The 860,753-nt window shown below is 72.5% G+C and carries 741 protein-coding genes, 9 tRNA genes, 5 rRNA genes, 7 pseudogenes and 2 riboswitches (2 of these 764 running past the window's edge); of the genes and pseudogenes, 304 read left to right on the plus strand and 458 right to left on the minus strand.

The annotated features are described in order from the left end of the window. Together BSL84_RS03960 and BSL84_RS03965 are read left to right on the plus strand one after the other, a co-directional pair. Positions 1–783: the 3' portion of an FAD-dependent oxidoreductase gene (locus tag BSL84_RS03960; protein WP_075969814.1), read on the plus strand. It extends 582 nt beyond the left edge of the window; the window shows 783 of its 1,365 coding nt (coding positions 583–1,365); its start codon lies beyond the left edge, outside the window; the stop codon is at positions 781–783. 60 nt (positions 784–843) lie between these two features. After that, positions 844–2,298, plus strand: coding sequence for an SDR family NAD(P)-dependent oxidoreductase (locus tag BSL84_RS03965; protein WP_234363404.1), 1,455 nt, complete (start codon positions 844–846; stop codon positions 2,296–2,298). A gap of 42 nt (positions 2,299–2,340) precedes the next feature. On the opposite strand, the gene BSL84_RS03970 is transcribed toward BSL84_RS03965, so the two are convergent. The 3 genes from BSL84_RS03970 to BSL84_RS03980 form a co-directional block, all read right to left on the minus strand. Then, positions 2,341–2,688: an ArsR/SmtB family transcription factor gene (locus BSL84_RS03970; protein WP_030031481.1), complete on the minus strand. Its 348-nt coding sequence runs from the start codon at positions 2,686–2,688 to the stop codon at positions 2,341–2,343. Positions 2,689–2,818: 130 nt separating this feature from the next. Further along, positions 2,819–3,928 (minus strand): NADH:flavin oxidoreductase/NADH oxidase, encoded by a 1,110-nt coding sequence (locus BSL84_RS03975; RefSeq protein ID WP_030031480.1) that lies wholly within the window; start codon positions 3,926–3,928, stop codon positions 2,819–2,821. A 79-nt stretch (positions 3,929–4,007) separates the two neighbouring features. Then, entirely contained in the window at positions 4,008–5,348 is a 1,341-nt protein-coding gene (locus BSL84_RS03980; RefSeq protein WP_075969816.1) for a wax ester/triacylglycerol synthase family O-acyltransferase, read from the minus strand. A gap of 225 nt (positions 5,349–5,573) precedes the next feature. Here BSL84_RS03980 and BSL84_RS03985 point away from each other — a divergent pair, with 225 nt between their 5' ends. The 3 genes from BSL84_RS03985 to BSL84_RS03995 all read left to right on the plus strand — a co-directional run bounded on the left by BSL84_RS03985 (position 5,574) and on the right by BSL84_RS03995 (position 8,374). Then, complete coding sequence (locus BSL84_RS03985) at positions 5,574–6,665, plus strand: WD40/YVTN/BNR-like repeat-containing protein (protein ID WP_045323896.1); 1,092 nt, start codon at positions 5,574–5,576, stop codon at positions 6,663–6,665. Positions 6,666–6,676: 11 nt separating this feature from the next. Continuing rightward, positions 6,677–7,363 carry a uracil-DNA glycosylase gene (locus tag BSL84_RS03990; RefSeq protein ID WP_075969817.1) on the plus strand — a complete coding sequence of 229 codons (687 nt, stop codon included), beginning with the start codon at positions 6,677–6,679 and terminating at the stop codon, positions 7,361–7,363. Between the two features lie 96 nt (positions 7,364–7,459). Beyond that, positions 7,460–8,374, plus strand: coding sequence for a sirohydrochlorin chelatase (locus tag BSL84_RS03995; RefSeq protein WP_030031314.1), 915 nt, complete (start codon positions 7,460–7,462; stop codon positions 8,372–8,374). A 287-nt stretch (positions 8,375–8,661) separates the two neighbouring features. On the opposite strand, the gene BSL84_RS04000 is transcribed toward BSL84_RS03995, so the two are convergent. The 3 genes from BSL84_RS04000 to BSL84_RS04010 form a co-directional block, all read right to left on the minus strand. Continuing rightward, the gene (locus tag BSL84_RS04000) at positions 8,662–9,729 is read right to left on the minus strand and encodes a lactonase family protein (protein WP_045323571.1); all 1,068 of its coding nucleotides are present in this window, start codon (positions 9,727–9,729) and stop codon (positions 8,662–8,664) included. Between the two features lie 55 nt (positions 9,730–9,784). Then, positions 9,785–10,921 carry a nitric oxide synthase oxygenase gene (locus tag BSL84_RS04005; RefSeq protein ID WP_030030617.1) on the minus strand — a complete coding sequence of 379 codons (1,137 nt, stop codon included), beginning with the start codon at positions 10,919–10,921 and terminating at the stop codon, positions 9,785–9,787. A gap of 275 nt (positions 10,922–11,196) precedes the next feature. Continuing rightward, positions 11,197–11,784, minus strand: a complete 588-nt coding sequence (locus tag BSL84_RS04010; protein ID WP_075969818.1) for a GNAT family N-acetyltransferase — start codon at positions 11,782–11,784, stop codon at positions 11,197–11,199. Positions 11,785–11,923: 139 nt separating this feature from the next. Here BSL84_RS04010 and BSL84_RS04015 point away from each other — a divergent pair, with 139 nt between their 5' ends. Further along, on the plus strand, positions 11,924–14,221 hold the full coding sequence (locus BSL84_RS04015) for a HelD family protein (RefSeq protein WP_075969819.1): 2,298 nt from the start codon (positions 11,924–11,926) through the stop codon (positions 14,219–14,221). Here the strand turns inward: BSL84_RS04015 and BSL84_RS04020 are convergent. Continuing rightward, positions 14,211–15,713 carry an FUSC family protein gene (locus BSL84_RS04020; RefSeq protein WP_045323569.1) on the minus strand — a complete coding sequence of 501 codons (1,503 nt, stop codon included), beginning with the start codon at positions 15,711–15,713 and terminating at the stop codon, positions 14,211–14,213. The two genes, BSL84_RS04015 and BSL84_RS04020, sit on opposite strands and share 11 nt — an antisense overlap. 369 nt (positions 15,714–16,082) lie before the next feature. Here BSL84_RS04020 and BSL84_RS36405 point away from each other — a divergent pair, with 369 nt between their 5' ends. Together BSL84_RS36405 and BSL84_RS04030 are read left to right on the plus strand one after the other, a co-directional pair. Further along, positions 16,083–16,553 (plus strand): MarR family winged helix-turn-helix transcriptional regulator, encoded by a 471-nt coding sequence (locus BSL84_RS36405; RefSeq protein WP_030030716.1) that lies wholly within the window; start codon positions 16,083–16,085, stop codon positions 16,551–16,553. A gap of 138 nt (positions 16,554–16,691) precedes the next feature. Then, positions 16,692–19,742, plus strand: coding sequence for an AfsR/SARP family transcriptional regulator (locus BSL84_RS04030; protein ID WP_078849194.1), 3,051 nt, complete (start codon positions 16,692–16,694; stop codon positions 19,740–19,742). Between the two features lie 135 nt (positions 19,743–19,877). Here BSL84_RS04030 and BSL84_RS35975 read toward each other — a convergent pair whose 3' ends face one another. Beyond that, entirely contained in the window at positions 19,878–20,084 is a 207-nt protein-coding gene (locus BSL84_RS35975; protein WP_158880138.1) for a hypothetical protein, read from the minus strand. A gap of 199 nt (positions 20,085–20,283) precedes the next feature. On the opposite strand from BSL84_RS35975, the gene BSL84_RS04035 reads away from it, so the two are divergent. The 6 genes from BSL84_RS04035 to BSL84_RS04060 all read left to right on the plus strand — a co-directional run bounded on the left by BSL84_RS04035 (position 20,284) and on the right by BSL84_RS04060 (position 29,354). Beyond that, positions 20,284–22,158 (plus strand): AfsR/SARP family transcriptional regulator, encoded by a 1,875-nt coding sequence (locus tag BSL84_RS04035; RefSeq protein ID WP_078849193.1) that lies wholly within the window; start codon positions 20,284–20,286, stop codon positions 22,156–22,158. A gap of 89 nt (positions 22,159–22,247) precedes the next feature. After that, positions 22,248–25,538, plus strand: coding sequence for a non-ribosomal peptide synthetase (locus BSL84_RS04040; protein ID WP_075969822.1), 3,291 nt, complete (start codon positions 22,248–22,250; stop codon positions 25,536–25,538). A 54-nt stretch (positions 25,539–25,592) separates the two neighbouring features. After that, entirely contained in the window at positions 25,593–26,993 is a 1,401-nt protein-coding gene (glyA, locus tag BSL84_RS04045) for a serine hydroxymethyltransferase (protein WP_078849191.1), read from the plus strand. Next, the gene (locus tag BSL84_RS04050) at positions 26,990–27,679 is read left to right on the plus strand and encodes a DUF2461 domain-containing protein (protein WP_075969823.1); all 690 of its coding nucleotides are present in this window, start codon (positions 26,990–26,992) and stop codon (positions 27,677–27,679) included. The genes glyA and BSL84_RS04050 overlap by 4 nt, the downstream gene beginning before the upstream one ends. After that, positions 27,676–28,722, plus strand: coding sequence for a threonine aldolase family protein (locus BSL84_RS04055; RefSeq protein ID WP_045323566.1), 1,047 nt, complete (start codon positions 27,676–27,678; stop codon positions 28,720–28,722). The genes BSL84_RS04050 and BSL84_RS04055 overlap by 4 nt, the downstream gene beginning before the upstream one ends. 50 nt (positions 28,723–28,772) lie before the next feature. Further along, positions 28,773–29,354, plus strand: a complete 582-nt coding sequence (locus BSL84_RS04060) for a GNAT family N-acetyltransferase (protein ID WP_030032450.1) — start codon at positions 28,773–28,775, stop codon at positions 29,352–29,354. A gap of 77 nt (positions 29,355–29,431) precedes the next feature. Here BSL84_RS04060 and BSL84_RS04065 read toward each other — a convergent pair whose 3' ends face one another. The 15 genes from BSL84_RS04065 to BSL84_RS04135 all read right to left on the minus strand — a co-directional run bounded on the left by BSL84_RS04065 (position 29,432) and on the right by BSL84_RS04135 (position 54,579). Then, positions 29,432–30,577 (minus strand): acyl-CoA dehydrogenase family protein, encoded by a 1,146-nt coding sequence (locus BSL84_RS04065; protein ID WP_075969824.1) that lies wholly within the window; start codon positions 30,575–30,577, stop codon positions 29,432–29,434. Then, positions 30,574–31,764, minus strand: a complete 1,191-nt coding sequence (locus tag BSL84_RS04070) for an acyl-CoA dehydrogenase family protein (protein WP_052680684.1) — start codon at positions 31,762–31,764, stop codon at positions 30,574–30,576. The genes BSL84_RS04065 and BSL84_RS04070 overlap by 4 nt, the downstream gene beginning before the upstream one ends. 112 nt (positions 31,765–31,876) lie before the next feature. Then, positions 31,877–33,283, minus strand: coding sequence for a condensation domain-containing protein (locus BSL84_RS04075; protein ID WP_045322509.1), 1,407 nt, complete (start codon positions 33,281–33,283; stop codon positions 31,877–31,879). Further along, positions 33,283–36,639, minus strand: coding sequence for a non-ribosomal peptide synthetase (locus BSL84_RS04080; RefSeq protein ID WP_075969825.1), 3,357 nt, complete (start codon positions 36,637–36,639; stop codon positions 33,283–33,285). The genes BSL84_RS04075 and BSL84_RS04080 overlap by 1 nt, the downstream gene beginning before the upstream one ends. Beyond that, complete coding sequence (locus BSL84_RS04085; protein WP_075969826.1) at positions 36,632–40,717, minus strand: non-ribosomal peptide synthetase; 4,086 nt, start codon at positions 40,715–40,717, stop codon at positions 36,632–36,634. The genes BSL84_RS04080 and BSL84_RS04085 overlap by 8 nt, the downstream gene beginning before the upstream one ends. Before the next feature lie 166 nt (positions 40,718–40,883). Further along, positions 40,884–42,161: an MFS transporter gene (locus BSL84_RS04090; RefSeq protein ID WP_030030311.1), complete on the minus strand. Its 1,278-nt coding sequence runs from the start codon at positions 42,159–42,161 to the stop codon at positions 40,884–40,886. A 119-nt stretch (positions 42,162–42,280) separates the two neighbouring features. Then, positions 42,281–43,312, minus strand: coding sequence for a winged helix DNA-binding domain-containing protein (locus BSL84_RS04095; protein ID WP_045322510.1), 1,032 nt, complete (start codon positions 43,310–43,312; stop codon positions 42,281–42,283). A 12-nt stretch (positions 43,313–43,324) separates the two neighbouring features. Beyond that, positions 43,325–43,969 (minus strand): 4'-phosphopantetheinyl transferase family protein, encoded by a 645-nt coding sequence (locus tag BSL84_RS04100; protein ID WP_075969827.1) that lies wholly within the window; start codon positions 43,967–43,969, stop codon positions 43,325–43,327. After that, positions 43,969–47,907 (minus strand): non-ribosomal peptide synthetase, encoded by a 3,939-nt coding sequence (locus BSL84_RS04105; RefSeq protein ID WP_075969828.1) that lies wholly within the window; start codon positions 47,905–47,907, stop codon positions 43,969–43,971. Before BSL84_RS04105 ends, BSL84_RS04100 begins: the two co-directional genes overlap by 1 nt. A 15-nt stretch (positions 47,908–47,922) precedes the next feature. Further along, on the minus strand, positions 47,923–49,137 hold the full coding sequence (locus tag BSL84_RS04110) for a cytochrome P450 (RefSeq protein ID WP_030029268.1): 1,215 nt from the start codon (positions 49,135–49,137) through the stop codon (positions 47,923–47,925). A 1-nt stretch (position 49,138) separates the two neighbouring features. Then, positions 49,139–49,318 (minus strand): MbtH family protein, encoded by a 180-nt coding sequence (locus BSL84_RS35980; protein WP_030657510.1) that lies wholly within the window; start codon positions 49,316–49,318, stop codon positions 49,139–49,141. Between the two features lie 44 nt (positions 49,319–49,362). After that, a complete protein-coding gene (locus tag BSL84_RS04120) occupies positions 49,363–50,109 on the minus strand; it encodes a thioesterase II family protein (RefSeq protein ID WP_075969829.1) in 747 nt (248 codons plus the stop codon). Between the two features lie 3 nt (positions 50,110–50,112). After that, positions 50,113–51,939, minus strand: coding sequence for a non-ribosomal peptide synthetase (locus BSL84_RS04125; protein WP_078849036.1), 1,827 nt, complete (start codon positions 51,937–51,939; stop codon positions 50,113–50,115). Next, complete coding sequence (locus BSL84_RS04130; RefSeq protein WP_075971963.1) at positions 51,936–53,447, minus strand: aldehyde dehydrogenase family protein; 1,512 nt, start codon at positions 53,445–53,447, stop codon at positions 51,936–51,938. The genes BSL84_RS04125 and BSL84_RS04130 overlap by 4 nt, the downstream gene beginning before the upstream one ends. A 127-nt stretch (positions 53,448–53,574) precedes the next feature. After that, positions 53,575–54,579 (minus strand): AfsR/SARP family transcriptional regulator, encoded by a 1,005-nt coding sequence (locus BSL84_RS04135; RefSeq protein ID WP_075969830.1) that lies wholly within the window; start codon positions 54,577–54,579, stop codon positions 53,575–53,577. Between the two features lie 176 nt (positions 54,580–54,755). On the opposite strand from BSL84_RS04135, the gene BSL84_RS04140 reads away from it, so the two are divergent. The 3 genes from BSL84_RS04140 to BSL84_RS04150 all read left to right on the plus strand — a co-directional run bounded on the left by BSL84_RS04140 (position 54,756) and on the right by BSL84_RS04150 (position 58,326). Beyond that, positions 54,756–56,357, plus strand: a complete 1,602-nt coding sequence (locus BSL84_RS04140) for a tryptophan halogenase family protein (protein ID WP_030027511.1) — start codon at positions 54,756–54,758, stop codon at positions 56,355–56,357. An 84-nt stretch (positions 56,358–56,441) separates the two neighbouring features. After that, on the plus strand, positions 56,442–57,062 hold the full coding sequence (locus BSL84_RS04145; RefSeq protein ID WP_234308449.1) for a flavin reductase family protein: 621 nt from the start codon (positions 56,442–56,444) through the stop codon (positions 57,060–57,062). Then, complete coding sequence (locus BSL84_RS04150) at positions 57,049–58,326, plus strand: cation:proton antiporter (RefSeq protein ID WP_030027509.1); 1,278 nt, start codon at positions 57,049–57,051, stop codon at positions 58,324–58,326. Before BSL84_RS04145 ends, BSL84_RS04150 begins: the two co-directional genes overlap by 14 nt. A 35-nt stretch (positions 58,327–58,361) precedes the next feature. Here the strand turns inward: BSL84_RS04150 and BSL84_RS04155 are convergent, their stop codons facing one another. From BSL84_RS04155 to BSL84_RS04170, 4 genes are all read right to left on the minus strand, one after another. Further along, positions 58,362–58,889: a GNAT family N-acetyltransferase gene (locus tag BSL84_RS04155; RefSeq protein WP_030027508.1), complete on the minus strand. Its 528-nt coding sequence runs from the start codon at positions 58,887–58,889 to the stop codon at positions 58,362–58,364. A gap of 39 nt (positions 58,890–58,928) precedes the next feature. Further along, positions 58,929–59,357 (minus strand): universal stress protein, encoded by a 429-nt coding sequence (locus BSL84_RS04160; protein ID WP_075969831.1) that lies wholly within the window; start codon positions 59,355–59,357, stop codon positions 58,929–58,931. Positions 59,358–59,373: 16 nt separating this feature from the next. After that, complete coding sequence (locus tag BSL84_RS04165; RefSeq protein ID WP_030027506.1) at positions 59,374–60,882, minus strand: APC family permease; 1,509 nt, start codon at positions 60,880–60,882, stop codon at positions 59,374–59,376. A gap of 98 nt (positions 60,883–60,980) precedes the next feature. Beyond that, positions 60,981–61,574 carry a histidine phosphatase family protein gene (locus BSL84_RS04170; RefSeq protein ID WP_030027505.1) on the minus strand — a complete coding sequence of 198 codons (594 nt, stop codon included), beginning with the start codon at positions 61,572–61,574 and terminating at the stop codon, positions 60,981–60,983. A 24-nt stretch (positions 61,575–61,598) separates the two neighbouring features. Here BSL84_RS04170 and BSL84_RS04175 point away from each other — a divergent pair, with 24 nt between their 5' ends. The 5 genes and pseudogenes from BSL84_RS04175 (at position 61,599) to BSL84_RS04195 (ending at position 65,446) form a co-directional block, all read left to right on the plus strand. Then, positions 61,599–62,390, plus strand: a complete 792-nt coding sequence (locus tag BSL84_RS04175; RefSeq protein ID WP_234363405.1) for a YoaK family protein — start codon at positions 61,599–61,601, stop codon at positions 62,388–62,390. A 37-nt stretch (positions 62,391–62,427) separates the two neighbouring features. Next, on the plus strand, positions 62,428–62,907 hold the full coding sequence (locus BSL84_RS04180; RefSeq protein WP_030027502.1) for an Lrp/AsnC family transcriptional regulator: 480 nt from the start codon (positions 62,428–62,430) through the stop codon (positions 62,905–62,907). 55 nt (positions 62,908–62,962) lie between these two features. Beyond that, positions 62,963–63,658 (plus strand): HAD family hydrolase, encoded by a 696-nt coding sequence (locus tag BSL84_RS04185; protein ID WP_078849037.1) that lies wholly within the window; start codon positions 62,963–62,965, stop codon positions 63,656–63,658. A 33-nt stretch (positions 63,659–63,691) separates the two neighbouring features. Beyond that, a pseudogene (locus BSL84_RS34595) lies at positions 63,692–64,314 on the plus strand (cytochrome P450); the annotation flags it as partial. A gap of 52 nt (positions 64,315–64,366) precedes the next feature. Beyond that, positions 64,367–65,446, plus strand: a complete 1,080-nt coding sequence (locus BSL84_RS04195) for an NAD(P)-binding domain-containing protein (protein WP_075971965.1) — start codon at positions 64,367–64,369, stop codon at positions 65,444–65,446. Between the two features lie 17 nt (positions 65,447–65,463). Here BSL84_RS04195 and mltG (BSL84_RS04200) read toward each other — a convergent pair whose 3' ends face one another. Continuing rightward, on the minus strand, positions 65,464–66,351 hold the full coding sequence (gene mltG, locus BSL84_RS04200) for an endolytic transglycosylase MltG (protein ID WP_075969833.1): 888 nt from the start codon (positions 66,349–66,351) through the stop codon (positions 65,464–65,466). Between the two features lie 63 nt (positions 66,352–66,414). After that, positions 66,415–68,277: an ABC transporter ATP-binding protein gene (locus BSL84_RS04205; protein ID WP_045322518.1), complete on the minus strand. Its 1,863-nt coding sequence runs from the start codon at positions 68,275–68,277 to the stop codon at positions 66,415–66,417. A 133-nt stretch (positions 68,278–68,410) separates the two neighbouring features. Between BSL84_RS04205 and BSL84_RS04210 the strand changes: the two genes are divergently transcribed. The 4 genes from BSL84_RS04210 (at position 68,411) to BSL84_RS04225 (ending at position 75,677) form a co-directional block, all read left to right on the plus strand. Beyond that, positions 68,411–68,863 (plus strand): MarR family winged helix-turn-helix transcriptional regulator, encoded by a 453-nt coding sequence (locus BSL84_RS04210; RefSeq protein ID WP_030030409.1) that lies wholly within the window; start codon positions 68,411–68,413, stop codon positions 68,861–68,863. 40 nt (positions 68,864–68,903) lie between these two features. Further along, complete coding sequence (locus BSL84_RS04215) at positions 68,904–71,837, plus strand: FAD-binding and (Fe-S)-binding domain-containing protein (protein ID WP_075969834.1); 2,934 nt, start codon at positions 68,904–68,906, stop codon at positions 71,835–71,837. 160 nt (positions 71,838–71,997) lie between these two features. Then, on the plus strand, positions 71,998–73,899 hold the full coding sequence (locus BSL84_RS04220) for an ABC transporter ATP-binding protein (RefSeq protein ID WP_075969835.1): 1,902 nt from the start codon (positions 71,998–72,000) through the stop codon (positions 73,897–73,899). Continuing rightward, the gene (locus tag BSL84_RS04225) at positions 73,896–75,677 is read left to right on the plus strand and encodes an ABC transporter ATP-binding protein (protein ID WP_030027522.1); all 1,782 of its coding nucleotides are present in this window, start codon (positions 73,896–73,898) and stop codon (positions 75,675–75,677) included. The genes BSL84_RS04220 and BSL84_RS04225 overlap by 4 nt, the downstream gene beginning before the upstream one ends. A 21-nt stretch (positions 75,678–75,698) precedes the next feature. Here the strand turns inward: BSL84_RS04225 and BSL84_RS04230 are convergent, their stop codons facing one another. Both BSL84_RS04230 and BSL84_RS04235 read right to left on the minus strand, forming a co-directional pair. Further along, entirely contained in the window at positions 75,699–76,484 is a 786-nt protein-coding gene (locus tag BSL84_RS04230) for a hypothetical protein (protein WP_075969836.1), read from the minus strand. Between the two features lie 34 nt (positions 76,485–76,518). Next, on the minus strand, positions 76,519–77,310 hold the full coding sequence (locus BSL84_RS04235) for a metal-dependent hydrolase (RefSeq protein ID WP_030027520.1): 792 nt from the start codon (positions 77,308–77,310) through the stop codon (positions 76,519–76,521). A gap of 142 nt (positions 77,311–77,452) precedes the next feature. Between BSL84_RS04235 and BSL84_RS04240 the strand changes: the two genes are divergently transcribed. The 3 genes from BSL84_RS04240 (at position 77,453) to BSL84_RS04250 (ending at position 81,397) form a co-directional block, all read left to right on the plus strand. After that, positions 77,453–79,975, plus strand: a complete 2,523-nt coding sequence (locus BSL84_RS04240) for a DEAD/DEAH box helicase (protein WP_075969837.1) — start codon at positions 77,453–77,455, stop codon at positions 79,973–79,975. Positions 79,976–80,063: 88 nt separating this feature from the next. Continuing rightward, a complete protein-coding gene (locus BSL84_RS04245) occupies positions 80,064–80,987 on the plus strand; it encodes an acyl-CoA thioesterase (RefSeq protein WP_045322534.1) in 924 nt (307 codons plus the stop codon). Positions 80,988–80,995: 8 nt separating this feature from the next. Further along, a complete protein-coding gene (locus BSL84_RS04250) occupies positions 80,996–81,397 on the plus strand; it encodes a YchJ family protein (RefSeq protein WP_030027517.1) in 402 nt (133 codons plus the stop codon). On the opposite strand, the gene BSL84_RS04255 is transcribed toward BSL84_RS04250, so the two are convergent. Together BSL84_RS04255 and BSL84_RS04260 are read right to left on the minus strand one after the other, a co-directional pair. Further along, a complete protein-coding gene (locus tag BSL84_RS04255; RefSeq protein WP_052680590.1) occupies positions 81,361–82,239 on the minus strand; it encodes a DUF6397 family protein in 879 nt (292 codons plus the stop codon). The genes BSL84_RS04250 and BSL84_RS04255 overlap by 37 nt on opposite strands. Before the next feature lie 164 nt (positions 82,240–82,403). Further along, entirely contained in the window at positions 82,404–82,802 is a 399-nt protein-coding gene (locus BSL84_RS04260; RefSeq protein WP_030031683.1) for a roadblock/LC7 domain-containing protein, read from the minus strand. Positions 82,803–82,908: 106 nt separating this feature from the next. On the opposite strand from BSL84_RS04260, the gene BSL84_RS04265 reads away from it, so the two are divergent. Continuing rightward, complete coding sequence (locus BSL84_RS04265; protein WP_030031682.1) at positions 82,909–83,346, plus strand: PPOX class F420-dependent oxidoreductase; 438 nt, start codon at positions 82,909–82,911, stop codon at positions 83,344–83,346. 23 nt (positions 83,347–83,369) lie between these two features. Here the strand turns inward: BSL84_RS04265 and BSL84_RS04270 are convergent, their stop codons facing one another. The 5 genes from BSL84_RS04270 to BSL84_RS04290 all read right to left on the minus strand — a co-directional run bounded on the left by BSL84_RS04270 (position 83,370) and on the right by BSL84_RS04290 (position 88,569). Next, on the minus strand, positions 83,370–84,134 hold the full coding sequence (locus tag BSL84_RS04270) for a GTP-binding protein (RefSeq protein WP_324616518.1): 765 nt from the start codon (positions 84,132–84,134) through the stop codon (positions 83,370–83,372). Continuing rightward, the gene (locus BSL84_RS04275) at positions 84,134–84,517 is read right to left on the minus strand and encodes a DUF742 domain-containing protein (protein ID WP_075969838.1); all 384 of its coding nucleotides are present in this window, start codon (positions 84,515–84,517) and stop codon (positions 84,134–84,136) included. The genes BSL84_RS04270 and BSL84_RS04275 overlap by 1 nt, the downstream gene beginning before the upstream one ends. A 16-nt stretch (positions 84,518–84,533) precedes the next feature. Then, positions 84,534–84,980, minus strand: coding sequence for a roadblock/LC7 domain-containing protein (locus BSL84_RS04280; RefSeq protein ID WP_075969839.1), 447 nt, complete (start codon positions 84,978–84,980; stop codon positions 84,534–84,536). After that, positions 84,980–87,637: an ATP-binding protein gene (locus BSL84_RS04285; RefSeq protein ID WP_075969840.1), complete on the minus strand. Its 2,658-nt coding sequence runs from the start codon at positions 87,635–87,637 to the stop codon at positions 84,980–84,982. The genes BSL84_RS04280 and BSL84_RS04285 overlap by 1 nt, the downstream gene beginning before the upstream one ends. A gap of 152 nt (positions 87,638–87,789) precedes the next feature. Then, positions 87,790–88,569: an MHYT domain-containing protein gene (locus BSL84_RS04290; RefSeq protein WP_030033516.1), complete on the minus strand. Its 780-nt coding sequence runs from the start codon at positions 88,567–88,569 to the stop codon at positions 87,790–87,792. 177 nt (positions 88,570–88,746) lie between these two features. On the opposite strand from BSL84_RS04290, the gene BSL84_RS04295 reads away from it, so the two are divergent. Next, the gene (locus tag BSL84_RS04295; protein WP_075969841.1) at positions 88,747–89,346 is read left to right on the plus strand and encodes a class I SAM-dependent methyltransferase; all 600 of its coding nucleotides are present in this window, start codon (positions 88,747–88,749) and stop codon (positions 89,344–89,346) included. Between the two features lie 105 nt (positions 89,347–89,451). Here the strand turns inward: BSL84_RS04295 and BSL84_RS04300 are convergent, their stop codons facing one another. Then, positions 89,452–90,366, minus strand: coding sequence for an oxygenase MpaB family protein (locus BSL84_RS04300; protein ID WP_030032811.1), 915 nt, complete (start codon positions 90,364–90,366; stop codon positions 89,452–89,454). A gap of 134 nt (positions 90,367–90,500) precedes the next feature. On the opposite strand from BSL84_RS04300, the gene BSL84_RS04305 reads away from it, so the two are divergent. The 3 genes from BSL84_RS04305 to BSL84_RS04315 all read left to right on the plus strand — a co-directional run bounded on the left by BSL84_RS04305 (position 90,501) and on the right by BSL84_RS04315 (position 93,039). Then, the gene (locus BSL84_RS04305; protein WP_045322537.1) at positions 90,501–91,280 is read left to right on the plus strand and encodes a hypothetical protein; all 780 of its coding nucleotides are present in this window, start codon (positions 90,501–90,503) and stop codon (positions 91,278–91,280) included. A gap of 113 nt (positions 91,281–91,393) precedes the next feature. Beyond that, positions 91,394–91,849, plus strand: coding sequence for an SAM-dependent methyltransferase (locus BSL84_RS04310; protein ID WP_075971966.1), 456 nt, complete (start codon positions 91,394–91,396; stop codon positions 91,847–91,849). Positions 91,850–92,040: 191 nt separating this feature from the next. Next, positions 92,041–93,039, plus strand: a complete 999-nt coding sequence (locus BSL84_RS04315) for a polyprenyl synthetase family protein (protein ID WP_045322538.1) — start codon at positions 92,041–92,043, stop codon at positions 93,037–93,039. A gap of 127 nt (positions 93,040–93,166) precedes the next feature. Here the strand turns inward: BSL84_RS04315 and BSL84_RS04320 are convergent, their stop codons facing one another. After that, a complete protein-coding gene (locus BSL84_RS04320; protein ID WP_030031594.1) occupies positions 93,167–93,349 on the minus strand; it encodes a hypothetical protein in 183 nt (60 codons plus the stop codon). A gap of 147 nt (positions 93,350–93,496) precedes the next feature. Between BSL84_RS04320 and BSL84_RS04325 the strand changes: the two genes are divergently transcribed. Both BSL84_RS04325 and BSL84_RS04330 read left to right on the plus strand, forming a co-directional pair. Beyond that, positions 93,497–96,448: a DEAD/DEAH box helicase gene (locus tag BSL84_RS04325; RefSeq protein ID WP_075969842.1), complete on the plus strand. Its 2,952-nt coding sequence runs from the start codon at positions 93,497–93,499 to the stop codon at positions 96,446–96,448. Next, positions 96,445–97,725 (plus strand): SWF or SNF family helicase, encoded by a 1,281-nt coding sequence (locus BSL84_RS04330; protein ID WP_075969843.1) that lies wholly within the window; start codon positions 96,445–96,447, stop codon positions 97,723–97,725. Before BSL84_RS04325 ends, BSL84_RS04330 begins: the two co-directional genes overlap by 4 nt. Before the next feature lie 222 nt (positions 97,726–97,947). Here the strand turns inward: BSL84_RS04330 and BSL84_RS04335 are convergent, their stop codons facing one another. From BSL84_RS04335 to BSL84_RS04345, 3 genes are all read right to left on the minus strand, one after another. Then, positions 97,948–98,262, minus strand: a complete 315-nt coding sequence (locus tag BSL84_RS04335) for an FG-GAP-like repeat-containing protein (protein WP_075969844.1) — start codon at positions 98,260–98,262, stop codon at positions 97,948–97,950. 269 nt (positions 98,263–98,531) lie between these two features. Beyond that, positions 98,532–100,955: a trypsin-like serine protease gene (locus BSL84_RS04340; RefSeq protein ID WP_075969845.1), complete on the minus strand. Its 2,424-nt coding sequence runs from the start codon at positions 100,953–100,955 to the stop codon at positions 98,532–98,534. Between the two features lie 334 nt (positions 100,956–101,289). Continuing rightward, on the minus strand, positions 101,290–101,688 hold the full coding sequence (locus BSL84_RS04345; RefSeq protein WP_376498875.1) for a hypothetical protein: 399 nt from the start codon (positions 101,686–101,688) through the stop codon (positions 101,290–101,292). Between the two features lie 707 nt (positions 101,689–102,395). Between BSL84_RS04345 and BSL84_RS04350 the strand changes: the two genes are divergently transcribed. The 3 genes from BSL84_RS04350 to BSL84_RS04360 all read left to right on the plus strand — a co-directional run bounded on the left by BSL84_RS04350 (position 102,396) and on the right by BSL84_RS04360 (position 106,971). Then, positions 102,396–105,761, plus strand: a complete 3,366-nt coding sequence (locus BSL84_RS04350) for an ALF repeat-containing protein (RefSeq protein WP_107484741.1) — start codon at positions 102,396–102,398, stop codon at positions 105,759–105,761. A 159-nt stretch (positions 105,762–105,920) separates the two neighbouring features. Next, a complete protein-coding gene (locus tag BSL84_RS04355; protein WP_075969847.1) occupies positions 105,921–106,448 on the plus strand; it encodes a hypothetical protein in 528 nt (175 codons plus the stop codon). Positions 106,449–106,560: 112 nt separating this feature from the next. Then, on the plus strand, positions 106,561–106,971 hold the full coding sequence (locus BSL84_RS04360) for an FKBP-type peptidyl-prolyl cis-trans isomerase (protein WP_075969848.1): 411 nt from the start codon (positions 106,561–106,563) through the stop codon (positions 106,969–106,971). A 39-nt stretch (positions 106,972–107,010) separates the two neighbouring features. Here BSL84_RS04360 and BSL84_RS04365 read toward each other — a convergent pair whose 3' ends face one another. Further along, a complete protein-coding gene (locus tag BSL84_RS04365) occupies positions 107,011–108,432 on the minus strand; it encodes a glycosyltransferase 87 family protein (protein ID WP_079273118.1) in 1,422 nt (473 codons plus the stop codon). Positions 108,433–108,545: 113 nt separating this feature from the next. Between BSL84_RS04365 and BSL84_RS04370 the strand changes: the two genes are divergently transcribed. Together BSL84_RS04370 and BSL84_RS35285 are read left to right on the plus strand one after the other, a co-directional pair. Next, a complete protein-coding gene (locus tag BSL84_RS04370) occupies positions 108,546–109,745 on the plus strand; it encodes a molybdopterin-dependent oxidoreductase (protein ID WP_079273119.1) in 1,200 nt (399 codons plus the stop codon). Continuing rightward, positions 109,742–110,149, plus strand: a complete 408-nt coding sequence (locus BSL84_RS35285; RefSeq protein ID WP_234363406.1) for a hypothetical protein — start codon at positions 109,742–109,744, stop codon at positions 110,147–110,149. The genes BSL84_RS04370 and BSL84_RS35285 overlap by 4 nt, the downstream gene beginning before the upstream one ends. Here BSL84_RS35285 and BSL84_RS35290 read toward each other — a convergent pair. The 3 genes from BSL84_RS35290 to BSL84_RS04390 are packed head-to-tail and all read right to left on the minus strand — an operon-like array spanning position 110,085 to position 112,143. Further along, positions 110,085–110,801, minus strand: a complete 717-nt coding sequence (locus tag BSL84_RS35290) for a class I SAM-dependent methyltransferase (protein WP_234363407.1) — start codon at positions 110,799–110,801, stop codon at positions 110,085–110,087. The genes BSL84_RS35285 and BSL84_RS35290 overlap by 65 nt on opposite strands. Then, positions 110,798–111,427 (minus strand): TIGR04282 family arsenosugar biosynthesis glycosyltransferase, encoded by a 630-nt coding sequence (locus BSL84_RS04385; protein WP_075969849.1) that lies wholly within the window; start codon positions 111,425–111,427, stop codon positions 110,798–110,800. Before BSL84_RS04385 ends, BSL84_RS35290 begins: the two co-directional genes overlap by 4 nt. Continuing rightward, a complete protein-coding gene (locus BSL84_RS04390) occupies positions 111,424–112,143 on the minus strand; it encodes a glycosyltransferase family 2 protein (RefSeq protein ID WP_107069542.1) in 720 nt (239 codons plus the stop codon). The genes BSL84_RS04385 and BSL84_RS04390 overlap by 4 nt, the downstream gene beginning before the upstream one ends. Before the next feature lie 125 nt (positions 112,144–112,268). Here BSL84_RS04390 and BSL84_RS04395 point away from each other — a divergent pair, with 125 nt between their 5' ends. Then, positions 112,269–113,063, plus strand: coding sequence for a response regulator transcription factor (locus BSL84_RS04395; protein WP_107069543.1), 795 nt, complete (start codon positions 112,269–112,271; stop codon positions 113,061–113,063). Further along, positions 113,060–114,166 carry a sensor histidine kinase gene (locus tag BSL84_RS04400; RefSeq protein WP_075969850.1) on the plus strand — a complete coding sequence of 369 codons (1,107 nt, stop codon included), beginning with the start codon at positions 113,060–113,062 and terminating at the stop codon, positions 114,164–114,166. Before BSL84_RS04395 ends, BSL84_RS04400 begins: the two co-directional genes overlap by 4 nt. Before the next feature lie 118 nt (positions 114,167–114,284). Here the strand turns inward: BSL84_RS04400 and BSL84_RS04405 are convergent, their stop codons facing one another. From BSL84_RS04405 to BSL84_RS04425, 5 genes are all read right to left on the minus strand, one after another. Beyond that, positions 114,285–115,355 carry an NAD-dependent epimerase/dehydratase family protein gene (locus tag BSL84_RS04405; protein WP_030028977.1) on the minus strand — a complete coding sequence of 357 codons (1,071 nt, stop codon included), beginning with the start codon at positions 115,353–115,355 and terminating at the stop codon, positions 114,285–114,287. A gap of 88 nt (positions 115,356–115,443) precedes the next feature. Continuing rightward, complete coding sequence (locus tag BSL84_RS04410; protein ID WP_234363408.1) at positions 115,444–117,198, minus strand: methyltransferase; 1,755 nt, start codon at positions 117,196–117,198, stop codon at positions 115,444–115,446. A gap of 104 nt (positions 117,199–117,302) precedes the next feature. Continuing rightward, entirely contained in the window at positions 117,303–118,514 is a 1,212-nt protein-coding gene (locus BSL84_RS04415; protein WP_234363409.1) for a 4-hydroxybenzoate 3-monooxygenase, read from the minus strand. Positions 118,515–118,619: 105 nt separating this feature from the next. After that, complete coding sequence (locus tag BSL84_RS04420) at positions 118,620–120,281, minus strand: alpha/beta hydrolase (RefSeq protein WP_075969851.1); 1,662 nt, start codon at positions 120,279–120,281, stop codon at positions 118,620–118,622. 12 nt (positions 120,282–120,293) lie between these two features. After that, positions 120,294–121,883, minus strand: a complete 1,590-nt coding sequence (locus BSL84_RS04425) for an alpha/beta fold hydrolase (RefSeq protein WP_075969852.1) — start codon at positions 121,881–121,883, stop codon at positions 120,294–120,296. Between the two features lie 299 nt (positions 121,884–122,182). On the opposite strand from BSL84_RS04425, the gene BSL84_RS04430 reads away from it, so the two are divergent. Beyond that, positions 122,183–123,172: a polyphosphate kinase 2 family protein gene (locus BSL84_RS04430; protein ID WP_075969853.1), complete on the plus strand. Its 990-nt coding sequence runs from the start codon at positions 122,183–122,185 to the stop codon at positions 123,170–123,172. Between the two features lie 93 nt (positions 123,173–123,265). Here the strand turns inward: BSL84_RS04430 and BSL84_RS04435 are convergent, their stop codons facing one another. The 3 genes from BSL84_RS04435 to BSL84_RS04445 form a co-directional block, all read right to left on the minus strand. Then, positions 123,266–124,465 (minus strand): S8 family peptidase, encoded by a 1,200-nt coding sequence (locus tag BSL84_RS04435; protein WP_030029583.1) that lies wholly within the window; start codon positions 124,463–124,465, stop codon positions 123,266–123,268. 470 nt (positions 124,466–124,935) lie between these two features. Continuing rightward, complete coding sequence (gene gdhA, locus BSL84_RS04440) at positions 124,936–126,291, minus strand: NADP-specific glutamate dehydrogenase (protein WP_030029584.1); 1,356 nt, start codon at positions 126,289–126,291, stop codon at positions 124,936–124,938. Between the two features lie 186 nt (positions 126,292–126,477). Beyond that, positions 126,478–127,122, minus strand: coding sequence for a dihydrofolate reductase family protein (locus BSL84_RS04445; protein ID WP_030029585.1), 645 nt, complete (start codon positions 127,120–127,122; stop codon positions 126,478–126,480). Between the two features lie 268 nt (positions 127,123–127,390). Here BSL84_RS04445 and BSL84_RS04450 point away from each other — a divergent pair, with 268 nt between their 5' ends. After that, on the plus strand, positions 127,391–128,434 hold the full coding sequence (locus BSL84_RS04450; RefSeq protein WP_159393501.1) for an FUSC family protein: 1,044 nt from the start codon (positions 127,391–127,393) through the stop codon (positions 128,432–128,434). Here BSL84_RS04450 and BSL84_RS04455 read toward each other — a convergent pair. Next, on the minus strand, positions 128,406–129,659 hold the full coding sequence (locus BSL84_RS04455; protein ID WP_075969855.1) for an MFS transporter: 1,254 nt from the start codon (positions 129,657–129,659) through the stop codon (positions 128,406–128,408). The two genes, BSL84_RS04450 and BSL84_RS04455, sit on opposite strands and share 29 nt — an antisense overlap. Before the next feature lie 160 nt (positions 129,660–129,819). Between BSL84_RS04455 and BSL84_RS04460 the strand changes: the two genes are divergently transcribed. Further along, positions 129,820–130,263, plus strand: a complete 444-nt coding sequence (locus BSL84_RS04460) for a VOC family protein (RefSeq protein ID WP_030031003.1) — start codon at positions 129,820–129,822, stop codon at positions 130,261–130,263. A 111-nt stretch (positions 130,264–130,374) separates the two neighbouring features. Then, complete coding sequence (locus BSL84_RS04465) at positions 130,375–130,746, plus strand: VOC family protein (RefSeq protein ID WP_075969856.1); 372 nt, start codon at positions 130,375–130,377, stop codon at positions 130,744–130,746. A gap of 112 nt (positions 130,747–130,858) precedes the next feature. Here BSL84_RS04465 and BSL84_RS04470 read toward each other — a convergent pair whose 3' ends face one another. Further along, positions 130,859–132,247, minus strand: a complete 1,389-nt coding sequence (locus BSL84_RS04470) for a S41 family peptidase (protein WP_075969857.1) — start codon at positions 132,245–132,247, stop codon at positions 130,859–130,861. Positions 132,248–132,724: 477 nt separating this feature from the next. Between BSL84_RS04470 and BSL84_RS04475 the strand changes: the two genes are divergently transcribed. From BSL84_RS04475 to BSL84_RS04520, 9 genes are all read left to right on the plus strand, one after another. Beyond that, a complete protein-coding gene (locus BSL84_RS04475) occupies positions 132,725–133,591 on the plus strand; it encodes a CAP domain-containing protein (protein ID WP_075969858.1) in 867 nt (288 codons plus the stop codon). Between the two features lie 178 nt (positions 133,592–133,769). Next, complete coding sequence (locus BSL84_RS36870; protein ID WP_234308298.1) at positions 133,770–134,327, plus strand: hypothetical protein; 558 nt, start codon at positions 133,770–133,772, stop codon at positions 134,325–134,327. Between the two features lie 303 nt (positions 134,328–134,630). Next, entirely contained in the window at positions 134,631–135,434 is an 804-nt protein-coding gene (locus tag BSL84_RS04490; protein WP_075969859.1) for a thioredoxin family protein, read from the plus strand. Continuing rightward, a complete protein-coding gene (locus tag BSL84_RS04495; RefSeq protein WP_075971973.1) occupies positions 135,431–136,045 on the plus strand; it encodes a TlpA family protein disulfide reductase in 615 nt (204 codons plus the stop codon). Before BSL84_RS04490 ends, BSL84_RS04495 begins: the two co-directional genes overlap by 4 nt. Then, positions 136,042–136,824, plus strand: coding sequence for a cytochrome c biogenesis CcdA family protein (locus tag BSL84_RS04500; protein ID WP_030032737.1), 783 nt, complete (start codon positions 136,042–136,044; stop codon positions 136,822–136,824). The genes BSL84_RS04495 and BSL84_RS04500 overlap by 4 nt, the downstream gene beginning before the upstream one ends. 65 nt (positions 136,825–136,889) lie before the next feature. Then, a complete protein-coding gene (locus BSL84_RS04505; protein ID WP_159393502.1) occupies positions 136,890–137,468 on the plus strand; it encodes a hypothetical protein in 579 nt (192 codons plus the stop codon). Between the two features lie 245 nt (positions 137,469–137,713). Further along, complete coding sequence (locus BSL84_RS04510) at positions 137,714–138,295, plus strand: HPP family protein (RefSeq protein ID WP_234363410.1); 582 nt, start codon at positions 137,714–137,716, stop codon at positions 138,293–138,295. Positions 138,296–138,339: 44 nt separating this feature from the next. Continuing rightward, positions 138,340–139,065, plus strand: a complete 726-nt coding sequence (locus BSL84_RS04515) for a response regulator transcription factor (RefSeq protein ID WP_045320934.1) — start codon at positions 138,340–138,342, stop codon at positions 139,063–139,065. Beyond that, on the plus strand, positions 139,062–140,477 hold the full coding sequence (locus BSL84_RS04520; protein ID WP_075969861.1) for a HAMP domain-containing sensor histidine kinase: 1,416 nt from the start codon (positions 139,062–139,064) through the stop codon (positions 140,475–140,477). Before BSL84_RS04515 ends, BSL84_RS04520 begins: the two co-directional genes overlap by 4 nt. 14 nt (positions 140,478–140,491) lie before the next feature. On the opposite strand, the gene BSL84_RS04525 is transcribed toward BSL84_RS04520, so the two are convergent. Continuing rightward, on the minus strand, positions 140,492–140,956 hold the full coding sequence (locus BSL84_RS04525) for a MarR family winged helix-turn-helix transcriptional regulator (RefSeq protein ID WP_075969862.1): 465 nt from the start codon (positions 140,954–140,956) through the stop codon (positions 140,492–140,494). A gap of 88 nt (positions 140,957–141,044) precedes the next feature. Between BSL84_RS04525 and BSL84_RS04530 the strand changes: the two genes are divergently transcribed. Next, positions 141,045–141,932, plus strand: a complete 888-nt coding sequence (locus BSL84_RS04530; RefSeq protein ID WP_075969863.1) for an SDR family oxidoreductase — start codon at positions 141,045–141,047, stop codon at positions 141,930–141,932. A gap of 300 nt (positions 141,933–142,232) precedes the next feature. Here BSL84_RS04530 and BSL84_RS04535 read toward each other — a convergent pair whose 3' ends face one another. The 3 genes from BSL84_RS04535 to BSL84_RS04545 form a co-directional block, all read right to left on the minus strand. Further along, positions 142,233–143,000 carry an NPP1 family protein gene (locus BSL84_RS04535; protein WP_030029253.1) on the minus strand — a complete coding sequence of 256 codons (768 nt, stop codon included), beginning with the start codon at positions 142,998–143,000 and terminating at the stop codon, positions 142,233–142,235. 210 nt (positions 143,001–143,210) lie between these two features. Continuing rightward, the gene (locus tag BSL84_RS04540) at positions 143,211–145,280 is read right to left on the minus strand and encodes a SpoIIE family protein phosphatase (protein WP_051873222.1); all 2,070 of its coding nucleotides are present in this window, start codon (positions 145,278–145,280) and stop codon (positions 143,211–143,213) included. 187 nt (positions 145,281–145,467) lie between these two features. Further along, positions 145,468–146,046, minus strand: a complete 579-nt coding sequence (locus BSL84_RS04545; protein WP_030032491.1) for a type 1 glutamine amidotransferase domain-containing protein — start codon at positions 146,044–146,046, stop codon at positions 145,468–145,470. Between the two features lie 178 nt (positions 146,047–146,224). Here BSL84_RS04545 and galT point away from each other — a divergent pair, with 178 nt between their 5' ends. Together galT and galK are read left to right on the plus strand one after the other, a co-directional pair. Next, positions 146,225–147,256, plus strand: a complete 1,032-nt coding sequence (gene galT / locus BSL84_RS04550; RefSeq protein WP_045320937.1) for a galactose-1-phosphate uridylyltransferase — start codon at positions 146,225–146,227, stop codon at positions 147,254–147,256. Further along, a complete protein-coding gene (galK, locus tag BSL84_RS04555) occupies positions 147,253–148,416 on the plus strand; it encodes a galactokinase (protein ID WP_075969864.1) in 1,164 nt (387 codons plus the stop codon). The genes galT and galK overlap by 4 nt, the downstream gene beginning before the upstream one ends. Positions 148,417–148,451: 35 nt before the next feature. On the opposite strand, the pseudogene BSL84_RS04560 reads toward galK, so the two are convergent. Continuing rightward, positions 148,452–149,645, minus strand: a pseudogene (locus tag BSL84_RS04560) (MFS transporter); the annotation flags it as partial. A 99-nt stretch (positions 149,646–149,744) separates the two neighbouring features. Here BSL84_RS04560 and BSL84_RS04565 point away from each other — a divergent pair. Further along, positions 149,745–150,830 (plus strand): helix-turn-helix domain-containing protein, encoded by a 1,086-nt coding sequence (locus BSL84_RS04565; protein WP_030031653.1) that lies wholly within the window; start codon positions 149,745–149,747, stop codon positions 150,828–150,830. A gap of 123 nt (positions 150,831–150,953) precedes the next feature. Then, positions 150,954–152,168 (plus strand): NAD(P)/FAD-dependent oxidoreductase, encoded by a 1,215-nt coding sequence (locus BSL84_RS04570; RefSeq protein WP_075969865.1) that lies wholly within the window; start codon positions 150,954–150,956, stop codon positions 152,166–152,168. Between the two features lie 64 nt (positions 152,169–152,232). Here BSL84_RS04570 and BSL84_RS04575 read toward each other — a convergent pair whose 3' ends face one another. Next, positions 152,233–152,490, minus strand: a complete 258-nt coding sequence (locus tag BSL84_RS04575; RefSeq protein ID WP_075969866.1) for a hypothetical protein — start codon at positions 152,488–152,490, stop codon at positions 152,233–152,235. Between the two features lie 309 nt (positions 152,491–152,799). Between BSL84_RS04575 and BSL84_RS04580 the strand changes: the two genes are divergently transcribed. From BSL84_RS04580 to BSL84_RS04595, 4 genes are all read left to right on the plus strand, one after another. Then, on the plus strand, positions 152,800–155,268 hold the full coding sequence (locus BSL84_RS04580) for an MMPL family transporter (protein ID WP_075969867.1): 2,469 nt from the start codon (positions 152,800–152,802) through the stop codon (positions 155,266–155,268). Then, positions 155,265–160,091, plus strand: a complete 4,827-nt coding sequence (locus BSL84_RS04585; RefSeq protein ID WP_075969868.1) for a type I polyketide synthase — start codon at positions 155,265–155,267, stop codon at positions 160,089–160,091. Before BSL84_RS04580 ends, BSL84_RS04585 begins: the two co-directional genes overlap by 4 nt. Next, positions 160,088–160,804 (plus strand): 4'-phosphopantetheinyl transferase family protein, encoded by a 717-nt coding sequence (locus tag BSL84_RS04590; RefSeq protein ID WP_075969869.1) that lies wholly within the window; start codon positions 160,088–160,090, stop codon positions 160,802–160,804. Before BSL84_RS04585 ends, BSL84_RS04590 begins: the two co-directional genes overlap by 4 nt. Positions 160,805–160,883: 79 nt before the next feature. Further along, the gene (locus tag BSL84_RS04595; protein WP_075969870.1) at positions 160,884–163,325 is read left to right on the plus strand and encodes a SpoIIE family protein phosphatase; all 2,442 of its coding nucleotides are present in this window, start codon (positions 160,884–160,886) and stop codon (positions 163,323–163,325) included. 40 nt (positions 163,326–163,365) lie between these two features. Here the strand turns inward: BSL84_RS04595 and BSL84_RS04600 are convergent, their stop codons facing one another. From BSL84_RS04600 to BSL84_RS04620, 5 genes are all read right to left on the minus strand, one after another. Further along, positions 163,366–164,355 (minus strand): serine/threonine-protein kinase, encoded by a 990-nt coding sequence (locus BSL84_RS04600; RefSeq protein ID WP_075969871.1) that lies wholly within the window; start codon positions 164,353–164,355, stop codon positions 163,366–163,368. A 487-nt stretch (positions 164,356–164,842) separates the two neighbouring features. Next, complete coding sequence (locus BSL84_RS04605; protein WP_030029397.1) at positions 164,843–166,108, minus strand: cation:proton antiporter; 1,266 nt, start codon at positions 166,106–166,108, stop codon at positions 164,843–164,845. A 104-nt stretch (positions 166,109–166,212) separates the two neighbouring features. Next, positions 166,213–169,341, minus strand: a complete 3,129-nt coding sequence (locus BSL84_RS04610; RefSeq protein ID WP_079273122.1) for a helix-turn-helix transcriptional regulator — start codon at positions 169,339–169,341, stop codon at positions 166,213–166,215. 104 nt (positions 169,342–169,445) lie between these two features. Next, the gene (locus BSL84_RS04615; protein WP_045320943.1) at positions 169,446–170,105 is read right to left on the minus strand and encodes a response regulator; all 660 of its coding nucleotides are present in this window, start codon (positions 170,103–170,105) and stop codon (positions 169,446–169,448) included. Continuing rightward, a complete protein-coding gene (locus BSL84_RS04620) occupies positions 170,093–171,256 on the minus strand; it encodes a sensor histidine kinase (RefSeq protein ID WP_051873259.1) in 1,164 nt (387 codons plus the stop codon). The genes BSL84_RS04615 and BSL84_RS04620 overlap by 13 nt, the downstream gene beginning before the upstream one ends. Positions 171,257–171,540: 284 nt before the next feature. Here BSL84_RS04620 and BSL84_RS04625 point away from each other — a divergent pair, with 284 nt between their 5' ends. The 3 genes from BSL84_RS04625 to BSL84_RS04635 all read left to right on the plus strand — a co-directional run bounded on the left by BSL84_RS04625 (position 171,541) and on the right by BSL84_RS04635 (position 176,287). Beyond that, positions 171,541–173,166 (plus strand): alpha/beta hydrolase, encoded by a 1,626-nt coding sequence (locus tag BSL84_RS04625; protein ID WP_078848786.1) that lies wholly within the window; start codon positions 171,541–171,543, stop codon positions 173,164–173,166. Positions 173,167–173,243: 77 nt separating this feature from the next. Continuing rightward, positions 173,244–175,532 carry an MMPL family transporter gene (locus BSL84_RS04630; RefSeq protein ID WP_075969872.1) on the plus strand — a complete coding sequence of 763 codons (2,289 nt, stop codon included), beginning with the start codon at positions 173,244–173,246 and terminating at the stop codon, positions 175,530–175,532. 8 nt (positions 175,533–175,540) lie between these two features. Continuing rightward, a complete protein-coding gene (locus BSL84_RS04635; RefSeq protein WP_079273123.1) occupies positions 175,541–176,287 on the plus strand; it encodes a DUF2993 domain-containing protein in 747 nt (248 codons plus the stop codon). A 35-nt stretch (positions 176,288–176,322) separates the two neighbouring features. On the opposite strand, the gene BSL84_RS04640 is transcribed toward BSL84_RS04635, so the two are convergent. Further along, positions 176,323–176,958 carry a TetR/AcrR family transcriptional regulator gene (locus tag BSL84_RS04640; protein ID WP_075969873.1) on the minus strand — a complete coding sequence of 212 codons (636 nt, stop codon included), beginning with the start codon at positions 176,956–176,958 and terminating at the stop codon, positions 176,323–176,325. Positions 176,959–177,027: 69 nt separating this feature from the next. Then, a complete protein-coding gene (locus tag BSL84_RS04645; protein ID WP_045320944.1) occupies positions 177,028–177,627 on the minus strand; it encodes a sigma-70 family RNA polymerase sigma factor in 600 nt (199 codons plus the stop codon). Between the two features lie 152 nt (positions 177,628–177,779). Here BSL84_RS04645 and BSL84_RS04650 point away from each other — a divergent pair, with 152 nt between their 5' ends. Beyond that, on the plus strand, positions 177,780–178,838 hold the full coding sequence (locus BSL84_RS04650; protein WP_045320945.1) for a MerR family transcriptional regulator: 1,059 nt from the start codon (positions 177,780–177,782) through the stop codon (positions 178,836–178,838). On the opposite strand, the gene BSL84_RS04655 is transcribed toward BSL84_RS04650, so the two are convergent. Then, positions 178,769–180,145 carry a cryptochrome/photolyase family protein gene (locus tag BSL84_RS04655; RefSeq protein WP_075969874.1) on the minus strand — a complete coding sequence of 459 codons (1,377 nt, stop codon included), beginning with the start codon at positions 180,143–180,145 and terminating at the stop codon, positions 178,769–178,771. The genes BSL84_RS04650 and BSL84_RS04655 overlap by 70 nt on opposite strands. Beyond that, the gene (locus BSL84_RS04660; RefSeq protein WP_075969875.1) at positions 180,142–181,692 is read right to left on the minus strand and encodes an SDR family oxidoreductase; all 1,551 of its coding nucleotides are present in this window, start codon (positions 181,690–181,692) and stop codon (positions 180,142–180,144) included. Before BSL84_RS04660 ends, BSL84_RS04655 begins: the two co-directional genes overlap by 4 nt. Positions 181,693–181,978: 286 nt before the next feature. On the opposite strand from BSL84_RS04660, the gene BSL84_RS04665 reads away from it, so the two are divergent. Continuing rightward, complete coding sequence (locus tag BSL84_RS04665) at positions 181,979–183,142, plus strand: SLC13 family permease (protein ID WP_075971977.1); 1,164 nt, start codon at positions 181,979–181,981, stop codon at positions 183,140–183,142. Positions 183,143–183,235: 93 nt separating this feature from the next. Here the strand turns inward: BSL84_RS04665 and BSL84_RS04670 are convergent, their stop codons facing one another. Continuing rightward, positions 183,236–183,589 carry a zinc ribbon domain-containing protein YjdM gene (locus BSL84_RS04670; protein WP_045320948.1) on the minus strand — a complete coding sequence of 118 codons (354 nt, stop codon included), beginning with the start codon at positions 183,587–183,589 and terminating at the stop codon, positions 183,236–183,238. A gap of 335 nt (positions 183,590–183,924) precedes the next feature. Between BSL84_RS04670 and BSL84_RS04675 the strand changes: the two genes are divergently transcribed. Beyond that, positions 183,925–185,133, plus strand: coding sequence for a serine hydrolase domain-containing protein (locus BSL84_RS04675; protein ID WP_075969876.1), 1,209 nt, complete (start codon positions 183,925–183,927; stop codon positions 185,131–185,133). A gap of 46 nt (positions 185,134–185,179) precedes the next feature. Here the strand turns inward: BSL84_RS04675 and BSL84_RS04680 are convergent, their stop codons facing one another. Continuing rightward, on the minus strand, positions 185,180–185,479 hold the full coding sequence (locus BSL84_RS04680) for a hypothetical protein (RefSeq protein ID WP_045320950.1): 300 nt from the start codon (positions 185,477–185,479) through the stop codon (positions 185,180–185,182). A gap of 239 nt (positions 185,480–185,718) precedes the next feature. Here BSL84_RS04680 and BSL84_RS04685 point away from each other — a divergent pair, with 239 nt between their 5' ends. Both BSL84_RS04685 and BSL84_RS04690 read left to right on the plus strand, forming a co-directional pair. Beyond that, positions 185,719–187,782 (plus strand): discoidin domain-containing protein, encoded by a 2,064-nt coding sequence (locus BSL84_RS04685; protein ID WP_030031087.1) that lies wholly within the window; start codon positions 185,719–185,721, stop codon positions 187,780–187,782. A gap of 153 nt (positions 187,783–187,935) precedes the next feature. Further along, the gene (locus tag BSL84_RS04690) at positions 187,936–188,541 is read left to right on the plus strand and encodes a TetR/AcrR family transcriptional regulator (RefSeq protein WP_030031086.1); all 606 of its coding nucleotides are present in this window, start codon (positions 187,936–187,938) and stop codon (positions 188,539–188,541) included. Between the two features lie 46 nt (positions 188,542–188,587). On the opposite strand, the gene BSL84_RS04695 is transcribed toward BSL84_RS04690, so the two are convergent. Further along, positions 188,588–190,258, minus strand: coding sequence for an FAD-dependent oxidoreductase (locus BSL84_RS04695; protein ID WP_075969877.1), 1,671 nt, complete (start codon positions 190,256–190,258; stop codon positions 188,588–188,590). A gap of 147 nt (positions 190,259–190,405) precedes the next feature. Between BSL84_RS04695 and BSL84_RS04700 the strand changes: the two genes are divergently transcribed. Next, the gene (locus BSL84_RS04700; protein ID WP_030037371.1) at positions 190,406–191,602 is read left to right on the plus strand and encodes a SchA/CurD-like domain-containing protein; all 1,197 of its coding nucleotides are present in this window, start codon (positions 190,406–190,408) and stop codon (positions 191,600–191,602) included. Positions 191,603–191,615: 13 nt separating this feature from the next. Continuing rightward, positions 191,616–191,873, plus strand: a complete 258-nt coding sequence (locus BSL84_RS04705; RefSeq protein ID WP_030037370.1) for an acyl carrier protein — start codon at positions 191,616–191,618, stop codon at positions 191,871–191,873. A gap of 105 nt (positions 191,874–191,978) precedes the next feature. Here the strand turns inward: BSL84_RS04705 and BSL84_RS04710 are convergent, their stop codons facing one another. Both BSL84_RS04710 and BSL84_RS04715 read right to left on the minus strand, forming a co-directional pair. Further along, complete coding sequence (locus BSL84_RS04710) at positions 191,979–193,067, minus strand: methyltransferase (RefSeq protein ID WP_075969878.1); 1,089 nt, start codon at positions 193,065–193,067, stop codon at positions 191,979–191,981. Positions 193,068–193,101: 34 nt separating this feature from the next. Further along, entirely contained in the window at positions 193,102–194,187 is a 1,086-nt protein-coding gene (locus tag BSL84_RS04715) for a right-handed parallel beta-helix repeat-containing protein (protein ID WP_420711109.1), read from the minus strand. A 290-nt stretch (positions 194,188–194,477) separates the two neighbouring features. On the opposite strand from BSL84_RS04715, the gene BSL84_RS04720 reads away from it, so the two are divergent. From BSL84_RS04720 to BSL84_RS04735, 4 genes are all read left to right on the plus strand, one after another. After that, complete coding sequence (locus BSL84_RS04720; protein ID WP_030031007.1) at positions 194,478–194,840, plus strand: hypothetical protein; 363 nt, start codon at positions 194,478–194,480, stop codon at positions 194,838–194,840. A 146-nt stretch (positions 194,841–194,986) separates the two neighbouring features. Beyond that, the gene (locus BSL84_RS04725) at positions 194,987–198,853 is read left to right on the plus strand and encodes an NACHT and WD repeat domain-containing protein (RefSeq protein ID WP_079273126.1); all 3,867 of its coding nucleotides are present in this window, start codon (positions 194,987–194,989) and stop codon (positions 198,851–198,853) included. A gap of 304 nt (positions 198,854–199,157) precedes the next feature. Then, positions 199,158–199,709 (plus strand): streptavidin, encoded by a 552-nt coding sequence (locus BSL84_RS04730; RefSeq protein WP_030030699.1) that lies wholly within the window; start codon positions 199,158–199,160, stop codon positions 199,707–199,709. A gap of 211 nt (positions 199,710–199,920) precedes the next feature. Next, complete coding sequence (locus BSL84_RS04735; RefSeq protein WP_079273127.1) at positions 199,921–201,165, plus strand: cytochrome P450; 1,245 nt, start codon at positions 199,921–199,923, stop codon at positions 201,163–201,165. Positions 201,166–201,241: 76 nt separating this feature from the next. On the opposite strand, the gene BSL84_RS04740 is transcribed toward BSL84_RS04735, so the two are convergent. Genes BSL84_RS04740 through BSL84_RS04755 form a run of 4 tightly spaced genes read right to left on the minus strand, consistent with a single transcriptional unit; the run spans position 201,242 to position 205,132 of the window. Beyond that, positions 201,242–202,405 (minus strand): 8-amino-7-oxononanoate synthase, encoded by a 1,164-nt coding sequence (locus BSL84_RS04740; protein WP_045320976.1) that lies wholly within the window; start codon positions 202,403–202,405, stop codon positions 201,242–201,244. Between the two features lie 16 nt (positions 202,406–202,421). After that, positions 202,422–203,603 carry a beta-ketoacyl-[acyl-carrier-protein] synthase family protein gene (locus BSL84_RS04745; protein ID WP_030028929.1) on the minus strand — a complete coding sequence of 394 codons (1,182 nt, stop codon included), beginning with the start codon at positions 203,601–203,603 and terminating at the stop codon, positions 202,422–202,424. Continuing rightward, positions 203,603–203,845 (minus strand): acyl carrier protein, encoded by a 243-nt coding sequence (gene acpP, locus BSL84_RS04750; RefSeq protein WP_030028928.1) that lies wholly within the window; start codon positions 203,843–203,845, stop codon positions 203,603–203,605. The genes BSL84_RS04745 and acpP overlap by 1 nt, the downstream gene beginning before the upstream one ends. A gap of 54 nt (positions 203,846–203,899) precedes the next feature. Continuing rightward, positions 203,900–205,132, minus strand: coding sequence for an MFS transporter (locus BSL84_RS04755; protein WP_079273128.1), 1,233 nt, complete (start codon positions 205,130–205,132; stop codon positions 203,900–203,902). Positions 205,133–205,886: 754 nt separating this feature from the next. Here BSL84_RS04755 and pabB point away from each other — a divergent pair. From pabB to BSL84_RS04825, 14 genes are all read left to right on the plus strand, one after another. Beyond that, complete coding sequence (pabB, locus tag BSL84_RS04760; protein WP_234363411.1) at positions 205,887–207,896, plus strand: aminodeoxychorismate synthase component I; 2,010 nt, start codon at positions 205,887–205,889, stop codon at positions 207,894–207,896. Further along, positions 207,893–208,393: a GNAT family N-acetyltransferase gene (locus BSL84_RS04765; RefSeq protein ID WP_052680436.1), complete on the plus strand. Its 501-nt coding sequence runs from the start codon at positions 207,893–207,895 to the stop codon at positions 208,391–208,393. The genes pabB and BSL84_RS04765 overlap by 4 nt, the downstream gene beginning before the upstream one ends. Continuing rightward, positions 208,390–209,328, plus strand: a complete 939-nt coding sequence (locus tag BSL84_RS04770) for a hypothetical protein (protein ID WP_075969880.1) — start codon at positions 208,390–208,392, stop codon at positions 209,326–209,328. Before BSL84_RS04765 ends, BSL84_RS04770 begins: the two co-directional genes overlap by 4 nt. Then, positions 209,325–209,645, plus strand: a complete 321-nt coding sequence (locus BSL84_RS04775; RefSeq protein ID WP_045320977.1) for a chorismate mutase — start codon at positions 209,325–209,327, stop codon at positions 209,643–209,645. The genes BSL84_RS04770 and BSL84_RS04775 overlap by 4 nt, the downstream gene beginning before the upstream one ends. Further along, positions 209,642–210,229 (plus strand): hypothetical protein, encoded by a 588-nt coding sequence (locus BSL84_RS04780; protein WP_030031041.1) that lies wholly within the window; start codon positions 209,642–209,644, stop codon positions 210,227–210,229. Before BSL84_RS04775 ends, BSL84_RS04780 begins: the two co-directional genes overlap by 4 nt. Further along, positions 210,226–211,386 carry a LeuA family protein gene (locus BSL84_RS04785; RefSeq protein ID WP_075969881.1) on the plus strand — a complete coding sequence of 387 codons (1,161 nt, stop codon included), beginning with the start codon at positions 210,226–210,228 and terminating at the stop codon, positions 211,384–211,386. Before BSL84_RS04780 ends, BSL84_RS04785 begins: the two co-directional genes overlap by 4 nt. Then, on the plus strand, positions 211,383–212,159 hold the full coding sequence (locus tag BSL84_RS04790) for a class I SAM-dependent methyltransferase (protein WP_030031039.1): 777 nt from the start codon (positions 211,383–211,385) through the stop codon (positions 212,157–212,159). Before BSL84_RS04785 ends, BSL84_RS04790 begins: the two co-directional genes overlap by 4 nt. Continuing rightward, positions 212,149–213,396: a GNAT family N-acetyltransferase gene (locus tag BSL84_RS04795; protein ID WP_075969882.1), complete on the plus strand. Its 1,248-nt coding sequence runs from the start codon at positions 212,149–212,151 to the stop codon at positions 213,394–213,396. Before BSL84_RS04790 ends, BSL84_RS04795 begins: the two co-directional genes overlap by 11 nt. After that, positions 213,393–215,441 (plus strand): aconitase family protein, encoded by a 2,049-nt coding sequence (locus tag BSL84_RS04800; protein WP_052680439.1) that lies wholly within the window; start codon positions 213,393–213,395, stop codon positions 215,439–215,441. Before BSL84_RS04795 ends, BSL84_RS04800 begins: the two co-directional genes overlap by 4 nt. Continuing rightward, on the plus strand, positions 215,438–216,505 hold the full coding sequence (locus BSL84_RS04805; RefSeq protein WP_030028129.1) for an isocitrate/isopropylmalate dehydrogenase family protein: 1,068 nt from the start codon (positions 215,438–215,440) through the stop codon (positions 216,503–216,505). The genes BSL84_RS04800 and BSL84_RS04805 overlap by 4 nt, the downstream gene beginning before the upstream one ends. A gap of 5 nt (positions 216,506–216,510) precedes the next feature. Continuing rightward, positions 216,511–217,419 (plus strand): aminotransferase class IV, encoded by a 909-nt coding sequence (locus BSL84_RS04810; protein WP_051873149.1) that lies wholly within the window; start codon positions 216,511–216,513, stop codon positions 217,417–217,419. Beyond that, positions 217,416–218,801, plus strand: coding sequence for a hypothetical protein (locus BSL84_RS04815; RefSeq protein ID WP_159393503.1), 1,386 nt, complete (start codon positions 217,416–217,418; stop codon positions 218,799–218,801). The genes BSL84_RS04810 and BSL84_RS04815 overlap by 4 nt, the downstream gene beginning before the upstream one ends. Continuing rightward, complete coding sequence (locus BSL84_RS04820) at positions 218,798–220,069, plus strand: MFS transporter (protein ID WP_037661714.1); 1,272 nt, start codon at positions 218,798–218,800, stop codon at positions 220,067–220,069. The genes BSL84_RS04815 and BSL84_RS04820 overlap by 4 nt, the downstream gene beginning before the upstream one ends. Positions 220,070–220,142: 73 nt before the next feature. Then, positions 220,143–221,360, plus strand: a complete 1,218-nt coding sequence (locus tag BSL84_RS04825; RefSeq protein WP_079273129.1) for a 3-deoxy-7-phosphoheptulonate synthase — start codon at positions 220,143–220,145, stop codon at positions 221,358–221,360. A 65-nt stretch (positions 221,361–221,425) separates the two neighbouring features. On the opposite strand, the gene BSL84_RS04830 is transcribed toward BSL84_RS04825, so the two are convergent. After that, positions 221,426–222,133, minus strand: a complete 708-nt coding sequence (locus BSL84_RS04830; protein ID WP_045320980.1) for a 4'-phosphopantetheinyl transferase family protein — start codon at positions 222,131–222,133, stop codon at positions 221,426–221,428. A gap of 131 nt (positions 222,134–222,264) precedes the next feature. Between BSL84_RS04830 and BSL84_RS04835 the strand changes: the two genes are divergently transcribed. Beyond that, positions 222,265–223,620: a cytochrome P450 gene (locus BSL84_RS04835; protein WP_030028135.1), complete on the plus strand. Its 1,356-nt coding sequence runs from the start codon at positions 222,265–222,267 to the stop codon at positions 223,618–223,620. A gap of 78 nt (positions 223,621–223,698) precedes the next feature. On the opposite strand, the gene BSL84_RS04840 is transcribed toward BSL84_RS04835, so the two are convergent. From BSL84_RS04840 to BSL84_RS04885, 10 genes are all read right to left on the minus strand, one after another. Beyond that, the gene (locus BSL84_RS04840; RefSeq protein WP_079273130.1) at positions 223,699–225,408 is read right to left on the minus strand and encodes an AMP-binding protein; all 1,710 of its coding nucleotides are present in this window, start codon (positions 225,406–225,408) and stop codon (positions 223,699–223,701) included. Next, complete coding sequence (locus BSL84_RS04845) at positions 225,405–230,135, minus strand: non-ribosomal peptide synthetase (protein ID WP_075969885.1); 4,731 nt, start codon at positions 230,133–230,135, stop codon at positions 225,405–225,407. The genes BSL84_RS04840 and BSL84_RS04845 overlap by 4 nt, the downstream gene beginning before the upstream one ends. Positions 230,136–230,160: 25 nt before the next feature. Continuing rightward, positions 230,161–231,003 (minus strand): SDR family NAD(P)-dependent oxidoreductase, encoded by an 843-nt coding sequence (locus tag BSL84_RS04850; protein WP_030028680.1) that lies wholly within the window; start codon positions 231,001–231,003, stop codon positions 230,161–230,163. A gap of 31 nt (positions 231,004–231,034) precedes the next feature. Next, positions 231,035–232,186 carry an MFS transporter gene (locus tag BSL84_RS04855; RefSeq protein WP_045320994.1) on the minus strand — a complete coding sequence of 384 codons (1,152 nt, stop codon included), beginning with the start codon at positions 232,184–232,186 and terminating at the stop codon, positions 231,035–231,037. 227 nt (positions 232,187–232,413) lie between these two features. Next, positions 232,414–232,986, minus strand: coding sequence for a streptavidin (locus BSL84_RS04860; protein ID WP_075969886.1), 573 nt, complete (start codon positions 232,984–232,986; stop codon positions 232,414–232,416). Positions 232,987–233,274: 288 nt separating this feature from the next. Continuing rightward, positions 233,275–233,934, minus strand: a complete 660-nt coding sequence (locus BSL84_RS04865) for an ABC transporter ATP-binding protein (RefSeq protein WP_045320982.1) — start codon at positions 233,932–233,934, stop codon at positions 233,275–233,277. Beyond that, positions 233,927–234,865 (minus strand): ABC transporter ATP-binding protein, encoded by a 939-nt coding sequence (locus BSL84_RS04870; protein ID WP_045320995.1) that lies wholly within the window; start codon positions 234,863–234,865, stop codon positions 233,927–233,929. The genes BSL84_RS04865 and BSL84_RS04870 overlap by 8 nt, the downstream gene beginning before the upstream one ends. 59 nt (positions 234,866–234,924) lie before the next feature. Continuing rightward, positions 234,925–235,791: an ABC transporter permease gene (locus BSL84_RS04875; RefSeq protein ID WP_075969888.1), complete on the minus strand. Its 867-nt coding sequence runs from the start codon at positions 235,789–235,791 to the stop codon at positions 234,925–234,927. Continuing rightward, positions 235,784–236,749, minus strand: coding sequence for an ABC transporter permease (locus BSL84_RS04880; protein ID WP_030030766.1), 966 nt, complete (start codon positions 236,747–236,749; stop codon positions 235,784–235,786). The genes BSL84_RS04875 and BSL84_RS04880 overlap by 8 nt, the downstream gene beginning before the upstream one ends. Before the next feature lie 46 nt (positions 236,750–236,795). Then, positions 236,796–238,400 carry an ABC transporter substrate-binding protein gene (locus BSL84_RS04885; protein ID WP_030030765.1) on the minus strand — a complete coding sequence of 535 codons (1,605 nt, stop codon included), beginning with the start codon at positions 238,398–238,400 and terminating at the stop codon, positions 236,796–236,798. Between the two features lie 184 nt (positions 238,401–238,584). On the opposite strand from BSL84_RS04885, the gene BSL84_RS04890 reads away from it, so the two are divergent. Together BSL84_RS04890 and BSL84_RS04895 are read left to right on the plus strand one after the other, a co-directional pair. Further along, positions 238,585–239,595, plus strand: a complete 1,011-nt coding sequence (locus tag BSL84_RS04890; RefSeq protein WP_267894035.1) for a fibronectin type III domain-containing protein — start codon at positions 238,585–238,587, stop codon at positions 239,593–239,595. Positions 239,596–239,658: 63 nt separating this feature from the next. After that, positions 239,659–241,755 carry an ATP-binding protein gene (locus BSL84_RS04895; RefSeq protein ID WP_079273132.1) on the plus strand — a complete coding sequence of 699 codons (2,097 nt, stop codon included), beginning with the start codon at positions 239,659–239,661 and terminating at the stop codon, positions 241,753–241,755. 146 nt (positions 241,756–241,901) lie between these two features. On the opposite strand, the gene BSL84_RS04900 is transcribed toward BSL84_RS04895, so the two are convergent. Next, on the minus strand, positions 241,902–242,087 hold the full coding sequence (locus tag BSL84_RS04900; protein WP_030029181.1) for a DUF5999 family protein: 186 nt from the start codon (positions 242,085–242,087) through the stop codon (positions 241,902–241,904). 155 nt (positions 242,088–242,242) lie between these two features. Here BSL84_RS04900 and BSL84_RS04905 point away from each other — a divergent pair, with 155 nt between their 5' ends. After that, complete coding sequence (locus tag BSL84_RS04905; protein WP_075969889.1) at positions 242,243–242,680, plus strand: SRPBCC family protein; 438 nt, start codon at positions 242,243–242,245, stop codon at positions 242,678–242,680. Between the two features lie 63 nt (positions 242,681–242,743). After that, positions 242,744–243,472 carry an LppU/SCO3897 family protein gene (locus BSL84_RS04910; protein WP_075969890.1) on the plus strand — a complete coding sequence of 243 codons (729 nt, stop codon included), beginning with the start codon at positions 242,744–242,746 and terminating at the stop codon, positions 243,470–243,472. A gap of 74 nt (positions 243,473–243,546) precedes the next feature. Here BSL84_RS04910 and BSL84_RS04915 read toward each other — a convergent pair whose 3' ends face one another. After that, positions 243,547–244,776 carry an acyl-CoA dehydrogenase family protein gene (locus BSL84_RS04915; RefSeq protein ID WP_030029175.1) on the minus strand — a complete coding sequence of 410 codons (1,230 nt, stop codon included), beginning with the start codon at positions 244,774–244,776 and terminating at the stop codon, positions 243,547–243,549. 211 nt (positions 244,777–244,987) lie between these two features. Between BSL84_RS04915 and BSL84_RS04920 the strand changes: the two genes are divergently transcribed. Further along, positions 244,988–245,632 (plus strand): TetR family transcriptional regulator, encoded by a 645-nt coding sequence (locus BSL84_RS04920; RefSeq protein ID WP_045320983.1) that lies wholly within the window; start codon positions 244,988–244,990, stop codon positions 245,630–245,632. 318 nt (positions 245,633–245,950) lie between these two features. Here the strand turns inward: BSL84_RS04920 and def are convergent, their stop codons facing one another. Then, positions 245,951–246,496 carry a peptide deformylase gene (def, locus tag BSL84_RS04925; protein ID WP_075969891.1) on the minus strand — a complete coding sequence of 182 codons (546 nt, stop codon included), beginning with the start codon at positions 246,494–246,496 and terminating at the stop codon, positions 245,951–245,953. Positions 246,497–246,620: 124 nt separating this feature from the next. Here def and BSL84_RS04930 point away from each other — a divergent pair, with 124 nt between their 5' ends. The 6 genes from BSL84_RS04930 to BSL84_RS04950 all read left to right on the plus strand — a co-directional run bounded on the left by BSL84_RS04930 (position 246,621) and on the right by BSL84_RS04950 (position 251,912). Then, positions 246,621–247,859, plus strand: coding sequence for a MurT ligase domain-containing protein (locus BSL84_RS04930; protein WP_030029096.1), 1,239 nt, complete (start codon positions 246,621–246,623; stop codon positions 247,857–247,859). A gap of 27 nt (positions 247,860–247,886) precedes the next feature. Continuing rightward, positions 247,887–248,615 carry a type 1 glutamine amidotransferase gene (locus BSL84_RS04935; protein WP_045320998.1) on the plus strand — a complete coding sequence of 243 codons (729 nt, stop codon included), beginning with the start codon at positions 247,887–247,889 and terminating at the stop codon, positions 248,613–248,615. A gap of 227 nt (positions 248,616–248,842) precedes the next feature. Beyond that, positions 248,843–249,868: a 6-phosphofructokinase gene (locus BSL84_RS04940; protein WP_030029094.1), complete on the plus strand. Its 1,026-nt coding sequence runs from the start codon at positions 248,843–248,845 to the stop codon at positions 249,866–249,868. A gap of 101 nt (positions 249,869–249,969) precedes the next feature. Then, positions 249,970–250,926, plus strand: a complete 957-nt coding sequence (locus tag BSL84_RS04945; RefSeq protein WP_030029093.1) for a cytochrome c oxidase assembly protein — start codon at positions 249,970–249,972, stop codon at positions 250,924–250,926. A 32-nt stretch (positions 250,927–250,958) separates the two neighbouring features. After that, positions 250,959–251,117: a hypothetical protein gene (locus BSL84_RS36410; protein ID WP_030029092.1), complete on the plus strand. Its 159-nt coding sequence runs from the start codon at positions 250,959–250,961 to the stop codon at positions 251,115–251,117. A gap of 84 nt (positions 251,118–251,201) precedes the next feature. Continuing rightward, positions 251,202–251,912, plus strand: a complete 711-nt coding sequence (locus BSL84_RS04950) for a lysophospholipid acyltransferase family protein (protein WP_075969892.1) — start codon at positions 251,202–251,204, stop codon at positions 251,910–251,912. 163 nt (positions 251,913–252,075) lie between these two features. Here BSL84_RS04950 and BSL84_RS04955 read toward each other — a convergent pair whose 3' ends face one another. The 7 genes from BSL84_RS04955 to BSL84_RS04985 form a co-directional block, all read right to left on the minus strand. Then, the gene (locus BSL84_RS04955) at positions 252,076–252,864 is read right to left on the minus strand and encodes an urease accessory protein UreD (RefSeq protein ID WP_075969893.1); all 789 of its coding nucleotides are present in this window, start codon (positions 252,862–252,864) and stop codon (positions 252,076–252,078) included. Next, positions 252,861–253,556, minus strand: coding sequence for an urease accessory protein UreG (gene ureG, locus BSL84_RS04960; RefSeq protein ID WP_030034046.1), 696 nt, complete (start codon positions 253,554–253,556; stop codon positions 252,861–252,863). The genes BSL84_RS04955 and ureG overlap by 4 nt, the downstream gene beginning before the upstream one ends. 30 nt (positions 253,557–253,586) lie before the next feature. Beyond that, complete coding sequence (locus tag BSL84_RS04965) at positions 253,587–254,261, minus strand: urease accessory protein UreF (RefSeq protein WP_075969894.1); 675 nt, start codon at positions 254,259–254,261, stop codon at positions 253,587–253,589. A gap of 13 nt (positions 254,262–254,274) precedes the next feature. Beyond that, on the minus strand, positions 254,275–255,996 hold the full coding sequence (locus tag BSL84_RS04970; RefSeq protein WP_075969895.1) for an urease subunit alpha: 1,722 nt from the start codon (positions 255,994–255,996) through the stop codon (positions 254,275–254,277). Then, positions 255,989–256,300, minus strand: coding sequence for an urease subunit beta (locus tag BSL84_RS04975; protein ID WP_030028851.1), 312 nt, complete (start codon positions 256,298–256,300; stop codon positions 255,989–255,991). Before BSL84_RS04975 ends, BSL84_RS04970 begins: the two co-directional genes overlap by 8 nt. A gap of 15 nt (positions 256,301–256,315) precedes the next feature. Further along, positions 256,316–256,618, minus strand: a complete 303-nt coding sequence (locus tag BSL84_RS04980) for an urease subunit gamma (protein ID WP_030028850.1) — start codon at positions 256,616–256,618, stop codon at positions 256,316–256,318. 303 nt (positions 256,619–256,921) lie between these two features. Further along, the gene (locus BSL84_RS04985) at positions 256,922–257,371 is read right to left on the minus strand and encodes an ATP-binding protein (RefSeq protein ID WP_030028848.1); all 450 of its coding nucleotides are present in this window, start codon (positions 257,369–257,371) and stop codon (positions 256,922–256,924) included. A 196-nt stretch (positions 257,372–257,567) separates the two neighbouring features. On the opposite strand from BSL84_RS04985, the gene BSL84_RS04990 reads away from it, so the two are divergent. Both BSL84_RS04990 and BSL84_RS04995 read left to right on the plus strand, forming a co-directional pair. After that, the gene (locus BSL84_RS04990) at positions 257,568–258,452 is read left to right on the plus strand and encodes a helix-turn-helix domain-containing protein (protein WP_045321003.1); all 885 of its coding nucleotides are present in this window, start codon (positions 257,568–257,570) and stop codon (positions 258,450–258,452) included. A 13-nt stretch (positions 258,453–258,465) separates the two neighbouring features. Continuing rightward, a complete protein-coding gene (locus BSL84_RS04995) occupies positions 258,466–258,693 on the plus strand; it encodes a DUF397 domain-containing protein (RefSeq protein ID WP_030028844.1) in 228 nt (75 codons plus the stop codon). 40 nt (positions 258,694–258,733) lie between these two features. Here the strand turns inward: BSL84_RS04995 and BSL84_RS05000 are convergent, their stop codons facing one another. Then, the gene (locus BSL84_RS05000; protein WP_075969896.1) at positions 258,734–259,909 is read right to left on the minus strand and encodes an 8-amino-7-oxononanoate synthase; all 1,176 of its coding nucleotides are present in this window, start codon (positions 259,907–259,909) and stop codon (positions 258,734–258,736) included. 156 nt (positions 259,910–260,065) lie between these two features. On the opposite strand from BSL84_RS05000, the gene bioB reads away from it, so the two are divergent. Genes bioB through bioD form a run of 3 tightly spaced genes read left to right on the plus strand, consistent with a single transcriptional unit; the run spans position 260,066 to position 263,405 of the window. Then, complete coding sequence (gene bioB / locus BSL84_RS05005) at positions 260,066–261,337, plus strand: biotin synthase BioB (protein ID WP_075969897.1); 1,272 nt, start codon at positions 260,066–260,068, stop codon at positions 261,335–261,337. Then, positions 261,330–262,652, plus strand: coding sequence for an adenosylmethionine--8-amino-7-oxononanoate transaminase (locus tag BSL84_RS05010; protein WP_075969898.1), 1,323 nt, complete (start codon positions 261,330–261,332; stop codon positions 262,650–262,652). The genes bioB and BSL84_RS05010 overlap by 8 nt, the downstream gene beginning before the upstream one ends. Positions 262,653–262,661: 9 nt before the next feature. After that, on the plus strand, positions 262,662–263,405 hold the full coding sequence (gene bioD, locus BSL84_RS05015) for a dethiobiotin synthase (protein WP_045321007.1): 744 nt from the start codon (positions 262,662–262,664) through the stop codon (positions 263,403–263,405). A 304-nt stretch (positions 263,406–263,709) separates the two neighbouring features. On the opposite strand, the gene BSL84_RS05020 is transcribed toward bioD, so the two are convergent. Continuing rightward, a complete protein-coding gene (locus BSL84_RS05020; RefSeq protein ID WP_030026931.1) occupies positions 263,710–264,153 on the minus strand; it encodes a GNAT family N-acetyltransferase in 444 nt (147 codons plus the stop codon). A gap of 235 nt (positions 264,154–264,388) precedes the next feature. Between BSL84_RS05020 and BSL84_RS05025 the strand changes: the two genes are divergently transcribed. From BSL84_RS05025 to mug, 5 genes are all read left to right on the plus strand, one after another. Beyond that, on the plus strand, positions 264,389–265,732 hold the full coding sequence (locus BSL84_RS05025; RefSeq protein WP_075969899.1) for a hemolysin family protein: 1,344 nt from the start codon (positions 264,389–264,391) through the stop codon (positions 265,730–265,732). Then, complete coding sequence (locus tag BSL84_RS05030; protein ID WP_030026935.1) at positions 265,729–266,754, plus strand: hemolysin family protein; 1,026 nt, start codon at positions 265,729–265,731, stop codon at positions 266,752–266,754. The genes BSL84_RS05025 and BSL84_RS05030 overlap by 4 nt, the downstream gene beginning before the upstream one ends. A gap of 59 nt (positions 266,755–266,813) precedes the next feature. Beyond that, positions 266,814–267,596, plus strand: a complete 783-nt coding sequence (locus tag BSL84_RS05035) for an SGNH/GDSL hydrolase family protein (RefSeq protein WP_030026936.1) — start codon at positions 266,814–266,816, stop codon at positions 267,594–267,596. 71 nt (positions 267,597–267,667) lie between these two features. Then, positions 267,668–269,101, plus strand: coding sequence for an adenylosuccinate lyase (gene purB / locus BSL84_RS05040; protein WP_030026937.1), 1,434 nt, complete (start codon positions 267,668–267,670; stop codon positions 269,099–269,101). Next, positions 269,098–269,640 carry a G/U mismatch-specific DNA glycosylase gene (gene mug / locus BSL84_RS05045; protein ID WP_045321011.1) on the plus strand — a complete coding sequence of 181 codons (543 nt, stop codon included), beginning with the start codon at positions 269,098–269,100 and terminating at the stop codon, positions 269,638–269,640. Before purB ends, mug begins: the two co-directional genes overlap by 4 nt. A gap of 26 nt (positions 269,641–269,666) precedes the next feature. Here the strand turns inward: mug and BSL84_RS05050 are convergent, their stop codons facing one another. The 4 genes from BSL84_RS05050 to BSL84_RS05065 form a co-directional block, all read right to left on the minus strand. Continuing rightward, a complete protein-coding gene (locus BSL84_RS05050; protein ID WP_078848800.1) occupies positions 269,667–270,650 on the minus strand; it encodes a tetratricopeptide repeat protein in 984 nt (327 codons plus the stop codon). A 111-nt stretch (positions 270,651–270,761) separates the two neighbouring features. Next, positions 270,762–271,199, minus strand: a complete 438-nt coding sequence (locus BSL84_RS05055; protein ID WP_075969900.1) for a hypothetical protein — start codon at positions 271,197–271,199, stop codon at positions 270,762–270,764. Between the two features lie 40 nt (positions 271,200–271,239). Then, positions 271,240–271,989, minus strand: a complete 750-nt coding sequence (locus BSL84_RS05060) for an ABC transporter permease (RefSeq protein ID WP_030026941.1) — start codon at positions 271,987–271,989, stop codon at positions 271,240–271,242. 28 nt (positions 271,990–272,017) lie between these two features. Next, positions 272,018–272,929, minus strand: a complete 912-nt coding sequence (locus tag BSL84_RS05065) for an ABC transporter ATP-binding protein (protein WP_030026942.1) — start codon at positions 272,927–272,929, stop codon at positions 272,018–272,020. A 108-nt stretch (positions 272,930–273,037) separates the two neighbouring features. On the opposite strand from BSL84_RS05065, the gene BSL84_RS05070 reads away from it, so the two are divergent. The 3 genes from BSL84_RS05070 (at position 273,038) to BSL84_RS05080 (ending at position 276,137) form a co-directional block, all read left to right on the plus strand. After that, entirely contained in the window at positions 273,038–274,216 is a 1,179-nt protein-coding gene (locus BSL84_RS05070; protein ID WP_075969901.1) for a sensor histidine kinase, read from the plus strand. 4 nt (positions 274,217–274,220) lie between these two features. Further along, the gene (locus BSL84_RS05075; RefSeq protein ID WP_030026944.1) at positions 274,221–274,871 is read left to right on the plus strand and encodes a response regulator; all 651 of its coding nucleotides are present in this window, start codon (positions 274,221–274,223) and stop codon (positions 274,869–274,871) included. A 108-nt stretch (positions 274,872–274,979) separates the two neighbouring features. Then, positions 274,980–276,137, plus strand: coding sequence for an ROK family transcriptional regulator (locus tag BSL84_RS05080; protein ID WP_030026945.1), 1,158 nt, complete (start codon positions 274,980–274,982; stop codon positions 276,135–276,137). A 127-nt stretch (positions 276,138–276,264) separates the two neighbouring features. On the opposite strand, the gene BSL84_RS05085 is transcribed toward BSL84_RS05080, so the two are convergent. Next, positions 276,265–277,032 (minus strand): GntR family transcriptional regulator, encoded by a 768-nt coding sequence (locus BSL84_RS05085; RefSeq protein ID WP_045321013.1) that lies wholly within the window; start codon positions 277,030–277,032, stop codon positions 276,265–276,267. 293 nt (positions 277,033–277,325) lie between these two features. Between BSL84_RS05085 and BSL84_RS05090 the strand changes: the two genes are divergently transcribed. From BSL84_RS05090 to BSL84_RS05100, 3 genes are all read left to right on the plus strand, one after another. Next, on the plus strand, positions 277,326–278,201 hold the full coding sequence (locus tag BSL84_RS05090) for an alpha/beta fold hydrolase (RefSeq protein WP_037660958.1): 876 nt from the start codon (positions 277,326–277,328) through the stop codon (positions 278,199–278,201). Between the two features lie 136 nt (positions 278,202–278,337). Continuing rightward, entirely contained in the window at positions 278,338–279,789 is a 1,452-nt protein-coding gene (locus BSL84_RS05095) for a GNAT family N-acetyltransferase (protein WP_075969902.1), read from the plus strand. A 234-nt stretch (positions 279,790–280,023) separates the two neighbouring features. Further along, positions 280,024–281,727 carry a DUF885 domain-containing protein gene (locus BSL84_RS05100; protein WP_075969903.1) on the plus strand — a complete coding sequence of 568 codons (1,704 nt, stop codon included), beginning with the start codon at positions 280,024–280,026 and terminating at the stop codon, positions 281,725–281,727. Positions 281,728–281,831: 104 nt separating this feature from the next. Here the strand turns inward: BSL84_RS05100 and BSL84_RS05105 are convergent, their stop codons facing one another. After that, positions 281,832–282,347, minus strand: coding sequence for a rhodanese-like domain-containing protein (locus tag BSL84_RS05105; RefSeq protein WP_075969904.1), 516 nt, complete (start codon positions 282,345–282,347; stop codon positions 281,832–281,834). A gap of 94 nt (positions 282,348–282,441) precedes the next feature. On the opposite strand from BSL84_RS05105, the gene BSL84_RS05110 reads away from it, so the two are divergent. Next, positions 282,442–282,888, plus strand: a complete 447-nt coding sequence (locus tag BSL84_RS05110) for an Lrp/AsnC family transcriptional regulator (protein WP_030033303.1) — start codon at positions 282,442–282,444, stop codon at positions 282,886–282,888. On the opposite strand, the gene BSL84_RS05115 is transcribed toward BSL84_RS05110, so the two are convergent. The 3 genes from BSL84_RS05115 to BSL84_RS05125 form a co-directional block, all read right to left on the minus strand. After that, complete coding sequence (locus BSL84_RS05115) at positions 282,878–285,889, minus strand: AAA family ATPase (RefSeq protein WP_075969905.1); 3,012 nt, start codon at positions 285,887–285,889, stop codon at positions 282,878–282,880. The genes BSL84_RS05110 and BSL84_RS05115 overlap by 11 nt on opposite strands. Continuing rightward, the gene (locus BSL84_RS05120) at positions 285,886–287,055 is read right to left on the minus strand and encodes an exonuclease SbcCD subunit D (protein ID WP_075969906.1); all 1,170 of its coding nucleotides are present in this window, start codon (positions 287,053–287,055) and stop codon (positions 285,886–285,888) included. The genes BSL84_RS05115 and BSL84_RS05120 overlap by 4 nt, the downstream gene beginning before the upstream one ends. Before the next feature lie 84 nt (positions 287,056–287,139). Next, positions 287,140–287,766: a YigZ family protein gene (locus BSL84_RS05125; RefSeq protein ID WP_045322169.1), complete on the minus strand. Its 627-nt coding sequence runs from the start codon at positions 287,764–287,766 to the stop codon at positions 287,140–287,142. A gap of 111 nt (positions 287,767–287,877) precedes the next feature. Here BSL84_RS05125 and BSL84_RS05130 point away from each other — a divergent pair, with 111 nt between their 5' ends. After that, positions 287,878–288,282 (plus strand): CoA-binding protein, encoded by a 405-nt coding sequence (locus tag BSL84_RS05130; RefSeq protein ID WP_030029102.1) that lies wholly within the window; start codon positions 287,878–287,880, stop codon positions 288,280–288,282. 31 nt (positions 288,283–288,313) lie between these two features. Here the strand turns inward: BSL84_RS05130 and BSL84_RS05135 are convergent, their stop codons facing one another. After that, complete coding sequence (locus tag BSL84_RS05135; RefSeq protein ID WP_078848981.1) at positions 288,314–289,162, minus strand: acyltransferase; 849 nt, start codon at positions 289,160–289,162, stop codon at positions 288,314–288,316. Positions 289,163–289,300: 138 nt separating this feature from the next. Between BSL84_RS05135 and BSL84_RS05140 the strand changes: the two genes are divergently transcribed. Next, the gene (locus BSL84_RS05140; protein ID WP_045322171.1) at positions 289,301–289,840 is read left to right on the plus strand and encodes a gamma carbonic anhydrase family protein; all 540 of its coding nucleotides are present in this window, start codon (positions 289,301–289,303) and stop codon (positions 289,838–289,840) included. An 89-nt stretch (positions 289,841–289,929) separates the two neighbouring features. Here BSL84_RS05140 and BSL84_RS05145 read toward each other — a convergent pair whose 3' ends face one another. The 4 genes from BSL84_RS05145 to BSL84_RS05160 all read right to left on the minus strand — a co-directional run bounded on the left by BSL84_RS05145 (position 289,930) and on the right by BSL84_RS05160 (position 294,331). Continuing rightward, positions 289,930–290,601, minus strand: coding sequence for a DedA family protein (locus BSL84_RS05145; RefSeq protein ID WP_030029099.1), 672 nt, complete (start codon positions 290,599–290,601; stop codon positions 289,930–289,932). A 58-nt stretch (positions 290,602–290,659) separates the two neighbouring features. Continuing rightward, on the minus strand, positions 290,660–293,194 hold the full coding sequence (locus BSL84_RS05150) for a glycoside hydrolase family 3 C-terminal domain-containing protein (protein WP_075969907.1): 2,535 nt from the start codon (positions 293,192–293,194) through the stop codon (positions 290,660–290,662). A gap of 115 nt (positions 293,195–293,309) precedes the next feature. Continuing rightward, a complete protein-coding gene (locus tag BSL84_RS05155; RefSeq protein WP_030035316.1) occupies positions 293,310–293,510 on the minus strand; it encodes a hypothetical protein in 201 nt (66 codons plus the stop codon). Between the two features lie 368 nt (positions 293,511–293,878). Further along, positions 293,879–294,331 (minus strand): DUF4442 domain-containing protein, encoded by a 453-nt coding sequence (locus BSL84_RS05160; RefSeq protein WP_199838701.1) that lies wholly within the window; start codon positions 294,329–294,331, stop codon positions 293,879–293,881. Positions 294,332–294,427: 96 nt separating this feature from the next. On the opposite strand from BSL84_RS05160, the gene BSL84_RS05165 reads away from it, so the two are divergent. Together BSL84_RS05165 and BSL84_RS05170 are read left to right on the plus strand one after the other, a co-directional pair. Next, on the plus strand, positions 294,428–295,468 hold the full coding sequence (locus BSL84_RS05165; protein WP_030030944.1) for a hypothetical protein: 1,041 nt from the start codon (positions 294,428–294,430) through the stop codon (positions 295,466–295,468). A 77-nt stretch (positions 295,469–295,545) separates the two neighbouring features. Further along, positions 295,546–296,883 (plus strand): MFS transporter, encoded by a 1,338-nt coding sequence (locus tag BSL84_RS05170; RefSeq protein ID WP_030030945.1) that lies wholly within the window; start codon positions 295,546–295,548, stop codon positions 296,881–296,883. Here the strand turns inward: BSL84_RS05170 and BSL84_RS05175 are convergent. The 4 genes from BSL84_RS05175 to BSL84_RS05190 all read right to left on the minus strand — a co-directional run bounded on the left by BSL84_RS05175 (position 296,870) and on the right by BSL84_RS05190 (position 300,867). After that, positions 296,870–297,661 (minus strand): spermidine synthase, encoded by a 792-nt coding sequence (locus tag BSL84_RS05175; protein WP_199816160.1) that lies wholly within the window; start codon positions 297,659–297,661, stop codon positions 296,870–296,872. The genes BSL84_RS05170 and BSL84_RS05175 overlap by 14 nt on opposite strands. A gap of 94 nt (positions 297,662–297,755) precedes the next feature. Then, a complete protein-coding gene (locus tag BSL84_RS05180) occupies positions 297,756–298,613 on the minus strand; it encodes a patatin-like phospholipase family protein (RefSeq protein ID WP_075969908.1) in 858 nt (285 codons plus the stop codon). Positions 298,614–298,704: 91 nt separating this feature from the next. Next, positions 298,705–299,886 (minus strand): elongation factor Tu, encoded by a 1,182-nt coding sequence (gene tuf / locus BSL84_RS05185; RefSeq protein WP_045322175.1) that lies wholly within the window; start codon positions 299,884–299,886, stop codon positions 298,705–298,707. 264 nt (positions 299,887–300,150) lie between these two features. Next, complete coding sequence (locus tag BSL84_RS05190) at positions 300,151–300,867, minus strand: DNA alkylation repair protein (RefSeq protein WP_075969909.1); 717 nt, start codon at positions 300,865–300,867, stop codon at positions 300,151–300,153. 49 nt (positions 300,868–300,916) lie between these two features. On the opposite strand from BSL84_RS05190, the gene BSL84_RS05195 reads away from it, so the two are divergent. Together BSL84_RS05195 and BSL84_RS05200 are read left to right on the plus strand one after the other, a co-directional pair. Then, a complete protein-coding gene (locus BSL84_RS05195) occupies positions 300,917–301,657 on the plus strand; it encodes a TVP38/TMEM64 family protein (RefSeq protein WP_030028197.1) in 741 nt (246 codons plus the stop codon). A gap of 48 nt (positions 301,658–301,705) precedes the next feature. After that, entirely contained in the window at positions 301,706–302,584 is an 879-nt protein-coding gene (locus tag BSL84_RS05200; protein ID WP_030028196.1) for an undecaprenyl-diphosphate phosphatase, read from the plus strand. 65 nt (positions 302,585–302,649) lie between these two features. On the opposite strand, the gene BSL84_RS37585 is transcribed toward BSL84_RS05200, so the two are convergent. Further along, positions 302,650–303,189, minus strand: a complete 540-nt coding sequence (locus tag BSL84_RS37585) for a hypothetical protein (protein ID WP_075969910.1) — start codon at positions 303,187–303,189, stop codon at positions 302,650–302,652. A gap of 270 nt (positions 303,190–303,459) precedes the next feature. Beyond that, positions 303,460–303,843, minus strand: a complete 384-nt coding sequence (locus tag BSL84_RS05215) for a hypothetical protein (protein ID WP_075969912.1) — start codon at positions 303,841–303,843, stop codon at positions 303,460–303,462. Between the two features lie 572 nt (positions 303,844–304,415). On the opposite strand from BSL84_RS05215, the gene BSL84_RS05220 reads away from it, so the two are divergent. Further along, on the plus strand, positions 304,416–304,964 hold the full coding sequence (locus BSL84_RS05220; protein WP_420711178.1) for a Uma2 family endonuclease: 549 nt from the start codon (positions 304,416–304,418) through the stop codon (positions 304,962–304,964). A gap of 237 nt (positions 304,965–305,201) precedes the next feature. Here BSL84_RS05220 and BSL84_RS05225 read toward each other — a convergent pair whose 3' ends face one another. Continuing rightward, a complete protein-coding gene (locus tag BSL84_RS05225; RefSeq protein WP_030028192.1) occupies positions 305,202–305,612 on the minus strand; it encodes a hypothetical protein in 411 nt (136 codons plus the stop codon). A gap of 535 nt (positions 305,613–306,147) precedes the next feature. On the opposite strand from BSL84_RS05225, the gene BSL84_RS35300 reads away from it, so the two are divergent. The 3 genes from BSL84_RS35300 (at position 306,148) to lnt (ending at position 308,496) form a co-directional block, all read left to right on the plus strand. Further along, positions 306,148–306,324 carry a hypothetical protein gene (locus tag BSL84_RS35300; protein WP_106967693.1) on the plus strand — a complete coding sequence of 59 codons (177 nt, stop codon included), beginning with the start codon at positions 306,148–306,150 and terminating at the stop codon, positions 306,322–306,324. 70 nt (positions 306,325–306,394) lie between these two features. Beyond that, positions 306,395–306,862, plus strand: coding sequence for a nuclear transport factor 2 family protein (locus BSL84_RS05230; RefSeq protein WP_045322179.1), 468 nt, complete (start codon positions 306,395–306,397; stop codon positions 306,860–306,862). Positions 306,863–306,930: 68 nt separating this feature from the next. Next, entirely contained in the window at positions 306,931–308,496 is a 1,566-nt protein-coding gene (gene lnt / locus BSL84_RS05235) for an apolipoprotein N-acyltransferase (RefSeq protein WP_075969913.1), read from the plus strand. Here the strand turns inward: lnt and BSL84_RS05240 are convergent. Beyond that, positions 308,441–309,346: a Gfo/Idh/MocA family protein gene (locus BSL84_RS05240; protein ID WP_030031346.1), complete on the minus strand. Its 906-nt coding sequence runs from the start codon at positions 309,344–309,346 to the stop codon at positions 308,441–308,443. The genes lnt and BSL84_RS05240 overlap by 56 nt on opposite strands. Positions 309,347–309,430: 84 nt before the next feature. On the opposite strand from BSL84_RS05240, the gene BSL84_RS05245 reads away from it, so the two are divergent. Then, positions 309,431–309,955: a DinB family protein gene (locus tag BSL84_RS05245; protein ID WP_030031345.1), complete on the plus strand. Its 525-nt coding sequence runs from the start codon at positions 309,431–309,433 to the stop codon at positions 309,953–309,955. Positions 309,956–310,096: 141 nt separating this feature from the next. Further along, a complete protein-coding gene (locus BSL84_RS35305; protein ID WP_045322182.1) occupies positions 310,097–310,633 on the plus strand; it encodes a hypothetical protein in 537 nt (178 codons plus the stop codon). 72 nt (positions 310,634–310,705) lie between these two features. Here BSL84_RS35305 and BSL84_RS05255 read toward each other — a convergent pair whose 3' ends face one another. The 7 genes from BSL84_RS05255 to BSL84_RS05285 all read right to left on the minus strand — a co-directional run bounded on the left by BSL84_RS05255 (position 310,706) and on the right by BSL84_RS05285 (position 316,775). Then, on the minus strand, positions 310,706–311,248 hold the full coding sequence (locus BSL84_RS05255; protein ID WP_045322183.1) for a hypothetical protein: 543 nt from the start codon (positions 311,246–311,248) through the stop codon (positions 310,706–310,708). 94 nt (positions 311,249–311,342) lie between these two features. Continuing rightward, the gene (locus BSL84_RS05260) at positions 311,343–312,011 is read right to left on the minus strand and encodes a uracil-DNA glycosylase (protein WP_030030547.1); all 669 of its coding nucleotides are present in this window, start codon (positions 312,009–312,011) and stop codon (positions 311,343–311,345) included. Between the two features lie 117 nt (positions 312,012–312,128). Next, positions 312,129–313,712: an ABC transporter substrate-binding protein gene (locus BSL84_RS05265; protein WP_045322184.1), complete on the minus strand. Its 1,584-nt coding sequence runs from the start codon at positions 313,710–313,712 to the stop codon at positions 312,129–312,131. Between the two features lie 152 nt (positions 313,713–313,864). Beyond that, positions 313,865–314,626, minus strand: a complete 762-nt coding sequence (locus BSL84_RS05270) for an SDR family oxidoreductase (protein ID WP_030030545.1) — start codon at positions 314,624–314,626, stop codon at positions 313,865–313,867. Positions 314,627–314,655: 29 nt separating this feature from the next. Continuing rightward, entirely contained in the window at positions 314,656–315,417 is a 762-nt protein-coding gene (gene fabG / locus BSL84_RS05275) for a 3-oxoacyl-ACP reductase FabG (protein ID WP_075969914.1), read from the minus strand. A gap of 129 nt (positions 315,418–315,546) precedes the next feature. Further along, positions 315,547–315,930: a DUF3037 domain-containing protein gene (locus BSL84_RS05280; RefSeq protein ID WP_107069619.1), complete on the minus strand. Its 384-nt coding sequence runs from the start codon at positions 315,928–315,930 to the stop codon at positions 315,547–315,549. After that, positions 315,927–316,775 carry a HipA family kinase gene (locus BSL84_RS05285; protein ID WP_199838702.1) on the minus strand — a complete coding sequence of 283 codons (849 nt, stop codon included), beginning with the start codon at positions 316,773–316,775 and terminating at the stop codon, positions 315,927–315,929. The genes BSL84_RS05280 and BSL84_RS05285 overlap by 4 nt, the downstream gene beginning before the upstream one ends. A 726-nt stretch (positions 316,776–317,501) precedes the next feature. Between BSL84_RS05285 and BSL84_RS05295 the strand changes: the two genes are divergently transcribed. Then, complete coding sequence (locus tag BSL84_RS05295; RefSeq protein WP_159393504.1) at positions 317,502–317,945, plus strand: hypothetical protein; 444 nt, start codon at positions 317,502–317,504, stop codon at positions 317,943–317,945. A 52-nt stretch (positions 317,946–317,997) separates the two neighbouring features. Here BSL84_RS05295 and BSL84_RS05300 read toward each other — a convergent pair whose 3' ends face one another. Continuing rightward, on the minus strand, positions 317,998–319,638 hold the full coding sequence (locus BSL84_RS05300) for a PKD domain-containing protein (protein WP_075969918.1): 1,641 nt from the start codon (positions 319,636–319,638) through the stop codon (positions 317,998–318,000). 118 nt (positions 319,639–319,756) lie between these two features. Beyond that, positions 319,757–323,875, minus strand: a complete 4,119-nt coding sequence (locus tag BSL84_RS05305) for a ricin-type beta-trefoil lectin domain protein (RefSeq protein WP_075969919.1) — start codon at positions 323,873–323,875, stop codon at positions 319,757–319,759. Between the two features lie 986 nt (positions 323,876–324,861). Here BSL84_RS05305 and BSL84_RS37415 point away from each other — a divergent pair. Both BSL84_RS37415 and BSL84_RS35985 read left to right on the plus strand, forming a co-directional pair. Continuing rightward, positions 324,862–331,701, plus strand: a complete 6,840-nt coding sequence (locus tag BSL84_RS37415) for a polymorphic toxin-type HINT domain-containing protein (RefSeq protein WP_075969920.1) — start codon at positions 324,862–324,864, stop codon at positions 331,699–331,701. Then, on the plus strand, positions 331,698–332,255 hold the full coding sequence (locus BSL84_RS35985) for a hypothetical protein (protein ID WP_159393505.1): 558 nt from the start codon (positions 331,698–331,700) through the stop codon (positions 332,253–332,255). Before BSL84_RS37415 ends, BSL84_RS35985 begins: the two co-directional genes overlap by 4 nt. An 82-nt stretch (positions 332,256–332,337) precedes the next feature. Here BSL84_RS35985 and BSL84_RS05315 read toward each other — a convergent pair whose 3' ends face one another. From BSL84_RS05315 to BSL84_RS05340, 6 genes are all read right to left on the minus strand, one after another. Then, a complete protein-coding gene (locus tag BSL84_RS05315; RefSeq protein WP_075969921.1) occupies positions 332,338–333,645 on the minus strand; it encodes a tyrosine-type recombinase/integrase in 1,308 nt (435 codons plus the stop codon). Further along, positions 333,645–333,872: a helix-turn-helix domain-containing protein gene (locus BSL84_RS05320; RefSeq protein WP_075969922.1), complete on the minus strand. Its 228-nt coding sequence runs from the start codon at positions 333,870–333,872 to the stop codon at positions 333,645–333,647. The genes BSL84_RS05315 and BSL84_RS05320 overlap by 1 nt, the downstream gene beginning before the upstream one ends. Continuing rightward, positions 333,869–335,317, minus strand: coding sequence for a replication initiator (locus BSL84_RS05325; protein ID WP_075969923.1), 1,449 nt, complete (start codon positions 335,315–335,317; stop codon positions 333,869–333,871). The genes BSL84_RS05320 and BSL84_RS05325 overlap by 4 nt, the downstream gene beginning before the upstream one ends. Positions 335,318–335,464: 147 nt before the next feature. Then, positions 335,465–336,247 carry a DUF2637 domain-containing protein gene (locus BSL84_RS05330; protein ID WP_075969924.1) on the minus strand — a complete coding sequence of 261 codons (783 nt, stop codon included), beginning with the start codon at positions 336,245–336,247 and terminating at the stop codon, positions 335,465–335,467. 39 nt (positions 336,248–336,286) lie between these two features. Beyond that, positions 336,287–337,714 carry an FtsK/SpoIIIE domain-containing protein gene (locus BSL84_RS05335; RefSeq protein WP_234363412.1) on the minus strand — a complete coding sequence of 476 codons (1,428 nt, stop codon included), beginning with the start codon at positions 337,712–337,714 and terminating at the stop codon, positions 336,287–336,289. Continuing rightward, a complete protein-coding gene (locus BSL84_RS05340) occupies positions 337,711–338,064 on the minus strand; it encodes a hypothetical protein (RefSeq protein ID WP_079273134.1) in 354 nt (117 codons plus the stop codon). The genes BSL84_RS05335 and BSL84_RS05340 overlap by 4 nt, the downstream gene beginning before the upstream one ends. Positions 338,065–338,241: 177 nt before the next feature. On the opposite strand from BSL84_RS05340, the gene BSL84_RS05345 reads away from it, so the two are divergent. From BSL84_RS05345 to BSL84_RS05360, 4 genes are all read left to right on the plus strand, one after another. Next, positions 338,242–339,114 carry a winged helix-turn-helix domain-containing protein gene (locus BSL84_RS05345; RefSeq protein WP_075969925.1) on the plus strand — a complete coding sequence of 291 codons (873 nt, stop codon included), beginning with the start codon at positions 338,242–338,244 and terminating at the stop codon, positions 339,112–339,114. Positions 339,115–339,699: 585 nt separating this feature from the next. Next, entirely contained in the window at positions 339,700–340,947 is a 1,248-nt protein-coding gene (locus BSL84_RS05350) for a helix-turn-helix domain-containing protein (RefSeq protein ID WP_075971987.1), read from the plus strand. Positions 340,948–341,101: 154 nt separating this feature from the next. Continuing rightward, on the plus strand, positions 341,102–341,437 hold the full coding sequence (locus BSL84_RS05355) for a hypothetical protein (protein ID WP_075969926.1): 336 nt from the start codon (positions 341,102–341,104) through the stop codon (positions 341,435–341,437). Positions 341,438–342,083: 646 nt separating this feature from the next. After that, positions 342,084–342,833: a hypothetical protein gene (locus BSL84_RS05360; RefSeq protein ID WP_234363413.1), complete on the plus strand. Its 750-nt coding sequence runs from the start codon at positions 342,084–342,086 to the stop codon at positions 342,831–342,833. Positions 342,834–343,472: 639 nt separating this feature from the next. Here the strand turns inward: BSL84_RS05360 and BSL84_RS36880 are convergent. The 3 genes and pseudogenes from BSL84_RS36880 to BSL84_RS05370 form a co-directional block, all read right to left on the minus strand. Then, positions 343,473–343,649, minus strand: a pseudogene (locus BSL84_RS36880) (IS30 family transposase); the annotation flags it as partial. Between the two features lie 275 nt (positions 343,650–343,924). Continuing rightward, positions 343,925–344,050 (minus strand): hypothetical protein, encoded by a 126-nt coding sequence (locus BSL84_RS37420; RefSeq protein WP_267894069.1) that lies wholly within the window; start codon positions 344,048–344,050, stop codon positions 343,925–343,927. An 86-nt stretch (positions 344,051–344,136) separates the two neighbouring features. Continuing rightward, positions 344,137–345,771: an MFS transporter gene (locus BSL84_RS05370; RefSeq protein ID WP_030036811.1), complete on the minus strand. Its 1,635-nt coding sequence runs from the start codon at positions 345,769–345,771 to the stop codon at positions 344,137–344,139. Positions 345,772–346,069: 298 nt separating this feature from the next. On the opposite strand from BSL84_RS05370, the gene BSL84_RS05375 reads away from it, so the two are divergent. Beyond that, entirely contained in the window at positions 346,070–346,408 is a 339-nt protein-coding gene (locus tag BSL84_RS05375; RefSeq protein ID WP_030036809.1) for a carboxymuconolactone decarboxylase family protein, read from the plus strand. Between the two features lie 70 nt (positions 346,409–346,478). Continuing rightward, positions 346,479–347,909 (plus strand): DUF2252 domain-containing protein, encoded by a 1,431-nt coding sequence (locus BSL84_RS05380; protein WP_075969927.1) that lies wholly within the window; start codon positions 346,479–346,481, stop codon positions 347,907–347,909. Positions 347,910–348,004: 95 nt separating this feature from the next. On the opposite strand, the gene BSL84_RS05385 is transcribed toward BSL84_RS05380, so the two are convergent. Next, complete coding sequence (locus tag BSL84_RS05385; RefSeq protein WP_234363414.1) at positions 348,005–348,433, minus strand: subtilase-type protease inhibitor; 429 nt, start codon at positions 348,431–348,433, stop codon at positions 348,005–348,007. A 308-nt stretch (positions 348,434–348,741) separates the two neighbouring features. After that, a complete protein-coding gene (locus tag BSL84_RS05390) occupies positions 348,742–349,356 on the minus strand; it encodes a cysteine hydrolase (RefSeq protein WP_045322763.1) in 615 nt (204 codons plus the stop codon). Between the two features lie 76 nt (positions 349,357–349,432). Between BSL84_RS05390 and BSL84_RS05395 the strand changes: the two genes are divergently transcribed. Next, positions 349,433–349,891: a pyridoxamine 5'-phosphate oxidase family protein gene (locus BSL84_RS05395; RefSeq protein WP_045322762.1), complete on the plus strand. Its 459-nt coding sequence runs from the start codon at positions 349,433–349,435 to the stop codon at positions 349,889–349,891. Between the two features lie 8 nt (positions 349,892–349,899). On the opposite strand, the gene BSL84_RS05400 is transcribed toward BSL84_RS05395, so the two are convergent. Then, positions 349,900–350,817, minus strand: a complete 918-nt coding sequence (locus tag BSL84_RS05400) for a LysR family transcriptional regulator (protein WP_045322761.1) — start codon at positions 350,815–350,817, stop codon at positions 349,900–349,902. A gap of 74 nt (positions 350,818–350,891) precedes the next feature. Between BSL84_RS05400 and BSL84_RS05405 the strand changes: the two genes are divergently transcribed. Then, the gene (locus BSL84_RS05405; protein ID WP_199838703.1) at positions 350,892–351,890 is read left to right on the plus strand and encodes a DMT family transporter; all 999 of its coding nucleotides are present in this window, start codon (positions 350,892–350,894) and stop codon (positions 351,888–351,890) included. A 73-nt stretch (positions 351,891–351,963) separates the two neighbouring features. Here BSL84_RS05405 and BSL84_RS05410 read toward each other — a convergent pair whose 3' ends face one another. Continuing rightward, positions 351,964–353,298, minus strand: coding sequence for an aminotransferase class I/II-fold pyridoxal phosphate-dependent enzyme (locus BSL84_RS05410; RefSeq protein ID WP_075971989.1), 1,335 nt, complete (start codon positions 353,296–353,298; stop codon positions 351,964–351,966). Positions 353,299–353,335: 37 nt separating this feature from the next. Here BSL84_RS05410 and BSL84_RS05415 point away from each other — a divergent pair, with 37 nt between their 5' ends. After that, positions 353,336–354,034 (plus strand): pyridoxamine 5'-phosphate oxidase family protein, encoded by a 699-nt coding sequence (locus BSL84_RS05415; protein WP_030033823.1) that lies wholly within the window; start codon positions 353,336–353,338, stop codon positions 354,032–354,034. Here the strand turns inward: BSL84_RS05415 and BSL84_RS05420 are convergent. Continuing rightward, positions 354,016–355,026, minus strand: coding sequence for a DMT family transporter (locus BSL84_RS05420; protein ID WP_078849073.1), 1,011 nt, complete (start codon positions 355,024–355,026; stop codon positions 354,016–354,018). The two genes, BSL84_RS05415 and BSL84_RS05420, sit on opposite strands and share 19 nt — an antisense overlap. 162 nt (positions 355,027–355,188) lie before the next feature. Then, positions 355,189–356,154, minus strand: coding sequence for an EamA family transporter (locus BSL84_RS05425; protein ID WP_037664920.1), 966 nt, complete (start codon positions 356,152–356,154; stop codon positions 355,189–355,191). Positions 356,155–356,334: 180 nt separating this feature from the next. On the opposite strand from BSL84_RS05425, the gene BSL84_RS05430 reads away from it, so the two are divergent. Continuing rightward, positions 356,335–356,763: an SRPBCC family protein gene (locus BSL84_RS05430; protein ID WP_030032524.1), complete on the plus strand. Its 429-nt coding sequence runs from the start codon at positions 356,335–356,337 to the stop codon at positions 356,761–356,763. A gap of 88 nt (positions 356,764–356,851) precedes the next feature. Here BSL84_RS05430 and BSL84_RS05435 read toward each other — a convergent pair whose 3' ends face one another. Beyond that, complete coding sequence (locus tag BSL84_RS05435) at positions 356,852–357,469, minus strand: PadR family transcriptional regulator (RefSeq protein WP_075969929.1); 618 nt, start codon at positions 357,467–357,469, stop codon at positions 356,852–356,854. Positions 357,470–357,651: 182 nt separating this feature from the next. On the opposite strand from BSL84_RS05435, the gene BSL84_RS05440 reads away from it, so the two are divergent. After that, the gene (locus BSL84_RS05440; RefSeq protein ID WP_075969930.1) at positions 357,652–358,473 is read left to right on the plus strand and encodes a PhzF family phenazine biosynthesis protein; all 822 of its coding nucleotides are present in this window, start codon (positions 357,652–357,654) and stop codon (positions 358,471–358,473) included. Positions 358,474–358,560: 87 nt separating this feature from the next. On the opposite strand, the gene BSL84_RS05445 is transcribed toward BSL84_RS05440, so the two are convergent. From BSL84_RS05445 to BSL84_RS05455, 3 genes are all read right to left on the minus strand, one after another. Further along, positions 358,561–359,280, minus strand: coding sequence for a hypothetical protein (locus tag BSL84_RS05445; protein ID WP_030036221.1), 720 nt, complete (start codon positions 359,278–359,280; stop codon positions 358,561–358,563). A gap of 93 nt (positions 359,281–359,373) precedes the next feature. After that, positions 359,374–360,174, minus strand: coding sequence for a CPBP family intramembrane glutamic endopeptidase (locus tag BSL84_RS05450; RefSeq protein ID WP_199816203.1), 801 nt, complete (start codon positions 360,172–360,174; stop codon positions 359,374–359,376). Between the two features lie 135 nt (positions 360,175–360,309). Next, positions 360,310–361,842 (minus strand): glutamate-cysteine ligase family protein, encoded by a 1,533-nt coding sequence (locus BSL84_RS05455; protein WP_045322754.1) that lies wholly within the window; start codon positions 361,840–361,842, stop codon positions 360,310–360,312. Positions 361,843–362,337: 495 nt separating this feature from the next. On the opposite strand from BSL84_RS05455, the gene BSL84_RS05460 reads away from it, so the two are divergent. Further along, positions 362,338–362,958, plus strand: coding sequence for a hypothetical protein (locus BSL84_RS05460; protein ID WP_030036215.1), 621 nt, complete (start codon positions 362,338–362,340; stop codon positions 362,956–362,958). A 261-nt stretch (positions 362,959–363,219) separates the two neighbouring features. Beyond that, entirely contained in the window at positions 363,220–363,408 is a 189-nt protein-coding gene (locus BSL84_RS05465; RefSeq protein WP_030009772.1) for a DUF5999 family protein, read from the plus strand. A 108-nt stretch (positions 363,409–363,516) separates the two neighbouring features. Here BSL84_RS05465 and gcvP read toward each other — a convergent pair whose 3' ends face one another. Continuing rightward, positions 363,517–366,402 carry an aminomethyl-transferring glycine dehydrogenase gene (gene gcvP / locus BSL84_RS05470; RefSeq protein ID WP_030036213.1) on the minus strand — a complete coding sequence of 962 codons (2,886 nt, stop codon included), beginning with the start codon at positions 366,400–366,402 and terminating at the stop codon, positions 363,517–363,519. A 200-nt stretch (positions 366,403–366,602) separates the two neighbouring features. Beyond that, positions 366,603–366,701, minus strand: a riboswitch (glycine riboswitch). Between the two features lie 112 nt (positions 366,702–366,813). Between gcvP and BSL84_RS05475 the strand changes: the two genes are divergently transcribed. Continuing rightward, positions 366,814–367,179, plus strand: coding sequence for a PRC-barrel domain-containing protein (locus BSL84_RS05475; RefSeq protein ID WP_030036211.1), 366 nt, complete (start codon positions 366,814–366,816; stop codon positions 367,177–367,179). Between the two features lie 23 nt (positions 367,180–367,202). Here the strand turns inward: BSL84_RS05475 and BSL84_RS05480 are convergent, their stop codons facing one another. From BSL84_RS05480 to BSL84_RS05540, 13 genes are all read right to left on the minus strand, one after another. Next, on the minus strand, positions 367,203–368,633 hold the full coding sequence (locus BSL84_RS05480) for a DNA polymerase IV (protein WP_075969933.1): 1,431 nt from the start codon (positions 368,631–368,633) through the stop codon (positions 367,203–367,205). A gap of 59 nt (positions 368,634–368,692) precedes the next feature. Next, the gene (locus BSL84_RS05485; protein WP_075969934.1) at positions 368,693–369,331 is read right to left on the minus strand and encodes a MerR family transcriptional regulator; all 639 of its coding nucleotides are present in this window, start codon (positions 369,329–369,331) and stop codon (positions 368,693–368,695) included. A gap of 181 nt (positions 369,332–369,512) precedes the next feature. Further along, the gene (locus BSL84_RS05490) at positions 369,513–369,986 is read right to left on the minus strand and encodes a bifunctional nuclease family protein (RefSeq protein ID WP_007262890.1); all 474 of its coding nucleotides are present in this window, start codon (positions 369,984–369,986) and stop codon (positions 369,513–369,515) included. 63 nt (positions 369,987–370,049) lie between these two features. Continuing rightward, on the minus strand, positions 370,050–370,820 hold the full coding sequence (locus BSL84_RS05495; RefSeq protein WP_075969935.1) for a MerR family transcriptional regulator: 771 nt from the start codon (positions 370,818–370,820) through the stop codon (positions 370,050–370,052). A 42-nt stretch (positions 370,821–370,862) separates the two neighbouring features. Then, positions 370,863–371,801 carry an FHA domain-containing protein gene (locus BSL84_RS05500; protein WP_075971990.1) on the minus strand — a complete coding sequence of 313 codons (939 nt, stop codon included), beginning with the start codon at positions 371,799–371,801 and terminating at the stop codon, positions 370,863–370,865. A gap of 82 nt (positions 371,802–371,883) precedes the next feature. Beyond that, positions 371,884–372,699 carry a DUF881 domain-containing protein gene (locus BSL84_RS05505; protein ID WP_420718777.1) on the minus strand — a complete coding sequence of 272 codons (816 nt, stop codon included), beginning with the start codon at positions 372,697–372,699 and terminating at the stop codon, positions 371,884–371,886. After that, positions 372,699–373,031, minus strand: a complete 333-nt coding sequence (locus BSL84_RS05510; RefSeq protein WP_007262894.1) for a small basic family protein — start codon at positions 373,029–373,031, stop codon at positions 372,699–372,701. The genes BSL84_RS05505 and BSL84_RS05510 overlap by 1 nt, the downstream gene beginning before the upstream one ends. After that, positions 373,028–373,936, minus strand: coding sequence for a DUF881 domain-containing protein (locus BSL84_RS05515; RefSeq protein WP_107069652.1), 909 nt, complete (start codon positions 373,934–373,936; stop codon positions 373,028–373,030). Before BSL84_RS05515 ends, BSL84_RS05510 begins: the two co-directional genes overlap by 4 nt. 124 nt (positions 373,937–374,060) lie before the next feature. Beyond that, positions 374,061–376,556: a mannose-1-phosphate guanyltransferase gene (locus tag BSL84_RS05520; RefSeq protein WP_030036197.1), complete on the minus strand. Its 2,496-nt coding sequence runs from the start codon at positions 376,554–376,556 to the stop codon at positions 374,061–374,063. A gap of 100 nt (positions 376,557–376,656) precedes the next feature. Beyond that, positions 376,657–377,247, minus strand: a complete 591-nt coding sequence (locus BSL84_RS05525; protein WP_030036195.1) for a CDP-alcohol phosphatidyltransferase family protein — start codon at positions 377,245–377,247, stop codon at positions 376,657–376,659. A 139-nt stretch (positions 377,248–377,386) separates the two neighbouring features. Then, positions 377,387–377,503, minus strand: a 5S ribosomal RNA gene (rrf, locus tag BSL84_RS05530). 79 nt (positions 377,504–377,582) lie between these two features. Further along, positions 377,583–380,702, minus strand: a 23S ribosomal RNA gene (locus tag BSL84_RS05535). 284 nt (positions 380,703–380,986) lie between these two features. Then, positions 380,987–382,510 (minus strand): 16S ribosomal RNA (locus BSL84_RS05540). Together the 16S, 23S and 5S rRNA genes form the textbook arrangement of a ribosomal RNA operon. 732 nt (positions 382,511–383,242) lie before the next feature. On the opposite strand from BSL84_RS05540, the gene BSL84_RS05550 reads away from it, so the two are divergent. Then, positions 383,243–383,692, plus strand: a complete 450-nt coding sequence (locus tag BSL84_RS05550) for a PTS sugar transporter subunit IIA (RefSeq protein WP_030029535.1) — start codon at positions 383,243–383,245, stop codon at positions 383,690–383,692. A 75-nt stretch (positions 383,693–383,767) separates the two neighbouring features. Continuing rightward, positions 383,768–385,438 (plus strand): phosphoenolpyruvate--protein phosphotransferase, encoded by a 1,671-nt coding sequence (gene ptsP, locus BSL84_RS05555; RefSeq protein WP_030029533.1) that lies wholly within the window; start codon positions 383,768–383,770, stop codon positions 385,436–385,438. A gap of 60 nt (positions 385,439–385,498) precedes the next feature. Here ptsP and BSL84_RS05560 read toward each other — a convergent pair whose 3' ends face one another. Both BSL84_RS05560 and BSL84_RS05565 read right to left on the minus strand, forming a co-directional pair. Beyond that, a complete protein-coding gene (locus BSL84_RS05560) occupies positions 385,499–386,419 on the minus strand; it encodes a hypothetical protein (RefSeq protein WP_075969937.1) in 921 nt (306 codons plus the stop codon). A gap of 64 nt (positions 386,420–386,483) precedes the next feature. Next, on the minus strand, positions 386,484–388,466 hold the full coding sequence (locus tag BSL84_RS05565) for an acetoacetate--CoA ligase (RefSeq protein WP_075969938.1): 1,983 nt from the start codon (positions 388,464–388,466) through the stop codon (positions 386,484–386,486). A gap of 255 nt (positions 388,467–388,721) precedes the next feature. Here BSL84_RS05565 and BSL84_RS05570 point away from each other — a divergent pair, with 255 nt between their 5' ends. Further along, complete coding sequence (locus BSL84_RS05570; RefSeq protein WP_234363415.1) at positions 388,722–391,352, plus strand: TIM-barrel domain-containing protein; 2,631 nt, start codon at positions 388,722–388,724, stop codon at positions 391,350–391,352. A 389-nt stretch (positions 391,353–391,741) separates the two neighbouring features. Here BSL84_RS05570 and BSL84_RS05575 read toward each other — a convergent pair whose 3' ends face one another. Further along, entirely contained in the window at positions 391,742–392,251 is a 510-nt protein-coding gene (locus BSL84_RS05575) for an NUDIX domain-containing protein (protein ID WP_045323201.1), read from the minus strand. Positions 392,252–392,274: 23 nt separating this feature from the next. Between BSL84_RS05575 and BSL84_RS05580 the strand changes: the two genes are divergently transcribed. The 4 genes from BSL84_RS05580 to BSL84_RS05595 all read left to right on the plus strand — a co-directional run bounded on the left by BSL84_RS05580 (position 392,275) and on the right by BSL84_RS05595 (position 395,085). Beyond that, a complete protein-coding gene (locus BSL84_RS05580; protein WP_075969939.1) occupies positions 392,275–393,006 on the plus strand; it encodes a M15 family metallopeptidase in 732 nt (243 codons plus the stop codon). Positions 393,007–393,019: 13 nt separating this feature from the next. Next, complete coding sequence (locus BSL84_RS05585; protein ID WP_045323200.1) at positions 393,020–393,358, plus strand: DUF962 domain-containing protein; 339 nt, start codon at positions 393,020–393,022, stop codon at positions 393,356–393,358. A gap of 69 nt (positions 393,359–393,427) precedes the next feature. Next, positions 393,428–393,886 carry a Zn-ribbon domain-containing OB-fold protein gene (locus tag BSL84_RS05590; protein WP_199838704.1) on the plus strand — a complete coding sequence of 153 codons (459 nt, stop codon included), beginning with the start codon at positions 393,428–393,430 and terminating at the stop codon, positions 393,884–393,886. Then, positions 393,883–395,085: a lipid-transfer protein gene (locus BSL84_RS05595; protein WP_075969940.1), complete on the plus strand. Its 1,203-nt coding sequence runs from the start codon at positions 393,883–393,885 to the stop codon at positions 395,083–395,085. The genes BSL84_RS05590 and BSL84_RS05595 overlap by 4 nt, the downstream gene beginning before the upstream one ends. 172 nt (positions 395,086–395,257) lie before the next feature. On the opposite strand, the gene BSL84_RS05600 is transcribed toward BSL84_RS05595, so the two are convergent. From BSL84_RS05600 to BSL84_RS37425, 4 genes are read right to left on the minus strand one after another with little or no spacing between them, the layout of a single operon-like run. Next, a complete protein-coding gene (locus BSL84_RS05600) occupies positions 395,258–395,884 on the minus strand; it encodes a GTP-binding protein (RefSeq protein ID WP_030029674.1) in 627 nt (208 codons plus the stop codon). After that, entirely contained in the window at positions 395,865–396,266 is a 402-nt protein-coding gene (locus tag BSL84_RS05605) for a DUF742 domain-containing protein (protein WP_030029673.1), read from the minus strand. Before BSL84_RS05605 ends, BSL84_RS05600 begins: the two co-directional genes overlap by 20 nt. A 55-nt stretch (positions 396,267–396,321) precedes the next feature. Further along, positions 396,322–396,759: a roadblock/LC7 domain-containing protein gene (locus BSL84_RS05610; RefSeq protein WP_030016314.1), complete on the minus strand. Its 438-nt coding sequence runs from the start codon at positions 396,757–396,759 to the stop codon at positions 396,322–396,324. Continuing rightward, on the minus strand, positions 396,756–399,581 hold the full coding sequence (locus BSL84_RS37425) for a nitrate- and nitrite sensing domain-containing protein (protein WP_075969941.1): 2,826 nt from the start codon (positions 399,579–399,581) through the stop codon (positions 396,756–396,758). Before BSL84_RS37425 ends, BSL84_RS05610 begins: the two co-directional genes overlap by 4 nt. A 383-nt stretch (positions 399,582–399,964) precedes the next feature. Here BSL84_RS37425 and BSL84_RS05620 point away from each other — a divergent pair, with 383 nt between their 5' ends. Then, entirely contained in the window at positions 399,965–400,399 is a 435-nt protein-coding gene (locus BSL84_RS05620) for a hypothetical protein (protein WP_075969942.1), read from the plus strand. Between the two features lie 107 nt (positions 400,400–400,506). Here BSL84_RS05620 and BSL84_RS05625 read toward each other — a convergent pair whose 3' ends face one another. The 3 genes from BSL84_RS05625 to BSL84_RS05635 all read right to left on the minus strand — a co-directional run bounded on the left by BSL84_RS05625 (position 400,507) and on the right by BSL84_RS05635 (position 407,972). Beyond that, complete coding sequence (locus BSL84_RS05625) at positions 400,507–405,225, minus strand: hypothetical protein (RefSeq protein ID WP_075969943.1); 4,719 nt, start codon at positions 405,223–405,225, stop codon at positions 400,507–400,509. 52 nt (positions 405,226–405,277) lie between these two features. Continuing rightward, positions 405,278–406,180 carry a hypothetical protein gene (locus BSL84_RS05630; protein WP_030032538.1) on the minus strand — a complete coding sequence of 301 codons (903 nt, stop codon included), beginning with the start codon at positions 406,178–406,180 and terminating at the stop codon, positions 405,278–405,280. 289 nt (positions 406,181–406,469) lie between these two features. Beyond that, complete coding sequence (locus BSL84_RS05635) at positions 406,470–407,972, minus strand: hypothetical protein (protein ID WP_234308510.1); 1,503 nt, start codon at positions 407,970–407,972, stop codon at positions 406,470–406,472. Positions 407,973–408,169: 197 nt separating this feature from the next. Here BSL84_RS05635 and BSL84_RS05640 point away from each other — a divergent pair, with 197 nt between their 5' ends. The 3 genes from BSL84_RS05640 to BSL84_RS05650 are packed head-to-tail and all read left to right on the plus strand — an operon-like array spanning position 408,170 to position 410,413. Beyond that, positions 408,170–408,937, plus strand: coding sequence for a LamB/YcsF family protein (locus tag BSL84_RS05640; RefSeq protein WP_075969944.1), 768 nt, complete (start codon positions 408,170–408,172; stop codon positions 408,935–408,937). Next, positions 408,934–409,554 (plus strand): 5-oxoprolinase subunit B family protein, encoded by a 621-nt coding sequence (locus BSL84_RS05645; protein ID WP_030033795.1) that lies wholly within the window; start codon positions 408,934–408,936, stop codon positions 409,552–409,554. The genes BSL84_RS05640 and BSL84_RS05645 overlap by 4 nt, the downstream gene beginning before the upstream one ends. After that, positions 409,547–410,413: a biotin-dependent carboxyltransferase family protein gene (locus tag BSL84_RS05650; protein WP_075969945.1), complete on the plus strand. Its 867-nt coding sequence runs from the start codon at positions 409,547–409,549 to the stop codon at positions 410,411–410,413. Before BSL84_RS05645 ends, BSL84_RS05650 begins: the two co-directional genes overlap by 8 nt. 204 nt (positions 410,414–410,617) lie before the next feature. Here the strand turns inward: BSL84_RS05650 and BSL84_RS05655 are convergent, their stop codons facing one another. Together BSL84_RS05655 and BSL84_RS05660 are read right to left on the minus strand one after the other, a co-directional pair. Further along, positions 410,618–412,015 (minus strand): hypothetical protein, encoded by a 1,398-nt coding sequence (locus tag BSL84_RS05655; protein ID WP_075969946.1) that lies wholly within the window; start codon positions 412,013–412,015, stop codon positions 410,618–410,620. Between the two features lie 320 nt (positions 412,016–412,335). Then, on the minus strand, positions 412,336–412,752 hold the full coding sequence (locus BSL84_RS05660) for an ankyrin repeat domain-containing protein (protein ID WP_045323190.1): 417 nt from the start codon (positions 412,750–412,752) through the stop codon (positions 412,336–412,338). 304 nt (positions 412,753–413,056) lie between these two features. Between BSL84_RS05660 and BSL84_RS05665 the strand changes: the two genes are divergently transcribed. Both BSL84_RS05665 and BSL84_RS05670 read left to right on the plus strand, forming a co-directional pair. Further along, the gene (locus BSL84_RS05665) at positions 413,057–413,251 is read left to right on the plus strand and encodes a hypothetical protein (RefSeq protein ID WP_030031218.1); all 195 of its coding nucleotides are present in this window, start codon (positions 413,057–413,059) and stop codon (positions 413,249–413,251) included. Between the two features lie 69 nt (positions 413,252–413,320). After that, positions 413,321–414,922: an ATP-binding protein gene (locus BSL84_RS05670; protein WP_075969947.1), complete on the plus strand. Its 1,602-nt coding sequence runs from the start codon at positions 413,321–413,323 to the stop codon at positions 414,920–414,922. Positions 414,923–415,213: 291 nt separating this feature from the next. Here BSL84_RS05670 and BSL84_RS05675 read toward each other — a convergent pair whose 3' ends face one another. After that, positions 415,214–416,716: a PLP-dependent aminotransferase family protein gene (locus BSL84_RS05675; RefSeq protein ID WP_075969948.1), complete on the minus strand. Its 1,503-nt coding sequence runs from the start codon at positions 416,714–416,716 to the stop codon at positions 415,214–415,216. Between the two features lie 171 nt (positions 416,717–416,887). Here BSL84_RS05675 and BSL84_RS05680 point away from each other — a divergent pair, with 171 nt between their 5' ends. The 3 genes from BSL84_RS05680 (at position 416,888) to BSL84_RS05690 (ending at position 419,826) form a co-directional block, all read left to right on the plus strand. After that, entirely contained in the window at positions 416,888–417,658 is a 771-nt protein-coding gene (locus BSL84_RS05680) for a glycerophosphodiester phosphodiesterase family protein (protein ID WP_030037291.1), read from the plus strand. A 73-nt stretch (positions 417,659–417,731) separates the two neighbouring features. Beyond that, positions 417,732–419,138 carry an MFS transporter gene (locus tag BSL84_RS05685; protein ID WP_030037289.1) on the plus strand — a complete coding sequence of 469 codons (1,407 nt, stop codon included), beginning with the start codon at positions 417,732–417,734 and terminating at the stop codon, positions 419,136–419,138. Between the two features lie 313 nt (positions 419,139–419,451). Next, complete coding sequence (locus tag BSL84_RS05690) at positions 419,452–419,826, plus strand: RNA polymerase-binding protein RbpA (protein WP_007262928.1); 375 nt, start codon at positions 419,452–419,454, stop codon at positions 419,824–419,826. 97 nt (positions 419,827–419,923) lie between these two features. Here the strand turns inward: BSL84_RS05690 and fxsA (BSL84_RS05695) are convergent, their stop codons facing one another. The 4 genes from fxsA (BSL84_RS05695) to BSL84_RS05710 all read right to left on the minus strand — a co-directional run bounded on the left by fxsA (BSL84_RS05695) (position 419,924) and on the right by BSL84_RS05710 (position 424,049). Continuing rightward, positions 419,924–420,490, minus strand: a complete 567-nt coding sequence (gene fxsA, locus BSL84_RS05695; protein WP_107484891.1) for an FxsA family membrane protein — start codon at positions 420,488–420,490, stop codon at positions 419,924–419,926. Positions 420,491–420,760: 270 nt separating this feature from the next. After that, positions 420,761–421,546: a polyprenol monophosphomannose synthase gene (locus BSL84_RS05700; RefSeq protein WP_030037286.1), complete on the minus strand. Its 786-nt coding sequence runs from the start codon at positions 421,544–421,546 to the stop codon at positions 420,761–420,763. Positions 421,547–421,910: 364 nt separating this feature from the next. Then, complete coding sequence (locus BSL84_RS05705; RefSeq protein ID WP_045323187.1) at positions 421,911–423,539, minus strand: amidohydrolase; 1,629 nt, start codon at positions 423,537–423,539, stop codon at positions 421,911–421,913. Positions 423,540–423,608: 69 nt separating this feature from the next. Further along, positions 423,609–424,049: an Lrp/AsnC family transcriptional regulator gene (locus tag BSL84_RS05710; protein ID WP_030030904.1), complete on the minus strand. Its 441-nt coding sequence runs from the start codon at positions 424,047–424,049 to the stop codon at positions 423,609–423,611. 216 nt (positions 424,050–424,265) lie between these two features. Here BSL84_RS05710 and BSL84_RS05715 point away from each other — a divergent pair, with 216 nt between their 5' ends. Beyond that, positions 424,266–424,736 carry a hypothetical protein gene (locus tag BSL84_RS05715; RefSeq protein ID WP_030030905.1) on the plus strand — a complete coding sequence of 157 codons (471 nt, stop codon included), beginning with the start codon at positions 424,266–424,268 and terminating at the stop codon, positions 424,734–424,736. A gap of 59 nt (positions 424,737–424,795) precedes the next feature. Here the strand turns inward: BSL84_RS05715 and BSL84_RS05720 are convergent, their stop codons facing one another. Together BSL84_RS05720 and BSL84_RS05725 are read right to left on the minus strand one after the other, a co-directional pair. Beyond that, a complete protein-coding gene (locus tag BSL84_RS05720) occupies positions 424,796–425,893 on the minus strand; it encodes a phosphotransferase family protein (protein ID WP_075969950.1) in 1,098 nt (365 codons plus the stop codon). Positions 425,894–425,974: 81 nt separating this feature from the next. Further along, positions 425,975–427,108 carry a hypothetical protein gene (locus tag BSL84_RS05725; RefSeq protein WP_030030907.1) on the minus strand — a complete coding sequence of 378 codons (1,134 nt, stop codon included), beginning with the start codon at positions 427,106–427,108 and terminating at the stop codon, positions 425,975–425,977. Positions 427,109–428,155: 1,047 nt separating this feature from the next. Here BSL84_RS05725 and BSL84_RS37590 point away from each other — a divergent pair. Together BSL84_RS37590 and BSL84_RS37440 are read left to right on the plus strand one after the other, a co-directional pair. After that, on the plus strand, positions 428,156–428,692 hold the full coding sequence (locus tag BSL84_RS37590) for a Tn3 family transposase (protein ID WP_199838705.1): 537 nt from the start codon (positions 428,156–428,158) through the stop codon (positions 428,690–428,692). A 50-nt stretch (positions 428,693–428,742) separates the two neighbouring features. Beyond that, positions 428,743–429,015, plus strand: coding sequence for a Tn3 family transposase (locus tag BSL84_RS37440; protein WP_267894036.1), 273 nt, complete (start codon positions 428,743–428,745; stop codon positions 429,013–429,015). A gap of 2 nt (positions 429,016–429,017) precedes the next feature. Here the strand turns inward: BSL84_RS37440 and BSL84_RS05735 are convergent, their stop codons facing one another. Both BSL84_RS05735 and BSL84_RS05740 read right to left on the minus strand, forming a co-directional pair. Then, positions 429,018–429,902 carry an aldo/keto reductase gene (locus BSL84_RS05735; protein WP_075969951.1) on the minus strand — a complete coding sequence of 295 codons (885 nt, stop codon included), beginning with the start codon at positions 429,900–429,902 and terminating at the stop codon, positions 429,018–429,020. A gap of 14 nt (positions 429,903–429,916) precedes the next feature. Next, a complete protein-coding gene (locus tag BSL84_RS05740; RefSeq protein ID WP_075969952.1) occupies positions 429,917–430,855 on the minus strand; it encodes an NAD-dependent epimerase/dehydratase family protein in 939 nt (312 codons plus the stop codon). 70 nt (positions 430,856–430,925) lie between these two features. On the opposite strand from BSL84_RS05740, the gene BSL84_RS05745 reads away from it, so the two are divergent. The 3 genes and pseudogenes from BSL84_RS05745 to BSL84_RS05755 all read left to right on the plus strand — a co-directional run bounded on the left by BSL84_RS05745 (position 430,926) and on the right by BSL84_RS05755 (position 432,528). Further along, a complete protein-coding gene (locus BSL84_RS05745; RefSeq protein WP_075969953.1) occupies positions 430,926–431,834 on the plus strand; it encodes a LysR family transcriptional regulator in 909 nt (302 codons plus the stop codon). A gap of 166 nt (positions 431,835–432,000) precedes the next feature. Continuing rightward, positions 432,001–432,069 (plus strand): annotated as a pseudogene (locus tag BSL84_RS37745) (zinc finger domain-containing protein); the annotation flags it as partial. Between the two features lie 252 nt (positions 432,070–432,321). After that, positions 432,322–432,528, plus strand: coding sequence for a hypothetical protein (locus tag BSL84_RS05755; protein ID WP_045323700.1), 207 nt, complete (start codon positions 432,322–432,324; stop codon positions 432,526–432,528). 21 nt (positions 432,529–432,549) lie between these two features. On the opposite strand, the gene BSL84_RS05760 is transcribed toward BSL84_RS05755, so the two are convergent. From BSL84_RS05760 to BSL84_RS05775, 5 genes are all read right to left on the minus strand, one after another. Then, entirely contained in the window at positions 432,550–433,722 is a 1,173-nt protein-coding gene (locus tag BSL84_RS05760) for an acyl-CoA dehydrogenase family protein (RefSeq protein WP_075969954.1), read from the minus strand. 146 nt (positions 433,723–433,868) lie between these two features. Continuing rightward, complete coding sequence (locus BSL84_RS05765) at positions 433,869–434,495, minus strand: TetR family transcriptional regulator (RefSeq protein ID WP_075969955.1); 627 nt, start codon at positions 434,493–434,495, stop codon at positions 433,869–433,871. Positions 434,496–434,594: 99 nt separating this feature from the next. Next, positions 434,595–434,753 (minus strand): SCO1431 family membrane protein, encoded by a 159-nt coding sequence (locus BSL84_RS35315; protein ID WP_199838706.1) that lies wholly within the window; start codon positions 434,751–434,753, stop codon positions 434,595–434,597. Between the two features lie 138 nt (positions 434,754–434,891). Beyond that, on the minus strand, positions 434,892–435,323 hold the full coding sequence (locus BSL84_RS05770) for an SPW repeat protein (protein ID WP_045323696.1): 432 nt from the start codon (positions 435,321–435,323) through the stop codon (positions 434,892–434,894). 97 nt (positions 435,324–435,420) lie between these two features. After that, positions 435,421–436,782, minus strand: coding sequence for a peptidase C39 family protein (locus tag BSL84_RS05775; protein WP_045323695.1), 1,362 nt, complete (start codon positions 436,780–436,782; stop codon positions 435,421–435,423). A gap of 108 nt (positions 436,783–436,890) precedes the next feature. Here BSL84_RS05775 and BSL84_RS05780 point away from each other — a divergent pair, with 108 nt between their 5' ends. Beyond that, positions 436,891–437,526: a uridine kinase family protein gene (locus BSL84_RS05780; protein ID WP_075969956.1), complete on the plus strand. Its 636-nt coding sequence runs from the start codon at positions 436,891–436,893 to the stop codon at positions 437,524–437,526. Between the two features lie 390 nt (positions 437,527–437,916). Next, complete coding sequence (locus tag BSL84_RS05785; RefSeq protein ID WP_199816322.1) at positions 437,917–439,848, plus strand: AAA family ATPase; 1,932 nt, start codon at positions 437,917–437,919, stop codon at positions 439,846–439,848. A gap of 52 nt (positions 439,849–439,900) precedes the next feature. Here BSL84_RS05785 and BSL84_RS05790 read toward each other — a convergent pair whose 3' ends face one another. The 10 genes from BSL84_RS05790 to ribD form a co-directional block, all read right to left on the minus strand. After that, positions 439,901–440,944 (minus strand): hemolysin family protein, encoded by a 1,044-nt coding sequence (locus BSL84_RS05790; RefSeq protein WP_045323692.1) that lies wholly within the window; start codon positions 440,942–440,944, stop codon positions 439,901–439,903. Beyond that, positions 440,941–442,371 (minus strand): hemolysin family protein, encoded by a 1,431-nt coding sequence (locus BSL84_RS05795; protein ID WP_078849219.1) that lies wholly within the window; start codon positions 442,369–442,371, stop codon positions 440,941–440,943. Before BSL84_RS05795 ends, BSL84_RS05790 begins: the two co-directional genes overlap by 4 nt. 200 nt (positions 442,372–442,571) lie before the next feature. Then, on the minus strand, positions 442,572–443,036 hold the full coding sequence (locus BSL84_RS05800; protein ID WP_045323691.1) for a PH domain-containing protein: 465 nt from the start codon (positions 443,034–443,036) through the stop codon (positions 442,572–442,574). A gap of 63 nt (positions 443,037–443,099) precedes the next feature. Further along, on the minus strand, positions 443,100–443,948 hold the full coding sequence (gene hisG / locus BSL84_RS05805; RefSeq protein ID WP_030028825.1) for an ATP phosphoribosyltransferase: 849 nt from the start codon (positions 443,946–443,948) through the stop codon (positions 443,100–443,102). Positions 443,949–444,020: 72 nt separating this feature from the next. After that, positions 444,021–444,302, minus strand: a complete 282-nt coding sequence (locus BSL84_RS05810) for a phosphoribosyl-ATP diphosphatase (protein WP_030028827.1) — start codon at positions 444,300–444,302, stop codon at positions 444,021–444,023. 61 nt (positions 444,303–444,363) lie between these two features. After that, positions 444,364–444,849: a 6,7-dimethyl-8-ribityllumazine synthase gene (ribH, locus tag BSL84_RS05815; RefSeq protein WP_007262951.1), complete on the minus strand. Its 486-nt coding sequence runs from the start codon at positions 444,847–444,849 to the stop codon at positions 444,364–444,366. A 51-nt stretch (positions 444,850–444,900) separates the two neighbouring features. Further along, positions 444,901–446,190, minus strand: coding sequence for a bifunctional 3,4-dihydroxy-2-butanone-4-phosphate synthase/GTP cyclohydrolase II (locus tag BSL84_RS05820; RefSeq protein ID WP_045323690.1), 1,290 nt, complete (start codon positions 446,188–446,190; stop codon positions 444,901–444,903). After that, the gene (locus BSL84_RS05825; RefSeq protein WP_030028831.1) at positions 446,187–446,840 is read right to left on the minus strand and encodes a nicotinamide mononucleotide transporter family protein; all 654 of its coding nucleotides are present in this window, start codon (positions 446,838–446,840) and stop codon (positions 446,187–446,189) included. Before BSL84_RS05825 ends, BSL84_RS05820 begins: the two co-directional genes overlap by 4 nt. Next, positions 446,837–447,466, minus strand: a complete 630-nt coding sequence (locus BSL84_RS05830; RefSeq protein WP_030028833.1) for a riboflavin synthase — start codon at positions 447,464–447,466, stop codon at positions 446,837–446,839. Before BSL84_RS05830 ends, BSL84_RS05825 begins: the two co-directional genes overlap by 4 nt. Then, complete coding sequence (ribD, locus tag BSL84_RS05835) at positions 447,467–448,531, minus strand: bifunctional diaminohydroxyphosphoribosylaminopyrimidine deaminase/5-amino-6-(5-phosphoribosylamino)uracil reductase RibD (RefSeq protein ID WP_045323689.1); 1,065 nt, start codon at positions 448,529–448,531, stop codon at positions 447,467–447,469. Between the two features lie 223 nt (positions 448,532–448,754). Next, positions 448,755–448,884, minus strand: a riboswitch (FMN riboswitch). A 376-nt stretch (positions 448,885–449,260) separates the two neighbouring features. Here ribD and BSL84_RS05840 point away from each other — a divergent pair. From BSL84_RS05840 to BSL84_RS05850, 3 genes are all read left to right on the plus strand, one after another. Continuing rightward, a complete protein-coding gene (locus BSL84_RS05840; RefSeq protein ID WP_075969957.1) occupies positions 449,261–451,618 on the plus strand; it encodes a chitinase C-terminal domain-containing protein in 2,358 nt (785 codons plus the stop codon). Between the two features lie 86 nt (positions 451,619–451,704). Continuing rightward, on the plus strand, positions 451,705–452,604 hold the full coding sequence (locus BSL84_RS05845; protein ID WP_234363416.1) for an RNA polymerase sigma-70 factor: 900 nt from the start codon (positions 451,705–451,707) through the stop codon (positions 452,602–452,604). A 57-nt stretch (positions 452,605–452,661) separates the two neighbouring features. After that, complete coding sequence (locus BSL84_RS05850) at positions 452,662–453,411, plus strand: SDR family oxidoreductase (protein ID WP_030030169.1); 750 nt, start codon at positions 452,662–452,664, stop codon at positions 453,409–453,411. A 1,515-nt stretch (positions 453,412–454,926) separates the two neighbouring features. Here BSL84_RS05850 and BSL84_RS05855 read toward each other — a convergent pair. Together BSL84_RS05855 and BSL84_RS05860 are read right to left on the minus strand one after the other, a co-directional pair. Further along, positions 454,927–456,030 (minus strand): serine hydrolase domain-containing protein, encoded by a 1,104-nt coding sequence (locus tag BSL84_RS05855; protein ID WP_075969959.1) that lies wholly within the window; start codon positions 456,028–456,030, stop codon positions 454,927–454,929. Positions 456,031–456,192: 162 nt separating this feature from the next. Then, positions 456,193–457,344 carry an ROK family transcriptional regulator gene (locus tag BSL84_RS05860; RefSeq protein WP_075969960.1) on the minus strand — a complete coding sequence of 384 codons (1,152 nt, stop codon included), beginning with the start codon at positions 457,342–457,344 and terminating at the stop codon, positions 456,193–456,195. Positions 457,345–457,399: 55 nt separating this feature from the next. Here BSL84_RS05860 and BSL84_RS05865 point away from each other — a divergent pair, with 55 nt between their 5' ends. The 3 genes from BSL84_RS05865 to BSL84_RS05875 all read left to right on the plus strand — a co-directional run bounded on the left by BSL84_RS05865 (position 457,400) and on the right by BSL84_RS05875 (position 460,861). Continuing rightward, positions 457,400–458,638: an MFS transporter gene (locus tag BSL84_RS05865; RefSeq protein ID WP_075969961.1), complete on the plus strand. Its 1,239-nt coding sequence runs from the start codon at positions 457,400–457,402 to the stop codon at positions 458,636–458,638. 107 nt (positions 458,639–458,745) lie between these two features. Further along, the gene (locus BSL84_RS05870) at positions 458,746–460,143 is read left to right on the plus strand and encodes a uracil-xanthine permease family protein (RefSeq protein WP_045322487.1); all 1,398 of its coding nucleotides are present in this window, start codon (positions 458,746–458,748) and stop codon (positions 460,141–460,143) included. Between the two features lie 76 nt (positions 460,144–460,219). Continuing rightward, positions 460,220–460,861: a DUF5995 family protein gene (locus tag BSL84_RS05875; RefSeq protein ID WP_030027011.1), complete on the plus strand. Its 642-nt coding sequence runs from the start codon at positions 460,220–460,222 to the stop codon at positions 460,859–460,861. A 93-nt stretch (positions 460,862–460,954) separates the two neighbouring features. On the opposite strand, the gene BSL84_RS05880 is transcribed toward BSL84_RS05875, so the two are convergent. The 3 genes from BSL84_RS05880 to BSL84_RS05890 all read right to left on the minus strand — a co-directional run bounded on the left by BSL84_RS05880 (position 460,955) and on the right by BSL84_RS05890 (position 464,421). Beyond that, positions 460,955–462,652: a flavin monoamine oxidase family protein gene (locus BSL84_RS05880; protein ID WP_030027012.1), complete on the minus strand. Its 1,698-nt coding sequence runs from the start codon at positions 462,650–462,652 to the stop codon at positions 460,955–460,957. Between the two features lie 70 nt (positions 462,653–462,722). Next, positions 462,723–463,523, minus strand: a complete 801-nt coding sequence (locus BSL84_RS05885) for a carbon-nitrogen hydrolase family protein (RefSeq protein ID WP_045322488.1) — start codon at positions 463,521–463,523, stop codon at positions 462,723–462,725. A gap of 160 nt (positions 463,524–463,683) precedes the next feature. Beyond that, positions 463,684–464,421, minus strand: coding sequence for an SAM-dependent methyltransferase (locus BSL84_RS05890; protein ID WP_075971991.1), 738 nt, complete (start codon positions 464,419–464,421; stop codon positions 463,684–463,686). Positions 464,422–464,640: 219 nt separating this feature from the next. Here BSL84_RS05890 and BSL84_RS05895 point away from each other — a divergent pair, with 219 nt between their 5' ends. After that, the gene (locus tag BSL84_RS05895) at positions 464,641–464,832 is read left to right on the plus strand and encodes a DUF1059 domain-containing protein (protein WP_030027015.1); all 192 of its coding nucleotides are present in this window, start codon (positions 464,641–464,643) and stop codon (positions 464,830–464,832) included. Between the two features lie 55 nt (positions 464,833–464,887). On the opposite strand, the gene BSL84_RS05900 is transcribed toward BSL84_RS05895, so the two are convergent. Together BSL84_RS05900 and BSL84_RS05905 are read right to left on the minus strand one after the other, a co-directional pair. Next, positions 464,888–465,343 (minus strand): Lrp/AsnC family transcriptional regulator, encoded by a 456-nt coding sequence (locus tag BSL84_RS05900; RefSeq protein ID WP_030027017.1) that lies wholly within the window; start codon positions 465,341–465,343, stop codon positions 464,888–464,890. 10 nt (positions 465,344–465,353) lie between these two features. Further along, positions 465,354–466,844 carry an amino acid permease gene (locus BSL84_RS05905; protein WP_030027018.1) on the minus strand — a complete coding sequence of 497 codons (1,491 nt, stop codon included), beginning with the start codon at positions 466,842–466,844 and terminating at the stop codon, positions 465,354–465,356. A 494-nt stretch (positions 466,845–467,338) separates the two neighbouring features. On the opposite strand from BSL84_RS05905, the gene BSL84_RS05910 reads away from it, so the two are divergent. The 6 genes from BSL84_RS05910 to BSL84_RS05935 all read left to right on the plus strand — a co-directional run bounded on the left by BSL84_RS05910 (position 467,339) and on the right by BSL84_RS05935 (position 474,248). Continuing rightward, positions 467,339–468,532 carry a GDSL-type esterase/lipase family protein gene (locus tag BSL84_RS05910; RefSeq protein WP_234363417.1) on the plus strand — a complete coding sequence of 398 codons (1,194 nt, stop codon included), beginning with the start codon at positions 467,339–467,341 and terminating at the stop codon, positions 468,530–468,532. Positions 468,533–468,648: 116 nt separating this feature from the next. Then, positions 468,649–469,644, plus strand: a complete 996-nt coding sequence (locus BSL84_RS05915; protein ID WP_045322491.1) for an SCO0930 family lipoprotein — start codon at positions 468,649–468,651, stop codon at positions 469,642–469,644. A gap of 247 nt (positions 469,645–469,891) precedes the next feature. Continuing rightward, a complete protein-coding gene (locus tag BSL84_RS05920) occupies positions 469,892–470,716 on the plus strand; it encodes a LytR/AlgR family response regulator transcription factor (protein WP_045322492.1) in 825 nt (274 codons plus the stop codon). A 188-nt stretch (positions 470,717–470,904) separates the two neighbouring features. Further along, positions 470,905–471,180, plus strand: a complete 276-nt coding sequence (locus BSL84_RS05925) for a hypothetical protein (protein WP_030037379.1) — start codon at positions 470,905–470,907, stop codon at positions 471,178–471,180. A 96-nt stretch (positions 471,181–471,276) separates the two neighbouring features. Beyond that, entirely contained in the window at positions 471,277–473,007 is a 1,731-nt protein-coding gene (locus BSL84_RS05930) for a cation acetate symporter (protein WP_075969962.1), read from the plus strand. Further along, complete coding sequence (locus tag BSL84_RS05935; RefSeq protein ID WP_075969963.1) at positions 473,004–474,248, plus strand: sensor histidine kinase; 1,245 nt, start codon at positions 473,004–473,006, stop codon at positions 474,246–474,248. The genes BSL84_RS05930 and BSL84_RS05935 overlap by 4 nt, the downstream gene beginning before the upstream one ends. A gap of 124 nt (positions 474,249–474,372) precedes the next feature. Here the strand turns inward: BSL84_RS05935 and BSL84_RS05940 are convergent, their stop codons facing one another. After that, positions 474,373–475,815 carry a GuaB1 family IMP dehydrogenase-related protein gene (locus BSL84_RS05940; protein WP_030037375.1) on the minus strand — a complete coding sequence of 481 codons (1,443 nt, stop codon included), beginning with the start codon at positions 475,813–475,815 and terminating at the stop codon, positions 474,373–474,375. 267 nt (positions 475,816–476,082) lie between these two features. Between BSL84_RS05940 and BSL84_RS05945 the strand changes: the two genes are divergently transcribed. Next, positions 476,083–476,448, plus strand: a complete 366-nt coding sequence (locus BSL84_RS05945; protein ID WP_030037374.1) for a hypothetical protein — start codon at positions 476,083–476,085, stop codon at positions 476,446–476,448. On the opposite strand, the gene BSL84_RS05950 is transcribed toward BSL84_RS05945, so the two are convergent. The 27 genes from BSL84_RS05950 to BSL84_RS06080 form a co-directional block, all read right to left on the minus strand. Next, positions 476,429–477,607, minus strand: a complete 1,179-nt coding sequence (locus BSL84_RS05950) for an XdhC family protein (protein WP_045322495.1) — start codon at positions 477,605–477,607, stop codon at positions 476,429–476,431. The two genes, BSL84_RS05945 and BSL84_RS05950, sit on opposite strands and share 20 nt — an antisense overlap. After that, positions 477,607–478,920, minus strand: a complete 1,314-nt coding sequence (locus BSL84_RS05955; protein ID WP_078849032.1) for a transposase — start codon at positions 478,918–478,920, stop codon at positions 477,607–477,609. Before BSL84_RS05955 ends, BSL84_RS05950 begins: the two co-directional genes overlap by 1 nt. A gap of 73 nt (positions 478,921–478,993) precedes the next feature. Beyond that, complete coding sequence (locus BSL84_RS05960) at positions 478,994–479,638, minus strand: TMEM175 family protein (RefSeq protein ID WP_037663660.1); 645 nt, start codon at positions 479,636–479,638, stop codon at positions 478,994–478,996. Between the two features lie 101 nt (positions 479,639–479,739). Continuing rightward, entirely contained in the window at positions 479,740–480,081 is a 342-nt protein-coding gene (locus BSL84_RS05965) for a nuclear transport factor 2 family protein (RefSeq protein ID WP_030030930.1), read from the minus strand. Positions 480,082–480,093: 12 nt separating this feature from the next. After that, a complete protein-coding gene (locus tag BSL84_RS05970) occupies positions 480,094–481,629 on the minus strand; it encodes an ATP-binding protein (protein WP_075969964.1) in 1,536 nt (511 codons plus the stop codon). Then, complete coding sequence (locus BSL84_RS05975) at positions 481,626–482,876, minus strand: MFS transporter (protein ID WP_052680582.1); 1,251 nt, start codon at positions 482,874–482,876, stop codon at positions 481,626–481,628. The genes BSL84_RS05970 and BSL84_RS05975 overlap by 4 nt, the downstream gene beginning before the upstream one ends. Positions 482,877–482,930: 54 nt before the next feature. Continuing rightward, positions 482,931–483,761 carry an FAD binding domain-containing protein gene (locus BSL84_RS05980; protein WP_052680583.1) on the minus strand — a complete coding sequence of 277 codons (831 nt, stop codon included), beginning with the start codon at positions 483,759–483,761 and terminating at the stop codon, positions 482,931–482,933. Beyond that, positions 483,758–486,163 carry a xanthine dehydrogenase family protein molybdopterin-binding subunit gene (locus BSL84_RS05985; RefSeq protein ID WP_045322496.1) on the minus strand — a complete coding sequence of 802 codons (2,406 nt, stop codon included), beginning with the start codon at positions 486,161–486,163 and terminating at the stop codon, positions 483,758–483,760. Before BSL84_RS05985 ends, BSL84_RS05980 begins: the two co-directional genes overlap by 4 nt. Before the next feature lie 5 nt (positions 486,164–486,168). Further along, positions 486,169–486,693, minus strand: a complete 525-nt coding sequence (locus tag BSL84_RS05990) for a (2Fe-2S)-binding protein (RefSeq protein ID WP_030026811.1) — start codon at positions 486,691–486,693, stop codon at positions 486,169–486,171. Beyond that, on the minus strand, positions 486,678–487,292 hold the full coding sequence (locus tag BSL84_RS05995; RefSeq protein WP_030026813.1) for an NADPH-dependent F420 reductase: 615 nt from the start codon (positions 487,290–487,292) through the stop codon (positions 486,678–486,680). The genes BSL84_RS05990 and BSL84_RS05995 overlap by 16 nt, the downstream gene beginning before the upstream one ends. A gap of 31 nt (positions 487,293–487,323) precedes the next feature. Next, complete coding sequence (locus tag BSL84_RS06000; protein ID WP_030026815.1) at positions 487,324–488,808, minus strand: aldehyde dehydrogenase family protein; 1,485 nt, start codon at positions 488,806–488,808, stop codon at positions 487,324–487,326. A 66-nt stretch (positions 488,809–488,874) separates the two neighbouring features. Then, complete coding sequence (locus tag BSL84_RS06005; protein WP_030026816.1) at positions 488,875–489,615, minus strand: type 1 glutamine amidotransferase domain-containing protein; 741 nt, start codon at positions 489,613–489,615, stop codon at positions 488,875–488,877. Between the two features lie 69 nt (positions 489,616–489,684). Then, a complete protein-coding gene (locus BSL84_RS06010) occupies positions 489,685–490,428 on the minus strand; it encodes a MinD/ParA family ATP-binding protein (protein WP_075969965.1) in 744 nt (247 codons plus the stop codon). Further along, a complete protein-coding gene (locus BSL84_RS06015) occupies positions 490,429–491,688 on the minus strand; it encodes a PP2C family protein-serine/threonine phosphatase (RefSeq protein ID WP_075969966.1) in 1,260 nt (419 codons plus the stop codon). It abuts the gene before it with no gap. Beyond that, entirely contained in the window at positions 491,670–492,125 is a 456-nt protein-coding gene (locus BSL84_RS06020) for an ATP-binding protein (RefSeq protein ID WP_030026821.1), read from the minus strand. Before BSL84_RS06020 ends, BSL84_RS06015 begins: the two co-directional genes overlap by 19 nt. 14 nt (positions 492,126–492,139) lie before the next feature. After that, a complete protein-coding gene (locus tag BSL84_RS06025; RefSeq protein WP_030026822.1) occupies positions 492,140–492,451 on the minus strand; it encodes an STAS domain-containing protein in 312 nt (103 codons plus the stop codon). A gap of 16 nt (positions 492,452–492,467) precedes the next feature. Beyond that, the gene (glgX, locus tag BSL84_RS06030; protein ID WP_075969967.1) at positions 492,468–494,615 is read right to left on the minus strand and encodes a glycogen debranching protein GlgX; all 2,148 of its coding nucleotides are present in this window, start codon (positions 494,613–494,615) and stop codon (positions 492,468–492,470) included. Then, positions 494,612–494,974, minus strand: coding sequence for an STAS domain-containing protein (locus BSL84_RS06035; RefSeq protein WP_030026826.1), 363 nt, complete (start codon positions 494,972–494,974; stop codon positions 494,612–494,614). The genes glgX and BSL84_RS06035 overlap by 4 nt, the downstream gene beginning before the upstream one ends. A gap of 37 nt (positions 494,975–495,011) precedes the next feature. Beyond that, positions 495,012–496,835, minus strand: coding sequence for an AGE family epimerase/isomerase (locus BSL84_RS06040; RefSeq protein WP_075969968.1), 1,824 nt, complete (start codon positions 496,833–496,835; stop codon positions 495,012–495,014). A gap of 148 nt (positions 496,836–496,983) precedes the next feature. Next, positions 496,984–497,421 (minus strand): VOC family protein, encoded by a 438-nt coding sequence (locus tag BSL84_RS06045; protein ID WP_045322498.1) that lies wholly within the window; start codon positions 497,419–497,421, stop codon positions 496,984–496,986. Beyond that, positions 497,421–498,032 carry a DJ-1/PfpI family protein gene (locus BSL84_RS06050; protein WP_030026830.1) on the minus strand — a complete coding sequence of 204 codons (612 nt, stop codon included), beginning with the start codon at positions 498,030–498,032 and terminating at the stop codon, positions 497,421–497,423. Before BSL84_RS06050 ends, BSL84_RS06045 begins: the two co-directional genes overlap by 1 nt. Further along, a complete protein-coding gene (locus tag BSL84_RS06055; RefSeq protein WP_045322499.1) occupies positions 498,025–499,629 on the minus strand; it encodes a GMC family oxidoreductase in 1,605 nt (534 codons plus the stop codon). The genes BSL84_RS06050 and BSL84_RS06055 overlap by 8 nt, the downstream gene beginning before the upstream one ends. 10 nt (positions 499,630–499,639) lie before the next feature. Next, positions 499,640–500,011 carry a nuclear transport factor 2 family protein gene (locus tag BSL84_RS06060; protein ID WP_030026834.1) on the minus strand — a complete coding sequence of 124 codons (372 nt, stop codon included), beginning with the start codon at positions 500,009–500,011 and terminating at the stop codon, positions 499,640–499,642. 19 nt (positions 500,012–500,030) lie between these two features. Then, positions 500,031–500,486, minus strand: coding sequence for a nuclear transport factor 2 family protein (locus tag BSL84_RS06065; protein ID WP_075969969.1), 456 nt, complete (start codon positions 500,484–500,486; stop codon positions 500,031–500,033). 22 nt (positions 500,487–500,508) lie between these two features. Further along, positions 500,509–500,943: a nuclear transport factor 2 family protein gene (locus BSL84_RS06070; protein ID WP_075969970.1), complete on the minus strand. Its 435-nt coding sequence runs from the start codon at positions 500,941–500,943 to the stop codon at positions 500,509–500,511. 62 nt (positions 500,944–501,005) lie between these two features. Then, a complete protein-coding gene (locus BSL84_RS06075) occupies positions 501,006–502,652 on the minus strand; it encodes a thiamine pyrophosphate-binding protein (RefSeq protein ID WP_045322507.1) in 1,647 nt (548 codons plus the stop codon). Between the two features lie 43 nt (positions 502,653–502,695). Beyond that, entirely contained in the window at positions 502,696–503,520 is an 825-nt protein-coding gene (locus tag BSL84_RS06080; protein ID WP_045322508.1) for a type 1 glutamine amidotransferase domain-containing protein, read from the minus strand. 265 nt (positions 503,521–503,785) lie between these two features. Here BSL84_RS06080 and BSL84_RS06085 point away from each other — a divergent pair, with 265 nt between their 5' ends. From BSL84_RS06085 to BSL84_RS37600, 5 genes are all read left to right on the plus strand, one after another. Then, on the plus strand, positions 503,786–504,058 hold the full coding sequence (locus BSL84_RS06085) for a UBP-type zinc finger domain-containing protein (protein ID WP_030032183.1): 273 nt from the start codon (positions 503,786–503,788) through the stop codon (positions 504,056–504,058). Next, a complete protein-coding gene (locus BSL84_RS06090; RefSeq protein ID WP_078849034.1) occupies positions 504,055–505,812 on the plus strand; it encodes an FAD-dependent oxidoreductase in 1,758 nt (585 codons plus the stop codon). The genes BSL84_RS06085 and BSL84_RS06090 overlap by 4 nt, the downstream gene beginning before the upstream one ends. Positions 505,813–505,867: 55 nt before the next feature. Beyond that, complete coding sequence (locus BSL84_RS06095) at positions 505,868–506,377, plus strand: hypothetical protein (RefSeq protein WP_030036640.1); 510 nt, start codon at positions 505,868–505,870, stop codon at positions 506,375–506,377. Positions 506,378–506,449: 72 nt separating this feature from the next. After that, positions 506,450–506,779: a putative quinol monooxygenase gene (locus BSL84_RS37595; RefSeq protein WP_030036642.1), complete on the plus strand. Its 330-nt coding sequence runs from the start codon at positions 506,450–506,452 to the stop codon at positions 506,777–506,779. Further along, positions 506,776–507,246, plus strand: a complete 471-nt coding sequence (locus tag BSL84_RS37600) for a group II truncated hemoglobin (RefSeq protein WP_030036644.1) — start codon at positions 506,776–506,778, stop codon at positions 507,244–507,246. Before BSL84_RS37595 ends, BSL84_RS37600 begins: the two co-directional genes overlap by 4 nt. 107 nt (positions 507,247–507,353) lie before the next feature. Here the strand turns inward: BSL84_RS37600 and BSL84_RS06105 are convergent, their stop codons facing one another. The 5 genes from BSL84_RS06105 to rpe all read right to left on the minus strand — a co-directional run bounded on the left by BSL84_RS06105 (position 507,354) and on the right by rpe (position 510,587). Further along, positions 507,354–507,815 (minus strand): barstar family protein, encoded by a 462-nt coding sequence (locus BSL84_RS06105; protein WP_075969971.1) that lies wholly within the window; start codon positions 507,813–507,815, stop codon positions 507,354–507,356. Continuing rightward, entirely contained in the window at positions 507,812–508,303 is a 492-nt protein-coding gene (locus tag BSL84_RS06110; protein WP_030036648.1) for a ribonuclease domain-containing protein, read from the minus strand. Before BSL84_RS06110 ends, BSL84_RS06105 begins: the two co-directional genes overlap by 4 nt. Before the next feature lie 49 nt (positions 508,304–508,352). Further along, a complete protein-coding gene (locus tag BSL84_RS06115) occupies positions 508,353–508,574 on the minus strand; it encodes a CarD family transcriptional regulator (RefSeq protein WP_030036649.1) in 222 nt (73 codons plus the stop codon). Between the two features lie 171 nt (positions 508,575–508,745). Next, positions 508,746–509,795, minus strand: a complete 1,050-nt coding sequence (locus tag BSL84_RS06120; protein WP_199816155.1) for a sugar-binding transcriptional regulator — start codon at positions 509,793–509,795, stop codon at positions 508,746–508,748. A gap of 105 nt (positions 509,796–509,900) precedes the next feature. After that, positions 509,901–510,587 (minus strand): ribulose-phosphate 3-epimerase, encoded by a 687-nt coding sequence (rpe, locus tag BSL84_RS06125; protein WP_030036653.1) that lies wholly within the window; start codon positions 510,585–510,587, stop codon positions 509,901–509,903. A 394-nt stretch (positions 510,588–510,981) separates the two neighbouring features. On the opposite strand from rpe, the pseudogene BSL84_RS06130 reads away from it, so the two are divergent. Next, a pseudogene (locus BSL84_RS06130) lies at positions 510,982–511,413 on the plus strand (CBS domain-containing protein); the annotation flags it as partial. A gap of 59 nt (positions 511,414–511,472) precedes the next feature. On the opposite strand, the gene BSL84_RS06135 reads toward BSL84_RS06130, so the two are convergent. The 6 genes from BSL84_RS06135 to BSL84_RS35325 all read right to left on the minus strand — a co-directional run bounded on the left by BSL84_RS06135 (position 511,473) and on the right by BSL84_RS35325 (position 517,714). Next, positions 511,473–512,564 (minus strand): GNAT family N-acetyltransferase, encoded by a 1,092-nt coding sequence (locus BSL84_RS06135; RefSeq protein ID WP_075969972.1) that lies wholly within the window; start codon positions 512,562–512,564, stop codon positions 511,473–511,475. A gap of 263 nt (positions 512,565–512,827) precedes the next feature. After that, on the minus strand, positions 512,828–514,261 hold the full coding sequence (locus BSL84_RS06140; RefSeq protein ID WP_045322057.1) for a DUF6177 family protein: 1,434 nt from the start codon (positions 514,259–514,261) through the stop codon (positions 512,828–512,830). Positions 514,262–514,441: 180 nt separating this feature from the next. Further along, positions 514,442–514,936, minus strand: a complete 495-nt coding sequence (locus BSL84_RS06145; RefSeq protein WP_075969973.1) for a hypothetical protein — start codon at positions 514,934–514,936, stop codon at positions 514,442–514,444. A gap of 8 nt (positions 514,937–514,944) precedes the next feature. Beyond that, on the minus strand, positions 514,945–516,024 hold the full coding sequence (locus BSL84_RS35990) for a hypothetical protein (RefSeq protein WP_159393506.1): 1,080 nt from the start codon (positions 516,022–516,024) through the stop codon (positions 514,945–514,947). Positions 516,025–516,089: 65 nt separating this feature from the next. After that, positions 516,090–517,046, minus strand: a complete 957-nt coding sequence (locus BSL84_RS06155) for a hypothetical protein (protein ID WP_075969975.1) — start codon at positions 517,044–517,046, stop codon at positions 516,090–516,092. Between the two features lie 344 nt (positions 517,047–517,390). Then, a complete protein-coding gene (locus BSL84_RS35325; RefSeq protein WP_075969976.1) occupies positions 517,391–517,714 on the minus strand; it encodes a hypothetical protein in 324 nt (107 codons plus the stop codon). 39 nt (positions 517,715–517,753) lie between these two features. Here BSL84_RS35325 and BSL84_RS37605 point away from each other — a divergent pair, with 39 nt between their 5' ends. Continuing rightward, positions 517,754–517,999: a hypothetical protein gene (locus BSL84_RS37605; protein ID WP_030036666.1), complete on the plus strand. Its 246-nt coding sequence runs from the start codon at positions 517,754–517,756 to the stop codon at positions 517,997–517,999. Between the two features lie 388 nt (positions 518,000–518,387). Here BSL84_RS37605 and BSL84_RS06170 read toward each other — a convergent pair whose 3' ends face one another. Further along, on the minus strand, positions 518,388–519,863 hold the full coding sequence (locus BSL84_RS06170) for an RsmB/NOP family class I SAM-dependent RNA methyltransferase (RefSeq protein ID WP_045322059.1): 1,476 nt from the start codon (positions 519,861–519,863) through the stop codon (positions 518,388–518,390). Between the two features lie 124 nt (positions 519,864–519,987). Beyond that, entirely contained in the window at positions 519,988–520,932 is a 945-nt protein-coding gene (gene fmt / locus BSL84_RS06175) for a methionyl-tRNA formyltransferase (RefSeq protein ID WP_075969977.1), read from the minus strand. A gap of 261 nt (positions 520,933–521,193) precedes the next feature. On the opposite strand from fmt, the gene BSL84_RS06180 reads away from it, so the two are divergent. Then, complete coding sequence (locus BSL84_RS06180) at positions 521,194–521,739, plus strand: hypothetical protein (RefSeq protein WP_045322061.1); 546 nt, start codon at positions 521,194–521,196, stop codon at positions 521,737–521,739. 181 nt (positions 521,740–521,920) lie between these two features. Here BSL84_RS06180 and BSL84_RS06185 read toward each other — a convergent pair whose 3' ends face one another. From BSL84_RS06185 to pyrR, 14 genes are all read right to left on the minus strand, one after another. After that, positions 521,921–524,020 (minus strand): primosomal protein N', encoded by a 2,100-nt coding sequence (locus tag BSL84_RS06185; protein ID WP_045322062.1) that lies wholly within the window; start codon positions 524,018–524,020, stop codon positions 521,921–521,923. A 100-nt stretch (positions 524,021–524,120) separates the two neighbouring features. Further along, positions 524,121–525,329 (minus strand): methionine adenosyltransferase, encoded by a 1,209-nt coding sequence (gene metK, locus BSL84_RS06190; protein ID WP_030026172.1) that lies wholly within the window; start codon positions 525,327–525,329, stop codon positions 524,121–524,123. Between the two features lie 197 nt (positions 525,330–525,526). Then, a complete protein-coding gene (gene coaBC, locus BSL84_RS06195; protein WP_030026174.1) occupies positions 525,527–526,741 on the minus strand; it encodes a bifunctional phosphopantothenoylcysteine decarboxylase/phosphopantothenate--cysteine ligase CoaBC in 1,215 nt (404 codons plus the stop codon). Between the two features lie 132 nt (positions 526,742–526,873). Further along, a complete protein-coding gene (gene rpoZ, locus BSL84_RS06200) occupies positions 526,874–527,146 on the minus strand; it encodes a DNA-directed RNA polymerase subunit omega (protein ID WP_004948662.1) in 273 nt (90 codons plus the stop codon). Between the two features lie 75 nt (positions 527,147–527,221). Next, positions 527,222–527,785 carry a guanylate kinase gene (gene gmk, locus BSL84_RS06205; RefSeq protein WP_075969978.1) on the minus strand — a complete coding sequence of 188 codons (564 nt, stop codon included), beginning with the start codon at positions 527,783–527,785 and terminating at the stop codon, positions 527,222–527,224. A gap of 61 nt (positions 527,786–527,846) precedes the next feature. Further along, a complete protein-coding gene (locus BSL84_RS06210) occupies positions 527,847–528,170 on the minus strand; it encodes an integration host factor (protein WP_030008746.1) in 324 nt (107 codons plus the stop codon). Positions 528,171–528,484: 314 nt separating this feature from the next. Beyond that, positions 528,485–529,324 carry an orotidine-5'-phosphate decarboxylase gene (gene pyrF, locus BSL84_RS06215; RefSeq protein WP_030026176.1) on the minus strand — a complete coding sequence of 280 codons (840 nt, stop codon included), beginning with the start codon at positions 529,322–529,324 and terminating at the stop codon, positions 528,485–528,487. Next, positions 529,321–530,430, minus strand: coding sequence for a quinone-dependent dihydroorotate dehydrogenase (locus BSL84_RS06220; protein WP_030026177.1), 1,110 nt, complete (start codon positions 530,428–530,430; stop codon positions 529,321–529,323). The genes pyrF and BSL84_RS06220 overlap by 4 nt, the downstream gene beginning before the upstream one ends. A gap of 98 nt (positions 530,431–530,528) precedes the next feature. After that, entirely contained in the window at positions 530,529–533,837 is a 3,309-nt protein-coding gene (gene carB, locus BSL84_RS06225; protein ID WP_045322064.1) for a carbamoyl-phosphate synthase large subunit, read from the minus strand. Continuing rightward, positions 533,830–534,972 (minus strand): glutamine-hydrolyzing carbamoyl-phosphate synthase small subunit, encoded by a 1,143-nt coding sequence (carA, locus tag BSL84_RS06230; protein ID WP_030026179.1) that lies wholly within the window; start codon positions 534,970–534,972, stop codon positions 533,830–533,832. Before carA ends, carB begins: the two co-directional genes overlap by 8 nt. Continuing rightward, positions 534,969–535,550: a hypothetical protein gene (locus BSL84_RS06235; RefSeq protein ID WP_030026180.1), complete on the minus strand. Its 582-nt coding sequence runs from the start codon at positions 535,548–535,550 to the stop codon at positions 534,969–534,971. The genes carA and BSL84_RS06235 overlap by 4 nt, the downstream gene beginning before the upstream one ends. Beyond that, positions 535,547–536,833 carry a dihydroorotase gene (locus BSL84_RS06240; protein ID WP_030026181.1) on the minus strand — a complete coding sequence of 429 codons (1,287 nt, stop codon included), beginning with the start codon at positions 536,831–536,833 and terminating at the stop codon, positions 535,547–535,549. The genes BSL84_RS06235 and BSL84_RS06240 overlap by 4 nt, the downstream gene beginning before the upstream one ends. Before the next feature lie 2 nt (positions 536,834–536,835). Further along, positions 536,836–537,825, minus strand: coding sequence for an aspartate carbamoyltransferase catalytic subunit (locus tag BSL84_RS06245; RefSeq protein WP_030026182.1), 990 nt, complete (start codon positions 537,823–537,825; stop codon positions 536,836–536,838). 144 nt (positions 537,826–537,969) lie between these two features. Further along, complete coding sequence (pyrR, locus tag BSL84_RS06250; RefSeq protein WP_030026183.1) at positions 537,970–538,545, minus strand: bifunctional pyr operon transcriptional regulator/uracil phosphoribosyltransferase PyrR; 576 nt, start codon at positions 538,543–538,545, stop codon at positions 537,970–537,972. Between the two features lie 287 nt (positions 538,546–538,832). Here pyrR and bldD point away from each other — a divergent pair, with 287 nt between their 5' ends. Next, positions 538,833–539,333, plus strand: a complete 501-nt coding sequence (gene bldD / locus BSL84_RS06255) for a transcriptional regulator BldD (RefSeq protein ID WP_030026184.1) — start codon at positions 538,833–538,835, stop codon at positions 539,331–539,333. 217 nt (positions 539,334–539,550) lie between these two features. Here the strand turns inward: bldD and nusB are convergent, their stop codons facing one another. From nusB to BSL84_RS06335, 15 genes are all read right to left on the minus strand, one after another. After that, positions 539,551–539,985 carry a transcription antitermination factor NusB gene (nusB, locus tag BSL84_RS06260; RefSeq protein WP_045322065.1) on the minus strand — a complete coding sequence of 145 codons (435 nt, stop codon included), beginning with the start codon at positions 539,983–539,985 and terminating at the stop codon, positions 539,551–539,553. A 2-nt stretch (positions 539,986–539,987) separates the two neighbouring features. Next, on the minus strand, positions 539,988–540,554 hold the full coding sequence (efp, locus tag BSL84_RS06265) for an elongation factor P (RefSeq protein ID WP_030026187.1): 567 nt from the start codon (positions 540,552–540,554) through the stop codon (positions 539,988–539,990). Positions 540,555–540,613: 59 nt separating this feature from the next. Next, positions 540,614–541,720 carry an aminopeptidase P family protein gene (locus tag BSL84_RS06270; protein WP_075969979.1) on the minus strand — a complete coding sequence of 369 codons (1,107 nt, stop codon included), beginning with the start codon at positions 541,718–541,720 and terminating at the stop codon, positions 540,614–540,616. A gap of 118 nt (positions 541,721–541,838) precedes the next feature. Next, positions 541,839–542,627 carry an AAA family ATPase gene (locus BSL84_RS06275; RefSeq protein WP_030026190.1) on the minus strand — a complete coding sequence of 263 codons (789 nt, stop codon included), beginning with the start codon at positions 542,625–542,627 and terminating at the stop codon, positions 541,839–541,841. A 93-nt stretch (positions 542,628–542,720) separates the two neighbouring features. Next, entirely contained in the window at positions 542,721–543,161 is a 441-nt protein-coding gene (aroQ, locus tag BSL84_RS06280; RefSeq protein ID WP_030026191.1) for a type II 3-dehydroquinate dehydratase, read from the minus strand. Continuing rightward, entirely contained in the window at positions 543,158–544,249 is a 1,092-nt protein-coding gene (gene aroB / locus BSL84_RS06285; protein WP_075969980.1) for a 3-dehydroquinate synthase, read from the minus strand. Before aroB ends, aroQ begins: the two co-directional genes overlap by 4 nt. After that, positions 544,246–544,764: a shikimate kinase gene (locus tag BSL84_RS06290; protein ID WP_075969981.1), complete on the minus strand. Its 519-nt coding sequence runs from the start codon at positions 544,762–544,764 to the stop codon at positions 544,246–544,248. Before BSL84_RS06290 ends, aroB begins: the two co-directional genes overlap by 4 nt. Beyond that, entirely contained in the window at positions 544,761–545,945 is a 1,185-nt protein-coding gene (gene aroC, locus BSL84_RS06295) for a chorismate synthase (protein WP_030026195.1), read from the minus strand. The genes BSL84_RS06290 and aroC overlap by 4 nt, the downstream gene beginning before the upstream one ends. Positions 545,946–546,078: 133 nt before the next feature. After that, positions 546,079–546,270 (minus strand): hypothetical protein, encoded by a 192-nt coding sequence (locus BSL84_RS06300; protein ID WP_075969982.1) that lies wholly within the window; start codon positions 546,268–546,270, stop codon positions 546,079–546,081. A gap of 115 nt (positions 546,271–546,385) precedes the next feature. After that, a complete protein-coding gene (locus BSL84_RS06305) occupies positions 546,386–547,213 on the minus strand; it encodes a shikimate dehydrogenase (protein ID WP_075969983.1) in 828 nt (275 codons plus the stop codon). 6 nt (positions 547,214–547,219) lie between these two features. Continuing rightward, positions 547,220–548,932, minus strand: a complete 1,713-nt coding sequence (mltG, locus tag BSL84_RS06310; RefSeq protein ID WP_075969984.1) for an endolytic transglycosylase MltG — start codon at positions 548,930–548,932, stop codon at positions 547,220–547,222. 129 nt (positions 548,933–549,061) lie between these two features. Beyond that, on the minus strand, positions 549,062–549,532 hold the full coding sequence (gene ruvX / locus BSL84_RS06320) for a Holliday junction resolvase RuvX (RefSeq protein WP_030028999.1): 471 nt from the start codon (positions 549,530–549,532) through the stop codon (positions 549,062–549,064). 2 nt (positions 549,533–549,534) lie between these two features. Then, entirely contained in the window at positions 549,535–552,204 is a 2,670-nt protein-coding gene (alaS, locus tag BSL84_RS06325; RefSeq protein ID WP_045322071.1) for an alanine--tRNA ligase, read from the minus strand. Further along, on the minus strand, positions 552,204–552,548 hold the full coding sequence (locus BSL84_RS06330; RefSeq protein ID WP_045322072.1) for a DUF6167 family protein: 345 nt from the start codon (positions 552,546–552,548) through the stop codon (positions 552,204–552,206). The genes alaS and BSL84_RS06330 overlap by 1 nt, the downstream gene beginning before the upstream one ends. 8 nt (positions 552,549–552,556) lie before the next feature. Continuing rightward, positions 552,557–552,997, minus strand: coding sequence for a DUF948 domain-containing protein (locus tag BSL84_RS06335; protein WP_030029002.1), 441 nt, complete (start codon positions 552,995–552,997; stop codon positions 552,557–552,559). A gap of 161 nt (positions 552,998–553,158) precedes the next feature. On the opposite strand from BSL84_RS06335, the gene BSL84_RS06340 reads away from it, so the two are divergent. Beyond that, positions 553,159–555,372 (plus strand): ATP-binding protein, encoded by a 2,214-nt coding sequence (locus BSL84_RS06340; protein WP_075969985.1) that lies wholly within the window; start codon positions 553,159–553,161, stop codon positions 555,370–555,372. A gap of 127 nt (positions 555,373–555,499) precedes the next feature. Here the strand turns inward: BSL84_RS06340 and rpsD are convergent, their stop codons facing one another. Continuing rightward, the gene (rpsD, locus tag BSL84_RS06345; RefSeq protein ID WP_030026606.1) at positions 555,500–556,111 is read right to left on the minus strand and encodes a 30S ribosomal protein S4; all 612 of its coding nucleotides are present in this window, start codon (positions 556,109–556,111) and stop codon (positions 555,500–555,502) included. A gap of 55 nt (positions 556,112–556,166) precedes the next feature. Here rpsD and BSL84_RS06350 point away from each other — a divergent pair, with 55 nt between their 5' ends. Continuing rightward, complete coding sequence (locus tag BSL84_RS06350) at positions 556,167–557,093, plus strand: DUF2470 domain-containing protein (RefSeq protein WP_420718778.1); 927 nt, start codon at positions 556,167–556,169, stop codon at positions 557,091–557,093. Between the two features lie 23 nt (positions 557,094–557,116). On the opposite strand, the gene BSL84_RS06355 is transcribed toward BSL84_RS06350, so the two are convergent. The 4 genes from BSL84_RS06355 to BSL84_RS06370 all read right to left on the minus strand — a co-directional run bounded on the left by BSL84_RS06355 (position 557,117) and on the right by BSL84_RS06370 (position 561,245). After that, positions 557,117–558,475 carry a replication-associated recombination protein A gene (locus tag BSL84_RS06355; RefSeq protein ID WP_075969986.1) on the minus strand — a complete coding sequence of 453 codons (1,359 nt, stop codon included), beginning with the start codon at positions 558,473–558,475 and terminating at the stop codon, positions 557,117–557,119. Between the two features lie 53 nt (positions 558,476–558,528). Beyond that, entirely contained in the window at positions 558,529–559,146 is a 618-nt protein-coding gene (locus tag BSL84_RS06360; protein WP_030026609.1) for a vitamin K epoxide reductase family protein, read from the minus strand. A 121-nt stretch (positions 559,147–559,267) separates the two neighbouring features. Further along, on the minus strand, positions 559,268–560,521 hold the full coding sequence (gene hisS / locus BSL84_RS06365; protein ID WP_030026610.1) for a histidine--tRNA ligase: 1,254 nt from the start codon (positions 560,519–560,521) through the stop codon (positions 559,268–559,270). Between the two features lie 10 nt (positions 560,522–560,531). Further along, positions 560,532–561,245: an MBL fold metallo-hydrolase gene (locus BSL84_RS06370; protein ID WP_030026611.1), complete on the minus strand. Its 714-nt coding sequence runs from the start codon at positions 561,243–561,245 to the stop codon at positions 560,532–560,534. A gap of 152 nt (positions 561,246–561,397) precedes the next feature. Here BSL84_RS06370 and BSL84_RS06375 point away from each other — a divergent pair, with 152 nt between their 5' ends. Together BSL84_RS06375 and BSL84_RS06380 are read left to right on the plus strand one after the other, a co-directional pair. Then, entirely contained in the window at positions 561,398–562,183 is a 786-nt protein-coding gene (locus BSL84_RS06375; protein ID WP_030026612.1) for a peptidylprolyl isomerase, read from the plus strand. Between the two features lie 188 nt (positions 562,184–562,371). Beyond that, the gene (locus tag BSL84_RS06380) at positions 562,372–563,601 is read left to right on the plus strand and encodes a DUF349 domain-containing protein (RefSeq protein WP_030026613.1); all 1,230 of its coding nucleotides are present in this window, start codon (positions 562,372–562,374) and stop codon (positions 563,599–563,601) included. A 96-nt stretch (positions 563,602–563,697) separates the two neighbouring features. On the opposite strand, the gene BSL84_RS06385 is transcribed toward BSL84_RS06380, so the two are convergent. The 15 genes from BSL84_RS06385 to pgsA all read right to left on the minus strand — a co-directional run bounded on the left by BSL84_RS06385 (position 563,698) and on the right by pgsA (position 579,376). Next, positions 563,698–566,148 (minus strand): RelA/SpoT family protein, encoded by a 2,451-nt coding sequence (locus BSL84_RS06385; protein WP_045322080.1) that lies wholly within the window; start codon positions 566,146–566,148, stop codon positions 563,698–563,700. Positions 566,149–566,341: 193 nt separating this feature from the next. Continuing rightward, on the minus strand, positions 566,342–566,896 hold the full coding sequence (locus BSL84_RS06390; protein WP_037661562.1) for an adenine phosphoribosyltransferase: 555 nt from the start codon (positions 566,894–566,896) through the stop codon (positions 566,342–566,344). Continuing rightward, positions 566,893–567,954, minus strand: a complete 1,062-nt coding sequence (secF, locus tag BSL84_RS06395; protein ID WP_075969987.1) for a protein translocase subunit SecF — start codon at positions 567,952–567,954, stop codon at positions 566,893–566,895. The genes BSL84_RS06390 and secF overlap by 4 nt, the downstream gene beginning before the upstream one ends. 3 nt (positions 567,955–567,957) lie before the next feature. Next, positions 567,958–569,739 carry a protein translocase subunit SecD gene (secD, locus tag BSL84_RS06400; RefSeq protein WP_045322082.1) on the minus strand — a complete coding sequence of 594 codons (1,782 nt, stop codon included), beginning with the start codon at positions 569,737–569,739 and terminating at the stop codon, positions 567,958–567,960. Between the two features lie 153 nt (positions 569,740–569,892). Beyond that, entirely contained in the window at positions 569,893–570,360 is a 468-nt protein-coding gene (gene yajC / locus BSL84_RS06405) for a preprotein translocase subunit YajC (protein ID WP_030027903.1), read from the minus strand. 165 nt (positions 570,361–570,525) lie between these two features. Next, complete coding sequence (gene ruvB, locus BSL84_RS06410) at positions 570,526–571,587, minus strand: Holliday junction branch migration DNA helicase RuvB (protein WP_030027904.1); 1,062 nt, start codon at positions 571,585–571,587, stop codon at positions 570,526–570,528. Positions 571,588–571,692: 105 nt separating this feature from the next. After that, the gene (gene ruvA / locus BSL84_RS06415; protein WP_030027905.1) at positions 571,693–572,316 is read right to left on the minus strand and encodes a Holliday junction branch migration protein RuvA; all 624 of its coding nucleotides are present in this window, start codon (positions 572,314–572,316) and stop codon (positions 571,693–571,695) included. Beyond that, positions 572,313–572,843, minus strand: a complete 531-nt coding sequence (gene ruvC / locus BSL84_RS06420) for a crossover junction endodeoxyribonuclease RuvC (protein ID WP_030027906.1) — start codon at positions 572,841–572,843, stop codon at positions 572,313–572,315. Before ruvC ends, ruvA begins: the two co-directional genes overlap by 4 nt. 210 nt (positions 572,844–573,053) lie before the next feature. After that, positions 573,054–573,806, minus strand: a complete 753-nt coding sequence (locus tag BSL84_RS06425; RefSeq protein WP_030027908.1) for a YebC/PmpR family DNA-binding transcriptional regulator — start codon at positions 573,804–573,806, stop codon at positions 573,054–573,056. Between the two features lie 57 nt (positions 573,807–573,863). Continuing rightward, a complete protein-coding gene (gene pdxT, locus BSL84_RS06430) occupies positions 573,864–574,457 on the minus strand; it encodes a pyridoxal 5'-phosphate synthase glutaminase subunit PdxT (RefSeq protein ID WP_030027909.1) in 594 nt (197 codons plus the stop codon). 7 nt (positions 574,458–574,464) lie between these two features. Then, a complete protein-coding gene (gene pdxS, locus BSL84_RS06435) occupies positions 574,465–575,382 on the minus strand; it encodes a pyridoxal 5'-phosphate synthase lyase subunit PdxS (protein ID WP_030027911.1) in 918 nt (305 codons plus the stop codon). 422 nt (positions 575,383–575,804) lie between these two features. After that, entirely contained in the window at positions 575,805–576,347 is a 543-nt protein-coding gene (locus BSL84_RS06440) for a membrane protein (protein WP_030034543.1), read from the minus strand. Between the two features lie 286 nt (positions 576,348–576,633). Beyond that, positions 576,634–577,806 (minus strand): glycosyltransferase family 4 protein, encoded by a 1,173-nt coding sequence (locus BSL84_RS06445; RefSeq protein ID WP_030027676.1) that lies wholly within the window; start codon positions 577,804–577,806, stop codon positions 576,634–576,636. Further along, entirely contained in the window at positions 577,803–578,717 is a 915-nt protein-coding gene (locus BSL84_RS06450; RefSeq protein WP_075969988.1) for a phosphatidylinositol mannoside acyltransferase, read from the minus strand. The genes BSL84_RS06445 and BSL84_RS06450 overlap by 4 nt, the downstream gene beginning before the upstream one ends. Then, the gene (gene pgsA, locus BSL84_RS06455) at positions 578,717–579,376 is read right to left on the minus strand and encodes a phosphatidylinositol phosphate synthase (RefSeq protein WP_030027674.1); all 660 of its coding nucleotides are present in this window, start codon (positions 579,374–579,376) and stop codon (positions 578,717–578,719) included. Before pgsA ends, BSL84_RS06450 begins: the two co-directional genes overlap by 1 nt. A 368-nt stretch (positions 579,377–579,744) precedes the next feature. Between pgsA and BSL84_RS06460 the strand changes: the two genes are divergently transcribed. The 4 genes from BSL84_RS06460 (at position 579,745) to BSL84_RS06475 (ending at position 584,876) form a co-directional block, all read left to right on the plus strand. Continuing rightward, positions 579,745–581,940 (plus strand): elongation factor G-like protein EF-G2, encoded by a 2,196-nt coding sequence (locus BSL84_RS06460; protein WP_030027673.1) that lies wholly within the window; start codon positions 579,745–579,747, stop codon positions 581,938–581,940. Between the two features lie 139 nt (positions 581,941–582,079). Then, positions 582,080–583,744, plus strand: coding sequence for a hypothetical protein (locus tag BSL84_RS06465; protein ID WP_030027672.1), 1,665 nt, complete (start codon positions 582,080–582,082; stop codon positions 583,742–583,744). Between the two features lie 106 nt (positions 583,745–583,850). Continuing rightward, positions 583,851–584,324: a hypothetical protein gene (locus tag BSL84_RS06470; protein WP_075969989.1), complete on the plus strand. Its 474-nt coding sequence runs from the start codon at positions 583,851–583,853 to the stop codon at positions 584,322–584,324. 144 nt (positions 584,325–584,468) lie between these two features. After that, the gene (locus BSL84_RS06475) at positions 584,469–584,876 is read left to right on the plus strand and encodes a DUF1992 domain-containing protein (protein WP_075969990.1); all 408 of its coding nucleotides are present in this window, start codon (positions 584,469–584,471) and stop codon (positions 584,874–584,876) included. Here the strand turns inward: BSL84_RS06475 and BSL84_RS06480 are convergent, their stop codons facing one another. Both BSL84_RS06480 and thrS read right to left on the minus strand, forming a co-directional pair. Next, a complete protein-coding gene (locus BSL84_RS06480) occupies positions 584,877–585,437 on the minus strand; it encodes an HIT family protein (protein ID WP_030027670.1) in 561 nt (186 codons plus the stop codon). A gap of 71 nt (positions 585,438–585,508) precedes the next feature. Further along, complete coding sequence (gene thrS / locus BSL84_RS06485; RefSeq protein ID WP_030027669.1) at positions 585,509–587,485, minus strand: threonine--tRNA ligase; 1,977 nt, start codon at positions 587,483–587,485, stop codon at positions 585,509–585,511. Between the two features lie 1,291 nt (positions 587,486–588,776). On the opposite strand from thrS, the gene BSL84_RS06490 reads away from it, so the two are divergent. Further along, entirely contained in the window at positions 588,777–589,295 is a 519-nt protein-coding gene (locus tag BSL84_RS06490; RefSeq protein WP_045324230.1) for a GNAT family N-acetyltransferase, read from the plus strand. On the opposite strand, the gene BSL84_RS06495 is transcribed toward BSL84_RS06490, so the two are convergent. Together BSL84_RS06495 and BSL84_RS06500 are read right to left on the minus strand one after the other, a co-directional pair. Then, positions 589,234–590,475 carry a hypothetical protein gene (locus BSL84_RS06495; RefSeq protein WP_045324229.1) on the minus strand — a complete coding sequence of 414 codons (1,242 nt, stop codon included), beginning with the start codon at positions 590,473–590,475 and terminating at the stop codon, positions 589,234–589,236. The genes BSL84_RS06490 and BSL84_RS06495 overlap by 62 nt on opposite strands. Beyond that, positions 590,475–591,089 (minus strand): DUF4365 domain-containing protein, encoded by a 615-nt coding sequence (locus BSL84_RS06500; protein ID WP_075969991.1) that lies wholly within the window; start codon positions 591,087–591,089, stop codon positions 590,475–590,477. The genes BSL84_RS06495 and BSL84_RS06500 overlap by 1 nt, the downstream gene beginning before the upstream one ends. 220 nt (positions 591,090–591,309) lie before the next feature. Here BSL84_RS06500 and BSL84_RS06505 point away from each other — a divergent pair, with 220 nt between their 5' ends. Beyond that, on the plus strand, positions 591,310–592,035 hold the full coding sequence (locus BSL84_RS06505; protein WP_030032063.1) for a 3'-5' exonuclease: 726 nt from the start codon (positions 591,310–591,312) through the stop codon (positions 592,033–592,035). Positions 592,036–592,099: 64 nt separating this feature from the next. Here the strand turns inward: BSL84_RS06505 and BSL84_RS06510 are convergent. Further along, positions 592,100–592,171: transfer RNA gene (locus BSL84_RS06510), tRNA-Val, on the minus strand. A gap of 138 nt (positions 592,172–592,309) precedes the next feature. On the opposite strand from BSL84_RS06510, the gene BSL84_RS06515 reads away from it, so the two are divergent. After that, positions 592,310–594,655, plus strand: a complete 2,346-nt coding sequence (locus BSL84_RS06515) for an SCO7613 C-terminal domain-containing membrane protein (protein ID WP_075969992.1) — start codon at positions 592,310–592,312, stop codon at positions 594,653–594,655. A 79-nt stretch (positions 594,656–594,734) separates the two neighbouring features. On the opposite strand, the gene BSL84_RS06520 is transcribed toward BSL84_RS06515, so the two are convergent. Further along, positions 594,735–594,806, minus strand: a tRNA-Val gene (locus BSL84_RS06520). 46 nt (positions 594,807–594,852) lie between these two features. Continuing rightward, a complete protein-coding gene (locus BSL84_RS06525) occupies positions 594,853–595,365 on the minus strand; it encodes a TIGR02611 family protein (RefSeq protein WP_075969993.1) in 513 nt (170 codons plus the stop codon). A 176-nt stretch (positions 595,366–595,541) separates the two neighbouring features. On the opposite strand from BSL84_RS06525, the gene BSL84_RS06530 reads away from it, so the two are divergent. Together BSL84_RS06530 and BSL84_RS06535 are read left to right on the plus strand one after the other, a co-directional pair. Next, positions 595,542–595,955 carry an SsgA family sporulation/cell division regulator gene (locus BSL84_RS06530; RefSeq protein WP_030011909.1) on the plus strand — a complete coding sequence of 138 codons (414 nt, stop codon included), beginning with the start codon at positions 595,542–595,544 and terminating at the stop codon, positions 595,953–595,955. Between the two features lie 199 nt (positions 595,956–596,154). Then, positions 596,155–596,775, plus strand: coding sequence for a CGNR zinc finger domain-containing protein (locus BSL84_RS06535; protein WP_030037354.1), 621 nt, complete (start codon positions 596,155–596,157; stop codon positions 596,773–596,775). A gap of 516 nt (positions 596,776–597,291) precedes the next feature. Here BSL84_RS06535 and BSL84_RS06545 read toward each other — a convergent pair. After that, positions 597,292–597,720 (minus strand): hypothetical protein, encoded by a 429-nt coding sequence (locus tag BSL84_RS06545; RefSeq protein WP_045324225.1) that lies wholly within the window; start codon positions 597,718–597,720, stop codon positions 597,292–597,294. A 205-nt stretch (positions 597,721–597,925) separates the two neighbouring features. Between BSL84_RS06545 and BSL84_RS06550 the strand changes: the two genes are divergently transcribed. After that, a complete protein-coding gene (locus BSL84_RS06550; protein WP_045324224.1) occupies positions 597,926–598,420 on the plus strand; it encodes a DsbA family protein in 495 nt (164 codons plus the stop codon). Between the two features lie 228 nt (positions 598,421–598,648). Here BSL84_RS06550 and BSL84_RS06555 read toward each other — a convergent pair whose 3' ends face one another. The 3 genes from BSL84_RS06555 to BSL84_RS06565 form a co-directional block, all read right to left on the minus strand. After that, positions 598,649–599,491, minus strand: a complete 843-nt coding sequence (locus tag BSL84_RS06555) for a GNAT family N-acetyltransferase (RefSeq protein ID WP_075969994.1) — start codon at positions 599,489–599,491, stop codon at positions 598,649–598,651. Positions 599,492–599,597: 106 nt separating this feature from the next. After that, positions 599,598–600,425: an aminotransferase class IV gene (locus tag BSL84_RS06560; RefSeq protein ID WP_030037350.1), complete on the minus strand. Its 828-nt coding sequence runs from the start codon at positions 600,423–600,425 to the stop codon at positions 599,598–599,600. Beyond that, entirely contained in the window at positions 600,422–601,504 is a 1,083-nt protein-coding gene (locus BSL84_RS06565) for a chorismate-binding protein (protein ID WP_159393507.1), read from the minus strand. The genes BSL84_RS06560 and BSL84_RS06565 overlap by 4 nt, the downstream gene beginning before the upstream one ends. Before the next feature lie 179 nt (positions 601,505–601,683). Here BSL84_RS06565 and BSL84_RS06570 point away from each other — a divergent pair. The 5 genes from BSL84_RS06570 (at position 601,684) to BSL84_RS06590 (ending at position 602,148) form a co-directional block, all read left to right on the plus strand. Further along, a tRNA-Gly gene (locus tag BSL84_RS06570) sits at positions 601,684–601,756 on the plus strand. 39 nt (positions 601,757–601,795) lie between these two features. Then, positions 601,796–601,869, plus strand: a tRNA-Cys gene (locus tag BSL84_RS06575). A gap of 1 nt (position 601,870) precedes the next feature. Beyond that, a tRNA-Val gene (locus BSL84_RS06580) sits at positions 601,871–601,942 on the plus strand. Between the two features lie 19 nt (positions 601,943–601,961). Then, positions 601,962–602,033, plus strand: a tRNA-Val gene (locus BSL84_RS06585). Between the two features lie 40 nt (positions 602,034–602,073). Continuing rightward, positions 602,074–602,148 (plus strand) — tRNA-Val (locus BSL84_RS06590). 204 nt (positions 602,149–602,352) lie between these two features. On the opposite strand, the gene BSL84_RS06595 is transcribed toward BSL84_RS06590, so the two are convergent. Continuing rightward, the gene (locus tag BSL84_RS06595; RefSeq protein WP_030032802.1) at positions 602,353–602,538 is read right to left on the minus strand and encodes a hypothetical protein; all 186 of its coding nucleotides are present in this window, start codon (positions 602,536–602,538) and stop codon (positions 602,353–602,355) included. A gap of 561 nt (positions 602,539–603,099) precedes the next feature. Between BSL84_RS06595 and BSL84_RS06600 the strand changes: the two genes are divergently transcribed. Continuing rightward, positions 603,100–604,290 (plus strand): serine/threonine-protein kinase, encoded by a 1,191-nt coding sequence (locus BSL84_RS06600; protein WP_078849319.1) that lies wholly within the window; start codon positions 603,100–603,102, stop codon positions 604,288–604,290. A 43-nt stretch (positions 604,291–604,333) separates the two neighbouring features. On the opposite strand, the gene BSL84_RS06605 is transcribed toward BSL84_RS06600, so the two are convergent. The 9 genes and pseudogenes from BSL84_RS06605 to BSL84_RS06645 all read right to left on the minus strand — a co-directional run bounded on the left by BSL84_RS06605 (position 604,334) and on the right by BSL84_RS06645 (position 616,655). Beyond that, the gene (locus BSL84_RS06605; RefSeq protein ID WP_075969996.1) at positions 604,334–605,170 is read right to left on the minus strand and encodes a DUF6461 domain-containing protein; all 837 of its coding nucleotides are present in this window, start codon (positions 605,168–605,170) and stop codon (positions 604,334–604,336) included. Positions 605,171–605,206: 36 nt separating this feature from the next. Continuing rightward, positions 605,207–606,019, minus strand: a complete 813-nt coding sequence (locus tag BSL84_RS06610; protein WP_030031821.1) for a TrmH family RNA methyltransferase — start codon at positions 606,017–606,019, stop codon at positions 605,207–605,209. Positions 606,020–606,061: 42 nt separating this feature from the next. Next, positions 606,062–607,297, minus strand: coding sequence for a uroporphyrinogen-III C-methyltransferase (gene cobA, locus BSL84_RS06615; protein WP_075969997.1), 1,236 nt, complete (start codon positions 607,295–607,297; stop codon positions 606,062–606,064). Between the two features lie 717 nt (positions 607,298–608,014). Next, positions 608,015–611,332 carry a nicotinate-nucleotide--dimethylbenzimidazole phosphoribosyltransferase gene (gene cobT / locus BSL84_RS06620; RefSeq protein ID WP_045323937.1) on the minus strand — a complete coding sequence of 1,106 codons (3,318 nt, stop codon included), beginning with the start codon at positions 611,330–611,332 and terminating at the stop codon, positions 608,015–608,017. A gap of 274 nt (positions 611,333–611,606) precedes the next feature. Further along, the gene (cbiE, locus tag BSL84_RS06625) at positions 611,607–612,815 is read right to left on the minus strand and encodes a precorrin-6y C5,15-methyltransferase (decarboxylating) subunit CbiE (RefSeq protein WP_045323936.1); all 1,209 of its coding nucleotides are present in this window, start codon (positions 612,813–612,815) and stop codon (positions 611,607–611,609) included. 238 nt (positions 612,816–613,053) lie between these two features. Then, positions 613,054–613,674: pseudogene (locus tag BSL84_RS06630) on the minus strand (GNAT family N-acetyltransferase); the annotation flags it as partial. A gap of 256 nt (positions 613,675–613,930) precedes the next feature. Continuing rightward, positions 613,931–614,794 carry a MetQ/NlpA family ABC transporter substrate-binding protein gene (locus BSL84_RS06635; RefSeq protein WP_030028484.1) on the minus strand — a complete coding sequence of 288 codons (864 nt, stop codon included), beginning with the start codon at positions 614,792–614,794 and terminating at the stop codon, positions 613,931–613,933. Positions 614,795–614,907: 113 nt separating this feature from the next. Beyond that, positions 614,908–615,576 carry a methionine ABC transporter permease gene (locus BSL84_RS06640; RefSeq protein WP_030028485.1) on the minus strand — a complete coding sequence of 223 codons (669 nt, stop codon included), beginning with the start codon at positions 615,574–615,576 and terminating at the stop codon, positions 614,908–614,910. Further along, a complete protein-coding gene (locus BSL84_RS06645; RefSeq protein WP_030028486.1) occupies positions 615,573–616,655 on the minus strand; it encodes a methionine ABC transporter ATP-binding protein in 1,083 nt (360 codons plus the stop codon). Before BSL84_RS06645 ends, BSL84_RS06640 begins: the two co-directional genes overlap by 4 nt. A gap of 576 nt (positions 616,656–617,231) precedes the next feature. Between BSL84_RS06645 and BSL84_RS06650 the strand changes: the two genes are divergently transcribed. Both BSL84_RS06650 and BSL84_RS06655 read left to right on the plus strand, forming a co-directional pair. Continuing rightward, positions 617,232–617,600 (plus strand): hypothetical protein, encoded by a 369-nt coding sequence (locus tag BSL84_RS06650; RefSeq protein WP_030028487.1) that lies wholly within the window; start codon positions 617,232–617,234, stop codon positions 617,598–617,600. Next, complete coding sequence (locus BSL84_RS06655; protein WP_030028488.1) at positions 617,593–618,012, plus strand: hypothetical protein; 420 nt, start codon at positions 617,593–617,595, stop codon at positions 618,010–618,012. Before BSL84_RS06650 ends, BSL84_RS06655 begins: the two co-directional genes overlap by 8 nt. Before the next feature lie 13 nt (positions 618,013–618,025). Here BSL84_RS06655 and BSL84_RS06660 read toward each other — a convergent pair whose 3' ends face one another. The 3 genes from BSL84_RS06660 to BSL84_RS06670 form a co-directional block, all read right to left on the minus strand. Next, the gene (locus BSL84_RS06660; RefSeq protein ID WP_075969999.1) at positions 618,026–618,532 is read right to left on the minus strand and encodes a GNAT family N-acetyltransferase; all 507 of its coding nucleotides are present in this window, start codon (positions 618,530–618,532) and stop codon (positions 618,026–618,028) included. Positions 618,533–618,569: 37 nt separating this feature from the next. Then, positions 618,570–619,163: an RNA polymerase sigma factor gene (locus tag BSL84_RS06665; protein WP_075970000.1), complete on the minus strand. Its 594-nt coding sequence runs from the start codon at positions 619,161–619,163 to the stop codon at positions 618,570–618,572. Between the two features lie 73 nt (positions 619,164–619,236). Next, positions 619,237–620,448 carry a glycerophosphodiester phosphodiesterase gene (locus tag BSL84_RS06670; RefSeq protein WP_075970001.1) on the minus strand — a complete coding sequence of 404 codons (1,212 nt, stop codon included), beginning with the start codon at positions 620,446–620,448 and terminating at the stop codon, positions 619,237–619,239. A 308-nt stretch (positions 620,449–620,756) separates the two neighbouring features. Between BSL84_RS06670 and BSL84_RS06675 the strand changes: the two genes are divergently transcribed. Further along, positions 620,757–621,386, plus strand: coding sequence for a lysophospholipid acyltransferase family protein (locus BSL84_RS06675; RefSeq protein WP_075971995.1), 630 nt, complete (start codon positions 620,757–620,759; stop codon positions 621,384–621,386). A gap of 10 nt (positions 621,387–621,396) precedes the next feature. Here the strand turns inward: BSL84_RS06675 and BSL84_RS06680 are convergent, their stop codons facing one another. The 3 genes from BSL84_RS06680 to BSL84_RS06690 form a co-directional block, all read right to left on the minus strand. Beyond that, positions 621,397–622,872, minus strand: coding sequence for a membrane-associated oxidoreductase (locus BSL84_RS06680; protein ID WP_075970002.1), 1,476 nt, complete (start codon positions 622,870–622,872; stop codon positions 621,397–621,399). 66 nt (positions 622,873–622,938) lie between these two features. Then, positions 622,939–624,483, minus strand: a complete 1,545-nt coding sequence (locus tag BSL84_RS06685) for an MFS transporter (protein WP_075970003.1) — start codon at positions 624,481–624,483, stop codon at positions 622,939–622,941. Continuing rightward, on the minus strand, positions 624,480–625,031 hold the full coding sequence (locus BSL84_RS06690; RefSeq protein WP_030028424.1) for a TetR/AcrR family transcriptional regulator: 552 nt from the start codon (positions 625,029–625,031) through the stop codon (positions 624,480–624,482). Before BSL84_RS06690 ends, BSL84_RS06685 begins: the two co-directional genes overlap by 4 nt. 89 nt (positions 625,032–625,120) lie before the next feature. On the opposite strand from BSL84_RS06690, the gene BSL84_RS06695 reads away from it, so the two are divergent. Continuing rightward, positions 625,121–625,630: an HAD domain-containing protein gene (locus tag BSL84_RS06695; RefSeq protein ID WP_030028425.1), complete on the plus strand. Its 510-nt coding sequence runs from the start codon at positions 625,121–625,123 to the stop codon at positions 625,628–625,630. 113 nt (positions 625,631–625,743) lie between these two features. Next, positions 625,744–626,919, plus strand: coding sequence for a hypothetical protein (locus BSL84_RS06700; RefSeq protein WP_030028426.1), 1,176 nt, complete (start codon positions 625,744–625,746; stop codon positions 626,917–626,919). Positions 626,920–627,106: 187 nt separating this feature from the next. Here the strand turns inward: BSL84_RS06700 and argH are convergent, their stop codons facing one another. Further along, the gene (gene argH / locus BSL84_RS06705) at positions 627,107–628,537 is read right to left on the minus strand and encodes an argininosuccinate lyase (RefSeq protein ID WP_045323929.1); all 1,431 of its coding nucleotides are present in this window, start codon (positions 628,535–628,537) and stop codon (positions 627,107–627,109) included. 370 nt (positions 628,538–628,907) lie between these two features. Between argH and BSL84_RS06710 the strand changes: the two genes are divergently transcribed. Then, positions 628,908–629,606 carry a L,D-transpeptidase family protein gene (locus tag BSL84_RS06710; protein ID WP_075971996.1) on the plus strand — a complete coding sequence of 233 codons (699 nt, stop codon included), beginning with the start codon at positions 628,908–628,910 and terminating at the stop codon, positions 629,604–629,606. Here BSL84_RS06710 and BSL84_RS06715 read toward each other — a convergent pair. The 6 genes from BSL84_RS06715 to argC form a co-directional block, all read right to left on the minus strand. After that, the gene (locus tag BSL84_RS06715; protein WP_075970004.1) at positions 629,603–630,481 is read right to left on the minus strand and encodes a hypothetical protein; all 879 of its coding nucleotides are present in this window, start codon (positions 630,479–630,481) and stop codon (positions 629,603–629,605) included. The two genes, BSL84_RS06710 and BSL84_RS06715, sit on opposite strands and share 4 nt — an antisense overlap. Positions 630,482–630,619: 138 nt before the next feature. Beyond that, entirely contained in the window at positions 630,620–631,156 is a 537-nt protein-coding gene (locus tag BSL84_RS06720) for an arginine repressor (protein ID WP_030027366.1), read from the minus strand. A gap of 7 nt (positions 631,157–631,163) precedes the next feature. Continuing rightward, complete coding sequence (locus BSL84_RS06725; RefSeq protein ID WP_030027364.1) at positions 631,164–632,369, minus strand: acetylornithine transaminase; 1,206 nt, start codon at positions 632,367–632,369, stop codon at positions 631,164–631,166. Continuing rightward, positions 632,366–633,298, minus strand: a complete 933-nt coding sequence (gene argB, locus BSL84_RS06730) for an acetylglutamate kinase (RefSeq protein WP_030027362.1) — start codon at positions 633,296–633,298, stop codon at positions 632,366–632,368. The genes BSL84_RS06725 and argB overlap by 4 nt, the downstream gene beginning before the upstream one ends. Then, positions 633,295–634,464, minus strand: a complete 1,170-nt coding sequence (argJ, locus tag BSL84_RS06735) for a bifunctional glutamate N-acetyltransferase/amino-acid acetyltransferase ArgJ (RefSeq protein WP_030027360.1) — start codon at positions 634,462–634,464, stop codon at positions 633,295–633,297. Before argJ ends, argB begins: the two co-directional genes overlap by 4 nt. Continuing rightward, positions 634,461–635,489, minus strand: a complete 1,029-nt coding sequence (gene argC, locus BSL84_RS06740; protein ID WP_045323922.1) for an N-acetyl-gamma-glutamyl-phosphate reductase — start codon at positions 635,487–635,489, stop codon at positions 634,461–634,463. The genes argJ and argC overlap by 4 nt, the downstream gene beginning before the upstream one ends. Positions 635,490–635,700: 211 nt before the next feature. On the opposite strand from argC, the gene BSL84_RS06745 reads away from it, so the two are divergent. From BSL84_RS06745 to BSL84_RS34640, 3 genes are all read left to right on the plus strand, one after another. After that, positions 635,701–636,306: a dihydrofolate reductase family protein gene (locus BSL84_RS06745; RefSeq protein WP_075970005.1), complete on the plus strand. Its 606-nt coding sequence runs from the start codon at positions 635,701–635,703 to the stop codon at positions 636,304–636,306. Between the two features lie 321 nt (positions 636,307–636,627). Further along, on the plus strand, positions 636,628–637,206 hold the full coding sequence (locus BSL84_RS34635; protein ID WP_079273139.1) for a hypothetical protein: 579 nt from the start codon (positions 636,628–636,630) through the stop codon (positions 637,204–637,206). Further along, positions 637,203–638,171 carry a PQQ-binding-like beta-propeller repeat protein gene (locus tag BSL84_RS34640; protein WP_079273140.1) on the plus strand — a complete coding sequence of 323 codons (969 nt, stop codon included), beginning with the start codon at positions 637,203–637,205 and terminating at the stop codon, positions 638,169–638,171. The genes BSL84_RS34635 and BSL84_RS34640 overlap by 4 nt, the downstream gene beginning before the upstream one ends. On the opposite strand, the gene BSL84_RS34645 is transcribed toward BSL84_RS34640, so the two are convergent. Next, positions 638,161–639,018 carry an ASCH domain-containing protein gene (locus BSL84_RS34645; protein WP_199838709.1) on the minus strand — a complete coding sequence of 286 codons (858 nt, stop codon included), beginning with the start codon at positions 639,016–639,018 and terminating at the stop codon, positions 638,161–638,163. The genes BSL84_RS34640 and BSL84_RS34645 overlap by 11 nt on opposite strands. 448 nt (positions 639,019–639,466) lie before the next feature. Here BSL84_RS34645 and BSL84_RS06765 point away from each other — a divergent pair, with 448 nt between their 5' ends. Further along, the gene (locus BSL84_RS06765; protein WP_045323918.1) at positions 639,467–639,928 is read left to right on the plus strand and encodes a DUF2199 domain-containing protein; all 462 of its coding nucleotides are present in this window, start codon (positions 639,467–639,469) and stop codon (positions 639,926–639,928) included. Beyond that, positions 639,928–640,590, plus strand: a complete 663-nt coding sequence (locus BSL84_RS06770; protein WP_075971997.1) for a hypothetical protein — start codon at positions 639,928–639,930, stop codon at positions 640,588–640,590. Before BSL84_RS06765 ends, BSL84_RS06770 begins: the two co-directional genes overlap by 1 nt. Positions 640,591–640,635: 45 nt before the next feature. Here the strand turns inward: BSL84_RS06770 and BSL84_RS06775 are convergent, their stop codons facing one another. Continuing rightward, positions 640,636–641,211 (minus strand): histidine phosphatase family protein, encoded by a 576-nt coding sequence (locus tag BSL84_RS06775; protein WP_030027353.1) that lies wholly within the window; start codon positions 641,209–641,211, stop codon positions 640,636–640,638. Positions 641,212–641,692: 481 nt separating this feature from the next. Beyond that, entirely contained in the window at positions 641,693–643,141 is a 1,449-nt protein-coding gene (locus BSL84_RS06780; protein ID WP_075970007.1) for a PLP-dependent aminotransferase family protein, read from the minus strand. On the opposite strand from BSL84_RS06780, the gene BSL84_RS06785 reads away from it, so the two are divergent. Next, complete coding sequence (locus tag BSL84_RS06785) at positions 643,140–644,084, plus strand: DMT family transporter (protein ID WP_075970008.1); 945 nt, start codon at positions 643,140–643,142, stop codon at positions 644,082–644,084. The genes BSL84_RS06780 and BSL84_RS06785 overlap by 2 nt on opposite strands. A gap of 33 nt (positions 644,085–644,117) precedes the next feature. Then, on the plus strand, positions 644,118–644,315 hold the full coding sequence (locus BSL84_RS06790) for a DUF1918 domain-containing protein (RefSeq protein ID WP_030029327.1): 198 nt from the start codon (positions 644,118–644,120) through the stop codon (positions 644,313–644,315). A 1-nt stretch (position 644,316) separates the two neighbouring features. Here the strand turns inward: BSL84_RS06790 and BSL84_RS06795 are convergent, their stop codons facing one another. After that, positions 644,317–645,558, minus strand: coding sequence for a glycoside hydrolase family 10 protein (locus BSL84_RS06795; RefSeq protein WP_075970009.1), 1,242 nt, complete (start codon positions 645,556–645,558; stop codon positions 644,317–644,319). Between the two features lie 140 nt (positions 645,559–645,698). On the opposite strand from BSL84_RS06795, the gene BSL84_RS06800 reads away from it, so the two are divergent. Next, complete coding sequence (locus BSL84_RS06800; protein ID WP_051873225.1) at positions 645,699–646,592, plus strand: 3-hydroxybutyryl-CoA dehydrogenase; 894 nt, start codon at positions 645,699–645,701, stop codon at positions 646,590–646,592. Between the two features lie 19 nt (positions 646,593–646,611). Here BSL84_RS06800 and BSL84_RS06805 read toward each other — a convergent pair whose 3' ends face one another. From BSL84_RS06805 to infC, 9 genes are all read right to left on the minus strand, one after another. Beyond that, positions 646,612–647,145 carry an NUDIX hydrolase gene (locus tag BSL84_RS06805; RefSeq protein ID WP_030029331.1) on the minus strand — a complete coding sequence of 178 codons (534 nt, stop codon included), beginning with the start codon at positions 647,143–647,145 and terminating at the stop codon, positions 646,612–646,614. A 53-nt stretch (positions 647,146–647,198) separates the two neighbouring features. Then, positions 647,199–648,539, minus strand: coding sequence for a transcriptional regulator (locus BSL84_RS06810; protein WP_075970010.1), 1,341 nt, complete (start codon positions 648,537–648,539; stop codon positions 647,199–647,201). 522 nt (positions 648,540–649,061) lie between these two features. Further along, positions 649,062–651,590, minus strand: a complete 2,529-nt coding sequence (pheT, locus tag BSL84_RS06815; protein ID WP_075970011.1) for a phenylalanine--tRNA ligase subunit beta — start codon at positions 651,588–651,590, stop codon at positions 649,062–649,064. After that, positions 651,590–652,717 carry a phenylalanine--tRNA ligase subunit alpha gene (gene pheS / locus BSL84_RS06820; RefSeq protein ID WP_030030756.1) on the minus strand — a complete coding sequence of 376 codons (1,128 nt, stop codon included), beginning with the start codon at positions 652,715–652,717 and terminating at the stop codon, positions 651,590–651,592. Before pheS ends, pheT begins: the two co-directional genes overlap by 1 nt. Before the next feature lie 151 nt (positions 652,718–652,868). After that, a complete protein-coding gene (locus BSL84_RS06825) occupies positions 652,869–654,137 on the minus strand; it encodes a sensor histidine kinase (RefSeq protein ID WP_234308578.1) in 1,269 nt (422 codons plus the stop codon). A gap of 55 nt (positions 654,138–654,192) precedes the next feature. Then, positions 654,193–655,053, minus strand: a complete 861-nt coding sequence (locus tag BSL84_RS06830) for a TrmH family RNA methyltransferase (protein WP_030037392.1) — start codon at positions 655,051–655,053, stop codon at positions 654,193–654,195. A 135-nt stretch (positions 655,054–655,188) separates the two neighbouring features. Beyond that, positions 655,189–655,575 (minus strand): 50S ribosomal protein L20, encoded by a 387-nt coding sequence (rplT, locus tag BSL84_RS06835; protein WP_007263143.1) that lies wholly within the window; start codon positions 655,573–655,575, stop codon positions 655,189–655,191. A 107-nt stretch (positions 655,576–655,682) separates the two neighbouring features. Next, positions 655,683–655,877 carry a 50S ribosomal protein L35 gene (gene rpmI / locus BSL84_RS06840; protein ID WP_030012385.1) on the minus strand — a complete coding sequence of 65 codons (195 nt, stop codon included), beginning with the start codon at positions 655,875–655,877 and terminating at the stop codon, positions 655,683–655,685. A gap of 104 nt (positions 655,878–655,981) precedes the next feature. Continuing rightward, entirely contained in the window at positions 655,982–656,695 is a 714-nt protein-coding gene (infC, locus tag BSL84_RS06845; RefSeq protein WP_030037391.1) for a translation initiation factor IF-3, read from the minus strand. A gap of 326 nt (positions 656,696–657,021) precedes the next feature. Here infC and BSL84_RS06850 point away from each other — a divergent pair, with 326 nt between their 5' ends. Next, positions 657,022–657,405: a DUF1844 domain-containing protein gene (locus tag BSL84_RS06850; RefSeq protein ID WP_030037390.1), complete on the plus strand. Its 384-nt coding sequence runs from the start codon at positions 657,022–657,024 to the stop codon at positions 657,403–657,405. A 70-nt stretch (positions 657,406–657,475) separates the two neighbouring features. Here BSL84_RS06850 and BSL84_RS06855 read toward each other — a convergent pair whose 3' ends face one another. From BSL84_RS06855 to BSL84_RS06865, 3 genes are read right to left on the minus strand one after another with little or no spacing between them, the layout of a single operon-like run. After that, on the minus strand, positions 657,476–658,216 hold the full coding sequence (locus BSL84_RS06855) for an SseB family protein (RefSeq protein ID WP_075970012.1): 741 nt from the start codon (positions 658,214–658,216) through the stop codon (positions 657,476–657,478). A 21-nt stretch (positions 658,217–658,237) separates the two neighbouring features. After that, on the minus strand, positions 658,238–659,482 hold the full coding sequence (mycP, locus tag BSL84_RS06860) for a type VII secretion-associated serine protease mycosin (protein WP_045323910.1): 1,245 nt from the start codon (positions 659,480–659,482) through the stop codon (positions 658,238–658,240). Next, positions 659,479–660,324 carry a hypothetical protein gene (locus BSL84_RS06865; RefSeq protein WP_075970013.1) on the minus strand — a complete coding sequence of 282 codons (846 nt, stop codon included), beginning with the start codon at positions 660,322–660,324 and terminating at the stop codon, positions 659,479–659,481. Before BSL84_RS06865 ends, mycP begins: the two co-directional genes overlap by 4 nt. A gap of 669 nt (positions 660,325–660,993) precedes the next feature. On the opposite strand from BSL84_RS06865, the gene BSL84_RS06870 reads away from it, so the two are divergent. After that, positions 660,994–662,196: an alanine racemase gene (locus BSL84_RS06870; protein WP_045324123.1), complete on the plus strand. Its 1,203-nt coding sequence runs from the start codon at positions 660,994–660,996 to the stop codon at positions 662,194–662,196. 57 nt (positions 662,197–662,253) lie between these two features. Here the strand turns inward: BSL84_RS06870 and BSL84_RS06875 are convergent, their stop codons facing one another. Genes BSL84_RS06875 through BSL84_RS06885 form a run of 3 tightly spaced genes read right to left on the minus strand, consistent with a single transcriptional unit; the run spans position 662,254 to position 665,833 of the window. After that, complete coding sequence (locus BSL84_RS06875) at positions 662,254–663,039, minus strand: 3-oxoacyl-ACP reductase (RefSeq protein ID WP_030031919.1); 786 nt, start codon at positions 663,037–663,039, stop codon at positions 662,254–662,256. A 6-nt stretch (positions 663,040–663,045) separates the two neighbouring features. Further along, on the minus strand, positions 663,046–664,425 hold the full coding sequence (locus BSL84_RS06880) for an aldehyde dehydrogenase family protein (protein ID WP_075971998.1): 1,380 nt from the start codon (positions 664,423–664,425) through the stop codon (positions 663,046–663,048). A gap of 37 nt (positions 664,426–664,462) precedes the next feature. Next, positions 664,463–665,833, minus strand: coding sequence for a glutamine synthetase family protein (locus tag BSL84_RS06885; protein WP_075970014.1), 1,371 nt, complete (start codon positions 665,831–665,833; stop codon positions 664,463–664,465). A gap of 77 nt (positions 665,834–665,910) precedes the next feature. Here BSL84_RS06885 and BSL84_RS06890 point away from each other — a divergent pair, with 77 nt between their 5' ends. The 4 genes from BSL84_RS06890 (at position 665,911) to BSL84_RS06905 (ending at position 669,962) form a co-directional block, all read left to right on the plus strand. Further along, complete coding sequence (locus tag BSL84_RS06890) at positions 665,911–666,657, plus strand: FadR/GntR family transcriptional regulator (RefSeq protein WP_030029660.1); 747 nt, start codon at positions 665,911–665,913, stop codon at positions 666,655–666,657. Between the two features lie 135 nt (positions 666,658–666,792). Beyond that, complete coding sequence (eat, locus tag BSL84_RS06895; protein ID WP_045324120.1) at positions 666,793–668,274, plus strand: ethanolamine permease; 1,482 nt, start codon at positions 666,793–666,795, stop codon at positions 668,272–668,274. A gap of 45 nt (positions 668,275–668,319) precedes the next feature. Then, a complete protein-coding gene (locus BSL84_RS06900; protein WP_045324119.1) occupies positions 668,320–669,027 on the plus strand; it encodes a gamma-glutamyl-gamma-aminobutyrate hydrolase family protein in 708 nt (235 codons plus the stop codon). 125 nt (positions 669,028–669,152) lie between these two features. Beyond that, complete coding sequence (locus BSL84_RS06905; protein WP_037662711.1) at positions 669,153–669,962, plus strand: hypothetical protein; 810 nt, start codon at positions 669,153–669,155, stop codon at positions 669,960–669,962. A 4-nt stretch (positions 669,963–669,966) separates the two neighbouring features. On the opposite strand, the gene BSL84_RS06910 is transcribed toward BSL84_RS06905, so the two are convergent. Further along, complete coding sequence (locus BSL84_RS06910) at positions 669,967–670,890, minus strand: LysR family transcriptional regulator (protein WP_045324118.1); 924 nt, start codon at positions 670,888–670,890, stop codon at positions 669,967–669,969. A 70-nt stretch (positions 670,891–670,960) separates the two neighbouring features. Here BSL84_RS06910 and BSL84_RS06915 point away from each other — a divergent pair, with 70 nt between their 5' ends. After that, a complete protein-coding gene (locus tag BSL84_RS06915; RefSeq protein WP_037664976.1) occupies positions 670,961–672,076 on the plus strand; it encodes a TDT family transporter in 1,116 nt (371 codons plus the stop codon). A 942-nt stretch (positions 672,077–673,018) separates the two neighbouring features. Here the strand turns inward: BSL84_RS06915 and BSL84_RS06920 are convergent. After that, on the minus strand, positions 673,019–673,741 hold the full coding sequence (locus BSL84_RS06920; RefSeq protein ID WP_030031149.1) for a helical backbone metal receptor: 723 nt from the start codon (positions 673,739–673,741) through the stop codon (positions 673,019–673,021). 4 nt (positions 673,742–673,745) lie between these two features. Next, positions 673,746–674,348 carry a helix-turn-helix domain-containing protein gene (locus tag BSL84_RS06925; RefSeq protein WP_030031150.1) on the minus strand — a complete coding sequence of 201 codons (603 nt, stop codon included), beginning with the start codon at positions 674,346–674,348 and terminating at the stop codon, positions 673,746–673,748. Positions 674,349–674,567: 219 nt separating this feature from the next. Between BSL84_RS06925 and BSL84_RS06930 the strand changes: the two genes are divergently transcribed. The 4 genes from BSL84_RS06930 (at position 674,568) to BSL84_RS06945 (ending at position 679,113) form a co-directional block, all read left to right on the plus strand. Further along, a complete protein-coding gene (locus tag BSL84_RS06930) occupies positions 674,568–675,473 on the plus strand; it encodes a 5'-3' exonuclease (RefSeq protein ID WP_030031151.1) in 906 nt (301 codons plus the stop codon). 47 nt (positions 675,474–675,520) lie between these two features. Continuing rightward, positions 675,521–676,360 (plus strand): siderophore-interacting protein, encoded by an 840-nt coding sequence (locus BSL84_RS06935; RefSeq protein ID WP_030031152.1) that lies wholly within the window; start codon positions 675,521–675,523, stop codon positions 676,358–676,360. A 199-nt stretch (positions 676,361–676,559) separates the two neighbouring features. Next, a complete protein-coding gene (locus BSL84_RS06940) occupies positions 676,560–678,107 on the plus strand; it encodes a serine hydrolase (protein WP_075970015.1) in 1,548 nt (515 codons plus the stop codon). Positions 678,108–678,126: 19 nt separating this feature from the next. After that, positions 678,127–679,113 (plus strand): RluA family pseudouridine synthase, encoded by a 987-nt coding sequence (locus tag BSL84_RS06945; RefSeq protein ID WP_045323263.1) that lies wholly within the window; start codon positions 678,127–678,129, stop codon positions 679,111–679,113. 65 nt (positions 679,114–679,178) lie between these two features. Here BSL84_RS06945 and BSL84_RS06950 read toward each other — a convergent pair whose 3' ends face one another. The 12 genes from BSL84_RS06950 to BSL84_RS07005 form a co-directional block, all read right to left on the minus strand. Beyond that, entirely contained in the window at positions 679,179–682,019 is a 2,841-nt protein-coding gene (locus tag BSL84_RS06950) for a DEAD/DEAH box helicase (RefSeq protein WP_045323262.1), read from the minus strand. A 46-nt stretch (positions 682,020–682,065) separates the two neighbouring features. Further along, entirely contained in the window at positions 682,066–682,953 is an 888-nt protein-coding gene (locus BSL84_RS06955; protein ID WP_075970016.1) for a diacylglycerol kinase, read from the minus strand. Positions 682,954–683,031: 78 nt separating this feature from the next. Further along, the gene (tatC, locus tag BSL84_RS06960) at positions 683,032–683,997 is read right to left on the minus strand and encodes a twin-arginine translocase subunit TatC (RefSeq protein WP_030025913.1); all 966 of its coding nucleotides are present in this window, start codon (positions 683,995–683,997) and stop codon (positions 683,032–683,034) included. 47 nt (positions 683,998–684,044) lie between these two features. After that, positions 684,045–684,332: a Sec-independent protein translocase subunit TatA gene (tatA, locus tag BSL84_RS06965; protein WP_030025912.1), complete on the minus strand. Its 288-nt coding sequence runs from the start codon at positions 684,330–684,332 to the stop codon at positions 684,045–684,047. Positions 684,333–684,499: 167 nt separating this feature from the next. Then, the gene (locus BSL84_RS06970) at positions 684,500–684,700 is read right to left on the minus strand and encodes a hypothetical protein (RefSeq protein ID WP_045323260.1); all 201 of its coding nucleotides are present in this window, start codon (positions 684,698–684,700) and stop codon (positions 684,500–684,502) included. 116 nt (positions 684,701–684,816) lie between these two features. Continuing rightward, the gene (locus BSL84_RS06975; RefSeq protein ID WP_030025910.1) at positions 684,817–685,044 is read right to left on the minus strand and encodes a hypothetical protein; all 228 of its coding nucleotides are present in this window, start codon (positions 685,042–685,044) and stop codon (positions 684,817–684,819) included. Positions 685,045–685,059: 15 nt separating this feature from the next. Next, positions 685,060–686,028: a helix-turn-helix transcriptional regulator gene (locus BSL84_RS06980; RefSeq protein WP_030025909.1), complete on the minus strand. Its 969-nt coding sequence runs from the start codon at positions 686,026–686,028 to the stop codon at positions 685,060–685,062. 117 nt (positions 686,029–686,145) lie between these two features. Next, on the minus strand, positions 686,146–687,102 hold the full coding sequence (locus tag BSL84_RS06985) for a helix-turn-helix transcriptional regulator (protein WP_030025908.1): 957 nt from the start codon (positions 687,100–687,102) through the stop codon (positions 686,146–686,148). Positions 687,103–687,225: 123 nt separating this feature from the next. Beyond that, positions 687,226–687,603: an FKBP-type peptidyl-prolyl cis-trans isomerase gene (locus tag BSL84_RS06990; RefSeq protein ID WP_030025906.1), complete on the minus strand. Its 378-nt coding sequence runs from the start codon at positions 687,601–687,603 to the stop codon at positions 687,226–687,228. Between the two features lie 38 nt (positions 687,604–687,641). Beyond that, a complete protein-coding gene (locus tag BSL84_RS06995) occupies positions 687,642–688,583 on the minus strand; it encodes an FKBP-type peptidyl-prolyl cis-trans isomerase (RefSeq protein WP_030025904.1) in 942 nt (313 codons plus the stop codon). A 115-nt stretch (positions 688,584–688,698) separates the two neighbouring features. Continuing rightward, on the minus strand, positions 688,699–690,060 hold the full coding sequence (gene pafA / locus BSL84_RS07000; protein WP_030025902.1) for a Pup--protein ligase: 1,362 nt from the start codon (positions 690,058–690,060) through the stop codon (positions 688,699–688,701). 140 nt (positions 690,061–690,200) lie between these two features. Then, on the minus strand, positions 690,201–691,463 hold the full coding sequence (locus BSL84_RS07005; protein ID WP_030025901.1) for an MFS transporter: 1,263 nt from the start codon (positions 691,461–691,463) through the stop codon (positions 690,201–690,203). Positions 691,464–691,598: 135 nt separating this feature from the next. On the opposite strand from BSL84_RS07005, the gene BSL84_RS07010 reads away from it, so the two are divergent. After that, positions 691,599–692,597 (plus strand): LacI family DNA-binding transcriptional regulator, encoded by a 999-nt coding sequence (locus tag BSL84_RS07010; RefSeq protein WP_030025899.1) that lies wholly within the window; start codon positions 691,599–691,601, stop codon positions 692,595–692,597. Between the two features lie 72 nt (positions 692,598–692,669). Here BSL84_RS07010 and prcA read toward each other — a convergent pair whose 3' ends face one another. From prcA to arc, 6 genes are all read right to left on the minus strand, one after another. After that, positions 692,670–693,434: a proteasome subunit alpha gene (gene prcA / locus BSL84_RS07015; RefSeq protein WP_030025898.1), complete on the minus strand. Its 765-nt coding sequence runs from the start codon at positions 693,432–693,434 to the stop codon at positions 692,670–692,672. Positions 693,435–693,477: 43 nt separating this feature from the next. Continuing rightward, complete coding sequence (gene prcB / locus BSL84_RS07020) at positions 693,478–694,317, minus strand: proteasome subunit beta (RefSeq protein WP_030025896.1); 840 nt, start codon at positions 694,315–694,317, stop codon at positions 693,478–693,480. Then, positions 694,269–694,781, minus strand: a complete 513-nt coding sequence (locus tag BSL84_RS07025) for an endonuclease VII domain-containing protein (RefSeq protein WP_078849155.1) — start codon at positions 694,779–694,781, stop codon at positions 694,269–694,271. Before BSL84_RS07025 ends, prcB begins: the two co-directional genes overlap by 49 nt. Positions 694,782–694,914: 133 nt before the next feature. Beyond that, complete coding sequence (locus tag BSL84_RS07030; protein ID WP_030016348.1) at positions 694,915–695,127, minus strand: ubiquitin-like protein Pup; 213 nt, start codon at positions 695,125–695,127, stop codon at positions 694,915–694,917. Positions 695,128–695,300: 173 nt separating this feature from the next. Then, a complete protein-coding gene (dop, locus tag BSL84_RS07035; protein WP_075970017.1) occupies positions 695,301–696,812 on the minus strand; it encodes a depupylase/deamidase Dop in 1,512 nt (503 codons plus the stop codon). Positions 696,813–697,071: 259 nt separating this feature from the next. After that, on the minus strand, positions 697,072–698,838 hold the full coding sequence (arc, locus tag BSL84_RS07040) for a proteasome ATPase (protein ID WP_030025890.1): 1,767 nt from the start codon (positions 698,836–698,838) through the stop codon (positions 697,072–697,074). Positions 698,839–699,102: 264 nt separating this feature from the next. Between arc and BSL84_RS07045 the strand changes: the two genes are divergently transcribed. Then, a complete protein-coding gene (locus tag BSL84_RS07045; RefSeq protein ID WP_030025889.1) occupies positions 699,103–699,423 on the plus strand; it encodes a ferredoxin in 321 nt (106 codons plus the stop codon). A 4-nt stretch (positions 699,424–699,427) separates the two neighbouring features. Here BSL84_RS07045 and BSL84_RS07050 read toward each other — a convergent pair whose 3' ends face one another. The 3 genes from BSL84_RS07050 to BSL84_RS07060 all read right to left on the minus strand — a co-directional run bounded on the left by BSL84_RS07050 (position 699,428) and on the right by BSL84_RS07060 (position 702,279). Beyond that, a complete protein-coding gene (locus BSL84_RS07050) occupies positions 699,428–700,045 on the minus strand; it encodes a hypothetical protein (RefSeq protein ID WP_234363418.1) in 618 nt (205 codons plus the stop codon). Positions 700,046–700,230: 185 nt separating this feature from the next. Next, positions 700,231–701,127, minus strand: a complete 897-nt coding sequence (locus tag BSL84_RS07055; protein ID WP_030025886.1) for a tRNA (adenine-N1)-methyltransferase — start codon at positions 701,125–701,127, stop codon at positions 700,231–700,233. Between the two features lie 18 nt (positions 701,128–701,145). Continuing rightward, a complete protein-coding gene (locus tag BSL84_RS07060) occupies positions 701,146–702,279 on the minus strand; it encodes a site-2 protease family protein (protein ID WP_107069683.1) in 1,134 nt (377 codons plus the stop codon). Between the two features lie 233 nt (positions 702,280–702,512). Here BSL84_RS07060 and BSL84_RS07065 point away from each other — a divergent pair, with 233 nt between their 5' ends. Together BSL84_RS07065 and BSL84_RS07070 are read left to right on the plus strand one after the other, a co-directional pair. Beyond that, positions 702,513–703,403, plus strand: a complete 891-nt coding sequence (locus tag BSL84_RS07065; RefSeq protein WP_075972001.1) for a RecB family exonuclease — start codon at positions 702,513–702,515, stop codon at positions 703,401–703,403. A gap of 91 nt (positions 703,404–703,494) precedes the next feature. Then, positions 703,495–704,166, plus strand: coding sequence for a response regulator (locus BSL84_RS07070; protein ID WP_075970018.1), 672 nt, complete (start codon positions 703,495–703,497; stop codon positions 704,164–704,166). A gap of 424 nt (positions 704,167–704,590) precedes the next feature. On the opposite strand, the gene BSL84_RS36920 is transcribed toward BSL84_RS07070, so the two are convergent. From BSL84_RS36920 to metH, 5 genes are all read right to left on the minus strand, one after another. Continuing rightward, positions 704,591–704,842 (minus strand): hypothetical protein, encoded by a 252-nt coding sequence (locus BSL84_RS36920; protein ID WP_234308515.1) that lies wholly within the window; start codon positions 704,840–704,842, stop codon positions 704,591–704,593. A gap of 542 nt (positions 704,843–705,384) precedes the next feature. Next, a complete protein-coding gene (locus BSL84_RS07080; protein WP_030025879.1) occupies positions 705,385–706,968 on the minus strand; it encodes an ABC transporter substrate-binding protein in 1,584 nt (527 codons plus the stop codon). 71 nt (positions 706,969–707,039) lie between these two features. Beyond that, positions 707,040–708,644, minus strand: coding sequence for an ABC transporter substrate-binding protein (locus tag BSL84_RS07085; protein WP_075970020.1), 1,605 nt, complete (start codon positions 708,642–708,644; stop codon positions 707,040–707,042). A 578-nt stretch (positions 708,645–709,222) separates the two neighbouring features. Continuing rightward, positions 709,223–709,924 carry an HAD family hydrolase gene (locus BSL84_RS07090; protein ID WP_030025877.1) on the minus strand — a complete coding sequence of 234 codons (702 nt, stop codon included), beginning with the start codon at positions 709,922–709,924 and terminating at the stop codon, positions 709,223–709,225. A 111-nt stretch (positions 709,925–710,035) separates the two neighbouring features. Further along, the gene (gene metH / locus BSL84_RS07095) at positions 710,036–713,545 is read right to left on the minus strand and encodes a methionine synthase (RefSeq protein WP_030025876.1); all 3,510 of its coding nucleotides are present in this window, start codon (positions 713,543–713,545) and stop codon (positions 710,036–710,038) included. A 276-nt stretch (positions 713,546–713,821) separates the two neighbouring features. Here metH and BSL84_RS07100 point away from each other — a divergent pair, with 276 nt between their 5' ends. The 5 genes from BSL84_RS07100 to BSL84_RS07120 all read left to right on the plus strand — a co-directional run bounded on the left by BSL84_RS07100 (position 713,822) and on the right by BSL84_RS07120 (position 720,062). Next, positions 713,822–714,589 carry an IclR family transcriptional regulator gene (locus BSL84_RS07100; RefSeq protein ID WP_030025875.1) on the plus strand — a complete coding sequence of 256 codons (768 nt, stop codon included), beginning with the start codon at positions 713,822–713,824 and terminating at the stop codon, positions 714,587–714,589. 314 nt (positions 714,590–714,903) lie between these two features. After that, complete coding sequence (locus BSL84_RS07105; RefSeq protein WP_030025874.1) at positions 714,904–715,686, plus strand: MIP/aquaporin family protein; 783 nt, start codon at positions 714,904–714,906, stop codon at positions 715,684–715,686. Between the two features lie 79 nt (positions 715,687–715,765). Next, positions 715,766–717,292, plus strand: coding sequence for a glycerol kinase GlpK (gene glpK, locus BSL84_RS07110; protein WP_030025872.1), 1,527 nt, complete (start codon positions 715,766–715,768; stop codon positions 717,290–717,292). Between the two features lie 40 nt (positions 717,293–717,332). After that, entirely contained in the window at positions 717,333–718,940 is a 1,608-nt protein-coding gene (locus tag BSL84_RS07115; protein WP_075970021.1) for a glycerol-3-phosphate dehydrogenase/oxidase, read from the plus strand. A gap of 126 nt (positions 718,941–719,066) precedes the next feature. Further along, on the plus strand, positions 719,067–720,062 hold the full coding sequence (locus BSL84_RS07120; RefSeq protein WP_075970022.1) for a PAC2 family protein: 996 nt from the start codon (positions 719,067–719,069) through the stop codon (positions 720,060–720,062). A 53-nt stretch (positions 720,063–720,115) separates the two neighbouring features. Here the strand turns inward: BSL84_RS07120 and mshC are convergent, their stop codons facing one another. From mshC to BSL84_RS07140, 4 genes are all read right to left on the minus strand, one after another. Further along, complete coding sequence (mshC, locus tag BSL84_RS07125) at positions 720,116–721,345, minus strand: cysteine--1-D-myo-inosityl 2-amino-2-deoxy-alpha-D-glucopyranoside ligase (RefSeq protein WP_030025866.1); 1,230 nt, start codon at positions 721,343–721,345, stop codon at positions 720,116–720,118. Positions 721,346–721,455: 110 nt separating this feature from the next. Beyond that, positions 721,456–722,304, minus strand: a complete 849-nt coding sequence (locus BSL84_RS07130; RefSeq protein WP_030025865.1) for an SCO1664 family protein — start codon at positions 722,302–722,304, stop codon at positions 721,456–721,458. Beyond that, a complete protein-coding gene (locus tag BSL84_RS07135) occupies positions 722,268–722,858 on the minus strand; it encodes a DUF3090 domain-containing protein (protein ID WP_030025864.1) in 591 nt (196 codons plus the stop codon). Before BSL84_RS07135 ends, BSL84_RS07130 begins: the two co-directional genes overlap by 37 nt. A 77-nt stretch (positions 722,859–722,935) precedes the next feature. Then, positions 722,936–723,655, minus strand: a complete 720-nt coding sequence (locus BSL84_RS07140; RefSeq protein ID WP_030025863.1) for a histidine phosphatase family protein — start codon at positions 723,653–723,655, stop codon at positions 722,936–722,938. Between the two features lie 72 nt (positions 723,656–723,727). Between BSL84_RS07140 and corA the strand changes: the two genes are divergently transcribed. Beyond that, positions 723,728–724,720 carry a magnesium/cobalt transporter CorA gene (gene corA / locus BSL84_RS07145; protein WP_030025862.1) on the plus strand — a complete coding sequence of 331 codons (993 nt, stop codon included), beginning with the start codon at positions 723,728–723,730 and terminating at the stop codon, positions 724,718–724,720. A 55-nt stretch (positions 724,721–724,775) separates the two neighbouring features. On the opposite strand, the gene BSL84_RS07150 is transcribed toward corA, so the two are convergent. After that, complete coding sequence (locus BSL84_RS07150) at positions 724,776–725,564, minus strand: hypothetical protein (protein WP_030025860.1); 789 nt, start codon at positions 725,562–725,564, stop codon at positions 724,776–724,778. 276 nt (positions 725,565–725,840) lie between these two features. Continuing rightward, positions 725,841–726,890 (minus strand): LLM class F420-dependent oxidoreductase, encoded by a 1,050-nt coding sequence (locus tag BSL84_RS07155; protein ID WP_030025859.1) that lies wholly within the window; start codon positions 726,888–726,890, stop codon positions 725,841–725,843. 100 nt (positions 726,891–726,990) lie between these two features. On the opposite strand from BSL84_RS07155, the gene BSL84_RS07160 reads away from it, so the two are divergent. Next, complete coding sequence (locus BSL84_RS07160) at positions 726,991–727,974, plus strand: aldo/keto reductase (RefSeq protein WP_075970023.1); 984 nt, start codon at positions 726,991–726,993, stop codon at positions 727,972–727,974. An 80-nt stretch (positions 727,975–728,054) separates the two neighbouring features. Beyond that, entirely contained in the window at positions 728,055–730,382 is a 2,328-nt protein-coding gene (locus BSL84_RS07165) for an ATP-binding domain-containing protein (RefSeq protein ID WP_420718799.1), read from the plus strand. A gap of 95 nt (positions 730,383–730,477) precedes the next feature. On the opposite strand, the gene BSL84_RS07170 is transcribed toward BSL84_RS07165, so the two are convergent. Beyond that, positions 730,478–731,146, minus strand: a complete 669-nt coding sequence (locus BSL84_RS07170) for a hypothetical protein (RefSeq protein WP_045323252.1) — start codon at positions 731,144–731,146, stop codon at positions 730,478–730,480. A gap of 47 nt (positions 731,147–731,193) precedes the next feature. Here BSL84_RS07170 and BSL84_RS07175 point away from each other — a divergent pair, with 47 nt between their 5' ends. Then, positions 731,194–731,382: a DUF5703 family protein gene (locus BSL84_RS07175; RefSeq protein WP_030037337.1), complete on the plus strand. Its 189-nt coding sequence runs from the start codon at positions 731,194–731,196 to the stop codon at positions 731,380–731,382. A gap of 40 nt (positions 731,383–731,422) precedes the next feature. Here BSL84_RS07175 and BSL84_RS36435 read toward each other — a convergent pair whose 3' ends face one another. From BSL84_RS36435 to BSL84_RS07190, 3 genes are all read right to left on the minus strand, one after another. Then, positions 731,423–732,298, minus strand: a complete 876-nt coding sequence (locus tag BSL84_RS36435; protein ID WP_107484751.1) for a chaplin — start codon at positions 732,296–732,298, stop codon at positions 731,423–731,425. Between the two features lie 156 nt (positions 732,299–732,454). Beyond that, positions 732,455–732,688, minus strand: a complete 234-nt coding sequence (gene chpH / locus BSL84_RS07185) for a chaplin ChpH (RefSeq protein ID WP_030037336.1) — start codon at positions 732,686–732,688, stop codon at positions 732,455–732,457. A gap of 131 nt (positions 732,689–732,819) precedes the next feature. After that, a complete protein-coding gene (locus BSL84_RS07190) occupies positions 732,820–734,145 on the minus strand; it encodes a M20/M25/M40 family metallo-hydrolase (protein ID WP_030037335.1) in 1,326 nt (441 codons plus the stop codon). A gap of 173 nt (positions 734,146–734,318) precedes the next feature. On the opposite strand from BSL84_RS07190, the gene BSL84_RS07195 reads away from it, so the two are divergent. Together BSL84_RS07195 and BSL84_RS07200 are read left to right on the plus strand one after the other, a co-directional pair. Then, positions 734,319–734,406, plus strand: a tRNA-Leu gene (locus BSL84_RS07195). 143 nt (positions 734,407–734,549) lie between these two features. Then, positions 734,550–734,637 (plus strand) — tRNA-Leu (locus BSL84_RS07200). A 148-nt stretch (positions 734,638–734,785) separates the two neighbouring features. Here BSL84_RS07200 and BSL84_RS07205 read toward each other — a convergent pair. The 3 genes from BSL84_RS07205 to BSL84_RS07215 form a co-directional block, all read right to left on the minus strand. Beyond that, positions 734,786–736,225 carry an amino acid permease gene (locus tag BSL84_RS07205; protein ID WP_030037334.1) on the minus strand — a complete coding sequence of 480 codons (1,440 nt, stop codon included), beginning with the start codon at positions 736,223–736,225 and terminating at the stop codon, positions 734,786–734,788. 209 nt (positions 736,226–736,434) lie between these two features. Continuing rightward, complete coding sequence (locus tag BSL84_RS07210; RefSeq protein ID WP_045323756.1) at positions 736,435–737,979, minus strand: APC family permease; 1,545 nt, start codon at positions 737,977–737,979, stop codon at positions 736,435–736,437. A gap of 87 nt (positions 737,980–738,066) precedes the next feature. Then, entirely contained in the window at positions 738,067–739,014 is a 948-nt protein-coding gene (locus BSL84_RS07215; RefSeq protein ID WP_030027538.1) for a hypothetical protein, read from the minus strand. 465 nt (positions 739,015–739,479) lie between these two features. On the opposite strand from BSL84_RS07215, the gene BSL84_RS07220 reads away from it, so the two are divergent. Beyond that, positions 739,480–739,905: an ASCH domain-containing protein gene (locus BSL84_RS07220; protein ID WP_030027537.1), complete on the plus strand. Its 426-nt coding sequence runs from the start codon at positions 739,480–739,482 to the stop codon at positions 739,903–739,905. Positions 739,906–740,004: 99 nt separating this feature from the next. Here the strand turns inward: BSL84_RS07220 and BSL84_RS07225 are convergent, their stop codons facing one another. Then, positions 740,005–741,660 (minus strand): FAD-binding dehydrogenase, encoded by a 1,656-nt coding sequence (locus BSL84_RS07225; protein ID WP_075970024.1) that lies wholly within the window; start codon positions 741,658–741,660, stop codon positions 740,005–740,007. An 83-nt stretch (positions 741,661–741,743) separates the two neighbouring features. On the opposite strand from BSL84_RS07225, the gene BSL84_RS07230 reads away from it, so the two are divergent. From BSL84_RS07230 to BSL84_RS07255, 7 genes are all read left to right on the plus strand, one after another. Then, positions 741,744–742,265: an NUDIX hydrolase gene (locus BSL84_RS07230; protein WP_045323758.1), complete on the plus strand. Its 522-nt coding sequence runs from the start codon at positions 741,744–741,746 to the stop codon at positions 742,263–742,265. Positions 742,266–742,274: 9 nt separating this feature from the next. After that, positions 742,275–742,673 carry a YidH family protein gene (locus BSL84_RS07235; protein ID WP_045323759.1) on the plus strand — a complete coding sequence of 133 codons (399 nt, stop codon included), beginning with the start codon at positions 742,275–742,277 and terminating at the stop codon, positions 742,671–742,673. A 2-nt stretch (positions 742,674–742,675) separates the two neighbouring features. Beyond that, a complete protein-coding gene (locus BSL84_RS07240; RefSeq protein ID WP_030027532.1) occupies positions 742,676–742,987 on the plus strand; it encodes a DUF202 domain-containing protein in 312 nt (103 codons plus the stop codon). A gap of 128 nt (positions 742,988–743,115) precedes the next feature. Continuing rightward, a complete protein-coding gene (locus tag BSL84_RS07245) occupies positions 743,116–743,412 on the plus strand; it encodes a hypothetical protein (RefSeq protein ID WP_030027531.1) in 297 nt (98 codons plus the stop codon). 99 nt (positions 743,413–743,511) lie between these two features. Then, complete coding sequence (locus BSL84_RS37750; RefSeq protein ID WP_420711219.1) at positions 743,512–743,775, plus strand: hypothetical protein; 264 nt, start codon at positions 743,512–743,514, stop codon at positions 743,773–743,775. After that, the gene (locus BSL84_RS07250) at positions 743,772–744,821 is read left to right on the plus strand and encodes a phosphotransferase family protein (RefSeq protein WP_030027529.1); all 1,050 of its coding nucleotides are present in this window, start codon (positions 743,772–743,774) and stop codon (positions 744,819–744,821) included. Before BSL84_RS37750 ends, BSL84_RS07250 begins: the two co-directional genes overlap by 4 nt. A gap of 10 nt (positions 744,822–744,831) precedes the next feature. Then, complete coding sequence (locus tag BSL84_RS07255) at positions 744,832–746,064, plus strand: acyl-CoA dehydrogenase family protein (protein WP_030027528.1); 1,233 nt, start codon at positions 744,832–744,834, stop codon at positions 746,062–746,064. A 24-nt stretch (positions 746,065–746,088) separates the two neighbouring features. On the opposite strand, the gene BSL84_RS07260 is transcribed toward BSL84_RS07255, so the two are convergent. The 3 genes from BSL84_RS07260 to BSL84_RS07270 form a co-directional block, all read right to left on the minus strand. Continuing rightward, positions 746,089–746,694, minus strand: coding sequence for a TetR/AcrR family transcriptional regulator (locus tag BSL84_RS07260; RefSeq protein WP_030027527.1), 606 nt, complete (start codon positions 746,692–746,694; stop codon positions 746,089–746,091). Positions 746,695–746,761: 67 nt separating this feature from the next. Next, on the minus strand, positions 746,762–748,558 hold the full coding sequence (locus BSL84_RS07265; protein WP_079273143.1) for an AMP-binding protein: 1,797 nt from the start codon (positions 748,556–748,558) through the stop codon (positions 746,762–746,764). Then, complete coding sequence (locus BSL84_RS07270; RefSeq protein WP_075970025.1) at positions 748,543–749,307, minus strand: SDR family oxidoreductase; 765 nt, start codon at positions 749,305–749,307, stop codon at positions 748,543–748,545. The genes BSL84_RS07265 and BSL84_RS07270 overlap by 16 nt, the downstream gene beginning before the upstream one ends. Positions 749,308–749,402: 95 nt before the next feature. Here BSL84_RS07270 and BSL84_RS07275 point away from each other — a divergent pair, with 95 nt between their 5' ends. From BSL84_RS07275 to BSL84_RS07290, 4 genes are all read left to right on the plus strand, one after another. Beyond that, positions 749,403–750,710 carry an exo-beta-N-acetylmuramidase NamZ domain-containing protein gene (locus tag BSL84_RS07275; RefSeq protein WP_075970026.1) on the plus strand — a complete coding sequence of 436 codons (1,308 nt, stop codon included), beginning with the start codon at positions 749,403–749,405 and terminating at the stop codon, positions 750,708–750,710. Between the two features lie 172 nt (positions 750,711–750,882). Beyond that, on the plus strand, positions 750,883–752,184 hold the full coding sequence (locus tag BSL84_RS07280) for a serine-threonine protein kinase (RefSeq protein WP_075970027.1): 1,302 nt from the start codon (positions 750,883–750,885) through the stop codon (positions 752,182–752,184). A gap of 95 nt (positions 752,185–752,279) precedes the next feature. After that, on the plus strand, positions 752,280–752,861 hold the full coding sequence (locus BSL84_RS07285; RefSeq protein WP_045323766.1) for a hypothetical protein: 582 nt from the start codon (positions 752,280–752,282) through the stop codon (positions 752,859–752,861). Next, positions 752,858–753,739, plus strand: a complete 882-nt coding sequence (locus BSL84_RS07290) for a 3-keto-5-aminohexanoate cleavage protein (RefSeq protein ID WP_234363419.1) — start codon at positions 752,858–752,860, stop codon at positions 753,737–753,739. Before BSL84_RS07285 ends, BSL84_RS07290 begins: the two co-directional genes overlap by 4 nt. A 32-nt stretch (positions 753,740–753,771) precedes the next feature. Here the strand turns inward: BSL84_RS07290 and soxR are convergent, their stop codons facing one another. Continuing rightward, positions 753,772–754,215, minus strand: a complete 444-nt coding sequence (gene soxR, locus BSL84_RS07295) for a redox-sensitive transcriptional activator SoxR (RefSeq protein WP_030030844.1) — start codon at positions 754,213–754,215, stop codon at positions 753,772–753,774. A 108-nt stretch (positions 754,216–754,323) separates the two neighbouring features. Here soxR and BSL84_RS07300 point away from each other — a divergent pair, with 108 nt between their 5' ends. Next, positions 754,324–754,785: a MaoC family dehydratase gene (locus BSL84_RS07300; protein WP_030030845.1), complete on the plus strand. Its 462-nt coding sequence runs from the start codon at positions 754,324–754,326 to the stop codon at positions 754,783–754,785. Here BSL84_RS07300 and BSL84_RS07305 read toward each other — a convergent pair. From BSL84_RS07305 to BSL84_RS07315, 3 genes are all read right to left on the minus strand, one after another. Beyond that, the gene (locus BSL84_RS07305) at positions 754,776–755,411 is read right to left on the minus strand and encodes a TetR/AcrR family transcriptional regulator (RefSeq protein WP_075970028.1); all 636 of its coding nucleotides are present in this window, start codon (positions 755,409–755,411) and stop codon (positions 754,776–754,778) included. The two genes, BSL84_RS07300 and BSL84_RS07305, sit on opposite strands and share 10 nt — an antisense overlap. Positions 755,412–755,539: 128 nt before the next feature. After that, positions 755,540–755,827 carry a YiaA/YiaB family inner membrane protein gene (locus tag BSL84_RS07310; protein ID WP_030030847.1) on the minus strand — a complete coding sequence of 96 codons (288 nt, stop codon included), beginning with the start codon at positions 755,825–755,827 and terminating at the stop codon, positions 755,540–755,542. Between the two features lie 108 nt (positions 755,828–755,935). After that, a complete protein-coding gene (locus tag BSL84_RS07315) occupies positions 755,936–757,087 on the minus strand; it encodes an acyl-CoA dehydrogenase family protein (RefSeq protein ID WP_075970029.1) in 1,152 nt (383 codons plus the stop codon). A gap of 97 nt (positions 757,088–757,184) precedes the next feature. On the opposite strand from BSL84_RS07315, the gene BSL84_RS07320 reads away from it, so the two are divergent. After that, positions 757,185–757,838 carry a TetR/AcrR family transcriptional regulator gene (locus BSL84_RS07320; RefSeq protein WP_075970030.1) on the plus strand — a complete coding sequence of 218 codons (654 nt, stop codon included), beginning with the start codon at positions 757,185–757,187 and terminating at the stop codon, positions 757,836–757,838. Between the two features lie 249 nt (positions 757,839–758,087). Here the strand turns inward: BSL84_RS07320 and BSL84_RS07325 are convergent, their stop codons facing one another. The 9 genes from BSL84_RS07325 to BSL84_RS07365 form a co-directional block, all read right to left on the minus strand. Further along, positions 758,088–759,167, minus strand: coding sequence for a Zn-dependent alcohol dehydrogenase (locus BSL84_RS07325; RefSeq protein ID WP_075970031.1), 1,080 nt, complete (start codon positions 759,165–759,167; stop codon positions 758,088–758,090). Positions 759,168–759,219: 52 nt separating this feature from the next. Next, complete coding sequence (locus BSL84_RS07330; RefSeq protein WP_075970032.1) at positions 759,220–760,632, minus strand: aldehyde dehydrogenase family protein; 1,413 nt, start codon at positions 760,630–760,632, stop codon at positions 759,220–759,222. Positions 760,633–760,730: 98 nt separating this feature from the next. Further along, positions 760,731–762,209: a CitMHS family transporter gene (locus BSL84_RS07335; RefSeq protein WP_075970033.1), complete on the minus strand. Its 1,479-nt coding sequence runs from the start codon at positions 762,207–762,209 to the stop codon at positions 760,731–760,733. 73 nt (positions 762,210–762,282) lie between these two features. Then, positions 762,283–764,481, minus strand: coding sequence for a molybdopterin-dependent oxidoreductase (locus BSL84_RS07340; protein ID WP_075970034.1), 2,199 nt, complete (start codon positions 764,479–764,481; stop codon positions 762,283–762,285). Positions 764,482–764,807: 326 nt separating this feature from the next. Continuing rightward, a complete protein-coding gene (locus tag BSL84_RS07345; protein WP_075970035.1) occupies positions 764,808–765,428 on the minus strand; it encodes a TetR/AcrR family transcriptional regulator in 621 nt (206 codons plus the stop codon). A 35-nt stretch (positions 765,429–765,463) separates the two neighbouring features. Beyond that, complete coding sequence (locus BSL84_RS07350; protein WP_075972006.1) at positions 765,464–766,768, minus strand: hypothetical protein; 1,305 nt, start codon at positions 766,766–766,768, stop codon at positions 765,464–765,466. Between the two features lie 62 nt (positions 766,769–766,830). Beyond that, entirely contained in the window at positions 766,831–767,133 is a 303-nt protein-coding gene (locus BSL84_RS07355; RefSeq protein ID WP_075970036.1) for a hypothetical protein, read from the minus strand. Further along, positions 767,130–768,095, minus strand: coding sequence for a cupredoxin domain-containing protein (locus BSL84_RS07360; protein WP_234363420.1), 966 nt, complete (start codon positions 768,093–768,095; stop codon positions 767,130–767,132). Before BSL84_RS07360 ends, BSL84_RS07355 begins: the two co-directional genes overlap by 4 nt. Beyond that, a complete protein-coding gene (locus tag BSL84_RS07365) occupies positions 768,092–770,305 on the minus strand; it encodes a right-handed parallel beta-helix repeat-containing protein (RefSeq protein ID WP_075970037.1) in 2,214 nt (737 codons plus the stop codon). The genes BSL84_RS07360 and BSL84_RS07365 overlap by 4 nt, the downstream gene beginning before the upstream one ends. Positions 770,306–770,462: 157 nt before the next feature. Here BSL84_RS07365 and hmgA point away from each other — a divergent pair, with 157 nt between their 5' ends. Continuing rightward, on the plus strand, positions 770,463–771,806 hold the full coding sequence (gene hmgA / locus BSL84_RS07370) for a homogentisate 1,2-dioxygenase (protein ID WP_030030453.1): 1,344 nt from the start codon (positions 770,463–770,465) through the stop codon (positions 771,804–771,806). Continuing rightward, complete coding sequence (locus tag BSL84_RS07375; protein WP_420711236.1) at positions 771,773–772,663, plus strand: GntR family transcriptional regulator; 891 nt, start codon at positions 771,773–771,775, stop codon at positions 772,661–772,663. Before hmgA ends, BSL84_RS07375 begins: the two co-directional genes overlap by 34 nt. Before the next feature lie 46 nt (positions 772,664–772,709). On the opposite strand, the gene BSL84_RS36440 is transcribed toward BSL84_RS07375, so the two are convergent. Beyond that, complete coding sequence (locus tag BSL84_RS36440) at positions 772,710–772,871, minus strand: hypothetical protein (protein ID WP_199816379.1); 162 nt, start codon at positions 772,869–772,871, stop codon at positions 772,710–772,712. 148 nt (positions 772,872–773,019) lie between these two features. On the opposite strand from BSL84_RS36440, the gene BSL84_RS07380 reads away from it, so the two are divergent. Further along, entirely contained in the window at positions 773,020–774,144 is a 1,125-nt protein-coding gene (locus BSL84_RS07380) for a type ISP restriction/modification enzyme (protein ID WP_159393611.1), read from the plus strand. 168 nt (positions 774,145–774,312) lie between these two features. On the opposite strand, the gene BSL84_RS07385 is transcribed toward BSL84_RS07380, so the two are convergent. Next, entirely contained in the window at positions 774,313–775,038 is a 726-nt protein-coding gene (locus BSL84_RS07385) for a TetR/AcrR family transcriptional regulator (protein ID WP_075970039.1), read from the minus strand. Between the two features lie 72 nt (positions 775,039–775,110). On the opposite strand from BSL84_RS07385, the gene BSL84_RS07390 reads away from it, so the two are divergent. The 3 genes from BSL84_RS07390 (at position 775,111) to BSL84_RS07400 (ending at position 778,143) form a co-directional block, all read left to right on the plus strand. Then, the gene (locus BSL84_RS07390) at positions 775,111–776,079 is read left to right on the plus strand and encodes an ATP-binding cassette domain-containing protein (RefSeq protein WP_075970040.1); all 969 of its coding nucleotides are present in this window, start codon (positions 775,111–775,113) and stop codon (positions 776,077–776,079) included. Continuing rightward, on the plus strand, positions 776,076–776,864 hold the full coding sequence (locus BSL84_RS07395; RefSeq protein ID WP_045324294.1) for an ABC transporter permease: 789 nt from the start codon (positions 776,076–776,078) through the stop codon (positions 776,862–776,864). The genes BSL84_RS07390 and BSL84_RS07395 overlap by 4 nt, the downstream gene beginning before the upstream one ends. An 82-nt stretch (positions 776,865–776,946) precedes the next feature. Next, the gene (locus BSL84_RS07400) at positions 776,947–778,143 is read left to right on the plus strand and encodes a CaiB/BaiF CoA transferase family protein (protein WP_075970041.1); all 1,197 of its coding nucleotides are present in this window, start codon (positions 776,947–776,949) and stop codon (positions 778,141–778,143) included. 50 nt (positions 778,144–778,193) lie between these two features. Here BSL84_RS07400 and BSL84_RS07405 read toward each other — a convergent pair whose 3' ends face one another. After that, entirely contained in the window at positions 778,194–778,463 is a 270-nt protein-coding gene (locus BSL84_RS07405) for a hypothetical protein (protein ID WP_172671376.1), read from the minus strand. A gap of 291 nt (positions 778,464–778,754) precedes the next feature. On the opposite strand from BSL84_RS07405, the gene BSL84_RS07410 reads away from it, so the two are divergent. After that, entirely contained in the window at positions 778,755–780,461 is a 1,707-nt protein-coding gene (locus BSL84_RS07410; protein ID WP_075970042.1) for a serine/threonine-protein kinase, read from the plus strand. Here BSL84_RS07410 and BSL84_RS07415 read toward each other — a convergent pair. Continuing rightward, positions 780,431–781,234 (minus strand): SGNH/GDSL hydrolase family protein, encoded by an 804-nt coding sequence (locus BSL84_RS07415; RefSeq protein WP_030031904.1) that lies wholly within the window; start codon positions 781,232–781,234, stop codon positions 780,431–780,433. The two genes, BSL84_RS07410 and BSL84_RS07415, sit on opposite strands and share 31 nt — an antisense overlap. 205 nt (positions 781,235–781,439) lie before the next feature. On the opposite strand from BSL84_RS07415, the gene BSL84_RS07420 reads away from it, so the two are divergent. Next, positions 781,440–782,534 (plus strand): DUF5925 domain-containing protein, encoded by a 1,095-nt coding sequence (locus BSL84_RS07420; RefSeq protein WP_037664765.1) that lies wholly within the window; start codon positions 781,440–781,442, stop codon positions 782,532–782,534. 72 nt (positions 782,535–782,606) lie between these two features. Here BSL84_RS07420 and BSL84_RS07425 read toward each other — a convergent pair whose 3' ends face one another. Then, positions 782,607–782,996: a GntR family transcriptional regulator gene (locus BSL84_RS07425; RefSeq protein ID WP_234308600.1), complete on the minus strand. Its 390-nt coding sequence runs from the start codon at positions 782,994–782,996 to the stop codon at positions 782,607–782,609. A gap of 125 nt (positions 782,997–783,121) precedes the next feature. Here BSL84_RS07425 and BSL84_RS07430 point away from each other — a divergent pair, with 125 nt between their 5' ends. The 3 genes from BSL84_RS07430 to BSL84_RS07440 all read left to right on the plus strand — a co-directional run bounded on the left by BSL84_RS07430 (position 783,122) and on the right by BSL84_RS07440 (position 785,877). Next, on the plus strand, positions 783,122–784,075 hold the full coding sequence (locus BSL84_RS07430) for a GNAT family N-acetyltransferase (protein ID WP_045324291.1): 954 nt from the start codon (positions 783,122–783,124) through the stop codon (positions 784,073–784,075). Then, positions 784,060–784,542 carry a DUF402 domain-containing protein gene (locus BSL84_RS07435; protein ID WP_075970043.1) on the plus strand — a complete coding sequence of 161 codons (483 nt, stop codon included), beginning with the start codon at positions 784,060–784,062 and terminating at the stop codon, positions 784,540–784,542. Before BSL84_RS07430 ends, BSL84_RS07435 begins: the two co-directional genes overlap by 16 nt. A 234-nt stretch (positions 784,543–784,776) precedes the next feature. Continuing rightward, positions 784,777–785,877, plus strand: coding sequence for a lytic polysaccharide monooxygenase auxiliary activity family 9 protein (locus BSL84_RS07440; RefSeq protein WP_075970044.1), 1,101 nt, complete (start codon positions 784,777–784,779; stop codon positions 785,875–785,877). Positions 785,878–785,917: 40 nt separating this feature from the next. Here the strand turns inward: BSL84_RS07440 and BSL84_RS07445 are convergent, their stop codons facing one another. From BSL84_RS07445 to BSL84_RS07455, 3 genes are all read right to left on the minus strand, one after another. Next, entirely contained in the window at positions 785,918–786,778 is an 861-nt protein-coding gene (locus tag BSL84_RS07445; protein WP_030033077.1) for an esterase/lipase family protein, read from the minus strand. Positions 786,779–786,933: 155 nt separating this feature from the next. Continuing rightward, positions 786,934–787,938 (minus strand): DNA polymerase Y family protein, encoded by a 1,005-nt coding sequence (locus BSL84_RS07450; protein WP_075970045.1) that lies wholly within the window; start codon positions 787,936–787,938, stop codon positions 786,934–786,936. After that, on the minus strand, positions 787,935–791,432 hold the full coding sequence (locus BSL84_RS07455; protein WP_234363421.1) for a DNA polymerase III subunit alpha: 3,498 nt from the start codon (positions 791,430–791,432) through the stop codon (positions 787,935–787,937). Before BSL84_RS07455 ends, BSL84_RS07450 begins: the two co-directional genes overlap by 4 nt. A gap of 197 nt (positions 791,433–791,629) precedes the next feature. Between BSL84_RS07455 and BSL84_RS07460 the strand changes: the two genes are divergently transcribed. From BSL84_RS07460 to BSL84_RS07495, 8 genes are all read left to right on the plus strand, one after another. After that, positions 791,630–792,664: a DUF3533 domain-containing protein gene (locus BSL84_RS07460; RefSeq protein WP_075970047.1), complete on the plus strand. Its 1,035-nt coding sequence runs from the start codon at positions 791,630–791,632 to the stop codon at positions 792,662–792,664. 787 nt (positions 792,665–793,451) lie between these two features. Then, positions 793,452–794,354 (plus strand): alpha/beta fold hydrolase, encoded by a 903-nt coding sequence (locus BSL84_RS07465; RefSeq protein WP_037664611.1) that lies wholly within the window; start codon positions 793,452–793,454, stop codon positions 794,352–794,354. 193 nt (positions 794,355–794,547) lie between these two features. Continuing rightward, positions 794,548–794,712: an FxSxx-COOH cyclophane-containing RiPP peptide gene (gene fxsA / locus BSL84_RS07470; protein ID WP_075970048.1), complete on the plus strand. Its 165-nt coding sequence runs from the start codon at positions 794,548–794,550 to the stop codon at positions 794,710–794,712. A 28-nt stretch (positions 794,713–794,740) separates the two neighbouring features. After that, positions 794,741–796,993 carry a radical SAM/SPASM protein FxsBH, inactivated beta-hydroxylase extension form gene (gene fxsBH, locus BSL84_RS07475; RefSeq protein ID WP_199838710.1) on the plus strand — a complete coding sequence of 751 codons (2,253 nt, stop codon included), beginning with the start codon at positions 794,741–794,743 and terminating at the stop codon, positions 796,991–796,993. Beyond that, positions 796,990–797,838, plus strand: a complete 849-nt coding sequence (locus BSL84_RS07480; protein WP_420711149.1) for an aminoglycoside N(3)-acetyltransferase — start codon at positions 796,990–796,992, stop codon at positions 797,836–797,838. Before fxsBH ends, BSL84_RS07480 begins: the two co-directional genes overlap by 4 nt. A 43-nt stretch (positions 797,839–797,881) precedes the next feature. Next, on the plus strand, positions 797,882–799,273 hold the full coding sequence (locus BSL84_RS07485) for a TIR-like protein FxsC (RefSeq protein ID WP_234308384.1): 1,392 nt from the start codon (positions 797,882–797,884) through the stop codon (positions 799,271–799,273). Further along, positions 799,257–803,258, plus strand: a complete 4,002-nt coding sequence (gene fxsT, locus BSL84_RS07490) for an FxSxx-COOH system tetratricopeptide repeat protein (protein WP_030027956.1) — start codon at positions 799,257–799,259, stop codon at positions 803,256–803,258. The genes BSL84_RS07485 and fxsT overlap by 17 nt, the downstream gene beginning before the upstream one ends. Before the next feature lie 75 nt (positions 803,259–803,333). Then, a complete protein-coding gene (locus BSL84_RS07495) occupies positions 803,334–804,230 on the plus strand; it encodes a DUF4231 domain-containing protein (RefSeq protein WP_045321841.1) in 897 nt (298 codons plus the stop codon). A 19-nt stretch (positions 804,231–804,249) separates the two neighbouring features. On the opposite strand, the gene BSL84_RS07500 is transcribed toward BSL84_RS07495, so the two are convergent. The 3 genes from BSL84_RS07500 to BSL84_RS36445 all read right to left on the minus strand — a co-directional run bounded on the left by BSL84_RS07500 (position 804,250) and on the right by BSL84_RS36445 (position 807,690). Further along, entirely contained in the window at positions 804,250–804,729 is a 480-nt protein-coding gene (locus tag BSL84_RS07500) for a hypothetical protein (RefSeq protein ID WP_030027953.1), read from the minus strand. A 98-nt stretch (positions 804,730–804,827) separates the two neighbouring features. Next, the gene (locus BSL84_RS07505) at positions 804,828–805,709 is read right to left on the minus strand and encodes a S1 family peptidase (RefSeq protein ID WP_030027951.1); all 882 of its coding nucleotides are present in this window, start codon (positions 805,707–805,709) and stop codon (positions 804,828–804,830) included. Positions 805,710–806,331: 622 nt separating this feature from the next. Further along, a complete protein-coding gene (locus BSL84_RS36445; RefSeq protein ID WP_199838711.1) occupies positions 806,332–807,690 on the minus strand; it encodes a DUF5685 family protein in 1,359 nt (452 codons plus the stop codon). A 285-nt stretch (positions 807,691–807,975) separates the two neighbouring features. Between BSL84_RS36445 and BSL84_RS07515 the strand changes: the two genes are divergently transcribed. Beyond that, positions 807,976–808,425 (plus strand): cell division protein SepF, encoded by a 450-nt coding sequence (locus tag BSL84_RS07515; RefSeq protein ID WP_030030440.1) that lies wholly within the window; start codon positions 807,976–807,978, stop codon positions 808,423–808,425. A gap of 9 nt (positions 808,426–808,434) precedes the next feature. On the opposite strand, the gene BSL84_RS07520 is transcribed toward BSL84_RS07515, so the two are convergent. Further along, positions 808,435–809,604, minus strand: coding sequence for an acyl-CoA dehydrogenase family protein (locus BSL84_RS07520; RefSeq protein WP_075970050.1), 1,170 nt, complete (start codon positions 809,602–809,604; stop codon positions 808,435–808,437). An 87-nt stretch (positions 809,605–809,691) separates the two neighbouring features. Further along, complete coding sequence (locus tag BSL84_RS07525; protein WP_107069592.1) at positions 809,692–811,344, minus strand: MFS transporter; 1,653 nt, start codon at positions 811,342–811,344, stop codon at positions 809,692–809,694. Between the two features lie 284 nt (positions 811,345–811,628). On the opposite strand from BSL84_RS07525, the gene BSL84_RS07530 reads away from it, so the two are divergent. Then, positions 811,629–812,744 carry a glycosyltransferase family 39 protein gene (locus tag BSL84_RS07530; protein ID WP_075970051.1) on the plus strand — a complete coding sequence of 372 codons (1,116 nt, stop codon included), beginning with the start codon at positions 811,629–811,631 and terminating at the stop codon, positions 812,742–812,744. A 217-nt stretch (positions 812,745–812,961) separates the two neighbouring features. Beyond that, positions 812,962–814,038, plus strand: a complete 1,077-nt coding sequence (locus BSL84_RS07535; protein ID WP_075970052.1) for a phosphatase PAP2 family protein — start codon at positions 812,962–812,964, stop codon at positions 814,036–814,038. Between the two features lie 434 nt (positions 814,039–814,472). Here the strand turns inward: BSL84_RS07535 and BSL84_RS07540 are convergent, their stop codons facing one another. Beyond that, positions 814,473–815,162 (minus strand): transglycosylase family protein, encoded by a 690-nt coding sequence (locus tag BSL84_RS07540; RefSeq protein ID WP_075970053.1) that lies wholly within the window; start codon positions 815,160–815,162, stop codon positions 814,473–814,475. Between the two features lie 295 nt (positions 815,163–815,457). Here BSL84_RS07540 and BSL84_RS07545 point away from each other — a divergent pair, with 295 nt between their 5' ends. Together BSL84_RS07545 and BSL84_RS07550 are read left to right on the plus strand one after the other, a co-directional pair. After that, the gene (locus BSL84_RS07545; protein ID WP_045321824.1) at positions 815,458–816,270 is read left to right on the plus strand and encodes a hypothetical protein; all 813 of its coding nucleotides are present in this window, start codon (positions 815,458–815,460) and stop codon (positions 816,268–816,270) included. A 154-nt stretch (positions 816,271–816,424) separates the two neighbouring features. Beyond that, positions 816,425–816,907, plus strand: a complete 483-nt coding sequence (locus BSL84_RS07550) for a hypothetical protein (RefSeq protein WP_030029840.1) — start codon at positions 816,425–816,427, stop codon at positions 816,905–816,907. Positions 816,908–816,923: 16 nt separating this feature from the next. Here the strand turns inward: BSL84_RS07550 and der are convergent, their stop codons facing one another. The 4 genes from der to BSL84_RS07570 form a co-directional block, all read right to left on the minus strand. Continuing rightward, positions 816,924–818,387, minus strand: coding sequence for a ribosome biogenesis GTPase Der (der, locus tag BSL84_RS07555; protein WP_030029838.1), 1,464 nt, complete (start codon positions 818,385–818,387; stop codon positions 816,924–816,926). Positions 818,388–818,463: 76 nt separating this feature from the next. Then, positions 818,464–819,153: a lysophospholipid acyltransferase family protein gene (locus BSL84_RS07560; protein ID WP_030029837.1), complete on the minus strand. Its 690-nt coding sequence runs from the start codon at positions 819,151–819,153 to the stop codon at positions 818,464–818,466. Then, positions 819,108–819,815 carry a (d)CMP kinase gene (cmk, locus tag BSL84_RS07565; protein ID WP_045321826.1) on the minus strand — a complete coding sequence of 236 codons (708 nt, stop codon included), beginning with the start codon at positions 819,813–819,815 and terminating at the stop codon, positions 819,108–819,110. Before cmk ends, BSL84_RS07560 begins: the two co-directional genes overlap by 46 nt. A gap of 170 nt (positions 819,816–819,985) precedes the next feature. Then, positions 819,986–821,074, minus strand: coding sequence for a prephenate dehydrogenase (locus BSL84_RS07570; protein ID WP_030029835.1), 1,089 nt, complete (start codon positions 821,072–821,074; stop codon positions 819,986–819,988). Between the two features lie 151 nt (positions 821,075–821,225). On the opposite strand from BSL84_RS07570, the gene BSL84_RS07575 reads away from it, so the two are divergent. From BSL84_RS07575 to BSL84_RS07585, 3 genes are all read left to right on the plus strand, one after another. Further along, a complete protein-coding gene (locus tag BSL84_RS07575; protein WP_030029834.1) occupies positions 821,226–821,567 on the plus strand; it encodes a DUF952 domain-containing protein in 342 nt (113 codons plus the stop codon). 83 nt (positions 821,568–821,650) lie between these two features. Then, on the plus strand, positions 821,651–822,133 hold the full coding sequence (locus BSL84_RS07580; protein ID WP_045321827.1) for a Rieske (2Fe-2S) protein: 483 nt from the start codon (positions 821,651–821,653) through the stop codon (positions 822,131–822,133). Between the two features lie 85 nt (positions 822,134–822,218). Continuing rightward, complete coding sequence (locus BSL84_RS07585; protein WP_045321828.1) at positions 822,219–822,899, plus strand: DNA polymerase beta superfamily protein; 681 nt, start codon at positions 822,219–822,221, stop codon at positions 822,897–822,899. Positions 822,900–822,922: 23 nt separating this feature from the next. Here the strand turns inward: BSL84_RS07585 and BSL84_RS07590 are convergent, their stop codons facing one another. The 14 genes from BSL84_RS07590 to BSL84_RS07655 all read right to left on the minus strand — a co-directional run bounded on the left by BSL84_RS07590 (position 822,923) and on the right by BSL84_RS07655 (position 838,162). Then, the gene (locus BSL84_RS07590) at positions 822,923–823,681 is read right to left on the minus strand and encodes a DNA polymerase beta superfamily protein (protein WP_045321829.1); all 759 of its coding nucleotides are present in this window, start codon (positions 823,679–823,681) and stop codon (positions 822,923–822,925) included. 3 nt (positions 823,682–823,684) lie between these two features. Then, on the minus strand, positions 823,685–824,695 hold the full coding sequence (locus BSL84_RS07595) for an ADP-ribosylglycohydrolase family protein (RefSeq protein ID WP_030029366.1): 1,011 nt from the start codon (positions 824,693–824,695) through the stop codon (positions 823,685–823,687). After that, positions 824,692–825,432 carry an NUDIX hydrolase gene (locus BSL84_RS07600; protein WP_030029365.1) on the minus strand — a complete coding sequence of 247 codons (741 nt, stop codon included), beginning with the start codon at positions 825,430–825,432 and terminating at the stop codon, positions 824,692–824,694. The genes BSL84_RS07595 and BSL84_RS07600 overlap by 4 nt, the downstream gene beginning before the upstream one ends. Beyond that, a complete protein-coding gene (locus BSL84_RS07605) occupies positions 825,429–826,508 on the minus strand; it encodes an AAA family ATPase (protein WP_030029364.1) in 1,080 nt (359 codons plus the stop codon). Before BSL84_RS07605 ends, BSL84_RS07600 begins: the two co-directional genes overlap by 4 nt. After that, the gene (pnuC, locus tag BSL84_RS07610; protein WP_045321830.1) at positions 826,505–827,116 is read right to left on the minus strand and encodes a nicotinamide riboside transporter PnuC; all 612 of its coding nucleotides are present in this window, start codon (positions 827,114–827,116) and stop codon (positions 826,505–826,507) included. Before pnuC ends, BSL84_RS07605 begins: the two co-directional genes overlap by 4 nt. Before the next feature lie 127 nt (positions 827,117–827,243). Then, positions 827,244–828,488 carry a pseudouridine synthase gene (locus BSL84_RS07615; protein WP_045321831.1) on the minus strand — a complete coding sequence of 415 codons (1,245 nt, stop codon included), beginning with the start codon at positions 828,486–828,488 and terminating at the stop codon, positions 827,244–827,246. Next, positions 828,488–829,099 carry an SMC-Scp complex subunit ScpB gene (gene scpB, locus BSL84_RS07620; protein ID WP_199838783.1) on the minus strand — a complete coding sequence of 204 codons (612 nt, stop codon included), beginning with the start codon at positions 829,097–829,099 and terminating at the stop codon, positions 828,488–828,490. Before scpB ends, BSL84_RS07615 begins: the two co-directional genes overlap by 1 nt. Before the next feature lie 59 nt (positions 829,100–829,158). Beyond that, positions 829,159–830,160: a segregation and condensation protein A gene (locus BSL84_RS07625; protein ID WP_075970055.1), complete on the minus strand. Its 1,002-nt coding sequence runs from the start codon at positions 830,158–830,160 to the stop codon at positions 829,159–829,161. Between the two features lie 254 nt (positions 830,161–830,414). Beyond that, the gene (locus tag BSL84_RS07630; protein WP_234308382.1) at positions 830,415–830,954 is read right to left on the minus strand and encodes a hypothetical protein; all 540 of its coding nucleotides are present in this window, start codon (positions 830,952–830,954) and stop codon (positions 830,415–830,417) included. After that, positions 830,939–831,976: a ParA family protein gene (locus tag BSL84_RS07635; RefSeq protein WP_234363422.1), complete on the minus strand. Its 1,038-nt coding sequence runs from the start codon at positions 831,974–831,976 to the stop codon at positions 830,939–830,941. The genes BSL84_RS07630 and BSL84_RS07635 overlap by 16 nt, the downstream gene beginning before the upstream one ends. Before the next feature lie 449 nt (positions 831,977–832,425). Then, positions 832,426–833,541 carry an alanine dehydrogenase gene (gene ald / locus BSL84_RS07640; RefSeq protein WP_030030236.1) on the minus strand — a complete coding sequence of 372 codons (1,116 nt, stop codon included), beginning with the start codon at positions 833,539–833,541 and terminating at the stop codon, positions 832,426–832,428. Positions 833,542–833,694: 153 nt separating this feature from the next. Continuing rightward, positions 833,695–835,671, minus strand: a complete 1,977-nt coding sequence (locus tag BSL84_RS07645; protein WP_420711150.1) for a tetratricopeptide repeat protein — start codon at positions 835,669–835,671, stop codon at positions 833,695–833,697. Positions 835,672–835,814: 143 nt separating this feature from the next. After that, complete coding sequence (locus tag BSL84_RS07650) at positions 835,815–836,447, minus strand: NUDIX domain-containing protein (protein WP_075970057.1); 633 nt, start codon at positions 836,445–836,447, stop codon at positions 835,815–835,817. A gap of 80 nt (positions 836,448–836,527) precedes the next feature. After that, positions 836,528–838,162, minus strand: a complete 1,635-nt coding sequence (locus tag BSL84_RS07655) for a CTP synthase (protein WP_030030599.1) — start codon at positions 838,160–838,162, stop codon at positions 836,528–836,530. Positions 838,163–838,642: 480 nt separating this feature from the next. Here BSL84_RS07655 and BSL84_RS07660 point away from each other — a divergent pair, with 480 nt between their 5' ends. The 3 genes from BSL84_RS07660 to BSL84_RS07670 all read left to right on the plus strand — a co-directional run bounded on the left by BSL84_RS07660 (position 838,643) and on the right by BSL84_RS07670 (position 843,661). Next, positions 838,643–840,472: a glycoside hydrolase family 15 protein gene (locus tag BSL84_RS07660; RefSeq protein WP_030030600.1), complete on the plus strand. Its 1,830-nt coding sequence runs from the start codon at positions 838,643–838,645 to the stop codon at positions 840,470–840,472. Between the two features lie 165 nt (positions 840,473–840,637). Beyond that, on the plus strand, positions 840,638–842,020 hold the full coding sequence (locus tag BSL84_RS07665; RefSeq protein ID WP_030031730.1) for an FAD-binding oxidoreductase: 1,383 nt from the start codon (positions 840,638–840,640) through the stop codon (positions 842,018–842,020). Positions 842,021–842,041: 21 nt separating this feature from the next. Continuing rightward, positions 842,042–843,661: a PucR family transcriptional regulator gene (locus tag BSL84_RS07670; RefSeq protein WP_045321838.1), complete on the plus strand. Its 1,620-nt coding sequence runs from the start codon at positions 842,042–842,044 to the stop codon at positions 843,659–843,661. 204 nt (positions 843,662–843,865) lie between these two features. On the opposite strand, the gene BSL84_RS07675 is transcribed toward BSL84_RS07670, so the two are convergent. From BSL84_RS07675 to BSL84_RS07695, 5 genes are all read right to left on the minus strand, one after another. Then, positions 843,866–844,984, minus strand: a complete 1,119-nt coding sequence (locus BSL84_RS07675) for a glycosyltransferase family 4 protein (protein ID WP_045321842.1) — start codon at positions 844,982–844,984, stop codon at positions 843,866–843,868. Positions 844,985–845,239: 255 nt separating this feature from the next. Beyond that, the gene (recN, locus tag BSL84_RS07680) at positions 845,240–846,964 is read right to left on the minus strand and encodes a DNA repair protein RecN (protein WP_075970058.1); all 1,725 of its coding nucleotides are present in this window, start codon (positions 846,962–846,964) and stop codon (positions 845,240–845,242) included. 217 nt (positions 846,965–847,181) lie between these two features. After that, positions 847,182–848,090, minus strand: coding sequence for an NAD kinase (locus BSL84_RS07685; protein ID WP_030030369.1), 909 nt, complete (start codon positions 848,088–848,090; stop codon positions 847,182–847,184). After that, a complete protein-coding gene (locus BSL84_RS07690) occupies positions 848,087–848,902 on the minus strand; it encodes a TlyA family RNA methyltransferase (protein WP_075970059.1) in 816 nt (271 codons plus the stop codon). The genes BSL84_RS07685 and BSL84_RS07690 overlap by 4 nt, the downstream gene beginning before the upstream one ends. Positions 848,903–848,909: 7 nt before the next feature. Next, on the minus strand, positions 848,910–849,170 hold the full coding sequence (locus BSL84_RS07695) for a hypothetical protein (protein WP_045321839.1): 261 nt from the start codon (positions 849,168–849,170) through the stop codon (positions 848,910–848,912). A gap of 65 nt (positions 849,171–849,235) precedes the next feature. Here BSL84_RS07695 and BSL84_RS07700 point away from each other — a divergent pair, with 65 nt between their 5' ends. Continuing rightward, on the plus strand, positions 849,236–849,583 hold the full coding sequence (locus tag BSL84_RS07700; RefSeq protein ID WP_030030372.1) for an SCP2 sterol-binding domain-containing protein: 348 nt from the start codon (positions 849,236–849,238) through the stop codon (positions 849,581–849,583). 213 nt (positions 849,584–849,796) lie between these two features. Here the strand turns inward: BSL84_RS07700 and BSL84_RS07705 are convergent, their stop codons facing one another. Genes BSL84_RS07705 through BSL84_RS07720 form a run of 4 tightly spaced genes read right to left on the minus strand, consistent with a single transcriptional unit; the run spans position 849,797 to position 853,903 of the window. Continuing rightward, on the minus strand, positions 849,797–850,636 hold the full coding sequence (locus BSL84_RS07705) for an ABC transporter ATP-binding protein (protein WP_234308607.1): 840 nt from the start codon (positions 850,634–850,636) through the stop codon (positions 849,797–849,799). Further along, a complete protein-coding gene (locus BSL84_RS07710; RefSeq protein ID WP_234363423.1) occupies positions 850,633–851,673 on the minus strand; it encodes a FecCD family ABC transporter permease in 1,041 nt (346 codons plus the stop codon). The genes BSL84_RS07705 and BSL84_RS07710 overlap by 4 nt, the downstream gene beginning before the upstream one ends. 2 nt (positions 851,674–851,675) lie before the next feature. Further along, positions 851,676–852,734, minus strand: a complete 1,059-nt coding sequence (locus tag BSL84_RS07715) for a FecCD family ABC transporter permease (RefSeq protein ID WP_075970061.1) — start codon at positions 852,732–852,734, stop codon at positions 851,676–851,678. A 50-nt stretch (positions 852,735–852,784) separates the two neighbouring features. Next, a complete protein-coding gene (locus BSL84_RS07720; protein ID WP_045324358.1) occupies positions 852,785–853,903 on the minus strand; it encodes an HAD-IIA family hydrolase in 1,119 nt (372 codons plus the stop codon). An 87-nt stretch (positions 853,904–853,990) separates the two neighbouring features. On the opposite strand from BSL84_RS07720, the gene BSL84_RS07725 reads away from it, so the two are divergent. Beyond that, positions 853,991–855,262, plus strand: a complete 1,272-nt coding sequence (locus BSL84_RS07725; RefSeq protein ID WP_030029114.1) for a DUF1015 family protein — start codon at positions 853,991–853,993, stop codon at positions 855,260–855,262. A 73-nt stretch (positions 855,263–855,335) separates the two neighbouring features. Here BSL84_RS07725 and BSL84_RS34650 read toward each other — a convergent pair whose 3' ends face one another. The 4 genes and pseudogenes from BSL84_RS34650 to BSL84_RS07740 all read right to left on the minus strand — a co-directional run. Continuing rightward, positions 855,336–856,166 (minus strand): tetratricopeptide repeat protein, encoded by an 831-nt coding sequence (locus tag BSL84_RS34650; RefSeq protein ID WP_199838712.1) that lies wholly within the window; start codon positions 856,164–856,166, stop codon positions 855,336–855,338. A gap of 66 nt (positions 856,167–856,232) precedes the next feature. Then, positions 856,233–857,363: pseudogene (locus BSL84_RS37755) on the minus strand (hypothetical protein); the annotation flags it as partial. A gap of 301 nt (positions 857,364–857,664) precedes the next feature. Continuing rightward, positions 857,665–857,781: ribosomal RNA gene (gene rrf, locus BSL84_RS07735) — 5S ribosomal RNA — on the minus strand. A 108-nt stretch (positions 857,782–857,889) separates the two neighbouring features. After that, a 23S ribosomal RNA gene (locus BSL84_RS07740) occupies positions 857,890–860,753 on the minus strand (it continues 260 nt past the right edge of the window).

Consider the following 860,753-nt stretch of genomic DNA (forward strand, 5'->3'; position numbering starts at 1 on the left):
GCCCGGCGCGGACCCTCGCAGGCCAGGTTCACCACCAAGGAGCTGCGGGAGCTGGGCACGCTGCCGGGGGTGGACGCCTGGGCGGACCCGGCCGAACTGGCGCTGGACCCGCTGTACGCCGATCCGGGCGCGGCCGCCGCCCTGCCGGCGGTGGCGCGGCGCAATCTGGAGGTGCTGCGCGGCTGGGCCGGCCAGGCCCCGGCCGAGGGGCCGCGCAGCATCGCGCTGCGGTTCTACCTGCGGCCGGCGGAGATCCTGGGCGGGCCCGACGGGCGGGTCTCGGCGATGCGGTTCGAGCGGACCGCCCCCGACGGCCGTGGCGGCGTGACCGGAACGGGTGTCCACGTGGACATCGAGGCCCAGCTGGTGCTGCGCTCGGTGGGCTACATGGGCGTACCCCTGGCCGGGCTGCCCTTCGATACGGCGAAGGGCACGGTTCCGCACGCGGCGGGACGGGTGCTGCGGGCGGGCCGGGCCTCGGTCGGCGAGTACGTGGCGGGCTGGATCAAGCGGGGCCCGACCGGGGTGATCGGCACGAACCGGCCGTGCGCGAAGGAGACCGCCTCCTCGCTGCTCCAGGACGCGGGCGCGCTGGCCCGGCGCGCGCTCCCCGGGGACCCGCTGGACGCTCTGCGTGCGGCGGGCCTGAGCCCGGTGGAGTGGCCGGGCTGGCTGGCCATCGAGTCGGCCGAGGCGGACCTGGGGCGCTCCCTGGGCCGCCGCTCCGTCAAGATCCCGGACTGGCCTGGCCTGTTGGACGCGGCCGGCGCCGGCCCGGCGTAGGCGGCGCCCGTAGGGCGGCTCCGCCCTCCGGGTCGGCCGGCCGGCCTCGAAAATGGTTCGGTGAACTCGAAGACGTGTATGGACAGCGAGTCCGTGGAGCGCCTGCTGGCGCTGCTGGAGCAGGCGGCCGGGCTGCCGGCGCAGGACGAACAGCGACGCCGTATCGAAGGGGCCGCCAAGAACCTTCTCCGACGCGGCCGTCGCGACCGCAGGGCCCAGGCGCGGATACGCGACCGGGAGATCGACTCCACGCTCCTCGCCGCCACCGCCACCGGAGCCGTCGACCGGGTCATGGACACCGCGCTCCCCGTCCGGTCCACCGGGCCGCGGCACTTGGCGGGCGCCCGGCCCGGCACCGAGCCGTCCCCGGACGGGCCGGCGCCCGCCCCACGGCAGCCGGCCGCTCTCGGCGTCCTGCGCCGCGGCCAGCGTTGCTACGTCTGCAAGGCCCCGTACCGGGAGGTGCACCCGTTCTACCACCGGCTGTGCATGCCGTGCGCCGAGGCCAACCTCGAACAGCGCACCGCGCGCACCGACCTCACCGGCCGCCGCGCGCTGCTCACCGGCGGCCGTGTGAAGATCGGGCACGAACTGGCCCTGATGCTGCTCCGTGACGGCGCCGAGCTGACCGTCACCAGCCGCTTCCCCCGCGATGCCGCCGCCCGTTTCGCCGCCGCACCGGACCGTGACCGCTGGTGGAACCGGCTGACGATAGCGGCGCTCGACCTGCGGGACCCGCGCCAGGTACTGGCCTTCACCGACCGGGAGCTGGCCGAGGCCCGTCCGCTGGACATCCTCGTCAACAACGCGGCCCAGACCCTGCGCCGCGCCCCCGAGGCGTACGCGGCCCTGGCGGCCGGCGAGGCGGCGGCCGGGCCGGCCGCCGCACGTCACTGGGCGGCCCCGGGATTCGTCGTGCCCGGCAGTGCGCGCCCCGCGCTGACCGCGGGCGGCACGGCGGCCCCGAGCGCACCCGGCGTGCCCGCCGGCATCGGCGTGGTCGACGCGGCAGGTCTCCTACCCGACACCGCCCCGATGAACTCCTGGACCCTCCAGCTCGGCCAGGTCGGCGCCGCCGAGCTCATCGAGGTGCAACTCGTCAACGCGGTCGCGCCGTTCCTCCTCGCCGACCGGCTGATGCCGCTGATCGAGGCCTCGCCGCACCCCGCCCGCTACCTGATCAACGTCTCGGCCGTGGAGGGCCAGTTCGGCGCCCCCAACAAGTCGCCCGACCATCCGCACACCAACATGGCCAAGGCGGCCCTGAACATGCTCACCCGCACCAGCGCGTCCGCTCTCGCCGCACGCGGCATCCACTGCTGCTCCGTCGACACCGGATGGGTCACGGACGAGAAGCCCCCGGCGGCACGCGCACGGCACGCGGCGACGGGATGGAGGCCGCCGCTGGACGTCGTCGACGGCGCGGCGCGCATCTACCACCCCATCCGCGAGGGCGAGGCGGGCCGGCCCGTGCACGCGGTGTTCCTCAAGGACTACCGCCCTGCCGCCTGGTAGCCGCACCGGCACCCCCGGCGGGCCGAGGGGCTGGTGCGGGCGTCAGGGCGCGAGCCGGGACGCCTCGGCCTCGGCCGCCGTCAGGACGCTGTCGAGGAGGCCGGGGAAGAGCGCCTCCAGGTCGTCCCGGCGCAGGGCGTTGAGCTTGGTGGTGCCCCGGTAGGCCTGGCGTACGACACCGCTCTCGCGCAGGACGCGGAAGTGGTGGGTGGTCGTGGACTTGGTGACCGGCAGGTCGAAGTGCGAGCAGGCCAGGTCGTCCGCCGAGCCGGCCAGGTCCAGGACGATGGAGAGCCGCACCGGGTCGGACAGGGCGTGCAGTACGCCCTCCAGGCGGATCTCGGCCGCCTCCGGGTGGGCCAGGGTGCGGGAGGTGTCCCGATCCGTCATGTCCCTGCTCCGCTCACTCGGCTTGGTTCGGCCCCCATGGTACGAGAGCCGTCGAAGGAGTCGTGGGGGTCGGGGAAAACGGCGGAAACGGGTGGGTGCGGCCGGGGCCCGCGCCGCGGCCGCACCGCCGTCACCAGGACCGGTGGTACTGCTCGGGCGTACGGATACCGGCGCCCAGCTCGTCGGCGGCCCGGCGGGCCCAGTACGGGTCGCGCAGCAGCTCGCGGCCCAGCAGGACCGCGTCGGCCTCGCCGTTGGCGAGGATCTTCTCGGCCTGCGCGGGCTGGGTGATCAGGCCGACCGCGGCGACGGGGAGGGTCGTCTCGGCCTTCACCCGGGCGGCGAACGGCACCTGGTAGCCGGGGCCGAGCGGGATGTCGACGCCGGGGGCGAGGCCGCCGGTGGAGACGTCGAGGAGGTCGACGCCGTGCTCCTGGAGGAGCCGGGCCAGGCGTACCGTCTCGTCGGCGGTCCAGCCCTCCTCCTCCAGCCAGTCGGTGGCGGAGATCCGGAAGAACAGCGGGAGCTCCTCGGGCCACACCGCCCGGACGGCGTCCACGACCTCCAGGGCGAAGCGGGTCCTGTTCTCGAAGGAGCCGCCGTAGGCGTCGGTGCGCCTGTTGCTGTGCGGGGAGAGGAACTCCCCTATGAGGTAGCCGTGGGCGCCGTGGATCTCGACGACCTCGTAGCCGGCGGCGAGCGCCCGCTGCGCCGCGGCCGCGAACCGGCCGGTGATCTCGGCGATCTCGTCCACCGTCAGCTCGTGCGGCACCGGGTGTCCCTCCGCGAACGGCACCGCGCTGGGGGCGACCGGCTGCCAGCCGTGCGCGTCGGGGCCGACGGGTGCGCCGCCCTTCCAGGTCCGGTCGGTGGACGCCTTGCGTCCGGCGTGGGCGATCTGGATGCCCGGGACGGTCCCCCGGGCCTTGAGGAAGCCGGTGATCCGGCGCAGGGCCTCTACCTGGGTGTCGTTCCAGATGCCGAGGTCGTACGGGGAGATCCGGCCGTCCGGGGAGACCGCGGTGGCCTCCTGGATGATCAGGCCGGCGCCGCCCACCGCGCGGGCGGCGTAGTGGGCGAAGTGCCAGTCGTGGGCCACGCCGGCGTTCGGCCCGAAGGCCTCGGCGCTGTACTGGCACATCGCGGCCATCCACACCCGGTTCGGGACGGTGACCGATCGCAGGGTGTAGGGCTCGAACAGGGCGGCGAAAGCGGCGGGTACGGCGGGGGCAGCACTCATCGGGGCTCTCCAGTGGTCACCGGGCGCGCCGGGGTCGGCGGCTAAGTACGAGGATCACCATACTACGAATCTCCCCGTACTACGAGACTTCTCGTACAAGCGCGTCGAGCTCCGCGCGCAGCGCCCCGGCCAGCGCCGCCAGGTCTGGGACGGCGGCCGCGTCGGCGACCAGCCCGTAGTGGACGGTGCCCTTGTAGGTGGAGACCGCGATCGCGAGGGACTGGCCGCGGGCCAGCGGGGCGAGCGGGTAGACCTCCTGGACCCGGCTGCCGCCGAGGGAGAAGGTGAGGCCGGGCAGCGGGACGCTCGTGACGAGGATGTCGTAGAGCAGCCGGGCCGCCTGGGCGACGAGGGGGCCGCCGAGCCGGTGGCCGAGGGGGTGGACGTGGTCGGCGAGGAGGGCGACGGCCCCCGCGCCGCGGGCGGGCCCGGCGTCCTTGTTGCGGTCCATGCCCGCGCGTACCCGGTACAGCCGGCGCAGCGCGTCGGGCTCGGCCAGCGGCAGCCGGAGCAGGTAGCCGGAGAGCCGGTTCCCGGCACCTTCGGAGCCGCGGGGTCCGCGGCGCCGGGAGACGGGAATCAGGGCCCGCGGCCCGGCGCCCAGGGGTTCGGGATCGCCCCGCTCGGCCAGCCAGCGCCGCAGGGCGCCCGCGACCAGGGTGATCAGCACGTCGTTGACGGTGCCGCCGGCCCCCTTTCGGATCAGGTTGACCTCGTCCAGATCGAGGGTGAGGCCCGCGACGGTACGGGTCCCCGCGCCGGCGGGGTCGGCCGTCAGCGCGGCGGGGACCCCGAGGGGCAGGCCGCCGCGGGCCATCGCGGCGCCGATCTCCAGGGCCTGGCCGACGCCCTGGACGCGGGCGGCCAAGGCTCCGGGGAGCCGGCTCAGGACGGTGCCGGCCCGCTGTCCGGGAACGGGGCGCTCGGGTGCCCGCGGCCCGGGGACGTCGTCGAACAGCGCGGCCGCGAGGGCGAGGGCGCCCAGGCCGTCGGCGAGGGCGTGGTGGAACTTGAAGAGCACGGCGAAGGTGTCCGGATCGGGGCCGGCCAGCACGTGCGCCTCCCACGGCGGCAGCTCCCGGCCCAGCGGGCGGGCCATCAGCGGCCCGGCGGCCTCGTGCGCGCAGGTGCTGTCCGTACGGACGAGGAACACGTGCCGCGCCGGGTCGAAGCCGGGGTCCGGCGACCAGACGGCGGCGCCGAGCGGCAGCAGCACGTCCCGGATCCTGCGGCGCAGGCCCGGCACCGCGGCGCAGCGCGCCGCCAGGAGCGCGGCGGCCCGCTCGGCGGCGCACCCGTCGCCGGAACCGCGGTGTCCGGGGGCGCGGAAGACGGCGACGGCGCCCAGGTGCATGGGATGGTCGGCGGATTCCATCCGCCAGAAGGCGAGATCGAGCGGAGACAGGTGCTCGGTGGCCACATACGTCCTCTCACGCGGGAAGCGGTGGCTTGAAGTCAACCCATCGCGAACACCCCTATGCAAGGCGCAATCATTTCCCGGCGGTAAATGATCGGTATAGATCATCCGATGTGCGCTGTGCCGCGCCCACCGGGCTCCGGCCGGTGGGCGGGTGCAGACTGGCCGGAAAGACGCTTCGCGACAAGCGACAACGCGACAACGCGACGAGGTCCGGAGGTGCCGGCCATGGCCGACGTACTGCTGCTCGTGGGAACCCGCAAGGGACTGTTCATCGGCCGTCGCCGCGGCGACGGGCCGTGGGAGTTCGACGGTCCCCACTTCAACGCCCAGGCCGTCTACGCCGTCGCCGTCGACCGGCGGGGACCGGCCCCGCGGCTGCTCGTCGGCGGGGACAGCACCCACTGGGGGCCGTCCGTCTTCAGCTCCGACGACCTGGGGGCCACCTGGCGGGAACCGGCCCGCGCGGCCGTGAAGTTCCCCCAGGACACCGGCGCCTCGCTGGAACGGGTCTGGCAGCTCCAGCCGGCCGGGGCCGAGGCCCCCGACGTCGTGTACGCGGGGACGGAGCCGGCCGCGCTGTTCCGGTCGACGGACCGCGGCGAGTCCTTCGAGCTGGTCCGCCCGCTGTGGGAGCACCCAACCCGCGACAAGTGGGTCCCGGGCGGCGGCGGCGAGGGGCTGCACACCGTGATCACCGACCCCCGCGACCCGGACGCGCTGACCGTGGCGGTCTCCACCGCCGGGGTGTTCCGGACCCGGGACGGCGGGGCCAGCTGGGAGCCGTCCAACCAGGGCGTCTCGGCGGTGTTCCTGCCGGACCCGAACCCCGAGTTCGGCCAGTGCGTGCACAAGATCGCCCAGGACGCCGGCGACACGGACCGGCTGTACCTGCAGAACCACTGGGGCGTCTACCGCAGCGACGACGCGGGGACCCGCTGGACCGACATCGGCGACGGACTGCCCTCCGACTTCGGCTTCGCGGTGGCGGCCCATCCGCACCGGCCGAACACCGCCTACGTCTTCCCGCTCAACGCCGACTCCGACCGGGTCCCGGCCGACCGCCGGTGCCGGGTCTTCCGTACCGAGGACGCGGGCACCACCTGGCAGCCGCTCACGCACGGACTGCCGGACGCCGACCACTACGGCACGGTGCTGCGCGACGCGCTCTGCACGGACGACGCGGACCCGGCGGGCATCTACTTCGGCAACCGCAACGGAGAGCTGTACGCCAGCCACGACGACGGCGACAGCTGGCAGTTGCTCGCCGAGCACCTGCCGGACGTCCTGTGCGTGCGGGCGGCGACGATCGGCCAGTAGAGTGATCCACCGTGGCAGCACGACCGTTGAACGAGATCGTCGAGCCGGGCTGGGCCCGCGCTCTGGAGCCGGTGGCGACGCAGATCGCCGCGATGGGCGACTTCCTGAGAGCCGAGATCGCGGCGGGGAGGAAGTACGTCCCCGCCGGGGCCCAGGTGCTGCGCGCCTTCCAGCAGCCCTTCGACGAGGTCAAGGTCCTCATCGTCGGCCAGGACCCGTATCCGACGCCGGGACACGCGGTGGGCCTGTCCTTCTCGGTGGCTCCCGACGTGCGGCCGGTGCCGCCGAGTCTGGACAACATCTTCCTGGAGATGCACCGGGACATAGGGACCGGCCGGCCCGCCAACGGCGACCTCACCCCGTGGACCCGGCAGGGGGTGCTGCTGCTCAACCGCTCCCTCACGACGGCGCCCCGCCGGTCGAACGCCCACCAGGGCAAGGGCTGGGAGGCGGTCACCGACCAGGCGATCCGGGCCCTGGCCGCGCGCGGCAAGCCGCTGGTCTCCATCCTGTGGGGGCGGGCGGCCCGCAACCTGCGGCCGCTCCTGGGCGACCTGCCGGTGGTGGAGTCCTCGCACCCCTCCCCCAAGTCGGCGGACTACGGCTTCTTCGGCTCGCGGCCGTTCAGCAGGACGAACGAACTGCTCGTGGGCCAGGGATCACAGCCTGTGGACTGGCGCTTGCCGTCCGTCAGTTGAGCGTATCTGCAATTCAACGGATAAATACGGACAGATGCGGCACGGGAAGGCCCTGCCCGAACACCTTGTTCCGATAAGCCAGTAGCATGCGGCGCCATGAGCTCCCCCACTGGCCCCGCAAACGGCCTGCCCGTACGAATGCCGCGACCCCGCCCGACCGGACGGCACCGCCGGCCCGAGCCCGCGGCTGCGCCCGAGGGCGCGCCCGCGCTGGTGCTCGCCGTGCCCGGTGCGCCCTCGGCCGCCTCGCGGGGGCTCGCGGAAGAGATCATCAGCATCGGCCGCTCCGAGCTGCCGGGCCTCGACGCCCGCATCGGCTTCCTGGAGGGTGACGACGCGTCCGAGTTCCCGTCGCTGTCCGGCGTGCTGAGCGCCGTCGCGGCCGACCGGACCGCGCGTGCGGAGTTCGCGCGCGCCGCCGGCCACGAGGTCCCCGAGCAGACCGGTCCGGACGCCGTGGTCGTCCCGCTGCTGGCCGGCCCGGACAGCGACCTGCTGCGCCGGATGCGCCAGGCGCTGATGGACTCCTCCGCCGCCGCCGAACTGGCCGACGTCCTCGGCCCGCACCCGCTGCTGGCCGAAGGCCTGCACGTGCGCCTCTCCGAGGCCGGTCTGGCCCGCGCCGACCGCGCCCGCCTCTTCACCGTGACCACCGCCGCCGACGGCATCGTCCTGGCCACCACCGGTGGCGAGGAGGCCGTCCAGGCCGCCGGGATCACCGGCATGCTGCTCGCCGCCCGGCTCGCCGTGCCCGTCCAGGCCGCCGCGCTGGACCAGGAGGGCTCGGTGGCCGCCGTCGCCGAGCAGCTGCGCCGCGAGGGCTCCACGCAGCTCGCGCTCGCCCCGTACCTGATCGGCCCGGAGGCCGCGGACGGGCTGCTGGACACCGCGTGCAAGGAGGCGGACTGCGCCACCGCCGAGGTGCTCGGTGCCTACCCGGCGCTCGGCAAGCTGGCCGTCGCGCAGTACACGGCGGCTCTGGGCATCCCCCAGAGCGCCCCCGCGCACTGATCCGCAGCCCGACACGTCGCGAAGGCCCCCGCGGCCCCGGTTTCCCCGGGAGCCGCGGGGGCCTTCGCGACGTATGGGCCTGGGCCCCTCGGGGGTGTCCGGCGGATCAGGGGCGGACACCCCTAGGGGCTGTATCGAGTTGCCCCGTGGAGCAAGGAGCGGCGTTCGGTGCGTGCCCTCGGCGTGCGGGACGAATGTCCTCGTAGCGGAGCTACCAGGACATTCGGCTCGTGCGCCGAGGGTGCGTGCCGGGCGTCGCGACGCCGCGGGGCAACTCGATACAGCCCCTAAGCCTCCAGGACCACACAGGTGGCGGCCGGTACGGGCAGCGAGCCCGCCCGCCGCGGCCGGCCGGTCAGCGGGTCCACGTCGAACCAGGTGACGTCGCCCGAGTGCTCGTTGGCCGCGTAGAGGCGGCTCCCCGCGGCGTTGACGGCGAGGTCCCGGGGCCACGCGCCGCCGCAGTCCACCGCACCGGCCGGCCGCGGCCTTTCCGGCCCGTCGGCGAGCGAGAGCGTGACGATCACGTCCGCCCCGCGGACGGCCGCCCAGAGGAACCGGCCGTCGGGCGACGCCACGATCGCCGACGGATACACCCGTGCGGCGCCTGAGGTGCCCGAGGGGGCGACCGGGACCTCGTGGACCGGTTCCAGGTGTCCCGATGCGCCGTTCCAGCGGCAGACGGTCACCTGCGGCTCCAGCTCGTGCAGGACGTAGACGGTCCCGCCCTCCGGATGGAAGACCAGGTGGCGGGGCCCGGTCCCGGCGCGCAGCGGCGTCTCGGAGTGCACCCGCAGCCCGCCCGTGTCCACGTCCGGCACGCAGACCCGTACCGAGTCGGTGCCGAGGTCCACGCCGAGCACCCAGCGGCCGGCCGGGTCGGGCAGCACCTGGTGGGCGTGCGGACCCGCCTGCCGCGCGGTGTCGGGGCCGGAGCCCCGGTGCGGGAGGACGCGGGCCGGGCCGGCCGGGCTGCCGTCGGCGGCCAGCTCGATGCTGCTGACGCTGCCCGAGGTGTAGTTGGCGGTGAACAGGCGGCGGCCCGCGACGCTGACATGGGTGGGTCCAGAGCCGCCGACGCGCACGGGGGCGCCCAGCGGGGCGAGGCCCCCGGCGGTGGCCCGGAAGGCCGTGACCTCGCCCCGCTCGGTCTCGCTCACCGCGTACAGCACGCCGGTGTCCCGGGCCAGGGCGAGGTACGACGGATCCTCGGCGGTGGCGACCGAGAGCGGGGTCAGCGCCCCGGTCTTCGGATCCACGGTCGCGATGGTCACACCGCGGCCGCCCCCCGAGGTGAAGGAGCCGATGTAGGCCCGGTGTTCGCCGCTTCGGTCCGTGCTGTCAGCGCCGCCCACAGGAAACCCCTCTCACCGCCGTCGGATCCGTCCGGAGCCGACGGTAACAGAAGGTCTAGACCAAATCCCGTCCCTGGGCCCGATCCCGCGCGCCGGGGTGGTGGACGTAGGCCGTACTGCTGGGCCGGTCCTGGTAGGTGCGGTGGAAGACGGGGGTGGCGGAACCGGAGATCGGCGGCACGATCCAGGACCAGTCCGCGCCCACCTCACGACCCTTGCGCTCCTCCCGTTCCAGGTGGGAGAGGAAGCGCCGGGATTCGCTGTGGTGGTCGGCGATGGTGACCCCGGCGCGGTCGAAGGAGTGCAGGACCGCCCGGTTGAGCTCGACGAGGGCGCGGTCCTTCCACAGGGAGCGGTCGCTGGTGGTGTCCAGGCCCAGGCGTCGGGCGACGGCGGGCAGGAGGTTGTAGCGGTCGGTGTCGGCGAGGTTGCGTGCGCCGATCTCCGTGCCCATGTACCAGCCGTTGAAGGGGGCGGCCGGGTAGTGGATGCCGCCGATCTCCAGGCACATGTTGGAGATGGCGGGTACGGCGTGCCAGCGCAGGCCCCAGTCGGACCAGCCGGCGCCGTCGGGGTGGTCGATCGGCACCTCCAGGACGGCGTCAGCGGGGGTGTCGAACCAGCGGGGTTTGTCGTCGACTCCCTGGACCACCAGCGGGAGCAGGTCGAAGGGGGTGCCGGCGCCGCCGGACCAGCCGAGCTGGAGCAGGGCCTCCGTCAGCGGGGCGTTGCGGGCGTCGCCGACGGTTATGGAGGGGTGGTCGCCGTAGCCGGCGTATCTGACGAGCTGCTCGCTCCAGATCACCGGCCCCGCCCGGTCCGGGGTCCCGGGGGCGAAAACCGTGATGGTGGGCCTGACACGGCCGCCGTTCGTCGCCTCGCGCAGGTGCTCGAAGCACTCTGCGGCGATCGCGTCGGCGTCGGTGAGCCCGCGGCGGTCGCGGACCCGCAGCGAGTTCCAGTAGAGCCTGCCTATGCAGCGGTTGCTGTTGCGCCAGGCCACGCGCGCTCCGTGGACCAGCTCGGCGGGCGTGTGCACATAGGTTCCGGTGTCGGCGAGCTCTGCCCTCACGGCGGCGAGCCGGGCGCGGGGATCACCCGCGCCGGCGTTCTCCCGGTGGAAGAGTCGGATGAACTCCTCGGCCGCCTGCCACACCTGCGCGGTGGTGGAGCGCTGTTGAAGGATTTCCATTCCGGCGGGTTACCCCCTGTCCGACCAGATCCACCCTGTACGTGCCGGATGAATGTGCAGTAAACAAATACCCGTTGTACCTGCCGCAGGTCAGCGGCGTACGGCGTGAGCTCCCAGAACACTCCTCCGGGTGATCCTCGTGGATCGGGCTGCGGGAGGGGGCGTGAAGGCGTACGATCCGGCGCATTCGGTGAGGTGACGGGGCGTCGGGCACACCGCGCGCGGTCAGCGGGTCGGCATGTCGGCGCGGGCCGGCGCGGGCGGGGTTCCGGGAGTCAGCGGCAGGGGCGGCTCATGAACAGGGCCCGCTCGCCCGCCGAGGGCGTGCCGCCGTAGAGGTCCGTGTCGAGGCCGCACAGGGTGAATCCCATGCGCCGGTAGGCGTGCACGGCGGGGGCGTTGACCGAGCTGACCTCCAACCAGAGGTGTTCCGCGCCCCGTTCACGGGCGAAGTCGGCGGCACGCTCCATCAGGGCGCTGCCGATCCCCCGGCCCCGGTGGCCGGGCGCGACCGCGATGTCCTCGATGGTCAGCCGCCGGTTCCAGGCGGCGTAGCCGAGGGCGGCGAACCCGCACAGCTCGCCGCCGTCGAGGGCCACGAAGGTGCGCGTGTCCGCGTCCACGTCGGGCCCCCGGGCGCCGGCGCACCCCTGCTCGCCGTGCTCCTCGGGCGGGAACACCTTGTACAGGGGCGGGTCGACGGGGACTTCGCGGAGCAGGAACCCCCAGCCGTCGCCGGAGGCGTCCACCTCGAAGACGGTGGGGGTGGTGAAGGAGCTGTCCAGGGCCTCGATGGCGCCGGCGTCCTCGGGGCGGGCGAGGCGGTAGACGACTGCGCCGCCCGGGCCGTGTGGGGTGGTCATGGAATCCACCGTACGCAAAAAATCCCCCGGCCGAATTCGCTGCCGAGGGAGGAGAAGGCGTATATTGAACAGTTCGCGACTTCCTCTTCAAGGAGGGCGCGAAAGCTTACGAGGACACTGTATCGCGGCGGGAGTGCAATTGTCAACCGAGGAATTCCGGAAAGAGCAGCAATTCGTCACCGATCTCTATCGGCGCCTCGACGACCTGCGCGACCAGGCCGAACACGCGGTCGAAGGGGCCTTGCGGGACGTGGGAACCGGATTTCAGGCGCGCCTGGAGCGCGACGTCCTGGTGGCCGAGCAGTCCGGTCTCCTGTCCGCCCTGAATGCCGGGGAGAACGGCCTGTGTTTCGGGCGCCTGGAGTTCTCCGACGGCGGCGACCACCACATCGGCCGCATCGGGATCCGCGCCGACGACACCGAACGCACACCGCTGGTCCTGGACTGGCGGGCCGAGGTCGCCCGCCCCTTCTACCTGGCCACCGGACACACCCCCATGGGGCTGCGCCGCCGCCGGCACATCAGCAGCCGGGGCCGGGTGGTCACCGCCCTGCACGACGAGATCCTCGACCTGGCCGACGCGGAGCGCACGGGCCACGAGGGCGCCGACGCGGACGCGGTGCTGCTGGCCGCGCTGGACGCCGCCCGGACCGGCCGCATGCACGACATCGTGCGGACCATCCAGGCCGAGCAGGACCGGGTCATCCGCTCCACGCACCGCGGGGTGCTGGTCGTCGAGGGCGGGCCCGGCACCGGCAAGACCGCGGTCGCCCTGCACCGTGCCGCGTACCTGCTGTACGCCCACCGGGAGCTGCTCGCCAAGCGCGGGGTGCTGATCGTCGGGCCGGGCCCGGCCTTCCTGGGCTACATCGGCGGGGTGCTCCCGGCGCTCGGCGAGACGGGCGTGCTGCTGTCCACGCCGGGCGAGCTGTTCCCCGGTGTCCACGCCACCGCCGCCGAACGCCCCGGGGCCGCCGCGGTCAAGGGCCGTGCCTCGATGGCGCGGGTCCTCGCCCGGGTCGTGGCCGACCGGCAGCGGCTGCCGGAACACGTGCCGGCGGACAGCGGCGAGGAGTACGACACCGTCCCCGAGGCGGCGCTGGAGATCGACCACGACGACTACGGGACCCTGCTGCTGGACCGCACGATGGCCCACGAGGCGCGGGACCGGGCCCGGGCCACCGGGCTGCCGCACAACCAGGCGCGACCCGTCTTCGCCTTCGGGATCATCGACGCGCTCACCGCGCAGCTCGCCGACCGGCTGGGCGCCGATCCGTACGGCGGTCCGAACCTGCTCGGCCCGGACGACGTCGCCCAGCTGGGCAAGGAGATCGCGACGAGCCGCGCCGTGCACGCGGCCATCGACTCGCTGTGGCCCTCCCTCACCCCGCAGCGGCTGATCGCCGACTTCCTGGCGGATCCCACGCACCTGCCCGCGGACGAGGCCCGGCTGATCCGCCGAGCGCCGTCGGCCCGGCCGGAGTGGACCCCGGCGGACGTACCGCTCCTGGACGAGGCCGCCGAGCTGCTCGGCGAGGACGACAGCGCGCTGCGGGCCGCCGAGGAGCGGCAGCGGCAGCGGCGCATCGCGTACGCGCAAGGGGTGCTGGACGTGTCCGCGGGCTCGCAGTCGTACGAGTTCGAGGACGAGGAGAACGAGTACCTGGCGGCGCACGACATCATCGACGCCGAGCGGATGGCGGAGCGGCACGAGGAGGCCGACCACCGCAGCACCGCCGAGCGTGCCGCGGCCGACCGCACGTGGGCCTTCGGGCACGTCATCGTGGACGAGGCGCAGGAGCTGTCGGAGATGGCGTGGCGGCTGCTGATGCGGCGCTGCCCGACCCGTTCGATGACGCTGGTCGGGGATCCGGCGCAGACCGGCGACGAGGCGGGCTGCGGGTCCTGGGAGCGGATCCTGGCGCCGTACGTGGGCGAGCGCTGGGATCTGGTCCGCCTGGGCGTCAACTACCGCACCCCGGCCGAGATCATGGAGGTGGCGGCGGCCGTGCTGCGCGAACGCGATCCCGGCTTCGAGCCGCCGCGGTCGGTGCGGTCCACCGGGGTGCGGCCGTGGGCGCGGGAGGCGGTGGACCTCGCCGGGGCGGTCGCGGAGGCCGTGGAGCGGGACCGGCCGGCCGAGGGGCGGCTCGCGGTGATCGCGCCGCGGGAGCGGCACGCGGCGCTGGCGGCGGTGCTGCCGGGGGTGCGGGAGGGCGCGGAGCCCGATCTGACCCGGGAGGTCGTCCTGCTGGATCCGCGGCAGGCCAAGGGGCTGGAGTTCGACACGGTGATCGTGGTGGAGCCGGCGGAGTTCGGGCCGAGCGACCTGTACGTGGCGCTGACCCGGGCCACCCAGGCCCTGGGGGTGGTGCACAGCCCCGGCCGGCTGCCCGCGGAGCGGACGCCGGCCTGGGGTGCTCTGCTCAGGCGCTGATGACGAAGGGCGCCTTGGGGTCGCTGCCCAGCGGGGTGGCGAGCTCGGTGAGCGCCCGCTCCAGGCCCTGGAGGTGGGCGAGCGCGGGCTCTGCGGTGCCGGCGGGCGGGGCGGTGGCCTGCGTGGCCGCGGGTCCTTCGAGTTCCCGCTCGCCCGCGGTCAGGGCCTGTACCGCCGCCTCCACGCGCCAGCAGGCGGCGGCGAGGCGGGCGTCGTGGCCGGCGTCCGGGTGGGCGGCGACGGCCACCAGGCCGCGCACCTCGCGGGCGCAGTCGTCCAGCAGGGCGATGACCTGGCCGGCGCGGGCCTTGCGGGCCCGGAACGGGCTGAGCGGGTGGACCAGCGGTGCGAGCGCCATCCGGACCCGGGCCAGCAGGGTCTCCAGCTCGGCGGCGTGCGGGGCGGGGTCCGCCGCCGGGGAGCCGGCGAGGCGGGCGGTGGCCTGGGCGGTGGCGGCGTGCACGCAGTGCAGGGCGCGCTGGATCCACGCGTCGTTCGTGGCGTGGGTGGTGACCGGCAGGACGAGGACCACGGCGAGCGCGGCGCACACGGCGCCGACGGCCGTCTCCTCCAGGCGGAGTACGAGCAGGCCGGGGTCCAGCACACCGAGCAGGCCGTAGAGCAGCCCGGCCATCAGCGTCACCGCGAGGATCATCCAGCTGTACGAGACGGCTGCCGTGTAGAAGATCCCGAAGACGCAGGCGGCGACGAGGAGGGCGGTGGGCAGGGGTGCGCCGTCCAGCGGGATGGCGATCAGTACGCCCGCGGCCACGCCGACGACGGTGCCCAGGACCCGGCGGAAGCCTCGGACCAGGGTCTCGCCGCGGGAGGCGGTGTTGACGAAGATCCACCAGGCGGTGCCGACGGCCCAGTACCAGCGGTCCTCGGAGAGCAGTTGGCCGACGGCGAGGGCGACGGCGCAGGCGGCGGTCGCCTGGACGGCCTGGCGGGTGGTGTGCCGGGCCAGGCCGCGGCCGGGCAGGGGCGCGGGGGCGGCGGGCGGCGGGGTGCGCCGCTCGATGGGCCAGAGCAGGAACCGCACGGCGGCGGAGGCGGCCAGGGCCAGGCCGACGGCGGCGTACAGCTCGGGGAGTTGGGCGGGCAGCGCGTGCAGGAACTGCGTGATGAAGAAGTTCATGAACGCGAAGATGCCGAGCGCGTGTCCGCGCGGACCCCAGCGGCGGGCGTAGACCCCGCAGAAGACGACGAGCACGAAGGCGGCGTCCCGGAGGGGCGTCACCCCGTGCAGGGCGGTGGCCAGGGCCAGGACCGGGAATCCGGCCGCGGGCAGCAGTGCGGTGGTGACGGTCTGGCGGCGCACGGTCGGGTCGGTGACGGTGAAGAGTGCGAGCAGTGCCGCGAGGCCGCCGGTGATGGAGGCGGTCAGGGAGAGGCCGCACAGTTCGGCGAGGGCGACGGCGGCGGCGACGCCGATCACCGCGCGGGCCGAGGTCCTGAGCCTCAGACGCCCCGGATCCGGAGCTACGAACATCCTTTTCACAGCGGTGTGCCGCCCCCCTGCAGTGGTGCGCGCCGGGCCGGCGCCGCCCGGGGGTGGTGGGCGGCGGACGGGCACGGCGAAGGCGCCGCGCTCCGGATCCGGCCTCGTTGCCGTCCGGCGCTGCGCGGCGCCGTAAGTACATGGATAGGACACAGATAAGCACCTGGGGGCCCACTGGCTCAACTCGACGCCATGGGTCAGGGCCATTGGCCCAGCTACCGGCGAGTCGCGTCGGCCGTGCGTCTGCCAACGGACCAGTGCGGCCCCGGGTGTACGGTCCGGCGCCGTACGGCTCTCGTACGCGTGACCACGCGCTGTTATCGTGCAGCGACCCGGAGGGCGTACGGAAGGGGACCGGCGTTGACGCGTACTGCGGAGTCCGGGGAGGCCGAGGCGTTCAGCCGGGCCGCCGTGGCCGTCTTCCGGCTGAACGGCCGGTTCACCGCGGCCGTCGACCGGATGGCGCCGGCGTTCGGTCTGAGCGCTGCGCGCTGGCAGGTCCTCAGCACGGTGGCGGAGGAGCCCCTGTCGGTCTCGGAGGTGGCCCGGCGGGTGGGTACCACCCGGCAGAGCGTCCAGCGCATAGCCGATCTGCTCGTACGGCAGGGGCTGGCGGTCTACCTGGACAACCCGGCGCACCGGCGGGCGAAACTGCTCGCCGCCACCGAGCGGGGCGCGGCCGCGAAGCGGGAGATCGACTGCCGGCTGGCCGAAGCGGAGCGGCACCTGTGCGAGAGCCTGGGCGGCGAGGAGGAGGTGCGGCGAACGGCCGAGATCATTCGGGGGCTGTCGGGCGCGCTGGCCTCGGCCGGCAGCGGCGACTCTCCGTGAGGAGCCTGCTCGCCCCTACCGCTATACGGACAAGGTGGCCTGAAACCGCCGCTGTTTTTCCCAAGAGTTGACTGCACCGAGGAATCCTCTTTGCGGTACCGTTCGCGCCTGACGCGGGGTTTCAAGGCGGGGGGCCTGTTGAATCGGTTTGTCTTCAGACTGCTGGGGCCGTTGCTCGTCCAGGCCGACGACGGCCCCTTGCGCATCAACGGCCGGCGCCAGGCGACGGTCCTCGCGATGCTGGTGCTCTATGCCGACCGGGTCGTGTCGGTGGACACCCTGGTGGACGCCGTCTGGCCGGACTCGCCTCCCGCGACGGCGCGCAACCAGATCGCCATCTGCGTGGCCACCCTGCGCAAGACCTTCAAGCAGGCCGGTGTGACCGATCTGCTGATCACCTCTCCCCCGGGCTACCTGCTGGCCAAGGGCGAGCACCGCGTCGACGTCCAGGAGTTCCTGGAGCGGGCCGACCAGGGTCGCGACGCCGCCCGGCACGGCCGCGTCGAGGAGGCCTGCACGCTGTTCGAGGAGGCGCTGAGCATCTGGCGGGGCTCGGCCCTCGACGAGACGCCCGGTTCCCGCCTGGAAGCCGAGGCGACCCGGCTGGAGCAGATGAGGCTCACGCTCATGGAGGAGCGCGCCGGGCTGATGCTCCAGCTCGGCCGCCACCGCGCGCTCATCGGCGAGCTCACCGAGCTGGTGTCCCGGCACCCGCTGCGCGAGCAGTGCCGCGAGCACCTCATGCTCGCCCTGTACCGGTCGGGCCAGCGGGCCGAGGCGCTCGACGTGTTCCTGACCGGCCGCCGGTTACTGACCGACCAGCTCGGTATCGAGCCCGGTCCGGGTCTGCGGCAGTTGCACGACCTGATCCTGCGGGACTCCCCGGAACTGACCCGGCCCCCGGCCGTGGCCGCTCCCGCGCCGGCCGCCGTGCACACGGTTCCCGCGCAACTTCCCGCGGGCGTCATGGCGTTCACGGGGCGGCAGCGGGAGATGGCCTCGCTGGACCGGCTGCTGAAGGAGCCGTACAACCCGCACACCCCGGCGCTGGCGGCGATCGTCGGCGTGGGCGGGGTGGGCAAGACGGCGCTGGCGGTGCACTGGGCGAGCCAGGTCGCCGACCAGTTCCCCGACGGCCAGCTCTTCGCCGATCTGCGCGGCTACGACGAGGAGCAGGCGCCGGTCTCCCCCGCCGCCGTCCTCGACCGCTTCCTGCGCGCCCTGGGGACGGCCGCGCCCCAGGTCCCGGCCGACCCCGACGAGCGGGCCTCCCTCTTCCGGAGTCTGCTCAGCACCCGCAAGACGCTGATCGTCCTGGACAACGTACGTTCCTTCCAGCAGCTCAGACCACTGCTGCCCGGCGGCGGGCGCAGCGTGGTGCTGGCCACCAGCCGGGAGAACCTGGGCGATCTGACCGGGGACTACACGGCGCTCAGCATCCGGCTTCGGATGCTGGAGCCGACCGAGGCGACGGCCCTGCTGATCAAACTCGCCGGGGCGGACCGCTTCGGCAGCGACCCGGTGGCGGTGGAACAGCTGGGGGCGCTGTGCGACTGCCTGCCGCTGGCGCTGCGGATCGCCGGGGCCCGGCTTGCGGCCAAGCCCAACCTGAGTGTGCGGAGCCTGGTGGAGCGGCTGCGCGACCACCGGTCCCGGCTGGACGTGCTGAGCCCGGGTGAGGGCGGGGTGCGGGCCGGCTTCCGGCTCACCTACCGGGACCTGCCCGCGGAGGCGGCCCGGATGTACCGGCGCCTCGGGCTGCTGCGCACGGCGGACTTCGCCGCGTGGGCCGGGGCTGCCGTACTGGACACCACGGTGTGGCACGCGGAGGAGCTGATCGACCAGCTCGTCGACGCCCAACTGCTGGAGGTGGCCGAGGCGGCGCCGGGCCGGGCGGCCCGCTACCGCTTCCAGGACCTGCTGCGGCTGTTCGCGCGTGAGCGGGCCGAGTCGGACGAGCCGGAGGGGGAGTCGGACGCGGCGCTGGAGCGCGCCTTCGGCGCCTGGCTCTGGCTGGCCGAGGAGGCGCACCGGCGGATCGACGGACGGGACTTCCCGGTGGGCCGGGCGGCCGCGCCCGCCCCCGGCTTCCTGGGAGGGATCGCCGACGAGCTGCTGGGCTCGCCGATGGACTGGTTCGAGTCGGAGCGCACCGCGGTCACCGACGTGGTGGCCCAGGCGGCGGAGACGGGCCGGGCCGGCTACGCCTGGATGCTGACCGAGAGCGCGGTGCCGCACTTCGAGACGAAGAACTACCTGGAGGACTGGCAGCGCAGCGCCGAGCAGGCCCTGGCCTCGGCGCGGCGGGCCGGCGACGAGCCGGGCGAGGCGACGATGCTGCGGCTCCTGGGGTCGCTGGCGATCTACCAGCGGCGCTACGAACAGGCCGAGGGCTGGAACATGGCCGCGCTGCGGCTGCTGCGCGGCACCGGCGACCTGGGCGGGGCGGCGCTCGCCCTGCGGAACCTGGCGATGTGCGCGCGGTTCCAGGGGGACTGGGAGCGGGCGCTGGAGTACTGCGAGGCGGCGCTCGGCAATTTCCACGACTCCGGGGACATCGGGAACGAGGCCCATCTGCTCGGTTTCCAGGCGCAGATCGAGCTGGACCGGGGCAACGTGGGCGGCGCGCTGCCGCTGGCTGAGCGGGCGGTGGCGCTGAGCCGGCGTACCGGCTCGGTGCGGGCGGAGGCCCAGAGCGTGTACCGGCTGGCCGAGGTGAGGCTGCGCGCGGGGGATTTCGGCGAAGCGGCCGAGGCGTTCGGCGCCGTGCTGCGGCTGACGCGCGGTGAGGGCGACCGGGTCGGCGAGGCCCACGCGCTGCGGGGCCTCGGGCAGACGCAGTGGAGCCAGGGCCTGCTGCAGGCGGCGGGGGACACGCTGCGGCAGGCCCTGGAGATCACTGACGAGCTGGCGGACCGGTTCCTGTACGCCCGGGTGGAGACGGACCTCGGGTGCGTGGACGCGCTCGGGGGCCGCTGCGCGGAGGCGGCGGAGAGGTTCCGGCGGGCCTGTGCCGCCTTCGGCGAGGTCGGCGCGCAGCCCTGGCGGGCGCAGGCGGGCCGGCTGCTGGCGGCCTTGCGGGATGCGGGGGGTGTGGAGGCACCGGGCGGTGGGGGGCCAGGAGGGCTGCCGCATCGTTCCTTCACTCCGGAGGAGCTGACGGAGCTGCTGGCGCATCCGGCGGACTGACGCCCGTCCGGTACGGATCGGGCCGCGGCGGCGGAATGCGCGGACGTACGGTGCCTGCGGAGAAACGGTTCTCCGGTGGTGCGGTGCTGCGGTGGTGCCGTGCTGGGGTGGTGCGGTGCTGCGGAACCGGAGGGGTCAGCCCCAGGGCATGTCGCCGTTCGTGCCGGCGGGGCCCGGGTGCGAGGGGTGCAGCGGCTTGACGACGCCCCAGGGCATGTCGTCGGCCTGGACGCTGGTGCCCGCCTGCGCCGTGACGGCCGTGGCGGCCCCCGTGCCCACGAACATCCCCGCAAGAACGACCAGGCAAGCGGCCGTCGTCTTCGCCGTCCGGGTGCTGCGCATCTCGGATTCCCCTCTCGGTGGATCATCACTGCCGCTCGCTGCGGCACGAATGGAACAGTAGGGACGGCTCCTTTCTCTTCCGTGTTCCATCGATTTCATGACCCGAGCCCCCCGCGAAATCGCCACGATATCGAGGGGACAACGCACTCCTCTACCTTCGTTCGAAGATTCTTCTCAGGAATCACGGATGGGGCGGTACATGGAATTCCGAGTGCTCGGGCCAGTAGAGGTACGGCGGGACGGCCACCGGGTCGCGTTCTCCGGGGCGAAGCTGCACACCGTGCTCGCGGCGCTCCTCCTGGCCCGCGAAGAGGTCGTGTCGGACGACCGGCTGTGCCGGCTGCTGTGGGGCTGGGCACCCCCGGCCACCGTCAGCGCACAGCTCTACACCTATATTTCGCGCCTGCGCAAGATTCTCGGCACCGAAGTGGTGATCGATCGCAGACCGCCGGGATATGCCATGAGCATCGGTAATGCGACCCTCGACCTGAACGAATTCGAGAAGCTGGCGCTCGGCGGCCGCGAGGCACTGGCCAAAGAGGACTTCGAGACGGCCGGTGAGCTGCTGCGCGGCGCCCTGGCCCGGTGGAACGGGCAGCCCTTCGCGAACGCCACGGAATACCTCGCCGACGCCGAGGCGCCGCGGCTGACGGAGGCGCGGGCCGTCACGCTGGAGCACCGCATCGCCGCGGACCTCGCCCTCGGCCGGCACGAGCAGATCACCGGTGAACTCACCGGGCTCGTCGCCGAGTTCCCGCTGCGCGAACGCATCCGCTGCCAGCTGATGACGGCGTTGTGCCGGTCCGGGCGGCAGGCTGACGCCATCCACCTCTACCACCACGGCCGGGCGGTCCTCGCGGACGAGCTCGGGGTCAACCCCGGTGAGGAGCTGCAGGCCACCTACCGGGCGCTGCTGGACGGCACGCTCGACCGGCGGCCCGGCTCCGTCCCGGCCGTACGCGCGGGCGCCCGGCCGCGGGCGTCCGGCCCGTCGGCCGGGGCACCGGCGATGCTGCCCCCGGACACCGTCGACTTCACGGGCCGGGGGCCGGAGCTGGAGCTGGTGTGCCGCGCCCTGGCCCCCGACGGGCAGGGCTCCGGACGTCCCCGGCGGGTCCTGGTCACCGGGATGGCTGGGCTGGGCAAGACCGCGCTGGCGGTCCACGCGGCCCACCGCTGCCAACGACACTTCCCCGACGGGCAGTTGTACGCCGACCTGCGCGCCTCGGACGGCACCCCGAGGCACCCCGCGCGGGTACTGCGCCGGCTGCTGCGGGCGCTGGGCCCGGCGGAGGACGTACCGGTCACGGACGACCAGGACCAGCTGGTACGCCTCTACCGGGAGCGGACCCGGGGCAGGCAGCTGCTCATCGTGCTGGACAACGCCTCGGGCGCGGCCCAGCTCGGTCCGCTGCTGCCCAACACCCCGGAGCCGGCGGTGCTCGTGACCGGGCGCACGGCTCTGCCGACCGTGGCCGGAGCGCACACCGTGGCCCTCGCGCCGCTGGAGCCCCGGGACTCGCTGGAACTGCTGGCCGCGGCGGCCGGTCCGGCCCGGGTGGCGGGAGCGCCGCGCGCCGCGTCCGCGATCGTCGAGCACTGCGCCGGCCTGCCGCTGGCGCTGCGGATCGTCGGGACCCGGATCGCGGCCCGGCCGCACTGCACCCCCGACCGGCTCGCCCACAGGCTGGCCGATCCGGTCACCCGGCTGCGGGAGCTGCACTCGGGCGACATGGACGTGCACACCGCCCTGCTGCCGTCCTGGCGTGCGCTGGAGCCCGAGGCGCGGGCGGTGTTCCCGGCACTGGCCGCGCTGGGTCCGGAGCCGTTCCCGGCCGCGGAGGCGGCCACGGCGCTGGACCTGTCGGAGGCGGAGGCCGAGCGGCTGCTGGAGGCGCTGGCCGACGCGGCGCTGCTGGAGGTCAGCGGCGCGGACGAGTGGGGGCAGCCCTGCTACCTCTTCCACCCGCTCGTACGGCTCTTCGCGCTCTCCCTGGAGGAGGGGCGGGCACAGGTGCCCGCCGACCGGGCCGGCCGCACGGAGCATAACCGGCGGCTAACTCACCGCCCCTAGCCTCGCCCTGCCCCGCAGCAGGGCGTCCCGGCCCGTATCCACCCGACCCGCACAAGCCCACGGCCCGTAACACCGAATGGAGTTGGACCATGACCGAGCTCCTGCCCGCTCGCGCGGACAGTGCCGCGTCCTTCCCGATGACCGAGACGCAGCAGGCACTGATGATCGGGCGAGGCGAAGCCGTCGAGATGGGCGGCATCGGCTGCTACGGATACTTCGAGTGGGAGCGCGCCGACCTCGACCCGGAGCGGTTCGCCACCGCCTGGCGCAAGGTGGTCGCCCGGCACGACATGCTCCGCGCGGTCGGCGGCACGGACGGCACCCAGTGGGTGCCGTCCGACCCGCTGCCCTTCGACATACCGGTCGTCGACCTGCGCCACCTGTCCGCGGAGGCGGCCCGCGAGCAGCTCGCGGCGGTGCGCGAGGAGATGAGCCACACGGTTTTCCCCGTCGGCAGCTGGCCGCTGTTCGACCTGCGGATCTTCCGGCTGGGCGGTCCGGAGAACCTGGGCCGGGTGCACCTGGGGATCGACCTGCAGGTGCTGGACGCCTCCAGCGCCTTCCAGGTTCTCTTCCCCGAGCTGGTCGACCTGTACGAGGACCCGGACGCGGACCTGCCGGAGCCCGGCATCTCCTTCGCCGAGTACGCCCGCTGGCGGGCCGACGCCCTGCCGCACACCGAGCCCTTCCGGGCGGCCCGCGACTACTGGGTGCAGCGCGTGCCCACCCTGCCGCCGGCCCCGTCGCTGCCCACGGGCGGCTCCGCCGGGGACGGCGGCGAGGTCCGCTTCGACCGGCGCGAGCACCGCCTCTCCCCCGCCGACTGGCAGCGGTTCACCGAGCGGGCGCACGGGGCCGGCCTGACCCCGTCGGTGCTGCTCACCGCGGCCTTCGCCGAGGTGGTCCGGGCCTGGGCCGAGGAGTCGGACTTCACCATCAACTACCCGGTCTTCCAGCGCCCGGCGGTGCACCCGGACATCACCGGCGTCCTCGGCGACTTCACCAACGCGGTGATGCTCGCCGCCGACGGTTCGGGCGCGACGTTCCTGGACCGTGCGCACGCCCTGCGCGACCAGCTCGCCCGCGACGTGGAGCACGGCTCCTTCAACGGCGTGCGCGTGCTGCGGGAGCTGACCCGTCTGCACGGTGTGGGCGCCCAGGCCGGGATGCCCGTGGTCGTCACCAGCCTGCTCGACTACCCGGTGCGCCGCCCCGTCACGGACCTGGGCCGGGAGGTGTACTCGATCTCGCAGACCCCGCAGGTGACCCTCGACGTGCAGCTGCGCGAGCTGGCCGGCGAGCTGCGCGTCATCTGGGACTTCGTCGACGGTGCGTTCGCGCCCGGCTTCGTCGACGCCGCCTTCGGCGTGTACGTGGACCTGCTGACGCGGCTCACCGAGGACCCGGAGAGCCTGCACACCGCCCGCTTCGACCTGATCCCGCCGGCCGAGCGGGAGCTGCGCCGGCAGGTCAACGACACCGCGGGGCAGATCCCGTACACCACCCTGCACGAGCTGTTCGCCCGGCAGGCCGAGCTCACGCCCGACGCCGAGGCCGTGGTGGACGCCTCCGGGCGGCGGCTCAGCTACGCCGAACTGGCCGCCTACGCCTGGCGGATCGGGCACACGCTGCGCGAGCACGGGGCGGCCCCGGGTGAGCTGGTCGCGGTGGTGATGGAGAAGGGCTGGGAGCAGTACGCCGCGGTGTACGGGATCCTCGCCTCCGGCGCCGCCTACCTGCCGCTGGACGCCTCCGTGCCGCCGGAGCGGCTGCGCCGGCTGCTCGCCGAGGCCAAGGTCGACCGGATCCTCACGCAGTCCTCGCTGGACTCCCGGATCAGCTGGCCGCCCACGGCCCGCCGCTACCGGGTGGACAAGGACTTCGAGACCGGCACCGCCAGCCGGCCAGACATCGCGCAGACCCCGGCGGACCTCGCGTACACGATTTTCACCTCGGGTTCGACGGGCGAGCCCAAGGGTGTGATGGTCGACCACATCGGCGTGGTCAACCTGGTCCGCGACGTCGCGACGCGCTTCGGGGTGGGGGCCCGGGACCGGCTGCTGGCGATCTCGGGGCTGCACTTCGACGCCTCGATCTACGACGTCTTCGGGGTGCTCACACAGGGCGGGACCGTGGTGGTGCCGCCGCCGTTCGAGCACGCAGAGCCCGACGTGTGGGCCGATCTGGTACAGGCCGAGCAGGTCACGCTGTGGAACTCCGTACCCGTCCTGATGGAGCTGCTGGTCGGCGAGGCGGAGGTGCGCGAGCGGCGCGGCGGCGGACGGCCGCTGGAGTCCCTGCGGCTGTCGGTGCTCTCCGGCGACTGGATCCCGCTGACGCTGCCGGACCGGCTGCGGGCGCAGAGCCCGCGGATCCAGGTCGTCGGCTCGGGTGGTCCCACCGAGACGATCTGCTGGTCGCTGTTCCAGCCGATCGGCGAGGTCGACCCGTCCTGGACGAGCATCCCGTACGGCAAGCCGATCACCAACCAGCGCTACTACATCGTCGACGGGGCGGCGTACGAGCGGCCGCTCGGCGTCGTCGGCGAGATGGCCGTGGCCAGCGACGTCGGCCTCGCACTCGGCTACTGGAACGACGCCGAGCGCACGGCGAGCCGCTTCGTGCGCCTCCCGGAGACGGGCGAACGCGCCTATCTGACGGGTGACCTGGGCCGGTACCTGCCGGACGGCAGCATCGAGATCCTGGGCCGGGACGACTTCCAGGTGAAGATCCAGGGGCACCGGATCGAGCTGGGCGAGATCGAGGCCGTGCTCCGCCAGGACGCGGAGGTGGAGGCGGCCGTGGTCGTGGCGCCCGCCAGTGCCCACGGGGTGCGCCGGCTGCACGCCTTCGTCGTGGCCGGGGCCGGCTGCGACGCCGGCGCGGCGGACCGGGTGCTGGAGCGGCTCGCCGCCCAGCTGCCCGGCTACATGGTGCCGGCCGCGATCACCGCGCTGAACGAGCTGCCGCTGACCCGCAACGGCAAGGTCGACCGGCTGCTGCTGGCCTCCTCCGCCGGGAGCCGGCAGTCCGCCGACGACGCGGCCGTACGGGACGGCGGTGACGCGCCGGGCAGTGCGCTGGAGCTCGTGCTGTGCGCGGCGGTCGCCGACATCCTCGGCCTGGACGGGGTCGCGCCCGGGGACAACTTCTTCTCCCTGGGCGGCGATTCGCTCAGCGGGACCCGGCTCGCGGGGCTGCTGAAGGAACTGCTCGGGGTGCCGGTGCCGGTCAAGACCGTGTTCCAGAACCCGGTGGTCCGCGAGCTGGCCGAGAAGATCGCCGCGGACGAGCAGCACGGCGCGGAGGCGGCCCGGGCCGCCGAGGCCTTCGGCGAGCTGGAGGCCGAGGAGACGGACACCGCCGATGCGAACGGCTGAGGACACGACCCGGTTCCGTACGGCCATCACGGACGATTCCGAGAGGGGACAGTCATGAGTCTCACCCTGCCCGCGCCCGTCACCGATCCACTGGACCAGGACGGACTCCGGGGCGGCCCGCCCGCGGCGCCCGCGCCGGACCTGGTCGATTTCGCCGCACACGCCAACACCCGGCTGAGAGAACGTGATTCCGTCCTCTACGACCTGCTGGCCCGGGAGTCGGCGCGCCAGCGCGACACGCTGATGATGGTCGCGGCCTCCAGCGTCGCGGACCCCTCCGTGCTGGCCTGTGAGGGCAGCGCGCTGGGCAACCTGACCGCGGAGGGGTATCCCGGCAACCGCTACCACGCGGGCTGCGGTGTCGCCGACGACATCGAGCGCCTGGCGATCGAGCGGGCGTGCGCGGCCTTCGGGGCGCAGGACGCGATCGTGCAGCCGCACTCCGGATCATCCGCGAACCTCGCCGTGATCACGGCGCTGCTGAGCCCGGGCGACTCCCTGCTCGGCCTCGACCTGGACTGCGGCGGCCACCTCACCCACGGCTCCCCCGCCTCGGTGACCGGCCGGTACTACCGCGCCCACGGCTACCGGGTGACGCCGGAGGGGCTGCTCGACTACGACCAGATCCGCGAACTGGCCCTGGAGCACCGGCCGAAGCTGATCGTGTGCGGGGCGAGCGCCTACCCCCGCAGCATCGACTTCGCCCGGTTCCGGGAGATCGCCGACGAGGCCAACGCCTACCTCCTGGCCGACATCTCGCACATCGCGGGACTGGTCGCGGCCGGCCTGCACCAGAGCCCGGTCGACCACGCCCACGTGACCACCACCAGCACCTACAAGCAGCTGTACGGTCCGCGCGGCGGGCTGATCCTGCTGGGCCGCGAGGCCCGCCGGGCGGGGCCGGAGCGCGGGACCCTGGCCGCGACCCTGCGCCGGGCCGTCTTCCCCTTCACCCAGGGCACCCCCGACCTCGCGTCGGTGGCGGCCAAGGCCCGCGCGCTGGACTTCGTGGCCAGCCCGGACTTCGCGGAGGTCGCCAAGCGGCTGGCCGACGGCGCGCAGGCGATCGCGGAACGCCTCCTGGACCGGGGCTTCCGGCTGGTCACGGGCGGTACGGACACCCACATGGTGCTGCTCGACCTGCGCGGCACCGGCGTCACCGGGGACGTGGCGGAGGAGGCCCTGGAGTCCTGCGGGATCGTCGTCAACCGCAACCGCGTCCCCGGGGACACCACACCGGTCCGGGTGACGGGCGGCCTGCGGCTGGGGACGAACACGCTGGCCGCGCGCGGGATGGACCGGACGGTGGCCGCCGAGTGCGCCGACCTGGTCGCGGACGTGCTGACGGCGCTCGCCGCGCCTGGCGGCGTGCTGCCGGACGCGCTGCGCGACCGGGTCCGCTCCCGGGTCTCCGAGCTGTGCGCCACCCACCCCCTGCCGGGGTACCTGACGTGACCTTCAGCGGCTTCCCGCCCTCGGCACTGCGCCTGTACGAGGACCTCGCGGCCGACAACAGCAAGGAGGCGTGGCGGCTGCGCCACCGCGAGCGGTACGAGCGTGACGTACGTGCGCCGATGGACGAGCTGGCCGCTGAACTGGGCACGTTCTTCGCGGAGTGGGCCGGGCCGGCCGGGGTGCAGGTGCTCGGCCCGGTCCGGGACACCCGGATGTCCCACGACAAGTCCCCGTACAAGACCTACCAGGGCGCCTATCTGGACCTGCTGCCCTGCCTGGGCCTGTGGGTGCACCTGGACCGGGACGGGCTGTACGCCTCCGGCCGCTGGTACCCGTACGCCGGGGCCGAGGTCGCCCGCTACCGTGGCGCCGTCGAGGAGGAGGACGGCGGCGCGGAGCTGGCGGCGATCACCGGCCGGCTCGCGGAGCAGGGCTTCGTCCTCGGCGGGGACCGGCTGAAGTCCCGGCCGCGGGGGGTGCCCGCGGACCACCCGCGGCTGGACCTGCTGCGCCACCGCAAGATCGACGCGGGGCGCCGCTACGGTCCGGCCGCCGGCCTGCACACGGCGCGGGCCGGGGAACTCGTACGGGAGACCTGGCTGCTGGTACGGCCGCTGCTGGACTGGCTGGCGGCCCGTGAGCTCACCCCCACGCCCCGAGAACGAGGAGTTGACGATCCGTCATGACCACAGTTGGCTGCGGTGTCGCCGACCTGCGCAGTGACACGGTGACCCGGCCGGGTCCCGGGATGCGGGCCGCGATGGCCGGCGCGGAGGTCGGCGACGACCTCTTCGGGGAGGATCCGACCGTCCGCGCCCTGGAGGAGCGCGTCGCCGGGCTCTTCGGCTTTCCGGCGGCGCTGTTCACACCGTCGGGGGTGATGGCCAACCAGATCGCGCTCCAGCTCCTCGTCGCTCCGGGCGAGGAGCTGGTGTGCGACGCCGAGGCGCACGTCCTGGCCCACGAGGAGGCCTCCCCGGCCCGCTACGGCGGGATCCAGACCCGTACGGTGACGGCCGAGCGGGGGGTGGTCACCCCTGAGCTGCTGGCGGGGGTGCTTCGGCGGGGGAACGCGTACACGCTGGGCACGCGCGCGGTGGAGGTGGAGCAGACCCACACCCGGGCCGGCGGCACCGTCCATCCACTGGGGACGCTGCGGGCGGTGCGCGAGCTGACGTCGGGTGCGGGGGTGGCGGTCCACATGGACGGCGCCCGGATCTGGAACGCGATGGCCGCGACCGGGACTCAGGCCGCGCGGTACGGGGAGACGGCGGATTCGCTGTCCGTGTGCCTGTCGAAGGGGCTGGGGGCGCCGGTCGGTTCGGTGCTCCTGCTGCGGTCCGAACACCTGCCCAGGGCGCGGAAGCTGCGGCACGGGCTGGGCGGCGGCATGCGGCAGTCGGGCATCCTGGCCGCTGCGGGGCTGTACGCCCTGGACCACCATGTGGAGCGGATCGCGGAGGACCACGAGAACGCCGCGCTGCTGGCGGCGGGGCTGCGGGACGCGGGTTTCGCCGTGCGCCCGCCCGAGACCAACATCGTCCTCGTCGGGGTGCCGGGCGCCGACGAGGTCGTCGTGCGGGCCGCACAGGAAGGAGTGCTGGTGACCGCCCCGGACCCGGACACCGTCCGGCTGGTCACCCATCTGGACGCAGGACGCAAGGCGTGTCGGCGCGCCGTCGAGGTGCTGACCGCCGTCATGGCAGATGTCGTCGCCGCCGGTGCGTGAGAGCGCGCCGCGGGACGTTCGTAAGAAGCGGAAGAGAGCGAAGTAGCAGCATGAGTTTAGAAGTCCGGCCCGCCACGGCGGATCTGTGGGACGACGTCCGCAAGGTGCTCCAGCCGAAGCCGAGCGCGCACACGTGCTGGTGCATGGCGTGGCGGCTGTCCACCGGCGACTACGGGCGGATGACCGCGCAGGAGCGGGGCGAGCACCTGCGCACCCTCACCGAGAAAGCGGACCCTCCGCCGGGGGTCCTCGGTTTCCTGGACGGCGAGGTGGCCGGCTGGTGCAACGTGGCACCGCGCCGCCAGCTCGACCGGCTCACCTCGTCCAAGACCATCACGCCGGTGGACGACGTGCCCGTGTGGTCGGTGACCTGTTTCGTCGTGCGCAAGGAGTTCCGCGGCAAGGGGGTCGCCTCGGGTCTGCTGGAGGGGGCCGTCGAGCACGCCCGGGAGAACGGCGCACCCGCCGTCGAGGGCTATCCGGTGGATCCCGAGGGCGGCCGGGTGAACCCGACCCTCGCCTACGTCGGGACGATGGACATGTTCGAGCGGGCCGGCTTCCGCCGGATCCAGCGCACCGAGGCCAAGAGCGACAAGCGGCACCGCTGGATCGTGCGCCGCGACCTGGTCTGACCGGCACCGCCGCCCGATGCCCGGGGAAGGGGCTCCCGCAGTGCGGGGGCCCCTTCCCCGTGTCCGGCGGGTGCCGGTCAGGGGGTGTGGGCCGCGATGTCCCACAGCTGGGCGGGGCGCCCGCAGCGCAGGGCCTCCCAGGCCGCGCGCCGGTAGCAGCCGGCCACCAGGCCGTCCCGTACGAGTCCGGAGGCTCCGTGCAGGTGCACCGCGTCACGGGTCACGTCGAGGGTGGTCTCGGCGGTGAGGGCGATGAGCCCCGCCGCCTCGCCCGGGGTGAGCCGGCCCTCGTCGAGGTCGCGGGCGGCGTCACCGACGGCCCAGCGGACGGCGTCGAGCCGGGCCAGGAGCCCGGCCACCCGCAGCCGGGGTCCCTGGTGCTTGACCAGGGCCTGGCCGAACTGCTGCCGTCCGCGGATCCGGGAGACGACGGCGGTCAGGGCGGCCGCGGTGATGCCGGCCAGCAGCGACGCCTGGTGGACGGCGGCGCGCAGGCCGACGCGGGCGAGGGCGTGTTCGGCGGCGAGCCCCCGCAGCAGCACCGAGTCGGCCGGGATCCGGGCCTCGTCGAAGACGGCTCCGGCGACGGCTCCCCCTCCGTGGTCGCGCAGCGGGCGTACGGTGACACCCTGCGCGGGCAGGTCGACGAGGGCGACGCAGGGCCCGTCGGGGCCGCTCGCCAGGACCAGCAGGGCGTCCGCCCCGACGCCGGCGGCGAACGGGCCGCCGGTGCCGGTGAGGACGACGCCGCCGCCGTCGCCGTCCGGTTTCCAGGCGATGCCCGGCGGCACGGCTCCGCGCGGGTCGGGCAGCCGGCCCGGGACGGCGAGCTGGAGCTCCCCGGCGCGCACCCGGTCGAGCCGGTCGTCGGTGCCCTCGGGGGCGAGGGGGCCGAGGGCGGAGAGCAGGTCGAGCGCGAGGAGGGTGTCGGCGAGCGGGACGGGCTGCATCGCGTTGCCGGTCTCCTCGCAGACCATGGCGAGGACGGCCTGGCCGAGGTCGAGGCCCTCCTTGTCGATGGGGAGGGCGAACTCCCAGGCTCCGACCTGGGTCAGTGCCTCCCAGGCGCCGGCGGGGGTGTCCCCGTCGACTTCCAGGCCCTGCCGTACGGTGAGCCGGAGCTGCCGGAAGAGCGAGTCCTCGTCCTCCCGCTCCCGCCACCGCTCGGGCGCCTCGCCGGCCGCCCCGTCCGTACCTCTGCCGTTGACCGCCTGGGTCGTCATGGCCGTACCTCCGCCCCTGAGTCGAGACGCAGCCGGGCCAGCGTCTCCAGCATCATTTCGGCGGTGCCGCCGGATATCCGCATCCCCGGGGCTTCACGCATCGCCGAATCGAGTGGGTGTGCCACCCCGTCGACCTCCGGGTCGTCGAGGGTCATGCTGGTGTCGCCGTCGAGTTCGGCGGCCCACCAGGCCACCTCCGCGGCGAGTTCGGTGGTGTACCACTTCGCGGCGGCGGCCTCGTCCTCGTTGAGCTCGCCCCGGTCGAGGCGGGTGAGGACGCGGCGCACCAGGGTGCCCGCCGCGAGCAGCCGGGCGTTGAGCTTGGCCAGGCCGATCTGGTCGTGCTGGCCGGCCTCCAGCCGGTCGGTGTGGGCCTCCAGCCGTTCGACGGCGGCCCGGTACCAGCGCAGCGCCTTGACGTAGTAGTCGAGGCCGGTGCGTTCGAAGGCGAGGGTCTTGACGACGATCGCCCAGCCCTGGCCGATGCCGCCGACGACGTCGTCGGCGGTGACGGCCACGCCGTCGAGGGCGACCTCGTGGAAGGCGTCGTCGCCGATGCCGGGTATCTGCCGGATGGTGACGCCGGGCTGGGCCAGGGGCACGAGGAAGAGGCTGAAGGCGTCGTCCTCGCCGCGGGCCAGGCAGAGCCCGTAGTCGGCGAAGCGGGCGAAGAGGGAGTGGACCTTGGTGCCGTAGAGCTTGTAGCCGCCCTTGCCGTCGGAGACGGCGCGGGTGGAGAGGATGTTGAGGTCGGAGCCGGCCTGCGGTTCGCTGAAGAGCACGCAGCCGAAGGAGGTGCCGTCGGCGAAGCCCGGCAGGTGGCGCGCCTTCATCTGCGGGCTCGCGACGTTGAGCAGGGTGGAGCCGACGATCTGCACGGTGAGCGTGTGCAGCAGGTCGGGGACGTCGTGCATGGCGAGTTCCTCGACCAGTACGGCGGCCGCGACCTGGCTGACGCCGCGGCCTCCGTACTCCTCGGGCCACTGGGGTGCGAGGAGGCCGCGTTCGCCCAGGGCCCGGTGGATGGGCCGGGGGTCGCGGGTGCGCCGGGCCTCGGCGACGGGGGCGGAGACCAGGATGTCGTGGATGTCCTCGCGCAGGGCCCGCATGGGGGTGCGGGGCACGTCGGCCCCGCTCCGTACGAGCCCGCAGTCCGCGGGCGCGCGGTAGAACTCGGTGGTGAGCACGGGCAACTCCCTTGGCGGGTCTGGGTGGGTCGGGGGGTGGGGGTGGGGGTGGGGGTGGGGGTGAGGGTGGGGATCGCGGGGAGGGGGCCGGGGCGCGGGGGCCCGGCCCCGCTCAGTGCCGGGTGGCGGCGACCGGGGAGGCCGGCGCGGCGACCGCCCGGTCCAGTACCTCCTCGATCCCGGTGAGCAGGCCCCGCACGTCCTCGGGCGTGGCCGCGTGCCGGTTGTACTCGGCGGTGCCGCCGATCTCGCCGTCCCGCTCCACCAGGCCCACGCAGGCGAGGGCGGCGGCCGGGTCGGGGCTGTAGAGCTCCAGGTGGCGTGCGGGCGGGCCGGGCAGCTGGCCGACCTCGACGCCCGGCAGGTCCAGTGGTACGGCCGGGTAGTTGTGGAGGGCGAACAGGACGTTGTACGGCGGGGGTGTGCCGTCGCCGAACAGCACGTCCACGGGCAGGCGCTGGTGGGCCAGGGCGTCGGCCACCGCGGTGCGGGTGCGGTGCAGGAGGTCGCGGAAGGAGGGTCCGCCCGTGAGGTCGAGCCGGATCGGCACGACGGTGGTGTACTGGCCGACGGCGCCTTCGAGGGGTCCGGCGAACCGGCCGGCGGCCGGGGTGCCGATCACGACGGAGGTACGGCCGTCCCTGCGGGCCAGTACGACGGCGAGCGCGGCGAGCAGGGTCATGAAGGGGGTGGCCCCCTCGGCGGCGCCCAGTTCCAGCCCGGCGTCGACGGGACCGCGGGCCAGCCGTACGGGCAGGTGTCCGCGCTCGAAGCCGCCGCCGGCCCGGGCCGCCGGCGGGTCGGCCGCGAACACGGCCCGGCGGCGGGCGAGTTCGGCCGTGCCGTCGGGGCCGGCGAGCCAGCGGTGCTGCCAGTCGGCGTAGTCGGGGAACTGGAGTTCGGGCGGGGTCAGGGCGTCCGGGCCGTCGCGGTAGCCGGCGGCGAGGTCGGCGAGGAACACCCCGGAGGACCAGCCGTCGAAGAGCGCGAGGTGGGAGGCGAGGATCAGGACGTGCTCGTCGGGGGCGGTCCGCAGCAGCCGGAAGGCGCTGGTGCGGCCGCTCTCCAGGTCCAGCACGGTGGTGGCGCTCTCGGTGGTCTGCACGGCGACCCGCTCGGCGGCGGCCCGCGGGGTGAAGCCCGTCAGGTCGGCCCGGGTGAGCCGCAGGACCGGTTCCGGGTCCACGTGCAGCCGCGGCTGGTCGGCGCTGGAGCGGACCAGCCGGGTGCGCAGCGCCTCGTGCCGGCGCAGCACCCCGGTGAGGGCCGCCTCCAGCCGCCCGGGGTCCAGGGGGCCGGTCAGCCGGAGGGCGTGGGAGCCGGTGGCGGCGGCCGGGTGGGTGCGCTCGCGTCGCCACAGCCGGGTTTGCAGCGCGGTCGGCGGGACCGGCCCCGCGCCGGAGCGCGGGGCCGGGTGGGCGGGTACGGGGCGGCGGGCGGCCAGCATGAGGCGGGCGAGCTCGCGCTTGGCCTCGGGGAGCCCGGCGAGGGCTCCCTCCAGCCCGGCCGGTCCGGCCATCAGGGTCCCTCCGGCTGCTGGAGGGAGCCGAGGAGGGCGGCGGCCTCTTCGTCGCTCATGTTCTCGATCTGCTCGAAGACCGCGAGCAGCCGGTCCTGTTCGCCGGCGGCCTCGGCCTTCGCGGCCCGGACGAGGTCGGCGAGGCCGGCGACGGTGGGGCGGCCGAAGAAGTCGGCGAGGGCGATGTCGATGCCGAAGAGGGCCCGGACCCGGGAGACCACGATGGTGGCCTGGAGGGAGCTGCCGCCCAGGGCGAAGAAGTCGCCCTCGACGTCCGGGTTCTGCCATTCCAGGAGCGGGGTGAGGATGTCGCGGCAGATCTGCTCCTCGACGGCGTCGCGCGGCGGGGTACCGCCCTGCGCCGACTGCTCGGTGGGCAGGGGCAGGGCGGCGGTGTCGACCTTGCCGTGGGGGGTCAGCGGCAGCTCGTCCAGGACGACGACCACGGGGACCATGTAGCCGGGGAGCCGGACGGCCGTGTAGGCGCGCAGGCCCTCGGCGTCGGCGACCTCGGACGCGTAGGCGCCCACCTGCTCGACGGTGACGTAGGCGGCCAGCATCCGCTCGCCACCGGCGGCGGGCTGGGCGACCACGACGGCCTGCTGCACGGAGGGGTGCCCGGTCAGGACGGCCTCGACCTCCCCGGGCTCGATGCGGTGGCCGCGTACCTTGAGCTGGCGGTCGGTGCGGCCGAGGAAGTCCAGGTTGCCGCCGGGGAGCCAGCGGACCAGGTCGCCGGTGCGGTAGAGGCGGGCGGTCTCGGGGCCGTCGGCGTACGGGTTGTCGGCGAAGCGTTCGGCGGTGAGGTCGGGGCGGCCCAGGTAGCCGCGGGCCACTCCGGGGCCGGCGACGCACAGTTCGCCGGGGACGCCGGGCGGGACGGGGCGCAGCCGCTCGTCGAGTACGAAGGCCTGGTGGCCCGGCATGGGGCGGCCGATGGGCGGGTTGCGGTCGTAGCTGCCGGTGCAGTCCATCAGGGTGACGGCGACGGTCGCCTCGGTGGGGCCGTAGCCGTTGACGAACCTGCGCTCCCCCGCGGTCCATTCGGCGACGAGCCGGCCGGGGAAGGCCTCGCCGCCCACCGAGACCAGGCGCAGGTCCGGCAGGGCCGCCTGGTCGAGGAGCGGCAGGAGGGCGGGCGGGAGTTCTGCGACGGTGACCGCGTCCTCGCGCATCCGGGCCTGGAGCAGGGCGGGGTCGCGGCGTTCGTCGTCGGTGGCGATGACGAGCGAGCCGCCGGCGAGCAGGGTGGTGAAGATCTCGAAGACGGAGACGTCGAAGGTGAGGGGGGCGAACTGCAGGACCCGGTCCTCGGCCTTGATCTCGTAGGCCTTGGCGATGGTGCGGGAGAAGTGGGTGACCGAGCGGTGCTCGATCATGACGCCCTTGGGGGTTCCGCTGCTGCCGGAGGTGTAGAGCACGTAGGCGAGGTCGGCGGGGGTGGAGCTGAGGGCGAGGGAGGGGACCTCGCGGACGGGGGCCGCGGTGCCGGTGCCCACGAGTTCCAGCGGTACGGGCAGTTGCGCGCTCTCGTCGACGAGGGCGTGGCGGACCTTGGCGTCGGCCAGGACCGTACGGGTCCGCTCGGCCGGGGCGGCCGGGTCGACCGGGATGTAGTGGGCGCCGGCCTTGAGGACGCCGAGGACGCCGGCGACGGCGGCGGGGCCGCGGGCCACGCACACGGCGACGGGGTCGCCGTGGCCGACGCCCCGGTCGCGCAGCCGGTGGGCGATGGCCTCGGACCAGCGGTCGAGGGCGGCGTAGTCCAGCCTCGTGGCGCCGTGCCGGACGGCGATCGCGTCGGGGTGGATGGTGGCCCGCTCACGGAAGGCGCGGTCGAGGGTGGTGGTCCAGGCGGCCTCGTCGACGGGGCCGCCGCGGGACAGCTCGCGGGCGTGCCGGGACGCGGCGGGCTCCTCGACCAGGCTGATGTCGCCGACCTTGAGGTCGGGGTTCTCGGCGACCTGTTCCAGGACCTGCCGGAAGGCGGCGAGGAGAGCGCTGGCCGTGCCGTGGCGGTAGAGGGAGGTGTTGTATTCGAGGGAGAGTTCCAGGCCGTCGTTCTCGCCGACGAGGAAGCTCATGTCGAACTTGGCCGCGCCGTCGTGCAGTTGCTCCATGGCGAAGTCGACGTCGGCGGCCTGCGCCCGGTGGGTGCCCCAGCGGCCGAGCGAGGTGAACTCGATCTGGAAGAGCGGGTGGCGCAGCGGGTCGCGGACGGGGCGGACGGCCTCGACGACCTGCTCGAAGGGCAGTTCGCTGCTGGTGAAGGAGTCCATGACGGAGGCCGCGGTGCGGGTGACGAGCTCGCGGAAGGTGAGTCCGTCGGTGACCTCGGTGCGCAGGGTGATCATCTGGACGAAGCAGCCGATGACCTGTTCCAGGTCCGGGTGCGGTCGGGAGGCGCTGGCGGTGCCGACGACGACGTCCTCGGTGCGGGTCCAGTGGCGAAGCAGTGCGTTGAAGGCGGCCAGCAGCGTGGTGAAGACGGTGGTGTTGCCGGTGTCGGCGAGCTCGGTGAGCCGGTCCAGCAGCTTCTGGTCGAGGGTCAGCTTCAGGCCGCGGCCGTCGCCCTTCGTCTCGGGGCCGCGCGGATGGTCGGGCATGACCTCGGTGGCGACGGCGCCGGCGAGGATCTGGCGCCATTTGGCGGCGAGTGCCCGGCCGTGCTCGTCGTTCTCCAGCTTGGCCCGCTGCCAGGCCGCGAAGTCGGCGTACTCGACGGCGAGTCTGGGGGCCTCGGGGCGCCTGCCCGCGGCGGCCGCGGCGTAGCTGGTGGTCAGTTCCTCGGTGAAGATGCGGGTCGAGCCGGGGTCCCAGGCGATGTGGTGGACGACCCAGAGCAGGACGTGCCGGTCCGCGGCGAGGCGTACGAGGTGGGCGCGGACGGGCGGGGCGGCGGCCAGGTCGAAGGGGGCGGCAGCGCAGCCGGCGGTGAGTTCGGCGAGTTCGCGGTCGGCGTCCTCGCTGCCGGACAGGTCGGTGCTCTGGATGCCGAGGACGAAGGAGGGGACGGGCTCCTGCCAGGGGACCCCGTCGATCTCCACGAGTTTGCTGTGGAGGACCTGGTGGCGGGCGACGACGGCGTTGAGCGCCTCGTGCAGGGCCGCCCGGTCGAGCGGACCGCCGAGGGTTATGGAGAGGGCTATGTTGTTGCGGGCCTTGCCGGCACCGAGCTTGTCGACGAACCACATCTGCTCCTGCTGGAAGGAGGAGCGGGAGCGCGGTCCGTGGTCGGCGCGCTTGAGTTCGATGCGGCGGCCCACGCCGGCCGTCATCTGGTTGCGCATCCGGCCCAGCAGCCGGGAGCGCTGGCCCTGGGGCAGGCGGCCGAGCCGTTCGGCGAGATCAGACATGGTTTCCTCCGTTGCGGTGCAGGTCTGCGAGCAGGGCGGCGAGCCGGTCGGGCAGGTGCTTGGCGAAGTAGTGGCGGCCGCCGGGGATCACGGCGAGCGACACGTCGGCGGCGTAGCGGCCCCAGGCGCGGTAGCCGTCCTCGTAGCCGTCGGTGGCGTCGTCGGCGTCGCCGATGATGCAGGTGAGCGGGGTGGCCAGGGGCCGGTCGTAGCCGGCCGGGGTGCGGGCGAAGAAGCGGGCGGCCTCGGTCATGTCGTGCCGCACCATCCGCAGGACGGCGGTGAGGTCGCGGTCGTCGAGGACGCCGTCGAAGCCGTCCATGGTGGTCAGGTAGGCGACGAGGTCGTCGTCGCCGGAGACGCGTTCCATCTCCAGGGCGTACTCGGGGTCCTCCTCGGGGAGGGCCGCGGCGAGGTCCAGGGCGATCGGGCGCTGTCCGAGCCGTTCGAGGACGTGGGTGGTCTCCAGCGCGGTGACGACGCCGGCACAGTGACCGTAGACCGCGTACGGGCCCTGTACGGTGCGGGCGATCTCCTCGGCGGCGAGTTCGGCGAACTCGGGGACGGGCAGCATCGGGCCGGGGCGCAGCGGATCGTGGCCGGGCGGTGAGACGGCCAGCAGCTCGATGTGCGGCGGGAGCTGCGCCGCGAGGGGCTGGTAGGCGATGGCGTCGCCGCCGCCGTGCGGGAAGCAGACCAGGGTCAGGGCGGTGGTGCCGGGTTCCCGCTCGGGGGTGAGCCGGTGCAGCAGGGTGTGCGCCTGTGTGCCGGCTGCGCCGAGTTCGGCGGTGCGGGCGGCGAGGCCGGCCGGGGTCGGGTTGCTGAAGAGGTCGACGACGCGCAGGGCGGCGGCCCCGCCGTCGGGCAGGGCGGCGGCGACGGCCCGTACGGCGCGCACGGCGGCGAAGGAGTCGCCGCCCAGGGCGAAGAAGTCGTCGCCGGGGGCCACCTCGGCCACGCCGAGCACTTCGGCCCAGACGGCGGCGATGCGCAGGGCGACGGGGTCGCCGTCCGCCGGTGCGGGGGCGGGCCGGCCGGCGGTGGGGGCGGCGGAGCGCGGGTCGGGCAGGGCGCCGCGGTCGACCTTGCCGTTGGGGCTGAGCGGCAGCCGCTCCAGCAGCACCAGTTCGGCGGGGACGCAGTGCGGGGGCAGGACCGTTCCGAGTGCGGTGCGCAGGGCGGCGGTGTCGAGGTCGGCGCCGTCCTCGGGGACGACGTAGCCGACGAGGCGGTCGGAGCCGGCCGCGGTGCGGCGGGCGGCGACGACGGCTTCACGCACGCCGGGGCGGCCCTTCAGCGCGCTCTCCACCTCGCCCGGTTCGATGCGGAGCCCGTTGAGCTTGATCCGGAAGTCGGTGCGGCCGAGGAGTTCGATGGTGCCGTCCGCGCCGTAGCGGGCCAGGTCGCCGGTGCGGTAGAGGCGTTCGGTGCGGCCCGGTTCCAGTTCGACGTGGACGAACTTCTCCTCGGTGAGTTCGGGCCGGTTGAGGTAGCCGCGGGCCAGTCCGACGCCGCCGAGGTGGAGTTCGCCGGGGACGCCGACGGGGACGAGGCGGTCGTGCGGGTCGAGGACGTAGGTGTGCTGGTTGGCCATGGGGCGGCCGTACGGGAGCTTCGTCCACTGGGGGTCGACGCGGCCGACCCGGTATTCCACCGAGTGGATGGACGCCTCGGTCGCCCCGCCGAGTGCCGCGAAGGACAGGTCCGGTGCGAAGGCGCGGATCCGGTCGGGCTGGGTGACGGGGATCCAGTCGCCGCCGAGGAAGGCGGTGCGCAGCTTCGGCAGTCGGGGGCCGCCGGCGTGTTCGAGCTGGTCGACGAGGAGGCCGAGGAGCGCGGGGGCGGAGTTCCAGACGGTGACGCCGTGCCGCTCGACGAGGTCGGCCCAGTGGGCGGGGTCCTTGGCGGCGGCGGGGTCGGGCAGGACGAGGGTGCCGCCCGCGGCCAGGATGCCGAGGGTTTCGTAGACGCTCATGTCGAAGCTGGGCGAGGACAGGGCGAGGACGGAGTCGTCCGGGCCTATGCCGTAGGAGCGGTTGAGGTCGAGGAGGTTGTTGACGACGCCGCGGTGTTCGAGGGCGATGCCCTTGGGGGTGCCGGTGGAGCCGGAGGTGAAGATGACGTAGGCGAGGTCCCGGGCGGTGACGGCGGTGTCGGGCCGGGTCGCGGGCAGCTCGGCGAGCGCCGCCCGGTGGGTGTCCAGCAGCACCTGTGCGGTGCCCGCGGGGACGGGCAGCCGGCCGATGAGCTCGGCGTCCGAGACGACGATGGGCGGCGCGGCGTCCTTGAGCAGCAGGGCGAGGCGTTCGGCCGGGTAGTCCGGGTCGAGGGGTACGTAGGCGCCGCCCGCCTTGAGGACGGCGAGGATCGCGGTGACCAGGCCCGGGCCGCGGCGCAGGCACAGGGCGACGGTCCGGCCGGGGCCCGCGCCGGACTCGGTGAGCCGGTGAGCCAGCCGGTTGGCGCGCTCCTCCAGCTCCCGGTAGGTGACGCTCCAGCCGCCGAGTCCGCCGAGGACGACGGCCGGGGCGTCGGGCCGGCGGTCGGCGTGCTGCTCGAAGAGGTGGTGCAGGCAGGCGTCCTGGGGGAAGGGTGCGCGGGTGTTGTTCCAGTCGTCCAGGGCGGCGCGCCGCTCGGCGTCGGTGAGCAGCGGAAGCGCGGACAGCGGGGCGTCGGGGCGGTCGACGGCGCCTTCGAGGGTGGTGAGGAAGTGGCCGAGCAGCCGGTCCACGGTGGAGGCGTCGAACAGGGCGGTGGGGTATTCCACGAGGGCGCGGACCGCGGTGCCGGTGTCGTGGACGCTGATCATGAGGTCGTACTTGGTGGCGTGCGAGGAGAAGTCGATGGGCTCGGTGGCCAGGCCCGCGAGGCCGGGGGCGGTGTCCGGGGTCTCGTCGAGGAGGAACATCACGGACGTGAGCGGGGGCCGGCTCGGGTCGCGGGGCAGCCCGAGGGTGTCGACGATGAGGTCGAAGGGCAGTTCCTGGTGCGCGTACGCCTGGAGGGTGGTGTGGCGGGTGGCGCGGACCAGTTCGGCGAAGCCGGGGTCACCGCCGGTTCTGATGCGCAGCGGCAGGGTGTTGACGAAGAAGCCGATGAGGTCGCCGAAGGCGGGGTGGTCGCGGCCGGAGACGGACGTGCCGACGACGATGTCCTCCTGGCCGGTCCAGCGGCGCAGGGTGGCGGCGAAGCCGGCCAGCATCGTCATGTAGAGGGTGGCGCCCTCGGACTTTCCGAACTCCCGCAGCCGGGCGATGAGGTGGGGCGGGAGGTCGATGTAGCGGGAGGCTCCCTCGTGTCCGAAGACGGGAGGCCGGGGCCGGTCGGTGGGCAGGTCCACGGGTGCGGCGCCGCCCAGTTCCTCCCGCCAGAAGGAGGTCAGGCCCTCCAGCCGGTCGCCGCTGACGCGGCGGCGCTGCCAGGTGGCGAAGTCGGCGTACTGGAGGGCGAGGGGGGCGTTCGCCTCGGCGGGAGCTCCGGTGCGGGCGGCGTAGGCGCGTTCCAGTTCGGTGTAGAGGATCCGCATCGACCAGCCGTCGGTGACGATGTGGTGGAGGTTGAGCACGAGGACGTGGTCCTCGGCGCCGAGGCGGCCGAGTCCGGCCCGCAGGGGGACGGCGCCGGCCAGGTCGAAGGGGGCGCCCGCGTCGGCGTCGTAGAAGGGCCGGACGGCTTCCTCACCGGGCAGTTCGGTCAGCGGCAGGGGCAGCCGGAAGCCGTCGACCACGCGGGGCAGGGCCTCGCAGGCGCCCTCCTGGTAGGTGTAGACGGTGCGCAGGACCTCGTGGCGGTCCACGATGTCCTGGAGGGCCGCGTGCAGGGCGGGGACGTCGAGCGGGCCGCGGATGCGGGTGGCGACGGGCACGTTGTAGGCGGGGCTGCCGGGCTGGAGCTGGTCGATGAACCAGAGCCGGCGCTGTGCGAAGGAGAGCACCGGCGGGTCCGCGGGCTCGCGGGGTGCCGGCTCGGGGTCCTCCCGTACGGCGGCGCGCCCGCCGGTGCGGCCCGTCAGGGCCTGGAACAGTGCCCTGCGGGACTTCGGCAGTGCGGCTATGCGTTCGGCGAGGGACTCGCTCACCTTGAGCCTCCGTGCGTCTTCGGGAGAGGGAGTACGGCAGGGCGCGCCGCGGGAGCGCGGCGCGGGCGTGCGGGACGCGCGGGGTGCGCGGTCTGCGGGGTGCGGGAGTGCGGGTGTTCGGGAGCGGGTGCCGTCGGCGGGCACCCGCTCCCGTGGGGCCCGACCGTCAGGCGGTGACCTTGGTGTCGTCCGCGGCCGGAGATCCCTCCTCGGCGGCGTCCTCGCCGCCCGGCATCTCCTTGATCTTGGCGACCGGCCCGCCGAGCAGGGTCAGTCCGCCGATGATGGTGACGGCACCGGCCACCGCGAGGCCGCCGGTCAGTCCGATCGCCTCGCCGAGCGCGCCGCCGGCGAAGTAGCCGAGGGACAGGGCGCCGTACACCGCGGAGAGCGCGGTGCCGCTGACCCGGCCCATCTGCTCGTTCGGGGTGACACCCTGCACGAGGCTGAGGACGTGGATGTCGAACATCGGGGAGACGAAGCCGATGACGGCCTGGACCACGATCAGTCCGACGAAGCCGCCGATCGCGCCGCCCGTCGGGACGAGGATGTAGCCGGCGCCGAGCACGACCGCGGTGATGACCAGGAGGCGGCCCACCGAGAGGCTCTTGGAGACGACCTCGGAGAGCACCGCGCCGACGATGACGAAGACCGACATGACGGCGAAGGCGATGCCGACCTGGCCGGGGCTGAGGTCCAGCACCTTGTAGGCGTAGACGATCAGGATGGCGTCGCCCATCGCCGCGCCGAGGTTGACCACGACGTTGGCGGTGAACAGGCCGCGCAGGACCGGGTTGCCGAAGAGGGTCTTCATGCCCTCCTTCATCTCCGCCTTCGCGGAGGCCTTCCGCTCCTCGGTGCGCTCTCGGACGTCCCGGTGGCGGATGACCAGCAGGGCGACGAGGGAGATGAGGAAGGTGAAGGCGTCGGCGGTGATGGCGCGTGCGGCGCCGAGCAGCTGGATGAGCGCGCCGCCGGCGCCCGCGCCGACCGCCTCGGCGACGCTGCGGCTGATCTGGAGTTTGGTGTTGCCCTCGATGAGGTTCTCGGTGCCGATGAGCTGGGGCAGCCAGGACTGGTACGAGACCTCGAAGAAGGTCGTGAGGCAGCCGGTGACGCCGGCCACGATGAAGATGTGGATCATGCTGACGGAGTCGAGCGCGAATGCCAGCGGAATCGTGGCCAGGGCCAGGAAGCGGCCCAGGTCGGCGACGATCATGACGGTGCGCCTCGAAACCCGGTCGGCCACCAGCCCGGCGAACGGGGCGAGCAGCAGGAAGGGGAGGAAGCGCAGCGCGCCGAGCACGCCGACCTCCAAGGCTCCGCCGTCCAGCACCACGACCGCGAGGGTCGGCAGTGCCAGAAGGGAGATCTTGTCGCCGAAGTTGCTGACGGTCTGCCCGAACCACAGGCGATTGAAATCGGAATGCCGACCGAGTGCCATGTCGACGCCCTTTTCTGATTGGGTACGGAATTGTCGGACGGCACTGACGCTATGGGCCCCGAGTTGGGCCCCGGTTATGAATTCCGGGACTATAGAAAGCTTGTAGACATGGGATGAGCTCAGCTGGAGAAGCGTGCGATGTCGGCGCTCTCTCGGGCGATTCCGGCGGCCACGGCGGGGCTCGGCGGCTCGGTTCCGGGGAAGGGTTCGACCTTGACGGGTGTCCCCCGGCGGCCGCCCGACCAGGTGCCCACGGCCAGGCCGTCGACGACCACGGTGGCGCGGATCTGTCCGCCGCCGGGCCACACGCGGCGCTCGTGCTCGGCGGGCACCGACAGGTCCCGGCTGCGGTAGCCGACGAGGTAGTTGTCATAGGCCGGCAGCAGCCGTACGTCGGGTTCGCCGGGAGCGGGCGGGGCTTCGGGAGCGGTGTCCCGTAGGGCCGCCCAGGCGTTCCGGCCCGTCGTGGTCTTCAGCCCCGACCAGTGCACGAAGTCCAGCGCGTCGCAGGGGCCGTGGGCGGCGCGGTAGCGGCGCGCGAGCTCCCGCACGGCGGCCTCCCCCGTGTACGGCAGGGGGCTGGTGGCGGGCAGCCAGTCGTCGAGGAGGACGAAGGTGGCCTCGCCGTCGCGCTGCGGCCCGTGGCAGATGCGGCCGGCCAGGGCGGCCCGGCGGATGAGGTGGAAGGCCGACTGCCCCTTCGGCTCGACCCCGAGGGTGGTGAGCCGGTCGGTGAGCTGGGCGCGGGTGAGCGGGCCCTCCGTGCCGATCGCGTCGGCGATGAGCCGCTCCGAGCGCGCGCACAGGGAGTCGTCGAGGCCCAGTTCGCGCAGGCGGCGGCCGGCGAGCGCCAGGTAGACGGGGCCGAAGAGGGCGAGCAGCCAGCGGGCGTCGGCGGCGGGCACCAGCTGGAGGGTGCCGCGCATGAACCAGCCGCGTACGGCGGTGCGTTCGGTGTCGGTGGCCCGGCGCACGGCCTCCTGTGTCAGTCCGCGGGCCCGTGCCCGCAGTCCGAGCTCCGCCGCGGGCAGGTCCTGGGCCTGGACGGCCAGTACCCGGCCCAGGACCTCGGCGACGGAGTCCTCCCGGACCCCGCCCCCGATCGCCTGTGCGCGCGCCCTGAGCAGCCGTTCGGTCGTACGTCGTTCCACGTGTCCAGTCTTTCAGCCGAGCAGCCGCAGCCGCATCTCCTCGCGGGCCGCCACACATCCGACGGCTTCCGCGCCGCCCCAGTCCAGCAGCCGCCAGCCGTGCCAGCGCGGCGGCTCCTGCCCGTACACGGGAAGGTCGAGGCGGGCCGGCTCGTCGAGCGTGCCCGCCCCGACCTTGACCAGGGACTCCTTTCGTACCCACTGGCGCAGGAAGGCGCGCCGCGGGTGGGTGTCCGACCGCAGGGCGGCCAGCTCCCTCTCCGTGCAGACGGCCGAGGCCGTCCGCCAGTCCAGGGGGCCGTCGCCGACGGCCTCCACGTCCACGCCGACCGGTCCGCCGGCCGCGGCGGCCGCGACCCAGCCCCGGGTGTGCGCCAGGCTGACACCGGTGTCGGGCGCCTCGACGAGCCGGGGTCTGCCGTGCGGACGGTCGCACGCACCGCAGCTCTGAACGACGGTGAGGCTCTGCGCCGGGCGGCCCAGGAGCCGCCCGGCGCAGAGCCGGACCAGTGCGTGCGCGGCCAGGAAGTCGTCTCGGTCGCCGGCCGACCGGAGGGTGCCGGCGCGGTCCAGTTCGGTACGGGTCAGCAGCGCCCGTACGTCCCCGGCCGCGGCCAGCACCGCTCCGGTCGGCCCGGCCAGTGCGAGACCGGCCATCAGCGCCTGCGGCGCAGGACCGCGTAGTAGCCGGGCAGGCGCAGGGCGTCGGAGTCCGACCGGGGGTCGATGGCGTGCAGTTCTATCGCCTCGTCCTCGACGATCTCCCAGCCCTCGGCGCCGAACGCCTCGGCCAGCTCGGGCCTGGTGAAGCGGTGCGAGTGCCGGACGCCGGCCGCCTCCAGCGGGCCGACCAGGTCCTCGGCGCGGCCGCGCTTGCCGCCGACGAAGCCCAGGTAGCCGAAGGAGTTGCTGGAGTAGTCGGGCTCGTGCACGATCAGCGTGCCCGCCTCGCCCAGCAGCCGGTCGGCGACGGCGGCGAGCCGGGCCCGGGCCTCGGTGTCCAGGACGTGGAAGACGCCGCGGACGAAGATGTTGTAGGGCCCCTCGCCGAGGACCGCGGCCTGTTCGGCGTCGGTCATGTCGATCGCCAGGTAGTCGACGTTCGCCACCCCCTCGGCCTCGCGCTTGGCGTGGTCGATGGCGCTGGCGGAGACGTCGACGCCGATGACCGACGGGTAGTGCGGGGCGAGTTCGCGGCTGTAGCGGCCGTTGCCGCAGCCGAGGTCGATGAGCGGCAGGTCGGCGCGGAAGTGGCGCTGCGCCTGGTCGAGGAGCCACTGGAACTCCTCGCCGCTGTCGGCGTCCCAGATGACGTCGCCGCCGCGGCCGGTGCGGCTGATGCCGGCCCAGTAGCGCTCCCAGGCGTCGCCGGTGTCGCGCTCCTCGGCCCTGGCCGCGTCGGCGCCCTCCTCGCCGGGCGGCGGGGAGTACCGCTCCCAGGCCTCGTCCTCGCCGAGGGCCTCCAGCAGGGCCGTGAACTCCTCGAACATCGCGTCGATGAGACCGTCGGGGTAGACGGCGGGCAGGAAGTCCCAGTTGAAGGTGAGCCCTTCGGGCTTCTCGAAGACCTGGAAGTCCAGGGAGACCTGCGGGGTCTGGGAGATCCCGTAGACGGGCGCGCCCAGTTCGGTCTCCTCGTACTGCGGCGGGTGGCCGGCGAGGCTGGTCATGACGACGGGCATGGCCGGGGCGAGGGAGCCGCGCAGCTTGGTGAGCTCGCGCAGGACCTGGACCCCGCTGAAGTAGCGGTGTTCCAGGTCGGCCCAGAGGCGGCGCTGCACGGCCTGGGCCCGCCCGGCGAAGGTGGAGTCCTGCTGTTCGACGGCGAGCAGCAGGGTGGTGGTGGTGTCCGCGAGCAGCGCGTTGACCTGCGGGTGCAGCGGGAGCCGGTTGAAGAGGGGGAAGTTGATGGTGAAGCGGGCCTGCCCGGAGGCCCTGCCGAGGATTTCGGCGTAGGCGGCGGCCAGCACACCGGAGGGGGTCACCTCGCGGGCGTGTGCCCGCTCCTGGATCCGGGTCCACTGCTCCGGGGAGACGACGTGGCTGCGCCGTTCGAAGCGGACGGGCAGCTCGGGGGCGTCGGCCGGGCGCTCGGGCAGGGCCGGGGCGGGCGGGAGGGTGGCGAGGCGGTCGCGCCAGTACCACTCGGAGCGCCGGTAGATCTCGCTGTCGCGCAGCGAGTTCCCGACGGCCAGCACGTAGTCGCGGAAGGTCAGCTCCAGCGGGGCGAGTTCGGCGTCCGGTTCCACGTAGTAGGTGACCAGGTCGGGGACGAGGACCTGGAAGTAGCTCCAGGCGTCGGCGACCAGGAAGTCCAGGCAGAGGTGGATCCGGGCGCGGCCGCCGCCGAGGAGGCTGATCCGTACGTCGAACAGCGGCCAGGCGTCGGCGTCGAGGACCTGGTGGGACAGCTTCTCGCGCAGTGCGGCCAGTTCGGCCGTGCGGGTCTCCTCGTCGAGCCCGCCGAAGTCGGTGACGGGGATCTCGTACGCCGGGACCTCCTCGAAGACCTGCTGGGTGCCGTCGGGCAGCACCCGGGTGCGCAGGGCGTCGTGGCGTTCGACGAGCCGGCGCCAGGCGCTTTCGAAGCGGGGGACGTCGAGCTGCTCGCTCTCCCATTCGAAGTAGCCGTGGCAGCCGACGTTGCCGAGGTCCACGAGGCCGCCGCGGCCGATCCACAGCGCCTGCTGGCTCTCGGTCAGCGGGAACGGCTCGAAGCGTGCGGCCGGGTCGGGGACGATCGCCGGGAGGCCGCCGAAGGAGCCGCGGCCGCCGGCGCGTTCGGTGGTGACCAGGGTGGCGAGTTCGGCGACGGTGGGGCAGGCGGAGAGGTCGGACAGGCTCAGCTCGACGCCGTAGCGGCGGCGGATCTCGTCGATGAGCTGGAAGGCCAGCAGCGAGTGCCCGCCCAGTTCGAAGAAGTTGTCGTGGATGCCGACGCCCTCGGTGCGGAACGCCTCGGCCCACAGCCGGCTCAGGCCGTCCTCGACCTCGTTGCGCGGTGCCTCGTAGCCGGCGCCGACGCCGTCGCGGCCCTCCGGGGGCTCCGGCAGGCTGCGCCGGTCGACCTTGCCGTTGGGCAGCCGCGGGAGGGTGGGCAGCACGACGACGGAGGCGGGGACCATGTAGTAGGGCAGGGTACGGGCGACCTCGGCGCGCACCGTGGCCGAGTCGGGTTCGGCCCCGTCGGCCGGGGAGACGTACGCGATCAGCCGCTTGTCGCCCGGGCCGCGCTCCTGGGTGACGACGACCGCCTCGGCGATCCCGTCGAGGCGTGCGATGTGCGTCTCGACCTCGCCGAGCTCGACGCGGAAGCCGCGGATCTTGACCTGGGAGTCGGACCGGCCGAGGAGTTCGACGGCGCCGTCCTCGCGGCGGCGGGCGAGGTCGCCGGTGTCGTAGAGCACCGGGTGCGGGTCGTTGGGCAGGAAGTTGGGGAGGAACCTGGCGGCGGTGAGCTCCGGGCGGCCGTGGTAGCCGGCCGCGACCCCGGCCCCGGAGACGTGCAGCCGGCCGACCTCCCCGTCGGCCACCGGGCGGCCGTCCTCGTCCAGGAGGTGGACGCGGAGGTTGGCGATGGGGACGCCGACCGGGACCTGGCGGGTGGCGCGGACCTCGTCGGGGGTCGCCTGGCTGGTGAAGTCGGTGCCGGCGCCGAGGTCGAGGCAGGACAGCACGTTGGTGGTCTCGGTGGTGCCGTAGGTCATCACCACGCGGAAGGGGGTGTCGACGGGCGGCCAGCTGTGTACGCGCTCGGCCGTGGTCACCAGGATCCGCAGCGCCGTGTCCGCCGGCCACTCCAGCCCCCAGACGGGCTCGGCCAGCGCGGCGACGAGCATCGTGTGGGTGATGCCCTCGCCGGCCAGCCAGTCGCGGATCTGCTCGGGGGTCTGCGCCTGGCCGGCCTCGGGGATGTGGATCGCGGCGCCGGCCGGCAGGTAGGCCAGCCACTCCATGATCTGGACGGCGAAGCCGGGGGTGGACATCCAGGAGGCGCGGTCGCCGGGGCGGACGCCGTAGGCGCGGGTGGTCCAGTGGACCAGGTTGGTGAGCGCGCCGTGCCGTTCCAGGACGGCCTTGGGGGTGCCGGTGGAGCCGGAGGTGTAGATGAGGTGGCTGACGGTGTCGGGGCCGGTCACGGACGCGGGCGCGGTGTCCGGCATGCCCGCTCCGGCGGTGGACACCTCGGCGCGCGGGACGTCCTCGGGTATCCGGCGGGCGAGTTCGGCCGGGGTGAGCACGAGCAGCGGGCCCGCGTCGGCGATCATCGCGGCGAGCCGGTCGTCGGGGTTGACCGGGTCGAGGGCGACGATGGCCGCGCCCGTCTTGAGGACGGCGAGGGAGCCGAGGACGTACTCGGCGCTGCGCGGGTAGCACAGCCCGACCCGGGCCCCTGGCGCGGCGCCGCGGGCGATCAGCGCGTGCGCCAGGCGGTTGGTGGCGGCCTCCAGTTCGGCGTACGTCCAGGAGCGGTCGCCCTGCGCGAGGGCGGTGGCGGTGGGGGTGCGGGCGGCCTGGGCGGCGAGGAGTTCTGGGTATCCGGTCGCGGGGAACGCGGCGTCCGAGCGGTTGAAGTCGACGAGTGCGGTGGTCACAGTACGGGCCCTTTCTTACTTCGCGAAGGCTCGGCTGCGCAGCAGCCGCACGGGGAGGCTGTTGATGCCCCAGGTGAAGTTGGACGAGTTGAAGGTGGCGGGGCCGGTCAGCTCGAACCCGTCCAGTACGGCGAGCATCTCGGTGAGCAGGGCGCCGAGTTCGAAGCGGGCGAGGCGGGCGCCGAGGCAGAGGTGGCGGCCGTGCCCGAAGGCGACGTGCCGGTTGGGGCGGCGGTCGACCCGGAAGGAGTGGGGGTCGGCGAAGACGTCCTCGTCCCGGTTGGCCGAGACGTTCCACAGGGTGACGCGGGCGCCGGCGGCGACGGGAACCCCGTTGATCTCGGTGTCGTGTGCGGCGGTGCGCAGGGCGTGCACCCCGGGGGTGGTCCAGCGCAGGATCTCCTCGACCGCGGGGGCGATGCCGTCCGGGCCGAGGCCGCGCAACAGCCGCCACTGGTCGGGGTGCTCGGCGAACATGTGGACCGCGCCGGCCGCCGAGTAGCGGGTGGTCTCGTTGGCGCCGGACAGGACGCCGTTGAGGTTGAAGACGATCTCGTGGTCGCTCAGCGGCCGTTCGCTGCCGTCGCCCTCGTCCACGAGGGTGTCGTGGGCGATCTGGCTGACCAGGTCGTCGCCGGGGCGGGCCCGGCGCTCGGCGAGCAGTTCGATGAAGTACAGGAAGATCTCGGAGTGGGCGCTGCTGCGCACCGCCTCGTCCGGTGAGTCGAAGGCGTCGGTGGTCAGGGCGCCGATCCAGGCCCAGTCGGCGCGCGGGATGCCGAGGATGGCGCAGACCACCCGGTTGGGCAGCTGTTTGGCCAGGTCGATGAAGTCCAGTTCGTCGCGTTCGGCGGCCTCGGTGACCAGGTCGGCGACGACCTCCTCGACGAGGGCTTCCAGGCGGGGCATCTGCTGCGGGCCGAAGGCCTGTCCCAGGGCCCGCTTGAGGCGGGTGTGGTGCGGGACGTCGGAGACGATGAGCATGCGCTGGGCGACCGCGGCGACGGCCGCCGGGTCGCTGCCCAGCCGCATCCCGCGGCCCGACAGGAAGGTGTCGCTGTCGGCGTAGACCTTCATGATGTCGCGGTGCCGGCTCAGCGCCCAGAAGCCGCCGTCCTCGCTGCCGGGCTCGGGGTGCCAGTGGACGGGCGAGTTGGCGCGCAGCCAGGTGAAGGTGGGCCAGAAGTCGTTGCGGCCGAAGGGGCCCGGGTCGAGCAGGTCGATCTCCATCTCAGGCTCCTCGCAGGCTGAGCGGGCGGATGTCGGGCCAGTGGGCGTCGACGAAGGCGGCGCATTCGTCCTCGGTGCCGTCGAAGCCGGCCGGCGTCCAGCCGTCGGGCGTCTCGCGCGTCGCGGGGTACAGCGCGTACTGCCCCTCGTGGTTCACGAGGACCTGGTGGGTGGTGGGCACGATGTCCTCCGGGCTCGGGCCGATGGGTACGGGCGGGCGGGCTGTCAGACGGTCGGGGTGAGGGGCGCGCCCTCGCCCCGCAGCAGGGCGCTCAGGTGGTCCAGTACGGGCCGGGGGCGGCGCAGGACGGCGTGGTGGCCGCCGGTGGTGGTGTGCCGGGTGAACCGGGCGGTGGTGACCGCGGCCCAGCCGTCCAGGTCGGCCGTACTGACGGTCTCGTCGCCGTCCGCGCCCCAGGCGTGCACGGGTACGGAGAGGGGGACGCCCGGCTGGTGGACGTAGCTCAGGGACAGTTGGGCGTCCTTGCGGAGCATGCCGACCATCAGGGCCCGGGTGTCCTCGTCGAGCAGCTCGGGGTCGAGGCCGGCGGTGTCGAAGAGCTTGTCCAGCTCCTCTCCGTCGTCGACGATGCCGCGGCCGGCCCCGGTCCAGTGGCCGGGGGCCCGGCAGCCGCTGACCACGAGGGCGCGCGGGGTGACCCGGCGGGAGACCTCGTAGCCGAGGAGGCCGCCGAAGCTGTGCCCGAAGACGATCAGCGGCCGCCTCCCGACGGTGGACACCAGTTCGGCCGCGATGGCCTCGACGGCCTCGTCGAAGGTGTCCGGCATGGGCTCGCGCCAGCGGTTCTCCCGGCCCGGCAGCTGTACGCCGTACACCTGCGCGAGGCCCTCCAGGGCGGGCTGCCAGGCGCGGAACTGCTGGCAGCCGGCTCCGGCGGGGGGCAGGCACAGCAGTACGGGCAGGGCCGGGTCGGCGGGGTCCGCCGTCCAGGTGGAGATCCAGGTGCCCATGGCCTACGCCCCTTCGGCGGCGCCGGCCGCACCGGTGGCGGCTCCGCCCCGCTCGGCTGCGAGCCGGTCGATCTCGGCGGCGACGTCGGCGACCGTCGGCCGGGCCAGCAGCGCACCGAGGCCGACGCGCAGTCCGGTGGCCCGGCGCAGCTCGGACACGGCGCGGGCGGCGGCCAGGGAGTGGCCGCCCAGCTCGAAGAAGTCGGCCTCGGGGCCGGGGACCTCGGTGGCGAGCACGTCGGCCCAGACGGTCATCACGGTGCGCTCGCTGGGGCTGGCGCCGGCGGCCGTGTCCGGTCCGTCTCCGTGCTCCGGCTCGGCCAGGGCCCGGGCCAGTGCCGCGCGGTCGGCCTTGCCGGTGGTCAGGGTCGGGATCCGGTCCAGCACCCGTACCGTGCCGGGTACGGCGGCCTCGGGCAGCTGCTTGCGGCAGCGCTCCACGACGCGGGTGGCGAGCCCGGCCGGGTCGGCGGCGCCGGGGGCCGCGACGACGGCGAGGCCGAGGCTCTGGCCCGAGGCCAGCGGGCAGCAGGCGGCGGCGACGACCTCGGGCAGTTCGGCGGCGATGCGCTCCACCTCGCCGAGCTCGATGCGGTGGCCGCGGATCTTGACCTGGTCGTCCCGGCGGCCCCGGTACTCCAGTTCGCCGCTGTCGCGGCGCACCACGACGTCGCCGGTGCGGTACATGCGAGTGCCGCCGCCCTGGAAGGGGTCGGGCAGGAACCGGCTGGCGGTGAGCCCGGGGCGGCCCCGGTAGCCGCGGGCGACGGCGGGTCCGCCGAGGTAGAGCTCGCCCTCCGCGCCCGCGGCCACCGGCCGCAGCTCCTCGTCCAGCACGTACGCCCGGTAGCCGGGCAGCGGTCGTCCGATGGCGGTCACGTCGTCCCCTCGTCGGCTGTCGGCCCAGGTGGCGGCGATGGTCACCTCCGTGGGCCCGTACACGTTGAGCAGCCGCCGGCCGTGGGCGAACCGCTCGGCCAGTGCGGCCGGGCAGGCCTCCCCGGCGACGACGACGACCTCGGCGGAGTCGAGGCCCGCGCCGTGGGCGGCGAGCAGCGACGGTGTGAGGGAGACCGTGCGCAGTCCGGCGGGCAGCGGTTCGCGGCCCTCCGCGGCGGCCTGGCGCAGACCGTCGAGGGAGAGGTCGGTGAGGGCCACTCCCTGCCCGTGCACGAGGTAGAGCAGGGTGCACCAGAGCCAGCCGTCGAAGGCGGGCGAGACGGCGTTGAGTCCGAGTCCGCCGGCGGGCAGGCCGAGGCCCTGGAGGGCGGTGACGAAGGTGTCCAGGCCGCGGTAGGTGACCTCGACGCCCTTGGGGCGGCCGGTGGTTCCCGAGGTGTAGATGAGGTAGGCGCAGCCGTCGGGGGCGGGCGGGGACACGGCGAGCGCCCCGGGGGCGCCGCGGCGGACCTCGCGGGGGGTCAGGAGGCCGATGCCGCCCGTCTCCAGGCCGGCGGGCACCGTGGTGGCGACGAGTACGGCCGCGCCGGCGTCGCGCAGTATCCCGCCGAGGCGTTCGACGGGATGCCCCGGGTCCAGCGGTACGGCGGTCCCGCCCAGGCTCCAGACGGCGAGCAGGGCGGGCACACTCTCCCGGGAGCGGCCCAGCAGCAGCCCGACGGGGGTGTCCGGGCCGACTCCGGCGCGGGTGAGGGCGGCGGCGTAGCGGGCGGTGCGGGCGGTCAGCGCCGCATAGGTGAGGTTGCCGTCCGCGGCCTTCACCGCGGTCTCGTCGGGCTGTTCGCGGGTCCACCGTTCCAGGCGGGCGAACAGCGGCGGGAGCGCGCCCGGGGCGCTCGCCCCGGCCGCCCCGGCATGGGGCTCGGTCATCCGTCGTTCCTCTCGGTGTCCGCGGGGCGGGCGGCCTCGGTGGCCCGCAGCCGCGGGCCGACCACCTGGCCCCCCGCGCCCTGCGGGAGCTGCATCGACTTGGTCTCCAGGAAGGCCTCCAGTCCGGCCGTGCCGCACTCGCGTCCGATCCCGGACTGCTTGAACCCGCCGAACGGGGCGGCCGGGTTGAACTGGCCGCCGTTCACGTCGACCAGGCCGGAGCGGAATCGGCGGGCCACCCGCTCGGCGCGGGCGTCGTCGCCGGACCAGACCGCGCCGTGCAGTCCGTAGCGGGTGCCGTTGACGATGCCGACCGCCTGCTCCTCGCCGTCGTAGGGGATGACGGACAGCACCGGTCCGAAGATCTCCTCCTGGGCGATCGTGGTGTGCGGGTCGACGTCGGCGAAGACCGTCGGCTGGACGTAGTAGCCGGTGTCCAGGCCGGCGGGCCGGTCGGGGCCGCCGCGGACCAGGCGGGCTCCGCCCTCCTCGGCGCCGCGGCGGATGTAGCCGGTGACGCGGGCGTGGGCGGCCGCGGACACCAGCGGGCCGAGGTCGGTGGCCGGATCGCGCGGGTCGCCGGTGGTGTAGCCGTCCATGGCCCGGCAGGCGAGCTCCACGGCCTCGTCCTGCCGGTCCCGGGGCACCAGCAGCCGGCTCCACTGAAGGCAGGTCTGGCCGGTGTTGAAGAGCATCTGGTCGACGGTGGCGGCCACGGCCGCGGCCAGGTCGGCGTCGTCGAGGACGAGGCTGGCGTTCTTGCCGCCGAGTTCGAGGTGGACGCGTTTGACACGGTCGGCGCCGAGCGCGGAGACCTGGCGGCCGGCCCGGGTGGAGCCGGTCAGGGAGACCACGTCGACCAGCGGGTGGGTGACCAGGGCCGTGCCGACGGTGTCGCCGGTGCCGACGACCATGTTGAAGACGCCGGGCGGCAGGTCCGCCTCGGCGATGGCCTCGGCGAGCAGCCGGGCGTGCAGCGGGGTGATCTCGCTCGGCTTGTGCACGACGGTGCAGCCCGCCGCCAGCGCCGGGAGGATCTTCTGCACGGTGAGCAGCAGGGGGGTGTTCCACGGGGTGATGCAGGCGGCGACCCCGGCGGCCTCGCGTACGACGAGCGAGTGGCCCACCCGCTCCTCGAAGGCGTGGGAGGCGGCTGTCTCGACGCAGTGCGCGGCCATGCCGAGGGACAGCCCGACGTGCGTGTGGCGGGCCATCCGGGCGGGCGCCCCGACCTCGGCGGTGATGACCTCCGCGAAGCGGTCGGCCCGTGCCTCCATGGCCTCGACGACCCTGCGCAGCAGGGCGGTCCGCTCACGCAGCGGGGTGGCGGCCCAGCCTTCGAAGGCCCCGGCGGCGGCGCGCGCCGCGAGGTCGGCGTCCCGGGCGGTGCCGGCCGGGACGGTGGCCAGGGCGCGCTCGGTGGCGGGGTCGGTCACGACGAGGCGGCCGTCGGCTTCGGAGGCGACCCAGGCGCCGCCGATCCACTGGTCGGTGTAACGGGGCGGCAGCGGGCCCGCGTTCGGCTCGTCGCCGGGCGGTCTGGAGTCCTGCGGCACGGTCGGCACGGTCAGCACGGTCACGGTGGGTTCCTCACTCGGTCGCGGAAATCACGGGCTCGCTGAACAGCGGTGTCGGTCACGCGGTCGCGGGGTCGGCGGTGCGGGCCAGGACGGCCGGGGCCCTGTTGTCGGGCCTGGCCCTGCGGACGGGCCGGGACAGGGCCGGGCCGCGGACCTCCGCGCTCCACGGCGGTGTCCCGGGCTGGCGCCCGGCGGGCCGCAGCGCGCGGACCGTGGCGGGGGCGCCGCCGACGGAGGCCGGGGCGGACGCCGCCACGGGAGCGGCGCCGCGGGCCGCGGACGGGATCAGGGCGCGCAGCAGCCGCTGGGTCTCGGGGCCGGGCGCCACGGCCAGTTCGTCGCGCATCCGACGGGCGCACAGCTCGTACCAGCGGCGTACGCAGGCCAGTTCGCCGCGTCGGCCGTGCGCGGCCATCAGCGCGCGGTAGGTCTCCTCGTGGTGGCGGTCGATCTCCAGCGTGCGCTTGCAGAGCTCGATCAGCTCCACGAAGTCCTCGCGGTCCTCGGCGTCGGCGCGCAGCACGCCCAGGGCGCGCAGGGCCAGCGCCCTGAGGTATTCGCGCTGTTCGACGACCCAGTCGGCGCTCTCGCCGCGCAGGAACTCGCCGCCGTACAGGGCGATCGCCGCCCGCAGCCTGGTCCTGGCCAGGGCGGTGTCGCCCGCGGTGGCGGCCCGCAGGCCGGCGTGCACGAGCTCCTGGAAGCGGTCCAGGTCGCTCCACAGACCGGTGACGTTGAGGACGTATCCGAAGTCGCGGTAGACCAGCTGGATCCCGGAGTCGCCGGGGCGGTCTGGGTGGGCGTCCAGCACCCGGCGCAGCGCGTGGGCGGCGACCTTGAGGGAGCTGCCCGAGGTGCTGTCGGTGCCGGGCCACAGGGAGGCGTAGAGCCGGTCGCGGGTGAGCATCTGGCCGCGGTGGAGCACCAGGTACTGGAAGAGGCCGCGGGCCTTGCCGGCCCGCCAGCGCCGTACGGGTGTGCCGTTCACGGTCAGCTCGAAATCGCCCAGGAAGCGGACGCGTACCGCCGGCCCCGCTGTCTCGGTCGCTGCGGTGGTCATCGCGTCCTCCCGGTGCTCGTCCGCCTGCCGCTGTGCCTGCGAGACGAGTGTGTTCGGGGGGCCTACAACGGGCCTACAACGGCTGGATCCTTTCGGTGTAGGCCGGTGATAGGGCGCTTTTCGACACTGATGAGCACGACCACCCGAACCGCCGACTCCGAAATGAGGGCTGTTTCATGACCAGCACCGACACCCGGCTTCAGAAGGTCGTCATCCTGGGAGGCGGCACGGCCGGCTGGATGACGGCCGCGTATCTCGGCAAGGCGCTCCAGGGAACCGTCGACATCACCGTCCTGGAGGCGCCGACGATCCCGCGCATCGGGGTGGGCGAGGCCACCGTCCCCAATCTGCAGCGCTCCTTCTTCGACTACCTGGGGATCGCCGAGGACGAGTGGATGCGGGAGTGCAACGCCAGCTTCAAGATGGCGGTGCGCTTCGTGAACTGGCGGACCGGCGGGCAGGGCGAGTCGACCGCGCGGGAGCTGCCGGGCGGCGGCCCGGACCACTTCTACCACCCCTTCGGGCTGCTTCCGGACTACGACCAGACGCCGCTGTCGCACTACTGGTTCAAGCGCAAGTACGAGGGCCGCACCACCGAGCCGTTCGACTACGCCTGCTTCCGCGAGCCTCCCGTGATGGACGCGATGAAGGCCCCGCGCTGGCTCGACGGCCGTCCGGCCACCCGGTACGCCTGGCACTTCGACGCCCAGCTGGTGGCCGACTTCCTGCGCCGCTTCGCCACCGAGAAGCAGGGCGTGAACCACGTCCAGGACGAGATGGTCCGTGTCGAGCAGGACTCCCGCGGGTATGTCACGACGCTGCACACCAAGGGCGGGCTGGCCCTGGACGCCGACCTGTTCGTGGACTGCTCCGGCTTCCGCGGGCTGCTGATCAACCAGGCGGTGCAGGAGCCCTTCATCGACATGAGCGACCACCTGCTGTGCGACAGCGCGGTGGCGACGGCCGTCCCGCACGACGACGAGGCGAACGGGGTGGAGCCGTACACCTCGGCGATCGCCATGTCCTCCGGCTGGGCCTGGAAGATCCCCATGCTGGGCCGCTTCGGCACCGGCTACGTGTACTCCAGCAAGTTCACCGACCAGGACACCGCCACCCGCGAGTTCGCGGACATGTGGGGCCTGGACGTGGAGGAGACGAAGTTCAACCACATCCGCTTCCGGGTCGGCCGCAACCGCCGCGCGTGGGTGAAGAACGTGGTGAGCATCGGCCTGTCGTCCTGCTTCCTGGAGCCGCTGGAGTCGACCGGCATCTACTTCATCACGGCCGCGATCTACCAGCTGGCGAAGCACTTCCCGGACAAGACCTTCAACGAGGGCCTGATCGACAGCTTCAACCACGAGATCGAGGTGATGTTCGACGACACCCGCGACTTCATCCAGGCGCACTTCTTCTACGCGCCGCGCAACGACACGCCGTTCTGGCAGGCCAACAAGAAGCTGGTCCTCCCCGACAACATCAAGCAGAAGATCTCCGCCTACAAGGCCGGCCTGCCCATCAACTCCCCGATCACCGACGAGTCGACGTACTACGGCAACTTCGAGGCGGAGTTCCGCAACTTCTGGACCAACGGCAGCTACTACTGCATCTTCGCCGGCCTCGGTCTGGAGCCGGACGCCCCGCTGCCCACCCTCGCCCACCGGCCCGAGTCCGTGGCCGGCGCCGAACCGCTCTTCGACACCGTCAAGCGCCAGCAGCAGAACCTGCTGGAAACCCTCCCCAGCGCCTACGACTACCTGCGCCACCTGCACGGCGCGTAAGGCCCTCCGCGTCCGCGGCCCGGCAGCACGGCTCTTGGCCGGCTGCCGGGCCGCTGTCGCTTCCAGCCACCTCAGGAGTCAGACATGCCCCACCGCTCCGCGCCCCACCCCGCCGCGCCGGACGAGTCGGCAAGAGACCGCCGCGCGGACCTCCGGCCCTTCATGGCCGCCTTCCCCACCGGGGTGTCCATCGTCACCACCCTGGACTCGGACACCGTCCCCCATGGACTGACCTGCAGTTCCGTCGCGAGCGTCGCACTCGAACCGCCGACCGTGCTGGTGTGCGTACGGTCGGCGAGCCCGACCCTCGCCGTGGTGCTCCGGCAGGGCGCGTTCGCCCTCAACCTGCTGCACGAGCGGGCCCGCGGCGCCTCCGACCTGTTCGCCTCGGGCGCGCCCGACCGCTTCGAGCGGATCGAGTGGCGGCTGCCGCTGGGAGCGGGCGGGCCGCACCTGACCGCCGACGCGCACGCCGTGGCGGACTGCGCCGTGGTGCGGACCATCGGGTTCGGGGACCACACGGCCGTCTTCGCCGAGGTCCGCCGGGTGACCGTACGGGAGGATCCGCAGCCCCTGCTGTACGGTCTGCGCCGCTACGCCCAGTGGTCGCAGGCGGCCTCGATACCGCCGCCGGCCGCCCTCCTCGACCCGGCCGCCGCGCTGAGCCCCGGCGCGGCCGAGGGAGGCACCCGTGTCGTCGGCTGATCCGCTGCCCGCCCTGCTGGTCGCCGTTCCGGCGGTGATCCTCGCCTGCCAGGCGGGAGCCGCGGTCTGCCGCCGGTTCGGCCAGCCCCCGGTGGTGGGCGAGATAGCCACCGGCATCCTGCTGGGCCCGTCCCTGCTGGGCTGGATCTGGCCACAGGCCCAGCACGCGCTGTTCCCCGCGTCCGTCCTGCCCTACACCTCGGTGCTCGGCCAACTCGGTCTGCTCGCCTTCATGTTCCTGGTCGGCCTGGAACTCGACCTGAAGAACCTGCGCGGTCACACCAGGGTCGCGGTCGCCGTCAGCCAGGCGGGCATGCTGCTGCCGCTCGCCCTGGGCGCGCTCCTCGCGCTGGCGATGTACGGCGTTTTCGCCCCGGACGGCGTGGAGCGGATGCCGTTCGCCCTGTTCATGGCCGTCGCGATGAGCGTCACGGCCTTCCCCGTGATGGCCCGGATACTCATCGACCGCGGCCTGTACGGAACCCCGCTCGGGGCGCTCGCGATGGCCTGCGCGGCCGTGGACGACGTGGTCGCGTGGTGCCTGCTGGCACTCGTGGTGGCCCTCTCCTCCGCCGGATCCCCGATGGAGGCGGCCGCCACGGCCGGCCTGGCCGCGGCCTTCACGCTGTTCATGCTGTACGCGGTACGGCCGCTACTGGCCCGCTGGGCGGGCCGCGCCGACCGCGCCGGGGAGGCGATGGTCCTGGTGGCGCTCTTCAGCGGGCTGAGCGTGTCCGCGCTGGCCACCGACCGGATCGGCGTGCACGCGCTCTTCGGCGCGTTCCTGTTCGGGGTGGTCACCCCGCGCACCGGGGGACGCATAGAGGTGTCGGCGGCCCGGCTGCGCGCCTTCGCGGTGCCCGTGCTGCTGCCGCTGTTCTTCGTGCACACGGGACTGCGCACCGACATCGGGGGCCTGACCGCCTCGCCCGAGCTGTGGCTCTGGACGGCCGCGGTGCTGGCGGTCGCCTTCCTCGGCAAGTGGGGCGGCGCGGCGGGCGCGGCCCGCATCTGCGGAAGACCCTGGCGGGAGGCCCTGTCGATCGGCGCTCTGATGAACTGCCGGGGGCTGACCGAGCTGGTGGTGCTCAACGTGGGACTGGAACTGGGTGTCATCGGGCCACAGTTGTTCACCATGCTCGTGCTGATGGCGCTGGTGACGACGGCGATCACCAGCCCGGCGCTGACCCGGCTGCGCGCCGAGGAGGTGATCCCGCCCGACCGGGCGCCGTGCCCACCGCGGAGCGCGCTCTCCCGCCCCTGACGACCGGCCCCGGCCGGCGGGTGCCTGACGGCTGTTCAGGCGCCCGCCGGCCGCTGCCTTTCCTCCGCGGGGTCCCGTACCTCCGTCAGGTCCCGTACGTAGCGCACGGCGGGGCGGCCGTCCAGTACGGTCTCGCCGACCGGCCGGAACCCGGTGCGCTGCAGGACCGTGCGCGATCCGGTGTTGTCGGCGGTCGCGGCGGCGCGCAGGGACCGCAGCCCGTACGTGTGCGCGGCAAGCACCAGGACCTGCCGGACGGCGCTGGTGGCCAGTCCCCGGCCGGCCGCCTGCTGCGCGACGCGGAAGCCCAGCTCGGCGGAGCCGTCCGCGACGTCGATCAGGTTGACCCGGCCCAGCACCTCCCCGTCCCCTCCGATGATCAGGTGCAGGTGGTCACGGCCGGCCGCCTGTCCGGCGAGGAGTGCGCCGTGGCGGGCGTCGAAGTCGGCGAAGTAGGCGTCTCCGCGGTCGGGCACCGACTGCGCGAAGTAGGCGCGGTTGGCGCGCTCGAACGCGAGCAGGGCCGGGGCGTGTTCGGCTCGGAGCCGCTGGATTTCCGTCATCGGGGCATCGTAGGCAGGCGGGCCGCCGTCGTGCCGTCTTCACCGCGGCGGCGCGCTCTCGGTCGGCACGCACAACACGGGGACCGGCGAGAGGTGCAGGAGCTTGTGCGGGGTGGAGCCGAGCAGGGCGCCGCGCATCGGGCTGTCACCCCAGCTGCCGACGATGATGACCCGGGCGGCGTGGCGGCGGGCGGCGTCGAGCAGGGCCTGGGCGGGCTTCTCGTCGACGACTTCGACCGTGGAGGGGACCCCGGCGGCGTCGGCCTCCTCGACGGCGTGGGCCAGCGCGCTGCGCCCCGCCTGGCGGACGGCTTCGCGGTGGGCCCGGTACTCCTCGCCGGTGCTGCCCGGGGCGGCGGCTCCGTAGACGAGGACGAGCGGCTCGCCGAAGGCGGTGGCCACCTCCAGCGCCACCTGCAGGGCCCGTTCCGCGCCGGGCGACTCGTCGTATCCAAGAACCACGGACATCGGGTGCTCCTGCTCCTCAGCGCTTGCGGGTGTGGACGAGGGCCGGGTCGACCACCGTGCGGCGCTCCTGCCAGAACCTGCCGTCGCGTACCCGCCAGAAGCACATGACGAGCACGCCGGCGAGGGCGATGGCGATCCCGATGACCAGCGGCGGGCCGAGACCGAGCCAGGAGACGCCGCTCGCCGAGTTCTCCGGGTCCGCCATGTCGCCGATCGACTCGACCAGCAGCCAGAACAGCAGGCCGGCGCCGACGACCGGGCCGACGCCGATGAGCAGGAGGTTGCGCGGGCCCTCCAGCAGGTGGCGGCGGTAGTAGACGGCGCAGGCGAGGCCTGTGAGCGCGTAGTAGAAGGCGATGAGCAGGGACAGCGCGGTGAGCGAGTCCAGGAGCGCGTTCTCGCTGATCTGGTTGACGATCAGGTACCAGCCGATGGCGATGCCGGCCACCCACCACGTGCTCACGTCCGGGGTCCTGAACCGCGGGTGGATGTGGGCGAGGTGCGGCGGCAGGGCGTGCCGGCGGGCCATGGACAGGGCGGTGCGGGAGGCGGGGATGATCGTGGTCTGCGTGGAGGCGAGGGCGGAGGTGCAGACGGCGAGGAGCACCGTCCAGTCCCAGCCGCCCATGACCTCGTGGGCGAGGACGGCGAAGACGGCCTCCTCCTCGGCCGCGTTCTCGGCGAGGAAGGCGGTGCCCGCGTAGGCGACGACCGCGAAGCCCACGGACAGGTAGGTGACCAGCAGGATCACCGTGGACCAGATCCCGGCCCGGCCGGGTGCGGTCGCGGAGTTCTCGACCTCCTCGGTGAGGTTGACCGCGGACTCCCAGCCCCAGTACATGAACACGCCGAGCAGCAGTCCACCGGTGAGGGCGGCGCCGCCGGCGCCGAAGGGGTTGAGCCAGGTGAGGGACGGCTCGATCTCCTCCAGGGTGCTGGTGGCGGCGTAGACGCGGTAGATGGCGACCACCGCGAAGGCGAGCAGGAAGGCGACCTGCGCCAGGATGAGGACGTCCTGGAGGTGGGCGGACAGCTCGGTGCCGATGACGCAGATCGCGGTCATCACCAGGATGACCGCGACAGTGAGGCCCTGCCGGATCCAGGGGTTGGCGGCCCAGCCGTCCAGGCCGAGGGCGAGCAGTCCGAAGTTGACGGCGACGTCGGCGAGCGAGCCGATGACCAGTACGCCCGTCATGGCGATGGCCCAGCCGCCGAGCCAGCCCGCCCAGGGGCCCATGGCCCGGGTGACCCAGGAGAAGGTGGTGCCGCAGTCCTGGTCGACCCTGTTGAGGTAGTAGAAGGCGGCGGCGATGAGCAGCATCGGCACGAAGGAGGCCAGCATCACGCCCGGTGCGTAGATCCCGACCAGGGCCACGATCGGGCCGAGGACGGCGGCCAGGGAGTAGGCGGGCGAGGTGGAGTTCAGGCCGATGACGAGCGCGTCGAGGAATCCGATCGCGTCGGCCTTGAGCCCCGCTTCCCGGGTGGGCGTCGCGGGGCCGTCGCCCGCACCGTCATGGCTCATGTACGCATGTTCACGCAGGCGGTCCCGGCGCGCGAGGTGAGAGGGCTTGAGGTGAGTGCGCTCAGGCCGGGGGCCGGCCGGGACGGGTCAGGGGCGGGTCAGGGGCGGGTGTTCCAGCCCGCGATCACCGGGAGGCCGTGTTCCGTCGAGAGGGTGCTGACGGTGCCCGTGCGCAGCAGGAAGAGCCGGCCGTGCTCGGGCTCCAGGCGCAGGTAGCGGGCGGTCAGGACGCGCAGGACGTGCCCGTGGGCGACGAGCACCACGTCGCCGTCACCCGCGCGCAGTACGGGGGCGATCCGGGCCAGGACCCGGTCGGCGCGGGCGCCCACCTGGGCGGCGCTCTCGCCGGGGTGGTCGGCGTCCCCGGGCGGGACACCGTGGGTCCACAGGGACCAGTCGGGCGTGCTCCGCCGGATCTCCGCCGTGGTGATGCCCTCGTAGCCGCCGTAGTCCCACTCGTAGAGATCGGAGTCGATGCCGGCGCCGGTGAGCCCGGCGAGATCGGCGGTGGCGACGGCCCGGCGCAGCGGGCTGGTCAGCACCAGCGCCGGGCGCCGGCCTCGGAAGGAGGGCGCCAGGGAGACGGCCTCCTCGACCCCGCGCGCGGTCAGCGGTACGTCGGTGCGCCCGGTGTGCCGCCCGTCGGCGCTCCAGGCGGTCTCACCGTGCCTCACCAGCAGCAGTTCGCTCACCCTCCGGACCCTATGCCTTCCGGCATGTCGGCACCGCGGGACCCGGCGGGCGTGTCACTGTCGGGCGTCATGGACGAGAAGCGCACTGCCGCCGCGACGGCCGGTTCGCGGCTCCCGCCGCACATGCCGGCGTTGATGGTCGCCCTGACGGCGGTGACCGGGGTGGTCGAGGCAGTGAGCCTGCTGGGGCTCGGGCCCGCCTTCACGGGGATGCAGACGGGCAACGTGCTGTTCCTGGCCTTCGGCGCCGCGCAGGCGGGGAACCTGCCGACGCTGCCCGCCGGGATCTCGCTGGCCGCGTTCGTCCTTGGGGTGGTGTGCGGCTCCCATCTGGAGGCCGTGACGGAGTCGCGCGGGCGGCGCTGGTTCGTCATGGGCCTGCTCGTCGAGGCCGGGCTCGTCCTGGCCGCCGCGGCCGTGGCCTGGAGGCTGGCGCCGCAGTACGGGTCGCCGACCGCGCGGCACCTGGCGGTGATGGCGGTGCTGGCGCTGGCGATGGGCATGCGCAACACCACGATCATGCGGGCGAACGTGCCGGGGGTGCCGACGACGCTGGTCACCCGGTCCATGACGGCCTTCCTCGGCGGCTCGGCCATGGGGCGCGACGCCGTCTACGGGTACGGGACGGCGGGCTGGAAGCTGCGCGGCCTGTCCGTTCTCGCCATGTTCGCCGGCGGGGCGCTCGGGGCGCTGCTGATCCGGGCCGGCTGGGCCGTGGGCTGGCTGCTGCTGCCGAGCGCGGTGGCGGTGCTGGTGGTGGGCCTCGCCTACCGGAAGCAGCCGACCCTGCACACGGGGCAGACCGCCGGCCGGTAACGATCGCGCTGACCTGTGCCGTTGGTAAGGTCCGGGCATGGCGGTGGACGAGCTCGACACCAGAATCCTGCGCCTGCTGATCGAGCAGCCGCGCACCAGCGTCCGTGAGTACGCCCGGATCCTCGGTGTCGCGCGCGGCACCCTCCAGGCCCGGCTGGACCGGCTGGAGCGCACGGGCGTGATCACCGGGAGCGGGCCGGTGCTCTCTCCCGCGGCTCTGGGGCATCCGGTGCTGGCCTTCGTGCACATCGAGGTCACGCAGGGCCATCTGGACGACGTGGGTGACGCGCTGGCCGCCGTACCGGAGATCATCGAGGCCTTCTCGATCACCGGCGGCGGTGACCTGCTGACGCGGGTCGCGGCCCGGGACAACGCCCATCTGGAGGATGTGATCCAGCGGCTGATCCAGCTCCCCGGGGTGGTCCGCACCCGGACGGAGGTGGCCCTGCGCGAGCGGGTCCCGCACCGGTTGCTGCCGCTGGTCGAAGCGGTGGGACGGAACGCCCGCAAAACCTGACAGGATGACCGGGACGGCCAGAACGGGACGACACAGACAGGGCGGGCGCAATCGGATGACTTCCGTCATATTCGATCTCGACGGCACCCTCGTGGACAGCGAGCCGAACTACTACGAGTCCGGTCGCCGCACCCTGGAGCGGCACGGCGTCCCCGATTTCACCTGGGAGGAACACTCCCGCTTCATCGGCATCGGCACGCTGGAGACCTTGGAGATCCTCAGGGACCGGTACGGGATCGCGGCGCCGGTGGAGCAGCTGCTCGCCGAGCAGAACGCCGCGTACCTCGACCTCGCGCGGACCGGGACCGAGGTCTTCCCGCAGATGCGGGCGCTCGTCGAGCGGTTGCACGCCGAAGGGGCGCCCATGGCCGTGGCCTCCGGCTCCTCGCGTGAGGCGATCGACGCCGTACTGGCGGGCACCGGGCTGGACGCCCTGCTGGCCACGGCGGTGTCCGCCGAGGAGGTCGCGCGGGGCAAGCCCGCTCCGGACGTGTTCCTGGAGGCGGCGCGCCGGCTGGGTGCCGAGCCGGCCGACTGCGTGGTCGTGGAGGACGCGGCGCCGGGGGCGCGGGCGGCCGTGGCCGCGGGCATGGAGTGCGTGGTGGTGCCGTACTCGCCGGACATCGCGGACGACCCGGCCTTCGCGTCGGCCGGGCTCCTCTTCCGGGGCGGGCAGGCGGAGTTCAGCGCGGACGCCGCGTACGGGTGGCTGACCGCACGCTCCGCGCGCGCGGCACGCGGGACCGTCTGACGGACGGCCGGCCGGGCGCGGCACGCGGGCCCGCTGTCGCGCCGGGAGCTGCGGGACGAGTCGATCACCCTCTACATCGGCGGGCACGAGCCCACCTCGACCACCCTGACCTGGGCCTGGCAGCTGCTGTCGGGGGCGCCGCGGGCCCGGGCCCGGCTCACGGAGGAGCTGGAGCGCGTGCTCGGCGGTCGGCTGCCGGCGTACGACGACTACGCGCGGCTCCCGTGGACCCGGCAGGTGGGCAAGGAGACGCTGCGGATCCATCCGCCGATCTGGCTGATCTCGGCGGTGGCCACGCGGGGCGCGACGCTCGGCGGTCGCCGGGTGCCGGCGGGGACGTCGGTGTGGACCAGCCCCTGGTCGGTGCACCGCGACCGGCGGTGGTTCCCGGACCCGGAGGCCTTCCGGCCGGAGCGGTGGGACGACGACGCCCCGCACCCGGTGCCCGAGCACGCCTGATTCCCCTTCGGCGGCGGGCCGCGGGCCTGGCTCGGCGCCCGGTTCGCGCTGGTGGAGGCCGCGCTCGTACTGGCGGTGCTAGGTCAGCGGTTCCACCTGGACAGCGGGAGCGAGCGGGCCGGGGTCTTCCCCGGCCTCACGCTCCAGCCGACCGGCCGGTCCTGGCCACGCTGCGCCGGCCCGCCGGGGTCGCATAGCGGCGGGAAGATCCCGCGGCCCCCGCGAGTTGGTAGAACCGTGAACGATCTGATGCGGGACGCGGAAGCGGACGTGGACGTGGTGGTCATCGGCGCCGGGCAGGCGGGCCTGTCCGGGGCGTACCACCTGACGCGGGCGGGGCTCGGCCACGTGGTCCTCGACCACGCGCCCCGCCCGGGCGGGGCCTGGCAGTTCCGCTGGCCCTCGCTCACCTACGGCAAGGTCCACGGCCTGCACGCGCTGCCCGGCATGGAACTGACCGGCGCCGACCCGCTGCGGCCCTCCGCGGAGGTGGTCGGGGAGTACTTCGCGGCCTACGAGGAACGCTTCGGGCTGCGCGTACGGCGCCCGGTGGACGTCTCGGCCGTACGCGAGGGCGACCGCGGACGGCTGCGCGTGGAGACCTCGGCCGGCGTCTGGTCGGCGCGGGCCCTGATCAACGCCACCGGGACCTGGGACCGGCCGTTCTGGCCGCGCTACCCCGGGCAGGAGACGTTCCGCGGCCGCCAGCTGCACACCGCGGACTACGCGGGTCCGCAGGAGTTCGCGGGCGCACGGGTGATCGTGGTCGGCGGCGGCACGTCGGCGGTCCAGCACCTGCTGGAGATCGCCGAGGTGGCGGCGGAGACCACATGGGTGACGCGGCGGCCGCCGGTCTTCCGCGACGGGGGCTTCGGCGAGGCCGAGGGGCGGGCCGCGGTCGCGCTGGTGGACGAGCGGGTGCGGCGCGGGCTGCCGCCGCAGAGCGTGGTCAGCGTGACGGGCCTGCCGCTGAACGAGGCCGTCCGGGCCGGCCTGGCCTCCGGGGTCCTGGACCGCAGGCCCGCGTTCGCCCGGATCTCCCCCACGGGGGCGGTGTGGGCGGACGGCAGCCGGGTGGAGGCTGACGCCATCCTGTGGGCCACCGGGTTCCGCGCGGCCGTCGACCACCTGGCGCCGCTGCGCCTGCGCGAGCCGGGCGGCGGTATCCGGGTCGAGGGGACCCGCGCAGTCCGGGACGAGCGGGTCCACCTGGTCGGCTACGGCCCGTCGGCCTCGACCATCGGCGCCAACCGCGCGGGCGGCGCGGCGGTCCGCGAGATCCGCCGTCTGCTGGCCCGGGGAAGGCCCGCGCTGCTGCCGGCGTCCTGACCGTGCGGAGGAGCAGCTCAAGGACCCGGTGGCGCAGGTGGCGGAGTTCCCTGAGGCGGCGTCAGCGCGCGCGGGCCGGCGTGGGCGGCGCGGTGCCTGTTGAACTCCGCCACGTGCTTCCTGTGCTCATCGTACGTGGCCGAGAAGCGGGTGTCCCCCGGCTTGACGGTGACGAAGTACAGCCAGTCGCCGGGCGTCGGCGCCACCGCCGCCGCCATCGCCTCCAGGCCCGGGCTGTCGATCGGCGTGGGCGGGAGGCCCTGGCGTTCGTAGGTGTTGAAGGGGCTGTCGATCCGGATGTCGTCCAGGGTGGTGTCGACGGTGCTGCGGTTCAGCGCGTAGTTGACGGTGGAGTCCATCTGGAGCGGCATCGACTTCGCGAGCCGGTTGTGCACCACCCGGGCGACCTTGCCCATGTCGGCACGGGTCTCGGCTTCCGCCTGGATGATGCTGGCCATGGTCGCCGTCTGGTGCGGGGTCATCCCGTGGGCCCTGCCGCCGTCGGCGACCGCCTTAATGGCGAGCTTGTCGTTGGCCGTGCGCACCATGTGGGCGAGGAGCGCGCCCGCGGTGGTCCCGGAGGTGACCGGGTACGTCGCGGGGAAGAGGTACCCCTCCGGGTTGCCCTTGGCCTCGGGGGGAAGGGCCAGTCCGGCGGTGGCCGCCGCGGACTTCGCGGACCCCGGCGCCAGGCCCAGGGCGCGGTCGACCGCGGAGGACACCTGCGCCGCACGCCGGCCTTCGGGGATCACCAGCAGACGTGGCTTCTCCGGCCCGTCACCGCCCCGCAGGACCGGGAGCAGGGCCGCCGCTCCGGTCGCGAGCAGGACGCCGAGGAAGAGCGCCAGTCGGCCCCGGCGGGTGAGCCGGGATCGGGCCTGAGGCGGCCTGTACTCATGACTCATGCCGGAACGCTAACCCGCGGACCGCGACTTTTCGGGCACCCCGCCCGTGCGCCGGTCATATGGTCACACGTTCACCGGGGCCAGCTGCGCGTCCTCCGGCGGCTCGGGGGCGAGCGCCGCGTCGCGGTCCCGGCGGACCAGGGCCGCGTACCGGCCGTCGGCCTTCAAAAGCTCCTCGTGGGTGCCGCGCTCGGCGATGCGGCCCCCGTCGAGGACCACGATCTGGTCGGCGTCGCGCACGGTGGAGAGGCGGTGCGCGATGGTGATGGTGGTCCGGCCGGCGGACAGGTGGTCGATCGCCTGCTGGACGGCGTGCTCGGTGCGGGTGTCGAGGGCGCTGGTGGCCTCGTCGAGGATGAGCACCGGCGGGTCCCGCAGGATGGTGCGCGCGATGGCCAGGCGCTGCTTCTCACCTCCGGAGAAGCGGTAGCCGCGCTCACCGACGAGGGTGTCGTAGCCGTCGGGCAGGGACGCGATGTGGTCGTGGATCTGGGCGGCGCGGGCCGCCTCGGTGATCTCCTCGTCGGTGGCGTCCGGCTTGGCGAATCGCAGGTTGTCCGCGACCGAGGCGTGGAAGAGGTAGGTCTCCTGGGAGACCACCCCGACGGAGCGGGCCAGCGAGTCGAAGTCGAGGTCGCGCACGTCCACCCCGTCGATGGCGACCCGTCCGCCGCTCACGTCGTAGAGCCGCGGCACGAGGTAGCTGAGGGTGCTCTTGCCGGAGCCGGTCGGGCCGACCACGGCGAGGGAGCCCCCGGCGGGGACGGTGATGTCGATCCCGGAGAGGGTCGGGCCGGTCTCGGAGTCGTAGGTGAAGTGCACGTCCTCCAGGGCGACCTCGCCCTTGGCGCGCTCCAGCCGGACCGGTTCCGCGCGCTCCGTGATGTCCACCGGCAGGTCGAGGTACTCGAAGATGCGGGCGAACAGTGCGAGCGAGGTCTGTATCTGCACGCCGGTGGACAGCAGGCTCACGGCGGGCCGGAAGAGTCCCTGCTGGAGGGTGACGAAGGCGACGAGGGTACCGACGGACAGCGAGGGGGCGCCGGTCTGGAGGGCGAGGCCGGCCGCCCAGTAGATCAGCGCGGGCATGGCGGCCATGACGATGCCGATGGTGGACATCCGCCAGCGCCCGGCCATGCTGGAGCGCACTTCGAGGTCGACGAGCTTCTCGGACTCCGCGGAGAAGGCGGCGGTGAGCGACTGCGAACGGCCCATGGTGCGGCCCAGCAGGATGCCGCTGACGGAGAGCGACTCGGTGACCGTCGCGGCCATGGCGGCCATCTGCTTCTGCCGCTGCGTCGTGATCTTCCTGCGCTCCTGGCCGACCCGCCGGCTGATCCACACGAACACGGGCAGCAGGAGCAGCGAGACCAGGGTGAGCCGCCAGTCGAGCGCGAGCATGGCGACCACGGTGGCGATGACGGCCGTCAGGTTCGAGACGAGCGAGGTCGCGGTGGAGGTGACGGTGGCCTGCATGCCGCCGATGTCGTTGGCGATGCGGGACTGCACCTCCCCGGTGCGCGTCCGGGTGAAGAAGGCGAGCGGCATCCGCTGGAGCTGGGCGTAGACGGCGGTGCGCAGGTCGTGCATGACGCGCTGGCCCACGGTGGTGGATATCAGCGTCTGGAGCACGCCGAAGACGCTGGTGACGACGGCGGTGAGGATCATCCCGAGCGCGAGCAGGCTGAGCAGCCCCGTACGGCCCTGCGGGATGGCGACGTCGAGGATCTCCCTGAGCAGGAACGGCGAGGCGACGCCGACCAGCGAGGAGGCGCAGACGAGCAGGCCCACGACGGCGAGCCGGCCGCGGTAGGGGCGGAAGAGCGCGACGATCCGGCGCAGCTGGCGGGGCTGCTCCGCCGGGGCGGGCCGGGTCGGATCGAGGGGGTCTTTCGATGGCGTCCACTTCGGTTCGTCGTGTGGCATGGGCACCCTCTCGGGGGTCGGGGACGGGGGTCGAGGCCTTCACGGAGCCGGCTCCGCGAGGGTCCGGTGCCATTGGAGCATAGGTCATTGTTACCTATGCTCACAATGAACGGGGTCCTGATATCGTTCCCGCATGAGCTCCGCCTCCGACACCGACCGCCTCCTCGCCGAGCAGCTCCTGCGCCTGACGCGCAGGCTCCACCGCATCCAGAAGCGCCACATGGTGCCGCTCGGGATCACTCCCGCCCAGAGTCGGCTGCTGCGCCTCGTCTCGCATTACGAGGGCGAGCAGGCACCCCGGATGGCGGACCTCGCCGCCCGCCTGGAGGTCGTCCCCCGCGCGGTGACCACCCTCGTCGACGGCCTGGAGGCGTCCGGGTGCGTACGGCGCGTGCCCGACCCGGCGAACCGCCGCGTCATCCGGATCGAGCTCACCGAGAGCGGACGCGCCACGCTGCGCCGTCTGCGCAACGCGCGGACGGACGCGGCGGAGGAGATCCTGGCTCCGTTGACCGCCGACCAGCGCGAGGTGCTCGGCGGCCTGCTGAACGCCCTGTCGGACGCCCCGGCGGAGCGCACCTGCTGAACAGGCCACCCGCGGGCCGCGACGAGGCGAGGGGTCCCACATGCCGCTGCTGGAACCGGAGCCGGGGGCGCTGCGCCCGCGCGGCGCCGGCGGTCCCTCCCCCGACCGGGTGCCCGCGCACCGGGCCGGCGGCACACCGGAGCCCCTGCGCACCGAGCTGACCGATCTGCTGGGCGCCGACAAGGTGCTGTGGAAGGTCTCCGACCTGGTCCGCTACGCCTCCGACGCCTCCCCCTACCGGTTCGTGCCCCAGGCCGTGGTGATCGCCGAGGACGTCGACGACGTCTCCGCGGTCCTCTCCTACGCCCGCGGCCGGCAGCGCGAGGTCGTCTTCCGCGCCGCCGGGACCTCGCTGAACGGCCAGGCCCAGGGCGAGGACATCCTGGTCGACGTACGCCGCCACTGGGCCGGCGTCGAAGTGCTGGAGGAGGGCCGGCGGGCCCGCGTCCGGCCCGGCACCACCGTGCTGCGGGCCAACGCCGCACTGGCCCGCCACGGACGCGTCCTCGGCCCCGACCCGGCCAGCGCCATGGCTTGCACCCTCGGCGGGGTCGTCGCGAACAACGCCTCCGGGATGACGGCGGGCACCACGCGCGACTCCTACCGCACGCTGTCCTCCCTCACCTTCGTGCTGCCCGGCGGCACCGTCGTGGACACCGCCGATCCGCTGGCCGACGAGGAACTGGCGCGCGCCGAACCGGCCCTGTGCCGCGGGCTGACGGAGATCAAGCGGGAGATCGAGGCCGACCCCGCCCTGACGGCCCGGATCCGCGCCAAGTACGAGATCAAGAACACCACCGGCTACCGGCTCGACGCCTACCTGGACGGCAACACCCCCGTGGAGATCCTGCGGGGCCTCATGGTCGGGTCGGAGGGCACCCTCGGTTTCATCGCCGAGACCGTCTTCGACACCCTCCCCCTGTATCGCGAGCGGTGCGCCGCCCTGCTCTTCTTCCCCTCGCTGCCCGCCGCCGCCGCGGCGGTGCCCCGCTTCAACGAGGCGGGCGCCCTGGCCGTCGAGCTGATGGACGCGAACACCCTGCGGGCCTCGGTCAGCGTGGAGGGGGTGCCCGCCGACTGGGCCCGCCTCCCCGGGACGACGACGGCCCTGCTCGTGGAGTTCCGGGCGCCGGACGCGGCCGGCCGGGACGCCTGCGCGCGCCGGGCGGCAGCGGCCCTCGACGGACTCGACCTGGTCGCGCCGGTGCCCTCGATCACCAACCGCTTCACCAGCGACCCGCGGACCGTCGACGGCTACTGGAAGGCCCGCAAGGCCTTCGTCACCGCCGTCGGCGGCGCCCGCGCCCCCGGCACCACCCTGATCACCGAGGACTTCGCGGTGCCGCCGTCCCGGCTGGCCGAGGCGTGCGCGGCGCTCCTCGAACTCCAGGCGGAGCACGGCTTCGACGCGGCGGTCGCCGGTCACGCCGCCCACGGGAACCTGCACTTCCTGCTCGCCTTCGACGCCGCCGACCCGGCCGACGTCGAACGGTACGGCGCCTTCATGGAGGCCTTCTGCCGGCTCACCGTGGAACGCTTCGACGGCTCCCTGAAGGCCGAGCACTCCACCGGCCGCAACATGGCCCCCTTCCTGGAACTGGAATGGGGCCCCGCGGCCACCGCCCTGATGTGGCGCACCAAACGGCTCGTCGACCCGCACGGGGTGCTCGCCCCGCGGGTGCTCCTCGACCGCGACCCGCGGGCCCATCTGCGCGGCCTGAAGACCATCCCGCGGGTGGAGGAGGTCGCCGACCCGTGCATCGAGTGCGGGTTCTGCGAACCGTCCTGCCCGAGCGGGGACCTGACGACCACTCCGCGCCAGCGCATCGTGCTGCGCCGGGAGACGGTCCGCCAGCAACCGGGCTCACCGCTGCTGGACGCACTGCTCGACGCCTACGGCTACGACGCGGTGGACACCTGCGCGGGCGATTCCGCCTGCCGGCTCGCCTGCCCGGTGGGGATCGACACCGGGGCGCTGATGAAGGACTTCCGCCACCGCCGGCACGGTCCCCGCGAGGAGGCGGCCGCCGCACTGGCCGCCCGGCGCTTCCGGGCCGTCGAGGCCGCCGCCCGGACGGCCGTCGCAGCCGCCGGCCGGATCCCCGACCGGGTCCGGGACCGACTGCTGGCAGCGGTCACCGGGGCGGCGCGCAGGGCCGTACGGCCGGACCTCGTACCGCGGTGGCTTCCGCAGATGCCGGGCGCCGCCGGGAAACTGCCCGCGACATCACGGCAGGGCGCGGCGGCCGTGTACTACCCGGCCTGCGTCAACCGGATCCTCGGCGGCCCGGCGGGCCCTCCCGGCCCGTCGCTGCCGCAGGCGCTCGTGACCGTGTCGGAGCGGGCCGGCAAACCGGTCTGGATCCCCCGCGGCGTGACCGGCACCTGCTGCGCGACGATCTGGCACTCCAAGGGCTACGCCGAGGGGAACCGGGTGATGGCCAACCGGATCGTCGAGGCGGCCTGGGGCTGGACGGGCGGCGGGCGGCTGCCCCTGGTCGTCGACGCCTCCTCCTGCACCCTGGGCATCGCGCGGGAGGTGGCGGCGTACCTGACGCCGGACAACCGTGGGCTGCACGCGCAGTTGCGGGTCGTCGACTCGGTCGAGTGGGCGGCGCGGGAACTGCTGCCGCACCTGGAGGTCCGGCGCACGGCCGGCTCGGCCGTCCTCCACCCCACCTGCTCGATGCGGCACCTGGGCGACGAGGCACAGCTCCGGGCCGTCGCCGAGGCCTGCGCCGACGAGGTGGTCGTCCCGGACGACGCGGGCTGCTGCGCCTTCGCGGGCGACCGGGGCATGCTGCACCCGGAACTGACGGCCGCGGCGACGGCCCGGGAGGCCGCGGAGGTGACGGCGCGGCACTACGACGCGCACCTGTCGGCGAACCGGATGTGCGAGGTCGGCATGGAACGGGCCACCGGACGCCGCTACCGCTCCGCCCTGCTCGAACTGGAGCACGCCACCCGGCCGTGAGCGCCGGTGTGCGCGACCCCCGCCACCAGGCATCGCGCGGTCCGCCGTGTGCGCAAACATCTCTCCCACGGCCCCCGGCGGACGGAAAACCGATTGCCTGACGCCGTTGCCGAAGGCGAACCTTGCACGGTTTGGAACACTCGACCAGTCATGGGGCGTCATGCAGATCAGCGATCTTCCGTATCCGGATCCGGGGGTGCCCGACGCTCGTTCCGGCCCCCGTTTCCTCCTGTGGCTGGGACGTGGTCAGCTCGGCGGACAGCTCAAGAGCCTGGCCTGGGGAGTGCTGCACTTCGGCGGCGTCGCCGGACTGCCGTACACCGTGGGCCTGGGCATCGACGCGGTGGTGGACCGCGAGCCGAACCGGCTGCTGCTCGCCGGCGGACTGCTCGCCCTGATCGGCGTGGCCATCTCGGTCGGCGACGCGATGCTCCACCGCACCGCCGTCACCAACTGGATCACCGCCGCCGCACGCGTACAGCAGCTCCTGGCGCGCAAGACCGCCGAGCTGGGCTCCGCCCTCACGCGCCGGGTCGCCGCGGGCGAGGTGGTCGCGGTGTCCACCGGTGACGTCGAGAAGATCGGATGGTTCGTCGAGGCCGTCTCCCGCTTCCTCGCCGCCGTCTTCTCCGTCGTCCTGGTCTGCGTCGGCCTGTTGTTCTACACACCCGAGCTGGGCGTGGTCGTCGCCGTCGGCGTGCCGCTGATCGCCCTGGCCTCGCTGCCGCTGCTGCCGAAGGCCACCGGCCGCGCCGACATCCAGCGGGAGAAGGCGGGCAAGGCGACCGAGCTGGCCTCGGACACCGTCGCGGGCCTGCGCGTACTGCGCGGCATCGGCGGCGAGGAGCTTTTCCTCGGCCGGTACCGCGAGGCGTCGCAGGAGGTCCGCAAGGCCGCCGTGCGCAGCGCCCGGATGTGGGCGCTGATCTCCGCCATCCAGGTGGTGCTCCCGGGACTGCTGATGATCACGGTCGTCTGGTACGGCGCCTCGCTGGCCCTGGACGGGCGCATCGCGGTGGGTGAACTCGTCGCGGCGTTCAGCGCGGTGGCGACGCTGCTCTACCCGCTGCGGCACTTCGAGGAGATCGCCATGGCGTACTCCTTCTCCCGGCCCTCCGCGAAGCGGGCGGCCCGGGTGCTGTCGCTGACCCGGACGGATCCGGCGGAGCGCACCGAGCAGGCGGAGCCGGCCGGGGAGCCGGCCGCGGGCGGGGACCTGTACGACCCGCGGACCGGACTGCTGGCGCCCGCCGGCCGGTTCACCGCCGTGGTGTGCGGGGACCCGGACCTGGCCGGCCGGCTGGCGGAACGCCTCGGCGGCCATGCCATGGAGGAGCAGCGCGCCGCGGACCGGGACGGGGACGCAGACGGGGGCGGCGGCGCAGACGGGGGCGGCGGCGACCGGGAGGCGGAGGACGGCCCTTCGGTGCTCCTGGGCGGGGTCGCCCTGGACGAACTCGAACTGGACACCGCCCGCAGGCTGGTCCTCGTACAGGACAAGGATCCGGTGCTGCTGTCGGGGACGCTGCGGGAGCTGCTCGACGTGCCGGCCTCCGGGGCGGTCGACGCGGGCGCCGCGCTGTCGGCGGCGCAGTGCGCGGACGTACTGGACGCGCTGCTGCAGTCGGCGCCGGACGGGGTCGAGGACCCCATGGACGCCCGGATCACCGAGCGCGGCCGGTCCCTGTCCGGCGGCCAGCGGCAGCGTCTGGCCCTGGCCCGGTCCCTGGTCACCGACCCGGAGGTGCTGGTGCTCGACGAACCGACCTCGGCGGTCGACTCGCACACCGAGGCACGGATCGCGGACGGGATCGCGGCCTTGCGCGGCGGACGGACCACGGTCGTACTGGCGTCCTCGCCGCTGCTGCTGGACCGCGCGGACCGGGTCGTGCTGATCGACGGCGGCACGGTGGCGGCGGTGGGCACCCACCGCGAGCTGCTGCACCGCGAGCCGCTCTACCGGGAGGTGGTCACCCGCGAGACCGACGAGGAGCAGCGGCTCGCCGGGCTTGGACTGACGGAGCTGGAAGAAGCACTCACAGAGATCGAGGAATCCGCATGATCGGCGTGGCGCCGCCGGAATACGATCCGGCTGCCCCCGAAACGGCCGCGACACTGCCCGTCGGCACTCCGGCAACGGTACGGGGCTACGTGCGCGACCTGTTCCGGCGCCACCGGCGGCCCTTCCTGGTGCTGGTGGGCGTGAACGCGGTCGCGGTGATCGCCTCCATGGTCGGCCCGTACCTGCTGGGCCGGGTCGTGGACGATCTCGCGGCGGGGGCGCGCGAGCTGCATCTGGAGCGGATGGCGCTGCTGTTCGCGCTGGCGCTCGCCGTGCAGACCTGCTTCGTGCGGCTGGTACGGCTGCGCGGGGCGATGCTGGGCGAGGAGATGCTCGCCGACCTGCGCGAGGACTTCCTGGTGCGGTCGGTGGGGCTGCCGCCGGGCGTGCTGGAGCGGGCCGGCACCGGCGACCTGCTGTCGCGGATCACCACCGACATCGACCGGCTGGCCAACGCGATGCGGGAGGCCGTGCCGCAGCTGGCCATCGGCGTCGTGTGGGCGGGGCTGCTGTTCGGCGCCCTGGCGGTGACCGCGCCGCCGCTCGCGCTGGCCGCGCTCGTCGCGCTGCCGGTGCTGGTGATCGGCTGCCGCTGGTACTTCCGGCGGGCGCCTTCGGCGTACCGGTCGGAGGCGGCGGGCTACGCCGCGGTGTCGGCCGTGCTCACCGAGACGGTGGACGCGGGCCGCACGGTCGAGGCGCACCGCCTGGGGCCGGAGCGGATCGCCCGGTCGGAGCGTCGGATCAGGGAGTGGACGGCGTGGGAGCGGTACACGCTGTTCCTGCGGACCGTCCTGTTCCCCGTCATCAACGTCACCTTCGTGACGATCCTCGGCTCGGTGCTGCTGATCGGCGGCTACTGCGTGCTGCGGGGGTGGATGTCGGTGGGTCAGCTGACCACGGGTGCGCTGCTGGCGCAGATGCTGGTCGATCCGATCGGCCTGATCCTGCGCTGGTACGACGAACTCCAGGTGGCCCAGGTGTCACTGGGCCGCCTGGTGGGTGTGCGCGAGATCGAACCGGACGCCGGGGACGCGAAGGTGGCGCCCGACGGCCGGGACGTCAGGGCCGAGGACGTCCGATTCGGCTACCGGGAGGGCGTGGACGTCCTGCACCAGGTGTCGATGTCGGTACCGCCGGGCACCCGGATGGCGCTGGTCGGCCCTTCGGGCGCGGGCAAGTCCACCCTGGGGCGGCTGCTCGCGGGCATCTACGAGCCGCGTGCGGGCGAGGTCACCCTGGGCGGGGCCCGGCTGTCGCGGATGCCGGCGGAGCGGGTGCGTGAGCACGTGGCCCTGGTCAACCAGGAGCACCACGTGTTCGTGGGGTCGCTGCGCGACAACCTCCGTCTGGCACGGACGGGCGCCGGGGACGCCGAGCTGTGGGCGGCGCTGGGCGCGGTGGACGCGGACGGCTGGGCCCGGGCGCTGGAGGACGGCCTGGACACCGAGGTCGGCTCCGGCGGTACGGCGCTCACCCCGGCGCAGGCCCAGCAGGTGGCGCTGGCCCGGCTGGTACTGGCGGATCCGCACACGCTGGTACTGGACGAGGCCACCTCGCTGCTGGACCCGCGGGCGGCCCGGCATCTGGAGCGCTCACTGGCCCGGGTGCTGGACGGCCGTACGGTCATCGCGATCGCCCACCGGCTCCACACGGCCCATGACGCGGATGTCATCGCGGTGGTCGAGGGCGGCCGGATCAGCGAACTCGGCTCGCACGACGAGCTGGTCGCGGCGGACGGGGCGTACGCGGCGCTGTGGCGTTCCTGGCACGGCTGATCCCCGCGGCGGCGGGGTCCGTCAGCTGGTCCAGGAAAGGCGTACGGCCTCGATCACCGGGTCACGGAGCAGTGCTTCGACCAGGTGCTCGGGGCCGACGACTTTGGTGGCCCACAGGTCGTAGTCGGTGCACAGGATCCACGAGCGGTCCTCGGACCACACGTTGGACGGGCTGAAGTCCGCGTCCGGGTTGTCGTACAGGGCGTGGGCGTCACCCAGCCGACCGGTGCGGACGTGGAGGTTGTCGAAGTCGGCCGCGGGCAGCATCAGCGGGCTGTAGTAGGCGAACACCCGGGTGTCCGGGCCCTGCGTGCTGTGTGCCACGAGCACGTCGACGAGCCGGTCCCATGTCGGGCGGTCGAGGCTGCCCTCCGTGGGCGGCTCGATGCCGACGGGCCAGCTGTCGTCCAGCCGCGCGGACGGGAAGCACCGATAGGACGGGTACTTTCCGTCGGGGACCATCGGGTCCCCGCACCGGGCGGAGAGCTCGGCCCACCGCAGTCGGCGGTAGGACGGTCCGGGATGCTCGGCGCGTCCGAGACCGCCGCCGGTGGCGGTGCCGATCTCGGGGTCGATGTTCCCGAGGCGGGCGGGCTCGATGACACCCGCGGCGAGGGCCGCCTGGCGCAGTTCGTGGTGGGAGAGGCCGCCGGGTCCGCTTTCGTGCTCGTACATGGCGTTCAGCACCCAGACCGCATCGGGGCGCCGGGGCGGCTCGAAGCCGGTCGTGCCGTCACCGCAGAGTTCCGTCAGCCAGTCGGTCTCGGAGGACGGAGCCTGCCGCCAGAGGTGGTGCGTATCAGACATCCGCCCAGGCTAGGGGGTGTCCGGCGGGCCATGTCTAGATGAAGCCGAGGGCGGACGCGCCTCCGAAGCCGCCCAGCAGGACGAAGACCGGCATCAGGACCTTGAGCTCCACCCAGCTGCCGGCGCGGAAGCGCATCGGCTTCGGCGGGCCGATCGGGTACCAGCGCTTGCCCGCGATCGGCAGGGGCCACAGGACCGGGCAGCCGGAGACCGTCAGGGCGTCTCCGATGTCGTGGACGAGGGCTCCGAGCACGATGGGCAGGCCGAGCCACAGGTACTCCTGGCCCGGTCCGGTGAACAGCCAGTTCGCACCGTTTCCGGGCTGGTCCAGCACCCCGGCCATGATCCACGCGCTGGTGGCGCCGAGCAGCCAGACCAGGACGTCGCTGGACATGCGGGCGGCCCGCCACAGGAGGCCCTCGACCGCGAGCACCAGGTGTACGAAGAGCAGCGCGAGCACGCCCCACCGGTCCGCCGTGACGGCGAGCGCGGAGGCGCCGCCGCCGATCAGGACCGCCCAGAGCCAGGTGTGGGTCAGGGTGCGGTGGCCGCCGGTGCGGCGGGCGTCCTTCGGGGAGCGGGTGGCCTTGTAGACGGCGTAGGAGATCTTGTCGACCACCTCGCACAGGCCCTTCGACAGCGGGCCGAAGGCGCGGGAGATCGTCGCCGACTTGTGGTCGAGGTCCGGGGCGAGGGCCGCGCCGGCGCAGATCAGCGCGCCGACGACGAGGACCGGCCAGGGCATGGGGTGGCCGGCGGCCGCGGTGGCCGCTCCCACCCCCAGCCAGGCCGCCGCCCCGGACAGTGAGTGCGCCGGACCCATCATCGTCTTTCCCCGCCCCGCTGGTGTGTATCGGGCCCTGTTGACCGGTTCGTTCGGGCCGCATCGACGGCACAGCGTACAGTCGGTGATCTTCGTTCCGTCCTCCGGTTCCCGGATCCGGCAGGAAGCCAGGCAAGATGGGGGCGTGACCCTCATTGATCAGCTCCCGCCGACCGCCGACCCCGACGCCCTTTTCGAGGCTTTCTCCTCGTGGGCGGAGGACCAGGGCATCACCCTGTACCCGGCTCAGGAGGAGGCGCTGATCGAGGTCGTCTCCGGGGCGAACGTGATCCTGTCCACCCCGACCGGCTCCGGCAAGAGCCTGGTCGCGGCCGGTGCGCACTTCACGGCGCTGGCCCAGGACAAGGTGACCTTCTACACCGCCCCGATCAAGGCGCTGGTGTCGGAGAAGTTCTTCGACCTGTGCAAGCTCTTCGGCACCGAGAACGTCGGCATGCTGACCGGTGACGCCTCGGTGAACGCCGACGCGCCGGTGATCTGCTGCACCGCCGAGGTGCTGGCCTCCATCGCGCTGCGTGACGGCAGGCACGCCGACATCGGCCAGGTCGTGATGGACGAGTTCCACTTCTATGCCGAGCCGGACCGCGGCTGGGCCTGGCAGATCCCGCTGCTGGAGCTTCCGCAGGCGCAGTTCGTCCTGATGTCGGCGACGCTCGGCGACGTGAAGCGGTTCGAGGACGACCTGACCCGGCGCACCGGCCGGCCCACCTCGGTGGTCCGCTCCGCGACCCGTCCCGTCCCGCTGTCGTACGAGTACGTCACCACGCCGATCACCGACACGATCACCGAGCTGCTGGAGACCCGGCAGGCCCCCGTCTACATCGTGCACTTCACGCAGGCCCAGGCGGTCGAGCGGGCGCAGTCGCTCATGAGCATCAACATGTGCACCCGCGAGGAGAAGGACAAGATCCAGGAGCTGATCGGCAACTTCCGCTTCACCACGAAGTTCGGCCAGAACCTCTCGCGCTACGTCCGGCACGGCATCGGCGTCCACCACGCCGGCATGCTGCCCAAGTACCGGCGCCTGGTGGAGAAGCTGGCGCAGGCCGGTCTGCTGAAGGTCATCTGCGGGACGGACACGCTCGGGGTCGGCGTCAACGTCCCGATCCGCACCGTGCTGTTCACCGCGCTCACCAAGTACGACGGCAACCGGGTCCGCACGCTGCGCGCCCGCGAGTTCCACCAGATCGCCGGCCGGGCCGGCCGGGCCGGCTTCGACACGGCGGGCTTCGTGGTCGCCCAGGCGCCCGAGCACGTCATCGAGAACGAGAAGGCCCTCGCCAAGGCCGGCGACGACCCGAAGAAGCGCCGCAAGGTGGTCCGCAAGAAGGCGCCCGAGGGATTCGTCGCCTGGTCGGACACCACCTTCGAGAAGCTCATCGCCGCCGACCCGGAACCGCTGACCTCGCGCTTCAAGGTCACCAACATCATGCTGCTGTCGGTGATCGCCCGGCCGGGCGACGCCTTCCAGGCGATGCGCCACCTCCTGGAGGACAACCACGAGCCGCGCAAGGCCCAGCTGCGGCACATCCGGCGGGCCATCGCGATCTACCGCTCGCTGCTGGACGGCGGTGTGGTGGAGAAGCTCGACACGCCGGACGCGGAGGGCCGCACCATCCGGCTCACCGTCGACCTCCAGCAGGACTTCGCCCTCAACCAGCCGCTGTCCACCTTCGCGCTGGCCTCCTTCGACCTGCTGGACCCGGAGTCCCCCTCCTACGCGCTGGACATGGTGTCCGTCGTGGAGTCCACGCTGGACGACCCGCGCCAGATCCTGGCCGCCCAGCAGAACAAGGAGCGCGGGATCCAGGTCGGCCAGATGAAGGCGGACGGGATCGAGTACGAGGAGCGGATGGAGCGGCTCCAGGACGTCAGCTATCCCAAGCCGCTGGAAGAGCTCCTCTCCCACGCCTACGACGTCTACTCCAAGAGCCACCCGTGGGTGCGCGACCACCCCGTCTCCCCCAAGTCGATCATCCGCGACATGTACGAACGCGCGATGACCTTCACCGAGTTCACCTCGTTCTACGAGCTGGCCCGCACCGAGGGCATCGTGCTGCGCTACCTCGCCGGCGCGTACAAGGCGCTGGACCACACCATCCCCGACGACCTCAAGTCCGAGGACCTGGAGGACCTGATCGCCTGGCTGGGCGAGCTGGTGCGCCAGGTCGACTCCAGCCTGCTCGACGAGTGGGAGCAGCTGGCGAACCCGGAGGTGGAGACGGCGGAGCAGGCCCAGGAGAAGGCCGACCAGGTCAAGCCGGTCACCGCGAACGCGCGCGCCTTCCGCGTCCTGGTCCGCAACGCCATGTTCCGCCGGGTGGAGCTGGCGGCGCTCGACAACGTCGACGCGCTGGGCGAGCTGGACGCCGAGTCGGGCTGGGACGCCGACGCCTGGGGCGAGGCCATGGACGCCTACTGGGACGAGTACGACGACCTGGGTACCGGCCCGGACGCCCGCGGCCCGAAGCTGCTGCAGATCGAGGAGGACCCGGCGCACGGTCTGTGGCGCGTCCGCCAGACCTTCGCCGACCCGAGCGGCGACCATGGCTGGGGCTTCAGCGCCGAGGTCGACCTGGCGGCCTCGGACGAGGAGGGCCGGGCGGTGGTCCGGGTCACCTCGGTCGGCGAGCTCGGCACCCTGTGACCTGACCGGGCACGCCGCCGGACCGCCCGGAACGCCCGGCCCGCCCGGAACGCCCTCGACGCCCGGACCCGACAGTGGAGATCCCCTGATGACGAACCCCGCCGAGAGACTGGTGGATCTGCTCGACCTGGAGCAGATCGAGGTCAACATCTTCCGCGGCGCCAGCCCGCAGGAGTCCCTCCAGCGCGTCTTCGGCGGCCAGGTGGCCGGCCAGGCGCTGGTGGCCGCGGGCCGCACCGTGGAGAGCGACCGCCCGGTCCACTCGCTGCACGCGTACTTCCTGCGCCCCGGACTCCCGGGGGTGCCGATCGTGTACCAGGTGGAGCGGGTGCGCGACGGGCGGTCCTTCACCACGCGCCGCGTCACCGCGGTCCAGCAGGGCAAGACGATCTTCAATCTCACCGCCTCCTTCCATCATCCGGAGGACGGCAGCATCGAGCACCAGCTGCCGCCTCACCACGTCCCCCATCCCGACACGCTCCCCAAGGTCGCGGACGAGATCCGCGAGCACCTGGGGGCGCTGCCGGAGGCGCTGGAGCGGATGGCCCGCCGCCAGCCCTTCGACATCCGCTACGTGAACCGGCTCCGCTGGACCCCTGAAGAGCTCAAGGGCGCCGATCCGCGCAGCGCGGTGTGGATGCGCGCCGTCGGCCCGCTGGGCGACGACCCGCTCGTCCACACCTGCGCCCTCACCTACGCCAGTGACATGACCCTCCTCGACGCCGTGCGCATCCCCGTGGAACCCCTGTGGGGGATGCGCGGTTTCGACATGGCCTCGCTCGACCACGCCATGTGGTTCCACCGGCCGTTCCGGGCGGACGAGTGGTTTCTCTACGACCAGGAGTCGCCCATCGCGCACGGCGGCCGGGGCCTGGCCCGGGGGCGGATCTACGACCTGGAGGGCCGACTGCTGGTCTCCGTGGTCCAGGAGGGCCTTTTCCGCCCGTACCCCGCCGGGCCGGGCCGCCCGGACCAGGCCGGCCGTCCGTCCGACACCACACCGGAGAACTGAGCACCCGCATGCCCACCCCCGCCCTGCCATGCCCCTGCGGACTGCCCGCCGCCTACCCGGAGTGCTGCGGCCGCTTCCACTCCGGCGACGGCCAGGCGCCGACCGCCGAGCTGCTGATGCGCTCCCGGTTCAGCGCCTTCGCCGTCGGCGACACCGCCTACCTGCTGCGCTCCTGGCACTCCTCGACACGCCCGGCCCGCCTGGACCTTGACCCCGGGCAGCGCTGGGAGCGGCTGGAGATCCTCGCCGTGGAGCGCGGCGGGATGTTCGAGACGGAGGGCTCGGTGGAGTTCCGCGCCCACTACCGTGAGGGCCGGCACACCGGCTCGCTGCACGAGCACAGCGCCTTCACCCGGGAGGCCGGGGCCTGGGTCTACGTCGGCCCCCTCTCCCCCGTCGACTTCGACTGAGCCCTGGCGCCGGTCAGGGCGAACTCCAGGCTGGTGCGGTACCAGTCGACCTCGTCCGGCGGCCCGGCCCGCAGCAGCCCCTCCGCCACGGCCGCGGCGGCGGGGACCTGCGGGTGCCCGTAGGGCGGGGGCGGGGCAAGCGCGGCCAGGACGATCCGCTCCGCCGGATCGGGCACGGCCGCGCGCAGCTCGTCCTCGGGGAGCACGGCGGCCAGTACGGCCGCGCGCGCCCACGGATCGGCGGTCCGTCTCAGCAGCAGCCCCACATGCCGCCCGCGCCATGTGCGCGGCCGTAGATCCCCCTTGGCCGCCAGCAGCTCCCGGTCCTCCGCGGACGCCGTCCCGCGCAGCATCAGCGGCTCCCGGCCGGCGAACTCCTTCAGCTCCGCGACGAGATAGAGCCACACGACGGCGCGGTAGCGGTTGATGCGGTACCCGACCGGGGTGAGGTGCCCGCAGCGCACGAGCCGGGTGAACCTGCTCGGGCCGACCCCCAGAACGCCGGCCGCCTCCTGTGCTCCGGCCACCGTCTCGACCTGGCGGCGCAGCGCGTCCGGCGGCCCTGCGGCCGCCTCCCGCACCCTCGCCAGCTCGGCCCGTGCGAAGCGCGCGGCCCCGCCGGCCGTCGGCGGCCCGGCCCGTACGATCCCCAGCTGGACGGCCCTGGCCAACTCGCCGCGGCTCAGGCCCAGCTCTCCGGCGGCCACTGCGCTGCCGACCAGCGGCTGCGCGGCGCCGGCGGCCGGGACGGCCGCCACCTCCCCCTTGCGCGGGGCCGCGTCCTCCTTGCGCAGGGCTGCGTCCCCCTGCGGTGCGGTCACCTTCTGCGTCATCACGGCCATCACGGTCCTCCCCCACGAGCAGCGATTACTCTGTGTGAAGACCGTAACTCTCCGCAATGACAACCCGCGAGGCCTGTGGAAAACTCCGCCCCGCCCGATCACCCCGCCCGATCACCCCGCCCCGCCCCGCCGCCTGCCCGCCGGGCTGCGCGGCGCCGGAGGGCTCAGCCGCCGGTGATGCGCCGCTCCGCGACACCCAGGTGCTCGCCCACGCGGTTGACCAGCAGCGTCATCTCGTACGCGACCTGGCCGATGTCCGCCTCGGCCGCACTCAGCACGCACAGGGAGCTGCCCGCTCCCGCCGCCATGACGAAAAGGGCCCCGTCGTCGTACTCGATCATCGTCTGCCGGACCTCGCCGGCCCTGAAGTGCCGCCCGGATCCCTTCGCCAGGCTCTGCAGCCCGGCCGCCACGGCCGCCAGGTGTTCGGCGTCCTCCCTGGGCAGCCCCGCGCTCGCCCCCGTCACCAGGCCGTCATTGGACAGCACCACCGCGTGCCGCACCTGTGGGACCCTGCGCGTCAGGTCGTCCAGCAGCCAGTCCAGTTGCTTGTCCAGTGCCATTCCCAGCCCCTCCCCGTCGACGCGGCCCGCTCGGCCGCGCCCCACCCCGCGTACTCGTGCCGCAAGCCTTCCCCACCAGCGCCTTTCCGGCAAGGAGGATGTGCCCATGGCGAAGAAGATGACTCAAGAGGAATGGCGGGCGTTCGTGTCCCATTCCACCCGCACCGGAAAGCTCTCCACCGTCCGCGAGGACGGCAGTCCGCACGTCGCTCCCATCTGGTTCGTACTCGACGGGGACTCCTTCGTCTTCAACACCGGCAAGGACACGGTCAAGGGGCGCAATCTGGCCAGGGACGGCCGCGTCGCGCTGTGTGTGGACGACGACCGGCCGCCGTTCTCCTACGTCGTCCTCCAGGGGCGCGCCGAGATCAGCGGCTACGCCGACGACTCGGACGAACTGCTCGCCTGGGCGACCCGCATCGCCGCCCGCTACATGGGCGAGGAGGCGGCCGAGGCCTTCGGCCGCCGAAACGCGGTCCCGAGCGAACTCCTCGTCCGCGTCCCGATCGACAAAGTGGTCGCCGTCGCCGGGGTGTCCGACTGATCCGCCCCCGCTGCCGGGCGGGCTCACCCGGAGCCGGCCTGTGGCCCCACCGAGTCCAGCAGCCGGGCGGTGTGCACCCGCCCGGCGTACTCGACCAGCCTGATCAGCACTTCCTTGCCGGAGTCCCGGTCCCGTGCGTCGCACAGCACCACCGGGGTCCCCTGTTCCAGGTCCAGGGCCCGCGACACGTCGTGCGCGCCGTAACGCCGGGCCTCGGTGAAGCAGTTGACGGCCACCACGAAGGGGATGCGCCGGTGCTCGAAGTAGTCGACCGCCGGGAAGCAGTCCTCCAGCCGCCGTGTGTCGGCGAGTACCACCGCGCCGAGCGCGCCCTGTGACAGCTCGTCCCACAGGAACCAGAACCGGTCCTGCCCCGGGGTGCCGAACAAGTAGAGGGACAGCCCCGAGCGGATGGTGATCCGCCCGAAGTCCATGGCCACGGTCGTGGTCGTCTTCTGGTCCACGCCCCCCGTGTCGTCGACCAGTTCGCCCGCCTCGCTCAGCTGCTCCTCCGTACGCAGCGGCCGGATCTCGCTCACCGCTCCCACGAGCGTGGTCTTTCCCACCCCGAAGCCCCCCGCCACCAGGATCTTCAGTGCGAGCGCGGCCAGTTCGCCGTCCTCCTCCTCCACCGCTCCCGGATCCGCGTCCGAACCCGGGCCCGGCGCCGGGCCCGTGTCCAAGGCCCGGTCCTCCAGGCCCCGGCGCGGGCCCGGTTCCGTCTCCGTCTCCGGTGCGGCTCCGGCCGGCCCGGCCGTCCCGGAGGCCCGGTTGTCGTGGTGTCCCATCAAAGCGCTCGCAATCCCTCGATGACTTCACGCAGAATCCGCTCGTCCGGCAGTTGGGCGGGCGGCACCGGGCGGCTGACCCTGACGTGCCCGCCCTCCAGCAGGTCGCCGAGGAGCACCCGTACGACTCCCACGGGCAGATCGGCGTCGGCGGCGAGTTCCGCCACCGACTGGGTCTCGGACCGGCAGAGGCCCAGCAGTGCCCGGTGTTCGGGGCCGAGCAGCGACTCGGCCGCCTCGTCCGCGCCGCCCTGCGTGTCCACCGCGACCAGGGCGATCAGGTCGAAGCGGACCCCGTGGGGCCCCGGCTTGGTACGCCCCCCGGTCATGGCGTACGGGCGGACGAGCGGGCCCGCTTCGGCGTCGTACCAGTGGCCGCGCATGTGCCGGACCGCGCCCTCAGCCGGCGGCCGGCGGTCGCTTCGCCGCGAACCTCGGCGGGGTGTAGAGGTGTTCCCCGACCCGCCTGACCAGCCGGGCCATCTCGTAGGCGATCAGCCCGACGTCGGCGTTCGCCGCGCTGAGGACGGCCAGGCACGAGCCGTCGCCGGCGGCCGCGACGAAGAGGAACCCCTCGTCCATCTCGACCATCGTCTGGCGCACGCCGCCGGCGTGGAAATGCCGGCCCGCGCCCTTGGCCAGGCTGTGGAAACCGGAGGCGACCGCCGCCAGGTGCTCGGCGTCCTCCCGGCTCAACGCGTTGGAGGCGCCTACCGCCAGGCCGTCGTTGGAGAGGACCACGGCGTGCCGGACCTCGACGACCCGGTGCACCAGGTCGTCCAGGAGCCAGTCCAGTTCGCCCGACCTGCGGGGGCCGTCGTGGCCGATCCTCTGGTGCTCGATCATCACACTTCTTCTCCTTCGCTGCCTGTGTGGGGGGAGTTGTCCTCGGCGCCGCGGGCCCATCCGGCGCGATAGGCCGTCATCCGGTCCCGGGCCTGCTCCGGGCTGCGCCCCGGCGGGTCCTCGGGCGACCGGACACCGGCGGGCTCCTGGGGCGCGGGAGCCTCCCGCAGCTGCGGGACGAGGCTGGCCTGGCGCACCCTGCGCGGCAGTTCCGTGACGGCGGACGCGGAGGACGCGGGAGGCGCGGCGGCCTGCGTACGGGTGCTCCCTCCCCCGGCGGTGCGCGGCCGGAGCGGGGCCACCGGTGCCGGGCGCGGCTCCCCGGCGGACGCCGGGGCGGACGCGGCGCCGGCCGGCGTGCCGCGCGCGTCGTCGCCCACGGCGTCCGGGCCGCGCGACCCGTCCCGTACGACGGTCACGGCAGGTGGCTGAGGCTGCGGCGCTGCCGGCGCAGGTCCCCGGGGCGGCCGCTCCTCCCGACGCCCGGGGGCGCGGTCCGCGCCGGCACGGTCCGCGGCCCCGGCCGGGTCCCGTTGCGGCTCCCGGTCCGGGTCGCCGACGGTGACGGCCCCCTGGAGGATGGAGTGGGGCAGCAGCACCACGGCGGTGGTGCCGCCGTAGGGCGAGGTGCGCAGGTGCACCTTCACGCCGTGGCGGGCCGACAGGCGGCTGACCACGAAGAGGCCCAGCCGGTCGCTGTCGAAGAGGTCGAGGTCCTCGGACTGCTCGATGCGCCGGTTGGCGTCGCCCAGGGCTTCGCGGCCCATGCCCAGTCCGCGGTCCTCGACCTCCAGGACGTAGCCGGTGCCGACCGGTTCACCGCTGACCCGGACCTTGGTGTGGGGCGGGGAGAACTGGGCGGCGTTCTCGATGAGTTCGGCGAGGAGGTGGGTGAGGTCGGCGACGGCCCCACCGACCACCGCGGCCTCGGCGAGCTGGCGGACCTCGACGCGCGGGTAGTCCTCGATCTCCGAGACGGCGGCACGGACGACGTTCGTGAGGGGAACCGGCATGCGCCAGGCACGGCCCGGGGCCGCGCCCGAGAGGATGATCAGGCTCTCCGCGTGCCGACGCATCCGGGTGGTGAGGTGGTCGAGGCGGAAGAGGTCGCCGAGCTCGTTCGGGTCGTCGGCGCGCCGCTCCATCGAGTCCAGCAGGGTGAGCTGCTTGTGTACGAGGACCTGGCTTCGGCGCGCGAGGTTGACGAAGACGCCGGACACTCCGCCGGCCAGCTCCGCCCGCTCGACGGCGGCGCTGAGCGCGGCCCGGTGCACCGTGGCCAACGCCTCGCCGACCTGGGTGATCTCGTCGTCGGCGGGCGCGCCGGCCGGGGTCTCGGCGGCGACGTCGATCTCCTCGCCCGCGCGCAGCCGCTCCATCGCCTCGGGGAGTTTGCGGTGGGCGATCTCCAGGGCGGTGTTGCGGAGCGAGACCAGTTCGACGACGAGGACCCGGCCGATCCGGACGGAGATGACGAGGGACGCCGCGACGGCCGCCAGACCCAGCAGTACGGCGGCTCCGGCGGGGCTGAAGGCCCCTTCGGCGACGGGGTCGGCCCGGTGCGCGGCCGCGGTGTGCGCGGCCTGTTCGATCTCCCGCATCGAGGTGCTGACGCCGCTGTGCGCGGCTTCCCATCCTGCGGGCGCGCCGCGGCCGTCACGGGAGGTGCCGGCGGCCAGGGCCCGGTCCTCGGCGCCGGTGAGGTCGGCGTAGGCGGCGCTCTTGGCGACGGCCTGCCAGGCGTCCTGCTGGGCGGCGGGCAGGTCGCGGGCCGCGGTCTCGGTGAGGGCGCGGCGGGACTCGACGGCCCCGGTCAGCTGGCGGAGCGTGTCGGCGCTGCGCTGGCCCGGCAGGGCGAGCAGGGCGTCCTCGCGGGAGAGGAGTTCGGCGGCGTGGGCGAAGTCGAGCAGGACCCGTGCGTCGGGGCCGAGTTCGGGGTGTTCGGCCCCGGAGAGGGAGCCGTTCACGGCGAACGCGGCGTCGACGACGCGGGTGTAGATCGCGAAGGCCGCCTCGGGGGTGGCGCGGCGGTCGGTGATGTCCTTGCGGGCCGAGCCCAGTGCTTCGGCGGCGGCGACGAACGCGTCCAGTCGGACCACGGTGTCCGAGCGGTAGTCGCCGGAGTCGGCGACGGTGTGCCGGTCGCCGAGCCGCAGGCCGCGGACGGCGCTGTCGGTGCGACGGGCCTGCTGGTCCAGGGCGCCGGGGTCGGCGGCGGGGTCGGCCAGGAGGCGGACGGCCGCGCGGCGTTCGGCCTGGAGCTCGGTGACGGCGGCGGCGACGGGGGCGCGTATCTCGGAGTCGACCTGCTGGACACGGGCCAGCCGGGCTATGTCCTGGGCGGTGTCGACGGTGGCGAAGGCCCAGAGCGCGAGGAGCGAGACGACCGGGACCATCAGCAGGGAGACGATCTTCGCGCGGACGGTGGCGGGGCGCAGTCGTAGCCGGGGGCGGCCCTCACGCGCGGCCGGGGAGCGCGGCGGGTGCGTGTCGTCGGCCTGTCGCGGCTGTTGCCTCGACTGTTGCCTCGGCTGTTGCCGCACCGGGTGCTCCGCCGCTTCCTCGGCCGGCGGCCCGGCGTGGGCCCGGCGGCCGCGGGCCGGCGGCGCGGACAGCCGCGGCACCGCTGCTTCCGGTCTTCTGCGGGGTGTTCGCATGGGCTCCTCGTTCCGGGCGGTGCCTGCGGTTGCGGTCGGCCGCAACGGATCGGACGGGCGGTGAAGGGACAAGTGGTACGGGTCCGGGCGGCTGGTACGGGTACGGGCGCTGGTAGGGGTACGGTGCGGCCCGCGCTCCCGGGGCGGCGCTCTCAGTGCGCGGCCGCGGTGTGCTCCCCCAGGTGCCGGGCGGAGGCGGAGGCGGCGCGCTCGTCGGCCGTCGGGGAGAGCGCGACGAAGGCGGCGGTGATGAACAGGTAGGAGCCCAGTCCGACGGCGAGCGGGAAGATGAACTGCATCGCGGTGGCCCCGGGCAGGGCGGCGTCCGAGGGGCTGACGCTGACGGCGACGGCGGTCATGCCCGTGTAGTGCATGCTGCTGACGGCGGCGCCCATGACGAGGGAGGCGGCGGCCACGGCCAGGGGCGACCTGATGTTGAGCGCGGCCCAGAGAGCGGCGGTGGCGGCGACCACGGCGATGACGACGGACAGCCCGACGACGAGCGGGTCGTAAGTGACCTCACCGTGCAGGCGCAGGGCCGCCATGCCCAGGTAGTGCATGCTGGCGACCCCGATTCCGGTGGTGAGCCCGCCCAGTACGAGGGCACGCCCGCGCGCCCTGCCGTAGCCCACCGCGAAGACCCCGGCACCGACGACGAGCATGGCGACGAGCAGGCTGAGGATGGTGAGCGGCACGTCGTAGTGGATCTCCGTCCCGGTGACCTCGAAGCCGAGCATCGCGACGAAGTGCATGGTCCAGATGCCGGTTCCGATGGCGGAGGCCGCGGTGAGGAGCCAGTTGCGGCGGACGGCTCCGGTCGCGGCGAGTGCGCGGACCGTGCAGCGCAGCCCGAGGGCGGCGCCGATCGATGCCATCACGTATGACAGCACGGGTGTCAGCCAGCCGTAGGCGGCGTGGTCCAGATGTCCCAGGTGTCCCATGGCCACCGGACGCTAGTCCGGGTGAGGGCGCGAACAGGGGGCGCATTTCGAAAGCAGCTGTAAGTGCTGGAATATGACAGAGCTACGTTCACCTTCGATCACCCCGCGCGCCACCTTGCGCACGGGCCGCGGGCACCCGGCGGCGCGGTGGTGGGGGATCATGGGCCCATGAGCGAAGACCACACCCACGTGCAGGAGTTCTTCGGGGCGCGGGCCGAAGGCTGGGACCGCAAGTTCCCGGAGGACGGGCCGGCCTTCGCCACCGCCGTGGCGGAGTTCGGGCTGCGGCCCGGGGACCGGGTGCTCGACGCGGGCTGCGGCACCGGGCGGGCCCTGGCCTCACTGCGGGCCACGGTCGGACCCGCGGGCACCGTGCTCGGCGTGGACCTCACACCGCAGATGCTGGCCGCCGCGCAGCGGGCCGGGCGCGCAGCCGAGGGCGCGCTGCTGCTCGCCGACGTGGCCCGGCTGCCGCTGCGCGACGAGGCGCTGGACGCGGTGTTCGCCGCCGGGCTCATCGCCCACCTGCCCGATCCGGCGGCGAACCTGCGCGAACTGGCGCGGGTGGTCCGGCCGGGCGGCCGGCTCGCGCTCTTCCACCCGATCGGGCGGGCCGCGCTCGCCGCGCGCCACGGCCGCGAGCTGACCCCGCAGGACCTGCGGGCCGAGCACAACCTCGGCCCGCTCCTGTCCGCCTCCGGATGGGACATGACCTCGTACGCCGACGAGGACCACCGGTTCCTGGCGCTGGCCGCGCGCCGGTCCTGACCCCGGTACGCGCTCCCGGTCCGCCGGGCCGCGTTCCCGATCCGTGCTCCCGGGCCGCGTTCCCGATCCGTGCTCCCGGGCCGCGTTCCCGGTGCCGTGGCCGGATCAGGCCGGAGGCTGGGCCTCGGCCCCGGCGGGCCGGCGCGGATGCGGTACGGGGCAGCCGCCCCCGCCGGGCACGGGGAAGGTGCCGAGCTCGCCCACGTCGTAACCGTCGGGATAGCCCTTGATCTCCGGGTTCTGGCGGGCGTAGTGCGGGGCCCGGCGCGGGGGCAGCAGACGGACCGCGCGGCCCCGCAGGCGCAAGGCGCCCTGCACCAGCTTCCGGAAGCCGGCGTTCGGGGCCTCGTACCGGAAGGCGGCGATCAGTGAGTCGTCGAGGAGGGCGAGGCCTCCGCGGCGCACGGCGGGTGCGAGCGGTGCCGGGTACCAGGAGGCCATCAGGTCGAGGGTGGAGTCGGCGACCTTGCGGGCGCCCTCGTCCCAGCCGAAGTGGGCCGCCTCGTAGGCGTCGAGGGTGGCTTCGAACTCCTCGTAGGAGCCCGGGATGTCCGTGATGCCCAGGTGTCGGCCGAGAGCGGTGTAGTAGTTGGCGCTCGCCCGGCGTTCGTGGTGGGTCATGGGGCGCCAGCCGTAGGCGTCCAGCCAGCGGGACGGAATCACCACGAACGTGCACAGGACGTAGCGCATGTCGTCGTTGGAGATGTCGTAACTGCGGTGCATCTGGTTGACGCGGCGGATCGCCGTGCGCGCGGTGTCGCTGTCGAAGCCGTGCTCGACGACCGCGTCGAGGAGCAGCGCGGTGTCGTCGTAGCGCTTCTGCGTGCGCTCGGTGAACTCGGCGGTCTCGGCCAGCAGGCCGCCGATGCTGGGGACGGCGTACGTCCGGAACAGCGCGAGCTCCAGGGCGCGGGCGAAGTCCCAGGGGAACTCGCAGGTGGCGGTGAGCCGGTAGATGGCGAGGAAGTCCTGGTCGGGATCGAGCCGGAGGATCTCCTTAAGCCGGTCGTAACGCTGCACCGGGTGTCCCTTTCTGTGGCGGGTCCCCAACTCTACGTGCAGGTGGCAGCCTTGGAAATCGTGGCCCGCAGGCTCTCGACGCGCGGGTTACCCACTGGTTAAGGTGCGCCGACGAGAGAGCAGCGGGAGGCCAGGTGTCCGACGACGAGGGTGGCGGCTCGCTGTACGTGCTGACCGCCGTACTCCTGACCCCCGCGCAGTTCCCCGGTTTCCTGGGGGACGACTTCCCCGAGGCGTGCGCCCTGCTGGGTGTGGCGCCCAACAAGGAGGGGTACGGCCTGGTGCTCGGCCAGGACGAGGAGGGCGCCCGCTGGACGGTCGTCGTCGACGACGTCTCGCTCGTGGCCGCCGCCATCGCCTCGTGGGACTGCGGCATGGAGTACGACCTGTCGCCCGACGAGCGGAGCATCGTGGTCTCGCTGGCGGGCTGGCCGGTGGACCTTTCCGTGGCCGCGTCGGGGATCCCGGAGCCGCACGATCCGGAGCAGGGCGCGGACGGTACGGGGCGGGTGCCGCTCGCGCCGCCCTCGGCGGAGGCCTGGGGTCCGGTGCAGCGGAGGCTGGGCGCGGACCAGATCGCGCGGGAGTGGGCCGACTGGCGCGAACGCGTGGCGGCGGACGGCGGCGCCGCGGCCGCGGCGCATCCCGGACTCGCGCGTGCGCTGGAGGAGGCGCTGGAGTACACGCGGACCGCGCCGCCGCCCGGCCGGGTGCGGTCCTCCTTCGCCGGCGAGGGGGCCCGGACCCTGCGCGTGGACGGCCCCGGCTGGTCCCTGGTCGCCCGTACCGGGGAGGCGGCCTTCGTCCTGCTGGACGAGGAGCCGGGCGAGGTGCTCACCGTTCCCCGGGATGGGGATCCCGGCCTGCCGGACCTGCTGGCGGCGCTCGACCGCGTCGCGGTCCGCCCGGCGTGACCGGCGCCCTGCCGGGCGTGGCGGGCAGGAGCGGCGACATGGGGACGGACCGGGCGCACCGGGACGGCGTCCGCACGAGCGGCAGTCCACGAGAGACCGAGGGGGACGTTGTGGTGGAGTCGGAGCCGGTGGGTGTGGTCGTGGGCGGCCGCGCGGACATCGTGGACGACGGCTGGGGGCGGGAGACCGCGGTGATCCGTCTGGACGGCGAGCGGTTCGGCCCGCAGGCCCTCTACGGGCTGGAGGACTTCTCACACGTCGAGGTCGTCTACCACTTCGACCGGGTCCCGGCGGAGAGGATCGAGACCGGCGCCCGGCACCCGCGGAACAACACGGACTGGCCGCTGGTCGGCATCTTCGCGCAGCGCGGCAAGAACCGGCCCAACCGGCTGGGCGTCTCCCGGTGCCGGGTGGTCGGGGTGGACGGCCTGGACGTCCATGTCGAGGGCCTCGACGCCGTCGACGGCACACCGGTCCTCGACCTGAAGCCCTACATGGTCGAATTCGGGCCACGCGGGGAAGTGAAGCAGCCGGAGTGGGCGACAATCCTGATGGATGGCTACTACTGATCGCTCGAATGGCCAAAAACAGCTGTTACCATCGGTAGTTTAACGAGTCAACTAAAGGGATCCGGCCACGGCGGCTGGAAATCGCTCTGGATCCCTTTCCTCCGGAATGATCGAATCGGCCAGTCACGCGGCTCGAAGGGTGCGCACCTCACCCCACGCTCATTCCACGATGGAGGCCACTCTTGAATTCCATGTCGTACCTGGACCTGCACCGAAAGGTCGCTCAGGACATCGATGCGGAGATCGAAACCGCTCTGGACCGGCTCGGCCCGGTCGCGGCGACCACCAGGAACTCCGTGGCCAAGCTCTTGGAGCAGCGCAAACTGAGACATCCCCTGTCGGTTCTGCCGTTGCTCACGCACGCGATAGAGACGGGCAATCCCGGACCGGCCGTGCCGCTGTCGGCGGTGCACCTGCTGTGGTGGACCTCGGCCTGCTACCTCGACGACCTGGCCGACGCCGACGGCGCCTCGATCTCCGGTGAGCTCACCGAGGACGAAGCGCTGCTCGCCTCCGTCGTCACCGGAAACGCGCTGCCCATTCAGATCATCCTGGCGCAGGATCTCCCGGGGTCGGCGCACGGCGCCCTCATAACCGAGATCCTGAACGGCTGGATCATCGGCGTCGACGGCCAGATAGACGACATGCGCGGTGATGTCCGCAGCGCCTCCCGGAAATCGGTGGTGGAGACCTACCGCGGGAAATCCGGCGCCCCCTTCGGCATGATCACCGCGATGGCCGCCATATTCTCGGGCACCACGGACGCAAAGGTCGAACTGTGGCGTGAATTCGGCTACGTCTTCGGAATCCTGTGGCAGATCTTCAACGATCAGGAGGACATCCTTTCCGGCCGCGACGAGGACCTGCTCAACGGCACGGTGACCTATCTGCTCGCCTCCGTCCTGGAGGACGCCTCACCCCTGTCACGGGAGCACATCCTGGGCCTGTGCGCCGCCGCCGGCCGGTCGCACCAGGCCAGGACGGAACTCGCGGCCATCCTGCGCGCGCCCGACGCCCTCGACCGCTACCGGGCGGAGATCGGCGCCTTCCGCGCCGAGGCCTACCGGATCCTCGACGAACTGGGCGGCGACGAGGCCTACCAGCCGGTGCTCCGCAACCTCGTGGACCACGCGTCCCAGATGCTGCTCGAAGCCGAGCTCCCTCCGGTCGTCGTGAGCGGCGCGGCCTGATCCGGCCGCGCCACCGAGGCGCGCACCGGCACTCTGAGCACCCGGCGCCGCCGGGCTCCCGCGTCGTCTGCCGGAGCCCGGCCCGTCCGAGGCGGGCCTCACCCCGCGCCGCGCACCGCCGCCGCGGTCACCGTCCTATCTGCTTCCTGGACACGCCCCGCAGCCGCCGCCGCTGGGAGGAATCCAGCAGGAGGTAGGCCGCGGTCGGCACCCCGATGAGGACCAGCAGGCCCGCCCAGAAGCCCACCGCCCAGAACAACACGATGGCTGCCACGACTCCGGCAACCGCGACCTTTCCGCTGCTGGACATCTGCGGACACCTCCTTGTGCCGTCTGCCATTACCCCCTCAACGCGCCGTCACGGCCGCGGGTTCCCGGCAATTCGCGCGGAGGCCGGAGCGAGGAGGGTTGGGGTACGCTCGGCCACCCCCTACCGGTAGTCAAACTTGAGGAAGGCGTGCTCGCCGAGATCTCCACCCTCATCCGCTGCTCCGCCGTCTTCCTTCCCGGCGATCCCGCCCGCAGTGGCCGGATCGCGCTCTGGCAGGCGGACGGGACGCCGCCGGCCGCCCCTGCCTCGGACGGGCGCGCGGCCGCCTTCGAAGAGCTGACCGTCGTCACCGCGGAACTGCGGCGGACAACCGTGCGCGCCCTCGTCCTGGGCCTGGACCAGGCGCTTCCGCTGCTCACCCGCGCCCGCGCCGCGGCCTCTGCCTCGGCCGAAGCCCTCGCCGCCGCAGGCACCTCCGCCGACATCACCGACCCCGCGGAGGTCGCCACCGCCGGCACCGTCTTCTGGGGCGCGGCCGCGCTGCTGGCCCTGCGGTTCGCCGCTCAGGGGAAGCTGCTGCCCGGCCTGAGCCCCGCCGGCCACGACGCCTGGCGGATCGGGCCGCTGGATGCGGCCGACCTCGACCAGGTGCGCGCCCTGGCCGCCGCCATGCCGCCCGGCGCCCGCTGCGTACCGCCGGATCCGCAGGAGCCGCTTCTGCTGCCGGCCGCCGAGCCGCTGCTGCACGCCTTCCTCGACGCCGTCGCCGACACCCTGCCGCGCTCCCCCGCCGCACCCGCGGCCGCCGGTGGGCCCGCCTTCGCCGCCCGCCCGCCCGAGCGCCGTCCCCGCCTGCGCGACTGGGCCGCCGAGGTGGCCGCCGGCCACGACGCCGGAGTGCGCCTCTCCCTCCGGATCGAGCTCACCGGCGAACCGGGCCGGGTGCCCGGAGATCCTGACGCGGCCGAAGTCCCCACGGCCGGCGGGAGCTTCCGGGCCGTCCTGCAGATGCACAGCCCGGCCGACGCGGCGCTGGTCGCCGACGCCGCCGACGTCTGGGCCGGTTCCGGAGCCGCCGCGGCCGCCTTCCCTCCCGGCGCACGGCTGGACGCCCTGCGCGCCCTGCGCCGGGCCGCCCGGCTGTGGCCCCCGCTCGCCCCGCTGCTGGGCGCGGCCGTCCCGGACGCCGTCGAACTCGCCGACGAGGAGGTCACCGAGCTGCTCGGCACGGCCGCCACCGCCCTCGCCGCCGACGGGATGCAGGTGCACTGGCCGCGCGGGCTCGTCCGCGGGCTGACCGCCCGCGCCGTGGTCGGCTCCGGCGACACCGCCGGGAGTGCCCTGTCCGGCGGGCTTCTCTCACCCGGCGCTCTGCTCTCCTTCAGCTGGCGGCACGCCCTCGGCGGTCCCGGCGATCCGACCGACCTGACGGAGCTGACCGACGCCGAGCTGGACCGCCTCGCCGAGGCGAACCGCCCCCTGGTGCGGCTGCGCGACCAGTGGGTGCTCATCGACCCCGCCGAGGCCCGCCGCGCCCGCGCACTCCAGGACCGTACCGTCGCCGCCCCGGACGCGCTGGCCGCCGTACTCACCGGGTCCGCGGAGATCGACGGCCAACGGGTCGGCGTGCAGGCCGCCGGTGCGCTGGAACGCCTGCGGGTACGGCTCACCGGCGACCCGGAGCAGGCCGACGAGGTCGACGTCCCGCCCGGACTGTCGGCCACCCTGCGCGAGTACCAGCTGCACGGGCTGCGCTGGCTGGCCCGGATGACCTCCCTCGGTCTCGGCGCCTGCCTCGCCGACGACATGGGGCTGGGCAAGACCGTCACCCTCATCGCGCTCCACCTGCACCGCAACGAGAAGGGTGCGGCCACCGCCGGCCCCACCCTGGTGGTGTGCCCGGCCTCCCTGCTGGGCAACTGGGAGCGGGAGATCGGGAAGTTCGCGCCCGGCACGCCCGTACGCCGCTTCCACGGGCCCGCCCGCAGCCTGGCCGGACTCACGCCCGGCGCCCGGGAGTTCGTGCTCACCACGTACGGCACGATGCGTCTGGACGCCGCGGCCCTCGCCGGCACCGACTGGGGCATGGTCGTCGCCGACGAGGCGCAGCACGTCAAGAACCCGCGCTCCTCCACCGCCAAGGCCCTGCGGACCGTTCCGGCGCGGGCCCGCGTGGCCCTGACCGGTACCCCCGTGGAGAACGACCTCTCCGAGCTGTGGGCCGTCCTCGACTGGACCACGCGGGGACTCCTCGGCCGCCTCGCGACCTTCCGCGCCCGCTACGCCGAACCGGTCGAGAGCGGCCGCGACCCGCAGGCGGCGGCCCGGCTGTCCGCGCTCGTACGGCCGTTCCTGCTGCGGCGCCGGAAGTCGGACCCGGGGATCGCGCCCGAGCTGCCGCCGAAGACCGAGACCGACCACCCGGTGTCCCTCACCCGCGAACAGACGGCGCTCTACGAGGCCGTCGTACGCGAAACCCTCGCGGCGATCTCGCAGGCCGGCGGGATGGAGCGGCGCGGACTCGTGGTCAAGCTGCTGACCTCGCTCAAGCAGATCTGCAACCACCCGGCCCAGCACCTGGGGGACGGCGGCGCGACCGGCGGTTCGCGTTCGGGCAAGCTGGAGCTCCTCGACGAGCTGCTGGACACCATCGTCGCCGAGGGCGGTTCGGTGCTGGTGTTCACGCAGTACGTGACGATGGCCCGGCTCATCGAGCGGCACCTGTCCGCCCGGGGCATCGCGACACAACTCCTGCACGGCGGCACGCCGGTGCCGCGCCGCGAAGAGCTCGTGGACCGCTTCCAGGCCGGCGAGGTCCCCGTCTTCCTGCTCTCCCTCAAAGCCGCCGGCACCGGCCTGAACCTCACCCGCGCCGGCCATGTCGTCCACTTCGACCGCTGGTGGAACCCGGCCGTCGAGGAGCAGGCCACCGACCGCGCCTACCGGATCGGCCAGACCCAGCCCGTCCAGGTCCACCGGATCATCGCCGAAGGCACCGTCGAGGACCGCATCGCGCGCCTCCTGGAACGCAAACGGGCCCTGGCCGACGCCGTACTCGCGGGCGGCGAGGGCGCGCTGACCGAACTGACCGACGCCGAGCTGGTGGTACTGCGCCCGGCCGCGGGGAGCGCACCATGACCGGCGGGGACCCGTACGAGAAGACCTTCGCGGCGCTCCCGCCCGCACCGGGCCGCGGCTTCGCCCGTACCTGGTGGGGCCACGCCTGGCTGCGCGCCCTGGAGGACAGCGCGCTCGACGGGGAGCAGGTGCGGCTGGGCCGCCGCGTCGCCCGCTCGGGAGCGGTGGGGACGGTCTCGGTGCGCCCGGGCGGACTTACGGCGATCGTGCGCGACCGGGACGGTACGGCGCACCGGACCGACGTGCTGGTGCAGGAGTTCTCGCAGGCGGAGTGGGACCGGCTGCTGGGGCTCGCCGCGGCGGAGTCGGGGTACATCGCGGCACTGCTGGACCGGGAGGTCCCGCCGGAGCTGGCCGAGGACGCGGCGGCGGCCGGGGTGGAACTGCTGCCGGGCATCGGGGACCTGGATCCGCGGTGCGACTGCGGCGAGTGGGACCACTGTCCGCACACGGCCGCGCTGTGCTACCAGGTGGCCCGGCTGCTGGACCAGGACCCCTTCGTCCTGCTGCTCCTGCGCGGCCGGGGCGAACGGCGCCTGCTGGAAGGGCTGGAGGAGCGCAGCACCGCGAACGCCCGGCTCCGGGCCCCGCATACGGACGTGCCCGGCGGCGAGGGTGTTCCGGCGGACGTGGCGTACAGGGCAGCGCCGGCCGGCCTGCCGCCGCTCCCCCCGCTGCCGGACCTGCCGCGGGCGCCGGGTCAGCCGCCGACCCTGGACACGGAGGCCGAGCCGGACGGGCTCGACGTGGACGCGGTGGAACTCCTCGCGCAGGCGGCCGCGGCCGAGGCATTCCGGCTGCTCGCGGAAGCGGTCGCTCCGGGCCATGCCGACCGTGCCGTGCCGGCCGCGCTCACGCACGCGCAGGACGCCGTACGCCTCACGCGCGAGGCCGATGACGTCCGGGTCCGCTCCCGTCTGGCGGCGGCTACCGGGCGCAGCCGGGCTGACATGGAACTGGCCCTCCTCGCCTGGGGCTTCGGCGGGGCCCCCGGCCTGGCCGCGCTGGAGGACGACTGGACGCCGGACCGGGCCGCGCTGGCCCGCGCCCGCACGGCACTGGCCGCCGCCTGGGCGGACGAGGAGGCCCCGGTGCTGCGCAGGGTCCGGGCCCGCTGGACCCGGTCGGGGACCGGCCACCAGATCCGGCTGGGGCGGGAGGGGCGCTGGTGGCCCTACCGCCGCGAGGCGGCGCGATGGATCCCCGCAGGCCCCTCGGCCCCGGACCCGGCAACGGCCCTGGCCGCGGCCCTGGAGGCCCCTGGTCCGGCGGACTGAGATGGCGTACGGCGGCGCAGCACCCCACTTCGGCCGACGTACGGCCGGCTTGGGGCACTCCGCGACGGACCGCGCCGTCCGCAGCGATCAAGGACGTTACCTCTGGGTGTCCCGTCGTGGCAGCCGACGCGGCAGCGGATGGTGGTCGCCGCACCTGCCCGTGGCGTGCCCGCACGGCACGGACAAACCGCCGGAGGCCGTCGGCCCTGGACGCGATCCGGGTCAGGCGCCGCTCGCGACCTTGCCGAGGTCGATCCAGCCGTTGCCCTTGTCGCCGCCGTTCCAGGCGAAGACAGTGGCGCTGTTACCGGGTCCGGCCAGGACGTAGTCGGCGTGGGTGTCGGCGTTGAAGTCGACGAACCGCACCTTCGTGTGGTCGGTCGTCAGACCGCTCGCGATCTGACCGACAGTGAGCCAACCGGTGCCGGGGACCGCGTCGCCGCCACGGTTGAGGTAGAGGTCGACCTTGCCGTCAGGCTTGACAAAGTAGTAGTCGGCCTTGCCGTCGGCGAACCGGATGCGGCGATCGCTGGTCACACCGGACGCAACCTTGCCCACAGCGGGCCAGCCGTCGCCGGACCGGTCGCCTCCGCCGGGACGGTGCCGGCGGCAACCGCGGTGGCAATCGCCAAGCCGGTCATCCGAACCGGGCGCGTACGGGGAACAGACATGTGAAGCATCCTTCAGTTGAAGTTCCGGATGGGTGGGCGAACGCGGGGATAAAGAGCGGCGGCGTACGGAGGACGACCTCCTCCGTACGCCGCTGCGTCAGTCTCGGAGCCCGCATGGGGCTACAACACCTGGGCCTACTTCGTGGTGCTGGCGGCGATGTCGGTCGGGCTCGTGAGCGCGCCCGGAATCTCGTGCCAGCCGGTCCAGGAACTCAACGAGGTGTCGAGCGTGATGTTCTGGACCCTGCCGCCCGCGTCGGCGGCATAGACGTGGATGTTCCTTCCGGCGGAGGCACTGGTGAGGCGCGTCAGACCACCGCCGCCGATCTTGGTCCAGGACGGCTTCCAGCTTCCTGCGAGGTAGTCGCCGGTCTGCGCATGGAGTGCACCGTCGGAACCGATGACCTGGACGTGAACGGTGCTGCCGATGTGGGAGACCGCGATGTCCTTGGCGCCGCTGATTCCTCCGGGCAGCTCGCCCCAGGGGGTCCAGCGGCCGTTGCGACTGTCGAAGTCGCGGCCGTGGACCTTGCCGTCCTTGATGCCGTAGAGGCGAACGAACGGACCTGCCTTGACACTGGCGATGTCGGTCAGGCCCGTGCCGCCGGGCACCGGCGTCCAGTTGTTGTTCCAACGACCGGCGTTGTAGTCGCCGACCTGCGTGTACAGGTCGCCGCTGGAGCCGATGGCCTGTACGTACAGAACGTTGTCGATCATGGCGGCTGCCACGTCCTTGACTCCGCCGGCTCCGCCGGGCACCTCGGTCCAGTTGCCCCACTTGTTGCTGCGGACGTCGTACTCGCGGTCGAAGACCTTGCCGTTGGCCACGCCGACGTAACGGATGGTGCTGCCCGTGTCCACGCCGACGAGCCGATTGACAGTGGCGCCACCGACGTTGGCCCACTGGGCTCCGAAGGCGCGGGTGTCGAGCTTGCCGCTCTGGCTGAACAGGGTGCTGTCGGCCGGGGCCGCGAGCGTCACGTTCGCAGGTGCGGCGATGACGGAGGCGGAGACGTCAGAGGCCCCCGCAAGTCCGCCCGGCAGTTCCTTGAAGGTGCTCCAGGAACCGGATGTGGTGTTCATGGAAGCATTGCTGATCTTCCCCTGGGCACCCACGGCGTACAGTTCGACCGTACCACCGGACGCGATGCTGCCGATGCGGGTCAGCCCGCTTCCACCCGCCTTGGCCCACTGGTCGTTCCAGCGGCCGGCGTCGTAGTTGCCGAACTGCGTCCAGATCGCACCGTCGGAGCCGATGATCTGGACGTGGACGTTGTTGCCGACAACGCTGGAGGCAATGTCGACCGCGTCCTTGGCGCCGCCCGGAATCGCGCCCCAAGGTGACCAGTGGCCCGTGCGGGTGTCGAAGTCCCTGCCGTAGATCTGGCCGCCGCCGATGGCCTGAACACGCACGGTTGTGCCCGAGGCCGCGCTGCTGACGTGGGTGAGACCTGTCGCGCCGACCGCGTTCCAGGCCTGGTTCCAACGGCCGGCCCTGTAGTCGGCGGCCTGCGCGTACAGGTTGCCTTCGGAGCCGACGATCAGCACGTGGACGGTGTTGCCGACCAGAGCGGCCGAGATGTCCTTGGCGCCCGCTGCGCCGCCGGGGATTTCGCCCCAGCCGGACCACTTTCCGGTGGCCAGGTCAAGGTCCTCACCGTAGACGCGTCCGCCGGCGATGGCGTAGGCACGCACGGCATCCCCGTGTCGCACGGTGCTCACGCGGGTGACGTCATGACCATCGACTTTGCCCCACGACGCACCGTATTCGCCGTAGCCGAGGTCACCGGACTGCGACCACATCGTTCCGCCACCACCGGCGAGCAGGGACACCTGCGCGCCGCTGCGCGGAGCGGTGACCTGGTCGATCCACTGGCCGACGTTGTCGATGCGGGTGGAGACGGCGCCGGTGCGTGTTTCGGCGGGATCGGTGCCGAGGCAACCGCCCTGCCAGGAACGGCTGTTGACGCCGACGAGTTCACCGGCGGCGTTGAGCAGGGGGCCACCGGTGTCACCCTTGCAGATGGCGTCAGCGCCCTTGCCCGTGATGGTGAGCGACGTCGCGTCGGCCGCGTTCAACGTGAACGCACCAGTGTGGAGCCTGCCCGGCACCCACTCGGTCTTCGTCCGACCGAAACCGACCGCGGTGAGGTCCGCACCGACCGCGGAGACGTAGCCGGCCCGCCTGACCGGGGCGATGTCGGCAACTGGGGCGGCAAGACGAGCGAGCACCAGGTCACGGTCGGCAGCGCTCGCTGAAACCTCGACCACCTCGCGGCTCTGGCCGTTGCCCAGTGCCGCGGCGGTCTGCAGCGACGGCTTCCCGGCCGGGACGGCGGCACCGGGGGTGGTCGCGAAACAACTCGCGGCGGTCAGCACCCAGCGCGGGTCGACCAACGTTCCGGTGCAGGAACGACTGGTGGCCTCGTCGCCGATGCTGAGCTTCACGACGGCGGCCTGTCCGCCTGTGGCGGCCTCCGGGCCGGTGAGGGCATACGCCGGTCCGGCCGTGATCAGGCCTGCAGCGACCGCCGTGGCGGAAACCAGCAGGCCGGCCATCCGCGCGGAGCGCAGGGGGGATAGGGACATGGTTCTCCTTTGGAGCAGAGCGCCGGCTGCTTTCAGGCGTACCGGGCTCTGGTCGACTGAAAATCGACCGTCGAGTTCGTGTGTCTGGTGGCGGCGCAGAAATGGCAATTCCGTCGCAGCGGCCGCATCCACGCGGGTCGCAATTGAGGCGGCGATGCCAGCGGTACGGCGGCACACGGACGATCCCTCCGGACTCCCGCGCCACACAGCGGACAAGCGATCGGAGCCGAATTGAATACATCCGCGCAAAAGAATCAAGAACGCAGAAGCAGGACGCTCTGCAGCAAGGGCGGTCGCCGAAAGTCTACTTGGAAGCCCTGATTTCCATGAGCATGAAGTCACGCCCCTGCTCGTCGGCGCTCTCACCGACCGGAGTCCAATCGTTCTTCTTCACTTCGAACGTCTTCTCCACTGCACCCGCAGTCATGTCCACCCGGGCGCTGTAGCTGTTTCCCTTGATGAAGTAGACCGCGGGAATCTCCAGGGTCAGGTAACCGCCGTTCCCCGTGACACTGAAGCAGACCTTTTCGTTCTTGCGCCCCCAGACCTCGATCACATCGGCCGAGCTGGCGCAATCCGCCAGCAGGATGTGCCCGTCACCGCGCTTGAGTGTGATGTGCTGCTCCGCGAGGATCTTGTCGGCGTTCGGGTAAGCGAAGTCCTCAACGGCGTAACCAGGACCTTCGTCGGCGATCGTCTTCACGGAGGATCCGTCCATGACGGATCCTCCCGCCGTTCCGCCCGCCCCCGCGAACCATGCCAAGAGCCCCGCCCCGGCGGCCACCCCGAACGTTCGCACAATTGCCTTACGTACCTTCATCGCTGTCCTAGTCGTCGGTTTCGGGGAAATCCCGGAACATGCGTCAACGTCGGATGTGAAGAAGGGCATATGACCAACGGGAAACGACTCACCCCATGAGCCTGCCCCCGCTGAAAGCCCCCCACTTCCAGTCGCAGCATAACTGCTCGTCAGGAGCTGCGTAAACTCGGCAACCCGGCCGCCGGTGACGGTACTTCACCGAGACCGGGCACCCATGTCTCGCTTACACAAGCACAGCCCTCCAGCACCCGTCCAACGGGTTTCTCGGCGGTTGGCGCGACAACCCGCATGCGACCGAGGTGATTTGGACCACATCGAGAGTGTGGCGGTCCGAACGGAGCGCGAGATTCCGAACTCCCGATGCGGAATTTCAAGTTCCCTACCCGATGCTGGCTTGAATCATGCTGTTCCCCGTGTGACTGGTGTTCAATACGTGCATTGCCGCCTAAGGTCTCAAGGAGATCTGCCGCATCCCCGCCGGACTGCGCACGTTACGGGGGGACATGGCCTCAGCCCGGGCAATTCCCTGTCTGCCGTTAGGCCTCCGCCGGTGCGTCAAGCGTCAGGCTCTGATCCCGAAGGATTGTTTTTTGGACACCATCTATTGGAGCAGGCGGCGTGTTCTCACCGCCGCCGCTGCTGCCACGGCTGTCGTCACCACCTCCAGCCTCGTACTCAACCCCGTTGCGGCGTGGGCCAGTACACCCCCTCCGGAGGATGACGGCGGCGACCCGTTCAGGCTGCCCGACACCCCCCGCGCCAAGGTCGTCGAAGCCTGGCTGCTGGGCGGCAAGGGTGTTCGCGCCGCCGCCGAGGCGGCGCTGGTCGGCTCTGACGCCGACGTCCAGACTTTCCTCACCGCCACGCTCCCCGCCGAGACGGCGGTGGACAACCGCGTTGCCGTCGGTACCTCCCTCGCAAGGGGCGGCAAGGGCACCCGTCGGGATGCCGCGGCGGCACTGGGCGGAGGTGACGCCGCCATCGCCGCCTTCCTCGCGGGCGGCTTCAAGACCGCCATCGCCGAGGACCTCCGCGTGGCCACCGGAATCGTCATGGCCACCGGCGGCAAGGCCGTGAACCGTGCCGGAAACGACGCCCTCAACGCCGGCACCCAGGCCGCCTTGGAGACGTTCCTCAACGACGGTCAGTACACCGCGCGTCAGGAGGACATGCGCGTCGAGGTCGCCAAGCTCGCCTTCCAGGCGGGTCCGGAGGTGAAGAAGTACGCCAACCGCGCCATGTCTGGCACCGCTGCCGACATCGAATGGTTCCTGGAGACCGGCCAGCACATCGCACGCGCGCGCGACCAGGAGGCGACGAAAATCGAGGAACTCGTCGCTGTCGTCGAACGCGAAGGCAAGAAGGCCGACGCGATGACGAAGCAGGCCGAAGAGGCTTCCGCTCGCGCAGTCAAGGCGGCGGCCCAGGCCAAGGAGGCCGCGGAGAAGGCCGCGTACGAGGCCCAACAGGCCGAGGCCGATGTTGCCAAATCCGGCCGGGCTGCCCGAAAGGCCGCCGAAGCCGCGAAGGGTGCGGCCGACTCGGCACGTGTCGCCACCAGCGCTTCCCACGCAGCCGTCCAGGCTTCCCGTCGCGCCGCCTACGCCGCCGCCGCGGCGAGCCAGGCTGCGGCCAACGCGGGCTCCGCTGCCGCCCAGGCATACGGAGCCGCCATCGCCGCGTCCAAGGACGCCGCCCATGCGACCGCTGCCAGGGACGCCGCCGTCTCCGCCCGCAACGCCGCGGCCAGGGCGCGCAGCGCGGCCGCGGCCGCCGACCATGCCGCCAATGCCGCGAGCCAGGCCGCGGGGGCCGGCTCCGCAGCGGCGTCGGCCGCCCGCAACGCCGCCTCCGCCGCGAACTCCTCGGCCGCGGCGGCACAAGCGGCTGGCGTCGCCCAGTCGGAAGCCGCAGCGGCCAGGCGCGAGGCCCAGATCGCAGGCGCCAACGCCCAGATCGCCACCAATGCCGCCGGTATGGCACAGAGCCTCGCGAATACGGCGGCGAAATCCGCCCGCACGGCACGCGACGCGGCGAACAGTGCGGCCGACCACGCCGAGAAGGCCGCGACCGCCGCAGAGTGGGCTGTCGCACACGCGGGCCAGGCGCTGGAACACGCCACCAAGTCGACCGAGTTCGCCAACGAGGCCAGCAAGGCCGCGAAGACCGCCACCGACGCCGTCGCCGAGGCGGTCGCGGTGGAGCAGGCCGCCCGCGAGGCCGAGTGGCAGCGCCTCGACCAGGACACGCAGCAGGCGGTCGAGGAGACCCGCCTGCTCAAGCAGATCGAGGACCTGGAACGCGCGGAGCTCGCAGAGAAGCGCACCCAGGCGTCGCAGGCCGAACAAGCCCAGAGGGACCTCATAGCGCAGGCGGAGTCCGCGCTCAAGGCCGGCGACATGAGCCGCGCCGCCGCACTCGGGCGCAAGGCAGCCGTCACGGCGATGCGCTCCAAGGGCACCTGGTCGCTTGAGGCCGCGCGGTTCGCCCTGTCCGGCACCGACTCCGACATCCACCTCTGGATCGACGCGTCCCGACAGGTCGCCCAGCGGCAGGACGACCGGGAGACCAGCCTCTACCTCGCACGGACCTGCGCCCCGGACATCGCCGACGCGGCGACCAGGGCACTTGGCAGCAGTGACCCCGACGCCGCCACGAAGTTCCTGGAGACCGGTGCCATCCAGGCCGCCGCGACGGACAACCGCGTCACGGTCGGCCGCATCCTGGCCGCCAACCCCGGCAAGGCGGTGAAACTGGCGGCGAACGAGGCGTTGAACGCCGGAACCGCCCAAGCCCTGCACGAGTTCATCAACGTCAGACACGAGGCGGCGCAGCAGGAGGACGATGCTGTCGCCACGGCGGCCCTCATCGCCACGGGTGGCCGCTACACCAAAGCCCACGCCCAGGCGGCAATGGAAGGACCGGAGTGGATGCGACGCAACTTCGTCGCGTCCGTGCAGTACAAGACCGCGCTGCTCGACTACGACTCCGCCACCCACATCGCGGCCATGCAGGGCGCGATCGCCGCAGCCGCGAAGATCGCCTACAAGGCGCAGGAGGACGCCCAGCGCGCCCAGCAGGCGGCCGCGATCGCCCGTAACGCCGCCGCCGAAGCGCAGCAGTGGGCGACCAGGGCGGAGCAGTCCGCCAAGCAGGCCGCCTCCTCCGCGCAGCAGGCCAACGCGTTCGCGAACGACGCCGAGAAGTCGGCGGCGTCGGCGCAGGCCTCGGCGGACCGAGCCAAGCAGGCGGCCGCCACCGCGCGCACCGCAGCGCGCTCGGCGAACTACTCCGCCAACCGCGCCCTGGACTCGGCCCGGAACGCGGTGGCTTCCGCCAACGCCGCCCAGGCGTCTGCCGCCTCCGCCCACGCCTCGGCCCTTCAGGCCGGCAAGGACGCGAGAACGGCTGCGGCCGCGGCGAGCGATGCTCACCGGATCGCGACGGACAAGCGGACCGCTGAGATCGCAGCGGCCGCGAAGAAGGCGGCCGACGACGCACGCGCGGCCAAGGACGCCGGGAAGAACCCGGCGGACACGCCCGACAACGACACCGTCAAGAACGACCTTCCCTGGTGGAAGGACGTGAAGTGGTGGGCGAACGCCACGAACTGGGCGAGCATCGGAACCGGGTTCCTCTCCGCCGGCTTCGGTGTCGCGGGCCTCTTCTTCCCACCCCTGGAGGTTGTCGCCGGGGGACTCGCGTACACCTCCCTCGGGCTGTCGGCCATCAGCACCGTGCTCACGGGGTTCGGCTACGGATGGACGAGCAGCGAGTTCAAGACGTCCCTCGGGGGGACGGCCTTGGGCCTGCTCACCTTCGGTCAGTCCAAGTGGATCGGCGCGCTCGGTAAGATCGACGGCAAGGTGGTGGCTCCCGTGGCCACGAAGATCACGCAGTTCGGGCACGATCTCATCTCACCGGTCACCGGCCTCCTCGGGACCCTCGGCTTCTGAGGAGGGACGACCGGATGCACGTCAGGGGCCGGCGGCAAATGTGCCGTCGGCCCTGCGTTCGGGGCCAGGTCCCGGACGAGGCCGGCACGCCTAGCCACGGGCCCAGCGGCCGTGGATACCGATACGTCCCCAGCGTCCCCTGTGTGATCAAATGACTCCATGGGGGATGTGCACACGGCCCTGGGGCCGCTGGAACTGGTCGAAGGCGTCTGGGTGATCGGGGATTCCCGCCGCCCTGGCGGATCGTGGATCGAGTTCCGCGAGGAGGGGTTGCTGCACCGGCAGGCGCGCCGGGGTGAGAGCGAGTTGATCCCCTGGTCGCGGATCATGCTCGGGATGGCCGTCTACGTCGGGCGCGGGTATCCCCGTTCCGGGCAGTACACCCTCGCGGGCATGCTGGGCAACATGCCCGGTCCCTTCAGAGGGCACGGCGGAGGCCACCTCGACATGACGGTCCGACACCCCTACGAGGACCGCAGGCTGGCGTTCGACCGCCCTGCGCGCCCGTACCGGCTCCTCGACACCTTCGTCCTGGAGCAGCTGCTGTCGCAGGTCGTCGCCGCGGGCGAAGCACACCGGCTCGGTGACCCCGACTGGCTGAGGACGGTGGTCGGCCGCCTGGAGTCGCTGAACGCGCGGATGACGCGCAGCCGGCTCTGTGCAGCGGTCGGAGAAGCCTGGCACTAGTGCCGCGAACCGGGGACCCTTCGCGGCCGCAGCACTATCATGACCCCGCGGCACCACCACGGGAGGCCGGCCGGCGGACGGGCGGACCGGCACGGCGAACGACGAGGCGGCGATGAGCGAGCTGGCGAAGCCCGAGGTCCATGTCCCCGAGGGTGAGGCTCCCGCCGAGCTGACCGTCCGGGACCTTGTGGTCGGGGACGGGGCCGAAGTGAAGCCGGGCATGGTGGTCCGGGTCCACTACGTCGGGGTGGCCTTCGCGTCCGGGAAGGAGTTCGACTCCTCCTGGGACCGGGGTGAGCCGTTCAAGTTCGCCCTGGGCGGCGGCAAGGTCATCAAGGGCTGGGACCGCGGGGTGCGGGGGATGCGCGTCGGCGGCCGGCGTGAGATCGTCGTCCCCCCGCGTCTCGGCTACGGCAGCCGGTCGCCCTCGCCGCTGATCCCGGCGGGCTCGACCCTGGTCTTCGTGGTGGACCTGCTCGACGTGTACACCGGACCCGCCGGCTGGAGCAGCGCCGCCCGGTAGCCCCGGCCCTCCTGCCCTTCCCCCCTCCTCCCCCTCACCTCACCGTCCGCCGTTCGCGCGGCGGGTGCGGACCGCGTGGCCCGCGAGCACCGCGACGAGGGCCACCGCGTACATCACGGTCCCCGCGCCGGGCAGGGCGCGCGAGGTGAGGTAGGCCGCCGCTCCCGCGACGGCGACCCCGAGCCATTCCCAGCGGCCGTCGAGCGCCACCAGCGCGATCAGGAGCAGGGCGTACCAGGAGTACCCGGGGGTCGTCAGGAGGAAGACGGTGCCCGTGACGAGCAGAGCCGCCGACCAGGGGCGTTCGGGGTCGCCGCGGCGGATCGCGTACAGGCCGGCCGCGGCCGTGCCGGCGAGGACGGCCGGCACGGCCCAGGAGTCGGGCAGGACGAGGCGCAGCAGGGCGTAGCGGTTGCCTGAGGCGGCGTCCTGGTAGCCCTCCTCCTCGGCGTATCCGCCGAGGTAGCCCAGGACGGAGGAGTCGGACAGCAGGGTGTACGGCAGGTAGAGCGCCGCCAGAACGGCCGCGGCGGGGAGCAGGGTGGCGGCGAAGTCGCGGGGCCGTCGTACGCCGGACAGCGCGCCGGGGAGCAGTACGGCGGGCAGCAGCTTCGCGGCGGTGGCCAGGCCCAGCAGTGCGCCGCCGGCCGCCCGGTGGCGGACCGTCAGGGCGAGGGCGGCCACGGACAGGAGCACGGCGAGGGCGTCGGCGTGCGCGTTGTTGACCGCTTCGACGGCCACGGCCGGGCACCAGGCCCACCAGGCGGCGTTCCGCGGGTCGCCGCGGCGGCGCAGGACGCGCAGCAGGACCAGGGTGGTGGCCACGGCCAGGACGGCGCCGCCCGTCTGGAGCGCCTTGTGGCGGACCCCGTCCGGGGAGAGGGCGTGGACGAGGAGGAAGTACGCCTCGCCGGCGGGCGGATAGACGGTGTGGACCCGGGGGCGGTTGATCCGGGTGCATCCGCCGCCCGGCAGTGAGGAGAGCTCGGGCCGGGCGCAGTCCTCCCGGGGTGGGAAGAGCCAGCCGTCGCGGAGGCCGGCGAGGGCGGTGTCCGTGGGGGCGTGGTCGTACGGGGAGATGCCGGCGGCCTGTACCCGGCCGTCCCAGGCGTAGCGGAAGGAGTCGGTACTGGTGCCGGGCGCGGCCGTCAGGCCCGTCGCGGCCACCGCGATGCCGCCGGCGAGGACGAGGGCCGCGACGTGCCGGGCGGGTGCGCGGCGCAGCGTCCACGCCGCCGCCCCGAAGAGCGCCCAGCATGCGGCGTACCGCCAGGAGAGCCCGGCCGGGTCCGTGAAGTACCCGTCGTGGCGGACGGTCGCGGCGAGCGCGGCGGTGAGGGCGGCCAGCAGGGCGGCGGTGCCCGCGGTGGCGCGGAGGGTGCCGGAGCGGCCCGGGCCGGCTGCGCTTGAGGCGGCGCGGCCGGCGCCGGCGAGGGGGTGTGCTGGACGGGGGTGGGTCACGGGCCCACCCTGGCACCGGCCGGGCCGCCGTGGGCTGCGGCCGGGCGGGGCGTTCGTGTTCCGTAAGGTGTCCGACACGCCTCGCGGCCGCCTCGGGACGGTTGCATGGGGTCATGGAAAATCCTCCCCCCGGCCGTCGGCGCCCGGGCCCGCGGCGGCTGCCGCCGGCCCTGCGGCTGCCCGCCCTCCGACCGCCGTCGTTCTCCGGCCGGTTGCACGACCCGCGCACGGCTACGGTGCTCGGGCGGTGGCTCGGCCTGGCCCTGGCGGTGTGCTTCCTGACCGGGCTGGTCAGCCACTTCCTCCAGCAGCCGCCGCCCTGGCTGCTCGGCCGCCTGCCGTCGCGGCCGGTCTGGGGCTACCGGCTGACGCAGGGTGCGCACGTCGCCTTCGGGCTGGCGGCGATCGTCCTGCTGTTCGCCAAACTGTGGGCGGTCTACCCGCGGTTGTTCGTGTGGCCGCCGGTCCGCTCGGTGCGGCACGCGCTGGGGCGGCTCTCGGTGGCGGTGCTGGTGGCGGCCGCGGTGTTCCAGGTGCTGACCGGGCTGCTGAACATCGCCGAGTGGTATCCGTGGCCGTTCTCCTTCGTGCCGGTGCACTACGCCGTGGCCTGGGTGGTCGCCGGATCCGTCCTGCTGCACGTCGCGGTCAAGGCGCCGGAGATCCGCTCCCACTGGGGGCGGCGGTCCGCCGGGACGCTCGCCCTGCCGGAGGCGGAGCGGGACGGTCCCGACCGCAGGTCCCTGCTGCTGGGCGTGGGCGCCGCCGTGGGCGCGGTCACGGTGACCACGGTGGGCCAGTCGCTCACGCCGCTGGCGGCCCTGGACCTGCTGGCTCCCCGCCATCCCGGGTACGGGCCCCAGGGCCTGCCGGTGAACCGGACGGCGGCCGCGGCCGGGGTGACGGCGCAGGCCGTACGGGACTGGCGGCTGGAGGTGCTGGGCCCGGCCCCCTACCGGCTGGCGCTGCCGCAGCTGGCCGCCCTGCCGCAGCACCGGGTACGGCTGCCGATCGCCTGCGTGGAGGGCTGGAGCGCGGACGGCGACTGGGCCGGCGTGCGGATCCGCGACCTGCTGGAACGGGCGGGTGCGCGGCCCGGGTCCGCGCTCCGGGTGGTGTCGCTGGAGGCGGCCGGAGCGTACCGGGTCACGGAGATGGGCGGGGAGTACGCCGAGGACCCGCTGACGCTGCTCGCGCTGCGGCTGAACGGCGAGGTGCTGTCGGCCGACCACGGGTACCCGGCGCGGATCATCGCGCCGAACCGGCCCGGTGTACTGCAGACGAAGTGGGTCGCCCGGCTGGAGGTGCTGTGAGGTACGCGCGCGGGGCGCTCGGGGTCTTCGGGCTGATGCTGATCGGTGTCGGCGGGTGGCACCTGGCGGCGCAGCCCGACCCGTACGCGGTGCTGGTGTGGCTGGGCGGGGCGCTGGTCCTGCACGACGTGTTCGTCGCGCCGCTGGTGCTGGCGGCCGGGCTGCTGGTCGCGGCCGGGGCGGCCGGGCGTGCGGTGCGCGCGGCGCTGATCACGGCGGGCGCCGTGGTGCTGGTCGTGCTGCCGCTGCTGTTGCGGCCGGGAGCGCCGCCGAACCCGTCGGCGCTGCCCCTGCCGTACGGCCGCAACCTGCTGCTGGTCCTGGCGGCGGTGGCGGTGGTCACGCTCGCGTCGCTGCTGTTCCTCCGGCGGCGGCAGGGGCGGGAGCGCCGGCGAGTTCGGTGAAGGTCCGCCCGGCCAGGGTCCAGCGGTGCAGGGGCGTCAAGCCGGCCCGGCCGGCGTGGCGGCTGAGGGACTCGGGGCCGACGCGGGCCCAGGGGAAGGGGACGCCGAGGGTGCCGCGGCCGTCGTCGAGGCGGACCTCGCACCGCTCGTCCACCTCGACCGGGGCGGCTTCGGCGATCACACGGCCGCCGGGGGCGAGGAGTTCGGCGGCCCGGTCGAGGAGGGCCACCGGATCGCCGCCGATGCCGATGTTGCCGTCGATGAGCAGGACCGTGGTCCAGCGTCCCTCGCCGGGCAGTGGTCCGAAGACCGACCTGCACAGCGCCGTGCCGCCGCGCCGGACGGTGCTGGTCACCGCGGCCGGGCTGACGTCCACGCCCAGGGCCCGGTGGCCGCGCTCGGCCAGGGCCGCCACCAGCCGGCCGGGGCCGCAGCCGACGTCGAGCACGGCGCCCCGGCAGCGGGCGAGGACGCTCTCGTCGCCCGCGTCCGCGTCCGCGAGCCACCGCTCCACCTCCAGCGGCATCAGCCGGCCGTCCGTGCGGCGCAGGAAGAGGGGGCCCTGACCGGCGTGCAGGGCCGTGGCGTACGGGTCGTCCCGCCAGGGCCCGCGGGCCGGTATCCGCGCGGCCGTCCCGCCGGGGGCGGTCACCGTACGGCCTCGGGCGACGCGGTCAGCCGGGCGTGCAGGGCGGCGAACCGGCCGTGCGGGGGCAGGGCCGCGACCGCACGGGCGTCGGCGGCCGTGTCGACGTCACGCAGCACCGGCAGCAGGCCGATCCGGAGCCGGGCCGCGCGTAGCCGCTCGTACTGCACCGCCCCGGTGTCGGGCACCGACATGGGTACGCCCAGCAGGAGGGCCGGGTCCGGGTCGGCCAGCCCCAGGGCCCAGAACCCGCCGTCGGCCGCCGGTCCGAACCAGGCGTCGTACCGGTCGAACGCCAGGGCGGGGCCCAGGAGGTCGGGGGTGACCTGCGGGGTGTCCATGCCGACGAGCAGGGCCGGGCCGCCGCAGTCGGCGAAGGCGGCGGCGAGGCGGACGTCGAGTGGTCCGAGGCACTGGGGCCGCACGTCGAAGCGGGGCGGCAGCCACGGTCCGGGGGAACCGTCGAGGAAGAGCAGGTGGCGGGCGGCCGGGGTGGCGGCCGCCGCTTCCAGGGTGTCCGCCAGTGCCGCCCCGGCCAGGGCCGCCGCCTCGTCGGGGGTGAACGGAGGGGTGAGGCGGGTCTTGACCCGGCCGGGCACGGGTTCCTTGGCGATGACCAGCAGGGCTGTCACCGGGCACCTCCCGCGGGCGGGACCGCGCAGGCGGTGCGGGGCGGCTCGGCGAGGACGGCCCGCATGTCGCGGACCGCCTGCCAGGTGCCGCGCCAGGTGCCGGTCACCTTGGACTTCCCGGACCGGGGCAGGTACGGGACGTCCTCCTCGCGGATCCGCCAGCCGGCGTCGGCGGCCCGGACGACCATCTGCAGCGGGTATCCGGAGCGCCGGTCGGTGAGGTCCAGGGCGAGCAGGGCCTCGCGCCGGGCGGCCCGCAGCGGTCCCAGGTCGTGCAGGCGCAGGCCGGTACGGTGCCGCAGCATCCGGGACAGGGCCAGGTTTCCGGCCCGTGCGTGCGCGGGCCAGGCGCCGCGGCCCCGCGGTCGGCGGCGGCCGAGGACCAGGTCCGCGCCGCCGTCGGCGATCGCGGCGACGAAGCCGGGCAGCAGCGCGGGGTCGAGGGAGGCGTCGCAGTCGCAGAAGCAGACGAACTCGGCTCTGGAGGCGAGCAGTCCGGCGTGGCAGGCTGCGCCGAAGCCGCGCCGGGTCTCGTTCACGACGGTGGCTCCGAGGGAGCGGGCGATGTCCGCCGATCCGTCGGTGGAGCCGTTGTCGACGACCAGGGCGCGCCAGCCGGCGGGGATGCGGGAGAGGACCCAGGGCAGTGCCCCGGCCTCGTTCAGGCAGGGAAGGACGACGTCCGCTTCGCTGCCCGCGGGAGGATGATCGGTCACGCATGCCACCGTAGGAACCCGGCCGGGGAAACGGGGCCACCGACTCCTTACGAAACACGGACGGCCGTGCGGGGACCGGCCGCCGGGGGCGACGGTGCCCGGCCGGCCGTACGACACTGGGGAGCATGAGCACGCCTGCACCCCCCGCCCGGATCCTCGTCGTGGACGACGACCCGACCGTCGCGGAGGTCGTCACCGGATACCTCCGCAGGGCCGGCCATACCGTCGACCATGCCGCCGACGGCCCCGCCGCCCTCGTCCTGGCCGCCCGCGGCGCACCCGACCTGGTCGTCCTGGACCTGATGCTGCCGGGCCTCGACGGGCTGGAGGTGTGCCGGCGGCTGCGTGCCGACCGGCCGGTGCCGGTGATCATGCTGACGGCCCGTGGGACGGAGGACGACCGGATCGCCGGCCTCGAACTGGGCGCCGACGACTACGTCACCAAGCCGTTCAGCCCGCGCGAGCTGGTGCTGCGGGTCGAGTCCGTACTGCGCCGCAGCCGGCGCGGTACGGAGGGCGGCGAGGAGCGGGAGCGGCGCGCCCCGCTGCGCGCGGCGGGGATCGTCGTCGACCCGGCCGACCGGCGGGCGGCCAAGGACGGGCGCGAACTGGCGCTCACCTTGCGGGAGTTCGACCTCCTGGCCCACTTCATGGCGAAGCCCGGCCGGGCGCACAGCCGTGAGGAGCTGATGCGGGACGTGTGGGGGTGGGAGTTCGGTGACCTCTCCACGGTCACCGTGCACGTCCGCCGGCTCCGCGCGAAGATCGAGGCCGATCCGGCTGCGCCGCTGCTGATCCAGACGGTGTGGGGTGTCGGGTACCGCTTCGAGGCCGGCGCGCCGGATGTCCCGGATGCCACGGAGACCCCGGATGCCCCGGACCCGGCGGGTCGCGGCGGGGCGGAAGGGGTGCGGCCGTGAAGGACGTCCTGCTCATCGCCCTGTTCGCGCTCGCCGGCGCGGTGTGCGCGGGGGCGGCGGGGGCGCTGGCCCTGCGGCTGCTGCGGCGCCGGTCGGTCGCGGTGTCCCTGACGGTGGTCGCGGCCGTGGCGGTCACGGCCATGCTGGCCGGCACCCTCGCCGTGGCGTGGGCGATGTTCCTGTCGCCGCACGACCTCACGGTGGTCACCCTGGTCGTGGCGATGGCGGCGGTGGTGTCGCTGGCCACGGCCCTGCTGATGGGCCGCTGGGTGGTGGCCCGCAGCCACGACCTCGCGCTCGCCGCCCGGGAGTTCGGGGAGGACGGCGACTTCACGACGCCGTCGGGACCCGCGACCGCCGAACTGGCGAGCCTGGCCGGCGAACTCGCGTCGACCAGCGCCAGACTGGCCGCCTCCCGGGAGAGGGAGCGCGCCCTGGAGACCTCCCGCCGTGAACTGGTCGCCTGGATCTCCCACGACCTGCGCACCCCGCTCGCCGGGCTGCGCGCGATGGCGGAGGCGCTGGAGGACGGCGTCGCCTCCGATCCGGCCCGCTACCACCGGCAGATCCGCACGGAGGTCGAGCGCCTCGACACCATGGTCGGGGACCTGTTCGAACTGTCCCGCATCCATGCCGGAACGCTGGCTCTGGCGCCCAGCCGCATCTCTCTGCGGGATCTGGCGGCCGATGCCCTGCTGGGCGCCGATCCGCTCGCCCGGGAGCACGGGGTGCGGCTGCGCGGCGAGGACATCGCGCATGTGCCCGTCGAGGTGGACGGCAAGGAGATGACCCGGGTCCTGGCCAACCTCCTCGTCAACGCCATCCGCCACACACCCGCCGACGGCACCGTGGCCCTGGCCGTGGCGCGCCGGGAGGACTCCGCCGTGCTGTCCGTCACCGACGCGTGCGGAGGGATCGCCGAGGACGACCTGCCGCGTGTGTTCGACACCGGTTGGCGGGGCAGTCCGGCCCGCACGCCGCCGTCCGGGGCGGGGCTCGGGCTGGCGATCGTACGGGGCATCGTGGAGGCCCACGCCGGCCGGGCGGACGTCCACAACGTGCCCGGCGGCTGCCGTTTCGAGGTGACCCTGCCGCTCGCCTGACCGGGACACGGCAGCGGTCCGCCCGGCGGGCCCGCGCCATCGGGCGCAGGGCGGCGCCGGTCCGTGCAGCCGACGCCGTCCGGGGCGGCTGGACCGGGCCGGGGACGGCGCCCGCGCCTCACCGGCCTGTGGACGCCGCCCGCTGCCGCGACGCGGCGAACTCCGCCATCCCCTCGGCGAAACCGACCTCCGGCCGCCAGCCCAGCTCCCTGCGCAGACGGGCGGAATCGGCCGTGATGTGCCGGACGTCCCCCAGCCGGAACTCCCCCGTCACCACCGGCTCCGGCCCGCCGTGGGCGCGCGCCAGCTCCGCCGCCGTCTCCCCGACGGTGTGCGGTTCTCCGCTGCCCGTGTTGTAGGCGGTGTGCCGGCCGCCGTGTGCGGGCGACGGCGCCGCCAGGGCGGCCAGCGCCGCCGCGTTGGCCCGCGCCACGTCCCGTACGTGGATGAAGTCCCTGCGCTGGCCCCCGTCCTCGTAGACCCGGGGCGCCTCGCCCCGGGCGAGGGCCGAGCGGAAGAAGGAGGCCACGCCCGCGTACGGGGTGTCCCGGGGCATCCCGGGACCGTAGACGTTGTGGTAGCGCAGGGAGACCGCCGCGCCGCCCGTGGCCCGCGCCCAGGAGGCGGCCAGGTGCTCCTGCGCCAGCTTCGTCGTCGCGTAGACGTTGCGCGGATCCGGCGGGGCGTCCTCCGCCGTCAGCCCCGGTGCCAGTGCGGCGCCGCAGCTCGGGCAGCGCGGCTCGAACCGGCCCTCGCGCAGGTCCCGGGCCGCACGCGGGCCGGGCCGGACCACACCGTGTGCGGGGCAGTCGTACCGGCCCTCGCCGTACACCACCATCGACCCGGCCTGGACGAACCTGCGCACACCGGCCTCGGCCATGCCCGCCAGCAGCACGGCTGTGCCCAGGTCGTTGCACGACACGTAGGCCGGGGCGTCCGCGAAGTCCTTCCCGAGGCCCACCATGGCGGCCTGGTGGCACACGGCGTCCACCCTCCGCAGGGCGCTCCGCACGGCGTCGGCGTCCCGGACGTCCCCGCGCAGGAACTCCGCGTCCGGGAGCGCGGGCTCCGCCGGATGGGCGGCCGGCAGCAACGCGTCGAACACCACCGGCTCATGCCCCAGGTCCCGCAGGACTTCCACCACCTGGGCGCCGATGAACCCGGCGCCTCCTGTCACCAGTACACGCATGCCCGCACGCTACGCACCCGGCCGGACCGCCGGGGGATCCCGCACCGTCCCGTAAGACTTCCGTCACGGCCTGGTGTGTCCTTCGGCGTCACGTCCTGCGGGCGTGGAGGGTGTGGGCGCCGAGGGCGAGCGGGGTGTGGCCGACGAGGGTCAGGCCGCAGTCTTCGAGCAGCCGGGCGTAGTGGCCGGCGGTGCGTTCGCGGCCGCCGGTGTTGCACATCATGTGGAGGTCCCACGCGGTGGCGAGGGAGGGGCGGGAGTCGGCCGGCAGGAGGCGTTCGACGATGAGGAGGTCGGCGTGTGCGGGCATGGCGTCGGCGCAGTGGCGCAGGATGCCCCGGCAGCGGTCGTCGTCCCAGTCGTGCAGGACGCGGGACAGGACGTAGACGTCGCCGCCGGCGGGGACGTCCGCGAAGTCGCCCGCACGGAAGGCGCAGCGTCCGCCGGCGGGGGTGGCGGCCAGCCGTGTGCGGGCGGCCGCGACCACCTGGGGGCGTTCGAGGAGGATGCCGCGCAGGGTGGGGTGGGCGGTCAGGATGCGGGCGAGGAGTTCTCCGGTGCCGCCGGCGATGTCGACGACGGTACGGGGGCGGCCGGGGGCGGTGGCGGCGGCGGTGAGGACCGGGTGTTCGGGGAGGGGGTCGAAGATGGGGGCGCTGGACACCATCGACTGGTCGAAGAGGGCGGCGAGTTCGCTGTCGCGGGCGAAGTGGTCGAAGTGGTTCTCGCCGTAGAGGTGGTCGAAGCCGGGCTGTCCGCTGCGGACGGTGTGCGCGAGGTGCGCGAAGGACTGGTAGAAGGGGCCGCCGTACATCAGCGCCAGGGGCCGCATCGAGCCGGCTGCCCGCGCGTCCAGGAGCGCGCCGACGCCGGTGAGGCGGAAACCGTCGGGGCCGTCGCGGACCACGCCCAGCATGGCCAGGTAGCGCAGCAGGGTGGCCAGGCTCTCCGGGTGGGCGCCGACGGTCCGCGCGAGGTCCGCGGTGCGGGTGCCGGTGTGGCGGTCCATGGCCTCGGGGAGCCGCAGCTGTGCGCACGCGGCCAGGGCCTGGGTGGTCCAGGCGCCGGTCAGCAGCCGCAGGAGCGTTTCCGCCGGCTGCTGCTCGCCCTGCTGTGGTGCGGGGTCGGTCGCGGCGCCGGGCCGGCCGAGGTGCTCGGCCAGTACGTCGCGGTGGTCGCCGCTCGCGTACAGCTCCATGCGCCGGTACGCCGTCTTCGTCTCGGCGGGGGCGGTGAAGTAGAAGACGGTGCCGTCCTCGTGCAGGTTGTAGCCGCCGCCGTCGGCGGTCGCACCCTGCCGCGCCAGGCTCGCCAGGAGTCCCCGCAGCACCAGCGGGTCGGGGTGTACGACGTCGAAGGCGAGGTGCGCCTCGTGTTCCCGGCGGCGTTCGTCGGCGGCGATCGGGGACAGCCCGGATGCGGGCGGGACGGTCAGCGCGAACACCTCGACCGCCCGGTGCTCTCCGGCGGGGCCGCGGACCTCGGGGCGGAGAATCCTTACGTCAAGATCGGCGAGGTCGCGGCGGTGGCGTGCGGCGAGGCGTTCGCGGACGACGACGCTGGGCTGGGCCGGAGCGTCGGCGGGCAGCCCGCACGCCGCGAGTTCGCCGCGCAGCGTGTCCTCGTCGGGCGGGAACACGAGCACGGCGGCGTGCGCGAAGCGGCACCGGTCCGTCAGGGCCCGCAGTTCGGGACCGCCGAGTCCGGGCAGTACCCGGGAGAGCAGCTCGGAGGTTTCCTGTTCGCGCACGAACGCGGCCGTCGCGCGCAGCCGCCCCGCGTCGTCGACGGCGGGCTCCGTCATCGTGGCGGTGGGCAGGGTGAAGTGAGGTTCGGAGTGCATTTCCGTGTCCGTGTGTGAGGGAGGAGGCCCGTACGAGGGCGCGGGCGGCCGCCGCCCGGGCCCCGGGGGCGGGGCGAGAGGGAAGGGAGCGCGGAGGAGGCCCGTCAGATGCCGACGTAGTTGTCGGCGAACCAGTCCTGCTGGGTGGGCGAGGTGCGCAGCGAGGTGATCCGGGACCGGCGCAGGCGCTCCTGGAAGAGCGAGGCCCCTTCGGCGTCCGAGGCGTCGTGGAGGAGGCGCACCATCCAGTGCGAGAACTCCTGGGCGCGCCAGATGTGGACCAGGCACCGCTCCGAGTAGCGGTCGATCGGTCCGGGGTCGCCGTGGACGAGCGCGTCGGTCAGGGCGTGGGCCAGGATCTCCGCCTCCAGCACCGCGAGGTTGGCGCCCTTGGCGGCGGACGGGCTGATGAGTGCGGCGGCGTCACCCACCAGGAACAGCGAACCGTGGCGCAGGGGTTCGAGGACGTCGGATTCGAGGTCGAGGACGGTCCGCTGGAGGAAGGGGCCGCGCCGCAGGGGTCCGTACTCCGCCGCGCGCAGGCGCAGGGCGAGTTCGTCCCAGATCCGCTCCTCGGGCCAGGCGTCGGCGCGGGTCCCGCGTTCGCACTGGAGGTAGTAGCGGGTGATCTCGGCGGACCGGGCCATGTGTCCGGCGAATCCGCCGGGGTGGAGCGCGTAGCCCACGGCGTCCAGGCTCGGCGGGGCCTCGGCGAGCAGGCCCAGCCAGGTCACGCCGTGGTCGCGGTGGTGCCGGTGGACCGTGCCGGGCGGGATCGAGCGCCGCCCGGCCCCGTGGCGGCCGTCGCAGGCGGCGACGAACCGGGCCCGCCACCGTACGGGGCGTCCGTCGCCGTCCCGTACGGTCACCGACGGGGTCGGGCCGTCGGCGTCGGCCACGGCGACGGCCTCGGTGTCGAAGAGGACGGTGCCCCCGGCGTCGATGAACCGGTCCTGCAGGTCGGCGACGAGTTCGTGCTGGGGGTAAACGGTGTGGGGCTCGCCCCGGCCGAGGTGGCGGTAGTCGAGCCGGAAGCGGCCGTCCTCGGTGCGGAACTCGCACACGCTGTGTTCCCGTCCGCGGCGGCGCAGCCCGTCGTCCAGACCGTTGCGGGCCAGGATCCGCACGGTGTTCGCGGCGAGGAAGCCGGCCCGTGCGCGTTTCGACACGTCTTCGCGGCCTGCGCGTTCCAGGACGACGCAGTCGACACCGCGGCGGAGTAAGAGGTTTCCCAGCACCAGGCCGGCGGGGCCGGCTCCGATGACGACCACATCGGCCGAGTCCTGGGCGACTGCGGCATATTGACTCTCTGTCACAACGGTGGATCTTAGGCACTGAAAAGTTCAATGATCGCCCAGAATCACCCGTATGGTCCGCATGACGAGAAAAGGATTCTGCCGCCACGGCCGCACCCGGCGGGATCAGGGAGATCCGGTGGACCGGGGGGTGATCTCGAACTCGGGTGCCTTCAGGCTCTTGAGGCAGGACGTGTCGGGCGCCTGCGGGTCGTCGAAGAACGAAGCGGTGATCTCCTGCGCGCACTTCGACGTCGCGAACACCACGTGCGGCTCGTAGGGGATCGTGACGGCCGTGGCGTTGTCCAGCGTACCGGCGACGTACGCGCCGTTGTCCGCGCCGGTCTGGGAGTCGAAGCCGCCCGACAGGGCGAGCGTCGGAATGTCGCCGCGCGTGGCGTCACGGATGGAGCGCGGCGCCGCGGGGACGTTCCAGACGTCGCAGTCCGGGCGGAGGGAGGGGAGCTGCGGCGCCTGTGCCTGCACGGACGGCGGGAAGGACGGGAAGGCCGCCTGGCCGCCCCGGACCGCCTGCTCCTGGGTCTCGTACGGTGTCCACGCGCTGCAGAACACGCCATAGGCGAGACCGTGCGCGATCCTGCCCTTGGCCTCGGGGCTGAGCTTGCCGCCCGCCCACTGCCGGGCGATCCGCTCCGGCTTGCCGTTGGCCAGTTCGTCGAGGGCGGCGGGCACCTGGGGCGCCACGTGGGTGGCCGAGGTCATCCAGTTCACCAGTGCTCCGCCGTCGAGCACGACCTTCACGGGCTTGTCGCTGCCGGGGACGGTGACGGTGGTGGTGACGGGCTCGGCTTCGAGTCGGCGTACGAGATTTTCGAAGGTGGCCGACAGGTTCGGATAGCGCTCGTTGCAGGCGGGCTGCTGCGCGCAGGCCTTGAACAGGCCGTCGAATCCCTGCCGGGCGCTGCTCCAGGTCGCCGCCGAGCCGGCCCTGGACGGCGGGAGGATGCCGTCGATGCCCACCGACCGCAGCCCTTCGGGGTGCAGGCGCATGTAGACCAGGGCCAGGTGGGTGCCGTAGGAGATGCCGTAGAGGTTCCACTTGTCGATTCCCAGCGTCTTGCGCAGGTCCTCGTAGTCGGCGGCGCTCTCGGTGTCGTTGTAGGCGCTGAGATCGATCCCGCGGGCCGTGAGTTCGTCGCGGCAGGCCTTCGTGGCCTCGACGTGCAGGCGCTCGGTGGCCGGTGCGTCGTAGACGAGGCCGACCGAGCGTGCGTTGAACTCGTCGATGTCGGGACACAGCAGGTTCGGGTCGGCCGAGTACGTTCCGCGCTGGGACATGAAGATCACGTCGCGGTCGCGGTTCAGGCCGCCGTCGATCGCCAGCTTGGCCTCCCCCACCGCGTCGTCCCCCGGACCGCCCGCGAGCCAGACGATCGGGTCGGCCTTCGGCTCGTCGGTCGCCGCCGGCACGATCGCCACGCCGAGCCGGATCGAGCGGCTGTCGGGCTTCCCGCGGTTCTCGGGCACGGTGAGCGTTCCGCAGCGGGCGTCGTCGAGGGCTGCGATGGGCTCCGGAGTCTTCGGGCAGGGGCCCGGTTCGAAGGTGGCGTCACCCACGGTCCGGGCGACGGTACCGGTGGGCGCCCCCGGGGTGGGGTCGGTGGCGGTACCGGCGGCAGCCGTACCGGCGGCGCCGGCGGTGGTCCGCGCCCCGGCGGGTGCCGCGAGCAGGCCGGCGACGAGGAGGGCGGCCGCCAGTCCGGCCGACGAGGGGGCCAGGAGCCTTCCGGCGGAGCGGCGGCTGCGGAGCGCACGGGCGTGGGTCATCTGCCCTCCCGGTCATTCGGGGACGATCGTGAACGGTTTGGGCTCCACGTCTTCCACGCAGCTGGTGTCGGGCGTGGTCGGGCGGGCGAAGAACGAGGCCAGGACGCTCTGCGCGCAGGGCGACTGCGGGACCACCCAGTGCCCGATCCCGGGGAACACCACGGAGGTCGAACGGGACAGGTCGCGGGCCACGTCCTTCGCCCAACTCGCCCCCGTCTTCACGTCGAACGTGCCGGAGATGACGAGCGCGGGCACCGCACTGTCCGTGGGCTGCCGCTGGGCGGCCGCGCGGTCCGCGACGTCCCAGACCGCGCACGCCGGGTACTGGAAGGGAAGTTGCGGCACCTCGGCCAGGACCGTGTCCGGCCAGTCGGGGTAGACCTTGCGCCCGGCGGCCAGCACGTCGGCCTCCGAGTAGCCCGGGGCCCATTCGCCGCACACGACGGACTGCGTCAGGCCGTGGGCGAACGCGCCGGTCTTCTGGACCGATCCGGCCGCGCGGGCCTTCGCGAAGCGCTCCGGGTTGCCGTCGGCGAGTTCGTCGAGTGCCGCCGGCAGGTCCTCTGGCCGGGGGGAGAAGGCGACGATCAGGTTCAGGAGCGCGCCTCCGTCGAGGACGACCGTGACGGGCTCCCCTCCGCCGGGCGGCTCGACGTTCAGCGTGAGGGGGCGGGCTTCCAGCCTGCGCACCTGCTCGGTCAGCGTCCGGCGGAAGTCGGGGTAGCGGTTCTTGCAGGCGGGCTGCGCCGCGCACGCCTCGATGATGTTGTCGATCCCCTCGGCGGTGCTGCCCCAGGCCCACGGCAGGGTCACGTGCCGGGGCGGCGTGACGGAGTCGATCGCGAACGCGCGGATGCCCTCGGGGTGCAGGCGCAGGTAGGTGAGGGCCAGGTTGCTGCCGTAGGAGTATCCGTAGACGTTCCACTGGCGCAGCTTCAGAGCCTCGCGCAGGTCGGCGAAGTCGGCCGCGTTCTCGGTGGTGTTGTAGGCGCTCAGGTCGACGCCCTGGGCGGTGAGGCGGTCGCGGCAGTCCTTGACGGCCTTGAGCATGAGCTGCTTGGCCTGGTCCGAGTCGTATCCGAGGCCGACAGCCTGCTCGTTGAACCGGTCGATCTCCGGGCAGGCGAGGTTCGGCTGGTCGTAGAGGTTGCCGCGCTGAGCCATGACGATCAGGTCGCGGCCCTTGTTCAGGCCGGAGTCGACGAGGAAGGGGATGTCGTCGAACGTGTCGGCCCCGGGGCCGCCCGCCATGAACACCACGGGGTCCTGCGCGGGCTTCGCCGGGCTCACGGCCGGAATGACGGCGACGGACAGGTCGATGGTCCGGCCGCCCGGGCGGGAGCGGTTCTCCGGTACCTCCAGGTGGCCGCAGCGGGCGTCGGCCAGCGCCTCGATCGGCTCGGGCGGCTCGGGGCAGGGGCCGGGTACGAACCGGGACGGGGCGGCGGAGCCGGGGCCGGGGCCGTCGGAGCGGGAGTCCGGGGACGCGGCAGCGCCGGGCGCCGCCGGGCCGGCCGCGGCGCCTGCGGGCACGGGGCCGAGGGCGGTCAGGCACACCAGTGCGGCCGCGGCGGTCACCACGTGGAGTGGGTGATTGGGCATGGACTTCGTTCCTCTGCCGGCGACGGCGGCGGACCTGCCGGTCAGGCCGCGGCGGTTCGTGCGGAACGCTCGCTGTCGACGCTACCGGCTGCCCCCCGTACCCGCACGCGGAGCCCGCGCCCCGGGTGCGGCGGGGCGGCGGGACGGCGGGACGGCGGGGCGGCGGGGCGGCGGGGCGGGCGATCTTGGCGCTGCGAGCAGACAATGGGTGGCGAGGCGCCCGGCGCGGTGAGGGTACCGGGCGGGCGCTCGCCGCCGCCCGCCGCAGTGCCGCGGGTCCAGCGAAGGACTGATGGGTGATGTCGGACGAGAGAGCCGAACGCATCGCGGATTTCATCGAGCCGCTGCGGGTGCGGCCCGGGTCGCGGGTACGCCTCGACCGGGACTTCGATCCCCGCTTCAAAGCCGGCCTGAAGAAGCAGGACGGCGCCGAGCTGCTGCGTACCGGGGTGTCGTTGCTTGCCGAGTACCAGGACCGGCTGGCCGCCCAGGACGCCTACGGCGTGCTGCTGTGCCTCCAGGCCATCGACGCCGGGGGCAAGGACGGGACGATCCGCCATGTGATGAGCGGCGTCAATCCCCAGGGCGTGCGGGTCAGCAGCTTCAAGGTGCCCTCCGCCGAGGAGCTGGACCACGACTACCTGTGGCGGTACGCCCGCCGGCTGCCGGCGCGCGGCGAGATCGCCATCTTCAACCGCTCGCACTACGAGGAGGTTCTCGTCGTACGGGTGCACCCCGAGAACCTCGTACGGCAGAAACTGCCGGAGGAAGCCTGCGGGCCGGACGTGTGGGACCGCCGCTACCGGGAGATCAACCGCTGGGAGCGCTACCTCACGGACAACGGGTTCAAGGTGGTGAAGGTCTTCCTCAACCTGTCCAAGGAGGAACAGCGCGCCCGCTTCCTCAAGCGGATCGACGAGCCGGACAAGAACTGGAAGTTCTCCGCGGCGGACGTCCGGGAGCGGCGCCGGTGGGACGACTACCAGGACGCGTTCTCCGCGATGCTGTCGGCCACCAGCACGGAGTGGGCGCCGTGGTACGTCGTACCGGCGGACCGGAAGTGGGTCGCGCGGATCTGTGCGGCGTCGGTCCTCGCGCACACGCTGATGGACATCGATCCCCAGTACCCCGACGTGGGGGAGGAAGCGCGCAGGGACCTCCTCGTCACCCGGCGCGAGCTGCAGCGGGAAGCCCCCGCCGGAGCCCCGGCCGATCCGCCCTCCGCCCCCGCCTCCGCCTCGCGGCGGCGCGGGAGGAAGAAGAAGCGCCGTAAGGCCAAGCGCGACTGAGGCCGGCGCCACGGTGATGACGCTGCGGGCGGAGCTTGCGGAAGAGCGGCCCCCCGTGTGCGGAGGGCCGCTCCCGACCGGTCTGCCGAAACGTTACGGCGCGATCTTCAGCAACTTGTTCGCGGTGCCGGAGGAGGGGTTCTTGATGGCTCCCTCCGTCGCGGCGCCGGTCAGCGCGGCGGCCGTGGCGGCCGGCGTCGCGGAGGGGTTGGCCGCCAGGTACAGGGCGGCGGCCCCCGCCACGTGCGGGGCGGCCATCGAGGTGCCCGAGATGGTCTTGACCCCGGTGTCGCTGTCGTTCCAGGCCGACGTGATCTCCGAACCCGGCGCGTAGAGGTCCACCACGGAGCCGAAGTTCGAGAAGTCCGACTGCTGGTCGCCCTCGGTGCTGGACGCGACCGTGAGCGCTTCGGGCACCCGGGAGGGGGAGCCCTGGCCGGCGTCGGAGGACTCGTTGCCGGCCGCCACCGCGAAGGTCACACCGGCGTCGACGGCCCGCTTGACCGCGGCGTCCAGCGCCTCGTCCACGCCGCCGCCGAGGCTCATGTTGGCGACCGACGGACCGGAGTGGTTCTTCGTCACCCAGTCGATGCCGGCGACGACCTGCTCGGTGGTGCCGGACCCGTTGTCGTCCAGCACCCGTACCGCGACGATCTTCGCCTTCTTGGCGACGCCGTGCGCGGTGCCGGCGATGGTGCCGGCCACGTGCGTGCCGTGGCCGTTGCCGTCGTCGGCGGTCTCGTCGTTGTCGATCGCGTCGAAACCACTGGTGGCCCGGCCGCCGAAGTCCTTGTGCGTGATGCGGACCCCGGTGTCGATGACGTAGGCCGTGACCCCCTCGCCGCCGCCGTCGGGGTAGGTGTACTTCTGGTCGCCGGCCGTGGCGGCCTGGTCGATCCGGTCCAGGCCCCAGGACGGGGGCTTCTCCTGGGTCTCGTTGATGGTGAAGCGCTTGTTCTGCACGACCGTGCCGACGGCCGGGTCGGCCGCGAGCCGCTTGGCCTCCTTCTCGGTCAGTCCGGACGCGGAGAAGCCGTTGACCTGGGAGCCGTAGGAGCGTTCGAGCTTGCCTCCGTACTTCTTCGCCAGGTCCTCCTTGTTCGCCGATGCGTCGAGGATGACGACGAAGCTGCCGTCCACGGCGCCTTGGACGCCGAGGCCGTGCACAATCCCCTCGGCCGGTTCGGCCGCCCCCGCGAGGGGGCTCGCGAACACGGCCGCCACGACCGCTGTCGCGGCTCCCGCGGCTATGGCCGTGTTGCGAAGGGCTTTGGATCGCTTGTGAGTTGCCATGAAGAGGGTTCTCCTCGTGTTGACGTGTGGGGCGTCAAACGTTCTGAAGAACCCTGTTCCGATTGACAGGAGCAAATCAAGAGCGAACCGGGGGTAAGGACTTGTTCAACAAGGTTTCTCAAAACCCCCTCCACACATCCTCCACCTTGCACACGCGTCCTCACGAACTTCCGCTTGTAATAGGCACGTTCTTTGCAGAGGTGTGCGGCGAACCGCCGACGACGGCCGCCGCGCAGGAGGCGCGTCGGGGCGGAGCAGGAACACCCCGTCCCCGTAGGACTCGTCGGTCAGCACCGTCCAGTGGGTCCCGCGGAACTCCTCGAACAGCCGGGCGGGTCTCCACCGAGAGGGCGGACTCCCGGTAGCCGAGGCCGAGCCGGTGGGTGGCGGCGGGCCGAAACGGTGGAGCGGCCCGGGAGATGACTCCCGGGCCGCTCCACCGACGTCACGAGCGCGGTGTGGTCACCGGCTCAGATGACGCCCTGCGCCAGCATCGCGTCGGCGACGCGCTCGAAGCCGGCGATGTTGGCGCCGGTGACGTAGTCGCCCGGGGCGCCGTACCGCTCGGCGGTCTCGTGGGCCACGGCGTGGATCGACCGCATGATGGCGGCGAGCTCGTCCTCCACCCGCCGCGCGCTCCAGGCCGCCCGCCCGGCGTTCTGGCTCATCTCCAGGGCGCTGACCGCGACCCCGCCCGCGTTGGCGGCCTTGCCGGGTCCGAACGCGACCCCGGCCTCCCGCAGGATCCGTACGGCCTCGGGGGTGGTCGGCATGTTGGCGCCCTCACAGACCGCCCTGACCCCGCCGGCGACGAGAGTACGGGCGTCCTGCGCCTCCAGTTCGTTCTGCGTGGCGGAGGGGAAGGCGATGTCCGCCGGCACCTCCCAGACCCGGCCGCCGGGCACGAAACGCGCCGAGGATCCCCGGCGCTCCGCGTACTCGCTGACGCGTCCGCGCTCGACCTCCTTGACCTGCTGGAGCAGCGCGAGGTCGATGCCCTTGTCGTCGACGACGTAGCCCTGGGAGTCCGAGCAGGTCAGCGGGTTCGCGCCGAGCTGCTGGAGCTTTTCGATGGTGTACAGCGCCACGTTGCCGGACCCGGAGACCACGGCGGTCAGCCCGTCCAGCGCCGCGCCGCGGACCTTCAGCATCTCGGCGGCGAAGAGCACGCTGCCGTAGCCGGTCGCCTGCGGCCTGATCGCGGAGCCGCCCCAGCCCTGTCCCTTGCCGGTCAGGACGCCGGCCTCCCAGCGGTTGGTGATGCGCCGGTACTGGCCGAAGAGGTAGCCGATCTCACGGCCGCCGACACCGATGTCCCCGGCGGGGACGTCGGTGTGCTCGCCGATGTGGCGGTGCAGCTCGGTCATGAAGGACTGGCAGAAGCGCATGACCTCGGCGTCCGACCTGCCGCGCGGGTCGAAGTCGCTGCCGCCCTTGCCGCCGCCGATCCCCAGGCCGGTCAGGGCGTTCTTGAAGACCTGCTCGAAGCCCAGGAACTTCACGACGCCGATGTCCACGGACGGGTGGAAGCGCAGACCGCCCTTGTAGGGGCCGAGCGCGCTGTTGAACTCGACCCGGTAGCCGCGGTTGACCTGCACCCGGCCGCGGTCGTCCTGCCACGGGACGCGGAAGACGATCTGCCGTTCGGGCTCGGTGAGGCGCTCCACCAGGGCCAGGGCCGGGTCGGCGTACTCGGGCCGGGCGGTGAAGACGGGGGCCAGGGTTTCGAGGACCTCCCGTACCGCCTGGTGGAACTCGGGCTGTGCGGGGTTGCGGCGCTCGATCTCGGCCCGCAGTGCTTCCAGCCTGTCCTTCGAGTCCTTCACGTGTGTCCTTCCAGGTCGATTTTCCGCGTGCGGCGCGCCACGAGCACGCGCCTTTCGGAAGAGTTCTTCCAGAGGGCGGCCCTTTCGCGGAGGCTACCGCGCGGCGTGCCGGCCCGGGGAAGGGTCTTGCCCTGCGGACAAAAACGCGGCGGAGGGCAAGCCGGCGGCCGACGGGCCGCGAACGCCTCAGCCCTCGCTTCCGGCCCCGCGGTCGGGTGCGCCCATGTCCCCGGTGGCGGGAACGCCGTCGGCGAGTCCGTAGCGCAGGTACACGGCTCCCTTCGGGCCGGCGGCCGGGGGTGCGAGGAGCGTGAGGTTCGTGGGTACCGCGCCCCCGTCGAACAGCTTCTTCCCGACGCCGAGCACGATCGGGTGCACCCAGAGGTCGAGCCGGTCGAAGAGCTTCTCGCGCAGCAGCGTCTGCACGAGGTCCAGGCTGCCGACGACCTTGACGTGCTCGTGCCGGTCGCGGATCTCGCGCACCGCGCCGGCGAGGTCCGGGCCGAGCTGGGTGGATCCGGCCCAGGAGAGGTCCGGCGTGCCGCGCGAGGCCACGTACTTCGGGACGCGGTTGAAGAGGGTGGCGATGTCGTCGTCCTGGCCGCCCTCCTGGTGGGGCCAGTAGGCGGCGAAGATGTCGTAGGTGCGCCGGCCGAGCAGGAGGGCGTCGGTGCCCTCGTACGCGGCGCCGATCTGCGCCTCGGCGGTCTCGTCCAGGAGGGGTGCCTGCCAGCCGCCGAAGGGGAACCCGGCCGGGTCCTCGTCGGGGCCGCCGGGCGCCTGGCCGACGAGGTCGAGGGTCGCGAACAGCTCGATGTGGATGAGTCCCATGGCGTGCTCCCGGTGAGTGGTCCGTCTTTCTCCGTCAATGGATAGACCGGCGGGAGCCCGCGGACTCATCGGCGCGGCAGAAGTCCGGCGTACGGGTCGGGGGGCGCCGTGACGCGGCCCGGGCCTGACGCGGACCGGCCCGGTGGCGGCCCGGCACTGCCGCGGGCCGGCCCGTACGCGGCCTGGTCCTGGCGTGGCCCCGCCCTGCCGGATCCGCGGCGGGCGCGGTTCACCGGGCCGCAGGACGGCGAAGCCTACGATGTCCGGCATGTCCGGTACGGCAGTCGTCGATCCGCACCTCCCCTCCGCCGGCGCGCGGCTGCGGTCCGGCGCCCGCCTGGTGATCTGCGCCGCCGTGCCCTGGTACCTCTGCCTGTGGTGGGGCACGAGCACCGCGCCCGTCCCCGCCGCCCTGCCGGCCGTACTGATCCTCCGCGAGGACGTGTACGCGGCGCCGCGCCTGGCGTGGGAGCGCCTGCTGGGCGTCCTCACGGGTGTGCTGCTCAGCATCCTCGTACTGGACCGGCTGCCGCCCTCGTCGCTGTCCTTCCTGGCCGTGCTGGTCTGCGGGTGCGTCGGCACGTACCTGCTGAGCCGGCCCGGCTCCCCCAACCCGCAGGTCCTCGTCACCGCACTGATGATCTACGCCACCGCTCTTCCCGGGTATCCGTTGGCGCGCCTTGCGGAAACCCTGGTCGGAATCGCCGTGGTGGTCCTGCTCGGACCGCTGCTGTGGCCTCCTGACCCGTACAGGTCGGCCTCGCGGGGGCTTGACGCGTACCGGGCGGACGTCGGGCGCCTCCTCGACGGGGTGGCCGGCCGGCTCGCCCGCGGCGGACCGCTCGCGGCCCCGGACCCGCTGCCCGAGGGGGCGCGGTTGTGGCTGCGGCCGCAGGCCTGCCGCGCCGCGTTCGACCGGGCGGCACGGCGCCGGCGCCCCCGGAGGCCGCCCGACGGGCTGGACGGCCGTCTGCGCCTGGCCACCCGCAGCGCCCTGACCCTCCAGTACTTCACGCAGGAGCTACAGGAACGGGCCCGCGGCCTGAGCGCCGACCTCGCCGAGGGCACCGCGCCAGCCGTTGGCGCCGCGCCCGATCCCGCACTGCGCGCCGTCGCCCCGCTGGTCCGGTCGACCGCGCGGGCCTTGGACGCGGCCTTGCGCGGGGAGGAGTTCGCCGCCGAGCTCGACCGGGCCCGCGGGCTCGACCTCGCCCACCGCGCGGCCCACCCCACCCGGCACGACGCGGTCCTACGGGCCGGCCTGCACCTGACGCACGAGGCCCTCAGCGCTCATCTCGCGACCCGCCGCTGAGGACCGTGCTGTCCGCCGGGGCCGACCGCGGCAGCAGGAGCGGGGTGGCCATGCCGAGGACGCCGGCGATGGCGATCGCGGCGCGAGGTCCGGTGGCGACGGCGAGCAGCCCCCACAGGGCGGTCAGCGTGGCGATGACGGCCTTGCCGGACACCGACCAGGCGAGCAGCGTACGGGCGGCCCGGTCGGCGGGGGTCCGGGCGAGCCGGCTGGTGGCCAGCACCGGGTTGAAGACGCCCATACAGGTGATGAGGCCCAGCTCGACGGCCATGACCAGGACGATCCCGCTCGTACCGGGGCCGACGAGGGCCAGCCACGGCAGCCAGCACGCCCGCAGCGTCCCCGCGGTGAGCATGACCCGGCGCTGCCCGAACCAGTCGACGAGCCCGGGCGCCAGTCGCGAGCCGATCAGGCCGCCCACGCAGGGCGCGGCGAAGGCGAGTGCGTACTGCCAGGGCGCGAATCCGAGGGGGCCGAGCATGAGAACGGCGAGCAGCGGCGAGGTCGCCATGATCAGGCCGCCGACGAGGACCGAGTTGAGGAACAGGGGGCGCAGCACGGAGTCGGCCAGGATGTGCCGCCACCCTTCGAAGAGGTCGCCGGCCCGCAGCCGCTGCCGGGCGCCGCCGCCGGGCGCGGGCGGCGGCTCCGGTGCCCCGATCGCGCGGATGCCGGCCGCCGAGAGCAGGTGGCTCACCGCGTTGGCCATGACGGTCACCACCGGTCCGAAGGCGGCGATCGCGGCCCCGCCGAGGGGCGGTCCGAGCATGGTGGCGGTCCATGTGGTGGATTCGAAGCGGCCGTTCGCGACGAGCAGGTCCCGCGGCGGGACGAGTTCCTTCAGGCAGGCGCCGCCGGCCGCCGTGAAGGCGATGCCGGCCGCGCCGGCCACGACCGAGACGAGCAGGAGCTGGCCGAAGGTGAGCGCACCGAGCAGGTACGCGGCCGGCACGCTCGTCAGCGCCGCGAACCGGAGCAGGTCCATCGCGATCATCACCCGCCGTTTGGGGCGGTTCTCCACCCAGGGCCCGAGCGGCAGCGCCAGCACCGCGCCGACGGCCGGCCCCATGGCCGCCAGCAGCGACACCTGGGTCGTCCCGGCGTGCAGGACGAGGATGGCGATCAGCGGGAACGCGTCGAAGGCGAGCCAGGTGCCGAGCGTGCTGACGGCGTAGGACGCCCACAGCCACCCGAACCCCCGGCCCAGCCGCCGCCCTCCCCCCATGCCCCGCCCGCCCTCCCCGTTCCATATACGGACATCCGTACCGACGGCCGTCGCACCGTCAGGGGGATACAACCGAGCGGCGCCTCGGTGGGTCAAACCGACGGGTGCTGCACACGCGGTGTCCGTGCCGGGCCGTGTCGTCACGCGCTACGGTGGCGGGATGGAACAGCGGATCAGCCTGGTGACCCTGGGCGTCGTGGACCTCGCCCGCGCGAAGCGCTTCTACGCGGCGCTCGGCTGGCGGGGCACCGAGGTCGAGGAGACGGTCTTCCACCAGGCGGGCGGTCTGGCCCTGGTGCTCTGGGACCGCGGGAAACTGGCCGCGGACTGCGGTCTCCAGGACGCCCCGCCGGCCGGCTTCGGCGGGATCGCCCTGGCGCACAACGTCCGCTCCGACGCCGAGGTCGACGCCGTCCTCGCCGCGGCCGCCGCGGCCGGCGGCACCGTCACCCGCCCGGCAGCCGTCAACGCGATCGGCTTCTACTCGGGCGTCTTCACCGACCCCGACGGCCACGCCTGGGAGATCGCCAACAACCCCGGTTTCACCCTGACCGAGGACGGCTCCCTCATCCTGCCCGACTTCGGTGGCGGCGCCGTGTCCTGACAGCCCGTGCGCGGTGGACGCTCGGAGCGATCCGCCGCGTCCCCGGCGGGGGCGGACCTTCGGCCGGGCCCCTGCCGGGGCCGCTCGCGCGTCGGTGGCAGAGTGAGCCGCATGATCGGACGCCTGCACACCGTCGTCATCGACTGCCCCGACCCGGATGAACTCGTCGGCTTCTACGAGAAGTTGCCGTCCCTGTCACGGCAGGAGGACACCGGCGAGTTCGTCGTGCTCCAGGACGCGGCAGGGACCCCGGTGGTCCTCTTCCAACGAGTGGACGGTTTTCAGGCGCCGCGTTGGAGGGATTCCGCTCGTCCTCAGCAGATGCACATCGACGTGCTGGTCACGGACCTCGACGTAGCGGAGGCCCAGGTGCTCGCTCTCGGGGCGACGCTGCTGGACGGTTCCGACAAGCCGATCGGCTACCGCGTCTACGCGGACCCTGTCGGCCATCCCTTCTGCCTGATCACCCCGGAGGGGCCCTGACCCTGCCGTGAGGCCTGGCCGGCTCTGGTCGTCGTCGCCGTGCCGGATGTCGTTGAGGTAGGCGACCTGCCCTCTGTGTGGTGACCTTCGGGCGGGGCCACGGGCCCCGGTGTCAGCTCGGGGAACCGCCGTGGTTGCGCAGGACGTTCAGCGCGGTGTCGAAGGCCGAGTCCCTCTTCCTGTCGAACTCCTCGTCCGTGAAGACCGGCTCTTCGAGGTGCGGCGGAATGCCCGTGCCGTCGAAGGTCCTGCCTGACCGGGTCAGGAACTCCTCGTTCGGAAGGCGGGCCGACATGCCGTTGGGGAGCTCGCGTGACATGACGTCCGAGAAGACGCCCTGTGTGGGCTGCCCGATGCGGACCGTCCTGCCTGGCCGGTCCATGAGGGCCTGGGTGAAGGTCTCCCCCGCGCTGACGGTCGAGCCGCCCGTCAGCACGGCCACCGGGCCGGTGTAACGGGGCCCCTGGGCGGGCGTGGCGTATACGGGCTGGGGGCGGGTGTGCCGGGTGGGGTCGGCGGGGTCGTTGCGGGCCCGCTTGGCGTAGGCGAGGTACGAGGTGTCGGTGAGGCGTTCGGCGATGCGGATGCCCAGGGCGTCGTAGCCGCCGCCGTTGATCCGCAGGTCGATGATCAGGCCCTTCAGGCGCTGGGTGCGCTCCTGGTCGAAGACCGTGTCCAGCGCCCTGTCGAGTTCGGCCACCTGGGCGGCGTAGGGTGCGCGGTCGCCCGCGTAGCCGCCGAAGCCGGAGATCCGCAGATAGCCCTGCCCGCCGGGGAGGTCGGCGTACGTGATCCGCCCGTTGGCGAAGTCCTGGAGGTTCCGGGCGTTCTTGAGGTCGCGCGCCACGACGAACGCCTTGGCCTTGGTGTCCAGCGCCAGGCTGGGTACTACGGTGCCGGGGCGAACCTGCGCGAAGACGCGATCGCCGTCCCGGACGGCGACGTGGGCGTCATGGAGCGGCTTGACCATCTCGCTGAGGACGGCGTAGAGCTCGTCCCTCGTGGTCCCGGCGTGTACCAGGGGGCGGTACTGGTCGCGTACGGCGTGCCAGTCGATGCCCTTCGCGGCGAAGAAGGGGTAGTTCTCCTCGAAGGACTGCCAGAAGACGTCGAAGGCGGCGAGCGGCCCCTCGGGGGCCGGACTCGTACAGGTGTCGGGCAGTTGCGGGACGCGGCGCAGGTTCCGGGCGTCGACGGAGCCCTCCGTCCGCAGGGAGCCGCGGTCGCGACCTCCTTGGGTGCGCACGGTGAGGACGGTGCCGTTCGGCATGGTGTAGGTGCCGGGGGCGGTCCGCTGCGCGGAATCGCCCTTGAGGCAGCTGACGGCGGTGGTCTGGTACTCCTGGAAGGTTCCGTTCCGGATGGAGAGGACGGTGCCGTAGCCGTCCATGCGCCAGATTCCGTCGGCGCTCGGCGGGTGGGCGGTGGCGGCGGGCGCCGCCTGGCCGGCGAGGGCCAGGGCGGCGACGGTGGCGGTGACGGTGGCGGTGACGATGCGCACGATCCTGCCTTCTCTGTAGGCGTCTTGCTCGGGACAGTCCCACCGTTGCCGACAGGGCGTTCGTCCGGCCATCCCGCTGCCCGGTGGGTCCACGGTGGGGCCGGCCCCCACTGCCGGGCCAGACCGGCGCCGATTGAGGGGGCGGGTGGCCGCTGGGGCCGGTCCCATGGCGAACCGTCCTGCTGTGCACAGCATCCCGCCGTTCGCCGCGGAAGCGTCCGCGCGTGCGGACTTCGGGCAACGCCTTTTCCGGGGCTGCCTCTTGGGGCGGGCGGGTACGGGTGCGGTCCGCGCCGACGACTCTTCCGCCGTCGCGCCAGGGGGAGTTGGGGGTATTGCCCGACTCGTCCCTGTGTTGACCCTGCGGGCTTCCTTAAGGGAACTTGAAGAAGCCTCCCAGAAGGCGATTCGGGCTGGTCACGGGCCTAGGCTCAGACGGACTCCCCTCCTCCCCTTCTCTTGCGAGGTGTTACCGGCATGAGCCGCAGCCGAACTCCCGAACCGCAGACCCGCGTCGAGGCCCGGCGGAAGAAGGCGGTGCGCACGCGCATCGTGCTGTCTGTCACCGCGGCCGCCGCGGTGGTGGCGGTGGGGGTCGCGGTGGCCGACTCCGGCGATGACGCGCGGACCGACCGGCGGGCCGAGGGCGCCGCCGGAGCGTCCTCCGGTACGGGCGCGGGGACCGCGACCCCGGCCCCGGACACCGCCACGCCCACCACCGACGCCACGGTCTCGACGAACGCAAGCGCGGCCGCGTCGCCCGACGCCGGGGCCTCGGCGTCGGCGACGCCCACGGAGCCCGCGACGGAGCAGAGCAGCAGCCCGGCCGCGGCGGCCTCCTCTCCCGCCGCCAAGCCCACGAAGAAGCCCGCCACCACCTCCGGGGGCGGCTCCGGAGGCCCGGGAGGCTCGGGAGGCGGCGGCAGCACCGGCGGGGGCGGGGGCGGCGGCACCGTCGACCAGGGCGAGGAGTCCGCCGTGCTCGCCCTGGTCAACAAGGAGCGGGCGGCCGCCGGGTGCGGCGCGCTGACCACCAACGCCAAGCTGAGCGCCGCCGCGCGCGGGTACAGCGACACCATGGCCCGCGCCGGCGTCATGTCGCACACCGGGCCGGACGGGTCCACCATGACCAGCCGTGTGGAGGCCGCCGGCTACAAGTGGTCCAACCTGGGCGAGAACATAGCCCGTGGGCAGGCCGACGCGAACGCCGTCATGAAGGCGTGGATGAACAGCCCCGGCCACCGGGCCAACATCCTCAACTGCGCCTTCAAGGAGATCGGCATAGGCGTCCACAAGGGCGACGGCGGCCCGTGGTGGACCCAGAACTTCGGCGCCTCAAGGTAACCGAACCCCCGCACAACGGGCCCAAGGGGCGAATGCCCCTGCCCTCCCCTGAACCACCCCCCACAGCCACGTCCTCCCATCCGTACGCGGGTGGGAGGACGTCGGCGTTCGCCCGTCGGCCCGGCCCGATCCGGGGAGCCGGTGACGGGCCGGCCGGAGCGTCGGTCACTATGGGGCCGTGCCCCGAACTCCGCGCTACCTGCTCATATGGCTGTCGTGCACGGCCGCCAGCGTGACCGCCGTGCTCGCCACGGTCCAGTTCGTCGTCGGCTCGACCCGGCATACGCCCCCGGTCGCACGGTCCGCCCCGACGGTCATCGACACGCCTCCCGCCTGGCAGGCGGGGAGCCCGCCCGCACAGACGCCGTCTCCTACCGCGTCCGCCAGCCCCTCCCCGACCGCCTCGCAGCGGCCGTCCCCGACGTCGGCCGCCCCCACCCCCGCCAAGGCCGCGTCGGGCGCACCGCGGACCGCCGCGCCGCGGACCGTCGACTGCGAGCAGGGCGGAGCGGGCTTGTACACCGTCCCCTCGCAGGGCGGCAAGGTGACGGTTCGGTACGGGAGCCGGGGCGTGTGCCTGATCTCCGCGATCCCCAGCCGCGGCTTCAAGACCTCCACCTCGCAGACCTCGGACAGCACCCTCACGGTCACCTTCACGAGCGCCGGCCACCGATCCGTCATCACGGCGACGATCGATCCTGGAGCGAAGGCCAGCGTCCGCGAATCGTCCTTCTGACAAGCGCGCACCAACCCCTCCCCGCGCCCCGGTCATTATGACCGTTACGAGCGCTCTGTCGCATCCCGGCCGGGGCTCCGGCGAAGCGGAAGGTGAGCTCTTCCTTAGGGCAAGCTCAAGATCACGCCGAGTCGGTTCCGCGGGCCCCGAGCGGTCCTATGCTCGCCTCAGCCGAGTGGCCTCCGGCTCCGGGGCACGCCGTCCCCGAGCCCATCGGGCCGCCGGCTTCACCGAGCCGGGGGGCGCTTCGCCCATCCCGCAGTCCGAACCGTGCCTTGGGGTGTCTTCGCCATGAGTTCTCGCATGCTCCGACCCGTCCGCGCCTTCCGCGCCGACAGTGCCGACAGTGCCGCCAGCGCCGACCGCCGTACGACGTCTCCCCGCTCGGCCGCGCCCCTGGGACGGCGGTTGCCGCTGGTCGCCGCGGCCGTCGTCGCGGCGGGCCTGACCGCGGCCTGCGGACCGTCCTCCGGGTCCGGCGGCTCCGCCGCCGCGGCTGCGGCCACGACCGGCCAGTCCTCCCCCGCCTTCCCCTCGGAGTCTGCTCCGGCATCCGCCGAGGCGTCCCCGACCGCGTCGGCCTCGCCGTCCGCGTCCGCTTCCGCCTCCTCCTCGCCGACCCCGCCGCGGGCACCGTCCGGCTCCGCCTCCTCCGGCGGGGGCTCCGCCAAGCCGGCCCGTACGTCCGCCGCGCCCGCGCCCGCTCCGGCCAAGGTTCCCGGCCCCGGCTACGACAGCTCGGCCGACGCGCAGAAGATGATCGACGCTGCGCTGCGCTCGGCCAAGGCCGACGGGCGGATGGTCCTGCTGGACTTCGGCGCCAACTGGTGCGGCAACTGCAAGGCCGCCGACAAGGTGTTCGCGCAGCCGCAGACCGCCGGGATCCTCGGCGCCTCCTACCACCTGGTCAAGGTGGACATCGGCGGCAACAGCTCCGCCAACTCCGCGCTCCTGCGCAAGTACAGCCCCTCGGGCGGCACCTACAAGATGCCCGTCCTGGTCGTCGTCTCACCGTCCGGCACCGTGCGCACCGACACCCACGTCACCGGCAACCCGTCGCTGACCGCGGAGGGCATCAACGCCTTCCTGCGCAAGTGGGCGTCATGAGACGGTCCCTCCGGGCGTCCGTCGCCGTCCCGGCCGGCACCGGCCTCGCGGTGGCGGCCGCGCTGGCCGTCGCCGGGATCTGCACGGACGACGGCTCGGCGGCCGGGTCCGCGGCCGCGGGGCCGGGCACGGTCCGCGCGGCTGCCGGGGCGGCGGTCATCGACTCCGGCTCCCGCCAGGAAGCGCCCGCGCTGGCCGGTGCCGACCTGGACGGCAGGCCGGTCGCCCTCGGCGACTTCCGCGGCCAGGTCGTCGTCCTGAACGCCTGGGGCTCCTGGTGCGGTCCCTGCCGTGCGGAGGCGGACGACCTGGAGCGGCTCAGCCGGCAGACGCGCGCCGACGGGGTCCGCTTCCTCGGGATCAACACCCGGGACCGGGACCGGGCGGCCGCCCGGTCCTTCGTACGCGCCCACGACATGACGTTCCCCAGCCTCCACGACCCCGACGGCGAACTCCTGCTCCGGTTCCCGCCCTCCGTGGTCAACCCCCAGGCGATCCCCTCGACACTCGTGATCGACCGCCGCGGGCGCGTCGCCGCCGCCATCGCCGGCGCCGTCACCGACGAACAGCTGCGGCCCCTGCTCGCACGCGTGCTGCGGGAGGAGTCGTGACGGCCGCCGCACCATGGACGCTCGCCCTCGCCGACGCGCCCTCCCTCGTCAACGGAACGCTCGCGATCGCGGCTCCCGTGGCGTTCGCCGCCGGACTCGTCTCCTTCCTCTCGCCGTGCGTGCTGCCGCTCGTACCGGGCTATCTCAGCTACGTGACCAGCCTGTCGGTCGCCGACCTGGCGGACGCGCGCGGCGGGCGGCGCAACCGGATGGCGGTCGGCGCGCTGCTGTTCGTGCTGGGCTTCACCGCGGTCCTCGTCTCCGGCGGCGCGCTGTTCGGGTACTTCGGCAGGAGCCTGCTGGCGCACCAGGAGACGATCACGCAGGTGCTCGGCGTCCTCACGGTGCTCATGGGGCTGTCCTTCATGGGCTTCCTGCCGGGCTTCACGCAGCGGGAGTTCCGCAGCCACCGGCGTCCGGCGCTGGGCCTGGCGGGAGCCCCGGCCCTCGGAGCGGTGTTCGCCGTCGGCTGGACCCCGTGCATCGGGCCGACGCTGGCCGCCGTGCAGGCCCTGGCGTGGACCGAGGCGAGCGCGGTCCGCGGAGCCCTGCTGATGGCCGCTTACTGCCTGGGGCTCGGTCTGCCCTTCGTCCTGGCCGCGCTGGCCTTCCGGCGGGCGCTGGGCGCCTTCGGCCTGGTCAAGCGGCACTACCCGTGGGTGCTGCGGACCGGGGGCGGCATGCTCGTCCTGGTCGGCGTCCTGCTGGCCACCGGGGTCTGGAACGACATGGTCTACACGCTGCAGTTGTGGAGCGCGAATTTCGACACGGCCTTCTAGCCAGGCCCTGTCTGACACGTCCCGCCTGGCGCGCGACGCCCGGCACGCACACTACCGAGGTACCGATGAACACCCCCCTGTATGTACGGCCTTCCCGCATGGCCCGCGTCGCGGCCGCCCTCCTCGCCCTGGCCGCGGTCTCGGCATGCGGCGGGCAGCCCGCCGCGGACACCGCCGGCTCCGGCGTCGGCCCGGCACCCACGACGAGCTTCACCGAGAACGGGGTCACCGTCACCCTGTCGGTGTCCGACTGGAAGGCCTCGGCGGGCACCCTCACGGCGGTCTTCACTCCCGAGGCCGAGGGCTTCCACCTCTACAGCACCGACCTGCCGGCCACCGGCGTCGAGGGCGTCGGCCGGCCGACCGCGGTGGGGGTCACCGGAGCCCTCAAGGCGGAGGGCAGGCTGAAGGCCGCCGCTCAGGTGCAGTCGATCAGTGTGCCCGGTGTCGACGCCCCCGTCCCGGTCTACCCTGACGGCCCGGTCACCACGACGCTGCCCGTACGCGCCGACGGGAACGGCGACGCGACGGTACTGGTCGGCTACGCGAGCTGCAGCACGCGGGACGGCTGCACCATTCCGGTGTCCGACCGCCCCGTACGGCTGCGCATCACGGGTGAGGGCCCGGCGTTCGGGGCTCCGTGACGGGCGTGGGGACCGGCACGGTGCGGCGCGGAGCGGCGCGGAGCGGACCCGGCGGCTGCCCGGTTCGGGCGGCTTCGTATGATCCAGGGGGATGACGGACGCCCCCACCCCGGGCCGCCGCGCCCCGGACCCGCCGGCCGCCCACCTGCCGATCGCGCGGGCCTGCCGGGCGGTACCGCCCTCCCCGCCGTTCACCGCCGGACGGACGCATGCCCGCCGGCCCTGCCCCGAAGACGCCATCCCCCTTGAGCACCGACCAGATCGCCCCCGAGCACGAGCAGGCACAGCAGGCCCGGCCCCGTACGCCCGCGGCCGCGCCCGCGCGCAGCCGGATACCGTCGCGCCTGGTGGGGCGGGCCCCCGCTCCGGCGCCGGGCACCGTCCTGCACAGCGTCAGCGGTGCCACCGCCGTCATGCTGGGCCTGGTGGCCATCGGGGCCGCCCTCCACGAGCCCGTCCTGATACCCCCGCTGGCCGCGTCCGCGGCGATCGTGCACAGCGTGCCCGGCCTGCCGCTGGCCCAGCCCCGCAGTGTGATCGGCGGCCACCTGCTGTGCGCCGCCGTCGGCTACGCGGGGCTCGCCGCCTTCGGCAGCTCGCCCTGGGTGGCGGCCGTCGCGGCCGGGGCCGCGCTGGCGCTGATGACCCTGGCCAGGACCCCGCACTCCCCCGCCTGCGCCACCGCCGTCGTCATCGTCCTGCGGACGCCGGACCCGCGTACCTTCGTACCGCTCCTGGCCGGGGCGGCGGTGCTGATCGTCCTGGCGGGCTGCGCCCTCTCGCGCGCCCGCCGCACCGGCGGCCGTTACCCGCAGTACTGGTGGTGAGGCCCGGCCGCCGGGAGCCCCCGGGACGGGCCTAAGGTGTCCGCATGCCGAGCGTCCTGGTCGTGGAAGACGACCCCAGCATCCGACAGTCCCTGATCGAGGTCCTGACGGAACACGGCTATGCCGTACGCAGCGCCGCCGACGGGTTCGGCGCCCTGCGCGAGGTCACGCAGACGCCGGTCGACGCCGTGGTCCTGGACCTGGGGCTGCCCGACCTGGACGGAGGGGACGCGCTGCGCATGATCCGGGGCATATCCTCCGTGCCCGTCCTGGTGGCCACCGCGCGCGACGACGAGGCCGAGATCATCAAGATCCTCAACGCGGGCGCGGACGACTACCTCGTCAAGCCGTTCTCCGGCGGGCAGCTCGTCGCCCGCCTCTCCGCCGTCCTGCGGCGCACCAGCCACGTCCCGCCCGCCGGAGCCGCCGCCGCGGGCGCACCGGCCGCCGCGGCGGCCGACCCGCTCCGGGCCACCGTGGTGGGCGAGCTGGCGGTGGACCCGGGGGCTCGCACCGCCTACCTGGCAGGCCGGGAGCTGCGCCTGACCCGCCGGGAGTTCGACCTGCTGGCGTTCCTCGCCCACCACTCGGGGCAGGTCGTCTCCAAACGCCGGCTGCTGACCGAGGTCTGGCGGGAGCCGTACGTGGACGACCAGACCGTCGACGTGCACCTGTCGTCCCTGCGGCGCAAGCTCGGTGAACGCGCGGCGGCCCCGCGCTACCTGCTGACCGTCCGGGGCGTCGGTATCAAACTCGTGGCCCCGCGGTGAGGCGCTCCCTGGCCGGAGTGGCCCTGGCCGTGACCTCCATGGTCGCCCTCTCCTTCCTCATACCGCTGGCGATGCTGGTGATGTCGCTGGTCAGGGAGCAGGGCGTCAACGCCGCCGAGCAGCGGGCCGCCGCCCTGGCGCCCGTCCTCACGCTGACCACCGACCCGTACGCGCTGCGGGAGTCGGCCGCTAGCCTGGACGCGGCCGAGCACCTGGTCGTCCACCTGCCCGGCTCGGGGGCCCTCGGCACCTCCAAGGCCCCGGCGGCGCTGCTCCAACGGGCGCAGCAGGGCCGCGAGTCCATCTCCCAGGAGGTCCCCGCCGGGTGGATCTGCCTCCAGCCGGTGGTGCTCCCCGGCGACCAGGTCGCCGTCATCGAGAACTTCGTCCCGGAGGCGGAGCTCACCCGCGGGGTCAGGGAGTCGTGGGCGGTGATGCTCTTCCTCGCGGTGGGGCTGGTCGGCGGTTCCGTCCTGGTCGCCGACCGCCTCGGCGCGAAGGTCGTCCGGTCCTCGAAGCGGCTGGCGCAGGCGTCGCGGGCGCTGGGCCAGGGCGATCTGGACACGCGTGTGGAGCCCATGGGCCCGCGGGAGCTGCGTGACGCGGGTGTCGCCTTCAACGCGATGGCCCACCGGATGACCGAGCTGCTCGCCGTCGAACGCGAGCTGGTCGCCGACCTGTCCCACCGGCTGCGGACGCCGCTGACCGCCCTGCACCTGGCGTCGGAGCGGATGGCGGGCACGCCGGAGTCGGCCCGCGTGGAGGCGGCCGTCGGTGAGCTGGAGACGGAGCTGCAGGCGATCATCGCCGCGGCGCGCACCCCGCTGGCCGTGGGCCCCATGGGCCAGGGGCTGCTCGGTACGGAGCCGGCCGGGGGCAAGACGTCGGCCGCCGCGGGGGCGTCCGGCCCGCGCTGCGAGGCGGCGGACGTCGTACGCCGCCGTACGGCCTTCTGGTCGGTGCTGGCGGAACAGCAGGACCGCCGGTGCACCCTCGACCTGACCCAGGAGCCCACGGCCGTCAACCTCTCCGACGACGACATCGCCGCCGTCGTGGACGCGCTGATCGGCAACGTCTTCCGGCACACCGCTCCGGGGACCCCCTTCGGCGTCCAGGTGGTCCGTACGGCCCAGGCCGTGGAGCTCGTCGTGGAGGACGGCGGCCCCGGGATCCCCGAACCGGACCGGGCCCTGTCCCGCGGGAGCAGCACCGGGTCCACCGGACTGGGCCTGGACATCGCGCAGCGGGCGGCGACGGCCACGGGCGGCTCGATGCGCATCACCCGCGGCCCGCTGGGGGGCGCGCACATCACGGTGACGTTCGCGCTGGCCCCGTGCGCCCCGTCAGGCCGCAGGCTCCGCAGGCCGCGCGGCGCGGCGCGCCGCCGCCCGGTCTGGCCGCGCAGCCGCTGAGGGGGCCGGTCCCGTTACGAGGCGTCCTTGGCGGCGCCCTTGAGTTTGCGCCAGACCCTGCCCAGGGCCTCCAGGTCGTCGGTGTCGAGGAGATCGGTGAAGGTTGGGGCGAGGGCCTCGCGGCGGGTCGTGTCGGCCTCGGCGAAGAGGGTGCGTCCGGCCGCGGTGAGGGAGACCTCCACCGAGCGGGCGTCGCGTGCCGAGGGGGTGCGGGTCACCACTCCCCGGCTCTGCAGGGCGTCCACGACCCGGGAGACCTGGCTGCGGCTGAGCAGGGTGCTGTTGCCGAGGACGGAGGCGGGCACCGGCTCGGGGCTGGACGCCAGCCACAGCATGACCTCGAACCAGGACACGGGCAGGTCGTGGGCCTTGACCAGGGCCTTGTCCACGCGGTCCGTCATCGTCGTGCCGGCCCAGACCAGCCCGTAGAAGGCGTAGTCGGCCGCCGGCATCTCGGCTTCTGTGAGCTTCTTCGGCATGTCCCCCAGTCTAGGGTTTGCGTGCACACGCACATAACTTTAAAGTGTGTGTGCACGCACATAAACCCGAGCCTCCAGAGGTCCCCCCATGTCCACTCCCCCCACCACCTCCGCCGCGACCGCCGCCGACGCCCCCGTCCGCACCGTCCTGATCACCGGTACCTCCTCCGGGATCGGCCTGGCCGCCGCCGTCGCCGCGGCCCGCGCCGGCTGGCGTACGGTGGCCACGCTGCGGGACACCACCCGGGCCGGCGCCCTGCGGGAAGCCGCCGCCGAGGCGGGCGTCGAGATCGACATCCGCCGCCTCGACGTCGTCGACGAGGCGTCCGTCACCGCCGCCGTGGAGGGCGTGATCGCCGACTACGGCCGCCTGGACGCGGTCGTCAACAACGCCGGCGCCGGACACCTCGGCACGCTGGAGCTGGAGACCGTGGCGGACGTCCGCGAGGTCATGGAGGTCAACTTCTTCGGCGTGCTGAACGTCTCCAAGGCGGCACTCCCCCACCTCCGGGCCACCGGTGGCCGTCTGGTCACCGTCACCAGCGTCGGCGGCGTCATCGGCCAGCCCTTCAACGAGGCCTACTGCGCGGCCAAGTTCGCGGTGGAGGGGTACATGGAGAGCCTGGCGCCGGTGGCGAGGACGCTCGGCGTGAGCGTGTCCGTCGTCGAGCCGGGCGCGGTGGCGACCGAGTTCGTCAACAACATCGGGCTGGACTTCGAGGCCCGGATCTCCGCGGCCGGACCGTACGCCGACGCGCTGCGGACCTACATCGACCGCACGGTGAGCCAGTTCACCGAGGGCGCGGCCCAGACGCCGGCCGGTGCGGCCGAGGCGGTCATGGAGGCGCTGACCGCCGACCGCCCCGCCTTCCGCCTCCAGACCACCGAGTGGGCCCGCGACTTCGCCGGGGCCAAACTGGCGGATCTGGACGGCGCGGCCGTCCTCGGCATGACGGGGGCCTGGGTCGCGGCCTGACGGGCGCCGGAGCGCAGGACATGTGCCGCGTCCGCGGCGGGGCCATCATGGGAGGAGGCCGGCCGGGCACCCGCCCGGCCTCCGGAGCGCCGCGCGGCGGCGCGTCCCCGTCGGGAGGTGAGCCGCGGCCATGGACGAATCGCGCAAGGCCTGGATCTCGGTCGGCGTCGTCCTCACCGTCATCCTGCTGAACCTCGCCGCCATCATCCTCATGAACACGGTCGGCCTGTGACCGTGTGGCGACCGGTCGGCCTGCGACCGTGCGAAGGCCTCCCATGGCCCCGTCCGGCACGGGGTCGATCAGAGGTACGGGTCGAAGGGGATGCCCGCGGGCTTGGCCTCCGCCAGGTGGGAGGTGAAGGATCCGTCCTTCAGGCCGAAGTGCGCGCTGCCGAAGTCGGCCTGGCTGAGCTTGTCCCGGAGCCCGGCCGGGTACCCCGACCAGCCGACGAGTACGGGGTACTGCCAGGTGCCGCGGTGGTTCTCCGGGGGTTCGTCGTTGGTGTTCGCCGCGCGGAAGCAGTGCGTGCCGATGCCGTCCTTGTGGTAGACGATCTTGGGATGGGTGCCGTCCCAGCGGATCCGGTCGCGCGCGTGGATCTCGAAGTCGCCGTGCGCGGAGGTGGCGACGTACTTCGCCTCGCCGCCCTGGATCCAGACCACCACGTGCTCCCAGTCGTGGCGGTGGCCGCCGAGGCTGATGCCGGGGATCGCCTGGTCCTTCTCGAAGTAGAGCGCGTAGACCACGGCGCACCAGCCGTTGTTGCACTTCCAGCGTGAGTATCCGTTGGTGTTGGCGAGGTCCGAGGCGTCCCGGCAGTTGCCATTGAGGGCTCCGGTGGGCTTGAGCCCTCCGTTCAGCACGCCGGTCGGGCCGATGGCGGGCGTCGGGTAGCAGCCGTCGGTGTCGTAGTCGTAGGCGGGCTGGAAGGTCCGCTCGATCTCCTCGGCCTGGCCGGGCAGCGCCGGGGGCGGGGCCGCGAAGGCCACCTGCGGGACGCCGACGACGAGCGCGAGGGTGGCACCGGCGACGACGAGGGATCTCCGGATGCGACGGTTGCTCCGCACAACAGGCCTCCTGGCCGGTCGGGTTCGGGGGTGGCGGGCCGGAGACGGCCACCGCCGACCGACACGCCCGGAGCATCATTCGCGAACCAGGTCGACACGGCAAGGGTCCGCGCAGCGTCTGCTTTATGCGCGGCGGCTTCGAACTCCCCTTAGACAACGGAGAGTTGATGAAATGTCAGACATCGGGGCGGGCGGGGAGCGGGGCCGCGGTCACACGCGCAGGAGGAGCAGCGCGATGTCGTCCGTGTGCACGGAGGCCGCGCCCGTGCCGTACAGGATCGCCTCGATGAGGTCGTCCGGATCCGCCCCGTCGTGTTCGGCGAGGACCGCGGCGACGTCGTCGGTGCCGCGCTCGGCGTCGACGCCGACCGCTGTGGGCTTCTCGACCAGCCCGTCGGTGTAGAGGGTCAGCAGGGTCCCCGGGGCCAGCTCCAGGCGGGTTTCGGGGCAGGGGGCGTCGGCGCTGATGCCCAGCAGCGGGCAGGGGTCGAGGTCCACGCGGCGCGGCCGGGTCCCCGGGGCGTGTACCAGGGGCGGCGGATGCCCGGCGCTCGCCAGGGTCGCGCACCGGCCGGCGAGGTCGATGTGGACGTAGAGGCAGGACACGAGCAGTTCGGTGTCCAGACCCGCCAGGAGGCGGCCGGTGCGGGCGAGGACCGCTCCGGGCGGGGCGCCCGCGGCGGCGCGGATGGCGGTGCGGACCTGCCCCATGAGGGCGGCGGCGGCGACGTTGTGCCCCTGGACGTCGCCGATGACGGCCGCGACGGTGGTGGAGTCCAGCGGGACGACGTCGTAGAAGTCGCCTCCGATGTCCATGCCGTGGCCCGCGGGCAGATAGCGGGCGGCGGCCCGCAGGCCCGGCACCGAGGGAAGGCTGTGCGGGAGGAGGGCCTGCTGGAGACCGTGGGCGAGGTCGTGCGCCGCGTCGTGCAGCCGGGCCCGGTCCAGGGCCTGGGCGATCAGCCCGGCCAGGGAGGTGAGGACGGCTCGCTCGTCCGCGGTGAAGTCGTGCGGCCGGTCGTAGGAGAGGATGCAGCAGCCCACCGGGCGGCCGGAAACGGTCAGCGGCAGGAACGCCCAGGCCTGTTTGCCGCTGATCTGTGCCGCGCCGGGGTGCGCGCGGGACATCGCCTCGGGGTCGCCGAAGAACGCGGGGACGCCGTCGGCCAGTACCTGCCCGGCGGGGGTCAGCCCGGTGCCCAGGGGCAGGCCGTCGAGCCGTTCAATGGTCGCCGGGTCGTATCCGTGATATCCGGTGATCTTGAGGCGTCCCGCGTCGGCGGCCGACAGGACGAGGGCGTCGGCTCCGAACGCGGGCAGGACCTGGTGGGCGACCAGCTCGACGACGTCGCGGACGGTGACGGTCTCGGTCATGGCGGCGGCGAGGTGCAGCAGCTGGTGGATCCGGCCGGTGTGCGGCACGGACCGGCCGGCCGGCAGACCGGACGGGACCGTCTCGACGTGCCGGGCGGGGCGGGTGACGCGGACGCTGATACCGCTGGAGTCCGGGTAGAGCTGGAAGCGCAGCGCGATGTCCGGCGGGCGCAGGGCCGTGAACTCGACGGGCTCGCGACTGAGTACGGCGGACCGGTAGCGGTCCTCGACCAGGGGTGCGTCCAGCCAGGGCAGGGACTGCCAGGGCCAGGTGCCCAGCAGCCGGCCGCCGGTGCGGCCGAGCAGGTCCGCGGCGGTGCCGTCCACGAAGGTGATCCGGCCCTCCAGGTCCAGGGCGAGGGCGCCCTCGGGCAGGCGTTCGGCCCAGTCGGCGGCGGCCTGCGCCGGCCCGCCGCCGTACGCGCGGGGCGGGGTGACGGGGACGACGCGGGGCCGGTCGGGCACCGCGGGCATGCCGCCGGCCTCGTCCAGCATCCGGGCGATACGTCGGGCCGCGGAGGCCACGTGGTGCTGTTCGCGCGGGCTCGCGGCGCGGGCGTGGCCGGCGGGCCACAGCAGGGACAGGGCGCCGTGGACGCCACGGCGGCCCCGCAGCGGCGCGGCGGCCAGGCAGAACTCGTAGGGCAGGCTGACCGCTGCCTGCGGGTAGTCGTGGGCCAGCTCTTCCTGCGAGCCGATCCACACCAGCCGGTCCTCGCGCACGGCGTCGCTCACGGGGGTGGAGGCGGCCGCGGGGATCCGGTACCAGGGCCACGCCACCTCGGCTGGTACGCCGCACAGCACGGCGAGCGCGAGGAGGCCGCGCTGCGGACCGTCCCAGAGGTGGAGCCCGCCGGCGGACGCCCCCGTCCGCCGGACCGTCTCGGTCAGCGCCTCGTCGAGCAGCCGGGAGCCGGCCGCCCGGTCCGTTCCCGAGCCGGCGCCGGAGCCGATGACGGGGCCCGCATCGGCGCTCGCGCGCGAACCGGCCCCGCCTCCGGGTCCGGCTCCGGCTCCGGACAGGCGCTCATCGCCGCCGCTCACGGCCCACCTCCCGCCACAGCCCGCCGCCCGGGTCCGCGCCGGCGGTCCGTCAGGAGCCGGAGGGGTCCGCCGCGGACGCACCCTCCGCGGACGGTTCCGCGCCGAACTCCTTGACGAAGGCGGTGCAGAAGGCGTCCAGGTCGTCCGGCCGACGGCTGGTGACGAGCGTGCCGGGCGCCGCCCGGCACACCCGTACCTCTTCGTCCACCCAGGTGGCACCGGCGTTGCGCAGGTCGGTGGCGAGGCTCGGCCAGGACGTCACCGTCCGGTCCCGCACCACGTCCGCCTCGACGAGCGTCCATGCGGCGTGGCAGATCGCCGCCACCGGCCGGCCGGCGCGGAAGAAGCCCCGGACGAAGTCGACCGCGCCCTCGTCCATGCGCAGGGCGTCGGGGTTGGCGACACCGCCCGGCAGCACCAGGGCGTCGAAGTCGTCCGGTCCGGCGGCGCCGACCACGTCGTCGACCGGGAAGGTGTCCGCCTTGTCGAGGTGGTGGAAAGCCTGGATCCGGCCGCTCTCCGTCGACACGAGGCGCGGCTGCCAGCCCTGGTCGGCCACGGCCTGCCACGGCCGCTCCAGCTCGATCTGCTCGACGCCTTCCGGCGCCACGAGGAAAGCCACCTTCATCGTCGTCACGTCCCTTCCACGGTCGGATCGCGGACGTCCTCCTTCCCGGCCCGCCCGCGCACTGCGCCTGCCCCTTCGGACGGGGGGCAAACGGCCGGACCGCCCCGGCCGGCCGTATGATCGGGGACGCGTCGGCCCCGGCCGTGACCCCGTTGACGAGACAGGCGAGGACGTGCGCGTGTACAGGACCGTCACCGAGCTCGCGGACGGCCGCGAGCTCATCTACTACGACAGCGAACCCGGCCGGGACCGGGCGGCCGAGGACCGGCGCCCGCTGGAGCGGGTCGAGAGCGCCCCCGAACTGCGCCGGGACCCGGCCACGGGCGACTGGGTCACCATCGCCGCCCACCGGCAGTCCCGGACCCACCACCCGCCGGCGGACGCCTGCCCGCTCTGCCCCTCCCGGGACGGCCGGCAGAGCGAGATCCCGGCATCCGACTACGAGGTGGCCGTCTTCGAGAACCGCTTCCCGTCCCTCGCCGGGGAAGCCGGCCGCTGCGAGGTGGTGTGCTTCACCCAGGAGCACGGCGCGGCCTTCGCCGGCCTCACGCCGCAGCGGGCCCGGCTGGTCCTGGACGCCTGGACCGACCGCACCGCCGACCTGTCCGCCCGACCCGGCGTACGGCAGGTGTACTGCTTCGAGAACCGCGGCACGGAGATCGGCGTCACGCTGGCCCACCCGCACGGCCAGATCTACGCCTTCTCCACCACCACCCCGCGCACCGCCAAGCACCTGGCCGCCGCGGCCGCGCACCGCGCCCGTACCGGACGCAACCTCTTCGAGGACATCCTCGCCGAGGCCCGCGCGGCCACCGAGCGCGTGGTCCTGGCCGGGGAGCACTGGACCGCCTTCGTCCCGTACGCGGCACGCTGGCCGTACGAGGTCCACCTCCACCCGCACCGCAGGGTCGCCGACCTGACGGGGCTGGACGAGGCGGAGCGCGCCGAGTTCCCGGGCCTCTACCTGGACCTGCTGCGGCGCTTCGACCGGCTGTTCGGGGCGGCGGCCGGGCCCACCCCGTACATCGCGGCCTGGCATCAGGCTCCGCTCCTCGGGGGCGGGGAACTGGCGCTGCACCTGGAGCTGTTCACGATCCGGCGCAGCGCCGACAAGCTCAAGTACACGGCCGGGACCGAGGCCGGGATGGACGCCTTCATGAACGACGTGGCGCCCGAGGCGGCGGCGCGGCGGCTGCGGGAGGCCCTGTGACCGGGCCCGCGGCGGAGGCCGCGGCCGTGCGCCGGCAGTTCGAGCGGATCCACGGCCGTGCACCGGAGGGGGTCTGGGCCGCCCCGGGCCGGGTCAACCTGATCGGGGAGCACACCGACTACAACGACGGCTTCGCCCTCCCGATGGCGTTGCCGCAGACCACCGTGCTGGCGGCCGGCCGACGCGACGACGGGCTGCTGCGCCTGCACAGCGCCCAGGGCGACGGCCGGGTCACCGAGCTCGCGGTGGCGGACCTCGCCCCCGGCCGGGTGTCCGGCTGGGCCCGCTACCCGGCCGGGGTGGTCTGGGCGCTGCGGGAGCGGGGCCTGCCCGTCGGCGGCGCCGACGTGCACCTGGACAGCACCGTGCCGGCGGGCGCCGGCCTGTCCTCCTCCGCGGCACTGGAGTGCGCGCTCGCCGTCGCGTACGACGAGCTGTACGCGCTGCGGCTGCCGCGGCCGGAGCTGGCGCGCGTGGCGCAGCACGCCGAGAACGCCTTCGCCGGGGTGCCCTGCGGGGTGATGGACCAGATGGCGTCGGTCTGCTGCGCGTCGGGCCGGGCCCTGTACCTCGACAGTCGCAGCCTGGCGGTGCGGCAGGTGCCCTTCGACCTCACCGGGCGCGGGTTGCGCCTGCTGGTGCTCGACACCCGGGTGGCGCACGACCTCGCCGACGGGGCGTACGCGGCGCTGCGGGCGGGGTGCGAGCGGGCTGCGGGGCTGCTGGGGCTGGCCGCGCTGCGGGACCTCTCCGAGGCGGAGCTGGCCGGCGCCCTCGCCGGGCTGCCTCGGGACCTCGCGCCGCTGGTCCGGCACGTGGTCACCGAGAACGCCCGGGTCGGCCGGGCCGTCGAACGCCTCACGGCCGGTGAACCGGAGGCGCTGGGGCCGCTGTTGACGGCGGGCCACGCCTCCCTGCGGGACGACTACCGCGTCTCGTGCCCGGAGGCCGACCTGGCGGTGGAGTCGGCTGTCGCCGCCGGCGCCCTCGGTGCCCGGATGACCGGCGGCGGCTTCGGCGGGTCCGTGCTCGCCCTGGTCCCGGCCGCGGCGGCCGGATCGGTGGCGCGGGCCGTCACGGCCGCTTTCGCGGCGGCCGGCTTCGCGCCGCCGGCCGTGCTGGAGGCGGTGCCGTCGGCGGGGGCCCGCCGCATCGGCTGACGGGGCTTTCGGCCTTCCCCTTCCCGCGCCGTCCCGTCGTGCTCCGCGGCGACGGCGGAGGCGGAGAGCAGGGTCGCACCGGCGAGCCCGCCCCAGAGGGCGCCCGGGCCGTGGGGTGCGAGTGCGGTGATGACGGCCGGGGAGACGGCGAGGCCGAAGCCCGTGGAGAGTTCGAAGCGGGCGAGGACGCGGCCGAGGGCGTGGGCCGGGGCGAGGGCGGTGACCAGTGCGGTGGCGCTGCCGGCGTAGAGGATCTCGCCGAGGGTGCAGACGACGGACACCGCGGCGACGGCCGGCGCGGCCCAGCCCGGTCCGAGCCCGGTGGCGGCGAGGAAGCCCAGGTAGGACGCGGCGAGCAGCACTCCTGCAGCGGCCATCACGGTGCGCCGGGGGTAGCGGGACATCAGGACGGTGACCGGGACCTGGAGGGTGACCACGAGCACCGTGTTGGCCACGAAGACGGCCGCCGACCACACCGGTGAGGCGTGCAGCTGCGTCACCAGCACCAGGGGGAGGGCGATTTCGGGGACGTTGAGGCAGAAGACGTAGACCACGTTGGCGGCCAGGAGGGCGCGCGTCCGGGGAGCGGGCCCCGCCTCCGTCCCGTCCTCGGCGGGGGCGGCGGCCGGGCGCGCCCGCAGGCGGACCGACCACGCCAGGAGAGCCGCCGTGAGGTAGGCGGTACCGGTGGCGACCGCCATCGCGCGCAGGGCGGTGGCGCCGCCCGCCAGGCAGGCGGTGGCGAGGAGCGCGCCGGCGCCGAGGCCGGCGTTGCGCAGGGCGCGGGCCGCCGCGAGGGCGGTGTCGCGTTCCCGGCCGCGGGCGACGGTGGCCACGACGGCCGCGTGGGCGGCGGGCCACGCCTGGTTGCCGGCGCCGAGGAGGAGCGCCGCCGCCGCGAACAGCCAGAGGTGTCCGGCCGGGGTGGCCAGCAGCAGTGCCACGCCCAGGGCCCGTACCAGCATCGACGCCGCCACTACCGTGCTGCGTGCGCCCCGGTCCAGCCAGCGGCCCACCGCGGGCATGCACGCCAGGCCGACGACGATGCCCGCCGTCATGGCGATGCCGGTGGCCGGTGCGGACAGCCGCAGCACCATCACCCCGTAGAGCAGCAGGAAGGGCCGTAGCAGGCCGGTGCCGAGGGCGTCCACGGCCAGGGCGACGGCGTAGCGGGGGCCTCCGCAGGCGCGGACGAGGGCGCGCGGCCGGATCGTGGTGAGGGTTTCCATGGCGTCAACGTGCGCGCGGGTGCCGGGCCGGGCACGCGGGTTGACGGAGTTCGTCAACCCGGTGCCGGGGTGGGCCGTGCGGTCGGCGATGCTGGGCGGGTGACGTTGAGGATCGACATCGGCGGGCTGCCGTCCGGGCGGCTGCGGTTCGCCGCTTCTCCGCTGGCCGAACTGACCGCGATGCTGCACGTGCTGGCGGAGCCGGGGCATCATCCGCAGTTCGCCGACTGGGCCGGGGAGGTCTGGGCCGGGCTGCGGCCGGAGCTGGCGGAGCGGCTGCGGGAGGCGGATTTCCTCTGGCGTTCCTCGCAGGCCGACTTCCTGCTTCCCGCCCGGCCCCGGCAGACCCTGGCGGAGGAGTTGGACGCGGTGGACCGGATCGACGACGAGCCGTACGTGACCGCGGCGCTCGTCACCACCTGCGGCAGCAGCCGGGTCGGGTTCGGGGCGCCGTCACCGCTGGCCGACGCGGCCGCGCGGGAGCGCGCCCTGGATCTGGCGCAGGCCCGCGGCGTACGCCAGGAGGCCTTCGCGGAACGCCTGTTGGCGGATCCGGCCGCCGTACGGGCGCGGGTACGAGCCACCCTCGAACAGTGCGCCGAGGCCTTCTTCGACGCCGCCTGGGCGGATGTCGCCGTACGCCTCGCCGCCGACCTCCGCGTGAAGAACGACCTGTTGAGGCGCGAGGGTGCCGGTGCGGCGCTCGCGGCCGTGTCCGGCGCCGTCTCGCTGGCCCCGGGCGGCGACTGCATCGTCGTGGACAAGCTGTTGGACAAGGCGACGGCCGCCCACGGCAGCGGAGTCACCTTCATACCCAGCGTCTTCGGCAGCCCCCACCTGGCGGTGGTGCACGCGCCCGGATGGCAGCCGGTGGTGCAGTACCCGGTGGCCGGGCCGAGCCCGGCGGAGCCGGTGTCGCTGGAGACGGTCACCCTGCGGCTGGAAGCGCTGTCGCATCCCGTACGGCTGCGGCTCCTGCGCACCCTGGCCCGCGGCCCGCACACCACCCGGGAGCTGGCCCATGCCTGGGAACTGTCACCGCCGGAGGTATCCCGCCACCTCACCGTGCTGCGCCGCGCCGGTCTGCTCACGGCCCGGCGGCGCGGCCGGTACGTCCGCTACACCCTCAACCTGCCCGACCTGACGGCGCTGGGTGCCGACCTGCTGGCGGCGGTACTGCGCTGAGCGGCAGTGGACGGCCCCGTGTGCTGCGGGTCACATGGGGTCCCCTGTCACAGCGGAGGAGGCACCGGTGTCTCGTGCCCGGAAGCCGACAGCAGCCGGCAACGAGAGCACGGGGAGCACACCATGGCCGAGAACACCGAAGTCGTCGTCATCGGGGGCGGATACGCCGGCGTCATGGCGGCCAACCGCCTGACGCGGCACGGCGGGGTGACCGTGACGCTGGTCAACCCGCGCCCGGACTTCGTGGAGCGGATCCGCCTGCACCAGCTGGTGGGCGGTTCCCACGACGCGGTCGTCGAGTACGCGAAGGTGCTGGGCGCGGGTGTCCGCCTGCTGGTCGACAGCGTGACGGGGATCGACGCGGCCGCCCGCCGCGTGGCGCTGGCGTCGGGCGGCACGGCCGCGTACGACTACCTGGTGTACGCGGTCGGCAGCGGCAGCGCCGACCCGGGAGTGCCCGGAGCCGCGGAGTCCGCCTACCCGCTCAACAGCCTGGAGGAGGCGCGGCGGCTGCGGCCGGTGCTGGACGCCACGCCCGCGACGGCGCCGGTGACGGTGGTCGGAGGCGGGCCGACCGGCATCGAGACGGCGGCCGAACTGGCGGAGCGGGGCCGGGCGGTGACCCTGGTCTGCGGTGGGGTGCTCGGCCCGTACCTGCACGCCCGGGGCCGGCGCTCGGTCGCCGGACGGCTGGCCCGGCTGGGTGTGACCGTGCTGGAGGGACCGGGAGCGAAGGTGACGGCCGTGACCGGAGCCGCCGTGCGCCTCGCCGACGGCCGCGAACTGCCCAGCGAGGTGACCGTCTGGACGGCCGGTTTCGCCGTGCCGGACCTGGCCGCCCGCAGTGGGCTGAGCACCGACGCGGAGGGGCGCCTGCTCACGGACGAGACGCTGACCAGCGTGGACGACGACCGCATCGTCGCGGCGGGAGACTCGGCGGCCCCCTCGGACCTGCCCCTGCGGATGAGCTGCCAGGCCGCGATCCCACTGGGCGCGCGGGCCGCCGACACGGTGCTCAGCCGGATCGCGGGCGAGCGGCCCGAGCCCCTGAACGCGGTGTTCGCGGGTCAGTGCATCAGCCTGGGGCGGCGCGCGGGCATCTTCCAGGTCGCCCGCCGCCACGACGTCGCGCTGTGGTTCCACGTGGCCGGCCGCCCCGGCGCGAAGCTGAAGGAGTTCATCTGCCAGGGCATCGTCAAGCACCTGGCCGGCGAGGCCCGCGAGCCCGGCTCGTACGGCCTGCACCGCGTCTCGGGCGGCCCCCACCGGCAGCGGCTGCTCGCCGCCACCCCCCGTCGCACCCCGGCCCCCACGGCCGCGGCCGACCAGCCTGCCTGACCCGCCCCCGAGGCCGGCCCACCCCGGGCCGGCCTCACGCACATCCGGTGGCGGACTGCCGTCCTCACCCACCGGGCCCGGATCCGAGGCTCGGGTGCCCCGGGCCGGCCGCCTCGGCGTGCGGCTTCGGGGCGGTCACCGTGGCGTATTCCGTGTGGACGGCGCCCGCGGGGTCCAGGGGGAGGATCAGGACGGCCGGTCGCGGAGCTGTGGCGGGGGTGGGGGCGGCCATCGAGGTCGCCAGCAGGCCGATGCCGGTGCCCACCAGGGTCACCGCGACTGCGGCCACGACGACTCCGCCGATCCAGGAACTCTCGTACACGACGGTTCTCCATCCGATGCGTGGACCGGCCCCGGGCTTTCCGGTGACGGCGTACGTCGAATACACCTCGGGCCGAGTACGGGCGTCAGGCCACTGGAACGCGTGACTTGACGTCCGCGGGCGGCCCTGGCAGCGGCTCCGCCGGACCTCCCTTCCCGACGGCTCCGCCTTCTGTCAAGTGACGAATGGCCGGGACTACGGCCCTTTCCCCGCCCCGGGCAGGGTGGCAGTCGACCGTCCTGCGCAAGTGCAGGAGCGAAACGCCATCCGGAGCGGAGGACCCCGATGTTCCGTCGTGCAGGGAGCTTCGTGACCCGTCGTCCCCGACTGGTCCTCGTCGCCGCGCTCGTGTTCCTCGTGTTGTCCGCCGTGTTCGGCTCGGGGGCGACCGGCCGGCTGAAGACCCAGGGGTACGACGATCCGCGGTCCGAGTCCAGCCGTGCGGCGGCCGTCGCAGCCCGGCATTCCGGGGGCTCCCCCAACCTGGTCGTCGTCGCGCAGGCCCGCGGCGGCTCCGTCGACGACCCGGCGGCCCGGAGCGCCGGCGAGGCCCTGACCCGGCGCCTCGCCGCCGAGCCGGACGTGGACGCGGTGACCTCGTACTGGGCCGGCGGCGCGGCGGAGCTGCGCAGCCGGGACGGCCGCGCGGCCATGCTGGTCGCGCACGTGGACGGCGAGGGGGACCGGCTCGGCGCCCGGGTCGAGCGGCTGAGCGCGGAGCTGACCACCCCGGCCGGTGCGGGGACGGCGGCAGCACCCCTGAGCGTGCGCGTCGGCGGGCCCGCGCTCGTCGACGCCGAACTCCAGAAGCTGTCGGAGTCCGACCTGAAGCGGGCCGAGGCCGTCGTCCTGCCGGGCACGCTGGTCCTGCTGGTCCTGGTGTTCGGCAGTGTCGTGGCCGCCGCCCTGCCCCTGCTCATCGGCGTGCTCGCCGTCCTCGGGACCCTGCTGGCCCTGAGCGTCCTCGGCAGCGTCACCGACGTGTCCGTCTTCGCGCTGAACCTCACCACGGCGCTCGGCCTGGGCCTGGGCATCGACTACGGGCTGCTGGTGGTCTCCCGTTTCCGTGAGGAGCTCACCGCCGGGTACGCGCCGCGCACCGCGGCCGTGCGGACCGTGCGTACCGCCGGCCACACCATCGTCTTCAGCGCCGCCACGGTCTCCGCGGCGCTCGCCACCCTGCTGGTGTTCCCGCCCTACTTCCTGCGTTCCTTCGCCTACGCGGGCATCGCCGTCGTGGTGATCGCCGCGGTGAGCGCCGTGACCGTGCTGCCGGCCCTGCTCGCGCTGCTCGGCAGGCGGGTGAACGCCTGGGCGGTGCCGTGGCGCCGCCAAGTCCGCTCCGGGTCGCGCTCGCGGTTCTGGGAGGGGCTGGCGCGGATCGTCGTGCGCCGGCCGCTGCTGGCGGCGCTGCCGGTGATCGGGCTGCTGGCGCTGCTCGCCGGGCCGTTCGCCCATGCCGGTTTCGCCACGCCCGACGACCGGGCGCTGCCGGCCGGTTCGGCCGCCCGCCAGGTGGGTGACCTGGTGCGCGACGCGTTCGACATGAAGGGCGCCGGCGCGCTCACGGTCCTCACCACGGGTGAGGTGTCCCCGTCGGCGCGGGCGGAGCACGCCCGCCGGCTGTCCGCGCTGCCGCAGGTCGCACAGGTCGTGACGCCCGAGGGCGCCTTCCGCGACGGCGCGCGGGTCCCGCGCCCCGAGGCCGCGCAGCCCGAGCCCGAGCCCGCGCCCGCCGCCGAGCCTGCGGGCACCGCCGGGGCCCGACCGGCCGAAGCCCCGGCCGCCGGTCCCTCCCGGCTGTCCGTGGTCCCGCTGGTGGACCCCCGCTCGCACGCCGCCCAGCAGCTCGTACGCGACGTCCGGGCGACCCCCGGCCCGGCCGGCACCGACAGCCTCGTCGGCGGACCGAGCGCCGTGCTGGTCGACGCCAAGGCCACGGTGGGTGACCGGCTCCCGCTCGCCCTCGCCCTGATCACCGCGAGCACCTTCGTGCTGCTGCTCGCCTTCACCCGCAGCCTGCTGCTGCCGCTGAAGGCCATCGCGCTGAACGCCCTGAGCCTCGCGGCGGTCCTCGGAGCCATGACGTGGATCTTCCAGTCGGGCCACCTGCGGCACCTGCTCGGTTTCACCCCCGGCCCGCTCAGCACCACCATGCCGGTGCTGCTGTTCTGCATCGTCTTCGGGCTGTCGGTGGACTACGAGGTGTTCGTCCTCGCGCGCATCAAGGAGGCGCACGACGCCGGGGAGGACGACCGCGCCTCGATCGTCTCCGGCATCGGCCGCACCGGCGGCATCGTCACGACGGCCGGGGCGCTGCTCGCCTTCACCCTGTTCGGCTTCGGCACTTCCCAGGTCTCGCTCCTGCAGTTCTTCGGGATCGGCGCGGGGCTCGGCGTCCTCCTCGACGCCACGCTCGTACGGGGCGTCCTCGTACCGGCGCTCATGCGCCTGGCGGGCGGCCTGAACTGGTGGGCGCCGTGGCCGCTGCGGCGCAGGGTGCCGCTCCCGGCGTCCCGTCCGCCGCCGGACCGCCCGGAGCCGCCGGACCGCCCGGAGCCGCAGGACGGCCGGGAGCCGCCGGACGGCCCGGAACCCACCGCGCGCCTCCCGGAGTGCGCCGTGTGCCGGCCGCGGCCCGCGCCGCCGCCCTCACCGGCCGCCCCCGTCCCCAGCTGCCCCACCAAACCCACCTGCCTCATCAGCCCCACCGTCCCCGTCCCCACCACCCCGGCCGCCGTCCGGCCCGGGCACCACGACAAGGAAGACCCGTCATGAACGACATCGCCATCGTCGGACTCGGCTGCCGCTTTCCCGGAGCCCGCGACATCCGCGCCTACTGGAAGCTCCTGATGGGCGGGGAACGGCAGTTCTCCGCGGTCCCGGCGGACCGCTGGAACCACGACCCCTTCCACGACCCCGGCAACCCGTCGGCCCCCCATACCGCCTACACCGACCAGGTCGCCTTCCTCGACGACGTGGACCGCTTCGACGCCCTGCACTACGGGGTGCCGCCCGCCCGCGCCCGGGCCATGGACCCGCAGCACCGGCTGATGCTCGACGTCACGCGCGAGGCCCTCGACGACGCGGGGCTGGGCCGGGGCGACTTCGACCGCGAGAACACCGGGGTCTTCTGCGCGATGTCGGTTTCCGACTACAAGGACGTCATGACGGCTCCGATCCGGGCCATCGCCCTGGCCGACCAGGCCCGGCGGTCCGCGTCGGACGACGGCCTCGGCGCCCTCGACGCGGTCAGGGAGCACGCGGGGCGGCTGGGCACCGTCCAGCCCTTCAGCCTGCCGGGGAGCCTGCTCAACATGGCGGCCGGCACCGTCAGCCGGCAGTTCGACCTCGGCGGCCCCAGCTTCGCCGTCGACGCCGCCTGCTCCGGTTCGCTGGTGGCCCTGGACCAGGCCGTCGCCCAGCTGCGCCAGGGCCGATGCCGGATCGCCGTCGTCGGCGGCGTCTACGTCAACCTGACCCCCGACAGCCTGATCGGCTTCTCCACACTGCGCGCGCTGTCCGCCACCGGGGTCTGCCGACCGTTCGACGAGGAGGCCGACGGCTTCGTGCTCGGCGAGGGCGCGGGCGCCGTCGTCGTCCGGCCGCTCCGGGACGCCCTCGCGGCCGGTGACCGCGTCTACGCCGTGATCAAGGGCGTCGGCTCGGCCAACGACGGCGCCTCCCCGGGCCCGCTGGCCCCCGCCCCCGAGGGCCAGCTGCGCGCGCTGCGCCGGGCGTACGACGACGCGGGCGTCTCCCCGTCCTCCGTGGGCTTCCTGGAAGCCCACGGCACCGCCACCCGGTCCGGAGACCGCGCCGAGGTCGAGGCGCTGCGCCGGCTGCGCACCGAGTGGCCCGACGAGGACCCCTCGCTGTGCTACCTCGGCGCGGGCAAGGCGCTCATCGGGCACTCCCTGGCCGCCGCGGGCATGGCGGGCCTGATCAAGACGGCCCTGGTGGTCCACCACCGCACGATCGTGCCGCAGCCGGGCACCCGCCCCCACCCCGACCTGGGCGTCGGCGCCGCGGGCCTGCGGTTCGCCGAGACCGCGCGGCCCTGGCCCCGTACGGGCGGACCGCGGCGGGCCGCCGTGAGCTCGTTCGGCTTCGGCGGTACCAACGTCCACGTGGTGCTGGAGGCGGCGCCCGCCCCGGCGGCCGGTGCCCGGACCGCGGCCCCCGCGGCTCCTCCGGCCACCGCGGGCGGGGCAGGCGGCTCGGGCGGGACCCCGCAGGTCCTGCTGCTCTCGGCCGGTGACGCCCAACTCCTCGACCTGCACATCGGCGAGGTCCTGGACGCGGTGGAACGCGCCCCCGGCACTCCGGTCGGCGCGCTGGCGCACACCCTGGGCGGGCGGGCGCCGCTGAAGGCCCGGCTCGCGATCGTGGCCCGCGACACCTACGAGTTCGCCCGGCGGCTCAGGCGCGCCCGGGCGCGGCTCGCGGACGGCGCCCGCGGTGACCTCGGCGAGGGCGCCTACGCGGAGGACGCGCCCATGCCGGCCGCGCGGCGCCGTATCGCCTTCGTCTTCCCCGGTCAGGGCAGCCAGCGCCCGGGCATGATGCGGGACCTGTACGAGGGGTTCGCCGGCTACCGCGCCGCGTTCGACGCGCTCGGCTCCGTCGCCCGGGGCGAGGCGGACCTCGACCTCGCCGAGCTGCTGTACGGCGGGCCGGCCGCGGCCGACGGGCACGGCGAGGTCGACGGCGGCCGCGGCGGGGAGCGCGGGCGGCGGCTCGCCGACACCGAGGTGTGCCAGCCGCTGCTCGGCACCGTCCAGATCGCCGCGACCCGGCTCCTCGCCGCCTGCGGTGTCACGCCCGACCTGGCGCTCGGCCACAGCGCCGGGGAGTTCGCCGCGGCCGCGGCGGCCGGAGCGCTCACCGCGGAGGAGGCCGTGCGGCTGCTGGCGCAACGGGGCGAGGCGCTGCGGCGGGCGGAGAGCGGCCTGCGGGGCGGCATGGTCGCCGTGCAGACCGACTGGGAGACCTGCCGGCAGCTGACCGTCGGCATCGACGACGTGTGGCCGGCCTGCTTCAACCAGCCGCGGCAGGTCGTGGTCAGCGGGACGCGGCAGGGCCTGGACGCCCTGCGGCGGGCGTGCGCCGAAGCGGGCGTCGTCACGGTGCGGCTGGAGGTCTCCCACGCCTTCCACTCGCCGCGGCTGGCCCGCGCCGAGGAGGCCGTGCGAGCGGCCCTCGCCGAGCGCCGCGTGAGCGCTCCGGTCCTGCCGTTCGTGTCGTCCGTGAACGCGGAGCCGTGCTCCGACCCGGCGCAGCTGCGTGAGCTGTGGGCGCGGCACGCCTCCGTTCCGGTGCGGTTCGGTGAGGCCGTCCGCGCCTCGTACGACGCGGGGGCCCGCCTGTTCCTCCAGGTGAGCGGTGGCCGCACGCTGCTCGACCCGGTCCGCCGCAACCTCGCCGACCGGGCCGACGTGCACGTGGTCGCCGCGAGCGGGACGGCGCCGGACGGCGGACGCGACTTCGTCCGGGCCCTCGCCCGGCTCGCGGTCCTGGGCGTCCCCGTCGACCCGCGCGCCCTGGTCCCGGCGGAAGACCGCATGCTGGTCGACCTGCCGGTGGCCCGGCTCGCGGCGCAGTCCTACTGGGCGGGCCGGCCGACCCCGGCCCACGAGGCCCCGGCGCAGGAGGCCCCGGCGCAGGAGGCGACGGCCGAGGTCCCGGCGCAGGAGGGGCAGGGCCACGAGGCCCCGGCGAACAAGGTCACGGCGCAGGAAGGGCGGGCCCACGCGGCCCCGGCCCCCGACGTCCCGGCCCACGAGGCCCCGGCGGACCCGGTGCTCCACCCCATGGACGACCTGCGGCAGATGGTCCGCCGGCAGGTGGACCTCATGTCCCGCCTCTCCGCGGCCGAGTCAGCCGCGCCGCCCACCGGACCGGCGGTCGCGGAGCCCCCGGCGGCCGCCGAGCCTTCGGTGCCCGCGGAGCCCCCGGTGTCCGCGGTACCCGGGGCCGCACCCGCGGCGGCCGGAGACGTCCGCGAGGTCAAGGAGGCCGTGTACGCGCACATAGCCCGGATCAGCGCGTTCCCGGTGGGCCACCTGCGCCACGAGCAGCTGCTGGTCGACGACCTCGGCTTCGACTCCCTGATGCTGACCGACCTGTTCACCGCCCTGCGGCGCCAGTGGCCGCTGTGGACGTTCGACGAACAGGCCGCGGACCGGCCGACCGTCGGGGGTGTCGCGGCGGCCGTCGCGGACGCGGCCGGGGACCCCGCGCCGGGCCCGGTCCCCCAGCAGCGCGCCGCCGGCGGCGTACCGCGGGGGCCGGCCGTCCCGGAGCCCGCACCGGAACCCGCCCCGGAGCGCGTCCTCAAGCCGGCACCGGAGCCCGTACCGCAGCCCGCCGCGCTGCCCGAGCAGCACACGCGCATCGACCGCTTCCCGGAGGTCACCGCCCACGCCGAGCGCTTCGGCACGCTCTCCGCCGCCGGCCTGTCCAACCCGTACTTCCTCGTACACGAGGGCGGTATGTCGGACACGACCGTCGTCGAGGGCCGCAGGCTCCTGTCCTTCTCCGGCTACAACTACCTGGGGCTGGCCACCCACCCCCGGGTGACGGAGGCCGCCAGGGAGGCGGTCGCGGCCTACGGCACGTCGGTGTCCGCCAGCCGGCTGCTGTCCGGCAGCCGCCCGCTCCACCTGGAACTGGAGGCCGAGCTCGCCGGCCTGCTCGGCTGCGAGGCCGCGCTCACCCTCGCCAACGGCCACGCCACCAACGTCACCGTGATCGGCCACCTCCTCGGTCCGGGCGACCTCGTCGTCCACGACGCGCTCGCCCACGACAGCATCCTCCAGGGCTGCAGGCTGTCGGGCGCGACCCGTCGGCCGTTCCCGCACAACGACGCCGCCGCCCTCGACGCCCTGCTGCACCGCGTCCGCGGCCAGTTCCGGCGGGTGCTCGTCGTCGTCGAGGGCGTCTACAGCATGGACGGCGACATCGCCGACCTGCCGGCCCTCGTCGAGGCCAAGCGGCGGCACGGCGCGCTGCTGATGGTCGACGAGGCGCACAGCCTCGGAACGACGGGCGCGACCGGCGCCGGCGTCGGCGAGGTCTTCGGCATCGACCGCGAGGCCGTCGACCTGTGGTCGGGGACCCTGTCCAAGGCCCTCGCCGGCTGCGGCGGCTACGTCGCGGCGAACCGCGCGGTCGTCGAGTACCTGCGCTACACCGCTCCCGGGTTCGTCTACAGCGCGGGCATGACCCCGGCCGACACCGCGGCGTGCCTGGCCTCCCTGCGGCTGCTGCGCGAGGAGCCGGAGCGGGTGGCCCGGCTGGCGGAGAACGCGGCGCTGTTCCTGCGCCTGGCGCGGGAGGCGGGCGTGGACACCGGGGACAGCCACGGCACACCGGTCGTCCCGTGCATCGTCGGGGACTCGCTGAAGGCGCTGCGACTGGCGGAGGCGCTGTTCCGGCGGGGCGTCAGCGTCAACCCGATCCTCCACCCGGCCGTGCCGGAGGAGATGGCACGGCTGCGGTTCTTCATCACCCGTGACCACTCGTCCGGGCAGATCCGCCACACGGTGGCCGCGCTCGCGCAGGAGCTGGGCCGGCTCGACGCGGTGCGTGCCGCATGACCGGCGGGAGCGCCGTGCGGACCGCTTTCCCGGTGCTCGCGCCGGGCCCGGTCCACCGGTGGGGCGGAGCCCTGCTGGTCGTGGCCCGGCGCTGCGGCCCGTACCGGCCACCGCCCCTGTCGGGGGCGGAGCGGCGGGTGCTGGAGGCACTGCCGGCGTGGCGGCGGGCCGAGTGGACGCTGGGCAGGCTGCTCGCCAAGCGCCTGGTCGGGGAAGTGCTCACGGTACCGCCGGGCGAGGTGGAAGTCCTCCCCCGCGACGACGGCAGCCCGCGCGTGCTGGTGGGCGGCGTCCCGATGCCGCCGCTGCACGTGTCGATCAGCCACACCGCCCGGCACGCGGCGGCGGTCCTCGCCCCGGATCCGGTCGGGGTGGACCTGTGCGAAAGGGCGTCGGCGGCCGCGGTACGCCGCGTCGCGGACCACGTCCTGTCCCCCGGGGAGCGCTCCCTGGTCACGGCGGACGGTCCGGAGGCCGCGGCCGCCGCCTGGGCGCTGAAGGAAGCCGCCGTCAAGGCGGACCGGAGCTCCGTCTTCGGCGCTGCCCCGCGCCGTGTCGCACTCCTCGGGCTCCGGCCGCCCGTCCTCGGCGGACACCGCCGCGCGATGGTGTGGCGGGCGGACGACGCTCTCCTCGCCCTCGTACAGGTGCACCGGCCGGCCGGAGGCCCTGGCCGGCAGCACTGCGTTGGTGCTCCTTGCCCCGGCGGATGATGCTTGTCAGTGGGGCCCCTGGCCGTGCAGGTCCCGTGGGACAGCGGTGACGGATCTAGCGAGGGCGAGATGAGCGGCGATGGAGCAACTTCCCACTCCTCCCGGTGAGCGGCCGGAGCAGACCGATGCCCCCCAGCAGCCCGCGTACACGGCGACAGCCGCCGTCGACGAGCGGGGCATCGTGACCGAGTGGGGCGAAGGCGCCACCCGGCTGCTCGGCTACGCGCCCGCCGAGGTGGTGGGACGGTCCGCCGAGTTCCTGCTGGCCGACGGCATCGGCGACCAGGCGCGCCGGATCCCGCCCGAGCAGGAGCGGTGGAGCGGCACCGTGGCGCTGCGCCACCGGGACGGCAGCCGCCTGGAACAGGGGCTGCTGGCACACCGCTGGACGTCCACCGGCGGGAGCACCAAGTGGTACGTGGTGTCCGCGGTGGCGGGCGGACGGGGCGGTGACGGCTCCTCGTGGGGCGATCCGCTGCACGAGTGGTCGTTCTCCCAGTCGCCCTGTTTTCTGGCGGTGTTCGACGCCGATCTGCGCCTGGTACGGGCGAACGCGGGCATGGAACGCACGCTGTCCCTCACGGAGTCCGAGATGCTCGGGCTGCGTCTGCCGGAGATCGCCCCGGACCCGGTGAGCGAGGAGACCGAGCGCAGGATGCGCCTGGCCCTGGAGTCCGGCGAGCCGCAGCACATGGAGGCCTTCGTCCGTGCCACCGGGGTCAGCGCGGAGCACGGCTGGGCCACGTCGGTGGCCCCGCTGCGGGACCGGGACGGTGCCGTACGCGCCGTGTGCCTCGCCGCGCACGACCGGACCGGCGCCGAGGTCGAGACGCAGCAGATGATCCTTCCGGACGCCGCCGACGCGCGCATCGGCACGACCGAGGACAGCACCCGTACCGCGCAGGAGCTCGCCGACGTGGCGGTGCCCCGGCTGGCCGACTTCGCGGTCGTCGACCTGCTCGATCCTCTGCCCCGCGGCAACGGGCACTCCTCCGGCCCGCCGCGGGGTCCGGTCACCGTGTGCCGTACGGCGGTGCGCTCGGCCGTCGAGGGGAGTTCCGAGGGGCGGGTCGCGGTCGGTGAGACGGCGGTCTACGCGCCGCTGTCACCGCCCGCCGAATGCCTGGCCTCGGGTCGGGGCGCCGTGTACGCGACGACCGCCCCGGCGGTCGCCGAGTGGATGGCGCGCGACCCGGCGGCCGCCTGGCTCGGTGCGCACGGGGCCCATTCGATGCTGGTGGTCCCGATGCACTCCGACGGCATCAGTTTCGGCGTGGCGGTCTTCGGCCGCCGTGAGAGCCGGGAGCCCTTCCTGCCGGAGGACGTGACCCTGGCCGAGGAGCTGGCGGGGCGGGCGGCCACGAGCATCCACGCGGCGCACCGGTCCACGCGGGAGCACACCAGCACCATGACGCTCCAGCGCAGCCTGCTTCCGCAGACGCTGCCCGACCATCCGGCGCTGGAGACGGCTTCCCGCTACCTTCCGGCCGGTACCGAGGCGGGTGTGGGCGGCGACTGGTTCGACGTCATCCCGCTCTCCGGTGCGCGGGTGGCGCTGGTCGTGGGCGACGTCGTCGGCCACGGCATCCGCGCCTCGGCGACGATGGGGCGGCTGCGCACCGCCGTACGCACGCTGGCCGATGTCGATCTGCCGCCCGACGAGCTGCTCACGCATCTCGACGACCTGATCATCCACCTGTCCGCCGACGAGGGTGGCAGGGAGGCCGTGGACGAGAGCGCCGGCGGCATCGGTACGACGTGCCTGTACGTGGTCTACGACCCGGTCACCCGGCACTGCACGCTCGCCCGGGCCGGGCATCCGCCGCCGGCGGTGGTCTCCCCGGAGGGGTCGGTGTACCTGCTGGACGTGCCGGCCGGGCCGCCGCTGGGCCTGGGCGGCCTGCCCTTCGAGACACTGGACGTCGACCTTCCCGAGGGCAGCGTGCTGACCCTCTACACCGACGGGCTGCTCCAGCCCCGCGAGCGGGACATCGACGACGCCCTGGACACGATGTTCGCCGCGCTCGCCCAGCCCGCCTCGACGCTGGACACGGTCTGCGACCGGGTCCTGACGGCCCTGCTGACGCACCGTCCCGACGACGACGTGGCCCTGCTGGTGGCGCGGACGCGGGCCCTGCACGCCGACAAGGTCGTCGTGTGGGACCTGACCTCGGATCCCTCGGACGTCTCCCAGGCCCGCCGGCAGACCACGGACCAGCTGACGGAGTGGGGGCTGGAGGAGGCCTCGTTCGTCACCGAGCTGCTGGTCAGCGAGCTGGTCACGAACGCCATCCGGTACGGCGAGCCACCCATCCAGCTGCGGCTGATCCACGAGAAGGACACTCTGATCTGCGAGGTCTCCGACGCGAGCAGCACGGCGCCGCACATGCGGCGGGCCCGGACCTTCGACGAGGGCGGGCGCGGCCTGCTGCTGGTGGCCCAGCTGGCTCAGCGCTGGGGCACCCGGCACGCGCCCGTCGGGAAGACCATCTGGGCGGAGCAGTCCCTGCTGGGGTTCTGACCGGCCGGCTCAAAGGGGGCCGTGCTTCTGAGCGGTCGGCTCAAAGGGGGCCGGCCGGGCCGCGGAAGACGGGCAGGGCCCATTCGGGGGGCTCCGGAGGCGGTGCGGCCACCACCTCCGTGGTGCGCCGGGGCCTGTTGTCCGGCTGGGGGCCGTCCGCGGTGGCGACCCGCAGGGCCGCCACGAACTCCAGGCAGGATCCGTACCGGTCCTCGGGGACCTTGGCCAGGGCTTTGGCGAGGACCTCGTCGGCGGCGGGGGCGATGTCCGGGCGCCGCTCGGTCAGGGGCGGCGGAGCGTCGTACTGGTGCGCCCACAGCAGGGCCGCGTCCTCCTCGCGCACGAAGGGCGGCCCGCCTGCGAGGGTCTCGTAGACGACGCAGGCGAGGCTGTAGAGGTCGCAGCGGCCGTCGACCGGCCGGCCGGCGATCTGCTCGGGCGCCATGTAGTCGAGGGTGCCGACGAACTCTCCGGCCGTGGTGAACCCGCTCAGCGACAGGGACTTCTTCGTCAGGCCGAAATCCGTCAGGTAGATGTGCTCCGGGTGCTCGCGGTCGGGCCCCGCGGCGACCAGGATGTTGCCGGGTTTGACGTCCCGGTGCACCAGGTCGTGGTCGTGGGCGGCGTCGAGGGCGGAAGCCACCTGGGCGGCGATCCGCAGGGCGGTCGGCACGGGGAGGGGGCCCTCCCGGTCCAGCAGACCCCGCAGGTCGAGCCCGGGGACGTAGCGCATGGCGATGTAGAGGACGCCGTCGGTCTCGCCGGCCTCGAAGATCGGCACGATGTGGGGGTGCTCGATGGAGGCGGCCACCCTCGACTCGTGGGTGAACCGGCGCCGGAAGGTGTCGTCGCGGGCCCGCTCGGGGGCGATCAGCTTGATCGCGACCGTGCGGTCCAGGCGCAGGTCCCTGGCGCAGTAGACGACGGCCATGCCGCCCCGGCCGATCATGCGCTCGACCTTGTACCCGGCGATCTGCTTGCCGACCAGCCCGGAGGGCCGGCCCGTGTACTGGCTCAGGTCCGCGCCCATCCGGCGCTCCCTTCCCCGTCCTCAGCAGGAATTCTATCGAGCGGCCCCGCCACCCGCCCGACGGGAGTCCGGGGGCCCGGCCGCCGGCCGAACGCTCCGCCTACCACGGTGCGGGCCGCGGCGGCAGGGCGCGGACCACCACCATTCGACGGTGGGCGGCACCTCGTCCGGGTGGGGGGTGGGGGCGGGGAACATGGGGGCCGCGCGCGCATGCGCCGGGGGGCGCGGATGGGGTTGAGTCGGACGTGCCGATCGGCCGGCGCCAGTCCTTCTCCCGCCGCGCGTCCCGCGCATTCGACCCTTCGAGGAGGTGAACCGGGTGGCTCAGCACCGCCCGGGAGCCTGAACCGACCCGACGGATCCGTGCGGGGCGCTCCCCCGCGCCCGCGCACGGATCCTGTCGTTCCGCCGTTCTCCGCCCGCCCGTGGCGAGGCGCCGCCTCGCGCGGTCCGGGTACGAACCGGCCCCTCCGGCCGTGACGTCGGCTCAGGGTGGGGTACGAGACGCGTCGCGGAGCCGGTCGAGGCGTCGGATGACGGGGGTGGCGGTGGCGCCGTGCAGGAGGACCGACAGCATCACGGTGAAGGCGACGACGGTCCACAGCTGCTGTTCGTGAGAGCCGAAGTGGTCGCTGTGCCCGAGTGCGTAGGCGAGGTAGAACATCGAGCCGATGCCGCGGATTCCGAACGCGGCGATGACGACGCGTTCGCGGCGGCCGGCCGGGCCGCCGAGCAGGCCCACCCAGCCGGCGGCGGGCCGGACGACCAGGACGAGTACCAGTGCCACGACGGCCTCCCGCCAGGTGAGCGAGGGCAGGCCCGCCACGACGAGGTAGCCGCCGAGGAGGAAGAGCAGGAAGGCGGTCAGCAGCCGTTCGATCTGCTCGGTGAACTCGTGCAGGACCTTGTGGTAGCCGTGGCTGCGTTCGGCGGCCCGGATCGTGCAGGCGGTGACGAAGACGGCGAGGAACCCGTAGCCCTGCAGGAGTTCGGTCGCCCCGTAGGCCGTGAACGTGGCGCCGAGGGCGACGAACCCCTCCATGTGCTCGGAGAGCCGAAGGGCCGAGGGGCGGGCTCGGAAGAACATCAGCCCCAGCAGCCGGCCCGTCAGGACGCCGACCGCCACCCCGATGGCGATCCGGGCCAGGACGTCGACGAGGACCCAGTGGGAGATCCACGCGGTCGCGGACTGCCCGGCGGGGACGGCGGCGAGGGCGACGGCGGCGAGTACGAATGGGAAGGCGAGCCCGTCGTTGAGTCCGGCTTCGGAGGTGAGGCAGAACCGGACCTCGTCCTCGTCGTCGTCCTCGTCCGTCGGCTCGCCCACCCGCACCTCGGCGGCGAGTACCGGGTCCGTCGGCGACAGCACGGCCGCCAGCAGCAGGGCCGGCGCCGGCGGCCAGCCGAGTACGAACGCCGCGGCCGCCGCCATGCCCGCGATCGTCAGGGGCAGGCTGATGCCGAGCAGCCGCCACGTCCCCGACCAGCTGCGCCGGCCGACCGCCCGGTTGAGGGCCAGCCCGGCTCCCATCAGGGAGACGATCACGCACACCTCGGTGGCGTGCTCCACCCACAGCCGCTGCCGCTGCGGATCCACCACCGGCACCGGCACCGGCAGCAGCGCCACGAGGGCGCCCGCCGCGAGGAACACCATCGGCATGGACAGGGGCCGGCGGAAGACGAGCCGGGGCAGGACGGCCGCGCCGAGCGCACCGATCCCCGCAGCCAGGTACACCGCATCGGAAAGCGTCACCCGTCCCATCCTGTCCCAGCCGCTTGCCTGCACACGGTCTGCGGCCAGGGTGTTCGGGATCTTTTCGCCCGTGGGCCGTGCCCCGCCCGCGCCACCCGCGCCCGTCAGGCCGGCACCCGGGGGACGAGGTCGCGGGCAGCTGTGGCGAAGGCCGCTCTGTTGGGGTGGCCGGTCTTCTGCAGGACACTCGCCACGTGCTTCTCGACGGTGCGCGGCGAGATGTGCAGTCGGCCCGCTATGTCCCTGTTGCTGATCCGTTCCGCGACCAGCCGGGCGACCTCGAACTCGCGGACGGTGACACCGGACCTGCGCAGGTGCGGCGGCACCTGCTCGGTGCCGGTGCGCCGCTGCCGGACGGACGCGCCCATCCCGCGCAGCAGGGCCCGGCCGGCGGCGGCGGCCTGGTGGTGGCCGGCGGCGTGGAAGTACTCCTCGGCCTCGCGCAGCCACTCTACGGGCGTGCCCCAGCCGTCGTCGTAGGCGGGGCGGGCCACCAGCCGCAGGCACAGGCGGCGGGCCATGGGGTACGGGGCGGCCGCCGCCAGCGCCTGGTCCGCGGCGGCCGCAGCCTGTTCGCGGTGCCCCTCACGGCCGAGGAGCACGGCGTGGGCGAGGCCGGTGAACTGGCGGTTCCAGCGGGTGCCGCCGGCGCCGGCGGCGGCGAGGCCGGAGCAGTGCCGCCGGCCCATGCGTCCGGCCAGTACGCCGAGGAGTACGGCGATGCCGTGTCGGCCGAAGTCACCGGCGGCCGGGTTCTCGGTGTCGTAGGCGAGCGCGCGGGCGATCTCCTCCTCCGCTGCGTCGTGCCGCTCCTGCAGCAGCGAGCTGAAGGCCCGGGCCAGTCCGTACGACATGGCGCGCAGGCCGGGTGCGGCGTCGAGGAGGGGGTCCAGCCGCTCCAGCGCGGCGCCCGTCTCGGCGCGGCTCCCCTGGTGTGCGTGCCGTACGGCGTCGGCGAGCCGGAACAGGGCGAGGGCCCGGTCCAGCCCGAGGCCGCGGGCCTCGGCCATGCACTCGGTGATCACGTCGCCGGCCGCGTCGAAGTCGCACCGCCGGACGTGCTCCAGTGCCAGGGCGAAGCCCGCCTCGTGCGCGGTGGGCAGCAGACCCCGGTGCCGGGCCTCCCGGAGGGCCCGCTCCAGGCGGGTCGGCCGCTCGTCGTGTCCGGCGGCGGTGACGGCCAGCTGTACCTCGGCCGCCGCGCGCGGTGCGGGGAGCCGGCGGGCGAGGGCGGTCGCGCGGGCGCGCTGGAAGTGGGCGATCGCCGCGGACTCGTCCTGGTTCCGGGCCAGTTGGCCGAGCAGCAGCAGGGCCGCGCACTCCGCGTCCGGCCGGTCGCCGGCCCGGGCGGCCTCCACGGCCCGGCGGGCGAGTCCGGTGGCGGTGTGCAGCCGGTCGGGGGCGGGCCCGCCCAGCTCGGCGTGGGCCGCGGCGAGTTCCACGAGGGCGGTGTGGCGGCCCTCGTCGGTACGGCCGGGGAGCAGCGAGCGGGCGGTGTCGACGTGGCGCAGGGCTTCGGCGGGCCGGCCGGCCAGGGTGGCGATGGCGCCGAGCCGGGCGTGGACCGCGGCGCGGTGCGCGGCGGGAAGGGTGTCGGCGGCCGCCTCGACCGGCAACCGGTCGAGGCGGCCCGACCTGGCGACGGCGTCCAGCAGCTGTTCCAGCACCGTGGCGTGGAGTCCGGGTGCCGCGGTGCCGGGTTCGAGGAGGCGGTGGGCGCTGGTGAGCAGTTCCAGGGCCTCCTGCCGGGACGGGTCCGGGGCCTGCCGCAGGACCTGCTCCGAAGCTTGCTCCGAGGCCTGTAGGGGAGCGGGGCCGTCCGCCGCCCATCGCGCCGCTTCGCAGTACAGGCGCACGGCTTCGAGGGTTTCGCCGGCGTGTTCGTGCAGCCGGGCGGCGTGGGCGCGCCAGGGTCCGGGCAGTCCCGGGTGCAGGTGGGCAAGGGCGCGCGCCGCACTGCGCGCGTACCGGGCGCGTTCGCCCGGCCCGAGGTCGGCGAGGAGCACCTCGGCCGCCGGCGGGCAGCGGAAGGCGTACCACTGGGTGCCCGGCGTCGCGTCCGGTGTGATCAGGGACGAGGCGAGGGCGGCGCGCAGGACCTCGGACAGGGCCGTGTGGTCGACGCCCATGGCGTGCTCCACCACGGGCAGGGGGAAGCTCCGGCCGAACAGGGCGGCCGTGCCCAGGAACCGGGTGCCGAGCGGCCCGAGGGGGGCGGTCCGGCGCCTGACGTCGTCGGCGACGGCGGAGGGTACGGACGGGGCCGGGGCGCCGTGGCGGGTGGGGCGGTCGGTGTGGTCGTGGACGAGTTCCTTGACGACGAACGGGATTCCGCCGCTGTCGGCCACCGCGCGGTGCAGGAGCTCGGGGCAGACGTCCTCCTGTGCGACGCCCAGCTCGGCCGCGACGAGGAGGCGCACGTCGGAGTGGTTCAGCGGGGCCAGGTCGAGGGTCGCGGCGGCCTCCCGCCGGCGGGCGCGCAGGGCCAGTTCGGCCGCGGCGCGGGGGGTGCGCCCCGCGACGAGCAGGAGTACGGCCGGCTGGTGCCCGATGTGGTCGAGGAGGTAGTCGACGACGGCCAGGGTGCCGGCGTCGGCGTCGTGGAGGTCGTCCAGGACGAGCAGGCAGCCCCGCCGCCGGCCCACGGCGCCGAGCAGGCACAGCATGGTCTCGGCGACGGTGAGCGGCGACGGTACCCGGTCCGCGGCGCCCGCCGTGACCGCGGCGCCCGGTGTGGCCGCCTCGCCCAGGGCCTCCTCCGCGGCCGGGGGGTCGCTCAGCAGGCGTGTCAAGACGGGGCCGTAGCGGCCAAGTTCGTCCGGGTCGGGCAGCAGTCCGGCGCGGGCGAGCAGGAGCAGTGCCTCGACGAGCGGGCGGTAGGGGACGGGCGGGCCGACGGTGCCGGCCCGCCCCCGTACGGTGACCATGTCCGCGGCGGCGGCCTCGGTGAGGGCCGCGGTGGCGAGCCTGGTCTTGCCGACGCCGGGCTCGCCGGTGACGAACAGGGCTTCGCCCCGCCCGGACCGGGCGGCGGCCAGTGCGTCCGCGATGCGTGCCGTCTCGGCCGTACGCCCGACGAGAGGGCCCCGCCCCGCACGCGGACCGCAGACGCGGCCCGCGGCGGTACGGTCCGTGGCGGTACGGCCCGTGGCGGTACGGCCCGTGGCGGTACGGCCCGTGGCGGTGCGGTCCCCGGCCGGCCCCGCCGGCCCCCCCGACCTGAGTGCGGTCACCGGCTCTCCCCTCCCCGACGGGCCGTCCGAGGCGCCGCCGGGACGACCGTACGAGAGGCGCGGCCCCCGTTGAAGCCGTCCGTTTGGGGGGCTTGCGCCGGGGGTCAGCCCCCGTCGAGGCTGTCCTCCCGTACGCGCTGGGCGAGGTCGAGCTTGGTGTAGGCGGGGCGGCCGGCCTGCTGGTACTTGGCCTTGACGCGGTCCAGGTAGTCCTTGGCCGTGTGGACGGTGATACCGGCCCGCCGGGCCGCGGACTTCAGGGTCATGCCGGACGCGTAGTCGAGCAGGATCTGCCGTTCGCGGGGTGACAGCCGGGGGCGGGCGGGGCTGTCGTCGTAGGCGCAGGCGAAGGCGAGTTCCATGGAGGGGGTGCCCCGGCCCTCCGCCAGGTCCTGGACGGCGGCGGCGAGGGTCGGCAGGTCGTGGTCCTTGGTCAGGTATCCGTCGGCCCCGGCCCGGATCGCCTCGATGATCCGGGACCGGTCCGGCACCGTGCTGATCATGAGGACGCGGCTCCCGGTGCGTCGCAGCCTGCGGATGTTGTCGACGGGGTCCGAGCCGTCCCGCAGCACGAGGTCGAGGAGGACGACGTCGGCCGGGGGCTCGTGCGGGGCGCCGGGCCGGCCGTGGTCCGCGAGGAGTTCGCCGACGGTGCCGGCGGTCGCGACGAGCCGCAGGTCCGGTACGCCGCCGAGCCAGGACCGCAGTCCGTCGCGGAGCATCCGGTCGTCGTCGACCACCGCGACGCTGGTCACCCGGGCCATCTCAGCTCCACCCGTACGCCGTCGCCGGGGGCGGTGTCCACGGTCGCCCGGCCCCCCGCCTCGGCCATCCGGCCGTGGACCGAGCCGCGCAGGCCGAGGCCGGGCTCGCACCGCGCGGGGTCGAAGCCCGGGCCGCGGTCGACCACGGTGACGACGGCCGCGCCGCCGCCGTCCGGGTCGGCGGTGGCGGTGAGGTAGGCGTGGCCGGTGCCCGCGTGCCGCCGTACGTTGTTGAGGGCTTCGCGTGCGGCGTGTCCCAGGGCGGCGGCGACCTCGGGCGGTACCTGCGGCAGGGCGTGGTACTGGGCGGTGACCCGCAGCCCGAGGCTCTCCACGGAGGCGACGGCCTCCTCCAGGGCGGCGCCGATCTCCCGGTGGTGGACCTCGTCGGCGGTCTGCTGGATCAGCCGGCGCAGGTAGTCGGCCTCGCGGGCGCACCGGCGGCGCACCTCGGGCGCGTTGGCGTCGACGGTGCCGGCGGCCAGGGTGGTCAGGGTCGCGAGGACGGTGTCGTGCAGGGCCCGGTGGTGTTCGAGGCGTTCGGCGTAGCGCGCCCTGTGCGCCTCCGCGCGCAGCGCGCGGTCGTTGGCCTCGTCGAGGAGACGGCCCTGCCTGAGCAGGTACCAGCGGAAGGCCCAGGTCATCACGGCGGACGAGACCAGCGAGTTGAGGTGGCCGACGACGACGGCCGGGGTCGCTCCGACGGCCTGGTAGCCGATGAAGTGGGTCACTACGAGGAGTGCGACCGCGGCGATGGCGTGGAGGCGTTCGAGGGAGATGGCGGCGGCGGCACTGGCCGATCCGCCGAGCAGCATCGCCCAGGCGATGGTGGGCGGTTCGCGGACGCCTCCCCAGGCGCACAGGGCCAGGGGCAGGACGCATCCGGTGACGAGGATGTCGGCCCAGATGTGCCGCCGGTCGAACCAGCCGCGGCGCAGTGCCGTGCCGTAGGCCAGTGCGCTGAGCCCCAGGGCCGCGGCGAGGCCCAGGTGGTGCAGGGGCAGGTTCCACGGGCGGTGGGCGACGGCCATGACGGCGACGGTGAGGTGGCTGCCCCGGTAGAGCAGGGTGGCCACGACCAGGAAGGACTGGGCCCGGTGCAGCCCCGACCCGACGGAGGTCGTCGCGCGCAGCGCTCGTATGCGGCGCATCTGTAAGGACCGCAACGCCAGGACCACCCCTCGCCGAGCCGTGGGCACCACGGTCTACCGGCCGTTCCCGTGGGACGGACAATGCCGCGGAGCCCGCAATTGCCAGTGACACCAGGCATCTTGCCCGAGCGGGTACGCGTCGGAAAGGCGCGTCCCGGACGGCCGGCACCGGTACTCGGCCGATACCCGATCCGCGGCACGAGCGTCGGTGGGGGTAGCCGCACCGCGCTTCGGTGGTCAGCCGGAGTGTGGTGACCCCACCCCCGTTCGTAGCGTCCACGTGTATGACACATGGACAGCACACCGAGAGCGGCGGCGGTTCCGGACCGGTCCGGCCCGGCCGCGTCCGGCGGTACGCCCTGACGCCCGCCCTGGCGCCCGCTCTGGCCGTGACCTTACTGGCCGGCGCGGTCCCGGCGGCGTACGCTGCGGCCCCGGCGCACGGCGGCGCGGACGGCCTCGACCGCTACCACCGGCAGCGCCTCGCCTGGGGGAGCTGTGCCACCGGCCCGGACGACACGACCGGCCACGACCTGGACAGGGCCGGCGTGCAGTGCGCCGGCGTGACCGTCCCACTGGACTACGCGGAGCCCCGCGGCCGCACGATCACCGTCGCGATCTCCCGGCTCAAGGCCACCGACACCCGCCGCCGTATCGGCGCCGTCCTCCTCAACAACGGCGGCCCCGGCGGCACCGCCGTCGAGTCCCCGCCGCACATCCGCAAGGCGATGAAGGAGGTCGGTGCCCGCTACGACATCATCGGCTTCGACCCGCGGTTCGTCGGCCGCAGCACTCCGCTGGACTGCGGCTGGCCGATCGGCACGGCATGGCTCTCGGCGGGCTCCGGCCGGGCCGGCTTCGACCGCCAGGTCGCCCTCCAGAAGGACCTGGCCGCCAAGTGCCGCGCGGCCGGCGCCTCGGTGCTGCCCCACGCCGGCACCCGCAACACCGCCCGCGACATGGACGTCATCCGCGGCGCGCTCGGCGAGCGGAAGATCTCGTACCTGGGCTACTCCTACGGCACCTACCTGGGCACGGTCTACACGCAGATGTTCCCCGGACGCCACGACCGGGTCGTCCTGGACGGGGCCCTCGCCCCCGACGACTACAAGGCCCGGCTGATGCGGGGCACCGAGCACGAGAACGAACGGGCGCTGTCGGACTGGGCCGCCTGGGCCGCCGGCCGCCACGACGCCTACGGGCTGGGCCGCACCCGCGCCGAGGTCCTCGCCACCGTCGACGCGGTCGTGGCGGCGTCGGCGCGGGGGCCGCTGACCGTCGGCACCGCCCCGGACCTCTTCCGGCTCGACGACACGCACGTCCCGCTGCTCCTCTTCATGGGTATCGCCGACGACACCGACACGGCGCGGAGCGACCTCTCCGAGCTGGTGTCCGTCCTGGCCAGGGCGGCACAGGGTCAGGACGCGCCGCTGTCGCCGGACTTCGCGCAACTGCTCCGCCACACGCTGGGCGGGGAGCAGGCGCGGTCGGGCGGCGTCCAGGCCGCGATCCTCTGCGGGGACACCGCCGCTCCGCGCGATCCCGAGACCTACTGGCGCGACATCGAGCGCAGCCGCGCCGCGCACCCGCTGTTCGGGCCGTTCACCAACAACATCGGGCCCTGCGCGTTCTGGGACCGGCCGCGGGAGGAGCCCACCCGGGTGCGGCGCGACGTCCCCGCACTGATCGTCGCGGCCACCGGAGACCCGCGCACCACCTACCGGAGCAGCGTCAGGCTGCACCGGCAGCTGCCGAGTTCGAAGCTGGTCACCCTGGAGGGCGCCAACCGGCACGGGCTGTACGGCGAGTACGGCAACGCCTGTGTCGACGACGCGGTGAACGCCTACCTCGCCTCCGGAAGGCTGCCGAAGCAGGACAGGACCTGCGGGGGCGGCCCCTCCTCCGATTGACATTCTTGCACTCCCAGTGCAAACGTAAAACTGCACGGCGAGTGCAAGATGTTGTCTTCGGATCACGGAGGGCCCGGATGTTCCTCACGCTGGGGCGCTGGTGCGCCCGCCGGCCCAAACGGGTGGCAGCCGCCTGGATACTGCTGCTCCTCCTGCTCGACGGAACCGTCATGGCGCACGGCCGGGCGACCAGCGAGGCGGTGGCCATCCCGGGCAGCGACAGCCAGGCCGCGCTCGACACCGCGGCGGCGGCCTTCCCCGGCCCGGCCTCCGGCGGTCAGCCGCTCGTCCTGCGGACCGGACCCGACGGCCCGGTCCTGACCGGCGACGACGCCCGGGAGGCCGTCGAGCGCAGCGCCCGGGCGATCGCCGAGGTGCCGCACGTGGTGAGCGTGGCCGTGCCCTACGAGGGCGCCGGGGCCGCCGCGATGAGCCGCGACGGGCACACCGCCTACGTCACCGTGGGGCTCGACGTCACCGGCCGCGACATCACCCCCGAGGTCGCCGAGCGGATCACCGACGCGGCCGGACCGGCGGAGGCCGCCGGGATCGAGGTCACCCCGGGCGGCGACCTGGCGGCCGCCGTGGACCGGCCGGACACCGGACACAGCGAACTCATCGGCCTGGGGGCCGCCGCCGTGATCCTGTTCGCCGGCTTCCACAGGGCGGCCGCGGCCGGTCTGCCCCTGGTCATCGGGGTCACCGGGCTGATCGCGTCGGTGGCCGCCATCGGCCTGGCGGGGCACCTCATGGACATGCCGTCCTCCGGCACCACCATCGCCGCGATGATCGGCCTCGGCGTGGGCATCGACTACACGCTGTTCTGCCTGACCCGCTTCCGTGAGTTCCGCGGCCGGGGCGTACCGGCCGCCGAGGCCGCCGCCCTGGCCACGGCCACCGCCGGGAAGGCCTCCGCCTTCGCCGGGTGCGCCGTGATCGCCGCGCTGGCCGGGCTCGCACTGGGCGGGTTGCCGCTGCTGCGCGCCCTGGCGCTGGCGCCGGCGATCGCGGTGCTCGTCGCGGTGGCCGCGACCCTCACCCTGCTGCCCGCCCTGCTGAGCCTGCTGGCCCGGTTCCTCGGCGCGGCCCGTGAGCAGGGCGGCCCCGCCGGACAGGACGGGAAGGACGCGCCCACCGGCCGCGGCTGGCAGCGGATCGCCGAACGCGTCACGGCCCGGCCCTGGCGCCACCTCCTTGCCGGCCTCGCCCTGCTCCTGCTGCTCGCCGCCCCCGCCACCCAGCTGACCTTCGGGCAGCTCGACGCCGGGGACAAGCCCGCCGGCTCGGCCGGCCGTACCGCCTACCAGCAGCTTTCGGACGCCTTCGGGCCCGGTGTCAACGGCCCCCTCCAGGTGACCGACAGGCTGTCCGCGCCCGCCGCCGGCCCGCAGGACACCCGGGTGGCCGCGGTGTCCTCCGCCCTGGCCGCGACCCCCGGCGTGGCGTCGGTCAGCCCGCCGCAGCTCAGCGCCGACGGCCGAACCGTCCGCTGGCAGGTCACGCCCGCCACCGGCCCCGGCGACCCGGCGACCGCCCGGCTGGTCGCCGACCTGCGCGAGGGCACACTGCCCGCCGCCACCGCCGGCGGCGGCGCCGGGACGGCACACGTCGGAGGAGCCGCGGCCGCCGTCACCGACCTCAACGACCGCCTCGCGGACCGGCTGCCCACCGTGATCGCGACCGTGGTGCTCGTGGCCGGACTGCTGCTCCTGGCCGCCTTCCGCTCACCGCTGCTCGCGCTGAAGGCCGCCGCCTTGAACCTGCTGTCGGTGGCCGCCGCCTACGGGGTGCTCACCGCGGTGTTCCAGTGGGGCTGGGGCGCACGGCTCATCGGCCTGGAAGGCCCGGTGCCCGTGCCCGGCTACGTACCGCTGGTGATGTTCGCCGTCCTGTTCGGCCTGTCCATGGACTACGAGGTGTTCCTCCTGACCTCGGTGCGCGAGAAGTGGCTGGCGGGCGGCGACAGCCGGCGGGCCGTGGTCGCGGGCCTCGCCTCGACCGGCCGGATCATCACCTCCGCCGCGCTGATCATGGTCAGCGTCTTCCTCGCCTACCTGCTCTCGGACGACCCCGTGGTGAAGATGTTCGGTACCGGGCTCGCCGCGGCCGTCGCCCTCGACGTCACGGTCGTACGCGGGCTGCTGGTCCCCGCCACCATGGCGCTGCTCGGGGACCGGGGGTGGTGGCTGCCGCGCCGCCTCGACCGGATCCTGCCCGAGCTCGACATCGAGGGCAGCGCCCACACCCTGCCGGCCGGCCGGCCCGGTACCGCCGCGCCCGCGTCCGGCGGGGCCACCGCCACCAGGGGGTGTCGTCAAAGTAGGGACTCTGACGACACCCCCGCCAGCCCCCTTCCCACCCGGTGAGGTTGCCCATGCTCCCCCGCACCACCGCGCGGCCCGGCGACACCGCGGGCCGCCGCACGGCCCGGCCCGGCGCCCGGCCGCCCCGCTCCGGGCGCCGCCGCGCCCTGCTCGCGGTCTGCCTGGCCGCCGTACCCCTGCTCGCGCTGCCCGTCGCCGACTCGGTGGCCCGCGGCCTGGCCGAGAGCCGGCTCGCGGACCGGATCAGCGAGCGGCAGACCCGGCTCGCCGGACGTCCGGACGTGTCCATCGAGGGGCTGCCCTTCCTCCTCCAGGCCGCCCGCGAGACCTACCCCGGGGTGCGGGTGCGGGCGGACGCGACGACCGAAGGCGGCAGCCCGGTCAAGGCCGACGTCACCCTCCACAACGTCACCCGCGAGGGCGGCGGCTTCACGGCCGGCTCCGCGTCCGCCCGTTTCACCGCTCCCTTCTCCTCGCTGGGCGGCGGACCGGACGGCGACACCCGGATCTCGGATGCGGGCAACGGCCAACTCCTCGTCCGCCGTACCGTGATGGGCGCCCCCGTCGTGCTGACGGCGGGCGTGGAACTCCACGGGGGTGTCGTCTCCCTGCGCCCCACGGCCGCCTCGGTGGCCGGCCGGCCCCTGGACCCGTCGAGTCCGCTCATCGCGCAGGCGCTCAGGCGGCAGGCCCGGACGCTGCCCGCGCTGCCCCTGGGCCTGCGGCCCTCGGGTGTGTCGGTGGGCGCCGACGGCGTGACGGTGACCGCGTGGGCCGAGGACGTCCGCGAGGTCTGAGGGCGTGCCCGTGCGGCTCGCGGCCACCCGCCGCCTCACGCGCGCGGGTGGTCGCCCGCCGCCAGCAGGTTCAGCACGGTGGCCTCCATCGCCGCGCGCGCCTGCCGCGGGCTCTTCCCGCCGGAGCGCCAGTGGTGCCAGGCCCCCCAGGTGGTGACGGCGTCCAGGCCGTCGAGGAGTTCGGACGCACGGTTCGCGTCCAGGCGGCCGAGCTCCTCCGCGAAGACCTCCGCGACCTTGCGCCGCGCCTCCGCGAACGCCTCGTCCGTGACCTGCTGGATACGCGGGGACGGGTGGTCGATCCGCATCAGCGTCAGCCGCGCCGGGGTGATCCACTCCAGGATCCGCGCCCGCTGTTCGGCCAGTGCCTCCACCCGGACCCGGCGGGGACCGGTCACGGGCAACGGCCTGATCTGATCGGCCAGTTGCTCCAGCCTCCGGGTGATGGCCAGGTCCACCAGCTCGGACATGTCGGCGAAGTGGTGGAAGACCAGCCGGCGCGAGACACCCGCACGCTCGGCGACCCGCTCGGCCGGGAACTCCACGACGCCCTCGTCCAGCAGGTCGAGCAGCGCGTCGACGATCCTGTCCCGGGTACGGCGTCCGCGCTCGGTCCGCCCGTCCACCCGCGCCGGCGCAGGCCCGGGCGCCCGCTCGTCCGCCTCCGCCACCGCTGCTCCCTCCGCCGTACGCCTCGCCGGTATCTTCGCACCCGCGGCACGGCCCGGGGGCCCGGCGGATCACGGCCGGGCCGGGGCCGCGGCGGCGAAGCGGTGGCGCATCCGGTGCAGGCCCCGCCGGGTGTGGCTCTTGACCGTGCCCAGCGGCATCCCCGTGCGCTCGGCGATCTGCGTCTGTGTGAGGTCCCCGTAGAAGGCCATGGCCAGCACCTCACGCTGCGGGCCGGGCAGCTGCGCCAGCTCTCCGCTGATCAGCAGCCGGTCCAGGACGGCTTCGGGGCCGGCGGCGGGCTCGTCCGGCCCGGGCAGCGCCACGCCGGCGGCGGTGACCAGGGCGAGGCGCCGGGTGCGCTCCGCGAGCGCGTCGGCGATCTTCCGCCGGGTGATGCCGACGAGCCAGCCGGGGAAGGTGCCGCGCTCCGGCCGGTAGCCGGCCCGTCCCCGCCAGGCGGCCAGGAACACCTGCTGACTGACGTCCTCGGCCTCTCGGGGATCGCCGAGCGTACGGGCCGCCAGGGCCTGGACGAGGCCGCCCCAGCGGCGGTAGGCGGCGGTCAGGCACTGCTCGTCGCCGCGTACGAAGCCCTCGGCGACCTCGTGGTCGGGCAGGGCGTCCGCGGTCGCGGGGGACGGCTGGACGGTGGCGCTCCGGGCGGTCATGTCGGCTGCTCCTACGGGGTGTCGGGTCGGCCGGGCCGGATCGGGGAGCGGGGGCTCCGCGCCGGGGCCGGAGGCCGGGGCGGGCCCCTCCAGGTTCGGGCGGTGCGCGCCTGTGCACCACTCGCATCGGTTGTGCGTCGCATCATGGATCCATGACGGATTCCGCACACGGCCTGACCACGGGGGCGGTGGCTCGCAGCCTGGGCGTCTCCCCGACGACCCTGCGCTCCTGGGACCGGCGCTACGGCATAGGACCGGCCGCCCGCGAGGACGGCCGGCACCGGAGGTGGGCCCCCGGGGACCTCGCCGTCCTGCACGAGATGTGCCGGCTGACCTCGTCGGGGATACCGCCCGCGGAGGCCGCGCGGGCCGCCCTCGCCGGTCCGGCGCCCGCGCCTCCCGCCGGCCGGGAACCGCTCCCCCGCCCGGCCCGGCGGCCGCCCGGATCGGGCAACGGCCTGCCCCTGGGCGCCGTACGGCAGGAGTGCCGCGGTCTGGGGCGGGCCGCGGTACGCCTCGACGCCTGGGCCGTGGACGACCTGCTGGCCTCAGTGATCGCCCGGTACGGCCTGGTCACCGCCTGGGAGGAGGTGATGGCGCCGACCCTGCACGCCGTGGGCCGCAAGTGGGAGACCTCGGGCGACCGGTACGTGGAGGTGGAGCACCTGCTGTCCTGGCACGTGTCGAGCGCGCTGCGCCGCGCCGCCGTGCCGCCGCCCGCCGGGGCGAGGGCCGGCGTACCGCCGGTGCTGCTGGCCTGCGTGCCGGGCGAGCAGCACACCCTCGCCCTGGAGGCGCTGGCCGCGGGACTGGCCGAACTGGGCGTGCCCACGCTGATGTTCGGTCCGGCCGTACCGCCCGACGCGCTCGACCAGGCGGTACGCAGGACCGGTCCCGCCGCGGTGGTGCTCTGGTCCCAGGCCCGGTCGACCGCGAACTCCGCGCTGGCCCGGCACGTCGCCGACACCGTGTGGGGCGTCCGGGGGGCCCGTGCCCGGCCCGCCGTGCTGCCGACGGGGCCGGGCTGGGCCGGGCAGCCCCTCGCCCCTGGAACACTGCGGCCCGGCGGGCTGCGGGACGCCCTGGACCTGCTGCGCGGGCTGTGCGGCACGGCGGGGGCGGGGCGGCCCGCCGTCCCCGATCAGTCCAGACCGCGTGCCCTGCGGAAGCGGGCCAGGCCGTCCGGGAGTGCGATCAGCGGCTCGGGGTAGCCGTCGTACCGGGCCCGCTCGGGGCCGTCCAGCTTCCACGGCTCGTGGATCCGGGAGCCACGCAGCTGCGCGAGTTCGGGCACCCACCGGCGTACGTACTCCCCCTCCGGGTCGTAGCGCTTGCCCTGGATCACCGGGTTGAGGACCCGGTTGGGGCGGCTGTCGGTGCCCGTGCCGGCCACCCACTGCCAGTTGAGCTGGTTGTCGGCGACGTCCCCGTCGACCAGCAGGTCCAGGAAGTGGCGGGCTCCGGCGCGCCAGTCGAGGTAGAGCGTCTTGGTCAGGAACGAGGCGGTGAGCAGCCTGCCGCGGCCGGGCATCCAGCCCTCGTGGGCGAGTTGGCGCATGGCCGCGTCCACGACGGGATAGCCGGTGCGGCCGTCCTGCCAGGCCCGCAGGTCTGCCTCCGCCTGCGGGCCGCGCCGCCAGCGGTCGCCCCGGGTGCGGTAGTCGGCGTACGCGACGGCGGGACGGGCGGCGAGGAGCTGGTGGTTGAAGTCGCGCCAGCACAGCTGCCGTACGAAGGCCTCGGCGCCCGGGCCGCCCCGGTCACGGGCCAGGTGCACGGCCTCGGCCGCCGACAGCGCGCCGAAGTGGAAGTACGGGGAGAGGCGGGAGGTGAGGTCGGCGGCGAGGTCGTCGTGGTGCTCCTCGTAGGCGTCGGCGTGCCGGTCGAGCCACTGCGCGAGCCGCTTGCGGCCCTCGGACTCGCCTCCGCGCGCCAGGCCCGCCGAGAGGGCTTCCCCGGCCGGCCGGGCGGGGAGGGGGTCGGAGCGGACGCCGGACGGCACCCGCACCACGCGCGGAGCCGCGAGCGGCGGCCGCAGCCGCTCTCCCGACCAGCGCCTGAAGTACGGCGTGAACACGGCGAAGTGATCGGATCCGCTCGGTGTCACGGCGCCGGCCGGCAGGGCGGTGACGACCGCGTCGTGGACGTAGAGGCGGCGGCCGTCGGCCTCCAGTGCCCGGCGCAGCCGCTGCTCGCGGCGCAGGGCGAAGGCACTGCATCCGGCGGCCGTGTGCACCTCGTCGGCGTCGGCCTCCCGTACGACGGCGCACACCTCGTCGACGGGGTCGCCCGAGCGGACGACGAGCCTGCCGCCCCGCCTCCGCAGCCCCTCGTCGAGGTCGGCGAGGCAGTCCGCGAGGAAGGCGAGGCGGTTCGGCGCGGCGAAGCCGGCCCGGTCCACCGCCGGGTCGCGGACGAAGAGCGGGACGGTGTCGTGGTGCGGGCCGAGCGCGGCGCGCAGCGGCGGATGGTCGTGGACCCGCAGGTCAGAGGTGTACAGGACGACCGTGGCGCTCATGACGCCGCCCCCGTGCCGGTGCCGCCGGCCGCCGCTTCCGCGGTGCGCGCGATGTTGCGGGCCATACCGCCGAAGACGAGGGCGTGGAAGGGCGAGACGCTCCACCAGTAGGCGTGGCCGGCGAGGCCCCTGGGGTGGAAGAGCGCCCGCTGCCGGTACCGCGTACGGCCCTCGTCGTCGTGCTCGGCGTACATCTCCAGCCAGGCGAGGCCGGGGAGCCGCATCTCGGCCCGGAGCCGGAGCAGCCGCCCCCGTTCGATCTCCTCGACCCGCCAGAAGTCCAGGGAGTCGCCGATCCGCAGGCGGGCTGCGTCGCGCCGGCCCCGGCGCAGTCCGACGCCTCCGACGAGGCGGTCGAGCCAGCCGCGGACGGCCCAGGCGAGCGGGAAGGAGTACCAGCCGTTCTCGCCGCCGATGCCCTCCACGACCCGCCACAGCGCCTCGGGCGGGGCGTCGACGGTGCGCTCGCGAACGTCGGTGTACAGGCTGCCTCCGGCCCAGTCGGGGTCGGTGGGCAGCGGGTCGCTGGGCGTGCCGGGCACGGAGGCGGAGGACCAGCGGGTGTCGACCTGGGCGTCGCGGACCTTCTGCAGGGCGAGCGAGAGCGCCCGGTCGAAGGGGATCGGGGTGCCGGGTGGGTCGGGCACCCAGTCGGCGATGTCGTGCTCGTCGCAGACGACCTCGTACTTGAGGGACTCGGCGAGCGGTCGGGCGATGGACCGGGGCACGGGGGTGACCAGACCGACCCAGTGGCTGGACAGGCGCGGTGTGAGGACCGGCACGGGCAGGATCAGCCGCCGGGGCAGTCCGTCGACGTCGGCGTAGCGTCGCATCATGTCGAGGTAGGTGAGGACTTCGGGGCCGCCGATGTCGAAGGCGCGGCTGACGTGGGCGGGCATCGTGGCACTGCCGACCAGGTAGCGCAGCACGTCGCGGACGGCGATGGGCTGGATGCGGGTGCGCACCCAGCTGGGGGTGACCATCACGGGCAGCCGCTCGGTGAGGTAGCGGAGCATCTCGAAGGACGCCGAGCCGGAGCCGATGATGACGGCGGCGCGGAGCACGGTGGTGGGCACGCCGGAGTCGAGGAGGATGCGGCCGACCTCGGCGCGGGAGCGCAGGTGGGGCGAGAGGTCTCGGTCGGGGACCCCGCGCGGGACGAGTCCGCCGAGGTAGACGATGCGGCGTACGCCGGCGGCGCGTGCCTGGTCGGCGAAGGTGCGTGCGGCCCGGCGGTCGGTCTCCTCGAAGTCGCGTCCGCTGCCGAGGGCGTGTACGAGGTAGTAGGCGGCGTCGACGCCTCGCAGGGCCTCGGCGAGCGACGCGGCGTCGGTGACGTCGCCGCGGACGATTTCCGCCTGGTCCGCCCAGGGGTGGTCGCGCAGCTTCCCGGGGGTGCGGGCGAGGCAGCGGACGCGGTGTCCGGCGGCGATCAGCTCGGGGACGAGCCTGCCGCCGATGTAGCCGGTGGCGCCGGTGACCAGGCACAGCGAACCGGGGGGCGGCGGGCCGGGGGGCCGGGCCGGGTGCCCTTGTGTGTCGGTCATGGGGGTGCTCCGTTTCCGCCGTCGGCCGGGGTGGTTCCCTGATCTCTTCCGCGCCGGCGGGCGGGACGGATGCGGGGTACGCCGGATGGCCGTGTGCCCTGTGCCCGAGGGGTCCGGTGGACGGCGGCGACCTGCGCGGACTCGACGCCGAGACCGGCCAGTGCGGGCGGAGGCCTCCCCGGTTCCGGCCGGGGCCGCCTGCCGCCCGGGCGCGGCTCTGTGCGACTCTTCCGCCGTGTCTTCCGCCGTCTCCTCCGCCGTGTCTCTCCTGAGGCGTCCGCACCCCCTGGACCTGCTGGCCGGCGGGCTGCTCGCGCTCGGTGTGCTCTGCGTCGCCACCGGTCTGCTGCCGCGTGCGCCCGCCGGGGACGTCATGGAACGCGTCGGTCCGCTGGTGGTGTTCCTGGCCACCGTCATCGTGCTGGCCGAACTGGCCGGCAGGGCGGAGGTGTTCGACGTGGTCGCCACCTGGGTGGCGCGTGTGGGGCGCGGCCACTACGCCCTGCTCTTCTGCCTCTGCGTCGTGTTCGCCTCCGTCACCACCATCACCCTGAACCTGGACACGACGGCGGTCCTGCTGACCCCGGTGATGCTGGCGCTGGCGGCCCGGGTGGGGATCGCGCCGTTGCCGCTGGCGATGACCACGGTGTGGCTGGCCAACACGGCGAGCCTGCTGCTGCCCGTGTCGAACCTGACGAACCTGCTCGCCGCGGACCGGGTGGCGCTGGCACCGTCGCAGATGGCCGCCACCCTGTGGGCTCCACAGCTGGCCGCCATAGCGGTGACGATGGGCTGCCTGTGGGGCTTTTACTGGCGCCCGGGCCGGCGCGGTGCGGTCAGCTACGTGCCTCCGGAGCCGCCGCGGCCCAGGGACCGGGTCCTGTTCCGGGTGGCCGCCCTGGCGTGCGGCGGCTTCCTGGTGGCGCTGCTCCTGGCCGACGTACCGCTGTGGTCGGCGTCGACGGCGGCCGCGCTCGTCGTGCTGGCGGCCTTCGCGGTCCGCGACCGCGGCGCGCTGCGGCTGTCGCTGATCCCGTGGCGGCTGCTCGTCCTGGTCCCGGGGATGTTCCTGGTCGTGGAGACCGTGAACGCGCACGGGCTGCACGACCTCCTGGCCGCGGCGATGGGCTCGGACGACGACTTCGCCGGCATGCTGCGGTCGGCCGCGGTCGGTGCGGGCTTCTCCAACGTGCTCAACAACCTGCCGGCGTACCTGGCGGGCGAGGCTGCCGTCCCCGAGGCCAACCACCACCAGCTGCTGGCACTGCTCGTCGGCGTCAACGTCGGCCCGGTCGTCACACCGTGGGCCTCGCTGGCCACCCTGCTGTGGTTCGAGCGGTGCCGCTGGCACGGCACCCGCATCGAGCTGCGCCGCTTCCTCGGTACGGGGCTGGTCCTCTCGGTCGCCGGCACCCTGTCGGCGACGCTGGCGCTGGCCGCCGCGTCCTGAGCCGGTCGCCGGCGGCCGCGCCGGCGGGGATGACCGTCGCGACGGGCACCGCGGAGCCAGGCGCCCGCCGCCCGCCGCCCGCCCCAGGCCGTCTCAGACCTTGCGGACGACGCTCGACTTGAGCTGCATCTGCCCGAAGCCCTCGATCCGGCAGTCGATGTCGTGGCCGTCCACGCCGTCGACGAGGCGGATGTTGCGGACCTTGGTGCCGGCCTTGATCCCGGTCGGGCTGCCCTTGACCTTCAGGCCCTTCACGACGGTCACGGTGTCCCCGTCGGCCAGCACGTTCCCGACCGCGTCCTTGATCACCCGCTCCTCGGACGCCTCGTCCGGCCCGGCGGCGAGCGGCCACTCGTGCCCGCACTCGGGACAGATCAGCAGGGAGCCCATCTCGTAGGCGTAGGTTCCCGCGCACTCGGGACAGGCGGGCAAGGAGTTCTCAGTCACCCCGCCAGTATATTTCAGCCCCCATCGCCCCAGGTCGCCCCGCCGGTCCGGGCTCGCTCGACGGGCCCGCCCGGCCGGGGAGAAGGCGGGGAGCGGGCACGGCGGGCAGGGCCCGCGTCCGGCGTTCCCCTGCCCGCCACCGGGAGGATCCACACGCCGGAAGTAGGCCGGAAGTCCCCGCGGCTGCCGGAACTGCCGTCGTGGAACAGCGCGTTGCGCTCACGCCGCCGCCGCTTCTGGCCGATGATCCTTCTGGGCGCGTCGCGTTCACGCCTCCGGGCGTCCGCGACGCCCCCGCCCTTTGCCGCCGACTGACCACCGACCAGAGGAACACCGTGCCGCTGTCCCTGAACCGACGCCTCGCCCTGTCCGCCGCCCTGCTCGCCGTGACGGCCGCCGTCGCCCCCGCGACCACCGCCCGGGCGGCCGGGACCGCCCCCGATCTCGAAGCGCTGGCCCAGGCGCTGCGCAACACGACGGCCGCCGGTGCGCCCGGCGCCATGGCCCGCTTCAGCGGACCCGACGGCGTCCGGACGCGATCCGTCGGCGTACGCGACAGGAGCACGGGCGCGGCCATGGACCCGCAGGCCCGCTTCCGGATCGGCAGCGTCAGCAAGACCTTCTCCTCCGTGGTCCTGCTCCAGCTGGTCGGCGAGAAGAAGATCGACCTGGACGCCCCGGTCAACCGCCACCTGCCCGGACTGCTGCCCGACGACCGGATCACCGTGCGCCACCTGCTGACCCACCGCAGCGGACTGGCCGACTACACCGACGCCATGTTCGAGCACACCGTCCCCGGCTTCGAGGCCGTGCGCAACCGGGTGTTCAGCTACCAGGAGCTGCTGGACCTCTCGCTGCGCGAGCCCAGGACCACCGAGCCCGGGGTGGCCTACAAGTACTCGAACACCAACTTCACCGTCGTCGGCATGCTGATCGAGAAGACCACGGGCAACCGGGTCGGCCAGGAGTACGAGCGGCGCATCTTCAAGCCGCTCGGCCTGCGCAACACCTCGTACGTGCACCCCGACACCAAGATCAAGGGGCTCCACGCGCGCGGCTACCTGCACCCGGACGAGGCGGGCGCGCCGCTGGTCGACTCCACCGAGCAGACGGTGTCGTGGGCGCAGTCCGCCGGTGCGGTGATCTCCAGCCCGGCCGATCTGAACACCTTCACGTCGGCGCTGCTCCGCGGCCGGCTGCTGTCGCCGAAGCTGTTGGACGCCATGGTCACCGCGACCCCGACGGACACCACGAACACCCGGTTCTACGGACTGGGCCTGCGCCGCTACGACCTCTCCTGCGGCACGTCGGTCTACGGGCACACGGGCACGGTGCAGGGCTTCTACACCTACGCCTTCTCCACGCGCGACGGCCGCCGCAGCCTCTCCGCGATGGCGAACACCTCGAACAGGGGCGAGGCCAACACGGCGCTCGGCGGCACCCTGGAAGCCGCGTTCTGCGGAAAGCGGACCGAGAAGAAGGGCGCGCGCGGCTTCGGCATCGCCCCGGCCGAGATGGACCTGCCCGAGCACAACGCGCGCTGACCTCCGCCCGGCGGGCCCGGCCGGCACGCTCCCGCGGCCCGGCTCCTCAGTCGGTGCCCACCGCGTCGTCGCACGCGGGGCAGACCCGGTCCGCGTACCGCGCTTCGTACCACGTCGCGCCGGGCTGTCCCGCGGGCTGCCCGGCCGGCGGCGGGCCGCCGGCGGCCCGCATCGCGAAGGTGTCCCTGCCGCAGAAGGTCCGCGGGCCGGGGGCACCGGGCATCCCGGGCGCCGCCGGCGCCGCGTGCACGCGTACGACGACCGCCTCCCCGCCGCCCGCCACCGGCCCGCCGGGGTGCGCCGCCACCGGGTCCTCGACCTCGTACACCACCGCCATCGCACTCATGGCTCGACGGTAGGCGGTGCCCGGGCCTCCCGCCGGCCGGCCACGCCGGACCGGCACGGCCGGCCGTTACTGACGAATCATCAGGTCATCCGTCCCGGACTCTTGACTCCGTCGGCGGCAGTGGCGATTCTCGGACCACCGTTTGCGGGTTCATGACAAGTTGGCGGTCGTGCGGCCGCCTCGTCCCCGAACGGGTCCGGTTCCTCCACCGCGCCATCCGCTGACCGAAGACGTGAGTGATGACCATTTCCCGACACACGCACCCCAGGCGCAGCCCCATCGCGGTCCTGTCATTGCTCCTCGCCGTGGTGGCTATGGTGCTCGGCCCCGTGCCCAGCTCCGCCGCCGACCCCGGCTGGTGGAATCCGGTGGCGCGGCCCGCACCCGACTCCGACATCAACATCACCGGCGAACCCTTCAAGGGCACGGACTCCCAGGGCCGGGTGCGCGGTTTCGTCGACGCGCACGACCACCTGATGTCCAACGAGGGCTTCGGGGGCCGCCTCATCTGCGGCAAGCCCTTCTCCGACCTGGGCGTGGCCGACGCGCTCAAGGACTGCCCCGAGCACTACCCCGACGGCACCCTGGCGATCTTCGACTTCATCACCAAGGGCGGCGACGGCAAGCACGACCCGAACGGCTGGCCGACCTTCAAGGACTGGCCCGCCCACGACTCGCTGACCCACCAGCAGAACTACTACGCCTGGGTCGAACGCGCCTGGCGCGGCGGCCAGCGCGTACTCGTCAACGACCTCGTCACCAACGGCGTGATCTGCTCGGTCTACTTCTTCAAGGACCGCAGCTGCGACGAGATGACCGCCATCCGGCTGGAGGCGCAGAAGACGTACGACATGCAGGCCTACATCGACAAGATGTACGGCGGCCCCGGAAAGGGCTGGTTCCGCATCGTCACCGACTCCGCCCAGGCCCGCGAGGTCGTCAAGCAGGGCAAGCTGGCCGTCGTCCTGGGCGTCGAGACCTCCGAGCCCTTCGGTTGCAAGCAGATCCTCGACATCGCGCAGTGCAGCAAGGAGGACGTCGACCGCGGCCTCGACGAGCTGCACCGGCTGGGCGTGCGCAGCATGTTCCTCTGCCACAAGTTCGACAACGCCCTGTGCGGCGTCCGCTTCGACCAGGGCGCGCTCGGCACCGCCATCAACGTGGGCCAGTTCCTGTCGACCGGCACCTTCTGGAAGACGGAGAAGTGCACCGGCCCGCAGCACGACAACCCCATCGGGCTCGCTGCCGCTCCGCAGGCGCAGAAGCAGCTCCCGGCGGGCGTGTCCGTGCCCTCGTACGCGGCGGACGCGCAGTGCAACACCCGCGGCCTGACCCCGCTCGGCGAGTACGCGCTGCGCGGGATGATGAAACGCAAGATGATGCTGGAGATCGACCACATGAGCGTCAAGGCCGCCGGCCGGGCCTTCGACATCCTGGAGTCCGAGTCCTACCCGGGCGTCATCTCCTCGCACGGCTGGATGGACGACAGCTGGACCGAGCGGCTCTACAAGCTCGGCGGGTTCGTCGCCCAGTACATGAACGGGGCCGAGAGCTTCAGCGCGGAGGCCAAGGCCAAGAACGCCCTGCGCGACAAGTACGGCGTCGGCTACGGCTACGGCACCGACATGAACGGCGTCGGCGGCTGGCCCGGCCCCCGCGGGGCCGACACCCCCAACCCGGTGCGCTACCCGTTCCGCAGCGTCGACGGCGGCTCCGTCATCGACAGGCAGACCACCGGACAGCGCACCTGGGACCTCAACACCGACGGCGCCGCGCACTACGGCCTGGTCCCGGACTGGATCGAGGACCTCCGCAACGTCGGCGGCCAGGACGTGGTCGACGACCTCTTCCGCGGAGCGGAGTCCTACCTCACCACCTGGGGCTCGTCCGAGAAGCACAAGGCCGGCGTGAACCTCGCCGCGGGCGCGTCCACGGCGGCCAGCTCCGCCGAGTGGAACCCCTTCACCAGCTACGCCCCGTCCCGGGCCGTCGACGGGAACACGGGCACCCGCTGGGCGAGCGACTGGAGCGACGACCAGTGGATCCAGATCGACCTCGGCGCGGCCAACCTGGTCAAGCGCGTCACGCTCGACTGGGAGCGGGCGCACGGGCAGGCCTACCGGGTCGAGCTGTCGAACGACGGCAGCACCTGGCAGTCCGCGTGGTCGACCACCACCGGTGACGGCGGTCTGGACACGGCGCTGTTCACCGGTACCACGGCCCGCTACGTGCGCGTCCACGGCGTGCAGCGCGGCACGAAATGGGGCTACTCGCTCTACGAGGTCGGCGTCTACAGCAGCTGACGCCCCGCGGCCCCCGGGGCCGGGGCCGGCCGGATCCGCGCCGATCCGGCCGGCCCCGGCCGCCGTTTTGCACCCCCGGCACCCCCGGTACCCGGAACACCGCCCCCGCAGCACCGCGCACGGCACCGAGCGCAACGAAGGGACCGAACGCCCATGGCACGGATGCCGTCGGCCGAGCGACGCCGCCAGCTGACCGAGGCGGCGATCCGTGTGATGGCCCGCGACGGCGTCGCCAGGGCGACGACGCGCTCGATCTGCGCGGAGGCCGGCGTGTCCCTGAGCGTCTTCCACTACTGCTTCGACTCCAAGCAGGTGCTGCTGGAATCGGTGATCGTGGCGATCACCGAGCACGGCATCACCGTGGCGAGGGAGGCCATCCGGCCCAGGGCCACCCTCCGGGAGACCATCCGGGCCGGCTTCCAGGCGTACTGGGACCATGTCGCCGCCAACCCGGGCGAGCACATGCTCACCTACGAGCTCACGCAGTACGCCCTGCGCCGGCCCGGGTTCGAGCACCTGGCGCGACGCCAGTACGAGCTGTACTGCGACACCTACACCGAGCTCATCGAGCAGCTGCGCCGGCGCATGCCCTTCGAACTGCGGGTGCCGGTACCCGTACTGGCCCGCTACCTGGCCGCCATGACGGACGGCCTGACCCTCAACCACCTCGTGCTCGGCGACGCCGAGGTCGTCGAAGCCGTCCTCGACATGGTCACCGACCATGTGGCGGGCCTCACCGTCACCCCGGCCCCCGCCTGAGCGGCGGCGCCTTCCGTGCCCGGGCGGGACGGGGTGGGTGGGGCGGTCAGTAGCGGTCCAGAAGGGTGGTCAGGACCTTGTAGAGGGCCGATTCGGGGTCCGCCACGCTGTCCGGTGAGCGCCAGGCCACGAAGCCGTCCGGGCGGACGAGTACCGCGCCGGACGCCGTGGTGCCGTGCGCCTCGGCCCAGTCGCCGCCGTCCTCCGGGATCAGGTCGGCCTCCGGGCCGGTGCCGATCGCGTAGGCGTCCAGGCGTACGTTCATCCGCTTGGCGACCGACCCCGCCGCGCCGCTCCACGGTGTGCCCTCGGAGCTGAGCAGGACGAAGGACCGCTCGTAGAGGTCGACGGTCGACCTCCGCTCCCCCCGCGCCGGGTCGCGCAGCCACAGGTGCGGGGCGCGCGTGCCCGGGTCCCCGCACAGGCGCATCCGCTCGGGCACGACCGGCAGGTCCGGGTCGGCTCCCACCACCGCGCCCTGGCCGTAGCGGTAGCCCATGGCCACCGTGAGGACGCCGTTCTGCCGGCCGCCGCCGCGCGCCGGCGCTCCGGCGGCGGGCTCGGCGACGGTCTCCGGGTCCGGCTCGTACCCCGGGTGGCTGTGCTCCGCCGAACGGGCCGAGGCCCGTTCGCTCGTCGCCCGTGCCACCGGGAGCCGCTCGGACTCGTAGGTCTCCAGCAGCCCCGGGCCGGCGGCGCCGTCGAGTACCGCGGCGATCTTCCAGGCGAGGTTGTGCGCGTCCTGGATGCCGGTGTTCGAGCCGAACGCCCCGGTGGGCGACATCTCGTGGGCGGAGTCGCCGGCCAGGAAGACTCGGCCGGCCGCGTACCGCTGGGCGACGCGCTCGGCGGCGTGCCACGGCGCCTTCCCGGTGATCTCGACGTCCAGTCCGGGTGCGCCGACGGCCCGGCGGATGTGTTCCACGCAGCGCTCGTCGGTGAAGTCCTCCAGCGTCTCGCCCCGGTCGGGGTGCCACGGCGCGTGGAAGACCCACCGCTCCCGGTTGTCGACGGGCAGCAGGGCCCCGTCCGCGTCCGGCTTGGTGAGGTAGCACACGATGAAGCGCCGGTCGCCGATCACGTCCGCGAGCATCCGGGACCGGAAGGTGATGCTCACGTTGTGGAAGAGGTCGCCGGGACCGCTCTGGCCGATCCGGAGCTGTTCGCGCACGGGGCTGCGCGGGCCGTCGGCGGCGACCAGGTAGTCGGCGCGCACCGTGCTGTGCTCGCCGCTCTCGCGGTTCTTGACGATCGCGGTGACCCCGCTCTCGTCCTGTTCGAAGGAGAGCAGTTCGGTGGAGAACCGCAGGTCCGCCCCGAGTGTGGGGGTGACCGACATCAGCACCGGCTCGATGTCGTTCTGGCTGCACAGGCACCAGGTCGAAGGGCTGAAACGGGCCAGCGCGCCGCCCGGGTCGATCTGTTCGAACAGCCACTCCTGGTCGTCGCCGGTCAGGGATCCGCCCTGCAGGATGCCGTGGTTGTCCGCCAGGACCGAGGCGGCCTCACGGATCCGGTCCTCGACGTGGGCGACGCGGAACAGTTCCATGGTGCGGACGTTGATACCGCGTCCACGCGGGTGCAGCGAGGTTCCCGCATGCTTCTCGACCAGCATGTGCGTGATGCCATGACGGCCGAGGAACAGCGAGGTGCACAGGCCCACCAGCGAGCCGCCCACGATGAGGACCGGGACGCGGTGGTCGACGTTTTCCTTCATGGATCTTCCATGCCCTCTGCGGCGGGTGTTCCCTCGCTCGTTCACCCGCTTGGTTCTCTCCTCTCGCGCCGACGGCGCTACCGGACCACGATCGGTTCGGGTGGCGCCGCCCCGTGGCGACCGTGTGGTCTCGAAGGAGTGTGAACGATGACAACCTTGTCGGAACGGATATCCCAGTCCGCCTTCGACGACTCAAGGCTTCGGGTCGTGCTGCTGCTGGATCTGTACGACGGTGCGCAGAACCAGTTCCTGGAGGTCTACGAGGACCTCCACAAGCAGGTGTCCTCCGTCCCCGGGCACATCCGGGACGAACTGTGCCAGTCGATCGAGAATCCGTCCCAGTGGCTGATCACCAGCGAATGGGAGAGCGCACCGCGGTTCTTGGCCTGGGTCAACAGCGAGGAGCACGTCGCCTCTGTCCAGCCGCTCCACGGCTGCGTACGGGACACGCGCTCGCTGCGGTTCAGCGTGCTGCGGGAGACGGGCAGGGACCACGGTCCCGGCGCCGCCGCCTTCTCCGCCGGCCCGTCCGCCGAGACCCCCTTCGCCGCCGCTGCCGCGTCCGCGGCGGCCGGCGGACCGGACCGTGCGAGGGGCCGCCTGCAGGTCGCCCCGCGGCGCGGTGACGGCGTGGTCCGCCACGCCCTGACCTTCACGGTCAAGCCGGGCAGCGAGTCCGTCGTGGCGGACCTGCTGAGCGGGTACGCCTCGCCGCAGGCACAGGTGGACGAACACACCCGGCTGCGCCGCACCTCCCTCTTCATGCACGGCAACCGCGTCGTACGGGCCTTGGAGGTCGAGGGCGACCTGCTCGCGGCGCTGCGCCATGTGGCTCAGCAGCCCGAGGTCAGGAAGCTGGAGGAGGCCATCAACCCGTACCTGGAGCAGCACCGCGATCTCAGCGATCCCGGTTCCGCCCGGACGTTCTTCACCCGTGCGGCGCTGCCCGCCGTGCACCACGTGGCGGCGGGCGGGAGCGACGGCGCGGAACTCGGGCGGCACGCGCTGTTCTATCCCGCCAAGAAGGGGTGCGGTACGGAACTGGCCCGGCTGCTGGCCGCACAGGACGAGGCGGCCGTGGACGACGCGACGAGTCCGATCGAGGCGAGCACCGTCTTCCAGCGCGACGACGTCGTCGTCCGCCTCCTCGACCTGCGCGGCCCGCACGACGCCCGGCCGGCCCTGACGCTCGGCGTCGAGGGCGGCCACAAGGCGGCGGTGCTCGCCCGGCTGCTCGACAGCGCCAAGGACGGCGTGCCCACCACCCACCAGGAGATCTCGCGCTTCCTGGAGCGCTCCGAGATGCGCCTGATCACCGACCGGCGCTCGCCGGCCCGAGCTTGAGGAGAAGCCCGCCATGACCGACCGACTGACCGTGGAAGAGCTGGCCGCGCTGATGAAGAAGGGTGCGGGCATCGCCGTCGACCCCGCCGTCATGGCGGACCGGCCCGATGCGAAGTTCGACGAGTGGGGGCTGGACTCCCTGGGCCTGCTCGGTATCGTCGGCGAGCTGGAGAACCGGCACGGCCGGTCCCTGCCCGCCGGTGCGGACCAGTGCAAGTCGCCGCGCGAGTTCCTCGACCTCGTCAACAACGCCCTGACGGCCGGAACCTGACGCGACCGGGCGGACGGGCGCAGCCGCCCGGCACGTACGACGACGCCCCGGCGCCGGCCGACCGCCGGTACCGGGGCGTCGTGGCGCGTGCCGGGAAGGCCAGGATCACCCGGGCACGGTGCACTCGAAGGCGTGCAGGTAGGCGTTGACGGGGCGGACGTCGCCGAGCAGGAGTCCGGCGTCCGCCAGACGGGTGCGCAGGCTCTCCTCGGTGTGCTTGGCCCCGCCGACGTTGAGCAGCAGCATCAGGTCCATGGCCGTGGTGAACCGCATCGAGGGGGTGTCGTCGACGAGGTTCTCGATGACGACGACCCTGGCTCCGGGGCGGGCCGCGGCGACGACGTTGCGCAGGGTCCTGCGGGTGCTCTCGTCGTCCCATTCGAGGATGTTCTTGATGATGTAGAGGTCGGCGTCGACCGGGACGGCCTCGCGGCAGTCGCCGGGGACGATGGCGGTCCGGTCGGCGAGGGTGCCGCCGTCGCGCAGCCTGGGATCGGCCTTCGCGGCCACGCCGGGCAGGTCGAGCAGGTGCCCGCGTACCGTCGGGTGCTTCTCCAGCAGGCAGGCCAGGACGTGTCCCTGCCCGCCGCCGATGTCGGCGACGACGGAGACGCCGGTGAGGTCGAGCAGGTCCGCGACGTCCAGCGCCGACTGCATGCTGGAGGTGGTCATGGCGCGGTTGAAGACGTGCGCCGACTCGTGCGCGTCCTGGTGCAGGTATTCGAAGAACCCCTTGCCGAAGAGGTCGTGGAAGATGCTGCCGCCGGTGCTGACGGCGTCGTCGAGCCGCGGCCACGCCTGCCAGGTCCAGGGTTCGGTGCACCACAGGGAGATGTAGCGCAGGCTGTGCGGGTCGTCCTCGCGCAGCAGCCGCGACATGTCCGTGTGGACGAAGCCGCCGTCCTCGGTCTCGGCGAAGATCCCGTAGCAGGACAGGGCGCGGAGCAGCCGTCGCAGGGGCTCCGGTTCCGCGTGCACCGCGGCGGCGAGCTCGGCGGCGGTGGCGGGTGACTCGCCGAGGGCGTCGGCCACCTTGAGCCGGGCGGCGGCGCGTACGGCGGCGGCGACGGCCGCGCCGAAGGCCAGCTCGCGCAGCCGCATGGCCGGTGGGGGCGTGTGCGGGGGGCCCGCGTTCGGAGCGGGGACGGGCGAGGGCGCGGGGGTGGAGGCAGCGGTGGAACTCACCGTGGTCATAGGGGCTCGATTCTCCTGATGAGGGGGAAGCGGTTCAGCACAGGCCGGCCGGCACGGAGGTGTCGCACTCGTTGTCGAGGAACCGGTTGCCCGATCCGGCCCCCTGGTTGGCCAGGTCGTAGGGCAGGTTGTCCAGCACCACGTTGTCCTCGACGACGTTGTCGGTGTTCGTCGCGCCCACGAAGCTCTTGAACAGCAGGACGCCGCCCGACAGGGGGGAGGATCCGACGTTGCCCCGGATGGAGTTCGACCGTACGACCGTCTCTTCGGCGCCGGTGAGGACGACGCCGACGCCCTGGATGTCGGGGAGGCGGCTGTTGCCCTTGCAGAACTTGTTGTTCTCGTGGATGCGGTTGCCCCGGATGGTCAGGTCCCCGGCGCCGGGTTCGCCCTCGTCGCCGACGACGAAGACGCCGCCGCAGTTGCCGGTGAGGTGGTTGCCGCTGACGGTGAGGTTGCGGACGCGCCGGACCGTGACGCCGATCCGGTTGCCGGTCAGCCTGTTGCCGCGGATCACGGCGCCGTGGGTGTCGGTGGCGCCGCCCTCGCGCGCGACGGTGTTGGCGATGAAGATGCCCGACTCGGCGTTGTCGCGGGCGATGTTGTCGCGGAAGAAGCCGCGGGTGGACCGCTCCTGGGCGATGCCCCAGGTGCTGTTGTTCTCGGAGATCACGCGCTCGACGCTCAGGCGGTCGGTGTACGAGGCCCAGATGCCGTTCCGCTTGAAGCCGGAGACCGTCAGAGCCCGGATCTCGACACCGGTGACGGGCTGCTCCTCCGTACCCATGACGCAGATTCCGGTGTCGGCCTGCGAGCAGGCGAGGGCGGCCCGTCCGGACGCCTCCGGGGCGGGCAGGGTCTTCGCGGCCGGCGGCCTGATCACCGTCCGCTCTCCCCATCCGCGCAGCGTCAGCCTCTTCGTGATCAGCACGTTCTCGTAGTAGGTGCCCGGCATCACGGTGATGATGTCGCCCGGCCGCGCGGAGTCCACCGCGTCCTGGATCGAATCGCCCGGGCGTACCCGGTGTCCGGCCGCGGACGCGGGTGGCGAGAAGACGCCGAACCCGGCGGCCATGACGACGGCGATGCACGTGAGGGACTTGAGTTGTCGATTCGTCACAATGCAGAAGTTATGGGCGATTGCGACAAATCGCCACACTGGGTGAGCGGATCGACGCATGCCGTGGGCAAACGGCCGCATTTTGACGCCCGGAGAGTGGATCGTCGTACCGCAGCCGGCTCCCCCGGCCCACAACCCCCGCGCCGTTGCCCCCTGGCCGACAACGGGGCAGGCCACGAGGGGTTTCCCGGTCCGACACGGGACGGGCAACGGGCAACCCGTCGACCCCGGAGCCCGGCCGGCGCCAGGCTGGAGCCGTCAGCACGAAGCACGAACCGCAAGGGGAAACCATGCGCAAGCTGTTCCGCGGCGCCGCCGCTCTCGCCACGTCCGTCGTCGCGGTGATCGCCCTCAGCGCCTCGGTGGAGGCCAAGCCGGTCGACGCCTGGGCGGGATGCCCGGACGGGGCGGTGTGCATCTACCCTCAGAACCAGAACCCGGCCGTCAAGCCGACGCACGTCTTCTACCGGTACGGGGCGCACAACCTCACCAACCAGTTCGGACACCACTGGGTGCTCAACAACCAGTACGGCGGTGCGACCGCAAACCTGTGCACCGGCTCGGGCGGCGCGGGCTGTGGCAGCCCCATCGCCGCCAAGACCGGTGTGTACGCCGACCTCACCCCGATCAACTCGATCCGCCTCAACCCCTGACGCCAGGGCGAGACCGGCGTCCCGGAGCCGCCGTGCGGCGGCTCCGGGACGTTCCTGTTCTCGTCATACCGGCTGGAAGCTCCCCATTTCCGGCCGTCCCGCGCGGTAGCCTGGGCAGCACCGTCTCGCTGCCTGGGCGCACTGCCATGGGGGATGTCTTGGGGGACCCGGATCCGGACCGCCGGCGCACGACCGACCAGCTGCGGGAGTCCGACGACACCGTGCGGCCCTTCCCTGCCCAGCTGAGACGTCTGCGGTTGCAACGCGGCCTGTCCCTCGCGGACCTGGCGCGCGAGACGCACTACAGCAAGGGCTACCTGAGCAAGATCGAGACCGGTGCGAAGCGGGTCACCGTCGACGTCGCACGGCGCTGCGACGACGTGTTGCGGGCGGGGGGCGAACTGCTGCGGATGGCCCGGGAAGCCGAGGCGTCCGAGGGCGGGACCGCCTCCGCCGGGGCCACCGTGGCCGGGCCGCGGCAGGAGGGCGAGTGCCCCTACCGCGGCCTGCCCGCCTTCACCGCGCGGGACGCCCGCTGGTTCTTCGGCCGGGAGCGGGCCACCGCCGAACTGGCCGAACGGGTCTTCGAGCGGATCGGCGCCGGGCCCCTGGTGCTCGTCGCCCCGTCGGGCGCCGGCAAGTCCTCCCTGCTGCACGCGGGGCTCGTACCGGCCCTGCGCGGCGGCGGCTTCCCCATGCCGGGGGCCGACACCTGGCCGGTGGTCGCGCTGACCCCCACCGCACAGCCGCTGGAGGAACTGCTCGGCCGCGCCGCGAAGGTGCTGGGGGGCGATCTCGGCATCACGGCACGGGAGTTGCGGGAGCGCCCCCGGGCCCTGCTCGAAGCGGTCCACCGGCTGTCGGAGCCGGCCCCGGCGGCCGATCCGGGCCTGCCCGCGCCGCCCCTGCGCCCGGTGCTGCTGGTCGACCAGTTCGAGGAGCTGTTCACCCTCTGCACCGACGAGGACGAGCGGCGCGCGTTCGTACGGGTGCTCCGCGAGCTGTCGGTCCCGTGCCCCGAGCCGGCCGCGCACGAGCCGGCCGTCGTGGTGCTCGGCGTGCGGGCCGACTTCTCCGGCAACTGCCTGGAGCTGCCGGAGCTGGCCCCGGTGTTCACCGGCGGGCTGTTCGTCCTGTCGCCGATGTCGCCCGCGGAGCTGCGGGAGTCGATCACCCGCCCGGCCCGGCTCGCCGGCCTCGCCCTGGAACCGGGGCTGGTCCCCCTGCTGCTGCGTGATGCCGGCCTGCGCGACGACCCGTCCGGCGGGACGACGCCCTCCGGCGCGCTGCCGCTGGTCTCCCACGCGCTGCTGGCCACCTGGCGCCGGCGCGAGGGCGCCGTCCTGACCGTCTCCGGATACGAGCGCACCGGCGGCATCCAGGGCGCCGTCGCCCGGACCGCCGAGGAGGTGTTCGGCCGCCTCCACCCCGCCGAGCAGAGCACCCTCCGCCGTGTCCTGCTGCGGCTGGTGCACGTCGCCGACGACACCGGTGCGACGCGTCGCCGGACGAGCCGGACGGCCCTGCTGGAGCAGCCGGCCGACGCCGGCCCGGCCGCCGCCGCGCTCGACGCCTTCGTACGGGCCCGGCTGATCACCATGGACAGCGACACCGTGGAGATCACCCACGAAGCCCTGCTGCACGCCTGGCCGCGGCTGCGCGGATGGATCCGCGCCGACCGGGCGGGGCTCCTGGTCCACCGGCAGCTGTCCCACGCCGCGGCCGAATGGGAGCGCGAGGGCCGCGATCCGTCGGCGCTCTACCGGGGCACCCGGTTGGAGGCCGCCCGCTCCTGGGCGGACGAACTCGGCGGCAGGGACCGGCTCGCGCCCCTGGAGGCGGCCTTCCTGCGCGAGAGCGGGGCGGTGCAGGACGGCCGTGAGCGGCAGGCCGCCCGCCAGGCGCGGCTGCGCCGGTGGATGCTGGCCACGCTGGCCGTCCTGCTGGTCCTGGCGGTGGGCGCCGGCGGGCTGGCCTACCAGCAGCGCACCGGCGCGCTCGCCCAGGAGCGGACCGCCCGCTCGCGGGCGCTCGCCCTGCAGTCGGCGGCGCTGGCCGCGGGGCAGCCGGAGGCCTCGATGCTGCTCGCCGGGGACGCGTACCGGACGGCGCGGACGAGCGAGGCGCGCGGGGCGCTGCTGAGCACGCAGTCGCAGCCGTTCCTGGCCCGCCTGCGCGGGCACGGCGGGCCGGTCAACGCGGTGGCCTTCGGGCCGGCCAACGGCGTGCTGGCGACGGGCAGTTCGGACGGTACGGTGACCCTGCGGCGGGTGTCCGACCGGCGCACGACCGCGACGTTCACGATGGCCGGCCGGGTCCGCGCGGTCGCCGTGAGCCCCGACGGCCGGACCCTCGCGGCGGTCTCCACGGACGGGCCGGCCCGGCTCTGGGACACCGCCGACGGCAGCACGAGGGCGGTGCTCCCGGCGAGTACGACGGGTTCGCGGACGGTTGTCTTCGCGCCGGACGGGCGGACCCTGGCGACCGGCTGCGCGGACGGGTCGGTGCGGCTGTGGGAGGCCTCCGGTCAGTATCGCGCCGTCGCTTCCCTGGCCGGGCACACCGGGCAGGTCAACGCCCTGTCGTTCGCCTCGGACGGGCGGACGCTGGCCTCGGCCGGCGCGGACCGGAGCGTGCGGCTGTGGGATCCGGTGGAGGCCGCGCCGCTGGCCGTGCTGTCCGGGCACACCGACGAGGTACTGGGGGTGGCGTTCGCCCCGGACGGCCGTACGGTCGCCTCCGGGGGCGTCGACCGGACCGTGAGGCTGTGGGACGTGGCCGGGCGCCGTACGACGGCGACGCTGACGGGGCACAGCGACGACGTCAACGGCGTCGCCTTCACACCGGACGGGACGACGGTGGTCAGCGCGGGCGGTGACGGTGCGACCCGGCTGTGGGACGTCGCGGGCGGCCGGCTGACGGCGACGCTCGCCGGGCACACCGACTACGTGCTCGGGGTGGCCGTGGACGGCCGGGGCGCACTCGTGGCCACCGCCGGGTTCGACCAGTCGGTGGTGCTCTGGGACCTGCGGGGCGCGGTGCTGGCGTCACGGCCGTTCACGGAGATCTGGCACGCCGCGTACAGCCCGGACGGGAAGCTGCTGGCCACCGCGGAGGCGGATCACGTGGTGCGGCTGTGGGACGTGGCGGGGCGCCGGGTCGTGGCCGCGTTCGAGGGGCACGGCGAGACGGTCTTCTCGGTGGACTTCTCGCCGGACGGCCGGACGCTGGCCTCGGCCGGATCCGACGGCACCGTCCGGCTCTGGGACGTCGCGGCGGGGGGCCCGTCGGCCACGCTGGCCGGCCAGGACGGAACGGTGTTCGCTGTGGACTTCGCGCCGGACGGGCGGACCCTGGCCTCGGCCGGATCCGACGGCACGGTCCGGCTGTGGGACGTCGCATCGCGCCGTCCGCTGGCCACACTCAGCGGGCACACGGATTTCGCCAACGACGTGGAGTTCAGCCCGGACGGGCGCACCCTGGCCAGCGCCGGCGACGATCTGACCGTCCGCCTGTGGGACGTGGCAGGACGCAGGCCGCTGGCGGCTCTTGCCGGCCACTCGGGTGCGGTCCGGGGCGTCGCCTTCAGTCCCGACGGGCGGACGCTCGCCAGCAGCGGCAACGACGGGACCGTACGGCTGTGGGACGCGCGGCGGCACCGTGTGGAGGCGGAACTGGCCGGCCACACCGGCTCGGCCCGCGGCATCGCGTTCTCCCCCGACGGCCGCACGCTCGCGAGCAGCGGCAACGACCGGAGCGTACGGCTGTGGGACGTGGCCGGCCGGCGCGCGCTGGCGGCGCTTTCCGGGCACACGAACGCCGTGTGGGGCGTCGCCTTCGCCCCGGACGGGGGGACGGTGGCGAGCAGCAGCACGGACGGCACCGTACGGCTGTGGGACCTGGACGTGGAGGCGCGGTTGGCGGTGGTCGACCGGCTGCGGGAAGGGCCGGCCGGGGCGGCGTTCCACGGCGTCCGCGCCACCCGAAGAGGGGCGTTTTCCAGCCTGATCTGACGGGTCGACCATAAAGACCCGGCCATAGTTTGGCTGAAATTCCTTTGCAGAAAATGTTGTTGAGAACCCGCCAATCGATAGTACGATTTACACCGAACATGTGCCCTTGGCAACCATCGACCGGGACCTCGACCACCCAGATCCGCCGCCGAAGGGTGCATGCCGCATTGCTGTTCACCACCGGCACCTTCAGGTGCCCGGCCGAGGTCACAAGCCTTGACGGGCGGGATACGGGCGACGCGCACATCACGCACGCCACCCGTCCTCCGCCGGCAACAACCAGGGGAGCTTTTTCGTGTCGCACATGCGCAAGATCGTCGTTGCAGCCATTGCCGTTTCTCTGACCACCGTCGGTATTACGGCCAGCGCGTCCGCGGACCCGTCGAAGGACTCGAAGGCCCAGGCCGCCGTCGCCGAGGCCGGCATCACCGGCACCTGGTACAACCAGCTCGGCTCGACCTTCATCGTGACCGCGAACGCGGACGGCAGCCTCACCGGCACCTACGAGTCGGCCGTCGGCAACGCCGAGAGCCGCTACGTCCTGACCGGCCGTTACGACAGCGCTCCGGCCACCGACGGCAGCGGCACCGCCCTCGGCTGGACGGTGGCGTGGAAGAACAACTACCGCAACGCCCACTCCGCCACCACGTGGAGCGGCCAGTACGTCGGCGGCTCCGAGGCCCGTATCAACACCCAGTGGCTGCTGACCTCGGGGACCACCGAGGCCAACGCCTGGAAGTCCACGCTGGTCGGCCACGACACCTTCACGAAGGTGAAGCCGTCAGCCGCGGCCATCGACGCCGCCAAGAAGGCCGGCGTCAACAACGGCAACCCGCTCGACGCCGTCCAGCAGTAGAAGCGTCCGGGCGCCCCCAGGGTGCCGAGACGCCGGACCGTACACGTGCGGGCGGCCCGGAGGTATCCCCTCCGGATCGCCCGCCGCCGGCGGACCCCGCCCCGGGCGGCGTCCGCGCGAGACGCGTCTCACAGGGTTTCCTCCCCGGCTGGTATTCAGCGTGATCACGACGGCTTGATACCGTCGACCGGGGGAAGGTGGAATTGACGTGATGGCAATACCCGTTGACAGTGTGGACCTGTTCGACCAGGGGTACGCGCTCGACCCGTATCCGGCGATGGCGGCGCTACGAGAACACGAACCCGTGAAGTTCGACGAGAACACGGGACTTTGGCTGATCAGCCGGTACGCGGACGTGCGCGCCATTCTGCTCGATCCGGAGAATTACCTTCCGGACAATGCGATCGACGCAATAGGAAGATTTTCCGTGCCGACGCTGCGCGTCCTTGCACGGGTCAGGTTCGACCTTCCGCAAACGCTTGCAAACAACGGTTCCGACAGCCACGCCGGCTATCGGCGCATCATGACCAGGCTGTTCAACGCCCAGGCCGTGGCCGCCTCGGTGCCGATGGTCGAGAAGGTCGTCGCGGAGGCCCTCGACGACGTCGAGCAGCGGCTCGCCGCCGACGGCGTCTGCGATCTGGCGACGACCATCGCCCGGGACGTTCCCTTCCGGGTGATGCTGCGCCTGCTCGGGCTGGAAGCGGCCATCGACGTGGACATCGACACCCTCGCCCGCTGGAGCGACGCCTCCCTTGAGCTGTTCTGGGGGCGGCCGCGCGGCGAGCGCGAGGTGGCGCTGGCCCGCGAGGCCGCCGAGTTCTACGCCTGGCTCACCGGCCTGGTGTCCCAGCCCGCGCCCGAGGAGGGCACGCTCCTCGGCGCACTGGCCGCGCACCGGCTGCCGGACGGTGAGCCGCTGGGGGTGACCCAGAAGGCGGCCGTGGTCTACTTCATGATCATTGCCGGTCAGATGACGACCACCCAGATGCTGAGCACCATGTACCGCAGGGCGCTCCGGGAACCGGGTCTGTGGCAGCGGTTCGCCGCCGAGCCGGCGGTCGTGGAACCGTGGACCGAGGAGGTGCTGCGGCGGGACCCGCCCATCACCACCTGGCGCCGCGTCACCGCCCGGCCGGTGACGCTGTCCGGTGTCGGCCTCCCGGCAGGGGCTCCCCTGCTGCTGATGCTGTCGTCCACCGGATCGGACACCGAGGTCTTCGAACACCCCGAGCAGATCTGTCCGCACCGGGCCAACGTACGCAGGCACCTGTCCTTCGGTATCGGGCGCCACCGCTGCTCCGGGGCCGAACTGGCCAGGATGGAGGCCGACGTGGTGATGCGGATGACCGCCGAGCGGCTTCCGGACCTCCGCTTCTGCGAGGGGTCCTCGCCGGAGATGCTGGCGCTGCTGTCCTTCCGCGCCCCGCTCCAGGTACTGGTGCGGCGGGGCTGACCCACCGCGCCCCGGTGCGCCCGGGGCCGGCCGATCCCGGCCGGCCCCCGAGCCGCCGTGCGCTCGGTCAAAGGCCTTACCAGGGACTGTGCTTGACCACCGTCTCGATGGCGCGGTCGATCTCCGCCTCGGTCAGGTCGGCCCGGGAGGTCAGCCGGATACGGGAGAACCGGTCGGGTACCGACGGCGGGCGGAAGCATGCCACCTTGACCCCCTCGGCCAGGCAGTCCTCCGCCCACCGCGCGGTCTGGGCCGCGGAGGGTCCGCGCACCGAGACCACGGCCGCCTGCGCGTCCGTCACCGGCAGGCCGGCCGCCCTGAGGCGTTCGGCGAGTGCCGCCGCGACCGCGCGGGTACGTGCCGGACGGTCCGGCTCGGCGCGCAGGACCCGCAGCGCCGCCAGGGCGCCGGCCGCGGAGCCCGGGGCGAGCCCGGTGTCGAAGAGGAAGCTCCGGGCCATGTTCATGACGTGGTCGACGACCCGGCGGGGGCCGATCACCGCGCCGCCCTGGGCGCCCAGGGACTTCGACAGGGTGATGGTGGTGACCACGTCGGGGCTGCCGGCCAGGCCGGCGGCGGTCACCGCGCCCTCTCCGCGCCCGCCGACGACCCCGAAGCCGTGCGCGTCGTCGACGAGGAGTCCGGCGCCCTGCCGGCGGCAGGCGTCGAGTACGGCACCGAGGTCGACGAGGTCGCCGTCGACGGAGAACACCGACTCGGTCACCGCCACCGCGCGCTGCTGCTCCCGTCCGGCGAGCACCCGTTCCAGAGCCTGCGGGTCGGCGTGCGCGGTGTCGACCACCTCGGCGCCGGAGAGGCGGTAGCCGTCGATCAGGGAGGCGTGGTTGAACGCGTCGGAGGCGATCAGGGTGCCCGGGCGGGCCAGTGCGGTCACCGCGCCCAGGTTGGCCAGGTAGCCGGAGGAGAAGACCAGCGCGGCCTCCGCCCCGGTGAACTCCGCCAGCTCCCGCTCCAGTTCGGTGTGCACCTCGGTGGTTCCGGTGGCCAGCCGGGAGCCGGTGGAGCCGGCTCCCCAGGTCAGGGAGGCGTCGGCCACCGCCCGGACCACGCCGGGGTGGCGGGTGAGGCCGAGGTAGTCGTTCCCGCCGAAGTCGATCACGTCGGGCCGGGGGCCCCGGACCTGGACCCGGCGGGTGAGGCCCGCCCGGTCCCGGCGCCGGGTGCTGTCGTCGATCCACGCGAAGACGTCGTGCGGATCGCCGTGTCGCTCTGTTTCCATCGCTTCGCTCCGAACGCTATCGGGCAGGGCCGAGGACGAGGACGCCGTTGTGGCCGCCGAAGCCGAACGACTGTGTCAGGGACGGTCCGGGTTCCCACTTCCTGCCCTCGCCCGCCACCACGTCCACGGCGAGCGCGGGATCGAGGGCGGTCAGACCGACGGTCGGGGGTATCACCGCGTGCCGCATGGACAGGAGCACCGCGACAGCCTCGAAGGCGCCGCCCGCGCCGAAGGCGTGCCCGGTGGCCCCCTTGGTGGAGGTCACCGGCGGGCAGTCGGCGAAGACCGACAGGATGGCGTTGGTCTCCGCTTCGTCGTTGCGCAGGGTTCCGGTGCCGTGGGCGTTGATCTGCCGTACGTCCTCCGGGCGCACCCCGGCGTCCTGGAGGGCCAGGCGGATGCAGCGGGCCGCGTCGGCGCCGGTGGGCGCGGGCATGGTGATGTCGTGCGCGTCGGCCGTGCTGGCCGAGCCGAGCACCTCGCCGTGGATGACCGCGCCGCGCGCCACCGCCGTGTCCCACTCCTCCAGTACGAGTACCGCGGCGCCCTCGGCGATGGCGAAGCCGTCGCGCTCCGCGTCGAAGGGCCGGGTGCGGCCGGACGGGGACAGGGCCCGCATGTTGGTGAACCCGGCGACGATGGTGGGCGTGACGGCCGCCTCGGTGCCGCCGGCGATGACCCGGTCGCAGGTGCCGTCGGCGATCATCCGTGCCGCGTGCCCGATGGCGTGGGTGGCGGCGGCGCAGGCGGTCTCCAGGCTCTCGCACGGCCCCCGCCAGCCCTGGCGCATGGCCACGGTCGCGGCGGCGGCGTTGGCCATCATCATCGGCACGAGGAAGGGGGAGACCCGCCTGCCGCCGCGCTCGTGGTGGATGACGCTCTGCCGCTCGAAGGTGCTGACTCCGGCGAGGGCCGTGGCGACGACGACGCCGCTGCGTTCGGCGTCCACCTCCGTCAGGCCCGAGTCGCGGTAGGCCATGTCGGCGGCCGCGACGGCGAACTGGGTGAACCGGTCGGTGTGCCGGGCCTCCCGGACGTCCAGCCAGGGTGACGGGTCCCAGTCGGTCAGTTCCCGGTGTCCGTCCGGGGGCGTTCGGAAGAGGCCCTCCCAGAAGGCCTCCGCCCCGGTGCCGCAGGCGCTCACGACACCGAGGCCCGTGATCGCGACGCGGCGTGCCACGTCTGTCCGGCCGCTCATCAGGCGACCAGCGAAAGGATCAGCCGGTGCAGGTCGCCGACGGTCTGGATCTCCTCGACGGACTCGTCGGGCACCGAGATGCCGAACTCCTCCTCGATGGCCATGACCAGCTCGACCTGGATGAGGCTGCTGGCGCCCAGGTCGTCGGCCAGATGCGCGTCCGGGGTCACGGACGCGGCCTTGACCTGCAGGACGTCGACGGTGCAGGTGGTGAGCCGGTCGAAAACGTCGTCGTTAGCCACGGGTGGCCAACCTCCCCCAAAATCGGATGGATTGCATAGGTTTTTTCAAAGGTTTCAAGGTCGTGCTTCGGGCACGGGCTCCCGCAGACCGCCGGCCGGCTGCCCGGCCCGGGGCTTGCGGCCCGCGCGAACCCCCGGCAGGACGGCCAGGGCCAGGGCGATCAGCTCCAGGCCCGCGCCCGTCCAAGCCAGGGCGGCCGGCGAGAGCCGGTCGAGGACCGCGCCGCCGACCGCACCGCCGAGGGCGACGCCGAGATACGACGCGGAGCTGTTGACGGAGATGGCCACGCTCGGGGCCGTCGGCGCCAGGTCCAGCACACGGTGGATGGCGGTGGGCGGTTCGGCCCAGTAGACCGTCCCCCAGGCGACCGTCACGGCGAGGAAGACGGCCACCACGGCCGCCGATCCGGAGGCGAAGAAGCTCGACAGCACCGCCAGCAGCGCCATGGCCAGGGCGACGCCCGACACCGAGGCGGTGAAGGTGCGTTGCGCCCCGATGCGGTCGCTGAGCCGGCCGCCGACCGCGTTGCCGACCGCCCCCGCGAGGCCGAACACCAGCAGGACGATGCTCACCCGGGCGTCGTCCATGCCCGTCGTGGCGCGGGTGAAGGCCGCCAGGTAGGTGAAGACGGTGAAACAGCCGGCGACCGCGAACAGGTTGGCGAGGACGGCCAGCAGCACCGGGCGCTGCGCGCCGATGCGCACCCGGTCCCGCATGCTGATCGCGGGCGGCTGCGGTACCGCCGGCAGGACCGCGAACAGGCCGACGAGGACGGGCAGGGCGAGCACCACGACCAGCGCCAGCGTCAGCCGCCAGCTGCCGAGTTGCCCGACCAGCGTGCCGCCCGGCACGCCGAGCGCCGTGGCCACGGTGAGCCCGCCGATGATCATGGAGACCGCCCGCCCCCGGTACCGCTCCCCCGCGAGCGCCGTCGCGGTGGCCGCGGCGGTGTTCATGTAGAGGGCGGCGCTGACCCCGGCGAGGATGCGGGCCGTCATCAGCGCCCCGTACGTCGGGGCGAGCGCGCCCAGGACGTTGGCGAGCAGGAAGGCCGCCATCGAACCGCGCAGCATGACGCGCCGGGACAGTCCGGCGGTCAGGGTCATCAGGACCGGTGCGCTGATCGCGTAGCTCAGCGCGAACGCGGTGACGAGCTGCCCGGCCATCGGCTCGGACACGTCCAGCTCACCGGCGATACGCGGAAGGATCCCGCTGATGACGAAGCCGTCCGTGCCGACGGCGAAGGAGCCGATTGCGAGAAGCGCCAGAATCACCTTGTGGGGCATGACGCCTCCCGGGGACCCTGCGCGGGATCACGCATGTCAGGATCGTGAATTTCCCAGCTCCCCTTTCAGGTCGAGCCGGTCTCGTGAACCGGCTTTACGAACGGGGTCGTTGTGATCAACGTACCAGCAAGCATATGCCGACACGGACGGAGCGGGCGTGAGTGCGGTCACGCCCACCGCTGGCCGAAATCACCCTCCATGTCGCCGACTTGAATGACGGCGGAAAAGTCGATTTCCGGTCAACGGCAAGCCACACGCGGTACATGTGGCCTGAAACTACCGGGTCGGTCGACGAGATCGGACGGCTTGTCAATACCTGTTTCCGCCGAAGCGGGCCGACGATCCCTCAATAATCGCTTGCGCCGACGCGGTCGGGGGTGTGACAACTGACTGGAGCCACGCCAGGGGAAGTTGACGCAGACCGCAGTGGGTTGAGTCACACGAGGATGCATATTCGGCCCGACGTGACTAGCATCGAACACCGGAACGGCCTTCCCGGACCGCGACACCGGCCATCGACCAACGGCCGATTATGAACATCCGGTGAAGATCCGAGCAGTGACAGACACAACGGGGGCTTGAAAACATGTCACTTTCATCCGCATCGCCATGCCCGGCTTCCGCCTGAGCGTGCCGTCGTGCGCTCGATTCGGCGCAATGGATTCATCCGTGAATCACCACCGATAGAAAAGTCGGTCAGCCGGTCCACCGTGCCCGAAAAGCCGGGCCGGCCGTCAAGGAGCTCGACCACATCGTGATAGACCTGCGAATCCTTCTCGTAGACAACTATGACTCCTACACGTGGAACCTCTTCCAGCTGATCTGGAAGGTGGCGGGTGTGCCGCCGGTCGTCGTACGCAATGACGAGGCGACGGCGGAAGAACTGCTCGGACAGGACTTCACCCACGTCGTGATCTCACCGGGCCCGGGCACCGCGGCCAGGGACGAGGACTTCGGGCTGTGCCGGGACCTGCTGGAGCGGGCCGCCGTGCCCGTCCTCGGGGTGTGCCTCGGCCACCAGGGCCTGGCCCTCGCCTTCGGCGGCGAGGTGCGCCACGCGCCCGAGACCGTGCACGGGCAGACCAGCGCGATCACCCACACGGGCACCGGCGTCTTCGCCGGCATCCCGCAGGGCTTCCGCGCGGTGCGCTACCACTCCCTCACCGTCACCGAGCCGCTGCCGGAGCACCTCGTCGCGACCGCCTGGTCCGAGGACGGCGTCCTGATGGGCCTGCGGCACCGCGAACGCCCGCTGCACGGTGTGCAGTTCCACCCCGAGTCGGTGGACAGCGAGTACGGCGAGGAGATCGTCGCCAACTTCCTGGGCGTCACGCCCGCGCTGCGCTGGAGCGAACTGGAGGCGGACCTCGACGCCGAGGGCCTGTTCGTGCGCGCCTTCGCCGACAGCCCGTACAGCTTCTGGCTCGACAGCTCACGCGCCGCCTACGGGATGGGCCGCTACAGCTACCTCGGCTCCTGCGCCGGCGACGGCCTGGAGGTCCTTCGGGCGTACGCGGGGGCCGGCGTCGTGGAACGCGAGACCGACGAGGCCGTGGAGCGGCTGCCCGGCACCGTCTTCGAGCACCTGCGGGCCGGCCTCGCGACCGCACCCGTACCGGTCGGCGCGTCACCGGTGCCGTTCGCCGGCGGCTACGTCGGCTACCTCGGCTACGGCGTCAAGGGAAGCGTCGGCATCGGCCGGCCCGGCAGCGGTGAGCGGCCGGACGCCGAGCTGCTCCGGGTCGACCGCTTCGTGGCCTTCGACCACGAGGCCGACCGGCGCTACCTGGTCACCGTCGGCCTGTCCGCCGAGGAGCACAACGCCTGGTGCGAGGAGGTGCGCGCTCTGGCGCGCCGCCCGCTGGTGCCCCGTCCCCGGCGCGAGAGCCCGCCCGCCGTACTGGAGCCGGGCGTCGACCGGGAGACGTACCTGCGCCACTTCGACACCGTGCGGCAGTGGCTGCACGACGGCGAGTCGTACGAGGCCTGCTACACCTACCAGATCAGCGGCACCAGCGAGGCCGACCCGCTGGAGACCTACCTGCGGCTGCGGGCCGAGAACCCGGCACCCTACGCCGCCTACGTCCGGCTCGGCGAGCGCTCGCTGCTGAGCTCCTCGCCGGAGCGGTTCGTCACGGTCGCGGGCAACGGCGAGGTGGAGGCGAAGCCCATCAAGGGCACGGCCCCCCGGCACGCCGACCCGGTGGCCGACGAGGCCGCCCGCGAGGCACTGGAGACGGACCGCAAGATCCGCAGCGAGAACCTGATGATCGCGGACCTGCTGCGCAACGACCTCGGGCAGGTCTGCGACGCCGGCACCGTCCACGTGCCCCGCCTGATGGCCGCCGAGTCCTACGCCACCGTCCACCAGCTGGTCACCACCGTGCGCGGCAGGCTGCGCTCCGACCGCGGCGCGGTCGACTGCGTGCAGGCGCTCTTCCCCGGCGGCTCGATGACCGGCGCGCCGAAGAAGCGGACGGTGGAACTCCTTGACGAGCTGGAGCCGGAGGAGCGGGGGGTCTACTCCGGCAGCCTCGGCTGGTTCGGGTTCGACGGGGCGGCGGACCAGTCCATCGTCATCCGCACCATCGTCTGGGAGGGCAAGCGCGTGCGCATCGGCGTGGGCGGAGCGCTGATCGTGCTCTCCGACGGCGAGGAGGAGTTCCAGGAGACGCGGCTCAAGGCCCGTGCGCTGCTGCGGGTCCTCGGCGTCGAGGAGCTGGACGGGGCCACATCGGGAACGGCTGCGAGGTGCCGGGGATGAGTACGGTGGAATGCGGGACGGGCGGCGGGAGCGGCTTCGAGGCGGGACCGGCCAGGCCCGACGAGGCGCAGGCGGTGGCCGACGCCGTCACCGCGCTCCTGCGGGAGCTGCGCGGGGACGCCTCGCACACGATCCCGGGGCTCGGGGCCGCGGTGGCGGACGCCATCGCCGGCCGGGACGGCGCCGGGGTGCTGGTCGCGCGGGACGAAGGGGGCCGCGTCGCCGGCGTACTGGGGTACACCACCCAGACCGCGCTGCGACTCGCCGCGCCGTACCGGCACGTCCAGGAGCTGTGGGTGGAGCCGGGCCTGCGGTCGAAGGGGGTCGCCGCCCTGCTGCTGGCCGAACTGGACGCGCTGTGCGCCGCCGACGGCGTGCGCCGGGTCGAAGTCTGCCTGCCGTCCGAGCAGTTCCCCTCCTACCCGCGGACGCTGGCCTTCTACGAGCGCTCCGGATTCCGTGCCATCGGCCCGCGCGTGATCAAGGACCTGTCATGACCCTGCATGTGGTGGTACCGGAGGAGTCCGAGGCCCTGCCGTTCACGGTCGAGCCGGGCGGCGCCCAGGTGGCCAGCAAGGAGGTGCCCGAGCGGATCCACCGGATCCTGGCCGGGCTGCTCGACGGCGGGGCGGTCCTCGCCCCGCCCGGCGCGGACGAGACGGCCCGCGCCGAACGCCTCGCCGAGGCCGTGCACGGCAAGGAACTGCTGGAGCACCTGCGCCACGGGGTGCCCGCGGGCGCGGAGTCCGTCCTGGACGACGCGTTCGCGGCGCCCGGTCTGGTGCAGGAGACGCCCGTCACCCGCGGGGTCTGGCCGGCGGCGCTGGGCGCCGCGGCCGCCGCCGTCCGGGCGGCCGGGCTGACGGCCCGCCTCGGAGAGCACGCCTACGCGCTGGTGCGGCCGCCGGGCCACCACGCGGGGCCCGGCTGGTACGGCGGGTACTGCTTCCTGAACAACGCCGTCATCGCCGCCCGGACCCTCCAGGAGGAGGGCGCCTCCCGGGTCGGCATCCTCGACGTCGACTACCACCTGGGCAACGGCACGCTCGCCTGCGTCCAGGGCGATCCGACGCTGCCGTTCGCGTCGGTGCACTCCACCCGGCCCGACGACTTCCCGTACTCCTTCGAGCCGGGCCCCGGCCTCTTCGGGGCGGGGGCCGACCCCGGCCCGGAGGGGTTCGCGGCGCTCGTCGGGGACGCCCTGTCGCATCTGCGCGGCCACGGCGCCGAGGCCCTGGTCGTCTCGGTCGGCTTCGACGTGCTCGGGGGCGACCCGCACGGCTCCTGGAGCCTCGCGCCGGAGGTGTTCGGTCCCGTCGCCGCGCTGGTGGCGGAGCAGCGGCTGCCCACCGTCTTCGTCCAGGAGGGCGGATACGGACTCCCGTCCCTGCGCGGCGCGGCCCGCGCCCTGGCATTGGAGGCCTCGCGATGAACGCGACCCCCGAAGAGGTCCTGCGGCCGTTCCGCGAACGGCTGGAGGCACTGGACCAGCAGCTCGCGGAACTCGTCGCGGCCCGTCTGGCCGTCTGCTGCGAGGTGGCCGAGGCCAAGCGGGCCAACGGCATCCCGATGATGCAGCCGCAGCGGGTCACCGCGGTCCGCGAGGCGTACGCGGCCCGGGGCGAACGGCTGGACCTCTCCCCCGACTTCATGCGCTCCCTGGCGACCTTGCTCATCGACGAGGCCTGCCGCCTGGAGGACGAGATCATCGACTCTCCCCCGGCGGCCGGCGCGGAGGCACTGCGATGACCCTGACCTTCACCACCCTCGGCCCCGAGGGAAGCTGCCACGAGAACGCCGTGCGCAACTACCTCGCCTTCCAGGGCATCGGGGACGACGCGAAGATCGACCTCACCATCGACCTGCACGAGGGCCTGGAGCGGGTGCGCCGGAGCGAGTCCGACTACCTCGTCCAGTGCAGCGCCCACCCCGAGGTGCACCTGCTCACCGAGCGGTACTTCGAAGAGGTCCACGTGGTGGACACCTTCATCCACCCCACGAAGGAACTGGTCCTCCTCAGCCGCGCCGACGTCGAGCGGCCCCGGTCGATCGGGCTGGTCCCGGCGACCGCCGGCTACGTCGACGTGTCGCAGTGGGAGGAGGTCGTACCCGTGGCGTCCAAGCCGGTGGTCGGCGCCGGACTGCTGGCCGGGGCGTACGAGTCCGGGCTCACGCACCTGGAGTACCTGGAGAAGTCGGACGGGGCGCTGCGCCTGGACCGCTACATCGGCGCGGTGACCACCACCTGGGTGGTCTACGGACGCCGCCCCCGGTTCTCCGGTGACGTCATCGGCACCAAGTGCCGCGCATACCTGCTGGGAGAGGACGTATGAGCGAGACCGCACCCGCCGCGCGGAGGATCCGCGTCTGCGACACCACCCTGCGCGACGGCGAGCAGACCTGCGGTGTGGCCTTCCAGGTCGAGGAGAAGGTGCGGATCGCCCGTCTCCTGGACGAGATGGGCGTCGACGTCATCGACGCCGGCTTCCCGGCCTCCTCGCAGGCCGACCAGGACGCCGTGCGCGGCATGGCCGAGCTGGGGCTGAACGCGCGCGTCGTGGCGTTCTGCCGGCCGAACCGCGCCGAGATCGACCTGGCCAGGGCCTGCGGCGCGAACGCGATCTACACCTTCCTCCCCACCTCCGACGTGCACATGCGGGTCAAGTTCGGCGGTACGGACAGCTCGGTGCGCGACCGCCTCAAGCGGGAGATGGCCGACGGCGTCGCCTATGCCAAGGACCTCGGCATGTACGTCGGCTGCGGGTCGGAGGACGCCACCCGGACCCCGTACGACTACCTGGAGGAGGTCCTCGTACTCGCCCAGGAGAGCGGCGCGGACCTGGTCGGTGTCGCGGACACCGTCGGCTCGACCACTCCCGACGCCTTCCGTGCGCTCATCGGGCGGCTGCGCTCGAAGATCCACGTGACGCTCTCGCTGCACTGCCACAACGACTTCGGCCTGGCCACGGCCAACACCGTCGCCGGCATCCTCGGCGGCGCCGACGAGGTCCAGTGCACGGTCAACGGGCTCGGCGAGCGCGCCGGCAACGCCTCCCTGGAGGAGGTCGTGGTGGCCCTCACCCAGCTGTACGGCTTCGAGACGAACATCGACCTGTCCCGGCTCAAGCCCATGTCGAACCTGATCGCCGACCTGTCCGGCATCGAGGTCAGCCCCATGAAGCCGATCGTCGGCGGGAACGCCTTCTCGCACGAGTCCGGCCTGCACGTGTCCTCCGTGATGAAGGACTCCACCGCCTACGAGCCGCTGCGGCCCGAGCTGGTGGGCCACACGCGGCGGATCGTCATGGGCAAGCACTCCGGGAAGGGCATCATCTCGCACGTCCTGGACAAGCACGGGCTGGCCTACGACGACCAGGTCCTCGGGGCGGTCCTGCGCGAGGTCAAGGAGGCGTCCGTGCTGACGAAGTCGAGCGTCACCGAGGCTCAGGTCGTCGCGATCTACCACGAGCGAACGGCCATGGCGGTATGAGCGAAGAGCACGACACCGGCGCCTGGTTCGCGGACCAGGCGTTCTGGAGGGACTTCTACCCCCATCTGTTCTCGGCGGAGCGGGCCGCGCAGGCGGTGCGGATCGTGGAGCGGTCCCCGCTGTTCCGCTTCCCGTCCGGTGCCCGTGTGCTGGACCTGTGCTGCGGGCCGGGCCTGTTCACCGTTCCGCTGGCCCGGGCCGGGCACAGGGTCACTGGCGTGGACCTGAGCGCGCCGCTGCTGGAGCGGGCCCGGGCCGGCAGCCGGGACGCGGGCGTCGACGTCCGGTTCGTGGAGGCGGACATGCTGGCCTTCGCCGAGCCGGAGGCGTTCGACGCCGCCGTCAACATGTTCACGTCGTTCGGGTATCTGGACCGGCACGAGGACAACGTCCAGGTGCTGCGCAACCTGCACGCCAGCCTCGCTCCGGGCGGAACCCTGCTCGTCGACGTCGTAGGCAAGGAGGTCCTCGCGCGCCGCGACGAACGCGTCTCCCTGTCCGAGCTGGACGGGAGGGTGCTGGTCCAGCGGGACACCGTCCTCGACGACTGGAGCCGGCTGCGCAGCGACTGGTACTCGATCGAGGGCTCGCGCGCGGCCACCGGATCGATGACCATCCACCTCTACAGCGCGGCCGAACTGCGGGACATGCTGCGCCGCGCGGGCTTCGCAGAGGTCCGCTTCCACGGGGACTACGACGGCGGACCGTACGACCACCGGGCCGAGCGCCTGATCGCGGTCGCCACGAAGGGCGTGGACGTCCGTGGGGGCTGAGGTCGTGGTGGTGCGGTCGGCGTCCGCCGTCGGCCGTGAGGGGTGGGACGCGCTGGTCCCGCCGGAGCAGGTGTACCTCTCGTACGACTGGCTGCGCGCGGTCGAGGAGTGCTTCGGCTTCGAACTGGTGCTGTTTCTGCTGCGGGACGGCGGGCGCACGGTGGCCGGCGTACAGGGCCTGCTGGTGCGGGACCCGGACGCGTTCCCGTACCACGATCCGGCGGGCGCCCTGTTCGGCGACTACGAGATGGACCACCTCCGGCAGGCGCTGGCACGCGACCGGTCGCCGCGGGAGTCGGCCGACGCGGGCGCGCTGCTCGCCGCGGTCGTGCGCGCCGAGGCCGCGCACACGCGTGCGGCGGCCTATCCGGCGCTGGTGATGACCAGTCCGTACGGGTACGCGAGCGACGTGCTGACCCTGCCCGGGACCGACCGGGAGGCCGCGATCGGCGAACTGCTCGCCGCCGTGGAGGCGTTCTGCCGCACCGAGCGGATCCCCTCGCAGTCCTTCCTGTGGGAGTCCGGCGGGGACGCGGAGCTGCACCGGGCGCTCGCCGGCCACGGCTACCTGGAGTTCCTCTCCGACCTGGAGTACCACCTCGACACCGCGTCCTGCGGCTCGCTGGAGGAGTACCTGGAGACCCTGGAACGCAAGCGGCGTACGGCCGCCCGCGCCGAGATCCGCAAGTTCGGCGAGGCCGGGCTGCGTGTGGAGCGGATCGCGGACCCCGACCCCGCGGTGATCGCCCGCTGCGCCGAACTGTCCGAGGGGCAGCAGAAGAAGTACGGGCTGCCCGTCGACCGCGGCGCGATGGAGCGGCTGTTCACCGCGCTGCTGGCCGCCCCGGCGCTGGGCCCCTCGCTGTTCGTGGTGCGGCGGCACGGCGCGCAGGGCCCGGACGTCTCGGGCTTCCTGCTCTGCCTGGAGGCCGGCGGCGTCCTGCACCCCAAGTTCCTCGGCTTCGACGCCGCCGCCGTCGGGGCCGGCTATGCCTACTTCAACCTCGTCTTCTACCACCAGGTCGAGCGGGCGGTGGCGGGCGGCGCCCGCCGCGTCTCGTACGGCATGGGTTCGGCGGACGCGAAGCGGCTGCGCGGCTGCCGCCCGGCCCCGGTGCGCGGATGGATCCGGTTCTCCTCGCCGGCGGCGCAGCGGCGGATCGAGCCGTACGTCGCCGTCTTCGACTGCCTCAAGAAACAGCTTCTCGGCGACCAGGACGGACGCGTTCAGCGATGACTCTCGTAAAACAGCTCTTCGAGCACAAACTCGGCCGTCCCGTCAGCACCGGCGAGGTCGTGGACCTGCCGTTCGACCTGTGCTGGGGCAGCGAGATGACCGTCAAGTGGGCCCTGGACATCCTGCGCGACTCCGGCTTCGACGACGCGTACATCGCCGCGGGCCTCGCCGCGCAGCGGGAGAAGACCGCCTTCGTCTTCGACCACGTGGTCCCCACCCACACCGCCTCGATGGCCTCGATCCTCGTGGAGCTGCGGCGCTTCGCGCGCGAGCACGGGATCAGGGTGTTCGACGTGGGCTACGACGGCGGCATCCAGCACAAGATCCTCATCGAGCAGGGTCTGATCCGCCCCGGCGACGTCGCGGTCGGCGCGGACTCGCACAGCTGCACCGCGGGCGCGATCGCCTCGCTCGCGACCGGCATCGGCTCCACGGACCTGGCGGTGGCGCTGGTCCGGGGCAGCTGCTGGATGCGGGTGCCTGAGGCGACGCTGGTCCGCTTCCACGGGAGCCTGCGCCCGCACGTCCAGGGCAAGGACGTGGCGCTGTACCTGTGCGGCCTGATCGGCGTGCACGGGGCGGTCTACCGCAGCCTGGAGTTCGGCGGACCGGGTCTGGCGTCCCTCGCGGTCACCGACCGGCTGTCGCTGAGCAACATGGCGGTGGAGATGGGCGCCAAGTACGGCCTGTTCCCCACGGACGGGGTGCTCGCCGACTACCTCGGCGACGGGGTGGAGTACCCGTCCTTCACCGTCGACGAGGACGACGCCGGGTACGCCGACGTGATCGACGTCGACCTGGGCCTGATCGAGCCGACGGTCGCGCTGCCGTTCTCCCCGGACAACGCCGTGGGCACCCACCAGCTCCGGCACCTGCTGCGCAACTGGGACGAGTACAAGGACCGCGAGGACCTGATGACCGGTGTGGCGCCGCTGGCCCGCAGGGCCGACGAGAACGGCGCGATACCCGTGGACCAGGTCTTCATCGGCTCCTGCACCAACGGCCACCTGGAGGACCTGCGGGTCGTGGCGGACGTGCTGCGCGGCAGGCGCGTCCACGAGGGGGTGCGCACCATCGTCATCCCGGCCTCCCAGAAGGCCTACCGGGCGGCGATGAAGGAGGGCCTGATCGACGTGCTGATCGAGGCGGGCTGCTATGTGGAGTCCTCCAGCTGCGGTCCGTGCATCGGCATCAAGTCGGGTGTGCTCGGCAAGGGGGAGGTCGCCGTCTTCACCTCCAACCGGAACTTCCGCGGCCGGTGCGGTGACGTCGACGCCAGTGTCGTCCTCGCCAGCCCGGCCGTCGCCGCGCGGGCCGCGCTGACCGGTGTGCTCGCCCCGATCGGCGACCGGAGCGACTACTACGCCGACGAGGACGCGCTGCGGAGCGGCATCGAGGAGCTGTTCGCGCTCCACGCGGCGCGCGAGGGCCGGGCCCCGCTCACGGACGCCGCGGACGAGGTCCCCGCCCCGGCCGAGGCCCCGGGCGGGGGCGGGGCTGGGGGCGGCGGAAGCCGGGCCTGGGTGTTCGGCGACCACGTCAACACCGACGTGATCCTGCCGGGTGTGTTCTGCCAGATCCCCGACCCCGCCGAGTACAAGAAGCACATCATGGCCCACGCGGGCAACCAGCCGTTCCTCGACCACTACGCGGCATCCGGGCACGACCTGCGCGGCTCGGTGATCGTCGGCGGGATGAACTTCGGCTGCGGCTCCTCCCGCGAGAACGCCCCGATGGGCATCAAGGCGTCCGGCGCGCCCTTCGTCGTCGCGCACAGCTTCGCCCGGATCTTCTTCCGCAACGCCCTCAACATCGGCCTCAGGCTGGTGGAGGTCGGGGAGTTCGCGTACGAGATCCGGGAGGGCGACCGGCTGGTCGTCGACGACGAGCGCGGCGAGCTGCTCAACGTCACCCGGGGGACGTCCGCACCCATCGCCCCGCCCTCCGCGTTCGAGCGGGAGCTGCTCGACGCGGGCGGCCTCGTCGCCCACGCCGGCGCGCAGGTACGGGCGGAGCAGGTCCGGGCGGAAGCGTCGGCCGTATGAATACCGTCGCGGTCATCCCGGGAGACGGCATCGGACCCGAGGTCATGGCCGAGGTGCTGAAGGTGCACGCGGTGGTCGAGGACGTCTTCGCCACCGGCCTGAAGACCGAGGTGCTGCCCTACAGCGCCGACTGGTTCCTGGAGCACGGGGACGTCGAGATCGACATCCAGGCGATCCGCCGCGACCACCGGGCGGTGCTGCTCGGGGCGCTCGGCGACGCCCGGATCCCCGACAACCGGCACGCGGTCCGCGTCATCGGCGGACTGCGCCAGCAGCTCGAACTGGGCGTGAACCTGCGCCCGGTGCGCCTGCGCACGCTCGCGCACTGCCCCCTCAAGCACGTGCGCGCGGTCGAGGACGTCGACCTCGTCATCGTGCGGGAGAACACCGAGGACGTGTACGTGGGCGTGGGCGGCACGGTCCGCGGCGGCGGCCCCGGCCATGTCGCGATGGAGGTCGGCGTCCACACCCGCTGGGCGGTGGACCGGGTGGTCACGGCCGCCTTCGAGCTGGCCCGCTCCCGGCGCCGCCGGCTCACCCTGGTGGACAAGAGCAACGCCATGCCGAGCGCCGGCCCGCTGTGGCAGGGCCGGTTCCGCGCGATCGCCGCGTCCTACCCCGACGTGGAGTGCGACCACCTGTACGTCGACGCCGCCGCCATGGAGTTGATCCGCGACCCGGCCCGCTTCGACGTGGTGGTGGCCGGCAACCTCTTCGGGGACATCCTCAGCGACGAGGCCTCCATGCTCGCCGGCGGCCTCGGCGTCGCGCCCTCGGCGAGCTACGACCCCGAAGACACCGGCTTCGCCGGCGTGTTCGAGGCGGTACACGGCAGCGCCCCCGGTCTGGTGGGCACGGGCCGCGCCAACCCGCTGGCCTCCGTCATGAGTTATTCGCTGATGCTGGACCGTATGGGGCTGCGCGCGGCGCACGCCGCCGTGGAGCGCGCCGTCGACGAGGTGCTGTGCGGGGACCTGCTGACCCCCGACCTGGGCGGCACCGCTCGCACCGGCGAGGTGGGCGACCTGATTTGCCGGGCGGTCGCCCGGCACGACAAGGACTGAGAAGGATGAACGAACCAGCGAAGCTGATGTGGTGGCAGGGCAGCGTGGTCCCCGCCGGGGACACCGCCCTGACCCTCGCCAACCACAGCCTCCACTACGGGCTCTGCGTCTTCGAGGGCGTCTCCGCGTTCCCGTCGGCGGAGGGCGGCCACCACGTCTTCCGGCTCGACGAGCACATGGCCCGGTTCGCCGAGTCGTGCCGCCTCGTGGGGATCTCGCTCGGGCAGACGCCCGCCGAGCTGGCGGCCGCCTGCCACGAGACGCTGACCGCCAACGGCCTGCGCCGGGCCTATCTGCGTCCCCTCGCCTTCCTCGGGGACGGGGTGCTCGGTCTGGCGGCTCCCGGCACCGAGGCGCAGGTGGCCGTGCTGGCCTTCGACGTCTCGTCCTTCGACTCGGTGATCCGCGCGCAGCAGCCGCGGCTGACCCTGTCGCCGGTCGCCCGGCTCAGCCCGCACGCCTTCCCGACCAAGGCGAAGGTCTCCGCCGGCTACCTGGGCTCCCGGCTCGCCTGGATGGACGCCCGGCAGCGCGGCTTCGACGACGCCCTGCTGCTGGACGACGCGGGCTTCGTCGCCGAGTGCACCGTGCAGAACGTCTTCGGCGTGCGCGGCCGTACGCTGCTGGTGCCCGACTCCCCCGCCGCGCTCGACGGCATCACCGTGGACTCCGTGATCGGGATCGCGGGCGGCCTCGGCTACGAGGTGGACCGCGGCCCGCTGACGGCCGCGGACCTGTGGGCCTGCGAGGCGCTGTGCGTGGCCAGCACCGCCGGCGGGGTGCGCCCCGTACGGTGCGTGGACGACATCGTCTTCGACACGGACAACGCCGTGGCCGCCGAGATCATCCGGGCGTACCGGCAGGCCGAACTGGGCCTGCTGCCCGGCCACGAGCGGTGGGCGGCCCGACCGTGAGCGACACCGGCAGCCGCGTACGCGGCGACGTACGCGTGGTCGACGTGTACGGCACCCTCCCGGCAAAGGTGCGCGGCCGGATCGACGCGCTCGGCCGGGAGCACTGGCGGCGGGCCCACGCCGGTGTCCCGCGCCCTGCGGACTCCTGGTGCCCCACCCGTCCGCTGATGCTGGACGCCGACGCGTTCGCCCTGGTCGGCGCGGTCGCCGACCGCGCTGCGGGCCTGGTGCTGGAGGCCTGCCGGCGCCGGGCGTCGACGGCCGGGGAGCTGCTGGACGCGCTTTCCATGCCTCTCAGCCAGTTCCCGCTGCTCGACCCGGCGGAGCCGCTCACCGAGCGGCTGCTGACCTCGGTGCGCGCGGACGTGATGGTCGAGCGGGGCGTGCCCAGGGTCGTCGAGCTCAACATCGACGGGGCGATCGGCGGGGCCATCGAGGCCGACCTCGTCGCCGGGCAGTTCCAGGAGGTCTACGCCGGCCCGGCAGCCTCCGGGCCGGAGCCGTCGGGGAGCCCGCTGCGCACCCCGCCGTCCGCGGTCGACGCGTTCTTCACCGAGCTGGTCGCCTTCCTCGGCCTGGCCGAGGGCGACTGCCTCGTCGTACCGGTCTTCCGCGAGGACGGCCACGACCACCTGGCGGACCCCGACGACTTCATCGCCTTCCTCGCCCCCATGGCCGAACGGGGCAAGGCCCACGGCATCACCGTGGTCGGCTACCCGCTGGACGGGCTGACCCTCGACGACCGGCAGCGGCTGCGGGCCGGCGAGCACGTCGCGCGCGGGGTGTTCCGCCTCTTCCTGCCCGTCGAGCAGGCCGGTCCCGGGCTCGACGCCCTGGGCGCGGCGCTGCGGGCGGGCACGGCCCGCATGTACACCCCGGAGGCGACCAGCCCGGTCAGCGACAAGCGGGTGCTGGCCTGGCTCTGGCAGGACCTGGGCCTGCTCGGCGCGGACGACCGGGACTTCGTACGCCGGCACGTGCCGCACACGGTGATCGCCGGGGAGGGGGCCCTGGACGGGGACCGGGCCTCGCTGGTGCTCAAGCCCGGTGACGGCTACGGCGGTGCCGGAGTGACCCTGGGCCGCTCGGTGGGTGAGGAGGAGTGGCGGGAGCTGGTCCTGGCGGCCGCCGGGACGGGCGACCACATCCTCCAGCGGGTGGTGGAGGCCGACCTCGTCACCTTCGATTTCGCACACGGGACCACCGGGGAGATCCGCAGCGCCGCCGTCCCCTGCGTCCTGGGGCCGATGGTGTACGGCCGCGGGCTCTCGGGTATCTACGTCCGGCACGGCACTCCCAGGCCGGGCGTCCTCGTCAACACGCACCAGGGCGCTGCCTCCAACAGCGTGCTGATCGCGAAGAGCCCGACGGCCGGACGATGAGCGCCGAGGGGTCCCGCGCCCCCACCCTGCTGGCTCCGCTGCGGCAGCGGAACTTCCGCTGCCTCGCGGGCGGCCGCATGGCCACGTACTTCGCCAACGCCATGGCGCCGATCGTGCTCTCCTTCGCGGTGCTCGACCTGACGGGGTCGCTGATCGACCTCGGGATCGTGGTCGGGGCACGGTCGGTGGCCAATGTGGCGCTGCTCCTGTTCGGCGGGGTGATCGCCGACCGGCTGCCGCGCCGGCTGGTGCTCCAGGGGTCGAGTGTGGCGGCCGGGCTGGCCCAGGCCGTGATCGCGGCGAGCGTGCTGTTCGGCTTCGCCTCGATCCCGGTGCTGGTCGTCATCAGCGTGATCAACGGCATGGTGTCGGCGGTGTCCCTTCCGGCGGCGGCCGCCCTCGTACCGCAGACCGTCCCGCACGAGATGATCCGGCCGGCCAACGCGGTCGTCCGGATGGCCGTCAACGCGGGCATGGTCCTCGGCGCCTCCACCGGCGGCATCGTCGTCGGCCTCGCGGGCCCCGGCTGGGGCATCGCCGTGAACGCGGGGGTGTTCCTGCTGGCGGGGCTGTGCTTCGCCGGACTGCGGGCGGCGGGGACGCCGCCGGTGCCGGCCGGCCCGGCCCGGCCGCTGGCCGAACTGCGCGAGGGCTGGAAGGAGTTCACCTCCCGCACCTGGGTGTGGGTGGTGGTGCTCCAGTTCCTGGTCATCAACGCGGTGGTCGCCGGCGGGCTCCAGGTCCTCGGACCGACCATCGCCGACCAGTCCTTCGGCCGGACGACCTGGGGGCTGCTGCTCGCCTCGCAGACGGCCGGCGCGTTCGCGGGCGGCTTCCTCGCGGCCCGCACCCGGCCCCGCCACGCCCTGCGGATCGGGGCGGCCGTCGGGGCGTTCGAGGCGGTGCCGCTGCTCGCCCTGGGGACGACCTCGCACGTCGCCGTGCTGGCGGGCGCGATGTTCGTCAACGGTGTGGCCCTGGAACAGCTGGCCGTCGCCTGGGACGTGTCCCTCCAGGAGAACATTCCGCAGGAGCGGCTGGCCCGGGTCTACTCCTACGACGCGCTCGGCTCCTTCGTGGCCATCCCGATCGGGGAGGTGGCGGCGGGCCCGGTCGCGCTGCACGCGGGCATCGACACCACGCTCGTGGCCGGCGCCGTCCTCGTCGTCGCGGCCACCGGTTTCGCCCTGTGCAGCTCCAGCGTGCGCCGCCTCACCGTGAAACCGGCCGCGCCGCCGCGGCAGCCCGCCGGGGAGGCGGCCGCATGACCCCGGCAGCCGCGGCACCACCGCACCGAACAGCACCACGAGCATCAGGAGCACCACAAACAGGGGGACCACCATGCCGCACGGCATACCGCTCATCGACAAACCGGGCTGGTACGGCGGGGAACCGTATCCGGCCGAAGCTCTCGACCACATCGCCGCGCTGCCCGCCTCCCAGCAGCCCGACTGGGCCGCTCACGAGGCTCTGCCCGCGGCGCTGCGGGAGCTGCGCTCCGCGCCGGGGCTCGTGGGCCCCGGCGACGTGCGCGACTTCGCCCTGCTCGTCGCCGGGGCCGCGCGGGGCGAGGTGAACATCCTGCAGGCCGGGGACTGCGCCGAGGACCCTGCTGACAGCACGCCCGAGGCCGTGGGGGCCAAGGTCCGCATGCTCGACACGCTCGCCACGGCCCTCTCGGAGGCCACCGGCCGGCCGACGGTACGGGTCGGCCGCATGGCCGGCCAGTACGCCAAGCCGCGCTCCCGGCCCACCGAGCGCCACCAGGGCCGTGAACTCCCGGTATTCCGCGGTCACATGGTCAACTCTCCGGCCCCAGACCCCGCCGCCCGGGTCCACGACCCGCGCCGGCTGACGGGCTGCCACCGGGCGGCCCGGGCGGTGCACGCCGCGCTGCGCGTGGACGGCGCACGGACCCGCTCCACGACGTGGACCAGCCACGAGGCCCTCGTCCTGGACTACGAACTGCCCCTGGTCCGCGGGGACGGATCGGGCCAGGCCTTCCTCTCCTCCACGCACTGGCCGTGGATCGGCGAGCGCACCCGCTCCGCACGCGGGGCCCACGCGGCTCTGCTCGCCGCGGTGGACAACCCCGTCGCCTGCAAGGTCGGGCCGGCGACGACCCCGGCGGAACTGCTGGAGCTGTGCGGCCTGCTGGACCCCCGGCGGCAGCCCGGCCGGCTCACCCTCATCGCCCGCCAGGGGGCCGCCGCGGTGCGGCGGAACCTTCCCGCGCTCGTGGAGTGCGTACGCCGGGCCGGGCATCCGGTGGTCTGGATGTGCGACCCGATGCACGGCAACACCCTCACCACCCCGGCCGGCCGCAAGACGCGCCTCGTCGAGGAGGTCGTCCACGAGGTCCGGGGCTTCCGGCGGGCCGTGGCGGACGCGGGCGGAACCGCGGGAGGACTCCACCTGGAGGCCACGCCGGAGGACGTACTGGAATGCGTGGCCGGCGCCGGCTCGATCGCCGGGCTCGACGGGCGGGCCAGGCCCCTGTGCGACCCCCGGCTGAACCAGGAACAGGCGGCCTCGGTCGTGGCCGCCTGGCGGCTCTGAGCGCCGTCGGCCGCGCCTCGCGGGCGGACGCCCGCCCGTCGGCCGCGGGGTGCCGGTGTCCGTTCTCAACCCGTCGGCGGGACGGCGCGATCCGGCCGATTCCCGACGGTGGCGGGGCCGGCCGGCACGACGACCGCGGCCAGGAGCAGCTCGGGGGCGGCCGCCCAGCGTCCCTCGTAGACGAGGGGTGCGGGCGGCTCCTCCCCCGTCCCTTCCACGATCCGGGCGCGGAAGGTCCCGCCGACCGGATCGAACGTGACGGAGGCGTCCCGGAAGCCCAGCCGGCGCCGCAGCATGGGGAACCACGCCTTGTAGACGGCCTCCTTGGCGCAGAACAGCATGCGGTCCCAGTGCACGTGGGGGAAGTCCGCGGCAAGGGCGGCCAGCCGGTCCCGCTCCTCGGGGAGGGTGACGGCCCCGAGCGTCCGCCCGGGCAGCGGCGCGTGGGGTTCGGCGTCGATGCCGACGGCCCGCACACGGTCGCCTCGCGCGACGGCCGCCGCCCGGTACCCGGCGCTGTGCGTCATGCTGCCGACCACTCCGTCCGGCCACACCGGCGCCCCGCGTTCGCCGGGCAGCACCGGGGCGGGCGGTACGCCGATGTCCGCGAGAGCCCGTCGGGCGCAGTGCCGGACGGTCGTGAACTCCCGGCGGCGCCCTGCGTGGCGCGCTGCCCCGAGTACTTCCAATTCCTCGGGGAAAAGCGTGGATTCCGGTACGTCGGCAAAGCTCTCGGCACATGCCACGGCGGCCGGAAGGATCAGTTCGAGCACTTCAGGACCCTAGCGACCGGAACCGTTCTTCCGCCATTTCTGCGGCCCTTCTCGGCTGCTAGCGTGAGTCGGGACCGGCAATTGCATGCGAACGAAACACACGAGTTCGTTCTCCGAGGGGGATTTCCGCAATGACCAGCGGTATAGACGATCTGCCGACCTCCTTATCGGCGCCCGCCACCGGCCGCGCGGTACGCCCGCCCGGTCTGCGGCTGCCCGCGGTGGTCCAGACCCTGCTGTTCGCCCAGTACCGGCACCGGCTGTTCCCCTTGCTGAAGCGGCGTCACGGGGACGTCTTCACGCTCCGGCTGACGACGCCGACCCGCCATCTGGTGATCCTCACCAGGCAGGAGGACATCAAGACGGTGTTCGGCGGTCCGGTGGAGGTCCTGCACGCGGGCGAGGGCAACGCGATCATGGGGCCGGCCCTGGGAGAGCACTCCGTGCTCCTCACCGACGAGGCCGAACACCGCAGGGCCCGCCGGCTGCTGATGCCCGCCTTCACCGGCGCGGCGCTCGCCGGCTACCGGGAGATGGTCGGCGAGCTGACGCGGGCGGAGGTCGAGAGCTGGCCCGACGGGACGGTGTTCAGCGCCCACGAGCGGATGCAGGCCCTGACCCTGGAGGTGATCCTCCAGGTGGTGTTCGGCGTGACCGACCGTGGGCGGCTGGAGCGGATGCGCCCGCTCGTGCGGGGCATCGCGGACATCGGCCCGGTCACCCTGCTCGGGCTGCCCTATCCGCTGCTGCAGCGCTTCGGGCCGTGGCGGCGCCACATCGGTCTCCAGCGGGGGCTGGACAAGCTGCTGTACGCGGAGATCGCCGGCCGGCGCCGTGCGGCGGACCTGCACAGCCGGACCGACGTGCTGTCGCGCCTGCTGCAGGCCGCGGAGAACGAGGAGGGCGGCGGGTTCAGCGACGCGGAACTGCGCGACCAGCTGATCACCCTCCTGCTCGCCGGGCACGAGACCACGGCCACGGGCCTGGCCTGGGCCCTGCACGAACTGGTCCGCCGGCCCGAGCAGCTGCGCAGGGCGCAGCAGGCCGCGGACGAGGGCGACGACGCGTACCTCACGGCCGTCGCCAAGGAGGCGCTGCGGCTCAAGCCGGTGGTGTACGAGGTGGCCCGGCAGCTCACGCAGCCGATGACGGTCGGCGGCTACCGGCTGCCCGCGGGCGCCACGGTGATGCCCGCCATCGGCATGGTGCAGTCGGACCCGGCCTACCACCACCAGCCCGACCAGTTCCGTCCGGAGCGCTTCCTCGACGGCCAGCCGCCGGCCAACACGTGGATCCCGTTCGGGGGCGGCGCCCGCCGCTGCATCGGCGCCGGCTTCGCGCTGCTGGAGGCGACCGTGGCGTTGCGGGAGGTGCTTCAGCGCTACGAGATCCGGCCGGACCGGCCCGAGCCGGAGCAGCAGAAGGCCCACCACGTGACGCTGATCCCGGCCCGGGGTGCGCGCCTCGTGGTGAGCCGGCGCCGCTGAGCCGGCGCCGCCACAGGGCTGTCCGGTGACCCGCCGCCCCGCCGTGGCCGCCCCGCACCGGGGCGGCCACGGCCGGTGTCAGCGCGCGACCTCCGCCAGGGCCGCCAGGCGGCCCGTCAGGTACCGCTCCCGGCACAGGCCGCGCTGGACCTTGCCGGAGGAGGTGCGCGGGATCGTGCCCTTGTCCAGGGCCACGACCTTGTCGGGGGCGTGGCCGAGATGTTCGCGCAGCCGCCGCATCACCTGGGCTGCCACCTCCTGGTGGTCCTCCACGCCCTTCGCGGACTCGAAGGCCACGATCATGCGCTCGGTGTCCGGCACGGCGAAGGCCGCGCACACGGGCCGTACCCCCTCCACCTTGGCGGTCACGTGCTCGTAGTCCTCGGGGTACAGGTTGCGGCCGGAGACGATGATCATGTCCTTGATCCGGCCGCAGACGACGACCCCGCCGTCCTCGGTGCGGTAGCCGAGGTCGCCGGTGTGCAGCCAGCCGTCGCGCAGGACGGCCGCGGTCGCCTCCGGGTCCTGCCAGTAGCCCTGCATCAGGGAGGGGCTGCTCACGCAGATCTCGCCGACCTGCCGCTCGCTCCGCGGCTTGCCGTCCTCGTCCCTGATCTCGACGCGGACACCGGGTACGGGCGGCCCGCAGACCGCCAGCGCGCGGGCGTCCGGGGCACCGGCCGGCACCGGGCGGGCGGTCCCGCCCGCCTGCAGGCCGTCACGGGAGACGTGGTCCCAGACCAGCGGCCGGGCCGCCTCCCCCATGGCGACGGCCAGGGTCGCCTCGGCCATTCCGTACATCGGGGTCATCGCCTGCGGCCTGAGCCCGTGCACGGCGCCCGCCTCGACGAACTGCTCCAGCGTGCCGGCCCGGATCGGTTCGGCGCCGTCCCCGCACACCTCCAGCCGCGACAGGTCGAGTTCGCGCGGGCGCAGCCGCATGCCCTGGGCGGCGAGGCCGTAGGCGAAGTTCGGGGCGACCGTGCTGGTGGCCTTGAAGCGGGACAGTGCGTCCACCCAGGAGTCGGGGCGGGCCAGGAAGTCCTCCGGCGGCTGCAGGACGAGCTTGATCCGGTAGGCCATGCCGGCGAGCACCGAGATCAGGCCCATGTCGTGGTAGAGCGGCAGCCAGCTCACGTGCACGCTGCGGTCCCGCTCCAGCTCCAGCCGTTCGCAGCACACGGCCGCGTTGGTGAGCATCTGCCGGTGGGTGAGGGCGACCGCCCGGGGCAGTCCGGTGGTGCCCGAGGTGAACTGCAGGTACGCGAGGTCGTCGGGCCGGGTCTCGACCGGTCCGCTGATCTCCTCGCGCTCCCCGGCCAGGTCGCCGCAGGTCAGTACGGGACGCCCGCCCGTGATCCGGCCGGTCACGAAGTCGCCGAAGGCGTCGGCCACCACCACGCAGCGCGCGTCCACGTGGTCGAGGCGGCGGTTGACCTCGGTGACGAAGTCCGGCAGGTCCGACAGCCGGTGCGGCAGGGGCAGGATGACGGGTACGGCGCCCGCCCGCCAGGCGCCGAACAGGCTGAGAAGGAAGCCGGGCGAGGTGGAGGAGACGATGGCGACCCGGTCGCCCCTGTGCACGCCCGCCCTCGCCAGCCCGCCGGCCACCCGGCGGGCTCCGGCGGCGAGCAGCGCGTAGGGCAGCGGGGTCTGGTCGAGGTGCCGGTTGACGACGGTGATGCCGCGCGGGGTGGCGGCGGCGAGCTCCAGCACCTCGGGCACGGTCACCGCGCCGAACATGTCCTCGGGACGCGGGTGGTCCATGGTCGTGCTCTCCCCGTTCATCCGGCGCTCCGCGCCAGCGTGTGCAGTTCGTCGGTGAAGCGGTCGGCCAGGGCCCGGACGGTCGCCTCCGTGTGCAGGTCGGTGCTGTAGGTCCACACCAGGCGCAGGGTGCCGTCCGAGGTCATGGCCATCAGGTCGAGGGTCCGGGTGCGGTGCCCGAGGCCGCTGCGGTGGTGGCCGAAGGAGTCGACGACGGGCCGGGCGTCACCGGTGAAGTACTCGCTGACGTCGCCCCAGTAGTTGAAGCCGATCTCCGGGGCGGGGACCCGGGCCATCCGGGCCCGCACGGCGGGGTCCGGGTGCAGATGGCGCAGGAGGCCGTAGCCGACGCCGTGGTGGGGCATCTCCCGGATCTGGTCGCGCACGTCCGTGAGCTCGCCGGGGCGCAGGACCAGCGGGGCGAGCGTCGAGAAGCGGCCGACGGTGCGGGAGATGTCCAGCGGGCCGAAGGCTGACTGTCGGCCGTGCCCCTCGATCTCGACGAGCAGTTCGGAATGCCCGGTCCACGCGGTGACGGCTCGGGCCAGTGCGGTGAGCAGCACCTCGCGGATCTCGACCCCGAGCCGCCGCGGCAGCCCGCTCACGACGGCGGCGGCGGTCTCGCCGGTCACCTCGTCGAAGTGGCGGACGGCGGAGGCCTGCGTGTTGGGGCCGCGGCGGTGGTCGACGGGCAGCGGCGGCGGCGAGAGGTCGGCGAGCCGGGTCCAATAGGGCAGTTCCGCCTCGACCTGCTCGCTCGCGGCGTGTGCCCGCAACTGCTCGGCGGCCTGCGGCAGCGGGGCCGTCTTGGGCGGCAGGTGCGGTTCGTCGTCCCGCTCGACGGCGAAGTAGGCCGTGCGCAGGTCCTCGTAGAACACGCGGGAGGAGTAGTAGTCCATGACCAGCCAGTGGGCGCTGACCAGCAGCCTGGGCCTGCGCCGGGGGCCCAGGTCGAACTGGGTGAGCAGGACGGTCGTGCCGTCGGCCAGGTCGAGGGAGCTGTTGCGGAGCGCGACGTGGCGGGCGATCTCCGCCTCCACGTCGGCGTCGGCGATGTCACCGAGGTCGACCTCGGTGACGCGGGAGGCGTCCGGCGGGCGTACGCCGGGCAGTTCGGCGTACGGACCGTCGGCGTCGGTGCCGAAGCGGGCGCGCAGTCCGTCGTGGTGGGCGAGCACGGTGGCCAGTGCCCGGTGCAGTGCGCCGGGCTCCAGCCGCCGGTCGAGTTCGAAGACGGGCCACATGCCGTTCCAGTGGTCGGCGGCGGTGAAGTCCTGCTCGAAGAACCAGAGCTGGCTGGGCGACAGGCCGGCACGGCCGGTGATCTCCGTCTGGTCGGCCGCGGCCGGGAGGCGGTCGGTGGCGCAGCCGGCCTGTTCGGCGATGGTGGGGCGGGCGAAGAAGTCGGCGAGCGTGAGGTGGAGTCCCTCTTCGGCGGCCCTGGCGACGGCTCGTACGCCGAGGAGGGAGTCTCCGCCGAGCGCGTAGAAGTTGTCGTGTCGGCCGATCCGTTCGACGGGGAGTACCGAGGCCCAGGCGCGGGCCAGCGCCTCCTCGGTGGTGTTCGCGGGTGGCTCGTCGCCCGGTGCGGCCGCCTGCGGCACCGGCAGGGCCCGCCGGTCGAGCTTGCCGTTGGCGCCCGTCGGCAGCCGGTCCAGGGTCATGACGACGGCGGGGACCATGTAGGAGGGCAGTTTGGCGGCGAGGTGGTCGCGCAGCTCGCCCTCGGCGAACTCGGCCCCGGTCTCGGGCACGGCGTAGGCGATCAGCCGCCTGCCGTCCTGGGCGGTGACGACCGCGGTGCGGACGCCGGGGTGTCCGCCGAGCACGGCCTCGATCTCGCCGAGCTCGATGCGGTGGCCGCCGATCTTGACCTGGAAGTCGTCCCGGCCGAGGAGTTCCAGGGTGCCGTCGGGCAGGTAGCGGCCGAGGTCGCCGGTCCGGTAGAGCCGTTCGCCGGTGGCGGGGTGGACGGTGAACTGCGCGGCGGTGCGCTCGGGGTCGCGCCAGTATCCGCGGGCCACGCCGACGCCGCCGATGTGGAGTTCGCCGGTGACGTGGTCCGGCTTGTCGGTGAGGTCGGCGTCGAGGACGTGGAAGGTCTGGTTGCGCAGCGGGGTGCCGTACGGGATGCTGCGCCACTCGGGGTCGATGTCCCCGACGGGGTGCCAGATCGACCAGATCGCGGCCTCGGTGGCGCCGCCCAGGCTGATCAGTTCGGGGCCCCCCAAGGAGACGGCCCGGACCCGCCCGGGCAGGCTCAGCGGGATCCAGTCGCCGCTGAGCAGCGCCGTCCGCACCGATCGCGGGAAGCCCGTGCCCTGCTGCTCGCAGTGTTCCACCAGCAGTTCGAGCAGCGGCGGGACGCTGTTCCACAGCGTCACCCGGTGTTCGTCGGCGAGGGCAGCCCAGCGGCCGGGGTCGCGGGACTCGCCGGGCGCGGGCAGGACCAGTGCCCCGCCCGCTCCCAGCACGCCGAAGACGTCGTACACGGACAGGTCGAAGCTGAGCGACGAGAGTCCGAGCACGCGGTCCTCGCGGCCCACGGTGAATCGGGTGTTGATGTCGTCGACGGTGTTGACCGCGGCGCGGTGGCTGATCATCACGCCCTTGGGGAGGCCGGTCGAGCCCGAGGTGAAGATGACGTAGGCGAGGTCGTCGGGGCCGGTGGCGGGCGCCGGTACCGGCCCGTCGGGCACGTCCCGCTCCCCGGCGCCTTCCGGCTCGGGACCCCGCTCGACGGTCAGGGCGGTGATGCCGGCCGGGACGCGGGTGCCGGGCTGGGTCAGCGCCACGCTCACGCCGCCCGCCTTCAGCAGCTGTCCGACCCGCTCGGGCGGCAGGCCCGCGTCCACGGGCAGATAGGCCGCGCCGGCCCGGAGCACGCCCAGGACGGCGGGGACCTGCTCCCACCCCTTGTGCATCAGGACGGCGACCAGGGTGTTCGGCTCCGCGCCCAGCTCGCGCAGCCGGTGGGCGATCTTGTCGGCGCGGCGGTCGAGTTCGCCGTAGGTGAGGGTGGCCTCGGCGCTGATCACGGCGGGAGCCCCGGGGTGTGCGGCCGCCTGTCGGCCGATGGCGGCGTGCAGGAGCTCGCCGGGCTGCGGGCCGGCGGTGTCGTTGACGGACCTGCGGACGGCGAGCTGCCGTACCGGCAGGCCGGGCGGTGCGGGCTCCTCCTGCTCGGCGATGCGCCCGACCAGGTCGGTGTAGGCGGTGAACATGTCGTCCAGCACGCCCTCGGGGAAGACCTCCTCGACGGCGTCCCAGCTGATCAGCAGGTCGGTGCCGCGGGCCACGACCTGGTTGTCCAGGTACACCTGCGGGGTCTGGGAGACGGCGTACCCGGTCTCGAAGACCAGGCCTTCGAGGGAGCCGAGGCTGTCCTGTTCGCGCAGCAGGCTGGTGAAGACGACGGGCATCCGTGCCTGGGTGCCGTCGCCGCGGCGGGCCAGCTCGCGCTGCACCTCCACCCCGCTGAAGCGCGCGTGGGCGAGGTCGCGGCGCAGCTGCCCCTGGATCCGGGTCGCGGCCGTGGCCAGGTCCGGTGCGCCGCCGAGGTCGCACTCCAACAGGACGGTGCTGGTGAAGTCGCCGATCAGCCGGTCGATGTCGGCGTGCCAGCGGGGCCGGTCGGCGAGGGTCAGGTTGAGGGTGAAGCGGGACGAGCGGCTCCAGGTGCGCAGCACCTGTGCGTACGCGGCGCACAGCAGCACGGAGGGCGTGACGCCCAGGGCGTTCGCGCGGTCCCGGATCTGCCGCCACACCCGGCCGGGCAGCCGGCGCTCGCGGCGTACGAAGGCGGGGGCCTGGGCGTGGGCGACGGCCCGGACGGGCAGTTCGGGAGCGGGCGGCAGCGTGTCGAGGCGGTCCAGCCAGTACGCGCGGGCCCGCTCGTGGCCGGGCTGGGTGCGGTAGGCGGCGACGCCGTCGAGGTAGTCGCGGAAGGTGGCCGCCGGGGCCGGGCCGAGTGAGTCGGCGTCGAGCATCAGGTGGATCCACTCGGCCAGCAGGACCTGGATGCTGCCCGCGTCGGCGAAGAGGAGGTCGACGCTGAGGTGGAGGCGGAGCCGGCCGGCGTCCAGCTGGTGGGTGCGTATGTCGTACAGCGGCCAGGTGTGCGGGTCGAAGACCTGGGCGGCCATCTCCTCGCGGGTCTCCTCAAGGCGACATCGTCCGTCCGCCTCGGGGAGCCCGGTCAGGTCCGCGTGGCGGATGCGGTAGTAGGGGACCTCCCGCGCCACCTGCTGGCGGCCGTCGGGCAGCAGCGTCGCGCGCAGCATGCCGTGGCGGCCGACCAGGGTGTTGAAGGCCTCCTCGACGCGTGCCCGGTCGGCGGCGAACAGGTCCACTTCGACGTAGAAGTGGGCGGAGCGTCCGCCGAGGTCGAATCCCCGGCTGCCCAGCCAGTACGCCTGCTGGACGTCGGTGAGTTCGAAGGGCTCGTGGTCGCGGCCGGGTGCCGGGACCAGCTGCGGGACGGCCGCGCCGTCCGTGCCGTGGTTGAGCAGCGCCGAGGCGATCGTCTCCAGGGTGCAGTGACCGAAGAAGATCTCCAGCGGGAGGTCGGTCGTACAGGCGGTGTCGATCGCGGACTTGAACCGTACGGCGTCCAGCGAGTCGAGGATCAAGGGCTCCTGCGGACGGACCTGGCGGTCGTAGTCGGTGTTGATCCCGGCCAGCAGGTCGCGGAGCCGGGTCAGGCCCTCGTCCTGGTCGGGAGCGGGCACAGCGGAGAGTTCGGACATCGGTTCCCCCGTATGGGCCGGCGGGTCAGGCCGGCTCAGAGTGTCGTTGTGAACGTGTCTGCGCGTCGGCGACCCCGCGCAGGTACTTGTAGATCCCACCGTTTCGGGCGATCCAGGCGGTGAGCCGCGGGGAGAGGGCGCTGACCACGTCCGCGACCTTCTCCATCACCGGCGCCACGGTGATCTCCACCCTGTCCTCCCGGATGCACTTCAGGACCGCGCGCGCGACCTCGTCGGGTCCGACCCGGCCGAGCAGCGGCGGGCGCCGGCCCGCCTGCCAGCCGGCGGAGATGCCGACGTCGGAGATCAGCGTCGGGTACACGGCCGACACCCCCACCCCGGTCCCCCGCAGCTCCTCGCGCAGGGACCAGGTGAAGCCGACGAGGCCGTGCTTGGCGGAGGAGTTGATCGTGGCGTACGGATAGGCCGTACGCCCGCCCACGGACCCGATGTTGACCACGTGTCCGCGCCCGGCTTCGAGCATGTCCGGCAGGACCAGCCGGGTCAGGGCCTCGGCGCCGAACAGGTTGACCAGCAGGACCTGCCGGATGCTCTCGACCGTGGCGTCCTGGAACCGGGTGACGTGCTCGATCCCGGCGTTGTTGACCAGGATCCCGGCCGGCCCCAGTTCGCGGCGGACCGTCTCCACGATCCGCCGCTGCGCCCCTTCGTCGGAGACGTCGGCGGGCACCACGAGCGGCTCGGGACCGAGCCGCCCGATCTCCTCCGCGGCGGTCTTGAGTCCTTCGCCGGACCGGGCGACGAGTGCCAGTCGGACACCCGCCCGGGCCAGTTCCGCGGCGATGTGCGGGCCGACGCCGCGCGACGCCCCCGTGACGATTCCCACAACGTTGTTCAGTTCGCGCACGGACGTCGTCCTTTACCGAGAGGGACAGGTTTCAGCGGGTCGGCTGCAGTACGGCACGCCTGCCGCAGACCATGTGGATCAAGGCCGCGACGCAGCACAGCAGCGCCCCGGTCAGCGCCACGGCGGTGATGCCGGCGTGGTCGAGCACCGCGCCCCCGACGACCCCGGACAGGCCGATGCCCAGATAGAGGGCGGAGGCGTTGAGCGCCAGCAGCAGACCGCCGGCGTCCGGCGAGAGTTCGAGCAGCCGGCGCTGGACCGGCGGGTTGAAGCCCCAGCTCGACACCCCCCAGAAGAACAGCAGTACCGCCGCGATCGCCGTGCTGTGCACCGCGGACAGCGCGGACAGGGCGATCACGCTGCCGGACACGGCCACCAGCAGCGGCATCCGGTAGCCGTAGCGGTCGGCGGCGAACCCGCCGGCCGCGTTGCCGACGGCGCCGCCGATCCCGTAGCCGAAGAGGAGCAGGCTCAGCCCGGTGCCGTGCGCCCCGACGGTCTCGGCCAGTACCGGTGCCGCGTACGTGTACACGGTGAACACCCCGAGGCTGGCCGCGAGCGTGATGGCGAGGACGGCGACGACCCGGCCGTCGGAGGCGACGGCCAGCCGCCGGCGCAGGGTCACCCTGGCGGGCGCCGCGACCTCGGGCACGGCCACCGCGACGGCCACCGCGGAGAGCGCGCAGAAACCCGCGACGAGCCAGAAGACGCCCCGGTGCCCGAGCGGGCCGACGAGCAGCGTGCCGGCCGGCACGCCGACGATGGTGGCGGTCACCAGCCCGCCGAAGACCCAGGCCGCCGCGCGCGCCCGCCGCTCGGGGCCGCTCAGTTCGGCGGCGACCGCGGTGGCGGCCGGGGTGAACACCGCGGCGCCCACGGCGGTGACGATCCTGGCGGCCGTCAGGACGGCGAAGTCCGTCGCCAGTGCGGCGAGCGCGTTGCCGGCCGCGGCCACCAGCAGCGCCGTGATGATCAGTGGCCGGCGGCGCCACCCGCCAAGGGCCACGGCCAGCAGCGGTGAGCCGATGGCGTAGGCCACCGCGAAGGACGTGGTAAGCAGTCCCGCCGTGGACAGCGAGACGGACAGCTCTTCGCTCAGCTGCGGCAGCATTCCGGTGACGACGTAACCACTCGTCCCCACTGCGAACGCTCCGAGCGCGAGCGTGGAGATCTTGCCTAACACGAGAACGAACCCCCTGCCCCCCGGCTGGTCAGTGCGGAACGCGATCATGACACGGGGCTCGAAGGCCGCGCGAACCGGAGTCCGTTCCACACTCCCACAACAGAAGTTGCAGGCCAACGGAGGTTTTGCGCCATGGTCACCTCGCCGCGCACGGGCATGCGGGATCCGTCCGCCACGGGATGCCTCCTCGCCGCGGACGGATCACACGCTCGGCCGGTGCTGCCGGGTCACTCCCCTTCGGAGGCCTGCGGATTCGCAGTAGTCACGCCCAGCCGGCGCGCCTTCTCGATGTCGGCGGCGGAGGGCTTGACCCGGGTGAACTCGTCGTGGCCGAGGACGGTCGACTTCCACTGGTCGGCGGGCGTCGTGCCGTAGCTCAGCAGCCACTGGGTGACGATCCGCTCCTGGCTGCCGCCGACGTACTGTCCGCTCCAGGTCGCGACAGAGTGGGCGTTGCGGTGGGCGTTGCGGTAGGCGACGGTCCATCCGACGGTGGTCCCGGTGCCGTCGGCGGGCGCGCTGTCGTAGCGGCCCGTCATGGTGTAGCGCTTCTCGGCGTTGCCGACCGCGGACTCGTAGGTTCCGGTGAACCCGCCGTTCGCGGCCCGCGTCACCACCATGACGGAGCCGAGCTGGTTGTACCAGGTGCCCAGGATGCCGGGCCGGGACTCCGTCACGGAACCGCTCTCCGCGGTCTGCGACACGGTCGCGCGGGTGTCCGCCGAAGCGCTCGCGGACACGGTGACGAAGGTCAGGGACAGGGCGCACAGTGCGACCAGGGTTTGGCGTACACGCGTCACGAGATCATTTCCCCCTGTGAGGGCCTCCAGGGCCCGCCGGTCGCCCGCGCGGTGGGGGCCGCGGGCGCTTTCGGCAAGAAGCGTAGGGTCGTGACCGGCGGTAAGCCGGGGCCGGTTCCGTGAAGTGTCGCAGTTCATACGGACAGTCGGCGTGATGTGTTCGCCCACCGGCCCCTGGGCGACGCGGAGGCCGACGGTCCGCCGGGAGGGTCAGCGGTCGCGTACCGCGACGATGCCGTTGCGAAGGCCCCGATGTACGCGGTGCCGTCGGGCCGAGGGTGACGGGCGTCAGTCCTTGACGATCTCGCTCCAGTGGGCGGTGTTCGCGCACCAGCGCCCCAGCAGTACCGGGTCGTGGCCCACCGCGAGGAGCCCGGCGCCGGTCTCGGCGCGGTAGTCCTCGACGACGCCGACCAGCGCGGCCGTGGTGGAGGCGTCGAGCATGGCGGTCATCTCGTCGCAGACCAGCCAGCGCGGCCGCAGCGCCAAGGCCCGGGCCAGGCAGGCGCGTTGCAGCTGGCCGTCGCTGACCTCGTGGGGCCGGCGGGAGAGCAGGTCCGCGCCGAGTCCCACCCGCTCGGCCAACTCGGCCACCCGCGCCGCCGCTTCCCTACGCCGGCCGGTCGCCCGCAGCGGTTCCGCGACGAGGTCGCGCAGCCGCAGGCGGGGGTCGGCGGCGAGCCGCGGCTGCTGGAAGACGACGCCGACCGCGGTGCGCAGCGAGCGCGGGGCGCGGTGGGAGAAGCCGGTCACGGTGTGGCCGTCGAGGGTGACGGTCCCCCGGTCGGGCCGGTGCAGCAGGGCGGCGACCCGGGCCAGGGTGGACTTGCCGCAACCGCTCGGGCCGAGCAGGCCCAGGGACTCCCCCGGGCGCAGGGTGAGGTGCGCGCCCCGGACCGCGGGGGCACGGCGGTCGTAGCCGGCGGTGATGTCCGTGAGCTCAAGCATGGTGGCAGGCCACCCCTTCGGTGAGCGTGGGCCGCCGGGTGCGGCAGAGCGGGTCGGCCGCGGCGCAGCGGGCGGCGAAGGCGCAGCCGGGCGGGAGAGCGCCGAGCTCGGGCGGCGCTCCGGGTACGGGGGCGAAGGCGCGTTCGGGGAGGGCGTCGAGGAGGCCGCGCGCATAGGGGTGACGGGGCCCGGGGCCGCCGAAGAAGTCTGCGGCCGGGGTGATCTCGACGATCCGCCCCGCGTACATCACGGCGACGGTGTCGGCGATCCGCTCGGCCGCGGCCAGGTCGTGGGTGATCATCAGCAGTGCCCGGCCGTCGGCTCGGGTGTGGGCGCGCAGTTCGTCGGCGGTGCGCTCGACGAGGTCCCGGTCCAGGCCGGTGGTCGGCTCGTCGGCCAGGAGCAGGGGGGCGTCGCCGACGAGGGCGAGGGCGGTGGCCGCACGCTGGGCGAGGCCGCCGGAGAGTTCGTGGGGGTGGCGGTCGAGGTGGGTGGCGGGGAAGGCGGCGCGCGCTGCGGCCGCCTCCGCCGCCGCGCGCAGGGCGGCCCGGCGGGCGCGCCCGCGGCGGGCGGCCCGGCCGGGTCCGTGGGGTGCGGGGGCGGGGTCGGCCAGTTCGCGGACGGTCTCCTCCAGGTGGGCGCGGACGGTCCGGACCGGGGTGAGGTGCGCGGCGGGGCTCTGCGGGACCAGGCCCACGCGGCGGCCCCGTACGGTGCGGGCGAGGGTGCGCTCGTCGGCGGCGAGCAGGTCGAGGCCGTCGGCGAGGCGGGCCGACCCGGCGGTCTCGGCGTTGCCGGGGAGCAGGCCGAGGAGGGCGGAGGCGAGCACGGACTTCCCGCAGCCGCTCTCGCCGACGAGGGCGAGGCTCTCGCCGGGCGCCAGCGTGAGGTCGGCGTCGGTGACGGCCTCCACGTACCGTCCCGCGGGCATCCGGAAGCGCACGGAGAGCCGTTCGACGCGGAGCACGGGCGGAGGGGGCGGTGGCGGGGTCACAGGGTCAGCTCCGATCGGCGGCGCGGGTTCAGGCGGTCGCGCCAGGCGCCCGCGAGGCCGGCGACGGCCAGGGTCGGGACGATCAGGAGCAGGCCGGGGAAGAAGGTGGGCCACCAGTCCCCGGCGAGCAGCGAGCCGCGCCCGGTCTGTACGAGGCCGCCCAGGCTGGCCTGGTGGGCGGGCAGTCCTAGGCCGAGGAAGGACAGGGCGGACTCGTGCCACATCGCGTGCGGGATCATCAGCACGGCGGCGAGGCCGGCCTGCGGGAGGATGCCGGGCACCAGGTGCCGTACGGTGACCCGCCACCGGGAGGCTCCGCCGGAGACGGCGGCGTCCACGTAGGGCCGGCCGCGCAGGGACAGGACTTCCGCGCGGACGATCCGGGCCGTGGAGAGCCAGTGGGTGGCCGCCACCGAGGCGACGACGGGCCAGACCCCCGGACGGAACAGGGCGACGACGAAGATGCCCAGGAGCAGGTGGGGGACGGAGGAGAGGGTGTCCACCGCGCGCATCGCCAGCCGGTCGGTCCAGCCGCCGAGGGCGCCCGCTGCGGCTCCCACCGCGGTGCCGATCACGGTGGCGGCGAGTGCGGCCACGAGGCCGACGAGGAGGGAGACGCGCAGGCCGTAGACGCACCGCAGCAGCAGGTCTCGGCCGACGTCGTCGGTACCGAAGGGGTGTTCCCACGAGGGGGGTTGCAGCTTCGACGCCAGGTCGACCGCCTGTTGGTCAAGCTGTGCCAGCGGCGGTACGGCCAGCACGGCCAGCACGATGACCGCCATGGCGGCGGCGGAGGCTCGGACCCGCAGGGTGCGGGTGGTGGGCCGGGTGCGGCCCCGCGGACGCCAGACGGTGTCAGCCATCGAAGCCCACCCTGGGGTCGGCCAGCCCGTACAGCAGGTCGGACAGCAGGTTCCCGGCGAGTACGGCCGCGGTGGCCAGCACCGTCAGGGCCGCCAGCAGGGGGAAGTCGACGGCAGTGGCCGCCTGTACGGTTGCCGCGGCGATGCCGGGCCAGCTGAAGACGGTCTCCACCAGCAGGGCGCCGGTGATCAGTTCGGGCACCCGGGAGCCGATCAGCGTCAGCATCGGCAGCATTCCGGAGCGCAGGGCGTGGCCGAGGAGGATCCGGTGTTCGGCCAGACCCCGCGCGCGGGCGCCCCGTACGGGGTCCTCGCCCAGTGCGTCGGCGACGCCCTGGCGGACGTACAGGAAGAACCAGGGCAGTTGGGAGGCGCCCAGCACCAGCGCGGGCAGCACCAGGTGGGAGGCGACCTGCGCGAAGGTGACGGTGTCGCTGCCGGCGTCGGTGAGGCCGCCCGAGGGCAGTGCGCCGAGCCGTACCGAGAAGAGCCAGATGGCGAGCAGTGCCGGCCAGAAGACGGGGGCGGCCTCCAGGGTGTAGGCGAGCGCGGAGACGGCCCGGTCCAACGCGCCGCCCGCCCGGCGCGCGGCCAGGACGCCGAGCGCGGTGCCCGCGAGGACGGCCGCGGTGAAGGCGCAGGCGGCGAGCAGCGCCGACCAGCCGACCCGCTCCGTGATGACGTCGGTGACGGGCTGGCGCATGACGGTGGAGGTGCCGAGGTCGCCGGTGAGCGCCGAGGTCAGCCAGTCCCACCAGCGGGCGGTCAGGGGCCGGTCGGCGCCGAGGTTGGTCCGCAGCTGGTCGAGTTCGGCCTGCGAGGCGGTGAGTCCCGCGGTTCCGGCGTAGGCCTTGACGGGGTCGAAGGGGGAGAGCGCGGCGAGGGCGAAGACGCCGAAGGTGACGGCGAGCAGGACGGGGGCGGCGGACAGGGTGCGCCGCCCCGCCATGCGCGCCATCGGCCTCCAGGGGAGGCGGACGGGGTGGGTGGTCACGGGGTGGGGCTCACTTCTGCTTCTGCCGGGGCTTCCAGTTCTCGACGTTCCACCAGGGGCCGGCGCCGAGGCCGTGGTCGTGCGGCTCCACCTGGGTTCCGAGCCCGTCCCACCGGTCGTTCACGACGTAGAGGTGGTCGATGTGGGTGAGGAAGACGTAGCCCGGGTTCTCGGCGAGCCGGCGCTGCACCGTGTCGTAGGCGGCCTTGCGGATGGCCGGGTCGGCGCTGCGGCGCCCTTCGGCGAGGGCCGCGTCCACGGCCGGATCGTCGTACCAGGCCATGTTGTTGAAGCCGTCGCCGCCGAGGGAGGAGGTGAGCAGCAGGTACTGGTCGAAGTCCGGGTCGGCGGGTGAGCCGCCGCCGGCGAGGACGGCCTCGGTCCTCATCCGGGGTTCGATGACCTCCCAGGTCCCGGCCTCGGTCCTGACCTCGATGCCCGCCTTCTTGGCGTCGGAGGCGAAGGCGAGGGCGTGGTCCTGGCGGATCTTGTCGCCGGAGGTGTACCAGAGGGGGAAGGAGGCGCGGACGCCGTCCTTGGCGCGGATGCCGTCCTCGCCCGTCTTCCAGCCGGCGTCGTCGAGGATCCTGCGGGCCCGGTCGAGGTCGTGGGGGCGCTCGGTGCCGGCGGCGAACCACGGGCTGCCGGTGGGGACCGGGCCGTAGGCGGGCCTGCCCGCGCCCTCCAGCAGCTTGTCGACCATGGCCGTGCGGTCCACGGCGATGTCCAGGGCCTGCCGGACGGCGAGGTCGCCGGTGACCTTGTGGTGCGTCGGGAGGGTGACGTTGCGGTAGTCGAAGGTCCTGGCGGCGTAGGTGCGGCGCGCCGGGTCCTTCGCGAAGCCCTTGGCGAGGTTCGGGGGCAGGATGGCGCCGTCCAGTTCGCCGGAGCGCAGGCGGGTGGCGCGTACGTCGTCGTCCTTGATCACGGCCATGGTGAGCTTCTTGACGGCGGGCTCGCCGCCCCAGTGGCCGGGGTTGGCCTTGAAGCTGAGCTTCTCCCCCTTGGACCAGCCGGTGAGCACGTAGGGGCCGGTGCCGACGGGACGGGTGGTGAAGTCGCCGCTGTTGACGTCCTGCCCGCCGGCGATGTGCTCGGGGGCGATGGGCAGCACGGTCCGCTCGGCGAAGGGCGCGTAGGGGTACTTCAGGGTGAAGACGACGGTGTCCTCGCCCTTCGCCTCGACGGACTCGATCGCGTCCAGCTCGGTCCTGGAGGCGTTGTTCGTCGCCGGGTCGAGGATCGTCCTGTAGGTGAAGACGACGTCCTTGGCGGAGAAGGGGGCGCCGTCGCTGAACTTCACGCCCCGGCGCAGCGTGAAGGAGTAGGTGCGCCCGTCCGCGGAGACGTCCGGGAGGGCTTCGGCCAGGGCGGGCTTCAGCTTCATGTCCGCGTCGTGCGTGAGCAGGCCGTCGAAGATCTTGGAGTTGCCGTCCTTGCCGTAGCCCAGCAGCGGGCTGAGGCTCTCCGGCTCGGTCGCGATGCCGACGACGACGGAGTCCGCGCCGGCGGCGCCGGCGGCCCCGGTTCCGGGGGTGGAGCATGCCGCCACGCCCGTGATGAGTGCGGCGGCCACCGTCGCCCTGGCCGCTCCCCGTACTGTCCGGGCCGTCATGCTCTGCACATCCCTGTTCGCGTTCATCCGTTATTGCAAAGAGCTGGCAATAATGCCAGACGTGATCAGAAGTCGACGAATGGGGTCACATCACCGACAAGAAACGCACGGGTCTTGTCGCCCTCCCGCCTTCCGTGCCATATATGTCTAGACCTTTACGGAAGCCGGCCGAGGAAGGCACCCCGTGCGACGCAGCGCCCCCACGCCCGCCCTCTTCCCCGCCGCCACCGGCCGCACGGGCCGCGTAGGCCTCGCAGTCCTCGCGGGGTTCGTGGGCCTCGTCGGCCTCGTGGCCCTCACCGCCTGCACCGCACCCGACACCGAGCCGCCACCCGCCCCCACCGGGCTCACCGCCCAGGCCGGCAGCGCCACCTCCGTGCACGTCATGTGGGACGCCCCGGCGGACCGCGCCGGGGTGACGCGCCACCAGGTCTTCGAGGGCGGACGCCTGGTGCGGGAACTCCCGGCCGAGAAGACCATGGTGGACATCACCGGCCTCGCCCCGAAGACCGGTTACTCCTTCACGGTGCGGGCCGAGGACGCCGCCGGGAACCTCTCCGGAGCAGGCCCCGCCGCGCTCGTGACCACGCCCGAGGCCAAGGCCGAGGACCGCACCGCGCCCACCGCCCCCGCCGCCACCACCGCGCGCGCGACCGGCCCCCGCTCCGCCCGGCTGTCGTGGGAACCCTCCACGGACGACACCGGCGTCACGGCGTACGACGTCTACCAGGGCGGCGTGCGCATCCACACCGCCGGAGCAGGCGAGAAGGAGACCACACTGACCGGCCTGCGGCCCGACACCGTCTACACCTTCACGGTCCGGGCCCGGGACGGCGCGGACAACTCCTCCCCCGACGGCCCCGCCGTGGACGTCGGCACCCCGCCCGCCTCCGGCGACGGGCCGCCCACCGCACCCGCCGACCTCACCGCGACCGCCTCACCGCGCACGGTCACCCTCACCTGGACCGCCCCGGACACCGGCCGCGCGACCACGGAGTACGAGCTGTACGTCAACGGACGGCCCACCACCGTCATCCAGTTCGGCGCCGGCGCGGTGCCCGCCGGCCGGGTGGAGCACCGCCTCACCGTGGCCGAACCGACCGGCACCGAGTGGTCCGTGAAACTGCGGGCCAGGCTCCCTGACGGCAACTGGGGAGCCTTCTCCGCGGAACGGCGGATCACCCTCGTCGCATGACCGGCGGACACCGATCCCGCCCTAACGGCACGGTGGGATAAGAAGATCGCGCACAATACTCCCGTGTTCGGTGAGTACTCGGTCAATGACAATCAGCCAGATTCCGCGAACGGCGCGCCCCGGGGCGGCGCCGGATCACCCTGGGGAAACCTGCCGCCGGAACCGGCGAGCTTCATCGGCAGGGAGGCCGAACTGCACCTGCTCGGACAGCTGTTACGCGAACGGAGACTGATCACCCTGACCGGGGTCGGCGGAGTCGGCAAGACCCGGCTCGCCCTGCGCGCCGCCGCCGACGCCCGGCAGGCCCGGCCCGACGGCGTCTGGTGGGTCGACCTGTCACCGCTGCGCGACCCCGCCCTCCTGACGACTACCACCGCGCACACCGTCGGCCTCGTCGACCACTCCCCGCGCCCGCTCGACGAGGAACTGTGCGCCTGGATGGCCGACAAGGAGCTCCTGCTCGTCCTGGACACCTGCGAGCACCTGGTCGCCGACTGCCGCCACCTGGCAGGTGAACTCCTGCAGTCCGCACCCGGGTTGACCATCCTGATCACCTCACGCGAGCCCCTGCGCTGCGCGATCGAGGAAGTCGTCGAGGTCCGTCCGCTGCCCTGCGAAGGACCCGACAGCGACGCCCTGGCCCTCTTCCGCGCCCGCGCCCTCACCGCGGCACCCCACGCCGCCGCGGTCTTCGCCGACCCTGAGCGGACCGCGGTCGCCGCCGAGGTGTGCCGGCGTCTGGACGGCATCCCCCTCGCGCTGGAACTCGCCGGTGCCCGGTTGCGGTCGTGGACGGTCGAGCAGATGGCCGAGCGGATCGGCGAGCGCTTCGAGATGCTGTCGGACGCCCGGGCGACCCGGCCGCCCCGGCACCGGACCATGCGCACCACGATCGGCTGGAGCCACGAGCTGTGCGAGCCGCTCGAACGCCTGCTGTGGGCCCGGCTCTCGGTGTTCACCGGTGACTTCGACATCGCCGCGGCGCGCGCCGTGTGCGCGGGCGGCCCGCTGCCCGCCTCCCGGGTGGAACGCGTACTGGCCGGCCTCACCGCCAAGTCCGTTGTCCTGCGCTCCCGGGAGCGCGGCGCCGGCACCCGCTACCGGCTGCTGGACACGATCCGCGAGTACGGGCAGGACTGGCTGGCCGAACTGGGCGAGACCCAGCTGGTCTCCGACCGGCACGCGCACTGGTACGCGGCGCTCTCGCAGGCCGCCGACCGGGGTTGGATGGGCCCCGGACAGGTCGACTGGTACCGCAGGATCACCGCCGAGCACACCCAGCTGCGCACCGCCCTGGAACACCTGCTGACGGCCGACCCGGCGGCGGCGCTGGAGATGGCCGGGAACCTGTGGTTCTTCTGGTGCGCGTGCGGGCACGTGAACGAGGGCCGCGCCTTTCTGGAGCGGGCGCTGCGGCTCGCGCCGCGCACGGAGGTCGCCTACAACCAGGCCCTGTGGTCCCTCGGGCTCACCATGGTGCTCCAGGGCGACATGGACGAGGCCCGGCGCGTCGGCGAGCAGTGCGCCCTGCACGCCGCCCGCCTCGCCGACCCCGAACGGGAACTGCGCGCCGCCTACCTGCACGCGGCGTCGGTCCTCATGCCGGGCGACCCGGTACGGGCCCTGGAGCTGTCCGGCCCGCGGGCGCGGGCCGCCCACGGCGGCAGGCCCACCGGACCCGGCTGGCTCCTGTGCAAGCTGACCACCGGCTACTCCCTGTGCGCGCTGGAGCGCTTCGAGGAGGCGGCCGAGGAGGCGCGGTCCCTGCGGGAGGCGTGCACGGAGCTGGGCGAGCGGTGGATGCGGGCCTACGCGGACTACGTCCTGGCGGTGGCCGCACTGGGCCTGGGCGACCACGGGGAGGCGGCACGCCACGTCCGGGCGATGCTGTCCGGCAAGCGGCTCCTCGGCGACCGTCTGGGCATCGCACTGGGCCTCGACCTGCTGGCCACGGCGGTGGCCGGGCTGGGCGACGGCGAGCTGGCGGCCCGCCTGCTGGGCACCGGGCACGCGTGGTGGCGGACCGTGGGACGGCCGCAGATGGGCTCGCCCTCCCTGACGGCCCTGCGCGACGAGGGCGAACGGCAGGCACGGGCGGTGATCGGGGACGCGGCCTTCGAGGCGGCGTTCCGGGGCGGTGCGGCGGCGTTCACGGGCTAGCCCGTGAACGGCGCGCCGGTTAATCCCGTCGGGGCTCCCGTCAGTACGGGAGGGGTCTGCCCGACGGTGTGCGCAGGTCCAGGTCTCGGGGGGCGGGCTTGGGGACGGGCTTGCGGATCAGCTGCTGGCGCATGCTGCCTCCTCGCTCAGACCAGGGCGGGGCGGCGGGGTGCCACCGCGCGGCGGTCGGGGAGCAGTTCACCGGTGTCGTCGAAGATCACCACTCCGTTGCAGAGCAGGCTCCAACCCTGTTCGGGGCGGGAGACCACAGTGCGGGCGGCGTCGTGGTCGGCGCTTTCGGCGGCTGGGCAGGGGGGCTGGTGGGAGCACATGGCGCACCTCCTCGCGATGTGGGGCGGGAGGGCCGGTGGTCACCCGGTCGAATCCGCGATCCACGGTGGCGGCGAGTATTACTGATCGCCACCCCCGGACGGAACCCGTTTCGGCCGTCCAGTTCACGGTGTGTATGCCCGATTACCATGCGCTCATGCCCGTTATCCGGATCGTTCACCGCACATCCGCACCGGCCGCCGAGGCATGGTCGAGGCTCACCGACTGGGAGCTCCACGGTGCGCAGGTGCCCCTCACGCGGACGATCATCGAGACGGCGCCCCCGACACACGCGGGAACGGTCTTCACAGCCCGCACGGGTGTGGGCAGGATCACATTCGACGACCGCATGGAGGTCGTCGTCTGGCGCCCGCCCGCGGAGGGCTCGCCGGGACTCGTACGGCTGGAGAAGCGCGGACGGGCGGTGACGGGCTGGGCGGAGATCGAGATCCGCCCCCTTCCCGCGGGCGGTTCGGAGGTCCACTGGCGCGAGGAGCTGCGCCTGCGCGGCCTCCCCCGCGCCCTGGACCCGGCGGTCGCGGCGGCGGGCCGGCTCCTCTTCGGCCGGGCCGTCACCCGCCTGCTGCGCCGCTGACCGCGCTGGTTACTGTTCCGTGATCACCCTGCCGGTGATCACGGAACGAACGAGGAGAGATCCGTGGCCACTCCGCCACCGCCGCAGCAGGCTCCCGGTCCGTACGGCCCGGCCGGAGGCCCCGTGTTCACGGGCCCGCAGCAGCCGTACGGCGCGTACGGCGCCCACCCGCAGCCCGGCCGGTACGGGTGCAGCCTGTGCGGGTGCTGGCCGGCGGCGCCCGCCACCGTGCGGGGCCACCAGGGCATGGTCGTCCTGGCGCGGTTCCTGAGCCGCCGCGGCCCCTTCTGCCGGGACTGCGGCCTCGCCACCTACCGCGGCATGTCGTCCGACACGCTGTGGCAGGGCTGGTGGAGCCCGCTGTCCCTGTTCGTCACGCCCGTGACCCTGCTCATGAACCTCGGCCCGCGCGCGGCCTTCCGCAGGCTCGCTCCCCCGTCGGGCGGCTTCCGCCCGCCCCTCGACCCGGGCAAGCCGCTGTGGCGCCGCCCCCCGGCCCTGCTCTTCCTCATGCCGGTGCTGCTCGTGGTGCTGGCCGTACAGGCGCTCATCGTGCTCGGCCTGGTGGTCGACGGCCCGCCGAAGCTGTCCGTGGGGCAGTGCGTGCGCAACGAGGGCACCTGGGGCGAGCAGGACCTGGAGGTCGTGTCCTGCGACTCGTCCCGCGCCGCGTACAAGGTCACCGGACTGCTGGACACCCCCGGTGCGCGCTGCGCCCCGCTGGACTACCTCGCCGACCCGAAGTACGGCCCGGACGACTTCACCAGCGCCTGCCTGACGCCGCTGCGCTGACACGCGCGCCGGGGCGCGGATGGGGGCGGATGGGGGCCCGCCCCGCGCCCCCGTCCGCCCGCCGGGGCCCCGCGCTAGCGGATCGGCATGCCGGAGATCGTGCGGGCGATCACCAGCCGCTGGATCTCGCTGGTGCCCTCGAAGATGGTGTAGATCGCGCTGTCCCGGTGCATGCGCTCCACCGGGTACTCGCGGGTGAAGCCGTTTCCGCCGAGGATCTGGACGGCCTGGGCGGTCACCTTCTTGGCGACCTCGCTCGCGAAGAGCTTGGACATCGAGCCCTCGGCCGACTCGAACGGCCGGCCCGCGACCGCCATCCAGGACGCCCGCCACACCAGCAGCCGGGCGGCGTCGATCTGCGTGCGCATGTCGGCGAGCTGGAAGGCGACGCCCTGGTTGTCGATGATCGGGCGGCCGAACTGCGTACGGGTCTTCGCGTAGTCGAGCGCGACCTCGTACGCGGCGCGCGCGGTGCCCACGGCCATCGCGCCGACGGCCGGCCGGGAGGCCTCGAAGGTGGCCATGGCGGCGTTCTTGACCCGCTCGCCCCCGCCGCTTCGGGCGCGCTCGCGGGCCCGGGCGAGCCGCTCGTCCAGCTTCTCCTTGCCGCCGAGCAGGCAGTTTCCGGGGATGCGTACGTCCTCCAGCACCACCTCGGCGGTGTGCGAGGCGCGGATGCCGTGCTTCTTGAACTTCTGCCCCTGCGACAGCCCCGGGGTGCCGGGCGGCACGATGAAGGAGGCGTGGCCCTTGCTGCCCAGGGCCGGGTCGACGACGGCGACCACGATGTGGACGTTGGCGATACCGCCGTTGGTGGCCCAGGTCTTGGTGCCGTTGAGGACCCACTCGTCCTTGGCCTGGTCGTAGACCGCCCGGGTGCGCATGGAGCCGACGTCCGAGCCGGCGTCCGGCTCGGAGGAGCAGAAGGCGGCGACCTTCACGTCGTCGGGGGTGCCGTACATCTGGGGGATCCAGGTGCCGATCTGCTCCTCGGTGCCGTTGGCGACGACTCCGATCGCCGCGAGCCCGGTGCCGACGATGGACAGGGCGATGCCCGCGTCTCCCCAGAAGAGCTCCTCCATGGCCATCGGGATGCCGAGCCCGGTCGGGTCGAAGAACTGCTGGGCGTAGAAGTCCAGCGAGTAGATGCCGACCTTGGCGGCCTCCTGGATGACGGGCCACGGAGTTTCCTCGCGCTCGTCCCACTCCGCGGCCGCGGGTCGCATCACATCGGCCGCGAAGCCGTGGATCCAGTCCCGCACCTGCTTCTGGTCCTCGTTCAGCTCCATGGTGAACTCCGCCATGTCCCCTCCACCTGTCCGCACTCGTCACTCCGGAGGTTACTAGCGGTAACCTACGTGGTTGCCACAGTCTGTTACCGGCGAGTAAACACTGTCAAGCACGGTCGATGCCGCTCCCGGCCCCCAGCTCGTGTCCGCTGATTCGATCGCCGGGGTGCCATGGGTGTTACGTTGCGTGGGCGTCAGGCACATCGCAAGGGCGGGGAGAGAACTCATGGAGACCACGCAGCAGACCGGCGAACCGGGAGCGGCCGAGCGCCGCCGGCGGGAGCTGCTCGAAGCGGCAGACCGGGTCGTGCTCAGGGACGGCCCCAAGGCCTCCATGAACGCCATCGCGGCCGAGGCCGGCATCACCAAACCCATCCTCTACCGGCACTTCGGGGACAAGGCGGGCCTCTACCAGGCACTCGCGGTCCGGCACACCGACGCCCTGCTCGACTCGCTGCGGGCCGCGCTCGACGCCCCCGCCGAACGCCGCCGACGGGTGGAGGCGACCCTCGACACCTACCTGGCGGCCATCGAGGCCCGCCCGCAGGTCTACCGCTTCCTGATGCACCCGGCCGAGGACTCCCACACCTCCGAGCGCGGCTTCGACGTCGGCCTGCACTCCGCGCCGCTGCTGCGCAGGCTCGGCGAGGAGCTGGCCCAGGTGATCAGCGAGCGGGTCGACCTCGGCCCCGCCGGCGAGCAGCTGGCCCGCGTCTGGGGCCACGGCATCGTCGGCATGATGCACGCGGCGGGCGACTGGTGGCTGGGCGAACGCCCCTGCGCCCGCGCGGACCTCGTGGCCGGCCTGACCGACCTCCTCTGGGGCCGCCTCGCCACCGCCGGCAACCGCGAAAACGGCCCCGGCTTCTGACGTCCGCACCCCCACCGCCTCCCCGGCCACGCAGGAGCCGCCCGCCAAGGCGCGCCGCCTTGCGGGCGGGCCGGGCCGGCGGCATTCTCAGCCTCGCCGGACGGGCGCAGCCCGGCGGGGACAGCATCAGCAGGGGCTGCGCTGGGCCGTGTCTGACAAATCCCGCCTGGCGCACGACGCCCGGCACGCACACTCGCTGCGTTGTCGGAGTCATCCACGTACGCCCAGTACAAGGATGATCCTGCGCCTGGCGATCGCACGCACCGGACGCCGCGCGCCCCGCCCTGCGGGCGGACGGCGCAATCGGTCAGACACGGCCTAGCGAGCCCGGCCCCACGGGGCCTTGCGGATCGCCCGCCGCAGGCGACGGGCCCGCATGCCCGTCACGCGGTCCGCGTAGACCGTCCCGTCGAGGTGGTCGCACTCGTGCTGGAGGCAGCGCGCGAAGAACCCCGTACCCGCGATCCGCACAGCGGCGCCGTCCGACGTGACCCCCTCCACGACCGCGTGGTCGAAGCGGACGGTGCCCGCCTCCAGCCCCGGCAGGGACAGACATCCCTCCGGTCCGAGGAACTCGTCCCCGTCGGCCGCCATCAGACGGGGGTTGACGACGTGCCCGACGTGCCGTACGTCTTCGTCATCGGGGCAGTCGTAGACGAACACCCGCTGGGCGACGCCGATCTGGTTCGCGGCCAGGCCGACGCCCTCGGCGGCGTACATCGTCGCAAACATGTCCTCGATGAGGCGGTCGAGTCGCGGCCCGAACTCGGTGACCTCCGGGCAGGGCGAGTGGAGCACCGGATCACCCAGCAGGCTCATGGTGCGGACGAGGCCGGTGGTACCGGGGATGGGGCGCTGTCGCATGGCCGCAAGCCTACGACGGGCGGCCGTACGAGGAGATCCGTGGTGGGGCGGGGGGCGCCGCGGTCAAGGCTCCTGCCTGTACTGGATAGGCTGGGGCCGACCGACGCTAGGAGGACAAGGGACGATGGCAGGCAACACGGAGCCGCTTTCGCCGCGGGCCAAGCTGGCCGTGACGGCGGGCAAGGCCGCGGCGGCGGTGTCGCGGGCCGCGGGACGCGGAAGCGGATCGGTGATCGGCGGCAAGGTCGCACTCAGGCTCGACCCCGATCTCCTCGGCGCGCTGGCGCAACATCTCGACGTCGTCCTCGTCTCCGCGACGAACGGCAAGACCACGACGACCCGGCTGATCGCCGAGGCCCTGCGGGCCAGCGGTCCGGTCGTCTCCAACGCCCTCGGCGCCAACATGCCGGCGGGCATCACCTCGGCCCTCGCGGGCGGCTCGGACGCCAAGTACGGCGTCATCGAGGTCGACGAGAAGTACCTCGCCGGAGTGGCCCGGGACGTCACCCCCAAGGTGATCGCCCTGCTCAACCTCTCCCGCGACCAGCTGGACCGCGCCGCCGAGACCCGCATGCTGGCGGAGAAGTGGCGTGAGGGCCTCCAGGGGTCCAAGGCGGTCATCGTCGCGAACTGCGACGACCCGCTGATCGTCTGGTCCGCCTCCTCCTCGCAGAACGTGGTGTGGGTCGCGGCCGGCCAGGAGTGGAAGGACGACGCCTGGTCGTGCCCCTCCTGCGGCGGTGTCATGCAGCGCCCGGGCGACGACTGGTTCTGCGGCGAGTGCGGCTTCCGGCGCCCGACCCCGACCTGGGTGCTCTCCGGCGACCACGTGCTGGACCCGCACGGTTCGGCCTGGCCGATCCACCTCCAGCTGCCCGGCCGTGCCAACAAGGCCAACGCCGCGACCTCGGCCGCCGTGGCCGCCGTCTTCGGCGTCCCGCCGCAGGTCGCGCTGGAGCGGATGTACCAGGTGCAGGCCGTCGCCGGCCGCTACGACGTGGTGAACTTCCAGGGCCGTGAGCTGCGGCTGCTGCTCGCCAAGAACCCGGCGGGCTGGCTCGAAACGTTTTCGCTGATCGACCCGCCGCCGACCCCGGTGATCCTCTCCGTGAACGCGCGCGGCGCCGACGGAACCGACACCTCCTGGCTGTGGGACGTCGACTACCCGCGCCTGGCCGGCCACCCGATCTTCGTGATCGGCGACCGCAAGCTGGACCTCGCGGTCCGCCTGGAGGTCGCGGGCCTGGACTTCCGGGTGTGCGAGACCCTCGACGAGGCCGTGCAGCTCGCGCCGCCCGGACAGATCGAGCTGATCGCCAACTACACCGCCTTCCAGGACGTGCGCCGCCGCGTCGGCAACTAGTACTCATACCCCAGAGGACACAAGAGCATGAGCGACAACAGCCTGCGTCTGGTGTGGGTCTACCCCGACCTGCTCAGCACGTACGGAGACCAGGGCAACGCCCTCGTCGTGGAGCGCCGCGCCCGCCAGCGCGGCCTGGACGTGCAGCGCGTGGACGTGCGCAGCGACCAGCCCATCCCCACCTCGGGCGACATCTACCTGATCGGCGGCGGCGAGGACCGTCCGCAGCGCCTGGCCGCGGAGCGGCTGCTGCGCGACGGGGGTCTGGAGCGGGCCGTCTCGAACGGGGCGATCGTCTTCTCCGTCTGTGCCGGCTACCAGATCCTCGGCAAGGAGTTCGTCAACGACCAGGGGCAGCGCCAGGAGGGCCTCGGCCTGCTGGACGTCGTCACCGTGCGCGGTGAGGGCGAGCGGTGTGTCGGCGACGTCCTCGCCGACATCGACCCGCGCCTGGGCCTGCCGCAGCTGACGGGCTTCGAGAACCACCAGGGCGTCACGCACCTCGGCCCGACGGCGAAGCCGTTCGCCCGGGTGACCATGGGCCGCGGCAACGGCACCGGCGACGGTACCGAAGGCGCGTACAACGACACGGTGTTCGGCACCTACATGCACGGTCCCGTGATGGCCCGCAACCCGCACATCGCGGACCTGCTGCTGAAGCTGGCCCTCGACGTGAACGCGCTGCCGGCCATAGACGACCGGTGGTACGAGGCGCTGCGCGCGGAGCGCATCGCGGCGGCTACGCAGCCCGCGTAGCACCCCGTCCGCACCCACCCGCAGCCGCTCATCGGGGCGGCCCCCGCATCATGTGTTCGGCCCGGTTTTCCCTAGGGGGAACCGGGCCGACGTCGTTTTGTACGACGATCACGACCAGCATGTGGAGGATGGTTCAGGGCACCTCCAAACCGCTTGTAGGGTGGCCGTAGTTCCAACCGGACGACGTGGTCCGGTCGTCGGCCCACGTTGCAAAGGTCTCTTCTGCCATGCGCATAGGTGTGCTCACTTCCGGTGGCGACTGCCCCGGCCTCAACGCCGTCATCCGCTCCGTCGTGCACCGCGCCGTCGTCGACCACGGTGACGAGGTGATCGGCTTCCACGACGGCTGGAAGGGCCTGCTGGAGGCGGACTACCGCAAGCTCGACCTCGATGCCGTCGCCGGCATCCTCGCCCGCGGGGGCACCATCCTCGGCTCCTCCCGGGTCCAGCCCGCGCACCTGCGCGACGGTGTCGAGCGCGCCCGCGGGCACGTCGCGGACCTCGGCCTCGACGCGATCATCCCGATCGGCGGCGAGGGCACCCTGAAGGCCGCGAACCTGCTCTCCGAGGCAGGCCTGCCGATCGTCGGCGTCCCGAAGACCATCGACAACGACATCGCCTCCACCGACGTCACCTTCGGCTTCGACACCGCCGTCGGGGTCGCGACGGAGGCGCTCGACCGGCTGAAGACGACCGCCGAGTCCCACCAGCGTGTGATGGTCGTCGAGGTCATGGGCCGCCACACCGGCTGGATCGCCCTGCACTCGGGCATGGCGGCGGGCGCGCACGCGATCGTCGTTCCGGAGCGGCCCTTCGACATCGACGAGCTGACGGCGATCGTCGGCGAGCGGTTCTCGGCGGGCAAGCGGTTCGCGATCGTCGTGGTCGCGGAGGGCGCCAAGCCGAAGCCCGGCTCCATGGCCTTCGAGGAGCGCGGCAAGGACATCTACGGCCACGAGCGGTTCGCCGGCATCGGCAACCTGCTGGCCGCGGAGCTGGAGAACCGCCTGGGCAAGGAGGCCCGTCCGGTGATCCTGGGCCACGTCCAGCGCGGCGGCACGCCCACCGCGTACGACCGGGTCCTGGCCACCCGTTTCGGCTGGCACGCGGTGGAGGCGGCGCACCGGGGCGAGTTCGGCATGCTGACCGCGCTGCGCGGCACGGACATCGTGATGGTGCCGCTCGCCGAGGCGACCTCGTCCCTGAAGACGGTCCCGGCCGACCGCTACGACGAGGCCCAGACCGTTCTCTGACGGCTCCCCGGCGTCCCATTTGTGGCAGACCGCCCCCGCGCGCACGAGCGTGCGGGGGCGGCACTACTGTGGTGGGGCAGCACAGTCAAGGGAGTGAACAGATGGATCACAGCGGGCACGGCATGGACATGAACATGGACTTGCCGCCGTTCACTCTCGGGCGCGGGCTGGAGTTCTCCTTCGACGCCTTCTTCCTGTTCGGCTCGCTGCTGGGCCTCGCCCTGTACGGGTGGGGCGTGCTGCGGCTGCGCCGGCGCGGGGACTCCTGGCCGCTGGGCCGGACCATCGCGTTCACCCTCGGTGTGCTGACCGTGATCCTGGTGATGTGCACCAAGCTGAACGACTACGGCATGGTCATGTTCAGCGTGCACATGGTCCAGCACATGGTGATCAGCATGATCACCCCGATCCTGGTGCTGCTGGGTGCCCCGGTGACGCTGGCGCTGCGCGCGCTGCCCCCGGCCGGCCGCGGCCGCAGGGGGCCGCGCGAGCTCCTGCTGGCGCTGCTGCACAGCCGGTACATGAGGGTGATCACCCATCCGGCGTTCACCATCCCGATGTTCATCGCGAGCCTCTACGCGCTGTACTTCACGCCGCTCTTCGACTTCCTGATGGAGAGCCGCACCGGGCACATCGCGATGATGGTCCACTTCTTCGCGGTCGGTCTGATCTTCTTCTGGCCGATCATGGGCATCGACCCCGGTCCGCACCGTCCGGGCTACGTCATGCGGATGCTGGAGCTCTTCGCGGGCATGCCGTTCCACGCGTTCTTCGGCATCGCCCTGATGATGGCGAGCCAGCCCATGATCAGGACGTACGCGGACCCGCCGGCCTCCCTCGGCATCGATCCGCTTTTGGACCAGCAGTGGGGCGGCGGCATCGCCTGGGCGTTCAGCGAGATCCCCTCGGTCCTGGTCCTGATCGCCCTGATCTACCAGTGGTACCACTCCGAGCAGCGGGCAGCGAAGCGCTCCGACCGGGCCGCCGACCGCAACGGCGACCAGGAGCTGGAGGCGTACAACGCGTATCTCGCCTCGCTCCGCGCGCGTGGCCAGTAGCGCGACCCCGCGTCCGCGCGCCACCATGGGGCATGACCGGATCCGTTAAGGCGATGGCAGTCATGACCTTCGCCTCCCTGGTGGCCGTCGCCACGTACTCGGTGGTGCTCGGGAGCAACGGCTGGCTGTGGTTCGGCTGGGTGGTCCTGGGGCTGCTGACGGCGGGGATGGCCGCCTCGCGCAGTACCTGAGGAAGGTCGACACCGCCCCCTCCGTCCCGCGACTCACCGTCCGTAGACTGGCCGTGACAACGGGATACCCACAGGAGCGGCCTGGTGTTCTACCACTTGCTCAAGCACGTGTTCCTCGGACCCCTGCTGCGGCTGCTGTTCCGGCCGCGGATCGAGGGGCTGGAGAACATCCCGGCGGAGGGCGCGGCGATCGTCGCGGGCAATCACCTGTCGTTCTCCGACCACTTCCTGATGCCCGCCATCCTGGCGCGGCGGATCACCTTCCTGGCGAAGGCCGAGTACTTCACCGGCCCCGGGATCAAGGGCAGGCTCACCGCGGCGTTCTTCCGCAGCGCCGGGCAGATCCCCGTGGACCGGTCCGGCAAGGACGCCGGCCAGGCGGCCCTGCGCGAGGGGCTGGGCGTCCTGGCCAAGGGCGAGCTGCTGGGCATCTACCCGGAGGGCACCCGATCCCACGACGGCCGGCTCTACAAGGGCAAGGTGGGCGTGGCCGCCATGGCCCTCGGCGCGGGGGTGCCGGTCGTGCCCTGCGCGATGGTGGGCACCTTCGAGATCCAGCCGCCCGGGAAACGGATCCCGAAGATCCGGCGCGTGACGATCCGCTTCGGCGAGCCCTTGAACTTCTCCCGGTACGCCGGGATGGAGGGCGAGCGCACCGTCCTGCGGGCGGTCACCGACGAGATCATGTACGAGATCCTCGCCCTGTCCGGTCAGGAGTACGTCGACCGGTACGCGGCCGAGGTGAAGGCCGAGGAGGAGGAAGCGCGGAAGCAGGCCCGGCGCACGGTGCGCTGAGCCCGCTCCGCCTGCGGGCGGTCCCGGTGGCGGACGGCGGTCAGCTCCTCGCGCGCCGGGAGTCCGGCCCCGGCGGCGTCCGCTGAGCGGGGGGCCTCCGCGGCCGGGGCGACCGGTGTGGCGTGCGGCGCACATGTCACGCCCGGGGCGTCGACCTTGCCGGTCAGTGGCCGTAGGCACGGCCGGCGGCGGCGAGCACTTCACGCAGCCGGAGGGCGTCCGCGGCCAGAGCCGTCACGAGGACGGCGGGTCCGGCCAGCGGGGTCGCGACGGCGCACTCCCCCAGCACCGCGGCCGGCGGCGGGTCCTCCTCGAACGCCGGGTCGACGACGAGGAGTTGACCGACGGCCCGGTGCCCGGCGAGTCCCGCCGGGCCGTCCCAGCCGCCGGGAGCGCCGGGGCCGCAGGCGAGTTCCTGGTCCAGCAGCGGCCGGCCGCCGTGGGTGACGGTGAGCCGGCTGCGCAGCAGACCGGGCGGCTCCCCGTGCCGTCCCAGCACCTGTTCCTCGCGCAGCAGTAGGCGTGCGGTGGGGGCGAGCCGGACGCGGGTGCGTACCCGGAGGTCGCTGCCGCGGACCGACACCAGCGGCTCCGGCAGCCACCGCACCGAGGCCCCGTCCTCCAGGTCGAGCTCCACGTCGTAGCGGGCGGGGTCGCCCGTCCGGCCGGGCAGGGCGAGGGTGGCAGCCGCCGAGGTCAGGGCCAGCCGGGCGCCGGGCCCGGCGGTGGCGCGGACGGTCAGGTGGTCACCGCCCAGCGGGGCGCTCATCGCGCCGACGAGCACCACCCCGGCTTCCGCGGACTCCCGGCCACGGGTACGCCGCAGGGCGAGCGGGCCCTCTCCGGCGAGCAGGGGCAGCGCGGTCCCGCCCCTGCCGTCGGCCACGGCGTGGACGCGGGCGGTGGCCCGTACTCCGGTCGCGGGCGCAGGGACGGGGGGCGCGGTGGTCACCGTGCGGTCCAGGCGGCGATCCGCTCACGGACCCAGCCGGCGACGGCGGCCACGCCCTCCGGGCCGCGCAGCGACTGGAAGGCGACGGGCAGCTCACCGCGCTGCTCGGCTGCGTCGCGGGCCATCCGGCCGAGGTCGGAGCCGACGTGGGGGGCGAGGTCGGTCTTGTTGACGACGAGGAGGTCGGCGGTGGTGACGCCGGGGCCGCCCTTGCGGGGGATGTCGTCCCCGCCGGCCACGTCGATGACGAAGATCTGGGCGTCGACGAGGCCGCGGGAGAAGGTCGCGGTGAGATTGTCCCCGCCGGACTCGACGAGGATCAGGTCGAGCGGGGCGTGCTCGCGGAAGGCGTCCTCCAGTTCCTCGACGGCTTCGAGGTTGGCGGAGATGTCGTCGCGGATGGCGGTGTGCGGACAGGCCCCTGTCTCGACGGCGGTGATCCGCTCGGGGGGTAGGACGGCCTCGCGGAGCAGGAACTCGGCGTCCTCGCGGGTGTAGATGTCGTTGGTGACCACCGCCATGGACACCTCGGTGCGCAGGGCCCGGCACAGGGCCGCGACGGTGGCGGTCTTGCCGGAGCCGACGGGCCCGCCGAGTCCGATGCGCAGGGCACGGCGGGTGCCGTCGGCGCGCAGCGGGGCGGCGCTGTGGGTGTGCCGGTGGGGTCGCGCGACGGCGTGGTCGAGGTGCATGGGGTGCTCCGGGTGTGGAAGGGGGCGTGGTCAGGAGGCGAACAGCCGTACCGGCCAGCCGGCATGGACCTCGGCCGTGATCTCCAGCAGGGGCGAGGAGGCCGCGGGCAGGGCGTCGACCCCGTCCGGCAGGGCCTGGCGGGCGGCCTCGGCGGCGCGGCCGGCGACGTCGTCGAGCTCGGGGGCGAGCCGGGCCAGTACCCCGCTCGCCTCGAAGGGGTCCAGGCCCAGCAGCCGTACGGTGGCGGTCGCCGGCCCGCCGACGCTCTCGTACGCCGCCACGTGCGCGGCGTCGAGCGGCCCGAGCCCGGCCGCCCGGGCGGTGAGTCCGAGCACCACGGGCTGGTGGGCGCCGCGCGGGAACGCGGCGGCGAGCTGTTCCAGTCCGGGGTCGGGCCAGGTGGCCCGCGCGGCCCGGAGCAGCTGGCGGCCCAGTCGCCGCGCCGCGGTGCGCAGTGCGGGCGACGGTGTGCGGGCGTCTGCGGCGGCGTCGAGTGCCGCCGGGTCGAGGCCGAGGGCTGCCGCGGCGGCGAGGGCCGCCGCGGTGAGTCCGGCGGTGTGCAGCCTGCCCCGGCAGAAGTCCTCCAGGGTGGCCGCGTCGTGGATCCGGCCCGCCTTGCAGGCGGCCTCGGCCCCGCCGGAGTGGGCGTGGCCCCCGGCGGGGAAGCGGCCGTCCGCGAGGACGAGGAGCGCGGCGAGGCTCATGTGGCGGGGCCTGTCAGAAGAGGAAGTAGCGCTGGGCCATGGGCAGTTCCGCGGCGGGTGCGGGCTCCACCGGCTCGCCGTCGATGGTGACGGTGAAGGTGTCGGCGTCGACCTCGACCCGCGGCATGGCGTCGTTGTTGCGCATGTCCGCCTTGGTCACCTTGCGCGTGGTCTCGATGGCGGTGAACCGTTTGGCGAGTCCGAGCCGTTCGGGCAGTCCGTCGTCGAGTGCGGCCTGCGCGGTGAAGTTCAGCGAGTTCAGGCCGGGGGCGCGGCCGTGGCTGCCGAACATCGGCCGGGGCAGGACGGGCTGCGGGGTGGGGATGGAGGCGTTGGCGTCGCCCATCTGCGCGTAGGCGATCTGGCCGCCCTTGATGACGAGTTCGGGCTTGACCCCGAAGAAGGCCGGGTTCCACAGGACCAGGTCGGCTAGCTTGCCGGTCTCGGCCGAGCCGACGTCGCGGGAGATGCCCTGGGCCACGGCCGGGTTGATCGTGTACTTGGCGACGTAGCGGCGGGCGCGGTGGTTGTCGGCCGGTCCGTCGCCGGGGAGGAAGCCGCGCCGCCGCTTCATCACGTGGGCGGTCTGCCAGGTGCGCAGCACGACCTCGCCGACGCGGCCCATGGCCTGGGAGTCGGAGGAGATGATGGAGATGGCGCCGAGGTCGTGCAGGACGTCCTCGGCGGCGATCGTCGAGGGCCGGATGCGGGATTCGGCGAAGGCGAGGTCCTCGGGGACGGCGGGGTTGAGGTGGTGGCAGACCATCAGCATGTCGAGGTGTTCCTCGACGGTGTTGACGGTGTGCGGCCGGGTGGGGTTGGTGGAGCTGGGCAGGATGTTCGGTTCGGAGACGACGGTGATGATGTCGGGTGCGTGCCCTCCGCCGGCGCCCTCGGTGTGGTACGAGTGGATGGTCCGCCCGGCGATGGCCGCGAGGGTGTCGGCGACGAAGCCGGCCTCGTTGAGGGTGTCGGTGTGGATGGCGACCTGGGCGCCGGTCTCGTCGCAGACGCTCAGGCAGGCGTCGATGGCGGCGGGGGTGGCGCCCCAGTCCTCATGGATCTTGAATCCGATCGCTCCGCCGCGCAGTTGGGAGTGCATGGCCTCGCGGGAGGTGGTGTTGCCCTTGCCGAGGAGGCCGATGTTGACCGGGTAGGACTCCAGCGCCGCGAACATGCGGGCCAGGTGCCAGGGCCCGGGGGTGACGGTGGTCGCCTTGGTGCCCTCGGCGGGTCCGGTGCCGCCGCCGACCAGGGTGGTGATCCCGGAGGCGAGGGCTTCGTCGACGACCGTGGGGGAGATGAAGTGCACATGGGCGTCGATGGCGCCGGCGGTGACGATCTTGCCGTTGCCGGCGATGATCTCGGTCTCGGGGCCGATGACGAGGGCGGGGTGCACCCCGTCCATGGTGTCGGGGTTGCCGGCCTTGCCGATGCCGCAGATGCGGCCGTCGCGGATGCCGAGGTCGGCCTTGGTGATGCCCCAGTGGTCGAGGATCACGGCTCCGGTGATCACGGTGTCGGGTGCGCCTTCGGCCCGGGTGGTGCGGGCCTGGCCCATGGACTCGCGGATCACCTTGCCGCCGCCGAAGACGGCTTCGTCGCCGGAGCGGCCGGGGCCGCCGGCGAGGTCCTGCTCGATCTCGACGAAGAGGTCGGTGTCGGCGAGCCGGATGCGGTCCCCGGCCGTGGGCCCGAAGAGGTCGGCGTACACCTGGCGGGGGATCTCAGCCATCGAGCGGCCCTCCGGTCTCCCCGCGCAGTCCGGGGACGGTCCGCAGGCCTGCGAGCGGGACCAGTTCCACCGAGGCGGGGATGCCCGGCTCGAAGCGGACGGCGGTGCCGGCGGCGATGTTGAGCCGGAGCCCGTGTGCGGCGGCGCGGTCGAAGCGGAGGCCGGGGTTGGCTTCGGCGAAGTGGTAGTGGGAGCCGACCTGGACGGGCCGGTCGGCGGAGTTGAGCACGGTCAGACGGGTGACGGGGCGGCCCTCGTTGAGGAGTACCGGCCCCTCCCCGAGGGCGATTTCGCCGGGGATCATGCGGGGGGCTCCTTGTCAGACGATGGGGTCGTGGACCGTGACGAGCTTGGTGCCGTCCGGGAAGGTCGCCTCGACCTGCACGTCGTGGATCATCTCGGGAATCCCCTCCATGACCTCCGCGCGGCTCAGCACGGTGCGGCCGGAGGCCATCAGCTCGGCCACCGTCCGGCCGTCGCGGGCGCCTTCGAGGATGTGCGAGGTGATGAGTGCCACCGCCTCGGGGTGGTTGAGGCGTACTCCGCGCGCCCGCCGCTTCTCGGCCACGTCGGCGGCGACGTGGATGAGCAGTCGCTCCTGTTCGTGCGGTGTCAGTTGCACTCGTGTTCACCAAGCTTCCGGGACAGGGCCGACACGCCGAGGCGACCCTAGCGGCCCGCGGCACTCTGTCGACCTGCGCGTTTCCCACCCAGGCGTCTCTTGCCCCGACGCAGGGGAAGGCTTTCCGTTCCGCGCACCGCGGCTTTACCGGCCCATGGGTGATCATTGGCGGTGGCACGGACCGCCAGGTTAGGGGCGGGACTTTTCCACCGGGTTAACCCGTGTTTCGGGCAGGCACCCGGTTCCGCCCGGCGGGCCACCGGCCCGCCGCTTCCGTATACGGATCCGCGGCGCTCGCCGCGGTCAGCAGCCCCTGCCGGCCGCGGCCGGCGCCCCCGCGGTCCAGGGCAGCGCGATCCACACCGTCTTGCCGCCGTCCTCGGTGGGCGTGACCGAGAGCCGGCCGCCCGCCTCCGCGGCGAGCCAGCGGATGATGACCATGCCGCGGCCGTTGTCCTGCTGGACGGCGGCGGGGAGCCGGCGGGGCCGGCGCGGGTGGCTGTCGGTCACCCCGACCCGGAGCCATTCCTCGCGCTCCAGCCGGATGTCGACGGTGAAGGTGGGCGACTGGCCGAAAGTGTGCTGTACGGCGTTGGTGGCGAGCTCTGAGACGATCAACCGAACACTGTCGGCGGTCTCGGCGTCGCCGGGCAGTCCCCACTCCTCCAGCACTTCCGCGACATAACGGCGGGCAGCGGCCACCGAGGCGGGATCGCTCGGCAGAGTGACGGATGCTTCCTGGTGGTCTGCCATGGCGACGTCCCTTTCCCACCGGAGCGGATGAGCCCCGGATCTGTGCTGGACGCCAGAGTGCCACCCATCGTGCCGCCACATCAGCCTTTCCCCAAAGATATGCATATATCTGTCGCCCGATGCGGTGAACTCTGCTACGGAAGAGCGTATTTGGACGGCAGACTGGTGCGAGCTGTGCCGGTGGAAGGAGGCGGGTGTGCAGCACGGTCCCGCGGTGCGTCGGCGCAAGCTCGGCGAGGAACTGCGTGCCCTGCGTGACCGGTCCGGGCTCACCAGTGGTGAGGCCGCCCGGATCGTGGGATGGCACCAGTCGAAAATCAGCCGTATCGAGACGGGTCGCAGCGGCGTGAAACCGGAGGACATCCGCCTGCTCCTCGACGTCTACGGGGAGTTCGTGAGCCCGGAGCAGCGCGCCCTCCTGGAAGCCCTGTCGGCCTCGGCCGCCGGCCCGGGGCCGGGCGGCGACACCGGGCGGGGACGCCAGTGGTGGCACGACTACCGGGGGCTGCTGCCGCAGGAGTACCGGGACTTCATCAGCCTGGAGGCGGGCGCCCGGTCGGCCCGTACGGTGGAACTGTCCGTGGTGCCCGGGCTGTTACAGACCCCCGAGTACGCGCGTGCCGTGACCCGGGCCGCGCTCGGCGGGCTTCCGGAACCGAAGGTGGACGCGCTGGTCGAGGTACGGCTGGCCCGGCAGTCGGTGCTGCGGGCGGATCCGCCGCTGGAGCTGAGCGCGGTGCTGGACGAGGCGGTGCTGCGCCGGCAGATCGGCGGGCCCGGGGTGATGGCGGAGCAGCTGCGGCACCTGGTGGAGGTGGCGCGGCTCCCCCAAGTGAGCCTCCAGGTCCTTCCGTTCAGCGTGGGCGGCCATCTCGGCCTCACCGGACCGTTCGTCATTTTCTCATTTACGAACATCGCCGATCTGGATGTGGTGGTACTCGACCATTTGACGAGTAGCCTCTATCTGGAGCGGAAGGAAGACCTAGAGGCGTACGGCGCCGCGTTCCGCACCATCCAGGCGCACGCCCTCCCGCCCGAGGACTCGTCGGAACTCATCAGCTCACTCGCTGACGACGCGTAGAGGAGGCACCCCCGTGTCCGCAACCCCCTTGAGCACCAGCGGACTTCTGATCAGAACCGCGCGGTGGCGGCGGAGCAGCCGCAGCACCGGGATGAACAACTGCGTGGAAGCGGCCGTCCTCGGCGACGGTCTGCTGGCCGTCCGCGACTCCAAGCGGACGGACGGCCCGGCCGTGCTCTTCACCGGGCCGGCCTGGGACGGCTTCCTCGCCTCCGTACAGGCGGACGCGCACGCGTCCTAGGCGCACGCGTCCTGGTGCTGCGGCTCGGAAAACCTCGCGGTCACGGCACCAGTAGGTGTCCGGCGGGCGCGGTCGCGATGATCGTCTCGACGGCCCGGTCGATCTCGTCCCCCGTGAGGTCGGCCCGGGCGGTCAGCCGCAGCCGGGAGATGCCGTCCGGCACCGACGGCGGGCGGAAGCAGCCCACGGACAGACCTGCCTCGCGGCAGTCGGCGGCCCAGCGCAGTGCCGCCGACGCCGACGGGGCCCGTACCGACACCACGGCCGCGTCCGGCCGGGCCGCGGTCAGGCCGGACGCGGTGAGCCGCCCGTACAGCCGGTCGGCCACCTCGCGGGCGCGGCCGGCGCGCTCCGGTTCCCGCCGCAGCAGGCGCAGGCTCGCGAGGGCCGCGCCCGCGGCGGCCGGGGCCAGGCCGGTGTCGAAGATGAAGGTGCGCGCGGTGTTGACCAGGTGTCTGATCACCTTGGCCGGGCCGAGCACGGCGCCGCCCTGGCTGCCCAGCGACTTCGACAGGGTCAGGGTGGCGACCACGTACGGCGCGCCGGCGAGTCCGGCGGCGTCCAGCGCGCCCCGGCCCCCCTCACCCAGCACGCCCAGTCCGTGCGCGTCGTCGACGAGCAGGGCGGCGCCCTCGTCGCGGCAGGCGGCGGCGTATCCGGCGAGCGGTGCGGCGTCGCCGTCGACGGAGAACACCGAGTCGCTGACCAGCAGGGCCCGGCCCTCGTGCGCGGCGAGCGCCTTGCGCGCGGCGTCCGGGTCGGAGTGCGGGACCACCGCGGTCTCGGCGCGCGAAAGCCTGCAGCCGTCGACGATGGAGGCGTGGTTGCCGGCGTCGGAGACGACGAGCGTGCCCCAGTCGCTGAGCGCCGTGACGGCGGCGAGGTTTGCCGCGTATCCGGAGGACAGCACGAGCGCGGCCTCGAAGCCGCAGAAGGCGGCGAGCTCCCGTTCCAGTTCCGCGTGCAGTTCGGTGGTGCCGGTGACGAGACGGGAACCGGTGGCTCCGGCTCCCCAGCACTCGGCCGCCTCGCGGGCCCCCCGGATGGTCTCGGGATGCCGGGACAGGCCGAGGTAGTCGTTGCTCGCGAGGTCCAGCAGCGTCGACACCGGCGGCCGGGGGCGCAGGGAGCGGACCAGTCCGGCCTGCTCCCGTGCGCGCTCCGCGTCGTCGATCCAGGCGAAGACGTCCGCGGGGTCGGGAGTGTGCTGGCGCATCGGCGTGTCCTCGTGTTTTGTCGGCAGTCCACAGACCTGCCCGACCCTAGTCGCCGGGACTTGTCCGCCAGGTGTGGTGATACACACACACCCATCCGGCCATGTTGTGCGATCTCTCCTTGGCCGCGATGGGTCCGGTGGGACAGGATCGGGTCCATGGACCTGCTGAACACCCTGGTGGACAAGGGGCTGCGGCGCGAGCTGCCGACCCGCGAAGAAGCGCTCGCCGTGCTGGCGACTTCTGACGACGAACTGCTCGACGTGGTGGCCGCGGCCGGCAAGGTGCGCCGCCAGTGGTTCGGGCGTCGGGTCAAGCTGAACTACCTGGTCAACCTGAAGTCGGGCCTGTGCCCGGAGGACTGCTCCTACTGTTCCCAGCGCCTGGGCTCGAAGGCCGAGATCCTCAAGTACACCTGGCTCAAGCCTGAAGAGGCCTCCCAGGCCGCCGCCGCGGGCGTCGCCGGCGGGGCGAAGCGGGTCTGCCTGGTCGCCAGCGGCCGGGGGCCGACGGACCGGGACGTGGAGCGCGTCGGCAGGACGATCGAGGCCATCAAGGAGCAGAACGAGGGCATCGAGGTGTGCGCGTGCCTCGGCCTGCTGTCGGACGGCCAGGCGGAGAAGCTGCGCGAGGCGGGCGCCGACGCCTACAACCACAATCTGAACACCTCCGAGGCCACCTACGGCCAGATCACCAAGACCCACACCTACGCCGACCGCGTGGACACCGTGGAGAAGGCGCACGCGGCGGGCCTGTCGGCCTGCTCGGGCCTGATCGCGGGCATGGGCGAGACCGACGAGGACCTCGTCGACGTGGTCTTCTCGCTGCGCGAGCTGGACGCCGACTCGGTTCCGGTCAACTTCCTGATCCCCTTCGAGGGAACTCCGCTGGCCAAGGAGTGGAACCTCACCCCGCAGCGCTGCCTGCGGATCCTGGCGATGGCCCGGTTCGTCTGCCCCGACGTCGAGGTCCGGCTGGCGGGCGGGCGCGAGGTGCACCTGCGCTCGCTGCAGCCGCTGGCGCTGAACATCGTCAACTCGATCTTCCTGGGCGACTACCTCACCAGTGAGGGCCAGGCCGGGCAGGCAGACCTCGACATGATCGCGGACGCCGGTTTCGAGGTGGAGGGCGCCGGTACGACGACCCTTCCCGCGCACCGCTCCGACCTGGCGGACACGACCTCCGGCGGCGGCTGCGGTTCGGGCGGCGGTGCCTCGCTGTGCGGTTCGGGCGCGGGCGCGGCTTCGTCCGAGGCCTCGGACGAGGCGGCGGGCTGCGGGTCGGCGTGCGGCGGCTGCTCGGGCCACGCGCACGCCGAAGCCGAGCCGGTGCCGGCGCGGCCGGCGCAGGCCGAGCCGGGCGCGCTCCGGTCGGACCTGGTGGCCGTGCGCCGCCGCGGCGCGGGGACGGACATCGCCCCCAATGCCTGATCTGCACCACCCGCGCCCGGCCGGCGCGGAACTGCTCGCGCTGGACCGGCAGCACGTCTGGCACCCGTACGGCCCGATGCCCGGGCGGCAGGAGCCGCTGGTCGTCGACTCGGCCGCGGGCGTGCGGCTGAGGCTCGCCGACCCGTCCCAGGGGGAGGGCCACGACGAACTGGTCGACGGCATGTCCTCCTGGTGGTCCGCCATCCACGGCTACAACCACCCGGTGCTCAACGAGGCCGTGACCGCGCAGCTCGGCCGGATGTCGCACGTGATGTTCGGCGGGCTGACCCATGAGCCCGCCGTCCGGCTCGCCGCGAAGCTCGTCGAGATCACCCCCGCGGGGCTGGAGCACGTCTTCCTATCCGACTCGGGTTCGGTCGCCGTCGAAGTCGCCGTCAAGATGTGCCTGCAGTACTGGCGTTCGCTCGGGCGCACGGGCAAGACGCGCCTGCTGACCTGGCGCGGCGGCTACCACGGGGACACCTGGCAGCCCATGGCCGTCTGCGACCCCCAGGGCGGCATGCACGAGCTGTGGCAGGGTCACCTGCCGCGGCAGGTGTTCGCGGACGCGCCGCCCGGCGGCTTCGACACGCCCGTGGATCCCGCGTACGCCGACCACCTTCGCGGCAAGATCGCAGCGCACGCGGACGAGCTGGCCGCGGTGATCGTGGAGCCGGTGGTGCAGGGCGCCGGCGGCATGCGCTTCCACCACCCCGGCTATCTGCGGGTGCTGCGCGAGCTGTGCGACGAGTACGGGGTCCTGCTGATCCTGGACGAGATCGCGACGGGCTTCGGCCGTACGGGCGCGCTGTTCGCGGCCGACCATGCGGGCATCACCCCGGACGTCATGTGCCTGGGCAAGTCCCTGACCGGGGGCTACCTCACGCTGGCGGCGACCCTGTGCACGGAGCGGGTGGCCGACGGGATCTCGCAGGGCGAGGTACCGGTGCTCGCCCACGGCCCCACCTTCATGGGGAACCCGCTGGCCACGGCGGTGGCGTTGGCCTCCGTGGAGCTGCTGCTGGGCCAGGACTGGGCGCTGGAGGTCAAGCGGATCGAGGCCGGGCTGCGCGAGGGCCTGTCGGCCGCGGCCGGGATTCCCGGCGTACGGGACGTACGGGTGCTCGGCGCCATCGGCGTGGTCCAGCTGGACCACGCGGTGGACATGGCGGCGGCCACTCGGGCGGCGGTGCGCGAGGGCGTGTGGCTGAGGCCGTTCCGGGACCTCATCTACGTGATGCCGCCGTTCGTGACGGGCGACGAGGACGTGAACCGTATCTGCCGCGCGGTGTGCGCGGCGGCCCAGGAAGGCTGAGAGCGCCAGATGTCCGTAGTGATGGTGTCCGGGACGGGCACGGAGATCGGCAAGACCGTGGTCACCGCGGCCGTCGCGGCGGCGGCGGTCGCGGCGGGCCGGTCGGTGGCGGTGCTCAAGCCGGCGCAGACGGGTGTCGGCCCGCAGGAGCCGGGGGACGCCGCCGAGGTGGTGCGGCTGGCCGGCTCCTCCGTCACGGCGATGGAACTGGCCCGCTACCCGGAGCCCCTGGCCCCGGACACGGCCGCCCGGCGCTCGGGTCTGCCCACGCTGGCGCCGGCGCAGATCGCGGAGGCCGCCCGGCGGCTGGCCGGGGACCACGACCTGGTCCTGGTGGAGGGTGCGGGCGGGCTGCTCGTGCAGTTCGACGAGGCGGGCCACACGCTGGCCGACGCCGCGCGGCTGCTGGGCGCCCCGACCCTGATCGTCGCCCCGGCGGGGCTGGGGACGCTCAACTCCACGACCCTCACGGCGGAGGCCCTGCGGGCCCGGGGCCTGACCCCGCTGGGTGTGGTCGTGGGGAGTTGGCCGCACTCGCCTGACCTGGCGGCCCGCTGCAACCTGGCGGACCTCCCGAAGTCCTCGGAGCTGCCGCTCCTGGGCGCGGTCCCGGAGGGCGCGGGCACCCTTCCCCCGGAGCTCTTCCGCGCCGAGGCCCCCTCCTGGCTGTCCCCGCCCCTCTCGGGCACCTGGTCGGCCCCGTCCTTCCTCACCGCCTGGTCCCCCCCGGCCTACACCCCCGCCACCACCTGACCACCCGTCGCAGCCCCGGGCGCAGCCCGCAGTTCCAGCCCCGCCGGCGCTTGAGGCGCGGGGCCCGGAGCGGAGCCCCGCTCTTTCAGCCCCGCCGGCGCTTGAGGCGCGGGGCCCGCATCCCAGCCCCGCCGGCGCTTGAGGCGCGGGGCCCGCATCCCAGCCCCGCCGGCGCTTGAGGCGCGGGGCCCGCATCCCAGCCCCGCCGGCGCTTGAGGCGCGGGGCCCGGGGCGGAGCCCCGGTACGGGGCCCGGGGCGGAGCCCCGGTACGGCGGGGGCAACGGGCCGCCGGGCCCGGGCACCTCACCCCTGCGGCCCCGGCGGCGAGCCGACCGGCTTCACCCACCGCGTCCACTGCTCCTGCGCCCCGTACCCGGCCGCCGCCCACGCCGGGTGCGCCCGCACGTTGCCGTCGAGCACCATCGCGTCGGCCCGCCGCCCGCCCAGCGCGGCGAACCGCTCCTCGGCGGCGGCCAGCAGCGCCGCGCCTATCCCCCGCCGCCGGTGCCCCGGGTGCACGGCGAGCCGGTAGAGGTGGCAGCGCCAGCCGTCGAACCCGGCGATCACGGTCCCCACGAGTTCGCCGTCGCGGCGCGCGAGCAGCAGCGCCTGCGGGTCGCGCTCGTGGAGCAATCCGATACCCGCGAGGTCGTCGCTGATGCTCGTCCCCTCGGCGGCGGTCTTCCAGAAGTCCAGTACGGCGGTGAGGTCGTCCGCCCCCGCGGGGCCGATATGAAGATCACTCATGTCCTGATCCCATCACCCGGCGGTGCTCGACCCAACCGCCGATCCGCCTGCTTTGCTCGTCCTTTACCATGTGGTCACAGTCCCTCCTGAGTGAAAGGTGTGAGCGTCCGCCCATGGGCGAGCCTCCCAGTCCACGACATCCCGCCCCACGACCTCCGCGTTCGCGACCCCCGCGTCCGCGACGTCGCGCGATCCCCCTCCACCTGGCCGATCATGGGACGGAGGTGATCGACCGATGACCGAGGTCCTCCTGCTCGTCGTGGCACTGGTTCTCTGCCTTGCCTGCGGAGTCTTCGTCGCGGCCGAGTTCTCGCTCACGACCGTCGAGCGCAGCGAGCTGGAACGGGCCGTCGAGCGCGGTGAGCGCGGTGCCGACAGCGCCCTGGCGGCCGTCCGCACCCTCACCTTCCAGCTCTCCGGCGCCCAGCTCGGCATCACCGTGACCGGTCTGGTCATCGGCATGATCTCCAAGCCGTCCATCGCCGCCCTGCTCCAGGGGCCGTTCAACGCGATGGGCCTGTCACCGAGTGCCGCGTCCTCCACCGCCCTGGTCCTCGGGACCGTGCTGTCCACCGTCGTCCTGATGGTGGTCGGCGAGCTGGTCCCGAAGAACTGGGCGATCTCCTCGCCGCTGGCGATCGCCAAGCGGGTGGCGACCTTCCAGCGGGTCTTCAGCCGGGCGTTCAGGCCGCTGATCAGCCATCTCAACACCACCGCGAACCACCTGGTGCGCCGCCTGGGCATGGAGCCGACCGAGGAGCTCGCCTCCGCCCGCACCCCGCAGGAGCTGGTGGCCCTGGCCCGGCACTCCGCCAAGGAGGGCGCCCTGGAGAAGGACACGGCCGAGTTGTTCGTCCGGACCCTGAACCTGGCCGACCTGACCGCGGAGAACGTGATGACCCCCCGCGTCCAGGTCACCGCCCTCGACGTGCAGACCACCGCCGAGGACGTGGCGAACGCGACGATGGCCACCGGCCTGTCCCGCTTCCCCGTCTACCGCGGAAGCCTCGACACCGTCGTCGGCACCGTCCACATCAAGGACGTGCTGGCGCTGCCCGCCGAGGAGCGGCGCCGCCGCCCGGTGTCGCAGCTCCTGCGCGAGCCCCTGCTCGTACCGGAGTCGCTGACCGTGGACCGGCTGCTGGACCGGCTGTCCGGCAAGCAGACCATGGCCGTGGTCATCGACGAGTACGGCGGCACGGCGGGTGTGGCCACCCTGGAGGACATCGTCGAGGAGGTCGTCGGCGAGGTGCGCGACGAGCACGACCCGCACGAGACCCCCGACCTCGCCCCGGCAGGTTCGGACGGCTCCGGACGGCAGCTCTACTCCGCCGACGGCGCCGCGCGCACCGACCAGCTCCGCCGGATCGGACTGCGGGTGCCGGACGGCCCGTACGAGACCCTGGCCGGTCTGATAGCGACCGAGCTGGGCCGGATCCCGGCCGTCGGCGACAGTCTGGAGCTGGACGGCTGGCGGCTGGACGTGGTGGACGACATCGGACGCCGGGCGGCGCGGGTGCTGCTGCACGCGCCCGTCGCCGCCACCGGCTCCGCCGACGGGACGGAGGACGCGCGATGACCGTGATCCAGCTGTTGATCGGCCTGGCGACCCTGGTCGTGAACGCCTTCTTCGTCGGTGCGGAGTTCGCGCTGATCTCGGTCCGGCGCAGCCAGATCGAGCCGTACGCCGAGCAGGGCGACCGGCGGGCCCGCGCCGTCCTGTGGGGGCTGGAGCACGTGTCGGCGCTGATGGCGGCGGCGCAGCTCGGCATCACCCTGTGCACGCTGGTGCTGGGTGTGGTGGCCGAGCCGGCCATCGCCCATCTGCTGACGCCGCTCTTCGACCTGGTCGGGGTGCCGTCCGGGCTGACCCACGCCATCTCCTTCGTGGTGGCGCTGGCCCTGGCGACGTACCTGCACATGCTCTTCGGCGAGATGGTGCCGAAGAACATGGCGCTGTCCGAGCCTGTGCGCACGGCGCTGCTGCTGGGGCCTCCGCTGGTGGCCCTCACGAGGGCGCTGCGGCCGGTGATCTTCGCGGTCAACGCCTTCGCGAACGCCCTGCTGCGGCTGCTGCGGGTGGAGGTCAGGGACGAGGTCACCGCGACGTTCTCGGACGACGAGCTGGCCCGCATGGTGAAGGACTCCAGCGACGCCGGGCTCATCGACGACCGGGCGAGCGAGCGCCTGCACGACGCCCTGGAGCTGGGCCGGCGGCCCGTGGCCGACGTGGTGCTGCCGGCCGAGCGGGTGATCTCGGCCCGTGAGGGCATCACTCCGGCCGGGCTGGAGCGGCTGTCCGCCGAGAGCGGGTACTCCCGCTTCCCGGTGGTCGACGCGCAGCACGGGATCCTGGGCTACCTGCATGTGAAGGACGCCCTGGACGCGGACGGGGAGTCGCGGGACGAGCCGTTCCCGGCGTCCGCGCTGCGGCCGATCGCGCAGGTGCGGGCGGAGACGCCGCTGGACGACGTGCTGACCGCGATGCGGCGCAGCCGCACCCACCTGGCGGCCGTCCTCGGGGCCGCGGACGCCATGACGGGCCTGGTGACGATGGAGGACGTGCTGCGGGAACTGTTCGGAAGGCCGGCTTCCGCGTGATCGTGGGCCCCGGCCCTGCGAGGCAGGGTCGGGGTACCGCGCGGTAACATCACTCCGCCATGGAGATGAATGCGCCTTACACCAGTTTCGTAGCGGTCGGCGACTCCTTCACCGAGGGAATGTCCGACCTCCTGCCCGACGGCTCCTACCGCGGCTGGGCCGACCTGCTGGCCGCCCGTCTCGCGGCGCGCGAGCCGGGATTCCGCTACGCCAACCTCGCGGTCCGCGGAAAGCTCATCGGGCAGATCGCGCGGGACCAGGTTCCCGTGGCGGCCGCGATGGGAGCCGACGTTGTCACGCTGGTGGGCGGGCTCAACGACGCGCTGCGCCCCAAGGTGGACATGGGCCGCGTCCGCGACCACCTGGAGGAGTCGGTGGAGCTCCTCGCCCCCTCCTGCAAGAAGCTCGTCCTGATGCGCTCCCCCGGCCGCAACGGGCCGGTGATGGAGCGCTTCCGCCCCCGCATGGAGCAGCTCTTCGCCACCATCGACGAGCTCGCCGCCCGGCACGGGGCGCTCGTGGTGGACCTCTACGGCGCTCCCGTCCTCGCGGACCCCCGGATGTGGGACGTCGACCGGCTGCACCTGACCGCCGAAGGCCACCGCCGGGTGGCGGAGGCCGTCTGGCAGACCCTGGGCCTGCCCTCCGAGCTGGACTGGCGCACCGAACTGGCCGCAGCGGAGCCGCCCGGCTGGACGGCACGCCGGTCGCAGGACCTGAGCTTCGCCCGGCAGCACCTGCTGCCCTGGATCGGCCGCCGCCTGACGGGCCGCTCCTCCGGGGACGGCCGCCCGGCCAAGCGCCCCGAACTGCAGCCGTACGGGGAAGCCCCGCCCTCGTAGCAAGCCACAATCGCAAGCGGTGGCCCGACCTGCGTAAACACACAGCGGCGGCCCAAGTAGAATCCCTACACGTGACTGCCAAGCCCCGCATCCCCAATGTCCTGGCCGGCCGCTACGCCTCTGCGGAGCTCGCCGTCCTGTGGTCCCCCGAGTACAAGGTGACGCTGGAGCGGCGGCTGTGGCTCGCCGTGCTGCGTGCCCAGAAGGACCTCGGTATCGAGGTCCCGGACGCGGCCCTCGCCGACTACGAGCGCGTCCTCGAAACGGTCGACCTGGCCTCCATCGCCGAACGCGAGAAGGTCACCCGGCACGACGTGAAGGCCCGCATCGAGGAGTTCAACGACCTCGCCGGCCACGAGCACGTCCACAAGGGCATGACCTCCCGCGACCTGACCGAGAACGTCGAGCAGCTCCAGATCCGCCTCTCGCTGGAGCTGGCGCGCGACCGTACGGTCGCCGTACTCGCCCGCCTGGGCAAGCTGGCCGGCGAGCACGCCGAGCTGGTCATGGCCGGCCGCTCCCACAACGTGGCCGCGCAGGCCACCACCCTGGGCAAGCGCTTCGCGACCGCCGCCGACGAGCTGCTGGTGGCCTACGACCGCCTGGAGAACCTCCTCGACCGCTACCCGCTGCGCGGCATCAAGGGCCCCGTCGGCACCGCCCAGGACATGCTCGACCTGCTCGGCGGCGACGCCGCCAAGCTGGCCGACCTGGAGCAGCGGATCGCGACCCACCTCGGCTTCGCGCACGCCTTCACCTCGGTGGGCCAGGTCTACCCGCGCTCGCTCGACTACGACGTGGTGACCGCGCTGGTCCAGCTGGCCGCCGCCCCCTCCTCGATCGCCAAGACGATCCGCCTGATGGCCGGCCACGAGCTGGTCACCGAGGGCTTCAAGCCCGGCCAGGTCGGCTCTTCCGCGATGCCCCACAAGATGAACACCCGCTCCTGCGAGCGCGTGAACGGCCTGATGGTCATCCTGCGGGGCTATGCCTCGATGACCGGTGAGCTCGCCGGCGACCAGTGGAACGAGGGCGACGTCTCCTGCTCCGTGGTCCGCCGCGTGGCCCTGCCGGACGCCTTCTTCGCTTTCGACGGTCTGCTGGAGACCTTCCTGACGGTCCTCGACGAGTTCGGTGCGTTCCCCGCGGTCGTCGCCCGCGAGCTGGACCGCTACCTGCCCTTCCTCGCGACGACCAAGGTCCTGATGGGCGCGGTGCGGGCCGGCGTGGGGCGGGAGGCCGCCCACGAGGTCATCAAGGAGCACGCGGTCGCCTCCGCGCTCGCCATGCGCGAGCAGGGCGCCGAGCGCAACGAGCTGCTGGACAAGCTGGCCGCCGACGAGCGGATGCCGCTGGACCGGGCGCAGCTCGACGCGCTGATGGCGGACAAGCTCTCCTTCACCGGCGCCGCGGGCGACCAGGTCGCGGCGGTGGTCTCCCGCATCGAGGCGATCGCCAAGCAGCACCCCGAGGCGGCCGGTTACGCGCCGGGCTCGATCCTCTGACGCCCGAAGAGCTGGCCGCCGCCCGCGACCGCGTCCTCCCGGACGTGGTCGCGGGCGGTCTGCGTGTGCTGTTCTGCGGCATCAACCCCGGTCTCCTCTCCGCCGCGACGGGCCACCACTTCGCCCGCCCGGGCAACCGCTTCTGGCCGGTCCTGCACCTCTCCGGCTTCACCCCGCGCCGCCTTGCCCCCGCCGAGCAGGAAGAGCTCCTGGCCTACCGCCTCGGCATCACCAACGTCGTGGCCCGCGCCACGGCCCGCGCCGACGAGCTGAGCGCCGAGGAGTTCCGTGAGGGCGGCCGCATCCTGACGGCCAAGGTGGAACAGCTGCGCCCCCAGTGGCTGGCCGTCGTCGGGGTCACGGCCTACCGCACGGCCTTCGGCGAGCGGAAGGCGCAGATCGGCCCCCAGGAGCGCACCATCGGCTCCACCCGCATCTGGGCCCTCCCCAATCCCAGCGGCCTCAACGCCCACTGGACCGCCGAGTCCATGGCCCGGGAGTACGCCCGCCTCCGCGAAGCAGCCACTCCCCCGTCCTGACGGCCCTCGGCAAGCTCGTCCCGCTGTCAGCCCCTGCGGATGCGGTGGGCCCGGGCGACGAGGCTCGGTGGCAGCTTCGGCCCGGCACAGGCGTGGTCGATCAGCCGGTTCCGGTAGGCGGTGTTCGCGAGCTCCGGCGCCAGGCTGATCAGGAGTTGTAGGTCATCGGATGAGCCGGAGAGGCGTGTGCGGTAGGCGGCGCCCGCCGCACGCAGGGAGACCTCGCGGGGTTCGTGCTCCAGACCCTGTGCGACAAGGCTCGCCGCTGCGGCGAAGTCGCCCTGGTCGGCGCGCACATCTGCGAGGTCCAGGTAGAGGGACCAGTTGGCGGGATCCAGGAGCAAGGCGCTTTCGAAGGCCACAGCGGCCTGTGTCAGATCGCCCATCCTGAGCCAGGTCGCTGCTCGTGCGACTGCCGTCCACATGACCCGCTCGACGGCATCCGCACGGTCGCACAGGTCGAAGGCCAGCTCGTACCGGCCGCAGGACCGGGGCAACCGGGCCATGGAGGCGAGCGGCTCAGGAACGGGGCTCCGGGCGGACACGACGTCGACGGCATGGAACCAGGGCGCGAACCGTTCACGCATCTCATCAGTGTCCAGGTCAGGACCGTAGTCCAGGGTCCGCAGACACGCCTCGGCCAGCGCCTCGGCACTCACCGCGTCGAGGAAGCCCGCATCACCGAACCATGGCGCAGCGCCCCAGGCCACATCGGGCCGCACTCCCGTCACGGAGCCAAGAGCCATCACCGCGTCGTCCATGTTCCCTTCGAGGAACAGGAAGTACGCCTGCGCAAGCACAGCACTCGACGAGCCGTCCTCCGCGAGGCTCTGCTGCAGTTCTGAGCACCGCTCCCGCCACAACTCGGCGAGGGCCGTGTAGGGCTCCATAGCCGCCGGGGCCGCGGCTATCGCCGCCACCAAGAGCTCCACGGCTGCGACCGGGCTTCCACCGCAGTGCGCCATCACACCGGCGAGACCGACGCCCGCCGCCGCTGACTGATTCGACATCTCCGGAGAACAGCCGGACGCGTCGTGGATCCGTGACGACTGGTCAACCCGGTCCGCACGCGGGTCGACAGAACCGGTTCGACCGCAACGGCTCCTCCTCCACATCGCCGGTTACGGCGGGTCGATGACCGTGACGGCTGCTGTCAGTACATAGGGGTCCTCCCGGTCTCGTTGGGTCACGCAGGCCACCAGCCAGCGCTCTCCGGCCTGCCAGAGGTGGACGTGGTCGGTGCTGGTGCTCAGGTCGGTCCAGGGCTGCGGTATCTCCTCCCCCTCGAACACGCGGTTCCTCAGCGTCCCCAGGCTGAAGATCTGCGGGCTCCCCCACCGGTCGGTCGCGGCCTGGGTGAGCGCCCCGTACTCCGCGCTGATCTGGTCGGCGGCCTCGATGCGGCGCGTGCCGTCGTCGTCCCAGAAGTGTGGTGTCCGGGAGAACTGCGCCAGGTGGAAGCCCGGACCGCTGCTGCTGTCGACGGTGCGGACCGGCTCCTGCGGGAACTCCTTCGTCAGGAGCCGGTCGATCGTGTCGAGGTGCTCTGCCGTGGTCATGGCGCCAGTATCCCGAGCAGCACTGACAACTGGCCTGGCGTCACGCGTCCCTGCGGCGCACCGCCGCCCAGCCGGCGAGCACGGCGGCACCCGCCCACAGGGCCATCACGCCGAGACCCGTCCAGGGGCCGAGGCTGCCCTCCTGCTGGGAGTGCAGCACCAACTGCCCGGCGCGGTCCGGCAGGAACTGGGCCGCGCCGCCCGAGGCCTCGCCGATGACGAAGGACACCATCAGGACGAAGGGTATGAGCAGGCTCAGCACCACCGTTCCACTGCGCAGTACGGCGGTCAGACCGGCTGCGAACAGCGCCATCAGGGCCAGGTAGAGGCCGCTTCCGACGACTGCGCGGTAGGTGCCGGGGTCTCCGAGCTCCAGGGCGTAAGGCCCCATGAACGCCTGCCCGGCCACGAATGTCGCCCATCCGGTGACCTGGCCTGTCAACAGGGCCAGCACGCCCACTGTCGCGATCTTCGACAGGTAGAAGCGGGTGCGGTTCGGCACCGCTGCCAGGGAGGTGCGCAGCGCTCCGTTGTGGAACTCGCTGGACACGGCGCCGGCACCGAAGACCATCGCGGCGATCTGTCCGAAGGAGACGCCGTAGTAGGCGGCGAAGAGCGGATCGGAACCCATGCTGCCTTCCTCGGCCTGGCCGATCGCCGCGGCTGTCAGCGCCTGGATGCCGGCGGTGGCGGCCAAGACGGCTATCAGCCCGCCGAGGGTGCCGCGCAGGGACCGTATTTTGATCCATTCCGAGTGCAGGGTGGGGACGGTGGGCAGAGCGGCGCGCATGGCGGTGCCTCCTGAAGGCTCGGGAAAGTCAGTTGGTTGCGGTGAACTGCGCGTGATCGGCGGTGAGATCGAGGTAGGCCTGCTCCAGTGAGGCGCGCTCGTCGGACAGTTCCAGGACCGGGATGCCCTCTCGGGCTGCGAGGTTGCCGAGTTGTTCGGCCTGTATGCCCTCGACGGTCCACCGCCCGTCGCCGGAGTCGGTCAGCTCGAAGCCGTCCCGGGCCAGGGCGGCCCGCAGCCGGGTCGGATCGGAGGTGCGCAGGCGCACTCGCCGGGCGCTGCGGGCGTCGATGAACTCCGCCATCGACGTGTCGGCGAGGACCTTGCCGTTGCCGAGGACGACCAGGTGGTCGGCGAACGCGGAGGTCTCCGACATCAGGTGGCTGGAGACCAGTACGGTGCGTCCTTCGGCGGCGAGGCCGCGCATCAGCTCGCGTATCCAGATGATGCCTTCGGGGTCGAGTCCGTTGGTCGGCTCGTCCAGGAGGAGCACCCCGGGGTCGCCCAGCAGCGCGGCGGCTATGCCGAGGCGCTGGCGCATGCCGAGTGAGAAGGACTTGATCCGCCGCCGGGCCACCGAGGCTATGCCGGCCTGTTCCAGGACCTCGTCGACCCGGCGGACGGGGATGCGGCCTGCGGCGGCCAGGAAGCGGAGGTGGTCGCGGGCGGTGCGTCCGCCGTGTGCCGAATGTGCGTCGAGGAGGGCGCCGACCCGGTGGAGCGGGTCCGGCAGGTCCAGATAGCGCCGGCCGCCGATGGTTGCCGTGCCGGAGGTCGCCCGGTCCAGGCCCAGCAGGAGGCGCATGGTGGTGGACTTCCCGGCGCCGTTGGGGCCCAGGAATCCGGTGACCCGCCCGGGCCGTACATCGAAGGTGAGGCCGTCCACCGCACGGTGGGAGCCGTATGCCTTGGTCAGTTCTCGAATCTCGATGCTGTTCATGGCTCAAGATTCGCCGCCCGCCCCACCCTCCTCCCTCCCCCGTGCGGGGGTGCCGTCTCCCCCGCACGGGGGAGACGGCACCTGGCGGGGCGCTGCGACCATGGGGGCATGTACCGACTGCTCAGGGCCCCGTTCCGACCAGTGACGTATTCGCGCTGGCTGCACCTCTGCGTGCCGGTGCTGGTGCTGGCCATATGGATGTTCGTGGTCCCGGAGTGGCCGTGGGGGCCGTTGCTGCTCGTGCTCCCGTTCGGGCTGGTGCCCTGGGTCCGGCTCGCGGAAGGGCTCCAGGCGCAGTTCCTGCTCACGCCGCACGACCGCGGCTCGGCCGAGGGCGCCATAAGCCTGGCCTCGTCCGCGCACTGGGGGGACCGCTGGCGGACGGTGCTGTGGCTGGCGACGCGCATGGTCGTCGCCATCGGCGCGGTCGGCGCCACCGTCTGGATGCCGGCGATGACCGTCGAACTCATCGCGACGGCTCTCGGGCATTCCCTCGACCCCGACCCCCTGGCGCCGCACATACCGGAGAGTCGCTGGCTCGCCGCGCTGTTGGCGCCCTTTCCGCTCGTCGTCCTCATGGCCGTCGTGGTCGTGCTCGGCGAACTGGTCACTGCTGCCGCCACCCGGTTGCTCGGCCCTTCGGCGGCCGAGCGGCTGAGCGCGCTGGAGGAGCGGACGGAGCAGCTGCTGGAGCGGACACGGATCGCGCGGGAGTTGCACGATTCGATCGGGCACGCGCTGACCGTGGCCGTCGTGCAGGCGGGGGCGGCGCGCGCGGCAGGCGATCCCGCCTTCACCGACCGGGCATTGTGCGCCATCGAGGAGACGGGCAGAGCCGCGCTGGAGGATCTGGAGCGCGTGCTCGGCGTGCTGCGGGAGTCGGGACAGCCGCCCTCGCAGCGGCCGACGCTGGCGGAAGCCGACCGGCTGCTGGAGTCGGCGCGGGCGTCCGGCTCCGAGGTGGACGCGCAACTGACAGGGCCGCTGGCGACGTTGCCGGGACCGGTCACCCGTGAGGGGTACCGGATCCTGCAGGAGGCGCTCACCAACGTGCTGCGCCACTGCGGCCCCGTGCCGGTCCGGGTCCGGGTGGAGATGGCCGAGGACCGGCTGGATCTGGAGGTGACGAACGCCCTGCCGGAACGCCCCGGCATGACGATCGGCGGCGGAAGCGGACTGCGCGGGATACGCGAACGGGCCGCGCTGCTCGGCGGGGAGGCCGAGACCGGGCTGTACGAGGGAGGCTGGAGGGTTCGCGCGCGGCTGCCGCTGGAGCGAATACGCTGACGGGATGCCGGTTACCGTTCTGCTCGTCGACGACGAACCCCTGGTCCGCGCGGGTCTGCGCGCCGTTCTGGACGCCCAGCCCGACATCGAGGTGGTGGGTGAAGCCGCCGACGGCGCCTCCGTGATCCCGCTCGTACGGCAGCTGCGGCCGGACGTCGTGGCCATGGACGTGCGGATGCCGCTGCTCGACGGGATCGAGGCCACCCGCGCGGTGCTGCGGACCGTGGACTCCCCGCCGAAGATCCTCGTGGTGACCACCTTCGAGAACGACGAGTACGTCTACCAGGCGCTGCGGGCCGGAGCGGACGGCTTCCTCCTGAAGCGGGCCAAGCCTTCGGAGATCGTCCACGCCGTACGGCTGGTGGCGGAGGGCGAGACGCTGCTCTTCCCGGCGGCCGTACGGGCGCTGGCGGCGGAGTACGGCAACCGGCAGGCGCGGGCGGTGCTGGAGCGGGCCGCCCTGACCGAGCGGGAGGAGGCGGTCCTGCGGCTCATGGCGCGGGGACTCACCAACGTGGAGATCGCGTCCGAGCTCATCGTCGGGACGGAAACGGTGAAGTCGCATGTCAGTGCCATCCTGGCGAAGCTGGGGGCGCGGGACCGGACCCAGGCGGTGATCACGGCGTACGAGTCGGGCTTCGTCTCCCCCGCCTGAGGGGAAGGCCGGCTCCGGCCGATGGGGGGCTGCTTCTCGCAGCCTCACCCGGGGCGCAGTACGATCCGGCTGACAAGCTCGCTAGCTGGCTAGCTGGGAGGACACACGTTGGGGCAGCTGACCGGCGGGGACCCCTCTCTGCTCCGGCGGATCAATTCCGCGGTGGTGCTGCGTGCACTGCGTACGGCCGGCTCGCCGAGCCTCACCGACCTCACACGGCTGACCGGGCTCTCCCGGCCGACCGTCGAAGGGGTCGTGGAGGGACTGATCGGGACCGGGCTCGTCGTCGAGGCCGAGGCCGAGGAGGGCGCGCGGCGCCAGGGCCGTCCGGCCAGACGGTTCCGGTTCCGGGCCGAGGCGGGGCACCTGCTCGGCATCGAGATCGGCTCGCACCGCGTCGCGGTCCTGCTGTCCGGGCTGGACGGGCGCATCATCGGCGCCGGCACCAAGGAGGTCGCAGAGACGGCCTCCGCCGACGAGCGACTGGAGCGGGTACGCGCGGCCGTGGCCGATCTGCTGCGCCGCGCCGGCGTGCCGCGGGACTCCCTGCGCGCGGTCGGGGTCGGCAGTCCCGGGATCGTGGAGGCGGACGGCACGGTACGCCTCGGCACCGCCCTGCCCGGCTGGACCGGGCTGCCGCTCGGGGACCGGCTGCGGCGCTCGTTCCGCTGCCCGGTGCAGGTGGAGAACGACGCCAACGCGGCGGCGGTCGCCGAGCACTGGAAGGGGGCCGCGCGGGACACCGGAGACATGGTGTTCGTGATGGCGGGTCTCAGTCCGGGCGCGGGCTCGCTCATCGGCGGCCGGCTGCACCGGGGCTTCGGCGGGGCGGCCGGGGAGATCGGAGCCCTGCACCTGCTGGGCCGCGAAGCCACGCCCGAGCGGCTGCTGTCGACGACGGGCGAGCCTCTGCACCCGCTGGACGAGCCGGCCGTCGCCGAGGTGTTCGCGAAGGCCAAGCGGGGCGACGAGCGGGCCGTCGCCGCGGTCGAGCGGTTCCTGCAGCGTCTCGTCCACGACGTGGCGGCGCTGGTCCTGGCGATGGATCCGGAGCTGGTGGTCGTCGGCGGCTGGGCGGCCGGCCTGGACGGCGTCCTGGATCCCCTGCGCCGTGAGCTTGAGCGGTACTGCCTGCGCCCGCCGCGTGTGTCCCTGTCGCTGCTCGGCGAGGCCGCGGTGGCGACCGGTGCCCTCCGGCTCGCGCTCGACCACGTCGAGGAGGAGCTCTTCGCGGTGGAGAAGACGGTCACGGCCCGCCCCCACTGACACCGGTCACCGGCACCGGGCACCGCGCAGTAGGCGGCCCGGCGGCCCCGGCACCCCGAAAGGCCGGACGGCCGTGGTGCGGCCCGCACACGCGGGCCGCACCACGGCCGTCCGGCTCGGTCGGGTGTCAGGAGGCGACGGGCTCGTGCGTGATCTCGACGCCGCCGGAGTCACCGAAGGTGAGGCGGCAGGTGTCGGCGCGGTAGGTGGCCACCGAGACCGCGGCGGTACCCGCGGCGGTGAAGTACCGCGTGGTGACCAGGAGCACCGGCGCGCCGGGCAGCCGGTCCAGTTCCTTGGCGTCGTCGGCGCGGGCGGAGCCGAGCTCCACCGACCGGTCCTGGCCGTCGAGGACCAGCCGCTGCAGCTCCCGCAGGACGGCACGCGCACGGGCGGGGCCCGACGGGGCTTCGATGGCGGGCAGTCCGGGCACCGAGGCGACCGGCACGTACAGCAGCTCGGCGGCGACGGCCTGACCGTTCGTCATCCTGGTCCGGCGCACGGTGTGCACCGGCTGGTCGGCGGCGAACGCCCCACCGGGGCCGAGCAGCTTCACCACGGCGGCAGACGGCAGGGACTCCGACGCGTCCTGCGGCTCCCAACCGTCCGCGGCCTCCCCGGGCCAGCTGTGCCGGGCGCTGCCGACGGCCACCCCGACACGCGGCGGGGCGACGGTCGTGCCGACGCCGCGGCGGCGCTGCAGCCGGCCTTCGAGCTCCAGCTGCTCCAGCGCCTGCCGCAGGGTCGCGCGGGCGACTCCGAAACGGGCTGCGAGTTCACGTTCGTTGGGCAGGACCTCGCCGACGGCGAAGTCCTGGTCGAGCGCCTCGCTGAGGACGGTCTTGAGGTGCCAGTACTTCGGCTCCGGCACCGTTTCGAGCTGCGTGGTCCCCACCCTGACTCCTCCTGCCCTCGCCGCACTCGCCGTGTGTTCCGGCGGCAGTTCCGCGCCCTTGTTTATTAAAGGTTCCTGCACTATCCCTGCGACGATAGGACGGTGCACCCCCTTGGTCAAGACCAATGCTCGTCCCTTTGCCGGGCAGACCGGGCATATGTATCAAGCCGTTCACGGGATGTTCTCGTATGCGCCGAAGGCTTGTAGCCAAGGGCTACCCGACGGTAATCATGGCGGTGGGCACTCCTGACAGCCTGTCTCGCAGCAGTCACGTCCAACCGATGAGGAGCAGCATGACCGCCACGGTCTCCTTCACGATCACTTCGCCGCTCGGCCCCCGGACGACGACCGTCGCCTACGAGCGCAAGGGCTCGGGCGAACCGCTCCTCCTGCTGCACGGCATCGGCCATCACCTCCAGGCCTGGCATCCGGTGACCGACATACTGGCCGCCGAGCACGACGTGATCGCCGTCGACCTGCCCGGCTTCGGCGCCTCGGAGCCGCTGCCCCAGGGCGTCCCGTACTCCCTGGACACCGTGGCACCGGCGCTCGGAGCGCTGTGCACGGCCCTCGGCGTCGAGCGCCCGCACGTCGCGGGCAATTCCCTCGGCGGCCTGCTCGCCCTCGAAATGGGCCGGAGCGGCCTCGTCCGCTCCGTCACAGCCCTCTCCCCCGCCGGGTTCTGGACCGAAGCCGAACGCCGCTACGCCTTCGCCGTCCTTCTGGCGATGCGGGCCGGCGCCGGGGCCCTGCCCCTTCCCGCCGTCCGCCGGCTCTCGCGCACCGCCGTCGGCCGGGCCGCGCTGACCGGCACCATCTACGCCCGCCCGGGCCGCCGTTCGCCGGAGGCCGTGGTCGCCGAGACCCTCGCCCTGCGCCATGCCGGAGGATTCGAGGACACCCTGGCCGCGGGTGGTTCCGTACGCTTCACCGACGACGTACCGGGGTTGCCGGTCACCATCGCGTGGGGCACCCGCGACCGGCTGCTCCTGCGCCGCCAGGGCATACGGGCCAAGCACACCCTCCCCGGCGCACGGCTGGTCCGCCTCCCGGGCTGCGGCCACGTCCCGATGAGCGACGACCCGGCCCTCGTCGCCCGGGTGGTACTGGACACGGCACGCAGCGCCGAGCCGGCCCCGCCGCGTGAGAAGGAGTACGCGACCGAGTGAGCGACCGCATCGGACCGGCGAGCGGCGGCCGGACAGCCCGCCCCGAGAACCAGGCGAAATCGGCCAGATGGACACTTAACCAGTCGGTCACAGTTCGTTCGTGATCACGCAACACCCTTGCGCCACAGTGGCGTGCATGACTGACCGTGCCCACGCCCCCGCCCAGCGTCCCCAGCACCACCAGCGCCACCACTGGCGCCGCGACGTCGTCGAACTCGCCGCACTGTTCTGCGCCGTCGCGGTCGCCGACGCCATCGCCAATCTCGTCGTACACGGCCCCCGGGGCCCGGTCCTGCTGGTCGCCTCGGCCATCGCGCTGCTGGTGACCGCCGCCTTCCACACCTGGTGGGCGCGGCGCCACAGCCATGCGCCACCGCCCAGCACACCGCCGTCCAGCACGCCGCCGCCCGGCACGCCGCCGCCCGGCGAACCGGCCCCGTCGGCGGCGCCCGCCGCGACCACCCTGTGGCGGATGCGCACGACCGTACGGGACCAGCCCGGCTCCCTGGCCGTCCTCTGCACCGCCCTCGCCCGCCACGGCGTGGACATCCTCACCCTCCAGACGCACCCGCTGCCCGAGGGCGGCACCGTGGACGAGTTCCTGCTGCGCGCCCCGCAGCAGCTCCCCTCCGCCGATCTCACCCGTGCCGTCTCCCAGGCCGGGGGCCACAGCACATGGATCGAGCGCGCCGACGCCCACGACCTCGTCGACACCCCGACGCGGCTGCTCGGCCTGGCCACGCGCACGGCGCTGGACGCCGCCGAACTCCCCCTCGCCCTGCGCCAGCTGCTCGGCCGCTGCACGATCCACTCGATCCCGGCGACCACGCTCTCCGGCCGCCCCAACGCGGGCGCGGAGGCCCCCGTCGAGGGCGTACTGGAGGACACCGTCATGCGGCTGCGCGATCCCGCGGGCGGCGCGATCACCATCGAGCGGCCCTACCTGCCCTTCACCCCGACCGAGTTCGCCCGGGCCCGCGCCCTGGTCGAGCTCGACGCCCGGCTCGGCCCGCGCGTCCCGCGCAGCCAGGACGTGCTGACCCTCCCCGAGGGCAACGAGATCACCGTGCGCCGAGCCGACGGATCCGACCTGGCCGCGGCCCGCGCCATGCACGACCGCTGCTCGGAGCGCACCCTCGGGCTGCGCTACCACGGGCCCGTCTCCGACGCCGACCGCTACCTCGGCCACCTGCTCAGCCCGCGCTTCGGCCGTACCCTCGCCGCCACCACCGCGTCCGGGAAGCTCGTGGCCCTCGGCCACCTGCTGTGGGACGGCGACGAGACCGAGGTCGCGCTGCTCATCGAGGACGACTGGCAGCGCCGCGGCATCGGCACCGAGCTGCTCGGCCGGCTCGTCGCCATGGCCGTCGAGGCCGGGTGCGACAGTGTGTACGCCGTCACCCGAGCAGCCAACACCGGCATGGTCGCGGCCATGCGCGGCCTCGGCCTCCCCCTCGACTACCAGATCGAGGAGGGCACCCTGGTGATCACGGCCCGGTTGGAAGCGGCACCCCCCGGCACGCGTCGTGCGTACGGGGTTCCCCTCGCCCTGCCGTACGACTCCCCGACTCCGCGCGGCCGCCACTGAACCGGCCTGCGGAGGCAGGCGCCCCCGTCTCCGTACGGGGCGCCTGCGTCCGGATCCGGCCAAACTCCGGGCCGCACCGCCGAGCAGACGACCCACCCCCGGTCCTGAAATCGCTTGTAGGCACGGCCTGTTGACCACATCCGGGTGCGGCCGGCAGCCGCGCTCCGGCCCATGTCAGGAGGCTGACGACAATGGGTGATGACGGGAGGACGCCTCACATACGAAGATGGCCGCATGTCAGAGACCCTCCACACCGGCAGCGTCCCCCGGCTGCCCCGCCAGGTGGCCGACGAGTACGTCGACGGCCTCATCGCCCTCGACCCCATCACCGGTACCTACCTGGGTGTAGCCGAGAGCTCCGCCAAGCTCCCGGACTTCTCCCCGGCGGGCCGCGCCGCCGTCGCCGAACTCTCCCGCACGACCCTCGCGCGCCTCGACGCCGCGGAGGCCCTGCCCGGAGCCGACTCCGACGCCGAGCGCCGCTGCGGCCGTCTGCTCCGTGAACGGCTCACCGCCGAGCTCGCCGTGCACGAGGCCGACGAGGAGCTGTGCGCGGTCAGCAACATCCACAGCCCGGTGCACTCGGTCCGCGAGGTCTTCTCCCTGACCCCGGCCGACACCGACGAGGAATGGGCGGCGATCGCCGAGCGGCTGCGCGCCGTCCCGGACGCCTTCGCCGGCTACCGCGAGAGCCTTCAGCTCGGCCTGGACCGCGGTCTGTACGGCGGTCCGCGCGCCACCGAGACCATGATCGGCCAGCTGACCACCTGGGCGGGCCAGGACGGCACCGCCGCGGCCTTCTTCGAGGACTTCGCCTCGAACGGCCCGCAGTTGCTGCGTGCCGAGCTGGACGCGGCGGCCGCCGGCGCGACCGCCGCCGTCGTGGAACTGCGCGACTGGATGCGCGCGGTCTACGCCCCCGCCGTCGAGGGCCGCCCGGACACGGTGGGCCGCGAGCGGTACGCCCGCTGGTCCCGGTACTTCAACGGCACCGACCTGGACCTCGACGAGGCCTACGCGTACGGCTGGTCGGAATACCACCGGCTGCTCGCCGAGATGAAGACCGAGGCGGCCAAGATCCTGCCGGGTGCCGGCCCCTGGGAGGCGCTGAAGCACCTGGACGAGCACGGCACCCACATCGAAGGGGTGGACGAGGTCCAGGCCTGGCTGCAGGGCATCATGGACGAGGCCATCGAGAACCTGGACGGCACCCACTTCGAACTCGCCGAGCGGGTCCGCAAGGTGGAGTCCCGCATCGCCCCTCCGGGCGGCGCCGCGGCCCCGTACTACACCTCCCCCTCGGAGGACTTCTCCCGACCCGGACGCACCTGGCTGCCCACCATGGGGCAGACCCGCTTCCCGGTCTACGACCTGGTCTCCACCTGGTACCACGAGGGCGTGCCCGGCCACCACCTCCAGCTGGCGCAGTGGACGCATGTGGCGGACCAGCTCTCCCGCTACCAGGCCACCGTCGGCTGGGTCAGCGCCAACTGCGAGGGCTGGGCCCTGTACGCGGAGCGGCTGATGGACGAGCTGGGCTACCTCAAGGACGCCGAGCAGCGACTGGGTTACCTGGACTGCCAGATGATGCGCGCCGCGCGGGTCATCGTGGACATCGGCATGCACCTGGGCCTGGAGATCCCGGCGGATTCGCCCTTCCACCCGGGTGAGCGGTGGACGGTGGACCTCGCGCAGGAGTTCTTCGGCCTGCACAGCGGCCGGCCGGCGGAGTTCGTGGAGAGCGAGGTGACCCGGTACCTGTCGATGCCGGGGCAGGCGATCGGATACAAGCTGGGGGAGCGGACCTGGCTGCTGGGCCGGGACAACGCGCGCGCCGCGCACGGCGACTCCTTCGACCTGAAGGCGTGGCACATGGCTGCGCTGTCGCAGGGTTCGCTGGGTCTGGACGACCTGCTGGACGAGCTGTCGAAGCTCTGACGCCCGGTCCGCGCGCGGCCGCCTCGCGGTCCCGCGCGCGGCGGGCGCCGGGCGGGCCGCCCGTCCCCTCGCGGAGCGGGCGGCCCGGCCGTGTGCCGGGCGCGTCAACAGCCGCAGTCGTCCGAGCCGGTCGGCGCGGTCAGCGGGTCGGCCTCGGCGCGCTGCTGCGTGCCCTGCCAGGTCTCGACCTCGAAGCCCTCGCGGATCCAGTACTCGATGCCGCCGAGCATCTCCTTGACCTGGAAGCCCAGTTCGGCCAGGGCGAGGGCGGAGCGGGTGCCGCCGTTGCAGCCGGGGCCCCAGCAGTACGTCACGACGGGGATGTTCCTGTCCAGGAGCCGTTCGGCCTGCTCGGGAATGAGGGCGGTGGGCAGGTGGACCGCGCCGGGCACGTGCGCCTGGTCCCAGGCGGGCGTGGAGCGGGAGTCGACGAGCTGGAAGCCCAGCTCGGCGCCCGACTCGCGGTGGGCCCGGAAGGCGCTCGCGACGTCCGAGACGTCGGCGTGGAAGGCCAGGCTTGCGGCGAAGTACGCGGCGGCCGCGGCCGGGGAGGCCGGGGGCACCCGGAGTACGGGGTTGTCGGCGGCCGGGACGGAAGAGGCGTTCTGTGTCGTCGTCATGGTGGGAAATCTACGATCTGTTGATCTTCCTCGGAAGTGACTTTCCCCGGCCTTCCCCTTGTTCTGCCGGGGAATCCCCTGCTAGACCTGCCGCATGACCGATTATTCCCCTGATGCCACCGACTGGCGGATCCTCGGCGCCCTCCAGCGGGACGGCCGCGCCAGCTTCACCGACCTCGCCCGCTCCGTCTCCATGTCCGCGAGCGCCGTCACCGAGCGCGTGCGCAGGCTGGAGGAGGCGGGGATCATCACCGGCTACACGGCCGTCGTCGACCCGGACAAGCTCGGCAAGTCGATCCTCGCCCTGGTGCGGCTGCGCTATCCGCACGGCAACTACAAGCCGTTCCACGACTTCCTGGAGGCCACCCCGGAGATCCTGGAGGCGCATCACGTCACGGGCGACGACTGCTTCGTCCTGAAGGTCGCCACGCGCTCGATGGGACACCTGGAGGAGGTCACCGGCCGGATCGCGGGGCTCGGCCCGGTGACGACGAGCATCGTCTACTCCTCGCCGCTGCCCCGCCGCCCGCTCAGTCCGTGACGGCCGCCGTGCGGTGGCGCACGACGGAGCCGCCGCGCTGCTTGACGATCTCCAGCTGGGCCTGGACGCGGGTCCGCAGGTCGGCGACGTGGCTGACGATGCCGACGCTCCGGTCCCGCTCACGCAGCGAGTCCAGGACGTCGAGGACCTCGTCCAGCGCCTGGTCGTCGAGGCTGCCGAAACCCTCGTCGATGAAGAGGGTGTCCAGGCGCGTACCGCCCGCCTCGTCGGTGACCACGTCGGCGAGGCCCAGCGCGAGGGCGAGCGAGGCGAAGAAGGTCTCGCCGCCCGACAGGGTCGCGGTGTCCCGCTCGACGCCCGTCCACGCGTCGACCACGTGCAGACCGAGGCCGGAGCGCCCCCGCCCGCCCGCCCTCGCGTCGGAGTGCACCAGGGTGTAGCGGCCGCCGGACATGCGCAGCAGCCGTACGGTCGCGGCGGCGGCCACCTGCTCCAGCCGGGCTGCCAGTACGTAGGCCTCCAGGCGCATCTTGCGCTCGTTGTCGGCGGAGGTGCCGGCGGTCAGTGCGGCCAGCCGGGCCACCCGGTCGTAGGCCTCGCGCAGCGGGCCGAGCGCGCGCAGTTCCTGCTCCATCTGCCGGGAGAGCCGGTCCAGTTCGGCGCAGCGGACCCGGGCCGCGTCACAGGCGGAGCCTGCCGTACGGAGCTTCGCCGCGGCCCGGGCCGCGTAGGCCTCTGCGGCTTCGGGCGCGGCAGGGGGCAGTGCAGCGGCCTCGGCGGCGTCGGTCTCGCCGAGGCGGTCCGCCAGCAGGGCCTCCTCAGCCTGCCAGGCGTCCGCACGGTGCTGGAGCGCGGTGCGTTCGTACTCGGGGAGGACGGCGCCTGCGGCGGCCTCGACGGTGTCGAAACCGGCCTTGAAGGCGGCGTCGGCGAGCTGGGCGTCGGCCTCCTTCAGGCGGGCGGCGGCCGTCTCCGCGCGGCGCAGGCAGACGGCGGCCCCGGCGACCGTCCTGACCCGGTCCTCCAGGATCCGGGCGCGGGCCGCGACGGTGGGCGCGCCCCGCCGCACCAAGGTGAGTTCGGCCTCCAGGGAGGCCTGTTCACGCTCCAGGGCCTCGCGGCGGGAGGCCCTGGCAGCGGCCCTGGTCTCGGCTTCGAGCCGGTCGGCGCTGCGCGCGGCGTGTTCCCGCTCGGCCCGGGCCAGCTGTTCACGGGCGGCGTGCAGGCCGGCGGCGGCGGCGTGGGCGGCGGCGTGCCGGGTGGTCAGGTCGGCGGTCAGGGACAGTAGTTCGGCGGTGGTGGACTCGCCCGCGGCGGCCGCGGCCTCGGCGCGGGCCTCCCGGGCGGCGGCGAGCCGGCGTTCGACGGCGGCCCGGGCCTCCTCCGCCTGTTCGAAGACGGCGTGGGCGGCGTCCTCGGCGGCCCGGTCCACATGGCCGGGGGCGGGGCGGGCCGGAGCCGGGTGTTCCGCGGATCCGCAGACGCCGCAGGCCTCTCCGGCCACCAGGGCTTCGGCGAGTTCGGCGGCGATGCCGCGCAGCCGGGCCTCCTTGAGCTCCAGCCAGCGTTCACGCGCGCCGGCCGACTCCTCGCGCAGGTCGAGCAGTTCGCCCTCGGCGCGTTCGGCGTCGGCGGCGAACTCGTCCCGCCTGCGGGCGGCGTTCAGGTTCATCCTGGCCGGTTCCAGCCGACCCGCGAGCTGCTCGGCCAGGGTGGCGGCCTGCTGGGCGGCGTCCACCCGCTCCTGGAGGGCGGTACGGGTCTCCTCCCAGCGCCCCAGCCACTCGGCGGCCTCCTGGTGCTGCTCCTCGGCGGCCCGGGACTCCCGTTCCAGGTCGGCCCGTTCGCGGCCGATGTCGGCGCTGCGCTGCTCGACGCGGTGGGCGGCGCCGAGCGCGCCGAGTTCCTCGCGCAGCTGCTGCTCGACGGCGGCCAGCTGTTCGGTGCCCGCCTCCCGCAGCGGGGGCGGCAGTTCCGCCCGCGCCGCCGCCTCGGCGTGCGCGGCGGCGAGGTGCGCCGCGGAGGCCGCGCCGCGCAGCTCCAGGGCGGGGGCCACCAGCGCTCCGCGCCGGGCCCCGTCCAGGAGGTCGCGTACCCGGGCGCGTTCCGGCTCCGCCTTGGCGAGCAGGGCGGCCCTGCGGACGGTCTCGGCGTGCCGGCGCTGGAGCCGGTCGAGTTCCCTCGCGTCCTCGGCGGCCCGGCGGGCGGCGGCGTGCCGGCTCTCGACGGCGGCGAGCGCGTACTCGGCGACGTCGAGCCGTTCGCGGGCGGAGCAGCGGGCGACGGCCGCCCAGGCGCGGACCGCCTGCGCCAGCCCCGGGTCTCCCGGCTGGTGTCCGGGGAGCGGCCAGGCCCGCAGGTCGGGGCTGTCCCCGGCGGCCTGGGCGAGCCGCTGGGCGGTGTGGAGCACCTTCTCGTCGCCGGCCCGGACCCTGGCCTCCGCTGCCCGGCGGCGTTCCCCGAGCAGCGCCTCGACGGCGGCGAAGCGGCGGGTGTCGAAGAGCCGGCCGAGGAGTCGGCCGCGGGCCGCCTCGTCGGCGCGCAGGAACCGCGCGAACTCCCCCTGCGGCAGCAGCACGACCTGGCAGAACTGCTCACGGCTCATGCCGAGCAGCTGCTCGATCTCCTCGCCGATCTCCTGGTGGGAGCGGCTGAGGGCCTCCCAGCCCTCGCCGGTGTGCTCGCGCAGGAAGCTCTGGGCCTTGTCCTTGGTGGTGCCCGTGCCGCGCTTCTTCGGACGCTCCTGTTCGGGACGGCGGGTGATCTCCAGGCGGCGGCCGCCCGCGGTGAGTTCGAGGGTGACCTCGGTGGGGGTGCCGGCGGTGGCGTGGTCGCTGCGCAGGCTGGTGCCGGGGGCCTGGCGGGGGCCGGGCACCGATCCGTAGAGGGCGTAGCAGACGGCGTCGAGTACGGAGGTCTTCCCGGCTCCCGTGGGGCCGTGCAGCAGGAAGATCCCGGCGCCGGACAGGGCGTCGAAGTCGATCTCCTGGGGCTCGGCGAACGGTCCGAAGGCGGTGACGGCCAGCCTGTGCAGCCTCATCGGCGGTTCTCCCGGCAGCTGTCGTCGGCGCGTACGTCGTCGAAGGCGCCTTGCAGGACGGCCCGTTCGGCTTCGTCGGGGAGGCCTCCGCCGCGTACGTGGGCGACGAAGTCCTCGGCGATCTGCTGGTCGGTGCGGCCGCGCAGGCGCTGTGCGTAGGAGGCGCCGGTCTCCTCGCGGCGGCCCTCGGGGTCGAAGGTGAGGGTGAGGGTGTGCGGGAAGCGTGCGGCGAGGCGGGCCATGGGGTCGTCGGGGCGGACCGGGTCGGTGAGGGTGGCCTCCACCCAGGAGTCCTCGTGCACGGCGTACGCGGGGTCGTCGAGGAGGTCGTCGATCCGTCCGCGCAGCCTCGCGAGGGGGCGCGGTACGGGGGTGTCGACGCGCTCGGCGCGGCTGATCTCTCCCGCTGGGCCGAGTTCGATCAGCCACATGGTCTTGCGGTGGTCGGCTTCGGAGAAGGAGTAGGCCAGCGGGGAACCTGAGTAGCGGACCCGTTCGTTGATCGTCTGGCAGCCGTGGAGGTGGCCGAGGGCGGCGTAGTCCACCCCGTCGAAGACGGAGGCCGGCACGGCTTCGACGCCGCCGACGCTGATGTCGCGCTCGCTGTCGCTGGCCTGCCCGCCGGTGACGAAGGCGTGTGCCAGGACCACGGAGCGGGTGCCGTGCGGGCGGGTGGCGAGGTCGGCCCGGATCCGGTCCATGGCCGCGCCCAGGACCGCCTCGTGGCTGACCTTCGGCGTGCTGAACTGGTCCTTGACCAGGGCCGGCTCCAGGTACGGCAGCCCGTAGAGGGCCACGTCGCCGTGGGCGTCGGCGAGCACGACCGGATCGGCGCAGCCGGCCGGGTCGGTCCGCAGGTGGATCCCGGCGCGGCCGATCAGCCCGGCGCCGACCCCGAGGCGGCGCGCGGAGTCGTGGTTGCCGGAGATCATGACGGTGGGCACGCCGAGGTCGGCGAGCCGGTGCAGGGCCCGGTCGTACAGCTCGACCGCCGGCAGCGGGGGCACGGCGCGGTCGTAGACGTCGCCGGCGACGAGGACGGCGTCGACCTCGTGGGTGCGGACCGTCTCGACGAGGTGGTCCACGAAGGCCGCCTGGGCGCCGAGCAGGTTCACCCGGTGGAAGGCCCGGCCGAGGTGCCAGTCGGAGGTGTGCAGGAACTTCACTGGCCGGCCCCGCCGCGCATGCCGTCTCCCCCTGGTCGTCTCCGGTCGCTGGACCCCACTACGCTAACCCGTCCCCGGGGGCGCTCAGGGCGCGTACGTCTCACCGCCCAGGGTGAGCCGGGCCGTACCGGCCGTGCTGTCGGCCAGCCAGGCCTCGAAGGCGGGCAGGTCCGCCTCGGGTAGGGCGACCTCGATCTCCACGGCGGCCCCGTAACGCAGGTCCACCACGGTGCGGCCGGTGGAGCGCAGGTCGTTCTGCGTCTTGCCGGCCCGCTGGTGGTCGACGGTGACGGTGGCCAGGCGGTAGCGCCGCCGGGTGACGGTTCCGAGTTCGTCGAGGGCCTCGCCGACGACTCCGCCGTAGGCGCGGATCAGCCCTCCGGCGCCGAGCTTCACGCCGCCGTAGTAGCGGGTGACGACGGCCACGGCGTAGCGGACGTCCCGGCGCATGAGCATCTGCAGCATGGGCACCCCGGCGGTGCCTCCGGGCTCCCCGTCGTCGCTGGCCTTCTGGACGGCGGCGTCGGCGCCGATGACGTAGGCGTAGCAGTTGTGCGTGGCGGTGGGGTGCTCCTTGCGGATGCGCGCGACGAAGTCCTGCGCCTCCTGCTCGGTCGCGGCGGGCGCGAGGGAACACAGGAAGCGCGAGCGGTTGATCTCCGACTCGTGCGCGCCCTCACGGGCCACCGTCACGTACTGGTCTGCCTTCACCGCTCCACCCTAGTCCGCGTCCGCGAGGGGAATCCGGCGCGGGGTGTTTCGGTTGACGCGGCTGAGCGTAAGCGGCAGACGACGGAACGAAGCATCATCAGGAGGCGGCGCGTGTACGGCGATCCGGCAACCATCCGCAAGATCCTCACCGAGCTCGGTGACACCTGGGCCGTGGTGGGCCTGTCGAACAACAGGGACCGGGCCGCCTACGGCGTGGCCCGCGTGCTCCAGCGGTTCGGCAAGCGCGTGGTCCCCGTACATCCCAAGGCCGAGACCGTGCACGGGGAGCCTGGGTACACCTCGCTGGAGGCGATCCCGTTCAAGGTGGACGTGGTGGACGTCTTCGTGAACAGCCACCTGGCCGGGGCGGTCGCCGACCAGGCGGTCGCCGTCGGCGCCGAGGCGGTCTGGTTCCAGCTCGGCGTGGTCGACGAGGCCGCCTACGAGCGGACCCGTGAGGCCGGGCTGGCAATGGTCATGGACCGCTGCCCGGCGATCGAGATCCCCGCGCTGTAGCGGCGGCCCGGCCCCGAGGTGGGGCTGGGGGCTACTTGTCGGCCTCGGCGCGGCCGGCCTCCGCGAGCCCGGCCTTCACCAGGTCGGGCTCCACCAGGTCGGCCTGCACGAGTGGGGCCCCTGCCCGTTCGACCTCGGCCGGCTCGGCCTCCGTGAGCGCGGCCAGCCCCCGCAGCTGCTCCGGCGTCATGCCGTCCGGGATCGGCACGGGCGCCGGGGTCCGCAGCGGCGGCTGCCACCCCGTCTCCGGGGTCCAGCGCCGTACGATGCGCGCCGGCGCCCCCGCCACCACGGCATGGTCGGGGACCTCGCCCCGCACGACGGAACCCGCGGCCACCACCACGTTGCGGCCCAGCCGCGCCCCCGGCAGGATCACCGCGCCCGTGCCGAGCCAGCATCCGGGGCCGATCTCCACCGGGGCGCTGCGCGGCCACTGCCGGCCGATGGGCTCGTGCGGGTCGTCGTAGCTGTGGTTGGTGGACGTGATGTAGACACCGGGTCCGCAGAAGGTGTTCGAGCCGATCTCGATGCGGGCGTCGGCGATGACGTGGCTGTCCCGCCCGATGACGACCCCGTCCCCGAGCACCAGCATCGGCTCCGCGCCGAGGTCGAGGCCCGGCATCATCCCGGCGGTGAGGGTGACCTGCTCGCCGATGATGCAGTGCCCGCCGAGCCGGATCCACCGCTCGCCGAAGACCGTGCCCTGCGGGAAGGCGAGCCGGGTGCCGTCCCCGATCGCGCCGAAGCGCAGCCGGCCCGGGGCCTGCGCGGTCACCGCGCCGGCCTGCTGCATCCAGCGCCAGCCGGTGTGGACCACACGGCTCGCCAGCCGGCGGCGCAGGACCGCCACGGATGAGAACGTGTTCTTTTTCTTGGGCACCCGGCCACGGTAGTGCGCCCGGCGGCGGCCGTCCGGACCACGGCCCTGTGATCTTCACCCCATCGCCGGAACGGCGGGCGGCGTGGCCTACCGTGCTGTTGGCGCGGCAACCGGACGACCGACCAGAGGGAAGCGAACATGACGCATCAGACGGCCCAGGCACTCGTTGCGGGTGTCGGTGGCAAGCACCCGGACATCGACCCCACCGCGTTCACCGCGCCCACCTCGGTCGTGGTCGGTGAGGTCACCGTCGCCGCCGGCGCGAGCGTCTGGTACTCGGCGGTGCTGCGCGCCGACTGCGGGCCGATCACGCTCGGCGCCGACAGCAACGTGCAGGACAACTGCACGCTCCACGTCGACCCCGGCTTCCCCCTGTCCGTCGGCGAGCGCGTCTCCATCGGCCACAACGCCGTCGTGCACGGCTGCACCGTCGAGGACGACTGCCTCATCGGCATGGGCGCCACCGTCCTGAACGGCGCGGTGATCGGCGCCGGTTCCCTCGTGGCCGCGCAGGCGCTGGTCCCGCAGGGCATGGTGGTCCCGCCCGGCTCACTGGTCGCGGGCGTCCCCGCGAAGGTCCGGCGCGAGCTCACCGACGAGGAGCGCGAGGGCATCAGGGTCAACGCCCAGATGTACGCGGAGCTGGCGAAGCAGCACCGCGCCTCGGTCACGCCCTGATTCCCGGCGCCGGTCCCGGCGGCCAGGAGCGTGCGGGCGGCGTGGGCCGCCCGGCGCCGTCCGCTCCGGCGCCGTCCGCTCCGGCCCCGTCACTCACCGACCGTGGCGTGGGCCGCCGGCTGCGCGGGGATCCCCCCGCCGGCCGCGCCGACGGCCTCCGCCGCCTTCTTCATCCGGCTGCGCACCACCAGCGTCACGACGATCCCGAACACCACCGCGAGACCCAGGGCCAGCCAGGAGAACCGCTTCAGCCAGGGCTCCGCGACGATGCCGACCGAGTAGATGACGGCGGTGGTTCCGCCCGCCCAGAGGATTCCGCCGAGGACGTTGGCGACGAGGAACCGCCAGTACGGCATGTGCAGCACGCCCGCGAGGGGCCCCGCGAAGATCCGCAGCAGCGCCACGAACCGGCCGAAGAAGACGGCCCACATGCCCCACTTCTCGAAGGAGCGCTCCGCCAGTGCGACCTGCTGGGGACCGAAGTGCTTGGGGAAGCGCCGGCCCAGCCGCTCCAGCAGCGGCTTGCCGCCCCGGCGTCCGATGGCGTAGCCGATCGAGTCGCCCACGATCGCGCCGGTGATCGCGCACAGCCCCAGGACGACGGGGTCGATCTCCCCGTGCTGCGAGGCCAGCAGTGCCGAGCTCACCAGGATGATCTCGCCCGGCAGCGGGATGCCAAGGCTCTCCAGGCCGATGACCAGGCCCACCAGGAGATAGATGCTGACCGCCGGAATCGTCTCCAGCCATTCCTGGATGTGCACCGGTGCGTCCTTCCGAGTCGTCCCCGGCGCGCCCCCTGTGACACGCCGAACGGGCAGCCTATCGGCTCGCCGGAGCGGCCTTTGACCTCAGAGGCAGTTCGCGCGAGGAACGCCCCGCGAAGACCTCGCGGCGGCCGGAGCCCAGTACCCAGGTGTGGCGCTCCGGGTCCCACGAGGACAGCGCACGGGCGTCGACGTCGATCGTGACGCGCTGCGCCGCGCCGGGCGGCAGGGTGATCCGCCGGTAGCCGGCGAGGGCGCGCACCGGCTGGTCGAGCCGGAGCTCCTCGGACGGCCCCACGTACACCTGGGCGACGTCCGTGCCCTTGCGCCGGCCGGTGTTGCGGACGGTGAACTCCACGCGCAGCCCGCCGTGCCACGCGCGGACCGAAAGCTTCTCGTACCGCCACGTCGTGTACGACAGGCCGTGCCCGAAGGGGAAGAGCGGTGTCGCCCGCTCGGCGTCGTACCAGCGGTGGCCGACGTGCACACCCTCGGAGTACTCCTGCCGGCCGCCCACCCCCGGGTAGCGCGCGGGGTCCGCCCCGACCGGCGTCGTCCGCCCGTCGGCCGGAAAGGTCTGGGTGAGGCGGCCGCCGGGGTCGACGTCGCCGAAGAGGACGTCGGCGGTGGCCCCGGCGCCCTCCTGCCCCGGGTAGTACATCTGGAGGACCGCTCCGGTACGCGAGAGCCACGGCATGGTCGTGGCGGAGGGGGTGTTGAGCACGACCGTCGTACGCGGGTTGGCGGCGGTGACCGCCTCGATCAGCCGTTCCTGCCCGCCGGGGAGCGCCAGCGAGGTCCGGTCCCGGCCCTCGGTGGAGTCCTCGTAGGCGAACAGGACCACGCTGCGGGCGGCCTTCGCCGTGTGCACCGCCTCGGCGAGGTCCGCGGCCCGGATCGCCCCCGTGGTGTGCCGCAGGCGCAGCCGCTGGCCCTTGTCCCCGCCGGAGGCGGTGACGGCGAGCCGGTGGGTGCCCGCCTTGAGGGCGAGGGTCCGGCGGCGCACGGCCATCCCGTCGGGTGCGGTGCCGAGCAGTCCGCCCGCGTAGTGCTCGGCCACGCCCGCCTCGACGGGGAACAGCTCCTCCCCGTCGAGGCGTACGCCGGGCCGCTCGCCGGTGTAGTGCACCAGCAGGGTCCACTCGTCGTCGGCCGCGAGGTGGAAGGTGCCTTCGTGGGTCCAGACGCGGCCGGGCCCGACCTCGCGGTGCTCCAGATCGGCGGCGGGGGTCAGCAGCTTCGCCGGGAGCGGCCGCCCGTACAGGTCCTCGCCGAGGGCGTGGCGCACGGTCGAGCCGTTCCCGGCCCTGCGGCGGATGGCGGTGAGCGGGGCGTCCGCGCCGTCGGGGACGACCTGCGAGCTGCCCCCGCCGCCGACGAACGGCACCTGGGCGGTCGGACCGATGACCGCGATGGAGCGGGCCGCGGGTCCGGTCAGCGGCAGGGTGCCGTGCTCGTTGCGCAGCAGCACCGCACCGGCCGTGGCCACCTTGCGGGCGACCCTGGCGCCGGCCGCGGCGTCGCGCGGGGGCCGGGCGGGCTGCCGGGCGGCCAGCAGTCCGAAACGGTCCATGGTGGAGAGGATCCGGTGCACGGCCTGGTCGACGGCCGCCTCCGTCACGGAACCGCCGCGCACCGCCTCGCGCAGCGGCCCGCCGAAGTGGGTTCCGGCGGGCATCTCCATGTCGAGGCCGGCGCGGATGGCGGCGACGGTGCTGTGGGCCGCGCCCCAGTCGGAGACCACCCAGCCGTCGAACCCCCAGCTTCTGCGGAGGAGTTCGTCGAGCAGGGGTCCGCTTTCGCAGGCGTGGATTCCGTTGACCTTGTTGGAGGAGCCCAGCACGGCGCCGGCGCCGGCGGCCACGGCTGCCTCGAAGCCGCGCAGCTCCGTCTCGCGCAGGGTCTGCTCGCCGACGGACACGTCGACGGTGTCGCGGCCGCGTTCCTGGTTGTTGAGGGCGAAGTGCTTGACGGCGGCGATGAGGCCCTCGTCCTGGATCCCCCGTACCACCTCGCCGACCAGGTCGGCGGTCAGCCGCGGGTCCTCGGAGAAGGTCTCGAAGTTCCGGCCGGCGTGAGGGGTTCGGATGAGGTTGGCCATGGGGGCCAGCACGACGTCCTGGCCGAGGGCCCGGCCTTCGCGGCCGATGACCTGCCCGTACTCGCGGGCCAGCGACGGGTCGAAGGCCGAGGCGAGTAGCACCGGCGCGGGAAGTGCGGTGGCCGGCCGCGAGACCCGTACGCCGGCGGACCCGTCGGTGAAGCGCAGGGCGGGGATGCCCAGGCGCGGTACGCCGGGCACATGGCCGGCGTGGCCGGCGGGGGCCGGGTCGGGGGCGCCGTGCAGCAGGGCGGTCTTCTCTTCCAGGGTGAGCTGCTCCAGCAGGGCGTCGATCCGGGCGGCGCCGCCCGTGCCGGTCCCGGTGCCGCTGCGGGCGGGTGGGCCCGCGGCGCCGGCGGCGGGTACGGCCGGGCCCGCGCCGGGCGGTGGCAGGGCCGGGGCGCAGCCGCCGGCGCCGAGGGCCGCGGCCATCCCGCCCGCCGTTGCGAACAGCCGCATCGCCGAACGCCTGGACACGTCCTCGCTCATGCTGGCTCCCTGCGGCACGGGTCGGCGGGAGCGGCCCGCACCGGACCGCTCCCGGGCCACTGTGCTCCGGGTGTCCGCGGGCCCGGTCGAGACGCGCCACCGCGGGCGCCCAGGTTCAGCCCTCCGGCAGTGGCGGCAGGCTGTCGGTGGTGCGCCGGGGCTCGTCCTGGCTCTGGATGCGCGCCTCGGTGCGGTGTCCGCGCGCGATGTAGTCCCGTACGACGGCCTCGACCGCGTCCTGCGGCGAGCCGACTCCGGCGAGCACCATCACCTCCACCACGAGTTCGGCGTCGAGGCTGATGCTGACCTTGGCCATGGGGTACCCCCTCCGTTGTCGTGGCAGGACTCTAGTCCGGTGACCGCCGGGGTTCAGGGGCGAGTGAGCCGAAGGGGCGCGCCGGGGAGTGAGGGCGAGCGCGCGGAGGAAACCGCGAGGAACGAGCGGTTTACGAACACGCACGCCCTCACGAGCTGGCAAAAGGCGCCCCGGAGGCGAACCGAGCCCGCGAAAAAAGGGGAACGAGCGGTTTACGAGCACGCACGCCCTCACGAGCCGGCAAAAGGCGCCCCGGAGGCGAACCGAGCCCCCAGCAAGAGGCGGCGAGTGAGCCGAAGGGGCGCCCTCACGAGCCGGCAAAAGGCTTCGCCCCCGAGGCGAACCGAGCCCAAAAGGCGGGGCGGGCGTCAGGCGTTCGGGCGGAGGGTCCAGATGACGGTCATTTCGCCGGTGACGGCCTCGTCCTCGCGCTGGATGGCGATGGTGACGGGGAACTCGGGGCGGCCGCCGGCGTCGAGTTCGGCGACGACCTCCGCGGCCGGGCGGCCGAGCGTGGCGGTGGCGGTGACGACGCCCTTGGCGAGCTTCTTGTAGCCGATCTCGGCCTTCACGGCGAGGGGTACGGCCCGGGAGAGCTGGTCGCCGAAGGCGGCCAGGACGATGGCGCCGCTCGCGGACTCGGCGAGGGTGAACATGGCGCCGGCGTGCGGGCCGCCGACGTGGTTGTGGTAGTCGGGCTGGTCGGGGAGCCGGACGACCGCGCGCTCGGGGGTGGTCTCCAGGAATTCGAGGTTCAGGGTCCGGGCCATCGGCACGGTCGCGGCGAGCAGTTCGCCCACGTTCATCTGGTCTGCGCTCATGGACCGCGATGTTACCCGCGAGTAGAGATGGTTGGCCAGAGCTCTCCGGGGGGCGGCCGTGGCTCCTGTCGGTGGCTCCCACTATCGTTACCGGCCATGTGGCCAGGACAGCAGCAGCCGCCCGGGGGCGATCAGAACCCCCAGGACGCGCATCAGAACCCGTACGCGCAGCCGCCGGGACAGCCGGCGCAGCCGAATCCGTACCAGCAGCAGCCCGGTTACGGATACCCGCAGCAGCAGCCCGGCTACCAGCAGCAACCGGGGTACCAGCAGCCGCCGACGGTTCCGGGCCAGCCCTGGGCCCAGCCCCAGCCGCCGCAGGCACCCCAGGCGTCCGGCAGCAGCCCCTACTCGACCAAGACCGTGGCCATCGTCGCGGCCGCCGCGGTCGTCGTGGCGGCCGCCGCGACCGGCGCGTACGTCCTGACCCGGGACGACAAGGGCACCGAGGCCAACGGCAAGCCGCCGGCCGCGACCTCCCCGGCCCCCGAGACGCCCGCCCCGGCCGGCAGCAGCCCGAACCCGCGGGCCGGCGGCGCCATGCAGCCCGTCATCCCGGGCTGGAAGGTCGTCACCAACACGAAGTACAACGTCGCCTACGACGTCCCCCCGGAGTGGAACGTCAACGACCCCGGCGTCTCGCTCTTCTACGACGACGAAGTCAAGAACGACGGCAAGCCGGTCATCACGATGTCCGGCACCGCCACCCTCAAGCAGGAGTGGTGCACGGTCGACAAGGACGCCGACGGCAACCTTGAGAAGTTCTCGATCGCGGACGCCGGCGTCAAGGGAGCCCAGGGCGCCAAGGACACCGCCCAGGCGGCGACCGACAACACCGGCACGTGGGTGTGGGCGGGCTTCGCGCAGAAGGAGCCGAAGGGGACGGTCAAGGTGACCGAGCCCAAGGAGTTCACGACCTCCTCCGGGATCAAGGGCCACATGGTGGTCGCCACCGCGCCGAACGTGAAGAAGGAGCACAAGTGCTCCACCGACGGCAAGGCGGTCGGCTTCGCCTTCAAGAACGCCGTCGGTGACTTCGCCAGCTTCGCGCTGGTCACCGCGGCCGGCGTGAAGGAAGAGGTCCCGACCGAGATCACCGACAAGATCCTCAGCTCCATCCGGCTCAGCACCGGATGATCTCCGGCTGAACCCGTCCCCGCCCCGGCGTCGGGAATCCGTTTGGATTCTCGGCCCGGGGCGGGGATAGTCCGGGGGTGAGTTCTCCCTCCGACGCCCCGCGCCGTACGCCCGAGCCCCGCCGCACCCGCAGCCGGCCTGAGTGGGCCGGCCGCAACTACACCCTGCTCACGGGTGCCGCGGTGGTCACCAACCTCGGCAGCCACGGGGCGCTCATCGCCTCCGCCTTCGCGGTCCTGGAGGCCGGCGGCTCCGGTGGTGACGTGGGCCTGGTCGCGGCCGCCCGCACCCTGCCGCTCGTCGTCTTCCTGCTCGTCGGCGGCGCCGTCGCCGACCGGCTGCCGCGCCATCGCGTGATGGTCGCCGCCAACGCCCTGAACTGCGTCTCGCAGGGGCTGTTCGCGCTGCTCGTCCTCACCGGCGACCCGCAGCTGTGGCAGATGATGCTGCTGACCGCCCTGTGCGGCACCGGTACGGCCTTCTTCAACCCCGCCGCCGAGGGCATGCTGCTGTCCACCGTCTCCGGCGAGCACGCCAACCGCGCCTTCGCCCTCTTCCGCATGGCCATGAACGGCGCCGGCATCGGCGGAGCCGCCCTCGGCGGGGCGATGATCGCCGCGATGGGCCCGGGCTGGGTGCTGGCCGTCGACGCCGCGGCGTTCGCGATCGCCGGGGCGCTGCGCGCCTTCCTCGACGTCAGCCGTGCGCCGGACCGGGCCAAGGGCGGCGGGCTGCTGGCCGACCTGCGCGAAGGCTGGGTGGAGTTCCACACCCGGCCCTGGCTGTGGAGCATCGTGCTCCAGTTCTCCGTCGTCGTCGCCGTCGTCGGAGCCGCGGAGGCAGTCTACGGTCCGCTGGTCGCCCGGGACCGGCTGGGCGGACCGGCGCCCTGGGGCCTGGCCCTGGCACTGTTCGGCATCGGCACCATCGCCGGCGCCGTGCTGATGATGGTGTGGAAACCGCGGCGGCTGCTGCTCGTCGGCACTCTGTGCGTGTTCCCGCTGGCGCTGCCGTCGGCGGGTCTGGCGGTACCCCTGCCGGTGTGGGGCCTGTGCGCGGTGATGTTCGTCAGCGGGGCCGCGATCGAGGTCTTCGGCGTGAACTGGATGACGACCATGCACCAGGAGATCCCGGAGGAGAAGTTCTCCCGGGTCTCCGCCTACGACTGGTTCGGCTCGGTCTCGATGCTCCCGCTGGCCACGGCCCTGGCCGGCCCGGTCGAGTCCGCCTTCGGCCGCACCGAGGCCCTGTGGGGCTGCGCGAGCCTGGTGGTCCTGGTCACCGCTCTCGTCCTGCTGGTCCCGGACGTGCGCCGGATGACGCGCAAGCCGTCCGTCCACAAGGGCGGCGGCCCGATCTCCGACAAGGACGCGCCCGCGTCCTCGACCTCGGCGTCCAGCCTCACCCCAGGCTGAAGGCGCCCTCCGGCGGAGCGGGCGAGGGAGCGGCGTCCGCGTCGGAGACGACTGCCGCACCTCTGACCAGGCGGGCCAGGCCGTCGCCGTACTCGACCCGGGCGGGAAAGGCGTCGGACGCGCACCGCCGGGCCAGGGCCACCACGTCCAGCGGGGTGTCGGAGGCCAGCAGCACGGCGTTGCCGAAGCGCCGTCCGCGGAGCACCGACGGCTCGGCGACGAGCGCGAGCTCCGCGAAGAGCGCGGCGAAGTTGGCCAGTTGGCTCCGCAGGAAGTCGAACGGCGCCCCGTCCGCCAGGTTCGCCGCGTACAGCCCGCCGGGCCGCAGCACCCGTGCGGCCTCCCGCGCGTACTCCAGCGAGGTCAGCTGCGCCGGCACCCGGGAGCCGCCGAACACGTCGGCCACCACCACGTCCGCGCTCTCCGCGGGCGCGGCCTCCAGCCAGGCCCGGGCGTCGGCGGTGTGCAGGGTGATCCCCGATCCCTCCGGCAGCGGCAGGTGCCCCGTGACCAGCTCCACCAGGCCGGCGTCGAACTCGACCACCGCCTGCCGGGACCCGGGCCGGGTGGCCGCGGCGTAGCGGGGCAGGGTGAGCGCGCCTCCGCCCAGGTGCACGAGGTCCAGGGGCAGCCCCGGGTCCGCCGCGCAGTCCAGGACGTGCGCGAGGCGGCGTACATACTCGAACTCCAGGTGCTGCGGATCGTCCAGGTCCACATGGGACTGCGGGGCGCCGTCGACGGTGAGCAGCCAGGCCCGTTCCCCGTCGATGTCCGGCATCAGCTTGGCGGTGCCCTGTACCACGTCCCGTATCACCGGGATCCGTTCGTCGCTCACCGCCCCATTGTCCGCCAGAGGCCGGCGTCCCGGCCCTTCAGGCCGCCCGGCCCGACCAGACGGCCGCCGCCTCGGCCGCGTGCTCCGGGGCCTGCGCCAGGCCGGCGCGGGCTGCCGGGTCGCGCCGTGCCGGGTCCAGGACGTTGCGCCCGAAAGCCTCGCGGGCCGTGGCCGAGGGGGTGATGAGCAGCACCTGGGCCCCCGCCTCGCGCAGCCGGGCCGCCTGCGCGGCCGGTGCCGGGACGAGTCCGGAGCCGAGAGCGATCGGGGCGATGATCACCACGCGTGCGTACCCGGCGGCGAGGTCGGCGTTGGTGGCGGAGCGCACGCCCCCGTCGATGAAGCGGCGCTCTCCCACCGTCACCGGGGGCCATACGCCGGGCACCGCACAGCTCGCCGCGACCGCGTCGACCAGCCCGCAGCCGCTCTCGTGGTCGAAGGCCCTCAGCTCACCGCTGAGCGCGTCGACCGCGGTGACGACGAGCCTGCGCTGCGGCCACTCGTCGGAGGCCAGCCGGGCCGCCAGCACCTTGCGGCGTTCCGCCTCGGGGCCGGTGTCGGCGGCCAGGGCCATGGCTCCCAACCGCCGGCGGTAGGCGGCCGGGTCGCGGCGCGAGCGCGCCATCGCCAGCGCGTAGCGGGCGATGACGCCGGCGCCCAGCTTGGCGGCGGCCTCCCCGGCGGCGTCGCCCAGCTGCCGCTCGTACAGCTCCTGCGCGCTGAACCGTCCCGAGGTGAGCTGGGCGCCGACCACCGATCCGGCCGAGGTGCCGACGACGAGGTCGGCGGTGGTGAGGTCCACGCCCGCGCGGGCGAGCCCGTAGATGATCCCGCACTCCCAGCCGACGCCGGTCAGTCCGCCGCCGCCGAGCACCAGTGCCGTGTCGCCGCCCATCCCGCCCGCTCCCCCTGTCGTCCCTGCCTGTGGTGACGGCAGTCTGGCGCAGCCGTCCCGCCGTCACCACAGGGGGGTCCCGATCCGGCGGTCAGCCCAGGACGGCTGTCACCGTCCCGGCGCCGACGGTCCGCCCGCCCTCACGGATCGCGAAGCCGAGACCCGTCTCCAGCGGGACGTCCCGTCCGAGCTCGACGGTCATCGTGACCGTCTCGCCGGGCCGGGCGACGCCCGCGAGCCCCAGGTCCACGTCCCCCACCACGTCGGCGGTGCGGATGTAGAACTGCGGCCGGTAGCCGGTGGCGACCGGGGTCGTACGGCCGCCCTCGCGCCCCGAGAGCACGTACACCTGCGCGCTGAAGCGGCGCTTGGGCTCCACGCTGCCGGGGGCGGCCACCACGTGCCCTCGGCGCACGCCGTCGCGCGGCACGCCGCGCAGCAGCAGCGCGACGTTGTCGCCGGCCTCGGCGGACTCCATCGGCTTGCCGAAGGTCTCCAGGCCGGTGACGACCGTGTCGAGCGGCTCGCCGTCCCCGCCCAGGACGGCGACGCGGTCGCCGAGGCGTACGCTGCCGCGCTCGACGGCGCCGGTCACGACCGTGCCGCGCCCGGTGATGGTGAGGACGTTCTCCACGGGCAGCAGGAACGGCGCCTCGGTGTAGCGCACCGGCGTGGGCACGTACGTGTCCACCGCGTCCAGCAGGGCCTCGATGGCCCCGGTCCACCGGGGGTCGCCCTCCAGCGCCCCGAGCCCGGAGACCCGTACGACGGGCGCGCCGTCGCCGCCGTAGCCGTGCGCGGTGAGCAGTTCGCGGACCTCCAGCTCGACCAGGTCGGTCAGCTCGGGGTCCCCGGCGTCGGCCTTGTTGAGCGCGACCACGATGTGGTCGACGCCGACCTGGCGGGCGAGGAGCACGTGCTCGGCGGTCTGTGGCATGACCCCGTCGAGCGCGGAGACGACGAGGATGGCGCCGTCGAGCTGCGCGGCCCCCGTGACCATGTTCTTGACGTAGTCGGCGTGGCCGGGCATGTCGACGTGGGCGTAGTGGCGGGTGTCGGTCTCGTACTCCACGTGAGTGAGGTTGATGGTGATGCCGCGGCGGGCCTCCTCGGGGGCCCGGTCGATGCGGTCGAAGGGCATGAAGGAGGCGCCGCCGCGCTCGGCGAGGACTTTGGTGATGGCGGCGGTGAGGGTGGTCTTGCCGTGGTCGACGTGACCCATGGTGCCGATGTTGAGGTGCGGCTTGGTCCGCACGAAGGCCGTCTTGGCCATGATCTCTTCCCGTTGCTCGAAGCGTGTACGGGACCCCTGAACCGAGCCGACCCTCCCCCTGCGGGGTCCGCCGGACGATCCGGGAAGGGTCAGCTTCGTGCGCCGTCGAATGCGGCGAAGACGGGTGCGTCCGCGAATGCGGCAGCCTTCGGCGCGTCCGCGACTGCGGACGGCGCTGCGGGGAAGGCGTACCGGGACATGTCCACGATGGTGCCGGACGGTCCTGTGTCCGTCGAATGAATTACCGGCCGAACCGGCGGCCGCTCAGAGGTTCTTGAGTGCTTCGCGCACGGACAGCGGGGACAGCACCGCGCGTTCGGCGTCGACGAAGGCTCGCACCGCGTCGGGGTCGGTCTTGGCGTACTCGCGCAGGGCCCAGCCGATGGCCTTGCGGAGGAAGAAGTCCGGGTGGGCGGCCTGGCGGCGGCAGTAGGCGAAGAGCCGGGCGGTGTCGGTGGCGTCCTTGTAGCGGAGCTGGTGCAGGAGGGCGGTGCGGGCGAGCCACAGGTCCTCGCCGCCGACCCATTCGTCCATCACCGGGGCGAGGCCGGGGTCCGCGGCCACCAGCGGGCCGACGGTGTGCGCGGCGAGCAGGTCGACGGTGTCCCACCAGGGGGCGGTGGTGATCAGGTGCCGGACGACGGGCAGGAGCGTGCGGGTGCAGCGGCCGACGTGGCGGCGGAGGTAGTCCACCGCGAAGTAGTGGTACTCCCGCTCGGGAAGCCGCCAGCAGCGCAGGGCGAGTGCCGCGCAGTCCGCTTCCGACGGCCGCGGGGTGTTCTCGGTCACCGCCTTCGACAGCTCCCGGCGCAGCGGTGTGGGGATGCCGAGGAAGGGGGCGGCGTGCTTCATGTACGCGGCCATGGCCTCGGCCCGCCCGGGATCGGCCGCAGGCGCGTACGTCGCGGTCAGCCGCTCCAGCAGGAGGTCCGCGAGGGCGCTGCGGGGAACCCCGGGGGGCCCTTCGCCGTTCGACAGCATGAGGCCCAGATTACGGCGCGATGCCGCCCGGCTCGGCTAGTCTCCCGGGATGCCCCTCCTCCTCGCGCCGTGGACCCGGCTGGCGCTGCTCGTCGTGCTGCTCGCCGCGGCCGGCGTGTGCGTGCTGGTCTACGAACCCCAGCGGATCCTCTCGGAGGGCTGGCCCCCCGGCCTCCCGGTGGGCGCGGCCGTCCTGGCGTTCGCAGCCGTGTACGGCGTGTGCTCGGCGGCGTTCGTGCCGCGCCCCCTGCTGAACCTGGCCGCGGGAGCCGTCTTCGGCACGCAGTTCGGCCTCGTCGCGGCGGTCGGCGGCACCGTGCTGGGCGCCGGCATCGCCTTCGGGCTGGGCCGGGTCATGGGGCAGGAGGCTCTGCGCCCGTTCCTGCGGGGGCGGCTGCTGGAGGCGGCCGACGGCCAGCTCAGCCGGCACGGATTCCGCTCGATGCTCGCGGTACGGCTCTTCCCCGGAGTCCCCTTCGTCGTGGCCAACTACGGCGCGGCGGTGTCCCGCTGCGGATGGGCGCCCTTCCTGCTGGCGACGGCGCTCGGCGTCATCCCGAACACCACGGCGTACGTGATAGCCGGGGCCAGCGCCTCCTCCCCCGGCTCCCCCGCCTTCCTCGTCTCGCTGGGCTTCATCGTGGTCTCCGTGGTCGCCGCCGCGGTCGTCGGATGGCGCAAAAGGCACCGCCTGGCACCCGGTCGGACCGCCGGACCGGCGTACGAACCGGCGTGCGAACCGGCGTACCGGAGTCCGCCTGTGGTCAGCGGGGCCCCTCACGGGCCCTAGCATCGGGAGCGAACTGCCCGACGATCACAAGGACGAGCGCACCCCGACATGAGCTGGTTCGAATCCCTAATCCTCGGTCTCGTCCAGGGGCTTACGGAGTTCCTCCCGATCTCCTCCAGCGCCCACCTACGGCTGACCGCGGCATTCGCCGGCTGGCACGACCCAGGAGCGGCCTTCACCGCCATCACGCAGATCGGCACCGAGGCCGCCGTTCTGATCTACTTCCGCAAGGACATCGCGCGGATCGTCTCCACCTGGTTCCGCTCCCTGTACACCAAGGCCCTGCGCTCCGAACAGGACGCCAAGATGGGCTGGCTGGTGATCGTCGGCTCGCTCCCGATCGGCATCCTCGGCCTCGTGTTCAAGGACGCGATCGTCGGCCCGGCCCGCGACCTGCGGCTGACGGCCACCACCCTCATCGTGATGGGCATCGTGCTGGGCGTCGCCGACCGGCTGGCCGCCCGCGACGAGGAGGGCGGCCGGCACCGGGCGGTCCGGGAGCGCAAGACGCTCCAGCAGCTGGGCGTCAAGGACGGGCTGATCTTCGGCCTCTGCCAGGCGATGGCCCTGATCCCGGGTGTCTCGCGCTCCGGCGCGACGATCTCCGGCGGCCTGCTGCTGGGCTTCACCCGCGAGGCGGCCGCCCGGTACTCCTTCCTCCTGGCCATCCCGGCCGTGCTGGCCTCGGGCGCTTTCGAGATCAAGGACGTGATCGAGGAGCCGGGCCACATCTCCTGGGGCCCGACGGTCTTCGCGACGCTCATCGCCTTCTTCGTCGGCTACGCCGTGATCGCGTGGTTCATGAAGTTCATCACCACGAAGTCCTTCATGCCGTTCGTGGTCTACCGCGTCGTGCTGGGCGTCGTGCTGTTCGTGCTGATCGGTACGGACGTGCTGAGCCCGCACGCCGGTGAGTCCGGCGGCTGAACCAGGGCCGCACAGGTGGCCCCATCGAGCATTTCCCAGCGCCTGATGGCGGCACCACGCCATGCTCATCTCCCACTTGTCTTCCACTCCTCCCCCACCGGGGAGCCGGGATACGCCCCACTGGGACGTGTGCGTCCGCAAGGTAGGGGATGACGCGGAAGGGCCCGCACTGCCGTGCGCCCTTCCGTACAGGGGGTGGAGCGGGTCAGCTGGGGTTTCGTGTCCGGCCTGTGCCGGACCTTCGCCACGAGGAAGCGCAGCCGCTCATCCACCGTGTCCCAGGCATCGCCGGTGAGGTCGTCCACTGCGGCGGCGGCCGTGAGGATGAGCAGGCCGAGGCACGCCTTCGCGTCCTCCCACGTGTGCGTGATCTCGACCGCCTCACCGCTCGGGCCGGTGCCCGGCGCGCCGTACACGGCGGTGGCGGTGGCGCCCATGTCGCCGCTGATCGCAAGGACCTGGAGGAGCCGGATGTCCCCGGCCGCCGTGATCTCCTCCTCCACGCGGGCCTGGAGCTGCTGCTCCACCACGGTCGCGCCATCCCCGCTCACGCTGGCCCGGGCGACCATGGCCGTCACGATGACGTCCGCGAGCTCCTTCGCCACGTCCCCCAGTCGTGGGACGCACCTTTGCGCGGGTTTGCGCCGAGCGCCCCGTGAAGGGCCTCCGCGACCTCCCCCGGTGCCTCAGAAATCTTGAGCACATGCAGGGGCCGCGCGTCCTCCACCGACGTCGGGGCCGCGTCCGCGTCGAACCACTTCCGCAGCCGCGTCACGTAGTCCCAGGTGTCAACCTTCACGCCGTCCTCCTCGGGTGGACTCTGCAACAGGGTCAGAACAGCGCCGGCGCCGTGAGCTCCGCGGCGGCCGGATCGGTCACGTCCAGCGGCGCCCCGGCGGTGAGCGCCAGGGCGACCGTGAGGGCGGAGTGGTCCCTGAGCCGGCCGTCGTCGGTCCGCGGCTACGTACCGACAGTCTGCCAAGCACCCGCGAGGGGCCGGAGACGTGGGCGAGGGCGGCGAGGACGTCGTGCGCGAGGTGGTGCTGGACCTCGGTGACCTGCCGGGGCCGGTGGTGGCCGAACAGGGCGGGAGCGAGGAGGTCGGTGATCAGCTCGGCGTCCGTGCAGGTGGTCTGCTCTTGCCAGTGGTGGGCGACGGTGACCTCCACCCGGGACAGGTGCAGGAGGTAGAGGGCGCAGGCAGCGGTGGCCGAGCCGGCGTCGGCGGCGTTCGGGAACCAGAACTGGGCGTCCTCCATGCAGATGCAGCCGGACAGGCGCAGGGCTCGCGAACTGTGAGGCTGAGGGCCGGCTGTGGCGCAAGGCATCCGCGTCCGCGGCGATCGGGGTGAACTCCGAGCTGTCGACCAGGTCCCGAGCGAGCGGTCGAGGGCGCGGGCGGTGCGCACGTGGCAGGTCGCGTCCAGTGCCAGCTGACGCTCCGCACGGCTCGGTAGAGCCCGGGAACCAGCCGCGGCACCGCCGTACGCCAGGCCACCACTTGCGGCCCCTATTCCCTGTGAGGAAAGGACGGGGCTACGACTGCGACCTCGACGACATCGCGAGCCTGGTGTCGGCCGACCTCGACCCGACGCTCATGCTGACGTGCACCACTCCGCCGAAGCAGCTCGTCCATAGAGCACGTCGTCCGGATCCACACCGAGATGAACACCGGCCTCCGGCTCGTCTGGCTCACACGGGCCGAGTGAGAGGTCCGGTCGCTCGACTATGCTGACACCAGCGTTGCGCCCGTGTCCGCGATCCGGGATGAGGGCCCCTGATTTCTTCGAGGCGCCTGGAGGAAGCCGTGACCGCCGAACTCCCCGACTGGATGATCCCGCCCAGGATCAGCGGCTGGGAAGCCGATGACCTCGACGGCCTCGCCCAGGCACCGCGGCACACCGAACTCATCGACGGAGCCCTGATCTTCATGATGTCGCCGCAGCGGTCCTGGCACGCCCGGCTGGTGGAGAACCTGACCTTCGCCCTGCGCCAGGCCGCCCCCGTCGGATTCGACGCCGAGCGTGAGATGACCGTCCGGCTCGACAAGAAGAGCCGCCCCGAGCCCGACATCCTGATCACGACCGCCCCGTACGACCCCGACCGGACTTGGTACGCGCCCGAGGACGTCGCCCTGGTCATCGAGGTCGTCTCGGAGGAGTCGGCGGACCGCGACCGCTCCCTGAAGCCCTTCAAGTACGCACAGGCCAGGATCCCCCACTTCTGGCGCGTCGAGGACGAGGCCGGCGCCCCCACCGTCCACACCTACGAACTCGACGTCATGACCAGCAGCTACGTGGCCACCGGCATCCACCGCAACCGGTTGAAGGTCTCCGTCCCCATCCCCCTCGACATCGACCTCGACAGCCTCGTGCCCTGACTCTCTGCCGGACGCCGGGCCACGGCTTCGCGAGATGGAGGAGTGAGCCGCCTCACGCCCACCGAGGGCGAGGGTGAACGGTTCACGCAGCTCGTACCGGCCGGTGACGTCCCCGAGCAGGTGTCGGCGGTCGGGTCGGCGGGCGGCGGGGGTGAAGTCGACGCGGTCGAGGCGGGTCCAGACGATGTCGGCGCTACGGGGTTCTGTGCTGCTTCGCCGGCCAAAGGGACGTCGACGCTACTTCGCGCACTTGGTCTTGAAGCCGTCCAACAGAGCCTTGCCGGCATCGGAGTTGTCACGCACGTACGCGCTACCGCTGATGCTGATCGAGGTGTTGCTGGTCGAGATCGGCTCGCTGCCGGTCCGCCTGTTGCGGGTGTCGTCTCCGGCGACCGTCCATATGATCTGGGACTGATCCTTGTTGAACTCGCCGGTGCTGGTCACGCCCGGCTTCTCGTAGACACCATCGCAGCCGTACTCATGATGCGAGACGCTGTTGCCCTTGACGACCAGCTGGCCGAGTTTGGACGTGCCGTTGACGTCCTTGACGTAGTAGGTACCGTCGAGCTTGCCGGCGCTGTCGCTGCTTCCGCTGCAGGCGGTGAGTATGAGTGAGCCCGCGGCCAGGGCCGCGATGGACACGGTCATCCTGGCCCGCGTCCTACGTGCAGTGCTGGTGATCCTCATGGCGTTTCCCTTCGTTCGTTATGGAAGTCGGTTCGAGACAGAAGGCCAGTCAAAATAACCTACGCATAGGCGACTTTGGCGGACCGGGACCGTCTGTCAGGTGCCTTATCGGAGGCTGTCGAGCCGATGCTCACTCAGCGCTGGCGCGAACTCGGCCTGATTGAGCGCGTTTTCGCCGTCCTGGATGCGCCACTGCAGACGCTGCACGGGCGGGGCGTCTGGGCTGTTCCTCGTGGTGTGCCGACCTGACCCTGAGGCGGCCGGCCCGCTCATCGACAGCGATGTGCGACAGCAGCACCGCGGGGGTCGTGTCGAGCACAAGGGCATCGTGCTGATCGGTACGGATGTGCTGAGCTCGCACGCGGGCGATTCCGGTTCCTGGCGAGACCCCGTTCCACCACTTCGCGTGAATCGGAGGCCGTCCGGGAACGTTCCCGGACGGCCTCCGCGTCGTTCTTCACGAAGAGGCTGAAAGGCGAGAAACAGGGGGTGTCCCATGGGTCGAGTGGTGTTGGAGCGTTTTCCGGCCGGAAGTCCGCGGGGGAGCTGGCCCGCCGAGGAGTACGCGGCGCAGCGGATGCGCGAGGGCGTGCCGGCCGAGGTGGTCATGGATCTGGCGAGCGACGCGTTCCTCGTCGTGGTCAGGCAGCGGGAGGCGCGTTCCGGTCACTGACGGGCCGCGCGGGCGATCCCGTCGCCGCACACCCCTTGGCCTCGGGGCCGCCCAGCCCCACACTGACCCGATGACTCAGCGTGTGGATCTCGCGACGGTGATGGACCGGCTGGCGATCGACGACGTGGTCACGGGCTACGCGGTGGCCGTGGACGACGGCGACTGGGCCGCCTATCGGGCCCTTTTCGCCGCCGGCGGGCGGGCCGACTACAGCTCGGCCGGCGGCATCGAGGGTCCGGCGGAGCAGGTGGCGGACTGGCTCTCCGAGACCATGAGGCTCTTCCCCGTGCGCCAGCACCTGATCGTCAACCGGCTGATCCGGCTGGAGGACGCCGGCGGCTCGCCCGGTGACAGCGCCGAGGTCCGCGCCGACTTCCTCAATCCGATGCGGCTGGCGGGGCCGGAGGCCGGCGACGCGGCCGGCTCCCCCGACTTCGTCGCCGCCGGGCGCTACACCTTCGCCCTGGCCCGCACCCGGGACGGCTGGCGGCTCACCCGGGTGACCGTGCACGAGAAGTGGCGGCACACGGCCTTCTGACCCGCTCCACCCGCCCTGCCGGAGAGGCGGCACCGCCCGGCACTGCCCACACTGGAAGCGGAGGCGCCATGGTCCCGATGCAGAGCGGGTGGTCGCGCCGGTGGCGGGCGCCCGCGGCGCTCGCGGCCGGCGCCCTGCCCGCGCTCGCCTTCCCCGCCCCGGCCCTGTGGTGGTTCGCCTACGCCGCCCTGGTGCCGTGGATGCTGCTGCTGAGGTCGGCCCCGACGGGTCGGCGGGCGGCCCTGGAGGGCTGGCTCGGCGGCGCCGGCTACATCCTGGCCGTGCACCACTGGCTGCTGCCGAGCCTGCACGTGTTCCTGCTCCCGGTGGCGGCGCTGGTGGGCCTGCTGTGGATCCCCTGGGCGCTGCTGGTGCGCGCCCTGCTCGGCGGGCGCCCCTCCGCGGGCCGGTCCGCCTGCGCCCTGGTCGTCGTACCGGCGGGGTGGCTGCTGTCGGAGGTGGTCCGGTCCTGGCAGGGTCTGGGCGGGCCGTGGGGCCTGCTGGGCGCCAGCCAGTGGCAGGTGCCGCTGGCGCTGCGGCTGGCCTCGGTGGGCGGGGTGTGGCTGGTCAGCCTGCTGGTGGTGGCGGTCAACTGCGCCCTGGTGCTGCTGATCGCCGTGCCGCGGGCGCGGGTCCCGGCTGTGGCCGGGCTCACGGGCTGCGCGCTGCTGACGGGCGTGGTGTGGGTGTGGGCGGCCCGGCCCGCGGAGTCGGGCGGGCTGCGCGTGGCCGTCGTACAGCCGGGGCTGGTGCCGGACGGACCGGACAGCGCGGAGCGGCGGTTCGCGGCCGGGGAGCGGCTCACGCGGCCGCTGGCGGGGCAGGACGTGGACCTCGTGGTGTGGGGCGAGAGCAGTGTCGGCGAGGACCTGTCGGCCCGTCCGGACCTGGCGCGGCGGCTGGCCGCGCTGTCGGCGGAGGTCGGGGCGCCACTGCTGGTGAACGTGGACGCGCGCCGCGCGGACCGCCCGGGCATATACAAGAGCGCCGTCCTGGTCGGTCCCGCCGGCCCCACGGGTGACCGGTACGACAAGATGCGGCTGGTGCCGTTCGGTGAGTACGTACCGGCCCGGACGCTGCTCGGATGGGCCACCTCGGTCGGGAGAGCGGCCGGCGAGGACCGTATGCGCGGGGACACGCCGGTCGTCATGGACCTGCCCGGGCGGCCCGGCGGGCACGCCGGTGTCCGGGTGGGCCCGCTGGTCTGCTTCGAGTCGGCCTTCCCCGACATGAGCAGGCGCCTCACCCTCGACGGGGCCTCGGTGCTCGTCGCCCAGTCGGCGACCTCCACCTTCCAGGACAGCTGGGCCCCGGCCCAGCACGCGTCCCTGGCGGCTCTGCGGGCAGCGGAGAACGGCCGTCCGATGGTGCACGCCACCCTCACCGGGGTCAGCGTGGTGCACGGCCCGTCGGGTGAGCGGATCGGCCCCGCGCTGGCCACGTCGGCGCGGACCGCGCAGGTGTACGAGGTGCCGCTGGCGCGGGGCTCGACCGTCTTCGTGCGTTTCGGTGCCTGGCCGGTGACCGCGGCCCTCGCCGTACTGGCCGCCTGGTGTGCGGTGGTGGGGGTGCGGTCGTTCAGGAGGCCTGCTCCAGAGCCGAGTTCACCACCGTCTCGCACAGCTCGTGGGTGAGCAGCGCGTCCCGCGCGCTGAGGGTCCGGCCCGCCGCGACCGCCTCCAGGAAGTGGTCCACGACCTGTTCGATGCCGCGCTGCCGGGCGACGGACACCCAGTCCCCGCGGCGGCGCACGGTGGGCTGGCCCTTGTGGTCGATGACCTCGGCGAGGTTGACGACCTGCCGCTTGGTGTCCTTGCCGGACACCTCCAGGACCTCCTCGTTGGAGCCGGAGAGGCGGTTCATGATGCCGAGCGCGCTGAACCCGGGGCCGGAGAGGTGCAGCACCACCTGGTGCATCAGCCCGTCGCGCACCACGGCGCGGACGTCGGTGCGGTCGGCCTCCCGGGGCAGCAGGAAGCGCAGGGTGTCGACGACGTGGATGAAGTCGTCGAGGACCAGCGTGCGCGGGTCCTCGGGCAGGCCGACCCGGTTCTTCTGCATGACGATCAGGTCGCGCGGGTGGTCGGCGCACTGCGTGTACGCGGGGGCGTAGCGGCGGTTGAAGCCGACGGCGAGGGAGACCTCGCGCTTCTCGGCCAGTTCCACCAGCCGCCGTGACGCGGCGAACTCGTAGGCGAGCGGCTTGTCCACGTAGGTGGGTACGCCGGCTTCCAGCAGCCGCGTGAGGATCTCCGGGTGGGCTCCGGTCGGGGCGTGCACGAAGGCCGCGTCCAGGTCCTGGGCGAGCAGGGCGTCGAGATCGGCGTGGCGCCGCGCGGCCGGGACGTGGTGGGTGTCGCCGACCCGCGCCAGGGTGGCGGGGGTGCGCGTCTGCAGGTGCAGTTCCACGTCCGCGCGGGTGGTGAGGACGGGCAGGTACGCCTTCTGCGCGATGTCGCCGAGTCCGATGCAGCCGACCTTCACCGGGGCCTCCAAGTTCGGTCCTTGTGGGATCCTGGCAGCTTAATCGCTGGTGGTCGGGGGCCCGCTTCGCCCAGGATGATCGCCATGACCACCAGTTCAGGATCACATCGCGACGAGCCCTCCACCACCGCCGACGAGCGGGAGATGCTGGACGGCTGGCTCGACTACCACCGCGCCACCCTCCTGTGGAAGTGCGAGGGGCTGAAGGACGAACAGCTGCGCAGGACCCCGCTCCCGCCTTCCGAGTTGAGCCTCCTGGGCCTCGTACGGCACATGGCGGAGGTGGAGCGGTACTGGTTCCGGGAGATCATGCTGGGCGAGGAACTGCCCGAGCTGTACGTCACGGAAGAGGACCGGGACGGCGACTTCCACTTCACCGAGGCGGCCACCTGGGCCGAGACCGAGCAGGTGTGGCGGGCAGAGGTGGAACTGGCCCGCAGCGCGGCCGCGGGCCGCTCGCTCGACCTGCGCTCGGAGGCCGCGAACCACCACCGCGGCGAGGTGTTCAGTCTGCGCTGGGTCTACACCCACATGATCGAGGAGTACGCGCGCCACAACGGGCACGCGGACCTGCTGCGCGAGCAGATAGACGGCGCCACCGGCGACTGAGCCGTCCCGTGGCGGGGGCCCGGGGTCCAGGCCCCCGCGGGGGCCGGCGATCCGCCGGTCACCCCGCCGCCCGTCACCCGTGCGGGGTGAATATGGGCTCCGGGTTTTCACAACGGGGTCCTCGCACAGCAGAGTTGCCGGGTGCATCCAACGCGAACCACGACAAAGCTGCTGCTCGGAGTCGCCTGCGCCGTTTCGGCGGTCTCCGGCTGTGTCCATGTGAGCCCCGGACCCGTGCAGCCCGCGGCGGCCCCCGCCGCCGGGGTCCCGCCCCGGCACGAGCCGCGCGGTGGTCCGGGGACCGCCCCTGTGGTGGTCCGGGCTCCCGCCCTGGAGGCGCTGGAGGCCGTGGAGGCGGCCCCCGAACAGGCCGCGCCGCCGTCGGCGGCCCCTGCCGGGCGGGCCGCCGGCGACTCCGCACGGAGCGCCCCGGGCGGGGCCGTGACGGCCGCTCCGCCCGTCCCCGACATCCCGGAGCCCCGACGGGCCGGCCAGCCCGCCCCGGGGCGTCCCGACGGCCCCCGGCGGCACGCCCGGCCCGACGCGGAGGCGGAGCGCGAGCTGATGCGCAAACTGCCGGTGCGGCCGGCCGACGTCTGCGCGCTGGGCCGGCGCCACGGCCGGTGGCATCCCGACAGCCCCGAGGCCCGGATCTGCGCGGGGGTCCACGGCGGCTGAGACGCCCGGAGCTCGCACTCTTGCCCGGGCCGCCGGCGCCGCGTGCCCCTGCCCTCTGCCCTCTGCCCTCTGCTACGACTGTTCGGGGAAGGGCCCCGGCCGGGTGCCCGGGTCCTCGGCGAGGCGCCGCTCCAGCCGTGCGATGGCGGCCCGTACGCCGTGGCCGTAGCCGTCGTCGGCCAGTGCCCCGGCGGCCGCGCGGGCCCGCGCCAGGTGGACCCGGGCGGCCTCCGGCCGCTGGAGCTTGAGGTAGTCGGCGGCCAGACTGAGGTGCAGGGAGGGGTAGAACACGCGCATCGCGGGACCCGGCTCCCGCACCGCCGGCCGCCCGTGGCCCGGACCCTCGTCACCGCCTCCCTGGCCGTCGCCCAGGGCGTCGGCGGCGGTCAGGGCCCGCAGGTCCCACGCCAGCTCGTCGGCGGGGTCGTCCTGGGCGTCGGCCATGTAGTGGGCGAGGGTGCACCGGTGCAGGCGGTCCCCCTCCTCGCCGATCTCCTGCCAGATCTCGCCGAGCCGGTTGCGGGCTTCCTCGCGGTCACCCGCGTGCAGCAGGATGACCGCCTGGCCGATCCTCGTCATGACGGCGTCCTCCGACGCCTCCTGCTGCTCGGTCACGGCGCCTCCGGCTTGCTCCGCCGGACCTGTTCCGGTCCGGTCGTCACGACGCTATCCGGAGGTTCCGGTGAAGGCGCCGAGGCGCGGTGGGAGGTCAGCCGAGGTCCGGGATCCGCCAGTCGATCGGCTCATGGCCCTGGGCCGCGACGGCCTCGTTGATCTGCGTGAAGGGCCTGGACCCGAAGAACTTCCTGGCCGACAGCGGCGAGGGGTGGGCGCCCTTGACGATCACGTGCCGCTCTTCGTCGATGAGCGGGATCTTCTTCTGGGCGTAGGCGCCCCACAGGACGAAGACGGCCGGGTCGGGGCGGTCGGAGACCGCGCGGATCACGGCGTCGGTGAACTTCTCCCAGCCCTTGCCCTTGTGCGAGTTCGGCTCGGCCTCGCGGACGGTGAGCACCGCGTTGAGCAGCAGGACGCCCTGCCGGGCCCACGGCATCAGGTACCCGTTGTCCGGGACCTCCAGGCCGAGCTCCTCCTTCATCTCCTTGTAGATGTTGCGCAGCGAGGGCGGGGTCTTGACCCCGGGCTGCACGGAGAAGCACAGGCCGTGGCCCTGGCCGGCGCCGTGGTAGGGGTCCTGGCCCAGGACGAGGACCTTCACCTGGTCGAAGGGCGTGGCGTCCAGTGCGGCGAAGACCTGCTCCCGGGGCGGGTAGACCGGCCCGTTGGCCCGCTCCTTCTCGACGAACTCGGTGAGTTCCCTGAAGTAGGGCTGGTCCAGCTCCCCGCCGAGGACGGGGAGCCAGGACTCGGGCAGCATCTGGGTCACGGCGACAACCTCCGGTACAAGTTCGTGCAAGTGCAACTGCTCAGAACCTACCGGGGGCCACTGACAACGCGTCGGCCGCCCGGGACGACCGCCCGGGCGGGACCGCGGCTACCAGCTGGTCTTGCGGTACAGCTCCCACATCTGCATGGCGGTCTGCGGGTCGAGGGCCCGCTCGGCGCCCGCGATGTCCTCGCGTGCGGCGACGTACAGCTTGCCCTGCCACAGGGGCAGCAGCCGGACGTCCTCGGCGAAGATCTGCTGGGCCTTCTCGAACTGCTGGACCCCGCTGGAGCGGTCGCCGTCGCGGCGGGACTTGGGGAGCAGCTCGGTCAGGATCTCGTTCTGCTCGTACGGCGTGCCGACCGCGTTCTCCTTGCCGACGAACGGCGCGATGAAGTTGTCGGGGTCCGGGAAGTCGGGGAACCAGCCTCGGCCGAAGACCGGGTACTCCTGGCTCTTGTAGCCCTCCTGGAAGGTCTTCCAGGGCTGGCTGCGCAGGGTGATGTTGAACAGGCCGCTCTCGTCGAGCTGGCGCTTGATCTCGGTGAACTCCTCGGCGGTGGAGGAGCCGTAACGGTCGGTGGTGTACCAGAAGGTCAGCTCGACCGGCTGGTTGATGCCGGCCTCCTTGAGGATCTTCTTGGCCTTGCCGGCGTCCGCGGCGCCGTACTTGTCGTAGAACGGCGTCTTGTGGCCGACGACGCCCTTGGGAACCATCGAGTACAGCGGCTCGGCGGTGCCCTGGTAGACCTTGGAGACGAGGGTGCCGCGGTCGATGAGCTGGGCGATGGCCTGGCGGACGGCGAGCTTGTTGACCGCCGGGTCCTTCGGGTTGAAGACGAGGTAGCGGATCTCGGCGCCGACGTTCTCGACGACCTGGACGCCCAGCTGGTGCGCGGCGGGGCTCTGCAGGTCGGTGACCTGCGGGGCCGACAGGCCTCGGTAGGTGGCGTCAAGTTCCTTGGCCTTCAGGGCGGCGACCATCTTCTCGGAGTCCGCGAAGTAGCGGATGGTCACGGCCTTGTTCTGGCGCTTCGCGAAGCCGGAGTAGGTCTTGTTCTCGCTCAGGACGGCCTCGCCGCCCTCCTTGTACGAGTCCAGCACGTAGGGGCCCGAGCCGGTGATCTTTCCGTCCTCGCGCACCTTGTCGGCCGGGTAGTCCTTGGGCGCCACCAGCGAGGCGGCCGGGGAGCCGAGGACGTACGGGAAGGTGGCGTCCGAGGTCTTCAGGTGGAAGACGACGGTCAGCGCGTCCGGGGTCTCGATCTTGTCGAGGCTGCCGAAGAGGTCCTTCGGGCCGACCTTGGAGCCGATCGTCCGGATCCGGTCGAGCGAGTGCTTGACGGCCTTGGCGTCGAGGGGCTCGCCGTTGGAGAACTTCAGGCCCTTGCGCAGGGTGCACCGGTACGCCTGGCTCGCACCGTCCGTGAACTCGCAGTTCTGGGCGGCGTCCGGCTGGGGCTTGGTGGAGCCCGTGGGGAAGGCCAGAAGGGTCTGGTAGACGTTCCGGTACAGCTCCCAGGAGCCGTCCCACGCCGCGGCGGGGTCGAGGGTGCTCGGCGCGCTCGTGGTCCCGACGACGATCCGCTTCGCCTCGTCGCCGTCGTCATCCGACAGCAGGCCGCAACCGGCGAGCAGGGATATGGACGCAAGGGCCGCAGTGATCTGCAGGCATCTGGTCCGGTTGAACACGTGCACGCTCCTCGATCAGCCAGGGGTGCGGCAGACCCTACCGCAGTGCCCCACGAATCCAATGGGTTGGTTTCGTGAGGCACTTGACCGGTTCCGTGCACATTCGATACCTATTTACCTCCCTTTCGGAGGCAAATACGTCCGATTATCGGTCAGTGCACTCCGGCATTGAGGAACATCCCACCGTCGACGACCAGAGTTTGCCCGGTGATCCATTCCGCTTGTGCAGATGTAAGAAAGGCCGCGGCCCCTCCGATGTCCTCCGGGAGCCCGAGCCGGCCCAGCGGATAGGCCGCCGCCGCCTCCTGCTCCCGGCCCTCGTAGAGCGCCTGGGCGAACTTGGTCTTGACCACCGCCGGGGCGATGGCGTTCACCCGGACCCCGGGCGCCATCTCGTGCGCGAGCTGGAGCGTGAGGTTGACCATGGCGGCCTTGCTCATCCCGTACGCGCCGATGAAGGGCGAGGCGGAGACACCGGCGATCGAGGCGATGTTCACGATCGCGCCGCCGTTCTCCTTCTGCCAGGCGTGCCAGGTCCGCTGGGCGAAGCCGAGTGCCGAGATCACGTTGGTCTCGAAGACCTTCCGCGCGACCCCGAGGTCCAGGTCCGCGATCGGTCCGAAGACCGGATTGGTGCCGGCGTTGTTCACCAGGAAGTCGACCCGGCCGAACGCCTCCATCGCGCGCTCGACGGCGAGGGCCTGGTGGGCCTCGTCGTGCGCCTTCCCGGCCACCCCGATCACCCGGTCCGCTCCCAGGCGCTCCACGGCCTCCTTGAGGGCCTCCTCGTTGCGCCCGGTGATGCAGAGCCGGTCGCCGCGGGCGACCAGTGCCTCGGCGATGCCGTAGCCGATGCCCCGGCTCGCTCCGGTGATCAGCGCGACCTTGCCGCTGTCGGTACCGCTGTACGTCATGGCGTACGCCCTGCCTCTCGTGGTCGGGTTCAGTTGAGGGGGCCGCCGGCCACGTACATGACCTGGCCGGAGACGAAGCCCGCGGCCTCGCCGGTGAAGAACGCGATGGCGTTGGCGATGTCGTCCGGACGGCCGACCCGCTGGACGGGGATCTGGGTGGCCGCGGCGGTCTGGAAGTCCTCGAAGCCCATTCCGACGCGGGCGGCCGTCTGGGCGGTCATCTCGGTGACGATGAATCCGGGGGCGACGGCGTTGGCGGTGACGCCGAACTTGCCGAGCTCGATGGCCAGGGTCTTGGTGAAGCCCTGCAGGCCGGCCTTGGCCGCCGAGTAGTTGACCTGGCCGCGGTTGCCGAGCGCCGAGCTGCTGGAGAGGTTGACGATGCGGCCGAACTTGGCCTCCACCATGTACTTCTGACACGCCTTCGACATCAGGAAGGCGCCGCGCAGGTGGACGTTCATGACCGTGTCCCAGTCGGTCTCGCTCATCTTGAAGAGCAGATTGTCGCGCAGCACACCGGCGTTGTTGACCAGGATGGTGGGGGCGCCGAGTTCGGCGGCGACGCGCTCGACGGCCGCCTCCACCTGGGCGCCGTCCGAGACGTCGCAGCCGACCGCCAGGGCCCGCCCGCCGGCCGCCGTGATGGCCTCCACGGTGTCCTTGCAGGCCGCCTCGTCGAGGTCGAGTACGGCGACGGCGCGGCCCTCGGCCGCCAGGCGTACGGCGGTGGCCGCGCCGATGCCCCGGGCCGCCCCGGTCACGATCGCGACGCGCTGCTCGGTGGTGGACATGCTGGTTCTCCTCGCCCTAGAGAGGCGGCGCCCGGAGGTGAGCAACCGCTTAGTAGCTTCAGCTGAGGAGACGCTAGGAGCCCTGGCACCCCGTGTCAACGGCGACCGGCCCGGCCCGGTGCCCGGCCGTCAGCGCACCAGCAGGTCCAGCAGGCGCTCCACCTCCGCCGCGGGGTCGGCTGTCAGGCCCGTGTGCACCGGCCCCGGCTGCACCACGGTGCTACGCGGGGCGATCAGCCAGCGGAAGCGCCGCCCCGCGTCGTCACCCGCGGCCTGCCCCGCCGCTTCTCCGCCGCCGCACACGCCCTCGACCCCGCGCAGCGCGGCCCGTACGCCGGCCACGTCGGCCCCGGGGTCCAGCGCGAGGAGTTTCGCCTCGTCGAGGTGGGTGCGCGCGGCGACGTAGGAATGCGCCCGGCAGTAGACGATCACACCGGCGTTGAAGCACTCGCCGCGTTCCATCCGGGGCACCACGCGCACCAGCGCGTACTCGAACACATCCCGCTTGCTCACTCGTCGCCGCTCTTCTTCGTGTGGGTCTTGTGGGGCCATTCCGGCAGGTGGTCGGTGAGCCACCCGGGAGGCCCGGCCGGTGCCTTCACCTCGGCCTCCAGCGAGATCCTCTCGTGGATCGTGGCCGCGCGCGGCAGCAGCGCCTCCACGTAGGCCCGGCGCAGCGCGTCGGCGGAGTCGAAGCCCGGCTCGTCCACCAGCCACTCGTCCGGCACCTCGGCGGTGACCTCGGTGAGCAGTTCCTCGGTGACCAGGGGGGCGAGTGCGGCGGCCGCGCCCGCGATGTCCGGGCCCGCGGGGGCCAGGACGTGGTCGGACGCGTTGTACGGCTTGGCGGCGGCGGCCTGCGCCGTGGGCCAGTTGTGGTGCCAGATCATGGTGGCGCCGTGGTCGATGAGCCAGAGGTCCCCGTGCCAGACCAGCATGTTGGGGTTGCGCCACGACCGGTCGACGTTGTTGACCAGGGCGTCGAACCAGATCACGCGCCCTGCCTCGGCCGGGTCCACCCGGTAGGCGAGCGGGTCGAAGCCGATGGAGCCGGGCAGGTAGTCCATGCCGAGGTTGAGGCCGCCGCTGGCCTTGAGCAGTTCCTGGACCTCCTGGTCGGGCTCGGCGAGCCCGATCACGGGGTCGAGCTGCATCTGCACCAGCGTGGGGACCCTGAGCCCCAGCCGCTGTGCCAGGCGGCCGCAGACGACCTCGGCGACCAGGGTCTTGCGGCCCTGCCCGGCTCCGGTGAATTTCATGACGTACGTTCCGCAGTCGTCGGCCTCGACGATTCCGGGCAGCGAGCCGCCCTCACGCAAGGGCGTGACATAGCGAGTCGCTACGACCTCTCCCAACACTTTCCCAGGCCACCCATCTCTTCAGCCTTGCAATCCACGGAACATTTGCCTGAGGCGCAGATCGCCGGTCAACGGCGCCGGGGAGAATCCGGGGAGTTTCGGCCGGCGCGCCGGCTTCCCCGCTCCACCAGCAGACCGCCGATGGTGCCGCGCCCCTTGCCGCCGGCCTCCGGCATGAAGCGAGCATCATAACCGAGGGTGATCGTTGGCGAGGAGTGTCCGAGCCGCCGGGCCAGGGTCACGACGGACTCTCCGGCTTTCGGCATGATCGAGGCACAGGTATGCCGAGCACGTGGAAACCGCCCTTCGGGGCCGCCGCCCTGCGTGCGGGCCGTGGCGGTGACCAGCAGGCGCCGTCGTCGTTGACCCGGGGCATGGTGGAGGCGAGTAAGGGCGCGTCGTGTTCGTCGCCGACTTCTCTTGTCCCGGCCAGTGGGTCGCGGGGCGTTCATGGGCGTACACGCCCACGCGGACGGGACCGGTGTGGGTGAGGACTGGTGCGCGTATCTGATCGTGAACCTGTCGGTTTGCGCAGGCGTTCACCATCCTCCGCCCCAGCAGGACATGACGGACATGTCGTTCCGTGTGAAGCATCTGAGCGTGTACCGGCCCTGACCAACCGAGAAAGGCCGGAGGCCGGCCCCGGGCGTGGGGCCGGCCTGCGATGAGTACCGCCGGGACACCGTTCAGGCAGCTTCGCCGACCACTTATTCCAGGACGTCTTCCATGGTGACGAAGCCCAGGACGGTGCCCTTGCTGCCGATGACGGCCGCGAGGTTGGGGGGCGGCCGCACGCGTCGCGGTCGTGGTGTCGCCAGCGGAGTGTCAAGGCTGAACTTCGTGACCGCGTGCAGGGCGCTGCGCGGGAACGGCGCCGTGCAGTCAATGAGGCCGAGGCTTGGCGTGCGGACCGAGCTGGGGGTGGCCGGCTCGAAGGACAAGGGCGACCTCGACCTGCTGACGGAAGCCCCCTGCCGCTCCAGGAGGCGATCCTGGACGTTCGGGCGTTGTCCCGCTGACGATGAGGTTGGCAGCTTCGTTCCATACGCAGAGGAGCTGGTCGCCGTCGGGGCCCGCGACGAAGCCGCAGGCGAGGTCGTCGCCGTACTGTCCGGCGTCGAAGAGAAGCACGTCGCGAACCTTCGCGCTAGCGAAGTAGTTGCGGTGTGAAGCCGGTACGGGGTGGCTGCCGTGTGTCGGCAGCCACCCCGCAACACCTGCGTCAGTCGGTGCCGTAGTGGCCGAACTGGTCGATGATCAGGTCGATGTTCTCCCAGCCCTGGTTCCAGAAGGCGATCGTGCCACCTTCGGCCGGGTGGGCTTGGACGAGGTTGGCGACGGTTTTGCCGGCGGTCCAGTTCAGGTTGGATGCCACGGGTCGCGCGGGCGGGGTGGCGGTGCCGTTTTCGTACTGTTCCGTGGTGTTGGGGTCGGGTGCTACGGACAGGAAGCCGCTGCCGGTGGTGTTGGTGACGGTGGTGTTCAGGATGTATGCCTCGACGCCGGGGCGACTCTTCTGGTGGAGGTAGTCGCGGGCGGGGAGGGGCTTGCCGTCTCTCCGGCTGTCGAACTGCCGGGTGGGGATGCCCAGAGGAGGTACGTAGGCGGCGTTGCTGTCGGGGGTGTAGTAGCCGTTGACGTCGATGACGACGTCGGTGGGCTGCCAGGAGCCATTGCGGACCATGATCCGGCCGTCGGGGCCGATCGGGACGATGACCGAGTTGGCGACGGTCTGGCCGGTGGTGAAGTTTAGGTTGGACGCGGTCGGCGCGGCCTGTCCGCTGGGGTGGACGGTCAGGTGTCCGGCCTCGCGCGGGTTGGTGACCGTCAGGTTGAGGGAGACGGCGGTGGCACCCTTCGGCACCCCGCCCACCCCGGCGATCTGCACACCGAGGGAACTCTGACCTGCTACCTGGCCCTTGGGTGCACCCTTGCCTTCGCGGGTATCGACGAACCGGGTCGGGGTGAGGGCTTTGTAGCCGCTGGCGGGGGTGGGGGTGAAGTAGCCGGTGACGTCGGCGATGAGGTCGACGGAACCGAAGCCGATGTTGTCCAGGTTGACGCGGCCGTCGCTGCCTACGGGCATGACCACCAGGTTGGGCACGGTCTCACCTGCGGCATAGTTGACGCTGGACGTATCGGGCATGGGCTTGCCAGAGCCGGCGGCGATGATGTGGCCGCTGTCTGTGGTGTTGGTGACGGTCAGATTGAGGACCACGGCGGTGACGTTGTCGGGTATGGATCCCTGGCCTGTGACCTTGACAGACGTATACCAGTTCGCGGGGACCTTACCCTTGGTGACGCCAATGCCGTTGCGGGTGTCCAGGAGTCTCAGGGGTGTGTGAGGGGTGAAGTCCGAGCCCTTCGTCCTCACGGCGACTTTGTTGGTGGTTTGTGTGTTGCTTGCTGGGTCGGTCGCGGTGACGGTGATGGTGTAGTCGCCGACTTCGGCGTAGGAGTGCTCGCTTTCCAGCGGCCTTTCGGTTGTGGTCGTGACCGTGTCGGTGATGCCGTCACCCCAGGAGATGGTCACGTTGAAGGGGCCTTCGACGCCCTTGAAGGTCGAGTACAGGAACATGCCGTGCGCGGAGGTGCCCCAGCTGTCCAGCCTGACGGAAAGGGCGCTGCTGTCGGCGGCGGCCGCTGTCCGGTTCTTGGCGCCTGGTGCCGACGTGCGGACGGTGCGGTCCTCGGAGCTGGTGAAGACCTCGGCTCCGGAGGCCTCGGCGGCGGTCGGGTCATCGTCAGGAGCGGTTGCCTTGTGGGGGTCGGGTGCTGCCGGCTGGGCCTGGGCCATGCCGGGTATGAGTCCGACGCCGGCTGCGAGAGCAGCGGCGGTGATGACGAGTCGGCGCTTGCGCACGGGGCTCCTTCGTCTCAGATGATTGCTTGAACAGGCCGCCAAGGCGCGTGGCCTGCGGCAGAGTGCGGGCCCGCCACCCCGCGTCGGGGTGGCGGGCCCGTGCTGTGCTGGTGTGCGGTTACGGGTTGGAAATGTTCGCTACCGGGACGGGCAGTGGCAGTGGGGCGGTGCCGAGACTGGGGATGGTCCAGGTCTGGGCGGGTGAGCCGTTGCAGTCGAAGAGCCAGAGCTGTCGGCCGGGCGTTGTGTCATTGTTGCCCAGGTCGATGCAGCGCCCGGAGACGGGGTTGTGGATCGCGCCGTTGGCGCGGGGCAGGAACTGCTGGCTCTTGGCACTCGCGTCACACGTGCGCAGTTCGATCAGTGTGGTGTTCGCGGTGCCGGCTGCGGCGGCGTTGAGGCACTTGCCGTGGATCTGGATCGTGCCGTCGTTGCGGATCTGGAACTGCTGGGCGTTCGTGCCGTTGCAGACAGCGATCTGGATCTTGTTGCCGTCGGTGTCGCGGTCGTAGTCGTTGTCGACGCAATTGGCTGCCGCGCCGGCCAGGTGGATGGGGCTGGATGCGTCGGGGGCGGTGACCGGTGCGGCGTAGGGGTAGACGGCGAGGTTGCTGATGCCGCCGACGAACCCGCTGTCCGTCACATGGGCGGGCTGGCCGTCCTTCTTATAGCGACCCATGACAAGCGGACCGGTGGGGATCTGGCTGGTGCTCGCGGTGTGGTGGCCCGTGCTGGCGAGAGTGCCATTGACGTAGAGACGCATCATGCCGGTCGTGGCGTCGTAGACGGCGGAGATGCGCGTCCACTGGCCGGGGATGAAGCGGACCGCGCTGTTGACGGCGAGGTCGGCCCAGTCGTACATCAGGCCGTCGGTGTCACCGCGGGCGATGGCGAAGCGCCAAGCCTGACCGTTGGGGTCGGCGTAGAGGAGGAAGGCACTGCTGCGAGTGCCGTCCTGGCTGGCGACGATGCCACCATTGGCCGTTGCCGCCTTCGCCCAGGTGGTGATGGTAAAGCTGCTGCGCGTGTCGACGGCCTTGGTGGTGCTGGTGATGCTGGAGGCCTTGCCCGTGAACGCCGCGTGGGTGGTCTCGTGACCTGCAATGGGTTCCTTGGCGAAGGTGACCCCTGCGGAGGTGGCAGGGTTGCTGCCGGCGGGGGCCGTGGCGGCATCGAAACCGACCTCGTCACGAGCCTTGCTACCAGTCAGGCCGGTGAGACCCCACTTGGCTGAGGGACCGTTCAGGTCGCCTAAGGTGACGGGTGAGGTGTCGATGCCGGTGACGGTGGGATTCGGGTTCCCCCCGTCAGGGCGGGTCCCTGTGCCGTGAAAGGAGACGAGCTGCTGATTGGTGTTGACAGCCCACAGGTCGGGGATGCGGTCTTCGCTGATGTCTCCGTTGGAGCCGATACGAGGGTAGGTCTTCGGATCGATCTTGCCCGTGATCAGGCCTGCGGTCGGATCGGTGAACCCGGTCAGGTCGGTGGCGCTCTTGACGGTGAAGGCGTGCAGGGTGCCGCCGTCGGTCTTGGAGCGGGCCCACAGGGTCGGGAAGGCCGTGCCCTGGGCGCGACCCGGGGCGATCAGGTCGTAGCCGTCCCACTTGGTGTCGTTCCCCGACAACAGGATCGCCTGCGGTGCGAACACCTTATTGACACCGGAGGGGGTGGCGAGCCACAGGCGTCCGTTCTCGACGAACAGCAGGGACGTCTGAGGCAGAGTTACACCGGATTCACCGGTGACTCCGCCGACTGCCGCGATCTGTGTCACCTTGGACCAGTCGGTGCCATAGCCATTGGTGGCGCAGGGAATGACTGTTGTCTTGTCTGACTTCAGGCAGCTGGTGGGCTTGGTGATGCCGGTGGCTGCCTGGCCGTCGAACCAGCCGCCGTTGCCGTCATTGTCGTAGACGTACAGGTGCGGGCTGCCGCTCTGGTGGGCGAAGAGGTCGTCGACGCTCTTGTAGCCGAGGCTGCCGCGGTGGCTGATCTGGATTGCGTTCCAGTTCCCGCTGTTGCCGGGCGCGGTGACCATCTTGGCGCGGGGCGCGCCGTAGGGGTCTTCGCCGCCGCCGATCTTGCGAAGATCACCTGCACCGCCGGGCAGCAGGATGTCAGGCTTGTGGTCTCCGTTGATGTCACCGAAGACGGACGAGCCGGCGTCGGGGTTGGAAGGTGCGTAGTAGCTGTAGACGAACGGCTGGGACATGTTGCCCGCGTTGTCCTGGGTCTGCAGGTAGACGTAGTTGGTGCCCCAGCGGGGCGGCGTGATGCTGATGTCGGCCTTGCCGCCCGTCAGCTTGACGATGCCCGCTGCGGTGTCGGTGCACTTCCAGCCGGTGGCGGCCGCCTTGACCGGGTCGGTAGTCCACCGCGCGCAGGCCAGACCGGAGGTCCGGCCGCCGCCAATGGGGGCGGGGTCGGTGCCGGTGAGCGTGAAGGTGCCGGGTTGTCCTGCGCGCTTGGGGTGGGCGCCGATGGTGCCGGAGGCGGGGAAGTCGGTGGAGGTGATGGTCGCGGTCGGCGGGGTGCGGTCGACGCGGAAGAAGCACATTTCGGTGTTGGCGCTGGTGAGCGTGCCGTCTGTGGTGCGGGCCTGCCAGCCGTACTGGTGTCCGTCGGTCAGCGGCCCGATGTCGACGGTGACGGCGCCGTAGCTGCTCTGCCATCCGGTCTCGGCGTACTTGGTCTCACCGTTCTTGTCGTCGTCCCAGTACTGGAACGCCGTCCAGAGCTGCTGGCCGGTGGCCGAGTAGGTGGAGGTCGTCAGGGTGATGTTGTTGTTGGCGCCGACCCAGCCGGGGTTGTCCCACGGGTTGGTGGTGCCGGGGGTGCGGCAGTCGGCGTAGGAGGCGGTGTCGGCGAAGCCGGGCGTGGGTGCCGCGCGGGGCCACCAGACGGTGGGCTGGATGTCGTACTCGACCACGATGTGCGGGGTGTTGGTGAACCGCTGACGGTAGTACTTGTTGTACTCGTCGTCGGGCGCGAGGCCGAGGGTGATGGTGGGCCACTTGTTCGCGACCGCGGTCTTCACCAGGTCCTTGACGCCGAACTGGATGTCGCCCGACCCGGACATGCTCACGGTGCCGATCTTGCCGCAGCCGCCCATGCGCGAGTTCTTGTCACAGGGCTGGCGGTTCCAGCTGGTCGGGTTGCCGATGTAGCCGGTGGAGTACAGGCCCATCGGGGTGACCGTGCTGGGGCTGGAGGAGGACACGACATCCGCGTAGAACGTCGCGTTGATGACCTCGGCACCGTGGAGACGGGAGTCCACGCCGATCTGGAAGTAGGCGCGCGAGCGGCCCTCCCTGTCACACGGCGGGTTGCCCACGATGTAGCCGCAGTAGCCGGCGGCCGGCTTGTCCTGGCCGTACTGGGTGCCGTTGAACTCGTTCGTGTCCGGGAACGCCTCCTGGACTTGTGCCCAGGCCTGGTTGGCATTGTCGAGGGTCGGGTTCCAGCCCGGGTCGATGTACCACGGACCGGTGCCCTGGCCGAGGAGCGTTGCGTCGGGGACGAGCTGGATGCCCTTGGCGTCCACGGTCGTGGCGATGCTCTGGACGCTGGCCCCGGTGCCGGGACCGTCGGTGCTCGACGGCGTCACGGAGGTCTCGGTCAGCGCGGACCGGGCGGCTTGGGTCTGCGCCGACTTCATAAGCGGGGCAGGCGCGGGGGCCGCCGAGCCGGCCGAGTCCCACATGAGCGGGGTCGGGGCCGAGAAGCGGGTCTTGCCCTGGCCGTCGGCGGCCTTCAGGTTGCCGGCACTGTCCGCGCTCACCGTCAGGCCGTCGGCCTCGACCGCGAGTTGCAGTTTCTTGACGGCGGGGTTCGCCGCGGCCTCCGGGGTGCGCACGATCAGGACCTGGCGCCAACCGCCGAGCGTGGTGGCGCTGAGCTCTAGGTCCACGCCCGGCAGGACGGAGGCGTACAAGGCGCTGTCGCCGTTGAGCGTCGGCTTCGGCAACGGGAAGGGCGCCTTGAGGGACAGCTTCTTGCCGTCCGTCGTGGTCATCGTGGCCATCGGGCCCGTGCCGCCGCCGGAGAGGCTGAGTGCGGATGGAACGGCCGCCGGGGAGACGGTGCCGTCGGCGTTGGCGCGAAGCGTGGCGTCGACGCCCTTCCACGTGCCCGAGGCGGTCTTGACGCGCTGCGGCACGGGCGAGGTGTCGGTGCTGAGCGATCCGGTCGACGTGGCGAAGGTCTGCGCATTGGCCGTCGTCAGGTAGTCGATGAGCACCGGCTTGCCGCTGCTCTTGGCCTGTGCTTTCGCGGCGTCAACAGCCGCTGTCAGGGCTGCGTTGGGGTTCGTGCCGGGGACGGGCCACGCGCTGTCGGCGGGGCCATGTCCGCGGGTGTCTTCGGCGTAGGCAGGCGGGCCTGCGAGCAGTGTGCCACCAAGGGCAAGCAACACGGCCCCGGCAACGGGGAGCGTGAGCGAGTCGGCGGCTCGCCGTCTGCGTCGGACCCCGGGGCCGGAATGGGATGAACGGATGGCTGGCCTCATGGGCGAGGGTCCTCGCTGTCGGCAGAAATGAACAGAAGTCAGGCGCACATTTGCCTGCCGTTTGCGACGTTGCCAAAGCGTTGAAGATCAAGATGTCCGGATAGCGGCGCGACGTGACACCTTGTCCGGCGAGTGACATCCCCCACCTGAGAAAATCCTTAAAGATCGCTTACCTTTTACACGAAACCTTCATAGGGTGCGGCTGATTCGGACACAACTGTCCGCTTCGTCCGTGTTCTTTCTCTGTGGGGGATCCTGTTGTTCCATCGGGGTGGCTTCGCCGTGCGCTCACAGCGCAGGCGGGCGAGAGTCGCGGTGGTCGCCGCACTCGCTGTCGTCGTATCAGGGCTAGGGCTTCCAGCAGCCCAAGCAGCCAACAAACCGCCGAAGGTGTGGGTGCCGCCGAAAACGGCCCTGCCCAACGCGAAGGCAGTCAAGGGCTCCAGCGCCAAGACCGCCGCCAAGGAGACCTCCACCGGCAAGGCGTGGAAGCCCGCCAAGGCGAAGACCCCCAGCGGTTCCAACCGGGTTGAGATCAGCAGGCCGCCGGCCGGCCGTCCCGCCGACCCGTCGAAGACCCGCCAGGCAGGCGAGCTGCCGGTGGAAAGACGGCGAACCGCTCCACGCCCCTGTCCGAACTCGCCACCTCTGCGGCCCCGCCCACCACGGGCAGCGTCAACGTCGAGGTCAAGGACGCCAAGACCACCAGCGCCGCCGGCGTGAACGGCGCACTGATCGCCCTCACCGAGCCCGTCGGCGCCGCCGCATCGGGCAAGGTCGAGCTCGCAGTCGACGCCTCCACCTGGGCCAAGAACGCCGGCGCCAACTGGGGGGCCCGCGCCCGACTGGTCCAGCTGCCCGCCTGCGCCCTGACCACACCGGGCGCACCGGGCTGCACCAGCCGCAAGCCCCTCCCCGCACACCGCGACGCGTCCGGCCGTCTCGTCGCCGAGATCGACATGCCCAAGCGGCCCGCGGCGCAGACGCCCGGGCTGACGGGGCAGAGCGACGCCAAGGCGGCTCTCGCAGCGGCACCGCAGATGCTGGCGCCGCAGAACGTCCCTGTGGGCGTGGAGCCGGGTCCGTCGAGCAACCTCGGCGACTACTCCGCGACACCGCTTCTGCCGTCGGCCTCCTGGCAGGCCGGGGCGAACGCCGGCAACTTCACCTACGGCTACACCGCCGAGATCCCGTCCGCGATCGCTGGCGCCGCACCGAGCCTGACGCTCGGCTACGACTCCGCCTCCATCGACGGGCGCACCGCGTCGACGAACGCGCAGGCCGGTCTGATCGGTGAGGGCTGGGACTGGCATCCCGGCGCCATCTCCCGCTCGTACAAGGGCTGCAAGGACGCGGGCATCGCGAACTCGGGTGACGAGTGCTGGGCCGGCGACATCCTCTCCCTGTCGATGGCGGGCCACGCGGGCCAGATCGTCCGCGACGACACCACCTGCGAGTACCGCCTGCAGGGTGACGACGGTACGAAGATCGAGCGTCTGACCGGCCAGCGGAACCCGGCCTGGAAGGGCGAGGCCTTCAAGGTCACCACGACCGACGGCACCCAGTACTACTTCGGCTCCAACCGCCTGCCCGGCGGCGACGGCACCGACCCGCAGGCCGACTCCGTCTCCACCGTCCCCGTGTACTTCAACAGCGGCCAGGACAAATGCCTCGGTGCTGCCACCCCGGCCAACGGCACCTGGCAGCAGCTGGGCTGGCAGTGGAACCTCGACTTCGTCGTCGACCCGCACCAGAACCTGACTTCCTACCGCTACGGCCAGGAGCACAACTACTACGCACGTGGCGGCGGCCAGAACAACGGCACCGGCACCCCCACCCTCTACCAGCGGGCTTCCTACCCGACCTGGATCGGCTACGGCCAGCGCCTGCCCGACCAGATCACCGCCAAGGGCAAGGCCAACACCGCAGCGCAGATCAAGCTGGGTATCGAGGACCGCTGCTTCGAGGGAGCCACCGCCTGCGACCCGGCCAAGCGCAAGACCTCCCCTGGAGCGTGGGGTGACACTCCGGTCGACCAGGAGTGCGCGGCCACCGGTCAGTGCCTGAACCTGTCGCCGACCTTCTTCTCCACCAAGCGTCTGGCGAAGATCGAGACCGAGGTCCTCGGCACTGGCGGCTACCGCAACATCGACACCTACAACCTCAAGCAGCGCCTGGAGCCCTCCGGCGACGGCTCCGCGCCGACGCTGTGGCTGGAGTCCATCCAGCGCAGCGCGACCAACGCCCGGCCCAAGCTGGACGTGCCGCCCGTAACCTTCGGCAAGCCGGCGAAGATCCCCAACCGGGTCGACGGGCCGGTCAAGCGCCCCAACGGCACCGAAGCCACCACCTCCCCCTTCCACCGGCCGCGGATCCAGGAGATCACCACCGAGACCGGTGGCCGGATCAACGTCGTCTACAAGGCCCCGGAGTGCTCCCGTGTGAAGGGCACCATGCCCGCCGCCGCGGACAACAACACGATGGCGTGCATGCCGGTCAAGTGGTACCTGCCCGACCAGTCCTTCCCCGATCCGGTCGACGACTGGTTCCACAAGGTCGTCGTCCAGTCCGTCACCCAGCAGGACATGGTCGCCGGCCAGACCACCGTCGTCACCGACTACGAATACGGCGGCGGCATCGCCTGGCACCGCAACGACTCCGAGTTCACCGATTCCAAGACCCGCACCTGGGACCAGTTCCGCGGCTACGCCACCGTCACCACGCGCACCGGCAACGGCAACAGCGCAGAAGCACCGCGCACCAAGTCCGTCGCCACCTTCCTGCGCGGCATGGACGGCGACGTCCTCGCCAACGGCACCAAGCGCACCGTGAACGTGCCGGATGCCCACGGCGGCACCATCAAGGACGAGGAACACCTCTCCGGCTTCGTCCGCCAGACCCAGACCTACGACCGCGACGGCGGCACCGTCATCGCCGACGAGGTATCCACCCCCTGGACCCGAGAAAAGCCCACCGCCACCCGCGCCCAGTCCGGCGGCATGCCCCCCATCACCGCCCGCGTGATGAACACCGGCAAGGTCACCAGCCGCGCCAAACTCGCCGACGGCACCACCTGGCGCGTCAGCGAACGCACCTCCACCTACGACGACACCGCCTTCTCAAGGCCCCTGCAGGTCGACGACAAGAGCGACCTCTCCCGCCCCGACCAGCGCCTGTGCACCACCTTCACCTACGCCGCCGGGGCCGGTGGTGCGCTGACGGAGCTCGCCTCCCGAACCCTGGTTCTCAAGGGCGCCAGCGGCTGCGCGCAGACGCCCACAGCCGCGAACACGGTCGGTGACACGCGCGCCTACTTCGACGGCAAACCCCTCGGACAGACGGGCACGACCGCCGACCAGACCGGCACCGAGGTCCTGGAGAAGTACGACGCCTCCGGTCAGCCGGTCTACCGGCTGAACATCACCTCCACCTACGACGTCTACGGACGCCTGACCACCAGCACCAATCAGCTCCGCAAGGACGCCGCCCACCCGGACGGCGCTGTCAACAAGACCGAGTACAAGTCCCTGCCCAACGCTCTGCCGTACGAGGTCACCCACACCAACCCCCTCGGCTGGAAGACCACCACCACCCTCGACACCGGCCGCGCGCTGCCGATGAAGACCACCGACGAAAACGGCCACGTCGCCGAACGCGGCTACGACTCCCTCGGCCGGGTCGTCACCATCTGGCAGCCGGGGCAGGACCGGACCGTCGATCCGCCGGTCCGCAAGTTCTCATACAGCATGAACGGCGCCAACGCGCCCACGACCGTTCTGAGCCAGACGCTCATGAACGACAACTCGTACATCAACAGCTACACCATCTACGACGGCCTCGGCCGCGTCCGCCAGACCCAGGCCCACACCCCTTCCGGCGCCTACGGCCGGATGATCACCGACGCCCTGTTCGACTCGCACGGCCGCCAGGTCAAGACCAGCGCGCCGTACTACAACGACCAGGCTGCCCCCGGTGGCGCCCTGTTCCTGCCCAACGGCGGAGTCAACCCCGACAGCAAGATCCCGGCGCAGACCGTCTCCGTCTTCGACGGCCTCGGCCGCCCCACCGCCTCCGTCTTCCAGTCCTACGGCATCGAGCAGTGGCGCTCGAAAACCGAATACCCCGGGGCCGACGAGGTCCGCTCGATCCCGCCCGCAGGTGGCTACGCCACGACACGCATCAGCAACGGCACCACCTCGCTCCTGCGCCAGTACAAGAGCAACACCCCCACTGGTGACTACGACGAGACCCTGTACGAGGTCAACACCCAGGGCCAGGAACTGCGGCGCAAGGACTCCGCGGGCAACGAGTGGACCTTCGCCTACGACCTCCTCGGTCGCACGGTGAAGACCACCGACCCGGACTCGGGCACGGCCGAGACGGTTTACGACGACGCCAAGAACCTCGTCACCGTCACCGACGCCCGCGGCAAGAGCGCGACCACCGTCAGCGACCTCCTCGGCCGCACCGTTGCGACGTACGAGGGCAAGGTCGTCGACCCGACCAAGCAGGTCGGCGGCTTCACCTACGACACCCTGCCCAAGGCCCTCGGCAAGCCGGCCACCACCACCCGCTACGTGGGCGGCAAGTCCGGCGCCGAGTACAAGACCGAAGTCACCGGCTACGACAACGGCTACCGGCCTCTCGGCACCAAGGTCACCATCCCCGCCAACGAAAAGCAGCTCGCCGGCACCTACGAAACGAAGAACACCTACGACAAGTACGGGCAGCTGCAGACGACCGACCTGCCGGCCATCACCGCTGCCGGCCTGGCCGCTGAAACGCTGACGTTCAACTACAACATCGCGGGCAGCTTCACTTCCCTCGACGGCACGATCAACTCGGTGATCACGCCGTACGTCGTGAACATGCGCTACGACCCCTACGGCCGTGCCATCCGCACCACCATCGGCGGCACCGGCAAGCAGGTCGTCTCGACGATCGACTACGACCAGGCCACCGGCCGGCCCGTCCGCTCCACCCTGGACAAGCAGACCGCAACGCGGGCCAGCGTCGACGCCGTCGACTACACCTACAACCGGGTCGGGCAGCTGACCTCGATCAGCAACACCCAGGACGGCGCGAGCCGGGACCTGCAGTGCTTCACCCACGACTACCTCGGCCGTCTCACCCAGGCGTGGACCGACACCGGTACCACCACGACGGCGCCGCAGCCGAGCGTCCGTGGTATCGGCGGCTGCGGCAACAGCACCGCACCCGCCTTCGACGGTGCGGGTAAGCCGAGCGTGGGTGGTCCGGCCCCGTACTGGCATCAGTACGAGTACGACAAGATCGGCAACCGCACCAAGCTGGTGAAGAAGGACGTCACCGGCAACTCGGCCAAGGACACGACGGTCACCCAGACCTTCGGCACCGGCCCCAACGCCCCGTCCTCGGACCCGAAGACCGGTGGCGGCACCGGCGGCCCGCACGCCCTGATGAAGTCCACCGAGACCAGCGCGACCGGCACCAAGGTCACCTCCTACACCTACGACGCGGGCGGCAACACCGCCTCCATCACCAGCACACCGGGCACCAAGACCCTGACCTGGAACGACCAGGGCAAGCTCGACAAGATCACCGGAACCGGTGAGAGCGCCGGCACCAGCTACCTCTACGACACCGGCGGCAACCAGCTCATCCGCCGCGATCCGGGCAAGACCACGCTCAACCTCGGCACCGACCAGATCACCCTGGACACCGCCACCGGCAAGGTCTCCAACGTCCGCACCTACGGCGCCCCCGGCGGCCTGTCCATCACCCGCACCACCACCGCGGGAACGTCCAACCTCACCTACCAGTCCTCCGACCACCACGGCACCAACGGCGTCCAGTTCAACGCCGCCGACCTCAACCACGTCCGTCGCCCCGCCGACCCCTTCGGCAACGAACGCGGCACCCAGCCCGCGCCCGGTACCTGGGCGGGCGACAAGGGCTTCGTCGGCGGCACCAAGGAACAAGCCACCGGCTTCACCCTCCTCGGCGCCCGCGAATACGACCCGGCCACCGGCCGCTTCATCAGCCCCGACCCGATCATCGACCCCGGCAACCCACAGCAGTGGAACGCCTACGCCTACGCCAACAACGACCCCATCAACGCATCCGACCCCGACGGCCTGAAGGCCTTCTGCGACAACTTCTCCTCCTGCGCCGCAAACACCCACACCGGAACAATCAGTAACGCCGCCGCATCCACGGCGGCCCACGGAAGCGGCGGTAGCAGCGGTTCGAGCGAGACCTCGAAGGCGCTGACCCAGGCCAACGGGGAGCTGAACAAGGCCAAGAAGCGCCGCGACGCCCTCAAGCACGCCGTCATCGACCTGGTCATGGACCTCATCGGTTACAACGACGCCCGTGACTGCTTCACCAAGGGCGACGTCATGGCCTGCATCAGCACCGCCCTCAACGCCGTCCCCGCCGGGAAGATCGCCAAGGCCCTCAAGGTCGGGATTGAGGCCTACAAGATCTACAAACAGCTCAACAAGGCCTACTCCGCCGTCGACGCCGCCGAATCCAAGGTCAAGCGGGCCATGGAAGCCTTCACCAAGGCCAAGAAGGCCGAGGACGAAGCGTCCACAGCAGCAGCCCAAGCACGCAAATCAGCCGATGAAAAGGCATCGACAGAGACAGCAAGCGACAGCGCCGGCACGCAGTCCAAGGCAGACAGAGGCGACACCGACGCCGAGACGAGCGGCGGGGGGGCGGACGCGCGCTCCGGCGACTCAGGAGCAGCACCGGGGTGCACCAAGCAGAACAGCTTCCCCACCGGCACTCGCGTTCAGATGGCCGACGGGACGAGCAAGGCCATCGAGGACGTCGAGGTAGGCGACAAGGTCCTCGCCACCGACCCTCAGACTGGTGAGACCGCATCCAAGACGGTCACGGCGACCATCATCACCCCGGACGACAAGGAGTTCACCGACCTCACCCTCACCGACGACGCCAACCCCCGGGGCCCGCCGGCCACCCTCACCTCCACCTCCCACCACCCGCACTGGAGCGAAACCCGCCGCCAGTGGCTCGACGCCGGCAAATTCGCCCCGGGTGAGCAGCTCCGCAAGCCCGAGGGCACGACCCTCACGGTCCAAAACACCCGCAACTACCCCAACTCCGTCACCACCCACAACCTCACGGTCGACGACTTCCACACGTACTATGTGCTGGCAGAGGCTACGCCGGTCCTCGTTCACAATTGCGATCTCAGCTACGGCGAAGCCTCAGAGAAGGCGAACCAGGCGCTGGCCGCTGAGCTCGACAAAATGCATTCAACGATGTCTCGCTCCAAGATTCGTGAATTTGCAATGGGGTCCGCCGCTGTCGACCGGAAAACTGGGAACGTAGCAGTCGGCATGAAGAAGACCGGAGATGGCGCCTTCTGCGCGGAGGACATTTGTCGAGCCGATCTTGTCGCCAGAGGCGCGAATCCGGAAGACATCGTCTATAGCGTGCCGCTTCGCCCATTGAAGCGCACCCCTGCCCCTGTGTGTACGCGTTGCGAAAGTCGAACTACTCGTGATCAGTTCGCTCCTGGAACTGAATGGGAGAGTGATCTAGGGTGAAATCGTCCGAAGAGTGGAATTGGGAATCCCTCACGACCCTGAGTATTCCTTCGAACCAGCTTCGACAGCATCTTGGGCGACTGCTCGGGAGTGATGCAGAGGAGCGCAACCGTGCAGGCGGGCTGCTCTACTGCGAGGTCGCTAATCAAGGGCAGCTGTACAGTGCCGCTGCCCCGTGCGTCGACATCATCGCGGAGCACGTAGGGTGCGGAGGGGGCCTTAATTCAGACTCCGTAGCCTTGCTTGAATCGATCCTCAACGCCAGGTCTCGTGGACTCCAAGCGCTAGTTGACGGAGTCTCAGTGGATGTTGCCGAGTATTGCAGAAGAAGAATCCTTGATATCCTTCCGGAGATTCTCCAGAAGGCTGATGGGGAGGACTTTGAGCTGTTCCGAGAGGTCTGCTTTCTGATTCCTCAGCTCGCCGATTCGTCGAATGAGGTTGTTAAGTTCCTCAGTAATTCGATCTCGCGATTCGAAGGTGAATTTCGACGCGTCTCCAGTGAGGCCTTGGAAGAGGCTGAGGAAGTTCTACGCGACGGGCATATGTCCTAATAGTGGCAGCAAGCGATAAGCCCCGCCAGGCATGTCCTGGCGGGGCTTATCCGTGGGGTGACGGCAGTAGCTGACGGCAACGTCAGCGGATGGGGAGAGCGCAGGGCGCCGGGTTGTCACCATCATCGGGTTGGTTGGTGGTCACGGCGGGGTTGTGGAGTGTGCGGCCGAGGAGGTCAATGGCGTCACGTTGGAGGCGGAGTCGGACGTGAGCGTAGACCGTGGCGGTGACGCCGATGTGGGCGTGACCGAGGAGTTCCTTGATCACGACGAGTTCCACGCCCTGCTCGATGAGGAGGGTGGCGGTTGAGTGCCTGAGGTCGTGGAAGCGGATACAGCGGAGCCCTGCCCGATTGAGGAGGGCTCGAAAGCTGCGATTGAGGTTCGCCGGGTCGATCGGCCCTCCTGCCGGCGTGCTGAAGACGAGGCCGTTGTCCCTCCAGCCGTCCGCTGCTACCTCTCGTTCTCGTTCCTGTGCCTCGCGGTGTTCCTTCAATGAGTGGATGCACTCGCTGGGGAGGGCGATGCGGCGTTCGGACGCGCGGGTCTTGGTGGGCAGGGCGGTCAGTCCGCCGGTCTGGGTCCGCTGAAGGGTGCGGCGAATGCTGGCAGTGCCTGTCTGGAGGTCGAGGTCTTCCCACTGGAGTCCGAGGAGTTCGCCCTTGCGGAGTCCAGTGCGGAGGGCGAGTTCGTACAGCGCGAACAGTCGGTCATTGCGGACAGCAGCGAGAAACTGGCGGGCTTCATCTGCCGTGAGCGGTTCGAACCGACGGGGGCGCGGCGTCCCCGTACGGACGTTGCGGGCGACATTGCGCGTGATCTCCTCCTCGCGGACGGCGTGCTCCAGAGCGGACTTGAGGACGGAGTGGGTGTACGCCAGCGTCAGCGGGGAGAGCCGCTTGGAGCAGCACGCTCCGGCGGCGCAGCAACGGGGCTGATCACGGCCGGCATCGATGCTGCGGGCGCAGCACTGGCAGGTGGTGCGGACCTGGTTGAGCCAGGTACGGACGTCTTTGGCGGTGAGCTTGGCGAGCTTCTTCTTACCCAGGCCGGGGACGAGGTACTGGCTGACGCACGCGGTGTAGCGGGTGTGGGTATTCTCGCGGAGCTGGTGGACGGCGACTGCCTCCAGCCAGTACGTCAGGTACGCGCTGACGCTACCCTGCGCGGAGGGTATGGGGACGCCGCGGTTGCTGGTTGCGATCTTCTCGGTGAGCTTGGCGAGTGCGTCCTTGCGGGTGGTGCCGTAGACGCGGATGCGTTTGCGGGTGTTGCCCGGGGCGAGGACGTAGCCGGCGGCTTCCCAGCGTCCGTCCTTGCGCTGGTAGACGGTCCCGTCGCCGTTGGCGCGGACGCGGCGGGAGGGAGTGGCGTCGCGGGGTGTGGTCATCAGGCGGCGGCTTCCTGGTCGAGGCGGGTGCGGATGAAGTCGGTGAGGGCGTGAGTGGGGATGCGGCGGGCGCGGCCAAGGGTGATCGAGGCAAGCTGCTGAGTCCGGAGCAGGTCGTAGACGGCTGAGCGGCCGAGCTGGAGGCGGGCCATGACCTGGGGCACGGTCAGCAGTTCTTGCGACGCGCTCGGCGCCTGACGGGGTGCGGTGGGTGAGTACGAGGTCATCGGCAGCCCTCTTCCGATACGAATTGCCGTTCCAGTTGCCTGCGGTGCCAGACGGCAGCAGCGAGGAGTCCGGCGCCGGGGCTGTAGCCCGAGCCGTGGTAGGCCCAGTGGCCGACGACGAGGGTTGTCGTCGGGTCGAGGTCGGGCAGGCCGGTTTGGGCACGAGCCTGCTCAGTGCGCCAGGTGCGGCGGGCGTCGCGGAGCGCGCCGAGGGTGACGGAGTAGCAGCGGGACTTGGTGGAGAAGTGGCCACGGAAGCCGAGCATGTGCGCCCACTTCCAGAGCTTGAGGGCGGCGAACTCCGGCAGCTTGCCGAGCTCCCAGCAGGTGCGGATCATCTGCCGCACGTGGCGTGCGACAGCGAGTCGGGGCAGGGGGCGGGCCTGTCCGGTGCCACTACAGGCGGTGCACGGGAGCGGGGTTCCGTGCGGCAGGAGGGTGGCGCCGCGTCCCTGGCAGGGGCGGCAGAACAGGGCGCGGTCGAGGGTGCCGGAGGCGTCGGCGGACTTGGTGGCGTACTTGGCCACGTAGGCGGCGACGGCCTGGTCGGTCAGTTCGTCGTCGGTGCCGAAGGCGGCGATCTCGCGTACGTCGAGCTGTTCGCCCCAGGCGAGTTCGCGTTCCCCGATCGCGTCCGACACGACGGTTACACGGACGCGGGCGGCAGCAGCCCGGATGGCATCGGCGAGCAAGGTGACGGTCGCGGACGGCGGTGGGGGCTGGGTGCTGCCGTCCGGTCCGTCGAGCCGGATGATGGCGTGGAAGTGGACCAGGCCGCGCTTCTGGTACTCGGCGACCTTGGCGAAGGAGACCCGCAGGACGGCGCGGGCGGCCTTCTGGGTGAGGCCGAGCCGGGCGGCGATCTCGCGGCGCAGGTAGATCGCGAAGCGGGCCCACAATGCGGAGGCGTGGGCGTTGAACAGGACCGCGCCCGCGTAGTCGTAGGTCTTCGGGTTCAGGGGTGTGCCGAGCAGGGCATCCGTCGGCTCGTGGAGCTTGCCGCAGTGGCAGGGGCGGGGCCCGCCATTCGTGCTGGTGGGGCGGTTGTGGACGGGGCCGAACGAAGGGGCGGTGAGCGTGGCGAAGACGCGGGGGTGGGTGCGGACCGTGTCGGGGACGGTCTTGCCACCGGTCAGGCCGGCGCGGATGAGGTGGTAGGTGTCGGCGGCGTAGATGCGGGAGCAGGCCGGGCAGCGGGAGGAGCGGCGGTTGCCGCACGTGGTGAGCAGGGTGCCCGTGGGTTCGTCGGAAGTGGTGCACGAGCGCAGTACCTCACCGTTCGTCGTGTCGACGGTGGTGGTGTGGCCGGTCAGGCGTACGGGCTCGGTGCAGCCGCCGAGGCGTTCGATCTGCTGCTGTGCGCGGTCGAAGTCGGGCTCGTTGACGAGGTGGAGCAGGTCCCGTACGGCGGGGCTTGCCACGTGGCGCAGGTCCAGGGTGACCATGTCGGGGCGATTCCCTTCTGTCGGGGTGGGTGGCCCCGAGCAGCCGCCGTCCTGGCAAGGGGCGTATTGGTGCTGCTCGGGGCATGACGAACCGGGCCCATCGGTGGGCGTGGGGTTCAGGCGGGTGATCCGGCCTACGGCCGGGGCTCAGAGCTGAGCGAGCGCGGCGGTGGCCACCGGCAGGGCGACGCCCATGCGCGTTGCCAGCTGGGCGGCGGTGATCGACGCTCCGTGGTCCGCGTCGTGGTTGTCCGCGATGTGCCGGGCTGCGTCGAGCAGTGCGGCGGGCAGGGACGGACGGGAGCCGCTTACGGCCGTCTTGGAAGCCGAGGCCGGGGCCGGTGTGGGTGCCTCGGTCACCGAGGGCACGACGGCCGGGGCCGTGGCGACGGGGAGCGGCTCAAGGGCCGGGGTGACGGGAGCGCTGGTGGCCGGTGCAGGAGCGGGTGCAGGGTCGGGCTCCGGCTCACTGACGGGGGCAAAGGTGGGGATGGACGCGGTGGTGGCCTCCACGTGCGAGGTGGGGTGGGTGGCGGTGTGGAACTGGGCCAGGAAGGCCGGGCCGACGCGGCCCCAGCCGAGGAGCAGGAGCGGGGCGACGGTGTCCAGGCAGGCCCGGCCGTAGTGACCGGTGAGCAGCGGTTCGGCGGTGTTCAGGGCGAGGGTGAGTACGCCGCACAGGTGCAGCAGGCGGGTGCCGGCCTTCAACTCGTGCGCGGGGACGCCGTGCAGGGCCAGGAACCGCAGTGCGACCAGGAGCCCGACGACGGACAGGTCCACCATGGGGGCGATCAGCGGCGCGATCGGGCGGGGAACGCCGAGCCGCGACGCGAGCGCCCAGACGTTGCCGAAGGAGAAGACGAAGGCCAGGGCCGCGATCACGGCCATGACGGCGGTCACGGTGTGGCGGGTGAATCGTTCCTCCGCCATGTGCGGGGCCTCCTCTCAGACGCGGGATTTCAGGGGCGCTCAGGGCTTGGACAAAGGGACGGGGCCGTCCGACTCGTCGTCGCCGGAGGCGGTCCGGCCGATGGCGTCGAGGAGAGCGTCCAGGCACAGGGCGGGGTCAACGGTCAGGTGGGAAGTGGCTTCCGCGACGCGGGCCGCGTCGTAGTCGGAGACGTACGGGGTGCGGATGCGGGTGTAGCCGGGGCGACCCTGCATCGCCATGACGGCGACGCCGACGCAGGCGGGGTCCTGCAAGGTGACCGGGCTGGCGTCGGGCCAGTTGCGTATGTCGTCACCCAGCGCGGCCACCGCGGCTTCCACCGTCTTCTGCGCGAACGACAACCCGACCGGGCACACGTCGCGGATGAACGTCGGAAGGGCGTCACCAGTGGTCTTCTGGCTGATCAGGATCACCAGCATCCCGACACTGCGGCCCTTCTTGACCAGGTCCTCCACCAGCCGGGCATTCTCCGCCGTCAGCGCGGCCAGGCGCTTGGTCTCGGTATCGCTGCCCTTGTACTCGCGGAAGAACGTGTGCGCCTCATCGATGATCAGGACAACGAGAGGCCACTGCGGTGAGGGGCCGACGTGCCACATGTTCTTCACGCCCAGCACGTCACGGATGGTCGAAGAACGCCGCTTGCGCAGCTCCACCATGCGCTTGAACAACGCGTTCGCTTCGTCCAGGTCGTCACCGCAGAACGCGAACATCCGCTTGACCAGGTCGGCGTAGTCGCCCTCCGAGGCCCTCGATACCTTCCCGTCCGCACCTGCGATCTGTACGGCAGCCGACGGCGCGAAGTCGCAGACGAACTTGTTGATCCCTGAGGTCTTGCCCGAGCCGGGAGTGCCGGCCACGGTCACCCCGGGCACGTTGGCCAGGGAGACGCACACCTGGGCGGCGTACTCGTCCACGCCCAACTCCCAGCGAGTCAGGTCCGTGAGCGGGCGGCAGGTGGGCCGGTGCTCAGTCGGCGTGGTCAAGGGGTCGGAGCGCACGCCCCGGATCACCACCCGGCCCGGGCCGTCCGGCAGGACGGAGACCCGCGTGCACCGCCAGGCGTCCGCCAGGAACCGCGCCGCCTTCTGGTACTCCTCCAGCCCGACCTGCGGCAGGGTCTTGGCCCGTACGATCACGCCGAATCGGTCGGGCTTGACCTTGATCCGGGGCGTCAGCACCCGGGGCGCTGGGGCGGGACCGTCCTTAGACGCGGTGATCTGGGCCAGCAGGCCCGGCGTCTTGTCGGTGACCGTCAGCCCGGCCATCCGCGCCAGCCGCACCCAGCCCCAGCGCACCCGTACGGCCTGCCGCATGCTGACCCGCGTGCCCTTGTCAGCCAGCACGTAGCGCACGACGGTCAGCAGCAGGCACGCACCCGTGAGCACTGCCGCGATCAGCAGCACCTGCGGCGCGTGGTCGGTCAGGTTCCCCAGGTCGAGGCCGGTCACAGGGCCGCCTCCACCACGACCAGCTCAAGGCGGGCGGCGCGGTAGGCGACGCCGTCGGAGAGCTGCCCGTTGAAGATCCGCGCCCACGGGGTCGCGAACAGGTCCACCGGCCGCACCATCGCACCCGGCTTGAGCCCGGCCGCCAGGCCCGACTGCGGGACCGTGATCTTGAGGACCTCGGCCCGGCCGTCTTCCATGAGCATCACGGTCACGGTGTACAGCGACTCGCCGGTCTCGCGGTCGGTGGCGACCTCTCCGGTCTGCTGGTCCTTGATCTTCAGTACCGGCTCGGTGCCCGCGATGCACACCGCCGACGGCAGCAGGGCGACACGGATTCGGGTCATGGCCATGCCATCACATCCTCGTTCGATGGAGCCGCTTGATCGACTCGCCATGAGCATAAGGAGATGATCGCTGAACTTGCAAGCCCGATTAGGTTGTGACTTCGATGAGGTGGGTGGGCAGTCAGGCGGGAAGCCCAGGTATCTGCCCGTAGCGGTCCACCGGGCAGGCGATACGGTGGGGTCATGACCCTGCCCTTGGACGAGGACTCCCGACCGCCATATCTCCAGGCGGCTGGTGCCCTACGGGACGCGATCCTGACCGGCGAGTTCACCTCGGGTGAGCGCCTGCCCTCAGCGAACGTGCTCGGCGAACGGTTCGGCGTCTCCAGTTCCACCGTCCAGAACGCCCTGCGGGTCCTCAAGCAGGAAGGGCTGGTCTACTCCCAGCTAGGCCGGGGAAGCTTCGTGAGCTCGACGGTCAGCGGGAGCGATGCCCCGGATACCCCAGCAGCGGACGAAGGTGGCGAGGAGCCAGGTCCGGACTGGCCGGTCGATCTCATCCGCAACGATGACGGCCGCCCGCCCTATGTCCAGGTGGCCGACTACCTGCGCCGTGACATCGCAGAAGGCACCTACCCTCCGGGCTCCCAGCTCCCGCCCGCCCGTGAGATTCAAGAGCGCTTCCAAGTCGCCAACTCCACCGCACAGAACGCCTACCGGAGCCTCAAGCAGGAAGGGCTCGTGTACTCGGTCAAGGGCCGCGGTGTCTTCGTGCGACAGGCCCCGGAGCCGGGCAAGCATCCCGGGCCGATCACGAACTACCTGCTGCGGGAGGAGATCGCGCGAGAGGCCCGCGCAGCCGCCGCAGACTTCGCCGACCTCACCGATGACGAGCTGCTGGCACGCGAAGCAGAGCTCGACCAACGATGGGTCACCATCCGTGAGGAACACCAGCGGGTCTTCAACGAGCGCCGGAAGATCAAACGGGAGACGAGCCGGCGCGGCCTTTTCCTCCCACCCCTTCATGACGACGACTCCGGCTCGGACGCATCGCCACGCGAGAAGCTGGAAGCCACGCTGGCCGAATCGAAGAAGCGACGGCAGCAGCGCCCCTGACTGGCAGCTTGGCCAGTTGGCAGTAGTGGGAGCTGTTCAGAGTTTCTTTACTTGATCAAGGCGGCCCGCTGACGCGGCCCGCGCGCACTCCGGCCCCTCGGGGCCGCCGCCCGCTCCTGTCTCCGCCCCGCTTGCCGGCGGCCCCGCTGGTCCGGGCGCGCAACAGCCAGCAGCGGGGGTTGTTCTGGGCTCTGCCCCAGGCCCCGGCCCTCTCTCCGAGGGGGAGGAGGCCGAATGCGGGTGCGGCTCCGCCGTGGTGATGGGTGGTCGGGTCGCGGGAGGGGTCGCTCGTCGGCCGGTCACCGGAGGCGTACCAGGAACCCCCGGGGGCCGCCAAGGCCAAGCGCAAGCGTCACGGCGTGAGCCTTGGCGGCCCCCGGAGAACCCTGGTACGGCGAAGCTGCCCGACCGACGAGGGACCCCTCCCGCTCAGGCCCCGCTTCCGCTGGCGCCTCGGCCCTGCATGGCGCGGGCCATCTGCTCGGCACCAGCGCGGTGGTGGGTCACCGCTCCGGGCGGGTATCTGCCAAATAGCCCTCGGCTGACTCGTCGGACCGGCGTACCGTGGCGCTGGAGGTGGTCAGCATGGCTACGGAACTGGCGGACAACGTCCGTAAGTACCGGCGTCGGGCCGGGATGAGCCAGGAAGAACTGGCCCACGCCGCAGGCGTCTCGCCGGGGACGGTGCGTAAGGTCGAGCAGGGTGGCACGGTCCGCATGGAAACCCTTCACGTCCTCGCCCGCGCGCTGAGCGTAACCACAGCAACGCTCTTGGCGCCGGACGCTCCGGAGCCCGTGGGCCGTTCGGAGGACCCGAACCGCGTCAACCTGATCCAACTTCGCGCGGCCCTCACCCCACCAGTGGGACTCGCAGACTCCGACGGAGAGAGCGTCGAGGAGGAGCCGAACCTGCGCCGCTTCCGCCGTACGGTCCACGACGGTGCGGTGCTCTATCACTCCGACAGCTACAAGAGCGTCGCATCCCAACTGCCCGCGCTCTTGCGGGACGCGAACAGCGCGGTCGCGCACTTCGACAGCGGCGAGGAGCACGGTCAGGCGCTCCTCGCCCGTGCGGAGGCATTGCAGCTGGCCGGGCGGTACCTGACGCAGGTACGGCAGTACGACCTCGCCTATACCGCCCTGGCGGGCGCGATCACCGACGCACGCCAGGCCGGGGACACACTCACCGGGGCATCCGGCGTGATCGGAATGTGCTGGCTGCTCCTGCGCCAGGGCCGGCTGGACGAAGCCGAACAGCTCGCCTCCCAGACCGCCGACCTGATCGAACCGAGACTGTCCCGAGCGACGCCGGACGAATGCGCGGCATGGGGATGGCTGGCACTTCGCGCCGCGGCTGCCGCAGGCCGCAACAACCGACCCCAGGAAGCCCGCCACTACCACCGCGTCGCGAACACGGCGGCATCCGCCGTGGGACGGGAGTACACCGGCTCGTTCTTCCGGCACTGGACGACCTTCGGGCCGCTCACCGTCGGCATGAAGGGCGTGGAAGACGACATGATCGTGGGGGACGCTCGCGCGGTCGTTCGCAAATCCGGCGAGGACGCCATGTCACCCAAGGCGTGGAAGAGCGCCGGGCGGCCGAGCGGCGAAAACTGGAACCGCCACCGCCTGGACGTGGCCCGCGCGCACGCCCGGACCAACGACCTGTCCGCGGCGATGGACGAGCTGACCGGAGTCCGCCGTGCATCCCCGGAGTGGCTGAGGCATCAGCGGATGGCCGCCGAGACCATGCAGGAGATCCTCAAGAAGCGCAAGCGCACCCTCACCGCCGAGATGCGCGACATGGCCTCCTACCTGGCCGTCGTCGGATAGGTGCCACGCAACGCAATACTTCCGGCACCTCCGTCGCCAACTGGCATGCCTCATAGATGGAGTGACGGACAGTGGGCCCCTACGGTCGCCGTATTCCATTCGGCGACCCAGGTGGGGGTGCACGGTGAGCACATCCAGGACCGACGCGGACCGCATGCGCCGCAGAGATCTCCACGACGCGGCAGCAGGCGTGACCGGTCCTCGCTTACTGCCATGGACCACTCAGGACGGGAACCCCTGCTACCTCAGCACCGACGGCAGGGGCTACCTCTCCTCACTCGCCGACAGCATCGAAGAGGTGCAGCTCGACATGGGTGAGGAACTCCTGGGCTACGCCCGCGGAGTCGTGGCTCCCGAAGCCAAGGTGCTCTCGGCCACCGAGTATCGGTGGCTCGCCTGCCGGCTGACCGAAGCCCTGACCGACGCGCTCCGGGTCGCCGAATCGCGCGGCGACCGCATCCCCGACCCGACCGAGAATCCCAACTTCTGACGGCAGTAGCGACGGCAACAACCACGGATCCAGGCGCACGATCACGGACTCCGGCGGACGCGGAAACCCCTCCCCACCTGCATAAAAGCAGCTAGAGGAGGGGCTGCCAGCACACGTACTATGTGGTGGCAGGCGGGACCTCAGCACTCGTTCACAACTGCTCCACTGCGGATGAACGGGCGCACGCCAGAGCATCGGAGAATGCTGCATATTCCAGCAGGCCGGACGTTGCTACCGGCGGGTACCTCTGGGTTCAGGGGCACGGAGAGTTTGACCTGGCTTCCGATCGGCTCCATCCGTTGATCAGAGCGAACATGGGCGAGATTCCTGCTGCGGCGAGCCCTGGCGGCGGTAAGTTCTTTGGCTCGCATGTCGAGGTTCAGGCGGCCACTATCATGAGGATTCTGGCCAAACAGTCGGGATCCGGGGGTTTGACTGCCCGACTGATGGTTTCAAAGCCTGGCGGGCCATGCGGTTTCTGCGCGCCAAACGTGGCAGGAATGTTGCCTGGGAGCTCATCGCTAGCGGTTCGATCTCAGCGCGGGCAAGTTTTCAGTGAGGTACCCTTCTGATGCATTCGCCAAGGCGCGGCCCAGTTGCCGCGCCTTGGCCGCTTTCCTACAGGCCACTATGCTGACCTTTTAGAATGAACGGCGATAAGTTGAATCCATGCACGATCATCGATCTCACCGACTGGGCTGAGCTCGAGAATGCCGACGGCTCGGCCTTCCCGGTTACGCCGACCAAGCTGCACGACTTGACGTCTGGTGACTTTTCCAAAGTAACGAGTTCACTCAACCACCTGTATGACGCGCTCCTCAACGACGGAGTCGTCTACTCTGCGACCGCGCCGGCTTTCAGATATGTGGCCGCACTTTTGGGCGACCGCGAAAGTCGAGCCGCACTCACTCCTTCATGGGATGGGGAAAAATTCCCACTCCGAGGCAAGCTCCTTTCATGGCTGGCTGACGTGGCCTTCGATGTCAGCATTGAGCAGGAGCAGCGCATTCGAGAGTGGGGGGTATATTCACCGACCGAGCCATTTCCCGATTTCTTGAACATCAGGAGTATCTACCCGGAAGCTTTTCCGGGCGTCGCCTCCTACTTTGATGACTCTGATCCGAGGGTGGTTGAGGCGGCTCTTGTCGCGGCCGTTCGATTTTTGGATTCCCCGGCATTGGCGATGCACCGCAGGAGGTTGACTTCTTTGCTGACGAACGTTCTAGCGCAAAGCTCCAGCGAACGGCATAGAAGGTTGGCCTCCGAGGTGTTGGCGTCTTGGGAGCAAGGGCGCATGTTGATGGAACCCCTTAGCGATCCACTCCCCTCCCACGGCCGCGGGAAGGATCACAATTCGCACGGCAAACGGGGATCAGTTGACGAGCCGCCGTTTTAGTGGGCGTGCCCGGACTCGGCCAACTCAGCCCACGAAGTCCGTACCCTTGGGACACCGCGTTGTCGCCGAGGAAGTCGTTGTGTTCCAGGCACCCCGCCAGGACGTTCGTCGCGCCCGCGAGCGGGACGCTGCCGTCCGGGTTGATGATCTCTTCGCAGTTGGACCAGAACGTCGCGTAGGAGACCGCCCGGGATCTTGTCGCCCTCGGCCAGGCCGTCCTGGACGTAGAAGCCGGGGGTTATGTCGCGATGGTCCCACAGTGCGCAGGCCCAGGCCGTCGACAAGGTCGTCGCGACCGACGAGCAGACGGACGAGACCCAGGTCGGGACGGTCATGGCCGAGATCAAGGGCGAGAGCCTCAAGCCCTGGTCAAGCTCACGGTCGACACGGACGGACATGCCGGCTCGGCCACATCCGAGATCACGGCCACGGACGGCCGCCCCTCCTGAGTTCCGTTCATTCGCAGGCGGGTCGACGCGTCCGACCTGAGCCGGGCCAGTGGCTGCGCCCCAGCGCGTACGTCAGATCGCAGCGGTCAAGCGTTGAACCAGCACCGGCGCCACGGTCCATACTCTGACCGCCTCTGACGCCCACACGTGCCATGAGGGCGGGCTCAAGCGGTCAAGGCATCACCGCTGTTCAGGAGCTCGGCATACATCTCTGCCGGGGTGCAGTGCCGTGGATCATGCGGGAGCGGGTGTTCAGCTCGTTGGCGATGGTGTTCAGGTCCTCCTGGCTGAAGGTGCGGAGATCAGCTTTCTTCGAGAGGTACTGGCGGAGCAGCCTGTTGGTGTTCTCGTTCGTGCCGCACTGCCAGGCCGCCGCCGTAGCGGCCGCTTCCGCTCGGCGCCGGGCTTCTCCCTGCCCTCGCGGACAGTCGCTCTACGTGTCGTTGGCAGCACCTACGGTGGCATGACGTCACGTGCCAACAGGCCCTCCGCAACGTCACTTTCTGGGGGAGAATCTGGGGAGTATCGACGGTCCTGGGGAGCGCGTGGGGAGAATCGACCGCGTAGCGCAGCACGATTCAGAAAGACGCTGAAAGACATGTCCGCGCAGGTCAGGGGTGGGTGCAGCCGCATCTATGCAGGTCAGCACCGTCGAGTAGACAGTTTCATGACGTAGGTGCCGAGGTCGTCGGCCTCGACGATCCCCGGGAGCGAGCCGCCCTCACGCAGCGGCGTCACATAGCGGGTCGCGATCACTTCTGTGAGCATTTTCCCAGGCTATAGGGCGGGCTACGGGCACGATCAGAGGATTTCCGCGCCCCGCGAGAATCCGGCGGATCCGACCGGGCCGGTACTCACGGCGGGGGCGCGGCGGCCTCCGCCGACGAGGGCTGGACCAGCGGGATGCGCTGGGTGAAGAACAGCGCGATCAGCGCCGCGAAGGACAGGACGGAGAGGGCCGCCCGCAGCCCGTCCAGCCTCGCCTCCGCGTTCGCCCGCAGGGCGGCCCCGGCCACCTCCGGGCTGACTCCGGCTTCGGCGAGGGCGCTCTCCAGCTGGGCGTCCGACAGGAAGGGCGCACCGCTCGACAGCTGCACGGTCGCCTGGCTCTTGACGCCGGCCGGGACGGCCGGGTTGGCCTGGACGCTCGTCAGGAAGGAGGACGTGAGCGCCGCGATCATGATCGATCCGGCGAGTGCCGTGCCGATGGAGGAGCCGAGGTTGGTGACGGCGTTCTGGACGCCGCCGACCTCCGCGGACTGCGCCTGCGGCACCGCCGACACCGTGACCGCTCCGAGCTGGGACGCCAGCGCGCCCATCCCGAACCCGATCAGCAGCAGGGGTACGGTGACGACCTCCGCGCCGGCGTCCGCGTCGAGCGCCGCCATCAGGACCACCGCTCCCACCAGCAGGGCCAGGGTCCCGAGTCGGACCACGCGGCGCGGCGACACCGCCGGAAGGAACCGAGGGATCAGGACGGCGGCGGCCAGCAGCGTCACCGACAGCGGCAGCAGCCGGGCTCCGGTGGCCAGGGCCGACAGTCCGAGGGCCACCGACAGGTAGAGGGGGACGACGAAGAAGACGCCCATCATCACGAGGTACTGGAAGAAGAACATCGACAGTCCGCCGGCGAGCTGTCTGTTGCGCAGCATGTCCGGGTCGAGGAGGGGTTCGCGGCGCCGCCGCACCAGACGGTGCTCCCAGCGGAGGAAGAGCCAGACCAGGAAGATCCCGAGCAGCATCAGCCAGACGGTCAGGGAGACCCCGAACCAGGCGGGTCCGCCCGGCTTCGGCCGGAACCAGCCCCACTCGTCGGATCGGAGCACGCCGTAGACGAAGATCCCGAGCCCGAGCGCCGACAGCACGACGCCGACGCCGTCGACGCGCGGCCGCTGCTCGCTGACGGCGTCCGCGATGGGGCGGGCGAGCAGGAGGATGCCGGCCACCATCACCACCTCGCCGGCGAAGACCCACCGCCAGGAGAAGTACGTCGTGGCGATCCCGCCGATGAGGGGTCCGAGCGCGATGGCGATGGCGCCGGCCGCCGCGACGAGGCCGTAGGCGGCCGGGCGGCGCTCCACGGGGAAGTTGCCGGCGACCAGGGCGACGATGGCGGGCAGGATGAGCGCCGCCCCGACTCCCTCCAGGAACGACCAGCCGATCAGCAGCACGGTGAGGTCGGGTGCGAGCGAGGTGACGAGGGAGCCGCAGCCGTAGATGACGCAGCCGATGAGGAAGGCGCGTTTGCGGCCGATCAGCACCCCGACCTTGCCGCCGGGGATCATGAGCATGGCCATCACGAGGGTGTAGGCCGTGATCGCGCCCTGGATCCCGGTGACGGTCGTGCCGATGTCGTCGGCGACCGTCGCGATCGAGACGTTCATGACGGAGCTGTCGAGCGCCATCAGGAACTGGCCCGCCGCGAGGGTCAGCAGGACGAGCCGCGCCTTCGCCGGGTTAGCGGTCGCCGTCCCTGCCCTGGATGCCATGGGTGCATGGTTCCAGCCGTCTGGTGGGCGGGCCGGGACGACCCGCCCGTAAGTCAGCCGGACGGACAGTCGGAGCGGGTGGGACGGGGCTGCGTCCGGGCTGGGCGGCGCAGGCCTCGCCGGTTCTCCTGCGTACCGCGCCCGCGCCGTACGGTGAGCGGTGCGCGCCCTCGCGCGCCCGGCGGTGGTCAGACCTAGAGTTGAGGTCGAGGCGGCGTGCCGGGACTCGGGGCGGCCGCTCCCTCGGCTCAGGCCCCCGCGCGACAGGGGGCGACAACACCCGAGGAGGGCATGCGACATGTCCACTACATCTGAGACCCCGGTCCTGGACACTCTCGCCGCCATGACGGGCGATTCGCTCGAACGCTGCGGGATGGACGCGGACATGCTGCTCCTGATCCGGCTCGCGGCCCTCGTGGCCTCCGACGCTCCGCCGATCTCCTACGCCGCGCACATCGACCCCGCCGTCCGGGCCGGACTGACGGCGGAGCAGTTGCAGGACGTGCTGGTGGCCATCGCCCCCATCGTCGGCACGGCCCGCGTGATGACGGCCGCGGGCAACATCACCAAGGCGCTCGGCGTGGCCATCGCCGTCGCCGAGGCCGAGGCCCAGGCCGGGATGGACACCATGGGCTGAGGCGGTACGGCCGCCCACCGGGCCCCGGGGGCGGACAGGCAGCAGTGGGGCAGTCGGTCAGGAGGCCTCGATGTCCCGGAGTGCGATCACCGCGATGCGCGCGGTGCCCGAGGCCACGCCCGAGGAGCGCGCGGCCATCGGCAGGGGAGCCCGGAGCCGCTGCCCCCGGTCGGGGCACTCCGTGTACCAGCCCCCTCCCGGCCGGCCGGATCCTCTGGCGATCCTGGAGGCGCAGTCCGCGACACGGGTGCCCGAGCTGGTCCCGATCCGCTACGCGCGGATGACGGAATCCCCGTTCCGCTTCTACCGGGGAGCCGCCGCGATCATGGCGTCCGACCTGGCCGGCAGCCCGGACTCGGGGATCGCGGTACAGCTGTGCGGTGACGCGCACCTGTTGAACTTCCGCCTGCTGGCCTCGCCGGAGCGGCGGCTGATGTTCGACATCAACGACTTCGACGAGACGCTGCCCGGCCCCTGGGAGTGGGACGTCAAACGGCTGTCCGCGAGCCTGGTCATCGCCGCCCGGGCGAACGGCTTCGACGAAGCCGAGCGCGCCCGCATCGTGAACTCCGCGGTGCGCTCGTACCGCGAGGCGATGATCCGATTCGCCGGGATGGGCAATCTCGACGTCTGGTACGCGAAGACCGACGCGGAGGGCCTGGAGGCCCTCGTCGCCGAACAGCTCGACAGGCGCGCCCGCAGGAAGCTGGCCGCCGCGATGGCGAAGGCCAGGACCCGCGACAGCCTGCAGGTCTTCGACAAGCTCACCGAGGTGGTGGACGGAGGCCCGCGGATCGCGGCGGACCCCCCGCTGCTGGTGCCGCTCGCCGACCTGCTGCCGGACGACGAGCGCGAGGAACTCGTGGAGCGGCTGAGCTCACTGGTGGGCCACTACGGGCGCACGCTGGAGAGCAACCGGCGGGCGCTGCTGGAGGACTACCGCCTGGTGGACGTCGCCCGCAAGGTGGTCGGTGTCGGCAGCGTCGGCACCCGCTGCTGGATCCTCCTGCTGCTCGGCAGGGACGACCGCGATCCGCTCTTCCTCCAGGCCAAGGAGGCCGACACCTCGGTGCTCGCCGACCACGTCGGCGCCAGCCTGTACTCCAACCAGGGTGAACGGGTGGTGTCGGGACAGCGGTTGATGCAGGCGGCGAGCGACATCTTCCTCGGCTGGGAGAGGGTGGACGGCATCGACGGCAGGAAGCGGGACTTCTACATCCGCCAACTGCGCGACTGGAAGGGCATCGCGATGCCGGAGACGATGTCGCCCGCCCAGCTGGAGACGTTCGGCAACGCCTGCGGCATGACCCTGGCCCGTGCGCACGCGCGGTCCGGCGACCGGGTGGCGATCGCCGCGTACCTCGGCCGGGGTGTCGTCTTCGACCGGGCGCTCGCGGAGTTCGCCGAGGCGTACGCGGACCAGAACGAGCGCGACCACCAGGCTCTCGTCGACGCGGTGCGGGCCGGCCGCCTGCCCGCACGCGAACTCCCGGCTGCCTGACCGCGCGGTCCGGGCGGCGCCCCCTCCCCCGCGGCGCCGCCCGGGCCGGCGCCGGGGCGTCGGACGGTCGGAACGCGAAAACCGCGTTCGGACGGTCAGAACGCGAAGACAGCGTTGCCGTTCAGGGTCGCCGCCATGGTGCAGGAGTTGGCGAACGTGTGGTCCCAGGCCACGCGGCGGCCCTCCCACACGCCGACCGCGGACACGGTGACGGGCGCGTAGTGCATCGGGCACGCCCGGTCCGGGTCCGGCTCGGACAGCAGCCGGTCGAACGAGCCGGCGCTGGACTTCAGGGCCGCGCACGCGGCCTGGGGGTCGGGGTGTGTCCCGCGGGCGCCGGGCGCGCAGCTGAGTGTGGTGGCGCGGACGATGGTGGCCGCGGCCGTGTCGTCCCCCTGGGCGACGCTGAGGACCATGGCCGAGGGGGCGTAGAGGCTGTCGGGCCGAGCCTGGGCGATGCCGGTGGCACCGGCCAGGCAGAGGAGCGCGACGGCGGAGACTGCGGCGGGGCGACGGAAACGCACGGGAATACTCACTTTCGATTCGATGGTTTGACGCGGCGCGTACTTTCGGTATTGCGTGCCGCTGCATCGAATTTTTGCTGAGCCGAAGGTTGGTTGCACATCGACGACCGATTTACGGACACCCGGTTCGACCATCGATAGCCGAATGGCCGTTCGAGCTGGTCAGACAGGGTGCAACCATCTCGTCACCCTGAGCGACCACTGAACGGGCGCCGCGGTGACGTGCGGTGTTGCGCGCACCGGACCGTCGCCGGGCGTTCCGGGTTCACCGGCCGGCCACCCAGCTTGTCCGGATGTGTGCGCTCCGGTCAGCTCCCGGCGGCCCACGCTTCGAGCAGCGCCTCGGTCGTGGTGACGGCCGCCACCAGCGCGAGCGAGTTGCGGATCACCTCGGCCGTGCAGGAGGCGGGCACTCCGGCGATGGCGTCGGCCGGGACCACGACCTGGTAACCGAAGTTCACGGCGTCGAAGACGGTGTTCGGGATCGCGATGTTGGAGGAGACCCCGGTGACGACGAGGGTCCGGACCCCGAGGTTGCGCAGGAGTGCGTCGAGGTCGGTGCCGGCCATGGGCGAGAGCCCGTGCAGCCGGCGCACGACGAGGTCCTGGTCGGACACGGTGACGGGCGCGGCCACCTCCACCGCGCGGCTTCCGGTCAACTGCCGCACGGGCAGCCTCCCGGCCGCCCGGAACAGCCGTGCGTTGCTGTTGGCGCCGAGCCCGTCCGGCCGCCGCTCGGCGACCGCGTGCAGCACCTGTACGCCCGCCCCGCGCGCGGCCTCGACCAGCGCTGCCACCCTCCCCAGCATGCCCGAGTCCCGTGCCTCCTTGGCGAGTTCGGGCAGGGCCGACTCCTCGCCCACGACACCGTTCTGGCACTCGACGGTGAGCAGCGCGGTGGTGGCGGGATCGAGGTCCGGCATGACTCCCCCTGGCGTGGCGTCGGAAGAGCCCTCATGATTCCTGACACGTAGTCAGATGTGAAGGGGTGTGCGGCCGATGGACGGGGCTCAGCGGCGGGGGCGCCGCATCATGATGAGCGGGGCGGAAGTGGACGCGTTCCTGCGGGAGCAGCGGACCTGCCGGGTGGCGACGGTCTCGCCGGACGGGCGCCCCCACGTGGGGGCCCTGTGGTTCGCCTGGGACGGTACCTCGCTGTGGCTGTACTCGATCACCCGCAGCCGCCGCTGGGCGGACCTGCGCAAGGACCCGCGGATCTCCGTGGTCGTGGACGCGGGCGAGTCGTACGACGAGCTGCGCGGCGTGGAGCTCTCCGGCAGCGCGGTGTTCGTGGGAGAGGCCCCGCGCACGGGCGAACCCTGTCCCGAACTGGCGGAGGCCGAGAGGATCTTCCCGGTCAAGAACTTCGGGATCGAGGAGATGCCGCACGACGGGCGGCACGCCTGGATCCGCCTCACCCCGGACTCGGTCGTCTCCTGGGACTTCCGCAAGATCTGACGGCGTGATCAATGCACCTGCTGCTGCCGGAGCTCGGCGGCCGCCGTCCGGAGGGCGTCGGCCGCGGCCCGGATGGAGGGGCGGCGGTCGGCGTCCGCGCGCCAGACGGCGTACACGTGGCGGCGTACGGCGTCGCAGACGGGCAGCAGCCGCACTCCGGGCGGCACCGGCCCGCGTCCCAGCTTCGGCGCGACGCACACCCCGAGCCCCGCCTCCACGAAGGCGAGCTGGGTGTGGTGCTCCTCGGCGATGTGCGCGATGCGCGGCTCGACGCCCGTGCCGCGCAGCGTGAAGACCAGCCACTCGTAGCAGAACTGGCCCTCGTTCCAGGAGATCCACTCGTCGTCCGCGAACTCGGCGAGCGAGATCGTGGCGCGGTCCGCCAGCCGGTGTCCGGCGGGCACCGCGATGTCGACGGAGTCGTCCAGCAGGTGGGTGCGGGTGAGCTCCGCCGGCACCGGCATCCGCTTGTTGTACCAGTCGATCGCGAGCGCCATGTCGAGGTCGCCGCGCACGACGGCCGCCATGCTGTCCTCGGGTTCCTGCTCGCGCACCCGGACCCGCAGGTCCGGATGGCCGGTGCGCAGCGCGGACAGGGCCTGGGGCAGCAGCCCGCGCATGGCGGTCGGGAAGGCGCCGACGCGCAGCTCGCCGACGGCGTGACCGCGCTGCGCCTCGACGTCCGCCTGGGCCTGCTCCACCTGCGAGATGATCCGGGCCGCGTGGTCGGCGAGCAGCCGTCCGGCGTCGGTGAGGCGCACGCCGCGGCCGTTCTTGGCGAGCAGCGGCTGGCCGACCTCCCGCTCCAGCTTGGCCATCTGCTGGGACACGGCGGAGGTCGTGACGTGGAGCCCGTCGGCGGCACCGCTGACCGAGCCGTGGCGGGCGAGGGCGTCGAGGGTGCGCAGGCGCTCCAGGTTCAACATGTAAGCAATGCTACGCCGTGACGACGAGAAACTCTCGCTTGTTCTACGAAGTTGACACGAGCACAGTAAGAGCCATGAGCGCACCCGCAGCCCCTCGACCGACCCTCTCGACCGCCTCCCCGGCGTCCGCCACCCTGACCGCGGCGGCGGCCGCGTCCGCTCCGGCCATGACCGCCCGCCGCAGCGGCCTCCTGGACTGGCGCATACGGTTCGCGATCCTCTCGGTGATCTGGGGCTTCAGCTTCCTGCTGATCAAGGTGGGCACCGAGGCGTTCGCTCCCTTCCAGGTGGCCCTGGGCCGCGTCCTCTTCGGCGCCCTCGCCCTTCTCGCCGTACTCCTGGTCCGCCGCGAGCCGCTTCCCCGGGGCCTGCGCACCTGGGGCCACCTCACGGTGGCCGCGCTGCTGCTCAACACCGCGCCGTTCTCCCTCTTCGCGTACGCGGAGCTGAGCATCCCCTCCAGCCTGGCGGGGATCTGCAACGCCACGTCCCCCCTGTGGGGCATGGCGCTGTCGCTGGTCGCCCTCTCCGAGGACCGGCCCACGCGCCGCCGCTTCGCCGGTCTGGGGCTCGGCTTCCTCGGCGTGCTGACCGTCCTCGGCGCCTGGAACGGCTTCTCGGGCGTCGACGCCAGGGGCACCGCCTTCGCGCTGCTGGCCTCGCTCTGCTACCCCGTGGGCTGGATCTACGTCCGCCGCACGCTGGCCGGCACCCCCGGCTCGCCGGTGTCCCTGACCGGGGGGCAGCTCATGGTCTCCACCCTCCAGCTCGCGCTGGTCAGCGCCGTGTTCACCTCGGCCCCGGCCTCGTTCCCGCTCTGGCCGACCCTGTCGGTGGTCGCGCTCGGCGCCCTCGGCACCGGACTGGCCCTGCAGATGCAGTACGGCCTGGTGACGGAGATCGGCCCGACCACGGCCCAGATGGTCACCTACTTCATCCCCGTCATCGCCACCACGGCAGGCGTGCTGGTCCTCGGCGAGCAGCTGCACTGGAACACGCCGGTCGGCGCGGCGGTCGTCCTGCTCGGCGCCGCCCTCACCCAGACCCGCGCCGCCGCCCGCAAGCCGTCCTGACGGCCTGACGGCGTCCGGCGGGGCCGGGCGCACACCCCGGCCCCGCAGAACGTGTGGGGTACGGGACGCGCGGTCAGTCGCCGCGTCCGCCGGCCACGCCCGGCCGGACCGCCGCGGCCACGGCGTCGGCCAGCACCGGCACGTCCGCCACGTCCAGCTGGGACACCGTCAGCCGCACCCCCGGCCCGGTCTCGACCCGGAAAACGGCCCCGGCGGCCACTCCCCACCCCGCGGCGAGCAGCCTCGTGACCACCACCGTCTCGTCTGCCACCGGCACCCACACGTTCAGCCCGCTCCTCCCGTGCGCCCGCACCCCCCGCTCCCGCAGGGCCTCGACCAGCGCGTCCCGCCGCTGCGCGTAGGCCCGGGCGACGGCGACCCGGTCCACGGCGTGCGAGCTCCACAGCTCCGCCACCGCGTACTGGAGCAGCCGGCTCACCCACCCCGGGCCCAGCCGCTGGCGTCCCCGCACCCGGTCCAGGGTCACCTCGTCGCCCGTCAGCACGGCGAGCCGCAGGTCCGGCCCGTACGCCTTGGCCGTGGACCGGATCAGCACCCAGTGCCGGCCCACCCCGCCCAGCGGGTGCAGCGGCAGGTCGACGATCCCGTTCCCGTGGTCGTCCTCGACCAGCAGCACGCCCGGGTGCCGCGCGAGCAGTTCACGCAGCTCGGCCGCCCGCTCCGCGCTCACGGCGGCGCCGGTCGGGTTCTGCGCCCGGGAGGTGACCACCAGCGCCCGGGCCCCGGCCGCGAGGGCCCGGGCCACCGCGTCGGGCCGGGGCCCGTCGTCGTCCACCGCCACCGGCTGGATCCGCAGCCCGAGTGCGGGAACGAGATCGAGTGCGCCGCCCCAGCCCGGGTCCTCGACCGCCACCGCGTCCCCGGGCCTCAGGTGGGCGGTCAGGACCCGTTCGATCGCGTCCAGCGCGCCCGAGGTCACCGCGACCGGCCCGGGCGGCACCCCGTCGGCGTCGAAGCCGGCCCGGGCGAGCCGCGCCAGATCGGGCGCGACGGGGTCGGCCCCGTAGAGGGTGGGTGCCTGCTCGTGACGGCGGGCGGCGGCCGCGAGGGCCCCGTCCAGCGGGGGGAGGAGCGCCACGTCCGGATTCCCCTGCGCGATGTCGCGTACGCCCGCCGGCACCGCCATCCGCAGCGCCTCCCGCGGGGTGCTCGACGGGCGGGAGCGCACCCGGCTCCCGCGCCGCCCGTCCGTCTCGATGACGCCGCGCTCCCGCAGTGTCCGGTAGGCGGCCGCCACGGTGTTGGGATTGACGCCCAGCACTCCGGCCAGCTCCCGCATCGGCGGCAGCAGCGACCCCGGGGGGAGCTCCCCCGACGCCACTCCCGCTTCGACGCTGGCCGCGATTTCGGATGTGCGGCGCCCTACGATCCGATACTCTCCTAGCACAAAGAACATTATGCACTAGTGCAATGGAGTCCGCACCATGACCGCCACGCCTGCCACGGAGACGACGGAGAACACCGGGACGACCGGTGCGTACGAGCCCACCGACCGCACGGTCCCCTCCCGCTCCCGCGACCGGGCGCGCTACGACCGCGAAACGGTGCACTCGATACTCGACGAGGCCTACATCTGCCACCTCGGCTTCGTCCGCGACGGCGCACCGGTGGTCCTGCCGACACTGTTCGCCCGTGTAGGGGAATCGCTCTACATGCACGGTTCCACCGGATCCCGCCCGCTGCTCGCGGCGGGCCGCACCGACCCGGGCCTGCCCGTCTGCGTCACCGTCACCCACGTCGACGGCCTGGTGCTGGCCCGCTCGGCCTTCCACCACTCGCTCAACTACCGCTCGGTGGTCGTGCACGGCACCGCCCGCCAGGTGACCGACCAGGACGAGTGCCGCACCGCGCTGGACGCCATGATCGAAGCCGTCGCCCCGGGCCGCTCCGGCGACGTACGGCCGGCCAACGCCAAGGAGCTCGCCGCCACCGCCGTGATCCGGGTGGACCTGGACGAGGTGTCCGCCAAGCTCCGCACCGGACCGTCGAACGACGACGCCGAGGACCTGGGCCTGCCCTACTGGGCGGGCGTGGTACCGGTCGGCAGGGTGTACGGGACCCCCGTGCCGTCCGCGGACCTGGACCCCGGCATCGCCGTCCCGGACTACCTCACCGCACTCTGACGAGCGGGCCGCCCGGCGTCGGGTCCGGCGGCTCCGGCGGGCCGGGCCGGCCGCGCGGCCCGGCCTCCCGGACGGCGGGACTCCGCCGCGATCAGCGCTCCGACCGCCGCCAGCAGCAGTACGGTGCCCAGCACCACGGCGCCGGTCAGCCGCTCCCCGAGTACGAGGACGGCGATGGCCGCCGCGCTCACCGGCTCGATCAGCATGATCACGGACACGGTCGCGGCGCGCACCGCCGCGGCGCCCGTGAAGTAGAGCGCGTACGCCAGCGCCGTCGGCACGGTGGCGACGTACAGCAGCAGCCAGAGCACCCGCCCCGGTTCGGCGGTGTGCGGCAGCAGGCCCTCCGCGGCGGCGAGCGGCAGCAGGCACACCGCGCCGACGGCGACGGACCAGGCGGTGGTCACCAGAGGGTCCCCGCCGGCCCCGCGCCGCCCGAGCAGGCGGGCGCGCAGGGTCATCCCCGCGTACCCGGCCGCGGACAGCAGCGCCCAGCCGACGCCGACCGGGCGCACCTCGGCGCCGCCGCTGCCCAGCACCAGGACGGCGAGGCCCGCGAGGGCGCCGGCGACGGCCACCGCACCGCCGCGGCCGAGGCGTTCGCCCATCCAGGAGCGCGCTCCGAGCGCGATGAGCACGGGCCCGGCGCCGAGGGTGACCACGGTGCCCACGGCCAGGCCGGTCTCGCGCACGGCGGCGAAGTAGGCGGCCTGGAAGACGGTGAAGAGCAGCCCGGTCACGATGAGGGAGCCCGCGGACTGCGAGACCGCGGAGGCCCGCGCCCTCCCCCGCCCGGGACGGCCGCGCCGCAGGGCGAGCACCCCGAGCAGCACCACGAGCCCGCCCGCGCACCGCCAGAACGACAGGGCGAGCGGGCCGAGGTCACTGGCCAGGAAGAGGAGGGAGGCGGCCGCCCCGGCGGTGCCCCAGGCGGCTCCGGCGATGACGAGGTACAGCAGGCTGCGCCCGGCGGCGGGCGAATGGTTCGACACGTGTGTTCTCCGTGTGCGTGCGTGAAGGATGAGTGGATCGGGTCATCGCTTCGCGGGCAGCACCGGCCCGCCCGGGGGCTCCCCGGGCCTGGCCGTCGTCGTGGGGGCGCCGCCCGCTAGGACGCGGGAGGCGGAAGCACGGTCGAATGCATGCCCGCCACACTAGGCCCTTGTGGGCTCACGGTCCACCGGGACCGGTTCGGCCGCGGGCTGCGGGGTCTGCCGGGCCTGCCGCGAGGACTGCGCGATGAACGCACCGCCCAGCACCAGGGCACCGCCGGCGATCTGCCAGGTCGAGAGGTGCTCGCCGAGCAGGATCCAGGCCAGCACGGTGGCCACGACGGCCTCCAGGAAGGCCACCACGCCCGCGATCTGGGGAGAGAGCCTGCGCACCGAGACCACGCCGGTCACGTACGCGAAGACGGTCGCGACGAGCACGACCCATCCGAGCAGCACCGGCGCGGCCACCATGGTGCCGCCCACGGAGGCCTCTCCGGCCAGCACCTGCCAGTCCATCTCCCACGGCCGGGCGATCACCGTCATCACCAGGGCGCCGATGAGCATTCCGTAGGCGATCACCCCGAGCGGGTCGGGAGCGTCCTCGCCGTCGGCGCCCTGGTCGGCGAAGACGAAGTAGCAGGCCTGGCAGCAGGCCGCGGCGAGACCGAAGAGCACTCCGAGGGGGTCCAGGCTCAGCCCGGCCCAGATCTCCACGACGCAGGCCAGTCCGACCACGGCCACGCCCGCGCCCGCGGCGGCCCCCCGCGTGACGGGCTTGCGCTGCACGAAGCGGATGTATCCGAGCAGCAGCGCCGGGCCCAGGTACTCCAGCAGCAGGGCCACGCCGACCGGGATCCGGGACAGGGAGGCGAAGTAGAAGGCCTGCACGCCGGCGACGGCGATCAGACCGAAGCCGGCGAGCAGCGCGGGCCTGCGCAGCAGGAGGTCACGGTGGCGCCAGGCCAGCGGGGACAGCACGAGTGCCGCGCCGGCCACTCTGAGCCAGACCATGTGGAGGGGGTCCAGACCCGCCTCGATCAGCGGCTTCGCAGCCACTCCGGAACCACCGAACGCGAACGCCGAGACGAGGGCGAGGCCCAGTCCGGCGTTTTTCCCTGACGCTTGCATCCGGCCATCATGACAGGGACGGTCAGGAGCGTCACTGCGGTGACACCTGTTGAGACACACCTGAGATCGCGTCCCGCGGGCGGGGCCCGGAGCCGCCCGATCTGACAGGTCGTCAGTATTGAATGTTTCGACCGCCGGGGCTACCTTCCGCGCACCGATCCGACGAGAAGGGGTGGCCGCATGGCTGAAGTCACCGCGCAATCACGCATCGAGGCGCCCGCCGCGAAGCTCTGGTCCCAGCTGACGGACTGGGACGCGTACGGGCAGTGGAGCATGACCCACACGAACTTCCCGCAGGGCGGCCCCCGGACCCTGGCCGTCGGATCGACCTTCGCCGAGAACATGAAGATGATGGGCTTCCCGGCCGAGGTCGTCTGGACCGTCTCCGAGCTGGAGGACGAACGGCTCTTCGCGATCACCGGCAAGGGGCCGATGGGCGTCGCCGTCCTGACCCGCTACACGCTGACGCCGGACGGCGGGGCCACCACCGTCCGCATCGACGGCGAGTTCACCGGGGCGGCCGTCTCCCTGATGGCGGGCAAGCTGAAGGACTCGGCCACCGCCGCGCTGAACGAGTCGCTGCGCAAGCTCGCCGGCCTGGTCGCCTGACCCCGCCCGCGGCCGCCCGTACGTGCGGAGCGGCGCGCCCGGCGGCCGAGGAGCCGCCGGGCGTGCCGCATCCGTCGGGCGCCCGGGGTCAGTGCTCGTCGGCCAGGATCAGGTAGAGCTTCTTGCGGGCGTCGTTGAGCACGGCGAGCGCCTTCTCGCGCTGCTCGGGCGAGCCGGTCCTGTAGACCTGCCCGAAGGCCTCCATCAGGCCGGCGCCGGCCTGCCGCGCCTCGTGCACCGCCTCGAAGTCGAAGCCCCTCCCGGCGTCGGCCCAGGGGGCGTCCGGCCCGGCCTCCGCCTCGGCACGGCCGGCCTCGGTGAGCGTGAAGAGCTTCTTGCCGCCCTCGCTCTCACTGCTGATGAGCCCCTCGTCCTCCAGCAGGCTCAGGGTCGGGTAGACGGACCCCGGGCTGGGCTTCCAGGCCCCGCCGCTGCGCTCGCCGATCTCCTGGATCATCTCGTAGCCGTGCATCGGCCGGTCGGCGAGCAGCGCCAGTATCGAGGCGCGTACGTCACCCCGCCGGGCCCGCCCCCGCGGTCCCCCGCGGCCGCCGCGGCCGCCGAAGGGCCCCGCACCGAAGGGCGGCCCGAACGGGCCGAAGGCGGCGCGGATTCCCTGAAACCCCTCCCGACGGTCTGGGCCGCAGTGGCCGTGGCCCCGTCCGTGCTCGTGTCCATGCCGTCCGTGCTGTCCGTGTGAACGCATGTCCGCGCTCCTTTCGCCACTTCGTGTCCGTTTCATCGGTTCTCCGACACACCCACTATCGATGAGCGGTCGCGATGCGTCAACGATATATCGGAAACTACTTCACCGAACAGCCTCGAACAGGGCCAGTCACCCCGGATTGGCCTTTGTCGATGATCAGGAAACGGTCCTACCGTCGGTCCATGCGCATCCGAATCGTCGACGCCTTCACCGACCGCCCCTTCCACGGCAACCCCGCCGGAGTCCTGCTCCTCCAGGGCGGATTCCCCCCGGACGCCTGGCTCCAGCAGGTGGCGTCCGAGGTGAACCTCTCCGAGACCGCCTTCGCCCACCCCCTGCCGCCCGGCGGGGAAGCCGACTGGGCGCTGCGCTGGTTCACCCCGGCCGCGGAGGTCGACATGTGCGGCCACGCCACGCTCGCGACGGCGCACGTACTGGCCACAGCCGGCCTCGCCGAGGGCCGGATCCGCTTCTCCGCCCGCTGCGGCGTCCTCACGGCAGAGACCGCCGCGGACGGCACGGTCACGATGGACTTCCCCACGTCCTCGCTGACGCCGGTTCCGGCGCCGCCCGCCGTGGGCCACGCACTCGGCGGAGCGCCGATCCTCTCCGTCCACGACACCGCCGCACACATCGGCGACCTCCTCGTCGAGCTGGCCGACGAGAAGACCGTCCGCGAGCTGGAGCCGGACCACGGCGCCCTGCGTGCCTTCGCCAGGCGGGGAGTGATCGTCACGGCCGCGGCCGAGGACCCCTCGCGCGGCTACGACTTCGTCTCACGGGGCTTCTTCCCCGCCTTCGGGATCGACGAGGACCCGGTCACCGGCAGCGCCCACACCGCGCTGGCCCCGTTCTGGGCGCAGCGCCTGGGCCGCACCGAACTGACCGGCCTCCAGGGCGGCGCCCGGCGGGGGCTGGTACGGGTGACCCTGGCCGGCGACCGCACCCTGCTGGCCGGCCACGCCGTCACCGTCGTCGACGGGGAGCTCCTCACCGCGCCCTGACGCGGCGGGACGCACCGGGCAGAGCAGGCCGCGGGGTACGGGCGCCCCGCCGGGAGGCACGCCGGGTCAGTTCCCGGGACACGCCGGTCAGTTCCCGGGGCCGCTCCGCGCCCGGCGGGCCTTCCTCGACCGGGCCCTGGCGTCGGCCTTCGCCTCGGCCGCGGCGCGCCGCTTCCGCTCGTTCTCCCGCCAGGCGTCCGAGTCGATGCGCTTGCGGTAGATCTGCTCCGGCTCGGCCGCGCCCAGGTGGACCGTCCACAGCCACAACACGGCCGAGATCACGAAGAAGGTGACCGCCAGCCCCAGGTAGGAGCCGATCTCCTCGGACTCCGAGGCGCCCTCGTCGTGCAGGAAGCCCGGCACGCCGGAGACGAGGGCGTTCACCCACCACGCCAGCGCCGCGTTGAACAGGAGCAGCGCGATCCAGTACGCGACCCGCATGCTCTTCGCCGGCCCGGTCAGCTCGCCGAGCAGCAGCAGCCGCCGCAGCGAGACGGGGCCGGTCCGGTGCCGGCCGCCCGTGTCCGCCCGGGCGCGGCGCACCGACGCGTAGATGTCGTCCAGCCAGCGTGCCGGGGCCGGGTCGGGGACGGGTACACCGCTCGGGCCGTCGGCGGGGGCCAGCTCCTTGGCCTGGATCCAGCCCGTGATGAACTGGACCTCCAGCTGGGCCTTCTCCAGCCGTCTGCGGTAGTGGTGGTCGGCGCTGCGCGCCTCGCGGTGGTCACGGATGAGGAGGCTGGCCCCGCCCACCAGGCCGCTGACCACGGGCACCAGGAACGGGGCGAACGGTACCAGGGAGTCCATGACAGCCACCGAACGCGCCTCCTCACTTCCCCCAGCGTCGCACCGGTGCGGCCCGCGGCCACGCCCTGCGGGGCCGATCGGGTGCCACGTGCGTCACGGGGTCGGCAGCCAGCCCACCTTGCCCGCGAGGAGGGCGTACCCGCCGAAGGCGACGATGTCGAGCAGCGCGTGCGCGGCGACGAGCGGCCCGACCCGTCCCCAGCGGCGGTAGGCCAGCACGAAGACGACGCCCATCACCACGTTGCCGATGAATCCGCCGATGCCCTGGTAGAGGTGGTAGGAGCCGCGCAGCAGCGAGCTGGCGGCCAACGCCGCCATCGGTGACCAGCCCAGCTGGCCGAGCCTGCGCAGCAGGTAGGCCAGCACGATGACCTCTTCCACGACCGCGTTCTGGATCGCGGAGAGGATCAGCACGGGGAACTTCCACCACACGTCGGGCAGGGCCTCCGGCACCACCGTGAGGTTGAAGCCGGCGGCCCGGGTCCCCAGGTAGAAGGCCAGGCCCGCGCTCCCGATGCCCGCCGCGACGAGGGCCCCGCGGCCCAGGTCCCACAGCGGCCGGGTCCGGTCGAAGCCCAGCACCCGCAGCCCGGGGGCGCCCTCGCGGGTGAGCAGGTGCGCCACCAGCAGTACGGGGACCAGCGCGCTCGCGATGCCGAACAGCTGCCAGGCCAGGTCCAGCCACGGCCGGCCGGGGGCGTAGGAGCCGTTGAGGGTCGCCGCCTGGTCCTTCAGGCCGCCCGGCTTGGTCAGCGAGCCGACGAAGCTGATCAGGGCCGACAGCCCGCTCGCGCCCAGCGACAGGGCCAGGACGAGCAGCGTCTCGGTGCGCAGGAGACCCCGCCGCCCGTCCTGGCCCAGCTCCACGAACACCGGCTCCGGCTCAGCCCGCACGCCCCGACTCCCGTCCTGCCATCCCGTTGCGACCACCCCATACTGCCTCCTCGGCCGCGCGGGCGGATCACGGAGGCGGGCCACGGAGCACGGGGCGCGGGGTCACGGGGAGGGTGCCGGGCGCGGCACGGCGCCTCAGCGCGCGACGTGCACCGCGGCGTCCACCTCCTCCGCCAGTCCCACGGGCCAGGTGTGCACCGGGTCGCCCTTGTGCATGAGCTCGCTGTAGCGCCGGGTGGTCGCGGCCAGCGCCTCCTCGCGGCTCAGTCCCGCCGCCAGCGCCCGGTGGTAGGTGTCCACCTGCCACGTCGCGCCGTTCACACGCCGCCGGCAGCGCTCCTCGATGATGCCGAGGTAGTGGTCCCGGTCCGCGGGCTCGATGCCCCAGGCGTCCAGGCCCGCCGCCGCCATCGGAAGCAGTTCGTCCAGGACCAGCCGTACCGCCGGCACGCTGACCAGGCCGCCGGCCCGGCCCCGGCGCGGCCAGCGCAGGCGCGCGTCGATCCCGTACCGGCAGGCCGCGTCGAAGTTGGCCTCCGCCTCGGCGAAGGGCAGCCGGGTCCACACCGGGCGCGGCTCGTCGGCGAGGGTGCGGACGAGCCCGTAGTAGAAGGCGGCGTTCGCGACGACGTCGGTGACCGTCGGCCCGGCGGGCAGCACCCGGTTCTCCACCCGCAGGTGCGGCACCCCGTCCGCCACTCCGTACACGGGCCTGTTCCAGCGGTAGACGGTGCCGTTGTGCAGGACCAGCTCCTGAAGGCTCGGCACTCCACCGCCGGCCAGTACCCGCAGGGGCTCCTCCTCGTCGCATATCGGCAGCAGGGAGGGGAAGTAGCGGACGTTCTCGGCGAAGAGCTCGTAGGCCGAGTCCACCCACCGCTCGCCGAACCAGGTACGCGGCCGCACCCCCTGCGCTTGCAGCTCCGGCGGCCGGGTGTCGGTGGCCTGCGTGAACAGCGGCGGCCGCGACTCCCGCCACAGCTCGCGCCCGAAGAGGAAGGGCGAGTTGGCGCCGACGGCTATCTGTGCCGCGGTCACCGCCTGCGCCGCGTTCCACACGGCCGAGAAGCGGGCGGGCGTCACCTGGAGGTGCAGTTGTACGGAGGTGCAGGCGGCCTCGGGCACGATCGACCCGGACGTCCAGATCAGCCGCTCGACGCCGTCGATGTCGAGGGTGAAGTCCTCCCCGCGCATCATCAGGATCTGCTCGTTCAGCAGGGAGTAGCGGTCCACGGCCGAGAGGTTGCCGGGAACCAGGTCCGCGCGGGAGAGCGTCGGCAGGATCCCGATCATGACCACTCCGGCGTCGATCTCGGCGGCCTGCCGGTGGGCGTAGCCCAGGCCCGCGCTGAGTTCTTCGGCGAGCTGGTCGAATACGCGGCCGCCGAGCCGGTGCGGCAGCACGTTCACCTCCAGGTTGAACATTCCCAGTTCGGTCTGGAAATCAGGGCTGGCAATCCGCTCCAGCACCTGGGCATTCACCATTCGCGGCATCCCGTCGTTTCCCGCGAGATTCAACTCGATCTCCAGCCCCATCATGTTCTTGGGGCGATCGAACCTCTTCTCCGCCAGAAGTCGCTCCAGTCCCTCCAGACACTCGTGGAGTTTCCTTCGGTACCGCTGCCGATCGGACAGGTCGAATCCGCCCGCCACGACCTTCTCCCCCATGAAGCGTCCCTCCTTGAGTGGGCCTGCCCCCGGAGCACCCAGGCGCGCGTTACGGTCGATGATGCCCCGGCAGCGTGATCCATAACGCGGCGGGGGCGTGCGTGGCGAGGAGCGCGCGCCGGGTTGGCCGAAGGGCGCTTCGGCACATTCACCCGGCAAGTCCCTTCACGCAAATTCCCTGTGGCATTTGCCCGCCACTGGAAACGGGTGCTTTCCAGCCGAGCCCCCTTCCGGTAACCTCCGAGGTCAGCGCGGCATGTCCGCGCACATCCGGCATGAATGCCATGTCAGCGGGACCGGTAAGCCCCTTGTCGGCAATAGGCGGGACAGCTAGCCGAAACACTGCGTGAACACATGTCGTATAAACTCCGCAAACGAGGCAGAGAGTTGGCGCGCGGCCATTGCCCCTCGGCCCCCCTCTGGCCCCAGAATGCGACAGCGCCGTCCCGCACCTGCCCCCGATCCACAGGTCTCCCAAGTGAGAGGCGACCCACCATGCCGCTGCATGTCCCCCCGGCCCCCGCACCCGCCCTGCGCAGCGTCCTCGCGGCACTCGGCTCCCCCACCGCCGTGCATGAGGCGCACACTCCGTCCCTGCGCGCGCTCCAGGGGCAGCTGACCGCCGAACTCCCCCTTCCCGTCCATGTCCTGGACCGGCTGAACCTCTCGGACCTGGCGTCCGCCGGCCGGCCGCCCCGCACCCGGCTCGTCGGATGGCGGTTCCTGATCCGCAGCGGGGACCGCCACGTCGCGGCGGCGGACACCCGGCTGACGCCCGACGGCTGGGCCTTCTCCCACTTCTTCGAGGGCCCCTACGTGGGCGCCACCGAGCGTGCACTGCGCCAGGCCGAGGCGCTGGGCACCGGTTACCAGCCCCGGCTGCTCTCCGTACCGGAGCTCTACATGCTGACGCTGTGGCTGCACGGGGCGGTGGGCGCGGACGCCGCCGCCGGACTGCCCGCCGGGGAGGACCTGCTGATTCCGCTGGCTCCGGCCCCGCCCGGCATCGCCGCGTACCGGCCGCATCCGGTCTGCGAACTCCTGCCCGTGCTGACCCATCGGCTCACTCCCGCGACGGCGCCGGTCCCTCCGTCGCTGGCCGCGCCCGCCGCCTGACCCGGTTGACCCATTCGGCCTAGCCCACCCGGGCCACCTGCGAACCATCCGAAATGACAGGGGAGTTGGCCTGAACCGCCCGCACGAGTGATGCGTCATCACTCCATGAGGACAGCTGCCGGGAAATCCCTGCGAAGCGGCTGTCGTGGGGGAACACTGATGGCAAGCGCCCCGCTGCTGCGGGGATGACCCAGGGGGACGGCCATGAACCAGGTATCGAGCCGTAGCACACAGACCACACCGCAGCGAAAGAACGCATCCATGTGCCAGCACCAGCCAGCCTGCCCGTCTGCCGAATCCGCCGACCGGGAAGCCGCGCGCCCCGTGGCCAACCACCCGGAACAGGGCTGGAGCCTGCTGTGCAACGGCGTCCTGCTCTTCGAGGACACCGGTGAGCTGCTGCCGGACGGGCAGATCATCGCCCCGCACCGCCCGCTCGCGGCGGCGTAGGCGACGAAGCCCGTCGTACGACATGGCGAAGGGGCCGGTCCGGGAGGGTCTCCCGGACCGGCCCCTTCGTCGTCACGTCATACGACGGGCCTCAGAGGCGCAGCCGCCTCAGTTGTCGTACTCGTCCAGCGGCGGGCAGGAGCAGACCAGGTTGCGGTCGCCGAACGCACCGTCGATGCGGCGCACCGGCGGCCAGTACTTCTCCGCGGCGCTGACCCCGCCCGGGAAGACGGCCTCGTCGCGGGTGTAGGGGTGGTTCCACTCGCCGCCCAGCGCCGCCGCGGTGTGCGGGGCGTTGGCGAGGGGGTTGTCGTCGGCCGGCCATTCGCCGCCCGCGACCCGCTCGATCTCGGCGCGGATGGCGATCATCGCGTCGCAGAAGCGGTCGATCTCGGCGAGGTCCTCGGACTCCGTCGGCTCGATCATGAGCGTGCCGGCGACCGGGAAGGACATCGTCGGAGCGTGGAAGCCGTAGTCGATCAGGCGCTTGGCGATGTCGTCCACGCTGACGCCCGTGGTCTTCGACAGCGGGCGCAGGTCGATGATGCACTCGTGCGCGACCAGGTTGCCCGGGCCGGTGTAGAGCACCGGGTAGTGCGGCTCCAGGCGCTTGGCGATGTAGTTGGCGCCGAGCACCGCCACCTGGGTGGCGCGCTTGAGGCCTTCGCCGCCCATGAGGCGCACGTACGACCAGGAGATCGGCAGGATGCCGGCCGAACCCCACGGGGCGGCCGAGATCGGGCCGACGCCGGTCTCGGGGCCGGCGGTGGGCTGCAGCGGGTGGTTCGGCAGGTACGGGGCCAGGTGGGCCCGGACGCCGACCGGGCCGACGCCCGGACCGCCGCCGCCGTGCGGGATGCAGAAGGTCTTGTGCAGGTTCAGATGCGAGACGTCGCCGCCGAAGTGGCCCGGCTTGGCGAGTCCCACCAGGGCGTTGAGGTTGGCGCCGTCGACGTAGACCTGGCCGCCGGCCTCGTGGACCTGGGCGCAGATGTCGGCGACGTGCTCCTCGAACACACCGTGCGTGGAGGGGTAGGTGATCATCAGCACGGCGAGCTCGTCGCGGTACTGCTCGATCTTGGCGCGCAGGTCGTCCGCGTCCACCTCGCCGTCGTCGGCGGTCTTGACGACGACGACCTTCATACCGGCCATGACGGCGCTGGCGGCGTTGGTGCCGTGCGCGGAGGACGGGATGAGGCAGATGGTGCGCTGCTCGTCGCCGTTCGCACGGTGGTAGGCGCGCACGGCCAGCAGACCGGCGAGCTCACCCTGCGAGCCGGCGTTCGGCTGGATGGAGACCTTGTCGTAGCCGGTGACCTCGCAGAGTCGTTCCTCCAGCTCGTTGATGAGCGTGAGGTAGCCCTCTGCCTGCTCCACCGGGGCGAAGGGGTGCAGCTGGCCGAACTCGGGCCAGGTCACCGGCTCCATCTCGGTGGTCGCGTTGAGCTTCATGGTGCAGGAGCCCAGCGGGATCATGCCGCGGTCCAGCGCGTAGTCCTTGTCCGAGAGCTTGCGCAGGTAGCGCAGCATCGCGGTCTCGGAGCGGTGCTGGTGGAAGACGGGGTGCGTCAGGTAGGCGTCCGAGCGCAGCAGGCCCTCGGGGAGGGTGTCCGCGGTGGTCCCGTCGAGCGCCTCGATGTCCGCGGTGACGCCGAAGGCGGCCCAGACGGCCTCGATGTCGGCGCGCAGGGTGGTCTCGTCGCAGCTGATGGAGACGAGGTCGGCGTCGACCTGGTGCAGGTTGACCCCGCCCTCGCGGGCGGCGGCGACGACGTCGGCCGCGCGGCCGGGGACGCGGACCGTGATGGTGTCGAAGTAGGAGCCGTGTACGGTCTCCACCCCGCCGGCCCGCAGACCGGCCGCGAGCAGCGTGGCGTAGCGGTGGGTGCGGCCGGCGATCGTGCGCAGGCCGTCCGGGCCGTGGTAGACGGCGTACATGCCGGCCATGACGGCGAGCAGGACCTGCGCGGTGCAGATGTTGCTGGTGGCCTTCTCGCGGCGGATGTGCTGCTCGCGGGTCTGCAGCGCCAGGCGGTAGGCCTTGTTGCCGTCCGCGTCCACCGAGACGCCGACGAGCCGGCCGGGCAGCGAGCGGGCGTGCTTGTCCTGGACGGCCATGTAGCCGGCGTGCGGGCCGCCGAAGCCCATCGGGACGCCGAAGCGCTGGGTGGTGCCCACCGCGATGTCCGCGCCGAGGGCGCCGGGGGACTTCAGCAGGGTCAGGGCGAGCAGGTCGGCGGAGACGGTGACGATCGCGCCGAGCTCGTGCGCCTGGTCGATGACCGGCTTGATGTCCCGGACGGCGCCGGAGGCACCCGGGTACTGGATCAGGACGCCGTAGACGCCGCGCTCGGCGATGTCGGCGGGGATGCCGTCGGAGAGGTCCGCGACGACGACCTCGATGCCGATCGGCTCGGCGCGGGTCTCGATGACGGCGACGGTCTGCGGCAGGGCGTCGGCGTCGACGAGGAAGACGTTGCCCTTGACCTTGCCCACGCGGCGGGCCAGCGTCATGGCCTCGGCGGCCGCGGTGCCCTCGTCGAGGAGCGAGGCGCCCGAGGTCGGCAGGCCGGTGAGGTCGGCGACCACGGTCTGGAAGTTCAGCAGGGCTTCGAGGCGGCCCTGCGAGATCTCCGGCTGGTAGGGCGTGTACGCCGTGTACCAGGCCGGGTTCTCCATGACGTTGCGCAGGATCACCGGCGGGGTGAAGGTCCCGTAGTAGCCGAGGCCGATCATGGAGGTGAGGACCTGGTTGCGGTCGGCGAGCGAGCGCAGCTCGGCCAGCACCTCGGCCTCGGTCCGCGCCTCGGGCAGGTCGAGCGCGTCGGCGGTCTTGATCACATCCGGGACCGCGGCGGCGGTCAGTTCGTCCAGGGAGCCGTAGCCCACCTGGGCGAGCATCTTCGCCTGCGCCTCGGCATCCGGGCCGATGTGGCGCTGTTCGAAGGGGATGCCTCGCTCCAGCTGGGAGAGCGGAATGCGGTTGGCGGTCATGTACGGAGGCCTCCTGGTCGTATGACCTGCGAGGGGCACCACGGCGCGGGCACCCGGACGGCCTCCCCCTCTGTCATCTCAACCTGAGAGTTTCACCGGACGACGTCGCGGGGGTCTCCCGCGGGCAGTCCGGCTTTCACCGTCGGTGAGGGGAGGACCGGCACAGCGCGCCCGGTACCGCCCCTGCTTTCCAGAGTGGCCTCGTCCGTGCGGTACGTATGCCTGAGAGATTCCGGGGAGGATTTGCTCCTTCGGCGCCTCCGGCTTGCTCATTCGGAGGACTCTCCCGCACAGGGTCGACAGCCTTCATCCAGACTACCAGCGGGGTACAAGAGACTCCCCGAGTGGCCTCCTGTGGGGAAATGCACTTCTGTAGTCATTACGGAGCAGTTGCGACCATTTGGAGGGACCGTGCAGACCGACATCGATCCGCGCAGCCTGATCGGCCGCAAGGCGTTCGACCGTAACGGTGCCAAGATCGGCACCATCGACGAGGTCTACCTCGACGATGCCACGGGCGTCCCGGAATGGGCGGCCGTCCGCACCGGCCTGTTCAGCCGGGACGCCTTCGTCCCGCTGGAGCCGAGCGAGATGGTCGGCGACACCCTGCGGGTCCCCTTCGAACGCTCCCTCATCAAGGACGCACCGGACTTCGGCGTGGGCCGCCACCTCTCTCCCGAGCAGGAACTCCAGCTCTACCACCACTACGGCCTGGACACGACCCTGCCGTCCGACTTCCACCGCGACTTCGGCCGCCTCGCGGGCGACGAGGGCTGAGCCCCGGCCCCGGGCCGGCCTGCCTACGACGGCGACGGCTCCCCCACCAGCGGCAGCGGGTCGGACGGTTCCAGGTCGGGATCGTCCACCCGGAAGGTGCGCACCCGGCCGGGCTCCGAGCCGGGCTGCTCGAACCGCACGGTCACCCGCCCGACCCCGCTCCCCTGCACCCACCCCGGTCCGTACGAGACGTGCCGTACGTCGCTCCCGGCCGTCCAGCGCCGCTCCGGAGCCCCTTGCGCCCCTCCGGGCCGCTCCGGCCCCTCCGGCCCCTCCAGGGGCGCCGTGCCCCCGTCGGCGCCCTCGGGCTCCGCCGCCCCGGCCGTACCGCCTGTGCCGGGGGTGCCGGCCGCATGGCGGTCCTCGTCCGCCGCCTCCGGTGCGTACGACTGCGCGAACAGGTCCTCCTGCGTGTAGTCGGCGAGGCCCGTCACCCCCACACCCAGCAGCCGCACCCCGCCCGTGGTGTCCACGGCCTCCAGCAGCCGCGCGGCGGCCTCCCGCACCACCGCCGGATCGTCCGTGGGTCCGCGCAGGGTCTCGGACCGCGTCAGGGTGGAGAAGTCGTAGCGCCGCACCTTGAGCACGATCGTGCGGCCCGAGTGCCGGGAGCCCCGCAGCCGCTGCACGCACCGGTCGGCGAGCCGCTGCACCTCGCCGCGGATCCGCACGCGGTCGTGGAGGTCCACGTCGAAGGTGTCCTCGACCGACACCGACTTCGCGTCCCGCTCGGCGACCACCGGCCGGTCGTCGAGCCCCATGGCCATCCGGTACAGCCCCAGGCCGTGGGCGCGGCCGACCATCCGGACCAGCTCGTCCTCCCCGGCCTCCACCAGCTCCCCCACGGTGGTGATCCCGGCGCGGCGCAGGTGTTCCCCCGTGGCCGGCCCGACCCCGGGCAGGGTCCGTACGGACATCGGCGCGAGCAGTTCCCGCTCGGTGCCCGGCTCGATCAGCAGCAGCCCGGCCGGCTTGGCCTCCTCGGAGGCCACCTTGGCCAGCATCTTCGACCCGGCCAGTCCCACGGACCCGCTGAGTCCCGTGGCCGCCCGGATAGCGGCCCGCAGGCGCTCGCCCGCGGCCCGTGCGGAGTCCGAGGCGAAGGCCACGCCGCCCGCCTCCAGGTCCACGAAGGCCTCGTCCAGGCTGAGCGGCTCCACCAGCGGCGACAGTTCCCGCAGCATGCCCATCACGATGTCGCTGACCTGCCGGTAGAGCGTGAAGCGCGGGATCAGGTAGGCGCCGTTCGGGCAGAGCCTGCGCGCCTGGCCCATCGGCATCGCCGAGTGCACCCCGAACCGCCTGGCCTCGTACGAGGCGGTGGCGACGACCCCGCGCGGCCCGAGGCCGCCGACGATGACGGCCTTGCCGCGCAGGCTCGGCTTCGACGCCTGCTCGACGGAGGCGTAGAAGGCGTCCATGTCCAGGTGCAGGATGGTCGGAGCGGCTCTCACAGCTCCGATGCTGCCCTACCCCACTGACAAAGCCGTGGCCATGGCCGGGGTCCGCGCGGTCAGACGGCGCGGTTGCGGCGGGCCGCCAGCTCGTCGGTCGGGTTGTGCCCGACCAGGGTCTCGCCGGTGTCCACCCGCTCCCCGTGCAGCTGGGACAGCGCGCTCTCCACGTCGCGCCACACCACGCCCACGGCGATGCCGAAGACGCCCTGCCCGCCCTGGAGGAGGCTCACGACCTGGTCCGGCGAGGTGCACTCGTACACGCTGGCGCCGTCGCTCATGAGGGTCATCCGCTCAAGGTCCGCGAGCTCGCGGTCGTGGAGGTGCTGCACCGCGGTGCGGATGTTCTGCAGCGCCACACCGGTGTCCAGGAAGCGCTTGACGATCTTGAGGATCACGACGTCGCGGAAGCTGTAGAGCCGCTGCGTCCCCGATCCGTAGGCGGCGCGCACGCTGGGCTCCACCAGCCCGGTGCGCGCCCAGTAGTCGAGCTGCCGGTAGGTGATGCCGGCCGCGGCGCACGCCGTCGGACCGCGATAGCCGATCTGCTCGGGCGCCGGCTCCCCACCCACCGGCTGGACCGGCGTCGACTCCGGCTGACGCCGCGCGGACCCGACCCCACCACCGTGCAGCGGGTACGGCCCGGTCCCACTCCGTACGGGGGTGCCCCCGGTCGTACCGTCGCCCGTGATCCTCACGCCGACCCTCCGTCCTTGACCTGCCCACCTCGAAGGTAGGCAGTCACCAGGGGTGCGTCAACGATCGCCACACTCGGCACGCCGAGTGATAATCACCCTGAGAGTGGTTTCCCGTGTCCGTTCGCGGGGAAGGGGTGCTCGAATGGGCTCCGGAGCCACCGTGAATACCGCGGCCGGCACCTCACTGTGGGCCGGTGCCGAAGTCCTCGGGCGAGATCTGGTCGAGGAACTCGCGGAACTTCTCCACCTCGTCCTCCTGCTCGTCCGGGATGGCGATTCCGGCGTCGTCCAGGACGCCGTCACTGCCGTAGATCGGCGTACCCGTCCGCAGGGCGAGCGCTATGGCGTCCGACGGCCGCGCGCTCACCTCGACCCCGCTGGCGAAGACGAGCTCCGCGTAGAAGACGCCCTCCCGCAGATCCGTGATCCGGACCTCGGTGAGCTCCTCACCGACCGCCTCCAGCACGTCCTTGAAGAGGTCGTGCGTCAGCGGCCGGGCAGGCGCCATCCCCTGCTGGGCGAAGGCGATGGCCGTAGCCTCCCCCGGACCGATCCAGATGGGGAGGTACCGGTCGCCTCCCACTTCACGCAGGAGCACGATCGGTTGGTTGGAGGGCATTTCCACCCGGACACCCACAACGTCGAGCTCGTTCACACAGCAACCCTAGGACCTGCTCGGCAGGTTTGGGTAGTCGGGGCTCCACCCCGACCGGCACCGTCAGCGCAACCGGACGCCGAGAGCGGTCTGCACCAGGGCTTCGTGCAGCCTCACGGACAGCCCCGCGAGCTCCTTCACCGTGGCCTCGGCATGGGCCCTGGTCTGCGGGTTGCGGTGCCGGCGCAGGGGTGCCACGACCTGCTCCACCAGCCCCGCCTCGCGATCGGCCGCCGCCTTCATCGCGCGCAGGTGCCGCGGCTCCAGTCCGAAACGCCCCAGGTCGGCCACGAGCCGGGCGACCGTGACCGCGTCGGCGTCGAATCCGCCGCCCGGCGCCTCGGCGAGCAGCCCGTACGACTCCCACTCGACCAGCTGGCTTTCGTCCACGCCGAGGGCCGCGAGGAGCTCCGCCCGCCCCACACGGGCCGCGGGAGGCCGCTCCTGTCCCGCCTCACCGTGGACGGCGGCGGGACCGGCGGGATCGGACGGGTCGGCGGCGCCGCCCTGCGCCGCGGGCGCGGGGATGCGGATCTGCTCACCGCGTGCGAGCGCGTCGAGCTGCTCGCGGATGACCTTCAGCGGCAGGTAGTGATCACGCTGCAGGCGCAGGATCCGGGCGAGGCGCTCCACGTCCTCCGTACTGAACTTGCGGTATCCGGAAGGTGTGCGCCGGGGCTCGACCAGCCCCTCCGCCTCCAGGAATCGGATCTTAGAGATCGTGACTTCGGGGAACTCGTCACGCAGCGTGGTGAGCACCGTGCCGATGCTCACCAGCCGCCCGGCCGAGCCGGCGCAGCCGTTGCCGGCGCCGCCTGTCGGATTGCGCAGCATGGGACCTTCCCTCGGGTGCCCCCGGACCGGGTCCGGGGGAGGTCAGACGCCCCGCAGGCTCGCGTAGAAGACCAGCCGGTACTTGCCGATCTGCACCTCGTCGCCGTTGTGCAGGGCGACGGAGTCGATCGGCTCACGGTTGACGTACGTGCCGTTGAGGCTGCCGACATCGGCCACGGTGAAACCGCCGTCCTGGCTCCTGCGGAACTCGACATGGCGCCGGGAGACGGTGACGTCGTCCAGGAAGATGTCGCTCTGCGGGTGCCGGCCGGCCGTGGTCAGTTCGCCGTCCAGCAGGAAGCGGCTGCCGGAGTTGGGGCCGCGCCGCACGATGAGCAGGGCGGAACCGGGCGGAAGCGCCTCCACCGCGGCCTGGGCCTCGGGGGACAGCGAGGACGACGCGTGCGTCTGGCCCGACACCTCGGCCTCGTAGGCCTCCAGGCCCGAGATCGAGATGGTGGACGTGGTCTCCGAGGCACGCTCCGGCGTCAGGCCCGCCCGCAGCGGCGCTCCGCAGTTGGAGCAGAACCGGCTGGCCGCATCGCTGCGGTGTCCGCACCTGCTGCACACCTGCTCGGCCGACATGGACGGCTCCTCGCGCCGCGGCTGCCCCGCGGAGGCATTCGTGGCGTACGGGTCGGGGGCAAACCCTCCACCCGTACTTGAGGTTGATGGTTCACCGAAACCTATGCGGCCGGTACCGGCGGGGTCAACAGACGACGCGCCGGGGGCACCGGGAACCTCACCCGCACCGGCGACCTCGTCACGGAACAGCGGCCGGTCACCCTGCCCCTCCGCGCCGCCGGCGCGATGCCTGGCCGCGCCGCTCTCCTCGCGGCTCTTCTTGCCGAACAACTTCTCAAACAACTTCACGGGCGATTCCCCTTGACTGAAACAGACCCGCCCGTGGGGCAGGACGAACTCCGAATGCAGACACCTGCCGACCCGGACATTCTCACAACGTCCGTAACCACCAGACAGTTTCCACCACGCACCGCAACTTCGGTGCGGCGACCCCCCGCAGGCGTCGGCCCGCGTGTGCCGTTCCACCCTCCACTCCGCTTCATCCCGATGACGACCGAGCGTAGTCAGGCTGCTTCGCAGCCCGCAAGGCATCCACAACGATCTTCGCCGACCGTGTGACGGCGACCGTGGCCTGTTCCTTCTCCAACGTCTGGACGACACCGCCGGGGATGTTGAGCGCCGGCTCCAGGTCCTGCGGCTTCCCGATCACCTTGAACTCGTACGGTTGTGTGATCTTCTTCCCGTCGATTGCGACCCCGCCGTTCTCGTCCGAGAAGTACGAGCCCGCCACGATGCGCACCCCGTTGATCTGGATCGCCTCGGCCCCGGCGGCCCGCAGTTCCTGGAGGGTGTCCAGCAGCTGGTCGGACTGCACCTGCCCGGTGGGATCGGTGATCTTCAGCGTGATGCCCGGCCCCTGTGCCGCCACGGTACCGGCCAGGATGCCGAGTTGACGTTCCTTCTCCACGGTCTGCTTGCGGGCCTCCTCCGCCTGGTTGGAGCTGCTCTCCAGCTCCCGCCGCTGGTCCTCCAGCCGCTGCTTCTCGTCCTCCAGCCGCTTGGTCCGGCCGTCGAGCTCGTCGAGGATCCGTACGAGGTCCTCCTGCCGGGCTCCGCGCAGCGCGCTGGAGTCGCTGTTCGAGCGGACCTGGATGGCCAGCCCCAGCCCGAGGACGAACAGCAGCAGTGCGACGATCAGTTGGGCCCTGCTGACCCGCGGCGGCCACAGTCCGGCGGCGAGCCGCTGCCGGCCGGTCTCCTCGGCAGGAGGCGCGGCCTGTGCCTTTCCCTCTTCAAGAGGCTGTTCCGGGACGTTCGGTTCCTCGGGCGGGGTGTGGTTCGCGCTCATTCCCATCACGCCCGGAACACGTGCCGGCGGATGGCCGCGGCGTTGGAGAAGATCCGGATGCCGAGGACGACGACCACACCGGTGGACAGCTGCGAGCCGACGCCCAGCTTGTCGCCGAGGAAGACGATCAGCGCGGCCACGACGACGTTCGACAGGAAGGACACGACGAAGACCTTGTCCACGAAGATGCCGTCCAGCATGGCGCGCAGACCGCCGAACACCGCGTCCAGCGCCGCCACCACGGCGATGGGCAGATAAGGCTCCACCACGGCCGGTACTTCGGGCCGGACCAGAAGTCCGACCACCACTCCGGCCAAGAGGCCCAGTACCGCGATCACGATGCACCCTTCTGCTGCTCTGCTGCTGTGGCTGTTCGTACGATCAGGCTCGACGCCGGCGGCAGCCGGAGCTCGTCGGCCGCGGACAGGGTGTAGCGGATCCCGTAGCTCTCCTGCAGCACGCGCAGGTACTGGCCGTCCGCCGAGTCCTGGAAGGCCGGGCCGAGCCGCTTCTTGTCCCCCACCGCCAGCACTTCGTACGGCGGCACCAGCGGCCGGTTGTCGACCAGTATCGCGTCACCCGCGGCTCGGATCGCCGACAGCTCCGTCAGCCGCTGCCCGTTGATCGAGATCGCCTCGGCGCCGGACTGCCACAGCCCGTTCACGATCTTCTGCATGTCACGGTCGCGGAGCCGTCCGGTGTCCGAGAAGCCACTGCTCTCGCGCGGTTTTCCGCCGTCGCCCGTGGAGGAGCCCTTCGCGTCGTCCACGACCAGCTTGATCCCGGGCCCGCGGACCTCGGTGGCTCCGGACAGCATCGAGACCAGCTCGCCCTGGCTCCCGCCGGGCTGCTTGAGGGCGGCGCGCTGACGCGCGGCGACATCTGTGCGCAGCCGGTCGATGGTCTGCTCCAGGGCGTCCGCGCGCTCGTCCGCGCGCTGCACCCGGTCGATCAGTTCCTGGCGCTCCTTGGCGAGCACCGGCGCGTCCACGCGTGCCTCGGCCGCGCCGAGTGTGACGACCATGGCGGCGAGGACCAGGCCGGCGGCCAGTGCCAGCTTGGCCTTGAGGGTGCGCGGCAGGCCGGCCGTTCCGTCGGCCTCGCGCCGGGCCGACGCCTCGGCGTAGCCCTCGTCGAGGCTGTGGTCCATCACGTGGGTCAGCAGCGACATGGAGGCGTCCGGGCGCGTCGGCACGGAAGACGCCGGAGTCCGGTTGTGGGGCTGCTGCGACATGCCGCACATCGTCGCATGTCGGCGCCGCGCACATCCAATGCGTCCATCCGGTGGGCCGGGACGGTACCGCCGCGTCCCCGCCCACCGGATTTTCCGCCTGTGCCGGCCGCCTACGTCAGCGCGGCCGTGCCCTTCAGTGCCCGGCGCCGTCCACCACGGCGGCCCACTCGTCGAGCAGGGCCTGCGCGGAGGTGTCGTCGGGGCCTTCCGCCCACAGGTGCGTGACGGCCTCCGCCGGGTCGGGCAGGACCAGCGCCCACCGTCCGTCGGCCTCGACCACGCGCACCCCGTCGGTGGTGTCCACCTGCCGGTCTCCGGCCGCTTCCACGACCCGCCGCATGACGAGCCCCTTCACCGCCCACGGCGTCGGCACGTCCCGCTTGAGCACGTGTGCCCGCGGGATCCGGGCGTCGATCTGGCTCAGGGTGAGCTGGGTGCGCGCCACCAATCCGAGCAGCTGCACGAACGCCGCCGTGCCGTCGAAGACGCTGGCGAACTCCGGAACGATGAAGCCGCCCCGGCCGTCGCCGCCGAAGATGGTGTTCTCGGCCCGTCCGACCCGGGTCAGGTCGTCGGGCGAGGTCGTCGTCCACTCCACCTGCGTGCCGTGGTAGGCGGCCACCTGTTCGGCGACGCGTGTCGTGGTGACGGGGAGCGCCACCTTGCCGCTGCGCTTCTCCGCGGCCACCAGGTCGAGCATGACGAGCAGCGCCCGGTCGTCCTCGATGATCCGCCCGCGCTCGTCGACGAGGGAGATGCGCTCACCCACCGGGTCGAAGCGAACTCCGAAGGCCGCCCGCGCCGAGGCGACGATCTCGCCCAGCCGCACCAGGCCGGCCCGCCGGGACTCGGCGCTCTCCGTCGGCCTGGATTCGTCGAGACCGGGGTTGATCGTCAGGGCGTCCACGCCGAGCCGGCCCAGGAGGCTCGGCATGACGAGGCCGGCGCTGCCGTTGGTGGCGTCGACGACGACTTTGAGCCCGGCGTCGGCGACACCCGTGGTGTCCACCCGCCGCAGCAGCGAGCCGGTGTACGCGTCGAAGACGCTGCCGGGGAACTGGAGGTCGCCGATCTCGCCGGGGAACGCGCGCCGGTACTCCTGGCGCGCGTACACGCGGTCCAGCTTGCGCTGCTGTTGGAGGGAGAGGTCCGCACCGCGTTCGTCGAGGAACATGATGTCGACGGAGTCGGGCACTCCGGGCGAGGTCCGCAGGACGATCCCGCCGGCGCTGCCTCGCGCGGTCTGCTGCCGAGCCACGGGCAGCGGTACGTTCTCCAGGTCCCGTACGTTGATCGCGCTGGCCTGGAGTGCCGAGATCACGGCCCGTTTGAGGGCTCGGGCGCCGCGGGAGTGGTCGCGGGCCGTGGTGACGATCGCGCCCTTCTTCAGGGTGGTGGCGTAGGCGCCGGCCAGCCGGACGACGAGTTCGGGGGTGATCTCGACGTTGAGGATCCCGGAGACTCCGCGCGCGCCGAAGAGGTGGGCCTGTCCGCGGGATTCCCAGATGACGGAGGTGTTGACGAACGCGCCGGCCTCGATCGTCTTGAACGGGTAGACGCGTACGTTCCCCTGGACGATCGATTCCTCACCGACGAGGCACTCGTCGCCGATGACGGCTCCGTCCTCGATCCGTGCCGCGCGCATGATGTCGGTGTTCTTGCCGATGACGCAGCCGCGGAGGTTGCTGTGGGGGCCGATGTACACGTTGTCGTGGACGACGGCCCGGTGGAGGAAGGCGCCGCTCTTGACGACGACGTTGGACCCGACGACGGTGTGCTCGCGGATCTCGACACCGGCCTCGATCTTGGCGTAGTCCCCGATGTAGAGCGGGCCTCGCAGCACGGCGTCCGGGCTGACCTCGGCTCCTTCGGCGACCCATACGCCCGGCGAGATCTCGAAGCCGTCCATCTCGACCTCGACCTTGCCTTCGAGTACGTCGGCCTGTGCCTTGACGTAGCTCTCGTGGGTGCCCACGTCCTCCCAGTAGCCCTCGGCCACGTAGCCGTAGATGGGCCGGCCTTCCTTCATCAGCTGGGGGAAGACGTCGCTGGACCAGTCGACCGAGACGTCCGGGTCGACGTAGTCGAAGACCTCGGGTTCCATGACGTAGATGCCGGTGTTGACGGTGTCCGAGAACACCTGTCCCCAGGTCGGCTTCTCCAGGAAGCGCTCGACCTTGCCTTCCTCGTCCACGATGGTGATACCGAATTCCAGCGGATTCGGGACCCGGGTGAGGCACACCGTGACGAGTGCGCCCTTCTCCTTGTGGAAGCGGATGAGGTCGGTGAGGTCGAAGTCGGTCAGCGCATCGCCTGAAATGACGACGAAGGCGTCATCCTTCAAGGCCTCCTCGGCGTTCTTCACGCTGCCGGCGGTCCCGAGTGGCTTTTCCTCATTGGCATAGGTGAGCTCCATGCCGAGTTCTTCGCCGTCACCGAAGTAGTTCTTGACGAGTGACGCCAGGAATTGCACGGTGACCACGGTCTCGTTGAGCCCGTGCCGCTTGAGCAGCCTGAGCACGTGCTCCATGATCGGGCGGTTCGCCACCGGCAGGAGCGGCTTGGGCATGCTTGAGGTCATGGGACGAAGGCGGGTGCCCTCGCCACCGGCCATCACGACGGCCTTCATGTCGGAAGAGTCCTCCTTGAGAGATGACAGTCGTGCCGACTCCCACCCGCCTCGTTCGGCGACTTCGCGACTCCTCCGCGTCATCCGACGTCGGGCGGGCTCAATCGGCCGTGGCGTCAGCCTTCACCAGTCGGCGGACTTGAACCACGTATAGGATTCCTGCCCACCAATAGAGGGTTGTACCCCATCCGGCGAACGCCCATCCGAAAACTGACGCCAACCAGGCCAACCAGCCGCTTCCGTCACTGAGCAGGAGCAACGGGAAGGCGTACATCAGGTTGAAGGTCGCGGCCTTGCCGAGGAAGTTGACCTGCGGCGGCGGATATCCGTGGCGGCGCAGGATCCACACCATGACCAGCAGCATCAGCTCGCGTGCGAGGAGCGCTCCGGTGAGCCACAGCGGCAGGATCTCGCGATAGGTCAGACCGAACAGCGTCGACAGGATGTAGAGGCGGTCCGCGGCCGGATCCAGGAGCCGGCCGAGCCTGCTGATCTGATTCCAGCGCCGGGCGAGCTTCCCGTCGAGGTAGTCGCTGATCCCGCTGAGCATGAGGACGGCCAGGGCCCACCCGTCGTACTCGGCGAGGATCAGCCACAGGAACAGGGGCACGCCGGCGAGGCGAGCCATGCTCAGGATGTTGGGGATGGTGAAAATTCGGTCAGTCTGAACCCGAGTCTCCTGGACCTCCACCCGGGGGCCTCCACTGTGACGGTAGAAATGGTCGTTCGATGCCCCCTGACCCTACAGGAGACCGGACAGGTGTCCGGAACGCGGAAAAGCCCCGCACCGAACCCTGAACGGGCTGGTGCGGGGCTTTCCCACAATGATTGTTCGGCGGCGTCCTACTCTCCCACAGGGTCCCCCCTGCAGTACCATCGGCGCTGAAAGGCTTAGCTTCCGGGTTCGGAATGTAACCGGGCGTTTCCCTAACGCTATGACCACCGAAACACTATGAAATTCTGAACATGCTGGTGTTCTCACAGCCGTTCGTTATTTCAGAACTAACACAGTGGACGCGAGCAACTGAGGACAAGCCCTCGGCCTATTAGTACCAGTCAGCTCCACCCGTTACCGGGCTTCCACATCTGGCCTATCAACCCAGTCGTCTACTGGGAGCCTTACCCTCTCAAGGAGGTGGGAATACTCATCTTGAAGCAGGCTTCCCGCTTAGATGCTTTCAGCGGTTATCCCTCCCGAACGTAGCCAACCAGCCATGCCCTTGGCAGGACAACTGGCACACCAGAGGTTCGTCCGTCCCGGTCCTCTCGTACTAGGGACAGCCCTTCTCAATATTCCTACGCGCACAGCGGATAGGGACCGAACTGTCTCACGACGTTCTAAACCCAGCTCGCGTACCGCTTTAATGGGCGAACAGCCCAACCCTTGGGACCGACTCCAGCCCCAGGATGCGACGAGCCGACATCGAGGTGCCAAACCATCCCGTCGATATGGACTCTTGGGGAAGATCAGCCTGTTATCCCCGGGGTACCTTTTATCCGTTGAGCGACGGCGCTTCCACAAGCCACCGCCGGATCACTAGTCCCGACTTTCGTCCCTGCTCGACCCGTCGGTCTCACAGTCAAGCTCCCTTGTGCACTTACACTCAACACCTGATTGCCAACCAGGCTGAGGGAACCTTTGGGCGCCTCCGTTACCCTTTGGGAGGCAACCGCCCCAGTTAAACTACCCATCAGACACTGTCCCTGATCCGGATCACGGACCGAGGTTAGACATCCAGCACGACCAGAGTGGTATTTCAACGTCGACTCCACCCCAACTGGCGTTGGGGCTTCAAAGTCTCCCACCTATCCTACACAAGCCGAACCGAACACCAATATCAAACTGTAGTAAAGGTCCCGGGGTCTTTCCGTCCTGCTGCGCGAAACGAGCATCTTTACTCGTAGTGCAATTTCACCGGGCCTATGGTTGAGACAGTCGAGAAGTCGTTACGCCATTCGTGCAGGTCGGAACTTACCCGACAAGGAATTTCGCTACCTTAGGATGGTTATAGTTACCACCGCCGTTTACTGGCGCTTAAGTTCTCAGCTTCGCAACCCCGAAAGGTCACTAACCGGTCCCCTTAACGTTCCAGCACCGGGCAGGCGTCAGTCCGTATACATCGCCTTACGGCTTCGCACGGACCTGTGTTTTTAGTAAACAGTCGCTTCTCGCTGGTCTCTGCGGCCACCCCCAGCTCACGGAGTAAATCCGATCACCAGGAATGGCCCCCCTTCTCCCGAAGTTACGGGGGCATTTTGCCGAGTTCCTTAACCATAGTTCACCCGAACGCCTCGGTATTCTCTACCTGACCACCTGAGTCGGTTTAGGGTACGGGCCGCCATGAAACTCGCTAGAGGCTTTTCTCGACAGCATAGGATCATCCACTTCACCACAATCGGCTCGGCATCAGGTCTCAGCCTTGTATGAGGGACGGATTTGCCTACCCCTCGGCCTACACCCTTACCCCGGGACAACCACCGCCCGGGCTGGACTACCTTCCTGCGTCACCCCATCGCTTACCTACTACAAGTCTGGTTCGTCGGCTCCACCACTTCCCTTCACCCGAAGGATCCAGGACGGCTTCACGGACTTAGCATCGCCTGATTCGATATTGGGCGTTTCAAAGCGGGTACCGGAATATCAACCGGTTGTCCATCGACTACGCCTGTCGGCCTCGCCTTAGGTCCCGACTTACCCTGGGCAGATCAGCTTGACCCAGGAACCCTTAGTCAATCGGCGCACACGTTTCTCACGTGTGTATCGCTACTCATGCCTGCATTCTCACTCGTGAACCGTCCACAACTAGCTTCCGCTGCTGCTTCACCCGGCACACGACGCTCCCCTACCCATCACAGCCTCCGTTGGGAGTATTGCTGCAATGACACGACTTCGGCGGTACGCTTGAGCCCCGCTACATTGTCGGCGCGGAATCACTTGACCAGTGAGCTATTACGCACTCTTTCAAGGGTGGCTGCTTCTAAGCCAACCTCCTGGTTGTCTCTGCGACTCCACATCCTTTCCCACTTAGCGTACGCTTAGGGGCCTTAGTCGATGCTCTGGGCTGTTTCCCTCTCGACCATGGAGCTTATCCCCCACAGTCTCACTGCCGTGCTCTCACTTACCGGCATTCGGAGTTTGGCTAAGGTCAGTAACCCGGTAGGGCCCATCGCCTATCCAGTGCTCTACCTCCGGCAAGAAACACACGACGCTGCACCTAAATGCATTTCGGGGAGAACCAGCTATCACGGAGTTTGATTGGCCTTTCACCCCTAACCACAGGTCATCCCCCAGGTTTTCAACCCTGGTGGGTTCGGTCCTCCACGAAGTCTTACCTCCGCTTCAACCTGCCCATGGCTAGATCACTCCGCTTCGGGTCTAGAGCGTGCAACTCAATCGCCCTGTTCGGACTCGCTTTCGCTACGGCTTCCCCACACGGGTTAACCTCGCTACACACCGCTAACTCGCAGGCTCATTCTTCAAAAGGCACGCAGTCACGAGATACAGCAAGCTGCATCCGACGCTCCCACGGCTTGTAGGCACACGGTTTCAGGTACTATTTCACTCCGCTCCCGCGGTACTTTTCACCATTCCCTCACGGTACTATCCGCTATCGGTCACCAGGGAATATTTAGGCTTAGCGGGTGGTCCCGCCAGATTCACACGGGATTTCTCGGGCCCCGTGCTACTTGGGAGATGAGCAAGCAAGCCGCTGATGTTTCGTCTACGGGGGTCTTACCCTCTACGCCGGACCTTTCGCATGTCCTTCGACTACATCAACGGTTTCTGACTCGCCTCACAGCCGGCAGACTGTGAAAGCTCATTCCCACAACCCCGCATGCGCAACCCCTGCCGGGTATCACACGCATACGGTTTGGCCTCATCCGGTTTCGCTCGCCACTACTCCCGGAATCACGGTTGTTTTCTCTTCCTGAGGGTACTGAGATGTTTCACTTCCCCTCGTTCCCTCCACACTGCCTATGTGTTCAGCAGTGGGTGACAGCCCATGACGACTGCCGGGTTTCCCCATTCGGACACCCCCGGATCAAAGCTCAGTTGGCAGCTCCCCGGGGCCTATCGCGGCCTCTCACGTCCTTCATCGGTTCCTGGTGCCAAGGCATCCACCGTGCGCCCTTAAAAACTTGGCCACAGATGCTCGCGTCCACTGTGTAGTTCTCAAACAACGACCAGCCACCCATCACCCCACCAGACAACCTGGCGAGTTCACTGGGGCCGGCACTGAAGACATCAACCTCACGGCCGTACCTTCAGGACCCAACAACGTGCCAAGCACGATCACTTGAGATCTCGTCACGTTCCACGCCGAAGCAGTACTGGTGAAGGACTCTCATGACCGTGCCAACTAATCAACGTTCCACCCATGAGCTGACCGTGCAGAACGTTTGTCTGCAATCGGTACTGTGCTCCTTAGAAAGGAGGTGATCCAGCCGCACCTTCCGGTACGGCTACCTTGTTACGACTTCGTCCCAATCGCCAGTCCCACCTTCGACAGCTCCCTCCACAAGGGTTGGGCCACCGGCTTCGGGTGTTACCGACTTTCGTGACGTGACGGGCGGTGTGTACAAGGCCCGGGAACGTATTCACCGCAGCAATGCTGATCTGCGATTACTAGCGACTCCGACTTCATGGGGTCGAGTTGCAGACCCCAATCCGAACTGAGACCGGCTTTTTGAGATTCGCTCCACCTCACGGTATCGCAGCTCATTGTACCGGCCATTGTAGCACGTGTGCAGCCCAAGACATAAGGGGCATGATGACTTGACGTCGTCCCCACCTTCCTCCGAGTTGACCCCGGCGGTCTCCTGTGAGTCCCCATCACCCCGAAGGGCATGCTGGCAACACAGGACAAGGGTTGCGCTCGTTGCGGGACTTAACCCAACATCTCACGACACGAGCTGACGACAGCCATGCACCACCTGTATACCGACCACAAGGGGGGCACTATCTCTAATGCTTTCCGGTATATGTCAAGCCTTGGTAAGGTTCTTCGCGTTGCGTCGAATTAAGCCACATGCTCCGCCGCTTGTGCGGGCCCCCGTCAATTCCTTTGAGTTTTAGCCTTGCGGCCGTACTCCCCAGGCGGGGAACTTAATGCGTTAGCTGCGGCACCGACGACGTGGAATGTCGCCAACACCTAGTTCCCAACGTTTACGGCGTGGACTACCAGGGTATCTAATCCTGTTCGCTCCCCACGCTTTCGCTCCTCAGCGTCAGTAATGGCCCAGAGATCCGCCTTCGCCACCGGTGTTCCTCCTGATATCTGCGCATTTCACCGCTACACCAGGAATTCCGATCTCCCCTACCACACTCTAGCTAGCCCGTATCGAATGCAGACCCGAGGTTAAGCCTCGGGCTTTCACATCCGACGTGACAAGCCGCCTACGAGCTCTTTACGCCCAATAATTCCGGACAACGCTTGCGCCCTACGTATTACCGCGGCTGCTGGCACGTAGTTAGCCGGCGCTTCTTCTGCAGGTACCGTCACTTTCGCTTCTTCCCTACTGAAAGAGGTTTACAACCCGAAGGCCGTCATCCCTCACGCGGCGTCGCTGCATCAGGCTTTCGCCCATTGTGCAATATTCCCCACTGCTGCCTCCCGTAGGAGTCTGGGCCGTGTCTCAGTCCCAGTGTGGCCGGTCGCCCTCTCAGGCCGGCTACCCGTCGTCGCCTTGGTAGGCCATTACCCCACCAACAAGCTGATAGGCCGCGGGCTCATCCTTCACCGCCGGAGCTTTCCACCACGGAAGATGCCTTCCGCAGTCGTATCCGGTATTAGACCCCGTTTCCAGGGCTTGTCCCAGAGTGAAGGGCAGATTGCCCACGTGTTACTCACCCGTTCGCCACTAATCCACCCCGAAGGGCTTCATCGTTCGACTTGCATGTGTTAAGCACGCCGCCAGCGTTCGTCCTGAGCCAGGATCAAACTCTCCATGAATGTTTACCCGTGATCGGGTGCACACGCACGAAAGAGCGGGCGCATCATGTCGGAATAAGACCGACGCGCCACAACGTCCTCGCTGTGTTTGTCGCCTGCCAGTGCCCGAAGGCCCGACAGGACTTTTTCAAAGGAACCTCATCCACCGAAGTGGACGGGGTATCAACTTCTGGCGTTGATTTTTGGCACGCTGTTGAGTTCTCAAGGAACGGACGCTTCCTTCGTACTCACCCTCGCGGGTTTTCCTCCGGGCTTTCGTTCTGCTGTCTTGCGTTTCCGACTCTATCAGACTCTTTCGGGCCCGATTTCCTCGGTGCTTTCCAGGGTTCCCGCTTTCGCGTTTCCCTTTCCGGCGATTCCGACTCTATCAGCGAACTTCCCTCTCCCTGACCACTCGCCGCATTCCCGAATGGGCATACAAATGAGGGGTAGAGATCGAGGTCGAAGCTGAAGAGGAGGGTTCCCGTCCATCTGCCGTTCGCGAGATGTTCACGCGGGGCGTCCTGGCGGGAGTCACGACAGTACAGGCCGGGGGGTGCCCAAGCAAATCGATTCAGGCGTATGGTCTAGTCCACCGGTCTAGTCCACTAGTCTCCGTGCCGAAGGACCCCGTCCGGATCGGTACCTACATCGGACTAACCGCCACATCCAGTGACATATCCTTCTGAAGAGTACGCCGTTCGCAACAGGCTGTGACGGCGACACAAGAGCCCCACCCCTGGGAGGCCCCTCATGACCAGCGTGACGTCCCCACTCGCCGGGCGCGCCATCGGACTCGCGGCAGTACCGGACCCGGTGTTCTCCGGCGCGATGGTGGGACCGGGCACCGCCATCGATCCCGTGCGCGAGCCCTCGGAGGCGGTGTCCCCCGTCGACGGTGTGGTCGTGTCCCTCCACCCGCACGCCTACGTCGTCGTCGACGGCGAGGGCCACGGTGTGCTCACGCACCTCGGCATCGACACGGTCCAGCTCAACGGCGAGGGCTTCGAGCTGCTCGTGAACAAGGGCGACACCGTGACCCGCGGCCAGGCAGTCATCCGCTGGAACCCCGCTGCCGTCGAGGCCAACGGCAAGTCCCCGATCTGCCCCGTCGTGGCACTCGAAGCGACGGCCGAGTCCCTGTCCGGCGTCGTCGAGTCCGGCGACGTGAAGGCCGACGAGGTTCTCTTCAGCTGGCAGTGAGCCTTCCGCCCCGTAGGGGCGCGACGGACATCCACCGCGGCGGCCAGGGCCGCCGCTCAATCGGAGACGGGTGAAATGGAGACAACGCTGCGAGGCGTCGGCGTGAGCCACGGGGTGGCGATCGGCGAGGTGCGGCACATGGGTACGGCGGTCCTCGAACCGCCGGCCAGGCAGATCACCGCCGACGAGGCGGCGCGCGAACAGGGGCGCGCCCGCCAGGCCGTGAGCGCCGTGGCGGCCGACCTGATCGCGCGTGGCCAGCTGGCCGGTGGCGAGGCCCAGCACGTGCTGGAGGCCCAGGCGATGATCGCCGAGGACCCCGAGCTGATGGCGGACGTGGACCGGCGGATCGCCGTCGGCAGCACCGCCGAGCGCGGTGTGTACGACGCCTTCGCCGCCTACCGCGACCTGCTCGCGGGAGCCGGCGAGTACATGGCGGGGCGGGTGGCCGACCTGGACGACGTACGGAACCGGATCGTGGCGCGGCTGCTCGGCGTGCCGATGCCGGGCGTGCCCGACAGTGACGAGCCGTACGTGCTCATCGCGCGGGACCTGGCACCCGCTGACACGGCCCTGCTCGACCCGGCCCTCGTCCTCGGCTTCGTGACCGAGGAGGGCGGGCCGACCAGCCACAGCGCGATCCTCGCCCGGGCGCTGGGCGTGCCGGCGATCGTGGCCCTGCCGGGCGCCGGCGAGATCGCCGAGGGGACCGTGATCGCTGTGGACGGCAGCACGGGTGATCTGTTCGTCGACCCGTCCGCGCAGAAGCGGGCCGAGCTGGAGGCCGCGGCCGCCGAGCGCAAGGCGGCGCTGGCCGCCTCGTCGGGTCCCGGTGCGACCTCCGACGGTCACAAGGTGCCCCTGCTGGCCAACGTGGGCGGTCCTGCGGACGTGCCTGCGGCGGTCGAGGCCGGGGCCGAGGGTGTGGGCCTGTTCCGGACGGAGTTCCTGTTCCTGGACGACAGCAAGAAGGCTCCCTCCGAGGAGAAGCAGGTCGAGTCCTACCGCAAGGTGCTCGAAGCCTTCCCCGAAGGGCGTGTCGTGGTACGGGTGCTCGACGCGGGCGCCGACAAGCCGCTGGACTTCCTGACTCCGGCGGACGAGCCGAACCCGGCGCTGGGCGTGCGGGGGCTGCGCTCGCTCCTGGACCACCCCGAGGTGCTGCGGACGCAGCTCACCGCGCTGGCGAAGGCGGCCGAGGGCCTGCCGGTCCACCTTGAGGTCATGGCCCCGATGGTCGCCGACCGGGCCGACGCGAAGGCCTTCGCCGATGCCTGCCGCTCGGCGGGTCTGCAGGCGAAGTTCGGCGCGATGGTGGAGATCCCCTCCGCCGCGCTCCGCGCGCGGTCGATCCTGCGGGAGGTCGAGTTCCTGTCGCTGGGCACCAACGACCTCGCTCAGTACGCCTTCGCCGCCGACCGCCAGGTCGGCGCGGTGTCCCGGCTCCAGGACCCGTGGCAGCCCGCGCTGCTCGACCTGATCGCCATGGCGGCCGGGGCGGCGAAGGCCGAGGGCAAGAGCTGCGGTGTGTGTGGCGAGGCGGCCTCCGATCCGCTGCTGGCCTGTGTGCTGACCGGTCTGGGTGTCACCTCCCTGTCGATGGGTGCCGCGTCGATTCCCTACGTCCGGGCGACGCTCGCCAAGCACACGCTGGCGCAGTGTGAGCGTGCCGCGGCGGCGGCCCGTGCGGCGGACAGCGCCGAGGAGGCGCGCGTGGCCGCCCAGGCGGTGCTCTCCGGGGAGTAGCCGGACGGGTGTGTGGTGTGGATCGTGGGGCCCTCGCCGGCGGCGGGGGCCCCACGCTTTTCAGTGGTGTGGTCCGGGGGCGTCGACCTCGTAGCCGGGGCAGTACTCGACGCCCGGTTCGGGGGCGACGAGGTCTCCGGTGTCGGCGTCGGTGCAGTAGGCGTTGAAGACGGCGGCCGCCGAGAGGGCCGTGAGGCGGCCGCGGTCCAGGCGCCAGCCGTGGACCCGGTCGCGGTGGCCCTCGGTGGTGCTGCGCACGACCAGTCCGCCGGGACCGCCGAGGGCTAGGCCTGCGGCGAGTACCGCCACGAAGTCGAGGCTTTCACGGGCCTCGATGCGCGGCGGGGTGTCCGGGTCGCCGGTGGTGTCGGCGTGGAGGACGGCGACGAGCTGTTCGTCCTCGGTGGGGACGCTGCAGACGAAGTGGTGGTGGCCGGGGCCGGCGCCGGCCACGAGGCGTTGGAGGGTGTCGGCCGCGCGGTCGAAGGAGGCGTGGCCGATGTCCTCGCCGCAGTCCGCGCAGCGGCCCACACCGGCGAGGACGGCGGTGGCGTACTCCCAGGTGGCCTGGCGGACGGCTTCGTCGACGAGCAGCGGCACGATCTCGTCGACGGGCCGGCCGGTGTAGGGCAGGGCGGGGCCGCTGCCGGCGAGTTCGGCGGTGAAGCGGCTGCGGGCCTCGGACGTGTCCGGGTCCAGTCCGCGTTCCCCGCAGTACGCGGCGTACTCGTCGGGGTCGAAGAGCGCGACGGTGGTGTGGATGCCCCGGGCCGCGAAGGAGCGGAGCAGGCCGTCGACGTGGTGGAGGTAGTCGGCGTAGTCGGCCTGGCGGTCGAAGCCGAAGCTGCGGTAGCCGCACATGGCCGCGAAGTCCCCGGCGTCGGCCAGGAGGCCGACGATGCCGGGGACTTCGCGGCGCAGCGCGCGGCGCCGGTGGGTGCTGCGGGACCGGTGGGTACCGGTGTCGTTCTTGCGTGGCATGGCTGGCTCCCCCTGAGTGCGAACATTTGCTCACTCAGCGTAACCATGACCACTGACAGTGACCTCAGTCGCGGGTGCGGGTACGCGCCAGGTCCTCGTAGAAGCCGAGGAGGTCGATGTTGTCGACGGAGCCGGGGTTGACCGCCTTGGCCAGCGGCGTGCCCTGGAGGAGGCGCTTGACCGGGACTTCGATGCGCTTGCCGGTCAGGGTGTGCGGGATGGCCGGGACCTCGATGACCTCGTCGGGGACGTGGCGCGGGGAGAGTTCCTCGCGGATCGTCGCCTTGATCCGGGCGCGCAGGCCGTCGTCGAGGGCGGCACCGGGGGCGAGGTGGACGAAGAGCGGCATCCAGTAGCCGCCGTTCGGCTCCTCCAGGCCGATGACCAGGGACTCCTTGATCTCGGGAAGCCGCTCGACGGCCTCGTAGATGTCGGCGGAGCCCATCCGGACGCCCTGCCGGTTGAGGGTGGAGTCGGAGCGGCCGTGGATGATCACCGAGCCGTGGTCGGTGATCGTGATCCAGTCTCCGTGGCGCCAGACGCCGGGGAACATCTCGAAGTAGCTGTCGCGGTAGCGGCTGCCGTCGGGGTCGTTCCAGAAGTGGATCGGCATGGACGGCATGGGGTTGGCGACGACGAGTTCGCCGACCTCGCCGACGAGCGGCTTGCCCGAGGGGTCCCAGGACTGGAGGTCCGTGCCGAGGCAGGCCGCCTGGAGCTCGCCGATGTGCACGGGGAGGGTGGGTACGGCGCCCGCGAAGCAGCTGCAGACGTCGGTGCCGCCGCTGACGGAGGCGATCCACAGGTCTTCGGCGACCTCGTCGTGGAGCCAGCGGAAGCCGTCGGGCGGCAGCGGGGAGCCGGTGGTGGCCACGCACTTCACGGCGGAGAGGTCGAAGTCGCGGGACGGGTGGACCTCGGCCTTGCGGCAGGCCATGACGTAGGCGGCGGACGTGCCGTAGAGGGTGGCGCGGGTGCGTTCGGCGATGCGCCACTGGGCGCCCGTGTCCGGGTGGCCGGGGCTGCCGTCGTAGAGGACGACGGTGGTGCCGGTGAGGAGTCCGGAGACGAGGAAGTTCCACATCATCCAGCCGGTGGAGGTGTACCAGAAGAACCGGTCCTCCGGGCCGAGGTCGCAGTGCAGGCCGAGCTGCTTGAGGTGTTCGAGGAGGATGCCGCCCTGCGACTGGACGATGGCCTTGGGCAGGCCGGTCGTACCGGAGGAGTAGAGCACCCAGAGGGGGTGGTCGAAGGGCACCGGCTCGAAGACGGGCTCGGTGTCGGCGGCGGTGAGCGCGGACCATGCGAGGGCGCCGTCCGGCGCGGGCGTGCCGAGGAGCGGGATGTGGACGACGGCGCGCAGGGAGGGGAGCTCCGCGCGGAGTTCGGCGACGGCCTCGCGGCGGTCGTGCTCCTTTCCGCCGTAGCGGTAGCCGTCCACGGTGAACAGGACGACGGGCTCGACCTGTTGAAAGCGGTCGAGGACGCTGCGGGCGCCGAAGTCGGGTGCGCAGGAGGTCCACACGCCGCCGACCGCGGCGGTCGCGAGGAGGGCGACGGCCGCCTCGGGGATGTTGGGCAGGTAGCCGCTGACCCGGTCGCCGGGGCGTACGCCGAGGGCGCGCAGCTCGGCGGCGAGGGAGCCGACCTGGCGGCGGAGCTCGGCCCAGGTGACGGGGACGGCCTCGTGGGTCTCGTCGACGTACAGCAGGGCGGGGTCGTCGGCGCGGGCCGGGTCCTCGGCGGCGCGCAGCGCGTGCTCGGCGTAGTTGAGGGTGGCTCCGGGGAACCACCGGGCGCCGGGCATGGACCGGTCGGCGAGGACGGACTCGTACGGGGTGGTGAAGCGGACGTCGAACCACTCGGCGACGGCCTGCCAGAAGGTGTCGAGCTCGTCGACGGACCAGCGGTGCAGGGCGGGGTAGCCGCCTTCCGCCGGGGCTCCGAAGCGCGTCGCGGCCCAGGCCTGGAAGGCGGTGATCCGGGCCGCGGAGATCCGGTCGGGGCCCGGCGCCCAGAGGGGTTCCGGCTGGGTGGCTGAGGTCATGGGTCGGCTCCCGGTCAAGTCTGCGGCTCGCGCTTCGTGTGCGTACGGTGCCATCGCGCGGGGGGTGCGCGCGCGGCGGCTCACAGGGACGATGCCATGTGATCGACGGCTGCACCAGGGCGGACCTGGCCGGTCGGGTGACCGGCCGGGATGTCCGCCGCCGGCCGCCGGGCCCAAGGGCTGTCCCGTAGCCGGCGGGTGAACGGCCGTGGAACGCCCTGCCCTCGGCCGGGGCCCGGTGGCAGGGTGATCGGCATGGACGGTCGCGATCTGGTGCGTGCGGTGATGGACATCGGTACGGAGCGCGGTCGGCGCGCCTGGCTCTCGGCGTGGCGCCGGCGCCGTGCGGACGCGGTGGGGCTCCCGCGCCGGGGCGCGGAGCGGGCCCGGGTGCCGGGCCCGCTGGTCGGTACGGAGGCGCGGCCGGGCGGTGGGGTGCTGCGGTTCGCGCGCTCGGAGCTGCTGGTGCGGGTGCTGGCGGGCGGGGTGGTGTTCTGGTCCTGGGACGGGGCCGGGGCGGGCCCCTCGTACGCGGTGGTGGGGAGCGGGCCCGAGCCGGACCTGCGGGCCGTGCTGGAACCGGACACCGGTGGCGGCTGGCGGGTGGTGTCGGAGCGGGTGACGGTGGCGGTGTCCCGGCACGGGGCGGTGGAGGTGCGCACGCCGGGTGGGGCGGTGCTGCGGCGGGAGTCGCCGCCGCGGTGGTGGGAGCCGGTTCCCCTCGCCGGGGAGGCCGCGGACCGGGCCGGCTCCGCCGGGGGCCCGGTGCCGGCGGGCGGTGGCGTGGGCGGTGCCGCCTCCGGCGGGGACGGCCGCGGCCCGGACCGCACGGGTACGGGTGCGGGGCCGGGAGCGCTGCGAAGCGGAGCGGGAGCCGGCGCCGGTGCCGGTGTCCGAGACCGAGGAGGGGTCGGATTCGGCCGGCCGGAGGCCGGGGCGGACGGGGGCGGGGCGGACGGGGGCGGGGCCGGCACCGGGCGGGCGCGGTGGGTGGTGCGCAGTGAGGTGCCGGCGGACGCGCGGTTCTTTGGGCTCGGCGGGCGGGCCGCGGGACCGAGGCTGCGCGACGGGGTGTACCGGCTGTGGAACACGGATCCGAAGGGCGGCTTCGGGCCCGGCGTCGATCCGCTGTACCTCACCATGCCGGTGCAGATGGTCGTGGCGGACGCGGGGACCCACCTGGTGTTCCACGACAACTGCTGGGACGGCCGGGTGGTGCTCGGCGAGGGCGAGGAGGGCGCGGGGTCGGGGCCGGACCGGCCGGGGGTGAGCGAGCTGCGCATGGAGGGCGGGCCGCTGCGCTGCTGGGTGCTGGTGGGAACGCCGGCCCGGGTGCTCCAGGGCTGGTCGGGGCTGACGGGTTCGGCTGCGGTGCCGCCGGAGTGGGCGCTGGGGTACCAGCACGCGCGGTGGGGGTTCGGGAGCGCGGCGGAGGTACGGCGGGTGGTCGCCGGGTACGTGTCACGCGGGCTCGCGCTGTCGGCCGTACACCTGGACATCGACCACTACGACGGGCACCGGGTGTTCACGGTGGACGCGCAGCGGTTCCCCGATCTGCCGGGGCTGGCGCGGGAGTTGCGCGAGCAGGGGGTACGGCTGGTCTCGATCGTGGATCCGGCGGTCAAGGCGGGGGACGCACTGCACGCGGCCGGGTCGGCGGTGGGGCCGGCGGGCGCCTTCGTACGGGACGCGCGCGGCCGTGAGGTGCGCGGGGAGGTCTGGCCGGGCGAGTGCGCCTATCCGGACTTCACGGATCCGGCGGTGCGGGAGTGGTGGGGCGGGCTGTACGAGGAGCGGCTCGCGCAGGGCTTCGCGGGCTTCTGGCACGACATGAACGAGCCGGTGTCCTTCGCGGCGTTCGGGGACGCCACGCTGCCCCGGTCGGCGCGGCACGCGATGGACGGAGCGGGCGGCGATCACCGCGAGGGCCACAACGTCTACGCGCTGGGCATGGCGCGGGCCGGGTGGGAGGGGCTGGTCCGGCTGCGGCCCGGGGAGCGGCCGTTCCTGTTCTCCCGGTCGGGCTGGGCGGGGATGCAGCGGTACGGCGGCACCTGGTCCGGTGATGTGGAGACGAGCTGGGAGGGGCTGCGCGCGTCGCTGGCGCTGGTGCTGGGGCTGGGCCTGTGCGGGGTGCCGTACTCGGGGCCGGACGTGGGCGGGTTCGGCGGCTCGCCGACACCGGAGTTGTACCTGCGGTGGCTGCAGCTCGGTTCGTACCTGCCGCTGTTCCGCACGCATTCGGCGATCTGGGCCGGGCGGCGGGAGCCGTGGGGGTTCGGGCCGGAGGTGGAGGCGCACGCGCGGGTGGTGATGGCGGAACGGGAGCGGTTGCGGCCGTACTTCGTGACGCTGGCGCACATGGCACGGCGGACGGGCGCTCCGTACGTGCGGCCGGTGTGGTGGGGGGCGCCGGAGGACCGGCGGCTGCGGGACTGCGAGGACTCGTTTCTGCTGGGTGACGCGCTGCTGGTCGCGCCGGTGCTGGAGTGCGGGGCGGACCGGCGGGCGGTACGGCTGCCGCGCGGCCGGTGGTACGACACCGCGACGGGGGCGGCGTACGAGGGGCCCGGGCAGATCCTGTTGGACGCACCGCGGGGCCGGATCCCGGTGTTGGCGCGGGCGGGTGCGGTGCTGCCGGTGCGGGCCGGGGCGGCGCCGTCGCCGGCCCCTGGGGATGGTGGCGGGGACCGGGACGGGGTGGAGCTTGAGGTCTGGGCGCCGGCGCGGGGCCGCGAGGGCGGCGGGGTGGTGGTCCGGGACCCGGGGCCGGGCTTCGGGGCGGGCGTGGTCGAGCGGTACACCTCGCGGTGGGCCGGCGGGGCGGTGGTGGTGGAGGACGAGGCGGGGGCGCCGGTGGAGGGCGTGGTGGTGCGGGGGCTGTAGCGGGGCGGTGCGGGCGGGTGTGGGTGCGGCTTCGGGAACGGGGCTCCGCCCCGGGCCCCGCGCCTCGAACGCCGGCGGGGCTGAGAGTGGCCCCGCGCCTCGCAAGCGAACCGGTCTGACAGTGGCCCCCGCGCTCCGAAGGTGGGGGGCTGAAGCGGCCGGGGTGGGGGCTAGGGCCTGTATCGAGTTGCCCCGCGGCGTCGCGGGGCAACTCGATACAGGCCCTAGTGCTGTGGCCGGAGAGGTTTGCCGGGACACGGTGTCCGGTGTGGTGCATCGCAACGCGGAGGGCCACGGCTCGTACCGGACGTACGTGCGTGGTCCGACAACGGGGCGAGGCGCCGTGCCGGGCGCCGCGACCCGGCAACATTCCCGGCCACAGCACTGGGTCAGGCGTATTGTCCCGCGAACCAGGAGGCGGCCGCGCGGGTGTGGAGGGGGAAGGCCAGCTCCGCGGGGGTGCGCAGGACGTGCCAGCCCGTGGTCTCGTCCGTCGGCTTGGAGGCCGGGAGGGTGTCCGCGTGACGGGGCGGGAGGAGGCCGAAGAGGAGGAGGTGCCCGGCCGGGGAGCTGAGGGCGTCGGCCAGGGTGACGTCCGCGGCGGGGGCGGTGATGCCTGTCTCCTCGCGCAGTTCGCGGACGACGGCGTCGCGCCAGTCCTCGCCGAAGTCGATGAAGCCGCCGGGGAGGGCGATGCCGCCGAGGGCCGGTTCGATCGTCCTGGTGATGACCACGAGGCCGGTGCCGTCGGCGTCCTCGACGGGGAGGAGGGTGACGGCCACCGGGAGGGGGTTGCGGTAGGCGGTGGCTTCGCACGCGGGGCAGGTGCGGGGCCAGGTGGTCGTACCGTATGGCGCTCCGCAGGTGGAGCAGTGCGAGTCCCTCAGGTGTTCCGGCATGCCGTGATGGTATGCCAAGGGGTATGCGGACGACGGCTGTTGTGGGTGTGGTCGGGGTGCTGGCGGGCGGGGCGGCCGCGCCGCCCGGGTTCACGGCGCCCGGGTTCACGGCGCGCGGATACACGGCGCCCGGGTTCACGGCGCTGCGGGAGGTGGATCCGAGCATCGGACAGGACATGCGGTACGCGGGGGCGCGGAACTTCACCGGCGGCGTGGTCGACGGTTACGCGGAGCCGGAGTGCCTGCTGGCGCGGCCGGCCGCGGAGGCGCTGCGGCGGGCGCAGCGGGTGCTGCTGCGGCGGGGCTATTCGCTGCGGGTCTACGACTGCTACCGGCCGCAGCGGGCGGTCGACCGGTTCGTGCGGTGGGCCCGGGAGGAGGAGGGTCCGGACGACCTGGCACGGAAGGCGGAGTTCTATCCGCGGGTGGAGCGCAGCCGGCTCATCCCCGAGGGGTACATCGCGGAGAGGTCCGGACACAGCCGTGGGAGCACCGTCGATGTGACCCTGGTGGAACTTCCCGGCGGGGAGGTCGACATGGGGACCGCGTTCGACTTCTTCGATCCGCTGTCGCACACGGACGATCCGCGGGTGACGGGGGCCGCACGCGCGAACCGGCAGTTGCTGAAGCGGGTGCTCGGCGGGGAAGGGTTCGTGAACCTCCCCGAGGAGTGGTGGCATTTCACGTACAAGCCGGAGGCGTACCCGGACACGTATTTCGACTTCCCCGTCGCTGTCGCGGAGGTCCGCCCGTGAGTACCTTTCCCGCATGACCTTCAGCTCGTACGAGGAATTCTGGCCTTACTACGTCGCGATGCACTCCCGCGCCGCCACCCGCTGGGTCCATCTCGCCGGCACGCTCACCGGCCTGGCGCTGACCGCGTACGGGGTGGCGCGCGGCCGGAGGCGGTGGCTCGTCGCCCTCCCCCTCGTCGGGTACGGGACCGCCTGGCCGGCGCACTTCCTGATCGAGGGGAACAATCCGGCCACCTTCGGACATCCGGGGTGGTCGCTGCGCGGGGACGCTCAGATGATCCGGATGATGCTGGCCGGGCGGGATGCGGAGCTGGACGAGATCGCCCGGAAGTGGCTCGCCGAGAACCGGTGACCCGGCCGGGCGGCCGTGGCAGACTCCTGCCTTCTGACGATGCGTCAGCTCTTCGGCATGGGAGGGGTCTTGGCACGCACACGCACACCTGTCGTAAGCGGGTGGTTCACCGAGAACGCGCCGGACGGGGGCGGCTTCCGGCTGCTCGGCACCCGGTGCACCGCCTGTACGGCGGTGTTCTTCCCCCGCGAGGACGCCTTCTGCCGCAACCCGGAGTGCCCGGGCGGCGGGGAGCTGGCCGAAGTGCCGCTGTCCCCGCGGGGCCGGGTCTGGTCCTACACCGACGGGCGCTACCGGCCGCCCGCCCCGTACGTGTCCGACCCGGCCGCGCGCTGGGAGCCGTACACCCTGGTCGCGGTCGAGCTGGAAGCGGAGGGGATGGTCGTGCTGGGGCAGGCCGCGCCCGGGGTCGGGGTCGCCGACCTGGCGGTCGGCATGGAGGTCGAGGTGGTGGGCGGCGTGCTGAACGAGGATGCCGGGACCGTCTGGACCACCTGGCTCTTCCAGCCGGTGGGAGCGGGCGCGTGAGCGCCGACGTCGCCGTCCTGGGGGCCGGCATGCACCCGTGGGGCAAATGGGGGCGCAGCTTCGTCGAGTACGGGCGTATCGCGGCGCGGGCGGCCCTCGCGGACGCCGGCCTGGACTGGACGGACGTGGGGTCGCTCGTCGGCGCCGACACCGTGCGCTGCGGGTACCCGGGCTACGTGGCCGGAGCCACCTTCGCCCGCGCCCTCGGCTGGCAGGGCGCCCGGGTGACCAGCGTGTACGCGGCGTGCGCCTCCGGCGCCCAGGCGATCGGGGCGGCCCGCGCGCAGATCCTGGCGGGTCTGGCCGAGGTGGTGCTCGTGGTCGGCGCGGACGCCGCGCCCAAGGGGTTCTTCGCGCCGGCGGGAGGCGACCGGCCGGATGATCCGGACTGGTTGCGGTTCCGTGTGCTGGGTGCGACCAACCCGGCGTACTTCGCGCTCTACGCCCGGCGCCGGATGGCCGTCCACGGGGACACGCTGGAGGATTTCGCCCGGGTCAAGGTGAAGAACGCGGCGGCCGGCCGGCTGAACCCGCACGCCCGCTACCGCAAGGCGGTCACCGCCGCCGAGGTCGCCGCCTCGGCGGTGGTCGCCGATCCGCTCCGGCTGCTGGACATCTGCGCGACCTCCGACGGGGGCGCCGCGCTGGTGCTCACCAGCATGGACTTCGCGCGCTCGCGCGGGGTGGCCGACCCGGTACGGATCCGGGCCGTGTCCACGGTGACGCCCACCTATCCGCGGACGGTGCTGGACCTGCCGGACATCGCCACCGACTCGACGACGGCCGTGCGGGCGACCGGCGTGCGGGCCGCGGGTTCGTTCCGCTCCTCGATCGCGCGCGCCGCGTACGAGGAGGCCGGGCTCGGGCCGGAGGACCTCTCGCTCGCCGAGGTGTACGACCTGTCCACCGCCCTGGAACTGGAGTGGTACGAGGACATCGGGCTGTGCGCCGAGGGTGAGGGGGCGAAGCTGCTGCGGGAGGGGGCGACGGCTCTGGGCGGGCGGATCCCCGTGAACACCAGTGGCGGGCTGGCGTCCTTCGGGGAGGCGGTGCCCGCCCAGGCCATCGCCCAGGTGTGCGAGCTGACGTGGCAGTTGCGCGGTACGGCCGGGGAGCGGCAGGTGCCCGGCGCGCGGGTGGGGATCACCGCCAACCAGGGGCTGTTCGGGCACGGGTCGGCCGTGGTCGCCGTGCGCTGAACGGCTCGTGTCGTCCTGGCGCTTGACGGTCCCCGGCGGCGGGTTCACACTCGCTCCACAGTCCCGCACCGCTTCGGGGCCGACGCGACCCCCCGTGAGAGCTGCGGCCCGTACCCCAGTCGGCGGGGGTACGGGCCGCGCCCATGCCGGTCGGCGGGCGGACCCGCCCGGTTCAGGCTCCCGCGGACAGGCTCCGGCGCCGTTCGCGGGCCAGGGACATGGCGTGTTCCACGACCCCCACCAGCACGTCCTTCACGGACTCGCGGTCCCGTGCGTCGCACAGCAGCACCGGGACCCCGGGGTCGAGGTCGAGCGCGTTGCGTACGGTCACCACGGGGTGGCGGTCCGCGCCGTCGAAGCAGTTGACCGCGACGACGAACGGGATCTCGCGGCGCTCGAAGTAGTCGACCGCCGCGAAGCAGTCGGACAGCCTGCGGGTGTCGGCCAGGACCACGGCACCGAGCGAGCCCTGGGCCAGCTCGTCCCACAGGAACCAGAACCGGTCCTGCCCGGGCGTGCCGAACAGGTACAGCACCAGGTCCTCGCGGAGCGTGATGCGCCCGAAGTCCATGGCCACGGTCGTGGTGCTCTTGCCCTCCACTCCCCCGGTGTCGTCGACGCCGACGCCGGGCTCGGAGAGCCGTTCCTCGGTCCGGAGCGGTCTGATCTCGCTGACCGCGCTGACCAGGGTGGTCTTGCCCACCCCGAAGCCGCCCGCGACCAGGATCTTCAAGGTCAGCGGCTCGACCGGCGACACCGCGTGCATGGCACCGGTGCGGCTAAAGCGCCCGAAGGCCATCGATCACCTCACGCAGAATGGATTCATCGGGCAGTTCTGCCGGGGGTACCGGCCTGGTCACGTGGACCAGTTCCTCGTCGACCAGGTCGCCGATGAGGACGCGGACGACCCCGACCGCGAGGTCGAGGTCGGCCGCGAGTTCGGCGACCGACTGGGGCCGTTCCCGGCACAGCCCGAGGATGTGGGCGTGTTCCGGGGAGAGGGTCATGTCCCAGACCGGATCGTCGGCCGCCGGTTCGGCGACGACGAGTGCGATCAGGTCGAGGCGGTGCTGGCCGGCGTGGCTGGTCCGGCCGCGGGTCATGGCGTAGGGGCGTACGACGGGACCCGCGTCGTCGTCGAACCAGTGCGCGTGGTCTGCGGCGGACGGGTCGAAGGGCATGCCGGCGGGAGTGTCGGCGAGATGGTCCTGGCCTGGGTCGCTCATGCCTTCCGACTCACCCTCCGGCTGGCAGCCCGGTGCGTGGGGCGGTCGCCAGGTGGTCCCCCACCCGCTTCACCATCAGCGTCATCTCGTACGCGACCTGGCCCACGTCGGAGTCGGCGTCGGCGAGGACGGCGAGGCAGCTGCCGTCGCCGGCGGCCATGACGAAGAGGAAGGCCTCGTCCAGCTCGACGACGGTCTGGCGGACCCGGCCGGAGTCGAAGTGCCGGCCGACGCCCTTGGCCAGGCTGTGGAACCCGGACGCGACCGCCGCCAGGTGCTCGCTGTCCTCCCGGGTCAGGTCCTTGGAGCTGCCCGTGGGCAGGCCGTCGCCGGAGAGGACCACCGCTTTGCGGATGGACCCGACCCGGTCGACGAGCTCGTCGAGGAGCCAGTTGAGCGGGCCGGAGCCGCGGCCCCTGGTGTCGTTGCCGGTCTGCGGTGCGGTCATCGACCGTCCCCTTCGTTCTCGTTCGCGGGACCGCCGGCGGGGAGTGTGCCCGTCTCGGTCTCGGACTGCTGCTGTGCGTGCCGGTTGCGGCCCGCCGTCCAGCCACGCTGGAGGGCGGACATGCGCGTGCGTACGTCCTCCGCGTCGCGGTCTGCCACCTGGTCGGGGGCGGCTTCGGCGGGCGCGGACGACGCGGACTTCTTGAGCTGCGGGGCCAGGCTGGCCTGGCGGATGCGGCGGGGCAGCCCGCCGGTGTCGGGGCCGGCGGCGGGTTCCGCGTCGCCGGATCCGGGTGCGTGCTGCGGGACCACGGACACCGGGCGGGGGTCCACCCGGCGGCCGTGGTCGGCGACCAGGGTCGGGGTGGGGCGGCGCCGCGGCAGCGGCACGGCACCCTGGGAGCGGGGGCCGTCGGTACGGGGGGCCTCCAGGCGCTGGGTGTCCAGCCGGACCGGTCCTGTGGGGGCGAGCGGCTCGCGCTCGCGGTCGCCGTTGCGGGCGGCGCCGTTGCGGGAGGCGCTGGTGCGGGAGGAGCCGTTGCGCTCGGCGTGCCGGTCGGTGTGCGGCCGGTCGGCCGGGCGCAGGCCGAGCAGGGCGCTGCGCGGGGTGCCGTTCGGCGGGGTCTCGTCGTCGAGGGTCGCCATGGCGGGCCGGCCGGCGCCGGGACGGCCCGCGAGGGCCGCCGGGTCGTCGTCGAGGGCGGCGGGGTCGTCGAGGGGGTCCAGGCCGCGGCCGCCGAGGGGGGCCTCCAGCTCGACCGGGCCACGCAGTTCGGCGGTGGGCAGCGGGCGGCCGGCGGCCACGCGCTCCACGGCGGGGGCGACGGGGCGCTCGGAGTGCGTCCTGCCGATCTGGCCGGCCTTGGCGGCCCTGCCGGACCTGGCGGCCCGGTGGCCGTCCAGCCGTACGCCGCTGCCGCTGGTGTCGGGGGCGTCGGTCAGCAGGCCCGCCGGGAGGAAGACCACCGCGGTGGTGCCTCCGTACGGGCTGGGCTGGAGGACGACCTTGACGCCGTGGCGCTGCGCGAGGCGGCTGACGACGAAGAGGCCGAGCCGGTCGGTGTCGGAGAGTTCGAACTCGGGGGTCTCGGCGAGCCGGAGGTTCGCGTCGAGCAGCGCCTCCGGGGTCATGCCGAGGCCGCGGTCGTGGATCTCCAGGGTGAAGCCGTTGGCGACGCGCTCGCCGTGCACCTGGACGGCGGTGTGCGGCGGGGAGAACACGGTGGCGTTCTCCAGGAGTTCGGCGATGAGGTGGGTGACGTCGGCGACGGCGGGGCCGACGATGCCGAGGCGGGTGAGGCGGCGCACCTCTATTCGCTCGTAGTCCTCGACCTCGGCGACGGCGGCGCGTACGACGTCCATGAGCTGGACGGGCTTGCGCCACTGGCGGGAGGGGGCCGCTCCGGAGAGGATCACCAGGCCTTCCGCGTGTCGGCGCATGCGGGTGGTCATGTGGTCGAGGCGGAAGAGGTCGGCGAGCTCCTCGGTGTCCTCGGTGCGGCGCTCCATGGTGTCGAGGAGGGTCAGTTGGCGGTGCAGCAGCACCTGGTTGCGGCGGGCCAGGTTGACGAAGACCTCCGAGACGCCGCGGCGCAGGTCGGCCTGCTTGACGGCGGCCTCGACGGCGGCGCGCTGGAGGGTGTTGAGGGCCTGGCCGACCTGGCCGACCTCGTCCTTCTCGTATTCGAGGTGGGGTGCCTCGGTCTCGACGTCGACGTGTTCGCCGGCTGCGAGGCGCCGCATGACGCTGGGGAGGCGGACGCCGGAGGCCTCGTGGGCCTCCTTGCGCAGCCGGGAGAGGTCGCGGACCAGATCGCGGCCGATGCGCACGGAGAGGACCAGGGAGAAGACGAGGGCGAGGAAGCCGAGGACGCCGGCCGCGGCGGCCTGGATCATGACGTCCGTGGCGACGGGCTCGATGCGCTGCTGGTAGCGGTCGCCGGCTTCGGTGTTCATGGCGGCGAGGTCGTCGAGGACCTTGGCGGAGGCCTCGTCCCACTGGGCGGCGGTGAGGTTGCGCGGCTTGTTGACCGCGCCGCCGGAGATGAAGCGCTCCTCGGCGTCACGCAGCGGCTGGGTCTGGGGGTTCTTCCAGAACTGCTCGAAGCGCTCGCGGTCCTCGGCGGGAAGGGTGACGAGGTTGAACTCGTAGAGCAGGGTGCGGTTGGCGGCGAAGTCGGACACGCGGCGGACGTCGCCGGTGGTGATGTTGCGCGCGGCGAGGGCGGAGGCGATCACGGCGTCCTCGCGGGAGAGCAGTTCGCGGGCGCGGCTGATGCCGACGAGCGCGCGGCCCTCCTTGTCGACCTCGACGTTGTCGAGGCCGTGGAGGTTCATGAGGAAGTCGTAGCAGGGGTCGACGAGCCGGTTGTAGAGGTCCAGGGCCTGGCCGGGGTCGAGGGCGTTCTGGTCGACGGAGCGGCGCATGGAGCCGATGCCGTGGAAGGCGTCGACGATCGAGCGCAGGCGCTCGGCGCTCTGCGGGCTGAGCTCGTCGACGACCTTGGGGTCGCGGGCGCTCACGCTGATCTTCTCGACGGCCTGGTCGGTCTCGGCGCGGCGCTTGGCGAGTTCGGCGGTCGCGGTGGCGGCCCGGGGGTCTCCGAGGACGACCAGGGTCTGGCGCCGCTCCTTCTGGATGACGCGGGCGACGTCCTCGACGGGGTAGCCGACCTTGTCGATGACGTAGGCCACGTCGAAGAGCTGAAGGGCCTCGCGGCCCGTGATGACCGTGGCGAAGCCCCAGAGGGCGGTCAGGGAGACGAGCGGCACAAGGAGCAACGCCACGATCTTCCGGCGGATGGACTTCCCGCGAAAGCGCATGGCCTCCCCAGCCTCCCCCAGATCAACCCCGTTGCCGGGGGTCGGTGTTCCGTCATTTAAACGGCGTGAGCCTACTACTGCTGGGGAGTAGGTTCGAAGGCGTGTCCGGACGTTTTCGGCCTGACCCCCTGAGGAAGATCGCCAGTTGTCCGACACTTCCGGTCAAGTGCGGCCCGATATGTGGCAGATGACACTTGGTGAGGTGTCAGTTCGCGCTGCCTGATGGATGGCTGGAATTATTCGTTCCGCGATCTTCCGGGCCTGGGGAGGCATCCCGGTTTCCGGGAATCTACCGGCGCCGCCGGACGTCTGTCTCTATGAGGGACATGTCGGGGTAGACGTGTTGGGGTAGGTGTACGGACCGCGTGGGGAGTGGGCGGACCATGAGCAGTGACGAGGGCGGCGGCGCCGGTGGGTCGCGGCGCGGCCTGTGGGTGGAGGAGCCGGCGCGCCGGCGGCGGATGCCGGACCCGGTGCGGGCTTCGGCGGTGCGGTCGGTGCTGGTGGTCGCCGTGACGCTGACCCAGGCGACGATCGCGTTCTTCCTGAGCCTGACCGGCTCCTGGCTGGCCTTCCCGATGGTGCTCGGCGCGGTCGCCGCGACCGTCGTGGCCACCTGGGCCGTGCTGGACGTGTGGATCACACGGCAGACGTGGAACCAGCGCCACGGGGTCGTCTCGGAACCGAGCAGCACGGCGCGGCTGCGCCGCCGCGAGGCCCGCCGGGCGGCCAAGGCCGCGCGGGTGGCGAGCAGGCGCGCCGGGCCGGTCCGAATAGCCCGCGAGGACGGGCCCCTCGCCGGCTTCGGCCGCCGCTGAGCGTCCCGCCGCGCGGCAGGGCCCGGCCGGGACGGAGGGCGGGCCCCCGGCGGCCGGAGGGCGGCCCCCGGCGGCCGGACGCGCGCGGGGGTGCGTGTACGGCCCTGTCAGGCGGTCGGCGCGGCGCTGCGGCGGAACATCCGGGTGGCCGTGATCTCGCCGTGGATGGCCTCGCCCTCCGGGGACTGCTGCGGCAGGCCGGGGCGCAGGTGCTCCTCGACGCTGATGTACTTCAGGCCCGCCCGCAGGTCCGCGTCGTTGCGCAGGCGGATCACCAGCGGGAACTCCGCCAGGGCGGTCGTGTCGAACAGTCCGGTGGTGTAGAGCAGCTGGACGCCGAGCGCGTCGGACACGGCCCGCTGGAGCTCCAGCAGGTAGGTGGCGTTGGCGCGGCCGATCGGGTTGTCGAGGAACAGCGTGCCCGCGTGCCGGTGCTTGTCCCGGCCCCGGTCGTTGCTGCGCAGGGCCGCCATCGTGCAGTAGAGGGCGATGGCGGCGGTCAGCAGCTGCCCACCGGAGAACACGTCGCCCATCTGCCCCACCGGCACCCGTTCGGCGCGCAGCACGGCGTCCGGCTTGAGGATCTCCACGGAGATGCCCTTGGGCTCCAGGGCCGCCTGCACGCCCCGCAGCAGCAGGGACATGCCGTCGCGGCGGCCCTCGCCGAAGGCGGCGGCGCCGTTCTTCTTCACGGCCGTGCGCGTGGCCTCGTCGATGACCTCGCCGAGCCGCTCGGTGAGGGTGGCCTGGTCCGGTTCCTCGAAGCGGATCCGCAGGAACTCCTGCCCCGACCATTCTCCGAGGCCTTCGGGGAGCTGGGACAGGCGCTGTGCGGAGCGGAGCGTGGCGAGGGCGGATTCGACCAGGCCGCGCAGCCGGTCGACGATGCTGTCGCGGTTGCGCTCCAGCTGCGCCAGCTCGTCGGTCAGGACACGCAGCCGGGGGGCGAAGGCCGCCGCCCAGGCCGCCGCGTGCTCGGGCAGGGCGGATGCGGGCAGTTCCCGGATCTGCTGGCGCGCGGGGGTGCGTACCTGCTCGTAGCGAGTGGCGTTGGCGTGCCGGACCAGTACGTCGCTCGCCTCGCGCACCGCGGACTCCGCGGCCGACAGGTCGGCGGAGCAGCCGCGCAGGGAGCGGCGGGCCTCGGTGGCCGACTGGCGGGCCTCCTCCAGCGTGCCGGGGTACGCCGCCGGCTCCTGCTCCTCGTCGTGATGGGTGTGGTCGCGCAGCAGGTCCCGCAGGAGCGCCGCGGTCTCGTCGAAGCCCCCGGCGCCGTCCTCGGCGGTGCGGTGGGCCCGCAGGAGGTCCGCGTGGGCGGCGCGGGCGCCCTCCACAGCCGCGGTGTGGGCGGCGAGCTGGGCGGTGGCGGTCCGCAGCAGGGCCTGCGCCTGGTCGACGTCCGCGGGGACCAGTTCCTCGGGCAGGTCGGTGTGCGCCTCGCCCTCGGCGGGGGCGTGCCGCTCGGCTTCGCCGCGCAGGCGGCCGAGCTGCTCGCTGGCGGCCGACGCCCGGGTCTCCAGCATCTGTACGAGGGCTTCGGCGCGGGCGGCCGCGGCCTGGCGGGAGGGGCCGTCGGCGCCGTCGGTGCCCTCCAGGAGCTGGGCGGCGCGGGTGCGGACCTTGTTGGTGAGGCGGTCGAGTTCGGCGAGGGCGGCGCTCTCGTCGCTCTCGGCGCGGGCCTGTTCAGCGCGCAGGTCGGCGCCGACGCCGACCTTCTCGTAGAGCCGGGAGGCGGCGCGGTAGGCCTCGCGGAGGTCGGGAAGCGGCACACGCGGGCCGTCGGCGGCGTCGGGCAGCTGGTCGGGGGCGCCGGCGATCTCGGCGCGTTCGGCGCGCAGCGCCCGGGCGGTGCGGCGGGCGTCGTCGGCGGCCCGCTGGGCGGCGCGGCGGTCCTCGTCGGCGGCGCGGGCTCGGTCGAGGCAGGCCTCGGCGCGGGCCTCGGACTCGGCGGCCTCGTCGGCGAGTTCGCGTACGCGGGCCTGCCAGCCGGCGCGCTCGCGCAGGCGGAAGGCGAGGCCCGCGAGGGCGTCGGCGGCGCGGCGGGCGCGCTGGGCGGTGTCCTGGCGCTCGTCGCGGACGCGCGCGGCGTCGGCGGCGGCCTCGTCGGCCTCGGCGCGGACGGTACGGGCTTCCGCGAGCTCGGCGTCGGTCTCCTCGGCGAACATGCGGGCGGCGGCGGCCGCCTGCGCGAGCTCGCCGAGCCGGCCGGGCGGGCAGCCGGTGCGCCAGGAGGCGAGCCGGGCGGAGAGCTCGCGGTCGCCGGCGAGGCGGGCGGCCAGGTCGCGGATCTCGGTGTCGCGGGCCGCGGCGCGGGCGCGCAGGGCCTGGCGCTCCTCGTCGGCGGCGTGCTCGTCGTGCATGGCCGGGTTCGGCGGCACGAGAAAGACGGCGGTGTCCTCCCCTTCGGGGCCCGGCGGGGGTACGGGTGCGAGCAGGGCTGCGGCCGTGCCCACGGCGACGGTGGAGCGGGGCAGCAGGGCGGCGCCGGAGAGGACCTCGCGGGCCCTGCTGTGGGTGTCGGGGTCGGTGATGACGACGCCGTCGACGAGCTCGGGGCGGGCCGCGAGGACGGCGGCGTGGTCGGCGGGGTCGACGGCCTGTGCGAGGTAGCGCCAGCCGGGGAGCGCGGGGATGCCGTGTTCGCCGAGGTACTCGACGGTGGCGAGGACGTCCGGGCCGGGCGGGAGCAGGCCGCCGTCGCCGAGCGCGCCGAGGATGCGGGAGTCGTCGGCCGCGGCGGTGCGCAGCTCGAACAGCTGGCGCTCGGCCGAGGCGACACCGTCGGCGAGCAGTTCGCGCAGGTCGTCGGCGTTGCGGTCGAGGTCTTCGGCGGTGAGCAGGCCGACGGCGGTGGCCACCGCGGAGCGGCCGGTCCCCTGTGCCTCGCCGAGCGGGCCGCCGCCGGACGCGCCGGTGGACGCGCCCGTGGATCCGTCGCCCGTGCGGGGCGCGGGGACGGACACGTCGGCGGGGTCCGCGGCCGAGGGCAGCCCGAGGAGTTCGGCCAGGCGCGGGGAAGCGGCGAGCGAGGCGGCGGCGCGGTGCTCGGCGTCGTGGGCGGCCTCGGCGGCTTCGGCGGCGTCCGCGGCGCGGGCGGCGGTCAGCTCGGCACGGGATTCCGTCGCGCCGGCCTCACGGGCGGCTTCGGTGGCGGCACGGGCGGCCTCGCGGGCCTCGTCCCAGGCGGCCACGGCGGCCTTCTCCGCGTCGGCGGCGGCCAGGGCGGCGCGAGCGGGGTCGGCGTCGGGGGCGGAGTCGTCGAGCCAGCCGGCGCGGACGGCCTCGGCGGTCTCCTGCTGGACCTCGCTGAGCCTGGCCCTGAGGTGTTCGGCCTCGCTGCGGGCCCGCTGGGCGGCCGTGGCCGCGGCGGTGGCGTCGCGGTGGGAGTCCTCGCCGACGGCCTGGAGGGCGGCGGAGCGCTCCTCCTCCTCGTTGGCGAGCCGCTCGCCCTCCTCGGCGGCGGTGTGCAGGGCCCGTACGAGTTCGCCCGCGGCCGTGGCACGCGCGGCCAGGGCCGGGGCGGCGTCGCGCTCGGCCTCCAGGATCGCGGCGGCGACGCGGGCGGAGCGGTCGGCGGCCGCCCGGTGGCGCAGCACGGTCTCGGCGGCCTGCCAGGCGGAGTGCAGGGTGCGGGCTTCGAGGAGTTCGCGGCGCTGTGCGGCGGCTGCCTTGTCGGCGACGGTCAGGGCCAGGGAGGCGTGCCGGTAGGCGAGTTCGGCGGAGACGGCCGCGCTGCGGGTACGGGCGGCCTCGGCGGTGGTGACGTCGTGGGCGGCGGCGGTGACGCGCTGGGCGAGGTCGGCGGCTCGGCCGCGCTCCTCGGCGGCGCGGGCGGACAGCCGGTGGGCGAGGGTGCGTGTGCGGCGTTCGGCGCCCGCGTGGACGTCGCGCAGCCGGGAGCGGGTCGCGGCGGCTTCGACGATCCTGGTGAGGAGGTCCACCGAGCCGGCGGTGAAGTCGCGTTCGGCCATGAGCTCGGCGCGGCGGCCGAGCTTGTTGCCGAAGCCGTGGACGAGGTCGGCGAGGCCGTCCGTGTCGCGGGTGTCGGTGACGGCGCGCAGCAGGAGGTCGGTGAAGTCGGAGTCCTTCTTGACCGCGAAGAGGCCGGCCGCCTCGCCCTCGTCGGCGTTCATCTCGCGCTGGTAGCGGAAGAGTTCCGGGTCCAGGCCCAGCTCGGTGAGGTGCTCGTTCCAGCGGTCGTGGATCTCCTCGAAGCAGACCTCCAGGTGCGGGTACGCCTTGCCCGCGTCGGTGAGCGCGTCGCGGAAGCCCTTCATCGTGCGGCGGCGGCCCTGGGCGCCGGAGGCGCCTTCGACGGGCGGGCGCACGGCGGTCGACTCGGCGACGGGCAGGCTGTCGAGACTCAGGCCCGGGCCGGGCCGGAAGGAGTACCAGGCCTCGGCGAACTTGCGGGGGTCGTTGGAGACCTGGCGGCCGCGCCATTCGCTGACCTTGCCGACGACCACGCACTCGCCGGTCTGGGTGTGCTGCCACTCCAGGGCGACGTGGCCGCAGTCGTCGGCGAGCAGGAACTTGCGCAGGACGCCGGAGCTGGCGCCGCCGAGGGTGTTGCGGTGGCCGGGGAGCATCACCGAGAAGATCAGCTTGAGGAGGACGGACTTGCCGCCGCCGTTCTCCAGGAAGAGCACGCCGGCGGGCGCGGGGCGGCGCGGTGGCCCGGCCGGCTCCTCCTCGAAGAACTCCGCCTGGGTCGGCGCCGGGTGGGGCACCGGCTCGCCGACTCCGCGCAGGTCGAGCACGGTGTCGGCGTAGCGCGCGCCGGCGGGCCCGATGGAGTAGAGGCGGATCCGGGACAGCTCGTACATGGCGGCGGACTCTCGTGGTGTCTGGGTGAGGCGGGTGTACGGGGATCGGGACTCAGGCGTGGAAGGGCAGCCCGGCGTCGGCGGCCAGCTCCAGGTCGTCGCCCTCGGGCGGCGGCAGGAGGGTGGCGGAGCCGTCGCTGACGGGGACCACGCCGAGTTCCAGGAGTTCGGCCATGGCCGAGCTGCCCGCCATGTCGCGGACCTGGAGCTGGTAGCGGGGGGTGGTGCGGTAGGTGCCGCCGGCCTCGTCCCCGGTGCGCTGGAGGAAGCCGGAGTCGGTGAGGAAGGCGGCGGCCTTGCCGACGATGCCGGTGGTGGATCCGGCGAGGCGGCGGGCGTCCTTGGTGGCGCCGGTCGCGCTGCGGCGGGCGTAGACGCGCCAGGCGGCCTCCAGTCCGGGGGCGTCGGAGGCCGGGTCGGTGTTCTCGCCTAGCTCCTCGGCGCGCTCCTCCAGGCGGCGGCATGTCTGTCGGACGAAGGCGTCGACGCCGTTGACGGTGACGCGGCCGATGTAGCCGTCGTCGGCGAGGTCCTCGGGGCGCGGGAAGGCGAGGGCGGCGACGGCGAGGTGGGCGAGCCCGTGCAGGAACCGGTCGGCGGAGTCCGCGGCGGTGCGGCGGGCGTAGTCGCCCATCCGGACGGCGAAGACGGAGTCCTCGTCGGCGGCCACGGCCATGCCCGCGCGCGCGGAGACCTCCAGGACAACGAGGCCCAGTCCGGTCGCCACGGCGTCGGCGAGACGGCCGAAGGCGGGCTCCTCGCGGTAGCGGCGCAGCAGTTCGGCGTACTCGGCGTCACGGGCGGGTGCCAGCTTGGGCTGGAGCCCGAAGGCGACGAGCCGGGCCGCGTCGGCGGCGTCGGCGGGCGTCACGGACCCTCCGGTGGCGGGCGCGACGGGAGCCGACGGGGTGTCTGGCTCGCTCCACGCGGGGTGCTCGGCGTGGTGGTCGCTCACGGGCGGGTCTCCTCGGCGGTACGGGTCGCTCGGGGCGTACGGGGGATGCGGTCGGGTTGCGTGGGCGTACGCTTCGGCTGCGCCGCGCGGTGGAAGCCGGGCGCGGCCGGATGCCCGGCGGAGCCGGGGTTCCCGGGGCTCCGCCCCGGACCCCGCGCCTCAAGCGCCGGCGGGGCTGTGCGGGGTACCGCCAGGGACGGATTCAGCACGGGCCGAGCCGGGTTCGCCGCGGCCGGGGCGGCGGCCGCCGCACGTCCGGCCGGGGTGAGGACACGGCAGTCGCGGCGGGTCACGAGGCCTCCGCGCGGTCGGCGGCCATGCCGGCGGCGTCGAGGAGGGCGGTGCCGACGATGAGGTCGGCGCCGCCGAACTCGGGGTCGTCGAGCTGCGTGCCGTCGTCCACGGCGAAGAGCAGGCGCTCCTCGCCCTGGCGGTACGCGGTGCCCACGGCCGGGCTCGCGGCGTGCACGGCCAGCAGCGCCACCAGGTACGGCAGGTCGGGATCGCTGCGGCGGGCCTCCGCGAGCAGCCCGGACAGCCGGCGCGGCGCGTCGTGCGGCAGGTCCAGCAGCCCCGTCGCGGCGGCGAGCTGCTCCTCGGTGAAGCGGCTGTCGTCCGGGGTGGCGATCAGGTCCGGCTCCGGCATCTCCGCGCCGAGGTGCTCGCGCTCCACCGGCGGGGTGAGCAGGATCTCGACGAGGTCGGCCACCCGCACCGAGACGGGCGTGCGCAGCCCCGTTCCGGCGGCGAAGAAGGCGTCGGTCACCCGGCGCGCCTGCTCCACGGGCAGGGGCAGCAGCGGCGCGACGAGCTGGCCGTACAGGTCGATGCCGGTGCGCGGCGCGGGGGCGGCGAAGGCCTGCCGGTCCTGCTCGGCACGGAAGAGCGGGCCGGCGTCCAGCAGACGGGACTGCAGCTGGGTGTGGCGGCGGATGCAGTCCTTGACGATGTCGACGAGCTCGGCGGCGCGGCGCTTGTTCTCCGGTTCCTCGGCCTCGTCGCGCGCCTTGCGGATGTTGGTGAGGATCGCGTTCTCGTGGCGGTAGCGGTCGGCGACGTGGTCGAGGGCCTCGGCGATCATGTCGGGGACGGCCTGGAGCCAGTCCACCGCGCGGACGTTGCGCCGGGTCGCGTCGAGGGTGCGGCGCAGTGTCTCGGCGTACTGGACGGTGCGGTAGCGGGCCTGCTCGGCGGCCAGCTGGGCGTCCGCCAGCCGTCCGCGGCTGATCAGCACCTCCAGCTTGACCTCGGCGGCGATCTGGGCGCTGGTGACGTCGGTGTCGAGGGCGCCGACCAGGACGTTGACCGCCTCGTCGGTGGTGCGCAGGTAGACCGCGCCGCCGTAGGGGACCTCTTCGATCAGTTTGAAGTCGTAGTCGCGGCGCACGTAGACGCCGTCCGGGCCGAAGGTGCCGTAGATCGCGCGGAAGCCGCGGTCCACGCTGCCGACGTTGATCAGGTTCTCCAGCACCCAGCGGGCCACCCGCTCGTGCTCGGCTGCCGGGCGGGAGGGTGCCTGGGCCGCGACGCGCGGCAGCAGCCTGGCCACTATCTGCTCGTGGTCGGCGCCCGTGTCGAAGTCCATGTTGAGCGTGACCAGGTCGATCGCGGCGAGCGCGACCTCCGCCATGGCGTAGATCCCGTACTCGCCCGCCAGATTGGCCTTGCGTACGTCGAGGTCGTGCAGCGGGGCGGTGCAGGCGAGCGCGCGCAGCCGCCGGGCCAGGCCCTCGTCGGCGGCCGGGCCCGGCGCCGGGGAGGGAAGGGTCTTCGCCGGGGCTGGGAAAGTCACGGACAAAGACTAGGCGCTGACACGGACAACATCCCAAACGGCATGGTTCGGCCGGATCGTCCCCGCATCCGCACCCGTATCCGGACCGGCATCCGGACCGGCGTGCGCACGGCGGCCGTACGGGCTTCCGCCGCCGCACCCGGTCCCGTCGCCTGCTCTACGCTCGGCGCATGGATTCCATGATCGCATCGACTGCGGTGATCGACCTCAACGCCGATCTCGGCGAGGGATTCGGGCGCTGGACGCTCACCGACGACGAGGCCCTGCTCTCCGTCGTCACGAGCGCCAACGTCGCCTGCGGCTTCCACGCCGGGGACCCGTCCATCATGCGCCGGGTCTGCGAGCTGGCCGCCGAGCGGGGCGTACGGATCGGCGCGCAGGTCTCCTACCGCGATCTGGCCGGCTTCGGCCGGCGCTCCATGGATGTGCCGCCGGGCGAGCTCGCCGACGAGGTGGCCTATCAGATCGGTGCGTTGGAGGTCTTCGCGCGGGCGGCCGGCTCCCGGGTGTCCTACGTGAAACCGCACGGCGCGCTCTACAACCGGACCGTGCACGACGCCGGCCAGGCCGCCGCCGTCGTCGCGGGCGTCCGGCTGGCGGCCGGCGCCGGGGCGACCGGCGGCCTGCCCGTCCTGGGGCTGCCCGGCTCGCTCCTGCTCTCCGCCGCCGCCGACGCCGGGCTGGCTCCCGTACCGGAGGCGTTCGCCGACCGCGCCTACACCCCGGCCGGGACGCTGGTGCCGCGCGCCGAACCGGGAGCCGTCGTGCACGACCCGGACGCCGTGGTCGCGCGGGCCGTCGGCATGGCCGCCGGCGGCACGGTGACGGCCGCCGACGGCTCGGCCGTCACCGTGGCCGCGCGGTCGCTGTGCCTGCACGGGGACACCCCCGGGGCGGCCGGGCTCGCGCTGCGCGTCCGGGAGGCGCTGGGCGCCGCCGGGGTGCGGGTGGAGGCCTTCACGTGAGGGCGCTGGTGGTCGGGTCGCAGGCGCTGCTGATCGAAGTGGACTCGGCGGACGAGGTCGCCGCGCTCCACGCCGAGCTGCTGCGCCGCCGGGCAGCGGGCGCGCTCGGGCCCGTACGGGACCTGGTGCCCGCGGCGCGGACCGTACTGCTGGACGGCGTACGGGATCCGGCCGCGCTCGGTGCCCGGATCGCCGGCTGGGAGGTGCCGCCGCTCGCGGCCGCCGAGGGACCGCTGGTCTGCGTCCCGGTGCGGTACGACGGGCCGGACCTGGCGGAGGTGGCCCGGCTGTGGGGGGTGGACCCGGGTGAGGTGGCGGGCATCCTCGGCGCCACCGCCTTCCGGGTGGCCTTCTGCGGGTTCGCGCCGGGCTTCGGCTATCTGACCGGGCTGCCGGAGCGGCTTCACGTACCGCGCCGGGACACGCCGCGCACGGCCGTCCCCGCGGGCTCGCTCGCGCTGGCCGGCGAGTACGCGGGGGTGTACCCGCGCTCCTCCCCCGGCGGCTGGCAGCTGATCGGCTCCACCGACGCGGTGCTCTTCGACCCCGCGCGGGAGCCGGCGGCGCTGTTCTCCCCCGGCGTCCGCGTGCGGTTCACGGAGGCCGGCCGTGACTGAGCTGCTGGTGGTACGGCCGGGGGCGCTGACCACGGTTCAGGACCTGGGCCGCCCGGGCCACGCGCACCTGGGGGTCCCCCGCTCGGGAGCGCTGGACATGGCGGCGTACGGGCTGGCGAACCGCCTGCTCGGCAATCCGCCGGACGCCGCCGTGCTGGAGACGACCCTCGACGGGGTGTCGCTGCGCACGGCGGCCCCGGTGGTCGTGGCGGTCACGGGCGCGCCCTGTCCCGTACGGGTCTCCGGGCGCCCCGCGGCCTGGGGGGCGCCGGTCCGGCTGCCGGCCGGGGCGGAGCTGGAGGTGGGCCGGGCGGAGTCGGGGCTGCGCAGCTATGTCGCGGTGCGGGGAGGTCTCGCCGTACCGCCGGTCCTGGGCAGTCGCTCCACGGACCTGCTGTCGGGCCTGGGGCCGCCGGTCATGTCGGCCGGGACGGCGCTGCCGGTGAGCCCTCCCGGGCCGGGCCCGGTGGCCGGGGCGGACGCGTACGGGCTGCCCGGTGCGCCGTCGGAGCTGGTGCTGCCGCTGCGGCTCGGGCCGCGGGCGCAGTGGTTCTCGGCGGCGTCCCTGGCCGGCCTGTGGCGCTCGGTGTTCCGGGTCTCGCCCCGTTCCAACCGGATCGGGCTGCGTACGGAGGGCGGCCGCGCGCTGGTCCGCGCGCGGGCCGGGGAGCTGGCGAGCGAGGGCATGGTGCTGGGCGCGGTCCAGGTGCCGCCGGACGGACTGCCGGTGGTGTTCCTGGCCGACCATCCGGTGACCGGTGGCTATCCGGTGGTCGGCGTGGTCGAACCGGGCCCGGCCCTGGACGCGGCGGCGCAGGCCCGGCCGGGCACTCCGGTCAGGTTCGTGCGGGCCCGGTGAAACGCTTTCGGGGGCTGCGGCCACGTACGGGGTGAGGGGCCGCCGGGGCCCCTGCGCAGGGGAGGAGCCGGGTGCACAGCTCAGGACACGGGACCGGACCGCCGGATCTCACAGCGCTCGGCCCGGCCCCTCTGGTCGAGGGGCCGGGCCGAGTGGTGCCGGTAGGGCGCTACCGGGTGTCCGCCCCTGATCCGCCGGACATCCCTACACCGCCGACTCCGGTGCGATGCGGCTGCGGACGGCGGACTGGACGTCCTCCTCCTCGGCCGGGTCGGCGGCCAGGCGGCGCAGGCGCGGGGCGACGCGGGCGTCGGCCGTCTCGGCGTGGCGGGCGGCCACCTCGCGGGTCGTCTCCTCGCAGTCCCAGAGACATTCGACCGCGAAGCCGGCCGCGAAGGAGGGGTCGGTGCTGGCGAGGGCCCGCGCGGCCCGGCCGCGCAGGTGGGACGAGGACGTCTCGCGGTAGATGTGGCGCAGCACGGGCGCCGCGCAGCCGATGGCGAGCCGGCCGGCTCCGTCGACCAGGGCGAACAGCCTCGGGGTGTCGGGGCCCGAGCCGCGCACGGTGGAGCGCAGGGCGCTCAGGACCAGGGGGGCGTCCTCGGCGCCACCGCGGGCCGCCAGGGTGGCCGCGGCGGCCTCGCCGAGGGCGTCGGGCCGGTGGACCCAGCGCCGGGCGCGTTCGACGGCGTCGGGGCCGCACATGCGCTCGTACGCGGCCACGGCGGGCTCGTCGCCGGCGGCCTCGATGAGGTCCAGCACGGCCGGGTTGTCCGGTTCGGCGAGGACCAGGTGGTGCAGGGCGGTGGCCCGGGCGGCCTCGCCGTCGGCGCCGGCGGCGGCCGCGAGGATGGCGGAGCGGTCCTCGGGCTGGGCCACGGCGGCGAGGCAGCGGGCGGCGGGCACGTGCAGGGGGGTGCCGCGGCGCAGGCCGTCGGCGGCCCAGTCGAAGACGGCCTGGACGCCCCAGCCGGGCTGGGGGCCGCTCGGGGTCAGCTGGCGCTGCCAGCGGTCGAAGGAGCCCTGCCGGCGGGCGGCGCTCAGGCGCTCCCCGTACAGCGGCGACTCCTCCCACAGGCACCAGGGCCGGGGCTCGTAGGCGTCGCGGACGGCGGCGGCCAGCCGCGCCTCGCCCTCGGCGGTGGCGGGGAAGCGGGCGAGGACGGGTGCGGCCAGTGACCGCAGTCCCTCGTCGTCGTCGCGCAGGGCGAGCTCGTCGAGGGCCCAGGCCCAGTTCGCCCCGGAGGCGGCGTAGCGGCGCAGCAGCATGAGCGCGTCGTCGCGGCCGTACGAGGCCAGGTGGCCCAGGACGGACAGGGCGAGGCCCGTGCGGTGGTCCGTGTCGTCGACGGGGTCGTCGGCGCTGAAGAGGTGGCTATCGATCTCGCCGAGGGGGCCGTCGAGGTCGAGGTAGAGCCTGGCGTAGTACAGCGAGCGGTTCTCGACCTGCCAGTCCTGGCGCGGATCGCGGATTACGCACTGGTTGAGGGCCGCGAGGGCCTCCGCCCTGGGCGCCGCGAGTGCGTGCAGCGTGCCGTCGCCACGGCCCCGCTGGAGGAGGCCGAGCAGGGTACCGCTCGGCGCTATGACTGGTTCGAACATGGGAATGGCCTCAAATCAAGCTGGGGACGCAACCGGGAATCGGGATTCACAGGGCCGCGTAACAGCATGTGAGGACGTCCGCCGTCTTGTTCCGCTCGATGTAGACCATTGCCTTCTCACTCTCGTCGGTGGTTCGTGACCAGGGTTGGCCGGACCGGGCCGGGACACCCTTCGTGTCCTGGCCGTCTGCCCGTCCCCCGTGCTCGCGAATCGAATCCGACGCCATGATGGCCCAGCCGGTTTGTGCACCGCGACCACATTTACGGCCGCCGTGATCAACCTGTGAGGTCTGTACCGGTCTCCGCCCGGAAAAAAGCGGACTACTTGGCTCCGAAGAGTTCCAGCAGGTCGGCCTTGGCGAACATGCGCGCCGTGTCCACGGCGGAGGGGGTTCCGGCGTTCGGGTCGGCCCCTCCGGCGAGCAGCGCGCGGATGACCGCCTCCTCCCCCTTGAAGACCGCCCCGGCGAGTGGGGTCTGGCCGCGGTCGTTGGCGCGGTCGGCCTCGGCGCCGCGGGCCAGCAGGGCCGTGACGGTGTCGGCGTGGCCGTGGTAGGCAGCGAGCATGACGAGGGTGTCGCCGCGGTCGTTGGTGAGGTTCGCCGGGACCCCGGCGTCGAGGTACGCGGCGAGCCGGGCGCTCTCGCCCTGTCGGGCGAGGTCGAAGATCTTGGTCGCCAGTTCGACGACGTCCGCGTCGGGGGCTTCCGGGGAGGCGCCTTCGGGGTGCTCGCTCATCGTGCGTACCGCCTTTCACTCGCTGCTGGCATCAAGCTTCCCCAGGCCGTGCGGGGCAGGGGGGCGCACGGCGCTGCGTCCGTACGGGTGAATCGCCAGAGTAGCGCCCTGGCCTGGGCATGTCCGGGTCGGGCCGAGGCGGGGACCACCCCATGACCGCTGCGGGGCGGCCGCGCCAGCCGGGCTGAGCCGGTCAAGTGAAAAACTGCCGGATTCACCCGTATGCACCTTTTTTCGCATTGATACTTCCTGTGAGCCTGGAACAACTGATGGTGACTGTCCCCACCAACCAGGAGAAGCACTCATGGTCCTGTCCATCTCAGGCGTGGTCCTGCTCGGCATCATCTGCTTCCTGTTCTTCAAGAAGGACGGGATGAAGCTGACGCACGCGTTCGTCTGCTCGCTCTTCGGCTTCTTCCTCGCCGGCTCGGCCATCGCCCCCAGCATCACGGCGAGCACCGCGAGCCTTGCGAGCCTGCTCGGCGGGATCAAGCTCTAGCGGCCGCCGAGCAGGAATCACGAGCCCCACCCGGAACAACGCTCACGACCACAACTCCAGGAGACGCCCGTGGCCCGGCGCCCACTCCCCCGCATCCTCAGCAGCGGCACCACGTCGCTGGCCCGGGGCCGCGACCTCGCTCGCACGGCCGCCGACAGCGCCACGGACGTACTCCATCCGCTCCTCGTCATCGGCCGCGGCCTGCGCATCCTGGCCGCGGCCGGGCGGCGCAGATGGTCCGAGACGCCCAAGGACAAGCGCGGTCCCGCCCTGTTCCTCGGAGCGGCCTGCGTCCTCGTGGTCGCACTCCTCCCCTACGGCCCGCTCCTCGCCCTGGTCACCCTCATGGCGGCGGCCGCCTGGCGGGGGCGCGACCGCACCCCGGTGAAGACGGGACCCAGCGATGCCGAGTCCGAACGGCTCGGCGCCCTCTACGAAGCCCTCGTGCCGTACTTCTCCATCCCGGAGGACCCCAGTCCGCTCTTCGCCCACGGCGGGGAGTGGGACAAGGCCTTCAGCGGCTACGAGTTCGACGAAGCGGGCCGGCTCACCAGGCTCCACATCCGCTACCCGGCGTACTTCACCGACGGCGAAGCCGCCTCACGGGCCCGGATCGAGGCTCTGCTGCACGCCAAGTCCGGGCGTGGACGGGAATACCTCTTCGACTGGGACGAGGAGGGCAACCAGCTCGACCTGAGCGTCCTGACGGCGCTGCCGACGGGCATCGCCGCCCAGCCGTTCGTCACCTCCCCCGGCGAGAGCGTGCTCGGCTTCACCGACTCCGCGAGCGTGCAGCGCACCCTGCCCGTGCTGGACGGCGAGCAGCCCCGCGACGTCCCGCCGGTCATCTGGCGCACCGGGCCCCGCTCCACCGAACCCCACCTGCTCGCCGTGGGCCAGCCCGGCAGCGGCACCTCGACCCTGCTGCGTTCCCTCGCCCTGCAGGCCCTGCGGCACGGCGCCGACGTACTGGTCGTCGACGGCGGCGGCAGCGGCGAGTACGCCTGTCTGACCGGCCGGGCCGGCGTCCTCGCCGTGGAGTGCGGGCCGGTCGGCGCGGTGGCCACGCTGGAATGGGCGGCGCAGGAGACCGAGCGGCGGCTCATCGCCGTCCACCGGGCGCGTGAGGCCGGCCGGCCCGCCCCGGAGGACACCCGGCGCCCGCTGTGGATCCTGCTGGACCAGCCCAGCGTGCTCGCCCACCTCGCGGTCGCGGAGGGCGGGCCCGACCCCATGGCCCACCTCCAGGTGGCGCTGCGGCACGGGCGGCCCGCGCACATCACGGTGGTCGTCGCCGAGCAGTTCGACCACCTGGAGATGCTCCACGACGCCGTGTGGCAGCACACCCGGGCGCGGATCGTGCTCGGGCCCGCCGCGATCCAGCAGATCACCGACGTCCTCGGGCTGCCGCCGCACACCACGCCGACGAGCCAGGTGCCGCCGGGGCGCGGGTACGCGCGGCTCGGCACCGGGCCGGTGCACCGCCTCCAGGTGCCGGCCACGCCGGACCCGTACGACGAGGCGGCGCATCCGGCGTACCGGCAGGCGGTGCTCGACCTCCTGCCGGAGCGGCAGCAGGGGCCCGCGCCGGGGGCGGCGCTGGCCAAGGCGTTCCAGGGGCAGCCGGCCGCCCCGGCGGTGGCGGCGGCTGTGGAGGCGCCGGAGGCGTAGCCGTTGCCCTCCCGGGCGGGGGGCGGGGTGCCTCTGCCCTGGCCGGGCCTTGCTCTGGCGGCCAGCGCTTGACCTGGCCGGGCCGGGGGCCTGCCGGGCGGAGGGGCGGGCCGGGGACGGGGCGGGGCGCCGTCCTGGACCCATGATTTATGGCGCCCTGACCGGGGCTTCGGGGGTGGGGAGTGGTTGCGCGCCACAAATCACGTTGCACGTCCCGGACAGCACCCCTCCCCGTCCCCGGCCCCTGGGGCACCTGTCGCGATGCGGTCGGCCCCCTGGGCATCCGACGCGTTATGCGACGAACGTGCGGGGCGGTTCCGTGCCGCTGTCGCCCGCACCGCTGCCCACGAGGCGGGCTGCCGCCGCCAGGCGGGTGGCGGCCTCCTCGGCCACCGGTCCGCCCACCGTGAACGGCAGCCGGACGTAGCCCTCGAAGGCTCCGTCCACACCGAACCTCGGACCGGAGGGCACCCGTACGCCCACGCGCTCGCCCACTTCGGCCAGGCGGGAGCCGGAGAGTCCGCCGGCTCGGGCCCACAGCGTCAGACCCCCTGCGGGGACCTCGAACTCCCAGTCGGGGAGCTCCCGCCGGACCGCCGAGACCAGCGCGTCGCGGTTCTCGCGGGCCTGCTGCCTGCGGATCTCCACCGCCTCCTGCCAGCCGCCGGTCCGCATCAGCCAGTTCACGGCCAGCTGTTCCAGCACCGGGGTGCCCAGGTCGGCGTAGGCGCGGGCCGCGACCAGGCTGCGGATCACGTCGGGGGCCGCCCGGACCCAGCCGATCCGCATGCCCGCCCAGAAGGCCTTGCTCGCGGAGCCCACGGTGATCACCGTGCTGCCGGCCGGGTCGAAGGAGCAGACGGGGCGGGGCATCTCCAGCTCCGGCTCCAGCTGGAGTTCGAGCATGGTCTCGTCGGCGACGAGGACGGTTCCCGCGGAGCGGGCCGCCTCGACCATCGCGCGGCGCTGGTCCTCGGAGGCGAGGGCTCCGGTGGGGTTGTGGAAGTCGGCGACGACGTAGGCGAGGCGCGGTGCGGAGTCCCGCAGGACCTGCCGCCAGACGTCCATGTCCCATCCGGCCAGCCCGTCGGCCATGGCGACCGGTACGAGCCGGACCCCGGCGGCGCGCATCAGCTGGAGGATGTTGGCGTAGGAGGGGGACTCGACGGCGATGCGCTCGCCGCGTCCGGCGAACAGGCTGCAGATGGCGTCGATGGCGCCCATCGCCCCGGTGGTCACCATGATCTGCTCGGGCATGGTGGGGATGCCCTGCTCGGTGTAGCGGTCGGCGAGCATCCGGCGCAGCGCCGGCAGGCCCGCCGGGTAGTCCCCGTGGGTGTGCGCGTACGGCGGCAGTTCCTCCAGGGCCCCTTGGACGGCTCTGGTCAGCCACGGTTCGGGCGCGGGCAGCGCGGCGCAGCCGAGGTCGATCATGGAGCCGAGGGACTCGGGCGGCAGCGGTTCCAGGCCCCGGGCGGGCAGCGGGTTCCCGGCGGGGACGGAGGTCCAGCTGCCGGCGCCCCGGCGGGATTCCAGGAAGCCCTCCCCGCGCAGTGCCTCGTAGGCGGCGGCGACGGTGGTGCGGCTGAGCGACAGTGCGACGGCGAGCTCCCGCTCGGCGGGCAGTCGGGCGGCGACCGGGACGCGGCCTTCGAGGACGAGCAGCCGGATGCCGTCGGCGAGGGTGCGGTAGGCGGGCGGCTTGCGGGCGCCGGGCACGGCAATCCGCTCCTGCTGCGAGGTGACGAGCCGGGCGAGCTGTGCGGCACCGACCGCTGAGGTCCATTCGGCCATGGCGTCGGTCCACTTTCGTCCGATTGGCCTCGAAGGAGGCCTGGATTGGATTGTTCTCCGGGGCACAGCGTGCCACGAGTCAGTCCACCCGCACCAGGGGCGTAGGCGCTCCTCCCGTATTCCGTTCCCCGCGTACCGCCGGTCCGTGGTGCCAGGGGGGATACTGCCGCCGTGACGCACGTACGCCTTCGCCATCCGTATCTGGACCACCCGGCCCCCATCCCCTTCGCGCACCGGGGAGGTGCCGCGGACGGGCTGGAGAACACCGCTGCGGCGTTCCGCCGGGCCGCCGAAGCGGGCTACCGGTACTTCGAGACCGATGTGCACGCCACGGCCGACGGCAGGCTCGTCGCCTTCCACGACCCGACACTGGACCGGGTCACCGACGGCCGGGGGCGGATCGCCGAGCTGCCCTGGGAGCGGGTCCGCGAGGCCCGGGTGGGCGGCACCGAGCCCCTGCCGCTCTTCGAGGAGCTGCTGGAGGAGTTCCCGGACGCCCGGTGGAACATCGACGTCAAGGCCGAGGCGGCGCTGTACCCGCTGGTCGACCTGATCTCGCGCACGGGGATCTGGGACCGGGTCTGCGTGGGCTCCTTCTCGGAGGGCCGGGTGGCCCGCGCCCAGCGGATCGCCGGACCGCGGCTGGCGACCTCGTACGGTGTGCGCGGGGTGGTGGGGCTGCGACTGCGCTCGTACGCGATCCCGGCGGCGCTGCGCGTCGGCGCGGTGGCGGCCCAGGTGCCGGAGACCCAGGCGGGCATCCGGGTGGTCGACCGGCGCTTCGTCCGGACGGCGCACGAGCGGGGCCTCCAGGTCCACGTGTGGACCGTGAACGAACCGGAACGCATGGAGGCTCTCCTCGACCTGGGGGTCGATGGCATCATGACCGACCACATCGACTTGTTGCGCACGGTGCTGGACCGGCGCGGCGCCTGGGCCTGACCCGCTCCCGGCCGCCGCGGCGGACACGGCGGCCGGTGCGGTACGGGACCACCTAGGGGGACGACGAGTGAGCGTGGACAAGAGCAGCCGGGCCGAGGAAGCGGAACCGGGGGCGGAGGACGGCAGATCCGCGGCGGCCGGGAAGGGCCCGGCGGCTGCCTCGGCCGCCGAGCGCAAGCGCGAGCAGCGCGGCTGGTATTTCTACGACTTCGCCGTGTCGGTGTACTCGGCGAGCGTGCTGACGGTGTTCCTCGGGCCGTACCTCACCTCGGTGGCCAAGGCCGCGGCGGACGCCGAGGGCTTCGTGCACCCGCTGGGGATACCCGTGCGGGCCGGGTCCTTCTTCGCCTACTCGGTTTCGGCCTCGGTGATCCTGGCGGTCCTGCTGATGCCGATCGCGGGTGCGGTCGCGGACCGGACGGGCCGCAAGAAGCCGCTGCTGGCGGTGGCCGCGTACACGGGGGCCGCGGCGACGACCGCCATGTTCCTCCTGGGCGGCGAGCGCTATCTGCTGGGCGGGTTCCTGCTGGTCGTGGCGAACGCCTCGCTGTCGGTGTCGATGGTGCTCTACAACGCCTATCTGCCGCAGATCTCCACCCCCGACGAGCGGGACAGCGTGTCCTCGCGCGGCTGGGCCTTCGGCTACACCGCCGGTTCGCTGATGCTCGTCATGAACCTGGCCCTCTACCTGGGCCACGACGCCTTCGGCGTCTCCGAGGGCATGGCCGTCCGCATCTGCCTGGCCTCGGCGGGCCTGTGGTGGGGCGCGTTCGCCCTGATCCCGCTGCGCCGCCTGCGGGACCGGGCCGTGGTCCGGGAGCCGGGGGCGGCGCCGGCCGTCAGCGGCTGGAGGCAGCTGGTCGCGACCTTCAAGGACATGCGGCGCTACCCGCTGACCCTGTCGTTCCTGCTGGCGTACCTGATCTACAACGACGGCGTGCAGACGGTGATCTCCCAGGCCTCGATCTACGGCTCGGAGGAGCTGGAGCTGGAACAGGGCACCCTCATCGGGGCCGTGCTGCTGGTGCAGGTCCTCGCGGTCGGCGGGGCGCTGGGGATGGGCCGGCTGGCCCGGATCTACGGCGCGAAGCGGACGATCCTGGGTTCGCTGGCCGCGTGGGCGGTGACCCTGGGGGTCGGCTACTTCCTGCCCGCCCGGACGCCGGTGTGGTTCTTCGCCCTCGCCGCGATGATCGGCCTGGTGCTGGGCGGCAGCCAGGCGCTGTCGCGCTCGCTGTTCTCGCACCTGGTGCCCGCGGGCAAGGAGGCCGAGTACTTCTCGGCGTACGAGATGAGCGACCGCGGTCTGAGCTGGGTGGGGCCGCTCGTCTTCGGCCTGACCTACCAGGTGACGGGAAGCTACCGGGACGCGATCATCTCGCTCGTGGCCTTCTTCGCACTGGGGTTCCTGCTGCTCGCCCGAGTGCCGGTGCGGCGGGCGGTGGAGGCGGCGGGCAATCCTGTACCGGAGCGGATCTGAGACGGGGTGCACACCCGCTTCCGGTCCGGATCCACGAACGAATTCCGAACGGATTTAGACGTTGCGGCGAAGGGCCGGTAGTGTACGCCTTTGGCCTGCCAGGCGGACCGTTACTGCGCGCTAAAGAAGTCTAGACGTTGGGTGACATCTGCTGCCAGATGTGACAAAACGGGCACTGGTGGGTACAACAAGGGGCGGTACGACGGGCGACGCATCACCCGGAGCGGGAATCTATACCGCCGACCGGACGTTGACCGGATGACGACGACAGCGACACCTGTCCTGTGGGCGACAAGCCCGGGAGGCACGATTCATGAGTGAGCGAGCTCTCCGCGGTACGCGCCTCGTGGTTACCAGCTACGAGACGGACCGCGGCATCGATCTGGCCCCGCGCCAGGCGGTGGAGTACGCATGCCAGAACGGACATCGATTTGAGATGCCGTTCTCGGTTGAGGCAGAGATTCCGCCGGAGTGGGAGTGCAAGGCGTGCGGCGCCATGGCACTCCTGGTTGACGGGGACGGGCCCGAAGAGAAGAAGGGCAAGCCTGCGCGAACGCACTGGGACATGCTCATGGAGCGACGCACTCGCGAGGAGCTGGAGGAAGTGCTGGCCGAGAGGCTGGCGGTCCTGCGCTCCGGCGCCATGAACATTGCCGTGCATCCGCGGGACAGCCGCAAGTCCGCCTGACAGCCGGACGAACGCACAGCCGAGGGGCCCCGCCACACATCGTGTGGCGGGGCCCCTCGGCATGCTCCCCGCGGCTCTGCGCGACCCGCGCCGCCGCCTACGGCGCCAGGGGCGGGCGATACGCGGTGTCCGGGCCGGACTGCGGTCCGGGACGGTCCTCCCGGATGACCTCGCCCTGGACGACCTTGCCGTCGGGGCGGTGGATACGGGCCTGCTGGAAGGCGTCGCCGAAGCCGCCGGCGGAGGCCATCTTCCGCTCCAGGGAGCGGGACACCCTACGGCCGACCAGGGCCCGGACGGGCGGCAGCAGCAGGAGCAGGCCGGCCACGTCGGAGAGCAGGCCCGGCAGCATCAGGAGGAGCCCGGCCAGCATGGTCAGGCCGTTGCCCTGGCCCGGCTGCTGCGGGGTGGGCGTCACGCCCTGCTGCGCCTGCTGGAAGGTGTCCGTCAGGTTCTTGAAGGCGCGGCGCCCGGCGCGCTTGATGACCACCGCGCCCAGCACCAGGCCGCCGGCGATCAGCGCGGCCACGGCCAGCCCGCCGGCCGCGTCGGCGACCGTGCCGAGCAGCCAGATCTCCAGGATCAGCCAGGCGGCGATGGCCAGGGGGAGGAAGGTTCGGGCGGGCGAGCGCCGACGGGTAGCCGTCGGGGTGCCCGTTCGCAGGGATCCAGTGCCGGTCGTCATGACACCCAGTGTGCCTGGGGCCGGATAAAAGTGTCCTCAGCCGGAGGTACGGGACGGCCCCTAGGGCCTCTATCGAGTTGCCCGTGGAGCAAGGAGCGGCGTTCGGTGCGTGCCCTCGGTGTGCGGGACGAATATCCTCGTAGCGGAGCTACCAGGGCATTCGGCTCGTGCGCCGAGGGTGCGTGCCGGGCGTCGCGACGCCGCGGGGCAACTCGATACAGGCCCCAAGGGCTGGCTGTCCGGGCGCGCTCAGGCCGCGCCGCCCCGCTTGCCGGTGTCCTTGCCGAGGAGCTTGGCCGCCTGGGTCTTGAGGCCCCACTGGGTGACCCGCCACAGGGCCTCCACGACGATGTCCTTGCTCATCTTGCTGTCGCCGAACTCACGCTCGACGAACGTGATGGGGACCTCCACCACGCGGAAACCCTTCCGCACGGCCCGCCGGGCCAGGTCGACCTGGAAGCAGTACCCCGCGGAGGCCACCTCCTCCAGGCCCAGGCCCTCCAGCGTCTCGCGCCGGAAGGCACGGTAGCCGCCGGTCACGTCCCGGATCGGGACGTCGAGCATCAGCCGGGAGTACGTGGACCCGCCGCGCGAGAGGAACTCCCGCGTCTTGGGCCAGTTGACGACACGGCCGCCCGGCACCCAGCGGGAGCCCAGGACCAGGTCGGCACCGGCCAGCGCGGTCAGCAGACGGGGCAGCTCCTCGGGCTGGTGCGAGCCGTCGGCGTCCATCTCGACGATGACGCCGTAACCCTCCTGAAGACCCCACACGAAGCCCGCCAGGTAGGCGGCGCCCAGCCCCTCCTTGCCCTTGCGGTGCAGGACGTGGACGTGGTCGTCGCCGGCCGCGAGCTCGTCGGCGAGCTTGCCGGTGCCGTCGGGGCTGTTGTCGTCGGCGACCAGGATGTGGGCCTCGGGCACGGCCGCCCGGACACGGCCGACGATCAGCCCGATGTTCTCCGCCTCGTTGTAGGTCGGAATGATCACCAAGGCTGTACCGAGCGGCCCGAAGGTCCGCTGTCCGCCGTCGCTCACTGAGTCCCCTTTTGTGCTCTCTGCACGTCCTGTACATCTGGTCGCAGGATGACTCTAGAACATCGGCCGCGACCCGCCCCGGCGGTGCGGTACCGGTGGGCCTCCCCGGCGGGACCCGGCCGGGCGATCGGGGCCCGCGGTCCTTCGGGCCGATCGGACTCCCGCTGGCTGCGGGCCGCCCCGACCGTTGTCTACTGGACCGCCGGACCCCGACCCGGGGCCACCCGCCGCCCGGCGAAACCTTCCCTCGCCCCCGAGGCGCGGGCGCGCTGAGCAGACGGATCCGTCCGGCACGACGTCCTGTGGTGGACCCGGCCGAACCTATCCGGGTCCGAGCGCCCGCACCGAACCGAGGCCGACCGGATCACCCCTGTGGGCGTACGAATACCTCCCGCCCGCCGACGACGGTGGCGAGGCACACCGGCAGCTCGGTGCCGGGCGTCAGATCGGGCAGTCCGGGCGTGCCCGAGCGGGGATCGGTGGACCAGCGGGCCACCCGGTCGTCCGGTGCCTGGACGACCAGTTCACCGGTCTGCCAGACCGCGTAGTCGGCCGGGGCGCCAGGGACGAGGACCCCCGCGTCGTCGCGGCCCAGCGCCCGCCACCCGCCCCGGGTGTGGGCGGTGAACGCGGCCCGCACCGACACCCGGTGCTCCGCGGTCCGGTGGAAGGCGGCCGCACGGACGGTGCCCCACGGGTCGAGCGGAGTCACCGGCGCGTCCGAACCGAAGGCCAGCGGCACCCCCGCCCTCAGCATCGCCGCGTACGGGTTGAGGGTACGGGCGCGTTCGGCCCCGAGCCGGTCGGCGTACATCCCGTCCTCCCCACCCCACGCCGCGTCGAACGCGGGCTGCACCGAGGCGGTCAGCCCCAGCTCCGCGAAGGCGGCGATGGCGGCCGGAGTCATCATCTCGGCGTGCTCGACACGGTGCCGGGCCGCGCGGACCCGGGCCAGACCGACCTTCTCGGCGGCCGCCCGGACCCCCTCGACCACCGCGGTGATCGCCGCGTCGCCGATGGCGTGGAAGCCCGCCTGGAGCCCGTCCTCGGTGCAGGCCGTCACGTGCTCGGCGACGGCCACCGCGTCCAGGTACTCCGTACCCGTGTGCGAGGCGTCGGCGTACGGGGCGTGCAGGCAGGCGGTGTGCGAGCCCAGGGCGCCGTCCACGAACAGGTCGCCCGCGGCCCCGACGGCCCCCAGCTCCCTGGCCAGCTCAAGGTCCCGGTCGGCCCAGTACCCGAACACCCGCGGCCCGGGGCGCTCCGCCGCCAGGGCGAGCAGACCCGTGAAGTCCTCCGCGGAGGAGATGTCGGGCCCGCCGCACTCGTGCACGGAACCGATACCGAGGGAGGCCGCCCGGTCCAGCGCGGCCCGCTGCGCCTCGGCGCGCTGGGCGGGGGTGACCGCGGCGAGCGCGGCCCGCCGTACGGCGTGGTGGTCGTCGGCGGTCAGCGGCCGGTCCCCGTCGGGGCGCACCCCGGGCACCAGGTCGAGCAGAGCGGTGGTGACCACGGCCGAGTGGACGTCGACGCGGCTGAGGTAGAGAGGACGGCCGCCGGCGGCCTCGTCGAGCTCGGCGCGGCGCGGGGCGCGGCGCTCGGGCCAGCGGGCGGCGTCCCAGCCGTGCCCGAGCAGCACCCGGTCGCCGGGCCGGCTCGCGGCGTACGCCCGGACCAGCTCCAGCGCGGCGGCCAGCGACGCCGCTCCGGTGAGGTCCAGCCCGGTCAGGGCCAGACCCGCGGAGGTCGTGTGGACGTGGGCGTCGGTGAAGGCGGGCGTGACGAGCGCGCCGCCGAGATCGACGACCTCGTCGACGCCCTGCGCGAAGGCGTCGGCCGCGCCTTCGGAGCCGACCCAGGCGATGTGCCCGCGTTCGACGACCATCGCCGTGGCGAAGGGGTCGGCGGGGCTGTGTACCTCGCCCCCGCGGAGGAGGACGGTCCTGGTCGGTGCTCCGGCGGCTTCGGCGGAGTGGGCGGTGCGGTCAGTCATGCCGACCAGTGTCCCGCGTCGCCGCACCCCTGATGACCGCCGGGTGCCCACAGGGCTCCCCCTTCGCGATCACACGCGGGGCGGGCGCGCCTCGTAGGGGGTGGACAGGACCACGGTCGTCCGGGTCGCCACATGGGCGAGGGCGCGCAGCCGGCCCAGCAGGTCCTCCAGCTCCAGGGGGGTGGCGACGCGGACCTTCAGGATGTAGTTCTCGTCGCCCGCGACGCTGTGGCAGGCCTCGATCTCGGGTACTCCGGCCAGCCGGTCGGCGATGTCGTCCGGGGCGCTCGGGTCGAAGGGCTTGACCGAGATGAATGCGGTCAGCGGCAGGCCGACGGCCTCCGGGTCGACCACGGCCGCGTAGCCGCGGATCACTCCGCGCTGCTCCAGACGGCGTACCCGCTGATGGACCGCCGACGTGGACAGTCCCGTGGCCTTGCCCAGATCCGTGTAGCTCATCCGCCCGTCCCGCACGAGCAGATCCACGATCTGGCGGTCCAGCTCCTCCATTGCGCTCATAGCCGCTCAACTTACGGCCAAAGGCACTCCAGGCCCAGTGCTGTCCGCCCACTGGAGGCATCTGCGCCAGGCATGTGACCAAGGCCACAGGGGTATGCCGGGGGAGGCCGGTCTCTTGTGATTACGCGTGACGCGCGGCGGGAATTGGTTGCTGTGGCCGAGGCCGTAGCACCAGCCCGCCCGGCCCACCCAAGGGGGAGTACATCCATGCCGAACACCCAGCGCGCCGGTCGCACCGAACCGGAGCCTCTCGAACAGCTCGATCCCGGGGACGACGCCTACCCCGAGGACGGCGAATACCCCGACGACAACGGGGGGTTCGAGATCCACCACGCGATCTGCCCCGACTGCGGCCAGTCGATCGCCCTCGTCGCGGACGAGGAGTACCTGCCGCAGCACGCTCTCTGCCTGACCCCCTGGAACCCCTTCGGGCTCACCGTGTGCGCCGGCACGGGCCGGCCCGCCACCGACGCCCTCGCCACCGTCGGCACGCCCCAGCCGGCCGAAGCGCAGGAGCTCGACACCGTCGCCCTGTCCGCCCTGCCCCAGGGCCTGGACTGGCGTACGCAGCCGTTCTCGCACGTCGGCGGGCCGGGCTCGCGCCCGATCCGCGTCGTACGCCCGGTCCTGCCGCAGCCGCCGGCGCAGACGCGCCAGCAGCACGCCCAGGCGGCCTGAGCACCGGAACCGCCCGAGGCGGGGCCGGTCCCTCGCCCGCTCCCCTGCCGGTGCGTTCCCTACCAGTACGTTCCCTGCACCATGGCGGCGAGGCCGGCGTGGTGCAGGATCAGGCCGTCCGGATCCGCCGGGACGTCGACCTCTCCGAAGTGGGCCTGCCGATAGGCGATGCGCAGCATCACGATCGCGTGCCGCAGAGCGGCGTAGAGGGTGTGGAACTCCATGTCACGGGGGACGTGGCCGGTCAGCTCGGCGTAGCGGCGCTCCAGGTCGTCGCGGCGCAGGAAGTGCGGAAGCCCGGGCTGGCCGAAACTCACGGTGAGGTCCTGGAAGAACCGGTGCAGGTAGACGCTCCAGCCGAGGTCCACCTCGCGCGGGGCGTACGCCGCCATCTCCCAGTCCAGGACCGCCACCGGTGTGAAGCCGTCGTAGACGACGTTGCCGATGCGGGCGTCGCCCCAGTTCAGGACGGCGGGGCCCTCGTCGGCCGGCCACAGCTCCTCCAGGCGGGCGAAGGCCCGCTCGATCAGCGGGGACGGCGCGAGCCCGTCCACCACCCAGGCGTAGTAGGCGCGTTGGGCGTCCACGTGCCGGCGCAGCGGGCTGCCTTCCCCTGCGGGCAGAAGGAACTCGGCCTTCCTGGCGGGGAACTGGTCGTGCAGCCGGGCCAGCAGCGAGATGCTCGCTTCCTGCAGCGCGGCGCGCTCGGCGTCCGTCGCCGCGTGCAGCCAGTTGCCCTCGTAGGTGTACGGCATGACGTCGGGCGGGACCCGGCCCTCCGCGCGGGCCATCACGAAGAACGGCGCCCCCAGCGGCCCGGGGTCCTCCTCCAGCCACTGCACGCGCGGCACGGGCAGGTCCGTGTTCTCGGCGACCAGGCGCATCACGCGGTGCTGGCGCGGCATGTCGTACGTAGGGAAGACGGTGTAGGCCGCCGGGTCGGCGGCGAGCCGCAGCGCGCAGGCGCGCATCGGGGTGTCCGGGTGCTCTATGTCGAAGAGCAGGGTCTCGCTGGACATCCCGTTCGAGCCGGGGACGCGGACGTTGGCGACCTTCGCCCCGGGCAGCCGTTGCCTGGTGTGGAGCCATGCGGCCAGGCGGCGGCCGAGTTCTTCGGGCTCTCGGGTGGAGGTGCGCGGACGTGGTGCGGTTGCCATGGATACCCCTTCGCTCGGACCTGGACCTGCCTGGGGAACTGCTCTGCGGGGACGGGCCTGCGGGGACGGGCCTGCGGGGCGTTACGGGGCGACGGAGGAGTGGTCGGCGAACCCGCTCGGGTCGTGGCGGCCGAAGCTGCCGTGCTCGAAGATGCCGTGCCCGGTCTGCCCGTCGAACGTGAAGCGGGCCGAGTGGTCGGTGACCCCGAAGGCGGCCATGGGGTGGGCGGCGGGGTGGGAGAGGTCGTAGACGCGCCGGTCGCTCCAGCCGCGGCCCTGCCAGGTGCCGTGCTGCCAGTCGCCGGCGGGCGGGTAGCCGGCGCCGACGGCGAGGGGGGAGGAGTTCAGTATCTCCACGCCCAGTTCGAGGGGTTTGCGGGACGGGTCGGTGAGGTGGACGACGGCGCTCTCGGGGTGCCGGCTGCCGGGGCGGTAGCGGATCTCGGTGTGCGGCCAGCCGAGTTGGACGTCCGCGCGACCGCTGTGCTCGGGGAAGACCTGCACGGCCTCGTTCAGCGTGCGGTGGCCGTCGGCGTCCTCCTGGGCGACGACCATGACGAAGCGGTCGGCGAACCGGACCGGGATCCAGAGCCAGTGGAAGCCCTCGGGGCGGTGCTCCTCGGCCGCCCGGCCGCCTTCCTCTCCGGGGATCGGCCGTACGCCCCAACTCCGGTCCCGCGTACCCGTCCACTCCCCCGCCGTCAGGGTGAACTCCTCGCCCTTGGCACGGATCGTGCCGGTGACGCCACCGGCCTGGACGAAGCGGCGCCCTTCCAGCATGAGGCGGTCACCGCGCCGCTGGATGTGGTGGGGCTCCCACACCGCGGGGAACTCCGCGGTCCAGGTGATGTCGTACGAGAGCCCGTGCGGGTCGCCGGAGTCGGGGGCGCAGCGCAGCGTGAGCTGCTTGAGCGGCACGTCGACGACGATGGAGAGAGGGCCGACCGAGAGGTTCATCCGGTCGTCGGTGAGAGCGTCGGAGGCCCGGACCGCGAGGATTTCGTCGCCGATGCGGAGGGTGGCGTAGGCGTCGATGACACCGGCGTTCGGGTAGACGCCCAGGCCGAGGATCAGGACCGCACGCCCTGCGTGGTCGAAGACGTGGAAGATGCACCGGTCGTAGGCGTTCCGGTCGCCGCTGACGAGGTGCTTCATCGACAGGGGAGCCTGGTGGATGGGGTACTCGTCGAGTGCGACGGGCCGGTCTACGGCCATGGCGGACCTCCGGGGCGGCGGGCTTGGGGGCGGCGGACTTGGGGCGGCGGACTTGGGGGCGGCGGACTTGGGGCGGCGAGCTTGGGGCGGCGAGCGGTGGATATGACGGTACGTCAGAAAGTGCCGTACGGACCACCCTTCCGGCACGCCCTGCCAGAGCGGCACGCAGTGGCGTGGGCTTCGGGGGGCGGGGGCTTCGGGGGGCGGGGGCTTCGGGGGGCGGGCCCGCCAGGGCGGGGCTGAGGTGAGAGGCGCGGGGTGGCTTCGGCGGCGGGAGACGCGCGGGCGGGATTGATATGTCCTGGGGGTTTCCCGTCAGTCCAATCGTCTCTCCGCGTCGGGCCGGTCCCTCAATGGCGCTCCCTCCGGTCGCGTCGCTTCGCGATGTCGCTGCGCTCCACCATTGACCGACCGCCCCGCCACGGAAATCCGAAAGACTGCCGGGAAGCCCCCAGAGGAACGGGCCGGCCATCAAGACACCCCTCGGGCAGGTCGGCGCCGCGCACCCGGATCCAGGAGCGCCCCAAATCGCTACGCGCTCCTGAAGGACGGCGTCCCCCCGTCTCTTGGGCTGGTCACAAGCCGCCCCAGATCGCTACGCGCTCCCCGATCAGGCGTCCGCAAGCCTCTCGGGCTGGACATAGGCCGCCACCAATCGCTACACGCTCCTCGACGACCGCGCCCGCCCCTTGTTCGGGGCTGGGAGGGGCGAAATCGAGGGCCGGGAAGGCGATTCCTCGGCTCAGCCGAACTCAATCCCCATCAAGACCACGGCGAGAACCCATCCGTGAGTACAGACGGGGCTATCGGGGCGAACTGAAGCTTCGCGGCGCACACCTTCACCCAGACATGGATTGGCATCGCTCCAGCCGTCAGCCGACGCTTTTCCACCTCACCCAGGGGCCGGATGCCGTCCAAGAGGAGCGCGGAAAGCTTTCTGCGGTTGCACCCAAGCCCAAACTCACCGCGGACGCGTGACCGAGATGCGGGCAGACGGCGGCGGGCCCACATCGCTGCGCGTGCCGTAAGGGCGAGCCCTGGATCACCGTGCCGAAGCTGGAGCCGCTGGCCGAGCCCACCGGCCTGGCGGCCCTCAAGGAGGAGGTCGTACGCGGCTGGGGCGTCCTGGACCTCCTGGATGTGCTGAAGAACGCCGACTTCCTGACGGGCTTCACCGCCAGCGTGGTCGGCTTCGCCTTCACCGAGCTTCCGGCCGCTGCCGAGGCTGAAGAGCATCGGCAGCAGCCGCCTGTACCGCCCGGACGACACCCCTCCCGGCTGGCCCGTGCTCGGCGCCTCGCTGACCCGCCCCATCCGATGGGAGCTGATCGAGCAGCAGTACGACCAGTTGGTGAGTATGCCACCGCGCTCCGGCTGGGGACCGCGGAGGCCGAGCAGGTGCTGCGGCGTTTCACCTGCGGCGGACCCAAGCACCCCACCTACGCCGCGCTCGAAGAACTCGGCCGCGCCGTACACACGATCTTTGCCTGCGACTACCTCGCCAGCCCCGGTCTGCGCCGCGAGATCCACGGCGGACTGCAGGTCGTGGAGAACTGGAACAGCGCGAACACCGTGCTCCACTAGGCAAGGACGGCGCCCTGACCGGCCCGGACAAGGAGCACGCCGAGACCTCCATGCTCGCCCTGCACCTGCCGCAGTCCGCGCTCGTGCACGTCGACACCCCGCTGGTCCAGCAGATCCTCGCCGAACCCGCGTGGGCGAAGAAGCTGACGGAGGAGGACCGGCGCGGCCTGACCGCCTTGTTCTGGTCGAACGTCAACCCGTACGGCACCTTCCGTCTGGACATGGACAAGTGCCTCGACCTGGGCTCCTCGGTAATGGTGCCCGGGCAGTGGCGGGCCGCAGCGCACAACCGGATGCGGTCAAGGTCGGCAATCGACCCGTGACCTCAGACCGGCAGAACGTCCTCAAGTTCCACGAGTTCCTGCGTGTTCAGCGTGAGTTCCATGGCCCTGGCGGAGTCGGTGATGGAGGCCGGGCGGCTGGCTCCCGGTACCGGGATCACTGCCGGGGAACGGGCGAGCAGCCAGGCCAGGGCGATCTGCTGTGGGCTGACGCCGCGTTCGTCGGCGATGCGGTGGAAGGCGGTGCCGATGGAGGTGGGGCCGGAGGGGCCGTCGAGGGAACTGCGGGAGATTCCGCCGAGTGGACTCCAGGGCAGGAAGGCGAGCCCCAGCTGTTCACTCAGCCGCAGCTCGGGCTCGCTGTCGCGGACGGCGGGCGAGTACTGGTTCTGTACGGAGACGAGCCCGTCGCCGAGGATCTGATGTGCCTGGCGGATCTGGGCGGTGGTGACGTTGGAGATGCCGGCGGCGCGGATGGTGCCGGCGTCGAGAAGCTCGCGCAGTGCGCCGACGGATTCCGCCCAGGGCACGGCCGGGTCCGGCTTGTGCAGCTGGTAGAGGCCGATCGCGTCGACGCCCAGGCGCTTGGCGGAGGCTTCGGCGGCTTGCTTGAGGTGCGCGGGGGTGGCGGTGACGGTCCAGCTGCCGTCGCCGGGGCGGCCGCGGCCGCCCTTGGTGGCCACCAGGACATGGGAGGTGTCGCCGCCGTAGCGGGCCAGGGCGCGGGCGATCAGCAGCTCGTTGTGGCCCGCCTCGCCGGCGTGCCAGTGGTAGCTGTCGGCGGTGTCGACAAGGGTGACGCCGGCGTCGAGGGCGGCGTGGATGGTGGCGATGGCCCGCGTCTCGTCCGGGCGGTGCTCGATGGACAGCGGCATGGCGCCCAGGCCGATGGCGCTGACGGTGGTGTGGGCGAGGGTGCGGTACTGCATGGTGGCCTTGTTCCTTACGCGGTGGGAACGGCGGATATGGCGAGGGCTTCGGCGACGGCGCCGGGCAGCCAGTCGGTGGTGCGGGAGAAGGAGAAGCCCAGCGCCTTCGCGCGGGCGTTGCTCATGGCGTAGTGGCGGTCGAAGGAGAACGGCGAAGCCTCCTCGCCCGCCGGGACGGTCCGGTAGACGGGCTCCCGGTCGGCCTGCGTGGCGACGATCTCCGCGAGTTCGTGTACATCGAGCGGGCCGTCGGAGCAGGCGTTGAACGGGCCGGTGAAGTCGGCTGTGGTCGCCCACAGCAGCAGGTCCACCAGCTCCTCGTAGTGGATGAAGACCGTGGGCAGCGCCTTCACGTGCACAGTGATCTCTTCGCCCTGGGTGATGCGCCCGGCATAGTGCGCCAGCCTGCCGGTGAACTCCTGCGCGCCACCGCCGAGCACATGGGCGCTGCGGACAGCGGCGAAGGCGAAGAGGCCGGAGTGGGCGAAGACGGCCTCGGCCTGCCGCTTGCCCTCGGCGTAGTGCGCCTCCAGGTAGGCGTCGTCGTGCCAGGGCAGGTCCATGGCCACCTGCCAGGTGGCCGGGTCCACGGTCTCCTCCGACACGGGCGTCCCCGCGGGCACGGCCGGCAGCGCGGCGGTGGCGGGGTCGTAGACCTCGATCGTGGAGGTCATGACGTAGCGCCGGGTGCGGCCGGCAAAGGCGCGGGCGGCGATGGCGGCCTGCACCGGGGTGTAGCAGACCTGGTCCACCACGACATCGAAGGTGCGGTCGTCGAACGCGGCCGTCAGGGCTGCCTCGTCGTGGCGGTCGACGACCAGGTGATCGACGCCGGCAGGCGGCGGAGTGGAGCCGCGGTTGATCAAGGTGACCTGGTGGCCCGCCGCCCGTAGGCGCTCTACCAGAAGCTTTCCGAAGTACCGGCTTCCGCCGATGACGCAGATCTTTTGCATGCCGCCATCCTGGAGACCTATCGTCATCAGCAGAAGTCCTGACTTACTGGATGCACATTAAGGAAAACTGTTGATTGATGTGCAGCGACTCCGCGTCCTGCGGACGGTGGCGGAGCACGGCAGCTTCAACCGGGCGGCTGCGGCTCTCCGCCTCACCCCCTCGGCCGTCTCCCAGCAGGTGGCTGCCCTGGAACGCAGCCTCGGTGCCCAGGTCGTCGCGCGCAGCACCCGAGGCGTCACCCTCACACAGGCCGGCCAGATCATGGTCGGCGCCGCCGAATCCGTCGCCGCGGAGCTCGAACATGCACAAAAGCAGATCGCCGAGCTCAGCACTGGCCGCACCCAGCTCACCATCGCCACCTTCACCAGCGGCGGCAGGCTCCTGCTGCCCGCCGCCCTCACCCAGTTCATGGCAGCCCATCCCCGCACCGCGCTCCACGTCAGGGAGGGCGAACCCGAGGACACCCTTCCACTCGTCCGTCAAGGCGCCGTGGACCTCGCCCTCGCCTACCACTTCGACGGCCCGCTCCCCTTCGGTCCGGCCCTCAGCCCCAGCCTGGAGTGGACGCCGCTCCTGGAAGACGCCCTTCACGTCGTCCTACCGCCAGGGCACCGACTCGCCAACCACGACGCCCTCGACCTCGCCGAACTGGCCGCAGATCCCTGGGTGCTCGGCTGCCTGAAGACCGAGGCATACCTGCGCCGCTACGCCGAGCACGCCGGCTTCGATCCGGAAATCCGCGGGACTACCACCGACTACTTCTTCGCCCGCTCCCTCGTCGCGGCAGGCATGGGAATCTCCTTGATTCCCTCCGTCGCGCTCACCCCCGAGGTCCCCGGCTTGAGCGCCGTCCCGATCAAGCCGCCAGGCCCGATCCGGCACATCGGCGTCGCCACGATCGGCGGCCGTGCCCGGCCTCACGTCAGGACGCTCATCCGTGCCCTTCGCGAGCAGGCAATGCAGCACAACGGGCTTTGATCCTCCGCAGACCCAGCGAGCGCCGACGGGTCGATGTTTCATAGGTGTTCGCTCGTGAAACACCCCGCCGTCCGCCCGGCCACCTGCACCGATCATGTTTCATGAGTCGTTGCAAAAGGCGGTCGTGAGTGACGACTTCAGGCGCGTGGAATCGCACGACTGCCCGATGCCCACCTGTGCTGCCCCCGCAGGCTCCCCGTGCCGGACCGGCAAGAGCAAGGTGGCCATCCAGTACCACACCGCGCGCTTCCGCCTCGTGCCTCAACTCGCCAAGGCCCTCAGCGTGCCAACCCCCGCCGCGCCGTCCGCCGCCGGCCCGACGCATCCCGCCCCCGAAGCCGGCGTCCAGCGCCGCGCGAGGGGGTCCCGGCCCTGGGGACCCCTCGAACGGATACGCGTAGCCGTCGGGCGATTACCCGTGGCTTCGATCCCGCGTTGGCCGTGCATGAGCACTCTTCAGTCTTCAACGGGCCGAAGGCGCCGTCCGATGCCGCCGCATTTCGGAGAATCGGTTCAGCGACCGCTTCAGCGCGAGCCCGCACGCGAGCAGACGGCGCCCGATCCGCCGATCTACCGGGACCTGCTGGCCCGGTGGGCGGACGCGGGGCGGACGCTGCCCGGGCGCCGGGACCCCGAGTGGTCCCGGCTCACGTCCTCCCCGGTCTGGCCCTCCACCGGCAGCGGGCTGTACTGACCCACCCCGCGGCGGACCGCGTCAGCGCGTCTCGGGTCCGGCCAGGTGGCGGGCGATGACCATGCGCTGGATCTGGTTCGTGCCCTCGACGATCTGGAGCACCTTCGCCTCGCGCATCAGGCGCTCGACGGGGAAGTCCGCGGTGTAGCCGTAGCCGCCGAGGACCTGCACCGCGTCCGTGGTGACGGCCATCGCCGCGTCCGTGCAGAACAGCTTGGCCATGGCCGCCTGCCGGGAGAACGGCTTGCCCGCGTCCCGCAGCCGCGCCGCCGCGAGGTACAGCGCCCGGCCCGCCTCGATCTTCGTGGCCATGTCGGCGAGCATGAACCGCAGTCCCTGGAAGTCCGCGATCGGGTGTCCGAACTGCTTGCGGTCCAGTGCGTAGGTGAGCGCCTCGTCCAGTGCCGCCTGGGCGACGCCGATGGCGCAGGCGGCGATGCCCAGCCGGCCCGCGTCGAGCGCGGCGAGGGCGATGGTGAAGCCCTGTCCCTCCTCGCCGATGCGGCGGGAGTCGGGTACGCGTACGCCGTCGAAGTGGAGCTGGGCGGTGGGCGAGCCCTTCATGCCCATCTTCTTCTCGGGTACGGCGGCGGTCAGGCCGGCCGCGTCCCCGGGAACGAGGAAGGCGGTGATGCCCTTGGGGCCCTCGACGCCGGTGCGGGCGAGGACGGTGTAGAAGTCGGCGACCCCGCCGTGGGTGATCCAGGCCTTGGTGCCGGTGATGACCCAGTCGTCGCCGTCGCGGACGGCCTTGGTGGTGAGCGAGGCCGCGTCGGAGCCGGCGGCCGGCTCGGAGAGGCAGTAGGCGCCCAGCAGGCCGCCGCCGAGCATCGCGGGCAGGTGCGCGGCCTGCTGTTCCTTCGTGCCGTAGCCGGCGAGGCCGTGGCAGGCCAGGGAGTGCACGCTGACGCCGAGGCCGACGGTCAGGCGGGCCGCGGCCAGCTCTTCCAGGACCTGGAGGTAGACCTCGTACGGCTGCTCCCCGCCGCCGTGCTCCCCGGGGTACGGGAGGCCGAGCAGACCCGCCTCGGAGAGCAGCGTGAAGACCTCTCGGGGGAACTGTCCGGCGTCCTCCTCCTCGGCGGCGCGGGGACGGATCTCGCGCTGGGCGATCTCGCGTACGAGGGCGAGGAGGTCGCGGGACTCCTCGGTGGGCAGCTGTCGGTCCACCGGCTGCGGGGCGCGGTCGGTCATGGCGGCGCTCTCCTCCATCTCGGGCACGGCAGCGGCGCGCGAGGTGTGGTGCGCGCCGCCGGGTCTCGGGCTCTGTACAGCCGGTGCTGCCCTCCCGGGTCACGGAAGAGGCTGTTCAGCGGCTGCGGCGGCTTGAGTATGCCCGATCAGGGGCTTCCCGTCACCGGGGCAAGATCACCCGCCGGTTCGAACGGCTCTTCGGTAGGGGGAGGTGCCGGACACTCCGGGGCGAACTCCTCGATCACCGCCGATGTCGCGCGCGGCCGGCGTACCAGCAGGGCTCCGAGCCGGGCGCGTCCGGTCCGGTCCGGGGCGCTCGGCCCGCCGATCCATTCCAGGGTGGTCCCTTCGACCGCGGAGAGCCAGCCCACGAGGGCGAGGCGGGCGATCGGGGGGAGGTCGCGGCGGCCGTAGGCGCCTTCGGCGATGGCGGTGACCGGTTCCTCGCGTACGGCGTCGCGGATGGCGAGCACCTCGGCGTCGCAGCCGACGCCTCCGGTGACGATGGTGCGGTAGGCGGCGCGGTGGTGCTGGGCGTAGTGGAGGTAGCCGTCGACGGTGCGGCGGACCCGTTCGGCTGCCGGGAGGGCGGGCTCGTCGCCGGCGCGGGCGGCAAGGCCGGCGACGCAGTCCTCGACGACGGCGAGGGCGATGTCGCCCATGGAGAGTGCGCCGTACGAGGTGTCGGCGAACAACTTGCGGCCGGTGGCTAGGAGTTCGGCCTTGCGCACCTGTGAACGGCCGGCGGTTTCACGCTGTTGACTGTGGTTCACGTCGTCCGGCCCCAGCCTCGAACTGCCACAGGGTGGCCGCAGTATGACAGACCCGCGTACGGCTGCGGCCGGGCGTCCGGTGCGACGACCGGACGGGTGTCAGAACCAGCCCACCTGGGTGACGAACATGGCGACGACGACCACGAGGGTCCAGCCGAGGACGTGCTCCAGCCAGGCGGAGTCCTCCTGGGGGCCACCGGTGCGGGTGAGGCTCCCGGCGGGTGCGGATGCGGTCGGGGCGGCGGTTTCTGCAGTCATGGTGTCCAATGTGCCAGCATTCGCGGTAGACGTGGGTCACTGGTGGCGCACGTCACGCGGCCGGGCCCCGGCCGCTCCGGCGGGTGCGCGGTGCGGTCGGGGCCCGGCGGCGGTTCCTCTCCGGCGCCGCCTCCGGTGTCACCTGCGGGTGTCGCGGTCGCGGCCGGCCATGGCCGCCATCGCGAGGCCGAGGCAGAGCGCGACGCAGCCGGTGATCACGTTGCTGACCACGGAGCGCGCCACGTCCATCTCGCCGGCGATGGCCCAGGGGGCGATGATCGTCCAGGCGCCCAGGACGACCGCCGTCCACGCCATGGCGTGGGTGCGTTCGTAGGCGGATCCCAGACCGCCCATGCACAGACAGAACGCCAGGCCGACGATCAGGTTGTTGATCGCCAGCGGGGTCAGGACGCTGAATCCGGCGATCCACGGCGAGGCGGCCAGGTACAGGCCGGTTATCAGGGCCAGAGCCTCGACGGCCTGCGCGCGGGGAGTGCTGGTCACCCGCTCGAACCGGGTGCGCATCTCGGCGAGGTCGGGGTGGTGCTCGATGCTGGGGTGGGTGGTCATGGCGGGCCGCCTCCTATGAGAAGCCTTTATGTGCCATTTACCCCATTATGTTCCGCTTATCCGACCCGCCTGGTCAACGGGCAATTTCGCCGCCGGCTCACAGCACGCCCACGCTGCGCAGGGCGATGATCTGGGCCGGGGCCGGCAGGGCGGGTGCGAAGAGGTAGCAGACCCCGCCGCTGCCGGAGGCGATCTTCCCGGCGGCGGCCGTGCGCTTGGTGCGCAGCCAGACGTTCTCCCACTCCGCGCGCTGGTAGACGCGGCGGACGGAGGGGTTGTCGTGCGCGTGGGGGTCGTTGACGACGACGTCGCCTGCGGCGGTGAAGCCGACGACGGCCATGAGGTGGCCGGCCGTTCCGTAGCCCGCGCCCGTGAGCTCGTCCGCGCGGAAGGAGGTGGAGGTGATGACGGGGATGCCGGCCCGCACCACGGTCTCCAGGTCGGTCATCGAGGCGAGGCGGGTGACGACCGCGGCGAGGCCGCTGTAGGTGGCGGCGTAGGCGGCGTTGAAGGACCAGTTGCCGCAGCCCTTGTAGGCGGCGTCATAGGTGGCGCGGGCGGCGTGGCAGACCTGCGGGTCGGAGTAGGTCGGGTTCACCCAGGCCAGGGTGGCGGGGTCGGCCTTGCGGCCGAAGTACTCGATGACCATCTGGGAGGAGGTGGGGCTGCACCAGGCCTCGCCGCCGTTGTCGTATTCGGGGTAGCGCCCGATGTGGATCTGCTGCGAGTAGCGCGGGACCTTCAGCTCGTGGGCGGTCCCGGAGGGGCGGGAGGCGGGGACGGTGAACCGGTCGGGGACGGCGGAGGCCATCGCGCCCGCGAGCCAGACGGTGGGGCCCTCGGACGCGCCGGGCCGGCGGTGGAGGGTCAGGCGCAGCTGCCATCCGGTGATCCGCAGGCCGTCGGCGGCGGCGGGCGCGTCGAGCGCGAGGGTGTCGGTCCAGACGGTGGAGCGGCCGTCGGTCTGTCCGTCCACCGAGGTGCGGCGGATGTCGGCGTCGCCCGAGGCCCAGCGGCCCATCACGTACCAGGGGGTGGCGGTGCCGTCGGTGTAGGCGGCGCGCAGCTCGGTCTGGATCCAGGTGCCGGCAGGGGTGCGGGCGTTCCAGGAGGCGACGGCCTCGGTGGCGGCCACCGTGGAGCGGTGCACCGGGGAGGTCCAGGTGGCGTACTCCCAGGTGCTCTTGCGTCCGGTGTGGGGGTCGGCGTACTCGGTGCGGCCGGCGGCGGTGGCGATCCGCAGGCCGGGGCGGGCGCCGGCGACGGCGGTGGTGCCCTGGTGGGTGCCGGCCGCCCAGTGGCCGTAGGAGTACCAGAAGCGGTTGTCGACGGTACGGCCCTGCGCGCGGGGGGCGGCGGCTGCCGGGGCTCCGCCGCCGGGGACGGAGGCGGCGGTGGCCGCGGTGGCGACCGCGAGCGCGGCGACGAGTACGGCCCTGCGTGGCGTGGGTGCGGTCATCGCGTGGTCCCCCGGGTGGGTCGGCGCATCGGTGGTGTCACCCTTGCAGGTTCCCGGCGGCCGGGGGCCCAAGCCATGGGTCGTGTCGGGCTTGTCTACGCTGGTCGGGTGGAGCCGCACCGGTCACTGGAGTCCCTTGCGCGGGAGCTCGCCGCCCTGCCCTGTTCCCTCGGCCCGGTGCGCCTGATCGGGATCGACGGGCACGCCGGTTCCGGGAAGAGCACCTTCGCGGGGCGGCTCGCCGAGGCGCTGGGCGGGGCACCGGTGCTGCATCTCGACGACGTGGCCAGTCACGAGGAGCTGTTCGGCTGGGAGGAGCGGCTGCGTGCCCAGGTGCTGGAGCCCCTGGCCGCCGGGCGGCCCGCGCGCTGGACCCCGTACGACTGGGTGGAGCGCCGCTTCGGGCCGGAGCGGGTGCTGGAGCCCGCGCCGGTGCTCCTGCTGGAGGGGGTCGGGGCCGGGCGGCGGGCGCTGCGCCCGCATCTGGCCCGGCTGCTGTGGATGGAGACGCCGCGGGCCCGGTCCTGGGCTCGGGGCCGGAACCGGGACGGGCATGCGCTGTCCGACTTCTGGGACGGGTGGGAGCGCGCGGAGCGCGCGCACTTCTCCAGTGATCCTTCGCGCCCCTTCGCCGACACCCTGGTACGCCAGAGCAGTACGGGATACGAGTGGTCTTCCGGGGCCGGAGCGACGGCTGGAACCTCCCCTTCCATCACTGACGGTGACGGACTCCCCCGGGCCTGAAACGGCTCCGGAACCCCGCCGCGGCGGGCCTGCGCCGACCCGCTTGACCCGGGCGCCGCAGCGGCCTTACGTTCTGAATGCGGCGCCTTTACCGGCCGCCGCGCACGCGAAGCCCCCGGTTGTTCCCCCGTGATCGGGGGCTTCGTCGTGCCCGCGACCCCCGCCGGAGAGGTGCGTGCGCGGTTCAGGCGGCCCCCCGACGTTCACTCTGTGTCATCACAGGGGCCGGTGGTGCCCGCTCGAACCGTACCCGCCGCACCCTACGTAAGGTGCGAAAGCGCAGGTACGATGCAGCCCTGAATTCAGCGACGCCAGGCGGGGGCACCGGACAACTCGCGCGCTCGGAGCGGGGGTTGCCGCGCACCACGGGGCAGGCTTGTGGGGGACGTGATGGATTTCGGCACGCCGGGCAGCATGCACGCCCCGGCCGAACTCGCCTGGCTGCGAGGGGTCGACGCCTGCACCATGGGCGCGTACCCGCAGGCCGAGGAGGAGTTCCGGACGGCCGTGCGGCTCGACCCCTCGATGGCCGACGCGTGGCTGGGCCTGCACGCGCTCCGGGTCGACACGGGCAATGCCCTGTTACGCATGTACGCGCACCGGGACCGCTTCGGCGAGCAGCGCAGCCGGCACCGCCGGACGCTGAACTCCTGGTACTGGCTGGGCTGGTGGGTGCAGCCGGTGCTGGAGAGCCGGCGCGACCTGCTGCTCGCCCACGCCTCGCACTGGCTGGACGGCCGGCACGTTCCGGAGCTGGACCAGGCCCTGGCGGCGCTGCCGCCGGTGGACACCGATCCGCAGGTGCGGTTCCTGCACGCCTGCCGGTCCTATCTGGTCAAGGACTGGGAGCAGTTGGTCCGGCACACCGAGCCGCTGGTGAACGATCCGCTGCTGGGGATCGAGGCCGGGCTGTTCGGCGGGATGGCGCGGGTCCGGCTGGAGATGTACGGGCAGGCCGAGCCGATGCTGTCGGCGGCGCTGATGCGCTGCCGCAGCGAGCAGCCGCAGCGCAAGGAGCTGCGCTACTGGCTGGCCCGGGCACACGAGGGGACGGGGCGCAGTGCGGCGGCGCTGCCGCTGTACCGGGCGGTGCACCGGGTGGATCCCTCGTTCATGGACACCGCGGCGCGGCTGACGGCCATCGAGGACGGCGACGACACGGACGGCATGGCCGATCTGGCGGGCCTGGCGGGGTGTTCCGGGTACGGCGGCTACGCGGGGTACGGCCCGTCGCCGGTCGGCGGGGACTTCGCGGCGGTCGCCCTGGGCGGGGGGCCGCTGGGCGGCGGGCCGGTGCAGGACATCGCCCCGGACGGCCAGGCGGGTGCCGACCCGCTGGGTCCGGTGCCCGTGCCGCCGGGCCGGATGGAGGGGGTACGGCGCAAGGCGACCGTCCCGCCTCAGGGCTCGGCGGAGGGGCTGCCGGCCGGGCCGTCCGATCCGGCGGCGCTGGCCGAGGCGCTGGCGGAGCTGGAGCGGATGGTGGGCCTTGAGCCGGTCAAGCGGCAGGTGAAGGCCCTCTCGGCGCAGCTGCACATGGCGCGGCTGCGGGCCGGGCAGGGACTGCCGGTGCAGCCTCCGAAGCGGCACTTCGTGTTCTCCGGGCCCTCGGGGACGGGCAAGACGACGGTGGCCCGGATCCTGGGCCGGGTCTTCTACGCGCTGGGGCTGCTCGGCGGGGATCATCTGGTCGAGGCCCAGCGGGCCGACCTGGTGGGCGAGTTCCTGGGCCAGACGGCGGTGAAGGCCAACGAGCTGATCGATTCGGCGATCGGCGGGGTGCTGTTCGTGGACGAGGCGTACTCGCTGTCGAACACGGGCTACAGCAAGGGCGACGCGTACGGCGACGAGGCGCTGCAGGTGCTGCTGAAGCGGGCCGAGGACAACCGCGACCACCTGGTGGTGATCCTGGCGGGCTATCCGGCCGGGATGGACCGGCTGCTGGCGGCGAATCCGGGGCTGTCCTCCCGGTTCACCACGCGGGTGGACTTCCCCAGCTACCGGCCGGCGGAGCTGACCGCGATCGGCGGTGTGCTGGCCGACGCGAACGGGGACCAGTGGGACGAGGAGGCCCTGGAGGAGCTGCGCAGCATCAGCGGGCACGTGGTGGAGCAGGGCTGGATCGACGAGCTGGGCAACGGCCGCTTCCTGCGGACCCTGTACGAGAAGAGCTGCGCGTACCGGGACCTCCGGCTGGCGGGCTTCGCGGGTGAGCCGTCGCGGGACGACCTGGCCACCCTCCGGCTGCCGGACCTGATGCAGGCGTACGGGGAGGTCCTGTCGGGCCGCGGGCCGCAGGAGCGGCCGGAGCCGCCTCTGTGAGCCGGCGGGGCCGGGCGTGCCGCCGCTGCGGCGGTACGCCCGGCCCCCTCGGCTATGTACGGCCGGCCGGGATCCGGTGGGCCGGGTCGCGGACTTCGCCCACCAGCATCTCCAGGACGTCTTCCAGGGTGACCAGGCCGAGGACCCGGCCGCTCTGGTCGGCGACCTGCGCCAGGTGGGTGGCGTCGCGGCGCATGACGCCGAGGGCGTCGTCCAGGGGGACGGTCGCGCACAGGGTGGTCATACGGCGCCACACCCGCTGGGGTACGGCCCGTTCCCGGTCCTCCAGGTCCAGTACGTCCTTGACGTGCAGGTAGCCCATGAAGGCGCCGCTGTCGGAGCGGACGGGGAACCGGGAGTAGCCGGTACGCACGGTCAGCTGTTCGATCTGGCGGGGGGTGACGGCCGGGCCGACGGTGACGAGGCGGTCGCGGTCGAGGAGGACGTCGGTGACGGGGCGGCTGCCCAGTTCCAGTGCGTCCTCCAGCCGCTCCTGCTCGACCGGCTCCAGGAGCCCGGCCTGCCGGGAGTCCTTGAGGAGCCGGCCCAGCTGGGTGGAGGTGTAGGCGGCTTCGACCTCGTCCTTGGGCTCGACCTTGAACAGCTTCAGGACGAGCTTTGCGCAGGCTCCGAGCGCGGTGGTGACCGGCCCGCAGAGGCGGGCGAAGGCGACCAGGCCGGGGCTGAACCACAGGGCGGTCTTCTCGGGTGCGGCCATGGCGAGGTTCTTGGGCACCATCTCGCCGATGACCAGGTGCAGGAATACCACGGCGGCGAGCGCGAGGGCGTAGCCGAGGGGGTGGATCAGGCCCTGCGGTACGTGGACGGCGTGGAAGACGGGCTCCAGCAGCCGGGCCACGGTCGGCTCGGCGACCGCGCCGAGGGTGAGGGAGCAGACGGTGATGCCGAACTGCGCCGCGGCCATCATGCGGGGCAGGTTCTCCAGGCCGTGGAGTACCTGGCGGGCCCGCTTGGACTCGGCCGCGAGGGGTTCGATCTGGCTGCGCCGTACGGAGACGAGTGCGAACTCGGCGCCGACGAAGAAGCCGTTGGCGAGGACGAGGAGCAGTGCGAACAGGAGTTGGAGCGCGTTCACCGGGCGGCGCCTTCCAGCGCGGCCCGCTGGGGGGCGGCTTCGCCGTGGCGGGCGGAGCCGGGCACCGGGGCGCCGGCGGGAGCCGCGGGGTGCCGGTGCGCGCCGGCGGCGGGTACGGCCGTCAGGCGGACCAGGCGGACGCGTTCCGCACGGTTGCGGCCGACCCTGCGGACGGACAGCTTCCATCCGGGGAGGTCCGCGCGGTCCCCGGGTGCGGGGATCCGGCCGAGCAGGTCGGCGACGAGGCCGGCGACGGTCTCGTAGGGGCCCTCGGGCACCTCCAGGCCTATCCGGCGCAGCGTCTGCACGCGGCAGCTGCCGTCGGCATCCCAGGAGGGGCGGCCGTCCTCGGCGGGTACGGCGGCCAGCTCGGGGGTCTCGTCCTCGGCGAGGTCGTGCTCGTCGCGGACCTCGCCGACGAGTTCCTCCACGATGTCCTCCAGGGTGACGACGCCGGCGGTGCCGCCGTACTCGTCGACGACCACGGCCATGGGCTGCTCGCTGCGCAGCCGCTCCAGCAGCGGCTGCACCGGGAGGGAGCCGGGGACCAGCAGCGGCGCGACGCAGATCCGGCCGACGGTGGTGCGGTCGCGTTCGGCCTCGGGCACGGCGAGGGCGTCCTTGAGGTGGACGACGCCGGTGATCTCGTCGATGCGTTCGCGGTAGACCGGGAAGCGGGACAGGCCGGTGGCGCGGGTCAGGTTCAGCACGTCGGCCGCGGTGGCCGTGTGCTGGAGGGCGCTGACCTTCACGCGGGGGGTCATGACGTGCTGGGCGGTGAGCTCGCCCAGCGACAGGGTCCGTACGAAGAGGTCGGCGGTGTCCTGTTCGAGGGCGCCTGCCTGGGCCGAATGGCGGACCAGGGAGACCAGTTCGCCCGGGGTGCGGGCGGAGGCCATCTCCTCGGTGGGCTCCACGCCGAGCGCCCGTACGAGCCGGTTGGCGACGGCGTTCAGGCCGGCGATGACCGGCCGGAAGAGGCGGGAGAAGGCGTTCTGCGGGCCGGCGACGAAGCGGGCCACCTGGAGGGGCCGGGAGACCGCCCAGTTCTTCGGGACGAGTTCACCCACGACCATCTGGACGGCGGAGGCGAGCAGCATGCCGATGACGACGGCGACGCCGGAGACGGCTCCCTTCGGCAGGCCGGTCGCGGTGAGCGGCCCGGCCAGCAGCGCGGCGAGGGCGGGCTCGGCGAGCATGCCGACCACGAGGGAGGTGATGGTGATGCCCAGCTGGGTGCCGGAGAGCTGGAAGGACAGCTCCCGCAGGGCCTTGACGACCGTGCGGGCGCGGCGGTCTCCGTCGGCTGCGGCGCGCTCCGCCTCGGGGCGTTCCACCGTGACGAGGCCGAACTCGGCCGCCACGAAGAATCCGTTGGCGAGGATCAGGGCGAACGCCGCCGCGAGCAGGAGTAGCGGGATGGTCATGCCGCCGCCTCCGGAGGGAGGGCGGCGCGGGTATTACCGGACGATCCGTCCATTGCTGGAGGGAGTCACTCCTTGAGTAGCAGGTGCCCGCGGGCCTCGGGGTCCCGGGGCCGGTGGGAGGGCGCACGGCTGCGCCCCGCCACCAGGTTAGTCATTGAGATCGCGGCCGCAACGGTACGCGGCTGCGGGCGTCGGCGGGGTCACTGGTCGTTTGTGCCGGTTCCATGTGTTTCGACGAGGGCGCGCAGGGCGCGCGCGTCGCTGATGGCCTGCTGCCTGGCCACGCCCGGCTGGATGCCGAGCGCGGGCAGGCTGGTGCCGTCACTGAGGTCCAGGAACACCCACGGGTCGCCGGGGCGGAGGTTGACCCGGAGGATCTCCGCCCAGGCCAGACGGCGGACGTTGGTGAGGTTGACGACGGTGACGCCGTCCTCGTCCGCGGTCACCTTGGGGCGGCTGAGCAGGACGAGTACGGAGCTCAGCAGGACGGCGGTGAAGACGAAGCTGATCCGCTCGCCGGGGCTGAGGTTCTCCAGCAGCACGGCGATGGCCGTGATGGTGGCGAACATGGCGAGCCCGACGCCCAGCAGGACGGCCCGGGTGCGGGTCGGCCGGAAGGTGACCGGCAGGGCGGGCGGTACGGGCGGGGCGGCGGACTCGGCCATGGTGCGTTGCCTTCTGGGTGGCGTACGGGCGAGGGGGCGGCGTGCCGGTGGGCACGCGGGTCCTCAGAGGCGGCAGGCGTGGATCGAGGTGGTGAGGATCGCGCGGGCGCCGAGCTCGTACAGGTCGTCCATGATGCGCTGGGCCTCCTTGGCGGGGACCATGGCGCGGACCGCGACCCAGCCCTCGTTGTGGAGCGGGGAGACGGTCGGCGACTCCAGGCCCGGGGTGAGGGCGACCGCGCGCTCCAGGTGCTCGGCGCGGCAGTCGTAGTCCATCATCACGTAGCTGCGGGCCACGAGGACGCCCTGCAGGCGGCGCAGGAACTGCTGGACCTGCGGGTCGTCGGCGTCGGCGGCGTTGCCGCGGATGACGACGGCCTCGGAGGTGAGGATGGGCTCGCCGATGACCTCCAGGCCGGCGTTGCGCAGGCTGGTGCCGGTCTCGACGACATCGGCGATGATCTGGGCGACGCCGAGCTGGATGGCGGTCTCGACGGCGCCGTCGAGGTGTACGACGGAGGCGTCGATGCCCTGGTCGGCGAGGTGCTTGGCGACGATTCCCTCGTACGAGGTCGCGATGGTCATCCCGGTGAAGTCCTCGGGGCCCTTCGCGGTGCCGGGTGTGGTGGCGTAGCGGAAGGTGGAGCGCCCGAAGTTCAGCGGGAGGATCTCCTCGGCGCTGGCGCCGGAGTCGAGCAGCAGGTCGCGGCCGGTGATGCCGATGTCGAGCTTGCCGGAGGAGACGTAGATCGCGATGTCCTTGGGGCGGAGGTAGAAGAACTCCACCTCGTTCTCGGGGTCGACGACCACGAGTTCCTTGGACTCCTTGCGCATCCGGTAGCCGGCCTCATGGAGCATCGCCGACGCCGGTCCGGAGAGTGAACCCTTGTTGGGGACGGCGATGCGCAGCATGGGGCTTCCTTTGATGCGTGGTGTGCGTGGTTTGCGTGGGTGCGGACGGGCGGGTGCGGACCCGGCCCGGGCTCAGAGGTGCGCGTAGACGTCGTCGAGGGAGATCCCGCGCGCGACCATCATCACCTGGACGTGGTAGAGCAGCTGGGAGATCTCCTCGGCGGCGGCTTCCTTGCCCTCGTACTCGGCGGCCATCCAGACCTCGGCGGCCTCCTCGACGACCTTCTTGCCGATGGCATGGACGCCCTTGTGGACGAGCTCGGCGGTGCGGGAGGTGCTGGGGTCGCCTTCGACGGCCTTGTGCTGGAGCTCGGTGAAGAGCTCTTCGAAGGTCTTGGAGGGTTTGTTCGCCATGATGTCCCTAGAGTAGAGGCTCACCCGGGTGCCCCGGTGCCGGGGTTCACTCCTCGGACACTCAGCGCCAGGGTTCACTGACGGTGCGCAGGGTCATGGCGGTGGAGACGGCGGCGGTGACCGCTTCGTGGCCCTTGTCCTCGTTCGATCCTTCGAGTCCGGCGCGGTCCAGTGCCTGCTCGTCGTTGTCGCAGGTCAGTACGCCGAAGCCGACGGGAACCCCGGTGTCGATGGACACCTGGACCAGGCCCTGGGTGACGCCCTGGCAGACGTAGTCGAAGTGGGGGGTGCCTCCGCGGATGACGACGCCGAGGGCGACGATGGCGTCGTAGCCGCGCCCGGCGAGGACCTTCGCCACGACCGGGAGCTCGAAGCTGCCGGGGACGCGGAGCAGGGTGGGCTCGTCGATGCCCAGCTCGTGCAGGGCCCGCAGGGCGCCGTCGACCAGTCCGTCCATGACCTTCTCGTGCCACTGGGCCGCGATCACGGCGACTCGCAGGTCTCCGCAGTTCTTCACGCTCAGTTCGGGTGCGCCCTTGCCGCTCACAGCTCTGCTCCTCGGTGGTCGGTGGATGTACGTACGGGTGGTGGTGCTTGCTTACTGGTTGCCGCAGGCGGACGTGGTCACGGCCCCGTCCAGCCAGGGCAGGTCGTGGCCCATCCGGTCCCGCTTGGTGCGCAGGTACCGCAGGTTGTGCTCGCCCGCCTCGACCGGCATGGCCTCCCGGCTGGTGACCGTGATGCCGTGCCGTTCCAGGGCGGCGGACTTGTCGGGGTTGTTGGTCAGCAGGCGGACGCCGTGGACGCCGAGGTCGGCGAGGATCTGCGCGCCGGCGGCGTAGTCGCGGGCGTCGGCGGGCAGGCCCAGTTCCAGGTTGGCGTCGAGGGTGTCGCGGCCGCGTTCCTGGAGTTCGTAGGCGCGCAGCTTGGACAGCAGTCCGATGCCGCGGCCCTCGTGGCCGCGCAGGTAGACGACGACGCCGCGGCCCTCGGTCTTGATGCGTTCCATGGAGGCGTGCAGCTGGGGGCCGCAGTCGCAGCGCTGGGAGGCGAAGATGTCGCCGGTCAGGCACTCGGAGTGCATGCGGACCAGGATGTCGGAGCCGTCGCCGATGTCGCCGTGGACGAGTGCGACGTGTTCGACGCCGTCGACGGTGGAGCGGTAGCCGTGGGCGGTGAAGTCGCCGAACGCGGTCGGCAGGTTGACCTCGGCCTCGCGGCGGACGGTGGGTTCGGCGGAGCGGCGGTAGGCGATCAGGTCCTCGATGGAGGTGATCGTCAGGCCGTGCTTGCGGGCGAAGGGGATCAGCTCGGGCAGGCGCAGCATGACGCCGTCCTCGCCGGCGATCTCCACGATGGCGCCGGCCGGGCGCAGGCCGGCGAGGCGGGCGAGGTCGACGGCGGCCTCGGTGTGGCCGTTGCGGACGAGGACGCCGCCGGGCTTGGCGCGCAGGGGGAAGACGTGGCCGGGGCGGACGAAGTCGCCGGGGCCGCTGACGCCGTCGGCGAGGAGGCGCAGGGTGGTGGCGCGGTCGGCGGCGGAGATGCCGGTGGTGACGCCGTGGGCGGCACTCGCGTCGACGGAGACGGTGAAGGCGGTCTTCATCGACTCGGTGTTGTTCTGGACCATCTGCGGGAGTTCGAGGCGGTCGAGCTCCGGGCCCTCCATGGGGGCGCAGATCAGGCCGCGGCACTCGCTCATCATGAAGGCGACGATCTCGGGGGTGGCCTTCTCGGCGGCGATGACGAGGTCGCCCTCGTTCTCGCGGTCCTCGTCGTCGACGACGACGACGGGCCGGCCGGCCGCGATGTCGCGGATCGCCTGTTCGACGGGGTCGAGGCGGAAGGTCTCTTCGGGGATGTCGGGCACGGGCTTGAGGGTGGTCATGCCGCTGCTCCTTCGAGGGCCGGGGCGGGGGTGGTGCGGGAGCGCTGGTACCAGTCGTAGGCGCCCCACACCACGAGGGCGAAGTAGACGACGTAGACCAGGCCGGAGAAGGCCAGTCCGCCGGTGAAGGCGAGGGGGACGCCGACGAGGTCCACGAGGAGCCAGGCGAACCAGAACTCGACGAGGCCGCGGGCCTGGGCGACCATCGCGACGATGGTGCCGACGAAGATGTAGGCGTCGGCCCAGGGGCTCCAGGACAGCGTCGGGTAGAGCGTGAAGAGGCCGCCGACGGCGAGGGTGCCGAGGGCCGCGCCGCCGAGGAGCAGTGCGCGTTCGGTCCAGGTGGCGGTGCGTACGGCGATGGAGCCGTCCTGGGCCTGCTGCCTGCCGCGGTGCCAGGCGGTCCAGCCGAAGACGGCGACGCCGATGACGAGGAGCTGCTTGCCGACGCCGCCGGCGAGGTGCGCGGAGGCGTAGGCGGCGATGAGGATCAGTCCGGAGAGCAGCTGGGCGGGCCAGGTCCATATGGAGCGGCGCCAGCCGAGGGCGAGTGCGGCCAGGCCCATCAGGTTGCCGATCATGTCGGACCAGATGACCTTCTGGCCGAAGACGGTGAAGGCTTCCGCGTTGAGCCAGTTCAGGGCGGTCACCGGGCTTCTCCCGCCGGGTCCGCGTGCAGCGGGTCCACGCCGGCGGCGAGGAGGCGTTCGACGTACTTCGCGAGGACGTCGACTTCGAGGTTGACCGGGTCGCCGGGCTGCTTGAGGCCGAGGGTGGTCAGCGCGAGGGTGGTGGGGATGAGGCTGATGGTGAACCAGTCGGCTGCGGCCTCGACCACGGTGAGGCTGACGCCGTCGACGGTGATGGAGCCCTTCTCGACGACGTAGCGGGAGAGGTTGCGCGGGAGGGCGACCTTGACGATCTCCCAGTGCTCGGAGGGGGTGCGGGAGAGGATCTCGCCGGTGCCGTCGACGTGGCCCTGGACCAGGTGGCCGCCGAGCCGTCCGCCGAGGGCCATAGGGCGCTCCAGGTTGACGCGGGAGCCCTTGGCCAGGGCGCCGAGGCTGGAGCGGTTGAGGGTCTCCTGCATGACGTCGGCGGTGAACTCGCCGTCGGCGGTCTCGACGACGGTCAGGCAGACGCCGTTGACGGCGATGGAGTCGCCGTGCTTGGCGTCCTCGGTGACGAGGGGGCCGCGCAGCCGGAAGCGGGAGGCTTCCTGGAGCGGCTCGACGGCGGTGACCTCGCCCAGTTCTTCGACGATTCCGGTGAACACTCAGTGCTCCTTGGGGGCGGTGGCGGGAAGGGCGGTGATGCGCAGGTCGGGGCCCACGCGGACGGCCTCGGTGATGTCGAGGCGCAGGGCGTGGGAGATGTTCGTGACGCCCGCGTCGGCGAGGGCGGCGGGGCCGGCGCCGAGCAGGGCGGGGGCGAGGTAGCCGACGACGCGGTCGACGGTGCCGGCTTCGAGGAAGGCGCCCGCGAGGGTGGGGCCGCCTTCGAGGAGGAGGGAGCGCACGCCGCGGGCGTACAGCTCGGCGAGGAGCCGGTCGAGGGGGACGCGTCCGTCGTGCAGGGGCAGCCGGAGCAGGTCGGCGCCGGGCAGGTGGCGGGTGTCGGCGTCCTCGGCGACGACGAGCAGCGTGGGCGCGGCGTCGTCGAGGATGCGGGCGGTCGGCCGGAGGCCGGCGCGGGTGTCGAGGGCCACGCGCAGGGGCTGGGTGGCGCCGTCGATGCCGCGGACGGCCAGGTGCGGGTCGTCGGCGCGCAGGGTGCCGCCGCCGACGAGGACGGCGTCGGCCTCGGCGCGCAGGCGGTGGACGTCCGCGCGGGATTCGGCGGAGCTGATCCAGCGGCTGCTGCCGTCGGCGGCGGCGCTGCGGCCGTCGAGGGTGGCGGCGTACTTCCAGGTGACATGGGGCCGGCCGAGGCGTACGGAGGTCAGCCAGGCGGTGTTGACGGCCTCGGCCTCGGCCTGGAGCAGGCCGGCCTCGGTGTCGATCCCGGCGGCGCGCAGGGTGGCGGCGCCGCCGCTGGCCTGCGGGTTCGGGTCGGGGACGGCGTAGACGACGCGGGTGACGCCGGCGTCGGCGAGGGCCCGGGCGCAGGGTCCGGTGCGGCCGGTGTGGTTGCAGGGTTCGAGGGTGACGTAGGCGGTGCCGCCTCGGGCGGCGGAGCCTGCGGCGCGCAGGGCGTGGACCTCGGCGTGCGGTCCGCCGGCCCGCTGGTGCCAGCCCTCGCCGACGACGGTGCCGCAGGCGTCGGTGATGACGCAGCCGACGACCGGGTTGGGGCTGGTGGAACCGAGTCCGCGGGCGGCCAGCTCGACGGCTCGTCGCATGGCACGGGTTCCCGCGTCGGGTGCGGGTGCTGCGTGCGCGGCGTGTGTCGCCACCGGGTCCTCCTGCCTCGTCGGGCACGGACTCCGGGGCCTGTCGGGATACGACAGATGAAGCGGAACAGCTCACGTGGGGACGCCGAGGCCGGTGAAACGGTTCGACCGGGCGCATCCGACAGGGATGCGCCGATGAACCGCCGACGGCGGCGTACCGGTGACTGGCCCGCCGCGCACTGCCTCCCATCCGGACTTTAACCGTCGGTCCAGGAATTTCACCTGGTCAACCGGCCGCTGGCTGCGGACGGGTCGCGGACTATACCGCCGGTTCGGAATTACACCGACCCCGGAGTGCGCTGCTACTGGTACTCCAGCCAGTTTGCCACGGCCGATCGCCCGCCATGCGGGTGATGTGGTGTGGCCTGGCTCACAGAGGGTGACTCGGGGGCTACGCCGGGGCGGGCCGGGTCTGGATCCGGGGGTGGGGCGGGCGCGGATCTGCGGCGAGGCCCGAGAACCGGTCGGGGCACACCCGACCTCGGGTCCGGGCGAGGAGAAAGCGCTTTGGTCCAGACCTATTGACGGGTTGGTCTAGTCCTCTTAACGTTCCCTTCAACTTCCCGGGAACGCCCGTCAGATGTGCGCACGTCACGGGCCAACACGCTTGCACACCCATCACGTTGTTCCACGCTGTGTCCACCCGTCACCTGCATCCTCCCCTCCCCAGGAGGCACAATGCCGTCCCCCACACGCACGAGAGCGATGCTCCTGGCATCCGGCGCCGCAATCGCCGGACTGCTGGTCGGCGGACTCTCGGCGGGCGTATCGCACGCTGCCGACCACGAGAGCTGCCGCCCCGACGGCCTCTACAAGACCGCCGGCGTCGACGTGCCCTACTGCTCGGTCTACGACTCCGAAGGCCGCGAGAAGATGGGCGCCGACCACCAGCGCCGCGTCATCGGATACTTCACCGGCTGGCGCACGGGCAAGGACGGCACCCCCGCCTACCTGGCCAACGACATCCCGTGGTCCAAGGTCACCCATTTGAACTACGCCTTCGCCCACGTGGGCGCCGACAACAAGATCTCGGTCGGCACCGACAACGCGAACAACGCCGCCACCGGAATGACCTGGCCGGGCGTCGCGGGAGCCGAGATGGACCCGGCGCTCCCCTACAAGGGCCACTTCAACCTGCTGAACAAATTCAAGAAGCAGTACCCCGACGTCAAGACGCTCATCTCGGTCGGCGGCTGGGCCGAGACCGGCGGATACTTCGGCGACGACGGCAACCGGGTCGCCTCCGGCGGCTTCTACTCGATGGCCACCAACGCCGACGGATCCGTCAACCAGGCCGGCATCGACACCTTCGCCCAGTCCTCGGTCGACTTCATCCGCGCGTACGGGTTCAACGGCGTCGACATCGACTACGAGTACCCGACCACGATGAAGGACGCGGGCAACCCGCTCGACTGGCAGCTGTCCAATGCCCGCCGCGCCGGCCTGGTCCAGGGCTACGCGGCCCTGATGAAGTCCCTGCGCGAGAAGCTCGACCGCGCCGGCGCCGCCGACGGCAAGCACTACCTGCTCACCGTCGCCGCCCCTTCCTCCGGCTACCTGCTGCGCGGCATGGAGACGTACCAGGTCCAGAAGTACCTGGACTACGTCAACATCATGTCCTACGACCTGCACGGCGCCTGGAACGAGTACGTCGGGCCCAACGCCTCGCTCTTCGACGACGGCAAGGACGCCGAACTGGCCGCCGCGGGCGTCTACTCCACCTCCCAGTACGGCGGCATCGGCTACCTGAACACCGACTGGGCCTACCACTACTTCCGCGGCTCGATGCCCGGCGGCCGCATCAACATCGGCCTGCCCTACTACACCCGCGGCTTCAAGAACGTGCAGGGCGGCACCGACGGCCTGTGGGGCAAGGCCCCCTCGACCACCTGCCCGGCCGGCGCGGGCCTGACCAAGTGCGGTGACGGCGCGGTCGGCATCGACAACCTGTGGCACGACAAGGACACCAACGGGGCCGAGTCCCCGGCCGGCTCCAACCCGATGTGGCACGCCAAGAACCTGGAGAAGGGGGTCGTCGGCGACTACGTCACCAGGTACGGCTTCCCGGCGAACACCACCCTGACCGGCACCTACGCCCGCAGGTACGACTCCACCCTGGTGGCGCCGTGGCTGTGGAACGCGCAGAAGAAGGTCTTCCTGTCCACCGAGGACGAGCAGTCGGTGGCCGCCAAGGCCGACTACGTGGTGGACAAGGGCATCGGCGGCACGATGGTCTGGGAGCTCGCCGGCGACTACTCGTACAACGCGGCCAAGGGCCAGTACGAGATGGGTGACACGCTCACCGACACGATGTACCAGAAGTTCAAGTCGGCCTCCCCGTACGGCGCGAAGAAGGCGGGCTCGACCGCCCTGCCGACCCAGGCCGTGGACATCAGGACGGAGTTCACCGAGTTCAAGCTCGGCGACTCCAACTACCCGCTGACGCCGAAGCTGAAGATCACCAACAACACCGGTTCCACGCTTCCCGGCGGCACCGAGTTCCAGTTCGACTACGGCACTTCGGCCCCGAACAACGCCTCCGACCAGTCCGGCTTCGGCACCGCCGTGATCAGCAGCGGCCACACCGGCCCCAACGTCGGCGGCCTCAAGGGCGACTTCCAGCGGGTCTCCCTGAAGCTCCCCGCCTGGCAGACCCTCGCCCCAGGCGCCTCCGTCGACCTCGCGTTCAACTACTACCTGCCGGTGTCCACCCCCTCCAACTGGACGGTGAACATCTCCGGCGCCACCTATGCCCTCGCCGGGGACCTGGCCCGCGGTACGACCCTGGTCCAGCCCGGCGGCGGCACCCAGCCCCCGACCACTCCGCCGACCACTCCCCCCACGACACCGCCGACCACGCCGCCGCCCACCGGCGGGACCTGCACCAACCCGGCGTACGTCGCGGGCACGGTCTACAACAGCGGCAACGTCGTCTCGCACAAGGGCCGCAACTGGAAGGCCCAGTGGTGGACGCAGAACGAGGAACCCGGCACCACGGGTGACTGGGGCGTCTGGAAGGACCAGGGCGCCTGCTGACAACGTGAGGACCCTGAGGACCCGGTGGCCCGGCGGCCACCGGGTCCTCGCCCGTTCCCCCCTGCCCGCCCTCGTAGGCTGGCCCGGTGAGCACACATGTCACCGCGCACGCAGCGGACTTCGAGGAACACCGGCCCCGGATGTTCGGCATCGCCTACCGCATGCTCGGTTCCGCCGCGGAGGCCGAGGACATCGTGCAGGACGCCTACCTGCGCTGGGACTCGGCGGACCGCGCCGCCATCGAGCAGCCGGGAGCCTGGCTCGCCAAGGTCGTCACCAACCTCTGCCTCAACAGCCTCACCTCGGCGCGCGCCCGGCGCGAACAGTACGTCGGCCCCTGGCTCCCGGAGCCCGTCCTCACCGGGGACGGCACCCTGGGCCCGCTGGAGTCGGCGGAGCAGCGCGACAGCGTCTCCATGGCCCTGCTCCTGCTGCTGGAGCAGCTCACCCCCGTCGAGCGCGCGGTGTACGTGCTGCGCGAGGCCTTCGCCTACAGCCACCGGGAGATCTCCACCCTCCTGGACCTCACCGAGGCCAACTGCCGCCAGCTCTACCGGCGCGCGGCCGCCCGGGTGGCCGCCGACCGCGCGTCCACGCGGGAGAAGCGGTTCTCCGCCGACCCCGAGCGGTGGCAGGGACTCCTGGAGAGCTTCCTCACCGCCGCCCGCAGCGGTGACCTCGCCCGCCTGGAGGGCGTGCTGGCGGCCGACGTACGGTACGTGTCCGACGGCGGCGGCGTGGTCAACGCGGCGCGGCGGCCGATCCTGGGACGGGACAAGGTGGCGCGGTTCGCGATGGGCGCCATGGCGAAGTACGTGGCCGGGGTGCCGGTCAGCGTCGCGGAGGTCAACGGGGCGCCCGCGGTGCTCTTCGGCGAGGTGGCGGTCCTGCTGGTGGAATTCGAGAATGGCCTGGTCAGCGGCATCAGCACGGTGGTCAACCCGGAGAAGCTGGAATTCCTCAGGCGGCAGCTGTCACATTCCTGAGGGCTGTCCGGTCCCCGCTGGTGAACGCATCCCGACCGCCAGCGAAGGACGGACACCATGAGCGCCATCGTCGTCACCGGAGGCACCGGAACCCTCGGCTCGCTCGTCACCGAGCGGCTGAGGGCGGCGGGCCACGAGGTGCGCGTGCTGAGCCGGCACGCCCCGGACCACCCCGTCGACCTCCGCAACGGTGCCGGGCTGGACGCCGCGCTGGCGGGCGCGGAGGTGGTTGTGCACTGCGCGAGCGACGCGCGCGGAGGCGGCAGGGGCGACGTGGCGGCCGCGGGGAACCTGATCGCGGCCGCCCGGCGGGCCGGCACCGTCCGCAACATCGTCTACATCTCGATCGTCGGTGTGGACGTGGTCCCGCTCGGCTACTACAGGCGCAAGCTCCAGGTGGAGCGGCTGCTGGAGGCGTCCGGTCTGGGCGTGACGATCCTGCGCACGACGCAGTTCCACGACCTCGTGGCGATGGTGACGGACGCTCTGGCGAAGCTGCCCGTCGTGCCGATCCCGAAGGGCGTACGGGTACAGCCGATCGCCGTCGGCGAGGTCGCGGCCCGCATGGCGGAGCTGGCGGTCCCGACCCCGTCGGGCCGGGTCCCGGACATGGGCGGCCCGGAGATCCACGCTCTGCCCGACCTGGCGCGCACCTACCTGTCGGCGACGGGCCGCTCCCGCCGCGTCCTCCCGGTCCCCTTCCCCGGCAAGGCCTACGCGGGCTTCAGACGGGGCGGCAACCTGACCCCGTCCCGCGCGGTCGGCAAGGAACGGTTCGCGCACTTCGCGCGCGAGCGGGGACGGTAGGGGGCGGGGTCGGGGGGCGGAGTCCGGCCCGGGCGGGGTCGGATGGCGGCGGGAGCTCCGGGGAGCGGAATCCGCTCGGGCAGGGTCGGATAGCGCGCCGGGAACTCCGGAGAGCGGAATCCACTCAGGCAGGGTCGGAGATGTCCTGGGGGTTTCCCGTCAGTCCCATCGTCTCTCCGCGTCGGGCCGGTCCGTCAAGGGCGCTCCCTTCGGTCGCGTCACTTCGTGAGGGCCTTCGGCCCCCCTTGACCGCCCGTCCCGCCACGGAAATCCGAAAGACTGCCGGGAAGCCCCCAGAGGAACGGCCGGCCATCAAGACATCCCTCGTGGCGGTCGGGGCCGCGTGCCCGGATCCAGGAGCGCCACCAATCGCTACGCGCTCCTGTGAGGCGGCGTCTGCGAGCCTCTTGGGCTGGGAATAGGCCGCCACCAATCGCTACGCGCTCCTGCGAGACGGCGTCTGCGAGTCTCCGGGGCTGGGCATAAGCCGCCAGCGATCGCGGTGCGCTTATCCATCATGCGTCCGCGAGCCTCTCGGGTTGGGCATAGGCCGCCATCGATGGCCGCGCGCTCTCGATCACGCGTCCGCAGCTTCTTGGGTTGGGCATAGGCCGCCAGTGGTGGCCGCGCGCTCTCGATCACGCGTCCGCAGCTTCTTGGGTTGGGCATAGGCCGCCAGTGGTGGCCGCGCGCTCTCGATCACGCGTCTGCGGTTCGTCTGGGGCTGGGCACAAGCCGCAGAAAGCTTTCCGCGCCCCTCTTGGACGGCGTCCGGCCCCTGGGTGGGGTGGAAAAGCGTCAGATAACGGCTGGAGCGATGCCAATCCATGTCTGGGAGAGCGCGCACGGCCGAGAGGATGCCATTCGCCCCAAATACCCCCGTCTGTACCGACGGGTGGGATCTCGTCGTGGGCTTGACGGGGGTTGAGTTCGGCTGAGCCGAGGAATCGCCTTCCCGGCCCTCGAATTCGCCCCTCCCAGCCCCGAACGAGGGGCGGACGCGGTCGTCGAGGAGCGCGTAGCGATCGATGGCGGCTTATGACCAGCCCAAGAGGCTCGCTGACGCCGTACGGCAGGAGCGCGTAGCGATTTGACGCGCTCCTGGATCCGGGCGCGCGGCGCCAACGGCCCGTCTCGGTCTTGGACACCCGGCCCGTTCCTCTGGGGGCTTCCCGGCAGTCTTTCGGATTTCCGTGGCGGGACGGTCAGTCAAGGGGGGCCGAAGGCCCTCACGAAGTGACGCGACCAACGGGAGCGCCCTTGACAGACCGGCCCGACGCGGAGAGACGATTGGACTGACGGGAAACCCCCAGAACCTCACCGACACCGCCCGGGTGGCTCCCGCCTTCGAAACCCCCGCCGCGTCTCCCGGCTCTGCTCGCGTGGCTCCCGCTCCCGAAACCCCCGCCGCGCCTCCCGGCCCCGCCCTAGCGGCCCCCGCCCCGAAACCCCCGCCGCGCCTCCCGGCCCCGCCCCAGCGGCCCCCGCCCCGAAGCCCCCCCCCGCCCGCCCCCGCTACCGGCAGAGGGCTTCGTCCACCGTGGCGTCGAGGCGTTGCGTCACCGTCTTGTCGGTCGGCTGGGTGGTGACCGCCAGGTGGGCGGCGCGGCGGCCGTGTTCCGTGGCGCCGCCGCGGGTCTCGTAGCCGGGGAAGCTCCCACCATGGCCCCAGTAGACGCCGCCGCACGACAGGGGCCTGCTCACGAGGCCCAGTCCGTAGCCGGCGCCGCGGCCGAAGTAGTCGGCGGGGACGGTGGTGCGCATCTGCGCGAGCTGGGCGTCGGGGAGGAGGCGGCCCCGCAGGAGCGCGGAGAAGAAGCGGTTGAGGTCCGAGTTGGTGGAGACCATCTGGCCGGCCGCCCAGCTCCAGGAGGGGTCCATCTCGGTGATGTCGCGCAGTGGCCCGTCCGCGGATTCCCGGTGGTAGCCGTGGGGGTGCGGCTCGCGGATGGTCGCGTCGCCAGGGGCGGGGAAGTAGGTGTGGCGCAGGCCGAGGCGCTGGATGATGCGCCGGTCGACCTCCTGGGCGAGGGGCCGGCCGGTGACCTCTTCGACGATCAGGCCGGCCAGTACGTAGTTGGTGTTGCTGTATCCCCATCTGGCGCCGGGGGCGAAGTCGGCTTCGTGCCGGAGCGCGATGTCGACGAGATCGCGCGGGGCGTAGGGCCGGGGCTGGAGGTCTTCGTACTTGGTGTAGTTGGGGAGTCCGCTCGTGTGTTGCAGCAGTTGGCGGACGGTGATGTGACGGCCGTCGATGCCCTCGCCGCGGACGAGGCCGGGGAGGTGGGTGTCGACGGGGTCGTCCAGGCCGATCCTGCCCTCGCCGACCAGTTGGAGGACGACCACGGCGGTGAAGGTCTTGGTGTTGCTGCCGATGCGCACCTGACCGTCCCTGGGGACTTTCGATCCGGTGGCCAGGTCGCCCACTCCCGCGACGTAGGCGCGGGTGCGGCCGTCGCGTGTAGTGACGCTCGCGAGCGCGGCGGGCAGGCCGTCGGCGCTGACGAGCCGGTCGAGGCTCCGCTGGACGGTGTCGGTTCTGGGCGCGGCCGCGACGGACGGCGCCGTGGCGCTCAGGGCGCTCAGGGCCAGGACCGTGACGGCCGTGACCGCCGCCATCGGACGCAGGCTCTTTCGCGCGTGTGCGTGTGCGTGCCCATGCTCGTGCTCCCCCATGTGTCAACCCCTGTGTGTGTGCTGTTCGGCGGTGGGCGCCGGGGTCAACCCTTCCGGCCGCGGCCGCCCCGTGCGATCCCGCCACCGCCCGCACCTCGGGTGGGGTTAGCCCCCGAAGAGGACGCCCTGGGCCGCTTCGCGGGCGGCGATGCGGGCGCCCGACAGGACGGCCGGGTCGCCGAGGGTGGTGGCGCGGATCTCGGTGGGGACGGGGGTCAGCCTGGCCAGGCGGTGGGATACGCGGGCGGCGAGGGCGGGGCCGCCGGCGCGGCCGAGTTCTCCGGCGAGGACGACGCAGCCGGGGTCGAGGAGGGCGGCGGCGGCTGCCGCGCCGAGGGCGAGGCGTTCGGCGAGGGCTTCGAGGAAGGGTTCGCCCGCGGCTCCCGTGACGGCCTGTTCGGCGGTGCCGGTGAAGCCGTGCTCGCGTGCCAGGGCGGTCACGGCTTCGCGGCCGACCAGGGCGTGGAATCCGCCCGCGCAGTCGGCGGCCGAGGGGAGCCCACCGGTGCCGGGTACGGGGAGGAAGCCGATCTCGCCCGCGCCGCCGGAGGCGCCGCGGCGCAGTCGCCCGTCCAGGACGACGGCAGCGCCCACGCCGGCGCCGAGCCACAGCAGGACGAAGGAGTCCAGGTCCTGGGCGGCGCCGAGGCGCTGCTCGGCGAGGGCGGCCAGGTTGGTCTCGTTCTCGACGACCACGACGGCGGGCAGGGTCCGCTGCAGCGCCGTGACGAGGTCCCGGTGCCAGGCGGGGAGGCCGATGGTGTCCCGGAGTTCGCCGGTGGCGGGGGTGACCAGGCCGGGGGCGCCGACGACGACGGTGTGCAGTTCGGCGGCGCCGGCCTCGCGGGCGGTGCGCAGCAGGGCCGCGACGGCGTCCTCGGGTGCGTCGACGGGGAGGGCGGCTTCGGCGAGGGGGTGGCCGAGCAGGTCGGTGACGACGGCGGTGACCCGGTCGGTGCGGACGTCGAGGGCGGCCAGGTGGGCGCGGCCGGCGACGATTCCGTAGAGCTTGGCGTTGGGGCCGCGGCGCTGTGCGCCGGATTCGCCGACGACTTCGATGAGGCCGGCTTCGGTGAGGCGGTCGACGAGGTCGGCGACGGAGGGGCGGGAGAGGCCGGTCAGTGTTTTGAGCTGGGTCGCGGTCAGCGGTCCGGAGTCCTGGAGGAGTTGCAGGGCGAGGCGGTCGTTGATGGCGCGGGCCGTGCTGGGTGAGGCGGGGGACGGTACGGGGGCGGTCGCTGGGGTCACGGCGCCCATCCTAGGGAGTCGGGGCCATTATCTATCAGGCAGGGTCCCTGATAGTTTATGCGCCATGACCGGGGACACCGACCTCAGCCCTGCGCGCCTGCGCCGTGCCCGTTTCGCCATCGCCGCCGTCTTCTGCGCCCACGGCGCCGTCACCGGCTCCTTCGCCACGCGCATCCCATGGATCCAGGACCACGCGCAGCTCGGCGCGGGGACCCTGGGGCTCGCGCTCGCCTTTCCCGCCCTGGGCGCGGCGCTGGCGATGCCGCTGGCCGGGCGGATCAACCACCGCTTCGGCGCGCGGACCGCGCTGCGCGGGCTGCTGGCGATGTGGACCCTGTCGCTGATCCTGCCGAGCCTCGCCCCCAACCTGCCGGTCCTGTGCTTGGCGCTCCTGGTGTACGGGGCCACCGCGGGCATGTCGGACGTGGCGATGAACGCGCTGGGCGTGGAGACCGAGAACCGGCTGGGCCGGTCGATCATGTCCTCCCTGCACGGCATGTGGAGCGTGGGCGCGCTGCTGGGGTCGGCGGCCGGTACGGTCGCCGCGCACACCGGGACCGATGCCCGGCTGCACCACCTGGTGGCCGCGCTCGTGCTGACCGCGGTCGGGCTGGTCGCCGTACAGGGCGTGCTGGACCTGCGGAGCGCGGAGGGCGCCGAGGCGCCGCCGCATTTCGCGCTGCCGCCGAGGTCCGCGCTGCTGATCGGCGCGATCGGCTTCTGCGCGGTGTTCGCCGAGGGTGCGAGCCTGGACTGGTCGGCGGTCTACCTGCGGGACGTCCTGCACACGGACGCGGGTCTCGCGGCCGCCTCCACCACCGCCTTCGCCCTCACCATGGCCGTGGCCCGGCTCGTGGGCGACCGGGTGGTGGACCGCTTCGGGCCGGTGCGCACGGTCCGCGCGGGCGGCGTCCTGGCGACGGCGGGCGGTCTGCTCGTGGTCGGCGTCCGGCACCCGGCCGGGGCGCTGACCGGCTTCGGGTTGCTCGGTCTCGGCATCGCGGTGGTGGTCCCGCTGGCCTTCGCCGCGGCGGGGCGCAGCGGCCCGGCTCCGGCGCAGGCGATCGCCGGTGTCGCGACGATCACGTACACCTCGGGGCTGATCGCTCCGTCGGCGATCGGGGCGGTGGCGGACGCGACCTCGCTGGTGGTGTCGTTCGGGCTGGTGACGGTGTTGGCGTTCGCGCTGGTGGTGGGGGCCTCGGTGCTGCGGCCGAGGCCTGCGGTGGGGCAGTCTGGGGGCGGGTTCGCCGGGGAGGCCGGTCCGGCCGATCGAGACGAACCCGCCGATATACGGCCGTAACATGTCGACTGGCCGCAGCGGCACCCCGTGCGCTGCGGCCTCGATGTGTGCGCGGCGGCGGCCGTGCTCGTCCGGAGACCGGGAGAACCGGGAAAGAGGAGTGGAACATGGGCCTCGGCGTGGGCTGGACCCTGCACGGAGACGGGCGTACCCCCGCCCCCGGCGCGGTGGTCCGGCCGGATGAGCGGCTGTCGTGGCCGCGGACCGCCGGGCTGGGTGCCCAGCACGTCGTGGCGATGTTCGGGGCGAGTTTCGTCGCGCCGGTCCTGATGGGCCTGGATCCGAACCTGGCCATCATGATGTCCGGCATCGCGACGGTGGTCTTCCTGCTCGCGACGCGCGGCCGGGTGCCCTCGTACCTGGGCTGTTCGCTGTCCTTCGTGGGTGTGGCGGCGGCGATCCGCGCCTCGGGCGGGGACAGCGCGGTCGTCACGGGTGCGGTGTTCGTCGTCGGCGTGGCGCTGTTCCTGGCCGGTCTCGCGGTGCGGCGCTTCGGCGCCCGCATCATCCACACGGCGATGCCGCCGATCGTGACGGGCGCGGTGGTGATGCTGATCGGCTTCAACCTGGCGCCGGTGACGGCGTCGACGTACTGGCCGCAGGACCAGTGGACGGCACTGCTGACCATGCTGTTCACCGGGTTCGCCGTGGTCTGCCTGCGCGGTTTCTGGTCGCGCATCGCGATCTTCCTGGGGCTGGTCTTCGGGTACGCGCTCTCCTGGGTCTCCGACCTGCTGTTCGGGAAGATCCACTCGACGGTGGGCGGGGAGGCGGCCGTGGACCACTGGCGCCTGGACCTCTCGGCGGTCGCCAAGGCCGACTGGATCGGGCTGCCGTCCTTCCACGGGCCGTCCTTCGAGTGGTCGGCGATCCTGATCGCCCTGCCCGTGGTGATCGCGCTGATCGCCGAGAACGCGGGGCACATCAAGGCCGTCGGGGAGATGACCGGCGACCCCCTCGACGACGAGCTGGGCACGGCCATCGCCGCGGACGGCGCCGCGTCGATGCTGTCCACGGCGGTCGGCGGCCCGCCCAACACCACCTACTCCGAGAACATCGGCGTCATGGCGGCCACCCGCGTCTACTCCACGGCGGCCTACTGGGCCGCGGCGGGCTTCGCGCTGCTCTTCGGCCTGTGCCCCAAGTTCGGCGCGGTCGTCGCCGCCATCCCGGGCGGCGTCCTGGGCGGCATCACCGTCATCCTGTACGGCATGATCGGCCTGCTCGGCGCGCAGATCTGGATCAACGGGCGGGTGGACCTGCGCAATCCGCTGAACCTGGTGCCGGCCGCGGCGGGCATCATCATCGGCGTGGGCGGGGTGAGGCTGCAGATCACCGACAGCTTCGAGCTGGGCGGCATCGCGCTGGGCACGATCGTGGTGATCGGCGGCTACCACGCGCTGCGGCGCTTCGCCCCCGCGCACCTGAAGCCGCAGGAGCCGCTGCTGGACGCGGGCACGTCCGCCTACGACGACGGCGGGGAGGCGCAGGACAAGCCCCGTTGACGGTGCTTCGCCCGAACCGGGGAAGCGTACGGCCAAGTTCCCCGGATCCGCGCCGGCGCCTGCGACTCTGCCTCCCATGGAAGCGGTGCTGGCGCGGATGCGCGCCCTGGAGGAGCGGCTCCCGCCGCAGGACGGTGTCGCCGTCTTCAACCGGGTCTACCTGACGGTGACGGAGACCCTGCACCATCGGATCGCCCACGGGGGCTTCCCGGCGCCCCGGCGGGCGGCGACCCTGAGCGTCCGGTTCGCGGAGCGGTACCTGACGGCGGTGGAGGCGGACCGGGCCCCGGCCTGCTGGCGGCCGCTGCTGCAGTACCGCCGCCATCCCGGGATCCGGCCGCTCCAGCACGCGCTGGCCGGGATCAACGCGCACATCGGCCACGACCTGGCGCTCGCGGTCGTCGCGACCTGCGGTGAACTGGACTGCGAACCGCGGGCCCTGGAGTCGGACTTCGACCGGGTCGGCGACACGCTGGTCTCGCTGGAGGAGCACATCCGGGAGGACCTGATGCCGGGCCCGGACCTGCTGGAGATCGCCGACCCGCTGACCCACCTCGTCGGCTCGTGGAGCCTGGAGCGCGCCCGCGCCGGGGCCTGGTCGGCGGCCCGGCTGCTGTGGACGCTGCGCCGGGCGCCGGACCTGGCCGCGGAGTTCGCGGACTCCCTGGACGCGGGCGTGGGCCTGGTCGGCCGCTGCCTGCTGACCCCCCGGGGCTGAGGTGCGGGCATGGGAACGGGCCGCCGGCCCGCGTGCTGACGGCGCGGGGCGGCGGCCCGTGATCGGCGGGCCCCTGGGCAGGGGCCGGGAGGGTCAGTCCTCCGGGAGTTCGACCGGGGCGATCTCGTCGTAGACGTCGCCCGGGCCGGGGTTGGTGGAGTCGGTGGAGCCGCCGAGGTGGTGCATGACGCCCCACACGGCGTTGAGGGCGGTCTGGACCGCGCCCTCGGCCCAGCCGGCCGTCCAGGAGATGTCGTCGCCCGCGAGGAAGATGCCGCGCTTGTCCTCGGGGAGGCGGTCCTGCATGAAGTGGGTGAACAGGCGGCGCTGGTAGCGGTAGTGGCCGGGGAGGTTGGCCTTGAACGCGCCCATGAAGTAGGGCTCGTCCTCCCAGGAGACGGTGACCGGGTTGCCGATGATGTGGCGGCGGATGTCGACCTTGGGGTAGATCTCGCCGAGGGACTTCAGCATGACCTCCATCCGCTCGTTCGCGGACAGCGGCAGCCACTTCAGGCTGTCGTCGCACCAGGTGTACGACAGGCAGATGACGGCGGGCTTGTCCGGGCCGTCGTCCAGGAGGTAGGTGCCGCGGGTCATGCGGTCGGTCAGCGTCATCGACATGACGTCGCGGCCGGTCTCCTCGTCCTTGTCCAGCCAGAACGGCCGGTCGACGGGGACGAACAGCTTGGACGACTCCATGTAGTGGGTGCGCTCGATCGCCGTCCAGTGGTCGATCGGGAACAGCGTGTCGTCGCACTCGATCTTCGACAGGAGCATCCAGGACTGTGCCGTGAAGATCGCGGCGCGGTAGGTGCGGATGTCGCCGGAGGAGTCGGTGACGGTGATGCGGTTGCCGGCGGTGCGGTGCAGGCGGGTCACGGCGGGGCGCGGGGCGCCGTCGTGGAGGGTGGACAGGGAGGTGCCCTGGGCCCAGTGGACGATCTTCTCGGGCTCGCGCTCCCACAGGCGCAGCGGCAGCTGCTGGGAGCCGCCGACGATGCCGCGGTGGTGGTCGTCGGCCTCGGTGTAGACGACGCGCAGGATCTCCAGGATGGAGTTCGGGAAGTCGGTGTCCCAGCCGCCGGTGCCGAATCCGACCTGGCCGAAGATCTCGCGCTTGCGGAAGGACTTGAAGGCCTCCGACTTGCACAGGAAGCCGTAGAAGGTCTCGTCGTCGAGCTTCTCGACGAGCTTGGCCCAGATCTCGCGGATGCGCGGGACGTCCCGCTCGCGCATCGCGGTGTTCATGTCGGAGAAGTCGGCGCCCTCGTCGAGGCAGGCGTTCCACGCGTCGGCGACGTCGCGGTAGATCTGCGGGAGGTCGGCGATGGTCTCCGCGTAGTGCGTCTCGCCCTTGAGGTCGACGACCGTGGAGGGGGTGGCCTCGGCGAGCGGGTTCGGGAAGGGCTCGGTGACCAGGCCGACGAGGTCGATGTAGTGCTGCAGGGCCGTGGAGGAGGGCGGGAAGCGCATGGCGCCCATCTCGGCGGTGAGGCCCTCGGTCTCGGCGCCCTCGAAGCCGACGGTGCGCAGGCGGCCGCCGATCTGGTCGGCCTCGTAGACGACGGGCTTGAGGCCCATCTTCATGAGCTCGTAGGCGGAGATGATGCCGGAGAGACCGCCGCCGATGACGGCGACCTCGGTGCCGAACTCGGTCGCGGGTATCTGGCCGAGGCCTGCCGGGTGGGCGAGGAAGTCGTCGTAGGCGTACGGGAAGTCCGGGCCGAACATGGTGATCGGCGGCTGTCCGTCGCTGTGCGGGACGGCGGTGGTGGGCACCGTGGACGTCATGGGGTACGACTCCTTGCGGGCAGGGCTCGGGGGGTGGAGCGGTGGGGGCGGGGAGGGGTGCTGGTGCGGGTCAGACGAGCGAGGCGTAGAGGCCCGGCCGGCGGTCGCGCAGGTAGGGGTTGTTCTCGCGCGAGACGCTGAGCAGCTCGGGGTCGACCTCGCCGAGCACCATCTCCTCGCCGCGGCCGGCGCGGGTGCGGGTGGTGCCGTCGGGGCTCGCCAGGCAGCTGAGGCCGACGAACTCGAACTCGCCCTCGGGGCCGGTGCGGTTGACGTACGCGACGTACATCTGGTTCTCGAAGGCCCGGACGGGGACGAGGTGCTCGGCGACGAACTGGAAGGGGTGCATCTGGGCGGTCGGCACCAGGAGGAGGTCGGTGCCGGCGAGCGCGTGGGCGCGGACGTTCTCGGGGAACTCCACGTCGTAGCAGATCATGATGCCGATGCGGATGCCGCCGAGGTCGGCCTGGACGACGGGGATGTCGCCGGGGGTGAAGGCGTCCTGCTCGAAGCAGCCGAAGAGGTGGGTCTTGCGGTAGTTCGCGAGGGAGGCGCCGTCGGGGCCGATGAGCTGGGCGGAGTTGTAGACCGTCTCGCCGTCGCGCTCGGGGTAGCCGTAGAGGACCGCGAGTCCGTGGCGGCGGGCGATGTCGCCGACGGCGCGGGCGGAGTCGCCGTCGTGGGCCTCGGCGACCGCGGGTACGGCGTCGAGGTCGAGCGCGTAGCCGGTCAGGAACATCTCCGAGGTGACCAGCAGCCCGGCCCCCGCCCGTGCGGCGCGCTCGGCGGCCTCGTCGAGCGCCTTGAGGTTCCCGGCGACGTCGCCGAGGACTCCGGAGCTCTGGAGGAGGGCGGTGCGCAGCGGGGGCATGGGCGTACCTCTGTGGCAGGAGGGGCGGGTGCGGTCCTGTAAACGGTACGTTTCGCCCTCCCGGCGCAACAAGGCGCCGATGTTGCGCGCTGGTGTGCGATTCGTTGCGCGTTACGGGGCTCTGGCGGCGATTCGTTGCGCGACGGCGTCGGGGAGCCGGTCAGTCGGCGGTCCGGCACAGCAGGAGGGTGGCGAAGCCCCAGGTGGCACGGTATCCGCGCAGCCATTGGGTGCGGTGGCCGTTCGCTGCGTCGAGGGCTTCGGCGCTGTCCGGGTGGTCGGGGTGGTCGAGGGCCCAGGCGGCCAGCGAACCGGTCCAGGACCACTCGTAGTCGTCGAGTTCCTCGCGGGTGCTGAGGTGACCGTACACCGGGGTCCATCCGGCCGCTGTGACCTGGTCGACGAGGGTGGGCAGATCGGGGAGGTGACCGAAGTCCCGGAGGTCCGCTGGGGTGGGCGGGTGCTCCCAGTAGCCGTCGCCGACGAGGACGTGGCCGCCGGGGGCGAGGTGGGCGCGGGCGGCGTCGAGGGTGGGCAGGAGCCCGCCGAAGGCGTGGGCGGCGCCGACGCTGAGGACGAGGTCGTAGGGGTGCGGGTCGGTGTGGTCCGCGGCGGGCCGAGGATGCAGGGCCAGCCGGTCGGCGACGCCGAGGGCCTGTGCGGCGGCGGCGGCCCGGTCGAGGGCGGTGCGGGAGACGTCGACGCCGACGCCGTGTACGCCGGGGCGGGCGTGCAGGGACCGCAGCAGCCATTCGCCGGGGCCGCAGCCGAGGTCGAGGACGCGTTCGGTGCCGCGGGGCAGAGCGCGGTCCAGGAGCCGGGCGACGGCGGTGTCGCTCAGCGGGGCCGCGACGGGGTGGTGGGCGTGGGCCAGGTGGGAGATCGTTTCTCGGTTCACCGGGACACCTTCCCCGTCGGTGGACGCTCGGGGCATCCGGTTTTCCGGTGGCGGCTCGGGGGGCGGCCCCGACGCCGGGAACCGGGAGCGGCCCCGGCTGCGGGAACCGGGAGCGGCACGATCGTCCGCCCGGGTTTCGCCGTGCCTGCGCGAGGAGGATCGTGGGAAGTGCACCGTCCGGCGTCGGTGCCGGCGGACACCTGTCCCGGGAGGCTCGTCATGCGGAAGGTCATGGACTGCAGGGACTACCCCAGCGAGATGAACTGCACCCTCGCCATCTCGGGCGAGGAGGAAGAGGTCATTGCGGCGGCCGCCCAGCACGCCGCGACCGTGCACGGCCACGAGGACACTCCGGAGTTCCGGGCCTCGTTGCGCGGGATGATGAAGGACGAGGCGCCGCAGCACGCCTGAGAGCGTGCGGCGCCGGTGCGGGACCCGGCCCGACGGGCGGGTCTACGCGGAGGGTCTACGCCGGGGCGCCGGAGGTGAAGCGGCGCAGCAGCGGGGACAGGACGAGGACGGACTTCGTGCGTTCGACGAAGGGCTCGCCCGCGATGCGTTCCAGGACCCTCTCGAAGTGGCGCATGTCGGAGGCGAAGATCTGCACGAGGGCGTCCGCGTCGCCGGTGACGGTCGACGCGGACACCACCTCGGGGTATCTCTCCAGTCCTCGCCGGATGTCGTCCGGCGAGGTGTTGTGGCGACAGTAGATCTCGATGAAGCCCTCGGTCTCCCAGCCCATGGCGGCCGGGTCGACGCGGACGGTGAAGCCGGTGATGGCGCCTTCGGCGCGCAGCCGGTCCACGCGCCGCTTGACGGCGGGGGCGGACAGCCCGACCTCGGAGCCGATGTCCGCATAGGAGCGGCGGGCGTCCTCGGCGAGGGCGTGCACGATGCGTTCGTCGAGATCGTTCAGTCGCACGGGGGGTGAATCACTTCTGTTCAGCGACCTCCGCGGCCGAGGCGGCCACGGCGGCCACGGTGGCCAGGCTGGAGCGGCGCATGCCGTAGAAGAAGTAGATCACGAGACCGACCGCCATCCAGCCACCGAAGCAGAGCCACGTGGCCATCGGCAGCTCGATCATGAGGTACGCGCAGAAGAGGAAGCCCAGGATCGGGGTGACCGGGAAGAGGGCGACCCTGAAGGTGCGGTTCATGTCGGGGCGCTTGTAGCGCAGGATGACGACGGCCACGTTGACCAGGCCGAACGCGAAGAGCGTGCCGATGCTGGTGGCGTTGGCCAGCTCACCCAGCGGGATGAAGGCGGCGAGCAGTCCGCAGAAGAGGCAGACGATGATCGTGTTGACCTTCGGGGTGCCGGTCTTCTCGTCGACCTTGGCGAACGCCTTGGGCATCAGGCCGTCGCGGGACATGGCGAAGAGGATGCGGGTCTGGCCGTAGAGGACGGCGAAGACGACGCTGGCGATGGCGACGACCGCGCCGGCGGCGAGGATGACGCTCCAGAAGGAGTGGCCCGTGACGTTCTCCATGATCTGGGCCAGGGCGGCCTCGCTGCCCTCGAATTCCTGCCACGGCATGGCGCCGACGGCGACCAGGGCGACGAGGCAGTAGATCGCGGTGACGATCAGCAGCGAGAGCATGATCGCGCGGGGCAGGTCCTTCTTCGGGTTCTTGGCTTCCTCACCGGCGGTGGAGGCCGCGTCGAAGCCGATGTACGAGAAGAAGAGCATGGAGGCGGCGGTGCTGATGGCGGTGACGCCGAGCGGGGCCAGCGGGGTGTAGTTGCCGGCCTTGATGCCCATGAAGCCGATGACGATGAACAGCGCCAGCGTCACGATCTTGACGACGACCATGATCGTGTTGATCCGGGCGCTCTCTTTGGCCCCGCGGAGCAGGAAGACCATGCACAGGAGCACCACGACGAGGGCGGGGAGGTTGATGTAGCCGCCCTCGCCCAGCGGGGCGGAGAAGCCCTCAGGGATGGTGAAGCCGAGCGTGCCGTCGAGCAGCTCGTTGAGGTACTGGCCCCAGCCCACGGCGACGGCCGCGACCGAGACGCCGTACTCCAGGACCAGGCACCAGCCGCAGACCCAGGCTATGAGCTCGCCCATGGTGGCGTAGGCGTAGGAGTACGAGGAGCCGGAGACCGGGATCGAGCCCGCGAGCTCGGCGTAGGAGAGCGCCGAGAACAGCGCGGTCAGGCCGGCGACGATGAAGGCGATGAAGACGGCCGGGCCGGCGACCGGGGTGGCTTCGCCGAGGACGACGAAGATGCCGGTGCCCAGGGTCGCGCCGATGCTGATCATGGTCAGCTGCCACATCGTGAGCGAACGCTTCAGCGCGCCGCCCTCGCCCTGGCCGCCTTCGGACACCAGCTGCTCGACCGGCTTGCGGCGGAGCAGCGGGTTGACGGGCCTGCGGGCCTCGGAGGCGAGCGGGGGCGCCTGGCCGTGGTCGAGCACGAGGGGACTCCTTGTCACTGCGGATCGACAGAGGTCGGGGATGAGGCGTCGACCGCGACGGTCCGGAGCAGGACAGGGCCCGACGAGGGAAGGGCCTGGCAATGGGGGACCGCCGAGCAGGCGATCCGCGCCACTCCACGTACAGCGAGTGAGCCTACGAGCTGAGTGATACCGCCCGTAATGGACCATCCTTGCACATTGGCGCACGATCATTGCGCGGATCGGTCACGGACAGTCGTTTGTTGCGTAGGGATGATCGATCGCTGCGCAGGCCGCCGACGACCCCCGTTCTTGACACCTCGTCAGATCTGTCGCACCGTGCCGCCCTGGATCCGGCCGCTGCCCCTCGCGGGAACCGGGCGGCCGGCGCCGGTGGAATCCGGGGCCGCGCGGGGTACGGGTGAACGCGGTGGCACCGGCGGTGACGGGGCAGGCGCCCGGGTGGACGGCGGGGCCGGCACGGAGTCCCCCCGTCCGACGATCGGAGGCGAAGGATGAGCGCACCGGTACACGGCGAGGGCAGACCCGGCCGGTGGCGGGACGTGGAGCCGTACGGGGTTCCGGGCGCACGGCGGGCAGCGCGGCAGGCCACGGGGCAGGAAACCGGACACGGAGCCGGGCAGGAGGCCGGGCAGGAAGCGGGCCGGGAGGCCTGGCCGGGAGCGGGCCGGGAGGCCGAGCAGGACGCTTGGCAGGATCCGCGGCCCTTCCTGCGCGGGGTCGCCTGGCTGGACAAGGGCCGGCCGGTACGCGCCGACCCCGCCGACACGATGCGGCTGCCCTGGGACACCGGCGAGCGGGCCACGCTGCCCATCGGGGTCCGGCTGGAGTTCACCACCGAGACCGCGCGGGCCGTCGAGATCCGCTACCGGGCCACCGTGCCCGGCCCCACGGACGCCCTGCGCGACCTCGCGCACGGCTTCGCCCTGTGGGACCGCCACGGGGCGGTCGGCGAGGTGTTCACCGAACCCGCCGCGGAGGCCGTCGTACGCATCGGCCTCGGAAACGGCGACGGGCCCTTCCACGGCCCGTTCACCATCCACCCGCCCGAGAACCAGTCCCCGCTCGTCCTCGGCCTGCGCGGCATCGGCGGCCCCCTCTCCCCCGCGCCGCCCGTGCCGCGCTGGGTGGTGCACGGCGACTCCATCACCGAGGGCTGGTGGTCCACCCGCCCCGCCCACGGCTGGCCCGCCGTCGCGGGCCGGTCCCTCGGCTGGGACACCGTCAACCTCGGCTACGCCGGCGCCGCCCGCGGCGAACTGGCCACCGCCGAACAGCTCGCCGCCCTGCCCGCGGACGTGATCACCCTCGCGTTCGGCACCAACTGCTGGTCCAGGGTGCCCTTTTCGGCACCGCTTCTGTACGAGACCACGCGCGCCTTCCTCGAACTGGTCCGCCAGGGCCATCCGCGGACCCCCCTGCTGCTGGTCTCCCCCGTCCTGCGGCCCGACGCCGAACGCACGCCGAACAGGCTCGGCGCCACCCTGGGCGCCCTGCGCGACGCGATGGAGCGCGCCACCCGGGACCGGATCGCCGCCGGCGACGACCGGCTCGCCGTCCTGCCGGGCCGTGACCTGCTGGGACCCGAGCACCTCGCGGACGGCCTGCACCCCAACGACTCCGGACACCAGGTACTCGGCCTCGCTGTGGCCACGGCCCTGCGGCGCGCCGGGTTCGGCGGGGGGTGAGTGAAACAGCCCACACCGGAGGCGGTGAACAGATCCCGCCCACCGGGGCGTGTCCTGTGCACAGTTGCCGCCGCTGGGGGCGGCGATACGACAGACACGACGTGGGAGAGATCAACATGGGCATGAAGCGCGCAACCACCTTCGCCGCGGCCGCCGTCGCCGTCGTCCTGGCGGCCAGCGCCTGCGGCCCGTCGGACTACAAGGCCTCGGACACGACCCAGCCCGCCGGTGCCGCCGCCGACGCGGCCGCCCCGGCGGCCGGGCCCGGCAACCAGCCCGGCGGGCAGCTCGCGGCGTCCACCACCGAGCAGCTCGGCCCCGTCCTCACCGACAGCGCGGGCCTGACGCTCTACCGCTTCGACAAGGACACCGCGAAGCCGCCGAAGTCGAACTGCGAGGGAGACTGCGCGAAGACCTGGCCGGTGGTCGCGGCCGGTGACGTCACCGCCCCCGCCGGCATGGACCCCTCGCTGCTCGGCGAGGTGGTCCGCGGCGACGGCTCGAAGCAGCTGACGGTGGACGGCTGGCCGGTGTACCGCTTCAACAAGGACGCCAAGCCGGGCGATGTGAAGGGGCAGGGCGTCGGCGGGGTGTGGTTCGCGTTCGGCGCGGACGGCAAGAAGGCCGCGAAGGGGGCGGCCCCGGCCGAGGCCGCCCCCGCACCGGCCTCCTCCGCCCCGGCGCCCGACGCCTCCGCCGCCCCGGCGAAGCCCGCCCCGGCGGAGGCACCCCCGGCCGACGCCGCCGCCCCGGCGCCGGGCCTGTCCGTGGCGAAGGACCCCAAGCTGGGCGAGCACATCGTCGACGGCAACGGCATGACCGTCTACCGCTTCAAGAAGGACTCCGCCTGGCCGATGGTCTCCAACTGCGTGGGCGACTGCCTGGCCAAGTGGCCGGTCGTGCCCCCGGTGGACAAGGCGAACGCCAAGGGCATCACGCAGAAGAACTTCAGCGTCCTGGACCGCCCGGACGGCCAGAAGCAGCAGACCGTCGACTGCTGGCCCATCTACACCTTCTCGGGCGACAAGAAGCCCGGTGACACCAACGGACAGGGCGTCGGCGGCACCTGGTACGCCGTCTCCCCGGACGGCAAGCCGATCACCGTCCAGTAGTCCCTCCGGTCCCCCATCCCCCACCACGGTCCGCGCGGCCCCTGCCCCAACTCCCCCCGGGCAGGGGCCGCGCCTGTTGCGGCCCTGCACAGCGCCCGGGCCGGCGCCGCGCGCCCGCCGGGCACGACGGGACAGCCCTTAGGGCCTGTATCGAGTTGCCCCGCGGCGTCGCGACGCCCGGCACGCACCCTCGAACGCCGCTCCTTGCTCCACGGGGCAACTCGATACAGGCCCTAGACTCGGCGGCATGCTGCGCGTGCTCGCTGTCGACGACGAGATACCGCTCCTGGAGGAACTCCTCTACCTGCTGCGCTCCGACCCCCGGGTGAGCAGCGCGGAGGGCGCCTCGGACGCCACCGGGGCGCTGCGCCGGGTCACACGGGCGCTGGAGTCCGGCCCGGACGGGCCCGACGGGATCGACGTGGTGTTCCTCGACATCAACATGGCCGGGCTGACCGGGCTGGACGTCGCCCGGCTGCTGACCGGGTTCGCGCGGCCGCCGCTGATCGTGTTCGTCACCGCCCACGAGGGGTTCGCCGTACAGGCCTTCGACCTCAAGGCCGTGGACTACGTACTCAAGCCGGTGCGGCCGGAGCGGCTGGCGGAGGCCGTCCGGCGGGCCTGCGCACAGCTGGGCCGGGCCGAGGAGGTGCCGGCGGCCGCCGAGGCGCCGGCGGGCCCGCCGGCGGTGGCCGCGGCGCCGCGGCCGGCCCCGCGACAGGCCGTCGCCGACCGGGGGCCGGAACAGATCGCGGTCGAACTGGGCGGCGTCACCCGCTTCGTGGCGATCGCCGACATCGCCTACGTCGAGGCGCAGGGCGACTACGCCCGCCTGCACACCGACGAGGGCAGCCATCTCGTGCGGATCCCGCTGTCCACGCTGGAGGAGCGGTGGGCGGCGCGCGGGTTCGTACGGATCCACCGCCGTCATCTGGTGGCGCTGGCCCGGATCGACGAGCTCCGGCTGGACTCCGGCACCACCACCGTCCGGGTGGGGGCGGCCGAACTCCAGGTGAGCCGCAGGCATGCGCGGGAGCTGCGCGATCTGCTGATGCGGCACGCGACCGGCTGAAACGGGCCGTCTGGTGCCGCGCTATGGCCCGGCCGGGCGACCGCCGGGCGCGCGGGGATGGCCGTTCACCGCACCGGGAGGGGCGTACGGCGATCCGCGGGAGCCGCCTGCCGCACCGGCGGCGGGAACGGGCCGCCGATGCCGTCACCGCTGCGTATCGTGGATCTTCCCGGCGCGGGAGGAGCGAGATGTCCGAGGTCCAGGCGCTGGTCGACACCCTGAGCGGACTGCCGCGGAGGCGGCCGGCGGGGCCCGCCGAGGCCGCGGTGCTGCTCGCCCTGCTGCGCAGTGCGGCCGCGCGCTGGGCGGACATCCTGTACGAGGCGGGCGAGGGCGTCCGCGACCAGGTCCCGCCGCGTGCGGAGGCAGCGTTGACGCTGGCCTTCCGGCGGGCGGAGGAGTCGTACGTGGAGCTGGAGATCGCCCTGCGGGACTGCGCGGAGCACCGCGATCCGGCCGTCTGAGCCTGGCGGACCCCGGGGTCCGAATCGTGCCTGTCGCCCGGTCGGGGGCGTGCGTAGACTCCGGTCAGCCCGCCCCCCGGCCGAAGGACCGCCCCGGTGAACCAGACGTACGCGCTGACCGCGGTCGCCGTCGTCGTCCTGGTCACGCTGCTGCTCGGCGCGCTGGGCCTGCGGATATCCCGGACCACCTCCGACTTCTACGTGGCTTCGCGCACGGTGGGGCCGCGACTGAACGCGGCGGCCATCAGCGGGGAGTACCTCTCCGCGGCGTCCTTCCTCGGGGTGGCCGGGCTGGTGCTGCTCCAGGGGCCGGGGATGCTGTGGTATCCGGTGGGCTACACCGCCGGGTACGTGGTGCTGCTCGTGCTGGTGGCGGCTCCGCTGCGGCGGTCCGGTGCGTACACGCTGTCGGATTTCGCCGAGGCGCGGCTGGAGTCGCGGGCGGTGCGCCGGATCGCGGTGCTGTTCGTGGTCGGGGTCGGCTGGCTGTACCTGCTGCCGCAGTTGCAGGGGGCGGGTCTGACCCTGACGGTCCTCACCGGGGCTCCGCACTGGGTGGGTGGGCTGGTCGTCGCCTGTGTGGTGAGCGTCGCGGTGGCGGCCGGGGGGATGCGCAGCATCACCTTCGTGCAGGCCTTCCAGTACTGGCTGAAGCTCACCGCCTTGCTGGTCCCGGCGTTCTTCCTGATCGCCGCGTGGGCCGGGGACGGTGCGCCGCGGGCCAGCTTCGACGCGCCGGCGGTCTTCCGGGAGCACACGTCGGTGACGCTCGCGCAGGACGTCCGGTTGTCGGTGAAGGAGCCGCTGGCGGTGACGGTGACGGGGCGGGTCGACGGGCGCGGCCATGTGTCGGAGCCGCTGGTGCTGGCCGCGGGCGAGCATTCCGTACGGGCCGGGGCGCGGCTGGAGTTCGCCGCGGACACCCCGGTGCCGGATGCGCGGGAGGAGCCGGGGGCGGTGGTGGGCACGTGGTCGGAGCCGCCGTCCGGGGAGCTGCGGGAGTACCGGCTGTACGCCACGTACGGGCTGATCCTGGCGACGTTCCTCGGGACGATGGGGCTGCCGCATGTCGCGGTGCGGTTCTACACGAGTCCGAACGGGCGGGCGGCGCGGCGGACGACGCTGGTGGTGCTGGGGCTGGTCGGCGTCTTCTACCTGCTGCCGCCGGTGTACGGGGCGCTGGGCCGGATCTACGCCCCCGAGTTGGCACTGACGGGTGACGCGGACGCGGCGGTGCTGGTGCTGCCCGAGCGGATGCTGGGCGGGCTGCTGGGCGAGTCGCTGGGGGCGCTGCTGGCCGGCGGTGCCTTCGCGGCGTTCCTGTCGACGGCGTCGGGGCTGACGATGGCGGTGGCGGGGGTGCTGCACCAGGACGTGCTGCCGAAGGGCGGGGTGCGTAGTTTCCGGTCCGCGGCGCTGGTGGCGATCCTGGTGCCGCTTGGCGGGAGCGTGGCGGTCACGCAGGTGCCGGTGGCGGATGCGGTGGGGCTGGCGTTCGCCGTGTCCGCGTCGTCGTTCTGCCCGCTGCTGGTGCTGGGGATCTGGTGGCGGGGGCTGACTCCGCCGGGGGCGGTGGCCGGGCTGGTCACCGGTGGCGGGGCGGCGCTGGGGGCGGTGCTGGCGACGCGGGCGGGGCTGGCTCCGTCGGGGTGGACGCACACGGTGCTGTCCTGGCCGGCGGTGTGGTCGGTGCCGCTGGGGTTCCTGACGATGGTCGGGGTGTCGCTGGCCACCAGGTCCCGGATTCCGGCGGGGGCGGCGGCCACGCTGGCCCGGCTGCACCTGCCGGAGGCCGTGGCCGGGGGCCGGGCGGGGGGCCGGCGGTGACCGGGTCGGGGCAGGTCCTGCTCGTGGTGCTGGCGGTGGGTGCGGGTGTGTTGCTGGGCGCCGGCTGGGCGGCGGGGCGCTGGCACGCGCGCCGCGGGGAGCGGCTGGCGGGCCTGGATCTGGGTACCCCGGTGGAGCGGGCCACCTTCCACACGTTGCACACGGCTTCGCTGGCCGCTCCCCCGCTGCGCGCCGGGCTGACGGAGGACGCGGCCCGCAAGGCCGCCCGGCGGCTGAGGTCGCTGCTGGGGACGGAGGCGTTGTGCCTGACGGACCAGGAGGCGGTGCTGGCGTGGGACGGGCCGGGCGCCGACCACCACCAGCGGCGGGCGATGGCCCGGGTGGCGGTGATGCTGGAGTCGGGGCGCAGCCAGAGCGTGCGGACCGGGTGTCAGCGGCCGGACTGTCCGCTGAAGTGGGCGGTGTTCGCGCCGCTGACCGGCGAGGACGGGGTGTTGGGTGCGCTGGTGGCGTACGGGTCCCGGGAGTCGGCGGTGCTGGTGCGGGCGGCGACGGAGGTGGCGCGGTGGGTGTCGGTGCAGCTGGAGCTGTCCGAGCTGGACCGTTCGCGCACGCGGCTGATGGAGGCGGAGATCAAGGCGCTGCGGGCGCAGATCTCCCCGCATTTCATCTTCAACTCGCTGGCGGCGATCGCCTCGTTCGTGCGGACCGATCCGGAGCGGGCGCGGGAACTGCTGCTGGAGTTCGCGGACTTCACGCGGTACTCGTTCCGGCGGCACGGGGATTTCACGACGCTGGCGGAGGAGTTGCGTTCCATCCAGCAGTATCTGGCGTTGGCGGGGGCGCGTTTCGGTGACCGGCTGAAGGTGACGTTGCAGGTTGCGCCGGAGGTGCTGCCGGTGGCGCTGCCGTTCCTGTGTCTACAGCCGCTGGTGGAGAACGCCGTCAAGCACGGTCTGGAGGACTCCACGAAGGAGTGCCTGATCACGATCACGGCGCAGGACGCGGGCCCCGACGCGGTGATCACCGTCGAGGACAACGGGGTCGGGATGGATCCGGCCGTGCTGCGCCGGATCCTGGCCGGGGAGCGGGGGGCCGCTTCGGCGGGGGTGGGGCTGCCCAATGTCGACGAGCGGATCCGGCAGGTGTACGGGGACGCGTACGGCCCGGTGATGGAGACGGGCGTCGGCGCCGGCATGAAGGTCACGGTGCGGATTCCCAAGTACCGTGCGGGAGTGCACAGTTCACCTGTGGGGCCGGTCCTGCCGCCGCGAGCGTGAACGCCCGTGGCCCCGGGGTGCGTCCGCGGTGGACGGGCCCGGGGCCACGGGGTGCGTCTGTTCTAGGGCGTGTCGCAGCGTGTGTGCCGAGCCCCGCCGCCCAGGCGGGACTTCGACGACACCGCTAGCTCCAGCTGGCGTGCAGCGGCTTGCCCTCGGCGTAGCCGGCTGCGGACTGGATGCCGACCACGGCCTTCTCCTCGAACTCGGCGAGGGAGCCGGCACCGGCGTAGGTGCAGGAGGAGCGGACGCCCGCGATGATCGAGTCGATCAGGTCCTCGACGCCCGGGCGGGCCGGGTCGAGGAACATGCGCGAGGTGGAGATGCCCTCCTCGAACAGGCCCTTGCGGGCGCGGTCGTACGCCGACTCCTCGCTCGTGCGGTTCTGCACGGCGCGGGCGGAGGCCATGCCGAAGGACTCCTTGTAGAGGCGGCCCTCGGCGGACTGCTGGAGGTCGCCCGGGGACTCGTACGTACCGGCGAACCAGGAGCCGATCATGACGTTGGAGGCGCCGGCGGCCAGCGCCATCGCCACGTCGCGCGGGTGGCGGACGCCGCCGTCGGCCCAGACGTGCTTGCCGTACTTCCTGGCCTCGGCGGCGCACTCCAGGACCGCGGAGAACTGCGGGCGGCCGACGCCGGTCATCATGCGGGTGGTGCACATGGCGCCGGGGCCCACACCGACCTTGATGATGTCCGCGCCGGCGTCGATGAGGTCCTTGACGCCCTCGGCGGCGACGATGTTGCCTGCCACGATCGGGACCTGCGGGTCCAGGGCGCGGACGGCCTTGATCGCGTTGATCATCGATTCCTGGTGGCCGTGCGCGGTGTCGATGACGAGCGTGTCGACTCCGGCGTCGAGGAGCTGCTTGGCCTTGGCCGCGAAGTCGCCGTTGATGCCGACGGCGGCGGCGATGCGCAGCTTGCCGTCGGCGTCGGTGGCGGGGGTGTAGAGGGTCGCGCGCAGGGCGCCCTTGCGGGTGAGGATGCCGACGAGCTTGCCGTCGGCGTCGACGGCCGGGGCCAGCTTGCGGTGGCCGGCGTCGAGCTTGTTGAAGGCCTCGCGGGGGTCGATGTCGGCGTCGATGAGCAGCAGCTCCTTCGACATGACCTCGGAGAGCTGGGTGAAGCGGTCGACGCCGGACAGGTCGTGCTCGGTGACGACGCCGACGGGGCGGCCCTCGCCGTCGACGACGACGCCGGCGCCGTGGGCGCGCTTGGGCAGCAGGGACAGCGCGTCGGCGACGGTCTGGGTGGGCGCCAGCGTGATCGGGGTGTCGAGCACGAGGTGGCGGGTCTTCACCCAGGAGATGACGTCGGTGACGACCTCGATGGGGATGTCCTGGGGGATGACCACGAGGCCGCCGCGGCGGGCGACGGTCTCGGCCATCCGGCGGCCGGCGATCGCGGTCATGTTCGCCACGACCAGGGGAATGGTGGTGCCGGTGCCGTCGGGCGAGGAGAGGTCGACGCCCTGGCGGGAACCGACCGCGGAGCGGCTCGGCACCATGAACACATCGTCGTACGTCAGGTCGTACGGCGGCTTCAGGTCATTGAGGAAACGCACGTGCTGAACATCCCAGTCAATCGGAGGTGCCTCGACAGGGTGCAGCCGAGGAAACGCACGTACTTCATTCTCCCACGACCTGGCGTTCACGCCGCCCGGGCCGAACGTCCAAGGCGGTCCGGTCCGGCTGGTGGTTTCCTACGGGACCCTGGCCCCGCGGGGTGCGGCCGGGCGGTCTCGCAGGGGCGGGGCACACCGGTCCGGGTCACAGTGGAATGGTCGGAAAAGGGCCCCCGGGCGACCGGGCTGATCAGCGCTGGAGGATCCATGACGGCGACGACTCGGGACGAGGCACCCATCGCGGTCGAGGGCGGCGGCCTGGAGGTGCGGGTGCAGGAGATCGGCGGTGACCTCACCGTGGGCTTCTTCCGGCTGCCGCAGGGCACCGATCTCACGGAGGCGCTCAAGGGCCTCCCGGACGACATGTGCCCGTGCCCGCACTGGGGCTACCTCCTCAAGGGCCGGCTGCTGATGCGCACGGGGGACGGGGAGGAGGTGTACGAGGAGGGACAGGCCTTCTACTGGGGGCCGGGACACATTCCGGTGGCCCTCGCCGACACGGAGTACGTCGACTTCTCGCCGACCGCCGAGTTCCACCGCGTGGTGGAGCACGTCAGGGGCGGGGCGGGCTGAGGGCGTCCGCGGGGCGGGTCGCGGGTGGGGGCGTGCGGCGGCGGTGGACGGGGCCGGCGCCGCCGGTCAGCGGGAGTGCCGAGCCGCCGTGCCGGAGGGCCGTGAACTCGGCGGCGATGGCCAGGGCGGTCTCCTCGGGGGTGGCGCCGCCGAGGTCGAGGCCGATGGGTGAGCGCAGCCGGGCCAGGGCGGCGTCCGTGACTCCTTGAGCGCGCAGCCGTGCGGCGCGTTCGGTGTGGGTGCGCCGTGAACCCATGGCTCCGACGTAGCCCAGCGGCAGCCGCAGGGCCAGCTCCAGCAGCGGTACGTCGAATTTCGCGTCGTGGGTGAGTACGCAGACGGCGGTACGGGAGTCCAGCCGGCCCGCCTGCCACTGCGCGGCCAGGTGCCGGTGCGGCCAGTCGACGGCCACCTCGTCGGCTTCGGGGAAGCGCGCGCGGGTGGCGAAGACGGGGCGGGCGTCGCACACGGTGACCCGGTGGCCCAGGAAGGCGCCGATCCGGGCCAGGGCGGCGGCGAAGTCGACGGCCCCGTAGACGAGCAGCCGGGGCGGTTCGGCGGCGGACTCGACGAGCAGGGTCAGGGGCTCCCCGCACAGGCCGCCCGCCGTGCCGAGCTCGGTGGTGCCGGTGCGCCCGGCGAGCAGCAGGGCGCGGGCCCGGTCGGCGGCGGCCCGGTCGAGGGCGGGGCCGCCGTCGAGGCCGCCCTCGTAGGAGCCGTCGGCGTGGACGGCGAGGGCCCGGCCGAGCTGGCGCGGCGGGCCGGACACGACGCGGGCCAGCGCGGCCCGCGTGCCGTCGGCTGCGGCGTCGAGGACCGAGCCGAGTACGGGCCGTACCGGGTCGCGGCCGCGTACCGGGGTGACCAGGACGTCGAGGACGCCGCCGCAGGTCAGGCCGACGGCGAAGGCGTCGTCGTCGCTGTAGCCGAAGCGGTGCAGGCCGCCCCGGCCGGAGGTGATCGCGTCGAGGCAGAGCTCGTGGACGGCGGACTCCACGCAGCCTCCGGACAGGGAGCCGAGCGCGGTGCCCCGGTCGTCCACGGCGAGGGAGGCGCCGGGGCCGCGTGGCGCGCTGCCGCTGACGGCGACGACGGTGGCCAGGGCGAATTCCCGGCGGGCGGCGCACCATGCGCGTAGCTCTTCGGCGATGTCGAGCATCAGCGGATGTATGCGCGGCGCGGGGTCGGTCCGGGCAGGCGCGGCGGCAGCACGGCCGGGGTGGCCGGGTGTGCTGCGGCGGGCCGGGGCAGGGCGGTGGCCTGCCGGGGGAGGCCGGCGGGGCGCGCGGGGCCGGGGTACGGGTCGCGGGCGTGGGGGCGTGCGGAGAGCAGTTTCGCGGCGTGGGCGACGCTCGCCAGGGTGGCGTGGTGGTGCCAGCCTCGGAAGGAGCGGCCTTCGAAGTCGCGGATGCCGACCGGTTCGCAGGTCTCGGTGAAGTCCAGGGAGACCCGGTCGGTGAGTTTGGCGAGCAGGAAGAGCTGGGCGAGCGGGCGGTCCCCGATGTTGGTGATCCAGAACTCGGAGGGCAGCAGGGCGGCTTCGCTCCAGGCGCCGAGGAGCAGCAGCGGGGTGGGTGGGGCGGGTGTGTGGCGGTCCTCGCCGGGGGTGGCGAGGACGGGGGCCGAGGTCAGCAGGGTCACCGCTCCTTCGGTCCGGCCGTGCCGGGTCCATTCGACGACGCGGCGCTGGGAGCGCAGGGAGTCGATGAGTTCGCGTGCGGGGGCGGTGTGCGGGCCGGGTTTGTGGCGGCCCGCACCGCCGAAGGAGACGGGCAGTGTGCCGTCGACCTTGAAGACGAAGGGGATGTCCTGGAGGGTGAACGATTCGATGCTCTGCGGCAGATCGCCGTTGGCGACCTCCATCACGACGGGCCGGCGCTGGAGTTGCCAGGTGGCGGCCATCCGCTGGACGGCGTGTACGGCGTCCTGGGCGGGGGTGAGGGAACGGGCGGTGTCCGGGATGCCGGCCCGTCGGCGGCGCATGAGTTCGCTGGTCCACGGTCCGGGGAGGGTGAGGGTCCACTCGACCGGGAAGCTGGCCTCGCTGGAGGCGAGCCAGATTCCGCCGGCCTGCTGGCAGTTGGCGGTGCGGCCGAGCTGGGGGACGAACTGCCGGCCGACGCCGACCGAGCGGTCGCCGGCCTTCTCGATGACCATGGGCTGGAGCACCCAGGCCAGGGGGCGCTGCGCCGTGCGTTCGAGGTGCTGGGCGAGGGAGCGCCGCACGGGGGTCCAGTCCCAGGGGGACTTGCTGATGAACTGCTGCAGGCTCTGCTCGACCGAGCTCGCTCCGGTTCCGGCGATGTTACGGATTGTTTTCTTCCCGTTGGTCCGCACGAGGCCGTTCAGATAAACGCGGGCCCAGTTCCGCTGGTCCCGCCGGGGTAAGGACTCGAAGAGAAGAGAGATCATGACGTCGATCAATTCGGAGACTTCCTTGACGGAATCCTCCGGCAGGACTGCGCGAGCCATCTGGTGCCTCCCCCGCGACCAGCTAGATCCGATACCCTACTTGACCGCGGAGAACGGCCGTAGGCCCCTGCGGCTACTTCCTGAGGTCGCTGGCAGATTCGAGCCGCTCTTCCTCTACCACGAGGGGGATGGGGATCTGGTTCGCCGCATAGTAGATCGCGATCAGGAAATGTGCGACAAGTGTGAGAGGTGCGGAGTAGAAGGCCAGGACGACCGTGCAGGGATAGGCGATGGCACCGAGACCGAAACGCAGCCTCGTGGCCCGTGCGCCGTCCTTGTCCACCTGTTCGTGGAAGAGGTGCCCGACCCGGGTGACGTACCACCAGAAGAGCAGGAACGCGGCGGCGTAGGCCACGGTGACGAGGCTGTAGAGGACGGCCGCGGGGTTGGCGGAGCCTTCCTCGGTGAGGTGCTCGGCGAGCACGTTGGTCGTGTACGGGATGACCGAGACCACCATCAGCACCATCAGGTTCAGGAACAACAGCGGACGGTCTATCCGCTTGAGGTGACTGAAGATGGTGTGGTGGTTCACCCACATCACGCCGATGAGGAGGAAGCTCACCACATAGGCGGCGTAATGCGGCCATTGCTCGCGGACCCCGTGCCAGAAGGCGGAGCCGGTTCCTTCCGGAACCTTTAATTCCAGGACGAGGATCGTGATGATGATGGCGAATACCCCATCACTGAATGCCTCGACCCGCCCGGTTTCGTTTTCCATGACCTCCCCTTTACCCTTTCCGTGCACACGCGCGGCGGGGTGCGCATACGGGGAGGGTGCGTTTGCCCCCCTCCCCGCACACGCTACCCATGTTTCCGGCCTCAGCCGCCGAATCCGGCGGTCTGGCGCCAGATTCGGCCATCGCGGACCACGAGGGTCCCGAACGCGTGCTCCGGTTCGCCGTTCAGGTTCATGATCGCCCGGTAGAAGATGGTGTCCTCGGTCTCGATGTACTCCTGCAGTTCCACCAGCGTGGGCTTCACGGCGAGGTAGCCGGTGAAGGTCTCGCGCACCGCTTCGATGCCCACCGAGGCGCCCTCGAAGCGCAGCAGCACGGCGTCCTCCGTGTAGTTCTTCATCACCGCCTCGATGTCCAGGGCGGCCAGCGCCTCCATCTGGCGGACGAACACCGGGTGCAGGGTGGAGATGTCGTAGGTGGCCATGTCGACTCCGTTTCAGCTGGGTGTGTCCGGCGCGGGTGCGGCTCCGCGGGCGGTCTCGGGTGTTTGCGCAGGTGAGGCGCAGGACTGGGCGCTGCCGGCGAAGGGCAGCCGGACGACCATCCGGGTCTCGCCGGGCCGCGAGCGGGCGGTGAGCGACCCGTGGTGGCGCTGGGTCACGATGCGGTAGCTCAGGTGCAGCCCCAGGCCCGTGCCCTTGCCCACGTCCTTGGTCGTGTAGAAGGGTTCGAAGATGCGAGGCAGTACGTCCGGGGGGATGCCGCGGCCGGTGTCGGTGACCTCCACGACCATGCACACGCCTTCGGACCGGGCGCTCAGCGTCAGTACGCCGGAGCCCTCCATGGCCTCGACGGCGTTGTCGACCAGGTTGGTCCACACCTGGTTCAACTCGCTGGGATAGCCAGTCAGTTCGGGCAGGTCCGGCTCGTACGCACGCACGACGGTGATGCCGCCGAGCTTGGCACGCAGCACCACCAGCGTGTTCTCCAGCCCCGCGGTCACCGGGAAGCGCTGTTCGGGCGCCCGGTCGAGATTGGCGTAATCCCGGGTGGCCGAGACGAGTTGGGAGATCCTCGGTCCCGCGGCCCGCAGCTCGGCGGCGAGCGCGTGGACCTCCAGCAGCGCCGCCAGGTGGTCGAGCGCGCACGCGAGGGACTGCTTGCCGATGTCCCGTGTCCGCAGCAGCAGCCACTCCAGGTCCAGGCCGAGGTCGGAGACGCCCGAGCCGAGCAGGTTGGACCGCTCGGCGCCGGCTCCCTCGGCCCAGTCGGCGATCTCCTCCTCGGCGTCGGCCTGGGCCAGCGGGTCGGTGGTGACCGGCGGCGGCAGCGCGTCCAGTTCCGCGGTCAGCCGGCCCAGGACCGCGCGCTCGGCGGGCCCGGCGGCCGCTCCCCAGTCCTGGGCGGTCCGGGTGAGCCGGTCCAGGGCGGGGGCCAGTTCCTGCGCGGCCCGGGCGACGGCGGCCGCCGGGTTGTTCAGCTCGTGGGCGAGCCCGGCGGCGAGGGTGCCGAGCGCCTCCACGGTGGCCCGTTTGCGGGCCTGCACCTCGGAGGACTTGATGCGCCAGGCCAGGACGGGGATCAGGACCGCGGCCACCCCGTTGCACCGCGTGAGCATTTCGAAGAACACCGCCTTGGGGTACGCCACCACCGTGGTCGACGGGCCGCTCGCGGCGGCCGTGGCGACGTACGCGCCGTCCGTCAGCAGCGGCAGTTCGCCGGTGAACCGGTGGGCGGCCGGGGGCTTGCCGTCGTGGTCCTCCGACGCGGCGCTCTCCTCCTCGGTGGAGTGCCGGGTGAGGACCTCCTCCCGGCCGTCGACGACCTTGGTGACGACGAGCCCGCCCGAGAGCAGGACGTGGAAACCGGTCGCCTCCTCGCCGTCCCGGAAGAGGACCTGCCCGTCGGAGAGGACCTGCGGCCGGGAGACCGAGACCAGCCAGTCCAGCTGCTCCTCGGTGAGTCCCGCGAAGACCTCCAGCCCGCGCAGGGCGGCGCGCAGCCGCGGTGCGGTCATCTCCGGCGCGTTCACGCGGCGCCCCCCTCGGCCCTGGTACGGGCGGCCAGGCGCAGGGTGGCCAGCAGGGCCGCCGCGCACACCGCGGCGACGGCGGCCATGAAGCCGACCGAGGTGCGGTGGAGGCCGTGGATGTTGGTCAGCATCCCCGCGAGTACGGCCGGCACGCTCATCGCGAGGTACGCGAAGACGTACACGGCGGCGGTCAGTTCACCCCGGTGGGCCGGTTCGGCGAGCCCGCTCAGCGCCCGGAAGGCGCCGAGGAAGGCCGCTCCCCAGCCGCTGCCGAGGACGGCCGTGGCCACCATGAACACGGTGGCCGAGCCCAGCCCCAGCGCGAGCAGCACCAGCGCGAGCCCGGTGAGCAGGCCGATCAGTCCGAGCACGGCGGTGCGCAGGGCCCCGGTGCGGCCCAGCACGAGCTGGGCGGCGGTGGCGGCGCCGGCGAGCAGTGCGACCGTGGCCCCGCCGGCGAGGTAGTTGGTGGACCGCAGCAGGGACAGGGCCAGGTGCGGGCCGAGGGAGAGGTAGAAGCCGCCCACGGACCAGACGGCCACGATGGTCAGGACGAGGACGGCGAAGCGGCCCCGGGCGCCCTGCGGGACGTGGATCCGGTGCGGGACGATCCGCAGCCCGCCGCCGGCGCCGGGAGCGCTCTCTCGCATGCGGACGACGCCCGCCAGGGTGACGGCGAAGGCCCCGATGAGCAGCAGATAGCTGAGGACGGTCGGGGCAGGCGCGTACTGGACGAGCAGTCCCGCCCCGATGCCGCCGAGGCCGATGCCCACGGTCGGGCCCGCGCTGTTGACCTGGGCTCCGAGGGCGGGCCGTGCGGCGGGGCTGAGTTCCAGCAGGGCGGCGCCCATCGCACCGGTGGCGAGGCCCACGGCCAGCCCCTGGACGGCGCGGGCGGCGAGGAGCAGTCCGAGCCCCTGGGCTGCGGCGAAGAGGGCCATCGAGACGATCGCCAGGACCAGGGCGGCGGCCAGGACCGGACGCCGGCCCAGGGTGTCGGAGAGGGACCCGAAGAGCAGGAGCCCGGCCAGCACGGTGACGGCGTACAGGGCGAAGACCACCGTGATCGTGCCGGAGGACAGGCCCCACTCCTGCTGGTAGAGCACGTAGAGGGCGGACGGCACGGAGGAGGAGAGCATCAGCAGTACGAGGACGGCGCCGGCCACCCAGAAGCCGGAGCCTCCGGGGGCGCCGGCCGTGCGGACGGCTGGGTGCGTACCCGTGGTCGTTTCGGACGGTTCGGCCACTGCTTCACTCAACTCCCCCGTGGTGGGCCCTGGCCGGGCCCTGTGGTCGGACGGTCAGGCGAGGGCCCGCTCGGCCCTCTGCAGTGCTCGGGCGGTGAGGACCCCCGCGAGGTGGCCGAGGTATTCGGCCGAGGTGCCGCGCCCGGGAACGAACAGCTCCCGGGGTTCGGCGCGGAAGGCGGCGAGTACGGCTTCCGTGTCGTACGGGCCGCCGCGCAGCCGGTCCTCGACCCCGCGCAGGCGCAGCGGCCGGGGGGTGGCCCCGGTCACCGCGATGCGCGGCCCGTCGGGGGTGATCCGTACGGCGGCGGCGCAGACCGGATAGCGGGTGGCGCGGTCGGCGGACTTCTCGAATGCGGCGGCCGGGCCGGCGGCGGGGACCAGCAGGGCCGTGACGACCGCGTCGGCGGGCGCGCCGCGGGCGGCGAACTCCTCGGCCGGGAGGGTGCTGCGGCCGCCGGGGCCGGCCAGTTCGACGACGGCGTCGGCGGCGATGGCGGCGGCCGGCAGGTCGGTGGGCCGCCCGGCGGCGGCCAGGTTGCCGCCGGCGGTGCCGAGGTTGCGGACCTGCGGGTCGCCGTTGGCGCGGGCGGCGGCGGCCAGCTCGGGGGCCTCGGCGAGCACGAGCGGGTCGGCGGCGAGGTCGGCGAGCGTGGTGAGCGCGCCGACGCGCAGGAGCCGGCCGTCCGCGGTGCGGGTGGTGCCGCGTAGGCCGGCGAGCCTGCGGATGTCGACGAGGAGGCGGGCGCTGTCGGATCCGGCGCGCAGGTCGGGCAGCAGGCTCTGGCCGCCGGCGAGCACCCGGGCGCCGGGGGTTCCGGTCAGGAGGGCCACCGCCTCGTCCAGGCCGGCGGGGCGGGCGTAGTCGAAGTCGGTGAGGATCACTGGGATTCCCCTCTCAGACGGCGCCAGACCTTCTCGGGGGTGAGAGGCATGTCGATGTGCCGGACGCCCAGGTCGGAGAGGGCGTCGACGACGGCGTTGACGACGGCGGCGGCCGGCGGCACGGTGGCGATCTCGCCCGCTCCCTTGGCTCCGAGCGGGTTGTGCGGGCTGGGTGTGACGGTCTTGTCGAGGGCGAAGAAGGGCACGTCGGCGGCGCGCGGCAGGGCGTAGTGGCCGAGGTCGGCGCTGATGAGCCGGCCGTCGTCGTCGTATTCGGCGGCCTCCATGAGGGCCTGGCCGAGGCCGTGCACGATGCTGCCCTCGATCTGCCCCTGGACGATCTTCGGGTTGCCGATGGTGCCGGCGTCGTCGACGGCGGTGTAGGCGACCACCTCGGTCTCGCCGGTCAGTTCGTCGATCTCGACGACGGCGACGTGTGTGCCGAAGGGGTAGTTGAAGTCCGGCGGGTCGAAGTGGGTGGTCTCGTCAAGGGCCGGCTCGATCTCCGGGGGCAGTCCCCAGCCGTACCACATGGCCATGGCCAGTTCGGCGAGGGTCTTGGCGTTCTGGGGGTTGCCCTCCTCGTGGATCCCGCCGTCCTCGTATACGACCCTGTGCTCGGGTGCGCCGAGGAGGACGGCGCCGGCCCGGACCAGTTTGGCCTTGAGCTTGCGGGCGGTGAGGGCGACGGCGGGCCCGGCCATGCTGTAGGAGCGGGATCCGTAGGTGCCCTGTCCGTACGGGGCCTTCTGCGTGTCGCCCTCGTGGACCTGGACGGTGGCGGGGTCGATGCCGAGCTCGTCGGCGGCGACCTGGGCGAAGACCGTGGCGTGGCTCTGGCCGGTGGAGGCGGAGCCCACGGTGACGGTGACCTCGCCGGTGGGGTGGATGCGGATGTTCGCGCTCTCCCAGGTGCCGCCGAGCATGCCCTCCTGCGACATCCGGGTGGAGGGGCCGACGCCGCAGACGGCGACGTAGGTGGCGATGCCGACGCCGAGGCGTTTGCCGCGGGTGCGGGCCTCGGCCTTGCGGGTGGGCATGTCGGCGTAGCCGGACAGCTCGACGGCCTTGTCGAAGTTCAGCCGGTAGTTCCCGGAGTCGTAGGTCCAGCCGAGGCCGTTGTCGTAGGGGAACTTCTCCTTCGGCACCAGGTTCCTGCGCCGTACCTCCGCCGGGTCCATGCCGATCTCGGACGCGTACCGGTCGACGAGCCGCTCCATGAGGAAGGCGGCTTCGGCGCGTCCGCTGCCCCGCTGCGCGCCGAGCGGAACGGTGTTGGTGAAGGCGGCGTACACCTCGCAGAAGGCGGCGTCGATGTCGTACATGCCGCTGATGGAGCGGCCCATCAGGGCGGTGGCGACGCCGGGGCCGATCGTCGAGGGGTAGGCGCCGAGGTTGGCGTGGCTGGTGCAGCGCACCGCCGTGATGCGGCCGTCACGGGTTCCGGCGAGGGTGGCGTGCTGGCGGTGGTCGCGGCCCTGGACGGTGGAGTTCATCAGCCCCGTGCGGGTGTCCACCCATTTCACGGGCCGGCCGAGGGCCTTGGAGAGCAGCAGGACCAGGGGCATGTCGGGGTACAGGTAGCCCTTGGTGCCGAAGCTGCCGCCGACGGTCGGGGCGATCACCCGGAGCTTGTTGAAGGGGATGCCGAGGACCAGTGCGGAGAGGAGGAAGCGGTGGTTGTGCGGGCCCTGGGTGGAGGCGTAGAGGGTGTACTCGCCGGTGGCCGGGTCGTAGTCGCCGACCGCGCCGCGCGGTTCGATGGGGCTGTTGATGGTGCGCTGGTTGACGAGGTCGAGTTCGACGGTGACCTCGGCGGCGGCGATGGCGGCGTCGGTGCGGTCCCTGTCGCCGCAGGTCCAGTACGCGTTGAGGTTGCCCGGGACGGCTTCGTGGAGCTGGGGCGCGCCGTCGGCCAGGGCCTCGTCGGCGCGGGTGACGACGGGCAGCGGCTCGTACTCGACGCAGATGGCGGCCAGCGCCGCGGCGGCCTGCCGCGGCGTCTCGGCGACGACCGCGGCGATGGGGTCGCCGACGTGGCGGACGGTGTCGCCGGTCAGGACCGGGCGGGCGCCGGGAAGTCCGTACGGGTGCGGCGGGAAGTGGCTCTCGACGCCGCCGGGAACCCAGATGCAGGGCAGCGGCATGACGTCGGTGAAGTCGGCGGCGGTGGCCACCTTGAGTACTCCGGGCAGCTGCTCCGCGGCCTTGGTCTCGATGGAGAGGATCTTCGCGTGGGCCACCGGGCTGCCCAGGATGGCCATGTGCGCGGTGCCCGGCAGGTCGATGTCCGCCACGTACGCGGCCTCGCCGCGCAGGAGCTGCGGGTCCTCGCGGCTGTCCAGCGGCCGGCCGAGTACGCCGCCCCGGTCGGCCGGGGCCTCCCCCGTCACTGCGGTCATGTCCCTCACACCTCCGAAGCGGATGCGGTGGTCGCGGTGGTCCCGGCGGGCACCTCGTCGCGGCCGGCGGCGCAGGCGCGCTGCACTCCGCGTACGACGCTGTGGTAGCCGGTGCAGCGGCACAGGTTGCCGGTGAGCCATTCGCGGATCTCCGGCTCGGTGGGGGCCGGGCCGCCGGCGGTGGCGTCGACGAGCTCGCCCAGGGCCATGACCATGCCCGGGGTGCAGAAGCCGCACTGGGTGCCGTGTTCCTGGCGCAGGGCCTCCTGGAGGCCGGACAGTTCCCCGCCCCGGGTGGTGACGCCCTCGATGGTGGTGATCCCGGCGCCGGCGGCGGACGCGGTGAGGACCAGGCAGCTCTTGACGGACCGGCCGTCGAGGCGGACCACGCAGGAGCCGCACTGGCCGGTGTCGCAGCCGACCTTGGTGCCGGTCAGGCCGAGGCCGTCGCGGAGCCGTTCGACGAGCAGTTCGTTCGGCGGCGCCGAGAACTGCTCGGGTCTTCCGTTCACGTTCAGTGTGATGTCCATGCCTTCGCCTGCGCTTCCGTGAGCGGCCGGTTGAAAAGTGGCCCGCCGGGCTGCTGGAGAATTCCCCCGGAGTGCAGCGGGCCGGTGTCGACGGGGGCGAATCCGAGATCGGTGATGATTCCGGCGACGATTTCCTTCGCTTTCACGTCGTCGCCCGCGAGGAAATGTGCCAGGCGCTCTCCGGGTGCGGTTCCGGCGACGGCGAGGGTTTCGAAATGCATGGTGTTCAGTGATTTCACGACCTGTGCGCCCGGGTACCACTCGGCGACCAGGTCGCTGGAGCCGCGCCCGCCGAGGTCGGCGGGCGCGCCGGGGCCGCCGAACGCGTTCGTCGCGTCCACCAGCACCTTGTCCTGCACGACGTGGGGCGGGAGCAGTCCGCGGACCCGTTCGAAGGGCACCATCAGCACCAGGAGTTCGGCCTGGGCGGCCGCCTCGGCGGGGTGCGCCGCCGAGGCGGCCGGCCCCAGTTCGGCCACGAGCGGGCCGAGGGTCCGCGGGCCCCGGGAGTTGGCGAGGAGCACCTGGTGGCCCGCCGCCACGAGGATCCTCGCGAGGACCGTGCCGATACGCCCGGTGCCGATGACGGCTGTACGCATTGACGCTCCTGGTGAAGGTGGTCTGCCGGTGTCAGTCCATGCCGATCCAGACCGACTTGGTCTGGGTGTAGCTCTCCAGGGACTCGGGCCCGCATTCGCGGCCGAATCCGGAGGCCTTGTAGCCGCCGTAGGGCACCGCGGGGTCGTACTGGTTGTAGCAGTTGACCCAGACCGTGCCGGCCTTGATCTGCGAGGCGACGCGGTGGGCGCGGCGCAGGTCCTTGGTGTGGACGCCGGCGGCGAGGCCGTACGCGCTGTCGTTGGCGATGCGTACGGCGTCCTCCTCGGTGTCGAAGGGGATGATCGACAGGACCGGGCCGAAGATCTCCTCCTGGGCGATGCGCATGCCGTTGTCGACGCCGGTGAAGACGGTCGGGAGGAAGTACAGGCCGTCGGCGGAGGCTCCCTCGGGGGTCCAGCCGGTGCCGCCGGTGCGCAGGACCGCGCCTTCCTTCTCGCCGATCTCGATGTAGGAGCTGACCTTGTCGAACTGGCCGCGGTGGGCCAGGGGTCCGAAGAGGGTGGCGGGGTCGCGCGGGTCGCCTGGTTTGAGGGCGGCGGCCCGGCGCACGAGGCGTTCGACGAGTTCGTCGTGGATCGGGCGCTGGAGCAGCAGGCGGGATCCGGCGGTGCAGATCTCGCCCTTGTTGTAGTAGATGCCGAAGAAGGCGAGTTCCTCGGCGGCGTCGAGGTCGGCGTCGGCGAAGACGATGTTGGCGGACTTGCCGCCGAGTTCCATCGTCACCTTCTTCAGGGTGCCGGCCGCCCTGCGGATGATGGACTGGCCGACCACCGTGGAGCCGGTGAAGGCGATCTTGTCGATGTCGGGGTGGCCGGTGAGCGTCTCGCCCAGTTCCACGCCGGGGCCGGTGACCACGTTGAGGACCCCGTCGGGGATCTCCGCCTCCTGGAAGAGCTCGGCGATCTTCAGTGCGGTGAGCGGGGTGGCCGGGGAGGGCTTGTGGACGACCGTGTTGCCGGCCGCCAGGGCCGGTGCGATCTTCGTCATCGACAGCAGCAGCGGGAAGTTGAACGGGGTGATCGCGCAAACCACGCCCAGCGGTTCGCGCAGGGTGTAGGCGAGCTGGCCGCCGGCCGGGGCGCGCGAGGAGCCGTCGACGCGGGTCACGGCCCCGGCGTAGTAGTGCATCAGCTGGGCGGCCATGGGGGCGTCGACCGTGCTGGAGAAGGCGAACGGCTTGCCCATGTCCACGGTCTCCAGCAGGGCGATCTCCTCCAGGTCGCGCTCGATGAGCTCGCCGACCCGGTTCAGCCGCAGCGCCCGCTCCTGGGCGGACAGGCGGCTCCACGGTCCTTCGGCGTACGCCGTGCGGGCGGCGGCGACGGCCGCGTCCGCGTCGGCCGCGGCGGCCTGGGCGACCGGCACGATCTCCTGTCCGTCCACGGGGCTGACGTCGGGCTCGGTGCGGCCGTCCCGGGCGGGGACCCACTGGCCGCCGATGAACAGCTTGCCGGGGTTGGCGAGGGGCGGGCCGCTCAGCTCACGCTTGGTCATGACTGCCTTCCGGTGTCGGATGCGGGGCGGGCCGGGGCGGGGTGTGCCGCGGGGCGGGGTGTGCCCTCAGCCCTTCGCGAGCCGGCTCAGGAACGTCTCCGCGAGGGCCTTGGAGGAGTACGGGTTCTGGCCGGTCGTCAGGTTGCGGTCGACGACCACGTGCGAGTCCCAGATCGCGTCGGCCTTCTCGTAGCGGGCGCCGAGCCGGGTGAGCTCGGCCTCCAGGATCATCGGGAGCCGGCCGGCCATGTTGGTGACCAGTTCCTCGTCGTGCGAGAAGGCCGTCATCCGGTAGCCCTCGAAGGGCCAGCGGCCCTCGCCGTCGCGCAGCGCGAGCAGTGCGGTGTGGCCGTGGCAGACCGTGGCGAGGGGCTTGTCCTGGGCGATGGCCCAGCGCAGGATCTGGGCGAGCTCGTCGGACTTGGGCAGGTCGCCGATCGCGCCGTGGCCGCCGCTGACGTAGATGCCGTCGTAGTCGGCGACGTCCTTCTCGGTGAGGGACTCCAGGGCCAGGGGGGCCTTCAGCTGGGGGGTGTTCTCGATGACCCGGACGTACTCGGCGGCGTTGGCCGCGTCCTCGTCGGGTGAGCCCTGGGGCCGGACCCACTTGAGGAACTGCGGGTCGATGCTCGTCAGGTCGACCGTGGGCGGGCGGCCCGCGATCGTCGCCACGTCCACGTCGTGGCCGGCGGCCTTGAAGAGCGAAAAGGGAACGACGAATTCCTCTGCCCAGAATCCCGAGGGATGCTGTTCGCCGTCCAGCAGGTGCAGGGTCGCCTTGGCGGTCATGACGACGAGAATCTTCATGATTCTCTCCTTGTTCTGGATTCGCTGCCGATTCAACACGCCCCCCGCAGGGGGCGTAAGGGGGTGACGTCAGGCCCGCGATACTTCGTCACGTGCGTCCAACGCCGAGATGATGGTGCGGAATTCACCGACCAGGGGGTGGTCGGGACGGGCTTCTGCAAATATGCGCTCTCCGTGCAGGGAGGCCATTTCCGGCGCATAGGGCAGGATTCCGGCCACAGGTGCGCCGTAGACCTCCTCGGAGCGCCGCCGGGCGGCGTCCCGGTCGATGCCCGCGGGTGCCATGCTCAGCACCAGCGTCCGCCGGCACGCCAGGCGTCCGGCGAGGGCGATGGTCTCCTCCACCCCGGAGAGGTCGATCCGGTCGGCCCGGGCCAGGATCATCAGTACGTCGGCGCTCGCCATCGCCGTCACCGACTCGTTGTTGAGCCCTGCGTGCGTGTCGAGCAGCAGGACGTCCAGGGCGTAGTGCTCGGCCAGCCGGTCGAAGCCCTCCGGCAGCAGGCCCACGTCGTAGCCGCCCGCCATGAGCTCCCGCAGGGCCGCCGTCCCGCTCCGGGCCGGTACGACGTACAGCCCGGCCACGCCGGCCGGCTGGGCGGCGGCCTCGATCTCGCAGCGGCCGAGCAGGTAGTCGGCCAGCGAGGGGCCGGGGCCGAGCCGGAACAGCAGGTCGAGGGTGGGTGACTGGATGTCGGTGTCCACGACCCCCACCCGGCGCCCCCCGGCCGCGATGAGCAGCGCGAGGTTTGCCAGTACCGAGGACTTCCCGGTGCCGCCGCGGTGTGAGTGCACCACGATGGTGCGGGCCATCTAGGCCACCACCTGACGGCCGGTGCCGTCCGCGTACGGCCCCCGCGCCGTACGCGGGCGGTGCAGGGCGAGCATGGTGACGTCGTCGTGCTGTTCGGCGGTGCCGGTGTGCCGGCGCACCGCGAGGTCCATCCGGTCGACGACGTCCTTGCCGCTCACCGGCGGGCCGGCGAGCAGTTGCAGCATCCTTTCGTCGCCGAGGAAGTGGCCGTCGGGGCAGCGGGCCTCGGGCACTCCGTCGGTGAAGACGAAGAGGGTGTCGCCCGGGTCGAGCTGGGCGTAGCCGAGGGTGTAGACGCAGTCGGGCAGGACCCCGACGGCCGGTCCGGTGATGTCGAGGGCGGCGGGCGGGCCGCCGTCGGCCGGCAGCAGCAGGGGCGGGTTGTGGCCGCCGTTGATGTAGACGAGGCTGCCGGTGAGCGGGTCCAGCACCCCGAAGAACAGGGTGGCGAAGTAGCCCTGCCGCAGGTGGTTCCGGGTGAGGTAGCCGTTGGTGGCGGTGACGGCGTTGAGCAGCGGGGTGGCGCCGACCACCGGGATGCGGCGGCTGCCGCCGGCCCGTCCGGCGGTGACCAGGTGCTGGAGGCCGCTGTTCTGCGCGGTGTGCCGGAGCAGGGAGCGGATGAGCGCCATGAAGAGCGCGGCGCCCACCCCCTTGTCGCAGACGTCCGCGACGACGAAGGCCAGCCGGCGGCCGCGGGAGATCTCGAAGACGTCGTAGAAGTCCCCGGCGACCTGCCGGGCGGGCCGGAAGCGCACGTCGATCTCCCATCCCTCGGGTATGGGGAGGGATTCGGGCAGGAAGCCCGCCTGGATCTCCCGGCCGATCTCCAGTTCCTTCTCGTAGCCCATGAGTTCGGCGCGGGCGTCGGCCTCGCGCAGGGTGCGGCCGAGTCCGGCGCGCTCCGAGCAGCTGTGCAGCCGGGCTCCGACGAGGGCGGGGAGGAAGGGCGGTACGAGGTAGTCGTGCCCGATCCGGACGTGTTCCTCCAGGGCCGCGAACTCCGTCACGGTCCAGACGACGACGATGGGGGCCCCGGCCCAGCGGCGCAGCCGGCGTACGGCCGTCCGTACGGCGTTCCCGTCGGACTCGGCGGGGGCGAGCAGCACGTCCGCGACGGGCAGCAGCTCCTGCGGGCCCTCGCGGAGCTCCGCCAGGGTGCGGGTGAGGAGTGACGCGCCCATCGTCCGCAGGGAGTCGAGCAGTTCCGGCGGGGGTGAGGGGTGCGCGTCGAGGATGATCACGGTCGTGGAGGGCATGGGTCCGTCCCCTCAGCCTGCACGGTCAGCGTGCTGATGTTGCGGCCGTCCCTGTGCGCGTAGGCGAACTCGTCCACGCTGGTCAGGGCCAGGTGGATGCCGAGGCCGCCGATCCGCCGGTCCTGCGGGGGAACCCCGGGGCAGGGCGGCAGGCGGCCCGCGACGGGGTCGAATGCGGGGGCGGAGTCCTCGATGGTGATCTGGACCCCGCCGGGGCCGGAGCGGCCGCGGACGGTGATCCGTCCGTCGCCGCCCCGGTATCCGTGCATCACGATGTTCGTGGCCAGTTCGTCGACGGCCAGCCGGAGCCGGTAGGAGGCGCGTCTGCCGAGCCCCGCCCTTCCGGCCAGCCGCAGGACGAACGCGGCGATGTCACCCAGTGCCCCGATCGTGGCGGGCACCTCCAGTACGACGGGCGTCCTCGCCAGCTCTGCCATGTCGTTCACGGTCGTCACTCGTCGGAGATGACGATGCTGCGGTCGAGCCCGGCCGTCCGGATGGTGCGGCAGACGGGCTCGATGGCGCCGACGACCTTGATGGTGACGTTGTCGGCGACCTTCTGCCGGGCGAAGACCAGGGAGCGCAGTCCGGCGCTGGCCATGTAGCCGACGTCGGCCATCCGGATCTCGACGGTGGTGCTGCCATGGCCGGCGGCCTTCTCGATGGTCTGGTGGAAGTCGCCGGCGGTCTCGGCGTCCAGCTCACCCGACAGTTCGATCACTGTGGTGTCGCCCTTGATGCTCAGGGACACGGAAAGCGGCATGTCAGGTCTCCTTCGGTCAGGGCGTGCCGGATGTGTCGGGGTCGTTGGTGCGGCCCACCAGGATGACCACGGAACGCGGCCCGATCAGGTACTTGCCGGCGTTGTCCAGCTCCGGCTCGGTGCCCGGGGTGCGGATGTCGTGCGGTGCCTCGGCCCCGGTGTCGGCGAACAGGTGCCAGCTGCGTCCGCCGGGCAGGGCGGGCAGTTCGAGGTCGTGCGACTCCCAGTGCGCGTTCATGGCCACGTACACCACGTCGTCGTCCCCTGCACCGCAGCGGGCTACGGCCACCAGCCGGCTGTCGTCGGACCAGTCGGGCTGCCAGGCCCGCTCACCGTGCCAGCTGATGTCGGGCAGGCCGAGGTGTTCGCGGACCTGTCCGGTGGGGTGGGAGGTGGAGCGCAGTTCGCGGTGCCGTCCGCGGAAGGCGATCATCTCGCGGGTGAAGCGGAGCAGTTCGGCGTTGTTGTCGACCAGGTCCCAGTCGAACCAGGACAGTTCGTTGTCCTGGCAGTAGGTGTTGTTGTTGCCCTGCTGGCTCCTGCCGACCTCGTCGCCGGAGAGGAGCATCGGGATGCCCTGGCTGGTGAGGAGGATGGCGAGGGCGTTCTTCATCTGCCGGGTGCGCAGGGCGTTGACGGCCGGGTCGTCGGTGGGTCCCTCGGCGCCGCAGTTCCAGCTGTTGTTGTCGTTGGCGCCGTCGTTGTTGCCCTCGCCGTTGGCCTCGTTGTGCTTGTCGTTGTAGGAGACCAGGTCGGCGAGGGTGAAGCCGTCGTGCGCGGTCAGGAAGTTGACCGAGGCGGCGGTGCCGCGGCTGGAGTACATGTCGGGCGAGCCGGCGATGCGGGTGGCGAGTTCGCCGGTGACGCCGGGGTCGCCCTTGAGGAAGCGGCGTACGGTGTCGCGGTACTTGCCGTTCCACTCCGCCCAGCGGCCGTACGCCGGGAAGTTGCCGACCTCGTAGAGGCCGCCGGCGTCCCAGGCCTCGGCGATGAGCTTGGTGTGCCGCAGGACGGGGTCGTAGGCGAGCAGTTCCAGCAGCGGCGGATTGGGCAGCGGGGTGCCGTCCAGGGACCGGCCGAGGATCGCGGCGAGGTCGAAGCGGAACCCGTCGATGTGGTAGTCGGCGACCCAGTGGCGCAGGCAGTCGAGGACGAAGTTGCGTACGACGGGGTGGTTGCAGTTGACCGTGTTGCCGGTGCCGCTGAAGTTGAAGTAGTAGCCCTCGGGCGTGAGCATGTAGTAGGTGGCGTTGTCGAGCCCCTTGAAGGAGATCGTCGGCCCCAGCTCGTTGCCCTCGGCGGTGTGGTTGAAGACGACGTCGAGGATGACCTCGATGCCGGCCGCGTGCAGGTCCTTGATCAGGGTGCGGAACTCGTCGCCCTGCATGCCGTAGCGTCCGGTGGCCGCGTAGCCGGCCTTGGGCGCGAAGAAGGAGACGGTGTTGTAGCCCCAGTAGTCGAAGAGCTTCTCGCCCGTCTCCGGGTTGGAGCGGGGGTTGTCGCACTCGTCGAACTCGAAGACGGGCAGCAGTTCGACGCAGTTGACCCCGAGCTCCTTCAGATACGGGATCTTCTCGCGCAGTCCGGCGAACGTGCCGGGCGCGGTGACCCGGGAGTTGGGGTGCCGGGTGAAGCCGCGTACGTGGGCCTCGTAGACGACGAGATCCTCGGCGGGGATGCCCAGCGGGGTGTCGTCGCCCCAGTCGAAGTCCTGCAGGCAGACGCGGGAGCGGTACTGGTAGCCGCGGCTGTAGTCCGGTTCCACGCCCCACACGTCCCGGCCGGCGATCAGTCGGGCGTAGGGGTCGGAAAGGACCTGGCGGGCGTCGAAGCGGTGGCCGGTGACCGGGTCGTAGGGGCCGTCGGCCCGGTACCCGTACTCGATGTTCTCGTGGTCGAGGCCGAATACGGTCATGGCGAACACGCTGCCGGTGCGGAACTCCTCGGGGAACTCCAGTTCGGCCATCGGTTCGGGCTCGCCGCGCTTGTAGATGACCAGGGTCATGGAGGTGGCCTGGTCGGAGAAGACGGAGAAGCTGACCCCGCCGGGGACCACGTTGGCCCCGAAGGGGAACGGCTTGCCCGCGCGGACGCGATACCCGCCCACCTCGTGGGTCGGGTACGCGTCGACGCGCAGGACCTGCTCGGACCGGGTCTCGCTCATCGCGCGGCCTTCGCCCTGGCCGCTTTGGCGGCCGTCGCGGCTGCCGCGGCGGCCTCGCCGGTCTCGAAGAAGTCGAGGAAGCCGGTGGCCGACATGACGAACCGGACTTCCTCGCTCACCCCGTACAGGGTGACGGCCACACCGTGGTGCTGGGCCTCGCGGTAGACGACGAGCAGCGTGCGCAGGCCCGCGCTGGAGACGTAGGTCACCGCCGTGAGGTCGATCCGCAGCGGCTTGCCCTCGCGGACCAGCGGCAGCAGGGACTGGAGCAGCGTGCCGGACGTCTCGCTGTTGATCTCACCGGTGGCGACGAGCACGGTGCCCGTCTTGTTCCGGCGTTCCTTGACGTTGAGAGTCATTGCCTTCCCCTCTGGTTGGGGCGCCCCCCGTTGAGCGCTACTTCTTGGCCGTCGGCCGCAGCCGGACCTTGACCCTGACGCGGCCCTGGACGTCGGGCAGGCGCACGGTGAGCGCCTCCGCGTCGAAGTCGGTGTAGGGCTTCTCGTCGATCTCCACGGACGCGATCCGCACCGCGCCGGCGGGCAGCAGGTCGGGCGAGACGCGCAGGACGCGGTCGGGCAGGCCGGTCGGGTCGGGCTGGAAGTGGAAGTCCATCTCCCGGCCGTTGACGAGCAGGTTGTTGTAGACGGCGGCGAGATAGCACAGCTCCGCCGAGTGGTACATGGACATCGAGTGGCTGCCCTTGAGCCGCTCGGTGCCGAGCAGGTACGGCGTCCCGCTGGCGAGGACGTTGAAGTAGACGGCTCCCTCGTCGTGGTCGAGGAAGAAGGTGTTGTAGAAGGCCTGCGCCTGCCGGGCCTCGCGCAGGTTCGCCTCGCCGCCGACGGTGCCGTTGAGGATGAGGTAGGCGAGGATCGCCTGCTCCTGCTGCCACCAGGCCTTGCGGTCGTGCCAGGCGAAGCGGTGCGCCTCCTGGCCGCCCTGCTTCACGCGCTCCACGACGTCGTACCAGCCGCCGCGCTGCACGTCGCTGCCGACGGCCGGCATGATCTCGCCGATCTTCCGGGCGAGCTGTTCGTACGCCGGCTTGGCCTTCAGCGAGTTCATCCGCATCAGGTTCCAGGCGATCTTGAGGTTGTGGCCGACGACCGCGCGGTCCTGCTGCCAGCTGTGCGCCTTGTCGTGGGACCAGTCGCGCATGAAGCGCTCCTGGACGAACGGGCTGTTCTTGTAGTCCGGGAACTTGTCCGCGATCGTGTCGAAGGTGTATTCGAGGAAGTCGGCGTACTTCTGCTCGCCCGTCGCCAGGTAGAGGTTGATCAGGTAGGCGGGGGCGTGGTCGCCGACGGAGTTCCAGTTCTTGCGCTCGGCGTTCTCTCCGAGGGACTCGTGGTCGGCGCTGAAGAGGATCGGGTCGATGTGCGAGTAGTAGCCGCCCTGCTCCGGGTCGAAGAAGAACTTGTCGAACAGCCGGATGGTGGCGTCCGCGTCGTTCTTGATCCGGACGTCGCCGGTGACCCGGTAGGTCTGGACGGGGCCGGCCAGCGCGTAGATCTGCTCGTACATCGGGATCGCGTCGTAGTCGTCGGAGAACTCCGAGGTGAACAGCTTGCGTTCGCTGTCCCCGTCGACGCTGATGCCGTGGTACCAGAAGACGACGTCCTCCTCGACGTCCACGACCCGCATGTGCTTGCGCAGGTACTCGGTGCCGCGCTCGGCGACTTCCAGGTACTCGTCCTTGCCGGTCAGCAGGTAGGCCGAGGCCATGCCGTAGACCAGGCGGGAGATGGTGTCGGTCTCCTGGACGTGGCTGGCGGTCTTGTCACCGCCGAGGCGGATCTCGGTGCGGTACTCGGTGAAGTCCACCGGCCCGTCGCCGAACTGCGCCCGGATGTAGAAGTCGGCCAGCGACTCGATCTGCTTGATCCACCAGCTGCCCTCCTCGAAGCGGTAGTCCTCGGCGCCGCGGCCGAGGAACACCAGGCGCTTGGCGTCGAAGCGGCCGCCGTGCTCCGGGTAGTGGATGCCGTAGACGAAGAGGAACCGGCCCGGCGAGAGCATCTCGTCGATGTGCCCGGAGGCGTCGATGTAGGGCTCGTCCAGGTTGCGGACCAGTTCGGCGCTGGGGTCGCCGGCGAGGGAGATCTCGAACTCCCGCCCGTCGGAGGTCTTCAGCCGCAGCAGGCGCCTACTGGAGTCGAAGCGGACGACGTAGCCCGCGATGGTGTCGGAGAAGGAGAAGCTCACGGCGTCCGCCATGTCATACCGTCCTTTTTGAGGGCTCGGTTCGCCTCCGGGGCGCCTGTTGCCGGCTCGTGGCGCCGTACGTGCTCGAAACGCTCGTACCTCGCGTTCCTCCGCGCGCTCGGCCCCACTCCCCGTCGCGCCCCTTCGGCTCACTCGCCGTTTATTCACCGGTGGCTGGGGTGGTGCGTTCGTCCTCGTATCCCTGGCTGACCTCGACGATGACCCCGTCGGGATCGCGGACCCACACGGTCCGCCAGCCGCAGATGAAGTCGTCGAAGTCCAGCGGCCCCAGGGTCACTTCCGCCGCGTCGCCCAGGTCGGCCAGGAACGCGTCCACGCTGTCGGTCTGGAAGGCCAGATGGCGCATCCGGCCGGGGGCCTGCGGACCGTCGTCATCCGCCCGGCGGGCCGGTTCGGTCCCCGCGGCCGCGAAGAGCTCCAGGTACGCGTCCCCCTTGCGCAGGAACACGATCTGCGCTTCCCCCAGGTCGACGACGCGGGCCCGGGAGAAGCCGAAGTACCGGGTGTAGAACTCCTCGGTGGTCTTCTGGTCCGCGCAGTTCAGGCCCACGTGGGACCAGCGCAGCCCGGCGGGCATCAGCCGGCTCCCCGGCCCCGGCCGGCCGCGATCAGCTCGATGAGCCGGCGGGCGAACAGGTGGTGGTGGGCGCCGGTGCGGCCGGTGACCAGGTCCCCGTCGACCACCACGTCCTCGTCGACGTACTCCCCGCCCATGTTGCGGACGTCGCCGATCAGGTTGTTGTGGCAGACCACCTTGCGGCCGCGGACCTTCCCCGGGATCGAGGACGCCAGCCACATGCCGTGGCAGATGATCCCCTTCAGGACCGACGGCTCCTCGAACGCCCGGCGCAGCAGCTCGGTCGCCGGCGCGAGGACGTCCACGTCCTCGGTGTAGCGCAGCCGGTCGGCCACCATCCCGGAGGGCACGACGAGGGCCGCGTAGCCGCGCAGCTCTTCGTCGGTCAGCCCCTCCAGGGACCGGTTCACGGTGAAGGGCGCCCGGTACTCGTGCCCGGTGAAGGTGAGGGAGTCGTTGCCCCACAGCCGGGTCAGGAAGTGGACCTCGGCTCCCTCCTCGGCGAACCGGTGCCGGTAGTAGAAGATCTCCGGCTCGTAGTAGTCGCTCTCGACCAGGACCGCGATCCGGGTCCCGGACAGGGCGCCCTCGCGCAGGACGGCGTCAGACACGGGAGGTCCCCCTCAGGAAGTCCGCCGCGCGTTCGGCGATCATCGCGATGGCGGTGTGGCAGTTGCCCGACGGGACCGCGGGCATCACGCTCGCGTCGACCACGCGCAGGTTCCGTACGCCGTGCACCCGCAGCTCCGGGTCGACGACGGCGAGGTCGTCGACGCCCATGCGGCAGGAGCCGGCCTGGTGGTGGTAGCTCTCCGACTTCTGCTTCACGAAGGCCCGCAGGTCCTCGTCGGACACGTAGCCGGGGCCGGGCTGCAGCTCCTGCTTGTACCAGGGTGAGAACGCCGAGGTCGCGAAGATGTCCCGGGCGATCTTCACGCCCTGCACCATGCGTTCCAGGTCCCACCGGTCGCCCAGGTAGTTCGGGTTGATCAGCGGGTGCGCCAGCGGGTCGGCGCTCGCCAGCCTGATCCAGCCGCGCGAGGCGGGGCGTACGACGCCCGGCAGGATGGACACCGTGTTCGGGTGGTCCTGGCCGACGATCACGTCGAAGGGGACGTGGACGAAGGCGATCTGCAGGTCGGGCGCCGGCAGCCCCGGCTGTGAGGACAGGAACAGAGCGCTCTCCGACAGGTTCTGCGCGGGCGGCGGAAGCTCCTGGGTGACCTCGGCCATCAGCCCGGTCAGGACGTGGTTGTGGAAGTTCTTCCCCACCCCGGGCAGGGCCGCGGTGACCGCGATGCCGTGCTCGCGCAGCTGCTCGGGGTGGCCGACGCCGGAGAGCAGCAGCAGCTTCGGCGACTCGATCGCCCCGGCCGCCACGACCACCTCGCGCCGGGCCCGTACGGTGTGCGGCCCGGGCGCGGAGGCGCTGCTGTGGCCGTCGCGGACGGTCCGGCCCGGTATGCCGGCGGGCGCCTGCAGCTGGACGTACTCGACGCCGGTGCAGGTGTCCCCGTCGAAGAGCAGCCGGGTGCTCTGCGCGCTGGTGCGCAGGGTCAGGTTCGGCCGGCCGAGCGCCGGTTCCAGGTAGGCGGCCAGGGCGCCCTGGCGGCGGCCGTCGGCCACGTCGATGTGGTGCCAGCCGGTGCCGAAGAGGCCGCGCCGGGGCCCGTCGGTGTTGAAGTCGGCGATCTCCTGGTGCCCCAGCTCGACGGCCGCGTCGATGAAGGCGCGCGAGACCGGGTTGGGGTTGTGCAGCCCGGCGTTGGTGATCCGCTGCGGGCCGCGGGTGCCGGTGGTGGGGGCGGTGGCGTCCTCCTGGCCCTCCAGCAGGGCGAAGTAGGGGAGCACGTCCTCGTACGCCCAGCCGGCGGCTCCCTGGTAGGCCCAGTTGTCGAAGTCCGAGGCGTGGCCGCGGATGTGCATCATGATGTAGAGGTTGCTGCTGCCGCCGGGGGCCTTGCCGCGGGGCTCGTAGGTACGGCGGCCGTCGAGCCCGGGCTGCGGTGTGCTGGTGTAGCCCCAGTCCACGGGGCCGCCGAGGAGCTTGTACCAGGAGGACGGGTCGTCCACCTCGGGCGGGATCCGTGAGCCGCCCGCCTCCAGGACGAGGACGGAGACGTCCGGGTCCTCGGAGAGCCGGCTCGCCAGGACGCTGCCCGCGGTGCCGGATCCCACGACGATGTAGTCGTACTCTTCCACGCTCACCTGCGCCCCCTCAGTCCTGGCCCAGGACCTGGAAGGGGACCGTGTCGTGGTGGTTCGCCATGTAGGCGATCTTTCCGTCCACGATCCGGAAGAAGTTCATGACCTCGGCCTCGATGGGCTCGCCGGAGGCACTGACCGCGCTCAGGTGGGAGACGGCCGCGGCCTTCTCGCCGTCGACGAGGAAGTGCACGGGCTCGTTGCGGAAGACCCGGTACATCGCCCCCATGCCCTTCATCATCGAGCGGAGCACGTCCAGGCCCTCTATCCGGCCGGCCAGCTGCTCGTCCATGACCTGGTCGTCGGCGAACAGGTCGCACCAGCGGTCCCAGTCCCCGGCGTTGGCGTACTCGTAGTACTTCTGCAGGATCTGTCGTGCGTCCATCGCGCTCATCCATCCCCCTCTAGAGGTCCCTGCGGGTTCCGTCCGGCCCGAACGGCGCCCAGAACTGGCTGAAGGCGGCCGCCGAGTCCCCGAAGAGGCCGTCGCGGCCCTCGACGATCCGGCCGTCCCGCCACCGCATGAAGTGGAAGACCGGGTAGTCCATCCGCTCGTACGGGGACCCGCCCGCCTCGGCCGCGCCGGCCCGCAGGGCGACGTTGCGGCACACGTCCGCCGAGCAGTCCTCGCCGACCAGCACCGCCTCCAGGTCCATCCGGAAGGTGCCGGCCGTGAGCTTGTGGGTCTGCCCCATCAGCTCCCGGAAGGCGTCCAGGCTCTCGTACCAGCCGGCCAGGGGGTGGTTGCCCGGCACCAGCCAGCGCAGGTCCTCGGAGTAGTACTCCAGGATCCGGGCCCGGTCGCCGGAGCCGAGGGCCGCGTAGGCCTCCCGGACCCGCTCCGGTGTCACCTCGGTCATCGTCGCTCCTCCTCCACCGCGGTCACAGCGAGCCGGAACCGGGCATCGGGGCCAGGTCGTTGACGGTGTACTGCTGGATCAGCGGCCCGTCGGGGCCGGCGACCACGGTCCAGGTCTGGTCGGCGTCGAAGCCCAGCCACAGGCTGCGGGCGGCCGGCGGGTCCCAGACCTTGGCCTGCCAGTTGACGAAGACCCGGACGACCGCGCGGCCGCCCTCGATGACGGGCTCCACCTTGGTGACGGTGTGCACCTCGTCGAAGAAGCGGTGGGTGACGGCCTCGTACCAGCGGCCGAAGCCCTCGTGTCCGAGGAAGGTGTCCTCGGGGACCTTGAACTCCAGGTCCTCGGTGATCAGGGCGAGCACGTCGGCCAGGCCCACGTGCTGGTCCAGCGCCGCGTACCAGTTCTCGGCGAAGGCGCGGATCGCGTCCTCGGTCAGCTGCCGCTCGGCGGGCATGCGGTCTCCTCCTGCTTCCGTTTCGGTGCTGGGTGACTGGCCGGACGCGTCCGGCCCTGGCGTCAGATCTGGACGTCGACGAGGAACGGTCCGGGGTGGGACAGCATCCGGCCCACCGCGGCGACCGCCTCGTCCGGCTTCTCCACCCGCATCCCCCCGGCGCCCAGCGAGCGGGCCAGCCCGGCGAAGTCGATCTCGGGGTGCGAGAGGTCGAAGGAGCCCGGGAAGCCGTGCTCCGGGATGCTCCGCTCCTGCCAGTACCGGGTGATGTTGTCGTCGAGCAGCCGGTACTTGCGGTTGTTGCAGACGACGAACTTGGCGTCGATGCCGTGCCGGGCCGCGGTCCACAGGGCCTGGTAGGTGTACATGGACCCGCCGTCGCCCGCGAAGCCCACCACGAGCCGGTCCGGGCGGGCCAGCTTGGCGCCGACCGCCCCCGGGAAGCCCACGCCGAGCGATCCGCCGCGGGTGAGGTGGTAGTCGCCGGGGCGCTCCGCCGGCAGGTATCGGGTGACCAGCGGCGACGTGGTCAGCGCCTCGTCGAAGACGATCAGGTCGCCGCCGGTGCGCTCGGCCAGCGTCCGCAGGAAGACGGCCATCGGCGTGCCGTCGTCGTCCCCGGCCCCGGCCTCGGCCGCCGCCCGGGCCCGCTCGCGGGTCCGTACGTCGAGCCGGGCGGCCGCGGCGGCCCGCCGCTGCGGGGTCAGCTGCCGCTCCAGTACGCCGGCCAGCGCGCGCAGCGCCTGCCGGGGATCCGCGGCGAGGCCGAGGTCCACCGGGTGGTTCTTGGCGATCTCGTAGGCGTCGAGGTCGATGTGGACGACCTTCGCACCGGCCCGGAAGGGGCTCTCCAGCTCGGGAAACACCTCCGGGAAGACGTAGGTGCCCACGATCAGCACCCCGTCGGCGCCGCCGATCAGCTCCTTGCTGTGCGGGCCGAACATGTGGCCCGTCTGGCCGCGCCGCAGCGGGTGCGAGGCGGCGATGTTCACCTCGGAGGAGTCGACCTCGTACACGTCGGCGCCCAGCAGTTCGGCGACGGCGGCGAGCTCGCGCTGCGCCCCGGAGAGCGCCACCCCGTCCCCGACCAGCACGACGGGCCGCTCGGCGGAGGCCAGCAGCTCGGCCGCCCGGCCCACCGACGCGGCGGAGGGGGCCACGTCGGTGAGCGGGACCGCGGCCGGCAGCACGGGCTCGGAGTTGGGTTCGTCCAGCACGTCCATCGGCAGGGCGACGAACACGGGGCCGCGTGGCGGGGTGAGCGCGATCTTCACGGCCCGCCGGACGGTGCGCAGGACGGACCGCGGATCGGTCACCCGGGTCGCGTACTTGGTCACGGGCCTGGCCATCGCCACCAGGTCGGCCGCCATCTGCGCGTCCATGGCGTCGTAGCGCACCCCGGCGTCGCCGGCGACGACGACGAGCGGGGTGTGGCCGCGCAGCGACTGGTACAGCATCCCGATGCCGTTGCCCAGGCCCACTCCGGAGTGCAGCTGGAGCAGGGCCGGGCCGCCGGTCGCCCGGGCGTAGCCGTCGGCGATGCCGGCGGCGACGGTCTCCTGGAGGGCCAGGACGTACCGGAAGTCCGCCGCCGCGTCCGCCGCGTCGAGGAATCCCTGTTCCACCGTCCCCGGATTTCCGAACATCACATTCAGACCGTCGGCCTTGAACTGCTCGATCAGCCTTTCCCGTCCGGGAGTGGCTTCCATGAATTCCCCCTCGACCATCCGATTTCCGAGCGGATTTCCGCGACTACCAGCCGTACCGGGCGAGTCCGTCCTCCAGTACCTCCACGATCTTCTGCCCCGTCAGATAGGAGTCGGGGGTGGAGCGTCCGGTGACGAAGGGGAAGTCGACGATCACGGAGACCGGTTTGCCGAAGTTCCCGTGGTAGGCGCCGTCCGGTCCGGTCGCGTCGCGCAGGATGTACTCCAGCGGATACGGGGGCGGTCCCATGTTGAAGTCGGTACCGAGGAATCCGGTGCCGTCCTTGTAGTCGTACTCCTTGCAGTGGCCGGTCACGTGCTTGCCCCAGATGATGCTCCTGCGGTCGTCCCAGTCCCGGGCGAAGGCCAGGCAGGCGACCCCGTAGCACTCGGCGGCCACGACCTTGCCGGCCTTCCGGAAGGCCAGGATCAGGGCGTGTACGCGCTCGTTGTTGGCGAGGTCGGCGATCGGGCCGCTGCCGCCGACGATGAGGATCGCGTCGTATGCGGCGATGTCGGCGTCGAGCGCGTCGAGGTCGCGGTGGTACTGCTCCAGCTTCGGCAGGTAGGCCGCGTCGCTCGTGTAGGGGCGCTCGGGCACCCACGCCTCGATGTCGAGCGGCGAGTCCAGCCGGCTCGACTGCTCGAACTCCCGTCCCAGCCTGGCGTTCTCCTCGGTGGTCACCGAGCGTCCCAGCGGCGGGTCGACGTAGTTCGCGTCGAGGCTCGGCGGAAGAGCGTGCGCACGCTTTCCGGTCGGCGTCGCGAATACGACCTCGTAGCCCCGCTCGTCGAACTTCGAGACGGGGCCTATCAGTTCTTCGGCCCAGTAACCGTGTTCGGAGACAATGACCAGAATCCTTCTGCTCACGTATTCCTCCAGGCGCCGCCTGTTGTCGTTGGTCCCCCACACTGGCCGCGCCCCGGGTCTTCGTCAAAGCGCCGGCATGCGACTTCGTGAGGTAGCCGGACAGGTGGCCGCGGCACTTCAGGAAGTCGTTCGCGGACGTCATGAAGTAGCCGCTGGACTACATGACTTCGGCCGAATCGGTGAACCATTCCGGAGGGCACGCCCTTAGGGTCTGGACGCGCCGTGAATCGCGGGCGCGCGAAGTACGAGGAGAAGGACGGCGACGATGACGACGGACCTGTTGTGCACACACACCGATCAGATACGTCCGGTGAAGCCCACCGCGGTGGGCTGCGAGGAGTGCCTCGTCGCCGGCGACACCTGGGTGCACCTGAGGCTGTGCCTCAGCTGCGGACACGTCGGGTGCTGCGACTCGTCGAAGAACCGTCACGCCACCCGGCACTACCGGGTCACCGAGCACCCGATCGCGGCCTCCCACGAGCCCGGCGAGGACTGGGCCTGGTGCTATGCCGACAAGCTGATGCTGGACCCGGCATGAGCACGGCCCGCGAGAGCTCCCCCGCCGCCCCCGCCTCCTCCCCCGCGTCGGCCCCCTCCTCGGCCTCCGCCTCGGCCGCGGCCGAGCGTGCGGAAAGCCGCAAGCCGGTGATCCTGGCCGTCGACGACGACCCGCAGGTGCTGCGGGCCGTCCGCCGCGACCTGCGCAGCGCCTACGGCGACCGCTACCGGGTCCTCGGCGCCTCCTCGGCCGCCGACGCCCTGAAGATCCTGGACTCCCTCGACGAGCGGGGCCACGACCCGGCGCTGTTCCTCGTGGACCAGCGCATGCCGGACGTGACCGGCGTGGAGTTCCTGCTGGAGGCCGTCAGCCGGTTCCCGGACGCCCGCCGGGTGCTGCTGACCGCGTACGCGGAGACCGACGCGGCGATCACCGCCATCAACCGGGTCCGCCTGGACTACTACCTGCTCAAGCCGTGGGACCCGCCCCACGAACGGCTCTTCCCCGTCCTGGACGACCTGCTCTCCGACTGGCTGGCGACCTACCGCCCCGCCTACGACGGGATCATCGTCGCCGGCCACCTCGTCTCGCCCGGCACCCACGCCGTGCGGGACTTCTTCACCCGCAACGGCCAGCCGTTCCGCTTCCTCAACGTCGAGCGGGACCCCGAGGCGCTGACGCTGCTCGCCGCCCAGCCCGACGCGGCCCTGCCGCTGGTCCGCTTCCCCGACGGGGCGGTGCTGTCGGCTCCGACCGACACCCAGCTCGCCCGGCACCTCGGGCTGGCCACCACCGCCTCACGCCCGCACTACGAGTGCGTCATCGTCGGCGCGGGCCCCGCGGGCCTGGCAGCGGGCGTCTACTCGGCGTCCGAGGGCCTGTCCACGCTGATGCTGGACTCCCGCGCCCCGGGCGGCCAGGCCGGCACCTCCAGCCTGATCGAGAACTACCTCGGCTTCCCCTCGGGCCTCTCCGGTGGCGACCTGACCCGCCGGGCCACCATCCAGGCCTCCCGGTTCGGCGCCGAGATCCTGCACCCGGTGGAGGTGGTCTCGCTGACCCGGGACGACCCGGCGAAGATCCTCACGCTGGCCGACGGCACGGAGATCTCCGCCGAGACCGTCCTGCTCGCGACCGGAGTCTCGTACAACCGTCTCGACGCCCCGGGCGCCGACCGCTTCGAGGGCGCCGGCCTCTACTACGGCGCCGCCACCACCGAGAGTTCGGCCTGCATCTCCCAGCACGTGTTCATCGTCGGCGGCGCCAACTCGGCGGGGCAGGCCGCCGTGCACTTCGCCAAGTACGCCGCCCGCGTGACGATCCTGGTCCGCGCGTCCTCCCTGGACGCGAGCATGTCCCGCTACCTGATCGACGAGATCGAGCGCACCCCGAACATCGAGGTCAGGGTGCGCACCACGGTGGTCCGGCTCGACGGCGAGGAGCACCTGGAGCGGCTGACCCTGCACGACGCGGACACCGGGAAGGACACCGAGGTGGCCGCGCGCTTCATGTTCACGTTCATCGGCGCCCGCCCGCACACCGACTGGCTCGCGGAAGTCGTCGAGCGGGACGACCACGGCTTCGTCCTGACCGGCTCGGACCTGATCTCCAACGGGGGTGAGCTCCCGGCCGAATGGAGCCTGGAGCGCGCGCCCTACCCCCTGGAGACGAGCGTGCCGGGCGTCTTCGCGGCGGGCGACGTCCGCGCCCACTCGGTCAAACGGGTGGCGTCGGGTGTCGGAGAGGGGGCGATGGCGGTCTCGCTGATCCACCGCTACCGCTCGATGGGCTGAGAGCGAACACCGGCGGTCTTGTGATCAAGGCCACGCCCGACGCAATGTTGATTACATGATTACAGCCGAACAGAGCGAACAGCTCCGCGTGTGGTTCGCCGAACGCCTGCCGGTGGACGTCTACGAGTCCCTCGACTCGGTGACCGCCGACCGCGAGGAGATCACGGTCGTCGGCACCATCCCGGCGGCCGAGTCCGTTGCCGAGTTCCGTGAACGCACCCGCGAACAGCGCGTCGAAGTGGCCCGCGAGGCCGAGGAGCTCTACCGCCGCAAGGTCGCCTGGGGCGTACGGGTGGGTGAGGAGACGACCCTCTTCACCCACCTGGCCGTCCCGGTCATGACCCGCCTGCGCCAGTCCGAACGCCAGGTCCTCGACACCCTGGTCGCCGGCGGCGTGGCCCGCAGCCGGGCCGACGCGCTGGCCTGGTGCGTCCGCCTGGTGGGGCGCAACACCGACAGCTGGCTGGCGGAGCTGCGCGACTCCCTGGACCAGGTCGGCCGCGTCCGCGCGCAGGGCCCGGACGTCACGGGCACGACGGACTCCATGAAGTCCGGGTCCGAATGACGAATCCGCCCCACGGAGCCGCGTGATCGCGTAAGGCTGGCCGAGACCTACACCCAGGGAGAGGTACGCACCATGACGACCACCGTCGAATACATCCGCTACCGGATCGCATTGGACGACCAGCAGGCCTTCGAGGACGCGTACGCGCGGGCGGCAGAGTCCCTGGCCGCCTCACCCGAGTGCATCGACTACGAACTGGCCCGGTGCGAGGAGGAGAAGGAGCGCTACATCCTCCGGATCCGCTGGACCTCCATCGAGGCCCACCTGGGCGGCTTCCGCAAGGGGGAGCACTTCCCGGCCTTCTTCAGCGCGATCCGCCCGTACGTGACCGCCATCGAGGAGATGCAGCACTACCTCGTGACGGGCGTCGTGGGCACGGGAAAGGGCGCCGGACAGCGATGAGCACCACACCCACCATCTACGAGTGGATGGGCGGGGCGGAGGCGATGAACCGCCTCACCGACGCCTTCTACGCCCACGCCCTGCAGGACGAGATCCTGGCCCCGGTCTTCGCGGGCATGGACTCGGAGCACCCGCAGCACGTCGCGGTCTGGCTGTCGGAGGTCTTCGGCGGCCCGGCCGACTACACCGCCCACCACGGCGGCCACCAGCACATGGCCACCAAGCACCTGGGCCGGGCGATCACCGAGAAGCAGCGCCGCCGCTGGGTGGACCTGCTCATGGACACGGCCGACGAGGTAGGCCTCCCCACGGACCCGGAGTTCAGAGGGGTGTTCGCCTACTACATCGAATGGGGCACCCGCATGGCCCTCATCTACTCGGGCCCCAACCCTCCCCCGGTGGACGCGGCCAAGATCCCGGTCTGGTCCTGGGGCCAAACCCCACCCTGGATCCCGAAACCGGCCTAACCCCAAGGCTCCGCCCTTCCACCCCCACCGCCCCCTCCAGCCCCGCCGGCGCTTGAGGCGCGGGGGTCCGGGGGCGGAGCCCCGATCTTTCGGTCTCGCCGCACCCATCAGCCCCGCCGGCGTTTGAGGCGCGGGGTCCGGGGCGGAGCCCCGGCAGTCGCCCCGCCCCCGGGCTCGGACCCATCCGCACCCCCCGCCAACAGCACCGAGAGCCCCGGATCCTGCCCCCGCCAGAAGTCCACGGCCTCCTCCAGCACCTCCACGAACGTCTCCCATTCCTCAGGCCGCGCCCCGGCGTACCCCCGCCAGGACGTCACGGCGACCAGCCGCCCACCCGAAGCGTGAGCCGTGTCCGGCACCGCAACCGGCAGCCACGACAGATCCCGCAGCGCATCGGCAAGCGCGTCCCACCCCCCGCCCACCCACTCCGGCAGCCGCAAGGCACCCCCGCACCGCCGCATCAGCTCCGCCTTGCCGCGCACCCCGTCCAGGTCGAGGCGTACGGTCGTCCAGCCGGCGGCCTCGGCGGCTGCGAGCGCCGGTGCGAGCGGCTGCGGTTCCAGGCTCATCGGAGAACCGCCTTGAAGGTCTCGTAGTGGTCGTCCGTGTAGTAGAACTCCCCACCCTCACCCGTCACGATCCGCCGCGCCCCGCGGTCCCGCTCCCCCGGCGTACGCACCGTGAACTCGTGGTAGTAGCCGCGCTTCTGGCGCGGCAGGACCTTCTCGAAGTTGCCGAAGACGGTGCCGTCCTGCCGGTACGGGTAGGGCCCGCCCTTGTCGATGAGCAGGAGGACTTCCCGCGCCTGCCGCGGCAGCGCGTCGGCCCGTACGACGGCCATCCCCCGCGCCCAGTCCGGAGCGCTCTCGGACACGGCACCGGAGGGCGCACGGGAGGACGTACCGGGAGCCGTACTCGGCTCGGCACTGCCGCTGCCGCTACTGACGGCGGGGCCGGGTTTCTGCGCACCACAGCCCGCCGTTGCGACGAGCGCGGCACAGAGGAACACGGCCCCCAGCGCACGCGACAGCCATCGGGGCACGTTCCGGAAGATCATGCGCCGATCGTGCCAAATATCCGATTCGCCCGCGAATCGCTCGGTCGCGTCAGAGCGCGGCCATCTTGCTGTACGGACTCAGGATGCGCTTCTGGACCGAACCGAAGTCGACGAGAACGGCGATCCCCTCCTCGATTCCGACGACACGGCCGAGGCCGTGCTCGTCGTGAGTGACCCGGTCGCCGACGTTGAACTGCCGGATGGGCTGTTCCACGGGGGCTTTGAACGGGCTGGACGGCAAATGGCGGCGAGGCACTGCTGATTTTGTCATCGGAACCAGTATGCGCCCCGCGGGCCGCCGCGCGATGGCCCTTCGCATCTCGATCCGGGCACCATCCGCACCACCAGTGCCCCCGAAGCGCCCGTACCAGGCCCCGAGGGGCCGTGCGGGGGCGGCCGGGCGGATGGGCGCGAACAGGGGGCGCGCGATGCGCTTCTGCCCCTACAGGTCGTCGGGGTCGGCCCGGTCCAGCGCCGGCCGCAGCCCCGGAGCCGACTCGGTCAGCAGGTAGTCGGCGACGGCCGTGTCCGTGACGAGGCTGGTGACCAGCCCCGACCGCAGTACCGCGCCGATCGCGGCGGCCTTGCGCAGCCCGCCCGCGATCGCCACGACCTCGGGGATCCGCCGCAGCCGGTCCGCCTCGACCGTGATGCACCGCTCGCCGAGGTCCCGGCCGACACGTCGGCCCTCGGCGTCGAAGAGGTGCGCGGACATCTCGGCCGCGACACCCAGCGACGCGTAGTGGGCCCGCTCTTCGTCCGTCAGCATGTCGTGGACGGTCGAGATGCCCGGCTCCCACGAACCGATGGAGACGGCCGCGACCGTCACCTTGTCGAAGTAGTCGAAGGCGCGCGCGATCCCGGTCTGGCTGCGCAGCGCGGCCGCGGTCGCCGGGTCGGGCAGCAGCATGGGCGCGTAGATCGGGTGCGCGTCGCCGCCCGACACCTGCGCCGCCCGGCGCACGGCCTCCACCGAGCCGCGCTCCGCGGTGCCCGCGTCGTAGACCCCGGTCAGCTGCACCACCGTGCACTGCGGCAGACGGTGCAGGGAGGCGGCCATGTGAATGGTCGACCGGCCCCACGCCAAACCGAGTACGTCGCCCTCGCTGACGAGCTCGCCGAGCAGGTCGGCGGCGACCGCGCCCAGGTTCTCCGGGTCCGGTGCGTCCTCGGTGGCGTCGGCCGGCGACTCCACCACGACAGCGTGCCGGAGCCCGTACCGCGCGCGGAGCGCGTCCGACCGCTCCGCGTCGAGTTCGGCCGGGACCCGGATCTCGATGCGCACGAGATCGCGTTCGAGGGCGGTCTCCAGGACCCTGGCCACCTTGAAGCGGCTCACGCCGAACTCCTCGGCGATCTGGATCTTGGACTTGCCCTCCAGGTAGAAGCGGCGCGCCATGGCCGCCGCCTGCACCAGCTCCGCGGGTCCCATCCGCAGGGCTGACCGTCCCGCCGACATTGCAGACACCGCGTTCTCCTCACTGCTGTTCACACTGTCGTGTTCACACTCTCGACTCGCCGTTCATCCTGTCAGATCCGACGGCCGTTGATCAGCCTGGACAGCTCCCGTTCACCAAGCTGTCCACCAGCACTCGGCTCAGTGGTCGCAAGCCCACGGTGCCGCCGCGATCGCCGCGCCCGCCTGGTCACGCAGCGTACGGACGGCAGCCGCCGGGTCGACCGCCCCGTAGACCGCGCTGCCCGCGACGAAGACGTCCGCGCCGGCCTCGGCGCAGCGCTCGATGGTCGAGGCCGAGACTCCGCCGTCGACCTGGAGCCACAGCTCCAGACCGTGCTTGGCGATCAGCTCCCGGGTACGGCGGATCTTGGGGAGCATGATGTCGAGAAAGGGCTGGCCGCCGAAGCCCGGCTCGACCGTCATGATCAGCAGCATGTCGAGCTCGGGGAGGATGTCCTCGTACTGCTCGATCGGCGTCGCGGGCTTGAGCGCCATCGAGGCCCGCGCCCCCTTCGCCCGGATCTCGCGCGCGAGGCGTACGGGAGCCGCCGCGGCCTCGGCGTGGAACGTGACCGAGCCCGCGCCCGCCTCCACGTACTGCGGGGCCCAGCGGTCCGGGTTCTCGATCATCAGGTGCAGGTCCAGCGGGATGTCCGTGGCGCGGCTCAGGGACTCCACGACCGGCATGCCGAGGGTGAGGTTGGGGACGAAGTGGTTGTCCATGACGTCGACATGCAGCCAGTCGGCCCCCTCGACGGCCTTCGCCTCCTCGGCGAGACGGGCGAAGTCGGCGGACAGGATGCTGGGATAAATCTGAGCGGCCATGCCCCAAGCCTGCCATGCCTGGGGCCGGTTCCGGCCACGACCCCGCAAGACCGAAACCTCGTAGCAACCCTTTACCAGCCGCACACGCAACGCGAACAGTTCCTTAAGGGTCTGGTCTGCCCCGGGGTCCGGCCGAGGGGTGGCCTCGGGGACGGGATGCACGCGAGAGGGGTCAGGAGGCGCGGCCGGCAGGGGAGGGTGCGCCCCGAATCGCTACGCGCTCCTCACCTCGCGCGTCCGCGAGCGCGGAGGGCTCGAACGCCTGTAGGGGTGGAGCGGCCTCCCCACGTGGGGGTTTTTACGAACCCTTTACGAAGGGTCGGGGACGATACCCCGTCCAGACCACCTACCTGCTGCGGACCGGTGATCCGCCGAGAGAAGAAGGAGCAGCAGACCCGCAATGGGTGGACCTCCGAGTCCGAGCCGTGCCATCGGCACCCGCCCGGTCGGCGAGGTCATGGTTTCCCTGGAGCGCGTGGTGACCGTCGGCCACGACATCACCCCTCGACAGTTGGAGCGCACGGCCTCCGAGCACGGCTTCTCCCGCCTGCCCGTCACCGGACCCGGCGAGGAGATCTGGGGCTACCTCCACATCGAGGACGCCCTCGGCGCTCCCGAGCGTGGTCGACCCTTCCCGCGTGCGTCGCTGTACCCGACCACCGAGGTCGCCCTCGACACGCCGCTGGACGACACCATGACGGCGATGCGCGCGGCCGGCACCCACCTGGCAGCCGTCACCGGCGGCAAGGGGACCGTCCTCGGCTTCGTCACCATGGAAGACCTCCTCCAGGAACTCGTCGGCGCGGCCCACGACGCGGGCGGCTGACGGAGCCGTCGGGCCGGCCCGACACCTGCCGTGGGAGCGGGACCGGCACCGGCGGCCTTTCACGGGCGGCGGTCACGCATCCTGCCGAATGCGGTCAGCGTGCGCAGTGCTGCGGCTTTCAGCTGCGGCCGCTCGCGTACGAACCCCCGTACGGCGCGTGGCGGCTCGTGGCTGAGCCAGTGCAGTGCCGCCCCGGCCCCGGCCCGGAGCAGGGCGCCCTCGTGCACGACCAGCTCCCGCGTCTTGAGGGAGTCCTTGTACGCGGCATCGCCCCTGCCGAGGTCGAGCATGTCGATGCCGGCGGCGGCAGCTGCCTCGATCATGCGGAGGTAGAGGACGCGGCCGGGGCTGAACGTGGCGAAGTCCCGGTCGTAGGCGGGGAACCAGCACGACAGCACGGTGCGCGAGCGCAGGCCGAAGTGCGCGGCGACGGGCCGCCCGTCGGCATAGAGGACCGACAGCAGGCCCGAACAGGACGGTGCCTGCGTGGTGGCGAGGATCCGCACCAGGTTGCTGATCCACTCCTGGGCGAACCGGTCGCGCCGGCCGGTTCGGCGGTACTGGGCGGACTTCCACGCCATCAGCGTCCGCAACACCTGCGGATCGCGCTCGTCGAACGTGAACCGCAGCGGCCCGGCCTGCCGGGACAGACGGCGTTCCTGCGCCCGGGTCGCCTTCAGAAAGGTTCGGGAACCGGCCCGGAGCAGACGTTCGTAGCCGGCGTAACCGTCGGCGAGGTCGATGACGGGCGAAGCGAACCGCCCCGTGGCGAACGGCAGGAACAGGTCCTGGCCGCCTTCGAGGTGGTTGAACTCCCAGACGGACAGGGAACTGGCACGCAGCAGCTCGTGCGGGTCCACGACCACGCCGGGGCGCAGCACGGCCCCCTGGCAGTCGGACACGCCCAGGCCGATGGCACGGCCGCGGCCCCACCGGCCCCGCTCGAAGGGAAAGAAGCCGGCGGGCTCGCCGTCCTGGCGCACCACCGCGACCCTGGCACCTGGTCGGACACGGCCGACGGCCTGGCAGAACTCCGGGCTCATGAAGGGGTTCGCCTCCGGCGCCGTACTGGCCCGCAGTTCGCTCCACAGCTCCAGGTCGGCCGGGCTCAGCTCGGCAGGGCGAATCACGTCGATGCGTTGAACGGTCACTACGGCTCCTGATACGTCGGACTGCTTACCAGGCCGTTGCCGACTGCCCGCCCACCGGTGGTGGGCTGCGGCCACGCCCTGGGCGCACCACCCGGCCCGATGCGTCTGCGCGGGCCGCGGGGCGTTCCCGCCGATCTCCGGCTGTGGCAGCGGCCGGAGAGGGAGTGCGAGGGCGCCCTGCGGTGTCAAACGACTGTCGGAGTATCAGGCAGCGACCGGGTACGCAGCCGCCGACGGGAAGCGTCCCTCCTGGCGTTCTCCCCCTACCCCGGAGGCGCCCCGCGCAGGTGGCGCAGCAGCCCCTCCAGCGCCGCCCAGCTCTCGGCGGTCTCGGCGTCGCCGAGTGCGTAGTAGAAGCCCGGGCGGGCCTGCGGGCCCAACCGTACGGGGCGTTCCCTGAGCGGAGTCCTGCTCGCGGTGTCACGCCCCGCCTCCTGGACGTCCGCCGGGCCGAGTACGAACGCGTACGGCAGCGGCGGGTCCTCGTAGTGGGGCGGGGCGCTCAGGTCCCGGCGTGCCTTGCGGAGCTGGCACAGCATGGTCGTGAGCCCGTACCGGGTCACGAGCTCCTCGGCCAGCCCCGGCAGCGCCTCCAGGGGTGTCTCCTCCCCCGGGCCGAAGCCGACGGTGAGGGTCATGTCCTCCTCCACCCCCTCCGGCGTGCGGATCACGCGCAGGGTGGCGACTGCGGGCCGGTCGGGCGTACCGACGATCACGGTCCAGGTGGAGCGAGGGGCCCGCTCGTACGCCAGCTCGGTCAGCTGGCGCCTCGACCAGGTCAGACCCGCCGGCTCCGAGGTTCCCCAGCCGGCCGGCGGGCCGCCGGTGAGAGCCTGCCAGGCGGCTTCGAGCGCGCCGCCGAGCACGAGGTCCGCCGTGGGGCGGTGCAGGGTACGGAAGGAGACGCTGAGCTGACGCTCACCGGTGGGTTCGGCCGCGGCCTCCAGGAAGGCGTCCGCGACGGGTGTCTCGCCGTTCTCCTCCCGGGCCGGGGCGAACGCGTCGTCCTGCCAGGTGAGTACGGCGCCCGTGAGCCCGTCGTAGTAGCCGCACCGTTCGTCCTGCACCACCCACCGGGCCGGCATCGCCTGCAGCAGCAGACGGGTGGGCGTGGAGAGGCGGCAGTGCGGCGGGGTGACGATCTGCAGGGACCGCTCGCTCTCCACGGTGGCCCGCAGCACCTCGGAGAGCCAGCTCGTCATGGGGACCACGGGGCGGTCCTGGAGCACGACGGCGGCCTTGTCGGTGAGCATGTCGACGGCCGGCTGTGCGGCGGCCGGCGCCGGTACGGCGGTGATGCCCGAGACGTCGACCGGACGGGCCGCCCCGACGGTGCCCGGCGCGTCCGGCGGCCAGACCTTGCCGCCCAGCAGCATGGTCAGGCGGGCGGCGAACGCTCCCGCGAGCTGCTCCGCCTGCGGTACACCCGCGGCGGCGCGGGCCTCGACCCACCACGCCGGGCCGTCGCCGGACAGCTCGGCGCCGGGCCCCAGCAGCCGGGCCGCCTCTCCCGGCACCTGGAGCATCAGCGGGACCTCGACGGAGACGAGCGGCCGGCCGTCGGCATCGCAGAGCTGGACGACGGCCCCCTCGCCGGCGGTCTCGACCAGCAGGTCCGGGCCGCCGGCGAGCAGGCCCGCCAGGACGCTCAACGCGTCCGGCATGCGCTCGGTGAGCGCGATCACGTCCTTGGTCATGCCGTGTTCCTTGTCGTCGTGTCTCTCAAGCCCACCCGTCGACCTCGGAGACACCGGACGCCAAGTCCGCCAACTGCGCGGGAAGGTCGACCGGGAAGTCGTACCAGGCAGCTCGCCCGGTACGCCCGCGCTCGGACATGCCGGGCAAGCCGCTTCGACGGACGATCACTGCGGTGCCGCTCAGGCCGCGATCAGGGCCTTCGCCCGGAGGAAGAGATCGTCGTCGTCCAACTGCACGGCCTCCGCCTCTATATCGGTCACGATCCGCCGCAGTACCTTCGCCCACTCGCTCGCGAATACCTGCGCGTGGACCACCGCATCACCCCGCTCGGTGAGCAGGGATTCGTAGTTGCCCAGCGTACTGTGCCAGCGCGCCTGAATCCTCAGGGAATCACCCTCCCGGGCAATCTTCCATTCGGCCGAGAATGTGTCAGACCCCCAGAAGACTTCCGTCTCGGAAAATTCTGCCTGCCGAATTTCTTCAAGAAGCGGCACCAAGTCGTCCAGAAGGGCCGCGAGGTCATAGCCGTACGGCACGCGGACCGGCACCAGATTCCAGACGAGAATGACGTCCTCGGCTTCGGAGGAGTACATCTCACCGACAGCGTCAGCCATGTCGGCAGCAGATTCACACTTCCGAACGGCCGGGCAGCCCGCCTGAATCGAGAAACTCATCGTGATTCCTATCTCGTGGTCGGGTAAGCGTGGACCTTGCCGTTGGGGTACACCTTGACAAAGAGGGAATTCGGCGTGCGCGTCGTACCGTCGGGCATGTACTCGATGCAGCCATAACCTTCGGGAAGCTTGAAGAATCCAGTCTTTCCAGGCCCGATATCAGCGGCGCGTTCCGTAGCATACTGGACGTCCGCAGGCGTCCCAAACTTCCCCTGCGGTTTGGCTTCCTTACTCGCGCGGGCCGGCCCTTCGGTCCAGTCGATTCCATGCTTTGCACCCTTAAGCAGAGGCGCTTCCGGCTTGTATTTCTGGCCGTTTACCTCGATCCCGCGGCCGACCGCATCGATTTGCTTCTTCCTGCTGAGCCCGTCGAGTTCACTCTGGCTCTTCATGAAATCGGCCTGCTGGGCATCGGTCACCGGGTGGGGGTTCTCCGGCGTACCCAGAGGATGCTCGTTGACGGGAGTCTCGTTCCCGCCTCCTCCGTTTCCGGCACCCTCATCGCCGCCGTGTCCCGGCGTCCCACCGGTACCGCCATCGTGGGACGGCAGATCGCGGCCCGGGCCGGTGGGAGTGCGGGGTGCGTCGGAACCGGACCCGTGGCCCGAGGCCGGGGGCTCGTGGTGCCCGCCCGTCGCATGCCCTGCGCTGTCGTGTGTGCCTCCGCCGTGCCCACCGCCGGGCGAGGTCGGCGCGTGAGAGCCGCCGCCCGCCGGCTCGTGCCCAGCGTGCGGTGCCGCAGGGCCACCGTTGTGCCGGCTGCCACCCGACGGGTGGCTCGTCGAGTTCTCCACTCGGCTGGGGCCGCCCGCGCCTTCGAGGACGCGTTCCCGGGACGGTGCCGGCTCGTGGGTGTTGGGCAGGTCGTCCTTGTGCGGCTCCCGGACCGGCTCGGTGTCCGGGACGACGTTGCCGTGCTCGTCGCGGATGGTGCCGTCATGGCCGAGGACGCGCTTTTGGCCGTTCGGGGTGGTGTATTCGAGGCCGGCCGGAGGCGGGGTCGTTCCCGCCGGGTGCGGCGAGGTCCCGCCGGGCATGTTGCGGGCCATGTCGTCGACGCCCGCACGGCTGGCCTTCAGGCCCTCCATGAAGTCGCTTCTATCAACCAGGCGTTATCGACTGCAAAATGAATGGAAGTCATTCCGGCCGTCTGTCATGCCTCCGCGGGCGCCGGACCGCCGGCGGGCGTCGTCACCGCGACGCGCACCGCACCGGTGGCCGAGGCCGCGACCTGCGCGACCGTGCGCTCTTCGGGGTGGCCCGCGACGAAGGCCGGCGCGTCCGCAGGCGCCGGCATCGGTCGTACGCGCCATCCCGCGCTCCGGAAGTACTCCAGCGCGCGCCCGACGGCGGCGGCCCTCTCCTCCTCCCGCAGCGGGACGGTGGACCAGGTGTGGTGGACCGAGGCGCCCGACTCGTCCCGGACCGTGCTGAGGCCTTCTCCGGGCTGCGTGGGCCCCGATCCGACCTGCAGCGCGTCGTAGATCCGGCTGGAGTGGCCCAGGGCGCGGCGGGTGGCGGGATCACCTGCCGACGGGGGCTCGAACGCGGCGGGACCGGCCGGGGCCGCCCCCGAGGCCTTGCTCTTGCCCGGCGGGAGGAAGCACGGCGACACCACCTTGAGGGTGGCGAGGCCCTCGCCCTTGGCGCGGTCCAGGACCCCGGTGATGGCTTCCATCCAGAAGTCGTCCGGCTCCGTACGCATGCTGACCCAGGGGAAGGGCCCGGACATGTCCTCCTCGTTCGACGAGTTGTACTTGTATCCCTGCTTCAGCCAAGCGTCCCGTGCCTGCAGCACGAGATTCTTGGCCTCGGTCCCGGGAACCCCGGTGAGCTTGTAGAACAGGGTCGCCTGCAGCCGGCCGTCACTGCGACTGTCGTCCCTGGCGATGCAGGGGCCGATGGTCGCGGGGCCGAACCGCTCCAGCGTCGGCCGGGGCGACATGGTGTCCACCGCCTGCCGGATGATCTCTTCGGCCCGGTCGGTGGCCTGCTGCTCGTTCATGGTGACCTGCTTCGCCTTCTCCGCGTTGCCGGACCCCCCGCACCCCGTCGCCATGACCGTCAGTGCGAGCAGTGCGGCGAGCGAGTATGCCTTCCGTGGTTTCACGGCTTTCCTCCGGTGACGATCCCTGCCAGGCTCCTGAGCGGCTTGTCGTCCCAGTACTGGGAGTGCGCGGGCATCATTTCCCAGTCCTCGACCGGCCACTTCCCGTCGGGGACCTCGAAGACCTGGCCCCCGAACTCCTCGCTGGTCGGGTCGGTCCCGTGGACGATCGTGTGGTCGTCGAAGGAGTCCCACCACGCCTTCGTTCGGGTGGATGTTCGCCGCCTGGCGTTCCAGGGCGTCGGAGGTCTCGGTGCCTCCCGCGCTGCCGGTCACCGTGCCGCCCTCCGAGGGCTTCTCGGCACCCGGCTTCTGTCCGGCGGGAAACGCGACCGACCCGTCGTCGTTCACCCTGCAGCCGTCCGCCTGCGCGTCGGCGATCGCGGCTTCCAGCTTCCGCTGGCGGCGGCCATGTCGTACGCGAACCCGTTGAGCGCAGTGCTGATCACACCACATTCGGTCTGCGTGTAGTGGGGGTTCTTCGCCAGGGCCTGCAGCTGCTTGTGCGCGGCGTCCGCCGCTTCTCCCTTCAGCGACTTGCGCATGCCCGTGGCGACCGCGTTCTCGATGTGCTCGCGGGCCGCCTGGGCGGAGTTGCCCATGGTGCGGTAGCCGTCGGCCGCGCCCTCGAACTCGGACGGCTTGAAGGCCTTGAGGGTGGCGTAGTCCATCGCGCGTCACCGCCCCCGGCCCGGCCGCCGACGGCGTCCGTGTCCGCGTACGTGGCGGCCAGCCTGTTCATCTCGGCCTGGACGCCCTCGTCGGTCGTCAACAGGTCACGGCCGACCTGGTCCAGGATTCCCTGGAGCGCACCGCACCGCTCGCTGACGCTCTCGGCGTACTTCTTCCAGGAGTCGTACACGTCCTTCTGCGCCGCCGCGCTCAGGCACCCGGTGGTCGGGCCCGTTCCGGTCTGTCCGTCCTCAAGCTTCGTGAGCGCGGTACCGATGGTCTGACGCAGGGATCCCACGCCCTCAGCGGCCGTGGTCCACCCCTTCTTGCTGGACTGGAGTCCGCCCGTCACGGCGCTGGGAGCGCCGCTTCCGGGATCGGCGGGCACCTGATTGAGCCTCATGGCAGTGTCCGGCCGTCGCCCGCACCGGCCTTGGGATGTTCCCATTCGTCCCACGCCATGCGAGCAGCCCCCGAACGTTCCTGTTGATCACACCAGGCAGGAACGCTACTTCGTTGTGCAGCGCGGATCATGAGTACGCGTACCTACACGAGTGGGCACCTGACCCGGCCCGAAAGTGCGGATGAAACCACCGCAGGCACGGAAGGCTCCGTGCCCGCGGTCGTTCGAGGGGGATCAGCCCGCGGCAGCCGGTGCCGCGGGGCCTGCTCCTAGGCCGTGCGCCTCAGCAGGGCCAAATACATCGCGTCCGTGCCGTGCAGGTGCGGCCACAGCTGGACGTCCGGGCCGTCGCCCAGGCCGGGGACGCCCTCCATGAAGGGCCTGGCGTCGACGAGTTCGGCGGAGATCGGCGCGTTGCCCGCACCGCGGCCCTTGAGTACGTCGTCCACCACGACCCGGGTCTCCGCCAGGTGCGGCGAGCACGTCGCGTAGCCGACGACCCCGCCCACCCGCACCGCCGACAGCGCCTGCCGCAGCAGCCCGCGCTGGAGCGGCGCGAAGCCCTCCAGGTCCTCAGGGCGGCGTCGCCAGCGGGCCTCCGGGCGGCGGCGCAGCGCGCCCAGGCCGGAGCACGGCACGTCCATCAGGACGCGGTCGAAGGAGCCCGGCAGCCACGCCGGACGGGTGCCGTCCGCGGCGATGACCTGGTACGGGCCCGGGTTGCCCGCAAGGGCCCGCTCCACCAGCCGTGCCCGGTGCGGCTGCTTCTCCGAGGCCAGCAGGAACGCCCCTCGCTCGGCGGCGAGCGCGCCGAGCAGCGCCGCCTTGCCGCCCGGGCCGGCGCAGCCGTCGAGCCAGCGCTCGTCGCGCCCCTCGACCGGTACGGCCGCCAGGGCCATCGCCACCAGCTGGCTGCCCTCGTCCTGCACGCCGGCGCGGCCCTCGCGGACCGCCTCCAGCGCGCCCGGCTCGCCGCCCTCGGCCATCCGCACGGCGTACGGGGACCAGCGCCCGGGGAGCGCCGACTCCTCGCCGACCGCCTCCAGCAGCTCCTGGGGCGTGGACCGGCCGGGCCGTGCGACCAGGGTCACCTCGGGCCGTTCGTTGTCGGCCTCCAGCAGGTCCTCGATCCCGGCGCGCCCGCCGCCCAGCGCGTCCCACAGGGCGCTGACGACCCACCTGGGGTGCGAGTGGTAGACGGCGAGGTGTTCCTCGGCGTCCTCCTCGTACGGCGGCGCGACCCGCTCCAGCCAGCCGTCCAGGTCGTGCGCGGCGATCTTGCGCAGCACGGCGTTCACGAACTTGGCGCGTCCGTCGCCGAGCACCACGCGGGCCAGTTCCACGCTCGCCGAGACGGCGGCGTGGGTGGGGATCCGGGTGCCCAGCAGCTGGTGCGCGCCGAGGGAGAGGACATCCAGGACCGGCGGGTCGACCTCGCGCAACGGGCGGTCGATGCAGGCCTTGATGACCGCGTCGTACGTGCCCTGGCGGCGCAGCGTCCCGTAGACCAGCTCGGTGGCCAGCGCCGCGTCGCGGGCCTGGAACTTCTCGTCCTGGCGGGCCTTCTTGAGCAGCGGCGGCAGGACGAGGTTGGCGTAGGCGTCGCGCTCGTCCACCGCCCGCAGCACCTCGAAGGCCAGCATCCGGACGGGGTCCTTCTGGGGCCGGCGGTAGGGCTTGGCCTGCTTGCCGCCCGCTCCCGCGGGGGCGGGCCTGCGGCGGGGCTGACGGGGCTGTTCGCTCACGTGAAAGGTGCTCCGGAGGTACGAGTGCTACGAGTGCTACGAGTCTTGCGCGTCTTGCGGGTCGCCGGTGCTGGGAACCGCTGGTACTGCCGGGACGCCGGGGCTACCGCAGCGTCCGCTCCGATCAGCCTACGTCGGCTCCGCCGAGCCGCTCGCCGGCGGCGATGCGCACCCCGCGCGCCCAGTCGGCGGCGCGCATCGGCTTCTTGCCCTGGGGCTGGACCCAGAGCAGTTCGACGGCGTGCGAGCCGGTGCCGACGTGGACGTTGTTCTTGGCGGCGGACAGCGCGCCCGGCGCCAGGTCCGTACGGTCGGCGGCCATGCCGAGCGAGATCACCTTGAGCCGCTCGCCCCGGAATACGGTCCATGCGCCCGGCGCCGGCGTGCAGCCGCGCACGACGCGGTCGGCGCGCATCGCGGGCGCCGTCCAGTCGATCCGGGCGTCCTCCACCGTGATCTTGGGTGCGAGGGAGATCCCGTCGAGGGGCTGGGCGACGGCGCGCAGGGTGCCGTCCTCGATGCCGTCCATGGTGGCGGCGAGCAGGCCGGCGCCCGCGAAGGCGAGGCGCGTCAGCAGGTCGCCGCTGTTGTCGGTGGGACGGATCTCCTCGGTGAGGACGCCGTAGACCGGGCCCGAGTCCAGGCCTTCCTCGATCTGGAAGGTGGAGGCGCCGGTCAGCTGGTCCCCCGCCATGATCGAGTGCTGGACGGGCGCGGCTCCGCGCCAGGAGGGCAGGAGCGAGAAGTGCAGGTTGACCCAGCCGTGGCGGGGGATGTCGAGGGCGCTCTTGGGGAGGATGGCCCCGTAGGCGACGACCGGGCAGCAGTCGGGGCCGATCTCGCGCAGCCGGGCCTGGAAGTCGGGGTCGCGCGGCCGGGTGGGCTTGAGGACCTCGATGCCGGCCTCTTCGGCGCGTTCGGCGACCGGGCTGGCGACCAGCCGCCGGCCGCGGCCGGCCGGTGCGTCGGGCCGGGTGACGACGGCCGCGACCTCGTGCCGCCCAGAGGCGATCAGGGCGTCCAGGGCGGGTACGGCGACCTCGGGGGTGCCTGCGAAGACGAGCTTCACTGGGGGTCCTACCTCGCTATGTCGGCTGTCAGCAGCGCACCAGTCTATGGGGCGTACGCCGGGCGGCCCACCTGTGGTGCCACGGGGTGGCGAGGGGGCGTGCGCATACGCGCGCGCCACTCGCATATGCCGACACGCCCCCACAGCGTGACCTGGGCGACGGGTGGCGCGTTGGTCAAGAGAGATTGACCGAAACGGGCCGCGTGTGAACGATGTCTGCGGCCCGATCCGCCCTTCAGCACCGGTTCGAGAGGCTTCTTCATGGCCGACCACGCCACCCACGACGCCCAAGCCCGGGCCAGCCTGCACCTCCTGGTACGGGACATCGAGCGGGTTCGCCGCCAGGTGGATGCCCTGCGTACGCTCACCGCCCAGCTCGGCAACGTGTACCGCCCGCGTCGTTCGGGCCCCTCCACTGGCTTCGTCGTCTACGGCCGGGCGCCCGCGCCCACCGTCCGCCTCGCCCAGGAGCTGCGGGACAGCGTGGAGACGCTGGTCACCGCCGCGGTGGACTTCGACCGCTCGCTCGGCTTCTCGTGGGACGCGGTCGGTTCGGCGCTCGGTGTCACCAAGCAGGCGGTGCACCGCCGCTACGGTGCCCGGCGGGCGCAGTCCGCGGAGGCCGCGGAGCCGCTGGCCGAGGGGACGACCACCCGGACCATGGGGCCGCTGCCCACCGTCCCGGCGGCTCGTTCGGTGCCGCCGCAGCCGGTGCGCGAGGAGGCGCAGGCCTCCGCCGGCGGTGCCGCGCGCAGCCTCGGGGAGGGCCCCCGCTCCCCCGCCTTCCCCGGTCCGCGCAACGGCTGACCTGCGTTCCGCCGCCGGGACGCCGACCCCCGACGGCCGGCCCAGGGCCGCCGCGCACGACACCGCCCCGGCGGGGAGGGCCGTACGGTCCCCCGCCGGGGCTTCGGCGTGCCGCGGCGCGCAGGGGCCTCCGGTCGGCCCGCCCGGTCAGTCGGCCGGGCCCGCCGGTCGGCCCGCCCGGTCAGCCGATGTCCGCCGGGTCGATCCGGACCCGTACCGCCTCCGCCGCCGGGACGCCGCGGGCCAGGCGCGCCGCCTGCGCGGACTTCAGCGCGGCCGCCAGGGCGGCTCCGCTGCCCGGCGGGACCCGGACCAGGGCGCGCTCGCCGGGGGACGGCTCCCCGCGCCGTCCGGGCAGCGGCACCGGGCCGAGGATCTCGGCGTCGGGCGGCAGCCCGGCCCCGGCCAGGAAGGCCTCCACGGCTTCGCCCCGCCCGGCGACGGCGGCCATCCGGGAGACGGGCGGGAAGCCGAGCTGGGCCCGCTCCGCGAGTTCACGGACGGCGTGGCCCACCGGGTCCCAGCGGACGAGCGCCTGCACGGGGCGGAGCGTGGGCTCGGCGACCACCACGACCTGGCCGTCGGCGCGTACGAGGGAGGCGGCGGCGATCCAGCGTCGCAGGGCGTCCTCCCCGGCGCGCAGGTCGGGGCGGGTCAGCATGGCCCAGCCGTCGAGGAGCAGCGCGGCGGCGTATCCGGTGCCGGCCGCCACCGGTTCGGCGCCGGGGGTGCTCACGACGAGGGCGGGGCGGTCGGGTACCTCGTCCAGGACGTGGTCGCGGCCGGAGGTGCGTACGGGCACGGCCGGGAAGGCCCGCCCCAGTTCCTCGGCGGTGCGCCGGGCGCCCACGACCTGGGCGCGCAGCCGGTAGGAGGAGCACTCCCCGCACTGCCAGGACGTCTCGCCGCGGCCGCACCAGCCGCAGGTGAGGTCCCGTTCGTCGGGGGCTTCCAGGGGTCCGGCGCAGACCGTGCAGCGGGCGGGTGTGCGGCAGCGCTCGCACGCCAGTCGCGGTACGTAGCCCCGGCGGGGCACCTGCACGAGGACGGGCCCGGTCTTGAGGCCTTCCCGTACGGTCTCCCACGCGAGGCTGGGCAGTCGGGCGGCGCGGGCCGCCTCGTCGCGGGCGAGCAGTTCGTCGCCGACGGTGCGGATGCGGGGCGCGTGGGCCCGTACGGTCTCGCGGGGGGCCGTCAGAGGGCGGGCCCAGCCGGTCTCGACGAGCTGGGCGGCCTCCACGGTGCAGCTGGTGCCGCCGGCGAGGAAGCCGCAGCCGTCGCTGACGGCGCGCAGTTCCAGCACCTCGCGGACGTGCGGGAAGGGGGCGCGGTCCTCGCTGTGGCCGGAGTCGCCGTCGTCCCAGATGGCGACCAGTCCGAGGTCGCGTACGGGCGCGAACATCGCGGCCCGGGTGCCGATGACGGCGCGGACGGAGCCCCGGTGGACGGCGAGCCACTGGCGGTAGCGCTTCTCGGGGCCGGACTCGGCGGTGAGCAGGGCGTGCCGGCCTTCGCCGAGGAGGGCCGTCAGGGCGGCGTCCACCCGTGCGGCGGTCCGGCCGTCGGGGAGTACGGCGAGGGCGCCGCGGCCGGAGGCCAGGGTCGCGGCCATGGCACGGGCGAGTTCGTCGGCCCAGCCGGGGCCGGGCAGGGCGGTCCACACCGCCCGGGGGGTGGCGCCGGCGGCGAGGGCGCGCAGGAAGCCGGGGCCCGCCTCGTACCGCTCCCAGCCGGCCGGTTCGGGCGCGGGGGGCGGTGGCAGCGGCTCCGGGGAGGGTTTGGCCTCGGCGCGGGCGTTGCGCGGGGGCAGGGCGAGCTGGAGTACGTCGGCGAGGCTGCCGGCGTACCGGTCGGCGACGGCGCGGGTGAGCGCGAGCATGCGCGGGCCGAGGACGACCTCGGGCGAGACGACCTGGGCGAGGGCGGCGAGGGCTCCGTTGTAGTCGGACTCGGCGCGGCGCTCCACGATGAAGCCGTCGATGAGGCCGCCGCCCTCGCGGCGGCCGCCGTGCACCTGGTGGGAGCCGGCGCCGAAGCGGACGCGGACGCGGACGCCGGGCTGGGCGGCCTCGGACAGCTCGGCGGGCACGGCGTAGTCGAAGGTCCGGTCGAGGTGGAGCACGCCCTTGTTGACGAGGACCCGGGCGACGGGCAGCTCCTCGGCCAGGGCGGCCCCCCGCCAGGTACGCGGCTTCGCCTTGGGCGCCTTGGCCTTCGCCTCGGCGACCATCTCCCGGATCAGTGCGAGCTGCTCCGGCGGGGAATCATTCGCGCTGCTCACATCAGCATTCTTACCAAACCGCTCTGACAGGCGGGCGTACGCGCAAGGCCCCGGACCGTGGGGTCCGGGGCCTTGCGTCGGTGGTTCTGACAGCCGGACCTTACAGGCCGGCGGCCGCGCGCAGGGCGTCCACGCGGTCGGTGCGCTCCCAGGTGAAGTCCGGCAGCTCACGGCCGAAGTGGCCGTAGGCGGCGGTCTGGGCGTAGATCGGGCGCAGCAGGTCGAGGTCGCGGATGATCGCGGCCGGGCGCAGGTCGAAGACCTCGCCGATGGCGTCCTCGATCTTCTGCGTCTCGACCTTGGCGGTGCCGAAGGTCTCGACGAAGAGGCCGACGGGCTCGGCCTTGCCGATGGCGTACGCGACCTGGACCTCGCAGCGCGAGGCGAGGCCGGCGGCGACCACGTTCTTGGCGACCCAGCGCATGGCGTAGGCGGCGGAGCGGTCGACCTTGGACGGGTCCTTGCCGGAGAAGGCGCCGCCGCCGTGGCGGGCCATGCCGCCGTAGGTGTCGATGATGATCTTGCGGCCGGTGAGGCCGGCGTCGCCCATGGGGCCGCCGATCTCGAAGCGGCCGGTCGGGTTGACCAGCAGGCGGTAGCCCTCGGTGTCGAGCTTGATGCCGTCCTCGACGAGCTGGGCCAGGACGTGCTCGACGACGAACTCGCGGATGTCGGGCGCGAGCAGCGAGTCGAGGTCGATGTCGGAGGCGTGCTGCGAGGAGACCACGACGGTGTCGAGGCGGACGGCCTTGTCGCCGTCGTACTCGATGGTGACCTGGGTCTTGCCGTCGGGGCGCAGGTACGGGATGGTCCCGTTCTTGCGGACCTCGGACAGGCGCTTGGACAGCCGGTGCGCGATGTGGATCGGCAGCGGCATGAGCTCGGGGGTCTCGTCGCAGGCGTAGCCGAACATCAGGCCCTGGTCGCCGGCGCCCTGCTTGTCCAGCTCGTCCTCGTCGCCCTCGACGCGCTTCTCGTAGGCGGTGTCGACGCCCTGCGCGATGTCCGGGGACTGGGCGCCGATGGACACCGACACGCCGCAGGAGGCGCCGTCGAAGCCCTTCTTCGAGGAGTCGTAGCCGATTTCGAGGATCTTGTCCCGGACGAGCTGCGCGATCGGCGCGTAGGCCTTCGTCGTCACCTCACCCGCGATGTGCACGAGGCCCGTGGTGATGAGGGTCTCCACGGCGACGCGCGAGGTCGGGTCCTCGGTGAGGAGTGCATCGAGGATCGTGTCGCTGATCTGGTCAGCGATCTTGTCGGGGTGGCCCTCGGTGACGGACTCCGAGGTGAACAGACGACGGGACACAACGCTCCCTGGGGTTGCAGCGGCTGCTGGCTGATCATTTGGCGGAACCACATCGGGGGCTGCGCCCGATCACGTTCCGGATGCAGTTTATCGGTCGCGACCGTTGCCCGGACCATCCGTCTCGCCTTATGGGAGTCGTGTGACCTGCGGCACTGCCATTCTTACGTACGGAAGTGACCGAGTGAAGGGGAATCGGCTCAGGCGCGTCGCGGTGTGAACCGGCGCGTAACCTGGTCCCAGATTACTTCGGCGAGGGCTTCCTTCGGTCCGTAGGGCACCGCGATTTCGGACCCGTCAGAGGCCAGGATGATCGCCTCGTTCTCCTCGGATCCAAAGGTGCGCGTCTCGCCGACCTCGTTCACGACGAGAAGATCACATCCCTTGCGGCGGAGCTTGGCGCGGCCGTTGTCGAGGACGTGGTCGGTCTCCGCGGCGAAGCCCACGACGACCTGGCCCTCGCGGGCGCGGTCGGCCGAGATCTCGGCGAGGACGTCGGGGTTGCGCACGAGCGCGACCGGAGCGGGGTCCTCCCCGTCCTTCTTCTTGATCTTGCCGCCGGCGTACTCGGCGGGCCGGAAGTCGGCCACGGCCGCGGCCATGACCACGGCGTCGGCGTCCGCCGCCGCCTTGAGGACAGCTTCGCGCAGCTGTACGGCCGTGCCGACGCGTACGACGTCCACCCCCGCGGGGTCGGCCAGCGCGGCGTTGGCCGAGACCAGGGTGACCCGCGCCCCGCGGGCGACGGCCGTACGGGCGAGCGCGTAGCCCTGCTTGCCGGAGGAGCGGTTGCCGAGGAAGCGCACGGGGTCCAGCGGTTCGCGGGTGCCGCCGGCGCTGATCACGACGTGGCGGCCTGCGAGGTCGGCCTCGGCGGCGCCGCGGCGCAGGACCTGCCGGCACACCTCGAAGATCTCCTCGGGGTCGGGCAGCCGCCCCTTGCCGGTGTCCTTGCCGGTGAGCCGGCCCACGGCGGGCTCGATGACGACGGCGCCGCGGCGGCGCAGGGTGGCCACGTTCTCCCGGGTGGCGGGGTGCTCCCACATCTCGGTGTGCATGGCGGGGGCGAAGACGACCGGGCACCGTGCGGTGAGCAGGGTGTTGGTGAGCAGGTCGTCGGCGAGGCCGTGGGCGGCCTTCGCGAGCATGTCGGCGGTGGCGGGGGCGACGACGACGAGGTCCGCGTCCTGGCCGATGCGGACGTGCGGGACCTCGTGGACGGTCTCCCACACCTCGGTGGAGGCGGGGTTCCCGGACAGGGCGGCCCAGGTGGCCTCGCCGACGAAGTTCAGGGAGGCGGCCGTGGGCACCACCCGTACGTCGTGCCCGGACTCGGTCAGGCGGCGGAGCAGTTCGCACGCCTTGTAGGCGGCGATGCCGCCGCTGACGCCCAGCACGACCTTCGGCTTACCCATCCGAGCACACCCCTTTTTGTCACTCTCGACTCGTCCGACACGTTCGGCCATCGACCGTCGTATCCACCCATGACACACCACAGGCCCGGCAGGTGTTCTGCCGGGCCTGGGGTGAAGGAACTTGCCGGTGCCTTACTGGGCCGGGGCCTCGATGGCCTCGGAGGTCAGCAGACCCGCGTTGATCTCGCGCAGCGCGATCGAAAGCGGCTTCTCGTGGACGTGGGTGTCCACCAGCGGGCCGACGTACTCAAGCAGGCCCTCACCGAGCTGCGAGTAGTACGCGTTGATCTGACGCGCGCGCTTGGCCGCGTAGATCACGAGGCTGTACTTCGAGTCCGTGGCTTCGAGCAGCTCGTCGATCGGCGGGTTGATGATGCCCTCGGGCGCAGTGATGGAAGAGGACACGCTCTACCTTCCGAAGATGGATGAAAGTTTGGGCCGTCCGGTGTCGGGCGACTTCTGTGAAGATCGATCGACGATTCAGACAACTTCCATCAAGGCTAGCAGCTCACGTGCTACGTCCTCGACGGAGGTGTTGACCAGGGTGACGTCGAACTCCGACTCGGCAGCGAGTTCGATCTTGGCAGCGGCGAGCCGGCGGTCGATCACCTCGGCCGATTCGGTACCCCGGCCGGTGAGCCGGCGGACCAGCTCCTCCCAGCTCGGCGGGGCCAGGAAGACCAGCTGGGCCTCGGGCATGGACTCGCGGACGAGTCGCGCGCCCTGGAGGTCGATCTCCAGCAGTACGGGCTCGCCGTTTTCGAGGCGTTCCAGCACCGCGCCGCGCGGTGTGCCGTAGCGGTTGCCCGCGAACTCGGCCCACTCCAGCAGCTCGCCGTTGGCGATCAGCTTGTCGAACTCGTCGTCGTTGACGAAGAAGTACTGGACTCCGTGTCGCTCACCGGGCCGCGGCTTGCGGGTGGTGGCCGACACCGAGAGCCATACCTCGGGGTGAACCTTGCGCATATGCGCGACGACCGTGCTCTTGCCGACCCCTGAGGGGCCGGAGAGCACGGTCAGCCGCGGACGAACCTCTGCTGCCATAGAGCGATTATCCAGGTTCTCGGGACTGCCTGAGAACACCGGGAGAACGCCAGGCGACGCCTCAGGCGCCGGTGCTGCCGAACTCGCGCTCCAGAGAGGCGATCTGGTTGGAGCCGAGACCTCGAACACGCCGGGACTCGGAGATGCCGAGACGCTCCATGATCTGCTTGGCGCGCACCTTGCCCACGCCAGGCAGGGACTCAAGCAGGGCGGAGACCTTCATCTTGCCGATGACGTCGTTCTCCTGACCCGTCTTGATGACCTCTTGGAGCGAGGCGCCGGAGTGCTTGAGTCGATTCTTCACCTCGGCCCGCTCCCGGCGAGCCGCGGCGGCCTTTTCGAGCGCGGCTGCGCGCTGTTCAGGGGTAAGGGGCGGAAGAGCCACGCCTACGTCACCTCGGATGTCGAACTGTCGGATACGGACCGGTGGGGAACCCAAGGGCACCACACCAGGCGAGCTCCCGAACAGCGATGGAACTCGTTCGCTGCGCGTTCACTCTGCTCGGAGACTAGCGGCCAACACCGCTCCAGTCAGCGAGAACGAACGAAAAGTCCTGGTCAGCCTCCACTGAACCGTACATCACGGACAAAATACCCCGGTTTTGTCCGGTGAAGAGCGTTCGAATTTCGTCAGAAAGTGCGAGACCCCGCTCCGCGCGGCTGCGGAGGGGGGTCCCACGAGGTCCTGCCGGGTCTCCCCTACGCGGAGACGGCCTCGCTGATCTCGTCGGCGAAGCGCCGCGCCGAGTCGCGCAGGGCGCTCACGTCCGGGCCGTGCCCGAGGACACCGCGCGAGACGTTCGGGACCACGTTGCGCACGGCCTTGCCGAAGACCGCCGGCAGGTCCGCCGCGGTCGCGCCCTGCGCGCCGATGCCGGGCGCGAGGAGCGGTCCGTTGATGTCGAGGTCGAAGGAGGACAGGTCACCCAGGGTGGCGCCGACCACCGCGCCGAAGGATCCCATCGGGTCGGCGCCGGCGTTCTCCGCGGCCAGGTGCGCCAGCATCGTGGCTCCGATGGTGCGGCCGTCCTCGCGGACGGCGCGCTGGACCTCGGCGCCCTCCGGGTTGGAGGTGAGGGCCAGGACGAACAGGCCCGCGCCCGACGTCCGCGCCAGCTCCACGGCCGGCGCCAAAGAGCCGTAGCCGAGGTACGGGGACACCGTCAGCGCGTCGGAGAACAGCGGCGAGGCCGGGTCGAGGAAGGCCGAGGCGTAGGCGGCCATGGTCGAGCCGATGTCGCCGCGCTTGGCGTCCATGACGACGAGGGTCCCGGCCGCCCGGGCGTCGGCGACGGTCCGCTCCAGGACGGCGACGCCCTTGGAGCCGAACCTCTCGAAGAAGGCGGCCTGCGGCTTGAAGACCGCCACCGACTCCGCGAGGGCCTCGACGACCGTGCGGGAGAAGTGCTCCAGGCCCGCGATGTCGTCCTGGAGGCCCCACTGCGCCAGCAGGGCGGCGTGGGGGTCGATGCCCACGCACAGCGGGCCGCGGGAGTCCATCGCGGCGCGCAGGCGGGTGCCGAAGGGGGTCAGGGTCACTGGGCGGCCTTTCGGGTCTCGGCGCCCACCGCGTCGGCGAGCGTCGCGTACGGGCTGGCGGCCAGGCGTGCGGCCAGGCCCTTGTGGATGGCTCGGGCGTAGCACGGGCCCTCGTAGATGAAAGCGCTGTAGCCCTGGATCAGCGTCGCGCCGGCCAGGATCCGCTGCCAGGCGTCCTCGGCGTTCTCGATGCCGCCGACGCCGATCAGGACCAGGCGGTCGCCGACGCGTGCGTACAGGCGGCGCAGGACCTCCAGGGAGCGCTCCTTGACGGGGGCGCCGGACAGTCCGCCGGTCTCCTTGACCAGGGACGGGGAGGACTTCAGGCCGAGGCCGTCGCGGGCGATGGTGGTGTTGGTGGCGATGATGCCGTCGAGGCCGAGTTCCAGGGCCAGGTCGGCGACGGCGTCGACGTCCTCGTCCGCGAGGTCGGGCGCGATCTTGACGAGGAGCGGGACGCGCCGGTCGGTCACGGTGCGGTCGGCGGCCTCGCGTACGGCCGTGAGCAGGGGGCGCAGCGACTCGGTGGCCTGGAGGTTGCGCAGGCCCGGGGTGTTGGGCGAGGAGACGTTGACGACGAGGTAGTCGGCGTGGCGGGCGAGGCGCTCGGTGGAGGTGACGTAGTCCGCCACGGCCTCCTCCTCCGGCACCACCTTGGTCTTGCCGATGTTCACGCCGACGACGGTCCTGAAGACCGCCTCGCGGGCGGCCAGGCGGGCGGCGACGGCCTCGGAGCCCTCGTTGTTGAAGCCCATGCGGTTGATCAGCGCGCGGTCCGGGACCAGCCGGAACAGCCGCTTCTTCGGGTTGCCGGGCTGGGCCTGTGCGGTGACCGTGCCGATCTCGACGTGGTCGAAGCCGAGCATCGACATGCCGTCGATGGCGACGGCGTTCTTGTCGAAGCCGGCGGCCAGGCCGAAGGGGCCGTGCATGCGCAGGCCGAGGGCCTCGGTGCGCAGCTCCTTGTGGCGGGGGGCGAGGTAGGCGGCGACGAAGGTGCGCAGCACCGGGGTGCGGGCTGCCAGGCGGATCCAGCGGAAGGCCGTGTAGTGGGCCTGCTCGGGGTCCATCCGCTTGAAGACCAGGTTGAAGAACAGCTTGTACATCGTCCGATTTTTCCCTTGAATCCCTTGTGCGCTCGGATGGACCTCATGAAAGGGGGGACACCGGTCGCTGTCGCCGGTGCCCCCCTTTCGTACGGCTGCTAGTCGCGGGCCGCGGTCAGGTGCTCCGCGTGCTCCTGGAGGGAGCGGACGCCCACGTCGCCGCGGTTGAGCGCGTCGATGCCCTGGACGGCGGCGGCGAGCGCCTGGACCGTGGTCAGGCACGGGACGCCGCGCGCCACGGCGGCGGTGCGGATCTCGTAGCCGTCGAGACGGCCGCCGGTGCCGTACGGGGTGTTGACGATCAGGTCGACCTGGCCGTCGTGGATCAGCTGGACGATGGTCTTCTCGCCGTTCGGGCCCTCGCCCTCGCTGAGCTTGCGCACCGCGGTGGCGTTGATGCCGTTGCGGCGCAGGACCTCGGCGGTGCCGGAGGTGGCCATCAGCTCGAAGCCGTGGGCGACGAGCTCGCGGGCCGGGAAGATCATCGAGCGCTTGTCGCGGTTGGCGACGGAGATGAAGGCGCGGCCCTTGGTGGGCAGCGGGCCGTAGGCGCCGGCCTGCGACTTGGCGTAGGCGGTGCCGAAGACGGCGTCGATGCCCATGACCTCGCCGGTGGAGCGCATCTCCGGGCCGAGGACGGTGTCCACGCCGCGGCCGTGGATGTCGCGGAAGCGCGACCACGGCATGACGGCCTCCTTGACGGAGATCGGCGCGTCGATCGGCAGGGTGCCGCCGTCGCCGGTCTTCGGGAGCAGGCCCTCCTCGCGCAGTTCGGCGATGGTGGCGCCGAGCGAGATGCGGGCGGCGGCCTTCGCGAGCGGGACGGCGGTGGCCTTCGAGGTGAAGGGCACGGTCCGGGATGCGCGCGGGTTGGCCTCCAGGACGTAGAGGATGTCGCCGGCCATCGCGAACTGGATGTTGATCAGGCCGCGGACTCCGACGCCCTTGGCGATGGCCTCGGTGGAGGCGCGCAGGCGCTTGATGTCGTAGCCGCCGAGGGTGATCGGGGGCAGGGCGCAGGCCGAGTCGCCGGAGTGGATGCCGGCTTCCTCGATGTGCTCCATGACGCCGCCGAGGTAGAGCTCGTTGCCGTCGTAGAGGGCGTCGACGTCGATCTCGATGGCGTCGTCGAGGAAGCGGTCGACCAGCACGGGGCGGGTCGGTGAGATCTCGGTGGACTCCGCGATGTATGACTCCAGGCGGGCCTCGTCGTAGACGATCTCCATGCCGCGGCCGCCGAGCACGTACGAGGGGCGGACCAGGACCGGGTAGCCGATCTCGTCGGCGATCGCCTTCGCGCCGGCGAAGGTGGTGGCCGTGCCGTGCTTGGGGGCGGGCAGGCCGGCCTCGGCGAGGACGCGTCCGAAGGCGCCGCGGTCCTCGGCGGCGTGGATGGCCTCCGGGGAGGTGCCCACGACGGGGACGCCGTTGTCCTTGAGGGCCTGGGCGAGGCCCAGGGGGGTCTGGCCGCCGAGCTGGACGACGACGCCCGCGATGGGGCCGGCGAGGGATTCGGCGTGGACGATCTCCAGCACGTCTTCGAGCGTCAGCGGCTCGAAGTACAGGCGGTCGGAGGTGTCGTAGTCGGTGGAGACGGTCTCCGGGTTGCAGTTGACCATCACGGTCTCGTAGCCGGCGTCGCTGAGGGCGAAGGAGGCGTGGACGCAGGAGTAGTCGAACTCGATGCCCTGGCCGATGCGGTTCGGGCCGGAGCCCAGGATGATGACCGCGGGCTTGGTGCGCGGGGCGACCTCGGACTCCTCGTCGTAGGAGGAGTAGAAGTACGGGGTCTTCGCGGCGAACTCGGCGGCGCAGGTGTCGACCGTCTTGTAGACCGGGCGGACGCCGAGGGCGTGGCGGACCTCGCGGACGACGTCCTCGCGCAGGCCGCGGATCTCGGCGATCTGGGCGTCGGAGAAGCCGTGGCGCTTGGCCTCGGCGAGGAGTTCGGGCTCCAGCTTCTCGGCTGCGGCGAGGTCGTCGGCCGTCTCCTTGATCAGGAAGAGCTGGTCGACGAACCAGGGGTCGATCTTCGTGGAGGCGAAGACCTCTTCCTGGGTGGCGCCGGCGCGGATGGCCTGCATGACGGTGTTGATGCGGCCGTCGGTGGGGCGGACCGCGGTGGCCAGCAGTTCGTCCTTGTCGCCGGGCTCGCCGACGAAGGTGAACTGCGAGCCCTTCTTCTCCAGGGAGCGCAGGGCCTTCTGCAGGGCCTCGGTGAAGTTGCGGCCGATGGCCATGGCCTCGCCGACCGACTTCATGGTGGTGGTGAGGGTGGCGTCGGCGACCGGGAACTTCTCGAAGGCGAAGCGCGGGGCCTTGACGACGACGTAGTCGAGGGTCGGCTCGAAGGAGGCCGGGGTCTTCTCGGTGATGTCGTTGGGGACCTCGTCGAGCGTGTAGCCGATGGCCAGCTTGGCGGCGATCTTGGCGATCGGGAAGCCGGTGGCCTTCGACGCGAGCGCCGAGGAGCGCGAGACGCGCGGGTTCATCTCGATGACGATGACGCGGCCGTCGACCGGGTCGATGGCGAACTGGATGTTGCAGCCGCCGGTGTCGACGCCGACCTCGCGGATGATCGCGATGCCGATGTCGCGCAGCCGCTGGTACTCGCGGTCGGTGAGCGTCATGGCGGGGGCGACGGTGATGGAGTCGCCGGTGTGGACGCCCATCGGGTCGAAGTTCTCGATGGAGCAGACGACGACCACGTTGTCCTTGGTGTCGCGCATCAGCTCCAGCTCGTACTCCTTCCAGCCGAGGATGGACTCCTCCAGGAGCACCTCGGTGGTCGGGGAGAGCGTGAGGCCCTGGCCGGCGATGCGGCGCAGCTCGTCCTCGTCGTGGGCGAAGCCGGAGCCGGCGCCGCCCATGGTGAAGGAGGGGCGGACGACGACGGGGTAGCCGCCGAGCGTCTCGACGCCCTTGAGGACGTCGTCCATGGAGTGGCAGATGACCGAGCGGGCGGACTCGCCGTAGCCGATCTTGGCCTTGACGGCCTCGACGACGCCCTTGAAGAGGTCGCGGTCCTCGCCCTTGTTGATGGCCTCGACGTTGGCGCCGATGAGCTCGACGCCGTACTTCTCCAGCACACCCTGCTCGTGCATGGAGATCGCGGTGTTCAGCGCGGTCTGGCCGCCGAGGGTCGGGAGCAGGGCGTCGGGGCGCTCCTTGGCGATGATCTTCTCGACGAACTCGGGGGTGATCGGCTCGACGTACGTGGCGTCGGCGATCTCCGGGTCGGTCATGATCGTCGCCGGGTTGGAGTTGACCAGGATGACGCGCAGGCCCTCGGCCTTGAGGACGCGGCAGGCCTGGGTGCCGGAGTAGTCGAACTCGGCGGCCTGTCCGATGACGATCGGGCCGGAGCCGATGACCAGGACGGACTGGATATCGGTGCGCTTAGGCACGCTCGGCCTCCATCAGGGATACGAAACGGTCGAAGAGGTACGCGGCGTCGTGCGGGCCGGCGGCCGCTTCGGGGTGGTACTGGACGGAGAAGGCCGGCTGGTCGAGCAGCTGGAGGCCTTCGACGACCTGGTCGTTCAGGCAGACGTGGGAGACCTCGGCGCGGCCGTAGGGGGTCTCGGAGACCTTGTCCAGGGGCGCGTCGACGGCGAAGCCGTGGTTGTGCGCGGTGACCTCGACCTTGCCGGTGGTGCGGTCCTGGACCGGCTGGTTGATGCCGCGGTGGCCGTACTTCAGCTTGTAGGTGCCGAAGCCGAGTGCGCGGCCGAGGATCTGGTTGCCGAAGCAGATGCCGAAGAGCGGGGTCCTGCGCTCCAGGACGCCCTGCATGACGGAGACGGGGCCGTCGGCGGTGGCCGGGTCGCCCGGGCCGTTGGAGAAGAACACGCCGTCGGGCTGGACGGCGTAGACGTCCTCGACGGTGGCGGTGGCGGGCAGGACGTGGACCTCGATGCCGCGCTCGGCCATGCGGTGCGGGGTCATGCCCTTGATGCCGAGGTCGACGGCGGCGACGGTGAAGCGCTTCTCGCCGATCGCGGGGACGACGTACGCCTCCTTGGTGGCGACCTCGGCGGAGAGGTTGGCGCCCTTCATCTGCGGCTGCGCCTGGACCTTGGCCAGCAGGGCCGCGTCGTCGGCGATGGCCTCGCCGGAGAAGATGCCGACCCGCATGGCGCCGCGCTCGCGCAGGTGGCGGGTCAGGGCGCGGGTGTCGACGCCGCAGATGCCGACGACGCCCTGGCTGACGAGCTCGTCGTCCAGCGTGCGCCGGGAGCGCCAGTTGGAGGGGAGGCGGGCGGGGTCGCGTACGACGTAGCCGGAGACCCAGATGCGGGAGGACTCGGGGTCCTCGTCGTTGACGCCGGTGTTGCCCACGTGGGGGGCGGTCATCACGACGACCTGCCGGTGGTACGACGGGTCGGTGAGGGTCTCCTGGTAGCCGGTCATGCCGGTGGAGAACACGGCCTCGCCGAAGGTCTCCCCCACTGCGCCGTAGGCGCGGCCGCGGAAGATGCGGCCGTCCTCCAGGACGAGTACGGCGGGAGCTTTGGCTGCTCCCCTGGTGGAGGTCGTCATCGTTCGGCGCCTTCCGTCGTGATGGATGGGTTCATGAGGTTGATCGCTTCGACCCAGGCGGCGTGTTCGGCCGCGCGGTCGGAGCGGAATCCGGAGTCGATCAGCTTGTCGCCGTGCGCCCAGGTGACGACGAGCAGACCGCCCTCGGTGAGTACCTTGCCCGCGATTCCCTTGTCGAGGCGGGCGCCGCGCAGCTGCGCGGCCGGTACGAAGAAGTCGCCTGCACCCGGTCGGACCACGTCGAGGCCCGCGTCCGTGAGGGTGAGCTCGACCCGGCTGCGGATGCCCAGGCCGTGGGCGACGATCCGGTCGAGCCACTGTCCGGCGGTGGTGGAGCCGTGGTAGCGGCCGGTCAGGGCCAGCCGGTGCGCGGGGAGGCCGTCGGGGGCTGCGGGGAGCTCGGGCAGGTCGTTCTGCAGGGCCCCCCGCCATTTCCAGCCCTGCCGCATCAGCCAGTACACGAACGCGATGAAGACGACGAGGCCGATCACCCACGCGATGCGTGCGCCGACTTCGGTCACCTCCGCCGACTGTCGTTCGGCGGCCTCGGCGGCCAGTTGGATCACTGCAGGTGTCACGCGAGTTTCCCGTCCACGACCGTTGCCCGGCCCCGCAGGAAGGTGTGAGTGACGCGTCCGGGAAGCTCACGGCCCTCATAGGGCGTGTTGCGGCTCCGGGAGGCGAAGTGTGCGGGGTCCACGACACCACGGTACGAGGTGTCGACCAGGGTGAGGTTCGCGGGTTCACCTGCCGAGACGGGGCGGCCGTGGCCCGCCAGGCCGCCGATGCGCGCCGGGGCGTAGGACATCCGTTCGGCGACGCCCGCCCAGTCGAGCAGTCCGGTCTCCACCATCGTCTGCTGGACGACGGAGAGCGCGGTCTCCAGGCCGACCATGCCCATGGCGGCGGAGGCCCACTCGCAGTCCTTGTCCTCGTGCGGGTGCGGGGCGTGGTCGGTGGCGACGATGTCGATCGTGCCGTCGGCGAGGGCCTCGCGCAGGGCCATGACGTCGCGCTCGGTGCGCAGCGGCGGGTTGACCTTGTAGACCGCGTTGTAGGAGCGGACCAGCTCGTCGGTGAGGAGCAGGTGGTGCGGGGTGACCTCGGCGGTGACGTCGATGCCGCGGGACTTGGCCCAGCGGACGATCTCGACGGAGCCGGCGGTGGAGAGGTGGCAGATGTGGACGCGGGAGCCGACGTGCTCGGCGAGGAGGACGTCGCGGGCGATGATCGACTCCTCGGCGACGGCGGGCCAGCCGCCGAGGCCGAGCTCGGCGGAGACGACGCCCTCGTTCATCTGGGCGCCCTCGGTGAGGCGGGGCTCCTGGGCGTGCTGGGCGACGACTCCGCCGAAGGCCTTCACGTACTCCAGGGCCCGGCGCATGATCACGGCGTCGTCGACGCACTTGCCGTCGTCGGAGAAGACGGTGACGCGGGCGGCGGACTCGTGCATGGCGCCCAGCTCGGAGAGCTGCTTGCCCTCCAGGCCGACGGTGACGGCGCCGATGGGCTGCACGTCGCAGTAGCCGGACTCCTTGCCCAGGCGCCAGACCTGCTCGACGACGCCGGCGGTGTCGGCGACGGGGAAGGTGTTCGCCATGGCGAAGACGGCGGTGTAGCCGCCGGAGGCGGCGGCGCGGGTGCCGGTGAGGACGGTCTCGGAGTCCTCGCGGCCGGGCTCGCGCAGGTGGGTGTGCAGGTCGACGAGGCCGGGGAGGAGGACCTGGCCGGCGGCCTCGATCACGGTCGCGCCGTCTGCGGGGAGGTCCTGGCCGACCTGGGCGATGGTCTCGCCGTCGATCAGGACGTCCTGCGCCTCGCCGCCGAGTACCTTCGCGCCACGGATAAGGATCTTGCTCATGGTTACTTGCTCTCCTCGGTGCGGGCGGCGGGGGTGGTGGTGACGGCGGGCTCGGAGCCTCCGAGCAGCAGGTAGAGGACGGCCATCCGGGTGGAGACGCCGTTGGCGACCTGTTCGACGGCGGTGCAGCGGTCGGAGTCTGCGACCTGGGCGGTGATCTCCATGCCGCGGTTCATCGGGCCGGGGTGCATCACGATGGCGTGCTCGGGCATCTTGGCCATGCGGTCGCCGTCGAGGCCGTAGCGGCGGGAGTACTCGCGCTCGGTCGGGAAGAAGGCGGCGTTCATGCGTTCGCGCTGCACACGGAGCATCATCACCGCATCCGACTTCGGCAGCACGTCGTCGAGGCTGTAGGAGACCTCGCACGGCCAGGTCTCGACGCCGATGGGGACGAGGGTGGGCGGGGCCACCAGGGTGACCTCGGCGCCGAGGGTGTGCAGCAGGTGGACGTTGGAGCGGGCCACGCGGCTGTGCAGGACGTCGCCGACGATGGTGATGCGGCGGCCGTCGAGGTCCTTGCCCAGGCCCGCGTCGCGGCCGACGAGGCGGCGGCGCATGGTGAAGGCGTCCAGGAGGGCCTGGGTGGGGTGCTCGTGGGTGCCGTCGCCGGCGTTGACGACGGCGGAGTCGATCCAGCCGGAGGTCGCGAGCCGGTAGGGGGCGCCGGAGGCGTGGTGGCGGATGACGACGGCGTCGGCGCCCATGGCCTCCAGGGTCAGCGCGGTGTCCTTGAGGGATTCGCCCTTGGAGACCGAGGAGCCCTTGGCGGAGAAGTTGATGACGTCGGCGGACAGGCGCTTGGCGGCCGCCTCGAAGGAGATCCGGGTGCGGGTGGAGTCCTCGAAGAAGAGGTTGACGACGGTGAGACCGCGCAGGGTGGGCAGCTTCTTGATCGGCCGGTCCGCGACGCGGGCCATCTCCTCGGCGGTGTCGAGGATCAGGACGGCGTCGTCGCGCGTGAGATCGGCGGCCGAGATGAGGTGGCGCTTCATCTGGATGGCTCCGTAGGTCGGGAGGTCAGGTGCGGGCGGACTGACGTGCAGCGGACTGACGTGCAGCGGACTGACGTGCAGGCGTGCGCGGCGGGCAGGGCAGGGCTCGGCGCGGACCCCGCCGGGGTCCGTCGTCGTGGTGGGCTACTGCCCTGCTGCCTGGGCGGTCCGCTGGCCGAGCAGCACGGCGTCACGGCCGTCCTCCTCCTGGAGCTGGACCTTGACGGTCTCCCGCAGCGACGTGGGGAGGTTCTTGCCGACGTAGTCGGCGCGGATCGGCAGTTCGCGGTGGCCGCGGTCGACGAGGACGGCGAGCTGGACGGCGCGGGGGCGGCCGAGGTCGCCGAGGGCGTCGAGCGCGGCGCGGATGGTGCGGCCGGAGAACAGGACGTCGTCGACGAGGACGACGAGGCGTCCGTCGAGGTCGTCGCCGGGGATCTCGGTGCGGCCGATCGCGCGGGCGGGCTTCATGCGCAGGTCGTCGCGGTACATGGTGATGTCGAGGGAGCCGACCGGGATCTTCGCGCCGGTGATCGCTTCGAGTTTGTCCGCCAGCCGGCGGGCCAGGTACACACCGCGGGTGGGGATGCCGAGAAGCACCACGTCGTCGGCGCCCTTGGCGCGTTCGACGATCTCGTGGGCGATACGGGTCAGGACCCGTGCGATGTCCTGCGCCTCCAGTACGGGGCGCGCGGAATCGGAGTTCTGCTGGGCGTCCATGAAAAGGACCTCCTTCTCCGCCTCACGGGACGGACCTTAAAGGACGTCTGATGTACGTCTCCCACGGTACCAGGGGAGCTGTGGTGCCCCGGCACCGGGGGCCGGCGGCAGGGCGCCCACGGGGCTGCTGGCGCCCCTCTCCCGGGGGGATGAAGACCATTCGGCTTGACGCACCCAAGTAACGCTGCGTAACCTCACAGTGAGTTACCAGCCGCGCGGCGGAGCCGCACGTAGTTATGTAGTCGCAGTGTCCTTTCCGTCACAGCGTCACAGCGTCCGGGAGCGTTATGTCCAGCGAATACGCCAAACAGCTCGGGGCCAAGCTCCGCGCCATCCGCACCCAGCAGGGCCTTTCCCTCCACGGTGTCGAGGAGAAGTCGCAGGGCCGGTGGAAGGCCGTGGTGGTCGGGTCGTACGAGCGCGGGGACCGCGCCGTGACCGTCCAGCGCCTGGCCGAGCTGGCGGACTTCTACGGGGTGCCGGTGCAGGAACTGCTGCCGGGCACGACTCCCGGCGGAGCGGCCGAGCCGCCGCCGAAGCTGCGCCTCGACCTGGAGCGCCTGGCGGGCGTCCCCGCGGAGAAGGCCGGCCCGCTGCAGCGTTACGCGGCGACGATCCAGAGCCAGCGCGGTGACTACAACGGCAAGGTGCTGTCGATCCGCCAGGACGACCTGCGCACCCTGGCCGTCATCTACGACCAGTCGCCCTCGGTGCTGACCGAGCAGCTCATCAGCTGGGGCGTGCTGGACGCGGACGCCCGTCGCGCGGTGGCGCACGAGGACGTCTGATCCTCGCGCTCCACACCAGCAGAAACGTTTACCGGTGGGTGCCGGGCCCTTGCGGGGGCCCGGCACCCACCGGTTTTTTCGTCCCGCCGCGCTCCGAGGGCGTGTTTCGCAAAACGCCCTAGGGCCGAGGGCCGTACGGGCGCAACGGAAGGGCCCGCAGCGCACATGCTGCGGGCCCTTCCGAATGGCGGTGCCGGTGCCGCGGGGCGGCGTGCCGTCAGCTCTCGCTGCGCCGCAGGCTCGGCTTGAGGTCCTTGAAGCGGGCCAGCAGCCCGTTCACGAACGAGGGGGACTCGTCCGTGGAGAACTCCTTGGCGAGCTGGACGGCCTCGTCGATGGCCACGGCGTCCGGGGTGTCGTCCACCCAGATCAGCTCGTAGGCACCGAGCCGCACGATGTTCCGGTCCGCGGCCGGCATGCGGTCGAGGTCCCAGTCCACGGCGTAGGTGACGATCAGGTCGTCGATGCGGTTCACCTTGTCGGCGTAACCCTCGACCAGATCCATCGTGAAGGCGTTGACCGGCGGCTGCCGGTCGTCCGACCGCGCGTGGCGGATCCAGTCCGCGAGGACCTCGCGGACGGACACCCCGCGCTGGTCGGCCTCGAACAGGATCTGGAAGGCGCGCTTGCGCGCGTTGCTCCGGGCAGCCACGGTTAGCTGTTCACCCGGCCGAGGTAGTCGCTGGTGCGGGTGTCGACCTTGACCTTCTCGCCCGTGTTGACGAACAGCGGGACCTGGATCTCGTGGCCGGTCTCCAGCTTGGCGGGCTTGGTGCCGCCGGTGGAGCGGTCGCCCTGGACGCCCGGGTCGGTGTGCTCGATGGTGAGCTCGACGGCGGCGGGGAGCTCGACGTAGAGAACCGAGCCCTCGTGCTGCGCGACCGAGGCGGTGAAGCCCTCGATGAGGAAGTTGGCGGCGTCGCCGACGGCCTTCGGGTCGACCATCAGCTGGTCATAGGTCTGCATGTCCATGAAGACGAAGTACTCGCCGTCCATGTACGAGAACTGCATGTCACGGCGGTCGATGGTGGCCGTCTCGACCTTCGTGCCGGCGTTGAAGGTCTTGTCGACGACCTTGCCGGAAAGCACGTGCTTGAGCTTGGTGCGCACGAAGGCCGGGCCCTTGCCGGGCTTGACGTGCTGGAACTCGACGACGGACCAGAGCTGGTCACCGTCGAGCTTGAGCACCATGCCGTTCTTGAGGTCGTTCGTGGAAGCCACGGTTGCGGAATCTCCTGCACTGGAAGACCACGGGTGCGCGCACCACCCGGCAGTGCGGGCTAGAGCGCGAGCAGCTCCTTGGTCGTAATGGTGAGTAGCTCGGGACCGCCGTCCGCCTCGGGGCGTACGACGAGCGTGTCATCGATCCGGACACCTCCCCTGCCGGGGAGGTGAACCCCCGGTTCGACGGTGACCGGCACGCAAGCGTCCAGTTTACCCATTGCCGTAGGTGCAAGCTGCGGGTCCTCGTCGATTTCGAGGCCGACACCGTGTCCCGTCGACGGAGCGAGGGCTTCCGCGTGCCCCGCGGAGTCCAGTACGGAGCGGGCCGCGTGATCCACCTCCCGGTAGGCGGCCCCCGGCACGAGCGCCTCCCGGCCCGCCCGCTGGGCGGTGAAGACGCAGTCGTAGAGCTCGATCTGCCAGTCGGCCGGTGTGGTCCCGATGACGAACGTACGGCCGATCTCGCACCGGTAGCCGCGGTAGTTGGCGCCCAGGCACACGGAGAGGAAGTCCCCTTCCTCCACCCTGCGGTCGGAGGGCCGGTGCCGGGAGCGCCCGGAGTGCGGTCCGGTGCCGACGGAGGTGGGGAAGGCCGGGCCGTCCGCGCCGTGGTCGACGAGCCGGCGCTCCAGCTCCAGCGCGAGGTGGCGTTCGGTGCGTCCGACGAGGATGGACTCCAGCAGTTCGCCCAGTGCCTGGTCGGCGATCTCGGCGGCGATCCGCAGGCAGGCGATCTCCCCCTCGTCCTTGACGAGGCGCTGCTGTTCGACGGCGTTGCCGAGGTCGGCGAGGCGAAGCCGGGGCGCGACGGAGCCCAGGGCCCGGTGCCGGGCGACGGTGAGGTGGTGTTCCTCCACGGCGAGCGAGTCGGCCCGTCCGGAGGAGGCGGCGTCGGCGGCCGCGACGGCGGGGTCGCCGCCGCGGCCGGCCAGCACGGTGACCCGGAGGTGTTCGTCGAGGCGTCCCTCGTCGGCCTCGCCGGTGGGTGCGCCGGCGCAGAACATCGCGTCCTCGGTCGGTCCGACGAGCAGTACGGCGCCGAGCGGTGACGCCCCGGAGAGGTAGCGGACGTTCGCCGGACGCGTGATCAGCGCTGCGGCGTTCCCCGCGGCGGCGCATCGGTCGCGAAGCAGGCCCCGACGGGCGGCGTACACGTCTGACATGTCTTCGAGCCTACGAGCGCCCTGCGGATCCGGCCCGGCGAGCGCGTCCGGACGAGGTGCGGTACGGCCTCGGCAGTGCCGCCGGCCCTGCCCGGCCAGCTTCCCCGCCGGGCGGCCGCTACCAGCCGCCGGGGGCCGGGAGGGCTCTGGCCAGGGCCTCGTCGAGGGCGCGGGCGGTGCCTTCGACGTCGAGCTGGGAGTTGTCGATGATCGGCAGTCCCGAGCCGTACCAGCCGGCCATCCGGCCGTGGATGCGGGCGACCTCCTCGTCGGAGAGGCGGCGGTTGCCGGAGCGCTCGGCGTTGCGCTCCAGGACGATCTCCAGGCCGGGCAGGAGCACGACCGGCAGCAGCGTCGGCCCCACGTGCCGCTTCCAGCCGCCCAGCCCGACCACGGGCCGGTCGGGGAAGACCGCGTCGTCGAGGATGCAGGAGATGCCGTTGGCCAGGTAGTTGCGGGCGGCGAAACCGCAGGTGCGGCGGGCGAGCCGGTACTGCGCCTCGGAGTGCTCGTTCCAGCCGGCCTGCGGGTCGGCGAAGCCGGAGCAGACCCACTCGCGCACGTCGTCCAGGCTGACGTGGGCGGTCGGCACGGGCCGGGTGCTGGCCCAGTGGCGGGCCACGGTGGTCTTGCCCGCCCCGGCGGGCCCGATCAGCAGTACGGCGAGCACGGCGCCGCCGGTTCCCGCCACCGCGGGCGGCAGCGGGATGTGGCCGGTGGCCTCCGGTACGGGCGCCACGTGGGGCGGCGGCGGGGCCTGGTGGGGGGATGGGGCCTGCTGCTGGGACGGCGGCGGGGGCGGGGGCGAACCCGGCCAGCCCTGCGCCGGGGGTATAGGCGGCTGCGGGGGCGCCGCAGGACGCTGCCCCGGCTGCCCCCAGCCCCCGCCACCCACTCCTTGGTGCATCCGCTGCCACTTTCGTCTCGTTCCTGCGACTGATGCGAGAACGTTATATGACCGCGGGGGTCCGGCCGTCCACCAGGCCGCCGGCCCGGGGTGTCAGGCGTCGGTCTCCTCCGCCAGCGCCCGCAGTGCCAGCCGGTAGGAGCCGATGCCGAAGCCCGCCACGGTCCCGGTGGCCACGGCCGCGATGACCGAGGTGTGCCGGAACTCCTCACGGGCGTACGGGTTCGAGATGTGGACCTCGATCAGCGGCGCCGTGCGCTGTGCGGCCGCGTCCCGCATGCCGTACGAGTAGTGGGTGAAGGCCCCCGGGTTGATGACCACGGGGATCTTCCCGTCGGCCGCCTCGTGCAGCCAGCGGATCATCTCGCCCTCGTCGTTGGTCTCGCGGACCTCGACGTCGAAGCCGAGTTCCCCGCCGAGCGCGCGGCAGCTCTCCACCAGCCCGGCGTACGAGGTGGCCCCGTACACGTCGGGCTCGCGCGAGCCGAGCCGGCCCAGGTTCGGGCCGTTCAGCACGAGGACGGGGCGGCTCACGCCGACACCTCGCCGTAGGCGGCGATCAGGTGCGCGGGGTCGGGGCCCTCCAGCACCGTGGGCTTGCCCAGGCCGTCGAGGACGATGAAGCGCAGCAGGTTGCCGCGGGACTTCTTGTCTACCTGCATGGTCTGGAGCAGCTTGGGCCACTGGTCGCCGCGGTAGGTCAGCGGCAGACCGACCGAGGCGAGGATCTCCCTGTGCCGGTCGGCGGTCGCGTCGTCGAGGCGGCCGGCGAGCCGGCCGAGTTCGGCGGCGAAGACCATGCCGACGGAGACGGCGGCGCCGTGGCGCCACTTGTAGCGCTCGTTCTTCTCGATGGCGTGCGCGAGGGTGTGGCCGTAGTTGAGGATCTCGCGGAGTCCCGACTCCTTGAGGTCGCTGGCGACGACGTCGGCCTTGACCTGGATGGAGCGCACGATCAGTTCGGCGGTGTGCGGGCCGGCGGGCGTACGGGCCGCCTGCGGGTCCTCCTCGATCAGGTCGAGGATCACCGGGTCGGAGATGAATCCGGCCTTGATGATCTCGGCGAGGCCGCTGACGTAGTCGTTGACCGGCAGCGACTCCAGTGCGGCGAGGTCGCAGAGCACGCCGGCCGGCGGGTGGAAGGCGCCCACGAGGTTCTTGCCCTCGGCGGTGTTGATGCCGGTCTTGCCGCCGACGGCCGCGTCCACCATCGCCAGGACGGTGGTCGGTACGGCGACCCAGCGCACCCCGCGCAGCCAGCCGGCCGCGACGAAGCCCGCGAGGTCGGTGGTGGCTCCGCCGCCGACGCCGACGATGACGTCGGTGCGGGTGAAGCCCGACTGGCCCAGCGCCTTCCAGCAGTAGGCGGCGACCTCGACCGTCTTGGCCTCCTCGGCGTTCGGCACCTGGATGGCGACCGCCTCGTAGCCCTGGTCGGCGAGGTCGTCGCGCAGTGCCTCCCCGGTCGAGGCGAGGGCCTCGGGGTGGATCACGGCGACCCGCTGGGCCTGACTGCCGATCAGGGAGCCGAGCTCACCGAGCAGCTGCCGCCCGACCAGCACGTCGTACGGGTCATGGCCGGCGCTTCCGCCGACGTGGATCCGCGTCACCTGGTCTGTCATACGTCCTTCAACTCCAGAGCGTCGAGGACCGCCTGGGCGACCTCTTCGGGGGTGCGGTCGTCGGTGGCCACGACGACGCGCGCGACTTCGGTGTAGAGGGGGCGCCGGGCCTCCATCAGCTCGCGCCACTGCCGGCGCGGGTTGACGGCGAGCAGGGGGCGCGCGGCGCCGAGGCCCACCCGCCGTACGGCTTCCTCGACGTCCATCGAGAGGTAGGCGACGGGCAGGCCGGCCAGCAGGGCGCGGGTGCCCGCGTCGAGGACGGCGCCGCCGCCGAGGGCGAGTACTCCGGTGTGCTCGGCGACGGCGGCCGCGACGGCCTGCCGCTCCAGCTCGCGGAAGTACGGCTCGCCCTCGTCGACGAAGATGTCGGAGATCGGCCGGCCCTGGGCGGTGACGATGTCGGCGTCGGTGTCCCGGTAGGGGACGCCGAGCCGCTCGGCGAGCAGCGCCCCCACCGTGGACTTTCCGGACCCCATGGGCCCGACGAGGACGACGAGCGGTCCGGCGCTCACCGGATCTGCAGGTTGTCGAGGTAGGCCTGCACGTTGCGGCGGGTCTCGGGGACCGAGTCGCCGCCGAACTTCTCGACGACGGCGTCGGCCAGCACGAGGGCGACCATCGCCTCGGCGACGATGCCGGCGGCCGGGACGGCGCACACGTCGGAGCGCTGGTGGTGGGCCACGGCCGCCTCGCCGGTGGCGACGTCGACGGTGGCCAGGGCGCGCGGGACGGTCGCGATCGGCTTCATCGCGGCGCGGACGCGGAGCAGCTCGCCGGTGGTCAGGCCGCCCTCGGTACCGCCGGAGCGGCCGGAGGTGCGCTTGATGCCGTCGGGGGTGGAGACGATCTCGTCGTGCGCCTTCGAGCCGGGCACGCGGGCGAGCTCGAAGCCGTCGCCGACCTCGACGCCCTTGATGGCCTGGATGCCCATGAGGGCGCCGGCGAGGCGGGCGTCGAGCCGGCGGTCCCAGTGGACGTGCGAGCCGAGGCCGACCGGGACGCCGTAGGCCAGCACCTCGACGACGCCGCCGAGGGTGTCGCCGTCCTTGTGGGCCTGGTCGATCTCGGCGACCATCGCCTTGCTGGCGTCGGCGTCGAGGCAGCGCACCGGGTCGGCGTCGAGGCGGTCGACGTCGGCGGGGGTGGGGAGGACTCCGTACGGGGCCTTGGCCGCGGCGAGTTCGACCACGTGGGAGACGATCTCGATGCCCGCGACCTCCTTGACGAAGGAACGGGCGACGGCGCCGAGGGCGACGCGGGCGGCGGTCTCACGGGCGCTGGCGCGCTCCAGGATCGGCCGGGCCTCGTCGAAGCCGTACTTCTGCATGCCCGCGAGGTCGGCGTGGCCGGGGCGCGGACGGGTCAGCGGCGCGTTGCGGCCGGTGTCCTTGAGGAGCGAGGGGTCGACCGGGTCGGCCGACATGACGGTCTCCCACTTGGGCCACTCGGTGTTGCCGATCATCACCGCGATCGGGGAGCCCTGGGACAGGCCGTGGCGGACGCCGCCGAGGAAGGTGATCTCGTCCTGCTCGAACTTCATCCGGGCACCGCGGCCATAGCCGAGCCGGCGACGGGCCAGGTGATCGGCCACCAGCTCGGTGGTGACCGGGACGCCGGCGGGAAGGCCCTCCAGCGTCGCGACCAGTGCCGGTCCGTGCGACTCTCCTGCGGTCAGCCAACGCAACCTGCTCAACGATGCTCCTCATGCTCGCGCCTGGTACTGCGACGGCGCGATCGGGTGCGCGGCCCGGACCCGCCTCTCCCGAATCCTCCCACGTCCGGAGTGGTTTCCCGGGCCCCGGTCCAGCTATCGGACGCCTTGGCGGTCAGCGGACCCGGCTGCGGCGCCTGCGGAGCCAGCTGATCGCCGTCCAGACGCCGACGGAACCCACGAGTCCGAAGACGATCGCCTTGGCCCAGACCGGCAGGCCTCCGAAGGCCACCCTGACGAGGGTGAAGAGCGCGAAGGCGATGTCCCACTTCGACGCGAGCACGTGGTCCGTGTCCGTCCCGTCCATCCCATCCCCCTGTGGAAGTGCAGGTGAACAGGGTAACGGCTGACATTACCGACGAGTAGTCGAATACCCGTCCGGATGACTGGATCCGGCGGGCGGGCCGCGCCGCAGCGACGTCTCAGCAGGATCCGGAGAGGGCCGCGAGGCCCGCCCGCCGCATCACTTCGAGCGGCGCCGGGGAGCGGCCGGTCATCTGCTCGACCTGGAGGACCGCCTGGTGCACCAGCAGGTCCAGGCCGCCGAGGAGCTTGCCGCCGCGCTGCGACCAGGCTGCCGCGAGGGCGGTCGGCCAGGGGTCGTAGAGGACGTCGAAGAGGGTGCCCGGCGCGGCCGGTACCGCCGCGGCCAGCGCGTCGGTGGCCCCGGCCGGTGTGGTCGCGACGACCAGCGGGGCCTCCAGCGCCGCGGCCGCCCCGGACCAGTCGGCCGTGCGTACGGGGACGCCCAGCCGCTCGCCCCACTGGCGCATCTCGTCGGCGCGCGCCGAGGAGCGGACGTACGCCGTGACCTCGCCGGTGCAGATCCGCGACAGCGCGGCGAGCGCCGAGGAGGCGGTGGCCCCGGCGCCGAGGATGGCGGCCGAGGAGACCTTCTCGACGCCGCGCTCGTGGAGTGCGGCGACGATGCCGGGGATGTCGGTGTTGTCGCCCAGGCGCCGGCCGTCCCGCGTGAGGACGACCGTGTTGACGGCCTCGACGGAGGCCGCCGTGTCGCTGACGCCGTCCAGCAGCGGGATGACCGCCCGCTTGAGCGGCATGGTCAGCGACAGCCCGGCCCATTCGGGGCCGAGCCCGGCGACGAAACCGGGGAGCGCGGCCTCGTCGATCTCGAAGCGGTCGTACGACCAGTCGTCGAGGCCGAGCTCCCGATAGGCGGCACGGTGGAGCACCGGTGAGAGCGAGTGCTCGATGGGTGAACCCAGCACCGCGGCCCGTATCCGTGTCATGTCCTGCTACCCGCCGTTCTTCTGCCTCTGCCGTTCCTGGAACTCGGCGACGAGCTTGAGGTGCTCGTCGTAGGTCTTGGTGAAGGTCGTCGTGTTGCCGTCGACCGACACGAAGAACATCCAGCCGCCGTGGTCCGGGTTGAGCGTAGCGGTTAGGGCGTCCGTGCCCGGGTTCCCGATGGGGCCGACGGGCAGCCCCCGGATGAAGTGGGTGTTGTACGGGTGGTTGAACGCCTGGGCTTCCTTGAGGTTGAAGTTGATCTCGCTCTGGTTCTTGGCGTAGTTGTACGTCGAGTCGAACTCGATCTTCTGGTTCGTGACGTCGTTGGTCTTCTTCATGCGGTTGTAGACGACCTCGGACATCTTGCGGAAGTCGTCGTGGTTCTTGCCCTCGGCGTTGACGAGGCTGGCGACCGTGACGACCTGCAGCGGGTTCTCCAGGCCGAGCTCCTTGGCCTTGGCCTCGATGCCCAGCTCCAGGTACTTGTCGCTGGCGTTCTTGACCATCTGCCGGAGCAGCGACTCGGGGGTGCTGTCCTTGCTGAGGTCGTAGCGCGCCGGGAAGAGGAAGCCTTCGAGCGGGTCCATGAGCTTGGGGTTGTTCCCGGCCCAGGCCGGCAGCCCGAGGTTCTTGGCGTCGCGCAGGGCGATCTCCCGGGTGGTGCCCTCGGGCTTCTTCAGCTTCTTGTCGATCGCCTCGTACACCTTGGCGTTGCGCATGCCCTCGGTGACGGTGATGACGTTCAGCTTGGTGGGGTCGATCATCAGAGCGACGGCGGCAGCACCCGACATCTTCTTGTTCATCGGGTAGACGCCGGGCTGGATGGACTTGCCCATGGGGCTGGCGTTCGCCGCGTCGACGAAGGCCTGGGCGCTGGCGACGACGCCCGCCTCCTTGAGGATGCGGCCCATCTGCCCCAGGCCGGCGCCCTTGGGGATCTCCACGTCCACGATCTCGCCGGAGCCCTCGCCCGCGAAGTCCTCGGCGGGGGCGAACCTGACCTTGATGTAGTTGTAGGCGTAGTAGCCGCCGCCACCGACGACGCCGAGGATGACCACGGCGGCGAGCAGGCAGGCCGTGCCGCTGCGCTGCTTCTTGCCGCCCTTCGGGGAACGGCCGCCGCGGCGGCCCGCGGGCTCGTCGCCGTCGTCCTCGCCGTCGCGACCGCCCGCACCGCCGGCGGGAAGCCCGGCCTCGGGCTCCTCCTCGACCGGTTCCGGCTCCAGGTGGCGCCGGCCCGGCGGCTGCGGCGGCGGGTAGGCCTCGTCCGTGCCGTACAGGTCGGGCGTCTCGCCGGGATAGCCGGCCGACGGGTGCTGGGCGTAGTCCGCGCCCGCGAACGGGTCGGTCTGCACCGCGGCCGTGTACTGACCCTGCCCGGTGTCCCAGCCCTGGCTGTCGTACACCGGCTGCTGGGGCTGCCCCTGCTGCTGGGCGTACTGCTGCGGGTGCTGGGCCTGCTGCGGCTGCTGCTGGGCGTACCCCTGCTGCGGCTGGGGCTGCTGCTGCGCGTACTGCTGCTGCTGGTACTCGGGGTACTGCTGGTACTCCTGGTACTGCGGCTGCTGGGGGTACTGCTGCTGGTACTCCTGCTGCGGGGCACCGGCGTACGGCACCTGGCCCTGCTGGGTCTGGTGCCCGGTCCACCCCTGGTCCCCGTACAGGGGGTCCTCAGGGTGCCAGGGTTCGGGGCCACGGCCCCGGCCATACTCAGTCATCGGTCCCCTAGAGCCGCGAGACGCGGGGCCACGGACTCCGTCGTCCGCGACGCCCGGTTCCGCCTCTTTGACGGTGGGCGACGGCTGTTCGAATGCCGTCTCATCGCGCGGAACGTTACCGTATCGCGATCAGACAACCACTTCGACGCACTCGCCAGGCGGATTACCTGATACCCGTTCGGTCTCAAGAGCGTTCTGGAGGATCACCACAGCGGCGGCCTGATCGATCACCGAGCGGCCCTTCTTCGCGTTCCTGCCGGAGGCCCGCAGACCCTGGGCCGCGGTGACCGTGGTCATCCGCTCGTCCACCAGACGGACCGTCACCGGCTTGATGCCCTTGGCGAGTTCGTTCGCGAAGGCGCGCACCTTGGCCGCGGCCGGCCCCTCCCGCCCGCTGAGCGAGCGGGGGAGGCCGACCACGACTTCGAGGGGCTCGTACTCCTCGACGAGCTGCCGCAGCCGCCGGTGGGCGAAGGGGATGTCCCGGCCCGGAACGGTTTCCACCGGTGTGGCCAACACCCCGTCGGGGTCGCAGGAGGCGACCCCGATCCGGGCGTCCCCGACGTCGATGGCCAGTCGGCGGCCGCGGCGCAGTGTCATCGTCAGGCCGTCTCTACGACGAGGCGCTCGACGGCGCTGATGGCCTCGGGGACGGCAGCCGCGTTCTGGCCGCCGCCCTGGGCGACGTCCGGCTTGCCGCCACCGCCGCCGCCGAGGGTCTTGGCCGCGGTACGGACCAGGTCACCGGCCTTGAAGCCGCGCTCGCGGGCCGCCTCGTTGGTGGCGATGACGGTCAGCGGGCGGTCGTTCGCCACGGTGAACAGGGCCACCACCGCCGGGCGGTCGCCAGGGATGCGGCCGCGGACGTCGAGGACCAGCTTGCGCAGGTCGTCGGCGCCGGTGCCGTCCGGCACCTGGCCCACGACGAGCGCCACGCCGTTGATGTTCTGGGCGTTCTCGGCGAGGCCCGCGGCGGCCTGGAGGACCTTCTCCGCGCGGAACTTCTCGATCTCCTTCTCGGCGTCCTTCAGCTTGCCGAGCATGGAGGCGATCTTCTCCGGCAGCTCCTCCGGACGGCCCTTGACCAGCTCCTGGAGCTGGGCGACGACCGTGTGCTCCTTGGCGAGGAAGTTGTAGGCGTCCACACCGACGAGGGCCTCGACGCGGCGCACGCCGGAGCCGATGGAGGACTCGCCGAGCAGCTTCACCAGACCCAGCTGGGAGGTGTTGCCGACGTGGGTGCCGCCGCACAGCTCCTTGGAGAAGTCGCCGATGGTCACGACGCGCACGCGCTCGCCGTACTTCTCGCCGAACTCGGCGATGGCGCCCTGCTTCTTCGCCTCGTCGATGCTCATGATCTCGGCGGTGACGTCGAGCTCCCGCGAGAGCACGTCGTTGATCTTCTGCTCGACGTCGGTGAGGACCGAGCCGGGGACGGCGTTCGGGGAGCCGAAGTCGAAGCGGAAGCGGCCGGGGCTGTTCTCGGATCCGGCCTGGGCGGCCGTGGGGCCGAGGGCGTCGCGCAGCGCCTGGTGGGTCAGGTGCGTGGCCGAGTGGGCGCGGGCGATGGCCCGGCGGCGGGTCACGTCGATGGCGGCGTACGCGGAGGCGCCCACCGTCACCTCGCCGACCTGGACGGAGCCCTTGTGCACGGAGACGCCCGGGACGGGCTGCTGCACGTCGCGGACGACGATGACGGCGCCGGAGTCGAGCTTGATGCGGCCCTGGTCGGCGAGCTGGCCGCCGCCCTCGGCGTAGAAGGGGGTCCGGTCGAGGACGACCTCCACGTCGTCGCCTTCGGAGGCGGCGGGCGCGGAGACGCCGTTGACCAGCAGGCCGACGATGGTGGACTCGCCCTGGTTGGTGGCGTAGCCGGTGAACTCGGTGGCGCCGGCGCCGTCGGCGATCTCCCGGTAGGCGGACATGTCCGCGTGGCCGGTCTTCTTGGCCTTGGCGTCGGCCTTGGCGCGGTCGCGCTGCTCCTGCATCAGGCGGCGGAAGCCGGGCTCGTCCACGGAGAGGCCCTGCTCGGCGGCCATCTCCAGGGTGAGGTCGATCGGGAAGCCCCAGGTGTCGTGGAGCAGGAACGCCTTGTCGCCGGAGAGGACCGTGCCGCCGGCGGCCTTGGTCTCGGTCACGGCGGTGTCGAGGATGTTCGTGCCGCCCTTGAGGGCCTTCAGGAAGGCGGCCTCTTCGGCGAGTGCGACGGTCTCGATGCGCCCCCGGTCGGTGACGAGCTCCGGGTACTGCTGTCCCATCGTGTTGATCACGACGTCGACCAGGTCCTGGACGACGGGGCCCGTGGCGCCCATGAGGCGCATGTTGCGGATGGCGCGGCGCATGATGCGGCGCAGCACGTAGCCGCGGCCCTCGTTGCCGGGGGTGACGCCGTCACCGATGAGCATGACGGAGGTGCGGATGTGGTCGGCGACCACGCGCATCGAGACGTCGGTGTTCTCGGCGGCGCCGTAGCGCACGCCGGTCAGCTCGGTGGCCTTGTCCATGACCACGCGCAGGGTGTCGGTCTCGTACATGTTCCGCACGCCCTGCAGGATCATCGCGAGGCGTTCGAGGCCGAGACCGGTGTCGATGTTCTTCGACGGCAGGTCGCCGAGGATCGGGAAGTCCTCCTTGCCGTCGCCGGCGCCCCGCTCGTACTGCATGAAGACCAGGTTCCAGATCTCCACGTAGCGCTCGTCGTTGACGGCCGGGCCGCCCTCGACGCCGAACTCGGGGCCGCGGTCGTAGTTGATCTCGGAGCACGGTCCGCAGGGGCCGGGGACGCCCATGGACCAGAAGTTGTCCTTCTTGCCCAGGCGCTGGATCCGCTCGGCCGGGACGCCGATCTTCTCGCGCCAGATCGTCTCGGCCTCGTCGTCGTCGAGGTAGACGGTGATCCAGAGCTTCTCGGGCTCAAGGCCGTAGCCGCCGTCCGCCACGGAGCTGGTGAGCAGCTCCCAGGCGTACTTGATGGCGCCTTCCTTGAAGTAGTCCCCGAAGGAGAAGTTGCCGCACATCTGGAAGAACGTGCCGTGCCGGGTGGTCTTGCCGACCTCTTCGATGTCCGGCGTCCGGACGCACTTCTGCACGCTGGTGGCCCGCGGGGCCGGGGGCCTGGTCTCACCGAGGAAGTACGGCTTGAAGGGGACCATGCCCGCGTTGACCAGCAGCAGAGTCGGGTCGTCCGCGATGAGCGACGCCGAAGGGACAACGGCGTGACCGCGCTCCTCGAAGAAGCTCAGCCAGCGGCGGCGGATTTCAGCCGACTCCATCAGTGGTCCTCATTCCGGTTGTACGAAAGCTTTGGTCGGTGGTCGATCTGGTCGTTCTCGATGGCCCGCAGCCGCCGCGGCCCGGGCAGGGCCGTGACGTTGTCGGGCCGGTCGGGGTCCTGGTGGAGCCCCAGTGCGTCGTTCAGCTCGTCCTCGCGCTGTGTCATTCCCGCTCTGACGTCGAGGGCGAAGTCCTTGAGGCGGTGTCCCGCCTCGACGGCCTTGTCGGCGGCCTGGGCCGCGAGGCTCTCCGGCGTCAGCTTCCTGAGCTGACGGTTGACCTTGGTGGTGGCCCACACGCCGGCGGCTGCGCCTGCGGTGAACCAGAAGGCTCGGCGGAACATCGGCGGTCTCAGTCCTTCTGCTTCCGGCGCCGGGCGCCCGGCACCGTTCGGCCAACGATCACAGTACGGCGGGATGCCCTCGGCGGCACGCCGCCCGGGGCGGCGTCCGACTTGCCCAGCGCCTTGCGCACGCCGTAGCCGAAGGCCGCGACCTTCACCAGCGGCCCGCCGAAGGCGGTGGCCACGGTGGAGGACAGCGCGGAGGCGTTGGAGGTGACCTCCTGGACGTCGCTCGCGATGGCGTCCACCCGGTCGAGCTGGGTGCGCGCGGAGCGTACGGTGCCGGCGGCGTCGGCGAGGAGCGGTACGGCCTGGTCGGTCACCTCGGACACCAGCCTGGTGGTCGCCCTGAGCACCTGCGCCAGCCGCACCAGGGCGACGGCGAGGAAGGAGATCAGGATGGCCCAGAAGACGGCCACGATGATCCCGGCCACCTCTACACCGGACACGTCACACCGCTCTCTGTCTGTACCCGAACCGCCGGCGGCAGCGATTCCCACAAATGGTCCTCCGACCCTATCGCGCCGGGGATACCCGGCCGTACCCGAATTCGGGGCCGGGCCGCCGTGTTTTGTACGCAGCGCATCGGGACCAGTACGCTCCGTGTCCCATGCGACACAGACCCCTTCGACGTACCGGCCGGGGCAATCTTCCCTCGGAGCTGAGCGGGTTCATCGGGCGGGGTGCCGAACTCGCCGAGGTGGGGCGGCTCCTGGAGGCCTCCCGGCTGGTGACCGTGACCGGTGTGGGCGGGGTCGGCAAGTCCCGGCTGGTGCTCGCGGCGGCCCGGTCGGCCGCCGAGGCTGCGCAAGGAGCGCAGGGAGCGCAGGGAGCGCAGGAGGCGCACGCGCCGGGGCAGGAACGCTACTGCGACGGCGTGTGGCTGGCCGAACTGGCCTGCGTACGGGATTCGTCGCTGCTGGAGCTGGCCCTCTCCGAGGCGCTCGGGCTGACCGACCACACCACCCGTCCGCCCCGGGCCGTGCTGGCCGAGCACCTGGCGGACAAGCGGCTGCTGCTGGTCCTGGACGGCTTCGAGCAGCTGGTGGACGAGACCGCGGGGCTGGTCCGCGAGCTGCTGCTGCGCTCCCCCGGCCTGCGCGTGCTCGCGGCGGGGCGGCGGCCGCTGGACCTGGACGGGGAGCGTACGTTCCCGCTCGCCCCGCCGGTCCCGGAGGAGGCACTGGCCCTGCTGGCGGCGCGGGCCCGCGCCGCCGACCCGCAGTTCGCGCTGACCGCGGCGAACCGGGCCGAGCTCGCGGAGGTGTGCGCGCGCCTCGACCGGATCCCGCTCGCCCTGGAGCTGGCGGCCGGCAGGCTGCGGACCCTGTCCCCGGCCCAGGTGCTCGCCCGGCTGGAGGACCGCTTCGGCCTGCTGACGGGCGGCTCGCGCGGCGGCCTGAGCAGGCATCGGGCCCTGCGGACGGCCATCGGCTGGAGCCATGAGCTGTGCACTCCGGCGGAGCGGCTGCTGTGGGCGCGGCTGTCGGTGTTCGCGGGACAGTTCGACCTCGACGCCGCCGAATACGTGTGCGCCGGCCCCGACCTGCCGGTGGAGGGCGTCCTCGACCTGGTGGGTGAGCTCCTGGCCCAGTCACTGCTGGTCCGGGAGGAGACGGCCGCGGGGGTGCGCTTCCGAATGCTGGAGACCGTACGGCTGTACGGGGCGGGCTGGCTGGAGTCCCTGGGCGACGCGGCGCGGCTGCGCCGCCGGCACCGGGACTGGTACATAGGGCTGGCGACCTGGTGCGAGCTGGACTGGTTCAGTGAGCGCCAGCACGAGGTGGCCGCGCTGGTGGAGGCGGAGCTGCCGAACCTGCGGCTGGCCCTGGAGTGCTGTCTGGACGAGCCCGGCGAGCTGCACCTGGGCCAGTACCTGGCGGGCACCCTGTGGTTCTACTGGGCGGGCTGCGGACGCCTGACCGAGGGGCGGCACTGGCTGGAGCGGACCCTGGACGCCCCGGGCCGGGCGGTGGCGGAGTACGAGAGTTCGCGGCTGAAGGCCCTGTGGGTGCTGGGGTACGTCGCGGCCCTGCAGGGCGACGCGACGGCCTCGATGTGCGCGCTGCACGAGTGCCGGGAGGGCGCTGCGCGCAGCGGGAACCGGGTGGCGGCGGCGTACGCGGTGCACCGGCTGGGCTGCCTGGCTCTGGTCTCGGACGACATGGCCCGGGCCCGGGAACTGCTCGGCGAGGCGCTGGAGCAGTACCGGGCGGCCGGGGAGCTGAACAGCAACGTGCTGATGTGCCAGGTGGAGCTGGGGATGGCGCTGGCCTTCCTCGGGGACCTGCCGGGCGCGCTCGCGCTGTGCGGGGAGGTCCGGGAGATCTGCGAGGAGCGCGGGGAGCGCTGGACGAAGGCGTACGCGCTGTACGTGCTGGCGTACGCGGCCCTGGACGGGGGCGACGTGCAGGAGGCCCGGCGGCTGCTGAGCGAGTGCGTGGAGATCAACCACGCCTTCCACGACCTGGTCGGGCTGGTGCTCGCGCTGGAGCTGCTGGCGCTGGTCACGGTCGCTGAGGGCGATCCGGCCGAGGCCGCGGTGCTCCAGGGCGCGGCGGAGCCGATGTGGGGCGGGGTGGGGCTGCGGCTGTTCGGCTCGGGGTACTTCAACGCCCCGCGGCTGATGTGCCTGGAGCGGGCGGGCGAGCTGCTGGGCGCCGAGCGGTACGCGGCGTGCGCGGCCGAGGGCCGGGAGCTGGGCCGGGAGGCGCTGGTGGGGCGGGCGCTGCGGGGGGCGGCGCGGCTGACGCCGCCGGCCGAGCGCGGCGGGCTGCCCGGCCCGCGGGCCGCGCGCGGCACGGCGCCGGCGGACCAGCCGTAGGGGGTGTCGTCGAAGTGGCGTCGGCCGCCCGTGAGGGCGGGGGTCCGCCGGGAAGCGGAAAACCCGCCGCCCCGTGGAGGGGACGGCGGGTTTCCACCAGCCTGTGAGGGCTACGCCTGCCGGAAGATCAGCGGGCGTAGTACTCGACGACGAGCTGCTCGTCGCAGATGACCGGGATTTCCTTGCGGTTCGGGTCACGGTCCAGGCGGAAGGCCAGGGCCTTCAGGTTGACCTGCAGGTAGCGCGGGGTCTCGCCCTCGCCTGCGTAGCCACCCTCACGGGCGACCTGGAACGGAACCTTCTCGCGGCTGCGCTCGCGCACGGTGATGACGTCGTCCGGGCGGACACGGAACGACGGCTTGTCGACCTTGGCGCCGTTGACCTCGATGTGGCCGTGGACGACCATCTGGCGGGCCTGGTAGATCGTGCGGGCGATGCCCGAACGCAGGACCAGGGCGTCGAGACGACGCTCAAGCTCGACGACCAGCGCCTCGCCCGTCTTGCCCTCGGCCTTCTTGGCGCGGTCGTACGCGCGGGCCATCTGGCGCTCGGAGATGTCGTACTGAGCGCGCAGACGCTGCTTCTCCAGCAGACGGACCTTGTAGTCCGAGTTCTGCTTGCGGCCACGGCCGTGCTCGCCCGGCGGGTAGGGGCGGGCCTCGAAGTACTTGACGGCCTTCGGCGTCAGGGCGATGCCGAGGGCGCGAGACTTCTTGACCTTGGGTCGCTTCTGGTTCACGGGGAACCTACCTCCATGTAAGTTAGGTGAGGCTTACCTTAGCGAGGAGGACGTAATGTCTCGACCACATGGGATCCCCCTGCCCAGTGCGCAACGCAGTTCGGATTCAGACGAAACAGAATCCGCTTGCGCCGACGATAAGCAAGGTCAGCCGCGTCCCAGGGAAGGCGTTCGGCAGCTCACCGGAGCCGAACGCGTACGAACCCTCGTAGAGTCCAACGCCTCAGTATCCCTCACGCTGATCGGTGCTCGTGACAGTCACGGGCCCGAAGAGTTCGGGACGGGGATGCCGGTCGCGCGGACCGTCACCCCGGACGGGGACGTGATTCTCCTTGTCTCAGGGGAATCCACGGCTGCCAGGGCAGCCGCTCACGCCCAGGACGACGACCTCACCGCCGTGATCGAGATCACGGATGTGGCGCCGGTGTCCGTGCCCCATCGTATCCGAGGCCGTGCGTGGCTGGCCGGGTGGCTGACTCCGGTGCGCGGCGACGACCGCGCCCCCTGCGCCGCGCTGCTCGCCGAGCGGCAGCCGGTGGGCGAGCTGCTGGGCCTGGGCGAGTCCCTCGACTCCCCCGCGGACCTCCTGCACGGCGGCGGGCGGCCGGCCTGGATGATGCTGCGCCTGGAGGTCGGCGAGATCACGGTGGACGACCTGTGGGGCGCCGAGCAGGTGGACCCGGACGATCTGGCCGCGGCGGAGCCCGACCCGGTCTCCCCGCACGAGGCGGAACTCCTCCAGCACCTGCACGCGGCCCACGGCGACCGGATCGGCGAGCTGTGCGGGCTGCTGGGCGAGCGCGGGGCGCGGGGCATGACCGCCGTCCCGCTCGCCCTGGACCGCGCCGGTCTGCGCGTCCGCTTCACGGGCGGCCCCGGCGGCGGCTCCTTCGACGCCCGCTTCGACTTCCCCGAGCCGGTGGCGGACATCTGCGGGCTGCGCCGGGCGATGCGCACCCTGCTGTCCGCCGCCTCCCACTGAGACCCCCCGGCCGGGCGGCCGGGTCAGCCGCGGTCGGTGCCGCGGAGGCGTTCGCGGACCTTCTCCACCACGTCCGCGTAGCGGGCTTCGGCGCCGTAGCGGGTCGGCTCGTAGTACCGCTTGCCGTGGATCTCGTCCGGGGCGTACTGCTGGGCGGCGATGGCGCCCGGGACGTCGTGCGGGTAGACGTACCCCACGGCGTGCCCCAGCTTGGCCGCGCCCTTGTAGTGCCCGTCGCGCAGGTGTGCCGGGACGGACCCGGCGAGGCCCGCCCGTACGTCGGCCAGCGCCGCGCCGATCGCGGTCGTGGCGGTGTTCGACTTCGGGGCCAGGGCCAGGGCGATCGTGGCGTGCGAGAGGGTCAGCGCGGCCTCCGGGAAGCCGATCATCGCCACCGCCTGGGCCGCGGCGACCGCGATCGGCAGCGCCGTCGGGTCCGCCAGGCCGATGTCCTCGCTCGCGGAGATCATCAGACGGCGCGCGATGAACCGGGGGTCCTCCCCCGCCTCGACCATCCGCGCCAGGTAGTGCAGCGCGGCGTCCACGTCCGAGCCGCGGATCGACTTGATCAGCGCGCTCGCCACGTCGTAGTGCTGGTCGCCGTCCTTGTCGTAGCGGACGGCCGCCCGGTCGACCGCCTCCTCCAGCGTCAGCAGGGTGATCTCGTCCTCGCCCTTGGCGATGGCCGACCCGGCCCCCGCCTCCAGCGCCGTCAGCGCCCGCCTGGCGTCTCCGCCGGCGATCCGCAGCAGGTGCGCCTCGGCGTCCGCCGGCAGGGTGACCGCCCCGGCCAGGCCCCGCTCCTCCGTGAGCGCGCGCCTCATCAGGGCGCTCAGGTCGTCGTCGGTCAGCGGTTCCAGCGTCAGCAGCAGCGACCGCGACAGGAGCGGGGAGATGATCGAGAAGTACGGGTTCTCGGTGGTGGCCGCGATCAGGGTCACCCAGCGGTTCTCGACGGCCGGCAGCAGGGAGTCCTGCTGGGCCTTGCTGAAGCGGTGGATCTCGTCGAGGAAGAGGACGGTCTCCTTGCCGTAGCCACCGGCCGCGCGGCGCGCGCCCTCGATGACGGCCCGTACCTCCTTGACTCCCGCGGTGATGGCGGAGAGTTCCACGAAGCGTTTCTGCGTGGCCTGGCTGACCACGTAGGCGAGGGTCGTCTTCCCGATACCCGGCGGGCCCCAGAGGATCACCGAGGAGGCGCCGGCCGGGCCTCCGGCCCCCTCCCCGACCAGCCGCCGCAGCGGTGATCCGGGCTTCAGCAGGTGCTGCTGGCCGACGACCTCGTCCAGGGTGCGCGGGCGCATCCGGACGGCGAGCGGCGAGCTCGCGGGGTCCTTCTCCTGGCGCTCTTCGGCGGCGGCGGTGAACAGGTCTGGTTCCACATGGGAAGCCTAAGCGAGTGCACCGACAGGACCGCCCGCCGCCGGAGGGCGGGTCAGGAGGTCCAGAAGTCCCACCAGCGGGTCAGGATCAGCATGCCGATGATCCCGATGTGCAGCACCGGCAGCACCCAGGTGAACTCCTCGAAGAAGCTCCTGAGCCAGCCCGGGGCCGGCAGCAGCCCGGCGCGGACGTTGTGGGAGGTGACGTACCAGAACATCAGGATGGTGGCGACCCAGGCCAGGGAGCACCACAGGCACAGCGCGTTGATGTTGTAGAGCGACTGGTAGGTGAGCCAGGCGCAGAAGACGACGCCGAAGAGGGTGCCGGCGTTGAAGGTGAGCCAGTACCAGGCGCGGAAGCGGGCGCCGGCCAGGATGCTCATGCCGACGCAGACCACGATCCCGTAGGCGACGAGGCCGAGCATCGGGTTCGGGAAGCCGAAGACCGCCGCCTGGTCGCTCTTCATGATGTTGCCGCAGGAGACGACCGGGTTGAGGCTGCAGCCCGGGGTGAAGTTCGGGTCCTCCAGCAGCTTGAACTTGTCGATCGTGATCACCCAGGCGGCGAGCAGGCCCGCGGCACCCGTGATCACCAGCAGCAGGGCCAGTGCCCGGCTCGCCCCGAAGGTCGTCCCCCGGGCGGTCTCCGCGTCCGTGTCCCGTGTCGTCATACCGCCGCTCCACATCTGCCAGGTGATCAAGGCCCGGGCCATTGTGCCGTACGAGCCTGTGAACGGACGGGGCCGGGGAAAGGTCCCCCGGCCCCGTCCTCAGGCGTGCACGCGGCCGCCGTCAGGCGAGGCGCGCCTTGACCGTGTCGACCAGCTCGGCGACGGACACGGCCGTCTGGTCCCCGGACTCCATGTCCTTGAGCTGGACGACGCCCTCGGCGAGGTCGCGGTCGCCGGCGACGATCGCGAAGCGGGCACCGCTGCGGTTCGCGTCCTTCATGGCGCCCTTGAGGCCCTTGCCGCCGTAGGACATGTCCGCCGCGACGCCCGCCTTGCGCAGCTGCGTCACGAGGCCGAAGACGGTCGGCTTGGCCTCTCCCAGCGCCACGGCGAAGACGGTGGTCGACGCGGGGATGTCGAGCTCGACGCCCTCCTTCTCCAGCGCGAGGACCGTGCGGTCCACGCCGAGCGCCCAGCCCACGGAAGGCAGCGCCGGTCCGCCGATCATCTCGGACAGGCCGTCGTAGCGGCCGCCGCCGCCGACCGCGATGCCCAGGCCGTCGTGGACGAACTCGAAGGTGGTGCGGGTGTAGTAGTCCAGGCCGCGCACCAGCTTGTCGTCGTCCTCGAAGGCGACGCCGGCCGCGGTCACCAGGACCCGGACCTGCTCGTGGTAGGCCTTGCACGCGTCGCACAGGTAATCGCGCAGCACCGGGGCGCCGACGAGCTGCTTCTGTACGTCGGCCCGCTTGTCGTCGAGCACGCGCAGCGGGTTGATCTCGGCGCGGCGCATGGTCTCCGCGTCGAGGTCGAGGCCCCGCAGGAAGGACTGCAGTGCCTCCCGGTAGACCGGGCGGCACTCCTTGTCGCCGAGGGAGTTCAGCAGGATCCGGAAGTCGCGCAGCCCGAGCGAGCGGTAGGCCTGGTCGGCCAGGATGATCAGCTCGGCGTCCAGCGCCGGGTCCTCGGCGCCGATCGCCTCGGCGCCGACCTGCGAGAAGTGGCGGTAGCGGCCCGCCTGCGGCTTCTCGTAGCGGTAGTAGGAGCCGGAGTACCAGAGCTTGACCGGCAGGTTGCCCTTCTTGTGGAGGCTCGCCTCCAGGGCGGCGCGCAGCACCGAGGCGGTTCCCTCGGGGCGCAGGGCGAGCTGGTCGCCGCCCTTGGTCTCGAAGGCGTACATCTCCTTGGAGACGATGTCGGTGGACTCCCCGACGCCGCGGGCGAAGAGGCCCACGTCCTCAAAGCCGGGGGTCTCGATGTAGCCGTAGCCGGAGTTGCGCAGCGGGGCCGCGATGGCCTCGCGTACCGCCAGGTACTTCACGGAGACCGGCGGGATCAGGTCGTACGTGCCCTTGGGGGCCTGGAAAGTAGCCACGGAGCTTTCGTCACATTCCTCGTCGTGGAGCGGCTGTCGGGTCCGCTGCCAGGCCGGCGGCGACCTCCCGCAGGTACGGGTTGGTCGCGCGCTCGCGGCCGATGGTGGTCTGGGGACCGTGGCCGGACAGCACCACGGTCGAGTCGTCGAGCGGCAGGCACACGCGGGCCAGCGATTCGAGCATCTCGGTGTGGGAGCCGCCCGGCAGGTCGGTTCGTCCGATGGAGCCGGCGAAGAGCAGGTCGCCCGAGAAGAAGACCGGCGGGACGTCGGCCAGCTCGGGCATCCGGAAGGTCACCGACCCCTTGGTATGGCCCGGCGCGTGGGCCACGGAGAAGTCCATTCCGGCCAGTTTCAGGGCGGCGCCGTCGGCCAGCTCGCGGACGTCGTCCGGCTCCCCCACGGTCAGCTCGCCCATGAGCGGCATCCCGATGGAGCGGCCGAGGGCCTTCTCCGGGTCGCTCATCATGTAGCGGTCCTCGGGGTGGATCCAGGCCGGTACGTCGTGTGCTCCGCACACCGGGACCACCGAGGCCACATGATCGATGTGGCCGTGGGTCAGGACGACCGCGACGGGCTTGAGCCGATGCTTCCTCAGCGTCTCCTCGACTCCCTGCGCGGCCTGGTGGCCCGGGTCGACGATGACGCACTCCTCGCCGGCTGCGGGGGCGACCACGTAGCAGTTGGTGCCCCAGGCGCCTGCGGGGAACCCGGCAATCAGCACGTTCGTCCTCAATCGTCGTCGGCGGGAGGTGCAGGTCGGCAATCCTGCTGCTCAGAGCCTACCGGCGCCGCTCATTACACAGCGAACCCATATACGGTACGGCCTATCCCAGCCCGGACAGCAGTATCAGACACGTACAAGGAGACGACCCGGTGGTCACGAGCGATCAGCGGCGGCGACAGCTCGCCAGGGAGAAGTACGAGCGCCAGCAGAAGCGCCGCGCCGAGGCCCGGAAGAAGAGCCGGCAGCGGGCGGCGGTGATCGGCGCGGCGGTCGCCGTGGTGATCGCGACGCTGGTCGGCCTGATCGTGGGCGGTGTCTTCGACGGTGACAAGGACCCGAAGGACACGGCGGCGGACCCGTCGGCCTCGGCCACCCCGCCGGAGCCCAAGCAGTCCCCCTCGCCGGAGATGGCGATCGACCAGAAGGGGAAGTACACCTTCGCGCTGAAGACCAGCGCGGGCGACGTCAACTTCGCGATGGACGCGGCGAAGACCCCGCAGACCGTGAACTCGTTCAAGGCGCTGGCCGACAAGGGCTACTTCGACAACACCAAGTGCCACCGGCTGACCGCCGGGGGGATCTTCGTGCTCCAGTGCGGCGACCCCGAGGGCACCGGCCGGGGCGGCCCGGGCTACAACATCCCGGACGAGAACCTGGACTCGCTGGGCAAGCCGAACGAGCAGGGCCAGGTGATCTACCCGGCCGGCACGGTGGCGATGGCCAACACCGGCCAGCCCGGCTCGGGCGGCAGCCAGTTCTTCCTGGTCTACAAGGACAGCCCGCTGACGCCGACGTACACGCCGTTCGGCAAGATCGACGCGGCCGGCCTGAAGGTGCTGGAGGAGATCGCCAAGGCCGGCACCGCCGACGGCGGCCAGGACGGTGCGCCGAAGAACGATGTCAAGATCGAGAAGGGCACGGTCACGCAGAACTGACGGGGTGACGCGGCCCCCGGGCCGGCCGGCCCGCTCCCTGCGCCGATATTCCGTCGTGCGGGATGCGGACAGCCGGCCCGGCGGTCGCCTATGTTGGCGTTGTGCAGGGCGGGCGCTGCCCGCCCCAGGAAACTGTGGACGATGCCCAGGGGGTGAACCCCTCGCAGGCATCAGGTGGAGGAGGCGCTGTGAGCAGCGACCCGTGGGGCCGAGTCGACGAGACGGGCACCGTGTACGTGCGTACTTCCGATGGCGAGCAGGTCGTCGGTTCGTGGCAGGCGGGCACCCCCGAGGAGGCCCTGGCCTACTTCGAGCGCAAGTACGAGGGCCTGGTGGTCGAGATCGGCCTCCTCGAAAAGCGGGTGCGGACCACTGATCTGTCCGCCAAGGACGCGCAGACGGCGATCGACCACCTGCGTACGCAGGTCGACGAGCACCACGCCGTGGGCGACCTGGACGCCCTGCGCGTGCGGCTGGACAAGCTGGTCGAGACGGTGGAGTCGCGGCGCGAGGAGCGCAAGCTCCAGAAGGCCAAGCAGGCGGACGAGGCCCGGGCGGCGAAGGACGCGCTGGTCACCGAGGCCGAGCAGCTGGCGCAGAGCGACCAGTGGCGCAGCGCCGGCGAGCGCCTGCGCGCGCTGGTGGACATCTGGAAGGGCCTGCCGCGCCTGGACCGCAAGTCGGACGACGAGCTGTGGCACCGCTTCTCGCACGCCCGTTCCGCCTTCTCCAAGCGCCGCAAGGCGCACTTCGCCTCGCTGGACGCGCAGCGCGAGGACGCCCGCAAGGTCAAGGAGAAGCTGGTCTCGGAGGCCGAGTCGCTGTCGAAGTCGACCGACTGGGGTCCGACGGCCGCCCGCTACCGCGAGCTGATGGCGGACTGGAAGGCGGCGGGCCGGGCCCAGCGCGAGGCCGAGGACGATCTGTGGAACCGCTTCCGGGGTGCGCAGGACGTGTTCTTCGCGGCGCGCAGCGAGGTGTTCGCGGAGCGCGACGCCGAGCAGATCGAGAACCTGAAGCTCAAGGAGGAGCTGGCCGAGGAGGCCGAGAAGCTCGTCCCGGTGACGGACCTGAAGGCGGCGCGTGCCGCGTTCCGGTCCCTCAACGAGCGCTGGGAGGGCATCGGCCACGTGCCGCGCGACGCCCGGCCGAAGGTCGAGGGCCGGATGCACGCGGTGGAGCGCGCCATCCAGGAGGCCGAGGAGGGCGAGTGGCGGCGTACGAACCCGGAGGCGCGGGCCCGTGCGGCCGGTCTGACCGGTCAGCTCCAAGCGGCGGTCGACAAGCTGCGCGAGCAGATCGACGCGGCGCGCGCGGCGGGCAACAACGCGAAGGCCGACAAGCTGTCGCGTGAGCTGGAGGGCCGCCAGGCCCTGCTGGACCAGGCGCTGAAGGGCCTGGAGGAGTTCGGCGGCTGATCCGGCCGCCACCACCGCGAGGGCCCCGGTACGGAAATCCGTACCGGGGCCCTAGTCGTGTCCGCCCGCAGGCCGCCGTACGCCGTCCGCCGTCAGCTACGGCCGGCGGGCCGAGGTGACGCGGTAGACGTCGTAGACGCCCTCGACGCCCCGGACGGCCTTCAGGACGTGTCCCAGGTGCTTGGGGTCGCCCATCTCGAAGGTGAACCGGGAGGTGGCCACCCGGTCGCGAGAGGTCTGGACGGCCGCCGACAGGATGTTGACGTGCTGGTCCGAGAGGACCCGGGTGACGTCCGACAGCAGCCGGGACCGGTCCAGTGCCTCGACCTGGATGGCGACGAGGAAGACCGAGGACTGGGTGGGCGCCCACTCGACCTCCAGCATCCTTTCGGGCTGCTGGGAGAGGGAGTCGACGTTGACGCAGTCCGCACGGTGGACCGAGACGCCGCTGCCGCGCGTGACGAACCCGATGATCGGGTCGCCCGGCACCGGGGTGCAGCAGCGGGCCAGCTTGACCCACACGTCGTCGACGCCCTTGACGACGACACCGGGGTCGGCGTTGCTGCGCCGCTTGCCGCGGGCCCGCGCCGGCGGGATCGATTCCTCGATGTCCTCGTTGGCGGCCTCCTCGCCGCCGAGGGCCGCCACCAGCTTCTGTACGACGCCCTGCGCGGCCACGTGGCCCTCGCCGATCGCCGCGTACAGGGAGGAGATGTCCGGGTATCGCATCTCGTGTGCGAGGGTCACGAGCGAGTCGCCGGTCAGGATGCGCTGGATCGGCAGGTTCTGCTTGCGCATGGCCCGCGCGATGGCGTCCTTGCCGTGCTCGATGGCCTCGTCTCGGCGTTCCTTGGAGAACCAGGCACGGATCTTGTTCCGGGCCCGCGGGGACTTGACGAATCCCAGCCAGTCGCGGGAGGGGCCGGCTCCCTCGGCCTTGGAGGTGAAGACCTCGACGAGGTCGCCGTTGTCGAGGGTCGACTCCAGCGGCACCAGGCGGCCGTTGACGCGGGCCCCTATCGTCCGGTGGCCGACCTCGGTGTGGACGGCGTACGCGAAGTCCACCGGGGTGGCGCCGGCGGGCAGCGCGATGACATCACCCTTGGGGGTGAAGACGAAGACCTCGTTGCGGGAGAGGTCGAAGCGCAGCGAGTCGAGGAACTCGCCCGGGTCCTCGGTCTCCTTCTGCCAGTCCAGCAGCTGGCGCAGCCACGCCATGTCGTTGACGGTGTCCTGGCCGGCGCTGCCCTTGGCGGCCTGGGGGACGTCGGTGCGGACCTTCGAGGTGCCCGCCACGGTCTGCTGCTTGTACTTCCAGTGCGCGGCGATGCCGTACTCGGCGCGGCGGTGCATGTCGAAGGTGCGGATCTGCAGTTCGACGGGCTTGCCGTTGGGTCCGATGACCGTCGTGTGGAGCGACTGGTACATGTTGAACTTGGGCATCGCGATGTAGTCCTTGAACCGGCCGGGGACCGGGTTCCACCGTGCGTGCACCGTGCCGAGGGCGGCGTAGCAGTCGCGGACGGTGTCGACGAGGACGCGGATGCCCACCAGGTCGTAGATCTCCGCGAAGTCACGGCCGCGGACGATCATCTTCTGGTAGACGCTGTAGTAGTGCTTGGGGCGGCCCGTGACGGTGGCCTTGATCCGGGCGGCTCTGAGGTCCACCTGGACCTCGTCCGTGACGAGGGCGAGGTATTCGTCGCGCTTGGGCGCCCGCTCGGCCACCAGGCGCACGATCTCGTCGTACATCTTGGGGTAGAGGATCGCGAAGGAGAGGTCTTCCAGCTCCCACTTGATGGTGTTCATGCCCAGCCGGTGGGCCAGCGGGGCGTAGATCTCCAGGGTCTCGCGGGCCTTCTTCTCCTGCTTCTCCCGCTTGAGGTAGCGCATCGTCCGCATGTTGTGCAGCCGGTCGGCGAGCTTGATGACCAGGACGCGCGGGTCCTTCGCCATGGCCACGACCATCTTGCGGACGGTTTCGGCCTGGGCGGCCTCGCCGAACTTCACCCGGTCGAGCTTGGTGACGCCGTCGACGAGCAGCGCCACGGCGTCGCCGAAGTCGCGGCGCAGGTCCTCCAGGCCGTAGTCGGTGTCCTCGACGGTGTCGTGGAGCAGCCCGGCCATGAGGGTGGCCGGGTCCATGCCGAGCTCGGCGAGGATGGTCGTGACGGCGAGCGGGTGGGTGATGTACGGGTCGCCGCTCTTGCGCTTCTGGCCGCGGTGCCAGCGCTCGGCCACCTGGTAGGCCTGTTCCAGCTGGCGCAGCGTCGACGTCTCGATCTTCGGGTCGTTGCTGCGGACTATGCGGAGCAGGGGCTCCAGTACCGGGTTGTACGGGTTCGAACGCTGCACGCCGAGGCGGGCCAGGCGGGCGCGCACCCGGTTGGAGGACGCGGCCGACTTCGCGGGGGCGGGCTTGACCGGCGCCGGCTTGGGGGCGGGCTTGGCCGGCGGGGCCGGCGCGGGCGTGGCGGCGGCCGCCGTGGCCTGCTCGGCCTGCGGGTCGGGCTGCGCGGCGGAGATTGGCTGGACCTCGTCTGGCAAGAGCGCTCCTCACGGGGGTCCCTCCGGACGCCAGTCCGGGGGAGGATCCGGTGCCCGAGTCCGGTCCGGACAACCCATCGTAGCGAGGGTTGGGTCACCCCGTTCGCCGAGGCCGCCGCCATGGCCCGCGCACGCGGACGGCGGGCATCCGGGAGGTCCCGGATGCCCGCCGTCTCCTGCGGGGAGGACGCGGTCAGACGACGATCAGCGCGTCCAGCGGAGCCCCCGCCAGGGCCCCGGCCAGCTTGGCCCGGCCCGGCAGGAACGACAGCTCCATCAGGACCGCCACGCCGGCCACCTCCGCGCCGGCCCGCCGGATCAGCGAGAGGGAGGCCTCCGCCGTGCCGCCGGTGGCCAGTACGTCGTCGATGACCATGACCCGGTCACCGGTGGCCAGGTCCTCGGCGTGCACCTCGATCTCGGCCGTGCCGTACTCCAGCTCGTACGACTGCGCGAGCGTCGCTCCCGGCAGCTTGCCGGCCTTGCGGACCGGCACGAAGCCGATCCCGGCCTGCACCGCCACCGGTGCCGCGAGGATGAACCCGCGCGCCTCCAGCCCGACGATCTTCGTCGCCCCGTACTGCCCGGCCAGCTCCACCAGCGCGCCGGTGAGCGCGCCGAACGCCTCGGGGTCCGCCAGCAGCGGGGTGATGTCCTTGAACATCACGCCCGGCTTCGGATAGTCCGCCACGTCCTTGATGCGGCTGAGCAGGAGGGTCCGTACGACGTCGGACAGCTGAGCGGTCAACGCCGCCGTCCCGGCTGCTGGCGGCCCTGCGAGACCACCTGCGGCTCGTCGCCGGAGTCGCGGACGTCGTCCGCGGTCTCGCCCTTGGCAGCGGCCGCGGCGCGCTTGGCGAGCACCCGCTTCTTCAGCGCCTTCATCGCCGGCTCGCGCTCCTTGAGGTCCACGACCAGCGGCGTCGCGATGAAGATCGAGGAGTACGCACCGGCCGCGAGGCCGACGAACAGCGACAGCGAGATGTCGTTCAGCATGCCCGCGCCCAGGAAGCCGCCGCCGATGAACAGCAGGGCGGCGACCGGGAGCAGCGCCACGACCGTGGTGTTGATCGAGCGGACCAGGGTGCCGTTGATGCTGCGGTTGGCGATCTCGCTGAAGGTGTAGCGGGTCTGCTTGGTGATGTCCTTCGAGCCCTCCTTCAGACCGTCGAAGACGACGACGGTGTCGTAGAGGGAGTAGCCGAGGATGGTCAGCAGGCCGATGACGGTGCCCGGGGTGACCTCGAAGCCGACGAGCGCGTACACGCCGACGGTGATGGTGAGGTCGTGGATCAGGGCGATCAGCGCGGCGACGGCCATGCGCCATTCGAAGGCGATGGCGAGGTAGATCACCACGAGGACCATGAAGACGCCGAGGCCGGTCCAGGCCTTGTTCGCGATCTGCTCGCCCCAGCTGGGGCCGACCAGGTCGGCGTTGATGTCGGCCTCGGTGACCTTGAGGTCGGTGGCCAGTTCCTTCTTCACGTCGGTCGCGGCGGCGGTGTCCAGACCGGAGATCTGGATGCGCATGCCGCCGGTGCCGAGTTCCTGGACGATCGCGTCGTGGCCGGAGGCCTTCTCCGCGGCCTCCGTGACGCCTGTGACCGAGACGGCCGTCTTCGGGGTGGTGAAGACCGCTCCGCCCTTGAACTCGATGCCCATGTTGAGGCCCTGGACGGCCAGGGCGACGATCGCCGTGATGGTGATCAGGATGGAAACGCCGTACCAGAGAAAGCGCTTGCCGACGAAGTCGTAGCCGACCTCACCGCGGTACAGCTTGGCGCCGAGATCTCCCAGCTTCGACATCTCTCACGCCTCCTTTGCTTCGACGGGGGCGGGTGCGGCGGTACGCCGGGAGCTGCGCAGCGGGGGCTTGGCCCCCAGCCGCTTCGGGTCGAGCCCGGACCACGGGTGGCCGCTGGCGAAGAACTTCGTGCGCGCCAGCAGTGTCATGACGGGCTTGGTGAAGAGGAACACCACGACCACGTCGAGCAGGGTGGTCAGACCCAGGGTGAAGGCGAAGCCCTGCACCTTGCCGACGGTGACGATGAACAGCACCGCTGCGGCGAGGAACGACACGAAGTCGGAGACCAGGATGGTGCGGCGGGCGCGCGGCCAGGCGCGCTCGACTGCGGGGCGCAGGGTGCGGCCCTCGCGGATCTCGTCGCGGATGCGCTCGAAGTACACGATGAACGAGTCCGCGGTGATACCGATGGCGACGATCGCACCGCAGACGGCCGGCAGGTTCAGCGCGAAGCCGATGCCCTTGCCGAGCAGCGCCATGATCGTGTAGGTCAGGATCGCCGAGACCAGGAGGCTGATGATCGCGATGAAGGCCAGGCCGCGGTAGTAGACCAGCAGGTAGACGACCACGAGGAGGAGGCCGATCGCACCGGCGATCAGGCCGGCCCGCAGCTGCTCGCCGCCGAGGGCGGCGGTGACGGTGGTGACGCTGTCCTCCTGGAAGGACAGCGGCAGGGCGCCGTACGAGAGCATGTTGCCCAGGTCCTGCGCGGACTGCTGGTCGAAGCCGCCGGAGATCTGCGCGTTGCCGCCGGTGATCGCCGAGCTGACGGACGGGTCGGAGATGACGTCGCCGTCGAGGACGATCGCGAACTGGTTCTGCGGCATCTGCTTGGCCGCCAGCTCACCGGTGACCTTGGCGAAGGCGTCGGCGCCGTGGTCGTTGAAGTTCATCGTGACGATCCACTGGCCCGACTGCGGGTCGATCTCGCCCCGGGCGCTCTTGACGTCCTTGCCCTCGACCGCGGCGGGTCCGAGGATCCACTTGCCCCACTGCTCACCGCGCTGGCCGCAGGCGAGCGTGGGGTCGGTGGGCTTGACGCCCTTGCCCACGTTCGTGCGCTGCGCCTCGTTGGTGCAGTCGAGCGCGGCGAACTTGGCCTGCAGGTCCGCGGCGGCCGGGTCGGGCGCGGGGGCGCTCGCGGAGGGCGACGGGGCCGCCGCCTTGTCGTCTGCCTTCTTCGACTCGCCCGCCGACGGCGTGGGAGTGGGCGCGTTCGGGGCCTTGAGGCCCTCGCTGAGTGCGCGGCCCTGGGAAGTGGCGCTGGACGACGGGGTGGCGGACGGGCTGGTCTTGTTCCCGTCCTGGGCCTTGGGCGCCTCGGAGCCGCTCGCGGAGGGGCTCGGGCTCTGGGCGCCCTCGGGGGCGGCGGGGGCTCCGTCCGCGAACGCGATGACCGGGCGGAAGTAGAGCTGGGCGGTGGTGCCGACCTGCTCGCGCGCCTGCTTCTCGTTCATCCCCTTGGGGATGTTGACGATGATGTGGTCGCGTCCCTGCGTCTGGACCTCGGCCTCGGAGACGCCGAGTCCGTTGACGCGGCGCTCGATGATGCCGACCGCCGTGTTCATGTTGGTCTCGTTGACGGCGTTCTCTTTGCCGGGCTCGCTCTTGGCCTTGAGCGTGATGCTCGTGCCGCCGGCGAGGTCGATGCCCAGCCGGGGAGTCGTCTGCTTGGAGAGGAACATCCCCGCGGTGAGCGCCACCATCGCGATCAGGATGATCGCCAGGGCGCGCCCCGGCCTCCCCTGAGCCCCCGTGGGCCGCCGGCCCTTCTTCGGTGCTGCCACCTTGTCGTTTCTCCCTGTCCAACCGCCCCGCGCCGGGTCAGCGCGCGGACGGCCACGAAATGTGTGGTGGGGACCCCTGCCCCCCGCAGAAGTGTCACTGACGGGGACCGCGCCGGACGCCGGTCAGGCGCCCGCACGGTCCCCGGCCGCGCTCTACTTCGCGCCGGCCTCGCCGTCGGTCTTGCCGTCCTTGGGCTCGTCGTCGCCCGCGGGCTCGTCCTTCTTGCCCAGGTCCAGCTTCGGCGCCTCGTCCTCGCCCTTGCCGAGGTCCGTCTTCGGGGCCTCGGTGAGGGAGGACGCGTCGTCCGGGACGGCCGGCGTGTCGTTCGCCACCTCGTCGAAGCCGTGGACGATGCGGTTGTACTCCGCGTCCTCCAGTACGGCGCCGATGGCGTTCTTCGCGTAGATCGCGTGGACGCCGGGGGCCACCTCCAGGGTGACCGTGTCGTCGGCGATCTCCTTCACCGTGGCGTACATGCCGCCAATGGTGCGGACGCCCGTGCCGGGCGTCATCTGGTCGCGCATCTGCGCGGCCTGCTGCTGCTTCTTCTTCGCGGAGCGGGTCATCAGGAACATCGCCGCGATGATCGCGATGAACGGGAGGAGTGTCACGAGATTCACGGGACGGAAATCCTTCGCACGACCGCACGCGGACGGCGGCCTTTTCTACGGGGGTGGGCACGCCGACCCGAAGGGTCGGCATCGGCGGAGTCTAGGCGAGTCCGCACCGATGGAACAACGCCCAGCATGGCACCGCAGTTCCTGAGGGGGCGAACCTCCGCGCCGTCAGGCCCCGAACAAGCCCTGTTGTCCCGTTGATCCGCCGCCGCCGTGCTGAGGTGCGACAAGCCCCAGGTGAGCCCATGCCGCAGGGGTCGCGACCCGCCCCCTGGGGGTACGGGCGAGCAGGCCTTCGCGGACCAGGAAGGGTTCCGCGACCTCCTCCACGGTCTCCCGCTCCTCGCCCACCGCCACGGCGAGCGTCGACAGCCCGACGGGCCCGCCGCCGAACAGCTTCAGAAGGGCCTCCAGAACGGCGCGATCCAGTCGGTCGAGCCCGCGGGCGTCAACCTCGTACACCTGGAGGGCGGTGGCGGCCACCTCGCGGTTGATCACACCGTCGGCCCGGACCTGGGCGTAGTCGCGCACGCGGCGCAGCAGCCGGTTGGCGATGCGCGGGGTGCCCCGGGAACGCCCGGCGATCTCGGCGGCGCCGTCGGTGTCGATCTCCACGTCGAGGAGGCGGGCGGAGCGGTGCACGACGCGCTCCAGCTCCTCGGGCGCGTAGAACTCCATGTGGCCGGTGAAACCGAAGCGGTCGCGCAGCGGCGGGGGCAGCAGTCCGGCCCGGGTGGTGGCGCCGACCAGGGTGAAGGGCGGCAGCTCCAGCGGGATCGCGGTGGCCCCGGGGCCCTTGCCCACGATCACGTCGACGCGGAAGTCCTCCATGGCCATGTACAGCATCTCCTCGGCGGGCCGGGACATGCGGTGGATCTCGTCGAGGAAGAGGACCTCGCCCTCCTGAAGGGAGGAGAGGATGGCTGCGAGGTCGCCGGCGTGCTGGATGGCGGGGCCGGAGGTGATCCGGATGGGGGCCCCCATCTCCGCCGCGATGATCATGGAGAGGGTGGTCTTGCCGAGTCCCGGCGCGCCGGACAGCAGGACGTGGTCCGCGGTGGCCCCGCGCTGCCTGGCTGCCTTCAGGACCAGGTCCAGCTGCTGGCGGACCTTCTCCTGGCCGACGAACTCTCCGAGGTCCTTGGGGCGCAGGGCCGCCTCGACGGCGGTGTCCTCCCCGTCGGCGGCGGCCGCCACGAGCCTCTCGTCGCTCTCGTCGTCCCAGTTCACGGTGTTCAGTCTGCCTTCTACGTCGGTGCGGTGGTCGATCCGGGCCCGCCGCGGCCACGCCGGTCCCGCGCGACGGCGGCGGCAGCGGCGTCAGCGGCAACGGCGTCAGCGGGCGCGGTTGAGGGACTGCAGGGCGGCGCGCAGCAGCTGCGGTACGGGGGCCGAGCCGCCGGCGGCGATGGCCGCCTCCGCCTGCGGGGTCACCGCCTCGACGGCCTCGTCGGCCTCCCGCGAGGCGTAGCCGAGGCCGATCAGGGCGGCGGAGAGCTGCTCGGTCCAGGGGGCGGGCCCCGAGGCGACCGCGCGCTGCGCCCCGACCACCGGGGCGGGGGCGCCCAGCTTGCCCTTGAGCTCCAGCAGCAGCTTCTGTGCGCCCTTCGGCCCGATGCCGGGCACCGCCGTGAGGGCCTTGGCGTCGCCGGCGGCGAAGGCCGCGCGCAGGGCGTCCGGGCTGTGCACGCCGAGCATGGCCTGCGCGACGCGCGGTCCGACGCCGCTCGCGGTCTGGAGGAGCTCGAAGACCTGGCGCTCGTCGTCGTCGGCGAAGCCGTACAGCGTCAGCGAGTCCTCCCGGACGACCAGGGACGTGGCCAGCCTGGCGTGCTCGCCCGTCCGCAGGCCGGCGATGGTGTTCGGCGTGCAGTGCACGGCCATGCCCACTCCCCCGACCTCGATCACGGCGAGGGTGGGGGTGAGCGCGGCGACCTCGCCGCTGACGAAGGCGATCATCGGGTACGGCCTTTCGAGGCGTGCTGGGCGACCGCCCGCTGGAGGCGGTTGTGGGCGGGGGCCCGCCAGATGTGGCAGATGGCGAGGGCGAGGGCGTCGGCGGCGTCGGCCGGCCTGGGCGGCTCGGCCAGCCGCAGCAGGCGGGTGACCATCGCGCCGACCTGGGCCTTGTCGGCCCGGCCGCTGCCGGTGACGGCGGCCTTGACCTCGCTCGGGGTGTGCAGGGCGACCGGTATCCCGCGGCGGGCGGCGCACAGCATGGCGACGGCGCTCGCCTGGGCGGTGCCCATCACCGTGCTGACGTTGTGCTGGCTGAAGACCCGCTCCACGGCGACGACCTCGGGCCGGTGCGTGTCGAGCCATTCCTCGATGCCCCGCTCGACGGCGACGAGCCGGTCTCCCAGCTCCGCGTCCGCGGGCGTCCGTACGACTCCCACTCCGAGCATGGTGAGGGGGCGGCCGGCCACGCCTTCGACGACGCCGACACCGCATCGCGTCAGCCCCGGGTCCACGCCGAGCACCCGCACCGCGCTCCCCCTTTGCGCCTGAGCCGGCGCCGCTCTCGCGGACGTGGCTGGTCTCTGTGTCGCTGCATGGGTGCCCCGGCTGATGGTCGCGGCCCCGCATGGCGATCACTGACATCGAGGAATCAGGCTATCGGGTGGCACTGACAAAGCGGCGGGCCGGTAGGACGTGTGTCCCACCGGCCCGCCGAAGACGCCGAGCTCGCGGCTGCGTTACGCGTCGACCTTCTCCATGACCTCGTCCGAGACGTCGAAGTTGGCGAAGACGTTCTGGACGTCGTCGCTGTCCTCCAGCGCGTCGATCAGCTTGAAGATCTTGCGGGCGCCCTCTTCGTCGAGCTCGACCTGCATGGTCGGGACGAAGCTGGAGTCCGCCGAGTCGTAGTCGATGCCGGCTTCCTGGAGCGCGGTGCGGACCGCGACCAGGTCGGTGGCCTCGCTGATGATCTCGAAGGTGTCGCCGTTGTCGTTGACCTCTTCGGCACCGGCCTCCAGGACCGCGCCGAGGACGTCGTCCTCGGTCAGCTCGGCCTTGGGCAGGATGATGACGCCCTTGCGGTTGAACAGGTACGAGACCGAGCCCGGGTCGGCCATGGAGCCGCCGTTGCGGGTCATGGCGACGCGGACGTCGGAGGCGGCGCGGTTGCGGTTGTCGGTGAGGCACTCGATGAGCACCGCGACGCCGTTCGGACCGTAGCCCTCGTACATGATCGTCTCGTAGTCGGCGCCGCCGGCCTCCAGGCCGCCGCCGCGCTTGACCGCGGAGTCGATGTTCTTGTTGGGGACCGACTGCTTCTTGGCCTTCTGGACCGCGTCGAAGAGCGTCGGGTTGCCGTCGATGTCGGCGCCGCCCATACGGGCCGCGACCTCGATGTTCTTGATCAGCTTCGCGAAGAGCTTGCCGCGCTTGGCATCGATCACGGCCTTCTTGTGCTTCGTCGTAGCCCATTTAGAGTGGCCGGACATCCGCCTGTCTCCTTCGCGTAACCAACAGTGTTCGTCTCCGATCCTACCGGGAGCTCATCACAGCCCGGCGCGCACCATCTCGACGAAGTACGCGTGGACGCGGTCGTCGCCGGTCAGTTCGGGGTGGAACGAGGTCGCCAGGACGTTGCCCTGGCGTACGGCGACGGTGTGTCCGTCGTAGGTGGCGAGCACCTCGGCGGCGCCGCCGACGGACTCGACCCACGGGGCGCGGATGAAGACGCCCTCGACCGGGCCGCCCTCGATGCCCGCGAAGTCGATCTTCGCTTCGAAGGACTCGTTCTGGCGTCCGAAGGCGTTGCGGCGCACGATCATGTCGATGCCGCCCAGGGTCTCCTGGTCCTCCCGGCCGTCGAGGAGCTTGTCCGCGAGCATGATCATGCCGGCGCAGGTGCCGTACACCGGCATGCCCGCCGCGACGCGCTCGCGCAGCGGCTCCAGCATGCCGAAGAGCACGGCGAGCTTCGACATCGTCGTGGACTCGCCGCCGGGGATCACCAGGGCGTCGACCTCGGCGAGCTCCTCGGGGCGCCGGACCGGCCTGGCCACGGCGTCCGCCGCGGCCAGGGCGATCAGGTGCTCCCGTACGTCGCCCTGGAGTGCCAGGACACCGATCACGGGGGTGTTCGTCATGTCGGTACTACCAGCCGCGGTTGGCGTAGCGCTCGGTCTCGGGGAGGGTGTCGCAGTTGATGCCGACCATGGCCTCGCCCAGGTTGCGGGAGGCGTCCGCGATGATCTTCGGGTCGTCGAAGAAGGTGGTGGCCTTCACGATGGCGGCGGCGCGCTTGGCCGGGTCGCCCGACTTGAAGATGCCGGAGCCGACGAAGACGCCCTCGGCGCCCAGCTGGCGCATCAGCGCGGCGTCGGCGGGGGTGGCGACACCACCGGCGGAGAACAGCACCACGGGGAGCTTGCCGAGCTCGGCGACCTCCTTGACGAGCTCGTACGGGGCGCGCAGCTCCTTGGCGGCGGCGTACAGCTCGTTGTTGTCGAAGCCGCGCAGCTTGGCGATCTCGTTCTTGATCTGGCGCAGGTGGCGGACGGCCTCGACGACGTTGCCGGTGCCGGCCTCGCCCTTCGAGCGGATCATGGCCGCGCCCTCGGCGATGCGGCGCAGGGCCTCGCCCAGGTTGGTGGCGCCGCAGACGAAGGGGGTGGTGAACGCCCACTTGTCGGAGTGGTTGACCTCGTCGGCCGGGGTCAGGACCTCGGACTCGTCGATGTAGTCGACGCCGAGGGACTGCAGGACCTGGGCCTCGACGAAGTGGCCGATGCGGGACTTGGCCATCACGGGGATGGACACGGCCTCGATGATCTCTTCGATCATGTTCGGGTCGGACATGCGCGCGACGCCGCCGTCCTTGCGGATGTCGGCCGGGACCCGCTCCAGGGCCATGACGGCCACCGCGCCGGCGTCCTCGGCGATCTTCGCCTGCTCGGCGTTGACCACGTCCATGATCACGCCGCCCTTGAGCTGCTCGGCCATGCCGCGCTTGACGCGCGAGGTGCCGATCGCCGACTCGGCGGACTGGGGGGAGGTGGGAAGCGTGCTCACGGATTGACCTCACTCGAAAGGAAGACGGGTACTGCTCCCGCCGAGGAAACCCCAAGGGATCAGTCCACTACAAGGGCCAATGTGGAGCCAGTGGCTCTTTCATTTGTCCCTCGTGGCCCTAGGGCCTGTATCGAGTTGCCCCGTGGAGCAAGGAGCGGCGTTCGGTGCGTGCCCTCGGCGTAGCGGCGTTCGGTGCGTGCCCTCGGCGTGCGGGACGAATGTCCTCGTAGCGGAGCTACCAGGGCATTCGGCTCGTGCGCCGAGGGTGCGTGCCGGGCGTCGCGACGCCGCGGGGCAACTCGATACAGGCCCTAGGGGGTCGTCAAAGCCCCGTCTGGGTGGCGGGGCCCGGCACGCACGCTCGCCCCTCACGGGCGGCCGACGCCACTTCGACTACACCCTTAGGACACGGGATCGGCCCCTCAGGTGGGCCGGTCGGCAAGATCCGCCGGGGGCTCGTCGTCCATTTCGAAGGCCAGCGGGAACGGCGCGTGTCCGGCCAGTCTGAACCACCGGACCTTGCGGTGGCGGCGCAGCGCGCGGGCGGCCCGTACGGCGTCGTTGTGGAAGCGGCGGGCCATCGGCACCCGGCGTACGGCCGCCGCGAGCTCCTCGGTGGCCTGCGCCCCGCCGGGAGCGGCCTTCAGCACCTCGACCTGGTCCGCGTCGGCGAAGACCGCGCGCAGCGCCTGGCTCAGCTCGCTCTCGGCGACCTCGCGGTGGTCCTCCTCGGCCTGCCGGGCGGCGTGCGCGGCCTCGTACAGCACGAGGGAGGAGGCGGGGTCGAGCGCGCCGGAGGTGGCCACTTCCAGCGCCACCGAGGCCCGCCGGACGAGCTGCGCGTCGAGCGCGGCACGTGCGGCGTCCATCCGCGAGTGCAGCCGGTCCAGCCGGCCGGCGGTCCAGCTGAGGTAGACGCCGATGACAGCCAGGGCCAGGGCGATCCAGACAAGGGTTTCGATCACGCTGCGCGACCCTACCGCTCCACCGGCGCCCGACCCCCATCGCCCCTGGCCGTGCCGGAGCCCACAGGCTGCGTCCGCCTCGGACCGGCGGGGGCCACGGGCCCATGCGGCGCGCCGGTGGCGCCGGCCGCAGGCTGGGGCGGCCCGGGCCGCCCCAGGCCGGCGTGAGCGGGCAAGCCGGTCGGGCGCGGGCCGTCAGGCCGGGTTACCGCGAGCCGCAGGCCAGGTCGGCGCCGGCCGCAGGCCGGGCGGTGGCCCGCTCAGTTCCCTGGGGAGGGGCCGGCGGTCAGGGGTCCGAGGGCTCGCGGGAGAAGCCCAGGCGGGTGCGGAGCGGGACGCGTTCGTCGGCGTCGACGGCCGCCGCGCCGTCCGTGACCGTCTCGTACACGGCCAGGATGTCCGCCCCGACGGTGGACCAGTCGAAGCGGCGTACGTGCGCCGAGCCGCTGGCACTGAGCCGTGCCCGGCGGTCGGGGTCCCGCAGCAGAGCGATCGCGCCCGCCGCCAGGGCGTCCGCGTTCTCGTTGGCGAAGAGGTCGCCGGCCCGGCCCTGGTCCAGGACCTGCGCGAAGGCGTCCAGGTCGGACGCCAGCACCGCGGCGCCCGCCGACAGCGCCTCGACCAGGATGATGCCGAAGCTCTCGCCGCCCGTGTTGGGGGCCACGTAGACGTCGACGCTGCGCAGCAGGCGGGCCTTGTCCTCGTCCGAGACCATGCCGAGGAACTCCACCCGCGAGCGGATCCCGGCGGGCAGCGTCGCCACCGCCTCCTCCTCGTCGCCGCGGCCCGCGACCAGCAGCCGTACGTCCGGGCACGCCTCGACGATCTTCGGGAAGGCCGCCATGAGCACCGGCAGGCCCTTGCGCGGCTCGTCGATGCGGCCGATGAAGCCGAGCGTCCCGCCGCCCCATTCCGCCTTGGGCTCGGCCTTCTGGAAGAAGTCCACGTCCACGCCGTTCGGGATCACGACGGCGTCCCCGCCCAGGTGCTCCACCAGCGTGCGCCGCGCGTACTCGCTCACCGCGATCCGCGCGCTGATCTTCTCCAGGGCGGGCTGCAGGATCGGGTACGCGGCGATCATGGCCCGGGAGCGCGGGTTCGAGGTGTGGAAGGTGGCCACGATGGGCCCCTGCGCCGCCCAGCAGGACAGCAGTCCCAGCGAGGGCGAGGCCGGCTCGTGGATGTGGATCACGTCGAAGGTGCCGTCGTGCAGCCAGCGCCGGACCCGGGCCGCGGACAGGAATCCGAAGTTCAGCCGGGCCACGGACCCGTTGTACGGGACCGGCACGGCCCGCCCGGCGGAGACCACGTACGGGGGCAGCGGGGTCTCGTCGTCGGCCGGGGCCAGTACGGACACCTCGTGGCCGAGGCCGATCAGGTGCTCGGCGAGGTCTCGGATGTGGAACTGGACGCCGCCCGGCACGTCCCACGAGTACGGGCACACGATGCCGATCTTCACTGCGTGCGCTCCCCCTGGTCTTCCAGGTCGTCCAGCCAGAGCCGCTGCAGCATGTGCCAGTCCTCCGGGTGCTCGGCGATGCCCCACGCGAAGGCGTCCGCCACCGCCTGGGTCATGGCGGTGGTCTTCTCGGTCCGGGTCCCTGCCTTGGGGACCTCCACCTCGGGGTGGATCCGGCCGTACATCTTCGGCGTGTCGCCGTAGTACAGGGTCGCCGGGAGCAGCACGGCGCCCGTCTGCTGGGCCAGCAGCGCCGGGCCGGCCGGCATGCGCGCCTTCGCGCCGAAGAAGTCCACCTCGACGCCGGAGGCCGACAGGTCGCGGTCCGCGACCAGGCAGACCAGGCCGCCGGAGCGCAGCCGCCGGGCGAGGGTGCCGAAGGCGGCGCCGCCGCTGTGCGGCAGTACCTCCATGCCCAGGCTCTCCCGGTAGGCCACGAAGCGGTCGTAGAGGCTCTCGGGCTTGAGCCGCTCGGCGACCGTGGTGAACGGGACCCCGATGTGGCCGATGGCCCAGGCCCCGGCGAGGTCCCAGTTGGCGAGGTGCGGCAGGGCGACGACGACCCCGCGCCCGGAGGCGAGGGCGTCGCGCAGGATGTACTCGTCCCTGAACTCGACGTCCGTGCCGAACCGCCGCGGATCCATGGTCGGCAGCCGGAAGGACTCCATCCAGTACCGCATGTACGAGCGCATGCCGGCCTTGGACAGCTCGCGCAGCCGCTCGGGGCCGGCGTCGGGCACGACCCGGGCGAGGTTCGATTCGAGCCGCAGCACGCTCTTGCCGCGGCGCTTCCACGCGAAGTCCGCGATGCGCCGGCCGAGGGCCACCGCGGCGGGCTCGGGCAGCTTCTTGACCCCGGCCCAGCCGAGCCCGTACAGCCCGTCGACCAGCTTGTCCTGTGCGGTACCCATCAGGCGGCGCCGCCCTCGGCGGTCGCGGCGTCGGCCTCGGCGGACTCGCGGCGTACGGTGACCACGCGCTGGATCAGCGTGACGAGCGAGCCGGCGGCGACCACCCACAGGGCGATCGGCAGCAGGACGCCGATCCAGGACGGCACCCCGAAGGTCTGCAGTCCGGACAGGCCGGCCGCGACCAGCGAGATCACCAGGCGTTCGGCGCGTTCGACGAGCCCGTTGACGGCGACGGGCAGCCCGATCGACTCGCCTCGGGCCTTGGTGTAGGAGACCACCTGGCCGCTGGCCAGGCAGAAGATCGCGACCGCGCACAGCGCGTTGTCGTTGCCGGAGCCCGCGTACCACAGGGCGAGGCCGCCGAAGATCGCCGCGTCGGCCACCCGGTCGAGGGTGGAGTCGAGGAAGGCGCCCCACCGGCTGGAGATGCCGGCCTGGCGGGCCATGTTCCCGTCGACGAGGTCGGAGAAGACGAAGAGGGTGATGGTGATGGTGCCCCAGAAGAACTCCCCGCGGGGGAAGAAGACCAGTGCGCCCGCCACCACTCCGGCCGTGCCGATCAGGGTGACCGCGTCCGGGCTCACCCCCCGCCGGAGCAGAAATGCGGCGAATGGCGTGAGAACACGCGTGAAGAATGCACGCGCGTACTTGTTCAGCATGGCCTTCCCGGAGGGTCGCTGGGCCGCACGGCCACAACGGCCACCGGCTGGCCCATCGTAGCCAGCGCGCCGCCGCCGGAACGCCGCGCACCCACCGGTTCTCGCCCGTAAGGCGTGCTTCCCGCCGTGGAGCGCCGCCGGTGCGGCACGGTCGCGGCCCCGGCACGGCCCCCAGGTGCGCCCCGGCACTCCCCCTGGTAAGCCCCAGGTGCGCCCCCGGCGCTCCCCCGGTACGCGCCGGCACGTCTCAGGTACGACGTATGGACGCGATGTGACAGCAGTGCAAAGCTCGTAGAACCGCGCATTCCTCATGCGCGGGGACAAGGAACCCACCCTCCTCACCGTCACCACCGGGAGGCACGAGCACCATGGGAGCCACATCACACCAAGCCGGGGCCGCCGGCAGGGCACTGACGGCCGACCGCCCCTCTTCCATACGGAACGTCGTGCTGGTCGGCCACAGCGGATCCGGCAAGACCACGCTGGTCGAAGCCCTCGCCCTGACCGCCGGAGCGGTCAACCGGGCCGGTCGGGTCGAGGACGGCGCCACCGTCTCCGACTACGACGAGATCGAGCACCGTCGCCAGCGCTCCATCCAGCTCTCCCTCGTCCCGGTGGAGTGGGACGGGATCAAGATCAACATCTTGGACACCCCCGGATACGCCGACTTCGTCGGGGAGCTCAGGGCCGGTCTGCGCGCAGCGGACGCGGCCCTTTTCGTCGTCTCGGCCTCCGACGGCATCGACGGCGCCACCCGCATGGTCTGGGACGAGTGCGAGGCCGTCGGCATGCCCCGCGCCATCGTCGTGACCCACCTGGAGGCCGCCCGCTCCGACTACACGCAGATGACCGCCGTCTGCGGCGAGATCTTCGGAGCCGACGACCCCGACGCGGTCATCCCCCTCTACCTCCCCCTGCACGGCCCGGCCGGCCCGGACGGGCACGCCCCCGTCACCGGCCTCCTCGGCCTGCTCTCGCAGCGCGTGTACGAGTACGCCTCCGGCGAGCGCGTGGAACGCGACCCCGACCCCGCCGAGCTGGCCCTCATCACCGAGGCCCGCTCGCGCCTGATCGAGGGGATCATCGCCGAGAGCGAGGACGAGACCCTCATGGACCGCTACCTCGGCGGCGAGGACATCGACCTCAAGACCCTCGTCGACGACCTGGAGCGGGCCGTCGCACGCGGCACCTTCCACCCCGTCCTGATGGCCGCGCCCGCCGCCGACGGCGCCCGTCAGGGCCTGGGCACCGTGGAACTCCTCGAACTGATCACCGGCGGCTTCCCGACGCCCCTGGAGCGCCCCGCCGTCACGGTCACCCGCCCCGACGGCTCCGCCCGCCCCGAGGTCACCTGCGATCCCGCCGGGCCCCTGGTCGCAGAGGTCGTCAAGACCTCCTCCGACCCCTACGTCGGCCGCGTGTCCCTCGTACGGGTCTTCTCCGGCACCCTGAACCCGGAGGAGACCGTCCACGTCAGCGGGCACGGCCTCGCCGACCGCGGGCACGAGGACCACGACGTCGACGAGCGGATCGGCGCCCTCTCCGCCCCCTTCGGCAAACAGCAGCGCGTGCTCGGCCGGTGCATCGCCGGCGACCTGGCCTGCGTGGCCAAGCTGAGCCGGGCGGAGACCGGCGACACCCTCTCCGCCAAGGACGACCCGCTCCTCATGGCCCCGTGGACGATGCCCGACCCCCTGCTGCCCCTCGCCATCGAGGCCCACAGCAAGGCCGACGAGGACAAGCTCTCGCAGGGCCTGGCCCGGCTCGTCGCCGAGGACCCGACCATGCGGCTGGAGCAGAACCCGCACACGCACCAGGTCGTCCTGTGGAGCCTCGGCGAGGCCCACCAGGACGTCGCCCTGGAGCGGCTGCGCACCCGCTACGGCGTCCAGGTCGACCCCGTACCGCACAAGGTCAGCCTGCGCGAGACCTTCGGCGCCAAGGCGGCCGGCCGCGGCCGGCACGTCAAACAGTCCGGCGGCCACGGCCAGTTCGCCATCTGCGAGATCGAGGTGGAGCCGCTTCCGCCCGGCAGCGGCATCGAGTTCGTCGACAAGGTCGTCGGCGGCTCCGTGCCCCGCCAGTTCATCCCGTCCGTGGAGAAGGGCGTGCGCAGCCAGGCCGCCCGGGGGGTGGCGGCGGGCTACCCGCTGGTCGACGTACGCGTCACCCTCCTCGACGGCAAGGCGCACTCGGTGGACTCCTCGGACGCCGCCTTCCAGACGGCCGGCGCCCTCGCCCTGCGCGAGGCGGCCGCCGAGGCCCGTATCGACCTGCTCGAACCGGTCGCCGAACTCGACGTCCTGATCCCCGACGAGTACGTCGGGCCCGTCATGAGCGATCTCGCGGGCCGCCGCGGCCGCGTCGTCGGCACCGACCAGGCGGGGTCCGGGCGCACCCGGGTCCGCGCCGAGATCCCCGAGATCGAGATCGGCCGCTACGCCGTCGAGCTGCGCTCGGTCTCGCACGGCACGGGCCGCTTCGCCCGCGCCTACGCCCGGCACGAGCCGATGCCGCCCCAGATCGCGGAGAAGGTGCGCGAACAGGCGGAGAAGGGAACGTAGTCGGGGGACAGGAGCGGTGCCGCCCACCCAACCCGCTTGCGGTGGGCGGCATTTCCCTGTCCCATGACCGTGGGGCGAGATCCGCCGATAGGCTCGTCGGCGCACCAAAAGAGCAGAACGCACAGCGATGGGGGCAGCGGTGGCGGACGACGGATTCGACTTCAGGCCCGGCGCGCAGATTCCTCTGCAGAACGGCGGGGGGCAGACGGCGGCGACCAACGCCCTCGCCTCGGCCGCCTACCGCGACGGCGGCAAGGACAGCAAGCTCGACGCGATACTCGGGGCCAACAGCGAGAACCACCCGGCCACGGTGAAGCCCCCGAAACTCTCCCTCTTCGAACCCAGCCTCGGCGAGGCCTTCTGCCGGGCCGTCGAGGCACGCACCCTCGGGGCCGGCCGCAAGCCGCTCATCCAGTCCTTCGGCGCCGACCCGCAGACGGTCGTGGAGCACTGCCTGGCCGCGTCCCGGATCCGCAAGGAGCGGGACCGCAGGCTCCGGGTGATCATGCTGGTGTGCGGTGTGCTGTTCCTGCCCGGCCTGCTGCTGTGGCTGGGGCTCTTCCAGCTCCGCAAGTCCCTGGCCTCGAAGGAGGGCAGGCAGTCCTGGCTGGGGACCGTGCTCCTGGTGGGCGTCGGCCTCGTGGTGACGATCCTGATGTTCAGGCTGCCGCTCACCGGTTTCCTCGGCCTCTACGCCCGGGGCATGGTCATCGCGCCCGCGCTGGGCTGGCTGCTCGCCCGCCGCACCTGCGAGTCGACCGCCCGTGACCTGCGCGAACGCTGGGACGGGCTGCTGTCCGGCGGCGGCGTCGCCGCCAAGATCCCGGAGGCCGTGCCGGGCAACCCCGACGAGAAGGCCCGCGAGGACCTCCGCCACCAGCTGGCCAAGCTCACCGCCGAGGACCGCAGCAACCAGGTCTTCTACGCCGGCCCCAAGGGCATCCTCGGCATGGGCACCCGCTGGGGCAGCTGGCAGATGGCCGAGGAGCTCGCCCCGAAGGACGAGGCCAAGGAGATCCACCCCTTCCGGGCCTGGGACGTCATCCGCGCGATCGACGCCCAGCTGCGCAAGCTGGAGCGCGGCCCGCTGCACACCGGCGGCTTCCCGCCCGCCGCGATCCAGCACTGGATCGTCACCCCGGTCGGCGAGGGCGCCGCCGAGGTGGCCCGCCCCACAGGCGAGAACGTCGACGCCTTCCTCGTCAAGCCGCACGAGGTCACCCGGATCTGCAACGAGCAGCAGTTCAACTCCGGGAACCGGCACTACCTGGGCATCCAGTACCCGCTCTGGGACGGCCAGCTGATCATCAACATGCTGGTCACCGTCACCGTCCTGTACAAGACCCTGCGCGTGGACGTCACCGCGCACGCCCTGGGCCCCGTACACGGCCTGTTCACCACCAAGCCCAAGGATCCGGTGGTGGAGGTCCCCAAGAGCATCCGCTTCTGGGAGACCGTGGAGAAGCCGCTGGCTCTGGTGGACACCCAGGAGGTGGTGCGCCTCGCCGTACGGGCGCCGCTGACCTGGTACCCACCGGTCCTCGACTTCTTCGGCGGCAAGCTGGTCCTGCCCGAGCCGTTCGGCCTGCGCCACGTGTGGGCCAGCTCGATGTGGCGCCACCGCTTCATGGCCGACGACGCCCTGCGCACGGTGGCCCCGGTCCTGCGGTCGATCCACACGGCGACCTTCAAGGTCCTGGAGGAGAACGGCGTGGACACCGAACGCTTCACCAACCGCTCCTCGATCATGAGCGGCCTCATCCAGGAGCCGGCACCCCGCAAGGCCGACGTGTACGACGCGTAGGGCTCGTCCGCCGGGTACGCCGGCCGCCCACGGGGTCGCGGCTGACAGTGTGGTGGTCGTGCGACGATTCGTTGGCATACGGAGCCACGAGCGGTGGGGAAAGACGATGGAGTACGTCAACCTGGATGCGCGGGTCGGCAACCTGTCGGGAGTCGTATCCCCTGATCGGTACCTGGAACGTCTGCCCTCGCTGGCTGACGATCTGCCCGCCGGAGCCAGAGGCTTCGCGACTGCTCCGCAGCACTACGACTTCCACAGCAAGCGATGCGTGAAGGATCTGGAGGTCCAGCGCATCCGCACTGCGGGAGCTGACGACCGGCAGGTGGAGATCCGGTTCCGGCACAACTGCTGGAAGCACGACGAAGACCTGGTCATCCGCTACGCAGGCGTCTCCGGGTTCGATACCGGAGGCGTCGACAGCAACGACTGGGCAGACCTCGGGACCGTGATCCTGGACGAGATCTTGCCGCACCAGAACGGCTGCAGCCACGAGATCGCGTTCTGGAACGGCTCCCTCACGATCGTCTGCCAGGACCTGGTCGCGACCTGGACCGAGGCCGACTGCCCCGACAAGTCATAGACCCGCAAGGCCGACCCCTGCCACCTGCCTCGCGGAGGCGGCAGGGCAAGTCGGGACCTGCCCGCCGGGGCGGGACGTTGTGTGCGGGTGCTGGGGGCGGCTGGCTAGGGTGGAGGGACGAGGAGACGGGCCGAGGAGGCGACCGTGACCGAGCGCAAACCGCCGGGCGTGGACTTCGAGTCCTTCGTCGACCGGCAGATCAGGCAGGCCACCGCACGCGGGGACTTCGCGGAGCTGCCGGGCTTCGGCAAGCCGCTGGCCTCGCTCGACGCGCCCTACGACGACCTGTGGTGGGTCAAGGAGAAGATGCACCGCGAGGGCTTCGCCGTCCTGCCCCCCGCCCTCGCGCTGCGCAAGGAGGCCGAGGACGCCCTGGAGGCGGCCCTCTCGGCACGGACCGAGCAGCGGGCCAGGGCGGTCCTCACGGAGATCAACGAGAAGATCCGCGCGGCCCTGCGCATGCCGCCGCCGGGGCCGCCCCTGCGCCTGGCCGACTTCGACGTCGACGAGGTGCTGGGCACCTGGCGCGCGTCACACCCGGACAGCGGCTGATCAGCCGACCGGCCAGGCGTCGGCGAGCATCTGGCGGGTGTCCGCCAGGAGTTGGGGCAGCACCTTGGTGTGCCCGACCACCGGCATGAAGTTCGTGTCCCCGCCCCAGCGGGGCACGATGTGCTGGTGCAGGTGTGCGGCGATGCCCGCGCCGGCCGCCGCGCCCTGGTTCATGCCGATGTTGAAGCCGTGCGCCCCCGAGGCCTTGCGGAGCGCCGTCATCGCGCGCTTCGTGAGGTCGGCCAGCTCGGCCGTCTCCGGGGCGTCGAGCTCGGTGTAGTCGGCGACGTGGCGGTAGGGGACGACCATCAGGTGGCCGCCGTTGTACGGGTAGAGGTTCAGCACGGCGTAGACGTGCTCGCCCCGCGCCACCACCAGACCGTCCTGGTCGGACATCTCCGGAATACCGCAGAAGGGACAGCCGTCCCCGGCCTCCGGGCCGGTCGGCTTGTTCTCCCCTTGGATGTAGGCCATCCGGTGGGGCGTCCACAGACGCTGGAACGCGTCCTGCGTGCCCACCCCGATCTGCTGCTCCGGCTCAGTCGTCATGCCATGCAGCATATGACCTTGCCCGGGCGGACGAGGAAGGCCCCCGGAAAGTGATCACTTTCCGGGGGCCCGCACCGTGCGGATCAGACCTGGACGCGGTCCGCGACGACCTTCGCCAGCTTGGCGAGCGCCTCGTCCTTCGGGATGCCGTTCTCCTGCGAACCGTCGCGGTAGCGGAAGGAGACCGTGCCCGCCGCCATGTCCTCGTCACCGACGATGATCATGAACGGCACCTTGAGCTTCTGGTGGTTGCGGATCTTCTTCTGCATGCGGTCGGAGGAGGCGTCCACCTCCACCCGCAGGCCCTGCTTCTTCGCCGCCGCGGCGAACTCCTGCAGGTACTCCACGTGCCCGTCGCCGATCGGGATGCCGACGGCCTGGACCGGGGCCAGCCACGGCGGCATGGCGCCCGCGTAGTGCTCCAGCAGCACGGCGAAGAACCGCTCGATCGATCCGAACAGCGCGCGGTGGATCATGACCGGCCGCTGGCGGGAGCCGTCCGGGGCGGTGTACTCCAGGTTGAAGCGCTCCGGCAGGTTGAAGTCCAGCTGCACGGTCGACATCTGCCAGGTACGGCCGATCGCGTCACGGCACTGGACGGAGATCTTCGGGCCGTAGAAGGCCGCGCCGCCCGGGTCGGGGGTCAGCGGGAGGCCCTGCTTCTCGGCGACCTGCTGGAGGACGGCGGTGGCCTCCTCCCAGACCTCGTCCGAGCCGACGAACTTCTCCGGGTCCTTGGTGGACAGCTCCAGGTAGAAGTCGGTCAGACCGTAGTCGCGCAGCAGGTTCAGCACGAAGGTGAGCGTGCGGTCGAGCTCCTCCGCCATCTGCTCACGGGTGCAGTAGATGTGCGCGTCGTCCTGGGTGAAGCCGCGGGCGCGGGTCAGGCCGTGCACGACGCCGGACTTCTCGTACCGGTACACGGTGCCGAACTCGAACAGGCGCAGCGGGAGTTCGCGGTAGGAGCGGCCGCGCGCGTCGAAGATCAGGTTGTGCATCGGGCAGTTCATGGGCTTGAGGTAGTAGTCGGTACCACCGTCGAGCTGCATGGGGGGGTACATACCCTCCGCGTACCAGTCCAGGTGGCCGCTCTTCTCGAAGAGCGCGCCCTTGGTGGCGTGCGGCGAGTAGACGAACTCGTAGCCCTCCTCCTCGTGCCGGCGGCGCGAGTAGTCCTCCATGGTGCGGCGGATGATGCCGCCGCGCGGGTGGAAGACGGCGAGGCCGGAGCCGATCTCGTCCGGGACGGAGAAGAGGTCGAGCTCGTTGCCGAGCTTGCGGTGGTCGCGCTTCTCGGCCTCGGCGAGGAAGTCGAGGTGGGCCTTCAGCTCCTCCTTCGACGGCCAGGCGGTGCCGTAGATGCGCTGGAGCATCGGGTTCTTCTCGCTGCCGCGCCAGTACGCGGCCGCGTTGCGCATGAGCTTGAACGCCGGGATGTTGCGGGTGGTGGGCAGGTGGGGACCGCGGCAGAGGTCCTTCCAGCACAGCTCACCGGTCTTGGCGTCCAGGTTGTCGTAGATGGTCAGCTCGCCGCCGCCCACCTCGACGTTCGCACCGTCGTCGGTGGACGCGGAGCCCTTGATGCCGATGAGCTCCAGCTTGTACGGCTCGTCCGCGAGCTCCTCGCGCGCCGCCTCGTCGGTGACGACGCGGCGGGAGAAGCGCTGGCCGCGCTTCTGGATCTCCTGCATCTTCTTCTCTACGGCCTTCAGGTCCTCCGGGGTGAAGGGCCGGGCCACGTCGAAGTCGTAGTAGAAGCCGTCGCGGACCGGCGGGCCGATGCCGAGCTTGGCCTCGGGGAACAGCTCCTGCACGGCCTGCGCCATGACGTGCGCGGTCGAGTGGCGCAGGATGTTCAGGCCGTCCTCGGAGGAGATCTCCACCGGCTCGACGGTCTCGCCGTCCCGCACCTCGTAGCTGAGGTCCTTGAGCTCGCCCGCGACGCGGGCGGCGACGATGGTGCGCTCGCCGGCGAAGAGCTCCGCCGCCGTAGTGCCCGTGGCCACCACGCGCTCGTCCCGCTCGGAATCGCGTTGGATGATCACACGGACGTCTGACACCGGTCTCTCCTGACTCAGGGGGTGCGCGAGCGAACGCTGCGCGCCTGAATCGTACCGAGCGGAGTGGCTGCGCCGCTAAACGGTTCCTCCCGAGCCCGCGCCCCCGCCCCGGGTTCCGCCCGGGCACCCCGGCCCCCGCGGCCACCAGGGGGGTGCCGTCGAAGTGGCGTCGGCCGCCCGTGGGGGCGGGGGTGGCGGGGTCCGGTGCCTGCGCTCGCAAAGCGCAGGAGGAAGTCGACGCGGGCGTCGGCGACCGACGACGACGCGGCGAGCGTGCGTGCCGGACCCCGCCACCCAGACGGGACTTTGACGCCCCCCTTGGCCCCGGAACCCGCTCATCGGTGACGCCAACCCACGGGGGGGGTGACGGGGCGCCCCTGCACCTCCCCTCGGACAGGGCGAAGCCCAGCGGCGGACCACCGCCCTGGGCCCGCATCGGTGCCGACCCGTGGGACGGGGACGCCGGGGCGTCCCCGCAGGCCGAGCGAACGGCTGGCCCAGCCCAGGGTGCGCGCTTCGGGCGAAGCCGAGCGCCGGACCACCGCGCCCGGGCCACGCATGCCGCGCGAGCGGTCCGGCCGAGGGTGGGCGGGGCGAGGAGGAGTCCCGGAAAGGCACCGACCACCGAGCGCGGGCGGAGCACGCCCGGGCCAGGCAGCCGCAGGCGGGCGTGGGGCGGGGTCCCCCCGGGACCTCTCCTCGGCTCGCGAACCCTGAGCCGGACCGGCCCGCTGCCCAGTGGTGGGTTCGCTCGGCCTGCGGGGAGATCCCGGTGTGCCCCCACCCCACCCAGTCCACGGCGGGGGCCCGGCAGGAAGACCGGCCGTGGGGTGGGGACACGCCGGGGCGTCCCCGCAGGTCGAGCGAACCCACCGCCGAGCCCATGACCACCCCGGCTCAGGGTTCGCGAGCCGAGGAGACGCCCCGGAGGGGCACCGCCCCACCCGAAGCCCCCCACGCCTACGCGGGAAGGGGCCCCATCCGAAGCCCCCCGCGGAAGCGGACCCCCGCATCCCAACCCCGCCCCACCCCACAACCGCCGCCGCGCCCCGGCGGAAGGGCCCCGCGTCCGAAACCCGGCAGCCCCCGCGGAAGCGGACCCCCGCATCCGAAGCCCCCGCCGCGCCCCGGCGCGAAAGGGCCCCGCGTCCGGAGTCCCGGCCGACCCGGCAGAAGCGGACCCCCAGCCGAAGCCCGGCAGCACCCGCAGGAGCGGCCCGGCCCCACCCACCCCCGCCCGGGAGGGACTTCGGTAGCTTGGGGAGCCGCCTCAGCCCCCGGAGGGACCTGTATGCCGAGTCCGCACCACATACGCCCGCTCGACCTCGCCGACGACGCCACCGCCGCCGCCGTGCACCGGATCGGCCGGGCCGCGTACGCCGTCGAGGCGGAGATCATCGGCTTCGACGGGATCCCCGCGTTGCGCGAGGGCCTCGCCGAGATGCGTGCGCAGGACCTGCGCTGGGTCGGAGCCGTCGCCGAGGGCGGCGAGCTGGCCGGGTTCCTCGCCTGGGAGGAGGCGCCCGACGGCGCCATCGGCATCGACCGGCTCTGCGTGGCCCCGGCCTTCTTCCGCCGCGGTGTCGCGTCCCTCCTGCTGCGCCACGCCCTGGCGGAGCTGTTCCCCGGCCGTCCCGTCCACGTCACCACGGGCGCCGCCAACGCCCCCGCCGTCCGCCTCTACGAGGGCTTCGGCTTCGCCCGGGGCGCGGACTTCTCCCCCGTCCCGGGACTGGCCATGGCGTCCTTCAGTCGTCCGACGGCAGTACGTCCGCCGGATCGAAGGGCGACGCGTCCAGCGACTTCATGAGGCGGTCCCGCTCGACCTCGTCGAGCGGGACGGGGCTCACGCCGGTGGCGTCGGTGAGCCTGCGGAAGCCGCCCCGGCGCTGCAGCCGTCCGCTGATCCGGATCGGCAGGCCCACCAGGTGTGCGTGGCCCGCGACCCGGTACGCCTCCTCGCCGAGCGCGGCCCGTACGTACGGGACCTCCGCCCCGGCGAGGACCCTCAGCCGGACCGTGCCCCCGCCGCCCGGGGCCGAGCGGCGCATCCGGACCACCGCCCCCGCGAGGCGGACCGGTACGGCCTTCTCGTCGCGGGTGTAGCGCGCCGCGGCCTCCCGCAGGACCGGCAGGTCGCCCGGGGAGAACTCCACCGGCTCGGGCCGGGCGGCGCAGCCCGCCGGCACCCCGGCCGCCGGCGCCCAGGCCAGCCCGATCCGGGCGCCCTCCGAGCCCCGGACCAGCGCGATCAGCGCCTCGGCGAGCTCCCGGCTGACCCCCGCCGCCACGGCGGCGTCGAAGGCCTCCATGCCGCCGGTGGCCCGCTGGTAGTCGGCGGCCTCGCGGGCCGCGTGCAGGGCGTGGTGCAGCCGCGTCACGAGGCCCCGCCCGCCGTCCACCGGCACGTAGGCGCTCAGGTGCCGTCCGCCCGGCTGCGGCCCCACCAGGACCGTGTCCAGGTCCCGTTCGGCCCGGGCCCGGTGGCGGGCGCCGTGGTAGCCGGCCTTCGCGCGCGCGGCGAGCGCGCCGGCGAGCAGCAGCTGCCGGGCGGCGGAGCGCAGTTGCTCCTGCGCGGTCCAGGCGGCTTCCCCCTCCAGCCCGTGGGCGCCGGGCGGCACCTCCCGCTCCCAGCGGATCTCGTCGCTGGGCACGCTCAGCCCGTAGACGACCTCCCGCGCGGACGGGAGCGTGCTGCGCGTGAGCGCGGTCAGCGCCTCCTCCAGGAGGTCGGTGCAGTCGGGGAAGGAGCGGTTCTCTGGGACGAGCAGGCTGGTGGTGTCGTGTCCGGGCGGTGTCCAGCGCCCGTACCGGCCGGCGGGACCGCCCCGGCGCAGCCAGCCGTGCCGGTGCAGCAGCGCGCCGAGCACGGCGGGGTCGATCTGCGCGGGATCGGGCGCGGCGGCGTGCGGGAGACCGGGGAGGTGCCCGGGACGGCCGCCGCCGTCCGGGGGCGGCAGTGGTTCGAGGTTGGACGGGTGCCGGTGCATCAGGGTGTCCCTCCCGACCCGACCCGGGTCATGATCTCGCACAGCGCCCGGTCGTCGAAGATCCGCGCGGTCGCTATCCGTACGGTGGTCCGGCGCCGGCCGGTCACGGGGTGTCCGGCGAGGTTGGTCCAGTAGCAGCAGTGGCGCAGGTCGAGCCGGTCGTGTCCGGCGGCGAGCCACTGGTCGCGCTCCCGCGGGACGAGCATCACGACGAGGATCTTGTGGACGGCGACCGGGGTGCGGGCCAGCTTCACCAGGTGCTCGTTGTCGAGGGTGAAGGCGAAGGTGGGGCCGGGCGGCCGGGGCGGTACCTGGTAGGTCGCCTTCAACTGCACCTTGACGGTGACCTCGTCGTCGACGACGTGTTCGCGGGCGCCGTGACTGACGTGCCAGTCCACGCCGTTGTCCGGGAAGGGCTGGGACAGCGAGCAGCCGGCCGCGGCGGCGACGGCGTGCAGGTATCCCACCTGGAGGGTCTCCATGCAGGCGGTGGTGGCGAGTGTGCCGCGCAGCGGTACGGACCGCGTGCCGTCCGGTGCACCTGTACCGGTGCCGGTCCGCGGTTCGATCCGCCCCGCCAGCACCCCGCCCGGTTCGGGCTGTGCGAGCGCCATGGCCGGCTCCCCGTGCCTTCCGGCTCTGCTTCGGGTGATGGGTGGGTGACGACCGGTCATGCGCGCGGTCCCCCAAGGATGTTGTCTCCGCACGCGGGTCGCGGCAAACGGCGTACGGAACAAACTGCCCGGGTATCACCGATTCGGGCAGGGGCGGCACGTTCCGAGGCGGCGGCGCCCGGCTGCACCCCAACTGCCGACCGGGGACGAGGAGTTCGCCATGAACCGCTGGTATGAGGGCCCGCTGGCCGCATTCGACACGGAGACCACCGGGGTGGACGTGGAGCAGGACCGGATCGTGTCCGCCGCGCTCATCGTGCAGGAGTGTGCGGGCGGCCGGGTCCGCACGACGCGCTGGCTGGTCAATCCCGGCGTTCCGGTGCCCGCGGGCGCGACGGAAGTGCACGGACTCACCGACGAGCACCTGCAGCGCCACGGGCGCTGGCCGGCGCCGGTGGTGGAGGAGATAGCCCGCGCGCTCGGGGAGCAGCAGATCGCGGGCCGGCCGGTGGTGGTGATGAACGCGCCGTTCGACCTGACGCTGCTGGACCGGGAGTTGCGCCGGCACCGGGCGTCGTCGCTGTCGCGGTACCTGGACAACCGGCCGCTGACGGTGCTGGACCCCCGGGTGCTGGACAAGCACCTGGACCGGTACCGCAAGGGCCGCCGGACGCTGACGGACCTGTGCGCGCACTACGGGATCGAGCTGGAGGGCGCGCACGACGCGGCGGCGGACGCGATGGCCTCGCTGGAGCTCGTACGGGCGGTGGGCCGCCGGTTCGCCTCGCGGCTGGAGCGGCTGACGCCGGCCGAACTGCACACGCTGCAGGCGGTCTGGCACGCGGCGCAGGCGCGCGGCCTGCAGGCGTGGTTCGCGCGGCAGGGGACCCCGGAGGTGGTGGACCCGCACTGGCCGCTGCGGCCGGACCTTTCGGCGGCGGCGTAGGCGGGCGGCAGGGGCCGGAACATGCGGAAGGCCGGTCCGTCGTGGACGGACCGGCCTCTCCCGGTGGGCGATACTGGGATCGAACCAGTGACCCCTTCGGTGTGAACGAAGTGCTCTCCCGCTGAGCTAATCGCCCGGGAACGCACTGAACAATACAGAAGCCTCGGGGCTGGTTCAAACCGCTTCCCCGGCCGGGCACCGCGCCGGGGTACTCAGTACGTACTTGAGTACCCCCGCCCATGTCCCGGTCGGTGACGGGCGCCACACTCCGCATATGGAATCCCCTCTGCCGCCGGCCGAAGAGCTGGCGCTCATCGACCGCGAGCTGGCTCAACTCGATGCCCGGCGCCTGTACTTGCTGACCCGCCGGGACTGGCTGCTGCGGCTGCTGCGGCAGCCGGGCGCCGTGCCGGCCGGCTGGGGCCCCGCCGTGTCCGGTCCGCCCGCCGCCTGGGCGGCCGGTCCCGCGAAGGAGGCTTCGGCCCCGAGCGCGCAGAACGTGCTGCTCACCCTGGGCGCGGTGCTGCTGGCCGTGGCGGCGCTGGCGTTCACTCTGGTCAGCTGGGGCTCGATGGGGATCGCCGGGCGCTCGGCGGTGCTGGCCGTGGTGACGGCGGCGGCGCTGGCCGCTCCCGCGTTGCTGCTGCGCCGCGGGCTGCGGTCTACGGCGGAGTCGGTGGCCGCCGTGGGGCTGCTGCTGACGGTGCTGGACGCGTACGCGCTGTACGCGGTCGGCATGCCGGACGCGGACGGCACCGGGTACACGGCGGGCGCGGCCGCGGTGCTGGCGGCGGTGTGGGCCGGTTACGGGTCGGCGCTGCGCACGTTGCGCCTCCCGCTGCCGGCGGCGGTGGTCGCGGCGCAGCTGGCGCTGCCGCTGGCGGCGGTGGCCTTGCAGGCGGGCCCGCTGGGGCTGGGCTGGGCGCTGCTGGTGACGGCGGCGCTGGACGCGGCGCTGGCGCTGCGGGTCCGGGCGGCCGCGGTCCCGGCGGCGCTGCTGGGTTCGGCGGCGCTGCTCCTCGGGGTGGTCCAGTCGTGGTCGGCGGAGTCGGCGGCGCGGGCCCTGCCCCCGGCGGCGCTGCTGCTGGCGGTCGCGGTCCTGGGCACGGTGGCGGCCTGGCGGGAGCCGCGGGTGTGGCCCGCGGCTCTGGTGGGCGGTGTGGCGGGGGTCGTGGCCGTGGCCGGCGTGGCCCGTCCGGAGCTCGCCGCGGGCTGGGCGGTGGTGGCGCACCTGCTGGTGGGCCTGCCGCTGCTGGCGGCGGTACGGGTGCCCGCGCTGCCGGGGGCCGTGCGGCGCGGGGTGGCCGGGGCCGGGGTGGTGGTCGGCGCGCTCGGCGCGCTGGCGGCGGGCGCGGCGGTGGCGCCGGTGCTTGTGGGTCGGCTGCGCGTGCTGGAGGAGGTGTGGGCGGCGACCACTCCGGCGGCGGATCCGTACGGGCCGGGGGCGGCGGCCGCGGTCGCGCTGCTGCTGGCGGCGGGGGCGGCCTGGTGGCTGTCGCGGGTGTCGTCGCGTCCGGAGCCGGGGGTGGCGGCGGTGGTGCCGGGTTGGGCGGCCCTGTTCTCGGCGCCGCTGCTGCTGGGGCTGCCGGTGGCGGCGGTGTTCGCGGTGCAGCTCGCGGTGACGGGTGCGGCGGGGGTCCTGGCCCTGCGCTCGGGCGGGCGGGCGGCCGGTGTCGCCGCGGCCGGGTGTGCGCTGGCGGGGGCCGTGAACGTGTCCGTGGGCGCGCTGGACGGCCGCGCGGCGACCTTCGCGGTCTGGGGGCTGCTGGGCGCGGGCTGCGCGGCGGGGGCGGCGTACGGGCCCGCCGCGCGGTGGCTGCGGTCGGGGGCGGCCGTGTGCGCGGTCGGTTACGCGACGGGGCTGCTGGTGGCCGTGGCCGCGGTGTCCGACCTGGCGGTGGTCTGGTGGGCGCTGCCGGTCCTCGCGGTGCCGGCGGCGGTGGCGGTGCTCGGGCCGCGGCTGGGCGCCGTACGGCTGCCGGCCGAGGTGACGGCGGCGGTGTCGGGAGTGCTGGCCCTGGCCCTGTCCGCGGGGCGGCCGGGGACGCTGGCGCTGACTCTCGCACTGTCCGGGGTGGTCTGCGCGGGGGCCGCGGTGCGGCCGGAGCGGCGGGTGCTGGGCTGGGCGGCGGGCGCGCTGTTCGCGGCGGCGGCCTGGGTGCGGCTGGCGGAGGCCGGCGTGACGGCCCCGGAGGCGTACACGCTGCCGGTGACCGTGCCCGCCCTGGCGGTGGGCTTCCTGCGGCGGCGCCGGGACGCACAGGCCTCGTCCTGGACGGCGTACGGGCCGGGGCTGGCGGCGACGCTGCTGCCGAGCCTGGTGGCGGCCTGGGCCGACACGGGCTGGGTGCGCCCGCTGGTGCTGGGGGCGGCCGCGCTGGCGGTGACCCTGGCGGGCGCCCGGTACCGGCTGCAGGCCCCGCTCCTGCTGGGCGGCGCGGTGCTGGCGGCGGTGGCGGTGCACGAGCTGGCGCCGTACGTGGTGCAGGTCGCGGGGGCGCTGCCGAGGTGGGTGCCGCCGGCCCTGGCGGGCGTGCTGCTGCTGGCGGTGGGGGCGACGTACGAGAAGCGGCTGCGGGACGCACGCAGGCTGCGGGCCGCGATCGGCCGGCTGCGGTAGGGCCGCTGCGGTCGGCCGCGCGGGGGCGGGAACGCCAGAGGCCCGGAGACGGTGAAAGTCTCCGGGCCTCTGGTCCGGGTGGGCGATACTGGGTTCGAACCAGTGACCCCTTCGGTGTGAACGAAGTGCTCTCCCACTGAGCTAATCGCCCGGACGCACCGCAAACATTACCCCATGTCAGCGGTGCTCTTTGACCATCACTGGTCCTTGAGGTCCCAGGGCAGGACGAGCCCGTACTTCCACAGGTAGAAGCCGATCAGGGCGCCCGCGACGACGAGGCCCGTGGTGGTCAGGATGAGGTTGCGGCGGCGCACCTTCGGGTCGAGCGCCTTCTGGGCCGCCTCGGTGACCTTGCGCTTGGTCCAGCGCAGCACGAGGTGGGCCCAGGCGAACTCGGTGGCCCAGATCGCCAGGCCCGCGAAGATCGCGACCCAGCCGGGGCCGGGCAGGACGAGCATGGCGACGCCGGCGGCGATCACCGCGAGCCCGACGACGAAGACGCCGACCTGCCAGCTGAGGTGCAGGGTCCTGCGGGCCTTGATGAAGGCGGGCGCCTTCGAGACGTGCAGCGCCTCGTCCGTGGTCTGCGCGTCGCCCGTGGTCTGCGCGTCGCCCTGTGCGGTGCTCGCCGCGGCGGATTCCGTGCTGGATCCGGTGGCGGTGGCGCCGGTAGCGGACTCGTTCGTTCCGCGGTCACTCCCCGTATTCATAGGTCGAATCTACCCGAGCTCGAAGCACACGGGAACGGTGGTTTGGATCCGCCGTCCGAGGGACCCAGAGGTCCGCAAAACGGTCAGAGGGGTTTACAACGCCACCGTAGGTGGCATGTCGATTTCGCCGACGTGCGAATCCCCGAGCGCACACTGAGCGAAAGGCCCTGGCGCTTATGAACACCACGGTCAGCTGCGAGCTGCACCTGCGCCTCGTTGTGTCGAGCGAGTCCTCACTGCCTGTTCCCGCGGGCCTGCGGTATGACACGGCCGACCCCTACGCCGTGCACGCCACCTTCCACACCGGCGCCGAGGAGACGGTCGAATGGGTGTTCGCCCGCGACCTCCTCGCCGAGGGCCTGCACCGGCCCACCGGTACCGGCGACGTCCGCGTCTGGCCCTCCCGCAGTCACGGTCAGGGCGTCGTCTGCATCGCCCTGAGCTCACCGGAGGGAGAAGCGCTTCTCGAAGCACCCGCCCGAGCCCTGGAGTCGTTCCTCAAGCGGACGGACGCCGCGGTTCCACCCGGGACCGAACACCGGCACTTCGACCTCGACAAGGAGCTCTCCCACATCCTGGCCGAAAGCTGAACCAGGCCCACAGCCGCTCGGCACCGTCCGACTCGGGGCGACGGTGCGGAGCGGACAACCACATACGCCTGCGCCCGGCGCTGTTCCCGCGGAAGCCACCCGCGAGGACGGCGCCTGTGTGCTGCACGGGGACCGGCTATTGTCGGGCGGCATCAGCGGCGCGCCCGTCGCCGCAGGCCCGGCCCCCGAGGGAGACACCGTGCAGATCCCACACGACACCCGTCGCGCGCTCGACGTCGTCGTCGCGCTGGTGAACACCGCGGCCGAACCGGACCAGCCCGACGGACTCTCGGACGTCGGCGCGCTGCGCGACTTCGTCCAGGAGTACTCGATCAGCGACGTCGGCGAGCTCGGGGCCCGCGACCTGGCGGGCGTGCGGACCGTACGCTCGAAGTTCGCCCAGGTCTTCGCGGCGCCGACCGCCCGCGCCGCGTCGGTGCTGATCAACGAACTCGTGGCGACCGCGGGCACCACCCCGCAGCTGACCGACCACGACGGCTACGACTGGCACGTCCACTACTTCGCCCCGGGCGCCTCGGTCGGCGACCACCTCGCGGCCGACGGCGGCATGGCGCTGGCCTTCATCGTGGTCTCCGGGGAGGAGGAGCGGCTGCGCCGCTGCGAGGCCCCCGACTGCCGGCGCGCCTTCGTCGACCTGTCACGCAACCGCTCCCGGCGCTACTGCGACAGCCGGACCTGCGGGAACCGGCTGCACGTGGCCGCGTACCGGGCCCGCCGCAAGGAGGCCGACGCGGGGCCGTCAGAGCAGGAAGAGATCGTGCACGGCGGCCAGCAGCAGCAGAATGCCGATCACCGCTAGGAAGATCATCAGGGGCGGCTGGGAAAGCGCGAACAGACAGCCCCGCGGCTCGTCGGCGACAGGGTCGGCGGGTACCGCGACGGGCACCGCGGGGTCACTCTGCGATGTCTCGAACATGTCGGGGCGATGATGGCCCAGCCCGCCACCCCGCCACCCCCAACACGCCAACACCCGCGCGGCAGTTCGCTCGATCTTGTGGTCGCACCGCCCTCTCCGCCCCCCGACCCCCCTCGGCGTGCTTCACGCCGCCCCCTGCACCGCAAGCCCCTCGCGTGCGCCCTGGCGGCCGCCTGAAAGCTCGGCCACCGTCGGTCGCAGACAGGAACCGAGGAACTTGGAGGGGATCCGTGGGTTATCAGGTCAAGTGCGGTTCGACCCAGACCAGTACCGGCAAGCCGTGTGGGAACCCGGCGATGATCGGCTACTCCCGCTGCCAGCTGCACCGGGGTGAGTGGAGCCGTCGCCAGCGGAGGCGGACGAAGAAGAAGCGCTGACGAGCTGCGGCGTCGGCGTGGGTCAGATCCCGTGCTTCTTGAGGATGGCCTCGATGTCGGAGAAGTCGTCCGCGGGGGCCTGGGCCGGGGCGGGGCCCAGGGAGGGCTTGGAGGCGGCCGGGGCGACGGTCTCCGGCGACGGTCCGGCCTTCGCCTTCCTCGCGGGCTTCCCGGCCCCGGCTCCCGCTCCGGCCGCGCCGCGGCGCTCCACGGCACGGGTGGTGACGAGGATCAGCCAGGCCAGCCCCAGCAGCCCGAATCCGATCCACACGGTCGGATTGAAGACGATGCCGGTCAGCCACTCCACGACACCCGTCATCACGAGTCCGATGGGCACCAGGGCGTACGCGGTGATCCGCGCCGCGGCCAGGAACCGCCTGCGGTAGGCCGTCACCGCGGCGAGGCCCAGGCCCGCCGCGGACACCGCGGAACAGATGGTCTCGGCAAGCATGCGGTCCCTCCGGACTCTCGGCGGCGGGGCGTTGCGTCCCCGTCCGTCCATCGTGCACCGCCCGCCGCCGCCACGGCCAGGCGCTGGGCCCCCCGCCGGCCGATCTCCGGGAAAAGTAGGGGATGTCCTGCCGACCCGGGTGCCGCCCGGGGGTCCCTCGCGGGTGCCGGTCGGTGGGGCGGGCGGGGGCTGGGAGACTGTTCGCATGACCGATTCCGTGATCCTCGACGTCTGGTGCGAACTGCAGTGCCCGGACTGCCACCGCGCCCTGGACGACGTCCGCGCCCTGCGGGCCCGCTACGGCGACCGGCTGGACATCCGGCTGCGCCACTTCCCGCTGGAGAAGCACAAGCACGCGTTCGCCGCCGCGCAGGCGGCCGAGGAGGCCGCCGAGCAGGGGCAGGGCTGGCCCTACGCGGAGGCCCTGCTGGCCCGTACCGCGGAGCTCGCCGAGAAGGGCGAGCCGGTGCTGCTGGACGTGGCCCGGGGCCTGGGACTGGACGTCGAGGAGTTCGACACCGCCCTGATCGACGGACGGCACATCCTGATCGTCGACGCCGACCAGGCCGAGGGGAAGGCGATCGGCGTGAGCGGCACCCCCACCTACGTGATCGGCGGCGAGCGCCTCGACGGCGGCAAGAGCCAGGAGGGGCTGCTCGCCCGCATCGAGGAGATCGCCGACCGCCTGCTGGCCTCCTGACCCGCTCCGCCGCCCAGGGCGTGCCGCGAAAGTCTCGTCTGGCTCGCGGCGCCTGGCACGGCACCTCGCCGCGTTGTCGGGATCACCCGCGTACGACCGGTACGCGGGCGACCCTCCGCCTTGCGAGGCACCGCACCAGACACCGCGAGCACCGCCCTGCGGGCGGACGACGCCACTTTCGCAACACGCCCTGGTGCTGCGACCGGAAAGGGTTGCCGGGTCGCGGCACTAGATCAGCGCCTTCGAGGCGTTCACCGCGATGTCCCGGTACCCGAGCGACTCGTAGAGCCGCCGGGCCGGGGTGTTGCCCTCGACCACGTGCAGGCCCAGCCGGCTGCCTCCGGCGGCCAGGACGGTGCGCTCGGCGAGGAGCATGAGGGTCCGCCCGTGGCCCCGCCCGCGGTGTTCGGGCGTGACCTTGACGTCGTACACGTACGGGACGGCGCCGAGGCCGGGCAGCTCGCACTCTCCGATCCACACGCTGCCCAGGGCCTCCCCCGCCGGGGTCTCCAGCAGGAGGAAGTCCGCGCCGGGGGTGTCCGGGCCGTCGGGCAGCATCCTGGCGTGTTCGGCGCGGGAGGCGGCCACGCCCTGCTCCTCGGTCATACCGGGGGCGACGAGCCGGCGGCCGTACTCCACGATGCCCGGCTCCAGCCAGGCGTCGAACTCGGCCCGGGTCATCGGCCGGCCGACGCCGCCCGCCGGGAGGGCGGGCGGCAGCGCCGGGAGTTCCTTGGCCATGATCCGGCCGGTCTCCCGGTATCCCAGGGCCGCGGCCATCCGCAGGGCCGGTGCGGCGTCGGCGGGTACCGACACCGCGATGCCGGTGCAGCGCCAGGAGCGCAGCACCTCCTCGGCGGCGAGCGCGGCCACCGTGCCGCGCCCCCGTCGGCGGTCTGCCTCCTCGATCCACAGTCCGCGGATCACACCGACGGAGGGCTGGGCGGCGGACCGGGTGGCCAGTTCGAGCGTGCCGACCCGACGGCTGTTGACCCGGACCTCGTAGGTCCGCTGCCGGGTGCCGTCACTGTTGCGCTGGAGCGGCTGCGCGGGCCGCAGGGTGGTGGTCATCACTTGGAGTTCTACCTGCCCCGCGCCTCCACGTCACCGGTGCGTGCGGACCGGTGTGGGCGCGAGTGCGGGCGGACGTGTGCGCGGAAGGGGCGCGGACCTCCGCTCACGGGTCGAGGTCCGCGCCGGATCCCGCCTCGAAGATCCGCATGACCTCGGCCGTGACGGGCCCGGGCCCGGCTCCGCTTCCGAGGGCGCGGCCGTCGAGGCGGACGACCGCCTGGGCGTCGCGCAGCGAGGACGTCACGAAGACCTCCTCGGCCTCCGCGAGCACCTCGAAGGGCAGGTCGGTCTCCTTGGCGCCGGTCCACTCGGTGATGAGGGCCCTGGTGATCCCGGCGAGGCAGCCGGATTCCAGGGGCGGGGTGTGCAGTTCCCCGTCGAGTACGACGAACACGTTGGAGCCGGTCCCCTCGCACAGCCGGCCGACGGTGTTGGCCATCAGCGCCTCCGAGGCGCCCGCGCGGTGCGCGGCGGCGAGCGCGACGACGTTCTCCGCGTACGAGGTGGTCTTCAGGCCGGCGACGGCGGAGCGCTCGTTGCGGACCCAGGGCACGGTGACGGCGGCGGTGGTGTCGGGGCGGCGCGGGGACGCGGCGACGGCGGCGATCAGTGTGGTCTCGGCGTCGCCCCGGTCGGAGCCGAGCGGGGCGACGCCCCCGGTGTAGGTGATGCGCAGCCGCCCGTGGTCGACCGGTTCGGCCTCCAGGACGGCGGCGCAGGCGCGGCGCACCTCGTCGAGGTCGGGGTCGGGCAGGCCCAGGCCCCGGGCCGAGCGGGTCAGCCGTAGGAGGTGGCGGGTGAGCGCGAAGGGCCGGCCGCGGACGGCCTTGAGCGTCTCGAACACGCCGTCGCCCACGGTGAGCCCGTGGTCGAGGACGGACACCGTCGCGTCGTCGACGTCCCTCAGGGCTCCGTCGAGCCAGATTCTCATGGTGCTGTCCTTCCGGTGGTGCCGTTCGCCCCGTGGTGCGCGCCGGCCTCCCGGCCCGCCGCGACCCTCAGCAGGCGGGCGGCCTTGAGCTCGGTCTCCGCCCACTCGCGGTCGGGGTCGGAGCCCCAGGTGATGCCGGCCCCGGTGCCGAAGTGCAGGCGGGGGCCGCCGGGGGTCTGCCGGTCGATCCAGAAGGTGCGGATGCCGACGGCCAGCTCGCCGGCGCCGCGGTCGGCGTCGACCCAGCCGACGCCTCCGCAGTACGGGCCGCGCGGGGCCGTCTCCAGGGCCTCGATGATCCGCAGGGCGGAGGACTTGGGCGCGCCCGTGACGGATCCGGGCGGGAAGGTCGCGTCGAGGAGTTCGGGCCAGCCGGCGCCGTCGGCGAGTTCGCCGCTGACGGTGGAGACCAGGTGTACGAGGCCGGGGTGCTCCTCGATCGCGCACAGCTCGGGAACGGTCACGGAGCCCGTGGCACAGACCCGGCCGAGGTCGTTGCGTACGAGGTCCACGATCATCACGTTCTCGGCGTGGTCCTTGGGGAGGAGGTCTTCGGCGGTGCGGCCGGTGCCCTTGATGGGTCCGGACTCGACCCGGCGGCCGTCGCGGCGCAGGAACAGCTCGGGTGAGGCGGTGGCGATCTCCACGCCGTACGCGGCGAGGCGAATCGTTCCTGCGAAGGGTGCGGGGTTGCCTCGGGCCAGGAGCGAGGTGAGGGCGTCGACATCGGCGCGGTCCGGGTCGGGCAGCGGCGCGGACATCACGCGGCACAGGTTGGCCTGGTAGACCTCGCCGGCCTCGATGTGCTCGCGGATGCGGCGTACCCCGGCGGTGTACGCCGCGCGGTCGAGGGACGTGGTCCACCGGTCGGCGTCAGGACCGCGCCAGGCACCGGGTACGGGCGCGGGTACGGGGTCGGGGCGCACGTCCCCGAAACGCGCGCAGACGAGGCGCCCTTCGAAGTCGGCGGCCACCGCCCAGAAGCCGGTGGAGTCGAGGGCGGCGGGGTCACTGGTGACATCCCGCAGGTCGGTCGCGAGGAGGCCGGCGAAGCGGGCCATGGGGGGCAGGTCGTGCACGGCTGCGAGTCTATGACCGGCGACGCGACGGCGCCGGTGCGGTGACGGCCGGGTGACCTGTGGTGATCGAGCGGCAGCACGCTGCGGAAACGCGTTTTTGAGCTGGCCCGGGAATCCGCTAGAGTTCAACACGTCGCCAGGGAGCGAAGGGGGAAACCCCGGAGCGAACAAGGTGACCTGCGGACGTAGCTCAGTTGGTAGAGCACCACCTTGCCAAGGTGGATGTCGCGAGTTCGAGTCTCGTCGTCCGCTCGAAGTGGGGGATCTTCCCGAGAACCCCTGCAGCTCCATGGTGGAGTGGCCGAGAGGCGAGGCAACGGCCTGCAAAGCCGTCTACACGGGTTCAAATCCCGTCTCCACCTCCAAGGACGATTAGCTCAGCGGGAGAGCGCTTCCCTGACACGGAAGAGGTCACTGGTTCAATCCCAGTATCGTCCACTGATCCGCAAGGATCCCCGCGCGATTAGCTCAGCGGGAGAGCGCTTCCCTGACACGGAAGAGGTCACTGGTTCAATCCCAGTATCGCGCACGCAGTACACGCACCACCTGCGGTTTCGTACCGCGGTCCCGCGCGATTAGCTCAGCGGGAGAGCGCTTCCCTGACACGGAAGAGGTCACTGGTTCAATCCCAGTATCGCGCACCACCCGAAGAGCCCCGGCCGTTTCGACGGCCGGGGCTCTCGTGTTCCTCCACACGGGTGCGCGGGCGTCAAAAAGGGTGCTGCCCGCACGACTCCCCAGCCGTACGGGCAGCACCCTTCACCTGCCGTCCGTCGCGCCCCCGTCCCCACGGGGTACGACAGGCCGATGTCCCGGCCCGGGCCGCTCTCCCGGGCCCGGGGCGCCGCTCAGCGCCCCGGCATCATGCCCACGGACGACGCCTGTGCCGCCAGCTGATCGAATCCTCCGAAGAGGAAGAGCAGCAGGGCGGCCAGGGGGAGGACCATGGCCGCGGCCACCAGTGGGTGGCGGGTGCCGGACTCATGGCTGTTGAACGCGAATGCCTTGCGTCCCTGCCGTGCGATGCCCGCCATGGCCCTCTCCCTGTCGTCTGGCAGCGGCGGGCTCTGACCTCGGGGGACGAGTGCACCACCCGCCGCTTGACCTCAACACTAGGCGGGCGGACGGCCGCCGGCCTCATGCCCTCGTATCCATTTCCGGGCCTACGGGAGGATGACGGCGGGCACGGCGCGTACTCCCCTGGGTGGACGGCGTCCCCCTGGCGTCGGGGTCTTCCCGGAGGGGATGACCGGAGGGTGGTGACTTCCCTCACTTCCGTCACTCCCTGTTCACATGTGTCCGGGGACCGGGCATCCGCAAGATCGACTCTGGGTGTGGTGGCTCCGGCGTGCGCGCCGGAGCCCGCCCCGGCGGGCGGCAGACCGTCCCGGTACGTCAATCCCCTTGCCCGAAAGGCCGTTTGGTCCCGCTCGGGGTTCCGGCCGGGTCGCCGCCGCGGATCCCTGAAGTTCCCTCAAGTGTGCTGCGCCGCACTGACGATCGAATCCCCCGACGAGGGCGCGGCCTCTGAGCGCGCATGGCGGATGGTCCGTAAGCTGTGCCAGGTCAACAGGACGACCGTCAGCGGGGTGGACATGGCGATGATGCGGCTCCGGCGCGAGGACCCGCGTGTCGTCGGCTCGTTCAGACTGCACCGGCGGCTCGGGGCCGGCGGCATGGGCGTGGTCTACCTGGGCTCCGACCGGCGCGGGCAGCGGGTCGCCCTCAAGGTCATCCGGCCGGACCTCGCCGAGGACCAGGAGTTCCGTTCGCGGTTCGCCCGCGAGGTGTCCGCCGCCCGGCGGATCCGGGGCGGGTGCACGGCGCGCCTGGTCGCCGCGGACCTGGAGGCCGAACGGCCGTGGTTCGCCACCCAGTACGTGCCCGGTCCCTCGCTCCACGACAAGGTGGCCGAGGAGGGCCCCCTGACGGCCGCGCAGATCGCCGCCGTCGGCGCCGCGCTCTCCGAGGGCCTGGTCGCCGTACACGAGGCGGGAGTCGTCCACCGGGACCTGAAGCCCTCGAACATCCTGCTGTCCCCCAAGGGTCCTCGGATCATCGACTTCGGCATCGCCTGGGCGACCGGGGCGAGCACCCTCACGCATGTGGGTACGGCCGTCGGCTCCCCCGGCTTCCTCGCACCCGAGCAGGTCCGGGGCGCCGCCGTCACGCCGGCCACCGACGTCTTCGCGCTCGGCGCCACCCTCGCCTACGCGGCGACCGCCGACTCGCCCTTCGGGCACGGCAGTTCGGAGGTCATGCTGTACCGCGTGGTGCACGAGGAACCGCACCTGCAGGGCGTCCCGGACGCGCTGGCGCCCCTCGTACGGGCCTGCCTGGCCAAGGACCCGGAGGAGCGGCCCAGCACGCTCCAGCTGTCCATGCGGCTCAAGGAGATCGCGGCCCGGGAGGCGCAGGGGCTCTCGGAGGGCCGCCCGCCGGCACAGCGCGCCCGGGTCGAACGGCCCACGGGACGGCTGCCAGAGGCGGACCACGCGGAGCGTACGGAGCGGCGCACGGGCGGCAGCGCGCCCAGGGGGGCGCAGGGCGGCGCTCCCGGCGGCCCGCACTCGCGGCCCTCCTCCTCACGCAACCCGCGCAACCCCGGCGGCCCGTCCTCCCGGCCGACCGCGGGACGCACCGGCGGCCGGCCGGCGCCGCGGACCACGGGGACGGGGCGGCGCCCCTCACGGCCGGACCCGAAGCTGATGCGCCAGCGCCTGATCGTGTTCGTCGTGGTCACGCTGATCGTGGCACTGGGCATCGCGGCCGCCCAGAAGCTCTAGGTTTCCAGGCCCCGTCTCCAGGGGGCTCGTGGCGGGTCAGTCGTCACCCGCCCGTCCGATGCTCCGAACGATCCTCGGCGCGAGGCGTGGCGTAGGTGACCACCACCGGCGCGTTCGCCTCCGCCTGCGCCCGGCCGGAAGCCGCCGTGATCTCCTCGTACGTCCACTCCCGGTGGAAGCGTTCCCCGTGGGCGTCGGTGATGTCGATGACCACGCTGGTCCATTCCTCGGCCGGCTGTTCGGGCACGAGTCCCAGTTCGTACGTCGCGTCGTGGAGAAGGGATTCGGTGACGCGTACGCCGGTGAGTCTTTCGGCCAGAGCGAGGACGGCCGCCTTCGCGTCGACGGCCGGGGCGCTCTCGTCGTGCTCTCCGTCGGGCGTCAGCGGGAAGCCGACCGCCCGCATCACGGGCACCAGTTCGTCGGGGCTGTTGCCGTCGCGTGCCGAGGGGCGCTCGAACGTCGTACGGAGCTCACCGTCCTCGAACCAGTGGAAGAGGTCGATGGGCTTGCCGCCGTTGCGGGAGTGCGCCACGACCCGTCCGCCCTCCGACAGCTTCTGCGCGCACGGCACCCCGAGGCCACCGTCGAAGCCGAGGACGACGGTCCAGTCGCCCTTCTCGCCCGGCGCCTTGAAGGCGCCGGCCACGTAGGACTCGTCCCAGTGGTCGTGATCCGCCTCGGCACGGTGAGCGTCGTTCGCCTCGATCAGCCCGGCCGTGCCGTCCCCCGTGCCGCGCGGCTCCGCCTCCATCGCATGCAGCACCTCCTGCGGGCTCCGCCCCCGGACGAGGGTCACGCTGTATCCGCTCTCCCTCATGTGGCGGAAGAGCGGCGAGGTGCGGATCCAGGCGTAGTCGTCTGTGGTCACCTGGGTCATGGGTGGCAGTGTGCCCGACGCCTCCGACAGCGCCCGCTACGGGCGGCCCTGGGCCACCGCGTAGAAGGCGACCGCCGCGGCGGCGCCCACGTTCAGGGAGTCCACGCCGTGGGCCATGGGGATGCGCACCCACTCGTCGGCGGCGACGAGCGCCTGCGTGGACAGGCCGTCGCCCTCGGCGCCGAGCATCAGGGCGACCCGCTCCAGGGACTGCGGGGCGGCCACCTCGATCGGCGTCGCCTTCTCGTGCGGGGTCAGCGCCAGCAGCTTGAAGCCGGCCTCGCGCACCTGGTCCAGGCTCTTGGGCCAGGCCTCCAGGCGGGCGTAGGGCACGGAGAACACCGCGCCCATGGAGACCTTCACCGAGCGCCGGTAGAGCGGGTCGGCGCAGTCGGGCGACAGCAGCACCGCGTCCATGCCGAGGGCGGCGGCGCTGCGGAAGATGGCCCCGATGTTGGTGTGGTCGTTGACCGCTTCCATGACGGCCACGCGGCGGGTCGTGGCAAGGATGTCCCCGGCCGTGGGCAGCGGTTTGCGCTGCATGGAGGCGAGGGCTCCGCGGTGCACGTGGTAGCCGGTGACGCGTTCGGCGAGGTCGGGGCTGACGGCGTAGACCGGCGCCGGGAGTTCGTCGATGACGTCGCGCATGACGTCGACCCACTTGGCGGAGAGCAGCATCGAGCGCATCTCGTACCCGGCGTCCTTGGCCCGTCTGATGACCTTCTCGCCCTCGGCGATGAAGAGGCCTTCCGCGGGCTCGCGCCTGCGCCGGAGCTCGACGTCGGTCAGGCCCGTGTAGTCGTGCAGGCGCGGGTCGTCGGGGTCGGTGATGGTGATGAGATCAGCCACAGGGTGATACTGCCTTGTCCTGGGTGCGGTGCCAACGGCCTGTCAGGCGCCGGCGGTGGGAAGGTCTGCGGCCCCGACGCGGACGACCTCGCCGATGACGATGACCGCGGGCGGCCTGACCTCCTCGGCGCGGACCGTCTCGCCGACCGTGGCGAGGGTGGCGTCCACGCGGCGCTGCGTGGCGGTGGTGCCCTCCTGGACGACGGCGACGGGGGTGTCGGCGGAGCGGCCGTACCGGACGAGCGCCTCGGCGATGAGGCCGATCTTGTCGACGCCCATCAGGACCACCAGCGTGCCCGTGAGCTTGGCGAGGGAGGCCCAGTCCACGAGGGAGCGCGGGTCGTCGGGGCCGACGTGGCCGCTGACCACGGTGAACTCGTGCGCCACGCCCCGGTGGGTGACCGGAATGCCGACGGCGGCGGGCACCGAGATGGAGCTGGAGATGCCCGGCACGACGGTGCACGGGATGCCCTCCGCGGCGAGTGCCTGGAGCTCCTCCATCCCGCGGCCGAAGACGTACGGGTCGCCGCCCTTGAGGCGGACCACGGCCTTGCCGGCCTTGGCGTGCTCGATCAGCGCGTTGTTGATGGCCTCCTGGGCCATGAACCGGCCGTACGGGATCTTCGCGGCGTCGATGACCTCGACGTGCGGGGGGAGTTCGTCGAGCAGGTCGCGGGGGCCGAGCCGGTCGGCGATGACCACGTCGGCCTCGGCGAGGAGGCGGCGGCCGCGCACGGTGATCAGGTCCGGGTCGCCGGGGCCGCCGCCGACGAGGGCGACGCCGGGGGTGGACTTGTGGCGGTGGCCGGGGGCGGCGAGGCTGCCGTCGCGCAGGCCCTCCACCACGGCGTCGCGGACGGCGGCGGACCGGCGCGGGTCGTTGCCCGTCAGCACGGCGACGGTGACGCCTTCGATGCGGCCGGTGGCCGGGGTCCAGGCGGTGGCCGCGGAGGCGTCGTCGGCGCGGACGCACCAGACGTGCTCGCGCTCGGCCTCGGCGGAGGCCCGCTCGTTGACGTCGCGGTGCTGCGTGGCGATGAGGGCGTACCAGGCGCCGGCGAGGTCGCCGTCCTGGTAGCGGCGGCGCTCCCAGCGGATCTCGCCGGTCTCGGCCATGGCGTCCACGGAGGGGGTGGCGGAGGGCGAGACGAGCAGGACGTCGGCGCCGGCGGCGATGAGCGCCGGGAGACGGCGCTGGGCGACCTGGCCACCGCCGATGACGACGACGCGGCGGCCGGCGAGGCGGAGTCCTACGGGGTAGGCGGGGGTGTCGGCCATGGCGATGCGGCTCCTGAAGGCGGCAGTCGTTCTGTCGTGCCGCTGCGGCTCTGGAGCGGCGGGATGCTGACGTGCGGTGATGCGGTGCGGGTCCACCATACGGCGCGGACCGCCCGAGGTACGGACGGGGGCTGCGCCCGGCCTCCCGGCACTCCGCCCTAAGGGGCGAGTGAGCCGAAGGGGCGCGCCGGGGAGTGGGGACGAGCGCGCGCAGGAAACCGCGAGGAACGAGCGGTTTACGAGCACGCACGGCCCCACGAGCCGGCACCAGGCGCCCCGGAGGCGAACCGAGCCCCCGACCAAGACCGGCGAGTGAGCCGAAGGGGCGCGCCGGGGAGTGAGGGTGAGCGCGCGGAGGAAACGCGAGGTACGAGCGTTTACGAGCACGCACGCCCTCACGAGCCGGCAAAAGGCGCCCCGGAGGCGAACCGAGCCCCCGACCAAGACCGGCGAGTGAGCCGAAGGGGCGCGCCGGGGAGTGAGGGTGAGCGCGCGGAGGAAACGCGAGGTACGAGCGTTTACGAGCACGCACGCCCTCACGAGCCGGCAAAAGGCGCCCCGGAGGCGAACCGAGCCCGCGAAAAAGGCCGCGCCGGGGAGTGGGGGCGAGCGCGCGGAGGAAACCGCGAGGAACGAGCGGTTTACGAGCACGCACGGCCCCACGAGCCGGCAAAAGGCGCCCCGGAGGCGAACCGAGCCCCCGAAAAGAGGGGCGGGTTATTTCTCCGTGACGCCCGCCGAGTCGAAGGTGGCGACCTCGTGCATCGCGCGGGCCGCGCTCTGGACCAGCGGGAGGGCCAGCAGGGCGCCCGTGCCCTCGCCGAGGCGGAGGTCGAGGTCGACCAGGGGGCGCAGGCCGAGCTTGTTCAGGGCCGCCACGTGGCCCGGCTCGGCGCTGCGGTGGCCCGCGATGCAGGCCGACAGCGACTCGGGGGCGATGGCACGGGCCACGAGCGCGGCGGCTCCGGCGCTGACGCCGTCCAGGATCACCGGCGTACGCAGGGACGCGCCGCCGAGGAGGAGGCCCACGATCGCCGCGTGCTCCAGGCCGCCGATCGCGGCGAGGACGCCGATCGGGTCCGCCGGGTCGGGCTGGTGGAGCTCCAGGGCACGGCGTACGACGTCGACCTTGCGGGCGTGCGTCTCGTCGTTGATGCCGGTGCCGCGGCCGGTGACCTCCGACGGGTCGACTCCCGTGAAGACCGAGATCAGGGCCGCGGAGACGGTGGTGTTCGCGATGCCCATCTCGCCCGTGAGGAGTGCCTTGTTGCCCGCCGCGACGAGGTCTCGGGCCGTCTCGATGCCGACCTCGATGGCCGCGATCGTCTCCTCGCGGGTCATCGCGGGGCCGGTGGACAGGTCCGCCGTACCCGGGCGGACCTTGCGGGGCAGCAGGCCCGGGGTGGCGGGCAGGTCGCCCGCGACGCCGACGTCGATGACGCAGACCTCGGCGCCCACCTGGTTGGCGAAGGCGTTGCAGACCGCTCCGCCGCCCAGGAAGTTGGCGACCATCTGCGTGGTGACCTCCTGGGGCCACGGGGTGACGCCCTGGGCGTGCACGCCGTGGTCTCCCGCGAAGATCGCGACGGCTGCCGGTTCCGGGATCGGCGGCGGGCAGACCCGGGACAGGCCCGCCAGCTGCGCCGAGATGATCTCCAGCATGCCGAGGGCGCCCGCCGGCTTGGTCATGCGCTTCTGCCGCTCCCAGGCCTCGCCGAGCGCCTTCGCGTCGAGGGGGCGGATGCTGGCGACCGTCTCGGAGAGCAGGTCGTGCGGCTCCTCCCCCGGCAGCGCGCGGCGGCCGTACGTCTCCTCGTGGACCACCCAGGAGAGCGGGCGGCGCTGCGACCAGCCGGCCTGGGCCAGCTCGGGCTCCTCGGGGAACTCGTCGACGTAGCCGACGCACAGGTACGCGACGACCTCCAGGTGTTCCGGCAGGCCGAGCTCGCGGACCATCTCGCGCTCGTCGAAGAAGCTCACCCAGCCGACGCCGAGGCCTTCGGCGCGCGCGGCGAGCCAGAGGTTCTCGACGGCGAGGGCCGAGGAGTACGGGGCCATCTGCGGCTGGGTGTGCCGGCCGAGGGTGTGGCGGCCGCCGCGGGTGGGGTCGGCGGTGACGACGATGTTGACCGGGGTGTCGAGGATGGCCTCGATCTTCAGTTCCTTGAACTGCTTGGCCCGGCCCTTGGGCAGCGACTTCGCGTAGGCCTCGCGCTGGCGCTGGGCGAGCTCGTGCATCGTCCGGCGGGTGTCGGCGGAGCGGATGACGACGAAGTCCCAGGGCTGGGAGTGGCCGACGCTGGGCGCGGTGTGGGCCGCCTCCAGGACGCGGAGCAGCACCTCGTGCGGGATCGGGTCGGTGCGGAAGCCCTTGCGGATGTCGCGGCGCTCGCGCATCACGCGCAGGACGGCCTCGCGCTCGGCGTCGGCGTAGCCGGGGGCCGGCTCGCCGGCCGGGGGCTCGGCCGCGACGACCGCCTCGGGCTGCTCCTCCGCCGCGTCGGGCGCGGCCGCGGTGGCCTCGACCGGCTCGGCGGCCTCGACGGGCTCCTCGACGGGCTCCTCGGCGGTGGCCGCGACGGGCTGCGGCTCGGCGGCCGCCGGCTCGACCGGGACGGGGGCGGCTTCGGCCGCCACCGGCTCCGCGGGGGCGACCTCCGGGACCTCCGCGACCTCCGCGGGGGCGACCGGCGCGGGCTCGGGCTGGACCGGCTCGGCCTGGACGGGCTCGGGCTGGACCGGCTCGGGCGTGACGGCCGGGGCCGCCTGCTCCTCGGGGGCGGCGGGCACTGGCTGCGGCTCGACGGCCACCGGCTCGACCGGGACGGGGGCGGGGGCGGCTTCGGCCGGCCCCGGCTGGACCGGCCCGGTGGCGACGGCCTCGACCGGTTCGGCGGGCTGGACGGGCTGGACGGGCTCGGCGGGCACGGCCGGAGCGACGGCCCCGGGTACGGCGGCCGGTGCCTCGGCGGCCGGTGCCTCGGCGGCAGCCGGCTCGACGACGGGCGGTGCCTCGGCGGCGTTCGGCTCGGGGGCCTCTGCGGCGGGCAGCGCCTCGGACGGTGCGGCCTCGGGCTGGGCGGGGGCCTGCGCGGATTCCGCCGGCAGCGGCTCAGACTCGGTCTCCGGCTCCTGGGCGGCCCCGACCGGCTCGGGGGCCGGGCCGGGCTGGGGCGCGTCCTCCGGCGCGGGAGCCTGGGCGGCCTCGGCCGCCGGCGGCTCGGCGGCCGGGACCGGTTCCGGCGCGGGGGCCTGCTGCTCCGGTGCGGGGGCCTGCTCCGGGGTCCACGGGGCGCCGGCCTGCGGCGGGACCTCGGCGAGCTGCGGGGCGGCGGGGTCCTGGGCGGCCTCCGCGCGGGGGACGTCCAGGTACTCGGGCCCCATGGTCGGGGGGCCGGCCTGGTGGAGCGGGGTCGTGGGCGCCGTGGGGGCGGTCGGGGCGGGCGGAGCGGCCTGCGCGGGCGCGGCGGGCGCCGCGGCCGGTCCGCGGTCCGCGAGGGAGCGCACGACTCCGCCGGTGGCGTCGGGCATGGGCGGGCCCATGTGCAGCGGCCGCCGGGCGGGGGCGACCGGGGCGGCGGGAGCCGCGGGCGGCGGGACGAGGCCGCCGAGGCCGAGTGCTCCGGAGTCCCGGCCGCCCGTCTCGTGGGCGCCCGCGCTGTAGGAGCCGTCGGGGAAGGCGGGCTGGGGGTACTCGGTGTACGCGGCGGGCTCGGGGTACGCCGCCGGGGCGGCCGCGTACGCGGTGCCGGCGCCGAAGGAGGCGTCGGCGTACGCCTGCTGCTCGGCGTGCTGGGGCTCCACGGGGAAGTCGGGGACCTGCGGGACGACCTGCGGGTCGCTCCAGGAACCCTGCGCGCTCGGCATCAGCAGCAGTTCCTCGTCCTCCGGCTCGGCCGGGTCGTCCATGAGGTCCTGGAAGGCGTAGCCGGGCATGGGTGCCGGGATCTGGACCGGGGCGGGGAGGCCCTGCTGATCCACCATGCCCGTGTTGTCCGGGAGACCCTCGCCCGGGACCTGGCCGGTGTCAGTCATGCTTACCCCTCGCCCATCGTGTTGCCTCTTCGATCACCCGGTCGCCCACGAGGCCTCCGAGCGGAGTTGCCGAGCGGTGTCGCGGGTGCGACGAGTCCGTCTCACGTGCGCCTGCGCGACAACCAGTAAGCATTGTCGCGCCCGTTGGCGACCGTGGCGGCCATAACCACCACGGTCCTCTGTGGACTGCGCCACGTCGCGCGTCCAGGCCGTGTCGCGATGCCCGAAACGTCCGCGCAGTACGACGATCGGCCAGCCTACCCCGGCCCTCGTCTCAGCGGGTGACAGGGCGCTGAGCTGCCAGGAGGAACACCACGGAACGGTCCTGTTCGGCCCAGGTGCGGGGGTCGAGGCCGACGGCCTGGAGGAGGGCGCACTCGACGTCGTAACCGTGTTCGGTGAGTACGCGGCCGACGGCCTCCGCCTGGTCGCGTGTGGAGGCGTGGCTGACGATCCGTTCGGGTCGCCGTTCGGCGACGGCCGCGACGACCTCGGCGCCGCCCCCGCCGACGCGGACGACGTCGGGTTCGGGCAGGTTCTCCAGGACGTGCGGGGCGCGCCCGGCGACGAACTGCAGTTGCACTCCTCGCTTGCGGGCGGCGGCGGTGACCCGCTCGCGGGCCCCCGGGGCGGCGTCCACGGCGATGACGGCGGCGCCGAGGGCGGCCGCGTCCACGGCCACGGCACCGGATCCGGTGCCGATGTCCCAGACGAGGTCGCCGGTACGGGGGCCGAGCCGGGCGAGTTGGGCCGCGTGCAGCAGTGCCGACTCCCCCTCGCCCTCCCCCGCGCCGGGCTGCGGGCGGGCCCAGCCGCGGTCGGCCCCGAGGGCGGCGCTCTGGCCGAGCAGCCAGCCGGGCTCGGCGGCCTGGGTCTGGCCCGCGCCGCCGATGACGATGACGACGTTAGGGTCGCGCCAGCTGTGGTCGGCGGCCTTGTCCGAGGTGAGGACGCTCACCTGCTCGCGTTCCGTGCCCAGTTCCTCGCAGACGACGAAGGTGCGGTGGACCCCGTCGAGGAGGAGGGCGAGTTCGGCGGGGCCGGCGCCGGGCGAGGTGAGGACGGCGACCTTGGTGTGGGCGCGGCAGACGTTGACGGCGCGCCGCAGGGTGCGGGGGTGGGCGACGACCACCTGGGCGTCGTCCCAGGGCATGCCGGCGCGGGCGAAGGCCGCGGCGACGGAGGAGACGGCGGGGACGACCTCGACCTCCAGGCCGTGCTCCGGGGCGCGCAGGGTGCGTACGACACCGAAGAAGCCGGGGTCGCCGTCGGCGAAGACGACAGCGGTGCCGCGGTGGCCCGCGATGCGGCGGGCGGCCAGGCCCAGACTGCCGAGGCGGATGCGTTCGGCGGTGGGCGGGACTTCGGGGAGGGCGAGGTGGTGGGCGGCTCCGGCCACGAGGGTGGCGGCGGAGAGCGCGGACCGGGCGGCCGAGGTCAGGGGCGAACCGTCCCAGCCGATCACCGTGACCCGGTCGGCCATCGTCGTCTGTCTCCTGGTGTGGGGGGGAAGGGAGGGGCGCAGGGAGGGGCGGGCACGGCGAGACTACCCGGTCACCGGTTTACTTCCGGTCGGCACCGACGGGGTGGCCGTGCACGTCGGACCGGCGACCGGCGGCCGTGCCGTCCGGGTGGCCGCCGAGGGTGTCGCGGGTGTCGTTGCTGTCGTGGCTGTCGTGGCCCCGGTGGGCGTCGCTGCTTTCGTAGCTCTCGTAACCGTCGTAACCGTCGTAACCGTCGTATCCGCCGTAGCCGTCGGCTTCGTCGAGGTCCTCGGGCAGAAGGCTCCAGACGATGAGGTCGGTGCGGGTGTCGGCCCAGCCGCCGTCGGCGGTCTGCGTGCGCACCGTCCAGGCGTTGCGCAGGACGCCCTCGCTGATGCAGCCGATCTTCTGGGCCACCTGCTGGGAGGCGGTGTTGTCCGCGGCGGTGCGCAGTTCGAGGCGCTCGAACGCCTGCTCGCGGAAGAGCCATCGGGCGACGGCGAGGACGGACTCGCTGGCGTAGCCCTCGCCGCGGGCCCAGGGCGCCGTGAGGTACCCGACCTCGGTGGCTCGGGTGCGCCAGTTGGTGTTGCGGAGGTGGACGATGCCGACGAGGCGCTGGGTGAGGAACTCGGTGACGGCGAAGACGATCCCGCGGCCTTCGGCGCGTTCGGTGTGGGAGTCCCGGGTGGCCCAGGCGTGGGCGTCGGCCTGGGTGTAGGGGTACGGCGCGGAGGTCCAGGCGGTGATGTGCTCGTCGTTCATCATCTCGGCGAGCGCGGCGGCGTCCTCCTCCTCGAACGGGCGCAGCACCAGCCGGTCCGTGCTGATGGTGACGTCCGGGAAGGTGGTAGTCATGCGCAGCTCCATGCCTGAGAACGTGGTGCGACCGTGGTGCGATGTGACCGTGGGGGCGGGGCCGTTGGTGCGGGACCAGGTCCACGGGTCGTAGGCCACAGCATGCAGCATCGAACGGGGGATGTGCAGGGCCGGGTTGCCCGGGAGCGGGCAGGACTCGGCTTCGGGAGGGGCAGGATTCGGCCCCGCACGCCGAGGGGGGCGTGCGGGGCCGGGATGCATGACCGTCCGGGCCCGACGGGGTCGGGCGGCGGGGTCAGGCGGCGGGGGTGCCGAAGGCCGGGACGACCGAGCCCTGGTACTTCTCCTCGATGAACTTCTTGACGTCGTCGGAGTTCAGGAGCTTGGCGAGCTTCTGGACCCGCGGGTCGTCCTGGTTGCCGTCCTTGACCGCGAGGAAGTTGGCGTAGGGGTTGCCCTCGGCCTTCTCCAGGACGAGCGCGTCCTTGGCGGGTGCGAGGTCGGCCTCGATGGCGTAGTTGCCGTTGATCACCGCGGCGTCCACGTCGCCCAGGGCGCGCGGGACGGTGGCGGCCTCCAGCTCCTTGAACTCCAGGCCCTTCTTGTCGGTGATGTCGGACAGCTTGGCGCTGGTGCCGACGCCCTCCTTGAGGGTGATCAGGTTGTTCGCGGCCAGCAGCTGGAGTGCGCGGCCCTCGTTGGTGGTGTCGTTGGGGACGGCGATGGTCTGGCCGGCCTTGATGTCGGAGAGCGCCTTGACCTTCTTGGAGTAGAGGCCGAGGGGTTCCAGGTGCACGTTCACGACGGGGGCGACGTGGGTGTTGTTCTTCTTGTTGAAGTCGTCGAGGTACGGCTTGTGCTGGAAGTAGTTGCCGTCGACCTGGCCCTGCTCGGTGGCGGTGTTGGGCAAGACGTAGTCCGTGAACTCCTTGACCTCCAGCTTGAGGCCTTCCTTCGCCGCGAGCTTGTCCTTGACGAAGTTCAGGATGTCGGCGTGGGGGCTCGGGGAGGCCGCTATGACGAGCGGCTTGCTCTCGTCGGCCTTGCCGCCGTCGGCCTTGGCGGAGGACGGGTCCGAGGAGCTGCCGCAGGCGGTGAGGCCGAGGGTCAGCGCGGTGGCGGTGGCGGCGAGGGCGGTGAGCTTGGTGTTCTTACGCACGAAGAGTGCCTTTCTTGCTGCACAAGTACGGAGGACTTGCTGGTGGTGGCCCAAGCACGACAAGTGCGGGCTCTGTGGGGAAATCAGTGGGGGGGCGTTGCCCGTGCCGGCGGTCAGGCCGTCCGGCCGCGGCGGGACAGGAGGCGTACGACGCCGTCGCCGATCAGCTGGACGACGGTGACGAGGACGATGAGGACCACGACGGTGGCGACCATGAAGCCGGTCTCGAAGCGCTGGAAGCCGTAGGTGATGGCCTTGGAGCCGAGGCCTTCGCCGCCGACGGCGCCCGCCATGGCGGAGTAGCCGACGAGGGTGATGACGGTGGTGGTGACGCCGGCGACGAGCGAGGGCAGGGCCTGCGGCAGGAGGACCTTGCCGACCAGGGTCGGGATGCCGCCGCCCATGGACTCCACGGCCTCGATCAGGCCGTGGTCCACCTCGCGGACGGCTGTCTCGACGAGCCGGGCGAAGAAGGGGATGGCGCCGATGGCGAGCGGGACGATCATGGCGGTGGGGCCGATGAACGTGCCGACGACCGCGGTGGTGACCGGGATCAGGAAGATCAGCAGGATGATGAACGGCAGCGAGCGGCCTATGTTCACGATCACGCCGAGGACCTTGTTGAGCGGCTGGTTCTGCAGGAGGCCGCCCTTGTCGGTGAGGACCAGCAGGATGCCGATGGGCAGGCCGCCGAGCACGGTCACCAGGGTGGACCACAGCACCATGTAGAGGGTGTCGTAGGTGCCCTGGGTGAGCAGGGGCTGCATCTCGGACCAGGTCACTTGGCACCGTCCTTGGCCAGTTCGGTCAGTTCGGTCAGGCCGGTCAGCTCGGCCAGTTCGCCGTCGATCCCGTCGGCGTCGTCCACGACGTCGACCTGGAGGCCCTGCTCGCGCAGGAAGCCCACCGGCACGACGTTGTCCTCGTAGCGGCCGGGCAGTTCGATGCGCATGCGGCCGATGAGCCGGCCGGCGACGGTGTCCATCGCGGCGCCGAGGATCGAGATGTCGACGTTGTAGGTGCGCGAGAGCTGCGAGATGACCGGCTGGGCGGCGGCCTCGCCGTGGAAGGTGACGTCGACGACCGTGCGGTCGGGGCCGGAGGCGGCGCCGGTGACCGGGAACAGCTCGCCGGCGAGCTCGGAGCCGGGGGTGGCGAGCAGTTCGGCGACGGTGCCCGACTCGACGATCCGGCCCTTCTTCATCAGGGCGGCCGAGTCGCAGACGGTCTTGACGACGTCCATCTCGTGGGTGATGAGCAGCACGGTGAGGCCGAGCTGCTCGTTGAGGTCGCGCAGCAGCTTGAGGATGGAGCGGGTGGTCTCGGGGTCGAGGGCGCTGGTGGCCTCGTCGGAGAGCAGCACCTTGGGGTCGCCGGCCAGGGCGCGGGCGATGCCGACGCGCTGCTTCTGGCCGCCGGAGAGCTGGGTGGGGTAGGCCTTGGCCTTGTCGGCGAGGCCGACGAGGTCGAGGAGTTCCAGGGCCTTGCGGGAGCGCTCGCGGCCGGAGACGCCGAGGATCTCCAGGGGCAGCTCGACGTTGGCCTGGACGGTGCGCGAGGACAGCAGGTTGAAGTGCTGGAAGACCATGCCGATACGGCTGCGGGCCTCGCGCAGTTCGCGGCCGGCGCGGCGGCCGCGGCCGGCGAGCGCGGTGAGGTCGACGCCGTCGACGTGCACGGTGCCGGTGGTGGGGCGCTCCAGCAGGTTCACGCAGCGGATCAGGGAGGACTTCCCGGCGCCGCTCTGGCCGATGACTCCGTAGACCTCGCCCTCGCGGACGTGGAGGTCGACGCCGTCCAGGGCGGTGACCTCGCGGCCACGGGACTGGTAGACCTTCGTGAGGCCCGATGTGGTGATCACAGGATTTCCGTCGCTGTCGAGTGCGCGGCGCAGCGGGGTGCCGGGCACGGGGCAAACATCTGGGACGCGATACGGGACGAACCGTCGGAAAACGATGGCTTCGACGCGTGCGCGGGGCATGAGTGGGCCGTACTGCCATCAGCTGGTGACGTCACGGCGCGGCCGGTCTCGCTTCGGGGCGCGAGGCTCAGGAAGGGGCCCTCAGAAGGCGCACATTCGACACATACAACGAGCACCGGGCGTCATCGTCGCCTCGGTCGCAAGGGTGCGGCTGCTCGTCGTGGTCATGGGCCCCAGTAAAGCAGACGTATCCCGTCACCGATCAAAACTGTCCGGATAGCGGACGACTTTCGGCCGCATACCGGACAACACCGGTCACCGGGGACCTGTCGTCCCACCCTGCCGCCCGCGCCGCTGACCTGCGCCGACGCGCTCCCCGAGGGCCTCGGCGGGGGCTCTGCGGGAGCCGTCGACCGGGCCCTCTCCCGGGCCCCCTGTGGTCAAGACCACGGTCGGGCGGGGGTACGGGCAGGGGCCGCGCGCATCGGGTCTTTCGACCCGTAATACCCTCGCTGCATGCTCGACGCCCTGACGGTCGCCATCGGCGTGGCCGCCCTCGCCCTCGCCGCCTGGTGCGGTTTCGCCGCGCTGCGGGACCAGCCGACCAAGGACTGGCACTTCATCGGCATGGCCGTCGTGACCGTGCTGGTCCTGGCGCAGCTGGTGATCGGCCTGGTCCAGCTGGCCAGGGGCGAGAAGCCCGACGAGGGCTCGGTGATCTTCGTGGCGTACCTGTTCGGCGCCTTCGCCGCGGTACCGGCCGCCGGGCTGCTCTCGCTGACCGAGCGGACCAAGTGGGGGTCGGTCACGGTGGCCGCCGGCGCGGTCGTCCTCGCCGTCCTTGAAGTCCGGCTCTACGACATCTGGGGAACCACCGGTGCCTGACGCTGAGACGACGACCGCCACCCCCGCCGGGCGCAAGCGCCTGGTCTCCGGCCCCGGGCTGCTGCTGGTGTGGCTGTACGGGGTGATGGTCGTGGGCGCGGTCTCGCGTTCGGCCTTCCAGATCTCGACCGAGTTCGGCCGCGCGCCGCTGGCGTACTCGCTGTCCGCGGTGGCTGCGTTGGCCTACGCCTTCATCACCTATTCACTGGTGCGCGGCGGCGAGGCTGCGCGCAGGGCGGCGCTGGTGTGCTGCGCCGCGGAGCTCGCGGGCGTGCTGGCCGTGGGCACGTGGACCGTGCTGCGCCCGGACTCCTTCCCCGACACGACCGTCTGGTCGCAGTTCGGGATGGGCTACCTGTTCATCCCGGTGATCCTGCCGATCACCGGGATGCTCTGGCTGCGCAAGCGCTGAGCCGGGCGCCGACTCAGGCGCTGACCGTGAAGTCGGTCGGGTCCTTGGCTTCCTTCTCCAGGATCACCAGCTGCACCCCGTCGGACGCCGTGCGCCCGCCGACCTTGACGTATCCGGCCTTGCGGTAGAGGCGCAGGTTGGACTCGCTCTTGTGGCCCGTGTGCAGGCGGAAGCGGGTGGTGTTGCCGGGGCCCGCGAGGGCCTGCTCGACGGCGCGCAGCAGGCGGGCGCCGAGTCCGTGCCCCTGCAGGCGCGGGTGGACGCAGAGCTTGGCGATCTTGGCGGTGCCCTCCTCGTCCACGCTGCCGCGCACGGTGCCGACGATCTCGTCGCCGAGCCGGGCCACCAGGACGGTGTCGGCCGCGAGCTCTGCCTTGAGGGAGTCCAGGGACTGGGTGAGCGGCTGGATGAGGTAGTTGCCGTACAGCTCGGCCTCGCGCTGGAAGGCCAGGTACTGCAGTTTGAAGATCTGCTCGGCGTCTTCGGCGACCGCCGCCGAAATGGTCACGCTCATGCCCATGTGCGCATGCCTCCAGCTCACCTGGTAGCCCGTTGGTCTACCGCTCCATTCCCCGAAGGCCAGGAGCCGCAACCTCTGCCGCGAGCATTCTGCGCAGACATCCCAGGCAACGGGAACGCACGGGCCCTAAACTTCCTTGTGAGATACCCAACTCTCCTGCGATTTCACGGTATGTGAGGTCTCTGGGCGAAAGAAGTGCCCTCATGAGCTCGGGGCAGCGGCCGGGCAACCGGGCGACCGCCGACCGGAGGGCGCGGTTGTCCTCCCCGTGCATGAGCGCGTCTTCAGGTTCTCGCTCTGGCCCTGGCCCGGCTCCGGGCCCGCCGGCGGTGCCGGCCCGCGGACGGTGGTCGTCCACGCGGTGCCGCCGCTGGTCGTAGGGGATCTCGCGGCGGGCGCGGCGGCGGGCGAGCCGGGCCTCGGCCCGGACCGCGCGGCGCAGCCAGCGGGCCGGCTCGGCCGGGTCGGCGGGGTCGGGTGCGTGTCGGCCGCTCTCCAGCAGCCTGACCCATACGGCTTGTTCGAGGTCGGCGGCGTCCACTCCGGCGCCCGGGGCCTCCGCCGCGGCCTCCGCGGAGAGCAGCGGGCCCAGTTCGGTGACGACGAGGTCGGGGTCCTTCAGCAGGTCCATGCCGAGCGGGACGAGTGGGTCGCGCCCGCCGGTTTCCCAGGCGGGCGCGACCCACTCGTTCGGGAAGCGGCGCTCAGCCGTTGACGGGGCGTCGGCCGGGGCGGAAGGCTTCGGCGGCGAGCATCCCGGTGTCCGGATTGTCGGTGAAGATCCCGTCGATGCCCTGTTCGAAGTAGGTGCGGAAGGCGCCGAGGGCGTCCCCGTACGCGGCCGGATCCGTACCCCTGCGGTACTCGGCGGGCAGGAAGCTGTTCTCGTTGCGGGCGGTGTAGGGGTGCAGCAGCAGTCCGCGGGCGTGGGCGTCCTTCACCAGGGTGGTCGGAGCGCCGAGCCGGCCGGCCGCGTCACGCGGGAGGATGAGGTCCATGGTGGGGCCGATGCCCTGCGCGAAGCCCGCGATCCACGTGAGGCCGTCGGGCTTGACCAGGTCGGCGACCGTCCGCGGGTCCCCGGCCTGTTCGAAGTCCCAGGGGCGGGTGTCGGCCGCGGAGAGCAGGACCACGCGGGGCGCGGAGACCAGCCGGGAGAGCCGCCGGATGCTGGAGGGTTCGAAGGACTGGAGGAAGACGGCGCCGTCGCGGCCGTCGCGGCGGTACCGGCGCAGCAGCCGGGCGAGGGGCTCCTCCAGGCCGAGGCCCAGGGCGCGGAAGTAGCTGGGGTGCTTGGTCTCGACGTGCAGCCGGACCCTCTCGCCGCGCCGCCTGCCCTCGCGGTCGGCCCAGCGGAGCACTTCTTCGAAGGTGGGGACCGCCCACTGGCCGTCGTAGAGCGTGTTGCGCTGGCGGACGGCGGGGATACGTTCCTTCGCACGCAGCGTCTTCAGTTCGGCGAGGGTGAAGTCCTCGGTGAACCAGCCGGTGACCGGGACTCCGTCGACGGACTTGGTGGTGCGCCGGGAGGCGAACTCGCGGTGGTCGGCGACATCGGTGGTCCCGCCGATCTCGTTCTCGTGGCGGCACACCAGGTGTCCGTCCCGGGTGGGGACCAGGTCCTGCTCGACGATGTCCGCCCCCAGGTCCAGGGCCAGCTGGTAGGAGCCGAGCGTGTGCTCCGGCCGGTAGCCGGCGGCACCGCGGTGGCCGATGACCGCGGGGTACGGGAGGTTCCGGAAGCCGCCCGCGCCGCCGCGCCCGCCTTCGCCCCGGCCTTCGTCGCCGCCTTCGCCCCGGCCTTGGTCGCCGCCGGAGGCGGCGGCCGGTCCCGCCGAGACGGAGGTGATCCCGGCCCCGGCCGCCATCACGGCCGCCCCCAGTACCGTGCGCCGCGCTGCCCCGCCCTGCGTCATGAGTGCCACTCCTCGTCGTGAAGGTCGTGAAGGTCGTGAAGGTCGTGAAGGTCGTGATGGGCGTGCCGATGGTAGGCAAACGGGGGTGGCTCCAGGGGGTGCCTCGGAGGCACATCCGGGGAACTTGGCGAAAACGCGCGTCAACAATCCGTATCCGACACGTGAACCCGATGTGCGCTCGGAGCTGACCCGCGAGTATCGTCCTCACCTGCGCTACCGCCGAGTGGTGGGTGCGCGAGCCGCTTTTCGATGCCGGAGGGCCCACGTTGTTCCGTACGAAGCTCATCAAAGCCACTGTCGGTCCGGTCATGCGCACGATGTTCCGCACCCGTGTGGAGGGCATCGAGAACATCCCCGGTTCCGGACCGGTGATCCTGGCGGGCAACCACCTCACCTTCATCGACTCCATGATCCTTCCCCTGGTGTGCGACCGCACGGTCCACTTCATCGGCAAGGACGAGTACGTGACCGGCAAGGGGCTCAAGGGCCGGCTCATGGCCTGGTTCTTCACCGGCTCCGGCATGATCCCCGTCGACCGTGACGGTGCCAACGGCGGCGTCGCGGCCCTGATGACCGGCCGCCGGATCCTCGAAGAGGGCAAGATCTTCGGCATCTACCCCGAGGGCACCCGCTCCCCCGACGGCCGGCTGTACCGCGGCCGCACCGGCATCGCCCGCCTCACCCTGATGACCGGCGCGCCGGTGGTGCCGTTCGCGATGATCGGCACCGACAAGCTCCAGCCCGGCGGCGCCGGCATGCCGCGACCGGGCCGGGTCACCGTCCGCTTCGGCGAGCCGATGGAGTTCTCCCGCTACGAGGGCATGGACCGCGACCGGTACGTGCTGCGCGCCGTCACCGACTCGGTGATGGCCGAGGTCATGCGGCTCTCCGGCCAGGAGTACGTCGACATGTACGCGACGAAGGCGAAGGCCGCCTGACGCGGCCCCGCTACTGGCGCCTCAGTGACCGGCTGACGCCCGCCGCCGTGGTGGTGGCGAGGATCCAGCCGGTCACGATGAGCAGGTACGACAGCCACTGGTGCCAGCCGGCCGGAGCGAAGGCCTGCTCCTGGCCGAAACCGATGATCGGCAGCATCAGGTCGATGGTGTAGAAGACCGCGTTGAAGTCCGGCGCCTCGCCCTGCTTGAGGGGGCGCGGCTCCTCCAGCGCGAACGCGACCGCCCCGGTGAGCAGCAGCGCCGTCAGCCAGCCCGCCGCGCGCAGCGGCCGGAAGCCGTAGCCGACCGTGCCGTCCTGGAGCAGCCCCCACAGGCGGGCGTGCCGGGGCAGTGTGCGGCGGTGCCTGCGCAGCTTGGCGAGCTGGACGGTACGGGCGGCGGCCTCGTCGCCCGCGGTGCGGTAGGCGGCGGCGAGCTGTTCGTACGGGTACGGGAGGTAGCCGGGCTCGCCGGTCTCCAGTGCGGCCAGCCGGTCCTCGGCGGGCAGGTGCGGGTCCAGTGCGCGGTAGGTGAGGCCGTCGAGGCGCAGCGGGTCCCGCCAGGTGCCGGGCCGCATGTTCAGCAGGTCGAACTGTGAGCGCCGCAGGTTCACGGTGCCCCGCACGTCCTCGCAGGCGGGCAGCCACATCTCGCCGACGGTGCAGCTGGAGGCGCGCAGGGCGACGCCGCCCGGGTTGTCGAGGACGGCGTGCGCGAGGTTGAGGCGGCCCGGTACGCGTGAGCCGGTGAGGTTGAGGCGGCCCTGGGTCCGGGCACGCGCGGCGTGGAGGTTGGTCCCGACCGTCAGGGTCTCGGCCTGGAGGGCGGTGCCGTCCGGGGCGAGAAGGCGGGCGTTGTCGAGGTTGACCTGGCCGCCGACGACGGCGCCGTTGAGGCGCAGCTGGCCGTGGACGGTGAGGTCGTTGGCGATGATGTCGGTGCCGATCTCCACGTGGTTGAGCTGGAGCGGCGGTTCCTCCCCCTCCTCGCCCGTCACGGGGCCGACCACCGCGCCCTGGAGGAAGAGGCCGCCGGATATTCTGGCGCCCTGGAGTCGGACGGGCCCGCTGATCCGGCAGCAGGAGAGCCGCAGCACGACGTCGACGCGCAGGGTGGCCGCGGTGAGGCCCGGCAGGGTGGAGTAGCCGAGGACGAGGGCCTTCAGCTGTGCCCCGTACAGGAGCGGTGTGCGTTCGAACCAGCAGTCGCGCATCCGGATCGGGTGGTCGACCACCGCGTAGCGCAGGTCCAGCTTCCCGACGATCCGGGCGCCCTTGATCTTGAGTCCGGCGACCCGGCCGTCCGCTGCGGGCGCGGCGCCCAGCAGGATCGCGCGCAGCACCTCGGCGCGCAGGGTGCGCTCCGGTCCCCAGCCGGCTCCGTCGACGGAGCTGTCGTCGGGGTGCTCCCGGAAGTCGACGCCGTCGCCGCGCGGGAAGGCGTCCCAGACGCGGCGCTCGGCCGGGGTCAGATCGTTGATCTCCATCGCGGGGATGGTGTCCCGGGGGCGACGGGCTGTCAAATCCGTCCGGGACACCGCCGCTTGGGCGGGTCAGTGCTCGATGCCCTCCTGGAGCCGCTGGCCCCGGAGCAGGAACCAGGCGGCCGCCGCGGTGGCCAGGAGTACGGCCGCACCGACGCCGGAGGCGAGGCGCAGACCGTCGACGAAGGCGTCCTGGGCGGCGCCGACCATGTGGGCGGCGGTGTCCGGGTCCAGCGTCTTGGCCGCCTCCACGGCTCCGCCGAGGGATTCGTGCGCGGCGTCGGCGACCGGTCCCGCGACGGTGGCCGGGGCGGTGAAGCCCTGGTAGACGCCGGTGACGATGGAGCCGAGCAGGGCGATGCCGAGGGCGGCGCCGAGTTCGTACGCGGTCTCGGAGACGGCGGAGGCCGAACCGGCCTGCTCCTTGGGGACGCTGGAGAGGATGACGTCGGCGGTGACGGTGAAGGAGAAGCCGGCGCCGAGGCCGACGACGAGCAGGGCCGCGCCGAGCAGCGGGTAGCCGCTCTCCTTGTGGACCAGGGTCAGGACGGCGAGGGCGGCGCCGATGGCGGCGAGGCCGCCGGTCACGACGGAGCGCACCGAGTACCGGCGGGCGTACCTGCCCGCGACCAGGCCGGTGACCACCGCGCCGATGGCGGCCGGCAGTTCGGCCAGGCCGGCCTCCAGCGGGCCGCGGCCCTGGACGAGCTGGAGGAACTGGGAGAGGAAGAAGACCAGACCGGACAGGCCGAAGACGGTGAGCAGGTCGGCGAGGACCGCGCCGGAGAAGCCGCGGTGCCGGAAGAGCCGCATGTCGAGCAGCGGGGACGGCAGGGTGAACTGGCGGCGGACGAAGGCGTACAGGGCGCCTGCACCGAGGCCCGCGGCGACCGCGACCTCCCAGGTCATGCCGTGCGTGGCGGCTTCCTTGATGGCGTAGACCACGCCGATGACGCCGACGAGGGAGAGGCCCACGCTGAGCAGGTCCCAGGGGCCGGCGACGGGGTTCTTGGACTCGGGAAGGAGCTTGATTCCGACGACGACCAGGGCGATCATCACGGGGAGGTTGATGAGGAAGACCGAGCCCCACCAGAAGTGCTGGAGCAGGGCTCCGCCGACGACCGGGCCGACGGCCGCGCCGGCGGAGGCGGTGGCGCCCCAGATGCCGATGGCGAGGCTGCGCTCGCGGGGGTCGGTGAAGATGTTGCGGATCAGCGCGAGGGTGGACGGCATCAGGGTGGCGCCGGCCACGCCGAGCAGGGCTCGGGCGACGATCATCATCTCGGGGCTGGTGGCGTAGGCGTTCAGCACCGAGACGGCGCCGAAGGCGGTGGCGCCGGCGAGGAGGAGCTTCTTGCGGCCTATGCGGTCGCCGAGGGAGCCCATGGAGACCAGGAGTCCGGCGATGACGAAGGAGTAGATGTCGCCGATCCACAGCAGCTGGGTGCCGGACGGCTTGAGGTCTTCGCTGAGGGAGGGGGTGGCGAGGCCGAGGACCGTGGCGTCGACCGCGACCAGCAGGACGGCCAGGACGAGCACGGAGAGCGCCAGCCAGCGGCCGCGGCTCTTCTCCTCCACCCCCGTCTGACGTATCAGCTGTTCGGTACGGCTCATTTCTCCACACTCCGTCGGGCGCCACCGAGCAGCAGCTCGGTGATCATGTACTGGAAGTCCTTGGCGGCGACCCGGCCGTCCATGACGGCCCAGGCGCAGCTGCCGATGAGGCCGTAGAGGGCCTCGGTGAGCCATGCGGGGCTCAGGTCGATCCGGATGTCGCCCTGCTCCTGGCCGCGCCGGAAGAGGGCGGTGACGCGGGCGTCGAGGCGGGCCCAGCCCTCGTTGACCTCGTCGCCTTCGAAGAGCTGGTTCTCGGTGACGAGGAAGGCCAGCAGTTCGGCGTTGGGCTCGGCCTCGGCGACGAGGCGTCTGAGTGCTTCCACCGCGGTGCCCTCGTCGAGGCGGGCGTTGTCGAACGCCTTCTCGAACTCCCGGATGCCGAGGTCTTCGAGGGCGCGTACCAGTGCGTCACGTCCGGCGAAGTGCCGGTGGAGGGTCGCGCGCCCGATTCCGGCGGCGCGGGCGACCTCGTCCATCGTGGCGGTCGATTTACGGGAGAGCAGGGCGGCCGCGTCGCGGAGCACCTGGTCACGATCCATGGCCATGAGACAAGCGTACACCGATTGAGACGCCAGTGTCTCATTCTGGAGGAAAATGAGCCGCCGCAGGGCGGTGGAAAGGCGATCCTGCCCCCATGAAGCCACTGCTGCTGATCGACGTCGACGGACCGCTGAACCCCTACGCCGCCCAGGCGCAGCGCCGCCCCGAGGGGTACTCCACCCACCGGATGCGGCCCACCGGCTGGACGCGGAAGGAGAGCGCGAAGCCGCTGCGCGTCTGGCTGAACCACGGGCACGGCGCGGAGCTGCTCGCGCTCGCGGACGCGTACGAGCTGGTCTGGGCGACGACCTGGAAGGACGAGGCCAACGACTGGATAGGCCCACACCTGGGCCTGCCCCGGCTCCCCTACATCGACTGGCCGGCGATGCACGGCCGGGCGCCGCGCGGCACCTTCTGGAAGACGCAGTACATCCTGGAGTACGCGGGCGAGCGGCCCTTCGCCTGGGTCGACGACGACATCACCGCGATGGACCGCGAGTACGTCGACCAGCTCCATCCGGCGCCCGCGCTGCTGCTGCGCGTCGACGAGCGGATCGGCCTGGTCCGCCGCGACTTCGACGCCCTGGCCGACTGGGCGGCGTGACCGCGGGCGGGGAGCGGCCGCCGCGGGGCGGAGGTTTTGATCATGGTCCGGCCGGGACTTAGCATGCACATGCCCCCCGCATGCCTCCCATACCGTACCGACGAAAGCCGCCCATGCGCCTTCAGCGGATCATCGCCGCGACCGCCACCCTCGGATGCCTCGCCACTCTCGCCGCGTGCAAGGAGGGCGGGCAGTCGGCCGCCCCGGCCTCATCCGCGTCCACGTCTGCCGCCGCGGCCGCCGATGAGGGCCCGCTCGCCGAGGCGCAGCGGTACCTGCGGCAGTTCGCCAACTGCGACGACCTGAGCGACAAGCCCGACGACCCCAGAATGCCCGCGGGCGACTTCCCCAAGGCCGGGCAGTGGTCGGTCAAGGAGGTGGGCGTCTGCAGCGACAAGGTCCGGCAGGGCGAGATCGTCATCGCCGTCCCCGGGGACATGAAGCAGTTCCAGGAGCGGTACAAGGGCTACGTCCTGGACAGGGTCCGCGGCGGTGACGGCGCGTACGGGCTGGAGAGCCGGGTCCTGGTCGGCAAGGGCTTCGTCGCGTTCCCGACCGCCACCAAGACGGCAGTCGCGCTGGTCCGCTCCGACCTGCGGGTCCTGACGTGCAACCCGACCGGTCTGGTCCCCGAGGGCTACAAGCGGGAGAAGCCGCTGGTGGAGCACTGCATCCTCAGCGACTTCGTGAACTCCGAGGACGGGTCGGGCAGTCCGAACCTCCAGACGCCCCAGGACCCGGGCAAGGGCGAGAAGGCGGGCCAGCCGACGACGGGCAGCCTGGGACTCCCGCGCGCCGGCAGCATGGCAGAGCTGCGCACGCTCGTGGGCAGCAGCCTCGACTGCGAGAAGCACTTCTCGACCGACCCCGACACCGTCGCGATCGAGTCGATCGACTACGCACCGGTCGTGGAGGGCAGCGGCCTGGGCTGGGGCGTGACCGGCCGCGCCCTGTGCGGGCAGCCCGCGGCGGGGCAGCGCGCCCGTGACCTGAGCTGGCTGGACACCGTCGGGGACATGAAGCTGCTCCAGACCAAGGCGAAGGCCGCGCAGCTGGCGGACTACAAGGACGACGGCAAGCTGAGGCAGACCGCGAGCCGGCTGCTCGTCGGGGAGAACATCGCCGTCGAGACCAACAGCCCGTCGTCCCGGCACGGCCTCTACCAGTTGCAGTTCCTGTACCTGAACTGCATCCCCGGCTTCTCCGCGCCGTCGGGGTACCGGCTGGAGAAGGCCCAGGTCGAGGGCTGCGTCCTGACCAACTACGAGCCGGACCACCCGCTCGGCTGAGCCGGCCGGGGCCGGAGGCGGCCTCGGAAGCGATGCCGTCGGACGCGGACGCGCCGGAGGGGCGGCCGGGGCGCTGTGCTCCGGCCGCCCCTCCGGGCATTCCGCCGCGTGCGGACGTACAGGCCCCCTGTCCCGTCCGGGTCCGGCGGGCGTGCGGGCCGCAGGGCGGCGGTGGCAGTGGGGACGGCTACTGCTTGTGGACGGCCCAGGCGTGCTGGATGACCAGGTCGGCCTTGAGCTCGGTGAGCTGCGCCGCGACCGCCGACGGGGCGGTGCCGCCGCGGCCGTTGCGGGAGGCGAGCGCGCCCTTGACGTTGAGGACGGTGCGGACCTCGGGGGTCAGGTGCTCGGAGATCTTCGCGAACTGCTCGTCCGTGAGCTCGTCCAGCTCGATGCCGAGCCCCTCGCACTCCTTGACGCACTCGCCGGCCACCTCGTGCGCCACCCGGAAGGGGACGCCCTGCTTGACCAGCCACTCCGCGATGTCGGTGGCGAGCGAGAAGCCGGCCGGGGCCAGCTCCTCCATCCGCTCCCGGTTGACGGTGAGCGTGGCCATCATGCCGGTGAAGGCCGGCAGCAGGACCTCAAGGGTGTCGCAGGAGTCGAAGACCGGCTCCTTGTCCTCCTGGAGGTCCCGGTTGTAGGCCAGCGGCAGCGCCTTGAGGGTCGCGAGCAGGCCCGTCAGGTTGCCGATGAGACGGCCGGACTTGCCGCGCGCCAGCTCCGCGATGTCCGGGTTCTTCTTCTGCGGCATGATCGAGGAGCCGGTGGAGAAGGCGTCGTGCAGCGTCACGAAGGAGAACTCCTTCGTGTTCCAGATGATGATCTCCTCCGCGATCCGGGACAGGTTGATCCCGATCATCGCCGTGACGAAGGCGAACTCGGCGACGAAGTCCCGCGAGGCCGTGCCGTCGATGGAGTTGCCCACCGAGCCGCGCTCGAAGCCCAGTTCGGCGGCGACCGCCTCCGGGTCCAGGCCCAGCGAGGAGCCGGCGAGCGCGCCGGAGCCGTACGGCGAGACCGCGGTCCGCGTGTCCCACTGGCGCAGCCGCTCCGCGTCCCGGGACAGGGCCTGCACGTGGGCCAGTACGTGGTGCGCGAAGAGCACCGGCTGCGCGTGCTGGAGGTGGGTGCGGCCCGGCATCGCCACGTCGGCGTGACTCTCCGCGAGGCCGACCAGCGCGTCCTGCAGGTCGGCGATCAGGCCGCCGATGATGCGGGCGTGGTCGCGCAGGTACATACGGAAGAGGGTGGCGACCTGGTCGTTGCGCGACCGGCCGGCCCGCAGCTTGCCGCCCAGTTCCGCACCGAGGCGCTCCAGCAGGCCCCGCTCCAGGGCGGTGTGCACGTCCTCGTCGGCGATGGTGCCGGTGAAGGAGCCGTCGGCGACGTCGGCCTCCAGCCGGTCCAGGCCGGCGATCATGCGTTCCAGCTCGTCGGCCGTGAGCAGGCCCGCCGTGTGCAGCACGCGGGCGTGGGCGCGCGAGCCGGCGATGTCGTACGGGGCGAGGCGCCAGTCGAAGTGGACCGACGCGGACAGCTTCGCGAGGGCCTCGGCGGGGCCGTCGGCGAACCGGCCGCCCCAGAGCCGGACGTCACCAGCGTTGTTGCTGCTCACAGCTACTGCTCCTCAAGACTGCATGTATGGATGTGCAACGGCCTCCCCGCCGCGGAGGTAACGGGGAGGCCGTCTTCGTGCGGTCGGCCCGGGTGGGATCAGGCCGGTTCGCGCTTGGCACCGCGCGGGCGCAGGGCGAGGGCGCCGATGCGGCCCCGCGCCGCGGAAGCACCCAACGACAGGCATAACTATGCACTGTCCCGTATGTTTCGTCAATCAAGTCAGGTGCCACCTGCCTGATCCGCCTTGCGACCGCCCTCTCGGATGGCGGCCCGTACGCCGTCATCCGACGGCGCGCGACCTTGGTGACGGATCCCGACGGCCTGCCTGCGATGCCCACGCCCCTTCCGCACGTACCGTCTGACGTGTGCTGCGTACCGCTCTCGTCACCGGCTCGCTTGTCGTCACCGTGCTGCTCCCGCAGGGGGCCGCGCCCGCCACCGGGCCGCTGCCCGCCCGTCTCGCCGACACCGGCGGCGGCAGTCAGCTGATCACCGCCGTCGCGCCGTCGCCCGGATCCACGACCGGCCGCCTGACCTGGTGGGACCGGCGGGCCGGACGCTGGTACGAGGCCGGGAGCGCGCCCGCCCGCTTCGGGGCCAACGGCCTCACCGAGGGCACGACCCGTACGCAGGGCACCAGCACCACTCCGACCGGCCTGTACGAGCTGCCGTACGCCTTCGGGATCCGGCGGGCGCCGGCCGGGACGGCGTACGGCTACCGGCGGGTGACCGCGGACTCCTGGTGGTGCCAGGACAACGCCTCGGCCGCGTACAACCGCTGGGTGGAGCCGCTGCCCGCGGACTGCGCGCCGGGAGAGGCCGAGCACCTGGTCACCTACGAGAAGCAGTACGCGCACGCGCTGCTGATCGCCTTCAACTACGACCGTCCGGTGCGCGGCCGGGGGGCCGGGATCTTCCTGCACGTCAACGGCAAGGGGGCGACGGCCGGTTGCGTGTCGGTGCCCGAGCGGAACATGCGGGAGATCCTGCGCTGGGCGGACCCCGTCCGACGACCGCACATCGCGATCGGCACCCAGGACGGGCCGCTCGCCGTGACCCGCTATTAAGGCCCGTCCTCGTCCTCTTCGGCGGCCCGGTACGCGTAGGCGTCCTCCCACCAGACCTTGTCGTCCAGCCACTCGTCGGCCTCGTCCTCGTTCTCGGGGACGACCGTGTCGGCGCCGCGCCATCTGTACCGCTCGCCGAGGCTGCGCAGCACGAGCGTGCGCCGCTCCTCGTCCAGCGCGCCGAAGGCCGGGTGCGGCACGGCGCGGGCCAGGTCGCCCAGCGGGTCGCCGCAATCCGTCCGTTCCCGGACCTCCCGGCCGGCCCGTTCGGCGAACGCCAGGGCCACCAGGCCGCAGGCGGCCACCACGGCGCAGGCCCACTGCCAGGGGCCCTGCGGCCACTCGAACACCAGCAGGACGCCCACCACACTCCAGGACATCATCACGAAGACGATGCCCAGGCAGGCGCAGCAGTCCAGCAGTTGGTTGCTCTTGTCGTGCGGCAGCCGGGGCAGCTCGGGCAGCAGAGTGTCCTGTTCGGCCCGGTACACGCCGCTCCGCCGCCGGTGTTCCTCGTCGTTCCAGTCGATCCAGCCGAGGGACACGGGCTCGGGATCGTGTCGGCGCACGGCCTCCAGCAGGGCGGTGGGCAGCGGGTGGGCGGGGGTCCGGGCGTGGTCGCGGCCCTGCTCCGTGAGGAACACGGCGCCCTCGGCGTCGATCCTGAGGTGCCCGGCGAGGACGAGTTCGGCGGCTGCCGCCTCGATCGCCTCGTTCCGCAACAGGGCGGCGTGGTAGGGCTCCAGGTCGATCGTGGCGACGAGCCGGAGGACCTCGCGACGGATCCGGGTCCGGCGCCGCCACCGCAGGCCGATGGGCACGTACACGGCGACGGCCATGGCGGACGCCCACAGGGCGAGGACGAGTCGGAGCACCGCCCGAGGCTACGTCGGCGAACAGCGGTGGGGCACCGGGGTTTCCCGGCGCCCCGGTGTCAGGGCGCGGCACGCCGCCCCCACCACGCCCCGCCAGCCCACGCGCTCCGCTCAGCCCGCGCGCCTGCTCCGCCCCGCTCAGCCCTCCTTCTGCGCCAGCCTCAGGAGGTGGTCGGCGAGGGCCTGGCCGCCCGCCGGGTCGCGGCTGATCAGCATCAGGGTGTCGTCGCCGGCGATGGTGCCCAGGATCTCCCGGAGCTCGGCCTGGTCGATGGCGGAGGCGAGGAACTGCGCGGCGCCCGGCGGGGTGCGCAGGACCACGAGGTTCGCGGAGGCCTCCGCCGAGATGAGCAGTTCACCGGAGAGGCGCCGCATGCGCTCCTCCTTCGCGGACTCGCCGAGCGGGGCCTGCGGGGTGCGGAAGCCGCCCTCGCTGGGCACCGCGTAGATCAGCTCGCCGCCCGTGTTGCGGATCTTCACCGCGCCCAGCTCGTCGAGGTCGCGGGAGAGCGTCGCCTGGGTGACGCTGAGCCCGTCGTCGGCGAGCAGCTTCGCCAGCTGGCTCTGGGAGCGGACCGGCTGCCGGTTGAGGATGTCCACGATCCGGCGGTGACGCGCCGTGCGGGTCTGCGGGACGGCCTGCCCGCCGTGCTCGTTGTCCTGCGCCTGGCTCATCGTCGTCTCATTCTCCGGATCCGTCCCCGTGGGCTGCGTCGAGGATGCCGGGCAGCGCCCGGACGAACGCGTCCGCCTCGGCCTCGGTGAGTACGTACGGGGGCATGAGCCGTACGACGTCGGGGGCGGGCGCGTTGACCAGGAAGCCGGCGTCCTGGGCCGCTTGGAGCACCTGGGGTGCGAGCGGCTCGGTCAGCACGATACCCAGGAGCAGGCCGGCTCCCCTGACGTGGGATACCAGAGGGTGCCCCGCGGACTCGATCCCCGAACGCAGCCGCTCCCCGCGGGCCTTGACCCGGTCGAGCAGGTCGTCGGCGGCGATGGTGTCGATGACGGCGAGCCCGGCGGCGCAGGCGACCGGGTTCCCGCCGAAGGTGGTGCCGTGCTGGCCGGGCCGGAGCAGGTCGGCGGTGGGCCCGAAGGCGACGACGGCGCCGATCGGGAGGCCGCCGCCGAGCCCCTTGGCGAGGGTGACGATGTCGGGCTCGACGCCTTCGTGGGCCTGGTGCTCGAACCACTGGCCGCAGCGGCCGATGCCGGTCTGGACCTCGTCGAGGACGAGCAGGGTGCCGGTGGCCCGGGTGATCTCGCGGGCGGCCGTGAGATATCCGGCGGGGGGCACGACCACGCCGTTCTCGCCCTGGATCGGCTCGATGACGACGAGCGCGGTCTCCTCGGTGACGGCGGCCCGCAGGGCCTCCACGTCGCCGTACGGGACGTGGGTGACGTCGCCCGGCAGCGGCAGGAAGGGCTCCTGCTTCTTCGGCTGGCCGGTGAGCGCGAGGGCGCCCATGGTCCGGCCGTGGAAGCCGCCGCCGGTGGCGACCATGTGCGTACGTCCGGTCAGCCGGCCGATCTTGAAGGCGGCCTCGATGCTCTCGGCGCCGGAGTTGCAGAAGAAGACCTTGCCGGGGCGGCCGAAGAGCTGGAGGAGCCGCTCGCCGAGCGCGATGACCGGCTCGGAGGCGTAGAGGTTGGAGACGTGGCCGAGCGTGGAGATCTGCCCGGTCACGGCCGACACGATCGCCGGGTGGGCGTGGCCGAGCGCGTTGACGGCGATGCCGCCGACGAAGTCGGTGTACTGCTTGCCGTCGGCGTCCCAGACCTGGGCGCCCTGGCCGCGTACGAGGGCGAGGGCGGGCGTGCCGTAGTTGTCGGTCAGCGCGCCCCGCCACCGCGCGCCGTACTCCTGGTTGCCGGTGCCCTGCGTCATGCTGCTCCCCCTGGCTGCTGGTCGGGCACGACCATCGTGCCGATGCCGGAGTCGGTGAAGATCTCCAGCAGGATCGAGTGCGGAACGCGCCCGTCGAGGACGCGGGCGGTGCCGACGCCGCCGCGTACGGCGTGCAGGCAGCCCTCCATCTTGGGCACCATGCCGCTGGACAGCTCGGGCAGCAGCTTCTCCAGCTCGCTGACGGTGAGCCGGCTGATGACCTCGTCGCTGTGCGGCCAGTCGGCGTAGAGGCCCTCGACGTCGGTGAGGACCATCAGCGTCTCGGCGCCGAGGGAGGCCGCGAGGGCCGCGGCCGCCGTGTCGGCGTTGACGTTGTAGACGTGGTGGTCGTCGGCGCTGCGGGCGATGGAGGAGATGACCGGGATCCGGCCGTCGGCCAGCAGCGCCTCGATTGCGCCGGTGTCGACGTCGGTGATCTCGCCGACCCGGCCGATGTCGACGAGCTCGCCGTCGATCTCGGGGCTGTGTTTGGTCGCGGTGATGGTGCGGGCGTCCTCGCCGGTCATGCCGACGGCGAGCGGCCCGTGCTGGTTGAGCAGCCCGACCAGTTCGCGCTGGACCTGGCCCGCCAGGACCATCCGTACGACGTCCATGGCCTCCGGGGTCGTCACGCGCAGGCCGGCCTTGAACTCGCTGACCAGGCCCTGCTTGTCGAGCTGGGCGTTGATCTGCGGGCCGCCGCCGTGCACGACGACGGGCTTGAGGCCGGCCTGGTGCAGGAAGACGACGTCCTGGGCGAAGGCGGCCTTGAGGTCCTCGTCGATCATGGCGTTGCCGCCGAACTTGATGACGACGACCTTGCCGTTGTGGCGCCGGAGCCAGGGCAGGGCCTCGATGAGGATCTGTGCCTTGGGCAGGGCGGTGTGCTTGCGGGCGGTGCCGGGCTGGCCGGCCTTCTCGTCGCTCATGAGGAGTAGGCGCTGTTCTCGTGGACGTAGTCGGCGGTCAGGTCGTTGGCCCAGATGACGGCGGACTCGCCGCCGGTGGACAGGTCCGCGGTGATGCGGACCTCGCGGTCCTTCATCGACACCAGGTCGCGGTCCTCGCCGACCGAGCCGTTCTTGCAGACCCACACGCCGTTGATGGCGACGTTCAGCCGGTCCGGGTCGAAGGCGGCCTTGGTGGTTCCGATCGCGGACAGCACGCGGCCCCAGTTGGGGTCCTCGCCGTGGATGGCGCACTTGAGCAGGTTGTTGCGGGCGATGGAGCGGCCGACCTCGACCGCGTCGTCCTCGCTGGCCGCGCCGATGACCTCGATGCGGATGTCCTTGCTGGCGCCCTCGGCGTCGCCGATCAGCTGGCGGGCCAGGTCGTCGCAGACCGTGCGTACGGCCTCGGCGAAGTCCGCTTGGGCGGGCGTACGGCCGGAAGCCCCGGAGGCGAGGAGCAGCACCGTGTCGTTGGTGGACATGCAGCCGTCGGAGTCGACCCGGTCGAAGGTGGTGCGGGTGGCGGAGCGCAGCGCCTCGTCGAGGGCGGGGGCGTCCACGTCGGCGTCGGTGGTGAGGACGACGAGCATGGTGGCCAGGCCCGGGGCGAGCATGCCGGCGCCCTTGGCCATGCCGCCGACGGTCCAGCCGTCCTGGGACACGGCTGCCGTCTTGTGCACGGTGTCGGTGGTCTTGATGGCGACGGCGGCGGCCTCGCCGCCGTCCTCGGAGAGGGCCGCGGCGGCGGTCTCGATGCCGGGGAGCAGCTTGTCCATGGGGAGCAGGACGCCGATCAGGCCGGTGGAGGCGACCGCGACCTCGCCGGCGTTGTGCTCGCCGAGACCGTGTGCGGCGAGGGTCGAGGCGACCTTCTCGGCGGTGGCGTGGGTGTCCTGGAAGCCCTTGGGGCCGGTGCAGGCGTTGGCCCCGCCGGAGTTGAGGACGACGGCGCTGACGGTGCCGCCGCGCAGGACCTGTTCGGACCAGTGGACGGGCGCGGCCTTGACGCGGTTGGAGGTGAAGACGCCCGCGGCGGCGAGGCGCGGCCCGTTGTTGACCACGAGGGCCAGGTCCGGATTGCCGTTGGCCTTGATCCCGGCGGCGATGCCCGCCGCCGTGAATCCCTGTGCAGCCGTAACCGTCACGGCGCGACTCCAATCGTCGAAAGCCCGAGCTGTTCGGGGAGCCCGAGGGCGATGTTCATGCTCTGCACCGCGCCGCCGGCGGTGCCCTTGGTGAGGTTGTCGATGGCGCTGACGGCGATGATCCGCCGGGCGGACTCGTCGTAGGCGACCTGGACGTGCACGGCGTTGGAGCCGTGGACGGACTTGGTGGACGGCATCCGGCCCTCGGGCAGCAGGTGCACGAAGGGCTCGTCGGCGTATGCCTTCTCGTACGCGGCGCGCAGGGATTCCGCGGTGGTGCCGGGCAGGGCCTTGGCCGAGCAGGTGGCGAGGATGCCGCGGGCCATGGGCACGAGGGTCGGTGTGAAGGAGACGCAGACGCGCTCGCCCGCGAGCGGGCTGAGGTTCTGCACCATCTCGGGCGTGTGCCGGTGGCCGCCGCCGACGCCGTACGGGGTCACGTTGCCCATGACCTCGGCGCCGAGCAGGTGCGGCTTGAGCGCCTTGCCCGCGCCGGAGGTGCCGGTGGCGGCGACGATCACGGCCTCGGGCTCGGCGAGCCGGGCCTGGTAGGCGGGGTAGAGCGCGAGGGAGACCGCGGTGGGGAAGCAGCCGGGGACGGCGATCCGCTTGGCGCCTTCCAGTGCGGTGCGGCCGCCGGGCAGCTCGGGGAGGCCGTAGGGCCAGGTCCCGGCGTGCGGGGCGCCGTAGAAGGCGTCCCAGTCGGCGGCGTCCTTGAGGCGGTGGTCGGCGCCCATGTCGACGACGAGGACATCGTCGCCGAGCTGCGCGGCGACGGCGGCGGACTGGCCGTGCGGGAGGGCGAGGAAGACCACGTCGTGCCCGGCGAGCACCTCGGGGGTGGTGGCCTCCAGGGTGCGGCCCGCCAGCGGCACGAGGTGCGGCTGCAGGGAGCCGAGGAGCTGCCCGGCGTTGGAGTTGCCGGTGAGGGCGCCGATCTCCACCTCGGGGTGCGAGAGCAGCAGGCGCAGGACCTCTCCACCCGCGTACCCGCTCGCTCCGGCCACCGCTACACGTACCGCCATCGGACCCTCCTCATCGATGGCATGACTATACGTACGTCCGCACTTTTATGCAACGCACGGCTCGGGTACGGCGGCCGTTCGCGGGTGGCGCTCCGCCGATCTGATGGTGACGGGCAGCGTCATGGGTTTCCTCATCACTCCACAGCGTGGCCGATGAGTTTCTGGCTCCCGACCGGTCCAAGCTCGTGACACCCCAGGAAAGGACACCGCTATGTCGGAGCTTCTCGTCGACTTCATCACCTCCCTCGACGGCTACGCCTCGGGAGAGGGATGGCCCGGATTCTGGGGCCTCGAAGGCCCGGAGTACCTCGCATGGCTCGGCGAGCAGCCGAAGGCCACCTACCTGATGGGAGCGAACACCTACCGCCTGATGTCGGGCTTTGCCGCGGGCGAGGTCCCCAAGGGCCAAGACGAGTTCAGGCCCGAAGAAGAAGCGTCCGTCGACGAGCTCACGCAAGCGTCCAAGATGGTGTTCTCCTCATCGCTCAAGGAGCCACTGGCGTGGGCCAACTCCACGCTCGTCCGCGACGACGCCGTCGAGGCGGTCCGCGCCATGAAGTCGAGTGGCTCGGGGCTCCTCAGCACGATCGGCAGCCTCAGCCTGTGCCGGTCCCTGCTACGAGCCGGTCTCGTCGACCGCTTCCGGGTCGTGATGTTCCCGGTGATCACCGGGGCGACGGGCGAGGAACGCATCTACGACGGCTATCCGGACGTTGCCCTCGAAATGATCGAGCACCGCACCTTCGACGGCCGCATCCAACTGGTCGAGTACAAGCCCCGTGTGCTTGAGCACCCGCCGCTCGGCGTCCCTGCGTGACTCGCCCCGTCCGCCGGTCCGGACGGCCGCCAGGCCGGCGCCGACGGGTGCGGAGCAAGCCCTCATAGGGGCCGGCCAACGTCAGCACGCCCGGTGCACCTGGCCCGGAGCCGTCACAGGAGGCCCCCTGTAGGCCCTCCCAGGCCGCAGTCTCCGCAAAGGTCCACTTCCGGATACGGACGCGCCGCTGGCCGCTTCCCTGGGCAGAGGCTCGCGAGCCGCGCGCTCTCCATGGCCGATGGGGCCGATTGCAGCGCTCAGTCACAACGTTGCTGCTCCCCATCGTGGTGTGCGCCCTCCAGAGTTGCGACGATTGCGCCCATGACCCACCCGTTCTCCGTCGACCGGATGCTCGGCACCCGGCCCTTTGCCGAGATCGGCCACCCCGCCCTTGCCGTGGCCGATGGCCGACGAGGTCTGCTTGCCGTGACGGGTACACACGGCTTCTCCCATCACCCGGCGGTCGGCGTCTACGACAGCGCCACCCTCTCCTGCCGCGCACTGGTCCGCTCCCGTGACGTGGTGCAGGCAATGGCCTTCCACCCCACGCTGCCGCTGCTCGCCGTCGGGACCGGTTCGTACGACGGCGGGTACTTCTTCACCGGTGACCTGCTCCTGCTCGACCTGGAGACGGGGACGTCCATCTCCGCCTTCGAGGATGGGCAGGGGCGCCAGGTCCTGGAGCTGGAGTGGCTCGACGAACAGCGGCTTCGCCTGCTCATGGCCCCGCCTGACGACTGGCAGGACGAGGAAGCGCATACCCCCCGGGCACACCGCAGTGGTCGTCCGGCGCGACTGGGCCTCGGTGCCGGCAAGGTCCATCCGCCCCGACGAACTGGTCGGCCCCCCGGGTACCCGCACCCCGTCCCGACGGCAGGGCGGCCGCGTACCGGCTGGTGAGTGAGCTGGGCCCGGACTGGGAGCCGCGCCTCACCGTGCATGCGGTCGAAGAGCTCTCGGACGGCCGGATCCTCGCCGCACTCGACGGAGTGCAGTTGGAGTGCTGGCTCCCGTCGGGAACGCGGGCATGGACCGTCCCGGACGAGGAAGGAGGCCGCGAGATCGCCGTGGCCCGGGACGAGAAATCGGCCTGGGTCTCACTCGCGCGCCCCGAGAGACACAACCGGCGCACACAGTCCGTGGTCCGGCTGTCCCTGGCGGACGGAGCGGAAGAGGACCGGGTCGCACCGACCGGCTGCGTATCGCTGTCGAGTGCCGCGGACGGCGCGCCGGTCCTCTCCCCCTCCGGGTACCGAATACGAGGAGTGCCCGTTGCCGCCAGGCACCCCCTTCACATCCGGCACGCGAGCCGCGCCTGGTTCCTGTCCTACGTACGGCAGGAAGGCACTCGGCGTTCACATCCCGGAACTCCGTGGATGGCCACGGCCGAGCTGAAGCCCGGACGGGGGTCCGACCGACCGGCCGAGCCGACGCGAACGGACGTGCTGCGCCAGTTCCCCTACTCCTGGGTCGCCGACGAAGAGCATCTCGGCGGGCCAGGTGTGGAGAGTGCGGACGGGAGCCTGATCCACGCCGGCACCGTCTTCAGGCAGAGTCGCCGGCCCGGTGACTCGTTCGTCGTACGCCGTGAAGCGTCCGACGGCTCCGGTGGAACACCGCGATGGGCCTTCCGCACCGACTGCCACGCCACCGCGCTGGACGCCGACACGACCACCGCCTTCGTCGCCTACGACGACGGCGAGATCGTCGCCCTCGACCTCGACGACGGCACCGTGCTCTGGCGCCACCGTCTCACCATCGGAAACGTGACCGCCATCCCCACCGCGCTCACCGTCTCCCGGCAGGGGCGTCTCGTCATCGGGACCCGCGATGGCCGAATCCTCCTGTGCTCCGTCACCACGTAGGGGCCGTCCCTACGCCGCGCAGACCCGATGCCGGTTCGTCCGGCCTGCGAGCGCCCGCCCCGTCGTTGGTCTGGAAGGTGACCACGTCGACTTCGTCGGTTGCCGCCAGGTCCGGGTAGTGCCCCTTGAGGCCTGCCCGGAGTTCGGTCGCGGTCGCCAGCCCCTCGGCTTGGGCGTCCTGGTCGGTGAGGTCGCTGACCAGGCAGTGCCTGATGTCGGTCACGTCTGCCGGCAGGACGACTTCCGGGTCGCTCGCGAACACCAGCCGTGCCGGCCCGAGCTGGGCCCGGTCCTGGAAGCGGGTGGTCTTGGTCTTTACGCCGGAGCGGACGGCTTCGAGGTAGCGGGGGTCGAACCGGATGATCGGGGGACCGGCCGTCTCGGGGTCCTGGTAAAGCGACGGGTCGAGACCGTTCATGCCGTCCGGGGTCCATCGCTGAGTCAGCGGCATCAGGTCGGCGGCGATGACGGACATGGGCCCCGCGGGTGTGGGCACGATGACGCGCATGGTGGGGTAGTAGTCCACGAAGACCTGGCGGTCACGCCCGCACGGGCCGACGACCCCCCGCCCGTGGTTCCCCACGGCGACGATGCAGCGCATCTGGCGGGCGCCCCCGGCTCGTGCGGCTCCCAGAGCAACGAGTTCCGCGCAGGGGCCGCCGGTGAAGTGATAGAGGTTCACGCCGGCGAACATCCGGTAGTCGGCGGCCATGACCGCGGCGCCCATCGTGTGGATCCCGTCCTCGTCGGGCCCGGCGTCGGTATGTGCGTCTATGGTGCGGCGGGCCAGCTCCACGAGCTCACGCTCGTCCTCATCGAGAGCTCGGGCAGACGGTGGTACGTACACGATTCAGCCTTCTCCTCTGTCAGCGATCGCCGAAGATCATTCCACGCCGCGCAGGTGGGCTTACGTCCCGCGCCCGGGTTCCCCGAACAACCCTTCCGCCTTGGCACAGATGCCCCAGACATGGCCGTTTGCCGGGTCCGTCAGCGTGTACCGCCCCTGTCGGCGAGGGCTTCTGTCCGCATGCACGGTGGGAATCATGCCCAGGCCAGGGGTGGTCCGTGAAGCCCTTTTCGTGGCCGGTCACCGGGGACGCCGCCGGGTCGGACGGAGGCTGAGCACTCGCGCCCGCGATCACCAGCTGATCCCCCTGAGGTCGAGGCGGCGCGCATCCGGCGGGGCGGCAGGAGGCCGTCCGGTGGCGTCGAAGCCTGTCACTAGGCTCCACGTCATGACCAGTGATCTCGGATTCGCCTGCTCGTACTGCGGCGCCCACCATCCTGAGCTGCCCATGAACTACACGGCTGGGGCTCCAGCCGTCTGGGATCCGGCCTTCGCCGACTCCGACGATTGCCTTCTCTCGTCGGACCAGTGCGTGATCCGTGCGCAGCACTACTTCGTCAAGGGTCTGATCGAAATACCGGTGATCGACAGCGACGAGGTGTTCTCCTGGGCGGTCTGGGTCTCCCTCAGCCGCGAGAACTTCTCCCGCGCGGCGGACCTGTGGGACACCCCCGGCCGGGAGACGGAGAAGCCCTACTTCGGCTGGCTCACCACCGACCTCCCGGTGTATTCGCCCACGACCCTGAACCTGAAGACCCACGTCCACACCCGTCCCGTCGGCGAGCGTCCCCTCGTCGAACTCGAACCCACCGACCACCCACTCGCCGCCGAACAGCGAACGGGCATCACCCGGGACCGCGTCCGGGAGATCGCCACGGCAGTGCGCCACCGGGACGGAAGGCACCCGTGATGGCGGAAGGGCGAGTGCCGCCGGCCCCTCAAGCACCGGCAGTCCTGAGCCGCCGGGCCCGGAACTTCGTCGCGGCACACGGGTTGCGCGTTCCCCGCCGGGACATCCGCCCCCATCGCAACCTATGGCTTGAACACGGCATCCCTGCCGCGGAGATCGACCGGGCCGTCGCCTTCCAGGAGCGCTGGGGTGGCATCGCGCTGCCCCCGGCACCCGCCTACGAGGGCGGCCCGCGCGTTCTGGAGGCCGAGGTTCCCGAGAGCCCGGCTGCGGACGGATGGCGGTTCCCGGCCGGCGACTGCCGTGTGTCCATGGCCTACGGGTTCATGATCGGGCCGCGGGGCGAGTTCGGGATTTACGCCGACCACTGGACACCGCTGCACGCGAGCACGGAGGGATGGGTGGAAGCGCTCGCCCTGGCCCACCACGCGGGCCACTGGGCCACGACCGTCACGAAGATCAAAGGCGACGCCGTCGAAGAGCTGGACCTGGACGGATTCGAGCCTGTAGCTGAAGTCCAGGGACTCACCGACACCTGGTGGCGGGGCAAGGACTCGCTCATCGCCGTCTACAGCGGCGAAGCCGTCGGCCTTGGCGCCCCTCAATGCCGAGAAGCCCATGTCTACGGCGGACTCGGCAAACACGGTCTTGAGGGCGTCTGAGCCGTCCACGTACGGTCTGCGCTTCGTCGTTCGAAGGACCCGTCATCAAGGCGGGGGCTGGAGGGAGAGGTGCCACTGGCCGGGGAAGCCTGTGAGGGTCATCGTGGACAGCGGCCGGACGTCCACGTTCCAGTAGGTCAGCGGGGGCACCTGCAGGGCGTAGACCAGGGCGGCGCGGACCACCGAGGGCTCGGCCACCGCCACGATCGCACCGCCGTCCTCGGCCGGCCTGGTGTCGAGCCACCCTCCGATCCGGGAGATGAAGGCGAGCAGCGACTCCCCTCCGTGCGGGGCGGCCAGCGGGTCGCTGAGCCACTGGTCGACCGCCGCGGGCTCCTGCGCCGCCACCTCCGCGAGGGTCAGCCCCCGCCAGCGGCCCATGTCGCACTCGCGCAGCGCGGGCTGGGCCAGGGGGGCGTACCCGAGGGCTTCGCCCGTGGCCCGGCTGCGCGGGGTGGGCGAGCAGTAGCGCAACTCGGCCGCCGCCAGGGGTACAAGGCCCTGGGCGGCGGACTCGACGGCCCGCCAGCCGGCACCGTCCAGCGGGCGGTCGTCGTCGAAGCGCTCGGCGAGCAGCGAGGAACTGCGGGCTGCGGCGACGAGCGAGACCCGAACATGCATCTGGTGATGGTGGGCCGCGCATCGGCGGCGGGTCAAGCGTCAAATGCCAGCGGCTCCTCCCCCGGGCCTGCCCCCCGGGGGCGTCCGGCGCGGTCAGCCCGACCGCGGATCAGGCTCGGGTGAGGGCCAAGGCCAGGCTCCGGTGAGGGCTCAGGCAGGGCTCGGGCGAGAGCCCAGACCGCGCTCGGGCGAGAGCCCAGACGGCGCACGGGTGGGGCTCAGGCCGTGTTCGAGCAAGGCCTCACCGGGCTCAAGCCGGCCGCGGGCCAGGCTCGGGTGAGGGCTGAGGCCAGGCTCCGGTGCGGGCCAAGGCCAGGCTCCGGTGAGGGCTCAGGCCGGCTGCGGGCCGGCGCTCGGGCCAGGGCTCAAGCACCGGGCTCAAGCCGGGCGCGGGCCAGGCTCGGGTGAGGGCTGAGGCCAGGCTCCGGTGCGGGCTCAGCCCGGCTTCGGGCCGGCACTCAGCCCGGCTTCGGGCCAGGGCTCAAGCCGGGCTCGCGCCGGCTTGGGCGGGCAGGACGCTGCCCAGCCGCTGTGCTGCCGCCACCAGTTCGGCCGGGCCGGAGACGCCGGCGAAGCTGAGGCGGACGTACGGAGCGGGCGGTTCGGCGCAGAAGTAGGGGCGGCCGGGAGCCACCGCGACGCCGGCGCGCAGGGCCGCGGCAGCGAAGTCCGCGTCGTCGCAGCCGCCGGCCATCCGGGCCCACAACTGGTATCCGCCCGAGGGCAGATGGGGCAGGGTCAGCCCGGGCAGCTCCCGTCGCAGCGCCCCCGCGAGCACGTCCCTCCGGTGGCGCAGTTCGGCGGCCACGGCCCGCAGGTGGCGCGGCCAGGCGGGCGCGCCCACCAGTTCCAGCGCGGCCTCCTGGAGCGGCCGGGGCACGAAGAAGCTGTCGACCACCTGGATGGCCCGCAGCCGGTCGACCACCGGGCCCCGGGCGGCCAGGGCGCCGACGCGCAGGCTGGGCGAAGTGGCCTTGGTCAGGGAGCGGACGTGGACGACCACCCCGTCGTGGTCCTCGGCGGCGAGCGTCGCGGGCAGCGGTCCGCAGTCGTCGTGGCCCAGGGCGCGGGCGTAGTCGTCCTCGACGACGAAGGCCCCGGCCGCCCGAGCGATGCGCAGCACCTCGGCGCGCCGCGCCGGCGCGAGGATCGCGCCGGTGGGGTTCTGGAACAGCGGCTGGCATACGAACACCCGCGCACCGGTCGCTTCGAAAGCGGCGGCCAGCAGCTCCGGCCGGACGCCCTCGGCGTCCACGGGGACGGGCACCGGGCGGCATCCCGAGGCGCGGGCGATCGCCAGCAGCCCGGGGTAGGTCGGGGACTCCACCAGGATCGGCGCGCCGGGCGGGGCGAGCGCCCGCAGGGCGGTGGTCAGCGCGCTCTGCCCGCCCGCGGTGACCAGTACGTCGGCGGCCCCGACGGCGCCGCCGATCTCGCGGGCGAACCAGTCGCGGAGCTCGGGCAGCCCTTCCATGGGCGGCCGGTCCCAGGCCCCGGGGCGCCTCCCCGCCCGGGCGAGCGCCGCGGCCATGGCCCGCTCGGGCTGGATGGAGGCGTGCAGGTAGCCGCTGTTGAGGCCGATCACCGACGGCGGGGGCGCGGCCAGGCAGGCCAGCACCCCGGAGGCGTCCACCGAGCGCGGAACGATCTCCCCGGGGGTCTCGGCGCTGAGGGCGACCTCCTGCCAGGAGGTGTCCCCGGTCGGGGGGAGCGGCGTACGGGGCGCGGCGCGGAAGACGCCCGCGCCGGGCCGGGTGACGACAAGGCCCTCGGCGGCGAGCTGCGCCAGGGCCCGGGAGACGGTGACGGGGCTGACCCGGTAGCGATCGACCAGGGCCCGACTCGACGGCAGCTTTCCACCTACCGAGTAGCGGTCGAGTTCGGACCTCAGGGAATCCGCCAGCTCCGCCACACTGCTACGCTCATACATGACAGCACACAATAGCGCTACTCTCCCGACCCCGATAGCGGTGAAGAATCCGCCGCGACCCCGGGGCGGTCGGCGCGGCACGGCTCTCGCCTCGCTCGGCGTCGTCGCCTTCTCGCTGACCTTCCCCGCCACCGCCTGGGGGCTGGAGAGCTTCGGCCCGTGGTCGCTGGTGGCCTTGCGGAGCGTCCTGGCGGCCGCGATCGCGGGCGCCTTCCTGCTGGCCCGCCGGGTCCGGCCGCCGGCCCGCGAGCACTGGGCCGGCCTCGCCGTCGTCGCCGGCGGGGTGGTCGTCGGCTTTCCGCTGCTGACGACCCTGGCGCTGCGGACGTCCACCACCTCGCACGCCGCCGTCGTCGTCGGCCTGCTGCCTCTGACCACGGCCGCGCTGTCCGCGCTGCGCACCGGCGCCCGCCCCCCGAGGGCCTTCTGGGCCGCGGCGGTGGCCGGGGCGGCGGTGGTGCTCGGTTTCACCCTCGCGCAGAGCGGCGGCTCCCTCTCCGCCGGTGACGGCTTCCTGTTCGCCGCCCTGCTGGTGTGCGCCGCCGGTTACACCGAGGGCGGGCGTCTGGCCCGTACGCTGCCGGGCTGGCAGGTGGTCGGCTGGGCCCTGGTGCTGTGCCTGCCCCTCACCGTGGCCGGCTCCGTGCTCGGGCTCCTGTACGAGCCGGTGCGCCTCACCGGCCACGGGCTGGCGGGACTGGTCTGGGCGGCGGCCGGGTCCACCTTCCTCGGCCTGTACGTCTGGTACCGGGGCATGGCGGAGATCGGAGCGCCCCGGGCCAGCCAGCTGCAGCTCGCCCAGCCGCTGCTGACCCTCGTCTGGTCCGTGGCGCTCCTCGGGGAACGGCTCGCCCCCGCCGCACCGGCCGCCGCCTGCGCGGTTCTCGTATGCATCGCGGTGACCCAACGGGTCAAACAGCCGCGAAACGACCTAAACTGCTAGCACCGGATCGGAGCGCCACCGAGGAGGTCAGACATGCGAGCTACCGAGGGCGACCAGCTGGTGCAGCACGGCAGGATCGTCGGACAACCCGACAAGGTGGGCGAGATCACCCAGGTGCTCGGTGAGAACGGGACGCCCCCGTACCGGGTCCGCTTCCAGGACGGACACGAAGCACTCATGGCTCCGGGACCCGACTGCGTGGTCCGCCACCCCGCGGAGACCCAGCACTGACTCACCGCGGCGGCACGGCCGAGCCGTAGTGGTCGGCGACCACACGTGCCATCGCCCCGTTGGGGTCCGCGGCCACCTGCTTCGCCGAGAAGTAGACATGGCCGCGGACCTCCGGGTACCCGCGGGCGAGGCGCACGTGCCTGGACAGCTCCGCCGGATCACGCCAGGCCGCGGTGGGGCTGTCGGACGCGCAGCGGTACAGCCCCTCCCCCACGTACAGGGCCACGCCGGTGCCCGCGACGGTCTTGGCCCACCAGGGGACGAGTTCCGCGTAGTCTGCCGTCGGGTGCCCGATGTGCCAGTAGGCCTGGGGCACGACGTAGTCGATCCAGCGCTGCCTGACCCACTTGCGGGTGTCCGCGTACAGGTCGTCGTACGCGGAGAGCCCGCGGGTCCGGGAACCGGCCGGGTCGCGGTCGGAGTTGCGCCAGATCCCGAAGGGGCTGACACCGAACCTGACGGCGGGCCGCAGGGCACGCAGCCGTCCGGACATCTCGCGCACCAGGGTGTCGGTGTTGTGGCGGCGCCAGGCCGCCCGTGACGAGAAGCCGCCGCCGTGCTCCTCGTAGGCCGCGTCGTCGTCGAAGTACTCGCCGGCCACCGGATAGGGGTAGAAGTAGTCGTCCCAGTGGACCGCGTCCAGCGGGTAGCGGGTGACGGCGTCGAGCATGGCGTCCTGCACGAACCGCCGCACCTCGGGCACCCCGGGGTTGTAGTAGAGCTTCCCGCCGTACTCGACGGTCCAGCCGTCCTGGCGCGCCGGATGGTCGGGCACCAGCCGTGCGAAGTCGGTGTGGTTGGCCACCCGGTACGGATTGAACCAGGCGTGCAGCTCCAGCCCTCGGGCGTGCGCCTCCGCGACGGCCGTGCCCAGGGGATCCCAGCCAGGATCGACGCCCTGCTCCCCCGTGAGCCACTGCGACCAGGGTTCGTACGGGGAGGGCCACAGCGCGTCGGCCGCGGGCCGGACCTGGAGGATCACGGCGTTGAGGCGGCGGCGCACGGCGGTGTCGAGGAGGGCGAGCAGCTGCCCCCGCTGCGTCGCCGCGGACAGCCCGCTGCGCGAGGGCCAGTCCACGTTGGAGACGGTGGCGATCCACATCCCGCGGAACTCGGGGGTCACGGCGCCGCCGCCGTAGGGTGGTCCCGAGCTCCGCGGCGCGGCGAGGGCCGGTCCCCCCGTCGCGGCGGTGATCACCGCCGCCGCTCCTGCCAGCAGTGCCCGTCGGCCGATGTGCGCCATGTGACGACTCCGTTTCGCTGAGTGACGATGCGAGGCTGTCCGCTCAGCATGCCCGCCCCGGCCCGCCGCGCCGCGCAAGGGCGGGAGTAACGTCGGGGGGCGTGGCGGGCGCCGGAATCGTACGGGGGACCCGCCGACGGATGAGCTGCGAAAGGCACGAAGTGACTGACCTCCCTTCCGACATCACACGGGTCGGCGTAGTGGGCTGTGGCCAGATGGGCGCTGGTATCGCCGAGGTGTGCGCCCGAAGCGGCCTTGAGGTCAAGGTCGCCGAGACCACCGGCGAAGCCCTGGAGATCGGCCGTACCCGGCTGCACAACTCCCTGACCAAGGCCGCCGAACGCGGCAAGATCACCGAGGAGGAGCGGGACGCCACCCTGGCCCGCCTCACCTTCACCACCGACCTCGGCGAGTTCGCCGACCGCGACCTCGTCATCGAGGCCGTCGTCGAGAACGAGCAGGTCAAGACCGAGATCTTCCAGGTCCTCGACCAGGTGATCACCCGCCCGGACGCGATCCTGGCCTCCAACACCTCCTCGATCCCGCTGGTCAAGCTGGCCGTCGCGACCTCGCGGCCCGACCAGGTCATCGGCATCCACTTCTTCAACCCGGCCCCCGTGCAGAAGCTCGTCGAGCTGATCCCGGCGCTGACCACCGGCGAGGAGACCATCAAGCGGGCAGAGGTCCTGGTGCGGGACGTGCTCGGCAAGCACGCGGTCCGCGCCCAGGACCGTTCCGGCTTCGTCGTCAACGCGCTCCTCGTCCCCTACCTGCTCTCCGCGATCCGCATGTTCGAGTCCGGCATCGCGAGCCGCGAGGACATCGACAACGGCATGGAGCTCGGCTGCGCCCACCCCATGGGTCCGCTGAAGCTGTCCGACCTCATCGGCCTGGACACCATCGCCTCGATCGCCGACTCGATGTACGCCGAGTACAAGGAGCCGCTGTACGCCGCTCCCCCGCTGCTCCAGCGCATGGTCGACGCCGGCCGCCTGGGCCGCAAGACGGGCGCGGGCTTCTACCCGTACGGCTGACCGCCCGGGCGGACCCCGCCTACCGGCCGAGCCGCAGGTGGTGCAGCAGGAGCAGCCCGGCCGCCATGTTGGCGGCCGGGATCTCCCCGTCCGCGATCATGTCCGGCACCAGCTTGAGGGGGACCCACTCCCGGCGCGAGGACTCGAAGTCGTCCTCGGGGTGGCCGGTGTAGGTGGCCCCGTCCGCCCAGTACAGGTGGTGGCGGGCGTCGGTCAGCCCGTTGGACGGCTCGACGGTCATCAGGTGGTGGAGCGGGCCGGGCCGCCAGCCCGACTCCTCCTCCATCTCGCGGGCCGCCGCGGCCGCGATGTCCTCGCCGTCCTCGACCACCCCGGCGGGCAGTTCCCAGCCCCAGCTGTCGGTGATGAAGCGGTGCCGCCAGAGCAGCAGCACCTCGTTGGCCTCGTTGACGGCCGTGGCCACGGCCACCGGGCGCAGCCGGATCACGAAGTGGTCCAGGTGCCGGCCGTCGGGAAGTTCCACATCGGCGAGATTCACGTCGAACCAGCGGTTCTTGTACACAGTCTGCTCACTCAGGTTCGTCCACTGCACGGCTGTGCCACCTTCCGTTCGAGTAGGTGGCAAACATCGCAGCAGCTGCCCTGTCACAGGGGAACGCGCAGTGCCCCGTCGATCAGCCGCACGGTCTCCTGCGCGTCCGAACAACCGCTGGTCAGCAGCTGTTCACGGACCGCCCGAAGCCGGTCGCGCAACCGCAGCGACTCCATCCCCCGGGCCCGCTCGGCCATCTCCGCCGCTCCAGCGGCCGCCCGGTCCGCCTCTCCCTGGCGGAGCTGGATCTCGCAGAGCATCGCCAGCCGGTGCACCCGCCCCCGGTCGTGCGCGGGCGTGCCGACGGCGGCTGCGGCCTGCACCCGCGCCGCCTCCAGATCCCCCAGACTGAGCAGGGCCTCGGCGACCTGCACGTTGACGAGGCCCGGCTGTACGTAGCCGGTCTCGTCCGGCTCACTGCCCGGGCGGATCCGCGCGGCGGCCTTCTCCGCGCCCCGGATGCACGCCAGCGCGGCCTGCGCGTCACCGAGTTGGGCGTACGCCTTGGCCTGCATGGCGTGCAGGTCGGCGGCGAGCGCCGGGGTGGTGTGCCGGCCGGCCGCGCGCAGCGCCGCCTCGGCGAAGGCGACGGCCTGGCGGTACTCCCGCAGGTGCAGGCACTGGTTGACGATCAGGGCGATCACGTACGCCCCGAGCCCCCGGTCCCCGCTCGCCTTGGCCAGCCGCAGCGCCTGGTGGAAGTAGCGCTGGGCCAGTCCGTGCGCGTCCGAGTCGTACGCGCAGATCCCCGCCACCGCCACCAGGGAGCCGGAGGCCCGGTGCAGCCGGCGGCCGAGGTTGTCGGGGTAACTCCCGCGCAGCATCGGCGCGGTCTCGTTCCCGAGGAAGCGGACGATCCGGTCGCGGGTGGCCATGCCGCCGGCCCGGCGGTACATCAGCTCGTAGTGGGCGCGGGCGGCCTTGAGGATCTCGACGTGCTCGGGGCCGATCCGGTTCGGGCCGTCACGCGAGACGTCGGCGTCCTCGGGCGGGTTCTCCCATTCCCACACCGGGATGACGGCCGGGGTGCCCGTCACCGCCTCGGCGGTGAGGAGTTGGGGCCGGGCCTGCCCGTCGGAGCGCCACAGGGCCGCGGCCCGGTCCACGAACCCGCTCAGCGGGGAGGCGTGCAGGGAGACCGGCTGGTCCGGCACCCCGAGGCCGATGTCGTCCAGCCCCACGGGCCGCCGCAGCCGGCCCCCGAGCACCTCGCAGATCAGGTCGGGGACCTGGCCGCGCGGGCGCTGCCCCTTCAACCACCGGTTCACGGCGGTGTGTTCGTAGCGCAGGGCCAGTCCGCGGGTGCGCCCCGCCTGGTTCACGTGGGCGGCGAGCCCGGCGTGGGACATGCCCGCCTCCGCGAGGAGGGCATCGAGCAGGACATTGGGCTGCATGGGCCGCTCCCGGAGCTCGTCGGTATCAGGCTAGAGGCTGCGCGGTTCACGCGGGGTGCACTGCGTTCAATTCACACGGGGTGTGAAGCAAGTACGCGCATAAATGCGATCCGCACTCTGCCGCACGGGCCCCCGGACGCGCTTCACTGAAGACCCTCGCCAAGAGGAGCCCGGGTCGTCGGCTCCCCCTCGAACAGTGCGACGACCCGTACCGCGCCGCCCGTCCTGCTGTCTGCCCGACACTCCATGGCAGGCGGGCGGCGCCTTCCGGTTCCGTCGGCGCCCGGTTGGTCGCCGGGCCCCGGCAGCGGACCGGACCGGACGCGCGCCGGGCCCATCCACCGGGCCCGGCGTGCGTGGGCGCACGCGCCCGCCACTCCCCCCCTCCGGCCGCACCGATTGTGTCGACCGGCCGGCAGCCCCCGACACGGGCCCGATGGTTCCCACCCGAACGAGTGAGGGGGGTGTCCGGTACCGGACACCCCCCTCACCAGGCCTCGTACGGGCCCGAAGGCCCCTCGGCTACGCGCCCCGGAGCACCGCCCCGGTCCGCTCGCCGGCGAGCGCCACCGCCGCGTCGCGCGCGGCCGTGGACTCCTCGGCGGTCAGCGTCCGGTCGCTCGCGCGGAAGCGCAGCGCGTACGCCAGGGACTTCTTGCCGGCGCCGACCTGATCACCGGTGAACACGTCGAACAGGCGCAGCGACTCCAGGAGTTCACCCGCTCCCTTGCGCAGGGCCGCCTCCACCGACGCGGCCGGAACGGACGCGTCGACGATCAGCGCGACGTCCTGGGTCGCCACCGGGAAGGAGGAGATCCGGGGCGCCTGGACGGCCTCTCCGCCGGCCGCCGCGAGGCGGTCCAGGTCGAGCTCCATCGCGCTGGTGCGGGCCGGCAGGCCCATCGCCTTGACCACCCGCGGGTGCAGTTCGCCGGCGTGGCCGATGACCTGCTCCACACCACCGACGGTGACGACCAGCTCGGCGCAGCGGCCCGGGTGCCAGGGGCCGTACTGGCCCTGGCGGACGACCAGTTCCGCGCCGGCCTCGACGGCCAGCGCGCGGGCGGCCTGGATCGCGTCGGCCCAGTCGGCCGGGCGGCCCTTGCCCCACCAGCCGGCCTGCTCGCGGGCACCGGCCAGCACGACCGCGGCGTACCGCGGCTGCGCGGGCAGCGCCGCGTCCAGGGTGGCGACCTCCTCGTCGGTGGGACGCCGGTCGACGGGCAGCCGTACGGCGACACCCGGCCGGTCGGCGGCCCGGAAGACCGAACCGGTCTCGAAGAGGGCGAGGTCGTGGCTGCCCCGGCTGTCGTTGCGGCGCAGCGCGCCGAGCAGACCCGGCAGCAGCGTGGTGCGCAGCGCCGGCTCCTCGTCGGAGAGCGGGTTGACCAGCTTGACCACCTGGCGGGCGGCGTCGTGCGCCGGCAGCTGGAGCTGGTCGAAGACGCCCTCGCCGAGGAACGGGTAGCTGAGCGCCTCGACGTAGCCGGCGCCGGCCAGCGCGCGGCCCACCCGGCGGTGCAGCTGCTGCCGGGCGGTCAGGCCGCGGCCGGACGGCACCTGCGGGAGGGTCGACGGCAGGTTGCCGTAGCCCTCCAGCCGGATGACTTCTTCGGCGAGGTCGTTGGGCGCGGCGAGGTCGGGCCGCCACGAGGGCAGCGTGACGACGAGCTCGTCCTGGCCGTAGACGTCGCAGCCGATCTCCTGGAGGCGGCGCACGACGGTCTCACGGCCGTACTCCATGCCCGCGACCCGGTCCGGGTGGTCGGCGGCCATCGCGATGGTGCGCGGCGCGCCCGGGGCGACGACCTCGGTGACGCCGGCCTCGGCGGTGCCGCCCGCGAGGAGCACGAGCAGGTCGACGGTCCGCTGTGCGGCCGCGGCGGCGGCCAGCGGGTCGACGCCCCGCTCGAAGCGCTTGGAGGCCTCGGAGGAGAGCTTCATACGGCGGGCGGTGCGCGAGATCGACACGGAGTCGAAGTGCGCGGCCTCGATGACCACGTCGGTGGTCCCGGTGACGGCGCCGGTCTCCGGGTCGGTGACGGAGTCGGCGATCTCGGTGTTGGCGCCGCCCATGACGCCGGCGAGCCCGATCGGCCCGCTGTTGTCGGTGATCACCAGGTCCTCGGCGTCGAGCGTGCGCTTGACCCCGTCGAGGGTGGTGAACTTCTCACCCTGCTCGGCACGGCGGACGCCGATGGTGCCGTCGATCCGCGAGCGGTCGTAGGCGTGCAGCGGCTGGCCGAGTTCGAGCATCACGTAGTTGGTGATGTCGACGGCGAGCGAGATCGGGCGCATGCCGGCCTTCTGGAGGCGGCGCTGGAGCCAGATCGGGGAGCGGGCCTCCGGGTCGAGACCGGTCACGGTGCGGGCGGTGAAGCGGTCGCAGCCCGCCGGGTCGTCGATCTTGACCGGGTAGCCGTACGAGTTCGGCCCCGGCACGTCGAGCAGCGCGGGGTCGCGCAGCGGCAGGCCGTAGGCGGTGGCCACCTCGCGGGCGATGCCGCGCAGGGACATGCAGTAGCCGCGGTCCGGGGTGACGTCGATGTGCAGCACCTCGTCGACGAGCTGGAGCAGCTCGATCGCGTCGGTGCCGGCCTCGTGCTCCGGCGGCAGCACGATGATGCCGTGCGTGCCGTCGTCGCCCATGCCGAGCTCCTCGCCGGAGCAGATCATGCCGTGCGAGGTCTTGCCGTACGTCTTGCGTGCGGCGATCGCGAAGTCGCCGGGCAGGACGGCGCCCGGCAGGACCACGACGACCTTGTCGCCGACGGCGAAGTTCCGGGCGCCGCAGACGATCTCCTGCGGCTCGCCGGTGCCGTTGGCGGCGCCGACGTCGACCGTGCAGAACCGGATCGGCTTGCGGAAGCCCTCCAGCTCCTCGATGGTCAGCACCTGGCCGACGACGAGGGGGCCCTTGAGCCCGGCGCCGAGCTGCTCGACCGTCTCGACCTCCAGGCCGGCGTCGACGAGCTTGGCCGCGACGTCGCGACCGGTCTCACCCGCGGGGAGGTCGACGTACTCCCGCAGCCACGAAAGCGGGACCCGCATCAGATCTCCATCCCGAAAGGCCGGGTGAAACGAACGTCACCCTCGACCATGTCTCGCATGTCTTCAACGTTGTGACGGAACATCAGCATCCGCTCGATGCCGAAGCCGAAGGCGAACCCGCTGTACTTCTCCGGGTCCACACCGCAGGCGGTGAGCACCTTCGGGTTGACCATGCCGCAGCCGCCCAGCTCGATCCAGCCCTCGCTGGAGCAGGTACGGCACGGGCGGTCGGGGTTGCCCACCGACTCGCCGCGGCACACGTAGCACTGCATGTCCATCTCGGCGGACGGCTCGGTGAACGGGAAGAAGTGCGGGCGCAGCCGGGTGGTGGTCTCCTCGCCGAACAGCTCCTTGACCATGTGGTCGATGGTGCCGCGCAGGTCCGCCATGGTAAGGCCCTCGTCCACGGCGAGCAGCTCGACCTGGTGGAAGACCGGGGTGTGCGTCGCGTCGAGCTCGTCGGTGCGGTACACCCGGCCCGGGCAGACGATGTAGACGGGGGGCTTGCGCTCCAGCAGCGAGCGCGCCTGCACCGGGGAGGTGTGGGTGCGCAGCACGACGCCGGACTCGTCGCCCTCGGTGCCCTCGGGCCCCTGGACGAAGAAGGTGTCCTGCATCTGGCGCGCCGGGTGGTCGGGCGTGAAGTTGAGGGCGTCGAAGTTGAACCACTCCGCCTCGACCTCGGGCCCTTCCGCGACCTCGTACCCCATGGCGACGAAGATGTCCGCGACGCGGTCCATCAGCGTGGTCAGGGGGTGCCGGGCGCCGGCGGGGACGCGGTCGTACGGCAGCGTGACGTCCACCGCCTCCTCGACCAGCACCCGCTCGTCGCGCTCGGCTTCGAGCTCGACGGTGCGGGCCCCGAAGGCCTTGTTCACGGCGCCGCGGGCCTGGCCCACGCGCTTGCCCGCGTCGGCCTTGGCCTGCGGGGGCAGGGCGCCGATCTCGCGGTTGGCGAGCGCCAGGGGCGAGCGGTCGCCCATGTGCGCGGTCTTCGCCTCGCGCAGCGCGTCGAGGTCGCCGGCGGCCGCGAAGGCGGCGAGCGCCTCGTCCCGCATGCGCTCGATCTCTTCCGGTTTCAGTGCCTCGACCTCGACAGGGTCGTACGACTTGTTCGGTGCCGACATCTCTTCCCGTACTTCCGATGGCTGGCTGGTGGGTCCCCGTACGACACGATCAGACCGATCGAAGCAGAGACACAAAGGTGCCAAAGGACGATTCTAAGGGCCGCCGGGGGTGAGGGAGCCCGTGGGCCGCCCGGTGAGACGCTCCGCAGGGCTACTGCGAGAGGTAGGCCGGGGCGCCCACGGGCAGGATAAATCGGAACTCGGCCCCGCCGCCGGGGCCGCGGCCGACCGTGATGGTGCCGCCGTGCGCCTCCACGATGCCCTTGACGATGTAGAGGCCCAGGCCGGTGCCGCCGCGCTTGCTTCCCCGCCAGAAGCGGGTGAAGACGCGGGCCATCGACTCCTCGGGGATCCCGGGGCCTTCGTCGGACACGGTGACGGCGGTTCCCTTCTCATGCGGCGACACCCCGATGGTGACCGTTCCCTCGCCGTGGCGCACCGCATTTTCGAGGAGGTTGCCGAGGATCTGGTCGATCTTGTCGGGATCGGCCCAGAGGTCGGGGAGCGGGCGGCTGATGCTGACGAGGAACCGCTCGGGGGCCTGGCCGTTCGCGGTGAGCGCCTGGACGTGCCGGCCCACCGCGGTGGCGATGTCGACCGGCTGGCGGCGGACCTCCAGGCGGCCGGAGTCGATGCGCGAGATGTCGAGGAGCTCGGCGATCAGGCGGGTGACGCGGTTGGCGTCGGCGTCGACGGTCTCCAGCATCAGCCGCTTCTGGTCGTCGGTGAACCGCTCCCACTTGGCCAGGAGGGTCGCCGTGAAGCCCTTGACTGAGGTCAGCGGGGAGCGCAGCTCGTGGGCGACCGTGGCGATCAGCTCGGCGTGGCTGCGTTCGGTGCGGCGGCGCGCCTCGGTGCCGCGCAGGGTGACGACGAGGCGCCGCACGGGACCGGTGGGGTGGGTGCGGATGTAGCTGGCGGAGACCAGCACCTCGCGGCCGCCCGGGAGCAGCAGGTTCCGCTCGGGCTGGCCGCGGCGGGTGGCGAGGCCCCCGTACGGGTCGGTCAGCGCCCACCAGCGGCGCCCTTCGAGGTCCTCCAGCGGGAGGGCGCGCTCGATGGGGGCGCCGAGTGCCTGCTCGGGCGCGAGTGCGGTGATCCGCGCGGCGGCCGCGTTGAAGCAGACCACCCGGCCCGTGTGGTCGGCGACGACGAGCCCGTCGGGCAGGTGGTCGGGGTCGACGGCGAAGCCGGGGCCGAAGCCCGCGCCGGGGGCCTCGGCGGCCGCCCGGGCGGCCGGGACCGGGCGGGGGGCGGCGGGGCCGGCGCCGCGCGCCCGGGCCGAGGACCCGGCCTGCGGTGGTACGCCGCACAGCCCGTCGGCGGCCGCGGCCGGGGGTGCGGGGGCGTCGCGGAACCGCTCCTCGGCCGCTGCCGCGGCCCCGGGTGCGCCGTTCGCACCGACGGTCGTGTCCGTCATGTCCCCGTACCCCACATCTCCGAGTAGCGCCGTGGGCCCCCGGGCCGCCACAGTACTAGCTGGGGGTCACGGAGCGGCACCCTCCGGGCGCCCGCTGTGCTCGGGCGGACGCGTAGAGACACACGGCGGCGGCCGTCGCCAGGTTCAGGCTCTCCGCCTTCCCGTGGATGGGGACCCGTACGACGGCGTCCGCGAGCGCCCGTGTCTCCTCCGGCAGACCCCAGGCCTCGTTGCCGAAGACCCAGGCGGAGGGCCCGCCCATGGTGCCCGCGTCCAGTTCGGCGTCGAGGTCGTCCTCACCGGCGCCGTCGGCCGCGAGGATCCGTACGCCGGCCGCGCGCAGGCCCTCGACGGCCTGCTCCACCGGAACACCGACGGCGACCGGGAGGTGGAAGAGGGAACCCACGGAGGCCCGTACCGACTTGGGGTTGTAGAGGTCCACGGAGGCGTCGGTGAGCACGACCGCGTCGGCGCCGGCGGCGTCCGCGCAGCGCAGCACCGTACCGGCGTTGCCGGGGTCGCGGACGTGCGCGAGGACGGCGACGAGCCGGGGTGCGGCCTTGAGGATCTCCTCGAACGGCGAGTCGAGGAAGTGGCAGACCCCGACGAGGCCCTGCGGGGTTACGGTCTGGGAGACCTCGGCGAGCACCTCGTCGGAGGCCTGGTGCACGCGGGCGCCCGCGGCCTGGGCCGCGCCGATGATGTCGGAGTAGCGCTCGGCGGCCTCGACGGTGGCGAACAGCTCGATCAGGGTCGGCTCGCCCGTGGGTCCGCGGTGCTCGACGGCCTCGCGGACCGCCTGGGGGCCCTCGGCGATGAACCGGCGCTCCTTGGTGCGGAAGTTGCGCCGCGCCAGTCGCCTGGCGGCGGCCACCCGCGGGGATCGGGGGGAGATCAGCTCGGCGGGGTGACCCAGGTCAGCCATGGTCTGCGGGGTTCTCTCTCGGGGTGCGGGCGCCCGGGGCGCGGGAGTGCGGGAAAGCACTCGGACCCGCAGGCGCGTCGCCTGCGGGTCCGAGGGTGCCGACCGCTCAGTGCGGCCGGCCAGGCCTTACGCGGCGGCCTTGGGGGCGTTGACGTCGGCCGGGAGCGCCTTCTGCGCGACCTCGACGAGCGCGGCGAACGCGTTGGCGTCGTTGACGGCCAGCTCCGCGAGGATCTTGCGGTCCACCTCGATGTTGGCGGCCTTCAGACCCTGGATGAGGCGGTTGTACGTCATGCCGTTCTGGCGGGCAGCGGCGTTGATGCGCTGGATCCACAGCTGACGGAAGTCGCCCTTGCGCTTCTTGCGGTCGTTGAAGTTGTAGACCAGCGAGTGGGTGACCTGCTCCTTGGCCTTGCGGTACAGGCGCGAACGCTGACCGCGGTAGCCGGAGGCCGCCTCGAGGATCGCCCGGCGCTTCTTGTGGGCGTTTACTGCCCGCTTGACGCGTGCCACTTTTTAACTCCTTGTAGCGGGGCCGTGGGTGTCTTCACACGGCCCGGAAATTCGATGGGGTCCCGGTCTCGACATGCATCCGCTCCCTGCGGGGGGAGCGGTGGATGTCAGATGCCGAGAAGCTTCTTGATCTTCGCGGCGTCGCCGGGAGCCATCTCCGCGTTGCCGGTGAGGCGGCGGGTGACACGGGACGACTTGTGCTCAAGCAGGTGGCGCTTGCCGGCGCGCTCGCGGAGCACCTTGCCGGAGCCGGTGACCTTGAAGCGCTTCTTGGTACCGCTGTGCGTCTTGTTCTTCGGCATGGCGCCGTTATCTCCTCGTCGGTGGCGCTCCCTCGCCGGTCCGGACCGGACCGGCTGGTGGGAGCGTCATGTTGTGTCGGTGATTCGAGACAGATGCCTCGGAATCAGGCCTCGGCGTTCGCCTCACCGGCGTCGGCCTCGGTGACCTCGGCATCCTTGGCGTCCGTCGCCTCGACCGGGGCGGCCTCCTGGGAAGGAGTCGCCTCGTCGGCAGCGGCGGCACCCTGGCGCTCGGCCTTGCGGGCGGCCTGCGCCTCGCGGGCTTCGGCCATCGCCTCGGTCTTCTTCTTGTGCGGACCGAGGACCATGATCATGTTTCGGCCGTCCTGCTTCGGGTTCGACTCGATGAAGCCGAGCTCCTCGACGTCCGAAGCGAGACGCTGCAGCAGTCGGTAGCCGAGTTCCGGCCGGGACTGCTCGCGACCACGGAACATGATCGTGATCTTGACCTTGTCGCCCTGCTTGAGGAACCGAACGACGTGACCCTTCTTGGTGTCATAGTCGTGCGGGTCGATCTTCGGCCGGAGCTTCATTTCCTTGATGACCGTGTGCGCCTGGTTCTTGCGCGCCTCACGGGCCTTCATGGCCGACTCGTACTTGAACTTGCCGTAGTCCATGAGCTTGCAGACCGGCGGGCGTGCGGACGCCGCGACCTCGACCAGGTCGAGGTCGTACTCCTGCGCGAGCTCAAGCGCCTTGGCAAGCGGCACGATGCCGACCTGCTCGCCGCTGGGACCGACGAGTCGTACCTCGGGAACGCGAATCCGGTCGTTGATGCGGGGCTCGGTGCTGATGGATCCTCCTCGGTAGCACCACACGACTGCCTGGCAGACAGCCGCTGACGTGTATTTCCGTCAGACCGACCGCGGCGGGAGAATGAAAAAAGCCCCGCCGGGCACAGGCAGGGGCTCCAAAACAACCGGAGCACCGCCGCATGCGAAGACGCGGGGCGCAGACTCGGGCGGCTTTCCATCGTCCGTACGGAACGATGGATGCCGCCTGACCGGTGACCCGCCGCCCCGGAAGGCGGTCAGGTGGGAGAACGGAGCCTCCACTTGTGGGCCGGACGCCACAGCATCCGGCCGGTCGATGTACATACTAGCACCCGCGTTGCAAGCCCGCCGCACGGCATATCGTGGTCCGCATGACTGACGCGACGCCCCCCACCTCCACCGACACCACCGCCGACCACGCCCCCGACTACGACGCCATGACCCGCGACATCGCGGACGTGCCCGCCGTCGAGGTGATCACCACGGTGGCCGTGCACCTGCTGAGCGCCGCGGCGGTCAACCTGGGCCTGGACAAGCCGGACTCCGAACACAAGGACCTCGACGAGGCCCGCAAGCTGATCACGGCCCTGGCCGGCCTGGTCACCGCGAGCGCCACCGAGATCAGCTCCTTCCACGCCGCCCCGCTGCGCGACGGCCTGAAGTCGCTCCAGCTGGCCTTCCGCGAGGCCTCGATCGTCCCGGACGAGCCGGGCCAGGGCCCGGGCGAGAAGTTCACCGGACCCGTCTTCGGCTGATCCCGCCGGGGAACACGACGCGGGAGGGGCGGGCCGTGACAGTCGTCACGGCCCGCCCCTCCCGCGTCGTTCAGCGGGTGAAGAGCGGCTCGCCGGGCGGAACCGGGGCGTCCGGCGGCAGCAGCGCCAGGTTCAGTCCGCGTACCAGGCGGGCCCGCAGGGTGGTGTCCGCCGCCAGGGCCTCGGCGACCCGGCGGGCCGCGGCCGGGGCCTCGGCGTCCGGGGCCGGCACGATCGCGAGGATCCCGTCGGCCTCCGCCCCGCCCGGGCCCAGGTGGGCCCGGAGCACGGCGGGCTCGGCGGCCACGACCGCCCGTACGGCCTCCCGTACGGCGGGGTCGGCCAGCGGGTCCGTGTCCGTGCGGCCCTCGGCGAGCGCGAGCAGCGCCCGGCCGGTCAGCTGGTAGGCGACCGGGCCGGCCAGGTCCAGCACCACCGTGTCCGCCTTCTCGTGCGCGGCGGCGGCGAGGGCCTGGTGCAGCGGTACGGCCACCGGGCGGGCGGCCGGGTCCCAGAGCGCGAGCGAGGCGATCGAGGTGAAGGCGGGCAGGGCCCGCCGGTCTCCCGCCCGCAGGGTGGGGACGGCCATGTCGCTGGTCTTCTCCCGCTTGAGGCCGGTCTCGGGGTCGGTCTCCACCTCGCCGAGCATCGCGACCACCGGGACCAGCAGCCGGGCGCCCTTGAGCGCCGCCAGCACCCGCGGCTCCTGCGTGCGGTCCTCGGCCCACGCGGCGAGGGCCGCGGTCAGCTCGGGATCGGCGGAGCCGTCGTCGTCGGAGAACCCGGGGTCGGGAATGTTCTTGTTCGCCATGTTCGCCACAGTTACCCGACCCTACTGTGCCGGGTACGGGTCGCGGTCCCGGGGACCCCGGCGCGGGCGCCGGGCCAGTACGGCGGCCAGGACGAGCAGCGCCGCCCCGGCCACCGCGGCCGCCGGGGCACGGAGCCGGTCCCCCCGCTCGGGCGGGCGGGCCGGCTCGGGGCCCGGGCCGAAGTACCGGCTCGCGGCCGCGGCCGGCGCGGGCACCGCCGCCTCCGCCCGCATCGTCCCCGCGACCTGGAGGGCTGCGGCGGGGTCGACCGTTCCGTGTCCGCGGGCGTCGTCGCGACCGCCGGCCGGGGAGTCGGAGGCGGTGTCCTCCAGCAGCTTCTTGATCTGGGCCGGGGAGAGGTCGGGGTGCGCGGCCTTGACGAGGGCCGCCGCGCCGGAGACGAAGGCCGCGGCGGCGCTGGTGCCCCAGCCCTCGTAGTAGGAGCGGTCGGGGTCGGCGATGACGACGTCGACGCCTGGGGCGCTCACGGTCGCGTACCAGTTGCGGGTGGAGAACTTGGCCTTCCTGCCGCGGCGGTCGACGGCGGTCACGGCGATGACCCCCGGGTAGGCGGCCGGGTAGGAGACGCGGTCGCCGGTCTCGCCGCCGTTGCCCGCGGAGGCGACGACGACCACGCCCTTGGCGAGGGCGTACTGGACGGCCTCGTCCTCGTCCGCCTCGTGGTGGGCGGAGTCGCTGTCGTCGCCGAGGGACAGGTTGATCACGTCGGCGCCGTGGTCCGTCGCCCAGCGGATGCCCTCGGCCAGGGCGCCGCCCTTGCTCTCGCGGGCCTTGGCCCGGCCCGGGTCGCCCTCTTCGAGGATCACCCGCACCGGCAGGATCCGTGCCTGCGGGGCGATGCCGAGCACGCCCTGGCCGCGGCTCGGGCCGTGGCCGTGCCCGGCGATGATGCTCGCCATGGCGGTCCCGTGGCGGGCCCAGGCGCGGTCGCCGGGGCCTGCGCCCGTGCCGATGAGGTCGGTGCCGGCGAGGACCTGCCCGGACAGGTCCGGGTGGGACTCGTCGACGCCGGTGTCGAGGACGGCGACGGTCACGCCGTCACCGCGGGTGGTGCCCCAGGCCTCCTCGGCGCGCAGGGCCAGGAGTCCCCACTGGCGGTCGCGGATGGTGTCGGCGGCGGCCGGGGTGGCGGTGGCCGTGACCGTGGCGGCGAGCAGGGCGGTGGCCGAGAGGACGGCTGCGGAGCGGAAGGTTCGCCGGCCGGTGTGGATGCGGGTGCGGGCTTCGACTCGGGCGGAGGTCATCGTGCGGCCTTCGGAGCGGGTGTGGCTGGTGCGGTGCCTGGGGTCGTCGCCGGGGCCGCGGGTGCGGGTGTGGGTGCGGCGAGGGCCGCGAGGCCGTCCCCGAGGCGGTCGGCGAGACCCTTGGCCTCGTGGCCGAGGCCTGCCCGGGCGGCGGCTTCCGTGGCGTCCTTCTTCACCAGCTCCTCGGCCGGGCGCGGGGCGTCCTGCGGGCGGCCGTCGGCGAAGGCGGAGACGGCGTAGACGACGGCGGGTGCCTCGGTACGCACCGAAGCGGCCCAGGCGGCGCGGCGGTCGTCGGGGAACCCGTAGGCGGGCGGGGCGGTGAGCCGGCCGCCGAGCGAGCGCATGGCGGGCTCGTCGGCGGGGGTGAAGACCATGCCGACGGCGATCAGGGAGCTGCGGGTGGCGTCGGTGTAGGTGGCGCGGAGTACGCGGGTGCAGCCGGTGGGGGCCAGCAGTGCCTGCCAGTCGGCGGCAAGGGCGGCCGGGCAGTCGGCGTCGGGGGCGAGCGCGATGCGGGTCCACGTGCGGTCGGCGCCGCCGGGGCCGGCCGAGGGGCCGGTGAGGACGGGCGGGAACAGGCTGTCCACGGGGGCGGCGCGCCACAGCGAGCCTGCCTTGCGGTAGGCGGCGTCGGCGGGCAGGGCGCGGTTCGCGGCGCGGTGCTCGACCCAGGTGGTGACGGCGGCTCCGCCGACGAGGCCGCCGCCGAGGACGAGGCAGAGCGCGGCCGCCGCGACACGGGCGGGGTGGCGGCGGGGCGGGGCGTGTGCGGGCTGGGGCGGCGGGGACCAGGGGTCGGGCTCACCCGGGATCGTGGTCCGCGGTGTCGTCGTGGTCATCCGGCGGCTCCGCCCCCCGTTCCGTACGGCTGCCTGTCCGTACTCTACGGGGTTCGCGGATGCGGACCGGCCGGGCGGGGGCGCCCGGCCGGCCGGGGTGGGGTGGTGGTGCGCTGCCGGCGCGGGGCGGTGGTGCGCTGCCGGCGCGGGGCGGGGTGGAGTGGGGTGGGACGCGGGGGCGGCGGTGGAGAGCGGGCCGGGGGCAGGGCCGGGGCGGGATGTCGTCCGGGACTGCATGATTTATGGCGCCTGAGGCGGCCATACCCCTACGGGCACCTGCCGCGCCACAAATCACGTTTCACGTCCCGGCCAACACCCCGCCCCGTCCCCACCCCCGTCCAGCAGATCCAGCCTCACCGACCCCCATCCAGCCCCGCCGAGCGGGGGTTGACCCGCACCCGACCCTGCGGCCGGAGGCCGAACCCCATCCAGCCCCGCCGGCGATTGAGGCGCCGGGTTTGGGGCGGAGCCCCTGGGGGTGGCCCGCACCCGACCCTGCGGCCGGGGGCCGACCCCCATCCAGCCCCGCCGGCGATTGAGGCGCGGGGTCCGGGGCGGAGCCCCGGGGGTGGCCCGCAGCCGACTGCTTCGGCTGGGGTCGGGGCGGAGCCCCGGGGGATTGGGGCGGGGGCCTACCCACCGGTACAGACCTCTGGCAAGCTGCCGCCCATGAACTCCGCCGCCGCCGACCGCGCCCGGTACGACCGGGCGACCGCCCACCTGGACGCGCCGCTGGCCATCGTGGATCTCGCGGCCTTCGACGCCAACGCCGACGATCTCGTGCGCCGGGCCGGCGGCAAGCCGGTGCGGGTGGCCAGCAAGTCGGTCCGGTGCCGGGCCCTGCTCGAACGGGTGCTGGCCCGGCCCGGGTTCGCCGGGATCATGTCGTACACGCTCGCCGAGTCGCTCTGGCTGGCGCGCTCCGGGTTCGAGGACGTGCTCCTCGCGTATCCGTCCGCGGACCGGGCCGGTTTCGGCGAGCTGGCGAACGACGCCAAGCTGGCCGCCGCCGTGACCGTGATGGTGGACGATCCCGCGCAGCTGGAGCTGATCGACGGGGCCCGTGACGGCGGTGGCGAGGAGATACGGGTCTGCCTGGAGCTGGACACCTCCCTGCGGTTGCTCGGCGGCCGGATCCGGGTGGGGGCGCGCCGCTCGCCGCTGCGCGAGCCCGCGGAGCTGGCCGCGCTGGCCCGTGCGGTCGCCGCCCGGCCCGGGTTCCGGGTGGTGGGGCTGATGGCGTACGAGGGGCACGTCGCCGGGGTCGGGGACGCGCTGGCGGGGCGCCCGCTGCGGTCCCGGGCCATCCGGCTGATGCAGGGGGCGGCGCGCCGGGAGCTCGCGGCGCGGCGGGCCGAGGTGGTGGCGGCCGTGCGGGCCGTGGTGCCGGATCTGGAGTTCGTCAACGGCGGCGGTACGGGCAGCGTGCAGCAGACCGCGGCCGAGGACGCGGTGACGGAGATCGCCGCCGGGTCGGGTCTGTACGTACCGCGGCTGTTCGACAACTACACCTCGTTCCGCGGGCGTCCGGCGGCGCTGTTCGCGCAGCCCGTGGTGCGCAGGCCCGGGGTGGGTGTGGTGACGGTGCTGGGCGGTGGCTATCCGGCCTCCGGGGCGGCCGGTTCGGACCGGCTGCCGGTCCCGTACCTGCCGCAGGGGCTGGGCTACGACCCGCAGGAGGGGGCGGGCGAGGTGCAGACGCCGCTGCTGGGGAGTCCGGCCGACGACCTGCTGATCGGCGACCGGGTCTGGTTCCGTCACGCGAAGGCGGGCGAGCTGTGCGAGCGGTTCGACACCCTGCACCTCGTGGAGGGGGATCGGGTCGCGGACAGCGTGCCGACCTACCGGGGCGAGGGGCGCACCTTCCTCTGAGGTCCGCGCCGGTGTACCGGGGCGGCCGGGCGTCGTGCGGCGCCCGGCCGGCCGTGGCTACAGCGGGGTGACGTACGCGCCCGCGATGCCGCCGTCGACGAGGAAGTCGGTGGCGTTGACAAAGGACGAGTCGTCGCTGGCGAGGAAGGCCACGGCGGCGGCGATCTCGGTGGGCTCCGCGAAGCGTCCGAGCGGGATGTGGACGAGCCGGCGGGCGGCGCGTTCGGGGTCCTTGGCGAAGAGCTCCTGGAGCAGGGGGGTGTTGACGGGCCCGGGGCACAGGGCGTTGACGCGGATGCCTTCGCGGGCGAACTGGACGCCGAGTTCGCGGGACATGGCGAGGACGCCGCCCTTGGAGGCGGTGTAGGAGATCTGGGATGTGGCGGCGCCCATGACGGCGACGAAGGAAGCGGTGTTGATGATGGAGCCGCGGCCCTGGCGCTGCATGTAGGGCAGGGCGGCCTTGCAGCAGAGGTAGACGGAGGTGAGGTTGACGTCCTGGACGCGGCGCCAGGCGTCGAGCTCGGTGGTGAGGATGGAGTCGTCGTCCGGAGGCGAGATGCCGGCGTTGTTGAAGGCGATGTCGACGGAGCCGTAGGTGTCGAAGGCGGTCTTGAAGAGGGCGTCGACGTCTTCCTTGTCGGTGACGTCGACCTTGACGAAGAGGCCTGCGACCTCTTCGGCGGCGGCCTTGCCGGCGGTTTCGTCGATGTCCGCGCAGACGACGTTGGCGCCTTCGGACGCGAGGCGGCGGGCGGTGGCGAGGCCGATGCCGCTGCCGGCTCCGGTGATGACGGCGGTACGGCCGACGAGGCGGCGGCAGATGATCTCTTCGTTGGACATGGGTTCTCAGGCCTCCGTGCTGATGAAGACGTTCTTGGTCTCGGTGAAAGCGGTGAGGGCGTCGGGTCCGAGCTCGCGGCCAAGTCCGGACTGCTTGTAGCCGCCGAAGGGGGTCCAGTAGCGGACGCTGCTGTGGGAGTTGACGGACAGGTTGCCGGCGGCGACGGCGCGCGAGACGCGCAGCGCGCGGCCGATGTCGCGGGTCCACAGGGAGCCGGAGAGGCCGTATTCGGTGGCGTTGGCCAGGCGTACGGCGTCCTCCTCGTCCTCGAAGGGCAGGACGACGGCGACGGGTCCGAAGATTTCTTCGGCGGCGACGGGCGCGGTGGGGGCGACACCGGTGACGAGGGTCGGCGGGTACCAGAAGCCGGGGCCTTCGGGGGCGGTGCCGCGGACGGTGGTGAGGTCGTCGGTGACGAAGGACCGTACGCGGTCCAGCTGGGTCCGGGAGATCAACGGGCCCACTTGTGTCTTCTCGTCGAGCGGGTCGCCGACGGTGACGGCCGCGATGCCGGGGGCGAGGAGGTCGAGGAAGCGGTCGTAGGCGGAGCGCTGTACGAGGATGCGGGTGCGGGCGCAGCAGTCCTGGCCGGTGTTGTCGAGGAAGGCCATGGGGGCGGCGGCCGCGGCGGCTTCCAGGTCGGCGTCGGCGAAGACGATGTTGGGGCTCTTGCCGCCGAGTTCGAGGGTGACGCGCTTCACCCGGTCGGCGCACTTGGCCATGATCTGCTTGCCGACGCGGGTGGAGCCGGTGAAGACGATCTTCGCGACGCCGGGGTGTTCGACGAGTGCGTCGCCGGCGGTGTCGCCGTGTCCGGGGAGCACCTGGAAGAGGTGCTCGGGGATCCCGGCTTCGAGGGCGAGTTCGGCGAGGCGCAGTGCGGTGAGGGGGGTGGTCTCGGCGGGTTTGAGGATGACGGCGTTGCCGGCGGCGAGGGCCGGGGCGAGGCCCCAGGCGGCGATCGGCATGGGGAAGTTCCAGGGGGCGATCACGCCGATGACGCCGAGGGGTTCGAGGAAGGTGACGTCGATGCCGCCGGCGACGGGGATCTGGCGGCCGTTGAGCCGTTCCACTCCCCCGGCGGCGAAGTCGAGGAGGTCGCGTACGTTGCCGGCTTCCCATCGGGCGTTGCCGATGGTGTGGCCGGCTTCGCGGACCTCCAGCAGGGCCAGTTCCTCGATGTGCCCGTCGACGACCGCGGCGAAGCGGCGCAGCAGGCGGGCGCGGTCGGCGGGGGCGGCCGCCGCCCAGGCGCGCTGGGCCGCGGCGGCCCGGGCGACGGCGGCGTCGACGTCGTCCCGTGTGGCGGCCGGGACGACGGCGACGAGTTCCTCGGTGGCCGGGTTGAGTACGCGTAGAGGGGAAGGGGCCGGCGCATCGGACACGTGGTGCCTCACAGTTTCGGTTCGGTGGCGGGCGGGGCTACAGGCGTTCGAAGGAGCGGCGCAGCTCCCAGTCGGTCACCGCTGAGTCGTAGGCGTCGAGTTCCACGCGGGCCATGTTGCGGTAGTGGGCGACGACCTCGGGGCCGAAGGCGGCCTTGGCGATCTCGCTGTTCTCCCAGAGTTCCGCGGCTTCGCGCAGGGTGGCGGGGACGTGGGCGTAGTCGCCGGTGTAGGCGTTGCCGGTGCAGATCGGCGGCAGTTCCAGGCGGTTCTCGATGCCGTAGATCCCGGCGGCGACCAGGCCGGCGACGGCGAGGTAGGGGTTGACGTCGCCGCCGGGGAGGCGGTTCTCGAAGCGCATGGAGCGGCCGTGGCCGACGACGCGCAGGGCGCAGGTGCGGTTGTCGAGGCCCCAGGCGACCGCGGTCGGCGCGAAGGATCCCGGCCGGAAACGCTTGTAGGAGTTGATGTTCGGGGCGTAGAGAAGGGAGAAGTCGCGCAGCGCGGCGAGCTGGCCGGCCAGGAAGTGGCGCATCACGGGGGACATGCCGTGTTCCCCGTGGCCCTCTCCGGCCATCGCGTTGCGTCCGTCGGCGTCGGTGAGCGAGAGGTGGATGTGACAGGAGTTGCCCTCGCGCTCGTCGTACTTGGCCATGAAGGTGAGCGAGACGCCTTCCTGGGAGGCGATCTCCTTGGCGCCGGTCTTGTAGACGGAGTGCTGGTCGCAGGTGGTGAGCGCCTCGTCGTAGCGGAAGGCGATCTCGTGCTGGCCGAGGTTGCACTCGCCCTTGGCCGACTCGACGGTCAGGCCGGCGGCCTGCATCTCGTTGCGGATCCGGCGCAGCAGGGGTTCGATGCGGCCGGTCCCGAGGACCGAGTAGTCGATGTTGTACTGGTTGGCGGGGGTCAGGCCTCGGTAGCCCGCGTTCCAGGCCTGTTCGTAGGTGTCCTTGAAGACCATGAACTCCAGCTCGGTGCCGACCATCGCGGTGTAGCCGTGCTCGGCGAGGCGGTCGAGCTGGCGGCGCAGGATCTGGCGGGGGGCGGCCACGACGGGCGTGCCGTCGTTCCAGGCCAGGTCGGCGAGGATGAAGGCGCTGCCGGGGTTCCAGGGGATGCGGCGCAGGGTGGCGGGGTCGGGGTGCATGGCGAAGTCGCCGTAGCCCCGCTCCCAGGAGGACATCTCGTAGCCGTCGACGGTGTTCATGTCGGTGTCGACGGCCAGGAGGTAGTTGCAGCCCTCGGTGGCGTGCGCGAGGACCTCGTCCAGGAAGAACTGTGCGGCGAACCGCTTGCCCTGGAGCCGCCCCTGCATGTCGGGGAAGGCCAGGACGACTGTGTCGATCTCACCGCTGGCGACGAGGGCGCGGAGCTCCTCGGGCGCGAGCGGCGGCTTGCGGTCTACCACGGGATTCTCTCCTTCGGTGAGCCGAGGAGGCCTAAGGTATTGAATAGAACCATTGCTTGGGAAGGGGAGGAGCCGAGATGACCGATACGGCGAGCCAGGGCGACGCCGCCCGGCGCCTGGACCCGGTGCTGCGCCAGGTGCGGGCGGGCAACGGTTTCGAGGAGGCGCTGGAGCAGATCCTCCAGGTGGTCCGCCTGGGGCTGGTGCCCGGCGGCGAACGGCTTCCGCCCGAGCGCGAGCTGGCCGAGCGGATGGGCATCAGCCGGGTCACCCTGCGCGAGGTCCTGAAGGTGCTGCAGGACCAGGGCCTGGTGGAGGCGCGCCGCGGCCGGTACGGCGGGACGTTCGTCCTGCCCCGCCCCGACACCCCGGCCGGCGGGGCCGAGGAGGAGCTGCGCAGACGGGTGGCGGGCGTGGACATCGAGGACGTCCTGCGCTTCCGCGAGGTCCTTGAGGTGGGGGCGGCCGGACTGTGCGCCTCCCAGGGGCTGTCCGAGGAGGGCACCGAACGGCTGCTCGCCGCGCTGGGGGCCACCCACGACGCCCCGCTCGCCGACTACCGCCGCCAGGACACCCTCTTCCACCTCACCCTGTGCGAGCTGGCCGGGTCCGCGACCCTGACGGCCCAGTACGCGGCCGTCCGGGCCACCGTCAACGACCTGCTCGACTGCATACCCCTGCTGGTGCGCAACCTGGAGCACTCCCAGCAGCAGCACACCGCGCTGGTGGAGTCGGTGCTCGAAAGGGACGCGGCCGGGGCGCGCGAGACCATGCGCGAGCACTGCTGCGGCACGGCGGCGCTGCTGCGCGGATTCCTCGCCTGAGGCGGGCGGGGACCGCGGGCCGGGAGGTGTCCGAGAGGTTTTCGTAACTTCTGTTTTACGCAGAGGTCTTGCGCGCTCCGCTCCACTAGGACAAAGGTACGCCCCACAACCATTGCCCTCAGGCAGGAGCGCACGATGGCCGACGACATCGAGACACGGCTGACAGCCGGGCCCGCACCCACCACGTCACCCGCCGCCGGCGGCGACGGCCCGGACGACTACCTGGAGCGCCGCACCCTGCGCCGCGGCAGCGCCGGCTGGCTGCTCCTGACCGGGCTCGGGGTCGCCTACGTCGTCTCCGGTGACTTCTCCGGCTGGAACGTCGGCCTCGACAAGGGCGGCTTCGGCGGTCTCGCCATCGCCACCGTCCTCATGGGCACCATGTATGCCTGCCTGGTCTTCTCCCTCGCGGAGCTGTCCACCATCCTGCCCACGGCGGGCGGCGGCTACGGCTTCGCGCGCCGCGCGCTGGGCCCCTGGGGCGGCTTCCTCACCGGCACCGCCATCCTCATCGAGTACATCCTCGCGCCGGCGGCGATCGTCATCTTCATCGGCGACTACGTGGAGTCCCTCGGCCTCTTCGGCCTGACCTCCAGCTGGCCCGTCTACCTCGGCTGCTTCGTCGTCTTCATCGGCGTCCACCTCTGGGGCGTCGGGGAGGCGCTCCGCTTCAGCCTCGTCGTCACCGCCGTCGCCGTCGCCGCGCTGCTGATCTTCGCCGTGGGCGCCTTCACCGAGTTCAGCGCCGACGGCCTGAACGACATCCCCGTCGACCCGGACGCCTTCGGCTCGAACTCCTGGCTGCCGCTGGGTGTGCTCGGCATCTGGGCCGCGTTCCCCTTCGGCATGTGGTTCTTCCTCGGCGTGGAAGGCGTACCGCTGGCGGCCGAGGAGGCCAAGGACCCGGTCCGCTCCATGCCGAAGGCGCTGGCCATCGCCATGGGCATCCTCACCCTGCTCGCCCTGATCACCTTCTTCGCCGCGACCGGCGCGCAGGGCGCCGACGCCGTCAAGTCGGCCGGCAACCCCCTCGTCGTCGCCCTGGAGGGGGACGGCGGCCCGACCGCCCTGAGCCGGTTCGTGAACTACGCGGGCCTCGCGGGCCTCGTCGCCTCCTTCTTCTCCCTCATCTACGCCGGCTCCCGCCAGCTCTTCGCCCTCTCGCGCGCCGGCTACCTGCCCCGCTTCCTCTCGCTCACCTCGAAGCGCAAGGCCCCCTACCTGGGCCTGATCATCCCCGGCGCGATCGGTTTCGCCCTGGCCGCCGCCACCGGCAACGGCGCCCGCATGCTCAACATCGCCGTCTTCGGCGCCACCATCTCCTACGCCCTGATGGCCCTCTCCCACATCGTGCTGCGCCGCCGGGAGCCGCGGCTGGAGCGCCCCTACCGCACCCCGGGCGGAATCCTGACCTCGTCGGTGGCCTTCGTACTCGCCCTGTCGGCCCTGGTCGCCACCTTCCTGGTGGACAAGGACGCGGCGTTCATCGCCCTGGCCGTGTACGCCGTCGCGCTGGCCTACTTCGCGGTCCACAGCCGGCACCACCTGGTGGCGTCGGCCCCCGAGGAGGAGTTCGCGGCCCTCGCGGAAGCCGAGGCGGAACTGGCCCGCGACTGAAACCCTGTCACCGTCCGCCCCGCCCCCTTTCCGGAGGTATCGAACGTGCCCAGGCCGCTCATCGGCATCACCACCTACGTCGAGGAATCCACCCGCTACGGCGTGTGGGACGTCCCGGCGTCCCTCGTACCGACCGGGTACCACGAACTCGTCCAGGCGGCGGGCGGCGCGGCCGTGCTGCTGCCGCCCGACGAGCCCGGATCGGCGGCGGAGGTGCTGAGCCGGGTGGACGGCCTGGTCGTCGCGGGCGGCCCCGACGTGGACCCGGTCCACTACGGAGCCGCGCGCGACCCCCGTACGGGCGCCCCCGCGGCGGTCCGCGACCGGTGGGAGCTGGCCCTGATCAACGCCGCCCTGGAGGCGGACGTGCCCGTCCTCGGCATCTGCCGCGGGATGCAGGCGCTGAACGTGGCCCTCGGCGGCACCCTGATCCAGCACATCGACGGGCACGTCGACACCCCGGGCGTCATGTCCTGGCACCCGGTCCGCCCGGTCCCGGGCACCCGTTACGCGGACCTCGTCCCCGACGAGGCGCAGGTCCCGACCTACCACCACCAGGCGGTCGAGCGCCTGGGCCGCGGCCTGGTCGCCTCGGCGCACGCGCTCGACGGCACGGTGGAGGCCATCGAACTGCCCGACCCGGCGCGCTGGGTGCTGGGCGTGCAGTGGCACCCGGAGCGGGACGACGACACCCGGGTGATGGCGTCCCTGATCACGGCCGCCGCCGTCCGCGGCGCGGTCCCGGTGGCCTGACAGACCGCCGGCCGCGGGCCCCGGCGCCTTCCCCAGCGCCGGGTCCCGCGGCCGGCCCGTACCCGGGCCGGCGGGCGCAGCCGTCACGAATGGCCCTCCGCCCGTCGGGCGGGCACGCTGGATGGGTGAGCACCGACAGACACCAGGCGTCGAAAGGGCCGGTGGCCGGGTTCCTGGACAACCCGGTCGTGGGCATGGCTCCGTGGATCGTCTTCTCGCTGCTGGTCGGCCCCGGACGGTTCGAACTGGCCGTCGGACTCGCCCTGGCAGCGGCGGTCACCCTCATCGCCGTCGGCCACCTCGTCCACCGCGGCAGCTCCTGGAAGCTGCTGGAGCTGGCCGACGTGGTCTTCTTCGCGTCGATGGCCGTCATCGGAGCCCTGGCCGACGAGGGAACCCTGCGCTGGCTGGAGACGTACGCGGGCGAGGTGGCCAACATCGCGCTGACGGTGATCGCCTTCGGCTCCATGGCCGTGGGAATGCCGTTCACCATCCAGTACGCCCGCGAGCAGGTCGACCCGTCCCTCTGGCACACCCGCGGCTTCCTGCGCACCAACTACATGATCACGGGGGCATGGGGCATCGCCTTCCTGATCGCGGCCGCGGCCGGAGCGTACGGGGACCTGGTCCTGCACAACCCGGACAACATCTGGACCGGCTGGATCATCCAGATCCTGGCGATCGTCGCCGCGGTGAAGTTCACCGTCTGGTACCCGGACGTCGCCCGCGCCCGGGGTGTCCGCGAAGCCGCCGGCCTGCCGCCCGAGCCCACCGAGTGGGCGGGCTTCCTGGTACCGCTGGCGGGCCTGCTCGTACCGATCGGCATCGCCGTGCTGATCTTCGACAACATGTGGTGGCTGGGAGCCGCCCTGATCGTCGCGGGCACGCTCCTGACGAAAACCCTCCAGGCCCGGTCCCGTACCCCGCAGACCTGAGCCCTCAGGGCGTGCCCCGGGTCAGGGACAGCAGGTCCCGGGCCGGGCCCGCCGGGCGGGCACCCGCCGGCCAGACGGCCCTCAGAGCCCGCCCGAGCCCGGCGCCCGACACCGGCACCTCCACCAGCCGGCGCGCGGCCAGCTCGTCCACGACTGCCAGCTCCGACAGCACGCACGGCCCCGCGCCGCCCAGCGCCGCCGCCTTCACCGCCGTCGTCGACGCCAGCTCCAGCAGCGGTGCGGCCAGCCCGCCGTGCCCGGCCAGCGCGGCGTCCAGCACCTGCCGGGTACCCGACCCCCGCTCACGCAGGATCAGCGGGGTCGCCGCCAGTTCGGCCGCCTCCACACCCCGCGTCCGCCGGGCCCACGGATGGACCGGCGCCACCGCCACGACCAGGCGGTCCTGCGCGATCACCGCCGAGTCCAGCCCCTCGGGCACCGTCAGCCCCTCCACGAAGCCCAGGTCGGCCTCATGCGTGAGCACCCGCTGCACGACCACCGCGGAGTTGCCCGCGTGCAGCGACACCGCCGTGTCCGGCCGCTGCCCGCGCAGCGCGATCAGCCACCCCGGCAGCAGGTACTCGGCGATGGTCATGCTGGCCGCCACCCGCAGCCGCGAGTCCCGCCGCCCCCGCAGCGCCTGCGCACCCGCGTCGAAGGCCTCCGCCGCCTCCACCACCCGCCGGGCCCAGTCGGTGACCAGCGCGCCCTCGGCCGTCAGCGTCGACCCCCGCGGAGAACGGTCCACCAGGGCCACCCCCAGCCGGCTCTCCATCGCCCGGATCCGGCTGCTCGCCGCGGGCTGGGTGATGCCCAGCCGCCGGGCCGCCCCGCTCAGGCTCCCGACACGGGCCACCGCCAGCAGCAGCTCCAGCGCTCCCAGGTCCGGTACGCGGTGCGCCAGCGGAACCCACTCCTCATCACCCATAACATCAGTTTATGTCCCTATAGAAAGCCGATCTCTGCCGTACGCCCCGCCCCGGCAGGACGCTGGACCCATGGCCACCACCGTCGTGCGACCCCGCACCCTCACCGAACCCGCGCCCACCGCCCACAAGGCACCGGCGCTGCGACACCTCGGCCCGAACTGGTACGCCTGCGTCATGGGCACCGCGATCGTCGCCAACGCCGGCGCGACCCTCCCCTACCAGCTCCCCGGCCAGCGCGTGGCCTGCCAGCTCGTCTGGGCGCTGTCCGCCGCCGCCCTCGCCGTCCTGCTCACGGCCCGCGCCGGACACTGGCTCCACCACCGCGACCAGGCCCGCGCCCACCTCCTCGACCCCGCCGTCGCCCCCTTCTACGGCTGCCTGTCGATGGCGCTGCTGGCCGTCGGCGGCGGCACCCTCGTCGTCGGCAGCGACCTCATCGGCACCGGCGCGGCCGTCGCCGCCGGCGCCGTGCTCTTCACCGCGGGCACCGCGATCGGCCTGGTCGGAGCCGTGGCCGTGCCCTATCTGATGGTGGTACGCCACAAGGTCGAGCCGAGGCAGGCCACCCCCGTCTGGCTGCTCCCCGTGGTCGCGCCCATGGTCTCCGCCGCCGTCGGCCCGCTGCTGATACCCCACCTGCCCCCCGGCCAGCCCCGCGAGGCCCTGCTGCTCGCCTGCTACGCCATGTTCGGCATCAGCCTGCTCGCCACGCTGCTGATGCTGCCCCTGATCTTCGGCCGGCTGATCGTGGGCGGCCCCCTGCCCCTGGCCCTCACCCCGACCCTGTTCCTGGTCCTCGGCCCTCTCGGCCAGTCCACCACCGCCGTGAACCTGCTCGCCGACATGGCCCCGCAGGCCGTCGGCGCCCCCTACGCCGGCGCGCTCGGCGCCTTCGCGTTCGTCTACGGGGTGCCCGTGACGGGCTTCGCCCTGCTGTGGCTGGCCCTCGCCGTGTGCCTGCTGGTCCGGGCGGCCCGGGCCGGCATGGGCTTCGCGATGACCTGGTGGGCGCTGACCTTCCCCGTCGGGACCTGCGTCACCGGCGCCGCCGGCCTGGCCCGCCACACCGGCCTCACGGCCCTCGCCTGGCTCGCGGCGGCCCTCTTCCTGGCCCTGCTGGCCGCCTGGCTCCTCGCCACCGCCCACACCCTCCGCGGCCTCCTGACGGGCCGCCTCCTCTCATAGCCCTTCCGCTCCCGCGGGGGGTGGCGGTCTCGGGCGTCGGCCCGGGCCGGTGTGCCGGGGCCCCTTCGCTCCCGCGGGGGTGGCGGTTTCGGGGTGGCCCCCGGGCCGGTGGTGCTGGGGCTCTGCCCTTCCGCTCCCGCGGGGGTGGCGGATGCGGGGTAGCCCCCGGGCCGGTGTGCTGGGGCTCCGCCCCAGACCCCGCGCCTCAAGCGCCGGCGGGGCTGGTGTGGTGCGGGCGGTCGCGGGGCCGGGCCCTTCCGCTCCCGCGGGGGTGGCGGTTTGGGGGTGGCCCCCGGGCCGGTGTGCTGGGGCTCTGCCCCAGGCCCCGCGCCGTTCCGCTCCCGCGGGGGTGGCGGTTTCGGGCGTCGGCCCGGGTCAGTGTGCTGGGGCTCTGCCCCAGGCCCCGCGCCCTTCCGCTCCCGCGGGGGTGGCGGGTTTGGGGGTGGCCCCCGGGCCGGTGGTGCTGGGGCGCTGCCCCAGGCCCCGCGCCTCAAGCGCCGGCGGGGCTGGGATGGTGCGGGCGGTCGCGGGGCCGGGCAGGGGTGTCTCCTCGGCTCGGCGAGCGCGAGCGATCACCACGGTGCCCGGCGGTGACGCCTCGTCCTGCGGGGACACCCCTGCCCGTCCCCGCTCCAACCGCGACGAGGAGGTTTCAGAAGGCGCCTTGGGCGGCTGCCGGGTACAGGCGAATGCACTGCCGTGGGGTGGGGACACGGCGGAGTGTCCCCGCAGGACGAGCGCGCACCACCGACCCACCTCCGCAATCCTGGGCACCGCGCGAGCCGAGGAGACATTCCGGCGGGGCACCACCCCACACCACCCAAGCCCCGCCGGCGATTGAGGCGCGGGGCCTGGGGCAGAGCCCCAGCACACCGGCCCGCACACACCACCCCGCGGGAGCGGAACGGCGGGGTCTGGGGCGGAGCCCCAGCAGGGAACCGCTCAGATCGCCGCGCGCACCGCCTCCGCCAACACCCCCGCCGCCCGCGCCAGCGAAGGCCCGTACCAGGTCAGATGCCGTCCGCTGACCAACGCCGCCGGCAAGCCGGGAAAGGCCTCCGGTCCGTCGCCCGCCGCGAAGGCGTACGGCTCGTCGGGCAGCACCACCAGATCGCACTCCGCCGCCGCCAGTTCCTCCACCGGGATCCTCGGATACCGCTCCGCGTGCCCGGCGTAGACGTTCCGTACGCCGAGCCGGCCCAGCAGGTCACCCGCGAAGGTGTCCCGGCCCAGCACCATCCACGGCCGCCGCCACACCGGTACGAAGGCCGACAGCTCGCCCACCCGTTCCACGCCGGCCCATGCGGCCTCCGCGTCCGCCAGCCATGCCGGCCTTGCCAGCCCCAGCGCCCCCACCAGTACCCGGTCCAGTTCCCGCAGCGCCTGCGGAAGGTCGCGGACCTCGGTGACGAGTACCTCCAGGCCCGCCGCGCGCAGCGCGGCCAGGTCCGGTGCCCGGTTCTCCTCCTCGTTGGCGATCACCAGATCCGGGCGGAGTGCCGCGATCCTGCGCACGTCGGGGTTCTTCGTCCCGCCGATCCGCTCCGCACCCCCGAGATCCGCGGGGTGCGTGCACCAGTCGGTGGCCCCGACCAGGAGCCCCGGCGCACTCACGGCCACCGCCTCGGTCAGGGACGGCACCAGGGACACGACCCGCCGGCGCACCGTGTCAGCGCCCCGGCGACGGCGGCTCGGACGTCGCGTGGATGTGGTCGCCGACGGCGACCACCAGGATCCGGGTGTCCTCGGTGACGGCCCGCCAGCGGTGGCGTACGCCGCCGGACAGGAACAGCGCGTCCCCGCTCTCCAGCCGGTACGCCCGACCTTCGGCCTCGACCTGGCAGGCGCCTCCGATCACGTACATCAGCTCGTCGTTGCGGTGCTGGTACTCGCGTCCGGCGTCCTGGTCACCGGTGAACTCCAGTGCGTGCAGCTGGTGGTGCCCGCGCACGAGGGGCCGTACGCCCGGTACCGGGGTCAGCGCGGGCTCGTCGCCGGCCCGTACGAGGTCCACCGTGCGCGCGGTGTCGGAGGCGGCCAGGAGCTCGACGGCCGTGGTCTCCAGGGCGTCCGCGACCCGCTCCAGGGACCGCATGCTGGGCCGGGCCCGCTCGTTCTCTATCTGGCTCAGGAAGGGCACCGACAGACCGCTTCGCGCCGACACGGCGGCCAGCGTCAGGTGGAGTGCGCGGCGGCGCTTGCGCACGGCCACGCCCACCCGCAGCGGTTCCTTGCCGTCCTTGTCCTTGCTCTTGTCGTCCACGTCGTTCATGTCGGGGCTGCCCTCCCCATGTCCGTCGCACATCGGTGTGCTGTAAGCACCTTACGCAGCAACCGCCTCCGGTTTCGCCCGCACCGACCTTCCCGTGCCCGTCCGCTCACGGTCAGTGGCGCCGAGGGGGCGTTCGGGCGCGCGCCGGGGCGCTCCGGCGACGGCGAACGCCCCCGGGGGCGTTGCGGCATCATCGTCTGCGTGACGACACGACGCCTGATGCTCCTGGACACCGCCTCCCTCTACTTCCGCGCCTACTTCGGCGTGCCGGACTCCGTGAGGGCTCCCGACGGCACCCCGGTCAACGCCGTGCGCGGGCTCCTCGACTTCATCGGCCGGCTCGTCCAGGACCACCGGCCGGACGACCTGGTGGCGTGCATGGACGCCGACTGGCGGCCGCACTGGCGGGTGGAGCTGATTCCCTCGTACAAGGCCCACCGGGTCGCGGCGGAGACCGAGACGGGTCCCGACGTGGAGGAGACCCCCGACACGCTGGCACCGCAGGTGCCGATCATCGAGGCGGCGCTGGACGCGTTCGGCATCGCCCGGGTCGGTGTCGCCGGCTACGAGGCGGACGACGTGATCGGGACGCTCACCGCCCGTGCGACGGGGCCGGTCGACATCGTCACCGGCGACCGGGACCTGTACCAGCTCGTGGACGACGCCCGGCAGCGGCGGGTGCTGTACCCCCTCAAGGGGGTGGGCACGCTCCAGGTGACGGACGAGGCGTGGCTGCGGGAGAAGTACGGGGTGGACGGCCCGGGTTACGCGGATCTCGCCCTGCTGCGCGGCGACCCGAGCGACGGTCTGCCGGGCGTTCCCGGTATCGGTGAGAAGACGGCGGCGAAGCTGCTCGACGCCTATGGCGACCTGGCCGGGATCATCGCGGCGGTCGGTGACCCGAAGTCGAAGCTGACGCCCACCCAGCGCAGGCGGCTGGACGAGTCGCGGCCGTATCTGGCGGTGGCTCCGAAGGTGGTCAAGGTGGCTTCCGACGTGCCGCTTCCCGAGTTCGACGCGGCCCTTCCGGCGGTCCCGGCGCAGCCCGAACTGGTCGACGCGCTAGCCCATCGGTGGGGATTGGGCGGAGCCGTGTCCCGGCTGAGCAGCGTCCTGCGCTCCTGAGGTGTTAACTTAGGTAAGGCTAAGTTTCATGGGAGTCAGGGGATACCGTGGCAGAAGGACGCGGCCGCACTGTCGGCACCGCCGTTGTCGTACGCACCGAGCGGCTCTCGCCGCACATGGTGCGGCTCGTGCTGGGTGGTGAGGGCCTGGCGGACTTCGGCACGGGCGAGTACACCGACCATTACGTGAAACTCCTCTTCGCTCCCGAGGGTGTCACCTACCCGGCTCCGTGGGATCTGGAACGCATCCGCGGCGACTTTCCTCGGGCGCAGTGGCCGCGCCAGCGCGCCTACACCGTGCGCAACTGGGACGCGCTGCACCGGGAGCTGACCCTCGACTTCGTCATCCACGGCGACGAGGGCCTGGCCGGCCCGTGGGCGGCCCGGGCCCAGCCGGGCGAGCTCGTACGGTTCCTGGGCCCGGGCGGCGCCTACGCCCCGGACCCGGCCGCGGGCTGGCACCTGCTGGTGGGTGACGAGAGCGCGCTGCCGGCGATCGCCGCGGCGATGGAGCGGATGCCGTCGGGCGCGCGGGTCCACGCCATCGTGGAGGTCGAGGGCCCGGCCGACGAGCTGAAGGTCGCCACCCCGGACGGCGTCGTACCGGTCTGGCTGCACCGCGGCGACCGCCCGGTGGGCGAGGCCCTGGTGGAGGCGGTCCAGGCCCTTCAGTTCCCCTCCACGGACGTCCACGCCTTCGTCCACGGCGAGGCCGGCTTCGTCAAGGACCTGCGCCGCCACCTCCGCCTGGAGCGCGGCATCGCCCGCGAACGCCTGTCGATCTCGGGCTACTGGCGGCTGGGCGAGACGGACGAGGGCTGGCGTGCGATCAAGCGCGACTGGAACGCGACGGTGGAAGCCGAGCAGGAGCACCGCGCCGCCGCCTGACCCGCCCCTCACCCAGCCCCGCCGGCGTTTGGGGCGCGGGGGTCCGGGGCCAGCACCCCCGCAACGGCGCCGCACCGCGAACAGCACAGCCCCGTTGGCGCTTCCGGAGCCTGGGGGCAGACCCCGCCCAACCCAGCCCCGCCGGCGGCCGGCGGCGCCGCGCCGCGCGCCGTCGGGCGTGCGGCGGGACAATGTCCCCATGCGTACGCTTCGCGCCCTCGGTGCGGCCGGGGCCGCCGCCCTCCTCACCGCCACGGCGGCGACGGCGGCCTCGACCGCACCGAGCCCGCCCCCCGCTCCGCGCCCCCAACTGACGGACGCCGCCGTCGACAAGGCCGTCGCAGGCCTCGACGGCTCCGTCGCGGAAAAGATGCGCCGCACCGGCGTCCCCGGCGTCGCGGTCGCCGTGGTCCACGACGGCAAGGTGGTCTACCTCAAGGGTTTCGGCCTGCGCCGCACCGACGAGGGCGCCAAGGTCGACCCCGACACCGTCTTCCAGCTGGCGTCCGTCTCCAAGCCCGTGTCCTCCACTGTCGTCGCCGGCGCCCTGGCCGATCCCGGCGCCTGGGACGAGCCCCTCGCCGGCTCCCTCCCCGGATTCGCCCTCAAGGACCCCTGGGTCACCTCCCACGTCACCCCCGCCGACCTGTTCTCGCACCGCAGCGGCCTCCCCGACCACGCCGGGGACCTCCTGGAGGATCTCGGCTACGACCGGGCGTACATCCTCGGCCACCTGCGCGAGGAACCGTTGAGCCCCTTCCGTGCGAGCTACGCCTACACCAACTTCGGACTCACCGCCGCCGCCGAGGCCGTGGCCCGCGACCAGGACGTGAGCTGGCAGAAGCTCAGCGAGGACACGCTCTTCAAGCCCGCCGGGATGACCCGTACCAGCACCGAGTTCGACGCCTACGCCAAAGCCCCGGACCGGGCGTGGGGCCACGTCCGCAATCCGGACGGCACCTGGAGCCCCCGCTACGTCCGCGACGCCGATGCCCAGACCCCGGCGGGCGGGACCAGTTCCACCGCCCGTGACATGTCCCGCTGGCTGCGGCTCCACCTGGACACCGGCAGCCTCGACGGAAAACGGATCATCCCGGCCGACGCCCTCGCCCGCACCTACCAGCCCGAGGTCGTGTCCCAGGCCGTGACCGGCCGCGGCACCCCGCAGTTCTACGGGCTCGGCTGGAACGTCTCCTACGACGACGCGGGCCGGCTGCGCCTGAGCCACTCCGGGGGCTTCGCCCTCGGTGTGAACTCCAACGTCACGATGCTCCCGCTGGAGCGGCTCGGCATCGTCGTCCTGACCAACGGCGCCCCGGTCGGCCTGGCCGACTCCGTCGCCCTGGACTTCTTCGACACCGCCCAGTACGGCAAGCCCACCACCGACTGGTTGCCGCTGGTCGCCGCCAGCTACGAACAGACCTTCGCGGTGGGCCGGTCCGAGACCGACTACGCCCACCCGCCCGCCGGTGCGAAGCCGGCCCGCGACAGCGCCGCGTACACCGGCACCTACGACAACCCGTACTACGGCAGGGCCACCGTCACCGCCGGCGACGACGGCGCGCTCACCCTCTCCCTCGGCCCGAAGCCGCTGCGCTTCCCGCTGGCCCACTACGACGGCGACACCTTCAGCTTCGAGACCACCGGTGAGAACGCCGTCGGCCGCACCGGCGTGTTCTTCTCGGACGGCACGCTCCGCGTGGAGTACCTCGACCAGAACCACCTGGGCACCTTCACCCGGCGGTAGCGGCATAGCCTGACCCCCGATGAGACGCAGATCCCCGGTTCCCCCCTCGCCCCTCCCCCAGCGGGCCGGCATCGACCCGGTCCGGCTCCGGCTGCCCGCCGACCCGGACGGGGCGTGGCCGGACCTCGGCAGCTACCTCGCCGCCCGCTACGCCGGCACCCGCGGCGAGGAGTCCATGGCACGCCTGCTGGCCGCGGGCCGGGTCCTCGGCCCCGGCGGGCGGGTGCTGCACGCGCGGGACCCGTACGAGCCCGGCGCCTACCTGTGGTTCCACCGGGACACGGACCCCGAACCGCGGGTGCCGTTCGCGGTCCGCGTCGTCCACCGCGACGCGCACCTCCTCGTCGTGGACAAGCCGCACTTCCTGGCGACCACCCCGCGCGGCAGCCACATCACGGAGACCGCACTGGCCCGGCTGCGCGCGGAGCTGGACCTGCCCGGGCTCAGCCCGGCGCACCGCCTGGACCGGCTCACCGCCGGCCTGGTGATGTTCAGCGTCCGCCCCGAGGACCGCGGCGCCTACCAGCTCCTCTTCCAGCGGCGCGAGGTGCACAAGGAGTACGAGGCGCTCGCCGCCCACGACCCGGCGCTGACCTTCCCGCGCACGGTCCGCAGCCGGATCGAGAAGGTCCGCGGGGTGATCGCCGCGACCGAGGTCACCGGCCCGCCCAACGCCGAGAGCCTGATCGAGGTCGTCGGCGTACGCGGCGGCCTGGGCCGCTACCGGCTGACCCCGCACACCGGCCGCACCCACCAGCTCAGGGTGCACATGAACGCCCTGGGCCTGCCCATCCTGGGCGACCCGGTCTACCCGGAGGTCACCGACCCGGCACCGGACGACTACCGGCGGCCGCTGCAACTCCTCGCCCGCGTACTGGCGTTCACCGACCCGGTCACCGGCACCGCCCACCGCTTCGAGAGCACCCGCACCCTCCAGGCCTGGCACGACCGCCCCGCCTGGGAGACCGGCGCCCCGGCGGACGGCCCGCCCATCCCAGGCCCGTGACGCGATACGGCCGCCGTGCGGAGGAGTCTGCGCACGGCGGCCGATCACTTCCGCGTGTGCCGGCTCTACCCGACGGAGCTGTAGGCCACCACGCCCCGGAGCAGCGCGTCCACGGCCTTTCGGGCGTTCTTCGCCACGGTGCTGCCGCTGTCGCCGGCGACGGAGGGGGCCGCCGCCGCGATCTGGCCGAGTACGTCGATGACCTGCTTGCACCAGCGCACGAAGTCACCGGCCGGCATCTCCGCCTCGCGCAACACCTCGTCGAGGCTCTTGTCGGAGGCCCACTGGTACACCGCCCACGCGAAGCCGAGGTCCGGCTCGCGCTGCCCCACGCCCTCCGCCTGGTTGATGCGGTGCTCCTCCTCCAGCGCGTCGAGCCGGCCCCAGATACGGACCATCTCGCCGAGCGCGGCCTTCGCCGCACCGCCCGGGACCTTCGGCGCGACCGCGTCGTCGGACTGGCGGGCCTCGAAGACCAACGCCGAAACGCAGGCGGCGAGTTCGGCCGGGCTCAGGCCCTCCCAGATCCTCTCGCGCAGGCATTCGGACGCCAGCAGGTCGAGCTCCCCGTACAGCCGGGCGAGCCGCTTGCCGTGCACGGTGACCTCGTCCTCGCGCAGGTAGTCCAGCTCGGTCAGCAGGGCGTGGATCCGGTCGAAGGTGCGGGCGATGGTGTTCGTCCGGCCCTCGATCCGCCGCTCCAGCGCCTGCGTGTCCCGCCGGAGCCGGTGGTAGCGCTCCGCCCAGCGGGCGTGGTCCTCACGCTCGTCGCAGCCGTGGCAGGGGTGCGCCCGCAGCGCGGCGCGCAGCCTGGCGATCTCGCGGTCGTCGGCGGCCGCCGCCCGGCCGCGGGAGCGCCGCTCCGGCGTGATGTGCCCGGCCTTGCTCCGCAGCTGCGACGCCAGGTCCCGGCGGGACTGCGGCGAGCGGGCGTTGAAGGACTTGGGGATCCGCATCCGGTCCAGTGCCTCCACCGGGACCGGGAAGTCGATCGCGGCGAGCCGCTTGACCTGCCGCTCGGCGGTGAGCACCAGGGGCCGCGGGCCCTCCGCGTACTCGTACCCGCGGTGCCCGTGGACCCGTCCGGCCGGCACGCCCGGGTCCAGGACCAGCGCGAGCCCGGCGAACTTGCCCGTCGGCACGTGGATGATGTCGCCCGGCTTCAGCTTCTCCAGGGAGCTTGCGGCCTGCACCCGCCGCTGGGCGGCGCCCTGCTTGGCCAGTTCCGTCTCACGGTCCTTGAGGTCGCGGCGCAGCTGCGCGTACTCCTCGAAGTCCCCCAGGTGGCAGGTCATGCCCTCCCGGTAGCCTTCCAGGCCCTCCTCGTTGCGCTGCACCTGCCGGGAGATCCCGACGACCGAGCGGTCGGCCTGGAACTGCGCGAAGGAGGTCTCCAGCAGCTCGCGCGAGCGGTGCCGGCCGAACTGGCTGACCAGGTTGACGGCCATGTTGTAAGAGGGCTTGAAGCTGGAGCGCAGCGGATAGGTCCGGGTGCCCGCGAGTCCGGCGAGGCCGGCCGGGTCCATGCCGCGCTGCCAGAGCACGACGGCGTGGCCCTCGACGTCGATGCCGCGCCGTCCGGCCCGGCCGGTCAGCTGGGTGTACTCGCCGGGGGTGATGTCGGCGTGCTGCTCGCCGTTCCACTTGACCAGCTTCTCCAGGATCACCGTGCGCGCCGGCATGTTGATGCCCAGCGCCAGGGTCTCCGTGGCGAACACGGCCTTGACCAGGCCGCGGACGAACAGCTCCTCGACGACCTCCTTGAAGGTCGGCAGCATGCCCGCGTGGTGCGCGGCGATGCCCCGCTCCAGGCCTTCGAGCCACTCGTAGTAGCCCAGGACGTGCAGGTCCTCGGCGGGGATGGAGGCGGTGCGCGCCTCGACGAGCTCACGGACCTTCAGGCGCGCGGACTCGTCGTTCAGGCGCAGGCCTGCGTACAGGCACTGCTGGACGGCGGCCTCGCAGCCGGCCCGGCTGAAGATGAAGTTGATGGCGGGCAGCAGCCCGTCGTTGTCGAGGCGGGCGATGACCTCGGGGCGGGACGGGGTCCAGATCCGGCCGCGGGAGCGCCGCTCGCGCTCGCGGTCGGCCTCGCGGACCATCTTGCCGCGCCGCCGGTCCTTCGGGCTGTAGGTGCGGGTGTTCTCCTCGCGCGCCATGCGCAGCAGGTCGGGGTTGACCTCGCGGCGCGCGGAGCCGCGGCCGCCGTGGTCGGACTCCTCCTCGAAGAGGTCGTAGATCCGGCGGCCGGCCATGACGTGCTGCCACAGCGGTACGGGCCGCTCCTCGGAGACGATCACCTCGGTGTCCCCGCGCACGGTGTCCAGCCAGTCGCCGAACTCCTCGGCGTTGGACACGGTGGCCGACAGGGACACCAGGGTCACCGACTCGGGGAGGTGGATGATCACTTCCTCCCAGACGGCTCCGCGGAACCGGTCGGAGAGGTAGTGGACCTCGTCCATCACGACGTAGCCCAGGCCGAGCAGCGACTGGGAGCCCGCGTAGAGCATGTTGCGGAGCACCTCGGTGGTCATCACGACCACCGGCGCCTCGGAGTTGACGCTGTTGTCGCCCGTCAGCAGGCCGACCTTGTCGGCGCCGTACCGCTTGACGAGGTCGGCGTACTTCTGGTTCGAGAGCGCCTTGATGGGCGTCGTGTAAAAGCACTTGCGGCCCTGCGCGAGCGCCAGGTGCACGGCGAACTCGCCGACAATGGTCTTGCCCGAGCCAGTCGGGGCGGCGACGAGGACGCCCTTGCCTGCCTCCAGCGCCTTGCAGGCCTCCACCTGGTACGGATCCAGGTCGAAGTCGTACATCTCGCGGAAGGGGGCCAGGGCGGTGGCCTCTTCGGCGGCGCGGATCCGGGCAGCGGCGTACCGCTCGGCGGGTGAGAGTTCTTCGGTCATCTTGCTGTCGAGCCTACCCGTCGGCTCTGACAACAGTCCCGATCATTTATGTGAGGAGCCGGATCGCCCCGGGCACACATTCGGCGGTCACGGGGAGGGCGCCGAGCGGCTCTCCGTCGGCGTACGCGGTCAGGCCGGGCGCCTCCAGGGTGACCTTCCGGGCCCGGTGCACGCTCACCTTCGGGTGGGAGACGTGGCCGCCCCGGTAGACCTGCGGGAACACCTTCAGCAGGGTGGCCCGGCCGCAGTCGCCGACGACCGTGACGTCGAAGAGGCCGTCGTCGGGGACGGCGCCCGGGCAGATGCGCATGCCGCCGCCGTAGGAGGAGCCGTTGCCGACGGCCACCAGCGTGGCCTCGGTGTCGATCACGGGGCCGTCGTCGAGGGTGATGCGGTACGGGAACGGCCGGAAGGCGGCCAGTTCCGCGATCATCGCGAGGTCGTACTTGAAGCGGCCCGCCGGCAGCCGCATCCGGTTGCCGCGGTCGTTGACCTTCGAGTCGAAGCCGGAGCACAGCACGGTCCCGTACCAGGTGCCGGCCGCGCGCCCGAGGTCGATCTCCCGGATCCGGCCCTCCTTGAGCGCCTCGGCGGCCGTCCGCCCCGCCCGTGCGGGATCCCGTACGGGCAGTCCGACGGCCCGCGCGAAGTCGTTGCCGGTGCCCACGGCGACCACGCCGAGCGGTACGCCGGTGCCCGCGAGCGCCTGGAGGGCCAGCGAGACCATGCCGTCGCCGCCGACCGCGACGACGGCGCCGGCGCCCTCGCGGACGGCGGCCGTCAGCCGGGCCAGCGCGTCGGGGGCGTCGGAGCCCACCAGGGTCCGCACGGAGAATCCGGCTTCCCGCAGAGCGGAAGCGGCCGGCTGCGCGGCGTGCGCGCCCCGGCCGCGGCCCGCGGTGGGATTGACGAAAAGGGTGACCTCGTAGCTCACCCCCGGGAATGTACCGGAGCCCCCGCCCGGGCCTCCGGCGCCCCGGGGGCCTCCCGGCGGCGGCCGGGGGCGTACCTGTCAGGTCGCGTCGTCGTACCCGTTGATCCGCTGCCGTCCGCCGTCGTCCTGGCCGGGCAGCGCGGCGGGTGCCTGGGCGGCTTCCACCCGGCCGATCGGCTCGGGGGTGAGGTCGAGCCGGGAGGCCTCGTCGTCGTCCAGCCCCGCGTCGGGGTCGTTGCGGCGACGGCGGCGGTCGTTGAGGAGGCAGAGACCGACGGCCGCGAAGTAGAGGGCCACGATGGGCAGGGCCAGCGCGAGCATGGTCGGCGGGTCACCGGTGGGCGTGGCGAAGGCGGCGAAGACGGTGATGCCGAGGACCATGCCCCGCCACCAGCCGGCGAGCCGCTTGCCCGTGAGCACTCCGGTGAAGTTCAGCAGGATCAGCAGCAGCGGCAGCTCGAAGGCCAGGCCGAAGACGATCACCATGCGGGTGACCAGGTCGAGGTAGTCGTCGACCGGGAGCAGGTTGCGCGCGTGGTCGGGGGTGAACTCCAGCATGATCGTCGCGGTCTGCGGGAGGATCTTGTACGCGAGTACGGCGCCGGCCAGGAACAGCGGCGCGCCGACCGCGACGAAGCTCCGCGCGTACTTCTTCTCGTGGCTGTGCAGCCCGGGCGCGGCGAACGCCCACAGCTGGTAGAGCCACACCGGCGCGGAGAGCACCACGCCGGCCATCAGGGAGACCTTCAGGGCGATCGAGAACGCCGAGATCAGGCCGTTCACGGTCATGTCGGCGCAGGGGCGCCCGTTGCGCTGGGTCACCACCCCGTTGGTGCAGCCGACGGAGTCCAGCATCGGCTTCAGCAGGAAGTTGATGATGTCCCGGTAGAAGAAGGCCGCGACGATCGTGATCACGAGGATCGCGAGGACCGACTTCAGCAGGCGGTTACGCAGTTCACGCAGGTGCTCGACGAGAGGCATGCGCCCTTCGGCGTCCTTTGCCTTCCGTTCTCGTTTCTCCTGCTTGCGGGCAGACTTGAGCAACCCACGTCCCTTGTCTCGTTGCAGATGACTGGCGTGAAGGGCGTCGGTCAGCCCTGGGCGGTGCGGTTCGGCTCGCTGACCGGCCGGGAGCTGGTGACGTCACCGGGCGCGGCCTGGATGGTGCGCGGGGCGGCCGGCTGCTGCGCGGACTGGTCGGCCGGGGCGGCGGCCGCGTCGTCGGCCTCGCCGTCCTTCTTCATGGCCTTGGCCTCGCTCTTGAGGATGCGGGCCGACTTGCCGAGGGAGCGGGCCATGTCGGGGAGCTTCTTGGCGCCGAACAGCAGGATGATCACGCCGACGATGACGAGGATTTCCCAACCCCTGAGGTTGCCCATAGGTTTATTCCTTTTCTCCGAGGTTCGCAGCACATCGGCACGGGCGCCTAGGACTGTCTCTACGAGGATCGTAACCCCCGGGGGTAAACGCCCGGCAATCCCCCGGCATACCCCGTCCTGCGTCCTGGCCTGTTGTCAACCCCCCGGTCACACGTCTGACGCGTTCGTCACGGCCGCACGTCGTGCCCCGCCCGGGCCAGCCCCGCCGCCTCCCGCTCCAGGTCGGCCGACGCCGCCGTGATCCGGCGGCTGGCCAGCGCCACCTCCGCGGAGAGCCGGCGCACCTCCGCGTACACGCGCACCGCCAGCACGGCCAGCACGGAGACTCCGAGGAAGCCCAAAGCAATTGCGAACATCGGCCACAGCATGGGCCGAGCCTAGCGCGTGTCGCCCCAGGGGGTGCCGTCGAAGTGGCGTCGGCCGCCCCGTGAGGGCGGGCCACCCAGACGGGCCTTCGACGACACCCCCCAGGCGACCGGACGCCTCAGATGCTGCGCAGGGTGCTCACGCCGCCGCCGGTCAGCAACTCCACGATCCGGTCCCCGGCCGGCTTGCGGACGGCCGCACCGCACTCGGGACACGTGAAGGAGTAGAACGTGGCCCGGCGGCTGCCGCCGATGGCCAGCCGCAGGGCGCCCGCGTCCAGCTCGAAGCGGGCGCGGCACTCGGGACAGGACGCCTTGAAGGCGACGGGCCCGGACGTTGGCGACATCGACCGCGCTCCCCTTCAGACCTGTTCCCCGTACCCCGCGAGGGCCTCCCGGGCGGCGCTGCGCGCACTGTCCGCCAGCTCGGCGGGGGCCGTGATCCGCCCCTCGCGGCCCAGCCGCAGCGCCAGGCGCCGCAGCGAGCCGGGGTCCGGGGTGCGCAGGGTGATCCGCAGACCGCCGTCCGCGAGCTCCTCGGCGCTGTCGTGCGGGTAGTACTCGGCGACCCAGCGCCCGCCCGGTCCCACCTCGACCACGACCTCGGGGTCCTCCGCGGACGGCTGCACGAGGCCCACCGACAGGTCGCGCGGCTCGATGGCCGGCGGCTCCGCCCGCTCGTCCAGCAGCCGGATCTCGGCGACCCGGTCGAGCCGGAAGGTGCGCCGGGCCTCGGAGAGGTGGCACCAGCCCTCCATGTAGGTGTGCCCGACCGCGAACAGCCGGATCGGGTCGACCTCACGCTCGGTGAGCTCGTCACGGGCCGGCGAGTAGTAGCGCAGCCACAGCCGGCGGCGTTCCGCGATGGCCCGGTCGACGTCCGCGAAGACCCCGCCCTCGGACTCGAAGGTCACCGACAGCCGGGAGCTGGCCCCGGCCGCCTCGCCCGCGGCCGCCTCCAGCTTCGCGGTCGCCCGCAGCAGGGCGTCCCGGTCGCTCTCGCGCAGCCCCGGCAGGGTCGCCACCGCTCGGGCGGCGACCAGCAGCGCGGTCGCCTCGTCGGCGGCGAGCCGCAGCGGCTCGGCGGTGGACTCCCCCGAGGCGTCGGGATTGCGCCACCAGATGCGCTCCCCGTCGGTGTCGATGTCGAGCAGGTCCCCGCCCCGGAAGCTGGTCCCGCACATGGGCAGCACGTCGAGGTCCGAGATCAGCTCGTCCTCGGTGATGCCGAAGGCGCGCGCGACGTCGGCGACGTGCGCCCCGGGGCGCTCGCGCAGGTACGTCACCAGGGACAGCATGCGGCGGGTCTGGTCGATGGCGTTGGCAGCCATGCTGGTACGTCTCCCCCTCAGGGCACGTCTGTGGATGTCGCGGTACATGTCGCGGTACGAAACAGGGTGCGGCGGCGGACGGGCGCCGCACCGGCGGCGGTGCCGGCGGAAGGCCCGTCAGGCCCCGGCGACGGCCCGCAGCCGGTCCACCACGTCCGCCCGGAGGTCCGCGGGCCCGACCACGACGACGTCGGGACCGAACTCCACCAGCCAGGCGTCGAGGCCGTGCCCGTAGGGGATTTCCAGCTCGTCCCAGCCGTCCGCGCCCTCGTGCACCGCCGTGGCCTTGGCCCGCAGCGGATAGCCCGCCCCGGCCCGCAGCCGGATCAGCGCGGAGCGGTCCGCGCTCTCCCCGGCCCAGCTCGCCACCGTCTCCCGCACGGTCACCACGTCCGGCACCGGCGCGGTGTACTTCGCAGCCCGCGAGCGGACCTTCCCCGTGATCCGCGAAAGCCGGAACACCCGCTCCGCCCCGCGCTCACGGTCGTAGCCGGCCAGGTACCAGTGACCGCGCCAGCACTCCAGCGCCCACGGCTCCACCTGGCGCGTCTCGGGCCGGGCGGCCGTCGACTTGCGGTAGTCGAAGACCACCGGGCGGCGGTCCCGGCAGGCCAGCATCAGCGGCTCGAAGGCCGCCTCGTGGACCGGGATCCGCGGCTCGATGGCACTGTGCTGGCCCTCGTACGGATTACCCGCCTCCGGCATCCCGCCCGCCCGCAGCTTCTGCAGGGCGCCGCTGGCCGCCCCCGCGAGACGGGCCTGCTGCCACACCTTGGCCGCCAGCCCCAGCGCGGCGGCCTCCTCGGCGTCCAGGGACACGGGGGGCAGCCGGTTGCTGTCCCGGCGGGCCAGATAGCCCGTCTCCCCCTCCAGGTTCTCCACCGTCTCGATCACCAGACCGAGTTCGCGCAGATCGTCCTTGTCCCGCTCGAACATCCGGTTGAAGGACTCGTCGTTGCCGGCTTCCATGTAGGCCTCGATGGAACCGCGCAACTCGCGCTTGCTCAGCGGCCGGCGGGTCCCCAGCAGACACAGCGCCAGATTCATCAGCCGCTCGGCCTTGGCAATCGCCATCGACGCCCATCCCCCGTTCTCGACACACACTCGTGACCGTTGACCGTACCGCCCCGGCGGTCCCCGGCAAAAGCGAGGGCCCCCGCCTCACGGCGGGGGCCCTGCGCTCACGGCGGCCTGCGATCAGGCGGCCATCAGGTCGCACACGAAGATCAGCGTCTCGCCCGGGGCGATCGCACCGCCCGCGCCGCGGTCGCCGTAGGCGAGGTGGGCGGGGATCGTCAGCTTGCGGCGGCCGCCGACCTTCATGCCCTGGACACCCTGGTCCCAGCCGGAGATGACCTGGCCGACACCGAGCTTGAACTGGAGCGCCGAACCGCGGTTCCAGGACGCGTCGAACTCCTCGCCGGTGGAGAAGGCCACGCCCACGTAGTGGACGGAAACGACCGAACCGGCCTTGGCCTCGGCACCGTCGCCCAGCCAGATGTCCTCGATCACGAGGTCCTTGGGGGCCTCGCCCTCGGGGAAGTCGATTTCGGGCTTTTCGAGCTTGTCGCTCACGGAACTGCTCCTCAAACTATGGGACAACCGGGACAGTCTTACATCACCGCGAGGATGTCGAGGCTGAAGACCAGCGTCGAGTTCGCCGGGATGGTCCCCTGCTCCTTCTCCCCGAAGCCCATGTCCGGGGGGATCACCAGCAGGATGCGGCTGCCGACCTTCTTGCCGACGATGCCCTCCTTGAGACCCTTCACCTGCAGCTGCTCAAGCGGCCACGTCACCGACTGGTCCGACGTGTAGGTGCTCTCGAACGTCTTGTCGTCCTTCCAGGTCTTGCCGTGGAACTTGACGACGACGCTGTTCTTGTCCGTCACCGCCGGGCCGTCGCCCTCCAGGACGTAGTTCGACACCAGCTTCGCCGGCGGGGTCACGTCCTTCGGAACGGCCACGGAGACTTCCTTGCCGTCCGTGTTCGTCCCCACCTTCGGCAGGTCCTTGTTGTCCTGGGCGACTTCCTTGCCCGTGGCCGACGCCGGCACCGTGGCACCCTTGACGATGTCCACGACGAACACCAGCGTGGCATCCCCCTTGATCTTCGGCGGCGAGCCCTGCGCCCCGTAACCGAGGTCCGGCGGGATCACCAGCTCGACACGGCTGCCGACCTTCTGGCCCTCAAGCCCCTGGTCCCAGCCCTTGATGACGGCGCCCGCACCGATCGTCACGTCGAACGGCTGGCCCTTGCCGAAGCTCTGGTCGAACGGCTCGCTGGCGTCCCACACCTGGCCGTAGTAGTTGACCTGGGCGATGTCGCCCTTCTTCAGCACCTGCCCGGTGCCCTCCTTGACGGTCACCACCTTCAGCTCCTTGGGCGGCTCGCCCTTACCCTTCGACAGGGTGGGCGTCTCCCCGAACTCGGCACCCTTGGTGATCGCGGGCGCCCCGTTCTTCATCTGGGCGGAGTCGGAGCCGCTGTCGTCGCCACACGCCGCTGTCGACAGCAGCAGAAGGGGTACGACAAGCAGGCCGGCAAGTCGGCGCACGGGTTCCTCAGATCTCAGACGGCAAGGCGGTCGCCCGCCACTCTAAGCCGTGCGCAGGGCCCCGTACGAGAGACGTACGGGGCCCTGGCGAGATACGGGGCGTCGCACCCCGCGCCTACATGCCGGCGATCAGCTTCTCCACCCGGTCGTCCACCGACCGGAACGGGTCCTTGCACAGCACCGTCCGCTGCGCCTGGTCATTGAGCTTCAGGTGCACCCAGTCGACCGTGAAGTCCCGCCGCTGCTCCTGCGCACGGCGGATGAAGTCCCCGCGCAGCCGCGCCCTCGTCGTCTGCGGAGGCACCGACTTGCCCTCGAAGATCTTGAGGTCGTTGCAGATCCGCGCCGCCTGCCCCTTGCGCTCCAGCAGGTAGTACAGCCCCCGCCGGCGGTGGATGTCGTGATACGCGAGGTCTATCTGCGCCACCCGCGGATTCGACATGGTCATGTTGTGCTTGGCCCGGTACCGCTCGATCAGCTGGTACTTCATGACCCAGTCGATCTCGGTGCCGATCCGGTCCAGGTCCTCCGCCTCGATCGCGTCCAGCGTGCGGCCCCACAGCTCCAGCACCTGGTCGACCACACCGGTACGGATACCCCGGCGCTCGGCGAAGTCCACCGCCTTGTCGAAGTACTCCCGCTGGATCTCCAGCGCCGAGGCCTCCCGCCCGGACGCCAGACGCACCTTGCGCTGGCCCGTGGTGTCATGGCTGACCTCGCGGATCGCCCGGATCGGATTCTCCAGGGTCAGGTCCCGCATCACCGTGCCCGCCTCGATCATGCGCAGCACCAGGTCGGTCGCGCCGACCTTCAGCAGCATGGTCGTCTCGGACATGTTCGAGTCGCCCACGATCACGTGCAGGCGCCGGTACCGCTCCGCGTCCGCGTGCGGCTCGTCACGCGTGTTGATGATCGGCCGCGATCGCGTCGTCGCGGAGCTGACACCCTCCCAGATGTGCTCGGCCCGCTGGCTCACGCAGTACACCGCACCCCGAGGGGTCTGCAGCACCTTGCCGGCACCGCAGATCAGCTGCCGCGTGACGAGGAACGGAATGAGAATGTCCGCCAGGCGGGAGAATTCCCCGTGCCGGGCCACCAGGTAGTTCTCGTGGCAGCCGTACGAGTTGCCCGCCGAGTCGGTGTTGTTCTTGAAGAGGTAGACGTCGCCCGCGATTCCCTCCTCGTGCAGGCGGCGTTCGGCGTCGACGAGCAGTCCTTCGAGAATGCGCTCGCCTGCCTTGTCGTGCGTGACCAGCTCGGTCACGTTGTCACATTCGGGAGTTGCATATTCCGGATGCGAACCCACGTCGAGGTACAAGCGGGCGCCGTTCCGCAGGAAGACATTGCTGCTGCGGCCCCATGACACGACACGGCGGAAGAGGTAGCGCGCCACTTCGTCAGGAGACAGCCGGCGCTGTCCCCTGAACGTGCACGTGACGCCGTACTCGTTCTCCAGCCCGAAAATGCGGCGGTCCATGACTGAACATTACGCCTTCTGCCCTCTTCTGAAACCGGGTTCGCAGCCGCCGTTTCGATCAGTTCCCCCGAGCAGGCCGCGAAACGCCCGGCACAAGCCCCGCAGGCACCACGGGCGCGCCGCACCGGCGCACCCGCCCGTCACTGCGCCGACCGGGCCTGCGCAGCCACCTCGCCGGAGCCGTCCGGCACTCCCGGAGCCGAACCCGCCACCGCACGACTGTGACCCGCAGTTGACAGCACCCCCTGAGTCACCATCAGCACCAGCAGCGCCGCACCGCCCGCGGCACACGCCACACCGAAGCCCCACGCGGTACCGCCCAGCTCCACCGCCGGCCCCGCCGCCGCCGTCCCGATCGCCGCACCCACACCGAAGAACGTCACCAGCCACGAGAACGCCTCCGTCACCGTGCCCGCCGGCGCGTGCCGGTCCACCACGATGAACGCGCACGCCAGGGACGGCGCCAGGAACACCCCCGACACCGCCGCCAGCGCCGTCATCGCCACCGGCCCCGGAGTCAGCAGCAACGGCAGATAGCCGACCGCCAGCAGCGCCACCAGCAGCCGCAGCCGCCGCTCCGGCGCACCCGCCCACTGCCGCGCACCGTAGAACACACCGCCGACCAGCGCGCCCAGACCCAGCGCCGCCATCAGCCAGCCGTACACCGCCTGGCCCCCGTGACCGTCCGCATACGCCACACCGGCCACCGTGATCGAACCCAGCGCCATGCCCACGAAGAAGAACGAGCCCAGCAGCGCCAGCAGCCCGCGCGAACGCAGGGCCCCCAGCCAGTGCGCCTCCCGCGGCTCCGAACGCCACGTCCGCGACGGCTCGCTGACCACCACCGACAGCGCACCCAGCACCCCGATCGCGTTCAGCGCCAGCAGCGCCCCGGCCGGCGACCACACCGCCACGAACAGCGTCACCAGCAGCGGACCGACCGTGAACATCACCTCCTGGGCCACCGCGTCCATCGCGTACGCCGCGTGCACCTTCTCCTCACGGCCCCCCAGCACACTCGGCCACAGGGCCCGCAGCCCACCCTCCAGCGGCGGCGTGAACAGCCCGCCCACCACCACCGCGGCGTACGCCGCCACCGCCGACCCGGTCCCCGCAACCGCCAGCCACACCATCCCCAGCGCGGACAGCAGCGCCGCCGGCAGCTGCACCCGCGGCTGCCCGAACAGATCCACCGCCCGACCGAGCAGCGGCTGACCCACCGCGTTCGCCAGCCCGTACACGGCGGCCAGCGCCCCCGCCAGGCTGTAGCTGCCCCCCTCCGCACGCGTGAACAGCACGATCGCGATCGGCGCGGTGGCGTTCGGCAGCCTGCCGACCAGCGTGCCCACCAGCAGCCTCGCGGCGTGCCGGGTCCCCAGCAGCTCCGCGTATCCCGCCGCCATGTCGGCCCCCTTCTGCCCGGACCCAGCCGGGGTAATACGTATAACTTGACGCGTCATACGTACCATGGCCACAGTCCACGGGTCCACCCCACGGACCACGAAACCACCCCTGACCTCGCACTACAGGAGCCCCGTGTGACGAGACCCACCAGCCGGGACGTGGCCACCGCCGCCGGGGTCTCCCAGGCCACCGTCTCCCTCGTCCTCGGCGACAAATGGCCCGGCCGCGTCTCCGAACGCACCGCCGCCCACGTCCGCGAAACCGCCACCCGCCTCGGCTACCGCCCCAACCTCGCCGCCCGCAACCTCCGCCTCGGCTCCACCCGCACCGCCCTCCTCGTCGTCCCCGCCCTCACCAACGAGTTCTTCGCCCGCGTCTACACCGGCGCCGCCCGCATCGCCGCCGAACACGGCTTCGGCGTCGTCCTCTACCCCTCCCCCGACGGCACCGGCCCCGCCCGCGACCCCTTCGCCTCCGCCCGCGCCGCCCTCGACGGCGTCATCGCCTCCTCCATGGCCGCCCACGCCCTCCACGCCATCGGCGGCGACACCCTCCCCCTCGTCATGCTCGACAGCGACCCCCGCGCCGCCGGCTCCGCCGCCCACGTCAACCTCGCCATGGCCGACGGCATGCGCCAGGTCACCGAACACCTCCTCGCCCTCGGCCACCGGCGCTTCCTCCACCTCGCCTCCGCCGTCGACTCCTGGACCTTCGACACCCGCGCAGCAGCCCTCACGACCCTCCTGGGCCCCGGAACCGAGCTGCGCACCGTACGGTCCCCCCTCACCGCCGACGACGCCCGTACGGCCATGGAGGCCGCCCTAGCGGCCCCCGAGGGCCGGCCCACGGCCATCGTCTGCGACGACGACATCCTCGCCGCCGGCGCCTGCAAGGCCGCCCGCCGCCTCGGCCTGCGCGTCCCCGAGGACCTCTCCGTCACCGGCTTCGACGACCTCGCCCTCGCCACCGCCGTCGAACCCGAGCTCACCACCGTCCACCTCCCCGCCGAACGCGTCGGCGAACAGGGCATGACCGCCCTCCTCGCCGTCCTCGAAGGCACCCCCTGGACCGCCCCCGACATCCCCGTCACCCTCGTCGTCCGCGACTCCACCGGCCCCGCCCCCACCCCCTGAGACGAGCCCCAGCCCGGACACGACGAAGCCCCGGCCACCCCGCAAGGGGCGACCGGGGCCACACACCTGGAACTACTCGGCGTCGTCCTCCGGCGCCTCGTCGTTCGACACCGCGTCCGCCTGCGCCGCGGCCGGCACATCCGCCTCCAGCAGCCGCGCCAGCTGCCGACCCCGGATCCGCTTGAACTTGCGCTGCTGCGACCGCGTCCGGTCCAGCACCGCCACCTCCAGCCGCTCCGCCGGAATCGCCTTGTCGGCACCGTTGGCCTGGCTCGACAACGCCGCCACCGCCAGCTTCAACGCCTCGGACAGCGTCATCCCGTCCTGGTGCCGCTGATCCAGATACGAACTGATCTGCTCGGCGTTCCCACCGACCGCGACCGAACCGTGCTCGTCCACGATCGAACCGTCGTGCGGCAACCGGTAGATCTGGTCACCGGCGGCCGTCGCACCGACCTCCGCCACCACCAGCTCCACCTCGTACGGCTTCTCACCGGCCGAGGAGAAGATGGTGCCGAGCGTCTGCGCATACACGTTGGCCAGCCCACGCGCCGTCACATCGTCACGGTCGTAGGTGTATCCGCGCAGATCCGCGTACCGCACACCGCCGATCCGCAGGTTCTCGTACTCGTTGTACTTGCCGGCGGCCGCGAAGCCGATCCGGTCGTAGATCTCACTGAACTTGTGGAGCGCACGGGACGGGTTCTCACCGACGAACACGATGCCGTCGGCATACTGCAGCACGACAAGGCTGCGACCGCGGGCGATGCCCTTCCGGGCGTATTCCGCCCGGTCGGCCATGGCCTGCTGGGGTGACACATAGAACGGAGTCGACACCGGCTTTCCGTCCCTTTCTTCTGGGCGACGAGGTGACGGGCGGTCAGAGCAGGGCGGCGCGCGGGCCGTCGGGCTGCTCCAGACGACGATCGGTGACGGAGCGGGCGAGCGCCTGCGACTCGTCCTCGCTCAGCCTGCGGAAGCCCTCGTCGGTGATGACGGTGACGATCGGGTAGATGTGGCGGTACAGGTCCGGCCCGCCGGTCGCCGAGTCGTCGTCGGCGGCGTCGTACAGCGCCTGCACCACCAGCGTGGTGGCCTGCTCCTCGGTCAGGTCCGGCCGGTAGAGCTTCTTCATGGAGCCCCGCGCGAAGATCGAACCGGAACCGGTCGCCGCGTAGCCGTGCTCCTCGGAGCGGCCACCGGTGACGTCGTAGGAGAAGATCCGGCCCTTCTCCTTGCCCTCGTCGTACCCGGCGAAGAGCGGCACCACGGCCAGGCCCTGCATCGCCATGCCGAGGTTGCTCCGGATCATGGTGGAGAGCCGGTTCGCCTTGCCCTCCAGCGAGAGGGTCGCCCCCTCCACCTTCTCGAAGTGCTCCAGCTCCAGCTGGAACAGCTTGACCATCTCCACGGCCAGGCCGGCCGTACCGGCGATGCCGACGGCGGAGTACTCGTCCGCCGGGAACACCTTCTCGATGTCCCGCTGCGCGATCATGTTCCCCATGGTCGCCCGCCGGTCACCGGCGAGCACCACCCCGCCGGGGAAGGTGACGGCCACGATGGTCGTCCCGTGCGGCGCCTCGACGACACCCTCCGGCAGCTTGCGGTTGCCGGGCAGCATCTCGGGCGAGTGCGCGCCCAGGAAGTCCATGAAGGACGACGACCCCGGCGTCAGGAAGGCTGCCGGTAGACGCCCTGTGCCACGATTGTTGGCTTCCACGCGTGTCCCTCCACGTAAGCGGCTGCACGCCTCATGACGTCCGGCCGATCCTTGAACTGCCCCAGGGCTGCGTTACAGCTGAAGCACAGTACGCCTCGGACCTTACCCGTCTGATGATCGTGATCCACATGCTCTGCCGGACCTAACTGGCAGATCACGCAGGCACCACCCTGAGCAGCGATCATCTGGTCGCGTTCGGCTTCGGTGATGCCGTACTTGCGCTTGAAGTAGCTCGCCCGATTCCGCTGCGCCCGGCACTCTTTGCAGTAGCTGGCCCAACCGTCGGAGCTCGTCCGGTTCAGCTCCCACTCGGAATGCGGTTTGATCTCTCCGCAGTCGGGGCACCTCTTGTGGCCGGACGGCACGGGAATCTTGACCCGCACCGTCCGCCCTGCGGCTTCCTGACGCGCCTTGTAGTGCTCAGCCTGGCACTCTCGGCAATACGCCTGGAAGCCGTCCCTCATCGAACGGTTGCTCGCGAATGCCTCGTGAGGTTGTACACGCTTGCACCGAGAGCAGCGCTTCACACTTTCCGACACGCTGTTACCCACAGCCCCCCGTACCTTCAATTCGAAGGTCAATTACCGACAGCAGCCCTCACTGGCCGCCCTTTTGGACGAACGACCTCACGAAATCCTCGGCGTTCTCCTCCAAGACGTCGTCGATTTCGTCCAGTACGGAGTCGACGTCGTCGGAGAGCTTCTCCTGGCGCTCCTTGAGGTCGGTCGATTCCTCGACCGCCGCCTCCTCGACCTCCTCGGTCGAGCGCGTCGCCTTCTGCTGTCCGCCGCCGGTGTCCTTGGTCGCCATGTCTACCTCACCCCGCTCGGTTCGCACGCTCATGTCGAGAGACCCCGGGATTTCGGGATCTCCCAAGATCAGACCCTACGTCGGACCCTATAGGGAGGGTCCGACATTCGCCCCGCACTTTCCAACGTCCGGTTCTCTTCATGATTCCCGGACCGATCGCATTTCAGGCCCGCTCACTGCCCCGAAAGCACCCGGACCAGGTCCTCCGCCGTGCGGCAGCGGTCCAGGAGCTCCTTGACGTGGTTACGGGTCCCCCGCAGCGGCTCCAGCGTGGGCACGCGCTGCAGCGAGTCCCGCCCGGGGAGGTCGAAGATCACCGAGTCCCAGGAGGCCGCCGCCACGTCGTCCGCGTACTGCTCCAGGCAGCGTCCGCGGAAGTACGCCCGGGTGTCCTCCGGAGGCTTGCTCTGAGCCCGCTCGACCGCGCTCTCCTCCACGAGCCGCTTCATCTTCCCGCGGGCCACCAGGCGGTTGTACAGGCCCTTCTCGGGGCGTACGTCCGCGTACTGGAGGTCCACCAGGTGCAGCCGCGCCGCGTCCCAGTCCAGCCTGTCCCGGCGCCGGTAGCCCTCCAGGATCTCCCGCTTGGCGATCCAGTCCAGCTCGCCCGACAGGCTCATCGGGTCGCTCTCCAGCCGGCCCAGTACGTCCTCCCAGCGGGCCAGCACATCCTTGGTCTGCTCGTCGGCGTCGGTCCCGAAACGTTCGTCCACGTACTTACGGGCCAGCTCGAAGTACTCCATCTGCAGTTGCACGGCGGTGAGTGTGCGGCCGCTGCGCAGCGTGACGAGGTGTTCGAGGTCGGGGTCGTGGGAGACCTGGTGGAGGGTGCGTACGGGCTGGTCGACGGCGAGGTCGACGCTGATGAACTGGTCTTCGATCATGGACAGCACCAGGGCCGTCGTGCCGAGTTTGAGGTAGGTGGAGATCTCGGAGAGGTTGGCGTCTCCGATGATCACGTGGAGCCGGCGGTACTTCTCGGCGTCGGAGTGCGGCTCGTCGCGGGTGTTGATGATGGGCCGCTTGAGGGTGGTCTCCAGTCCGACTTCCACTTCGAAGTAGTCGGCGCGCTGGCTGATCTGGAAGCCGTGGTCGCGGCCGTCCTGGCCGATGCCCACGCGTCCGGCTCCGGTCACGACCTGTCGCGAGACGAAGAAGGGGGTCAGGTGGCGCACGATCTCGGAGAAGGGGGTTTCCCGCTTCATGAGGTAGTTCTCGTGCGTGCCGTAGGAGGCGCCCTTGTTGTCGGTGTTGTTCTTGTAGAGGTGGATGGGCTGGGCTCCGGGGAGCTGGGCGGCGCGTACGGCGGCCTCGGCCATGATCCGTTCGCCGGCCTTGTCCCAGAGGACGGCGTCGAGCGGGTTGGTGATCTCCGGGGAGCTGTATTCGGGGTGTGCGTGGTCGACGTAGAGCCGTGCGCCGTTCGTCAGGATGACGTTGGCGAGGCCGATGTCCTCGTCTGTCAGCTGGCTGCTGTCGGCGGCCTCGCGGGCGAGGTCGAAGCCGCGGGCGTCCCGCAGCGGGTTCTCCTCCTCGAAGTCCCAGCGGGCGCGTCGCGCCCGGTGCATCGCCGCCGCGTAGGCGTTGACGATCTGGGACGAGGTGAGCATGGCATTGGCGTTCGGGTGACCGGGGACGGAGATCCCGTACTCCGTCTCGATCCCCATTACTCGCCGTACGGTCATGCGGCCCTCCTTGCCCGGCGGCGCCCCTTCCGGGGGCGGCGCTCAAGTACCGCTGGTGCTCCGGTGCGTGTGACTGTGCGGTGCCCGTCCCCGCATTGCGCGACCGGCGGTACGGAAGAGCCTAGGACCACTGCGCGCTCGTGGGGAGATCATTTCCGTCATTGGGTCTGCCTTGTCGCCGGCTGGAATGCGGCCGGTCTCGGTCGGGTAAAGCAGTCGGCTGCGGATGCCCGGGGAGGGCATCCGCAGCCGCTCCGGTTCAGAGGTACTGGCCGGTGTTCGCCACCGTGTCGATGGAGCGTCCGGTGTCGGCGCCTTGCTTTCCGGTGACGAGGGTGCGGATGAATACGATCCGCTCGCCCTTCTTGCCGGAGATTCGGGCCCAGTCGTCCGGGTTGGTGGTGTTGGGCAGGTCCTCGTTCTCCTTGAACTCGTCCACGCAGGCCTGGAGGAGGTGGGAGACCCTCAGGCCCTTCTGGTTGTGTTCGAGGAAGGCCTTGATGGCCATTTTCTTGGCTCGGTCGACGATGTTCTGGATCATGGCGCCGGAGTTGAAGTCCTTGAAGTACAGGACTTCCTTGTCGCCGTTGGCGTAGGTGACTTCGAGGAAGCGGTTCTCCTCGGTTTCGGCGTACATCTGCTCGACGACGGTCTGGATCATGCTGTGGACGGTGGAGGCCGTGGAGCCCTGGTGTTCGGACAGGTCGTCCGTGTGCAGGGGCAGCGAGGCCTTGAGGTACTTCGCGAAGATGTCCTTCGCGGCCTCGGCGTCGGGACGCTCGATCTTGATCTTCACGTCGAGGCGGCCCGGGCGCAGGATGGCCGGGTCGATCATGTCCTCGCGGTTGGAGGCGCCGATGACGATGACGTTCTCCAGGCCCTCGACGCCGTCGATCTCGGCGAGGAGCTGGGGGACGATGGTGTTCTCGACGTCGGAGCTGACTCCGGATCCGCGGGTGCGGAAGAGGGATTCCATCTCGTCGAAGAAGACGATGACGGGGGTGCCCTCGCTGGCCTTCTCGCGGGCTCGCTGGAAGACCAGGCGGATGTGCCGCTCGGTCTCGCCGACGTACTTGTTGAGGAGTTCGGGGCCCTTGATGTTCAGGAAGTAGGACTTGCCCTGGGCCTGTCCGGTCACTTCGGCGACCTTCTTGGCAAGGGAGTTGGCGACGGCTTTGGCGATGAGCGTCTTGCCGCAGCCGGGCGGGCCGTAGAGCAGGATGCCCTTCGGGGGCCGCAGTTCGTGTTCCTTGAACAGGTCGGGGTAGAGGTACGGGAGCTCGACCGCGTCGCGGATCAGTTCGATCTGGTCGCCCAGGCCGCCGATCTTGTCGTAGTCGATGTCGGGGACCTCTTCGAGGACGAGGTCCTCGACCTCGCTCTTGGGGACGACCTCGTAGACGTAGCCGGAGCGGGGTTCGAGCAGGAGGGCGTCGCCGGGGCGGATGGTGATGTCCAGGAGCGGCTCGGCGAGCCTCACCACCCGTTCCTCGTCGGTGTGCCCGACGACCAGGGCGCGCTCGCCGTCCTCAAGGATCTCCTTGAGGGTGACGATGTCCCCGGCCCGCTCGTATTCCATGGCCTCGACCACGTTGAGGGCCTCGTTGAGCATGACTTCCTGGCCGCGCCGGAGGTCTTCCGGGTCGACGCTGGGGCTGACGTTCACGCGGAGCTTTCGGCCTCCGGTGAAGATGTCGACGGTGCCGTCGTCGTTCGCCTGGAGGAAGACACCGAAGCCTGCCGGCGGCTGTGCGAGCCGGTCGACTTCTTCCTTGAGGGCCACGATCTGGTCGCGGGCCTCACGGAGGGTGTTCGCCAGTCGTTCGTTCTGTGCGGAGACGCCGGCCAGGTTCGTCTGGAGCTCGACGATCCGCTCTTCGAGAATCCTCGTGTGTCGCGGAGAGTCGGCGAGCTTTCGTCGCAGGACGGCGATTTCCTGCTCGAGATAGGCAACCTGGCCGGCGGGGTCCTCGGACCCTCGCGCGGGCCGGATGCCGCGGTTGATGTCGTCGTCGTGGGCTGCCACGGTCCTCACCTCCTCCAAGGGGAGCTGGACGCTTCCTGACCCTACCTGGGCTGGTGGTGATTGAAACCCCTAGATCACAAAGACGATAGGGGTGTGTCCGATCTTCACCCTTGCGTACTCCCTCACGCCAAGGAAATACCCACCCATCAAACTCGGGAAGCCGCCGGTTGTAAGGTCGAAGTGTTCAACACCCGTCAGGGCCCGTGCGACTTGTTGCGGGTTGTGGCCGGGATGGATCACTCACCGCAGGGAACGGCAGGAGATATGACCGTGCAGCAGGAGGCTCCGACGGGCGGCGCCGGTGGGGCGGGCGAGCCGCTTGAGGTCTGGATCGACCAGGACCTCTGCACCGGGGACGGCATCTGCGCGCAGTACGCGCCGGAGGTGTTCGAGCTGGACATCGACGGTCTGGCGTATGTGAAGAGCGCGGACGACGAGCTGCTGCAGGAGGTGGGGGCGGCGACTCCGGTGCCGCTGCCGGTGCTGCAGGACGTGGTGGACTCGGCGAAGGAGTGTCCGGGCGACTGCATTCACGTAAGGCGCGTTTCGGACGGTGTGGAGGTCTTCGGTCCGGACGCGGAGTGACGTTCTAAACACTCTTGGCGGCTGAGTCCGTCAGCTCCTGGCGGAATTTTCCGTCGGTCCAGCGCCACTTGGCGTGCTGCTTCGTGTCGGGGCAGCAGCGGGGGACCTCGGGGCCGGAGTAGCCGAGGACGGTGGCCGTGACGGTGCGGTCGCGCACGGTGAGTTCGGTCGCGGTGCGGCGCTGCGGGGTGTCGAGGAGGGTGGCCACGACGCGGGGGCGGGAGCCTTCGGCGGGGTCCTGGGTGAGTACGTAGAGGGCGTGTGGCGGGGTGCCGGAGCCGGCGTCGCAGCGGACGGCCGCCACGGTTTCGGGGCGGCCGTCGCCGTCGAGGTCGCCGTGTGCGGTGGCGGTGACGGCGCGGGGGGCGCCCTTGCAGTCGAGGGGGTAGGTGGCGGCTGCGGCGTCGGGGGCGGCGGCCTGGGGCCCTTTCGCGGCGGGTTCCTCGGTGGCGGTGGCGGTGGTGCCGGTCGCGTCGGCGGGGGTGCCGGTGGCGGGCTGTACGAGTCCTGCCGCGGCGATGATGCCGGCGAGGGCGCCGGCCGTGGCGAGCCAGTGCAGGGGCCGGGTCCTGGTGTGGGCCGGGGTGTCGGGGGTTGCCTGCGTGGCGGGGGTGTGCAGCACGCGGGTGTCTCCTGTGCGAAGGGTGACGGGGAGCCAGCATCGTGCCACACCTCACACGGGGGTGGAACGGCAGGGTCCGGGGCGGGTGCGCGGACAACGAAAAGGCGCTGCGGTGCAGTTCCCCCGGGGTGGGGGGAACTGCACCGCAGCGCCTGAGTGTTGGTCGGCGGAGGGTGCCGGGGCTGCTACGCGGAGCGGTCGCTGCCGGGGCCGTCGTAGTCCTCGCCGTAGGCGCCCTTGGCGGGGCGGCGGCGGCGCATGGGGGGTTCGACGCCGTCCGCGAGGCGGCGGGCGGTGACGAGGAAGCCGGTGTGTCCGATCATCCGGTGGTCGGGGCGGACGGCCAGGCCTTCGACGTGCCAGTTGCGGATCATCGACTCCCACGGCTGGGGTTCGGCGAAGCAGCCGATCTCGCGGATGGACTCGACGGTCTTGGACAGCTGGGTGGTGGTGGCCACGTAGCAGCACAGGATGCCGCCGGGGACGAGGGCCTTGGAGACGGCGTCCAGGCATTCCCAGGGGGCGAGCATGTCGAGGATGACGCGGTCGACGTCGGTGTCGGACAGGTTGTCCTGGAGGTCGCCGACGGTGAGCTGCCAGGCGGGGTGGGGTCCGCCGAAGTAGCGTTCGACGTTGGCGGTGGCGATCTCGGCGAAGTCCTGGCGGCGCTCGTAGCTGTGGAGCATGCCCTGGTCGCCGATGGCGCGCAGCAGGAAGCTGCTCAGGGAGCCGGAGCCCACGCCCGCTTCCACGACGCGGGCGCCGGGGAAGATGTCGGCGAAGGCCAGGATCTGGCCTGCGTCCTTGGGGTAGACCACGGCGGCGCCGCGGGGCATGGACAGGACGTAGTCGGGGAGCAGGGGGCGCAGCGCGAGGTACGCGACGTTCCCCGTGGTACGGACAACACTGCCTTCGGGAGCACCGATCAGCTCGTCGTGGGGGAAGGAACCCTTGTGGGTGTGGAAATTCTTCCCGGCTTCGAGCGTGAACGTGTAGTGGCGGCCCTTGGGGTCGGTGAGCTGAACCTGGTCCCCGACCTTGAAGGGCCCGCGTCGGCGGGCGGCACCGGTCGGTTCGGACATGTGACCAGTGTATTGGCTTCAGGACTGGGGCCGTGCCATGGCCTTCACGAAGGCCTTCTCGACGTCGAGGGTGGACAGGACTCCGTAGATGGCGCCGTCGGGTTCGAGGACGAGGTATTCGGTGGCGGGGTTGGCGCGGAGGTGGTCGAGGAGTTCTTCGCCGGTGAGTTCCGCGGAAACCTTCATGCCGTCGGTGAGGTCCTGGGCGAGGGTGCTGACGGCGACCCAGGGGCGGCGGTGTTCGGGGACGGAGGCGATGGCGCTCTCGCGGACGATGGCGGTGGGGTCGGCGTGGCCGTCCACGACGACGAGGGCGCGGGCTCCGGCTTCGTTGGCGCGGCGGAGGGCTTCGGAGAGGGGTGTGGCGTTCTCGACGGGGATGGCGCGGCGGGTGAGGGTGCGGGCGCGCAGTTCGGGGAGGTGTTCGCGCAGTCGGGCCATGCGGAGGCTGTTGCCGGCGCCGGTCCAGATGATGGCGGCGAGGATGGCGGCGAGGAGGGCGTCCATGACGGTGTCCATGCCGCCGATCTCTTCGGTGCGGTTGCCGAGGAGTCCGGTGTGGGTGAGGAGGGGGAGGCCGAGGAGGACGGCGACGGCGAGGGCGCGGCCGACCCAGGCGGCGGCGATGGTGCCGGCCATGGGTTTGCCGGTGATGCCCCAGATGAGGGCGCGGAGCATGCGGCCGCCGTCGAGGGGGAGGCCGGGGAGCAGGTTGAAGGCGGCGACGAGGAGGTTGGAGATCATGAGGCCGGCGAGGAGGACGCCGGGGACGGTGGCGGGGTCGACGGCTTTCATGCCGAGGTAGAAGGCTGCGGCGAGGAGGAGGGAGAGGAGGGGGCCGACGAAGGCGAGGACGAATTCGCGGCCGGGGGTCTCGGATTCCTTCTCGATCTCGGAGACTCCGCCGAAGAACTGGAGCTGGATGCGGCGGACGGGGAGTTTGAAGCGGAGGGCGGCGACGGTGTGGGCGAGTTCGTGGACGAGGACGGAGGCGTAGAAGGCGACGGCGAAGAAGAGGGAGACGAGGTAGCGGACTGGTCCGAGGTCGGGCAGGACGCGGTCGAGCTGGTCTCCGAAGACCCAGGTGATGAGGGCGGCGACGAGGAACCAGCTGGGTGAGACGTAGACGGGCACGCCGAAGGGGCGGCCCATCAGGAGTCCGCCGCCCGGTCCGGAGCGCCGTTTGTCGCGCTCGTCGGTCTGGTCGGTGTCTGCCACGTCTGTCCTTCGTTCGGTGCGGGGGGTGGGGGGTGGTTCTCGTGGTGTTCTGGGTGGTGTGTGCGGTGGGTGTGTAGCGCTTGGTGATGCTCCGATCATGCAGTGCGAGGGGGCTTGGCGTCGATGGTATGCGCGTGCTGTCGGTCGCGGGTCGTAGGGTTTTGTCCATGACGACGAGCCCTGGTGCCGCGCCCGGTGCGGCCGATGCCGCGAGCCCTGGTGCTGTGGCGCCTTCTTCTCTCTCTCCTTCCCGGGCGAGCGATTTCATGCAGTGTCCTTTGCTGTACCGGTTCCGGGTGATCGACAAGCTGCCGGAGAAGCCGAGTGCGGCGGCGACGCGGGGGACGCTGGTGCATGCGGTGCTGGAGCGGCTTTTCGATCATCCTGCGCAGGAGCGGACGGCGCCGCGGGCGAAGGGGCTGGTCGCGGGGCAGTGGGAGCGGTTGCTGGGGTCGCGTCCGGAGCTGGCGGAGCTGTTTCCGGGGGGTGACGAGGGGGCGGGGCTGGCTCGGTGGCTGACGGAGGCGGAGGCGCTGGTCGAGCGCTGGTTCACGTTGGAGGATCCGACGCGGCTGGAGCCGGTGGAGCGGGAGTTCTTCGTGGAGGCGGAGCTGGAGTCGGGGCTGCGGCTGCGCGGGATCATCGACCGGGTGGATGTGGCGCCGTCGGGTGAGGTGCGGATCGTCGACTACAAGACGGGGAAGGCGCCGCGGCCGGAGTATGCGGAGGGCGCGCTGTTCCAGATGAAGTTCTACGCGCTGGTGGTGTGGCGGCTGAAGCGGGTGGTGCCGCGGCGGCTGCAGCTGGTGTATCTGGGCAGTGGGGACGTGCTGACGTACGACCCGGTGGTGGCGGACCTGGAGCGGGTGGAGCGCAAGCTGCTCGCGCTGTGGGAGGCGATCCGGGAGGCGACGGCGACGGGTGAGTGGCGGCCGCGGCCGACGAAGCTGTGTGGTTGGTGTGACCACCAGGCGTCGTGTCCGGAGTTCGGGGGTACTCCCCCGGTGTATCCGTTGCCGGTGGTGCCGCGGCCCGGCGGCGCTTCGGCGGGTAGCTGAGGGCTGCGGCCGGGGCGGATTCCTTGATCGTCGGGTCAGGGCAGAATGGGCGTGTCCGCCGAAGCCGTCCGACGAATTCGAGGTATCGCCCGTGGCCGTCCGCGTTCTCCTGGTCGACGACCAGCCCCTGTTGCGCACCGGCTTCCGGATGATCCTGGAGGCGGAGGAGGACTTGGCGGTGGTCGGCGAGGCCGGGGACGGCTTGCAGGCGCTGGACCAGGTGCGGGCGCTGCAGCCGGATGTGGTGCTGATGGACATCCGGATGCCGCGGATGGACGGGGTGGAGGCGACGCGGCAGATCACCGGGCCGGGCCGGGACGGTCCGGCGAAGGTGCTGGTGCTGACCACGTTCGACCTGGACGAGTACGTGGTGGAGGCGCTGCGGGCGGGGGCGAGCGGGTTCCTGTTGAAGGACGCGCCGGCCGTTGAGCTGGTGCAGGCGATCCGGGTGGTGGCGGCGGGCGAGGCGATGCTCGCGCCGAGCATCACGCGGCGGCTGCTGGACAAGTACGCGGGGCATCTGCCGTCGGGTGACGAGCGTGTCCCGGACACGCTGGGGACGCTGACCGAGCGTGAGGTGGAGGTGCTGAAGCTGGTGGCGCGGGGTTTGTCGAACGCGGAGATCGCGGCGGATCTGTTCGTGAGCGAGACGACGGTCAAGACGCATGTGGGGCACGTCCTGACGAAGCTGGGCCTGCGTGACCGGGTCCAGGCGGCGGTGTACGCGTACGAGAGCGGCCTGGTCCGCCCCGGAGCCCAGTAGCCCCCGCCGAGCCGTGGGCGCCTCCGGCGCGGGTTCCTCCGGGGCTCCGGCCCGACGCGACCGTTGCACGGGCGAGTGAGCCGAAGGGGCCGCGTCGGCGATGGAGGGCGAGCGCCCGGAGGAATCCGCGAGGAACGAGCGGATTCCGAGGACGCACGCCCTCCTGCAGCCGACAAGAGCGGGCCCGGAGGCGAACCGCCCCGGGAAAAGAGGTGCGGGTGAGCCGAAGGGGCCGCGTCGGCGAAGGAGGGCGAGCGCCCGGAGGAATCCGCGAGGAACGAGCGGATTCCGAGGACGCACGCCCTCCTGCAGCCGACAAAAGCGGGCCCGGAGGCGAACCGCCCCCGTGAAGAGACACCTCATGCGGCTAAGCCGTCAAGGCGGCCCCGGGGTCTCGCCCGGCAGTTGTCCGGATGATCCGTGATCATTTTGGTGTGTCGGCCGTGAAGGCGTACACCCGGAGCGGGTCGAGGTGCAGTTCGTGGGGGCCCATGCAGTCAGCGGCGAGAGTGGCCACGAGCGCCCCGCACACGCACGCCATGTTGCGGCCTCCGGTGCCAAGCGGTCCGCAGCACCCGTGATGGATGCCGAGGGACCCGGCCAGCTGCAGGCTGGGCACGTCCTCCGGGTGCACGATCACGGAGTTCCTGGGCCCTGCGGGCACCATGCCGGTCATGTCAGGCGGCATGAGAAGGGCACGGCTCCGATGCGGGTCTACGGCCTGGGCGTCAGGGGCCACGAAAGGTGCGCCCCAAGGCTCGGGATCGATGACACAGCTGCCACGCGGGACGGTCGACGGCGCGAGCCGAGTCACGCTGTGACGATCCCTGTCGTGCACGGAGACGTCGGGGACGTCCGTGAGCTCCTGCAGGTTCGGGGTGAGCTCGGCGCCGCATTTCGCGCAGTAGAAGACCGTCATAGCAGCCGTTGTATCCGGTCTTTGCACAGCCTCGCACGGTCGGAGGTGTCGTAGGGGTCACCATGGGACCGACCGGGCCACGCACTTCCTGCCCGAGCGGACACGCCGCCCCGGGGCCATCAGAGATCCAGGACCTCTGGTTGCCATCGAATCAGAGGTGCGAGTGAGTCGAAGGGGCCGCGTCGGCGAAGGAGGGCGAGCGCCCGGAGGAGTCCGCGGGGAACGAGCGGATTCCGAGGACGCACGCCCTCCTGCAGCCACAAGAGCGGGCCTGGAGGCGAACCGAGCCTCCAAGGGGGTCAGCCCTTGCTGATCTCCCAGAAGCGGAAGACCGTGGAGGCGTCGAGGGACCACTGGAGGCCGTTGACGTTCTGGCGGGTGACGGCGTACTGCTTGCCCTGCCAGAGCGGGAGGAGCGGGAGTTCGTCGGCGACGATGTCCTGGAGGCGGTCGTAGTCGGTGTTGGCCGCGGTGCGGTCGGACTTCGCGGAGGTCGACGGGATGATCGTCCCGGTGATCTCCTTGTTGTCGTAGTTGTTGTTCAGGACGTTGCCGGGGCCGAAGAACGGCTGGGTGAAGTTGTCGGCGTCCGGGTAGTCGGGGACCCAGCCCTTGACGTAGATGCCGTACTTGCCGGCCTGGATGTCCTTTTCGTACTGCTCGTACTCGACGGACTTGACGTCGGCTTCGAAGAGGCCGCTGTCGTTGAGCTGCTTGGCGATGACCTCGAACTGGTGGTCGGTGGAGGGGCCGTAGCGGGAGGGGGTCGAGTAGAGGGTGACCTTGACCTTGCCGTTGATGTTGGCGGCCTTGAGGACGGCCTTGGCCTTCTCGGGCTGCGGGGTGCCGCCGTAGCGGTCGAAGAACGGCGTGGTGTGGCCGGCGATGCCGGTGGGGACGATGGAGTACAGGGCGGTGGCGGTGCCTGCGTACACGTCCTTGACGAGGGCTTCGCGGTCGACGAGGTAGGCGATGGCCTTGCGGACGGGGAGCTTGCCGACGACGGGGTCGTTCATGTTGAAGACCATGTGTTCGACTTCGGCGCCGGTGCCCTGGACGACGTCGACCTTGTCGTCGCCGGTTTTGCTGGAGGCGAGGGCGGCGATGTCCTTGGCGGCGAGGCCGCGGAAGGCGAAGTCGACGTCTCCGTTTTCGAGGACGGTCTTGAGGCCGGCCTGGTCGCCGTTGAAGAACTTGAGGGTGACGCCGGTGTTCTTCGCCTTGGCCTTGCCGGTGTAGGACTCGTTGACGGAGAAGGTGGCGCTCTTCTCGCTGAAGGAGTCGAGCTTGTAGACGCCGGAGCCGACGGCCTTGTTGTCGGTGCGGAGCTTGTCGGCCGGGTATTCGCGGTGGTCGACGATGGAGCCCGCGCCGGAGGCGATCTTGCTCGGGAAGGTGGCGTCGGAGGTCTTCAGGCGGAAGACGACGGTGTGGTCGTCCGGGGCGTCGATGCCGGCGATCGAGGCGAGCATGACGGCGGGGCCGTTCTCGTCGTTGATCTTCAGCGTGCGCTCGAAGGAGTACTTGACGTCCTTGGAGGTGAGCTCGTGCCCGTTGCTGAACTTCAGGTCCTTCTTCAGCGTGCACTTGAAGAGCTTGCTGTCGCCGCCCTCGAAGGCGCAGCTCTGGGCGGCGTCGGGCTCGGGGGTGGTGCCGCCCTTGGGGAAGCTCAGCAGCGACTGGAAGACGTTGTTGAAGAGCAGCCAGGAGCCGGGGTCGTAGCCGGATGCCGGGTCGGTGGACTTCACCTTGTCGGATATGCCCATGACCACGCCCTTGCCGCTGCCGGCGTTGGAGCCATCGGTCGAACCGCAACCGCTGAGCAGCGCGGCGGCGGTGGCTGCGCCGAGCGGGGCCGCCAGCCACTGGTTACGTCGATTCACGGATACGTCCTTCACAGTCGAACTGTTTCGTTGCTCCGGCCCGCGACATCCGCTGCCGGTCCTTGCCTTGCTCAGCCGCTTACGCCGCGGCCGAGCTCCCACAACTGGAGGTCGGAGATGGCGTTGACCGACCACTCCACTCCGGTGATTCCGTCGCGTGCGGCGACGTACTGCTTGCCCTGCCACAGGGGCAGGACGGGTACGTCCTCGGCGACGATGTCCTGCATCTCCGTGACCGCGGGCGCGGCGACGTTGCGGTCGACCGCGCGCCGGGACTCGGGGAGGAGCCTGGTGCGCACCGTGTTGTTGGCGTACGGCGTGCCCAGGAAGTTGTCCTGCTCCAGGAACGGGGCGAGGAAGTTGTCGGCGTCCGGGTAGTCGGGGAACCAGCCGAGTCCGTAGGCGGCGTGGTCGCCCTTCTTCTGGGCGGGGCGGAAGTCGGACCATTCGCTGCCCTGGACGGTGATGTCGAAGAGCTGGGTGGCGTTGAGCTGGGCCTTGAGGGTTTCGAACTCGGCCGCGGTGCCGTCGCCGTAGTGGTCGCTGGTGTAGTGGAGGGTCAGCTTGACCGGGGTCTTGATCCCGGCGTCCTTCAGCAGTGCGGCGGCCTTGGGCGTGTTGGCGTCGCCGTACTTGTTGTAGAAGGAGTTGACGTGGCCGGTGACGCTGGTGGGGACCAGTGAGTAGAGCGGCTGGGCGGACTTGCCGTAGACCTTGGAGATGAGTGCGCTGCGGTCGACGGCGGCGGCGAGGGCTTGGCGGACGGCCTTTTCCTTGACGACGGGTGCGTCGGTGTTGAAGCCGATGTAGCGGATCTCCAGGCCGGGCATGGGGACCAGCTTGACGCCCTGGGGCGGGTTGGCGCTGAGTTCGTTGATCTGGGCGGGCGACAGGGTGCGGGAGACCATGTGGATCTTGCCGTCGGTGAGTGCCTTGCCCATGGCCGGGGAGTCGCGGAAGGTGCGCAGCTCGATCTTGTCGTTGCGGAGCTTGAGGTCGCCCTTGTAGTGGGGGTTCTTGGTGAAGACGGCGCGGACGAGGCGGTTGTCCTTGACTTCGGCCTTCATCGTGTAGGGCCCGGAGCCGTCGACGGCGAAGCCCTCGCGGAGTTTGCCGGCGTCGTAGTTCTTCGCGCTGACGATGCCGGCGGCGGGGGTGGAGAGCTTGTGGGGGAAGGTGGCGTCGGGGGTCTTCAGGTGGAAGACGACGGTGTCCTCGCTCGTTGCCTCGACCTTGTCGAGGGTGGAGAGGAGTGAGGAGGGGCCGTTCTCGTCCTTGATCGCGAGGACGCGGTCGATGGAGAACTTGACGTCCTTGGCGGTGAGCGGGTCTCCGTCGGCGAACTTGAGGCCGGCGCGCAGGGTGCAGCGGTAGCTCTGGTTGCCGGTGTCGGTGAAGCGGCAGGCGGAGGCGGCTTCGGGGACGGGCTGGCCGCCGCCGCGGGGGGTGTGCATGAGCGTCTGGACGGTCTGGCGCAGGATGTTCCAGGTGCCGGCGTCGTAGGCGTATGCGGGGTCGAAGGGGGCGGGAGCGAAGTCTGCGGCCTCGAACCGGTCGGTGGTGCCGACGACGATCGCTGCGGATCCTGCTCCTCCGCCGCTGGCTGTGCCGCATGCGGCCAGTGCGGGGGTGAGCAGTCCGGCCGCGGCCGTCAGCACCATGGTCTTGCGGTTCATGCTGGAAGTACTCCCTGTGACCGGCACTTGTTCAAAGCGGTGTGGAGGGCACTTCGCGGTGGTCGCCCGTTCGGGGCGGGACGATCGGGCCGGTGTTGTGACGATCGGTCCACGCGGTTCCGGCACAGGGGTGTGTGTCCGGGACGGCTGGGTGCGGCGAGGTGCCCGGATCGACACTAGTGGTCCGTGGCGGGATGGCTGGAACTGGCCGGACTTGGGACGTAATCGCACTGTGATCGGAGCGAACTGCCTGTTCACAGGCAGGGCTGCGCAGATTCGGTCAGGGGCTGATCAATGTGGACACATTGGTAGCCGTCGGGGGCTTGCGACAGGTCCGTCGGGGGTGTGGCGCGTGACCAAGCTCACTCTGCGCAACGACCCTGGAGAGGATGGAATTTCGGCCTCCAGGGCCTACGACGGAAGATCCTTCCGTCGGGGCGCCGCCGGGCAGGGTTCCGTTCGGCACGGAGCGTGCACAGGGGGTCTCGTTGCGTGGCGATGCATACCGATGTAGGTCAGTGCATGCCGATGTGTCCACTCAGGTCAGGCGGCGGCGCCGTGCGGGCCCGTCGTCACTCTCAGTTCAGGGGGACGATGAGCGAGCGCAGGAACTCCAGGTCGACGTCCTCCAGCGAGCTGACGACCGTACGCCCGGGGGCCGGTGCGATCACCCCGACCGACGGGACGGCCACGACCCGGCAGCCGGCCGCTTCGGCGGCCGCCACTCCGGTGTTGGTGTCCTCGATGACCGCGCACCGCGAGGGGTGGGCGCCGAGGGTCTGCGCCGCGAGCAGGTAGGGGTCGGGGTGCGGCTTGGTCCGGGCGACCTCGTCGCCGGCGACCGTCATCGTGAAGCGGTCGCGGCCGAGGGTGAGCAGCACCCGGTCGATGACGCGGCGGTGGGAGGCGGAGACCAGGGCGGTGGGCACGTTGTGCCGGGCCAGCTCGGTCAGCAGCCGTTCGGCGCCGGGCATGAGGGGGACGCGGTCGGCGATGCGGGCCTCGAAGCGCTCGTTGAGCAGGACGCTCAGCTCTGCGATGCCGATGGCGGCGCCGGTGGCCTCGATCAGGAAGCCCGCGCTGCGGGTCATGGGGCCGCCGACGACCACGTCGCGCCAGGCGTCCTCCAGGCGGTGGCCGAGCTCGCGGAAGACCTCGGCCTCGATCTCCCACCAGAAGCCCTCGGTGTCCACGAGGGTGCCGTCCATGTCGAGCAGCACCGCCTGCAGTGCCGAGCCGTCGGCCGTGCGGGTGACGGGGGCGGGAACGGTGCTCGTCATGCGCGTGCCTCTCTGAGGGGACGAGAAGGCCGGTCACCTCTTCCCGCGGGGCATCCCCCGGGGAACAGGCGACCGGCCTGTATGGGACCGACAAGTGTACGTCGGCGGAGCTCAGCGTGCGTTGAAATACTTCGCTTCGGGGTGGTGGATCACGATGGCGTCGGTCGACTGCTCGGGGTGGAGCTGGAACTCCTCGGAGAGGTGGACGCCGATCCGCTCCGGCTGGAGGAGGTCGGCGATCTTCGCGCGGTCCTCCAGGTCGGGGCAGGCGCCGTAGCCGAGGGAGAAGCGGGCGCCGCGGTACTTGAGGTCGAACATGTCCTCGACCCTGGCCGGGTCCTCGCCGCCGAATCCGAGCTCGGCGCGGACCCGGGCGTGCCAGTACTCGGCCATGGCCTCGGCGAGCTGGACGGAGAGGCCGTGCAGTTCCAGGTACTCGCGGTAGGAGTCGGATTCGAAGAGCTTGGCCGTGGCCTCGCCGATCTTGGAGCCTACGGTGACCACCTGGAGTCCGACGACGTCGGTCTCGCCGGACTCCTCGGGGCGGAAGAAGTCCGCGAGGCACAGGCGGCGGCCGCGGCGCTGGCGGGGGAAGGTGAAGCGGGTCCGCTCGTTGCCGTCGTCGTCGAGGATGATCAGGTCGTCGCCCTTGGAGACGCAGGGGAAGTAGCCGTAGACGACGGCCGCCTCCAGCAGGTTCTCGGTGTGCAGCTTCTCCAGCAGGCCGCGCAGGCGCGGGCGGCCCTCGCTCTCGACGAGCTCCTCGTACGTGGCGCCGCCTGCGCGGGCCTGCTTCAGGCCCCACTGGCCCTTGAAGAGGGCTCCCTCGTCCAGCCAGGAGGCGTAGTCCTTGAGCGGGATGCCCTTGACCACGCGGGTGCCCCAGAAGGGCGGGGTGGGCACCGGGTTGTCGACGGCCACGTCGGAGCGGCCGCCGGGCTCCTGCGGCTCCTCCACCGGGAGGGGGGTGTCCCGCTTGGCGACGCGGCGCTGCTTGAGCTCGGGCAGGGCGGCGCCGGGGACGCCGCGCTTGACGGCGATGAGGGCGTCCATGAGGCGCAGGCCCTCGAAGGCGTCGCGGGCGTAGCGGACCTCGCCCTCGTAGATCTCGTGGAGGTCCTGTTCGACGTAGGCGCGGGTGAGGGCGGCGCCGCCGAGGATCACCGGGTAGTCGGCGGCCAGCTTGCGCTGGTTCAGCTCCTCCAGGTTCTCCTTCATGATCACGGTGGACTTCACGAGCAGGCCGGACATGCCGATGACGTCGGCCTTGTGTTCCTGGGCGGCTTCGAGGATCGCGGAGACGGGCTGCTTGATGCCGATGTTGACGACGTTGTAGCCGTTGTTGGTGAGGATGATGTCGACGAGGTTCTTGCCGATGTCGTGGACGTCGCCGCGGACGGTGGCGAGGACGATGGTGCCCTTGCCCTCGTCGTCGCTCTTCTCCATGTGGGGTTCGAGGTAGGCCACGGCCGTCTTCATGACCTCGGCGGACTGCAGGACGAAGGGGAGCTGCATCTGGCCGGAGCCGAAGAGTTCGCCGACGACCTTCATGCCCTCCAGGAGGGTGTCGTTGACGATGTCGAGGGCGGGGCGGGTCTGGAGGGCCTCGTCGAGGTCGGCTTCCAGGCCGTTCTTCTCGCCGTCGATGATGCGGCGCTGCAGGCGCTCGTCCAGGGGCAGGGCGAGGAGTTCCTCGGCGCGGCCGGCCTTGAGGGACTTGGTGTTGACGCCCTCGAAGAGGGCCATCAGCTTCTGCAGCGGGTCGTAGTCCTCGGTGCGCCGGTCGTAGATCAGGTCGAGGGCGGTGGAGACCTGCTCCTCGTCGAAGCGGGCGATCGGCAGGATCTTGGAGGCGTGGACGATGGCCGAGTCGAGTCCGGCCTTGACGCATTCGTCGAGGAAGACGGAGTTCAGCAGGACGCGGGCGGCGGGGTTGAGGCCGAAGGAGATGTTGGAGAGGCCCAGGGTGGTCTGGACGTCGGGGTGGCGGCGCTTGAGTTCGCGGATCGCCTCGATCGTGGCGATGCCGTCCTTGCGGGACTCCTCCTGGCCGGTGCAGATGGTGAAGGTCAGCGTGTCGATGAGGATGTCGCACTCGCGGATGCCCCAGTTGGCCGTGAGGTCGGCGATGAGGCGTTCGGCGATGGCGACCTTGTGCTCGACGGTGCGGGCCTGGCCCTCCTCGTCGATGGTGAGCGCGATGAGTGCGGCGCCGTGCTCCTGGGCCAGTCGGGTGACCTTGGCGAAGCGGGATTCGGGGCCGTCGCCGTCCTCGTAGTTGACCGAGTTGATGACGGCGCGGCCGCCGAGCTTCTCCAGGCCCGCCTTGATGACGGGGACCTCGGTGGAGTCCAGGACGATGGGCAGGGTGGAGGCGGTGGCGAAGCGGCCGGCCAGTTCCTCCATGTCGGCGACGCCGTCGCGGCCGACGTAGTCCACGCAGAGGTCGAGCATGTGCGCGCCTTCGCGGATCTGGTCGCGGGCCATCTCGACGCAGTCGTCCCAGCGGCCCTCCAGCATGGCCTCGCGGAACTTCTTGGAGCCGTTGGCGTTGGTGCGCTCGCCGATCGCCATGTAGGAGGTGTCCTGGCGGAAGGGCACGGTCTGGTAGAGCGAGGCGGCGCCGGGCTCGGGCCGGGGGTCGCGCGGGGCGATGGCGGTGCCGCGGACGCGTTCGACGACCTGGCGCAGGTGCTCGGGGGTGGTGCCGCAGCAGCCGCCGACCAGGGAGAGGCCGTACTCGCGGACGAAGGTCTCCTGGGCGTCGGCGAGCTCGGGGGCGGTCAGCGGGTAGTGCGCGCCCTGCTTGGTGAGGACGGGCAGGCCGGCGTTGGGCATGCAGGAGAGGGGGATGCGGGCGTTGCGGGCGAGGTAGCGCAGGTGCTCGCTCATCTCGGCGGGGCCGGTGGCGCAGTTCAGGCCGATCATGTCGATGCCGAGGGGTTCGAGCGCGGTGAGGGCCGCGCCGATCTCGGAGCCCAGCAGCATGGTGCCGGTGGTCTCGACGGTGACGGAGCAGATCAGCGGGACGTCGACGCCGAGCGCGGCCATGGCGCGGCGGGCGCCGATGATGGAGGACTTGGTCTGCAGGAGGTCCTGGGTGGTCTCGACGAGCAGCGCGTCGGCGCCGCCGGAGAGCAGGCCCTCGGCGTTGGTCTGGTAGGCGTCGCGGATCTGCGCGTAGGTGATGTGGCCGAGGGTGGGCAGCTTGGTGCCGGGGCCCATGGAGCCGAGGACCCAGCGCTGCTGTCCGGTGGAGGCGGTGAACGCGTCGGCGGTCTCGCGGGCGATGCGGGCGCCGGCCTCGGAGAGTTCGAAGTTGCGTTCGGCGATGTCGTACTCGGCGAGGGCCGCGTAGTTCGTGCCGAAGGTGTTGGTCTCGACGCAGTCCACGCCCACCGCGAAGTACGCCTCGTGGACGGAGCGCACGATGTCGGGGCGGGTGATGTTGAGGACCTCGTTGCAGCCTTCCAGCTGCTGGAAGTCCTCCATGGTGGGGTCCTGCGCCTGGAGCATCGTTCCCATGGCTCCGTCGGCGACGACCACGCGGGTCGCGAATGCCTCCCGGAGGGCATCGGCCCGGGTCTGGGTGTCGGCGGGCGGGTTCGGCAACGAGGCCATGGAGTGCTCCCTGGGATGCGACGGCTGTCGGCTTTGCACCCCTGCTGTGTCAAGGGTGCACGCGGCCAGCCTAACCGCGAGGCACCGGCCCCGGTGTGGGTGTCCCACGTGGCGGACTGCATTCTGTGGCGGGGGCCTGCCCATGGCGTTGTGGTGACGGTACGGCGGGAACAGATCTCCTACGGTGCGCGAGGTCGACATCGACCGATACTGTTCAGCATTGTCGAACCACGTCAAGATGGTCAGAGATACCGAAGGTCAGCAGGAGGCTGCGCGATGGCACGGAACATCCAGTCGCTCGAACGAGCCGCTGCGATGCTGCGACTCCTGGCGGGCGGCGAACGCCGGCTGGGGCTCTCGGACGTGGCGTCCTCGCTGGGCCTGGCCAAGGGCACGGCCCACGGCATCCTGCGCACCCTGCAGGCCGAGGGCTTCGTGGAGCAGGACCCGGCCTCCGGGCGGTACCAGCTGGGCGCGGAGCTGCTGCGCCTGGGCAACAGCTACCTGGACGTGCACGAGCTGCGCGCCCGCGCGCTGGTGTGGACCGACGACCTGGCCCGGGCGAGCGGCGAGAGCGTGTACGTGGGGGTGCTGCACCAGAGCGGGGTGCTGATCATGCACCACGTGTTCCGGCCCGACGACAGCCGCCAGGTGCTGGAGGTCGGGGCGATGCAGCCGCTGCACTCGACGGCGCTGGGCAAGGTGCTGTCGGCGTACGACCCGGTGGCGCACACGCAGGTGCTGGAGGTCGAGCGGGAGGCGTTCACGCCGCGTACGGTCACCGACGCCGCCGGCTTCGAGGAGATCCTGGGCCTGACCCGGGCGCGCGGCTGGGCCGCGGACGTCGAGGAGACGTGGGAGGGCATCGCCTCGGTGGCGGCGCCCATCCACGACCGGCGCCGGATGCCGGTGGGCGCGGTGGCGGTCGCGGGCGCCGTGGAGCGGGTGTGCGGCGACTCCGGGGAGCCCCGCGCGGCCCTGGTCGCCTCGGTGCGGGACTGTGCGCGCGCGGTTTCACGCGACCTCGGCGCGGGCCGGTTCTGACCTCCCTTTAACAGGCTCCGGCCATCACCCGGCCCCCTTCTGCCCATTTTTCGCCATATCTCGACCTTGAGATGGCCGGATTTGGCTGATCGCACGTGCCGGTAACGATCCGACACATTGGCCTGGCCGACCCTTGACGCATTCTTCACCTGGGCGGAAAACTGCCGTTCACCGGTCGACATTGTCGAACACCTACCGGCAATACGCGCTAGGATGCGACAAGGCCAAGGACCGGTGCAGCACTCACCGAGTGCGCGGAACCACCGGAGGGACCCGGTTTCCGCCCACCCCTGGACGTACGTAAGGAGTCGCGGGTGTCCAGCTCCGACATCTTCATCGGCGAGACCATCGGTACCGCCCTGCTCACTCTGCTCGGCGGTGGCGTCTGCGCCGCAGTGACACTCAAGAGCTCCAAGGCCCGCAACGCGGGCTGGCTCGCGATCACCTTCGGCTGGGGCTTCGCCGTACTGATCGCGGCCTACGTCTCCGCGCCGCTCTCCGGTGCGCACCTCAACCCGGCGGTCACCGTCGGCCTCGCCGTCAAGACCGGCGAGTGGGGCGACACGCCCGTCTACTTCGCCGGCCAGCTGCTGGGCGCCATGCTCGGCGCGGTCATCATGTGGGTGACCTACTACGGCCAGTTCCGCGCACACCTCTCCGACCCGGAGCACATCCGCGACGCCAAGCTCGGCCCGGAGGACCCGCACCCGCACGACCAGGCCGGCCCCGTGCTCGGCGTCTTCTCCACCGGCCCCGAGATCCGCAACGTCGTGCAGAACCTCGCGACCGAGATCATCGGCACCGCCGTGCTGGTCCTGGCGATCCTGACCCAGGGCCTCCAGGACGGCGGCAAGGGCCTCGGTGTCATCGGTGTCCTGATCACCTCCTTCGTGGTCGTCGGCATCGGCCTCTCGCTGGGCGGCCCGACCGGTTACGCCATCAACCCGGTGCGCGACCTCGGCCCCCGAATAGTCCACGCCCTGCTGCCGCTCCCCAACAAGGGCGGCTCCGACTGGGGATACTCCTGGATCCCGGTGGCCGGCCCGCTCCTCGGTGCCGTGCTCGCCGGCGGTCTCTACAACATCGCGTTCGCCTGATCAGCTACTGCCGCGCTCGTAAGATCCGCATCGCACTCCTGATTCCGCCTACTCACCAGACCTGCCAGGAGCAGCCATCATGACCAGCAGCACCGGCCCCTTCATCGCCGCGATCGACCAGGGCACCACCTCCTCCCGCTGCATCGTCTTCGACCGCGACGGCCGCATCGTCGCCGTCGACCAGAAGGAGCACGAGCAGATCTTCCCGAAGCCGGGCTGGGTGGAGCACGACGCCACCGAGATCTGGACCAACGTCCAGGAGGTCGTCGCCGGCGCCATCGCCAAGGCCGAGATCACCGCCGCCGACGTCAAGGCGATCGGTATCACCAACCAGCGCGAGACCACCCTGCTGTGGGACCGCCACACCGGCGAGCCCGTCCACAACGCGCTCGTCTGGCAGGACACCCGCACCGACGCCCTGTGCAAGGAGCTCGGCCGCAACGTCGGCCAGGACCGCTTCCGCCGCGAGACCGGCCTGCCGCTGGCGAGCTACTTCGCCGGCCCGAAGGTCCGCTGGCTGCTCGACAACGTCGAGGGCCTGCGCGAGCGCGCCGAGGCCGGCGACATCCTCTTCGGCACCATGGACTCGTGGGTCATCTGGAACCTCACGGGCGGCGCCCAAGGCGGTGCGCACGTCACCGACGTCACCAACGCCTCGCGCACCATGCTGATGAACCTGCACACCCTCGCCTGGGACGAGAAGATCGCGGAGTCGATGGGCGTCCCGCTCAACGTGCTCCCCGAGATCAAGTCCTCCGCCGAGGTCTACGGCCACGTCAAGGACGGCGTCCTCGCCGGTGTCCCGGTCGCCTCGGCGCTCGGTGACCAGCAGGCCGCGCTGTTCGGCCAGACGTGTTTCGCCGAGGGCGAGGCGAAGTCCACGTACGGCACCGGAACGTTCATGCTCATGAACACCGGCGACAAGATCATCAACTCCTACAGCGGCCTGCTGACCACGGTCGGCTACCAGATCGGCGACCAGAAGCCGGTCTACGCCCTGGAGGGCTCCATCGCCGTCACCGGCTCGCTCGTCCAGTGGATGCGCGACCAGATGGGCCTGATCAAGTCCGCGGCCGAGATCGAGACCCTGGCCCTCTCCGTCGAGGACAACGGCGGCGCCTACTTCGTGCCGGCCTTCTCCGGCCTGTTCGCCCCGTACTGGCGCTCCGACGCCCGCGGTGTGATCGCCGGCCTCACCCGGTACGTCACCAAGGCGCACATCGCCCGTGCCGTCCTGGAGGCCACCGCCTGGCAGACCCGCGAGATCACCGACGCCATGACCAAGGACTCGGGCGTCGAGCTCGCCGCCCTCAAGGTCGACGGCGGCATGACCTCCAACAACCTGCTGATGCAGACGCTCTCGGACTTCCTGGACGCCCCCGTGGTCCGTCCGATGGTCGCCGAGACCACCTGCCTCGGCGCCGCCTACGCCGCCGGCCTGGCCGTCGGCTTCTGGCCCGACACCGACGCCCTGCGCGCCAACTGGCGCCGCGCGGCGGAGTGGACCCCGCGGATGCCCGCCGAGCAGCGGGAGCGCGAGTACAAGAGCTGGCTCAAGGCCGTCGAGCGGTCCATGGGCTGGGTCGACGACGAAGACGCCAGCTGACCGCACCAGCTGAGTCAATCGACGAGGAGCGATAAGAGATATGAGCACCCTGCAGAGCGTCCCCGCCCTGGGTACGCACCCGACCGCCGGCGCGAACGCGAGCCGAGCCGAGACCCGCGAGCAGCTGGCGAAGGCCACGTACGACCTGCTGGTCATCGGCGGTGGAATCCTGGGCACCTCGGTGGCCTGGCACGCCGCGCAGTCGGGTCTGCGGGTTGCCATGGTGGACGCCGGCGACTTCGCCGGCGCCACCTCCTCGGCCTCCTCCAAGCTCGTCCACGGCGGCCTGCGCTACCTGCAGACCGGCGCGGTCAAGCTGGTCGCGGAGAACCACCACGAGCGGCGGGTGCTGGCCAAGGACGTGGCCCCGCACCTGGTCAACCCGCTCACCTTCTACCTGCCGGTCTACAAGGGCGGTCCGGTGGGTGCGGCCAAGCTGGGCGCGGGCGTCTTCGCCTACTCCGCCCTCTCGGCCTTCGGCGACGGCATGGGCAAGGTCATATCCCCCGCCCGTGCCGTCGCCGACAACCCCGGTCTGAAGACCGACAACCTCAAGGCCGTCGCGGTCTACTACGATCACCAGATGAACGACTCGCGCGTGGCCGTCATGACGGTCCGCGCGGCCGTCGAGTCCGGTGCGGTCGTCCTCAACCACGCCGAGGTCACCGGCCTGCGCAAGACGCACGGCCGGGTCACCGGCGCCGAGCTCAAGGACCGCCTGGACGGAACCGAGTTCGGGATCGACGCCCGCGTCGTGCTCAACGCCACCGGCCCGTGGGTGGACCACCTGCGGCGCATGGAGGACAAGCACTCCATGCCGTCGATCCGCCTGTCCAAGGGCGCGCACATCGTCATGAAGCGCAAGTCGCCCTGGAAGGCCGCCATGGCCACCCCGATCGACAAGTACCGCATCACCTTCGCCCTCCCGTGGGAGGACCAGCTGCTGCTCGGCACCACCGACGAGGTGTACGAGGGCGACCCGGCGGACGTGCGCGCCACCGAGTCCGACATCCAGCAGATCCTGGACGAGGCGGCCTTCTCGGTGAAGGACGCCGACCTCGACCGCTCGCTGATGACGTACGCCTTCGCCGGCCTGCGCGTGCTGCCCGGCGGTCCCGGCGGCGTGGAGAAGGCCAAGCGCGAGACGGTCGTCTCGGAGGGCGCGGGTGGCATGCTGTCGGTCGCCGGCGGCAAGTGGACGACGTACCGCCACATCGGCCGCGTCGTCATGGACAAGCTCGCCAAGCTCCCGGGCAGCCCGCTGACCGAGGACATGGAGCCGGTGAAGTCCCTTGTGCGCCGCATCGCGCTGCCGGGCGTCGCCAACCCCAACGCGGTCGCGCACCGGCTGCTGGTGGACCGTGAGCCCGGCACCCGGATGGACCCGCTGACCGCCCGCCACCTGGCGTCGCACTACGGCTCGCTGGCCTTCGATATCGCGCGCATCGCGAACGAGGACCCGGCGCTGGCCGAGCGCATCCACCCGGACGGTCCGGAGATCTGGGCGCAGGTCGCCTACGCCCGTGACCAAGAGTGGGCCGAGACGGTCGACGACGTGCTGCGCCGCCGCACGACGGTGACGATCCGCGGCCTGGACGACGAGTCCGTGAAGGCCCGCGTCGAGGAGATGCTGGCCCGCAAGGCATAGCTCTCACGCAGGTGGGGAAGAGGGGCGGTTCCGAGGGGAACCGCCCCTCTGTCGTGGGCTGTGGCCGGTGTCCCCTCAAGGCTTAGGCTGACCCACGTACGCAAGGAACTTCGGAAGGAGACCTGGGTGATCGAGCTTGAGGGCGTGCCCGAGCTGATCGACCCGGTCATGGTGGCCGCGTTCGAGGGCTGGAACGACGCGGGTGACGCGGCCTCCGGTGCGGTCGCACACCTGGACCGGGAGTGGAAGGGCGAGGTCTTCGCGGCTCTGGACGCCGAGGACTACTACGACTTCCAGGTCAACCGGCCCACGGTGTGGCTGGACAACGGGGTACGGAAGATCACGTGGCCGACGACCCGGCTCTCGGTGGTCCGGATCGGCGGCGCCAAACCGCGCGACCTGGTACTGGTCCGCGGGATCGAACCGTCCATGCGGTGGCGGTCGTTCTGCAACGAGATCCTGGGCTTCGCGCACGAGCTCGGTGTGGAGATGGTCGTCATCCTCGGGGCGCTCCTCGGGGACACGCCCCACACCCGGCCGGTGCCGGTGAGCGGGGTCACCTCGGACCCGGACCTGGCGCGGACGATGGACCTGGAGGAGACCAAGTACGAGGGCCCGACGGGCATCGTGGGCATTCTCCAGGAGGCGTGTACGCACGCGGGCGTACCGGCGGTGTCGCTGTGGGCGGCGGTGCCGCACTACGTGTCGCAGCCGCCGAACCCGAAGGCGACGCTGGCCCTGCTGAACCGGCTGGAGGACCTGATCGACATCAGGATCCCGCTGGGCGAGCTGCCGGAGGACGCGCGGGCCTGGCAGCTGGGGGTGGACCAACTGGCCGCCGAGGACAGCGAGGTGGCGGAGTACGTGCAGACGCTGGAGGAGGCGCGGGACACCGCGGACCTGCCGGAGGCGTCGGGCGACGCGATCGCGCGGGAGTTCGAGCGGTACCTGCGGCGCCGGGACCCGGCGGCCGGCCCTGCGGCGGAGCCGGGCGACGGCTCGTACCTGCGGGACACGAGCGGGGGCCTCCCCCGGCCGCCGAAGCGCAAGCCGGACCTGTCGGGGGAGGATCCGGAGCCGCCGACCACCGCGTCCCCCGGCGAGGACGACCCGGGGGCATAGCCGGACGGGCCGTGTTCCGGGGGCAGCGCCTCCGGAACACGGCCCGCAGGCGGCTACAGGGCCACGCCCAGGAGGGCGTCGACGGTGCGGGAGATCAGGCCCGGGGCCGACTCGTCGTCGCCGTCGGTGGCGTTCTGCAGCTCCACCCAGCGGTCGACGGCCGCGAGCGCCGCGGGGGCGTCCAGGTCGTTCGCCAGGGCCTCGCGGACCTCTTCGAGGACCGCGTCCGCCGGGATGCCGTCCGGCCGGGAGACCGCCGCGCGCCAGCGGTCCAGGCGGGCCACGGCCTCGTCGAGGACGGCGTCCGTCCACTCCCAGTCGGCCCGGTAGTGGTGCGAGAGCAGCGCCAGGCGGATCGCCGCCGGGTCCACGCCTGCGCGGCGGAGCGCCGAGACGAAGACGAGGTTGCCCTTCGACTTCGACATCTTCTCGCCGTGCAGGGCGACCATGCCGGCGTGGACGTACGCCTTGGCCATGGGGAACTCGCCGGTCAGCGCCTGCGCGTGGGAGGCGCCCATCTCGTGGTGCGGGAAGGCGAGGTCGGAGCCGCCGCCCTGGATGTCGAAGCCCATGCCCAGGTGGTCCAGGGCGATCGCGACGCACTCGATGTGCCAGCCCGGCCGGCCGCGGCCCAGCGAGCCGCCGTCCCAGCTCGGCTCGCCCGGTCGCGCCGCCATCCACAGCATCGGGTCCAGCGGGTTCTTCTTGCCCGGGCGCTCGGGGTCGCCGCCCCGCTCCGCCGAGAGCAGGCGCATCGCCTCTGCGTCGAGGTGGGAGACGCCGCCGAAGTGCGGGTCGGACTCCACCGAGAAGTAGGTGTCGCCCTCCAGCTCGTACGCCGCGCCCGCGTCCCGCAGCCGCTCGACCAGCGGCACGATGCCGGGTATGGCCTCGACGGCTCCGATGTAGTGCTGCGGCGGCAGCATCCGCAGGGCCGTCATGTCCTCGCGGAAGAGCGCGGTCTCGCGCTCGGCCAGCTCGGTCCAGTCGTGGCCGTCGCGCAGCGCCCGCTCCAGCAGCGGGTCGTCGACGTCGGTGACGTTCTGGACGTAGTGGACCTGCCGCTTGGTGTCGAGCCACACGCGCTGCACGAGGTCGAACGCGTTGTAGGTCGCCGCGTGACCGATGTGGGTCGCGTCGTACGGGGTGATGCCGCAGACGTAGATGCGGGCGACGGGACCGGGGGCGAGGGTGATCGTCCCCTGGGTCGCGGTGTCGTGGATCTGGAGGTCGCGGCCCTTGCCGGGAAGGGCGGGGACCTCAGAAGCGGGCCAGGCATGCATGTGTCGAGCCTAACCGGACGGATGTTCCGGAAACGAACTGGACCTGCACTGTTGTCTTGATCGGCACTCTTGCGGTCTGGCTGGTTCTGTGCGTGCGCCCGGTGGCCGGTTCAGACCGGTGGCCAGGGGATCGCCGGCCACTGGCCGGACGGCTGCGGGTGCCTTCCGGTGCGCAGCATGTGCGCCACCCGTTCCCGTACGGCGGCCAGCTCCGCCGCCGTGATCAGTTCGGCCAGCCGGGTGGCGAGGGGGGCTCCCGCGGCCAGGTCCGCGGCCAGCGCGGTGAGCGCCTCGCGGGCCTCGTCCGTCAGCGGCTCCCCCGCCCAGCCCCAGAGCAGGGTGCGCAGCTTGTCCTCGGTGTGGAAGGTCACGCCGTGGTCGATGCCGTAGATGCGCCCGTCGGGCGCGGGCAGCAGGTGCCCACCCTTGCGGTCGCCGTTGTTGATCACCGCGTCGAGGACGGAGAGGCGGCGCAGCCTGGGGTCGTCGGCGTGGACGAGGAGGGCGGTGCGGCCCTCGGCGACCTCGGCGAAGGCCACGGGCTTCCAGCCCTCGCCGGCCTCCTCGCCGTCGACGAGCGCGAGGAGTCCTTCCCGCGGGGCGTCCGGCGGCGGCTGCCGGGCCTCGATCCACTGCTGGACCATGCCTTCGCCGTAGGGTCCGTCGCGCAGCACGGTGGCGGGCACCAGGCCCCATCCGGTGGCCTCGGAGACCAGGTAGGCGGCGACCTCCCGCTGGGCGAGGCTGCCGTCGGGGAAGTCCCACAGCGGCCGCTCCCCCTTGACGGGCTTGTAGACGCAGTCGGTGCTCACGCCGTCGTGGGTGACGGTGCACAGCAGGACGGCGTTGGACGCCTCACGGATCCGGCCGACGACGGTCAGCTCGCCCCTGGCGAGCAGTTCCTCCATGTCCCCCTGGCCGTTCACGCCTGGCGCCGGTAGCCGTTCTGGCGCGGGCACACGTGGCCCTCCGGGTCCAGCGGCAGACTGCACAGCGGACAGGGCGGGCGGCCTGCGTTGACCACGTCCAGCGCGCGTTTGGCGAAGGCGCGGGCCTGGGCGCCGGTGAGGCGGACCCGCAGCATGGGCGGGCCGTTCTCCTCGTCCTGGAGCAGCCGCTCCTCGGCCTCGGCGAGGTCCTCGTCGGACTCGGCGTCCAGTTCCACCAGGGCCTGGGCCTCGACGATCATCCGCTGTTCCTCGCCGTCCCAGGCGAGGGCCATGGTGCCGACGCGGAACTCCTCCTCGACGGGGACGTCCAGCGGGGCGGTGTCGGCGGCCTCCGCCGGGGCCACGGCCGGTACCGGGGCGTTTCCGCCGGTCCGCCGCACGACCTCGTCCAGCAGTTCGTCCATCCGCTCGGCGAGCGCGGCGACCTGGGTCTTCTCCAGGGAGACGCTGGTGACGCGGGGGCCGGCGGAGGCCTGCAGGAAGAACGTACGGCGTCCCGGCAAGCCGACCGTGCCGGCCACGAAGCGGTCCGGCGGGTCGTAGAGGAACACCTGACGGGGCACGTCCAGTCTCCAAGTCTCGGCGGCGGGGGCGGTTCTGCGCCCTTGTGTGGGCCCGTCCACCCTACTGCGCCCCGCGATCACGCCGCGCCCGCGCCGCCTCCCACGACCGCGTTGCCGGTGTCCTCGGAGTCCTTGTCGGAGGCGACGGGCTCGGGCGCGGCCGGGCGCTTGACGAGGGAGCCGAAGTCCCCGGTGTCGCCGAGGCGGAACACGAACGGGCGGGTCGGCGTGTAGCGGATCGCCGTCACCGAGCAGGGGTCGACGTGGATGCGCTGGAAGAGGTCCAGGTGCATGCCCAGGGCGTCCGCGACGAGCGACTTGATGATGTCGCCGTGCGAGCACATCAGGAAGACGGCGTCGCTGCCGTCGCTCTCCTCGATCCGCGCGTTCCAGTCGCGTACGGCGTCCACGGCGCGTGCCTGCATGGCGCGCATGGACTCGCCGCCGGGGAAGGCCGCCGCCGACGGGTGCTGTTGCACGATCTTCATCAGGGGTTCTTCGGAGAGTTCGGAGAGTTTGCGCCCGGACCAGTCGCCGTAGTGGCATTCGCCGATCCGCTCGTCGGTGTGCAGTTCCAGCTCGGGTCTCGCGGCCAGCAGGGGTGCGAGGGTTTCCCGGCAGCGCTGCAGCGGGCTGGTGACGGCGGCGGCGAGCGGTACGCCCGCGAGCCGTCCGGGGAGTGCGGCGGCCTGTTCGGCGCCGCGCTCGTCGAGGGCCACTCCGGGGGTCCATCCGGCGAGCAGCCCTGCGGTGTTGGCGGTGGACCGCCCGTGTCGTACGAGGATCAGCGTGGCCATGGGGGCCAGCGTAGGGCCTGCCTTGCGGGGTCAGGCCGGATCGGGGGGCGGGCCCGTCGGCGGCGGGGGACAATGTTCGGCGTGATTGTCGACTGCGCGATGTACCGGGACGGTCGCCGTGCCGAGGGTCCGGAGGACTTCTCGGACGCCTTGGAGGAGGCCCGGGCGAGCGGTGACGCCTTCCTGTGGATCGGTACGTACGAGCCGACGGAGGCGGAGTTCGACCACGTGCGGCGGGAGTTCGGGCTGCACCCGCTGGCGGTGGAGGACGCGCTCAAGGCGCACCAGCGGCCCAAGCTGGAGGTGTACGACGACTCGCTGTTCGTCGTGCTGAAGCCGGTGCTCTACGACGAGGCCACCGACACGGTGTCCGCGGGCGAGCTGATGCTGTTCATCGGCGACTCCTTCGTCGTCACGGTCCGGCACGGCGAGGGGGCGCCGCTGGCCGCCGTGCGCCGCCGGCTGGAGCAGGAGCCGGAGGTGTTGCGGCACGGGCCGACGGCGGTGCTGTACGCGGTCTCCGACGCGGTCGTGGACCACTACATCGAGGTGGCGGCCGAACTGCAGTCGGATCTGGAGGAGCTGGAGGCGGAGGTCTTCGCGCCGAACGCCTCGGACACGAAGAACACCGCGGCCCGGATCTACGGCTTCAAGCGGCAGGTGCTGGAGTTCCGGCGGGCGACGAACCCGCTGCTGGCGCCGATGGACCGGCTCGCCTTCGGGCAGGTGCCCTTCGTCCACGAGCACGCCCGGCCGTTCTTCCGCGACGTCGCCGACCACCTGACGAGGGCGAGCGAGCACATCGAGGGGCTGGACCGGCTGCTGTCGGACGCGCTGGCGGCGCACCTCGCGCAGACGGGGCTGCGGCAGAACGACGACGTGCGGAAGATCTCGGCCTGGGCGGCGATCGCGGCCGTGCCGACGATGGTCGCGGGGATCTACGGGATGAACTTCGACCACATGCCCGAGCTGCACCGGTGGTGGGGCTATCCGGGGGTGCTCGTGCTCATGGCGGGGGTCTGTCTGGGGCTGCACCGGCTGTTCAAGCGCCGGGGCTGGCTGTGAGGCCCGCCGGGCCACCGTCGTCAGGGGCGGCCCGGCGCGGTCCGCAGGGCACGGCTCAGGCGAACTCGGGGGTGGTGGCGGGTGCGCCGCCGAGGGCGTCGCGCCGCTCGGGCATCCGCAGGTCGACCATCCGGTGCCAGCCGCTGAAGCGCTCGTAGGCGTACATCGCGCGGATCCCGGCGGCCAGCAGGGCGGCCTTCGGCGCGGGCCAGTGCAGCAGCCGCCCCATGTGGTCCATGACGGCGAGGCTCACGTCGCGGTATACGGCAATCTCGGCGAGGGCGCTTTCGCGCAGCACCCGGTGGATGGTCCGGCCGTGGCCGGCGCGGGCCAGCCGCAGCAGTTCCTCGTGGCAGTAGGCGAGGTGGTTGTCCTCGTCGTTGCTGATCATGTGGATGGCCTTGCCCACCACGGGGTGGTCGCCGAAGTGCTTGACGAGCATGTCCATCTGGTCGGCGGCGCGCTGTTCGGTGACGCGGCTGTGCGCGAGGTAGACGACGATGTCCTCCTCGCTCAGCGCCTCCTGGCGGCGCAGCTTGTCGTGGGCCAGTCCGATGCCGCGGCGCTCCAGCAGCATGGTGTAGTCGGTCTCGGGGGGTACGGGGACGGCCTCCAGGCCGCGTTTGCGGAGCAGGGCGTGGAAGATCCGGCCGTGCTTGTCCTCGTCGGCGCCGTGCCGGATGATCTTGGGCGCGAGGTCGCGCATCGCGTCCGGGACCAGGGCTGCGATGCGGGCGTTCTCCCAGCCGCCCTGGGCTTCCCCGCTGGCGGCGATGGAGCAGAACAGCTGGAAGGAGTCGTCGTTGTCGACGATCTCCTGGAACAGGCTGCGGGCAGAGAGCATGCGACGAGTCAAACGCCGCTCCCGGGGGCGGGCAACCGAGGGGCGGCGCCACTCGTCCGAATGAACGAATCGCCGGGTGGGGCGCGGTGCGTAACCCCCTGGGCGTCGGGCGCGTTGTTGGCTGTGTCGGCCGTGGCGGGGAAGACCCCCCGAGCCCCCACCACGGCCGCAGGGCATCCATGCGGCGACCGGCTCCCCCGGCTGCCGCCCTGCCGGCCTCGGACCTGCGGCTACGACCTGCCCGCCGCGGGCGAGGCCTGTCGCGACTTTTGGGCCTCAGGCGAGGCCCGCGAGCTCCAGGGCCTCGGTGCCGGCGCGCAGGGCGGCGATCCGCTCGTCGAGGGTGAAGCCGGCGGGGGCGAGCGTGAGGGTGGTGACGCCGGCCTCCGCGTAGGCCCGCATCCCGTCGGCGATCCGCGCGACCGGGCCGAGCAGCGTCGTCGAGTCGATCAGCGAGTGCGGGACGGCCTCCGCGGCACCGTTCTTGTCGCCGGCCAGGTACTTGTCCTGGATCTCGGCGGCTTCCTTCTCGTAGCCCATGCGCTGGGCCAGCTGGTTGTAGAAGTTCTGCTTCCGGCTGCCCATGCCGCCCACGTACAGGGCGGTGTAGGGGCGGAACATGTCGGCGAGGGCGGTGACGTCGTCGCCGACGGCCAGCGGCACGGTCGGGCAGACGTCGAAGCCGTCCATCGTCAGCCCGGCCTTCTGGCGGCCGGCCCGGATGTGGGTGAGCGCGGTCGCCTCCAGGTGCTCGGCGGCGGGGAAGATCAGCAGGGCGCCGTCGGCGATCTCGCCGGTCTGCTCCAGGTTCTTGGGCCCGATGGCGGCGATGTAGAGCGGGATGTGCTCGCGCTCGGGGTGCACGGTCAGCTTGATCGGCTTGCCGGGGCCGCCCGGCAGCGGCAGGGTCCAGTGCTCGCCCTCGTAGCTCAGCCGCTCGCGGGACATGGCCTTGCGGACGATCTCTACGTACTCGCGGGTGCGGGCGAGCGGCTTGTCGAACTTGACGCCGTACCACCCCTCGGACACCTGGGGGCCGGAGACGCCGAGGCCGAGCCGGAAGCGGCCCTTGGTGAGGGAGTCCAGGGTGGCCGCGGTCATCGCGGTCATGGCGGGCTGGCGGGCGGGGATCTGGAGGATCGCCGAGCCGACGTCGATGCGCTCGGTCTGGGCGGCGACCCAGGCGAGGACCGTCGGGGCGTCCGAGCCGTAGGCCTCCGCCGCCCAGCAGACGTCGTATCCGAGGCGGTCGGCCTCCTGGGCGACGGCGAGGTTGTCGGCGTCCATGCCCGCACCCCAGTATCCGAGATTGATGCCGAGCCGCATGTGTCGTCCCCTTACCGGTGTACCGATCAGTAACGTTGATGTGCGGGGACTGTAGCGCGCCCGGGTGCTCCACGTCAGCGCCCCAGTAGTCTCAGCGCTCATGGAGCAGAGGCATCTCGGCCGCACCGGACTGCGCGTCTCCCGGATCGGCCTCGGCACCCTCACCTGGGGCCGCGACACCGGCGAGGAAGCCGCCGCCGAACAGGTGAAGACGTTCTGGGAGGCGGGCGGCACCCTCGTCGACACCGCCGACGTGTACGGCGGCGGTGAGGCGGAGTACCTCCTCGGGCGGCTGCTGGGCGGGCTCGTCCCGCGCCGGGAGCTGGTCATCGCGACGAAGGCGGGCAGCGTCCCCGACCCGGACCGGCGCTTCGACGGATCGCGCGGCCACCTGCTCGCGGCCCTGGACGATTCGCTGGAGCGGCTGGGCACCGACCACGTCGACCTGTGGCAGGTCCACGCCTTCGATCCGACGACGCCGCTGGAGGAGACCCTGCAGGCCCTGGACCTGGCGGTGAGCAGCGGCCGGGCCCGGTACGCGGGGGTGGCGGGCTTCTGCGGCTGGCAGCTGGCGAAGGCGGCCACCTGGCAGCTCGCGGCCCCCGGGGCCCGGACCCGGATCGCCTCGACGCAGATGGAGTACTCGCTGCTCCAGCGGGGCGTCGAGCGGGAGGTGCTGCCGGCCGCGCTGGACCTGGGGGTCGGTCTGCTGCCGTCCTCCCCGCTGGGGCGCGGGGTGCTGACGGGCAAGTACCGGGAGGGCACCCCGGCCGATTCCCGGGGCGCCTCCGCGTCCCTGTCCGCGCTGGTGGAGCCGTACCTGGACGAAGCGGCGGCCGGGATCGTGGACGCGGTGGTGACCGCGGCGCAGGGGCTGGCGGTGACCCCGCTGCAGGTGGCGCTGGCCTGGATCCGGGACCGCCCGGGGGTGGTCGCGCCGATCGTCGGCGCGCGGACGTCGGCGCAGCTCGCGGCGGCGCTGTCGGTGGAGGCGCTTAGTCTTCCGGAGGAGATCCGCCGGGCGCTGGACGACGTGTCGGCGCCGGAGCACCGCTATCCCGACCAGGACTGGAGCACGCTGTGAGTACGGACCGTCAGGCCGAAGCCGAGACCGCTGACGCGGAAGACCCGGCCGGGGCGCAGGGCGAGACCGAGGCCGCCGGCGTGCAGGACCCAGCCGAACCCGCTGACGCGGAAGACCCCACCGAAGCCCGGCCCGAGGACGCGGCGGCGGCCACCGGCCCGGCCGGGGCGCATACCGCAGGCGAAGCGCCCGCTGACCCGGGCGCCCCGGCAGTGGCGCAGCCCGAGGCCGCTGACGCGGCAGACCCCACCGAAGCCCGGCCCGCGGGCACAGCGCCCGCTGATCCGGCTGGGGCGCAGGCTGCGGGCGCCGGCCCGGAGGGGCTGGCCGGGGGCGAAGCCGCTGGGGCGGCAGACCCGGCCGGGGCCGCCGGGGCGGAGGGGCCGGGGGACAGCCCCGTAGGGCCCACCCCCGACGGTACGGACACCGCGGCCGAGCCCGCCGCAGGCGGCGGGCTCACCGAGGCCCAGGCCGAGCTGGCCGCGCAGAGGATCGAGCGCGAGCGGATCGCCCGGCGCAAAGCCGAACGCGAAGGACCCGTCGAGGCCGGCGCCAAGCTGAGCGGCAGGGCCGCCGACCTGCTGGCCGCCGTACGGGCCGTGGAGAGCGGCGCGAAGCCCTCCTCCGCCTACTTCGACGACGCCCCGGCCGCCCCCCGCAAGGCGGCCCCCGTTCCCCCGCCGCCCCGCCCGGCCGCCGCCCCCGCTCCGGCGGCCGCGCCCGCCGCCCCGTCCGCCGACGCCGTCGACGCCGTACGGGCCGTCCTGGCCCGCGGCGGCGCGCCCGAGTCGCTGGCGGGCCCCGTCGCGACGCTGCTCGGCGAGGGCGCCGCGCAGGAGCTCGCGCAGAACCCGTGGCGGTTGCTGGCGGTTCCCGCCGTGCGCCCGACACAGGCGGACGGCTTCGCCCGCGCGCTGCTGGGCTCCGGGGCCGGTCCCGGGGACGAGCGCCGCACGGCCGTACTGGTCGGCTGGCTGCTGGCCCAGGCGGGCCTGAAGGGACACACGGCGCTGGAGGCTCCGGTCCTGGAGAAGGCCCTTGCCCAGTACGGCGTGCCGGAGCCCGCCGCAGCCCTGGAGCAGTCCATCGCGGACGCCTCGGTCCTGGTCTTCCACGAGCCCCTCGGCCCGCCGGTGGAGGAGGGTGAGGAGCAGCCCGTACGCATCCTCGTGGGCCTGGAGGGCCCGGCGATGGCCGAGGAGAGCCTGGCCGACGGCCTGGCGCGGCTGGCCGGCACCTTCGACGGCCCGGCGGACTGGGAGCAGGCCGCCGCGGCCGCTCCGGACCGTTCCACGGCCGAGCTGATCCGTGCGGTCGCGGGACACGGTCTGGTCGCTCATACGGGTGGTGAGGCCGCCCGCGGCGAACCGCTCGCGCTGGCCGCCGCGGCCCGTGGGCTGGGCCTGCGCGTCTGCGTGGCCGCGCACGCGCCCGGCGACCGGGATTCGGTGACGGTGGCGGAGCTGCTGTCGGGCCGGGAGGGGCCCGGGCGGGACGCGGACGGGCAGTTCGCGCTGGACCTGCTGATCGTGCTGGACGCGCCGCAGCTGGACGTGGAGAGCGCCGCCGCGCTGGTCGAGGGCATGGCGGACGGGGCCCGGCTGGTCCTGTCCGGAGACCCCGGGGTGCTGGGCTCAGCGGGCGCGGGCCGGGTGTTCGGCGATGTGCTGGCGGCGCGTACGTGCCCCCAGCTGGTCTCGCGCACCCCGGATCCCGGCCCTGTCGGTGAGCTCGTCTCCGGCGTGGGCATCGGTGAGCTGAACCAGGTCGACGCCCCCGGCAAGGAGGTCGTCATCGTCCCGGTGCAGGACGCCGGGGAGGCCGTGCACCGGGCGGTGCAGCTGGTGGCCGAGTCGGTGCCGCGGGCCTTCGGGATCCCGGCGGACCACGTGCAGGTGATCACTCCGGGGCACGGCGGGTCCGCGGGGACGCGGGCGCTGAACGCCGCGCTCAAGGAGCGGCTCAATCCCGGCCCGGGCCGGTTCGGCGGCTTCGACCCCGGCGACCGGGTGGTCCACGTGCCGGCTCCGGGGCAGGCCCTGCCGGCCCGGGTGGTGTCGGCCGACGCCGAGGGGCTGCACCTGGACCGCGCGGGCGCGCCGGTCGTCGTACCGAAGGAGTTCGTCGAGTCCCAGGTGCGGCACGGCTGGGCGGTGACGGCGCACCAGGCGGTCGGGGCGCGCTGGCCGGCGGTCGTCGTCGTACTGCCGGGTGACGCGGCGCAGGCTCTGTCGCGGGACTGGGTCTACACGGCGTTCGGGCGGGCCGAGCGGCACCTGTCGGTGGTGCACGGTGTCGACCAGGCGCTGCCGCGCGCGGTCGCCGAGGTGCTGCCGAAGCCGCGTACGACGCGGCTGGCGGGTCTGCTGAAGGTGCTCGCCGCGGCGGGCGGCCGACCGGAGCAGTAGCCTGCCGCGGCCCCCCGCCCCGAGGTCCGGGGGCGGGAGGCCGCGGTGCCGACACGCCTGGGGGCGCGCCGGCTGGGCCAGGCCGTACAGGCAGGTCAGGCGGGGGTCAGACCGGGCCGGGCGGTCTCGTCCTCGTCCTCGTCGCGGACATCGTCGAACTCGTCGGCGTCGTCGTCGAAGACGGAGCTGACGTCGAACCGGTGCAGCACGTCCTGCGGGTCGATCTGCCCGAAGGGCGAGCCCAGCCACTCCCCTGGTTCCGCCATGTCCTCCGAGGCGGCGATCCAGAGGGTGGAGTCGCCCTCCTCCAGCCCGAAGTCCTTGGAACGTGAGGCGATTTCGTCGGGTTCGTACTCACCGAAGAGGACGCCGAGGGCGTCGGCGGTGCCGCCGTCGTGGACGAGGTCGGCGTCCCGGTCGTGTGCGGCGACCCGTTCGGCCTGCGCGATCAGGCGCGCCGGTTCGACGACGGCGTAGTCGCGGCGGATGAGCACGCTGAAGGCGGCGGGTTCGGCGGGGCCGGTGTACGGGACGCCGTCCTCGGGCGTCGGGATCTCGAAGGGAGTGACCTCGTCGTAGCGGTCGTAGAGGAGTTCGTCGTACTCCTCGGCGGCGGCGGCGAGCTCGTTGAAGGCGGCGTAGACGTCCGGATCCTCGTCCCCGATCCTGCGCTCGACCGCGGCGAGGTGGCGGTCGAGCGCGGCCTTGACCGCCTCGGCGGCGGCGCGGACCTCGGCAACAGTGGGCAGAGCGGCATCAGACATAGAGCAGACGCTATCCGTAGCAGGGCTCTGCCCGCACAATAGATGCGATGCCGGAATACGAATTTGTCGACGTGTACGTGCCCCGCGGGGTCCCTCGCAAGGAGGCGACCCGCCTGCTGACCGACCATGCCGAGTACGGGAACTGGGAGATCGACCGGTTGAGTCTGCACCGGGACGGCAGCCGCCGCGTGCGGCTGCGCCGCCGGATCATCCGCCAGGTCCGCGCGACCTGGTGAACGCGGGCCCCGGGGGCGGGGCCCGCGTCGTGAGCAGCCGTCAGGCGGCGTTCCTGGCACGCCGGTAGAGCACGGTGCCGGCGAGCAGCAGGCCACCCGCGACGGGGAGGCCTGCGGTCAGGACGTCGCCGGCACCGGTGGCGGCGAGCCCGGGCTGCGCCTCGGTGCCGGTGCCGGTGCCGGTGCCAGGGTTACCGGGGTTACCGGGGTTCCCAGGGTTGCCGGGGTTACCGGGGTTGCCGGGGTTCCCAGGGTTGCCGGGGTTACCGGGGTTACCGGGGTTACCGGGGTTACCGGGGTTCCCAGGGTTGCCGGGGTTGCCGGGGTTGCCCGGGTTACCGGGGTTGCCGGGGTTACCCGGGTTACCGGGGTTGCCCGGGTTCCCAGGGTTGCCCGGGTTCCCAGGGTTGCCCGGGTTACCGGGATTGCCCGGGTTACCCGGGTTACCCGGGTTACCCGGGTGGTCGTCGCACGGCTCATCGTCGCCGGGGTTACCGGGGTGACCCGGGTTGCCGGGGTGACCCGGGTTGCCCGGGTTACCGGGGTTGCCCGGGTGACCCGGGTTGCCCGGGTTACCGGGGTTGCCCGGGTGACCCGGGTTGCCCGGGTTACCGGGGTTGCCCGGGTGACCCGGGTTGCCGGGGTGTCCCGGGCGGCCGTGCCCGGGGGCGTTGGCGCAGTGGTTGCCGAAGGCCGGGTTCAGGCCTCCCACCACCGTGACCGTGTTCCCGCAGGCGTTCACCGGCGCGTCCACGGGCGCCTGCACGGTGTTTCCGGACAGCAGGCCCGGAGAGTTCTTCGCATGCCCTGTCGCGGCGGAGTCCGCGTGTGCGTAGCCCCCGCCCATGGCGAGGACACCCCCCGCGGCAGCCATGGTGATCAGGGTCTTCCTGGTGACCTGTGCCGGTCGTCGCATCTGTACTCGTCCCCTGGTGTGTACGTGTCGGCCGGCGCTGGGAAGCCGGCCGTCCAGGCTCCCCCGCCTGGTCCGCCGAAAAGTGGTTCCGGGCCGGAAAAGCCCGGTGGCCCCGGAGCGCTGGAATGCGCTCCGGGGCCGAAGACTTCAGATACGTCAGGCGTTGACGCAGGTGTTGCCGAAGGCCGGGTTCAGCAGGCCGATCACGTTCACGGTGTTACCGCAGACGTTGACCGGGATGTGGACCGGGACCTGGACGACGTTGCCGGACAGGACGCCGGGGGAGCCGATGGCCGCACCCTGGGCGCCCGCGTCGGCGGCGGCGATGCCCGCACCCGCGAGAACGAGACCACCGGTGGCAGCCGCAGCGGCGACAACCTTCTTGAGCATTGTTCCTCCTAGTAGGCAAAGTGCGGTCCCAGCCGCGGACCGCACCACCTGTAACGAGGAGGGATCACCAGGGCTACGAGCGTATGAGTGCATTCACTCTTCTCAGTGGAATGCGCACACCTTCTCGAATGTCAGGCGTTGTCGATGAACCGGTCGAGCACCCGCGCCCCGAACTTCAGTCCTTCCACCGGCACCCGCTCGTCCACGCCGTGGAACATCCCGGCGAAGTCCAGCTCCGGCGGCAGCTGCAGCGGCGCGAAACCGAAGCAGCGGATGCCGAGGTCGTCGAAGGACTTGGCGTCCGTGCCGCCCGAGAGCATGTACGGGACCGCCCGCGCGATCGGGTCCTCCGCCTTCAGGGCGCTCTGCATCGCCTCGACCAGCCGGCCGTCGAAGTCCGTCTCCAGGGCCTTGTCGCCGTGCACGTCCTCGCGCTTCACCCGGGGGCCGAGGATGCGGTCCAGGTCGGCGAAGAACTCCTCCTCGTAGCCCGGCAGGAAGCGGCCGTCGACGTGAGCCGTCGCCTGGCCCGGGATGACGTTGACCTTGTAGCCGGCGCCGAGCATCGTCGGGGCGGCCGAGTTGCGCAGGGTCGCGCCGACCATCTTGGCGATGCCGCCGAGCTTGGCGAGCGTGGCGTCCATGTTGTCGGGGTCCAGCGGGGTGCCGAGCGCGTCCGAGAGCTCGTCCAGGAAGGACCGTACGGTCTTGGTCACGCGCACCGGCCACTGGTGGCGGCCGAGCCGGCCCACGGCCTCGCACAGCTCCGTGATGGCGTTGTCGTTGTTGGTCATGGAGCCGTGGCCCGCGGTGCCCTCCACCGTGAGCCGCATCCAGTGCATGCCCTTCTGGGCGGTCTCCACGAGGTAGAGCCGGAGGTTCTCGTTCACGGTGAACGAGAAGCCGCCGACCTCGCCGATCGCCTCGGTGACGCCCTCGAACAGCCCCGGGTGCTTGTCGACGAGGTGCCGGGCCCCGTAGATGCCGCCCGCCTCCTCGTCGGCGAGGAAGGCCAGCACGATGTCCCGCGGGGGCTTGCGGCCGCTGCGCATCCGGTCGCGTACGACGGCCAGCGTCATCGCGTCCATGTCCTTCATGTCGACGGCGCCGCGGCCCCACAGGCACCCGTCGGCGATCTCCCCCGCGAACGGGTCGTACGTCCAGTCCGCGGCGTTGGCCGGAACCACGTCGGTGTGCCCGTGGATCAGCAGGGCGGGCCGCGAGGGGTCCTCGCCCTCGATCCGGGCCACGGTCGAGGCGCGGCCCTTGTGCGATTCGAAGATCTGCGGCTCCAGCCCGACCTCGGCGAGCTTCTCGGCGACCCACTCCGCCGCCTTGCGCTCCCCGGGGCCCGAGTGGTCCCCGTAGTTGCTGGTGTCGATCCGGATGAGATCCCGGCAGAGGTCGACGACCTCGTCCTCGCCGGAGACGGCCTTGCCCGCGCTCGACTCGCTCACGCTGCTTCCTCCCACTGATCCACTCAGTACCGAACGTTCCCATCCTCGCGCCCCGGGCCGCTCTCCCCAAGGGCGATCCCCGGCCGCCCGGGGGGTGTGATCGAGGACCCCCCGCCGTTTGGTACTGTTTTCCACGTCGCAACGGCCCGCGAGGGCCGCACGGCAGACACCCGGTCCGGGTGGCGGAATGGCAGACGCGCTAGCTTGAGGTGCTAGTGCCCTTTATCGGGCGTGGGGGTTCAAGTCCCCCCTCGGACACCAACGGAAGGACCCCGCTTCGGCGGGGTCCTTCCTCGTTCCCGGAGGCGGCCACCCGCCCCGCCCGGGCGCGGCGGGCGCCCCGGAATGTTTGGTAGTGTTCCACTCGTCGCAACGGCCCGCGAGGACCGCACGGCAGACACCCGGTCCGGGTGGCGGAATGGCAGACGCGCTAGCTTGAGGTGCTAGTGCCCTTTATCGGGCGTGGGGGTTCAAGTCCCCCCTCGGACACCACGGCAAAGGCCGGTCAGGAGCACTCCTGACCGGCCTTTCGTGCGTCTACGGGCGCACCGCGCCGGAGTCGGGGTGGGGCTGTGCTCGGTATGGCGAGGCCCCCCGCGCCGGAGGGGCGCGGGGGGCCTCGTGGGGGTCCGGGTCGGGGTCAGTCGCGGGGGGACGACAGGGCGGCGACTCGGCCGCGGACCAGGAACCAGCCGCCGACGAGGGCGGCGGCGATGACCGGGAGGAGCATGACGGTGGTGCGGCCGACGCCTCCGTCGCTCCACATCAGGACCAGGACCGTGGCCAGGAAGATCAGGGTCAGGATCTGCGTGTAGGGGGCCCAGGGCAGGCGGTAGGACGGGCGGGTGACCAGGCCGCTCCTGGAGCGGTGCCAGAAGAAGAGCGAGCAGAGCATGACCATGCCCCAGGTGCCGAGGATGCCGATGGAGGCGAGGTTGAGGACGATCTCGAAGGCCTCGCCGGGCATCCAGTAGTTCAGGCCGACGCCGGCGACGCCGAAGGCGGCGGTGAACAGGACGCCGCCGTAGGGGACCTTGCCCTTGTTCATGACGCCGGTGAACTTGGGGGCGGAGCCGGACAGGGCCATCGAGCGCAGGATGCGGCCGGTGGAGTAGAGGCCCGAGTTCAGCGAGGAGAGGGCGGCGGTCAGGACGACCAGGTTCATGATGCCCGCGGTGCCGGGGATGCCCAGCTTGTCGAAGACGGTCACGAACGGGGACTGGTCGGCGGAGTAGGCGGTGTACGGGAGCAGCATGGCCAGCAGGACGACCGAGCCCACGTAGAAGACGCCGACGCGCCACATGATGGAGTTGATCGCCTTTGGCATGATCTTCTCGGGGTTCTCGGTCTCGCCCGCGGCGACGCCGCAGAGCTCGACGGAGGCGTACGCGAAGACGACGCCCTGGACGACCATGAGCATCGGGATCACGCCGGAGGGGAAGAGGCCGCCGTTGTCGGTGATCGTCGCGAGGCCCGGGGTGTGGCCGTCGATCGGGTGGCTGGTGGCGACCAGGTAGATCGCGACCGCCATGAAGATCACCAGGGCGCCGACCTTGACGATCGCGAACCAGAACTCCATCTCACCGAAGTACTTCACCGAGATCAGGTTGGCGGTGAGGACGATGGCGAGGGCGATGAAGGCGAGGACCCACTGGGGGACGTCGGTGAAGGCGGACCAGTAGTGGGCGAACACGGCGGCGGCCGTGATGTCCGCCACGGTGGTCGTGGACCAGTTCAGGAAGTACAGCCAGCCGGCCGTGTAGGCGCCCTTCTCGCCCATGAACTCACGGGCGTAGGAGACGAAGGCGCCGGAGGAGGGCCGGTAGAGGACGAGCTCGCCGAGGGCGCGGACCACGAAGAAGGCGAAGACTCCGCACACCGCGTAGGCGATCGCGAGGGAGGGGCCGGCGCCGGCGAGGCGGCCGCCCGCTCCGAGGAACAGGCCGGTGCCTATCGCTCCGCCGATCGCGATCATGTTGATGTGGCGGGACTTCAGGTCCTTGCTGTAACCCTCGTCACCGGCGTCGACATGGCGGGAGGACGCCGGGGCGGGTGCCTCGGTCAAGGTGCGGTCACTCATGTGGGGCTTCGCCTTCGTGGGTGGGACAGGCAGCCCGGAGGGCCGCGCAGAGGAGCCGGGTGGTGTCCCCTGTGGCGCGTTCCGGGTGTTTTGATCGCCATAGGAGACCACGAGGCTCTGCCAGCCGCCAAAATCGCCCCCTGCGTGCAGAAGCCCCCGGCGACCTTGGAAACGGTCGTCGGGGGCTTCGTAGAGCCTCGAAAGCGAGGTCAGTCGGCGGGTGCGGCCTCTGCCGCCTGGTCGAGGCGGAAGGCTTCGTTGCCGAGGCCGATACGGGCGTGGACCTCGGGCCGGCTGCGGCGCAGGAAGGCCCCGTACAGCAGCCCGCCCACGGCGGCGGCGCCGATGATGCCCGGCAGGACCCAGGTGAGGGCGGATCCCTTCTCGGCGCCGACGAGGACGCCGAAGTCCTTGACGGTGTAGGCGGCGATGGCGAGCAGGGCCAGGCCGGCGGCGCCGGCCGCGACGAGCCGCCAGACCTGGGCGCCGGCGGTGCCGCGGCGGACGAAGAAGGCGATCACGGCGAAGGAGGCGGCGGCCATGAGGAGCGTCACACCGAGGGCGCCGACGCTGCCCATCCAGGTGAACAGGTGCAGGACGGGCGCGGTGGGGTCGCCGGCCGGAAGGTCGTCGGTGGCGGCGAATGCGATGACGACGAGGGTCGCGACGCCGGTCTGGAGCAGGGAGCCGGTGGCGGGGGCGCCGGTGCCGGCGTTGGTGCGGCCGAAGGCGGCGGGGAGCAGGCCCTCGCGGCCCATGGCGAAGGCGTAGCGGGCGACGACGTTGTGGAAGCTGAGCATGGCGGCGAACATGCCGGTCACGAAGAGGACGTGCAGGACGTCGGTGAAGGTGGCGCCGAGCCGGGCCTCGGTGAGCTGGAAGAGCAGGCCGGGGCCTGCCTCGCCGGCGGTCCTGACGACTTCTCCGGGGCCGGTGGCGACGGTGAGGGCCCAGGCGCTGAAGGCGAAGAAGAGGGCCACGAAGCCGACGGCGAGGAACATCACGCGGGAGACGACGATGTGCGGCCTGCTGGTCTCCTCCGCGTACACCGGGGACTGCTCGAAGCCGACGAAGGCGGCGATGCAGAAGCACAGGGCGGTGCCGAGGCCGGCTCCGCTGAGGGTCTCGGGGTTGAAGGCGTGCAGCGAGAGGCCTTCGGGGCCGGGCTTGGCCAGGGCCGCGGCGTCGAAGACGACGACCAGGGCGCACTCGATGAGGAGGAGCACGCCGAGGACCTTGGCATTGAGGTCGATCTTGAGCCAGCCGAGCGCGCCGGTGACGGCGACCGCGAGGAGGGCGGGGATCCACCAGGCGAGCTCGGTGTCCAGGTAGGTGGCGAAGAGGCCGGAGATCTCGAAGCCGAGGATGCCGTAGACGCCGACCTGCATGGCGCTGTACGCGACGAGGGCGACGAGCGAGGCGGCCGCGCCGGCGGTGGGGCCGAGGCCGCGGGCGATGTACGCGTAGAAGGCGCCGGCGTTGTGGACGTGGCGGCTCATCTCGGCGTAGCCGACGCTGAACAGGGCGAGGACGAGGCCCAGGACGACGAAGAGCAGGGGCTGGCCGACGACGCCCATCAGGCCGAATGTCGTGGGCATGACACCCGCGACGACCATCAGGGGGGCGCTCGCGGCGAGTACGGAGAGCAGCAGGCCGGCGGTGCCGAGGCGGTCGGCGCGAAGCGCGCGGTCCTGGCCCTTGTAGGTGCGTATCTCGGCCGGTTCCTGGAGCGTGGTGGATCTGCCCGTCGGCATGGCGGCGTCCTTTCGGGGGCGCGGTTCTTTCGGGGGCGGAGCGGATGGGGACGTGGGCTTCGGTCGGGAGGTCAGGCGGTCAGGCGGTCAGGCGGTGCCGAGCGCGACGTTGCGTGCGGCGAGGAAGGCCTTCTGCGGGTCCCGGTCGGGGTAGGACCAGGGGGCGCGGGTGGCGTGGCTGCCGATGCGGTGGAAGAGCGCGGCGGCTTCGGCGGGGCGGCCCTCGCAGAGTTTGGCGTGTGCGAGGAAGTTGAGGTCGACCCGGTTGCGGGGGTGGTCGTCGCGCTCCCATTCCAGCCACCAGTCGAAGGCGGAGCGCAGGACCTGGCGGGCGCGGCGGCCCGCCCAGTGGGCGGCGGCCGCCTCGGGGGTGTGGCCGTTGGTGGCGGCGAGCACGCGGTAGCGCTCGGCGTGCGCGACGACGGGGAGCACGGCGAGCGGAGAGTCGGCCGGGGACTCCTCTGCGGCCCAGGCCGCGAAGTCGTAGACCTCGTGGAGCGGGTCCTGGCCTGGGGCGAGGCTGCGTTCGGCCAGCTTCGCCACCATGAGGTGGTGGGCGTGGTGGTGCTCGCGGTGGCGGGCCCGGACCTGGTCGAAGTGGCGGCTGAACTCCTCCTCCGTGCCGAAGGTGCGGGAGAGCAGGAGCAGTCCGAGCCAGGGGGTCGGGTCGTCGGGGAGCAGGACGGCGGCCCGGCGGCAGGCCTCCTCGGCGGCGGCCGGGGTGCCCTTGTCGCGCAGGGCGGCGAAGACGGCGGCGCAGGCGAGGAGGGTGGCGGCGTCGGCGCTGTCCGGTTCGGCGAGCAGCCATTCGCGGGCCCAGGCGGTGGCCGCCGGGGTCTGGGCGAGGACGACGACGCGGTGGCCCCGGCGGTCCCAGTCGTCGCCGGTGCCGACGAGGAGGGAGCGGACCCTGGCCCAGCGCCCCTGGGTGAACTGGGAGCGCACGTCGATGAGTTCGGCGTCGCACAGGGCCGGGTCGAAGAGCTGCGCGTCCCGCTTGCGGGCGCGGCCGAGGGGCGGCGGAGGCGGGGACATCCGCGGGGTTTCCCTCCAGGACGCGGGCGGACGGGTGTCTGGGGATCGCATGGGTGGCCGGAAGTCGGGGTCGGGTCGGGTCGGTCGGGTGGGGGCCGGTCGGGTGGGGGCCCCGGTCGGGCAGGTCCGGTGGCGGCCGCCCGCGCGCGAGGCGCATGCGCGTGGTCCGGCCGCGAGGGGCTCGGCGTCGTGCCTGTGGTGCGGTGTCGGAGCTCCGGTGGGACTGACTGCGGCGGGACCGCCGTGGAGTTCCGCGGGGACTGCTACGGAACGCCGGGCGCTCGGGCGGATTCCGGGGGAACTCCGGTGAGCACTCCGGTGATCACGCACAGCAAAGCGGTATGCGCAGCTCCGAGTCAAGGTCCAGTCCACTGCGTGGCGGGTTTCAACTGCTCTGGCGGTCGTGCCAGTTGGGCGGGCGGTATTCGTTGCGGGCGGCCGGGGGCCCCGCCGTAGGGTGGCCGTATGACTGCATATGGCGATCTCCCCCCGTACCTGCTGGGCTTCCCGGGGCCGTTGCGCGACCAGTTGGTGGCAGCCGTGCTGAGCGGGGCGAAGACCAGTACCACCGGCCTGCTCGCCGAGTACGAGGCGGAGCGGGAGCCGCTGCCGGAGCCCGGTACGCGGTCCCTGCTGGTCGACTCCGGCGAGCGCGGGGTGGCGGTGGTGGAGGTGACGGCCGTGGAGGTGCTGCGGCTGGGCGACGTGGGGCTGGAGCATGCGCTCGACGAGGGCGAGGGATACACGTCGGTGGCCGAATGGCGTACGGCACACGAGGAGTTCTGGCACAGCGAGCCGGTGCGCACGGTGATCGGCGACCCGGGTTTCACCGTCGGCGACGACACCCTCGTCGTCGCCGAGCGGTTCCGGGTCACCGAGCGACTGGCCTGACCCCCGGCGCCCGGGCGACCGGAGCCGGCCCGGAAGACCGGCCCCGGGAACCGGAGCCGGCCCGAAAAAACGGAGCCGGCGCCGGTGCGGTGGCCGGCCTCAGGCGACCGCCTGGGCCGCCGCCCGGCCCGCCGCGCGGCCCGAGAAGATGCAGCCGCCGAGGAAGGTGCCTTCCAGGGCCCGGTAGCCGTGGACCCCGCCGCCGCCGAAGCCGGCCGCTTCGCCCGCGGCGTAGACGCCCGGCAGCGGTTCGCCCGTACCGGTCAGGACCCGGGAGGAGAGGTCGGTCTCCAGCCCGCCCAGCGATTTGCGGGTCAGGACGGACAGGCGTACGGCGATCAGCGGGCCGGCCCCGGGGTCGAGGATCCGGTGCGGGGCGGCGGTACGGATCAGCTTGTCGCCGAGGTACCTGCGGGCGCCGTGGATGGCGGTCACCTGGAGGTCCTTGGTGAAGGGGTTGGCGATCTCCCGGTCGCGGGCCACGATCTCGCGCCGTACGGCCGCCTCGTCGAGCAGGTCCTCCTTGGTGACCGCGTTCATCCCGCGCACGAGGGCGGACAGGTCGCGCTCGACGACGAAGTCGGCGCCGTGGTCCATGAAGGCCTTGACCGGGCCGGGCACCGCCTGGCGGGCCCGGGTGATGACGTCGCGCACCGACCTGCCGGTGAGGTCCGGGTTCTGTTCGGAGCCGGAGAGGGCGAACTCCTTGCCGATGATGCGCTGGTTGAGCACGAACCAGGTGTGGTCGTGGCCGGTCTTCATGATGTGGTCGAGCGTGCCGAGGGTGTCGAAGCCGGGGAAGAGCGGTACGGGCAGCCGTCGGCCCGTGGCGTCCAGCCAGAGCGGGGACGGGCCGGGGAGGATGCGGATCCCGTGCCCGGCCCAGATCGGGTCCCAGTTCTGGATGCCCTCGGTGTAGTGCCACATCCGGTCCTTGTTGATGTGGCTGGCGCCCGCCGCCTCCGCGATGCCCAGCATCAGGCCGTCGACGTGCGCGGGCACCCCGGAGAGCATCCGCTGGGGCGGCGTGCCGAGCCTGGCGGGCCACTGGGCGCGTACGAGGTCGTGGTTGCCGCCGATGCCGCCGCTGGTGACGATCACGGCCTGGGCCCGCAGGGAGAAGGACCCGGTGGCCTCGCGGCCGCTGGCGGTGCCCCGTACGGCGTCGGAGGGCTCCAGGACCTCGCCGGTCACCGTGTCCACGGCGCCGGCGGTGGCGGACAGTCCGGTCACCCGGTGGCGGAACGCCAGGCGGACCAGGCCGCGGGCCACGCCGTCCCGGACCCGCCGTTCGAACGGCTCCACCAGGCCGGGGCCGGTGCCCCAGGTGATGTGGAAGCGGGGGACGGAGTTTCCGTGGCCGTTCGCGCCGTAGCCGCCGCGTTCCGCCCAGCCGACGACGGGGAAGAAGCGGACGCCGCGGGCGTGCAGCCAGGGGCGCTTCTCGCCGGCCGCGAAGTCGACGTAGGCCTCGGCCCAGCGGCGCGGCCAGGCGTCCTCCTCGCGGTCGAAGCCGGCGGTGCCCAGCCAGTCCTGGAGGGCCAGGGCATGGCTGTCCTTGATCCGCATCCGGCGCTGCTCGGGCGAGTCGACGAAGAAGAGGCCGCCGAAGGACCAGTGCGCCTGGCCGCCCATGGACTGTTCCGGCTCCTGGTCGAGCAGGATGACCTTGCGGCCCGCGTCGACGAGCTCGGCGGTGGCCACGAGGCCCGCGAGCCCGGCTCCGATCACGATCACGTCTGCGTCGTACGTCATGCGGATCCCGTCCTGTGTCGGTGGTGACGCAGATCCTTGGCTACGGAGCGGTAACCAGTCAACAGCGGTGGTTGGATGAACCTGTGAGTGCCGCTGACGAAGTTCTGGACGTGGTGGACCGGGAGGACCGGGTCACCGGGCAGGCCCCGCGGGGCGAGGTGTACGCCCGCGGGCTGATCCACCGCTGTGTGTTCGTGCTGGCCAGGGACGCGGAGGAGCGGATCTTCGTCCACCGCCGCACCGCTTCGAAGCTCGTCTTCCCCTCGCGCTACGACATGTTCGTGGGCGGGGTGCTGGGCGCCGGCGAGAGCTACGCGCAGGCCGCGCTGCGGGAGGCCGAGGAGGAGCTGGGGGTGCGGGGGCTGGCGCAGCCGGAGCCGCTGCTGAAGTTCCTGTACGAGGGCCCGGGCGGGGCCTGGTGGTCGTACGTGCACGAGGTGCGGTGCGACCTGCCGGTGGCTCCGCAGGCCTCGGAGGTGGCCTGGCACACCTTCCTCACGCGGGAGGAGCTGGACCGGCGGGTCGGGGACGGGGAGTGGCCCTGGGTGCCGGACGGGCTGGAGGCCTACCGGCGGCTGCGGGCGCATCGCGGTTCCCGCCAGTAGATTGACCGGGTGATCGACTTCGTCAAGGACGTACGCCTGTGGTTCGCGCCGTCGCGGCTGAAGGACGAGGGCGACACCCCCGACTACCGCTTCTCGCTGGCCAACGAGCGGACGTTCCTCGCCTGGATCCGGACCGCGCTGGCCCTGGTCGGCGGCGGGTTCGCCGTCGACCAGTTCCTGCCCGACCTGCGGTGGGGCGTGCGGGTGGGGATGGCCTTCGCGCTGCTCGCGGTCGGCGCGGCCTGCGCGCTGCGCGCGGTGAACCACTGGGTGCGCTGCGAGCGGGCGATGCGGCGGAACGAGGACCTGCCGCTGTCGCGGTTCCCGGTGGTGCTGAGCCTGGGCGTGGGGCTGGTCGCGGTGGCGATGGTGGTGGTCGTCCTGCTGGGCTGGACGTCGCAGCGGTGAGCGTGCCGGACCCGGAGCGCGATGCGGGGCTGCAGCCCGAGCGGACCCGGCTCGCGTGGCGGCGTACGACTCTGGCGTCCTCGGTGGTGGCGGTGCTGGCGCTGCGGCAGGCGCTGCGCGGGTCCGGTTCGTCGGCGGAGGTGGCCGGGGCGGCGGTGATCGTACTGGTCTGGCTGGTGTTCCTCGGGGTGGCGCACCGCAGGATCCGGGCGCTGGCTGTCCGCCGGCCGCGGGAGATGGCGCCCCGGTCCGCGCTGGCCGTGGTGGCGTGCACGGTGGCGCTGGCGGTGTTCGCGATGGCGGTCGTCCTCTGACCGGTCGCCCTCTGACCGGTCGCCCTCTGAGGCGTCGCCCTCGGAGCTGCCGGCCGGATCATCCCACTTACTCCCACCGATAGGGACACAACGGGCGATATCCGACCATTCGCCATAGTCTCGGCGCCATGACGACCCTCCACCACGAACATCCCGTGCACCAGCACGCCCACGGCGCGGGCTGCGGCCACCAGGCCGTCCCGCACGGCGACCACGTCGACTACGCGCACGACGGCCACCTGCACCGGGAGCACTCGGGGCACTGGGACGAGTGCGAGCCGGCCGGGCACACCGCCCACGAGAACCACGCCCACACCCACGGGGCGGACTGCGGGCACGAGACGGTCCGGCACGGCGACCACGTCGACTACCTGCACGACGGCCACCGGCACGCCGAGCACGACGGGCACTACGACGACCACTGAGACGACCACCCTGCGGCACCGCGCCTGACCGGCGCCGCCCCCGGCCCCGACCGGGAGCGGCGCCCGACGGCCGTGGCGCACACCGCCGGGGACTCGGTGGTGTGGCTGCCCGCGCAGCGGGTCGCCTTCACCGGGGACCTGGCCTTCGCCGGGGGACGCCCTCCCTGGCGAAGGGCTCGCTCGCCGGTTCCCTGCGGGCGCTGGAGCTGTTGCGCGCGTGAGGCCGCCGGTCCGGAGGTGTTGATTCGGCCCGCCCCCTGGACGGCATACCGACTGGTCGGCATGATGGGGTGGGGCGGTGCACCCGCGCACCGCGCCCTCTTGCCCCGTCGTCAACTCTCCGCACGGAGGTGCGCACCATGACCTCAGCCCCGGCCGATCCCCGAGGCCTGGACCTGGAGCGGCTGCGCGGCCATCTCGAACGCGCCCGGCCGGGGCTCGTGGCCGGGCCGCTGCGCGGCCGGCTGATCGAGGGCGGCCGGTCGAATCTCACGTACGAGGTCACCGACGGGACCGCCCGCTGGGTGGTGCGGCGGCCGCCGCTCGGCCACGTCCTGGCCACCGCCCACGACATGCGCCGCGAGCACCGGGTCGTGGCGGCGCTGCACGGGACGGCCGTACCGGTGCCGGAGCCGGTGCTGCTGTGCGAGGACGAGACCGTGCTCGGGGCGCCGTTCTACGTCATGGAGTACGTGGAGGGGGTGCCGTACCGCACGGCCGGCGAACTCGCCGCGATCGGTCCGCAGCGCACCCGGCAGGCGGTGCTCGCCCTGGTGGACACCCTCGTCGAGCTGCACGCGGTGGACCCGGAGGCGGTGGGGCTGGGCGACTTCGGCCGGCCGGAGGGCTTCCTCGACCGGCAGCTGCGCCGCTGGGGCAAGCAGCTCGCGGCCTCCCGGGGGCGGGAGCTCGCCGGGATCGACGAGCTGCACGGCGCCCTGGGCCGACGGCTGCCGCGCTCCCCCGCCCCGACCGTGGTGCACGGCGACTACCGGCTCGACAACGTGCTGATCGGCGGTTCCCCGTCCGGGCCCGACACGATCCGTGCGGTGCTGGACTGGGAGATGTCCACGCTCGGGGACCCGCTGACCGATCTCGGGCTGCTGGTGATGTACAGCTGCGACCTGGGCCTGGCCGCGGCGCCGGTGGGCACGACGAGCGGGGCACCTGGCCATCCGGCGCCCGCCGAGCTGGTCGAGCGGTACGCCGCCCGGTCCGGCCGGGACACCGGGGCGATCGCCTGGTACACGGCCTTCGCCTGGTTCAAGCTCGCCGTGATCCTTGAGGGCATCCACTACCGCTACACGCTCGGGCAGACCGTCGGAGCTGGCTTCGACCGGATCGGCGAGCTGGTTCCGGTCTTCATCGAGCACGGACTGACCACGCTCCGGCAACTGCAGGAAGGCTGAGGCACGCAGCATGGACTTCGCATTCGACGCCCGGACCGAGGAACTCCGCGAGCGGCTGCTCGCGTTCATGGAGGAGTACGTCTACCCGGCGGAGCCCGTCGCCGCCGAGCAGCGCGCACGGCTGGCCTCGCCCTGGGACACCCCGGCCGTCTTCGGTGAACTGAAGGCCGAGGCGCGCCGCCAGGGCCTGTGGAACCTCTTCCTGGTCGACGGGCACGGCCTGCCGGGCGGCGAGTCCGGGGCGGGGCTGACCAACCTGCAGTACGCACCGCTCGCCGAGATCACCGGGCGCAGCCCGCACCTGGCGCCCATGGCGACGAACTGCGCGGCCCCGGACACCGGGAACATGGAGCTGCTGGCGCAGTTCGGGAGCGAGGAGCAGAAGAAGCAGTGGCTCCAGCCGCTGCTGGAGGGCGCGATCCGCTCCGCGTTCGCGATGACGGAGCCGGAGGTCGCCTCCTCGGACGCGACGAACGTGGAAACCCGGATCGAGCGGGTGGGCGACGAGTATGTGATCACGGGCCGCAAGTGGTTCATCTCGGGTGCCATGAACCCGGACTGTGCGGTCTTCATCGTGATGGGCAAGACCGACCCCGACGGCGCCGATCCGCGCCGTCAGCAGTCGATGGTCCTGGTCCCGCGGGACACCCCGGGTGTCGAGGTGCGCCGGGCCATGACGGTGTACGGGTACGAGGACCACGACCACGGCGGTCACGCCGAGGTGGTGTTCGACGGGGCGCGGGTCCCGGCGGCGAACCTGATCGGCGAGGAGGGCGGCGGCTTCGCGATCGCCCAGGCGCGGCTCGGCCCGGGCCGCATCCACCACTGCATGCGGCTGATCGGCATGGCGGAGCGGGCCGTCGAGCTGATGTGCCGGCGGGCGGTGGAGCGTACTGCCTTCGGCAAGCCGCTGGCCGCGCAGGGCGTCGTGCAGAACTGGATCGCGGACGCCCGGGTGGAGGTGGAACAGTTGCGGCTGCTGGTGCTGAAGACGGCCTGGCTCATGGACACCGTCGGGAACCGGGGCGCGCACACCGAGATCCAGGCCATCAAGATCGCGACCCCGCGGGCGGTGGTGCGGATCCTGGACGACGCGGTGCAGCTGCACGGCGCCGGCGGGGTGAGCCAGGACTTCCCGCTGGCCGAACTGTGGGCGGCCGCGCGGACCCTGCGGCTCGCCGACGGGCCGGACGAGGTGCACCAGCGGTCCCTGGCCCGGCGGGAGCTGAGGCGTTACATGTAGGGCCGCAGGGTGGGGGCCGGCCGGTCAGGGCCGCAGGGCCCGCAGCAGCAGGTCGGCGAGGTGGTCGGCGACCTGCTGCGGGGTGAGCGGGCCGTCGGCCCGGTACCAGGTGGACAGGTGGTGCACGGACCCGAAGTGGTAGTCCACGACGAGGTCGGCGGGGGTGGCGGTGGAGAAGACGCCGGCCTGCTGCCCCTCCTCGATCAGTGCCCGGAAGCGCTCGTGGTAGCGGCGGCGCTCCGCCCGTACCTGCTTGAACTTCTCCGGGCTGAGCTGGTGCATCGACCGGAAGAAGATCATGGCGTCGTCGAGGTTCTCGATGGTGGTGACGACGACGTCGGCCGCGGCCGCCCGCAGCCGTTCCTCGACGGGGGCGTCGGAGTCGGCCACCGCGTCGAGGCGCTGCTGCTGCAGGCGCAGCATGCGCGCGTACACCTCGTGCAGCAGGTCGTCCTTGGAGCCGAAGTAGTGGTAGAGCGCGCCTTTGGTGACGCCGGCCGCCTCGACGATCTCCTGGACCGACGTGCGGTCGTAACCGCGCTCGGCGAACAGCCGGGTGGCGACGGCCAGCAGCCGCTGCGGTACCGGGGCCTCGTGCGTGCCTGCGGGTTCCGTGGTCCTGGCCGCCATGGTGCTGACCTTCCTCTTCTCGTTCTGCCTGGTCGCTGCGGCGAGCTGTACGACCGTCCGACTGTTTTCAGCCGCGGTCGCGCAGTTCCCGTCGCAGGATCTTGCCACTGGTCGTCTTCGGAAGAACAGGCAGGATCTCGACCTGGCGCGGGTACTTGTACGCGGCGATGCGCTCGGCGCAGTAGGCGGACAGCTCCTCGGGCTCGGCCGAGGTGCCGGGGCGCAGGCTCACGTACGCCTTGACGCTCTCCCCGCGGTAGGGGTCGGGGACGCCGACCACCGCGGCCTCGCGGACGGCGGGGTGGGTGTAGAGCACGTCCTCGACCTCGCGCGGCCAGACCTTGAATCCGGAGGCGTTGATCATGTCCTTCTTGCGGTCGACCACGTAGAGCCAGCCGGCGGGGTCCATGAAGCCGACGTCCCCGGTGCGCAGTTCGCCGTCCGGGAAGGCCTCGGCGGTCTCCGCGGGCATGCCCCAGTAGCCGGGCACGACCTGGGGGCCGCGGACGGCGATCTCGCCGGTCCGGCCGAAGGGCAGTTCGGCGCCGTGCTCGTCGAGGATGCGTACGACCGTGTCGGCTCCGGGCAGGCCCACGGAGAGTGTGCCGGAGGCGGGGTCGACGGGGGCTTCGAGGTGCACGGGCACGGTGGCGCAGGGGGCGGTGCACTCGGTGAGGCCGTAGCCGTTGCGGAGGTAGAAGCCGAAGGCCGCGCGCAGGCGTTCGACGAGCGCGGGCGGCAGTGGGGCGCCGCCTGAGGAGATCACCTGGAAGGAGGCGAAGTGGTCGCGGGTGACGGCGGGGTGGGCGGCGAGGGCCATGAAGGCGGTGGCCGGTCCGACGGTGTAGGCGGGCCGGTGCTCCAGGAAGGCGTCGAGGACGGCGCCGGCGTCGAAGCGGTGGGCGAGGACGAGGGTGCCCGCGTTGACGAAGCAGGCGGCCAGCTCGCAGACCATGCCGGTGATGTGGAAGAGGGGGGCGAGGGCGAAGTAGCCGGCGCCCTCGGGGACGGGGTGGGAGGTGACCTGCCGTACGGCGTTGTAGGTGAGCGCGCCGTGCGGGTTCATGGCGCCCTTGGGTGTTCCGCTGGTACCGGAGGTGTAGCTGATGAGGGCGGTGTCGGCGGCGGTCAGGTCGGGGCCGTCCGGGGCGCGCCGGCCCCCGCGGGCCACGGTCGCCAGGTCGGCGGTGTGCGGCCGGGCCGGGTCGGCGGGTCCGGAGCCGGCCGCGGGCCCGGCCTGCTGGTGCGGTATGGAGGGCGGGGCCGGCGCGGGGACACAAGGCTCCGGCGCGAAGAGCCGCGGGTCGTCGCGCGTCTGGAAGTCGCGGTCCGAGGCGGTCAGGACGCACCGCACGGCGCTGCCGCGCACGGCGTGGCACAGGTACGCCGTCCACGCGCGGCCGTCGCAGACGAGCGCGGCCGCCCCGGAGTCCCGCAGGACGTGGGCGACCTCGCCCTCCTTGTACATGGGGTTGAGGGGGACGACGACGGCCCCGGCCTTCCAGGCGCCGAGGACGGAGAGCACGAAGTGCGGGGTGTTCTGGAGCATGACCGCGACCCGGTCGCCGCGGCGGACGCCGCGCGACGCGAGGTGGGCGGCTACGGAGTCGGAGAGCGCGTCGGCCTCGGCGTAGCCGATCCGGCCGTCGAAGTAGGCCAGCGCCGTGCGTTCGGGGGCGCGGGAGGCGGCCTCGCGGAAGGCGTGCAGCACGGTGGGCGGCGGCTCGACGGGCGCGCGCTGGACCGGGGAGAGCAGGCCGGTCCAGGGCCGGGCGGCATAGACGGAGGCGGACGCGGGGCCGGAGGCGGAGGCAGGGCCGGGACCGGAGCCGGCGGCAGCGGCGGAGGTCACCGGTTCTCCCATGTCTGCTGGAGGTGGTTCATGCCGCTCAGCCAGCGGTCCGGGTCGGTGGCGCGGACCGCGTAGTAGTCGGCGACCTCGGGGTGCGGGAGGATCAAGAAGCGGCCTTTCTCCATGCCGTCGAACAGCGCGTCCGCGACCGCTTCCGGCTCGATCGCGGTCGGCGCGAGGACGAGTTCGCCCGCCGAGCCCGCGGCGGTCAGCATGTCGGTGCGCACACCTTGCGGGCAGATGGCGTGGACCTGGACACCGCGGTGCCGGTAGGTCAGCGAGAGCCATTCGGCGAAGGCGAGCGCACCGTGCTTGGTGACACTGTACGGGGCCGCTCCGATCATGGTCAGCAGGCCGGCGGCCGAGACGGTCGACACGAAACGCCCGCTCCCCCGCTCCAGCCAGTCGGGCAGCAGCAGCCGGGCGGCGCGGACATGGGCCATGACGTTGACGTCCCAGGCCGCCTCCCAGACGTCCTCCTCGGCGCCGGCGTCTCCGCCCGAGGCGAGTCCGGCGTTGGCGCAGTAGACGTCGACCGTTCCGCCGAGGGCCTTTCGGGCCTCGGCCGCGATCCGGGAGGCGTCGCCCGGCAGCGGGATCGCCCGGGCGCCGATCTCGCCCGCGACGGCGGCCGCCCTGGCGGGGTCGAGGTCGTTGACGACGACCGTGGCACCCTCGGCGGCGAAGCGGTGGGCGAGTGCGGCGCCGATGCCGCCGCCCGCTCCGGTGACGACGACTCGCTGGTCCTGGTACGCGCTCACGGGATCACACCTCTCGTACGGCCGGTTGCGGATCCCGGCAGACTAACCAGTCGGTATGTCGGGGCGAAAGGGGCACGTGCCCTTAGCGTGTCGGCATGACGTGGTCGCGACGCGGGGTGCTGGGGCTGGCGGGGGCAGTGGGAACGGCGGGCGCGGTGGGCGCCCTGGACGCGGCGGACACCGCCGGGCCCGCCGGGGTCGCCCGGGCCGCCGGGGCCGGGGCGCCGCGGGCGGCGGGGCGGGTGCGTACCGGCTTCGAACGGCTCGCGGCGGACGGGTACGCCCTGCTGGCCGGGCAGAAGGTCGGGGTGGTCACCAACCCCACCGGGATCACCGCCGACGCCCGCCACCTGGTGGACGTGATGCACGCGGACGAACGGGTCGACCTCGTCGCCGTGTTCGGGCCCGAGCACGGCTTCCGGGGGACGGCGCAGGCCGGGGACTCCGAAGGGGCCTCCCGGGATCCGGCGACCGGGCTGCCCGTGTACGACACGTACGACAAGAGCGGGCAGCGGCTCGCCGACGTGTTCACGGCGGCCGCGATCGACACCGTCGTCTTCGACATCCAGGACGTCGGGGCGCGCTTCTACACCTACATCTGGACGCTGTACGACTGCATGCGCGCGGCCGCCCTGGCCGGCAAGGCGGTGGTCGTCCTGGACCGGCCGAATCCGGTGGGCGGCCGGCGGGCCGCGGGACCGGTGCTGGAGCGGCCGTACGCGAGCTTCGTGGGCCGGGAGCCGATCGCGCTGGCGCACGGGATGACGGCGGCGGAGCTGGCGCGCCTCTTCAACGGCGAGTTCCTGGGCGCGGGCAACGGGAGCGCCGGGCCGGTCCGGCTGGCCACCGTGCCGATGTGCGGCTGGCGGCGCGGGGCGTTCTTCGGGGAGACCGGGCTGCCCTGGGTGCCGCCGAGCCCGAACATGCCGACGCCGGAGACGGCCCTCGCGTACGCCGGCACCTGCCTGTTCGAGGGGACGAACCTCTCCGAGGGGCGCGGGACGACCACCCCCTTCGAGGTGCTGGGGGCGGAGGGCGTCGACCGGCGCTGGGCGGAGGCGGCGAACGGGCTGGGGCTGCCCGGGGTGTGGTTCCGGGAGGCGTACTTCACTCCGACCTTCTCCAAGCACGTGGGGAAGGTCTGCGGCGGGGTCCGGCTCATCGTGCACGACCGGGAGGCTTTCGACCCGGTGCGGACGGGCATCGGACTGCTGGTCACCGCGCGCCGGGTGTGGAGCGGCTTCGGCTGGCGCGCGGACCACTGGATCGACAGGCTGACCGGCTCGGACCGGGTGCGCGGGCTGGTGGACGCGGGCGCCGGCGTGGAGGAGATCGCGGGCGACTGGGCGGCGGGGCTGGCGCGGTTCGAGGCGGTGCGCGCGCGGTACCTGCTCTACACCTGAGGCGGTCGTGCCGGGGGTCTGGCCGGGCGGGCGCCGCAGCAGGATGCTGACCGCACCGGAGACACGGCGTGAACGTGAAGGGGGCGTCATGGCGGACGTCGTTGGTCGGTTCGGCTCCAGGGCGAGGACCGCGGCCGGAACCGGGATCGGGAGCGCGAGCGGGACCAGGAGCGTGAGCGGGATCGGCGTGGGGCCGTACGTGGAGCTGACCTTCGACTCCGAAGGGGACGTGGACCGCGCCACGCAGGGGGCGGTGGCCCGGATGGAGGCCACGGACGTGCTCGTCTTCGCGCACGGCTGGAACAGCGACCGGTCGACGGCGACCCGGCTCTACGACCGGTTCTTCGCCCCCTTCCCCACTCTGGTGGGGCCGGGGGTGCGGCTGGGGTACGTGGGGGTCGTGTGGCCTTCGATGCGGTTCTCCGACGAGCCGATACCCGACTTCGAGGCACCCGGCGCCCTCCCGGAAGCGGCGTACGGCTGCGCGCTCGACCCTCTCACCCGGCAGGCGCTCGAAGGGTTGTGGCCGGGGCGGCGCGCGGAGCTCGACCGCGTGGCGGAACTGCTGGCGGAGCAGCCGGAGTCGGCGTCCGCCTTCGTCGAGTTCGGCGCGCTCGTACGGGAGCTGGCCGGGGTGGACACGGTGCACGCGGTGGTCGCACCGGCGGTCCCCGCGATCTTCACGGAGGACGTGCTGGAGGTCTGCCGGGCCTTCTCCCTCGCCCTGGCGAGGGCCGGGGTTGGGTCCGGGGCGGTGGACGGGGCGGTGGCCGCGGGGGCCGAGGGGCCCGGTCTCACGGCCGGCGGGGGCCTGCGAGGGCTGTGGGGCGGCGCCAAGGAACTGCTCCGGCAGGCTGCGTACTACAAGATGAAGAAGCGGGCGGGAGTGGTCGGCGAGCGGGGGCTGGGCCCGGTGCTGGCGGAGCTGGCGGCGGGCCGTCCGGCGATGCGCTTCCACCTGGTCGGCCACAGCTTCGGAGCGCGGGTGGTGTCCTTCTCGCTGCGCGCGGTGCCGGACGGCGCCCGGTACGTCAGGTCCGTGACCCTGCTCCAGGGGGCTTTCTCCCACTACGCCTTCGCCGACCGGCTGCCGCACGACAAGGGCCGCGGCGGGGCACTGCGCGGCCTCCACCGGAAGGTCGCCGGACCGGTGGTGGCCTGCCATTCCCCGCACGACTCGGCCCTGAGGGTCTTCTACCCGCTGGCGTCCCGGATGGCGGGTGATTCGGCCGGTCTGCTCGGCTTCGACGAGCGGTGGGGCGCGATCGGGCACGACGGGGTCCAGGCGGTGCCGGGCGCACCGCGGCTGAGCCTGGACACCGCCCTGCGCGAGGGGGTGCCCGCGGCCGGTTGCGTCAGCGTGGACGCGGGCGCCGTGGTGCGGCGCGGCGGTGCGCCTTCGGGGGCGCACAGCGACATCTGCCATGAGGAACTGGCCCGGGTGGTGGTGGCCGCGGGGCGCATGGGGCGCTGAGTTCCGGCCATGTGCCACCGGCACGCCTCCTCCGCCCCCGCATGCGCCCGCACCCGACCGGGCATGTTGGGCACATCGGCGGAGGTGATGGTGTGATGGCGGGATTCCGGAGTCTGGCCTATCAGGTACGCGACGCGCGCAACGACCGGGCCCTGCGGCGCCACTCGCTGCGCCGGTGCCTGGAGCGGTTCGCGCCCTACGGGCACCGGGCCACGTGGTGGCACCTGTGCGACCGGCACGGGATCGCCCCCGAGGACCGGGGGGCCGACCCGCTGCGGCTGGTCGCGGCGTTGGAGGAGCTGGAGGACGCGCGGACGGTCTGGCTGGAGTACGAGCGCCAGTTCGCGGAGCGGCGCCGCAGGGAGAAGCACCACGGGCTGCGCCGGCCGGAGTGGGTGTGGGGCGGCAGCGGGGACGCGGTGGTGCGCTGTGCGGACCCGGGGGTGCGGCCGGAGGGGGCGCTCGGCGAGGTGTTGCGGCGGCTGGTCCGGGCGCTGGAGTCGGAGCCGGGGACGGGGTGCCCGGTGTGCGGGGAGGACGAGCTGCGCTGGCCGGAGGTGGCTCCGGTGGGGCCGTGGGCGGGGGCGCCGGCGTGGGACGGTCCGGTGTGCGCGGGCTGCGGGATCGTGGTGCCGAGACCCGCCCTGGCGGACTTCCCCTCGGCGGGCGCGGCGTGAGCTGGGCGGGCCGGTCGGCGGTGGTGTCGCTGAACGGTTCGCGCAGCGCCGCCGACGGGCCCGCCGTGCCCGTGTCCCCGGCGGATCTCGCGGAGTCGGCGGTGCGGGCGGTCGCCGCGGGAGCGGGTGAGGTGCTGGTGCATCCGCGGACGCCGTGCGGGCGGGAGAGCCTTTCGCCCCGGGTGGTCGGGCCGCTGCTGGAGGTGCTGCGGAGCGCGGGGGTGGGCGTACCGCTGACCGTGCCGGCGGGTGTCGCGGCCGAGCCGGATCCGGCACGCCGGGTGGCGCGGGTCCGGGTGTGGACGGTGCTGCCGGACCGGGCGGTGGTGCACTTCGCGGAGGCGGGGGCGGCCGGGCTCGCGCAGGTCCTGCTGGAGCGGGGGGTCGCGGTGGACGCGGTGGTGCCGCTCGGGGGGCCGGCCGGGCCGCAGGCGCTGGGGCGGCTGCGGGCCTGGCTGGTACGGGGGGCGGGGCGCGGGCTCGGAGCGGGCCCGGGCGGGGGCGGGGTGCGGGTGGTGGCGGAGGTCGCCGCGGGGCCGCCCGCGCGGGTACGGGCGGCCGGGGCGGGGTCCCGGGGAGGCGGGGCCGGAGTGGGGGCCCGGGGAGGCGGTGCGGGGCCCCGGGAAGGCGGGGCGGGGTCCCGGGCGGCTCTGCCGGCCGGCCTGCGCGGGCTGCCGCCGGAGGCGGTGCTGCTGTTCGGGCGGGACGGGGCCTCCTGGCCGGCGCTGCGCCTGGCCGGCCGGTGCGGCACGGCCGCGCGGACCGGCGCGGGAGACGTACTGCACCTGCCGGACGGGCGGCCGGCGCGCTCGAACGCCGAACTGGTCACGGCGGCCCGGGAACTGCTGACGCGGGAGCTCCTGCCGCGGGAGCCGTGACCTCGGCCGGGGGGCCTCGGGGACGGGAGGTGTCAGAGGCGGGAGCCGGTGAGGCGTTCGCCGAAGACGTCGTCGGGGTTGGACAGGGCGCAGGTCTCCATCGAGAGGCAGCCGCAGCCGATGCAGTCCGTCAGGTGGTCGCGCAGCCGGGCGAGTCTGCTGATCCGTTCGTCGAGCTCGGTGCGCCAGGCCTCGGACAGGCGGGCCCAGTCCTCCCGGTTGGGGGTGCGTTCCTCGGGGAGCCGGGCCAGTGCCTCACGGATGCTGGCGAGGGGGATGCCCACCCGCTGGGCGGCGCGCACGAAGGCGACCCTGCGCAGTGCGTCACGGGTGTAGCGGCGCTGGTTGCCCGGGGTCCGGCGGCTGCTGATCAGGCCCTTGGCCTCGTAGAAGTGGAGCGCGGAGACGGCCGCGCCACTACGGGCGGACAGCTGGCCGACGGTGAGTTCGTGGACTTTCTCGGGAATCTGCGGCACGCGGCCGAGGGTAGCCGGAGGTCCGTTGACATACACATACGGTCCCAGCATGCTGAGCAAGCGCTTATTCGCCCGTCAGTCAGTGGTCCGCGAGAGACAGGAACAGGCATGGCCGAGCCGAGGGTCTTCACGTCCGCCGAGGAACTGCGCGCCGCCATCGGCGAACCGCTCGGTCCGAGCGGGTGGCTGGAGGTGGACCAGAAGCGCATCGACCTCTTCGCGGACGCCACCGGCGACCACCAGTGGATCCATGTGGACCCGGAGCGCGCCGCGACCGGGCCCTTCGGTTCCACCATCGCGCACGGCTATCTGACCCTGTCGCTGCTGCCCAGCCTGGTGCCGCAGGTCATGCGCGTCGAGGGCATGCGGATGGGCCTCAACTACGGGACCGACAAGGTGCGTTTCCCGGCGACGGTACCGGTCGGCTCCCGGCTGCGCGCCACCGCCGTGATCACGGAGGTCGCGGAGGCGGGTGGCGGCGTACAGGTCACGGCGACGGTGGCGGTGGAACGCGAGGGCGGCGAGAAGCCGGTGTGCGTGGCGGAGTCGGTGTCGCGCTACTACTTCTGAGGGCCCGGCCGCGCTCCCACCATGCGGAGCACGAGGTCGGCGTACAGTGCGCCGACCTCGTCGGGCGTGCGCTGTCCGGCCGCGCTGAACCAGCGGGCCACGTCGATGCACAGCGACAGCACGGCGAGGGTGGTGCCCGGCACGTCGGGGACGTCGAACTCCCCCGCCGCGACCCCGTCGGCGAGGATGCGGCGCACGGCGGCGTCGCTCCGCCGGCGCAGCGCCACGATCTCGGAGCGGTGCTCCGGGGCGAGAGCGTCGAGTTCGTACTGGACCACGCGCGCGGTGGTGTGGTGCGCGGCGTGCCACCGTACGAAGGACCGTACGGCGGCGTCGAGGCGATCGGCGGCGCTGCCGGGCCCGCCGGCGGCGGCGGTGAGGATGTCGAGGGCCTTGTCGTGCCCGATCCGGCTGATGCGGTGGAGCAGCTCTTCCTTGGTCTTGTAGTGGATGTAGAGCGCGGCGGGGCTCATGCCGGCGCGGCCCGCGATGTCACGGGTGGTGGTGGCGTGGTAGCCGCGCTCGGCGAAGGCGTCGACGGCCGCGACGAGCAGCCGGCGTGCGGCGTCCGGGGTGACCTCGGACCACGGCCGGTAGCCGTCGGCCGTCTCCTCCGCGCTGTCCATCGCTCACTCACCTCTTCACCGTTCGGGAGTGAACACCCTACAGGGTGGGTGAGCAAGCGCTTAGCCTTCTCGGGCCGGCCGTCGCGGCCGCCACCGGCGCCGGGCCCGTGACTGGGCCTGGCGCTGGGCTACTTCGGTGCGAACGGGTCGTACTCGGCCATGATCTTCTCCATTCTGGCCTGATCCACACGGCTGACGATCTGCGTCACCTCCTGGCGGTCGCGGATGACCTTGGCGAGGGTGAAGGCCGAGGTGGTGAGGTAGAGGACCGCGATCCCCAGGAAGGCGCGGACCCAGCCGTCGGCCTCCAGGCGGTAGATCCCCACGGCCACGGCGACGAGTGCGATGGCGAAGGCGGCGACGGCCTGTGCGTAGTACGCCCCCGTGCTCTGCTGCTTGACCGGTGTCTCGTTCATGCGTCGAGCATCGGCCGCGGCCGGGCGGAGCACATCCGCACGCGTACTCATAACGGTACTCAGGCCCGCGGGCGGCAGGTTCGGGCGGCAGGTCCGGGCGACAGGTCCTCAGAAGGCCGAAACCCCGGTGAGAGCACGGCCGATGAGGAGCTTCTGGATCTGGCTGGTGCCCTCGTACAGGGTCGCCACGCGGGCGTCGCGGAGCAGCTTCCCGGTCGGGTACTCGTCGATGTACCCGTACCCGCCGTGCACCTGGAGGGCGTTGCCCGCGGCGCGCACCGCGGCCTCGGAGGCGAAGAGCTTGGCGGTGGAGGACTCGGTGGCGAAGGGGAGCCCGCGGTCGATGAGGTCGGCGACGCGCCAGGTCAGCAGCCGGGCGGCGTCCACGTCGACCGCGATGTCGGCGATGAGCTCCTGGACCAGCTGGTGCTGGGCGATCGGCTTGCCGAACTGCTCGCGGTGGGCGGCGTAGGAGACGGCCGCGTCCAGGGCGGCCTGCGCGATGCCGACGCAGCCGGCGGCGACCGACATGCGGCCCTTGGCGAGTGCGGACATGGCCACCGAGAAGCCCTTGCCCTCGGGGCCGAGCAGCGCGGAGGCGGGCACGCGGACGCCGTCGAGGACGAGTTCGGCGGTGGGCTGGCCGCGCAGGCCGAGCTTGCCGTGGACCTCGCGGCGCGTCAGGCCGGGGGCGTCGGCGGAGACGAGGAAGGCGGAGATGCCGCGGTGGCCCGGTTCCTCGCCGGTGCGGGCGAAGAGCAGCACGACGTCGGCCCAGGTGCCGTTGCTGATGAACATCTTGTTCCCGTGGAGGACGTAGGTGTCGCCCTCGCGCACGGCGCGGGTGGTGAGGTTCGCCGCGTCGGAGCCGGTGCCGGGCTCGGTCAGCCCGAAGCAGCCGAGTGCCTCGCCGGAGCACAGGCGCGGCAGCCAGGCGCGCTTGTGCTCCTCCGTCCCCCAGGCGGCGATCGTCTTCGCGACCAGGCCGAGGGAGACGGAGAGGATCCCGCGCACGGCGGAGTCGGCGCGGCCGAGCTCCTCGGTGACCAGGACGTAGGCGAGGTGGTCGCCGCCGGATCCCCCGTACTCCTCGGGAACGGTCAGGCCGAGGAAGCCGAGCGCGCCCAGCTTCTTCACGATGGCCCGGTCCACCCGCTCGGCGCGGTCCCATGCGGCGGCGTACGGGACGATCTCGCGCTCGGCGAAGTCGCGGGCGAGCCGGCGTACGGCGCTCTGCTCCTCGCTCAGCTCCAGATTCACCGGGTCCTCCTGCGGGGGGTGTGGCGGGCTCGGGACGGCAGGCGCCGCATTTAACTAGCATCGGTAGTTTTTGTGGGCAGGCCCTACTATGTGGCGCATGGCCAGACCGCGCAAGCCCCTTCTCAGCCGCGACCGGATCGTGGAGGCGGCCGGAGTGCTGGTCGACGCGGAGGGGCTGGAGGCGGTGTCCACCCGGCGGCTGGCGGCCGCGCTCGGCGTCAGCGGGCCCTCGCTCTACAACCACTTCCGCACGAAGGACGAGATCCTGGACGCGGTGGCGGACGCGGTGAGCTCACGAGTCGACTTGTCGATGTTCGACGGCGGGCAGGACTGGCGGGCGGCTCTGCACGCGTGGGCGCACTCGTACCGGGACGCCCTCGCGGACCATCCCAACATCGTGCCGGTTCTGGCCCGCGGTCCCGGGCGCCGCCCGGCCGGTCTCCGGCTGGCGGACGCGGTCTTCGGTGCGATGACGGAGGCCGGGTGGCCGGCGGCGCACGCGACCCGGATCGGGGCGCTCATGCGGTACTTCATCCTGGGCTCGGCGGTGGGGTCCTTCGCCCGGGGTTTCGTGGACGACCGCGCGGCGTACGACCCGGCGGACTACCCGCATCTGGGGCAGGCCCACCTGCTGGCGGAGCGGCAGCACGAGGTGGACGAGGGCGCGTTCGAGACGGGCCTGGAGGCGCTGCTGGACGGCCTGGCCCTCCAGTACGACGCGCTGGCGCGCGCGGCCACCCGGGACGCCTGAGCCGCCGGCGCGCGTCCTGCGGATGCGAGGCGGGGCGAGCTGGGCGGGGCGGGGGCCGGGGCTTCGGCAGGCCTTTGCGGCCGCAGTGCTGGTGCTGTGGCCGGAAAGGTTTGCCGAGGCGCGGTGTTCGGTGCGGCGCATCGCAAGGCGGAGGGCCACGGTTCGTACCGGCCGTACGTGCGTGGTCCGACAACGCCGCGACGTGCCGTACCGGGCGCCGTGACCCGGTGAACCTTTGCGGTCGCAGCACTAGAAGATGACGAGGGAGCGGCCGCCCTTGCCCGCGAGCATGGCGTCGAACGCGGCCGGTATGTCGTCCAGTGTGATGCGGTCGGTGACGAGGGAGCCCAGGTCGAGGCGGCCCGCGCGGACGTGTTCGGCGATCACCGGCAGGTCGCGGGCGGGGTCGCTGTTGCCGTAGACGCAGCCGGTGAGGGTGCGGGCGTGGTGGAAGATCTCCAGGGCGTGGAAGGTGACCTGCTGCTCCTTGCCGCCGATGCCGACGACCGTGGTGCGGCCGCCGCGGCGGGTCGACTCCCAGGCGCCGCGGATGGTGTCGGCCCGGCCGACGCACTCGACGGCCGCGTCCGTGCCCCGCCCGCCGGTCAGCGCACGGATCTGCTTGGCGGTGGTCTCCGACGCGAGCACGAACTCGGTGGCCCCGGCCGCGCGCGCCAGTACCTCCTTGGCCGGTGAGACGTCGACGGCGATGACCGGGCCCGCTTGCGCGATCCGGGCGGCCTGGAGCGCGGCGAGGCCGACGCCGCCGACTCCGAACACGGCCACGGACTCGCCGGGGCGGACCTGGGCGCTGTGGCGGACGGCTCCGTAGCCGGTGAGGACGGCGCAGCCGAGCAGGGCCGCCTCGACGAGCGGGATCCCGGCGGGTGCGGGCAGCACGCAGTTGGCTGCGACGACGGTCTCCTCGGCGAACGCGGCCACGTTCAGCCCGGGGTGCAGCGGCGTGCCGTGCGCGTCGTGAGCGTAGACGTCCCCGACCCCGGCGAGGGCCGTCGCGCAGAGCCAGACCTCGCCGATGGTGCAGTGGTGGCACTTGCCGCAGGACGGGGCCCAGTTGAGCACGACGCCGTCGCCGGGGCCGACGTGGGTGACGCCTTCCCCGACGGCGAGGACCGTGCCCGCCCCCTCGTGGCCGAGGACGGCGGGTACGGGGACGCGCATGGTGCCGTTGGTGAGGGAGAGGTCCGAGTGGCAGACGCCGGCCGCGGCCAGCCTGACGCGGACCTGCCCGGGGCCGGGATCGGGCAGCACGATCTCCCTCGTCTCCAGCGGAGCTCCGACGGCGGGCAGGATGGCGGCGCGGACCATGGGCGTCGTCTCGACTTTCCGGTGCTGGGGCGGTTCGGCGGGCTCGGCTGTTTCAGAACTGCAGGGACTTGGTCTGGAGGTACTCCGCCAGGCCGTGGGGGCCCAGCTCGCGGCCGACGCCCGACTGCTTGTGGCCGCCGAAGGGCGCGAGGATGTTGTAGCGGCCGCCGTTGATGTCCACCTGGCCGGTGTCCATGCGGCGCGCGAAGGCCGCGGCCGTCTCCTCGTCCGCGGCCCAGACGGCGCCGCCCAGGCCGTAGACGGTGCCGTTGGCGATGCGCAGGGCCTCCTCCTCGTCCTCGTACGCCAGGATCGACAGCACCGGGCCGAAGATCTCCTCCTGGGCGATGGTCATGCCGGGGGTCACGTCGGCGAACACGGTCGGGGCGACGAAGTACCCGTGCTCGTACGGCGCGTCCGGCCCGCCGGCGACCAGGCGCGCGCCCTCCTCGACGCCCTTGGCGATGAAGCCGCGGACGCGCTGGTGCTGCTTGGCGTTGACGACGGGGCCGACGCGGGTGCCCGCTGTGCGGGGGTCGCCGACGGGGTGGTCGGCGACGGCGGCGACCGCGAGCGAGACGGCCTCCTCGTACTGGTCGCGGTGGACCAGCATCCGGGTGAGTGCGTTGCAGCGCTGGCCGGTGTTGTTCATGACGTGGCCGACGCCCGCGGCGACGGCCTTGGGCAGGTCGGCGCCGGGCAGGATGACGTTGGCCGACTTGCCGCCCAGTTCGAGTGCGACGCGCTTGATCGCGGCGCCGGCGGTGGCTCCGACCTGCTTGCCGACGGCGGTCGAGCCGGTGAAGGAGACGAAGTCGACTCCCTCGTGGGCGGCCAGGGCCTGGCCCGCGACCGGTCCGGTTCCGGTCACCAGGTTGAAGACCCCGGCCGGGATCCCCGCCTCGTGCACGGCTTCGGCGAAGAGCTGTGCGGTCAGCGGGGTGTCCTCCGCCGGCTTGAGGACGAGGGTGCAGCCGGCGGCGAGAGCGGGTGCCACCTTTGCAACGACCTGGTACAGCGGATAGTTCCAGGGCGTGATGGCTCCGACCACACCCACCGGCTCCATCAGGACGGTGGAGTTCCCGATGCGCTCCTCGAAGGCGTACGAGGCGGCGAGCTCGACGTAGGAGGAGACCACGGCGATGGACGAGCCGACGTGGACCGCCTTGGCGAAGCCGAGGGGGGCGCCCAGTTCGGCGGTGACGGTGTCCGTCAGCTCGCCCTTGCGGGCCTGCAGTGCGTCGCGGAGCGCGCCGATCAGGGCGGCCCGCTCGGCCGGCGGGGTGGCCGCCCAGCCGGGCAGGGCCGCGCGGGCCGCGCGTACGGCCGCGTCCACGTCCTCCTCGGTGCCGGCCGGGACCTGGGCGATGACCTGGCCGTCGGCGGGGTTGACCACGTCGATCCGGTCGGTTCCGACGGCGGGGCGCCAGGCACCGTCGATGTACATCCCGTCCTGGGCCTTCATGGCATTCCTCCCGAGTACGCACGTGCGTGTGGATCCGACCTCCCCGCCACCCTACAAACCGGCGCCGGCAGGTTTCCCGGGCCGGGGGCGGAGGGGCTTCAGATGATGCCGAAAAGCATCCCTGCCGCGAGGACGGCGAGCGAGGTGAGGGCCGCCCACTTCACGGTGAAGCGGGTGTGGTCGCCGAACTCGACCCTGGCCATCCCGACGAGGACGTATACGGCCGGAACCAGCGGGCTCGACATGTGCAGCGCCTGGCCGACGAGGGAGGCGCGGGCGATCTCCAGCGGGGAGACCCCGTGGGCGGCGCCGGCTTCGGCCAGGACGGGCAGGACCCCGAAGTAGAAGCCGTCGTTCGACATGAAGTAGGTGAGCGGCAGGCTCAGCAGGCCGGTGACCAGTGCCATGTGCGGGCCCATGCCCTCGGGGATGGCCCCGACCAGCCAGTCGGCCATGTCCTTGACCATGCCGGTGCCGGTGAGGACCCCGGTGAAGACGGCGGCGGCGAAGACCATGCCGGCGACGTTCAAGACGTTGTCGGCGTGGGCGGCGAGCCTGGCCTTCTGGTCGGGCATGTGCGGGAAGTTGACCGTGAGGGCGAGGGCGGCGCCGAGCAGGAACAGCACCGGGATGGGCAGCAGCTCCGTGATCATCGCGGTGAGGAGGGCGAGGGTGAGACCGGCGTTGAACCAGTAGAGGCGGGGGCGCAGGGTGGGCCGGTGGGGGTCGAGGCCCTGGAATCCCTCCTCGGGCCCGACCGCGGAGGCCGGAGCGGGCCTCGAACCGGCGCCGGAAGGGGCACCGGCGACGGGCGCGGGGGTGGCGGCGTCGCGGACCGTCTTGGCGGTGCGGGCCGTCTCGGCGGTACCGGCGGCGACGGTCCCGACCAGCTCCTCCTCGATGTCCTCGATGTTCTCGACCTCCTCGACGTCGTCGGCCGTCTCCGGGACCGGAAGGGCCAGCATTCCGACGCGGCGGCGTTCCCTCAGGCCCAGGAAGTACGCCAGGGCGAACACGAAGAGCAGGCCCACCGCGAGGGCCGGGATCATCGGGACGAAGATGTCGGCGGCGTCGAGCTTGAGGGCGGTCGCGGCGCGGGCGGTGGGGCCGCCCCAGGGCAGGGTGTTCATCACGCCGTTGGCGGTGGCCGCGACTCCTGTCATGACGACCAGGCTGAGGCCGAGCCGCTTGTAGAGCGGGTACATGGCGGAGACCGTGATCATGAAGGTGGTCGATCCGTCGCCGTCGAGGGAGACGATCGCGGCGAGAACGGCCGTGCCGACCACGACGCGCACCGGGTCGGCCTTGCAGAAGCGCAGGATGCCCCGGACGATCGGGTCGAAGAGGCCGACGTCGATCATCAGGCCGAAGTAGACGATGGCGAACATCAGCATGGCGGCGGTCGGTGCGAGCTTGCCGACGCCTTCGATGACGTAGTCGCCGAGGTGGGCGCCCTTTCCTGCGAACACGCAGAACAGTGCGGGGATGAGGACGAGCGCCGCGATGGGCGACATTTTCTTCATCATGATCAGGACCAGGAAGGTCGCGATCATGGCGAAGCCGAGGAAGGTCAGCATGGGGGGAAGGTAGGTGCCGCCTCCTTGGGCCAACAAGACGTCGACGCGTGAGCAATACGAGCAAAACCCCAGCTCAGGGCAGGGGTGTCAGCTCGACGGGGAAGGCGTTGAGCACGGCCGTGCCGGAGAGCCGGTCGATGCGGGTACCGTCCAGGAGCTGGTTGACGTTGGCTCCGGGCGTGGCGGACGCCACGCCGAGGCGGGCTCCGGCGCGGTCGTGGCCCCAGCCGTGCGGCAGGCTCACCACTCCTGTGCGTACGGCGTCGGTGACCTCGACGGGGACCTCCAGGCTCCCGCCGTCGGCGGCGATCCTGGCCCGTCCCCCGTCGGTGAGGCCCAGCCGGGCGGCGTCCTGCGGGTGGACGTGGAGGGTGCAGCGGTTGAAACCTCCGGTGAGGGCCGGGACGTTGTGCAACCAGCTGTTGTTGGAGCGCAGGTGGCGGCGGCCCACGAGCACCAGGGCGGCGGGGCGGTCGGCGAGCGTCACGCGGAGGGCGGGAAGCTCGGCCGCTATGGGATCGGGCAGCAGCTCGATCCTGCCGCTGCGCGTCCTCAGCACCTGCTGGAGCCGGGGCCGCAGCGGGCCCAGGTCGATGCCGTGCGGCGCGTTCAACAGGTCTTCCAGGCCCAGGTCGTAGGGTCCCAGACGCAGCATCAGGTCGAGGCGCCGCTCGGGGCCGGTGCGGCCCGTCAGGCGGAGCGCGAGCGCGGACGGGTCGGCGCCGTGCAGCGGCGAGTGCGCATCGGTGACGGCCCGGGCGAGGGTGTCGTCGATGACGCGCTCGTCGACGGCCGCGGGCGGGGCTCCGTGCAGGCCTGACACGGCGAGGATCAGGCGGGCGTGGATCTCGCACTCGTCCATCCGCCCTTCCTCCAGGGGGACGGCGGGACGTGAGTAGCGGGCCTGGTTGTGCACGGCGAAGGCGTTGAACGCGAAGTCGAAGTGCGCGCTCTGCGCGGGCGGCGGCGGGGGCAGTACGACGTGGGCGTGGCGGGAGGTCTCGTTCAGGTACGGGTCGACCGAGACCATGAAGTCGAGGCCGGCCAGCGCCCGGTCGAGGCGGTCGCCGTCGGGTGCGGAGAGGACGGGGTTGGCTGCGATGGCGATCAGGGCGCGGATCCGCCCCTCTCCCGGCGTCTCGATCTCCTCGGCCAGGGCGGCGATGGGCAGTTCGCTCTTGGCCTCGGGGTGGCCGCTGACCCGGCTGTGCCAGCGGCCGACCGTGAAGCCCTTGCCGGGGCCGGCGGGCCGGGGCGCGCGGTCGGTGGCGGAGAGCGGGAAGAGGGCTCCGCCGGGCCGGTCGAGGTTGCCGGTGAGGACGTTCAGTACGTCGACGAGCCAGCTGGCCAGCGTGCCGTGCTCGACGGTGCAGCTGCCGATCCGTCCGTAGACGGCGGCGGCGGGTGCGGCGGCGAGTTCCCGGGCGAGGCTTCGGATCTCGTCGGCCGTGAGGTCGCAGGCGGGTGCGACGGCCTCAGGAGTGAAACTCCCGAGGGCGGCGCCGAGTTCCCCGATCCCCTCGACGTGTTCCTCCAGTCCGCCGGGGGCGGCGAGCCGCTCGGCGAGCAGGGTGTGCGCGAGCGCGGCGAGCAGGAGCACGTCGCTGCCGGGACGCGGAGCGAGATGCCGGTCGGCGAGGGCGGCCGTGCGGGTGCGGCGCGGGTCGACGACGACGAGGGTGCCGCCGCGGGCGCGCAGGGCCTTGAGCCGGCCGGGGAAGTCGGGGGCCGTGCAGAGGGAGCCGTTGGACTCGACCGGGTTGGCGCCGAGAAGCAGCAGGAAGTCCGTCCGGTCGAGGTCGGGGACCGGGATGGCCAGGGGGTCGCCGAAGAGGAGTCCGCTGGAGACGTGTTTGGGCATCTGGTCGAGCGTGCTGGCGGTGAAGAGGTTGCGGGTCCCGAGGGCCTTGAGGAGGAGCGGCGGGTAGAGGGCGCCGGCCATGGTGTGCACGTTCGGGTTGCCGAGGACGACGCCGGCGGACTGGGGCCCGTACTCCCGGACCAGGCCGGGCACGGCCTCGGCGATGGCGTCGTAGGCCTCCTCCCAGGTCGCTTCCCGCAGCCGGCCGTCGCGGCGGACGAGGGGGGTGCGCAGACGGTCGGGGTCGGCGTCGATCTGCCCGAAGGCGGCGCCCTTGGGGCAGATGAAGCCGCGGCTGAAGACGTCGTCGCGGTCGCCGCGGGCGCCCGTGACGGTGGTGCCCTCGATGGTGAGGGTGAGGCCGCAGGTGGCTTCGCAGAGGGGGCAGATGCGCAGGGCGGTGCGGGGCATGGGCCCTCCAGGGCGGCGGCAGGCGGCGGCACGGGCATGCGGGGAAGCCTGAGCATACCGACCGGTAGGCACGGTGGCGAGAGCGTTCACGGTGGCGGTACGCGGCGCGCCAGGCCTGCGCCCGGGCGCAGCGGGAGGGCTCCGGCAGGGGCGGACACCCCTGAGGGCTGTCCCGTGATCCCCCGCGGGCGCGCGGCGCCGGCTACGGCGCCTCGCCGCGTTGTCGCAAAGCGCCCGCAGACGCCCAGTATGGGGACGCTCCTCCGCCTTGCGATGCACCGCATCCGACACCGCGCGCCGATTCGCCAGGGATTACGGGACCGCCCTCAGTCCAGCACGCGGGCCAGGTAGGCGTGCATCATCGCGCGGGTCTCGGCCACGATCCCGGGGTCTCCGGCCGGGTCGGTGCGGAAGGCCAGTTGGATCAGCGCGTCGGTGGCTTCGACCGCGACGAGGACGGCGCGCTCCAGTGCGGCGTCGGGGGTCAGGCCCAGGTGCGCGGAGAGGAGTTCGGTCAGGCGGGCGGCGACCTGGTGGTTGGGGTCGCTTTCAGGGTCGTCGGCCGGCGGCGCGGGCACGCCGAAGTCGACGAGCGCGAAACCGGGCACACCGCGCTTCATCGCCAGGTACTCGTCCAGTACGGCGTCCACCACCGGCCGCCAGTGGGTGGCGGGGAGGGCGGCGAGGCGGTTGGCGATGCCGTCGGCGTAGCGGTCGAGGTTGCGGTGGGCGAGGGCGGTGGCCATGGCCCGCTTGTTGCCGAAGAAACGGTAGACGGAGCCGATCGGTACGCCGGCGCGCTGGGCGACGGCGCGGGTGCTGAGGTTCTCGTACCCGGTTTCGTCGAGCAGTTCGGCGCAGGCGTCGAGGATCCGGGCGAGCCGGTCGGCGCTGCGCTGCTGGATCGGCGTACGGCGCAGGGAGTGGGCGGGAGGCACGGGGTCCATCATGCCGCTCCTCGCTCGCGGGTAGGGCGGGGGCCTCAGTTCAGCAGGAGGCTGAGGCCCCCGATCGTGTAAGTGATCATCAGAGCGAGCAGGGGCAGCTGCCCGGCGACCGCTTTCGCGGGCGGGAAGAGGCGCACGGAACGGTCGTGGGCCGCGACGACACCGAGGACGTGGCCGGTGACGACGGCGATGACCTGGAGGGCGGCGAGGCCGCCGGGGCCCAGTGGTGGAGCGGGTTCGGGAGCGTTGTCAGTGCCGAGTGCCATGCTTACCGTGCGTGGTCCTTCGACTACAAGGAGGGAGAAGTAGTGGGCGATGAGATAGCCGAGGGCGATCGGGACGAGTGAGTGCGCGAAGGCGGTCAGCGGGCCGGGGTGCGGGCCGCTGACGAGGCGGGTGGCCGCGGCGCACAGGCAGTAGAGGGTGGCGACGAGGGCGATGGAGCCGAGCAGTCCGAGTGTGGCCGTGGGGGTGCGGCCGAGGGGGGAGGTCTGAAGGGCGTTGATCCAGGAGGGGTTGTCGGAGAAGCCGTCGTAGGCGGTGGACCCGAGGAGGACGCAGACGGTGGCGACGAGACCGGGCCGCTCGGGCGTCGCGTCGAGTCCGTGGAAGGGGTTGCGCAGGACGAGGCGGCCGTCGCTGCGGCGGCCGAGGGGGGAGAGACGGGCGAAGAGGGCGGAGTACACCTCGAAGGCGTCGCCGGCGGCGAACCAGCTCTCGCCGTAGCGGGCGGCGAACAGCAGCTGGGAGGTGGTGTAGGTGGCGAGCGCGATCAGGAGGGCGGTGCTGGATGCGGGATCGGGTGAGACCAGTTCGAGCCAGGTGAAGGCGGACAGTCCGGCGGCGGCGGGCCACAGCCCCAGCCGGGCGGGGAGGGGGTGGTGGCCGGTGACGGGGCGGCGCAGGGCCCTGGTGAGCAGGCGGTGCAGGGTGCGGAGCGGGTTGAGCAGGCGCCAGACGGGGCCTAGGAGAAGGGAGGCGGGCACGAGTCCGACCCAGAGGAGGACGTAGACGGCGCCGGGAGCGGGGTTGTGCGCGGGGTCGTCGGGACCGAGGAGGAGGTGGAACAGGACGAGGAGCGCGGCGGTGAGTCCCAGCCCGCGCAGGGCGGTTCGGGTGGCCGGCGCGTCGGCCACCCGCTGGAGGGCGGCGGGCAGGGCGAGGCCCGAGTCCTCTCCGCGGAAGCGGGAGGTGGACCAGAGCAGGCCGAGCGCGAGGAAGGAGACGAACAAGGCGGCGAATGCGCCGGCGAATGCGTAGAAGGGAGAGATCGGCAGATCGTGCTGGGAGCCGATTCCGTGCGCGAGCGCGGTGAGCGGTTCGGCCGGGTGAAGGACCACGCCCTGGCCGTGGCCGTCACCGCCGGCGACCGGAAGCGTCCCCGGCCCGAGCGGGCCCGCGCTCACCGTCGGACCGCCCGCCACACCAAGCCGCCGCCCTCGGAGCGGTCGTGCGCCCCGGGCTCGGGCCCGAGCCCGGGTGGCACGGCCGGCCCGCAGGCGGGATGCGCGGCCGGACCTGGGCCTCGGCTCTGCCCCTGGGCCGACACCCGCGGCCACTGGGCCGGCGCGAGGTCGGGGGCGAGGTCGGGGGCGGGGGCGGGGGCGGGGGCCTCCGCGGCGTCGGGGGTGGGGACGGGGTCGGGTGCGCGGTCAGGGTCGGGCGTACGGTCAGCGGGGGCCGCCGCGGCGTCGGGGGCGGTCATCGGACGAGGAGTTGGGTCAGGACGAGCCGGGACTCGTGGGTCTCGACCTCGAAGAGGCCCGTGCGGTCGGCCGTCAGGGTCAGGGTGGCCTCCTGGCCTGCGGGCAGGGCGAGTTCCTTGTCATAGCCGTGGACGTGCAAGGTGTCCGCGCGGTCGCTGGTGACGCGCAGGGCGACGCCTTCGCCGCGCCGCAGCTCGGTGCGGGCCGGGGCGGGGCTGACCTTGCCGTCCCGGACGGTGATGACAACCGTGCGGTCCGCCTGCTCCTGGCCCGGCGCCGGGGGTTGGGTGGACGGGGAGTCGCCGTGGCCGTGCCCTCCGGACCGGCCCGGTGCGGGGGCGGTGAGCTGCGCCGAGCCCTCGACGGGCTTGCCGGACACCGCCCAGGCGGTGTGGTCGTCGGCGTAGAGGCGGACGGTCAGGGTGTGCGCGCCCTCGGGCACCTGTGCTGCGGGCAGGTGGAACCAGGGGCCGTACACCCGGGCGATTTTGCGTCCGTCGAGTTCCAGGTGGGCGTGTCCGGCGCCCGGGAGGGCGGCTCCGCCGGTGCTGTCGGGTGTGAAACGGAAGTTCTTCACGCCCAGTTGGAGGTTCCAGCCGTCTTCGGAGTCGGGGCGGACGGACAGTTGGACTTCCGGGGCCCCCTCGGCGGGGACCTCGCGAAGCTTGTGGCCTGCCGCGTCGGCGGCGGGGAGCAGGGTGCCGACACTGCCGGAGGCCTGCTCGTGGCTGGTCCCGGGTTTGTGGTGGGTGGTGGCCCGCCCGCCGCAGCCCGTCGCCGCGCCGCCGGCGAGGAGCAGGGCGAGGGCGAGCAGGGCCGCGCGGCGGGCGGTTCGGGGGTACGTCGCCTCGCGGGCCGCGCGCGGCGGCGTCCCGCCGGCGTCGCCCCGGATCCGGTCCTCCGGCCGGCCGGTCATGCCTGGCCCGGCGTACCGGATCCGGCTCTCCTGCCGGCCGGTCATGCCTGGCCTCCGGCGGCCTGGGGCGGCTGGTTGGATCCGGCGGGCTGGGGGGCTTGTGGGGGTGCCTCGGTCGTCCGGGGGGCGTTCGGCTCTTGTGACGGCTGGGGTCGGCGGCGGGAGGGGGCGGGGCCGGTCGGGGTCGGGGCGCGGTCGCCCGCGGGGTCGTCGCCGGCCGGGCCTTCGGGGCGGGCGGGGGTCGGGCCGGGGCGGGCGGAGGCAACGACCGCCCACAGGATCCAGACCACGGCCACCAGGGATCGCACCCAGGCGGGGCTCAGGGGGGTCCACGGGATCATCAGGACCGCCTTGTCGAAGGCGTCCAGGAGGGTCAGTCCGGCCAGCAGCAGGGTCAGGCGGGCCAGCCAGGGGCGGGTGGGGCGCAGCACCAGGCCGGCTCCGGCCCACCACAGGCCGAGCAGCAGGAGGGCGAGTGCGGGGACGGGGGTGGCGGTCAGGGGTGTGGTGGAGCCGGCCACGTCCAGGGCCAGGCCCGCCAGTCCGGCCAGTGCGGCGGCCGTGCCCAGGCGGGAGCCGCGCAGGCGGCGCCACCACAGGACCCCGCCGACCAGGAGCAGCACCGCGGCCACGGCGAGTGCGAGCTGGGTCTCGACGCGTTCCAGGCCGCGCGCGCCGTACCAGTCGCAGCCGGCCGGGAGTTTGCGCGCCTGGACGCTGTAGTCCGCGCAGACCAGGAGCTGGACCAGCTTGACGGGCTCGCCGGCGAGGCGGGCCGAGGCGCCCGAGACGGCGCCGCGCTGTTCGCCGCAGCGCGGGAGGGTGCCCGGGGTGGAGCCGTCGGGTCCGTCCTGCCAGCAGTTGCCCCTGCCCTGGCCGTCCCACCAGACGTCCATGCCGTTGGGGCGGGAGGCGCCGGACCTGTCCTTGCCGAGCACGTTGCCGGCGTACCGGTTGTGGTGGGAGGTGTCGGTCTGCTTCGACCAGGCCTCCTCGCCGCGGATGAAGGCGGGGACGGCGCTGAGGAAGAAGCCGGCGCGGTCGTGCCCGTAGACCCAGTTGTCCTCGTAGAGGTTCCAGTTTCCGCCGGCGGTGATGATGCCGGTGCCGGGCGGCATGGAGATCTGCGGGCAGACGACCCCGCGCTCGTACCCGCGCTCGATGGGCGGCTTGGCGCAGGTTCCGTCGGCTACGTGGCGGTAGTAGTCCTGGTTGTTGTCGTGGATGAGGTTGCGTTCGAACTTGGCGTGGTTCTGCGGGAGTCCGGGGTGTCCGGGGAAGGCGCTGTCCATCGAGGCGCCGCCCATGTTGTGGTCGAACTCGTTGTCGTGCACCCAGACCGAGTCGCCCGCCGTGCCGGAGTAGCCGACCATGTTGTGGTGGCTGCGGCAGCCGGTGATCTCGATGGAGTAGCGGGGGACCTCGTAGCCGCGGCCGTCGTTGATGTCGGACGCGCTGCCGGGGTAGATGCCCGAGTCGCCGTTCCCGTAGGACTCGCAGTTCTTGTAGAGCCCGTGGTCGCTGGCGAAGGTCAGGAAGCCGTATTCGTCGTTCCAGCGGGTGAGCACGTCGTCGATGACGAAGCCGTCGGCGGCGAGGACGTACAGCGAGTTGAAGGTGGTGCGCTGGGCGGTGAAGTTGCGGAAGTAGACGCCGTCGGACTTGTCGGCGCGGATGGCGTTGAGCTTCTGGTACTTGGCGTCGATGACCACGTCGAGCCGGGACGCGCCGGTGCCCTCGATCTGCAGGTTCTTCTTGCCGAGTATGGCGACGAGGTTCTGGTTGTGGCGGCACCGCACCTGCTGCTCGTAGGTCAGGATCTGGTAGCCGAGTGCGGAGTCGGGTGCCTTGAGCGCGGCGCACTCCCCCGCCGGTGCGGGCAGTGAGGGCTCCTCCTCGTAGAGGCCGGGGAGGATCGCGATGTTCATTCCGGGGCGGTCGACGGCGTCGACGGCTTCCTGGAGGTGCCGGTAGCCGCTCTTCTCGCACCGCTCGTACAGGGCGAGGTTGCGGGTCCTGAGGTCTTCGGGGAAGGCGGATATCCGGCGTTCGAAGGCGGGCCGGTCCGTCTTGCAGACGATGAGGTCGGGGTCGGCCTTGCGGTACTCCGGGACGGATCCGGAGCCGTCCGGGAAGGTGACCGGGCGCTCTTCGTGTGCGCGGGCGGCGGGCGCGGCGGCGAAGAGGGACAGGAGCGCGATGAGGGCGGCGAGGAGCGCCGCCGGCACGGCAGGGAACCTGCGGGTCCACGACATGCGCGTGAGAGTAGAGCAATGTTCATCTTTTGTGAGCCCCCTCGGAGTGAATCCGAGTGGATCCGCACCCTCGATTCCCCGAAGGGCGCCGTTGACGTGCGGGCCGCGGAATCCTACTGTCGACCATAGGATTCCTTCGACGGAGCGGGAGCAGCACATGAGCGAGCAGGCCGACAGCGCGCGGGCCGGCGGCGAGCAGGCCAGGAAGACGGCCGAGGCACTGGAGTACCTCACCGGCTTCGGCAACGAACACAGCTCCGAAGCCGTCCCCGGCGCACTGCCGCTCGGCCGGAACTCGCCCCAGCGCGCGCCCCTCGGCCTCTACGCCGAGCAGCTCAGCGGCAGCGCCTTCACCGAGCCCCGCAGCCACAACCGCCGCTCCTGGCTCTACCGGATCCGCCCCTCGGCCGCGCACCCGCCCTTCACGCGCGTCGACAACGGCGCCCTGCGCACCGCGCCCTTCACCGAGGTGCCCGCGGACCCGAACCGGCTGCGCTGGAACCCGCTGCCCGACCCGGCCCCCGGCACCGACTTCCTCGCCGGCCTGTGGACCCTCGGCGGCAACGGCGACGCGACCCAGCGCTCCGGCATGGCCGTCCACCTCTACGCCGCCAACACCTCCATGACCGACCGGGTGTTCAGCGACTCCGACGGCGAGCTGCTGATCGTCCCCGAGCGCGGCGGCCTGCTCCTGCGCACCGAGATGGGCCTGCTCAGCGCCCGCCCGGGCGAGGTGGCGCTGATCCCGCGCGGCGTCCGCTTCCGCGTCGAGCTGCTGGACACCGACGCCCGCGGCTACGTCTGCGAGAACTACGGCCAGCCCTTCGAACTGCCCGACCTCGGCCCGATCGGCGCCAACGGCCTCGCCGCGGCGCGGGACTTCCGCGCTCCGGTGGCCGCCTACGAGGACGTCGAGCGCCCCACCGAAGTGATCAACAAGTTCTGCGGCAACCTCTGGTCGGCCACCTACGGCCACTCGCCGCTCGACGTGGTCGCCTGGTACGGCACGCACGTCCCGTACGTCTACGACCTGCGCCGCTTCAACGTCCTGGGCACGATCAGCTACGACCACCCGGACCCGTCGATCTTCACCGTCCTGACCTCGCCCTCGGACACCCCGGGCCTGGCGGGCGTGGACTTCGTGGTGTTCGCGCCGCGCTGGCTGGTCGGCGAGGACACCTTCCGTCCGCCGTACTTCCACCGCAACGTGATGAGCGAGTACATGGGCCTCATCGAGGGCGCCTACGACGCCAAGGCGGAGGGCTTCGTCCCCGGCGGCGGCTCGCTCCACAACATGATGTCCGCACACGGCCCGGACCGGGAGACCTTCGACCGGGCCAGCGCCGCCGAGCTGAAGCCGCAGAAGATCGACGACGGCCTGGCCTTCATGTTCGAGACCCGCTGGCCGATCACCGCCACCGCCCAGGCGGCCGGCGCGGACCACCTCCAGCGCGGTTACGACGACGTATGGCAGGGTCTGCAGCGCCACTTCCGCGCCTGACGGGCACTGCGTACCCTGCATCCGCCGCACGTCAGCACCGTGCAACCGTGCAGCCGTCCAGCCGTCCAGCGCCACCCGTCAGCCGTCAGCCGTTCGGAGATCCACCCGTGACCGCCTTCGCCCCCGACTCGCTGGTTCTGAACCGGAAGCTTCCGCTCTGGTACCAGGTCTCGCAGTCACTGCGCGCCTCGATACTGGGGCGGACCCCGGACTCCTCCCTGCGCCTGCCCACCGAGGAGCAGCTCGCCGAGCACTACGGGGTGAGCGTGCTGACCATGCGGCAGGCGCTCAAGGAGCTGGAGGGCGAGGGGCTGATCAGCCGGCACCGGCGGCGGGGCACCTTCATCGAGCCGGGCGCGCTGCGCAGCACCCCGGTGCGGCTGCTGGGCTCGGTCGACGCGATCGTGGCCCAGCAGTCGGGTGACAGCACGACCGTCCTCGGCCACGGGCGCACGCCCGTGGCCGGGGAGCTGCTGGAGCACTTCCCCGGGACCCCCGAGGTGGTCACGTACCGGCGTCTGCGGCGCGACCGCGAGAGCGGCGAGCCGACCAACTGGGCGGAGAACGCGGTACTGCCCGAGTTCGCCGACGCCGTCGACCTCGCCGACCTTGAGCGCTGGCCGATGACGAAGGTGCTGCGGGACGTCGTCGGGGTGCGCATCAGCCGCATCACGGACACCGTGGAGGCCCGGCTCGCGGACCCGGAGACGGCCGAACTGCTCCAGGTCCCGCTCCTCAGCCCGATCCTGCACTACACGGGCGTGACCTACGACGAGGACGGCCGGGTGGTGGACGTGGCCAGGATCCGCTACCGGGGCGACCGGTTCTCCTTCACGGTGACGGTCGACGCGCACTGACGGCGCCGCGCCGGCAGCGCCCGTCGCCGGTCGACCGCCGACCGCGTCACTTCTTCTCGTCGTCGGCGGTCCGCTCGCCCTCCGCCTGGGACGGCGTCGTCCGCGTCGTCTGGGGGTGGAGCTGCTTGCGCTGGGCCTCGTCCATGTCCTCGTCGAGGCGTTCTCCTTCGGCCTGCGAGGGAGTCGAGTACTCGTCGTACTGGCTCATGACCGCCTCCTCGGTCGATACCGTACGTATCCGTACATAAGCAGCGTAGCTCTTCGGCCTGGACCCGGCCCGGGCGCCGAAGCCCGTCGTTACCATCGGCGGCGTGAGCGCTGACACACCGCAGCCGGACCCGCTGCTGGACGAGCTGATGCCCTGGGCCGTGGGCGGCCTGCGCCTGGGCCGGGACTGGGTGGCCTCGCCCGACCCCGCGGCCCTGCGCACCCGCTGGGCTGTTCTGGCGGGCGCCGAGGGCGCCGAGCGGGACCGGCTGTTCCGCCCGAGCCGCAGCCGCACGCCCACCGCGTCCGCCGCCGCGCTGCCCGGTCAGCGATCGGCGGGTACGGCCGGGTTCGCCGATGCCCCCGGCCCCTGCCCCGACCCCGTACGGGTGCTGCGCGAGCCCTTCGACGAGCAGTGGCTGCTGCCCGACCAGCGGCTGATCGACACCGCCCGCCCGGAGCTCTGGCGGGTCCTGGACGAGCACCAGCTGATCCTCGTCGGGTCCCCGGAGCCGCTGGCCACCGCCTACCTCCCGGCCGGGCGGCTCGGCCCGATCCGCCCCCTGTACCGGCGCCCGGGCGGCTCCGAGCCCAACCTCGCGCCCGGCCTGCCGGCGCTGCTGGACGGGCTGCACGGCGGCCCGGTGGCTCCGCGGGACGTGCTGTGCTGGATCCTGGCGGCCGGCCGGCCGGGCCCGCGGGGGTACGAGGTGCCGCTCGCCGCCGATTCGGGGAGGTGGCGGGCCGGGCTGGAGCTGGGCCGGCGGCTGCTCACCGTCCAGTTGCGCGGGGCGCGCGGCGGCGAGGCGCCCCGGCTCCCCGGCGGGCGCCGCCCGTACGTCCGCTCCGCGGTCGGGGCGTGGCCGGGCGGGCTGTCGTACGACGCGGAGACCGAGACGCTGGCGGTGGGCGCCGGGACCGTCTCCCCGGTGCCGGCCTCGGCGTGGGAGTACGAGGTGCGGGGCGTGCGCGTGCTGGAGAGCTGGTTCGCGGCGCGTACGGCGCACCGCGGACCGGAGGCGGACGGCCTGGCGGCGCTGGGCCCCGCCGCGTGGCCGCAGAGCTGGACCTCGGAGCTGCTCGCGCTGGTGACCACGCTGGCGCTGCTGGCCGAGCTGGCCCCGGAGCGGGCCGCGTTCGAGCCCGGGCCGGGCCTGTCGGCCGCCGAGCTGCGGGCGGCCGGGGTGCTGCCGGCTCCGGCGTGGAGCCGGCGTCCGGCCTCGGTGCTGGACCACCAGGAGGAGGGCCCGGGCGGCCAGTTCGCCCTGCTCTGACCGGCCGGCCGCCCCGGCGCCCGCCCGTGGGGCGGTGGCGGACGCCCCGGGTTCCGCCCCGGCCGCCGGACCCCGCCTAGGGCGTGTATCGAGTTGCCCCGTGGAGCAAGGAGCGGCGTTCGGTGCGTGCCGGGCGTCGCGACGCCGCGGGGCAACTCGACACAGGCCCTAGGGCCCCCAGGCGCCCAGGAGTCGGGACACCGAGCGGTCGAAGACCGCGCCCATGTCCAGGCCCGCGCCGGGGACCGGGCCGGTGCCCGAGACGGCCGCCGCCAGCCGCGGGTACTCCCCCGAGGCCAGGCGGGAGCCGAGCCAGGCCGTCCGTACACCCTGCTCCTCCTCCTCGCTCCAGGGCAGCGCGCGGGCCCGCTCGGCCAGGGCCAGCTCACCGGCCACATACGTCGCGACGGTGCCGTTCACGGCGGCCACGAGTTCCAGCTTCTCGGCGTCGGGGACGTCCAGCGGGGCCAGGCACTCCAGGCTGTGCTCCAGGTAGCGAAGGGCGTTCGGGCTGAAGCCGTACACGGGGCTCAGCAGGCGCGGCAGCCACGGGTGCCGGTGCATCAGCGCCCGCGTCTGGCGGGCGAGGGCCAGCAGGTCGGCCCGCCAGTCGCCGGTCGGCGCGGTGTACTCGTACTCCCCGCTGACCGCGTCGACCATCAGTTCGTAGAGCTCCTCCTTGCGCGGCACGTAGTTGTAGAGGGACATCGTGCCGGCGCCGATCCCGGCGGCGACGCGCCGCATGGACACGGCCTCGATCCCCTCCGCGTCGGCGATCCGCACGGCCTCGGCCGCGATCGACTCGCGGCTGTGCGCGGGCCTGGGGCCACGGCCGGCCCGCTGGGGGCGGGACCAGATCACTTCGGGTTCAGCGGGTCGCCCGCCGGTTGCCATAGCTCAGATCACCTCGTCGTCTCGACACCATCTTAGTTACGTACGCCGTACGTAATGAGGTACCGTGCGGACATGACTACTACGTACGCTGTACTTAGTGAGGGTCTGGAGAAGAGCTACGGGCAGGTCCGTGCCCTGCGCGGGCTCGACCTGGCCGTCCCCGAGGGCTCCGTCTGCGGCCTCCTCGGCCCCAACGGCGCGGGCAAGACCACCACCGTCCGGGTCCTGACCACCCTCACCGCACCCACCGGCGGCCGCGCGCTCGTCGCCGGCCACGACGTCGCCCGCGACCCGGCGGCGGTCCGCCGCGCGATCGGCGTGACGGGCCAGTACGCCTCCGTGGACGGCGGCCTGACGGGCCGCGAGAACCTGCGGCTGTTCGCGCGGCTCGCCGGCCTGCGCGGCTCCCGGGCCCGCTCCCGCGCCGACGGGCTGCTGGAGCGCTTCGGGCTCGGCGAGGCCGCCGACCGGATGGCATCGACCTGGTCGGGCGGCATGCGGCGGCGCCTGGACCTGGCCGCCGGCCTCGTCACCCGGCCCCGGGTGCTCTTCCTCGACGAACCCACCACCGGCCTCGACCCGGCCGCCCGCGAGCACATCTGGGCCGCGGTGCGCGCGCTCTCCCAGGAGGGCACCACGGTGCTGCTCACCACCCAGTACCTGAAGGAGGCGGACCGGCTGGCCGACGACGTCGTGGTCGTCTCCGAGGGCCGGGTCCTCGCCGGCGGCCCCCCGGCCCGCCTCAAGGCCCTGATCGGATCCCGCGCCGAGGTCGCCGTCACCGCGCGGGAACAACTCGCGGGCGCAGCCGCCGTACTGGACCGGCTCACCGGCGGCCGGCCGGTCCTCGACGAGGAACGGCTGACGGTCGGGGTGACCTTCCCCGACGGTGGGATCACCCTGCCGCGGATCATCCGCGAACTCGACACCGCCGGCGTCCCCGTCACCGACGCCCGCCTGCGCCCGCCCACCCTCGACGAGGTGTTCCTCCGCCTCACCCAGGCCCGGACCGACCGCACGGAACAGGAGTCCGCCGCATGAGCGCCCTGCTGTACGACGGCGCCGCCGTCCTCACCCGCCAGCTCCAGAAGGCCCGCCACGCACCGGCCCTGCTGATCCTCACCCAGACCATGCCGATCACGATGCTGCTGTTCTTCGGCTACGTCTTCGGCAGCGCCCTCGCCATGCCCGCCGCCGAGTACCGGGAGTTCCTGGTCCCTGGACTGCTCGCCGCCACGGCCGCGAACGGCCTGATGGCCGGCATGTTCACGGCCGCGCAGGACTCCCACCGCGGGGTGACGGACCGCTTCCGCACCCTGCCGATGAGCCGGACCGCCGTCCCGCTCGGTCAGACCGCGGCCGACCTGCTCACCACCGGCGTGTCGATGGTGCCGCTGATGCTGGTGGGAGTGGCGATGGGCTGGCGGATCGAGAACGGCCTGCCCGGCGCGCTGGCGGCCCTGGGCGTGCTGCTGCTGTTCCGCTTCGCCACCGCCTGGGTGGGCACGTACCTGGGCCTGCTGAGCCGCAGCGAGGAGGCGGCCGGCCAGCTGGGCGGCGCCACCTTCGTCCTGCCGATGCTGTCCAGCGCGTACCTGCCGACGGAAGGCCTGCCCGGGTGGCTGCGCACGATCGCCGAGTGGAACCCGATCAGCGCGGTCGCCACGGCCGTGCGCGAGCTGTGCGGGAACGCCGGGGCGCAGGCCGCCTCGGGCGCGGCCTGGCCCGTCGCGCATCCGGTGGCCGGCGCGCTGCTGTGGTCGCTGGCGCTCCTCGCGGTGTTCGTGCCGCCGGCCACGCGGAGGTTCGGGCGCGGCGGCGCCTGACGCGCCTCCCATAGGCGATCAACGGCGCATATCGTCCGCCGAGTGGTGACAGACACCCCCGCTACCCGGTAGGCAGGGCTTCATGACCACCGAACCGCTGCCCCTGGACGGCATCACCGTCGTCGCCGTCGAGCAGGCCGTATCGGCCCCTTTCGCCACCCGCCAGCTCGCCGACCTCGGCGCCCGGGTGATCAAGGTCGAGCGCCCCGACGGCGGCGACTTCGCCCGCGGCTACGACACCGCCGCGCACGGTCTCGCCTCGCACTTCGTGTGGGCCAACCGGGGCAAGGAGTCGATCGCCGTCGACCTGAAGGACCCGCGCGGCCGTGAGGTGCTGCACGGCCTGCTGGCGGGCGCGGACGTCTTCGTACAGAACCTCGCGCAGGGGGCCGCGGCCCGCCTCGGGCTGGACTCGGCCGCGCTGTGCGCCCGCTATCCGCGGCTGGTCGCCGTGGACGTCTCGGGCTACGGCGCGCAGGGCCCGTACGCCCACAAGCGGGCCTACGACATGCTCGTGCAGTGCGAGGCGGGGCTGGTGTCGGTGACCGGCACCCCGGAGCAGCCCGTCAAGGCGGGGATCCCGGCCGCCGACATCGCGGCGGCCATGTACGCCTTCTCGGGGGTGCTCGCCGCGCTGCTGCGCCGCGGCGCGACCGGGCGCGGGGGCCGCGTGGAGGTGTCCATGCTGGACGCGCTCGCCGAGTGGATGGGGCATCCGCTGCACCACACGATGCACGGCGGTGAGCAGCCCGTGCGCACCGGCCTGGCGCACGCGGTGATCGCCCCGTACGACGCCTACGCGACGGCGGACGGGGACCGGGTGCTGCTGTCGGTGCAGAACGACCGCGAATGGCGGCGGCTGGCACAACAGGTGCTGGAACAGCCGGAGTTGGCTGATGATCCGGCGTACGCGACGAACACGGCGCGGACCGGGAACCGGGAGAAGACCGACGCGGTCGTGGCGCAGGCGCTGGGCCGGCTGGACGCGGACGAGGCGATCGGACGCCTGGAGGCGGCGGGCATCGCCTGCGCGCGGCTGAACTCGGTGGCCCAACTGGCCGGGCATCCGCAGCTCGCGGCCCGGGACCGGTGGCGGGAGGTGGGATCGCCGGCGGGTCCGCTGCGGGCCCTGCTGCCGCCGATCGGGCTGCCGGGCGGCGCGGCACCGCACATGGGTGCGGTGCCCGCGCTGGGTGAGCACACCGACGGTCTCCTGCGCGCCCTGGGGATGGCGGGCGCACGGATCTCGGAACTGCGCCGGGACGGTGTGATCGCGTAGGGCCGGGTGGCCGAGCCGGGTAGGACGAACGGCCGCGGGTGCGGGGGCTGTTACGAGCGGCGGCTGCCGAAGAGCGTGCGACGCAGACGGCGCAGCGGCGCGAAGAGCGAGACGCGCGCGCTCCGGCTCCGCAGACGGTGCGTGTGGTCGCGGGAGGTGAGCTCGCGCATCAGCAGCGTCGCCTCCGCGGCCTCCCGGTGCGGGACGGCGGGTCCGCCCAGCACGGCGAGGTGGCGGTCGAGGCGCGAGCTGGTCGCACTGCTGCCGCAGGTGATGGCAGGCACGCGAGGCGGCCTGCTGCGCATTGCTATCTGTTCCATGATCTCTCCCCACCCGTACGAGGGCACCCGGCCCGGGCAGGTTAACCCTATCGCCCCCGCGTCGCGCGCGGGTATCCCGGTGGTGTGAATTACCCCTGCGGCGACGGGGAGTTGACGATTACTCAGCGGAGTTGCCCATTACTCTCCGCACAGGAACGGGCGTGAAAATCACGCTCCGGAAGAGCGCGGCGCGAGTCTCGTCACGACAGGAGCCTCCGCGGCGCGCCCTGCGCTAACTTGGAGTGACCGGTCGATGACACATGGGCGCACAGAAGCATTCGGGGGGCTCGCGTGAGTGAGGAAGCCAACTCCGTTCGTGTCGTCTCGGGCCGTTATCGGCTGCTGGAACAGATCGGCCGCGGCGGGATGGGCGTGGTCTGGCGGGCCCGGGACGAGGTGCTGGCGCGCGACGTCGCCGTCAAGGAGGTACGCGCGCCGGCCGGGCTGGACGAAGCCGAACTCCGGCGCATGTACCGGCGGCTGGAGCGGGAGGCGTGGGCGGCCGCCAGGGTCTCGCACCGCGGGGTGGTCACGGTCTACGACGTCGCCTCCGAGGACGGCCGGCCCTGGATCGTGATGGAGCTGGTGCGCGGGCTCTCCCTGGCGGACGTGCTGGAGGCGGAGGGGCCGATGGCCCCGCAGCGCGCCGCGCACGTCGGTGAGCAGGTCCTGGCCGCGCTGCGGTCCGCGCACGAGTCGGGGGTGCTGCACCGGGACGTGAAGCCGGCCAACGTGCTGGTCTCCAACGACGGACGGGTGGTGCTCAGCGACTTCGGGATCGCGAGCCTGGAGGGCTCCTCGGCCATCACCATGACGGGCGAGGTGGTCGGCTCGCCCGAATACCTGGCACCGGAGCGGGCGTTGGGGCGCGATCCGGGCCCCGGGTCGGACCTGTGGTCGCTCGGGGCGATGCTCTACGCCTGCGTCGAGGGGGTCACCCCCTTCCGGCGGGCCACCGCCCTGGACACGCTGCGGGCGGTGGTGGACGAGGAGCCGCCCCCCGCCCGCCGGGCCGGTCCGCTGGCACCCGTACTGGAGGGGCTGCTGCGCAAGGACCCCGCGGAGCGGCTGGACGCGGCGGAGGCGGCCCGGATGCTGCGGGTGGTGGGCGCGGGCGGGGCCGTACGGGCGTCCGGCGGGCCGGTGTCGGGACCGGACACACCTACGCCGACGGGCCTCCGCGGGCACGAACCTGGCGGAGCGGGGCCGTACGGGCCGCCGGCTGCGGTACGCGGGCCGGTGCCGGCGGGCGGTACGGCGGCGTCGGCCGGGACCGGAGGCGGCCGGGGCGCGGCCGGCGGGGGCGGGGGCGCTGCCGGGCCCGTGCTCGCCGTCGCGATCGCCCTGCTGGCCGCCCTGGCCGTGCTGGGCTGGGTGCTGCTGAAGGACCTCGGGGACGGGGACGGCCGCCGCGGGAACTCGGGCGCGGCCACGACCCCGGCGACCACCGCTCCGGCCGCCACCACGGCTCCCGCGGACACGGCACCGGCGTCCGCGCCCGCGTCGCCCTCGGCCACGCCCTCCGCGGGGCAGCACGTGTCGGTGTACGTCGACGCGGTGCGCACCGCGTACACCGGGAGCTGTCCGCCGCCGGCCGGGCACGCGCCCTCCTTCACCGCGACCGTCGAGGTGGAGAGCGTCCCGGTGACCCTGGAGTACCGCTGGGCCACGCGGAGCGGGCGGACCTCCGGTGCCGGCTGGCAGTCCGTCACGTACGAGGCGGCCGGACCGAGGAGCCGGCGGCTGGAGCACACCGAGCTGACGCACGATGCGGGCACGGCCTTCGAGGACGCGGTGCGGCTGGAGGTGCGGGGACCGGCGGAGGTCGCCACCGAGTGGGTGGCGACCTCCGTGACGTGTGAGGAGGCGACCCCGACGGGCGAGGCCTCCGCCTCTCCCGGCGGGAGTCCGTCTCCGGAGCCGCCGACGGACGGTCCGTCGGCGAGCCCGGAGGACGGCGGGCCGGATCAGGCCGCGTTGGTGAGCACGGGCAGGTAGCCGCCGGACTGTCCGGCGGCCGTCGGGTGGTAGGACTCGGCGATGTTCAGCCAGTTGACGCTGTGCAGCCACGGGCTGCCGGAGCAGATCTCGTGACCGGTGAAGGTGCCGGCGACCGGGGCGAAGGCGAAGCCGTGGTCCGCGGCGCGTTTGGCGATGGCGGCGTTCAGGTGGTCGGCGGCGCCGTTGATGGCGGCGCGCTCGCCCTCGGTCAGGCCGGCGGTGCAGGTGCCGTTCAGCTTGTAGAAGCGGGGATAGCCGAGGACGACGACGCGGGCGGCGGGGGCCCGGCTGTCGATGGCGTTGTAGACCTGGTCGAGTTTGCCGGGGAGGGTGGAGTCCACGTAGGCCTTGGCCTGGTTCACGCGGTTGACACAGGTGGATTCGGACTGGAGCACACAGGTCGTCATGACGTCGGAGAATCCCGCGTCGTTGCCGCCGATGGTGATGCTGACCAGGTCGGTCCCGGAGTTGAGGGGGCCGAGCTGACCCGAGAGCACATCACCCGTACGGGCTCCGGAGCAGGCGGTGAAGGCGAAGGTCTGCGGGGAGTGGGCCGCGGCCCAGAGGGCGGGGTAGGCGCGGTTGGTGCGCTTGCAGTTTCCGCTGGCGCCGTCGTAGTTGCCGGCGCCGAGTCCGGAGGAGTACGAGTCGCCGAGGGCGACGTAGCCGAAGTCGGCCTGGGCGGCGGCCGCCTGGCCGGCGCCGAACAGGGCGGCGCTCGTGGCGAGTAGGAGGGAGGAGGTCAGGGCAGCGAGGCGCGACATCTTCATGCTCATGTGTGCGGCTCCTTGTGGGGGTTACTCCTGAGTTGTTCGTACAAGCAGCCGCGGGTTGCCGGAAGTGTCCATGCCAAGAATGTTCGGAGCAGAGTCCAGGCCCGAATCTTCACTCCCCCTGCGTTTGAAGGGGGAACTCGGCACCCGATCCGGCGAAACACGGGTGCACGAGGGCACCTCGTGCCGGATCATGGGCGCCATGCCAGCCAACCCGCATGACGCGCTGCCGATCCGGCTCAACGTCGACGACAGCGATTCACCGTCGGACGTCGTCGACGCGCTGTTCCTCGGCAGGTTCGCCTCGGGCGAGCAGCCCTACTCGCACAGCGTGTCGATCGAGCGGGTCAAGGCGGAGGCGACCCTCCTGCCGCCGGAGGCCACGGTGTTGCGCTCGGCGCGCGACAGCGACCGCAGCGCCACCCTCGCCGAAGGACAGGGCTGGACCATGCTGGTCTCCCGGTGGAGCCGCGGCGCGGACGTCACGGTGACGGCGGTCAGCGACGAACTCGCCGCCGGCGTGCTCGGCCAGGCCACCGAGGGCGTGCAGGACGAGCCGGAGCCCCAGCCGGAGAACGTGACGATGGGCTTCTGGTACGTCTCCCCGCGCCGCGGCCCGTACCGGACGACCCGCCAGATCGCCGCCGGGACCTGGGCGGAGGTGCGGCCCAACTACACCGCGCCGGTCGCCACGGCGATGGACCGGCTGATGAAGGTGACCCCGGACGACATCGCGGGCCGGCTGCTCCTGCTGCACGGCCCGCCGGGCACGGGCAAGACCTCGGCCCTGCGCACGTTGGCCCGCTCCTGGCGGGACTGGTGCCAGGTGGACTGCGTCCTGGACCCGGAGCGGTTGTTCAACGACGTCGGCTACCTGATGGACATCGCGATCGGCGAGGACGAGGGCACGGCGAAGGGCCGCTGGCGGCTCCTGCTGCTGGAGGACTGCGACGAGCTGATCCGCGGCGAGGCCCGGCACACGGCCGGGCAGGCGCTGTCCCGGCTGCTCAACCTGACGGACGGCCTGCTGGGCCAGGGCCGCAACGTCCTGGTCGGCGTGACGACCAACGAGGATCTGGAACGGCTCCACCCCGCGGTGGTCCGCCCCGGGCGCTGCCTGGCCCGCATCGAGGTCGGCCGGCTGACCCACCGGGAGGCGGTGGACTGGCTGGGCACCGAGGAGGGCGTCTCCCGCGAGGGGGCGACCCTGGCGGAACTCTTCGCCCTACGCCGCGGCACGGGCCCGGCGGCGGTCCTGCCCCCGCAGACCCACTCGGAGGCGGGCCTCTACCTCTAAGGGCCGAGAAGCAGCCCCGCCGGCGATCGAGGCGCGGGGGGCCCGGGGCGGAGCCCCCGGCAGCAGGGGCGGCTACGTGGCGGCGTACCGGGCACGGAGGGCTGCGGTGGCGGCGGCTACCGCCTCGGCCTCCGTCAGCCCCAGCCGGTGCGCCCGCTCCGCGAACGCCTGCGCGGCCGACGCCGCCTCACGCGCCGCGCCCTCCCCCGCCGCCGCGACAAAAGTCCCGTTGCGGCCCCGCGTCTCGATCACCCCGTCGGCCTCCAGCGCCCTGTAGGCCTTCGCGACGGTGTTGGCGGCCAGCCCCAGGTCCTCCGCCAGCCCCCGTACCGTCGGCAGCTTGAATCCGGCCGGCAGCTTCCCGGACCTGGCCCGGGCGGCGATCTGCGCGCGCAGCTGTTCGTACGGGGCGGCCGACCCGGCCGAGCCGTCGATGGTGATCTTCAGGTTCGTCGAGCTCACGGGGCTGATTGTCCACCATCGGCGGTCAGGGCCTGTATCGAGTTGCCCCGCGGCGTCGCGAGGCAACTCGATACAGGCCCTAATTGGGAGGCGCCCGGCGTGAGCACGCACGTAGCGTCTGGCCCATGACCGTTCTGATCCGCGATCTCCGTCCGGACGACCTCCAGGACACGGAGTCGGTGGTACGGGTGCGCCGCACGGCCCTGCCGTTCCTGGTCACCACCGCCGCAGACGTGGCCTTCGGGCTCTCCCGCTCCCACCCCGACCGGCACCACCGCGTCCTCGTCGCCGAGACCCCGGACGGCGAGGTCGTCGGTACCGCCGAGGTCGGCATCGCCCACGACAGCCCCCGGCCGGGCCAGGGCTACGTCAACGCGTACGTCGCCCCCGCCCGCCGCGGCCTCGGCGCCGGCCGGCTCCTGCTCCGCGCGGCCGAGGAGCACCTCGTCGCCCGGGGGGCGGTGGACTCGTACGCCTGGGTCCTCGACGAGCCCGCGCACCGCGCCTTCGCCGAGCGGCGCGGCTACCGCCCCGGCCGCTCCGCGCACTTCCTGCGCCTGGACCTCACGACGGCCGAGCTGCCCGCACTCCCGCAGGCCCTCCCGGCCGGGGTGGAGCTGCTGCCCGCCGAGGCCTTCGCCGCGGACCCCAGGCCCCTCTTCGCGATCGACGCCGAGACGACGGCCGACGAGCCGAGCGACGTGGGCGCCGAACTCGACGACTACGAGGACTGGCTGACCCACACCTGGCACCACCCCACCCTCGACAAGAAGCTCACGATCGTCGCCCTGGTCGACGGGCAGCCGGTCGCCTTCGCCGCCGCCCGGACCGACGGGGCCTCCCGCTACAGCTCGGCGATGACCGGCACACTGCGGCTGTTCCGGGGCCGCGGCCTGGCCAAGCTCGCCAAGAACGCCTCCCTGCACCGCGCCCGCGCGGCCGGCTGCACGGAGGCCTTCACCGGCAACGACGCGGGGAACGAACCGATGCTCGCCATCAACAGGTGGTTCGGGTACGAGATCTGCGCGACCGAGACGCACTACACGAGGAAGCTGGGGTCACCGTGGCCGGGCAACTGACCGTCGTCCTGACCAAGGCGGGCCGGACCAAGATCCGCTATCCGGCGACGCAGATCGCCGACGACGGTGACCACATCCGCGTACGGGCTCCCTGGGCCGCGGAGGGCGTACGGGACTTCGGCTTCGTCCGCTTCGAGCCGGGCGACGTGTTCACCGAGCACTTCTGGCGGACGCGCTGGTACGCGGTCAAGGAGGTCCGGACGGGCGACGGCGCCCTGAAGGGCTGGTACTGCGACGTGACACGTCCGGCCCTGGTCCGCAGCGGGGAGATCATCGTGGAGGACCTGGATCTCGACCTGTGGGTCTCGGCGGACGGGACGTCCGTACTGCGGCTGGACGAGGACGAGTTCGCCGAGAGCGGCCTGGCCGCGAAGGACCCGGAGGCGGCGGCCCGGGCGGTCCGCGCCCTGGACGCCCTGGACGACCAGGCCCGCTCCGCGGCCGGCCTGGCCGCGCTCCTTCGATGAGGCTGCCGTTCCGCGGGCATGCGGAGGGCCCCTTCCTGATCCCGCTCTTTTGCCTTCCTTAAGCGGAGCCTAAGGATCCTCTCCTGGGGGGTCTGTACGGCGAAAAGGCGTGGTCCGGGGGCTAGCTTGGCAGGGCCAGGACAGGAAGGGCCGGTCGTGGCGCCGCCGGGGGGCGGCGCCGCCGAGCCCCGTTCCGCCGGCGCACCCCTGCCTTTGCCCGAAGGAGATCCACTCATGTCCGCACGCCGCCGTACCGTGACGCCGATCCGTATCGCCGCCGCCGGCTTCGCCCCGCTCGCGCTGGCCGTGTACGCCGCCGTTCCCGCGGCCGCCCACGGCTCCATGACGGACCCGGTCAGCCGGGTCGCGGCGTGCTACGCGGAGGGACCGGAGTCGCCGAAGTCGGCGGCGTGCAAGGCCGCGGTCGCCGCGAGCGGGACGCAGGCGCTCTACGACTGGAACGCCGTCAACATCGCCAACGCGGCCGGCAACCACCGGTCGCTGATCCCGGACGGGCAGCTGTGCTCGGCCGGAAACGACAAGTACCGCGGCCTGGACCTGGCCCGCGCCGACTGGCCGGCCAGCCCCCTGTCCGCCGGCCCGCACACCTTCCGCTACAAGGGCACGGCCCCGCACCGTGGCTCCTTCGAGCTGTACATCACGAAGGACGGCTACGACCCGGCGAAGCCGCTGAAGTGGTCCGACCTGGAGCCCGCGCCGTTCGCGAAGGCCACCGACCCGGGCATGCAGAACGGCGACTACGTCTTCTCCGGGACCGTCCCCGGCAAGTCCGGACGGCACCTGATCTACAGCATCTGGCAGCGCTCCGACAGCCCGGAGGCCTTCTACACCTGCTCGGACGTGGTCTTCGGCAAGGACAACGGCGGCGGGAAGGGCGGGAACGGCGGCAGCGGCGGTACGGGGGCCGCGCCGAGCACCGAGCCCGGCGCGGGGAACGGCACCGGGAACAACGCCGGGACCGGCAACGGATCCGGGCCGTCGGACAAGCCGTCCGACAAGCCGGCGGACAAGCCCTCCGCCCCGACCGACCAGCAGATCGCCGACGGCGCCGGCAAGTCCTCCGTGGAGCACAACGGCCACGGCGACAACGACCCGAAGACGAACGGCGCGGCCGGCGCCCCGCTCCCCTCCCAGTCCTCGTCGTCCTCCGCGGACTCGGGCGCCCCGGCCGGCGGCAACCTGGCGGAGACCGGCGGCAACAGCGCCACCCCGGCCATCGCCGTCGCCGGGGCCGGCGCGCTGGCCCTCGGCGCGGCCGTGCTGTTCACGGTGGCCCGCCGCCGTGCGACGACGGCGGGCCGCCACGGCCGCTGACCGGTAGGACTTCACACCGGGCGGACCGCCCGCGCCCCGGTCAGGAGAAGACCGAGGCGCAGGTGGTCCGTTCGGCGTGGGCCGGGTCGAGGGCGTTGAGCACCTCGTGCCAGGCGATCCGGTCGGTGAGCCCGATGGCGACGTGTTCCGAGAGGTCCAGGAAGCACAGGTCCTGGAGCACGACGTTGCGGACGTTCGGCCCCTCCAGGAAGCCGCTCCGGTACGGCGTCACCACCTCGTCGTACTTGGTGGCGATCACCGTGTACTTCACCCCCGGGACGGTGTCCCCGCCCGCGTTGAGCTTCTGCAGGAAGGCGGAGCCGGCGATCTGGTCGGCGAGGCCGGGGGTGGCGCTGCTGATCAGGTCCTCGGCCCCGGGGAAGTACGGGAGGAGCTTGGTGAAGCCGAGCAGGGTCGTGCCGTGGTTGTCGGGGGCCAGCCCGACCAGCGCGTTCACCTTCGCCGCGCCGCCGAGGAACTTCAGGTAGTAGCGCGGCATCATGCCGCCCTGCGAGTGCCCGACGATGTCGGTCTTGGAGGCGCCGGTGGCGGCGAGCACCTTGTCGACGAACGCGTCGAGCTGTTCGGCGGACTTGTCGATGGGGCCGAGCCCGTTGAAGAGGGGCACGCCGGGCAGCTGCCCGTAGTCGAGGGAGTAGACGCAGTACCCGCGGTTCACGAGGTAGGGGGCGAAGCCCAGCCAGTTGTCCCAGGAGTTGCCGAAGGTTCCGTGGACGAGGACGACGGGGCGGGGGTGGGCGGCGGACGGTTTGCAGGACCAGTCGTTCCAGCCGCGGCTGGGGGCGGACGCGGCCTGCGCCGCGCCGGTGGGGGCGACGAGCGCGGCGGCGGTGAGGACGAGGACGGCCAGCGGGCGGAGCAGGCGTCTCCAGGGCAGCATCGGGTGATCTCCTTGCGGTCGACTCAAGGGGATGAGTGGGGGATTCGTCCCGTGATCCGGATCACAAAGGGGAGCTGCTGCCGCTAAATTACGTGTGAGTAGCAACACAGGGAAGTTACGCGTCGGTAAAAACTGGCGTGTCGCCCGATCGATCGTCAGGCGGCCAGCGTGCCACGGGCGATGACGTGCGGGCCGAAGCGCGTACGGACCCGGTCCGTGATCGCCTCCAGCCGGCGCGCCTTCTCGTCCTCTGGGTCGAGACTGAGCTGCCGTGCGGCCCGTTCGGCCGGTATCAGCTCCTCGGCCCGCAGGGACAGCGCGCGGACCCGGGCCCGTTGCAGGCCGAGGCCCTCGTACAGGGCGTAGGCCGTGGCGGTCAGGGCCGTCGAGTGCGCGGTGGGCTCGGCCAGGGTGCGGGTCCGGGTGAGCGTGGTGCGGTCGGCGCAGCGGACGGCGAGCGTGAGGACCCGGCACACCTGCCCGTCCTGTTGCGTACGAAGCTTCGCGCCGAGCTCCTCCGTCAGCGAGAGCAGCGCCCGCCGGTGCCGTCCGGGATCCAGCTCGTCCCGGTCGAAGAGCCGCTCGGCGGCGACGGCGCGGGCGGCCGCGCCCGGCCGGACGGGGGTCCGGTCGATCCCGAGGGCGCGCTCGTGCACCTCGCGGCCGAGCCGGGCGCCGAGGATCCGCCGCAGGGCGGCGGGCGGGGCGGCGGCGACCCGGCCGACGGAATCGAGGCCGTAGGAGCACAGGGTGCGGGCGGCCTTGGGCCCGACCCCGTCGAGCGCGGTGACGGGCTTGTCCGCCATGAAGTCCCGTACGGCGGCGGGGTCTTCGGGGAGCACGACGGTCCCGCCGGGCCTTGCCTCGCGGGCCGCGGCCCGGGCCAGCATGGGATTTCCGGCCACGCCGACGGCCGCGTCCACGCCGTACAGGGCGAGGGCCCGGACCCGGATCACGGCGGCCAGCCGGGGGGCGTCGCAGCCGAAGTAGCGCAGCGCGCCGCGGACATCGGCGAGGGCGGCGTCCGGCGGCAGGGCCTGCACGTCCGGGGTGATGCCGCCGAGCAGGGCGAGCACCCCGGCGTACTCCCGCGCCCCGAGCGGCCCTCCGCCGGCGGGGTGCAGCCGCAGGCACATCACGGCCTTCCCGGCGGGGCTCATCCCGCGCTCCCCGGGCTGGAGTGCCACAGCTTGCGGCCGGTCGCGGGGCCGGTGCCGGGCGGCTGGAGGTCGGCCCAGGGGTTCATCTCGTACCCCGTGGACATGCGGATCGTGCGCCCGGGGCCCTTCGCCGCCGGCTCCCCGGGGGCGGCCGCGCTCCCGCCCTCGGCGGCCGGTTCGCCGGAGGCGCTGGCGGGGGGCGGCTCGGCGAGCCGGGCCGCCACCGCGTCCAGGCCGCCCGCCGCCCGCAGTTCCACCAGCTCGGCCAGGTCCCACGCCGCCGCTCCGACCACGCTCAGGCTCTGCGGTCCCCTGCGCTGCACGACACCTCGTACCAGCAGCAGGAAGGAGTGGAAGACGGTGTGCGCGCACCGCTCGTGGCTGTCGTCGAAGAAGGCCAGGTCGACCAGGCCCGTGCCGTCGTCCAGTGTCGTGAAGACGACCCGCCGCCCGGAGCGGATCGGTGGGGTCTGGGTGGCGGCCTTGGCCCCCGCTACCAGGACGGTCCGCCCGTGCTCGGCCTCCCGCAGCCGGCGCGCCGGGATCACTCCCAGCTCGGCCAGGAAGGCGTGGTGGTCGCCCATCAGGTGCCGGGAGGCGTCCATGCCGAGGACGCCCAGCTCGGCGCTGAGCCGTTCCGCGTCGCTGAGGTCGGGCAGCCCGACGGACGCCGTGGACCGGCCTCCCTCCAGCGGGAGTTGGGCGCCTCGCACGCCGGCCGCGCGCTGTGCGCCGTGCAGTTCCGTCAAGTGCAGCAGCAGGTCGCGCCGGTTGGCGCCGAAGGAGTCCAAGGCCCCGACCTGGGCGAGCCGTTCGGCGACGGGGCGTCCCGGGTGGGCCCGGTCCCAGAAGTCGCGCAGGGAGGCGTAGGGCTGCCCGGACTCGATCCGGGCCGCTTCGGCCTCGCTGATGCCGTGGACGTCGGTGAGCCCCAGCCGCAGCCCCCACACCCCACCGGTCTCGGACACCAGTTCGATGCGGTGGGCGACCGCCGACCGGTTCACGTCCAGCGGCAGCACCGGCACGCCCCGCCGCCGCGCGTCCGCCAGCAGCAGCCGCTTCGGGTACATCCCCGGGTCGTGGGTCAGCAGCCCGGCGTAGAAGGCAGCCGGGTGGTGCGCCTTCAGCCACGCCGACTGGTAGGTGGGGACGGCGAAGGCCACCGCGTGCGCCTTGCAGAAGCCGTACGAGCCGAAGGCCTCCACGATCTCCCAGGTACGGGCGATCACCTCCAGCGAGTAGCCGCGTTCGGCGGCCTTCGCCGCGAACCACACCTTGATCCGTGCCTGCGACGGCGGATCGGACAGCCCGCGCCGCACGCGGTCCGCCTCGTCCCGGCCGCAGCCGGTCATGACGTCCACGATCTGGATGATCTGCTCGTGGAAGACCACCACCCCGTACGTCTCGCGCAGCGCGTCGGCGAGGTCCGGGTGCGGGAAGCGCACCGGCGCCCGCCCGTGCCGGGCCTCGATGAAGGGCCGCACCATGTCGGCGGCCACCGGCCCCGGGCGGAAGAGGGAGATGTCGACGACCAGGTCGTGGAAGGTGGCCGGCTGGAGCCGTCCCACCAGGTCCCGCTGGCCCGGCGATTCGATCTGGAAGCAGCCCAGCGTCTCGGCCGAACGGATCAGCTCGTACGTGGCCCGGTCGCCCGGCGGCACCTGCGCCGGGTCGTCCAGGTCGAGCTCCTCCCCCGTGCCGCGCCGGATCTCCGCGACCGCGTGCGCCATCGCGGACTGCATCCGCACGCCCAGCACGTCCAGTTTGAGCAGTCCCAGCTCCTCCACGTCGTCCTTGTCGAACTGGGACATGGGGAAGCCCTCGCCGCTGGTGGGGACCACCGGCGTACGGGCGAGCAGCGAGGCGTCGGAGAGCAGCACCCCGCACGGGTGCATGGCGATCCCGCGCGGCAGCGCGTCCAGCGACTCGACGAGTTCCCACAGCCGCCCGTACGACTCCCCGCGCACGTCGCGCAGTTCGGGGAGCTCCCGCAGGGCGGCGCGGGCGTCGCGGGCCCGGATGTGCGGGAAGGCCTTGGCGAGCCGGTCGGTGACGGCCGGGTCCATGGACAGGGCGGCGCCGACGTCCCGGATGGCGTGGCGGACGCGATAGGTCTCGGGCATGGAGACGGTGGCGACGCGCTCGGCGCCGAACCGGTCGATGATCCGCCGGTAGACCTCCAGCCGGCGGGCGGACTCCACGTCGATGTCGATGTCGGGCAGGACGCGCCGGCGCTTGGACAGGAAGCGCTCCATCAGCAGGCCGTGCTCGACGGGGTCGGCGTGCGCGATCCCGAGCAGGTGGTTGACGAGGGAGCCGGCTCCGGAGCCGCGGGCCGCCACCCGGATGCCCATCTCCCGTACGTCGTCCACCACCTGGGCGACCGTCAGGAAGTACGAGGCGAAGCCGTGGTGGGCGATGATGTCGAGCTCGTGGTGCATCCGCTCCCAGTAGGCGGGGTCGTCCGCGTAGCCGCGCAGCACCATGCCGGCGGAGGCCCGGGAGGCGAGGACCCGCTGCGCGCTGCGGTGGGCGGCGCCGACGAGCCGGGGCTCGGGGAAGTGCACGGAGCCGATGCCGAGGTCGTCCTCGGGGTCCACGCGGCAGGCCTCGGCGGTGTGCCGGGTCTGCGCGAGCAGGCGCCGGGCGTCGGCGGGGCCGAGGCCGGCCGCCCGGGCGATCAGGTCGGCGGCCTCGGCCATGGCGGCGGGGTCCTTGAGCCAGCGCTCGCCGGTGTCGAGAGGGCCCCGGCCGTCGATGGGGACCAGCCGGCGGGCGGCGTCGAGGATGTCGGCGACCGGGCCCTGGCCGGGGTCGGCGTAGCGGACGGCGTTGGTGAGCACGGCCGGGACGCCCTGCTCTGCGGCGAAGCCGACGGTACGGGCGGCCAGCCGCAGCGAGCCGGGGCCGGTGCCGGTACGGCCGTGGTGGACTGCCTCCAGGCGCAGGGAGTCGCCGTAGATCTCCCGCCAGGGCGCGAGCAGCCGGGCGGCCCGGTCGGGGCGGCCCGCGGCGAGCGCCCGCCCCACCTCGGAGCCGGGGCCGAGCAGGACGAGGACGCCTTCCCCGCGCAGGGCGTCCCAGGGCACGAGCGGGACCTCGGCGGACGCCGCGTGGGCGGCGGTGACCATCCGGCACAGCTCGGCCCAGCCGGCGGCCCCGTCCCGGGCCAGGAAGACGGCCCGGGCGGCGGACTCGTCCAGGAAGGCCCCGCCCTTGACGGGGGTGCGCCGCCGGTACGAGACCTCGCCCGGACCGCCGCCCGCGGCGGGCGCGGTCGAGCCCCCCGGCCCGGCCGATCCCGCCGCGGGGGACCCGGCGGGCGAGACCGCCATGTCCACGCCGAACAGCGGCCGGATGCCCGCCTGCGCCGCCGCCTTCGCGAACCGGACCGCACCCGCCAGGGTGTCGCGGTCGGTCAGGGCGAGGGCGTCCATCCCCCGCTCGGCGGCACGCTCCGCCAGCCGTTCCGGGTGCGATCCTCCGTAGCGCATGGAGAACCCCGAAACGGTGTGCAGATGCGTAAAACCAGGCACCCGCGGCCTCCTGCTTCGCTCGTAGAACACCACCCCCGCTCTCCACCATAGAGCAATTCGAATATCCGTGCGAAACACTTGTTCGATCACCTGAGGGTCATCCGTTCGGCCCGCCCCTGCTGCGGGCCGCCCCCCGCACGCCCAGCGTGTGAGACATGACCCCGCCCCAAGGCTTCCTCGCCGAGTTCAAGGACGCCGTGACCCCCCGGGCGGCGCTGCTCGTCCTGGGCGTCCTCGCCCTCCAGCTCGCCTTCGTCACCTCGTACATCGGGGCCTTCCACCACCCCAAGCCCCACGACATCCCCATCGCCGTGGCCGCGCCCGCCGCACCGGCCGCCGAGCGGGCCGCGCAACAGCTCGGCGCGCTGCCCGGAGACCCGCTCGCCCCCCGGGTCGTCGACGACGAGGCCGCCGCGCGCGCCCAGGTCGAGAACCGGGACGTCGACGGCGCCCTGATCGTCGACCCGGCCGGCCCGGCCGACCGGCTGCTGGTCGCCTCCGGCGCCGGAGCCTCGCTCTCCCAGGCCCTGGAGGAAGTCGTGGGCGCCGCCGAACGCGCCCAGGGACGCACGGTCCGGGTCACCGACGTGGCCCCGGCCGCCAAGGGCGACAGCCGCGGCCTGAGCTCCTTCTACCTCGTCATCGGCTGGTGCGTGGGCGGCTACCTGTGCGCCGCGATCCTCGCGATCAGCGCCGGCGCCCGGCCCGCGAACACCCACCGCGCCGCGATCCGGCTCGGCGCGCTGCTCGTGTACTCCCTCGCCGCCGGACTGCTCGGCGCGGTCATCGCCGGCCCGGTCCTGAACGCGCTGCCCGGCAGCCTCCCGGGCCTGTGGGGACTGGGCACGCTCGTCGTCTTCGCCGTCGGCGCGATCACCCTCGCCTTCCAGGGAGTGGCGGGCGTCATCGGCATCGGCCTGGCGATCCTGCTGGTCGTGGTCCTCGGCAACCCGAGCGCCGGCGGCGCCTACCCGTACCCGCTGCTGCCGCCGTTCTGGAGCACGATCGGCCCGGCGCTGCCGCCGGGCGCGGGCACGTACGCCGCGCGCTCCATCACCTACTTCGGCGGAAACGGCGTCGGCGGCCCGATGCTCGTCCTGGCCGCGTGGGCCGTCGTGGGGGCGGCGGTCACCCTGGGCTCCGCCGCGACCGCCCCCACGGCGGACAGCCGTCCGCTCCCGCGGGGGTGACGGTTCCGGGCGTCGGCCCGGGCCGGTGGTGCTGGGGCTCTGCCCCAGACCCCGCGCCTCAATCGCCGGCGGGGCTTGGGTGGTGTGGGGCGGTGCCCCGCCGGAATGTCTCCTCGGCTCGCGCGGTGCCCAGGATTGCGGAGGTGGATCGGTGGTGCGCGCTCGTCCTGCGGGGACACTCCGCCGTGTCCCCACCCCACGGTGTGGCTCCGCCAGTACTCGGTAGCCGCCGAGGGGGCTTTGGGGACACCTTTCTCGTCGCGGTTGGAGCGGGGACGGGGAGGGGTGTCCCCGCAGGACGAGGCGTCACCGCCGGGCACCGTGGTGATCGCTCGCGCTCGCCGAGCCGAGGAGACACCCCTGCCCGGCCCCGCGACCGCCCGCACCATCCCAGCCCCGCCGGCGCTTGAGGCGCGGGGCCTGGGGCAGCGCCCCAGCACCACCGGCCCGGGGGCCACCCCCAAACCGCAACCCCCCACAGGAGCGGAGGGGCCCCGGCACACCGGCCCCGGCCGACGCCCGAAACGGCCACCCCCGCGGGAGCGGAAGGGCCCGGCCCCGCGACCGCCCGCACCACCCAAGCCCCGCCGGCGCTTGAGGCGCGGGGCCTGGGGCAGAGCCCCAGCACACCGGCCCGGGGGCCACCCCGAAACCGCCACCCCCCGCGGGAGCGAAAGGGCAGGGCCCCAGAAGGCGCCCCGCGAACGCCGAGTGCGCCCTACCGCACTCCTCCCCCAGCGCGCACAATCGCCGTGACGACTCACATCGACCGTGAGGGAGGGAGCGCGTGCGCGATCAGGTGCGCACAGCGGACGGGCGCGCTCTGACCGTGGAGCGCTGGGGCGATCCGGACGGCAAGCCCGTCTTCCTGCTCCACGGCATGCCCGGCAGCCGCCTGGGACCGGCCCCCCGGGGCATGGTTCTCTACCAGCGCCGGATGCAGCTCATCGCCTACGACAGACCCGGCTACGGCGACTCCGACCGCCATCCCGGCCGCACCGTCGCCGACGTGGCCCATGACGTGGCCGCCGTGGCCGACGCCCTCGGCCTGGACAGGTTCGCGGTGGCCGGCCGCTCCGGAGGCGCCGCCGGCGCCCTGGCCTGCGCCGCCCTGCTGCCGGACCGGGTCACGCGTACCGCGGCGATGGTCGGGCTGGCCCCCCGGGACGCGGAGGACCTGGACTGGTTCGCCGGGATGGCCGCATCGAACGTCAGGGAGTACACGACCGCCTCCACCGATCCCGAGGAGCTGGCCGCCCGGCTGATCCCGCGTGCCGACGGCATCCGCAAGGACCCGGGGCGGCTGCTGGACGAGCTGCGGCGGGAACTGACCGACAACGACCGCATGATCGTCTCCGATGCCGGGCTGCGGTCGATGCTGTTGCGCAACTACCGTGAGGGGCTGCGCCGTTCGGCGTACGGCTGGATCGACGACGTCCTCGCCTTCAGCCGTCCCTGGGGCTTCGACCCCGCCGACATCCGCTGTCCGGTGCTGATCTGGCACGGGGAGCTCGACGTGTTCTCCCCCGTGGGCCACTCCCGTTGGCTGGCCCGCCGGATCCCGGGGGCGACCACCGCGATCGAGCCGGCCGCCGCGCACTTCGCCGCGCTGCGCGCGCTGCCCGACGTACTGAACTGGCTGCTGCGCGACCTGCCCACCCCGCCCCTGAGCGAACAACGGTCCGCGTAGTGGATCCTGCCGTCCGGCGAACGGCCGAATGCGCCACCTCGGGAAATACGCCGCACTCGCTATAGAACGGTTGACCAGGCGTCATGTCTCGGTTGCCAATGGGGTGTGGCCGAGTAAAGTCCACGCTTGACGGCAGCGCGTCGCTGTTGTCATTCACATGCCCATTCCATATGGCTTCCCCGAGGACGGTGTCGTGAACACTTCCGCAACCCCCCCGACCAGCACGGTCAAGGCCCGCCGGGTCCCGCTCGCCAAGATCGACGTCGAGACCGCCGCCGCGGCCGCGACGCTCGGCCGCGTGCTGCCCGCCGAATCCGGCCGTCCGGTTCAGGCACCGATCTTCAACTCCGCGCTCTGACACGGAGTAAGCGCTCTAGACTGGCGGAATGACCGGCCTGATCGCATTTCGCGAGATCGTCCTGAAAGTTCACAGCAGATGCGATCTTGCTTGTGATCATTGCTATGTCTACGAACACGCAGATCAGAGCTGGCGAGCCCGGCCGAAAGTGATCTCCCCCGAGGTTATTTCACGGACCGCGTCGAGGCTCGCCGAACATGCCCGTGACCATGCACTCCCCTCCGTCACGGTGATTCTCCACGGAGGGGAACCCCTGTTGGCGGGCACGGCCCGGCTCCGACTCGTCTGCGAGGAGTTCAGCCGGGCGCTCACCGGGATCGCCACCCTCGACCTGCGGATCCACACCAACGGCCTCCAGCTCGGCACACGCCACCTCGACCTCTTCGCGGAGTTCGGCGTCCGCGTCGGCGTCTCCCTCGACGGGGACCGCGCCGCGAACGACCGCCACCGCCGCTTCGCGGACGGCCGTACGAGCCACCCGCTGGTCCTCGCCGCCGTCGCGCTGCTGCGCTCCGAGCCCTACCGCCACCTCTACCAGGGTCTGCTCTGCACCGTGGACGTGGCCAACGATCCCGTCGCCGTGCTCGACGCGCTCGTCGAACTCGGCCCCCCGCGCGTGGACTTCCTCCTCCCGCACGCCACGTGGGAGACGCCCCCCGCCCGGCCGGACGGCGCCCCCGACGCCTACGCCCGCTGGCTCCTGCGCGTCTTCGACCACTGGGAGCGGCTGGGCCGCCCGGTACCCGTCCGGCTCTTCGAGTCCGTACTGTCCACCCTGCGCGGCGGGCCCAGCCTCACGGAGTCGCTCGGCCTCGCGCCCACCGACCTCGTCGTCGTCGAGACCGACGGGACCCTGGAGCAGGTGGACTCCCTCAAGAGCGCCTTCGAGGGGGCCGCGGCCACCGGCTTCAACGTCTTCGACCACGCCTTCGACCAGGTCGCGGCCCACCCCGGGGTCCGGGCCCGGCAGCTGGGCCTGGCGGGCGTCAGCGACACGTGCCGCCGCTGCCCCGTCGTACGTTCGTGCGGGGGAGGCCTCTACACCCACCGCTACCGCGACCGCAACGGCTTCGACAACCCTTCCGTCTACTGCACCGACCTGCGCGAACTCGTGGACGGGATCGAGGGCCGCACCGCGCACCGGGAGACCGCCCCGCAGCTGTCCGACCCGGCCGAACTGGCCCGCTCCCAGCAGGAGCTGACCCGGATCCTGCTGGCCCGGCTGAACGCGGACCTGGCCGACGACCCCGAATGGGCGCACGCCTGGGAGCTGGTGGCCGCGGTGGAGCGGGCCGGGGAGGCGGGCGCCGACGCGCTGGACGCCGTACTGGACCACCCGTTCACCCGGACCTGGGTCCTCGCGGCCCTGGACGCGGGGCGGGAGGGCCGCACCGGTGGCGCGGAGGCGGCCCGCAGGCTCACGGCGCTGGCCGCGGCGGCCGTGCTGCGCGGCGGGCTGGACCTGCCGGCCGAGGTGGCCTACCGGGACGGCGAGGTGTATCTGCCGACGCTCGGGCTGCTGCGGCTCGGGGAGCCGGGCACGGAGGGCCGGGCCTCGCTGCGCGCCACCGAAGAGGGGTACGCCGTGCGCGACGGCCGCTCCGAGCACCGCTTCGGGCCGGCGGCGGGCGATGCCCGCTGGCAGCCCGTCCGCACCTGGTCGCCGGGCCCGGACGCGGCGCAGGTGGCGCTGGAGGACCTGGACCCGTACCGCAACTGCTTCCCCCGCCCGCCCAGGCTGCGGCTCGGCGCCGGGGAGGCCGAGGAGTGGCGGGGCAGGCTGGACCGGGCCTGGGCGCTGCTGCACAGGGCGGTGCCCGGGTTCGCGCGGACGGCGGCGGCGGGGCTGACCACGCTGACGCCGCTCGCGGGCGGCCCGCGGGCCGGCGGCTGGGGCGAGGCGGGCCGGAGCGGGCCGGGGGCGCTCGGGGTGCCGTACGCGGCGGGCGTACGGGAGACGGCGCTGGCGCTGCTGACCGGGCGGCGGCGGACCCGGCTGCGGGCCCTGACCGAGGTGGCCGACCTGTACGCGCTGGACGGGGAGTGGCAGCATCCGTCGCCGTGGCGGTCGCGGCCGGTGCCGGTGTCGCGGCTGCTGGCCGATGTGCACGAGCGGGTGGCGGTGGAGGCGTACCGGCGGGCGACGTCCGGGCCCGAGCCGGGCGGGTCGGAGCGCATCCACGAGGCCCTGGACCGGCTGTCGGCGGCGGCGGAGCTGACGGTCACCGGCAAGCGTCTGGTGGCGGAGCTGCGCTACGAGCTGAAGGCGGTCGGCGCGTGAGCGGCCACTCCGCCGCCCCTGCCCCGGCGGGTCCGGGCCGGGGCCGCCGGGGCACGGGCGCCCTGCAGCTCGCGGTGCAGCTGCGGCTGCTCGGGGTCCGGCCGGGGATGCGGCTGCTGGTGCACGCGTCCCTGCGCGGGACCGGGCTGCGCGCGGAGCAGCTGCGTGACGCCCTGAGGGGGGTCCTGGGCCCGCGCGGGACGCTGGTGGTGCCCGCGTTCACCCCGGAGAACTCCAGGACGTCCAGCGCCCACCTGGAGCGGATCGCCGGAATGGACGAGGCGGAGGTGCGGGCCTTCGTCGACCGGATGCCGGCCTTCGACCCGGCGAGCACTCCGAGCCACGGCATGGGCTCCTTCGCGGAGTCCGTCCGCACGGCTCCGGGGGCTGCGCGCAGTTCCCATCCCCAGACGTCCTTCGCCGCGCTCGGCGCGGACGCGGAGCGCCTTTGCGCCGGTCACCGCCTTGAGTGCCACCTCGGCGAGGAGTCGCCCCTGGGAAAGCTGTGCTGGGAGGGCGGGCAGGTACTCATGATCAATGTGGGGTTTTCTGTCTGCACTGCCTTCCATCTCGCGGAGTATCGAATTCCGAAGCCCCCCTTGCGCATGTACGAGTGTGTGGTGAAGGTGAACCTTCCGGAGGGGCGTCAGGGGTCCCGTCAGGAGGGGGTGTGGACCGCATACGAGGACGTCGCGCTGGACGACGGTGATTTCGCGGAGATCGGCAGGGCGTTCCCGGATTCGCGGGTGCGCAGGGGGCGGGTCGCGGGAGCGTCGGCCATGCTCTTCTCCGTCCCGGACGCCGTCGACCACTCCCTTGACTGGATGACCGAAAACAGACGCTGATTGACTGGACGATGAGGGGATGTGGCGAAGCAGCTCCGGAATGATGTTTCTTCGCTCGCAGCTTCGGGACGGGGGGCGTGTGCCCGCATCAGTGCAGCCGTATTTTTTTCTCAGTTATGCGCATACACCGAGATTCGGGGCCGGGGGGCCCGACCCCGACATGTGGGTCGAGCGCCTGTTCCGTGATCTCTGCAGCCATGTCATGGCGCTGACGGACCTGCCGGCGGGGGCCGAGGCCGGCTTCATGGACCGGGAGATACGCAGCGGCGAGGGCTGGTCGGAGCGGCTGGGGGCGGCGCTCGCCACCTGCCGGGTCTTCGTGCCGTTGTTCTCGCCGCGGTACTTCGCCAGTGAGATGTGCGGCAAGGAGTGGTACGCCTTCGCGCAGCGGGCGATCCACCAGGGGGCGTTGAGCAACCAGCCGGCCGAGGCCATCGTGCCGGCGTTGTGGGTGCCGGTCCCGCCGTCCCAACTCCCCGGCCCTGCCGAGCGGTTGCAGTTCAACCACAACACCTTCGGCGAGCGGTACGTCACCGACGGGCTGTACGGGCTGATCAAACTGCGGGGCTACGCCGAGCAGTACGAGCGGGCGGTGTACGAGCTCGCCAAGCGCATCGTGCGGGTCGCCGAGACGGTCCGCCTGGAACCGGTCCGCCCGCTGGACTACCGGGGCGTGCCGAGCGCCTTCGGCCCCGCGGGCGGCGGCAGCCCCGCCCGCACCCTGCACGTGACCGTCGCCGCCGCCTCCCGGCACGACCTGCCGGACGGCCGCAGCCCGGAGTACTACGGGGACAGCGCGCTGGAGTGGAACCCGTACCACCCGGTGGCGCAGCGGCCCATCGCCTACGTCGCCGAGGACCTGGTCAAGAACCTCAACTACCAGACGAGCATCGGCTCCTTCGACGACGAGGCCGGACACTACGACAGCAAGCAGCCGCCGACGCGGCCGGAGATCCTGATCGTCGACCGCTGGGTGGTGGAGGACGAGCACCGCCGCCGGCGTCTGGCCGCCTTCGACCAGGAGTCCCGTCCGTGGGTCAACGTGGTGGTGCCGTGGAACCGCTACGACCACCAGAGCCGGGCGAAGGAGCTGGAGCTGGCGCGGCGGCTGGAGGAGACCCTGCCGGTCAAGATGGGCCAGGGCCGGGCGGCCTGCCGGGCCGCCGCCAACGGCGTGGCGAACATGGAGACGCTCGGCCAGATCCTGCCGCAGGTGGTCGAGGCGGCGGCGCAGCAGTTCCTCAGACACGCCCAGGTCTACCTGCCGGCCGGCAACTCCCCCACCGAACGCCCGCGACTGCTGGGGCCGATGGGGATGGGCGGGCCTCCGGCCCCGCGGCCGGCGCCCTTCCCGCCCGACACGTTCGGCGGCCACAACGACGGCAACGACAGCAACGACACCGACCGGGGGGACGCGGATGACAGCGAGTCGTGACAGCGGTGACGGCCGTGACGGACGCATCGTCACCTTCTATTCGTACAAGGGCGGTACGGGCCGCACCATGGCGCTGGCCAACACCGCCTGGATCCTGGCGGCCAACGGCAAGCGGGTCCTGGCCGTGGACTGGGACCTGGAGGCCCCGGGCCTGCACCGCTTCTTCCACCCGTTCCTGGACCCGTCGACGCTCGGGGCCACCACCGGGGTCATCGACCTGATCAGCGAGTACGCGTGGGCGGCGACCAGTCCGGTGGCGCGGGCGGACGACTGGCACAAGGACTACGCGCGGATACAGCCGCACGCCGTCTCGCTGACTCCGGAGACGCTGGGCTGGGAGTTCCCGGACGGCGGCACCCTGGACTTCGTCTCGGCGGGCCGGCAGAACCGCGAGTACTCCGCGACCGTGTCCACCTTCGACTGGGACAACTTCTACGACCGGCTGGGCGGCGGCCTGTTCTTCGACGCCTTACGCGCGGACATGAAGAGCAACTACGACTACGTCCTGATCGACAGCCGCACCGGCCTGTCCGACATCGCGGACATCTGCACCGTGCACCTGCCGGACATCCTGGTGGACTGCTTCACCCTGTCCGACCAGTCCATCGACGGCGCCGCGTCGGTGGCCCGCCAGATCGACGAGCGGTTCAACGACCGGGGCATCAAGATCTACCCGGTCCCGATGCGGATCGACGAGGGCGAGAAGGAGAAGGCCGACGCGGGGCGGGCGCTGGCCCGGCTGAAGTTCGACCGGTTCCCGGGCGGCCTGGTCGGGGACGAGCTCACCTCCTACTGGGGCGCGGTGGAGATCCCGTACCGGCCCTACTACGCCTACGAGGAGACGCTGGCCACCTTCGGCGACGAGGCGGGGCTGACGAACTCGCTGCTCTCCGCCTTCGAGCGGCTGACCGCCGTGGTCACCGAGGGCGAGATCACCTCCATGCCGGCGATCGGCGAGGAGGTGCGGCTGCGGATCAGGGACGCGTTCACCCGGCGCCGGCCGGCGCTGCCGGCGGACCTGTTCCTGTCCTATGTCGCGGAGAACCGGATGTGGGCCGACTGGATCGAGTCGGTACTGACCCGGGCCGGGTTCCGGGTGGTGCCCAAGGACGTCTCGGCCGAGCCGCCGGCGGCGGGCGCCACGGCCTCCGCCGGCGGTGACACCCTGGGCGGCGGTACAGGTATCAGCGTCGACACCGCGGCCCGGACCGTGGTGCTGCTGTCCACGGCGTACCTGAAGTCGGCGCGGGCCGTGGACGTGTGGGAGCGGGCCGCGGCCGAGGACCCGACGGGCGGTCGGCGTCAGCTGGTGCCGTTGCGGGTGGGTGACGTACGGCTCGCCACGCCGTACATCGACCGCAACCCGGTGGACCTCTTCCGGCTCGACGAGGTGCACGCCACGGCGGCGCTGCTGCGTGCGGTGGAGCGGCCGATGGCCCTGCCCGACAGCGTGGCGAGCGCTTCGCAGCCCGGCCCGCGCTTCCCGGGGACCGTCCCGAAGATCTGGAACGCCCCGCCCCGCAACCCGGGGTTCACCGGCCGCAGCATCGTGCTGGAGCGGATGCGCGACCAGCTCGGCGGCGGCATGGCGGTGGTGCTGCCGCAGCCGCAGACCCTGTTCGGCCTCGGCGGTGTCGGCAAGACCCAGGTGGCACTGGAGTACGTGCACCGGTTCATGGCCGACTACGACCTGGTGTGGTGGATCTCCTCGGAGCACACCGACGAGGTGGTCGCCGCGCTCGCGGAGCTGGCCGTACGGCTGGGCGCGCAGACGGGCGAGGACATGGCGGCCGCCTCGCAGGAGGCGATCGACCTGCTGCGCAGGGGGGTGCCGTCCTCCCGCTGGCTGCTGGTCTTCGACAACGCCGACGATCCCGAGGCCCTCAAGCGGTTCTTCCCGCCGGGCGGTCCGGGCCATGTGCTGGTGACCTCCCGCAACCAGTCCTGGTCGCAGTACGGTGACGCGCTGCCGGTGGACGTGTTCCTGCGCGAGGAGTCCATCGAGCACCTTCAGCGCCGGGCCCCCGGGCTGGGCAAGGAGGACGCCGAGCAGGTCGCGATCGCGGTGGGCGACCTGCCGCTGGCCGTGGAGCAGGCGGGCGCCTGGATCGCGGAGACCGCGACGCCGGTGGCCGCGTACCTGGAACAGCTGGCCCAGCAGACGGCGAGCGTCCTGGGGCTGAACCAGCCGCCCGGATATCCGGAGCCGGTGGCCGCCACCTGGAACATCTCGATAGAGCGGCTCCAGTCGCGCTCCCCGGCCGCCGTGCGGCTGCTCCAGCTGTGCGCGTTCCTGGCGCCGGAGCCGATCTCGGCGAACCTGCTGTACAGCAAGGAGATGATCGACGCCCTCAAGCCGTACGACGCCTCCCTCCAGGAGAAGCTGGTGCTGGGGCGGGTGATCCGGGAGATCGGCCGGTTCGCGCTGGCCAAGGTCGACCAGGTCAGCAACAGCATCCAGGTGCACCGGCTGGTGCAGGCGGTGATCCGTTCGCAGATGCCGGAGGAGGAGCAGCGGGAGGCCCGGCACGCCGTCCACCGGATCCTGGCCGGGGCCCGGCCGGACGACGACGAGCCGATCGACAACCCGGAGACGTGGCCCCGGTTCAACACCATCTGGTCGCACCTCTCGCCGTCCGAGGCCCGGTACTGCAAGGAGCCGGAGACGCGCAGGCTGCTGATCGACCGGGTCCGCTACCTGTGGAAGCGCGGCGACTTCAAGACCGCCTACCAGCTCGGCGAGGAACTGCGCGACGCCTGGAAGGAGATGCTGGGCAACGACGACCTCCAGTACCTGTACCTGCGCTTCCACCTGTCGAACATCCTGCGCTCGCAGGGCCGGTTCGTGGAGGCGAAGGAGCTGGACGAGGTCACGCTGGAACGGCAGAAGGCGGTGCTGGGGCCCTCGCACCCGCACACGTACATGACCATGAGCGGTCTGGCCAACACCCTCGGCGCACTGGGCCAGTACGGGCAGGCGATGGAGCTGGCGACCGAGGCGCACGAGGGGTTCAGCCAGATCTTCCACGAGGCGCATCCGCGCACGCTGGCGGCGGCGAACAACCTGGCGCTGAACCTGCGGCTGGTGGGCCAGTACACCAGAGCCCGTGAGATCGACACCGAGGTGTACGACCTGCGCACGGAGGTGCTGGGGCCGGAGCACCCGTACACCCTGTCCTCCGCGCAGAACCTGGCCCGCGACCTGCGCGAGGTGGGCCGGTACGAGGACTCGGTGCAGCTGCTGAGCCGGACGTACGAGATCTACAAGCGGACGCTGGGCCGGGCGTTCCCGGGCACCCTGTCGGCCGCGAAGAACCTGGCGGTGTCGCTGCGCAGGGCGGGGCAGCTGGAGGACGCGCTGCGGCTGACCACGGCCACCCGGGCCCGCTACCGGGCCAAGTACACCTCGGTCAACCCGGACCTGCTCTCCTGCGAACTGAACCTGGCGTCGGACCTGTTCGCGACCGGTGACCCGGGCGGGGCGCGGGATCTGGCGCAGGAGGTGGTGGACGAGTACATGAAGGTCCCGGGCGAGCGGCACCCGTACACCCTGGCGGCCGTGAACAACCTGGCGGTCTTCCACTGGGGCACGGGTGCGGCGGAACCGGCGGAGGCGATGCTGCGGCACACGATCCGGCTGATGCGGGACGTCCTGGGCGACAACCACCCGCACACGGTCTTCGCCCAGCTCAACCTGGCCAACGCCCGCGCCGACCTGGGCGATCCGGAGGGGGCCCTGGAGCTGGAGCGGCTCGCGGTGCTGCGGCTGCGCGAGGCTCTGGGGGCGCACCATCCGGAGACCCTGGCGAGCAGCTCCAACATGGCGATCAGCCTGGACTCGATGGGGCGCAGGGAGGAGGCGGCCCGGCTGCGCGCCGAGGTGGTGGCCGAGCTGACCCGGCTGCTCGGCGAGGAGCACAGCCTCACCCGGTACGCCCGTGACGAGCGGCGGATCCACCGGGATCTGGAGCCTCTCGCCGTGTGATCCGACGGAGGGTGGCGGGGACCGCGGTCCCCGCCGCCCGCCACCCGACTCAAGGGGGGCGTTGTGACCGACAGCATGACCTTTCGAAACGAGGACCTGCCGGCCCTCTTCCACCACACGGACCAGGCGGCGATCTCCCGGCAGCGGGAGTCCACGCAGGCGACGAGGACCCAGCTGCTGCTGCTCGTCCTGGCGGCGGGGGCGGCGGCGCTGCCGCCGGGGCCCGAGATCGGCTCGCTGCACCTCTTCGGGCTGCTGAGCGTGCTCGGTTACGCGGGGGTGCTGGGGGTGGGCATGCGGGCGACCCGGCGCCGGGCCCGCCCGCAGTGGCAGCTGAACCGCAGTGCGGCGGAGTTCATCAAGTCCCTGGCCTGGCGGTACGCGGTGCACGGGGCGCCGTTCGGCAGCGACGTGGCCGATCCCGGGGAGGCGTACCACGCGCGGCTTGAGGCGGGTCTGGCCGAGCTGCGGAAGATGGGCTGGGAGGATCCGCGGGCGTCGGGAGCCGTGCCGGAGGGTGCGGAGATCACCGGGGCGATGCGGCGGCTGCGCGGCAGGGACTACCACGTGCGGCGGGAGACGTACGTCCGGGACCGGCTGATCGAGCAGCGCAACTGGTACCGGCGGCGGACGGAGGTGTCCCGGCGGGCGACACACCTGTGGTCGTGGACGATCGTCCTGCTGACCTGTCTGGCGCTGCTGTTCGCCGTGCTGAGGGCGTTCGGTTCGGGTCCGGGGACGGGCCTGACGGGGCTGCTGAGCACGGCGGCGGCGGCCGGTATCGCCTGGAACGAGGTACGCCGCCACCACCCGCTGATCGAGGCGCACACCCTGATCGAGCAGGATCTGGCGGCGATGATGGTCGTGATGCAGACGACCATCACGGAGTCGCAGTGGCCCACGTCGGTGTACGAGACCGAGCGGTACGTCTCGCCGCAGCACACGGACTGGTTGGCCCGGCACAGCAGTTGAGGCGGCGGGTGGGCGTGGCTCAGTCCCGGGTCACGCCTTCGCGCCACAGGACGGTGACCGGCTTGCCGAGGGACCGGGCGTAGGCGACGATCTCGGCGGTGCCGCCGTGTCCGCGGGCGGGCCGGCCGTCCCAGACGGCGACGAGCCGGTCGCAGGTGTCGGCGATGTAGGTGCCCGCGGCGTAGTAGGCCTCGTCCGTGGAGCGGGCGAAGTCCATGCGGACCTCCTGGGTGGCCCGGCGCCTGAGGCGGCGGTAGCGGTCGAGCGCTTCGGGGCCCTCGAAGGCCTCTTCGTAGTCCGCGCTGGGGATCACCACGGTCAGGTCGGCGCCGCAGTCGAGTGCGACGGCGGCGAAGAGCTGGTCCGCGCCGTCGGCGAGGCTGGAGAGGGCTTCCAGCGGCCCTTCGTGGCCGCCCAGTACGGCCCGCAGGCCGTTCTCCACATGGCCGAGCACCGATGCGGGGAGGGACCGGTGCCCGGTCACGCCGATGCGCTTCATGCAGGAACCTGCTTCCCCCGGGGACACGGCCGCCCTGGACATCCTCCCAGAAGGCGGGAGGACGTCCAGGGTGCCGGCAGGGGCGCACGGGACACAGGTCAGTAGACGCTGACCCCGTAGGCGTTGAGGGCTTCGACCACGGGCTGGAAGAAGGTGGTGCCGCCCGAGGAGCAGTTTCCGCTGCCGCCGGAGGTGAGGCCGACGGCGCGGGTGCCCGAGTAGAGCGGGCCGCCGCTGTCGCCCGGCTCGGCGCACACGTTGGTGCGGATCATGCCGTAGACGATGTCGCCGCCGCCGTAGTTGACGGTGGCGTTGAGGCCGGTGACCCGGCCGCTGTGGGTGCCGGTGGTGGAGCCGCGCCGGGTCACGGACATGTTGACCGTGGCGTTGACGGCGCTGGTGATGTCCTGGCCGCCGACGGTCCCCGGGGGTGCGGGCGTGTTGCTGGCGTACTTGACGAGGCCGTAGTCGTTGTTGGGGAAGCTGGAGCCGGCCGTGGAGCCGAGGACGTTGGTACGGGCGGAGTTCGTCCACCAGGTGCCGGCGCCGTCGGTGCAGTGCCCGGCGGTGAGGGCGTAGTAGTTGGAGCCGCTGCGGACGTTGAAGCCGAGCGAGCAGCGCCAGCTGCTCGCGTAGATGGCGTCGCCGCCGGAGGCCAGCTTGGTGAGCTTGCCGGGGATGCGCTCGATGCGCAGGGCGCCTGCGTCGGCTCCGGCCTCGCGCTTGATTCTCGCGATGGCCGCTGCGGAGACGGTGGAGTCGGCGGAGACCACGAGGGTTCCGGTGGCGGGGTCGGCGTGCCAGGCGGTGCCCGCTACGTCGGCGCGCAGGACGGAGGCGCCGGCCGAGGCGAGCCGGTCGGCGCTGAATCCTCCGTCCTGCGGGTCCGCGCTCGCCGTGGGTGCGGCGAGCGCTGCGGCGGCGGCCAGGCCGGTGGCCACCGCGAGCAGCCTGTTACGGGTGGTGCGCTTGATCCTCACTTCTCGTCCTCCTGGAGAGGTTCGGGGGCCCGGCGGTCGTGGGGGTGCCGGAGCCCGTGAGGCGCAGCCGGGGGCACGGCGGGCGCATGAACTTTGGCCGTGCCCCTGACAAGCGCTGTCGGGAGTGTCCTGTCGTCGGTTACCGGTCGCAAGAGCGGCTTTCGGCCTCGGCGCGCACCGCTTCACCGCGGGGTGCGGTGGTGTGCGGGGCGGCGTCCCGGGCCGGGGAAGGGGTCCGCGAGGGCGCGGTCGGACGGCGCGGCGGAAGCCGGCGGGGGTCCGAGGTGGTCGCGCCCCGCGCCCGGGATATGCCGGCCACCGTACGGAGGAAGGGGCGCCCGGACGGCACGGGGAGGGGGCCGCCGGGTGTCACCGGGCGGGTGGGGCCGGGCGGACCCGGAACGGCCGGAATTCGACCTTCCGGGTGGGGGGCGGGTCGGTGGCCGCCTCCCGGTGCGAAAGGACCGTACGGGCCGGAACCGGTCGCGGGCCCGCGCCGCGCCGGGTCGGCCGGGCCGCGTGCGGATCGTCTGCGTCATCGCTCATCCCGCTCAGCCCTTCCACACGCGTCCGGACGGGAATCCCCGCATACGCCGTCCGGGCGCGTGGAACTGACGCGGACTCAGTCGCAGCAGCAGCCGCAGTTGCAGTCGCAGCAGCCGCCGTCGCCACCGCCGCCGCCGGAGCCGCCCTCGGAACCGCCGGTCGGCGAGGAGTTCGGCCGGCAGCAGTCGCAGCACTCGCAGGCGTCGCACCACGGGTCCCGCTTCTTGCGCGACCAGGGGCCCTCGTGCTCGGTGCAGCAGATCTGGCAGGTGCAGAAGAGCCCGATGGCCACGGCGCAGCCGGCCAGCAGGCCACGGCGGGGCCGCTGCGGGTGCTGACCGCCGCCGAAGCCGCCGCCACCGAAACCGCCGCCCCCGCCACCGAAACCGCCGCCTCCGCCGCCGTACCCGCTGCCGCCACCCGGGGCCTGCGGGGTGTTCGCAGCGTGCGGACCGGCGCCGTAGGGGGTGCCGCCGCTGTGGCCGTAGGGGTTCTGGGCGTACGGGTTCTGCTCGTACGGGTTCGAGCCGTACGGGTTCTGGCCCTGTCCGGCCGAGGCGGTGGCCGTGTGGCCGCAGCTCATGGTCCCGAAGGCGCGGTCGACCGAGGTGCGCAGTTCGTGCACCAGCAGCTGGTGGGCGAGCCCCGCGTCGGCGAACTCGACCTCGCCCAGCGCCAGCCTGATGCCGTGGAGGGCGTCGTCGCAGAGCCTGCGGGCCTCGGCGCGCGAGGTACCGGTGGCGATGAGCGGGTTCCAGGCACCCGCCTCGGCGTCGGCGGCCTGGTCCTCGACCGCGTCCAGCAGGTGCGCGAGCCGTCCGAAGTAGCGGCCCGCCTCGGCGAGCGCGGGGGCGTTGCCCGGCCGTCCGGCGAGTTGCGCGGTGTGCGCGAAGGCGGCGGCCGTCGCGGTCTCCGTCGGCTCGGTCACCACGAGCACCGGGGTGCCGGGGCCGGCCAGGGTCTCGATGCCCGCCTGCCGGTCCACGGCGTCCACGAGCACCGCGGTGTCGAAGCCGAGCGAGGCGCCGGTGCGCGCACCGGCGCGGTCCCAGCCGCGGGCGACCTTGCGCGCGGCCAGGGCGATGGGGGCGCGGGCCAACAGGCCGTCCCGGTCCGCCACGTGGTCGCGGACCTTCGCGGAGGCCAGGACGAGGGAGACGGCGGCGGCGAGCCTGGCCCCCTCCCCCTTGGCGACGGCGGCGGTGCGCATCCCGCGCAGCGGGCAGGGGCCGGCGGTGCGCCGGGAGCCGGGTGCGGGACCGGCCTGAGCCTCCGTCAGAACAGAGACCAGCAGACCGTCATAGTTCGTGACGATCCGGGCGAACTGCCCGTGGTCTCCCCGAAGTGCCAGGCACAGCCCGCACAGATGGGCCATCCACTCCGCCTTGAACCGCTCTCCGAGCCGGTGCGTGCAAGGTCTGACTATGCCGAACAAGCTGCTTCCCCCGTGTGTCGTACGCGTGCCTGCCCGGCATCGTATCGACCCGTTTCCGTCACCCGTACGTCCCCGTCGCCCACCCGTACGGCGGCGGCGGTCGTATTTTCACTCAGTCAGCAGCGGTAGGGACCAGGATCCTTGACCGTGCAACGGATGTTCTGCACCAGTACCGTCACGAAACCACTGCGCGGCGACTATCCACTTGGCGCGTTGTCAGCATCATGGACGAGCATAGGGGCAGCGGAGAGAAGACAGACTGACCGCGGTGAAAGGAGGCAGTCCATGGGTTCGGTGCGCAAGGCGAGTGCCTGGCTGGGTCTCGTGGAGGACAGCGACGACGAGCGCTACTACGACGATGACTACGCGGAGGCCGCCCACGGTTCCGTCGCGGGCCCCGGTGACCAGTGGGTGACCGACCCCCGCGTCAAGGTGGCCTCCGAGTCGGCCGTCGAGCACGGCCGCCGGATCGCGACGGTCACCCCGGACGGCTTCCGCGACGCGCGCGGCATCGGCGAGCTGTTCCGCGACGGTGTCCCCGTGATCGTGAACCTGTCCTCGATGGACCCGACCGACGCGAAGCGCGTCGTCGACTTCGCGGCCGGCCTGACCTTCGGGCTGCGCGGTTCGATCGAGCGGGTGGCGACCAGGGTCTTCCTGCTGACCCCGGCCGACACCCAGATCGTGAGCGGTGAGCCCGGCGGCCGCTCACGCGACTTCTTCAACCAGAGCTGAGCGGGGCTCTCACCGGAAGGCGTCCAGCCCGGTGAGCGCCTTGCCCAGCACCAGCTGGTGCATCTCGACGGTGCCCTCGTAGGTGAGGACCGATTCGAGGTTGGTGGCGTGCCGCATGACGGGGTATTCGAGAGAGATCCCGTTGGCGCCGAGGACGGTCCGCGCGGTGCGGCAGATCTCGATGGCCTCGCGGACGTTGTTGAGCTTGCCGAAGCTGATCTGCTCCGGACGCAGGGTGCCCGCGTCCATCCGCCGGCCCAGGTGGTGGGCGAGCAGGATGCCCTTGTGGAGTTCGAGGGCCATGTCCGCGAGCTTGGCCTGGGTGAGCTGGAAGCCGCCGATCGGCTTGCCGAACTGCTCCCGCGTCCTGGCGTAGTCGAGCGCGGCCTCGAAACTGGCCCGCGCCGCGCCCATGGATCCCCAGATGATCCCGTACCGCGCGTGGCTGAGACAGCCGAGCGGACCCTTGAGCCCGGTGACGAGCGGCAGCACCGCGTCGGCGGGCAGCCGTACGTCGTCCATGACCAGCTCGCTGGTGACGCTGGCCCGCAGCGACCACTTGTGCTTGATCTCCGGCGCGGAGAAGCCGGGCGTGTCGGTGGGCACGGCGAAGCCGCGGATACCGTCGTCGGTCTGCGCCCACACCACGGCCACCGCCGCGACGGAGCCGTTGGTGATCCACATCTTGCGGCCGTTCAGCACCCAGTCGGCGCCGTCGCGCTTGGCGTAGGTCCGCATCGCCGCCGGGTCCGACCCCACGTCGGGCTCGGTCAGTCCGAAGCAGCCGATGAGCTCGCCCGCGGCCATGCCGGGCAGCCAGCGCTGCTTCTGCTCCTCGGAGCCGTACTTCCAGATCGCGTACATGGCCAGCGAGCCCTGCACCGAGACCAGCGACCGGATCCCGGAGTCGGCGGCCTCAAGCTCCAGGCAGGCCAGGCCGTACTGCACGGCGCTGGCACCCGCGCAGCCGTACCCCTCCAGGGACATCCCGAGCGCCCCGATGGCGCCGAGTTCGCGCGCCAGTTCCCGGATCGCGGGCAGCTCGCCGCTCTCGTACCACTGGGCGATGTTCGGCAGCACCCGGTCCGCGGCCCAGCCGCGGACAGTGTCCCGGACCGCGAGGTCCTCGGGCCCGAGGAGCTCGTCGAGCCCGAGCGGATCGGTGGGTACGAAGGACACGGGGCCTCCCGGCGGCCTGAGCGGAACCTGGCGGCGCACGGCGTGCGCCCACCCGAAGCTATGGGTCCGCGGCGGGCAAATCCAGCCCTACTTTCCGGCGCCGGCCTGCTCCACCGCGGCCGGCCGCGCGGCCTCGCCCTTCGCCTGCGCGGGCAACCGCACCGGTTCGGCGTCGCCGGAGACCCCGCAGTCCATCACCCGCGGCAGCTTCAGCGCCATCACGGCCCCCGCGAACAGCAGCCCCGCGCTCACCAGCAGCGTGACGTGCAGCCCGTGCACGAAGGCGTGCCGGGCCGCCGCGTACAGCGATTCCCCGGCCGGGCCGCCGAGGCCCGCCGCGATCTGGTAGGCCTCGCCCAGGGAGTTCGCCGCACCCGCCGAGTCCGCCGCCGAGACCCCCGGCACCGACACCAGCCCCGGCCGGTACGCCGCGTTCATCACGCTGCCCAGCAGCGCGATGCCGATGCCCGCGCCCAGCTGGTAGGAGGTCTCGCCGATCGAGGCCGCCCCGCCGGCGGTCTCGGCCGGGGCCTCGCTCAGCATCGACTCGTACGCGGCGAACAGCGTGGTCTGCAGTCCGAAGCCGAGCAGGACGAAGCCTGCGGTCAGCAGCACCGGCCGGTCCTGCTGGCCCATCAGCGTCAGCAGCAGCACGGCGAGGGCCGTCAGTACGAAGCCCAGCGAGACCATGGTGCGCGGCCCGACCCGGGCCAGGGTGTAGGAGCCGGTGGCGCCCGCGGCCATGGCGGCGAAGGTCAGCGGCAGCAGCCGCAGGCCGGTCTCCAGCGGGCTGAGGTGCAGCACGAGCTGCAGGTACTGGACGGCGATCAGCTCCAGCCCGACCAGCGCGAGCATGGCGAGCACGATGCAGGCGACCGAGGTGGAGAAGGCCGCCCGCGAGAACATCCGCATGTCGATCAGCGGGTGGTCGCGCCGCTTCTGCCGGCGCACGAACAGCACCAGGAGGGCCGCGCCGAGCAGCAGCGGGACCAGCGCCCCGGCGTCGAGGAGGTGCCGTTCGGCGCCGATCCGCTTGATCCCGAGGACCGAGCCGAGCACGCCGGCGGCGGCCATCAGGGCGCCGAGCACGTCCCACGGCCCGTCCGCGGAGCCGCGCGACTCCGGCAGCAGCCAGCGGCCGAGCGGCAGGATCAGTGCCATGAGCGGGATGTTGATGAGGAAGACCGAGCCCCACCAGAAGTGCTCGATCAGGAAGCCGCCGAGGACGGGGCCGCTGGCGGCGCCGATCGCGGCGACGGCGGTCCAGATGCCGATGGCGAGGGCCCGCTCGCGCCGGTCGGGGAAGACCTGGCGCAGGATCGACAGGGTGGCCGGCATGATCATCGCGCCGCCGATGCCGAGCAGGGCGCGCGCGAGGATGAGGACCTGGGCGCTGTCGGCGAGGGCGGCCGTCGCGGAGGCCGCGCCGAAGAGTCCGTAGCCGAGGAGGAGCACGCGGCGGCGGCCGACCCGGTCACCGAGGGTGCCGAAGAGGATCAGCAGCGAGGCGCAGACCAGCGGGTAGGCGTCGACGATCCAGAGGAGCTCGATCGGGCCGGGCCGAAGGTCCTCGGTGACCGACGGGACCGCGACGTGCAGGATCGTCGCGTCGAGCGCGACGAGGACCAGGCTGACGCAGAGAACCGCCAGGACGACCCAGCGGTTGGCGCCGCCGGAGACCGCGCCCAGCCGCTGCCAGGGCGAAGGGGTCCCGGCCGCGGCCGCGTTCGTCCCCGCCATGCATGTACCTCCCAGGTGATCCCTCGCGCTCGGCGGACCAGCGTCTTGATGGAGCCGCGAGGGGTCGTGCGCTGTGCGGCGTCCAACGGGGTCCGGCATCGACACGCGAGTGAACGGTCAGCGTACGCGAGTTCGTGTGGCCGCCACGTGGCCAAGCTCTCATCCCGGCGGCGCCCCCCGTGTGGCGTGCGCCACTCCCCCTCCACGGAATCCTCCCCCGCGTACGCGCCCGCTCACGCTCCGTCGTCCTCGGCGCCGGCCCCGGTCGGGCGCCACCGATAATCATGCCCGTGGAAGATCTTGCGTTTCGCCGGGCCGCGCCCGCGCTGGCCGTCTTCGCGGCGGTCCGGCTGCTCGGGCTGACCGTGCTCTCCGTGTGGTGCGCGGTGGCGGGCAGCAGCCCGCACACCCTGCTGTCGGCCCGCTGGGACTCGCTCTGGTACGCCCGCATCGCCGCCGAGGGGTACGGCTACGAGATCGTCCTGCCCGACGGGGACGTCCACTCGAACCTGGCGTTCTTCCCGCTGCTGCCGTGGCTGGAGCGGGCGGTGTCGGCGGTGACCGGGTTCTCGTACGGCTCGGCGGGCCTGGTGGTGTCGCTGCTCGCCGGGCTCGCGGCGGCGTGGGGGATCTTCGCGGTGGCCGACCTGCTCCACGGCCGGCGGACGGGTGTGTTCGCCGTCGCCGTCTGGGCGGCGCTGCCGGTCGGGATCGTGCAGTCCATGGCGTACAGCGAGGCGCTGTTCACGGCGCTGGCCGCGTGGGCGCTGTACGGGGCCCTGCGCGGCCGGTGGCTGACGGCGGGCCTGCTCGCGGCGGGGGCGGGCCTGACCCGCCCGGTCGGCGCGGCGGTCGTCGCGGCGGTGTGGGTGGCCGCCGTCCTGGCCTGGCGGCGCGGGGAGCGGTCGTGGCGGATGGCCGCGGGAGTGCTGCTGGCTCCGGCGGGCGCGGCCGCGTACGTGCTGTGGGTGGGGGCGCGCACGGGCGGCGGTCTGCTCGGGTACCTGGACGTGCAGGCCGGCTGGGGCAACGGCTTCGACGGCGGCTGGGCCTTCGCCCGCTTCGTGGGGGCGAAGCTGGCTTCGCCGGCCTGGCCGGCCGGGCTGGGGCTGGTCGCCGGGGTCGCCCTGGTGCTGTGGCTGTACGCGGCGTGCGTACGGCAGCGGCAGCCGGCTCCGCTGCTGGTGTACTGCGGGATCGTCGTGGCGCTCGCGCTGTGCGCGTCCGGGTACTTCGGCTCCAAGCCGCGGCTGCTGCTGCCCGCCTTCCCGCTGATGCTGGTGCCGGCGGTGGCGCTCGCCCGGTGGCGGACCCGGCGGGCGGCCTGGGTGCTGGGCGCGGCCGCCCTGGCCTCGGCGGTGTACGGGGCGTTCTGGCTGAACGGCTCGGGCCCTCCGTAGCGGTGCCCGGCCGGGCGGACCGGATCGGTAAAGACCTGCGGCAATAAAGTCCGAATAAGCGGCCGTGGCAATTATCGGACACCGGATCGAGATGGATCCAACGCCTGCCGGAATACCGGGAATTAGGGTCAGCGTGAGACCAACTCCACATCACATGGTCATCACAAAGCCCGCGATTCGCCCGGGCTGAGCAGCGTCGCGCGGTAACGTCGATTGAGTGCGTACCGACCAAATCCTGACCCGTCTGGAGCGGGTCTTCGCCCGGCTCGACCGGGAACCAGAGCGACCGGCTCATCTGCAGACCCCGCAGATGAGCCGGCACCGCGTCGTACTCCTGGGCTCGACCCTCGCGTTCTACCTCGCCATCGTGGTGGCCGTGCTGACCACGTCCTGGCTGGTCCGCCTCGACTGGCAGATCATGTTCTTCCGGCCGTACGAGCAGTGGCCGCAGCTGCACGCCTTCCTCGACTACCTGGTCGTCCTCGGCCAGCGCGGGCCCACCGCGGTCATGGTCGCCGCGTGGCTCGGCTGGCGCTCGTGGCGCCAGCACACCCTCCGCCCGCTGATCACCCTCGGGGTTGCGCTGCTGCTGCTCAACGTCACCGTCGGGTCGGTGAAGCTGGGCCTGGGCCGGCTCGGCCCGCACTACGCCACCGAGATCGGCTCGGCCGAACTCTTCGCGGGCGGCGATATATTCCCTTCCGGCCACACCGCCAACGCCGTCGTGACCTGGGGAATCCTGGCGTACCTGGCCTCCACCGTGGTCACCCGGCGGGTGCTGTCCGTGGTGTCCGCGGTCGTCTCGCTGAGCGTCGGCGCCACCACGGTGTACCTCGGCACGCACTGGGTCAGCGACGTCCTGCTCGGCTGGTCCGCGGGTCTGCTGATCCTGCTGGCCCTCCCCTGGTTCGAGCCGCTCATCGCACGGACCGAGGCATACGTCTTCGACCTGCGCGAGATGCTGCGCCGGCGGGCCGAGACCGGGCGGATGCCCGCCCCGGTCGTCTCCGCGCTCACCCCGCTGCTCTCCGCGGGCGGCAAGTGGCAGCTGAAGCCCGTGACGGCGCCCGCCGAGGGGCCGTCCGCGGCGCCCGCCGCGGCCACGCCGGCCGGCGCTGCCACGGGCCACGCCCCGGCCCACCGTACGGTCGTGCACCCCGCCGGCCGGCCGCACCTGATCCGCTCCGAGCGGACCCCGGTCACCCCGGTCGGCAGCCGCCGTCCCACGCACACGGCGCACACCGAGCGGGCCGGAACCCGCGGCACGGCGGCCCGTCCGGTGGCCGGCGGCTGACGGCCAACGCGGGGGCGGTACGCACCACCCACCCCCGCGCCGCGAAGGCGGGCCGGGTCATCGACCCGGCCCGCCTTCGGCGTTCGTCAGCGCCACGCCCGGACGTTCGTCCGTCCCGGGTCACGCTTGTGTCACAGAATATCTACAGTCGCCTTTTGCCCGCGGAAGGGCGACACGCCCGGGGCGGGGACGCATTCGAATTCCCGTCGAGAATCACGGAATTGCCGCTGCGTATTTCCTCGGACACCGTGGACCGAACCGGCTGAATCCCCCTCAGGTCCACTACATTTCCTTCACTTCTCCGGCCCCACGGCCCGCCCGTCCGATCCGCGAGCGGGGGCGGCTCGACCACTTCGAACTCACAGCCGAGCAGCATGATGCGAATCACCGGAACGTCAGGTTTCAAGGCGCCCGGCGCCACGCGCCCGTCGGGGTCACGGGACGGTCCTTGGGGCGTCCGCGGGGGCGGGGACCGGCTTCGCCGCCGCTGCGGGCTCCGGCTTCGGCTTCGGCTCCGGCTCCGGCTTCGGCTCCGGCTCCGGGAGGAGCAGCAGCGTGCCCACCGCGATCGCCTCCGGCTTCGGCCCGATCGTCTCCCGGTTGGCCTCGTACAGCGCCTGCCAACCGCCCTCCACCCGGCGCCCGCGGGCGATCGTGACCAGCGTGTCCCCGCTCCGGACGGTGTGCATCCGCCCGGCGAGCCCGTACCGCTTGGAGCAGACCGGCCACGCGTTCCAGCCCTGCCCGGCGAGGACCTCCTGCGCCACCCGGATCTGCTGTACCCGCTCCGCCAGGTCGGCCCGGGGCGCGAATGCCAGGCCGCCGTACTCCTCCCAGGTCGGCTGCCGGAACTGCAGCCCGCCGTAGAAGCCGTTGCCGGTGTTGACCGCCCACCGCCCGCTGCTCTCGCAGTCGGCCACGCAGTCCCAGGGCCATTCCCCGCCCGGCCCGCAGTCCCCGGGGCCGCTCCCGATCAGGCCCGGCGACCCGGGGTGGGCGGCCCCGGCCGGCCCCGGCGCGGGCGGCGGCGGTGCCGCGTCCGCCGGGCCCTGGGGGGCTGCGAGCGCCAGCGCGAGGGCCGCGACGGCGGTGCGGGCGGCCCGGGCGGTCCGGAGGTTGGGCATCGGGTCACGCTACGCAGCGCCCCCGCGTGCTCCGCGGCCCGCCACGCGCGGGACACCGCACCCCACCCGGTCGGCCGACTTCACCCCTCCCCCGAAACCGCCACAACCTGGCCACCAACTGCGCACAAGCGGCAAACAGTTGACACAAAACCGAAGCTCCGGTCGCACGGTTCACCCTTCCGGGCGGCCGGTTCGAATCCGTTCCCTCAAATGGCGTGACCCCGGCCGCCGCTCCCGCGTTGTGCCCGGCGAGCCGGGAGCCCCCCGGACCCGCACCTATGCCGAGGAGCACCCCGTGCCGCGCATGCTCGACGTCAGTGATGAGGTACGTGCCGAGATCGGCGACGAAGAAGCCGACAGGCTGCTCGTCGGCGACGACGCGCCGCGCAGTTACGACTGCACCTCCTGCCGCACCCCGGGCGACCCCGAGAACGACCGCACCAGCACGGTGCTGTTCGTCGGCGAGGAGACCGCCGTTCTCGCCTTCGCCCACGCCGCCTGCATCCCCTCGCAGGTCGTCTCCGTCTCCGAGGAGCAGCTCCAGGGCGCGGTCCGCAGCATCACCGGCGACAGCCCGGCCTCCGTGCAGGACGCGGGCGGGGCCGCGCCGCAGAACGTGCCCGGCGGGCAGGCCGTCCTCGGCATCACCAGCGGCCTCGTGCTGATCGGCGGCGAACTGCACCCCGCGCTGGTCGTCGAGCCGACCGCGCCCATCGCCCGCCCGGGCAGCGAAGGCCCCGGCGACGACTTCCTGCCGCTCCTGATCGAGCAGGGCTTCATCCCGGTGACCGACACGGCCGAGCTCCCCACGCTCCTCGGCGGCTGGTCGGTCCTGCTGGCGGCCGGGCAGCTGCACGCGGTGCTCCAGCCCGGTGCCGAAGGCGGCGGCCAGGTCGCATGGTGGCAGGCGCACCAGGCGCTGTCGGTCACCGACGGCTGGCGGGCCGCCGTCCAGAAGACCCAGCGGGTGCTCGTCTACGCCGCGCCGGTCGGCTCCATCGGCCAGCAGCCCCGCGAGGACCTGCTGCGCGACGCGCTGGACAAGGCCGCCGCCGCGGGCAAGCTCGTGGCCGCCGCGATGCCCCTGGCGGGGACGCCCGGCGCCTGATCCCAGCCGGCCCCGAACGGCCGCCCGGCCTCCCGCGAAGGGGGCCGGGCGGCGTGCGCCGGGGGTGTGCGGTCCGTCCCGCACACCCCCGGCGATCTGTGTTTCCGCCCCCGCCACCCCGCATCCGCACGGCGCCGGTTTCGTTGGCTGATACGTGCATCCATACGACTCCTCCCGCGCCCCGTCCTATTCGAGCGCCGTCCCCGCCATGCGTCCCGTGCGGGACCGGGACAGCGCTCCGGCCGTCTCGCACACCCCGATCTACGACACGCTGTACTCGGAGTACCTGCGGGCCTTCCGGGCCCTGCCGGGCGACCGTACGGGCGAGGAGGACCTCGGCTTCACGGCCTTCTCGTACGGCGGCGGCTACACGGTCGGCTCGTACGGCAGCGGCGGCTGGAGCGGTTCCGGGTGGCAGCGGGTCGACAGCTGGCAGCCCTCGTACAGCGCGCAGACCGGTTCGCAGACCTCGTCCGGGGCCTCCTCGCAGGGGCAGTCCCCGTCGCAGGCGCAGCCGCAGTCCCAGCCCGCCTACTCGTACGCGGGGAGCCCCGGATACGCCGACGGGCGGCAGCACCAGACCGGGATGACGCCCATCCCGGCGGCCCTGCCGCCCGCTCCGCGCCGGGGCTACTGACCCCGGACCGCCCTTGCTACTTCTTCTTCTTGTACTGGGCGCCGCGCTTCTCGCGCACCCGCACCGAGATGTGGATCGGGGTGCCCTCGAATCCGAACTCCTCGCGCAGGCGGCGCTCGATGAAGCGCCGGTAGCCGTGCTCCAGGAAGCCGGACGCGAACAGGACGAAGCGCGGCGGCTTGCTCCCCGCCTGGGTACCGAACAGGATGCGGGGCTGCTTGCCGCCGCGGATCGGGTGCGGGTGGGCGGCGACGACCTCGCCGAGGAAGGCGTTGAGCCGGCCGGTGGGGACGCGCGTCTCCCAGCCCGCCAGGGCGGTCTCGATCGCCGGGACCAGCTTCTCCATGTGACGGCCGGTGAGAGCCGAGACGTTCACCCGGGGCGCCCAGGAGACCTGCTGCATCTCGGTCTCGATCTCGCGCTCAAGGTAGTAGCGGCGCTCCTCGTCGAGCTCGTCCCACTTGTTGTAGGCGATCACGATCGCGCGGCCGGCCTCGACGGCCATGGTGATGATGCGCTGGTCCTGGACGCTGATGGTCTCGGTGGTGTCGATCAGGATGACCGCCACCTCCGCCTTCTCCACGGCCGCGGCGGTGCGCAGCGAGGCGTAGTAGTCGGCGCCCTGCTGGAGGTGGACCTTCTTGCGGATGCCGGCGGTGTCGACGAACTTCCAGGTGACGCCACCGAGCTCGATCAGCTCGTCGACCGGGTCCCGGGTGGTGCCGGCCAGCTCGTTGACGACGACCCGGTTCTCCTTCGCGACCTTGTTCAGCAGCGAGGACTTGCCGACGTTCGGACGGCCGATCAGCGCGATGCGGCGCGGACCGCCGGGCGCGACGCCGCCGAAGGTCTGCTCCGGGGCCTCCGGGAGGACGTCGAGGACGGCGTCGAGCATGTCGCCGGTGCCGCGCCCGTGCAGCGAGGAGACGGGGTGCGGCATGCCCAGGCCCAGCGACCACAGGGCCGCCGCGTCGGACTCGCCGCTCTGGCCGTCGACCTTGTTGGCGCACAGGACGACGGGCTTCTTGGCCTTGCGGAGCAGTTTGACGACGGCTTCGTCGCTGTCGGTGGCGCCGACCTTGGCGTCGACGACGAAGACGACCGCGTCGGCGGTCTCGATGGCGTACTCGGCCTGGGCCGCGACGGCGGCGTCGATGCCGAGGACGTCCTGCTCCCAGCCGCCGGTGTCGACGACCTTGAAGCGGCGGCCGGCCCACTCGGCCTCGTAGGTGACGCGGTCGCGGGTGACACCGGGCTTGTCCTCGACTACCGCCTCGCGGCGGCCGATGATGCGGTTCACCAGGGTCGACTTGCCGACGTTGGGCCGGCCCACGACGGCGAGGACGGGCAGCGGGCCGTGGCCCGCCTCCTCGATGGCGCCTTCGACGTCTTCGAGGTCGAAGCCCTCTTCCGCGGCGAGCTCCATGAACTCCGCGTACTCGGCATCGCCAAGTGCTCCGTGGTCGTGCTGGTCGTTCATGAAGTCCGTTCCTCGTCGTTCGTGGTGATCGGTGGTGCCCGCGCAGCGCGGTTCCACTACTGGGTTCAAGTCTCGCTCAGCGCCCGGTCAGGCGCTTGGCGTCGGCCAGGTGGGCGGTCAGCCGGTCCTGGATGCGTACGGTGGCCTGGTCCAGCGCGGTACGGGTGCGGCGGCCGCTGCCGTCCCCTGCGTCGAAGGCCGAGCCGAAGACGACGTCGACCCGGCTCTTGAAGGGCGGCAGCCCCGGGATGAGCCTGCCGCGGTCCTCGGCGCTGCCGAGTACGGCGACGGGCACGATGGGTGCGCCGCTGCGGACCGCGAAGTACGCCAGTCCCGCGCGCAGCGAGGCGAAGTCGCCCTCGCCGCGGCTGCCCTCCGGGAATATCCCGAGGGCCCCGCCCTGGTCGAGGACGGCGAGGGCGCGGCCGACCGCCGCCCGGTCGGCGCCGGAGCGGTCGACCTTGACCTGCCCGATGGTGTCCAGGAACGGGCCGAGCGGGCCCACGTACGCTTCCTTCTTGATCAGGAAGTGCAGGGGGCGGGGCGCCGTGCCCATGACCATGGGGCCGTCTATGTTGTGCGTGTGGTTCACGGCGAGGATGACGGGGCCCGAGGCGGGGACCTTCCAGGCGCCCAGTACGCGCGGCTTCCACAGCCCGTACATGAGGCCGATGCCGATGCGCCTGCCGACCGCCGCACCCTTGAGGGAGGGCGTTCGGCTCACTGGCGGACCGCCCGCTTGTCCTCGACGAGCGTCACGACGCACTCGATCACCTGGTCGAGCGTGAGGTCGGTGGTGTCCACCTCGACGGCGTCGTCCGCCTTGGCCAGCGGTGAGGTCTTGCGGCCGGAGTCGGCGGCGTCGCGCTTGATCAGCGCCGCCTTGGTGGCCGCGAGGTCGGCGGCCTCCTTGCCGCGGAGCTCTCCACTGCGCCGGGCGGCCCGTGCCTCGGCGGATGCCGTCAGGAAGATCTTGAGGTCGGCGTCGGGCAGGACGGTGGTGCCGATGTCCCGGCCCTCTACGACGATCCCGTCCGCGTCCCGGGCCGCCTCGGCGGCGATGGAGCGCTGCAGCTCGGTGATGAGGGTGCGCACCTCGGGGACCGCGCTGACGGCGCTGACCTTGGAGGTGACCTCCTGGGTCCGGATGGGGCCGGCGGCGTCGAGGCCGTCCACGGTGATGGTGGGCGCGGCCGGGTCGGTGCCGGACACGATGGAGGGCTTGCCGGCGGCGACCGCCACGGCCTGCGCGTCGTCGGTGTCGACCCCGTTGGAGATCATCCACCAGGTGATGGCCCGGTACTGGGCACCGGTGTCCAGGTAGCGCAGCCCGAGCTTGGCGGCCACGGCCTTGGAGGTGCTGGACTTGCCCGTGCCGGAGGGACCGTCGATGGCGACGATCACGGCGGACGGAGCGGCGGTTTCCACGGTGCGGGCACCTTCCTGGTTGCGCGTACGTGTCCGGGCGCGGCAAAGCGCCCCTCTCCAAGGTTACCGGGCCCCGGAGCGGTGTACTGCCGATCCCCGGCGCCCCCCGGCCCCGCCCGTGCTCCGCGGCCTCCGTGACCGCCACCTCGCAGGCTCCGCGGCCTCCGCGCTCAGGAGGTGCGCAGCGCCCAGCCCCGTTCCCGCAGCTCGGCGGTGAGCCCGGGCACGGACCTCGGCTCCACCATGAGCTGTACCAGGCCTGCCTGCTGGCCGGTGGCGTGCTCGATCCGCACGTCCTCGATGTTGACCCCGGCGCGGCCCGCGTCCGCGAAGATGCGTGCCAGCTCGCCCGGCTGGTCGCTGATGAGCACGGCCACCGTCTCGTAGACCGCGGGTGCCGCTCCGTGCTTGCCCGGGACCCGCACCCGGCCGGCGTTCCCGCGGCGCAGTACGTCCTCGATGCCGGCGGCTCCGCCGCGCCGCTTTTCGACGTCGGCGGACTGGAGGCTGCGCAGCGCGTCCACGGTCTCCTCCAGGTCGGCGGCGATCCCGGCGAGGACGTCGGCGACCGGTCCCGGGTTCGCCGAGAGGATCTCCACCCACATCCGCGGGTCGGAGGCCGCGATCCGGGTCACGTCGCGGATGCCCTGCCCGCACAGCCGGACGGCCGTCTCGTCGGCCTCTTCCAGGCGGGCGGCGACCATGCTGGAGACGAGCTGCGGGGTGTGCGAGACGAGCGCCACGGCCCGGTCGTGCGCGTCCGCGTCCATCACCACCGGTACGGCCCGGGACAGGGCGACGAGTTCCAGCGCGAGGTTGAGCACCTCGTGGTCGGTGTCCCGGCTGGGGGTGAGCACCCAGGGGCGGCCCTCGAAGAGGTCGGCGGTCGCGGCGAGCGGCCCCGACTGCTCCTTGCCCGCCATCGGGTGCGTTCCGACGTAGGCGGTGGTGTCGACGCCGAGCGCGGCCAGTTCCCGCCGCGGCCCGCCCTTGACGCTGGCGACGTCGACGTAGGCGCGTGCCGCGCCGCGTCCGATCAGGTCGGCCAGGGTGGCGGCCACGTGGGCCGGGGGTACGGCGACGACGGCGAGGTCGACCTGGCCCTGCGGGGGCTCGTCGGTGCCGGCTCCGAGGGCGGCGGCCGTGCGGGCCCGGTCGGGGTCGTGGTCGGCGAGGTGCACGGTGATCCCGCGGGCTGTCAGGGCGAGCGCCGCGGAGGTGCCGATCAGTCCGGTTCCGATGACGACGGCGGTTCTCACGGGGCGCTCCACAGGTGCGTGACGACAGGTTCTGACTCAGGGTAGCCAGGCGGTACGCCGCGGGGGCCGGCTGCCCGACCTGTGGGACGGCGGCCGGATCTCGGGGGCGGGGTCCGCGCCCCGCCCGGACCGCTGCGGTAGAACGATCGGCATGATCTTCCACATCGTCCCGCTCGCCGACTGGACCGCCGCGCCCGACCTGCCGTACGCCCCGCCCTCGCTGGAATCGGAGGGATTCGTGCACTGTTCCGCGGACCGCGAGACGGCGCTCGGCATCGCCGACACGCACTACCGCGCCGAGCCGGGCACCCTGCTCGCGGTCGAGCTCGACGAGGAGGCGCTGACCGCGGAGGTCCGCCGGGAGGGTGATTCCGCTGTCGGATTCCCACATGTTTTCGGACCGCTGAACCGGGAGGCCGTCGTCCGCGTGTGGGAGGTCGTACGCACACCTGGCGCACCCGCCTCACTGGCACCGTGGCGACGGAGCTCGTGAAACGGGCGCGGCAGGCTTCACCTGAGGCCCGCCGCAGGCCAGGATGCTGCACGCCGAACCAGCCGCACAGCGAGGAGAGACTGATGAGCGACCCGACGCAGACCGTCCGGCGCAAGGTACTGGTGGCCGGCGCGGCCGCCCTGGCCGGCGGTGCGCTCACCGCCTGCGGCAGCGGCGGCGGCGACGGCGGGCAGACGTCGTCGGGCGAGCCGAACGCCGTCACGCCGCCGGGCGCCGCTCCTTCGGCGGGCGGCGCGGACGGCGGCACGGATGGCGCGAAGTCGATCGCCAAGGCGGCGGACGTGCCCGTGGGCGGCGGCAAGGTCCTCAAGGAGGAGAAGCTGGTCGTCACCCAGCCCACGAAGGGCTCCTTCCGCTGCTTCACGGCGGTCTGCCCCCACCAGGGCTGTCTGGTGAGCAAGGTGGCGGACGGCACCATCGACTGCGCCTGCCACGGCAGCGAGTTCAAGGTGACGGACGGCGCGGTCGTCAAGGGACCGGCCACCAAGGGCCTCGCCGAGAAGAAGATCACGGTCGCGGCGGACGGCAACATCACGCTCGCCTAGGCGGCGCCGCTGACGCCACTGACGGCCCTGCCGGCCTGCGAAAACGGCCCGGCAGGGCGGGTGCTCCCTGGCGTAGGCTCCCGGGATGGACGATCTGACGCTGGTACGGGACCACACGGTCTACCGGTGCGTGATGGGCTCCCGGGCCTTCGGGCTGGCCACGGAGGGCAGCGACACCGACCGGCGCGGCGTCTACCTCGCCCCGACACCGCTGTTCTGGGGGTTCGACAAGCCCCCCACGCATGTGGAGGGCCCCCGGGACGAGGAGTTCTCCTGGGAGCTGGAGCGCTTCTGCGAACTCGCCCTGCGCGCCAACCCGAACATCCTGGAGTGCCTGCACTCACCCCTGGTGGAGCAGGTCGGCCCGGTCGGCGCGGAGCTGCTGTCGCTGCGCGCGGCCTTCCTCTCGCGCCGCGCCCACACCAGCTTCAGCCGGTACGCGGCCTCCCAGCACGGCAAGCTCCTCGCGGACGTCCGCGTCCACGGCGCGCCTCGCTGGAAGCACGCCATGCACCTGCTGCGCCTGCTGCTCTCCTGCCGCGACCTGCTGCGCACCGGTGTTCTGACCATCGACGCGGGCCCGCACCGCGAGCGGCTCCTCTCGGTGCGCCGCGGGGAGCTCACCTGGGACGAGGTCGACGCCTGGATGGCGGGCCTGGTGGAGGAGACGGACAGGGCGCTGGCCGGGACCCCCCTGCCGGAGGACCCGGACCGGGCCCGGGTGGAGGACTTCCTCGTCCGCACCCGGCGCGCCTCGGCCGCGTAGGCCGTGTCCAGGCCCGTCCCCGCTCAGTCGCCCCGGATCCGCCGCCGGACGACGAAGGCGTCCAGCGCCTCGTACGCGGACCCGTGCTCGGGCAGCGCGGTGCCCGCCTGCGCGGCGTCCAGCACCGCGTGCAGGGCCTCGAAGTCCTCGCGTACCACGGCGGCGGGCGGGCCCTCGTAGCCCCCGTGCTCGGCGGCCGCCTTCGCCTCGATCAGGGCGGCGAGGTACGGCGGTGCCTGCGGCACCTCGGTCAGCAGGGTCGGCAGGTGGGCCTGCACCTCGGCCGACCGCATCAGGTGGATGCCGGTGAGCAGCGCCCGGAAGGCGTAGAGGAGCGGCTTGAGTTCGGCGGCCTTCTCGAACAGCCGCCACTGCGTGTTGGCGAACCCCCGGTAGTGGTGGGCGTGGTGGGACGTCAGCACGCCCGGTGCCAGGGCGGCCAGCTCCTCGTGCGCGGGTGTCGTGTGCACGACGAGCGGGGAGAGCAGCTGCTCCAGTACGTAGCCGTTGCGGCCCAGCATCAGGCGGACGAACTTGCGCAGGTCGTGCGTGACGAGGTCCATCTCCACGCCGTCCCGGTCCCACATCCGCGACCGGGTCTCCTCGGGGGCGCGCAGGCCCAGGAGGTCCTCCGCCGGCAGCAGGTGTGCGCCTCGCAGGTCGATGTCGGAGTCCCGCGAGGGGAAGCCGTACAGGTGGGCTCCGGAGACGGTGGCGAAGAGCAGCGGGTCGGGCTGCTCGGCCACGACGGGGGTCAGGTCGATGCTCAGGGCGTCCAGCACGGTTCACGCGTCCCAGAGGGTGCCGAAGGCCAGGAGCTCGTCCCGGTACTCGATGCGGCCCTCCCAGGCGCGCGGCCAGGCGTCCGCTCCGAGGTGCGCTCCGGCGAAGGCCCCGGCGAGGCAGGCGATGGAGTCGGAGTCGCCCCTGGTGCAGGCGGCGCGGCGCAGGGCGGTGAGGGGTTCCCCGGGGAAGAGGAGGAAGCACTGCAGGGCGGTGGCGAGTGCCTCCTCGGCGATCCAGCCGTCGCCGGTGGTCAGGCAGGGGTCGGTCTCCGGGGACGGGGAGCGCAGGGCGGCCGAGAGCCGGTCCAGCACCTCCAGGCACTCGTCCCAGCCGCGCGCGATGAAGGACTCCGGCGTGGCGTCGGAGGCGGTCCGCATCCAGAGGTCGCCGAGCCAGCGCTCGTGGTAACGGGTGCGGTTCTCCAGGGCGTAGGAGCGCAGCCGCCCGACGAGGCCGGTGACCTCGGTGCCGGAGGCCAGCAGGTGCACCGCCCGCGCCGTCAGGTCGGAGGCGGCGAGCGCGGTGGGGTGGCCGTGGGTGAGGGCGGACTGGAGCTGGGCGGCGCCGGCCCGTTCCTCGTCGGTCCAGCCGGGGACCAGCCCGACGGGGGCGACGCGCATGTTCGCCCCACAGCCCTTGGAGCCGGTCCGGCTGGCGTCGCGCCAGTCGCGCTGCGGGTCGTTCAGCAGGTTGCAGGCCTGCAGGCAGGTGTTGCCGGGCGCGCGGTTGTTCTCCGGGGAGTGGTACCAGTCGACGAACTCCTCCCGGACCGGGCGGGTGAGGTTCGACGGGCCCACCGGGCCGCGGTCGGCCGCGGTCCGTATGCCGCGCGCCAGGGCGAGGGTCATCTGGGTGTCGTCGGTGACGATCGCCGGGTCGGGCAGGCGCATCTCGCGCCACGGGCCGGTCTTGGCGAGGATCGAGGGCACGTCGTTGAACTCGGTCGGGAAGCCCAGGGCGTCGCCCAGGGCCAGGCCGGTCAGCGCGCCGGTCGCGGCTCGCTTCGTCATCGGGTGGGTCCTTCCGGTCGGAGCAGAGGTGGATGGAGGGCGGTGGCCGGGCCGGCCCGGTAGAGGGCGGCCGGTTTGCCGCGGCCCCCGGTGAGCCGGGCGGCGCCCGGTACGGCCTCGACGAAGCCGGGTGTCGTCAGGACCTTGCGGCGGAAGTTGGGGCGGTCGAGCACGGTGTCCCAGACGGTCTCGTAGACGGCCAGGAGCTCGCCGAGGGTGAACTCGGGCGGGCAGAAGGCGGTGGCGAGGCAGGTGTACTCCAGCTTCGAGCGGACCCGTTCCCGCGCGTCGGCCAGGATCACCGCGTGGTCGAAGGCCAGGTCCGGCGCCTCGCCCAGGGGCAGCCAGCGGGCCTGCGCCGCGTCCCCGCCGCCTTCGGCCGCCGGCTCGGGAAGGTCCGGGACGAGGGCGGTGAACGCCACCGAGACGACCCGCATCCGGGGATCGCGGTCGGGCTCGCTGTAGGTGCGCAGCTGCTCCAGGTGCAGGTCGGCCACGACCTGCTGCGGCAGGCCGGTCTCCTCGGCCAGTTCCCGCCGGGCGGCCGTCTCGGCGGACTCCCTGGGCAGCACGAACCCGCCGGGCAGCGCCCAGGCGCCCGCGTACGGCTCCTGGCCGCGCCGGATCAGCAGGACGTGCAGGGCGCCGCCGCGCACGGTGAACACGGCGAGGTCGACGGTCACCGCGAACGGCTCGAAGGCGTACGGGTCATAGCCCGGCTCCGGCGCGGAGCTCATCGGTTCTCCGGGAGCGGGTCGGCGAAGCGCCAGCCCTCGGCGAGCAGTTCGTCGACGGCCGCGACGGCCGTGGCCAGCCGCTCCCGCCGGCTGCCGCGCAGGGAGAGGAAGCGGCGGCCGGTGGCCTCCAGCTCCTCGCGGAACCGCCGGGTCATCCAGGGTCTGAGCTCGGGTCCGTCGCGCAGCCCGTCGTCCTCGAAGGGCACGTCGGCGTCCTCGGTGAGCAGGTAGAGGTCCCGGTGCGTGCGGGCGGCGATCCGCTCGACGTCGGCGTTGCGGCCGCCCATGTACCGCTCGTGCCAGATGCCGGTGGCGAAGGAGTCGGTGTCGCAGACCAGCACCGGGGAGCCCTGGCGGGCCGCCTGCTCCTCCTGCTCGTCCTGGCGGCGGGCGATCAGGGGGAACTCCTCGGAGGTGAAGGAGACGTCCGCCCACGTGGCAGCCGGGTCCGAGGCCCTGGCCGCCGCGAGCTTGTCCTCGCTGTAGCGGCGTCCGTACTCGGCGACCCAGCCGGTCGCGGCCCAGACCCCGCCGCGCGCCCGGAGGTGTGCCGCCAGGTCCCGCGACAGTGTCGTCGTCCCGGTGGACTCGGCGCCGAGTACGACGACGCGGCGTGCCAGGCGGGCCCGTACGGCGGGTCCCAGGAAGTCCCAGCAGGCGGCGGGGTCGGCGCGGACGGCCGTCCCGGACACCGGGAAGAGGGTCCGGGCGGGGTCCACGCAGACCTCTTCGGCGCCGAACCTGCGGGCGAGTTCGGCCCCGTACTCCTCGGAGGTGAAGACGGCGTCCACGGGCCGGCCGACCGCGGCCCGGAAGATCGCCATGTGGGCCTCCCAGACCGCCGGGTCGTGCAGGTCGACGGGGATGTCGTCGACGGCTCCGACGACGTCGGCGTCCGGGTGGGCCTCGCGCATCCAGGCGACGCGGTCGGCGAGCGGCACCGACTCCACGGAGGCCGCGCAGACCAGTACGGTCAGCCGCTCGCAGCGGTCCTGGGCGGTACGGACGAGGTGGTGGTGGCCGGCGTGCGGCGGGTAGAACTTGCCGAGGACCAGGCCGTGGCCGAAGCGCCTCATGCCGTCACCCCCGCGGCCGCCGCGGGGGCGGTGCGCTCGGTGAGCGTCCGCCGCCAGCCCAGCAGCCCTGCGACGCACAGCCCCAGGAAGCCGATGTAGAGCAGGGCGGTGAGGTGGAGCCCCTTGTGGACGTACAGGGGGATGTAGACGAGGTCGGCGGCGATCCACAGCCACCAGGACTCGACGAGCTTGCGGCACTGGCCGTAGGTGGCCGCGAGGGAGAGCACGGTCGTGACGGCGTCCCAGAAGGGGACGGTGGAGTCGGTGGCCCGGGCGAGGAGCAGGGTCAGGCCGAGCGTCGCCACCGCCCCGGCCGCGGCCAGCCAGGCCCATTCGGTGCGCGTGGTGTGCCGCACCGGCAGGGTTTCGGCGGTTCCCGGTCCACCCCCGTGGGTCCAGGACCACCAGCCGTACGCGGCCAGGGCGATGAAGACGATCTGGAGCCCGGCGTCGGCGTAGAGGCCGGCCTGGGCGAAGAGGACGATGAAGAAGACGTTGTTGGCGATGCCGATCGGCCAGTTGGCGATGTGCTGACGGGCCACCAGCCAGACGCACAGGGCGCCTGTGGCGAAGCCGAGCACCTCGGTCCAGCTCAGAGTCCAGTTCATGCCGAGCCCCACTCCCTTTAATAGTCACTGTGACTATAAACAGGGGTGCCGGGTCGGGGCAAGGGAAAAGCCCGCAGCGCCGGGGGCACTGCGGGCTTTCCTCGTGGAGCGGTCCTGCCGGCCGGTCCTACAGGCCGACCTCGCGCATCAGCATGCCGACCTCGGTGTTGGTCAGGCGGCGCAGCCAGCCGGACTTCTGGTCGCCCAGCTCGATGGGGCCGAAGGAGGTCCGCACGAGCTTGTCGACGGGGAAGCCCGCCTCCGACAGCATGCGGCGGACGATGTGCTTGCGGCCCTCGTGGAGGGTCACCTCGACCATGTAGTTCTTGCCGACCTGGTCCAGGACGCGGAAGTTGTCGGCGCGCGCCCAGCCGTCCTCCAGCTCGATGCCGTCCTTGAGGCGCTTGCCGATGTCACGCGGCAGCGAGCCGGTGATGGCGGCGACGTAGGTCTTCTTCACGCCGTACTTCGGGTGCGTGAGGCGGTGGGCCAGCTCGCCGTGGTTGGTGAGCAGGATGATGCCCTCGGTCTCGGTGTCCAGCCGGCCGACGTGGAACAGGCGCGTCTCACGGTTGGTGACGTAGTCGCCGAGGCACTGGCGGCCGTCCGGGTCCTCCATGGTGGACACGACACCGGCGGGCTTGTTCAGCGCGAAGAACAGGTACGACTGGGTGGCGACGGTCAGGCCGTCCACCTTGATCTCGTCCTTCGGCTGGACGCGCTTGCCCTGCTCGGTGACGATCTCGCCGTTGACCTCGACGCGGGCCTGCTCGATGAGCTCCTCACAGGCGCGGCGCGAGCCCATGCCGGCACGGGCGAGGACCTTCTGCAGGCGCTCGCCCTCCTGCTCGGCGCCGGGGAAGGTCTTCGGGGTCCGGATCACGGGCTTGTCGGCGTACCGGTCGCGCACGCGCTCCTCGATGCGCGCGTCGAGCTCGCGCGGACGGGACTGGCCGCTGCGGCTGCCCGGGCCGCGGCGCGGGCCGCCGGCGCCGCCGATGCCGGGGGTCCTGGAAGCCTTGGGGCCGCCCTTCGCGCCGCCGCGCGCGGCGGCGCCGCGGGCGCCCCGGGTGCGCTCGCCCTCGGGGCCCACGTCGTAGCGGCGCTCCTCCGGACGGGGGTTGCGGGGACGCTGGGGCGCCTGGTCACGGTCACGGTCGCGTGAGCCGCCCTGACCGCCCTGCCCGCCCTGACCGCCGCGGTAGCCGCCGCTGCCGGAACCGCCGCCGGAGCCACCCCGGTAGCCGCCGCTGCCGGAGCCTCCGCGGTAGCCACCGCCGCCACCCTGGCCGCCGCCACGGGCGCTACCGCGCCCGCCGCCACCGCCGCCGCTGTTCCTGTTGCCACCGTTGCCGTTGCCGCTGCTTCGCATCAAAGTTCCGTCGTCTTGTCGTCTTCATCGGTGTCCGGTGCGTCCGGATCGAACGACGGCACACCTTCTTGCGTCTCGGCTTCGATCGCGTCCGCCTCGGGGAGGAAGGGCGCGAGCTCCGGGAGCTCGTCCAGGCCGCGCAGGCCCATCCGCTCCAGAAAGTAGTTCGTCGTCCTGTACAGGATCGCACCTGTTTCGGGTTCCGTCCCCGCCTCCTCCACCAGACCGCGCTGGAGCAGGGTCCGCATGACCCCGTCGCAGTTGACTCCGCGCACGGCGGAGACCCGCGACCGGCTCACCGGCTGGCGGTACGCGACGACCGCCAGGGTCTCCAGCGCCGCCTGTGTGAGCCGGGCCTGCCGGCCGTCCAGGACGAAGCCCTCCACGGCCGGGGCGTACTCCGCCCGGGTGTAGAACCGCCAGCCGCCCGCGACGACCCGCAGCTCGAAGCCCCTGCGTGCGGCCGTGTACTCGTCGGCGAGCTCCCGCAGCGCGTCCGCGACCTCGCGCGGGGTGCGCTCCAGCACCTTGGCCAGGTGCTCCTCGGTCGCGGGCTCGTCGACGACCATGAGGACGGCCTCCAGGGCGGGCTTCAGTGCCAGCGCGGCCACCGCGCTGGCGTTGCCGTCGCCGCGGTCGCTGCGGTCGCTGCGGTCGCTGCGGTCGCTGCTCAATCCTTCGCCTCCACGATCTGGTCGAACTCGTCGGTCACCGTCGGCATGCCGTCGCCGTCCCCGCCGCTCCAGCGCACCGTGAGGGTCCGCAGGGCCTCCTCCTGGTCGAGGACGACCGCCTTCTCCCGGTAGAGCTCCAGGAGGGCCAGGAAGCGCGCCACGACGGTGAGGGTGTCCGTGGTGTCCTCGGTGAGCTCCTGGAAGGTGGCCTCCCCGCGCGCCTTCAGCATCCGCACCACGAGTCCCGCCTGCTCGCGCACGCTGACGAGGGGCGCGTGGATGTGGTCCACGTACACCTGGGGCTTGGCCTTGGGCTGCATGGCCTTCACGGCGAGCCGGGCGAACCCCTCGGCGCCGATGGAGATGACGACGTCGGGCAGGAGGTCCGCGTGGTGCGGCTCCAGCCCCACCGTCCGGGGGTAGCGCCTGCCCTCGCTCTCGGCGCGGCGCTCGAAGATGTCCGCGATCTGCTTGTACGCGCGGTACTGGAGCAGGCGCGCGAACAGCAGGTCGCGGGCCTCCAGGAGGGCGAGGTCGGCCTCGTCCTCGACCTCGGCGGCCGGCAGCAGCCGGGCGGCCTTCAGGTCGAGCAGGGTCGCGGCGACGACGAGGAACTCGGTGGTCTGGTCGAGGTCCCAGTCGGGGCCCATGGCCCGGATGTACGCCATGAACTCGTCGGTGACCCTGGACAGCGCGACCTCGGTGACGTCGAGCTTGTGCCGTGAGATCAGCTGGAGCAGTAGGTCGAATGGCCCCTCGAAGTTGTCGAGCCGCAACGTGAACCGGCCCTCGGCCCCGGCGGGAGCCGCCGTGCCGTCCTCCGTCTGGGCATCTCCCCCGGGCCCGCCCGGCGCGGAGCCGGCCGACCCGGTGGCGGGGACCTCGGCCTCGGCAGCATCCGGGTTCCCGGCCGGGCCCGTATCGGACACCGGGCCCTGGCCCGGCCCGCGCCCCAGACTCCGGCGGGCCGGGCGGGAGGCGTGGTCTTCGGCGGGCATGGCGGTCCAGGTGGGTACGGAAAGAACGGCAGGTCGGACACGGGAAGCCTAGGCCCTGGCCGAACGATTCCCCTTCCCGCCAAGCCGAGCCGTGCAGCCTCGCCGGCGTTTGAGGGCGGTTCCGGGCTGAGCCCGGTGCCCGGCGGAGCCGGGTTTCCCGGGGCTCCGCCCCCGGACCCCGCGCCGCAAACGCCGGCGAGGCTGAATCTGCCCGGCGCGAGCTCCGGTACGGCAGGGCCCGCCGCAGGCGAAGGTCAGCGGCCGCGGAGGCGGCGCACCAGGATGCTGGCGTCGCCGCGGGACTCAAGGTCGGCGAGGACGACCGCCACCGCCTCGCGGACGATGCGGCCGCGGTCGACGGCCAGGCCGTGTTCGCCGCGCAGCACGAGCCGCGCGTGCTCCAGGTCCATCAGCTCCTCGGCGGAGACGTAGACCGTGATCTTCTCGTCGTGGCGTTCGCGGCCGCTGGGCCGCCGGTTCGCGCCGCGGCCCTGGCCCCTGCCCCGCCGGGTCGCCCCGGCCGGGGCGGCAGCCGCCCCGGCGGCCGGCCCAACCGGGTTGGCAGAACCTTCCTGCGGCCGCCGCGGCTGCCCCACGACGGGCCCGCCCGCTTCCGTACCGGCCTCAGCCTCCCGGCTGCGGCCCCCAGCCGCCGTGCCCCCGGCCGGAGCGGCCGAGTGATCCGCGGCGGGCGCCTCCTCGGCCCCGCGGCGCGGCGAGGACGCCTGGAGCGCCATCCCACCGGTCGTACGGAACAGTTCGTCGGCTCCGGGCAGACTCACTCGGCGTGACACCGGGCGAGCACCTCCCTGGCGAGCTGGCGGTAGGCGGCGGCGCCGACGGAGTTGGAGGCGTACGTCGTGATCGGCTCGCCGGCGACCGTGGTCTCCGGGAAGCGCACCGTCCGGCCGATGACCGTGTGGTAGACGTGGTCGTCGAAGGCCTCGACGACGCGCGCCAGCACCTCGCGGCTGTGCACCGTGCGGGAGTCGTACATGGTGGCGAGGATCCCGTCGAGCTCCAGCTCGGGGTTGAGCCGCTCCTGCACCTTCTCGATGGTCTCGGTCAGCAGCGCCACGCCGCGCAGCGCGAAGAACTCGCACTCCAGCGGGACGATGACCTTGTGAGCCGCCGTCAGGGCGTTCACGGTCAGCAGACCGAGCGAGGGCTGACAGTCGATCACGATGTAGTCGTAGTCGGCCATCAGGGGCTTCAGGGCCCGCTGGAGGGTGGACTCGCGGGCGACCTCGCTGACCAACTGCACTTCCGCAGCGGACAGGTCGATGTTGCTCGGCAGCAGGTCCATGTTGGGGACCGCCGTCTTGAGCAGCACCTCGTCGGCCGACATGCCCCGCTCCATGAGCAGGTTGTAGACCGTCAGGTCGAGTTCCATCGGGTTCACGCCGAGGCCCACGGACAGCGCGCCCTGCGGGTCGAAGTCGACGAGCAGCACGCGGCGCCCGTACTCGGCGAGCGCGGCACCCAGGTTGATGGTCGACGTGGTCTTGCCCACGCCGCCCTTCTGGTTGCACATCGCGATGATCTTCGCCGGACCGTGGTCGGTCAGCGGACCCGGGATCGGGAAGTACGGGAGGGGGCGTCCGGTCGGGCCGATCCGCTCACGGCGCTGGCGTGCAGCGTCGGGGGCGAGGGTGGCCGCGTACTCGGGGTCCGGTTCGTACTCCGCGTCGGGGTCGTAGAAGTGCCCCTCGGGCACATTGTCGTAGTCGGCGAATCCCGTGGGCTTGTCGCCGCTCAGGTCGCCGGCCCTGGAGTTCACGTCTAGGCCGTCCATGCTCTTTTGGGGCGTCGTCATGTGCTGGTGGTTTGCGAAGGTGCGTACTGCGACGGAGCCGACTGCTTCGAGCCCGGCAGGACTCTGGCCCCGCTCAGGGACTCCAGCTCCACCACCCCCAGGAGTAAATGTCGACTTATTCACAAGTCGTCTTACCTCCTCGGACGTGACCAGGACACTTATCGATAGGTCAGCGTGGCACCATGCCGACGGTTGGCGACTCTATGGCGTGTCACCACCCAGCGGCAACACAATCCGCCGGACCCGGCACGATGTGTCGGCAACCGAACACCACTCTGTCAAGGGCGTCCGAGCTGTCGCTGCGAAGTTTCGCGGGTGCGCGAAAGGGTTAAAGGGTTACGTTCGAGGCGAGTTGAGCGGGATCTCGGGGCTCTGCGCATACGCGTCCGGCCGGACCTTGCGGGCAAGGTCCGGCCGGATACGTGAGATTGACGTCAGTCGTTGACGTGTCAGCCGAGCAGCGTGCTCAGCTCAAGGGTCTGCAGGCCGTGGGCCTCCGCGACAGGACCGTAAACGACCTGGCCGTCATGGGTGTTGAGGCCCAGCGCGAGCGCGGGGTCACGGCGCAGCGCCTCGGCCCAGCCGAGGTTCGCGAGCTGCACGATGTAGGGCAGCGTGGCGTTGGTCAGGGCGTAGGTGGAGGTGTTCGGCACCGCGCCCGGCATGTTGGCGACGCAGTAGAAGACCGAGTCGTGGACCCGGAAGGTCGGCTCGGCGTGGGTGGTCGGACGGGAGTCCTCGAAGCAGCCGCCCTGGTCGATGGCGATGTCGACAAGTACACTTCCGGGCTTCATCTTGGCGACGAGCTCGTTGGTGACCAGCTTCGGGGCCTTCGCACCCGGGATCAGAACGGCGCCGATGACGAGGTCGGCCTCGACGACGGCCTTCTCCAGCTCGTAGGCGTTGGAGACGATCGTCTTGATCTTCGTGCCGAAGACCTTGTCGGCCTCGCGGAGCTTGTTGATGTCCTTGTCGAGCAGGGTCACGTGGAAGCCCATGCCGATGGCGATCTGCGCGGCGTTCCAGCCGGAGACGCCGCCGCCGATGACGACGCACTCGCCGGCGTGGGTGCCGGGGACACCGCCCGGGAGGACGCCGCGGCCGCCGGCCGAGCGCATCAGGTGGTAGGCGCCGACCTGCGGGGCCAGGCGGCCCGCGACCTCGGACATCGGGGCGAGCAGCGGGAGCGCGCGGTTGGCGAGCTCGACCGTCTCGTACGCGATGGCGGTGGTGCCGGACTCCAGCAGGGCGTCCGTGCACTCGCGGGAGGCCGCCAGGTGCAGGTAGGTGAAGAGGGTCTGGTCCTTGCGCAGGCGGTGGTACTCCTCCGCGATCGGCTCCTTGACCTTGAGCAGCAGGTCGGCGGTGGCCCAGACCTCGTCGGCGGTGCCGAGGATCTCGGCACCGGCCGCGACGTACTCGGCGTCCGTGATCGAGGAGCCGACGCCGGCGTTCTGCTCGATGAAGACCTGGTGGCCGTTGCGGACCAGCTCATGCACGCCGGCGGGCGTGATGGCGACCCGGAACTCGTTGTTCTTGACCTCGCGGGGGATGCCGACCTTCATCGTCGATCACGGTCCTTGACTCAGGGGGAAATAACGGGGCACTTCCATACATACCCGCCCACAAGAGTGCGCAACGGGATGCACCACAGGATGACGTGGTGAACCCAGTTTAATGAAGGATGAGTCGCTGTCTAGCCTTGCAAACGAATAATCTCAGTCGGATCCACTACGGATTTCGCAGGCTGCGGGGTCGTCTCCCAGCAATCTGTCTGCCGCGGAGCGGTGCAGTCGCGCGGCCGCCGGGTCTCCCAGACGGTCCAGCGTGTCGGCCAGCCGGACCTGCAGCGCGGCCTGAAGCCGCTGGTCGCCGGCCCTGCGCGCCAGCTCGACGGCCTCGCGGCAGGTGTGCAGGGACTCCTCGGGCCGGCCGGCGTACTCCTGGACCCGTGCCATCTCGCTCAACGCCTTGGCCTGCCCCGGCACATCGGCGAGTTTCCGGTGGCCCGCGGCGGCCGCCCGCCAGCTGCGCAGCGCGTCGCCGTACCGGCCCGCGTACGTGTGGACGTTGCCGAGCCGCCCGTACAGCCGGGCCTCGTCCGCCCGCTCCCCCCGCGAGAGGGCCTGCGCGAGCGCCCGGCCGAACCAGTCGGCGGCCCGGTGCCAGTCCCCCAGCTCCTGGTAGGCGCCGCCGACGGATTCCATCGCGCGCCCGGTCGCGTACGGGTCGTTCGCGGCCCTCCCGGCGTCCAGCGCGGCCCGGTAGCGCTCCAGGGCCTCCTGGGTGCGGCCGGTCTCGGCGTCGAGGTCGGCCAGGTTCAGCAGCGCGGCGGCCTGCTCCCGGTGCAGGCCGCGGCGCTCGGCCACGTCGAGGACGAGGCGGTGCAGCCCGTAGAGCTCGGGGGCGGCCGCCGCGGTGCCCCGGTGGTCCGCGAGGGCCCGTACCAGCGCCGCGACGAGACGGCGGGCCAGGGTGTCCAGGTCGCCGTCGGCCACCGCCAGGGAGGCGGCTGCGCAGAGGGCCGGCAGCCGGGAGTCCAGCCATACGGCGGCGGCCCGCCGGTCGGGGAACCGCAGGGCGCGCGGGAGGCCGTCCATCAGCTCCTGGAGGTCGGTGTCGAGCTCGTCTCCCTCGGCGGCCGCCATGGCCCGGCAGGAGTGCAGCAGCCGGACGGTCCGCTCCAGCATCCTGGCGCGGGCCAGCTGGACCTCGGCGGGGCGCTCCTTCGTCTCCAGCAGGGCCTGGAGCATCGGCGCGAGGCAGCCGGGCAGCAGGAACAGGCCGTCGGGGGCGTTCCGGACCAGTCCCAGCCCGGCGAAGTCGTCCAGCGTGGACTGGGCGGCGGCCACCGAGCAGCCGGCCAGCGCGGAGGCGGTGTGCGAGTCGACGAGGCCGGCGGGTGCCAGGGGCAGCAGGCGCAGGGTGCGCTGGGCGGGCTGCGGCAGGGAGTCGTAGACGAGCCGGAAGGCACGGCCGAGCGGCCCTCCGGCCCCGGCGGGCATGTCGTGGAGCTGCTTGGCCACGTCGGCGACGGCCGCCTTGGGGCGGGCCGCGAGCCAGCCGCCGACGAGTTCGAGGGCGGCGGGCTGGCCCCCGCAGGCCTCGACGAGGGTTTCGGCGGCCCGCGGGTCGGTGGTGACGCGGGTGTCGCCGATGCGGCGGGCGAGCATCCCGACGGCGGAGACGGTGTCCAGCCCGCCGAGGGTGCAGGGGCGCACGTCGGGGATGCCCGTGAGCGGGCCCTCGGCGGTGACCACGACGAGGCAGTCGGGCGTGTCCGGGAGCAGGGCGTCGACCTGGTGCGGATCGGCCGCGTCGTCGATCAGGACGATCGCCCGCCGGTCCTGGAGGGCGGTGCGCAGAGTGGAGCTGAGCTCGTCCTCGCCGGCGCCGGGCGGAGTGGGCCGCCCCAGTGCCGCCAGCAGGCCGCGCAGGACCCGCTCGGTCGCGACGGTCTGCCCGCCGGGGGCGGTGAGCCGGGTGCGCAGCACGCCGTCGGGGTACTGGTCGGCGACCTCGCGTACGAAGGTCTCGGCGAGGGCGGTGCGGCCGGATCCGGGGCGGCCGGCGACGAGCAGCACCCGTGCCCGGGGGGCCTTGGCCTTGCGGCCCGAGAGGGTGTCGAGCCCGGTCCGCGCGATGTCCTCGCGCAGCTCCTTGAGCTCACGCCGCCGACCGACGAAATCCGTCACGGATCCGCTCCTCTCCCTGCCTTCGGATGGCGAGCGTAGTTCACGCAGAGCGACGGCCCGTGTGGAGCGCGGCGGGTAAATCCCCCGATCGGATCAGCGGATGGTCGGCTTTTTCGCCGTGTCGACGGCGCGGCGTCCGTCGGCTACGCCTCGTACGGGCGGGCCGGCCAGGGGGCGGCGGCGGGGCGGAGGGCGTCGACGCCTCCCTCGGAGGCCAGCGCGGCGGAGAGCGCGAGCACGCCCGTCACCAGGCCCGCGTTGCCCAGCTCGCCAGCCAGGACGCCCCGTACGAGCTCGGCCAGCGGCACCCACGCCACCTCCATGTCCGCCTCCTCCGAGCCGGTCTCGGCGTACCGCTCGCCGTCCGCCTCCGAGACGCCCCGGGCGAGGAAGACCCGGACCGCCTCGTCCGACCCGCCGGGGGAGGCGTAGAAGTCGGCGAGCACCCGCCAGTCGTCGGCCTTGGCGTGCGCCTCCTCGTACAGCTCGCGCTGCGCGCCGAGCAGCGGGTTCTCGCCGGGGACGTCCAGCAGGCCGGCCGGGAGCTCCCACAGCCGCCGGCGCACCGGGTGGCGGTACTGGCTGAGGACCAGCACCCGCCCCTCCTCGTCCAGTGCGAGCACGCACACGGAGCCGGGGTGCACCTGGTAGTCGCGGCGGACCGTCGAACTGTCCGGCATCCGGACCACGTCGGAGTTCACCGACGTCTTCGCCCCCTCGAAGGGCCTCCGGGTCGACAGGGTCTCCCAGGTTTCCGACGTGTCCTTGATGTTCATGCCCCGATGCCTCCACAACGCGCGACAGCCGGGGTACGGATCTTCCGTACCCCGGCCGCCTACGTTATTGCGTCAGGCGCTCACTTCGCGGACTGCTGCCGCTCCACGGCCGCCTTGACCAGGCCGGCGAAGAGCGGGTGCGGGCGCGTGGGGCGCGAGCGCAGCTCGGGGTGGGCCTGGGTGGCCACCAGGTAGGGGTGGACCTCGCGCGGGTACTCGACGTACTCGACGAGCTTGTTGTCCGGGGAGGTGCCGGAGAAGAGCAGCCCGGTCTTCTCCAGCTCGCCGCGGTAGGCGTTGTTGACCTCGTAGCGGTGGCGGTGGCGCTCGTCGACGTACGCCTGGTCGCCGTAGACCTCGCGCACGATGGAGCCCTCGGCGAGCTTCGCCGGGTACATGCCCAGGCGCATGGTGCCGCCCAGGTCGCCCGCGCCCTCGACGAAGGCCAGCTGCTCCTCCATGGTCGAGATGACCGGGTGCGCGGTGGAGGCGTCGAACTCGGTGGAGTTGGCGTCCTCGATGCCCGCGAGGTTGCGCGCGGCCTCGATGACCACGCACTGCAGGCCCAGGCACAGGCCGAGCAGCGGGATCTTGTTCTCGCGGGCGTAGGTGATCGCGCCGACCTTGCCGTTCACACCGCGGTCGCCGAAGCCGCCGGGCACGCAGACCGCGTCCACGTCGGACAGCTGGGCCGCGGCACCGGCGGGGGTCTTGCAGTCGTCGGAGGTGACCCACTTGATCTGGACGCGGGCCTTGTTGGCGAAGCCGCCGGCGCGCAGCGCCTCGGTCACCGACAGGTAGGCGTCGGGCAGGTCGATGTACTTGCCGACGAGCGCGACCTTGACCTCGTGGTCGGGGTTGTGGACCCGGTCCAGCAGGTCCTCCCAGACGGTCCAGTCGACGTCGCGGAAGGGCAGGTCGAGCTTGCGGACGACGTAGGCGTCCAGGCCCTCGGTGTGCAGGACCTTGGGGATGTCGTAGATCGACTTGGCGTCGATGGCCGCGACCACGGCCGCCTCGTCCACGTCGCACATCAGGGAGATCTTGCGCTTGATCGAGGTGGGGACGTCGCGGTCGGCGCGCAGCACGATGGCGTCGGGCTGGATGCCGATGTTGCGCAGGGCGGCGACGGAGTGCTGGGTCGGCTTGGTCTTCAGCTCGCCGGAGGGGCCGATGTAGGGCAGCAGCGAGATGTGCACGACGAAGACGTTGTCGCGGCCGACCTCGTGGCGGACCTGGCGGACGGTCTCCAGGAAGGGCAGGGACTCGATGTCGCCGACGGTGCCGCCGACCTCGGTGATGACGACGTCGACGTCGTCGGTCGCCATGCGGCGGATGCGGTGCTTGATCTCGTTGGTGATGTGCGGGATGACCTGCACGGTGTCACCGAGGTACTCGCCGCGCCGCTCCTTGGCGATGACCGTGTTGTAGACCTGGCCGGTGGTGACGTTGGCCGAGCCGTCGAGGTCGACGTCGAGGAAGCGCTCGTAGTGGCCGATGTCCAGGTCGGTCTCGGCACCGTCGTTGGTGACGAACACCTCGCCGTGCTGGAACGGGTTCATCGTGCCCGGGTCGACGTTCAGGTACGGGTCGAGCTTCTGCATCGTGACCCGCAGACCGCGCGCCTTCAGGAGCGCACCCAGGCTGGAGGCCGTCAGGCCCTTGCCGAGGGAGGAAGCGACACCTCCGGTGACGAAGATGTGCTTGGTCGTCATGGCTGTGCTGTTTCGGAAAGCAGCGGGCGGCGTCGCCAAGAGGGGGCTCCCGTGGTCGCGAGGTGAGGTGCGTCCGGCGCCGGCCACCATCGATCCGGAAGGGTCTCAGGGGGCGCCGAAGCTGCGGTTTCGGGGCCCCTGATTCGCACAGGCAGACCACCGGTCCACGGGGTACCAGCCTATCAGCGCCCGGGCCGGTCCGCCTCCGGCCACGCCCCGCCCACGGCTCGCGGCAGAGCGCCGAAGTGCGCCGGGGCGCGGAACCCCGCCGGTCACCCGTTCGGCGGAACGGCATTCCCCGCGGCCTGGAGAAGATCACTAGGGTGCCGTCATATCCTGCTCGGATATTGCACACATCACCGCCGGGCAGTCCGTCGGACGGCCTAACCGAGCCGATATACGGAATCATGGGCTCACGCGGAGATACCTGCACACAGGAGACCGCGCATACGCGCAATGCAAGCGCCCTTCGGGGCGGACGTGGCCGTTCGACTGGAGATGCACGTGTCCGGGCGCATCGAGGATTACGCACTGATCGGGGACATGCAGACCGCAGCACTGGTCTGCCGGGACGGGGCGGTGGACTGGCTGTGCCTGCCCCGCTTCGACTCCCATGCCGTGTTCGCGAGCATCCTCGGCACGGAGGATCACGGGTTCTGGCGGATCGGGCCGGTCTTCCCGGCCGGCTCCGAGGCCCCGCGTGCCACCCGCCGCCGCTACCGCGGCGACTCGCTGGTGCTGGAGTCCGAGTGGGACACGCCCCGGGGCAGCGTCCGCGTCATCGACTTCATGCCTCCGCGCGAGCACCACGCGCCGCAGCTGATCCGCATCGTGGAGGGCGTCAGCGGGCGCGTCCCCATGCGCTCCACGCTGCGGATGCGCTTCAGCTACGGCCGGGTCGTGCCGTGGGTGCACAAGGTGGACGGGCGTACGGTCGCCGTCGCCGGCCCCGACTCGGTCTGGCTGGACACCGAGGCGGAGACGTACGGCAAGGACCTGACGACGTACTCCGACTTCACCGTCGGGCCCGGCGACCGGGTCGCCTTCAGCATCAGCTGGCAGCCCTCGCACCGCGGCGCGCCCGAGGCACCGGACGCGGAGGCGGCGCTGGAGTCGACCGCGGAGTTCTGGCGCGAGTGGGTCGAGCAGTGCACGTACCACGGGCCCTACCGGGAGGCCGTGGTCCGCTCGCTGATCACCCTCAAGGCCCTGACCTACGGGCCCACGGGCGGGATCGTCGCCGCGCCGACCACCTCCCTGCCCGAGGAGATCGGCGGGGTCCGCAACTGGGACTACCGCTACACCTGGCTGCGGGACGCGGCCATCACCCTCTCCTCGCTGCTGCGCACGGGCTACCGCGAGGAGGCCCGCGCCTGGCGCGAGTGGCTGCTGCGCGCGGTGGCCGGCGACCCGGAGAACCTGCAGATCATGTACGGGATCGCGGGCGAGCGGGAGCTCGGCGAGACCGAGCTGGACTGGCTGCCCGGCTACGAGGGCTCCCGCCCGGTGCGCGTCGGCAACGGCGCCGCCGGCCAGCTCCAGCTGGACGTGTACGGCGAGGTCACCGAGGCCCTGCACCTGGGCCACATGACCGGCCTGGCCCGCAGCGACTACGCCTCCGTCCTCCAGCTCAAGCTGATCCGCTACCTGGAGACGCACTGGTCCGAGCCGGACGAGGGCATCTGGGAGGTGCGCGGCCCGCGCCGGCACTTCGTGCACTCCAAGGTGATGGCCTGGGTGGCCGTGGACCGCACGATCAAGCTGATCGAGAGCGGGGACGCGGACGGACCGCTGGAGCGCTGGCGGGAACTGCGCGACGAGATCCACCAGGACGTGTGCGAGAAGGGCTACGACAAGGAGCGCAACACCTTCACCCAGTCGTACGGGTCGAGGGAACTGGACGCCTCCCTGCTGCTGATCCCGCAGATGGGCTTCCTCCCGCCGGACGACAAGCGGGTCATCGGCACGATCGAGGCGATCCAGCGCGAGCTGTCCACGCCCGACGGTTTCATCCTGCGCTACCCGACGGCGGGCGACGAGGCCGGTGTGGACGGCCTGGAGGGCGACGAGGGGGCCTTCCTCGCCTGCTCGTTCTGGATGGCGGACGACCTGGCGATGATCGGCCGGGTGGACGAGGCGCGGCGGCTGTTCGAACGGCTCCTGGCGCTGCGCAACGACCTCGGCCTGCTGGCGGAGGAGTGGGATCCGCGGCTCCAGCGGCAGGTGGGGAACTTCCCGCAGGCGTTCAGCCACGTTCCGCTGATCGACACCGCGCTGCGGCTGACCGCGAGCGGGGCGTACGGCGGCTGAGGCGCCCGGCGTGACGGCGGGGCGGCGTGACGGCGTGGCGCGGTGCCCGGCCGGAAGGCGGGACGGCCGGAAGGCGGGGCGCGGCGCTGCTCGCCGTGCTCCGGTGATCCTCCGGGCCTAGGCTGGAAGGGTCTTACGCCCTCCGTCCGTCGGAAGGGGGCAGCCATGCCTCCCCTCTCGAAGGCGGGCGCGGCCCTGACCGCGCTCCGCGAGGATCTGTCCGGTGAGGTGTTCGCCCCGGAGGATCCGGGCTACGACGAGGCCCGGACCGTCTTCAACGCGATGATCGACCGCAGGCCCGCCGTCATCGCCCAGTGCGAGAGCGCGGAGGACGTGGTCACCGCCGTGCGCTTCGCCAGGGAGCTGGACCTGCACATCGCCGTGCGCGGCGGCGGGCACAGCGTCGCCGGGATGGCCCTCAACGACGGCGGCCTGGTGGTGGACCTGCGGCGGATGCACGAGGTGACGGTCCACCCGGCGGCCGGTGCCGTGCACGTCGGCGGCGGCGCGACGATGAGCCACCTGGACCGCGCCTGCCAGCCGTACGGGCTCGCCACCACCGGCGGCCGGGCCTCCACCACCGGCGTCGGCGGCTTCGTCCTGGGAGGCGGCACCGGCTGGCTGGACCGCAGGTTCGGCCTGGCCGTCGACAACCTGCTGGGCGTGGACCTCGTCACCGCCGACGGCGAGCTGGTGCACGCGACGGCGGAGGACCGCCCCGAGCTGTTCTGGGGGCTGCACGGCGGCGGCGGAAACTTCGGCGTCGCCACCTCGCTGACGCTGCGTCTGCACGAACTGCCCCACATGTCGATCGCGTTCCTGCTGTACCTGCCCGAACGCGGGCCCGAAGCGGTCCGCGCCTACCGGGACCTGATCGAGGCCGGGCCCCCGGAGGCGTCCGGCGCCGCCCTCTACATCACCGGGCCGCCCGAGGAGTTCGTACCGCCGCACCTGGTCGGCCGGCTGCTGGCCGGGGTCCTGCTGACGTACGCGGGCCCGGAGGACGAGATGCGCAAGCTGGCGCAGCCTCTGCTGGCGATCCCCCACGAGTCCGAGATCGTGACGGCCATCCCGTACGCCGACCTCCAGTGCATGATCGACGACCCGCCGGGCATGCGGAACTACTGGTCGGCGGAGTACCTCACCGGCCTGCCCGACGAGTTCGTCGACGTCTTCTGCGCCCGCGCCGACTCGATGCCCGTCCCGACCGGCACCCAGCACCTGGTCTTCCCGCAGGGCGGCGCCATCGCCTCCGGTCCGGACGACTATCCGGTGCCCTACCGCGGCGCGCCCTGGGCGGTGCACCCCTTCGGGGTGTGGGAGGACCCGGCCGACGACGAGAGGTGCCGGCAGTGGGTCAAGGACGTCCGGTCCGACTGCGAGCCGTGGAGCACCGGAGCGGTGTACCTGAACTTCACCGGGAACGAGGGCGCGGACCGGGTGGTCTCCGGCCTGGGCGGCGAGAACATGCAGCGGCTGGCCGCCCTGAAGCGGCAGTACGACCCGGACAACGTCTTCCGCTTCAACCACAACATCCGGCCGGCCTGACCCCTGGTAGCGTCCCGCGACATGGACGACCAGGGCGGGATCACGGTTCAGCGGGCACTGGAGCTGCCGGGGCTGCGCAGCGGCCTGCCGGAGGTCGTGGCGTGCGCCGACCGCCTGGGCCGCACCGTCCGCTGGGTGCACGCGGGAGAGGTGCCGAACATCGCCTCCCTGCTCAAGGGCGGCGAGCTGCTGCTGACGACGGGTCTCGGCCTGGGCACCCGCCCCGCCGAGCAGCGGGCCTTCGTACGCCGCCTCGCGGACCGGGGCATCGCCGCGCTGGTCGTCGAACTGGGACCGCGCTTCACCCGGCTGCCCGCGACGCTCGTGGAGACGGCGCGCACGGCCGGACTGCCCCTGGTCCAGCTCCACCGCGAGGTCCCCTTCGTCACGGTCACCGAAGAGGTCCACACCGAGATCGTCAACGGCCACTACGCCCTGCTCCAGCGGGCCGAGGAGGTCCACCGGCGCTGCACGGAGGCCCTGTTGGGCGGCGGGGGCATCCCGCAGGTGCTGCGCATCCTCGCGGACTTCACGGGGAACCCGGTCTTCCTGGAGACCCCGGACGGGCAGCTGCTGTACGCGGCGGCCAGCTCGGCCGGAGACCCGGGCGCGGACCCGCTCCAGGTGTGGGAGGGGCTGCGCGGCCAGCGCGAGGCCGCACCGTCCGCGAACACGGTGGTGGTCGACGTACCGGGCGGCGGCCACGGCACGGGCGCGGTGCGGGCCCGGGTGGTCCTGGTCGGGGTCTCGGGCCCGCTGCTGCCGGTGCACCGGATGGCGGCGGAGCGTACGGCCGGGGTGCTGGCCGTGGTCCTCATGCAGGCGCGGCAGGAGGAGGAGCTCGCGGCGCGCGGGCGCGGCGACTTCCTCACGGACCTCGCGGAGGGCCGTATCTCGGCCGAGGACGCGTCGGCGCAGGCCCGTGTGCTGGGCTTCAGGCCGGGCGGCGGGCCGCTGCTGCCGGTGGTCATGCGGCTGTCGGACCTCGGCCCGTCCGGCAACTGGGCCGTCCTGGCCCGGGCGGTCCTGGAGGAGCTGTCCTCCACCGGGGTCCCGGTCCTGCTGGGGGTCCGGCCGGTCGAGGGCCGGGTACCGCTGCTGGTGTCGCTGCGGGCGGAGTCCGAACGCACGGCGGTCGCCGACCGGGTCGCGGCGGCGCTGCGGGCCGGTGTGGAACGCGCCGGCCTGGACCGCGCCGCCGCCCCGCCGGCCGTGGTCGTCGGCGTCGCGGGCGGCTGGGCGGCCGCCTCGGCCGGTCTGCGGCACGCGGCGGAGACGGCGACGGCGGCCCACGGCCTGCCGGCCCGCCCCTGGTACGACGCCCGCCGGCTCGACATCGACCTGCTGCTGTGGCGGCTGCGGGAACACCCCGACCTGGCGGCCTTCGTGGACCGGGCGATCGGTCCGCTGCGGGCGCACGACGCGGCGTCGCGGCCGCCGCTGCTGCCGACGCTGGAGACGTACCTGGCCCACGCCGGCCGCAAGGCGGAGACGGCCCGTGAGCTGCACCTGAACCGGCAGACCCTGTACAACCGGCTGGCGCGCATCTCGGAGCTGCTGGGCACGGACCTGGACGACCCGGAGACGGTCCTCTCCCTGAGCCTGGCCCTCCGCGCCCGCCGCCACGCCACCCCCTCTTGACGCCCCGTCGCCCGGGGCAGAGCCCCGCCACCCCATCCAGCCTCGCCGGCGTTTGAGGCGCGGGGTGTGGGGCGGAGCCCCGCGGCGGCGGTGTGGCGGGGCGGTCTGCCGCCGGCGGGGCTAGGGGGTGTCGTCAAACTAGCGTCGGCCTCCCGTGAGGGCAGGGGTGCCCCCGCCACCCGGACGGGGCTTCGACGACACCCCCTAGCGGCGGGGGCGCTCCGTCAGTTCGTCGTAGACCGACAGGACCTGGGCCACCGTGTCGTCCTCGGACGGCCATGTCGCGGCCTGTACGCGCCCCGCGGCGGCCAGGTCGGCCCGGCGGGCCGGATCGGCCAGGAGGCCGGCCACGGCCGAGGCGAGGGCGTGCGCCTCCCCCGGCGGGACGAGCACCGCGCCCTCGCCCACCAGCTCCGGCACACCGCCGACCGCCGTGGCGACCAGCGGCACGCCCGCCCGCAGGGCCTCCTGCGCGGGCAGGGCCCGGCCCTCCCGGCGGCTCGGCAGCACCGCCAGGTCCGCCGCCGCCAGCAGCTGCGCCGCGTCCCGGCGGCGCCCGAGCAGCCGGACGGGGAGCCGTTCCGCCTCGATCCGCCGGGCCAGTTCGGCCCGTAGCGGCCCCTCGCCCGCGATCACCAGCAGCGGTACGGGCTCCAGGGCCCGCCACTCCCGCGCCGCGTCGAGCAGGACGGAGTACCCGCGGTGCGCCACCAGGCTGCCGACCGCGATCAGCAACGGCCGCTCGACGACGCCGAGTTCCGCGCGCAGTTTCCCCGGGTCCGGCCGCGCCCCCTCCGGGGCGGCGGGGAGCGCCACGGGAGCGAGCCGCGCGTCCCTGGCGCCCCGCTGCCGGGCGAGGTCCACGAGGTCCGAGGAGGCTCCGAGGACCACCGCGGCGGCCCGCGCCACGCGCCGTTCCAGTATCCGGCTCAGGCGCCCGAGCGCGCCGGGCGCCGCCGGGCCGTCGCCGTGCCAGCTCACCACCAGCGGCACCCGCCGGCCGTGTATGGCCAGCGCGGCCCGCAGCCCTGCCCGCACCCCGTGCGCGTGTACGACGTCGGCGCCGGCGCACGCCGCCCGCAGCACGCTCACCGCGTCGGGCGCGAACTCCGCCCCGGCGCCGGTGAAGTCGTACTCCCCCTCGGCCTGGACGGGGGCGCACACCGTGACCCGGACCCCGCGCGCGGCGAGGCCGGTGGCGAGCGATCGGACGTGCGCGCAACTGCCCGCGCCCGCACCGCCGCCGAGCACGTGGACGGTGCGCAGCGGCTGGCGCCCGTAGGGCCGTGCCGCGACGGAGGTGGAGACCGGGGAGCTGCTCACGGGCCGAAGCTCCAGGGTGAGGGGAGTCAGAGACTTCGCCAAGGATGCCAGTCTGTACGCGCGTTCCGGGACCATATGGGTTCGGATCCTGTGCGAGATGCGGCCGGACACCCACCGGCCTCACCCACACGGCTTAAGCGGAACCCGGAGAGTGACGCACGGATCGGTCTGTTTCAGGCTCGAACCGGTCGTTCGCGGACAAGCGGAGGGCCCGGAACGTCACTCGTTCCGGGCCCTTTCGGATGGTGTGCGGGTTCACGCGTCGGCGCGCGCCGCCGCCAGCAGTTCCTCGGCGTGCGCCCGCGCGGAGACGGAGTCCTCGTGCCCGGCGAGCATGCGCGAGAGCTCGCGGATGCGGTCCTCGCCCTCCAGGACGGTGACGCCGCTGCGGGTGACCGAGCCGTCGTTGGTCTTCTCCACCAGCAGCTGCCGGTCGGCGAAAGCCGCGACCTGCGGCAGGTGGGTGACGACGACGACCTGCGCCGACCTGGCGAGCTTCGCCAGGCGCCGGCCGATCTCGACGGCCGCCTTGCCGCCGACGCCCGCGTCGACCTCGTCGAAGAGGTAGGTGGGCACCGGGTCGGTGCCCGCGAAGACGACCTCCACCGCGAGCATCACCCGGGAGAGCTCACCGCCGGAGGCGCCCTTGGCGATCGGCCGCGGCTGGGCCCCCGGGTGCGGGGCCAGCAGCAGTTCGACCTCGTCGGCGCCGGAGGGGCCGTAGGCGACCGGGCGGCCGTCCACGTCCACCCCTTCGGGGTCCTCGGTCTGCCGGATGGCGATCGTCACCCGGGCGTGCGGCATCGCCAGCGAGGCCAGCTCCGCCGTCACCGCGGAGGCGAAGCGGGTCGCCGCCTCCACCCGTGCGTCGGTCAGGGCCTGGGCCAGCAGGGACAGTTCGGCGCGCAGTCCGTCCCGCTCCGCGGTGAGCTCGGTGATCCGCTCGTCGTCACCGTCCAGCTCCAGCAGCCTGGCCGCGCCCTGTTCGGCCCACTCCAGCACGGCGTCCACGGTGCCCTCGGAGCCGTACTTGCGGGTCAGCTGCGTCAGCGCGGCCCGGCGCTCCTCCACCGCGGCCAGCCGCAGCGGATCGGCGTCCAGGTCGTCGGCGTAGCCCGCGAGTTCCCCGGCGACGTCGGACAGCAGGATGCCGAGCTCCCCGATCCGCTCGGCGAGCGCGCCGAGCGCCGGGTCGTGCGACCGTACGGACTCCAGTGCCCGGTGTGCTCCGGCGACGAGCATGTTCGCGTCGATGGCCTCCGGGTCCTCGGGGTTGCCCGCGAGCGCGCCGTGCGCCGCCTGGGCCGCGGAGGCCAGCGCCTCGGCGTGCCCGAGCCGCTCCGCCTCGGCCGCCAGCTCGGCGTCCTCGCCGGCCACCGGCTCCACGGCCGCGATCTCCTCCAGCCCGAAGCGCAGCAGATCCGCCTCCTGGGCCCGTTCCCGGGCCCGGGTGGTGATCTCGTCGAGCTCCACGGCGACCGCGCGGAGCCTGCGGTAGGCCGAGCCGTACTTCTCCAGCGGGACGGCGACGGCGTCTCCGGCGTACCGGTCGAGCGCCTGCCGCTGCCGGGCCGGCCGCAGCAGGCCCTGCTGGTCGGTCTGCCCGTGGACGGCGACCAGGTCGTCGGCGAGTTCGCCGAGCAGGCCGACGGGCACCGAGCGGCCGCCGACGTGGGCGCGCGAGCGCCCCTCGGCGGACACCGTCCTGCTGATCAGCAGGGCGCCGTCGTCGAGCTCGGCTCCGGCCCCCTCGGCGCGTACGGCGGCGGGGGCGTCCGGGCGCATGACGATGCGGCCCTCGACCACCGCCGCCTTGGCCCCGATCCGTACCAGGGCCGGGTCGGCGCGACCGCCGAGCAGCAGCCCGAGGCTGGTGACGACCATCGTCTTGCCCGCGCCGGTCTCGCCGGTCACCGCGGTGAAACCGGGCGACAGCTCGACCACCGCGTCGTCGATGACCCCGAGCGACCGTATCCGCATCTCCTCAAGCACGGGACGACGATACCGAGGTTTCCCCGGTGCCATGTGACGTCACCCGCCCCGAGTTTTCCGAACGCATGTGCTATTAACGCTGTCGCGGCGGGCCCGGAAAGGCAACACCGCCCAGAGCGGCGGGGCTTGCGGGCGGCGAGGTCCTACGGACACCCGCCGCCTGCGGAAACCTTCGTGAGGTACGTCCCGCGGTGGGGTACGTCCCTCAGTGCGGCGCGCCGCGCCAGCCCGACACCGGCAGCGCGAACTTCGCGACGAGCCGGTCCGTGAAGGACGCGTGGTGCAGCCGGGCGAGCCGGACGGGCACCGCACCGCGCCGGACCTCCACACGGGCCCCGGCCGGCAGCTCCAGCGTGCGCCTGCCGTCGCACCACAGGACCCCGTGCGGGGTGCCGTTCTGCACCTCCACCGCCAGCACCGAGTTCGGCGAGGTCACCAGCGGCTTCGCGAACAGCGCGTGCGCGCTGATCGGCACCATCAGCAGGGCCTCCACCTCCGGCCAGACCACCGGCCCGCCGGCGGAGAAGGCGTACGCCGTCGAACCGGTCGGAGTCGCGCAGACGATGCCGTCACAGCCGAAGCCGGTCACGGGGCGCCCGTCGATCTCCAGGACCACCTCCAGCATCCGCTCCGGGGACACCTTCTGGACCGCGGCCTCGTTCAGCGCCCAGTCCCGGTGGACGACGTCGCCGTTCGTCCGCACGATCACGTCGAGGGTCATCCGCTCCTCGACCTCGTACGCGCGCGTCACGACCCGGTCCACGACCTTGTCCAGGTCGTCGCGCTCGGCCTCGGCGAGGAAGCCGACCCGGCCCAGGTTGACGCCGAGCATCGGCACGCCCGAGGCGCGCGCGAACTCGGCGCCCCGCAGCAGGGTCCCGTCGCCGCCCAGCACCACCAGCAGCTCGCACCCGTCGAGCACCCCCGGCGTGGACTCGGTGACGAGCTCCACCTCCGGCGGCAGCGGCAGGTCCACCGCCTCGTGGGCGAAGACCCGTACGCCCAGCCCGCAGCGCAGCAGCCCCTTGACGACCAGCTCGGCGCTGCGGATGGCCGCCGGCCGTCCGGTGTGCGCGAGCAGGAATACGGTCCGTTCCCCCGGAAAATCTGTCACTGAGGCCCCTCCGCCACTGCACGGTCAACATCCGCCGGGTCGAGCGCCGGTGCCCCCGCCCTCAGCCACAGAAAGTACTCGACGTTCCCGGACGGCCCCGGCAGCGGACTGGCGGTCACTCCCAGGACACCCAGTCCGAGGCCCGCGGCCTGGGCCGCCACCCCGCGCACGGCTTCCGCCCGCAGCTCCGGGCTGCGCACGACGCCGCCGCCGCCCAGCCGGTCCTTGCCGACCTCGAACTGCGGCTTGACCATCAGCACCAGGTCGGCGTCCGGCGCCGTGCACCGCACCAGCGCGGGCAGCACCAGGCCGATGGAGATGAAGGACAGGTCGCCGACGACGAGGTCCACCGGGACGCCGTCGATCTGCTCGACCGTCAGTTCGCGCACGTTCGTACGGTCCTTCACGGTGACCCGGTCGTCGCTCTGCAGCGACCAGGCGAGCTGCCCGTATCCGACGTCGACGGCCATCACGTGGGCCGCACCGGCGCGCAGCAGCACGTCGGTGAAGCCGCCGGTGGAGGCGCCGGCGTCCAGCGCCCGGCGGCCCTCGACCCGCAGCCCCTGCGGCTGGAAGGCCGCGAGGGCGCCCGCGAGCTTGTGTCCGCCGCGTGAGACGTAGTCGGGGTCGGCGTCGTCCTTGAGGACCACGAGGGCCGCGCTGGTCTCGACCTGGGTGGCGGCCTTGGTCGCGGTGGTGCCTCCCACGGTCACCCGGCCCGCGGCGATCAGCTGCGCGGCGTGCTCGCGCGAGCGGGCCATGCTGCGGCGTACCAGTTCGGCGTCCAGGCGGCGGCGTGCCACTCCTGCCACGTTCGGTTCAGCTCCTGTTTTCGTACGGTCCGGGGACGGGCGGTGCGTCCAGCGCCGTCAGCGCCTCGCGCAGCCCCCGGTGGACATCCTCGTACACGCCGAGGTGTCCGTCCGCCCCGAGGTGGTCCGCGTCCGCCAGCCGCGCCAGGTGCGCGTCCACGCCGGTGTGGCCGGTGGGGGTGCGTACGACGCCCAGCGGAACGGGCCCGGACGGCCCGGCGGGCTCCGCCGGGGCCTCGGCCCGGGTCTCGGCTGCTTCGTCGGTCATGCCATGACGCTACCGCGAAGCGCCCCCGCGGCCACGTGCGGCTCTGCGGTACGGTCGTGATCACGATGGCTACGATCCAGGAGTGCCGTGAAGCACTCGACCGACTCTCCGACAACCTCGCGCGGGCGGAGGCCGGCGTGCGCGGTGCGGCCGCGTTCGACCGCTCCCTCAGCTGCCACATCACGGACCTGGACCAGACGTTCACGGGCCGCCTCGACGGGGGCCGGATCCGGGTGGACGCGGTCGCCGCGGGCCCGCCCGCGCAGAAGGCCGAGATCCGCCTCGCCATGACCGGCGACGACCTGGTCGCGCTGGTCGCGGGCGAGCTGAAGTTCGCGAAGGCCTGGGCCTCGGGCCGGGTCAGGCTGGAGGCGGGCTTCCGCGACCTGCTACGGCTGAAGAGCCTGCTCTAGGGCGTGTTGCGAAAGTGGCGTCGTCCGCCCGCAGGGCGGTGCTCGCCGTGTCTGGTGCGGTGCCTCGCAAGGCGGAGGGTCGCCCGCGTACCGGTCGTACGCGGGCGACCCCGACAACGCGGCGAGGTGCCGTGCCAGCCACCGCGAGCCAGACGAGACTTTCGCAACACGCCCTAGAGGCGTCCCACCAGCCGGGTCGGGGCCCGCGGGGCCCTACAGGGCCCCGGCCTCTGCCGCCGCCTGGGTGCGGGAGCGGCGGGCCGCCGGGATCACCAGCGGCGTCCCCGTCTCCGGGTCGTCGATGACCTGGCAGCGCAGCCCGAACACCTTCTCCACGAGCTCCGCCGTGACCACCTCCCGCGGCGGCCCCTCGGCGACGACCTCGCCGCCCCGCATCGCGATCAGGTGGGTGGCGTAGCGGGCGGCGTGGTTGAGGTCGTGCAGCACGGCGACGAGGGTGCGCCCCTGCGTCTCGTGCAGTTCGGCGCACAGGTCCAGGACGTCGATCTGGTGCTGGATGTCCAGGTACGTCGTCGGCTCGTCGAGCAGCAGCAGCGGGGTCTGCTGGGCCAGGGCCATCGCGATCCAGACGCGCTGCCGCTGACCGCCCGACAGCTCGTCGACGGCCCGGTCGGCGAGCTCGGCCACGCCGGTCGAGGCCATCGACTCGTTGACGATGCGCTCGTCCTCCGGCGACCACTGCCGCAGCAGCCCCTGGTGCGGGTACCGGCCGCGCGAGACGAGGTCGGCCACCGTGATGCCGTCGGGCGCGATCGAGGACTGCGGGAGCAGGCCGAGGGTCTTGGCGACCTTCTTCGCGGGCATCGACCCGATGGCCTGCCCGTCCAGCAGCACCCGCCCCCGGGACGGCTTCAGCATCCGCGACAGGGCCCGCAGGAGTGTGGACTTGCCGCAGGCGTTGGGGCCGACGATCACCGTGAAGGAGTTGTCGGGGATCTCCACCGACAGGTTCTCGGCGATGACCCGCTGGTCGTAGCCGAGGGTCACGTTCTCCGCGGTCAACCGCTGCACTTGCGCACTCCTGAGGTTCATATACGTCCTGCCTTGCGCTCGGTGACGAGCAGCCAGAGCAGATAGACACCGCCGACCAGTCCGGTCACCACACCCACCGGCAGCTGGTCCGCGCCGAAGGCCCGCTGCGAGGCCCAGTCCGAGAGCAGCAGCACCACCGAGCCCATGAGGGCGCCGGTGAGCAGGTTCGCGCCGGGCGAGCGGGTCAGCCGCCGCGCCAGCTGCGGCGCGGCCAGCGCGACGAAGCTGATCGGCCCGGCCGCGGCGCTCGCGGCCGTGGTCAGCAGGATCGCGGCCAGCATCAGCAGCAGCCGGGTGCGCTCCACCCGTACTCCCACCGCGTACGCGGCGTCGTCGCCCATCTCGATCATCCGCAGGGCCCGGCTCTGCCCCAGCACCAGCGGGAACAGCACCGCGCAGGTCAGCAGCAGCGGCCACACCTGCGCCCAGTCCCGGCCGGCCAGCGAACCGGTCAGCCAGACCATCGCCCGTGAGGCCTCCACCAGCTGGGCCTTGGTGAGCAGGTACTGGATGACGGCCACCAGCATCGCGGAGGCGCCGATGCCGACCAGGACGAGCCGGTAGCCGTGGATGCCCCGCTTGTAGGCCAGCAGGTAGACGGCGGCGCCGGCCAGCAGCCCGCCGATGAGCGCGCCGACGGCCACCTCGGTCGCCGAGCCGTTCATCAGGACGATGACGACGAGGGCGCCGACCGCGGAGCCGTAGGAGAAGCCGAGCAGGTCGGGCGAGCCGAGCGGGTTGCGGGTCACCGACTGGAAGACGGCTCCGGCCATGCCGAGCGCGGCGCCGACGAGCAGGGCGACCAGCACCCGGGGCAGCCGCAGGTCGTTGACGATGAAGTCGTTGGCGGGGGTGCCGTTGCCGAGGAGGGTCTGTACGACGTCCCACGGCGCGATGTCGAAGTCCCCCGTGCCGATGAGCAGGACGGCCATCACGAACGCGGCGAGGACGAGCAGGACGCCGACGGCCAGGGCGCGCCGCTCGATCCGCAGCGACACGCTGCCGGGGAGCCGCACGGGACGTGCTTTGGCGGTCACGGTCACAGCTGGGCCATCCTCTTGCGCCGGACGAGGTAGATGAAGACGGGCCCGCCGATGAGGGCGGTGACGATCCCGACCTGGAGCTCGGCGGGCCGGGTCACGACCCTGCCGACGACGTCCGCGCCGAGCAGCAGGACGGGCGACAGGACGGCCGAGTACGCGAGCACCCAGCGCATGTCCGGCCCGGTGAACACGCGCACGAGGTGCGGGATCATCAGGCCGATGAAGACGATCGGCCCGCAGGCGGCGGTCGCCGCACCGCACAGCAGGGTGATGGCGAGCATCGCGCCGACCCGGGTCCTCGTCAGGTTCGCGCCCAGCGCCCGGGCCGTGTCGTCGCCCATGGCCATCGCGTTGAGCGGCCGGCCGAGCGCCAGCGCGAGCACCGCGCCGACCAGCAGGAAGGGAGCGACCTGCCGGACCGTGTCCATGTTGGCCGAGGCCAGCGAGCCGACCGTCCAGAAGCGCAGCTTGTCCAGCGCCTTGCTGTCCATCAGCTGTACGGCGTTGATGTAGCCGACGAGGGCCGCGCTGGCCGCCGTACCGGCGAGCGCGAGGCGCACCGGTGTGGCGCTGCGGCTGCCGCCGAGCACGTACACGACGACGGAGACGACGGCCGCGCCGAGAAAGGCCCACCACACGAACTCGCTCAGCGAGCTCGCGCCGAGGAAGCTGATCGCGGAGACGACGGCGGCCGCGGCGCCCGCGTTGACACCGAGGATGCCGGGCTCGGCCAGCGGGTTGCGGGTCAGCGCCTGCATCACCGCCCCGGACAGTCCGAGTCCGAGCCCGACCATCAGCCCCAGGAGGGTGCGCGGGACCCGCAGGTCCCGCACGACCACGTCCGAGGTGGTCCCCGAGTAGTGGAAGAGGCCGTGCCTGACCTCTTCCAGGGGCATCTCCTTGGCTCCCACGGCGATGCTCACCACCGCGATCAGGGCGAGCACCACGAGGGCGCCGGCCAGGCCTGCGGCACGCGCGGCGTGGCGCGGGCGGGCGACGGCGTCGGGCGGGGGCGCCGCGCTCGGTCCGGATTCAGGGGGACTCTCAACCAACACGCAGGTTAGGTTAGCCTAGCCTCCACCTGGAGCGGACCCCCGGACTCCCGTCAAAGGCCCAGCCTGGCCAGCGCCTTCGCCGCATCCAGCGTGCACACCCCCTCCGCGGCGGCCGTCCAGGCCGCCGCGCACAGCGCCCGCAGGCCGTCCATCGGGTCCCGGCCCCCGCCGCTCGCCCCGCTCTCCGCACCCCCCGCACTCTCTCCGCGGTCCACGTACTCCTCGGCGTCCTCGGCGTCCTCGGCGTCCTCGCGCAGTTCGAGCACGCCGTTGTTCAACGCGACCGCCGTCCAGCCGCCGCAGCCGAACCCCTCCGCGGCCGGCACCACCTCCGGCTGCCCGGACAGCAGCCCCCGCAGGTCCCGGTCCACATAGGTCGGCCGGTGCCGGGGCTCGGCCCGCAGCAGCTGCTCCGCGTCGGTCACCCCGGTCAGCACCAGCAGCGAGTCCACCTCCCCGTTGAAGGCGCCCTCGATGTCGGTGTCCAGCCGGTCCCCGACGACCAGCGGCCGCTTCGCGCCGGTCCGCAGCACCGTCTCCCGGTGCATCGGGGGCAGCGGCTTGCCCGCCACCTGCGGATCCGCTCCCGTGGCGATCCGTACGACCTCCACCGCGGCCCCGTTGCCCGGTGCGATGCCCCGGGCCCCGGGGATCGTCAGGTCGGTGTTCGACGCGAACCACGGCACGCCCCGGTTGATCGCGTACGCGGCCTCCGCGAAGCGGCCCCACGCGAGGTCCGGCCCGCCGTAGCCCTGTACGACCGCCGCGAGCCCCTGCTCGTCGGCGGACTCGACCGGCACCAGCCCGCGTTCGCGCAGCGCGACCCGCAGCCCCTCCCCGCCGACCACCAGCACCTTCGAGCCCGGTTCCACCTGCTCCGCGATCAGCCGGGCCACCGCCTGCGCCGAGGTGATCACCTCGGCGGCCTCGGTCGGGATGCCCAGTTCGCCCAGGTGCTCGGCGACGGCCTCGGGGGTCCGCAGCGCGTTGTTCGTGACGTAGGCCAGGTGCATGCCGTCCGCGCGGGCCGCCGCGAGGGATTCCACGGCGTGGCCGATGGCCCGGCCGCCCGCGTACACCACACCGTCCAGGTCCAGGAGAGCGGTGTCGTACGCCTGGTGCAGACTCTGGTCACATGCCGCGGGACTGGTCCTGATCTGCCGGGTCATTCTGGCCGCTCCCTCTGTGATCGATCTTGTCCGATTCCCTGCTGCCCCGATCATCCCGCATGGCGAGACGCCACTTACCATGCACCAATGACCACTTCTGGCACCGCGGAGCACGGACTGCGCCTGATCCCGTTCCATGGCCTGCGCTACGTCCCCGAGCGTGTCGGCAGCCTCGCCGCCGTCACCTCGCCGCCGTACGACGTGGTCGTGCGCCCCGACGGAGTCGACCACCTCGAATCCGCCGACCCGCACAACATCGTCCGCCTCATCCTCCCCCAGGCCGGCACCCCGGACGCACGCAACGAGCAGGCCGCGCACACCCTGCGGGACTGGCTCGCCGAGGGCGTCCTGTCCGCCGACCCGGAGCCCGCGCTGTACGTGTACGAGCAGCGCAGGGCGGGCCTGCTGCAGCGCGGCGTCATCGGCGCCCTGGCCCTCTCCGCCGCCGACGCGGGCATCGTCCTCCCCCACGAGGACGTCATGCCGGACGTGGTGACCGACCGGGCCGGTCTGATGCGGGCCACTTCCGCCAACCTCGAACCGCTCCTGCTCACCTACCGCGGCGACGACCCCGCCGCGGGTGCGGCGGCCGTCGTCGAGCGGACCGCCCAGCGGACGCCCCTGCTGTCGACCACCACGGAGGACGGCTTCCAGCACCGCCTGTGGGCCATCACGGACCCGGCCGAACTCGCCACCGTCGCGGGAGACCTCAGCCACCGCCAGGCGCTCATCGCCGACGGCCACCACCGCTGGGCGACGTACCTTCGCCTCCAGGAGGAGCACGGCTCCCCCACCGCGTGGGACTTCGGCCTGGTGCTGCTCGTGGACACCGCCCGCTACCCGCTCCAGGTCCGCGCCATCCACCGCATGCTGCGCCGCCTCCCGGTCGCCGACGCGCTGGCCGCCGTCACCGGCCATTTCCGGGTCCGTCCCGTCGACGGTCCGCTCCCGCTGGCCCTGGACGCCCTCGCGGACGCGGCGGAGCGCGGCAACGCCTTCCTCCTCGCCGGTGACGGCACCTTCCACCTGGTCACCGATCCCGACCTGGCCCTCCTCGACCGCACGGTCCGCCACGACCGCCCGGAGGCCTGGCGTCGGCTGGACGCCACCGTGCTGCACGCGACGCTGCTCGACGCGCTCTGGCACGTGCCGGACGCCCCCGACCAGATCACGTACATCCACGACGCCGCCTCCACGGTGGAAATGGCCGAACGCCACGGCGGCACCGCGGTCCTGCTGCACCCCGTACGGGAGGAGGTCGTGCGCGACCTCGCCCGCCAGGGGGTGACCATGCCCCGGAAGTCCACGTCCTTCGGACCGAAACCGGCCACCGGCCTGGTCCTGCGCGGACTGTCCTGACCGGCCTCCGGACACGGAGAAGGGCGGTACCCCGACCGGGGTACCGCCCTTCTCGCTGTCACCTGGACGTGGCTCAGGCCTTGTCGCCCCGGCCCTCGGCGTCGGCCGCGGACTGCTCCAGCGGCTCGTACTCCTCGTCGTCCTCGTCGTAGTACTCGGTGACGTCGGCGGCACGCTCGGCCGCGGCGACCTCAGCCGCGTCCTCGTCGTCGGCGTCCTCGTCGTCGGCCAGGTGCGCGATGCCGTCCTGGTCCTCGTCGTCGGAGGGGTCGATCGCGGCGTCGACGAACTCGACACCGTCGAGCTCGGCGAGGCGGTCGGAGGCGTCGGTGGCCCCGTCCTTGTCCGCTTCGAGGGCCTTGCCGAACCACTCGCGGGCCTCGTCCTCGCGACCGGCCGCCAGCAGGGCGTCGGCGTAGGCGTACCGCAGGCGCGCGGTCCACGGCTGGACGGCGTTGGACGCCAGCTCGGGGCTCTGCAGGGTCACGATGGCCGCTTCCAGCTGCCCCTGGTCCCGGCGGGCGCCTGCGGCGACCAGCCGCATCTCGACCTGGCCGGCCTTGTCGAGCTTCTGCACCTCGGGCTCGCCGGCCATGGCCAGCGCGCGCTCGGGGCGGCCGAGACCGCGTTCGCAGTCGGCCATGACGGGCCACAGCTCGACGGAGCCGGTCATGCGCTTGGCCGCACGGAATTCCGCGAGGGCCTCGCTGTACTTCTGCGTGGCGTACGCGGCGAAGCCGGCGGCCTCGCGGACGGCGGCGACGCGGGAGGCCAGACGCAGGGCGATGCGCGAGTACGCGTACGCCTGCTCGGGGTCCTCGTCGATCAGCCGGGCGACCATGACCAGGTTCTTGGAGACCTCTTCGGCGAGCCCCTTGGGCAGGCTCAGCAGCTCCTGACGCACGTCGGCGTCGATCTCCAGGCCGGTGACGTCCTCGTCGATCGGAAGGCGCTTGACCGGGTCACGGTCGCGGTCCGAGCGGTAGCCGCGGTCGCCGCCGCGGTCATCGCGGCCGCCGCGGTATCCACCACGGTCGTCGCGACCGCCACGGAAGCCGCCGCGGTCGCCGCCCCGGTCGTCACGACGGGGGTAGGACGGGCGGTCGCCCCGGTCACCGCGGTCGTCACGGCGCGGGTAGGACGGACGGTCGCCACCGCGGTCGTCACGGCCGCCGCGGTATCCACCACGGTCGTCGTCCCGACGCGGGTACGACGGACGGTCCCCACGGTCATCCCGACGCGGGTACGACGGGCGGTCGCCGCCGCGGTACCCACCGCGGTCGTCGTCGCGACGCGGGTACGAGGGGCGCTCCCCCCGGTCGTCGCGACGCGGGTAGGAGGGACGGTCGCCGCGGTCGTCGCGGCGGAAGGAGGGACGGTCGCCACCGCGGTCGTCACGGCGCGGGTAGGACGGACGGTCGCCACCACGGTCGTCACGGCCGCCGCGGTATCCACCACGGTCGTCGTCCCGACGCGGGTACGACGGACGGTCGCCCCGGTCATCCCGACGCGGGTACGACGGGCGGTCGCCACCGCGGTCGTCACGGCGCGGGTAGGACGGACGGTCACCGCCGCGGTCGTCACGGCCGCCGCGGTACCCGCCACGGTCGTCGTCCCGACGCGGGTACGACGGACGGTCCCCACGGTCATCCCGGCGCGGGTAGGACGGGCGGTCGCCGCCCCGGTCGTCGCGACGCGGGTAAGAGGGACGGTCGCCGCGGTCGTCGCGGCGGAAGGAGGGACGGTCGCCACCGCGGTCGTCACGGCGCGGGTAGGACGGACGGTCACCGCCGCGGTCGTCACGGCCGCCGCGGTATCCACCACGGTCGTCGTCCCGACGCGGGTACGACGGACGGTCCCCACGGTCATCCCGGCGCGGGTAGGACGGGCGGTCGCCGCCCCGGTCGTCGCGACGCGGGTAAGAGGGACGGTCGCCGCGGTCGTCGCGGCGGAAGGAGGGACGGTCGCCACCGCGGTCGTCACGGCGCGGGTAGGACGGACGGTCACCACCACGGTCGTCACGGCGGTCGTCACGGCGGAAGCCGCCGCCACCGCCACCGCCACCGCCGGAGGGGCGCCCGCCGCGGTCGTCACGGCGGTAGCCGCCACCACCGCCGGCCGGCCGGCCGCCGCGGTCGTCGCGACGGAACGGGGGACGGTCGCCCCCACGGTCGTCACGGCCCCCGCGGTAGCCGCCCCTGTCACCGCCGTCGTTGCGCCGAGGCTCGCGCTCCGGACGATCGTCGGGAGAGTTGGACATGGGTGTGACTCCTGTCTTCGGGGTACCGCTAGTCATTCTCGCGCAACCAACCCATGGCCGCGCTTCGGCGTAAAGAAGTGGGAAAACAAAAAGGACCCTTGGTCCAGCGTTGAACGCTGGACCAAGGGTCCTTTGAAAGATTGTTCGGCGGCGTCCTACTCTCCCACAGGGTCCCCCCTGCAGTACCATCGGCGCTGAAAGGCTTAGCTTCCGGGTTCGGAATGTAACCGGGCGTTTCCCTAACGCTATGACCACCGAAACCCTATCGGTTTCGAGCGAACAAGCACACTCTGTAGTTATGTGTTCCAGCTCTAGAAACCAGCAACTGTTCGTTGCTTCAGAACTAACACAGTGGACGCGAGCAACTGAGGACAAGCCCTCGGCCTATTAGTACCAGTCAGCTCCACCCGTTACCGGGCTTCCACATCTGGCCTATCAACCCAGTCGTCTACTGGGAGCCTTACCCTCTCAAGGAGGTGGGAATACTCATCTTGAAGCAGGCTTCCCGCTTAGATGCTTTCAGCGGTTATCCCTCCCGAACGTAGCCAACCAGCCATGCCCTTGGCAGGACAACTGGCACACCAGAGGTTCGTCCGTCCCGGTCCTCTCGTACTAGGGACAGCCCTTCTCAATATTCCTACGCGCACAGCGGATAGGGACCGAACTGTCTCACGACGTTCTAAACCCAGCTCGCGTACCGCTTTAATGGGCGAACAGCCCAACCCTTGGGACCGACTCCAGCCCCAGGATGCGACGAGCCGACATCGAGGTGCCAAACCATCCCGTCGATATGGACTCTTGGGGAAGATCAGCCTGTTATCCCCGGGGTACCTTTTATCCGTTGAGCGACGGCGCTTCCACAAGCCACCGCCGGATCACTAGTCCCGACTTTCGTCCCTGCTCGACCCGTCGGTCTCACAGTCAAGCTCCCTTGTGCACTTACACTCAACACCTGATTGCCAACCAGGCTGAGGGAACCTTTGGGCGCCTCCGTTACCCTTTGGGAGGCAACCGCCCCAGTTAAACTACCCATCAGACACTGTCCCTGATCCGGATCACGGACCGAGGTTAGACATCCAGCACGACCAGAGTGGTATTTCAACGTCGACTCCACCCCAACTGGCGTTGGGGCTTCAAAGTCTCCCACCTATCCTACACAAGCCGAACCGAACACCAATATCAAACTGTAGTAAAGGTCCCGGGGTCTTTCCGTCCTGCTGCGCGAAACGAGCATCTTTACTCGTAGTGCAATTTCACCGGGCCTATGGTTGAGACAGTCGAGAAGTCGTTACGCCATTCGTGCAGGTCGGAACTTACCCGACAAGGAATTTCGCTACCTTAGGATGGTTATAGTTACCACCGCCGTTTACTGGCGCTTAAGTTCTCAGCTTCGCAACCCCGAAAGGTCACTAACCGGTCCCCTTAACGTTCCAGCACCGGGCAGGCGTCAGTCCGTATACATCGCCTTACGGCTTCGCACGGACCTGTGTTTTTAGTAAACAGTCGCTTCTCGCTGGTCTCTGCGGCCACCCCCAGCTCACGGAGTAAATCCGATCACCAGGAATGGCCCCCCTTCTCCCGAAGTTACGGGGGCATTTTGCCGAGTTCCTTAACCATAGTTCACCCGAACGCCTCGGTATTCTCTACCTGACCACCTGAGTCGGTTTAGGGTACGGGCCGCCATGAAACTCGCTAGAGGCTTTTCTCGACAGCATAGGATCATCCACTTCACCACAATCGGCTCGGCATCAGGTCTCAGCCTTGTATGAGGGACGGATTTGCCTACCCCTCGGCCTACACCCTTACCCCGGGACAACCACCGCCCGGGCTGGACTACCTTCCTGCGTCACCCCATCGCTTACCTACTACAAGTCTGGTTCGTCGGCTCCACCACTTCCCTTCACCCGAAGGATCCAGGACGGCTTCACGGACTTAGCATCGCCTGATTCGATATTGGGCGTTTCAAAGCGGGTACCGGAATATCAACCGGTTGTCCATCGACTACGCCTGTCGGCCTCGCCTTAGGTCCCGACTTACCCTGGGCAGATCAGCTTGACCCAGGAACCCTTAGTCAATCGGCGCACACGTTTCTCACGTGTGTATCGCTACTCATGCCTGCATTCTCACTCGTGAACCGTCCACAACTAGCTTCCGCTGCTGCTTCACCCGGCACACGACGCTCCCCTACCCATCACAGCGGGCGTTGGCCCTATTGCTGCAATGACACGACTTCGGCGGTACGCTTGAGCCCCGCTACATTGTCGGCGCGGAATCACTTGACCAGTGAGCTATTACGCACTCTTTCAAGGGTGGCTGCTTCTAAGCCAACCTCCTGGTTGTCTCTGCGACTCCACATCCTTTCCCACTTAGCGTACGCTTAGGGGCCTTAGTCGATGCTCTGGGCTGTTTCCCTCTCGACCATGGAGCTTATCCCCCACAGTCTCACTGCCGTGCTCTCACTTACCGGCATTCGGAGTTTGGCTAAGGTCAGTAACCCGGTAGGGCCCATCGCCTATCCAGTGCTCTACCTCCGGCAAGAAACACACGACGCTGCACCTAAATGCATTTCGGGGAGAACCAGCTATCACGGAGTTTGATTGGCCTTTCACCCCTAACCACAGGTCATCCCCCAGGTTTTCAACCCTGGTGGGTTCGGTCCTCCACGAAGTCTTACCTCCGCTTCAACCTGCCCATGGCTAGATCACTCCGCTTCGGGTCTAGAGCGTGCAACTCAATCGCCCTGTTCGGACTCGCTTTCGCTACGGCTTCCCCACACGGGTTAACCTCGCTACACACCGCTAACTCGCAGGCTCATTCTTCAAAAGGCACGCAGTCACGACTGCATGTGCAAGCACATACAGCGACGCTCCCACGGCTTGTAGGCACACGGTTTCAGGTACTATTTCACTCCGCTCCCGCGGTACTTTTCACCATTCCCTCACGGTACTATCCGCTATCGGTCACCAGGGAATATTTAGGCTTAGCGGGTGGTCCCGCCAGATTCACACGGGATTTCTCGGGCCCCGTGCTACTTGGGAGATGAGCAAGCAAGCCGCTGATGTTTCGTCTACGGGGGTCTTACCCTCTACGCCGGACCTTTCGCATGTCCTTCGACTACATCAACGGTTTCTGACTCGCCTCACAGCCGGCAGACTGTGAAAGCTCATTCCCACAACCCCGCATGCGCAACCCCTGCCGGGTATCACACGCATACGGTTTGGCCTCATCCGG

Origin of the sequence: Streptomyces sp. TN58 (assembly GCF_001941845.1) — a bacterium.
Lineage (GTDB): Bacteria > Actinomycetota > Actinomycetes > Streptomycetales > Streptomycetaceae > Streptomyces.

What these genes read in the sequence shown, in the direction of transcription:
- BSL84_RS05675 (WP_075969948.1), bottom strand. Translation starts at nt 416,716, where the DNA reads ATGGCCGAATGGACCTCAGCGGTCGGTGCCGCACAGCTCGCCCGGCTC.
- BSL84_RS05770 (WP_045323696.1), bottom strand. Translation starts at nt 435,323, where the DNA reads ATGACCACCCACCCCAGCATCGAGCACCACCCCGACCTCGCCGAGATG.
- BSL84_RS05585 (WP_045323200.1), top strand. Translation starts at nt 393,020, where the DNA reads ATGACCTTCAGCTCGTACGAGGAATTCTGGCCTTACTACGTCGCGATG.
- BSL84_RS04505 (WP_159393502.1), top strand. Translation starts at nt 136,890, where the DNA reads ATGAACACCCCCCTGTATGTACGGCCTTCCCGCATGGCCCGCGTCGCG.
- BSL84_RS07085 (WP_075970020.1), bottom strand. Translation starts at nt 708,644, where the DNA reads ATGAACCGCAAGACCATGGTGCTGACGGCCGCGGCCGGACTGCTCACC.
- BSL84_RS05030 (WP_030026935.1), top strand. Translation starts at nt 265,729, where the DNA reads ATGACCGTGATCCAGCTGTTGATCGGCCTGGCGACCCTGGTCGTGAAC.
- BSL84_RS06060 (WP_030026834.1), bottom strand. Translation starts at nt 500,011, where the DNA reads ATGGACGCACGACAGATCCTGCAGAAGTACTACGAGTACGCCAACGCC.
- BSL84_RS06890 (WP_030029660.1), top strand. Translation starts at nt 665,911, where the DNA reads ATGACCGATACGGCGAGCCAGGGCGACGCCGCCCGGCGCCTGGACCCG.
- cobA (WP_075969997.1), bottom strand. Translation starts at nt 607,297, where the DNA reads ATGGCCGACACCCCCGCCTACCCCGTAGGACTCCGCCTCGCCGGCCGC.
- BSL84_RS05990 (WP_030026811.1), bottom strand. Translation starts at nt 486,693, where the DNA reads ATGGACATCACACTGAACGTGAACGGAAGACCCGAGCAGTTCTCGGCG.
- BSL84_RS07250 (WP_030027529.1), top strand. Translation starts at nt 743,772, where the DNA reads ATGACCTCAGCCCCGGCCGATCCCCGAGGCCTGGACCTGGAGCGGCTG.
- BSL84_RS06800 (WP_051873225.1), top strand. Translation starts at nt 645,699, where the DNA reads ATGAGCTGCGAAAGGCACGAAGTGACTGACCTCCCTTCCGACATCACA.
- BSL84_RS06825 (WP_234308578.1), bottom strand. Translation starts at nt 654,137, where the DNA reads ATGACGGACACGACCGTCGGTGCGAACGGCGCACCCGGGGCCGCGGCA.
- BSL84_RS05465 (WP_030009772.1), top strand. Translation starts at nt 363,220, where the DNA reads ATGTGCCAGCACCAGCCAGCCTGCCCGTCTGCCGAATCCGCCGACCGG.
- BSL84_RS07500 (WP_030027953.1), bottom strand. Translation starts at nt 804,729, where the DNA reads ATGAAGCGCATCGGCGTGACCGGGCACCGGTCCCTCCCCGCATCGGTG.
- BSL84_RS06665 (WP_075970000.1), bottom strand. Translation starts at nt 619,163, where the DNA reads ATGGACCTGCTGAAGGACCCCGACCTCGTCGTCACCGAACTGGGCCCG.
- pgsA (WP_030027674.1), bottom strand. Translation starts at nt 579,376, where the DNA reads ATGCTGAACAAGTACGCGCGTGCATTCTTCACGCGTGTTCTCACGCCA.
- BSL84_RS06275 (WP_030026190.1), bottom strand. Translation starts at nt 542,627, where the DNA reads ATGCACCAAGGAGTGGGTGGCGGGGGCTGGGGGCAGCCGGGGCAGCGT.
- BSL84_RS06350 (WP_420718778.1), top strand. Translation starts at nt 556,167, where the DNA reads ATGTCTCGACCACATGGGATCCCCCTGCCCAGTGCGCAACGCAGTTCG.
- BSL84_RS06940 (WP_075970015.1), top strand. Translation starts at nt 676,560, where the DNA reads ATGCGTACGCTTCGCGCCCTCGGTGCGGCCGGGGCCGCCGCCCTCCTC.
- gcvP (WP_030036213.1), bottom strand. Translation starts at nt 366,402, where the DNA reads ATGACCGCCAACCGCATTCCGCTCTCCCAGCTGGAGCGAGGCATCCCC.
- BSL84_RS06745 (WP_075970005.1), top strand. Translation starts at nt 635,701, where the DNA reads ATGTCGGAGCTTCTCGTCGACTTCATCACCTCCCTCGACGGCTACGCC.
- BSL84_RS05395 (WP_045322762.1), top strand. Translation starts at nt 349,433, where the DNA reads ATGGACGGGGCTCAGCGGCGGGGGCGCCGCATCATGATGAGCGGGGCG.
- BSL84_RS05735 (WP_075969951.1), bottom strand. Translation starts at nt 429,902, where the DNA reads ATGCAGTACCGCACCCTCGCCCACACCACCGTCAGCGCCATCGGCCTG.
- BSL84_RS05610 (WP_030016314.1), bottom strand. Translation starts at nt 396,759, where the DNA reads ATGACCGCACCGCAGACCGGCAACGACACCAGGGGCCGCGGCTCCGGC.
- BSL84_RS07670 (WP_045321838.1), top strand. Translation starts at nt 842,042, where the DNA reads ATGGACGACCAGGGCGGGATCACGGTTCAGCGGGCACTGGAGCTGCCG.
- BSL84_RS07375 (WP_420711236.1), top strand. Translation starts at nt 771,773, where the DNA reads ATGGCAGGGTCTGCAGCGCCACTTCCGCGCCTGACGGGCACTGCGTAC.
- BSL84_RS04270 (WP_324616518.1), bottom strand. Translation starts at nt 84,134, where the DNA reads ATGGGACACCACGACAACCGGGCCTCCGGGACGGCCGGGCCGGCCGGA.
- BSL84_RS05115 (WP_075969905.1), bottom strand. Translation starts at nt 285,889, where the DNA reads ATGAGGCTGCACAGGCTGGCCGTCACCGCCTTCGGACCGTTCGCCGAG.
- BSL84_RS04725 (WP_079273126.1), top strand. Translation starts at nt 194,987, where the DNA reads ATGGGGGATGTCTTGGGGGACCCGGATCCGGACCGCCGGCGCACGACC.
- BSL84_RS07615 (WP_045321831.1), bottom strand. Translation starts at nt 828,488, where the DNA reads ATGCGAAGCAGCGGCAACGGCAACGGTGGCAACAGGAACAGCGGCGGC.
- BSL84_RS06530 (WP_030011909.1), top strand. Translation starts at nt 595,542, where the DNA reads ATGAACACCACGGTCAGCTGCGAGCTGCACCTGCGCCTCGTTGTGTCG.
- BSL84_RS06220 (WP_030026177.1), bottom strand. Translation starts at nt 530,430, where the DNA reads ATGTACAAGCTGTTCTTCAACCTGGTCTTCAAGCGGATGGACCCCGAG.
- BSL84_RS06360 (WP_030026609.1), bottom strand. Translation starts at nt 559,146, where the DNA reads ATGACGACACGGGACACGGACGCGGAGACCGCCCGGGGGACGACCTTC.
- BSL84_RS06930 (WP_030031151.1), top strand. Translation starts at nt 674,568, where the DNA reads ATGCTCCTGGACACCGCCTCCCTCTACTTCCGCGCCTACTTCGGCGTG.
- BSL84_RS07595 (WP_030029366.1), bottom strand. Translation starts at nt 824,695, where the DNA reads ATGACGAAGCGAGCCGCGACCGGCGCGCTGACCGGCCTGGCCCTGGGC.
- BSL84_RS04195 (WP_075971965.1), top strand. Translation starts at nt 64,367, where the DNA reads ATGCGGGACGCGGAAGCGGACGTGGACGTGGTGGTCATCGGCGCCGGG.
- BSL84_RS05245 (WP_030031345.1), top strand. Translation starts at nt 309,431, where the DNA reads ATGACCACCAGTTCAGGATCACATCGCGACGAGCCCTCCACCACCGCC.
- BSL84_RS04775 (WP_045320977.1), top strand. Translation starts at nt 209,325, where the DNA reads ATGAACGCGACCCCCGAAGAGGTCCTGCGGCCGTTCCGCGAACGGCTG.
- BSL84_RS04965 (WP_075969894.1), bottom strand. Translation starts at nt 254,261, where the DNA reads ATGAGCCTCGCCGCGCTCCTCGTCCTCGCGGACGGCCGCTTCCCCGCC.
- BSL84_RS04630 (WP_075969872.1), top strand. Translation starts at nt 173,244, where the DNA reads ATGTTCCTCACGCTGGGGCGCTGGTGCGCCCGCCGGCCCAAACGGGTG.
- BSL84_RS04430 (WP_075969853.1), top strand. Translation starts at nt 122,183, where the DNA reads ATGTCGGACGAGAGAGCCGAACGCATCGCGGATTTCATCGAGCCGCTG.
- BSL84_RS04615 (WP_045320943.1), bottom strand. Translation starts at nt 170,105, where the DNA reads ATGGCCCGGGTGACCAGCGTCGCGGTGGTCGACGACGACCGGATGCTC.
- BSL84_RS05870 (WP_045322487.1), top strand. Translation starts at nt 458,746, where the DNA reads ATGGGCCTCGGCGTGGGCTGGACCCTGCACGGAGACGGGCGTACCCCC.
- BSL84_RS07255 (WP_030027528.1), top strand. Translation starts at nt 744,832, where the DNA reads ATGGACTTCGCATTCGACGCCCGGACCGAGGAACTCCGCGAGCGGCTG.
- BSL84_RS03975 (WP_030031480.1), bottom strand. Translation starts at nt 3,928, where the DNA reads ATGAGTGCTGCCCCCGCCGTACCCGCCGCTTTCGCCGCCCTGTTCGAG.
- BSL84_RS05740 (WP_075969952.1), bottom strand. Translation starts at nt 430,855, where the DNA reads ATGCAAAAGATCTGCGTCATCGGCGGAAGCCGGTACTTCGGAAAGCTT.
- BSL84_RS06690 (WP_030028424.1), bottom strand. Translation starts at nt 625,031, where the DNA reads ATGGCCATGGATCGTGACCAGGTGCTCCGCGACGCGGCCGCCCTGCTC.
- BSL84_RS06020 (WP_030026821.1), bottom strand. Translation starts at nt 492,125, where the DNA reads ATGGCAGAGCTGGCGAGGACGCCCGTCGTACTGGAGGTGCCCGCCACG.
- BSL84_RS06670 (WP_075970001.1), bottom strand. Translation starts at nt 620,448, where the DNA reads ATGACGCAGGGCGGGGCAGCGCGGCGCACGGTACTGGGGGCGGCCGTG.
- BSL84_RS07635 (WP_234363422.1), bottom strand. Translation starts at nt 831,976, where the DNA reads ATGACGACGCCCCAAAAGAGCATGGACGGCCTAGACGTGAACTCCAGG.
- BSL84_RS07345 (WP_075970035.1), bottom strand. Translation starts at nt 765,428, where the DNA reads ATGGACCCCGTGCCTCCCGCCCACTCCCTGCGCCGTACGCCGATCCAG.
- bldD (WP_030026184.1), top strand. Translation starts at nt 538,833, where the DNA reads ATGTCCAGCGAATACGCCAAACAGCTCGGGGCCAAGCTCCGCGCCATC.
- BSL84_RS07575 (WP_030029834.1), top strand. Translation starts at nt 821,226, where the DNA reads ATGATCTTCCACATCGTCCCGCTCGCCGACTGGACCGCCGCGCCCGAC.
- BSL84_RS07725 (WP_030029114.1), top strand. Translation starts at nt 853,991, where the DNA reads ATGACCACTTCTGGCACCGCGGAGCACGGACTGCGCCTGATCCCGTTC.
- BSL84_RS07605 (WP_030029364.1), bottom strand. Translation starts at nt 826,508, where the DNA reads ATGAGGCGCTTCGGCCACGGCCTGGTCCTCGGCAAGTTCTACCCGCCG.
- BSL84_RS04090 (WP_030030311.1), bottom strand. Translation starts at nt 42,161, where the DNA reads ATGGCACTCGGTCGGCATTCCGATTTCAATCGCCTGTGGTTCGGGCAG.
- BSL84_RS04255 (WP_052680590.1), bottom strand. Translation starts at nt 82,239, where the DNA reads ATGGCCGTGATGACGCAGAAGGTGACCGCACCGCAGGGGGACGCAGCC.
- BSL84_RS04780 (WP_030031041.1), top strand. Translation starts at nt 209,642, where the DNA reads ATGACCCTGACCTTCACCACCCTCGGCCCCGAGGGAAGCTGCCACGAG.
- BSL84_RS04145 (WP_234308449.1), top strand. Translation starts at nt 56,442, where the DNA reads ATGCCCCACCGCTCCGCGCCCCACCCCGCCGCGCCGGACGAGTCGGCA.
- BSL84_RS06040 (WP_075969968.1), bottom strand. Translation starts at nt 496,835, where the DNA reads ATGGCGGACGCCGTGAGCTTCTCCTTCTCCGACACCATCGCGGGCTAC.
- BSL84_RS04600 (WP_075969871.1), bottom strand. Translation starts at nt 164,355, where the DNA reads ATGGGCGCGGACCTGAGCCAGTACACGGGCCGGCCCTCCGGGCTGGTC.
- BSL84_RS04735 (WP_079273127.1), top strand. Translation starts at nt 199,921, where the DNA reads ATGGCAATACCCGTTGACAGTGTGGACCTGTTCGACCAGGGGTACGCG.
- BSL84_RS07030 (WP_030016348.1), bottom strand. Translation starts at nt 695,127, where the DNA reads ATGGCGACCAAGGACACCGGCGGCGGACAGCAGAAGGCGACGCGCTCG.
- BSL84_RS07220 (WP_030027537.1), top strand. Translation starts at nt 739,480, where the DNA reads ATGACTGCATATGGCGATCTCCCCCCGTACCTGCTGGGCTTCCCGGGG.
- BSL84_RS05755 (WP_045323700.1), top strand. Translation starts at nt 432,322, where the DNA reads ATGCCGCCGCATTTCGGAGAATCGGTTCAGCGACCGCTTCAGCGCGAG.
- BSL84_RS05270 (WP_030030545.1), bottom strand. Translation starts at nt 314,626, where the DNA reads ATGACGTACAGCGGTACCGACAGCGGCAAGGTCGCGCTGATCACCGGA.
- BSL84_RS07215 (WP_030027538.1), bottom strand. Translation starts at nt 739,014, where the DNA reads ATGTCCCCGCCTCCGCCGCCCCTCGGCCGCGCCCGCAAGCGGGACGCG.
- BSL84_RS05160 (WP_199838701.1), bottom strand. Translation starts at nt 294,331, where the DNA reads ATGAGCGCAGACCAGATGAACGTGGGCGAACTGCTCGCCGCGACCGTG.
- BSL84_RS06070 (WP_075969970.1), bottom strand. Translation starts at nt 500,943, where the DNA reads ATGCCCGCCGAGCGGCAGCTGACCGAGGACGCGATCCGCGCCTTCGCC.
- BSL84_RS34635 (WP_079273139.1), top strand. Translation starts at nt 636,628, where the DNA reads ATGACCCACCCGTTCTCCGTCGACCGGATGCTCGGCACCCGGCCCTTT.
- dop (WP_075970017.1), bottom strand. Translation starts at nt 696,812, where the DNA reads ATGACCGTACGGCGAGTAATGGGGATCGAGACGGAGTACGGGATCTCC.
- BSL84_RS05355 (WP_075969926.1), top strand. Translation starts at nt 341,102, where the DNA reads ATGCGCCGCAGAGATCTCCACGACGCGGCAGCAGGCGTGACCGGTCCT.
- BSL84_RS05390 (WP_045322763.1), bottom strand. Translation starts at nt 349,356, where the DNA reads ATGCCGGACCTCGATCCCGCCACCACCGCGCTGCTCACCGTCGAGTGC.
- tatA (WP_030025912.1), bottom strand. Translation starts at nt 684,332, where the DNA reads ATGGGCAACCTCAGGGGTTGGGAAATCCTCGTCATCGTCGGCGTGATC.
- BSL84_RS07355 (WP_075970036.1), bottom strand. Translation starts at nt 767,133, where the DNA reads ATGACCGCCCCCGACGCCGCGGCGGCCCCCGCTGACCGTACGCCCGAC.
- BSL84_RS06095 (WP_030036640.1), top strand. Translation starts at nt 505,868, where the DNA reads ATGATTACAGCCGAACAGAGCGAACAGCTCCGCGTGTGGTTCGCCGAA.
- hmgA (WP_030030453.1), top strand. Translation starts at nt 770,463, where the DNA reads ATGAGCGAGCAGGCCGACAGCGCGCGGGCCGGCGGCGAGCAGGCCAGG.
- BSL84_RS07205 (WP_030037334.1), bottom strand. Translation starts at nt 736,225, where the DNA reads ATGAGTGACCGCACCTTGACCGAGGCACCCGCCCCGGCGTCCTCCCGC.
- BSL84_RS04870 (WP_045320995.1), bottom strand. Translation starts at nt 234,865, where the DNA reads ATGCCCGCGGGACGGTACGTGGAGGCCGTCACCGACGCCGACCTCACG.
- BSL84_RS07600 (WP_030029365.1), bottom strand. Translation starts at nt 825,432, where the DNA reads ATGAGCTCCGCGCCGGAGCCGGGCTATGACCCGTACGCCTTCGAGCCG.
- BSL84_RS03995 (WP_030031314.1), top strand. Translation starts at nt 7,460, where the DNA reads ATGAGCTCCCCCACTGGCCCCGCAAACGGCCTGCCCGTACGAATGCCG.
- BSL84_RS04985 (WP_030028848.1), bottom strand. Translation starts at nt 257,371, where the DNA reads ATGGCAGACCACCAGGAAGCATCCGTCACTCTGCCGAGCGATCCCGCC.
- BSL84_RS04835 (WP_030028135.1), top strand. Translation starts at nt 222,265, where the DNA reads ATGACCAGCGGTATAGACGATCTGCCGACCTCCTTATCGGCGCCCGCC.
- BSL84_RS04660 (WP_075969875.1), bottom strand. Translation starts at nt 181,692, where the DNA reads ATGACCGACACACAAGGGCACCCGGCCCGGCCCCCCGGCCCGCCGCCC.
- BSL84_RS06085 (WP_030032183.1), top strand. Translation starts at nt 503,786, where the DNA reads ATGACGACGGACCTGTTGTGCACACACACCGATCAGATACGTCCGGTG.
- BSL84_RS05520 (WP_030036197.1), bottom strand. Translation starts at nt 376,556, where the DNA reads ATGAAGGCCGTCGTGATGGCCGGTGGCGAGGGCACCCGCCTTCGTCCC.
- carA (WP_030026179.1), bottom strand. Translation starts at nt 534,972, where the DNA reads ATGACGACCTCCACCAGGGGAGCAGCCAAAGCTCCCGCCGTACTCGTC.
- BSL84_RS05800 (WP_045323691.1), bottom strand. Translation starts at nt 443,036, where the DNA reads ATGGCCGAGTCCGCCGCCCCGCCCGTACCGCCCGCCCTGCCGGTCACC.
- BSL84_RS06470 (WP_075969989.1), top strand. Translation starts at nt 583,851, where the DNA reads ATGGAGTACGTCAACCTGGATGCGCGGGTCGGCAACCTGTCGGGAGTC.
- BSL84_RS07495 (WP_045321841.1), top strand. Translation starts at nt 803,334, where the DNA reads ATGACCTTTCGAAACGAGGACCTGCCGGCCCTCTTCCACCACACGGAC.
- pheS (WP_030030756.1), bottom strand. Translation starts at nt 652,717, where the DNA reads ATGTCGGCACCGAACAAGTCGTACGACCCTGTCGAGGTCGAGGCACTG.
- BSL84_RS04465 (WP_075969856.1), top strand. Translation starts at nt 130,375, where the DNA reads ATGATCGGACGCCTGCACACCGTCGTCATCGACTGCCCCGACCCGGAT.
- BSL84_RS04360 (WP_075969848.1), top strand. Translation starts at nt 106,561, where the DNA reads ATGAGCGAGCTGGCGAAGCCCGAGGTCCATGTCCCCGAGGGTGAGGCT.
- BSL84_RS05505 (WP_420718777.1), bottom strand. Translation starts at nt 372,699, where the DNA reads ATGGGAATGAGCGCGAACCACACCCCGCCCGAGGAACCGAACGTCCCG.
- BSL84_RS05620 (WP_075969942.1), top strand. Translation starts at nt 399,965, where the DNA reads ATGAGCAGTGACGAGGGCGGCGGCGCCGGTGGGTCGCGGCGCGGCCTG.
- BSL84_RS04805 (WP_030028129.1), top strand. Translation starts at nt 215,438, where the DNA reads ATGAATACCGTCGCGGTCATCCCGGGAGACGGCATCGGACCCGAGGTC.
- BSL84_RS06005 (WP_030026816.1), bottom strand. Translation starts at nt 489,615, where the DNA reads ATGAAGATTCTCGTCGTCATGACCGCCAAGGCGACCCTGCACCTGCTG.
- BSL84_RS07705 (WP_234308607.1), bottom strand. Translation starts at nt 850,636, where the DNA reads ATGAACCTCAGGAGTGCGCAAGTGCAGCGGTTGACCGCGGAGAACGTG.
- ptsP (WP_030029533.1), top strand. Translation starts at nt 383,768, where the DNA reads ATGGAGACAACGCTGCGAGGCGTCGGCGTGAGCCACGGGGTGGCGATC.
- BSL84_RS04490 (WP_075969859.1), top strand. Translation starts at nt 134,631, where the DNA reads ATGCTCCGACCCGTCCGCGCCTTCCGCGCCGACAGTGCCGACAGTGCC.
- BSL84_RS06810 (WP_075970010.1), bottom strand. Translation starts at nt 648,539, where the DNA reads ATGCAGCCCAATGTCCTGCTCGATGCCCTCCTCGCGGAGGCGGGCATG.
- alaS (WP_045322071.1), bottom strand. Translation starts at nt 552,204, where the DNA reads ATGGAGTCGGCTGAAATCCGCCGCCGCTGGCTGAGCTTCTTCGAGGAG.
- BSL84_RS04100 (WP_075969827.1), bottom strand. Translation starts at nt 43,969, where the DNA reads ATGGCCGGTCTCGCACTGGCCGGGCCGACCGGAGCGGTGCTGGCCGCG.
- BSL84_RS06660 (WP_075969999.1), bottom strand. Translation starts at nt 618,532, where the DNA reads ATGGGCATGAGCGTGACCATTTCGGCGGCGGTCGCCGAAGACGCCGAG.
- BSL84_RS04245 (WP_045322534.1), top strand. Translation starts at nt 80,064, where the DNA reads ATGACGAACCCCGCCGAGAGACTGGTGGATCTGCTCGACCTGGAGCAG.
- BSL84_RS05340 (WP_079273134.1), bottom strand. Translation starts at nt 338,064, where the DNA reads ATGGCCATGACCCGAATCCGTGTCGCCCTGCTGCCGTCGGCGGTGTGC.
- BSL84_RS05965 (WP_030030930.1), bottom strand. Translation starts at nt 480,081, where the DNA reads ATGGCCACCTACGACATCTCCACCCTGCACCCGGTGTTCGTCCGCCAG.
- BSL84_RS07160 (WP_075970023.1), top strand. Translation starts at nt 726,991, where the DNA reads ATGGAGCAGAGGCATCTCGGCCGCACCGGACTGCGCGTCTCCCGGATC.
- BSL84_RS05165 (WP_030030944.1), top strand. Translation starts at nt 294,428, where the DNA reads ATGTGGCCAGGACAGCAGCAGCCGCCCGGGGGCGATCAGAACCCCCAG.
- BSL84_RS04205 (WP_045322518.1), bottom strand. Translation starts at nt 68,277, where the DNA reads ATGCCACACGACGAACCGAAGTGGACGCCATCGAAAGACCCCCTCGAT.
- BSL84_RS04165 (WP_030027506.1), bottom strand. Translation starts at nt 60,882, where the DNA reads ATGAGCCATGACGGTGCGGGCGACGGCCCCGCGACGCCCACCCGGGAA.
- BSL84_RS05660 (WP_045323190.1), bottom strand. Translation starts at nt 412,752, where the DNA reads ATGAGCGAGCACCCCGAAGGCGCCTCCCCGGAAGCCCCCGACGCGGAC.
- BSL84_RS04320 (WP_030031594.1), bottom strand. Translation starts at nt 93,349, where the DNA reads ATGTCCAGCAGCGGAAAGGTCGCGGTTGCCGGAGTCGTGGCAGCCATC.
- BSL84_RS07450 (WP_075970045.1), bottom strand. Translation starts at nt 787,938, where the DNA reads ATGAGCCCCGCCGGGAAGGCCGTGATGTGCCTGCGGCTGCACCCCGCC.
- BSL84_RS04420 (WP_075969851.1), bottom strand. Translation starts at nt 120,281, where the DNA reads ATGACCCACGCCCGTGCGCTCCGCAGCCGCCGCTCCGCCGGAAGGCTC.
- ald (WP_030030236.1), bottom strand. Translation starts at nt 833,541, where the DNA reads ATGAAGGTCGGCATCCCCCGCGAGGTCAAGAACAACGAGTTCCGGGTC.
- BSL84_RS06330 (WP_045322072.1), bottom strand. Translation starts at nt 552,548, where the DNA reads ATGTTCCGCCGAGCCTTCTGGTTCACCGCAGGCGCAGCCGCCGGCGTG.
- bioD (WP_045321007.1), top strand. Translation starts at nt 262,662, where the DNA reads ATGTCCGTAGTGATGGTGTCCGGGACGGGCACGGAGATCGGCAAGACC.
- BSL84_RS04625 (WP_078848786.1), top strand. Translation starts at nt 171,541, where the DNA reads ATGACACATGGACAGCACACCGAGAGCGGCGGCGGTTCCGGACCGGTC.
- BSL84_RS07115 (WP_075970021.1), top strand. Translation starts at nt 717,333, where the DNA reads ATGAGCACCCTGCAGAGCGTCCCCGCCCTGGGTACGCACCCGACCGCC.
- aroB (WP_075969980.1), bottom strand. Translation starts at nt 544,249, where the DNA reads ATGACAGACCAGGTGACGCGGATCCACGTCGGCGGAAGCGCCGGCCAT.
- hisG (WP_030028825.1), bottom strand. Translation starts at nt 443,948, where the DNA reads ATGCTGCGCATCGCCGTCCCCAACAAGGGTTCACTCTCCGGACCGGCG.
- BSL84_RS07655 (WP_030030599.1), bottom strand. Translation starts at nt 838,162, where the DNA reads ATGACGACCAAGCACATCTTCGTCACCGGAGGTGTCGCTTCCTCCCTC.
- BSL84_RS07140 (WP_030025863.1), bottom strand. Translation starts at nt 723,655, where the DNA reads ATGGCCACGCTGATCCTCGTACGACACGGGCGGTCCACCGCCAACACC.
- ruvA (WP_030027905.1), bottom strand. Translation starts at nt 572,316, where the DNA reads ATGATCGCCTTCGTCAGCGGCGAGGTCGCCGCGCTCACCCCCACCCTC.
- BSL84_RS04650 (WP_045320945.1), top strand. Translation starts at nt 177,780, where the DNA reads ATGACGGATTCCGCACACGGCCTGACCACGGGGGCGGTGGCTCGCAGC.
- BSL84_RS04080 (WP_075969825.1), bottom strand. Translation starts at nt 36,639, where the DNA reads ATGTCTGATCTCGCCGAACGGCTCGGCCGCCTGCCCCAGGGCCAGCGC.
- BSL84_RS04930 (WP_030029096.1), top strand. Translation starts at nt 246,621, where the DNA reads ATGGCAGGCAACACGGAGCCGCTTTCGCCGCGGGCCAAGCTGGCCGTG.
- BSL84_RS05110 (WP_030033303.1), top strand. Translation starts at nt 282,442, where the DNA reads ATGACCGATTATTCCCCTGATGCCACCGACTGGCGGATCCTCGGCGCC.
- BSL84_RS07440 (WP_075970044.1), top strand. Translation starts at nt 784,777, where the DNA reads ATGTCCGCACGCCGCCGTACCGTGACGCCGATCCGTATCGCCGCCGCC.
- BSL84_RS04865 (WP_045320982.1), bottom strand. Translation starts at nt 233,934, where the DNA reads ATGCTTGAGCTCACGGACATCACCGCCGGCTACGACCGCCGTGCCCCC.
- BSL84_RS06680 (WP_075970002.1), bottom strand. Translation starts at nt 622,872, where the DNA reads ATGGAGATCAACGATCTGACCCCGGCCGAGCGCCGCGTCTGGGACGCC.
- BSL84_RS04215 (WP_075969834.1), top strand. Translation starts at nt 68,904, where the DNA reads ATGCCGCTGCTGGAACCGGAGCCGGGGGCGCTGCGCCCGCGCGGCGCC.
- BSL84_RS04595 (WP_075969870.1), top strand. Translation starts at nt 160,884, where the DNA reads ATGGAGCAACTTCCCACTCCTCCCGGTGAGCGGCCGGAGCAGACCGAT.
- BSL84_RS04680 (WP_045320950.1), bottom strand. Translation starts at nt 185,479, where the DNA reads ATGAGTGCGATGGCGGTGGTGTACGAGGTCGAGGACCCGGTGGCGGCG.
- BSL84_RS35300 (WP_106967693.1), top strand. Translation starts at nt 306,148, where the DNA reads ATGGGTCGAGTGGTGTTGGAGCGTTTTCCGGCCGGAAGTCCGCGGGGG.
- BSL84_RS05345 (WP_075969925.1), top strand. Translation starts at nt 338,242, where the DNA reads ATGACCCTGCCCTTGGACGAGGACTCCCGACCGCCATATCTCCAGGCG.
- BSL84_RS04590 (WP_075969869.1), top strand. Translation starts at nt 160,088, where the DNA reads ATGACCGGCGGGAGCGCCGTGCGGACCGCTTTCCCGGTGCTCGCGCCG.
- BSL84_RS07385 (WP_075970039.1), bottom strand. Translation starts at nt 775,038, where the DNA reads ATGGCAACCGGCGGGCGACCCGCTGAACCCGAAGTGATCTGGTCCCGC.
- BSL84_RS06795 (WP_075970009.1), bottom strand. Translation starts at nt 645,558, where the DNA reads ATGGCGCACATCGGCCGACGGGCACTGCTGGCAGGAGCGGCGGCGGTG.
- BSL84_RS07395 (WP_045324294.1), top strand. Translation starts at nt 776,076, where the DNA reads ATGAGCGCCCTGCTGTACGACGGCGCCGCCGTCCTCACCCGCCAGCTC.
- BSL84_RS05715 (WP_030030905.1), top strand. Translation starts at nt 424,266, where the DNA reads ATGCCGAACACCCAGCGCGCCGGTCGCACCGAACCGGAGCCTCTCGAA.
- BSL84_RS04700 (WP_030037371.1), top strand. Translation starts at nt 190,406, where the DNA reads ATGACAACCTTGTCGGAACGGATATCCCAGTCCGCCTTCGACGACTCA.
- BSL84_RS05090 (WP_037660958.1), top strand. Translation starts at nt 277,326, where the DNA reads ATGACCGCCACGGTCTCCTTCACGATCACTTCGCCGCTCGGCCCCCGG.
- BSL84_RS07400 (WP_075970041.1), top strand. Translation starts at nt 776,947, where the DNA reads ATGACCACCGAACCGCTGCCCCTGGACGGCATCACCGTCGTCGCCGTC.
- BSL84_RS04265 (WP_030031682.1), top strand. Translation starts at nt 82,909, where the DNA reads ATGGCGAAGAAGATGACTCAAGAGGAATGGCGGGCGTTCGTGTCCCAT.
- BSL84_RS05230 (WP_045322179.1), top strand. Translation starts at nt 306,395, where the DNA reads ATGACTCAGCGTGTGGATCTCGCGACGGTGATGGACCGGCTGGCGATC.
- BSL84_RS06785 (WP_075970008.1), top strand. Translation starts at nt 643,140, where the DNA reads ATGACAGCACACAATAGCGCTACTCTCCCGACCCCGATAGCGGTGAAG.
- BSL84_RS07175 (WP_030037337.1), top strand. Translation starts at nt 731,194, where the DNA reads ATGCCGGAATACGAATTTGTCGACGTGTACGTGCCCCGCGGGGTCCCT.
- BSL84_RS04730 (WP_030030699.1), top strand. Translation starts at nt 199,158, where the DNA reads ATGCGCAAGATCGTCGTTGCAGCCATTGCCGTTTCTCTGACCACCGTC.
- BSL84_RS04685 (WP_030031087.1), top strand. Translation starts at nt 185,719, where the DNA reads ATGACCATTTCCCGACACACGCACCCCAGGCGCAGCCCCATCGCGGTC.
- BSL84_RS04840 (WP_079273130.1), bottom strand. Translation starts at nt 225,408, where the DNA reads ATGAACGGGGAGAGCACGACCATGGACCACCCGCGTCCCGAGGACATG.
- BSL84_RS04110 (WP_030029268.1), bottom strand. Translation starts at nt 49,137, where the DNA reads ATGGAGATCGACCTGCTCGACCCGGGCCCCTTCGGCCGCAACGACTTC.
- BSL84_RS06305 (WP_075969983.1), bottom strand. Translation starts at nt 547,213, where the DNA reads ATGACACGGATACGGGCCGCGGTGCTGGGTTCACCCATCGAGCACTCG.
- BSL84_RS06000 (WP_030026815.1), bottom strand. Translation starts at nt 488,808, where the DNA reads ATGACCAAGCGTGAGCTGAGCGGCCCGCCCCTCGCCAACCCCGGCAAG.
- BSL84_RS04790 (WP_030031039.1), top strand. Translation starts at nt 211,383, where the DNA reads ATGAGCGAAGAGCACGACACCGGCGCCTGGTTCGCGGACCAGGCGTTC.
- BSL84_RS07045 (WP_030025889.1), top strand. Translation starts at nt 699,103, where the DNA reads ATGACCGTGCAGCAGGAGGCTCCGACGGGCGGCGCCGGTGGGGCGGGC.
- BSL84_RS04235 (WP_030027520.1), bottom strand. Translation starts at nt 77,310, where the DNA reads ATGATGGGTCCGGCGCACTCACTGTCCGGGGCGGCGGCCTGGCTGGGG.
- BSL84_RS05810 (WP_030028827.1), bottom strand. Translation starts at nt 444,302, where the DNA reads ATGGCGAACAAACCCTCCAAGACCTTCGAAGAGCTCTTCACCGAGCTC.
- BSL84_RS04370 (WP_079273119.1), top strand. Translation starts at nt 108,546, where the DNA reads ATGGAAAATCCTCCCCCCGGCCGTCGGCGCCCGGGCCCGCGGCGGCTG.
- BSL84_RS07430 (WP_045324291.1), top strand. Translation starts at nt 783,122, where the DNA reads ATGACCGTTCTGATCCGCGATCTCCGTCCGGACGACCTCCAGGACACG.
- BSL84_RS05575 (WP_045323201.1), bottom strand. Translation starts at nt 392,251, where the DNA reads ATGCCGGAACACCTGAGGGACTCGCACTGCTCCACCTGCGGAGCGCCA.
- BSL84_RS05175 (WP_199816160.1), bottom strand. Translation starts at nt 297,661, where the DNA reads ATGCCGGACATCGACGGGGAACGGGCCTGGCTGCTCACCGTCGACGGC.
- BSL84_RS05055 (WP_075969900.1), bottom strand. Translation starts at nt 271,199, where the DNA reads ATGACCACGGCAGAGCACCTCGACACGATCGACCGGCTCCTGACGAAG.
- BSL84_RS04525 (WP_075969862.1), bottom strand. Translation starts at nt 140,956, where the DNA reads ATGCCGAAGAAGCTCACAGAAGCCGAGATGCCGGCGGCCGACTACGCC.
- glyA (WP_078849191.1), top strand. Translation starts at nt 25,593, where the DNA reads ATGAGTCTCACCCTGCCCGCGCCCGTCACCGATCCACTGGACCAGGAC.
- BSL84_RS05690 (WP_007262928.1), top strand. Translation starts at nt 419,452, where the DNA reads ATGAGTGAGCGAGCTCTCCGCGGTACGCGCCTCGTGGTTACCAGCTAC.
- BSL84_RS06495 (WP_045324229.1), bottom strand. Translation starts at nt 590,475, where the DNA reads ATGCACCGGCACCCGTCCAACCTCGAACCACTGCCGCCCCCGGACGGC.
- BSL84_RS07365 (WP_075970037.1), bottom strand. Translation starts at nt 770,305, where the DNA reads ATGTCGTGGACCCGCAGGTTCCCTGCCGTGCCGGCGGCGCTCCTCGCC.
- BSL84_RS07170 (WP_045323252.1), bottom strand. Translation starts at nt 731,146, where the DNA reads ATGTCTGATGCCGCTCTGCCCACTGTTGCCGAGGTCCGCGCCGCCGCC.
- BSL84_RS06065 (WP_075969969.1), bottom strand. Translation starts at nt 500,486, where the DNA reads ATGACCGAGGTGACACCGGAGCGGGTCCGGGAGGCCTACGCGGCCCTC.
- rpe (WP_030036653.1), bottom strand. Translation starts at nt 510,587, where the DNA reads ATGGCCGCTCAGATTTATCCCAGCATCCTGTCCGCCGACTTCGCCCGT.
- BSL84_RS05920 (WP_045322492.1), top strand. Translation starts at nt 469,892, where the DNA reads ATGCTGCGCGTGCTCGCTGTCGACGACGAGATACCGCTCCTGGAGGAA.
- BSL84_RS05315 (WP_075969921.1), bottom strand. Translation starts at nt 333,645, where the DNA reads ATGACCACACCCCGCGACGCCACTCCCTCCCGCCGCGTCCGCGCCAAC.
- BSL84_RS06850 (WP_030037390.1), top strand. Translation starts at nt 657,022, where the DNA reads ATGACTGACGCGACGCCCCCCACCTCCACCGACACCACCGCCGACCAC.
- BSL84_RS06550 (WP_045324224.1), top strand. Translation starts at nt 597,926, where the DNA reads ATGACCGATTCCGTGATCCTCGACGTCTGGTGCGAACTGCAGTGCCCG.
- BSL84_RS07585 (WP_045321828.1), top strand. Translation starts at nt 822,219, where the DNA reads ATGGACGATCTGACGCTGGTACGGGACCACACGGTCTACCGGTGCGTG.
- BSL84_RS05995 (WP_030026813.1), bottom strand. Translation starts at nt 487,292, where the DNA reads ATGCGTACAGCCGTCATCGGCACCGGGCGTATCGGCACGGTCCTCGCG.
- BSL84_RS05155 (WP_030035316.1), bottom strand. Translation starts at nt 293,510, where the DNA reads ATGGCCAAGGTCAGCATCAGCCTCGACGCCGAACTCGTGGTGGAGGTG.
- BSL84_RS07525 (WP_107069592.1), bottom strand. Translation starts at nt 811,344, where the DNA reads ATGGCGGGGACGAACGCGGCCGCGGCCGGGACCCCTTCGCCCTGGCAG.
- glpK (WP_030025872.1), top strand. Translation starts at nt 715,766, where the DNA reads ATGACCAGCAGCACCGGCCCCTTCATCGCCGCGATCGACCAGGGCACC.
- BSL84_RS05655 (WP_075969946.1), bottom strand. Translation starts at nt 412,015, where the DNA reads ATGTTCGAACCAGTCATAGCGCCGAGCGGTACCCTGCTCGGCCTCCTC.
- BSL84_RS07100 (WP_030025875.1), top strand. Translation starts at nt 713,822, where the DNA reads ATGGCACGGAACATCCAGTCGCTCGAACGAGCCGCTGCGATGCTGCGA.
- BSL84_RS05445 (WP_030036221.1), bottom strand. Translation starts at nt 359,280, where the DNA reads ATGGACTCCCTGGTACCGTTCGCCCCGTTCCTGGTGCCCGTGGTCAGC.
- BSL84_RS04160 (WP_075969831.1), bottom strand. Translation starts at nt 59,357, where the DNA reads ATGTCCGTGGTTCTTGGATACGACGAGTCGCCCGGCGCGGAACGGGCC.
- BSL84_RS35990 (WP_159393506.1), bottom strand. Translation starts at nt 516,024, where the DNA reads ATGGAGGGCCTGAAGGCCAGCCGTGCGGGCGTCGACGACATGGCCCGC.
- BSL84_RS04495 (WP_075971973.1), top strand. Translation starts at nt 135,431, where the DNA reads ATGAGACGGTCCCTCCGGGCGTCCGTCGCCGTCCCGGCCGGCACCGGC.
- BSL84_RS06875 (WP_030031919.1), bottom strand. Translation starts at nt 663,039, where the DNA reads ATGTCCAACGAAGAGATCATCTGCCGCCGCCTCGTCGGCCGTACCGCC.
- BSL84_RS04120 (WP_075969829.1), bottom strand. Translation starts at nt 50,109, where the DNA reads ATGGGCACCTGGATCTCCACCTGGACGGCGGACCCCGCCGACCCGGCC.
- BSL84_RS04825 (WP_079273129.1), top strand. Translation starts at nt 220,143, where the DNA reads ATGCCGCACGGCATACCGCTCATCGACAAACCGGGCTGGTACGGCGGG.
- BSL84_RS04355 (WP_075969847.1), top strand. Translation starts at nt 105,921, where the DNA reads ATGGGGGATGTGCACACGGCCCTGGGGCCGCTGGAACTGGTCGAAGGC.
- BSL84_RS06505 (WP_030032063.1), top strand. Translation starts at nt 591,310, where the DNA reads ATGAACCGCTGGTATGAGGGCCCGCTGGCCGCATTCGACACGGAGACC.
- BSL84_RS05000 (WP_075969896.1), bottom strand. Translation starts at nt 259,909, where the DNA reads ATGCGCCAGCACACTCCCGACCCCGCGGACGTCTTCGCCTGGATCGAC.
- BSL84_RS04900 (WP_030029181.1), bottom strand. Translation starts at nt 242,087, where the DNA reads ATGTGCTCCCACCAGCCCCCCTGCCCAGCCGCCGAAAGCGCCGACCAC.
- BSL84_RS05880 (WP_030027012.1), bottom strand. Translation starts at nt 462,652, where the DNA reads ATGACGTCCACGGTGCCCACCACCGCCGTCCCGCACAGCGACGGACAG.
- def (WP_075969891.1), bottom strand. Translation starts at nt 246,496, where the DNA reads ATGCGACAGCGCCCCATCCCCGGTACCACCGGCCTCGTCCGCACCATG.
- BSL84_RS05460 (WP_030036215.1), top strand. Translation starts at nt 362,338, where the DNA reads ATGCCGCTGCATGTCCCCCCGGCCCCCGCACCCGCCCTGCGCAGCGTC.
- BSL84_RS04765 (WP_052680436.1), top strand. Translation starts at nt 207,893, where the DNA reads ATGAGTACGGTGGAATGCGGGACGGGCGGCGGGAGCGGCTTCGAGGCG.
- recN (WP_075970058.1), bottom strand. Translation starts at nt 846,964, where the DNA reads ATGCGGATACGGTCGCTCGGGGTCATCGACGACGCGGTGGTCGAGCTG.
- BSL84_RS06010 (WP_075969965.1), bottom strand. Translation starts at nt 490,428, where the DNA reads ATGGCCCGCACCATCGTGGTGCACTCACACCGCGGCGGCACCGGGAAG.
- BSL84_RS06595 (WP_030032802.1), bottom strand. Translation starts at nt 602,538, where the DNA reads ATGGCGGGCATCGCACGGCAGGGACGCAAGGCATTCGCGTTCAACAGC.
- argC (WP_045323922.1), bottom strand. Translation starts at nt 635,489, where the DNA reads ATGGCGGTACGTGTAGCGGTGGCCGGAGCGAGCGGGTACGCGGGTGGA.
- der (WP_030029838.1), bottom strand. Translation starts at nt 818,387, where the DNA reads ATGAACGACCAGCACGACCACGGAGCACTTGGCGATGCCGAGTACGCG.
- BSL84_RS05150 (WP_075969907.1), bottom strand. Translation starts at nt 293,194, where the DNA reads ATGAGCGAGGACGTGTCCAGGCGTTCGGCGATGCGGCTGTTCGCAACG.
- argB (WP_030027362.1), bottom strand. Translation starts at nt 633,298, where the DNA reads ATGAGCGACGAGAAGGCCGGCCAGCCCGGCACCGCCCGCAAGCACACC.
- ribD (WP_045323689.1), bottom strand. Translation starts at nt 448,531, where the DNA reads ATGCGACGAGCCGTCGAGCTGGCCGCCCGCGGACTCGGTTCCACCAGC.
- BSL84_RS04875 (WP_075969888.1), bottom strand. Translation starts at nt 235,791, where the DNA reads ATGGCTGACACCGTCTGGCGTCCGCGGGGCCGCACCCGGCCCACCACC.
- BSL84_RS05495 (WP_075969935.1), bottom strand. Translation starts at nt 370,820, where the DNA reads ATGCTGCGCAATCCGACAGGCGGCGCCGGCAACGGCTGCGCCGGCTCG.
- BSL84_RS05760 (WP_075969954.1), bottom strand. Translation starts at nt 433,722, where the DNA reads ATGACCGACCGCGCCCCGCAGCCGGTGGACCGACAGCTGCCCACCGAG.
- BSL84_RS04515 (WP_045320934.1), top strand. Translation starts at nt 138,340, where the DNA reads ATGCCGAGCGTCCTGGTCGTGGAAGACGACCCCAGCATCCGACAGTCC.
- BSL84_RS07265 (WP_079273143.1), bottom strand. Translation starts at nt 748,558, where the DNA reads ATGGGAGAACCGGTGACCTCCGCCGCTGCCGCCGGCTCCGGTCCCGGC.
- BSL84_RS06145 (WP_075969973.1), bottom strand. Translation starts at nt 514,936, where the DNA reads ATGAGTTTCTCGATTCAGGCGGGCTGCCCGGCCGTTCGGAAGTGTGAA.
- BSL84_RS05960 (WP_037663660.1), bottom strand. Translation starts at nt 479,638, where the DNA reads ATGGAAAACGAAACCGGGCGGGTCGAGGCATTCAGTGATGGGGTATTC.
- BSL84_RS06555 (WP_075969994.1), bottom strand. Translation starts at nt 599,491, where the DNA reads ATGACCACCACCCTGCGGCCCGCGCAGCCGCTCCAGCGCAACAGTGAC.
- BSL84_RS04280 (WP_075969839.1), bottom strand. Translation starts at nt 84,980, where the DNA reads ATGATCGAGCACCAGAGGATCGGCCACGACGGCCCCCGCAGGTCGGGC.
- BSL84_RS07360 (WP_234363420.1), bottom strand. Translation starts at nt 768,095, where the DNA reads ATGACCGGCCGGCAGGAGAGCCGGATCCGGTACGCCGGGCCAGGCATG.
- rpmI (WP_030012385.1), bottom strand. Translation starts at nt 655,877, where the DNA reads ATGCCGAAGAACAAGACGCACAGCGGTACCAAGAAGCGCTTCAAGGTC.
- bioB (WP_075969897.1), top strand. Translation starts at nt 260,066, where the DNA reads ATGGACCTGCTGAACACCCTGGTGGACAAGGGGCTGCGGCGCGAGCTG.
- BSL84_RS36410 (WP_030029092.1), top strand. Translation starts at nt 250,959, where the DNA reads ATGACCGGATCCGTTAAGGCGATGGCAGTCATGACCTTCGCCTCCCTG.
- BSL84_RS04885 (WP_030030765.1), bottom strand. Translation starts at nt 238,400, where the DNA reads ATGACGGCCCGGACAGTACGGGGAGCGGCCAGGGCGACGGTGGCCGCC.
- BSL84_RS04285 (WP_075969840.1), bottom strand. Translation starts at nt 87,637, where the DNA reads ATGCGAACACCCCGCAGAAGACCGGAAGCAGCGGTGCCGCGGCTGTCC.
- mycP (WP_045323910.1), bottom strand. Translation starts at nt 659,482, where the DNA reads ATGACCTCCGCCCGAGTCGAAGCCCGCACCCGCATCCACACCGGCCGG.
- BSL84_RS05415 (WP_030033823.1), top strand. Translation starts at nt 353,336, where the DNA reads ATGACCGCCACGCCTGCCACGGAGACGACGGAGAACACCGGGACGACC.
- BSL84_RS05625 (WP_075969943.1), bottom strand. Translation starts at nt 405,225, where the DNA reads ATGTACGAGCTGTCCCGGATCCGCCTCTACTCCATCGGGCCCGCCGGC.
- BSL84_RS05350 (WP_075971987.1), top strand. Translation starts at nt 339,700, where the DNA reads ATGGCTACGGAACTGGCGGACAACGTCCGTAAGTACCGGCGTCGGGCC.
- BSL84_RS06425 (WP_030027908.1), bottom strand. Translation starts at nt 573,806, where the DNA reads ATGTCCGGCCACTCTAAATGGGCTACGACGAAGCACAAGAAGGCCGTG.
- BSL84_RS06525 (WP_075969993.1), bottom strand. Translation starts at nt 595,365, where the DNA reads ATGAATACGGGGAGTGACCGCGGAACGAACGAGTCCGCTACCGGCGCC.
- BSL84_RS07325 (WP_075970031.1), bottom strand. Translation starts at nt 759,167, where the DNA reads ATGGTCCGCGCCGCCATCCTGCCCGCCGTCGGAGCTCCGCTGGAGACG.
- BSL84_RS06700 (WP_030028426.1), top strand. Translation starts at nt 625,744, where the DNA reads ATGCGCCTTCAGCGGATCATCGCCGCGACCGCCACCCTCGGATGCCTC.
- BSL84_RS05195 (WP_030028197.1), top strand. Translation starts at nt 300,917, where the DNA reads ATGCCCCTCCTCCTCGCGCCGTGGACCCGGCTGGCGCTGCTCGTCGTG.
- BSL84_RS05925 (WP_030037379.1), top strand. Translation starts at nt 470,905, where the DNA reads ATGTCCGAGGTCCAGGCGCTGGTCGACACCCTGAGCGGACTGCCGCGG.
- BSL84_RS07150 (WP_030025860.1), bottom strand. Translation starts at nt 725,564, where the DNA reads ATGCTCTCTGCCCGCAGCCTGTTCCAGGAGATCGTCGACAACGACGAC.
- cbiE (WP_045323936.1), bottom strand. Translation starts at nt 612,815, where the DNA reads ATGGCCGACCGGGTCACGGTGATCGGCTGGGACGGTTCGCCCCTGACC.
- BSL84_RS07405 (WP_172671376.1), bottom strand. Translation starts at nt 778,463, where the DNA reads ATGGAACAGATAGCAATGCGCAGCAGGCCGCCTCGCGTGCCTGCCATC.
- BSL84_RS35325 (WP_075969976.1), bottom strand. Translation starts at nt 517,714, where the DNA reads ATGGACTACGCCACCCTCAAGGCCTTCAAGCCGTCCGAGTTCGAGGGC.
- BSL84_RS37420 (WP_267894069.1), bottom strand. Translation starts at nt 344,050, where the DNA reads ATGCTCACAGAAGTGATCGCGACCCGCTATGTGACGCCGCTGCGTGAG.
- BSL84_RS07245 (WP_030027531.1), top strand. Translation starts at nt 743,116, where the DNA reads ATGACGACCCTCCACCACGAACATCCCGTGCACCAGCACGCCCACGGC.
- BSL84_RS07275 (WP_075970026.1), top strand. Translation starts at nt 749,403, where the DNA reads ATGACGTGGTCGCGACGCGGGGTGCTGGGGCTGGCGGGGGCAGTGGGA.
- BSL84_RS07530 (WP_075970051.1), top strand. Translation starts at nt 811,629, where the DNA reads ATGCCCGTGGAAGATCTTGCGTTTCGCCGGGCCGCGCCCGCGCTGGCC.
- BSL84_RS07285 (WP_045323766.1), top strand. Translation starts at nt 752,280, where the DNA reads ATGGCGGGATTCCGGAGTCTGGCCTATCAGGTACGCGACGCGCGCAAC.
- BSL84_RS04340 (WP_075969845.1), bottom strand. Translation starts at nt 100,955, where the DNA reads ATGGCCGGCCTGCTGGTTTCCGCCACGGCGGTCGCTGCAGGCCTGATC.
- BSL84_RS06765 (WP_045323918.1), top strand. Translation starts at nt 639,467, where the DNA reads ATGAACTACACGGCTGGGGCTCCAGCCGTCTGGGATCCGGCCTTCGCC.
- BSL84_RS06600 (WP_078849319.1), top strand. Translation starts at nt 603,100, where the DNA reads ATGGCGATGATGCGGCTCCGGCGCGAGGACCCGCGTGTCGTCGGCTCG.
- BSL84_RS04635 (WP_079273123.1), top strand. Translation starts at nt 175,541, where the DNA reads ATGCTCCCCCGCACCACCGCGCGGCCCGGCGACACCGCGGGCCGCCGC.
- BSL84_RS07485 (WP_234308384.1), top strand. Translation starts at nt 797,882, where the DNA reads ATGTTTCTTCGCTCGCAGCTTCGGGACGGGGGGCGTGTGCCCGCATCA.
- BSL84_RS05665 (WP_030031218.1), top strand. Translation starts at nt 413,057, where the DNA reads ATGGTCCTGTCCATCTCAGGCGTGGTCCTGCTCGGCATCATCTGCTTC.
- BSL84_RS04180 (WP_030027502.1), top strand. Translation starts at nt 62,428, where the DNA reads ATGGCGGTGGACGAGCTCGACACCAGAATCCTGCGCCTGCTGATCGAG.
- BSL84_RS04040 (WP_075969822.1), top strand. Translation starts at nt 22,248, where the DNA reads ATGACCGAGCTCCTGCCCGCTCGCGCGGACAGTGCCGCGTCCTTCCCG.
- BSL84_RS05865 (WP_075969961.1), top strand. Translation starts at nt 457,400, where the DNA reads ATGACCGGGGACACCGACCTCAGCCCTGCGCGCCTGCGCCGTGCCCGT.
- BSL84_RS03985 (WP_045323896.1), top strand. Translation starts at nt 5,574, where the DNA reads ATGGCCGACGTACTGCTGCTCGTGGGAACCCGCAAGGGACTGTTCATC.
- BSL84_RS05220 (WP_420711178.1), top strand. Translation starts at nt 304,416, where the DNA reads ATGATCCCGCCCAGGATCAGCGGCTGGGAAGCCGATGACCTCGACGGC.
- BSL84_RS05330 (WP_075969924.1), bottom strand. Translation starts at nt 336,247, where the DNA reads ATGGCGGAGGAACGATTCACCCGCCACACCGTGACCGCCGTCATGGCC.
- BSL84_RS04970 (WP_075969895.1), bottom strand. Translation starts at nt 255,996, where the DNA reads ATGGCTGAGATCCCCCGCCAGGTGTACGCCGACCTCTTCGGGCCCACG.
- BSL84_RS36920 (WP_234308515.1), bottom strand. Translation starts at nt 704,842, where the DNA reads ATGACCGGCATGGTGCCCGCAGGGCCCAGGAACTCCGTGATCGTGCAC.
- BSL84_RS07060 (WP_107069683.1), bottom strand. Translation starts at nt 702,279, where the DNA reads ATGGGCCGCCCCTTCGGCGTGCCCGTCTACGTCTCACCCAGCTGGTTC.
- BSL84_RS04295 (WP_075969841.1), top strand. Translation starts at nt 88,747, where the DNA reads ATGAGCGAAGACCACACCCACGTGCAGGAGTTCTTCGGGGCGCGGGCC.
- BSL84_RS05605 (WP_030029673.1), bottom strand. Translation starts at nt 396,266, where the DNA reads ATGCCCTTCGACCCGTCCGCCGCAGACCACGCGCACTGGTTCGACGAC.
- BSL84_RS05370 (WP_030036811.1), bottom strand. Translation starts at nt 345,771, where the DNA reads ATGGCATCCAGGGCAGGGACGGCGACCGCTAACCCGGCGAAGGCGCGG.
- BSL84_RS06545 (WP_045324225.1), bottom strand. Translation starts at nt 597,720, where the DNA reads ATGCTTGCCGAGACCATCTGTTCCGCGGTGTCCGCGGCGGGCCTGGGC.
- BSL84_RS05580 (WP_075969939.1), top strand. Translation starts at nt 392,275, where the DNA reads ATGCGGACGACGGCTGTTGTGGGTGTGGTCGGGGTGCTGGCGGGCGGG.
- BSL84_RS04710 (WP_075969878.1), bottom strand. Translation starts at nt 193,067, where the DNA reads ATGACCACGGTGAGTTCCACCGCTGCCTCCACCCCCGCGCCCTCGCCC.
- BSL84_RS05785 (WP_199816322.1), top strand. Translation starts at nt 437,917, where the DNA reads ATGGATTTCGGCACGCCGGGCAGCATGCACGCCCCGGCCGAACTCGCC.
- BSL84_RS05795 (WP_078849219.1), bottom strand. Translation starts at nt 442,371, where the DNA reads ATGACCATCCCGCTACTCCTGCTCGCGGCGGCGTTCGCCCTGATCCTC.
- BSL84_RS04020 (WP_045323569.1), bottom strand. Translation starts at nt 15,713, where the DNA reads ATGTTCGTAGCTCCGGATCCGGGGCGTCTGAGGCTCAGGACCTCGGCC.
- BSL84_RS04250 (WP_030027517.1), top strand. Translation starts at nt 80,996, where the DNA reads ATGCCCACCCCCGCCCTGCCATGCCCCTGCGGACTGCCCGCCGCCTAC.
- BSL84_RS06870 (WP_045324123.1), top strand. Translation starts at nt 660,994, where the DNA reads ATGAACTCCGCCGCCGCCGACCGCGCCCGGTACGACCGGGCGACCGCC.
- BSL84_RS06270 (WP_075969979.1), bottom strand. Translation starts at nt 541,720, where the DNA reads ATGTCAGACGTGTACGCCGCCCGTCGGGGCCTGCTTCGCGACCGATGC.
- BSL84_RS04225 (WP_030027522.1), top strand. Translation starts at nt 73,896, where the DNA reads ATGATCGGCGTGGCGCCGCCGGAATACGATCCGGCTGCCCCCGAAACG.
- BSL84_RS06140 (WP_045322057.1), bottom strand. Translation starts at nt 514,261, where the DNA reads ATGACCAAGGACGTGATCGCGCTCACCGAGCGCATGCCGGACGCGTTG.
- BSL84_RS07310 (WP_030030847.1), bottom strand. Translation starts at nt 755,827, where the DNA reads ATGAACGAGACACCGGTCAAGCAGCAGAGCACGGGGGCGTACTACGCA.
- BSL84_RS04740 (WP_045320976.1), bottom strand. Translation starts at nt 202,405, where the DNA reads ATGGAAACAGAGCGACACGGCGATCCGCACGACGTCTTCGCGTGGATC.
- ruvX (WP_030028999.1), bottom strand. Translation starts at nt 549,532, where the DNA reads ATGACACTGCGCCGCGGCCGCCGACTGGCCATCGACGTCGGGGACGCC.
- BSL84_RS04405 (WP_030028977.1), bottom strand. Translation starts at nt 115,355, where the DNA reads ATGCGTGTACTGGTGACAGGAGGCGCCGGGTTCATCGGCGCCCAGGTG.
- BSL84_RS04800 (WP_052680439.1), top strand. Translation starts at nt 213,393, where the DNA reads ATGACTCTCGTAAAACAGCTCTTCGAGCACAAACTCGGCCGTCCCGTC.
- BSL84_RS06480 (WP_030027670.1), bottom strand. Translation starts at nt 585,437, where the DNA reads ATGCTGCATGGCATGACGACTGAGCCGGAGCAGCAGATCGGGGTGGGC.
- BSL84_RS06780 (WP_075970007.1), bottom strand. Translation starts at nt 643,141, where the DNA reads ATGTATGAGCGTAGCAGTGTGGCGGAGCTGGCGGATTCCCTGAGGTCC.
- BSL84_RS07005 (WP_030025901.1), bottom strand. Translation starts at nt 691,463, where the DNA reads ATGGCGGCGGGATACGCGGAGCTGCTGGGGACCCGGCACGCCGCGAGG.
- BSL84_RS07055 (WP_030025886.1), bottom strand. Translation starts at nt 701,127, where the DNA reads ATGTCCGAACCGACCGGTGCCGCCCGCCGACGCGGGCCCTTCAAGGTC.
- BSL84_RS04545 (WP_030032491.1), bottom strand. Translation starts at nt 146,046, where the DNA reads ATGAAGGTGGCTTTCCTCGTGGCGCCGGAAGGCGTCGAGCAGATCGAG.
- BSL84_RS04410 (WP_234363408.1), bottom strand. Translation starts at nt 117,198, where the DNA reads ATGCACTCCGAACCTCACTTCACCCTGCCCACCGCCACGATGACGGAG.
- BSL84_RS07065 (WP_075972001.1), top strand. Translation starts at nt 702,513, where the DNA reads ATGACGACGAGCCCTGGTGCCGCGCCCGGTGCGGCCGATGCCGCGAGC.
- BSL84_RS05020 (WP_030026931.1), bottom strand. Translation starts at nt 264,153, where the DNA reads ATGAGTGATCTTCATATCGGCCCCGCGGGGGCGGACGACCTCACCGCC.
- BSL84_RS06675 (WP_075971995.1), top strand. Translation starts at nt 620,757, where the DNA reads ATGCGCACGATGTTCCGCACCCGTGTGGAGGGCATCGAGAACATCCCC.
- BSL84_RS05725 (WP_030030907.1), bottom strand. Translation starts at nt 427,108, where the DNA reads ATGGCCGTAGACCGGCCCGTCGCACTCGACGAGTACCCCATCCACCAG.
- BSL84_RS05560 (WP_075969937.1), bottom strand. Translation starts at nt 386,419, where the DNA reads ATGCCACGCAAGAACGACACCGGTACCCACCGGTCCCGCAGCACCCAC.
- BSL84_RS06045 (WP_045322498.1), bottom strand. Translation starts at nt 497,421, where the DNA reads ATGCCCGCCGGGCTGCGCTGGTCCCACGTGGGCCTGAACTGCGCGGAC.
- BSL84_RS05705 (WP_045323187.1), bottom strand. Translation starts at nt 423,539, where the DNA reads ATGACTGACCGCACCGCCCACTCCGCCGAAGCCGCCGGAGCACCGACC.
- BSL84_RS05430 (WP_030032524.1), top strand. Translation starts at nt 356,335, where the DNA reads ATGGCTGAAGTCACCGCGCAATCACGCATCGAGGCGCCCGCCGCGAAG.
- BSL84_RS07260 (WP_030027527.1), bottom strand. Translation starts at nt 746,694, where the DNA reads ATGGCGGCCAGGACCACGGAACCCGCAGGCACGCACGAGGCCCCGGTA.
- BSL84_RS05720 (WP_075969950.1), bottom strand. Translation starts at nt 425,893, where the DNA reads ATGGCAACCGCACCACGTCCGCGCACCTCCACCCGAGAGCCCGAAGAA.
- BSL84_RS07700 (WP_030030372.1), top strand. Translation starts at nt 849,236, where the DNA reads ATGGCTACGATCCAGGAGTGCCGTGAAGCACTCGACCGACTCTCCGAC.
- BSL84_RS05425 (WP_037664920.1), bottom strand. Translation starts at nt 356,154, where the DNA reads ATGCAAGCGTCAGGGAAAAACGCCGGACTGGGCCTCGCCCTCGTCTCG.
- BSL84_RS06775 (WP_030027353.1), bottom strand. Translation starts at nt 641,211, where the DNA reads ATGCATGTTCGGGTCTCGCTCGTCGCCGCAGCCCGCAGTTCCTCGCTG.
- BSL84_RS05140 (WP_045322171.1), top strand. Translation starts at nt 289,301, where the DNA reads ATGACGCATCAGACGGCCCAGGCACTCGTTGCGGGTGTCGGTGGCAAG.
- BSL84_RS04005 (WP_030030617.1), bottom strand. Translation starts at nt 10,921, where the DNA reads ATGGAAATCCTTCAACAGCGCTCCACCACCGCGCAGGTGTGGCAGGCG.
- BSL84_RS06770 (WP_075971997.1), top strand. Translation starts at nt 639,928, where the DNA reads ATGGCGGAAGGGCGAGTGCCGCCGGCCCCTCAAGCACCGGCAGTCCTG.
- fxsT (WP_030027956.1), top strand. Translation starts at nt 799,257, where the DNA reads ATGACAGCGAGTCGTGACAGCGGTGACGGCCGTGACGGACGCATCGTC.
- BSL84_RS04455 (WP_075969855.1), bottom strand. Translation starts at nt 129,659, where the DNA reads ATGGGGGGAGGGCGGCGGCTGGGCCGGGGGTTCGGGTGGCTGTGGGCG.
- BSL84_RS06450 (WP_075969988.1), bottom strand. Translation starts at nt 578,717, where the DNA reads ATGGGTACCGCACAGGACAAGCTGGTCGACGGGCTGTACGGGCTCGGC.
- BSL84_RS05325 (WP_075969923.1), bottom strand. Translation starts at nt 335,317, where the DNA reads ATGGTCACCCTGGACCTGCGCCACGTGGCAAGCCCCGCCGTACGGGAC.
- BSL84_RS07330 (WP_075970032.1), bottom strand. Translation starts at nt 760,632, where the DNA reads ATGAAGGCCCAGGACGGGATGTACATCGACGGTGCCTGGCGCCCCGCC.
- BSL84_RS06180 (WP_045322061.1), top strand. Translation starts at nt 521,194, where the DNA reads ATGGCCGACCACGCCACCCACGACGCCCAAGCCCGGGCCAGCCTGCAC.
- BSL84_RS07320 (WP_075970030.1), top strand. Translation starts at nt 757,185, where the DNA reads ATGGCCAGACCGCGCAAGCCCCTTCTCAGCCGCGACCGGATCGTGGAG.
- BSL84_RS36440 (WP_199816379.1), bottom strand. Translation starts at nt 772,871, where the DNA reads ATGAGCCAGTACGACGAGTACTCGACTCCCTCGCAGGCCGAAGGAGAA.
- BSL84_RS04450 (WP_159393501.1), top strand. Translation starts at nt 127,391, where the DNA reads ATGTCCGGTACGGCAGTCGTCGATCCGCACCTCCCCTCCGCCGGCGCG.
- BSL84_RS04845 (WP_075969885.1), bottom strand. Translation starts at nt 230,135, where the DNA reads ATGTCCGAACTCTCCGCTGTGCCCGCTCCCGACCAGGACGAGGGCCTG.
- BSL84_RS04920 (WP_045320983.1), top strand. Translation starts at nt 244,988, where the DNA reads ATGGAGACCACGCAGCAGACCGGCGAACCGGGAGCGGCCGAGCGCCGC.
- BSL84_RS05840 (WP_075969957.1), top strand. Translation starts at nt 449,261, where the DNA reads ATGCCGTCCCCCACACGCACGAGAGCGATGCTCCTGGCATCCGGCGCC.
- BSL84_RS06685 (WP_075970003.1), bottom strand. Translation starts at nt 624,483, where the DNA reads ATGAGCCGTACCGAACAGCTGATACGTCAGACGGGGGTGGAGGAGAAG.
- BSL84_RS04655 (WP_075969874.1), bottom strand. Translation starts at nt 180,145, where the DNA reads ATGAGCGCCACGGTCGTCCTGTACACCTCTGACCTGCGGGTCCACGAC.
- BSL84_RS04330 (WP_075969843.1), top strand. Translation starts at nt 96,445, where the DNA reads ATGACCGGCGGGGACCCGTACGAGAAGACCTTCGCGGCGCTCCCGCCC.
- BSL84_RS05600 (WP_030029674.1), bottom strand. Translation starts at nt 395,884, where the DNA reads ATGGCCTTCGGGCGCTTTAGCCGCACCGGTGCCATGCACGCGGTGTCG.
- BSL84_RS05100 (WP_075969903.1), top strand. Translation starts at nt 280,024, where the DNA reads ATGTCAGAGACCCTCCACACCGGCAGCGTCCCCCGGCTGCCCCGCCAG.
- BSL84_RS04155 (WP_030027508.1), bottom strand. Translation starts at nt 58,889, where the DNA reads ATGACGGAAATCCAGCGGCTCCGAGCCGAACACGCCCCGGCCCTGCTC.
- BSL84_RS04940 (WP_030029094.1), top strand. Translation starts at nt 248,843, where the DNA reads ATGCGCATAGGTGTGCTCACTTCCGGTGGCGACTGCCCCGGCCTCAAC.
- BSL84_RS06975 (WP_030025910.1), bottom strand. Translation starts at nt 685,044, where the DNA reads ATGTCGCCAACGTCCGGGCCCGTCGCCTTCAAGGCGTCCTGTCCCGAG.
- BSL84_RS04445 (WP_030029585.1), bottom strand. Translation starts at nt 127,122, where the DNA reads ATGGGACTCATCCACATCGAGCTGTTCGCGACCCTCGACCTCGTCGGC.
- BSL84_RS05225 (WP_030028192.1), bottom strand. Translation starts at nt 305,612, where the DNA reads ATGACCGTGTCCATCGCGGCCCTGGCCGCGGGCTCACTCATACTCACC.
- BSL84_RS04010 (WP_075969818.1), bottom strand. Translation starts at nt 11,784, where the DNA reads ATGACCACCCCACACGGCCCGGGCGGCGCAGTCGTCTACCGCCTCGCC.
- BSL84_RS05855 (WP_075969959.1), bottom strand. Translation starts at nt 456,030, where the DNA reads ATGGCGGCGGTCACGGCCGTCACGGTCCTGGCCCTGAGCGCCCTGAGC.
- BSL84_RS04975 (WP_030028851.1), bottom strand. Translation starts at nt 256,300, where the DNA reads ATGATCCCCGGCGAAATCGCCCTCGGGGAGGGGCCGGTACTCCTCAAC.
- BSL84_RS07390 (WP_075970040.1), top strand. Translation starts at nt 775,111, where the DNA reads ATGACTACTACGTACGCTGTACTTAGTGAGGGTCTGGAGAAGAGCTAC.
- BSL84_RS06980 (WP_030025909.1), bottom strand. Translation starts at nt 686,028, where the DNA reads ATGGCTGCCAACGCCATCGACCAGACCCGCCGCATGCTGTCCCTGGTG.
- BSL84_RS05820 (WP_045323690.1), bottom strand. Translation starts at nt 446,190, where the DNA reads ATGACCACCCTCAAGCCCGTGCCCGACATCCCCGAAGAGACCTTCCGC.
- cobT (WP_045323937.1), bottom strand. Translation starts at nt 611,332, where the DNA reads ATGACTGACACCGGCCAGGTCCCGGGCGAGGGTCTCCCGGACAACACG.
- pyrR (WP_030026183.1), bottom strand. Translation starts at nt 538,545, where the DNA reads ATGGACGCCCAGCAGAACTCCGATTCCGCGCGCCCCGTACTGGAGGCG.
- fabG (WP_075969914.1), bottom strand. Translation starts at nt 315,417, where the DNA reads ATGTCCACCACCGAGCAGCGCGTCGCGATCGTGACCGGGGCGGCCCGG.
- BSL84_RS07455 (WP_234363421.1), bottom strand. Translation starts at nt 791,432, where the DNA reads ATGCGCTACGGAGGATCGCACCCGGAACGGCTGGCGGAGCGTGCCGCC.
- BSL84_RS06090 (WP_078849034.1), top strand. Translation starts at nt 504,055, where the DNA reads ATGAGCACGGCCCGCGAGAGCTCCCCCGCCGCCCCCGCCTCCTCCCCC.
- BSL84_RS04075 (WP_045322509.1), bottom strand. Translation starts at nt 33,283, where the DNA reads ATGGCCGGACCGGCCGGGCTGGAGGGAGCCCTCGCCGGGCTCCCCGAG.
- BSL84_RS05025 (WP_075969899.1), top strand. Translation starts at nt 264,389, where the DNA reads ATGACCGAGGTCCTCCTGCTCGTCGTGGCACTGGTTCTCTGCCTTGCC.
- BSL84_RS04275 (WP_075969838.1), bottom strand. Translation starts at nt 84,517, where the DNA reads ATGCGCGGCCACTGGTACGACGCCGAAGCGGGCCCGCTCGTCCGCCCG.
- BSL84_RS07025 (WP_078849155.1), bottom strand. Translation starts at nt 694,781, where the DNA reads ATGAGGGACGGCTTCCAGGCGTATTGCCGAGAGTGCCAGGCTGAGCAC.
- BSL84_RS06865 (WP_075970013.1), bottom strand. Translation starts at nt 660,324, where the DNA reads ATGACCACGACGACACCGCGGACCACGATCCCGGGTGAGCCCGACCCC.
- BSL84_RS06925 (WP_030031150.1), bottom strand. Translation starts at nt 674,348, where the DNA reads ATGAACGACGTGGACGACAAGAGCAAGGACAAGGACGGCAAGGAACCG.
- pnuC (WP_045321830.1), bottom strand. Translation starts at nt 827,116, where the DNA reads ATGAACTGGACTCTGAGCTGGACCGAGGTGCTCGGCTTCGCCACAGGC.
- BSL84_RS06910 (WP_045324118.1), bottom strand. Translation starts at nt 670,890, where the DNA reads ATGGGTGATGAGGAGTGGGTTCCGCTGGCGCACCGCGTACCGGACCTG.
- BSL84_RS05455 (WP_045322754.1), bottom strand. Translation starts at nt 361,842, where the DNA reads ATGGGGGAGAAGGTCGTGGCGGGCGGATTCGACCTGTCCGATCGGCAG.
- BSL84_RS07305 (WP_075970028.1), bottom strand. Translation starts at nt 755,411, where the DNA reads ATGGACAGCGCGGAGGAGACGGCCGACGGCTACCGGCCGTGGTCCGAG.
- BSL84_RS07665 (WP_030031730.1), top strand. Translation starts at nt 840,638, where the DNA reads ATGCCTCCCCTCTCGAAGGCGGGCGCGGCCCTGACCGCGCTCCGCGAG.
- BSL84_RS04035 (WP_078849193.1), top strand. Translation starts at nt 20,284, where the DNA reads ATGGAATTCCGAGTGCTCGGGCCAGTAGAGGTACGGCGGGACGGCCAC.
- glgX (WP_075969967.1), bottom strand. Translation starts at nt 494,615, where the DNA reads ATGAGCGAGACCCGGTCCGAGCAGGTCCTGCGCGTCGACGCGTACCCG.
- BSL84_RS04135 (WP_075969830.1), bottom strand. Translation starts at nt 54,579, where the DNA reads ATGACCACCGCAGCGACCGAGACAGCGGGGCCGGCGGTACGCGTCCGC.
- coaBC (WP_030026174.1), bottom strand. Translation starts at nt 526,741, where the DNA reads ATGGGTAAGCCGAAGGTCGTGCTGGGCGTCAGCGGCGGCATCGCCGCC.
- BSL84_RS04315 (WP_045322538.1), top strand. Translation starts at nt 92,041, where the DNA reads ATGTCGTACCTGGACCTGCACCGAAAGGTCGCTCAGGACATCGATGCG.
- BSL84_RS06245 (WP_030026182.1), bottom strand. Translation starts at nt 537,825, where the DNA reads ATGAAGCGCCACCTCATCTCGGCCGCCGATCTCACGCGCGACGACGCC.
- BSL84_RS06605 (WP_075969996.1), bottom strand. Translation starts at nt 605,170, where the DNA reads ATGACCCAGGTGACCACAGACGACTACGCCTGGATCCGCACCTCGCCG.
- BSL84_RS07210 (WP_045323756.1), bottom strand. Translation starts at nt 737,979, where the DNA reads ATGCCGACGGGCAGATCCACCACGCTCCAGGAACCGGCCGAGATACGC.
- BSL84_RS07420 (WP_037664765.1), top strand. Translation starts at nt 781,440, where the DNA reads ATGCCAGCCAACCCGCATGACGCGCTGCCGATCCGGCTCAACGTCGAC.
- BSL84_RS05405 (WP_199838703.1), top strand. Translation starts at nt 350,892, where the DNA reads ATGAGCGCACCCGCAGCCCCTCGACCGACCCTCTCGACCGCCTCCCCG.
- BSL84_RS05850 (WP_030030169.1), top strand. Translation starts at nt 452,662, where the DNA reads ATGAGCGCCATCGTCGTCACCGGAGGCACCGGAACCCTCGGCTCGCTC.
- BSL84_RS06460 (WP_030027673.1), top strand. Translation starts at nt 579,745, where the DNA reads ATGGGAGCCACATCACACCAAGCCGGGGCCGCCGGCAGGGCACTGACG.
- pheT (WP_075970011.1), bottom strand. Translation starts at nt 651,590, where the DNA reads ATGCGGGTCCCGCTTTCGTGGCTGCGGGAGTACGTCGACCTCCCCGCG.
- BSL84_RS04530 (WP_075969863.1), top strand. Translation starts at nt 141,045, where the DNA reads ATGTCCACTCCCCCCACCACCTCCGCCGCGACCGCCGCCGACGCCCCC.
- pafA (WP_030025902.1), bottom strand. Translation starts at nt 690,060, where the DNA reads ATGGACCGCCGCATTTTCGGGCTGGAGAACGAGTACGGCGTCACGTGC.
- eat (WP_045324120.1), top strand. Translation starts at nt 666,793, where the DNA reads ATGGCCGACGACATCGAGACACGGCTGACAGCCGGGCCCGCACCCACC.
- BSL84_RS05295 (WP_159393504.1), top strand. Translation starts at nt 317,502, where the DNA reads ATGGTGACGAAGCCCAGGACGGTGCCCTTGCTGCCGATGACGGCCGCG.
- BSL84_RS04570 (WP_075969865.1), top strand. Translation starts at nt 150,954, where the DNA reads ATGGCCGAGAACACCGAAGTCGTCGTCATCGGGGGCGGATACGCCGGC.
- BSL84_RS05070 (WP_075969901.1), top strand. Translation starts at nt 273,038, where the DNA reads ATGTACCGACTGCTCAGGGCCCCGTTCCGACCAGTGACGTATTCGCGC.
- BSL84_RS07335 (WP_075970033.1), bottom strand. Translation starts at nt 762,209, where the DNA reads ATGCTGACCTTCCTCGGCTTCGCCATGATCGCGACCTTCCTGGTCCTG.
- BSL84_RS06300 (WP_075969982.1), bottom strand. Translation starts at nt 546,270, where the DNA reads ATGGACGGGACGGACACGGACCACGTGCTCGCGTCGAAGTGGGACATC.
- BSL84_RS36435 (WP_107484751.1), bottom strand. Translation starts at nt 732,298, where the DNA reads ATGCGACGACCGGCACAGGTCACCAGGAAGACCCTGATCACCATGGCT.
- BSL84_RS05035 (WP_030026936.1), top strand. Translation starts at nt 266,814, where the DNA reads ATGGAGATGAATGCGCCTTACACCAGTTTCGTAGCGGTCGGCGACTCC.
- BSL84_RS06725 (WP_030027364.1), bottom strand. Translation starts at nt 632,369, where the DNA reads ATGACGCAGGGCACCGGCAACCAGGAGTACGGCGCGCGGTGGCGGGGC.
- BSL84_RS05955 (WP_078849032.1), bottom strand. Translation starts at nt 478,920, where the DNA reads ATGGCTCGCGCAGTCCTGCCGGAGGATTCCGTCAAGGAAGTCTCCGAA.
- BSL84_RS07090 (WP_030025877.1), bottom strand. Translation starts at nt 709,924, where the DNA reads ATGACGAGCACCGTTCCCGCCCCCGTCACCCGCACGGCCGACGGCTCG.
- BSL84_RS06515 (WP_075969992.1), top strand. Translation starts at nt 592,310, where the DNA reads ATGGAATCCCCTCTGCCGCCGGCCGAAGAGCTGGCGCTCATCGACCGC.
- BSL84_RS05910 (WP_234363417.1), top strand. Translation starts at nt 467,339, where the DNA reads ATGAGCGCACCGGTACACGGCGAGGGCAGACCCGGCCGGTGGCGGGAC.
- BSL84_RS06025 (WP_030026822.1), bottom strand. Translation starts at nt 492,451, where the DNA reads ATGCCGCTTTCCGTGTCCCTGAGCATCAAGGGCGACACCACAGTGATC.
- BSL84_RS06855 (WP_075970012.1), bottom strand. Translation starts at nt 658,216, where the DNA reads ATGGCGAACAAGAACATTCCCGACCCCGGGTTCTCCGACGACGACGGC.
- BSL84_RS05570 (WP_234363415.1), top strand. Translation starts at nt 388,722, where the DNA reads ATGGACGGTCGCGATCTGGTGCGTGCGGTGATGGACATCGGTACGGAG.
- BSL84_RS05065 (WP_030026942.1), bottom strand. Translation starts at nt 272,929, where the DNA reads ATGAACAGCATCGAGATTCGAGAACTGACCAAGGCATACGGCTCCCAC.
- BSL84_RS04175 (WP_234363405.1), top strand. Translation starts at nt 61,599, where the DNA reads ATGTCGGCACCGCGGGACCCGGCGGGCGTGTCACTGTCGGGCGTCATG.
- BSL84_RS04915 (WP_030029175.1), bottom strand. Translation starts at nt 244,776, where the DNA reads ATGGCGGAGTTCACCATGGAGCTGAACGAGGACCAGAAGCAGGTGCGG.
- ureG (WP_030034046.1), bottom strand. Translation starts at nt 253,556, where the DNA reads ATGCACCTCGACCACGCCGTCGCGCGACCCCACCGGCACACCCACAGC.
- BSL84_RS07445 (WP_030033077.1), bottom strand. Translation starts at nt 786,778, where the DNA reads ATGCTGCCCTGGAGACGCCTGCTCCGCCCGCTGGCCGTCCTCGTCCTC.
- BSL84_RS04905 (WP_075969889.1), top strand. Translation starts at nt 242,243, where the DNA reads ATGCCCGTTATCCGGATCGTTCACCGCACATCCGCACCGGCCGCCGAG.
- BSL84_RS04695 (WP_075969877.1), bottom strand. Translation starts at nt 190,258, where the DNA reads ATGAAGGAAAACGTCGACCACCGCGTCCCGGTCCTCATCGTGGGCGGC.
- BSL84_RS04055 (WP_045323566.1), top strand. Translation starts at nt 27,676, where the DNA reads ATGACCACAGTTGGCTGCGGTGTCGCCGACCTGCGCAGTGACACGGTG.
- BSL84_RS05060 (WP_030026941.1), bottom strand. Translation starts at nt 271,989, where the DNA reads ATGCGCGCCGCTCTGCCCACCGTCCCCACCCTGCACTCGGAATGGATC.
- BSL84_RS05260 (WP_030030547.1), bottom strand. Translation starts at nt 312,011, where the DNA reads ATGCTGCCCGAGTCCTGGCTCCCCGTCCTCGGCGGGGAGCTGGACCAG.
- BSL84_RS06340 (WP_075969985.1), top strand. Translation starts at nt 553,159, where the DNA reads ATGCGACACAGACCCCTTCGACGTACCGGCCGGGGCAATCTTCCCTCG.
- BSL84_RS04125 (WP_078849036.1), bottom strand. Translation starts at nt 51,939, where the DNA reads ATGACCGAGCCCCATGCCGGGGCGGCCGGGGCGAGCGCCCCGGGCGCG.
- BSL84_RS05915 (WP_045322491.1), top strand. Translation starts at nt 468,649, where the DNA reads ATGGGCATGAAGCGCGCAACCACCTTCGCCGCGGCCGCCGTCGCCGTC.
- BSL84_RS04185 (WP_078849037.1), top strand. Translation starts at nt 62,963, where the DNA reads ATGACTTCCGTCATATTCGATCTCGACGGCACCCTCGTGGACAGCGAG.
- BSL84_RS04880 (WP_030030766.1), bottom strand. Translation starts at nt 236,749, where the DNA reads ATGGCGCGCATGGCGGGGCGGCGCACCCTGTCCGCCGCCCCCGTCCTG.
- BSL84_RS05945 (WP_030037374.1), top strand. Translation starts at nt 476,083, where the DNA reads ATGACGGCGACGACTCGGGACGAGGCACCCATCGCGGTCGAGGGCGGC.
- BSL84_RS07580 (WP_045321827.1), top strand. Translation starts at nt 821,651, where the DNA reads ATGAGCGACCCGACGCAGACCGTCCGGCGCAAGGTACTGGTGGCCGGC.
- BSL84_RS06950 (WP_045323262.1), bottom strand. Translation starts at nt 682,019, where the DNA reads ATGACCGAAGAACTCTCACCCGCCGAGCGGTACGCCGCTGCCCGGATC.
- BSL84_RS04230 (WP_075969836.1), bottom strand. Translation starts at nt 76,484, where the DNA reads ATGTCTGATACGCACCACCTCTGGCGGCAGGCTCCGTCCTCCGAGACC.
- BSL84_RS06490 (WP_045324230.1), top strand. Translation starts at nt 588,777, where the DNA reads ATGCCGAGTCCGCACCACATACGCCCGCTCGACCTCGCCGACGACGCC.
- BSL84_RS05375 (WP_030036809.1), top strand. Translation starts at nt 346,070, where the DNA reads ATGTCCACTACATCTGAGACCCCGGTCCTGGACACTCTCGCCGCCATG.
- BSL84_RS04745 (WP_030028929.1), bottom strand. Translation starts at nt 203,603, where the DNA reads ATGAGCGGCCGGACAGACGTGGCACGCCGCGTCGCGATCACGGGCCTC.
- BSL84_RS06650 (WP_030028487.1), top strand. Translation starts at nt 617,232, where the DNA reads ATGCTCGACGCCCTGACGGTCGCCATCGGCGTGGCCGCCCTCGCCCTC.
- BSL84_RS04755 (WP_079273128.1), bottom strand. Translation starts at nt 205,132, where the DNA reads ATGCCCCACAAGGTGATTCTGGCGCTTCTCGCAATCGGCTCCTTCGCC.
- BSL84_RS07380 (WP_159393611.1), top strand. Translation starts at nt 773,020, where the DNA reads ATGCCCTGGGCCGTGGGCGGCCTGCGCCTGGGCCGGGACTGGGTGGCC.
- BSL84_RS05200 (WP_030028196.1), top strand. Translation starts at nt 301,706, where the DNA reads ATGAGCTGGTTCGAATCCCTAATCCTCGGTCTCGTCCAGGGGCTTACG.
- BSL84_RS06115 (WP_030036649.1), bottom strand. Translation starts at nt 508,574, where the DNA reads ATGACAAAATCAGCAGTGCCTCGCCGCCATTTGCCGTCCAGCCCGTTC.
- BSL84_RS05550 (WP_030029535.1), top strand. Translation starts at nt 383,243, where the DNA reads ATGACCAGCGTGACGTCCCCACTCGCCGGGCGCGCCATCGGACTCGCG.
- BSL84_RS06915 (WP_037664976.1), top strand. Translation starts at nt 670,961, where the DNA reads ATGGCCACCACCGTCGTGCGACCCCGCACCCTCACCGAACCCGCGCCC.
- chpH (WP_030037336.1), bottom strand. Translation starts at nt 732,688, where the DNA reads ATGCTCAAGAAGGTTGTCGCCGCTGCGGCTGCCACCGGTGGTCTCGTT.
- BSL84_RS05010 (WP_075969898.1), top strand. Translation starts at nt 261,330, where the DNA reads ATGCCTGATCTGCACCACCCGCGCCCGGCCGGCGCGGAACTGCTCGCG.
- BSL84_RS05875 (WP_030027011.1), top strand. Translation starts at nt 460,220, where the DNA reads ATGGAAGCGGTGCTGGCGCGGATGCGCGCCCTGGAGGAGCGGCTCCCG.
- BSL84_RS05320 (WP_075969922.1), bottom strand. Translation starts at nt 333,872, where the DNA reads ATGACCTCGTACTCACCCACCGCACCCCGTCAGGCGCCGAGCGCGTCG.
- BSL84_RS07460 (WP_075970047.1), top strand. Translation starts at nt 791,630, where the DNA reads ATGACCCCGCCCCAAGGCTTCCTCGCCGAGTTCAAGGACGCCGTGACC.
- BSL84_RS04060 (WP_030032450.1), top strand. Translation starts at nt 28,773, where the DNA reads ATGAGTTTAGAAGTCCGGCCCGCCACGGCGGATCTGTGGGACGACGTC.
- BSL84_RS06985 (WP_030025908.1), bottom strand. Translation starts at nt 687,102, where the DNA reads ATGGCGATTGCCAAGGCCGAGCGGCTGATGAATCTGGCGCTGTGTCTG.
- BSL84_RS06110 (WP_030036648.1), bottom strand. Translation starts at nt 508,303, where the DNA reads ATGATCTTCCGGAACGTGCCCCGATGGCTGTCGCGTGCGCTGGGGGCC.
- BSL84_RS37440 (WP_267894036.1), top strand. Translation starts at nt 428,743, where the DNA reads ATGCTCGCCCTGCACCTGCCGCAGTCCGCGCTCGTGCACGTCGACACC.
- BSL84_RS05950 (WP_045322495.1), bottom strand. Translation starts at nt 477,607, where the DNA reads ATGCTCGACATCGCCGAAGAGCTACGCGCATGGTGCGCCGCCCGCCGG.
- BSL84_RS04220 (WP_075969835.1), top strand. Translation starts at nt 71,998, where the DNA reads ATGCAGATCAGCGATCTTCCGTATCCGGATCCGGGGGTGCCCGACGCT.
- BSL84_RS06790 (WP_030029327.1), top strand. Translation starts at nt 644,118, where the DNA reads ATGCGAGCTACCGAGGGCGACCAGCTGGTGCAGCACGGCAGGATCGTC.
- BSL84_RS04720 (WP_030031007.1), top strand. Translation starts at nt 194,478, where the DNA reads ATGCGCAAGCTGTTCCGCGGCGCCGCCGCTCTCGCCACGTCCGTCGTC.
- pdxT (WP_030027909.1), bottom strand. Translation starts at nt 574,457, where the DNA reads ATGACGAACACCCCCGTGATCGGTGTCCTGGCACTCCAGGGCGACGTA.
- BSL84_RS06945 (WP_045323263.1), top strand. Translation starts at nt 678,127, where the DNA reads ATGAGACGCAGATCCCCGGTTCCCCCCTCGCCCCTCCCCCAGCGGGCC.
- BSL84_RS06720 (WP_030027366.1), bottom strand. Translation starts at nt 631,156, where the DNA reads ATGAGCCAGGCGCAGGACAACGAGCACGGCGGGCAGGCCGTCCCGCAG.
- BSL84_RS04435 (WP_030029583.1), bottom strand. Translation starts at nt 124,465, where the DNA reads ATGGCAACTCACAAGCGATCCAAAGCCCTTCGCAACACGGCCATAGCC.
- BSL84_RS03970 (WP_030031481.1), bottom strand. Translation starts at nt 2,688, where the DNA reads ATGACGGATCGGGACACCTCCCGCACCCTGGCCCACCCGGAGGCGGCC.
- BSL84_RS04820 (WP_037661714.1), top strand. Translation starts at nt 218,798, where the DNA reads ATGAGCGCCGAGGGGTCCCGCGCCCCCACCCTGCTGGCTCCGCTGCGG.
- BSL84_RS06695 (WP_030028425.1), top strand. Translation starts at nt 625,121, where the DNA reads ATGAAGCCACTGCTGCTGATCGACGTCGACGGACCGCTGAACCCCTAC.
- BSL84_RS35975 (WP_158880138.1), bottom strand. Translation starts at nt 20,084, where the DNA reads ATGCGCAGCACCCGGACGGCGAAGACGACGGCCGCTTGCCTGGTCGTT.
- BSL84_RS07515 (WP_030030440.1), top strand. Translation starts at nt 807,976, where the DNA reads ATGGGTTCGGTGCGCAAGGCGAGTGCCTGGCTGGGTCTCGTGGAGGAC.
- BSL84_RS05400 (WP_045322761.1), bottom strand. Translation starts at nt 350,817, where the DNA reads ATGTTGAACCTGGAGCGCCTGCGCACCCTCGACGCCCTCGCCCGCCAC.
- BSL84_RS04770 (WP_075969880.1), top strand. Translation starts at nt 208,390, where the DNA reads ATGACCCTGCATGTGGTGGTACCGGAGGAGTCCGAGGCCCTGCCGTTC.
- BSL84_RS37425 (WP_075969941.1), bottom strand. Translation starts at nt 399,581, where the DNA reads ATGCGCTTTCGCGGGAAGTCCATCCGCCGGAAGATCGTGGCGTTGCTC.
- BSL84_RS07625 (WP_075970055.1), bottom strand. Translation starts at nt 830,160, where the DNA reads ATGCCCGCCGAAGACCACGCCTCCCGCCCGGCCCGCCGGAGTCTGGGG.
- metH (WP_030025876.1), bottom strand. Translation starts at nt 713,545, where the DNA reads ATGGCCTCGTTGCCGAACCCGCCCGCCGACACCCAGACCCGGGCCGAT.
- BSL84_RS04065 (WP_075969824.1), bottom strand. Translation starts at nt 30,577, where the DNA reads ATGACGACCCAGGCGGTCAACGGCAGAGGTACGGACGGGGCGGCCGGC.
- BSL84_RS05180 (WP_075969908.1), bottom strand. Translation starts at nt 298,613, where the DNA reads ATGGGCGGCGACACGGCACTGGTGCTCGGCGGCGGCGGACTGACCGGC.
- BSL84_RS06240 (WP_030026181.1), bottom strand. Translation starts at nt 536,833, where the DNA reads ATGAGCAAGATCCTTATCCGTGGCGCGAAGGTACTCGGCGGCGAGGCG.
- BSL84_RS05440 (WP_075969930.1), top strand. Translation starts at nt 357,652, where the DNA reads ATGCGCATCCGAATCGTCGACGCCTTCACCGACCGCCCCTTCCACGGC.
- BSL84_RS04945 (WP_030029093.1), top strand. Translation starts at nt 249,970, where the DNA reads ATGGATCACAGCGGGCACGGCATGGACATGAACATGGACTTGCCGCCG.
- BSL84_RS04585 (WP_075969868.1), top strand. Translation starts at nt 155,265, where the DNA reads ATGAACGACATCGCCATCGTCGGACTCGGCTGCCGCTTTCCCGGAGCC.
- BSL84_RS07225 (WP_075970024.1), bottom strand. Translation starts at nt 741,660, where the DNA reads ATGACGTACGACGCAGACGTGATCGTGATCGGAGCCGGGCTCGCGGGC.
- BSL84_RS04475 (WP_075969858.1), top strand. Translation starts at nt 132,725, where the DNA reads ATGAGCCGCAGCCGAACTCCCGAACCGCAGACCCGCGTCGAGGCCCGG.
- mltG (WP_075969984.1), bottom strand. Translation starts at nt 548,932, where the DNA reads ATGACTGAGTATGGCCGGGGCCGTGGCCCCGAACCCTGGCACCCTGAG.
- BSL84_RS05095 (WP_075969902.1), top strand. Translation starts at nt 278,338, where the DNA reads ATGACTGACCGTGCCCACGCCCCCGCCCAGCGTCCCCAGCACCACCAG.
- BSL84_RS05565 (WP_075969938.1), bottom strand. Translation starts at nt 388,466, where the DNA reads ATGACCTCAGCCACCCAGCCGGAACCCCTCTGGGCGCCGGGCCCCGAC.
- BSL84_RS05515 (WP_107069652.1), bottom strand. Translation starts at nt 373,936, where the DNA reads ATGTGCGGCATGTCGCAGCAGCCCCACAACCGGACTCCGGCGTCTTCC.
- BSL84_RS05885 (WP_045322488.1), bottom strand. Translation starts at nt 463,523, where the DNA reads ATGCCCCCGCTGCGCACCGCCCTCCTCCAGAGCTCCGGAGTCCTCGGC.
- BSL84_RS05075 (WP_030026944.1), top strand. Translation starts at nt 274,221, where the DNA reads ATGCCGGTTACCGTTCTGCTCGTCGACGACGAACCCCTGGTCCGCGCG.
- BSL84_RS04140 (WP_030027511.1), top strand. Translation starts at nt 54,756, where the DNA reads ATGACCAGCACCGACACCCGGCTTCAGAAGGTCGTCATCCTGGGAGGC.
- BSL84_RS05380 (WP_075969927.1), top strand. Translation starts at nt 346,479, where the DNA reads ATGTCCCGGAGTGCGATCACCGCGATGCGCGCGGTGCCCGAGGCCACG.
- BSL84_RS06500 (WP_075969991.1), bottom strand. Translation starts at nt 591,089, where the DNA reads ATGGCGCTCGCACAGCCCGAACCGGGCGGGGTGCTGGCGGGGCGGATC.
- BSL84_RS37595 (WP_030036642.1), top strand. Translation starts at nt 506,450, where the DNA reads ATGACGACCACCGTCGAATACATCCGCTACCGGATCGCATTGGACGAC.
- BSL84_RS06075 (WP_045322507.1), bottom strand. Translation starts at nt 502,652, where the DNA reads ATGGAAGCCACTCCCGGACGGGAAAGGCTGATCGAGCAGTTCAAGGCC.
- BSL84_RS04810 (WP_051873149.1), top strand. Translation starts at nt 216,511, where the DNA reads ATGAACGAACCAGCGAAGCTGATGTGGTGGCAGGGCAGCGTGGTCCCC.
- BSL84_RS07650 (WP_075970057.1), bottom strand. Translation starts at nt 836,447, where the DNA reads ATGAACATCAAGGACACGTCGGAAACCTGGGAGACCCTGTCGACCCGG.
- BSL84_RS05105 (WP_075969904.1), bottom strand. Translation starts at nt 282,347, where the DNA reads ATGACGACGACACAGAACGCCTCTTCCGTCCCGGCCGCCGACAACCCC.
- BSL84_RS06560 (WP_030037350.1), bottom strand. Translation starts at nt 600,425, where the DNA reads ATGAGAATCTGGCTCGACGGAGCCCTGAGGGACGTCGACGACGCGACG.
- BSL84_RS35315 (WP_199838706.1), bottom strand. Translation starts at nt 434,753, where the DNA reads ATGACTGCAGAAACCGCCGCCCCGACCGCATCCGCACCCGCCGGGAGC.
- BSL84_RS07155 (WP_030025859.1), bottom strand. Translation starts at nt 726,890, where the DNA reads ATGCGGCTCGGCATCAATCTCGGATACTGGGGTGCGGGCATGGACGCC.
- BSL84_RS07540 (WP_075970053.1), bottom strand. Translation starts at nt 815,162, where the DNA reads ATGCCCAACCTCCGGACCGCCCGGGCCGCCCGCACCGCCGTCGCGGCC.
- BSL84_RS04260 (WP_030031683.1), bottom strand. Translation starts at nt 82,802, where the DNA reads ATGGCACTGGACAAGCAACTGGACTGGCTGCTGGACGACCTGACGCGC.
- BSL84_RS04395 (WP_107069543.1), top strand. Translation starts at nt 112,269, where the DNA reads ATGAGCACGCCTGCACCCCCCGCCCGGATCCTCGTCGTGGACGACGAC.
- BSL84_RS04645 (WP_045320944.1), bottom strand. Translation starts at nt 177,627, where the DNA reads ATGACCGCCCGGAGCGCCACCGTCCAGCCGTCCCCCGCGACCGCGGAC.
- BSL84_RS05985 (WP_045322496.1), bottom strand. Translation starts at nt 486,163, where the DNA reads ATGACCGCAGTGACGGGGGAGGCCCCGGCCGACCGGGGCGGCGTACTC.
- lnt (WP_075969913.1), top strand. Translation starts at nt 306,931, where the DNA reads ATGGTCCCGATGCAGAGCGGGTGGTCGCGCCGGTGGCGGGCGCCCGCG.
- BSL84_RS05360 (WP_234363413.1), top strand. Translation starts at nt 342,084, where the DNA reads ATGAACGGCGATAAGTTGAATCCATGCACGATCATCGATCTCACCGAC.
- BSL84_RS37600 (WP_030036644.1), top strand. Translation starts at nt 506,776, where the DNA reads ATGAGCACCACACCCACCATCTACGAGTGGATGGGCGGGGCGGAGGCG.
- BSL84_RS04690 (WP_030031086.1), top strand. Translation starts at nt 187,936, where the DNA reads ATGGCACGGATGCCGTCGGCCGAGCGACGCCGCCAGCTGACCGAGGCG.
- fxsBH (WP_199838710.1), top strand. Translation starts at nt 794,741, where the DNA reads ATGACCGGCCTGATCGCATTTCGCGAGATCGTCCTGAAAGTTCACAGC.
- BSL84_RS04460 (WP_030031003.1), top strand. Translation starts at nt 129,820, where the DNA reads ATGGAACAGCGGATCAGCCTGGTGACCCTGGGCGTCGTGGACCTCGCC.
- gmk (WP_075969978.1), bottom strand. Translation starts at nt 527,785, where the DNA reads ATGGCAGCAGAGGTTCGTCCGCGGCTGACCGTGCTCTCCGGCCCCTCA.
- corA (WP_030025862.1), top strand. Translation starts at nt 723,728, where the DNA reads ATGTTCGGCGTGATTGTCGACTGCGCGATGTACCGGGACGGTCGCCGT.
- BSL84_RS07720 (WP_045324358.1), bottom strand. Translation starts at nt 853,903, where the DNA reads ATGACCCGGCAGATCAGGACCAGTCCCGCGGCATGTGACCAGAGTCTG.
- BSL84_RS07340 (WP_075970034.1), bottom strand. Translation starts at nt 764,481, where the DNA reads ATGCCCCGCACCGCCCTGCGCATCTGCCCCCTCTGCGAAGCCACCTGC.
- BSL84_RS05775 (WP_045323695.1), bottom strand. Translation starts at nt 436,782, where the DNA reads ATGACCGCACCCACGCCACGCAGGGCCGTACTCGTCGCCGCGCTCGCG.
- BSL84_RS07695 (WP_045321839.1), bottom strand. Translation starts at nt 849,170, where the DNA reads ATGACCGACGAAGCAGCCGAGACCCGGGCCGAGGCCCCGGCGGAGCCC.
- BSL84_RS06015 (WP_075969966.1), bottom strand. Translation starts at nt 491,688, where the DNA reads ATGCCCTCCACGACCGTGATCATCCTCGACGCGCACCCCTCACCCCCG.
- tuf (WP_045322175.1), bottom strand. Translation starts at nt 299,886, where the DNA reads ATGGCCAAGACGGCCTTCGTGCGGACCAAGCCGCACCTCAACATCGGC.
- BSL84_RS07300 (WP_030030845.1), top strand. Translation starts at nt 754,324, where the DNA reads ATGGCCGAGCCGAGGGTCTTCACGTCCGCCGAGGAACTGCGCGCCGCC.
- mltG (WP_075969833.1), bottom strand. Translation starts at nt 66,351, where the DNA reads ATGAGTCATGAGTACAGGCCGCCTCAGGCCCGATCCCGGCTCACCCGC.
- BSL84_RS04785 (WP_075969881.1), top strand. Translation starts at nt 210,226, where the DNA reads ATGAGCGAGACCGCACCCGCCGCGCGGAGGATCCGCGTCTGCGACACC.
- BSL84_RS04935 (WP_045320998.1), top strand. Translation starts at nt 247,887, where the DNA reads ATGAGCGACAACAGCCTGCGTCTGGTGTGGGTCTACCCCGACCTGCTC.
- BSL84_RS05215 (WP_075969912.1), bottom strand. Translation starts at nt 303,843, where the DNA reads ATGGAGGACGCCCAGTTCTGGTTCCCGAACGCCGCCGACGCCGGCTCG.
- BSL84_RS07415 (WP_030031904.1), bottom strand. Translation starts at nt 781,234, where the DNA reads ATGAAGATGTCGCGCCTCGCTGCCCTGACCTCCTCCCTCCTACTCGCC.
- BSL84_RS04210 (WP_030030409.1), top strand. Translation starts at nt 68,411, where the DNA reads ATGAGCTCCGCCTCCGACACCGACCGCCTCCTCGCCGAGCAGCTCCTG.
- secF (WP_075969987.1), bottom strand. Translation starts at nt 567,954, where the DNA reads ATGTCGAAGCTGGGAGATCTCGGCGCCAAGCTGTACCGCGGTGAGGTC.
- BSL84_RS05710 (WP_030030904.1), bottom strand. Translation starts at nt 424,049, where the DNA reads ATGGAGGAGCTGGACCGCCAGATCGTGGATCTGCTCGTGCGGGACGGG.
- BSL84_RS04705 (WP_030037370.1), top strand. Translation starts at nt 191,616, where the DNA reads ATGACCGACCGACTGACCGTGGAAGAGCTGGCCGCGCTGATGAAGAAG.
- BSL84_RS05435 (WP_075969929.1), bottom strand. Translation starts at nt 357,469, where the DNA reads ATGCGTTCACACGGACAGCACGGACGGCATGGACACGAGCACGGACGG.
- BSL84_RS06970 (WP_045323260.1), bottom strand. Translation starts at nt 684,700, where the DNA reads ATGCTGTGGCCGATGTTCGCAATTGCTTTGGGCTTCCTCGGAGTCTCC.
- mshC (WP_030025866.1), bottom strand. Translation starts at nt 721,345, where the DNA reads ATGCATGCCTGGCCCGCTTCTGAGGTCCCCGCCCTTCCCGGCAAGGGC.
- BSL84_RS06035 (WP_030026826.1), bottom strand. Translation starts at nt 494,974, where the DNA reads ATGACTCTCAACGTCAAGGAACGCCGGAACAAGACGGGCACCGTGCTC.
- BSL84_RS06105 (WP_075969971.1), bottom strand. Translation starts at nt 507,815, where the DNA reads ATGAGCCTGGAACCGCAGCCGCTCGCACCGGCGCTCGCAGCCGCCGAG.
- BSL84_RS05895 (WP_030027015.1), top strand. Translation starts at nt 464,641, where the DNA reads ATGCGGAAGGTCATGGACTGCAGGGACTACCCCAGCGAGATGAACTGC.
- BSL84_RS04425 (WP_075969852.1), bottom strand. Translation starts at nt 121,883, where the DNA reads ATGCCCAATCACCCACTCCACGTGGTGACCGCCGCGGCCGCACTGGTG.
- BSL84_RS05190 (WP_075969909.1), bottom strand. Translation starts at nt 300,867, where the DNA reads ATGCTGTCGAACGGCGAAGGGCCCCCCGGGGTTCCCCGCAGCGCCCTC.
- BSL84_RS05050 (WP_078848800.1), bottom strand. Translation starts at nt 270,650, where the DNA reads ATGTCGAATCAGTCAGCGGCGGCGGGCGTCGGTCTCGCCGGTGTGATG.
- BSL84_RS05860 (WP_075969960.1), bottom strand. Translation starts at nt 457,344, where the DNA reads ATGGGCGCCGTGACCCCAGCGACCGCCCCCGTACCGTCCCCCGCCTCA.
- BSL84_RS04620 (WP_051873259.1), bottom strand. Translation starts at nt 171,256, where the DNA reads ATGCGCCGCATACGAGCGCTGCGCGCGACGACCTCCGTCGGGTCGGGG.